The sequence below is a fragment of the Parazoarcus communis genome (assembly GCF_003111665.1).
Classification (GTDB): Bacteria; Pseudomonadota; Gammaproteobacteria; order Burkholderiales; family Rhodocyclaceae; genus Parazoarcus; species Parazoarcus communis_B.
This window is the reverse complement of record NZ_CP022188.1, coordinates 3,140,127-4,062,872: the sequence shown is the minus strand read 5'-3', so window position 1 is coordinate 4,062,872 and position 922,746 is coordinate 3,140,127. Positions and strand designations below refer to the sequence as shown.

831 protein-coding genes, 14 tRNA genes, 3 pseudogenes and 3 riboswitches (2 of these 851 running past the window's edge) are annotated in these 922,746 nt (G+C 62.3%); of the genes and pseudogenes, 414 read left to right on the top strand and 434 right to left on the bottom strand.

What is annotated here, in order from left to right; translation table 11 throughout:
- Nucleotides 1-1,066 carry the 5' portion of a bifunctional O-acetylhomoserine aminocarboxypropyltransferase/cysteine synthase gene (locus tag CEW87_RS18520; protein ID WP_108975358.1) on the bottom strand. Its footprint begins 206 nt before the window's first position, so the window shows 1,066 of its 1,272 coding nt (coding positions 1-1,066); the start codon lies at nt 1,064-1,066; its stop codon lies beyond the left edge, outside the window.
- A gap of 200 nt (nt 1,067-1,266) precedes the next feature.
- Between CEW87_RS18520 and parA the strand changes: the two genes are divergently transcribed.
- Both parA and CEW87_RS22835 read left to right on the top strand, forming a co-directional pair.
- Entirely contained in the window at nt 1,267-1,932 is a 666-nt protein-coding gene (parA, locus tag CEW87_RS18515; RefSeq protein ID WP_108975356.1) for a ParA family partition ATPase, read from the top strand.
- Nucleotides 1,929-2,975 carry a hypothetical protein gene (locus CEW87_RS22835; RefSeq protein ID WP_234421580.1) on the top strand — a complete coding sequence of 349 codons (1,047 nt, stop codon included), beginning with the start codon at nt 1,929-1,931 and terminating at the stop codon, nt 2,973-2,975. Before parA ends, CEW87_RS22835 begins: the two co-directional genes overlap by 4 nt.
- 45 nt (nt 2,976-3,020) lie before the next feature.
- Here CEW87_RS22835 and pabB read toward each other — a convergent pair whose 3' ends face one another.
- The gene (pabB, locus tag CEW87_RS18500; RefSeq protein ID WP_234421579.1) at nt 3,021-4,829 is read right to left on the bottom strand and encodes an aminodeoxychorismate synthase component I; all 1,809 of its coding nucleotides are present in this window, start codon (nt 4,827-4,829) and stop codon (nt 3,021-3,023) included.
- Between the two features lie 454 nt (nt 4,830-5,283).
- On the opposite strand from pabB, the gene thrC reads away from it, so the two are divergent.
- The 5 genes from thrC (at nt 5,284) to gltX (ending at nt 9,768) form a co-directional block, all read left to right on the top strand.
- Nucleotides 5,284-6,732: a threonine synthase gene (gene thrC, locus CEW87_RS18495; RefSeq protein WP_108975352.1), complete on the top strand. Its 1,449-nt coding sequence runs from the start codon at nt 5,284-5,286 to the stop codon at nt 6,730-6,732.
- Nucleotides 6,733-6,929: 197 nt separating this feature from the next.
- Entirely contained in the window at nt 6,930-7,985 is a 1,056-nt protein-coding gene (locus CEW87_RS18490; protein WP_108975350.1) for a sensor domain-containing diguanylate cyclase, read from the top strand.
- A gap of 80 nt (nt 7,986-8,065) precedes the next feature.
- Nucleotides 8,066-8,140: transfer RNA gene (locus CEW87_RS18485), tRNA-Val, on the top strand.
- A gap of 51 nt (nt 8,141-8,191) precedes the next feature.
- Nucleotides 8,192-8,266, top strand: a tRNA-Val gene (locus CEW87_RS18480).
- A 104-nt stretch (nt 8,267-8,370) separates the two neighbouring features.
- On the top strand, nt 8,371-9,768 hold the full coding sequence (gltX, locus tag CEW87_RS18475; protein ID WP_108975348.1) for a glutamate--tRNA ligase: 1,398 nt from the start codon (nt 8,371-8,373) through the stop codon (nt 9,766-9,768).
- Between the two features lie 10 nt (nt 9,769-9,778).
- Here gltX and CEW87_RS18470 read toward each other — a convergent pair whose 3' ends face one another.
- From CEW87_RS18470 to mnmC, 4 genes are all read right to left on the bottom strand, one after another.
- A complete protein-coding gene (locus CEW87_RS18470) occupies nt 9,779-11,845 on the bottom strand; it encodes a diguanylate cyclase (RefSeq protein WP_108975347.1) in 2,067 nt (688 codons plus the stop codon).
- A 105-nt stretch (nt 11,846-11,950) separates the two neighbouring features.
- Nucleotides 11,951-12,262 (bottom strand): P-II family nitrogen regulator, encoded by a 312-nt coding sequence (locus CEW87_RS18465; RefSeq protein ID WP_108975345.1) that lies wholly within the window; start codon nt 12,260-12,262, stop codon nt 11,951-11,953.
- Nucleotides 12,263-12,266: 4 nt separating this feature from the next.
- Nucleotides 12,267-13,205, bottom strand: coding sequence for a sodium-dependent bicarbonate transport family permease (locus tag CEW87_RS18460; protein ID WP_108975343.1), 939 nt, complete (start codon nt 13,203-13,205; stop codon nt 12,267-12,269).
- A gap of 27 nt (nt 13,206-13,232) precedes the next feature.
- Nucleotides 13,233-15,173 (bottom strand): bifunctional tRNA (5-methylaminomethyl-2-thiouridine)(34)-methyltransferase MnmD/FAD-dependent 5-carboxymethylaminomethyl-2-thiouridine(34) oxidoreductase MnmC, encoded by a 1,941-nt coding sequence (gene mnmC, locus CEW87_RS18455; protein WP_108975341.1) that lies wholly within the window; start codon nt 15,171-15,173, stop codon nt 13,233-13,235.
- 213 nt (nt 15,174-15,386) lie between these two features.
- Here mnmC and CEW87_RS18450 point away from each other — a divergent pair, with 213 nt between their 5' ends.
- Both CEW87_RS18450 and CEW87_RS18445 read left to right on the top strand, forming a co-directional pair.
- Nucleotides 15,387-16,691, top strand: a complete 1,305-nt coding sequence (locus CEW87_RS18450; RefSeq protein ID WP_199917055.1) for a hypothetical protein — start codon at nt 15,387-15,389, stop codon at nt 16,689-16,691.
- Nucleotides 16,692-17,089: 398 nt separating this feature from the next.
- Complete coding sequence (locus CEW87_RS18445; RefSeq protein ID WP_234421764.1) at nt 17,090-18,505, top strand: alanine/glycine:cation symporter family protein; 1,416 nt, start codon at nt 17,090-17,092, stop codon at nt 18,503-18,505.
- 243 nt (nt 18,506-18,748) lie between these two features.
- Here the strand turns inward: CEW87_RS18445 and CEW87_RS18440 are convergent, their stop codons facing one another.
- From CEW87_RS18440 to CEW87_RS18410, 7 genes are all read right to left on the bottom strand, one after another.
- Nucleotides 18,749-19,579: an ABC transporter permease subunit gene (locus tag CEW87_RS18440; RefSeq protein ID WP_108975339.1), complete on the bottom strand. Its 831-nt coding sequence runs from the start codon at nt 19,577-19,579 to the stop codon at nt 18,749-18,751.
- Complete coding sequence (locus tag CEW87_RS18435; RefSeq protein WP_108948489.1) at nt 19,576-20,520, bottom strand: ABC transporter permease subunit; 945 nt, start codon at nt 20,518-20,520, stop codon at nt 19,576-19,578. The genes CEW87_RS18440 and CEW87_RS18435 overlap by 4 nt, the downstream gene beginning before the upstream one ends.
- Nucleotides 20,517-21,629, bottom strand: a complete 1,113-nt coding sequence (locus tag CEW87_RS18430) for an ABC transporter ATP-binding protein (protein ID WP_108975337.1) — start codon at nt 21,627-21,629, stop codon at nt 20,517-20,519. Before CEW87_RS18430 ends, CEW87_RS18435 begins: the two co-directional genes overlap by 4 nt.
- A gap of 17 nt (nt 21,630-21,646) precedes the next feature.
- On the bottom strand, nt 21,647-22,735 hold the full coding sequence (locus CEW87_RS18425; RefSeq protein ID WP_108975335.1) for a polyamine ABC transporter substrate-binding protein: 1,089 nt from the start codon (nt 22,733-22,735) through the stop codon (nt 21,647-21,649).
- 154 nt (nt 22,736-22,889) lie between these two features.
- A complete protein-coding gene (dtd, locus tag CEW87_RS18420) occupies nt 22,890-23,357 on the bottom strand; it encodes a D-aminoacyl-tRNA deacylase (RefSeq protein ID WP_108948486.1) in 468 nt (155 codons plus the stop codon).
- 109 nt (nt 23,358-23,466) lie between these two features.
- A complete protein-coding gene (locus tag CEW87_RS18415) occupies nt 23,467-24,600 on the bottom strand; it encodes a hypothetical protein (RefSeq protein WP_108975333.1) in 1,134 nt (377 codons plus the stop codon).
- A gap of 138 nt (nt 24,601-24,738) precedes the next feature.
- Complete coding sequence (locus tag CEW87_RS18410) at nt 24,739-25,818, bottom strand: C45 family autoproteolytic acyltransferase/hydolase (RefSeq protein WP_108975331.1); 1,080 nt, start codon at nt 25,816-25,818, stop codon at nt 24,739-24,741.
- Nucleotides 25,819-26,197: 379 nt separating this feature from the next.
- Here CEW87_RS18410 and CEW87_RS18405 point away from each other — a divergent pair, with 379 nt between their 5' ends.
- On the top strand, nt 26,198-27,334 hold the full coding sequence (locus CEW87_RS18405; RefSeq protein ID WP_159098209.1) for an ABC transporter substrate-binding protein: 1,137 nt from the start codon (nt 26,198-26,200) through the stop codon (nt 27,332-27,334).
- 66 nt (nt 27,335-27,400) lie between these two features.
- Here the strand turns inward: CEW87_RS18405 and CEW87_RS18400 are convergent, their stop codons facing one another.
- Entirely contained in the window at nt 27,401-28,132 is a 732-nt protein-coding gene (locus CEW87_RS18400; RefSeq protein ID WP_108975328.1) for a hypothetical protein, read from the bottom strand.
- Between the two features lie 110 nt (nt 28,133-28,242).
- Nucleotides 28,243-28,632 (bottom strand): DUF488 domain-containing protein, encoded by a 390-nt coding sequence (locus tag CEW87_RS18395; protein ID WP_108975326.1) that lies wholly within the window; start codon nt 28,630-28,632, stop codon nt 28,243-28,245.
- Between the two features lie 218 nt (nt 28,633-28,850).
- On the opposite strand from CEW87_RS18395, the gene CEW87_RS18390 reads away from it, so the two are divergent.
- Nucleotides 28,851-29,501, top strand: a complete 651-nt coding sequence (locus CEW87_RS18390) for an alpha/beta fold hydrolase (RefSeq protein ID WP_159098208.1) — start codon at nt 28,851-28,853, stop codon at nt 29,499-29,501.
- Between the two features lie 47 nt (nt 29,502-29,548).
- Here the strand turns inward: CEW87_RS18390 and CEW87_RS18385 are convergent, their stop codons facing one another.
- From CEW87_RS18385 to CEW87_RS18325, 14 genes are all read right to left on the bottom strand, one after another.
- Nucleotides 29,549-30,418: a DMT family transporter gene (locus CEW87_RS18385; RefSeq protein ID WP_108975322.1), complete on the bottom strand. Its 870-nt coding sequence runs from the start codon at nt 30,416-30,418 to the stop codon at nt 29,549-29,551.
- An 88-nt stretch (nt 30,419-30,506) separates the two neighbouring features.
- Nucleotides 30,507-30,662, bottom strand: a complete 156-nt coding sequence (locus CEW87_RS23075) for an OST-HTH/LOTUS domain-containing protein (protein WP_420094147.1) — start codon at nt 30,660-30,662, stop codon at nt 30,507-30,509.
- Nucleotides 30,663-30,878: 216 nt separating this feature from the next.
- Nucleotides 30,879-31,199 (bottom strand): DUF3175 domain-containing protein, encoded by a 321-nt coding sequence (locus tag CEW87_RS18375; protein ID WP_108975319.1) that lies wholly within the window; start codon nt 31,197-31,199, stop codon nt 30,879-30,881.
- Nucleotides 31,200-31,398: 199 nt separating this feature from the next.
- Nucleotides 31,399-31,890 (bottom strand): hypothetical protein, encoded by a 492-nt coding sequence (locus CEW87_RS18370; RefSeq protein ID WP_108975317.1) that lies wholly within the window; start codon nt 31,888-31,890, stop codon nt 31,399-31,401.
- Between the two features lie 614 nt (nt 31,891-32,504).
- A complete protein-coding gene (locus tag CEW87_RS23070; RefSeq protein WP_420094120.1) occupies nt 32,505-32,738 on the bottom strand; it encodes a zinc ribbon domain-containing protein in 234 nt (77 codons plus the stop codon).
- Between the two features lie 247 nt (nt 32,739-32,985).
- Nucleotides 32,986-34,488, bottom strand: coding sequence for a lysine--tRNA ligase (gene lysS / locus CEW87_RS18365; RefSeq protein ID WP_108975315.1), 1,503 nt, complete (start codon nt 34,486-34,488; stop codon nt 32,986-32,988).
- Nucleotides 34,489-34,854: 366 nt separating this feature from the next.
- Nucleotides 34,855-35,874 (bottom strand): toll/interleukin-1 receptor domain-containing protein, encoded by a 1,020-nt coding sequence (locus CEW87_RS18360; protein ID WP_159098206.1) that lies wholly within the window; start codon nt 35,872-35,874, stop codon nt 34,855-34,857.
- 165 nt (nt 35,875-36,039) lie between these two features.
- The gene (locus tag CEW87_RS18355; protein WP_108975311.1) at nt 36,040-42,084 is read right to left on the bottom strand and encodes a DUF7379 domain-containing protein; all 6,045 of its coding nucleotides are present in this window, start codon (nt 42,082-42,084) and stop codon (nt 36,040-36,042) included.
- 75 nt (nt 42,085-42,159) lie between these two features.
- On the bottom strand, nt 42,160-42,951 hold the full coding sequence (locus CEW87_RS18350; protein ID WP_108975309.1) for a caspase family protein: 792 nt from the start codon (nt 42,949-42,951) through the stop codon (nt 42,160-42,162).
- Nucleotides 42,952-43,077: 126 nt separating this feature from the next.
- Nucleotides 43,078-45,432, bottom strand: coding sequence for a CHAT domain-containing protein (locus CEW87_RS18345; protein WP_108975307.1), 2,355 nt, complete (start codon nt 45,430-45,432; stop codon nt 43,078-43,080).
- A gap of 2 nt (nt 45,433-45,434) precedes the next feature.
- Nucleotides 45,435-46,577 carry a VWA domain-containing protein gene (locus CEW87_RS18340; RefSeq protein WP_108975305.1) on the bottom strand — a complete coding sequence of 381 codons (1,143 nt, stop codon included), beginning with the start codon at nt 46,575-46,577 and terminating at the stop codon, nt 45,435-45,437.
- Nucleotides 46,578-46,585: 8 nt separating this feature from the next.
- Complete coding sequence (locus CEW87_RS18335) at nt 46,586-47,527, bottom strand: AAA family ATPase (protein WP_108975303.1); 942 nt, start codon at nt 47,525-47,527, stop codon at nt 46,586-46,588.
- Between the two features lie 10 nt (nt 47,528-47,537).
- Nucleotides 47,538-48,884: a DUF4062 domain-containing protein gene (locus CEW87_RS18330; protein WP_108975301.1), complete on the bottom strand. Its 1,347-nt coding sequence runs from the start codon at nt 48,882-48,884 to the stop codon at nt 47,538-47,540.
- A 139-nt stretch (nt 48,885-49,023) separates the two neighbouring features.
- Nucleotides 49,024-49,281: a KTSC domain-containing protein gene (locus tag CEW87_RS18325; protein WP_108975299.1), complete on the bottom strand. Its 258-nt coding sequence runs from the start codon at nt 49,279-49,281 to the stop codon at nt 49,024-49,026.
- A gap of 246 nt (nt 49,282-49,527) precedes the next feature.
- Here CEW87_RS18325 and CEW87_RS18320 point away from each other — a divergent pair, with 246 nt between their 5' ends.
- On the top strand, nt 49,528-50,727 hold the full coding sequence (locus tag CEW87_RS18320) for an aromatic amino acid transaminase (RefSeq protein WP_108975297.1): 1,200 nt from the start codon (nt 49,528-49,530) through the stop codon (nt 50,725-50,727).
- Here the strand turns inward: CEW87_RS18320 and CEW87_RS18315 are convergent.
- The 10 genes from CEW87_RS18315 to CEW87_RS18270 all read right to left on the bottom strand — a co-directional run bounded on the left by CEW87_RS18315 (nt 50,715) and on the right by CEW87_RS18270 (nt 61,166).
- Entirely contained in the window at nt 50,715-52,004 is a 1,290-nt protein-coding gene (locus CEW87_RS18315; protein ID WP_108975295.1) for an amidohydrolase family protein, read from the bottom strand. The two genes, CEW87_RS18320 and CEW87_RS18315, sit on opposite strands and share 13 nt — an antisense overlap.
- Before the next feature lie 45 nt (nt 52,005-52,049).
- Entirely contained in the window at nt 52,050-52,997 is a 948-nt protein-coding gene (locus CEW87_RS18310) for an ABC transporter permease (RefSeq protein ID WP_199917053.1), read from the bottom strand.
- A complete protein-coding gene (locus tag CEW87_RS18305; RefSeq protein WP_108975293.1) occupies nt 52,994-54,061 on the bottom strand; it encodes an ABC transporter permease in 1,068 nt (355 codons plus the stop codon). The genes CEW87_RS18310 and CEW87_RS18305 overlap by 4 nt, the downstream gene beginning before the upstream one ends.
- Nucleotides 54,051-55,607: an ABC transporter ATP-binding protein gene (locus CEW87_RS18300; protein WP_108975291.1), complete on the bottom strand. Its 1,557-nt coding sequence runs from the start codon at nt 55,605-55,607 to the stop codon at nt 54,051-54,053. Before CEW87_RS18300 ends, CEW87_RS18305 begins: the two co-directional genes overlap by 11 nt.
- 21 nt (nt 55,608-55,628) lie before the next feature.
- A complete protein-coding gene (locus tag CEW87_RS18295) occupies nt 55,629-56,624 on the bottom strand; it encodes a BMP family protein (RefSeq protein WP_108975289.1) in 996 nt (331 codons plus the stop codon).
- A 12-nt stretch (nt 56,625-56,636) separates the two neighbouring features.
- Nucleotides 56,637-57,263 (bottom strand): TetR/AcrR family transcriptional regulator, encoded by a 627-nt coding sequence (locus CEW87_RS18290; RefSeq protein ID WP_199917052.1) that lies wholly within the window; start codon nt 57,261-57,263, stop codon nt 56,637-56,639.
- A 74-nt stretch (nt 57,264-57,337) separates the two neighbouring features.
- Nucleotides 57,338-57,970 carry a uracil phosphoribosyltransferase gene (gene upp / locus CEW87_RS18285; RefSeq protein WP_108948461.1) on the bottom strand — a complete coding sequence of 211 codons (633 nt, stop codon included), beginning with the start codon at nt 57,968-57,970 and terminating at the stop codon, nt 57,338-57,340.
- A 28-nt stretch (nt 57,971-57,998) separates the two neighbouring features.
- Entirely contained in the window at nt 57,999-59,252 is a 1,254-nt protein-coding gene (locus CEW87_RS18280; RefSeq protein ID WP_108975285.1) for a URC4/urg3 family protein, read from the bottom strand.
- Entirely contained in the window at nt 59,249-60,490 is a 1,242-nt protein-coding gene (locus tag CEW87_RS18275) for a GTP cyclohydrolase II (RefSeq protein WP_108975283.1), read from the bottom strand. Before CEW87_RS18275 ends, CEW87_RS18280 begins: the two co-directional genes overlap by 4 nt.
- 214 nt (nt 60,491-60,704) lie before the next feature.
- Nucleotides 60,705-61,166, bottom strand: a complete 462-nt coding sequence (locus CEW87_RS18270) for an Lrp/AsnC family transcriptional regulator (RefSeq protein WP_108975281.1) — start codon at nt 61,164-61,166, stop codon at nt 60,705-60,707.
- A 127-nt stretch (nt 61,167-61,293) separates the two neighbouring features.
- Between CEW87_RS18270 and CEW87_RS18265 the strand changes: the two genes are divergently transcribed.
- Nucleotides 61,294-61,902, top strand: coding sequence for a LysE/ArgO family amino acid transporter (locus CEW87_RS18265; protein ID WP_108975279.1), 609 nt, complete (start codon nt 61,294-61,296; stop codon nt 61,900-61,902).
- 24 nt (nt 61,903-61,926) lie between these two features.
- Here CEW87_RS18265 and CEW87_RS18260 read toward each other — a convergent pair whose 3' ends face one another.
- The gene (locus tag CEW87_RS18260; protein WP_108975277.1) at nt 61,927-62,625 is read right to left on the bottom strand and encodes an aspartate/glutamate racemase family protein; all 699 of its coding nucleotides are present in this window, start codon (nt 62,623-62,625) and stop codon (nt 61,927-61,929) included.
- A gap of 176 nt (nt 62,626-62,801) precedes the next feature.
- Between CEW87_RS18260 and CEW87_RS18255 the strand changes: the two genes are divergently transcribed.
- On the top strand, nt 62,802-63,065 hold the full coding sequence (locus CEW87_RS18255) for a hypothetical protein (protein ID WP_108948455.1): 264 nt from the start codon (nt 62,802-62,804) through the stop codon (nt 63,063-63,065).
- Between the two features lie 144 nt (nt 63,066-63,209).
- On the opposite strand, the gene CEW87_RS18250 is transcribed toward CEW87_RS18255, so the two are convergent.
- The 12 genes from CEW87_RS18250 to CEW87_RS18195 form a co-directional block, all read right to left on the bottom strand.
- Nucleotides 63,210-64,001, bottom strand: a complete 792-nt coding sequence (locus tag CEW87_RS18250; RefSeq protein ID WP_159098205.1) for a DUF1223 domain-containing protein — start codon at nt 63,999-64,001, stop codon at nt 63,210-63,212.
- 113 nt (nt 64,002-64,114) lie between these two features.
- The gene (locus CEW87_RS18245; RefSeq protein ID WP_108975274.1) at nt 64,115-64,342 is read right to left on the bottom strand and encodes a DUF2007 domain-containing protein; all 228 of its coding nucleotides are present in this window, start codon (nt 64,340-64,342) and stop codon (nt 64,115-64,117) included.
- 69 nt (nt 64,343-64,411) lie between these two features.
- A complete protein-coding gene (locus CEW87_RS18240; protein ID WP_108975272.1) occupies nt 64,412-64,864 on the bottom strand; it encodes a DUF302 domain-containing protein in 453 nt (150 codons plus the stop codon).
- Between the two features lie 101 nt (nt 64,865-64,965).
- Nucleotides 64,966-65,298, bottom strand: coding sequence for an SMR family transporter (locus CEW87_RS18235; RefSeq protein WP_108975270.1), 333 nt, complete (start codon nt 65,296-65,298; stop codon nt 64,966-64,968).
- A 280-nt stretch (nt 65,299-65,578) separates the two neighbouring features.
- The gene (locus tag CEW87_RS18230; protein WP_108975269.1) at nt 65,579-66,082 is read right to left on the bottom strand and encodes a GNAT family N-acetyltransferase; all 504 of its coding nucleotides are present in this window, start codon (nt 66,080-66,082) and stop codon (nt 65,579-65,581) included.
- Nucleotides 66,083-66,123: 41 nt separating this feature from the next.
- A complete protein-coding gene (locus CEW87_RS18225; RefSeq protein ID WP_108975267.1) occupies nt 66,124-66,552 on the bottom strand; it encodes a hypothetical protein in 429 nt (142 codons plus the stop codon).
- The gene (locus CEW87_RS18220; RefSeq protein WP_108975265.1) at nt 66,549-66,965 is read right to left on the bottom strand and encodes a VOC family protein; all 417 of its coding nucleotides are present in this window, start codon (nt 66,963-66,965) and stop codon (nt 66,549-66,551) included. Before CEW87_RS18220 ends, CEW87_RS18225 begins: the two co-directional genes overlap by 4 nt.
- A gap of 63 nt (nt 66,966-67,028) precedes the next feature.
- Nucleotides 67,029-69,653, bottom strand: a complete 2,625-nt coding sequence (locus CEW87_RS18215) for an EAL domain-containing protein (RefSeq protein WP_108975263.1) — start codon at nt 69,651-69,653, stop codon at nt 67,029-67,031.
- Nucleotides 69,650-72,154, bottom strand: coding sequence for a chemotaxis protein CheB (locus CEW87_RS18210; protein ID WP_108975261.1), 2,505 nt, complete (start codon nt 72,152-72,154; stop codon nt 69,650-69,652). Before CEW87_RS18210 ends, CEW87_RS18215 begins: the two co-directional genes overlap by 4 nt.
- A gap of 169 nt (nt 72,155-72,323) precedes the next feature.
- Nucleotides 72,324-72,641 (bottom strand): DUF2149 domain-containing protein, encoded by a 318-nt coding sequence (locus CEW87_RS18205; RefSeq protein ID WP_108975259.1) that lies wholly within the window; start codon nt 72,639-72,641, stop codon nt 72,324-72,326.
- Nucleotides 72,634-73,080 carry a MotA/TolQ/ExbB proton channel family protein gene (locus tag CEW87_RS18200; RefSeq protein ID WP_108975257.1) on the bottom strand — a complete coding sequence of 149 codons (447 nt, stop codon included), beginning with the start codon at nt 73,078-73,080 and terminating at the stop codon, nt 72,634-72,636. Before CEW87_RS18200 ends, CEW87_RS18205 begins: the two co-directional genes overlap by 8 nt.
- A gap of 17 nt (nt 73,081-73,097) precedes the next feature.
- The gene (locus CEW87_RS18195) at nt 73,098-77,426 is read right to left on the bottom strand and encodes a cobaltochelatase subunit CobN (RefSeq protein WP_199917051.1); all 4,329 of its coding nucleotides are present in this window, start codon (nt 77,424-77,426) and stop codon (nt 73,098-73,100) included.
- A gap of 230 nt (nt 77,427-77,656) precedes the next feature.
- A riboswitch (cobalamin riboswitch) is annotated at nt 77,657-77,914 on the bottom strand.
- Between the two features lie 223 nt (nt 77,915-78,137).
- On the opposite strand from CEW87_RS18195, the gene CEW87_RS18190 reads away from it, so the two are divergent.
- Nucleotides 78,138-80,954: an AMP-binding protein gene (locus CEW87_RS18190; RefSeq protein WP_108975253.1), complete on the top strand. Its 2,817-nt coding sequence runs from the start codon at nt 78,138-78,140 to the stop codon at nt 80,952-80,954.
- Here the strand turns inward: CEW87_RS18190 and CEW87_RS18185 are convergent.
- The 3 genes from CEW87_RS18185 to CEW87_RS18175 form a co-directional block, all read right to left on the bottom strand.
- The gene (locus tag CEW87_RS18185; RefSeq protein WP_108975251.1) at nt 80,951-81,595 is read right to left on the bottom strand and encodes a class I SAM-dependent methyltransferase; all 645 of its coding nucleotides are present in this window, start codon (nt 81,593-81,595) and stop codon (nt 80,951-80,953) included. The genes CEW87_RS18190 and CEW87_RS18185 overlap by 4 nt on opposite strands.
- 75 nt (nt 81,596-81,670) lie before the next feature.
- On the bottom strand, nt 81,671-82,495 hold the full coding sequence (locus CEW87_RS18180) for a ZIP family metal transporter (RefSeq protein ID WP_199917050.1): 825 nt from the start codon (nt 82,493-82,495) through the stop codon (nt 81,671-81,673).
- 178 nt (nt 82,496-82,673) lie between these two features.
- Nucleotides 82,674-82,961, bottom strand: coding sequence for a hypothetical protein (locus CEW87_RS18175; RefSeq protein ID WP_108975247.1), 288 nt, complete (start codon nt 82,959-82,961; stop codon nt 82,674-82,676).
- Between the two features lie 244 nt (nt 82,962-83,205).
- On the opposite strand from CEW87_RS18175, the gene CEW87_RS18170 reads away from it, so the two are divergent.
- The 3 genes from CEW87_RS18170 (at nt 83,206) to CEW87_RS18160 (ending at nt 85,338) form a co-directional block, all read left to right on the top strand.
- Nucleotides 83,206-83,817 carry a LysE family translocator gene (locus tag CEW87_RS18170; RefSeq protein WP_108975245.1) on the top strand — a complete coding sequence of 204 codons (612 nt, stop codon included), beginning with the start codon at nt 83,206-83,208 and terminating at the stop codon, nt 83,815-83,817.
- Nucleotides 83,818-84,081: 264 nt separating this feature from the next.
- A complete protein-coding gene (locus CEW87_RS18165; protein WP_108975243.1) occupies nt 84,082-85,014 on the top strand; it encodes a DnaJ C-terminal domain-containing protein in 933 nt (310 codons plus the stop codon).
- 6 nt (nt 85,015-85,020) lie between these two features.
- Nucleotides 85,021-85,338 (top strand): chaperone modulator CbpM, encoded by a 318-nt coding sequence (locus CEW87_RS18160; protein ID WP_108975241.1) that lies wholly within the window; start codon nt 85,021-85,023, stop codon nt 85,336-85,338.
- A 48-nt stretch (nt 85,339-85,386) separates the two neighbouring features.
- Here the strand turns inward: CEW87_RS18160 and CEW87_RS18155 are convergent, their stop codons facing one another.
- The 8 genes from CEW87_RS18155 to speB form a co-directional block, all read right to left on the bottom strand.
- Nucleotides 85,387-85,701 carry a YdhR family protein gene (locus CEW87_RS18155; protein WP_108975240.1) on the bottom strand — a complete coding sequence of 105 codons (315 nt, stop codon included), beginning with the start codon at nt 85,699-85,701 and terminating at the stop codon, nt 85,387-85,389.
- A gap of 111 nt (nt 85,702-85,812) precedes the next feature.
- Entirely contained in the window at nt 85,813-86,193 is a 381-nt protein-coding gene (locus CEW87_RS18150; RefSeq protein ID WP_108975238.1) for a VOC family protein, read from the bottom strand.
- Nucleotides 86,194-86,329: 136 nt separating this feature from the next.
- The gene (locus tag CEW87_RS18145; RefSeq protein WP_108975236.1) at nt 86,330-87,688 is read right to left on the bottom strand and encodes an ankyrin repeat domain-containing protein; all 1,359 of its coding nucleotides are present in this window, start codon (nt 87,686-87,688) and stop codon (nt 86,330-86,332) included.
- Nucleotides 87,689-88,115: 427 nt separating this feature from the next.
- Complete coding sequence (locus CEW87_RS18140; protein ID WP_108975234.1) at nt 88,116-88,934, bottom strand: amino acid ABC transporter ATP-binding protein; 819 nt, start codon at nt 88,932-88,934, stop codon at nt 88,116-88,118.
- Nucleotides 88,931-89,596 carry an amino acid ABC transporter permease gene (locus CEW87_RS18135; protein ID WP_108975232.1) on the bottom strand — a complete coding sequence of 222 codons (666 nt, stop codon included), beginning with the start codon at nt 89,594-89,596 and terminating at the stop codon, nt 88,931-88,933. The genes CEW87_RS18140 and CEW87_RS18135 overlap by 4 nt, the downstream gene beginning before the upstream one ends.
- On the bottom strand, nt 89,593-90,318 hold the full coding sequence (locus CEW87_RS18130) for an amino acid ABC transporter permease (RefSeq protein WP_108975230.1): 726 nt from the start codon (nt 90,316-90,318) through the stop codon (nt 89,593-89,595). The genes CEW87_RS18135 and CEW87_RS18130 overlap by 4 nt, the downstream gene beginning before the upstream one ends.
- Before the next feature lie 39 nt (nt 90,319-90,357).
- A complete protein-coding gene (locus CEW87_RS18125) occupies nt 90,358-91,221 on the bottom strand; it encodes a transporter substrate-binding domain-containing protein (RefSeq protein ID WP_199917049.1) in 864 nt (287 codons plus the stop codon).
- Between the two features lie 62 nt (nt 91,222-91,283).
- A complete protein-coding gene (speB, locus tag CEW87_RS18120; RefSeq protein WP_108975228.1) occupies nt 91,284-92,258 on the bottom strand; it encodes an agmatinase in 975 nt (324 codons plus the stop codon).
- A 195-nt stretch (nt 92,259-92,453) separates the two neighbouring features.
- On the opposite strand from speB, the gene CEW87_RS18115 reads away from it, so the two are divergent.
- The 3 genes from CEW87_RS18115 to CEW87_RS22605 all read left to right on the top strand — a co-directional run bounded on the left by CEW87_RS18115 (nt 92,454) and on the right by CEW87_RS22605 (nt 94,527).
- Complete coding sequence (locus CEW87_RS18115; RefSeq protein WP_108975226.1) at nt 92,454-93,356, top strand: LysR family transcriptional regulator; 903 nt, start codon at nt 92,454-92,456, stop codon at nt 93,354-93,356.
- A 312-nt stretch (nt 93,357-93,668) separates the two neighbouring features.
- A complete protein-coding gene (locus CEW87_RS22900) occupies nt 93,669-93,794 on the top strand; it encodes a hypothetical protein (RefSeq protein WP_267897172.1) in 126 nt (41 codons plus the stop codon).
- Nucleotides 93,795-94,107: 313 nt separating this feature from the next.
- A complete protein-coding gene (locus CEW87_RS22605) occupies nt 94,108-94,527 on the top strand; it encodes an SHOCT domain-containing protein (protein ID WP_199917048.1) in 420 nt (139 codons plus the stop codon).
- Between the two features lie 128 nt (nt 94,528-94,655).
- Here CEW87_RS22605 and CEW87_RS18105 read toward each other — a convergent pair whose 3' ends face one another.
- Both CEW87_RS18105 and CEW87_RS18100 read right to left on the bottom strand, forming a co-directional pair.
- Entirely contained in the window at nt 94,656-95,546 is an 891-nt protein-coding gene (locus CEW87_RS18105; protein ID WP_108975224.1) for a DMT family transporter, read from the bottom strand.
- A 131-nt stretch (nt 95,547-95,677) separates the two neighbouring features.
- Nucleotides 95,678-96,232 (bottom strand): PAS and helix-turn-helix domain-containing protein, encoded by a 555-nt coding sequence (locus tag CEW87_RS18100; RefSeq protein ID WP_234421577.1) that lies wholly within the window; start codon nt 96,230-96,232, stop codon nt 95,678-95,680.
- Nucleotides 96,233-96,376: 144 nt separating this feature from the next.
- On the opposite strand from CEW87_RS18100, the gene CEW87_RS18095 reads away from it, so the two are divergent.
- From CEW87_RS18095 to CEW87_RS18045, 11 genes are all read left to right on the top strand, one after another.
- Nucleotides 96,377-97,543: an acetyl-CoA acetyltransferase gene (locus tag CEW87_RS18095; protein WP_108975220.1), complete on the top strand. Its 1,167-nt coding sequence runs from the start codon at nt 96,377-96,379 to the stop codon at nt 97,541-97,543.
- Nucleotides 97,540-99,063 (top strand): class I adenylate-forming enzyme family protein, encoded by a 1,524-nt coding sequence (locus tag CEW87_RS18090; protein WP_108975218.1) that lies wholly within the window; start codon nt 97,540-97,542, stop codon nt 99,061-99,063. The genes CEW87_RS18095 and CEW87_RS18090 overlap by 4 nt, the downstream gene beginning before the upstream one ends.
- A gap of 90 nt (nt 99,064-99,153) precedes the next feature.
- Nucleotides 99,154-100,182: a TRAP transporter substrate-binding protein gene (locus CEW87_RS18085; RefSeq protein ID WP_108975216.1), complete on the top strand. Its 1,029-nt coding sequence runs from the start codon at nt 99,154-99,156 to the stop codon at nt 100,180-100,182.
- Nucleotides 100,183-100,243: 61 nt separating this feature from the next.
- Nucleotides 100,244-101,911, top strand: a complete 1,668-nt coding sequence (locus CEW87_RS18080) for an FAD-dependent oxidoreductase (protein ID WP_108975214.1) — start codon at nt 100,244-100,246, stop codon at nt 101,909-101,911.
- A gap of 13 nt (nt 101,912-101,924) precedes the next feature.
- Nucleotides 101,925-102,149 carry a DUF2783 domain-containing protein gene (locus CEW87_RS18075; protein ID WP_108975212.1) on the top strand — a complete coding sequence of 75 codons (225 nt, stop codon included), beginning with the start codon at nt 101,925-101,927 and terminating at the stop codon, nt 102,147-102,149.
- 59 nt (nt 102,150-102,208) lie between these two features.
- Nucleotides 102,209-102,754 (top strand): VOC family protein, encoded by a 546-nt coding sequence (locus CEW87_RS18070; protein ID WP_108975210.1) that lies wholly within the window; start codon nt 102,209-102,211, stop codon nt 102,752-102,754.
- A 62-nt stretch (nt 102,755-102,816) separates the two neighbouring features.
- Complete coding sequence (locus CEW87_RS18065; protein ID WP_108975208.1) at nt 102,817-104,202, top strand: MmgE/PrpD family protein; 1,386 nt, start codon at nt 102,817-102,819, stop codon at nt 104,200-104,202.
- A gap of 13 nt (nt 104,203-104,215) precedes the next feature.
- Nucleotides 104,216-105,241: a fumarylacetoacetate hydrolase family protein gene (locus tag CEW87_RS18060; RefSeq protein WP_108975206.1), complete on the top strand. Its 1,026-nt coding sequence runs from the start codon at nt 104,216-104,218 to the stop codon at nt 105,239-105,241.
- A gap of 2 nt (nt 105,242-105,243) precedes the next feature.
- The gene (locus tag CEW87_RS18055; RefSeq protein WP_108975204.1) at nt 105,244-105,789 is read left to right on the top strand and encodes a TRAP transporter small permease; all 546 of its coding nucleotides are present in this window, start codon (nt 105,244-105,246) and stop codon (nt 105,787-105,789) included.
- Entirely contained in the window at nt 105,786-107,111 is a 1,326-nt protein-coding gene (locus CEW87_RS18050; protein WP_108975202.1) for a TRAP transporter large permease, read from the top strand. Before CEW87_RS18055 ends, CEW87_RS18050 begins: the two co-directional genes overlap by 4 nt.
- A gap of 181 nt (nt 107,112-107,292) precedes the next feature.
- On the top strand, nt 107,293-108,471 hold the full coding sequence (locus tag CEW87_RS18045; RefSeq protein ID WP_108975200.1) for a multidrug effflux MFS transporter: 1,179 nt from the start codon (nt 107,293-107,295) through the stop codon (nt 108,469-108,471).
- Nucleotides 108,472-108,967: 496 nt separating this feature from the next.
- On the opposite strand, the pseudogene CEW87_RS18035 reads toward CEW87_RS18045, so the two are convergent.
- The 6 genes and pseudogenes from CEW87_RS18035 to prfB all read right to left on the bottom strand — a co-directional run bounded on the left by CEW87_RS18035 (nt 108,968) and on the right by prfB (nt 117,230).
- Nucleotides 108,968-110,166, bottom strand: a pseudogene (locus tag CEW87_RS18035) (IS91 family transposase).
- A gap of 4 nt (nt 110,167-110,170) precedes the next feature.
- Nucleotides 110,171-111,085, bottom strand: coding sequence for a tyrosine-type recombinase/integrase (locus CEW87_RS18030; RefSeq protein WP_199917047.1), 915 nt, complete (start codon nt 111,083-111,085; stop codon nt 110,171-110,173).
- Between the two features lie 179 nt (nt 111,086-111,264).
- Nucleotides 111,265-114,054: an ATP-binding protein gene (locus tag CEW87_RS18025; protein WP_108975196.1), complete on the bottom strand. Its 2,790-nt coding sequence runs from the start codon at nt 114,052-114,054 to the stop codon at nt 111,265-111,267.
- A 5-nt stretch (nt 114,055-114,059) separates the two neighbouring features.
- A complete protein-coding gene (locus CEW87_RS18020; RefSeq protein WP_108975194.1) occupies nt 114,060-114,773 on the bottom strand; it encodes a hypothetical protein in 714 nt (237 codons plus the stop codon).
- A complete protein-coding gene (locus CEW87_RS18015) occupies nt 114,773-116,074 on the bottom strand; it encodes a hypothetical protein (protein ID WP_108975192.1) in 1,302 nt (433 codons plus the stop codon). Before CEW87_RS18015 ends, CEW87_RS18020 begins: the two co-directional genes overlap by 1 nt.
- 51 nt (nt 116,075-116,125) lie before the next feature.
- A protein-coding gene (gene prfB, locus CEW87_RS18010; RefSeq protein WP_108948417.1) for a peptide chain release factor 2 occupies nt 116,126-117,230 on the bottom strand; the annotation gives its coding sequence in 2 pieces (ribosomal slippage) (nt 116,126-117,148 and nt 117,150-117,230; 1,104 coding nt in all).
- A 442-nt stretch (nt 117,231-117,672) separates the two neighbouring features.
- On the opposite strand from prfB, the gene CEW87_RS18005 reads away from it, so the two are divergent.
- Nucleotides 117,673-118,077 carry a DUF2721 domain-containing protein gene (locus CEW87_RS18005; RefSeq protein ID WP_108975190.1) on the top strand — a complete coding sequence of 135 codons (405 nt, stop codon included), beginning with the start codon at nt 117,673-117,675 and terminating at the stop codon, nt 118,075-118,077.
- A 27-nt stretch (nt 118,078-118,104) separates the two neighbouring features.
- Here the strand turns inward: CEW87_RS18005 and CEW87_RS18000 are convergent, their stop codons facing one another.
- The 4 genes from CEW87_RS18000 to CEW87_RS17985 form a co-directional block, all read right to left on the bottom strand.
- The gene (locus tag CEW87_RS18000; protein WP_108975189.1) at nt 118,105-118,533 is read right to left on the bottom strand and encodes an HIT family protein; all 429 of its coding nucleotides are present in this window, start codon (nt 118,531-118,533) and stop codon (nt 118,105-118,107) included.
- Between the two features lie 55 nt (nt 118,534-118,588).
- Nucleotides 118,589-120,280, bottom strand: coding sequence for a single-stranded-DNA-specific exonuclease RecJ (gene recJ, locus CEW87_RS17995; protein ID WP_108975187.1), 1,692 nt, complete (start codon nt 120,278-120,280; stop codon nt 118,589-118,591).
- Nucleotides 120,277-121,347 (bottom strand): hypothetical protein, encoded by a 1,071-nt coding sequence (locus CEW87_RS17990; protein WP_108975185.1) that lies wholly within the window; start codon nt 121,345-121,347, stop codon nt 120,277-120,279. The genes recJ and CEW87_RS17990 overlap by 4 nt, the downstream gene beginning before the upstream one ends.
- Before the next feature lie 116 nt (nt 121,348-121,463).
- Complete coding sequence (locus CEW87_RS17985; protein WP_108975183.1) at nt 121,464-121,889, bottom strand: DsrE family protein; 426 nt, start codon at nt 121,887-121,889, stop codon at nt 121,464-121,466.
- A gap of 248 nt (nt 121,890-122,137) precedes the next feature.
- Between CEW87_RS17985 and CEW87_RS17980 the strand changes: the two genes are divergently transcribed.
- From CEW87_RS17980 to lolD, 3 genes are read left to right on the top strand one after another with little or no spacing between them, the layout of a single operon-like run.
- A complete protein-coding gene (locus CEW87_RS17980) occupies nt 122,138-124,276 on the top strand; it encodes a YgiQ family radical SAM protein (RefSeq protein ID WP_234421763.1) in 2,139 nt (712 codons plus the stop codon).
- A gap of 53 nt (nt 124,277-124,329) precedes the next feature.
- Complete coding sequence (locus CEW87_RS17975) at nt 124,330-125,586, top strand: lipoprotein-releasing ABC transporter permease subunit (RefSeq protein ID WP_108975181.1); 1,257 nt, start codon at nt 124,330-124,332, stop codon at nt 125,584-125,586.
- Nucleotides 125,579-126,277 carry a lipoprotein-releasing ABC transporter ATP-binding protein LolD gene (lolD, locus tag CEW87_RS17970; RefSeq protein WP_108975179.1) on the top strand — a complete coding sequence of 233 codons (699 nt, stop codon included), beginning with the start codon at nt 125,579-125,581 and terminating at the stop codon, nt 126,275-126,277. The genes CEW87_RS17975 and lolD overlap by 8 nt, the downstream gene beginning before the upstream one ends.
- Before the next feature lie 29 nt (nt 126,278-126,306).
- Here lolD and CEW87_RS17965 read toward each other — a convergent pair whose 3' ends face one another.
- Nucleotides 126,307-126,870 carry a DUF2062 domain-containing protein gene (locus CEW87_RS17965; protein WP_108975177.1) on the bottom strand — a complete coding sequence of 188 codons (564 nt, stop codon included), beginning with the start codon at nt 126,868-126,870 and terminating at the stop codon, nt 126,307-126,309.
- 79 nt (nt 126,871-126,949) lie between these two features.
- On the opposite strand from CEW87_RS17965, the gene CEW87_RS17960 reads away from it, so the two are divergent.
- Together CEW87_RS17960 and CEW87_RS17955 are read left to right on the top strand one after the other, a co-directional pair.
- A complete protein-coding gene (locus CEW87_RS17960) occupies nt 126,950-129,307 on the top strand; it encodes a DNA internalization-related competence protein ComEC/Rec2 (protein WP_108975175.1) in 2,358 nt (785 codons plus the stop codon).
- A 65-nt stretch (nt 129,308-129,372) separates the two neighbouring features.
- On the top strand, nt 129,373-130,026 hold the full coding sequence (locus tag CEW87_RS17955) for a GAF domain-containing protein (protein WP_108975173.1): 654 nt from the start codon (nt 129,373-129,375) through the stop codon (nt 130,024-130,026).
- A gap of 88 nt (nt 130,027-130,114) precedes the next feature.
- Here CEW87_RS17955 and CEW87_RS17950 read toward each other — a convergent pair whose 3' ends face one another.
- The 5 genes from CEW87_RS17950 to CEW87_RS17930 all read right to left on the bottom strand — a co-directional run bounded on the left by CEW87_RS17950 (nt 130,115) and on the right by CEW87_RS17930 (nt 133,885).
- Nucleotides 130,115-130,654: a TPM domain-containing protein gene (locus tag CEW87_RS17950; protein WP_108977348.1), complete on the bottom strand. Its 540-nt coding sequence runs from the start codon at nt 130,652-130,654 to the stop codon at nt 130,115-130,117.
- Nucleotides 130,655-130,656: 2 nt separating this feature from the next.
- Nucleotides 130,657-131,616, bottom strand: coding sequence for a TPM domain-containing protein (locus tag CEW87_RS17945; protein ID WP_159098204.1), 960 nt, complete (start codon nt 131,614-131,616; stop codon nt 130,657-130,659).
- A gap of 3 nt (nt 131,617-131,619) precedes the next feature.
- On the bottom strand, nt 131,620-132,237 hold the full coding sequence (locus CEW87_RS17940; RefSeq protein WP_108948403.1) for a LemA family protein: 618 nt from the start codon (nt 132,235-132,237) through the stop codon (nt 131,620-131,622).
- A 25-nt stretch (nt 132,238-132,262) separates the two neighbouring features.
- A complete protein-coding gene (locus CEW87_RS17935; RefSeq protein ID WP_108975169.1) occupies nt 132,263-133,156 on the bottom strand; it encodes a tellurite resistance TerB family protein in 894 nt (297 codons plus the stop codon).
- Between the two features lie 123 nt (nt 133,157-133,279).
- Nucleotides 133,280-133,885 carry a class I SAM-dependent methyltransferase gene (locus CEW87_RS17930; RefSeq protein WP_108975167.1) on the bottom strand — a complete coding sequence of 202 codons (606 nt, stop codon included), beginning with the start codon at nt 133,883-133,885 and terminating at the stop codon, nt 133,280-133,282.
- Between the two features lie 276 nt (nt 133,886-134,161).
- Here CEW87_RS17930 and CEW87_RS17925 point away from each other — a divergent pair, with 276 nt between their 5' ends.
- A complete protein-coding gene (locus CEW87_RS17925; protein WP_108975165.1) occupies nt 134,162-136,897 on the top strand; it encodes a nitrate reductase in 2,736 nt (911 codons plus the stop codon).
- A 27-nt stretch (nt 136,898-136,924) separates the two neighbouring features.
- Here CEW87_RS17925 and CEW87_RS17920 read toward each other — a convergent pair whose 3' ends face one another.
- The 9 genes from CEW87_RS17920 to CEW87_RS17880 form a co-directional block, all read right to left on the bottom strand.
- Nucleotides 136,925-137,143: a hypothetical protein gene (locus CEW87_RS17920; protein WP_108948399.1), complete on the bottom strand. Its 219-nt coding sequence runs from the start codon at nt 137,141-137,143 to the stop codon at nt 136,925-136,927.
- A gap of 30 nt (nt 137,144-137,173) precedes the next feature.
- Entirely contained in the window at nt 137,174-137,875 is a 702-nt protein-coding gene (gene rquA, locus CEW87_RS17915; RefSeq protein WP_108975163.1) for a rhodoquinone biosynthesis methyltransferase RquA, read from the bottom strand.
- A 157-nt stretch (nt 137,876-138,032) separates the two neighbouring features.
- Nucleotides 138,033-139,214, bottom strand: coding sequence for a formate-dependent phosphoribosylglycinamide formyltransferase (gene purT / locus CEW87_RS17910; RefSeq protein ID WP_108975161.1), 1,182 nt, complete (start codon nt 139,212-139,214; stop codon nt 138,033-138,035).
- Nucleotides 139,215-139,295: 81 nt separating this feature from the next.
- On the bottom strand, nt 139,296-140,960 hold the full coding sequence (gene ettA, locus CEW87_RS17905) for an energy-dependent translational throttle protein EttA (RefSeq protein WP_108975159.1): 1,665 nt from the start codon (nt 140,958-140,960) through the stop codon (nt 139,296-139,298).
- Nucleotides 140,961-141,061: 101 nt separating this feature from the next.
- Nucleotides 141,062-142,303, bottom strand: a complete 1,242-nt coding sequence (locus CEW87_RS17900; RefSeq protein ID WP_108975157.1) for a hypothetical protein — start codon at nt 142,301-142,303, stop codon at nt 141,062-141,064.
- A 94-nt stretch (nt 142,304-142,397) separates the two neighbouring features.
- Nucleotides 142,398-142,910, bottom strand: coding sequence for a glutathione peroxidase (locus tag CEW87_RS17895; RefSeq protein WP_108975155.1), 513 nt, complete (start codon nt 142,908-142,910; stop codon nt 142,398-142,400).
- Between the two features lie 56 nt (nt 142,911-142,966).
- Complete coding sequence (locus CEW87_RS17890; RefSeq protein ID WP_234421576.1) at nt 142,967-145,630, bottom strand: EAL domain-containing protein; 2,664 nt, start codon at nt 145,628-145,630, stop codon at nt 142,967-142,969.
- Entirely contained in the window at nt 145,627-146,661 is a 1,035-nt protein-coding gene (locus CEW87_RS17885; protein WP_234421575.1) for a cytochrome-c peroxidase, read from the bottom strand. Before CEW87_RS17885 ends, CEW87_RS17890 begins: the two co-directional genes overlap by 4 nt.
- 155 nt (nt 146,662-146,816) lie before the next feature.
- Complete coding sequence (locus CEW87_RS17880; protein WP_108975154.1) at nt 146,817-147,593, bottom strand: ferredoxin--NADP reductase; 777 nt, start codon at nt 147,591-147,593, stop codon at nt 146,817-146,819.
- 97 nt (nt 147,594-147,690) lie between these two features.
- Here CEW87_RS17880 and CEW87_RS17875 point away from each other — a divergent pair, with 97 nt between their 5' ends.
- Both CEW87_RS17875 and CEW87_RS17870 read left to right on the top strand, forming a co-directional pair.
- Complete coding sequence (locus CEW87_RS17875; RefSeq protein WP_108948392.1) at nt 147,691-148,617, top strand: LysR family transcriptional regulator; 927 nt, start codon at nt 147,691-147,693, stop codon at nt 148,615-148,617.
- 67 nt (nt 148,618-148,684) lie between these two features.
- Nucleotides 148,685-149,827, top strand: coding sequence for a methyltransferase (locus tag CEW87_RS17870; protein ID WP_108975152.1), 1,143 nt, complete (start codon nt 148,685-148,687; stop codon nt 149,825-149,827).
- 97 nt (nt 149,828-149,924) lie between these two features.
- Here CEW87_RS17870 and CEW87_RS17865 read toward each other — a convergent pair whose 3' ends face one another.
- The gene (locus CEW87_RS17865; protein WP_108975150.1) at nt 149,925-152,537 is read right to left on the bottom strand and encodes a glycosyltransferase family 2 protein; all 2,613 of its coding nucleotides are present in this window, start codon (nt 152,535-152,537) and stop codon (nt 149,925-149,927) included.
- A 266-nt stretch (nt 152,538-152,803) separates the two neighbouring features.
- Between CEW87_RS17865 and CEW87_RS17860 the strand changes: the two genes are divergently transcribed.
- Nucleotides 152,804-153,241, top strand: a complete 438-nt coding sequence (locus tag CEW87_RS17860; RefSeq protein ID WP_234421574.1) for a hypothetical protein — start codon at nt 152,804-152,806, stop codon at nt 153,239-153,241.
- Here CEW87_RS17860 and CEW87_RS17855 read toward each other — a convergent pair.
- From CEW87_RS17855 to gcvT, 4 genes are all read right to left on the bottom strand, one after another.
- The gene (locus tag CEW87_RS17855) at nt 153,143-154,753 is read right to left on the bottom strand and encodes a beta-1,6-glucan synthase (RefSeq protein ID WP_108975148.1); all 1,611 of its coding nucleotides are present in this window, start codon (nt 154,751-154,753) and stop codon (nt 153,143-153,145) included. The two genes, CEW87_RS17860 and CEW87_RS17855, sit on opposite strands and share 99 nt — an antisense overlap.
- A gap of 130 nt (nt 154,754-154,883) precedes the next feature.
- On the bottom strand, nt 154,884-157,778 hold the full coding sequence (gcvP, locus tag CEW87_RS17850) for an aminomethyl-transferring glycine dehydrogenase (protein ID WP_108975146.1): 2,895 nt from the start codon (nt 157,776-157,778) through the stop codon (nt 154,884-154,886).
- Between the two features lie 67 nt (nt 157,779-157,845).
- On the bottom strand, nt 157,846-158,229 hold the full coding sequence (gene gcvH, locus CEW87_RS17845) for a glycine cleavage system protein GcvH (protein ID WP_108977340.1): 384 nt from the start codon (nt 158,227-158,229) through the stop codon (nt 157,846-157,848).
- 109 nt (nt 158,230-158,338) lie between these two features.
- A complete protein-coding gene (gene gcvT / locus CEW87_RS17840; RefSeq protein WP_108975144.1) occupies nt 158,339-159,430 on the bottom strand; it encodes a glycine cleavage system aminomethyltransferase GcvT in 1,092 nt (363 codons plus the stop codon).
- Nucleotides 159,431-159,595: 165 nt separating this feature from the next.
- A riboswitch (glycine riboswitch) is annotated at nt 159,596-159,685 on the bottom strand.
- Nucleotides 159,686-159,867: 182 nt separating this feature from the next.
- Between gcvT and CEW87_RS17835 the strand changes: the two genes are divergently transcribed.
- A complete protein-coding gene (locus CEW87_RS17835; RefSeq protein WP_108977338.1) occupies nt 159,868-161,760 on the top strand; it encodes a SurA N-terminal domain-containing protein in 1,893 nt (630 codons plus the stop codon).
- A gap of 361 nt (nt 161,761-162,121) precedes the next feature.
- On the opposite strand, the gene fabI is transcribed toward CEW87_RS17835, so the two are convergent.
- Nucleotides 162,122-162,913 carry an enoyl-ACP reductase FabI gene (gene fabI, locus CEW87_RS17830; protein WP_108948384.1) on the bottom strand — a complete coding sequence of 264 codons (792 nt, stop codon included), beginning with the start codon at nt 162,911-162,913 and terminating at the stop codon, nt 162,122-162,124.
- Nucleotides 162,914-163,089: 176 nt separating this feature from the next.
- Between fabI and CEW87_RS17825 the strand changes: the two genes are divergently transcribed.
- From CEW87_RS17825 to CEW87_RS17805, 5 genes are all read left to right on the top strand, one after another.
- A complete protein-coding gene (locus tag CEW87_RS17825; protein WP_108975142.1) occupies nt 163,090-164,001 on the top strand; it encodes a bestrophin family protein in 912 nt (303 codons plus the stop codon).
- 58 nt (nt 164,002-164,059) lie between these two features.
- The gene (locus CEW87_RS17820; RefSeq protein WP_108977336.1) at nt 164,060-166,255 is read left to right on the top strand and encodes an ABC transporter substrate-binding protein; all 2,196 of its coding nucleotides are present in this window, start codon (nt 164,060-164,062) and stop codon (nt 166,253-166,255) included.
- The gene (locus CEW87_RS17815) at nt 166,255-167,232 is read left to right on the top strand and encodes an ABC transporter permease (RefSeq protein ID WP_108975140.1); all 978 of its coding nucleotides are present in this window, start codon (nt 166,255-166,257) and stop codon (nt 167,230-167,232) included. Before CEW87_RS17820 ends, CEW87_RS17815 begins: the two co-directional genes overlap by 1 nt.
- A 2-nt stretch (nt 167,233-167,234) precedes the next feature.
- The gene (locus CEW87_RS17810) at nt 167,235-168,641 is read left to right on the top strand and encodes an ABC transporter permease (protein ID WP_108975138.1); all 1,407 of its coding nucleotides are present in this window, start codon (nt 167,235-167,237) and stop codon (nt 168,639-168,641) included.
- A 258-nt stretch (nt 168,642-168,899) separates the two neighbouring features.
- Nucleotides 168,900-170,459: a protein adenylyltransferase SelO gene (locus CEW87_RS17805; protein WP_108975136.1), complete on the top strand. Its 1,560-nt coding sequence runs from the start codon at nt 168,900-168,902 to the stop codon at nt 170,457-170,459.
- A 48-nt stretch (nt 170,460-170,507) separates the two neighbouring features.
- Here the strand turns inward: CEW87_RS17805 and smpB are convergent, their stop codons facing one another.
- Entirely contained in the window at nt 170,508-170,954 is a 447-nt protein-coding gene (smpB, locus tag CEW87_RS17800) for an SsrA-binding protein SmpB (RefSeq protein WP_108948379.1), read from the bottom strand.
- 91 nt (nt 170,955-171,045) lie between these two features.
- On the opposite strand from smpB, the gene CEW87_RS17795 reads away from it, so the two are divergent.
- Nucleotides 171,046-171,483, top strand: a complete 438-nt coding sequence (locus tag CEW87_RS17795) for a type II toxin-antitoxin system RatA family toxin (RefSeq protein ID WP_108975134.1) — start codon at nt 171,046-171,048, stop codon at nt 171,481-171,483.
- A 2-nt stretch (nt 171,484-171,485) separates the two neighbouring features.
- Nucleotides 171,486-171,809 carry an RnfH family protein gene (locus CEW87_RS17790; protein ID WP_108975132.1) on the top strand — a complete coding sequence of 108 codons (324 nt, stop codon included), beginning with the start codon at nt 171,486-171,488 and terminating at the stop codon, nt 171,807-171,809.
- 27 nt (nt 171,810-171,836) lie between these two features.
- Here the strand turns inward: CEW87_RS17790 and CEW87_RS17785 are convergent, their stop codons facing one another.
- Nucleotides 171,837-172,439, bottom strand: coding sequence for a DUF4124 domain-containing protein (locus CEW87_RS17785; protein ID WP_234421573.1), 603 nt, complete (start codon nt 172,437-172,439; stop codon nt 171,837-171,839).
- Here CEW87_RS17785 and guaB point away from each other — a divergent pair.
- The 4 genes from guaB to CEW87_RS17760 all read left to right on the top strand — a co-directional run bounded on the left by guaB (nt 172,383) and on the right by CEW87_RS17760 (nt 178,088).
- On the top strand, nt 172,383-173,843 hold the full coding sequence (gene guaB, locus CEW87_RS17780) for an IMP dehydrogenase (RefSeq protein WP_108975128.1): 1,461 nt from the start codon (nt 172,383-172,385) through the stop codon (nt 173,841-173,843). The genes CEW87_RS17785 and guaB overlap by 57 nt on opposite strands.
- A 59-nt stretch (nt 173,844-173,902) precedes the next feature.
- On the top strand, nt 173,903-175,468 hold the full coding sequence (guaA, locus tag CEW87_RS17775) for a glutamine-hydrolyzing GMP synthase (RefSeq protein ID WP_108975126.1): 1,566 nt from the start codon (nt 173,903-173,905) through the stop codon (nt 175,466-175,468).
- Nucleotides 175,469-175,950: 482 nt separating this feature from the next.
- Nucleotides 175,951-177,357, top strand: a complete 1,407-nt coding sequence (ltrA, locus tag CEW87_RS17770) for a group II intron reverse transcriptase/maturase (RefSeq protein ID WP_108971215.1) — start codon at nt 175,951-175,953, stop codon at nt 177,355-177,357.
- A gap of 440 nt (nt 177,358-177,797) precedes the next feature.
- On the top strand, nt 177,798-178,088 hold the full coding sequence (locus tag CEW87_RS17760; RefSeq protein ID WP_108975122.1) for a hypothetical protein: 291 nt from the start codon (nt 177,798-177,800) through the stop codon (nt 178,086-178,088).
- A gap of 44 nt (nt 178,089-178,132) precedes the next feature.
- Here the strand turns inward: CEW87_RS17760 and CEW87_RS17755 are convergent, their stop codons facing one another.
- Nucleotides 178,133-178,345, bottom strand: a complete 213-nt coding sequence (locus tag CEW87_RS17755; protein WP_108975120.1) for a hypothetical protein — start codon at nt 178,343-178,345, stop codon at nt 178,133-178,135.
- Nucleotides 178,346-178,746: 401 nt separating this feature from the next.
- Nucleotides 178,747-179,091, bottom strand: a pseudogene (locus CEW87_RS23065) (tyrosine-type recombinase/integrase); the annotation flags it as partial.
- 157 nt (nt 179,092-179,248) lie between these two features.
- On the opposite strand from CEW87_RS23065, the gene CEW87_RS22495 reads away from it, so the two are divergent.
- On the top strand, nt 179,249-179,755 hold the full coding sequence (locus tag CEW87_RS22495; protein WP_199917248.1) for a hypothetical protein: 507 nt from the start codon (nt 179,249-179,251) through the stop codon (nt 179,753-179,755).
- 151 nt (nt 179,756-179,906) lie between these two features.
- Complete coding sequence (locus CEW87_RS23060) at nt 179,907-180,260, top strand: DUF6988 family protein (RefSeq protein WP_420094119.1); 354 nt, start codon at nt 179,907-179,909, stop codon at nt 180,258-180,260.
- A gap of 202 nt (nt 180,261-180,462) precedes the next feature.
- On the opposite strand, the gene CEW87_RS17735 is transcribed toward CEW87_RS23060, so the two are convergent.
- Entirely contained in the window at nt 180,463-181,548 is a 1,086-nt protein-coding gene (locus tag CEW87_RS17735) for an IS5 family transposase (protein WP_075146924.1), read from the bottom strand.
- 76 nt (nt 181,549-181,624) lie between these two features.
- Between CEW87_RS17735 and CEW87_RS23055 the strand changes: the two genes are divergently transcribed.
- Entirely contained in the window at nt 181,625-181,852 is a 228-nt protein-coding gene (locus CEW87_RS23055) for a DUF6988 family protein (protein ID WP_420094146.1), read from the top strand.
- A gap of 502 nt (nt 181,853-182,354) precedes the next feature.
- Here CEW87_RS23055 and CEW87_RS17730 read toward each other — a convergent pair.
- Entirely contained in the window at nt 182,355-183,299 is a 945-nt protein-coding gene (locus CEW87_RS17730; RefSeq protein ID WP_199917046.1) for an AraC family transcriptional regulator, read from the bottom strand.
- 161 nt (nt 183,300-183,460) lie between these two features.
- Here CEW87_RS17730 and CEW87_RS17725 point away from each other — a divergent pair, with 161 nt between their 5' ends.
- Both CEW87_RS17725 and CEW87_RS17720 read left to right on the top strand, forming a co-directional pair.
- Entirely contained in the window at nt 183,461-184,414 is a 954-nt protein-coding gene (locus CEW87_RS17725) for an SDR family oxidoreductase (protein WP_108975114.1), read from the top strand.
- A 14-nt stretch (nt 184,415-184,428) separates the two neighbouring features.
- Nucleotides 184,429-184,815, top strand: a complete 387-nt coding sequence (locus tag CEW87_RS17720) for a DUF4345 family protein (RefSeq protein WP_159098202.1) — start codon at nt 184,429-184,431, stop codon at nt 184,813-184,815.
- A gap of 213 nt (nt 184,816-185,028) precedes the next feature.
- On the opposite strand, the gene CEW87_RS17715 is transcribed toward CEW87_RS17720, so the two are convergent.
- The 4 genes from CEW87_RS17715 to tssJ form a co-directional block, all read right to left on the bottom strand.
- Complete coding sequence (locus CEW87_RS17715; protein ID WP_075146924.1) at nt 185,029-186,114, bottom strand: IS5 family transposase; 1,086 nt, start codon at nt 186,112-186,114, stop codon at nt 185,029-185,031.
- A 170-nt stretch (nt 186,115-186,284) separates the two neighbouring features.
- Nucleotides 186,285-187,073, bottom strand: a complete 789-nt coding sequence (gene icmH, locus CEW87_RS17710) for a type IVB secretion system protein IcmH/DotU (protein WP_199917045.1) — start codon at nt 187,071-187,073, stop codon at nt 186,285-186,287.
- Nucleotides 187,070-188,413, bottom strand: coding sequence for a type VI secretion system baseplate subunit TssK (tssK, locus tag CEW87_RS17705; protein WP_108975110.1), 1,344 nt, complete (start codon nt 188,411-188,413; stop codon nt 187,070-187,072). The genes icmH and tssK overlap by 4 nt, the downstream gene beginning before the upstream one ends.
- Nucleotides 188,414-188,426: 13 nt before the next feature.
- Nucleotides 188,427-189,101 carry a type VI secretion system lipoprotein TssJ gene (gene tssJ, locus CEW87_RS17700; RefSeq protein ID WP_108975108.1) on the bottom strand — a complete coding sequence of 225 codons (675 nt, stop codon included), beginning with the start codon at nt 189,099-189,101 and terminating at the stop codon, nt 188,427-188,429.
- Between tssJ and CEW87_RS17695 the strand changes: the two genes are divergently transcribed.
- From CEW87_RS17695 to tssH, 8 genes are all read left to right on the top strand, one after another.
- Nucleotides 189,091-189,831, top strand: a complete 741-nt coding sequence (locus tag CEW87_RS17695; protein ID WP_159098201.1) for a hypothetical protein — start codon at nt 189,091-189,093, stop codon at nt 189,829-189,831. The two genes, tssJ and CEW87_RS17695, sit on opposite strands and share 11 nt — an antisense overlap.
- A 125-nt stretch (nt 189,832-189,956) precedes the next feature.
- Nucleotides 189,957-190,460 (top strand): type VI secretion system contractile sheath small subunit, encoded by a 504-nt coding sequence (gene tssB, locus CEW87_RS17690; RefSeq protein ID WP_234421571.1) that lies wholly within the window; start codon nt 189,957-189,959, stop codon nt 190,458-190,460.
- Nucleotides 190,457-191,938 carry a type VI secretion system contractile sheath large subunit gene (tssC, locus tag CEW87_RS17685; RefSeq protein ID WP_108975102.1) on the top strand — a complete coding sequence of 494 codons (1,482 nt, stop codon included), beginning with the start codon at nt 190,457-190,459 and terminating at the stop codon, nt 191,936-191,938. Before tssB ends, tssC begins: the two co-directional genes overlap by 4 nt.
- Nucleotides 191,939-191,972: 34 nt before the next feature.
- Entirely contained in the window at nt 191,973-192,509 is a 537-nt protein-coding gene (locus CEW87_RS17680; RefSeq protein WP_108975100.1) for an Hcp family type VI secretion system effector, read from the top strand.
- Between the two features lie 60 nt (nt 192,510-192,569).
- A complete protein-coding gene (gene tssE, locus CEW87_RS17675; RefSeq protein WP_108975098.1) occupies nt 192,570-193,049 on the top strand; it encodes a type VI secretion system baseplate subunit TssE in 480 nt (159 codons plus the stop codon).
- A 1-nt stretch (nt 193,050) separates the two neighbouring features.
- Nucleotides 193,051-194,886: a type VI secretion system baseplate subunit TssF gene (gene tssF / locus CEW87_RS17670; protein WP_108975096.1), complete on the top strand. Its 1,836-nt coding sequence runs from the start codon at nt 193,051-193,053 to the stop codon at nt 194,884-194,886.
- On the top strand, nt 194,850-195,902 hold the full coding sequence (gene tssG, locus CEW87_RS17665; RefSeq protein ID WP_108975094.1) for a type VI secretion system baseplate subunit TssG: 1,053 nt from the start codon (nt 194,850-194,852) through the stop codon (nt 195,900-195,902). Before tssF ends, tssG begins: the two co-directional genes overlap by 37 nt.
- Before the next feature lie 14 nt (nt 195,903-195,916).
- Entirely contained in the window at nt 195,917-198,583 is a 2,667-nt protein-coding gene (tssH, locus tag CEW87_RS17660; protein WP_108975092.1) for a type VI secretion system ATPase TssH, read from the top strand.
- Nucleotides 198,584-198,661: 78 nt separating this feature from the next.
- On the opposite strand, the gene CEW87_RS17655 is transcribed toward tssH, so the two are convergent.
- On the bottom strand, nt 198,662-199,462 hold the full coding sequence (locus tag CEW87_RS17655) for an inositol monophosphatase family protein (protein WP_108975091.1): 801 nt from the start codon (nt 199,460-199,462) through the stop codon (nt 198,662-198,664).
- A gap of 80 nt (nt 199,463-199,542) precedes the next feature.
- Between CEW87_RS17655 and CEW87_RS17650 the strand changes: the two genes are divergently transcribed.
- The 11 genes from CEW87_RS17650 to iscX all read left to right on the top strand — a co-directional run bounded on the left by CEW87_RS17650 (nt 199,543) and on the right by iscX (nt 207,825).
- The gene (locus tag CEW87_RS17650) at nt 199,543-200,274 is read left to right on the top strand and encodes an RNA methyltransferase (RefSeq protein ID WP_108975089.1); all 732 of its coding nucleotides are present in this window, start codon (nt 199,543-199,545) and stop codon (nt 200,272-200,274) included.
- A 76-nt stretch (nt 200,275-200,350) separates the two neighbouring features.
- The gene (gene cysE, locus CEW87_RS17645; protein ID WP_108975087.1) at nt 200,351-201,106 is read left to right on the top strand and encodes a serine O-acetyltransferase; all 756 of its coding nucleotides are present in this window, start codon (nt 200,351-200,353) and stop codon (nt 201,104-201,106) included.
- A 108-nt stretch (nt 201,107-201,214) separates the two neighbouring features.
- Nucleotides 201,215-201,697 (top strand): Fe-S cluster assembly transcriptional regulator IscR, encoded by a 483-nt coding sequence (gene iscR / locus CEW87_RS17640; protein WP_108948338.1) that lies wholly within the window; start codon nt 201,215-201,217, stop codon nt 201,695-201,697.
- Between the two features lie 13 nt (nt 201,698-201,710).
- Nucleotides 201,711-202,859, top strand: coding sequence for a cysteine desulfurase family protein (locus CEW87_RS17635; protein WP_108975085.1), 1,149 nt, complete (start codon nt 201,711-201,713; stop codon nt 202,857-202,859).
- 33 nt (nt 202,860-202,892) lie between these two features.
- Complete coding sequence (locus CEW87_RS17630) at nt 202,893-204,101, top strand: IscS subfamily cysteine desulfurase (RefSeq protein ID WP_199917231.1); 1,209 nt, start codon at nt 202,893-202,895, stop codon at nt 204,099-204,101.
- Between the two features lie 23 nt (nt 204,102-204,124).
- Nucleotides 204,125-204,508, top strand: a complete 384-nt coding sequence (gene iscU / locus CEW87_RS17625; RefSeq protein ID WP_108948335.1) for a Fe-S cluster assembly scaffold IscU — start codon at nt 204,125-204,127, stop codon at nt 204,506-204,508.
- Between the two features lie 14 nt (nt 204,509-204,522).
- Nucleotides 204,523-204,846 carry an iron-sulfur cluster assembly protein IscA gene (gene iscA, locus CEW87_RS17620; RefSeq protein WP_108951212.1) on the top strand — a complete coding sequence of 108 codons (324 nt, stop codon included), beginning with the start codon at nt 204,523-204,525 and terminating at the stop codon, nt 204,844-204,846.
- 26 nt (nt 204,847-204,872) lie between these two features.
- Nucleotides 204,873-205,406, top strand: coding sequence for a Fe-S protein assembly co-chaperone HscB (gene hscB / locus CEW87_RS17615; RefSeq protein WP_108948334.1), 534 nt, complete (start codon nt 204,873-204,875; stop codon nt 205,404-205,406).
- Nucleotides 205,407-205,421: 15 nt separating this feature from the next.
- Complete coding sequence (gene hscA / locus CEW87_RS17610; RefSeq protein ID WP_108975081.1) at nt 205,422-207,293, top strand: Fe-S protein assembly chaperone HscA; 1,872 nt, start codon at nt 205,422-205,424, stop codon at nt 207,291-207,293.
- Nucleotides 207,290-207,631, top strand: a complete 342-nt coding sequence (gene fdx, locus CEW87_RS17605) for an ISC system 2Fe-2S type ferredoxin (RefSeq protein ID WP_108948332.1) — start codon at nt 207,290-207,292, stop codon at nt 207,629-207,631. The genes hscA and fdx overlap by 4 nt, the downstream gene beginning before the upstream one ends.
- Nucleotides 207,631-207,825, top strand: a complete 195-nt coding sequence (gene iscX / locus CEW87_RS17600) for a Fe-S cluster assembly protein IscX (protein WP_108948331.1) — start codon at nt 207,631-207,633, stop codon at nt 207,823-207,825. The genes fdx and iscX overlap by 1 nt, the downstream gene beginning before the upstream one ends.
- Nucleotides 207,826-207,969: 144 nt before the next feature.
- Here the strand turns inward: iscX and CEW87_RS17595 are convergent, their stop codons facing one another.
- From CEW87_RS17595 to dapC, 6 genes are all read right to left on the bottom strand, one after another.
- Nucleotides 207,970-208,428: a response regulator gene (locus CEW87_RS17595; RefSeq protein WP_108975080.1), complete on the bottom strand. Its 459-nt coding sequence runs from the start codon at nt 208,426-208,428 to the stop codon at nt 207,970-207,972.
- A 60-nt stretch (nt 208,429-208,488) separates the two neighbouring features.
- Nucleotides 208,489-209,448, bottom strand: a complete 960-nt coding sequence (gene prmB / locus CEW87_RS17590) for a 50S ribosomal protein L3 N(5)-glutamine methyltransferase (RefSeq protein ID WP_108975078.1) — start codon at nt 209,446-209,448, stop codon at nt 208,489-208,491.
- A 7-nt stretch (nt 209,449-209,455) separates the two neighbouring features.
- Complete coding sequence (dapE, locus tag CEW87_RS17585; protein WP_108977332.1) at nt 209,456-210,598, bottom strand: succinyl-diaminopimelate desuccinylase; 1,143 nt, start codon at nt 210,596-210,598, stop codon at nt 209,456-209,458.
- Between the two features lie 24 nt (nt 210,599-210,622).
- Entirely contained in the window at nt 210,623-211,801 is a 1,179-nt protein-coding gene (locus tag CEW87_RS17580) for a PilT/PilU family type 4a pilus ATPase (RefSeq protein ID WP_108948329.1), read from the bottom strand.
- Nucleotides 211,802-211,869: 68 nt separating this feature from the next.
- A complete protein-coding gene (gene dapD, locus CEW87_RS17575) occupies nt 211,870-212,688 on the bottom strand; it encodes a 2,3,4,5-tetrahydropyridine-2,6-dicarboxylate N-succinyltransferase (RefSeq protein WP_108948328.1) in 819 nt (272 codons plus the stop codon).
- A gap of 14 nt (nt 212,689-212,702) precedes the next feature.
- Nucleotides 212,703-213,896 carry a succinyldiaminopimelate transaminase gene (gene dapC / locus CEW87_RS17570; RefSeq protein WP_108975076.1) on the bottom strand — a complete coding sequence of 398 codons (1,194 nt, stop codon included), beginning with the start codon at nt 213,894-213,896 and terminating at the stop codon, nt 212,703-212,705.
- 137 nt (nt 213,897-214,033) lie between these two features.
- Here dapC and smc point away from each other — a divergent pair, with 137 nt between their 5' ends.
- The 4 genes from smc (at nt 214,034) to galU (ending at nt 221,725) form a co-directional block, all read left to right on the top strand.
- Nucleotides 214,034-217,570, top strand: a complete 3,537-nt coding sequence (gene smc, locus CEW87_RS17565) for a chromosome segregation protein SMC (RefSeq protein WP_108975074.1) — start codon at nt 214,034-214,036, stop codon at nt 217,568-217,570.
- A 14-nt stretch (nt 217,571-217,584) separates the two neighbouring features.
- Nucleotides 217,585-218,694 (top strand): cell division protein ZipA C-terminal FtsZ-binding domain-containing protein, encoded by a 1,110-nt coding sequence (locus tag CEW87_RS17560; RefSeq protein WP_108975072.1) that lies wholly within the window; start codon nt 217,585-217,587, stop codon nt 218,692-218,694.
- Nucleotides 218,694-220,757 carry an NAD-dependent DNA ligase LigA gene (gene ligA, locus CEW87_RS17555; RefSeq protein WP_108977330.1) on the top strand — a complete coding sequence of 688 codons (2,064 nt, stop codon included), beginning with the start codon at nt 218,694-218,696 and terminating at the stop codon, nt 220,755-220,757. The genes CEW87_RS17560 and ligA overlap by 1 nt, the downstream gene beginning before the upstream one ends.
- Nucleotides 220,758-220,822: 65 nt before the next feature.
- Nucleotides 220,823-221,725 (top strand): UTP--glucose-1-phosphate uridylyltransferase GalU, encoded by a 903-nt coding sequence (gene galU / locus CEW87_RS17550; protein WP_108975070.1) that lies wholly within the window; start codon nt 220,823-220,825, stop codon nt 221,723-221,725.
- Between the two features lie 185 nt (nt 221,726-221,910).
- Here the strand turns inward: galU and typA are convergent, their stop codons facing one another.
- Complete coding sequence (gene typA, locus CEW87_RS17545; RefSeq protein ID WP_108975068.1) at nt 221,911-223,728, bottom strand: translational GTPase TypA; 1,818 nt, start codon at nt 223,726-223,728, stop codon at nt 221,911-221,913.
- Nucleotides 223,729-223,879: 151 nt separating this feature from the next.
- Between typA and CEW87_RS17540 the strand changes: the two genes are divergently transcribed.
- Together CEW87_RS17540 and CEW87_RS17535 are read left to right on the top strand one after the other, a co-directional pair.
- A complete protein-coding gene (locus tag CEW87_RS17540) occupies nt 223,880-224,617 on the top strand; it encodes an S-methyl-5'-thioinosine phosphorylase (protein ID WP_108975066.1) in 738 nt (245 codons plus the stop codon).
- A gap of 60 nt (nt 224,618-224,677) precedes the next feature.
- Nucleotides 224,678-225,187 carry a TIGR00645 family protein gene (locus CEW87_RS17535; protein ID WP_108975064.1) on the top strand — a complete coding sequence of 170 codons (510 nt, stop codon included), beginning with the start codon at nt 224,678-224,680 and terminating at the stop codon, nt 225,185-225,187.
- 67 nt (nt 225,188-225,254) lie between these two features.
- Here the strand turns inward: CEW87_RS17535 and CEW87_RS17530 are convergent, their stop codons facing one another.
- Nucleotides 225,255-227,828 carry a [protein-PII] uridylyltransferase gene (locus CEW87_RS17530; protein ID WP_420094118.1) on the bottom strand — a complete coding sequence of 858 codons (2,574 nt, stop codon included), beginning with the start codon at nt 227,826-227,828 and terminating at the stop codon, nt 225,255-225,257.
- A 24-nt stretch (nt 227,829-227,852) separates the two neighbouring features.
- Complete coding sequence (map, locus tag CEW87_RS17525; protein ID WP_108975061.1) at nt 227,853-228,671, bottom strand: type I methionyl aminopeptidase; 819 nt, start codon at nt 228,669-228,671, stop codon at nt 227,853-227,855.
- A 278-nt stretch (nt 228,672-228,949) separates the two neighbouring features.
- Between map and rpsB the strand changes: the two genes are divergently transcribed.
- The 19 genes from rpsB to CEW87_RS17430 all read left to right on the top strand — a co-directional run bounded on the left by rpsB (nt 228,950) and on the right by CEW87_RS17430 (nt 246,514).
- A complete protein-coding gene (gene rpsB, locus CEW87_RS17520; protein ID WP_108948318.1) occupies nt 228,950-229,705 on the top strand; it encodes a 30S ribosomal protein S2 in 756 nt (251 codons plus the stop codon).
- A gap of 82 nt (nt 229,706-229,787) precedes the next feature.
- Nucleotides 229,788-230,678: a translation elongation factor Ts gene (gene tsf / locus CEW87_RS17515; RefSeq protein ID WP_108975059.1), complete on the top strand. Its 891-nt coding sequence runs from the start codon at nt 229,788-229,790 to the stop codon at nt 230,676-230,678.
- A 12-nt stretch (nt 230,679-230,690) separates the two neighbouring features.
- Nucleotides 230,691-231,407, top strand: coding sequence for a UMP kinase (gene pyrH / locus CEW87_RS17510; protein WP_108948316.1), 717 nt, complete (start codon nt 230,691-230,693; stop codon nt 231,405-231,407).
- A 17-nt stretch (nt 231,408-231,424) separates the two neighbouring features.
- On the top strand, nt 231,425-231,982 hold the full coding sequence (gene frr / locus CEW87_RS17505) for a ribosome recycling factor (RefSeq protein WP_108975057.1): 558 nt from the start codon (nt 231,425-231,427) through the stop codon (nt 231,980-231,982).
- Nucleotides 231,983-232,030: 48 nt separating this feature from the next.
- Nucleotides 232,031-232,810: a polyprenyl diphosphate synthase gene (gene uppS / locus CEW87_RS17500; RefSeq protein WP_108975055.1), complete on the top strand. Its 780-nt coding sequence runs from the start codon at nt 232,031-232,033 to the stop codon at nt 232,808-232,810.
- Nucleotides 232,803-233,630, top strand: a complete 828-nt coding sequence (locus CEW87_RS17495; RefSeq protein ID WP_108977328.1) for a phosphatidate cytidylyltransferase — start codon at nt 232,803-232,805, stop codon at nt 233,628-233,630. Before uppS ends, CEW87_RS17495 begins: the two co-directional genes overlap by 8 nt.
- A 14-nt stretch (nt 233,631-233,644) precedes the next feature.
- Entirely contained in the window at nt 233,645-234,847 is a 1,203-nt protein-coding gene (gene ispC / locus CEW87_RS17490) for a 1-deoxy-D-xylulose-5-phosphate reductoisomerase (protein ID WP_108975053.1), read from the top strand.
- On the top strand, nt 234,844-236,223 hold the full coding sequence (gene rseP, locus CEW87_RS17485) for an RIP metalloprotease RseP (protein ID WP_108975051.1): 1,380 nt from the start codon (nt 234,844-234,846) through the stop codon (nt 236,221-236,223). Before ispC ends, rseP begins: the two co-directional genes overlap by 4 nt.
- An 8-nt stretch (nt 236,224-236,231) precedes the next feature.
- A complete protein-coding gene (gene bamA, locus CEW87_RS17480) occupies nt 236,232-238,559 on the top strand; it encodes an outer membrane protein assembly factor BamA (protein ID WP_108975049.1) in 2,328 nt (775 codons plus the stop codon).
- A 34-nt stretch (nt 238,560-238,593) separates the two neighbouring features.
- The gene (locus CEW87_RS17475; RefSeq protein WP_108975047.1) at nt 238,594-239,094 is read left to right on the top strand and encodes an OmpH family outer membrane protein; all 501 of its coding nucleotides are present in this window, start codon (nt 238,594-238,596) and stop codon (nt 239,092-239,094) included.
- A 15-nt stretch (nt 239,095-239,109) separates the two neighbouring features.
- Nucleotides 239,110-240,129, top strand: a complete 1,020-nt coding sequence (lpxD, locus tag CEW87_RS17470; protein WP_108975045.1) for a UDP-3-O-(3-hydroxymyristoyl)glucosamine N-acyltransferase — start codon at nt 239,110-239,112, stop codon at nt 240,127-240,129.
- Between the two features lie 11 nt (nt 240,130-240,140).
- On the top strand, nt 240,141-240,578 hold the full coding sequence (gene fabZ / locus CEW87_RS17465; RefSeq protein WP_108948308.1) for a 3-hydroxyacyl-ACP dehydratase FabZ: 438 nt from the start codon (nt 240,141-240,143) through the stop codon (nt 240,576-240,578).
- Entirely contained in the window at nt 240,575-241,345 is a 771-nt protein-coding gene (lpxA, locus tag CEW87_RS17460) for an acyl-ACP--UDP-N-acetylglucosamine O-acyltransferase (protein WP_108975043.1), read from the top strand. The genes fabZ and lpxA overlap by 4 nt, the downstream gene beginning before the upstream one ends.
- A gap of 4 nt (nt 241,346-241,349) precedes the next feature.
- On the top strand, nt 241,350-242,513 hold the full coding sequence (gene lpxB / locus CEW87_RS17455) for a lipid-A-disaccharide synthase (protein WP_108975041.1): 1,164 nt from the start codon (nt 241,350-241,352) through the stop codon (nt 242,511-242,513).
- Nucleotides 242,506-243,120, top strand: coding sequence for a ribonuclease HII (gene rnhB, locus CEW87_RS17450; protein ID WP_108975039.1), 615 nt, complete (start codon nt 242,506-242,508; stop codon nt 243,118-243,120). The genes lpxB and rnhB overlap by 8 nt, the downstream gene beginning before the upstream one ends.
- Nucleotides 243,117-243,572 carry a CopD family protein gene (locus CEW87_RS17445; protein ID WP_108975037.1) on the top strand — a complete coding sequence of 152 codons (456 nt, stop codon included), beginning with the start codon at nt 243,117-243,119 and terminating at the stop codon, nt 243,570-243,572. Before rnhB ends, CEW87_RS17445 begins: the two co-directional genes overlap by 4 nt.
- 13 nt (nt 243,573-243,585) lie before the next feature.
- Nucleotides 243,586-244,389 carry a TrmH family RNA methyltransferase gene (locus tag CEW87_RS17440; protein WP_108975035.1) on the top strand — a complete coding sequence of 268 codons (804 nt, stop codon included), beginning with the start codon at nt 243,586-243,588 and terminating at the stop codon, nt 244,387-244,389.
- 138 nt (nt 244,390-244,527) lie between these two features.
- Nucleotides 244,528-245,313 carry a peroxide stress protein YaaA gene (gene yaaA / locus CEW87_RS17435; RefSeq protein WP_108975033.1) on the top strand — a complete coding sequence of 262 codons (786 nt, stop codon included), beginning with the start codon at nt 244,528-244,530 and terminating at the stop codon, nt 245,311-245,313.
- Nucleotides 245,314-245,383: 70 nt separating this feature from the next.
- Nucleotides 245,384-246,514 carry a M14 family metallopeptidase gene (locus CEW87_RS17430; RefSeq protein ID WP_108975031.1) on the top strand — a complete coding sequence of 377 codons (1,131 nt, stop codon included), beginning with the start codon at nt 245,384-245,386 and terminating at the stop codon, nt 246,512-246,514.
- A gap of 88 nt (nt 246,515-246,602) precedes the next feature.
- Here the strand turns inward: CEW87_RS17430 and serB are convergent, their stop codons facing one another.
- From serB to CEW87_RS17355, 15 genes are all read right to left on the bottom strand, one after another.
- Nucleotides 246,603-247,436, bottom strand: coding sequence for a phosphoserine phosphatase SerB (gene serB, locus CEW87_RS17425; protein WP_108975029.1), 834 nt, complete (start codon nt 247,434-247,436; stop codon nt 246,603-246,605).
- Nucleotides 247,433-248,512 (bottom strand): 3-deoxy-7-phosphoheptulonate synthase, encoded by a 1,080-nt coding sequence (locus CEW87_RS17420; protein ID WP_108975027.1) that lies wholly within the window; start codon nt 248,510-248,512, stop codon nt 247,433-247,435. Before CEW87_RS17420 ends, serB begins: the two co-directional genes overlap by 4 nt.
- Nucleotides 248,513-248,682: 170 nt before the next feature.
- Nucleotides 248,683-249,504, bottom strand: a complete 822-nt coding sequence (locus tag CEW87_RS17415; protein WP_108975025.1) for a class I SAM-dependent methyltransferase — start codon at nt 249,502-249,504, stop codon at nt 248,683-248,685.
- Nucleotides 249,505-249,594: 90 nt separating this feature from the next.
- On the bottom strand, nt 249,595-250,560 hold the full coding sequence (corA, locus tag CEW87_RS17410) for a magnesium/cobalt transporter CorA (RefSeq protein ID WP_108975023.1): 966 nt from the start codon (nt 250,558-250,560) through the stop codon (nt 249,595-249,597).
- Nucleotides 250,561-250,671: 111 nt separating this feature from the next.
- Nucleotides 250,672-258,750 carry a hemagglutinin repeat-containing protein gene (locus CEW87_RS17405; protein WP_159098200.1) on the bottom strand — a complete coding sequence of 2,693 codons (8,079 nt, stop codon included), beginning with the start codon at nt 258,748-258,750 and terminating at the stop codon, nt 250,672-250,674.
- 31 nt (nt 258,751-258,781) lie between these two features.
- Nucleotides 258,782-260,575, bottom strand: a complete 1,794-nt coding sequence (locus CEW87_RS17400; protein WP_108975019.1) for a ShlB/FhaC/HecB family hemolysin secretion/activation protein — start codon at nt 260,573-260,575, stop codon at nt 258,782-258,784.
- 211 nt (nt 260,576-260,786) lie between these two features.
- The gene (locus tag CEW87_RS17395) at nt 260,787-261,476 is read right to left on the bottom strand and encodes a response regulator transcription factor (protein ID WP_108975017.1); all 690 of its coding nucleotides are present in this window, start codon (nt 261,474-261,476) and stop codon (nt 260,787-260,789) included.
- On the bottom strand, nt 261,473-263,407 hold the full coding sequence (locus tag CEW87_RS17390; RefSeq protein ID WP_108975015.1) for a sensor histidine kinase: 1,935 nt from the start codon (nt 263,405-263,407) through the stop codon (nt 261,473-261,475). The genes CEW87_RS17395 and CEW87_RS17390 overlap by 4 nt, the downstream gene beginning before the upstream one ends.
- A complete protein-coding gene (gene mfd / locus CEW87_RS17385) occupies nt 263,404-266,850 on the bottom strand; it encodes a transcription-repair coupling factor (protein WP_108975013.1) in 3,447 nt (1,148 codons plus the stop codon). Before mfd ends, CEW87_RS17390 begins: the two co-directional genes overlap by 4 nt.
- Before the next feature lie 94 nt (nt 266,851-266,944).
- On the bottom strand, nt 266,945-267,484 hold the full coding sequence (locus tag CEW87_RS17380; protein WP_108975011.1) for a putative metalloprotease CJM1_0395 family protein: 540 nt from the start codon (nt 267,482-267,484) through the stop codon (nt 266,945-266,947).
- A 153-nt stretch (nt 267,485-267,637) separates the two neighbouring features.
- On the bottom strand, nt 267,638-268,354 hold the full coding sequence (locus CEW87_RS17375; RefSeq protein ID WP_108975009.1) for an alpha/beta hydrolase: 717 nt from the start codon (nt 268,352-268,354) through the stop codon (nt 267,638-267,640).
- Nucleotides 268,355-268,443: 89 nt separating this feature from the next.
- Nucleotides 268,444-269,520 (bottom strand): AmmeMemoRadiSam system radical SAM enzyme, encoded by a 1,077-nt coding sequence (gene amrS / locus CEW87_RS17370; protein WP_108977326.1) that lies wholly within the window; start codon nt 269,518-269,520, stop codon nt 268,444-268,446.
- Nucleotides 269,520-270,092, bottom strand: a complete 573-nt coding sequence (gene amrA / locus CEW87_RS17365; RefSeq protein ID WP_108975008.1) for an AmmeMemoRadiSam system protein A — start codon at nt 270,090-270,092, stop codon at nt 269,520-269,522. The genes amrS and amrA overlap by 1 nt, the downstream gene beginning before the upstream one ends.
- A complete protein-coding gene (gene amrB, locus CEW87_RS17360) occupies nt 270,073-270,897 on the bottom strand; it encodes an AmmeMemoRadiSam system protein B (RefSeq protein WP_108975006.1) in 825 nt (274 codons plus the stop codon). The genes amrA and amrB overlap by 20 nt, the downstream gene beginning before the upstream one ends.
- Nucleotides 270,898-270,932: 35 nt before the next feature.
- On the bottom strand, nt 270,933-272,204 hold the full coding sequence (locus CEW87_RS17355; RefSeq protein ID WP_108975004.1) for an MgtC/SapB family protein: 1,272 nt from the start codon (nt 272,202-272,204) through the stop codon (nt 270,933-270,935).
- Nucleotides 272,205-272,337: 133 nt separating this feature from the next.
- On the opposite strand from CEW87_RS17355, the gene ispD reads away from it, so the two are divergent.
- Both ispD and ispF read left to right on the top strand, forming a co-directional pair.
- Entirely contained in the window at nt 272,338-273,045 is a 708-nt protein-coding gene (gene ispD / locus CEW87_RS17350; protein WP_199917044.1) for a 2-C-methyl-D-erythritol 4-phosphate cytidylyltransferase, read from the top strand.
- Complete coding sequence (gene ispF, locus CEW87_RS17345) at nt 273,045-273,536, top strand: 2-C-methyl-D-erythritol 2,4-cyclodiphosphate synthase (protein WP_108975002.1); 492 nt, start codon at nt 273,045-273,047, stop codon at nt 273,534-273,536. Before ispD ends, ispF begins: the two co-directional genes overlap by 1 nt.
- A 100-nt stretch (nt 273,537-273,636) precedes the next feature.
- Here ispF and CEW87_RS17340 read toward each other — a convergent pair whose 3' ends face one another.
- The 6 genes from CEW87_RS17340 to CEW87_RS17315 form a co-directional block, all read right to left on the bottom strand.
- Nucleotides 273,637-274,290 carry an HAD family hydrolase gene (locus CEW87_RS17340; protein WP_108975000.1) on the bottom strand — a complete coding sequence of 218 codons (654 nt, stop codon included), beginning with the start codon at nt 274,288-274,290 and terminating at the stop codon, nt 273,637-273,639.
- Between the two features lie 175 nt (nt 274,291-274,465).
- The gene (locus CEW87_RS17335) at nt 274,466-274,897 is read right to left on the bottom strand and encodes a host attachment protein (protein ID WP_108974998.1); all 432 of its coding nucleotides are present in this window, start codon (nt 274,895-274,897) and stop codon (nt 274,466-274,468) included.
- Between the two features lie 180 nt (nt 274,898-275,077).
- Nucleotides 275,078-275,542, bottom strand: coding sequence for a flavodoxin family protein (locus tag CEW87_RS17330; RefSeq protein WP_108974996.1), 465 nt, complete (start codon nt 275,540-275,542; stop codon nt 275,078-275,080).
- Nucleotides 275,539-276,333, bottom strand: coding sequence for a zinc-dependent peptidase (locus tag CEW87_RS17325; RefSeq protein ID WP_108974994.1), 795 nt, complete (start codon nt 276,331-276,333; stop codon nt 275,539-275,541). The genes CEW87_RS17330 and CEW87_RS17325 overlap by 4 nt, the downstream gene beginning before the upstream one ends.
- A 4-nt stretch (nt 276,334-276,337) precedes the next feature.
- Complete coding sequence (locus tag CEW87_RS17320; protein ID WP_108974992.1) at nt 276,338-277,231, bottom strand: DMT family transporter; 894 nt, start codon at nt 277,229-277,231, stop codon at nt 276,338-276,340.
- A gap of 83 nt (nt 277,232-277,314) precedes the next feature.
- Complete coding sequence (locus CEW87_RS17315) at nt 277,315-280,302, bottom strand: transglycosylase domain-containing protein (RefSeq protein ID WP_234421570.1); 2,988 nt, start codon at nt 280,300-280,302, stop codon at nt 277,315-277,317.
- Nucleotides 280,303-280,520: 218 nt separating this feature from the next.
- Between CEW87_RS17315 and CEW87_RS17310 the strand changes: the two genes are divergently transcribed.
- Nucleotides 280,521-282,722, top strand: coding sequence for a RelA/SpoT family protein (locus tag CEW87_RS17310; RefSeq protein WP_108974988.1), 2,202 nt, complete (start codon nt 280,521-280,523; stop codon nt 282,720-282,722).
- Nucleotides 282,723-282,785: 63 nt separating this feature from the next.
- Here the strand turns inward: CEW87_RS17310 and ppk1 are convergent, their stop codons facing one another.
- Complete coding sequence (ppk1, locus tag CEW87_RS17305; RefSeq protein WP_108974986.1) at nt 282,786-284,864, bottom strand: polyphosphate kinase 1; 2,079 nt, start codon at nt 284,862-284,864, stop codon at nt 282,786-282,788.
- Nucleotides 284,865-285,026: 162 nt separating this feature from the next.
- On the opposite strand from ppk1, the gene ppx reads away from it, so the two are divergent.
- The 8 genes from ppx (at nt 285,027) to CEW87_RS17265 (ending at nt 293,473) form a co-directional block, all read left to right on the top strand.
- Nucleotides 285,027-286,529, top strand: a complete 1,503-nt coding sequence (gene ppx, locus CEW87_RS17300; RefSeq protein WP_108974984.1) for an exopolyphosphatase — start codon at nt 285,027-285,029, stop codon at nt 286,527-286,529.
- Between the two features lie 6 nt (nt 286,530-286,535).
- Nucleotides 286,536-287,654, top strand: coding sequence for an ABC transporter permease (locus CEW87_RS17295; RefSeq protein ID WP_108974982.1), 1,119 nt, complete (start codon nt 286,536-286,538; stop codon nt 287,652-287,654).
- Nucleotides 287,651-288,442, top strand: a complete 792-nt coding sequence (locus tag CEW87_RS17290) for an ABC transporter ATP-binding protein (protein ID WP_108974980.1) — start codon at nt 287,651-287,653, stop codon at nt 288,440-288,442. Before CEW87_RS17295 ends, CEW87_RS17290 begins: the two co-directional genes overlap by 4 nt.
- A gap of 3 nt (nt 288,443-288,445) precedes the next feature.
- Nucleotides 288,446-289,384, top strand: a complete 939-nt coding sequence (locus CEW87_RS17285; RefSeq protein WP_108974978.1) for an MlaD family protein — start codon at nt 288,446-288,448, stop codon at nt 289,382-289,384.
- Between the two features lie 51 nt (nt 289,385-289,435).
- A complete protein-coding gene (locus CEW87_RS17280) occupies nt 289,436-290,056 on the top strand; it encodes an ABC-type transport auxiliary lipoprotein family protein (protein ID WP_108974976.1) in 621 nt (206 codons plus the stop codon).
- Between the two features lie 61 nt (nt 290,057-290,117).
- Nucleotides 290,118-291,770, top strand: coding sequence for an acyl-CoA synthetase (locus tag CEW87_RS17275; protein WP_108974974.1), 1,653 nt, complete (start codon nt 290,118-290,120; stop codon nt 291,768-291,770).
- 97 nt (nt 291,771-291,867) lie between these two features.
- Nucleotides 291,868-292,668, top strand: a complete 801-nt coding sequence (locus CEW87_RS17270; RefSeq protein ID WP_108974972.1) for an enoyl-CoA hydratase — start codon at nt 291,868-291,870, stop codon at nt 292,666-292,668.
- Between the two features lie 22 nt (nt 292,669-292,690).
- On the top strand, nt 292,691-293,473 hold the full coding sequence (locus tag CEW87_RS17265) for a TatD family hydrolase (protein WP_108974970.1): 783 nt from the start codon (nt 292,691-292,693) through the stop codon (nt 293,471-293,473).
- Here CEW87_RS17265 and CEW87_RS17260 read toward each other — a convergent pair.
- Nucleotides 293,470-294,069 (bottom strand): TetR/AcrR family transcriptional regulator, encoded by a 600-nt coding sequence (locus CEW87_RS17260; RefSeq protein WP_108974968.1) that lies wholly within the window; start codon nt 294,067-294,069, stop codon nt 293,470-293,472. The two genes, CEW87_RS17265 and CEW87_RS17260, sit on opposite strands and share 4 nt — an antisense overlap.
- 184 nt (nt 294,070-294,253) lie before the next feature.
- On the opposite strand from CEW87_RS17260, the gene CEW87_RS17255 reads away from it, so the two are divergent.
- The 4 genes from CEW87_RS17255 to CEW87_RS17240 are packed head-to-tail and all read left to right on the top strand — an operon-like array spanning nt 294,254 to nt 298,460.
- A complete protein-coding gene (locus tag CEW87_RS17255; RefSeq protein ID WP_108974363.1) occupies nt 294,254-295,003 on the top strand; it encodes an electron transfer flavoprotein subunit beta/FixA family protein in 750 nt (249 codons plus the stop codon).
- Nucleotide 295,004: 1 nt separating this feature from the next.
- Nucleotides 295,005-295,937, top strand: a complete 933-nt coding sequence (locus CEW87_RS17250; protein WP_108974966.1) for an electron transfer flavoprotein subunit alpha/FixB family protein — start codon at nt 295,005-295,007, stop codon at nt 295,935-295,937.
- A 21-nt stretch (nt 295,938-295,958) separates the two neighbouring features.
- Nucleotides 295,959-296,624: an energy-coupling factor ABC transporter permease gene (locus CEW87_RS17245; RefSeq protein ID WP_108974964.1), complete on the top strand. Its 666-nt coding sequence runs from the start codon at nt 295,959-295,961 to the stop codon at nt 296,622-296,624.
- Nucleotides 296,625-296,666: 42 nt separating this feature from the next.
- Nucleotides 296,667-298,460, top strand: a complete 1,794-nt coding sequence (locus CEW87_RS17240) for an acyl-CoA dehydrogenase (protein WP_108974962.1) — start codon at nt 296,667-296,669, stop codon at nt 298,458-298,460.
- A 91-nt stretch (nt 298,461-298,551) separates the two neighbouring features.
- Here CEW87_RS17240 and CEW87_RS17235 read toward each other — a convergent pair whose 3' ends face one another.
- From CEW87_RS17235 to ompR, 8 genes are read right to left on the bottom strand one after another with little or no spacing between them, the layout of a single operon-like run.
- Nucleotides 298,552-299,334 (bottom strand): peptidylprolyl isomerase, encoded by a 783-nt coding sequence (locus CEW87_RS17235; RefSeq protein ID WP_108974960.1) that lies wholly within the window; start codon nt 299,332-299,334, stop codon nt 298,552-298,554.
- 9 nt (nt 299,335-299,343) lie between these two features.
- Entirely contained in the window at nt 299,344-299,619 is a 276-nt protein-coding gene (locus CEW87_RS17230; protein ID WP_108974958.1) for a BolA family protein, read from the bottom strand.
- Nucleotides 299,616-299,915: a YciI family protein gene (locus CEW87_RS17225; RefSeq protein WP_108974956.1), complete on the bottom strand. Its 300-nt coding sequence runs from the start codon at nt 299,913-299,915 to the stop codon at nt 299,616-299,618. Before CEW87_RS17225 ends, CEW87_RS17230 begins: the two co-directional genes overlap by 4 nt.
- Entirely contained in the window at nt 299,915-300,523 is a 609-nt protein-coding gene (locus CEW87_RS17220) for a septation protein A (RefSeq protein WP_108974954.1), read from the bottom strand. The genes CEW87_RS17225 and CEW87_RS17220 overlap by 1 nt, the downstream gene beginning before the upstream one ends.
- Before the next feature lie 36 nt (nt 300,524-300,559).
- Nucleotides 300,560-300,973, bottom strand: a complete 414-nt coding sequence (locus tag CEW87_RS17215; RefSeq protein WP_108974952.1) for a group II truncated hemoglobin — start codon at nt 300,971-300,973, stop codon at nt 300,560-300,562.
- The gene (locus CEW87_RS17210; RefSeq protein ID WP_108974950.1) at nt 300,963-301,676 is read right to left on the bottom strand and encodes an MBL fold metallo-hydrolase; all 714 of its coding nucleotides are present in this window, start codon (nt 301,674-301,676) and stop codon (nt 300,963-300,965) included. Before CEW87_RS17210 ends, CEW87_RS17215 begins: the two co-directional genes overlap by 11 nt.
- Nucleotides 301,673-303,046: a sensor histidine kinase gene (locus CEW87_RS17205; RefSeq protein ID WP_234421760.1), complete on the bottom strand. Its 1,374-nt coding sequence runs from the start codon at nt 303,044-303,046 to the stop codon at nt 301,673-301,675. Before CEW87_RS17205 ends, CEW87_RS17210 begins: the two co-directional genes overlap by 4 nt.
- A gap of 43 nt (nt 303,047-303,089) precedes the next feature.
- Nucleotides 303,090-303,827 carry a two-component system response regulator OmpR gene (ompR, locus tag CEW87_RS17200; RefSeq protein WP_108948255.1) on the bottom strand — a complete coding sequence of 246 codons (738 nt, stop codon included), beginning with the start codon at nt 303,825-303,827 and terminating at the stop codon, nt 303,090-303,092.
- 209 nt (nt 303,828-304,036) lie between these two features.
- Here ompR and CEW87_RS17195 point away from each other — a divergent pair, with 209 nt between their 5' ends.
- The 4 genes from CEW87_RS17195 (at nt 304,037) to CEW87_RS17180 (ending at nt 306,451) form a co-directional block, all read left to right on the top strand.
- Nucleotides 304,037-304,375 carry a hypothetical protein gene (locus tag CEW87_RS17195; RefSeq protein WP_108974946.1) on the top strand — a complete coding sequence of 113 codons (339 nt, stop codon included), beginning with the start codon at nt 304,037-304,039 and terminating at the stop codon, nt 304,373-304,375.
- A gap of 68 nt (nt 304,376-304,443) precedes the next feature.
- A complete protein-coding gene (gene tsaB / locus CEW87_RS17190; protein ID WP_108974944.1) occupies nt 304,444-305,133 on the top strand; it encodes a tRNA (adenosine(37)-N6)-threonylcarbamoyltransferase complex dimerization subunit type 1 TsaB in 690 nt (229 codons plus the stop codon).
- Nucleotides 305,130-305,585 carry a ribosomal protein S18-alanine N-acetyltransferase gene (gene rimI / locus CEW87_RS17185; protein ID WP_108974942.1) on the top strand — a complete coding sequence of 152 codons (456 nt, stop codon included), beginning with the start codon at nt 305,130-305,132 and terminating at the stop codon, nt 305,583-305,585. The genes tsaB and rimI overlap by 4 nt, the downstream gene beginning before the upstream one ends.
- Nucleotides 305,586-305,614: 29 nt before the next feature.
- Nucleotides 305,615-306,451, top strand: a complete 837-nt coding sequence (locus tag CEW87_RS17180; RefSeq protein ID WP_108974940.1) for a uracil-DNA glycosylase — start codon at nt 305,615-305,617, stop codon at nt 306,449-306,451.
- A 21-nt stretch (nt 306,452-306,472) separates the two neighbouring features.
- Here the strand turns inward: CEW87_RS17180 and lplT are convergent, their stop codons facing one another.
- Entirely contained in the window at nt 306,473-307,723 is a 1,251-nt protein-coding gene (gene lplT / locus CEW87_RS17175) for a lysophospholipid transporter LplT (RefSeq protein WP_108974938.1), read from the bottom strand.
- Between the two features lie 145 nt (nt 307,724-307,868).
- Between lplT and CEW87_RS17170 the strand changes: the two genes are divergently transcribed.
- From CEW87_RS17170 to CEW87_RS17160, 3 genes are all read left to right on the top strand, one after another.
- The gene (locus tag CEW87_RS17170; RefSeq protein WP_108974936.1) at nt 307,869-308,807 is read left to right on the top strand and encodes a LysR family transcriptional regulator; all 939 of its coding nucleotides are present in this window, start codon (nt 307,869-307,871) and stop codon (nt 308,805-308,807) included.
- The gene (gene radA, locus CEW87_RS17165; protein ID WP_108974934.1) at nt 308,807-310,183 is read left to right on the top strand and encodes a DNA repair protein RadA; all 1,377 of its coding nucleotides are present in this window, start codon (nt 308,807-308,809) and stop codon (nt 310,181-310,183) included. The genes CEW87_RS17170 and radA overlap by 1 nt, the downstream gene beginning before the upstream one ends.
- Before the next feature lie 177 nt (nt 310,184-310,360).
- Nucleotides 310,361-311,020: an RluA family pseudouridine synthase gene (locus CEW87_RS17160; RefSeq protein WP_108974932.1), complete on the top strand. Its 660-nt coding sequence runs from the start codon at nt 310,361-310,363 to the stop codon at nt 311,018-311,020.
- A 24-nt stretch (nt 311,021-311,044) separates the two neighbouring features.
- Here the strand turns inward: CEW87_RS17160 and CEW87_RS17155 are convergent, their stop codons facing one another.
- Complete coding sequence (locus CEW87_RS17155) at nt 311,045-312,346, bottom strand: D-amino acid dehydrogenase (RefSeq protein ID WP_108974930.1); 1,302 nt, start codon at nt 312,344-312,346, stop codon at nt 311,045-311,047.
- Nucleotides 312,347-312,479: 133 nt separating this feature from the next.
- Between CEW87_RS17155 and CEW87_RS17150 the strand changes: the two genes are divergently transcribed.
- Complete coding sequence (locus tag CEW87_RS17150; protein WP_108977322.1) at nt 312,480-312,947, top strand: winged helix-turn-helix transcriptional regulator; 468 nt, start codon at nt 312,480-312,482, stop codon at nt 312,945-312,947.
- 141 nt (nt 312,948-313,088) lie between these two features.
- Here CEW87_RS17150 and CEW87_RS17145 read toward each other — a convergent pair.
- Nucleotides 313,089-313,173: transfer RNA gene (locus CEW87_RS17145), tRNA-Leu, on the bottom strand.
- Nucleotides 313,174-313,486: 313 nt separating this feature from the next.
- Here CEW87_RS17145 and CEW87_RS17140 point away from each other — a divergent pair.
- Nucleotides 313,487-314,410: an ABC transporter substrate-binding protein gene (locus CEW87_RS17140; protein WP_108974928.1), complete on the top strand. Its 924-nt coding sequence runs from the start codon at nt 313,487-313,489 to the stop codon at nt 314,408-314,410.
- Nucleotides 314,407-316,470, top strand: a complete 2,064-nt coding sequence (locus CEW87_RS17135; RefSeq protein ID WP_108974926.1) for a diguanylate cyclase — start codon at nt 314,407-314,409, stop codon at nt 316,468-316,470. The genes CEW87_RS17140 and CEW87_RS17135 overlap by 4 nt, the downstream gene beginning before the upstream one ends.
- An 18-nt stretch (nt 316,471-316,488) precedes the next feature.
- Here the strand turns inward: CEW87_RS17135 and CEW87_RS17130 are convergent, their stop codons facing one another.
- The 3 genes from CEW87_RS17130 to CEW87_RS17120 are packed head-to-tail and all read right to left on the bottom strand — an operon-like array spanning nt 316,489 to nt 320,842.
- Complete coding sequence (locus tag CEW87_RS17130; protein ID WP_108974924.1) at nt 316,489-317,646, bottom strand: lipocalin-like domain-containing protein; 1,158 nt, start codon at nt 317,644-317,646, stop codon at nt 316,489-316,491.
- Nucleotides 317,646-320,165: an FtsX-like permease family protein gene (locus CEW87_RS17125; protein WP_108974922.1), complete on the bottom strand. Its 2,520-nt coding sequence runs from the start codon at nt 320,163-320,165 to the stop codon at nt 317,646-317,648. The genes CEW87_RS17130 and CEW87_RS17125 overlap by 1 nt, the downstream gene beginning before the upstream one ends.
- A complete protein-coding gene (locus tag CEW87_RS17120; RefSeq protein WP_108977320.1) occupies nt 320,162-320,842 on the bottom strand; it encodes an ABC transporter ATP-binding protein in 681 nt (226 codons plus the stop codon). Before CEW87_RS17120 ends, CEW87_RS17125 begins: the two co-directional genes overlap by 4 nt.
- Nucleotides 320,843-320,944: 102 nt before the next feature.
- On the opposite strand from CEW87_RS17120, the gene hpnC reads away from it, so the two are divergent.
- Genes hpnC through hpnE form a run of 3 tightly spaced genes read left to right on the top strand, consistent with a single transcriptional unit; the run spans nt 320,945 to nt 323,938 of the window.
- The gene (gene hpnC, locus CEW87_RS17115; RefSeq protein WP_108974920.1) at nt 320,945-321,778 is read left to right on the top strand and encodes a squalene synthase HpnC; all 834 of its coding nucleotides are present in this window, start codon (nt 320,945-320,947) and stop codon (nt 321,776-321,778) included.
- Nucleotides 321,775-322,608 carry a presqualene diphosphate synthase HpnD gene (gene hpnD / locus CEW87_RS17110; protein WP_108974918.1) on the top strand — a complete coding sequence of 278 codons (834 nt, stop codon included), beginning with the start codon at nt 321,775-321,777 and terminating at the stop codon, nt 322,606-322,608. Before hpnC ends, hpnD begins: the two co-directional genes overlap by 4 nt.
- 1 nt (nt 322,609) lies before the next feature.
- Nucleotides 322,610-323,938, top strand: coding sequence for a hydroxysqualene dehydroxylase HpnE (gene hpnE, locus CEW87_RS17105; RefSeq protein WP_108974916.1), 1,329 nt, complete (start codon nt 322,610-322,612; stop codon nt 323,936-323,938).
- 127 nt (nt 323,939-324,065) lie between these two features.
- Here hpnE and CEW87_RS17100 read toward each other — a convergent pair whose 3' ends face one another.
- Nucleotides 324,066-324,791, bottom strand: coding sequence for an ABC transporter ATP-binding protein (locus tag CEW87_RS17100; protein ID WP_108974914.1), 726 nt, complete (start codon nt 324,789-324,791; stop codon nt 324,066-324,068).
- Here CEW87_RS17100 and CEW87_RS17095 point away from each other — a divergent pair.
- Nucleotides 324,775-325,398, top strand: coding sequence for an arylesterase (locus CEW87_RS17095; protein WP_108977318.1), 624 nt, complete (start codon nt 324,775-324,777; stop codon nt 325,396-325,398). The genes CEW87_RS17100 and CEW87_RS17095 overlap by 17 nt on opposite strands.
- A 5-nt stretch (nt 325,399-325,403) precedes the next feature.
- Here the strand turns inward: CEW87_RS17095 and selD are convergent, their stop codons facing one another.
- The gene (gene selD / locus CEW87_RS17090) at nt 325,404-326,444 is read right to left on the bottom strand and encodes a selenide, water dikinase SelD (RefSeq protein WP_108974912.1); all 1,041 of its coding nucleotides are present in this window, start codon (nt 326,442-326,444) and stop codon (nt 325,404-325,406) included.
- 56 nt (nt 326,445-326,500) lie between these two features.
- Here selD and mnmH point away from each other — a divergent pair, with 56 nt between their 5' ends.
- Nucleotides 326,501-327,553 carry a tRNA 2-selenouridine(34) synthase MnmH gene (gene mnmH, locus CEW87_RS17085; protein WP_108974910.1) on the top strand — a complete coding sequence of 351 codons (1,053 nt, stop codon included), beginning with the start codon at nt 326,501-326,503 and terminating at the stop codon, nt 327,551-327,553.
- On the opposite strand, the gene CEW87_RS17080 is transcribed toward mnmH, so the two are convergent.
- Complete coding sequence (locus CEW87_RS17080) at nt 327,554-328,135, bottom strand: class I SAM-dependent methyltransferase (protein ID WP_108974908.1); 582 nt, start codon at nt 328,133-328,135, stop codon at nt 327,554-327,556.
- Nucleotides 328,136-328,314: 179 nt separating this feature from the next.
- Between CEW87_RS17080 and CEW87_RS17075 the strand changes: the two genes are divergently transcribed.
- The 9 genes from CEW87_RS17075 to minE all read left to right on the top strand — a co-directional run bounded on the left by CEW87_RS17075 (nt 328,315) and on the right by minE (nt 339,352).
- Entirely contained in the window at nt 328,315-329,916 is a 1,602-nt protein-coding gene (locus tag CEW87_RS17075) for a sensor histidine kinase (RefSeq protein ID WP_234421569.1), read from the top strand.
- Between the two features lie 201 nt (nt 329,917-330,117).
- Nucleotides 330,118-332,805, top strand: coding sequence for a GNAT family N-acetyltransferase (locus CEW87_RS17070; RefSeq protein ID WP_108974906.1), 2,688 nt, complete (start codon nt 330,118-330,120; stop codon nt 332,803-332,805).
- A gap of 5 nt (nt 332,806-332,810) precedes the next feature.
- Nucleotides 332,811-333,656, top strand: coding sequence for a D-hexose-6-phosphate mutarotase (locus CEW87_RS17065; RefSeq protein ID WP_108974904.1), 846 nt, complete (start codon nt 332,811-332,813; stop codon nt 333,654-333,656).
- 106 nt (nt 333,657-333,762) lie between these two features.
- Nucleotides 333,763-336,102, top strand: coding sequence for a Tex family protein (locus CEW87_RS17060; protein WP_108977314.1), 2,340 nt, complete (start codon nt 333,763-333,765; stop codon nt 336,100-336,102).
- A 30-nt stretch (nt 336,103-336,132) separates the two neighbouring features.
- A complete protein-coding gene (locus CEW87_RS17055) occupies nt 336,133-336,510 on the top strand; it encodes an ArsC family reductase (protein WP_108974902.1) in 378 nt (125 codons plus the stop codon).
- Nucleotides 336,507-337,367, top strand: coding sequence for an Hsp33 family molecular chaperone HslO (locus CEW87_RS17050; RefSeq protein ID WP_108948229.1), 861 nt, complete (start codon nt 336,507-336,509; stop codon nt 337,365-337,367). Before CEW87_RS17055 ends, CEW87_RS17050 begins: the two co-directional genes overlap by 4 nt.
- A 92-nt stretch (nt 337,368-337,459) precedes the next feature.
- The gene (gene minC, locus CEW87_RS17045; RefSeq protein WP_108974900.1) at nt 337,460-338,248 is read left to right on the top strand and encodes a septum site-determining protein MinC; all 789 of its coding nucleotides are present in this window, start codon (nt 337,460-337,462) and stop codon (nt 338,246-338,248) included.
- A gap of 29 nt (nt 338,249-338,277) precedes the next feature.
- Nucleotides 338,278-339,090: a septum site-determining protein MinD gene (gene minD / locus CEW87_RS17040; protein WP_108974898.1), complete on the top strand. Its 813-nt coding sequence runs from the start codon at nt 338,278-338,280 to the stop codon at nt 339,088-339,090.
- A gap of 1 nt (nt 339,091) precedes the next feature.
- Nucleotides 339,092-339,352 (top strand): cell division topological specificity factor MinE, encoded by a 261-nt coding sequence (minE, locus tag CEW87_RS17035; protein ID WP_108948226.1) that lies wholly within the window; start codon nt 339,092-339,094, stop codon nt 339,350-339,352.
- A 59-nt stretch (nt 339,353-339,411) separates the two neighbouring features.
- On the opposite strand, the gene CEW87_RS17030 is transcribed toward minE, so the two are convergent.
- Nucleotides 339,412-339,496 (bottom strand) — tRNA-Leu (locus tag CEW87_RS17030).
- A 105-nt stretch (nt 339,497-339,601) separates the two neighbouring features.
- On the opposite strand from CEW87_RS17030, the gene CEW87_RS17025 reads away from it, so the two are divergent.
- Together CEW87_RS17025 and CEW87_RS17020 are read left to right on the top strand one after the other, a co-directional pair.
- Nucleotides 339,602-340,618, top strand: coding sequence for a DnaJ C-terminal domain-containing protein (locus CEW87_RS17025; RefSeq protein ID WP_108974896.1), 1,017 nt, complete (start codon nt 339,602-339,604; stop codon nt 340,616-340,618).
- Between the two features lie 110 nt (nt 340,619-340,728).
- Nucleotides 340,729-341,169, top strand: a complete 441-nt coding sequence (locus tag CEW87_RS17020) for a DUF1178 family protein (protein ID WP_108974894.1) — start codon at nt 340,729-340,731, stop codon at nt 341,167-341,169.
- Between the two features lie 255 nt (nt 341,170-341,424).
- Here the strand turns inward: CEW87_RS17020 and CEW87_RS17015 are convergent, their stop codons facing one another.
- The 21 genes from CEW87_RS17015 to rpoE form a co-directional block, all read right to left on the bottom strand.
- On the bottom strand, nt 341,425-342,603 hold the full coding sequence (locus CEW87_RS17015) for an alkaline phosphatase family protein (RefSeq protein ID WP_108974892.1): 1,179 nt from the start codon (nt 342,601-342,603) through the stop codon (nt 341,425-341,427).
- Between the two features lie 62 nt (nt 342,604-342,665).
- Nucleotides 342,666-342,741 (bottom strand) — tRNA-Gly (locus CEW87_RS17010).
- 18 nt (nt 342,742-342,759) lie between these two features.
- Nucleotides 342,760-342,833, bottom strand: a tRNA-Cys gene (locus CEW87_RS17005).
- 64 nt (nt 342,834-342,897) lie between these two features.
- Nucleotides 342,898-342,973, bottom strand: a tRNA-Gly gene (locus CEW87_RS17000).
- A 62-nt stretch (nt 342,974-343,035) separates the two neighbouring features.
- A complete protein-coding gene (pgsA, locus tag CEW87_RS16995) occupies nt 343,036-343,611 on the bottom strand; it encodes a CDP-diacylglycerol--glycerol-3-phosphate 3-phosphatidyltransferase (RefSeq protein WP_108974890.1) in 576 nt (191 codons plus the stop codon).
- Between the two features lie 26 nt (nt 343,612-343,637).
- Nucleotides 343,638-345,455, bottom strand: coding sequence for an excinuclease ABC subunit UvrC (gene uvrC / locus CEW87_RS16990; RefSeq protein WP_108974888.1), 1,818 nt, complete (start codon nt 345,453-345,455; stop codon nt 343,638-343,640).
- A gap of 169 nt (nt 345,456-345,624) precedes the next feature.
- The gene (gene nagZ, locus CEW87_RS16985; protein WP_108974886.1) at nt 345,625-346,743 is read right to left on the bottom strand and encodes a beta-N-acetylhexosaminidase; all 1,119 of its coding nucleotides are present in this window, start codon (nt 346,741-346,743) and stop codon (nt 345,625-345,627) included.
- The gene (gene acpS / locus CEW87_RS16980) at nt 346,740-347,117 is read right to left on the bottom strand and encodes a holo-ACP synthase (protein WP_108977312.1); all 378 of its coding nucleotides are present in this window, start codon (nt 347,115-347,117) and stop codon (nt 346,740-346,742) included. Before acpS ends, nagZ begins: the two co-directional genes overlap by 4 nt.
- Nucleotides 347,118-347,127: 10 nt before the next feature.
- A complete protein-coding gene (locus tag CEW87_RS16975; RefSeq protein ID WP_108974884.1) occupies nt 347,128-347,892 on the bottom strand; it encodes a pyridoxine 5'-phosphate synthase in 765 nt (254 codons plus the stop codon).
- Complete coding sequence (gene recO, locus CEW87_RS16970; protein ID WP_108974882.1) at nt 347,889-348,632, bottom strand: DNA repair protein RecO; 744 nt, start codon at nt 348,630-348,632, stop codon at nt 347,889-347,891. The genes CEW87_RS16975 and recO overlap by 4 nt, the downstream gene beginning before the upstream one ends.
- Nucleotides 348,633-348,644: 12 nt before the next feature.
- Nucleotides 348,645-349,565: a GTPase Era gene (gene era / locus CEW87_RS16965; RefSeq protein ID WP_108974880.1), complete on the bottom strand. Its 921-nt coding sequence runs from the start codon at nt 349,563-349,565 to the stop codon at nt 348,645-348,647.
- Entirely contained in the window at nt 349,562-350,239 is a 678-nt protein-coding gene (gene rnc, locus CEW87_RS16960; protein ID WP_108974878.1) for a ribonuclease III, read from the bottom strand. Before rnc ends, era begins: the two co-directional genes overlap by 4 nt.
- Nucleotides 350,239-350,601 carry a DUF4845 domain-containing protein gene (locus CEW87_RS16955; RefSeq protein ID WP_108974876.1) on the bottom strand — a complete coding sequence of 121 codons (363 nt, stop codon included), beginning with the start codon at nt 350,599-350,601 and terminating at the stop codon, nt 350,239-350,241. The genes rnc and CEW87_RS16955 overlap by 1 nt, the downstream gene beginning before the upstream one ends.
- A 17-nt stretch (nt 350,602-350,618) precedes the next feature.
- Entirely contained in the window at nt 350,619-351,407 is a 789-nt protein-coding gene (gene lepB, locus CEW87_RS16950; protein ID WP_108974874.1) for a signal peptidase I, read from the bottom strand.
- A gap of 47 nt (nt 351,408-351,454) precedes the next feature.
- Nucleotides 351,455-353,251 carry a translation elongation factor 4 gene (gene lepA, locus CEW87_RS16945; RefSeq protein ID WP_108974872.1) on the bottom strand — a complete coding sequence of 599 codons (1,797 nt, stop codon included), beginning with the start codon at nt 353,249-353,251 and terminating at the stop codon, nt 351,455-351,457.
- A gap of 53 nt (nt 353,252-353,304) precedes the next feature.
- Nucleotides 353,305-353,562 carry a glutaredoxin family protein gene (locus CEW87_RS16940; RefSeq protein WP_108974870.1) on the bottom strand — a complete coding sequence of 86 codons (258 nt, stop codon included), beginning with the start codon at nt 353,560-353,562 and terminating at the stop codon, nt 353,305-353,307.
- On the bottom strand, nt 353,562-354,971 hold the full coding sequence (locus tag CEW87_RS16935; protein ID WP_108974868.1) for a DegQ family serine endoprotease: 1,410 nt from the start codon (nt 354,969-354,971) through the stop codon (nt 353,562-353,564). Before CEW87_RS16935 ends, CEW87_RS16940 begins: the two co-directional genes overlap by 1 nt.
- Entirely contained in the window at nt 354,968-355,435 is a 468-nt protein-coding gene (locus tag CEW87_RS16930; protein ID WP_108974866.1) for a SoxR reducing system RseC family protein, read from the bottom strand. The genes CEW87_RS16935 and CEW87_RS16930 overlap by 4 nt, the downstream gene beginning before the upstream one ends.
- A complete protein-coding gene (locus tag CEW87_RS16925) occupies nt 355,432-356,400 on the bottom strand; it encodes a MucB/RseB C-terminal domain-containing protein (RefSeq protein WP_108974864.1) in 969 nt (322 codons plus the stop codon). The genes CEW87_RS16930 and CEW87_RS16925 overlap by 4 nt, the downstream gene beginning before the upstream one ends.
- Nucleotides 356,397-356,939, bottom strand: coding sequence for a sigma-E factor negative regulatory protein (locus CEW87_RS16920; RefSeq protein ID WP_108974862.1), 543 nt, complete (start codon nt 356,937-356,939; stop codon nt 356,397-356,399). The genes CEW87_RS16925 and CEW87_RS16920 overlap by 4 nt, the downstream gene beginning before the upstream one ends.
- Before the next feature lie 9 nt (nt 356,940-356,948).
- Complete coding sequence (gene rpoE / locus CEW87_RS16915; protein WP_108974860.1) at nt 356,949-357,548, bottom strand: RNA polymerase sigma factor RpoE; 600 nt, start codon at nt 357,546-357,548, stop codon at nt 356,949-356,951.
- Between the two features lie 257 nt (nt 357,549-357,805).
- Between rpoE and nadB the strand changes: the two genes are divergently transcribed.
- Nucleotides 357,806-359,395, top strand: a complete 1,590-nt coding sequence (nadB, locus tag CEW87_RS16910; protein WP_108977310.1) for an L-aspartate oxidase — start codon at nt 357,806-357,808, stop codon at nt 359,393-359,395.
- Here nadB and CEW87_RS16905 read toward each other — a convergent pair.
- The 9 genes from CEW87_RS16905 to CEW87_RS16865 all read right to left on the bottom strand — a co-directional run bounded on the left by CEW87_RS16905 (nt 359,385) and on the right by CEW87_RS16865 (nt 365,932).
- Nucleotides 359,385-359,840, bottom strand: coding sequence for a protein YgfX (locus CEW87_RS16905; protein ID WP_159098198.1), 456 nt, complete (start codon nt 359,838-359,840; stop codon nt 359,385-359,387). The genes nadB and CEW87_RS16905 overlap by 11 nt on opposite strands.
- A 22-nt stretch (nt 359,841-359,862) precedes the next feature.
- The gene (gene fabF, locus CEW87_RS16900; protein ID WP_108977308.1) at nt 359,863-361,098 is read right to left on the bottom strand and encodes a beta-ketoacyl-ACP synthase II; all 1,236 of its coding nucleotides are present in this window, start codon (nt 361,096-361,098) and stop codon (nt 359,863-359,865) included.
- An 80-nt stretch (nt 361,099-361,178) separates the two neighbouring features.
- On the bottom strand, nt 361,179-361,418 hold the full coding sequence (acpP, locus tag CEW87_RS16895; protein WP_108951194.1) for an acyl carrier protein: 240 nt from the start codon (nt 361,416-361,418) through the stop codon (nt 361,179-361,181).
- 91 nt (nt 361,419-361,509) lie between these two features.
- Nucleotides 361,510-362,259, bottom strand: coding sequence for a 3-oxoacyl-ACP reductase FabG (gene fabG, locus CEW87_RS16890; protein ID WP_108974856.1), 750 nt, complete (start codon nt 362,257-362,259; stop codon nt 361,510-361,512).
- On the bottom strand, nt 362,256-363,191 hold the full coding sequence (gene fabD / locus CEW87_RS16885) for an ACP S-malonyltransferase (RefSeq protein WP_108974854.1): 936 nt from the start codon (nt 363,189-363,191) through the stop codon (nt 362,256-362,258). Before fabD ends, fabG begins: the two co-directional genes overlap by 4 nt.
- Nucleotides 363,192-363,219: 28 nt before the next feature.
- Nucleotides 363,220-364,185, bottom strand: a complete 966-nt coding sequence (locus CEW87_RS16880; RefSeq protein ID WP_108974853.1) for a beta-ketoacyl-ACP synthase III — start codon at nt 364,183-364,185, stop codon at nt 363,220-363,222.
- Nucleotides 364,182-365,198, bottom strand: a complete 1,017-nt coding sequence (gene plsX, locus CEW87_RS16875; RefSeq protein WP_108974851.1) for a phosphate acyltransferase PlsX — start codon at nt 365,196-365,198, stop codon at nt 364,182-364,184. Before plsX ends, CEW87_RS16880 begins: the two co-directional genes overlap by 4 nt.
- A gap of 91 nt (nt 365,199-365,289) precedes the next feature.
- Nucleotides 365,290-365,469: a 50S ribosomal protein L32 gene (gene rpmF / locus CEW87_RS16870; RefSeq protein ID WP_108948205.1), complete on the bottom strand. Its 180-nt coding sequence runs from the start codon at nt 365,467-365,469 to the stop codon at nt 365,290-365,292.
- Nucleotides 365,470-365,506: 37 nt separating this feature from the next.
- The gene (locus CEW87_RS16865) at nt 365,507-365,932 is read right to left on the bottom strand and encodes a YceD family protein (protein WP_332871686.1); all 426 of its coding nucleotides are present in this window, start codon (nt 365,930-365,932) and stop codon (nt 365,507-365,509) included.
- 166 nt (nt 365,933-366,098) lie between these two features.
- Between CEW87_RS16865 and CEW87_RS16860 the strand changes: the two genes are divergently transcribed.
- Together CEW87_RS16860 and CEW87_RS16855 are read left to right on the top strand one after the other, a co-directional pair.
- Nucleotides 366,099-366,674, top strand: coding sequence for a Maf family protein (locus CEW87_RS16860; protein ID WP_108974847.1), 576 nt, complete (start codon nt 366,099-366,101; stop codon nt 366,672-366,674).
- Nucleotides 366,671-367,399, top strand: a complete 729-nt coding sequence (locus CEW87_RS16855; protein ID WP_108974845.1) for an SAM-dependent methyltransferase — start codon at nt 366,671-366,673, stop codon at nt 367,397-367,399. The genes CEW87_RS16860 and CEW87_RS16855 overlap by 4 nt, the downstream gene beginning before the upstream one ends.
- Nucleotides 367,400-367,420: 21 nt before the next feature.
- On the opposite strand, the gene CEW87_RS16850 is transcribed toward CEW87_RS16855, so the two are convergent.
- The 3 genes from CEW87_RS16850 to CEW87_RS16840 are packed head-to-tail and all read right to left on the bottom strand — an operon-like array spanning nt 367,421 to nt 369,376.
- Entirely contained in the window at nt 367,421-367,789 is a 369-nt protein-coding gene (locus CEW87_RS16850) for a Rieske (2Fe-2S) protein (protein ID WP_108974843.1), read from the bottom strand.
- Nucleotides 367,768-368,424 (bottom strand): HAD-IA family hydrolase, encoded by a 657-nt coding sequence (locus tag CEW87_RS16845; protein WP_108974841.1) that lies wholly within the window; start codon nt 368,422-368,424, stop codon nt 367,768-367,770. The genes CEW87_RS16850 and CEW87_RS16845 overlap by 22 nt, the downstream gene beginning before the upstream one ends.
- A complete protein-coding gene (locus CEW87_RS16840; protein ID WP_108977306.1) occupies nt 368,417-369,376 on the bottom strand; it encodes an RluA family pseudouridine synthase in 960 nt (319 codons plus the stop codon). Before CEW87_RS16840 ends, CEW87_RS16845 begins: the two co-directional genes overlap by 8 nt.
- A 414-nt stretch (nt 369,377-369,790) precedes the next feature.
- On the opposite strand from CEW87_RS16840, the gene CEW87_RS16830 reads away from it, so the two are divergent.
- A complete protein-coding gene (locus CEW87_RS16830; RefSeq protein WP_108974839.1) occupies nt 369,791-372,808 on the top strand; it encodes an Rne/Rng family ribonuclease in 3,018 nt (1,005 codons plus the stop codon).
- A gap of 104 nt (nt 372,809-372,912) precedes the next feature.
- On the opposite strand, the gene CEW87_RS16825 is transcribed toward CEW87_RS16830, so the two are convergent.
- Nucleotides 372,913-373,383, bottom strand: coding sequence for a low molecular weight protein-tyrosine-phosphatase (locus CEW87_RS16825; protein ID WP_108974837.1), 471 nt, complete (start codon nt 373,381-373,383; stop codon nt 372,913-372,915).
- A gap of 9 nt (nt 373,384-373,392) precedes the next feature.
- On the bottom strand, nt 373,393-375,465 hold the full coding sequence (uvrB, locus tag CEW87_RS16820) for an excinuclease ABC subunit UvrB (RefSeq protein ID WP_108974835.1): 2,073 nt from the start codon (nt 375,463-375,465) through the stop codon (nt 373,393-373,395).
- A gap of 144 nt (nt 375,466-375,609) precedes the next feature.
- Between uvrB and CEW87_RS16815 the strand changes: the two genes are divergently transcribed.
- The 3 genes from CEW87_RS16815 (at nt 375,610) to CEW87_RS16805 (ending at nt 377,126) form a co-directional block, all read left to right on the top strand.
- On the top strand, nt 375,610-376,815 hold the full coding sequence (locus CEW87_RS16815) for an amino acid aminotransferase (protein ID WP_108974833.1): 1,206 nt from the start codon (nt 375,610-375,612) through the stop codon (nt 376,813-376,815).
- An 81-nt stretch (nt 376,816-376,896) separates the two neighbouring features.
- A tRNA-Asn gene (locus CEW87_RS16810) sits at nt 376,897-376,972 on the top strand.
- A gap of 78 nt (nt 376,973-377,050) precedes the next feature.
- A tRNA-Asn gene (locus tag CEW87_RS16805) sits at nt 377,051-377,126 on the top strand.
- A 401-nt stretch (nt 377,127-377,527) separates the two neighbouring features.
- Here the strand turns inward: CEW87_RS16805 and CEW87_RS16800 are convergent.
- Nucleotides 377,528-378,730, bottom strand: coding sequence for an MFS transporter (locus tag CEW87_RS16800; RefSeq protein ID WP_108974831.1), 1,203 nt, complete (start codon nt 378,728-378,730; stop codon nt 377,528-377,530).
- Between the two features lie 103 nt (nt 378,731-378,833).
- On the opposite strand from CEW87_RS16800, the gene CEW87_RS16795 reads away from it, so the two are divergent.
- Both CEW87_RS16795 and CEW87_RS16790 read left to right on the top strand, forming a co-directional pair.
- Nucleotides 378,834-379,769 (top strand): LysR substrate-binding domain-containing protein, encoded by a 936-nt coding sequence (locus CEW87_RS16795; protein WP_108974830.1) that lies wholly within the window; start codon nt 378,834-378,836, stop codon nt 379,767-379,769.
- A gap of 276 nt (nt 379,770-380,045) precedes the next feature.
- Nucleotides 380,046-380,744 (top strand): haloacid dehalogenase type II, encoded by a 699-nt coding sequence (locus CEW87_RS16790; RefSeq protein ID WP_108974828.1) that lies wholly within the window; start codon nt 380,046-380,048, stop codon nt 380,742-380,744.
- 63 nt (nt 380,745-380,807) lie between these two features.
- On the opposite strand, the gene CEW87_RS16785 is transcribed toward CEW87_RS16790, so the two are convergent.
- The 3 genes from CEW87_RS16785 to CEW87_RS16775 form a co-directional block, all read right to left on the bottom strand.
- Complete coding sequence (locus CEW87_RS16785) at nt 380,808-381,329, bottom strand: hypothetical protein (protein ID WP_234421568.1); 522 nt, start codon at nt 381,327-381,329, stop codon at nt 380,808-380,810.
- 181 nt (nt 381,330-381,510) lie between these two features.
- A complete protein-coding gene (locus CEW87_RS16780) occupies nt 381,511-383,928 on the bottom strand; it encodes a Lon protease family protein (RefSeq protein ID WP_108974824.1) in 2,418 nt (805 codons plus the stop codon).
- Nucleotides 383,929-384,035: 107 nt separating this feature from the next.
- The gene (locus CEW87_RS16775) at nt 384,036-384,329 is read right to left on the bottom strand and encodes a hypothetical protein (protein WP_234421567.1); all 294 of its coding nucleotides are present in this window, start codon (nt 384,327-384,329) and stop codon (nt 384,036-384,038) included.
- A gap of 290 nt (nt 384,330-384,619) precedes the next feature.
- On the opposite strand from CEW87_RS16775, the gene moaA reads away from it, so the two are divergent.
- Nucleotides 384,620-385,690 carry a GTP 3',8-cyclase MoaA gene (gene moaA / locus CEW87_RS16770; protein WP_108974823.1) on the top strand — a complete coding sequence of 357 codons (1,071 nt, stop codon included), beginning with the start codon at nt 384,620-384,622 and terminating at the stop codon, nt 385,688-385,690.
- On the opposite strand, the gene CEW87_RS16765 is transcribed toward moaA, so the two are convergent.
- From CEW87_RS16765 to CEW87_RS16755, 3 genes are all read right to left on the bottom strand, one after another.
- The gene (locus CEW87_RS16765; RefSeq protein WP_420094117.1) at nt 385,675-386,880 is read right to left on the bottom strand and encodes a DNA recombination protein RmuC; all 1,206 of its coding nucleotides are present in this window, start codon (nt 386,878-386,880) and stop codon (nt 385,675-385,677) included. The two genes, moaA and CEW87_RS16765, sit on opposite strands and share 16 nt — an antisense overlap.
- Before the next feature lies 1 nt (nt 386,881).
- A complete protein-coding gene (locus tag CEW87_RS16760) occupies nt 386,882-389,377 on the bottom strand; it encodes an ABC transporter permease (protein WP_108974821.1) in 2,496 nt (831 codons plus the stop codon).
- A gap of 64 nt (nt 389,378-389,441) precedes the next feature.
- On the bottom strand, nt 389,442-390,614 hold the full coding sequence (locus CEW87_RS16755) for a M20 aminoacylase family protein (RefSeq protein WP_108974819.1): 1,173 nt from the start codon (nt 390,612-390,614) through the stop codon (nt 389,442-389,444).
- Between the two features lie 247 nt (nt 390,615-390,861).
- Here CEW87_RS16755 and CEW87_RS16750 point away from each other — a divergent pair, with 247 nt between their 5' ends.
- The 5 genes from CEW87_RS16750 to CEW87_RS16730 all read left to right on the top strand — a co-directional run bounded on the left by CEW87_RS16750 (nt 390,862) and on the right by CEW87_RS16730 (nt 399,650).
- On the top strand, nt 390,862-394,278 hold the full coding sequence (locus CEW87_RS16750) for a DUF2126 domain-containing protein (protein WP_108974817.1): 3,417 nt from the start codon (nt 390,862-390,864) through the stop codon (nt 394,276-394,278).
- Nucleotides 394,279-394,330: 52 nt separating this feature from the next.
- The gene (locus CEW87_RS16745; RefSeq protein WP_108974815.1) at nt 394,331-396,811 is read left to right on the top strand and encodes a circularly permuted type 2 ATP-grasp protein; all 2,481 of its coding nucleotides are present in this window, start codon (nt 394,331-394,333) and stop codon (nt 396,809-396,811) included.
- Nucleotides 396,808-397,788, top strand: a complete 981-nt coding sequence (locus CEW87_RS16740) for a transglutaminase family protein (protein ID WP_108974813.1) — start codon at nt 396,808-396,810, stop codon at nt 397,786-397,788. The genes CEW87_RS16745 and CEW87_RS16740 overlap by 4 nt, the downstream gene beginning before the upstream one ends.
- A 37-nt stretch (nt 397,789-397,825) precedes the next feature.
- Nucleotides 397,826-398,725: a histone deacetylase gene (locus CEW87_RS16735; protein WP_108974811.1), complete on the top strand. Its 900-nt coding sequence runs from the start codon at nt 397,826-397,828 to the stop codon at nt 398,723-398,725.
- 79 nt (nt 398,726-398,804) lie between these two features.
- Nucleotides 398,805-399,650 (top strand): DUF429 domain-containing protein, encoded by an 846-nt coding sequence (locus CEW87_RS16730; RefSeq protein WP_108974810.1) that lies wholly within the window; start codon nt 398,805-398,807, stop codon nt 399,648-399,650.
- 33 nt (nt 399,651-399,683) lie between these two features.
- Here CEW87_RS16730 and gdhA read toward each other — a convergent pair whose 3' ends face one another.
- The 7 genes from gdhA to mltG all read right to left on the bottom strand — a co-directional run bounded on the left by gdhA (nt 399,684) and on the right by mltG (nt 405,571).
- Entirely contained in the window at nt 399,684-401,027 is a 1,344-nt protein-coding gene (gdhA, locus tag CEW87_RS16725; protein ID WP_108974808.1) for an NADP-specific glutamate dehydrogenase, read from the bottom strand.
- 84 nt (nt 401,028-401,111) lie between these two features.
- Nucleotides 401,112-401,765: an ankyrin repeat domain-containing protein gene (locus CEW87_RS16720; protein ID WP_108974806.1), complete on the bottom strand. Its 654-nt coding sequence runs from the start codon at nt 401,763-401,765 to the stop codon at nt 401,112-401,114.
- On the bottom strand, nt 401,752-402,522 hold the full coding sequence (locus tag CEW87_RS16715) for a TatD family hydrolase (RefSeq protein WP_108974804.1): 771 nt from the start codon (nt 402,520-402,522) through the stop codon (nt 401,752-401,754). Before CEW87_RS16715 ends, CEW87_RS16720 begins: the two co-directional genes overlap by 14 nt.
- A gap of 7 nt (nt 402,523-402,529) precedes the next feature.
- Nucleotides 402,530-402,895 carry a PilZ domain-containing protein gene (locus CEW87_RS16710; protein WP_108974802.1) on the bottom strand — a complete coding sequence of 122 codons (366 nt, stop codon included), beginning with the start codon at nt 402,893-402,895 and terminating at the stop codon, nt 402,530-402,532.
- Nucleotides 402,892-403,941, bottom strand: coding sequence for a DNA polymerase III subunit delta' (holB, locus tag CEW87_RS16705; RefSeq protein ID WP_108974800.1), 1,050 nt, complete (start codon nt 403,939-403,941; stop codon nt 402,892-402,894). Before holB ends, CEW87_RS16710 begins: the two co-directional genes overlap by 4 nt.
- A complete protein-coding gene (gene tmk, locus CEW87_RS16700) occupies nt 403,938-404,570 on the bottom strand; it encodes a dTMP kinase (protein ID WP_234421566.1) in 633 nt (210 codons plus the stop codon). The genes holB and tmk overlap by 4 nt, the downstream gene beginning before the upstream one ends.
- Nucleotides 404,571-404,581: 11 nt before the next feature.
- On the bottom strand, nt 404,582-405,571 hold the full coding sequence (mltG, locus tag CEW87_RS16695; protein WP_108974796.1) for an endolytic transglycosylase MltG: 990 nt from the start codon (nt 405,569-405,571) through the stop codon (nt 404,582-404,584).
- Nucleotides 405,572-405,725: 154 nt separating this feature from the next.
- Here mltG and CEW87_RS16690 point away from each other — a divergent pair, with 154 nt between their 5' ends.
- From CEW87_RS16690 to CEW87_RS16680, 3 genes are read left to right on the top strand one after another with little or no spacing between them, the layout of a single operon-like run.
- Nucleotides 405,726-406,754 carry a YgfZ/GcvT domain-containing protein gene (locus tag CEW87_RS16690; RefSeq protein ID WP_108974794.1) on the top strand — a complete coding sequence of 343 codons (1,029 nt, stop codon included), beginning with the start codon at nt 405,726-405,728 and terminating at the stop codon, nt 406,752-406,754.
- 21 nt (nt 406,755-406,775) lie between these two features.
- Nucleotides 406,776-407,084, top strand: a complete 309-nt coding sequence (locus CEW87_RS16685; RefSeq protein WP_108974792.1) for a DUF4936 family protein — start codon at nt 406,776-406,778, stop codon at nt 407,082-407,084.
- The gene (locus CEW87_RS16680) at nt 407,075-407,866 is read left to right on the top strand and encodes an NRDE family protein (protein WP_108974790.1); all 792 of its coding nucleotides are present in this window, start codon (nt 407,075-407,077) and stop codon (nt 407,864-407,866) included. The genes CEW87_RS16685 and CEW87_RS16680 overlap by 10 nt, the downstream gene beginning before the upstream one ends.
- On the opposite strand, the gene CEW87_RS16675 is transcribed toward CEW87_RS16680, so the two are convergent.
- Genes CEW87_RS16675 through tadA form a run of 3 tightly spaced genes read right to left on the bottom strand, consistent with a single transcriptional unit; the run spans nt 407,811 to nt 409,194 of the window.
- Nucleotides 407,811-408,245 (bottom strand): GNAT family N-acetyltransferase, encoded by a 435-nt coding sequence (locus tag CEW87_RS16675; protein ID WP_108974788.1) that lies wholly within the window; start codon nt 408,243-408,245, stop codon nt 407,811-407,813. The genes CEW87_RS16680 and CEW87_RS16675 overlap by 56 nt on opposite strands.
- Complete coding sequence (locus CEW87_RS16670; RefSeq protein ID WP_108974787.1) at nt 408,242-408,721, bottom strand: L,D-transpeptidase; 480 nt, start codon at nt 408,719-408,721, stop codon at nt 408,242-408,244. The genes CEW87_RS16675 and CEW87_RS16670 overlap by 4 nt, the downstream gene beginning before the upstream one ends.
- An 8-nt stretch (nt 408,722-408,729) precedes the next feature.
- Nucleotides 408,730-409,194, bottom strand: a complete 465-nt coding sequence (gene tadA / locus CEW87_RS16665) for a tRNA adenosine(34) deaminase TadA (protein ID WP_199917041.1) — start codon at nt 409,192-409,194, stop codon at nt 408,730-408,732.
- 106 nt (nt 409,195-409,300) lie between these two features.
- On the opposite strand from tadA, the gene CEW87_RS16660 reads away from it, so the two are divergent.
- Together CEW87_RS16660 and CEW87_RS22825 are read left to right on the top strand one after the other, a co-directional pair.
- The gene (locus tag CEW87_RS16660) at nt 409,301-411,355 is read left to right on the top strand and encodes a GGDEF domain-containing protein (protein WP_108974783.1); all 2,055 of its coding nucleotides are present in this window, start codon (nt 409,301-409,303) and stop codon (nt 411,353-411,355) included.
- Complete coding sequence (locus tag CEW87_RS22825; protein ID WP_108974781.1) at nt 411,355-413,337, top strand: tetratricopeptide repeat-containing protein; 1,983 nt, start codon at nt 411,355-411,357, stop codon at nt 413,335-413,337. The genes CEW87_RS16660 and CEW87_RS22825 overlap by 1 nt, the downstream gene beginning before the upstream one ends.
- A gap of 94 nt (nt 413,338-413,431) precedes the next feature.
- Here CEW87_RS22825 and CEW87_RS16650 read toward each other — a convergent pair whose 3' ends face one another.
- Entirely contained in the window at nt 413,432-414,391 is a 960-nt protein-coding gene (locus CEW87_RS16650; protein WP_108974779.1) for a toll/interleukin-1 receptor domain-containing protein, read from the bottom strand.
- Between the two features lie 194 nt (nt 414,392-414,585).
- On the opposite strand from CEW87_RS16650, the gene CEW87_RS16645 reads away from it, so the two are divergent.
- Complete coding sequence (locus tag CEW87_RS16645; RefSeq protein WP_108974777.1) at nt 414,586-416,028, top strand: putative nucleotidyltransferase substrate binding domain-containing protein; 1,443 nt, start codon at nt 414,586-414,588, stop codon at nt 416,026-416,028.
- Between the two features lie 45 nt (nt 416,029-416,073).
- Here the strand turns inward: CEW87_RS16645 and pcaF are convergent, their stop codons facing one another.
- From pcaF to CEW87_RS16590, 11 genes are all read right to left on the bottom strand, one after another.
- On the bottom strand, nt 416,074-417,279 hold the full coding sequence (gene pcaF, locus CEW87_RS16640) for a 3-oxoadipyl-CoA thiolase (RefSeq protein WP_108974775.1): 1,206 nt from the start codon (nt 417,277-417,279) through the stop codon (nt 416,074-416,076).
- A gap of 41 nt (nt 417,280-417,320) precedes the next feature.
- Nucleotides 417,321-418,841 carry a 3-hydroxyacyl-CoA dehydrogenase gene (locus tag CEW87_RS16635; RefSeq protein ID WP_234421565.1) on the bottom strand — a complete coding sequence of 507 codons (1,521 nt, stop codon included), beginning with the start codon at nt 418,839-418,841 and terminating at the stop codon, nt 417,321-417,323.
- 36 nt (nt 418,842-418,877) lie between these two features.
- A complete protein-coding gene (locus tag CEW87_RS16630; protein ID WP_108974773.1) occupies nt 418,878-419,672 on the bottom strand; it encodes an enoyl-CoA hydratase-related protein in 795 nt (264 codons plus the stop codon).
- A 7-nt stretch (nt 419,673-419,679) separates the two neighbouring features.
- A complete protein-coding gene (locus tag CEW87_RS16625; RefSeq protein ID WP_108974771.1) occupies nt 419,680-420,075 on the bottom strand; it encodes a RidA family protein in 396 nt (131 codons plus the stop codon).
- Nucleotides 420,072-420,527: an acyl-CoA thioesterase gene (locus CEW87_RS16620; protein WP_234421564.1), complete on the bottom strand. Its 456-nt coding sequence runs from the start codon at nt 420,525-420,527 to the stop codon at nt 420,072-420,074. The genes CEW87_RS16625 and CEW87_RS16620 overlap by 4 nt, the downstream gene beginning before the upstream one ends.
- 40 nt (nt 420,528-420,567) lie before the next feature.
- Nucleotides 420,568-421,749: an acyl-CoA dehydrogenase gene (locus CEW87_RS16615; RefSeq protein ID WP_108974767.1), complete on the bottom strand. Its 1,182-nt coding sequence runs from the start codon at nt 421,747-421,749 to the stop codon at nt 420,568-420,570.
- Nucleotides 421,750-421,795: 46 nt separating this feature from the next.
- Nucleotides 421,796-422,947 carry an acyl-CoA dehydrogenase family protein gene (locus CEW87_RS16610; RefSeq protein ID WP_108974765.1) on the bottom strand — a complete coding sequence of 384 codons (1,152 nt, stop codon included), beginning with the start codon at nt 422,945-422,947 and terminating at the stop codon, nt 421,796-421,798.
- 11 nt (nt 422,948-422,958) lie between these two features.
- Entirely contained in the window at nt 422,959-423,804 is an 846-nt protein-coding gene (locus CEW87_RS16605) for an enoyl-CoA hydratase family protein (RefSeq protein ID WP_108974763.1), read from the bottom strand.
- Nucleotides 423,805-424,049: 245 nt separating this feature from the next.
- Nucleotides 424,050-424,859 (bottom strand): SDR family NAD(P)-dependent oxidoreductase, encoded by an 810-nt coding sequence (locus CEW87_RS16600; protein WP_108974761.1) that lies wholly within the window; start codon nt 424,857-424,859, stop codon nt 424,050-424,052.
- Between the two features lie 207 nt (nt 424,860-425,066).
- Entirely contained in the window at nt 425,067-427,385 is a 2,319-nt protein-coding gene (locus tag CEW87_RS16595) for a bifunctional salicylyl-CoA 5-hydroxylase/oxidoreductase (protein ID WP_108974759.1), read from the bottom strand.
- A gap of 157 nt (nt 427,386-427,542) precedes the next feature.
- Nucleotides 427,543-428,052 carry a MarR family winged helix-turn-helix transcriptional regulator gene (locus CEW87_RS16590; protein ID WP_234421563.1) on the bottom strand — a complete coding sequence of 170 codons (510 nt, stop codon included), beginning with the start codon at nt 428,050-428,052 and terminating at the stop codon, nt 427,543-427,545.
- Between the two features lie 187 nt (nt 428,053-428,239).
- Here CEW87_RS16590 and CEW87_RS16585 point away from each other — a divergent pair, with 187 nt between their 5' ends.
- From CEW87_RS16585 to CEW87_RS16565, 5 genes are all read left to right on the top strand, one after another.
- A complete protein-coding gene (locus CEW87_RS16585; protein ID WP_108974757.1) occupies nt 428,240-429,250 on the top strand; it encodes an AraC family transcriptional regulator in 1,011 nt (336 codons plus the stop codon).
- Nucleotides 429,251-429,401: 151 nt separating this feature from the next.
- Nucleotides 429,402-430,190 (top strand): SDR family oxidoreductase, encoded by a 789-nt coding sequence (locus CEW87_RS16580; protein ID WP_108977296.1) that lies wholly within the window; start codon nt 429,402-429,404, stop codon nt 430,188-430,190.
- Nucleotides 430,191-430,276: 86 nt separating this feature from the next.
- Complete coding sequence (locus tag CEW87_RS16575; protein ID WP_108974755.1) at nt 430,277-431,557, top strand: styrene monooxygenase/indole monooxygenase family protein; 1,281 nt, start codon at nt 430,277-430,279, stop codon at nt 431,555-431,557.
- 13 nt (nt 431,558-431,570) lie between these two features.
- The gene (locus CEW87_RS16570; protein WP_108974753.1) at nt 431,571-432,752 is read left to right on the top strand and encodes an OmpP1/FadL family transporter; all 1,182 of its coding nucleotides are present in this window, start codon (nt 431,571-431,573) and stop codon (nt 432,750-432,752) included.
- Nucleotides 432,753-432,763: 11 nt separating this feature from the next.
- Nucleotides 432,764-433,312 carry a flavin reductase family protein gene (locus tag CEW87_RS16565; RefSeq protein WP_108977294.1) on the top strand — a complete coding sequence of 183 codons (549 nt, stop codon included), beginning with the start codon at nt 432,764-432,766 and terminating at the stop codon, nt 433,310-433,312.
- A 78-nt stretch (nt 433,313-433,390) separates the two neighbouring features.
- Here CEW87_RS16565 and CEW87_RS16560 read toward each other — a convergent pair whose 3' ends face one another.
- The 5 genes from CEW87_RS16560 to CEW87_RS22595 are packed head-to-tail and all read right to left on the bottom strand — an operon-like array spanning nt 433,391 to nt 437,082.
- On the bottom strand, nt 433,391-434,227 hold the full coding sequence (locus CEW87_RS16560; RefSeq protein WP_108977292.1) for an SDR family oxidoreductase: 837 nt from the start codon (nt 434,225-434,227) through the stop codon (nt 433,391-433,393).
- Nucleotides 434,224-434,835, bottom strand: coding sequence for an isochorismatase family protein (locus CEW87_RS16555; protein WP_234421562.1), 612 nt, complete (start codon nt 434,833-434,835; stop codon nt 434,224-434,226). The genes CEW87_RS16560 and CEW87_RS16555 overlap by 4 nt, the downstream gene beginning before the upstream one ends.
- Nucleotides 434,832-435,371 (bottom strand): aromatic-ring-hydroxylating dioxygenase subunit beta, encoded by a 540-nt coding sequence (locus tag CEW87_RS16550; RefSeq protein ID WP_234421561.1) that lies wholly within the window; start codon nt 435,369-435,371, stop codon nt 434,832-434,834. The genes CEW87_RS16555 and CEW87_RS16550 overlap by 4 nt, the downstream gene beginning before the upstream one ends.
- Nucleotides 435,352-436,713, bottom strand: a complete 1,362-nt coding sequence (locus CEW87_RS16545) for an aromatic ring-hydroxylating dioxygenase subunit alpha (RefSeq protein WP_108974749.1) — start codon at nt 436,711-436,713, stop codon at nt 435,352-435,354. Before CEW87_RS16545 ends, CEW87_RS16550 begins: the two co-directional genes overlap by 20 nt.
- Nucleotides 436,714-436,731: 18 nt before the next feature.
- Nucleotides 436,732-437,082, bottom strand: coding sequence for a 2Fe-2S iron-sulfur cluster-binding protein (locus CEW87_RS22595; protein ID WP_199917040.1), 351 nt, complete (start codon nt 437,080-437,082; stop codon nt 436,732-436,734).
- A gap of 862 nt (nt 437,083-437,944) precedes the next feature.
- Here CEW87_RS22595 and CEW87_RS16535 point away from each other — a divergent pair.
- The 7 genes from CEW87_RS16535 (at nt 437,945) to CEW87_RS16505 (ending at nt 445,489) form a co-directional block, all read left to right on the top strand.
- Complete coding sequence (locus CEW87_RS16535; protein WP_108974747.1) at nt 437,945-438,865, top strand: branched-chain amino acid ABC transporter permease; 921 nt, start codon at nt 437,945-437,947, stop codon at nt 438,863-438,865.
- A 2-nt stretch (nt 438,866-438,867) separates the two neighbouring features.
- Nucleotides 438,868-439,863 carry a branched-chain amino acid ABC transporter permease gene (locus tag CEW87_RS16530; RefSeq protein WP_108974746.1) on the top strand — a complete coding sequence of 332 codons (996 nt, stop codon included), beginning with the start codon at nt 438,868-438,870 and terminating at the stop codon, nt 439,861-439,863.
- The gene (locus CEW87_RS16525; RefSeq protein WP_108974744.1) at nt 439,860-440,609 is read left to right on the top strand and encodes an ABC transporter ATP-binding protein; all 750 of its coding nucleotides are present in this window, start codon (nt 439,860-439,862) and stop codon (nt 440,607-440,609) included. Before CEW87_RS16530 ends, CEW87_RS16525 begins: the two co-directional genes overlap by 4 nt.
- On the top strand, nt 440,606-441,322 hold the full coding sequence (locus tag CEW87_RS16520; RefSeq protein WP_108974742.1) for an ABC transporter ATP-binding protein: 717 nt from the start codon (nt 440,606-440,608) through the stop codon (nt 441,320-441,322). The genes CEW87_RS16525 and CEW87_RS16520 overlap by 4 nt, the downstream gene beginning before the upstream one ends.
- A gap of 63 nt (nt 441,323-441,385) precedes the next feature.
- Complete coding sequence (locus tag CEW87_RS16515) at nt 441,386-442,564, top strand: ABC transporter substrate-binding protein (protein ID WP_108974740.1); 1,179 nt, start codon at nt 441,386-441,388, stop codon at nt 442,562-442,564.
- 210 nt (nt 442,565-442,774) lie between these two features.
- Nucleotides 442,775-443,803 carry an AraC family transcriptional regulator gene (locus CEW87_RS16510; protein ID WP_108974738.1) on the top strand — a complete coding sequence of 343 codons (1,029 nt, stop codon included), beginning with the start codon at nt 442,775-442,777 and terminating at the stop codon, nt 443,801-443,803.
- Between the two features lie 102 nt (nt 443,804-443,905).
- The gene (locus CEW87_RS16505; RefSeq protein WP_234421560.1) at nt 443,906-445,489 is read left to right on the top strand and encodes a phytoene desaturase family protein; all 1,584 of its coding nucleotides are present in this window, start codon (nt 443,906-443,908) and stop codon (nt 445,487-445,489) included.
- 225 nt (nt 445,490-445,714) lie between these two features.
- On the opposite strand, the gene CEW87_RS16500 is transcribed toward CEW87_RS16505, so the two are convergent.
- The 8 genes from CEW87_RS16500 to CEW87_RS16465 all read right to left on the bottom strand — a co-directional run bounded on the left by CEW87_RS16500 (nt 445,715) and on the right by CEW87_RS16465 (nt 456,123).
- Nucleotides 445,715-447,349, bottom strand: coding sequence for a methyl-accepting chemotaxis protein (locus CEW87_RS16500; RefSeq protein ID WP_108974736.1), 1,635 nt, complete (start codon nt 447,347-447,349; stop codon nt 445,715-445,717).
- 98 nt (nt 447,350-447,447) lie between these two features.
- Nucleotides 447,448-450,132 carry an EAL domain-containing protein gene (locus CEW87_RS16495; RefSeq protein ID WP_108974734.1) on the bottom strand — a complete coding sequence of 895 codons (2,685 nt, stop codon included), beginning with the start codon at nt 450,130-450,132 and terminating at the stop codon, nt 447,448-447,450.
- Nucleotides 450,133-450,445: 313 nt separating this feature from the next.
- Nucleotides 450,446-452,014, bottom strand: a complete 1,569-nt coding sequence (locus CEW87_RS16490; RefSeq protein ID WP_199917038.1) for a GMC family oxidoreductase — start codon at nt 452,012-452,014, stop codon at nt 450,446-450,448.
- Between the two features lie 5 nt (nt 452,015-452,019).
- Nucleotides 452,020-452,586, bottom strand: coding sequence for a gluconate 2-dehydrogenase subunit 3 family protein (locus CEW87_RS16485; protein ID WP_159098197.1), 567 nt, complete (start codon nt 452,584-452,586; stop codon nt 452,020-452,022).
- Between the two features lie 114 nt (nt 452,587-452,700).
- Nucleotides 452,701-453,294 (bottom strand): malonic semialdehyde reductase, encoded by a 594-nt coding sequence (locus tag CEW87_RS16480; RefSeq protein ID WP_108974728.1) that lies wholly within the window; start codon nt 453,292-453,294, stop codon nt 452,701-452,703.
- Nucleotides 453,291-453,848, bottom strand: coding sequence for a flavin reductase family protein (locus tag CEW87_RS16475; RefSeq protein WP_108974726.1), 558 nt, complete (start codon nt 453,846-453,848; stop codon nt 453,291-453,293). Before CEW87_RS16475 ends, CEW87_RS16480 begins: the two co-directional genes overlap by 4 nt.
- On the bottom strand, nt 453,845-454,975 hold the full coding sequence (locus tag CEW87_RS16470; RefSeq protein ID WP_108974724.1) for an LLM class flavin-dependent oxidoreductase: 1,131 nt from the start codon (nt 454,973-454,975) through the stop codon (nt 453,845-453,847). The genes CEW87_RS16475 and CEW87_RS16470 overlap by 4 nt, the downstream gene beginning before the upstream one ends.
- 131 nt (nt 454,976-455,106) lie before the next feature.
- Nucleotides 455,107-456,123 carry an AraC family transcriptional regulator gene (locus tag CEW87_RS16465; protein ID WP_108974722.1) on the bottom strand — a complete coding sequence of 339 codons (1,017 nt, stop codon included), beginning with the start codon at nt 456,121-456,123 and terminating at the stop codon, nt 455,107-455,109.
- Between the two features lie 290 nt (nt 456,124-456,413).
- On the opposite strand from CEW87_RS16465, the gene CEW87_RS16460 reads away from it, so the two are divergent.
- From CEW87_RS16460 to CEW87_RS16450, 3 genes are read left to right on the top strand one after another with little or no spacing between them, the layout of a single operon-like run.
- Nucleotides 456,414-459,134, top strand: coding sequence for a molybdopterin-dependent oxidoreductase (locus CEW87_RS16460; protein ID WP_108974720.1), 2,721 nt, complete (start codon nt 456,414-456,416; stop codon nt 459,132-459,134).
- A gap of 3 nt (nt 459,135-459,137) precedes the next feature.
- On the top strand, nt 459,138-459,785 hold the full coding sequence (locus CEW87_RS16455) for a 4Fe-4S dicluster domain-containing protein (RefSeq protein ID WP_108974718.1): 648 nt from the start codon (nt 459,138-459,140) through the stop codon (nt 459,783-459,785).
- On the top strand, nt 459,782-460,645 hold the full coding sequence (locus tag CEW87_RS16450) for a DmsC/YnfH family molybdoenzyme membrane anchor subunit (protein WP_108974716.1): 864 nt from the start codon (nt 459,782-459,784) through the stop codon (nt 460,643-460,645). Before CEW87_RS16455 ends, CEW87_RS16450 begins: the two co-directional genes overlap by 4 nt.
- Before the next feature lie 206 nt (nt 460,646-460,851).
- Here the strand turns inward: CEW87_RS16450 and CEW87_RS16445 are convergent, their stop codons facing one another.
- On the bottom strand, nt 460,852-461,874 hold the full coding sequence (locus CEW87_RS16445) for an AraC family transcriptional regulator (RefSeq protein WP_108974714.1): 1,023 nt from the start codon (nt 461,872-461,874) through the stop codon (nt 460,852-460,854).
- 371 nt (nt 461,875-462,245) lie between these two features.
- On the opposite strand from CEW87_RS16445, the gene CEW87_RS16440 reads away from it, so the two are divergent.
- From CEW87_RS16440 to CEW87_RS16425, 4 genes are read left to right on the top strand one after another with little or no spacing between them, the layout of a single operon-like run.
- On the top strand, nt 462,246-463,334 hold the full coding sequence (locus CEW87_RS16440; protein ID WP_234421559.1) for a YCF48-related protein: 1,089 nt from the start codon (nt 462,246-462,248) through the stop codon (nt 463,332-463,334).
- A 56-nt stretch (nt 463,335-463,390) separates the two neighbouring features.
- Nucleotides 463,391-465,757 carry an efflux RND transporter permease subunit gene (locus CEW87_RS16435; RefSeq protein WP_108974712.1) on the top strand — a complete coding sequence of 789 codons (2,367 nt, stop codon included), beginning with the start codon at nt 463,391-463,393 and terminating at the stop codon, nt 465,755-465,757.
- A 50-nt stretch (nt 465,758-465,807) separates the two neighbouring features.
- Entirely contained in the window at nt 465,808-467,406 is a 1,599-nt protein-coding gene (locus CEW87_RS16430; protein ID WP_108974710.1) for a DUF1302 family protein, read from the top strand.
- Nucleotides 467,407-467,426: 20 nt separating this feature from the next.
- Nucleotides 467,427-468,692, top strand: coding sequence for a DUF1329 domain-containing protein (locus tag CEW87_RS16425; RefSeq protein WP_108974708.1), 1,266 nt, complete (start codon nt 467,427-467,429; stop codon nt 468,690-468,692).
- Nucleotides 468,693-468,801: 109 nt separating this feature from the next.
- On the opposite strand, the gene CEW87_RS16420 is transcribed toward CEW87_RS16425, so the two are convergent.
- Nucleotides 468,802-469,698, bottom strand: a complete 897-nt coding sequence (locus CEW87_RS16420) for a LysR family transcriptional regulator (RefSeq protein ID WP_108974706.1) — start codon at nt 469,696-469,698, stop codon at nt 468,802-468,804.
- A 117-nt stretch (nt 469,699-469,815) separates the two neighbouring features.
- On the opposite strand from CEW87_RS16420, the gene CEW87_RS16415 reads away from it, so the two are divergent.
- Nucleotides 469,816-470,601 (top strand): SDR family oxidoreductase, encoded by a 786-nt coding sequence (locus tag CEW87_RS16415; RefSeq protein WP_108974704.1) that lies wholly within the window; start codon nt 469,816-469,818, stop codon nt 470,599-470,601.
- A gap of 73 nt (nt 470,602-470,674) precedes the next feature.
- Entirely contained in the window at nt 470,675-471,100 is a 426-nt protein-coding gene (locus tag CEW87_RS16410; RefSeq protein ID WP_108974702.1) for a VOC family protein, read from the top strand.
- A gap of 10 nt (nt 471,101-471,110) precedes the next feature.
- Here the strand turns inward: CEW87_RS16410 and CEW87_RS16405 are convergent, their stop codons facing one another.
- From CEW87_RS16405 to CEW87_RS16335, 15 genes are all read right to left on the bottom strand, one after another.
- Complete coding sequence (locus CEW87_RS16405) at nt 471,111-471,869, bottom strand: SDR family NAD(P)-dependent oxidoreductase (protein ID WP_108974700.1); 759 nt, start codon at nt 471,867-471,869, stop codon at nt 471,111-471,113.
- A 106-nt stretch (nt 471,870-471,975) separates the two neighbouring features.
- Nucleotides 471,976-473,430, bottom strand: a complete 1,455-nt coding sequence (gene iaaH, locus CEW87_RS16400) for an indoleacetamide hydrolase (RefSeq protein ID WP_108974698.1) — start codon at nt 473,428-473,430, stop codon at nt 471,976-471,978.
- 58 nt (nt 473,431-473,488) lie between these two features.
- Nucleotides 473,489-474,895, bottom strand: a complete 1,407-nt coding sequence (locus CEW87_RS16395; protein ID WP_108974696.1) for an amidase — start codon at nt 474,893-474,895, stop codon at nt 473,489-473,491.
- Complete coding sequence (locus tag CEW87_RS16390; RefSeq protein ID WP_108974695.1) at nt 474,892-475,650, bottom strand: aspartate/glutamate racemase family protein; 759 nt, start codon at nt 475,648-475,650, stop codon at nt 474,892-474,894. The genes CEW87_RS16395 and CEW87_RS16390 overlap by 4 nt, the downstream gene beginning before the upstream one ends.
- Nucleotides 475,651-475,684: 34 nt before the next feature.
- The gene (locus CEW87_RS16385; protein ID WP_108974693.1) at nt 475,685-477,010 is read right to left on the bottom strand and encodes a M20 family metallopeptidase; all 1,326 of its coding nucleotides are present in this window, start codon (nt 477,008-477,010) and stop codon (nt 475,685-475,687) included.
- Between the two features lie 24 nt (nt 477,011-477,034).
- On the bottom strand, nt 477,035-478,057 hold the full coding sequence (locus CEW87_RS16380) for an FAD-binding oxidoreductase (RefSeq protein ID WP_108974691.1): 1,023 nt from the start codon (nt 478,055-478,057) through the stop codon (nt 477,035-477,037).
- A gap of 95 nt (nt 478,058-478,152) precedes the next feature.
- The gene (locus CEW87_RS16375; protein ID WP_108974675.1) at nt 478,153-479,493 is read right to left on the bottom strand and encodes a Rieske 2Fe-2S domain-containing protein; all 1,341 of its coding nucleotides are present in this window, start codon (nt 479,491-479,493) and stop codon (nt 478,153-478,155) included.
- 306 nt (nt 479,494-479,799) lie between these two features.
- A complete protein-coding gene (locus CEW87_RS16370) occupies nt 479,800-480,300 on the bottom strand; it encodes a flavin reductase family protein (RefSeq protein ID WP_234421558.1) in 501 nt (166 codons plus the stop codon).
- Between the two features lie 6 nt (nt 480,301-480,306).
- Entirely contained in the window at nt 480,307-481,518 is a 1,212-nt protein-coding gene (locus tag CEW87_RS16365; protein WP_234421557.1) for an OmpP1/FadL family transporter, read from the bottom strand.
- Between the two features lie 10 nt (nt 481,519-481,528).
- Complete coding sequence (locus CEW87_RS16360; RefSeq protein ID WP_108974689.1) at nt 481,529-482,758, bottom strand: styrene monooxygenase/indole monooxygenase family protein; 1,230 nt, start codon at nt 482,756-482,758, stop codon at nt 481,529-481,531.
- Nucleotides 482,759-482,937: 179 nt separating this feature from the next.
- Nucleotides 482,938-483,846 (bottom strand): AraC family transcriptional regulator, encoded by a 909-nt coding sequence (locus CEW87_RS16355; protein WP_234421556.1) that lies wholly within the window; start codon nt 483,844-483,846, stop codon nt 482,938-482,940.
- Between the two features lie 65 nt (nt 483,847-483,911).
- Nucleotides 483,912-484,913: an AraC family transcriptional regulator gene (locus CEW87_RS16350; protein ID WP_108974685.1), complete on the bottom strand. Its 1,002-nt coding sequence runs from the start codon at nt 484,911-484,913 to the stop codon at nt 483,912-483,914.
- Between the two features lie 130 nt (nt 484,914-485,043).
- Nucleotides 485,044-485,931, bottom strand: a complete 888-nt coding sequence (locus CEW87_RS16345) for a VOC family protein (protein ID WP_108977282.1) — start codon at nt 485,929-485,931, stop codon at nt 485,044-485,046.
- A gap of 33 nt (nt 485,932-485,964) precedes the next feature.
- Nucleotides 485,965-486,396 carry a lipocalin-like domain-containing protein gene (locus CEW87_RS16340; protein WP_108948130.1) on the bottom strand — a complete coding sequence of 144 codons (432 nt, stop codon included), beginning with the start codon at nt 486,394-486,396 and terminating at the stop codon, nt 485,965-485,967.
- A 73-nt stretch (nt 486,397-486,469) separates the two neighbouring features.
- A complete protein-coding gene (locus CEW87_RS16335) occupies nt 486,470-487,348 on the bottom strand; it encodes an alpha/beta fold hydrolase (RefSeq protein WP_108948129.1) in 879 nt (292 codons plus the stop codon).
- Between the two features lie 171 nt (nt 487,349-487,519).
- Between CEW87_RS16335 and CEW87_RS16330 the strand changes: the two genes are divergently transcribed.
- Nucleotides 487,520-488,254, top strand: a complete 735-nt coding sequence (locus CEW87_RS16330) for a GntR family transcriptional regulator (RefSeq protein WP_108974683.1) — start codon at nt 487,520-487,522, stop codon at nt 488,252-488,254.
- 31 nt (nt 488,255-488,285) lie between these two features.
- Here the strand turns inward: CEW87_RS16330 and CEW87_RS16325 are convergent, their stop codons facing one another.
- The 8 genes from CEW87_RS16325 to CEW87_RS16290 all read right to left on the bottom strand — a co-directional run bounded on the left by CEW87_RS16325 (nt 488,286) and on the right by CEW87_RS16290 (nt 496,452).
- Entirely contained in the window at nt 488,286-488,822 is a 537-nt protein-coding gene (locus CEW87_RS16325) for a cupin domain-containing protein (RefSeq protein WP_108948127.1), read from the bottom strand.
- Nucleotides 488,823-488,916: 94 nt separating this feature from the next.
- The gene (locus CEW87_RS16320; RefSeq protein WP_108974681.1) at nt 488,917-490,023 is read right to left on the bottom strand and encodes an alcohol dehydrogenase catalytic domain-containing protein; all 1,107 of its coding nucleotides are present in this window, start codon (nt 490,021-490,023) and stop codon (nt 488,917-488,919) included.
- 159 nt (nt 490,024-490,182) lie between these two features.
- Complete coding sequence (gene dmpG / locus CEW87_RS16315; protein ID WP_108951176.1) at nt 490,183-491,211, bottom strand: 4-hydroxy-2-oxovalerate aldolase; 1,029 nt, start codon at nt 491,209-491,211, stop codon at nt 490,183-490,185.
- Between the two features lie 14 nt (nt 491,212-491,225).
- Nucleotides 491,226-492,158, bottom strand: coding sequence for an acetaldehyde dehydrogenase (acetylating) (locus CEW87_RS16310; protein ID WP_108974679.1), 933 nt, complete (start codon nt 492,156-492,158; stop codon nt 491,226-491,228).
- A gap of 96 nt (nt 492,159-492,254) precedes the next feature.
- Complete coding sequence (locus CEW87_RS16305) at nt 492,255-493,043, bottom strand: 2-keto-4-pentenoate hydratase (RefSeq protein WP_108977280.1); 789 nt, start codon at nt 493,041-493,043, stop codon at nt 492,255-492,257.
- A gap of 71 nt (nt 493,044-493,114) precedes the next feature.
- Nucleotides 493,115-494,074, bottom strand: a complete 960-nt coding sequence (locus CEW87_RS16300; RefSeq protein WP_108974677.1) for a 3-carboxyethylcatechol 2,3-dioxygenase — start codon at nt 494,072-494,074, stop codon at nt 493,115-493,117.
- Between the two features lie 13 nt (nt 494,075-494,087).
- Nucleotides 494,088-494,984 (bottom strand): alpha/beta fold hydrolase, encoded by an 897-nt coding sequence (locus CEW87_RS16295; protein ID WP_108948122.1) that lies wholly within the window; start codon nt 494,982-494,984, stop codon nt 494,088-494,090.
- Between the two features lie 127 nt (nt 494,985-495,111).
- On the bottom strand, nt 495,112-496,452 hold the full coding sequence (locus CEW87_RS16290) for a Rieske 2Fe-2S domain-containing protein (protein WP_108974675.1): 1,341 nt from the start codon (nt 496,450-496,452) through the stop codon (nt 495,112-495,114).
- Nucleotides 496,453-496,930: 478 nt separating this feature from the next.
- Between CEW87_RS16290 and CEW87_RS16285 the strand changes: the two genes are divergently transcribed.
- The 26 genes from CEW87_RS16285 (at nt 496,931) to CEW87_RS16160 (ending at nt 526,074) form a co-directional block, all read left to right on the top strand.
- Nucleotides 496,931-497,719, top strand: coding sequence for a cyclase family protein (locus CEW87_RS16285; RefSeq protein WP_108974673.1), 789 nt, complete (start codon nt 496,931-496,933; stop codon nt 497,717-497,719).
- A gap of 142 nt (nt 497,720-497,861) precedes the next feature.
- Nucleotides 497,862-498,212: a hypothetical protein gene (locus CEW87_RS22490; protein ID WP_159098196.1), complete on the top strand. Its 351-nt coding sequence runs from the start codon at nt 497,862-497,864 to the stop codon at nt 498,210-498,212.
- Entirely contained in the window at nt 498,205-500,439 is a 2,235-nt protein-coding gene (locus CEW87_RS16275) for an indolepyruvate ferredoxin oxidoreductase subunit alpha (RefSeq protein ID WP_108974669.1), read from the top strand. Before CEW87_RS22490 ends, CEW87_RS16275 begins: the two co-directional genes overlap by 8 nt.
- Before the next feature lie 14 nt (nt 500,440-500,453).
- On the top strand, nt 500,454-502,067 hold the full coding sequence (locus CEW87_RS16270) for an indolepyruvate oxidoreductase subunit beta family protein (RefSeq protein WP_108974667.1): 1,614 nt from the start codon (nt 500,454-500,456) through the stop codon (nt 502,065-502,067).
- Between the two features lie 45 nt (nt 502,068-502,112).
- On the top strand, nt 502,113-503,090 hold the full coding sequence (locus CEW87_RS16265) for a PDR/VanB family oxidoreductase (protein ID WP_108974665.1): 978 nt from the start codon (nt 502,113-502,115) through the stop codon (nt 503,088-503,090).
- Between the two features lie 15 nt (nt 503,091-503,105).
- A complete protein-coding gene (locus tag CEW87_RS16260) occupies nt 503,106-504,431 on the top strand; it encodes an aromatic ring-hydroxylating dioxygenase subunit alpha (protein WP_108974663.1) in 1,326 nt (441 codons plus the stop codon).
- A gap of 193 nt (nt 504,432-504,624) precedes the next feature.
- The gene (locus tag CEW87_RS16255) at nt 504,625-505,107 is read left to right on the top strand and encodes an aromatic-ring-hydroxylating dioxygenase subunit beta (RefSeq protein WP_108974662.1); all 483 of its coding nucleotides are present in this window, start codon (nt 504,625-504,627) and stop codon (nt 505,105-505,107) included.
- Between the two features lie 13 nt (nt 505,108-505,120).
- Nucleotides 505,121-506,755 (top strand): AMP-binding protein, encoded by a 1,635-nt coding sequence (locus CEW87_RS16250; protein ID WP_108974660.1) that lies wholly within the window; start codon nt 505,121-505,123, stop codon nt 506,753-506,755.
- Complete coding sequence (locus CEW87_RS16245) at nt 506,752-507,939, top strand: thiolase family protein (protein WP_234421555.1); 1,188 nt, start codon at nt 506,752-506,754, stop codon at nt 507,937-507,939. Before CEW87_RS16250 ends, CEW87_RS16245 begins: the two co-directional genes overlap by 4 nt.
- Nucleotides 507,936-509,177, top strand: coding sequence for an SDR family NAD(P)-dependent oxidoreductase (locus tag CEW87_RS16240; protein WP_108974658.1), 1,242 nt, complete (start codon nt 507,936-507,938; stop codon nt 509,175-509,177). The genes CEW87_RS16245 and CEW87_RS16240 overlap by 4 nt, the downstream gene beginning before the upstream one ends.
- A gap of 28 nt (nt 509,178-509,205) precedes the next feature.
- On the top strand, nt 509,206-509,991 hold the full coding sequence (locus CEW87_RS16235) for a cyclase family protein (RefSeq protein ID WP_108974656.1): 786 nt from the start codon (nt 509,206-509,208) through the stop codon (nt 509,989-509,991).
- Nucleotides 509,992-510,001: 10 nt separating this feature from the next.
- Complete coding sequence (locus tag CEW87_RS16230) at nt 510,002-510,730, top strand: SDR family NAD(P)-dependent oxidoreductase (protein ID WP_108974655.1); 729 nt, start codon at nt 510,002-510,004, stop codon at nt 510,728-510,730.
- Between the two features lie 61 nt (nt 510,731-510,791).
- On the top strand, nt 510,792-511,943 hold the full coding sequence (locus tag CEW87_RS16225) for an ABC transporter substrate-binding protein (RefSeq protein ID WP_108974653.1): 1,152 nt from the start codon (nt 510,792-510,794) through the stop codon (nt 511,941-511,943).
- Nucleotides 511,944-512,211: 268 nt separating this feature from the next.
- Nucleotides 512,212-513,249, top strand: coding sequence for a branched-chain amino acid ABC transporter permease (locus tag CEW87_RS16220; protein WP_108974651.1), 1,038 nt, complete (start codon nt 512,212-512,214; stop codon nt 513,247-513,249).
- A 71-nt stretch (nt 513,250-513,320) separates the two neighbouring features.
- Nucleotides 513,321-515,096, top strand: a complete 1,776-nt coding sequence (locus CEW87_RS16215) for an ABC transporter permease subunit (RefSeq protein WP_108977276.1) — start codon at nt 513,321-513,323, stop codon at nt 515,094-515,096.
- An 11-nt stretch (nt 515,097-515,107) separates the two neighbouring features.
- Nucleotides 515,108-515,881: an ABC transporter ATP-binding protein gene (locus CEW87_RS16210; RefSeq protein WP_199917037.1), complete on the top strand. Its 774-nt coding sequence runs from the start codon at nt 515,108-515,110 to the stop codon at nt 515,879-515,881.
- 19 nt (nt 515,882-515,900) lie between these two features.
- Nucleotides 515,901-516,896, top strand: a complete 996-nt coding sequence (locus CEW87_RS16205) for a ketopantoate reductase family protein (protein ID WP_108974647.1) — start codon at nt 515,901-515,903, stop codon at nt 516,894-516,896.
- 30 nt (nt 516,897-516,926) lie between these two features.
- Complete coding sequence (locus CEW87_RS16200; protein WP_108974645.1) at nt 516,927-517,694, top strand: class II aldolase/adducin family protein; 768 nt, start codon at nt 516,927-516,929, stop codon at nt 517,692-517,694.
- A gap of 269 nt (nt 517,695-517,963) precedes the next feature.
- Entirely contained in the window at nt 517,964-519,571 is a 1,608-nt protein-coding gene (locus CEW87_RS16195) for an AMP-binding protein (protein ID WP_108974644.1), read from the top strand.
- Between the two features lie 108 nt (nt 519,572-519,679).
- Nucleotides 519,680-520,849 (top strand): ABC transporter substrate-binding protein, encoded by a 1,170-nt coding sequence (locus tag CEW87_RS16190; RefSeq protein WP_234421554.1) that lies wholly within the window; start codon nt 519,680-519,682, stop codon nt 520,847-520,849.
- Nucleotides 520,850-521,083: 234 nt separating this feature from the next.
- Complete coding sequence (locus CEW87_RS16185; protein ID WP_108974642.1) at nt 521,084-522,004, top strand: branched-chain amino acid ABC transporter permease; 921 nt, start codon at nt 521,084-521,086, stop codon at nt 522,002-522,004.
- Nucleotides 522,005-522,009: 5 nt separating this feature from the next.
- The gene (locus tag CEW87_RS16180; protein WP_108948102.1) at nt 522,010-523,047 is read left to right on the top strand and encodes a branched-chain amino acid ABC transporter permease; all 1,038 of its coding nucleotides are present in this window, start codon (nt 522,010-522,012) and stop codon (nt 523,045-523,047) included.
- The gene (locus CEW87_RS16175; RefSeq protein ID WP_108974640.1) at nt 523,044-523,817 is read left to right on the top strand and encodes an ABC transporter ATP-binding protein; all 774 of its coding nucleotides are present in this window, start codon (nt 523,044-523,046) and stop codon (nt 523,815-523,817) included. Before CEW87_RS16180 ends, CEW87_RS16175 begins: the two co-directional genes overlap by 4 nt.
- Entirely contained in the window at nt 523,814-524,524 is a 711-nt protein-coding gene (locus tag CEW87_RS16170; protein ID WP_108974638.1) for an ABC transporter ATP-binding protein, read from the top strand. The genes CEW87_RS16175 and CEW87_RS16170 overlap by 4 nt, the downstream gene beginning before the upstream one ends.
- Nucleotides 524,514-525,410 carry an alpha/beta hydrolase gene (locus CEW87_RS16165; RefSeq protein ID WP_159098195.1) on the top strand — a complete coding sequence of 299 codons (897 nt, stop codon included), beginning with the start codon at nt 524,514-524,516 and terminating at the stop codon, nt 525,408-525,410. The genes CEW87_RS16170 and CEW87_RS16165 overlap by 11 nt, the downstream gene beginning before the upstream one ends.
- A gap of 139 nt (nt 525,411-525,549) precedes the next feature.
- Nucleotides 525,550-526,074, top strand: a complete 525-nt coding sequence (locus CEW87_RS16160; protein ID WP_108974634.1) for a MarR family winged helix-turn-helix transcriptional regulator — start codon at nt 525,550-525,552, stop codon at nt 526,072-526,074.
- Between the two features lie 48 nt (nt 526,075-526,122).
- Here the strand turns inward: CEW87_RS16160 and CEW87_RS16155 are convergent, their stop codons facing one another.
- From CEW87_RS16155 to CEW87_RS16145, 3 genes are all read right to left on the bottom strand, one after another.
- Nucleotides 526,123-527,310, bottom strand: coding sequence for an NnrS family protein (locus CEW87_RS16155; RefSeq protein WP_108974632.1), 1,188 nt, complete (start codon nt 527,308-527,310; stop codon nt 526,123-526,125).
- A gap of 106 nt (nt 527,311-527,416) precedes the next feature.
- A complete protein-coding gene (locus tag CEW87_RS16150) occupies nt 527,417-527,872 on the bottom strand; it encodes a MaoC family dehydratase (RefSeq protein WP_108974630.1) in 456 nt (151 codons plus the stop codon).
- A gap of 112 nt (nt 527,873-527,984) precedes the next feature.
- Nucleotides 527,985-528,491: a GNAT family N-acetyltransferase gene (locus tag CEW87_RS16145; protein ID WP_199917036.1), complete on the bottom strand. Its 507-nt coding sequence runs from the start codon at nt 528,489-528,491 to the stop codon at nt 527,985-527,987.
- Nucleotides 528,492-528,719: 228 nt separating this feature from the next.
- Between CEW87_RS16145 and CEW87_RS16140 the strand changes: the two genes are divergently transcribed.
- The 6 genes from CEW87_RS16140 (at nt 528,720) to CEW87_RS16115 (ending at nt 533,138) form a co-directional block, all read left to right on the top strand.
- Entirely contained in the window at nt 528,720-529,367 is a 648-nt protein-coding gene (locus CEW87_RS16140; protein WP_108974628.1) for a hypothetical protein, read from the top strand.
- Nucleotides 529,368-529,423: 56 nt separating this feature from the next.
- Nucleotides 529,424-530,143: an alpha/beta hydrolase gene (locus CEW87_RS16135; protein WP_108974626.1), complete on the top strand. Its 720-nt coding sequence runs from the start codon at nt 529,424-529,426 to the stop codon at nt 530,141-530,143.
- A 282-nt stretch (nt 530,144-530,425) separates the two neighbouring features.
- Nucleotides 530,426-530,710, top strand: a complete 285-nt coding sequence (locus tag CEW87_RS16130) for a hypothetical protein (protein ID WP_108974624.1) — start codon at nt 530,426-530,428, stop codon at nt 530,708-530,710.
- A 79-nt stretch (nt 530,711-530,789) separates the two neighbouring features.
- Nucleotides 530,790-531,689, top strand: coding sequence for a DUF692 domain-containing protein (locus CEW87_RS16125; protein ID WP_108974622.1), 900 nt, complete (start codon nt 530,790-530,792; stop codon nt 531,687-531,689).
- On the top strand, nt 531,677-532,498 hold the full coding sequence (locus CEW87_RS16120) for a DNA-binding domain-containing protein (RefSeq protein WP_108974620.1): 822 nt from the start codon (nt 531,677-531,679) through the stop codon (nt 532,496-532,498). The genes CEW87_RS16125 and CEW87_RS16120 overlap by 13 nt, the downstream gene beginning before the upstream one ends.
- A 4-nt stretch (nt 532,499-532,502) precedes the next feature.
- Complete coding sequence (locus tag CEW87_RS16115) at nt 532,503-533,138, top strand: VTT domain-containing protein (RefSeq protein ID WP_234421553.1); 636 nt, start codon at nt 532,503-532,505, stop codon at nt 533,136-533,138.
- Between the two features lie 21 nt (nt 533,139-533,159).
- Here the strand turns inward: CEW87_RS16115 and CEW87_RS16110 are convergent, their stop codons facing one another.
- The 6 genes from CEW87_RS16110 to CEW87_RS16085 all read right to left on the bottom strand — a co-directional run bounded on the left by CEW87_RS16110 (nt 533,160) and on the right by CEW87_RS16085 (nt 540,981).
- Nucleotides 533,160-535,181 carry a methyl-accepting chemotaxis protein gene (locus tag CEW87_RS16110; RefSeq protein WP_108974618.1) on the bottom strand — a complete coding sequence of 674 codons (2,022 nt, stop codon included), beginning with the start codon at nt 535,179-535,181 and terminating at the stop codon, nt 533,160-533,162.
- Between the two features lie 234 nt (nt 535,182-535,415).
- Nucleotides 535,416-536,429 (bottom strand): SGNH/GDSL hydrolase family protein, encoded by a 1,014-nt coding sequence (locus tag CEW87_RS16105; RefSeq protein ID WP_234421552.1) that lies wholly within the window; start codon nt 536,427-536,429, stop codon nt 535,416-535,418.
- Between the two features lie 338 nt (nt 536,430-536,767).
- Nucleotides 536,768-537,697: an electron transfer flavoprotein subunit alpha/FixB family protein gene (locus tag CEW87_RS16100; protein ID WP_108974616.1), complete on the bottom strand. Its 930-nt coding sequence runs from the start codon at nt 537,695-537,697 to the stop codon at nt 536,768-536,770.
- Nucleotide 537,698: 1 nt separating this feature from the next.
- Nucleotides 537,699-538,448 (bottom strand): electron transfer flavoprotein subunit beta/FixA family protein, encoded by a 750-nt coding sequence (locus CEW87_RS16095; protein WP_108974363.1) that lies wholly within the window; start codon nt 538,446-538,448, stop codon nt 537,699-537,701.
- Between the two features lie 123 nt (nt 538,449-538,571).
- Entirely contained in the window at nt 538,572-539,792 is a 1,221-nt protein-coding gene (locus CEW87_RS16090; protein ID WP_108974614.1) for a CaiB/BaiF CoA transferase family protein, read from the bottom strand.
- A gap of 1 nt (nt 539,793) precedes the next feature.
- The gene (locus tag CEW87_RS16085) at nt 539,794-540,981 is read right to left on the bottom strand and encodes an acyl-CoA dehydrogenase (RefSeq protein WP_108974612.1); all 1,188 of its coding nucleotides are present in this window, start codon (nt 540,979-540,981) and stop codon (nt 539,794-539,796) included.
- Between the two features lie 183 nt (nt 540,982-541,164).
- Here CEW87_RS16085 and CEW87_RS16080 point away from each other — a divergent pair, with 183 nt between their 5' ends.
- The 3 genes from CEW87_RS16080 to def are packed head-to-tail and all read left to right on the top strand — an operon-like array spanning nt 541,165 to nt 543,375.
- Nucleotides 541,165-542,079 (top strand): LysR family transcriptional regulator, encoded by a 915-nt coding sequence (locus tag CEW87_RS16080; protein WP_108974610.1) that lies wholly within the window; start codon nt 541,165-541,167, stop codon nt 542,077-542,079.
- A gap of 58 nt (nt 542,080-542,137) precedes the next feature.
- Nucleotides 542,138-542,806, top strand: coding sequence for a methyltransferase family protein (locus CEW87_RS16075; RefSeq protein WP_108974608.1), 669 nt, complete (start codon nt 542,138-542,140; stop codon nt 542,804-542,806).
- A 29-nt stretch (nt 542,807-542,835) separates the two neighbouring features.
- Nucleotides 542,836-543,375, top strand: a complete 540-nt coding sequence (gene def, locus CEW87_RS16070; protein WP_108974606.1) for a peptide deformylase — start codon at nt 542,836-542,838, stop codon at nt 543,373-543,375.
- Between the two features lie 31 nt (nt 543,376-543,406).
- On the opposite strand, the gene CEW87_RS16065 is transcribed toward def, so the two are convergent.
- Together CEW87_RS16065 and CEW87_RS16060 are read right to left on the bottom strand one after the other, a co-directional pair.
- Entirely contained in the window at nt 543,407-544,708 is a 1,302-nt protein-coding gene (locus CEW87_RS16065; protein ID WP_108974604.1) for a D-amino acid dehydrogenase, read from the bottom strand.
- A 95-nt stretch (nt 544,709-544,803) separates the two neighbouring features.
- Nucleotides 544,804-545,643, bottom strand: a complete 840-nt coding sequence (locus CEW87_RS16060) for an IclR family transcriptional regulator (protein ID WP_108974602.1) — start codon at nt 545,641-545,643, stop codon at nt 544,804-544,806.
- Nucleotides 545,644-545,813: 170 nt separating this feature from the next.
- Here CEW87_RS16060 and xsc (CEW87_RS16055) point away from each other — a divergent pair, with 170 nt between their 5' ends.
- The 3 genes from xsc (CEW87_RS16055) (at nt 545,814) to CEW87_RS16045 (ending at nt 549,688) form a co-directional block, all read left to right on the top strand.
- Nucleotides 545,814-547,634 (top strand): sulfoacetaldehyde acetyltransferase, encoded by a 1,821-nt coding sequence (gene xsc / locus CEW87_RS16055; RefSeq protein ID WP_108974558.1) that lies wholly within the window; start codon nt 545,814-545,816, stop codon nt 547,632-547,634.
- 200 nt (nt 547,635-547,834) lie between these two features.
- Nucleotides 547,835-548,851 (top strand): phosphate acetyltransferase, encoded by a 1,017-nt coding sequence (gene pta / locus CEW87_RS16050; RefSeq protein WP_108974600.1) that lies wholly within the window; start codon nt 547,835-547,837, stop codon nt 548,849-548,851.
- A 75-nt stretch (nt 548,852-548,926) separates the two neighbouring features.
- Entirely contained in the window at nt 548,927-549,688 is a 762-nt protein-coding gene (locus CEW87_RS16045) for a sulfite exporter TauE/SafE family protein (protein ID WP_108974598.1), read from the top strand.
- A gap of 26 nt (nt 549,689-549,714) precedes the next feature.
- Here CEW87_RS16045 and CEW87_RS16040 read toward each other — a convergent pair whose 3' ends face one another.
- Complete coding sequence (locus tag CEW87_RS16040; RefSeq protein ID WP_108974596.1) at nt 549,715-550,566, bottom strand: IclR family transcriptional regulator; 852 nt, start codon at nt 550,564-550,566, stop codon at nt 549,715-549,717.
- Between the two features lie 160 nt (nt 550,567-550,726).
- Here CEW87_RS16040 and CEW87_RS16035 point away from each other — a divergent pair, with 160 nt between their 5' ends.
- The 4 genes from CEW87_RS16035 to CEW87_RS16020 all read left to right on the top strand — a co-directional run bounded on the left by CEW87_RS16035 (nt 550,727) and on the right by CEW87_RS16020 (nt 555,534).
- The gene (locus CEW87_RS16035) at nt 550,727-552,322 is read left to right on the top strand and encodes a GMC family oxidoreductase (protein ID WP_108974594.1); all 1,596 of its coding nucleotides are present in this window, start codon (nt 550,727-550,729) and stop codon (nt 552,320-552,322) included.
- A 71-nt stretch (nt 552,323-552,393) separates the two neighbouring features.
- Nucleotides 552,394-553,620 (top strand): TRAP transporter substrate-binding protein, encoded by a 1,227-nt coding sequence (locus CEW87_RS16030; protein ID WP_108974592.1) that lies wholly within the window; start codon nt 552,394-552,396, stop codon nt 553,618-553,620.
- Between the two features lie 84 nt (nt 553,621-553,704).
- On the top strand, nt 553,705-554,238 hold the full coding sequence (locus CEW87_RS16025) for a TRAP transporter small permease (protein WP_108974590.1): 534 nt from the start codon (nt 553,705-553,707) through the stop codon (nt 554,236-554,238).
- A gap of 9 nt (nt 554,239-554,247) precedes the next feature.
- Nucleotides 554,248-555,534: a TRAP transporter large permease gene (locus CEW87_RS16020; protein WP_108974588.1), complete on the top strand. Its 1,287-nt coding sequence runs from the start codon at nt 554,248-554,250 to the stop codon at nt 555,532-555,534.
- Nucleotides 555,535-555,605: 71 nt separating this feature from the next.
- Here the strand turns inward: CEW87_RS16020 and CEW87_RS16015 are convergent, their stop codons facing one another.
- Entirely contained in the window at nt 555,606-555,854 is a 249-nt protein-coding gene (locus CEW87_RS16015) for a zinc-binding dehydrogenase (RefSeq protein WP_199917035.1), read from the bottom strand.
- A gap of 33 nt (nt 555,855-555,887) precedes the next feature.
- On the opposite strand from CEW87_RS16015, the gene CEW87_RS22485 reads away from it, so the two are divergent.
- From CEW87_RS22485 to CEW87_RS16005, 3 genes are all read left to right on the top strand, one after another.
- A complete protein-coding gene (locus CEW87_RS22485; RefSeq protein WP_159098194.1) occupies nt 555,888-556,037 on the top strand; it encodes a hypothetical protein in 150 nt (49 codons plus the stop codon).
- Nucleotides 556,038-556,321: 284 nt separating this feature from the next.
- Complete coding sequence (locus tag CEW87_RS16010) at nt 556,322-556,654, top strand: thioredoxin family protein (protein ID WP_108974585.1); 333 nt, start codon at nt 556,322-556,324, stop codon at nt 556,652-556,654.
- Complete coding sequence (locus CEW87_RS16005; protein ID WP_108974583.1) at nt 556,651-557,388, top strand: hypothetical protein; 738 nt, start codon at nt 556,651-556,653, stop codon at nt 557,386-557,388. Before CEW87_RS16010 ends, CEW87_RS16005 begins: the two co-directional genes overlap by 4 nt.
- Nucleotides 557,389-557,433: 45 nt before the next feature.
- Here the strand turns inward: CEW87_RS16005 and CEW87_RS16000 are convergent, their stop codons facing one another.
- Nucleotides 557,434-557,748 (bottom strand): BON domain-containing protein, encoded by a 315-nt coding sequence (locus CEW87_RS16000; protein ID WP_108974581.1) that lies wholly within the window; start codon nt 557,746-557,748, stop codon nt 557,434-557,436.
- Nucleotides 557,749-558,031: 283 nt separating this feature from the next.
- On the opposite strand from CEW87_RS16000, the gene CEW87_RS15995 reads away from it, so the two are divergent.
- Entirely contained in the window at nt 558,032-560,356 is a 2,325-nt protein-coding gene (locus tag CEW87_RS15995; RefSeq protein ID WP_108974579.1) for an acetate/propionate family kinase, read from the top strand.
- 42 nt (nt 560,357-560,398) lie between these two features.
- Here the strand turns inward: CEW87_RS15995 and CEW87_RS15990 are convergent, their stop codons facing one another.
- Both CEW87_RS15990 and CEW87_RS15985 read right to left on the bottom strand, forming a co-directional pair.
- Nucleotides 560,399-561,211 (bottom strand): transglutaminase-like domain-containing protein, encoded by an 813-nt coding sequence (locus CEW87_RS15990; RefSeq protein ID WP_108974577.1) that lies wholly within the window; start codon nt 561,209-561,211, stop codon nt 560,399-560,401.
- A 69-nt stretch (nt 561,212-561,280) separates the two neighbouring features.
- Nucleotides 561,281-562,066, bottom strand: coding sequence for an N-formylglutamate amidohydrolase (locus CEW87_RS15985; RefSeq protein ID WP_108974575.1), 786 nt, complete (start codon nt 562,064-562,066; stop codon nt 561,281-561,283).
- A 379-nt stretch (nt 562,067-562,445) separates the two neighbouring features.
- Here CEW87_RS15985 and CEW87_RS15980 point away from each other — a divergent pair, with 379 nt between their 5' ends.
- From CEW87_RS15980 to CEW87_RS15970, 3 genes are all read left to right on the top strand, one after another.
- Nucleotides 562,446-563,762, top strand: a complete 1,317-nt coding sequence (locus tag CEW87_RS15980) for an MFS transporter (RefSeq protein ID WP_159098193.1) — start codon at nt 562,446-562,448, stop codon at nt 563,760-563,762.
- A gap of 117 nt (nt 563,763-563,879) precedes the next feature.
- Nucleotides 563,880-564,797 (top strand): DMT family transporter, encoded by a 918-nt coding sequence (locus CEW87_RS15975; protein WP_108974572.1) that lies wholly within the window; start codon nt 563,880-563,882, stop codon nt 564,795-564,797.
- Between the two features lie 344 nt (nt 564,798-565,141).
- The gene (locus CEW87_RS15970) at nt 565,142-567,619 is read left to right on the top strand and encodes an EAL domain-containing protein (RefSeq protein ID WP_159098192.1); all 2,478 of its coding nucleotides are present in this window, start codon (nt 565,142-565,144) and stop codon (nt 567,617-567,619) included.
- Between the two features lie 49 nt (nt 567,620-567,668).
- Here CEW87_RS15970 and CEW87_RS15965 read toward each other — a convergent pair whose 3' ends face one another.
- The 6 genes from CEW87_RS15965 to CEW87_RS15940 all read right to left on the bottom strand — a co-directional run bounded on the left by CEW87_RS15965 (nt 567,669) and on the right by CEW87_RS15940 (nt 572,598).
- Nucleotides 567,669-568,052 carry a Lin0512 family protein gene (locus CEW87_RS15965; RefSeq protein ID WP_234421551.1) on the bottom strand — a complete coding sequence of 128 codons (384 nt, stop codon included), beginning with the start codon at nt 568,050-568,052 and terminating at the stop codon, nt 567,669-567,671.
- Nucleotides 568,045-568,398, bottom strand: coding sequence for a Lin0512 family protein (locus CEW87_RS15960; protein ID WP_108974568.1), 354 nt, complete (start codon nt 568,396-568,398; stop codon nt 568,045-568,047). The genes CEW87_RS15965 and CEW87_RS15960 overlap by 8 nt, the downstream gene beginning before the upstream one ends.
- Nucleotides 568,399-568,424: 26 nt before the next feature.
- Complete coding sequence (locus tag CEW87_RS15955; RefSeq protein WP_108974566.1) at nt 568,425-568,793, bottom strand: cupin domain-containing protein; 369 nt, start codon at nt 568,791-568,793, stop codon at nt 568,425-568,427.
- Between the two features lie 36 nt (nt 568,794-568,829).
- Entirely contained in the window at nt 568,830-570,569 is a 1,740-nt protein-coding gene (locus CEW87_RS15950; RefSeq protein ID WP_108974564.1) for a cobaltochelatase CobT-related protein, read from the bottom strand.
- Entirely contained in the window at nt 570,569-571,546 is a 978-nt protein-coding gene (locus CEW87_RS15945; RefSeq protein ID WP_108974562.1) for an AAA family ATPase, read from the bottom strand. Before CEW87_RS15945 ends, CEW87_RS15950 begins: the two co-directional genes overlap by 1 nt.
- 206 nt (nt 571,547-571,752) lie before the next feature.
- Entirely contained in the window at nt 571,753-572,598 is an 846-nt protein-coding gene (locus tag CEW87_RS15940; RefSeq protein WP_108974560.1) for an IclR family transcriptional regulator, read from the bottom strand.
- Between the two features lie 170 nt (nt 572,599-572,768).
- On the opposite strand from CEW87_RS15940, the gene xsc (CEW87_RS15935) reads away from it, so the two are divergent.
- From xsc (CEW87_RS15935) to CEW87_RS15880, 12 genes are all read left to right on the top strand, one after another.
- On the top strand, nt 572,769-574,589 hold the full coding sequence (xsc, locus tag CEW87_RS15935; RefSeq protein ID WP_108974558.1) for a sulfoacetaldehyde acetyltransferase: 1,821 nt from the start codon (nt 572,769-572,771) through the stop codon (nt 574,587-574,589).
- Nucleotides 574,590-574,735: 146 nt separating this feature from the next.
- Nucleotides 574,736-575,773 (top strand): YeiH family protein, encoded by a 1,038-nt coding sequence (locus CEW87_RS15930; RefSeq protein WP_108948062.1) that lies wholly within the window; start codon nt 574,736-574,738, stop codon nt 575,771-575,773.
- 65 nt (nt 575,774-575,838) lie between these two features.
- A complete protein-coding gene (gene thiC / locus CEW87_RS15925; RefSeq protein ID WP_108974556.1) occupies nt 575,839-577,755 on the top strand; it encodes a phosphomethylpyrimidine synthase ThiC in 1,917 nt (638 codons plus the stop codon).
- Between the two features lies 1 nt (nt 577,756).
- The gene (gene thiS, locus CEW87_RS15920; RefSeq protein WP_108974554.1) at nt 577,757-577,966 is read left to right on the top strand and encodes a sulfur carrier protein ThiS; all 210 of its coding nucleotides are present in this window, start codon (nt 577,757-577,759) and stop codon (nt 577,964-577,966) included.
- Between the two features lie 16 nt (nt 577,967-577,982).
- Nucleotides 577,983-578,816, top strand: coding sequence for a thiazole synthase (locus CEW87_RS15915; RefSeq protein ID WP_108974552.1), 834 nt, complete (start codon nt 577,983-577,985; stop codon nt 578,814-578,816).
- 103 nt (nt 578,817-578,919) lie between these two features.
- On the top strand, nt 578,920-580,422 hold the full coding sequence (locus CEW87_RS15910; protein ID WP_108974550.1) for a PLP-dependent aminotransferase family protein: 1,503 nt from the start codon (nt 578,920-578,922) through the stop codon (nt 580,420-580,422).
- Nucleotides 580,423-580,585: 163 nt separating this feature from the next.
- Nucleotides 580,586-580,972, top strand: a complete 387-nt coding sequence (locus tag CEW87_RS15905) for a nuclear transport factor 2 family protein (protein WP_108974548.1) — start codon at nt 580,586-580,588, stop codon at nt 580,970-580,972.
- A 38-nt stretch (nt 580,973-581,010) separates the two neighbouring features.
- A complete protein-coding gene (locus CEW87_RS15900) occupies nt 581,011-582,453 on the top strand; it encodes an NAD(P)/FAD-dependent oxidoreductase (RefSeq protein ID WP_108974546.1) in 1,443 nt (480 codons plus the stop codon).
- Nucleotides 582,454-582,631: 178 nt separating this feature from the next.
- The gene (locus tag CEW87_RS15895) at nt 582,632-583,627 is read left to right on the top strand and encodes a TRAP transporter substrate-binding protein (RefSeq protein ID WP_108974544.1); all 996 of its coding nucleotides are present in this window, start codon (nt 582,632-582,634) and stop codon (nt 583,625-583,627) included.
- Nucleotides 583,628-583,783: 156 nt separating this feature from the next.
- Nucleotides 583,784-584,329 (top strand): TRAP transporter small permease, encoded by a 546-nt coding sequence (locus CEW87_RS15890; protein ID WP_108974542.1) that lies wholly within the window; start codon nt 583,784-583,786, stop codon nt 584,327-584,329.
- 27 nt (nt 584,330-584,356) lie between these two features.
- The gene (locus tag CEW87_RS15885) at nt 584,357-585,697 is read left to right on the top strand and encodes a TRAP transporter large permease (protein ID WP_108974540.1); all 1,341 of its coding nucleotides are present in this window, start codon (nt 584,357-584,359) and stop codon (nt 585,695-585,697) included.
- A gap of 85 nt (nt 585,698-585,782) precedes the next feature.
- Nucleotides 585,783-586,682, top strand: coding sequence for a cache domain-containing protein (locus CEW87_RS15880; RefSeq protein ID WP_108974538.1), 900 nt, complete (start codon nt 585,783-585,785; stop codon nt 586,680-586,682).
- Nucleotides 586,683-586,834: 152 nt separating this feature from the next.
- Here CEW87_RS15880 and CEW87_RS15875 read toward each other — a convergent pair whose 3' ends face one another.
- Complete coding sequence (locus CEW87_RS15875; RefSeq protein WP_108974536.1) at nt 586,835-587,098, bottom strand: hypothetical protein; 264 nt, start codon at nt 587,096-587,098, stop codon at nt 586,835-586,837.
- Between the two features lie 306 nt (nt 587,099-587,404).
- On the opposite strand from CEW87_RS15875, the gene argC reads away from it, so the two are divergent.
- Nucleotides 587,405-588,364, top strand: coding sequence for an N-acetyl-gamma-glutamyl-phosphate reductase (gene argC, locus CEW87_RS15870; protein ID WP_108974534.1), 960 nt, complete (start codon nt 587,405-587,407; stop codon nt 588,362-588,364).
- Between the two features lie 306 nt (nt 588,365-588,670).
- Here argC and CEW87_RS15865 read toward each other — a convergent pair whose 3' ends face one another.
- Complete coding sequence (locus tag CEW87_RS15865) at nt 588,671-589,393, bottom strand: PEP-CTERM sorting domain-containing protein (protein WP_108974532.1); 723 nt, start codon at nt 589,391-589,393, stop codon at nt 588,671-588,673.
- A gap of 407 nt (nt 589,394-589,800) precedes the next feature.
- Here CEW87_RS15865 and CEW87_RS22590 point away from each other — a divergent pair, with 407 nt between their 5' ends.
- The gene (locus tag CEW87_RS22590; protein WP_199917247.1) at nt 589,801-590,016 is read left to right on the top strand and encodes a hypothetical protein; all 216 of its coding nucleotides are present in this window, start codon (nt 589,801-589,803) and stop codon (nt 590,014-590,016) included.
- A gap of 113 nt (nt 590,017-590,129) precedes the next feature.
- Here CEW87_RS22590 and CEW87_RS15855 read toward each other — a convergent pair whose 3' ends face one another.
- Both CEW87_RS15855 and CEW87_RS15850 read right to left on the bottom strand, forming a co-directional pair.
- On the bottom strand, nt 590,130-592,427 hold the full coding sequence (locus tag CEW87_RS15855; RefSeq protein WP_159098191.1) for an EAL domain-containing protein: 2,298 nt from the start codon (nt 592,425-592,427) through the stop codon (nt 590,130-590,132).
- A gap of 325 nt (nt 592,428-592,752) precedes the next feature.
- Nucleotides 592,753-593,658 (bottom strand): AEC family transporter, encoded by a 906-nt coding sequence (locus tag CEW87_RS15850; protein ID WP_108974529.1) that lies wholly within the window; start codon nt 593,656-593,658, stop codon nt 592,753-592,755.
- A 497-nt stretch (nt 593,659-594,155) separates the two neighbouring features.
- On the opposite strand from CEW87_RS15850, the gene CEW87_RS15840 reads away from it, so the two are divergent.
- From CEW87_RS15840 to CEW87_RS15815, 6 genes are all read left to right on the top strand, one after another.
- On the top strand, nt 594,156-594,941 hold the full coding sequence (locus tag CEW87_RS15840) for a DUF4399 domain-containing protein (RefSeq protein ID WP_108974525.1): 786 nt from the start codon (nt 594,156-594,158) through the stop codon (nt 594,939-594,941).
- Nucleotides 594,942-595,099: 158 nt separating this feature from the next.
- The gene (locus CEW87_RS15835) at nt 595,100-595,762 is read left to right on the top strand and encodes a response regulator (RefSeq protein ID WP_108974523.1); all 663 of its coding nucleotides are present in this window, start codon (nt 595,100-595,102) and stop codon (nt 595,760-595,762) included.
- Entirely contained in the window at nt 595,759-597,105 is a 1,347-nt protein-coding gene (locus CEW87_RS15830) for an ATP-binding protein (protein ID WP_108974521.1), read from the top strand. Before CEW87_RS15835 ends, CEW87_RS15830 begins: the two co-directional genes overlap by 4 nt.
- Nucleotides 597,106-597,182: 77 nt before the next feature.
- Entirely contained in the window at nt 597,183-598,661 is a 1,479-nt protein-coding gene (locus tag CEW87_RS15825; protein WP_108974519.1) for a DegQ family serine endoprotease, read from the top strand.
- A 60-nt stretch (nt 598,662-598,721) separates the two neighbouring features.
- On the top strand, nt 598,722-599,162 hold the full coding sequence (locus CEW87_RS15820; protein ID WP_159098190.1) for a hypothetical protein: 441 nt from the start codon (nt 598,722-598,724) through the stop codon (nt 599,160-599,162).
- Between the two features lie 307 nt (nt 599,163-599,469).
- A complete protein-coding gene (locus CEW87_RS15815; RefSeq protein WP_234421759.1) occupies nt 599,470-602,559 on the top strand; it encodes a PAS domain S-box protein in 3,090 nt (1,029 codons plus the stop codon).
- A gap of 25 nt (nt 602,560-602,584) precedes the next feature.
- Here the strand turns inward: CEW87_RS15815 and CEW87_RS15810 are convergent, their stop codons facing one another.
- Nucleotides 602,585-602,830, bottom strand: coding sequence for a hypothetical protein (locus CEW87_RS15810; protein ID WP_108974513.1), 246 nt, complete (start codon nt 602,828-602,830; stop codon nt 602,585-602,587).
- A 193-nt stretch (nt 602,831-603,023) separates the two neighbouring features.
- On the opposite strand from CEW87_RS15810, the gene CEW87_RS22820 reads away from it, so the two are divergent.
- The 19 genes from CEW87_RS22820 to gshA all read left to right on the top strand — a co-directional run bounded on the left by CEW87_RS22820 (nt 603,024) and on the right by gshA (nt 629,004).
- Nucleotides 603,024-605,306: a phage tail sheath subtilisin-like domain-containing protein gene (locus tag CEW87_RS22820; protein ID WP_108974511.1), complete on the top strand. Its 2,283-nt coding sequence runs from the start codon at nt 603,024-603,026 to the stop codon at nt 605,304-605,306.
- A gap of 55 nt (nt 605,307-605,361) precedes the next feature.
- Nucleotides 605,362-605,886 (top strand): phage tail protein, encoded by a 525-nt coding sequence (locus CEW87_RS15800; protein WP_108974509.1) that lies wholly within the window; start codon nt 605,362-605,364, stop codon nt 605,884-605,886.
- Between the two features lie 12 nt (nt 605,887-605,898).
- Nucleotides 605,899-606,597 carry a hypothetical protein gene (locus tag CEW87_RS15795; protein WP_108974507.1) on the top strand — a complete coding sequence of 233 codons (699 nt, stop codon included), beginning with the start codon at nt 605,899-605,901 and terminating at the stop codon, nt 606,595-606,597.
- 8 nt (nt 606,598-606,605) lie between these two features.
- Nucleotides 606,606-607,496 (top strand): hypothetical protein, encoded by an 891-nt coding sequence (locus CEW87_RS15790; RefSeq protein WP_108974505.1) that lies wholly within the window; start codon nt 606,606-606,608, stop codon nt 607,494-607,496.
- Nucleotides 607,493-608,785, top strand: coding sequence for a DUF4255 domain-containing protein (locus CEW87_RS15785; protein WP_108974503.1), 1,293 nt, complete (start codon nt 607,493-607,495; stop codon nt 608,783-608,785). Before CEW87_RS15790 ends, CEW87_RS15785 begins: the two co-directional genes overlap by 4 nt.
- A complete protein-coding gene (locus tag CEW87_RS15780; RefSeq protein WP_108974501.1) occupies nt 608,782-610,746 on the top strand; it encodes an ATP-binding protein in 1,965 nt (654 codons plus the stop codon). The genes CEW87_RS15785 and CEW87_RS15780 overlap by 4 nt, the downstream gene beginning before the upstream one ends.
- On the top strand, nt 610,743-611,015 hold the full coding sequence (locus CEW87_RS15775) for a hypothetical protein (protein WP_159098188.1): 273 nt from the start codon (nt 610,743-610,745) through the stop codon (nt 611,013-611,015). The genes CEW87_RS15780 and CEW87_RS15775 overlap by 4 nt, the downstream gene beginning before the upstream one ends.
- Nucleotides 611,012-612,895 carry a DUF4157 domain-containing protein gene (locus CEW87_RS15770; RefSeq protein WP_108974497.1) on the top strand — a complete coding sequence of 628 codons (1,884 nt, stop codon included), beginning with the start codon at nt 611,012-611,014 and terminating at the stop codon, nt 612,893-612,895. The genes CEW87_RS15775 and CEW87_RS15770 overlap by 4 nt, the downstream gene beginning before the upstream one ends.
- On the top strand, nt 612,892-613,545 hold the full coding sequence (locus CEW87_RS15765) for a hypothetical protein (protein WP_108974495.1): 654 nt from the start codon (nt 612,892-612,894) through the stop codon (nt 613,543-613,545). Before CEW87_RS15770 ends, CEW87_RS15765 begins: the two co-directional genes overlap by 4 nt.
- Nucleotides 613,542-613,883 carry a hypothetical protein gene (locus CEW87_RS15760; RefSeq protein ID WP_108974493.1) on the top strand — a complete coding sequence of 114 codons (342 nt, stop codon included), beginning with the start codon at nt 613,542-613,544 and terminating at the stop codon, nt 613,881-613,883. The genes CEW87_RS15765 and CEW87_RS15760 overlap by 4 nt, the downstream gene beginning before the upstream one ends.
- Nucleotides 613,876-615,003, top strand: coding sequence for a hypothetical protein (locus CEW87_RS15755; RefSeq protein WP_108974491.1), 1,128 nt, complete (start codon nt 613,876-613,878; stop codon nt 615,001-615,003). The genes CEW87_RS15760 and CEW87_RS15755 overlap by 8 nt, the downstream gene beginning before the upstream one ends.
- The gene (locus CEW87_RS15750) at nt 615,000-615,515 is read left to right on the top strand and encodes a phage baseplate assembly protein V (RefSeq protein ID WP_108974489.1); all 516 of its coding nucleotides are present in this window, start codon (nt 615,000-615,002) and stop codon (nt 615,513-615,515) included. The genes CEW87_RS15755 and CEW87_RS15750 overlap by 4 nt, the downstream gene beginning before the upstream one ends.
- Nucleotides 615,516-615,540: 25 nt before the next feature.
- Complete coding sequence (locus CEW87_RS15745) at nt 615,541-615,864, top strand: hypothetical protein (protein WP_108974487.1); 324 nt, start codon at nt 615,541-615,543, stop codon at nt 615,862-615,864.
- 1 nt (nt 615,865) lies between these two features.
- Nucleotides 615,866-616,225, top strand: a complete 360-nt coding sequence (locus tag CEW87_RS15740) for a GPW/gp25 family protein (protein ID WP_108974485.1) — start codon at nt 615,866-615,868, stop codon at nt 616,223-616,225.
- Nucleotides 616,222-618,672 carry a putative baseplate assembly protein gene (locus tag CEW87_RS15735; RefSeq protein ID WP_108974483.1) on the top strand — a complete coding sequence of 817 codons (2,451 nt, stop codon included), beginning with the start codon at nt 616,222-616,224 and terminating at the stop codon, nt 618,670-618,672. Before CEW87_RS15740 ends, CEW87_RS15735 begins: the two co-directional genes overlap by 4 nt.
- Complete coding sequence (locus CEW87_RS15730; protein ID WP_108974481.1) at nt 618,669-621,791, top strand: putative baseplate assembly protein; 3,123 nt, start codon at nt 618,669-618,671, stop codon at nt 621,789-621,791. Before CEW87_RS15735 ends, CEW87_RS15730 begins: the two co-directional genes overlap by 4 nt.
- On the top strand, nt 621,788-623,923 hold the full coding sequence (locus CEW87_RS15725; protein ID WP_108974479.1) for a hypothetical protein: 2,136 nt from the start codon (nt 621,788-621,790) through the stop codon (nt 623,921-623,923). Before CEW87_RS15730 ends, CEW87_RS15725 begins: the two co-directional genes overlap by 4 nt.
- A gap of 53 nt (nt 623,924-623,976) precedes the next feature.
- Entirely contained in the window at nt 623,977-627,090 is a 3,114-nt protein-coding gene (locus CEW87_RS15720; protein ID WP_108974477.1) for a DUF6519 domain-containing protein, read from the top strand.
- A gap of 321 nt (nt 627,091-627,411) precedes the next feature.
- On the top strand, nt 627,412-629,004 hold the full coding sequence (gene gshA / locus CEW87_RS15715) for a glutamate--cysteine ligase (RefSeq protein WP_108974475.1): 1,593 nt from the start codon (nt 627,412-627,414) through the stop codon (nt 629,002-629,004).
- A gap of 8 nt (nt 629,005-629,012) precedes the next feature.
- On the opposite strand, the gene CEW87_RS15710 is transcribed toward gshA, so the two are convergent.
- The 3 genes from CEW87_RS15710 to CEW87_RS15700 all read right to left on the bottom strand — a co-directional run bounded on the left by CEW87_RS15710 (nt 629,013) and on the right by CEW87_RS15700 (nt 633,685).
- Nucleotides 629,013-631,130 carry a transglutaminase family protein gene (locus CEW87_RS15710; RefSeq protein WP_108974473.1) on the bottom strand — a complete coding sequence of 706 codons (2,118 nt, stop codon included), beginning with the start codon at nt 631,128-631,130 and terminating at the stop codon, nt 629,013-629,015.
- Between the two features lie 196 nt (nt 631,131-631,326).
- A complete protein-coding gene (locus CEW87_RS15705) occupies nt 631,327-632,637 on the bottom strand; it encodes an OprD family outer membrane porin (protein ID WP_108974471.1) in 1,311 nt (436 codons plus the stop codon).
- Between the two features lie 145 nt (nt 632,638-632,782).
- On the bottom strand, nt 632,783-633,685 hold the full coding sequence (locus CEW87_RS15700; RefSeq protein ID WP_199917034.1) for a LysR family transcriptional regulator: 903 nt from the start codon (nt 633,683-633,685) through the stop codon (nt 632,783-632,785).
- A 143-nt stretch (nt 633,686-633,828) separates the two neighbouring features.
- Here CEW87_RS15700 and CEW87_RS15695 point away from each other — a divergent pair, with 143 nt between their 5' ends.
- Nucleotides 633,829-634,692, top strand: coding sequence for an SDR family oxidoreductase (locus CEW87_RS15695; RefSeq protein WP_159098187.1), 864 nt, complete (start codon nt 633,829-633,831; stop codon nt 634,690-634,692).
- A gap of 115 nt (nt 634,693-634,807) precedes the next feature.
- Here CEW87_RS15695 and CEW87_RS15690 read toward each other — a convergent pair whose 3' ends face one another.
- From CEW87_RS15690 to CEW87_RS15675, 3 genes are all read right to left on the bottom strand, one after another.
- Nucleotides 634,808-635,596, bottom strand: coding sequence for a PEP-CTERM sorting domain-containing protein (locus CEW87_RS15690; protein ID WP_108974465.1), 789 nt, complete (start codon nt 635,594-635,596; stop codon nt 634,808-634,810).
- 471 nt (nt 635,597-636,067) lie between these two features.
- Nucleotides 636,068-636,880: a glutathione S-transferase family protein gene (locus tag CEW87_RS15680; RefSeq protein ID WP_108974463.1), complete on the bottom strand. Its 813-nt coding sequence runs from the start codon at nt 636,878-636,880 to the stop codon at nt 636,068-636,070.
- Between the two features lie 65 nt (nt 636,881-636,945).
- On the bottom strand, nt 636,946-637,740 hold the full coding sequence (locus CEW87_RS15675; RefSeq protein ID WP_108974461.1) for a siderophore-interacting protein: 795 nt from the start codon (nt 637,738-637,740) through the stop codon (nt 636,946-636,948).
- Between the two features lie 158 nt (nt 637,741-637,898).
- Here CEW87_RS15675 and CEW87_RS15670 point away from each other — a divergent pair, with 158 nt between their 5' ends.
- A complete protein-coding gene (locus CEW87_RS15670) occupies nt 637,899-638,855 on the top strand; it encodes a LysR family transcriptional regulator (RefSeq protein ID WP_159098186.1) in 957 nt (318 codons plus the stop codon).
- A 74-nt stretch (nt 638,856-638,929) separates the two neighbouring features.
- On the opposite strand, the gene CEW87_RS15665 is transcribed toward CEW87_RS15670, so the two are convergent.
- From CEW87_RS15665 to CEW87_RS15605, 14 genes are all read right to left on the bottom strand, one after another.
- Entirely contained in the window at nt 638,930-640,027 is a 1,098-nt protein-coding gene (locus CEW87_RS15665) for a 4-oxalomesaconate tautomerase (RefSeq protein ID WP_108974457.1), read from the bottom strand.
- A gap of 134 nt (nt 640,028-640,161) precedes the next feature.
- The gene (locus CEW87_RS15660; protein WP_234421550.1) at nt 640,162-641,118 is read right to left on the bottom strand and encodes a D-2-hydroxyacid dehydrogenase family protein; all 957 of its coding nucleotides are present in this window, start codon (nt 641,116-641,118) and stop codon (nt 640,162-640,164) included.
- Entirely contained in the window at nt 641,115-642,434 is a 1,320-nt protein-coding gene (locus tag CEW87_RS15655; RefSeq protein WP_108974455.1) for an MFS transporter, read from the bottom strand. The genes CEW87_RS15660 and CEW87_RS15655 overlap by 4 nt, the downstream gene beginning before the upstream one ends.
- A complete protein-coding gene (tcuB, locus tag CEW87_RS15650; protein ID WP_108974453.1) occupies nt 642,434-643,600 on the bottom strand; it encodes a tricarballylate utilization 4Fe-4S protein TcuB in 1,167 nt (388 codons plus the stop codon). The genes CEW87_RS15655 and tcuB overlap by 1 nt, the downstream gene beginning before the upstream one ends.
- Complete coding sequence (tcuA, locus tag CEW87_RS15645) at nt 643,587-645,014, bottom strand: FAD-dependent tricarballylate dehydrogenase TcuA (protein ID WP_269807781.1); 1,428 nt, start codon at nt 645,012-645,014, stop codon at nt 643,587-643,589. The genes tcuB and tcuA overlap by 14 nt, the downstream gene beginning before the upstream one ends.
- A 110-nt stretch (nt 645,015-645,124) precedes the next feature.
- Nucleotides 645,125-646,057: a LysR family transcriptional regulator gene (locus tag CEW87_RS15640; RefSeq protein WP_108974451.1), complete on the bottom strand. Its 933-nt coding sequence runs from the start codon at nt 646,055-646,057 to the stop codon at nt 645,125-645,127.
- 21 nt (nt 646,058-646,078) lie between these two features.
- Nucleotides 646,079-646,255, bottom strand: a complete 177-nt coding sequence (locus CEW87_RS22480) for a hypothetical protein (RefSeq protein ID WP_159098185.1) — start codon at nt 646,253-646,255, stop codon at nt 646,079-646,081.
- The gene (locus CEW87_RS15635) at nt 646,255-647,613 is read right to left on the bottom strand and encodes a class-II fumarase/aspartase family protein (RefSeq protein WP_108974449.1); all 1,359 of its coding nucleotides are present in this window, start codon (nt 647,611-647,613) and stop codon (nt 646,255-646,257) included. The genes CEW87_RS22480 and CEW87_RS15635 overlap by 1 nt, the downstream gene beginning before the upstream one ends.
- Nucleotides 647,614-647,672: 59 nt before the next feature.
- The gene (locus CEW87_RS15630) at nt 647,673-648,488 is read right to left on the bottom strand and encodes an HpcH/HpaI aldolase/citrate lyase family protein (protein WP_108948015.1); all 816 of its coding nucleotides are present in this window, start codon (nt 648,486-648,488) and stop codon (nt 647,673-647,675) included.
- A 20-nt stretch (nt 648,489-648,508) separates the two neighbouring features.
- Nucleotides 648,509-649,690: a CaiB/BaiF CoA transferase family protein gene (locus CEW87_RS15625; RefSeq protein WP_108974447.1), complete on the bottom strand. Its 1,182-nt coding sequence runs from the start codon at nt 649,688-649,690 to the stop codon at nt 648,509-648,511.
- Between the two features lie 10 nt (nt 649,691-649,700).
- The gene (locus CEW87_RS15620; protein ID WP_108974445.1) at nt 649,701-650,546 is read right to left on the bottom strand and encodes an FAS1-like dehydratase domain-containing protein; all 846 of its coding nucleotides are present in this window, start codon (nt 650,544-650,546) and stop codon (nt 649,701-649,703) included.
- A gap of 116 nt (nt 650,547-650,662) precedes the next feature.
- On the bottom strand, nt 650,663-652,675 hold the full coding sequence (locus CEW87_RS15615) for a tripartite tricarboxylate transporter permease (protein ID WP_108948012.1): 2,013 nt from the start codon (nt 652,673-652,675) through the stop codon (nt 650,663-650,665).
- 70 nt (nt 652,676-652,745) lie between these two features.
- Nucleotides 652,746-653,849, bottom strand: a complete 1,104-nt coding sequence (locus tag CEW87_RS15610; protein WP_108974443.1) for a Bug family tripartite tricarboxylate transporter substrate binding protein — start codon at nt 653,847-653,849, stop codon at nt 652,746-652,748.
- A gap of 175 nt (nt 653,850-654,024) precedes the next feature.
- Nucleotides 654,025-655,119: a 4-oxalomesaconate tautomerase gene (locus CEW87_RS15605; RefSeq protein ID WP_108974441.1), complete on the bottom strand. Its 1,095-nt coding sequence runs from the start codon at nt 655,117-655,119 to the stop codon at nt 654,025-654,027.
- A gap of 141 nt (nt 655,120-655,260) precedes the next feature.
- Between CEW87_RS15605 and CEW87_RS15600 the strand changes: the two genes are divergently transcribed.
- On the top strand, nt 655,261-656,187 hold the full coding sequence (locus tag CEW87_RS15600) for a LysR family transcriptional regulator (RefSeq protein ID WP_108974439.1): 927 nt from the start codon (nt 655,261-655,263) through the stop codon (nt 656,185-656,187).
- A gap of 16 nt (nt 656,188-656,203) precedes the next feature.
- On the opposite strand, the gene CEW87_RS15595 is transcribed toward CEW87_RS15600, so the two are convergent.
- From CEW87_RS15595 to CEW87_RS22815, 4 genes and pseudogenes are all read right to left on the bottom strand, one after another.
- Nucleotides 656,204-657,160: an AEC family transporter gene (locus CEW87_RS15595; protein WP_108974437.1), complete on the bottom strand. Its 957-nt coding sequence runs from the start codon at nt 657,158-657,160 to the stop codon at nt 656,204-656,206.
- Nucleotides 657,161-657,379: 219 nt separating this feature from the next.
- A complete protein-coding gene (gene leuD, locus CEW87_RS15590; RefSeq protein WP_108974435.1) occupies nt 657,380-658,030 on the bottom strand; it encodes a 3-isopropylmalate dehydratase small subunit in 651 nt (216 codons plus the stop codon).
- A 9-nt stretch (nt 658,031-658,039) separates the two neighbouring features.
- Nucleotides 658,040-659,443: a 3-isopropylmalate dehydratase large subunit gene (leuC, locus tag CEW87_RS15585; protein WP_108974433.1), complete on the bottom strand. Its 1,404-nt coding sequence runs from the start codon at nt 659,441-659,443 to the stop codon at nt 658,040-658,042.
- 158 nt (nt 659,444-659,601) lie between these two features.
- Nucleotides 659,602-659,885: pseudogene (locus tag CEW87_RS22815) on the bottom strand (phage integrase N-terminal SAM-like domain-containing protein); the annotation flags it as partial.
- Nucleotides 659,886-660,072: 187 nt separating this feature from the next.
- Here CEW87_RS22815 and CEW87_RS22475 point away from each other — a divergent pair.
- Nucleotides 660,073-660,774: a hypothetical protein gene (locus tag CEW87_RS22475; RefSeq protein WP_159098184.1), complete on the top strand. Its 702-nt coding sequence runs from the start codon at nt 660,073-660,075 to the stop codon at nt 660,772-660,774.
- Nucleotides 660,775-661,397: 623 nt separating this feature from the next.
- On the top strand, nt 661,398-662,897 hold the full coding sequence (locus tag CEW87_RS22470) for a P-loop ATPase, Sll1717 family (RefSeq protein ID WP_159098183.1): 1,500 nt from the start codon (nt 661,398-661,400) through the stop codon (nt 662,895-662,897).
- 327 nt (nt 662,898-663,224) lie between these two features.
- On the opposite strand, the gene CEW87_RS15570 is transcribed toward CEW87_RS22470, so the two are convergent.
- On the bottom strand, nt 663,225-664,142 hold the full coding sequence (locus tag CEW87_RS15570) for a LysR family transcriptional regulator (protein ID WP_108974429.1): 918 nt from the start codon (nt 664,140-664,142) through the stop codon (nt 663,225-663,227).
- Nucleotides 664,143-664,269: 127 nt separating this feature from the next.
- On the opposite strand from CEW87_RS15570, the gene CEW87_RS15565 reads away from it, so the two are divergent.
- From CEW87_RS15565 to CEW87_RS15555, 3 genes are all read left to right on the top strand, one after another.
- Nucleotides 664,270-665,676, top strand: a complete 1,407-nt coding sequence (locus CEW87_RS15565) for a PLP-dependent aminotransferase family protein (protein ID WP_108974427.1) — start codon at nt 664,270-664,272, stop codon at nt 665,674-665,676.
- A gap of 179 nt (nt 665,677-665,855) precedes the next feature.
- Nucleotides 665,856-667,277: a cytochrome c oxidase accessory protein CcoG gene (ccoG, locus tag CEW87_RS15560; RefSeq protein ID WP_108977261.1), complete on the top strand. Its 1,422-nt coding sequence runs from the start codon at nt 665,856-665,858 to the stop codon at nt 667,275-667,277.
- Between the two features lie 134 nt (nt 667,278-667,411).
- A complete protein-coding gene (locus tag CEW87_RS15555) occupies nt 667,412-668,074 on the top strand; it encodes an HD domain-containing protein (protein ID WP_108974425.1) in 663 nt (220 codons plus the stop codon).
- 47 nt (nt 668,075-668,121) lie between these two features.
- Here the strand turns inward: CEW87_RS15555 and CEW87_RS22465 are convergent, their stop codons facing one another.
- Nucleotides 668,122-668,298, bottom strand: a complete 177-nt coding sequence (locus CEW87_RS22465) for a hypothetical protein (RefSeq protein WP_159098182.1) — start codon at nt 668,296-668,298, stop codon at nt 668,122-668,124.
- Nucleotides 668,299-668,490: 192 nt separating this feature from the next.
- Between CEW87_RS22465 and CEW87_RS15550 the strand changes: the two genes are divergently transcribed.
- From CEW87_RS15550 to CEW87_RS15540, 3 genes are all read left to right on the top strand, one after another.
- The gene (locus CEW87_RS15550) at nt 668,491-669,351 is read left to right on the top strand and encodes a transglutaminase family protein (RefSeq protein WP_108974423.1); all 861 of its coding nucleotides are present in this window, start codon (nt 668,491-668,493) and stop codon (nt 669,349-669,351) included.
- A gap of 375 nt (nt 669,352-669,726) precedes the next feature.
- Nucleotides 669,727-673,353 (top strand): pyruvate:ferredoxin (flavodoxin) oxidoreductase, encoded by a 3,627-nt coding sequence (nifJ, locus tag CEW87_RS15545; protein WP_108977259.1) that lies wholly within the window; start codon nt 669,727-669,729, stop codon nt 673,351-673,353.
- Complete coding sequence (locus tag CEW87_RS15540) at nt 673,346-674,356, top strand: dihydroorotate dehydrogenase-like protein (protein WP_108974421.1); 1,011 nt, start codon at nt 673,346-673,348, stop codon at nt 674,354-674,356. Before nifJ ends, CEW87_RS15540 begins: the two co-directional genes overlap by 8 nt.
- 153 nt (nt 674,357-674,509) lie before the next feature.
- Here the strand turns inward: CEW87_RS15540 and CEW87_RS15535 are convergent, their stop codons facing one another.
- The 3 genes from CEW87_RS15535 to CEW87_RS15520 form a co-directional block, all read right to left on the bottom strand.
- Entirely contained in the window at nt 674,510-675,151 is a 642-nt protein-coding gene (locus tag CEW87_RS15535) for a PEP-CTERM sorting domain-containing protein (RefSeq protein ID WP_108974419.1), read from the bottom strand.
- A gap of 387 nt (nt 675,152-675,538) precedes the next feature.
- The gene (locus CEW87_RS15525; RefSeq protein WP_159098181.1) at nt 675,539-677,326 is read right to left on the bottom strand and encodes a hybrid sensor histidine kinase/response regulator; all 1,788 of its coding nucleotides are present in this window, start codon (nt 677,324-677,326) and stop codon (nt 675,539-675,541) included.
- Entirely contained in the window at nt 677,316-677,936 is a 621-nt protein-coding gene (locus CEW87_RS15520; RefSeq protein WP_108974413.1) for a response regulator, read from the bottom strand. The genes CEW87_RS15525 and CEW87_RS15520 overlap by 11 nt, the downstream gene beginning before the upstream one ends.
- 637 nt (nt 677,937-678,573) lie before the next feature.
- Between CEW87_RS15520 and CEW87_RS15515 the strand changes: the two genes are divergently transcribed.
- From CEW87_RS15515 to CEW87_RS15505, 4 genes are all read left to right on the top strand, one after another.
- Nucleotides 678,574-679,260 (top strand): sensor histidine kinase, encoded by a 687-nt coding sequence (locus CEW87_RS15515; protein WP_159098180.1) that lies wholly within the window; start codon nt 678,574-678,576, stop codon nt 679,258-679,260.
- The gene (locus tag CEW87_RS22580) at nt 679,257-679,517 is read left to right on the top strand and encodes a response regulator transcription factor (protein ID WP_199917033.1); all 261 of its coding nucleotides are present in this window, start codon (nt 679,257-679,259) and stop codon (nt 679,515-679,517) included. The genes CEW87_RS15515 and CEW87_RS22580 overlap by 4 nt, the downstream gene beginning before the upstream one ends.
- 148 nt (nt 679,518-679,665) lie before the next feature.
- Nucleotides 679,666-679,920 carry a response regulator transcription factor gene (locus CEW87_RS22575; RefSeq protein ID WP_199917032.1) on the top strand — a complete coding sequence of 85 codons (255 nt, stop codon included), beginning with the start codon at nt 679,666-679,668 and terminating at the stop codon, nt 679,918-679,920.
- Nucleotides 679,921-680,251: 331 nt separating this feature from the next.
- Nucleotides 680,252-681,460 (top strand): trypsin-like serine protease, encoded by a 1,209-nt coding sequence (locus CEW87_RS15505; protein WP_108974409.1) that lies wholly within the window; start codon nt 680,252-680,254, stop codon nt 681,458-681,460.
- Here CEW87_RS15505 and CEW87_RS15500 read toward each other — a convergent pair.
- Nucleotides 681,438-682,697: a sensor histidine kinase gene (locus tag CEW87_RS15500; RefSeq protein WP_108974407.1), complete on the bottom strand. Its 1,260-nt coding sequence runs from the start codon at nt 682,695-682,697 to the stop codon at nt 681,438-681,440. The genes CEW87_RS15505 and CEW87_RS15500 overlap by 23 nt on opposite strands.
- Nucleotides 682,694-683,425: a response regulator transcription factor gene (locus CEW87_RS15495; protein WP_234421758.1), complete on the bottom strand. Its 732-nt coding sequence runs from the start codon at nt 683,423-683,425 to the stop codon at nt 682,694-682,696. The genes CEW87_RS15500 and CEW87_RS15495 overlap by 4 nt, the downstream gene beginning before the upstream one ends.
- Nucleotides 683,426-683,585: 160 nt before the next feature.
- Between CEW87_RS15495 and CEW87_RS15490 the strand changes: the two genes are divergently transcribed.
- The 9 genes from CEW87_RS15490 (at nt 683,586) to CEW87_RS15450 (ending at nt 692,764) form a co-directional block, all read left to right on the top strand.
- Complete coding sequence (locus tag CEW87_RS15490; RefSeq protein ID WP_108974403.1) at nt 683,586-684,995, top strand: ferric reductase-like transmembrane domain-containing protein; 1,410 nt, start codon at nt 683,586-683,588, stop codon at nt 684,993-684,995.
- Nucleotides 684,996-685,007: 12 nt separating this feature from the next.
- On the top strand, nt 685,008-685,223 hold the full coding sequence (locus tag CEW87_RS23050) for a 4Fe-4S dicluster domain-containing protein (protein ID WP_108974401.1): 216 nt from the start codon (nt 685,008-685,010) through the stop codon (nt 685,221-685,223).
- 2 nt (nt 685,224-685,225) lie between these two features.
- Nucleotides 685,226-686,980 carry an FAD-binding protein gene (locus tag CEW87_RS15480; protein WP_199917030.1) on the top strand — a complete coding sequence of 585 codons (1,755 nt, stop codon included), beginning with the start codon at nt 685,226-685,228 and terminating at the stop codon, nt 686,978-686,980.
- Nucleotides 686,981-687,102: 122 nt separating this feature from the next.
- Entirely contained in the window at nt 687,103-688,542 is a 1,440-nt protein-coding gene (locus CEW87_RS15475; RefSeq protein ID WP_108974397.1) for a catalase, read from the top strand.
- A 13-nt stretch (nt 688,543-688,555) separates the two neighbouring features.
- Nucleotides 688,556-689,506, top strand: a complete 951-nt coding sequence (locus tag CEW87_RS15470; protein ID WP_108974395.1) for a ZIP family metal transporter — start codon at nt 688,556-688,558, stop codon at nt 689,504-689,506.
- Nucleotides 689,507-689,769: 263 nt separating this feature from the next.
- Nucleotides 689,770-689,931: a hypothetical protein gene (locus tag CEW87_RS15465; RefSeq protein ID WP_108974393.1), complete on the top strand. Its 162-nt coding sequence runs from the start codon at nt 689,770-689,772 to the stop codon at nt 689,929-689,931.
- A gap of 653 nt (nt 689,932-690,584) precedes the next feature.
- Nucleotides 690,585-691,721: an NAD(P)/FAD-dependent oxidoreductase gene (locus CEW87_RS15460; RefSeq protein ID WP_108974391.1), complete on the top strand. Its 1,137-nt coding sequence runs from the start codon at nt 690,585-690,587 to the stop codon at nt 691,719-691,721.
- Nucleotides 691,718-692,164, top strand: coding sequence for a group II truncated hemoglobin (locus CEW87_RS15455; RefSeq protein ID WP_108974389.1), 447 nt, complete (start codon nt 691,718-691,720; stop codon nt 692,162-692,164). The genes CEW87_RS15460 and CEW87_RS15455 overlap by 4 nt, the downstream gene beginning before the upstream one ends.
- 114 nt (nt 692,165-692,278) lie before the next feature.
- Nucleotides 692,279-692,764: a hypothetical protein gene (locus tag CEW87_RS15450; RefSeq protein WP_108974387.1), complete on the top strand. Its 486-nt coding sequence runs from the start codon at nt 692,279-692,281 to the stop codon at nt 692,762-692,764.
- Between the two features lie 280 nt (nt 692,765-693,044).
- Here the strand turns inward: CEW87_RS15450 and CEW87_RS15445 are convergent, their stop codons facing one another.
- The 24 genes from CEW87_RS15445 to CEW87_RS15330 form a co-directional block, all read right to left on the bottom strand.
- Nucleotides 693,045-694,391, bottom strand: coding sequence for an MmgE/PrpD family protein (locus tag CEW87_RS15445; protein WP_108974385.1), 1,347 nt, complete (start codon nt 694,389-694,391; stop codon nt 693,045-693,047).
- Nucleotides 694,381-695,181 carry a crotonase/enoyl-CoA hydratase family protein gene (locus CEW87_RS15440; RefSeq protein ID WP_108974383.1) on the bottom strand — a complete coding sequence of 267 codons (801 nt, stop codon included), beginning with the start codon at nt 695,179-695,181 and terminating at the stop codon, nt 694,381-694,383. The genes CEW87_RS15445 and CEW87_RS15440 overlap by 11 nt, the downstream gene beginning before the upstream one ends.
- Nucleotides 695,178-696,740 (bottom strand): class I adenylate-forming enzyme family protein, encoded by a 1,563-nt coding sequence (locus CEW87_RS15435; RefSeq protein ID WP_108974381.1) that lies wholly within the window; start codon nt 696,738-696,740, stop codon nt 695,178-695,180. Before CEW87_RS15435 ends, CEW87_RS15440 begins: the two co-directional genes overlap by 4 nt.
- Before the next feature lie 12 nt (nt 696,741-696,752).
- Complete coding sequence (locus tag CEW87_RS15430; protein WP_108974379.1) at nt 696,753-697,946, bottom strand: acyl-CoA dehydrogenase family protein; 1,194 nt, start codon at nt 697,944-697,946, stop codon at nt 696,753-696,755.
- An 11-nt stretch (nt 697,947-697,957) separates the two neighbouring features.
- Nucleotides 697,958-698,833 carry a nitrilase-related carbon-nitrogen hydrolase gene (locus CEW87_RS15425; protein WP_108974377.1) on the bottom strand — a complete coding sequence of 292 codons (876 nt, stop codon included), beginning with the start codon at nt 698,831-698,833 and terminating at the stop codon, nt 697,958-697,960.
- A gap of 62 nt (nt 698,834-698,895) precedes the next feature.
- Nucleotides 698,896-699,786 carry a glycine betaine ABC transporter substrate-binding protein gene (locus tag CEW87_RS15420; RefSeq protein WP_108974375.1) on the bottom strand — a complete coding sequence of 297 codons (891 nt, stop codon included), beginning with the start codon at nt 699,784-699,786 and terminating at the stop codon, nt 698,896-698,898.
- A 45-nt stretch (nt 699,787-699,831) separates the two neighbouring features.
- Nucleotides 699,832-700,575, bottom strand: coding sequence for an ABC transporter permease (locus CEW87_RS15415; RefSeq protein WP_108974373.1), 744 nt, complete (start codon nt 700,573-700,575; stop codon nt 699,832-699,834).
- A gap of 2 nt (nt 700,576-700,577) precedes the next feature.
- Entirely contained in the window at nt 700,578-701,633 is a 1,056-nt protein-coding gene (locus tag CEW87_RS15410; protein WP_199917029.1) for an ABC transporter ATP-binding protein, read from the bottom strand.
- 104 nt (nt 701,634-701,737) lie between these two features.
- Nucleotides 701,738-702,373, bottom strand: a complete 636-nt coding sequence (locus CEW87_RS15405) for an ABC transporter permease (RefSeq protein ID WP_234421549.1) — start codon at nt 702,371-702,373, stop codon at nt 701,738-701,740.
- 229 nt (nt 702,374-702,602) lie between these two features.
- Nucleotides 702,603-703,586, bottom strand: a complete 984-nt coding sequence (locus CEW87_RS15400; protein ID WP_108974367.1) for a GlxA family transcriptional regulator — start codon at nt 703,584-703,586, stop codon at nt 702,603-702,605.
- A 270-nt stretch (nt 703,587-703,856) separates the two neighbouring features.
- On the bottom strand, nt 703,857-704,789 hold the full coding sequence (locus CEW87_RS15395) for an electron transfer flavoprotein subunit alpha/FixB family protein (protein WP_108974365.1): 933 nt from the start codon (nt 704,787-704,789) through the stop codon (nt 703,857-703,859).
- 1 nt (nt 704,790) lies between these two features.
- On the bottom strand, nt 704,791-705,540 hold the full coding sequence (locus tag CEW87_RS15390; RefSeq protein ID WP_108974363.1) for an electron transfer flavoprotein subunit beta/FixA family protein: 750 nt from the start codon (nt 705,538-705,540) through the stop codon (nt 704,791-704,793).
- A 106-nt stretch (nt 705,541-705,646) separates the two neighbouring features.
- Nucleotides 705,647-706,423 (bottom strand): ferredoxin--NADP reductase, encoded by a 777-nt coding sequence (locus CEW87_RS15385; RefSeq protein ID WP_108974361.1) that lies wholly within the window; start codon nt 706,421-706,423, stop codon nt 705,647-705,649.
- An 18-nt stretch (nt 706,424-706,441) separates the two neighbouring features.
- Nucleotides 706,442-706,747, bottom strand: coding sequence for a DUF971 domain-containing protein (locus CEW87_RS15380; RefSeq protein ID WP_108974359.1), 306 nt, complete (start codon nt 706,745-706,747; stop codon nt 706,442-706,444).
- Nucleotides 706,744-707,613 carry an ABC transporter ATP-binding protein gene (locus CEW87_RS15375; RefSeq protein ID WP_108974357.1) on the bottom strand — a complete coding sequence of 290 codons (870 nt, stop codon included), beginning with the start codon at nt 707,611-707,613 and terminating at the stop codon, nt 706,744-706,746. Before CEW87_RS15375 ends, CEW87_RS15380 begins: the two co-directional genes overlap by 4 nt.
- A complete protein-coding gene (locus CEW87_RS15370) occupies nt 707,610-708,407 on the bottom strand; it encodes an ABC transporter permease (RefSeq protein ID WP_199917028.1) in 798 nt (265 codons plus the stop codon). Before CEW87_RS15370 ends, CEW87_RS15375 begins: the two co-directional genes overlap by 4 nt.
- 201 nt (nt 708,408-708,608) lie before the next feature.
- Complete coding sequence (locus CEW87_RS15365) at nt 708,609-710,057, bottom strand: ABC transporter substrate-binding protein (RefSeq protein ID WP_199917027.1); 1,449 nt, start codon at nt 710,055-710,057, stop codon at nt 708,609-708,611.
- An 82-nt stretch (nt 710,058-710,139) separates the two neighbouring features.
- Entirely contained in the window at nt 710,140-710,475 is a 336-nt protein-coding gene (fdxA, locus tag CEW87_RS15360; RefSeq protein WP_108974353.1) for a ferredoxin FdxA, read from the bottom strand.
- Between the two features lie 12 nt (nt 710,476-710,487).
- Complete coding sequence (locus CEW87_RS15355) at nt 710,488-711,435, bottom strand: HEAT repeat domain-containing protein (protein WP_108974351.1); 948 nt, start codon at nt 711,433-711,435, stop codon at nt 710,488-710,490.
- Nucleotides 711,436-711,445: 10 nt separating this feature from the next.
- Nucleotides 711,446-711,679: a 4Fe-4S dicluster domain-containing protein gene (locus tag CEW87_RS15350; protein WP_108974349.1), complete on the bottom strand. Its 234-nt coding sequence runs from the start codon at nt 711,677-711,679 to the stop codon at nt 711,446-711,448.
- A 36-nt stretch (nt 711,680-711,715) separates the two neighbouring features.
- Nucleotides 711,716-713,446, bottom strand: coding sequence for a fumarate reductase/succinate dehydrogenase flavoprotein subunit (locus tag CEW87_RS15345; RefSeq protein ID WP_108974348.1), 1,731 nt, complete (start codon nt 713,444-713,446; stop codon nt 711,716-711,718).
- A gap of 89 nt (nt 713,447-713,535) precedes the next feature.
- Nucleotides 713,536-714,315 carry a GntR family transcriptional regulator gene (locus CEW87_RS15340; RefSeq protein WP_108974346.1) on the bottom strand — a complete coding sequence of 260 codons (780 nt, stop codon included), beginning with the start codon at nt 714,313-714,315 and terminating at the stop codon, nt 713,536-713,538.
- Nucleotides 714,316-714,511: 196 nt separating this feature from the next.
- On the bottom strand, nt 714,512-715,315 hold the full coding sequence (locus CEW87_RS15335; protein WP_108974344.1) for a sulfite exporter TauE/SafE family protein: 804 nt from the start codon (nt 715,313-715,315) through the stop codon (nt 714,512-714,514).
- A 227-nt stretch (nt 715,316-715,542) separates the two neighbouring features.
- The gene (locus tag CEW87_RS15330) at nt 715,543-716,544 is read right to left on the bottom strand and encodes a YeiH family protein (protein ID WP_108974342.1); all 1,002 of its coding nucleotides are present in this window, start codon (nt 716,542-716,544) and stop codon (nt 715,543-715,545) included.
- 100 nt (nt 716,545-716,644) lie between these two features.
- Here CEW87_RS15330 and CEW87_RS15325 point away from each other — a divergent pair, with 100 nt between their 5' ends.
- A complete protein-coding gene (locus CEW87_RS15325; protein WP_108974340.1) occupies nt 716,645-717,535 on the top strand; it encodes a LysR substrate-binding domain-containing protein in 891 nt (296 codons plus the stop codon).
- A 259-nt stretch (nt 717,536-717,794) separates the two neighbouring features.
- Here the strand turns inward: CEW87_RS15325 and CEW87_RS23045 are convergent, their stop codons facing one another.
- Nucleotides 717,795-718,187, bottom strand: a complete 393-nt coding sequence (locus CEW87_RS23045; protein ID WP_420094145.1) for a hypothetical protein — start codon at nt 718,185-718,187, stop codon at nt 717,795-717,797.
- A gap of 736 nt (nt 718,188-718,923) precedes the next feature.
- Between CEW87_RS23045 and CEW87_RS15315 the strand changes: the two genes are divergently transcribed.
- The gene (locus CEW87_RS15315; RefSeq protein WP_108974336.1) at nt 718,924-720,177 is read left to right on the top strand and encodes a DUF6538 domain-containing protein; all 1,254 of its coding nucleotides are present in this window, start codon (nt 718,924-718,926) and stop codon (nt 720,175-720,177) included.
- 168 nt (nt 720,178-720,345) lie between these two features.
- Here the strand turns inward: CEW87_RS15315 and CEW87_RS22460 are convergent, their stop codons facing one another.
- Nucleotides 720,346-720,489, bottom strand: a complete 144-nt coding sequence (locus CEW87_RS22460) for a hypothetical protein (protein ID WP_159098179.1) — start codon at nt 720,487-720,489, stop codon at nt 720,346-720,348.
- Nucleotides 720,490-721,026: 537 nt separating this feature from the next.
- Between CEW87_RS22460 and CEW87_RS15310 the strand changes: the two genes are divergently transcribed.
- The 6 genes from CEW87_RS15310 to CEW87_RS15285 all read left to right on the top strand — a co-directional run bounded on the left by CEW87_RS15310 (nt 721,027) and on the right by CEW87_RS15285 (nt 724,552).
- Nucleotides 721,027-721,617 (top strand): recombinase family protein, encoded by a 591-nt coding sequence (locus tag CEW87_RS15310; protein ID WP_108974334.1) that lies wholly within the window; start codon nt 721,027-721,029, stop codon nt 721,615-721,617.
- Nucleotides 721,618-721,824: 207 nt separating this feature from the next.
- On the top strand, nt 721,825-722,100 hold the full coding sequence (locus CEW87_RS15305; RefSeq protein WP_108974332.1) for a hypothetical protein: 276 nt from the start codon (nt 721,825-721,827) through the stop codon (nt 722,098-722,100).
- Nucleotides 722,097-722,411: a hypothetical protein gene (locus CEW87_RS15300; RefSeq protein WP_108974330.1), complete on the top strand. Its 315-nt coding sequence runs from the start codon at nt 722,097-722,099 to the stop codon at nt 722,409-722,411. Before CEW87_RS15305 ends, CEW87_RS15300 begins: the two co-directional genes overlap by 4 nt.
- Nucleotides 722,412-722,427: 16 nt before the next feature.
- The gene (locus tag CEW87_RS15295; protein WP_108974328.1) at nt 722,428-722,694 is read left to right on the top strand and encodes a hypothetical protein; all 267 of its coding nucleotides are present in this window, start codon (nt 722,428-722,430) and stop codon (nt 722,692-722,694) included.
- Between the two features lie 6 nt (nt 722,695-722,700).
- On the top strand, nt 722,701-723,531 hold the full coding sequence (locus CEW87_RS15290) for a hypothetical protein (protein ID WP_108974326.1): 831 nt from the start codon (nt 722,701-722,703) through the stop codon (nt 723,529-723,531).
- A gap of 487 nt (nt 723,532-724,018) precedes the next feature.
- Nucleotides 724,019-724,552, top strand: a complete 534-nt coding sequence (locus tag CEW87_RS15285) for a hypothetical protein (protein ID WP_108974324.1) — start codon at nt 724,019-724,021, stop codon at nt 724,550-724,552.
- A gap of 912 nt (nt 724,553-725,464) precedes the next feature.
- On the opposite strand, the gene CEW87_RS15280 is transcribed toward CEW87_RS15285, so the two are convergent.
- The 3 genes from CEW87_RS15280 to CEW87_RS15270 all read right to left on the bottom strand — a co-directional run bounded on the left by CEW87_RS15280 (nt 725,465) and on the right by CEW87_RS15270 (nt 727,039).
- Nucleotides 725,465-726,082, bottom strand: a complete 618-nt coding sequence (locus CEW87_RS15280; protein WP_159098178.1) for a KilA-N domain-containing protein — start codon at nt 726,080-726,082, stop codon at nt 725,465-725,467.
- Between the two features lie 461 nt (nt 726,083-726,543).
- A tRNA-Ser gene (locus CEW87_RS15275) sits at nt 726,544-726,633 on the bottom strand.
- A gap of 58 nt (nt 726,634-726,691) precedes the next feature.
- The gene (locus CEW87_RS15270) at nt 726,692-727,039 is read right to left on the bottom strand and encodes a carboxymuconolactone decarboxylase family protein (RefSeq protein WP_108974320.1); all 348 of its coding nucleotides are present in this window, start codon (nt 727,037-727,039) and stop codon (nt 726,692-726,694) included.
- A 167-nt stretch (nt 727,040-727,206) separates the two neighbouring features.
- Here CEW87_RS15270 and mltF point away from each other — a divergent pair, with 167 nt between their 5' ends.
- The gene (gene mltF / locus CEW87_RS15265) at nt 727,207-728,592 is read left to right on the top strand and encodes a membrane-bound lytic murein transglycosylase MltF (protein WP_108974318.1); all 1,386 of its coding nucleotides are present in this window, start codon (nt 727,207-727,209) and stop codon (nt 728,590-728,592) included.
- 10 nt (nt 728,593-728,602) lie between these two features.
- On the opposite strand, the gene serS is transcribed toward mltF, so the two are convergent.
- Nucleotides 728,603-729,895: a serine--tRNA ligase gene (gene serS / locus CEW87_RS15260; RefSeq protein WP_108974316.1), complete on the bottom strand. Its 1,293-nt coding sequence runs from the start codon at nt 729,893-729,895 to the stop codon at nt 728,603-728,605.
- Nucleotides 729,896-730,155: 260 nt separating this feature from the next.
- Here serS and CEW87_RS15255 point away from each other — a divergent pair, with 260 nt between their 5' ends.
- Nucleotides 730,156-730,419, top strand: a complete 264-nt coding sequence (locus CEW87_RS15255) for a hypothetical protein (RefSeq protein ID WP_108947904.1) — start codon at nt 730,156-730,158, stop codon at nt 730,417-730,419.
- A 34-nt stretch (nt 730,420-730,453) separates the two neighbouring features.
- On the opposite strand, the gene CEW87_RS15250 is transcribed toward CEW87_RS15255, so the two are convergent.
- From CEW87_RS15250 to CEW87_RS15235, 4 genes are all read right to left on the bottom strand, one after another.
- Nucleotides 730,454-731,788 carry a replication-associated recombination protein A gene (locus CEW87_RS15250; protein ID WP_108974314.1) on the bottom strand — a complete coding sequence of 445 codons (1,335 nt, stop codon included), beginning with the start codon at nt 731,786-731,788 and terminating at the stop codon, nt 730,454-730,456.
- 10 nt (nt 731,789-731,798) lie between these two features.
- Nucleotides 731,799-732,422: an outer membrane lipoprotein chaperone LolA gene (lolA, locus tag CEW87_RS15245; protein ID WP_234421757.1), complete on the bottom strand. Its 624-nt coding sequence runs from the start codon at nt 732,420-732,422 to the stop codon at nt 731,799-731,801.
- A gap of 2 nt (nt 732,423-732,424) precedes the next feature.
- Complete coding sequence (locus CEW87_RS15240) at nt 732,425-734,716, bottom strand: DNA translocase FtsK (protein ID WP_108974310.1); 2,292 nt, start codon at nt 734,714-734,716, stop codon at nt 732,425-732,427.
- A 142-nt stretch (nt 734,717-734,858) separates the two neighbouring features.
- Nucleotides 734,859-735,527, bottom strand: a complete 669-nt coding sequence (locus tag CEW87_RS15235) for a Crp/Fnr family transcriptional regulator (protein WP_108974308.1) — start codon at nt 735,525-735,527, stop codon at nt 734,859-734,861.
- A 57-nt stretch (nt 735,528-735,584) separates the two neighbouring features.
- On the opposite strand from CEW87_RS15235, the gene CEW87_RS15230 reads away from it, so the two are divergent.
- The 3 genes from CEW87_RS15230 to CEW87_RS15220 all read left to right on the top strand — a co-directional run bounded on the left by CEW87_RS15230 (nt 735,585) and on the right by CEW87_RS15220 (nt 739,219).
- Nucleotides 735,585-736,670 carry an IS5 family transposase gene (locus tag CEW87_RS15230; protein ID WP_075146924.1) on the top strand — a complete coding sequence of 362 codons (1,086 nt, stop codon included), beginning with the start codon at nt 735,585-735,587 and terminating at the stop codon, nt 736,668-736,670.
- A 517-nt stretch (nt 736,671-737,187) separates the two neighbouring features.
- Nucleotides 737,188-738,141, top strand: a complete 954-nt coding sequence (gene trxB, locus CEW87_RS15225; protein WP_108947900.1) for a thioredoxin-disulfide reductase — start codon at nt 737,188-737,190, stop codon at nt 738,139-738,141.
- Between the two features lie 22 nt (nt 738,142-738,163).
- On the top strand, nt 738,164-739,219 hold the full coding sequence (locus CEW87_RS15220) for a Smr/MutS family protein (protein WP_108974306.1): 1,056 nt from the start codon (nt 738,164-738,166) through the stop codon (nt 739,217-739,219).
- A gap of 34 nt (nt 739,220-739,253) precedes the next feature.
- Here CEW87_RS15220 and CEW87_RS15215 read toward each other — a convergent pair whose 3' ends face one another.
- Together CEW87_RS15215 and CEW87_RS15210 are read right to left on the bottom strand one after the other, a co-directional pair.
- Entirely contained in the window at nt 739,254-739,592 is a 339-nt protein-coding gene (locus tag CEW87_RS15215) for a P-II family nitrogen regulator (RefSeq protein WP_108951141.1), read from the bottom strand.
- A 48-nt stretch (nt 739,593-739,640) separates the two neighbouring features.
- Complete coding sequence (locus tag CEW87_RS15210) at nt 739,641-741,257, bottom strand: NAD+ synthase (protein WP_108974304.1); 1,617 nt, start codon at nt 741,255-741,257, stop codon at nt 739,641-739,643.
- Nucleotides 741,258-741,453: 196 nt separating this feature from the next.
- Between CEW87_RS15210 and CEW87_RS15205 the strand changes: the two genes are divergently transcribed.
- The 6 genes from CEW87_RS15205 (at nt 741,454) to CEW87_RS15180 (ending at nt 746,885) form a co-directional block, all read left to right on the top strand.
- Nucleotides 741,454-742,584 carry a GNAT family N-acetyltransferase gene (locus tag CEW87_RS15205; RefSeq protein WP_108974302.1) on the top strand — a complete coding sequence of 377 codons (1,131 nt, stop codon included), beginning with the start codon at nt 741,454-741,456 and terminating at the stop codon, nt 742,582-742,584.
- Between the two features lie 223 nt (nt 742,585-742,807).
- Entirely contained in the window at nt 742,808-743,077 is a 270-nt protein-coding gene (locus tag CEW87_RS15200) for a hypothetical protein (protein ID WP_108974300.1), read from the top strand.
- Between the two features lie 57 nt (nt 743,078-743,134).
- Nucleotides 743,135-743,749, top strand: coding sequence for a TetR/AcrR family transcriptional regulator (locus CEW87_RS15195; protein WP_234421548.1), 615 nt, complete (start codon nt 743,135-743,137; stop codon nt 743,747-743,749).
- A gap of 114 nt (nt 743,750-743,863) precedes the next feature.
- Entirely contained in the window at nt 743,864-745,021 is a 1,158-nt protein-coding gene (locus CEW87_RS15190; RefSeq protein WP_108974296.1) for an iron-containing alcohol dehydrogenase, read from the top strand.
- Between the two features lies 1 nt (nt 745,022).
- Entirely contained in the window at nt 745,023-746,069 is a 1,047-nt protein-coding gene (locus CEW87_RS15185; RefSeq protein ID WP_159098177.1) for an NADP-dependent oxidoreductase, read from the top strand.
- Between the two features lie 138 nt (nt 746,070-746,207).
- Nucleotides 746,208-746,885 (top strand): type 1 glutamine amidotransferase domain-containing protein, encoded by a 678-nt coding sequence (locus tag CEW87_RS15180; RefSeq protein ID WP_108974294.1) that lies wholly within the window; start codon nt 746,208-746,210, stop codon nt 746,883-746,885.
- A 69-nt stretch (nt 746,886-746,954) separates the two neighbouring features.
- Here CEW87_RS15180 and CEW87_RS15175 read toward each other — a convergent pair whose 3' ends face one another.
- From CEW87_RS15175 to CEW87_RS15160, 4 genes are all read right to left on the bottom strand, one after another.
- Nucleotides 746,955-747,242, bottom strand: a complete 288-nt coding sequence (locus tag CEW87_RS15175) for a hypothetical protein (RefSeq protein WP_108947892.1) — start codon at nt 747,240-747,242, stop codon at nt 746,955-746,957.
- Nucleotides 747,243-747,467: 225 nt separating this feature from the next.
- The gene (ppa, locus tag CEW87_RS15170; protein ID WP_108947891.1) at nt 747,468-747,995 is read right to left on the bottom strand and encodes an inorganic diphosphatase; all 528 of its coding nucleotides are present in this window, start codon (nt 747,993-747,995) and stop codon (nt 747,468-747,470) included.
- A 49-nt stretch (nt 747,996-748,044) separates the two neighbouring features.
- Nucleotides 748,045-748,254 carry a heavy-metal-associated domain-containing protein gene (locus CEW87_RS15165; RefSeq protein WP_108947890.1) on the bottom strand — a complete coding sequence of 70 codons (210 nt, stop codon included), beginning with the start codon at nt 748,252-748,254 and terminating at the stop codon, nt 748,045-748,047.
- A 30-nt stretch (nt 748,255-748,284) separates the two neighbouring features.
- Nucleotides 748,285-750,519: a heavy metal translocating P-type ATPase gene (locus CEW87_RS15160; RefSeq protein WP_108974292.1), complete on the bottom strand. Its 2,235-nt coding sequence runs from the start codon at nt 750,517-750,519 to the stop codon at nt 748,285-748,287.
- Nucleotides 750,520-750,590: 71 nt separating this feature from the next.
- On the opposite strand from CEW87_RS15160, the gene CEW87_RS15155 reads away from it, so the two are divergent.
- Nucleotides 750,591-751,001 carry a MerR family transcriptional regulator gene (locus CEW87_RS15155; RefSeq protein ID WP_108974290.1) on the top strand — a complete coding sequence of 137 codons (411 nt, stop codon included), beginning with the start codon at nt 750,591-750,593 and terminating at the stop codon, nt 750,999-751,001.
- 41 nt (nt 751,002-751,042) lie between these two features.
- Here the strand turns inward: CEW87_RS15155 and CEW87_RS15150 are convergent, their stop codons facing one another.
- A complete protein-coding gene (locus CEW87_RS15150) occupies nt 751,043-751,756 on the bottom strand; it encodes a sulfite exporter TauE/SafE family protein (RefSeq protein ID WP_108947887.1) in 714 nt (237 codons plus the stop codon).
- Between the two features lie 68 nt (nt 751,757-751,824).
- On the bottom strand, nt 751,825-753,216 hold the full coding sequence (gene hemN, locus CEW87_RS15145) for an oxygen-independent coproporphyrinogen III oxidase (RefSeq protein WP_108974288.1): 1,392 nt from the start codon (nt 753,214-753,216) through the stop codon (nt 751,825-751,827).
- A 122-nt stretch (nt 753,217-753,338) separates the two neighbouring features.
- Between hemN and fnr the strand changes: the two genes are divergently transcribed.
- Nucleotides 753,339-754,079: a fumarate/nitrate reduction transcriptional regulator Fnr gene (gene fnr, locus CEW87_RS15140; RefSeq protein ID WP_108974286.1), complete on the top strand. Its 741-nt coding sequence runs from the start codon at nt 753,339-753,341 to the stop codon at nt 754,077-754,079.
- Nucleotides 754,080-754,097: 18 nt separating this feature from the next.
- On the opposite strand, the gene CEW87_RS15135 is transcribed toward fnr, so the two are convergent.
- On the bottom strand, nt 754,098-754,487 hold the full coding sequence (locus tag CEW87_RS15135) for a SirB2 family protein (RefSeq protein ID WP_108974284.1): 390 nt from the start codon (nt 754,485-754,487) through the stop codon (nt 754,098-754,100).
- A 121-nt stretch (nt 754,488-754,608) separates the two neighbouring features.
- Here CEW87_RS15135 and CEW87_RS15130 point away from each other — a divergent pair, with 121 nt between their 5' ends.
- The gene (locus tag CEW87_RS15130) at nt 754,609-755,295 is read left to right on the top strand and encodes a Crp/Fnr family transcriptional regulator (RefSeq protein ID WP_108974282.1); all 687 of its coding nucleotides are present in this window, start codon (nt 754,609-754,611) and stop codon (nt 755,293-755,295) included.
- Nucleotides 755,296-755,422: 127 nt separating this feature from the next.
- On the opposite strand, the gene CEW87_RS15125 is transcribed toward CEW87_RS15130, so the two are convergent.
- Both CEW87_RS15125 and CEW87_RS15120 read right to left on the bottom strand, forming a co-directional pair.
- Complete coding sequence (locus CEW87_RS15125; RefSeq protein ID WP_108977252.1) at nt 755,423-757,108, bottom strand: PHA/PHB synthase family protein; 1,686 nt, start codon at nt 757,106-757,108, stop codon at nt 755,423-755,425.
- A 145-nt stretch (nt 757,109-757,253) separates the two neighbouring features.
- Complete coding sequence (locus tag CEW87_RS15120; protein ID WP_108974280.1) at nt 757,254-758,663, bottom strand: MBL fold metallo-hydrolase; 1,410 nt, start codon at nt 758,661-758,663, stop codon at nt 757,254-757,256.
- A gap of 121 nt (nt 758,664-758,784) precedes the next feature.
- Here CEW87_RS15120 and CEW87_RS15115 point away from each other — a divergent pair, with 121 nt between their 5' ends.
- Nucleotides 758,785-759,228: a universal stress protein gene (locus tag CEW87_RS15115; RefSeq protein WP_108974278.1), complete on the top strand. Its 444-nt coding sequence runs from the start codon at nt 758,785-758,787 to the stop codon at nt 759,226-759,228.
- A gap of 132 nt (nt 759,229-759,360) precedes the next feature.
- Here CEW87_RS15115 and CEW87_RS15110 read toward each other — a convergent pair whose 3' ends face one another.
- From CEW87_RS15110 to CEW87_RS15055, 12 genes are all read right to left on the bottom strand, one after another.
- A complete protein-coding gene (locus CEW87_RS15110; protein WP_108974276.1) occupies nt 759,361-759,606 on the bottom strand; it encodes a hypothetical protein in 246 nt (81 codons plus the stop codon).
- 141 nt (nt 759,607-759,747) lie between these two features.
- Nucleotides 759,748-759,903, bottom strand: a complete 156-nt coding sequence (locus CEW87_RS15105; protein ID WP_108947880.1) for a DUF3149 domain-containing protein — start codon at nt 759,901-759,903, stop codon at nt 759,748-759,750.
- Nucleotides 759,904-759,926: 23 nt separating this feature from the next.
- Nucleotides 759,927-760,439, bottom strand: coding sequence for a FixH family protein (locus CEW87_RS15100; RefSeq protein WP_108974274.1), 513 nt, complete (start codon nt 760,437-760,439; stop codon nt 759,927-759,929).
- 12 nt (nt 760,440-760,451) lie between these two features.
- On the bottom strand, nt 760,452-761,879 hold the full coding sequence (gene ccoG, locus CEW87_RS15095) for a cytochrome c oxidase accessory protein CcoG (RefSeq protein WP_420094116.1): 1,428 nt from the start codon (nt 761,877-761,879) through the stop codon (nt 760,452-760,454).
- 75 nt (nt 761,880-761,954) lie between these two features.
- The gene (gene ccoP, locus CEW87_RS15090; protein ID WP_108974272.1) at nt 761,955-762,851 is read right to left on the bottom strand and encodes a cytochrome-c oxidase, cbb3-type subunit III; all 897 of its coding nucleotides are present in this window, start codon (nt 762,849-762,851) and stop codon (nt 761,955-761,957) included.
- Nucleotides 762,844-763,032: a cbb3-type cytochrome oxidase subunit 3 gene (locus tag CEW87_RS15085; RefSeq protein WP_108974270.1), complete on the bottom strand. Its 189-nt coding sequence runs from the start codon at nt 763,030-763,032 to the stop codon at nt 762,844-762,846. The genes ccoP and CEW87_RS15085 overlap by 8 nt, the downstream gene beginning before the upstream one ends.
- 16 nt (nt 763,033-763,048) lie before the next feature.
- A complete protein-coding gene (gene ccoO / locus CEW87_RS15080; protein ID WP_108947875.1) occupies nt 763,049-763,684 on the bottom strand; it encodes a cytochrome-c oxidase, cbb3-type subunit II in 636 nt (211 codons plus the stop codon).
- A 15-nt stretch (nt 763,685-763,699) separates the two neighbouring features.
- Nucleotides 763,700-765,130: a cytochrome-c oxidase, cbb3-type subunit I gene (ccoN, locus tag CEW87_RS15075; protein ID WP_108974268.1), complete on the bottom strand. Its 1,431-nt coding sequence runs from the start codon at nt 765,128-765,130 to the stop codon at nt 763,700-763,702.
- A gap of 378 nt (nt 765,131-765,508) precedes the next feature.
- Complete coding sequence (gene ccoS, locus CEW87_RS15070) at nt 765,509-765,742, bottom strand: cbb3-type cytochrome oxidase assembly protein CcoS (protein WP_108974266.1); 234 nt, start codon at nt 765,740-765,742, stop codon at nt 765,509-765,511.
- A gap of 2 nt (nt 765,743-765,744) precedes the next feature.
- A complete protein-coding gene (locus tag CEW87_RS15065) occupies nt 765,745-768,234 on the bottom strand; it encodes a heavy metal translocating P-type ATPase (protein WP_108974264.1) in 2,490 nt (829 codons plus the stop codon).
- Between the two features lie 164 nt (nt 768,235-768,398).
- Entirely contained in the window at nt 768,399-769,166 is a 768-nt protein-coding gene (locus CEW87_RS15060) for a 3-hydroxyacyl-CoA dehydrogenase (protein WP_108974262.1), read from the bottom strand.
- A 102-nt stretch (nt 769,167-769,268) separates the two neighbouring features.
- Nucleotides 769,269-770,171, bottom strand: coding sequence for a LysR substrate-binding domain-containing protein (locus CEW87_RS15055; protein WP_159098176.1), 903 nt, complete (start codon nt 770,169-770,171; stop codon nt 769,269-769,271).
- A gap of 114 nt (nt 770,172-770,285) precedes the next feature.
- Here CEW87_RS15055 and CEW87_RS15050 point away from each other — a divergent pair, with 114 nt between their 5' ends.
- Nucleotides 770,286-771,398, top strand: a complete 1,113-nt coding sequence (locus CEW87_RS15050) for an S-(hydroxymethyl)glutathione dehydrogenase/class III alcohol dehydrogenase (protein WP_108974258.1) — start codon at nt 770,286-770,288, stop codon at nt 771,396-771,398.
- A 2-nt stretch (nt 771,399-771,400) separates the two neighbouring features.
- Nucleotides 771,401-772,249, top strand: coding sequence for an S-formylglutathione hydrolase (fghA, locus tag CEW87_RS15045; protein ID WP_108974257.1), 849 nt, complete (start codon nt 771,401-771,403; stop codon nt 772,247-772,249).
- Between the two features lie 67 nt (nt 772,250-772,316).
- Here the strand turns inward: fghA and CEW87_RS15040 are convergent, their stop codons facing one another.
- The gene (locus CEW87_RS15040) at nt 772,317-773,498 is read right to left on the bottom strand and encodes an acetylornithine transaminase (protein WP_108974255.1); all 1,182 of its coding nucleotides are present in this window, start codon (nt 773,496-773,498) and stop codon (nt 772,317-772,319) included.
- Between the two features lie 69 nt (nt 773,499-773,567).
- Nucleotides 773,568-774,839 carry an MFS transporter gene (locus CEW87_RS15035; protein ID WP_234421547.1) on the bottom strand — a complete coding sequence of 424 codons (1,272 nt, stop codon included), beginning with the start codon at nt 774,837-774,839 and terminating at the stop codon, nt 773,568-773,570.
- Between the two features lie 705 nt (nt 774,840-775,544).
- Between CEW87_RS15035 and CEW87_RS15030 the strand changes: the two genes are divergently transcribed.
- Entirely contained in the window at nt 775,545-775,829 is a 285-nt protein-coding gene (locus tag CEW87_RS15030; protein ID WP_108974251.1) for a hypothetical protein, read from the top strand.
- Between the two features lie 259 nt (nt 775,830-776,088).
- Nucleotides 776,089-776,286 (top strand): c-type cytochrome, encoded by a 198-nt coding sequence (locus CEW87_RS22570; protein ID WP_108974249.1) that lies wholly within the window; start codon nt 776,089-776,091, stop codon nt 776,284-776,286.
- Nucleotides 776,287-776,431: 145 nt separating this feature from the next.
- Here the strand turns inward: CEW87_RS22570 and CEW87_RS15020 are convergent, their stop codons facing one another.
- Nucleotides 776,432-777,523, bottom strand: a complete 1,092-nt coding sequence (locus CEW87_RS15020; protein WP_108971474.1) for an IS5 family transposase — start codon at nt 777,521-777,523, stop codon at nt 776,432-776,434.
- 100 nt (nt 777,524-777,623) lie between these two features.
- On the opposite strand from CEW87_RS15020, the gene CEW87_RS15015 reads away from it, so the two are divergent.
- Nucleotides 777,624-777,881: a hypothetical protein gene (locus CEW87_RS15015; RefSeq protein WP_108974247.1), complete on the top strand. Its 258-nt coding sequence runs from the start codon at nt 777,624-777,626 to the stop codon at nt 777,879-777,881.
- Nucleotides 777,882-777,993: 112 nt separating this feature from the next.
- Here CEW87_RS15015 and CEW87_RS15010 read toward each other — a convergent pair whose 3' ends face one another.
- The 5 genes from CEW87_RS15010 to CEW87_RS14990 all read right to left on the bottom strand — a co-directional run bounded on the left by CEW87_RS15010 (nt 777,994) and on the right by CEW87_RS14990 (nt 781,999).
- Entirely contained in the window at nt 777,994-778,431 is a 438-nt protein-coding gene (locus CEW87_RS15010) for a FlgO family outer membrane protein (RefSeq protein ID WP_234421546.1), read from the bottom strand.
- A 128-nt stretch (nt 778,432-778,559) separates the two neighbouring features.
- Complete coding sequence (locus CEW87_RS15005; protein WP_159098175.1) at nt 778,560-779,276, bottom strand: hypothetical protein; 717 nt, start codon at nt 779,274-779,276, stop codon at nt 778,560-778,562.
- Between the two features lie 397 nt (nt 779,277-779,673).
- The gene (locus CEW87_RS15000) at nt 779,674-780,465 is read right to left on the bottom strand and encodes a DUF2182 domain-containing protein (RefSeq protein WP_108974243.1); all 792 of its coding nucleotides are present in this window, start codon (nt 780,463-780,465) and stop codon (nt 779,674-779,676) included.
- Nucleotides 780,453-781,067, bottom strand: a complete 615-nt coding sequence (locus tag CEW87_RS14995) for a DUF1326 domain-containing protein (RefSeq protein ID WP_108974241.1) — start codon at nt 781,065-781,067, stop codon at nt 780,453-780,455. Before CEW87_RS14995 ends, CEW87_RS15000 begins: the two co-directional genes overlap by 13 nt.
- Before the next feature lie 263 nt (nt 781,068-781,330).
- Complete coding sequence (locus CEW87_RS14990) at nt 781,331-781,999, bottom strand: trimeric intracellular cation channel family protein (protein ID WP_108974240.1); 669 nt, start codon at nt 781,997-781,999, stop codon at nt 781,331-781,333.
- Nucleotides 782,000-782,160: 161 nt separating this feature from the next.
- Nucleotides 782,161-782,255, bottom strand: a riboswitch (glycine riboswitch).
- A gap of 219 nt (nt 782,256-782,474) precedes the next feature.
- Between CEW87_RS14990 and CEW87_RS14985 the strand changes: the two genes are divergently transcribed.
- Both CEW87_RS14985 and CEW87_RS14980 read left to right on the top strand, forming a co-directional pair.
- Complete coding sequence (locus tag CEW87_RS14985) at nt 782,475-783,509, top strand: DUF2157 domain-containing protein (RefSeq protein ID WP_108974238.1); 1,035 nt, start codon at nt 782,475-782,477, stop codon at nt 783,507-783,509.
- Nucleotides 783,510-783,643: 134 nt separating this feature from the next.
- On the top strand, nt 783,644-784,192 hold the full coding sequence (locus tag CEW87_RS14980; protein ID WP_108974236.1) for a CYTH domain-containing protein: 549 nt from the start codon (nt 783,644-783,646) through the stop codon (nt 784,190-784,192).
- Nucleotides 784,193-784,288: 96 nt separating this feature from the next.
- Here the strand turns inward: CEW87_RS14980 and CEW87_RS14975 are convergent, their stop codons facing one another.
- Complete coding sequence (locus tag CEW87_RS14975) at nt 784,289-785,065, bottom strand: DUF5602 domain-containing protein (RefSeq protein ID WP_108974234.1); 777 nt, start codon at nt 785,063-785,065, stop codon at nt 784,289-784,291.
- Nucleotides 785,066-785,327: 262 nt separating this feature from the next.
- On the opposite strand from CEW87_RS14975, the gene CEW87_RS14970 reads away from it, so the two are divergent.
- The 5 genes from CEW87_RS14970 (at nt 785,328) to CEW87_RS14950 (ending at nt 790,839) form a co-directional block, all read left to right on the top strand.
- Complete coding sequence (locus tag CEW87_RS14970; protein WP_108974232.1) at nt 785,328-785,903, top strand: TetR/AcrR family transcriptional regulator; 576 nt, start codon at nt 785,328-785,330, stop codon at nt 785,901-785,903.
- Between the two features lie 109 nt (nt 785,904-786,012).
- The gene (locus CEW87_RS14965) at nt 786,013-786,747 is read left to right on the top strand and encodes an SDR family NAD(P)-dependent oxidoreductase (protein ID WP_108974230.1); all 735 of its coding nucleotides are present in this window, start codon (nt 786,013-786,015) and stop codon (nt 786,745-786,747) included.
- A gap of 22 nt (nt 786,748-786,769) precedes the next feature.
- Nucleotides 786,770-787,360, top strand: coding sequence for a 2-hydroxychromene-2-carboxylate isomerase (locus tag CEW87_RS14960; RefSeq protein ID WP_108974228.1), 591 nt, complete (start codon nt 786,770-786,772; stop codon nt 787,358-787,360).
- A gap of 47 nt (nt 787,361-787,407) precedes the next feature.
- Entirely contained in the window at nt 787,408-788,250 is an 843-nt protein-coding gene (locus CEW87_RS14955) for an amidohydrolase family protein (RefSeq protein ID WP_108974227.1), read from the top strand.
- A 378-nt stretch (nt 788,251-788,628) separates the two neighbouring features.
- Nucleotides 788,629-790,839 carry an OsmC domain/YcaO domain-containing protein gene (locus CEW87_RS14950; protein WP_108974225.1) on the top strand — a complete coding sequence of 737 codons (2,211 nt, stop codon included), beginning with the start codon at nt 788,629-788,631 and terminating at the stop codon, nt 790,837-790,839.
- 581 nt (nt 790,840-791,420) lie between these two features.
- On the opposite strand, the gene CEW87_RS14945 is transcribed toward CEW87_RS14950, so the two are convergent.
- The 7 genes from CEW87_RS14945 to CEW87_RS14915 all read right to left on the bottom strand — a co-directional run bounded on the left by CEW87_RS14945 (nt 791,421) and on the right by CEW87_RS14915 (nt 797,083).
- A complete protein-coding gene (locus CEW87_RS14945) occupies nt 791,421-792,260 on the bottom strand; it encodes a PEP-CTERM sorting domain-containing protein (RefSeq protein WP_108974223.1) in 840 nt (279 codons plus the stop codon).
- 748 nt (nt 792,261-793,008) lie between these two features.
- Complete coding sequence (locus CEW87_RS14940) at nt 793,009-793,428, bottom strand: OsmC family protein (RefSeq protein ID WP_108974221.1); 420 nt, start codon at nt 793,426-793,428, stop codon at nt 793,009-793,011.
- 28 nt (nt 793,429-793,456) lie between these two features.
- Nucleotides 793,457-793,870 carry a rhodanese-like domain-containing protein gene (locus tag CEW87_RS14935; RefSeq protein WP_234421545.1) on the bottom strand — a complete coding sequence of 138 codons (414 nt, stop codon included), beginning with the start codon at nt 793,868-793,870 and terminating at the stop codon, nt 793,457-793,459.
- 7 nt (nt 793,871-793,877) lie between these two features.
- Nucleotides 793,878-794,114, bottom strand: a complete 237-nt coding sequence (locus CEW87_RS14930; protein ID WP_108974219.1) for a thioredoxin family protein — start codon at nt 794,112-794,114, stop codon at nt 793,878-793,880.
- 10 nt (nt 794,115-794,124) lie between these two features.
- Entirely contained in the window at nt 794,125-795,162 is a 1,038-nt protein-coding gene (locus CEW87_RS14925) for a permease (RefSeq protein WP_108974217.1), read from the bottom strand.
- Nucleotides 795,163-795,754: 592 nt separating this feature from the next.
- Nucleotides 795,755-795,830 (bottom strand) — tRNA-Thr (locus CEW87_RS14920).
- Between the two features lie 86 nt (nt 795,831-795,916).
- A complete protein-coding gene (locus CEW87_RS14915) occupies nt 795,917-797,083 on the bottom strand; it encodes an HD-GYP domain-containing protein (RefSeq protein WP_159098174.1) in 1,167 nt (388 codons plus the stop codon).
- A gap of 426 nt (nt 797,084-797,509) precedes the next feature.
- On the opposite strand from CEW87_RS14915, the gene uraH reads away from it, so the two are divergent.
- The 5 genes from uraH (at nt 797,510) to CEW87_RS14890 (ending at nt 801,372) form a co-directional block, all read left to right on the top strand.
- Nucleotides 797,510-797,860, top strand: a complete 351-nt coding sequence (uraH, locus tag CEW87_RS14910; protein WP_108974212.1) for a hydroxyisourate hydrolase — start codon at nt 797,510-797,512, stop codon at nt 797,858-797,860.
- A gap of 34 nt (nt 797,861-797,894) precedes the next feature.
- Nucleotides 797,895-799,088: a urate hydroxylase PuuD gene (locus CEW87_RS14905; RefSeq protein ID WP_108974211.1), complete on the top strand. Its 1,194-nt coding sequence runs from the start codon at nt 797,895-797,897 to the stop codon at nt 799,086-799,088.
- Between the two features lie 80 nt (nt 799,089-799,168).
- Nucleotides 799,169-799,690 carry a 2-oxo-4-hydroxy-4-carboxy-5-ureidoimidazoline decarboxylase gene (uraD, locus tag CEW87_RS14900; RefSeq protein ID WP_108974209.1) on the top strand — a complete coding sequence of 174 codons (522 nt, stop codon included), beginning with the start codon at nt 799,169-799,171 and terminating at the stop codon, nt 799,688-799,690.
- Nucleotides 799,691-799,791: 101 nt separating this feature from the next.
- A complete protein-coding gene (alc, locus tag CEW87_RS14895; protein ID WP_108974207.1) occupies nt 799,792-800,838 on the top strand; it encodes an allantoicase in 1,047 nt (348 codons plus the stop codon).
- Between the two features lie 15 nt (nt 800,839-800,853).
- A complete protein-coding gene (locus CEW87_RS14890; RefSeq protein ID WP_108974205.1) occupies nt 800,854-801,372 on the top strand; it encodes an ureidoglycolate lyase in 519 nt (172 codons plus the stop codon).
- Nucleotides 801,373-801,467: 95 nt separating this feature from the next.
- Here the strand turns inward: CEW87_RS14890 and CEW87_RS14885 are convergent, their stop codons facing one another.
- The 5 genes from CEW87_RS14885 to CEW87_RS14865 form a co-directional block, all read right to left on the bottom strand.
- Nucleotides 801,468-802,925 carry an NCS1 family nucleobase:cation symporter-1 gene (locus CEW87_RS14885; RefSeq protein ID WP_234421544.1) on the bottom strand — a complete coding sequence of 486 codons (1,458 nt, stop codon included), beginning with the start codon at nt 802,923-802,925 and terminating at the stop codon, nt 801,468-801,470.
- 129 nt (nt 802,926-803,054) lie between these two features.
- Nucleotides 803,055-803,981, bottom strand: a complete 927-nt coding sequence (puuE, locus tag CEW87_RS14880) for an allantoinase PuuE (protein ID WP_108974201.1) — start codon at nt 803,979-803,981, stop codon at nt 803,055-803,057.
- A gap of 61 nt (nt 803,982-804,042) precedes the next feature.
- Nucleotides 804,043-805,428 carry an NCS1 family transporter gene (locus CEW87_RS14875; protein WP_234421543.1) on the bottom strand — a complete coding sequence of 462 codons (1,386 nt, stop codon included), beginning with the start codon at nt 805,426-805,428 and terminating at the stop codon, nt 804,043-804,045.
- Nucleotides 805,429-805,522: 94 nt separating this feature from the next.
- Nucleotides 805,523-806,254 (bottom strand): aspartate/glutamate racemase family protein, encoded by a 732-nt coding sequence (locus tag CEW87_RS14870; protein ID WP_108974199.1) that lies wholly within the window; start codon nt 806,252-806,254, stop codon nt 805,523-805,525.
- A 53-nt stretch (nt 806,255-806,307) separates the two neighbouring features.
- The gene (locus tag CEW87_RS14865; protein WP_199917026.1) at nt 806,308-807,063 is read right to left on the bottom strand and encodes a GntR family transcriptional regulator; all 756 of its coding nucleotides are present in this window, start codon (nt 807,061-807,063) and stop codon (nt 806,308-806,310) included.
- A 511-nt stretch (nt 807,064-807,574) separates the two neighbouring features.
- Between CEW87_RS14865 and alc (CEW87_RS14860) the strand changes: the two genes are divergently transcribed.
- A complete protein-coding gene (alc, locus tag CEW87_RS14860; protein ID WP_108974197.1) occupies nt 807,575-808,621 on the top strand; it encodes an allantoicase in 1,047 nt (348 codons plus the stop codon).
- Nucleotides 808,622-808,636: 15 nt separating this feature from the next.
- Complete coding sequence (locus tag CEW87_RS14855; RefSeq protein ID WP_108974195.1) at nt 808,637-809,155, top strand: ureidoglycolate lyase; 519 nt, start codon at nt 808,637-808,639, stop codon at nt 809,153-809,155.
- A gap of 62 nt (nt 809,156-809,217) precedes the next feature.
- Here the strand turns inward: CEW87_RS14855 and CEW87_RS14850 are convergent, their stop codons facing one another.
- A complete protein-coding gene (locus tag CEW87_RS14850) occupies nt 809,218-810,111 on the bottom strand; it encodes a DMT family transporter (RefSeq protein WP_108977241.1) in 894 nt (297 codons plus the stop codon).
- Nucleotides 810,112-810,473: 362 nt separating this feature from the next.
- Here CEW87_RS14850 and hyi point away from each other — a divergent pair, with 362 nt between their 5' ends.
- The 4 genes from hyi (at nt 810,474) to CEW87_RS14830 (ending at nt 813,496) form a co-directional block, all read left to right on the top strand.
- Nucleotides 810,474-811,253 carry a hydroxypyruvate isomerase gene (gene hyi / locus CEW87_RS14845; RefSeq protein ID WP_108974194.1) on the top strand — a complete coding sequence of 260 codons (780 nt, stop codon included), beginning with the start codon at nt 810,474-810,476 and terminating at the stop codon, nt 811,251-811,253.
- 105 nt (nt 811,254-811,358) lie between these two features.
- Nucleotides 811,359-811,781 (top strand): DUF3830 family protein, encoded by a 423-nt coding sequence (locus CEW87_RS14840; RefSeq protein ID WP_108947845.1) that lies wholly within the window; start codon nt 811,359-811,361, stop codon nt 811,779-811,781.
- A 22-nt stretch (nt 811,782-811,803) separates the two neighbouring features.
- Nucleotides 811,804-813,066, top strand: a complete 1,263-nt coding sequence (locus CEW87_RS14835; protein WP_108974192.1) for a glycerate kinase type-2 family protein — start codon at nt 811,804-811,806, stop codon at nt 813,064-813,066.
- 34 nt (nt 813,067-813,100) lie between these two features.
- A complete protein-coding gene (locus tag CEW87_RS14830) occupies nt 813,101-813,496 on the top strand; it encodes a GlcG/HbpS family heme-binding protein (protein WP_108974190.1) in 396 nt (131 codons plus the stop codon).
- A 39-nt stretch (nt 813,497-813,535) separates the two neighbouring features.
- Here CEW87_RS14830 and CEW87_RS14825 read toward each other — a convergent pair whose 3' ends face one another.
- The gene (locus CEW87_RS14825; RefSeq protein ID WP_108974188.1) at nt 813,536-814,498 is read right to left on the bottom strand and encodes a LysR family transcriptional regulator; all 963 of its coding nucleotides are present in this window, start codon (nt 814,496-814,498) and stop codon (nt 813,536-813,538) included.
- A gap of 187 nt (nt 814,499-814,685) precedes the next feature.
- Between CEW87_RS14825 and CEW87_RS14820 the strand changes: the two genes are divergently transcribed.
- On the top strand, nt 814,686-815,459 hold the full coding sequence (locus CEW87_RS14820; protein WP_108974186.1) for a sulfite exporter TauE/SafE family protein: 774 nt from the start codon (nt 814,686-814,688) through the stop codon (nt 815,457-815,459).
- Between the two features lie 42 nt (nt 815,460-815,501).
- Complete coding sequence (gene aceB, locus CEW87_RS14815) at nt 815,502-817,100, top strand: malate synthase A (protein WP_108974184.1); 1,599 nt, start codon at nt 815,502-815,504, stop codon at nt 817,098-817,100.
- A 73-nt stretch (nt 817,101-817,173) separates the two neighbouring features.
- On the opposite strand, the gene CEW87_RS14810 is transcribed toward aceB, so the two are convergent.
- Entirely contained in the window at nt 817,174-818,685 is a 1,512-nt protein-coding gene (locus tag CEW87_RS14810; protein ID WP_159098173.1) for a hypothetical protein, read from the bottom strand.
- A gap of 250 nt (nt 818,686-818,935) precedes the next feature.
- Nucleotides 818,936-819,658 carry a murein L,D-transpeptidase catalytic domain family protein gene (locus CEW87_RS14805; RefSeq protein WP_108974180.1) on the bottom strand — a complete coding sequence of 241 codons (723 nt, stop codon included), beginning with the start codon at nt 819,656-819,658 and terminating at the stop codon, nt 818,936-818,938.
- Nucleotides 819,659-819,809: 151 nt separating this feature from the next.
- Here CEW87_RS14805 and CEW87_RS14800 point away from each other — a divergent pair, with 151 nt between their 5' ends.
- The 3 genes from CEW87_RS14800 to CEW87_RS14790 all read left to right on the top strand — a co-directional run bounded on the left by CEW87_RS14800 (nt 819,810) and on the right by CEW87_RS14790 (nt 821,730).
- On the top strand, nt 819,810-821,420 hold the full coding sequence (locus tag CEW87_RS14800) for a L,D-transpeptidase family protein (protein ID WP_108974178.1): 1,611 nt from the start codon (nt 819,810-819,812) through the stop codon (nt 821,418-821,420).
- Nucleotides 821,421-821,492: 72 nt separating this feature from the next.
- Nucleotides 821,493-821,569 (top strand) — tRNA-Met (locus CEW87_RS14795).
- 84 nt (nt 821,570-821,653) lie between these two features.
- Nucleotides 821,654-821,730 (top strand) — tRNA-Met (locus CEW87_RS14790).
- 209 nt (nt 821,731-821,939) lie between these two features.
- Here CEW87_RS14790 and dctP read toward each other — a convergent pair.
- A complete protein-coding gene (gene dctP, locus CEW87_RS14785; protein ID WP_108974176.1) occupies nt 821,940-822,977 on the bottom strand; it encodes a TRAP transporter substrate-binding protein DctP in 1,038 nt (345 codons plus the stop codon).
- A gap of 339 nt (nt 822,978-823,316) precedes the next feature.
- On the opposite strand from dctP, the gene CEW87_RS14780 reads away from it, so the two are divergent.
- The 11 genes from CEW87_RS14780 (at nt 823,317) to lpdA (CEW87_RS14730) (ending at nt 836,093) form a co-directional block, all read left to right on the top strand.
- Nucleotides 823,317-823,886, top strand: coding sequence for a TRAP transporter small permease (locus CEW87_RS14780; protein WP_108974174.1), 570 nt, complete (start codon nt 823,317-823,319; stop codon nt 823,884-823,886).
- Between the two features lie 12 nt (nt 823,887-823,898).
- Nucleotides 823,899-825,179, top strand: a complete 1,281-nt coding sequence (locus CEW87_RS14775) for a TRAP transporter large permease (RefSeq protein WP_108974172.1) — start codon at nt 823,899-823,901, stop codon at nt 825,177-825,179.
- A gap of 12 nt (nt 825,180-825,191) precedes the next feature.
- On the top strand, nt 825,192-825,956 hold the full coding sequence (locus CEW87_RS14770) for an Asp/Glu racemase (protein WP_108974170.1): 765 nt from the start codon (nt 825,192-825,194) through the stop codon (nt 825,954-825,956).
- On the top strand, nt 825,953-826,939 hold the full coding sequence (gene eutB, locus CEW87_RS14765) for a hydroxyectoine utilization dehydratase EutB (RefSeq protein ID WP_108974168.1): 987 nt from the start codon (nt 825,953-825,955) through the stop codon (nt 826,937-826,939). Before CEW87_RS14770 ends, eutB begins: the two co-directional genes overlap by 4 nt.
- Nucleotides 826,940-826,999: 60 nt before the next feature.
- Entirely contained in the window at nt 827,000-828,397 is a 1,398-nt protein-coding gene (locus tag CEW87_RS14760; RefSeq protein ID WP_108974166.1) for a PLP-dependent aminotransferase family protein, read from the top strand.
- Between the two features lie 180 nt (nt 828,398-828,577).
- Nucleotides 828,578-829,567, top strand: coding sequence for a cyclodeaminase (locus tag CEW87_RS14755; protein WP_108974164.1), 990 nt, complete (start codon nt 828,578-828,580; stop codon nt 829,565-829,567).
- Nucleotides 829,568-829,592: 25 nt separating this feature from the next.
- Nucleotides 829,593-830,780, top strand: a complete 1,188-nt coding sequence (doeA, locus tag CEW87_RS14750; protein ID WP_108974162.1) for an ectoine hydrolase DoeA — start codon at nt 829,593-829,595, stop codon at nt 830,778-830,780.
- A 41-nt stretch (nt 830,781-830,821) separates the two neighbouring features.
- A complete protein-coding gene (gene doeA, locus CEW87_RS14745; protein WP_108974160.1) occupies nt 830,822-832,009 on the top strand; it encodes an ectoine hydrolase DoeA in 1,188 nt (395 codons plus the stop codon).
- Between the two features lie 5 nt (nt 832,010-832,014).
- Nucleotides 832,015-833,007, top strand: coding sequence for a N(2)-acetyl-L-2,4-diaminobutanoate deacetylase DoeB (doeB, locus tag CEW87_RS14740; RefSeq protein WP_108974159.1), 993 nt, complete (start codon nt 832,015-832,017; stop codon nt 833,005-833,007).
- Between the two features lie 45 nt (nt 833,008-833,052).
- The gene (locus CEW87_RS14735) at nt 833,053-834,231 is read left to right on the top strand and encodes a cystathionine gamma-synthase family protein (protein ID WP_108974157.1); all 1,179 of its coding nucleotides are present in this window, start codon (nt 833,053-833,055) and stop codon (nt 834,229-834,231) included.
- A gap of 77 nt (nt 834,232-834,308) precedes the next feature.
- Nucleotides 834,309-836,093, top strand: coding sequence for a dihydrolipoyl dehydrogenase (gene lpdA / locus CEW87_RS14730; RefSeq protein WP_108974155.1), 1,785 nt, complete (start codon nt 834,309-834,311; stop codon nt 836,091-836,093).
- Between the two features lie 66 nt (nt 836,094-836,159).
- On the opposite strand, the gene CEW87_RS14725 is transcribed toward lpdA (CEW87_RS14730), so the two are convergent.
- A complete protein-coding gene (locus CEW87_RS14725; protein ID WP_108974153.1) occupies nt 836,160-836,627 on the bottom strand; it encodes an Lrp/AsnC family transcriptional regulator in 468 nt (155 codons plus the stop codon).
- 343 nt (nt 836,628-836,970) lie between these two features.
- Between CEW87_RS14725 and aceE the strand changes: the two genes are divergently transcribed.
- The 4 genes from aceE (at nt 836,971) to CEW87_RS14705 (ending at nt 842,875) form a co-directional block, all read left to right on the top strand.
- Entirely contained in the window at nt 836,971-839,661 is a 2,691-nt protein-coding gene (gene aceE / locus CEW87_RS14720; RefSeq protein WP_108974151.1) for a pyruvate dehydrogenase (acetyl-transferring), homodimeric type, read from the top strand.
- 27 nt (nt 839,662-839,688) lie between these two features.
- Complete coding sequence (gene aceF, locus CEW87_RS14715) at nt 839,689-841,005, top strand: dihydrolipoyllysine-residue acetyltransferase (RefSeq protein WP_108974149.1); 1,317 nt, start codon at nt 839,689-839,691, stop codon at nt 841,003-841,005.
- Between the two features lie 371 nt (nt 841,006-841,376).
- Nucleotides 841,377-841,646: a hypothetical protein gene (locus tag CEW87_RS14710; RefSeq protein ID WP_108974147.1), complete on the top strand. Its 270-nt coding sequence runs from the start codon at nt 841,377-841,379 to the stop codon at nt 841,644-841,646.
- 419 nt (nt 841,647-842,065) lie between these two features.
- Nucleotides 842,066-842,875 (top strand): ferredoxin--NADP reductase, encoded by an 810-nt coding sequence (locus CEW87_RS14705; protein WP_108974145.1) that lies wholly within the window; start codon nt 842,066-842,068, stop codon nt 842,873-842,875.
- 12 nt (nt 842,876-842,887) lie between these two features.
- Here the strand turns inward: CEW87_RS14705 and CEW87_RS14700 are convergent, their stop codons facing one another.
- Both CEW87_RS14700 and CEW87_RS14695 read right to left on the bottom strand, forming a co-directional pair.
- Nucleotides 842,888-843,571, bottom strand: coding sequence for an MBL fold metallo-hydrolase (locus CEW87_RS14700; RefSeq protein WP_108974143.1), 684 nt, complete (start codon nt 843,569-843,571; stop codon nt 842,888-842,890).
- 11 nt (nt 843,572-843,582) lie between these two features.
- A complete protein-coding gene (locus CEW87_RS14695) occupies nt 843,583-843,975 on the bottom strand; it encodes a DUF6858 family protein (protein WP_108974141.1) in 393 nt (130 codons plus the stop codon).
- Between the two features lie 398 nt (nt 843,976-844,373).
- Here CEW87_RS14695 and CEW87_RS14690 point away from each other — a divergent pair, with 398 nt between their 5' ends.
- The 3 genes from CEW87_RS14690 (at nt 844,374) to CEW87_RS14680 (ending at nt 847,384) form a co-directional block, all read left to right on the top strand.
- Entirely contained in the window at nt 844,374-845,018 is a 645-nt protein-coding gene (locus tag CEW87_RS14690) for a peroxiredoxin (protein WP_108974140.1), read from the top strand.
- Nucleotides 845,019-845,098: 80 nt separating this feature from the next.
- The gene (locus tag CEW87_RS14685; RefSeq protein WP_234421542.1) at nt 845,099-846,085 is read left to right on the top strand and encodes an SLAC1 anion channel family protein; all 987 of its coding nucleotides are present in this window, start codon (nt 845,099-845,101) and stop codon (nt 846,083-846,085) included.
- A gap of 183 nt (nt 846,086-846,268) precedes the next feature.
- Nucleotides 846,269-847,384, top strand: a complete 1,116-nt coding sequence (locus CEW87_RS14680) for a glutaredoxin family protein (RefSeq protein WP_420094115.1) — start codon at nt 846,269-846,271, stop codon at nt 847,382-847,384.
- 82 nt (nt 847,385-847,466) lie between these two features.
- On the opposite strand, the gene CEW87_RS14675 is transcribed toward CEW87_RS14680, so the two are convergent.
- The 3 genes from CEW87_RS14675 to CEW87_RS14665 form a co-directional block, all read right to left on the bottom strand.
- Nucleotides 847,467-847,835, bottom strand: a complete 369-nt coding sequence (locus CEW87_RS14675) for a NifB/NifX family molybdenum-iron cluster-binding protein (protein WP_108974134.1) — start codon at nt 847,833-847,835, stop codon at nt 847,467-847,469.
- Nucleotides 847,836-847,936: 101 nt separating this feature from the next.
- Nucleotides 847,937-848,527: a ubiquinol-cytochrome c reductase iron-sulfur subunit gene (petA, locus tag CEW87_RS14670; RefSeq protein ID WP_108974132.1), complete on the bottom strand. Its 591-nt coding sequence runs from the start codon at nt 848,525-848,527 to the stop codon at nt 847,937-847,939.
- Nucleotides 848,528-848,821: 294 nt separating this feature from the next.
- Nucleotides 848,822-850,183, bottom strand: coding sequence for a sigma-54 interaction domain-containing protein (locus CEW87_RS14665; RefSeq protein ID WP_108974130.1), 1,362 nt, complete (start codon nt 850,181-850,183; stop codon nt 848,822-848,824).
- 166 nt (nt 850,184-850,349) lie between these two features.
- On the opposite strand from CEW87_RS14665, the gene cydP reads away from it, so the two are divergent.
- The 8 genes from cydP (at nt 850,350) to CEW87_RS14625 (ending at nt 856,678) form a co-directional block, all read left to right on the top strand.
- A complete protein-coding gene (cydP, locus tag CEW87_RS14660) occupies nt 850,350-850,559 on the top strand; it encodes a cytochrome oxidase putative small subunit CydP (protein ID WP_108974128.1) in 210 nt (69 codons plus the stop codon).
- Entirely contained in the window at nt 850,549-852,117 is a 1,569-nt protein-coding gene (locus tag CEW87_RS14655; protein ID WP_108974126.1) for a cytochrome ubiquinol oxidase subunit I, read from the top strand. Before cydP ends, CEW87_RS14655 begins: the two co-directional genes overlap by 11 nt.
- A 15-nt stretch (nt 852,118-852,132) precedes the next feature.
- Nucleotides 852,133-853,275 carry a cytochrome d ubiquinol oxidase subunit II gene (cydB, locus tag CEW87_RS14650; RefSeq protein ID WP_108974124.1) on the top strand — a complete coding sequence of 381 codons (1,143 nt, stop codon included), beginning with the start codon at nt 852,133-852,135 and terminating at the stop codon, nt 853,273-853,275.
- Between the two features lie 23 nt (nt 853,276-853,298).
- A complete protein-coding gene (gene cydX, locus CEW87_RS22980) occupies nt 853,299-853,451 on the top strand; it encodes a cytochrome bd-I oxidase subunit CydX (RefSeq protein ID WP_108974122.1) in 153 nt (50 codons plus the stop codon).
- Nucleotides 853,432-853,731, top strand: a complete 300-nt coding sequence (locus tag CEW87_RS14640; RefSeq protein WP_108974120.1) for a cyd operon YbgE family protein — start codon at nt 853,432-853,434, stop codon at nt 853,729-853,731. The genes cydX and CEW87_RS14640 overlap by 20 nt, the downstream gene beginning before the upstream one ends.
- Nucleotides 853,732-853,966: 235 nt before the next feature.
- Complete coding sequence (locus tag CEW87_RS14635) at nt 853,967-855,592, top strand: tetrathionate reductase family octaheme c-type cytochrome (RefSeq protein ID WP_234421541.1); 1,626 nt, start codon at nt 853,967-853,969, stop codon at nt 855,590-855,592.
- A complete protein-coding gene (locus CEW87_RS14630) occupies nt 855,589-856,200 on the top strand; it encodes a cytochrome b/b6 domain-containing protein (RefSeq protein ID WP_108974116.1) in 612 nt (203 codons plus the stop codon). Before CEW87_RS14635 ends, CEW87_RS14630 begins: the two co-directional genes overlap by 4 nt.
- A gap of 223 nt (nt 856,201-856,423) precedes the next feature.
- Nucleotides 856,424-856,678: a hypothetical protein gene (locus tag CEW87_RS14625; protein ID WP_108974114.1), complete on the top strand. Its 255-nt coding sequence runs from the start codon at nt 856,424-856,426 to the stop codon at nt 856,676-856,678.
- Between the two features lie 26 nt (nt 856,679-856,704).
- Here CEW87_RS14625 and CEW87_RS14620 read toward each other — a convergent pair whose 3' ends face one another.
- Nucleotides 856,705-857,121, bottom strand: coding sequence for a hypothetical protein (locus CEW87_RS14620; protein ID WP_159098172.1), 417 nt, complete (start codon nt 857,119-857,121; stop codon nt 856,705-856,707).
- A gap of 812 nt (nt 857,122-857,933) precedes the next feature.
- Here CEW87_RS14620 and CEW87_RS14615 point away from each other — a divergent pair.
- The 6 genes from CEW87_RS14615 to CEW87_RS14590 all read left to right on the top strand — a co-directional run bounded on the left by CEW87_RS14615 (nt 857,934) and on the right by CEW87_RS14590 (nt 863,939).
- The gene (locus CEW87_RS14615; protein WP_159098171.1) at nt 857,934-860,576 is read left to right on the top strand and encodes a CheR family methyltransferase; all 2,643 of its coding nucleotides are present in this window, start codon (nt 857,934-857,936) and stop codon (nt 860,574-860,576) included.
- On the top strand, nt 860,530-861,174 hold the full coding sequence (locus CEW87_RS14610; protein WP_108974108.1) for a response regulator: 645 nt from the start codon (nt 860,530-860,532) through the stop codon (nt 861,172-861,174). The genes CEW87_RS14615 and CEW87_RS14610 overlap by 47 nt, the downstream gene beginning before the upstream one ends.
- 39 nt (nt 861,175-861,213) lie before the next feature.
- Nucleotides 861,214-861,465 (top strand): hypothetical protein, encoded by a 252-nt coding sequence (locus CEW87_RS14605; RefSeq protein WP_159098170.1) that lies wholly within the window; start codon nt 861,214-861,216, stop codon nt 861,463-861,465.
- Between the two features lie 186 nt (nt 861,466-861,651).
- On the top strand, nt 861,652-863,007 hold the full coding sequence (locus CEW87_RS14600; RefSeq protein ID WP_108974104.1) for an NAD(P)/FAD-dependent oxidoreductase: 1,356 nt from the start codon (nt 861,652-861,654) through the stop codon (nt 863,005-863,007).
- A gap of 12 nt (nt 863,008-863,019) precedes the next feature.
- Entirely contained in the window at nt 863,020-863,358 is a 339-nt protein-coding gene (locus CEW87_RS14595) for a hypothetical protein (RefSeq protein ID WP_108974102.1), read from the top strand.
- A gap of 32 nt (nt 863,359-863,390) precedes the next feature.
- Nucleotides 863,391-863,939, top strand: coding sequence for a rhodanese-like domain-containing protein (locus CEW87_RS14590; protein WP_108974100.1), 549 nt, complete (start codon nt 863,391-863,393; stop codon nt 863,937-863,939).
- Nucleotides 863,940-863,987: 48 nt separating this feature from the next.
- On the opposite strand, the gene CEW87_RS14585 is transcribed toward CEW87_RS14590, so the two are convergent.
- Nucleotides 863,988-864,770: a slipin family protein gene (locus CEW87_RS14585; protein WP_108974098.1), complete on the bottom strand. Its 783-nt coding sequence runs from the start codon at nt 864,768-864,770 to the stop codon at nt 863,988-863,990.
- Nucleotides 864,771-864,780: 10 nt separating this feature from the next.
- Nucleotides 864,781-866,307 carry an NfeD family protein gene (locus tag CEW87_RS14580; RefSeq protein WP_199917219.1) on the bottom strand — a complete coding sequence of 509 codons (1,527 nt, stop codon included), beginning with the start codon at nt 866,305-866,307 and terminating at the stop codon, nt 864,781-864,783.
- Nucleotides 866,308-866,579: 272 nt separating this feature from the next.
- Between CEW87_RS14580 and cysK the strand changes: the two genes are divergently transcribed.
- Nucleotides 866,580-867,557 (top strand): cysteine synthase A, encoded by a 978-nt coding sequence (gene cysK / locus CEW87_RS14575; RefSeq protein WP_108974094.1) that lies wholly within the window; start codon nt 866,580-866,582, stop codon nt 867,555-867,557.
- Nucleotides 867,558-867,620: 63 nt separating this feature from the next.
- On the opposite strand, the gene proX is transcribed toward cysK, so the two are convergent.
- From proX to CEW87_RS14555, 4 genes are all read right to left on the bottom strand, one after another.
- Nucleotides 867,621-868,637: a glycine betaine/L-proline ABC transporter substrate-binding protein ProX gene (gene proX / locus CEW87_RS14570; RefSeq protein ID WP_108974092.1), complete on the bottom strand. Its 1,017-nt coding sequence runs from the start codon at nt 868,635-868,637 to the stop codon at nt 867,621-867,623.
- A gap of 45 nt (nt 868,638-868,682) precedes the next feature.
- A complete protein-coding gene (gene proW / locus CEW87_RS14565; RefSeq protein ID WP_108974090.1) occupies nt 868,683-869,852 on the bottom strand; it encodes a glycine betaine/L-proline ABC transporter permease ProW in 1,170 nt (389 codons plus the stop codon).
- Nucleotides 869,849-871,057, bottom strand: coding sequence for a glycine betaine/L-proline ABC transporter ATP-binding protein ProV (gene proV, locus CEW87_RS14560; RefSeq protein WP_108974088.1), 1,209 nt, complete (start codon nt 871,055-871,057; stop codon nt 869,849-869,851). Before proV ends, proW begins: the two co-directional genes overlap by 4 nt.
- A 296-nt stretch (nt 871,058-871,353) precedes the next feature.
- Entirely contained in the window at nt 871,354-872,253 is a 900-nt protein-coding gene (locus CEW87_RS14555; protein WP_108974086.1) for a YihY/virulence factor BrkB family protein, read from the bottom strand.
- 169 nt (nt 872,254-872,422) lie between these two features.
- Here CEW87_RS14555 and CEW87_RS14550 point away from each other — a divergent pair, with 169 nt between their 5' ends.
- Both CEW87_RS14550 and CEW87_RS14545 read left to right on the top strand, forming a co-directional pair.
- Nucleotides 872,423-872,953: a superoxide dismutase family protein gene (locus tag CEW87_RS14550; protein WP_108974084.1), complete on the top strand. Its 531-nt coding sequence runs from the start codon at nt 872,423-872,425 to the stop codon at nt 872,951-872,953.
- Nucleotides 872,954-872,957: 4 nt separating this feature from the next.
- On the top strand, nt 872,958-873,533 hold the full coding sequence (locus tag CEW87_RS14545) for a hypothetical protein (protein ID WP_108974082.1): 576 nt from the start codon (nt 872,958-872,960) through the stop codon (nt 873,531-873,533).
- Between the two features lie 56 nt (nt 873,534-873,589).
- Here CEW87_RS14545 and CEW87_RS14540 read toward each other — a convergent pair whose 3' ends face one another.
- Together CEW87_RS14540 and CEW87_RS14535 are read right to left on the bottom strand one after the other, a co-directional pair.
- A complete protein-coding gene (locus tag CEW87_RS14540; protein WP_108974081.1) occupies nt 873,590-875,230 on the bottom strand; it encodes a methyl-accepting chemotaxis protein in 1,641 nt (546 codons plus the stop codon).
- Between the two features lie 65 nt (nt 875,231-875,295).
- Nucleotides 875,296-876,156, bottom strand: a complete 861-nt coding sequence (locus CEW87_RS14535) for an HDOD domain-containing protein (protein ID WP_108974079.1) — start codon at nt 876,154-876,156, stop codon at nt 875,296-875,298.
- Nucleotides 876,157-876,464: 308 nt separating this feature from the next.
- On the opposite strand from CEW87_RS14535, the gene CEW87_RS14530 reads away from it, so the two are divergent.
- Nucleotides 876,465-878,111 (top strand): putative bifunctional diguanylate cyclase/phosphodiesterase, encoded by a 1,647-nt coding sequence (locus tag CEW87_RS14530; RefSeq protein WP_108974077.1) that lies wholly within the window; start codon nt 876,465-876,467, stop codon nt 878,109-878,111.
- Nucleotides 878,112-878,126: 15 nt separating this feature from the next.
- Here CEW87_RS14530 and CEW87_RS14525 read toward each other — a convergent pair whose 3' ends face one another.
- Both CEW87_RS14525 and cadR read right to left on the bottom strand, forming a co-directional pair.
- Nucleotides 878,127-878,633: an LEA type 2 family protein gene (locus CEW87_RS14525; RefSeq protein ID WP_108974076.1), complete on the bottom strand. Its 507-nt coding sequence runs from the start codon at nt 878,631-878,633 to the stop codon at nt 878,127-878,129.
- Between the two features lie 116 nt (nt 878,634-878,749).
- Entirely contained in the window at nt 878,750-879,181 is a 432-nt protein-coding gene (gene cadR / locus CEW87_RS14520; RefSeq protein WP_108974074.1) for a Cd(II)/Pb(II)-responsive transcriptional regulator, read from the bottom strand.
- A gap of 275 nt (nt 879,182-879,456) precedes the next feature.
- Here cadR and CEW87_RS14515 point away from each other — a divergent pair, with 275 nt between their 5' ends.
- Entirely contained in the window at nt 879,457-881,526 is a 2,070-nt protein-coding gene (locus CEW87_RS14515) for a heavy metal translocating P-type ATPase (RefSeq protein ID WP_234421756.1), read from the top strand.
- A gap of 312 nt (nt 881,527-881,838) precedes the next feature.
- Here the strand turns inward: CEW87_RS14515 and CEW87_RS14510 are convergent.
- Nucleotides 881,839-881,914 (bottom strand) — tRNA-Thr (locus tag CEW87_RS14510).
- Nucleotides 881,915-882,075: 161 nt separating this feature from the next.
- Here CEW87_RS14510 and CEW87_RS22450 point away from each other — a divergent pair.
- Complete coding sequence (locus CEW87_RS22450) at nt 882,076-882,237, top strand: hypothetical protein (protein WP_159098169.1); 162 nt, start codon at nt 882,076-882,078, stop codon at nt 882,235-882,237.
- 31 nt (nt 882,238-882,268) lie between these two features.
- On the opposite strand, the gene CEW87_RS14505 is transcribed toward CEW87_RS22450, so the two are convergent.
- On the bottom strand, nt 882,269-882,721 hold the full coding sequence (locus tag CEW87_RS14505) for a CreA family protein (RefSeq protein WP_234421755.1): 453 nt from the start codon (nt 882,719-882,721) through the stop codon (nt 882,269-882,271).
- Nucleotides 882,722-882,753: 32 nt separating this feature from the next.
- Nucleotides 882,754-883,188, bottom strand: a complete 435-nt coding sequence (locus CEW87_RS14500) for a ProQ/FINO family protein (RefSeq protein ID WP_108974068.1) — start codon at nt 883,186-883,188, stop codon at nt 882,754-882,756.
- A gap of 255 nt (nt 883,189-883,443) precedes the next feature.
- On the opposite strand from CEW87_RS14500, the gene CEW87_RS14495 reads away from it, so the two are divergent.
- Nucleotides 883,444-883,779 (top strand): hypothetical protein, encoded by a 336-nt coding sequence (locus CEW87_RS14495; protein WP_108974066.1) that lies wholly within the window; start codon nt 883,444-883,446, stop codon nt 883,777-883,779.
- Between the two features lie 94 nt (nt 883,780-883,873).
- The gene (locus tag CEW87_RS14490; protein WP_108974064.1) at nt 883,874-884,254 is read left to right on the top strand and encodes a rhodanese-like domain-containing protein; all 381 of its coding nucleotides are present in this window, start codon (nt 883,874-883,876) and stop codon (nt 884,252-884,254) included.
- A 79-nt stretch (nt 884,255-884,333) separates the two neighbouring features.
- Here CEW87_RS14490 and CEW87_RS14485 read toward each other — a convergent pair whose 3' ends face one another.
- Nucleotides 884,334-884,966 carry a hypothetical protein gene (locus CEW87_RS14485; protein WP_108974062.1) on the bottom strand — a complete coding sequence of 211 codons (633 nt, stop codon included), beginning with the start codon at nt 884,964-884,966 and terminating at the stop codon, nt 884,334-884,336.
- A 193-nt stretch (nt 884,967-885,159) separates the two neighbouring features.
- On the opposite strand from CEW87_RS14485, the gene CEW87_RS14480 reads away from it, so the two are divergent.
- Genes CEW87_RS14480 through CEW87_RS14465 form a run of 4 tightly spaced genes read left to right on the top strand, consistent with a single transcriptional unit; the run spans nt 885,160 to nt 891,560 of the window.
- A complete protein-coding gene (locus CEW87_RS14480; protein WP_199917025.1) occupies nt 885,160-886,032 on the top strand; it encodes a M15 family metallopeptidase in 873 nt (290 codons plus the stop codon).
- A gap of 4 nt (nt 886,033-886,036) precedes the next feature.
- Nucleotides 886,037-889,795, top strand: a complete 3,759-nt coding sequence (tssM, locus tag CEW87_RS14475) for a type VI secretion system membrane subunit TssM (protein ID WP_108974060.1) — start codon at nt 886,037-886,039, stop codon at nt 889,793-889,795.
- Nucleotides 889,792-890,778 (top strand): type VI secretion system-associated protein TagF, encoded by a 987-nt coding sequence (gene tagF / locus CEW87_RS14470; protein WP_108974058.1) that lies wholly within the window; start codon nt 889,792-889,794, stop codon nt 890,776-890,778. Before tssM ends, tagF begins: the two co-directional genes overlap by 4 nt.
- Complete coding sequence (locus tag CEW87_RS14465; RefSeq protein WP_108974056.1) at nt 890,775-891,560, top strand: OmpA family protein; 786 nt, start codon at nt 890,775-890,777, stop codon at nt 891,558-891,560. The genes tagF and CEW87_RS14465 overlap by 4 nt, the downstream gene beginning before the upstream one ends.
- Here the strand turns inward: CEW87_RS14465 and tssA are convergent, their stop codons facing one another.
- Complete coding sequence (tssA, locus tag CEW87_RS14460; protein WP_108974054.1) at nt 891,561-892,658, bottom strand: type VI secretion system protein TssA; 1,098 nt, start codon at nt 892,656-892,658, stop codon at nt 891,561-891,563.
- A 301-nt stretch (nt 892,659-892,959) separates the two neighbouring features.
- On the opposite strand from tssA, the gene mutS reads away from it, so the two are divergent.
- The 4 genes from mutS (at nt 892,960) to CEW87_RS14440 (ending at nt 896,975) form a co-directional block, all read left to right on the top strand.
- Complete coding sequence (mutS, locus tag CEW87_RS14455; RefSeq protein ID WP_420094144.1) at nt 892,960-895,494, top strand: DNA mismatch repair protein MutS; 2,535 nt, start codon at nt 892,960-892,962, stop codon at nt 895,492-895,494.
- Nucleotides 895,491-896,261 carry a fused MFS/spermidine synthase gene (locus CEW87_RS14450; protein ID WP_108974050.1) on the top strand — a complete coding sequence of 257 codons (771 nt, stop codon included), beginning with the start codon at nt 895,491-895,493 and terminating at the stop codon, nt 896,259-896,261. Before mutS ends, CEW87_RS14450 begins: the two co-directional genes overlap by 4 nt.
- A gap of 62 nt (nt 896,262-896,323) precedes the next feature.
- Nucleotides 896,324-896,527, top strand: coding sequence for a (Na+)-NQR maturation NqrM (nqrM, locus tag CEW87_RS14445; RefSeq protein WP_108974048.1), 204 nt, complete (start codon nt 896,324-896,326; stop codon nt 896,525-896,527).
- Between the two features lie 19 nt (nt 896,528-896,546).
- Nucleotides 896,547-896,975 (top strand): CBS domain-containing protein, encoded by a 429-nt coding sequence (locus tag CEW87_RS14440; protein ID WP_108974047.1) that lies wholly within the window; start codon nt 896,547-896,549, stop codon nt 896,973-896,975.
- A 46-nt stretch (nt 896,976-897,021) separates the two neighbouring features.
- Here the strand turns inward: CEW87_RS14440 and dnaQ are convergent, their stop codons facing one another.
- From dnaQ to CEW87_RS14425, 3 genes are read right to left on the bottom strand one after another with little or no spacing between them, the layout of a single operon-like run.
- Entirely contained in the window at nt 897,022-897,747 is a 726-nt protein-coding gene (gene dnaQ, locus CEW87_RS14435; protein WP_108974045.1) for a DNA polymerase III subunit epsilon, read from the bottom strand.
- A 19-nt stretch (nt 897,748-897,766) separates the two neighbouring features.
- Nucleotides 897,767-898,225, bottom strand: a complete 459-nt coding sequence (gene rnhA / locus CEW87_RS14430) for a ribonuclease HI (RefSeq protein ID WP_108947771.1) — start codon at nt 898,223-898,225, stop codon at nt 897,767-897,769.
- Between the two features lie 2 nt (nt 898,226-898,227).
- Entirely contained in the window at nt 898,228-898,965 is a 738-nt protein-coding gene (locus CEW87_RS14425; protein WP_234421540.1) for a class I SAM-dependent methyltransferase, read from the bottom strand.
- Nucleotides 898,966-898,993: 28 nt separating this feature from the next.
- Between CEW87_RS14425 and gloB the strand changes: the two genes are divergently transcribed.
- Nucleotides 898,994-899,755, top strand: a complete 762-nt coding sequence (gene gloB / locus CEW87_RS14420; protein ID WP_108974041.1) for a hydroxyacylglutathione hydrolase — start codon at nt 898,994-898,996, stop codon at nt 899,753-899,755.
- Between the two features lie 145 nt (nt 899,756-899,900).
- On the opposite strand, the gene CEW87_RS14415 is transcribed toward gloB, so the two are convergent.
- Nucleotides 899,901-900,287, bottom strand: a complete 387-nt coding sequence (locus tag CEW87_RS14415) for a response regulator (protein WP_108974040.1) — start codon at nt 900,285-900,287, stop codon at nt 899,901-899,903.
- Nucleotides 900,284-901,261: a diguanylate cyclase gene (locus CEW87_RS14410; protein ID WP_108974039.1), complete on the bottom strand. Its 978-nt coding sequence runs from the start codon at nt 901,259-901,261 to the stop codon at nt 900,284-900,286. Before CEW87_RS14410 ends, CEW87_RS14415 begins: the two co-directional genes overlap by 4 nt.
- A gap of 145 nt (nt 901,262-901,406) precedes the next feature.
- On the opposite strand from CEW87_RS14410, the gene CEW87_RS14405 reads away from it, so the two are divergent.
- Both CEW87_RS14405 and CEW87_RS14400 read left to right on the top strand, forming a co-directional pair.
- Nucleotides 901,407-902,864, top strand: a complete 1,458-nt coding sequence (locus CEW87_RS14405; protein ID WP_108974037.1) for a transglycosylase SLT domain-containing protein — start codon at nt 901,407-901,409, stop codon at nt 902,862-902,864.
- 227 nt (nt 902,865-903,091) lie between these two features.
- On the top strand, nt 903,092-903,601 hold the full coding sequence (locus tag CEW87_RS14400) for a phasin family protein (protein ID WP_108974035.1): 510 nt from the start codon (nt 903,092-903,094) through the stop codon (nt 903,599-903,601).
- 98 nt (nt 903,602-903,699) lie between these two features.
- On the opposite strand, the gene moaE is transcribed toward CEW87_RS14400, so the two are convergent.
- From moaE to CEW87_RS14375, 5 genes are all read right to left on the bottom strand, one after another.
- Nucleotides 903,700-904,179 (bottom strand): molybdopterin synthase catalytic subunit MoaE, encoded by a 480-nt coding sequence (gene moaE / locus CEW87_RS14395; protein WP_108974033.1) that lies wholly within the window; start codon nt 904,177-904,179, stop codon nt 903,700-903,702.
- A 3-nt stretch (nt 904,180-904,182) separates the two neighbouring features.
- Nucleotides 904,183-904,437 (bottom strand): molybdopterin converting factor subunit 1, encoded by a 255-nt coding sequence (gene moaD / locus CEW87_RS14390; protein ID WP_108951125.1) that lies wholly within the window; start codon nt 904,435-904,437, stop codon nt 904,183-904,185.
- A 5-nt stretch (nt 904,438-904,442) separates the two neighbouring features.
- Nucleotides 904,443-905,648 carry a gephyrin-like molybdotransferase Glp gene (gene glp, locus CEW87_RS14385; protein ID WP_108974031.1) on the bottom strand — a complete coding sequence of 402 codons (1,206 nt, stop codon included), beginning with the start codon at nt 905,646-905,648 and terminating at the stop codon, nt 904,443-904,445.
- Nucleotides 905,645-906,139, bottom strand: a complete 495-nt coding sequence (mobB, locus tag CEW87_RS14380; RefSeq protein WP_108951124.1) for a molybdopterin-guanine dinucleotide biosynthesis protein B — start codon at nt 906,137-906,139, stop codon at nt 905,645-905,647. The genes glp and mobB overlap by 4 nt, the downstream gene beginning before the upstream one ends.
- 111 nt (nt 906,140-906,250) lie before the next feature.
- Entirely contained in the window at nt 906,251-908,212 is a 1,962-nt protein-coding gene (locus CEW87_RS14375; protein ID WP_108974029.1) for an ATP-dependent DNA helicase, read from the bottom strand.
- A 247-nt stretch (nt 908,213-908,459) separates the two neighbouring features.
- Here CEW87_RS14375 and CEW87_RS14370 point away from each other — a divergent pair, with 247 nt between their 5' ends.
- The 13 genes from CEW87_RS14370 (at nt 908,460) to gspN (ending at nt 921,221) form a co-directional block, all read left to right on the top strand.
- On the top strand, nt 908,460-910,385 hold the full coding sequence (locus CEW87_RS14370; protein ID WP_108974028.1) for a PhoX family protein: 1,926 nt from the start codon (nt 908,460-908,462) through the stop codon (nt 910,383-910,385).
- A 200-nt stretch (nt 910,386-910,585) separates the two neighbouring features.
- Nucleotides 910,586-911,086, top strand: a complete 501-nt coding sequence (locus CEW87_RS14365) for an alpha-1,2-mannosidase (protein ID WP_108974026.1) — start codon at nt 910,586-910,588, stop codon at nt 911,084-911,086.
- A 12-nt stretch (nt 911,087-911,098) separates the two neighbouring features.
- Nucleotides 911,099-913,195, top strand: coding sequence for a type II secretion system secretin GspD (gspD, locus tag CEW87_RS14360; RefSeq protein WP_108974024.1), 2,097 nt, complete (start codon nt 911,099-911,101; stop codon nt 913,193-913,195).
- Between the two features lie 9 nt (nt 913,196-913,204).
- Nucleotides 913,205-914,668, top strand: a complete 1,464-nt coding sequence (gene gspE, locus CEW87_RS14355) for a type II secretion system ATPase GspE (RefSeq protein ID WP_108977237.1) — start codon at nt 913,205-913,207, stop codon at nt 914,666-914,668.
- Nucleotides 914,669-914,675: 7 nt separating this feature from the next.
- A complete protein-coding gene (gspF, locus tag CEW87_RS14350) occupies nt 914,676-915,878 on the top strand; it encodes a type II secretion system inner membrane protein GspF (protein ID WP_108974022.1) in 1,203 nt (400 codons plus the stop codon).
- A gap of 5 nt (nt 915,879-915,883) precedes the next feature.
- A complete protein-coding gene (gene gspG / locus CEW87_RS14345) occupies nt 915,884-916,345 on the top strand; it encodes a type II secretion system major pseudopilin GspG (RefSeq protein ID WP_108974020.1) in 462 nt (153 codons plus the stop codon).
- Entirely contained in the window at nt 916,333-916,857 is a 525-nt protein-coding gene (locus tag CEW87_RS14340) for a prepilin-type N-terminal cleavage/methylation domain-containing protein (protein ID WP_108974018.1), read from the top strand. The genes gspG and CEW87_RS14340 overlap by 13 nt, the downstream gene beginning before the upstream one ends.
- Nucleotides 916,854-917,246: a type II secretion system minor pseudopilin GspI gene (gene gspI, locus CEW87_RS14335; RefSeq protein WP_108974016.1), complete on the top strand. Its 393-nt coding sequence runs from the start codon at nt 916,854-916,856 to the stop codon at nt 917,244-917,246. Before CEW87_RS14340 ends, gspI begins: the two co-directional genes overlap by 4 nt.
- Nucleotides 917,243-917,842 (top strand): type II secretion system minor pseudopilin GspJ, encoded by a 600-nt coding sequence (gspJ, locus tag CEW87_RS14330; RefSeq protein ID WP_108974014.1) that lies wholly within the window; start codon nt 917,243-917,245, stop codon nt 917,840-917,842. The genes gspI and gspJ overlap by 4 nt, the downstream gene beginning before the upstream one ends.
- Nucleotides 917,805-918,728 carry a type II secretion system minor pseudopilin GspK gene (gspK, locus tag CEW87_RS14325; RefSeq protein ID WP_108974012.1) on the top strand — a complete coding sequence of 308 codons (924 nt, stop codon included), beginning with the start codon at nt 917,805-917,807 and terminating at the stop codon, nt 918,726-918,728. Before gspJ ends, gspK begins: the two co-directional genes overlap by 38 nt.
- Complete coding sequence (gspL, locus tag CEW87_RS14320) at nt 918,725-919,924, top strand: type II secretion system protein GspL (protein ID WP_108974010.1); 1,200 nt, start codon at nt 918,725-918,727, stop codon at nt 919,922-919,924. Before gspK ends, gspL begins: the two co-directional genes overlap by 4 nt.
- 50 nt (nt 919,925-919,974) lie before the next feature.
- Nucleotides 919,975-920,487 (top strand): type II secretion system protein GspM, encoded by a 513-nt coding sequence (gene gspM, locus CEW87_RS14315; RefSeq protein WP_108974008.1) that lies wholly within the window; start codon nt 919,975-919,977, stop codon nt 920,485-920,487.
- Nucleotides 920,484-921,221, top strand: a complete 738-nt coding sequence (gene gspN / locus CEW87_RS14310) for a type II secretion system protein N (protein ID WP_108974006.1) — start codon at nt 920,484-920,486, stop codon at nt 921,219-921,221. The genes gspM and gspN overlap by 4 nt, the downstream gene beginning before the upstream one ends.
- 22 nt (nt 921,222-921,243) lie before the next feature.
- On the opposite strand, the gene zapE is transcribed toward gspN, so the two are convergent.
- Together zapE and lpdA (CEW87_RS14300) are read right to left on the bottom strand one after the other, a co-directional pair.
- Nucleotides 921,244-922,356, bottom strand: coding sequence for a cell division protein ZapE (zapE, locus tag CEW87_RS14305; RefSeq protein ID WP_108974004.1), 1,113 nt, complete (start codon nt 922,354-922,356; stop codon nt 921,244-921,246).
- A gap of 141 nt (nt 922,357-922,497) precedes the next feature.
- Nucleotides 922,498-922,746: the end of a dihydrolipoyl dehydrogenase gene (gene lpdA / locus CEW87_RS14300; protein WP_108974002.1), read on the bottom strand. 1,176 nt of this gene lie beyond the right edge of the window; 249 of the gene's 1,425 nt are visible here — the last part of the coding sequence; its start codon lies beyond the right edge, outside the window — the gene reads right to left on this strand; its stop codon occupies nt 922,498-922,500.

The window sequence follows — 922,746 nt, the reverse complement described above, 5'->3', positions numbered from 1 at the left end:
CCTGGAAACGGCCGCCGCCTTCGATACCACCCTGAACGCCGAAGGACAGAATGCCCGAGGCACGACCGCCCATGTACTTCTGCACAAGGCCATGGTCCGGGTGGTCCGGCAGGCCGGCGTAATTCACCCACGATACCTTGGCGTGCGTCTTCAGGTAGGTAGCGACGGCAAGCGCGTTTTCGCAGATGCGGTCCATGCGCAGCGCAACCGTTTCGATGCCTTGCAGAATCAGGAAGGCGTTGAAGGGCGAGATCGCTGCACCCATGTTGCGCAGCGGGACGACACGGGCGCGCCCGATGTAGGCTGCAGCGCCGAGCGCTTCGGTATAGACCACGCCGTGATAGGACACGTCGGGTTCGTTCAGGCGGCGGAAGCGCGTCTTGTGCTCGGCCCAGGGGAATTTGCCCGAATCCACGATGACGCCGCCGATCGAGGTGCCGTGACCGCCAAGGTACTTGGTGAGCGAATGCACGACGATGTCGGCACCGTGCTCGATCGGGCGGCACAGGTAGGGCGAGGGCACTGTGTTGTCGACGATCAGCGGGATGCCGGCCTTGTGGGCGATCTCGGCGAGGCGCTCGAAGTCGGTGACGTTGCCCAGCGGGTTGCCGACCGATTCGCAGAAAATGGCCTTGGTGCGGTCGTCGATCAGCTTGGCGAAAGCGTCGGGGTCGCGATAGTCGGCAAAGCGCACTTCGATACCGAGTTGCGGAAAGGTGTGCGCGAAGAGGTTGTAGGTGCCGCCATACAGCGTCGCCGCCGAAATGATGTTGTCACCGGCTTCGGCAATGGTCTGGATCGCGTAGGTAATCGCCGACATGCCTGAGGCAACCGCCAGGCCCGCAATACCGCCTTCCATTTCTGCGACGCGCTGTTCCAGCACGGCAGTGGTAGGGTTCATGATACGGGTGTAAATGTTGCCGGCCACCTTCAGATCGAACAGGTCGGCACCATGCTGGGTGTCGTCGAAAGCGTAGGAGGTTGTCTGGTAAATCGGTACTGCGACCGCCTTGGTGGTCGGGTCGGGAGAGTAGCCACCGTGCACGGCGATTGTTTCGAGTTTCATTCTTAGGGTCCCCTCTGAAAGTGTCGGAGGAGTATATCCAGAGCGCGAGAGATATCGAAATAGCTTGAAATGATGAAAGGGGCGCCGCGCTTGTCACGAGTCGGGCCCGAGTGGACAATAATAAAGTATTACTTGATGCGGATCGGAAATGCAGCAGACATGTGTCTGCATCCGCATTGGGCAACAGAGGAGATGTAACAATGAAACAGTGCAGCGTCATTGCCCTGTTATCGCAAAAAGGCGGCGTCGGAAAAACGACCGTCGCCATGCAGTTGGCAGAGGGGCTCGCAGGTGCGGGTTACCGGATCTCGGTGTGCGATCTCGATCCACAGGAGAGCGCGGCGCGATGGGCTGCCGCGGCGAATCCGGCTGACCCCTTTCCGGCATCGGTGATGAGCATGCAGGGCGATCTGGCCTCACTCGAAACGCAGGTTGGCAATGTCGGCTGCCGTTCGGACATGCTGCTGCTGGATTGCCCGCCATCCATCGAACACGCGCATACGCTCGCCGCACTCGAGTTGGCCGACGTCATCCTGATTCCAGTTGTGCCCAGCCCAACCGACCTGTGGTCGACGCGTGCGGTCGAGCGCCTGGTGGTTGCAACCATGGCGCGCCGTCCGGGCTTGCGCGCGGCCTTGCTGCCGAACCGGGTGCAGCGCACTGCACTGGCAGGGGACGTGCTCGAGGTGCTTGGCGAATTCACCTTGCCCGTGGTGGCTGCGAGCCTGGCCCAGCGTAATGCCTACGCCCAGAGCGCAGTCGAAGGCGGGTCGGTATATCGGCTGGGGCGCAGTGCCGGGCAGGCCCGTGATGAAGTGGACCGTCTCGTAGCGGCGGTCCTTGAACTGACAGGAGAAACAAAATGACCACACGCAACAAGACGCAGTCGGCACTGCGTGCCACGCTCAAGCAGGAAGACGCCTCGGTTGCCGGACGCTTGCCCGAAGTGGCCGCGGTCGCGGCGACGGCGACCAGGTCCGCTCAGGCTGCGAAGCCTGCCGCGAAGCCCGCGGCAAAGCCCGTGACGCCGCGGGCCCCGCGTGCTCGCAAGCCCGCGACAGCAAAGCCTGCGCCGGCAGCGCCGGTCGCGGCGAAACCGGTCGCGGCTGCCGAGCCGGCTGCCGAGCGGGTGACGGCTCCCGCGTCTGCTGCTGCGGCCGCACCCGCTGCGACGGCGACTTCCAAGGCCCCGGCCCGACGTCGTGCAAGCGCGGCGAAGAAGCCTGCGCCGGCCAAGCCTGCCGCGGTCGCGACGCGTGCTGCGGTGGCGAAACCCGCTGCAGAAAAGACGCCTGTAAAGCCCAAGGCCGAAGCCGGGGCGAAAGCAGAGGACAAGCCGGCAGCAACCAAGCCGGCAGCAACCAAACCGGCAGCAACCAAACCGGCAGCAACCAAACCGGCAGCAACCAAACCGGCAGCGGCCAAACCAGCAGCGGCCAAACCAGCAGCGGCCAAACCGGCAGCGGCCAAACCGGCAGCGGCCAAATCCGCCGCAGCCAAACCGGCAGCAGCTAAACCGGCAGCAGCCAAGCCCAAGGCGGCCAAGGTCAAGTCCGCTGGAACAGCGGCGGCGAAGGTGGCGCCTGCGAAAGCCGTGGCCGGCACGTCCGGCGGTGCGAAGAAGTCGGTCGCCGGTCCTGCAGTCATCAAGCTCCCGGCTGCGAGCGTCGAGCCGAAGAAGGAAAAGGCGGGCAAGGTGGTACGGGATTCGTTCTCGATGCCCAAGAGCGAGCAGGCTGCGCTCAAGAAAATACGTACCGCGCTGGCACGTGCCGGACGGCTGGCAACAAAGTCCGAAGTGCTGCGTGCCGGTCTCAAACTGCTGGGCGAGCGTTCGGCAAAAGAGCTGGTCGCGGTGCTCGATTCCCTGCCCGTCGTGACCAAGGGCAAGAGCAAGAGCAAGAAGTAAGGTCTGCCCGGGGCTGCTCGCTGGGGCAGCGCCGGACCTCCCGGCTCAAGCCGGCGCTGCCAGCGTCACCCGCTGCAATCCACGCAGGGCGTTGCCGACGTAGATTGCCCGGGCGCTGCGCAAGTCGTCCATCGACAGCGTGCGTTCGATTGCGCGCCCGTCTCCTAGCAGCTGCCGTCGCAGCACGCCGTCCAGCACGCCCGCCGACAATGGCGGTGTGTGCAGGATGCCGTCGCCGGTGTCGATGAAGACCGTGCTGCGAGCGCCCTCGGTCACTTCGTTTCTTTCGTTCAGGAATACCGCGTCGAAATACCCGCGGCCCAGCACGTCGTGCAGTGCGTGATCATAGGCCTCGCGCGCCGTCGTCTTGTACCTCAGTAGCATGTCCGCGCTGTCGACCCGTTCGGGCCATTGCACGATTTCCGGTGGCGTATCGGGCGGTGCATCCAGCACTTGACTGGCGATCACGAAACGTCCTGCGTACGAGAGCTCCAGCCGGACCCGGTGAATGCCGGGCGTCAGCGTGCGTCCATGGGCCAGCAGGGCCGACCGCAGCGCACCGATGTCGCAGGTGTGGCCGAAATGCCGCGATGAGCGCAGCAGTCGGGACAGGTGCGCCTCGAGAAGGGGGAAGGTGGGTTCGGCGCCCACTTCGCAGCGCAGGGTCTCGATGAGGCCGAACGGTGCGCCGAGGGCAGTCAGGAAGCGCCCTTTCAGCAGGCATTCTTCCCATTCGGACTCAGCGTCCGAGTCCGCCACTACGCCGCTCCCGAGGTTCAGCCGGAAGCGGCCGTCGGGTTGCACGTTCAGCGTCCGGATCGGCACGTTGAAGCTGAAGTCGCCATCGGGTGCGACCCACCCGAGCGCACCGCAGTACAGGCCGCGCGGCTCGCGCTCGAGTTCGCGGATGATCTCCATCGCGCGGATCTTCGGCGCACCGGTGACCGAACCGCAGGGAAACAGGGCGCGGAATACCGTGATCAGATCGGCATCGACCGGCTCTGCATGGACGGACGATGTCATCTGCCACACCGACGGGTAGGGTTCGATCGTGCAGAGCGATTCGACCTTGACGCCACCTGCGGGCGCGAGGCGACCAAGGTCGTTGCGGATGAGGTCGACGATCATCACGTTTTCGGCGCGATCCTTCGTCGAGCTTGCCAGTGCGTTCGGGTCGCTCGAGCGCGGCGCCGTGCCTTTCATCGGGCGGCAGCTCAGCCGTTTGCCGCTGCGCTCGACGAAGAGTTCGGGCGAGCGCGACAGGATGGCGCCGCCGGCATCCGCGATGTATCCGCCGTGACCGACCGGCTGCGCCTCCATCAGGCGCCGGTACAGCGCCAGTGGCGAGCCATAGATCGTGCCGGTGAGCGGCCAGGTGAAGTTGACCTGATAGCAGTCCCCGGCGTGGATCAGTTCGCGGATGCGACCGATGGCCGCAAGGTAGTCAGCCCGTTCGATGCCGCGCTCAAGCGCTGCCACACCTGCGTTCTGCAGGTGCTCGTCGAGGAGCGACAGTTCTTCCTCTATCCGGACCAGACTCTCGGCCTGTGACAGGCGTTCGCCCTCTGCAAACACCCAGGCACGGAGCAGCGGGGCGTCGTCGGCGGGGAGCAAGGCCTGCAGCCGGGGTTCGAGTGCATAACCCAGTTCGTAGGCTGCGGCCACCGCAACCCACTGGCCTTGCCTGCGCGCAGCCTCGATCTTGCCGAACGTGGATTCGATCTCGCCTGGCGAGCGGCAGCACAGCGTGTACTGCAGGTCGGTCAGCCACAGGTGCTCGCCGTCGGGAAGGTTGTCGTCAAACAGGGCCCAGCCCGGGTTCGCTGTTTCGTCAGGGGCAAGGGGCGTTGTCACGGGCGGCCCGGCGCAGGCTGCGCTGCAGTGCACAAGCCGTTCGCGAGGCAGTGTCGAACGCTGCGGTGGGCCTCGGAGAGCAGGGCAGTGGTCAGGCGCACGGAGAGCTGGCGGGTCATGGTCAAGTCTGGGGATGAGGGCGTCGTGAAAGTGAAATTCTAATGCGAAAGGTCGATCATGTTGCGCCAGCAAAACACCGTTGACCGGGTTTCGGCGCGCCGCGGCAGTGGCGTGACGGGTGTGAGGCGATGGACCTTCTTCAATGGCTCTGAACCCGCTCCGGGTGTCGGCCGCGTCGCTCATGGCGCTGCAAGCGGCGCGGATGTCGGTTGTCACCGTGCCGGCGTGATGCACAAACCTGCGAATCTCCACGCACTTTCGTTAAACTCACGCCTTCGCATTCGTGCGCCGGTGATCGGCGTGCGCAGAATCAGCTGACTCCGAGGACTGTTCCGTGAAGTACATCTCCACCCGTGGCCATGCCGGCCAGCCCGCCAATCCGGAATTCTGCGACATCCTGCTCGGCGGCCTCGCCCCCGACGGCGGTCTCTACCTGCCGGAGTCCTATCCGCTGATCGGCCGGGAAGAGCTCGACGCCTGGCGCTCGCTGTCCTATGCGGAGCTTGCCTTTGCGATTCTGTCGAAGTTCATCACCGACATTCCCGCTGCAGACCTGAAGGCGATCTGTGACAAGACCTACACCGCAGCGGTGTACTGCCACGTGCGCCCCGGCGACAACGCGGCCGACATCACGCCGGTGCGCTGGCTCGAGGACGGCAAGCTGGGTCTGCTGGAGCTGTCCAATGGCCCCACGCTGGCCTTCAAGGACATGGCCATGCAGCTGCTCGGCAACCTGTTCGAGTACGTGCTGGCCAAGCGCGGGGAGAGCATCAACATCCTCGGCGCGACTTCGGGCGACACCGGCTCTGCGGCCGAATACGCGATGCGCGGCAAACAGGGCGTGCGGGTGTTCATGCTGTCGCCGCACGGCAAGATGAGCGCCTTCCAGCGTGCGCAGATGTACTCGCTGCAGGACGACAACATCTTCAATATTGCCGTTACCGGCATGTTCGATGATGCGCAGGACATCGTGAAGGCGGTCTCCAACGATCACGCCTTCAAGGCGAAGCACAAGATCGGCGCGGTGAATTCGATCAACTGGGCGCGCGTTGCAGCCCAGATCGTGTATTACTTCAAGGGCTATTTCGAGGCCACGAAGTCGAACGACGAGCAGGTCGCGTTCTGCGTGCCCTCGGGCAACTTCGGCAACATCTGCGCCGGTCATATCGCCCGACAGATGGGCCTGCCGGTGGCAAAGCTGATTCTCGCCACCAACGAGAACAACGTGCTCGACGAGTTCTTCCGCACCGGTGTGTATCGCCCGCGCAAGACCGCAGAGACCAGCGTGACCTCGAGCCCGTCGATGGATATCTCGAAGGCGTCCAACTTCGAGCGCTTCGTGTTCGACCTCGTCGGCCGCGACCCGAAGAAGGTGGCCGAGCTGTGGGCGGAGGTCGATGCCGGTCGGGCTTTCGATCTCAGCACCACGCCGTGGTTTGCCCGTCTGGACGACTTTGCCTTTGTGTCGGGCAGCAGCAGTCACGCCGACCGTCTGGACACCATCCGCAGCATCTACGAAACCTACGGCGTGATGATCGACACCCACACCGCCGATGGCGTCAAGGTTGCGCGCGAACTCGCAGCCGAAGTCCCGGCGGGTGTGCCCCTGCTGGTGCTGGAAACGGCGCTGCCGGTGAAGTTTGCCGAAACCATCCGCGAAGCGCTCGGGCGCGACCCCGAGGTGCCGGCTGATCTGCAGGGGCTCGAGACACTGCCTCAGCGCGTCGAAGTGATGGCGCCTGACGGCGAGCAGATCAAGCGCTTCATCGCTGAGCGGGTCTGAGACAGGGGGTCTGGCAGGCGCTTTCCGATACAGCGCCTGCGGTTTTAGGGCTTTTGATGACTTCGGTTGGAGTTGTCATCCTCATCGCGTTAAACTCATTAAAACAGCCATGTAGACAGGCATGACTGCACCTCCTTGGTGCGTCGTGAATGGTATTTGCATGAATTTCGTGAATAACGTAGTTAACCGGTGGTCAGATGAGTGGTGTCAGTGCCGAGCCCGCTGCGGTGCAGCCGGGTGCAACCCATAGCGATGCCCGGGTGCTCGCTCATGAGGTGATCGAGTTTCTGATCGTTCATGCTCTTCATCCCAGCCCGATCAACTACGCCGTTGCCTACGAGTACCGGATGGGGGGCGATGCTGCGCTGAACGCCCGCGTCGACGCCCATCTCGCGGCGGACAAGCGACTCGACGATCTGCTGATGCGCGAGCTTTACGACGAGCATCTCGCGATCGAACAGTTCCGCAATCTGCGCGGTCTGGGCGGAAGCCTGCAGGAACTGGTCGACGGGCTGATCGGCGATATCAGCGAAGCAGGGGAGCACGCTTCGGGTTTCCACTCTGCAGTGGAAAACAACATCAGCCTGTTGAAGCGCAGGAACGACAGCGAGGCGGTGACCGCGATTGCCGCGGATCTGCTGGCGGCCACTGCCAAGGTGCATTCAAGTAACACAACCCTGAAGGCGCGTCTCGACTCCGCCGACCAGGAAGCGCGAAAGCTTCGCGACGAGCTTGAGCGCCATCGGCGTGAGGCACTCAGCGACCCCCTGACCGGCCTGCTCAACCGCCGCGGCATGGAGTATCACCTCGACGAGATGGCGGTTTCCGGTGCGCGTGAGCCGCTCTCGGTGGTCGTCCTCGATATCGATCATTTCAAGCGCATCAACGATACCTACGGCCATGCGGTCGGCGATGTCGTGATTCGTCATGTTGCCAAGGTGATGCGGACCGCGGTTTGCCCGGAGGATGTGACCGTGCGCTTCGGTGGCGAGGAGTTCGTCATCCTGATGCCGCGACGCAGTCTTCACGAGGCAGAAGTGCTGGCTGAATCGATACGGGTCAAGGTCGAGCGCCTGCGCCTCATCCGGCGTCAGGACAAACTCGCGCTCGATCCATTCACGGTTTCGCTCGGCGTGGCGTCCCGGCACGACGACGAAGCCTTTGACGGCATTTTCGAGCGCGCCGACAAGGCGCTGTATGCCGCCAAGAACAGTGGTCGCAACCGTGTGCTGACCGAGCTGGCGCTGGATTGACGACGCCGGTGGTCGCGAACACTGTGCGTGGCTATTGACGTTATCCGGCCCGGCTTCTACAATCCGGCCTCTTTCGCGAAGGGCGGTTAGCTCAGCGGTAGAGCACTGCCTTCACACGGCAGGGGTCACTGGTTCGATCCCAGTACCGCCCACCAACGGTGGGAACTCGTTGCGAAAGCCGGCAGAGGGATTGATCCCCGCTGACCGGGCGGTTAGCTCAGCGGTAGAGCACTGCCTTCACACGGCAGGGGTCACTGGTTCGATCCCAGTACCGCCCACCAGATACCAACCCCGACGTCGTCTCGACGGCGGGGTTTTTTTATTTTCAGACTGTGGCGACGTCCTTGCACCGAGCTTGTCCGCGCCCAATGCCAGGGGATATTCGATGACTGCTCACGTTCGCACCCGCTTCGCGCCAAGCCCCACGGGTTATCTGCATATCGGCGGCGCCCGCACCGCCCTGTTCTCATGGGCCTATGCCCGTCACCACAAGGGTGATTTCGTGCTGCGCATCGAGGACACCGATGTTGCCCGCTCCACGCCCGAGGCGGTTCAGGCCATCCTCGACGGCATGAAGTGGCTGGGGCTCGACGCGGACGAAGGCCCGTTTTACCAGATGCAGCGCATGGATCGCTACAAGGAAGTGGTCGATCAGATGCTTGCCGCCGGCACGGCCTATCACTGCTACACCAGCCCGGATGAGCTCGACCAGCTGCGTGAGGCTCAGCGCGCACGTGGCGAAAAACCGCGCTACGACGGCCGCTGGCGTCCCGCGCCGGGCAAGGTGCTGCCGCCGGTGCCGGAAGGCGTGAAGCCGGTTGTGCGCTTCTGCAATCCGATCGACGGTGTGGTGGCGTGGGACGACCTGGTCAAGGGCCGCATCGAGATCGCCAATGCGGAAATGGACGACCTCATCATCGCCCGTCCCGACGGCACGCCGACCTACAATTTCTGCGTGGTTGTGGACGACTGGGACATGGGCATCACCCAGGTGATTCGCGGTGACGACCATGTGAACAACACGCCGCGCCAGATCAACATTCTGAAGGCGCTCGGCGCGCAGGTGCCGCAGTACGCCCACCTGTCGATGATTCTCGGCGACGACGGTACCAAGCTCTCGAAGCGCCATGGCGCCGTGAGCGTGATGCAGTACGACGACGAAGGCTACCTGCCCGAGGCGGTCATCAACTATCTGGCACGCTTGGGCTGGAGTCACGGCGACGACGAAGTCTTCACCCGCGAGCAGTTCGTCGCGTGGTTCGATCTCGATCACATCACGCCCTCGGCCGCTCAGTTCAATACCGAGAAGCTCAACTGGCTCAACGCCCATTACATCAAGCAGGCAGACAACAGCCGCCTGGCTGGCGAAGTGGCAAGCCGCCTTGCCCGTCGTGGCGTGGACCCGGAAGCCGGCCCGGCGCTGGATGCCGTGGTGGCGCTTTACAAGGATCGCGCAGCCACCCTCAACGAGCTGACGGATTCCGCCGAACTCTTCTGTGCCGATGTGCACCCGGCACCTGAAGTGGTCGGTCAGCATCTCACCGAGACCGCACGTGCGGCACTGGCGAGCCTGCGCACACGTTTCGAGTCCGCTGTGTGGGAAAAGGCCGTGCTGAGCCAGGCGATCAAGGACACCATGGCCGAGCATGGCCTGAAGATGCCGCAGGTCGCGATTCCGCTGCGGGTGGCCGTCCTCGGCGTCCCGCAGACACCGTCAATTGACGCGGTGCTCGAGGTGCTGGGCCGCGAGCGCGTGTTGTCGCGCCTGGCGCGTTGCGGCTGAGACCTCGCGATCAGCGGGCTGCCTCTGGGGTGGCCCGGCCTGTGCCTGATTCCCCGGGCGTGTGAATCCTGACCTGGTCGCGCCCGGCTTTCTTGGCGTCGTAGAGCGCCTTGTCTGCGCGCTGCAGCGAGGCTTCTGCCGAGCCATCGCGCGTGTTCAGGCTTGCGATCCCGATGCTCACGCTGATCGGTATCGGTGTGCGTTCAAAGCTCGATGGTGAGGTTTTCACGGCCTCGCACAGCCGTTCGGCGAAATCGCGCGCGCCCTCGATGCCATCGCCGGGCAGCAGGATTGCAAACTCTTCGCCACCCAGGCGTCCGATCACATCGGTCTTGCGCAGGGTCTGGCGCACGATCTCGACGAAGTGCTTCAGCACAGCATCACCCGCCGCGTGGCCGTGGGTGTCGTTGACGTGCTTGAAGTGGTCAAGGTCGGCCATCAGTATCGAGGCCGTGCCGCCCTTGCGTTTCAGGCGGGCGAGCTCCTCATCCAGTCTCTCCAGAAACTGGCGCCGGTTCGATGCGCCCGTCAGAGAGTCGGTGGTGGCCAGTTGCAGCAATGCTTCCCGTTGTTCCTTCAGCTCGGAAATGTCGCGAAACACCACGACGGCGCCGCCCTGTTGATCGCCATCGTCGATCGGCGCAACGGTCATTGCCACCGGGAATGCGGTGCCGTCGGCCCGGATGAACCAGTCTTCGCAGCTTCTGCGCTTGCCATCGTGCAGCGTCTGAAATATCGGGCAGGCTTCGTCCGGATAGGGTGATCCGTCCGCGTGATGATGATGAAACAGCCGGTGCTGGTTTACGCCGACGACTTGTGCCGCGGTGTAGCCAAGCATCGTGAGCGCGGCAGGGTTGATAAAGCTCGTCACGCCATTCGGCTCCACACCGTAGATGCCTTCGCCGGCCGTGTTCAGCAGCAGGGCATTCTGCTGCGACAAGCGACTGATCGCGGCGGTCTGCAAATCGAGCTGGCGCTTCCATTCCCTGCGCGACAGGTTCAGCAACAGCAGCACGATCAACTGCACCAGGGCATAGCCTGCGAACGCATTCCTGAGGGTGATGCTTCGGGCTTTCGTGTGCGCGGTGAGCTCGGTCTCTGCGTTGCGCCAGATCAGGATGCTGCCGGCCGGGGGTCTTGCCGGATTCTGCTTGCCGAGGAAATCGAACAGCGGAAAGCGGATCACTTGAAATCGCTTCTGCTCCCAGGTCTGGAGCCACGACTCCGGCTCCGGCTTGCCACGCCCGATCAGGGCGGCGGCAAGCCAGGCGGCGGCCTCGGGGCGGGATGCCGACAGCAGAAAGCAGCAGTTGCTGCGCTCGGGGGCGCGGGTCGCAGGCTGATAAAGCGACCACATCGCCTGTGTGACACGTTCGGGCCTCAGCAGGACTGCGATGCCGATATCGAGCTTTTCGCTCAGTCGCTTGAGCAGGCCATCGATTCCGATGCCAACCTCAAGTGTGCCGACATGCTCGCCCGTTTCGCCGGCTTGCTGTGCATCGACCGGCGCCGTGTGTCCATCGGCGTAGGACCGGATGACGGGGGCGCCGCCACGTATGCCGGCAAATGCACGACCGATCTCGAAGCCGCTGCGTGGAATACGGTCACTTTGAATGCTGCGCATCATCGGCCTGAGTTCCATCAGGCTGTCGCCGTAGCGTTCCGTGGCATGAAAGCGGAGGAAAGAGCGCAGGTCGGGGGTGAGGAGAAACTGAAACTGGCGCAGGTCGAACATGCGATGCATGTCCTGCCACTGCAGATCCAGCTTGGCGGTGAGTGCGGCACGCAACTCGACTGCGCGCGCGTCATTGCTTTCACCGCCTGCGCGGAGGAAGTGGTTTGCTTCCCCAAGAATGCGTGCAATTTCGGGGTCGGCGGCCATGTTGTATGCGAGCGCCCGTGCTTCATGCTCGAGCTCGTCCATGGACACTTCGTAAATGCTCTGCAGTCGTACGGCTTGTGTCTCGAGCTGAAGCTTCAGTCGATTGTCATGCTGTTGCAGCGATAACACTGCGCCACCCGCGAAAAGTGCAGCAAGGGCAGTGCTGGCAATCAGGACGACAAGCTTGTAAGGCACGACATTACGACCGGGCGTTGATCAAACGAAGTCTAGCCCGGTCTTCGCGAATCATTCGTGACGAACGTCAAGCAGCTGCCCGAACAGTGCGCCACGCGGTCCGCTTCAGCCGGCGAATTTCTGCGGTCGCAGCACGCCTACGTCTGCGACGAAGGCGACCATGGCGTAGTGCTCGAAGTAACGGGCTTCTACATGCGTGGTGATGGTGACCGCGGTGTTGGTGTCGCACAGCACTTCCATGCGGATCGAGCGGTCGGCATCCCAGGTGCCGGCGCGGTTGCCATGGCTGCCGCTTCCGCGCACATCGGCCACGGTGTATCCGTGCGCGCCGAGATGCATGACGTCTTGGGCCAGTTTTTCCTCGAGCGCCCTTTCGGTGATGAGGACGACGAGCTTGCAAGGATGGGTATTAGGCATGGTTTCAGCTTCCGTGGATCAGACCGACGATGCGGTGGTAGAGCGGGATGCCCACAAGGATGTTGAAGGGGAAGGTAATGACCAGCGCCGCAGTGATCGAGAGTCCCGGATTCGCCTCCGGCACGGCGATCCGCATTGCGGCGGGTGCGGCGATATAGGACGCGCTCGCAGCCAGCGTGGCCAGGAGCAGGGTGCCGCCCGCGGAGAGCCCGATTGCGGTACCGACGACGGTGCCGAATACCGCAGAGAGGATCGGCATCACGATGGCGAAGCCGGCGAGAAAGGCCCCGCTGGTGCGCAGCGCACCCGCCTGGGCGGCAGCCACCAGGCCCATCTCCAGCAGGAAGAGGCACAGCGCGCCCTTGAACAGGCCGAAGAAGAAGGGTTCCAGTGGTGCGAGCCCCTTTGGTCCTGCCGCCCAGCCAATGAGCAGGCCACCGGCGAGCAGCACCATGCTTTTGCCGAGAAAGATTTCGTGCAGCAAGGGGCCCCAGCGCACCGAGCCGGTATTGCCACCAAGTCGCGCCAGCAGCACGCCGACCGCGATGCCGGGCATTTCGAGCAAGACCAGGAACAGCGGCAGGTAGGGCTCGTAGGCCAGCTGGCGCGCGCTCAGGTAGTCGATACCCACCGCAAAGGTGACCACGCTCACCGAGCCGTAGTGCCCGGCGATGGATGCGGCGTTGAAGCGGTCGAGACGACCGAGCTTGTGCAGGATGGGAAAGGCGACCAGCGGGATGACGATGCCCAGCGCGATCACGGCCACTGCCTGGGGAAGGACGTCCATCGGTGACTGCTTGGCCAGCTCCATGCCGCCCTTGAGGCCGATGGCGAGCAGCAGATAGATGGAAAGCGCCTCGTAGAGCTGGGCCGGAAGCTTGAGGTCAGAGCGGGCCAGGCGCGCAGCGAAACCCAGTACGAAGAAAAGTGCGATGGCGTCCATGATTGGGCGGTTCCAGTGGATTGGATTTCAGTCGTCGGTGGCTGATTGGCGCACAGGACGCAGTATAAAACGTGCAGGATCCACCGCCGCGATAAGGTCATTCTCCACCGGTGCGGGCTCCCCGCAAATAAGGGAAGCCATCAACTCCCCCGCCAGCGCAGCCCACACAAGGCCGCGGGCGCCGAAGCCGGAGAGCGCGTACAGCCCGGCGTGGCGCGGTATTTCCGAAAGTGGGGTACGCGGTGCGACGCTGCTGACGGACGGGATCGCGCCGACCATGGGCAGGCGGTCGGGCGATGCCGGGCGAAATCCCACGCGCCCGCGCAGTGCGGTCGGGCCGAGCTGGGTGGTGTAGCCGGGCAGCATGGCTTCGAGCTTGTCGATGTTTTCACGGTGGTCACGCTCACGCAGATGCGTGTCATCGTCCCCGACATCGAAGGTCGCGCCGGCGCAGCGCAGGCCATCTACCTCGGGGCTGACATAGCCCATGCGACACATCACGACCCTGGGCGCACTGCCGGTGGCAGCCTCAAGCAGGCTTACCTGGCCCCGGGCGCTGACCATCGGCAGTGCTTCGGCCAGCGGAAAGTCGCACAGCCCTGTTCCGGCTGCCATGATGAGGACAGGCGCGGCGGCAATGAGGCGTCCGTCTGCATCGAGCACTCGCCAGTCGTCCTCGACACGTTCGATCTGCGCGACCGGGCAGCCGAAGTGGGTGCGGATCTGCTGCGGGTGTGCGGCCAGATTGGCAGCGCACAGGGTCGGGGGCTGCACCCAGCCGCTGTCGGAGAACCACCAGCCACCCAGCGGTACGGGCCAGCCACCGATGCGTTCAGCTTCGTCCGCATCGACGAAACGCAGCAGTGACGCGGGCAGGGCGAGGCGTTCGACCACCGCCCGCATCTTGTCCAGCTGCGCAGCGTCGCGCGCCAGATGCAGCACGCCGCAGTCCTCGGCCCGGACGCTGATGCCGTGCGCCCGCAGGCGACGAATGTGGCGCCAGCCATAAAGGGTACCGGCGCGTGTCAGCCTGCTCATCCGGTTGTCGTCCAGACTCGGCAGCGGCCGCAGCACGCCGGCGTGGTTGCCCGAGGCGCCCTGACCGGGGCGGTCGGCTGCGTCGATGACATCTACGGTCCAGCCACGTGCTGCAAGGCGCTCGGCCGCCGAACTGCCGGCAACGCCGGCGCCGATCACGATGGCGTGGCGCACGGTCTGCGGCGCATCGGATTCGGGGGGCAGGGGGGGCGCTTCCGCCTGTCCGCCACGAGGCCCGGGGTGATGGCCGCGCAGCATCTGACGCTTGCCGGCGAAGCCGGGCGCCTTCTGCACTTCAAAGCCGGCGCGGCGCAGGCCTTCGCGCACTTCACCGGCAACCGACCACGTTGCCAGCGTCGCGCCCGGCGCAGCCATCCGCCCAAGCAGGTGAAAGACCTTCTGCGACCACAGGTCCGGATTGCAAGCAGGCGAGAAACCGTCGAGCAGGAAGGCGTCAGCGCGGGCGTCGAGTTGCGCCAGGCCGTCCCGCGCATCGCCGAAATACAGGGTGAGAAACACCCGGTCCTTGTCCAGATGCAGTCGGTGCACACCGGGTGTCAGGCTGGGCCAGGCCGCCTGGAGTTCTGCCGCGAGCGGTGCAAACTCGGGCCAGCGCGCATGCAGCACAGCGAGGTCTTCGACCGCGAACGGGTGCAGCTCGCAGGAGACGAAATGCAGGGTTGCAGCGCGCTCGGGGTCGGCGCGCCATGCCGCCCAGACCACGAGAAAATTCAGCCCGAGCCCGAAGCCGGTCTCGACAATGACGAAGCGGTCGCGCCCGCGCCAGCGCCCAGGCAGTCCGTTGCCACCGAGGAAAACGTGCTCCGCCTGCCCGATCGCACCGGCGGCGGAATGATAGACGTCTTCGAAGGTGTCGGAGTAGGGTGTGCCGTCGTCGGCAAGGGTGTAGCTGGCAGGCAGGATTGGCATGGCAGATTGGGCGAGGTGTTGACGCGGCGCTCACGGATCGGGACAGGCTCCGGCGCATGCGCTGTGTGAATCGGCCGACATCTTATCCCTTCCAGCGCATTCCCGAGTCGGACATGCGTGCATTGGCCATTGCGCTGCGCCCAACATGGGACGTGGAACACGCTTCCGGTGTACGCTCCGGGGAGCCCGAACTTCCCATGGTCATCCTGCTACATGCCCCTCTTTACGCGCAAACTCGCCGATCGCCTTGCCGCGCTGCTGATCCTGTTCATGACATTCATTGCCATCCTTTCGGGGGCGGCCACCGGTGTGCCCGAATGGATCGGCGGTGTGGCGGCCTGGGGGGCGGTGGCCCTGATGTGGGCGGGGCTGCATCGCCGTCAGCGCCGGGTGGCCCTTCTGCTGATCATCATCGGGGTGGCCGCGCTGGTCTGGTCCGGCCTGCAAAGTGGTCAGTGGCCATGGACCGGTGTGCTGACAAAGAACATCGCACTGCTGGGGATGCTGGCCGGGGTCAGCTTCCTGCAACTGCTCGGTCTGGGTGAGGCGGGGGAGGCACCGCGCGGACCGGGGGCCCTGTGGCGCACGATTGCGGGTGTTCACGCCTTTGGCGCCGTGATCAATCTGTCCGCGGTCTTCATCATGGGAGATCGCATGGGGGGTGGGAAGTCGCCCTCGATCGTGCAACTCAATGCGCTTACGCGCGGTTTTCTGGGTGGGGCGCTGTGGTCACCGTTCTTCGCTGCTACGGCGGTTGCGCTCACCTACGCGCCTGGCGCCACGCTGGCCGAATTGGCTGCAGCAGGCATTCCGCTTGCCTTGGTGATGATCGTTCTCGCAGCGCGCGACCTCTTGCGCGACCCCGCGCTTGGGCGCGACTTCGTCGGCTACCCAATGCGCCCCGCTGCGCTTTGGGTGCCGGCGCTGCTGGCCTTGATGGTTATCGTCGGGCACTGGCTCGTCCCGTCTTGGTCGACGCTGGCGGTTGTCACCTTTGCCGCGCCCGTGATGGCCGTAACCGTGCTGATCGTGCGCGCGGGAGTGGTCGAAGGGGGAACGCAAATGGCACGCCATGTGGTGCGTCGTCTGCCCGCGATGCGTGGCGAGATGTCGCTGTTTCTTGCCGCCGCCGTGTTCGCAACCGGGCTGGATGCGCTCATCGCCAGCAGTGGCGGCTGGCTGCCCATGGCGCATGTGGGGGCGCCACAGGCGGCACTGGTGCTTGCAGGCATGATCTTCCTGTGTGTGCTCGGCATCCATGCGGTCATCTCCATCGCCACCGTCGCGGCCTGGCTGGCGCCGCTCAACCCCGACCCGGTGCTGATGGCGGTGGTCTATGTGCAGTGCTGGGCCATCGGCCTGGCGGCCAGTCCCATGTCGGGAATCCACCTGGCTTTGCAGGGGCGCTACGGCGTGTCGGGAGGTGAGTTGGCACGCGGCAACGTGCGCTACAGCCTGCAGGCCTATGTAGCGGCGGTGGTGGTGCTGTTCATCGTCGCATGGTGGCGTGGCCTGTGAGTCCTTACGGCAGGCGTCGGGACGACGAAGACGAGGCGGTGATTCAGCCCGGCGAACCGCCTGAAAGCAAGCATGGCAGGCAGCGGAGTCACGTGCTGATGTGACTCGGTGCGGGTGAGCAACCCGATTTTTTTGATGCAAGGTTATGCGCAGAACACATAGAATAATGCCTTGCGCGCATGGTTTTGCAGTGCATCAACCGGAACAATTCAGGCCCGGCATTTTTCGATCCCAATGGTGTTGAATCCTTCGTGGCCAGTTCCCGAAACGGGACCGGCACGCGTGGCATCGAGCGAAAAATGCTGTGGTCCGTTTCGATCCGACCTAACTATAAATTGGACGCAGGACAACCTGCCGTCATGTTTCACGGAGAAGCAGCAGTGAATGAGTTTGTCAGCATGCTTAACGGCATCATCTGGAGCCCGGCCCTGATTTATCTGTGCCTTGGCGCCGGTCTGTACTTTTCGATCCGTACCCGCTTCATGCAGGTGCGCGGCCTTGGCGAGATGATCCGCCTGACCTTCACCGGCAAGGCGTCGGACGCCGGCGTGTCGTCGTTCCAGGCACTCACCATGTCGCTGTCGGGCCGGGTCGGTACCGGCAACATCGCCGGTGTGGCCACCGCCATCACCTTCGGTGGCCCGGGTGCGGTGTTCTGGATGTGGACGGTGGCCTTCCTCGGCGCCTCCACCGCCTATATTGAGTCGACCCTCGCCCAGATCTACAAGGAGAAGGACGACGAGGGCATGTACCGCGGCGGCCCGGCGTACTACATCGAGAAGTGCATGGGGCAGAAGTGGTACGCGTGGATCTTTGCGGTGTCGACCGCAATCGCGATGGGCCTGCTGCTGCCGGGCGTGCAAGCCAACAGCATCGCCTCGGGTCTGCAGAACGCGTGGGGTATCGACACCGCGGTCAGCGCGACCTGCATCGTGCTGCTGCTCGGCTTCATCATCTTTGGCGGGGTGAAGCGGATCGCGCTGTTTGCCGAGATCGTCGTGCCTTTCATGGCGCTGGCCTACATCCTGGTGGCGATGGTGATCGTGCTGCTGAACATCGAGGCGGTGCCGGGCATGATCGCACTGATCTTCAAGAGCGCTTTCGGTCTTGAGGCGGGCTTTGGCGCGGTGCTCGGCCTGGCCGTGCAGTGGGGCGTGAAGCGCGGGGTGTATTCCAACGAAGCCGGCCAGGGTTCCGGCCCGCATCCCGCCGCCGCAGCCGAGGTATCGCATCCGGCAAAGCAGGGCTATGTGCAGGCTTTCTCGGTGTATATCGACACCCTGTTCGTGTGCTCGGCAACCGCCTTCATGCTGCTGTCGACCGGCATGTACAACGTGCAGGGGCCGGACGGCGCGATGCTTGTGAATGGCCTGCCGGGCATGGAAGCCGGCCCTGGCTACACCCAGGCCGCGGTCGAATCCGTTCTGCCGGGCTTCGGCAGCACCTTCGTCGCACTGGCGCTGTTCTTCTTCGCCTTCACGACCATCGTGGCTTACTACTACATGGCCGAAACCAACATCGCCTACATCAACCGCAAGGTGCACCGTCCGTGGCTGTACTTCGTGCTCAAGATCGCCGTCATGGTGGCCGTGACCTACGGTTCGGTAAAGAGTGCCGGTGCGGCATGGGATCTGGGCGACGTCGGTGTGGGCATCATGGCCTGGCTCAACATCATCGCCATCCTGATCATCCAGAAGCCCGCGCTGCTTGCGCTCAAGGACTACGAGCAGCAGAAGAAGGAAGGCAAGGACCCGACCTTCGATCCCGAAAAACTCGGCATCCGTAACGCGGATTTCTGGGTGAAGCGGAAGTAAGTCGCAGCGCTGCATGCTGCGCCGGGCCGGCAGTCAAACCTGCGGCCCGGGCGGCATGTGCTGTTATTCGCCGGCCGCGGCGCCTCACTGGCGCCGCGGCCGCGTGCATTCCGGGTGTCGCGTGATGTGATCGCCGGCGCGGCCGAGGCGTGTTCAGCGCTGCAGCTCGGCCCCGGGCAAGCGCTCGGGGGGCTTGCGCACGACGAGTCGCGCACTCGTCGTGGCATGCAGATGCACGAAGAATCAGCCCTGGGCGAGTTCCCGCGCCCGCATCCGCGCCCGTTGTGACGACATCATCATGTGGTTCGCAGTAAGCACTGCGATCGACACAACCACGACGATGATGGTGGCGAGGGCGTTGATCTCGGGCTTCAGGCCATGATGCAGACGGGCGAAGATCAGCACTGGCAGTGTGGTGCTGCCCGGGTCGGAGAGCATCGCGGCGAGCACGAAATCGTCCATGGACAGGGTGAAGGTCAGCAACCAGGCGGATATGAGTGCCGGGGCGATCACCGGCACGGTGATGATGAAGAACACCTTGAACGGTGGGCAGCCGAGGTCGAGCGCGGCCTCTTCCAGCGAACGGTCCACCTCGCGCAGGCGCGACTGCACGAGTACGGCGGCGTAGGCTGCGCACAGCGTGGTGTGCGCGGCCCAGATCGCGAGCGCGCCGCGTCCGCCGAGAAAGGACAGGGCGGGGTGGGTGAACAGCAGCACCAGCGACAGACCGGTCACCACTTCCGGCATCACCATCGGTGCCGTCGTCATCCCGGCGAAGAAGCTGCTGCCGAAATAAGGCCGGTAACGCGTCAACACGAATGCCGCAGCTGACCCGACCACCACCGCGGCGGTCGCCGCCATGGCGCCGATGCGCAGCGACAGCCACACCGCGGACTGGATCTCGCGGTCTTCGAGCAGCGCCTCGTACCAGCGCAGCGAGAAGCCGTCGAATTGCGTGGTGATCTCGCCCGAGGTGAAGGAAAACACCACCAGACACAGGATCGGGATGTAGAGGAAGGCGAACACCAGCACCAGCCAGCTGCGTGCGCCCCACCGGTTTGCCGCGACGCTCATCGCAGTTCCTCCGCTTCCTGCCGGCTGGATCGGTTGAAGATGATGATGGGCACGATCAGCAGCAGCACCATCACCACGGCAACCGCAGCCGCCATCGGCCAGTCCTGGTTGGGGCCGAAATCGTCCCAGATGTTGCGGCCGATCATCTGTACGTCACCGCCGCCGAGCAGGTCGGGAATCACGAATTCGCCCACCGCCGGGATGAACACCATCATCGCGCCGGCAATGATGCCGTTGCGCGACAGCGGCAGCGTGACTGACAGGAAGGTAGTCAGCGGACGCGCGCCGAGATCGCTGGCGGCCTCGAGCAGGCGCGGGTCGAGCTTGACCAGGTTGGCATACAGCGGCAGCACCATGAAGGGCAGGTAGCTGTAGATCATGCCGGTCAGCACCGCGCCGGTGTTGTAAAGCAGTGGCAGGGGCGCGTCGACGATGCCCAGCCCCAGCAGCAACTGGTTGATCAGCCCCACTTCGCTGCTGTCGAGCAGGCCCATCCAGGCGTAGACGCGGAGCAGGAACGAGGTCCAGAACGGCAGCATCACCATCATCAGCAGCACGTTGCGGATGGATTCGCGGGCGCGCGCAATATGATAGGCGAAGGGGTAGCCGATGAGCAGGCAGCACAGCGTGGTCAGGCTGGCCAGCAGCAGCGAGTTGCCGTAGGCCCGCAGGTAGAGCAGATAGGCGCCGTCCTCGCCGATCGAGGTGAATTCGTCCTGCAGACGCTGGTAGTTCGACAGGTCGGGCACGAACTCGACCCCGGTACCATCGGCGGCGGTGTGCAGCGGTGGCACGTAGGGCGGAATCGAGAGCTCGGGCGTGGACAGGCTGACATTGACGATCAGCACGAAGGGCAGCAGGAAGAACAGCAGCAGCCAGGTCCACGGCAGCATTCCGACCCAGAAACGGCCACGCAGCAGGAACAGTTTGCGCGTGCTCATCGCCCGAGCACCACCCCGGCAGGTGCCTTCCACGACACCCAGACAGAATCCCCCCAGGTCGGCGGCGGCGCATCGCCCCAGCGTGCGGAGGGCACGCTGGCGATGACGGTACGTGAGGTGCCGACCCGGACGTGATAGATCGAATAGCTGCCCAGATAGGCAATATCCACCACCTCGCCTGCGGCCTGGTTCATTGTGCCGTCGGCCGCCTCGGGCTTCTCACGACCGAGCACGATGCGCTCCGGGCGCACCGACACCGAGACGTCGCTGCCATCGGCGTGATCGGTCAGCGGCGGGATGATGATGGGTGCAGGGAAATCGCTGCAGGCAACCCCTTGCTGGCCGAGCCGGCCATGAAACATGTTGGTTTCGCCAATGAACTCGGCGGTAAAGCGGCAGTTCGGATGCTCGTAGATCTCGTCCGGTGTCCCCACCTGCAGCAACACGCCGTCAGACATGACGCCAATGCGGTCGGCCATTGTCATTGCCTCTTCCTGGTCGTGGGTGACCATGATGCAGGTGACGCCGACACGCTCAATGAGATGGACGAGCTCGAGCTGGGTTTCCTGGCGGATCTTCTTGTCCAGTGCCGCCAGCGGCTCGTCGAGCAGCAGCAGCTTGGGTTCCTTGGCGAGACTGCGTGCCAGGGCCACGCGCTGCTGCTGTCCGCCCGAGAGTTCGTGCGGCTTGCGCCGCGCGAAACGCTGCATCTGCACCAGGTCGAGCATCTTGGTCACGCGCGCGGCGATGACGTCGCGCGCGATCCGGGGGCGCTCCTGGCGCAGTCCGAAAGCGACGTTGTCCTCTACCGTGAGGTGCGGAAACAGCGCGTAGGACTGGAACATCATGTTGGTCGGCCGATGGTGGGGCTGAACCGTGGCGAGGTCTTCGCCGTCGAGCACGATGCGCCCTGTGCTCGGGGTTTCGAGCCCTGCGAGCATGCGCAGCAGGGTCGACTTGCCGCAGCCGGAGCTGCCCAGCAGGGCGAAGATTTCCTTTCGCACGATTTCGAGCGAAACGTCCTTCACCACGTGATTCTGACCGAAGCGCTTGTTGACGCCTTCGATGCGCAGGTAGGCTGCGCCCTTGTCCGCTTGCTGTGCCACCATCGGGTTCCTGCTCGACTTTACTTTGCGGTCTTGAAGCGGCTCAGCGCGCGCGTCAGATCACGCTGAACGGTTTGCGTCAGCACCGGCTTCGGATGCAGCAGTGCCTTCAGCTCTGCGGGCACGTTGAGCATCGGATTGTCGGTGAGCGCTTTCGACATCAGCGGTTGTGCGGCGGTGTTGGCGCTGAAATAGAAGGTCTCGTTGGAGATCTGCGCGATCACCTTCGGGTCCATCATGGTGTTGATCCATGCGTGGGCATTGCCGACGTTCCTGGCATCGCTCGGTACCGCCATCACGTCGATCGACATCATCGCCCCGGTCTTGGGGATGATGTACTGCACCTTGACGCCGGTATTCGATTCCTTCGCCCGGTCCCCGGCGATCATCGCGTCACCCGAGAACATCATGGCCACGCACACGCTGCCCTTGGCCATGAGGTCGATCGGCGAGGAATTGAAGGTGCGCACGTTCTTGCGCACCGGGCGGATCTGCTCGATGGCGGCATTGATGTCCGCGCTCGCCATCTTCTTGGTGTCCTTGCCGGCGTAGAGCATTGCAGCCGGAACCAGATCGCTGGCTTCGTCCATCATCGAGATGCCGCAGCCCTTGAGTTTCTCGGTCACCTTGGGATCGAACAGCAGGTCCCACGCATTGTCGGGCAGGGTGCCGCCCAGCGCCTGGGTGACCTTGTCGACGTTGATCGCTACGCCAGTGGTAAACCACATGTAGGGGACGAGGTACTGATTGCCCGGATCGGCGGCCTCCAGGGCCTTGAGAATCACCGGGTCAATGTTCGTCAGGTTCGGCAGCTTGCTCTTGTCGAGCGGCTGGAAGATCTTTGCCTGGATCTGCTTGCCCGCGTATTCAACGCTCGGGTACACCACGTCGTAACCGCTGCTGCCGGTGAGGAGCTTGGACTGCAGCGTGGCATTGCTGTCGTAGAGGTCGTAATTGACCTTGATGCCGGTCGCCTTCTCGAAGGCGGGGATGGTGTCCTCGGCGATGTAGTCGTTCCAGTTGTAGATGTTGAGCGACTTGTCTTCGGCTGCAACAGTGGTGGTGACTACGGCGAGGACCGCAGCCAGCATCTTGACGCGCAATTCCATGGCTAGCTCCAAGAAAATTGAATGTTTGTCGCACTGCGAGCAGCGCCCCCTGACGGTAAGCTCTCCGCCGGACGTCGTATTGTGCCTTGCACAACTGGTTATCGGTCAAGTCCGGCGCAGTGTTCGGCGCATTTCTGGCGGGCGGCACTGCATCTCAGGCTGCCTGCCCGGTGCTGGCCGATGGCGGGAAGTGCATCGGGATGGTGACCGGACCGTCGTTGATGAGCTGCACCTTCATGTCTGCACCGAATTCGCCCGTCTCAACGACCGGGTGCAGCATCTTTGCCTGCGCCACCACGTATTCGTACAGTTCGCGTCCAAGGGCAGGGGGGGCCGCGTTGGTGAAACTGGGGCGATTGCCGCCCTTGAGATCGGCCGCGAGGGTGAACTGGCTGACGATCAGCAGGCCGCCTTCAAGGTCCTGCACCGAGCGGTTCATCTTGCCGGCGTCGTCGGAAAACACCCGCAGCTTGAGTACCTTGGCCAGCAGCTTGTCGGCCTCGGCAGTGGTGTCGCCCTGCTCGGCGCAGACGAGTACCAGAAAACCGTGGCCGATCTCACCTGCCACCTTGCCGTCAATCACGACGCGCGCTTCGGACACGCGCTGGAGCAATGCCATCATGGGTTCTGCTTGTCCTTCATTCAGTAAGTCAGGGGAGGGAATGCTGGGTGCGAGGGCAGGCCGTGCCCGCCGCGCGCGCCCGGAGGATGCCATTCGGTGCGCCGGATGTTCACCTGATCGCGGATCGGGATCGACCTCGGATCACGGATTCAATCCACCTCAGGCTGGTGGATGATACGGACAACAGCGCGGCAAGCGGGCGCAGCAGGAGCTGCGCTAGCAGCAGGAGCGGCAGCAGCGCGAGCGTCCACCCCAGGGTCTGTATCAGGGGTACGGGGGCCCCAAGCGCTTCGGCGACCTCGCGGAACAGGGCGTTGAGCACGCTCGGATGACGCAGGACGATATAGCCCAGTGCGAACGGCGCACCGTATTTGGCCACGCGAAGTCCGATTGCGCTGCCGCGCAGCAGCGAAGAGCCCAGTGCCGCGCTGCGTTCGGCCAGACCGCTTGCACGCGCTCCCGCACCAACTCGGGCTGTACGCCCCATGCGCAGGACCTTGAGCGCGCTGATCCCGATTGCGAGATCGACGCCCGCCCAGCCCACATCGCCAAGCCCCACGGGTTCGCTGCGTCGATACTTGGATTCGAGCCCGCGTACGCCACCCGCAAAGAATGAGTTGAGCGCTTCCAGAACGCGTTCGGTCTGGACCTGGTGCACATCGCCATCCGCCTTGACCACAAACTGCCCTAAAAAGTCGTGCCCTTCTTCGAGGATGAAACCAACCGCATACCAGCCGCGGCGCTCCGGGGTCATGGCGGTATTGGCGGCGTCACGCGGTGCGCTGGTCTCCGGCACATCGGCCTCGTCTGCCTCACCCCAGAAGTTTCGCCATGTCTGCTCCGCCGAAGTGGCCAGATCCTCCGCACGCCTGCGCACCGTAACCGATGCGAGTTCGTGCGTGAGGTAGTAGTAGATCGGCGGGATCGCCTGATCGCCATAGTCCTTGAGGGCTTGCTGAAACAGGGGTTCGGCACCGTAGTGTTCAAGCACCGGCCGCGTCATCTGCGGATAGCGCAGCATCGCCAGGCGGGCCTTGCCTGCAAGAAGTGGATCGCTCGCGTAATCGAGGAACAAGGCCTGCAGTTCGAGCGGCTCGATGCTCAGCGCGTTCGCGTACTCAGGCAGTTGCCTGTTCAGTTGCACGCGCAGGAGCTGGGTCTCGATCGGTGCGGGTTTCCAGACGACTGCCAGCGTGGTCGCCAGGACCGCAGCCAGAAAAACGGAAAAATACAGCCTTCTCATCTTCGACCTTCAATGTCGTGTCCGGGAAAGCATATCAGAGCCCTGCGATGCGTCCCTTGGCACGGGCTGAGAGTACGGCGCAAATCGTGCCGGCCAGACCCTGCTGCGTCGGGTTCCGGTTCGATGATTCGCGCCTGCTCAGATGTCGAACCGAGCGTACCCGTTTTCGCTCGGCAGGCCCTGTGCCGCCCAGAACCGCCCGCTTGCCGGCTGCATGATCGCTGCACCGCAGGTCTGCATCTCGAGTGGCGGTGTGGCCCGGACACAGATCGCCGGGTCGCGGGTGAGCGCCATCAGGTCTTCCGGCGTCACCCCGGTGCTGCCCAGCAGATGTTGCGCGCGAGACAGGCGGGCTTCGCTGGACGCTTGCGATGCCGGTGCGCGCGGGCGGCAGCGGCGCAGGGTGTCGGGTGAAAGGCAGTGGTTGCTGTGCACCAGCGCTTCGGCATTGCTGCGTGTGACATGGCAGTGGCCGGGCATGGCTTCGATGTTGATGCCGGTGCCGTGGCGGTCGAACAGCTGAAAATTGTGCGCTCCCATCAGCTGGGCGCGGGTGATGCATGCAAGCGCGGCGTCGATGTCGGTCTGCTGCAGCGCTTTCCGCACCACGAAGGGCCAGCTGACGCCGATCTGACCCTCGGCGCCGAGGAGGTTGTTGATGCCGACGGCGATGCCCGCGTCGTTCATGCCGATCATGCCGACGCAGCCCGTCAGGCTGAAGGCCATGAAGGCGGGCGCACCGTCGGGCCGGCCGCGCAGCAACACCACATGGGGGCCGGAGCCAGCGTGCATGTCCCAGGTCTGCCCGAACCAGCCCTTGCCATCGGCGCTGAGGTGGTCGGGGACGATGAAGGCGGTGCAGTCGTCTTCAAGCGCGCGGGTTGCCGTCGCGCTGCCGCCTTGTGCATAGACCAGATCGATGAAATCGGTGAACCCATTGGTGACGATCAGCGCTGCGACGCTCAGGCCTGTGGCTTCCGCAAGGCCCGCCAGTTCGTCCATGAGGTCGGGCGCGTAGGCTTTGTGCGCGCCGATGCAGGCTTCGGCCAGTGCCAGCACGGCGTCGGTATCCATCGCGTGTCCGGTCCAGGTTTCGCTGCCGGCCAGTGCCACGCGCTCGGCGGTGTAGCGGCGGATATCGTCGGCGTACGCACATCCGTGGGCGAAGCCCATCTGGTGTGGAGAGCCGGCGAGTTCAAGCACGCGCGGCGCGCTCATGGCCGTGCCACGATGGACTGGCTGGCAGGGCCCGGAATCCTGGTCGTGAGTGTGATCGAACCCATCGTCATCGCTCCTGCGCGGGGTGGGCAGGCGACTGTGCCGGCCAACACGCTATCGAGGGTTCCAGTAAGCGTCGGCGCGGGATGTGCCGTCAAGTGCAACGTTGTGCCTGTCCGCAAATGCTCCGTGGCCTGAAGTGCTGTTTGAGGTGCCACTGCAGGCTGGATGCTGTTGATGCGCCGCTCATGAGACGAGCACGCCACGGCGGTGCATCCACGAGGCGCAGAGGACCACATATGGTTGTTTCAGCGGAATGGTATTCGGTCATAATCCGGGCGCGGACGCACGATTCGCCACACCAAGGAGACAACACATAATGAAGAATCCGTTTCGATCCCTCTGCTGTTCCCTGTTTGCGCTCGCACTCGCCGGCACCATTCCCGCTGCGACGGCGGCCGAAATCGTGATCGGTCAGGTCGCGCCGTTTACCGGCACCCTCGCACCCACTGGAAACGATGTGAAACTCGGCATCCAGGCGTATTTCGCGCGGGTCAATGCCGAGGGGGGCGTCAGGGGAAACACGCTGCGGCTTGTCAGCCGGGACGACGGATACAAGGTTGAAGATACGCTCAAGCAAACCACCGAGCTCATCGAACGTGATGCGCCGGTCGCACTGATCGGTTTTGTCGGTACGGGCAACGTCGATGCCTTGCTGAAGGCCGGAACGCTGGACCGCGCGGGCATGGCGCTGGTTGGCGTGCGTTCGGGCGCATCGGCGCTGCGAACACCGGTTCCGGCCAGGGTCTTTCATACGCGTGCCAGCTACGCGGCCGAAGTGAACACCATCGTGCAGCAGATGGGCATCATGGGGATCAAGCGGGTGGCGGTGTTTCACCAGGACGACCCCTTTGGTGAGGATGGACTCAAGGCCGCGCAGGCAGCGCTTTCCAAGGCGGGGCTAGAACTCGTCGCGACCGGAGGCTATGAGAAGGGTACGGCAAACGTGGCGGCCGCTGCCGGCAAGATCGTTGCGGCCACGCCCGACGGCGTGATCATGGTGTCGAACACGGCAGCGAGCGCGGCCTTCGTGAAGGACATGCGCGAACGCGGCAGTTCGGCCATGCTGATTGCGCTGTCGGTGACGGCAGGCCCGCAGGTCGCTGAGAAAATCGGCAACACGCTTGCGCACGGCCTTGGCGTGGTCCAGGTCGTCCCCAAGCCGCAATCGATCTCGCTCGCGGTAACGCGTCAGCTTGATGAGGACCTCAAGCGCCTCGACAGCAAGTCTTCGGCAAACCATACCGTGCTCGAAGGCTACGTCATGGCCAAAGTGCTGGTGGAAGGTATCAGACGGGCAGGCGAACCCACGCCCTCGCGCATTCTCGCCGCCCTCAATGGCCTCGGTACCTATGACGCCGGCGGGGTGACGATTCGCTACGCGCAGAACGACCATGCCGGCTCGGATTACACCGACATCTCAATCCTGGACCGCAACGGGCGTCTGATTCGCTGAAGCAACGCAGAATCAAAGGGGTCAAATCAAAGGGGTCAGAGTCGTTTGATCCCGCTGCGTCCAGGTCTAGGGCTGCAGGCATTCATGGAAGTCCGCCTTTCGTGTTGATTGCGGGCACCATCTGCTCATATCGACAACATAGGCGTCGCTTCGGCGACTCTTGGCGAGATAGAGCAACTGCTCCGCTTCCGCTCTGCTGGATGCGAGCGCCACGCTGCGATAGGAGCCCTGGCGAAGATAGATGCCCGTGTTCGGAAGCCCCAGCTTTTTGGCGACCGGGCCGGCTTCGTACTGGGCGCCTGCAATGGTCGTGTCGCCGCCATAGACGACACCCCATTGGCTCGCCGTACCGATGGATGTCTGTGCTTTCTCGACCAGGGTGGCATTGGACGTGATCGTGGCCTGGACGCTGGCTTCGATTTTCTCTGATGTGAGCTTGAGCCTGCTGTTCTCTTCCTGAAGCTCGGCCAGCTTTTCGCCTTCGGCCGGGTCATTGATCATTGCCTGGGCCTTGATCAGGGCTTCAGACAGCTTTTCGTTCTGAATCGTCAGGTCCGTGATGCTCGCGCGCGCATCCTTCAGGGCCTGATCCGCTTCAACGAGGCGGGACTTCCATTTGAACCCGACAACGCTGCCTTCCTCAAAGCCGGCGCCAACCAGGATGTTGTTGAACGTCGTGGGAAACACGATGAGAAGAACGCCCAGACAAAGCAGCAGCGTGTCACGCAGCAGCGAAACCACGTCCTTCCACGCAGATAACAGCGAACGCTTGTCCGTACCGGATTCCGTATCGCTCATCTGTCCTCCCTGTGCTGGTTTGGGGCGTCCCGGAAGAACGCGTCACAAGGGGGAAGGCGGTTTCCGCATGAACCGCGGGCGCATCTCAATCGCTCGATCAGCTGTCGAAATCAGCTGTCAAAATTGGCTCCGCGCTCTTCCAGGAGCGCTTTCAAGACGGACCTGTGACAACGTGCTTCATTCTCACAGTAGCAGCCGACAGAGAAATTGCTGCCGTGAGACAGGGCCGCAAGAAGATCAAGAACCCGGCTCTTCTCCGGCTCGGCCATTTCAGCGCGGAATTTCCTGACGAAGGCGCTCCAGTCCTTCTCCGACTCGGCCGCCAGGGCCAGCTTGACGAGTTCAGCGCTTGGTGAAAGATTGGGGAGCCAGACGTCATACCAGTTTTGCGTAGCGAATTCGCTCCTGGGCACGCCGCGTGGAGGACGCCTCACCGTGCCGATGCGTGTGCCTTCCCCGTCAGCCCTTGGAGTACCCAACCGAACAACCCGGACGCCCATGATGTGTTTGCCCTCTGGATGAACGCTTCAGCGTAGAAAGGCGGATAAAACCTTTCGCGTTTGTCAGCAGTGGATCGCTTCATTTTACATACTGCGATGCGATCAGTCGCTGGCCCTTGCCTGGCTGAGCGAGGCACGTGGTTCCGGCATCAGCGCCGCTCGAAATGGGGCTCGTTGCGAGCTGAAAACGCCACCACATGCGCTATCCTGCACCGGCCATGTCACAGCAAGTCCCGTCATCCTCACGCGCCACCGTTGTGCTGGTCCACGGCCTGTGGATGCACGGCATCGTGTTCGCACTTCATCGCCGCTGGTTCGAAGAGGCTGGCTACCGGGTCGAGACCTTCTCCTATCCCTCAGTGCGCAGGGGGCTGGCAGACAATGCCAGCGCGCTGGCGAAGCGCGTCGCGGCAATCGAGGGCGCGCCGATTCACCTTGTGGGGCACAGTCAGGGCGGTCTGGTTATCCTGGCGATGCTCGCACAACGGCGCGATGCGCGGATCCGACGGGTGGTGCTGCTGGGCTCGCCGGTAGCCGGCTCCCACTGCGCACGCGTGCTGCGGAGGATTGCTGTGCTGAGATGGATCACCGGACGGGTGCTTGGGGAATGGATGGCCGCGCCGGGCGTAATCCCTGCAAGCATCGAGGCAGGCATGATCGCTGGGACGCGCAGCTTCGGTGCAGGGATGCTCTTTCCCGGTCTCGGGCGACCCAACGACGGCGTGGTGAGCGTCGCCGAAACCCGCATCGATGGTCTGCGCGATCACATCGAGCTGCGCCTGGGGCACTCCGCGATGCTTGTCAGCCGCTCATGCCATCGGGCGGTGAGGGCGTTTCTCGAAACAGGTCGTTTCTCTAGGCTGGGCTGAAGCGCTGACAAGGACCCGTGGAGTCTCGCTCCATTGGTCCGTTGTGCTCACTGTATGCCGGCCAACAAGACGACGCCGGCGACCATACATGCCGTACCGATGCCACGCGAGAGCGAAAATGACTCGCGCAGCAACTTGGCGCCAAACAGAACGCCGAGCAGCATGGAGAGTTCGCGAACTGGCGCAACGTAACTCAGTGGTGCGATTGTCAGCGCGAACAGGACCAGGACGTATGCCAGAGGCGACAGTACCCCGACCGCAACGATGTAGCGGCCGTTCGCAGACCATTGAGTGCGGAGGCTGTCAGGGTTGCGGAGTGCCTGCGGCGCAAGCATGGCGGTGCGCAAGGCGAGGACCAGAACGTAGTAGAGCACGGGTGCAATACCGAGCGCCTTGATTGCCCAACCGTCAATGACGGTGTAGCCGGCTATGAACAGCCCTGTGGTGGCGCCCCACAGCAGGCCCGCCCGGGCCGTCGGTGACGGGACGAGAAGTGCCTGCGCCGCACCGGAAATCAGGAAAATGCCGGTCAGAATCGAGAGGATACCCAGCCAGCCGCGCAGACTGGGTGCTTCACCCAGAACGATGATCGCACCGAGGACGGCGAACAAAGGCCCCGTTCCACGTGCCAATGGATAAACAATCGAAAAGTCGCTTTCACGATAGCCCTTCTGCAGCACAAGCGAATATCCTCCATGCACGACCGCGCTGGCAGTGATGGCGACCCATGCCTGAAAGCTGAGTTGGTGCGCGTGTTCGGACCAGGCGACCCATCCGAAGGGGAAGGACACAACGAGGCTTACGATACCAAACAGCCATACGAAGGGCAGACCGCCTGAGGCCTTTTTCGCGCACAGGTTCCAGATTGCATGCAGTAATGCACCGGTAACGACGAGGCCAAAAGCGGTTGTATTCATGGCAGATGCGATAACACCAGTCGCTGCGCGTCCGCAGACTTGGTCGACGCCGCCTGAGTCGGCTTAACGCAGCGGACGCACATGGTAATCAGGCTATGGGGCGCACATACAAATGGACGATGGCCGAACCGTCACCAGCCGAGACTTCCTTGATTTCAATATAGGGTTGTTTGCGTACGAGTTCGCCCAGCTTCTGGCATCCGTGGTTTCGGAGGGCAAACCATGGATTGTTTATTACGATCATGGAGCCAAGGGCCGACAGCGCCGGCCATCCGTTTTCCTTCGAGCGCACCGCACTGGCGCGTATGCGTGTCATCTGCGTATTGGAGCGGCATGGGGCATATCGTAGCCCAAGTGTCATGGGTGGTGCGCATCAGCGGGTTCTGTCAGTGGGGGCGGTCAAAGGGGGCAGAGTCGAACGGGCATTTCAATCGACTCGGACCTCTTTGATCACGTTTGATCATTCTCCGCGGCGCGGTCGGCCGAACAGCACGCGGAGTTCGTCTTTTGCCGATTCGAGTCGAGCGCGCTGCGTGTCGGAGAGCTGGTTTCCGGCGCGGTTGATATAGAAGCAAAGCATCGACATCGCTGCCCGAAACGGGGTGGACTTGAGACGCTGGCTTGCTTCCGCCGACCGCTTGAGTGATCGAGCGATCTCGACCGGATCCTCCAGAGTGAAAACGCCGGACTCGAGATCAAGGGCGTTGCTGTCCTGCGTGATCTGCTGGGACCACTTCGCCTTTGCGGGGCGGACTGCGGTTGAAGGCTTTACGCGAGGCATGGCGGGAGTTCCGGGGGCATTGAGTCAGACCCCATTGATCTCACGGAATGAGATTGCGGGTGCGGCGCCGAGCAGTCATCCATATCGTGTTGGTACGTCATGATCTGGCAGCCTGCGCGTTTGAGCGAAATGAGTCGAGTCCGTCCCCAATCTGTCGCAAGGGCGAATCAACTCGCCCCCTTTTCGATATGGCGAAGACTCACCCCGCGTTTGCGAACGCGGCAACTGCGGCGACTGGAACAAATGAGAGCAGGAGCAGCCACTTCACGGACGCTGCCACCCCCGCGGCGATAAACAGCACTTCCGGTTGGCTGCCCGGATCTGCTGACGCGAGCCTCTGATGCAGGACGTTCTCTGCAGCGTCAAAGACTGCCGCAACCGGGAACAGCCACGGAAGAACTGCGCTGAGTGCGCCTGGTGTCGAAATGTAGCTGGTGAGCCACGCACCCAGCGAAAAGCCAAAGATCGCGTAGGTGAGCAGAAAGACATAGTCGAGCGCGAAGTGCGCCTTGAACCGCGTAACGCCGTCCGTTCCCCAGCGCTGCGGCACGTTGCGGAAGCTCGCTTCACTGAACGTCAGTTGCAGGGAGATGATGTTGGGCTTCAGTTTTCCCAGACACCGTTGCATTTTTACGAAGACAACAGCGCCCGCCGCGAGGGACAGGATGGCAATCACGAGTGCGGTGTTCATTTAATCGCGCTGTCGGACTTGTCTGATGATTGTTTAGTCATCGAGGGGCAGACCTTGGGTGGATGATTGATCCTACCTCATCGGGAATCAAACGACTCTGACCCCTTTGGTTTCATTGGTTTTACCTTCGTTAATCGACTTCTTGGAGTTTCCACACGTCACCCCCTGTCGTTTGAAAGCACTCAACCCTGAAGCTACGCGACCCATCAACTGCTTTAATAAGTAGGTAGTGGATCTTGCCGAGATGAAATAGCGACTCCCCAGCCTTTATCACGTGATACTTTGGACCAGCATTCCTGCGTGCAGCCCATCGTCTTTCCGATGATCGCTCCATTTCGTCGATACAAGGAGCCCAGGCGACATCTTTCCGGGGCACAGGTTTGTATGTGGAAAAGGCTTCCAAAATACGATCTAGCTTGTGGTCCTGCTCACTTGCGGCGGCAGGAGCAGTCGCCCAAAAGACTGAGGCGCCGACGATCGAAGCCCAATGCTTTGCGGACATTAGCGATTTCATTCGAGTCCTCTCATATCTCACAATAATGAAGAGAGTCAGTTATCGGGACGAGCGTCGAAGGTCGCGAAAACTATCGGTTTAGGCATATAAGTTAGTAACCTCAAGCTTGTGGAATAAGTTTGCAGCCGCAGTGTTTGCACACCTTGGCCTCTTTGCGCACGAACTCTTTGCAATCTGGGCATCGAACATGGGTGTTCGGTCGTGGTGCGCCGGGATCGTGTTTCTTAGTGCGCACCGCTGCGTAGATCAAGTGCGCGGGAATCGTGAGAAAAAGAAGCACTGCGCCGAATAGGAGAGCGGTGGCGTGCAGGATTATGAATATCAGGTGTCCCATCGCGTTTGCTCTCCTGCTGCTGTTGGCTAGTCGTGGTTGGTTATGACGGATTAATTGGATTCAAATTCGCGCGGTCGCCGAGTGACCGGGGAACTAGTAATCTCATCAGCATGTGAATGAGCATACAAATCCATTCCAATTATGTCCATGGGAATTCTGCACGCCGGCGCCGAACAACAAAAAACCCGCAGGGCCAAAGGCCGTGCGGGTTTTTGTGGGGCGCTGTTCGCTGGATGAGGCGGGGTGCTTACTCCGCCCGCATCTGCGGGAACAGGATCACGTCGCGGATTGCCGGGCTGTCGGTTAGCAGCATCACCAGGCGGTCGATGCCGATGCCGCAGCCGCCTGTGGGGGGCAGGCCGAATTCGAGGGCGCGGATGTAGTCGGCGTCGTAGTACATGGCTTCTTCGTCACCGGCGTCCTTGGCACTGGCTTGCGCGCGGAAGCGGGCGGCCTGGTCTTCGGGGTCGTTGAGCTCGGAGAAGCCGTTGGCGATTTCGCGGCCGACGATGAAGAGCTCGAAGCGCTCGGTGATTTCCGGGTCGGCATCCGAGGCGCGTGCCAGCGGGCTGACTTCGACCGGGTAGTCGATGATGTAGGTGGGTTCCCACAGCTCGGCTTCGGCACAGGCTTCGAACAGTTGCAGTTGCAGGCTGCCGATGCCGCCGGCTTTGACCGGCTCGCCGAAGTCCTTGATCTTCTGCTTGACCCAGTCGGCGTCGGCGAGCTGCTCGACGGTGAAGCCGGGGTGGTACTTGCGGATGGCTTCGACGATGGTCAGGCGGTGGAAGGGCTTGGACAGGTCGAGTTCGCGGCCCTGATAGGTGAAGGTCTCGGTGCCGAGTGCTTCGCGCGCGGCGTGACGGATGAGGCCTTCGGTGAAGTCCATCAGCGTGCGGTAGTTCGCGTACGCCTCGTAGAACTCCATCATGGTGAATTCGGGGTTGTGACGCGGCGAGAGGCCTTCGTTGCGGAAGTTGCGGTTGACCTCGAACACCTTCTCGAAGCCGCCGACCACCAGGCGCTTGAGGTAGAGCTCGGGCGCGATGCGCAGGAAGAGTTCCATGTCCAGCGCGTTGTGGTGGGTGACGAAGGGCTTGGCCGATGCGCCGCCGGGGATGGGGTGCATCATCGGCGTTTCGACTTCGAGGAAGTTGTGGCCGGTCATGTAGTTGCGGATCGACTGCACCAGGCGGCTGCGCGCCACGAAGGTGAAGCGCGACTCTTCGCTCATGATCAGGTCGACATAGCGCTGACGGTACTTGGTTTCCTGGTCGGTGAGGCCATGGAACTTGTCTGGCAGCGGGCGCAGGCTCTTGGTGAGCAGGCGGATTTCGCTGGCCTTGACCGTGAGCTCGCCCGTCTTGGTCTTGAACAGGGTGCCGACGCAGCCGACGATGTCGCCGATGTCCCAGTGCTTGAACTCGGCATAGACGTCTTCGCCCACGCTGTCGCGCTGGACGTAGAGCTGAATGCGGCCCGACAGATCCTGAATGGTGATGAAGCTGGCCTTGCCCATGACGCGCTTGAGCATGACGCGGCCGGCAACCTTGACCTCGACCGGCGTGGCTTCGAGCACTTCCGGTTCTTTGTCGGAGTAGAGCTCGTCGAGCTTGCCAGCGGTGTTTTCACGCGAGAAGTCGTTGGGGAAGGCGCGGCCAGTCTGACGCCATTGCGCGAGTTTCTCGCGGCGTTCGGCGATGAGATGGTTTTCGTCCTGGGCGTTGAGCGGTGCGTTCTGGTCGGACATGAGTCATCGGCAATGTAATCAAGTGCGTAATTGTCGCAGGCGCGCCAGTTGGTAGCAAATCGGCGTTGCAGAAAACCGCTTTGAATGCGGTGAAAACGTCTGGAATGGCGCATTTTTTGCTCGGAGAGCGTGCCATTCACCGGGATGCGGAGCCCCTGATGTCACCTGACCTGATTGTCGAATGGGCCACGGCACGCCTCTCGGAGCCGTCGGACATCGACTGCACGACCACGGTTGCCCGAAGATGGCGAAGGCCAAGCGCGGGTGCTTGAGGTGGTGAGTCATGCGGTCAGCACGGTGCGCTGGCAGGGATTTGCGCGCATTTTTACGACGGAGAAATTCACGCCAAGTGCGGCAGGGCGTTTTTCAGCGGATTTTCACGAGCACTGCATACTCGTGCTGTCCGCTTGCCGGGTCGAGAATGACGACCTCCATCCGCGTTCCGTCCGGCGATACGGCAAAGCTGCTTTGCAGCGGACGACCGTTGAGGGTGTAGGCGCCTTCGCCGCGCCAACCCTGAACGACGGCCGAGCCCGAAACGCGGCCATCGGGGCCGCTACCCTGAATGGTGAGGCGATTTCCCTGCTGCACGATTTCATACTGGCCGCCTTCGCCGTCTTGCCAGAGTCCGCTCAGAAGCGGTGCGCCGGTGGGCGCTTCCGGCACTCGGCTGCGCTCGCGATTGGCTTGCGTCTGGTCCCCTTGCTGCTCGTAGCGCTCGGGGTCGGTGGGCAAGGGCTCTTCGATGACATAGCCGATGACTGCCAGGATCAGGACGACGGTAGCGATCCACCATCTGTACCGGATCTCCTTGACGGCGGACGGCGGCCGCTTCGGCGTCGGTTCCGGCGCTGGTGTTGGGGCCGGTGCAGGCGTCGGTGTGGGTGTTGGGGTCGGTGTTGGGGTCGGCGCGGCGTCTGAAACGCCGAGCACGTTGCGCAGTGAGCTTACCAACTGCGAGACATCGTATTCCCAGCGCTTGTCCGAGAGTTCGATCGCGTTGCGGCGCGCAAGGCTCTCGAGGTCCGGGGGTAAGACGTCTGTTGTCGGGATGCTTGCACCGTCGACCAGCACCGGGATCACGCGCACGCCCTCGCGCTCGAGCGCGGTGGCGATCTCGAGCCGGGTGTAGTCGTTGGGGTCTTCAAGCCGGCGTTTCCCGGTGTCGTCGGTGATCGATGCCCAGCGCGGGCCGATGACGGCAATCAGCACGCCGCATGACTGCAGCGCGTGCTCGATGGCGTCGAGGAAATCCACTCCGGGTTCGATCGCTTCCACATCGCGAAAGATGGGAACGTCGGCGAGGTGTTCCTTCAGGTGATCGGTGAGGCGCCCGGCAGCACTCTGGCTGTCCTGACGGCGGTAACTGACGAAGATGCCTTGCATCGCTGCCTCTCTCATGGTCGCGGATCGCTGCAGGGTATGTCTTGCGTCATTATTGGAACACAGTCCGGCCCGGTTGTTCGTGCGAATCCCGCGTGCATGAACGGTGTCACGACGGAGACATGCCGGCTGCGCGCCGTTCTGGATGGCAGCCGGCTATCCGTGGCCTCAGGGGGCCTCGGCAAGCCGTTCCACCAGCGCCGTCAGCACCTTCACCCGGGTGGCATCGCCGGAGATGTTGCGTCTGGCGAGGAACTCCGCGAGCAGGCGGATCTGCCCCAGCACCGAGTCGAGCTCGCGCGGTGAGTGGGCAACCTGCACCAGCGCGGCCCGATAGGCTTCGACCAGTACGGCCGCGTCGTGCTGTCGATCCCGTCTGTCGCCGGCCTGGCGCACACCCAGCAGCCACGCGGCCAGAGTAGCGTCGGCGCTCGCGACTGCATCGAAGAACTTGTAGCTGAGCTCGAAGTTGCCGCGTGCGGCAAGCTGGCAGGTTTCGATGAGCGGTGTTGGGTCTTCGCGTCTGCTCGAGGGCCGGGTAACGAGGGCGTCGAGTTGCAGGCGGTTGATACAGGCATAGGGATTCCATGGAGAAGGCCCGGGTTGGCCTTCGCCGGACTGATAGGCGTCGCGTGCGGCCTGCAGCACGGTGGAAATCTCGTCCCATTTGGCGCCGCCGCGCAGCAGCACGATCGCCTGGCGCTTGTAGGCGCTGCCGGTGATGGCCATGCGCTCCATGTTGGGGGCGGGCGTAGCCTTGCTGCCGTTTGCGACGTCGCTTCCGGCGTTGGTGCAGGCGGCGAATCCGGCCAGCGCCTGTGCACGGCGCACGGCGCTGTCGGCGAGCGCGCTGGCCGCCTTCAGATTCTGCTCTGGCCCCGGATTGCACAGGCGCTCTGCTTCGCGACTCTCGAGGTTGATCAGCTGCTCGATGGCAGAGAAGGGGACTTTCATGTCCGACGAGTCGGCGCGAACGGCGTTCAGATAGGCGGCATGGGCGCCCGCAAAGCTGTCCTTGAGCGGGTAGTCGGCGAGCAGGCGGCCGAGCGCCTGCTGAACGTCGGCGCGCAGCTTCCAGCCCTCGGGGAGGGCCGCGAAGCGGGCGTCGATCCGCTGTTGCAGCTCGCTGAAGCGCACGCTGTTCGCGTTCTGGATGTGTGCGTCGAGGTGGCGCTGCTCCAGCCAGTCGAGGAGTTCTTCGGGGGCGGTGAGCGGGTAGTTGTCAGTGGGCTCGCGGTGAACATGACGAAGCCGGAAGTCGGGGTCGCCGTACGCCTGGTAGGCGCCCCAGGTATTGCAGTCGTCGTATTCCGCGAAAGTGTCCTTGCGCGCACGATGCACGGCGTCGCCAAAACTTGCGCCGTGTTCGAGCATCTGCTCGAAGAAGCGGGTGGCGAACAGCTTTGCCGCGTCGTCGCGCACTTCCCATCCGGCGGCGACGATGCAGCGCACGCCCATGCTGATCAGCTCCTGCGACAGCCCTGCGGCCAGACGTCCGCCGCCCGAGCTGCCCTTGGCAAGGTGGCAACAGTTGATGAAGACCAGTTCGGGAACGGTTTCCATCAAATCGATTTCACGTGCCGACAGCAGCAGACCGTCTGACAGCACCACGCCGCTGCGGTAGCTGCCGTCGCGTGCGCGCTTGCCGAAGATGCCGTGGGCGTTGATCACCACGATGCGCCAGCTGCCGGAGAACAGGCGGGTGAACACATCGCTGGCGCGACAGTCGGGTGGCGCGTGGGTCACCGTGTAGTTCGCGCGTTCGAGCGCGGCAATGATTGCTTCGCCTTCTTCGGCTGCGCCCGGCAGGCTGGGGAGGCGGTCGGGCTCGGGTTTGCCGTCGGCACCGATGCGGGGCGTCCAGTCCGGGCCGCCGAACTGTGCGTGATAGCCCTCGGTGCTGGGATTCGAGATCACGCAGGCATTCAGGCCGTCCGGACGGATGACTTCGCGGCGGAACTCGCTGGTGACGAACTGGCGCACCATGCGGGTCTTGAGCACCATCGGTGCGCCATCGGTTTCGAGTAGCTCCCACGGCAGGTTTGCCGTCGTCTGGTCGACCACCAGCATCAGGCGGTCGGTCTTGCGTGCGGCGGATTTGAACTCGAGCGGCACGAGCAGCTGGAACAAGGTGTTGCCAAAGCCGCTGCCCGGTGTGTATTGGGTGCTGGCGTAGCTGCCGAGCGTTTCGTCGATGAGTGTTTCGACCGCGCCCGGCTGGCGCACCGGCGATACCGATTCGGCACGTGCCTTTTCCCCCATGTAAGTGAAACGCAGCCTGCGCGCCGGGCGGGTGTCCGGCGGCAGATCCATACCCGTAATCGGCAGGGTTCCGGGCTGGTCGCCACCGCAACCATAAACCTTGAGTATGCGGGTGAGGATGTGGGGCGGAATCGGGTTGGCGATGCGCGGCACATAACAGGCTTCGTCGCAGTTGCTTTCGTCGCGGTCGGCGTCCGTTACCTGCAGCCTTGGCCAGTAGGAACCGCTGTTGCCGATGTAGAGGCGCTGGCGCATGCCCATGCCGAAGTGAAGCTCGCTTGCGGCCTCAAGCTGGGTGTCGACCTGTTGCAGCTCGCGCTCCAGCGTGTGTTCCAGCTTCCTGACCGCGTGTGCGGCCGAAATCGCGGTGTCGAGATAAAGCTCGATCAGCTCCAGTCGCGTGACGCGCACCTCACGCTCACCGCGCGCGGCACGGCTGCGGTTAAAGTCGCGATTGGCGAACAGCACGCCGAGCACGACCGCCTTGACCGATTCTTCGATTTCAAGCTGGGCGGCGGAGTTCGAGCCGATCAGAACGCTGGCAAGCGGCAGGGCGAGCGGGGTGGTGGCTGAGACCTGTTCAGGTTGCAGGGCGCATTCCTCCCCGTAACGGTCACCTGCGTGCAGCAGGTAGCGCAGCACCCCGGCACGCACGGCCTCGGTAACGCCGGCTGCGGCGAGTTTGCCCATGGGGCCGAGACCGACCACCACGGCGCCACGACCAGTCTGGCGCTTGCGTTCCTCGATGCTGCGGGGCATCAGCACGATGGTGGCCCCACCCAGCTCGCCAGAGTGAATTCCCAGCTGCTTGCGATGCGTCAGCGCGCCATTGACCAGGCAACTGTCGATCGCCCATTCGGCACCGGCGATGGGGTCGTCGCGATAGTGGCCGCACAGCACCGGGACGTGGACGAAACGCAGATCGCGTGCCGCGACGCGGACCTTGAGCGTTGCCTTCGGTACCGGGGCTTCGCCGACTTCGGGGTGGCCGCCAAGAATGTTGAGTATCGCCTCGTCCTCGCCCGGCCATCCCGGCGGCGGTCCGGCGCGCCGGGTGCGTGCGGCGCCGGCTCCGGTTTCGTCGCCGCGGGTCTGCGGCAGGCGTTTGAGGGCGGGCTGGCGGCCTTCGAGCAGCGCGTCGATGTCGGCGAAGTACTTGGGCGTGTTGGCCAGACCGGTGTGGTCGACCGGCATCAGCCAGCAGTTGTCCGCGGGGATCGCGCTCAGCTTGCCCGAACGCCAGGTCACCGAGCCATCGCCGAAGGGGGTTTCGGCAATCAGCAGGTTCAGCGTGGAGCCGTCGGGCCGGCGTTGTTCCATCAGCCCGCAGGGGGTGGCATCGGCCTTGCCATAAACGTAGTGGAGGCGTTCCGGTTTGTGCCGCATCCACGCAGTGTCGGCGAGCGCCACCCAGATGCTGCGGGTGGCGTCGAGCGCGGCGGCACTTGGCCGGCCACACAAGCGCTTGCCGAACCAGAAGTCGTTGTTGAACGCGGCCAGACGCTCCCATTCGTCTGCGCGGTAGAACTGCTCGCCCGCGTAACCGCCCGCGTCCACGAAGTCCGGCGCCGGAAGCAGGTTGATGGCACCCTGGAAGGCACCGATGATCTTGAGCACCTCGGGCATGGCGTGGCGGGTGTCGAGCCGCGCCAGCATGCGGATGGTGTCGGACAGGCCGAACAGGGTCTGCACCATGAGGTGGGCGCCGTGGTTGGGCGTGCCCATCATCACCAGGCGACCACCGTCGCGGGCAACAATGCGCTCCCACAGGCTGGCGTCTTGTGCAAATGCGGCGCGCACTACCAGGCCGCCCATGCTGTGCGCGAGGATGCGCACCGGCTGGTCGGGGTGGCGCGCGAGAATGTCGGCGAGGGTTTCGGCAAAGCGGGGGCCTAGCTTGGTCAGCGGCTGGCGCCAGTCGTAGGTGAAGGTTTCGACGTAATGACGGTCGTGCAGGTGGTCCTTGAGCTTGCCATAGGCCAGTCGCACGACGTCGTCGGGCTTGACCGTTTCGCCACTGTCGATGGCAATTCGCGCCAGCCCGCCAAAGCCCATCGACAGGAAGCTCAGCCACACGCCGTCGCCATTGGCGGTGAGTTCGCTGCCCATGATGCCCGGCAGATAGACCACCACCGGGCGGGTGTTCGGTGCCACCTTCTCGCGCTCGCCACGCAGCCGGGCGGGTGCAGGGGCGAGATCGAACATGGGTTTCCAGCGCGGCAGCGTGTCCTGGGGGCCGGCCTGCAGCCATTCGCGCAAGGCCTGCGGCAAGGGCTGGCCTTCGGTCAGGGTGGCATCGCGGAAATAGCTGAAATGGCTGACTTCCGCGCCGCGCACAAAGATCGCGCGTGCTTTGGCTGCAAGCGCAACGCCGCCGTACATCGATGCGGTATCCACCACCAGGTCGTTGCGTGCCTGATCGAAGAACATCCAGTCGGTAAACATCACGCCGATGCGCTTGAGCAGGTTGCCGCCCTCGATGTCGCCGGCGATGATGGCCATGCGCACGCCGGGCACGCTGGCCGCACTGCCGAGCAGCATGCCCATCGGGGCTTCCGGCAGCATGGCTTCGATGCCCGGCACGAGTTGGGGCTGGACGCGATTCTGGGCAACCTCGGTTACCACGCGAGCAAGACATTTGAGCGCCTTGTCCGACGCGCGACGTGCGGCTTCGCCGGCGACCGGGGTGGCGAGCGCACCCGCAGCCGCGCCGATGGCCACACTGCCGAGCTTGCGCACCAGCGCCAGCAAACCGGAGAGGAAGACATCCAGATTGTCGGATAGCAGCGCGGTGCCGCGTGCGGGCGAGGCAACGCGCACGTAGCGTTCGATCACCGGCCTTTTTTGCTGCAGCAGGCTCACCAGCCTGCGCAGCCTGGCCTGTTCGTCGGCGACGAAGGCGAGTCGGGCCTCGCGCAGCGCGGGGTTTGCTTCTTCGGCTTCGAGCTCCTCGGTCCGCGGCATGCGCTGATAGCTCCGGATCAGGCGCTCCAGGTTTGCATCGGTGCCGCCCGGCGGGGGTGGGGCAAGGCACAGCAGATCGCCCACCAGGCCGCCACGCGAATGCGTGACCAGGTTGAGTCGCGCACCGGGCGGGAGCACTTCAAGCAGGGCGATCGCGTTGTCGATCGGGCTTTCGGAAAACGTGCGGTGCTCGTATCCGTAGACCTGGTCGCCAAAGCTGCGGGTCAGGGCCTTCCATTCGCGGCTGCACACCAGATCGCCAAAGCCCCCGAGGGTGTGAGACGCAGTGCCGTGGATGAAGACGAGCGCGGCGGCGCCGCCTGCGGCAAGGGGGGCGAGTCTCGCGTCGTCTGCGGTGCAGCGGTCGGTGGGCTGCAGGGCCGCGCTGGTGCGCCAGTGGTAGAGACCGGGTTCGCCGGCAAGCTGGCTTTCGATTGCCCACATCAGGGCTTTGGTACCCGCCAGCGTGGCCACTTCCATGGCTGCGTTGCCGGCCTTGTCGCCCAGCCATTCGCGCGCCTTTTCCTGCGCAAGGTCGATGATGCCGTCCGGCTTCAGCCGGAGCGCAATGACACGGCGCCAGATCCAGTCGCCCAGACCGCGCGTGGTCGCATCGCGATCGCGAAAGCGGGCGAAGTCGATACTGCCGTCGGGCAGCAGCGCATCGGGCTGGACCTGTGCGATGCGCTCGGCCAGCGCGTCGGTGCGCATGAAGATCGTGGTGCCATCCGCAGCCTCGAGCGCCAGCAGCGTGGTGTCCTCGCTGATCTCGGCCTGTTGCGATGCGTCTGCGCTGCGTCGTGCGGGCGCCAGATCCCAGCTTCCCAGCACTTCGACGTTGTCGATCAGCGGCGTTGGTGCGCGGTCGCTGCGGCTGGCCGGCCGGGTGAGTGCAGCCGGCAGGGTCAGGTTCGGGGTGGCGGGGGCGTCGGCCCGGGAAGCAGCGACGGGAAAGCGAATTCGTGCGGTCGTGATCGGGTCAGCCATCGTTCATCCTCAGGGCCGGCAGTGCGTTCCGGCGATGTCCGTTGCGGTGGGACGCGTCGAGCAATCCCCACTCTCTTACTCGAAGACCTTCCAGCCGCGCGCCGATGTGGAGCCGAATATCTGCGGGTTCTGCGGCAACTGGTTGGTGGGCAGCCAGGTCGGGGTGATCTTCCGGTACCAGCTTGCGTAGCTGCTGCCGGGGGGCAGGTTGGCGAGCGCCTTCAGCGCGTAGTAGGTGAAGGCCCCGTTGGGACGACCGTTGAAGCGCGTGTCCCAGCTGTACTGCGTATCGAGGCAGCCGGCGATCAACAGGTCGCCGCCGCTGCGTGCGATGCCACCCAGAATCTTGGTTGGCATCCGGCTTGGCAGCTTGTCGCTGCTCATCCAGACTTGCGGCGGGAGAAAGCGGGCACGCGGCATGCCGGGATCGAGGTCCGAATTGTCACCGCGCGTCACCGAGCCCGAATGGCAACTGTCGGCGATGATCACAATCCGCACACCCGGCGCACGCTTGCCGAGGAGCACGTGAAGCTCGTCGTCGAGCAAGACCTCGCCTTGCTCGATGTCCCACGGGCACAGCCCTTCGTCACGACCGTCGGGTTCTTCGCCGCTCTCGTCGGGTACCCAGGTGCCATGACCCGAGTAGGTGATCACGACGCTGTCGTTGCGGGAGGCGTTACCGATGATGTCGCCGATGGCCGCAACCATGCCCGATTTGCTGGCGTCGGCATCGAGCAGCATCCGTGTGCTGAACCCCCGTGCCGTCAGTGCGCTAGACCAGTCGTGGGCGTCGTTGACGCAGCCGGACAGGTCGTTTTGCGTACCTGGGTAGTCGTTGATGCCGATGCAAAGCGCGTTCTTGGACATGGCAGCCTCCAGTAGGTGAGGGAACGGCGTGCGACAGGTGGGGTTGTCCCAGGATGCATGTTGTATTTGTTCTTTCTGTTTTCATTCAAGCATCCCGCACCGGCGAATTCCAGTCCGGAGAGGGGTTCAGCTTGCCGAATTGCGCTTTCCGGACGGCTTGGGTGGTGGCAGGCGGAAGTCCGGTTCGCCCCAGACCTGAAACGCTGCCCAGCTTGATTGCCGCGGATAGTGATCGCTCGTTGCAGTACGGGCGGCGATACTTGCCGACTCCAGCGTTGCGCCCCTGCTGATGTCCTCGAAGAAACGTTGTGACCAGTATGCTGCAGCGGTGTCGTCCACGGTCCAGCCCGGGGTCAGCACGCAGCCGACGCCCATTGCGAGGAGTTCTGCTGTCATCGACGTGCTTGCCTTCCCATGCTGATCCATACCCTCGGCCTGTCCGGTCTGCCCGTCCATGTGACGGTCATTGAGGAAAACGAGTTGTGGTGGTTCGCGCATTTTTCCGATTTCGGCCGCGGTCAGGAAGATGCCATCACTGAGGATGAAGCCACTCGTGCGATGTTCCGCGGGCTGACTCTTCGGGGCGCGTTTTATCGGGCGTTTGGTGGGGCGCTTCATGCGCTCGTCTTCGAGCGCGTACTCATGTACCGAACGCCCCAGAATCACCAGAATCCGGAACTCACGTGCATAGAGCCGTTTCATGATCTCGTCGGCATTTTCATGCTCACTCACCATCACCGTATAGCCGGTGGCCCTCAGCGTCTCGGAGATCGCACCGAGTTCGCTGCGGACGCCTGGCAAGGGGGGCAGGCCTTCGGGCATGTCGGGCAGGGTCTGGGTGCTGACCGGGTCGCCGATCAACAGCGCATGGGCGCTCGTGCTCCCGGGGCGCCTGGGTGGCCTCAGGCCGTCGAGCGAGCGCGTGACGGCGACGGGCAGTTGCCGCTTGCCGTCGTGCGGGCCCAGGATTGCCTCCCACGGCAGGGCGGCGGCAGCGCGATCCAGCGTCAGGTGCACGCTGTCCCCCGGTTGAGGGGGATCACGCTTTTCCGGCAGGAGCAACTGCGCCAACGCAAGGGCGAGTTCGTCGAAGGAATCGGTGGCCGATGGCAGTTGCGCCAGCAGCGAATCGAGCAGCGCGGGGTCGTAGCGTACCAGCCATTCCGTCCGGGAGCGGACTGTGGTGTCGAGGTATTGCAAGGTGCCCGGATCGGGCTGGCGCACGGTCAGGCTGCCATTCGACGGCGAGCCGGCGCCGGGTTCGGGGGCGTCTTCGGCGGTGAGCTGTGCGTCGCGCCTGCTGCGATCGCTCATCGCCGCATCGACGATGTTGCGTGCGGTGCGTGCGATCACCTGTGGCAGATCTTCGTCCGCCAAACCGTCGAGATAGGCGATCCGGCCATTTTCGTCGGTGTTCGCAGCCTGACGCTCGATGAGTTCGGGCGGGCCCTCCACCGCTTCCACGAAGACCGGAATCAGCAGTTTGCCAAGTCGCAGCGCGCGGGCGATCTCTTCCATCGGAAACTTACGCGCCTGCGTTGCGCGGCCCGCAACCGAGACAACCACGTCGGCCTCATCGAGCATCCGAGTGAGTGTTTCCTGCCAGGCGTCACCCGACTTCAGGTTCATGTCCCATTCGACGATGGCGCCCAGAGCAAGCAGCGCCTGTTCGAGCGGGCGGGCGAAATGGCTGTACGCGTTCACATACGAGATGAAGATGCGTGGCGGCGGAGCCACGCTCTGCGCCGGCGCGGTTTCCGCGAGCAGATCGCCCGGCGGACGCAGCACGATCTTGCCGACGCGGATCTCCTCGTCGCCGAGTGAGCGCAGGATGCGCTGCCCGTTCTCCTCGTCCCCCCGGGCAAGGGCATCCATCCCGCGCGCGTAGGCGAGCAATGTCTGTTCGCGGGCCAGCGGCATTTCGATTGCTGCGGCGAGTCCGCCGAGTTGCACGCGGGCCGCGACGGGCTTGCTGTCAGCCTGCCGGAGCGCATCGGCAAAAGCGTGCGCGGCGCCGTCGGGGCTGATGAAGGCGAGTGCGACCCAGCGCTGTATCGCGAGAAACTCCGCCAGCTGGGGATCGATTGCGCCCCCCGAACGTTTTTCGATGGTGTCGACGTAGCGCCACAGCAGTTCGGCGACGCGCAGTGCGCGCGGGCGGATGTCGGCGCGGTAGCGCGAGCGCAGCAAGGCCATGCAGTGCCATCGCACCTGCGGATCGATACGGTAATAGCCTGCGCCCAGCGAGCTTGTGATCGGGGCAAACAGGACGTCGGCTTCGAGGCTGCGGTCGGTGCCCTGTGCGGGCAGGAAATTCACGCGGATGAGATCGAGCAGGTCTGCGCGAAGCGTCTCCGGCACCGATGCGTGCATCAGCAGCAGCAAGGCCTCTTCGCCGTAGTCGCTGGCGTATTGTTCGAGCGCGAAATAGGCTTCGCGGACGTCGAGGGGGCGCTGGCCGAGATGGGCGGGATAGGGCATCGTCAGGCCTGTTTATTGCCGCGCAGGATGTCGATCGCGCGCAGCAGGTGATCGGCATCGAGCGGCAGCATTGGCGTGCGCGAGGATGCGATCAGCGACGCGGTCGTTTGTGCCCAGCGCGCGCGCGGCATGGGGTTGAGCCACACCGAGGCGGAAAAGTGCCGCGCTGCAGTGTCGAGAAAGTCGAGTGTCTGCACTGCGCGGCGGCGGTTCAGATAGCCACGCGCACAGCCGGCATCGCTCACGATCAGCAGCGCTGCGCCGGCATGACGGGCCAGCACCGCGTCGCTGGCTTCGGGCGCGGTGAGTTGCTGCGTGCGGAAAAACTGACGCCGTGGCAGGTTGGAAAAGTAGCGGATCTCGGCGCGGGCAAAACGCCCCAGACGCAGGGAGTCTGCCAGTGTGTCGAGGAAGGGGCGCCACGGATCCATGCTCGCGCTGGCATCTGCGAGCACCAGCAGACGCACGTTGTTGCGCCGGCGTGCGCGTAACACCGGTTCCCCGATGAGCCCCCTGCGGCAACGTTCGCGCAGGGTTGCATCGAGGTCGAGTTCGGTGCGCGGGCCGGTGCGGGCGGTGCGCCGGAAGCGTCGCCACAGCACGGCCAGGTCGCGCGCGTTGATGATGACGTGCGGATGCAGCACATAGTCTTCGCCCAGCAGGGGTTCGCCGTCCATGCGCGGAATCGGCAGGCCGCCGCTGTCGCTCGGGCCGGCAAAGGCGAGGCGGACACGCGGAGCGCCTTCTTCAGGTGGGGCGCTTGCCGCGTCAGTCGCTAACGCGGTGTGCCCGGGGGCTGCGTCTTCCGTCTTTGGCAGCGTGAGTGTGCTGCCCGCTGGCGTCTTGTGCTCAGGTTCTGCCTCTGTCTCGCCCTTGACGACGAGGGCCTCAACCGTGGCGGTGAGCGGGGGCGGCACCGGCGGCAGGGACTGAAACCAGCGATTGATCAGGCGCCGCTCTTCCTCATCCCGTGCCCACAAGGCAAGTGCAAGCTCGCGCAGCGACTGGCGGTCGCCGTGGCCGAAACCCGCACGCAGCGCCCGTACCCCGTCCAGATAGTCGCGCACGCCAACGGGTACGCCGCGTGCGACCAGCTCACGAAAGAGCCCGTGAAGGAGCGGCGGCAGGGAATGCGTGGCGCGCATGGATGAGCTCAGTCGCCGGCTTCGTCTACCGTACGTGCGCGGTAACGTTCGATGTCGTTCCGGATCTTGAACAGGATGGCCTGGTCGCTCGTGCCCAGCTTTTCGGGCGAGATCTCTTCGGCCTTGCGGCCCTGCCAGTGCAGCACCCGAATCCAGTCCACCAGTTCGCTGGTGGCCGGCAGCTTCTGCATGCCGAGTTCGAGACCACGCTTGCGGATCTCCATGAAGCGCTCGACCGCGCCAGCCGTGAGTTCGTCGCTCACGGCGTCGAGCCTTGCCTTGAGGTTCTTGGCAACGATGTCGGCCAGCATCGCCTTGTCGGTCGGAAAGTCGAGCTGCACATAGAGGCAGCGCCGCAGGAAGGGCTCGGGGAGCTGCTTCTCGCGGTTGCTGGTGATCAGCACGATGGGGCGAACGCCTTTGGGCGGTGCGCTGATGTGGCGCCCGAAACCGCGCTCGGCAAGACAGGCCTGATCTTCGCTGCGCGGAAGGTCCTCGATGTCGAACTCGAAACGGTCGAGCACGTCGAGCAGGTCATTGGGAAAGTCGATGTCGGCTTTGTCGACTTCATCGATCAGCACCACGCCTGGCTTGCCTTCGCGAATCGCATGGCCGAGGGGTTCGAGATCGATGTAGGGATAGACCTTGCGTGCGGTCGGGTTGTTCGGGTCCTGCGCGTCCTGCAGACGCCGCAGCGCATCGAAACGGTAGAGGAGGTCACGCGCCTGGCTGGTGCTCTTGACGGTCATGATGGTGAGATGCTTGAGCAGACCGAGCTCTTCTGCAATCGCGCTGGCCAGGCGCGTCTTGCCGCAGCCGGCCTCGCCTTCGACCAGCAGCGGGCGGCCCAGCCGGACGGCAAGGTTCACGATCTCCGCCGTTTCTGCAGTGGCAAGGTAGGAGGCCGACTTGTTGCCAGCGAATTGCTTGTAGCGGGACGGTGGCGCCATGGTGTTGTCCTCAGCTTGCGCTGGCCCAGAAGCCGTGCAGGGTCAGCCGGTTATAGACGTCGGATGGATTGCCGTTGGGGGTGGTGGCGAGCGCGGCGATCTCATCGCGTTGTGCTTCGCCGAGCTTGATGCCTGCGCTTTTGCGCAACTCCTTGAGCCATTTCCGAACCGCGCCCGCGCTGATGTCGTCGAGCGCGGGGAGCGCGAGCAGGTCATCGTAGTCCGCGTGGGTGTCGTTCTCGTCCATCCGGAGGACAGCTTCAAGCCCGGCTTGCGGCAGCGGACTATGGTCGATCAGAAACCAGTACAGACGGCCGCTGCCGCAGTCCTGCGTGGCAAGTGCCTTGCGCAGGGGGCGCCAGAAGCTTTCGATAAATCGCGTGAGGCGCTCCGGGCGGTGCCCGATGCTGCGCTGGATGATGATGACCGGCCCCCGGCGCAGGCGCGCGGCGAGTGTCTGGGCCAACTCGGGAAGGGCTGCGCGCTCGATCATCGGGGTGCCAAGCTGGCCGCAGGTCCAGCGGATCAGCGCATCGGCGGTGTCGGCGGGCTGGCCGCAGATCGGCTGGGCATCCTCCCACTCGTCGTCCCAGACGTTCAGAAATTCGGCGAATTCGCGCTGGCCGTGGTTCTCCGGCCCATGCACGAGAAATGCGGCCGCGCGCTCGCCCTTGACCGAGCGGAAGTCTTCGAGCGCGTCGACCAGGGCCATGCGCTGTGTGTCGCGCCCAATGCGACCCAGTTCGGCGAGGGGAATGTCGCCGCTTGCCTGCCGGCGGCCTGCGAGCGCCTGGCGCAGCAGCGTGAGGTTCCAGTTCTGAATGCTGGACAGGGCCTTTCCCAACAGTTCGACCTGATCGCGGTAGAACACCATGATGCGTCCGTCTGCGGCCCATTCCTTTACGGTCTGCAGGAAGCGTGTCTGGTTGGCGTTGTCGAGTGCGGCGAGGTCGGGCGGGTCGAGGTCGGTCTGCGCCTTGGCAGCTTCCCGCAGGTGCTTCTCCGCGGGGCTGCCGGCTTCAGGCAGAAGGATAAAGACCGGGGCCTCGCCATTGCCCCACTTTGCTTCTGCCCAGCGGAATTCGAGTTCGGTAATCGAATACTGGAAACCGGGCGGAATCCATCCGTAGCGAAAGCCGAACAAGCCGAAATAGCCGTCACTTTCGGTGACCCGCGCCTTGCACACATCGACGACGAAGTGGCCGCCTTCAGACCAGTCTTCCTGCAGGTAGATCTTCGCGGCCGGGAGGTTCGACTGCACAAAGTCGCGAACGGATTCCCGATACGCCTTGCAGTCCTTTGCTGTTGCGCTCAGGAATATCTGCGAGATCTCGGCAATGTCGGCATCTGACGGCATGGCGGTTGGTGAGCTTCCCGTGTGCGTTTGCAGGGCGCTGCTGGTTCACCATATGCGATAAGGCGCGTTACCGCCATGTTGCACCCGACCGCGTTGGGCGATGCGCGCTTGCCGGCGAGGACCAGGATGCCGCTTGCAGTTACTTGAACAGGTCGTCCAGCGGGTTGCCCTTTTTCTCCCTGTCAGCGAAGGCTCTGCGCCCGGCGAACTCCTCTTCGATGTTGTCGCGATAGAAGCTCCATGCCGAACCGGAGCTCGACAGCCGCCGCCACAGCTCGGCACCGATGCCGGCGTAATCGATCAGGCTGCCGTCATCGAGTTCGACCCTCAGGGTGCGCGTTCCGGCGTCGTAGCCGACCGCCCGCAGTTTCCCGGAGCTGATACGTTTCATTTCCATGACTGGCTCCTGCAGTACGCACGTTGAAGCGCTATTCTAAGGCTGCCTGCGGTGGCCGGGTTCATGGCAGCGCATCCAGCTCTGCGAGTGCGCTGTGTGGCACCCGGCGCATGCGAAATTCGGTGCTGCGTTCCCCGGGTGCTGATGGCATTGTCTTTTATAATGCGTCCCTTCTTGCGGGCGGCGCACAATCGCGCCGTTTCGCTCGCGCCGCTGCCGAAGCAACCACACCAGGAGTGATACACCGTGTTCCAACATGTCGATGCCTATGCCGGCGACCCGATTCTGTCCCTGATGGAGACGTTCAAGGCCGACACGCGAGCGCAGAAGGTCAATCTGAGCATCGGGCTGTATTACGACGGGCACGGTGTCATTCCGCAGCTGGGCGCGGTGGATGCGGCCGAAAGCCGACTGAACGCGCAGCCTCATGTGGCTTCGGTCTATTTGCCGATGGAGGGGCTGCAGTCCTACCGCAGCGGTGTTCAGCAGCTGCTGTTCGGTGCAGACAACCCCTTGCTGGCACAGGAGCGCGTTGCCACCATTCAGACCGTGGGCGGCTCCGGCGCGCTCAAGGTTGCTGCCGACTTCCTCAAACGCTACTTCCCGGGTTCGGAAGTGTGGGTCAGCGATCCGACCTGGGATAACCATGTTGCGATTCTCGCGGGTGCCGGCTTCAAGGTGCATACCTATCCGTATTTCGATGCTGCCACGCTCGGTGTGGATATCGAGGGCATGCTTGCGACGTTGGCACAGCTGCCGCCGAAGAGCATCGTGCTGCTCCACCCCTGCTGTCATAACCCGACCGGTTCGGATCTGAGCACGGCGCAGTGGGATCGGGTGGTCGAGGTGGTGAAGGCGCGCGACCTGATCCCGTTCATGGACATCGCCTATCAGGGGTTCGGCGAGGGTATCGCGGAAGATGCTTACGCAATCCGTGCGATGGCCGCGGCTGGCGTCAGCTGCCTTGTGTGCAACTCCTTTTCCAAGATCTTTTCGCTGTACGGCGAACGCGTGGGGGGCTTGTCCGTCGTGTGCGAGAGCAGCGAGGAAGCGACCCGTGTGCTTGGCCAGCTGAAGGCGACCGTGCGCCGCAACTATTCGAGCCCGCCGAACTTTGGCGCGCAGGTCGTCGCCATGGTGCTCAACGATGCCGGGCTCAGGCAGCAGTGGCTGGACGAACTTGAGGCCATGCGTCTGCGCATCATCGAGATGCGCAAGACGCTGGTGGCTGAACTGAAAACGGCGCTGCCCGCGCGCAATTTCGACTACCTGCTGCGGCAGCGCGGAATGTTCAGCTACACCGGCTTCAGTGCGGCGCAGGTGGACCGGCTGCGCGAAGAGTTTGGCGTGTACCTGATCGCGAGCGGGCGCATGTGCGTTGCCGGTCTGAACGCCGGCAACGTCAGGCAGGTCGCTGCCGCATTTGCGGCTGTTCAGCCGGGCTGATTGCCGCGCAGCCGCCAGTCCACCGTCTGCGGCCGCTCCGGCAGCGAGAGGCTGGCGGTGGCGGGCGGGGTGCGGGCGATCACGCGGCCCGCGCGCATCACCATCAGCCGGGTGGCACGCAGGCGCAGAGCCTCCACCGGGTCTGCCGCCTGCAGCATGACGAGGTCGGCGCGACAGCCGGGCGCAATGCCATAGCCCTCCAGGCCGAGAATCGAGGCTGCGGTGTCGGTGACCGCTGAATAGCACTGGCGCATCGCAGCCTGTCCGGTCATCTGTGCCACATGCAGGCCCATGTTTGCGACTTCGAGCATGTCGCCGCTGCCCAGCGCATACCAAGGGTCCATCACGCAGTCGTGACCGAATGCCACCGGCACGCCGCCGGCAAGCAGCTCGGGCACGCGGGTCATGCCGCGGCGCTTGGGATAGGTGTCGTGGCGGCCCTGCAGGGTGATGTTGATCAGCGGGTTGGCGATGGCGGCCACGCCCGCTTCGCGGATCAGCGGAATCAGCTTGGAAACATAGTAGTTGTCCATCGAGTGCATCGAGGTCAGGTGCGAGCCCGCGACCCGGCCGTGCAAGCCGAGACGATGCGTGTGCTGGGCGAGGGTTTCGATGTGGCGCGACAAGGGGTCGTCGCTCTCGTCGCAGTGCATGTCGACCCGCAGGCCGCGCTCGGCGGCGAGTTCGCACAGGATGCGCACCGATTCGGCACCGTCGGCCATGGTGCGCTCGAAGTGCGGAATCCCACCCACCACCTCCACGCCCATATCGAGTGCGCGGGTGAGGTTTTCCAGCGCGCCGGGTGCGCGCAGCACACCGTCCTGCGGAAAGGCCACCAGTTGCAGGTCGAGATAGGGCGCGACGCGGCGCTTCACTTCGAGCAGGGCTTCTACCGCCAGCAGGCGTGGGTCGCAGACGTCGACGTGCGAGCGGATGGCGAGCAGGCCCTTTGCGACCGCCCAGTCGCAGTAGGCCATGGCGCGTTCGATGATCGCATCCTGGGTCAGCAGGGGCTTGAGTTCGCCCCACAGCGCGATGCCTTCGAGCAGGGTGCCGGACTGATTGACGCGCGGCTGTCCGTAGCTGAGCGTTGAGTCCATGTGGAAGTGGGGATCGACAAAAGGCGGGCTGACGAGCTGCCCGGCGGCATCGATGACTTCATGGGCGTCGGCGACCAGCGCGCGTTCGACCGCAACGATGCGACCGTCGAGGATGCCGATATCGATCGGGCTGCGGCCATCGGGGAGCGAGGCGTTGAGAATGATGACGTCGAGCATGGGAGTCCCGGTATCTGGTTGGCAGTGGTGTCGGTTGGCGCCGGATCAGCGCTCACCTTTGCGATAAGGCTTCATCAGCGCCTGCGGATAGGCGGCGCGGCGGGCCATCACGATCAGGGCGAGGATGGACAGCAGGTAGGGCAGCATCAGATAGATCTGGTAGGGCAGCGCACCGCCAGCCTGCTGCAGACGCAACTGTGCGGCGTCGAAGGCGGCGAACAGCACCGCGCCGAGCAAGGCCTTGCCCGGCCGCCACGAGGCGAACACCACCAGCGCCACGCAGATCCAGCCGCGACCATTGATCATGTTGAAGAAGAAGGCGTTGAACGCCGACAGCGTCAGGAAGGCACCGGCGAGCCCCATCAGCATCGAGCCCGCGATGACCGCGCCCGTGCGCACCGCGATCACGTCCACGCCCTGGCCCTCGGCCGCGGCGGGGTTCTCGCCGACCATGCGCAAGGCCAGGCCCATTGGCGTGCGGTAGAGCAGGTAGGCGATTGCAGGCACCAGCGCGATGGCAAGCAGAGTCAGCGCGGTCTGTCCCGCCAGCACCGGCCCGATCAGCGGCAGGCCGGCCAGCCCTTCGAGCGGGGCGAAGGCCTCGATGGTGGGCGGCGTGCTGACCTGCGGAAAGCTGACGCGGTAGGCGAAGGCCGACAGGCTGGTGGCGAGCAGGGTGACGCCGAGGCCGGCGACGTGCTGCGACACGGTCAGCCACACGGTGAGTATCGCGTGCAGCAGCCCGAACACACCACCGACCAGGCCGGCGACCAGCACGCCGGTCCACAGGTCGGCGCCGTTGAACACCACGAGCCAGCCGGTGAAGGCGCCGGCCACCATGATGCCTTCGATGCCGAGGTTGAGGACGCCGGCACGCTCGCAGATCAGTACCCCGAGGGTGCCGAGGATCAGCGGCGTCGCCACCCGCAGGGTCGCGACCCAGAAGGAGGCCGAGCCGAGCATGTCGAAAAGGGTCGTCAGAAAATCCATCATGCGCGCCCCCAGCGGATGCGGTAACGGGTGAGCAGGGTGGCCACCAGCATGGTGAGCAGGGCGGTGGCGACGATCACGTCGGCGATGAAGTTGGGCACGCCCACCACCCGGCTCATGCTGTCGGCACCGACCTGAACGGCGGCGACGAAGAGGGCCGCAAGCAGCACGCCCAGCGGGTGCAGACCGGCGAGCATGGCGATGACGATGCCGGCGTAGCCGTAGCCGGGCGACATGTCGGTGGTGACATAGCTCGCGCGCCCGGCGACTTCGCCGACACCGGCCAGACCGGCCAGGGCGCCCGACAGCAGGGCGCACAACAGCACGGTGCGTCCAACCGGCAGACCGGCAAAGGCGGCGGCGCGATTGTTGGCGCCGACCGCACGCAGGGCAAAGCCGAAGGTGGTGAAGCGTTCGATCAGCCACATCAGGATTGCCAGGCCAAAGGCCATCAGCAATCCGGTGTGAACCCGCGAGCGCTCGATCAGGCGGCTGAATTCGAGTTCGGGGTCGAGCGCCACCGATTGCGGCCAGCCCATGGCAAGCGGATCCTTCATCGGCCCGTCCAGCATCATCGATACCAGCAGCAGGGCGACGAAGTTGAGCAGCAGCGTGGTCACGACTTCATCCACGCCCAGTTTCAGCTTCATCCACGCCGGCCCCAGCAGCCACAGCGCACCGGCCGCCGCGCCGGCGGCGATCATCAGCGCGGACAGCAGCGGCAAGGGGAGATCGAAGGTGCTGCCACCGTGCATGCCGCCCACCGCGACCGCTGCGAGTGCGCCGAGGTAGAGCTGGCCCTCGGCGCCGATGTTGAACAGGCGCGCACGAAACGCAACGGCGGCGGCGAGTCCGGTGAGAATCAGCGGGGTGGCACGGGTCAGGGTTTCGGCAAAGGCAAAGCGCGAGCCGAAAGCGCCGTCGAAGAGCAGGGCATAGGTCTGCCCGACCGGGGCGCCGGCCCAGGCCACGAGCAGTGCGCATACGCCCAGCGTGACGAGCACGGCAACAATCGGGGCGAGCAGCATGGCCCGCCGTGAGTATTCACTGCGTGATTCAAGCCGCATGCTGCGGGGCTCCTTCGGTATTCGATGCGGCGCTTCCGGCCATGGCCAGACCGATTGCCGCGCGGCTGCAGCCTTCGGTGGGCAATGCGGGGCCGAGGCGGCCCTTGAACATCACCGCGATGCGGTCGGCAATGGCGAACAGTTCATCAAGGTCCTCGGAAATGACCAGCACCGCAGCCCCCGCCGCCGCGGCGTCGAGCAGGCAGCGATGAACATAGGCGACCGCGCCGATATCCAGACCCCAGGTAGGCTGGTTGGCGACGATCAGCGTCGGGGTCACACCGTCGCCCGCCACCGACAGGGCGCGGCCAAGAATGAGTTTCTGCATGTTGCCCCCCGACAGCACCCGCGAGGGCACTTCGATGCCCGACAGGCGCACGTCGAACTGCTCGACCAGCTTGCGGGTGAAGTCGCGGGCGGTCTTGCCGCGCACGATGCCAGCGCGCGAGAAGGCAGGCAGGTGCAGGCGCTCGGACACCGCGTTCTCCCACACCGGCAGGTCGCCCACCACGCCGACCGTATGGCGGTCCTCCGGGATGCGCGCCACGCGGCGGGCGACCCAGTCGCGCGGGTTGGCGCGCATGATCTGTCCGCTGACGCTTACCTCACCACGATCTGCCGCGAGCGTGCCGCACAGCAGGTCGGCCAGCGCCTGCTGTCCGTTGCCGGAGACGCCGGCAATGCCGACGATCTCGCCGGCGCGAACGACCAGGCTGAGGTCGTCGAGCAGGGTCTTGCCTCCCTGTGCCGCGTGCACGCCGGACAGGTTCAGCACCATGTCGCCGTGCGGGCGTGGCTCACGGGTGGGCAGGGTCACGCTGCGCCCGACCATGAGCTCGGCAAGTTCGGCCTTGGTGGTGTCTTCGGTGTTGCGCACACTTACCAGCCGGCCGCCACGCAGCACCGCCACGCGCGCGGAAACGCGCAGCACTTCGTCGAGCTTGTGGCTGATGAAGATCACCGACAGCCCCTCCGAGACCAGCGTGGCGAGGGTGGCGAAGAGCGATTCGCTTTCCTGCGGCGTCAGTACCGCCGTGGGTTCGTCGAGAATCAGGATACGGGCGCCGCGATACAGCGCTTTCAGGATCTCGACCCGCTGGCGCTCGCCGACGGACAGTGCCGCCACGCGCGCATCGGGATCGACGCCGAGGCCGAAGCGTTCGGCGGTGGCGATCAGTCTGGCGCGTGCGGCACGCCTGCGCGAAAAAGGCAGCCACATTGGCTCGGTGCCGAGCAGCACGTTGTCGAGCACGCTGAGGTTGTCGGCAAGGGCGAAGTGCTGATGCACCATGCCCACGCCGGCCGCGAGCGAGGCCTTGGGGTTGCCCGGCGGCAGTGGCTGGCCGAAGATCTCGATGCTGCCTTCGTCGGCGACGTAGTGCCCGAACAGGATGCTGACAAGGGTGCTCTTGCCGGCACCGTTCTCTCCGAGCAGGGCGAGCACCTCGCCCGTACCGAGGTCGAGCGAGATGTCGTCGTTGGCCACCAGCTTGCCGAAGCGCTTGGTGATGTTTGCCAGGCGCAGGGCAGGCAGGCTTTCATTCATGGTGCGGAATACTCAAGTCACTTAGTTGGATTTTGGCTCGGCGTCATTTACCTTGACCGTGAAGCTGCCGTCAAGAATGGCTTTTTCCTTGGCCTTGACCTTGGCGGTAAGTTCAGCCGGTACCTTGGATTCGAAGGTGCCCAGCTTGGCCATCTCGCTGCCGCCGAATTTCATCGTCGAATACTTGCCATAGTCCTCGGCCTTGAAGGTGCCGGCCTTGACCATCTTGAGTGCGGTGTCGATGGTCGGCTCCATGTTCCACAGTGCCGAGGCGACCACGGTATCCGGGTACTGCGGCTGGGTGTCGATGACGTTGCCGATGGCCAGCACGCCGCGCTCCTTGGCGGCGTCGGACACACCGAAGCGCTCGGCGTACATCACGTCCGCACCCTTGTCGATCATCGCAAACGCGGCTTCCTTCGCCTTCGGGGGGTCGAACCACGAGCCGATGAAGCTGACGGTGAACTTCACCTTGGGGTTGATCTCGCGCGCGCCATCCATGAAGGCATGCATCAGGCGATTGACCTCGGGGATCGGATAGCCGCCCACCATGCCGATCTGGCCGCTCTTGCTCATGCCAGCGGCGATCATGCCGGTGAGGTAGGCCGGTTCCTGGATGTAGTTGTCGAACACCGAAAAGTTCGGTGCCTGCGGCTTGCCCGAGGAGCCGAGCAGGAAGGCCGTCTTCGGATAGTCGCGTGCCACCTTGCGCGCGGCGGACTCAACCGCAAACGCCTCGCCCACGATCAGGCCCTTGCCCTGTTCGGCGTACTGGCGCATCACTCGCTCGTAGTCGGCGTTGGTGACGTTCTCGGAGAACACGTATTCGATCTCGCCACGGCTCTGTGCCGCATTGAGCGCCTTGTGGATGCGCGACACCCATTGTTGCTCGACGGGCACGGTGTAGATCGCTGCAACCTTGATCTTGTCTGCGGCAATCGCCGACAGCGGCAGCATCGCGGCGGCAGCCAGCGCGAGGCTCGATGTAATCAGGGTTCGGCGAATACGATTGGTCATCTTGACTTCCTTTCAGTGGGTTGTGTTTGCGGGAGGTGGTGGAACCGGGCGGAGCTGATCGGCTGCGCAGGGCAGACCGCAGGTGCGCAGCACGACGGTCAGCACATGCGCACATGCGCGTTCATGATCGGACGCCGACAGCCGGGACTTGCCGATGACGGCGCAGACCTGGCTCTCGAAGTCGGCATAGGTCTGCGTGGCAGCCCAGATGGTGAAGAACAGATGGGTGGCATCCACCGGCAGAATCCGCCCTTCGGCTGCCCACTGGTCAATGACCGCCGCGCGCGCTTCCACCGTCTTGCGCAGTTCGGTGCGCAGATATTCGCCGATATGGGTCGCGCCGTGCACGATCTCGTTGGCGAACACGCGCGAGGCGTCTGGACGGCGCGCGCTCAGGCGCATCTTGGCGCGCACGTAGGTGGTCAAAGCGGTCGCCGGATCGGCGTCGGCGGTGATGCTTTCGGTTTCGGCGAGCCACAGGGTGAGAATGTTGTCGAGCACTGCCCGGTAGAGTTCTTCCTTGGAGCCGAAGTAGTAGTGCAGCGTCGCCTTGGGCACGCCTGCGAGATCGGCGATTTCGGCCATGGTTGCGCCCTGGAAGCCGGCGCGCGCAAAGACCTTCTCGGCGGCCTTCAGCATCGCGCCTTCCTGGCGTCGACGGATGCGGCCTTTCAGCCGCCCCGTGTCATCAGCAGTCGTCGCCGTCTGCGCTCTCATCGGGTTCCGAACAGGCGGTCGCCCGCATCGCCGAGGCCGGGCACGATGTAGCCGTGCTCGTTCAGATGGCTGTCGATCGAGGCGGTCAGGATGGGCACGTCGGGATGTTCGCGTGCCATTGTTTCCAGACCTTCGGGTGCGGCCAGCAGGCACACGAACTTGATGCTGCTGACACCGTCCTCCTTGAGCCGCGACAGGGCGGCGCTGGCGGAGTTGCCAGTCGCCAGCATCGGGTCGACGACGATCACCTGGCGCTCGTCGATGTCGGACGGCACCTTGTAGTAGTACTCCACCGCTTCCAGCGTTTCCGGGTCACGGTAGAGGCCGATATGACCGACCCGCGCGCCCGGCAGCAGTTCGACCATGCCGTCGATCATGCCGTTGCCCGCACGCATGATCGCGATCAGGCACAGCTTCTTGCCGCTGATGACGGGCGCTTCGCAATCCGCCACCGGCGTGGTGATGGGGACCATTTCGGTGGCGAGGTCGCGCGTCACCTCGTAGGCCATCATGGCGGCGATCTCGCGCACTACACGACGGAAGTTGTCGGTCGTGGTTTCGGCGTTGCGCAGGATCGTCAGCTTGTGTTTCATCAGCGGATGATCGATTTCGGTGACATTGGGGTGCATGGGGCGCTCCGTCTGCTCTGCTGCCGGTTTAGAAAACGGTGCCGTCGCTGATGATGATCAGCGGAGGCGGGCCGCCGGGGCGCAACTGCGCGGCAATCCGCCGGCCGGCCGACCAGGTGCCGCCCTGCAGGACCTTGGGCAGCGGAAAATCTGCAGCGTCGAGCCCGAGTTCGGCGCGCACGGCTACGGCCAGACGGTCGAGCGCGATGACGGTCAGCGCGCGCCACTCGACGATGGGCGGCGAGTCCACCCGCCACGGCGTGGTGTGGAACGCGGGGTCGAGCGGACGGATGACGCCGAGGTCGAGCAGCAGGCCGCCGTTGCGGTACTCAGGCAGGCCGGTGAGCCTGTCGATGCCGCGCACTTCGAGGCCGGCGGCCGCGAGCGGTTCGAGCAGCGAATAGGTGAGCCACTGTGTGAGCTTGTGGAAGGGCAGCAGCGCGTCCTCGAGCGCGGGATGGTGCCAGCAGTCGCCGAGCGACACGCCCTGCAGGCTGATCCGCCCGGGCCACACCGGGCCGAGCGCCTTGAGCAGGGTGGTGAGGATGAACTCCGCCTCGATCACGCCGCCGTCGGCATGCGCCAGCAGGTAATCGACGAGGTTGCCGAGTCTGGCCGGGGTGCCGAACACTGCGGGCGTACCGGCGATCACCTCGCCCATGCGGCGCAGCAGGCCCGCCCGTCCGTCGAGTCCGACCAGGGGGTTGTCCGCGTCGACCTGGAATACCGAGGCAAGCTGCGCCGCGCTCAGGGCCGAGAGTGCCTTCGCGTCGGTGCGCAGGGGCCGGGCGGGGTCATCCGAGAGCGCACCGCTCGCAAACAGTGCGACGCTCGCAACCGCCAGACCTTCCGAGCGTGCGTGCGTCTGTCCATTGGCGGCGTCGTGATAGCGCCAGTCCGGGCCGGCGCCGGCGTCGAGCAGCACGCTGGGGATCACCAGGTCGATGGCGACGCGCGCGAGTTCCAGCGCGTCGGCGTAGGGCAGCGTGCTGCACAGCGCTTGCCAGCGGTCGACGCCACCCACCTCGAAATGACGCCAGCGGCTGTGATAGGGCACATCGAGATCGGGGTAGTCGCGCCGGATGGTTTCGGCCACGTAGGCCGCGGCGACCGGCAGGGCGTCGGCGTTCCACTGGAAGAAGGGCGACCGGCCACGTTCGACGGCTGCCATGACGGCTGCGCAGCGCTTGCGAACGGCGCTTGCCGTCAGCAGGGGCGTAGCGGGATGGTCGGCCGCGACGGGTGTGTACCAGCCGTCATGGATAGGCGTGGCAACGCTCATTCGTTCAGTCCCCGGCCCTTGGCGCGCGTCAGTTCATCGGCTTGCGGTGCGCCGGTCGGGGAGTAATAGCCTGCGGCCATCTTGGCGTCCATCTCGACCCGTGCATCTGCGGGGATCAGTTCGTCGGGAATCGCAACCTGCTCGACGATGTCGATGCCTGCGGACACCAGCGCGTTGCGCTTCATGTCGCTCATCGACGCCCAGCGGTCGATGCGGCTGATGCCGAGCCAGTGGAAGACGTCGGGCATCAGCTCCTGGAAGCGCATGTCCTGCACGCCGGCCACACATTCGGTGCGGGCAAAATAGGTCTCGGCCCGGTCGCCGCCTTTCTGGCGTTTGCGTGCGTTGTACACCAGAAACTTGGTGACTTCGCCCAGCGCGCGGCCTTCCTTGCGGTTGTACACAACGAGGCCGACACCGCCTTGCTGGGCCATCTCGATGCAGATCTCGATGCCGTGCGCGAGATAGGGGCGGCAGGTGCAGATGTCGGAACCGAACACATCCGAGCCGTTGCATTCGTCGTGCACCCGGCAGGCCACTTTTGTTTCGGGCTGCCCCAGCTTTTCGACGTCGCCGAACATGTACAGCGTCATGCCGCCGATGGGCGGCAGAAACACCTTGAGGTCGGGCCGGGTGATGAGTTCAGGGAACATGCCTGCGGTCTGCTCGAACAGCGTACGGCGCAGCTCGCGCTCGCCGATACCGAAGCGCTCGGCGATGCCGGGCAGATACCACACCGGATCGATGGCGGCCTTGGTGACCTTGACGTCGCCATTGGCGGCGAGGATGTCACCGTCGGGCTTGAGCCGCCCGGCCGCGATGGCTGCGGCAAGCTCGGGCATGTTGATGTGCGCCTTGGTGACCGCGATGGTCGGGCGGATGTCGATGCCGGCGGCGAGCAGATGACCGAACTCTTCGGCGACGCGGTGGCCCCACGGGTCGAAGGAAACGATCTTCTTCGGGTCGCACCACTGCGGATGCGGCCCGATCTCGGCGGCCGGCGTGGTGTTGGAGAGGTCAGGCCGGTGCGTGCTCTGCAGGTTGCCTGCTGCCACCGCGAGTGCGCGGTACAGCGAGTACGCCCCGGAGTGCGTGCCGATCACGTTACGCTGGGCCGGATCACTCAGGCTGGCGACGAAGGGGCCGCGGTCGCGGGCCGAGGGGGCGCCCCATTTGACCGCGTGGTAAAGGCCCGAGCGGGTGCGAGGATGCGAGGTCAGCATAATGTGAGACGTCATGGCACGCTCCTTCCTGTAACCGGTTTGCAAAAACCTGACCAGATGGTCAGTTTCAGCATAGCGAGTTTCATGCCAAGTAAAAAGGACGGGTTTACGCGAAGAATGCGGTGCAGCGCGCACCGGATGCGTGCCAGGCGGGGCGGATTGGCCGCTTTGCGCACGGTGGCGGTGCGTTTTCTACCGCCGAGCGAATGGCGTATCGGGTAACGCCGTACTAGTTTGCCCCATCAATCGGTAATGCTCTGGGAGCGAGTCGGGTGGATAGCACCACTGCCGTTTCGCTGCTGCCGTAAGGTGCAAAAGTCGCAATCAGTGCTTCGAGTTCGGACAGCGACTGCGCCACCACCTTGAGCATGAAGGCCGCACGGCCGGTGACATGGTGCGCTTCGCGTATGGCGGGCAAGGTGCCGAGCAGGGCCTCGACACGGGTGTAGGACTCCGGCGCGATATGAAGCTCGACGAAGGCGGTGACGGGGTAGCCGATGCTGTGTGCGTCCACTTCCGCACGATAGCCACGGATCACGCCCTGTTCCTCGAGACGCCGGATGCGCTCGGCCACCGCGGGCGATGAGAGCCCGACGCGTCGCCCGAGTTCGGCCAGCGGAAGGCGGGCGTTCTGCTGCAGCTCGGCAAGCAGGCGGCGGTTGAGGCGGTCGAGTCTGGGGTGATCGGACATTGGCGGCCTACGTATCCTGAAGATCCTTCGATTCTGAGGCAAAAGCGGTGCGATACCGTCGATCCCTCATGGGCGGGCGGCGGCGGTGGCGCACAGAATATGGCATCGAATTGCGCGGAATGATGCCATGTTGATCAAGGGATTGGTGCTCGGATTCTCCATCGCCGCGCCAGTCGGGCCGATTGGTCTGTTGTGCCTGCGGCGCGGGCTGGAGAAGGGGTTCTGGGCCGCATTCAGCAGCGGGCTTGGCGCCGCTACGGCCGATGCGTGCTACGGACTGCTGGGCGCGTTCGGGCTCGCAGCCGTCTGCGCAGTTCTGCTCGGACATGCGGTCTGGCTGCGCCTGCTCGGGGGGCTGTTCCTGTTCTGGCTTGCGTGGCAGACATGGCGCAGTGTGCCGGCGCGGCAGGCTGCCGAGGCGGAGGGTGGCGGGTTGTGGCGTGGCTACCTGACGACGATGCTGCTGACCTTGTCGAACCCAATGACGATCCTGTCGTTTGCCGCCATCTTTGCCGGACTCGGGCTTCCACAAGGCGATACGGTGCAGGGAATGGTTCTGGTGCTTGGTGTATTCATCGGATCGGCGCTGTGGTGGTGCTTGCTGGCGGGGCTGGCAACGACGCTTGCGCGCCGCATGGGCGGCGGCGGATTGCGCTGGATCAATCGCGTGTCAGCGCTGGTGCTCGCCGCCTTCGGCGCGTACTCGTCCGCCGGCTTGCTGCATCTACCCGCATGATGATCGCGCGCGTTGCGCAGGGCATCAGTCGTCGCCCAGGGCGAGTTCCGCAGCATGACAGGCGTGGATCGCGGTGGTGTCGAACAGCGGAATCTTCACGTCGGAGGCGCGGATCAGCAGGGAGATCTCGGTGCATCCCAGGATGATCGCCTCTGCACCGCGGTCGACCAGGCGTGTGATGATGTCGCAGTAGAGGGTGCGCGAAGCAGGCAATACGGTGCCGAGGCAGAGTTCGTCGTAGATGATGCGGTGAACGTCGGCGCGGTCGGCGTCGTTCGGCACCAGAACCTCGATGCCGTGCTGCTCTTCGAGGCGGTGCCGGTAGAAATCCTGTTCCATGGTGAAGCGCGTGCCCAGCAGCCCGACCCTGGAAAAACCCGCGCGCTTGATCGCTGCAGCGGTCGGGTCGGCGATATGCAGCATCGGAATCGCAACGGCCGACTGAATCGCATGCGCCACCTTGTGCATGGTATTCGTGCACAGCACGATGAAATCCGCGCCGGCAAGTTCCAGCGAGCGCGCCGCATCTGCCATCAGGTCGCCGGCTTCATCCCACTGTCCGTTGCTCTGCAGGCGTTCGATCTCGTGGAAGTCGACCGAAATGAGCACGATTCTGGCCGAATGCAGCCCCCCGAGGCGGTCGCGAACCGTTTCGTTGATGATCCGGTAATAGGGCATGGTGGATTCCCAGCTCATGCCGCCGATCAGTCCGATTGTCTTCACCTGGGCTTCCTCAAGTCCTCAGTCTGACAGCGGGTGCGGGCGTCTTCCTTGTCGAACGATGCGTCAGGCTTTCCTGCCATCGGCAAGTACTTGCGACAGATCAATGCCCTGAAGCCCCATGCGGTGCCTAATAGTAAAGCGAAGCGTGCTACAAATAAATCTTAAGAGGAGACAACATGCTGACCATACAGGACTGTATCGAGCTGTCTGATCTGACCGAAGAAGAGATCCTCGCGATCGCGGAGCATGAGCATGTGCCCGAGATGATCGCGGTCGAACTCGGCAGCTATCTGGTGCACACCTCAAGCGGCGAAAAGCGGATCAAGAAGATGATCGCAGACGACATCGCTGAGGCACGCAGCAAGGGTGACTACAAGCATGCGGCCAAGCTCAAGCTGGTGCTCAAGCATTATCTGGAAGAGCACGCGAATCTGAAGTGATCGCTGCCACTGCTCTGTAACCGTGCCGCTTCCCGCCGACCGTGAGTCGGGCGTGTGGGGGGCGGGGCCAGGGCTGAGGTCGCAGGCAGACTCGGCGACCCGTGTCGCCACCTGCGCCGGATGGCACCACCCGGTGCGCGACGATCAGCAATCCAGTCTGAGTGCCTGCAGCGGCTTGCCGGTGACGGCGTCGATGACGACCAGGTTGATGTGGCGGGGATGATCTGCGCTTTCGGCCCGCGTCGGCGTGAACCTGAGCGTCCGGGCAGCACCATTTTGCGCGTCCCATTCGGGAACCTGCACATACTCACGTACTACCGCATCGTGTCGGAGGCCTTCACCACGGTTCTCTCCGGCCCGGACGGCGGTGAAATGCCCGTCCTCGGTGACCGCCCAGTAGGCGGCGAGTCGTGCGGGTGCGCCAGCGGCCGGAACGATGGTGGCCGTGACCTCGTCACCGTTGTGCGGCAGGCTCAGCGCAAGGCTGGCCGTCGTGCGTGCTATTGCCGAAGTCGGGTGCGGCGTGGCGTGCCAGCGCGGGTAATCCTGTCCGTTCAGCACCACCTGGGGCGTATAGCTGAAGCGTGCGCCGTTTACTGCTTGCTGCCGTGCCTGGCGCAGCGAGTAGGCCGGGCTGGCGAAGCGGTCCTTCCAGCCCAGCTTGTCCCAGTAGTCCACATGAAAGGCGAGCGCGACGACCGCCGGATCGTCCCTGAGGCGCGACAGCCAGCGATCGGCGGGCGGGCACGAACTGCAGCCCTCCGAGGTGTAGAGCTCGACCAGTGGCGCCACCGTTGCCGAGCTCTGAGCGCTGCAGCTATGCGGAGCGCGGCCCGAGGTGGCGTGGTCCTGCCCTGAGTGGTCCGCGGCGGCTGGCTGGCCAATCAGCGCGAGCACCGCGGCCGTGCCGATGAGCCCCTGTGAGCAAGGTCGCATGATCCATTCTCCTGTGACGATGAGACTTCGTCGTGCGGAGCGTCGGATTCTTACGGTGGTCGGAATTACGGTGGTCGGAAGGCGGGCCAGGGCAAACATGGCCCGCGCGGCGCCTAGGCGTCGTCAGCAGGTTCGGCCTCGTCGTATTCGCGTACCAGCGTCAGTGCCGCGTCGACATCCTGCTCGTCAACCATGACCGTGGCGAAACCCATGGGCGACAGGTCGCCGACGCCGCCCTGCAGGTAGTGTCCGCCCACGTGGGCCTCGATGCCATTGGCGCGAAGCATGCCGGCGACGATGTGTGCCTCGACGATGTCGCCGGCGCGATAGATGATTTTCATGCCTGCAAGTGTAGCGTCGTCCGAGGCATGTTCGTCAGCCGGGGCAGGCGTGGTGCTGCCCCGCGTCGATCAGGGGGCGGTCGCAGCGCCCGCAAGGCCGGCGAGTGCTTTCTGCAGGTTCGGGACGACTGCGCAGTCGGCCACATCGCTGCGCTTCGCAAGGTAGGCCGGATCGTTGTAGCCGAGCCAGACCTGGGCCGAAGCGTCCTCCCACACCAGGGCCTTGAGCGGCAGGTCGATGCCGACGGTCTGTGCGCATTCCATGAAGGGCGTGCCGCCTTGAGGATTGCCGAAGATCAGAACCTCGGTGGGGCGCAGCGTCTTGCCGATCTTTGCCGCGCCAGCGGCGTGATCGATCCGGGCAAAGACGTTCAGTCCCTTGGCCTTAACCTGTTCCTCAAACCGGTTCATGGTCTCCTTGGCGCTGTGCGGGCTCTTGAGCGCGATCAGGCCGTCGGCAGCGCTTGCTGCAGTGACGGTGGATGCGAGGGTGAAAGCGAAAAGCAGTCGGGAAAACTTCATGTCTAACTCCGGCAGGGGTGAAAAAGTCGGGAGGTTCGGGTGCCTCGTTGTAGTGAAGCGGGCACGTCCCGGGGATTGGTCGCGTGAAGACAGAAAACCTTTCAGTGCGAAACCGTCCTGGAGAACACGTTGAGAACGGTCACGCCTGCAATGATCAGAAGCAGCCCGATGATTGCGGGGGTGTCGAGCGTCTCGCCGAAGACCAGCCAGGAGATCAGCGCGATCAGGGCAACGCCTGCGCCCGACCAGATGGCGTAGGCGACCGCGACCGGAATGAACTTCAGCGTCAGCGACAGAAAATAGAATGCCGAGGCATAGCCGGTGACCACGAGAAGCGAGGGCCACAGCCGGGAAAAACCGTCCGAGGACTTCAGCGCCGATGTCGCGATGACTTCGCTGACAATGGCGACAGCAAGGAAGAGCCATTTCTGCATGCGTGTGTTCGTCCGTATCGGCGCGTCGGGTCCGCGCGCTGCGCGGGAGAGCCCTGAGCGCGGCGCGCATTGTTTGTCGAGTTCATCCTTGAGGACGACTGCGTGGTGATGCTGTGTGTCCTTCGTGCCACGGATGAGCGCAAGTCTGCCGTGTTGCAGCAGTAAGGCTTTCTGCGTCCCCAGCAGTCATATTCAGATGGACTTGCGACCGGAAGCGTTCCCGGAACGTTCCCGGAGCGCGATGCTTTTTTCCGGATGGTGGCCGAAGCATTCTGCCGTATCAGGCTTCGGGCAGCGGTGGCCTCTCCGGTGGCAGGCGGGCGGTGAGCGTCTTCTGCATTGCGTAACGGCGGAAGCGCACGCCGTTGCGATCAAGGTCCTGCGCCTCGGTCACGACGAAACCCCGATGCTCGAAAAAGGGGCGGGCGACGAGGCTTGCCTCGGTAAAGGCGGTGTTGATGCCGGTGGCCGACAGCGCAGCCTCCACCTGCGCGCACAGTGCGGAGGCAATGCCCTTGCGTGCATGCTGCGGGGCGGTGAACAGCAGGTCGATATGTCCGTTTGGTGCCCAGGAGATGAAGCCGGTCAGCACGCCCTCATCTTCGGCGACCAGCGTCTGCTGTCCCTCCAGGCGCGCTTGCCACCGCTTCTGATCGGGTTCGGCAGGCGCCCAGGCTGCGCGCTGGCGCGCGTCGTAGTGGGCGCCCGCGAGGCCATGCACGGATGCGCTGAAGAGCGCGATGACGTGTGGCAGGTCGCCAGCGCGAAATCGTCGAATGTTCATGCGGAAATCATCGATGGTGCGGGACGGCGCGGGCGGAGGGGCTAGTTCCCGTCGCGTCCGGGTAAAACGACTTCCAAGGTCTTGCCACCATAGCCGTAGCGCTGGTCTCTTGCCTGAATGCGGACAGAACGCAGCGCGGATGGAATCACGACACCGTAGAGGTCGCGGGTGAAGGGCTGCTCGGATGCGTGGTCGTGAAACAGCTTGCGCTCGCCATAGACGGTGCCATCTGCGCCCGTGACCCGGAAGCCGTCGGCGTAGCGCTGCGGGGAGTCGTAGGGCGACGAGATCGTGACGTCGAAGTCGAAGCGGTCCGCAGTGAGCGCTCGAACCTTTGCTGCGAGCACGTCCGGAAACTGCTGGGTATCTGCTGCCATGGCCGACAGCGGGGTGCCGAGGCAACACAGCAGGCCTGCAGCGGCAAGGGTTCGGGCCATCAATGGCAGAGAGCGGAGAGCGGTCTTCGTCATGCCGGTTTGTCCGTGGGGCCGACCCACATGAAGGGATTGTGCGCGACTTCCCACAGATGGCCGTCCGGATCCTTGAAGTAGCCGCTGTACCCGCCCCAGAACACCTTCTGAGGCTTCTTGGTCAGGGTTGCTCCGGCCTTCACGGCCCGGGCGACTACCCCATCGACTTCCTTCTCGGAGCTCACGTTGTGCGCCAGCGCAAAGCCGCTGAATCCGCTGCCGTCGGCCGGCACCTGCGCGTCTTCGGCCAGCGCCTCGCGTCCGTACAGGCCGAGCCAGGTGCCGTTCAGCTTGAAGAATGCAACCGAGGGCGGGGACTCCAGCCGGGGAAAGCCGAGGCCCTTCTCGTAGAATTCGACGGATGCCGCGATATCGCGCACGCCGAGCGTGATCATGCTGATTCTGGGTTGCATTGGTCAGTCTCCTGAATGCTGTGTGCCGCAGATCGACGCGCGGGCTTACCGCGAGCGGCCAGTTTATCGTCTGGCGGGCGGGACGACATCAGACGAGATCAGTGCTTCGAGACAGGACAGGAATTCGTGTTTCAGTTGCAGAAACGCGCCGAGTTCAGGCTCAAGCCCTTCGGCGCTCTCGCCCTGCTCATGCCGGAGCACGAGCGCCTCGGCCTGATCATGGAGCGCCCGGTGCATGTCGTGGAGTTCGTGCTTGCCGCATTTCAATAATAGATGAGCGCCACGCTCGGTCGCCAGCCAGGCTTCAAAGCGGCACGGATGCACGCACATTCTGAGAGGCACTGCGTGCGGACCGTCCAGGGCGGCCTTGATTGTGGCAAGCCAGGCCCTGTGTTCGACCTCGGCGTGAAGGAGCGGGAGCTGGTCGGGCCTGATCACACGGGTGGCCGCCCAGCGCGGGTCGGGTTGCCATCCAGCCACCCAGGCAGGAACCCTGTCTGCCGGCATGGGCGGGGAGATCACGTAGCCTTGAGCCTGTTCGCAGCCAAGACGCATCAGCATGATGCCGGTCTCCACCGAGTCGAGGCCTTCAGCGATGGACTGGCGTTGAAACGCAGTCGCCAGCCCGATCACGCCTTCGAGGATCGCCAGCGCTTCGGGGTCCATGAGCAGGTCGTGCACAAAGCTCTGGTCGATCTTCAGGATCTCGGCGGGAAGCTTCATCAGGTAGGTGAGCGACGAATAGCCGGTGCCGAAGTCGTCCAGTGCGAACCGGACGCCCATTTCACTGCAGGTCGAAATGACCCTCGATGTCTTGGAAACATCCTGCAACGCGCTTGTCTCCAGTACCTCGAGTTCGAGGCTGCCCGGCTTTACATCCGGGTGCGCCGCAAGTGTGTTGCGCAGCCGTTCGATAAAGTTGGGCTGCTGCAGCTGCAGCGCACCGATGTTGACGCTGACCGGAATGTTCAGACCCTGTGCAAGCCAGGTTTCGATCTGGATGAGTGCGCTGTTGATGACCCACTCTCCCATGTCTACTGTCAGGGGATGATCCTCGATGAGTGGCAGAAAAACAGCTGGCGACAGCAATCCGCGTATCGGGTGCTGCCAGCGGATCAGCGCTTCAAGGCCGATGACCTTGCCGGTGCGCATGTTGACCTTGGGCTGATAGAACAGCAGGAACTCATTCCGCTCCAGTCCGAGGCGGATCTGCGCGATCTGATCGTGGTAGTCGCGGGCGCTCCTGTCCTGCCTTGCATCGAACAGCTGATATCGACCCTTTCCGGCCAGCTTTGCCTGGTACATGGCCTGATCGGCCTGGCGCAGGAGTTGGTCGGCATCGATGTCATCGATCTGAGGAAAAAAACTGACCCCGATGCTGGCGGAGACCTTTGCTGCGACACCATTCGCCTGAAACGGCTCCGCCGCGGCGTCGAGCAGGCGTTCCAGCATCGGTGTGCTGGCTTCGACATTCGCCAGATCACCCATGACGGCGATGAACTCGTCACCGCCCAGCCTTGCGAGCGTGTCGCCCTCACGGAGGGCATGCTTCATCCTCACAGCCAAGCGTGCGAGCAGATCGTCTCCGACGTCGTGGCCGTACTGGTCATTGACTGCCTTGAATCCATCGAGGTCGATAAAGGCCACGGCAAGACACTTTCCGTGCCTCAGTGCCAGATACATCGCCTGCCGCAGCCGGTCGGCAAGCAATACCCGGTTTGGCAGACCGGTCAGCGAGTCGAAGTGGGCGATTCGCTCGAGTTGCCTTTTCAGCGCGCGTTGCGCGGTGATGTCTACGAAAACCGTTGCAAACTGGTTCGGGGCGGGGGAGAACGCGGAGATGGAAAAGACTCTCCCGGCCGGGTCTTCAAGCGTTTCAAACAGGATGGGGTGACCGGTTGAGGCCACCGCAGCGAACTGCTCCAGGTGAGGCGGTGGTGTAAGGCCGTAGACCTGGCTTCCCCTGCAGCCGATGACCGTCGCACGATCGAGGCCAAGGATGGACTCGTACGCGGGATTAACCTCCAGGAGGATGTAGTCGATGGGGTTGCCGTGGAGATCAAGCACCATTTCGTGCAAGGCCATGCCTTCGGACATGGCGGAGTAGAGCGCGTTGAATTTCGATTCGCTCAGACGCCGGGCATCTTCCGCCAGCTTCCGTTCGGTGACGTCCATTGCAGCAAGACGGAAGGTCTCGTCCCGCGGGTTGTTCGCCACATCGGACTGAACATAAACGCGCCGAGGGGGAGCGTCGCCCGTAATCAGCGTCAGATCAGCGCTGCTGCGTGCTGCCGGGCTCAAGGCGCGCTGCAGCAGCAACGCAAACTTGCGCTGGTCTTCTGTTGCGACAAACTGGTGCAGTGTCTTGCCGGAAAGGCTGGCGCTGTCGCCACCCAGCAGGCGTTGGGCTGCGACATTGAGCTTGAGAATGTGCCCGAGTCGATCAAGGGTGAAGTAGCCGACAGGCGCAAAGTCATAGAGCTCGGTGTACTGGGTGAGCGCAATCTCGAGGTCATCGCGGGCCTCGCGCAACTCGGCATTCTGAATTTCCAGTTCGACCTGATGGACTTGAAGCTCATGGACCAGGCGCGCCTGATCGGCATGGTCCAGCCGGGCCATGTCGTTTTTGGCCTTCAGGCGTGCTTCCGCTGCCTGACGCAGTTCCTTGGCTTCATCCTTTTGGCTCATGGGTTCCCGCGCTCCCTCAGCGAGGCTTCGAGTTTCTTGGTTTCGCTGATGTCGATGAAGGTGATCACGACGCCGTTGATCACATTGTCCTGTGTCCGATAAGGCATGATGCGCGCGCGATACCAGCGTCCATCGTGCGTTTCGATTTCCTTTTCGCAGAACATCAGCGTTCTCAGGACTTCCATCGCATCGTCGCGCAGTCCGGGATAGTCGAGGTCGGTGACGATGTGGGAAAGCGGACGCCCGACATCACCCGAAATCAGTTTGAAGATCTTGGTGGCATGGCTGCTGAAGCGGCGCAGCAACATGTCATTGTCGAGAAAGATGGTGGCGATTTCGGTGCTGTTGAGCAGATTGGTCATGTCGTTGCGGATCCAGGTCAGGTCTTCGACCTTGGACTGGAGTTCGGCATTGACCGTCTGCAACTCCTCGTTGAGCGATTGCAACTCCTCCTTGGAAGTGGTCAGCTCTTCGTTGGTGGATTGCAGCTCCTCGTTGCTCGACTTGAGTTCTTCAACCGTCGTCTGCATTTCCTCCTGTGTGAGCTGAAGTGCCTCACGGGTTTGCTGCAACTCCTGATGCACGGCGTCGTCCGCTTTGGCCTCGATGGCCTTGCCTTGCCGCCGTCGCACAGGGGCCGTCGGCACGTCCTGAAAAACGATGATCACGCGCCCACGGAGTTGCACCGGTTTCTGGATGGCCTGAACCGTCACGTCTACGGTTTGGGCCCCTCCGTTGGTGCCGACCTTCAGGCCCTTCAGCACGATGGGCTGTGGGTCCTTCAGGGCCCGCAGGATGACTCCGGTCAATGCTTCGCGCAAACCATCCCGCGCCATCGCATGGATGTTGATATTGGTCTTGCCAGCAGGCGGTTCAAGATATTTCCCGGTACGGCCGCTGATGTAGATGATGTCGCCACTGCTGCTCACCAGTACGGCCGCAGGCGCAAAGGTCTGTTGAATGAGCTGGTCGGTAAGTTGGCCGATGTCGTCTGTGCCGGAGTCCATGAGCGGTTCGTTTATTAAGGTGTTTGATGGTGCCACGTAGGTCGGAAAGTTCAGCACGCCCGGCGATCGGGACTCATCGAGCCGGCGAAACAGCCTTAGCTTGCTGTTGAGCTGTTTGAAGAGGTGGTCGTGGTTGCCAATCGTCTCGGCGTTGCCAAGCAGCAGCAGACCGCCGGAGTTGAGACTGTAATGGAAGGTCTGCAGCAGCCGTTTCTGGAGCTCCGCACCGAAGTAGATCAGCAGATTGCGGCAACACAGAATATCGAGCTTGGTAAAGGGGGGGTCGGAAATGATGTCGTGGGTTGCAAATACCACCATCTCTCGCACTTGCCTGCTGATGCGATAGCCGCCGTCCTCGGCAGTGAAAAAGCGCGTCAGCCGCGATGAGGAGACGTCCGCAGCGATGTTGGCGGGAAAAACGCCTTTGCGCGCACGCTCGATGGCATCAGGGTCAAGATCCGTCGCGTAGATCTGCAGGGAAAAGCGGTGCGAAGGTTTGATCTGCTCGATCGCTTCGATAAACGTCATGGCCAGAGAATAAGCCTCTTCGCCCGTGGAGCAGGCAGTGACCCAGGCCCGCAAACTCCCGCCGGACGGACGCTCGGCCAACAGGGATGGAATCCCTTCGTTGCGCAGGCAGTCCCACGCCTCCGGGTCGCGAAAAAAATTTGTGACACCGATCAGGAGCTCTTTGAACAGCAGATCAAGTTCGTGGGGGTTGGCGCGAAGAAGGCGAACGTAGTCTTCCGGATTGACGATCTGATGCACCACCATGCGCCGTTCGATGCGCCGCTGCAGCGTGTTGGGCTTGTACAGGGAGAAATCCGTTCGACAACGGTCGCGCAGCAGCACCACGATCTTGTCGAGTGTATTGAGCAATGAGAGGGGCGGTTTTGAATCCTTGTTCGCGCCGCGCAAAGGGTGGCGGAGGAATTCCATGATCCGCGCCGGTATCGCCTTGGCCGGTGCAATGACATCGGCGACGCCTGCCTGGATCGCACTGCGCGGCATGCTGTCGGACTGAGCTGTACTGGGTTCCTGGACCAGTGTGAGCCCACCCCTGTCCTTGATGGAACGCAGCCCGAATACGCCGTCTGAGCCCATGCCCGAGAGAATGACGCCGATGGCACGTTCCTTGAGGTCTTCGGCGAGAGTTCTCAGGAAGAAGTCGATCGGAAGCCGCAGTCCGCGCGGGGTCATCTGCTCAAGCAGATGGAGCTTGCCGTGGAGTATCGACAGGTCGTAGTTGGGCCGGATGACGTACACGTGGTCAGGCCTGACCACGACACCATCGACCGCTTCGACGACCGTCATCGACGTGACGCGTTGCAGCAGTTCGGGCAAGGCGCTTGTATGGACCGGATCGAGGTGTTGCACGATGACGAACGCCATGCCGCTCGACTCCGGCACGTGGGCGAGGAGCTCTTCAAGCGCCTCAAGCCCGCCTGCAGAGCAGCCGATACCGACGACCGGGAACAGCGTGTCCACAGTCATCGAACGCTTTTGTGCGGAGTCTGTTTTTTTCACGTCAGGTCGTCGCTTCCGTTATATCCGTAAGGGCCCAGCCTCCCATTCAAGAGTACCGCGGGCGCGTCGCAATAGCGAATATGTAATACGCAGGCCGGGGCGTTCGGGTGCCGCCCGGTTCTTGTCCGGGCGGGGTTCAACCGCCGATAAGCAGCAGCTTCCCTGTTTTTGGGTCGCGGTACACCTGACCGAGCGCTTCATAGCCGCTTCCTGCTTCGGCTTCGCGCTGGATCGACTCGGGCACGGTCGTGAGCTCCTTGCCCAGCGTGATCTCGCGCCGTTGCTGCTGTGGCGGCGGCTCCGTCGCGAAATGCTTCTGCAGGTCGGGGCTGAAGGACACCAGCGCGGCGATCAGGCCGCAGGCGAACACGAGGACGATGTCGATGAGATTGGCCATCGGTCCGAGCGGGTCTTCGTCGGTGTCGAGAAAGGCGCTGTGCCGCCACTTATCCATGGCTGCTCTCCAGCGCGGTCAGCGCGTTGTCGTACCAGCGCCGGCGCAGGCGGCCGAGGACGAAGCCGATCATGCCTGAAAGCAGGCCGATCACCGTGGTGTCGAAGGCGACCGTCATCGCGGTGGTAAGCACCCGCAGTTCGCCTTCGCCGAGTGCGGCCAGCCCGGGGCCGAGCGGGATGAGGGTGCCCATCAGGCCGAGCATGGGGGCGAGCCGGGTGATGAAGTCGGCGCGCTCGATACGGCGCTTGCCGGCCCGCATCAGGGCGTGGCGGTCGCGCGCATCGGTGAGGCGCTGAATGCCGCCCCAGCGCTCGCCGATGCTGATGCCCGCCTCATACACGGACAGGGCGACGAAGAACAGCAGGCCCCAGATCACCGGTTGCAGCAGCAAGGCGGTGATCTGGTGCATCAGAGTCAGGGAGATTCCGGAAAACATGTGTCGCTCTCTTCAGGTTATCGGGTGGCGCGCCCGCGCAGCGCGCCAAGCAGCAGCAGGCCAAGGGCAAGCGCCAGCAGCCAGGGCAGATAGTCGGAGGTCTGGGTTTCAGTCTCGCTGTCGGTGGCCTCGTCCGTGGTCGGCGCATTGCCGTCAGCGGCGTTCGGCGACGAATCGTCCGCCGCGCTCCGGTTCAGGTCGTCGAGGCTGACTTCCTGGATATGGCTCGGTGAGGCCTCAGTCTGCGCAGCGGCCTCGAGCCGGCTTTTCGCCAGCGCCGCCTCCAGCGCTTCCGCCTTGGCCGGCGCAATGTTCGCTTTCACCAGGGCGTACATCGGATGATTTGCATGGGTGTGGCCACTGCCCGGGTTGCCGTGCTCGACGATGTTGTCGGCGAAGCGCTCGGCCAGTTGCCTGACGGTTTCTGCGTCGGCCTTCCAGAAACCCTTGTCGATGGCGACCAGCATCACCGCGAGGATGTTTGTCTGCACGTAGCGGTTGTTGCCTTCGGCGAGAAACGTGTCCAGCCCCAGCTCGAGGCGGTCATCGACGTAGACGGCCTTGACCTCCTGCCACACGCGCTCGTCGATGATCTCGGGGCTCGTCGCCTGCCAGCCCCACAGGTATTCGATGAACTCGCTGCCCATGGTGCGTGCGCCGGCGTAGCCTTCCTTCATCAGGGGCTTGATCCACTGCGGGTTGAGGTAGCGGCCGCGCAGTTCCGACAGCAGGGCCGTGTGCAGGGTGTCGATGCTCAGGTTCTTGCCGTTGGCGTGGTTGATCACCGCGCTCGCCGGCGCCTTGCCGCGCTGGGTTTCCACCGCGAGGTTGAAGCCGCCGAGATAGTCGAAGGCGTCGTTGTTGTCCATCAGGCCGTAGAGGTTGCTCGCGCGGCCAAGAAAGGTCTGCGAGATGCCGTCCAGCTGCTGGCGGAACAGATCCTGTGCGGCTTCGCCCTGCAGGCCGGCACCATAGGCATGGCCCATGCGCTTGATGAAGACCTGCGCGAGTTCGCTGCGGTCCTGCCACGAACCGGAGCGCTCGACCATGCGGTTGATGCCGGCTCCGTAGGCGCCGGGGGTGATGCCGAACACCCGCACGCTGGCGCTGCGGCCGAGCTGGGCGGCGGACATGCCGGGGGTTTTCGCGAGCAGCTTGCGCGCCTGGTCCACCCAGTTGTTGGCAACCTGGTTCAGTTCCAGCGCTTCGTCGCCGCCGCGTTGCCATTCGCCCAGCGGCGTCAGCGCTTCCTTGAGCGCCAGCGCCAGCGCGGGGTAGTCCCTGACGATGCGGTCGCGGCTGGCGTCGAGCGCCAGCAGGCCGGCCTTGTCCAGCAGCAACATGTGCTGGCCGTAAAGATCGCGGAACAGGCCCGACGTGGTGAACACGACGTCGTAGCGTTTCGGCTGGTCCTTGCCCAGTGGCAGGCGCTCAAGCCCCTTGACGATGCCGCGGCTGTTCCACACCGGACGCACGCCGAGCAGTTTCATGCCGAATGCGATCATCGCGCCTTCGTCGCGCACCGCGTCCGAGGCCCACAGGATCACGCCCTGTTTGTTCGCCGCCACTTCCTTGGTGTAGGCGGCCACGCCGGTCTCGCCGGAGAGCACCTGACCGGCAAGGCTCGAGCCGGTTTCAAACGCGAGCTTGGTGGGCAGCAGGCTGCCGTCGAGTGCATAGAAGTTGCGCCCGGTCGGCAGCGCCTCAGGCGTGCGGATCGGGTCGTTGCCCTTGCCGGGTGCGACGAATCCGCCATCCAGCCCTCTGATGAGCGCAGCCATCTCGGCCTTGGGCGAGGCCTGCAGCTGCGCGCGCCAGCGCCTGGCCTCGGCGCTGTCGGGCGTGCCACCGTCGAGCATGGACTTCATCATGGTGTCGATCGCATCGCGCGACCAGCCGCGGCCGAACACATGCAGGCCGAGGGGCATGAAGTCTTCCTGCAGCTTGGTCAGGTAGTGGCCGACCTCGTGCAGCAGCAGCGCCTCGTCGATGTCATCGAAGCCGATCCCGCGTACCTTGAGCTCCTCGTCCATGCTGGCGGTCAGTTCATCGCGCAGGCCCATGCTGTCGATCTTGCGGCGCAGGGTCTGCACCGCTTCGCCGCGGGTGTGGTCGTCGGTGGCGGCTTCGGCGCTCTCGATCAACTGCCGAAGTTCGAGCAGGTCGTCGTACAGCTCGGTGATGGCCAGCGGCGGCGTGAGGTGGTCCACCATCACGGCGAGCCCGCGGCGCTTGGCCTGAATGCCTTCGCCCACCCCGTCGACGATGTAGGGGTAGATGCCGGGCAGATCGCCCGCGACGAGGCTCGGGTAGTCGCTCTCGCTCAGACCCGCGCTGCGCTTGGGCAGGAATTCATACGTGGAGTGGCGGCCCACATGCACCAGCGCGTCTGCCTTGAACACCGACTGCAGGTAATGATAGAAGCCGAGGTACTGGTGCGGCGGCGGAAACGACATGTTGGCGTGCAGCAGCTCTTCGTTCAGTTCCCAGCCGCGCGGCGGCTGCGGGCCGAGGAAGACGTTGCCGAAACGCACGCCCGGAATGAGCTGCCGGCCTTCCCACACCATCACCTTGCCCGGCGCCGCACCCCAGCCCCGGATGCCCTCGATCTGCATTGCGATCAGCGCCTGAGACAGCTGTTTGCTGTTCTGCCACTGCGGTGCTTCGCCCTTGGCCAGCATGTCCAGCACACCCTGGTAAGCCACTTCCAGCTGTGCGAGCAGATCCAGTGCCCGCGTGCGGCCCTTGTGGCGCAATCCGTCCAGCGCGTGCTGCAGGTCGCTGACCGTGTTGTGCATGCGCTGCTGGAGCAGGGCGATTCGCGCCCGGCGGTCACTTGCCGAGCTTAAGGTCGCAATTGTCGCAGCCTGATCCTGCATCAGTTGCTGCAGCGCCCCTAGCGGGCCATTGACCATCTCCGCCTGAACGCTGGCGGGCAGGGTCTTGAACCACTTTTCGTAGTCGTCTGCGCCAAGGGTCTGAACCTGCTTCGACATGGCCTGCAGCGCCTGCCGGTCTTCGGGCAGGTTCACGCCGCTGGCCTGCAGCATGTCGAGCAGCGCCTTGCCATTGGCGGGGAGTTCGCCGGTTTTGTAGCCGGCCGCCTTCAGGCTGCGCAGCATATCGAGCAGGCTCTCCGGCACATTGAGGTTGTCCGCGCCGATATTGTGGCGTCCGGGTGGGTGGTTGTAATAGACGATGGCGACACGTTTGTCGGCGTTCTTTTTTTCCTGCAGCCGCAGCCAGTTGGTCAGACGCCGTGCCTGGCGCTCGATCTCGGGCACCACGGGCTTGCTGCGCGATACCTGCGCACCGGTCTCTGGGTCGAGCTGTGCCGGTTCGGCCAGCGCGACCACCTGCGGCTGGCTGATGCCTTGGAGTTCGGGCATCGCAAGTCGATAGTGGATTGCGTCGCGCGGAACGCCCTGATCGGACAACTGCCAGTCGGCCTCGGTCCATTCGCTCATGCGCAGCGCCTTCAGCACGGGCACGTTGAGCCTTTCCAGCGCGGCGGTCACGGACTCGCGGCCTTCGCCACCGCCGATGACGAAGTCCTGCACCGCGACAATCGCCGTTGCACCGCGCTGCTTCGCGGTCAGTGTCGCGATGGTATTGACCGCGCTCTCGCTCGGTGGCCCCCAGGCCGCCAGTACGGAAACGCACTGCCAGTCCTGCGCGGCGCAAAGCTGCTGATGCAGCGCCCATTCGCCTGCGAGATCGCCGGTGTCGTGATCCAGAATCCACAGCGTGCGACGGTTCAGGTCGATCTGTTTGCCCAGTTGCACGGCATCCATCCAGCGCGGCGCATTCTTGCCATGCAGGGCGAAGCGTACGGACGGCACAAGGGCGACGGGAGCTTGGCGTACGCCGCCACTGGCCACCAGACCGAGCAGCCCTGCTGCATTGCCCACCGAACGGTTTACCCAGTAGGCCCTGGCTTGCAGCCAGTCGGCGTAACGGGGCTGACTGGCCTTGAGGCGGTTCAGCTCGTCCGCTCCGGACAAGGCCTCTTTCTCGCTCACGATCGCTTCGGGCACGTCCCTGGCAAAAATGCTGCCATTTCGGTCCTGCTGCAGCGGCAGCAGGCGGCGGTCGCTGTGCAGCACCATCCGCGTCTGCTGCGGTGTGTAGCGCATGGCCAGCAATCGCTCGACCGGTTCGCCGAACACCGCGACCATCACCAGCGCCTGGTGCCGGTCGATCAGGGCCTGCAGTTGCTTGTCATCCATGTTGGCCAACTGGCTGATGCTGCGTATCTGTATTGCCTGATCCTTGTTCGCGTCTATCAGACGGTGCGCACCAGCGACCAGCGTGGGCGCGGAGCGGTCGGATACGATTGCGAGCACGCTTTTGTCAGCGGCCAGCAGCGGCCGTGCGAAGAGCAGGGAGAAAAGAAGGGCGAAGAGGCACAAAAAGGCCCCGTGGCCCCTCCAGAGGGTAGGGCGCAAATGCTCAGTCATGAAAGGTGTCCTGCCGCGGCGCGCCCGCTCGCGGCTTGCAATTGATCACGTGAAACAGCCGGGGGGAAGGGGCGGACAAAACAGAAAACGAAACCTGTGTGGCACCCCGCCACTGCCTATTTCTCTCGATTCCAGGCCGGTCTCCGGACTCGCAGATTGCCGAACACCAGGGTTCGACAAAACACCTTCGCCTTCCCACGCCGCGATGAACGCGATCTGCGCAGTGGCTGCCGATGCCGGGAGGCACGGCCGAAGGGTTGAATCTGCTTACCGTTGCGGGGGCAGTACGGGCATTGCTCGAAGAGCGCACCCGTTTCCCGTTTACCCCGAACGCAATGGATTTGCGTTCAGGCACCTGAAAAACAGGCCGCAAGCTTAACAACTTCGAATGACGAGTCAAGGACAGCGGGATTCTCCTTGAACAGTGCGCGAGCTTCTGCAGCGTCCTCGCTGTGGTGGCACACGGGGAATCTTCATGCGTGTTGAGCATCGTAGTCAGGGTGGGGGCGGCAGGTGCCGCAGCTTGTCCGCATGACGGGGCACGCGCTGGCGGCGCGGCTCAAGCCTTTATCAGGGGAGGTCTGCAGGGACGCACGCATGGAGAAATTCTTGAAACCCGACCCGCAGCACGATGGCCATGCCTTGTTGAGCCTGGTCGATGCGGTCATCCTCGAGCTCCAGCCGGGGGCGCTGTTGCGTGCCGGCCTCGACAGCCAGTTCGACCGCGACCTGGGCCTCGACAGTCTGGCGCGGGTCGAGCTCCTCGCGCGTGTCGAACGCAGCTTCGATGTTCGACTTCCGGACGACACGCTGGGGAAGGTGGAAACGCCGCGTCAGCTGCTGGCTGCGCTCGAAGTCGCCGGGCACCGCCCGGTGCCGGCGGCGCGGACCGGCAAGGTGGCGCTGGCGACGCCCGAACAGACTGCAGGCAGTCCGGAGGACGCCTCGACGCTGGTCGAGGTGCTGAACTGGCATGTTGCACGCCACCCCGAACGTATCCACGTCACCTTCTACCGCAGCGAAGACGAAACCGAGACCCTGAGCTACCGACAGCTCGCCGATGCGGCGGCGCGGGTCGCCGGGGCGCTGGCGCAGGCGGGGGTACAGCCCGGGCACGCGGTTGCGCTGATGCTGCCGACCGGGCTGGATTTTCTGTGCAGCTTCTATGGCGTGCTGATGGCCGGCGCGGTGCCGGTGCCGATCTATCCGCCGGCACGGCCTGCTCAACTTGAGGATCACCTGCGCCGCCAGGCCGGCATTCTGCGCAACTGTGAAGCGCGGGTGATGATTACCTTCGACCGTGTGCGGCCGTTGGCGCAGATGCTGACCGGGCTGTGCCCGACGCTGGACAAGGTGCTCACGCCCGGCGAGCTCGATGCGGCACCGCTGCCGCGCGTGCCGGTCGGTGCGGATGACCTCGCTCTCCTGCAATACACCTCGGGCTCGACCGGCGATCCGAAGGGCGTGATGCTCACCCACGCCAACCTGCTCGCCAACATCCGCGCCTGGGGTCGCGGAGTCGGGCTGAGCTCGACCGATGTCGCGGTGAGCTGGCTGCCGCTTTACCACGACATGGGGCTGATCGGCGCCTGGCTTGGCAGCGTGTATCACGCCTATCCGCTGGTGCTGATGTCGCCACTGGATTTCCTTGCCCGCCCCGAGCGCTGGCTGTGGGCGATTCATCGTCACCGCGGTACGGTCACGGCGGCCCCGAACTTCGCCTTCGATCTGTGCGTCAAGCGTCTCGCCGGGCAGCCGCTGGACGGGCTCGACCTGTCGTCCTGGCGCTTCGCGGCCAACGGCGCCGAACCGATCAGTCCCGCCACGCTGGAGCGCTTTCGCGAGGCGTTTGGCGCCTACGGATTGCGGCCGGAAGCGCTCGCGCCCGTCTATGGGCTCGCCGAGTGTTCGGTCGGTCTCACCGTATCGCCTCCGGGGCGCGGGGCGCGCATCGATGCGGTCGGGCGCGAAGCCCTGACACGCAATGGACTTGCCGAAGCCGCGGCAGCCGACGATGCATCGGCGATGCGCTTCGTGTCCTGCGGCTCAGCGCTGCCGGAGCACGAACTGCGGATCGTCGACGATGCCGGCAGCGAGCTGCCCGAACGTGTCGTCGGCAGTCTCGAGTTCCGCGGCCCGTCGGCAACGCGGGGCTATTTCCGCAATCCCGATGCCACTGCAGGCCTGTTTCACGACGGCTGGCTGGTGACAGGCGACTACGCGTATCTCGCCGATGGCGAGGTGTATTTCACCGGTCGTGCCAAGGACATGATCATTCGCGGCGGGCGCAATTTCTATCCGTATGACCTCGAGCATGCGATCGGCGAACTGCCGGGGGTGCGCAAGGGCTGCGTGGCGGTCTTCGGTGCTGCCGACGCCCGGCACGGCGGCGAACAGCTGGTCGTCGTCGCTGAATCCCGCGAGCAGGATGCCGCTGCCCGACAGGCGCTGGAGCGCAGGATTGTCGCCGCCGCTGCGGACGAGCTGGGCCTGCCGCCCGATGTGGTGGTGCTCGCCCCGCCGCACGCGGTGCTTAAAACTTCGAGCGGCAAGATCCGGCGCGCAGCGATTCGCGATGCCTGGCTCGATGGCACGCTGGGTGCCGCTGGCCGCGCGGCCTGGCTGCAGGCGATGCGGCTGTTTGTGGCGAGTGTGCCGGGCAGGGTGCGTGGTTTTGCGCGTCATGCCGGCGCCAGGCTCTACGGGACCTGGGTGTGGGTTCTGTTCGCCGTGCTCTCACCGATTGCGGCCGTGGGGATCTTCACATTGCCCCGGCTCGAGCAGCGCTGGGCGGTGGTGCATCAGCTGGCGCGTGTCTTCCGCGTACTGAGTGGCAATCGTCTGCAGGTCGCCGGGCTGGAACATCTGCCCACCGGTCCCTGCGTGCTGGTGGCCAACCATGCGAGCTATGCCGACGGGCTGGTGCTTGCGTCCGTGCTGCCGCACCCCGTCGCCTTCGTCACCAAGGCAGAGTTCAAGAGCAACCGGGTGATGCGTCCGCTGTTTGAGCGCATGGGGGCGCACTTCGTCGAACGATTTGATTCGCGTCGTGGCGTAGCCGACACGCAGGCGTTGGCGACCGCGGCACGCGCAAACCCGCCGCTGTTCTTCTTTGCCGAAGGCACCTTTACCGCACGCCCCGGGCTGCGGCCGTTCCGCCTCGGTGCGTTTCAGGTTGCGGCGGAAAACCACCTGCCGGTGGTGCCGATCGCCATCACCGGCACCCGCCGGATTCTGCCTGGAGACTCGTGGCGTCCGCGCCCCGGTCCGCTCAGTGTCACCATCTGTCCGCCGGTTGCGCCCGAGGCTGCAGACTGGCATGGTGTGCTCGCGCTGCGTAACGGCGTGCGCAAGCACATCCTCGCGCACTGCGGGGAACCCGATCTGGCGAGTGCGGCCGGGCCGCGAGGCTAGGTGGGGGTTTGGCCAGCAGCGTTGAAGCCTGGGCATTGCAGAGCCTTGCGCACGACGACTGCGTAGCGCCCCTTGTCCCGGCCCGATGTGGGCAGATTCATGAACTCCGAGACAAGGCTTTCGAAGCCGAGCCCGGTGAGCATTTCGAGCACGATCTCCGGCGGGTGCGAGTCGTAATGGAAGGGCTGGCCGAACATGGTGTCGGTGAACGCGGGGTGTTCGGAGCCGCCGCAGGTGAGCATCATTCGTCCGCCAGGCAAGAGCATGGCGGCAAAGCGCGTCAGCAGCGATTCGTGGATGCTGCGGTCGATATGAAACAGCGCGTCCCAGCACACGATCGCGTGGAAGCGTTCTTCGGTGCTGAAGGATTCGATCCGGGCGTGGATCCATGTGGCCTGCGGAAAGCGTTCGCGGGCGAGCGTCAGAAGCGCTTCGGACTGATCGATGCCGGTGAGTGCGTGGCCTGCGGCAAGAATGTATTCCGCAATCGGTCTGCCGGTTCCGCAGCCCAGGTCGAGCACCTTTGCGCCAGCAGGCAGACCACAGAGCAGCGTATCCACGTAGTCGCGTTCGCGCCCGTAGAAACCCACGCGGGCGGCGTCCCAGGACGAGGCGATCGCGTTATAGCTATCCCGGTTCATCAGACAGGCGTTCCGAAGGAAAGAAAGCGCAGCGACGCGTACGAATTGCGAGGGACTGCGCCGGACCGGGCCAGTCTAGTACATGCCCGCCAAGTTGTTACCCAGCATGCCCACGCTGAAGCCCAGCACGGCGCCCAGCGGTGGCGCCCAGTGACGGCGCATGTGTGACTGCGGCGCGATGTCCTGAAAGATCAGATACAGGATTCCGCCGGACGCGAACAGCATGCTTGCGCCGAGGAGTGCAAGCCTGTCCCCCAGATACACCCAGCCCAGAATGCCGATCACCGGCCCGATGGGAACGAGCATCAGCATCAGAAGGAGGATGCGCGACGCATCCGGCTGTTTTGCGGCCTTCAACTCACGGTAGGCATTGAAGCCCTCCGGAATGTTCTGCAGGCCGATGAACAGGGCCAGCAGCGGAGCCGCCCGCGATCCTGCGGCCAACGCGCCGCCCAGCGCCAGGGATTCCGGAATATAGTCCAGCAGCATCGCGGTGAACTGCGGTTTCTCGCGGCGTTGCAGCCCGAGGAATCGCTCCAGTGCAAAGAACACAATGCCGCCGAACAGAAAGAAAAAGGTGCTCGATAGCGAGTGGTCGAGGTATTCGGTGCCTTCGGGAATCAACACCAGGGCGACCGCTGCCGCCAGAATGCCGCCGCCGAAGGCAATCACGGAGTGCCGGAACTCGTTCTCCAGCCACGACGGCCGCAGGCGCTCGTACTTCGCCAGCACGCCGCCCAGGGGAATGCAGGCCCCTGCACAAACCGTGTAAACGATGATTCTTGTGATTTCATCCAATTGGTGTCGCCTCACAACACAGGGCTTCGGCGCGTCTCGGGGAGCAGTGCGCTCATGCCCTTGCGCCAGCACCGGGTAATACTGTCCCGGGATGCGGGCCACGCTATGGCGGCCCTGTTGATGTGATCTTACGACGACTGCGCTGGAGGGCGAAACAAGGGTGGCCGTGGAAGCCCCATTGAACCCTTGTTCCGGTGCTTCCCATGACCATTCCGGGCTCGAAAGCCTCTCTGCTTCCCCTCCGTTGGCGACGGACGGGCCGCGCTTGAAACTCCCGCGCTTACCGCTGTTTCTGCGGCCGCGAGCCCTCGTCGGGTGCATCCGCGGGGCGGCAGGCGAGTGGCTTGCCCTCGGGCGCGGCGCAGGTCCCGCTGACCGTGCCGGACGGCGCGTTGAAGCTGCAGTCGGCGCCGTTGCTCAGTGACTTGCACGCGTCCAGTGCCTCCTGCGGCGGTTTGCGCGGTCCCCCTTGTTGCGCGATGGCCGATTGCGCAAGCAGAAGGCCGGAAAAGCACGCGACAGCGGCGACAAAGCCCGCGCGCGAAAAGGACGGTTTTACCTTGTTCATCAGACTGCTCCTGTGAGTCTGCAAGCACGTGCCTGCGGATACGCACAATGTAGCGACCGATTGTGTAGAGAAAATAGATTCCGTGTACCAATGTCGTCACAATTGTCACCGGTGCAGCCGGTCGAACTGGGCCGGGTGGTACATTGTCGCTGACTGGTGAGCGCCAAGGCCTGTGGCGCTTGGCTTATGGATTTCTCGCGTTCACGTTCATTTTTTCTCGCCCGTGCAGGGGCAGGAGCGGCTGGTGCACTTACACACATGGTTGATCTATCTGGTAGCGGTCACCGGCTTGTCGCTCACGCCGGGCCCGAACAGTCTGCTCGCGCTCACCCATGGCGCCCTGCACGGTCATCGCAAGACCCTGTTCACCGTATACGGCGGCGCGCTCGGCTTCGTCAGTCTGATCGCACTGTCGATGCTGGGAATCGGCGCATTGCTGCAGACGTCTGCACATGCACTGATTGCGCTGAAGTGGGTCGGTGGCGCCTATCTGATCTGGCTCGGCTTCCAGCTGTGGCGCGCACCACCACTGCAACTGCACCCGGACGCGCGCATGGTCGATACGCGGCGGACGACGCTGTTCCGCCAGGGCCTGTTGGCGGCGATCTCCAACCCCAAGGTGCTGCTGTTCTACGGGGCCTTCCTGCCCCAGTTCATCGACCCCCATGCCGATCTGCTGCTGCAGTTCGTCATCATGGCGGCGACCTTTGCCGTCGTGGAATGCGCGGTCGAGTATCTGCTCGCACGGCTTGCCCATCGCATTCGCCCGATCCTCGAACGCACCGGGCGCAAGTTCAACCGCGTCTGCGGAGGCATGTTCGCAGTGATGGGGGCGGCGCTCCCGATGACGCGCTGAGTACAGGATTGGTGGGTTGTTGTCTCACTTGGCACTCGTTGTTGTTCTCTTCAGTTCTGTGTTCATGTGTCCGGAAATCGACATTTCAGTTTTGCAGGTCTATGGTTGATCGGGACTGTCAGCCTTCGAGCCCACGCGGTCTTGTTATGCTCAGTTCATCCTGAGGCGTTAGTCGATCGTCCGCGAGGCGGATGTATGGGGTCGGGATTTATCCGGTTCATGTGCGGCTGATGCCATGCGCTGGAACATGGAGTGGCTAAGAACATGAAATTCAAGGACTACTACGAAGTCTTCGGCATTCCGCGCACCGCTACTCAGGACGAGGTCAAGCGCACTTACCGCAAGCTGGCGCGCAAATATCATCCCGACGTGAACAAGGATGCGGATGCAGAGACCCGGTTCAAGGAGATCGGCGAAGCCTATGCCGTGCTCAAGGACCCGGAAAAGCGTGCCGCATACGATCAGGTCGGCAAGCAGTGGAAAGGCGGTGAGGACTTCCAGCCGCCGCCGGACTGGGATGCCGGGTTCGAATTCCGCGGCGACGGTGCCGACATGCACGGCGATGCGAGCGACTTTTTCGAGGCCCTGTTTGGCCGCCACGCGCGCGCAGCACAGGGTGGGCGGGGGCATGCCCGCGGGCAGGATCATCACGCCAAGGTGTTGATCGATCTCGAAGACGCCTATCGCGGCGCCAAGCGGAGCATCGCCCTGCGCATGCCCGCAGTCGACGCACAAGGCCGTGTCGTGCTGCAGGAACGTCAGCTCGACATCACCATTCCGAAAGGCATCCGTGCAGGCCAGCATCTGCGCCTGGCCGGCCAGGGCGAGCCGGGCATGGGGGCGGGGCCGGCCGGTGACCTGTTTCTGGAAGTCGGCTTCAATCCCGATCCGCGCTACCGCGTGGATGGACGCGACGTGTTCGCAGGCCTGCCGCTAAAACCGTGGGAGGCCGCGCTTGGCTGCTCGCTGAGTCTGCCCACGCCCGAAGGCCCGGTTCAGCTCACGATTCCCGCGCGCACGGCGGCGGGCCGGCAGCTGCGCATGAAGGGGAAGGGCATCCCCGGCAATCCTGCGGGCGATTTCTACTTTGTCGTGTCGATTGTGGCGCCGCCTGCCGACAGCGAGGCCCAGAAGGCAGCCTACCGGGCCCTTGCCGAGGCATTCGACTTTGATCCCCGTGCGGCCACGAAAGGATGATCGAACATGAGCACAACACATATCCAGATCACCTCGATACGCATCGTCGAGGAAGAGCTTGAGCTGACACTGGCGGAGCTGTGTCAGGCTTGCAATGCGCCCCAGGCGTCGGTGGTCGCCTGGGTGAACGAAGGTATCCTTGAGCCGAGTGGTGAAGCACCCGAGGACTGGCGCTTTACCGGCGCGTCACTGCGGCGTGCCCGCAAGGCCCGCTGGCTCGCCCATGACATGGAAGTGAATGCGCCGGGGGTCGGCATTGTGCTTGATCTGCTTGACGAGATCGCCGACCTGCAGGCCCGCCTGCAACGGACCGGGCTCGACTGAGCGCTGGCCCCGGCGCGTGCCGGCAGGGCGCGCGAGAGCCCTGCGACCTCAGCTATTCGAGATGATCTCGTTGGAGAGGTTGTCGACGACAACAGGGCACGCGAGATAGGTCAGGCTGGGTTCGCTGCTGTACTTCCCGCGGATGAATGCCTTCCACTCCTCCGTGTACACCCGGTCTGCATCTTCACGGGTGTTCCACAGGTAGATGCCTCCCCCCGTCGATCCGTCTTCGGAGAGGAAGTAGTACTTCCGGATCAGGCCCTGCATGACGCGGTACTTCGGTGCAGTGCTCAGAAAAATCTCTTTGGCCTCGGCCTCGGTGAGGGGCGCCGGGAGTTTGAATTCGACAATTACCGTGATCATCTATGTGTCGTTCTATGGGGACGTGGATCGCTGGCGAGACTTGATGGCTCGAAAGCCATCGTCTTCCTGGAAAAATGCCGTGCGCTCAGCGTACGGCAGCTCAACGAAGAATCAGGGCATCCGGTGCAGGGCGCAGATCTTGTTGCCGGACGGGTCGCGCAAGTAGGCAAGATACAGCTTGCCTGACGCGCCTTCGCGCACGCCCGGAGGATCCTCACAGCTCGACCCCCCATTGGCGACGCCCGCTGCGTGCCACGCGTCGACCTGTGCCGGGTTGTCGGCTGCAAAGCCAAGGGTGCTGCCATTGCCATGGCAGGCGGGCTCGCCGTTGATCGGGGTCGACAGCGCGAAGACGCCGCCCTTGTTAACGTAAAAACAACGACCCTTCGGATCAATGACACCGGGTCCGTGGCCAAGCGTCCCCAGCACGGCATCGTAAAATGCCTTCGATGCTGGAAGGTCGTTTGCACCAACGAATACGTGACTGAACATCTGATCTCTCCAATTGGGTGATTTGAAAACCACATTGTGGTCACTGGCTTGTCTTGTTTTCGTCCAGCGAGGCGCAAGCATTGCAGCTTGCGCCATTCACCGCAAGGTTTTATGAAGGGCAGGTGAGAGAGGGAACTCAGTCCTTCCGAGCGGGGTGATCCAGGAGCTTCTGGACCACTTTCGAATGCCGGTACTGTCTGGCCAGATCGAGGGCGCTTTGTCCATCCTTCGACTTGAAGCCGGGGTCTGCGCCACGCTCCAGCAGCAAGCTCACCGTACTGAGGTGACCGCGTGCTGCAGCCGCCATCAGCGCAGTCCAGCCGCTGTTGTCATTGGGCACGATGTTCAGCTTTGCATTGCGGTCGAGCAGCATTTTCACGATGGCGTCCTGGCCGTAGATCGAGGCGAACATCAGCGCAGTTCGGCCCAGCGTGTTCTGCGCATCCGGATCAGCACCGGCATCCAGCAATACGGCCACCGTATCGGCGTGCCTTTCAGCCGCAGCAAGCATCAAAGGCGTCCAGCCCACCGCGTTGCGGACATCCGGATCAACACCGTCCGCCAGCAGGCTCCTTACGGTGGCCGTCGCGCCCTTTGTCGCGGCATTCAGAAGCGCAGCGGCAGATGGACCCGACCCCGCTTCGGTGGCAAGGCCGAAGGGCGTTAGCGCACTCCGGCAGCGATCGCCGCCCGGGGCATTCGCACAGAGTTGAACAAGCGCCTCGCACACCTTTCGGGCGTGAGCCGTGGCATCGTCGCGGGTCCGTATCTCACCCTGACCAATGCGCTCGACGGCAAGCGGTTCTTCGTACTTCATGCAGGTCTGCATGATCCGGGTGCCAGCCTCGGTGGGTCTGGCCGGCGCCGTGGGCTTCCACGGCCCGCTCGGGAGCGGCGCGACAAGGACCTTGCCCGCGAGTTGCGGGTAGTCCTTCAGAATCGCCTTCATGTCCCGCTCGGCCTCGTTCCTGATCTGCGGTTCGACGCCGGCGTTGATGTCGAAGCCGCGCAGGCTTGGAACCGCAACCAGTGCTGCGTGCACGTTACCGATGTAGGTGATGGATCCGGGCTTCACCTCAAACGGAATCGGCGGCGGTGGCAGTTGCGGATTGATGTGGCGGGCGTTGGTGCCAATGTCCCGCCTGAGACTCCAGCCCGACAATTCATAGCGACCTGCCGGAAACTCGCGCACATAGACGTTCCCCCAGACCGCCTCGAAAACGGTGGTCGGGAACAGTGCGAGGGTATCGTTCGAAAGCGCAGGCGGAATCTTGACCGTGCCATCCACGCTGGTGAATGTCACCGAGAACTGCAGATCCGCCCCACGCGGCAGAAAGTGTTCCGTGTTCTTGTCGTGCGAAACGCTGAACAGCACCAGTCCGCTGTTCTTGCTGGCGCCGGGGTCATATCCGGTGGATACGTTGCCCGTGGTCTGGCAGCCCCCCAGTGCGAGCATGAGCAGGCTTGCGGAGAGTAGCGCCCAGAGCCGGTTCATCGTGAATCTCCCAGATGGACAAGCAATTATGTTCGTGAGTACGCAGACCCGCAGCGCCACAAGGACAGAGGCTGGCGCAGGCTGCCTCACCTGCTAAGCATACGCCCGCATGGAGAATGCGGTGGGTGCGCAAACGCGCTCAAGCTGACATCGCTCGACGGAAATGGTGAGAGATCCCTGTCGCTTCCGACTACTCACCTTGGAGTACTCGTCGAGGGCCTGTGTCAGCCGCGCATCGGATGCGCTGGGTCAGCCACTGTGCCGTGCAGCTCCGCCCCCACACGCGCAGCATGAGTGGAGGGGGGCTCAAGCGCGCACACCGCAAGGAAGGACGCGTATCGGGTCAGCCGGCGGCCATGCCTCCGGGCATGGACGATGAAGCCGATGCTGTTTTCGCAAATCGCTGGCAGGCGCCGGGTGCGTTCTTTCAGGCCATGTCAGTTGTAACGTGGCGCTCGATGGGCAGGCTGCGTTTGACCCAGGGGGCCAGGAAGGTCTGGATCCGTGGGTGTGTGGGGCGGCGGATGATTTCGTCGGCGGTGCCGACTGCCACCAGTTCACCCTTTTCCATGAATGCGATGCGGCTGGCAACCTGTGCGGCAAAACTCATTTCGTGCGTGACCATCACCATGGTCATGCCTTCGCGCGATAGCGACTGGATGACCTCAAGCACCTCATCCACCAGCTCGGGGTCCAGAGCGGAGGTGGGCTCGTCGAGCAGCATCACCTCGGGCTGACCAGCCAGCGCCCGCGCGATACCGACGCGTTGCTGTTGCCCGCCACTCAGGGCACTCGGACGCAGATCGGCCTTGGCGGACATGCCGACCCTGTCGAGTGCGGCCATGGCCTGCTGACGCGCGCGCGCTTCGCTCAGGCCCCGTGCCAGAACGAGCGGCGCCATCACATTACCCAGCGCGGTCATGTGCGGCCACAGGTTGAATTGCTGGAAGACCATGGCCAGCGGGGCGCGTGCCGCAGCGATTTCGCGTTCGCTGTCACGCAGTCTCCGGCCGTCGGGTAACTGGCGTATGCCCAGTTGAGTGCCCCGGATCAGGACTTCACCTTCGTCGTGTTCTTCAAGAAAGTTCATGCACCGGAGGGCCGTCGTCTTGCCGGAACCGGACGGACCGATCAGAACCAGTACTTCACCCCGGTGCACCTCCAGGTTGATCCCGCGCAGGACGCGGTGGGCGCCAAAGGACTTGCCGACCTGTCGCATGGCGATCATGGGTAGCGGAGTGTTCATCGGGGGCTCCTGGTGCTAGCGGGGAAAACAGTGGAAAGGCGGCGGCCTGCAGCGCCAATGAACAGGGTCATGATCCAGTAGCTGGCGGCCAGCAAAAGGTAGGGCTCAATGTAGGCGAACTGCTCGGCAACGATGCGACCCGTCGTCATGGTCAGTTCCGGGTAGGTAATGATCGAGGCCAGCGCGGATTCTTTCAGAACGAGGATGATCTGGTTGGCCAGCAAGGGCACGCTCATGGCCAGTGCCTGAGGCATCTCAATGGAACGAAATGTCTTGAAGCGGCTGATTCCCATCACGGCTGCGGCCTCAATCTGCCCTTTCGGAATGGTGTTCCAGCAGCCACGAAAAATTTCGGCAAAGTAGGCCGAGCTGTATGCCGCCAGGGTGATGCCAGCGGCCTGGAAAGGCGAAAGCGTGAGACCAAGGCTTGGCAATCCGTAGTAGACAACGAACAGTTGAGCCAGAAAGGGCGTGAAGCGCAGCGCACTCGTATAGGTGAGCACAATGGCGCGGACCTTGGGGCCGCCGAAGATGCGCAGCATGTTCAGTCCGAAGCCGAGCACAAGCCCTCCGCTGCCAGCAACCAGCACGAGGATCAATGTACGCAGGGCCGCTTCACCGAAAGCGGGCAGGATGTCAGCGATCAGTTGAAAGTCGATCATGACGACTGGCCGCCTGCGGGTGAAGCCTGAATGCTGTTGGTAACCAGTTTGAAGCGACGGCCGTTGAGATGCTGCCGGACCGCCCATCCGATGCCAACAATCAGCAGGGCCAACAAGAGATAGGTGAGCGCCATGACCAGGTAGACCTCCAACGGACGGTAGTTGCCGGCAACGAGCTGGCGGCCGACGCGGGCGAGATCGGTAACGGCAATTACCGAAATGATGGCCGAGCCCTTGAGCACATCGATGGCCTCGGAAACCAGTGCAGGCCAGACGGCGACGGCGATCTGCGGCAACTCGATCTGCCGGAACGTCTGACGCGGGGTGAGGCCGAAGACCTTTGCTGCCTCGATCTGGCCATGCGGGATGGCGGCCAGACCAGCACGCAGGATTTCGCACTGAAAGGCTGCGGAGTTCAATCCCAGCGCAAGCAGTGCTGCCAGTATCGGTGGCAGGTCAATCCCAAGTGCCGAAGGCAGGTAGAAGAGCATTAGCAATTGCACCAGCAAGGGCGTGCCGCGAAAGAAGCTGACATAGAGCGCCACTGCGCGCTGATTCAGCCCGAGCAGGGCCGGACGCAGCGAAATGCCCAGCAGCGCCGCGCCCAGTGCGAAGCCCAGCGCAATGGCCAGCACCGACACCCCGAGCGTGGTGGTAGCGCCTGTTACGAGTTGTGGCACGTAGCCGGCCAGGCGTTCGATCAGTGTGGGGGTGTCGGGCATCACGCTGCGCTCTTCAAGTCTTCGGGTCGGGGGAGGTCATCACATCAAAGGCGCAGGAACGGCATCCACCGGCGTGTCCATCGTGAAGCCGAACCACTTCATCTGCAGTTCGTTGAGCTGGCCCGACCGTGCCGCCTTTGCGATACCTTCGTTGAAGAATTTCACCAGCGACGCGCTGTCTGCATCCTTGCGGCCGACCCAGCCGAAGTAGGTCTTGGGGCCGATGGGTTGCGGCATCACGGTGTAGAGATCGCCGCGTGTCTTGACCAGTGTGGAGAGATTGGACAGGCTTTGGGCCACGGCGTCGAGGCGACCGGCGGCGAGGTCGGCGTAGGCCTCGTCGAAGCCGGTGTATTCCCGGATCTCCTTCGCGCCAGGCTGGCCTGCTGCCTTGATTTTTGCGTCGTACGCCTGCAGTGCCTTGAGCTGGGCCGAACCGGTCTGGGAGCCGACGACCTTGCCGCTGATGTCCTCTGCCTTGTTGAGACTGGTATCGGCCTTGCGCTTGACCAGAGACACCGTGGCGTCGGCAATGGGCAGCGTGAAGGCGAACTTGTCAGCGCGTTCCTTGGTCATCGTCACCGAAGTGATGACGAAATCAAAGCGCTTGGTGGCCAGGCCGGGCAGGATGCCCTGAAATGGAAGGTCGAGTTGCTTGACCTTTACGTCAGGCAGATCCGTCATGATGATTTTCATGAGGTCAGGACCATAACCAACGATCTTGCCATCCTGCACATATTCGAAGGGTGCGAACTGCGCTTCTGTGCCGACGACGATCTCTTTCTTGCCTTTCACTGCATCGAGCAGTCCGGCAGCATGGGCGTGCATTGACATAAATCCGCTGCCCATCAGAACACAGGCAGCAAGCGAAAGGCGGACAAAGTTGCGACGTGGGTTTTTCATGGTGACTCCTCGGATGCGTTCAGAGAGAAAAAGCGGGAAAGAGAAGCGCGGTTCGCATCGTGTCAGGCCGCGGCCTGCTTCCGGGCGTGAAAGATGAAGCCGATGCTGTTGAGCAAGAGTTGGGCTGCAAGGATGGAGGTGGTGCCCGTGGGGTCGTAGGCCGGCGCCACTTCGACGAGGTCCATGCCGACGATCTGCCCACCACTGCGACGGGCCAGGGCCTGGATGATTTCCAGCACCTCGTAGTAGAGAAAGCCTCCGTGGCTCGGTGTGCCGGTACCCGGTGCGATGGACGGGTCGAAGCCGTCGATATCGATGGTCAGGTAGTAGGACACCCCCTCGGGAATCTGTGCCAGCACACCGGCAGTACCGAGCTGGCGTACTTGGCGCACCGATAGAATGGTCGAGCCCGCGTCCCGGGCCGCCTGATAATCACTGCGGTTGGACGAGGAAACATTGCGGATGCCAATCTGGGTCATGCCGCTGACATGATTCTGCTCGGATGCGCGACGCAGCGGGTTGCCATGGCCGTAGCGCACACCGTGCCGTTCATCGACGAAGTCGAGGTGGGCGTCTACGTGCAGGATGTGGATCGGACCGCGTCCCTCGAAAGCCTTGATCACTGGTGCGTGGATGGAGTGGTCGCCGCCGAGCACGACGGGCATGGCGCCCTTTTCCAGGAGCTTGCGCACCGCATACTCGATGTTGGCGTTGCTCTTGGCCTGATCCGTATGGACGATGTCGGCGTCACCCACGTCAACCATCCGTACCTGGTCTTCGGTGAGATACATCGTGTCGTCCTCGTGGTCGTAGGCACCGGCGTGCCCGAACGAGAACAGCGTCGACGCTTCGCGGATGCTCCGGGGGCCGAAGCGCGCACCCGGGCGCCATTGCGTGCCCATGTCGTTCGGCGCACCCAGTACTGCAACGTCGGCATCAATGTGATCCCAGTCGGTGCAGGGGCGTGACTTGGCGAAGGTGCAGTGGCCCACGAAGGGCAGGTTGAGTCGACCTTGGTCGTAGCTGTTATCGGACATGTTGGCGTTCCTTCGGAGTTTCCATTCTTGCAGCGGGTGTTCGCTTGCCTTGGGGACCAATTTAGAGGCCATCATGTATCGATAAAATGCTAAGTTTTGCAAGATCACATCGGTGATCGTCGATGATTTATCCTGGTGCATTGCACCAGCTTGGTGAGTGGGCATGGGCAGGGCTGCATGTGAGAGAGGTGAGGGATGAAGCAGCTGCACGATGTGGATCTGCGTCTGTTGCGGGTTTTTGATGTTGTAGTGCGGTGCGGTGGCCTGTCGGCTGCTCAGGCCGAACTGAATGTCGGCCAGTCGACCATCAGCATGCAGCTTGCCCAGCTCGAGGTAAGGCTGGGCGCCCGGTTGTGCGAACGCGGTCGTGGGGGATTCCGCCTGACCGAAGAGGGACGGGCGATTCATGAGGCGTCGCAACGATTGCTGAGCGCGGTCGACGGGTTTCGGCTTGAGGCCGATCAGTTGAAGAAAACCTTCTCCGGTACCTTGAACCTGGGGCTGATCGACAACACGGTCACCGACACGAAATCACCGCTGAGGGGCGCAATTCAGCGCTTTCTTGCACGGGGAAAGGACGTGGGGGTGCATGTGTATATCGGTACGCCCAGTGAGCTGGAGCAACGGGTGCTGGACGGGCGCCTGCACCTGGCCGTCGGTCACTTCCCCTTCCAGGTACCGGGTCTGGCTGCGCTACCGCTCTACGACGAGCCGCATGGCCTGTTCTGTGCAGCTGACCACGCTGTACTGAAGGCGGACATCGGCGGCGTGGACGGTGGCATGATGGAGCGGGTGCGCGGCGAACAGGTGGTTGCCCGGGGCTATCTGAGGCGCCGCGACCTGGACCTGCTGGACGTCAACATAGCGGCGTTCACCGTAGACAACATCGAGGCGCAGGCCATCCTGATCCTGTCGGCGGGATGCATCGGCTTTCTCCCAATCCACTACGCGGCCCAATGGGTGGGAAGGGGGGAGCTGGTACAGATACTGCCAAAGAGCATGGTGCTGGTGTCACGCTTCACTGCTATCCGCCGGCGACTCGCGCCACCGCCGCTGGTGCGGAGTTTTCTTTCTGATCTGACGGCTGGAAGCAAATAGATTTCAGGCGCTACGGTTGGAATAACCGTGGCCGGTTTTCCGTTCCACCCGCCGCTCGTCCCTCGCAGCCACAATATCTGGTCTGCGGAGGTAAGGCATTTCGTCCGCGGCGGCTAGACAGTCGGTCGCACATTTGTCGCTTGGCAGTGTTAGCACCGGGGCCTCCTTCGCCTTTAGCTCAAAGGCTTTCCTGCCAGATGCGGGACATTTCCGAAGCGGTGTGTTCAGGTTTCGCGGCATAACCGCAGCACCGATCTGCCGCTCCTCTGCAAGTCGACCTGGCGTTCGACCATTCTCAGCTGGAATTCAACAATGCAACAACTTACTTCACGAGGCCAGATGATCGTCAGCGATCTGGCCGCACGTCATGGATTCAGCACGGATGCGGTCACGCACATGCTGTTTGCCGTGCTCAACGGAAACGGAGGCCAGGCTTAGTTCAGCCATGGCGAGTTCGGGGGCTCGGGGCAGTGGATGCGCGGGGGCATGCTCATGCTCGGCGACATGTTCAATAACTACCTCAAGGGCCGGGTCGACAGTCTGTGTTCGGAAATTTCGAACATTCTGGTCAACCAGCCCGGTTTGCTGCGGTCGGGCAGCTTTCAGTCGCAGAGCCAGGGGGGGCGGCAGTTTCCAGCACCAGGCCAACGGCAGTCCGGCAGGACGTTCAAGCCTGTTCGTACCCGATCCCGAGGACAACTGGTGGCTGCAGGATCTCGGCGCGCCCAATGCCACCGGATCGCAGAACAACGTGCGCTACGCCTATTTTGGCGGTGCGCGACGCCTCGCGGTGAAGACCGGCGGCGAAGTCTGGGTCTACGACACCCTGGATCACAGCATCGGCGGATTCTCCCAGCAGCAGGGCTCGGGCAGTGACATTGTCTTTGGCAGCCAGTACGGCACGGTGAACCTGGCCTCGCTGCCCTTGATTTCCCGCAACGGTCGGCCGTATTCCCCACCCGCTGCACCGCAGGGAATGCCGTCGCCGCAATCGCCGTATCAAGCGCCGCAAAATGCACCGCAAACGTCGCAGTCGGCCGGTCAGGCACGTGGCGCGTCCAGCGAGGATGTCCTCGCGGCGATCGAAAAACTGGGTGACCTCAAGGCCAAGGGGTTCATCAGCGAAGATGAGTTCGCGAGCAAGAAATCGGAGTTGCTGTCGCGTCTCTGATGGAGCAGTAAACGGTCGCTGTTGATACGCTGCCAGCAGCGTCAGCGCTTGTGTTGCGCCATCCGCCCGTCAACGTACCGTCGGTCTGCGCAAGCGCGCGACTGACGGCTGCGCAGGCGACCACGATGTCAGCGCGACGACGTGCCCAGGCGCAGGCGCAACCGGGTGCCCCAGCTAGCGGGTGCGCCGTAGTAGAGCAGTGCGGAAATGATGATCACGCTGCCGACCAGGGTTGTGCGGGTTGGGGCCTCGTTCAGGACCAGCCATACCCAGACCGGGCCAAGAACCGCTTCGAACAGCAGGAAAAGGCTCACCTCGGTCGCACTCGTATAGCGTGGTGCGATTTGCAGCAAGGTGAATCCGATGGGCATCAGGATCGCACCGGTCAGCGCGATGGCAGCGAGCTGGGTCCATTCCGTGTCTGCCTGCGGGGCTCCGCCGAGCATCAGGCCGAAGGTCGCCGCAATCATTCCACCGAACATCAGGCCGGGGGTCAGGTCGATGTTGCTCTTGAGACGGGCAAGCGTGAAGTTGATGGCAAGGAAGATGGCGGTGCACACTGCAAACAGATTGCCCAGCATATCGTTCTGACCGCCGCCGTCCGTCGCGATGATGGCGATGCCGATCAGGGTGACGAACATCGAGATGGCCGTCTTGCGGTCGATCCGCTCGTCGAGTACCAGCCAGCTTATCAGCGCGGCAAACACCGGCGCAGTGGCGATGATCATCACCGTTGCGGTCGCACTGGTGCGCTGAATCGCCTCTGTGTAGCAAGTGGTGTTCAGGGCAAAACAGAATCCGCTCGCGACACCGAGACGGCCGGCCCGTTTGACGGCGCGCAGCGCGGCGAGACGATAGCGGTACAGCACCACGGCGCTGAAGCCCAGCGTCATGAACAGGCCGCGCCACATCAGCACGCTGGCGTGATCGAGGTTCACCCAGCGCATGACGAGTACATCGGGCGAGATCAGGGTGACGCCTGCGAGGCTTAGAAGCAGTCCGGTGGTCCGCGTTTGCATTGTGTTGTTCGGAAAACGATGTCACGATGAGATTCGACCTGAACCTCAGTGCTGGCGAGGTATCGCCAGTTTTTGCATCCTCCTGCTAGAGGAACCAGAAAGCGAAGAGCATTATTGTCAGTGACCAGAAGTCAGCAGAGCCCGACCAGACGGGCGATCATCTCGGTGTGGGTGCGTACCTGCAGCTTTCGCATGAGTCGGGCACGATGTGCTTCGACCGTCCTCGGACTGATTGCGAGGTGGCGCGCGATTTCCTTGCTGGTTTCTCCGACCGAGAGAAACTTCGCAATCTCCCGTTCGCGTGCAGTCAGTTCAGCGGTGACGGGGCGCCGTCTGGAAATATCCTCGAACATCCAGACAGCGCAGTTGTACGGATTGTCCTTGTTGAGGCTTTGGCCCGAGACGTGGCACCAGAACAGCGCGCCGTCGCGTTGCCGCATGATGCGCTCATCACTGTAGCAACCTTCCGCACGCAGCACGGGATAGGCCTGCTCCCCAATACGTTTGCCCTCTTGTTCCGACGGGTAGAGCGATGCGAGCGGGCGGCCAGCAAGTTCGCTCGGCTGATAACCGAACATCGCTGCAAAAGCCTCGTTGCAGCGCTGGATCACACGGTTGCGTGAAACGCATAAGCCGACCGGCGCGAGATCAAACGCAAGTTGGAGGTCATCGTGAGTGAGTTGCACGTCGTGCGGTCCGGTCATCATCAAGAATGGGTTACGTATAACTACGATAGGGTAGGCCTACGAATGGCGTAGGGCAAGCATGGTCGATAAAGTCGTCTCCGAAGTCGCTTCCAACAAAACACGCGACGCAAGGAGACACTTACCATGGCCACTCATATCGTCGGCTGGTCCCATTCGCCATTTGGTCGTCTGGGCCAGTTTGATCTCGAAAGTCTGATTACCACCGTAGCGCGAGATGCGCTTGCCGACGCCGAGTTGCCCGCCGAAGATGTGGATGCAATCTGGTTGGGTAACCTCAACGGCGGCTTCGTGCCCGATGTTTTTTGTTCCTCGATGGTGCTGCAGGCAGACGACGGACTGCGCTGGAAACCGGCGACGCGCGTCGAGAATGCCTGTGCCTCGGGTGCGGCGGCGGTGTATTCCGCGATCGACGCCGTCGAGGCCGGTCGCGCGAAAATTGCGCTCGTCGTCGGTGCGGAGAAGATGACCGCCGTGTCGGGTGCCGAGATTACCCGCGTACTGGGCAATGCATCGTACGTGAGTGAGGAGGCCGCGCGCGGTTTGAGCTTTCCTGGCATCTTCGCGCTGATCGCTCAGGCGTACTGCGAACGTTATGGGGACTGCACCACCACACTGGCGCACATCGCTGCCAAGGGGCATGCAAACGGTGTGCGCAATCCGTGGGCCCAGATGCGCAAGGATCTCGGTTTCGAGTTCTGCAACACGATCTCCGAGCGCAACCCACTGATCGCGGCTCCGCTGCGCAAGACTGACTGCTCGCTGGTGTCCGACGGTGCTGCGGCGCTGGTCATTGCCGATGAGTCCGTGGTTGCAGGTTTCAAGCGTGCGGTGCGCTTTCGCGCTCGCGCCCAGATCAGTGACTACCTGCCGATGTCGCGTCGCGATCCGGTGGCATTCGAGGGGCCACGCCGTGCGTGGCAACGCGCACTGCAACAGGCGGGTGTCGGTGTGCACGACCTGTCGTTCGCAGAGGTGCACGACTGCTTCACGATCGCGGAACTGTTGGCCTATGAGGCCATGGGGCTCGCCGAGCCGGGTAAGGGCGCCCAGGTGATCAAGGACGGTACGGTGTTCGCGGGTGGCCGGCTCCCGGTCAATCCTTCCGGCGGGCTCAAGTCCAAGGGGCACCCGATTGGCGCGACGGGTGTCTCGATGCATGTGCTGTCGGCGATGCAACTGTGTAATGAAGCTGGCGACATGCAGGTGCCCGATGCCCGCCTTGCCGGCGTGTTCAACATGGGTGGCTCGGCGGTCACGAGCTACGTGAGCATCCTGGAGCGCGCGCAATGAATGTCGCTCAACTTCTGGCGCGTAGCGCTCGCGTCCATCCGGAGCGCGCGGCCGTACTTCTTGGCGAGCGCGTGCTGTTCGACTATCGCGAACTGGCCGATCGCGCCGCGCGTATTGCCGGGTATTTGCGTGGGCAGGCCGGCCTGAAGTTGGGCGACCGGGTCGCGCTCTTCATGCACAACTGCCCGGAATACCTCGAAGTGCTGTATGGCGCATGGTGGGCCGGGCTGGCGGTTGTGCCCATCAACGCCAAGCTGCATGCGCGCGAAGCGGCTTACGTAGTTGAGGACTCGGGTGCTGCCGCGCTATTCGTCAGCGAGGACTTCGCCGAGGAACTCACCGGTCTCCTGCCCGGTGACGGACCCACACTTCATGTGCCGGGTTCGGACGCCTATAACGCGTTGTTCGAGAGCGCGCCGCTGGCACTCCAGTCGTGCGACGCCAATGCGCTGGCATGGCTCTTCTATACCTCGGGCACGACCGGGCGGCCCAAGGGCGTGATGCAGACCCATCGAAACCTGGTGACGATGGCGGCCTGCTATTTCATGGATGTGGATGCGGTGACGTCCGACGACGTGATGGTTTACGCGGCACCGATGTCGCATGGTGCCGGCCTGTACAACTTCATGCAGGTTATCAAGGCTGCCCGTCATCTGATCCCGGAGTCGGGCGGTTTTGATGCCGACGAACTGATCACGCTGTCGCAGCGGATTGGCGGACTGACCCTGTTCGCGGCGCCGACCATGGTGAAAAGGCTGGTCGACCGGATCGAGGCCGTCGGCGTTGCCCCGTCGGGGTTCAAGACCATCGTCTACGGCGGCGGCCCGATGTACGTGGAGGACATCCGCCGTGCGCTCGACGTCATGGGCGATCGCTTTGTCCAGATCTACGGTCAGGGTGAGTCGCCCATGACCATCACTGCGCTGTCGCGGGAACAACTCGCGGAGCGTACCCATCCTCGCTGGGCGCAGCGCATCGCCTCCGTTGGCTGCGCACAGGCCCTGGTCGAGGTCATGGTGGCAGACGACAGCGGCAATGCCGCGCCGCTGGGAACGACTGGCGAGGTTCTGGTCCGGGGCGACTCGGTGATGGCGGGCTATTGGGGCAATGTCGACGCCACCGCGAGTGCCCTGCGCGACGGGTGGCTCTGGACGGGCGACCTCGGTGTAATGGATGAGGACGGCTATCTGACCCTCAAGGACCGCTCCAAGGACGTGATCATTTCCGGTGGCTCGAACATTTATCCGCGCGAGGTCGAGGAAGTGCTGCTGATGCATCAGGCGGTGTCGGAAGTGTCCGTGATCGGCCGGCCCCATCCGGAGTGGGGTGAGGAAGTCATCGCCTGTGTGGTGTGTCGGCCGGGTGCGCGTGCTGACGCGGCGGAACTCGATGCGCTTTGCTTGGCGCACATCGCCCGATTCAAGCGTCCGAAGGAATACCACTTTCTCGATGAGATGCCCAAGAACAATTACGGGAAAGTGCTTAAAACCGAGCTGCGCGCACTGATCAACGCGCAGTAGGGCGCCCGTTTCCCCAACGGAGCGTATGCCCGGCCAGGATAGGCCGGGTTCCACACGGCATACATGCCGAAAACAATCGAGGAGACTTCAATGACAGGAAAGATGGTATCCGCGCTGTTCGCGTCCGCCATGCTCGCCACACCGTTGGCGCAGGCGGCCGAGGTCGTGCTCAAGGTGGCGCATTTCTGGCCGACGGCAGCGATCTCGCAGCGCAAGGTTCTTGAACCATGGTGCGAGAAGATCAAGGCGGCTTCGTCCGGCAGAATGGAATGCCAGATCTACCCGTCCATGCAGCTCGGCGGGACACCGCCGCAGCTCTACCAACAGGCTGCAGACGGTGTTGCCGACATTGTCTGGACGGTGCCGGGGTATACCGCGGGACGGTTTCCTTCGGTCGAAGTCTTCGAATTGCCCTTCATGGCCCGCGATGCGGAAAGCACGAGTCGTGCATTGTGGGCGTACTACGAAAAGTACGGGCGCAAGGACTTTGCCGCCGTTCATCCGCTGGCATTGCACGTCCAGGATCCGGGCTACATCCATACCAACAAGCGTCAGATCACGAAGGTTGATGATCTCAGTGGGTTGAAGATCCGCACGCCGACCCGCGTCACGACGAAGATGTTCACCGCCCTGGGGGCTACACCGGTCGCGATGCCGATGCCGTCTCTGCCCGAAGCGCTCTCCAAGGGTGTCATCGACGGCTACATCCTGACGTGGGAATCAGTGCCTTCGGTGAAGTTGCACGAACTGACGCGGTATCACACCGAAACGGATGCCAGCCAGCCGGCGCTCTATACCGCCGTCTTTGCGATGGTCATGAACAAGAAGCGCTACGAGAGCCTGCCGTCTGACCTCAAGAAAGTGATCGACGACAACTCCGGTGTGGAGTTCTCGGCGGCGATTGGACGGGCGTGGGACGAAGCCGGACCGCCCGCACGGCAGATGGCGGTCGATCGGGGCAACGTCCTGAACATGCTCGCGGGGTCCGAATTGGATGCGTTCAAGAAGATCGGCGAACAGGTCTCCCGCGAGTGGATCGAGGAGATGACTGCAAAGGGGCTCCCGGCGCAGGAAATGTACGACAGTGCGCGCGCCCTGCTGCAAGAGAACCGTCGCTGAGCGGAATCCGCTCGTGCATCCTTCGCGGTCATTCGAGCGCGAAGGAGTATAAGGAGAAATCATGCTTAATACATATCAATATCCGAACTTCGAATTCGTCCGTCCGCCTGAGCTGGACGGTAAAGGGGACGGTCGTTATCCCCTGGTGGTGGTCGGTGCCGGCCCGGTGGGACTGGCCGCCGCCATTGATCTGGCGATCCAGGGCAAACCCGTGCTGTTGCTGGACAACGACGATACCGTATCGATCGGTTCGCGCGGCGTCGCCTATGCCAAACGCGTTCTCGAGATCTTCGATCGTCTCGGCTGCTGTGAGCCGATGATGGAAAAGGGCGTGTCGTGGAACGTCGGACGGACCTTCTTCCGCGAGGAGGAGGTGTTCAACTTCAACCTCAGCCCGCAGCCGGATCACCGCCGGCCGGGCATGATCAACCTGCAGCAGTACTATCTGGAAGAGTACCTGCTGCGGCGTGCCCGTGAACTGCCCAACATCGAGATCCGCTTCTGCAGCAACGTGGTCGGGGTTACCCAGAAGGCGGATTCGGTGGCACTCCGGGTCGAGACGCCGGAAGGCGCGTACTCGCTCAGTGCCGACTGGCTGGTCGCTGCCGACGGTGCGAAAAGCCCAATCCGCACGATGCTCGGGCTCGACATCGAAGGCAAGATCTTCATGGACCGCTTCCTCATCGCCGACGTGGTGATGAAAGCAGACTTTCCCACCGAGCGTTGGTTCTGGTTCGATCCGCCGTTCCATCGTAATCAGTCGGTGCTGCTACATCGCCAGGCCGACAATGTCTGGCGCATCGACTTCCAGCTCGGCTGGCAGGCCGACCCGGAGGAAGAGAAGAAGCCTGAAAACGTTATCCCCCGCATCAAAGCAATGTTGGGTGACGATCGCGAATTCGAGCTGGAATGGGTCAGCGTCTACACCTTTCAGTGCCGCCGCATGAATAGCTTCACACACGGGCGAGTGCTGTTTGTCGGTGACGCCGCACACCAGGTTTCGCCGTTTGGCGGTCGTGGGGCGAATTCCGGTATTCAGGACACCGACAACCTCGCATGGAAGCTCAAGTTGGTGATGGACGGCAAGGCACCGGCCACGCTGCTCGATACCTATTCTGAAGAGCGCACGTTCGGGGCGGACGAGAACATCATGAACTCGACCCGCTCAACCGACTTCATCACCCCCAAGAGCACGGTCAGCAAGGTCTTCCGCAACGCGGTGCTTGATCTTGCACGCAAGCACGCCTTTGCCCGTACGCTGGTCAACTCCGGACGCTTGTCGGTGCCGAGTTTCCTCACCGAGTCCCGCCTCAACACGCCCGACGTTGATCGTTTCTCCGGCGAGATGGTGCCCGGCGCACCGATGGATGATGCCCCGGTCGAGACTGCCGATGGCACGTCCTGGCTGCTCGGCGTGCTGGGCAACCGCTTCCAGTTGCTCTACTTCACCAAGGACGCCGCTGCGCTCGACGGTGCCACCGTGCAGCAACTGACCGGGCTGGCCGACGGCGCAATCCCCGTGCAGGCGATCGTCGTCGCCGAACGTGGCACCGCGCCCGCTGGCTTGACGACCGTGATCGACAGCAGGGGGCGTATTCGCGAGCGCTACGACCTTACGCCGGGCAGCGCCTATCTTGCCCGTCCCGACCAGCACGTTGCAGCCCGCTGGCGTGGCCTTGATGCTGCTCTCGTGAGTGCCGCAGTTGCCCGCGCTACCTGCAATGCCTGAAGGAGACCATACCATGACCTTGAACACCCAGCCGAACCTCGCCGAACCCGGTAAGCGCTATTTCCGTGCCTTCAGCCCGGGCGATGACTTCTACGAAATGCTGATCGATACCCACCGCGATCTCAGCGACGAGCAGAGCGCGATGGTCAATGCGCGCCTGATCCTGCTGCTCGCCAATCATGTCGGTGACATTTCGGTCCTCCGCGAGGCGATGCAATTTGCCCGCGAAGGCGTCTGAATCCACACCCGGCGAGCGGCTGCATGGCCGCTCGCCATCGAAAACACGGAGATCACTCAATGCTGGTCAATAAGATTCACCACGTCGCCTACCGCTGCAAGGACGCGCTGGAGACGGCGCGCTGGTACGAGAAACACCTGGGCATGAAACTCGTGCTGTCCATCGCCGAGGATGCCGTTCCGTCCACGGGCGAGGCTGACCCCTACATGCATATTTTCCTCGACGCCGGCAATGGCAACGTGCTCGCCTTCTTTGAGCTGCCGACCCGCCCGCCGATGGATCGTGACCGCAACACGCCGACGTGGACCCAGCACCTGGCGCTGGAAGTCGAGTCCATGGACGCGCTTCTTGCAGCCAAGGCCAGCCTTGAAGCTGCTGGCATCGAGGTGGTCGGCCCCACCGATCATGCATTGTTCCAGTCGATCTACTTCTTCGACCCCAACGGGCATCGTATGGAGTTGGCTGCAGATACCCTGCGTCCCGGCATGCTGGAAGCGCTGGACAGGGTCAAATGGCCAATGTTGGAAGAGTGGGCGCAAACCAAGAAGGCCCCCAAACACGCAGCCTGGATGCATGACGGAAGCTACAAGGACATGTTCCGTTAAGACTTGTTGCCAGTCCCGTTCCGTTATGACGCGGACGGGACGCGGTATGGGAGGTTTGTTTCGTGGAGCCTGAACTGGCATTGGCGCACTTCATTCATGGACTCGGCTATGACGAGATTCCGGCGGAGGTGTTGACCGTTGTGCGACGCATGCTGCTGACCGTTCTCGGTACCGCTGTGGCGGGCGCGACAGAGGAGGGCTGCGGCACAGTGCGCGCCTTTGTGCAAACCGAGCACGGTACGGGACCGGCAACGCTATTCGTATACGGTGATCGGGTGACTGCCAGCGGTGCGGCGTTGGTCAATGGCGTCATGAGTCGTGCGCTCGACTACTGCGATGCGATGGCGCCGGGCCTGCACATCGGTTCGTCACTGATCCCGGCCGCGTTCGCTGCCGCAGAGCTTGTTGGCGGGTGTTCGGGGCGGGACTTTCTTGCGGCGCTGGTCGTGGGCGCAGAGACCGCGGCCCGCTTGAACCTGACCGAAGCCGCCTACGACGGTGCTGATCCGACGGGTGTCGCGGCGGTCTTTGGCGCGACGGCCGCCGTCGCCCGATTGCTCAGGCTCAGTCCGCAACAGACGCTGCATGCATTGGCGCTGGCCTTCAACCGGGCGGCCGGCAGCTTCCAGAGCAATATCGACGGCTCGCTTGCGGTGCGCCTGATCCAGGGCTGGGTCGCCGAGTCCGGCGTGGTCTGTGCCCAGCTGGCCCGTAACGGCATGACCGGCCCTCGGCACTTCCTTTCGGGTGTGTATGGCTATGCCCACCTTTTCGCGAAGGGACAGTTGCGCGCTGAGTCGTTTGTGGCCGCGCTGGGCGAGCGCTACGCGGTGATGAATACGGTTTTCAAGAAGTACCCGAGCTGTGGCCTTACGCAAGGCGTGACCGAACTGGCCTTGCAGGCAAAAACCGAATTGAACTGCGTATCGGCTGACGTCCGGCAGATACAGATAAGCTTGCCGCCCTATGCCTACAAACTGGTAGGCCATCCGTTCGAGATCGGTGATAACCCACGCGTGAATGCGCAGTTCAGCGTGCGTTACTGTGTGGCCAATGTCATTGTCCACGGCTATCCACAGTTGGGACATTTCACGACCGCCAGTGTGTGCGATCCGACGGTTCGCGCGCTTGCTGCGCGCATTGACGTGATTGCGGACGAGTCCATGGCTGGCCGTCACCACAGCGCAGTGGATCTGCAGGTGGACACCCTCGATGGTCGCCGCTTCGAATCCTCGCTCGAGATTGCGCCCGGCTTCCCCGGCAATGCGTTGGCCGAAGAAGTGCACCTCGCCCGTTTCCTCGACTGCATGGGCTACGCCGCGTTACCGCTTTCTCCTGCCCAGGTGGACGGCCTGGTCGGGAAGGTGACGTGTCTTCAGGACCTCGACGATGTGCGCGTCTTGCTTGCGGACATGGTGAGCGCAGACGCGCGACATACAAATTCATAACCAGGAGACTTCAATGAAACTCGCAACACTCAAGCAGGGCGGGCGTGATGGCACGCTCGTTGTCGTCAGCCGCGACCTCTCGCGCTGCTGTCCGGTGCCGGACATCGCCCGGACCATGCAGGCTGCGCTCGACGATTGGGACGAACTCGCGCCGCGTCTGCGTGCCATCTATGCGCGCCTGAACGCGGGTGAGGTCGACGGTGCGAGGCCATTTTCCGCCGCGGCGTGCCATGCGCCGTTGCCGCGTGCCTACCAATGGCTCGATGGTTCTGCCTACATGAACCACGTCGAACTGGTGCGCAAGGCGCGCGGTGCCGATCTTCCGCCATCCATGTACACCGACCCCATTGTTTACCAGGGCGGGTCGGACAGCTTCATCGGGCCATGCGACGACATCGTTGGTGCCGAGGACTGGGGGATCGACTTCGAGGCCGAAATCACCGCGGTCATTGGCGATGTGCGAATGGGTGCTACTCCGGCAGAGGCGGCTGATGCGATCAGACTGCTGATGCTGGTCAACGACGTGTCCCTGCGCGCGCTGATCCCGGCCGAACTCGCCAAAGGGTTCGGCTTCGTCCAGAGCAAGCCCGCGTCGGCATTCAGCCCGGTTGCAGTGACGCCCGACGAACTCGGTGCGGCGTGGCACGACACCAGGATGCATCTGCCCCTGCGGGTTGCACTCAATGGCGAGCTTTTCGGCATGCCGAACGCGGGCGTCGACGCGACCTTCGATTTTGGCATGCTCGCCGCACACGTTTCCAAGACGCGGGAGCTTGAGGCTGGGACGATCATCGGTACCGGCACGGTGTCGAACAAGCAGGGTGGGCTATGGGGATCGTCGATCGCCAATGGCGGGGTCGGCTACTGCTGCATCGTCGAACTGCGTACGTACGAAACACTGGAGCACGGTGTGCCAAAGACCGGATACCTGAAGGCGGGTGATCAGGTCCGTATCGAAGTCCTCGACCCGGCAGGGCGAAGCGTGTTCGGGGCGATCGAGCAAAAGGTCGTCGTTCCTAACCCCACTGGCAGAGGCTGACCATGGCGCATTCCGAAGTACGGATCGGGGATTCCATCGAGCACCCGCTGGATGCGCAGGACTGCCGGTCGGGAGGTGCAATCGAGACGGCGTGCGTTGTCTTTGCCATGATCGGTGGCCTGATTTTCGCGGCTGAATCGATCATGTGCGTCGTCAGCGTCGTTGGACGTGCATTGTTCAACCTGCCCATCCCGGGCGATTACGAACTCGTGCAAATGATGTCGGCGATGGGCATCTCGATGTGCCTGCCGTACTGTCAGGTGCGCAAAGGCCACGTCTTCGTCGATTTCTTCACCCTCTGGGCGCCCTCGGGGCTCAAGCGCGTGCTGGATGCGCTGTCGGCGCTGTTGCTGTCGGTGTGTTCCTTCTTCCTTGCGTGGCGGGTGCTGGACGGCATGATGGAGATGCGTGAATACGGCGAAACCTCGATGGTGATCTCGCTGTCGGTGTGGTGGGGCTACATCCCGGTGGTGCCGTCCTTCGCGCTGCTGGGCATTGCCGCGCTTCGTAGCGCATGGAGTGACCTGAACAATAAGAGGCAATCATGAGCGGCACCACGATTGGCCTGACCATGGGCGTTGTGATGATGGGCATGCTCGTACTGCGCGTGCAGATCGGCGTTGCCATGTTCATCACAGGCGCAGCCGGCTACGTGTGGGTGTCCGGCTTGGACCCGCTCCTCGCCTATCTGAAAAACGCGCCCTACGGCCGGTTCTCGCTGTATGACCTGTCGGTGGTGCCGCTGTTCCTGATGATGGGCCAGTTCGCCACCCACGGCGGGCTGTCTCGCGCACTGTTCAAGGCCGGCAACGCCTTCATCGGCCATTGGCGCGGTGGCATGGCGATGGCAGGGGTGGCTTCGTGCGCAGGCTTCGGTGCGATCTGCGGTTCCTCGCTGGCGACTGCGGCGACGATGTCGCATGTGGTGCTGCCAGAACTGAAGCGTCACCAGTACAAGCCGGGTCTCGCCGCGGGTTCGCTGGCCGCAGGCGGCACGCTGGGCATCCTGATTCCGCCTTCGGTGCCGCTGGTGATCTACGCGATCCTGTCCGAGCAGAACATCGCCAAGCTCTTTCTCGCCGCCTTCGTGCCCGGAATTCTTGCTGCCCTCGGCTACATGCTGGTGATCGGGATCGTCACCCGCATGGACCCCGACGCGGGCGGCCCGGGTTCGCCCAGGCACACTTGGGCCGAGCGCCTCACCACGGTGATCGACACCTGGCCGGTGCTGCTGATCTTCCTGGTGGTGATCGGTGGCATCTACAGCGGGCTCTTCACCCCGACCGAAGCGGCCTCAGTGGGCGTGCTCGCCACCGGCATCGCGGCGTGGCGCTCTGGCGGCCTGAAGGGCAAGGGCTTCATCGAATGCGTCTTCGGCACCGCCACGGGTACCGGTATGATGTTCCTGATCCTGCTCGGCGCCGACATGCTCAACTCCTTCATGGCGGTGAGTCAGATGCCGGCCGAAGCAGCGGCCTGGGTGCAGGAGATGGGCTTCGGTCCGTTCACGGTGCTGTTCGCCGTCATCATCATCTATCTGCTGCTCGGTTGCGTGATGGACAGCCTGTCGATGATCCTGCTCACGGTGCCGATCTTCCTGCCCATCGTGCTGGGCATGGATTACTTCGGCCTTGGTGTGGAAGAAAAGGCGATCTGGTTCGGCATGGTGGCGCTGGTAGTGATGGAGATCGGATTGATCACGCCGCCTGTGGGGATGAACGTCTACATCATCAGTGGGGTGGCAAAGGACATTCCGATGGCGACGATCTTTCGTGGCGTGCTGCCTTTCCTCGCCTCCGACATCGCACGCATTCTGCTGTTGGTGTTTTTCCCAAGTATTACGCTTGTCGCCCTGCGCATCGTGAGCTAGAGCATGTCAGCCCGAGCACGGCGCCAACCGGCGCTGCGCTCGGGCTGACATTTGCAGAGGCCCGCCCGCCAGTCCTCTCCGTGGGCTCATCTGGCCGCTCGTTGGTGGGGAAGGTCCGCGTCTCCTGGGACGTGTCGTGTTGAATGCACGAATTACGTCTGCATACGGAGAAACTACGTTCATGAATCCTGCGTTTGTTGTCCTGTTTCTGTCGCTGCTTCTTGGCCTGCAACCCGCGACGACCGATCTATATCTTCCTGCCTTGCCCGCCATGACGGAAGCGCTTGCGGCGCAAGTCAGTCACGTTCAGCTTACGCTTTCTGCGCTGCTCCTGGCCTTCGGCGTCTCTCAGCTGGTTTGGGGTCCCTTGTCGGACCGCTACGGCCGTCGTCCCGTCCTGATCGCGGGACTGGGCGCCTATACGCTGGCGTCGTTCGGGAGCGTTCTGGCCGGTTCGATAGAGGTGCTCATCGCGTGGCGGATCGTGCAAGGCGCGGCGATGGGCGCGGTCGTGATGTGCGGAAGGGCGCTGGTTCGGGATCTGTATTCGCCGGAGATCGGCCCCCGTGTCATGAGCAAGGGCCTTTCCGGGGTTGGGGTCATTGCGTGCCTCAGTGCCCCGCTAGGCGGGCTGATCACCCAGTTTCTAGGTTGGCGGATCACCCTGCTCACGCTGGCACTCGTCGGTTCGGCAACGTTATGGCTGACCGTCGTCCATTTCACCGAAACACTGCGAGCGCCGAACGCTCGTGCAACCCGGCCCGGCGTGCTTCTCGAGACGTGGATGACCATCGTCGTGCACCCGGGTTTCCAGGCCTTTGCCCTCCTCTCCACCTTTTCGTATGCGGGCTTGTTTACCTTTCTTGCGAGTTCGTCATTCGTATTCATCGATGTGCTCGGATTTTCCAGACCAGCGTACGGTCTGGTGATGCTCGCAAGTTCTCTGGCCTACCTGATGGGGACGGTGATCTGCCGCAGACTTCTCGTTCGTGTTGGACTGAGGACAACTGTGGCAATCGGTGGGGCGCTGAGTTTGATCGGCGGCACGCTGATCGGTACGTTGGCGGCGATGGGGGTGGCGTCTCCGGTTTCCGTCCTGTTACCATTTCTGATCTTCATGCTCGGTCACGGGGTTCATCAACCGTGCGGACAGAGTGGCGCGGTGGGGCCGTTTCCGCAGGCTGCGGGCGCTGCTTCGGCGTTGAATGGTTTCATGATTGCGCTCCTGGCTTTCGCGATGGGGATTTGGCTGGGGCGCTATATGGACAGTAGCGTCTTTGCGCTGGCCTACGGAGTCTGGTTTTGGAGCGCAGCGGTGGCGTTCACAGCTTGGATCCTGGTGCCTCGCGCCTCCCGCTGAAGTGCTTGCGAGATGATCCATTGGTAGAGGTCGTCGTATGCGCTGGCTGTGAGTTGTCAGGATCAGTCCGCAGTTGCGACACAATCCTGGCTTCGGAGGGCTGCAATTCGGCCTTATGGGGAGCTAATGAAGAGAGTCTTTTGCCTAGCGGACGCGGCGCACGGCGGTCGGGCGATGGCATGTACTCATTCAGCGGCCGGTAGGCGAAAGAGCCCGTTGGACTGAACCGCCCCACGGACGGTGGGGCACTATTGAAATTGAATCGGCGGAGAGCCAGTACGTGGCGCCGGGATGGCGATCAGGACCGCGTCGTCTGCCTGATCGAAGGGTGCCGCGGCACGTGTGGCGAAGGCGTCGCACAGTGGATGCGTGCTCCGTTCTGCGCCGCCGAGCGTCGCAGCAGCCGCTCGTTGGTGTCGTGGGCGGTGGTGCATGAACAGCCTCGGCACGCCGTCTGGAACATCGCGGAGTGCTTGAATCGATTGCGGGGGGATGTTCATGAGGCGCCCTCCGGAGGTCCACGCGGCAGCGCCCCCGGCGGCAAGGTCTCGATGCAGACCATCCGTCCGCGCCGGCAATGCGGGCACTCCCACAGCGACACGCCGGTGAGCCGCTGATAGCGATCCCGATAGTCGGTGGATTCATCGGCCGGCACCGATACTGGAGTCGGCACATCCAGCAACTGGCGACAGCGTTCCAGCTTGGCCGCGCGGCTGCGGTTGGCCAGCCAGCCGTAGTGGCGGATACGCTGGAATCTGGAGGGGAGGACGTGCAGCAGGAAGCGCCGCACGAATTTCCCCGCCTCGAGCCGCATCACCTTCTGGTGGGACGCATGGCGATAGTCCTTCCAGCGGAACGCGACCTGGCCGTCGGCGAATGCGACGACCCGGCTGTTGGCGATGGCCACCCGATACGTGTAGCGCCCGAGGTACTCGAGCACGCGCTCCGGTCCGCCGAACGGCGGCTTGGCGTAGACCACCCACTCGGCCCGGGCTGTCGGCGCGAGATACCGGGCGAACGCGGAGGAGTCTTCCAACGCGGCCAGGGTATTGTAAAACTTGAGAGCGCGCGCCGCGAAGGCCTGCTGCAGCATCGCCAGAAACAACCGGCGGAACGAGCGCGACAGCACCCGCACGGGCAAGAAGAAGCCCGGCCGGCAGGCGATCCAGCGCAGACCATCCGGCGAGAGCCCCCCGCCCGGCACCACGCAGTGCAGATGCGGATGGTGCAGCAGGTTCTGGCCCCAGGTGTGCAGGATCTCGATCAAGCCGATCTCGGCACCCAGGTGCTTGGGGGCCTCGGCGATCGTCTGCAGCGTCTCCGCGGTGGCACGGAACAACAGGTCGTAGGCCACTCGTTCTGGTAGGCGATGGCAGCGATCTCCTGCGGCAACGTGAAGGCGACATGGAAGTACTCGACCGGCAGGAGTTCGGCGCGCCGATCCTCGAGCCACTGCGCCCGCGTCAGCGCTTGGTAGTTCGGACAATGCCGGTTGCTGCAGCTGTTGAAGGCGATCCGCTGGTGGCCGCAGGCGTCGCACTGCTCGACGTGTCCCCCAAGCGCCGCTGTGCGGCAACGCTCGATGGCGCCCATGACGCGGCGGTGCCCGCGGCTGAGCGCCTCCGAGTGGCTGGAGCGATAGGACGGCTCGAGCTGGCGGAAGATGTTCGCCAACTCGAGTCCGGACGGGCGCAAGACGTTAACTCAGAAGTGCGCGGGCGGCGTCTCCGCGGGTAGCACCACCGGTGCCGGCAACCAGTCGAGCGGGCTGCGGGTCGCACACACCGTGCTGGTGGCGACTTTCAGGTAGCGCGAGGTGGTCGTGTCCGAGTAGCAGCTGGATGGTGCGCACGTCGGTTCCCGCTTCCAGCAGATGTGTGGCGAAGGCGTGGCGCAGCGAATGCGGAGTGACCGCCTTGGTGAGGCCTGCGGTGCGACGGGCCTTCTGGCACGCAGCCTCGACGGCGCCTTTGGCGATCGGCTGCTCCGGCAGCTTCCCCGGGAACAGCCACATGCGGGGGCGCTCGCATCTCCAGTACGCGCGCAAGGCTTCCAGCCGCCGCGGCGACAGCATCACGTCTCGATTCTTGCGGCCCTTGCCCTGGTCGATGCGCAGCACCATGCGCTGGCTGTCGATGTCGGTGACCCGCAGATGCGTGGCCTCCGACACGCGCAAGCCCGCGGCGGACGTGGTGGTGAGAAGCGTGCGGTGCTTCAGGTTAGCGACGGACTCGAGGAGGCGCGTCACCTCGTCGCGGCTCAGGATGACCGGCAGCCGGAACGGCTTCTTCGGCATCGGAATGTCCTCCGGTGCCCAGTCGCGCTTGAGCGTGAACTTGTAGAGTAACCGCAGCGCCGAAGTCGCGATGCCCACGCTCGCGGCGGAGAGCTTGCGCCCTTCGACTAGATGGACCTGGTACGTGCGCACGTCCTCGGGCCCGAGCACTTCGGGCGAGCGACTGACGTAGCGCGCGTAGGCGCTGATCTGCTGGAGGTAAGAGAGCTGAGTGTTCTCGGCGAAATTGCGGATACTCATGTCTTCGAGCATGCGCTGGCGAAGGGGAGTTATGGCGAAGCGCCTGTCGGAAGGGAATGAAGGGCTGCGAACAGCCATCCAATCCCTCTCCAATGCGGGCTTCGCGGGAATGCGCGGGTTTCCCTTCGGAGTGTGGATCACCCCCTACCGCGCTAGCGGTTTAGTCCACGTAAGTACCATTCAAAGCACCATTCGGGTCAGAGTCGTTTGATTTGACCGATCAAACGACTCTGACCCCTTTGATTTACACCTTTGATTTACAGTTCGCGCGTCAGCACGCCGATCGGCGGTGCCCATTCTTCTGCGGGCGGTTTTTTCCGCGTGACCAGCGTCAGCTGCGCGGGCGCGAATACGTTTGCGTTGTGCGTTACCGGCGTCGTGATGAGGTATTGCGCGCGGGTGGCGCGCAGGAAGGTGCCGACGCGGTCGATGTTGGCGACGTCGAGGTGGGCGAAGGGTTCGTCGATGAAGACGAAGCCGCCGGGGCGGGCGTCGTCCATCAGCAGGGCGATGAGCAGGATGAGGGATTTCATGACCTGCTGGCCGCCCGAGGCTTCGCCGTCATTGAGGCCGACTGCGCCCTTGCGGTCGAAGTCGAAGCGCACTTCGAGGCCGGCGGCGCCAAGCGAGACGTCGTCGTTCTCAAGGTGCGGGGTGGGGCAGTCGACGCTGACGTTGGAAAGGTCGCCAAGCGACTTCAGGTTCTTGCCGTACTGGCGCACGGTGGCGCGCAGCTTGGCGATGTAGGCGGCGCGGGCTTCGTCGGTGTGGCGGCTGGCGGTGGCGCAGTAGGCCTGACGGTCGCCGTAGTCGCGTTCGCGGGTGCGCAGGTCGGCGGTGATGCGGTCGCGCAGGGTGAGCACCGAGATGTCGGTGATCCAGTCACCTTCGTCGAGGTGACGGTGCAGGCGCTCGAGTTGCAGGCGGGCGCCGCGGGCGTCGCCGTATTTGTCGGCGAGCAGCGCGATGTCGGCGTGGTCCATCCAGTGCGCGGGCATGCCGCGACGGCGGCGACGCAGCTTCATGATGCGCTGGGCCTGGGCGTGACGACGCGGGGCGTGTTCGCGCGCAATGTCTGCCAGACGCAGGTCGACGGCTTTTTGTTCGCGGTTGCGGCGGTCGAGTTCGATCTCGATGCCGCGCAGCTTCTCGGCCACTTCGTCGAGTGCGCCGCGGGTGTCGGCACGTTCTGCGATGGCTTCGGTGAGGGCCTTGGCGGCGGCGGGCAGTTCGGCTTCCGCGCTGGCGTATTTCTCGGTGTTGGCCGCGAGCAGCTGGGCGGATTGCAGGCCGAGCAGGCGCTGGCGGATGCCGGTGAGCTTGTCGCTGGCAGCGTCGAGCCTGGGCCGGATGGCCTGCAACTGCTTGTCGAGCTGGGCGATCTCGTCTTCGAGGTCGTCGATGCGCGACTGGCGGGCGAGTTCGCCGAAGTGGAAGTCGTGCGGGCGGCCAAGGTGCCGCGCACCGCGGCGTTCGCGGTGGTAGGCGTCGCGGGTGATCCATTCCTGCTCGCGCGGCAGGTCGCGGGCGGATTCCGCGTCCTCGACGCGGCGGATGCGGTTGAGCAGGTCGGTGAGCCAGCGCGGTACCTGTGCGCTGAAGTTGACCACTTCGGCCAGGCTCATCGGGCGCGGCGGTGGTGCGGTTTCGCGCTCGGGCACGACGAAGTGGCGGAAGCGCTCGCGCTCACCGAGTGCCCATGCCGCGTAGCGGTCGGATTCGCGCTCGAGCAGGATCACGTGGCGGTAGGGGCGAAGGATGGCTTCGATGGCGACCTGCCACGCGGGATCGGTGACTTCGACGACTTCGGCCAGCCCTTGGTGGGCAATGCCTTCGGCCGACAGGGTGGCGCGAAAGCGGCTGACCTCGACGTCGCCCGGCGGGCCACTGCGGCTGCGGGCAGCGCGCAGATGTTCGGTTCTTTCCTCGAAGGCGGCGAGCAGTTCGCGCTCCTTGCGGCGCAGAGCGAGCAGCGTGGCGTCGGCGGCTTCGTGTTCTTTCTCCAGCGCAACGGCGTCGGCGCCGTGCTCGGTGGCAAGCTGCGTGCGCAGGGCGTCGCGCTCGGCCAGTGTTTTCTCAAGGTCGCGTACGCGGTCGTGAGCCGCAAGGTGGCGCTGTTCGGCGTCCTTGTCCTGCTGCTTGAGGCGATTGCGTTCGGCGGCTGCGGCCTGCTGCTCGGTCTGGATGTCGGCGACGCGGGTGCGGGCATCGCGCTGCTCGGCGAGCTTGCTGGCGCGCTCGCGGTTGAGGCGCAGCAGTTCGTCGCGCTCGGTAGCGATCTCGCGGGTGAGCTCCGCGCATTCGAGGCGCGGCACGATCTCGGCTTCGAGGGCGTGGATCTCATCGCTGAGCTGCTTCCACTCCAGGAAGCGATCGGCCTCGAGGCGCTTGGTTTCGGCCTGGGCGCGCAGACGGTCGAGGTCGATACCGAGCGATTCGATTTCGCGTTCGGCGTTCTTCTGTTCCTCGCGGGCAGCGGCGTAGTTGTCGAGCACTTCCTTGTCGCCGAAGACATCGAAAACGAGTTCGAGCAGGGCCTTGGGCGAGTATTCGCACAGCTTGTCGGTGTCGCCCTGTTCGAGCGACAGCACCTTGGCGATGGCGGGGGTCAGTCCGCCCCAGGCGAGCCGGGTCTGGTAGTCGCGCAGGCCGGTCCAGTCGCTCGAGGTTTCGAGCTCTTCGATGGACAGGTTGCCGTCGACGATGGCGTAGTCGCGGGTCCATTCGCCGCCGCTCTTGCGGATGCGACAGGCGAGCGTGACTTCGTCGGCGAGACACGGGAAGAAGGGGCGGCGCCCGTTGGTGCCGGGCACGTTGGCGACCACGGCGCGAATCCACGCGAAGCTGCGCTCGGCGCGGCGCACATAGCGGCGGAAGTCGCGCTTGCCCGAGCAACGCAGCGCGAACAGCGTACGCATGGCGTCGAGCAGGGTGGTCTTGCCTGAGCCGTTGGGGCCGACGATGGTGATGATCTGGGCGTCCAGCGGCAGGCTGAAGCGGCGCCAGTAGTCCCAGTGGACGAGTTCGAGCGTCTTGATGTGAAACATCGTGATCAGTCTTCCGTGTCTTCGTCGGGCAGGTCGTCGTCGGGGAGCACGTCGGCGATGTCGAGCGCGTTCGCGTTGGGTACTTCGTGGCCGGCTTCGGCGAGTACGTCGGCCAGGGTGCCGTGGATGATGCGGTCTGCGAGAAGGCGGTAATCGAGGGCGACGTCGAGCAGCGGGCCTTCGAGGATCTGGCCATTGCGGCGCTCGATGAAGCCGAGGCGGGCGAGCTTGCCGAGGGCGAAGTTGCGCACCTTGGTCTTGCCGCCAAGGCGGGAACCGAAGTCTGCGATCAGCGAGGCCTCGGACAGGCCGGCAGATACGGAGTCGCCGTGCGGCACCGGCTTGTCGCCGCCAAACATGTCAGTCTGGCCGTCGTCGATAACGTCGCGCCGGGTGACCTGACGCTCGCGCTTGGGCAGCACGATGAGCGACCAGATGATGACCAGCAGGGCGATCTCGTCGCGGGTGAGGCCGAGGTTGCTGGCGGCGTATTCGCGGGTGGCGCCAAACACCGGTTCGTGCATGTCGGCATTGAGACCGACGGCGACGTGCGCGGCATAGGGGTTGTCGAGCAGGCGCAGGCCGACGGCGGCGAGGCGACGGTCGAGATCGAGGCGGAAGGTTTCGTCCACCAGGGCGCGGCGCACCAGGCGATCGGTTCGCGGCAGCCAGCGATGGTTGAGCAGGCGCGCGGTGAGGGTTTGCAGTTCGTGTTCCATCAGGTCTCCGTGGCGGAGGGGGCGTCCGCGGGGCGGGCGCTGCCTTGAGCGGGGCGGATCTCGCCTGCGGTCATGCGTGCGATCTCGTCTTCATCGACATCCACCAGCTGGTCGGTGAACTCGATCTGCAGCGGCAGGCGCATGAACTGGCCGACGGGGCCATCCGCCGGGCCGCCTTCGCCGCCATCGGCGAGCAGTGCGAGCAGGGACAGGCGGTAACTTGCCGCAGCGAATCCGCCGCCGCTCACCACGGCGTGCAGGGGCGCCGGCTGTTGCAGTTGTTCGAGGCGATGGCCGAAGTGTTCGAGCAGGCGCAGGTCCTCGTGCTCGGGGGCGATCGAGGTCGGGGCGTCGTGCGCAGCGGGCAGTTCGGCTGTGGCCGCTTTTTCGGGCGCGTCGGCGCCCAGCGCCGCTTCGGCACGATCCAGCAGTTCGTGGCCGCCGGCAAGGAAAGCGGGCGCGGGCGCAGCGTCGAGTGCGCCGAGGATCAGATCAGCAAGGTGCGCCGAATCCTGATGGCGCAGCCAGGCCGAGACGTCGGATGAGGAAATGCCCGATCCGCCAAGCGTGACGCGCTGGGTCTCGATCTTGTTGAGCGCACGCTGGAAGGCGGCGTCCACCCGGGCGAGACGGGATTGCGCCAGACCGATGCGCTGGGCGACGCGGGCAATCTCGAAATCGACTTCGGGGTCGGTGAGCAGCTCACGCAGGATGCCGGTGCCGCGGTCGAGCCAGCGGCCGTTGGCCTTGAGCCGGCTGCGGGCGGTGACGATGCGGAATTCCGAGCCCGAGGCGATGGCCTCCTCGAAGTGCCAGGTGAGGTCGTTGAGCTTGGACAACAGGTGGCTGAGGGCGTCGGGCGTAATGCTGCCGGTGGCGCTGAGGCCGGCGAGCTGCGCGGTGAGAAACCCGAGTTCGGCGTCTTCCTCGGCGCTGAAACGCAGCAGCATCGACAGCGCGGCAACCGCGTTGCGGCCCATGTCCGACAGGTGATAGAGGCCGTCGTCTGCGAATGCGAGCAGGTCGTGCTCGCGCAGGCGCTTGAGTACGGTTTCGAGCTTGACCGGGTCGAGGTAGGAAAACCGCCGGCGCAAGGTGTCGGGCGACCAGCGCGGGGCGTCCGCTTCCTGTCCGATCTCGCGCAGCACCAGCAGGCGCAGCAACACCTCGGCGTCCGAGCCGCGAAACAGCGAGATGAAGGTGCCGACAATCCCGCGTGCGGCCAGCAGCGGCGCGAGTTCGGGTACGTCATCTGTGGTGACGCCTGCGGCGAGGAAGTCGGAGAGGTCGGGATCGATCATAGGAAGGCACTGCACAGGTCGGTCATGATGACCGACCTGTCCGGCGTGGGCTTAGACGCCCTGCTTGAGGCTGGCGGCGATGAAGTCGTCGAGGTCGCCATCGAGGACGGCCTGGGTGTTGCCGACTTCGTAGTTGGTGCGCAGATCCTTGATGCGCGACTGGTCGAGCACGTAGGAGCGGATCTGGTGTCCCCAGCCGATGTCGCTCTTGGAGTCTTCCAGCTTCTGCTGTTCGGACTGGCGCTTGCGCAACTCCAGTTCGTACAGACGCGCTTTCAGCATCGACATGGCTTCGGCACGGTTCTTGTGCTGCGAGCGGTCGTTCTGGCACTGCACAACGGTTCCGGTCGGCTCGTGCGTAATCCGCACCGCAGAGTCGGTCTTGTTGATGTGCTGACCACCGGCACCCGAGGCGCGGTAGGTGTCGACGCGCAGGTCGGCGGGGTTGATCTCGATCTCGATCGAATCATCCACTTCCGGGAACACGAACACCGAGGTGAAGCTGGTGTGGCGCCGCGCGTTAGAGTCAAACGGGCTCTTGCGCACGAGGCGGTGGATGCCGGTTTCGGTGCGCAGAAAGCCGTAGGCGTAGTCGCCGCTGACCTTGATCGTGCAGTTCTTGATGCCCGCGACTTCGCCTTCGGTTTCTTCCATCAGTTCGACGGTGAAGCCTTTCTTTTCGGCGTAGCGCAGGTACATGCGTTCGAGCATCCCGGCCCAGTCCTGGGCTTCGGTACCGCCGGCGCCAGCCTGAATTTCGATGAAGCAGGCGTTCGGGTCCATCGGGTTGCTGAACATGCGGCGGAATTCGAGCTTGTTGACCGAGGCTTCGAGGTCGCCGAGGTCTTCTTCGACGGCGACGAAGGTCTCGTCGTCATCTTCAGCTTCGGCGAGTTCGAACAGGTCCTTCAGATCCTTCGACTGCTGGTCGATGTTCTGCAGGGTGACGACGATGTCCTCAAGCTGGCGCTTTTCCTTGCCAAGCTCCTGCGCACGTTCGGCCTTGTCCCAGACGGTGGGGTCTTCCAGTGCGAGGTTAACTTCTTCGAGCTTCGATGCTTTCACATCGTAGTCAAAGATACCTCCGGAGTTCGCGACCGCGGGCTGCGAGGTCGGCGAGTTTTTCGGCGATGGCGTTCTGGCGTTCTGCTTCCATTTACAGCTCCGGGGGACAATGCGGAAAACCGGGCATTATACCGGGGAAGGGCGTGGATTCGGACAGAAGATGGGGGGTGAGCTGGGCTGGGCGCTGGGGTCCGGTGCCGGGGCCTCGGGGCGTCACTGCGCGGGGCAGACGTTCGCGGTGCAGGGTAAGTGCTGAACGGTATCGGGGTGTGGCTTGGCGGCGCTGTCGAGAGCGCCATTGGCGAAGGTGCTGTGGCGGAAACACGGCGGCGCATGTTTGAGGGAGCGCAGCGACCGAGTTTGCGCCGACGCCGCCGCAGTGCCTTCGCCAATGGGGAGCCGAAGGCCGCGAACGTCTGCGCCGACGGGCCATGCCCCGATACCGGAACGGAGCAAGTACGCCGATAACGAATGTCTGGAGTCAGGCAAGGAAGGGGTAAACTTGCGCGCAATTCCGCTATCGATCTCGCCCAATGGATCTCACCACGCCCGCCTTGCTGTTTCCTGCCATTTCGCTGCTGTTGCTGGCGTATACCAACCGCTTTCTGAGCCTGGCGCAGGTGATCCGACAGTTGCACGCCTCGCCTGACCCGAGCAGCCCGGTCGTGATGATGCAGATTCCGGGGCTGAAGCGTCGCATCACGATGATTCAGTACATGCAGTCCTTCGGGGTGCTCAGTTTTCTGATGTGCGCGCTGTCGATGCTGGCGCTGTTCGTGCACAGCGAGGCGGCGGGAAAGCTGATGTTCGGCGTCAGCATCGTTACGCTGGCGGTGTCGCTGGTGCTGTCGCTGGTGGAAGTGCTCGTCTCCACCAACGCGCTGTCGGTGGTGGTGGATGACATCCAGCGCATGGCCGACAAGACCCCGAAGCCTTAAGCCCCGGGGTGCGGCCGGGCCGAGTGCTCAGGCAGATTTCGCGAGTTCGGCGATGATGCGCTCGGCCAGTGCGGCAAGCTCGGCTGGCTCGGCCTTTTCGCGACCGTGCGACTTCAGACGCTGGTCGGGAAAGCGCGGAATGATGTGAAAGTGAACATGCGGCACGGTCTGGCCGGCAGCCGCACCGTTGAACTGCGACAACAGCAGGCCCGGTGCGCCGGTGACCGCCTGCACTGCACGGGCAAGTTTGCGCGTCGTGAGCATGGTGGCCTCGAGCGAGGCGTCGGTCATCTCGGTGATGAACTCGGCCGGCGCCTTGGGCAACACCAGTGTGTGGCCTTCCGACTGCGGCATGATGTCGAGGAAGGCGAGGGTGTGCTCGTCCTCGTAAAGACGCTGGCAGGGCAGCTCTCCGCGCAGGATGCGGGCAAAAACGTTGTTGTTGTCGTAGGCCATGGTCTGGTCTCCGGGATGTCAGGTCGTCGGGGGAAATGGCTGCCTTGTTTTTGCGTCAGGCAGCTTCGAAGTGTTCCAGCATCAACTGCACACTGGATACGCCATTGTATTCATTGATGGCAAGTTTGAATGCCGCACGAATGTCTCCTGGCGCGCCGTCTGCATGGTTGAACTGGATGGCGTCATACCGTGTGCCGCCGCGCGACAGTTCGAGCTTGAGATGTTTGTCCTTCAGCAGGCGCTGACGCTCGACGCGGAAAACGTCGTCGAATACTGGCGCCGGGAAGCCCTGGCCCCAGATCTCCTGATCAAGCATGCGGGCTGATTCCAGACTCATGTATCCGGACTCGAGCGCACCGTCGGTTTCGATGCGGCGCTGCAGGTCGGCCGGATCCACCAGGCTGCTGACCACCTCCTCAAAGACGTCGCGAAAACGATCAAGCGCGGACTCGTTGATGGTGAGACCGGCCGCCATCGCGTGGCCACCAAAGCGCACGATGAGGTCGGGCTCGCGCTTTGTGACGAGGTCTAGCGCATCACGCAGATGCAGGCCGGGAATCGAGCGGCCCGACCCCTTGAGCTCGCCGTCGCTGCTGCGGGCGAAGGCAATGGTGGGACGGTGCAGCCTTTCCTTGATGCGGCCGGCAACGATGCCGACCACGCCCTGGTGCCAGTCGGGCTCGAACAGCGCAATGCTGGCGTTGTTGCCGGCATCGAAGCCTTCGAGGCGGAGCAGGGCCTCTTCCTGCATGCCGGCTTCGATCGAGCGTCGTTCGCGGTTCAGGCGATCGAGCTCCTGGGCCATGTTCATTGCGCGGCCGGGGTCGTCGGTGATCAGGCATTCGATTCCGAGACTCATGTCGGACAGGCGGCCGGCGGCGTTGAGCCGGGGGCCGAGAGCGAAGCCCATGTCGAAGGCACTGGCGCGTGAGGGATCGCGGCTGGCAATGGCGAACAATGCGCGCACGCCCGGCTGCATGCGGCCCGCGCGCATGCGCTGCAGGCCCTGCGAAACCAGGATGCGGTTGTTGTGATCGAGCTTGACCACGTCGGCCACGGTACCGAGCGCGACGAGGTCGAGCAGATCGGCCAGGTTGGGTTCCTTGCTGCCCTGGAAGGCGCCGCGCTCGCGCAGTTCCGCGCGCAGCGCAAGCATGGTGTAGAACATCACGCCGACGCCGGCCAGCGCCTTGCTGGGGAAGTCGCAGCCGGGCTGGTTCGGGTTCACGATCACATCCGCCTCGGGCAGGGCGTCGCCCGGCAGGTGGTGGTCGGTGATCACGGTGGCCATGCCGTGAGCGCGCGCGGCGGCAACACCCTCGACGCTGGCGATGCCGTTATCGACGGTGATCAGCACATCGGGTTCGAGCCGCGCGGCGATCTCCACCATGGCCGGGGTCAGGCCGTAGCCAAGGGTGACGCGGTCGGGCACGAGGTAATGCACATCGGCACCGAAGGCGCGCAGCGCCCGCACGCCCACCGCGCAGGCGGTGGCGCCGTCGCAGTCGTAGTCAGCGACGATCACCATGCGGGCGCCGGCCTCGATTGCGTCGGCGAGCAGTTGCGCCGCTTCTCGGGTGCCGGTCAGGGCGTCCGGCGGCAGCATGGCGCGCAGCGAGGTGTCGAGCTCGCTCTTGTTGCGGATGCCGCGGCCGGCGTAGAGGCGGGCGAGCAGGGGGTGGATGCCGGCATCGACGAGGGCCGAGACGGTGCGCTGAGAAACTTCGCGGGTCTGGATACGGGTCATTGCGTGGGCTGATCGGGCGTGGGCTGCACCGCGGGTGGCGGCGCCATGGATTTCAGGAGCGCGTCGAGCGTGAGCGGTTTGCGCCAGAAGCGCCAGTGGTCGCGGGCGCCGGCGCGAAGCTGTAGCGTGGAGCGGTCGCCCGGGGCGCTGAGTGTCAGTTGTTGCAACTGGCCGCTGCGCAAAGCCTGGGCCAGCGGACCGAACCAGTCGCGCTCAAGGGCGACGAGACCCCTGCGCCAGGTGTCGAGATCGAGCTGAAGTGAGGGCCGCAGCAGGGTGTCGAGGACGACCAGCGTGTCCTGTGCGAGTGCCTGAGTCGCATCGGGTGCCGATGTCTGCGCACCCGCCGCACGTGCAAAGCCGATGCTGACCGGGTCGCTGGCCTGAACTGTCGCCATCGGTGTGCGCGGTGCGATCTCCATCTGGCCTGCGCCCCAGAACCACAGACTGTTTACCGGGCGGCGCCCGGCGGCTTCGCGGGCCTGACTGACGGGGTGGTTGTGGAGCACGATCTGAACTTCGTTCAGGGTTCGCTGCCATAACCGGGCGTCGTCTCCTTCGGGCAGGAAGTGCTTGATCGGACGTCCGACCACGTCGTGCAGCGGGTAGAGTTTTGCGCGGGTGGGCTGAGCCAGTCGCACATACCAGCGAGTCGGGGTGCTGGCTTCGAAGCGACCGATGTCAGCGAAGTTCTCGTTGAGCGCGGCAATCAGTTCGTCGGCTTCCGCGGCACTGATGTCATTGGCGGGAAATTCGCCCAGCAGCAGATGCTCGCGGGCGAAAGACAGGTTGACCGGGTCGGCGCACAGCCACTCGCCGTCGCCGTCTTCGTCGGTGGCAGGCATCGTGGCCGGTTCGCCGAGACGGCGCAGGGTGCCCAGCGGCAAGGGATCGGTGTCGAGGCCGAACAGGCGTGCGATCTGGCGGTCGAAAGGTTCGAAGTCCGTGATCTGCCGTTGCCCGAATCCGAGCAACTGATGCAGGCCGGGCAGTGCAAGGTCTGCTGCCGGGCCAAGCAGCGTTGCGCTGGGCCAGAGCAGGCCGGGGAGAACAAGGTGAATCTGCATGGATCTGCCACAGGATGGAGCCGGGCGAGTCTAGCATGTGCAGCCGCCTTCCAGCCGGGCCCCCTCACTACCGGCGTGCGCAGGCGTGTTGGTGGTGAGGGGGCAGAGGACTGAGGTCAGGGGCGGAGGTATACAAAGTGCTCCTTGGCCTGCAGGCGCGCAACCTCGACGACGCCGCTGGGGACGACCTTGGCCTCGAGCACGACGGCAGCGGGTGTCAGCTTGCGTGCATTGAGCGTGTTGTTGCAAACGCGGAACTCGACGCCCTTCGCCGCCAGTTCGCCGATCGAGCCACTGAACGGCCGACCCTGGGCATCTTCGGCTCCGTCGAGCAGGAAATCGATGCCGGGGCCGTGTGTGACGACCACGATCCTGGTGTCAGGGTCGGCATTGAGATGGTTGCGGATGTTTCCGATGGCCCGGCTGGCCTGCTGTACGCCTTCGTTGACGTGATAAACGACATTCGTTGTTTCTGCGCTGGCAGGCAGGGCCATCAATGCGGTGACGACGAGCGCTGCACCACGGATGAATTTGCTGAGCATGGGTGTCTCCTCTTGTTGTGGGTGTGTCAGTGCATTAGAGATTACGAAAACTCTAATGTAAAGGCGGTGGTGGGTGGGGGGCAAAATGGACCGAAATGCAGGCGAGGGCGCAGGGTGATTGGTAAAAAGGTGCAAGCAGGAGCGATGGCCAACGGCCAAGGACCGATACAATGGCGCCCATCATGAGTGCTTCCCCTTCGATTCTTCCGGTCTCGGCGTCCCGCCGCAAGCCGGCTCCGTTCCTGCCCATGTCCCGCGCCGAGATGAAACAGCTCGGCTGGGATGCGTGCGACGTTATCCTCGTTACCGGCGACGCCTATCTCGACCACCCCAGCTTCGGCATGGCCCTGGTGGGCCGGCTGCTGGAGGCCCACGGCTTTCGCGTCGGCATCATCAGCCAGCCGGACTGGCATTCGGCAGAGCCTTTCCGGGCACTGGGCAAACCACGGCTGTATTTCGGCATTACCGCCGGCAATATGGATTCGATGGTCAACCGCTATACGTCCGACCGCAAGATCCGCTCCGACGACGCCTATACGCCGAACGCCGAGCCCAACAAGCGGCCCGATCGCGCGGTCACTGTGTATGCGCAGCGTGCGCGAGAGGCCTTTCCGGGCGTGAATGTGGTGATCGGCAGCATTGAGGCTTCGCTGCGGCGGATCGCGCACTACGATTACTGGTCGGACAAGGTCCGGCGCTCGGTGCTGCCCGACTCCAAGGCTGACATCCTGCTGTTCGGTAACGCCGAGCGCGCGCTGGTAGCGCTGACGCAGCGGCTGGATGCCGGTGAGCCGATCGAGTCGATCCGCGACCTTCGCGGCACCGCCTTCATGGTCAAACCAGGCTCGCGCCCCGAAGGCTGGGAGGAGACAGCATCGACCGCGATTGACCGACCCGGCCGCATCGACTCACACCCCGATCCGTATTCGATGGAGCCCGCCGCGGCTGCGCCTGCGGCGGCTGCCGATGGCGCGCAGCCGGTACGCATCGTAAGCCGCGAAGAGCGTGTGGCCAGTCGTCGTGCGCAGCGTGAGCACACCGTTGTGCGCCTGCCGTCCTATGAAGAAGTGAAGGACGACGCGGTGCTTTATGCCCACGCGTCGCGGGTGTTCCACCTCGAGTCCAACCCGGGCAACGCGCGGGCGATGGTGCAACTTCATGGCGAAGGCCCCGGCGCGCGCGACGTGTGGCTCAACCAGCCGCCGATTCCGCTGACCACGCCGGAGATGGATTTCGTCTACGGGCTGCCTTACGCCCGCCAGCCGCATCCGGCCTATGCCGGCGCACGGATTCCGGCCTGGGACATGATCAAGTTCTCGATCAACATCATGCGCGGCTGCTTTGGCGGCTGTACCTTCTGCTCGATCACCGAGCACGAGGGACGCATCATCCAGAGCCGCTCCGAAGATTCGATCCTGCGCGAGATCGAGGAGATCCGCGACAAGTCGCCCGACTTCAAGGGGCATATCTCCGACCTCGGGGGGCCGACCGCGAACATGTACCGCATGGCGTGCAAGGACCCGGAGATCGAGCGTTCGTGCCGCCGCCTGTCCTGCGTGTATCCAGGCATCTGCGAGAACCTCGGTACCGATCACGGGCCGCTGATCCAGCTCTACCGCAAGGCGCGCGCGATTCCCGGCGTGAAGCGGATCACCATCGGCTCCGGGCTGCGATACGACCTGGCGGTGCGTTCGCCCGAGTATGTGAAGGAACTGGTCACGCACCATGTCAGCGGCCTGCTCAAGATCGCGCCCGAGCACAGCGAGGATGGCCCGCTGTCGAAGATGATGAAGCCGGGCATGGGCGCCTACGAGGCCTTCCGTGAGCTGTTCGAGAAGTATTCGAAGGAAGCCGGCAAGAAGCAGCACCTGGTGCCGTATTTCATCGCCGCGCACCCGGGGACGACCGATGAGGACATGCTGAACCTTGCGTTGTGGCTCAAGGAACGCGATTTCCGCCTCGATCAGGTGCAGACCTTCCTGCCCACGCCGATGGCGATCGCCACCGCGATGTACCACTCGCGCAAGAATCCGCTGAAGAAAGTCTCGGCCGATTCCGAAGTGGTTGAAACCGTGCGCACCGGCCGTATCCGCAAGCTGCACAAGGCCTTCCTGCGCTGGCACGACCCGGAGAACTGGCCGATCCTGCGCGAGGGCCTGATGCGCATGGGCCGCGCCGACCTGATCGGTGCTGGGCCGAAATGCCTGGTGCCGCGTCATCAGCCCGCGGGCCCCGCGCTGACGGGTCGTTCTGCGGCGCCCCTTGGCAGCCCTGCGCGCAAGCCATCGGCCGGTGCTGCGCGTCAGCCCGAGCGCACGCCGGGCGGCAAGCGTCAGCCGGCACGCAAACCGGCCGCGGGCGGCAAGCGCGCAATGCGGGACAGGTGAGCCGTCCCGTTTTCTGAGCACAACAACAATTCACTCTCTCGAACCCATTTCCGATGCGCTATGAATTCCTGGTTGGCCTGCGCTATACCCGCTCACGCAAGCGGGCGCAGGGGCGGAACCGTTTTATCTCCTTTATCTCGCTGGTATCGATGCTGGGCATTGCCCTCGGCGTGGCGGCACTGATCGTGGTGCTGTCGGTGATGAACGGCTTTCAGGAGGAGTTGCGCACCCGCATCCTCGGTGTGGCGTCGCACGTGCAGGTGCAGAGCCTGGATGGCGAGCTGCGCTCGTGGCAGCAGGTTGGCGAGCAGGCCCGTCGCCACAAATCGGTGATGGCGACCGCGCCCTATGTGCAGGAGCAGGGCATGCTGTCGTTCGACGAGGCGGTGCGCGGCACGATGGTGCGTGGCGTGATTCCCGCGCTTGAGGACACGGTTGCGGACTTCGGCCAGCACATGAAGGCGGGCAGCTTCGAGGCGCTGCAACCGGGGCGCTTCGGCATGATCCTCGGCCGCGATCTGGCGCTGGCATTGCGCGTTGGCCTCGGCGACAAGGTGACGCTGATTGCACCGCAGGGGCTGGTAACGCCGGCGGCGGTGCTGCCGCGGGTGAAGCAGTTCGAGGTGGTCGGCATCTTCGAAGCCGGCATGTACGAATACGACTCAGGGCTGGCGCTGATCCATCTTGCCGACGCCCAGGCGCTGTACCGGATGGGCGATGCGGTGAGCGGGGTGCGGCTCAAGCTCGATGATCTGTTCGCGGCGCCGCGTGTTGCACGCGAACTGCTGAGCTACCTCGATGAGCCGGGGCTGGCGGTGAATGACTGGACGCGCAGCCACGCAAACTTCTTCCGCGCCGTGGCGCTGGAGAAAACCATGATGACGCTGATCCTGTTCCTGATCGTCGGCGTGGCTGCGTTCAACATCGTGTCGACGCTGGTGATGGCGGTGCAGGAGAAATACGCTGATATCGCGATCCTGCGCACCCTTGGCGCGAGCCCCGGGTCGATCATGACCATCTTCGTGCTGCAGGGCTCGATCATTGGTCTGGTCGGGCTGGTCGCGGGTCTGCTCGGCGGGCTGGCGATCGCGCATAACCTGGATGTGGTCATTCCCGCGCTGGAAACGATTACCGGCGCGACCTTGTGGAACAAGGAAATCTATTACATCAACGAATTGCCTTCGAAGGTGCTGATGAGCGACGTGGTGAGCATTCTGACGGTGTCGTTCACGCTGACGCTGCTGGCCGCGTTGTATCCGAGCTGGCGCGCGTCGAAGGTCAATCCGGCGGAGGCGCTGCGCTATGAGTGAAACCATGAACCCGTCGGCACCCGAACCGGTGCTCGCCTGCGATGGGCTGGAGAAGCAGTTTCGCGAGGGCGCCGATGCGGTGAAGGTGCTGGGCGGCGTCACGCTGTCGGTGGCGCGCGGCGAGCGTCTAGCCATCGTCGGCGCTTCCGGCTCGGGCAAGAGCACGCTGCTGCATCTGCTCGGCGGGCTGGATGTACCGAGTGCGGGTGCAGTGCGCCTGATGGGCAAGGATTTCTCGAAGATGTCCGACGCTGCCCGCGGGCAGCTGCGCAATGGTGCGCTCGGCTTCGTCTATCAGTTTCACCACCTGCTGCCGGAGTTCTCGGCGCTTGAAAACGTGGCAATGCCGCTATACATCCGCCGGATGGATCGTTCAGAGGCGAACGAACGCGCCGCAGCCATGCTGAGCGAGGTGGGCTTGTCGCACCGCCTGGACCATGCGCCCGGCGAGCTGTCGGGCGGCGAGCGCCAGCGTGCGGCGATTGCACGTGCGCTGGTTACCGAGCCCGCCTGCGTACTGGCGGACGAGCCCACGGGTAACCTCGATCGTCGCACCGCGGAGAGCGTGTTCGATCTGATGCTGTCGCTCAACGAGCGTCTATCCACCAGCTTCGTCATCGTCACCCACGACGATGCGATGGCGCGTCGCACCCAGCGCAGCCTGCGCCTGGAAGACGGGTTGCTGGTCTAGACGGACCTTGATGCTGCGAGCGAGCTGCCTCAGTCCGGGCCGCGTGCGGGGGGCGTGCGAGTGAGTTTCCGCGCCCGCCATTGGCGGATCAGCCAGATGCGCCAGGCGCCGCGCACCAAAAAGTAGCCGGCAAGCGACAGCCCGGCGGCGAGCAGCACCAGCCCGAGCGCAAGCGGCTTACCGAGCCCCGCCATCCAGTGGATCATCGCCCCGACCCAGCCGGCAAGGTCCATGCCGGCGAGTTCCGGCGGAGCGCTGAGCGTGACCGAGCCTCCGCTGCCGAGCGCGACATCACCGATCGCGAAGGCCGCCACATAGAGCGGCACGATGGTGAGCGGGTTGGAATACAGGGTGATGATCAGCGCCAGCGGCAGGTTCACCCGCAGCAGCACGCAGCAGATTGCCGCGCCGAGCATCTGCAGCGGCCCCGGAATCAGTCCGCAGAACAGCCCCACTGCCACTGCGCCAGCCGCCGAGTGGCGGTTCAGATACCACAGCCTCGGGTGCAGCAGCGTGCTGGAAAATGGCCGCAGCCAGCGGTTTTCGCGCACGGCCTCGTGCTTGGGCAGGAATCGTTTCAGTGATTTTCGCATGGTGTCGGCCCATTCTAGCGCAGCGGCCGTCGCGCCAGATCTTGCCGGTAGGCGGCGGCTGCGGGCATGATTCGTGTTTATGCGTATGGCAAGTATTGCCTTCCTCCTCGGCGTCTGGTGGCTGCAGCAGCAGCCCGTGCTTCCGCGCCTCGACATACCGTTTGTCATTGCCTGCGGGGCATGCCTCGCGCTGCTCACGCATGGTGCTTTCGTGCGGCCGTCGACTACGCGCATGGGGATCGCGCGCTGGGGCCTGATCTCCGTCGCGATGCTTGCGGTGTCCGGCGCCGGCTATCTGTACGCCGCGGCGCGGGCAGAACTCCGCCTGGCCGATGCATTGCAGCACACGCTGGAGGGGCGCGACCTTGAAATGACCGGAGTGGTCGCGGATCTGCCGCAGGCCGTGGGCGAGGGAGAGGGCGTGCGTTTCGTGTTCGAGGTCGAGGAGGCGGATGCCGGGGTGCCGAATCGCGTTCTGTTGTCCTGGTATCGGCCGCGCGACGAAGATTCTGCCTTGCCGCATGTTGCGCCCGGTGAGCGCTGGCGCTTCGTGGTCCGGCTCAAACGCCCGCATGGCAGCGCAGTGCCCGGCGGCTTTGATTACGAAGCCTGGTTGCTGGAGCGAAATCTTCGTGCGACCGGCTATGTGCGCAAGCCGATCGAGGCGCTCAGGATCGATGCGGACGCGGGCGGCTTCATGCACGGCGTGCATCGCCTGCGTGCAGATATCCGCGCTGCCATTGTCGCTGCGCTGCCCGACGCACCCCATGCCGGCATACTGATTGCGCTGGCGGTCGGCGACCAGGATGCGATCAGCCCCGCACACTGGGAGGTGTTCCGCCGCACCGGGGTGTCGCACCTTGTCGCGATCTCGGGCATGCACATCTCCCTCGTCGGTCTGATGATCGGCGGACTGTGCTCGGTGGTGTGGCGGCGGGTGCCGTGGCTGGTGCTGCGGGTTCCGGTGCGCAAGGCCGCGGCCACTGCGGCCCTGATCGCGGGCGTTGCCTATGCGCTGCTGGCGGGTCTTGGCATTCCGGTGCAGCGTGCACTCATCATGCTGCTCGTGGCAGTGGCCTCGCTGCTCCTCGGGCGCGAGTCAGCGCCAAGCCGGGTGCTGGCGCTTGCGCTGCTGTGTGTCGTGCTGATCGATCCGTGGGCGGTGCTGTCCCCCGGGTTCTGGCTTTCGTTTGGCGCCGTTGCGGTCATTCTGCTGCTGGCCGGCGGACGTGCGCGCCCTCGCTCTGGCTGGCGCACGGCGATTCGCATCCAGCTCGCGATCACGCTTGCCACCATTCCGGCGCTGCTTGCCTTGTTCAATGCGTTCTCGCTGGTCTCGCCCGTTGCCAACGCGATCGCGATTCCGCTTGTCAGCTTCGTGATCACGCCGCTGACCCTCGGTGCCTTGCTGTGGCCCAGCCCCGTGCTGTTGTTGCCCGCACACACGGTGAGTGCGTGGATGCTGCATGTGCTCGAGTGGCTGGCCGATTCGCGCCTGGCGCTGTGGCAGCAGGCACAGCCACCGGGGTGGATGATCGTCGCCGGATGCGTGGCCGCACTCGTCCTGCTGCTGCCCGCTGCGACCCCCGGCCGCAGCGCTGCCCTTGCGGTGATGGCGGCCTTGCTTTCATGGCAGGCACCGCGGCCCGACTGGGGCCAGTTCAGGGCGGTGGTGCTCGACGTGGGGCAGGGGCTGTCGGTTCATGTGCAGACCGCGAGCCGCGACATGGTGTACGACACCGGTCCGGCCTATGGTGCGAGTGATGCCGGGACGCGTGTGGTCGCGCCTTATCTCGGGGCGCTGGGTGTGAGCCGGCTCGACCGACTGGTGTTGTCGCATGACGATGCCGATCACGTCGGCGGCACGCAGAGTGTGCTGGATGCGGTGTCGGTGGTGCACATCCTGGCCGGCGACGAAGCATCAACCCTGCGGGAGCTGGCGCAGTGGCGGGGTGAGGCATGTACTGCCGGTCGCACATGGGAGTGGGATGGCGTTGGCTTCGATGTGCTCTGGCCTGCGGCGGGGATGCTGCCGGCCCGGCGCAACAACGAGCATTCCTGCGTGCTGAGAATCCATGGCGCAGGCGGCTCGGTGCTGCTGGTCGGCGATGTCGAGCAATTGGCGGAACATGCGCTGGTGGCGACTCACGGCGATGCGCTGGCGAGCTCGGCCATTGTCGTTGCGCATCATGGCAGCCGCTCGTCGTCCACCGATGCTTTTGTGGATGCCGTCATGCCCGAGGTGGCTGTTTTCTCGGTGGGTTATCTGAACCGCTTCGGCCATCCCCACCCGTCGGTGTGGACGCGCTGGACTGAGGCCGGCGCGCGGAGCTATCGCACCGACAGTCAGGGGAGCATCACGCTGGAGGTGGATGCAGATGGTGTCACGGCGACGGCCAGACGCGAAAGCCATCCACGTTACTGGCACGGGCGCTGATCAGCTCGACCGACTTCGCCCGCATCATCCGGATCAACCTCCACCAGACTCAGTTTGGCCAGCAGTTGAAGAAGTTCGGTCGCAGCAAGGCGGGCGCCGTGGACTGCAATGAGGATGAGGCGGATGAAACCGGTGAAACGGATGAGCGGGCCGGCACGGGCACGCCGAACCCGGGTGCCGTGGTCGATGCCGATGGGCTCAGGGTGGATACCGAAACCGTACTGTCGGCTGGTATTCAGGACATCAGCAACACGCTGGTCGAGGACTTCAAGCTCAACGACGTGCTGCGCATCATTCTAGAGACGATGTATCGCGCAATCGGCTTCCGGCCCGTGCTGCTCTGCATTCGGGACGCGCGCAGCAACACCATGCAGGGGCGTTTCGGGCTGGGCCCGGACGTGCCCGAGCTGGCACGGAAGTTTCACTTTCCGCTGAGCTTTACGCCTGACATTTTTCACGCGGCAATCTCGAAGGGCGCCGACATCCTGATCTCGGATGTGAACGACCCCAAGATTGCGGACCGCATCCCGGGGTGGTTCCGGGACTCGGTGCAAACCTCCACTTTCGTGCTGCTGCCACTCACGATCAAGCAGAAGCCGGTGGCCTTGATCTATGCCGACAAGGACCACGCCGATGAGATCGTGATCTCGGAACGAGAGCTTTCGCTGCTGAAGACGCTACGCAACCAGGCAGTGCTCGCCATCAAGCAGGCGAGCTGACGCGGTTCAGCCGCCGCAGGATCGCCTCGGCGGAGTGCATGAGGGCGAGCTGCGCCGCGCCGTGTCATGGTGTGCGCTTGGGATTGGCTCAGCGAACGACCGGCCGATTGGGTAACTGATTTCCACGCGGGGCGCTGATCGCCTGATCGGCATCCGGGAAACGTGCGCTCAGTGCAGCGTCTACCGCGTCGATGGCGACACCCAGTCCGGCTTCATAGTCGCCATTTGCGAACGAACTGCGTACCTGGGACAGTTCGGCATCGAGCTGTTCCGGCCCGAGCTGATCCGCGATGCCACGGTCGGCGACAATCTCTATCCGGTGTTCGGCAAGCTGAACGTAGATCAGCACCCCGTTGTTGTCGGCCGTGTCCCACACCCGCATTGTCGAGAAAAGGTCGATTGCGCGTTCCCGGACGAGCGCCGCGATTGGCTCGCGTCGTCGGATGTGGCGCCACAGCAGTGCACGCGGCAGGCTGGCCTCGACGCACAGGCAGATCTCACCCGTGTGCTTCAGTTCGCTATCGTGGATGCGCGCATCGAGGCGGTCGAGTGCGGCCTTGCCCAGCAGGCGGAAGGCGTCGTCTTCGTCGAGCCAGAAGTGGCGCAGGATTCGTGCCGGCAAATTCATGATCACCATCCTCCCGATGCGCCGCCGCCGCCGAAACTCCCACCGCCACCAGAGCGGAAGCCACCACCTCCACCACGGCTGCGGCCGCCACCGAAGCCGCCGCGAATGACAGGGCCACCACCTCCAAAGCCGCCACCACCGCCACCACCACCGATGGCGATGGCGAATATCAGCGCAAGCACGCCACCAACGATGGCGAGCAGCAGACTGCCGGTAATCAGCTGGACAACGAAACCCATTACGCCGGCTGTGGCCAGGGTGCCGAGCTTGCGGCCGAGCATGCTGGTGAGGATGCCACCGAGGACCGGTACGCCGATAAAGAGGAATGCGGCAATATCTTCGATCGAGAAGCCTGAATCAGCGCCAGAGGAAGGGGGCTTTTCAGGGAGCGGCAGGTCTTCGCCCGAGATGCGGGCAATAAGGCCGTCCACGCCGGCTGTGATGCCGCCGGCAAAGTCGCCGTCACGAAAGCGTGGCGTGATGAGACCGTCGATGATGCGAAAGGCAATGACGTCGGGTACCGCACCTTCGAGCGCGCGCGCGACCTCGATGCGGACCTTGCGATCGTCCTTGGCAACCACCAGCAGCACCCCGTCGCCCACCTCCTGGCGGCCGATCTTCCACGCATCAGCGACCCGGAAGGCGTATGAAGCGATGTCCTCAGGGGCGGTGCTGGCGACGACCAGCACAACGATCTGGCTGCCGCGGCCGGTTTCGAATGCGGCCAGTTTCGACTCGAGCGATTGACGGGCACTGGCGTCAAGCGTGCCCGTCTGGTCGATGACCCGAGCGCTCAGTTCGGGTGTCGGCAGCACTGCCTGGGCAAACGCGGCCGAGTTCAGCAACAGCATTGCGCAGGCAAGCCAGCGCAATGCCCACCCGATCAGGCTCGAAGGGCGAAGCCAGCCCGACGGGCACGCGTTGCGGCGCGATGAAGCAGCAAGCATTCGGCGCAGTGACATGCCTCAGCGCGAACCCTGGCTACCGAAATCCACCGTCGGCGGGCGCGAAATCTCGGCCTCGTTTGCAACGGTGAAGCCGGCCTTGGGCGCGTAGCTGAAGATCATGGCCGTCAGGTTGGTCGGGAAGCTGCGCGCGAGCACGTTGTACTGCTGCACTGCGCCGATGTACTTGTTACGGGCGACAGTGATGCGGTTCTCCGTGCCTTCGAGCTGTACCCGCAGTTCCTGGAAGCCCTGGTTCGCCTTCAGGTTGGGGTAGTTCTCGGATACGGCCAGCAGTCGCGACAAGGCACCACCGAGTTGCCCCTGTGCCTGCTGGAATCGCTCCATGGCCTGTGGGTCGTTGAGCGTTTCAGGGGTGACCTGAATCGCCGTGGCGCGCGAGCGGGCCTCGATCACGCGGGTGAGGGTGGTCTGCTCGAAGTCGGCTTCGCCCTTCACGGTGGCGACGATGTTGGGAACGAGATCGGCGCGGCGCTGGTACTGGTTGAGTACCTCGGCCCACGCGGCCTTGGTCTCTTCGTCCAGACGCTGGAAGTCGTTATAGCCGCAGCCCGACAGCCCCAACAGGGCGACCAGGCTGAGCAGCAGTGAAAAGCGGCGGATCAGGCGTTGAAGCATTTCAGTGGTTCTCCGTTAAGCGGACTCAGACCTGAGGCGCGCCCGTGAGCGAATGCAGGCGTTCGACCGCGCTCGCATCGAGCTGCAGCATCTGCGCCAGCGTGCGCAGGTAGTCACGCTCGGCGTCGGTATCGAGGTTGATCGCTAGCAGGGATGCGGCATACACCTGAGTGCCGACCAGTGCGTCGGGGACGTCGGCGACCAGCGCCTGAAGGTTGAGCGGTGCGCGCAGCTCATCGGTGATGAACTGCTTTTCTTCTGCGCTGACGCCGTCGTCGTCGATCTTGCCGACAATGCGCTGGATCTCTTCGTCATCAACCTGGCCGTCGGCCTTGGCCGCGCTGATCATTGCGCGCAGCACCAGGGTTTCGGCCTGGGGCGATGTGAGCTCGGCAAACTGTTGTGGTGCCATGGCAGGCATTGCGGCAGCCGCGCCGGCGCTCTGCGACTGTTGCCAGTGCTTGAACGCGGCCATGGCCAGCGTGCCTAGAATCGCCATGCCACCACCGCTGGCACCGCCACTGGCGTTGCTGCGTCCGCCGCCGAGCAGCATGCCCGCGAGGTCGCCCAGACCGCCTGCGCCACCCGACGCGCCCGATCGGCCACCGCCGCCAAGCAGCATGCCGGCAAGATCGCCCAGACCACCGCCTTGTGCGCCACCTGCACTGCGTCCACCGCCAAGCGCACCGGCCGCCATGTCGAGCAGACCGCCGAGGCCGCCACCGCCGCCACCCATCGCATTCGACTGCGGGCTCTGCTGCTGTCCGCCACCCTGTCCGCCGAGCAGGCCGCCAAGCATCTCTTCGAGACCGCCCATGCCGCCGAGGCCCTGTGAGCCCAGGGTGTGATCGAGGCGTCCACGGCTCTGGTTGGCCATGCCTTGCTGAAGCAGTTGTCCGATGATGTTTCCGAAGCTCATGTTATTTACTCCTTCTGACGGGGCTTGCTGCCCCGAGTGGGTGGTGCCGGGCACCTTGCAACTGCGGCGGTCGGAGATCGCATCGAAATGTCAGTTGCAAGCATGCCTGAATAAGACGGGTGTTCAAAGCTTGCGCCACACGCTGGCAAGCCAGGGCTGTTGCGCGCACGGCAGACCGGGTGGCCGGTAGTAGTGATGCAGTTCGGTGAAGCCGGCACTGGCGAGTAACTGACGCCACGTCTCCAGATTGTAGTAACAGCCGTAGCGTTCGCCGCTGAAGCCTTCCTGATTGTCGCCACGCGGATTCGAACTGAACAGCACGCCGCGCGGCTTCAGTGTGCGATGCAACTGTGTCAGCACATCGGGCAGCGCCGGGCGCGGCACATGGAACAGCGAGGCGTTGGCAAAAACGCCATCGAAATGCCCGCTTGGCAGATCGAGTGCGATGAAGTCCTGGTGCAGCACCGCGCAGCCGGTGTCGACGCTTGCCATGCCGACAAAGGCAGCCGAACCGTCCAGCCCGACCGCCTGATGCCCGAGCGCGCTGAAATGCTTCAGGTCACGCCCCGGCCCGCATCCGAAATCGAGCAGGGTGAAAGGGGCAGGTCCTTCAATCGCACCCAGGAATGCGGCGTAGTTCTGGCTGACGTCGTGATCGCGGGTCCCGTCGCGGAATCCGGCGGCTTCGCGGTCGTAGTGTGCAATGGTGGGGCGGGTAAGTTCTTTCATCGATCCTGTTCGAGGGAGGGTTCCACGGCCCCGGGGCGCGATGCCGGCGACCAGCAAAATCAATTGGCGCCAAACCGGAACAGCCTACCATCTGCACCCGTGTGCCGGACGGCTGCGCGGCACGATTCGTGAAACCTGGCACGGTTTCAGTGCGCAGATCAGGGGCAGTGCACCGGATTGATGCGCGAATGGCCGGGCTTGCCCCGGAAGCGTGCCCGTTGCTCAGTGCCAAGCTGGCAAGCTTTCTGCTACAGCTCCTGCAACAAGGAGTCCAGCATGGCAGAAACGCGTTCCACCTGTTGTTATTGCGGCGTTGGCTGCGGTGTCATCATCGAGCATGAAGGCGATCAGATTACCGGCGTGCGTGGCGACCCCGCGCATCCGGCCAACTTCGGCAGGTTATGTACCAAGGGATCGACGCTGCATCTGTCGGCTGGACCTGAAACCCTCGCCGTCCGCGCGCTTCGGCCCGAGTTGCGCACTGCACGCGAGACCGCGCGTCAGGGGGTGAGCTGGGATGCGGCGCTCGATCACGTCGCCGACCGTTTTGCCGCCATCATCCGCGAACACGGGCCGGATGCTGTGGCCTTCTACGGCGCGGGACAGCTGCTCACCGAGGACTATTACGTCTTCAACAAGCTTGTCAAAGGCCTGATTGGCACCAACAACCTGGATACCAACTCGCGCCTGTGCATGTCGAGTGCGGTCAGCGGCTACAAGATGACGCTCGGCGCCGACGCGCCGCCGGCGAGCTACGAGGACATCGCGCACACGGACTGTCTGGTCATTGCCGGCAGCAACACCGCATTTGCGCACCCGATCGTTTTCCGCAGGGTCGAGGATGCGCGCAAGGCCAACCCGGCGATGAAGCTGATCGTGATCGACCCGCGCCGCACCGATACCGCCGAGGCGGCCGATCTTCATCTCGCGCTGCTTCCCGGCACCGACATCGCGCTCTACAACAGCATGCTGCATGTGATGCTGTGGGAAGGCCTGGTGAAACGCGACTACATCGACGCCCACACCGAGGGCTTCGATGCGATCAAGAAAACCGTGCGTGAATACACGCCGGCCATGGCGTCGGCGATCTGCGGACTGAACAAGAAGGATATCGAAACCGCGGCGGAGTGGTTTGCCAGCAGCCCGGCCACGCTCTCGATGTACTGTCAGGGGCTGAACCAGTATGCGTTTGGCAGCCACAACAACGCGGCGCTGATCAACCTGCACCTGGCCACCGGGCAGATCGGCCGTCAGGGGGCCGGTCCGCTGTCCCTGACCGGACAGCCCAACGCGATGGGCGGGCGTGAGGTCGGTGGTCTCGCCAACCTGCTGTCGGCGCACCGCGATCTGGCGAACCCGGCGCACCGTGCCGAGGTTGCAGCCCTGTGGGGCGTGGATTCGGTGCCGGAGAAACCCGGCAAGAGCGCGGTCGAGCTGTTCCAGGCGCTCAAGTCGGGCGAGGTGAAGGCGGTCTGGATTGCCTGTACCAACCCGGCGCAGTCGATGCCCGATCAGACCCTTGTGCATGAGGCGCTGGCCACTGCCGAACTGGTGGTGGTGCAGGAAGCCTTCGCCCACACAGAAACCTGCCGCCATGCCGATGTCTTGCTGCCGGCGACGACCTGGGGCGAGAAGGACGGCACGGTGACCAACTCCGAGCGCCGCATCACGCGCGTCCGGGGTGCCGTCCCGGCGCCGGGCGAGGCACGGCACGACTGGCAGATCGCGGTCGACTTTGCACGCCGGCTCGGGGTCGCGCTGGGCAAGGGCGAGCTTGCCCAGCGCATGTTCCCCTACGCCGACCCGGAATCGATCTGGAACGAGCACCGCGAAAGCACGCGCGATCGCGATCTCGACATCACCGGCCTGTCGTACGCGATGCTGGAGGCGGATGGCCCGCAGCAATGGCCGTTCCCCGAGGGTGCAAGCACCGGAAAGCAGCGCCTTTACAAAGACGGGGTGTTTCCGACCGTTTCGGGCAAGGCGCGCTTCGTGGTGACCGAGCACGCGATGACGGCGGAGTCGCCCAGCGCGCGCTATCCCCTGCATCTCATCACCGGGCGTTTGCGCGACCAGTGGCACGGGATGAGCCGCACCGGTCTGGTGGCGCGCCTCTACAACCACGAGCAGGAGCCGCTGCTGCACATGCACCCCGAGGATCTCGCGCGGCGCAGGCTGAAGGACGGTGATCTGGTGACGGTGCGTGCGCGTGGCGGCACGATGGTGGTCAAGGCGCTGGAATCGACCACCGTGCGCGCGGGGCAGTGTTTCCTGCCGATGCACTGGGGCGGTAACGCGATGTCCGGGCTGGGCTCGAACACGCTGATGCCGTCGAAGTTCGATCCGCATTCGAAGCAGCCCGAACTGAAGCATGCAGCGGTACAGGTCGAGGCCTTCGTGGCCGCTCACACGCTGGTGGCAATGCGCGCAAGCGGCGAGGCCGGCGCGGACAATCCGCATGCGCTGATGGAGCGCCTGAGACCCCTGCTGTCGGGCTTCCCCTATGCCAGTCTGACCCTGGCCGGACGCGAACATCCGGTGGTGGTGCTCAAGGCGCGCTGCGAGCATATCGAACCGGCGCTGCTGGCCGAACTCGATCGTGCGCTCGGACTGGACGATCCGCTCAAGACTCTGAGCTACAGCGACAGCCGTCGTGACATCGCAAAGCATGCGCGCGTGGATGGCGACCGGCTGACGGCCGTTCGTCTGGCGGGTGAGGCGCTGGCGTCGGACTGGCTGACCGATCTGATGGTCAGGCGCGAATCCGCTGCGCCGGTGCGCAACTGGCTGCTGGCGCCGGTCACGCAGCCGCCCGCGGGCAAGGTGATGCGTGGAAAGGTGATCTGCAACTGCTTCGACGTGTCGGAAGACGACATCCTGGCGGCCTTCCGCGCCGGCGAGTCGCTCGATGCCCTGCAGGCGCGAACCCGCTGCGGCACCAACTGCGGCTCCTGCGTGCCCGAACTCAAGCGTATGCAGAACGCCACGCCGATTTCCCGCGCTGCCGCCTGAGCGCGGTGTCGGGGGCGGGGTCGGTTCTCAGCGCTTGCGCTTGGGGGCCGGCCCGTATTTCTTGAACACTGCGCGGGCGTCGAGGTCCGCGCGTTCCTTGGTGCAGATCGACGGATCGTCGTCGTGGCCGCTGAAGAACTCATCTTCCTGCGCACGCATCACCATCGCAACGGCGTCTTCTTCGCTTTGGCCGAAATTCTCGTAGAGCAGGGTGCAGACTTCGTCCAGATGTTCTTCGTAGGTCATGTCAGTTTCCGGATGTTTTGGCGGTAGCGGTCAGGCCTTGCGGCGAATGGCGACAACATGCTGGTACAGCCCGCCGAACAGGGTGCGGTGTGTCCAGTCGAACTCGCCAGCGCGGCCCGACATCGATTCAATCGGGGTGTCGAGCAAGGAAGGTGCGTAGGGCTCCAGCGTCCGGAACACCAGGTTCATCACCGGAGCAAGCGGGTTCCAGCGCGCGCAGCGATGATAATCGACAAACACCGCCTTGCCGCCGGGTTCGACTGCGGCGAGCAGGTTGTCGACGATCTTCCGGCGCTGGTCTTCAGGGACTTCGTGCAGCAGAAAGAAACAGCACACCCCGTCATAGGTCGTGCTGCCCAGCGGCTCGCTCAGATCGGCCAGGCGGGCACGGGCGTGGGTATGCGCGGCCAGTTTCCTGCGCACATTGGCGATCTGGATCGGGGCCACGTCGACGACATCGAGCGCGCCGTTTTCGCCGACGCGTGCGGCTAGCATCGGTGAGAACGCGCCATATACGCAGGCGGCCTGCAACACGCGCTGCCCGGGCGAAAACTCCGCCACCGCCGCGCGCATCAGGCGTCCGGCATTGCCCCACAGAATCGCGGACACCACCACGCTGCGGTCCAGCCAGGGCAGAGTACGGTGGCTGAGGTAGGCCCAGGTATAGGTTTTTCGCAGGTAGTCGGGCAGGACGTCGGCGCTAGCGGCCGATTCGCTGGGGGGTGGGCTCATGGCGGCTCCATTGTATCGAGTCATGTCGGTGAGTCCGGGGTGCGACCATCGCCGTCGTGGCCTGAACGAACTTGCGGCGATCGACGTTGCAGCGCACAACGCCTTCAGTATGCCCGCATACGGCCGGCGACGAAACCGTCTGCCGGCCGTCCTGCGTTCAGCGCTCGATGCTGACTGCGCTCGCAGCCCGCAATGCCTTTGCGCGCGCGTCCTCGATACTGGTGTCGAGTGCGAGCGCGACACCCATGCGGCGCTGGCCCTTGATCTCGGGTTTGCCGAACAGCCGCAGGGCGGTATCGGGCTCGCTCAGGGCAGCGTCGAGATTGCCGAACACCGGCTGGGTCGAATCGCCTTCGACCAGGATCACTGCGGACGCTGCCGGGCCGTGCTGGCGGATGGCCGGGATCGGGAGGCCTAGAATGGCTCGCGCATGGAGCGCGAACTCGGACAGGTCCTGCGAGATCAGGGTGACCAGGCCGGTGTCGTGCGGGCGCGGTGAGACTTCGCTGAACCACACGTCGTTGCCCTTGATGAAAAGCTCCACCCCGAACAGGCCGCGTCCGCCCAATGCCTCGGTGACGGCCAGTGCGATGCGCTCGGAGGCGGCAATCGCTTCCGCTGTCATCGGCTGCGGCTGCCACGATTCCTGGTAGTCGCCTTTCTCCTGACGATGACCGACGGGGGCGCAGAAGGTGGTGCCGCCGGCGTGGCGCACGGTGAGCAGGGTGATCTCGTAGTCGAAATCGATGAAGCCTTCGACGATGACCCGGCCCTTGCCGGCGCGGCCGCCTTCCTGGGCGTAATCCCAGGCTTTGTGTACGTCGTCTGCGCCGCGCAGCAGGCTCTGGCCCTTGCCTGAGGAGCTCATGATCGGTTTGACCACACATGGGAAACCGAGGGCTTCGACTGCCGCCGCATAGTCTTCGAAGCTGTCTGCGAAGCGGTAGGGCGAGGTGGGCAGACCGAGCGTCTCTGCGGCGAGGCGGCGGATGCCCTCGCGGTTCATCGTCAACTGGGCCGCACGTGCGGTGGGGATCACCGTGTAGCCTTCGGCCTCGAGCTCGACGAGGGTCGCAGTGGCGATGGCCTCGATCTCCGGCACGATGTAGTGCGGCTTCTCCTGTTCGATCACTGCACGCAGGGCTGCGCCGTCGAGCATGCTGATGACATGGCTGCGATGCGCGACCTGCATCGCGGGCGCGTTGGCGTAGCGATCGACCGCGATCACCTCGCAACCAAAGCGTTGCAGTTCGATGGCAACTTCCTTGCCGAGTTCACCCGAGCCGCACAGCAGCACGCGGGTGGCGGTGGGGGAGAGTGGAGTGCCGATACTGGGCATGGTGGAGATCCCGAAAAATGTTCTGACATGAAGAGACCGCCGGGATTGCCGGCGGTCTCTTCCTGGTGCAGCGAAGCCCGCTTAACGCGAGATCGGCTTGTAGCGGATACGCTTGGGCTTGGCGCCTTCTTCACCCAGACGCTTGCGCTTGTCTTCTTCGTATTCCTGATAGTTGCCAGCGAAGAAGGTCCACTGCGAGTCGCCCTCGGCCGCGAGGATGTGGGTACAGATACGGTCGAGGAACCAGCGATCGTGCGAGATGATCATCGCGCAGCCGGCGAATTCGAGCAGCGCGTCTTCGAGCGCACGCAAGGTTTCGACGTCGAGGTCGTTGGACGGTTCGTCGAGCAGCAGCACGTTGCCGCCGGCGATCAGGGTCTTGGCCAGATGCAGACGACCACGTTCGCCGCCCGACAGGTTGCCAACGATCTTCTGCTGGTCGCCACCCTTGAAGTTGAAGCGGCCGATATAGGCGCGGCTGGGCATTTCGAAGCGGCCGACGGTGAGGATGTCGGCGCCGTCTGAGACGGCCTCGAACACGGTCTTGTCGTTGGCCAGACCTTCGCGCGACTGGTCGACGGCGGCGATCTTCACCGTGGAGCCGATGACGACCTCGCCGCTGTCGGGCTTGTCCAGGCTCTGAATCATCTTGAACAGGGTCGACTTACCCGCGCCGTTGGGGCCGATCACGCCGACGATGGCGCCGGGCGGAATGCTGAAGCTGACCTTGTCCATCAGCAGCTTGTCGCCAAAGGCCTTGGAAACGTCGTTGAACTCGATGACCTTGTCGCCGAGGCGCTCGCCGGGCGGAATGAAGATCTCGTGGGTTTCGTTGCGCTTCTGGTACTCGACCGTGGTCATTTCCTCGTAGCGTGCCAGACGGGCCTTGGACTTGGCCTGACGTGCCTTCGGGTTGGAGCGTGCCCACTCGAGTTCGGTCTTCATCGCCTTCTGGTGCGCGGCTTCCTGCTTGCTCTCCTGCGCCAGGCGCTCGCCCTTCTGCTCCAGCCAGGACGAGTAGTTGCCCTTCCAGGGGATGCCGTGTCCGCGGTCGAGTTCGAGAATCCACTCGGCGGCGTTGTCGAGGAAGTAGCGGTCGTGGGTGACGGCGACCACGGTGCCGGGGAAGCGGGTGAGGAACTGCTCCAGCCACTCGACCGATTCGGCGTCGAGGTGGTTGGTGGGTTCGTCGAGCAGGAGCATGTCGGGGCGTGACAGCAGCAGTTTGCACAGCGCAACGCGGCGCTTTTCACCGCCGGACAGGTTGCCGACAACGGCTTCCCAGGGCGGCAGGCGCAGCGCGTCGGCAGCGATTTCCATTTGCGTTTCGATATCAGCGCCGGCGGAGGACAGGATGTTCTCGTACTTGGCCTGGTCTTCGGCAAGCTTGTCGAAATCGGCGTCGGGTTCGGCATAGGCGGCGTAGATTTCCTCCAGCTTCTGCCGTGCTTCGACGATCTCGCCGAGGCCGGACTCGACCTCTTCCTTCACCGTCTTGGCGGGGTCGAGCTCGGGTTCCTGTGCAAGGTAGCCGATGCGCTGACCGGCGAGATGCTGGACTTCGCCTTCGTATTCCTTGTCGACGCCGGCCATGATGCGCAGCACGGTGGATTTGCCCGAGCCGTTGAGGCCGAGCAGGCCGATCTTGGCGCCGGGGAAGAAGGACAGGGAAATATCCTTGATGATCTGACGCTTGGGCGGAACGATCTTGCTCACGCGGAGCATCGACATTACATATTGGGCCATGGAATTCCGGAAGGGATGGACACTAAACCGTGGAGTCTACCCCAGCTGACGGGATGCCCGCCATGTGCCAATGGGGGCAGCGATGCGTTCGGGCGTGGCGGTCAGCGATACAGCGGCAGGGCGCTGATGCGGCGCTCGACTTCTGCGACCAGTTGACGGTAGGGGGCGCTCTCGGTGTTGCCGAAGCGGCGGCGGAATTCCGCCTCTGCAATGTACTCGGGTAGACCGCGAAGGATGGGCACGAGATCGGCGTCGCGTACGGGCGCAGCGAACACGGTGTCGATGCGTGCCGGATCGTCGGTGAGCAGCTTTCCGAAGCGGGTGCCTGCACGATCTGCAGCAAGGTCGGCGAAGGAGAATCCGCTGCCGCTACGGGCGTCCTCGAGCTCCTTGTACAGGCCGATGGCATCGGCGATCGGCTCGCCTGCCCAAGCCGAAAGTGCGGCCGAGATGATGAAATGCTGAGCGGTGTCCTCGCGACCGTGAAGCGTCAGTTCCCGGCGTGACGGACGCGGCCATGCGGCCGCTTCGGGAATGACTGCGGCAAGGTCGCGTCCTGCCAGATAGCTGGCTAGGACGAGGAGTGCGGCACGACGGCGGGCAAGGGACGCGTCGTCACCCCCCTGCAGCATGGGTTTGAGTACCGCAGGCAGGGGCAGTGCCTGTCCTTGCGCGCGGAAACCCAGCAGCCCCGCAAGGTCGCGCTGAGCGGCTTCGAGCTGTTGTGTGGTTTCGCTCGGAAGCGCCAGTGCGCGTGCGCGGCTGAGGAGTTCGGGCAGCCATACATAGGCAATGTCCACCCTGTTGCCGCTGGCCGCAATCGCAATGCGCCCGACAGAACTGCGGACGAGGCGCCATTCCTCGGCATATCCGCCGATGCCCGCAAGCACCTGGATGAGTGGCAACACCGATTGTGGCGGAAGGCTCAGACTGCCGACCCGGACGCTATCGATGCGAAGTTGCTTGCCGTCATCGCTCAGGTCGGCGCGCAGGTTGAGATAGCGTTCCACCGGAATCAGCGGCACAGGCAAAGTGACGCGGATCTCTGCCTGCCTGGCTGCGGCGCTGAATGCCGCCTGTCCGCCACCGAAACGCGCTGCGAGGTGATTGACGCCTTCGTCGATGAGTCTCGCTGGCACCATCACCAGCCGCGACTGGCCTGGCTGCAATTGCCTGGGGTCGTTGAGCGCGAGCAGGCGGCGGGCTTCCGCGACCGCAGCGGGCGAGATCGTTTCACTGCGGCGGACCAGTGCCGACGAGTCGAGGCTGGCCACGACCAGAAGGGACAGGCCGACGAGCAGCAAGGTTGTTGCCGCGGCCAGAGTGAGAAACAAGCGGCGCATGTCGAGACGGGACCTTCAGCTGCGTTACTGCGAGCCTGCCCGCAAGGTCAATGAATACGGCTGCGTGACGCGAACGCACATCCGCACAGGGGAATCAGGCATCCAGCAGGCTCTCGATGTCGGCAGTCATTGACGCAGGGGTCGTTGTCGATGCGTAGCGGCCGACGACGATGCCTTCGCGATCAACCAGAAACTTGGTGAAGTTCCATTTGATCGACTCAGTGCCGAGCACGCCTCTGGCGTTGTCCTTGAGCCATTCGAAGAGCGGGTGAGCGTTGTCGCCGTTGACATCGATCTTCGCGAACATCGGGAAGGTGACGCCGTAGTTCTTCTCGCAAAAGGTCGCGATGTCGTTCTCGTTGCCGGGTTCCTGCGAGCCGAACTGGTTGCACGGAAAGCCCAGTACGACGAATCCACGTGCGGCATAGTCCTTGTAAAGCGTCTCGAGGCCGGCGTATTGCGGCGTGAAGCCGCACTGGCTGGCGGTGTTGACGATCAGCATCACCTTGCCCGCGTATTCGGCAAGTGTGTGCTCCTGACCGTCGAGTGCGCGCAGCGGAATCTCGTAAATCGGCGTGTTTGCCGGTGTGTCCGGTGTTTCATCCATGATCTGGCGCTCCTGCAGAAAGGGAGGCCCGAGTGTGTCGTGGAGCGACGCTGCGGTCAAATGCTGGTGACTTCCTCGTGCAGCTTGGCAAGCACTGCGCCGGGCAGCCCCACACGACGTGCAGTCAGGGCTTTCTCGAATTCGGTTGCCGGGACCGGACGACCAAACAGATAGCCCTGGAACTGGTCGCACCCGTGCGCGAGCAGAAACTCACGCTGCGCCTCGGTTTCCACGCCTTCGGCGACCACCTTCATGCCCAGGCTGTGGGCCAGGGCGATCACTGCGGCGGCAATCTTGCCGTCGGTATTCTCGCGGTGGATGTCATTGACGAAGCTGCGATCGATCTTCAATACGTTGACGCGGAACTGCTTGAGGTAGGAAAGCGAGGAGTAACCGGTGCCGAAGTCGTCGATCGACAGGTCGATACCCATGTCCTGAAGTGTGTTTAGGGTTTCTATGGTGCGGTCGACATCGCGCATCAGCATGGTTTCGGTGAGTTCGAGCCCGAGCAGTCCGGCTGGCAGGCGGGTTTCGGTCAGTACCTCCTCGACCAGCGATGACAGTTTGCGCTGCGTGAACTGGTGTGCGGAGAGATTGACTGCAACCGGCACCGGCATCATGCCCGCGTCACGCCAGACCTGCAGCTGGCGGCAGGCTTCGCGCATCACCCATTCGCCGATTGGCACGATGAGCCCGGACTCCTCCGCCACGGGAACGAAGCGGCCCGGCGAGATGAGACCGAGATCGGGGTGACGCCAGCGCAACAGGGCTTCAGCGCCCACCAGACGCCCGGTGGTCGCGCACACCTTGGGCTGGTAGTGGAGTTCGAGTTCGTTGCGTTCCAGCGCGCCACGCAACTGGTTCTCAAGGAGCAGGTCGCCGAGTGAAGCCGAGTTCATGTCTGCCGAATAGAACTGATAGGCATCGCGCCCCTCGGCCTTGGCGCGATACATGGCGGCATCGGCATTGCGCAGCAACTCGGCCGGTGTAAGCCCATCGCCATCGAAAATGGCGATGCCGATGCTGGCCGTGACCGTAATCTCGTGGTCGCCCAGCAGGTAGGGGCGGCCCACGGTCTGCAGGAGCTTTCGTGCGACGATCGCGGCATCCTGGGGATGATCGATGTCGGGTACGACCAGCACGAACTCGTCGCTGCCCGGTCTGGAGACGGTGTCGGTTTCGCGCACGACAGAGAGGCAGCGGTGTGCGACCTGCTGCAGCAGGCCATCGCCGAGATCGTGTCCGAGCGAGTCGTTGATGGTCTTGAAGCGGTCGAGGTTGAGCAGCAGCACGGCGGTGTGGCTTCCGACCCGGCGCGATTGCAGGATGGCCTGCTCCAGCCTGTCCTGCAGCAGCAGGCGGTTGGGCAGGTTGGTCAGGCTGTCGTGGTGTGCAAGGTGGTGAATGCGGGCCTCGGCGCGCTTGCGCTCGGTGATGTCGGAGAACAACCCGATATAGTGGCTTGTCGCGCCGTCCTGGTTGCGCACGGCCGTGATCGACAGCCACTCCGGATAGACTTCGCCATTCTTGCGCCGGTTCCAGATTTCGCCCTGCCATTGACCGCGCCGGTCCAGGGCGCGCCACATGTCGCGGTAGAAGTTTTCGGGCTGACGGCCGGATTTCAGCATCGACGGAGAGCGTTCGAGCATTTCCGCCGTCGTGTAGCCGGTGATTTCGCTGAATGCCGGGTTCGTCGCGACGATCCGGCCTCTGCCATCGGTAATCAGCATGCCTTCCGATGCATTGGTAAACACGGTCGCATAGAGCTTGAGATCATGCTGGGTGCGATCCAGCGTCGCGATGCGTTCCTTGAGCTGCCGGTTTGCCAGCGCCAGGTCGCCGGACGTCCTGGCAAGCCGGAGCATGACGAGCGCCAGATAGCCGGCAAGAACCAGCGCCAGCACATAGAGGCTGACCCGGTAGTTGTGGGCGGTACGCGAAGCCCGCTCGTAGCCGTGGGCATAGGTCTGCGCCAGTTCTTCGCCGAGCGCTGCAGTCGGCATGGCCAACGTCTCGCGGGTCAGCGTGTCGAGAATCGGCTTGCGCTCGAGGATCACACGGCCATGCAGCAGCACGTTCGTCATCTGCTGTTGATGCGCCCCTTTCAGCTGTGCGACGATCGACTCCAGCTTCGTCATGCTCTCTTCAAGCCTCTGTGCGAGCTGCGCGTCAGCGGTATGTGCATGCGTCATTACGCCCCGCACGAAGATCCCGATCGGCCGGGTCTGCGCGATCGGTGCAGTGTCGTCACCGATCAGGAGGTCGGTTGCGAGTGGCAGATAGGCAAGGGAGTTGCGGAGCACCGAGTGCTCGCGCTTGAACAGGTCGATCTGGCGGATCTTCTGTTCCAGGACATCGCGGTATTGTGCGATGCGGTTCAGTACCTGAAGACGGTCGTTGGCGGACAGAAAGCCGGGGACGTCCTCGAGTTCGGACACAACCTTGTGCAGTTCGCCGGTTGCCGTGCCGATGGTATCGAAGTCAACCTGAAGTCCGACGCGGCTGGCCAGCACCGCAGCGTTGAGTTCGGCGTCGGCCTGACGCAACAGCCTGAGTTCGCGCGCATAGTGCTCGTGCGCCTGGGGTGAGATCGCATCTGCGCGCAGGAACAGCCAGCTCAACAGGCTGGCTGCAATGACGATGGCCACCATCATCCACGCAAACCCGCTGCGACTGATGATGGTGGTGGGCGGCAGCGTGAGCCGTTCGTGGGCGCTCACTTCAAGGGTGCTCCGCGAAAACTGCCGCTGAGAGTGTGCAGAAAGGCCACGAGAAGCCGGCGGTCTTCCTTGCTGAGCGTCCGCCCGAGCTGATAGCGCGCCATGATCTCTACAGCGTCATCAAGCTTCTCGACGCTGCCATCGTGAAAGTAGGGGGCGGTGAGCGCGACGTTGCGCAGACTTGGAACACGGAAGACGTATCGGTCTTCCTGTCGGCCGGTGACATTGAAACGGCCGAGGTCGGCCGGGGTGCTCATGCCTTTGTCGGCAAAGTAATCGCCCATCACGCCGAAGCGCTGGAACAGGTTGCCGCCGACATTGACGCCCTGATGGCAACTGGAACAACCGAGACGCTTGAAACGGGCGTAACCCTCGATCTCATCGGCGCTGAGCGCGTCGGTCTTGCCACGCAGGTACTGGTCGAAGCGGGCGCCGGGCGTCAGCAGGCTGCGCTCGAAAGCGGCCAGCGCATCGGCGATCGTTTCCGCGTTGATGCCTTGTGGATAGACCTCGGCGAACAGGCTGCGATAGTCATCGCTTTTATTCAGGCGTTCGACCACCAGGCTCCAGTTGGAGCCCATTTCCACCGGATTATGAAGCGGCCCGGCGACCTGCTCTTCAAGTGTCGCAGCCCGTCCGTCCCAGAATTGAGCGAAGTTCAGACCGGCGTTGAACACAGTCGGGGCGTTGACGGTGCCGAGTGCGCCACCTACCCCTCTGGAGGTGGGCAGACCGTCAGCGCCGGCTCTGTCGAGCGGATGGCAGCTGGCGCAGGAGATCGTGTAATCGACCGAGAGCACGGGGTCGTGAAAGAGGCGTTCTCCGAGCGCGGCACGAAGTGGATCTGCACCCCGCGGAGCGGTCGGCAGCGGGGAGATCGGCTCCGCGCGCCGAATCGCATCGGCCATCACCAGAGCGGTGGGCGATGGGGAGGCGGCCGATGGCGCTTCGCGCCAGGTCAGAATGACCAAGGTGGCAGCAAACGCGGTCAGCAGGCCAGCTATAACGAAATTAGGCGTACTGTTCTTCACTGCGGCATCTTACGTCCGCAGAGTTCAATCAATTTGATACTGATCAAGGAACTTGAGAATTCTTCGCAGTACCAGATAAAAATATAACTACATCTTTCGTAGTACGTCTTTTGTGTGCCGGTCCGAATTAAGAATACAAGCGGACCGGCGGGCGGTCAGCGTTCCACGAATGCGCGTTCGATCACATAGTCGCCTGGTTCGCCGATGCGTTTCGAGATCTGGAAGCCCTGTTCGTCGAGCAGGGTGCAGCAGTCGGCGAGCATCGACGGACTGCCGCAGATCATGGCGCGGTCGAGCGCGGGGTCAAGGGGCGGCAACTCGCAATCGTTCAGCAGCTTTCCGGAGCGGATGAGGTCGGTCAGGCGCCCGTTGTTGCGGAAGGGTTCGCGGGTGACGGTCGGGTAGTAGATGAGCTTTTCACGCACGGAGTCGCCAAACCAGGGGTTCTCGGGCAGGTCTTTCTCGATGAAGTCCGCGTAGGCGAGTTCGGACGTGTGGCGCACCCCATGGATCAGAACGATGCGCTCGAAGCGCTCGTAGGTTTCCGGGTCCTGGATGACGCTGATGAACGGTGCCAGGCCAGTTCCGGTGGACATCAGGTACAGGTTGCGACCGGGGCGAAGGTCATGCAGCACCAGCGTGCCGGTGGGCTTCTTGCTGATCACGATCGGGTCGCCTTCGCGCAGGTGTTGCAGGCGCGAGGTGAGCGGACCGTCCGGCACCTTGATGCTGAAAAACTCGAGGTGCTCCTCGTAGTTGGGGCTGGCGATGCTGTAGGCGCGCGTCAGCGGACGGCCGTCAAGTTCGAGACCGATCAGGACGAACTGACCGTTCTCGAATCGCAGGCCGGGGTTGCGGGTGGTGCGGAAACTGAACAGGGAATCGTTCCAGTGATGGACGCTGAGGATGCGTTCCTGATTCAGATTGCTCATGATGCGCTCTTGGGTAAATGAGTGATGGGCGAAGTTTACCGGCGCTTCTTTACCTGAATGGTGGATAATTCAGCTAAGCCTTACCGGTTTTATAAATATGAAGTACACCCTTCGCCAGATTGAAGCCTTTGTTGCCATCGCCCGCAGTGACAATGTGTCGCGTGCCGCCGAAGCGCTCAATCTGTCGCAGTCCGCCACCAGCGCGGCGCTCGCCGAACTGGAGAACCAGTTCGAGCATCAGCTGTTCGATCGTCACGGCCGGCGTCTGCACCTGAACGAGCAGGGACGTCTGCTGCTGCCGCGCGCGGTGGAGCTGCTGGACCGTGCGGAGGAGGTGGAGGCGCTGTTGCGTGGAGAGCGCGGACTGGGAAGCCTGCGGGTCGGGGCAACGCTGACCATCGGCAATTACCTTCTGCCGCTGATTGTTTCGGGCTTTCTGCAACGACATCCGGAAAGCCATGTTCAACTGCAGGTGCAGAACACGGCCAACGTGGTGGCCCAGGTACTTCATCATGAAATCGATCTTGGCCTCATCGAGGGGCAGGTTCTCGATCGCGAGATCGAGATCGAACCCTGGGTGGACGACGAACTGGTGGTGTTCTGTGCGCCGTCCCACCGCCTGGCGCAGCAGTCCACTGCGACCTTGGCCGAGATTGCAGCCGAGCCGATGATCCTGCGCGAGCGCGGATCGGGGACCCGCGAAACCTTCGAGCAGGCCTTGCGTCACTGGGAGGGGGGGCTGAGAGTCCAGCTCGAACTTGAGCACACCGAGGCAATCAAACGCGCGGTCGAGAGCGGACTCGGAATCGGTTGCATTTCCCGGCTGGCGCTGCGTGATGCGTTTCGTCGTGGCAGCCTGGTTCCGGTAGAAACGCCTGAACTCGATCTGCGGCGTCGTTTTCAGTTCATCTGGCGTCGCGGGAAGTACCATACGGCAGCCATCAGAACCTTTCTCGACGATTGCCGGGCGCTGACGTCCGGCGCACAGCGCAGTCACGAAATTTCATTGCCCGCGGTCCCCTGACCGCCGCATTTTCATCCTGCTGCGCCGTGGTGCGCGCAGGTCTTCAATCATTCCGGAGTTTCCGACCATGACTGATCTCCAGTTGAGCTGGACCGAACAAGACGAAGCGTGCACTGCGCGCTGGCATTCCGAGAGCGGTACGCCGCCACCGCGTCGCGTGCAGATGGCCGACGACACCATGAACGCCGATACGGCCTTCCGTCTTGCGTGCGAGGGTACGGCCCTGCTGTGGCGCGGCGACTTCCAGAATGCGCGCCTGTTGTTGCAGGCGGTGGCGCGACGCGCCGAACCGAAACCGAAGAAGGCTGCACGAAAGAAGGCCAAGGCGGCCGATGTGACGCCGGCCCATGCCTTCCACCTCTATCGGCAGTCGCAGGCACAGCGTGCCCGTATTCTCGGCATGCTGCTGATTCCCGTGGGCGAGGATTACATCATTCCGCTGCGCCGCGCACCGGATATCAGCGAAGCCTGCGTTGAGGCTTACGGCGAGAGCACGGGGCCCTTTGTCGTTTCCCTGCGTGAATTGCTCGGGGTCGTCAGTGCGCATGAGTGGCGCAAGAAGGGCGTTGAGATTCCGGAGCTCGGTGCGCGGATCCATGCGCACTACGGCGTGTATTCGCCGGTGCGCGGCGAATATGTGGATCTGGTTGCGAAAGCGCCGCTACCGGGCAAGGCGCTCGCGTTCGACATCGGCACCGGTACCGGCGTGCTGGCAGCCTTGCTGGTTCGGCGTGGCGTGGCACGCGTGATTGCGACCGATCAGTCGCCGCGCGCGATCGCATGCGCACGCGACAATATCGAGCGCCTCGGCATGAGCGGCAAGGTCGAGATCGAGACCACCGACCTCTTTCCTGATGGCCGCGCATCGCTGGTGGTATGCAACCCGCCCTGGCTGCCGGCCGCTGCCAGTTCCCTGCTCGAGCAGTCGGTGTACGATCCCGACAGCCGCATGCTCAAGGGCTTCCTGAGCGGACTGGCGTCACACCTGACGCCGGGTGGCGAAGGCTGGCTGATCCTGTCCGACCTCGCGGAGCACCTCGGCCTGCGCAGCCGCGAGTTCCTGCAGGAGGAGATCGCAAAGAATGGCCTGAAAGTCGTGGCGCGCTCGGAAATCCGGCCCCGGCATTCACGTGCCACGGATGAGTCCGATCCGCTGCACCATGCCCGGTCGGCAGAAATGACCTCACTGTGGCGGCTGGCGGCGGCCTGAGCCTGCACGGGTTCTGCCGTCCTGCCCACGGGCGGGCACCAGCAAAAGAAAACGGCGGGCCTGAGCCCGCCGTTTTTTCGTCTGTCGTTTGCGACCGTCAGTGCGCCGGCTGCAATTTGCAGTCGCTTTCGGCGGTCTGGCGGTCGGGCATGTAGGCGGCCACCTGACACGCAATGGAGGCGACGTAGGGGATGCACTGCAGGCAGAGGATGCCGACCCACAGCTGGGTTTCGAGGTTGTCGGCACCGCGGGTCATGACCAGCGAAACCGCACCCAGGATCAGCGCCAGCAGCATGCCGATCTCTTCCCGGATCGGGCCGAAGAAGGCCAGCGCACCCTTTGCCTTCCAGCCCTTGGGCGTAACGACGAACTCGCCCTTCTTCTTCGCCAGGCCGGCAAACACGCCGCGGGCGATCGAGTGCGCAAGTCCGACCGAGAGGATGGATGCGCCGAGGATGTCCCTCCACGGGCAGTCCATCGTGCGGCGATAGAGGATCGGTCCCAGCGCGGCCTTGAATGCCATGAAGCCAAGAATCGGGAAGGCCAGCGCAGTGACCGGCAGTCCGAAGGCCTTGGGGAAGGCGAGGATACCGAGCGTCCAGATCAGGCTGCCGAACGCAAACACCAGTTGCAGGGCATCTCCCAGCCAGGCGAACCAGCCCGTCAGGAAGTGATAGCGCTGCGCCAGGTTCAGCGTGCTGCGGCCGACCATGTGCGGCAGGTGGTTCTTGAGGATCTGCATTGCACCAAAGGCCCAGCGGAAACGCTGACTCTTGATCGCGGCAAAGTCCGACGGCGTCAGGCCGCGGCCGAGGATGTGATCCACGTAGCGGGTGTCGTAACCCTTTTCAATCAGGCGCAGGCCGAGCTCGGTGTCTTCACAGATACACCACTCCGACCAGCCGCCCACCTCTTCGAGCGCGAGCCTGCGCACCAGCGTCATGGTGCCGTGCTGGATCAGTGCGTTGCGCTCGTTGCGGTGGTGCATGCCAATGCGGAAGAAACCGTCGAACTCCCAGTTGCACATGCGGCGGAAGGGCTGGGTTTCCCAGTCGCGGTGGGCCTGCGGCGCCTGCACGACAGCGACATCGGGCTTGTCAAAGTGCGGAATGAGACAGGACAGCCACTCGGGGTCGACCACGTAGTCGGCATCGACCACACCGACGACTTCGGCGCGCGGGTCGGTGACCTTGAGTCCGTAGTTCAGCGCACCGGCCTTGAAGCCTGGCCAGTTCATCAGGTGGAAGAAGCGGAAGCGCGGGCCGAGTTCGGCGCAACGCTTTTCCAGCGGCTTCCACAGGGCGTCATCCTTGGTGTTGTTGTCGAGGATGAGGACTTCGAAGTTGGCGTAGTTGAGTGCGGCCAGGCTGTCGATGGTGGCGATCACCATTTCCGGCGGCTCATTGTGGCAGGCTAGGTGAATCGACACGAAGGGCTGCTCGTCGGGTGCATGCGGCGGCAAGGGCATGAAGCGGCGGCGCCACTTGTCCTTGAACAGCATTTCGCCGAACTCGAAGCCATGCGACAGCAGCACGGCCGCCGTCATGCCGGTCGCGGCAATGAGCATGCCGAGTCCGATCAGGTCGCGCTGGGTCAGGTAGTAGTCCACCGGTACGTTGAGGCCGACGATCAGCGTCGACACACAGGCCTGGATCATGCCAGCAAGAAAGATGCGTCCGGCGATGCTCCAGTCGGTGAGGAAGAAGGCAATCAGGAACATCGGCAGCAGCGCAAGGACGCCGGCGTTGCTCGCTTTCTTGCTCCAGTGCGGATCGCGCTGAACCAGGCCCTCAAGCGCAAACTTGGGCTGGCGGTCGGCGTTGAACATGCCCCAGTAGGCGCCGGCCCAGCCTTCGATTTCGACTTTCCACGGCTGGTCGATCGCTTCCATCAGGAAGTAGTCGATACGGGCGGTGCGGGGGTTGGCAAGGAACTCGCGGATGAAGCGGGCTTCGTTGTCGAGCGAAGGTACGGCCGCGCCGATGACCGGCCCCTTGCTCGGCCAGCCGATCTCGCCAACGACGATCTTCTTCTTCGGGAAGGTTTTTGCCAGTTCGTCGTAACGCTCGAAAGCGTAGTTCACCGCGGCCTCGACCGGTACGCCTTCGTGGTAGGGCAGAAGGTGAACGGTGATGTAATCGACGTGCTTGGCCAGTTCCGGGTACTTGAGCCAGACGTGCCAGGGTTCGGCAGACGACACGGGCTTGCGCAGTTCCTTGCGCGCACGGTCGAGATAGACGATGAGCTCTTCCGGGCTGAGGTCGCCGCGCAGAATGGATTCGTTGCCGATCATGACGCGCTCGACGTGGCGCATCTTGCGTGCGGCCTCGACGAGGGCATCGATCTCGCGATCGTTCTTTTCCTTGTCGCGGTCGAGCCAGGCGCCGGCGGTGACGAGCAGGTCGCGTTCGCCTGCGATGGCGAGCAGGCTCGGCAGGTCGGTGACGCCGTAGGTGCGCAGGTTGTCAGCTGCGCTGGCGAGCAGGTCGAGGTCGCTACCAAGCTGGGCATCGGTGGGATAGGTGCCGAGCAGCGGGCTTTGGTCACGCTGAAAACCGTTGTAGGCGAATCCCTTGATGCTCTGGGTCGCACCTGCAACTTCGGAACCACGGTTGAATTGTTGCCAGAGCCAGTACTGTGCGAGTGCAACAAGCGCGGCGATGGCAAACGCGAGGGCCAGGCGGTACGTGAGCGAGGCGGCGTTTTTCATGTCTAAAGCGTTTCCAGTCAAGGGCTTGTAGGCCCGGATCAACAGCGAGCACGGCTTTGTGGGCCCGAATTGAAGCGTGTCATCAGGCGCGCTTGCGCAAACGCACTCCGGGCCCGGCTTATGTGACAGAATCCACGCCGTCCGTTCCAGCTTCAACGGGCAGCATTTTATTCAGTATTTCAGTCCCTTAGGAGATTCTCTGGGGGCTGATTTGCAACAGGACGTATTGCGGGCGCATTACGATTGATTTGTAAGGGAAAAGCCGGGTGATTGGTAATAATTTGTTCAAACATGGCGGCCGCTCAGTGCTCGTTGCGGGCCTTGTTGTGCTGTTGATTGCAGTGGGGCTGCGTTACGGGGTGATCGAGAACGGTCTGCTGCCGCGTGATTGTGCTGCGCCCGGCCAGGACACTGGCCTTGCATGTACGCTTAAGTGGCTGCTGGTGCAGACTTTTCACCAGCAGCGCATGGGCTGGTTCAGCCTGATTTGCGGAGGGATCGCGTTCATGCTGTCCTGCCGCAAGCTTGCCTGGGCAGGCTGGCTGAGCGGTATCGGTGGCCTGCTGCTGTACAGCTACGATTACGCTGCAGTCGGCGGGCTGCTGTCACTGCTCGTGTTGCTGCGTCCGCGCAAGCGCGGGCAGGGCGAACACGAGGCCGGTGAGCAGCCAGGCGATGGCCTGCGGGTTGGCGGGCTCAGGTAGCCAGCGACCGACGACGGCAAGGACGATGAGCGCGGCGCAGACGCGCTCGGCACGTCCTGCAGCCGGACTCCACCACGCGATCACCCCGTACACGCCCGCCGGCGCCAGATAGAGCAGGGTCGGGAAGTCGCGATAGCGCGCATCGGCAAACAGCAGCAGCGCGGCGATGGCGGCTGCGAACAGCAGTACGCCACGCAGCGCGCCGAGCGTGTTGGCGGCAGAAAGGTCGCCGTGACGCAGCGCCGCCCACGCCGTTTCCGCGCGTGGCAGGGCAGTCCCTTGCCAGCACGCCAGCGCGAGGGTCGATAGAACAGCAGCGACGGCCACGGCGCCGAGCACGATCCATTCGGTTGTATCGCGGTAGGCCAGGTGTGCGTGTTCCCAGTGCAGTACCGCAAGCAGACCGGTCGTTGCGCCGCTCAGCGTCAGCGCTGCGATGCGCAGCAGCGAGGGCTTGCCAGCGCGCGACACGACGGCAAGGAGCAGGGCGAGCACGGCACCGACCGCGGCTCCGCCAATCGGCGTGGCAAGGTCGTCGCGCTCGGCAACCGGGCCTGAAAGCGGAAACTTGGCGTTCAGGGTCTCTGCATCGAGCATGCCCCAGAAACCGCCGACGGTGCCTTCGAGGCGACGTTTCCAGGGCTGGTCGATGGCCTCGATCAGGTTGTAGTTCCAGCCGCTGGCGTGTGCCTGGTGGATGAATTCGCGAATGTAGCGCGCCTGATTGACGCGGGACGGCTTCGACTCCTCACGCTGACGCCCGGCGCTGGGCCAGCCGGTTTCGCCAATCAGGATGCCCTTGCCCTTGAAGTGCTCACCGACCTCGGTGCGGATCTGGGCAACGTGCACGATGGCCTTTTCGATATCGACCGGCTCGTCTTCCCAGAAGGGCAGGATGTGGACGGTGACGAAGTCGACCGCGTCGGCGAGGCTGTCGTTTCGAATCCAGAACTCCCACACGTCGGCATAGGTGACGGGCACTTCAGTCCTGGACTGCGCGTAGGCGATGTGCTCGCGCATCTCATCGACGGTGCGCTCACGTCGCAGCAGAACTTCGTTGCCGACGATCAGTGCCGTGACCACGTCGGCATTGTCGTTGGCGACCTTGATCGCATGATCGAGCTCGATCTGGTTCTTCTTGCGGTCGTAGCCGATCCAGGCCCCGACGAGCACCTTGATGCCGACCTCGCGGGCAACCGATGGCACCTGATCGAGGCCCTGGTCCACCGAGTACAGGCGCACGCACTCGGTGATCTTCGCCAGCGCAGCCAGATCGTCCGCGATCTGCTCGCGCGAGATCATCGCTTCCGGGTCGAACGGCGTCTGCCCGGGGCGATGGTAGGGGGCGTAGGACACGCATTTCAGCCGCTCGCCACCGGCAAGCTGGAGGTCGTGCATCGGCACCGGTCGGGTTTCCGACGTCACCCAGGCGAGTAGCGCTACAAGGCCAGCGAGATGGGTGATCAGCAGGGCGATCCAGAGCGATCGGCGGGTCGGGCTGGGTGAGGTCATCGGTAGCCGGTTTTCGGTGAGAAGGTGATGAGCAGGGGTTTGCATGCGGGACACAAAAAAGCCACGCCCGTGGGCGTGGCTTCGTTGCGAAGCGCGTGGATTCTAACCCGGAAGCGGGCTCAGTCCGCGCTCAGTCGGCGTAGTCGCTCATCGGCACACAGGCGCAGAACAGATTGCGGTCGCCATGCACATCGTCGATGCGATTGACGCTCGGCCAGAACTTGTTCTCGGCTACCCAGGCCAGCGGAAAGACTGCCTGCTCGCGGGTGTAGGGACGATCCCAGTCACCCATGATGTCCGCCTGAGTGTGCGGTGCGTTCTTGAGCGGGTTGTTGTCCGCCTGCCAGATGCCGTTCTCGATCTGCCGCACTTCCTCGCGAATCGCGATCATGGCGTCGATGAAGCGGTCGATCTCGGCCAGATCCTCGGATTCGGTTGGCTCGACCATGATCGTTCCCGCGACCGGGAAGGACATCGTCGGTGCATGGAAACCGTAGTCCATCAGACGCTTGGCGATATCGACTTCAGTGATGCCGGTCGCGGCCTTGATCGGGCGGATATCGAGAATGCACTCGTGCGCCACGCGGCCCTTGCCGCCGGTATAGAGCACCGGGTAATGCGCGCCGAGGCGGCTGGCGAGGTAGTTGGCGTTCAGGATCGCCACTTCAGTCGCACGCTTGAGGCCGCTGCCGCCCATCATCGCGATGTACATCCACGAGATTGGCAGGATGCTGGCCGAGCCGAAGGGGGCGGCAGAGACTGCGCCCTGGCCCTTGTGCTGACGGTCGGCGTTGCCGGTGGGCGCAACGACGTGGTCGGCCATGAAGGGTGCGAGGTGCGCTGCCAGGCCGATCGGGCCCATGCCCGGTCCGCCGCCGCCGTGCGGGATGCAGAAGGTCTTGTGCAGGTTCATGTGCGACACATCGGCACCGATGGAGGCGGGCGAGGTGAGGCCGACCTGCGCATTGAGGTTGGCGCCGTCCATGTACACCTGGCCGCCATTTTCATGCACCACTGCGCAGATCTCGCGGATCGACTCTTCGAACACGCCGTGCGTCGACGGGTAGGTGATCATCAGCGCAGCAAGTTCATTGCTGTACTGGGCCGCTTTCGCCTTCAGGTCTTCCACATCGACGTTGCCGCGCTCGTCGCAATCCACCACTACGACCTTCATGCCGCACATCTGTGCGGTGGCCGGGTTGGTGCCGTGCGCCGACTTCGGGATCAGGCAGACCTTGCGCTGGATGTCGCCACGGCTGGCATGGTAGCGGGCGATGGCGACGAGACCGGCGTATTCGCCCTGCGCACCCGAGTTGGGCTGCATGCAGATTGCGGGAAAGCCGGTCACGGCGCGCAGGTAGTCGGCCAGCCCTTCGATCATCTGCAGGTAGCCCGTTGCCTGTTCACGCGGCGCGAAGGGGTGCAGATTGGCAAACTCCGGCCAGGTCACCGGAATCATCTCGCTGGTGGCGTTCAGCTTCATCGTGCAGGAGCCGAGCGAGATCATCGAATGGTCGAGCGCGAGGTCGCGGTTCTGCAGCTTCTTGAGGTAGCGCAGCATCTCGTGTTCGGTGTGGTGAGTGTTGAACACCGGGTGCGAGAGCACCGCGTCCGTGCGCAACAGGCCGGCCGGGATGGCGCCGCCAGCCTGTGCGACGCTGACGTCGAGAGCGTCGACATTGGCGGTGGCGCCGAAGCAGCCCAGCACGGTCTGAATGTCTTCCCGGGTCGTGGTTTCATCGACCGATACACCGATCGAGGTGGCCGACGCATGACGCAGGTTGTAACCGGCGGTGTCTGCGGCGGTCAGGATCTGCGCGGTGTGAACACCCGTATCGACTTCAATGGTGTCGAAGAAACTTGCGCTTGTGAGCTTGAAGCCGGCAGCACGCAGGCCTTCGGCGAGGATGGCAGCGTGGCGGTGAATGCGCGCAGCAATGGTCTTCAGCCCTTGCTGGCCATGGTAGACCGCGTAGAAGCCGGCCATGTTGGCCAGCAGCACCTGCGAGGTGCAGATGTTGGAGTTGGCCTTTTCGCGACGGATGTGCTGTTCGCGGGTCTGCAGTGCCATGCGCAGCGCGGTATTGCCACGGGCGTCCTTGGATACGCCGATGATGCGGCCCGGCATCGAGCGCACATGCGCCTCACGGGTGGCAAAGAAGGCGGCATGGGGGCCGCCGAAACCCATCGGCACGCCGAAACGCTGGGCCGAGCCGAGCGCGATGTCGGCGCCGAGCGAGCCCGGGCTCTTGAGCAGCACCAGCGCCATCAGGTCCGAGGCCAAGGCAACGACGGCACCTTTCGCCTTCAGTGCAGCGATAGGGGCCGCAAGGTCAGCAACTGCGCCATGAGCATTCGGGTACTGCAGCAGCGCGCCGAACACATCGTGCTCGCCGGCGCTGGCCGCGTCGCCGAACACGAGTTCGTAGCCGAAGAAATGCGCACGGGTGCGCACCACGTCGATGGTCTGCGGGAAGGTGGCCGCATCGACAAAGAAGGCGTTGGATTTCGACTTCGACACCCGGCGCGCCATGGTCATGGCTTCGGCTGCGGCGGTGGCTTCGTCCAGCAGCGAGGCGTTAGCCAGCTCCAGCCCGGTGAGGTCGATCACCATCTGCTGATAGTTCAGCAGTGCCTCAAGACGGCCCTGGGCGATCTCGGCCTGGTACGGGGTGTAGGCGGTATACCAGCCCGGGTTCTCCATCACGTTGCGCAGGATCACTGCGGGCGTGTGGGTGCCGTAGTAGCCCGCGCCGATCATCGAACGCTTGACGACGTTTTTCTCCGCGAGCTTGCGCAGGACTGCCAGCGCGACATGCTCGGGCTGGGGCTCGGCCAGCGGCAGCGGTACCTTGAGACGGATGGCGGCCGGAACCGTCTGGTCGATGAGGGCATCGACGTCGGCGACGCCGATGGCTGCACACATCTGAGAGATCTCGTCGGCGTTGGGGCCGATGTGACGATGGATGAAGGCATCGCGCTGCTCAAGCTGCGCAAGCGGGGCGGAGAGGAGGGTGTCGGTCATGTCGGATACGGCTGGCAATGTGGTGCGGAGCGGCTGGCAGACACCGTAAGGTGTCTGCCGAGGCGTCTTACTGAGCGGTTTCGGCGGTGTAGCCGGCAGCGTCGAGCAGGCCGTCAACATCGGCCGCATTGGCGGGCTTGAGCTTGAACAGCCAGGCACCGTAAGCGTCGGCATTGACGCCCTCGGGGGCATCGGCAACGTCCTGGTTGGCCGCGATGACCTCACCGGCGACCGGTGCGTAGATGTCGGAGGCGGCCTTGACCGACTCGATCACTGCGCAGGCTTCCTTGGCTGCAAGCTGGCGACCGGCTTCGGGCAACTCGAGGAAGACTACGTCGCCCAGCGCTTCCTGCGCGTGGTCGGTGACGCCGATGGTCAGGCTGCCGTCGGCTTCGACGCGGACCCATTCGTGGGAGGTGGTGTACTTGAGTTCGGCGGGGACGTTGCTCATGGAAATCTCCAGGATGTGTTCGCGATGCGAAAAGAAATGGCGGAAACGAGGGACTGCGGAATGATGGCGAGAGTGGCTGGCCGGCACCTGGCCGGTCAGCAATCGTAAATCAGGCGACGGCCTTGCCGTTGCGGGCGAAGGGCAGGCGCACTGCACGGGCCTTGAGCAGCTTGCCGCGAATTTCGACTTCGACCGTATCGCCGGCTTCGACTTCGAGCGGCAGACGCGCGAAGGCAATCGACTTTTCCAGCGTCGGCGAGAAGCTGCCGCTTGTGGTTTCGCCTTCGCCGGACGGCGTCATGACTTTCATGTGTGAGCGCAGCACACCCTTGTCCTCAAGAATGAGGCCCAGCACGCGACGGCTGGCAGGCTCGGCGACGAGTGCTGCCTTGCCGACGAAGTTGCGCGATTCGTCCTTGAAGTCGACGGTCCAGCTCAGGCCTGCGTTCAAGGGCGATACCTCTTCGTCCATGTCCTGGCCGTAGAGGTTCATGCCCGCTTCGAGGCGCAGCGTGTCGCGCGCACCCAGCCCGCAGGGGGCAACGCCCGCCGCGGTCAGGGCGACCCAGGCTGCGGCGGCCTGGTCGGCAGGCAGTGCGATCTCGAAGCCGTCTTCGCCGGTGTAGCCGGTGCGCCCGACAAAGATGTCGCCGATGGCTGCGCCCGAGAAGGGTTTGAGCGGCTCGCTCGCGGCACGCAACGCAGGCAGGGCCTGCCAGGTCTTCTCGCGGGCGTTCGGGCCCTGCACTGCGATCATGGCCAGATCGCGGCGGGCATTGAGGCTGACGTTGGCGCCGGTCGTTGCAATCTGCTTGCGCATCCAGGCCACGTCCTTGTCGGCGGTACCGGCATTGACCACGATGCGGTAGGTGGTGTCGGACAGGCGATAGACGATCAGGTCGTCGATCACGCCACCGTTTTCATTGAGCATGCACGAGTACAGTGCCTTGCCCGGCTCCTTGAGCTTGGCCACGTCGTTGGCGAGCAGGCCGCGCAGATACGGGGTGGCGTCGGCACCGTCGAGATCGAGCGACAGCATGTGCGAAACGTCGAACATGCCGGCGTCGCGGCGGACTGCATGGTGCTCTTCGATCTGGGAGCCGTAGTTGACCGGCATGTCCCAGCCGGCAAAGTCGACCATGCGTGCGCCTGCGGCGACGTGGGTGGCGTGAAGAGGGGTCTGTCTGACGGGTGCGTTCATGGAGGCTCCGGGCAAGTGAACGAAAAAGGGGCGAAGCCGGCATGATGCCTGTTCGCCCCATCTGTCCCTTGTACCTGAGAGATTCCAGCACGGTGTGCCGGGTGCCCCTTCGGTGGATGTGCAAGTCGGGATTCGCCCGAACTCACATCGCTCTCCAGAATTTCAATGCTGTGCGCGGTCCTTTTGCCTGAGCGATTCCGGGGGGTTACGCCTTCGGCGACTCTCTACGGGAGAGTGCTCTCCCGCGCAACGTGGCGGAAGATAGCATCCAGCACGACCCGGTCGCAACAGCAATTTTCGTCTGCCGGGCCTCGAGTGAGTGCGGCTGGCCGCTGTCACGCAGTCAGCCATCGGCCAGGATGCGCTACACTCCCGCCTCTGGCGCAAGCCTTACCGGTTTTGGCCAACCCAATTTTTTTGTTTTCACGGAAATCGAGATGTTCGAGGCTGTCCGCACTAACCCACGCGTCGCACAGGTCATTCTGGCCCTTCTTATCGTTCCCTTCGCCTTTTTCGGCCTGGATTCGTACTTTACGGACGGACCCGGCGGGGGCGAGGTTGCATCAGTCGGTGGCTCGCCGATCATGGCGGTGGAGTTCGACCAGGCGCTGCGCGAGCAGCAGGATCGCCTGCGCAATTCCTCGGATGGTCCGGTGGATCGCAGCCTGCTCGAATCCGAGGCGCTGCGTCGTGCCGTGATCGAGAACCTGGTCAATCGTCGGGTGCTTGCCCTTTATGCGGCAGAGAACCGCATGGTGGTGACGCCAGCACAGTTGCAGCAGACCATCTCCGAGGTGCCTTCGTTTCAGCAGGACGGACGCTTCTCGCTCGAGCGTTACGAGGCGCTGTTGCGCGCACAGGGGATGACCCCCGCGATGTTCGAAGCCCGTCTGGCCCAGGACGTCCGCGTTCAGCAACTGGCCCTGCCTGTGGGTGAGGGTTCGTTCGCGGCCGTCGCTTCGGCGTCCCGCTTCCTCTCGGCGCAGCTTGAAGAGCGCGAAGTCAGCGAGCTGAAGTTCCCGGTCAGCCGCTTTGCGAGCGAAGTGAAGCTGACCGATGAAGCGGTGCAGAAATACTACGATGCCAACGGCGCGAGTTTCGAGCGCCCGGCCCGCGTGAAGGTCGAGTACGTGGTGTTCGATGAAGCCGCACTGCAGCAGCAGGTCAGCGTGAGCGACGAAGAGATCAAGGCGTTCTACGAAGGTAATCGCGGCCGTTTCGGTCAGCCGGAAGAGCGTCAGGCACGGCATATCCTGATTCAGGTTGCGGCCGATGCCGACGAAGAGACAGTGAAGAAGGCGCGTGCCCAGGCTGAAGATATCCATGCCCGACTGAAGAAGGACCCGAAGCAATTCGAAGCACTGGCGGCGGAGTTTTCGCAGGATCCGGGTTCGTCGTCGCGCGGTGGCGACCTGGGCTTCTTTGGTCGCGGGATGATGGTTCAGGCCTTCGAGGATGCCGCTTTCTCGCAGGCAAAGGGTGAAATCGGCGACGTGGTTCGTTCCGACTTCGGCTTTCACATCATCCAGGTCAGCGATATTCGTGCGGCGACCACTCGTCCGCTCGACGCTGTGCGCGAAGAGCTCCGGGCCGAGCTGAGCAAGCAGGCAGCTGGGCGCCGTTTTGCGGAGCTGGCCGAGCAGTTTTCGAACACGGTCTACGAGCAGGCTGACAGCCTCAAGCCGGTCGCCGAGCTGCTCAAGCTGCCGATTCAGAAGACCGACTGGGTGCCCCGTGATGCGCAAGCGCTGGGCCCGTACAGTAACGCAAAGCTGATCGACGCCGTGTTTGCCGATGACGCGGTCAAGCATCACCGCAACACGCAGGCGATCGAAGTGGGTGGCAATACCCTGATCTCCGCCCGTGTCACGGATTACGAAGCCGCTCAGCGCCCGCCGCTGGATGAAGTGAAGTCCGCGATCGAGAAGCAGCTGCTTGCCGAAGAGGCGGGCCGTCTGGCTGCCGAGCGCGGTGCTGCCGCGTTGGCGGCGCTGCAGAAGGGCGAGTCGGTCGAGGGTGACTGGATCGCCGCACGCAAGCTGCAGCGCGGCGCTCCTGCGCTGCCTGGCAATGCAATGCAGGCGGTGTTTTCCGCCTCGAGCGCGAAGCTGCCGGCGTATGCGGGTGTCGCCCAGTTTGGCGAGGGCTACTCGATTTACCGTATCGATTCGATCAACCGGCCGACGCTTGCGGCTGATGACCCCCGGATTGCGGCTGTGGTGAGCCAGTATTCGCGCGTACTTGCCGAACGTGATTTTGCCGGCCTGGTTGCCGAGCTTCGTCAGCGCTACAAGGTTGCAATCAATCTGCCAGCCGTGCAGACCAACTAACGGGCGCGTCGGTACCCGCAGCTCAGTGGCGCGGGTGTCGGGGCGTGGGGCTGCGTGAGTTGCCGCCCATACAAAGGATCGTCCCTTCAGGGGGCTGAGCGCTTGCCGGCGCTTGGCCCCTTGTTCGTTTCAGGGCCGGGCGAGACTGGTGTGGTGGAAGTCGGCCGGCGTCTCGCCAGGACGGACGATGACGCGCACAGCGATGAGATGGCATCGAGCGCGAAGTGATTCCAGGGGCGCACGGGGCAGGCTGTGGCGCATCGAGCGCAGACAAAAAAAGCCCGGCGCATTTGCGACCGGGCTTTTTAACGCGATTGCGCGAGTGTGTGTCCGGGCCTTGGCACCGGACACACACCCGGTGTTACATCGGGTCGGCGTTGCCGAGGGCGGTGGTGTTGAACCCCGCGTCCACATACATGATTTCGCCGGTCATGCCGCTCGCCAGATCGGAACACAGGAAGGCCGCGGCGTTGCCGACTTCTTCGATGGTCACGTTGCGACGAAGCGGGGCGTTGTGTTCGTTGAACGACAACAACTTGCCGAAGCTGCCGATGCCCGACGCCGCAAGCGTCTTGATCGGACCAGCCGAAATGCCATTCACGCGCGTGCCTTCAGGTCCGAGGCAGACCGCCATGTAGCGCACGGATGCTTCGAGACTGGCTTTCGCAAGGCCCATGATGTTGTAGTTCGGCATGGTGCGAACCGCGCCCAGATAGGACAGCGTGAGCAGGGCACCATTACGCCCCTTCATCAGCGGGCGCGCAGCCTTGGCCAGCGCGGGGAAGCTGTAGGCGCTGACTTCCTGCGACAGGCGGAAGCCTTCGCGCGTAAATCCGTCGAGGAAGTCACCTTCGAGCGCATCGCTCGGCGCGAAGGCGATCGAGTGCACCAGCCCGTCGAGTCCGTCCCACTGCGCACCCAGTTGCACGAACAGATCATTGATCTGCTCGTCGTCCTGAACATCACAGGGAAACAGCATCGTGCTGTCGAAATCTGCGGCGAGTTTGGCGACACGGTCCTGAAAACGGTCATTCACGTAGGTGAACGCGAGTTGTGCGCCTTCGCGATGCATGGCCTTGGCAATACCGTAAGCAATCGAACGGTTGCTAAGCAGCCCGGTGATGAGGATCCGTTTACCGGCGAGAAAGCCCATGGAATCAAAACTCCGAATGACAGAACGCGAGATTATAGCGAAAACAGCCCTCGCGGAAGGGAGATGGGCATCTCAAGGATAAGAACGGCTACAAGTGAGTTGCCGCCTGAGGTCGAAAACCTGCCAGAATCGGGCCTGTATACCTCCCATCCACCGGGCTGTGCGCCCCATATATCGTGATCGTCCGTCCTCGTCCCCACTGGCTTCACCTGTTGTTCGTTCGCCACGGCTCCATCATTTACCGTATTTTTCCGCAGTTGCTGTTCACCACCGGCCTTGCCGCCGTGGTCGTGCTGGCACACGGGCAGTTGTTTCACTGGAAGGTGACGCTGACCTCCAGTCCGTTTTCGCTGATGGGCGTGGCACTCGCAATCTTTCTCGGTTTTCGCATCAACGCCAGTTACGACCGCTACTGGGAAGCACGCAAACTGTGGGGGCGGCTGCTGATCGAAGCGCGTAACCTGACCCGGCAGGCGCTGACGCTTACCAGTGCTGGCGAGGGTGTGCGTGACTTTGCGCTGACCCAGATTGCGTTCGTGCGGACGCTGCGAAACCAGTTGCGCGGTCGCCCGCTGGTGGAAGGTCTCGACGGGCTGATGTCTCCGGAGCGCATCGAAAGACTGGCTGCAGCCCGCTTCGCTCCAAATCTTGTGCTCTTGTGGTTGTCGGAATGGGTGCGTGACCGACGGGAGCGCGGCGAGATCGACCCGATCCTCGCGCAGCGCATGGAAACACCTCTGGGCGGTTTTTCCGATGTGCTCGGCGGGTGTGAGCGGATTGCAAGTACGCCCTTGCCGTTTACCTACTCGGTCATCCTCCACCGTACGGTGTACCTTTACTGCATGATGCTGCCCTTCGGGCTCGTCGACGCCATTGGGCTGATGACGCCGGTCGTCGTGGCCTTCGTGTCCTATACCTTTTTTGCGCTTGAAGCGCTCAGTGACGAAATTGAGGAGCCTTTCGGAAACATGCCCAACGACCTCCCGCTTGACGCGATGACCGCCGGCATCGAAGCCAGTTTGCGCGAGATGCTGGGCGAGGCCCCTGCGCCAGCGATGCTGCCCGATGCGCGCTACGTTCTGAGTTGATGGCACGAGACCGGCATACGTGAGTTCAGGATCGATCATCCCATTGGCGCTGGCCTGGATCCGGAGACGGCGTCGTGGCCTTGCAGCGCTGCTGTGTGCGCTTGCCGCAGGCTGCGGCCCCGTGCTGAACGATCCTTACCCGGCGGCCGAACGGGGCCAGAACATCCTGTACACGGCGTTTACCCAGCAGCCGAAGCATTTCGATCCGGTGCAGTCCTACAGCGAGGACGAAGCAACCTTCCTCTACCAGATCATCGAACCCCCACTGCAGTATCACTTCCTGAAACGTCCCTATACGCTTGAGCCTGCCGTGGCGGAGGCGGTGCCCAGTGTGCGTCTCTATGACGCGGGCGGCCGCGAGCTGCAGAACGATGCAGATCCGGCCAGGGTGGCGAAGAGCGTGGTCGAGATTCGTATCCGCCCGGGCATCATGTATCAGCCTCATCCGGCTTTCGCCCGTGACGAGAGTGGCGCACCTCGCTACATGGGGCTGGACGATGCGGCGTTGCGTGGCGTGCGCACGCTATCCGATTTTGCCGAGACCGGGACGCGCGAGCTCGAGGCCGGAGATTTTGCGCATCAGTTGAAGCGGCTGGCCGATCCCCATCTTCATTCGCCGATTTTCGAGCTGATCGCAGAGTATCTGCCAGGCCTGAAGACCCTTCAGGCCGAGCTGGTCGAGGCCGGGAAAACATCCGATGGCTGGATCGATGTCGGGGATTTCGAGCTTGCCGGGGTGGAGGTGGTCGACCGCTACACCTACCGGATCAGTCTGAAGGGCGTCTACCCGCAGTTCCTGTACTGGCTGAGCATGCCATTCTTCGGGCCTGTTCCGCCCGAGGTGGATCGCTTCTTCGGGCAGCCCGGCATGGCCGAGCGCAATCTGTCGCTCGATCGCTGGCCGGTGGGTACAGGGCCCTACATGCTGGTGGAAAACAATCCAAATTCCCGCATGGTGCTCGCCCGCAATCCCAACTTCAGGCTCGATCGCTATCCTTGCGAAGGTCAGGCAGGCGATGCCGAGGCGGGTTTGCTGGCCGATTGCGGCAAGCCGCTACCCTTTGTCGACAAGGTCGTGTTCTCGCGCGAACGCGAAGGCATTCCGTACTGGAACAAGTTTCTGCAGGGCTATTACGACGCTTCTGGCGTGTCCTCGGACAACTTCGACCAGGCGGTGACAATGACCAGCCAGGGTGAAGTGAACCTGTCCGAGGACATGGAGCAGAAGGGTATCAGGCTGCTGACCTCGGTATCGCCCGCGGTCTTCTACCTGGGATTCAATCTCCTTGATCCGCTTGTCGGTGGTGGCAAGGATGCTTCGCCGGCTGCGCGCGAGCGCGCCCGCAAGCTGAGGCAGGCAATCTCGATCGCGCTCGACATGGAAGAGTTCGTATCCATCTTTCTCAACGGGCGCGGTGTGCCTGCGATGCATCCGATTCCGCCTGGCGTGTTCGGCGCGCGCGAGGGCGAAGCCGGTATCAACCCGGTGGTCTACACCTGGCAAGACGGCGCGCCGGTGCGCCGCAGCCGTGACGAAGCGAAACGCCTGCTGGCGGAGGCGGGGTGGCCGGACGGGCGCAATGCGGAGACCGGCGAGCCGCTGATCATCCATCTCGACACGACCCCGGGCGGGCTTGGTGACAAGGCGCGCTCGGACTGGCTGGCCAAGCAGTTCCGCGAACTTGGTGTGCAGTTTATCGTGCGCCCTACCGATTACAATCGTTTCCAGGACAAGGTGCGTCAGGGCAATGCGCAGTTGTTCTTCTTTGGCTGGAGCGCCGATTATCCCGACCCCGAGAACCTGCTGTTCCTGCTTTACGGCCCCCAGGGCAAGGTCAGCTATCAGGGGCAGAACGGATCGAACTACCTAAACCCCGAGTACGACCGCCTGTTCGACCGCATGAAGGTGATGCCGGACGGGGCTGCGCGGCAGGCCGTCATTGACCGCATGGTCGCGATCCTGCAGCACGATGCGCCGTGGCTGTTCGGTTTTCACCCCAAGTCCTATTCGCTGCAGCATGGCTGGGTGTACAACCGCAAGCCGGGTTCGATCGTCCGCAACACGCTCAAGTACCAGCGAGTGGACGTGGCAGCCCGCGAACAGGCGCGTGCGCAGTGGAACCGGCCTGTGCGCTGGCCGCTCGCCGTGGTCGGTCTGCTGCTGGTGCTGATCATCCTGCCCGCGCTGCTGCATTGGCGGCGGCATGAACGGGCCACGGCGGTGGATGTGCCTGTGAAGCGGGGGGCGCGCTGATGCTGGGCTACGTATTGCGTCGGTTGTTGTACGCGATCCCGATCCTGATCGGGGTGAATCTGATCACCTTTCTGCTCTTCTTCGTGGTGAACTCGCCGGACGACATGGCGCGAATGCAGATTGGCGTCAAGCGCGCGACCCCGGAGGCGATCGAGCGCTGGAAGGTCGATCGCGGCTACGACAAGCCGATGTTCATCAACGAGACGAAGACCGGGACGGCCCGTATTACCGAAACCCTGTTCTTCGACAAGTCGCTGCGCATGTTCGCACTCGATTTCGGGCGCGCAGACGACGGGCGTGATATCGCCACTGAGATTCTGGACCGGATGGGGCCTTCGCTTGCCATTGCGTTGCCGACCTTCCTGCTGAGCCTGTTTGCATCGATCACCTTCGCCCTGCTGCTGGTCTTCTTTCGCGCGAGCTACCTCGACTTCTGGGGCGTGGTGCTGTGCGTGGCAATGATGTCGGTCTCGAGCCTGTTCTACATCATCGGCGGGCAGTGGCTTGTGTCCAAGCTGTGGGCGCTGGTGCCGATTTCGGGATACGCAGGCGGACTGGACGCCTTCCGCTTCCTGGTGCTGCCGGTTCTCATCAGTGTGATCGCCGGTCTGGGGTCGAGTGCGCGCTGGTACCGGACCATCTTCCTCGAGGAGATTTCGCGGGACTACGTGCGCACCGCCCGCGCCAAGGGCTTGTCCGAGCTCAGGGTGCTGTTCGGCCATGTCCTGCGCAACGCCCTGATCCCGGTGCTCACCGGCGTTGTCGTGGTCATCCCGCTGCTTTTCATGGGCAGTCTGCTGGTCGAGTCCTTTTTCGCCATCCCCGGCCTCGGCAGCTACACCATCGATGCGATCAACGCGCAGGACTTTGCCGTCGTGCGCGCGATGGTGTTCATCGGGTCGGTGCTCTACATCATCGGCCTGATCCTGACTGACCTTTCATACACGCTGGTCGATCCGCGTGTAAGGCTGGAGTAGCCATGGAATTTCAGCCCGTTTTGTTGTGGACCGATCTCCTGCTCTTTGTGCTGGTGGCTGGCGCGCTATTGATGACCATCCATGTCCGCCGTCACGAACCGCTGCGCGCGGCCTGGCGCAAGGTCGGGCAGCGTCCGGCGGGAATGGCATCGATGACCGTTTTGATGGCGTTCGTCGTGATCGGATTGCTCGACAGCATGCACTTCCGTGCGGCCTTGCCGCCGGTCGAGGGCCAGCCGGACGCCGCAACAATCTACTCATCCGAAGTGCTGAGCGTGCTGGACCACGCATTGGCGCCCCTGCGTCTGCGCACCGAGAAAACCTACTCGGCCCCTTTCGCCGACCGCCTTTACCAGCGTGAAACGGTTGAGCTCGCCGGCGGCGGGCAGACCCGGATCTACCCGCGCCTGGAGCACGGTGGCAGCCACCTTCCCGAAGGGGCTTCGATTGCGGCTGACCTGGCGCAGCACCTTGTGACCATCCTGAGTCACGCCGGCATGGCGATGCTTGCAATGCTGACGGTGCTCACCCTCGTCGTGGGGCGGGGACGCCAGGGGCGTTATGGGGATGCGCTGCGAGCCATCCTTTGCGGACACACGAAGCTTGCGTGGCGCGCTGCGCTGGTTACCACAGCATTGATTTCGCTGCTGGTGGCTGCGGCCTATGTGCTTGCGCCGCTCTATCACGTGATCGGGACCGACAAGGTGGGACAGGACGTGCTCTACCTGTCGCTCAAGAGCGTGCGTACTGCGCTCGTCATCGGCACCATCACCACGCTGGTCATGCTGCCATTCGCGGTTGCGCTCGGGATTGCAGCCGGGTATCTGGGCGGCTGGGTCGATGATGCCATTCAGTATCTGTACACGGTTCTGAATGCGATCCCGGGGGTCTTGCTGATCGCGGCGGCGGTGCTGATGATGCAGGTGGTGATCGACACGCACCCCGACTGGTTCGAAACGGCGGCCGAACGCTCGGACGCGCGCTTGCTGGCCTTGTGTTTCATTCTCGGGATTACGAGCTGGACCGGCTTGTGCAGACTGTTGCGCGGCGAGACCCTGAAACTTCGTGAGCTGGAGTACGTTCAGGCCGCACGTGCGTTCGGCGCCAGCACCGCGACCATCCTGCGGCGTCACATCCTGCCCAATGTCATGCATATCGTGATGATTGCGCTGGTCATGGACTTCTCGGGACTGGTGCTCGCGGAAGCGGTGTTGTCCTATGTCGGAATTGGCGTGGACCCGACAACGATCAGTTTCGGCACCATGATCAACATGGCGCGGGCCGAACTCGCCCGTGAGCCGATGGTCTGGTGGTCTCTCGCTGCCGCGTTCGCCTTCATGTTCGTGCTGGTGCTTGCGGCCAACCTGTTCGCGGACGTGGTTCGCGATGCCTTCGATCCACGGCGCTGACCCTCACGCTGTCTGAGGTCTGATGCGGTGGATTGACTGGGGCTTTCCGCACTCTGCCCGTTTCTTGCTTCCACGGCACATGGCTCAGCCCAGGCGGGCATCGAACTCATCAACGGATTAAGGTTCTATCCCTTATCGAAAACGAAGCGACGCCCACGGACCTGCGGGTCGCGCGGGCCTGCTTGACGCAAGAGCGCTCAGGTTCAGGCCATGCTTAAACAACAGGACATCATTTTGGACGCTCCAATGCCCAGCCCCATGAAAGACCTCCAGTTCGACAATCGCTTCGTTCGCGAACTTCCTGCCGACCCCGAGACCGGAAGCCGGCTGCGGCAGGTGCAGGGGGCGTGTTACTCGCGAGTCGATCCAACGCCTGTCAGCCAGCCCCGGCTGCTTGCATGGTCGCCCGAAGTTGCTGCGCTTCTCGGCTGGGACGCAAGCGATGTGGCGGACCCGATGTTCGCCGAGGTCTTCGGTGGCAACCGCCTGCTGACGGGCATGGAGCCATACGCTGCCTGCTACGGCGGACACCAGTTCGGCAACTGGGCGGGCCAGCTCGGTGACGGCCGTGCCATCACGCTTGGCGAGACGATAAACGGCAAGGGGCAGCGCTGGGAGCTGCAGCTCAAGGGCGCCGGCCCGACGCCCTATTCGCGCCGGGCGGATGGTCGAGCGGTGCTGCGCTCATCCATTCGCGAATTTCTGTGCAGCGAAGCAATGCATCATCTGGGGGTGCCGACGACCCGCGCGCTGTCACTGGTCGGTACGGGCGATGCAGTGGTGCGCGACATGTTCTATAACGGCAACCCGAGGCAGGAGCCGGGAGCAGTGGTGTGCAGGGTGGCGCCATCCTTCATTCGATTCGGCAGCTTCGAGATCTTTTCCGCACGCGGCGAGGTCGATCTGCTGGGGCGCCTGATCGACTTCACCATCGACCGTGATTTTCCCGAACTCGAAGGCGATGGCGCGCTGCGCCGCGTACGCTGGTTCGAGGAAGTGTGCCGTCGCACGGCGGTGATGGTGGCGCACTGGACGCGTGTCGGATTCGTTCACGGGGTGATGAACACCGACAACATGTCGATTCTTGGTCTCACGATCGATTACGGGCCCTATGGCTGGATCGACAACTTCGACCCCGACTGGACGCCGAACACCACGGACGAAGGCATGCGTCGCTATCGCTTTGGTCACCAGCCCAAGATCGCGCACTGGAACCTGTGGCAGCTCGCCAACGCGCTGTATCCGGCAATGCGCGATGCGGCGGCGCTGGAAGGGGCGCTCGCGCTGTTTGGCGACGTTTATGAGGCGGAGAACAGCAGGATGAGCGCCGCCAAGCTGGGGCTGGATGAATGGCGCGACGGTGATGGTGCCTTGCTTGAGTCCCTGCACCGCTTGATGTTCGAAGGCGAGATGGACATGAGCCTGTTCTATCGCGCGCTCGCCAATGTCGATACGCGGGCGCCGGATGCCGACCTTTTTGCCGATGTCTTTTACGACGAAAGTCGCCGCACTGAATCGCGACCGACGTTTGAAGCCTGGCTGGCGGAATACGCCGCACGGGTGGAGCAGGGGGGCGAGCCGGCCGAGGCCAGGCGCGCGCGGATGAATGCCGTCAATCCGCTCTATGTGCCGCGCAACTATCTGGCGCAGCAGGCGATCGATGCAGCGGAGCAGGGCGATCTGTCGCGTGTGAACGAGCTGCTGGACACCTTCCGGCGTCCATACGAAGTGCAGCCTGGGCGGGAGCACTTCGCTGCCCGGCGTCCCGAGTGGGCACGTAACCGTGCAGGCTGCTCCATGCTGTCCTGCAGTTCCTGAGCTCTGCGGTGGGCGCGAGCAGGGTGATTGCCTGCCGCGCCCGTTTGATCAGCCTTTCGCCCGCATCAGGCGCTGCTTTTCGCGTTCCCAGTCGCGCTTCTTGTCGTCCTCGCGCTTGTCGAACTGCTTCTTGCCCTTCGCCAGGCCAATTTCCGCCTTCACCCGGCCCTTGTTGTAGTGCAGGTCGAGCGGAACGAGGGTGAAGCCGGCGCGCTCGACCTTGCCAATCAGTTTGGCAAGCTCGTGGCCATGCAGCAGCAGCTTGCGGGTGCGGACCGGATCGGCGTGAATGTGGGTGGATGCGCTCGTCAGCGGGGTGATGTGCATGCCGAGGATGAAGAGTTCCTCGCCCCGCATGATGATGTAGGCTTCCTTGATGTTCGCGCGGCCGGCCCGGATGGCCTTGACTTCCCAGCCCTCGAGGACGAGCCCGGCCTCGTACTTCTCTTCAATGAAGTAGTCATGGTAGGCCTTGCGATTGTCGATGATGCTCATGGGCGGATATGTTCGTCCGGAATGACGGACCGAGCCTTTGCGGTAGAATCGCGCATTTTAGCAGTTCGGCGACTGGATCGCCCGATACCCGATGGCCGACGTCAAGAAACTGGTTCTGATCGAATTCACGCCTGCCCAGATGTTCGAGCTGGTGGATCGTTGCGAAGACTATCCGCAGTTCCTGCCCTGGTGCGGAGGCACAGAAGTGCATCAGCGTACCGAGAAGATCACCGGTGCGACGATTCATATCAACTATCACGGAATCAAGGCGCATTTCAGCACCGAGAACGAAAAGCATCCGCCAACCGAAATGATCATCCGGCTGACCGATGGGCCGTTTAATCATCTCGACGGCAACTGGCGCTTCACGGCGCTGGGCGACACCGCATGCAAGGTGGAGTTCAACCTTCACTACGAGTTCTCGAGCAAACTGCTGGAAAAGGTGCTGGGGCCGGTGTTCAATCACATCGCCAACACTTTCGTCGATTCTTTCGTCAAACGTGCAGCTCAGGTCTACGCGAAGGGATAAACATGGCCGCGACCATCAACGTCGAAGTTACCTACGCCTTGCCGCAGCGGCAGGAGCTTGTCAGTGTGCGTCTGCCGGAAGGCGCCAGCGTCCGCGATGCGGTTGAGGCGTCGGGCTTGTTGCAGAAGTACCCGGAGATCGACATCAACGGCGGAAACAAGCTGGGCATCTACGCTAAGCTTGCCAAGCCGGATGCGGCGCTTCGTGATCGCGATCGCGTCGAAATCTATCGTCCGCTGATCGCCGATCCCAAGGCCGTGCGCAAGAAGCGCGCGGACGAGGGCAAGGTCATGAAGAAGGGTGGCGGCCCGGCCGAAGAGTCCTGAGCGCCGCTTCCGGCGCGTGCCGGGGCCTTACTTGCAGGATTCGTCGATCTGTTTCTGAATGCGCTCGGTCTCGCTGCCGCGTTCGGCATCGGTGAGCATCACGCGTTCGCCTGCACTGTTGAAGCGCGCGATCCTTTGTCCGGACTTCAGCGCCGCGACCTGATTGCGCATGTCTTCGCACACCCGCTGGCGCTCAGCCGACTCGGATTGCTCCTTTTCGGCCTTGGTCTGCGCTTCGGCTTCTGCCGCCCGACGCTGACGAAACTCGAGTTCCTTCTCAGCCAGCGTCTTGGGTTTTGCCGCCGGTTCGCCAGCTTTACCTGTCGTTGTGGGGCGTGGCGCGGCTTCGCGCAGGGTCTTCACTTCGCCTGTGGGCGGGGGAACATCAGAAAAATTGACCTTTCCGTCCTTGTCTTTCCAACTGAAAATTTCGGCTGAAACCGGCAGCGCGGTCAGAAGTGCGATCAAAACAAGGGCGGGACGCATCATCAGGCAGATCTCCGGGTTGCTGCACCGCTTACACGGCGCGAGAGGCCTCTGTATAATACGGATTTGGTCGAAAGGATAAAAGCCATGCGAGTGATCCAGAAGGCGCTGACGTTTGATGACGTCCTTCTCGTTCCCGCCCACTCGACGGTTCTCCCGCGCGATGTCGGCTTGCAGAGTCAGGTTACCCGTAACATCCGCCTGAATATTCCGCTGGTATCCGCTGCGATGGATACCGTTACCGAGTCCCGTCTGGCCATTGCACTGGCTCAGGATGGCGGGATTGGTGTGGTGCACAAGAACTTTACCCCGCAGCAACAGGCTGCCGAGGTGCATAAGGTCAAACGCCATGAGTCCGGCGTGCTCAAGGACCCGATTACCGTCCCGCCGACGATGCAGGTCGGCGAAGTCGTGGCCCTGACCCGTCAGCACAAGTTTTCGGGTCTGCCCGTCATTGATGGCAAGAAGGTGGTTGGTATCGTGACGAACCGCGACCTCCGGTTCGAGAGCAATCTCGAGCAGCCGGTGTCCGCCATCATGACTCCCCAAGACCGTCTGGTCACGGTGAAAGAGGGTGCGAGCCTCGATGAGGCGCGTGAACTGCTGCGCAAGCACCGTCTTGAGCGTGTGCTGGTGCTCAACGACGACGGTGAGTTGTGCGGGCTGATCACGGTCAAGGACATGATGAAGTCCACCGAGCATCCGCTGGCGGCAAAGGACGAACTCGGTCGTCTGCGCGTTGCGGCTGCCATCGGCGTCGGCGCAGGTACCGAAGAGCGTGCCGAACTGCTGGCTGAAGCCGGTGTGGACATGATCGTGGTCGACACGGCCCATGGTCACGCTCAGGGCGTGATCGACCGGGTGCGCTGGGTCAAGAAGAATTTCCCGCAGGTCGAGGTCGTTGGCGGCAACATTGCTACCGGTGACGCTGCACGAGCACTGGTCGATGCCGGCGCCGACGGCGTGAAGGTTGGCATTGGCCCGGGTTCGATCTGCACCACGCGTATCGTTGCCGGTGTCGGCGTGCCGCAGATCACTGCCATCGACAACGTCGCCCGTGCGCTGCTTGGCAGTGGTGTTCCGATGATTGCCGACGGCGGTATCCGCTATTCCGGTGACATTGCCAAGGCGATCGCAGCGGGTGCCAACGTGGTGATGCTTGGCGGTCTGTTTGCCGGTACCGAAGAGGCACCGGGTGAAACGGTTCTGTTCCAGGGCCGCTCCTACAAGTCCTACCGCGGCATGGGTTCGCTCGGCGCGATGGAAAAAGGCGCTGCAGATCGTTACTTCCAGGACAGCTCCGCCAACATCGACAAGCTCGTGCCCGAAGGCATCGAGGGACGCGTTCCGTACAAGGGGTCGGTCGGCGCCGTGATCCACCAGCTGGTCGGTGGTCTGCGTGCTTCGATGGGTTACCTCGGCTGTGAGAGCATCCCTGCCATGCACGATCGCGCCCAGTTCGTCGAGATTACTTCGGCGGGCGTACGCGAGTCGCATGTGCACGATGTTCAGATCACCCAGGAAGCACCCAACTACCACGTCGGCTAAGTGCGTTTCTGAACCGGAACAGGCGGCCTCGGGCCGCCTTTCTTCATTTTGAGGCAGTCATGTCCCACCAGAAAATCCTCATTCTTGATTTCGGCTCCCAGGTTTCCCAGCTGATCGCGCGCCGTGTGCGTGAGCAGCAGGTCTATTGCGAGCTGCATCCCTACGATGTCAGCGACGAGTTCGTGCGCGAGTTCGGCGCAGACGGCATCATCCTTTCGGGCGGGCCGAACTCGGTCTACGAAGCGGCCGACTGGCGCGCGCCGCAAGCAGTATTCGAGGCCGGTGTACCCGTGCTGGGTATCTGCTACGGCATGCAGACCATGGCATCGCAGCTCGGCGGCAAGGTCGAAAGCTCGACGACGCGCGAGTTCGGCTATGCCGAGATGCGCGCGCAGGGGCACTCCAAACTGTTCACAGATCTTCAGGATCGCAGCAATGAAGCTGGTCACGGCCTGCTTGATGTCTGGATGAGTCACGGCGACAAGGTCACCGGTTTGCCGCCCGGGTTCAAGATCATTGGCAGTAACGAATCCACGCCGATCGCCGCGATGGCAGACGAAGATCGGGGTTTCTACGGCGTGCAGTTCCATCCCGAGGTTACCCACACGATCAAGGGCAAGGAAATCATCGGCCGTTTTGTTCATGAGATCTGTGGCTGCGGTCATGACTGGAACATGCCTGACTATATCGCTGAAGCTGTGGAGCGTATTCGTGAGCAGGTCGGTGACGAGGAAGTCATCCTGGGTCTTTCCGGTGGTGTTGATTCTTCTGTCGCCGCGGCGCTCATTCACCGCGCCATCGGCGATCAGCTGACCTGCGTGTTCGTCGATCATGGTCTGCTTCGTCTGAACGAAGGCAAGATGGTGATGGAGATGTTTGCCGGACGCCTGCATGCGAAGGTGATCCACGTCGATGCGTCTGAGCAGTTCCTTGGTCACCTCAAGGGCGTCACCGACCCGGAGCAGAAACGCAAGATCATCGGCCGCGAGTTCGTTGAGGTTTTTCAGGCCGAAGCGAAGAAGCTGCCCAAGGCCAAGTGGCTGGCCCAAGGCACGATCTATCCGGACGTGATCGAATCCGGCGGTGCCAAGAACAAGAAGGCGCACACGATCAAGAGCCACCACAACGTTGGTGGCCTGCCCGAGACACTCGGCCTGAAGCTGCTCGAGCCATTGCGCGAACTGTTCAAGGATGAGGTCCGCGAACTCGGCGTTGCCCTTGGCCTGCCGCATGACATGGTGTATCGCCATCCTTTCCCCGGTCCGGGTCTGGGAGTGCGGATTCTCGGCGAGGTGAAGTCCGAATTCGCCGATCTGCTGCGCCGTGCCGATGCGATCTTCATCGACGAACTGCGTGCCTCGGATTGGTACGACAAGACCAGCCAGGCGTTTGCGGTATTCCTGCCGGTAAAGAGCGTCGGCGTGATGGGCGACGGCCGCACCTACGAGTACGTGGTGGCGCTGCGTGCGGTGCAGACGCAGGACTTCATGACCGCGCACTGGGCGGAGCTGCCACACAGCCTGCTTGGCAAGGTCAGCAACCGGATCATCAACGAAGTGCGGGGCATCAACCGGGTGGTGTATGACATCTCCGGCAAGCCGCCGGCGACGATCGAATGGGAATAATCCGAGTTCTGTGACTGCTTCCTGGCAGCACGAAAGGCAAACGAAGCCCGCGTAACTGCGGGCTTTTTCTTTGGTGCGCCCGGCAGGGCGCACTTACTAGGAGGTGTAAGTCCTCTACTCACCCGGCAAGGGGAAGAGTTAGCTGAACGGCAAGGGTGTCGCGGGTAACTGCGAATCTGGAGGAAGCCGAAGGCAAAGCGCTGGCCTGACGAACAGGAAGCGGATACGAGGCGCTGCAGTGGGGTGAGGCGGCCAATATCGTCAAAGCCCGAAACTTGCACGGAACGCTGTGGCGTAGATCCGACAGGCATAAGCGTGAAGGTATGTGCGTCATACCCGGGGAGATCCTCACGGGTGCCATGGTGCTACTGACGTCGTGAGGCGTCGGGATGCGCGTGAGGAAGTCAGCCGAGGCCATAGTAGCCGCCGGTTTGGGGCGAAGGGCCGAACATGGAAGAACGCGAGTAGGCGAACGTTTCTCGATGAAACTGACGAAGACAGAAGCCCATCGGGCAGATGGGGCGCGGGCAGAGGAGTCTGGACGGTATCTGGAGGGTGCTGGGCTGCGTGTCGAGGTGGAATCGGCGGGTGTTGAGCGGACGAAAGCGGAGTGGGCGTGTGAAAGCGGGCTGATGGAAGTCGTGTGTGAGCGCGGCAACCTGTGGCTTGCGTATGAGCGGGTGGTCAGGAACAAGGGTGCGGCCGGTGTCGATGGCATCGGGGTGTCCGAATTCAAGGCTCACTTGCAGCAGCACTGGCCGACGATCAAGGCCAAGCTGCTGGCGGGGATGTACGTTCCGCAAGCAGTGCGCCGAGTGGATATTCCGAAACCGCAAGGTGGGATGAGGGTGCTGGGCATTCCGACGCTGACGGATCGCTTGATCCAGCAAGCGTTGCATCAGGTGCTCTCACCGATCTTCGAGGCGGAGTTCTCCGAGTCGAGCTACGGCTTCCGACCGGGGAGGTCTGCCCATCAGGCGGTCAAGGCGGCACAGCAATACGTCGCCCAAGGCAGACGAGTCGTGGTGGATATGGATCTGGAGAAGTTCTTTGACCGGGTCAATCACGACATCCTGATGGCAAAGTTGGCGAAGAAGATCGAGGATGGGCGGGTACTGAAGCTGATTCGACGGTATCTGGAGGCAGGGATGATGGCAGAGGGGGTGGTCAGCCCGAGGACGCAGGGTACGCCGCAAGGCGGCCCATTGAGTCCGCTGCTGTCGAACATTGTGCTGACGGAATTGGACCGGGAGCTGGCGCGTCGGGGCCACGCGTTCTGCCGTTACGCAGACGACTGCAACATTTACGTCCGAAGCCATGCGGCAGGCGAGCGTGTTCTAGCGGGTATCAGCCAGTTTCTATCCGAGCGGCTCAAGCTCACGGTCAATGAGGCCAAGAGCGCGGTCGCACGACCGTGGGAGAGGAAGTTTCTGGGCTATAGCCTGACATGGCACAAGACCCCGAAGCTGCGGATTGCGCCAGTCAGCCTGAAACGGCTGGAGGACAAGATTCGCGATGTGCTCAAAGGCGCGAGGGGTCGCAGCGTGCGCGCCACGATCGAAGAATTGAATCCGGTGCTACGGGGTTGGGCAGCGTATTTCAAGCTGACCGAGACCAAGCGGGTGCTGGAAGAGATCGACGGTTGGCTCCGGCGTAAGCTGCGCTGCATCCTGTGGCGGCAATGGAAGCGGCCCTATACGCGTGCCAAGAGCCTGGTGAGGGCAGGACTGAAGGAGGAGCGGGCGTTTCGCTCAGCGTTCAATCAGCGCGGGCCGTGGTGGAACAGTGGCGCCAGCCACATGAATGCGGCCTTCCCGAAGTCCTTCTTTGATCGTTTGGGGCTGGTGTCGCTGCTCGACACGACGCGACGACTCCAGTGTTTTTCATGAACCGCCGTATGCGGAACCGCATGTACGGTGGTGTGAGAGGGCGACGGGGGCGACCCCGTCCCCTACTCGATCTGGCATGGATGGGTACTTCAGGTCGTGAAGTGCGCCGCGCCTGCTTCGTTGCCGAGCCTTGATCCGCCATGCTGCCGCGCTTCTGTTCGGTAGCGGACATACGGGCGAATGACAGCGCCTTACGCTCTTTCCATTAAAGCGGGAAGCCGCTGACGATCTGCCCTTCGTCGCGCTGAACGCAGGCGGGCAGCGCGACCTTGGCAAGCAGCCGGGCGTGCGCGCATGAGTTGAATCGCCTGACGATCCCTGGCTCCAGATGAATCTGGAGGCGGACGACTTGCGAGTGGCCGCGGGCTGCAAGGAGTCGAATTCGTGTTTTGGACCGCACTGTTTGCGGTGGCTGCAGGATCGATGCAAGGAGACACATCATGGCAAAACGTGAAGAGTATCTGGCGCTGATGGAAAAGCAGTTGAACGAATGGAAAGCCAAGACGGAGCCATTCAAGGCCAGCGCAGAGCAGTGGGAAGCGCAGATGAAGGCTCAGTACGAAAAGAACCTGGAAGCGCTGCAGGCCAAACGGGACGAAGCGTGGGAGCGCCTGTCCACACTGAAGAGTGCGTCAGATGATGCCTGGGATCAGGTCAAGGCCAACATGGATAAAGCCTGGGAAGACCTCAAGGAAAGCACTGAAAAGCTGACCAATCTGCACAAGAAGTGATCTGCGTGAAGCGTGATCCGGATGCCTCATCTGACCTGCTCGGCTCATTTGGGACCGGGCGGCTCCTTCATGAGCCACAGCGCGATGCGCAAACCGAGCCAGAAATTGGCCAGCGCGAAGGTGGCGAGCGCCAGCATGATCGCAGGGGGAAACTCGCGGCTCTGCAGGAGCCAGGAGATCGCGGCGGAAAGCAGGTTGAGCGCCACTAGCAGCCAGAACTGCGGGTTTTTCGGTTGGAAGAGTCGCGAGAACTTCAAGCGGGCATTCCTTGCGGTTCTGCCCAGGCGCCCATCATGACGCAGCGCCGGGCCACGTGATCAAGCACCCTCAGCCTGCCGGGTGCGCCAGCGTACAACGAGCCACATCACGATGCCCATGGCGACGAGGCCGCTCACCGGCGTTCGACCATGCGAAACGGCGTGGCTGACTTGAAATACGGTCCCCTCCTGAGCAGCAATCCAGAAGACCGGTCCAACCCGGCTCGGGCCAACTGAAACCCCAAGTTGGTCGCCGTAAACCGGCCGTTCAGGACAAGCAAGCGAGAAGAATTCGGATCGGATCACCAAAGTCCGATGATGGCCGATAGTACCCTCTCAGCAGCATCACCGTAAGCAGCCGCTCGCCGGCAAAAGGTGCATGGTGGGCAACTGTTCCGGTTTCAGATCTCAATCTGCTCAGCGATCTTCAAGGCGTCACCGACCTCTATGCCCAGGTACCGCACCGTCGACTCAAGTTTGGAGTGGCCGAGCAGCAACTGAACGGCTCGCAGGTTCTTCGTGTGTTTGTAGATCAATGTCGCCTTCGTCCTCCGCATGGAGTGCGTACCGTATGCGGAAGGATCCAACCCAGCGGCCACCACCCAGTGTTCGACAATCCTGGCGTGCTGTCGGGTCGAGACATGCGGAGAGTCGTGCAGGCGGCTCGGAAAAAGGAAGTCTTCCGACCTCAAGGCTTCCTTCGCAATCCAGGCAGGCACCGCCGTGCGCGTCGGCTCGGTCAGCTGCCCGTGGCGTGCGTCGGCTATCAGGGAAGGTGCCCAGCGCGTGCTTTCGGCCAGAAGCCGACGGTGAGAGTTGGTGCCCGTAAGCGGACATCCACAATCTGCATGCGATATCCTTCTCGCGTTAGGCCTGTAGAAGAAACGCCTTGGAGGAGTAGATATGCCGCTACCACTTATTCCGATAATCGCCGCGCTCGCTGCTGGCGGCACACTCGTCCCACATGCCGCTGGCGGCATGATCGTCACCTCGGCAACGGGGTATGTCGCTGGTACGTATCTAAGCACCGCAGCTATCGGAAGCATTCTTGCCGCTGGCTCTACCGCACTTGGAGCCGGTGCCTTATATCTTTCCGGCGTCGCGGGTAGCGTTATCGGTAGTGCGGGAGTATTTGGAACAACTGTCGGGGCAACTGGAGTCACTGGTGCACTGATGTCCGCCGGTATCATTTCTTCCACCCCCATCTGGGTTCCCATCGCTGTCGGCGGTGCGGCAATTGGTGGGGCGGTGGGGCTCGGCTATGGTGGCTATCGGCTATTCAAGCTGAAGAGGAAGATCGCCAGCACTGCAAGTAGTGATGAAGCCCAGTTCTCAGAAACCGATGCGAAAATCGTTGAGCAGGTTATCAAACGTCTGAGTAACCAAGAGAAGTCGAACGATAGATCCTGAAGAGCGCTTGCAGCGGACCGTCGCAATGCTGCGCATTGCGACGGTCCGCTGAAGGCTGTCCTTAGGCTTCCGTAGGAGTGCCGCCATCAACGAACTGCTTACTAAATCCGCAGCACTTGAACAGTCGTTGTCGGAGTTTCTTGCTTTGCCAATGTATGACAACTCAGATCGACTGAGGGCAAGCAAAATCGTTTGCAGCATTGCGTTTGAGCATGCTGAAAGCGCGAAACTCTTAGTCGCAACTGGAAACTACACGTCCGCTGTTAGTCTAGTCCGCCTTCAATATGAAGCATTGGTACGTGCAATGTGGCTCTTGTACGCGGCATCAGACGATGCCGTGTCGAAACTCATGAGCGAACTGTGTGCGGAGTCGGCTCAGAAGGCCAACTCCATTCCGATGCTCACGGAGATGTTGGAGAAGCTTCAAGGTAAGGCGCCCCCTGAGGCCCTCGAAATGCTGCGAGAATTCAAGGAGTATTCTTGGAAACCTCTAACAGGGTGTTGAAAATCTCGGGTTCACCTTCGGTTTCCAGTCCCCTGGGAAAAATCGACTTTGAAAATCGCCCGCTTTCCCCGTGATCATGCCGATTCAAGCTGACTTTTCCGTCGATTGTGCTACCGCAAATCAGCAGCGCTCCTGTCGCCGCAAAGACATGGTTTTTCGACTACAACGTTTCCCATCCGCAGGGCGCCAGGGCGCCCGCGAATTACGGCGCCAGCAGATTGCCCAATCTCGTCAGGTTATAAGCCGAGAAATTGAGCAACGCATGCGCACGGATTCGATCCAGCCCACGCGCCATCGCATGGCGCAGCGTGCCGATATCCTTCGCCCAGCCAAAGGCCTCTTCGATCATCTTGCGTCGGCGCAGGCTGACCGCGTAACCGGGGGACGACTTCACCTCATTGGGCACGGCGCTGCCCTTGACCTTGGCCGCGACATGCGGGGCAATGCCCAGCGGCTCGAGCGCGGCGATGAACTCGGCGGTGTCGTACCCCCGGTCGGCCGCCAGCGTCGGCTTGTGCGCCGAATTGCCGGGCTTGATGCTGCGCCTGGCCATCACCAACGCCGCCTCACGCTCAGCGGTTCCGGTGGCGGTCGTAGTGTGGACATCGACGATCAGACCGTGACGATTCTCGGCCAACGCATGCGTGGTGTAGCTCAGGTACGCCACGCCGCCGCCCTTGCTGGCGAGCAGGGCCTGCGGGTCGGTGCGCGAGACGTGCGTCTTGTTCGAGCGCTTCTTGCCGCGAAAGTCCACCTCGGGGTTGCGTCCCTGATCCGGTCCGGGCGGCTCGTCGGAGCCGTCCCGGGCCATCATGCTCTTGTGCGAGGCCCACGCCCGCAACAGCGAGCCGTCGACACTGAAATGCTCGTCCGACACCAGCTCGGCCCATTCGGCGATCGCCACCACGCCACCGAAGAACTCGCGCATCACGCTCTCCTTGAGGAGCCGCTCGCGATTGGCGCTGAACGTCGAGTGATCCCAGACCGGCTCGTCCAGCGTCATGCCGACGAACCACCGGAACATCATGTTGAAATCGATATGCTCGACCAGCGCACGCTCCGAGCGAATCGAAAACAGACATTGCAACAGCGACGCCCGCAACAAGCGTTCCGGTGCAATCGACGGGCGGCCACCATCGGCATACAACGCATCGAATTGCGGCGACATCGTGCGCAGAACCATATCGGCCAGCGTTTTGATCCGGCGCAACGGATGATCCCGGTCAATGCGGTCTTCGATATTGACGTAGCTGAACAGGGCGTTCTGTTTATGGTCGATGCCGCGCATGAGAATAATCAGTTTCTTAATGCAGATGTAATTATATCAGCCTCACAACCCGCATGGATGCTGGAAAACCTATTAAATCAACATCCTGCTAAGCTCCTTTGTTCACGGCGGAATTCATGCAATTTCACGGCACAGTAAGGGGTATCCAAAGCCTTTGCTTATCCAGTTGCTGAAAATATCCAATGGCGTATCTGCAATGGCTGGCATGTTGCTCGTTATCTTGAGTGGCGATGCGCGGCAGCAGGGCAAAATTCCAGCAATTCAGCGCGCGTTCTCAGAATGTTTGCCAGAGCCGAAAGTCTAGGCTTATCCATTTACCGTTGGAACACTACGTAAGTGGACAACCCAATGACGGTGCTGCGCACCGCCTTTGGATTCCCTCCGCGCCTTTGCCGCTACGGCTACCGGTTAGCTCTACGTTGAATGGCAGGTCTCCCCAAGGCTCAGTGACCGCAGTGGGTCGAAAATTCGCGTTCGACGGATGAGAAAGCCGCCGTTCGTAGCCGTGCAGCGCTGAACGACAGATAACCGGTGCATTACTGCCCGATGCAGCGCGGCAGAGCAGCGACAGGTCAGTCCGATCGGTTGCCCTTGGCTCATGGTACGAGGCAGCGCATTGGCCTGACCGGCCATTGGATCTTTACGCCACGGACGGCAGCAAGCAGTCATTCAGCGGTCCTAGCCACGAGACTGCGGCCGACTGAGCGCTCGTCACTTGAGGCTTCAGCCGGCCTTGACCCGCTGGTGTCGTCCATCGCTATGAACTGAACGTCGCCGATTACGGACAACCTGTTGGGTTTCCGCAGCTAGGGCGCTGCATGGGGGCCGGCCTGGCTCCATTGCCGGGGCGGCTGCCCGTACAGGCGCTTGAACTCCCGGCTGAACTGGGATGAACTTTCATAGCCCACCGCCATTGCGGCCTCAGTCACGCGCATGCCCCGGGCCATCTTCATGGCGGCGCTGTTCAGGCGCATGGCCTTTACAAACTGCATGGGCGACATCGTGGTCGCCTCCTTGAATTTGCGGTGGAGGACGGCCCGGCTCATCCCGACCTGTGCAGCCATGTCGTCGATGGTCACCGGCTCTGTCAAGCGCGACGACAGGTAGGCGATGGCTCGCGCGATGTCATTACCCACGCCGAACGCGCGCCGCGCGGCGTTCCCGGCCTCTCCTTTCAGTACGGCATAGCAGACCTCGCGCAGCCTGCTATCCCCGAGGATGGCCGTGTCCGCGGGACTGTCTCCCAGTTGAAGCAGGCGCAATAGCGCCCCGGTAAACGCTTCGTCCCAGCGGGCAAGCGCCAGGCCCGCTGGCTGCGGTGCTTGTCGGGAAGGTCGGCATACCCCGGCAGCACCTTCCATCGACAGGGACAGTTCGGTCATCACCCGGGTGTCCAGAGAGATCAGCACGCCCAGGAGCGGGTTGTCCGGCGATGCAGTGGGCGTTCCCGCCTCCACGGGCATGGACATGGGACAGCACAGGTAGCGGCTGCTGTCGTACACGTGGCGGCGCCCGTCCAGCACGGCTTCCTTGCTGCCGCTGACGATGGCCACCACCGAAGGTTCGTACACTGCCGGTGCGCAGGGGACCGGGGCCGTGATCCGAAAGAGCTGCACACCTTTCACCCCGGTTTCCACCAGACCTTCCTTGCGGACCCGGCTTTCAATGAGTTGTCTGAGTTCCTGCTTGATCATGAAACCAATGTAGCACGCAATCGTCCTCCAGAAACTCAACTTGAGACGAATAGGCATGTTTTGGAGACGAAGCGGCCTATTTGTGTTCGACGCTGAGATTTAAAGTCATTCCCGTTGCAGCGAGACTGACCCGCTGCTGGCTGCAGGCGCTCCAGACGCAAGCACCGCAAGGGCTTACACGCTCCATGAATCGACACCAATTACACGGGAATTAAACCATGACGACGCACAACAGCTTTGGCCCAACGGGCTGGACACCCGAACGGCTCGGCAATCTCGCTGGCAAGACCTACCTCATAACCGGCGCAAACGCCGGAGCAGGATTTCAGGCAGCGCGGACCTTGCTTAAGAAGGGCGCGAAGGTCGTGATGCTCAACCGCTCTGCGGAGAAGTCGCAAGCCGCCATCGAGATGCTCAAGAAAGAGTTTGGAGCCGGCGCCGAGGTGAGCTTTATCCGCATGAATCTCGCGTCGCTGGCGAGCGTGCGCGAAGCGGCGGCTGAGGTGCTGAGAGCGGTCCCCCGGATTGACGCCCTCATCTGCAACGCGGCCATTGCGCAGGTGCCGACCCGGAAACTCACCGAAGATGGCTTTGAAAGCATGCTGGGTACGAACCACTACGGTCACTTCCTGCTCTGCGGCTTACTGTACCCGCGCATCAGGGCGTCGAGAGGGCGCATCGTGGTCGTTGCCAGCCTCGGTTACAAGATGGGGATTCGGACCATTCAGTTCGACGACATGAACTGGGACAGGAACTACAACCAGAACAGCACCTATTCGCAGAGCAAGCTGGCACAGATGATGTTTGCCTATGAGTTGCAGGACCGACTGGCCGCGGCGGAGCAGAGGGACGTCAAGGTCTATGTCTGCCACCCCGGCTCGTCACGGACATCGCTCATCAAGACCAGCGGCAACCTGCCGACGCGGATCGCTTTCGGACTCATGTGCCTGTCGCCGATGGTGCAATCAGCCGAAAGGGGATCCTGGCCAGAGGTCATGTGCGCAACCGAGAACGGCCTGGAGCAGCGCGCCCTCTACGGTCCCACCGGGCGCATGGAATGGGTCGGTCCCGTCGGCAGGGGTACGCTGGAGTCTTATGCCTATGACAAGTCCGTCATGGAGCGCCTGTGGGCGCTTTCCGAGAAGGAAACCGGCATCGAGTGGGCGCTGTGATTGGGGAGAACTCAATGTCTGAACTTCGCATTTTCGGGATCGCCCTGGCCATCCTTGGTGCAGTGGCTGCGGCGTTCCCCAACTGGTTCGGCCTTTTCACCGGCGCCCCGGAGGCTCCGACTGACGCGTACGAGGCCATCGAGCGCAGGGTTCGCGGAGGCATGTTGTTCGGGGTGGGGTTGTGCTTCATCGCAGTAACCGCGCTTCGCCCCTGGTCAACGAGCATCCCCACTGCCGTCTTCTACTTCATGACGGGCGCACTGGCGGCACGTCTTCTCGGTTTACTCGTCCACGGCCCTGTCACAAAGCAATGGCTCTGGGTTGTAGTGGAGGCCGTCGTGATGGCCTTGGCCGCGTTCTGGCTATGGCGCTGGGGCGGGGCCGTGACCTGCGAACCTTAGCAGGGTGTTGAAAATCTCGGGTTCACCTTCGGTTTCCAGTCCCCTGGGAAAAATCGACTTTGAAAATCGCCCGCTTTCCCCGTGATCATGCCGATTCAAGCTGACTTTTCCGTCGATTGTGCTACCGCAAATCAGCAGCGCTCCTGTCGCCGCAAAGACATGGTTTTTCGACTACAACGTTTCCCATCCGCAGGGCGCCAGGGCGCCCGCGAATTACGGCGCCAGCAGATTGCCCAATCTCGTCAGGTTATAAGCCGAGAAATTGAGCAACGCATGCGCACGGATTCGATCCAGCCCACGCGCCATCGCATGGCGCAGCGTGCCGATATCCTTCGCCCAGCCAAAGGCCTCTTCGATCATCTTGCGTCGGCGCAGGCTGACCGCGTAACCGGGGGACGACTTCACCTCATTGGGCACGGCGCTGCCCTTGACCTTGGCCGCGACATGCGGGGCAATGCCCAGCGGCTCGAGCGCGGCGATGAACTCGGCGGTGTCGTACCCCCGGTCGGCCGCCAGCGTCGGCTTGTGCGCCGAATTGCCGGGCTTGATGCTGCGCCTGGCCATCACCAACGCCGCCTCACGCTCAGCGGTTCCGGTGGCGGTCGTAGTGTGGACATCGACGATCAGACCGTGACGATTCTCGGCCAACGCATGCGTGGTGTAGCTCAGGTACGCCACGCCGCCGCCCTTGCTGGCGAGCAGGGCCTGCGGGTCGGTGCGCGAGACGTGCGTCTTGTTCGAGCGCTTCTTGCCGCGAAAGTCCACCTCGGGGTTGCGTCCCTGATCCGGTCCGGGCGGCTCGTCGGAGCCGTCCCGGGCCATCATGCTCTTGTGCGAGGCCCACGCCCGCAACAGCGAGCCGTCGACACTGAAATGCTCGTCCGACACCAGCTCGGCCCATTCGGCGATCGCCACCACGCCACCGAAGAACTCGCGCATCACGCTCTCCTTGAGGAGCCGCTCGCGATTGGCGCTGAACGTCGAGTGATCCCAGACCGGCTCGTCCAGCGTCATGCCGACGAACCACCGGAACATCATGTTGAAATCGATATGCTCGACCAGCGCACGCTCCGAGCGAATCGAAAACAGACATTGCAACAGCGACGCCCGCAACAAGCGTTCCGGTGCAATCGACGGGCGGCCACCATCGGCATACAACGCATCGAATTGCGGCGACATCGTGCGCAGAACCATATCGGCCAGCGTTTTGATCCGGCGCAACGGATGATCCCGGTCAATGCGGTCTTCGATATTGACGTAGCTGAACAGGGCGTTCTGTTTATGGTCGATGCCGCGCATGAGAATAATCAGTTTCTTAATGCAGATGTAATTATATCAGCCTCACAACCCGCATGGATGCTGGAAAACCTATTAAATCAACATCCTGTTAGGGGCTGGTCTATCAATGTGGCGCTCGCGGACTGCCGGCACGCCGATCGGGCACCTGAACCCGCCATATCTGCGGACGCTCAGGGCAGTGTGATGGTAATGCTCGGCAGGTTGCGCGCAAAGCTCACCACATTTGAGTGAAGCGCCAGTTCTTCGCGCGTCAGGTTGTCTGTCCGTGTCTTGACGCCGATATAGGCAAACAGGGCTGCGAGCGCGAGCACCGAGGCGACGACCCAGATGGGTACTTCGTGGCGAAGAGTGTGGGCGACGCTGTCCGTCGCTCGCCAGTGCGGTGCAAACCCGACGTGTCTGCCCCTGATGTGCTCGATCTGGTTACCGAGCTGGCTGGTGAGATAGTTGAGTTTTTCCGAGCCTTCGATCCGGTACTTGCCCTTGAATCCGAGCAGCAGACACATGTGGAAGACGTCCAGGCTGGGCAGGCGCGCCTTGCCTTTATCGCGGGCCCTCTCCAGTCGATCGAAGAAGTGCTCTCCCGCCAGTTGATCGCCGAACAGGGTCAGCTGAAGGGGGTGGCGCTCCCAGGCATCGCGAAGCGGAAAGTTCGACGACAGTACCGCCTCATCGACCAGCGCACTGAAGGCGTACTTCGAGTCGAAGATGTCATCTGGCGAGTAATCGTCCTTTTTGGCCTGGCGTTCGAACTCAGTGAGGAAGGCCGTCACCCGATCGGAGAAGTCGGCGCAGGTCGTCGGTGACTTCCCGTTGCGTAACAGGAAGACCATGTAGAAACCCTCGTAGAGAAGGTCGACCAGGGTCGGCTTCGGGGCCGCATCATGCGTGCGTTCAATGGGTGTGTGCTCCCCCGGCGGAAGCATGGAGCCGGTCAGTGAGGGGATGGGGGAGGTCATGATGAGAGTGCGATGAGTTCAAGACTGAGGTCTTGATAGTTGGAGGGCGCATAAATGGTGATGGCCTGTGCCTTCAGCATCCGCTGGTAGAGCGCGCCTTTTGAATCAAGGGCGAAATAGCAGGTGCCGGGGCGGACTGGTATTGCACTCGGCACTTGCGGCGTATGGGTCAGTTGCACACCGCTGAGTGCGGACAGCACGAGTTTCTCGACGTCGTCAGGGGCGCCGATTTTCATTCGCAGGGGAACAGATTCGATCAGTTCGGAAAGGGGCTGGTTTGCCCTGACTGCCAGATAGAACAGCGAGTCGGGTGTGATCTTTCCCGAATCGAGCCGGCCGGTATGGAATGCGGGTTTTGATTCGTGCAGCGCGATGCTGAAATAGCGGGCCGAAATCACGGTTTCCAGCAAGGACCGCAGTATTTCGTCGATACGAACAAACGACTGCCCGGGGTGCGCATGATCGTAGGCGGGCAGATCGGACAATTGATGTTGTCTGGAAAAGGTCATCAGGCTACCTCCTAGTCTGAGCAATTCCTGAAACAGGCGCTCGGGATGGAGCATTGGCGCATGGCGCAAATGCGACAGGGCAGCGTAGGCGCTGCTGACCGTGTGCTGAAGCCAGAACGAAGCATGGTCGCCAGATCTGAACTCGATGACGGACCGTGATGGCTCGCGGTGCAAGCCATGCAAGGCGTGCGATTTCGCTTCGAGAGAATCGAGCAGGGCCTGAAGGCGGGACAACAGGCGCGGAGATGCGCAGATGCAGGTCATGGGAGGCATGAACTCCGGATCGCATTCGTATGCACCGCCCGGGGTCTTGCGTACCCGCAGGGCCGGAAGGTTCTGGTAGGAGTCGAGTGTCTCGAGCGCTGACTTCAGTACGCCGCGCTTGCGCAGCACGGATACCTCTGCTTCCACCGCGTCGGTGCACCGATCGGACAGACTGATCGGTGTAATGATGAAACGGGTTTCGGTGGTCTGCGCGTCCTCGGCTGCGCAGTTGCTGCCATGTCTCTGGAGATGCCTGATGCCGAGGTGGAACTCGGTGGCGCCGTCGCTGAAACGGGCGCGGTCGAGCATCACGGGCTCCGGCAGGCGGTCGATCTGCGGCGCCCGGTATGTTTCGCCGTCCTCGAACACGACGTCTGCACAGTTGAGACGGAGGATGCCGCTCGACAGTGCGTCGAGATCCACCTCCAGCTTGCGAATACCCCAGCCATAGGGCTGCGCACAGAGAAGTGCGTTGCGGCTGAGGGATTCCAGGTAAGCATCCTGTTGCTGAAAGTGCTGCGGCCGGAGAAACAGGCCTTCACCCCAGAGTACTTTTGACGTGTCCATGTCGACTTTCCGTTCAGCTGTGTTTGCAGCGGATGTCTGCAACGACTGTGGCCGCTGCCTCACTTTTGTTGGTCTCCGCAACGGGGGCGGTGGCCATCGCACACACGCCGAGAGTGAGTGCGATCTGATCTGTCGGCGCGCGGCCCCTTTCAATGGCGAGCTTCCAGCGCCCGTGCGCCGGGGAATGAAACAGCGCCACGACGCCGATGTGCCGGGTGTCGGGACGCATCTCCAGCGTTAGCGCGTAGTGTCTGCCAGGCAGGATGATCAGTTCCCGAACGCTTTCAAGTTCTGTCGCGAGTACCTCCGCGCCCATATCGTCCTGCTGTGCCTGCTCGTAGGTGAGCCGTGCGAAGCCATGCTCGCTTTTCAGTTGATAGATGCGCAGCACCACGGACAGGGGCTCACCGGAAGCACTCGCGTTCAGTGCGGGTGCTGCCTCGATGGAAACCGGGACTGTAGCTGCGGCTTCACGGTCGCGCCCCACACGCAGGCCTGAGGTTTCGAGTACCCCATTTACAGCACCGCTGACCGCTGCTCCCGCCAGCTGGATCGCGGCCGCGCCCGAGCAGCCGCTCAGGACTAACACCGAAGCAAGCACCCATAGCGACGCTCTGGACGGACACAAATTCTGTGGCAGCGCCCACCTTCGCGAAGACCTGAATCTGCGGTCTTTCATGAAATCCATTTGGCATTTGCAAAATGGCAATGTACTATGCGAACCGCATTTTCACAACGCTTACGGAGGCCCGAAAGTGAATGCTCTTCACCCGTTAAAAGTCGGTTCGAGCTTGTTGAATAGCGCACTGATCGTGGCCGTGATCCTGAGCCTGTCCGCATGCGCGACGGTGGCTGAGAAAACCGAGGCAACAGGATTTGCAGACGTGTACGAGCTAACAGGGAAAACGGTTGAGCGACTTCTTGTGGAGGAGAAGCGTGGCGAGGCCGTCGCGGCTCTGCAGACCGTCACCTCAAGATTTCCTCTGCACGCAGAGCCCTGGGTTCGCCTGGCTTCGCTGCATTTCGACGCTGGTGAGTATGGCCACGCCATCGTTTCCGCCGACGAAGCACTGCAACGTGATCCGGCGAGCCATCGCGCGAAGAGCATCCGGGCAGTGTCGGGTTTACGCGTCGCAACGTCCTCGCTGGTCGACCTGCGCGCCGAGGCGCCATTGTCGGGTTCGACCCGGGCAGATGCGACGAGGCTTGCGATCGTGCTGCGCGGAACGCTCGGAGAAGAGGTTCTCGTACCCGAGGCGGTCCCGGCGCCAAAGCGGGTCACGCGGCGGGCGAGCGCTGCGGCTGCGGCTGCGGCTGCGGGGCGCGCCGTACCCGTCGTGCGTGAGCGTGGCGCAACGGGGGGTGCGAAGTCGTCGGCCCCCGCCGTCAATGGTGATCCGTTCAGCGTTCTGAAATAGGGAAGCCCCTTGCAGGTTTGCCCGGTGCCGTGCGAACTGCTGCGGAACCATGCGGGCTTGCTCTACAAGGCGGTGGCAAGTGTTTCTGCAGGGTCAGGAGGTGCAGCGTGTCAAAAAGGGAAAGCATGCAAAAGCGGCTGCAACGGGTGCGACCGCCCCGTGTTCAGCTTACCTACGATGTGGAGCGCGGAGATGCGATCGAGCACAAGGAGCTCCCATTCGTTGTTGGCGTGGTCGGTGATTTTGCAGCGGCGAGTGAAGCGCCGCAGCAGCGTCTGCGCGACCGGAAATTCGTGAATGTCGACCGGGAGAACTTCGACGACGTCATGAACAGCATTGCGCCGAGGACCGTCTTCAGGGTTCCGAACCGCCTGACGCATGCCGGCGGCGAACTGAGTGTGGAATTGAACTTCAGGCGATTCGAGGATTTTCGCCCCGAGTCGATTGTCGAGCAGGTCAGGCCGCTGCAAAGGCTGATGGAGGCGCGCACGCGCCTGGCAGAGCTGAGGAACAAGCTCGCCGGCAACGAAAAGCTTGAAGACCTGCTGGCAGACGTGCTCGCCCGGACGGATGCGCTCACGCAGATTGGGCGCAATGAACCGGGCTCGGACAGCGAGGTGACGGAATGAACTCCCGCCTCGAAGCTGCAACGGTCGTGCCCGTTCCCGGGCAGAGTCTGCTCGACAGGATTATCGACGAGAGTCGTGTTGCGCGATCGCCGGTCGAGCGGGATCGCGCGCGGGACATCATCGGTGAACTCGCTGAACAGGTCCTTCAGGGCGAGCTTGTTGTTTCGGAGAACCTCGCCGCCTCGATCGATGTCCGGATAGCGGAGCTCGATCGCCTGATCTCAGCCCAGTTGAGTGAAATCATGCACGCGCCGGCGCTCCAGGAACTCGAAGCGTCGTGGACAGGCTTGAACTACCTCGTAAGGCAAACCGGAACGGGGACGAAGATCAAGATCAAGCTGATGAATGTGACCGCAAGGGAGCTGGTCAAGGACTTCAAGGCGGCGATCGATTTCGATCAGAGCGTGGTCTTCAAGAAAGTGTACGAGGAGGAGTTCGGCACCTTCGGTGGTGCGCCTTTCAGTGCATTGATAGGCAATTTTCAGCTCACCCGGCAACCGGAAGAACTGTATCTGCTTGAACAGCTGAGCCATGTCGCGGCGGCTGCACATGCGCCGTTCATCGCTGCTGCTTCGCCTGAACTCTTTGGCCTTGAGTCATTCACCGAGCTGGGGAAGCCGCACGACCTTGCCAAGGTGTTTGATACGGTCGAGTACGTGAAGTGGAAGTCCTTCCGCATGTCGGAGGATTCACGCTACGTCGGACTCACCCTGCCAAGGTTTCTCGGGCGCCTGCCTTACAACCCGGTGGATGGACTCGTCACTGAGGGGTTCAACTTCATCGAGGATGTCGACGGCGCCGATCATTCCCGCTACCTGTGGTGCAACGCGGCCTTCGCTTTCGCTGCCAGACTGACCAGCGCATTCGAACGCCACGGCTGGTGTGCGGCGATTCGGGGTGTGGAAGGCGGTGGTCTGGTCGAGGATCTTCCTGCTCACGTGTTCAGGACCGATGAGGGTGAGGTCGCACTCAAGTGTCCGACCGAAATATCCATTACCGACCGGCGCGAAAAGGAGCTGAGTGATCTTGGCTTCATGCCCCTTGTTCATTGCAAGAACACCGACTATGCGGCTTTCTTTGGTGCGCAGTCGGCGCAGAAGGCGCGGCGCTACGACACCGATTCCGCGAACGCGAACGCTTCGCTATCGGCGCAACTGCAGTACATCTTTGCGGTGTGCAGGATCGCGCACTACATGAAGGCCATGATGCGCGAAAAGATCGGGAGCTTCGCCTCGGCCGCAAACGTCGAGCGCTATCTGCAGCGATGGATCGACCAGTACGTCACCGCAGACGATTCCGCATCGCAGGAAACAAAGGCGCAGTTTCCACTTCGGGAGGCTTCCATAGAGGTCAGCGAAGTGCCAGGGCGGCCGGGCGTCTATCGAGCGGTGTCATTCATTCGCCCTCATTTTCAGCTCGATGAGCTGTCGGTTTCCCTGCGGCTCGTGGCCGAACTGCCGCAGACAAGCAAGAGTTGATTTTTCTGTTCAATCACCGGGGAGTTGATAGGAAATGAAGGATATCTACGTTGAGTTCAAGGGTAGCGATATCAAGGGGGATTCGCGGGATTCGAAGCACAAGGATCAGATTGAGGTCTACACCTGGTCGCACTCCATTCGACAGCCCAAGTCCGCCACGGCATCAAGTTCGGGCGGACATACGGCCGAGCGCTGCGAGCACGATGAAATGGTGTTCACCAAGGATATCGACGGTTCCAGCCCCAAGCTTTATCAGGCCTGTTCGTCGGGTCTCGTGATCAATGACGTAGTGATCTGCTTCTATCGCGCATATGGCGGGAAGAATACGACCGGCAACCCCGGCAGTACGCAGAATCGCCATCAGTACCTGAAGATCGAGCTCAAGAATGTGCTGGTTGCATCAGTGTCGCCGAACGTATCGAGCGAGGGTATTCCGATGGAAAGCTTTTCGCTCAAGTACTCCGCGGTCAAGTGGACTTACGATGAGCTGAATATCGATGGCAGCAAGACGGGTAAGGTCAATATTCAGGGTGCGTGGAATCTCGCCACGAATACGCCAAGCCTGACTTGAATGCAGACGTGATAGCCGGGGTGGTGATCGCTCGTGCCACCCCGGGCGGAGCCAGATGACGTGACAGGTTTTGAACCCTCTCTGCACGAGAAACTGTTTGGTGCTGCGGGCGACCCATCGCCGCGCCAGGGCTTGTCTCTGGACCGGCTCAAGGCTTCGGTTGCGCGGGATCTGGAATCCTTGCTGAATACGCGGATCGGCATACCGGGCAGCGCATTTTCCGCATTCCCGGAAGCGAGGCGCTCGGTCATTCACTATGGGCTGAGCGATTTCTCAAGCCTGAGCCTTAGCAGCCTCGGAGACCGTGCTGCAATTCTGCAGGCATTGCGCGCAGCGATTGTCCTGAATGAGCCGCGTCTGCGAAATGTCGATGTGGCATTCGACAGCGATCGCAGATCGGAGAACCGGTTGCTGTTCACCGTCAGGGCGCTGCTGGTGGTCCGGCCGCTTTGCGAGGCAGTGAGCTTCGATCTGATGCTCAAGCCCACGACACAGCAGTATTTGGTCGGGTCCGACAGCATGGCGCGTGCAGGGGTTTGAGATGAAGGATCTGCTCCCGCACTACGAGCGCGAACTTGCATTCCTGCGCACCCGCGGCAGGGAGTTCGCCGAGCGTTATCCCAAGATCGCCTCTCGTCTGATGATGTCGGGGGAGGGCTCGGACGATCCGCACGTCGAGCGCATGATCGAGTCCTTCGCGTTGCTCAGCGCCCGTGTCAGCAAACGCCTGGAGGATAGCTATCCGGAGTTCGCCGAGTCGCTCCTGAGCGTGCTGTATCCGCATTACCTGCGCCCGTTTCCCTCGTGTTCGATCGCCTGTTTCCAGAATGCGGAAATGCCCTTGGACCCGCCTGAAGGCATCACGATTCCGCGCGGAACCACACTGAAGTCACGCGCCGTGAATGGTGCCGAATGTACGTTCAGAACAGCCTGGGACGTATCGACATCCACGATGCACTTGAGCCGCGCGTGCTTCAGTCCTGTCCCATCCCTGCCTGCCCGGGTCAGCCTGCCGCCAGGCGCCAGTGCAATGTTGAGTCTGGACCTGCGACGGACTCATGGTTCTGGCGAGGCTGCGTCGTCCGGACAATCAACGGTGCGTCTTTATATCGATGCTGCGCAATCGGTTACGGCTGCACTGCGTGATGCACTGTTCCTCTCCGTCGCAGCTACTTTCGTTGAATGTGACTCCGGATGGCGGCGAGTGAGCGCAAGCCTGATTGAAGCCGTTGGGTTTCGGGCGGAAGAGGCGCTGGTCGACTATCCGTCCAACGTGCATGACGGTTACCGTTACTTGACCGAGTATTTTGCCTTTCCGGAGAAGTTCAGCTTCTTTGATCTGTGTCTGGGCAGATTGCCACCGGACCTCCTGCAGCACGACGAGCTGACGCTTCACTTTGCCCTTTCAGGTCTGCATGCGGAGAGCGATGCGGCGCGCCTGCTTCAGGGAATCGATACGCGGACCCTGCGTACAGGCTGTGTGCCGGTCGTGAATCTCTTTCCCAAGCGTGGCGAGCCTATCCGCTTGAGTGGTCAGAAAACCTGTTTTTCCGTCATTGCAGATGCGCGTCGCGCGTTTGCCTACGAGGTTGCATCCATCGACTCGGTTCATCGGGTCAGTCAGAGCGGGCAGGGTGAGCAGATTACCGAGTTTCGTCCGTTCTTCTCCCTGCGCCATGGCGAACGCGCAATTGAGGATGGAAATTACTGGATTTCCTCGCGCAATGCGCAGCTTGCGGAGAAGAGTCCGGGGCATGAAACCGGCATCGCAATCGTCGAATCGGCAGCGGGGGTGCCGTCACGTCAATCCGATGTGCTCAGTGTAGCGCTCACTTGTACCAATCGTGACTTGCCGACCTTGTTGCCGGTCAATGGACCGGGAGCAGAGCTCATTCCAGAGGGGGGGCTACACTCCGGTCCGGTTCGCCTGCTGAGACGGCCGACAGCATCCTGTCGATTCGACCATCAGCGGGACGGTCTGTGGCGTCTTGTGTCGCACCTTTCCCTCAATCATCTCTCCATCTCGGGCAGTGGCCTGCAGGCCTTCCGTGAAATGCTCTGCCTGTATGACCTCCCGCGAACCACGCTGAACGGTCGGAAGATCGATGGTATCAAGGGTATTGAGAACGTCACGAAAACCACATGGCTCAACGGCAAGCCCTTTGCCTGCTTTGTGCGCGGCATCGAGGTGAGGATCACGATTGACGAGGATGCGTTTGTCGGCAGTGGTCTGGACGTCTTTGCCCGCGTGATGGATTGCTTTCTCGGCCTGTACGTTCATCTCAACAGTTTTGTGCAGGTGGTGCTGGTGTCGAGCCGTACCGCCGAGGAGTTGATCCGGTGCAAACCACGCAGCGGCGAATCGATCCTGGGCTGATCGGGCATCTGCTCGAAGCGCCGTGGTCCTTCGAGTTCTTCCAGTCCGTTCGTCTGCTTGACCGCGAACTCGGTTCGGGACCGCAGCGGGAAAGTGCGCTTTCGCCATTGCTGCGCTTCTCCAATTCGCTCGGGCTCGGCTTTGCGCCGAGCCAGCTCGAGTCCGTGACACTGATCCAGGAAGACTCGCTTGCCGGTGAGGAGGGCTTGTTGCGGACGGTCGAACTGACCCCGAGCTTCATTGGCTTCCTCGGCATCCACGGCACTCTGCCCGCACACTACACCGAGCAAACCATTGAATCCCTGCGTCTTGCCGGTGACCGCGGAGCGCATGCGTTCTTCGATCTCTTCTCCGATCGCGTTGTTGCTCAATTCTATCTGGCGTGGAGAAAATACAAGCTCGCGCTGATGTACGAGCACGACAGACGCAAGCATTTCATGCCTCAGGTGCTCGCCTTCTGCGGCCTCGGTCAGGATGGGCTGCGCGATCGTCTGAACGAGGCGCCGGGCGCGATCGACGACGAGTCGCTGGCGCATTTCGCAGCGCTGATCCGGCAGCGCCCGGTGTCGGGAACTGCACTGCAGCGTGTGCTTTCGTCCTACTTCCGGGTGGCGGTTCGGCTGGAGCAGTTCGTCGGTCGCTGGTATCGACTCGATGCAGCACAGCGCGCAGGGCTCGGACGGGCAAACGTACAACTCGGACATGATGTGCTGCTGGGTGAGCGGATCTGGCAGTGCGACCTTCGTGTCCGCATCTTCCTCGGGCCGCTGTCACTTGCCACATACCGTGACTTTCTTCCCGGAAGTGAGCGTGCCGCTGCGATGAAGAAGCTGCTGCATCTGCTCACCGGCCTTCGGCTGGAGTACGAGGTTCGACCGGTACTCATGGCCGCGGATGTGAAACCTTGCCGGCTGTCTGGGCTCCCCGGTTATCGGCTGGGGTTCGACAGCTTTGTGTGTTCCCGTCCGGCGACGTCCGACCGCAGCGACCCCGCATTCGATATTCATCCTTCCTGAAGCCTGTCCTCGCCATGCATATTTCGCTCAAAGCCCTGATCGCCAAACTCAATCCCGACTGTCGTGTTGCGCTCGAACGGGCCGCCAGTCTTTGCGTCGCCCGCACTCACCATGTCATCGAACCCGAGCATGTGCTCCTCGCATTGTGCGAACAGGAAACGACCGACTTCGTTCTGGTGTGCCGCAGCTTTGGCGTGAGTGCAGGCGCGCTTGCTGACGATCTCGAACGCACACTCTCCGGGAATCAGACTGGAAACGCACAAACGCCTGTGTTCTCGGCACGGCTTGTGCGTTTGCTGGAGCGTGCCTGGTTGCATGCCTCTCTCGAGTCACAATCGCCTTTCGTTCGCAGCGCTCATGTCCTGTTCGGGCTTGCAGGGGACCCGGAGTTGAGCCAGTTAGCGCAGCGTTTTCCTGCCACTCTGGGCCGGGTTCGCATCGATGCCTTGCGGGCGGAGTTTGATTCGCTTACCTCGGGCTCAAGTGAGGGCAGGGTGCCGCCGTGTTCCGCTGCTGATGCAGAAGGCAGCAATGGCTTTGCGCGCTCCGGGGCTGATCCAGCGTCGCGCCGTACCCCTGCGCTCGACCGCTTTACGGTCAGCCTGACCCGACTGGCGCGCGCGGGGAAGCTGGATCCGGTGATCGGGCGTGACGCAGAGATTCGCAGGATGATCGACATCCTGATGAGGAGACGGCAGAACAACCCCATGCTTGCGGGTGAGGCCGGGGTTGGAAAGACCGCAGTGGTAGAGGGACTCGCCCTTCGGCTCGCCAGTGGCGATGTGCCCCCGGCCCTGCGGGATGTCGAGTTGCTCGCACTCGATATCGGCTTGCTGCAGGCTGGCGCGAGTGTGAAGGGTGAATTCGAGCAGCGTCTCAAGGGCGTTATCGACGAGGTCCGTGCAAGTGTGCGCCCGGTAATCCTGTTCATCGACGAGGCGCACGGGCTGATCGGCGCGGGTGGGCCGGTGGGCCAAGGCGACGCCGCCAATCTGCTCAAACCGGCGCTTGCGCGCGGGGAGTTGCGCACCGTGGGGGCGACGACCTGGGCGGAGTACAAGAAGTACATCGACAAGGATGCCGCCCTGTCGCGTCGCTTTCAGGTCGTCCGGGTCGATGAGCCGGACGAGACACTCGCCTGCGCGATGTTGCGGGCAACGGTGCCCGCGCTGGAGGCGCATTTCGGAATCAGGGTTCTCGAAGAAGCGGTGATCGAAGCCGTGCGCTTGTCCAGCCGCTACATTGGCGCACGACAGCTGCCCGACAAGGCCGTCAGTGTGCTCGATACCGCCTGCGCGCGCGTCGCACTCGGGCAATGCGCAACCCCTGCGGAGCTGGAGGACGCAAGGCAGGGCCTGGCCCGACTGCGAGAGGAGCAGTCTGCCCTTAAGCGGGAATCGCTGAGCTCGGCGGAACATCACGACCGCCTTGCCGAGCTTGACACTGCGATCGCAAGGCAGTCGAAGGTGCTTGAGACCCTGCACAAGCGCTTCGAGCGCGAACAGGCGCTCGTGAGGAAGATCCGCCAGGCGCAGACTGCACTCGAGGCACTTCCCGCGACCGGGGCTTCGGCAAGGGGCTCGGGGCGGCGGCGGGGCGGCACCCTCGACCGGCTGCTGAAGACGCTGGCCTCGGTGCAGCAGAACGCATCGATGGTTCCCTTGCAGGTCGATCGGCAACTGGTTGCCGATGTGGTGTCTGGGTGGACGGGCATCCCGCTCGGACGGATGCTCAAGGATGAGATTCGGACCATTCTCGGGTTGAAGGCGCTGATGGCAGAACGGGTCAGGGGCCAGGACCATGCTCTGGAGGCCGTCGCGCAGCGTGTGAGAACGGCACGGGCCAATCTGGAGGATCCGTGCAAGCCCAAGGCGGTCTTCCTGTTTGTTGGCCCCTCAGGCGTGGGTAAGACGGAAACTGCGCTTGCGCTGGCCGACCTGCTCTATGGTGGCGAACGCAAACTGGTCACGATCAACATGAGTGAATACCAGGAGGCCCATTCGGTAGCAGGCCTGAAGGGGTCACCGCCCGGCTATGTCGGATACGGAGAGGGCGGTGTATTGACGGAGGCGGTGCGGCGCAACCCGCATTGTGTGCTGCTGCTGGACGAGGTCGAAAAGGCCCATCCCGATGTGCTCGAACTGTTCTTCCAGGTCTTTGACAAAGGGGTGCTCGAAGACGCTGAGGGGCGCGAGATCGATTTCCGCAACACGCTGATCATTCTCACGAGCAACGTCGGCTCGGCGCAGATCATGGCATCGTGTCTGAACGTGGCGGATGAAGCCATGCCCACGGCAGACGAACTCGCTGCCCGTCTGGCGCCGGTGCTGCATCAGCGCTTCAAGGCAGCGTTTCTAGGGCGCATGAAGGTGGTCCCCTTCTATCCGATCAGCGACACGGTGCTGGCAGAAATCATCGAGCTCAAGCTGTCCCGCATTCGTGAGCGGGTGGCCGCCAACCACAAGGCGCGCTTTGTCCATGACGATACCTTGACCGAGGCCGTGCTGGCGCGTTGCACCGAAGTGGACTCCGGCGCACGTAATGTCGATCACATCCTGAACGGATCCCTGCTCCCCGAGATCGCGGGTGAGGTGCTTGCCCGCATGGCCGATGGCGAAGCCGTCAGGGAGATCCGGGTCTCGGCAGGCGAGCAGGGGCAGTTCCGCTACAGCGTTGCCTGATAGCGGGAATAAGTACTGCGTTCTCCGTCACAGGACACTGCACGTGTGTGCGGTGTCCTGGCAAGAACGGATAACGGATCAGCTCTGGATGCTGTCGGTGCGGTAGGACTGGATGATGGGCAGCATCTGAGCGAACACCTTGGGGGTGCCGGCAACCACGTTGCCCGTCGTCAGGAAGTTGCCTTCGCCTGCGAAGTCGGACACCAGACCGCCAGCCTCCTGAACCAGCAGGACGCCCGCTGCCATGTCCCAGGGCGAGAGGCCCATTTCCCAGAAGCCATCGAGGCGACCGGCTGCAACATATGCCAGATCAAGCGCGGCTGCGCCCGGGCGACGGATGCCTGCAGTCTTCTGCGTCAGCTCGCGGAACATGGCAAGGTAGGCGTCGATGTTGCCGAATTCGCGGTAGGGGAAGCCGGTACCGACCAGTGCGTCGGCAAGGCGCACACGACGCGACACGCGAATGCGGCGGTCGTTGAGGTAGGCGCCGCTGCCGCGCGTTGCGGTGAACAGTTCGTTGTTGACCGGGTTGTACACGACGCAGTGCTCGGGCACGCCGTTCTTGGTCAACGCGATGGAGATCGCGTACTGCGGGAAGCCGTGGATGAAGTTCGTGGTGCCGTCGAGGGGATCGATGATCCACACGAATTCGCTTTCGGCGCCGGACTCGCCGGACTCCTCTGCTAGAATCCCGTGCCCCGGGTAGGCTTCACGAAGAACTTCGATGATGGCTTTCTCGGCAGCGCGGTCAACCTCGGTCACGAAGTCGTTGGGCGATTTGGACTCGACCGTAAGCAGGTCGATCTGGGTCGAAGCCCGGTTAATGACGGTTGCGGCACGGCGGGCGGCCTTTACGGCGATATTCAGGATGGGATGCATGCGGCTCGGTCTCGGCGGGTGGAGCGGTCCAGGGCAGTGCGCCCCGTCACGATCAGATACGAAAAACGGTGAATTTTAATATGAATGGCGGCTTTGCGCTTGATCGCATCCGTGTCGTGCTCTCCCGGCCGAGTCATCCAGGCAATATCGGGGCTGCTGCGCGCGCGATGAAAACCATGGGGCTGTCGCAATTGTGGCTGGTTTCGCCTGCCTGCTTCCCCGATCCGGTGGCCGATGCACGGGCGTCCGGTGCGACGGACCTGCTCGAATCGGCGCGTGTTGTGGATACCCTCGAAGAGGCGCTTGCGGGCACGGTGCTGGCCGCGGCCGTCACCGCCCGTCGTCGCGAATTGAGCCTGCCGCGTGTCACCGCACGTGCTGCCGCAGTGGAAATGGTGCAGTGGGCCGATCGTGGCGAGCTCGCGCTGGTATTCGGCAACGAAACCAGTGGGCTGTCCAACGAAGAGGTCAGCCTGTGCGCGATGCCGGTGACAATCCCGACCAATCCAGACTTTTCCTCGCTTAACCTTGGGGCTGCAGTGCAGTTGCTCAGCTACGAGTTGCGCATGGCTGCGCTCGAGCCGCCCGAAGTTTATGCCGGAGATCCTCAACCTCAGCCTGCGACGCATGCCGAGGTCGAAGGTTTTCTCGCGCACCTTGAGCAGGCGGTGACTGAAAGCGGTTTTCATGAACCGCAGAATCCGCGCAGGCTGATGCCACGATTCCGGCGGCTTTTTGGCCGGGTCAGGCTCGAAAAGGAAGAAGTCGGCATTCTTCGTGGAATGCTCTCTAGCTTTCAGCGCAAAGCCTAGTAAAATAGTCGACTATTGTTGCCCGAGGCCTTGGGGTCTCGAGCCCCATACCCTCTTTTTCCGGAGATCGCGTCACATGTTTGAACACCTGCGTGAAGACCTGGCCAGCGTTCGCGAACGCGACCCTGCCGCCCGCTCTACATTGGAGGTGTTGACCTGCTATCCGGGTGTCCATGCGCTGATCTTTCACCGGTTTGCGCATGCTGCCTGGCGCCGGCGCTTTTACTGGGTTGGCCGCTTCGTCAGCCATGTGAGCCGTTTTCTGACCGGGATCGAGATTCATCCAGGGGCCGTTGTCGGGCGTCGCGTGTTCATCGATCACGGCATGGGTGTGGTGATCGGAGAAACCGCCGAAATCGGCGACGACTGCACCATCTATCAGGCCGTCACGCTGGGTGGAACGTCGCTCTATCGCGGAACCAAGCGCCACCCGACACTCGGAAAAGGGGTGGTGGTGGGGGCCGGGGCGAAGGTGCTGGGTGGATTCACCGTTGGCGACGGTGCCAAGATCGGCTCCAATGCCGTCGTGGTGAAGCCGGTGCCGGCCGGGGCTACGGCCGTTGGCAATCCGGCACGCGTTCTGGATGCCGAGCGTGACGCAGAGCGCGCACAGAAAGCCGAGCAGATGGGCTTCTCCGCCTATGGTGTGACTCGCGACATGGACGATCCGGTAGCGAAGGCCTTGCATGGTCTGCTCGACCACGCGGTAGAAACTGACCGCCGCTTCCAGGTGATCTGCAAGCGAATGGAGGCTGCGGGCTTGAAACTTGACCCCTCGGTCGAGTCTTCTGATGATTTCGATGCGTCCCGATTGTCCAAGATGGTCGATTGACTGGGCCTGAGCGCCGAGTAGTTGACCGTTTTTGTCGGGATATGTATAGTTGAGTGAAATGTTCGGGTATTCGCCCGTTTGCCCTCAATTCTGCTTCGAGGAATCATCATGAGACTCACGACTAAAGGTCGCTTTGCCGTCACGGCGATGATCGATCTGGCTGCGCGACAGGCAGACGGTCCGGTTACCCTGGCCGGTATCGCCGAGCGCCAGAAGATCTCTCTGTCCTATCTTGAGCAGTTGTTCGGCAAGCTCCGTCGCTACAAACTGGTGACGAGTGTGCGTGGCCCCGGCGGTGGATATCGTCTCGCGCGCGACATGCGCTCAATCACGGTGACCGACATCATCATCGCCGTCGACGAACCGCTTGATGCGACAATGTGCGGTGGCAAACAGAATTGCCACGACGAGCATCGGTGTCTGACTCACGATCTGTGGACCAACCTAAACAAGCGCATGTACGCCTACCTGGATTCGGTGACGCTCGGCGCGCTGGTTGCGCGTGAAGTGAAGCCTGACCCAGATGTGAATGTGCTGCGTGAAGTGCGGCGTCGTGCAGCGAGTACGCTGCAAGATGTGGCGACAGCCTGAGCAGGTGACAAGCATGTTTGCCCCGGTATACCTCGACTGGAATGCGAGTGCGCCGCTCGATCCGGCGGTGCGCGAGGCAATGCTGCCCTGGCTTGGCGAACGCTTCGGGAACGCATCGAGCCGTCACGAGTACGGTCGTCAGGCGCGTGCTGCACTCGACACTGCGCGCGCGCAGGTGGCGGCGGCGGTGAATGCGCATCCGACCGAGGTGGTGTTTACCAGTGGTGGTTCCGAAGCCAACAATCTCTTCATCAAGGGTGCTGCGGCCATGATGAAGCCCGGCCTCGTTGCGGTCAGTGCGGTCGAGCACCCCTGTGTGCGGGAGCCTGCACGGCAGTTGCGTCGCAGTGGCTGGGTGATGCGTGAAGTGGGTGTGGATGCCGAAGGGCGTCTGCGTGCCGATGACTGGCGCTCGACGCTTGAGGCCAGGCCGTCGCTGGTCTCGATCATGCTGGCGAACAACGAAACCGGTGTGCTGCAGGACGTGCATGCCCATGCAGCCGAGGCCCGCGCCGGTGGTGCTTACATGCACACGGATGCGGTGCAGGCCCTTGGCAAGATCGAAGTTGATTTCCGTGTGCTGGGTGTCAATGCAATGACGCTGTCTGCGCACAAGATCGGTGGTCCGGTAGGTGCCGGTGCCCTGATCGTGGACAAGCGGGTTGAACTCGCCCCCTTGATCGCCGGCGGTGGTCAGGAGCGCGGGCTGCGCTCGGGTACCGAGAACGTGGCTGCAATCGTTGGTTTTGGCCTTGCGTGCGAACTCGCTGCAAAGCAGCAGCGCGAAGAGCATGATCGCCTGCTTGTCCTGCGTGAGCGGCTTGAGCAGTCGCTTGCCGCCACCGGCGCAGTACTGTTTTCGAAGGCTGGCGATCGCTTGCCGAACACCAGCTTTTTCGGGTTTGAAGGGCTTGATGGTGAAACCCTGGTGGGCAAACTGGATCGTGCAGGCTTCGCCTGCGCCAGCGGTTCCGCCTGCTCCAGCGCTAACCCGGAGCCATCGCACACGCTGCTGGCAATGGGCGTGGCGCCTGAGTTGGCCCGGTCGGCGGTTCGGGTCAGCCTTGGTCGTGATACCACCGCTCAGCAGCTTGCCGATTTTGACACTGCGCTGGCACGTATCGTGCACGAATTGAGAAACCTGGCTGCAATGGCAGCCTGACAAGACATAACGAATTCGCGGAGAAACGCAATGCTGAAGTTCCCGATCTATCTCGACTACTCTGCGACCACGCCGGTCGATCCCCGAGTGGCCGCAGCCATGATTCCCTGGCTTACCGAGCAGTTCGGTAACCCCGCCAGCCGCTCGCATGCATACGGGTGGTCGGCAGAGAAGGCGGTCGAGGACGCACGCGAACAGGTGGCCGCACTGGTGGGTGCCGATTCGAAAGAGATCATCTGGACCTCTGGCGCAACCGAATCCAACAACCTTGCGATCAAGGGTGCTGCGCACTTCTACAAGGGCAAGGGCAAGCACATCATTACCCTGAAGACCGAGCACAAGGCGGTGCTGGACACCTTCCGCGAACTTGAGCGTGAAGGTTTCGAGGCCACCTATCTCGACGTGCAGGAAAACGGTCTGGTCGATCTCGAGGTGCTCAAGGCTGCACTGCGTCCGGACACCATCCTGGTTTCGGTGATGTTCGTGAACAACGAAGTCGGCGTGATCCAGCCGATCGCCGAAATCGGCGAGATCTGTCGTGAGAAGGGCATCATCTTTCATGTCGATGCAGCGCAGGCGACGGGCAAGGTCGAGATCGACCTGAATACGCTCAAGGTCGATCTGATGAGCTTCTCGGCGCACAAGACCTACGGCCCGAAAGGCATTGGCGCGCTGTACGTCCGGCGCAAGCCGCGTGTCCGTCTCGAGGCGCAGATGCATGGCGGCGGTCACGAGCGTGGTTTGCGCTCGGGTACCCTGGCCACGCACCAGATCGTCGGCATGGGCGAGGCCTTCCGTATTGCACGTGAGGAGATGAGCACCGAAAATACGCGCATTCGCGAACTCCGCGACCGCCTGCTCAAAGGGCTGACGGATATCGAGGCAACCTATGTGAATGGCGATCTCGAGCATCGCGTTCCGCACAACCTGAACATTTCCTTCGCATACGTCGAAGGCGAGTCCCTGATCATGGCGATCAAGGATATTGCGGTCTCGTCCGGGTCGGCATGTACGTCGGCCAGCCTTGAGCCGTCCTACGTACTGCGCGCGCTGGGGCGTAACGATGAACTGGCTCACAGCTCGATTCGTTTCACCATCGGCCGCTTCACCACCGAAGAAGAAATCGACTTCACCATCGACCTGCTGCACAAGAAGATCGGCAAGCTGCGCGAGCTTTCCCCGCTTTGGGAAATGTTCAAGGATGGCGTCGATCTCGATTCCGTGCAGTGGGCTGCGCACTAAAATACAGAATCAGGAGAACGAAAATGGCATACAGCGAAAAAGTTCTGGACCACTACGAAAACCCGCGTAACGTCGGATCGTTTGCCAAGGACGACGACAGCGTTGCGACCGGCATGGTCGGCGCGCCCGCCTGTGGCGACGTAATGAAGTTGCAGATCAAGGTTGGCAAGGACGGCGTGATCGAAGACGCCAAGTTCAAGACCTACGGCTGTGGCTCGGCGATCGCGTCGAGCTCGCTCGTCACCGAGTGGGTGAAGGGCAAGACGATCGATCAGGCCCTCGAGATCAAGAACACGCAGATCGCAGAGGAACTGGCGTTGCCGCCGGTCAAGATCCACTGTTCGATCCTGGCCGAGGACGCCATCAAGGCGGCCGTTGCCGACTACAAGAAGAAGCACGAAGCCTGAGCAGGAGGTTCATGATGGGCGTCACTCTTTCCGAAAGCGCAGCCAAGCACGTTGCCAATTTCATCGCCAAGCGCGGCAAAGGCTTGGGTATCAGACTCGGGGTGAAGACCTCGGGCTGTTCCGGCATGGCATACAAGCTTGAGTTCGTTGACGAGGCGCTGACTGAAGACCTCGTGTTCGACAGCCATGGCGTCAAGGTCATCGTGGACCCGAAGAGCCTTGTGTATCTTGAAGGCACCGAACTCGACTTCGTACGTGAAGGCCTGAACGAAGGCTTCAAGTTCAACAACCCGAACGTCAAGGACGCGTGTGGTTGCGGCGAAAGCTTCAACGTCTGACGGTTTGAACGGAAGCACATGACGGCATGAGCATCGACCTGACGCAGGATTTTTTCTCCCTATTCGGCCTGCCGCGCCGTTTCGAACTGGATGAGCCGAAACTGGATCATGCCTGGCATGAGCTCCAGTCTCAGGTTCATCCGGATCGTCACGCACACCTTTCCGACCTCGAGAAGCGCCGCTCCATGCAGTGGGCGACGCGAGTGAACGAAGGTTTTCGTACCTTGAAGAAGCCCTTGCCGCGTGCCCAGTACCTGCTTGAACTGGCAGGTATCGACGCCGGCCTGGAGACCAACACCGCGATGTCCCCTGAATTCCTCATGGAACAGATGGAGTGGCGTGAAGCGGTCGAAGAGGCCCGCCAGGCGGGCGAGATCGATGAGCTCGAGCAACTGCACCAGCGCTTGCGCGGGCACTCGCGAGAAGTGATGGGCAGCCTTGCCCGCGAACTTGACGAAGCACAGGATTACGCGGCCGCGGCCGATACGGTGCGTCGCCTGATGTTCATCGAGAAACTTCAAAACGAGATTGACGACGCCCTTGAGGCACTCGAAACCTGAATCTGGAATTCCCTGATGGCACTGTTGCAGATCGCAGAACCCGGAATGTCCACCGAGCCGCACAAGCACCGGCTCGCGGTGGGTATCGACCTCGGCACCACAAACTCGCTGGTCGCCACGGTGCGCAACAGCATCGCGGTGTGCCTTGCCGATGAAACGGGCCGTTCGATGCTGCCTTCCATCGTGCGATATCGCGCCGATGGCAGCATTGATGTCGGTCAGTCGGCGATTCAGGCGCAGGCAAGCGACCCGCGCAACACGATCGTGTCGGTCAAGCGTTTCATGGGACGCGGGCTCAAGGATGTAGCTCACGTCGAAACCATGCCTTACGACTTCGAGGACAGCCCCGGCATGGTGCGTTTGCGCACGGTGCAGGGCGTGAAGAGCCCGGTTGAAATTTCTGCCGAGATCCTGCGCACGCTGCGCCTGCGTGCGGAGGCGAGCCTTGGCGGTGTGCTGAGCGGCGCGGTGATCACGGTTCCGGCCTATTTTGACGATGCCCAGCGTCAGGCCACGAAGGACGCGGCCCGCCTGGCCGGGCTGGATGTACTGCGGCTGCTTAACGAACCGACCGCTGCTGCGGTGGCCTATGGGCTCGATAACGCGGCCGAAGGCACGTATGCGGTGTACGACCTTGGCGGCGGCACCTTCGATCTCTCCATTCTCAAGCTGTCACGTGGCGTGTTCGAGGTGCTGTCGACCAACGGCGACGCATCGCTCGGCGGTGACGACTTCGATCATCGGCTGTTCTGCTGGATTCTCGAAGAATCGAAGTTGCCGCCGCTGTCATCCACCGACTCGCGCCGTCTGCAGATCAAGGCGCGCGAGGCGAAGGAGTTGCTGACGGCCTGTGAAGAGGCGCCAATCCACCTTGTGCTGAGTTCGGGAGAGGAGATCAACCTGGTCATCAGTCGTGACCAGTTCGCGCAGCTCACCCGTCACCTGGTGCAGAAAACCCTCGGTCCGGTGCGCAAGGCGCTGCGCGACGCAGGCCTGAGCCCGGAAGAGATCAAGGGCGTGGTGATGGTGGGCGGTGCGACGCGCATGCCCCACATCCAGCGCGCAGTTGCCGAATATTTCGGGCAGGAGCCGCTGACCAACCTCGATCCCGACAAGGTCGTGGCACTCGGTGCCGCCATGCAGGCGAATGCGCTGGTCGGCAACCGCAAGGAAGATGACGAGGACTGGCTCCTGCTTGACGTCATCCCGCTGTCGCTCGGCCTGGAAACCATGGGTGGCCTGGTTGAGAAGGTCGTGCCCCGGAATGCAACACTGCCGATTGCACGTGCCCAGGAGTTCACGACCTTCAAGGATGGTCAGACCGCCATGGCTTTCCACGTGGTTCAGGGCGAGCGCGAACTGGTGTCGGATTGCCGGTCGCTGGCGCGCTTCGAGCTGCGCGGGATTCCGCCGATGGTGGCGGGTGCAGCCCGCATCCGGGTGGCTTTCCAGGTGGATGCCGATGGATTGCTGTCGGTGTCTGCACGCGAGATGTCCTCGGGCGTCGAGGCCAGTGTGCTGGTGAAGCCGTCCTACGGCCTGTCCGACGACGAGATCGCTGGCATGTTGCAGGCCGGTGTCGAACGCGCCGGAGACGATCTCGTTGCGCGTGCCCTGCGCGAGCAGCAGGTCGAAGCCGACCGTGTCATTGAAGCGACCGAGCAGGCGCTGCTCAAGGATGGGCAGTTGCTCGACGAAGCTGAAAGAGCGCAGATCGATGAAGTGCTTGCCCGTTTGCGCAGTCTGCGCGACGGCGAGGATCATCGCGCAATCAAGGCCGGGATCGAGGCGCTTGCCAAAGCTACCGACGAATTTGCCGCGCGGCGCATGGACAGCAGCATCCGTTCCGCGCTTGCCGGTCACAAGATAGATGAGATTCCTGTATGACCCAGATTATTGTGCTGCCGCATGTCGAACTGTGCCCGGAGGGAACGGTTCTGGAGGTTGCCGAAGGCACCACCATCTGTGACGGCCTGCTTGAAAATGGCATCGAGATCGAGCACGCATGCGAGAAGTCCTGTGCCTGCACGACCTGCCACGTGATCGTGCGTGAGGGCTTTTCCTCGCTCGGAGAAGCGGAAGAAGAGGAGGAGGATCTGCTGGACAAGGCCTGGGGCCTGGAACCGCAGTCCCGGCTCTCCTGTCAGGCTGTCGTCCGTGCCGTTCCGCTGGTGGTCGAGATTCCGCGCTACACCATCAACATGGCTAGGGAGGGCAAGCACTGATGAAATGGACTGAAGTTCAGGAGATCGGTATCCAGCTTGCCGATGCACATCCGGATGTCGACCCGACCAAGGTGAATTTTGTCGACCTGATGAACTGGGTGCTTGCCTTGCCCGAGTTTGACGATGATGCGAAGCACTGTGGTGAACGCATTCTCGAAGGCATTCAGCAGGCCTGGATCGATGAGCTGAGCTAAGTGCTCGGTCAGCGACAGTGGGCGACAGCCCGGAGTCGCAAGGAAGAAGACCCGCAAGCGTCAAGCTGAGCGGGTCTTTTTTTGCGTATCAGGCGAGCGGCTGCACCGTGTGCTTCCTGCGCGTGAGCGGGCCTGTGCAGTTGATCAGTACGGGCTGTTTGCCGCGCTTTCGGGCGTTTCGTTGAGCGTCAGCCAGTACAGGGCAATCTGGCTGACGGCGTGAATGAAGCGCTCGTAGTCCACCGGCTTACGAATATAGCTGTTGGCGCCGAGCCGGTAGGCCTGCTGGATGTCCTGGATTTCGCGCGATGTCGTGAGCACCACCACCGGCAGCATCGCGGTGTGCTCTTCCGCGCGAATGCGGCGCAGCACTTCCAGACCGTCGATCCGGGGCAGTTTGAGGTCGAGCAGAATCAGCACCGGCATGACCGTCATGTCCCGCCCCTGATGTGAGCCGGTTCCGGTGAGGTAATCGATGGCCTCGACGCCATCTCTGGCCACGACAACCGGATTGGTGATCCGGTTCTTTGTGAACGCGCGTAGCGTCAGGGCTTCGTCATCGGGGTTGTCCTCGATCAGCAGAATCGGGCGTTCCATCGCCATCTTGTTCTCTCCCCGAACGTGCCGGTCTGCCATGCAGGCCGGCACGGAATTCCGGTGCGCTCAGTCCTGGGCGCCCGGCAGATCTTCTCGTCGCAGAATGAATACCATGTCTTCGCCCCCGCGTGTGCTGAGCCAGTTGAACGGCAGTTCCGGGAATGCACTTTCCACCAGATCACGATTGTGCCCGACTTCCACCGCGAGTATCCCCTCGGGGTGGAGATGACTGGCCGCTTCCGCGATCAATGTTCGCACGATGTCGAGCCCGTCGCTACCGGCAGCGAGCGCCATTTCGGGCTCGTGGCGGTATTCGGCGGGCAGGGCTGCCATTGCATCGGCCGTGACGTAGGGCGGGTTGCTCAGGATCAGGTCGAAACGACGGTCGCCGACATTGCTGAACACGTCGCTTTGGATCAGTTCGACCTGATCGCCAAGGCCGTAGTCGTCTACGTTGCGGCGGGCGACGGCCAGCGCGTCTTCGGAAAGGTCGACCGCAGCGATGTCGGCGTTGGGGAAGACGTGTGCCATCAGGATGGCAAGGCAGCCGGAACCGGTGCACAGGTCGAGTGCGCTGGTGACGGTGTCGGGGTCCTCGATCCAGGGCGAGAACCCTTCGTCGAGCAGCTCGGCAAAGAAGGAGCGCGGCACGATCACACGTTCATCGACGTAGAAGCGGAAATCCCCGAGCCAGGCTTCCTTGACCAGATAGGCCGTGGGTACGCGTTCGACGACGCGGCGCTCGATGTTCTCGAACAGTGCAACGCGCTCATCGGACGGAATGCAGGCGTCGAGGAAGGGGTCGAGGCGGTCGATCGGGAGCGCGAGCGAGGACAGGATCAGCCATGCGGCTTCGTCGAAAACGCTGGTGACGCCGTGGCCGCAAAAAACCTGGCCGCGATTGAAACGGGTGACGGCGTAGCGCAGCCAGTCGCGTACGGTAACGAGTTCGGCAAGCGGGCCACTTTCGTGCTCGTGGTCGTGATCGTGTTCGTCGTGCTCGTGAGCGTCGGTGTCGTGGGTCATGTCAGGGTCAGGCAGCCAGTAGAGTGCGCAGGGTGCGCATGTAAACGGTGGAAAGCGGTGCGATCGCATCAACTGCGACGCACTCGTTCAGTTTGTGGATGGTGGCGTTGACCGGGCCGAACTCGACGACTTCGCTGCAGATATCTGCAATGAAACGGCCGTCCGAGGTGCCGCCGGTGGTGGATAGCTCGGTTTCGACGCCGAGCGTTTCGCTGATCGCGCCCGACAGTGCGGCGACCAGCTTGCCACGACCGGTGATGAAGGGCTTGCCCGAGAGGTGCCAGTCGATCGTGTATTCGAGTCCGTGGCGGTCGAGCACTTCATGCGTGCGCGCCTTCAGTTCATCTGCGGTCGACACCGACGCGAAGCGGAAATTGAACATCACTTCGCATTCGCCGGGAATGACGTTGTTGGCACCGGTGCCGGCGTGAATATTTGAGACCTGCCAGGTGGTTGCGGGAAAGAACTCGTTGCCTTCATCCCAGCGGATGGTGGTGAGTTCGGCCAGCGCGGGTGCGAGCATGTGAATCGGATTGCGTGCCAGTTGTGGGTAGGCGACGTGCCCCTGCTGGCCCTTGACGCGAAGCGTGCCGGAGAGCGAACCACGGCGGCCATTCTTGATGGTGTCACCCAGGGTGTTCACCGAGGTGGGTTCGCCAACGATGCAGTAGTCGAGCCGTTCGCCGCGCGCAGCGAGCGCTTCGACGACCTTGACCGTGCCGTGGGAGGCAATGCCTTCCTCGTCTGACGTAAGCAGCAGCGCAATGCTGCCGCTGTGGTTCGGGTGATCGGCAATGAACTGCTCGATCGAGGTCACGAATGCGGCGAGCGAGGTTTTCATGTCGGCCGCGCCACGGCCATAGAGCATGCCGTCGCGAATCGTGGGCTCGAACGGGGGGCTGTCCCAGCGCTCGAGGGGGCCGGTCGGGACAACGTCGGTGTGACCGGCAAAGCACAGTACCGGAGCATGTTCACCGCGGCGTGCCCAAAGGTTGCAGACGCCGCCGACATCGATACGTTCAAAGCGGAAACCGAGCGGGGCGAGACGTGCCTGAATCAGGTCAAGGCAGCCGGCATCCTCGGGGGTTTCGGAGGCACGTGAAATCAGATCGCAGGCAAGTGCAAGCGTCGGGTCGTCGGGGAGGGACATGTTCATGTTTTATTGTGTGCGGTACTAGCCGTTTCCGTCCAGGTGCAGGGTGAATTCACGGAAGGAGGCGCCGTCGGGCTGGGTGCTCTCGAAGTCCGTGATCTGCGGGGCCGGTTTTTCGTTGTCGGTCTTGGCGTTGGGGTTGAACTGGGCGTTGTTGATCAGCCACGACAGGTTGGTTGGCGAATCGGAGTTGGCCAGGGCCTCGTCGAGGGTGATGATCTTTTCGTGATAGAGACGGAACAGGTCCTGCTCGAAGGTCTGTGAGCCGGGGGCAAGGCTTTGCTCCATGGCTTCCTTCACCGCATTGATTTCGCCACGTTCGATCAGTTCCGCCACATGACGGGTGTTCATCAGGGTCTCAACTGCCGGAATCCGCCTTCCGTCGGGTTTGCGGACCAGGCGCTGCGAGATGATGCAGCGCAGTGCAACGGAAAGGTCGAGATAAAGGAGGGAGCGGTTCTCCATCGGGAAGAAGTTGGAGATCCGGTTCAGCGCGTGATAAGCATTGTTGGCGTGCAGGGTGGCCAGGCACAGATGCCCGGTCTGCGCATAGGCGAGCGCAGCCTGCATGGTTTCCTTGTCGCGAATTTCACCGATCAGGATGCAGTCGGGCGCCTGACGCATGGCGTTGCGCAGGGCTTCGTGCCAGCTATGGGTGTCGATGCCGACTTCGCGCTGGTTGACGACCGACTTGCGGTGCTTGAACAGATACTCGATCGGGTCTTCAACCGTCAGGATATGCCCGGTGCGGTTACGGTTGCGGTGGTCGATCATCGACGCAAGCGTGGTCGATTTGCCGGAACCCGTGGCGCCAACCACGAGTACCAGACCACGTTTTTCCATCACGACATCATTCAAGGAGCCAGGCAGGCCAAGGCTCTCGATGGTTGGGATGTCGCCCTGGATGAAGCGCACAACCACGGCAACCGAATTGCGCTGGAGAAACACGTTGACCCGGAAGTTGCCGACATCGCGACGACCAAACGAGAGGTTCAGCTCCTTGTCGCGCTCGAAGTGCTCGATCTGCTCCGGCGTCATCATCTCGTAGATCATCTTCTGGGTCATGGCGGGATCCATGACCTGCTGATTGATCGGTACGGTATGACCCTGAATCTTGATGTGGATCGGAGCACCCGCCGTGATGAAGATATCCGAGGCCTGTTTTTCGGCCATGAGCTGGAAAAGCTTGTCGAAAATCATTGCTTCGGACTCCCGGGCAGGTCAATCAAATACGGGGCCGAAGCCCCGTTGAAGGCAGAAACGTCGGATCAGGCGCGCAGCAGATCGTTGATGGCGGTCTTGGCGCGGGTCTGTGCGTCCACTTTTTTCACGATGACCGCGCAGTACAGGCTGTACTTGCCGCAGGCCGAAGGCAGGCTGCCGGGCACGACAACAGCGCCGGCCGGGACACGGCCGTAATGCACTTCGCCGGTTTCGCGATCGTAGATCTTGGTGCTCTGGCCAATGTACACACCCATCGACAGCACGGCGTTCTCTTCGATGATCACGCCTTCGACGACTTCCGAGCGCGCGCCGACGAAGACATTGTCCTCGATGATCACCGGTCCGGCCTGGATGGGTTCGAGCACGCCACCGATCCCGACGCCACCCGACAGGTGCACGTTCTTGCCGATCTGGGCGCAGGAACCGACGGTTGCCCAAGTGTCCACCATGGTGCCTTCATCGACATAGGCGCCGATGTTCACGTAAGAGGGCATCAGCACCACGTTCTTGCCGATGAAGCTGCCCTTGCGTGCGACGGCAGGCGGCACCACGCGGAAGCCGCCTTCGCGGAACTGTTCGGGGGTGTAATCGCCGAACTTGGTGGGCACCTTGTCGAAGAAGTTGAGGCTGCCGGCCGGCATGACTTCGTTGTCACGCAGACGGAAGGAGATCAGAACGGCCTTCTTGATCCACTGGTTAACCACCCACTGGCCATCCTTCTTTTCGGCAACGCGCAGTGTGCCGGCGTCGAGGCCTGCAATCACGCTTTCCACGGCATTGCGGATCTCGGCCGGAGCGGAGGAGGGCGACAGGCTGGCGCGGTTTTCGAAGGCGGTGTCGATGATGGTTTGCAGTTCTTGCATTTGAGGGGGCTCTCTTACAGTTTTTGACAGAAGGCGACGATACGTTCCGCCGCTTCCACACATTCGGCGGTGTCGGCCACGAGCGCAATGCGCACGAAGCCGGCGCCGGGGTTGATTCCGCCGGACTCGCGGGCGAGGTAGCTGCCGGGCAGCACCGTCACATTATATTCAGCCTGCAGGCGACGAGCGAACTCGGTGTCGGGCAGCGGGGTACGCGCCCACAGGTAAAATCCGGCGTCCGGCAATTCGACTTCGAGGCAGGCTGACAGCATGGGCGTGATCAGGGCGAACTTTTCGCGGTACAGGCGGCGGTTTTCTGCGACATGGGCTTCGTCATTCCAGGCTGCAATCGAGGTTGCCTGCACAGTATTGCTCATCGCGCAGCCGTGGTATGTGCGGTAGCGCAGAAAGTCCTTGAGAATGCGTGCGTCGCCGGCGACGAATCCCGAGCGCAGACCTGGGACGTTGGAACGCTTGGACAGGCTGGAGAACATCACCACGTTGCGGAAGTCGGTGCGCCCCAGACGGTGGGCCGCCTCGAGTGCGCCGATGGGGCGTGCGTCGTCGTCGAAATAGATTTCCGAATAACATTCGTCCGCCGCAATCACGAAATCGTGCTGGTCGGAGAGTTCGAACAGGCGCTGCCATTCTTCCTGGCTGAGAACGCGCCCGGTCGGATTGCCCGGCGAACACACGAATACGAGCTGCACGTCGCGCCAGGTTTCCTCCGGAATGCTGTCGAAATCGGACGCGAATCCATTGCCTGGCACATTGTTCAAAAACACCGGCTCAGCGCCGGCCAGGAAGGCCGCGCCCTCGTAGATCTGATAGAAGGGGTTCGGACACAGCACTTTGGCGCCCGGTCGCTTGCCGTCTATTACGCACTGGCCGAAGGCGAACAGCGCCTCGCGCGATCCGTTAACCGGCAGTACCTGGCTTGCCGCGTCGATCGCGGGCAGGCCGTAACGTCGCTGCAGCCAGCCGGCAATGGCACCGCGCAACGCATCCGAGCCCTGGGTGGTGGGGTAGGTCGCGAGTCCGTCGAGGTTGTCGGCCAATGCCTGACGAATGAAGTTCGGCGTAGCGTGCTGGGGTTCGCCGATCGAGAGCCTGATGGGCTTGAGGCCGGCAGGTGGCGTAATACCCTCGAACAGCTTGCGCAGTTTTTCAAACGGGTAGGAGTGCAGACGGGTCAGGTTCGGATTCACTTTGGAACACTTTTCATCCGGTTCTGAGGCCGGACCGAAGGGGTCGTAAAGGCCGAAGATGTTATCATGCGCCGCCTTCCCGGCATTACCGAATCCGGGTCTTATCACCCTGTTTCCCACACTGCCTGCGCCCCATCGTGCGTCTTTCCAAGCTCAAACTTGCCGGTTTCAAGACCTTCGTCGATCCGACGACCGTGATCATGCCGGGTAACCTGGTAGGGGTCGTCGGTCCCAACGGTTGCGGCAAGTCGAACATCATCGACGCGGTGCGCTGGGTGCTGGGCGAGACGCGGGCGTCTGCGCTACGCGGGGAGTCGATGCAGGACGTCATCTTCAACGGCTCGACCACCCGCAAGGCGGTGTCGCGTGCGAGCGTCGAGATGGTCTTCGACAACAGCGAGGGCCGGGCGTCGGGGCAGTGGTCGCGCTATGCCGAGATCTCGGTCAAGCGGGTGCTCGACCGCAGTGGCGATTCGAGCTACTACATCAATAACGTTCACGTACGGCGCAAGGACGTGATCGATGTCTTTCTCGGCACCGGGCTGGGTCCGAGGGCATACGCGATCATCGAGCAGGGCATGATCTCGCGCATCATCGAGGCGCGCCCCGAGGATATTCGTGGTTTTCTGGAGGAAGCCGCGGGGGTCACCAAGTATCGCGAGCGGCGCAAGGAAACCGAAGGCCGTCTGTCGGATGCACGTGACAACCTTGCCCGGCTGGACGACATCCGCACCGAGCTTGGCGAACGCATCGGGCATCTTGAGGCCCAGGCGGAAATTGCTGCGCGATATAACGCGCTCAACAACTCGCACATCGAGAAGCAGCAGTTGCTGTGGCTGATCAAGCGCAATGAGGCACGATCGGAGCACCAGCGTCTGGTCGCGGAACTGAACCAGAACAGCCTGCGGATCGACACCGACAGCGCCCGCCTTCAGGAACTCGATAGCGCGATCGAGGCCAGTCGTGAAGCACATTTTTCCGCGTCCGAAGCGGTGCATCTCGCGCAGAGCGACCTCTTCGCCGTCAGTGCCGAGGTCACCCGCCTCGAGACCGAACTGCAGCACCTTGGCGACGCACGCAAGCGGCTCGAGGCCAGTCTGGCCCAGCTTGAACTCGATCAGGCACACTGGGTGGCACGCCGCGAAACCATGGGTGGCGAACGCGAGCGCTGGGAGGCGCTCGCCGAGAACGCCGCGATGCGCGCCGAGCAGGCCGAAGGCCGGCATGTCGAAATTGCGGACAGATTGCCTGATGCGGACGCCGCCCGGCAGGCGGCTGACGGCACCGTGGCGGCTGCGCGTCGCGAACTCGCTCAGACCGAGCAGCAATTGCGGGTGGAAGAGGCAAACCGCGCGAGTGCGACCCGTGCGCTGGACGCCCTGCAGCAGCGTCGGGCCCGCCTTGAGGCCGAACGCGGCGCGATCCAGGGGCCGGACGCGCGTGCGCTGGCGGAGCGCGAGGCGCGCGTCGAGGCGCAGCAGGACGCGCTCGAGGAACAGCAGGGGGCGCTCATCGATCTTCAGGGCCGTTTGCCGGATGCGCAGGCTGGGCTGAAGCTTGCGCTGGATCACGAACGTACGGTTCAACGCCGGCTGACCGAATTGCGCGCCCGGCGCGATGCGCTGGTGCAACTGCAATCCAGGGTGCAGTCGCAGGGCAAGCTGGGCGACTGGCTCAAGCGCCATGGTTTCGTTGAACTGCCGCCGCTATGGCGCAGTCTGCGCGTGGCAGAAGGCTGGGAGGCCGCGGTCGAGGCCGTTCTCCGCGAACGCTTGTCGGCCCTTACGCTCGACCAGGGAGGCGCCGACGAGGTTGCACGCGGGATGCTCGACGAGTTGCCGCCCGAGTCGCTCGCGCTGGCGCTGGGTGGTGTGCCGATGTCCGCAGCGGTCTCATCCCCGCCAGCGGGCACCACACCGCTGATCGAGCGCGTGCAGTTGCTGGACGAAAGTCTGCGTCCGCTGCTGGAAGACTGGCTGCGCGGATGTTACGCGGTCGAGCATATCGAGGACTGGCTGCAGCGACGCGGGCAACTGGACGCGGATGTCTGTCTGGTGGGAGCGCGTGGTCAGGTGCTGAGTCGTCATGCCTTGATCCATTTTGTGCCCGATAGCCGCACGCATGGCGTCATGGAGCGTCAGCGCGAGATCGATCAGCTTGCAGAGCAACAGCACGCTCTGGAAGACGAAGCCCGTGGCGCGCACGATGCACTTCTGGCTGCCGAGGCGGCCGCGGCCGACCTGCAGGAGCGCATCAATGGCTTGCGCCGCGAGCTTCAGGGCGCACAGGCGCAACTGCATGCCGAGCAGGTTGACGTGCTCAAGCTCAGTCAGGCGCTGAGCCGTGCCGAAGAAAGGCGCAGCCAGCTCGAACGCGACCTGGACGATCTGGTGCATCAGGAAGCCACCGAGCGCGAGCACCATGCGCGTGCCGAGCTCGAGCACGCCCGCGCAATCGAACTTGCAGAGCTGCAGCGCAACCGGCTCGATGCCGCGAGCGAAGTACTGCAGGAGCGCGAGCAGAGCCTGCGCGAACTGCGCGCGCTGGAACAGGCCTGTGCCCGGGATCTTCAGGAAGCACGTTTTTCGGAGCGGGAGTGTGCGGGCAAACTCGAGGACATTACCCGCAATGACCAGCTCGCCACCGAGCAGCTCGAGCGCATCGCACGGGAAACCAAGGCACGGGCGCAGGAACTCGAGGCCATCGACGATGCGCGCAGCGCCGATGCGTTGCAATCCGCGCTTGCGATGCGTACGAGCCGGGAAGCCGCCCTGGCGTCGTGCCGTGACGCGCTGGAGCAGATGACGACGAAGCTGCGCCAGGTCGAGGAATTGCGCATGCGCACCGAACAGGAAGCCGCGCCGGTGCGCAACCGGGTTTCCGAGCTCAGACTTGCGGTACAGGCAGCAGAACTGGCGTCCGCGCAGTTCGAAGAACGTCTGGTCGAGGCCGGGGCGGACGAAGCCGCGCTGGCGCCGCTGCTGGCGTCGGACCCGAAGGAAACGACCCTGCAGCGCGAAGTGGCTCGGCTGGGACGTGAAATTGCGGAACTTGGGGCGGTAAACCTTGCCGCACTCGACGAACTGCGGGCGGCATCCGAGCGCAAGGGATACCTGGATGCGCAAACCGAAGACCTCCTCCAGGCCATTGCTACGCTGGAAGATGCCATTCGCCGCATCGACCGCGATACGCGTGAGCAGCTGCAGGAGACCTACAATACCGTCAATATGCAGTTCTCCACGCTGTTCCCGCAGCTGTTCGGGGGCGGGCGCGCGGAGCTGGTGCTGACTGGCGACGAGATTCTCGATGCAGGCATCCAGATCGTGGCCCAGCCGCCGGGCAAGAAAAATGCCTCCATTCACCTGCTTTCGGGCGGAGAGAAGGCGCTGACGGCGATTGCGCTGGTGTTTGCGATGTTCCAGCTCAATCCCGCGCCCTTCTGCATGCTTGACGAGGTTGATGCGCCACTGGACGATACGAATACCGAGCGCTATGGACAGATGGTGAAGCGCATGTCATCGCAGACGCAGTTCATCTTCATCAGTCATAGCAAGATCACGATGGAGATCGCGCAGCAACTGGTCGGGGTGACCATGCAGGAGCAGGGCGTGTCGCGCGTGGTGGAAGTGGATATCGAAGAGGCGTTGCGGATGGCCGAACCGGCCGCAGCGTAACAACAGGAATAATTATGGACAGCGAACTTCAGATTGGGTTGATCGGTGCGGGTGTGGCAGGCTTCATCGCCATCGTCGCCTACAACAAGTGGCAGGAGCGAAAGCACCGCAAGCAGGCCGAGGAGGCGTTCCGCTCCGACCATCGCGACGTGCTGCTGGAGCCGGGCGAGGGGCCTCGTGCAGAAGGGGCCTCAGCGCGGCGCGAGCCTGCCGAGGACGATGTTGCGCCGGCAAGTGCCGCGCCGTCCCGTCCCTACCGCGACCCCGCACCCAAACGGGTGCTGCCTGATTACCCCGAGGCCCTTGATGTGCGTGCCGACTGCATCATTCGGGTCGAAGCCATCGAGCCGCTCGACGCGTCTCGCCTGTGGGCAGCACAGCAGGAAGCACTCGATGGCCTGAGCAAGGCCGTGCGCTGGTTTGGATTCGATGACAGCGAGAATCTGTGGCATCCGCTGACGCCTCACAGTGCCGGGACCTATCACTGGTTCTGTGTCGCCCTGCAACTGGTCGACCGTCAGGGGTCGATCGGCGAAGGCGACTACATCCGCTTCTCGGGTGGCGTGCAGCGAGTGGCTGAACAGTTCCTTGCAGTGCCGGCCGGCCTGCCGGCACGCAGCGAGGTGCTCGGCAACGCGACAGAACTCGACCGCTTCTGCGCGGATGTCGATGTGCAGATCGGGATAAACGTTGTTTCCGCCAATGGCCAGCCCTTCCACGGTACCAAGATTCGCGGACTGGCCGAAGCCGAGGGGCTGGTGTTGCGTGGCGATGGCAGTTTCCACGCCTGCGACGAGGACGGGAACACCGTGTTTACCCTGTGCAACCTCGAGCCGACCCTGTTTACATCCGAAGGCATGCGCAGCCTTCAGACCAACGGCGTCACGCTGGTGATCGATGTGCCGAGGGTGGCCAACGGTGGTGCGGTGTTCGAACGCATGATGCAGTTTGCCGGCCACCTCGGCAGCACGCTTGGCGGCGTCGTGGTCGATGACAATCGTGCGCCCTTCGGGCCGGAGGCCGCGGCCCTGATCCGTGCGCAGATCCAGCAGTTTCAGGAACACATGGCCGAGCAGCGTATTCCGGCCGGCGGGTCACTGGCCAGGCGACTGTTTTCTGCATGATGCCGGCTGACAGCAAGACGATCGAGCGCGCAGCCTGGCTGCGCGCCGAACTGGCCCGGCACGAGCACGCCTACTATGTGCTCGACGCGCCGACCATTCCCGATGCCGAGTACGACTGCCTGTTCCAGGAGCTGGAGGGCATCGAAAAGACGTTTCCTGAGCTTGCAAGCCCGGACTCGCCGACACGGCGGGTTGGCGGCAAGCCACTGGCGCAGTTTCCCGCCGTCAGGCACCGCATCCCGATGCTGTCTATCCGCACCGAGACGGACACCGAAGAGAGCGGGGCGCATGCCTTCGATGCGAGGGTGCGCCGAGAGCTCGGTCTCGACGAAAGCGACCCGGACGTGGAGTACGCAACTGAGCTCAAGTTTGACGGCCTCGCCATGAGCCTGCGCTACGAGGATGGGGTGCTGGTTCAGGCTGCAACCCGCGGTGACGGCGAGAATGGCGAGGATGTCACCAGCAACGTGCGCACGGTGAGGGCGATTCCGCTGCGTTTGCGCGGTGATGTGCCGCCGGTGCTGGAAGTGCGCGGCGAGGTCTACATGCGCCGCGATGACTTCGAAGCGCTCAATGCGCGTCAATCCGCAGCGGGCGAAAAAGTCTTCGTCAATCCGCGCAATGCCGCAGCCGGCAGCATCCGCCAGCTCGATCCGGGTATTGCAGCACGTCGCCCCCTGTCGTTTTTCGCCTACGGCCTGGGTGAAACCGTGGGGTGGAGCATGCCGGCAACGCATGCCGGCATGCTCGATGCATTGGAGGCTTTCGGTTTTCCGGTGTGCAAGCATCGTGACGTGGTTGCAGGTGGTGTTGGCCTGGCAGGCTTTCACACCCGGGTCGGCGCGTTGCGTGACAGTCTTGCCTTCGATATCGACGGCGTCGTCTACAAGGTCAATTCGCTTGCCCTGCAGCGCCAGCTTGGCTTCGTGACGCGCGAGCCGCGCTGGGCTGTCGCACACAAGTATCCGGCGCAGGAAGCCGTGACGCGTTTGCGTGGTATCGAAGTACAGGTGGGACGTACAGGGGCGGTGACGCCCGTCGCCCGGCTCGAACCCGTGTTCGTCGGCGGGGTGACGGTGACCAACGCCACCCTGCACAATCAGGATGAGATCGATCGCAAGGATGTTCGACTCGGCGACTGGGTCATCGTGCGCCGTGCGGGCGATGTCATTCCCGAAATCGTCGCGCCGGTGACCGAGCGTCGTGAGCAGGATCTGCCGCGCTTCAACCTGCTTGAGAGCCTGCCTCAGCGTGACGGCCTGCCGTGCTGTCCGGTGTGCGGCTCGCATGTGGTCAGGGGCGAAGACGAGGCCGTTGCACGATGTACTGGCGGGCTCTACTGCCCGGCACAGCGCAAGCAGGCGCTGCTGCATTTTGCGGGTCGCCGTGCAATGGATATCGAGGGACTGGGCGACAAGCTGGTCGAACAGCTTGTCGATGGCGCGATCATCAAGACCCCGGTCGACATCTATCGCCTCGGCATTCTTGCGCTGGCCAATCTCGAACGCATGGGCGAGAAGTCTGCGCAAAACCTTCTGGCGGCGATCGAGAAGAGCCGTCACACAACACTGGGAAGATTCATCTTCGCGCTTGGCATCCGCAACGTCGGCGAGGCCACCGCGCGCGACCTTGCGCTGCATTTCGGCAATCTGGATGCGGTGATGGCGGCTGACGAGACGCGCCTGCAGCAGGTGCCCGACGTCGGTCCGATTGTCGCGAAATGCATTGTCGATTTCTTTGCCGAAGCGCATAACCGCGAAATCATCGAGCAGTTGCGCGCTGCGGGGGTCGAGTGGGCTGAGGGTGAGCCCGCACCCGTCCCTTCTGGCGCAATGGCGGGCAAGACCTTTGTACTGACAGGCAGCTTGCCGACGATGAGTCGCGATGAGGCAAAGGCGCTGATCGAGGCCAAGGGCGGCAAGGTGACAGGTTCCGTCTCAAAGAAGACGGATTATCTGGTTGCCGGTGCGGATGCAGGCTCGAAGCTGGCGAAGGCGGAGTCGCTGGGTATCGACATTGTCGACGAGGCCGGCCTGCTCTCGTTGCTGGCCAGTGCTGGCTAGGTCTTCCACGGACACGATCAAGCATTCTCAACGTTACAGAACAGCAACACCGAGGAGTCGAATACATGAAGAAAGTCACCAAGGCCGTATTTCCCGTCGCCGGCATGGGCACCCGTTTCTTGCCCGCCACCAAGGCGAGTCCGAAGGAAATGCTGCCGATCGTCGACAAGCCCCTGATCCAGTACGCGGTCGAAGAGGCAGTGGCGGCGGGTATTACCGACATGATCTTCATCACGGGCCGCACCAAGCGCTCGATCGAGGATCACTTCGACAAGGCGTATGAACTGGAAACCGAGCTCGAGGCACGCGGCAAGAACGAGCTGCTCGAGATCGTCAAGAAGACCGTGCCTAAAGGCGTCAACTGCATCTACATCCGCCAGTCCGAAGCGCTCGGCCTTGGGCATGCGGTGCTGTGCGCAAGCCATGTCGTCAGCGATGAGGCTTTTGCGGTCATCCTCGCCGATGACCTGCTCGACAATCCGGGCTCCTCTTCGGTGATGCAGCAGATGGTTGGTGTCTACAACTACCATCGGTGCTCAGTGCTCGGAACCATGAACGTGCCGCGCGAGGAAACCCGCCAGTACGGTATCGTCAGCACAGAGAATCAGAACGGCGACGTGCAGCGCGTTACCGGCATCATCGAGAAGCCGAAGCCCGCAGATGCGCCGACCACGCAGGCAGTGGTTGGGCGCTACATCCTGACACCGCGTATCTTCGATCACATTCGTGCGCTGAAGCCGGGTGCCGGTGGCGAGTATCAGCTGACCGATGCGATCGCGTCCCTGCTTAAGGAAGAGGCGGTCCTGTCATACCAGTTCCAGGGGGTCAGATACGATTGCGGCTCCAAGATGGGCTATCTGAAGGCGACCATCGAGCTTGGTCTGCGTCACCACGAGATCGGCGAAGAGCTCGCGAGCTATCTCAACGAGCGCTTTTCCACCGGCGTCGCCAAGAAGAAGGACAAGTAAGCCCCGGGCTGTCGTCTGCCTTCGCGATTCCGACAGGAAAACGTCGAAGGCAGACCGCGTCGTGCCTGCAGCGATGCAGAATGTCCCGGAATGCCAGGCGATCTGCGCGCAAGGCGCAGCCTGAAAAGAAAAACGCCCCGCCTGATCACTCAGGCGGGGCGTTTTGCTGTCAGAAGCGGCCTGGCTTAAGCCGCGTCGCTCTTGGCTGCACGCTTGCGGTCGTTTTCCTTGAGGTGACGCTTACGCAGGCGGATGTTCTTCGGGGTGATCTCGACGATCTCGTCGTCGGCGATGAATTCGATTGCCGACTCGAGCGACAGACCGATCGGCGGAATCAGGCGAACCGCTTCGTCGGTACCGGACGAACGCACGTTGGTCAGCTGCTTGCCCTTGATCGGGTTAACGACGAGGTCGTTGTCGCGGGTGTGGATACCGATGATCATGCCTTCGTACAGTGCTTCACCCGGGCTCACGAACATGCGGCCGCGATCCTGGAGGTTCCACAGCGCGTAGGCAACCGCGTCGCCGTCGTTCTGCGAGATCAGCACGCCGTTGCGACGCTCGGCCATGGCGCTGGCCATCGGACCGTAGTCGTCGAACACGTGGCTGGCCAGGCCAGTACCACGCGTCATGGTGAGGAATTCGCCCTGGAAGCCGATCAGGCCGCGAGCGGGGATGCGGTACTCGAGACGCACGCGACCCTTGCCGTCCGGCTGCATGTCCTGCAGTTCGCCACGGCGGCGGCCGAGCTCTTCCATCACGCCGCCCTGGTGATCTTCTTCCACGTCGACGGTCAGCATCTCGTACGGCTCGCACTTGACGCCGTCGATTTCCTTGAACACGACGCGCGGGCGACCCACGGCCAGTTCGTAGCCTTCGCGACGCATGTTTTCGAGCAGGATGGTCAGGTGCAGTTCACCACGGCCCGAGACTTCGAACACGTCGGAGTCGCTGGTGAAGTTAACCCGCAGAGCGACGTTCTTGAGCAGTTCCTTTTCCAGGCGCTCGCGAATCTGACGGCTGGTGACGAACTTGCCTTCACGGCCGGCGAGCGGCGAGGAGTTGACCATGAAGTTCATGGTCAGGGTCGGCTCGTCCACCGCGATCGGGGTCATGCCTTCGAGGTTCTCGGGGTCACAGATCGTGACGCCGATGTTGACCTGCGAAAGACCGGCCACGATCACGATGTCGCCGGCTTCGGCAGATTCGGCCGGCGAGCGCTCGAGACCCTTGAAGGTCAGAATCTGGCTGATCTTGCCCTTGCCGCGGTTCTCGTCGCCGTACATCACGACAACTTCCTGGTTGGGGCGGATACGACCGCGCTTGATGCGGCCGATACCCATCTGACCCATGTAGGTCGAGTAGTCCAGCGAGCACACCTGCATTTGCAGGGGGCCTTCCGCGTCCACTTCGGGTTGCGGCACGTGCTTGAGGATGGCTTCGAACAGCGGGCGCATGTCGGTGCGCTCGTCTTCCTCGTTGATGACGGCAAAGCCGTTCAGGCCGGAGGCGTACACGACCGGGAAGTCGAGCTGCTCGTCGGTTGCGCCGAGCTTGTCGAACAGGTCGAAGGTGTGGTTGATCACCCAGTCGGTACGTGCGCCCGGACGGTCGATCTTGTTGACCACGACGATCGGCTTCAGGCCGAGGGCAAGTGCCTTGCGGGTCACAAAGCGGGTCTGCGGCATCGGGCCTTCGACCGCATCGACCAGCAGCAGCACGCTGTCGACCATCGACAGCACGCGCTCGACTTCACCGCCGAAGTCGGCGTGTCCCGGCGTGTCAACGATGTTGATGTGGGTGTCGCCGTACTGGATGGCACAGTTCTTCGACAGAATCGTGATGCCACGTTCCTTCTCGATATCGCCCGAGTCCATGATCCGCTCGCCCATCTGCTGGTTCTCACGGAAGGTGCCGGACTGGCGCAGGAGCTGGTCAACCAGGGTCGTCTTGCCGTGGTCGACGTGGGCAATAATTGCGATGTTGCGGATGGAACGGGACATGGGCTCGGGAAGTCTTTGAAAAGTCGATCATTCTAACACGTGCTATCGCGGCGCAGCATGAATCTTCAGCGTCATTTCTCTTGCGGTCGCGTGCAGGGCGGCAAAGTGGGCGCGTGATAGAATTCGCGCCGTTTTTCAGCGGAGAATTCTAATGCTCGCAATCATTGGCGGCACCGGTCTGACGCAGCTTTCCAGCCTCGAGATCGTCCGTCGCGAAGTCGTTCGCACCCCTTATGGCGAGCCCTCGGGGGCGCTGACGTTTGGCGCCCTGTGCAATACGCCTGTCGTGTTTCTTGCGCGGCACGGCTATGGCCACACGATTCCGCCGCACCAGGTTAACTATCGGGCGAACATCTGGGCGCTCAAGGAGGCGAAGGCCAGTGCGATCGTGTCGGTCGCTTCGGTCGGCGGCATTCGTGACGATTACGCGCCCGGCGCGCTGGTCATTCCGGATCAGGTCATCGATTACACATGGGGCCGCAAGAGCACGTATTTCGACAGCGTCGACAAGCCCGTTCGCCACATTGATTTCACGCGTCCCTATGACGAGGCCTTGCGTCAGCGCCTGCTGGCAGCCGCCGCCTCAGCCGGTGAGGCCGTATTTGATGGCGGGGTCTATGCGACCACCCAGGGGCCGCGGCTCGAGACCGCAGCCGAGATCAATCGGCTTGAGCGTGACGGCGCCGACCTGGTCGGCATGACGGGCATGCCGGAGGCAGCGCTCGCGCGTGAGCTCGACGTGCCGTATGCGGCGATCAACGTCGTGGTGAACTGTGCTGCAGGGCGTTCGTCGAGCGAGCAGGGCATTCATTTCGACGATATCGAAGTCGTTCTGCAGGCTGCGATGGTGCGGGTGCACAATCTGCTGGAGCATATCTGCAAGGACTGAGCGCGGTGTAATGCTGCGCTGCTACAATCCATCGCTGTTCAATTCGCGTTGCGGAAACCCATGAAACGAATCGAAAACGCTTTCGAGCATCTGCTGTTTTCCAGTCGCTGGCTGATGGCACCGGTCTACTTCGGGCTGGTGCTGGCCATGGTTGTATTGCTGATCAAGTTCACCAAGGAAGTGTTTGGGATCTTCGGCAGCATCATGACGGCCACGGGTGGCGATTTGATCATCGGGGTGCTGTCGCTGGTGGACATCGCACTGATCATGAATCTGCTGATCATCATCATGTTCAGCGGTTACGAGAACTTCGTCTCCAAGATGGACGACCTGCACAGCCATCGAGACCGTCCGGACTGGATGGGGCACATCGGTTTCTCCGATCTCAAGATCAAGCTCATCGGCTCGATCGTTGCCATTTCCGGAATCGAGTTGCTCAAGGCCTTCATGAACGTCCAGAATCTGAGTGACCGCGAGCTTGGATGGATGGTCGGCATCCACATCACCTTCCTGTTTTCGGGTGTGCTGTACGCGCTGATGGATCGCCTGCACGGCAGCAAGGGGCACTGAACGGTCACCCGGAATACCAACGTCCGCAGGCAATCGGGGCGGCTCGCAAGAGCCGCCCCGATTGCGTTTACACCTGCAGTCTGTCGATGAGTTCCTGTTCGATCCGCAAGACTCGGGCGTCCTGAGACAGACCCCCTCCGGTAAGAAGGAAGGTGTCTTCGACGCGTTCGCCAAGCGTTGCAATCTTTGCGGTTTCGACGCTGATCCCGTGCTTTGCCAGAATCTCCGCGACGTCGTACAGCAGGCCGGGACGATCCGATGCGGTGAGCGACAGGATGTGGTGGCGCCCGGCCTCGTCGGCGCGAAGGCTGACCTTGGGGGTGACCGGAAAGTGTCTGACCTGGCGCGACACGCGTCCGCTTGCAGGGCGCTGCGGCTCGTCGTGGTTCACCAGCAGGATGCTGAGTTCGTGCTCGATGAGGGCGACGATGTCGCGATAGCTCGCACTACGACCGCTGTCCTGCAGCATGAAGCTGTCCAGTGCATAACCGTGACGGGTCGTATGCACCTTGGCGTCAAGAATGGTGAAGCCGAGCCGGCCGAAAAAGCCGGTAAGGCGAACGAAGAGATCCTTCTGGTCGCGGGCGAAGACCATGACCTGGACACCGTCCTCTTCGTCTGAAACGCGTGCCTTTACGACGGGTTCTGCCGAGCTGGGACGGAAGTAGAGCACCCTGGTGTGCCAGGCAATTTCTTCGGGCGAATGGCGCATGAAGTACACCGCATCCAGTTGTGCCCACAGTGCATCTTCCACGCCTTGGCGCAGGCCGTGGTAGCGCAGCAGGTGGCTCGCATTCTCCTGGCGGTCGTCAAGTCCCAGGGCTTGCTGCGGCGTCGCGCCACGCAGCAGGCGCTGGGTGGCAAAGAAGAGGTCTTCCAGGAGTTTGCCCTTCCAGCCGTTCCATACCTTGGGGCTGGTGCCCCGGATGTCTGCGTGCGTCAGCAGATAGAGTGCCGTCAGTCTGCGCTCGTCGCCGACCGTGGTTGCAAAGCCGTGAATCACATCCGGGTCAGAAGTGTCTTCCTTTTGCGCGACATGAGACATGGTGAGATGGTGCTGAACCAGCCAGACGACCAGTTCGGCGTCATCCTTGTCGATGCCGTGATCACGACAGAAATCACGCGCGTCGGTCATGCCGAGCTTGGAGTGATCGCCGCCACGGCCCTTTGCGATATCGTGGAAGAGGGCTGCGATGTAGAGCAGCCAGTAGCGATCGAAACCGAGGATGAGCCGGGTCATCAGCGGGTATTCATGCGCATGCTCGCCCATGCTGAAACGGCGGACGTTGCGCAGGACCATGAGGATGTGCTGATCGACCGTGTAGGCGTGAAACAGGTCGTGCTGCATCTGGCACAGAATCTTGCGCCACGGCGGCAGGTAGCGCGACATGATGCCGTACTGGTTCATCTGCCTGAAGGCGTGAACGACGCCGCGCTTCTGGGTCACGATCTCCATGAAGAGGGCGCGATTCTTCGGATCTGCTCGAAACGCGGCGTTAACGCGCTTGCGATTGAGCCATACCGCGCGCAGCGTCCGCGCCGTCATGCCCTTCAGTTCGGAGCGCTGCTCCAGGAGCAGGAAGCATTCAAGCAGGGCTGAAGGCGTGCGCTCGAAAACATTGTCATTGCGGATGTCCAGCAGTTCGCGAACGGCCTGGAAGCGGCTGTTGATGACGATCGCGGGCGAATTGCGGTCGGGAAAGATCTCGGTGCCGTAGTTCTGCAGCAGGATGCCGTTGATCTGGGTGACCGTCTTCGCCGTAAGGTAATAGCGCTGCATCAGGATTTCGGAGGCACGCTTTGCGGCAGTGGCCTCGATGCCCATGATGTGGGCCAGTCTTTCCTGATGATCGAACAGCAGCCTGTCCTCGGCGCGGCCCGCGAGGTAGTGCAGGCGGATCCGCACGTGCTGAAGGAAGCGCTCGACGCTGCGCAGGTCGCTTGCCTCCTCGCCGGTGATCAGGCGGCGGCGGGCAAGTTCGCGCCAGTTCCGGCCCAGTCCCGCCGCGCGGGAGATCCACCCCAGCATCTGCAGGTCGCGCAAGCCGCCGGGACTCTCCTTGCAGTTGGGCTCAAGTTCGTAGGGTGTGTCGTGGTAACGAGCGTAGCGCTGCTCCTGTTCGAGTTGCTTGGCCTTGAAGAAGGCGCGAACGTCGAGCTGTTCGCGATAACGTTCGGTAAAATCCTTGAACAGGACGGCATTGCCCATGATCAGGCGTGCCTCGAGCAGCGTGGTCTGCACCGTGATGTCGCCAAGCGAAGCGTCGAGGCATTCTTCTATGGTGCGCACGCTATGCCCGATATCCAGGCCAACGTCCCACAGCGCCCCAACCAGCATCGACAGCTGAGACTGCAGGGCTTCGTCAGGCGGTTCGGGCAGGAGAATCAGCAGATCGACGTCCGAGCAGGGGAAGAGCTCGCCCCGGCCGTAACCGCCCACCGCGACCAGCGCAACGCTGGCCGGAATGCCGCTGGCTTTCCACAGCCTCCCGACCGTGCCGTCTACGAGTTTCGATCGGCCATGAAGCAGCTGCGCCGTAAGCGGATGCGCTTCATAGGCGGTTCGCAGGTTTGCGTGTCCGTCGATCAGGTGCTGGCGTTCGTCGTTGATGGCTTGCTGCAGTGGATCGCTTGAGGTCAAGATTGTCTTTCCTGCTGAGCGCCCTCAGGCGAAACGGTCTGCAACGAGTGCAGGTGGCGGGGGGCAGTTGGCCGACAGTGTGAGCACTTCGACGCCGGTCTCGGTCACCACGATGGTGTGTTCCCACTGTGCGGACAGGCTGCGATCCTTGGTGACAATGGTCCAGCCGTCAGGCAGTTCGGAAATCGCGGCCTTGCCGGCGTTGATCATTGGCTCGATGGTGAAGATCATCCCCGCTTCGAGCTCGACGCCGGTTCCCGGCTTGCCGTAGTGCAATACCTGAGGTTCTTCGTGGAACTTGAGTCCGATTCCGTGCCCGCAGAATTCGCGCACGACGGAAAAGCCACTGCCTTCCGCGTGACGCTGAATGACGTGGCCGATGTCGCCCAGTCGCGCGCCCGGGCGAACTGCTGCGATGCCGAGCCAGAGGCACTCGAAGGTCACCTGGCACAGGCGCTTGGCCAGAATAGAGCCCTCCTTGCCGACGATGAACATGCGGCTGGTGTCGCCATGAAAGCCCTCGGGCGTAATCACGGTGATATCCAGGTTGACGATGTCACCCTTCTTCAACGCCTTGTCGCTCGGTACGCCATGACAGACCTGATGGTTGATCGAGGTGCAGATCGACTTCGGGTAGGGCGTGTAGCCCGGCGGCGCATAATTGAGCGGCGCAGGGACGGTGTTCTGGACCTTGACCATATAGTCGTGGCACAGGCGGTCGAGTTCGCCCGTGGTGACGCCAGGCTGGACAAAGGGCTCGATGTAATCAAGGACCTCTGCGGCCAGGCGGCAGGCGACGCGCATCTGCTCTATTTGCTCTGCGGTCTTTATCGTGATGCTCATGGTGGGGGAGGGGGATGCTGTAAAAGGTCTCTAGGCTAGCGCATGCGTCCTCTGCGGGCAAACCCGACATTGCATCTTGGCTTGAGCGGCGTCATGTCTCAGTGCTATCATCACGGGCTTGTCTGCTTACGCAGGCAAAATCCACACGCCGAATCGATCGGGGTCCGCATGCAGACCATGTCTGTTGCGGCTTAGGTGCGAAAAGCTTGTCCGGACGGGTGTCCGACAGCGCTTCGCATCCGGTTCGGCGGAGGCTAACCCTAGATCTGGAGTTTCACATGTCAGTAACAATGCGTCAGATGCTCGAAGCGGGCGTTCACTTTGGTCACCAGACCCGCTTCTGGAACCCGCGTATGGCCCCGTACATCTTCGGTCATCGCAACAAGATTCACATCGTCAACCTCGAAAAGACGATGGTCAAGTACAACGAAGCCATGGATTTCGCTCGCAAGCTGTCGGCGAACCGCGGCACCATCCTGTTTGTCAGCACCAAGCGCCAGGCTCGCGAGATTCTCGCTGAGGAAGCGCGTCGTGCCGGCATGCCTTTCGTTGATGAGCGTTGGCTCGGCGGCATGCTGACCAACTTCAAGACGGTCAAGCAGTCGATCAAGCGCCTGAAGGAAATGGAAGCGATGGTCGAAGACGGCTCCATGGAGCGTCTGAGCAAGCGCGAAGCCCTGACCGCACAGCGCGAAATGGACAAGCTGCAGAAGAGTATCGGCGGCATCAAGGACATGGGTGGTTTGCCCGACGCACTGTTCGTGATCGACGTCGGTTACCACAAGATTGCCATCACCGAAGCCAAGAAGCTTGGTATTCCGGTCGTGGCCGTGGTTGATACCAACCACTCGCCCGAAGGCGTGGATTACGTGATTCCGGGTAACGATGACTCCTCGCGCGCTATCCGTCTGTACGCCCGTGGTGTGGCCGATGCCGTGCTGCAGGGTCGTAGTCAGGTGCTGCAGGAAATCGTGTCTGCCGGCGGCGACGAGTTTGTTGAAGTCGAAGAAGAGAACTCCCAGGAACAGGCCTGATCCTGCCTCGGGGTTGAAACGATAGTTTTCCGCGGCGGGCCGGTGCCCGCCGTGTGCTGTAAACGAACATTCAGGAGTTAGCATGGCGGAAATCACCGCAAGCATGGTCAAGGAACTGCGCGAGAAGACTGACGCGCCGATGATGGAGTGCAAGAAGGCACTGACCGAGGCAACTGGCGATATGGCCAAGGCTGAGGAAATCCTGCGCATCAAGCTCGGCAACAAGGCTTCCAAGGCAGCAGCCCGTGTTACCGCTGAAGGCATCGTCGGCACGCATCTGTCGGCTGATGGCAAGCTGGCAGCAATGGTCGAGCTCAACTGCGAAACCGACTTCGTGGCGAAGAACGATGACTTCATCGCGCTGGCTGCTTCGCTCGCGACCCTGATCGCCGAGAAGAACCCGGCCGATGTCGACGCGCTTGCTGCGCTCGAGCTCAACGGCCAGACCGTCGAGCAGTTCCGTTCGGCGCTGGTCGGCAAGATCGGTGAAAACATCACCGTTCGTCGCTTTGTCCGCATCGAAGCGAAGGGCAGTGTTGCCAATTACATCCACGCCGGTGCGCGTATCGGCGTGCTGATCGACCTGGTTGGCGGCGACGAGCAGATGGGCAAGGATCTCGCGATGCACATCGCCGCGTCCAAGCCGAAGTCGCTTGACTCCACTGGCGTGCCTGCCGATCTGATCGAAGCAGAGCGTCGTATCGCGATCGAGAAGGCTCGCGAAGCCGGCAAGCCGGAAGCGATGCTTGAAAAGATTGCCGACGGTACGGTTCAGAAGTACCTGAAGGAAGTCACGCTGCTGGGTCAGCCTTTCGTCAAGGACGACAAGCAGACCGTCGAGGCACTGCTCAAGTCGCGTTCGGCTTCGATCGCCAGCTTCACGCTGTATGTGGTCGGCGAAGGCATTGAAAAGAAAGTGAACGACTTCGCTGCTGAAGTGGCTGCCCAGGCCGCTGCTGCTGCACAGAAGTAAGGAGCTTTGAAAATGACCGCTGCTGCTTACTCCCGCATTCTGCTGAAGCTTTCGGGCGAAGCCTTGATGGGTGATGATGCATACGGGATCAACGAGGATGTGGTCAGCCGCATCGTCGCCGAGATTACCGAGGTGTCGCGTCTTGGTGTGCAGGTTGGGGTGGTGATCGGCGGCGGCAACATTTTCCGCGGCATGAAGGGCGCGGCTTCCGGTATGGATCGCGCCACGGCCGACTACATGGGCATGCTGGCTACGGTCATGAATGCCATGGCGCTGGCCGATGCAATGCGCCGGATGGGGCTTGAGGCGCGTGTTCAGTCTGCGCTTCGCATCGATCAGGTGGTCGAGCCTTATATCCGCGGCCGCGCGATCCGTCACCTTGAAGAAGGGCGGGTCGTCATCTTTGCCGCTGGTACGGGCAACCCTTTCTTTACAACCGACACGGCAGCTGCACTTCGCGGCGCTGAGATCGGCGCTCAGATCGTGCTCAAGGCCACCAAGGTTGATGGTGTGTATACGGCTGATCCGAAGAAAGACCCCGCTGCCCAGCGTTTTCACCGCATCAGTTTCGACGAGGCAATCGGCCGCAATCTGGCAGTGCTCGATTCGACCGCATTTGCACTCTGCCGAGACCAGAAGTTGCCGATCAACGTGTTTTCGATCTTCAAGCCCGGCGCGCTCAAGCGTGTGGTCATGGGTGAAGACGAGGGCACACTGGTTCATTCCTGATTCACGAAAGGACAACCATGATTTCCGAAATCAAGAAGACGACCGAGCAGAAAATGAACAAGTCGGTCGAGGCGCTCAAGCTCGACCTGGCCAAGGTGCGCACCGGTCGCGCGCACACGGGTCTGCTCGATCATGTGATGGTCGAATATTACGGCAGCATGGTGCCGGTCAATCAGGTCGCAAACGTTACGCTCATCGACTCCCGCACAATCGGCGTTCAGGCCTGGGAAAAGCCGATGCTGGCAAAGGTCGAGAAGGCGATTCGTGATTCCGATCTCGGTCTTAATCCCGCCAATATGGGCGAGATTATCCGCGTTCCGATGCCTGCGCTGACCGAAGAACGTCGCCGTGACCTGACAAAGGTCGTGCGTACCGAAGGCGAAAGTGCCAAGATTGCAGTGCGCAACCTGCGTCGTGACGCAAATCAGCAGCTCAAGGATGCCGTCAAGGAGAAACTGATCTCTGAAGACGACGAGCGTCGCGGCGAAGACGAAATCCAGAAACTGACGGATCGCCACGTTGGCGAGATCGACAAACTGCTCGCGCAAAAAGAGCAGGAGCTGATGCAGATCTGATCTGCCACAACCGAATGGCCCGCCAAGGGCCATGCGTGGAGTCCATTGATGGCAGATTCTGGCTTTACCAGTTCCACCCGTGCCGTTCCGGCAGCCAGCGGTGTGCCCCGGCATATTGCGATCATCATGGACGGTAACGGGCGTTGGGCGAAGAAGCGATTCATGCCGCGCGTCGCCGGCCACAGCCGGGGCGTGGATACTGTCCGCGCTACCATCCGGTCCTGCATGGATCGGGGGGTCGAGTACCTGACCCTGTTCGCCTTCAGTTCCGAGAACTGGCGCCGTCCCGCCGATGAAGTCTCATTTCTGATGCAGTTGTTCATCAAGTCGCTGCAGAAAGAGGTGGATCGCTTGCACGAGAACGGTATTCGCTTCCGCGTGATCGGGGACGTCTCACGTTTCGACAAGAAGCTGGTGGACGTGATCCATGCAGCCGAAGCCCTTACCGCAGGCAATACCCGCTTTAATCTCACGATTGCTGCCAATTACGGTGGCCGGTGGGACATTCTTCAGGCGGTTTCAAAAGTCCTGGCCAAGCATCCGGGCGAAGATGTCCCTGTTACTGAAGAGGCGCTTGAGGCCGAGCTTTCGATGAGCTTCGCGCCCGAGCCAGACCTTTTCATCCGCACCGGAGGCGAGCAGCGCATCAGCAATTTTCTGCTCTGGCAACTGGCCTACACCGAACTGCACTTCACCGATACCCTTTGGCCCGATTTCAATGCCAAGGCGCTCGGTCGCGCAATAGAGTCCTACCAGGGGCGTGAGCGCCGGTTTGGTCGCACCAGCGATCAGGTGAAGGATGCTGCAAGTGCGGGGCGTCATGCTTAAGACGCGGATCATCACTGCGTTCATTCTGCTGTTCGGCCTGCTTGGTGCGGTTTTCATGTTGCCGGCTTCACTCTGGCTCGTGTTTTGTGCGCTGGTCTGCGGAGGTGCGGCGTGGGAGTGGGGCGGACTCGCACGCTTCGCTGCGCCCGGTCGCACGATCTTTGCGGTTCTGACCGGCGTGCTGTGCGGAGTGCTCGGGGCATTGTCCGGACTTGGTGGAGCGTCGGCGCCTGTTATCGGCCTGCTGGCGCCGCTTTATCTCGCCAGTGCGCTTTTCTGGGTACTCGTCATCCCGTTCTGGTTGCGGCTGAAATGGCGCCTGTCGAGCGCTGGCATGGCCATCGTGGTGGGGCTGGTGGTGATGGTGCCGCCGGCGCTGGCGCTGGCGCATCTGCGTCAGCTCGGACCATGGTTGCTGCTGGCGGTCATGGCAATGGTCTGGGTTGCGGATATTGCCGCCTATTTCAGCGGACGCGCATTCGGCCGGCACAAGCTTGCACCCGGCATCAGCCCGGGAAAGACCTGGGAGGGTGCGTTCGGTGCGGCTGCGGGTGTTAGCGTATTCGGCTATGTGCTGGTCTTTTTCTTTGCTGCTTTCGAGATGCCGGGATGGCTGTATACGGCAGCCTTGCCGTTGCTGCTGGCATTTACCGCGGTCAGCATCATTGGTGACCTGTTCGAGTCGCTGCTCAAGCGTCAGGCCGGCATCAAGGACAGTGGTGCAATCCTTCCCGGTCACGGCGGCATTCTCGATCGCATCGACAGTCTCACTTCAACCCTGCCAATGGCGGGCCTGCTTGCCCTCTGGCTCGCACGCTGACAATCTGACCCTTCATGCCTGACTCACGTCTGCAGCACGTCACCATTCTTGGCGCCACCGGTTCGATCGGCGTCAGTACGCTGGATGTCATCGGCCGCCACCCTGAGCGTTATGCGGTCTTTGCGCTCACGGCCAACCGCCAGGTGGACAAGATGGTCGAGCAGTGTCGCCGTTTTGACCCCCGCTATGCGGTGATGGTAGACGCTGACGCTGCGCTGCAACTGCGCGCACGGTTGCGCGAGGCCGGTTGCGCGACCGAGGTGCTTTCCGGCGCCGCTGCCCTTGCGGAGGTTGCAGCCGATCCTGAAGTCGACGCAGTCATGGCGGCAATCGTTGGTGCTGCCGGTCTTGAGCCCACACTTGCAGCGGCGCGTGCGGGCAAGAAGGTCTTGCTGGCAAACAAGGAAGCGCTGGTGCTCTCGGGCCGTCTGTTCATGGATGCGGTTGCCGCCTCCGGGGCCTGTCTGCTTCCGATCGATAGCGAACACAATGCGGTTTTTCAGTCCTTGCCGGCCACCTATCAGCGCAGCCCCGTCGCGAGCGGTGTCCGCCGCATTCTGCTGACCGCCTCCGGTGGCCCCTTTCGCGATTCGGCCGTCGAAGATCTCGAGAGTGTCACTCCGGAGCAGGCATGTGCGCATCCGAACTGGGTGATGGGGCGCAAGATTTCCGTCGACTCGGCGACGATGATGAACAAAGGGCTCGAAGTGATCGAGGCGCACTGGCTGTTCGGTGCGCCGGCGGATCAGATCGAAGTCGTAATTCATCCGCAGAGCGTCATCCACTCCATGGTGGATTACATTGACGGCTCGGTGATCGCTCAGCTTGGCAATCCCGACATGCGCACGCCGATTGCGCATGCGCTGGCATGGCCGGAGCGGATTGACTCCGGTGTGGCGGCACTCGATCTGGTTCAGATCTCGCGCCTTACTTTCGAGCGACCGGATTTCGACCGCTTCCCCTGTCTGGCCCTCGCATACCAGGCTTTGCGTACAGGCGGCGCCGCGCCTGCCGTGCTCAGTGCAGCAAACGAAGAGGCCGTGGCGGCCTTTCTCGACGGAAATCTCGGTTATCGTCGTATTGGCGACGTTATTTCTGCGACCCTGGAACGTGTCGGGGCGATGGCGGTCGATTCGCTGGAGGCAGTTCTGGCTGCAGATGCCCATGCGCGAGAAATCGCCCGAGACCAAATCACCAAGCGTGCCACGATCCGATGACCCTGTTTCACTACCTGATCCCGTTTGCCCTTGCACTCGGTCTGCTTATTCTGGTTCACGAACTCGGCCACTACCTTGTGGCACGTTGGTGTGGCGTCAAAGTACTCCGATTCTCAATCGGGTTCGGCAAGCCGCTGGTGGTCAAGCGGGCTGGCGCTGACGGGACAGAGTGGGCGCTCGGCGCCTTTCCGCTTGGTGGCTACGTCAAGATGCTCGACGAACGCGAGGGTTCGGTTGCCCCCGAAGAACTTCACCGGGCCTTCAATCGCAAAAGTGTCTGGCGCCGGTTCGCGATTGTAGCGGCCGGGCCGCTGGCGAACTTCCTGTTGGCCATCGTGCTTTACTGGGGCATTTTCGTCGTCGGTACGGACGAGCTACGGCCGCGGATCTCGACCGTGGAGGTCAGTGATGCTGCGAGCGCGAATCCGGCGCAACTGGCAGGCATTCGCGACGGGGATCTCGTTGTCGCGATTGATGATGAGCCTGTTCAGAGTTGGCAGGATCTGCGTTGGGTACTGTTGCGTCATGCCCTCGACAACGGGAAGGTAAGCCTGCGCATCCGCACCCTCGAAGAAGTAGAGACCTTGCGCACGCTGGACCTCAGCGGTCTGGACATCGACGACAGCAGCACGGACCTCATCGCACGGATTGGTCTGCGCCCTTGGCGTCCGCAGATTCCCGCTGTCGTCGGCAGACTGGTTGACGACGGGCCTGCCGCGCGGGCGGGACTGGTGGCGGGTGACGAGATCATCGCGATCGATGGCGAGCCAATCGCGTCGTGGGGTGAGATGGTGGCTCAGGTGCGCGACTCTGCCGGGCGCGAGCGCCTGTTCGGGGTAAAGCGGGACGGCGTTGAGCGCAGCTTTGCCATCGTGCCCGACACGGCTTCAGAGAACGGAGAGAGCATCGGGCGCATCGGCATTGCGGTCGCCGAACCGATGCTTGGCGGACTGACGATGTTTGCCGAGGTTCGGTACGGCATCGTGGACGGTCTCGAAAAATCCGTGCGGCAGACCTGGGACACCAGCGTGCTCAGTTTGCAGATGATCGGGCGGATGATCACCGGCGAGATCTCGTGGAAGAACCTGTCCGGACCAGTCACGATTGCGGACTATGCGGGGCAGTCGGCGCAGCTTGGTCTGAGCCATTACATCAAGTTCCTGGCGCTCATCAGCATCAGCCTGGGGGTGCTCAACCTGCTACCCATCCCGGTGCTGGATGGCGGGCATTTACTGTATTATGTGATCGAAATCATCAAGGGCGGTCCCGTCTCGGAACGTGTCATGGAGATCGGCCAGCAGATCGGCCTTGCGCTCCTTGTCATGCTCATGGCATTTGCCTTCTACAACGACATCAATCGTCTAATCTCCGGCTGAATAACCGAATGAATCGCAAGCGCCTTTCAGGGCTGATCATGGCCCTTTTTGCCTCTTTTCCCGCGTTCGCCTTTGACCCCTTCGTGGTCAAGGACATCCGGGTAGAGGGTATCCAACGTACGGAAGCAGGTACGGTCTTCAACTACCTCCCGGTCCGTGTCGGTGACACGTTCGATGAAGGACAGGCCGCCGAAGCAATCCGGGCACTGTTCGCCACCGGATTTTTCAGCGATGTGCGCATCGAAACTGAAAACGACGTGCTGGTGGTCCTGCTCGATGAGCGTCCTGCCATTGCCCAGATCGATTTTGTCGGGGTCAAGGAATTCGACAAGGACCAGCTCAAGGCCGGCCTGCGCGAAGTCGGGCTCGCCGAGTCACGCATCTTCGACCGCGCCTTGCTCGATCGTGCCGAACAGGAACTCAAGCGCCAGTACCTGAGCCGTGGCAAGTACGCTGCAGCGGTCACCACCACGGTGACACCGCTTGAGCGCAACCGCGTCGGGATCAACTTCAGCGTGGAAGAGGGTGAAGTCGCCAAGATCGCCAGCATCACCGTGGTTGGGGCGAAAGCTTTCGAAACCGAGGACCTCGTCGATCTGTTCCAGCTGACGACGCCGGGCTGGCTGACCTGGTACACCAAGAACGATCAGTATTCTCGTCAGAAGCTGTCTGCTGACCTCGAGAATCTCCGTTCCTACTATCTCAACCAGGGCTATCTCGATTTCAATATCGATTCGACCCAGGTGTCGATCACGCCGGACAAGAAAGAGATCTACATCACGGTGAATATCACCGAGGGTGAGCAGTACACGGTCAGCGGGCTGCGTTTCACCGGCGAACTCATTCTTCCCGAGTCCGAATATCTCGCGCTGAGCACGGTTCGTCCGGGCGAGATCTTCTCGCGCGAGAAGCTGACCGAGACCACCAAGGCGGTGACCGATCGGCTTGGCAATGAGGGCTATGCGTTTGCAAACGTCAACGCCGCTCCGGAAGTCGACAAGGCAAAGCGCGAAGTGGCGTTCACCGTTTTCGTCGATCCGGGTCGTCGCGTATATGTGCGCCGGATCAACGTTGGCGGCAACACTAAGACCCGCGACGAGGTCGTGCGTCGTGAAATGCGCCAGATGGAAGGTGCCTGGTACGATGCGGCGGCAATCAATCGCTCGCGCGAACGTGTCGACAAGCTGGCCTTCTTCGACGAAGTGACGGTCGAGACACCTGCGGTCCCCGGTACCACCGACCAGGTGGATGTGAATTTCGGTGTCAAGGAACGGCCCACAGGTAACCTGATGCTGGGCGCGGGCTTCTCCAGTTCGGAAAGCATCGTGCTGTCGGCTTCGATTTCGCAGCAGAACCTCTTCGGCAGCGGTAACGCGATGACGCTCGGACTCAATACGAGCAAGTCCAGCCGCACGCTTTCGCTCTCCTTTACCAATCCGTACTACACCGTCGACGGTGTGAGTCTGGGCTGGGACATCTATCACCGTACCTACGACACGACGGATTATTCGACGGTGTCGCCGTACAAGACCGTTTCGACCGGTGCCGGATTGCGGCTGGGATACCCGATTGCTGAAGATGACAGCATCAGCTTCGGTCTGGGGATTGACCGCACGCGTATCACGACCTACGACGACAGCACGGATCAGTACAAGGAGTTTTGTATTGATTTCGGTTGTAGCGATTCGAGCGGGATTGGTGACGTAACCGTGTCGAGCCTGCTGCTGACGGCAGGTTGGTCGCGGGACAGCCGCGACAGCTTCCTGTACCCGCGCAAGGGTGTCTATCAGCGAGTGTACGGCGAGATGGCCCTGCCGCCGGGTGACCTGCGTTACACGAAGCTGAACTATCAGTACCAGCACTGGTTCCCGATCGGCAAGGACTACGCGCTGATGCTTAACGGGGATATCGGCTGGGCGACCGGGTTTGGTGGCAAGCCGGTGCCGTTCTACAAGAACTTCTATGTTGGCGGTATCGGTTCCGTGCGCGGCTTTGACCAGAGCTCGCTCGGACCCAAGGATTCGGATGGCGATTCGATCGGTGGTACGCGCAAGGCCGTGGCCAACGCCGAGTTCTTCTTCCCGATGCCGGGTTCGGGCAAGGATCGTTCCTTCCGCATCTCGGCCTTCCTTGACGCTGGTTATGTGTGGGGTAAGGATGCGGTTACGGGCGACGACGAGAAGATCAACTTCGGCGACCTGCGGTACAGTACCGGTCTCGCCTTTGCCTGGACTTCGCCGATCGGTCCGTTGAAGTTCAGCCTTGGTTTCCCGCTCAAGAAGGAAGCGGACGACGACATTCAGCGCTTCCAGTTCCAGCTTGGCAGCGTGTTCTGATCGCGCCGCCCCCGGATAATTTGTGGAGACACATGTGAAAGTCAGTACTCTCTCCGTGATCGCAGTGGCCCTGATGGGACTGAGCCAGGCTGCGTCGGCTGAAACCAAGATCGGGTTCGTTAACTCCGATCGCGTCATGCGTGAGGCCGGCCCGGCCGTGCGTGCGCAGCAGCGCCTCGAGAAGGAATTCGAGAAGCGCGACCAGGAAATGCAGCGCATGGCCAAGGACCTGCAGGCCATGCAGGAAGATCTCGAACGCAATGGTGTGACGATGGCCGAGTCCGACCGTCGCAACAAGGAACGTGCGTTCAATGACCTGAACCGCGACTTCCAGCGCAAGCAGCGCGAGTTCCGTGAAGATCTCAATCAGCGCCGCAACGAGGAGCTCGCTTCGGTTCTGGACAAGGCGAATCGCACGGTCAAGCAGATTGCCGAAGCCGAGAAGTACGACATCATCCTGCAGGAAGCGGTCTACGCCAGCCCGCGCATCGACATTACGGACAAGGTGGTCAAGGCCCTGTCCGAGTCCAAGTAAGGGCTTCGCTCGGTAATGATTCGCCTCGACGAACTGGTCGAAAAACTGGGTGGTGAGTTGGTTGGCGACGGCAGTGTCAGTGTTGGCAGGGTTGCGACACTCGACCAGGCCGGGGAGGGCGACCTCTCGTTTCTGGCCAATCCGAAGTACCTGAGTCAGGTCAAGAGCAGTCGGGCAGCGGCAGTCATTGTTGGCAAGGGCGCACGGGATGCGTTGACCGATCGGCCACGCATCGTGGCTGACGATCCCTACCTCCACTTCGCACGCGTCGCGAGGTACTTCAACCCGCCCGCAGCAGTCCAGGGCGGTGTTCATCTTCTGGCTGCCGTATCCTGCTCGGTACCGTCCTCGGTCGCAATCGAGGCAGGTGCGGTCGTTGAAGAGGGTGTCGTGCTGGGTGAGGGCGTGCACATCGGTGCTGGCGCTTACGTCGGTCGTGGTGCACACATCGGTGCGAACACCCGGATCGGCCCGCGTGTAACGATCTATGCCGGCTGTGTGATTGGTCAGGATTGCATTGTCCACGCCGGGGCCGTGATTGGTTCGGACGGCTTTGGCTTCGCGCGCGAACGTGACGGTGCATGGGTGAAGATTCCGCAGGTCGGCCGTGTGGTCATCGGCGACGATGTCGAAATCGGTGCGAACACCACCATTGACCGTGGTGCGCTGGACGATACGGTGATCGGTAACGGGGTGAAGATCGATAACCAGATCCAGATCGGCCACAACGTCCGTATCGGCGACTACACTGCGATTGCCGGTTGTGTTGGTATCGCGGGAAGCACCCGGATCGGAGCGCGGTGCATGATCGGTGGGCAGGCCGGGATCATCGGCCACCTCTCGATTGCCGACGATGTCGTGATTTCGGCAGGAACACTGGTGACCAAATCGATCCGTCAGCCTGGTGTCTATACGGCCAATCTGCCGGTTCAGGGACACGGCGACTGGGTCAAAAATTTCGCGCATCTTCGCCATCTCGATGCGCTCGTGGATAGAATACGCGCCCTCGAACAACGCCTGGAAGAACGGGAATAAAGCTGAATACCATGGATATCAACGAAATTCTTCAATACCTGCCCCATCGTTACCCGTTTCTGCTGGTCGACCGGGTGCTCGAACTTGAAGAGAACAAACGCATTCTGGCACTGAAGAATGTGACCATGAACGAACCGTTCTTTCCCGGCCACTTCCCGCACCATCCGGTCATGCCGGGTGTGCTCATCGTCGAAGCAATGGCGCAGGCGGCCGCGCTGCTGTCGTTCAAGAGCATGGGTGTGAAGCCTGACGAAAACTCGGTGGTGTATTTCGCCGGTATCGATAACGTCCGTTTCAAGCGGCCTGTTGTTCCGGGCGACCAGCTTATTTTCGATGTCGAGATTACCCAGAGCAAACGCAATATCTACAAGTACAAGGGGGTGGCCAGGGTCGGTGACCAGGTCGCAACCGAGGCTGAACTGATGTGTGCGCTCAAGACCCTGTCATGATTCATCCGACTGCCATCGTCCATCCGGACGCGCGGATCGGCGAAAACGTATCGATTGGCGCGTATTCGATCATCGGCCAGCACGTCGAGATCGGTGCCGGCACATGGATCGGACCTCACGTCGTGATCGAAGGGCATACGAAGATCGGGTGTGACAACGAGATTTTCCAGTTCTGCTCCATCGGCGCTCAGCCGCAGGACAAGAAATACGTCGAAGAACCGACACGCCTTGAGATCGGCGATCGCAACACGATCCGGGAGTTCTGTTCCTTCAACGTGGGCACCAGCCAGGACGCGCATGTCACCCGCATGGGTAGTGACAACTGGATCATGGCGTATGTGCATGTCGCCCACGACTGTCAGGTCGGCAACCACACGATCTTCGCCAACAACGCGACGCTCGCGGGCCATGTGCATGTCGGTGACTGGGCCATCCTCGGTGGTTTCACCGGTGTGCACCAGTTCGTGCGGGTTGGCGCTCACAGTTTCTGTGGTGTCGGCACGGTCCTGCTGCAGGATCTGCCTCCGTGCGTCACGGTTTCGGGTAACCCGGCGGCGCCACACGGCATCAACAGTGAAGGCCTCAAGCGGCGCGGTTTTTCCGCCGACGGTATCGCCGCGATCAAGCGTGCTTACCGGTTGCTGTACCGTTCCGGGCTGAGACTCGAGGAAGCGCGGGAGCAGATTGCGGCGCTCGCCGGCGAGCACGCCGAGGTCCAGGCTTTCTCCGATTTCATCAGCCAGTCTGGCCGCGGTCTGGTGCGTTGATCACATGGCGCCCAGAATCGCCATGGTGGCCGGAGAAGCCTCCGGCGATCTCCTCGCCAGTCACCTGATCCGCGCTGTAAAGCAGCACGTTCCGGATGCCGTGTTCTACGGTATCGGTGGTCCAAAGATGCAGGCCGAGGGTTTCGAGGCGCGCTGGCAGTCGGAGCGCCTCGCCGTGCACGGTTATGTCGATGCGCTGAAGCGCTATCGTGAGCTCTCGGGCATCCGCAAGAAGTTGCTGGCCGAGATTCGCCGCGACAAGCCTGATGCCTTCATCGGTGTCGATGCCCCCGATTTCAACCTCTGGCTGGAAGGGCGCGTGAAGGATTCCGGGATCCCGTCGATCCATTTCGTCAGTCCTTCGATCTGGGCCTGGCGTGGTGGCCGGATCAAGATGATCGCGCGTTCGGTGAGCCGGATGCTGTGCCTCTTCCCTTTCGAAGCACCGATCTACGACAAGGCGGGCGTTCCAGCGACCTATGTCGGGCATCCTTTGGCGGACGTGTTTCCGCTCAAGCCCGACCGCGCTGCGGCTCGAGAGCGGCTGAATGTCTCGCCCGAAGCCAAGGTCATTGCAGTCTTGCCTGGCAGCCGGCAGTCCGAGGTGCGTAATCTCGCGGACACCTTCATCGGTGCGGCAGCCATTCTTTCGCAACGCCATCAGGATGCGGTTTTCCTGGTGCCGCTTGCGACACGTGAAACCCGTGCTTTGTTTGAGGAGGCACTGCGGCTCAACGATGCACGCGAGCTGCCGATCCGCATGCTGTTCGGACACTCGGTCGACGCCATGACGGCAGCGGACGTGGTGCTCGTCGCCAGCGGCACAGCCTCGCTCGAGGCCGCCTTGCTCAAGCGCCCGATGGTGATCAGTTACCGGATGGGCGGCTGGCAGTACCGGCTGATGAAGCGCATGGCCTATCTGCCCTGGGTTGGCTTGCCCAATATCCTGTGCAACGAGTCTCTGGTGGCAGAACTGCTTCAGGACGATGCGACGCCGGTCAAACTGGCAGATGCGCTCGACCGCTGGCTGCTCGACCCTGCAGGTTGCGAGGCGCTCGCTGAGCGATTCACCGAGCTTCATCTGACACTGCGCCAGGATACGGCCGACAAGGCTGCTGCAGCGATCCTGCCCTATCTTCAACACAAGCCCAAGGTGGGTCATGTCTGAGCCCTGTCGCATTGCACTGATTTGCGGTGTGGACGAAGCCGGGCGGGGGCCCTTGTGCGGCGCGGTCGTTGCTGCAGCGGTCATCCTTGACCCTGCACGTCCGATTGAGGGACTGGCAGACTCAAAGAAGCTGAGCAAACGTGCGCGTGAACGACTTGCGCCCCTGATCCGCGAGCGCGCACTCGCATGGGCTGTTGCCGAGGCATCGGTCGAGGAAATCGACCGGCTCAACATACTGCATGCGACGATGCTGGCGATGAAGCGTGCTGTCGAGGCCCTTGCGGTCAGACCGGACGAGGCACTGATCGATGGTAATCGCTGCCCGGCACTCGATATTCCAGTTCGGGCGATCGTGAAGGGTGACAGTCTCGAGCCGGCTATTTCGGCCGCGTCCATTCTGGCTAAAACCGTCCGCGACGAGCAGATGCGTGCGCTTGACCTGGCGTTTCCACACTACGGTCTTGCAGGGCACAAGGGCTATCCGACGGCCGCGCATCTGGCCGCCATAAGAAAGCATGGCGTGCAGGATTTTTACCGGCGCAGTTTCGGTCCTGTACGCGCAATTCTCGAGAATCCCCCGCTCTGGACCGAGGACGAAGCCACATGACGCTGCACCATCTGATGCTTTTCCTGCACGTCTGCGGCGTAGTGGTATGGGTTGGGGGCATGGCGTTTGCGTGGTTCTGTCTTCGCCCCGCCGCGATGCAGTTGCCGCCTGATCGCCGCCTCGGATTGTGGGCAGCAGTGCTGCGCGCATTTTTTCCGATGGTCTGGATTTCGATTGCGCTCATCCTCGCGTCCGGTTTCGGTATGTTGATTGAGACGGGTTTTGCGCGCGCACCGATCGCATGGCATGTCATGCTGCTGACTGGCCTGGTGATGATCGCCGTCTTTGCGTCGATCTGGTTTGGCCCGTGGCGCACAATGCAGCAGGCAGTTGGCGCCGAGGACTGGGCCCGTGCTGCCGTGGCGATGAACACGATCCGCCAGCGCGTCGGTTTCAATCTCGGACTGGGTTTGCTCACGACCGCGATCGCAACCCTTGGTCTGGGTCTCTGAACGGATTCCGGGCGTGGATCTGCTCAGCTCTCGCGACAACCCCCGAATCAAGCATCTCCATGCACTGGCGAGCAGTCCGCGTGATCGTCGCAAGCACTGCGAGACCGTGCTCGATGGCGCACATCTGATCCAGGCGGCAGTTCAGGCCGGCATGGGTCTCAAGGCGGTGTACGTCTCTGAATCCGGCCTGGCGGGCGTCGAGATCGCGGCGCTTGTCGCCGATCTGCCCCCCGGTACGCCAGTGACCCAGCTCACCGACCCGCTCTTTTCCCATGTCAGCCCTGTCGACAGCCCTTCCGGCGTGCTCGCACTGGTTGACGTGCCTGAGCAGACCGGTTCGCCAGAATGTGAAGCCTCACTGATTGTGCTCGACGCAGTGCAGGACCCCGGAAACCTTGGCACCATTCTGCGCACGGCTGCAGCCGCCGGCATCGAAACCGCGTGGCTGACCCCGGGGTGTGCCCAGGCCTGGTCGCCGCGCGTGCTGCGCGCAGGCATGGGCGCGCATTTCCGGCTCAAGGTCAGGGAGCAGGTCGACGCGCTTGGCGCACTTGCTGACTATCCGGGTCGGGTGCTGGCCACCGGTTTGACCCACAGCGCACGACCACTCTACGCACTGGATCTAGACGGCCCCGTTGCATGGTTGTTCGGCGCCGAGGGGCAGGGCGTCTCTCCGGCCTTGCTGGCGCGGGCAGATCAGATTGTGACTATTCCGATGGCTGACGGCATCGAATCGCTCAATGTCGGGGCTGCTGCTGCGGTCTGTCTGTTCGAGCAGATGCGTCAGCGCCAGTTTGCAGGAGTCGGTCGCGCCTGAGCGATTGAATCACTGCAAGACTGTAGCTGCTTCTCAGCGCTACCGATGTGAAGCCGGTCAACACTGCGCAGTCAGGCCGTGCGTCTCAAGCGGGGTGGATTTGCTAAGATCGAGCCCTCGATCCATTTGAGCTGTGCCATGATCTTCGTCATCTCCCCTGCCAAGGCGCTCGACTATGAGACGCCGCCGGTTGTTGCCACTCACAGTCAGCCCGACTTCCTAGATCAGTCATCTGAACTGATCGACATCCTGCGTCAGCGCACACCGGCAGAGGTTGCCCAGCTGATGAAGCTTTCCGACCAGCTCGCCAGTCTCAACGTTGCCCGCTACGCGAGCTGGACGCGTCCGTTTTCGCCCGACAACGCCAAGCAGGCGGTGCTGGCCTTCAATGGTGATGTGTATGAGGGGCTCGATGCTGCCTCGCTGTCACCTGCAGATCTGGATTGGGCGCAGGCGCATCTGCGGATTCTGTCCGGGCTGTATGGCGTGCTGCGGCCGATGGACCTGATGCAGCCCTATCGCCTCGAGATGGGCACGAAGCTGGCAAACGCGCACGGCAAGGATCTCTACGCCTTCTGGGGCAACCGTATCACTGACGAGCTCAACGCACTGCTGGCGCGCGAGGAAGATGCCGGACGCGAGCGGGTACTGGTTAATCTCGCTTCCGAGGAGTACTTCAAGTCGGTACGCCGCAAACAGTTGCAGGGCAGGGTGGTCACTCCGGTGTTTGAAGACTGGAAGGCGGGGCGCTACAAGATCATCAGCTTCTATGCCAAGCGCGCGCGCGGCCTCATGAGCCGCTATGCGATCACCCATCGTGCCGAGGACGTCGACGCCCTGCGCAAGTTCGACACTGAGGGCTACGCGTTTGCCGCCGAGGCCTCGGACGCTGACACCTGGGTGTTCCGGCGGCGCATTGACTGAAAGAGGCAGGACTGTCTCGATTGAACTGCGCGACGGAATGACTCCGGCGGCGCCACAGGATGGAGAAAGCATGAAGATCAGTTCCAGCTTCGATTCGGGCTCAATCGAAGTCGTCAGCCTCGAGGATCAGCAGAATATCCGCCTGCGTCTGCGTGCGGACAACGCAGCGGATTTCCGCCAGTGGTTTCACTTCCGTCTGCACGAGGCGGGTGGGAAGCCCGTGCGGATGGTGTTCGAGAACGCGGCGGACGCGGCCTATCCGGACGGGTGGCCAGACTATCGCTGTGTTGCGTCCTACGACCGCAAGAACTGGTTCCGGGTGTCCGGTACCTGTTACGAGAACGGCGAGCTCGTGGTCGAGCACACGCCCGAACGCGACATCATCTACTACGCCTATTTCGAGCCGTATTCACACGAACGCCATCTGGAACTGATCAGCTGGGCGGAAATGTCGCCTTATGCGACCGTGCAGAACCTTGGCACGACCGTGAAAGGGCGCGATCTCGATGTGGTGGTGGTCGGACGCCCGGTGGCCGGGCGCAAGCCGGTGTGGATCATCGCGCGCCAGCATCCAGGCGAGTCGATGGCTGAGTGGTTCATCGAGGGCTTGCTCAAGCGCCTGCTCGACAGCGCCGAACCGGTCGCACGCAAGATTCGCGAGCATGCCGTGCTGTACATCGTGCCGAACATGAATCCCGACGGTGCGGTGATCGGGAATTTGCGCACCAACGCTGCCGGTCGCAACCTGAACCGGGAGTGGCGTGCGCCTGATCCCGTCATGAGTCCAGAGGTCTATCTGGTGCGGCAGGCAATGGAGGAAACTGGATGCGAGTTGTTCCTCGACATCCACGGCGACGAGTCACTGCCTTATGTTTTCCTCGCCACGGCTGAAGAGGTGCCGGGCTTCACCACCGAAATGGCCGAGCAGCAGGCGCGATTCATCGAGGGTCTGCAGGCAGTCAGCCCCGACTTTCAGACTGAGCACGGGTATGTGAATGGTCGCTTCGGCGAAGAAATGCTGACCCTGGCCAGCAAGTGGGTGGCGCACCAGTTTGGCTGTGTCTCGCTCACGCTAGAGATGCCGTTCAAAGACAACGCCAACATGCCTGATGGACAGACCGGCTGGAATGGCGCGCGCAGCAGACGCCTCGGGGGGGCGATGCTGAATCCGATCCTGATCCACGTTGATCCGGCGAGTTGATGCGTTTCAGGGGGCAGTCCGCGTGCCTGCAGCACGCATGAACCCACTACTGCCCGGCGCTCGGCGAACGTACGAGGCCGGGGCAGGATCAGGACGGGAATAGCGACAGAATACCGTCGAGCCCTACGTGGTCGAAGCTGCAGTCGGCCTCGGCACGCAACACAGGTTTGGCGCGATAGGCGACGCCGAACCCTGCTGCCTGGAACATCGGAATGTCATTGGCGCCGTCGCCCGCGCAAATGACCTGTTCCACGCTCAGACCAAGTGCGTCGCGCGTGCGCTCGAGATGCTCGGCCTTGGCATTACCATCGACGATGTCGCCGGTCACCCGCCCGGTGAGGTAACCACCTTCAATTTCGAGTTCGTTGGCCCAGGCGTAGTCAAAGCCCAAGCGTTGCTTGAGGCGTTCGGTGAAGTAGGTGAAGCCGCCTGACACCAGCATGGTGCGGATGCCGGCCTGCTTCAGCCCGCGCATCAGGCGCTCAGCGCCCGGGTTGAGCTGCAGTCGTTGCTCGTACACCTTCGCCAGCGCGTCTTCAGGCAGGCCACGCAGCAGCGCCACGCGCCGGGTAAGCGATTCGCGAAAATCCAGCTCGCCGCGCATGGCGGCTTCAGTGATTTCGGCAACCTGAGCCTTCAGGCCCTGCATGTCGGCGATCTCATCGATGCACTCGATGTTGATCAGCGTCGAGTCCATGTCGGTCACGAACAGGCCGAAATCGCCCAGCCGGCGATCTTCAGCAACCCAGGCCCAGTCCAGCGCGGCGTGCGCACAATGCGTGGGCACGCCGGGGTCGGACTGCGCACCGCACAGGCGGAAAGCCTGCGGCGTAATTTGTTCTATCGCCCGTGCGCCGGTCAGCTTGGCGAGCGATTTGAGGGCCATGTTATCCACGTCGAGCCCTTGAACGACAAGGCTCATTCAGTGCGCTCCCGGAGAGCCAGTGCTTCGCGCAGTTCCGCATCGGCACGTTTGATCATGTCTACGGTGGTGTCCCAGCCGACGCAGGCGTCGGTGACCGAGCAGCCGTACTTGAGCAGCGACAGATCCGCAGGAATGGGCTGGTTACCGGCTTCGAGGTTACTCTCGATCATCAGGCCAACGACCGAGCGGTTGCCTTCGCGCACCTGATGGACGACGTCCTTCATTACCAGCGGCTGCAGTTCGGGCTTCTTCCAGGAGTTGGCGTGCGAGCAGTCGACCACGATGTTGACCGGCAGCTTGGCCTTGACCAGCGCCTGCTCGGCGAGCGAGATCGATACCGTATCGTAGTTCGGACGGCCGCCACCACCGCGCAGGACAGCATGGCCGTACTTGTTGCCGCGGGTGCGCAGAATGGCCGACTGGCCCTGTCCGCTGACGCCCAGGAAACTGTGCGGGCTGGCCGCCGAGATGATGGCGTTGACGGCCACATCCATGTCGCCGTCGGTCGCATTCTTGAATCCGACCGGTGTCGACAGGCCCGACGCCATCTCGCGGTGCGTCTGCGATTCGGATGTCCGGGCGCCGATGGCGGTCCACGAGATCAGGTCGCCGTAGAACTGCGGCGCAATCGGGTCGAGCGCCTCGGTGGCGATCGGCAGGCCGGTTTCGGCGACGTCCAGAAGGAAGCGACGTGCCTTTTCCATGCCCTCGTCGATACGGAAGGAGTCGTTCATGTAAGGGTCGTTGATGTAACCCTTCCATCCGGTCGAGGTGCGGGGCTTCTCGAAGTACACCCGCATCACCAGCACCATCGTGTCCGCGACTTCGTCCGCCAGTGCGCGCAGGCGGCGAGCATAGTCGAGGCCGGCAACCGGGTCGTGGATCGAGCACGGACCCACAACGACAAAAAGGCGCTTGTCCTTGCGGTCAAGGATGTCCATCAGCGCCCTGCGACCGGCCAGCACCGAGGCGGCGGCCTTGTCGGTGAGCGGCACGAGCGCTTTGATCTGCTCGGGCGACGGCATGTCATCGACAGCCAGGATATTGAGGTTTTCGGTCTGGGCGACAGGCATTGAGCGCTCCGCAAGGCTCCAAGAAAGAGCGGAATTGTAACCCGAAGGCGGGCTCAGGCCGGACTTGCACTGGAACTTTCGAACATGACAGCGCGCTTGCCAGGCACGCGGACAGACTGCAAGGCCGCGTGGCGCGGTCAGACGCAGGGCGATCGTCCTGCGTGTCGCGCTCAGTAGTTGAAACGTTCGGTCAGTGCGCCAAGGTTGAGTTGGTCGAGGATCTCCGCGAGACGCTCGCGTGCATTGCCTCGCGGGGCACCGGTCCGGCGCGCAACGATCAGCTCGTTCTTCATCGAATGTTCCCAGCCAACAAGCTCTGTCACCGTGAGCGAATACCCATGCGCTTCGAGCAGCAGGCAGCGCAGTACATTGGTGATCTGGCTGCCGAACTCACGGGTATGAATCGGATGGCGCCAGATTTCCGCGAGCGGCGTCTGCGACAGCGATTCGGCCTTGTGCTGGCGCAGGATGGCGGCCACTTCGGCCTGGCAGCACGGCACCAGCACGATGAACTGGGCCTGCTTGGCGAGGGCGAAGCGGATCGCGTCGTCCGTTGCGGTATTGCAGGCGTGCAGCGCAGTGACGATATCGACGCGGTCGGGCAGGGCGTCGGACGTGATCGATGCCTCCACTGAGAGATCGTAGAAACGCATGCGCCTGAAGCCCAGCTTGTCGGCAAGCGCCCGCGAGCTCTTTACCAGCTCCGCCCGGGTCTCGATGCCGATGACCTTTCCCTTGTCGCGCGCCTTGAGAAACAGGTCGTAAAGGATGAAGCCCAGATACGACTTGCCTGCGCCGTGGTCGACCAGTACGGGGTCGGCTGACGTGGCAAAGGCTTCTTCAAGCAGCGGCTCGATGAAGTTGTAGAGGTGGTAGACCTGCTTGAGCTTGCGCCGGCTGTCCTGATTGAGCTTGCCGTCGCGGGTGAGGATGTGCAGCGCCTTGAGCAACTCGACGGATTGATCGGGGCGAATCTCGGGGGCAGCTGACATGACTTCGTTTTCAGGGACTGGGCTTCACATTCTAACCGGCCCGGGCACATCGCGCCCGGACTCGGCTCGCAAGGCGGCGCCTCAAGGACCCTACAACCACTTTGCCCGCTTGAATTGCCAGTACAGAACAGCCGATGCGAACACGATCGCGATCAGTGCGGCGGGGTAGCCGTATTCCCACTGAAGTTCGGGCATGTGGGTGAAGTTCATCCCCCAGATGCCGGCGAGTGCGGTTGCCACGGCGAAGATACCGGCCCAGGCCGCAAGACGCTTGCTGACCTCGGTCTGGTCGATGGTGACCATCGACAGGTTCACCTGGATGGCCGTGCCAATGGTGTCGCGAATGCTGTCGAGCGAAGCATTGAGGCGGGTAAGGTGGTCGTACACGTCGCGGAAGTAGTGGCGGCTGTTGCTGCACACCTCCGGGACACGGCCGCTGTGCAGTTTGCCGGCCGCTTCCATCAGGGGCGTGACGGCGTGCTTGAGCAGGGTGACCTTGCGCTTGAGGCGATACAGACGCCGGATGTTGGTAGGCGCAGCGCCCTTGGTGAAGATCCGCTCCTCCATCGCCTCGAGATCGGTTTCGAGCTTTTCGATGAGCGGAAAATAGCGATCGACCACCGCATCCATCAGCGCATACAGCACATAGCCCGGCCCCTTGACCAGCATTTTTGGTTCACGTTCACAGCGTGCACGCACGCCAAGAAAGTTCTGCTGGCTGCGGTTGCGCACCGAAAGGATGTAGTTGCGCCCGACGAAGGTATGCACTTCGCCGACGACGAGCTTTCCCTCGTGTTCTTCGACCAGGTGCATGACCGCGAACACCTCATCGTCGTATTCCTCGACCTTCGGGCGTTGGTGACCGTGATTTGCGTCTTCCACTGCGAGTTCATGCAGACCGAAAGCTGCCTTCATCTGCGCCATCTCGTCAGGCGTTGCATCCTTGAGCGCCACCCAGACGAAGCAGTCCTGCTTGTTCAGGTAGGAGGTGATATCGCTGACCGGAAGGTCGGCCAGCTTGCGGCCGTGCTGATAGGCAGTGCAGTTTATGAGCATGAGATCATGACGCAGTTGAGCTCATGCAAGTCTAACCCGCTTTGCGATTCAGGCAGCGAGCCAGCGACTGTGGTGCGACGAACGCCGTTTCACATCCGTCGCACCTCATGCTTACTTCGCAGGTGTTTCCGCTGGCGCCGCTTTGGGCTCCATGGCCTTGTCCAGCTTCAGCTTGTCGGCTTTCAGCTGGTCGATCGTCGCCCGCCGTTCGGCAGCCTTGTCCTCTGCCGACTTTCCGGTGTCGGTCGATGCTGCAGGAAGATCGTCAGTCGTTTTGCTTCGAGGCTTGTCATCGGCGGCTGTCTTGGCTCTGCTGTCAGGGATGTCGTCTGTCGTCTTCGAACCGGTCTTCTTTTCCGGTGTCTTTGACTCGCTCGACGTCTCGTAACCTGCCTCGATACCGATGGCGATATCGCGACTCTCGGCCTTCTGCTTAATTTCGTTGCCGATGATCTGCGTGCCGCCCTCTGCCTTGATGTCGGCCTCCTGGTTGATGACGTTGTTACCCTTGATCGTCACCGTACCGCCCGAGCCGATCGACGTGCCGGTCGACTCGACCTTGTCTGCGTAGCCGACGTTGCCGCCAATGGCGCCGGTTTTCTCCTTGCCTTCGCTACCCGAGGTCGACCCGATTTCAGCCTGAACGCCAAAGGACGTCGTTGTTTCGGTGTTCTTGGCGGCCCGCAGGTTGACGTCGCCGCCCGCAGCGATACCCGTGTCGCCTTCGGACTTGAGCGCCGTACCTTCGAAGTTGGCGTCCTTGCCTGCCGAGATGCTGATGCCACCGCTGCCAGCCTTGATCGACCCGACTTGCGCTGTGCTGCTGTTACCGTTCTCCTGTTCATAGCCACCGCCCAGGCCCATTGCCTTGTCGCCACCCTTTTCGGAACTCAGGGAAAGACTGGCGTTTGCGGCCTGGCTCGACGACTCGGTCGTGTCGCGTGCGGCCTTGAAGTCGACATTGCCCCCTGCATCCACGCCGACGGCATTTCCAGCTTCAAGCTGAGTCCCCTCGAAGCTGGCGTCGCCCTTGGTCTTGATGTTGATGCTGCCGCCCGCGGTCATGCCACCTGCACGTGCCGTGCTTGTCTTCTCACCTTCCTTCTCCATCCCGTATTCGGCATCGAGGCTGCCGCCCGCCTTACCGACGACATCGACCTTGAGCTCGGCGGAGATGTCCTGCGAGTTGCTGCTGCTGGTCGTGGTGTCCTTCGCCGCCTGGTAGTCGAGAGAGCCCGCCTCGAGGTTGATGTCGCCTCCGGATTCGAACTGGGTGCCGATCAGGGTCGTCTTCTCTTCCGACTTGGACGTAATGCTGCCGCCGGATTTGTAGCGCGTGGTGACTGCCGTGGTGCTGGCCTCACTCTCGCCTTCAGAAGCGCCGGTATAGCTGGCGCGGAAACCTGCGCCGGCGCCTGCACCAGATTCTGTTTCGGATTCACCCTTTGAGTTTGCACTGGCCCCGGCCTCGGCCGAAGCACCCGCACCGACGCCGATCCGGGCGTCATGGCTGGAACTGCTCGAACGGGAGTAACTGCTGTCCTCGGCCGCGATTTCACGGATCTCGCGGGCGGATTGATCAATGTTTCCGGCCGCTTCGATCTGCGTCCCCTGATCGACGATGGTGTCCTTCGCGGTCCGGGTGATGTTGCCGCCGGACTTGAAGCTCGACGTGACCTGGGTGACAGAACCCTCAGCACTGGATTCCTCTTCCCTGTTGTAACGCAGTCCGGTGCTCACGTTTGCTTCCGCACCGGCGCCGGCCTCTGCCGTGCCTGCCGCGCTGTTGCTCAGCCGTGTCGGGTTGGCCTCGGTGCCTGCCTTCGCCTCGGCCTTCGCATCCGCGCCGACATACACGCCCGCAGTCTGCGTCGTCTTCGAGGAGGTGCGCTCCTCGATATCCTGTGCTGCCCGATTGACGATGTTCGTCGCCTCGATGTTCATGTCACCGCCGGACTCGACTTCGGCACCGACGAAGGTCGCATCCTGGCCTGCGGTGATGTTCATGCTGCCGCCTGACTTGAGTGTCGAGCCGGTGTTCCTCAGCGTATATTCGGTTGTCTTCTCGTTTTCGGTGCGCGCGCCAATCGTCGTCGTACCGCTGGCCTCGGCCGAAGCGTCAGCACCCGCACTGGCGTTGGTTCCGGTTGTGCCGGCTCTTGCCTGCGCTTCCGCGTTGGCACCTGCCGAAGACTCGCCGTCGTTGTAGATGCCCACCGAGGTCCGGGTCGTCTCCGTGTTACTCCAGGTCTCGTTGCGCCCGGCGAGAACTTCGACGTTCTCGGCTTCGAGGTTCATGTCGCCGCCCGACTCGACGTTCGATCCCTGCACCCTGAGTGTGCCCTCGGTGCTTGCATTGAGGTTTCCACCGACCGTCAGGCTGGAAGCAACGCTGGTGTTGGAGCCCGCATTTGTCGTACTGACCGTGGTTTCCGCAAACTTGAGATCGGCTGAGCCGGACGCTTCTGCGTTGGCATTCGCGCTCGCGTCGGCGCTGGCGCGTCCGGACGCGCTTTCAGATGCAGATGCCGACTTGCTGCCCGAATCGCTCTCACCCGAACTGCCAGTCTTGAGGAAGGTCGTGGTTTCGGTAACCGTGGTCGTGCGTTCCTCGTCCAGTCCGTCGAGAATATTGATGCCCTTGGTCGCGGTGATGTTCGCATCACCGCCGATCGCGACATCCGATCCCTGAATGGTCATCTCGTTCTTCGCATCGATGTCGGCATTGCCGCCGACATTCAGCGTCGAACCTACGTTGGTGCCTTTGAAGCTGTCCGTCGTGGTCTTTTCCGTGCCCCAGACGCCTCCACCGACGCCGACGCCGGATGTCTCGGTTACGGTTTTTGTTGTGACCTTGTCCTGGCGGGCAATCACATTGAAGTCACCACCAGTATCGACATCGAGATCGCCGCCGACATCGGCATTCGAGCCCGCAATCGTGGTGTCGCCGCCACTGTTGAGCTTGAGGTTGCCGCCCGTCTGAAGATTGGAGCCGGTGTTGGTTTCGGTTGTCTCGGTTGTGGTTGTCGACGAGCCGTAGAGGGGGCCGAAGTTTGTCGATTCGCTCGTGGTCCTCGTGGTCTTATCGACAATGGTATCGAAAGTGATGTCGCCACCAGCCTCCAGACTGGCGTCACCACCCGCCCTGACGTCGGCGCCAATGACGCTGATGTCCTTGTTGGCTGACATGTCGAGGTTGCCGGTGGCTTCAATGCCCCCGGTGCGCCCGATCGTAGTGGAGTAGTTGATATCGTCACCGGCGCCCTCGACCAGTGTTCTGTTGGTGATGTTGCCTTCGGTTGACGTGAGACTGACGTCGCCCCCGCGGATCGTGCCGCTGGTATTGGTGATATCGCCGGTCGTCGTCACGGTCAGGGTGTTCGCCCCCTGAATTGTGCCTCCGGTATTGTTAAGCGCATCGCCGGCAATCGTAACGTCATCGGCCGATATGACCGCGCCACCTGCGATCATGTCGCGCGAGCTCTGTGACAGGTACACCCGTGGAGCGAGTACCTTCTGCCCGCCAACCTCAACCTCCTCCATCCATACGATGTCTTCCTGAAGGTTGGCGATCTGCGTGGGGGTCAGCGCCTGACCGTAAACAAGCCCGAGCGCTGCGCCCTGATCCACGGCTTGATCCATCAGTTGCTGCATCTGTGCCGCTTCGTCGCCATAGCCCTTCAGAACATTGCTGCCCGTCTCTGCAATAAGTTGCTGGCGAATCAGATAGGCTTCGTAATTCGAGTCGCCAAGGCGTTTAAGAACGGTGTCGGGGTTGTACCCATAGCGATTCTGCAGGTAATCGGAGCCAACGAAGTTGGAGCCGACGGCAAACAGGGGGTTGGTCTCAACCAGGTATCTGGAGTTCGGATCCCTGGAAACAACGAAATAGCCATTCGGATTGCTGGGCAAAGTGATGTTCACTCCGCCAAAGGCCAGGGTGCTGCCAGCCACCACGGCACCGGCCGCGGTTCCTGCTGTGGCGGTGGTACCGGTAACGCCCATTGCTGTGCTGCTTGTCCCCGCGCCGGGATTCAGGCCAGTGACCGAGTCAGACTGGGTACCGCTCTGCTTTGCATGTTCGGGCGAGGCGGGGTAGGGCGACCCCACGTTATTCAGCGTTCCACCACTGAAGTTGAAGCTGGTAGCGAAGATGCCGGCGCCGAATGTCGTGCGTGTGCTTGCACCGGCGAACTGAGCACCAGAAAGGGCAAGTTCAAGGCCTTCATTCGTCAGTGCGCTCGGGTATGAGCCCGATTCGACATGGCGCGTACGCGTCCATCCCCAGCCTGGGCTCCAGTTGTCCCAGTTGTTGCCGTCGTCATCGATACTGCCGTTGTCGCCGTTATAGCCGCTGCGGCTGGAGTCGGTGCGTGCCCAGACAACAAAGTCGTCGTCACCGATACTTTCGTCCTCAATGCGGATGATGCGACGTGTGTGTTCGAGCGTGTAGAGGGTGAGGTCCTCGTTGGTGAAGGTGCCGCTGCCGGAAACATTGATCGTGGGAGCCGACAGCACTGCAATGTAGTTATGGCCGCTTCCGCCGTAATTGATGCTTAGCGTCGAGCCCGCACCGCTGCCAATGATCTGTGCTTTTGTCTTAGCTGACAGTTCCGCCTCGGTGATGCCTACAAGCTCTTCGTTACGCGTGATTGTCTGATCCAGTAGCCAGGCGTTCATGCCATTGTCGAGGCTGCCTTCGTTTGCGATCTTGTTCCAGCTCCCACTGCTGCTGGTAATCGTCGAGCCAAGCTGCTTGCTGATTGAGACCCCGCTATCCAGCGTCGTTTCGTTGGTGAACGATGAGGTCGCCGTGATAGTGATGTCGCCGAGTGCCACGATCGCCGCATTGTTGATGAAGCTGGCGCTGGTGGTAGTGATGCTGCCGCCGCTATCCATCGTTGCACCATCGGGTCGGTTCCGGATCGTGCCGCCGGTGGCACTTAGCGCGAGCGCAGTGCCGGCATAGAAGGCGCCGTAGTTGTCGATTGAGTTGCCGCTTGTCGCGCTCACATTCAAGGACGCGAGAGACGAGATCCCGCCGGTGCGCTGGTTTGTCACCCCTGCGGCTGCAACGGAAAGCGTGTCGTTCGAGTGAATGGCGCCATAGTTGCTGACGCTGCCACTGACAGTCATCTGGCTGGCACCGGAGTTCATCGCACCAAACAGCAGGGCGCTGCTGTTGCTGGCACTGCCGTTGGTCAGGGACGATGCGGTGAGCGTCGTGCCACTGCTCCCATAGATCTTGCCCTGGTTTGAGATCCATCCGGCGAGGATGTTCATCGTCGAGCCGGCGAAAAGGACGCCTGAGGCCGAATTGTCGAGCGTTTCGACACGGCTGCCACGACCCAGCGTCATGGCTGTGCCGGACTGAATGCGACCTGCATTGGTAAGGACAAGGGCGGTCAGGTCGACCGCGCCGTCGCCGATCATGGTGCCACCCGCCACGTTCGACACGCCATCCCCACTGACGATCGTCAGGGTGTCGGTACTGCGAACCTGACCACTGTTGGTCAGCACATCTCCTGCCGTCCGGGTTGCGGTGAGCGTGGCGAGATCTGCGCTGTCGATGAACCCGGTGTTGTTCAGGGTGTTGCCCTGCAGGGCAAGGGTGTCGTTCAGTCCAGTCGTCTTGACTGTGCCGCTGTTGGCGATCGCTGCCGTGGCCACCACGTTCAGGCCGCCTGCGGACTGGATCGTGCCCTGGTTGTCGATTGCGCCGCTGACCGCAAGGCTGCCGTCTGCATTGGCTGCCGTTGAAACAATGAGGCGCGACGCGCTGCCACTGTTGGTGAAGCTCGTCGCATTCACCGTGCTGCCGGTGGCGGCCTGGATCGTACCTGCGTTGCTGATGGAGCCCGCGGTGAGAGCAAGTGAAGCCTGGCTCAGGACGTTGCCACCGGCAAGGTTGTTCAGGTTGACCAGATGGCCGACGCCGCCAATTGTCAGCAGTGCAGCGGACTGGAGACGCCCTGCGTTAGTGAGCAGGAAGCTGGTTGTGGCTGAGCCGATATTGAGCGTGCTGTCAGCGATGATCTTGCCTGCCGCAAGTTGCTGAAACGCGTTACCGACGTCGAGGTGCATCGCACCGCCCGCCTGCAATGCACCACTGTTGGTAAAGCTCGTTCCGGTAGTGGCCGTTGCCGTTGCGTTCAGCAGGCCGCCCCCGTCGATGGTGCCGCTGTTGTCGATGGACCACGCATTGAGGTCGAGGTCCCCGTTACTGCCTCCATTGCCGGTCCGGAGCGCCAGTATCTGACCACTGTTGGTGAGCGTGGAGCCCGCCTGAATGTCGAGTGCGCCGGCGGACTGGACCAGTCCCTGGTTGTCGAAAGTGCTACTGACATTGAAGTCACCGACGCCGGAAACGGCCGAGGTCGTTGAAGCGATGAAGCTCGACCCGGCGCTATTGATGAAGCGGTTGGCGACAACCGTGCTGCGATCGACTGCCTGTACCGTACCGTCATTTCCAACGGTGCCCGCGTTCACTGAAAGCGTCTTGCCAAGCAGTTCGCCGCCTGACTGGTTGAACAGATCGGTGGCACGCGTAGCGTCGCCCACGCCAAGGTCGCCGCCAGACTCAACACGACCGCTGTTGATGAAACCACCGCCTTGGGCAATCACCTCGATATCACCACCCGCCGCGACATCGCCACTATTGACGACCATGATCGCAGTGACCGAGAGCTCGTCGGCAGCCTGAACGTCAGTGCTGGCTGAAAGTGCAACCTCACCGTTGCTCGCGGTCAATGTCACATCATCGGTGCTCAGGACTTCGGTATCGGCGAGGTCGATATCGCCGCTCGTGGCCTGGATGCTCAGACTGCGGCTTGTCGCTGCACTATTGGCGCCGCTGTAGAGCCGGGCGCCGTTGCTGGTCTGAATGTCTGCGGCGGTGATCTCGAGATCGCCACCCGCGCCCCAGACCGATCCGTTTGCGCTCGCTGCACCACTGAGGTTGACGCTCGAATCCTTGCCGGCAAAGCGCACCTTGCCCGTGGATGCATCGCTCATCGTTGCAGCATCGACACTCAGGTCGCTGGATGCGAACAGCTCGCCTTCTGCCAGGCGGACCTGTCCGGCCGTTGCGGTGATGGCGAGGTCGTTGCCCGCCGAGAGCTTCGCGCCGCTGCCGTTGAGCAGAACATCGTCGGTTCCGCTTGCTGCGGAGGACGCAATGCTGTTGTCGCGGGCCGCGCTGATCGTCGACTGAATCTCGATCTTTCCGGCACTGGTCAGGGTGAAATCGTCAACCGTTGCTGCGGCTTCGCCGAGCATGCGCACGCCTACGCCAGCCTCGGTCGCGATCAGCCGGATGCGGCCCGCGTACATGCCGCCCAGGGCGCTGGAGTCGATCGCGTATTCGGGTGCGGCGCCTTCTCCGGTTGCTGTTCCCGTGACTGAACGGCTTGCGTAGCTCCACTTGTTGGTGCCGGTCGTGACCCCGATCGAGCCGTCGGCAGCCGTGTTGATCTGGCTGTCGATCCTGATCGAACGGGTTACGAGGTCCAGCGTTTGCTGTGCGCTCGCATTGAGTCCGGCACCGTTGATCAGGATATCGCCGCGGGTCACGGTGAAATGGGAAAGACTGCCGTCGGCATTGAAGCCGGGCATGCCGGTGGTGAGCGTGGCGCGGTCGGTATTGATGAAGCCGCAACCCGAACAGGTAATCCCGTTGGGGTTGGCGACGATCACGTCGGCCTTCCCGCCGAGGACTTCGGTGAAGCCGGCGAGCGTGCTGCGCCGGGTCGACACCACTTCGTTGAGGATGACGCGGGCTTCGGCCGCGAGGTTTACGTTGGCCATGACCTGGCCGGCGAGCTGCGACTGGCGCGCGATCTCGGACGTGTTGCCATTGTTGAGCACGAGGCCAACTGACTCGACGTCGTAACGGGTGTACTTGTTGTGAGACAGTCCGGCAGCGTTCGCGGTGTTGATATTGACGACCGGGACGCCGTTGGGCGCGATATAGGCGTTCGTGTTTCCACCGGTCGGCACCACGGTGGTGGCTGCATTGACCTGTGCAAAGGCAAAGGAAGACACGCCAAACAGGCCCGAGCCGATGGCCGCGACCAGCATTGCGCGGCTGGAGGGGGAGCAACTGCTCTTTGCGTGTCCCTTGGCGCTTTCCGGGGCAACGACATAAGCGCCTCTGGCGGTGCTCCAGATCAGACGAAAGGCGCGGTTCATTGTGGCGTGTCCGTTCATGGCAGTTTGTCTCTTATAGCGAGTAGCTGAGGCGAACCCAGGTCTGGGGCTCTTCGGCCTTCAGGAAATCAGGCATGTCGATCGGGTAGGCGGTAAAGACATCCAGGCTTCCGCCCTTGATGGACATGGTCACCCCGACGGCGCCGCCTTGCAGAAGGCCCTGCGGAATGCCAGCAACCCGGTTGCTGACTTCGCCTTGGTCTAGCGCCATGTAGAAGCGCATCGGCATTGCCGTGCCGTTCATGCTGAAAGTGCGGCGCAGTGAGAGCTCATTACGCACGTAGTAGCCGTGATCACCCGACAGCGTGTTGTTAACGAAGCCACGCACGGTGTAGATGCCGCCGATCAGCAGCTGCTCCGAGCCGTAGAGGGTGTCTTTTGCGATCTGCCCGGTCAGCTGGCTGGTAAATGCAAGATCAAGGCCGCCGACCTGGAAAGGGCGGCTGAAGTAGTACCCGTACTTGTACTTCTCGAACTGCGCACGCGGTGCTTCGCGCGGAAGATTCGGACCATCCTTGAGCGCGCCAGCAAAATCGAGGCCTCTGGCGTAACCGAGTTCGAGTGTCAGCGAACCGCCGAGGAAACCGGTCGTGAGCGTGCCGTCGAGATCGAAGATCGAGAGACGTCTGCTGCTGACACCGAGCAAAAGCCCCTCAAGGTAGTTCTTCGACGACTTCATGGTGAGAGTGCCTGCGAGGCCGACGCGGCTGCTCTGGTCGCGGTAGACCGTACGATCCAGACGCCAGATATCGCTCTCGCTGGTACCACTGGTTTGCAGGTCGAGCCCGCTCGGGGCATTGACCAGGCTGACGTAGCGCGATTCGCTCTTGGTGAAGGTGAAGGTCGAGTATCCAAGCGGCAGAACGAAGGTCAGGCTGTTGCTCTCCGACAGCTTGCGATCTTCATCGTGGGGCGCGGACTGACGGTGGGAGAACAACAAAAATTCGTTCAGTCCGAACAGGCGGTCGGCGCTGAGGCTGACGCCGTATTGTTCGTCACCCGTGGACTTCGAGCCCTGGTTGTCGTACGACAGCGAGGCGTGAAACGGTGTGGACGGTTCATTGCGGACAGCGACGACGCTGCCGCCAGGTGCATCTCCCGGACGGATGTCCATCACGGCGTTGTTGGACGCAAGGCGGTTGATCTGCTCCATGCCCTGCTCGATGTCGCGCAGGTTCAGCAACTCCCCAGCCGAGACCGGGAAGGCGTTGGATGCCCTGACGCTGCCCTCTGCGCCATCCTCCAGCAGAATTTTCTCGATGACGCCTTCGATGACGAGGATCTCGAGTTGACCTGTGCTGAGGTCCTGCTGAGGTAGATAGGCACGGGTGGTGACAAAACCGCGGAAAATGTAGTCCTGAGTGATGAGCGCAAGGATTTGCTCGATCTCTGAAACGCCGAGACAACGACCGGAGAACTCTGACTCGATCCGTTCCCTCGTCGAGGTGCTCAGATTGGGTGCGCCCGAGATGGAGATCTTGTTGATCTCCCGGCAAGTAAGGCCTGCGCCCGAGGCGTCCACCGGCGGCATCAGCCCGCGCGTATCGATGCCGCCACCACTGCGATCAGGCGGAATCTGGCGCTCAAGCTCCTGACGTCGTCTGAGTTCGTCCTGACGCTGGAGGATCTCAGCCTGACGGGCAGCTGCGTCCCGGTCGGCCTGGGCCGGGGCTTGAGCACGTGCCTGAGGGATCAGAGTGAGGGTCAGAGCGAGCGCAACCAGCACGGGCAGGCTGCGGTTGAAACCATGGAGGAGTTGGGGCGTTACCCATTTCTTCAGTGCGGTTACGGCGGCGAGGCGAGTCATTGGCAGTCCGGTGGCTTCTAGCTGCCCCGGATGCTAGGTGCTATCGGATTGCTGAAACTTACATTTCCTGACAATTGCCAGGCAAGACGCCAGAAAACGGTAAAAACTCACGGTCGTTTGCAAAAAAACGACGGGTTGCTCGGCATTACGACTATTGAATTAGTCAGTGCTAATGAGACTGTCGCACTTCCGGCCCGCGACCGAGTGCTTTTCAGGCGATCAACACGACAGGCGCGCTGAACCGATAGCCTTCTCCCCGTTCGGTTTCGAGTGGCAGCCGAAAACCGGTTTTCTCCAGCCAACGGCGGCGCAGGCGACTGATCAGCGTGTCCAGTCGGCGCTGGTCGTAGTCCAGCCATTCGTGCCCCATTGCGGAAACAATCGAACGGCGGCTTACAGGCCCACCCTGCTGCTCGGCCAATGCACGCATCAGCGTCATTTCAAGGGCCGTCAGTTCCATTTGTTCGCCAGACGGTGCGATGACGCTGTATTGGCGACAATTCAGCTGCCATTGCTCGCTTAGCAGGTCCGCGGCGGGAATGCGACGTCCGAGTGCCCGTATGACTGCAACCAGTTCATCGATGCTCACCGGTTTGACCAGATAGTGATCGGCACCGCCATCGAGTGCTTTCAGCTTTTCACGCGTATCGCTGCGAGCGGTGAGCATGATGATTCCGAGTGCCGCCTGGTCTGCGCGCATTCGGCAGGCAATGGAATGACCGTCCTCACCTGGCAGGCCGATATCCAGAATCAATAAATCTGGAATAAACGCGCCTCCACCGATCAAGTCGTCCAGCGCCGTTGCACTAGTCACCCCGCGTGCGTTGAAACCGGCATGCTCAAGCCCGAACAAGAGATCGTCCAGCAGGTCGTTGTTGTCTTCGACGATGACGATATTCATGGGTTTGGAGAGTCGGCAACCGGTTGGCGCGGAAATGTCACCCGAAAACAGCAGCCACCGTGTGCATTGCGTTCAAGGGAAACCTCGCCGCCGTGGAGATGTGCGATCTTGCGCACGATGTAGAGCCCGAGGCCGGTGCCCGGAATATCTCCCTGAGAGGAGCCTCGAATATATCGGAGAAACAGGCTTTGCACCAATTCTTCCGGAACGCCCTTTCCGTGGTCGTCGACGCGAACATGCACGGCGTTTTCCGATTCGACGACGGACAAGGCGACCGGACTCCCCGCTGGTGAGTACTTGAGTGCGTTATCAAGCAGATTGCCGACCACGATCTGGAAAAGCGCGATGTCTACCCGCGCCCGGATGGCAAAGTCGGCGTTGAACTGCACACGCTGCTGCGATTCGATGCCGCTGACTACCTGCCCGCAGGCCTCAGTCAGGTCCGCCTCCTCGATTTGCGCGACCAGGCCCTCATCGTCGACCCGGTCACTGGTGAGCAACTGGTTGAGCATGTCGGTGATCCTGTCGATGCCGCGCTGAATCCGGCCGTGACGCTTGGACGTCTCCGGATTTGCGGTGGCATCGAGGAGCTTGAGTCCATGCGCGGCGCCCTGGATCATCGCCAGCGGTGTGCGCAGTTCATGCGACAGCATTGCCATGAACTGCTGTTGCTGGGTTCTTGCACTGTGCGCCTGTTCGGCGCGGAATTCGGCTCTTGCCGCGCGGTCGAGTGCGTTGCGGTGTTCTTGCTCCTGAATCCGGAAGCGCGCACTCAACGCAAGATGAAAGGCCAGCACCGTACCCAGCGTCCCAGTCTGAAAGCCATGGCGCAGCCAGAAGTTGCCCGGCAGGATGCCAAGCAGCGTGAGAACGCCGGCCAGGCTGCCGAACAGGCCCGATGCGCAGGCCAGCGCAACGAAGGTTGCGCCAGCGCGGCGGGTGTGAACAAGCGCGAGGCTTCGACAGAGGCTGATGAGCGTAAGCACGACGGCGAACGCCATGGCAATGCGAACCGCTTCCGTGTAGTAGCCCAGGAGGGCTACCGGAATGCAGAGCAAGGAAAACCACCACATGAAGCGGTAGAAGATGTGGAGAGCCGGGTTCTTGTCCGTGACTTCAAGCACCAGTTGGTAGAAGCGCGCTGCGCTCGCAAGCAGCAGCAGGGTGCTGACTGAAGTCCAGGCGTTTTCAAGCAAGGGCATTTCGGGGAGCAGGTATTGCCCGACGAAACCGTTTGTGCTCAGGAGGTTCAGCACCGTCGTCCCGAGGTAGATCAGGTAATAGCGGAACAGGGCCTCGGTTCGCCACAGACTGGGCCAGAGATTGATCAGTATGATCATGACGATCACGCCGTAGAACAGTCCGAACAAGCCGTATTCAAGGGTTGCCGAGTCCTGGAAATCCTTGGGCGACCATCTCGTCAGGCTCAGCACCGACGTGCTGCTGGTCTCCAGACGCATGTAGTAGGTCTGACTCTGTTCGTGATTCGGTCGGAGGGTGAATACGAATCCCCGGTATGGAATCTCCCGTGCGGAAAATGGGAGGTGGTCACCCGCGCGTCGTACCTCGAATCCATTCGGACGGCTCGAGTCGGGGACGAACAGTCGCAGGTCGTCGAGATAGGGGGGGTGAGCGACCAGCCAGATCGGCGCGTTGTCATGCGCTGAAGCGCCGAGCGTGAAGCGGAACCAATGCACCTTGCGTGTGTAGCCAGCGGAAAACCCGTTCGTGACCTCGATAAACTCGTGCGCACGCGCTGGCGCGCTGATGCGCTCGATCGTTTCCGTTCCATCTGGATCGACAAGAACGGCAAGGGCAACGGGTTCGCCAGCCTGCGCCAGCACAAGTGCCGGCAGAAGCGCAAGACAGAAGACCAGGATCCGGATGTACGCGAAGGGACGCCGGATTGATGGTGACTGGCCCAAACTCAAGCTTTCACCGCGTTCAGCAACTCACGTACGGCTTTTACTCTCTGTTTGAGGTCGGGGAGGCTGACGCGGCGGATGAGTTTGTCCGGCCCGGCCATTTTCGTGCTGCGATCCTTCTGGATCAGGAAAATGACCTTGACCGGATCGATGGGCGCAGCCTTGCCGAACTGGATGCTGATCTGTGCGTCGGATGCGTCGAGCTTCTGCACGTCCCAGGGCTTGAGCAGAAGGCGCATGCGGTGGGTTTCGAGGAGCGCGAGGGTCTGCGGCGGGAGTTCGCCGAAGCGGTCAATGAGTTCTTCCTGCAGATCGCGCAGCTCTTCTTCGGCCTCGCAGTTGGCCAGGCGCTTGTATAGCGTCAGGCGTTCCTGAACATCAGGGCAATATTCGGTGGGGAGCAGGGCGGGCGTGTGCAGGTTGATCTCGGAAACCACTTCCAGGGGCTGACTGAGGTCGGGCTCCTTGCCGGCCTGAAGATCCCGGACTGCATGCTTGAGCATCTCGGTGTAGAGACTGAAGCCGATCTGCTGGATTTCGCCGGACTGATGTTCTCCCAGTACCTCACCTGCGCCCCGGATCTCGAGGTCGTGCATCGCCAGATAGAAACCCGAGCCCAGCTCGTCCATCATCGCGATGGCTTCGAGGCGTTTCTGCGCCTGAGCCGACGGCTTGGCGTTGGCATCGGTCAGCAGGTAAGCGTAGGCCTGATGGTGGCTGCGGCCGACTCGGCCACGCAGCTGGTGAAGCTGCGCCAGACCGAAGCGGTCGGCGCGATTCATGATGATGGTGTTGGCGGTCGGGATGTTGATGCCGGTTTCGATAATGGTGGTGCACAACAGCAGGTTGGCTCGCTGCTGGGTGAAGTCGCGCATCACGCGCTCGAGTTCGCGCTCCGGCAGCTGTCCGTGCCCGACCACGATGCGGGCCTCGGGCAGCAGCTCGGCGAGGTCGTTGCGCATGTTCTCGATGGTGTCGACTTCGTTGTGCAGGAAGTAGACCTGGCCGCCGCGTTTGAACTCGCGCAACACCGCCTCGCGCACGATGCCCTTGCTCCAGCGCTGCACGAAAGTCTTGATCGCCAGGCGCTTCTGCGGCGCGGTTGCGATCACCGAGAATTCGCGCAGCCCCTCCATCGCAAGGCCCAGCGTACGCGGAATCGGGGTGGCGGTGAGGGTGAGGATGTCGACCTCGCTGCGCAACTGCTTGAGGGCCTCCTTCTGACGCACACCAAAGCGGTGCTCTTCGTCGATGATTACCAGGCCGAGGCGTTTGAACACCACGTCCTTCTGCAACAGGCGGTGCGTGCCAATGATGATGTCGACCTTGCCCTCGCCGAGCTGAAGCAGTGCCTCGGTCTGCTCCTTGGCCGACTTGAAACGCGACAGTTCGGCAATCTTGATTGGCCAGTCGGCGAAGCGGTCGGCAAAGGTCTGGTAGTGCTGTTCGGCGAGCAGGGTGGTCGGGCACAGCACCACCACCTGTTTGCCGTCAGCGACCGCGATAAACGCCGCACGCAGCGCGACTTCGGTCTTGCCGAAGCCGACGTCGCCGCACACCAGGCGATCCATCGGCCGGCCCGACTTCATGTCGGTTACCACGGCGTCGATGGCCGCCTGCTGGTCGGGGGTGGTTTCGAACCCGAAGGCCTCGGCGAAGGCCTCCAGATCATGTTGCTTGAAGTCGAAGCGGTGCCCCGGTCGGGCAGCACGCTGGGCGTAGAGCGAGAGCAGTTCGGCAGCGGTATCGCGCACCTGCATCGCAGCCTTCTTCTTGGCCTTCTCCCATTGCCCCGAGCCGAGCCGGTGGAGGTCGAGATTCTCCGGGTCAGCGCCCGCATAGCGCGTGATGACGTGCAGTTGCGATACGGGTACGTAGAGCTTGTCGCCACCGTTGTATTCGAGATGCAGAAACTCGGTATCCCCTTCACCGAGATTCATGTGAATCAGGCCAAGGTAGCGCCCGATACCGTGCGAAACGTGCACTACCGGGTCGCCGATCTTGAGTTCCGACAGATCGCGCAGCCAGCCCTCCATCGTTGCGGCCTTGCGGTTGTCGCGACGGGCACGGGTGCGGGCAGTCGCGGCGTACAGCTCGGTTTCGGTAATGATGGCGAGCCTGGCTTCGGGCAGGATGAAGCCCGCGCCCAGTGGTGCCGTGCCGAGCGCAATCACCTCTCCGGACTCGGCGAAACCGTCGAAATCGGCACTGGCTTCGGGCTTGACGCCATATTCAGCGAGATACTCGGCCATGGTTTCGCGCCGACCGGGCGAGTCCGCGAGCAGCAGCACCCGACCGTCGAATGCGGCGCAGAAGGCCTTGAGCTTGTGCAGCGGGTCGCTCGCCTTGCGCTCCACCGCGATGTCGGGAAGGGGCAGGGCGGCAGGCGTGCCGGCGCTCTCGCTGCTGCTGCCAAGGACCAGCCGTGGGTGGTCCTTCAGGGCGATGAAGAAGGCTTCGTCGCTCAGAAACAGCGCTTCGGGCGCCATCACCGGGCGCGTGCGATCGCCCTTGAGCAGATCGTAGCGTGAGCGCGTATCGCGCCAGAACTCGGCAATCGCACCCGGCACGTCGCGATGCAGCAGTACCGGTGTATCGGCGGGCAAGTAGTCGAACAGTGTGGCAACTTCTTCGAAGAACAGCGGAAGGTAATACTCGATACCTGCCGGCGCGATGCCGTTGGAGACATCCTTGTAGATCGTTGCTCGCGTCGGGTCGCCCTCGAAGGTTTCGCGGAACTGACCACGAAAGCGGCTGCGACCCTTGTCGTCGAGCGGAAACTCCCGCGCTGGCAACAGGCGAATCTCCTTGACCGGGTAGACCGTGCGCTGGGTGTCGGGATCGAAGGTCTTGATGCTTTCGACTTCGTCGTCGAAGAGGTCGATCCGGTAGGGCAGGGGGGAGCCCATCGGGTAGAGGTCAACCAGTCCGCCGCGTACCGAGAACTCGCCCGGGCTGACGACCTGGGTCACATGCGCATAGCCGGCGACGGCCATCTGCATGCGCAGTTGTTCGACGTCCAGTTGTTCGCCCTGCTTAAGAAAGAAGGTATAGGCCGCAAGAAAGGCCGGTGGCGCCATGCGATAGAGTGCGGTGCTCGCCGGCACCAGGACCACGTCGGCCTCGCTGCGGGTGATCGCATACAGCGTGGACAGGCGCTCGGAGATCAGGTCCTGGTGGGGCGAAAAACTGTCGTAGGGCAGGGTTTCCCAGTCCGGAAGCAGGTGCAGGCGCAGTCCGGGTGCGAGCCATGCGATCTCGTCCTGAAGGCGCTGGGCATCGATCGGGTTGGCGGTAACCACTGCGATCATCCGCCCGCGGCCTGCCAGCTGCGCAATCACGAGCGCGTCGGCCGACCCGCTCAGTTGGGGCAGGTCAATCCGTCTACCGGTCTTGGGCAATGCAAGGGCGGAAACGGTGGGCAGCAGCTTGTCGATGGAGGAGGGCATGGGGCGTCGCGGAGGCGTTCTTGCAGCAGGAAAGCGGCCAATTATAGGCGAACCACTCATCCCTGACCTCCGATCGGGCCGTCAGCCGGTGATCTCAGGCGTAGGTGTCGATCTGCGACTGCTCCGACGGGGTCGCACTGACCTGTGAAACGAGGCGTGCCAGTGCAGTCTCGCGCCGGTCAGCGCGGGTCGGCTCCACGTTGTCCTGGGCATTGAGTTCCTGGCGCGCTTCGGTCGCCATGCGGTCCGCCTGTGCTGCGACCTGACGGTCCTGCGCGGAGGGATCGGCGGGCGCCAGCGCTGCTGCGCGAATTCTTGCTGCTCGTTCGAGGGTTTCTTCGGGCGTGCTGCCCGGCGAGGTGTCGATACCGACCTCGCCCGCGACTGCGTAGCGCTTGCTATCGGGCCCCACCTGGTAAGTGAAGCTGGCGCGGGAGGTAATCAGTTCGCCGCCAGCCGAGACATGCGCCTGTTCGTGTGCGCGAACCTGCTTGTCACGCGCTTCGAGCTGAGTCAGCGCTTGTTGATCGGCTTCGCTTAATGCAGCTTCATCGGGGGCGCGACGACTCCCGGCGTTGCCTTGAGCCGAAGGTGTATAGGCGGTGATCGATGAAGTGACACCGGATGTCATCATTTGCGTAAGCGCTGCTCGAACGACCCCTTCAATTCTAGACGGCGTTGCACCTCGCGAAAAGCCGCAAACGCCGGCACGTGACAGTGTCCGTGACCGGTGACCGGTTTGAGGCTAAGTCGGGCTCGCGCATGCCACGGCGCAGTGTCGCGCTCTTCAGGTCTCTTCAGGCGGCAACGCGTGGTCTTCGGGCAGGTCGAACTCGAACTCGTCTGGAACCTGGTCCTGCCTCGGCGGCATCTTTCTGAGCATCCAGTCCGCCACAAAGCCAGCGCTTTGCCTCAGGTTTTCCGGGGAAAGGTGTTCGATCTCGCCGCCGTTCGCCGCCCGCCACTCGTGGTCGCCTGGAATCATGTCGAAGGCCTGACGCAGTATCGCAGTACCGGGGTCTTCACGTCCGACAATGAACAGGGTCGGTGCCCGGAGGCTGCGTAGCGGGCCCGCACCCGCAAGATCTGGGCGCCCTGCAAGACAGGCAAGCACGCCGAAGCGATCAGGTTTCTTGGCAGCGGCACGCACGATTGCGGCGCTCGCCGTGCCGAATGCAAGCAAGCCGATGGGCAGCGCTTCGAGCGGTGGCTGGTGTTCGATCCAGTCGTTGGCAGCGAGCAGTCGCTCAGCAAGCCGGGTGACGTTGAAGCTGGCGTCCTGGTCGTGCAATTCCTCATGGCGGGTCATCAGGTCGAGCGAGAGCGTGGCGAACCCAGCGTCCTGAACAACGCCGGCGATCAGGGTCTGGCGTTTGTGAACGATCGGATTTGCTCCCGGCTGCAGGATCAGCACGAGCCCGCGCACGTCCGGTGCGTGCGAAAGCGTGCCGTCAAGCCAGATGCTTTCTGCTGGAATGCTGATCGGGGTGGTTCGCAGCTTCAATTTGTATCGACCTGAAGTAATAAGCCGGGGCGCCTGGCACAGCATCTCACAGCGTCGAGGGGGGTCGCAACCGCCACGGCTGGCGCGTGTCAGGCTGGCTGGCGATGAATCGGCACGCTGATCCGTCGTGGGCCAAAGGTGCCGGCGAATTCGCCGAAGCGGCCAGCAAGCGGCGCATGACAGCTTGGGCACTCGCCCTTGCTGGTGAGTCGGTACGCCAGGATGTCGTACCAGTCACGCTCGATCAGGACTTCGTTGCACTGCGTACAGCGTGTGCGCCCCCCTTCCAGGTCGTGCACGTTGCCGGTGTAGACGTGCTTCAGGCCGGCGTCCAGTGCCAGTTGGCGCGCCCTCGTCAGCGTCTGCGGCGGGGTTGGGGGCAGGTCATCCAGTTTGAAGTCGGGATGAAAAGCGGTGAAGTGCAGCGGTACTTCGGCGCCCATTTCGTCGTGCACCCAGCGCGACATCGCCTTGATCTCAGCGTCGCTGTCGTTGCGTCCGGGAATCAGCAGGGTGGTCAGTTCGACCCATACCTGGGTTTCATGATGCAACCAGACCAGGGTGTCGAGTACGGGCTGAAGGTGGGCGCCGCACAACTGCACATAGAAATCGTCGGTGAAGGCCTTCAGGTCGACGTTCGCCGCGTCCATGCAGGAGAAGAAATCTCCGCGCGCCAGCTCGGTAATGTATCCGGCGGTGACCGCAACGGTTCGAATGTCGCGTCGATGACAGGCCGCTGCCACGTCGATCGCATACTCGGCAAAGATCACCGGATCATTGTAGGTGAACGCGACGCTCGTGCATCCGTGCGCTGCCGCCGTCGCAGCGATCTCGTCGGGCGAGGCTGCGTCCATCAGGCGATCCATGTCACGCGATTTGGAGATGTCCCAGTTCTGGCAGAACTTGCAGGCGAGATTGCAGCCCGCGGTGCCGAACGAGAACACGCTGCTGCCCGGGTAGAAATGATTCAGCGGTTTCTTCTCGATCGGATCGATGCAGAATCCGGAGCTTCGGCCATAGGTCGTCAGCACCATGGCGTCAGCTTCGCGCATGCGCACGAAGCAGGCTCCGCGCTGATTCTCGTGGAGTTTGCAGTATCGCGGACAAAGATCGCACTGGATTCGCCCATCCGCAAGCCGATGCCAGTACTGCGCCGCATGGTTCATCATGCCTCCCGGGAAGTCTCCTCCCATTTCCTGACGCTGAAGCGGGCCGCCATCATGCCAGTGACAGGTCGGTCGGGATCCATCCCGGCTTTCTGTTTCAGGGCGGCAAGAAAATGCTCGGGCTGCGGCAACTGCTCCCATACCTGAGGCAGGAAGGTTGCGCTGCGGCATCCGGCAAACAGAATGAGACCGTCTTCGTGCGGCGTGATCTGGCGCAGCAGATCAGCTTCGTCGGTGAACTCGACGAAATCCGGCGAGGACAGCAGGGAGACTTCGATCCGTACCTGTGCAAACTCGTCTGCCGTCAGCGGTGGGAAGCGCGGGTCACGACTGGCCGCCGCCACGGCATTGGTGGTGACGTCGTCGGCCAGGGTTCGCTGCGGGCGGATGCTGCCAATACAGCCGCGCAAAGCGCCATCGATGGTGAGCGTGACAAAGCATGCGCCGCGCTGGGCGAGTCGGGCATCGTCGGCCGGCTCGGGGGCGAGGCCAAGGTGGTGGCCAATGGCCTGACGCGCGCGGGCGAGCAGGCGTGGACCGGGATCGTCCTGTTCAGTGTTGTTTGCTTGCATGGGGCACCGGGTCACAGAAGGCGATACTGGCGTAGCCGACGACACGGTTGCGGTCGCCCGCCGTATCGCCGGAGTTTCGGATGTCCAGCAGGTGAGGAACGAGTCCATGGCGCGCTGCCGTTCGCAGCAGGCCATTGACCGGCGTCGCACCACAGGCTTGTTCGTGACCGAGACCACTGCGCATGGCAAGGATCCGATCAACGGTTTCGCGGTCCTGACACTGCGCCTGCTGGTAAGGGTGGAAGTGCGACAGGTCCGAACTGATCACGATCAGGGTTTCCGGCCCGCCCCACACCGACTCGATGAGCGCGGCGACGGCATCGGTTGAGGCGTCGCCGACCAGCACCGGCAGCAGGGTGAAGCGCTCCAGCACGGTCTGCAGAAACGGCAGTTGCACCTCCAGACAGTGTTCATACGCATGGGGCCGATCATCGACGATCAGGTCCGGGCGCTGCTGAAGGGCAGTCCAGCCCTCACGATCGATTGCAACCCTGCCCAAAGGGGTCTCGAATGCCTGCGCTGCAGGCAAGGCAAATCCATTTACTGCCATGCGGTGCGTCGGGCCCAGCATGACCACGCGCCGGATCTGACTGCGCAAGGGAAGCAAGGCCCCATAGGCGGCGGCAGCGACCGGGCCCGAATAGACATACCCTGCATGCGGAACGATGATCGCCTTCGGTGGCGCCACCTGTTCGAGCGGAACGGCTGAGGCCAGCAGTTCGCTCAACTGCATGCGCAAAACGCGCTCGTCGGCTGGGTAAAACTGACCGGCAACGGCAGCCGGGCGTATCGAAGCAATCGCCATGAACAGACCTTCCCCTTGCGCTGGTTCTGTTCTGATTATAGACCCAGCGCGTGCCAGCCAATTCCCAGCGCGAGCCCGAGGGCGACCGAACCCATCCCCGCGAACACCTTTCGTCCGAGCGACTGTCCGCCAATCACGGCTGCCATGCCGGCCTTGAAGCTGAGGTTTGCAATCATGCCGAGACCGATTGCAATTGCAGCCGGCTCCAGAGCGAGCTTGTCGAGGGCAAACAGGCGCAGGCTCGACAATGCGATGGCATCGATGTCGGTGAAGCCGGTCACGATCGCCAGGACGTACAGACCACGGGTGCCGGCGTAGTCGGACAGCCACGCGGCGCAAAAGAGAACAACCGCATACAGCGCACCAAACCCGAGTGCGGTGCGCAACTCGGTCGGGTTGCTGGTCTCGGGCAGGACCGCATGTCCGCCATTGCTCAGTTGTCGCCAGCTCACCAGCAGCGCTACGCCGCCAAGGCTCAGTGCAGGTATCACCACATGAAACAGGGCGGGCAACACACCAGGTGCAACGACCGCTGCCACCACCGTGACGCGCACGACCATGACGAGGTTGGCGAGCACGATGACGAGGGCCGCCATCGAAGACAGTCCGTCGGATGCGCGCGCATTGCGTGCATACACCATGGTGGTGGCCGTGCTTGAGGCCAGCCCCCCGAAGATGCCCACAAATGCAGCACCATGCTTCGCGCCGACGAGCTGCAGGGCGGCGTAGCCTGCAAGGCTCACCCCCGAGATCAGTACGACCATCCACCAGATCTGGTAAGGGTTGAGGGCGCCGTAGGGGCCGAACTCTTCGTTGGGCAGGATGGGAAGAATGACGAGCGACAGGACGCTGAACTGCAGGATTGAGATCCAGTCGCGTGGTCCGAGCCGGGTTGCGATGCCGCGTAGCTGAGTCTTGAAATAGAGCAGTACGGTGGTACCAACGGCCAGCATGACGGCAATTTTCGCAAAGCCCAGCCACACCGCCGTTCCGAGGCAGTAGCAGACCATCAGGGCGGCGACCGAGGTCGTGCCTGGGTCGTTCGGATCGGGGTGGCGCAGGTATGCGGCAATGATCATCGCCCCGATCACTGCCATTCCCACAGCGAAGGGTGCAATGCTCTGCAGGTGCTGGCTGAGCAGCCCGGCGAGGGCTCCGAGCAGGGCGACCAGACCAAAGGTGCGTAGCCCTGCGCGAGCGGATGGAACGCGCTCGCGTTCGAGCCCGATCAGCAAGCCGATGCCGATTGCCGTCAGGAAAGTCTCGATTTGTGCCGGATCGACCGGAATTGACGCATTGAATGGCATGCGTGCCTTCCTTCAGTAAAGCATCGTTCACGATGCTCGATGGTGTCAGGTAAATGCCTGATGCGGACTCGGCAATCACTCTAGTCGATTACGCGTTATGGCGGAATCGTGCGCTGCAGTTAGAATCCGCGCCATGCAGACCTCTCACCCCAAGCATTTCGCCATCGTCCCGGCCGCCGGCAGCGGTGCGCGCATGGCATCCGACCGCCCCAAGCAGTATCTCCCGTTGCTGGGTCAGCCGATGATCCGCCATGCGCTGGCCACCTTGTGTGCGGCGCCCGAGATCGACAAGGTCTTCGTCATTCTCTCGGTCGGCGATGCCGAATGGGCGCGCTACGACTGGCGTGATCTCGAACCCAAGCTGGTTCCGCTTTTCTGCGGCGGCCCAACACGTGCGGATACCGTGCTCGCCGGCTTGCGGGCAATTGCGGGTGAGGCGTCTGCCGGCGACTGGGTGCTGGTGCACGACGCGGCGCGTCCCTGCCTCGCGCCCTGGCACATCGACAAGCTCGTGCGCGAACTCGCCCATGACGAGGTTGGTGGTCTGCTGGGGGTGCAGGTTGCGGATACGCTCAAGCGCGCAGATGAGCACCGGCAAGTTGCGGCGACCGTCCCGCGCGACAGCCTGTGGCAGGCGCAGACACCGCAGATGTTTCGCTACATCATGCTGCGCCGTGCGCTGGAAGGCGCCAGAAACGTGACCGACGAGGCCAGTGCAATTGAGGCCGCGGGGCTGCGACCGCGACTCATCGAGGGCGATGCCACCAACCTTAAGGTGACCTATCCGCTCGACCTGCATCTGGCCGAATGGATTCTGAACAACCGTGAAGGCATGAACTGATGAATATTCCGTTTCGGATCGGACAGGGCTTCGACGTACATGCGCTCGTCGCCGGGCGCCCGCTGGTTGTTGGCGGCGTCACCATCCCCCATGAGCGCGGCCTGCTCGGGCATTCGGACGCCGACGTGCTTCTGCATGCCCTGACCGACGCCTTGCTTGGCGCAGCGGGGCTTGGCGACATCGGCCGCCTGTTTCCGGATACCGACCCCGCGCACGCGGGGGCTGACAGCCGGGTGCTGCTGCGGACGGCTTTCGAACGGGTTAAAGAGGCTGGCTGGGGCGTTGTGAACGTCGATGCGACGGTGATCTGCAAGGCCCCGAAGATTCTGCCGCATGCACCGGCCATGGTCGGTAACATTGCGGCCGACCTTGAAATGGACGCCACGGCTGTGAACATCAAGGGCAAGACCACCGAGAAGCTCGGCTTTACCGGGCGCGGTGAGGGTATCGCGGCGCAGGTCGTCGTGATGCTCGCTGCCTTGACGGCCTGAGCACAGCCATGGAGCCTGGTCTGCGGCACCCTGCCGCCGGCCGACGGTCTGCTGCGGAGCCAGGCAGCGAACCTGCAATCACTGCCTGCCGCCCGTTCGATCAGTCCAGAAGCAGCTTCAACAGGTCTGCAGGCGTTGCGGCTGCGCGCCAGTGCGGTGACAGCTCGTCTCGCTCCAGACTCCCGTATCCCCAGGTTGTGGCAATGAAGGGAAGATTGTTTGCATCGGCCGATTCGCCGTCTTCCGCACGATCTCCGATGTAGACCGCAGCGGATACCGGAATGCTTCGGTCTGCGAGCAGACGCCCGATCATCGCAGCCTTGTTGGCGAGTCGGGGCTGGAACAGGTCCAGTGCATAGACTGCGTCAAAATAGGTGGTCCAGCCCAGATGATCGAGGATCAGCCGCGTAGGGTGAATGCGTTTGTTGGTGGCGATCGAGAGCGAGCGTCCGGCTGTGTTCAGCTGCGCCAGCATCTCGCCGATTCCGTCGTAAGCCGCAGTTTGCAGCAGGCCCGTGGTGTCGTAGCTGGCCTTGAAGTGTTCGGCGAGGGTGGCGGTCAGCGCCGGGTCCTGGCTGCCGCTCAGAAGTTCGAGCGTTTCGAGCAGGGGCGGGCCGATGATGTTGCTGTCGATTGCGACCGTCGGGGTCAGGCCAGCGCAGGCAAAGGCATCGCGAAAACTGGCAACGATCGCTGGTGCGGAGTCGATCAGGGTGCCATCGAGGTCGAACAGGACATGGGGGTATGAGGACATATGCGGGCAGGCGAAGGAGACAGGCCTGCATTATCGCCGCCTCGCATCTGTTCGGGGCAGGGGCCGCCATGCATTTTCCGTGCGGTGAACGAAATTGCGGGGCGCAAAGCGCCCCGCGGCTCTTCGGTGGGGACGAGCCCTCACCATCGTCCCCGGTCAGGAGACGCTCGAAGAATCAAAGAAAAATGGCTTTTGATAGTCGGCTGGCGAGTTCCGACTCGGGTGCCTTGGTATAGTCCTTCTCGAAACGATCACTGACCAGTTGCGCAGTGGGTGCATCGAGGGAGTTATTCAACATTCCCATGAAGGCAGGCGGGGCGACGATGATTGCACGCTTGAAGGCGTTGCTCGCCCGGCCGTTATAGAGCGCGGTGGCAATTTCCTGCGCGAACACCTTCGCTTCATGCTGCTTGGGAATCGAGTGCGGTTCCATCGGACCGCCGTTTCCGCCGGTACTTCCTGTGCGGTCGCTTGCAAGCTCGGCATTTTTCTGCCTGCTTTCAGGGTGGATCAGCTCCTTGACCAGCTTGAGGCCCTTGTTCGGGCCGAGGTTCGCATACAGTTTTGCCAGGCTGGCGTTGGCAACCAGAATCCAGGTAATAGCCATGTGACACCCTCCGTTACTGAGAGAAGCAGGTTGCTGTGTTGGGTAACAGCACTTCCAGCTTAGACAGGGTGATGCACGACTGGCAAGTCTTATTAGTCCCCTTGTGCGCAATCTGAAATGCACCGTGAGGCAGTGCCTTGACACAAGCACGCCATGGCGTGCTTAGCGCGATTTTGCCTTTCAGAAAATACCCATTGATAATCCGCTGGCCATCGCTTCACCCAGTTCGGCAGCACTCTCGAGGTCTGCCGCGGTGATTTCCTTGCGCACGATCAGGGCTTCGTTGATGGCGCGCCAGCCATATCCGTTGGCAATCCTGCCAATCTCGCGCACCGCGCCCGTACCGTCATTGCCTGCGCTGATGAAGACCGCAAAGGGCAGTCCGGTGGTCTTGCCCTCACAAGGATAGTAGGTGCGATCGAAGAAGTCCTTGAGCGCCCCAGACATGTAGCCGAAATTTTCGGGCGTTCCCAGCAGCAGTCCATCACATGCGAGCAGGTCGTCGGTGCCGGCATCGAAGGCGCGAAGCATCACTGTCTCGGTTTCGGCCGTACGCCGTGCGCCAGCCAGCACGGCCTCAGCAAGGCGCCCGGTGTTGCCGGACTGGGTGTGATAGACAATCAGCAGACGTTTTTTCGCACTCATGTCGCGTCCGGATGCGGGCCTGGATTTCCCCTCAGGCAAGCCTCACCCGCTGCAGGATCCAGGCCGTAGTATGACTTCAATTGATCATAGACCGCGGGAAACGTGTCGTGCAGCTGGCCAGGCGTTTCGAAGAAGGCTTCGGACGCCACAGCGAAGAACTCGCCGGGATTCTCACTGCCGTAGGGGTCGAGTGCGGGCGTCTCGTCCGCATCGACCTGGGCGCAGAGCTTCTCATAGGCCGGCGTGAATGCGGCAGCCCAGTCCCGGCGTGACATGCGGGCTGGGAGGGCCGGAAATCCATCGGCTTCTCCATTTGCCATGTCGAGCTTGTGCGCGAATTCATGGATCACCACGTTTACGCCGAACGGCTGATGGCCCCCGAACCAGGACACCAGCACCGGCCCGCCGGGCCATGCCTCACCCAGCACCTCATCGTCGTAATCGTGCACCACGCCGGCTTCGTCGGTTTCGTGGCGCGGAATGACGAAATCACCGGGATAAACGATGATGCCCACCCAGCCCCGATAGGCCTCGAGGCCGATGTTGAGCACCGGCAGGCTTGCCTGCAAGGCCACGCCGAGAAGAATCTCGTCCGTCAGTTCAAGGCCTTGCGCGCCATGGAACTCCTTTTCGGCCAGAAGATCCAGTGCCAGTTCGCGCAGACGAAGCCGATCGGAAAACGCCAGGAACTCGAGAAACGGCAGGCTGGATTCGACCTTGCGCCAGACCGTGTCCGCGACGACGGGCCGCGGTTTCTCGAGTCCAAGCCATTTCCTGAAACGTTTCAGCATCGTGCTAGGTGGCGGGCCGGCGGGTTGTCAGCAGGATGCCCGAGAAGACGAACGAAATGCCGATGAAGTGGTATGCATAAGGCCGCTCGCCAAGGAAAATCGCCGCCAGGATGGTGGCGAACACTGGCATCAGGTGGATAAAGAGTGAAGCCCTGCTGGGGCCGACGGCGGCCACGCCGGCGTTGTAGAAAACGTAGCCAAGAAAGCCCGGAAAGACCCCGGTGTAAAGGATGCCGGTCAGGGATGCCGCGGACAGCACGATGTGGCGATCGGTACTCAGCTCCCACAGATAGACGGGCGTCAGCGCAGTAAGGCCGACAAGGGTGAGCGCGGCAAGCATCAGCATCGGGTGCACGCCTTGGGGGCGCCACTGCAAGCCGACGGTGTACAGCCCCCAGACCAGCACTGCGCCGAGCATCCACAGGTCGCCCGCGTTGAGGCTGAGCCCGAGCAGTGTGTCGATGCTGCCGCGGCTCACGATGACGGTAACGCCCACCAATGAGACGACGACGCCAGCGGCCTCGAGTCGGTGCAGCCGCTTGCCCAGCAGCACGAAGGCAAGCGCGATTGTCGCGATTGGAATGAAGGAGTTGAGCAGGGTGGCGTTGGTGGCGGTGGTGTGCTGCAGCGCGAGGTAGGCAAAGGTGTTGTAACAGCCGACGCCGAGAACCCCGAGGACAAGCACTTCTTTCCAGGCCGCGCGCAGTTTCGGCCATTGCGCACGCAAGTGCGGCAGGGCGAATGGCAGTACGAGTGCAAAGGCAATCGACCAGCGCCAGAAGGCGAGCGCGATCGGTGGCACGTCGCCACGGATGCCGCGACCGAGCACCATGTTGCCCGCCCAGAACAGGGCGGTGAGTGAAAGCAGCAGATATGGGTTGGCTGTGAGGCGTTTCATTGCGCGCACTTGGTCAAGACGAGGCCGGATGATGGCACAGGCGCGCCCGCTGCCAAACAGGGAACTGTCTGGCAGCCGTGATCCTAGCTGCTGCCCTCGTGGGCCACTGGTGCCGAGCAGGCTGTGCCGCGGCTCGTCGCAGCTTCGCTCCACAGTGGCTTGAGCAGCGGCGCAATGCCGCGGGAGAGTAGTTGGACCGCGAGCGAACTGGTGAACTGGTAATCCGCCGCATAGGGCTCGGCTGCGAAGGCCGTCAGCGTCCCGAAGAATCGATCGCCTGCGAGAAAGATCAGCGTCGCCGAACGGGTGACGACGCGCGAACTGACCAGGACACCGCCCGGACCATAGACCTCGTAGCGATGGTCCCCGGTTCCCGTCTTGCCGCCGACCACGAGCGGGCTTCCGTCGTCGCGGACAAACGCGCCGCTGAGGCGTCGCGCCGTGCCCTGTGTCGCGACGTCGATCATGGCCTCACGTGCAACCTGTGCGACCTCGGGCGGCAGCACCTGTTCGCCGGGTCCGGGCGCACGCTCCATGTAGGTTTCATAAGGGGTGTCTGCGGCGAAGTGCAGTCGCTCGATCCGCACGACGGGGAGCCGGAGGCCGTCATTCACCAGGATGCCAACGAGTTCGGCAAGCGCTGCAGGGCGGTCGGCGGAGCTGCCGATCGACGTGGCGTACGAGGGGGTCAGCGCCTCGAAGGGGTAACCCAACCGATGCCATCGGCGTGCGATGTCGATGAATGCCTCGACCTCAAGCAGGCTGCGGATGCGCACATCCTGAGCATTGCGGTGACGGGTACGGAAGAGCCAGGTGTAGACCTCAATGCGCTGCTCCTGGCTGGCCTCGGTGATCTGTGCGTGGGTGGCGCCCGGGTTGGCCTGAAGGAAGGCGAGCAGCCACAGTTCGAGCGGATGGATGCCTGCGAGGTAGCCACGATCGGGGAGGGAATAGCGCTCCGGGTCGAAGCGGGTGTAAAGGTCCTGAAGGTCGACGTCGCTCAACTGTGCCGGCGCATCGAGATGCTGGCGCATCTGTTCGGCGAAGGCTTTTGCATCCAGTTGCGGGCGCACCGAACGCAGGATGACCGCAAGTCGTCGTGGCGTGACGCGAATACCTTCGAGCACGCGTGACAGCGCCTCGTCGCCGGTCTTGCCCTGGTACTTGCGGAAGAAGCCGTTCAGAAAAATCCTGCCCTCGCGGTCGGCAAAACGGGTGAGGTAGGCCTTGCGGCGAGGATCGTCCGGGTCTTCGAAGATGTCGGCTACGGCGGGGTTGTTGCTCACCGTATAGCGCACGATATCCCGCATCATGCGGATGAAGACGAGGTTGACCGAGTGGCGGAAGGCGATCTGCACCGGCATGATCTTGTTGTTGTCGTCGCGACTGAAGTTTTCGAAGCTGTGAAGTCCGCCACCGGTAAAGAATCTCTCGCCGGGATTGGCCGAGTACGTGCGCTGCATGGCGGCCTCAAGCATGGGCCGGAGCTTGCGTTCATCGGTCGAGGCCAGATAGTCGAGCGCCCAGTTCAGCAGCGGGTTGTTCGAACTGCGCGGGGTGCTCCGCAGCGCTTCACGGCTGTGCGTGCCGTACAGCTTGTGAAGCTCGGCGATGATCTCGAGGTAGGTCACCAGCGTTCGGAGCTTGGCTGTCGAGCCGAGGTCGAGTTTGGCGCCCTCGTTGATGTCGAAGGGTTGGTCATAGCTATCTGTCTGAATCCGCAGGAGATTGGCTGCGCCAACGCGCTCGTAAAGGGTGAAGCTGAACAGCACGCGGGAAGGATCCTGCCCGGGGGCAAACATGCGTGGCCCGATCAAGCCGAGCGCTTCCGCTTGCGCCGGATCGCTGATGCCGCGCAACAGGGTTGTCACCGCCGACTGGATGCCGCCGTGCAGCGTGCTTCCAGCAGTGAGATCGAGCCGGTCGAGGTCGTAGAAACGTGCAATGCCAAGCTGGCTCGACAGATGGGTCCGCAGGGCGTTGCCGGCCTTTCGTGTGACGAAGGCGGTTTGCGGAGGGACTGCGGGCCCCTCGCGCAGCTTGAGTGGCAGGGCAAGCGCCGCATCGCGAAGCGCTGGCTGAATGATGCCGGCTTCGGTAAGAAGACGCAGATAGCTGTCGGTGAGACTGCCGAGGCTCTGCGCGTTGCCGGCAAGATAATAGGACGGACGGCGTTGCGCGATCATCAGGGACAGGGCCTGCTTGTAGGCGAGCGCCTGTCCCAGCAGATCCTCATCGCCTGAATCCTGGAACCTGATCTTGCGCGTTCCTGAGGTGTTCGATTGCGCCTCGAGCAGGGTGTTGACTTCACCGAAGTCTCGTTCGTACCACGCCCACAGCCCGTCGCCAATGCCGTTGACCTCGCCAAAACCGGTCTTTGCCGAAAGCGGCACGGTATTGAGGTAGTCGGTGACGATGCGCCTGCGCGCTGCGAGTGTGTCCTCGCCTTCGAGGTAGGACCTCAGGGACGCACTGGCCATCTGCTTGAGTTTTTGCTCGCGTGAACTCGTGCGCCCATCCGGAGAGTGGCGATATTTTTCGATCTGTGTGGCCAGCGTACTGCCGCCCGGAGTACTGCGGTTCTCGTCGATCAGGCCGAGGAGCTGGTCAAAGGCGGCCCGTGCAAAGCGGTCCCATTCGACCGCCGGGTTGCGTTTGGGGCGACCGGGGTCGAGCAGTTCGCGGTTCTCGATGAACAGCAGCGTGTCGACGAGGAGGCGGGGCACGTCCTCGAAGGCAGGGTAGGTGCGCTCCGGGTAGCGCGACACGTGCAGCGGGTTCGCCTGGCAGTCGAGCAGAGTGAGGCCGCCCTGATTCTTTTCGCGGTAAATCGGAAACAGGCCGAGGTCGTTCAACTCCACCAGCCGCGCGCTCGCGCGTGCCTGCCGGGTAACCGTGTAACCCCGGCTGCTGAGTCGCTGCACGAAGGCAGGCATCTGGTTGTATCCGAGGCGGCTATCGTAGGGGCCGGGTGGCGCAGGCACGAGTTCGCCCGCTCCCGCCTCCAGCTGGAATCCGGTTTCACTTGCAATCTTGCTGAGATAGCGGGCCTGCAGGGCTGATGTGCGCATTTCCTCCGCAAGCAGCATGATGCCTGCGCCGATGGCAGCGACAAGACACAGCAGGACAAGCCATCGCAGCGGTCGGGTGCGTTGGGAGGAGCGGGCTTCGGGAGATTGCTGCATGAGAGGCGGGGAGTGAGTGACAGGTAAAACGATGCTGTGGGCATCGCAGGAAATCCGTGTGGATGTTAGCACTGCCCTGCATCTGATATGGGATAATCGCTCCCATGGTTTTCGTTACACACGCTATTGCCCAGGATGCGTCAGGGCCACCAATCGAACTGCTCGCGGAAGGAATGACGCCGCTTGAGCGGGCGACTATCGAGCAGGCGCTCGAACTGGCTGCCGAGGCTTACGAAGGCAGGGTGCTGGGTACGGGCGAGTCGGCATGGACTCATGCGCTCGGCACGGCCCTCATTGTCGCTTCCCTCAGGCTCGACGCCGACACCCGGGTCGCTGCATTGCTGTTTGCAGTCGGTGAGTACATCGACGACGCTGCCGAGCAGGTGGCGTCGCGCTTCGGCGTGCACGTGGCGCGTCTGGTGGAAGGCTTGCACAAGCTCAACGGGTTGCGCGTGATCACGCGCAAGACAACGAGCGCGACCGGGCCCGAGATCCGCGCCCAGACCGAAACGCTGCGCAAGATGCTGCTGGCGATGGTCGAGGATATCCGCGTCGTCCTGTTGCGCATTGCATCGCGCACCCAGACCCTGCGGTATTTCACCGAAACGCCGAGCGAATCCCGCGTGGATGTGGCGCGTGAAAGCCTCGATATCTATGCACCCCTGGCCAACCGGCTTGGCGTCTGGCAACTCAAGTGGGAACTGGAAGACCTGTCGTTCCGCTTTCTCGAGCCGGATACCTACAAACGCATTGCCAAGATGCTCGATGAGCGTCGCTCCGAACGTGAAGAGTTCATCCACAACGCGATTGAGCGTTTGCGGACGGAGATCGCCGCGGTCGGGATCAAGGCCGAGATCACCGGCCGGCCAAAGCACATCTACAGCATCTACAACAAGATGCGTGCGAAACGGCTCGATTTTTCGCAGGTGTACGACATCCGTGCGCTACGTGTGCTGGTGGAAGAGGTGCGCGACTGCTACACCGTACTCGGGCTGGTGCATCAGATCTGGCAGCCGATCAGCAAGGAATTCGACGACTACATCACCAAGCCGAAGGGCAACAATTACCAGTCGCTGCATACGGCTGTGCTGGCCGGAGACGGTCGTGCCCTCGAGGTGCAGGTTCGCACCTACGACATGCACAAGCACGCCGAGCTTGGCGTTGCAGCGCACTGGCGCTACAAGGAAGGCAGCGGTCACGGCGGCGACTACGACGACAAGATCGCGCTTCTGCGCAATCTGCTGTCGTGGCGCGACGAAGTGGCCGACTCTGCGCAATGGCTCGAACAGTTCAAGCGCGCCTCGCTCGACGACACCCTGTATGTGCTGACGCCTCAGGGCCGGGTTGTCGACCTTCCCCGCGGCGCCACCCCGATCGACTTCGCCTATCGGCTGCACACTGACGTCGGGCACCATTGCCGGGGAGCCAAGATCGACGGTCACCTGGTGACACTCAACACCCCGCTCGAGAACGGCCAGACGGTCGAGATCATGACCGCGAAGGAGGGTGGGCCCTCCCGCGACTGGCTCGACCCGCGTCAGCACTACGTCGTCACATCGCGTGCAAAAACCAAGATCAAGCAGTATTTCAGTGCGCAGGACGAAGAAGAACTCCTGATTCGCGGGCGGAGTTTCGTTGCCCGCGAGATGCAGCGCGATGGTCATTCCCAGGCCAATATCGAGGGCCTCGCTGACCGCCTCGGGTTCAAGAACGCCGATGCGCTCTACGTTGCTGCCGGACGTGGCGAAGTTGGCCCGCGTGCAGTTCAGATGGCCCTGCGGGAGGCAGATGCACCGGCTGAGGCGCACGAAGAGCCCGAGATGGTGGTCGGACGCAGCCGTACCGGCGACAACTCCGACAAGATCCTGATTGTCGGCGTTGGAAAGCTGCTGACCTCCCTGTCGCGCTGCTGCAAGCCCGCTCCACCCGATGCGATCGAAGGCTTCGTGACCCGCGGGCGCGGGATTTCGATTCACCGTGTCGACTGTCACGATTTCCAGTTGCTTGCGCGTCAGCAGCCCGAGCGGGTGATTGCAGCCGAGTGGGGCGATCAGGCCTACAACAACCGTCAGGCGGTGTTTCCGGTTGATGTCGCGGTACAGGCGAGCGACCGCCAAGGGTTGTTGCGTGACATCTCCGAAGTGTTGTCGCGCGAAAAGCTCAATGTGACGGCGGTCAATACCCTGACCAAGAAGGGTACGGCCTTCATGCGCTTCACCATGGAGGTTGGCGGCATCACCCAGCTGCAGCGTGCAATCACGCTGATCCGCGAGGTGAATGGCGTGATCGACGCTCAGCGCAAGTAGAAACAAAACTGCCCGGTCGCAGGTTTTGCAGACCGGGCAGTTTCAGTGGATGGTGATCGCGACTCAGCGTGCAGCCAACTCACCCAGCAGGATCATCTGCGCCACGCGGCGGGTACCACGCGGCATCTTCTTCTTGTAGCTCCCGTCCGACTGCATTTCCCACGACTGGCTGTTGTCACCCAGGTAGGGACGAAGGCCTTCCTTCATGACCCGTCGCTTGATGCGCGGATCGAGAATCGGGAACGCAATCTCGATGCGGCGGAAGAAGTTACGATCCATCCAGTCGGCACTCGACAGATACATCTGATCCTCACCGTCGGCATGGAAGTGGAAGATGCGGTGATGCTCGAGGAAACGGCCCACGACCGAGCGCACGCGGATGTTGTCCGACAGACCCGGTACGCCGGGGCGCAGCGCACAGGGGCCACGGATGATCAGATCCACTTCGACCCCCGCCTGCGACGCTTCATAGAGCGCCTCGATGGTTTCCGGCTCGAGCAGCGCATTCATCTTGGCAATGATGCGACCACGGCGCCCTTCGGCTGCAATCGCCGCCTCGCGCTTGATGGCCTTGACCACGTTGGGTTGCAGCGAAAACGGCGCCTGCCACAGGTGGCATAGCGTGGTCGCCTTGCCCAGGCCGGTGAGCTGCTTGAAGACATCGGCAACGTCCTCGCCGATTTCAGCGTTGCTCGTGAGCAGCCCGAAGTCGGTGTAGAAACGCGTGGTACGGGGATGGTAGTTGCCCGTGCCGAGATGGCAGTACCGACGCAGTCCGTCTTCCTCGCGGCGCACCAGCATCAGCAGCTTGGCATGCACCTTGTAGCCGAACACGCCGTACACGACGTGGGCACCGACCTCTTCCAGCCGGTTCGCCCAGGTGATGTTGGCTTCCTCGTCGAATCGCGCCATCAGCTCCAAAACGACGGTGACCTCCTTGCCCTTCTGTGCGGCGCGCGACAGCAACTCCATCAGCACCGAGTCGGTGCCCGTGCGGTAGATGGTCATCTTGATCGCGACCACCTGAGGGTCGTCCGCTGCTGCACGCAGCAGGTCGATCACCGGCTCGAAACTCTGGAAGGGGTGGTGCAGCAGGATGTCCTGGCTGCGAATCGCGGCAAAGATCTCGCGTCTGCTGTCGAGCGGCTTGGGCAGGCCAGGCTGGAAGTTGCCGTACTTCAGGTCGGGACGTTCGACCCAGTCCGGCACCTGCATCAGCCTGACCAGGTTGACGATCCCGGGGGTGCGGTAGAGGTCGGCGCGGCCAAGGCGGAAATGCTGCAGAAGGAAGTCGGCCATCTCTTCCGAGCAGTTGTCGGCAACCTCAAGGCGGACCGCGTCGCCGAAATGGCGCTGCTGGAGTTCGCCCTTGAGCGAAGCGCGCAAGTCCTTGACCTCTTCCTCGTCCACAAAAAGGTCGGAGTTGCGGGTAACGCGGAACTGGTAGCAGCCGAGTACGTTCATGCCGCTGAACAGCTGTCCTACATGCGCATGCAGGACGGACGACAGGAATACGAAGGTATAGGGTTGATCGCTGATCTCGTTGGGCAGCCTGATGACCCTGGGCAGGGCGCGCGGGGCCTGCACGATCGCTGCGCCCGAGTCGCGACCGAAGGCGTCACGTCCTTCGAGTTCGACAGCAAAGTTCAGACTCTTGTTGAGCACGCGCGGGAAGGGGTGAGCCGGGTCCAGTCCGATCGGGGTGAGAACCGGCATGACTTCACGGTTGAAGTAGTCCCTGATCCAGGCCCGCTGCTCGTCATTCCAGAGGCTGCGCCGCAGGAAGACGATACCCTCTGCCGCAAGCGCGGGCAGGATCTCTTCGTTGAGCATCAGGTACTGGTTGGCGATGGTCTGATGCACCTCGGTGCTGACCCGGGCCAGCAACTCGTTCGGCTGGATGCCGTCATTGCTGGACGCATGACTGCCAAGCCTGATCTGCTCCTTGATGCCCGAGACCCGGATCTCGAAAAACTCGTCGAGGTTGCTCGACACGATGCACAGGAAGCGGAGTCTTTCGAGCAGCGGAACCGTCTCATCCCCTGCCTGGGCAAGCACTCTGCGCTGGAACTGCAGCAGGGAGAGTTCGCGGTTGATGAAGTGTTCGGCAGGAAAGTTCGATTGATTGACCGGTCTGTACATTTGGCATCCGCTGGAGTGACGTCCCCTAATTATGTGACATTTCCATTACATTTCAATGACTGCAGCAGCGTTGTTAATGCATTTTCGATCGCTGTGGTGCAGGCAGCCCGGATGCTAGAATGCATGCTCTACGGCGCTTTGTGGCACGGATCCCTCTCCCTCATGATGCAAGACTTGATCGCCGCGATTGACCTCGGCTCCAACAGTTTCCGTCTCCAGGTGGGACGGATCGTCAATGACCAGATCTATCCACTGGATGGCTTGAAGGAGCCGGTGCGGCTTGCGGCTGGCCTGTCGCCCGAGAAGTGGCTCGACATGGCCTCACAGCAGCGCGGTGTCGCAGCGTTGCAGCGTTTTCATGAGCGGCTTGGCGGGTTCTCGCGCGACTCGGTGAGGGTGGTTGCGACCAACACCATGCGCGTCGCAAAGAACGCGTCCGAGTTTCTGATCCGTGCCGAGGCCGCGCTCGGCTTTCCCATCGAGGTGATTGCCGGCCGCGAAGAGGCACGCCTGATCTACGTCGGTGTCGCGCATACGCTGCCCGACCCCCACAAGCAGCAGCTGGTTGTGGACATCGGCGGGGGATCGACAGAATTCATCATCGGCAAGAGTTTCGAGCCACTGCAGCTTGAGTCGCTGTACATGGGTTGTGTGGGTTACAGCCTCAATTATTTCCCCGAAGGCAAGATCGAAAAACGCGGGCTCAAGGAAGCCGAACTGGCTGCAAGGCGCGAACTGCAGGCGATTGCCCACGTCTACCGCGAAACAGGCTGGGAAGAGGCGGTAGGGTCGAGCGGCTCAGCGAAGGCGCTGGTCGAGATTCTCGAGCAGAACGGCCTGTCCGCCGGCGGCATCACGCGTGACGGTCTGGAGAAGCTGAAAACCATCTTCCTGCGGGCGGGCCATATCGACGCGCTCGATCTTCCCGGCCTCAAGGGCGACCGTATTCCGGTCATCCTCGGCGGGTTCTCCATCATGAGCGCGATCTTCAAGGAGTTCGGGCTCGATCGTATGGTGTTCTCCGAGGGCGCATTGCGCCAGGGGGTGCTCTACGATCTCCTTGGTCGGTATCACCATGACGACCTGCGCGACGCAACGGTCTCGGTATTCGGCACGCGCTACCGGGTGGACCGGCGTCAGGCCGAGCAGGTGGCCGACACCGCGAGCTATCTGCTGAGCCAGCTCGACCCCAATGGTGAGAAGACAGACGAAACCGATCGTCGCTTCCTGCGCTGGGCTGCGCTGCTGCACGAGATCGGCATCTCCGTCGCACATTCGAGTTATCACAAGCACAGCGCCTACATTCTCGGCAATGCCGACATGCCGGGGTTTTCGCGCATGGACCAGGGGCGGCTGTCACGTCTCGTGCTGGCGCACCGCGGCAAGCTGGAGCGGGTGGCCGCAATCGATCCGGCGAGCTCTGACTGGCTGCTGATCGCCTGTCTTCGGCTTGCGGTCGTCATTCATCGTGCGCGCGACGCACGCGGCATTCCGCCAATCACGATTGCTCGAGAAGGCAGGGGCTTCTCGGTCAATACGCCCGCAACCTGGCTGCAAAAGCTGCCACTGACCGCAGCTGCGCTCGACGATGAGCAGCGCCAGTGGATGTCTGTCGGTCGCGGCCTCTACATTCGCAGCATGGCCAATCGCGCAGTGGCAGGCTAGGCGCCAATGTCCGGCACAATCTCTCCCGGGATTGCCTTGGATGCAGAGTCCGGCGTCTGGCGCCTGAGTGGCGACTGGACGCTGCGTGCGCTGTCGCCACAGATCGCGCTGATTCGCCGAACGCTGGCGGCCCTGCCGCACGATGCACGGTGGGATCTCGTCGGCCTGAGACGAATCGACAGTTTCGGCGCCACCCTCCTGTGGGGAGGCTGGCAACGACGCTGGCCGGAGAAGGTCGAGCTCAGCGAGTCGCACCGCGTGGTCATCGAGCGCGTAGCCCAGGCCAACGCTCGCCAGCTCCCCGCTGCACCGGGTTTCACCGCGCTCGATGCAATCGCAACACTCGGCTATGCATTGTTCGTCTTTCGCGACCACGTTCTGGCCTTTCTCGCCCTGCTCGGCCAGTTGTGTCTCGACATCCTGCACCTGCTCCGGCATCCGCGCGAATGGCCGCTACTCGAGATCTCCGCAAACCTCTTCAAGGTCGGCGTAAAGGCGATGCCGGTGACAGCACTGGTGGGTTTCCTCATCGGCGTCGTCCTGTCGTACCTTTCCGCGCTGCAACTCAAGGCTTTCGGGGCGGATGTCTTCATCGTCAACATCCTCGGCCTTGGCATCATTCGTGAGCTTGGTCCAGTACTCGTGTCGGTGCTCGTCGCAGGCCGCTCAGGCTCGGCGATGACTGCGCAGCTTGGGGTCATGCGGGTTACCGAGGAAATCGACGCGTTGTCCGCGATGGGGGTGTCACGCACGCTGCGACTGGTGCTGCCCAAGGTCGTGGCGCTGACGCTCGCAATGCCGCTGCTGGTGCTCTGGACGTCGGGTATCGCACTTTTTGGCGGCATGGTGTCTGCACGCATCGATCTTGGCATGAGCTTCGGCTTCTTTATCGAGACCTTGCCTCGGGTCGTGCCCATTGCAAACGTTTTTATCGGGCTGGCGAAAGGTGCAGCCTTCGGCTTGCTGATCTCGCTCGTTGCATGTCATTTCGGTTTGAGGGTGCGCCCCAATACCGAAAGTCTTTCGTCGAATACGACGGCGTCGGTGGTGTCGGCGATCACCATCGTGATTCTGGTTGATGCTGTTTTCGCCATCGCAACGCGTTCGATCGGGGTGCCTGCATGAGTACTGAGCCCGATTCCTCGCCGGTCATCTCGCTCTCGGGCGTGGTGACACGCTTCGGCAAGAATCTTGTGCATGACGGACTTGATCTGGACATTGCCAAAGGTGAGATTGTCTCCCTCGTCGGCGGCTCGGGGAGCGGCAAGACCACCCTGTTGCGTCATATCATCGGGCTGACACGCCCGGCCGCGGGCGAGGTCTCACTTTTCGGCGAAGCGCTGCACTCTGGAAGTACGCATGAACAGATTGCCCGCCGAAGGCGGTTCGGCGTGCTTTTTCAACAGGGAGCGCTCTTCTCGGCGTTCAGCGTTGGGGAGAACATCGCCTTTCCCATTCGCGAAGAGCGAATCGCGACCGATGACGAAATTCGTCAGTTGGTGACGCTCAAGCTCGCCATGGTCGAAATGGAACCGCAGCATGCCTTGCTGATGCCCGCGGAACTTTCGGGCGGCATGGTCAAGCGTGCAGCCTTGGCCCGCGCATTGGCACTCGAGCCCGAACTGCTGCTGCTCGACGAACCCACGGCAGGGCTTGATCCCGACCGCAGTGCGAGCTTTGTGCGTCTGATTCTGTCGCTTCGCGACGAACTCGGTCTCACTGTCGTCCTGGTTACGCACGACCTCGATACCCTTGCGGCGATGTCGAGCAAGGTGGCGGTGCTCGCCGATCGGAAAATTCTGAGCTACGCCTCGCTGGAAGACACGATCAAGGTAGATCATCCCTTTATCGAACGCTTCTTTCGTGGCGCGCAGGGCCGACGTGCACTGGCACAGGTCCAAGGAGGAAACTGAATAATGGAAAATCGCGCCCATGCGATTGCGACCGGCCTTTTTGCCCTCTTTCTGGGCTGTATTCTGGTCGTGTCCCTTTGGTGGTTCTCGGAAGACAGGGAACTGACACGAGACTATGTTCTGGTATCGAACAGCACGGTGAACGGGCTCAATGTGCAGGCTCGCGTGCGCTATCGCGGCATGTCTGCCGGCAGTGTGACCGATATCGGCATTGACCCCGAGAACCCTGGCCAGATCCTGGTACGGATTCGCATTCGTGCCGACCTGCCAGTCACGGACAAGACCCGGGCGAGCCTGGGCACGCAAGGCGTTACCGGGCTGGCCTACGTCCAGCTCAATGAGACGGGTGAGGGCGGGGTTCCGCTGGTTGACGAAGCCGGCAGGCCGCCGCGAATCGCCCTTGAGTCAGGACTGATCGACCAGATTGCCGACAGTGCGCTGGCAGCCGCAAAGCGCTTCAAGGAAGTCGCCGACCGGATTTCGATCCTGTTCAATGACGAGAATGCCGACCGTCTGCGTGGGTCGCTCGAGCGTCTCGAGTCGGCCATCGCGGGCATTGATAAAACGTTTGCCGACGCCCCGCGAACCCTGGCGGCCATCCGTAGTGCCTTCAGCGAGCAGAACATGGCGAAGCTGTCGAGTACGCTCGCAAACCTCGAGCGGACCAGTGCTGCTGCCGAGCCGACGGTGGTCGAGTTGCGCGGGCTTCTGATTCAGCTTTCCGAAATGTCGGCACGTGTCGATCGCGCGGCGATTGCGGCCGGCGATGGCCTCATCGACGGCACCTTGCCGCAGCTGAACGAGTTGCTGCGCGACCTGACGGTCACCTCGCGACGGCTCGGCCGTTTGATTGAGGAAGTTGAAGTCACGCCCCAGATGTTGCTGACTGGCCCGGCGGAACGAACACCCGGCCCCGGCGAGGCCGGTTTCAAGGGACGCTGATTGCCAACCGACTACTTTGAGCAACGCCTCAGGGCCGTAAAGAAGGACACCATGCAAGCTTACTTGAAGATGTTGTTGATTCCCTTGCTCGGCCTGCTTCTGGCCGGCTGCAACGGTCTTGTGGTCGCGCCCAAGGCCGTTGCGCTGTACGACCTGGGGATTGTCGAATCCCTGGCGATGCCGGCCGGCCAGGCGCCGTCCCAGATTCAGCTGCATGCACCGTCGTGGCTCAACAGTTCTGCGATGCAGTATCGGCTCGAGTGGGACCGCCCATTTCAGCGCCGCGCGTTTGTCGAGAGCCGGTGGGTGGCGAATCCATCCGAGTTGCTTGCGCGCTCGCTCGATCGTGCGATCCTTGGTAGCAACCCGGTGGCAAACGATTGCCGGCTTCGAATTGATCTCGACGAATTCGTGCAGGTGTTCGACAGCGAGAGCAGCGCCCGGGTGGAAATTGTGGCGCGCGCAGCGTGGCTCCCCGCGCGCAGCGACAAGGCGCTGGCACGCAAGGAGTTTCGATTGGCCCAAGTCAGTAGCCCTGCCACCGCAGAACAGGGCGTGGCCGCCTACCGGAGCCTCTCCCGCCAACTGTCAGAGGCGCTTGTCGAATGGCTTGGCGAACTTGACCGCGGATCCGGACAAGGGTTGAATGGAAGAACGCAATGTCGTGCGTGATTTATCGTCGCGTCATTGCGGGGAAAATGCAGACCACAAAAATATTGCAGCGGGAGTCAAGATGACCGAGAGGAAAGCGTCGCCCTACGACCAGGGCATGGACAAGAATGCGGCAAACTATGTGCCGATCACGCCGCTCACCTTCATTGAGCGCAGCGCCTATATCTACCCTGATCGAGTGGCGGTCATCCACGGTCAGCGGCGTTATACCTGGTCCGAGAGTTTTAATCGCAGCCGCCGTCTCGCGTCCGCACTGAAGCAGCTCGGTGTTGGAAGTCAGGACACGGTGGCCGTGGTTCTGAACAACACGCCGGAGATGTTTGAGGCGCATTTTGGCGTGCCCGGGTGCGGCGCAGTGCTCAATACGATCAACACCCGGCTTGATGCAGAGGGTGTGGCCTTCATTCTCAATCATGGCGAGGCAAAGGTCCTCATCACTGACCGTGAATACTCACGCATGATGAAGAAAGCCATCGAGCTGGCGAACCGCCCCGACATGATCGTCATCGATGTGGACGACCCTGAATACACCGGTCCCGGGGAGCGTGTCGGCACCATCGAATACGAAGCCCTGCTGGCGACCGGCAGCCCGGAATTCGACTTCGAACAGCCTGCCGACGAATGGGATGCGATCTCGCTCAACTACACGTCGGGCACGACCGGCAACCCGAAAGGCGTGGTCTACCACCATCGCGGCGCCTATCTCAACTCGATGTCCAACATCGTCTCCTGGGGCATGCCGCCGCAATCGGTTTACCTGTGGACGCTACCGATGTTCCACTGCAACGGCTGGTGTTTCGCATGGACGATGGCTGCCAATGCCGGTGTCAATGTCTGCCTGCGCAGGGTCGATCCGCGTCTGATCTTTGACGCCATCCGCGAACACAAGGTCACCCATTATTGCGGCGCGCCGATTGTCCATTCCATGCTCGCCAATGCGCCCGAAGAATGGCGCGAAGGCATCAATCACAAGGTGTCGGGACTGGTGGCCGCAGCGCCGCCTCCGGCAGCGGTTATCGAGGGCATGGCAAAGATCGGCTTCGATGTTACCCACGTCTATGGCCTCACCGAAACCTACGGTCCCGCAGCCGTGTGTGCCAAGCACGATGAATGGGCCGAGCTTTCGCTGGCGGAACAGGTCGTGAAGAACGGGCGTCAGGGCGTGCGCTATCACGCGCAGGAAGGCATTACCGTTCTCGACCCGGAGACGATGGAACCGGTCCCATGGGACAACGAAACCATGGGCGAGATCATGTTCCGCGGCAATCTGGTCATGAAGGGCTACCTGAAGAACGAGAAGGCTTCCGAGGAGTCTTTCCGCGGCGGCTGGTATCACACCGGCGACCTCGCGGTCATGCAACCCGATGGCTACGTGAAGATCAAGGATCGGTCGAAGGACGTCATCATCTCCGGTGGCGAGAACATCTCCTCGATCGAAGTCGAGGATGCGCTGTACCGGCATCCTGCAGTGATGGCTGCTGCCGTTGTTGCGCTGCCGGACGAGAAGTGGGGCGAGGTGCCATGTGCCTTTGTCGAACTTCGGAACGGTGCATCCGCAACCGAGGACGAGATTCGCGCCCATTGTCGTGAACACCTGGCCGGCTTCAAGGTTCCGAAGAAGGTTATCTTCGGGGAACTGCCAAAGACGTCGACGGGCAAGATCCAGAAGTTCGTGCTGCGCGAGCAGGCGAGGTCGTCCGCGTCTTTCGAATGAGTTTGTAAAAATAATAATTCGTTCGGGATGGCCGATCATGTGGCTTCGCGCTAACATGATCGGCCGTTGACGTTAACGTAAATCAAAAGGAGGAGACATGAGCGCAGTTCCCAATCAAGCCGATGAACAGATGCTGCTTCGTCGAGACGAAGCGGGTGTGACAACGCTGACGCTGAATCGGCCGATGCAGTTCAATTCGCTGTCAAAGGCGATGCTCGAAACCCTGCTCACCGAGATCGATGCCATTGCTGCTGACAAGAGTGTCCGCGTGGTGGTGTTGGCTGGAGAGGGCAAGGCATTTTGCGCGGGGCACGATCTCAAGGAGATGCGGGCCAACCACAACCTGGGCTTCCAGCAGGAGCTCTTCCGCCTGTGCGGAAAGTTCATGGTGCGACTCACCGAGATTCCGCAGCCGGTCATCGCGCGCATTCACGGCATTGCAACGGCTGCCGGTTGTCAGTTGGTGTCGATGTGCGACCTCGCGGTGGCGTCCGATGTCGCCAAGTTTGCGGTTTCGGGCATCAATGTCGGTCTGTTCTGTGCCACCCCTAGTGTCGGGCTGTCGCGCAACATGGGGCGCAAAGAGGCCTTCGAGATGCTTGTCACGGGCGATTTCATCGATGCGCATGAGGCACAGCGACGCGGTCTGGTGAACCGCGTGGTCGCGCTCGACCAATTGGATGATGAGGTCGCAAGGCTCGCGGCAGCGATCGTTGCCAAGTCGCCGGTGGCAGTAAGCATGGGCAAGCAGATGTTTTACCGCCAACTCGAGATGGGCATGGATGCGGCCTATCAGATGGCGGCAGAAACCATGGCCTGCAACATGATGACGAACGATGCGGCCGAGGGCATAGACGCCTTCGTCGGCAAGCGCAAACCCGAATGGAAGGGGTGCTGAGCTCAAGAGCTTGGCGGCGGCCATGCTGATCGATACGCACATCCATCTCGACGCCTCAGAGTTCGACGGCAATCGGGAGAAGGTGCTGATCGACGCAAGGGCCGCCGGCGTTGGCGCATTTGTCGTTCCTGCGGTGGATCGGGAGAGTTTCAGGCGCGTTGCGGCACTTGCGTCAGCAAACCGCGATATTCACCCGGCGCTGGGAATTCATCCCCTGTACACCGGTGAGGCGACCCAGGCTGATCTTGAACTGCTGGAATACGAGCTAGGTCGCGAAAAATGTGTTGCGGTCGGAGAAATCGGCCTCGATCATTTCGTCGAAGATGTCGATCGTGAGCAGCAACTGCTTTTCTTTGTTGCCCAGCTTCGTATTGCTCAGCGTTACAAGCTTCCGGTCATTCTGCACCTGCGCCGGGCGCAGGACGCAGTGCTGAAGCAGCTCCGCCTGCATGCGGTCTGCGGAGGAATCGCACATGCCTTCAACGGCAGCCGGCAGCAAGCGGATGCTTTCATCAAGCTCGGCTTCAAGCTCGGATTCGGCGGGGCGATGAGTTTTGAAGGCTCACAGCGCATCCGCCGTCTGGCGACCGAACTACCACTTGAGTCGATCGTGCTTGAAACCGATGCGCCCGACATGGCGCCAGCCTGGGGGCAGGGCCTCCCCAACGTCCCTGCCAATATTGCACGCTACGCACGGATTCTTGCCGACCTTCGGGGCTTGCCTGTCGAAGAAGTGATCCGTGCGACTAGTGTCAACGCGCGCGCAGCCCTGCCTGGGCTCGATGTGAGCAGTGCGGCGGTCTAAGTGGAAGCAGCCGCGCCCACGCACGAACGGGCGATAAGATCGGCGATGTCATGCTTCAGGCGCGCAACATCGCTGTCGAACTTTTCGTAGCTCATCAGGGACACACCGAACACATAAGCGTAGAGGAGCATGCAGCGGCTCGACGCTTCTTCCATCGGTACGCCACAGGCGAGGAACAGGTCGCGAGCGCAGCGCAGGCGAACATCATCGACTTCGGCGACGATGGCTGCGGCGTCTGCGTCCCGGCGCGCCCAGTCACGCACCGCGAGTTCGATCATCATGCCCCGCCGGCTTCGGTTCGCACTATAGACGTCGATGACGTGGTAGATCTGCGCGAGCTCCTTGCCGGGTTCGGCGGCCGTCTGCTTGATGATGTCGCGTATCCGTCCGTCCTTCCACAGGCCAAGGATGGCAATCAGGAGGTCGCGGCGGTCCTGAAAATGCCAGTAGAAACTGCCCTTTGTGACTTTCAGGCGTTTCGCCAGCACTTCAACCCGTAGCCCGGCGATGCCTTCCTCGGCAAGGACTTCGATGGCGGCATTGACCCACGCTTCGCGGTCGAGCTGAGTTCTTGGTTTGTTCGGGGTTTTGTCCATACGGCATAGTATTGACGATTCTGTTTCCATACGCTACCGTATGTGTCCCGTACCGATGCGTATGGTCGCAGACGTCATACGTATCGGCATGGGTGTAAAGCCTCGTCCGCAGTGACATAATAGTTCGGCTCGTCTGCTGAACAGCGGAGCGGGGAGACAACGAAATATCCAAAGGAGCGCGACATTGAAGATTCTGGTCCCGGTCAAACGCGTTGTTGATTACAACGTAAAGGTCCGCGTCAAGGCGGACGGTAGCGGTGTGGACATCGCCAACGTCAAGATGAGCATGAACCCGTTCGACGAGATCGCGGTTGAAGAGGCGGTGCGTCTGAAAGAAGCCGGCGTGGCCACCGAAGTGGTGGTGGTGTCGTGCGGCGTGACGGCATGTCAGGAAACAGTGCGCGCTGCGATGGCCATTGGTGCGGACCGCGGCATTCTGGTCGAGACCGATGTCGAGCTGCAGCCGCTGGCCGTGGCCAAGCTGCTCAAGGCCGTGTGCGACAAGGAAGGCCCGACGCTGGTGATCTGCGGCAAGCAGGCGATCGACGACGATGCCAACCAGACCGGTCAGATGCTGGCGGCGCTCAATGGCTGGCCGCAGGCCACGTTTGCCTCCAAGCTGACGCTGGCTGACGGCAAGGCCAACGTGATGCGGGAAATCGACGGCGGTCTGGAGACCCTGGCGATCTCGCTGCCGGCGGTGGTGACCACCGACCTGCGCCTGAACGAGCCGCGCTACGCCACGCTGCCCAACATCATGAAGGCCAAGAAGAAGCCGCTCGAGACGGTGAAGCCGGCCGACCTCGGCGTGGATGTGGCCCCGCGCCTCACCACGCTCAAGGTCTCCGAGCCGCCGAAGCGCAGCGCCGGTGTGCGCGTGGCCGACGTGGCCCAGCTGGTTGAGAAACTCAAGAACGAAGCGAAGGTGATCTGACATGTCCATTCTTGTAATTGCCGAACACGACAATCAGGCCATCAAGGCAGCCACCCTCAACACCGTCACCGCCGCCGCTGCGCTTGGCAGCGACGTGCACGTGCTGGTCGCCGGCAGTGCCTGCGGTGCAGCGGCCGAAGCCGCGGCGAAGATCGCGGGTGTGGCCAAGGTGCTGGTGGCCGACGCCGCCCACCTCGAAGCGCAGACCGCCGAGAACGTCGCCGAACTGGTGAAGGGTCTGGCCTCGGGCTACAGCCACATCCTGGTGCCGGCCAGCAGCGCGGGCAAGAACATGCTGCCGCGCGTGGCGGCACAGCTGGACGTGGCCCAGATCAGCGACATCGTCGCCATCGAAGATGCCGACACCTTCGTGCGCCCGATCTACGCCGGCAACGCGCTGGCCACGGTCAAGAGTGCGGACGCGATCAAGCTCATCACGGTACGCACCACCGCGTTTGAAGCGGCGGGCGAGGGCGGTGCTGCCGCCATCGAAGCCGTTACCGCGCCGGCCGACCTCGGACTGGCCACGCTGGTGAGCCGCGAGATCGTCAAGAGCGCCCGCCCCGAACTGGGCGCGGCCAAGATCATCGTCTCCGGTGGTCGCGGTGTGGGCAGCGGCGAGAACTACCACGCCATGCTCGAGCCGCTGGCCGACAAGCTCGGTGCCGCCCTCGGCGCCAGCCGTGCCGCGGTCGACGCCGGTTACGTGCCCAACGACTACCAGGTCGGTCAGACCGGCAAGATCGTCGCCCCGCAGCTCTACATCGCGGTGGGTATCTCGGGTGCGATCCAGCACCTGGCCGGGATGAAGGACTCCAAGGTGATCGTGGCGATCAACAAGGATCCGGAAGCGCCGATCTTCCAGGTTGCCGACTATGGTCTGGTGGGTGATCTGTTCAGCGTCATTCCCGAACTGACGAAGGCACTGGGCTAAGGCAGGGGGCAGGGCGCACAGATGAATCTTCCGGCTTCGTTGTTTTCGACAACGTGGCACTGGATTGCTGCTGCGCTTGCGCTACTGGTGCTGTATCAGAGTGTTCTGAAAGCACCGTGGAAAAGGCTCAGTCAGGGGACGCAACTCAATCTCCTGCTGGGCTTTGTGATCGGGCTGGGGCTGACCTGGAGTCTGAAGGCCGGGGTCAAGCCCGGGCTCAATCTGCACATGCTTGGTGCGATGGCGGTCACGCTGACACTCGGTCCGCGACTGGCGATCATTGCGCTTGCGCTCACCCTCAGCGTGATCACCCTCAATGGTTCCGTTGAGTGGCAGGCATGGCCCATCAACTTCATGCTGATGGCTGCATTGCCAGTGATGATTGCCCACGGCATTCATCGCTTTGTCGTGCGCTATCTGCCAGCGCATTTCTTCGTTTTCATTTTTGTTGTTGGCTTCGCTGGGTCGGCCCTGACGATCATGCTGCAGGGGGTAATCACCTCTGCGGCGATGGTGCTGTCAGGTGCTTACCCGGCGATGTTCCTGATCAATGAGTACCTGCCCTATTTTCTGTTTCTCGGCTTTGCCGAAGGCTGGCTGAGTGGCGCATTGATCACAGTCATGGTGATCTACCGACCCGAATGGGTAGTGGCATTCGATGACCGCCGCTACCTGTGGAACAAATAAGGTTCTCGGGTCGTTCATAACGCACTATCCGGAGGGAGACCAATGAGTAACTACACCGCCCCGATTCGCGACATGCAGTTCGTGATGAATGAACTGGCCGACTTTGACGGCGTCGCAGCGTTACCCGGTAACGATGAGGTGTCGTCCGATCTTGTCGATGCAATTCTGGAAGAGGCGAACAAGTTTGCCAGCGGTGTGCTGGCACCGCTCAACTGGAGCGGCGACCAGGAAGGCGCGAGCTGGAACGAAGGTAATGTGAAGACGGCTACGGGCTGGAAGGACGCCTACCGCCAGTTTGCCGAGTCGGGTTGGACTGCACTCGCCTGTGACCCGGAGTATGGCGGTCAGGGTCTGCCCAAGCTGCTGTCTACAGCAGTCATGGAGATGTGGAAGTCGGCCAACATGGCTTTCTCGCTGTGCCCGATGCTGACCACCGGTGCGATCGAGTCACTGATGCTGCGCGGCAGCGACGAACAGAAAACGATGTACCTGCCGAAGATGGTGAGTGGCGAGTGGACCGGCACCATGAACCTGACCGAACCGCAGGCGGGCTCGGACCTTGCCGCGGTGCGCACCAAGGCAGAACCGCAGGGCGACGGCACCTACCTGATTTCGGGTCAGAAGATCTTCATCACCTACGGTGATCACGACATGACCGACAACATCATCCATCTGGTGCTGGCGCGTTTGCCGGATGCACCCGAAGGGGTGAAGGGCATTTCCCTGTTCGTCGTGCCGAAGTTCATGGTCAACGCCGATGGTAGCCTCGGTGCGCGCAACGACGTGCATTGCGTTTCCATCGAACACAAACTCGGCATTCATGCCAGCCCGACCTGCGTACTCGCATTCGGCGACAACGGTGGTGCCGTGGGCACCCTGATTGGCGAAGCCAATCGCGGCCTCGAGTACATGTTCATCATGATGAATGAGGCCCGTTTCGCAGTCGGCATGGAAGGCCTCGCTCTGTCCGAGCGTGCGTATCAGCACGCGCTGCAGTATGCGAAGGACCGTATCCAGGGCACGGAAGCAGGTGTTCGCGGCGGCCCGAAGGTCAGCATCATTCATCATGCCGACGTACGCCGGATGCTGATGTCGATGAAGAGCCAGACCGAAGCCATGCGAGCACTCGCATACGTGGTCGGCGCGGCGACCGACTTTGCCCATCATCACGGCGATCAGGCTGTACGTGCGCAGAAGCAGGCCTTCGTCGATCTGATGATTCCTGTCGTCAAGGGCTGGCTGACCGAGAATTCGATCGAAGTCGCCTCAACGGGCGTTCAGGTACATGGCGGCATGGGCTTCATCGAGGAAACCGGTGCGGCCCAGCATTTGCGGGATGCCCGGATTACCACGATTTACGAAGGTACGACTGCGATCCAGGCCAACGACCTGATCGGGCGCAAGATTGCCCGCGAGAACGGCGTGACCATCAAGGCTCTGGTTGCCGAGATGCGTCAAGTCGAAGCTCAGCTCGATGCCGCGGATCCGGCGTTGGCTGCTATTCGCCGCTCGCTGTCTGCGGGTGTCACGGCCGTGGAAGAGGCTGTTGCCTACATTCTTTCGACCTACAACGAAGACATCAAGGCAGCCTCGGTCGGTTCGGTCCCCTTCCTGAAACTGCTGGGTATCGTGGCGGGCGGTTGGCAGATGGCTCGTGCAGCACTCGTGGCGAAGAAGAAGCTCGCCGAGCAGGCCGGAGAAGCCGGTTTCTACACAGCAAAGCTGGCTACGGCCCGTTTCTACGCAGACCATGTCATGGCTCAGGCACCCGGCCTTGCGTATGCGGTTGTGAATGGTGCTGCTGGCGCGCTGGAACTGCCAGAAGAGCTGTTCTAATCAGGCGGCGTGGTCTGCGCAACTCCGCAGACCACCAACAAAAAACGGCTGGTGGATTGCTCCACCAGCCGTTTTTTTGTTCAGGCAGGGCTTACTGAACCTTGGCCTTGGCCCTCAGGTCGAGGATGTGCTTTTCGACTTTCTGCTGTTGCAGGCGCTGCTGAATCTGGGGCTTCACCTCCTCGTAGGGGGGCGCCTTAAGGTCACGCACGTCTTCAAGCATGATGACGTGATAGCCGAAATCGCTCTTCACCGGGGTGGTCGTGAATTTGCCCTTGCTCAGTTTTACCATGGCTTCGGAGAAAGGCGCGACGAACATGCCGGGATTGCTCCAGCCCAGATCGCCACCACGCTCCTTGGAGCCGGGATCGCGCGAGTCCTTGGCCAGATCTTCGATCTTGGTACCTGCCTGAAGCTTCGCGATCACTTCCTTCGCTTGCTCTTCGGTCTCGAGCAGAACGTGGCGGGGCTTGTACTCCTTGTCGCCCATACGTCCCTTGACCGCATCGTATTCCTTCTTGATGTCGGCTTCCGAGACGGCATTGTTCTTGACGTAGTCTTGCAGATAGGCGCGGATCAGGATTGCCTGACGTGCAAGTTCCATCTGAGCCTGTACGTCACCCTTCTTGTCGAGGCCCTTGTTGACCGCTTCCTGGCCGAGAATCTCACGGCGAACCAGTTCTTCACGTACCGCTTCACGCAACTGCGGGCTATCGGGTGCGCCTTGTGCGCGCTGTTCGCTGATCATCGCTTCCGCACGCGCGGCAGGAATGGCCTTGCCGTTAACCGTAGCAAGGGAATCGGCCGCGAAGCTCGCCTGTGTGATGAAGCCCGCAAGGAGGGCGATAGCCAGACGGCTCGGGAAAGTTTTCATCGGTGTTCCTCAGTTGGATTGTTTGGCTTCTTCAGCCGTTTGAGCACGAATGGCAAGTGCGTGAATCTCGCCTTTCATCATTTCGCCGAGCGCGGTATAGATCATTCGATGCCGCGCAACGGTATTCTTGCCGATAAATGCATCGGATACGATATGCAGATTGTAATGGCCTCCACCGCTTCTTGCACCGGCGTGCCCTGCATGAAGATGGCTGTCGTCTTCCACCTCGATCAGTGAGGGCTCGAAGGCGGCGAGCTTGGCCCGGATGCGGTCCGGAACGCTCACGGCATGACCTTGATGAACGGGCGAACCGAAGTCCGTTCGAACACGCCCTGCTTGGCGTAAGGGTCATCGGCCAGCCAGGCTTCGGCATCGGCCTGCGAGGCGAACTCGGCAACGACCAGGCTGCCGACAAACCCTGCAGGGCCAGGGTCTGCCGAGTCGATCGCGGGCATCGGTCCGACGAGAATCAGGCGACCCTCGTCACGCAGCTTTTCAAGGCGCAGGAGATGTTCGGGGCGCGCGGCCTTTCTCTTCTCCAGCGAATTCGGTACGTCTTCACCCATCAGAACGTAAAGCATCAGCTTGCATCCTCCTGCATATGCTTTGAAAGGTAGAAGCCTTGCCCAAGCACGAAGGCGAGCATCAGGCCCATCCCGCCGAACAGCTTGAAATTGACCCAGGCTTCTTCCGAGAAGTTGTAGGCGACATAGAGATTGAGTACCCCCATGCAGACGAAAAAGAGTGCCCAGGCGAGGTTAAGCCTCGACCATACCAACTCGGGGAGCTGAATCTGGGCTTCCAGCATGTTGCGGATGAGGTTGCGCTTCAGCAGCAGGGCGGAAAACACAAGGACGCCACTGAAAAGCCAGTAGAGCGCAGTCGGTTTCCACTTGATGAAGGTTGGATTGTGGAAGAACAGCGTCGCACCACCGAAGACCACGATGATCGCCAGGCTGACCCACAGCATGCGGTCAACCTTGCGGTGCTTCAACCAGACAATGAGAATCTGCAGAAAGGTGGAAACAATCGCGACAACGGTGGCAATGAGAATGGGGGCCTGCGTCGCCACGATGCCATCCCCGAGCAGGCTCGAGGCGAGTGCGAGCGAAGCGTCGGGATCGGCTCCGGCAAATTTGTAGGCTGCAAAGAACAGGATGACCGGCAGCAGGTCGAAAAGAAACTTCATGTGCTTGATGACTTGATTCGAGGTGGATCGGTTGACTCAGACCTGCTCGGCCTGGTTCCGCATGTGGCTGGCCAGCGCAGAAAATGATTCGTGAAGGCGCGCTCGCAGGGCGGCATCCGCAATAGTCTCTTCGAGCGCCTGGGTCATGCACATCATCCACTGGTCGCGCTCGGATGTACCGATGGCGAAGGGAAGGTGCCTTGCGCGCAGGAAAGGCGGGCCGAAGCGCTCGACATACAACTGGGGGCCGCCAAACCAGCCGGACAGGAAGAGAAAGAGCTTTTCTGCCGAGCCGGAGAGGTCCTCGGCATGCATCTTTCTGATGCCGTAGGTTTCGGGCAGGTCGTTCATCAGTTGGTAAAATCGGTCGACCAGTGCGCGCACGGTGGCCTCGCCACCGATTTGGTCGTAGGGCGTGGAAACGGGTAGCTTGTTTGAATCAGACTGCATGGATGTCAATCATATCCTCGTTGCGGCCGCAGCGCAGGTTGGCCGGCACCGCCTCGTCGATGAGCCGGGGGCGCGGCAGGTTCAGGTTGTTCATCAGCTCGATGAAGGATTCCCGTGTCTGATCCTTGATGCGGACATTACTGAGACGTTCCTGTTCGACCGAGCTTACCCGCATGTTCTTGTAATCGTGCCCCGGATAGACGAGGGTTTCTCCGGGGTGCGACAGGATACGGCCGATGCTGTCGAACAGCGTACCCGCGTCCCCGCCCTGGAAGTCGGTGCGGCCGCAGCCACCGATCATCAGTGTGTCACCGGTAAACAGGCGGTCGCGCCAGAGAAAGCTTGTGCACCCCGGGGTATGACCAGGCGTGGCGATGGCCCGCAATACCTCACCGCCGAACACGATGAAATCGCCGTCCTTCAAGTGGCGATCGGCGCAACTGATGCCTGAGTGCTCACCGCTTGCACTGCGTGCACCGGTTACCTCACGCATACCGGCGGCACCCGTGATGTGATCGGCATGGGCGTGTGTTTCGAGCAGCCAGACCAGTTGCAGATTCAATTCCTGCAGCAGGGTGAGATAGCGCCCGACGTGTTCGCGCACCGAGTCGATCAGGACTGCATCGCCGGTCATCGGGTCAGCCAGAAGATAGGTGAGGGTGCAGCTTTGTTCGTCAAAAAGCTGCCGGAAAACGATGTTCATGCGCGATGGGCTCCAGCCGTAACCGCAGGCATTCTAACGCGGGAGGATGACGATGAGGTGAGCGGAATCCGAAGGATCGCGCGCAAGCCTCCTCCTTCACGGGGAAGCAGGTCGAGGCGCCCTTCGTGCGCACGTATTACGCGCTCGACAATCGCGAGTCCAAGTCCTGCGCCCTTGGTGTTACTGCGCGCGCCCTCAAGACGCGTAAACGGGTGGCGCATGCGCTCCACCTGGTCCTCTGGAATGCCGGGGCCGCGGTCTGCGACCTCGATACAGGCAGCGCCTCCTTCCTCGAATAGCGTTACGTCGAGCGGTTTGTCCTCTCCGGCGTAACGCAAGGCGTTGTCGATCAGATTGGCCAACGCACGTCTGAGTGAAAGACTGCGCCCGGGCGCTTCCAGCTGATCGGGCAAGGACAGGTTCAAAGCGACCCCGCGCAGACGGTAGGGCTCTGCCAGATCGGCTACGAGTGCCGTCAGGTCGATCGCCTGGGGCGGCTCCTGCGGCGCGCCACGGCCGAAATCGAGAAACTGCCCGATGATACGGTCCATCTCCTCGATATCCGTCACCATTGCCGTTACTTCGTCCTCGGGTGCGCCCGACATCTCGACACCGAGTCGAAGCCGGGCAAGCGGAGTGCGCAGATCGTGGGAGACGCCGGCAAGAATCAGGGCGCGGTCAGCGTCCGTTCGTGCAAGGTCTCCCGCCATCTGGTTGAACGCACGGGCAACGACTGCAATTTCCTGCGGCCCGGTCTCTGGCAGTGCCTGAGGGGTCTGTCCGCTGCCGACCACTCTCGCGGCACGTGCCATCTGGCGCAGTGGGGCACCAATGCGCGAAACGATCAAATAGGCGCCGAGCAGGGCAGCCAGCAGGGCAGCCCCGCCCCATGACAGCCACTCCAGAGCATGGGGCTTCTCGATCCGGTCGGGGGGGACCATGGCCCAGTACTCGTCGCGATCATCCGGATCGAGCCGGAAGCTGATCCAGAATCCGTCGAGCGTTTTCCAGCGTGAGGCGAACCGGGTGTGCTCGCCGAGGCTGCGCCTCACCTCTGCGATCAGCAGGCGCATCGGACGGCTGTCCGGCAGTGGCTGAATCTCGTCCGAGGCCTCAGCGGGATAGACGCGAATGCCCTCGAGCGCCGCGAGTTCGATAAGCAGCTCCCGACGCCGTGCGGAGTCGGCGTTGATCAGTGCGGTGCGCGTGAGGTTGACCACGCTGACGACCATCTGGGCGAGATCGCGGGCGCGCGGGGCTTCTTCGAAGTATCGGAAGATCTGGCTCCAGGCGGCAAGTGCCAGTGTGAGCAGCAGGGCGACGAGCAGAAAAGTCTGCCACAGGAGCGTGCGCGGCAGCCACCCCGGCAGGGTACGGAGCCGGGGCGCGCCCGTCTGGGCCGGCCGTTCGGAATCAGTCACTGCTTGCCGGCTTGTTGTCGTCCGGCACAAAGACGTAGCCGAATCCCCAGACGGTCTGGATATAGCGCGGCTTGGCGGGATCATCCTCGACCAGCTTGCGCAGCCTGGACACCTGAACATCGATGGCGCGGTCGAAAACGCCGTACTCACGACCACGCGCGAGCTCCATCAGCTTGTCACGCGACAAGGGTTGCCGCGGGTGCTGAAGCAAAACCTTCAGCAACGAAAATTCGCCGGTCGTGAGCTGGATTTCCTCTCCGTCGCGCTGCAGCGTGCGTGTACCGAGATTAACGCGAATGCGCCCGAACACGACGATCTCATCTTCTGCCGTCGGCGCGCCCGGAAGCGGGGGAGGCTGCCGACGCATCACCGCCTGAATGCGAGCGACGAGTTCGCGGGGATTGAATGGCTTGCCAAGATAGTCGTCAGCACCCATCTCCAGGCCCACGATGCGATCCACATCATCGCCCTTGGCGGTCAGCATGATGATTGGTATCACGCTTTCTGCAGCACGCAGCCGACGGCAGATCGACAGCCCGTCCTCTCCGGGAAGCATCAGGTCAAGGACGATGAGATCAAAGTGCTCGCGATGAAGGGCTCGGTCCATCATCGGTGCATCGTTGACGGCCTTTACGGCGAACCCCTGTTCCTGGAGGTAACGCGACAGAAGGTCGCGCAGACGAGCGTCATCGTCTACGAGCAAAACGCGGTATCTTGTTTTTCCGTTCATGACGCGCATCCTATCGTGTGTTCTGGCGCCTCGCCAGCGTTGTAGCGCTCACGCGCAGGCCCGCTGCGTAACGCTTCGTAAGGCGCCGCCTCAGGGCAACATCCCCTTACAATGGCGCCTGTGATTAGTGCTTTTGAGCTAGGCGCGGGCCTCGTTGTCCGCTATTTTTACGCTTGTACTCACATGGGTGAGTTCTGCGCAGAGTTTTGATGATGATCCCGAAACGCTCAATTTTCCACGCCGGCCCCCTTTCCGCGATGTCAAGCTTCATGCCTGGCCTTGCCGTGTGTGCTGTTGCTGGCGTGATGAGTGTTTCCGCGCATGCTGAACCTGTGCCAGAGGTGACCGAGATTGTGCCGGAGACGATTGTCGTTCGGCCAGCCCAGCGACGCGCCGAGTTGCGTCGGGCGCTTGAGTCGAATCTGCAACAGGGCGCTATTCCGAGCCGCCGCAGGCTGAGTCAGGAAGAGCGCGAGGCGCTGCACCGTGATTTGCGCGCGGTCATGCGCAACGTCAACGCAGACCAGGACGACGGGCGCTCGCGCTGACGCCGTTGCGCCCCATCGCCGCACCAAAACGGGCTGATCGGGCTGACAGCCGGTAGAATATCGGCACCATGAATTTACTCTCCCTCGAAACTTCCTGCGAACACGCCAGTGTTGCGCTGTACATGGACGGAGATCTCCGGGAGCAGCTGCTCGAGGGGCACGCCAATCACTCCGAGTACATCCTGTCCGTCATCCGTCAGTTACTGGCCGATGGCGGTATCGGCGTAAATCGTCTGGATGCGGTGGCCTTTGGCAGTGGCCCCGGTGCATTCACCGGTTTGCGTCTGTCCTGCGGAATTGCGCAGGGGCTTGCGCTTGGCGCAGGGCTTGGTGTGGTTCCAGTATGCAGCCTTGACGCGCTTGCGATGCAGGCGCCGGAAGCAAACGTCCTGGCCGCCACTGATGCACGAATGGGCGAGATCTATTTTCGCGCCTGTGTTGTCGAGAACGGGCTTGCGCGACCGCGCAGCGACGCTGGATGCGCTGGCCCCGATGCGCTGGAGTTGCCGGATGGAAAATGGTGGGGAATCGGCTCTGCCTTCAAGGCGTATGGCGACAGGCTGAGCGAACGCTTCCATGACCAATTGCTCGGGAGCGATGCTGACGCGGTGCCGCGTGCACGCGATGTCGCGCTGCTGGCCGCGGAGCAGGTCCGTCTCGGAAAAGTCTTGCCCGCTGAGCGCGCGGCGCCACTTTACGTGCGCGACAAGGTCGCACTGACGACAGCCGAACGCCTCGCGCGCGGGGGCAAGGCATGACCGTGTGCGAGACGACCGTCTTCACGCCGATGTCTGAAGATGACCTCGATTGGGTCAGCGACCAAGAGGCCAGTCTGCATCCATTCCCGTGGTCCAAGGGAAATTTTGCGGATGCACTTGCTGCCGGGTACGCCAGCTGGATCATGCACGAGGCGGGACGTCCGATTGGCTACAGCATTGTGCTCGGGGTGCTCGATGAAGCGCACCTGCTCAATATCAGCATCGTACGCGATGCTCAGGGCCAGGGGCGCGGGGGCAGGCTGCTCGCGCACCTGTTTTCGCAGGCAAGGCATAGTGGCGCGCGTGAATTCTTCCTTGAAGTACGTCCGTCGAACCAGCCTGCGCTTGCGCTTTACAACCGGTCCGGATTCATCGAGATCGGCCGCCGCAAGGGCTATTACCCTGCAGCCGACGGGCGTGAAGATGCGATCGTGATGAAGGCGGCCCTGTGACACCGCAGCGCGCTGCCTTGCTAAGGGAGATGGGGCTCGCGCCCTTGTGGCGGCTCCGTAGCAGCCCGAAGGCTGATGTCGTCCCTGAGCCGCGGCCTGCCGGTCATCGCGCCGAGGTGGTGCCTGCGACGCGGCATGCGCGCGTCGATCCCGCCGGGCAAATCAGCACTCCAAAGCCTCAGGAGAGGCCTGTCGTGCAGCGACCGGCGCCGGCCCCCGTTACGGAAAAATCCGCGCCTCCCGCCCGAGCACCAGCGCCCGCCTCACCACAACAAACGACGCCTGACCCGCTCAGAAGTGCGCGCATCGCCGGTCTCGACTGGGCCGGCCTCGAAGACGAAATCCGTGCCTGTCGCGCCTGCAGACTGTGCGAGAAGCGCAGGCAGGCGGTGCCCGGTGTTGGCGACCGCAGCGCAAGCTGGATGCTGGTGGGCGAGGGGCCAGGCGCGGACGAGGATCGCCTCGGGGAACCCTTTGTCGGGCAGGCGGGCAAACTGCTCGACAACATGCTCGGTGCGCTGGGGATGACGCGGGCACATCAGGTCTTCATTGCCAATGCGGTCAAGTGCCGGCCGCCGCACAACCGCACGCCCGAGGCGGACGAAATCGCGGCCTGTCTACCCTTCCTTCAGCGCCAGATCGAACTGGTCCAGCCGGGCTTGTTGATTGCGCTCGGGCGCCCGGCGGCGCAGGCACTCCTGGATACCGGGATCAGCATCGGCGCTGCACGCGGAAAGCGCTTCGAGCGTCAGGGTGTTCCGGTGGTGGTCACCTATCACCCCGCCTACCTGCTGCGTAATCCGCAGGACAAGGGCAAGGCGTGGGAGGATCTGTGTTTCGCTCGCGGCCTGGTGTCCCCGGAGTAGCGGGGGCACGGATCTGCTTGATCAGTGGTGCAGATCTTCAAGTTGCCCGACGTCGTCCTTCACTCGCTGGTTCGCTTCATGGCGGAGCTTGACGAAGAACATTGAAGAGGCGACGAAGAGCCCGAAGAGAACGATCACGATATTGATCGAAAGACCGAACATGATCAGCAGCGCGTAGCCGCCCGTCATGATCAGGATGGACAGGTTCTCGTTGAAATTCTGTACCGCAATCGAGTGCCCGGCGCCCATCAGGATATGTCCGCGGTGCTGCAGCAGTGCATTCATCGGCACAACGAAGAATCCGGCCAGTGCGCCGACCACGACCATCAATACCATCGCGATGGTGGTATTGGTCACGGCGGTCATGAGCAGCACCATCAGGCCCATGGCAATACCCAAAGGAATGACCCTGACCGAACGTCTCAGGGTCACAAAGCGTGCGGCGAGAATTGCACCCACGGCCACACCAATCGCGACCACGCCCTGCAGCATCGACGCCTCCGACAGGCCGAGACCCAGATTGTGTTCGGCCCACTTGATGACGATAAACTGCAGCGTCGCGCCAGCGCCCCAGAACAGGGTGGTGACGGCAAGCGAGATCTGGCCGAGCTTGTCGCGCCAGAGCAGCTTCAGGCAGTGATTGAAGTCGTGAATCAGGTACAGCGGGTTGTTCTTGAGCGGCTTGTGGTCAACGCCGGTATCGGGAATGTGGAAGTTGAACCAGGCGGCGACCAGGTAAAGGGTGCCGATTGCAAGCACGCTGGCCTCGAACGCCGAGGTGACGAAGGGCAGGTGAAGCGCAAGCAGCCAGCCTGAAACGTCTTCACGGATCAGCAGGCCACCCATCACCGTGCCGACAATGATCGCACCAACGGTCAGGCCTTCAATCCAGCCATTGGCGACCACGAGCAGCCGATGTGGAAGATATTCGGTGAGGATGCCGTACTTGGCCGGGGAGTATGCGGCTGCACCCAGGCCGATCACCGCATAGGCGAGCAAGGGGTGTGCGCTGAGGAAAAGCATCAGGCATCCGCCGATCTTGATCGTATTGCTGATCAGCATGACCCGCCACTTGGGCATCGAGTCCGCGAATGCGCCCACAAAAGCCGCCAGCGCCACGTATGACACTGTGAAGAACAGCTTGAGCAGTGGCTCGTACTCCGCAGGAGACGCCATATCCCGTAAAAGCGCGATGGCGACGATCAGCAGAGCGTTGTCAGCGAGCGCAGAAAAGAACTGCGCTGCCATGATGATATAAAAGCCGAGCGGCATCGTTGCGGTACACACCGTCGCGTTAGCGGAAGCGCGGTTTATATCACGAAGGGAAGAAACTTGTTACGGCCTTGCGCAAACCGGGGTGAGTTGAAACGTGATCTGTGGTGTAATCCTCCATATAAACAAGGTTTATTGAATAATCATGGCAGATCGTCGGTTGCAAGTTTTTCACGCTGTGGCAAAGCACGGCTCGTTCACGCGCGCAGCCGAGCATTTGTTCATGACACAGCCCGCCGTGACCTTTCAGATCAAGCAACTGGAAGAGCACTTCAACACCCGACTCCTCGAGCGCGGTCATGGCCACATCTCACTGACACCGACAGGTGAGCTTGTGCTCGCATACGCCGAGCGCATCCTTGGCCTGTCTGACGAACTCGAGTCGCGCGTATCCGAGCTGACCGACGAGTTGTCAGGTGCCATCAATATCGGCACCAGTACCACCATCGCTGCCTACTGGCTGCCGCGCCTGCTGGAGAGCTTCAAGCGCCGGTTTCCGCGCGTGGTGCCACGGGTCGTGGTGGGTAATTCGCAGCTCACCGAAGATCGTGTCGCCGCACGCGATCTCGATATCGGGCTGATTGAAATCGTGTCTGATCAGCCTGCAATCGAACGCTTCAGCGCGGCTCAGGATGACCTGCTGGTCATCTGTGCGCCGACGCACGCGCTGGCGCAAGCCACTTCGCTGAAGGCGGAAGACCTGATCGAGCACCCCTTCATCACCCGCGACCCCGGCAATGCGATCAGGGAGCTTGCAGAGCAGTTCTTCGAAGCCGCAGGCGTGCCGATGAGCGAAATCAACATCTGCGCCGAACTCGGCAGCCTCGCCACGGTAAAGCACCTTGCAGCCGAGGGCATGGGCTACGCAGTCGCATCCCGAGCCGCCATTCTGCGCGATCTTCGCGAGGGCAAACTGGTGGGCATCCCGCTTGAGCCCCGGCTTTACACCCCGCTTGAAGTCATCATCCCGCGCGACAAGTTCCGGTCGCGCCTGATCACCACCTTTGCCGAGCATGCCTGTGCCGAGCTCACGGAGATGGCTGCAACGGTGGCTACGCGGGCAGCCGAACAAGGCCTTAGCTGATGGCGAAAGCCAAGTCGGCCTATGTGTGCTCCGATTGCGGCGCACAGACACCTCGCTGGCAAGGCCAGTGTCCGCAGTGCCAGGCATGGAACACACTGACCGAAACCGTCATCGAACGTGGGGGAGGGGGCGCACCCAGCCGTTTCGCTGCCCTTGCCGGCGCGGCCTCCAGACTTCAGCCCCTGTCCGCCCTTCAGCCCAGAGAAGAGCCCAGAACACCGACGGGCATCGACGAGTTCGACCGTGTCCTCGGCGGAGGGCTGGTGGCAGGTGGCGTCGTACTCATCGGGGGCGACCCTGGCATCGGCAAATCGACGCTCTTGCTACAGGCGCTGTGCCACCTCGCCGCGACGCATCCCGTGGTCTATGTCAGCGGCGAAGAGTCCGGCGAACAGGTTGCATTGCGGGCTCAGCGCCTGCAGTTGCAGGCCGGAGAGCTGCAGCTGCTTGCAGAAATCAATCTCGAGCGTATTCTTGATACGCTCAAAACCGCTGCGCCCAGGGTTGCGGTGATCGACTCGATTCAGACGGTCTACTCCGAAAGCCTGCAGTCAGCGCCGGGCTCTGTGGGGCAGGTGAGGGAGTGTGCCGCACAGCTCACGCGCTTTGCGAAGCAAAGTGGCACGACCCTGATTCTGGTCGGACATGTCACCAAGGATGGCACCCTGGCCGGTCCGCGCGTGCTCGAACACATCGTCGATACGGTGCTGTACTTCGAGGGCGACAATCATTCGAGCTTCCGTCTTGTGCGCGCGTTCAAGAATCGCTTCGGTGCGGTCAATGAACTCGGCGTGTTCGCGATGACTGATCGCGGCTTGAGAGGCGTCTCCAATCCGTCAGCGCTTTTTCTGTCGCAGCACGCAGAGCAGGTCTCGGGCAGTTGTGTTCTCGTCACCCAGGAAGGTACGCGCCCCTTGCTGGTTGAGATCCAGGCGCTGGTCGATGGCGCACAGAGTCCAAACCCCCGCAGGCTTTCGGTCGGGCTCGAACAGACCCGACTGGCGATGCTGCTTGCAGTCATGCACCGGCACGCCGGTATCGTCTGCTTCGATCAGGACGTGTTCGTAAACGCAGTCGGCGGCGTCAAGATCACCGAGCCTGCGGCCGATCTTGCGATACTGCTGGCCACGGTCTCGTCCTTGCGCGACCGGCCGCTCAAGCAAGGGCTCGCCGTGTTTGGCGAAGTCGGCCTTGCAGGCGAGATCCGTCCCGCGCCTCGCGGGCAGGAGCGACTGAAGGAAGCGGCAAAGCTCGGATTCGACACCGCGATCGTGCCCAAGGCAAACATGCCGCGACATCCGATCGAGGGAATGGAGATCCATGCAGTGGAGCGCATCGATCAGGCGCTGGACGTTGCGAAGGGTTTGAGTGAGTGATTGCCTGGCAGGAAGCAGGTGTTGGTTTGCAAAGAATGCACTTAAGTTTACATAATACACATTATGGCGGTTATAGATTCATAGTATCGAGTCTGCCGCAATCCAAAGAATGCGATTTACTCCGTGCTGCTTTCGCGGTGACAATCGCCACCCGCTTACGAGTACCGAATTTCCGGCATGAGCCCCGCACCATATTCTCCGCCACCACCCGAGCCACTCGATTACCTCCATGTCGATGCTTCGATGTTGGTCGTGGTCAAGCCTGGCGGACTGCTGTCGGTTCCCGGACGTGGCCCGGAAAAGGCGGATTGCCTGGTCTCCCGCGTGCAGGCCGATTTCCCCGATGCCTTGATTGTCCACCGCCTCGATATGGAAACCTCCGGACTGATCGTGCTTGCTCGCAATACGGTGGCGCATCGGCGGCTGAGTGTGATGTTCCAGGAACGCGAGGTTCACAAGCGTTACCTCGCAGTCGTCAGCGGCCTGCTTGCCAGCGACGAAGCAACTCTCGACTACCCGCTGATCGCTGACTGGCCGAATCGTCCGTTACAGAAGGTGGATTTCGATTTCGGCAAACCGTCGACGACCCACTACCGTGTGCTTGCGCGCGATGCCAGTGCCGATTTGACACGGGTTGAGCTCACGCCGATCACGGGCCGTACGCATCAACTCCGGGTGCACATGCTGACCCTGGGTCACCCGATTCTCGGTGATGCACTCTATGGCACCCCCGAAATAGACAAGGCTGGACGCCTGCTACTGCACGCATCCAGCCTTGAGCTTCAACACCCGGACAACGGCCGCCTGCTATCTTTCTCGAGCGAGCCGCCGTTCTGATGGCTTATTGAGTACTGGGTGCCTTTACCCCGCAGGCTGCAGGTTTGGGAGTTTGCTGCCACTCGCTGACTTTTTGGCGTAACGAGAGATCGCCAGGTCGTCGTGACGGATCGCCGGCTGACGACCGGTGATGACATCGGCCAGCAACTGCCCAGATCCGCAGGCCATGGTCCAGCCGAGGGTGCCGTGCCCGGTATTGATGTACAGGTCGGGGTACGCGGTTGCACCCACGATCGGAGTACCGTCCGGTGTCATCGGTCGCAGCCCGGTCCAGAACTCTGCCGCAGACAGGTCGCCACAGCCACCAAAAAGGCTGCCCACGACCATTTCAAGGGTCTCGCGGCGGCGTGGATTCAAACCAAGATCGAAGCCACCAAGTTCGGCCATCCCCCCTACCCTGATCCGCTGGTCGAAGCGCGTGATGGCCACCTTGTAGGTTTCATCCAGAACCGTCGAAACCGGGGCGGCGCTTTCGTCTGCGAGCGGGATCGTAAGGGAATAGCCCTTGAGCGGATAGACCGGGAGGTCCAGCCCCAAGGGTGCGAGCAGACTGCGCGAATAGCTGCCAAGAGCGAGCACGTAGCGATCGGCAGAGAGGACATCGTCACCGACGCGAACGCCGATGATCCCGCCACCTCCGGTCATGATTTCGTCCACTGAAACGCCGAAACGGTATTCGACGCCCAGGTCGCGGGCCATCTCAGCAAGCCGCGTTGTGAACAGCTGGCAATCGCCCGTTTCGTCATTGGGGAGGCGCAAGCCGCCGACGAGCTGCGCATCTGCCCGGGCAAGCGCGGGTTCCGCACGAATGAGCCCATCGCGGTCGAGCAGTTCAAAAGGAACGCCAAACTCCTCGAGTACGCGGATGTCCTGGCGCGCAGACTCCAGTTGTGCCGCGGACCGGAACAATTGCAGGGTGCCCTTGCTCCGCTCTTCATAGTGCAATCCGGTATCGCTGCGCAGGGTGCGCAAGCAGTCGCGACTGTACTCGGACAGACGCATCATTCTTGCCTTGTTCTCGGCATAACGCTCGGCTGTACAGTTGCGAAGCATCTCCATCATCCAGCGCAACTGGAACAGGCTGCCATCGGCGCGGATGGCCAGTGGCGCATGACGCTGAAAAAGCCACTTCAGTGCTTTCAGGGGAATGCCGGGTGCCGCCCAGGGTGTCGAGTATCCAGGAGAAACCTGTCCTGCGTTCGCAAAACTGGTCTCCATGGCAGGCGCCGGCTGGCGATCGATAACCGTCACCTTTGCTCCGGCACGCGCCAGAAAATAGGCGGTCGTCGTTCCAACCACACCGCTGCCGAGAACCAGAACACGCATGACCTTTCTCCTGAACTCAAAGTAGTAGAATTTCGCTAGTGTATTGACTGTTGAGTAGCGAAAGACACTAAAGTACAGTAAGAAAGCAGTGAATACTTCCGAATATATGCTTTCGGTATCAATGGATGGTGAAATGCAGAATCTCGATCGAATCGACCGGAAAATCCTTGTAGAACTGCAGAAGAACGGCCGAGTTTCAATGACGGAACTCGCACAGCGGATCGGCTTGTCGGCAACGCCGTGTACCGAGCGCGTGCGCAGGCTTGAGCGAGACGGAATCATCACTGGCTATCACGCTCACCTGGATCCGCAGGCGCTGGGCAAGAGTCTGCTGGTTTTCATTGAGATCAAGTTGTCGACCCGGTCGGGCGAGGTATTCGAGCGCGTCCGCAAGGAACTCACGACGATCCCCGAGGTGATGGAGTGCCACCTGGTCTCGGGTGATTTCGACTATCTGATCAAGGCCCGGATTGGCGAGATGAGCGAATACCGCCGACTGCTCGGCGATCTGCTGACCCAGTTGCCATCTGCAGCGGAGTCGAGAAGCTACGTGGTAATGGAAGAGCTGAAGGAAACGCTGTACCTGGACATCGAGAACTGAGCACGTACTCACGCCTGATGCGCGTACGTCAGCTCTTGTTTCGCGACAGTTGGCAGGACGCTGCACTGCCGGACGATACCGCCCCATGCCGAACACGGGGCAGCCATGAACTGCCCGGCGTTTCTGATGGGTCTGAAATCCTGGTGCGAGGGAAGAGACTCGAACTCTCACGCCTTGCGGCGCTGGAACCTAAATCCAGTGCGTCTACCAATTCCGCCACCCTCGCGAGGTGCCGCGACGACGCGCGGCCGCGAATTATACACAGGCGCGGCGTCACATGCGCATCGGCACCGAGAGCTCGACAGATTGCTTGACCGTACCGCATCCCCCGTGAGAGCCTGCGAAGGGTACAAAAAATGCGATATGAAACCCTATTTATGAATGTGCGCACTGGTGTTGAAACGACCTGCAGTCGCACCCTGGGGTCGCGTACCACAGAATGAGACAAGGCTTATACCGTTCCCCTGCAATCACTCCAGTCCTGCGCGTACCGAACTTGGTTAACAAACTTAGCCAACAGGTCTATTCGCTTGTCCGACATGCTTAGAGGTTGGAGAACGTTCTTCCTGCTGCCGGTATTAGCTACCGTGCTTGCGCTTTCTGCGCCGGCATGTGCGATGGATGTCGCGCTTGCGTTGTCCCAGTCATCCGGTCCGCACCGGCAGTTTCTGGAGGCGTTGCAGCGATCGGTCACGCCCCTCTCCCATCATATTGCCGATGGTGGCAGCGTCGACGAAGGCCTTAACACCCCCGTTCTCGAGCAGGCCGATGTGATCGTCGCTGTCGGCGCGCGCGCAACCGAGGAAATACTGAAGAAGTTTCGTGGCCCCATACTTTCAGTTCTTGTCAGCCGGGCCCAGCACCGAAGCCTGATCGCTGCGTTTCCGGACGCGGAGCTGTCTGCAATGGTGCTGGATCATCCGGCTGCGCGGCATATGCGGCTGGCAAGCGCGGTGGCGCCGAACGTGCGAACGGTCGGCTTGATCATCGGCCCGGACAGCCTCGATCTCGAAAAGGTGTTCTCGACGGCCGCAGCCGATTCTGGCGTCAGCTTGCTTTCCCGGCGCATTGGCACGGTCGAGGATCTCCTTCCTCAGCTTGAACAATTGCTGCAGGCCAGTGATGCATTGTTGATGATTCCCGATCCCATCGTCGCCTCGCAGGCCTCGGCGCGCACCATCCTGCTGACAAGTTATCGCTACCGTAAGCCAATCCTCGCCTACTCGCAGGCCTACGTTCAGGCTGGCGCACTCGCTGCGGTGTATAGCTCGCCCGAAGATGTAGCGGGAGATTTTGCGGCGTGGCTGCGCACCGCCGGACCAGAGAGTTTGAGTCAACCGCTTGTTCTGAATCCGGTCCGATTTTCGGTTGCTGTAAATCGACAGGTTGCGCGCTCACTCGGACTGGATGTGCCAAGTGACACGGAGTTGATGGAACGCATTGCAGGCACCCGAAAGAAATGAGTTTGTTCAGAAAACTTTCGCTTCGGCAGCGTCTTCTCCTGGTCGGGCTGCTGCCTGCCGCGCTGCTTGCAACCTGTATCGCTGGTCTGTTCTTCTGGCGCGGAACACAGTCGATCGATGCGGCGCTCGACGATCGAGGGATCGCAATCGTCAGCTTCCTTGCGCCCGCCTCCGAATATGCGGTGATTTCGGGAAACCGATTGACTCAAATGGGGCTGCTGCAGGCGGTGCTGGACCAGCCAGACGTTACTGGCGCGGCGCTGTTCGACAGGGATGGGGGCTTGCTTGCCGTCAGCGGCCGGATGGAGCTCGTCCATCCCGGGTTGGTCACTCAAACTGAACACCCTCGGAATATCGGGCGCAATACGAAGCGTATTGGCTATGCGGCCCCGGTCGTAGCTGAACCGCTGGTAATGAACGACGTTTTCGAGCCGCAACTCCGTAAGAGCGGTATGAGTGAGCGGGAGAATATTGGCTGGGTCTATGTCGAGCTCAGCAATCAGGCAATCGAAGGGCGCAAACAGGATGTGATTCTGACCGCACTCAGTCTGTTCATCATCGGGATGGGGCTGGCGGGCTTGCTTGCGTCCCGTCTGGCCTCGTCGGTGGGGAAGCCATTGGCGAGGCTGGTCGAGGCGGTCAGTCGCATCGGCGCCGGCGAGCTCGATGTCGCGGTGGCTGACGACGCCCCGAGCGACGAATTGAGAGCCCTGCAGCGCGGATTCAACAACATGGCACAGTCGATTGCGCAGGCGCACAGCAATCTGCAGGCCCGCATCGATGAGGCAACGTCGAAACTCGCATATCAGGCGCTTCATGACCCACTGACAGGTCTGCCTAACCGACGTGCCTTCGAGCAGGCGCTCGAGAATGCGGTTACGCGCTCCCGCAGATCTGGTGATCATGCAACGCTCTGCTTCATCGACCTGGACCGTTTCAAGATCGTGAATGACAGTTGCGGGCATGCTGCAGGCGATGAGTTGCTGCAGAACATCGCACGCCTGATCCGGCAGCGAGTACGAACTGGCGATCTGATCAGCCGCATTGGCGGGGACGAGTTCGCGCTTATCCTCCACGAATGCAGTCCGACCGATGCGCGGGGCCTGGCCGAGAGTTTGCGCGAAGTCGTGTCCACCTACCGCTTCCATTGGGAGGAACGGCGCTTTACGGTGGGTGCCAGTATCGGACTGGTGCGAATCGACGGCCGGACCAGCAGTGCGTCCGACCTGCTTGTAGCAGCCGACCTTGCCTGCTATGCAGCAAAGAAGGCCGGTCGTAATCAGGTGGTGGAACACTCTGCAGAGCCCTCTGGCAACCGACGGAAGACCGATCTCCCCGCAGCGGGCATGACGATTTCGGGCGCGATTCCCTATCAGCGCCTGTCGCTCTTCAAGCAAGCGATCAAGGACCTCGACGACACCGTTCAGGGTGAATGGTACGAAGTCTTGCTGCGGGTCAGCGACACCACCGGCGGCATGCACTCCCCCATGGAGTTGCTATCCGGCATCGACGCTCCCGATGCGCTGCTCGAACTTGACCTGTGGGTGGCGGAGCACGCCTGCCGCCTGATTTCACGTCAGTCGGACGTCAAACAGTTCAGCCTCAATCTCACCCCGGCCACGGTGGCCAATCCACAGGCTTACCTGCCCAGACTGGTCACTCTGCTCACTGAGGCTGAGTTGTCGCCCTCGATGGTCATCCTTGAGTTTCCTGCCCGGCTGACCGAGCAGGCGCCCGAAGAGTGCCGGCTTTTATTCGAACAGGCTCACCAGATCGGGATGCGGATTGCAATCGAGAGGCTCGACGGTGGAGCAACCGCGCTGCTGCCATCGCTGCATCCGGACTTCGTCAAGATCAGCCTGAAATCCCTGGTGGAATCTTTTGGATTGGAGGCCGGCTGCAATGTCGCTCAGGCCCTGTGCGGAATGGCGGCCGCGCTGTCGATTCCCGTGATTGCCTCGGAAGTCGACGACGCGCTGCTACATGATTCCCTGCGCGACTACGGATTCAATTACGCTCAGGGTGATCTGGTCGTAAAAGCTGTTCCCTTGACCGATTAGCTTCGAACAGGGCTGCGCTTACATTTCAAGCCGTTCGGCATACCCCGTCATCTCAAGGTAGCCCTTGCCGATTTCGCGCAGTTCAGTGTCGCCCTCGAACAGTCGCACCGCACCCTCCCAGTAGATCGCACCGGTCGACGCCCGGCTGTCCAGTTCCTGGTCATCCATCAGCGGAACGATGCGGAAAGTACGCTCCGGCGCATCGTCCGTACCTGCGAGACGGAGGCTCCACTCTACCGGGTAGGTGGCCCCCGAGCGCAGCGAGCGCCATTCCCGCCTGGGCACGAAACGGACCTCATCGAACTCGAGTGTGCGCAAACTGCCATCTGCATCACGCAGCGTGGCCGCGCTCCAGACCGGTATGTCCTTATCGCCCCGCATGCGAAATGCCATCAAGGCGCCACCGTCATTCAGGTTGATGCCGATCCAGTCCCAGCCCCGTGCATCCGCCGGCATGATCTCGCTCGACCATTCATGATCGAGCCATGCCGTGCCGGTGACACGATGGCTGCCCTGCCCCGCACGCAGTTGTCCGCTGACCTTCAGGTGCGGACGGCTGTAGTAGTAGCTCGCATGTTTCGGGTCAGGTGCCTTGCGGCTGTAGCCCCCCTCCCCGTTCAGGACCGGCACCCCATCCGGGCGCAGTTCGAGATCGAAGGCAAACTCGCCTGCGCCGACCCGTGCGCGGTAAACGCCCGGCGTGTCAGGCGCTTCGCTCCAGGTCAGCGACCAGTCGCGGATGCGCACATCGGTATGCGCTTCGCCGGCGCCTGCCAGTGGCGGGAGACTGCGCTCGGCGCGTTCCGCATGGAGCAAACGCCCCTTGCCAGGATCGGCCACCGCCGCATGCGCCAGCATCAACTGGCTGGGGCTGAAGCGACTGGGGCTTCCTTCTCCGATGCGCGGTCGCACCCGAAAGAAGGTCAGCTGAAAGCCACGTTCTACGCCGGCTTCGTCACTCAACCATCCGGTGATGTACCACCATTCGGTCCGAAACTCGGGATGCGCACCATGGTCACGCGGAAACGCAAGTGCTGCACCGGGAGTGACCGCGGGATAGGGAAGCCCCACACCGCGCAGCGCCTCGGTATCGTTGGCAGCCAGGCAGGCTGCACTTGACATGAACACGGCGCCGAATAGCCAGGCCGCCATCACGCGCGAATACCATCTCAGCATTACCAGTCCTCCCGAACTGCGAGCACCGCAGACTGACGCATGGCCCGGTATCCGGCCAATCGCGCCACCATCGTGGCAAGGGCAACCAGCCCGAACGAGAACAATGCCAGGCCGGCGTAAGGAACGTGAAAATCCATGCTCCAGTGAAAACTCTGGCGATTAACCACCTCGATCAGAATCCAGGCAATCCCGCCGCCCGCGATCAACCCGACCCCGACCCCGACAGCCGCCGTCAGCCCGCCTTCGAGCGCGATCAACCGCCCGATTTCCGTGCGGGTCATCCCAAGGTGCCTGAGCATGCCGAACTCACCCCTGCGCGCAGTCGACAGCGCGGCGAAGGTGCTTGCAATGCCGAACAGACCGATCATGATTGCGACCGCTTCCATGAGATAGGTCACCAGAAATGTCCGGTCGAAGATCTCCAGGCTGATCTTGCGTATTTCGCCTGGCAGCGCAATTTCGACGAGCTCGTCACCGAAGTGCTCGCGCAGCGCAAACGCCACTTCGTCTGCGGATGTGCCGGTGCTTAGACGGATCGCGACGTCATTCACCTTCAGGTCACCGGACAACCGGCGATACACGTCGCGATCAATAACGACAGCCCCGTTCTGGCGCGCGTAGTCACGCCACACGCCGGCCACCCTGAACTGAATCATGCGCCCCGCGATCGGGAGTTCAATCGTGCGCTCAGGAGCCAGCTGCATCAGATCCGCGACGGCCTCGGAGATCCAGGCAGATGGCATCTCCGAGGCAGCCCCCCCTGATGGCGGAGCCAGACTGCCCGACACCAGTGGCAAACCCCAGCCGCGGCTGACTGCACGCGCGATGAGGGTCACGGGCGGACGACCGTCGATAAGTCTCAACTCTGTTGCTCGCACCGTATCGGTGAATTCGACGCCGGGGGTCATTTTGACCCGCTCCAGGGCATCAGCATCAAAGAAGCCGCTGGCCCCTGCGCTCGATGCTCGCAGGTACAGATCTGCAGGTAACACCGTGCTCAGCCAGTCATCAACCGACACCCGGAACGAGCTGACCATGATCGCCATCGATACCGCGAGTGCAACGCTTGCAACCACGCCGGCCCCTGCAACCACGGCTTGTCCGGGCGCTGCCGCGAGGCGCGAATGGGCAAGACGCCACACGGCCCCGTGCCCGATGTTCAGCACCTGCATTGCGACCCGGGTCGCTCCCGGCAGAACCAGTACCGCACACGCCAAAGCCAGTGCAACTGCCAGGTACCCTCCGACGGGAATCCCGCTCAGCGGTGGCAGCAGGCAGGCCAGCAGACCCAGCCCGAAGCACAGCAGCGCGAGGCCGCCCCGTGACTTTCCAGCTCCGAGCACGGCCACTTCGGTTGCCCCCGCCTTCAAACCAGAGGCGGGCCACATGAATGCCGCGTCGCGCGCAGGAACCCACGCACCGGCAATCCCCGCGACAACGCCAAGTGCGATGTAGAAACCGGTTACAGCAGGGGAAAACTGAAGTGAAGGGCGAATGCCCTCGAAATAGCCGGCACCGAGGTCGCCCCCGAAAAGGCGAAAGGCGAGACCGGCAAACAGGTGCCCAAGCGCGACGCCTGCGATACCGCCTGCGAGGCCGGTGATTGCACCTTCCAGCAGCAACCCCCGCAACAGGGTTCCGCGCGTCATGCCAAGCGCACGGAACAGCGCAAATTCGCGCCGACGTCGCACCACCGATAGCCATTGAGTGGAGAACACCAAAAAACCGCCAGTCAGCAAGGCGATTGCGGCAAGCATGGTGAGGTTGACGCGGTACGCGCGGGAGAGCGCCGCCGCCTCGGTGCCCGAGGCTTCGGGCTGACTCATGCTGGTCCCTGCAGGCAACAGTGGCGCCAGACGGGCAATGGCCTGCTCGCGCCCCACACCCGGGGCGAGTTTCAGGTCGATGCGCGTGAGCCGACCGACCTGGCCAAAGGCCTCCTGTGCCGCGGCGATATCCATCACCCCAAGCGCCTGCCTGGCACCCGCGCCGGGCACGGTGCCCGCCACCCGGAAACTGACGACCTCCAGCCCCGCCTGCACGCGCAGCACATGCGCTCCTTCGGTCACCCCTTTCTCCCGGGCAGCGACGCTGAGAAAGACCGTGTTGGGCTGCAAGGCCGCGAAGCGGGCATCGCGATCATCGGCCACAGGCATGAGCGCGGGCTGGACCTGGGCGATGCGAAAGAGATCAATGCCAAGAATCCGCAGCGTGCCCGCCCGGCCCGGCAAACGCGCCTCAACTTCCAGCACCGGACTCGCTTCAGCCACCTCGGGCCGCTGGGCGAGGGTGAGGTAGAGGTTCTCATCGAACCCGCCCCGCCCGGACCTGACCTGAAGATCGGCCTCCCCCGCGAGTTCGCGCATTCCCCGCCCGAACTCGTCGAGCGCTGCCTCATGAATCAGCTGCACTGCGAGCCCGAGTGCCACCCCAAGTGCAATGGCGATCAAGGCAAGCGCGGTGGCCAATCGCCGGCGCCCAAGACTGGCGGCAAAGAGGCGGATCAAGGCTGGATTCATTGCGCAGCGACCACCACCTGCACCAGTCCGTCCTGCCGCAGTTCGAACACCCGGTCAGCGCGCTGAGCCGCCGCACGCGAATGCGTGACCAGCACGCCCGCTGCACCGCCGGTGCGGATGCTGCTCAGAAGCAGGTCGAGCACGTCCATCGCCCGTGCCGGGTCGAGGTTGCCGGTAGGTTCATCCGCGAGCACTACCATGGGCCGGTGCACCAGGGCCCGTGCAATGGCGACACGCTGCAATTCCCCGCCAGACAGATTTCCAGGCCAGTCGCCCGCACGCTTGCCGAGCCCGACACGCTCCAGCATGTCCTGCGCACACCGGTCTGCTTCGGCGCCCTGCCGGCCTTGCAGCCACAGCGGCACCGCCACGTTCTGGAGCAAGGTGAGATGAGGAAGAACGTGAAAGGCCTGAAACACGAAACCGAAACGGTCACGGCGCAGGCGGGACAAGGCGTCGTCGCCAAGCCCAGCCAGTTCGGTGTCGCCAACGCGGATACTGCCGCTGCTGACAGGCTCGAGACCGGAAATGCAGTTGAGCAGCGTTGATTTCCCGACCCCGGATTCGCCGATGATGGCCACGCATTCGCCAGCGCCAACTTCGAGGTTGAGCAGGTCGAAGAGTTTGCGGGGCGGCACCGTCGCGAGGGTCTTGCCGAGTTTTGCGATTTTGAGCATGGCAACCTGACTGCCGAAGACGTAGAAAGTGCCCGAAGGGCGTCTTCGCTTATACTCCGCCCGCGTCATCCGCGCCAAAATCCGTGCTTCCTGCCTGCTCCGATGCCCGTCGATCACTACGAAAACTTCCCCGTTGCGTCATTTCTGCTGCCCGCGCGTCTGCGCGAACCGGTCGAAGCGATCTATGTCTTTGCCCGCAGCGCGGACGACATCGCCGACGAGGGCGACGCCACGGCGGTGATGCGCCTGGCGCGACTGAACGACTACCGCAACGCACTCAACGCGATGGAGCGCGGTGAAACCATCCGCGATGCCACGCTCGCGCCGATGTTCGAACGCCTGGGCCGGGCTGTCCGCGAATTCGACTTGCCCGTACAGTTGTTACGCGACCTGCTCGATGCATTCAGCCAGGACGTTGGCAAGACGCGCTACGCAGATTTCCCCGAACTGCTCGATTACTGTCGACGGTCGGCGAATCCGGTCGGGCGGCTGCTGCTTCATCTGTATGACAGGACGGAAGGCGACAACTTTCATCTTTCAGACTGCATCTGCAGCAGCCTGCAACTGATCAACTTCTGGCAGGATGTCGCGGTCGATTGGCGTAAGGATCGCATCTACATCCCGCACGAGGATCTGGTGCGTTTTGGTGTCGAAGCATCCGATATCGAAGCCGCCCGGTGTGACGAGCGCTGGCGCGCGCTGCTTGCCTTCGAGGTGAAGCGCGCGCGCGCGATGATGCTCGAAGGCGCCCCGCTCGCACTGCGTCTGCCCGGCAGGGTGGGCTGGGAACTGCGGCTGGTCATCGCCGGTGGCCTGCGAATTCTGGATTGCATCGAGTCGGCCGGTTACGATGTGTTCCGCCATCGCCCGGTACTGGGCAAGACCGACTGGGTGCGAATCGCCTGGCGCGCCCTGTTTCAAGAGAAAAAACAATGAATCCCCACGATTACTGCCAGGACAAGGCCGCCAAGAGTGGCTCCAGCTTCTACTACAGCTTCATGTTCCTGCCGCCCGAGCGGCGCCGGGCGATCACCGCACTGTATGCATTCTGTCGCGAGGTGGACGACGTGGTCGATGAATGCCACGACGTCTCCCTTGCACACACCAAGCTCGACTGGTGGCGACATGAGATCGGACGCGTGTTTGGCGGGACGCCGACGCACCCGGTCGGTCACGCGCTTCAGGACGTCAGCGCTCAATTCAGCCTGCCGCAGGAACAACTGCTCGAGATCATCGACGGCATGGAGATGGATCTGCAGCAGACGCGTTACCTCGATTTCAAGGGCCTGCAGCTCTACTGTTATCGCGTGGCCAGCGTGGTCGGCCTGCTCGCGGCCGAGATTTTCGGCTACACCGATCGCCAGACGCAGAAGTACGCGCATGATCTCGGCATGGCGTTCCAGCTCACCAACATCATTCGCGATGTTGGTGAGGATGCCCGCCGCGGCCGGATCTACCTGCCGATCGAGGACCTGCAGCGCTTCAACGTCCCGGCAAGCGATATCCTCGAAGCCAAGTATTCGGACAATTTCCGTGAGCTGATGGCGTTTCAGACGGAGCGTGCCGAGCAGTTCTACGATCAGGCCTTCGCCAGCCTGCCGGCGGTTGACCGCAAGAGTCAGCGTCCCGGCCTGGTCATGGCAGCGATCTACCGCACGCTGCTGAAGGAGATTGCCCGCGATGGCTTCCTCGTACTCGACCGTCGCACCTCGCTGACCCCGGTGCGCAAGGTCTGGCTCGCCGGCTGGACCTGGATGAAGGGTTGAGATGAGCGGGGTCCCTGCAGTCGCAATCATCGGAGCCGGCTATGCAGGCCTCGCCTGTGCGGTCGAGCTGACGCGGCACGGAATTCATGCCACCGTGTTCGAACGTTCGCTCACGCTCGGCGGCAGGGCACGGGTCGTCCGCAAGGATGGGCGGGAAATCGACAATGGTCAGCACATCCTGATTGGCGCCTATACCGAGCTGACGCGGCTTCTGCGCCTGACGGGCGGCTCGCCCAAGCAGCTCGAACGCCTGCCCCTCACATTGCATGTTCCGGGCCGCATGAGCCTGAAGGCAGCCCCCCTGCCCGCTCCCTTCCACCTTGCTGTCGGGTTGCTCTTGGCAAAGGGCCTTGACTGGCAGGATCGCTTCGCCATGCTGCGGTTGATGCGCTGGCTGCGCAAGGCCGGCTTCCGTGTCGCAGCCGGCATGACGGTAGACGACATGCTCAGGACCACGCGCCAGACCGCAAACCTGTGCGAACTGGTCTGGGTGCCTCTGTGCGTGGCGGCACTCAATACGCCGAGCGCCGAAGCCTCGGCACAGATCTTTGCGAACGTGTTGCGCGACAGCCTTGCCGCATCGGCCTCCGCCAGCGAATTGCTGATTCCGCGCATCGATCTGTCGGAGCTGTTCCCGGTCGCCGCTGCGCGCTATCTGGCAACCCGAAGGGGCAAGCTGCGCACCGGAAACGGTATTGACGCGATCACCCCGAGTGAGAGCGGGTTCTGGCTCAATGGAGATCCGGGAAGCCAGCCCTGGACCCAGGTCGTCATCGCCACCGCGCCCTACCACGCCACCAGTCTGCTCGCGTCAACGGGCGCGTGCGATCGCCTGGTGACGCAGATCGAGGCACTGCCGCACGAGCCGATCGCAACCGTCTATCTGGCGCTGGGTGAAGGTCAGACCCTGCCGGAAGCGATGATCGGGCTGGCGGACGGCCCCGCCCAGTGGGCGTTCGACCGCGGCCGCTTTGGCGGCGAAGCGGGGTTGCTGGCCTGCGTCATCAGTGCGCACGGTGAGTACGAAGGCTGGTCGCACGATGAGCTGATCCTCGCCGTGCTTGCCCAGCTCGAGCGCGAGCTCGGACGCCGCCTTCCGGCGCCCCGGTGGTCGCAGGTAATCGTGGAGAAACGTGCGACTTTTGCGTGCCGTCCGGATCTTCTCCGTCCCGGCATCCGCACGCCGGTACCCGGTTTGTGGCTTGCGGGCGATTACATCGACTCCGACTACCCGGCAACCCTTGAGTCGGCGGTGCGCTCGGGCGTGGCGTGCGCCGAGGCGATTCGTGCAAGGCTTGCTGGAACGCCCGCGCACACGGGGCGCACCTGAGCCCCCTTTCGTCCGCCGCCGGATGCGTGGCGCCTGAGCGGGTGCGCGTTCTTGCGCGGCCCGCATGATCCGCTGACACCGGGAAAGTCTGCACCGGGTGCAGCGGAGGCCGTGATCGCAGACAGGCTCAGCCTGGCGCAGTCACTTCGGCTTCGACCTCGGCAAGCTCGCCGGCCGTCATGCGCAGAATTCGACCGCAGCGCTGCGCCAGAGACTCGTCATGCGTCACCAGAATCAGCGTTGTACCCGCTTCGCGGTTGAGCGTGAACATCAGCTCGATGATCGCCTGACCCGTTGTGGCGTCGAGATTGCCGGTCGGTTCATCGGCAAGGAGCAGCCTGGGACTGGCGGCAAAGGCCCGCGCAAGCGCCACGCGCTGCTGCTCGCCGCCGGAAAGATGCTTGGGGTAATGCGTGATCCGACTGCCCAGGCCGACGCGCTCCAGCCATTGGGTCGCGATGCCCTCGGCGTCGGTGTTGCCGGCCAGCTCCAGCGGGAGCATCACGTTTTCGAGCGCAGTGAGTGCCGGTAACAGCTGGAAGGACTGGAAAACGAAGCCGACGGACTCCCCGCGCAGCGCGGCCCGCTCATCCTCGTCGAGCTCGAACAGCTGGGTGCCGAGTATTCGCACACTGCCGCTGACGGGAACATCCAGCCCCGCAAGCAATCCGAGCAGGGTGGATTTGCCCGAACCCGATGCGCCGACGATTGCCACCGACTCGCCCGAACCGACCGCGAAACAGATCCTGTTGAGAATATGCAACTCGCCCTTGCCATCGGCCATCGTTACACTTTTACTCAGATCCTCGACTTCGAGGACCGGACTGGAGATTTGAATGCCGCTGCGATCCATGCTCACCTTCCTGCTTTTTCTGTTTGCCGGTGCCGCTCAGGCAGCAACGATCATGGTATGGGGGGACAGCCTTTCTGCCGGCTACGGGCTCAAAGCCGAAGAAGCCTGGCCCACCCTGTTGCAGACGCGCCTGGAGACGGAAGGGTTCCCCCATCGGGTGGTGAATGCCAGTGTTTCCGGTGAAACCTCGGCGGGCGGACGCTCCCGCCTGCCCGCTGCACTGAACACGCACAAGCCCGACGTCGTCATTATCGAGCTTGGCGCCAATGATGGCCTGCGCGGCCTGCCCACGAAGCTGCTGGCCGCGAACCTTGATGCGATGGTCTCGGAAGCGCGCAAGGCCGGTAGCAAGATCCTGCTTGTGGGCATGCAGATGCCGCCAAACTATGGCCCTGCCTACACGCGCAGTTTTTCCGCTGCCTATGCCGAGGTCGCCCGGACAGCGGGTGTGCCCCTGGTGCCTTTCCTGCTGGAGGGCTTTGCCGACCGTCCCGAGTTCTTTCTTTCCGACGGCATACACCCTACCGCAGAGGCCCAGTTCCGGGTACTCGACACCGTTTGGGCGGCGCTCAAACCGATGCTCGGGCAAGCGACCGCAAAACGTTGAGTGGATCAGGCTACGGTCAGCACAGGCAAACCTGCTCGCATGTGGCCGATGACGCGAGCTGCATTGCCCTGCTCCGCCTCGATCAGTGCCAGCACCTCGTTCGCAAGCTCTGGCGCGCATGAGATCAGCAAGCCGCCCGAGGTCTGCGGATCGGTGACCAGCTTGCGCTGCCACTCGGGCGCATCTCCGCGCATCGACACCGAAGCGCCGTAGCTTGCCCAGTTGCGGGTCGACGCGCCGGTTGCGACGCCATCGCGAACGAGGTGCAGCGCTTCCGGAATCACGGGCAGGCTGTCGAACTCGACCTCGGCCGCAAGCCCTGCCCCGCGACACATCTCGAGCAGGTGGCCCGCAAGACCAAAGCCGGTTACGTCGGTCATGGCGTGCACGCCTTCCAGATCGGCAAGTTTCGCGCCGACACGGTTCAGCGTCGTGGTCCATCGCAGCATTTCGGCATAGCCCTCTGGACTTAGGATGCCCTTCTTCAGGCCGGCCGACAGAATGCCGATCCCCAGTGGCTTGCTAAGGATCAGTGCATCGCCTTCGTGTGCGCCGGAATTGGTGCGAACGCGCGCGGGATCGACCACCCCGATCCCGACGAGGCCGTAGATGGGCTCGAGCACATCGATCGAGTGCCCACCGGCCACGGGAATGCCCGCTTCGCGACACACGGAGGCGCCGCCCTCGAGAATGCGGCCGATCACCTCGCCCGGGAGCTTGTCGAGCGGCATGCCGACAATGGCCAGTGCAAAGATCGGGGTGCCGCCCATCGCATAAACGTCGGACAGGGCGTTGGTGGCCGCAATGCGACCAAAGTCGCGCGGGTCATCGACGATCGGGGTAAAGAAGTCCGTGGTTGCCACCACGGCCTGGCGGTCGTTGAGGCGATACACCGCCGCATCGTCCGCGGTATCGGTGCCGACCAGCAGATCGGGCGGGACAAGGCCGGCCGGCATTTGCGACAGCAGTTCAGAGAGGACGCCGGGGGCAATTTTGCAGCCACATCCACCGCCGTGGGAGAATTGGGTAAGTTTGATCTGATCCATGACCTGAAGGGAGTACGGGGCAGTCGGCAAAATTGCGACCTTGCCCGTAACAATACATGCAGAAAGGCGTCGCGACCGTAGCACAGCTGGAAACCTTTGACGAGATCATCGACGTCCGCACCCCCGCCGAATTTGCCGAGGATCACGTACCCGGCGCCATCAACCTGCCGGTGCTGGACAACGAGCAGCGTATCGTTGTCGGAACCATTTACAAGCAGAAATCAGCCTTCGAAGCCCGTCGCATCGGTGGCGCGATGGTGGCAGAGAACATCGCCCGCCATGTCTCGGGCTACATGCAGGACAAGCCGCGCAGCTGGCGGCCTCTCGTCTACTGCTGGCGCGGAGGCCAACGCAGCGGCTCGTTCGTGACCTGGCTGCGCCTGATCGGATGGGACGCGCATCAACTCGCCGGTGGCTACAAGCAATTCAGGCACCTGGTGATCGAACAGATCGAGGCACTGGCACCGCAACTGCAATTGCGCATGATCTGCGGCGCAACCGGAAGCGGGAAAACACGCATTCTCGAAGCGCTTGCCCGGCATGGCGCCCAGGTGCTCGACCTCGAGGACATCGCAGCGCACAAGGGCTCGGTGCTCGGCGCCCTGCCCGACCGTCCCCAACCGACACAGAAAGGCTTTGAGACGACGCTGTATGACCGCATCCGCAAACTCGATCCGGCACGGCCTGTGTTTGTCGAAGCCGAAAGCCGCAAGATTGGCCGCACCCATATTCCGGAGCCGCTGATCGGCGCAATGCGCGCCGCACCGTGCATCCGGATCGAGGCAGAACGCGACGCCAGGCTAAGCTTCCTGATCCGTGACTATGCCTATCTGGGCGATGACATCCCCACCCTGCTGCAGAACATCGAACGCCTGAGAAGTCTGCAGAGCAACGAAACGCTGGCGCGTTGGCGGCAGCTTGCCGAACGCGGCGACTTGCCGACCCTGTTTGGAGAGTTCATCGACCTGCACTACGACCCGCTCTATCGTCGCTCGCAGGGCGGCAACTTTCCTGGCCTGATCGATGCACCCGCATTTGAGACCGGCGACCTCTCGCCGGCGGGCATCGACCTGCTGGCACAGCAGATTCTGGCCAGACTGCCGGGCTGATCAGGGCAGGATCGTTGCGACCGCTGGGCCGCGAACTGCGCAGATGCGCTGGATCGCGGCCTGACGGGGGCTGCTCACGATCCCCTGCTCGAAGCCGACGATCTGCCATCCCGCGCAGCGCGTCAGAAGCTCGCCAGCCTGCAGAAGAAACTCGGGGCTCGCCGGCCTGCCAAACTGCTCGTTTCCTGCCATGAAGGTCTCGTAGATGAGCACCCCGGCCTCGGGCAACAGGTCGAGCAGGCGCTCGAAGCCCGGCCGGTACAGGTAATTGCATACCACCACCGCATCAAAAGACTGGCCAGCGTAGGGCCACTCGCTCGATTCGAGGTCAACTTCGCGCGTGGAAATACCTTCTTCTTGCGCCAGACCCGCCAAAGCATCGCGATTACGGTCAGCCGCCTCGACGCGATAGCCGTGGCGGGCAAGCCACAGGGCGTGGCGCCCGCCGCCGCAGGCATAATCAAGCACGTGTCCGCCCACTGGAATCAAGGCGCTGAAACGGCGCACCCACGCCGATGGATCTCCACCGGCGCCATGTCCCGCGCAGCCTGACGGGTTAAGAGACTGGTTGAATTCGGTCATTGTCCGCTCTGGAAGGCATTATCATTGAGGAAACAGCAATAGTCGGCCACCTCATTCTACCGGCGCACCCGCGTTGATGAAGGAGCAGAAATGGTTCAGGCAGATCCCGGACTCACTCAAGGTAAACGGCAGGCGCGTTGGAACGGCCCGTCAGGCGCCGGATTGACGGAGACAGCAGGGTGAATAACCCTGACTGGTTGAGCATTCTCGCATTCCCGTCACTTGTGGTGGCGGGCATGCTTACGCTTGGACTGCTGCGCGGCAAGGCCCGCAAACGCGTGCGCCCCGATCGCAAGCTGATTGAAGAACGCAACAGGCTGCGCGAATTGCTCGAACTCGCCAGCGACTGGCGCTGGGCAACCGACCACTCGCATTGCTACACCGACGTCAGTGCTGGCTTCCAGCAGCAGACCGGGGAGGATCCGCAGCGCCTGATCGGCTGTCCTCCATGGGATAGCCCGGCAATTCACGCCGCCGAACAGGACTGGGTCGAATACCGTCGACGGCTCGATCAGCATGAGCGAGCCAGCCTGGTCTTTTCGCACCAGGCCAGCGACAACGGAACCCACTACTTCGAACTCGTCGGGAGTCCCGTCTTCAGGGCGGGGGTGTTCGTCGGCTACCACGGCATCGGACGCAGCGTGACCTCGCGGGTCAGTGCCGAGCGGGCGCTGGGCGAAAGCGAGCAGCGCTACCACGACGTGGTTGAGTCAGTAAACGAGGTGATATTCCAGACCGATTCCGAGGGGCGCCTGAGTTTTCTGAACGGGGTATGGCACCGTCTCACCGGACACAAGACCGACCGCAGTCTGGGCAAACCGCTCACGGATTTTCTGCACCCCGACGACTGCCCGGGCGTCCGCCACATGCTCGCACAAATCATGGCGGGCGAAATTTCGGAGTGCACCTGCCAGACCCGGCTCCGCACCCGAAAGGGAGAAATCCGGTGGATCGAGGCATCGGGCCGGCCGCTGATCGGTGACAAGGGTCAGATCAGGGGTATTGCCGGAACCCTGGATGACATCTCCTCACGCAAGGTCGCCGAACTCACGCTCAAAAACGTCAATCAGGAGCTTGAATCCAGAGTTCGTCTCCGCACTGCGGAGATGGAAGCCGCCAATCGTGAGCTCGAAGCCTTCTCCTATTCGGTGTCTCACGATCTGCGCGCCCCTTTGCGCGCCATTGATGGCTTTGCCCGCATTCTCGAGGAGGATCTTAGCGGACAGCTCACGCCCGCCACCACCGACTATATCGAACGCATCCGTCGTGCCACTCACCGTATGGCGCACCTGATCGACGCGCTCATCGAACTCGCGCGCCTGACCCGTCAAACGGTACACAAAGAAGCTGTCAACCTGTCCGAGCTCGCGCTGCAGGTCATTGACGAGATTCGCTCGGAGGAACCCGATCGCACGGTGGAGTTCGAAGTGACACGTGAAATGATCGTCAGCGCGGATCGGGTGCTTGTGAGAGTGATGCTAGAGAACCTGTTGCGCAATGCGTGGAAATTCTCGGCAGGCAAGGCTGACGCAAAAATCAGCTTCGGCGTCAGCCTCGAGGGAGAGCGGCGGATTTTCTGCGTTGAAGACAATGGGGCCGGGTTTGACATGGCCTTCGCTGCGAACCTTTTTCGGCCTTTCAGCCGTTTGCACAACAGCGCGGAGTTTGCTGGAACCGGAATCGGTCTTGCGACCGTTCAACGCATCATTCAGCGTCATGGCGGAAGCATACGAGCCGAAGCAGAACCGGGTCGTGGCGCACGTTTCTACTTCACCTTGTGACAAGCGTCAATTCTCGTGCATCGAAATCGATACACAATGTGCCGCGCGGCAAAGGCGGATCCTTTTCGCGATTTAGGGAAATCCCTAGTCAGGCTTATTGTGCACTGCAGTATAATTTGCTCATTATCGACGACCCGCTATGGTCAACTGACCTTGAAGGCTTGAGCCGGCGGCGTCGTACCCTTACAGGGCAGCCCTTCCATGAATGAAAAACACTATCTTTCCCCGCTTCTCGAGCCCCGCTCGGTAGCCATTATCGGTGCCAGCGAGCGCGAAAACTCGCTTGGCAGCGTACTCATGCGCAACATGATCGATGCGGGTTACAAGGGGCGGCTGTTCGCGGTCAATCCAAAGCATGAGAAGGTATTCGACCTCATCTGCTACAAATCCGTCGAAGATGTCCCACAACGGCTCGACCTGGCTGTCGTAGCCGTTCGCGCCGAGAAAGTCGCGGCCATCATCGACAGTTGCGGCCGTGCCGGGGTGAAGGCAGCCGTCGTACTGTCGTCCGGATTCTCCGAAGCAGGCCCCCGTGGCGCCCTTTACGAACGTCACGTCGTCGAAGCGGCGCGCCGGCACAAAATTCGTCTGCTAGGGCCAAACTGCCTTGGCATCATCCGGCCCGACCTCGGCCTCAACGCCACTTTTGCCCATGCGACGGCCAGCAAGGGCAGCATTGGCCTGATTTCACAGTCGGGTGCGCTGTGCGCCGCCATTCTTGACTGGGCAAAACCGAACAACGTGGGCTTTTCAGCCGTGGTGTCGCTCGGTACCTCGAGCGATATCGATTTCGGCGAGGTTCTCGAGTTCATGATCTCGGACCCGCGTACCGAGAGCATCTTCCTGTACGTTGAAGGTATTCGCGATGCGCGCCGCTTCATGAGCGCGCTTCGAGGCGCAGCGCGTGTGAAGCCGGTACTGCTGATCAAGGCCGGCCGTCACCCGGACGTTTCGCGCGCCATTCTGTCGCATTCGGGCGCCCCGATAGGCGACGACGCAGTATTTGACGCGGCACTTCGTCGTGCCGGCGTGATTCGCCTGTACAACCTTGGCCAGCTCTTTGCCGCCGCCAATGCGCTGTTCTCCCATTTCCGGCCGCGTGGCAACCGCCTCGCAATCATTACCAACGGCGGCGGACCGGGTGTGATGGCTGCCGACCGGGCAATGGATATCGGCATTCCGCTGAGCGAGTTCTCCGACAGTACGATGGAGAAACTCAATACCATCCTGCCTGCAGGCTGGTCACGCGGCAATCCGATCGACATTCTGGGCGATGCTGACCCCGATCGCTACAGCAAGACCCTGCAGGCGGTCATCGACGGCCCCAACGTGGACGGCGTGCTGGTAATGCTGACTCCGCAGGCCATGACCAATCCGAGCGAGGTTGCCAGGACCGTCATCGAGATCGAAAAAACCGCAGACAAGCCGGTCGTGACCTGCTGGATGGGCGAGGAGCTGGTGGCAGAATCGCGCCGCATGTTCATCGAGGCGGGCATTCCGACTTTCCGCACGCCGGAGCCGGCAGTAGAGCTGGTTGGCCACATTTCGTCCTACTACCGCAACCAGAAGCTGCTGATGCAGGTGCCGGCCTCGCTGTCCCACCTGTCGCCGCCGTCGGTCGAAAGCGCCCGCCTGGTCATCGAAACCGCACTCAGCGAGCGTCGCAAGACCCTCAACGAAATGGAATCCAAGGCCTTGCTGGCTGCATTCCGGATTCCGATTGCGCAGACCGTGGTGGCACGTTCGGCAACCGAAGCCATGGTGCTGGCAGAAGAAATTGGTCTGCCGGTGGTGATGAAGATCGACTCCGCATCGGTGATCCACAAGTCCGATGTCGGCGGAGTGCGGCTCAACCTCACAAGCCTCGCCGTCGTGCGTTCGGCCTACCAGGAAATTCTCGAAGCGGTAAAGAAGAGCCAGCCCGACGCCATCATCAACGGTGTCTCGATCGAGCCCATGATCCAGAAGCGCAATGGTCGCGAACTGGTGATCGGTGTCCGGCGCGATCCGGTGTTCGGCCCGGTCATCACCTTCGGTGAAGGTGGCAACCAGGTGGAAGCCAACCGCGATATCGCGGTGGCCTTGCCGCCGCTCAACGGCTTCCTAGTGCGCGACATGATCCGCTCCACCCGGATTGCTGTCCGCCTCGGCGAGTTCCGCAATCTCCCCGCCATCGACATGGATGCGCTGGAACTGGTGCTGTTGCGCGTGTCGGAAATGGTCTGCGAGTTGCCGTGGATCACTGGTATGGACATCAACCCGCTGATCGTCGACGAAAATGGCGCAGTTGCGGTCGATGCCCGCATCGTTGTGGACAACGTGTCGCCCACGGCCGATCGCTACGACCATATGGCGATTCACCCCTATCCGTCGCACCTCATCAGCAAGTGGACGGTGCCGGACGGCACGGTCGTGACCATTCGTCCGATCAAGCCCGAAGATGCCGACCTCGAAGTGGAGTTCGTGCGCAATCTGTCGCAGGAAACCAAGTACTACCGCTTCATGAACACGATGCGCGAACTGCCGCCAGCAATGGTGGCGCGACTGACGCAGATCGATTACGACCGCGAAATGGCCTTTCTCGCCACGATGGACGTCGATGGCGTGGAAAAGGAGATCGGCGTGTGTCGCTATGCAGTCAATCCGGACAGCGAATCCTGTGAGTTCGCCGTTGTCGTGGCAGACGACTGGCAGCATCGCGGACTTGCACGCAAGCTCATGGGCGTCTTGATCGAAACCGCACGTAACCGCGGGCTGCTCTACATCAACGGCGTTTTTCTCTCCAACAATGACCGCATGCTCAAGTTTGTGGCCAAGCTCGGCTTCATCCTCACCAACGACCCGGAAGACAACACGGTCAAGGTGGGCGTCCTGCCCCTGCAGGACTGAACCGGATGAATGCAACGATAGAACAGGTGGAGTTTCAGGGTCTTGCGGCCTTGGCAATGGACGTTTCGGGTGCGCGCGTCGTGGTCAGCCTGCTGGGTGGGCAGGTGCTGTCATGGACGCCTCGCGGCGGCAAGGAGTGGCTCTACCTCAGCGAACAGGCGGTATTTGACGGCAGCGCGCCGATTCGCGGTGGGGTGCCGGTCTGCTTCCCGCAGTTTGCCGACCAGGGCGAGTTACCCAAGCACGGGTTTGTGCGTACGAAGGTCTGGACCGTCGCCGAGCAGCGCACCGGCGAGGGTTTCGCCATTGCGGTGCTGCGTATCGTAGACGATGAAGAGACGCGCGCCATCTGGCCGCACGCCTTTGCCCTCGAACTGACGGTGGCCGTGGAAGACAACCGCCTCGACCTTGAACTCTCGGTCGAAAACACGGGCGACGAAGCATTTTCGTTTACCGGCGCCCTGCATACCTATCTTCGCGTCAGCGAAGTGGAGGAAATCGCGCTTGAGGGGCTCTACGGTTTCAGCTATCGCGATACCGCCGCGGGCAACGTCGTCCGTCGCGAAAGCGGTGAGCGGATCATGGTCGATGGCGAAGTCGATCGCATCTACTGCAAGGTGACCCGTCCGCTCCTCGTTCGCGACCACCGCCGCAGCCTCGGCGTCAATACCGAAGGCTTTCCGGATGTTGTCATCTGGAATCCATGGGAAACACGCTGTGCCGCACTTGCCGACATGCCCGACAGCGGTTTTCGCCGCATGTTATGCACCGAGGCGGCTGTTGCCGATCAGGCGGTCGAGCTTCCGCCGCACCAGCAGTGGTGGGGCAGGCAAACGCTGGTCGCGCTCTGAGGGCAAGGGGCGATTGTCGTCGCCCCCTTGTCCCGCAGCGGCGCTTGCTGCACCATCGCGCCCTTCATGAGAACCATTGCGCCGTGCTCGCCACGGTGACCCTGCCATGCTCCCCCCCATCGAACACCGTATTGCCGATGAACTCGGCGTTCCCGCCAGACAGGTCTTCTCTGCCGTGAAACTGCTTGATGAAGGCGCGACCGTGCCCTTCATCTCGCGCTACCGCAAGGAAGTCACCGGCGGCCTGGACGACACCCAGTTGCGATTGCTGGAAGAGCGGCTGGGGTATTTGCGCGAACTCGAAGACCGCCGATCCACCGTCATCGCGTCGGTCGACGAACAAGGCAAACTCACCCCCGCACTGCGCGCCGAGCTCGAAAACGCCGATACCAAGCAACGCCTGGAAGATCTCTACCTTCCCTTCAAGCCGAAGCGCCGCACCAAGGCCCAGATTGCGCGCGAAGCCGGCATTGCGCCGCTCGCCGAGGCGCTGCTTGCCGACCCGGCACTTACGCCTGAGGTCGAGGCGGCCCGCTATCTGAACCCGGACGCCGGTTTCGAGGATGCAAAGTCCGTACTGGACGGTGCGCGCCAGATCCTGATGGAGCAGTTCGCCGAGGACGCGACGCTGCTGGGCGAACTGCGCAACTATCTGCACGATTACGGACTCGTCCGCTCCAGCGTGATTGAGGGCAAGGAAACCGAAGGTGCGAAGTTTCGCGACTGGTTCGACTTTCAGGAGCCGATCGCAAACATGCCCTCGCACCGGGCGCTCGCGCTGCTGCGCGGCCGCAATGAGGGCGTGCTTCGCCTCGGTCTGGATGTCGAGCGCCCCGATCCCGATGCGCCTCACCCCTGCGAAGGCCGCATCGCGGTGCGCTTCGGCATCCGCAATCAGGGCCGGCCGGCGGATCGCTGGCTTGCGGACACGGTACGCTGGACGTGGAGCGTGAAGGTGTCGCTCCATCTCGAACTCGAACTGATGAGCGAGCTGCGCGAACGCGCCGAAGAGGAAGCAACCCGCGTCTTTGCCCGCAACCTCAAGGATCTCCTGCTCGCCGCACCGGCCGGCAGCCGGACCACGATGGGGCTCGACCCCGGCATCCGTACCGGGGTGAAGGTCGCCGTTGTCGATGCGACCGGCAAGCTGGTCGATACCGCGACCATCTACCCCTTCGAGCCGCGTCGTGACCGCGAGTCCTCGCTCGCTGCCCTTGCGATGCTGGCAAAGAAGCACGCGGTCGAACTGATCGCCATCGGCAACGGCACCGCCTCACGCGAGACCGACGCGCTGGCGGCGGAACTGATGCAGCGCCACCCCGAGTTCAAGCTCACCAGGGTCATGGTCTCCGAGGCTGGCGCGTCGGTGTATTCGGCGTCGGAACTGGCCGCACGCGAGTTTCCCGATGTCGATGTCAGCCTGCGTGGTGCGGTGTCGATCGCGCGTCGCCTGCAGGATCCGCTGGCCGAACTGGTGAAGATCGATCCGAAGTCGATCGGGGTTGGTCAATATCAGCACGACCTCAACCAGGGCAAGCTCGCCAAGAGCCTGGACGCCGTCGTCGAAGACTGCGTGAACGCCGTCGGGGTAGACGTCAACACCGCATCGGCCCCGCTGCTGGCCCGGATCTCCGGTCTCAACGCGACGCTTGCGGGCAATATCGTTGAGTATCGTGACGCCAACGGCCCCTTCCGCAGTCGCAGCGCACTGAAGGACGTGCCGCGACTCGGCCCCAAGACCTTCGAGCAGGCCGCCGGATTTCTGCGCATCCAGACCGGTGACAATCCACTCGATGCGTCCTCGGTGCACCCGGAAGCCTACCCGGTGGTCGAGCGCATTCTGGCGCGCGTCCAGAAAAGCGTTCGCGAGCTGATGGGCAACGGCAGCATGCTGAAGAGCCTCAAACCGGCCGACTTCACCGACGACCGCTTTGGCCTTCCGACCGTACAGGACATTCTTGCCGAGCTCGAGAAACCCGGCCGCGATCCGCGCCCCGAGTTCCGCACAGCCACCTTCCGTGATGGCATCGAAACGCTGAAGGATCTGCAGCCCGGCATGCTGCTCGAAGGCGTGGTGACCAACGTCACGAACTTTGGCGCTTTCGTCGATATCGGCGTGCATCAGGACGGACTAGTGCACATCTCGGCGCTGTCGAACACCTTCGTCAAGGACCCACACTCGGTGGTCAAGGCGGGTCAGGTGGTGAAAGTGAAGGTGCTCGAGGTCGATGTTGTCCGCAAGCGGATCGCGCTGACCATGCGCCTGGCCGACGAAGTTCAGCCACCGCGCGGCGATGCTGGCAGCGGTCGGCCCGAGCGCCCGCAGGGGCCCCGCGGCAACCCGCAGCGCCAGGCGCGCCCGCAGGAAGCACGCCCCAAGCAAGCTGAGCGCAGCGCCGGCAACAATGCGTTTGCCGACGCCTTTGCACGCGCCCGCAAGAAGTGAGCGGATCCTGACCGCGTTGGAGAGCACGAAATGGACAAGCTAACGGTGATCTACGGTATCAAGAACTGCGACACCATGAAGAAGAGCATCGCCTGGCTCACGGAGCGCGGCGCAGCATATCGCTTTCATGACTATCGCAAGGACGGGATCACGTCCGGCAAGCTGCATGACTGGAGCAAGGCGCTGGGCTGGAAGACGCTGATCAACACCCGCGGCACGACCTGGCGCAAGCTGTCGCCCGAGCAGCAGGCGATCGACACCCAGAGCGCTGCAGTGCAGTTGATGCTGGAGAACCCGAGCCTGATCAAGCGGCCCGTGGTCGAAACGGCATCCGGTCACCTGCTGGTGGGGTTCGACCCCCAACTCTTTGCAAGCTTCATCAAACCCTCAGAGTCTGAAGATCAATGAGCACCCTGCCCTCAAGCTACGTACAGCGTTTTCTGCTGGAAAAACTCGACATCCGCGGTGCGGTCGTCCGCCTTGACGACGTCTGGAAAGCCATGCAGGTCGGGCGTCACTATCCGGCGCCTGTCAGCCGCCTGCTCGGCGAGATGAGTGCGGTATCGGCCATCATCACCGGCAACCTCAAGCAAACCGGACGGCTGACGTTTCAGGTGCAGGGGCATGGTCCGCTCAGGCTGCTCGTGGTCGATTGCAACGCCGAAATGAACCTGCGCGGTTACGCGAAATCGGAAGGCGAAATTACCGGCGATACGCTTGGCGAGATTGTCGGCGATGGTCGCCTGCAACTGTCGCTCGACATCCAGGGCATGGACCAGCCCTATCAGAGTCTGGTGCCGCTGGAAGGCGACAGCATCGCGAGCGTGTTCTCCCATTACCTCGAACAGTCCGAGCAACAGCCTGCGGGTCTCTGGCTGGCCTGCGATCCCTCGGCCAGCGCCGCGCTGTTCGTGCAGCGCCTGCCCGGCGCAGATGCAAAGGACGAGGATGGCTGGTCGCGCATCATGCAGCTTGCGCAGACCGTACGCCCCGACGAACTGCTCACCCTGTCGCCGGAAGTGCTGCTTGGCCGCCTTTTTGCCGAAGAAGACGTAAGAATCTACCCGCCGCGGGCTGTTACCCATATCTGGCCCCCCGAGCCGGAAAAGATCGCAACCATGCTGCAGGGGCTCGGCGAGGCCGAAGTGCGCGCGGTACTTGCCGAACAGGGCGAGGTGCTGGTCCATGACGAACTGTCGAATCACACCTACCGGTTTGATGAAGACGACATCGATACGCTGTTTCAGCCCCCCACCCTGCACTGAAACGCGGCCGGCGTGACACGGATGCCCGTCACATTCTTGCCGTATTCACCGACCCTCAGTAAACTCGCGCGATTAAACGGTAAACTCTGCACATGACCACGTCCGCGCCCAACCGCTCCATCGAGTTTCGAAATACGACACTCGGCGCAACCATTGCCGTCCTGCGCGATACCGAACCCGTCGGGCTGGCCGACTCGCTGCACAAGATGCTCGGTGGCATGCCGGACTTCTTCAATGGCGAAGCCACCATTCTCGACTTCTCCGGCATTACCAAGGCGCCCGGACGTGTGGATTGGGCCGGACTGCTGTCCCTGCTCCGGCGCTATCAGCTGCAACCGATCGGCGTACGCAACCTGCCCGCAGAGCTGTCGGCTGCTGCACGTCAGGCCGGACTGGCCATACTCGACAACCTCGAGCTGCGCGAGCGCCCGGCAAGCGATACACCCCGCACGCCGCCGCCAGCCCCCGCCCCAAAAGCGGAGGCCCCGCCGCAACCTGCGCCCGCAGCCCCTTCTGTCCCGATGTCCCTTCCCAATACGCTGTTCGTCGAGCGTCCGCTGCGCTCCGGTCAGCAGGTGTATGCGCGTGGTGGCGACCTGGTATTGCTGGCAGGCATGAGTAACGGCGCCGAGGTCATCGCCGACGGCAGCATTCACTGCTTCGGCCCGCTGCGCGGCCGTGCGCTGGCTGGTGCGCAGGGAAACAGCAAGGCGCGCATCATTGCAACCAATTTCGGTCCGGAGCTGGTTTCCATCGCCGGCGTTTATCGCACCTTCGAAAAAGGCATCCCTGAGGCAATTGCCGGGCGTGGTGCCATGGTACGACTGAACGACGCTGGGAATGCACAGACCATAGAAATCGAACCGCAGCAGCTCGACTGACGCGGCATACATACATTCAAGGGGAAAACGTGAAAGTCATCGTCATTACTTCTGGCAAGGGCGGCGTAGGTAAAACCACCACCAGCGCTGCATTCTCGTCAGGACTGGCCCTGCGCGGCTTCAAGACGGCCGTGATCGACTTCGACGTCGGTCTGCGCAACCTCGACCTCATCATGGGGTGCGAGCGCCGTGTCGTGTATGACCTCGTGAACGTGGTCAATGGCGAGGCCAAGCTGAACCAGGCACTGATCAAGGATCGCCACTGCGAGAACCTCTTCATCCTTCCCGCTTCCCAGACGCGCGACAAGGATGCGCTGACGGAAGAAGGTGTCGAGAAAGTGCTGCATGATCTTGAGCACATGGGCTTCGACTATGTGGTCTGCGATTCGCCTGCCGGTATCGAGCGTGGTGCCGTGATGGCCCTCACCTTTGCCGACGAAGCAATCGTCACAACCAACCCCGAAGTCTCCTCGGTTCGCGACTCGGACCGCATCCTCGGCATCCTGCAGTCGAAGTCGAAGCGTGCCCGTGAAGGAGGCGAGCCGGTCAAGGAGCACCTGCTGGTCACGCGTTACTCTGCCAAGCGCGTCGAAGACGGCGAAATGCTGTCGTACAAGGATGTGCAGGAGTTGCTGCGCGTGCCGCTGATTGGCGTCATTCCCGAGTCGGAGTCCGTGCTTCACGCTTCCAACCAGGGCACACCCGCCATTCACCTCAAGGGTTCGGACGTTGCCGAAGCCTATTCCGATGTGGTCGCGCGCTTCCTCGGTGAAGACCGTGAGCTGCGTTTCGTAAACTACGAAAAACCGGGGCTGATGAAGCGCCTTTTCGGAGGCAAGTGATATGTCTCTGCTCGCCCGCCTGTTTGGCGAAAAGAAGAAAACAGCCGAGATTGCAAAGAACCGGCTGTCACTGCTGATTGCTCACGAGCGCAACGGCGGACCCGCGCAACCCGACTTCATGCCCGCCCTCCAGCGAGAGCTGATCGAGGTGATCTCGAAGTACGTTTCGGTCAATCCGGACGACATCAAGGTTCAACTCGAAAAGCAGGACAACTACGAGGTGCTGGAAGTCAATATCGTTCTGCCCGAGGCGGGCCGCTGACACGCGCGGCTCGTGGGCGGGTGCGCCTAGGCGCGGTGTTCGCGACATGAAGTCTCGTCTGGTGCCCGGAACGGGACTTGAACCCGTAAGCCATGCGGCGGCAGATTTTAAGTCTGCTGTGTATACCAATTTCACCATCCGGGCGAGCCGCAGATTTTCGCATAGTCGCGTCATGCTGCACAGTCCTGTTCGCGGGGAATACAGCAACACGGACCACTTGCAGATGACGTTGAGTCGCACGGGCATGCAATGCTGAAAGACGTTGCTGCCCACGACGTGCTCGGCGTGGCAGCCGATGCTGACCCAGCCAGCATCAAGAAAGCCTTTCGCCGCCTTGCGATGCGATGGCATCCCGACCGCAATTCCGCCCCCGAAGCGCTTGAGGCCTTCAAGCGTCTGCGCGCCGCTTATGTGCAGATGATGGGGCTTCACGAGGGAGATGGCGAAGGCGACGCGCCTGCCACTGACGCTGAAACACCCCCCTCAAGTGACTCGAAGGCGCGTGCAGCCGATCATTTCCAGGACCTCGAACTGTGTATTGAAGAGGTCTTCAATGGCGGAGAGAAGTCCGTCTGGATCGAGTCACAGGCTTCGTGCGAAGCGTGTGACGGCAGCGGTGTGGTGGAACTGTCACATAGCCGCCTGTGCACGGGCTGTCACGGCTCGGGCCGAATTCGCTCGGGCTCGGGCCTTGTGGCGTGCGCCGACTGCGATGGCCGGGGTTATTCCAAGCGCGCCACCTGCACCGAGTGCGACGGCTCGGGCCGGCAGGGCGCGCGCCGGACGCTCTCGGTGCGCATCCCGCGCGGCATGCTGCAGGGTGAAGAGCTGCGCCTCGAGGGCAAGGGCGAAGCACCGGACGATGCCGGCATCCTGCCTGGCGATCTTCGCTTGCGGGTGCGGATCGAGCCGCACCCCCTGTTTGTTCTCGAGGGGCGCGATGTGGTCCTTACGCGCCCGGTCAGCGCCTTCCGGCTCCTGGCCGGCGGCACTCTCGCCATTCCTGCGCCCGGGGGCGGCAAGCTTCAGGTCGAGCTGGCGCCCGGCACGACTGAAGCACGAGAAATCAGGCTGGAAGGTTCGGGGGTGCCGGGGCGAGGCAAGAGACCTGCAGGCGCACTCCGCGTGATTCTTGTGCCGCACTTCCCCGATGACCCGAGCCCTGAACTGCTTGCGCTATTTGGCGCGCTGGCTGCAAAGGTGGAGGCTGATCTCGCACACAATGTGCCATCATTGAACGCATGGGAGCACAAGTGGCTGCGATGACGAAAGTGCGCCGCGCCATCATCGCCCCATTCCTGCCGCAGTAGATTCAGCCGCCTTCCGGGGCGCACGGCGAACGCCTCACTTATCAGCACACCCAGAAAGATTTCAACGTGATTGTTATCGACCTATGCTGCGCCCAGGAACACCGCTTCGAAGGCTGGTTTGCCTCGGCATCAGCTTTTGACACCCAACGCGAGCAAAAGCTGGTTTCCTGCCCGATATGTGCCAGCAGCGACGTCCGCCGGCTGCCCAGCGCCCCATACGTGCAGACCAGAGGCACATCGACGCCTCCCGCGCCAAGTGCAGCGGCCAGGCAGCCGGCGCCACAGTCTGGGGGCGAGCTGGCTGCGACGTTTGCTGCTTCAATACGGCAGCTTGCGCGCGAAGCAGAGGATGTCGGTAACCGTTTTCCCGAGGAGGCGCGCCGTATTCATCGCGGAGATGCCGAGGCACGGAGCATCCGCGGCGCAGCCTCCGGTGACGAGATGGGTGAGCTGCTCGATGAAGGGATTATTGTGCTGCCAGTTCCGCCAGATGAGGATCTGCACTAAAACTTGCAGCGACCTCGGCACATTCGTCCACAACAAAACACAGCGGCCCACCGACACCCGTAAGCGGCCCCCAGTCGGCCTCCAGTTGCCATAGCGCCCTCTCCAGCCAGCCCGCATCGCGATCGCTGTCATGATTCGTGATCAGCCTGGGTTTCCTTGCCGCTTTCTCAGCCATATGCGCCTCCTGATTCAGGCAGCAGGATAGAAATACCTCATGACCGCGCAATGAAGAACGTTTGACACGGTGGTGACAGATCAGGGTTGCACGTGCACCAGCGGCACCCACATCTCGTCCGCGCTCAGCCCCCCATGGACCCCTGTCATCCTGTGCAGTCGCTCACCCGGCATGCGGTCAGTGAGCGTCCACCCCGCTTCCATCAGCAGGACATGCGTGCCACACCGTTCTGCCAGTCGTGGATTGACTGGACCGGGACCAAAGAAGCCCGCGTCGATCAATCGTCCCGAAGGCTGGACAACCGCCCTGCCCCGCAACTGCACGCGCGCCAGCGCTTCAAAATCCGATTCAGCACCTTGTCGCACGCGGCAGAACACCACCCGCCGTTCGCCAAACAGGGGTGAATCGAGCATGGCCTCGAGCTTCGGTGTCTTGCTCAGGTGGAGGTGCCTGCGATCCGGTGCGTCGATGAACCCGTGGTCAGCGGTCAGAATCACGCTGGCCCCGCGCCCTGAAAGTCCGTTCAGGAGTTGATCGAAGTAGCGGTCGATACGCGCGAACTCCGAGATCGCCTTCGGCGAGTGAGCCCCATAGTGATGACACACTGCATCGAAACGCGGGTAATAGGCGTGAATGAACCGTCTCGCACTTCCCGGCTGCAATGCAGCCTCGACGATAGCAGGCACGAATGCGTCCGGATACGCATAGCCCCGGAGCTCGGCCCCGCGACCATGACGACACGAGAATGGTGACCAGGCGATGTCCTGCGGCGAGATCATCGTCGCTGCTACCTTGCTGTACTGGAACATTCCGTCGTACGGAAAGAGACGCGGAGTCAGCGCCAGGCTTTGCAGAGCCCCTGCGCCGCGACGGTAGAGTGGCAAGGGGGCGATGACACCGCCAAAGCGGCGATCATGCATGAACCAGCCGGTCAGCCCATGCCGCGCAGGCGAAAGGCCCGTGAGGAGCGTCGTGACCGCGCTTGCGGTGGTACTCGGAAAAACGGAGGTCAGCCGCCGCTGACGGTAACGCAGAATCGTGCTGCCCTGTCCGTGGCGCTGGAGAAAGGCGTCGCCTAGGCCATCGATGACCATGAGGATGACCGGCCCGCCGCCTTCCAGTTGAAGTCCGGATGCGTGCGGCGGAGGCGCCGCATGGCGCAGCCAGCCGTTGATGTCGCGCGCCAGTCCGAAGATCCCGCCATTACCGAAATCAGGGAGTACGGCACCACGTGGCAACTGAAAGGGTGGATGCAGCATCGGCCAGATCTCCAAATGCAAAAAACCGGACAAGTGTGAATCACTTGTCCGGTTCTGCATACTGGAGCGGCAGAAGAGTCTCGAACTCTCGACCTATACCTTGGCAAGGTATCGCTCTACCAACTGAGCTACTGCCGCTCTAAAACCTTTACAGCCTGGAGGCGCGAGCCGGAGTCGAACCGACCTACACGGATTTGCAATCCGGTGCATAACCGCTTTGCTATCGCGCCTTTAATCCTTGGTCGGCAACCTTTCGGCGCCACGAGTATGGATAAATCCACACTCAAAATTCTTTGGAGCGGCAGAAGAGTCTCGAACTCTCGACCTATACCTTGGCAAGGTATCGCTCTACCAACTGAGCTACTGCCGCTCTCGAAAGACCGCCATTATAGACGGCTTTTAAACTGTGTCAACCTTTTATTTAAAAATCTCTTAGCGATCCATATGCCGCGCCAACCTCGGCATGGCTCGACGAAGGTAATACCCCATCGACCAGAGCGTAAGAGCCGCCGCCACGTAGATCAGGATACTGCCCACGAAGCGGACGTCAATCGACGACAGGGGCGCATTGTATAGCAGCAAGGGAATGGCTGTCATCTGTGCAGCTGTTTTCAGTTTGCCGATGTAGGCGACCGCAACACTCGCGGACTCGCCAACCCGCGCCATCCATTCGCGCAGGGCCGAGATCGTGATTTCGCGTCCGATGATGATGACGGCGATGATCGCGTCGACCCTCGCAAGCTGGACCAGGAGGATGAGCGCAGCTGCCACCATCAGCTTGTCCGCAACGGGGTCGAGAAAGGCACCAAAGGCGGAGGTCTGCCGAAGAACCCGCGCGAGATAGCCATCGAACCAGTCGGTCACTGCTGCGAGGACGAAGACCGCGGTACCAAAAAAGTTCTTCTGCGCAGGGCTCACCCATGCGTCGGGCAGGTAAAACACGCCGACGAAAAGCGGAATCATGGCGATGCGGGCCCAGGTCAGGGCGTTGGGTATATTGAGAGGCATGCGGCGCGGCGTATTCGCCCTTATTGTCAGTGCAGGGCCGAGTATATCTGTTCGGCAAGCGCGCGGCTGATGCCATCCGCCCGGCACAGGTCCTCGACGGTTGCATTGCGCACACCGTCCAGCCCGCCAAAGGCCGCAAGGAGGTTGCGTCGACGGGCAGGACCGACGCCGGGGATGTCATCCAGCTTGGATCCGATCCGTGCTTTTCCGCGGCGCGCACGGTGACCTGTGATGGCGAAGCGGTGCGCTTCGTCGCGAATTTCGATGATGAGATGGAGGGCCGATGATGCGCCACCGAGTGCAAGCCCCTCGCGGCCATCGGGAAAGATCAGGGTCTCGAGTCCGGCTTTGCGCCCTTCCCCCTTGGCCACCCCGACCATCGATACCGATTCGAGCCCGACTTCAGCGAGGATGGCTGCCGCGGCACTGACCTGCCCCTTGCCGCCGTCGATCAGGATCAGGTCGGGGCAGACCCCCTCGCCTGCTGCAACCTTGCCGTAACGGCGCTCCAGCACCTGGCGCATGGCTGCGAAATCGTCACCCGGGGTAATCCCTTCGATGTTGTAGCGTCGATACTCGGAGCGTTTCATTGCGCCTGCCTCGCACACCACGCACGAAGCGACGGTAGCTTCGCCCATGGTGTGGCTGATGTCGAAGCACTCGATGCGGTGCGGCGCCTCGGCGAGATCGAGTGCGTCGCGCAAGGCATCGAGTCGCTGCTCGATGCGTCCGGCGTCCCGCGCGCGCCCCTGAATGGCGAGATGGGCATTCTTTTCCGCCATCTCCATCCAGGCCTTCTCGGCGGCATATCGGGGTGACACCACGCCCTGTGGCCGCTCGCTGATCTCGGCGAGCGTTTCCTTCACACTCTGGGGATCCAGGTTGACCAGGATCCGCGCGGGAATGGGGTGCTCGGCATAGTGCTGTTCGACAAACGCGAGCAGACCGTCGAGCGCACCGGAGACCGTCGCGCCGGACGGAAACTGCGGCCGATCCCCGAGATGCCGACCTCCCCGGATCATCGCGATATTGATGCAGGTCAGACCGTCTTCCTCCACCGCGGCAAGGATGTCGACGTCCTCGTCCTTGCGGCTGTCGACGAACTGCCTGTGAAGAACCGCCTGAAGCACCCTGACCTGATCCCGGCAGGCCGCAGCCTCTTCAAAGGCGAGCCGGTCCGACGCTGCATGCATGCGCCCGGTCAGGTCGTCGATCACTTCGCTCGCCTGGCCGTCGAGAAACCGGCTCGCGAGTCTGACATCTGTAGCGTAGTCGGCGCTGTCGATCAGGCCGACGCAGGGGCCGGTACAGCGTTTTATCTGATTGAGCAGACAGGGGCGCGAGCGGTTCTGGAACACCGAGTTCTCGCAGGTTCGAAGCTGAAAGGTTTTCTGCAGCAGATGGATGCTCTCGCGCACCGCGTAGGCGTTCGGGAACGGTCCGAAATATCGTGCCCCCTTGGTGAATGCCCCGCGATGGTATGCAAGGCGCGGAAACGCGTCGCCGGACAATTCGATATAGGGATAGGTCTTGTCGTCACGAAAAAGGATGTTGTAACGCGGTGCGAGACTCTTTATGAGGTTGTTCTCGAGGATGAGCGCTTCGGCCTCGGAGCGGGTGGAGGTCACATCGACGCGCACGATCTGCGCCACCATCATTGCAATGCGAGGGCTCGACAGCGTGCGCTGGAAGTAGCTTGAGACGCGGCGCTTGAGGTTCTTGGCCTTGCCGACATACAACACCTTGTCGTCGGCGCCGATCATCCGATAAACGCCGGGTTCCTCCGTCAGGTTGCGGAGGAAGGACTTGGCATCGAAGCCTGCGGGCTCATCTGTGTGGCTCATGTGCGCTACGCGTTCAGTTTGGTTGTGCTGCGGCATGAAAGCCGTCCGTCGGTGTCCGGCACTGCTGCAGGCGCAGGATTGCCCCCATAAGACCACAGTCCCGAACAAGCTGTGTCAGGCAGGCACGACGCAGCGAACTGTGTCACATCCGGCTCCACAGGCTGAGACCTCAGGACTTTGTCTTGTCACCAATGGTTGACGCCGCCATGGAGGCACCCGTCGCCACGTCGGCCGGGAGCGAAAGCACCTGCGTTCGCGCAGCCAGATAGGGGCCGTGCACCTCCAGCGCAAACGGGTCTGTCGGCCTGGACGTGCGAAGCCTTGCAGGCGCCAGCGCCGCGATGCGGGCGAGGCTCTCCGGGTTGGGCACCGGCGCCCAGCGATCCAGCAGATCGGCCGCAAGGTCCGGGCGATTGCACACCAGAATCATGTCGCATCCAGCCTCGTAGGCTGCCTTGGCGCGACCAAGAATGTCACCGGCGACCTTTGCGCCTTCCATGTTCAGATCGTCGCTGAAGACCACGCCGTCGAACCCAATGCGCTTGCGCAATACATCCTGCAACCAGAACCCAGAAAAACCGGCTGGTGCGGGGTCGGCTCTGGGATAGATGACGTGCGCAGGCATCACACCGGCCAGCTGGCGTCCGAGTCGGTGGCGATAGGGCGCAATATCCTCCGCCCATACTGCTTCGAATTCGCGATCATCAAGCGGAATATCATGGTGCGAGTCGGCCTCGACGAAGCCGTGCCCCGGAAAATGCTTGCCGACACACGCCATGCCCGCCTCCGCCATTCCGGCCGAAAGCGCCTGGGCCAGCGTCGCGACGACCTGCGGATCGCGGTGAAAGGCACGATTGCCGATCGCGCGGCTAACGCCGTAGTCGAGATCCAGCACCGGGGTGAAGCTCAGATCGACTCCATGCGCGAGCAACTCCGCCGCGAGGACATGGCCGGTCGCACGTGCCGCATCGAGCGCGGCAAGGTGATCGTGATCCCACATCTGTCCAAGCGTGCGCATTGCGGGCAGGCGGGTGAATCCATCGGTACGAAAACGCTGCACCCGTCCGCCTTCATGATCGACCGCAATCACAAGCGCAGGGTCCCTCAAACCATGGATCTCGGCCGTCAGTGCAACGAGTTGTTCGGATCCGGAGAAGTTGCGTGCGAACAGGATGACCCCGCCGACCAGCGGATCGCACAGGCGCTCGCGCTCGTCGTCGTCGAGTTCCGTGGCGGCAACGTCGAGCATGACCGGACCGCGTGGCAGCTTGAGGGGAACAGTATTCATGGCTTCTCGATGACCGCAAACGCAACGACGTAATCGTTTTCGTCAGAAAGACTGAGGTGAGCATGCAGGCCGCGTTCGCTCATGTACGCTTCCAGACGCGGGTCGAATGAAAGCAGCGGTTTGCCGAGCTCGTCATGCGCGACCGCGACGGCGTGCAATGTGGCCGGCACCGCAACGCCGGTGCCAAGGGCCTTGCCGAACGCCTCCTTGGCGGCGAAACGTTTGGCCAACATCCGGGCAGGGTCCTGGCTCGCGCGCCAGGCATCACGTTCGGACTCGGCGAGAATTCGCAGTGCAAAGCGCTCGCCGTGACGCTCAAGCGCCTCCCGCAGACGTTCGACGCGGACGATATCGGTCCCTACCCCGTGGATCATTGGCTCGGTATCACGTCCGATGAGCGGCATGAGCCGCGGCTTCGCGGATCAGACGCTTCATTTCGGCAACGGCAGCCCGCAGACCAATGAACACGGAACGGCTGACAATTGCATGACCGATGTGAAGCTCGCGCACACCGGCAAGGCGGGCGATCGGCTCGACGTTGTAATAGTTCAAGGCGTGGCCTGCATTGAAGCGCATGCCTAATCCGCACGCCGCCTCGCCCGCACGCCGTACCTTCTCGAGTTCGAGCAGTACCGCCGGGCTTTCGGAATCGCGGCCGGCATCATGAAAGGCGTGCGCATATGGCCCGGTGTGGATCTCGCACACGCGCGCACCGATCCGCGCTGCGGCTTCGATCTGCGGCAACTCTGCATCGATGAAGACGCTGGTCACGATTCCGGCATCAGCAAGCCGACCGACAACGTCCTTGAGTCGCGCTTCCTGTGCCAGCACGTCGAGTCCGCCCTCGGTGGTGACTTCGTGCCGGCCTTCAGGTACCAGCATCGCCATCTCTGGCTTCAAGCCGCAGGCGATGTCCACCATTTCGTCGGTTGCGCCCATCTCAAGGTTGAGCTTTACCTGCGTGAGTTCGCGCAAGCGGCGCACGTCACTGTCGTTGATGTGGCGCCGGTCCTCGCGCAGATGCACGGTAATCCCGTCGGCTCCACCCAGATGCGCTTCGACCGCGGCCCATACCGGGTCGGGCTCCCAGGTGCGACGCGCCTGCCGCAACGTGGCGACGTGGTCTATGTTGACGCCCAGTTCGATCACAGTTCCTGCAACTCCTTCAGTACCCGGCGCGACTGTAATTGTTGCCCGCCGAGGTAGTGGTTTATCAGCGCACGCAACAGCCGCTTTGACTGGATCAGTGTTTCGGTGCGAGAAAAATCGTCTGCTGCCATGTCGAGCAGGGTCTGCCCGCTGACGGGCAGATCGTCCTCGCCGAATGCCTCGATCTCATCCGCGTTGGCTGCCAGATCGATGGCAACAGGGCCTCGTTCGATTATATAGCGGTAGCGCCCGGAGGGCCGGATCGCCCCGTCCTCGGCGGAATCGAGCGCAATGCCGTAGCCGAGTTCCTGCAGCAGCGTGAGCTCGAAACGACGAAAAATGGGCGGGAGGCTTTCGTTGCGGCCAAGCGCAGTGACGGCGGTTTCGTAAGCCTCGAACAGCGCAGGGTGCGGATCTTCCCGCGCCGTGAGGCGGAGCATGAGTTCATTGAGGTAGTAGCCGCACAGCAAGGCACGCCCGGTCAGGAGCGGCTGCCCGCCACGCCACTCAGCACGGATCAGCGTCTTCACTTCCCCCCCGCCCGACCAGTCCATGAGCAGGGGTTGAAACGCCATCAGGACGCCCCGGAGGGCAGACATCGGCCGCCGTGCGCCCTTTGCCGCAAGCGCTGCGCGGCCATGTTCGAGCGAAAACACTTCGACGATCAGGCTGGTTTCACGCCAGGGTAGCGTGTGCAACACCCATGCCGGCTGCTGCTCGATACGTTGCTTCAGCGCCACGTCGACGCGTGCTCACTCGTACCCGAGGCTCTTCAGCGCACGTTCGTCGTCGGCCCAGCCACTCTTGACCTTGACCCACACCTCGAGAAACACCTTGCCGTCGAACAGCTTCTCGAGTTCGACACGAGCTTCAGACGAAATGCGCTTGAGCTTTTCGCCGCCCTTGCCGATCACGATGCCCTTGTGCCCTGCCCTGTCCACAATGACCGCCGCATGGATACGGCGCAGTCGCCCCTCGGTTTCAAACTTTTCGATCTCCACCGCAATGCCGTAAGGCAGCTCGTCGCCAAGCAAGCGGAACAGCTTCTCACGCAGGAACTCGGCCGCAAGGAAGCGTTCGCTGCGATCGGTGATCTCGTCTTCCTCGTACATGGCGATGCCTTCGGGCAGCAGCGGCGTTGCCGCGCTGATGAGGGTGTCGCAGTTGTTGCCGCGCTCGGCCGACAACGGCACGATCTCGACGAAGTCGCGCAGCCCGCGCACGCTTTCGATGAACGGAAGCAGGCGCGCCTTCTCCTTGAGCTGGTCGACCTTGTTGATGACCAGCACCACCTTCGCGCCTTCCGGAATCACTTCGAGCACACGCTTGTCGTCATCGCCCATGCGCCCGGCTTCAACCACGAAGAACACCAGATCGACATCGGAGAGCACCTGCGACACCGTGCGATTCATCGAGCGGTTAAGTGCATTGCGGTGCTGCGTCTGGAAGCCCGGCGTGTCGACAAAGATGAACTGCGCGTCCTTGTTTGTCAGGATGCCCGTCACGCGGTGGCGCGTAGTCTGCGCCTTGCTCGACACGATGCTGATCTTCTGCCCGATCAGACGGTTGAGCAAGGTCGATTTACCGACGTTGGGCCGACCGACAATGGCGACGAAGCCAGCACGAAAGTCTGGTTTGTCGATGGGTTCGTCCTTGTCCGGCGTTGTATTCATTTCTTCCTCAATTTTGTCAGTGCGAGCTGGGCCGACTGCTGCTCCGCAGCACGGCGGCTGGTACCGCGACCGACCGTACGCACGGCAAGCTTCGGCACCTCGCACGACACTTCAAACTCTTGCGCATGTGCTTCGCCGAGTACCTGCACCATGGTGTAGGTGGGCAAAGCAATCTTTCGGCCCTGTAGCCACTCCTGAAGCGCCGTCTTCGGATCCTTCGACGGTGCCGCCGGATTCACTTCTGCAAGCAGTGGCACGTACAAGCGGTCGATCACGGCCTTGGCCGCTTCGAAACCGGCATCCAGAAACACCGCCGCGATAATGGCTTCGACCGCATCCGCAAGGATGGATGGACGCCGGAAGCCGCCTGACTTGAGCTCACCTTCGCCCAGCCGCAAACAGTCGCCGAGCTGCAGGTCCACCGCCAGACGATGAAGCGCCTCCTGTCGAACCAGCGAAGCGCGAACCCGAGACAGCTCCCCTTCCTTGAGGTCGGGAAAACGCTCGAAAAGCGCAATCGAAGTCACGCAATTGAGTACGCTGTCACCCAAAAATTCGAGGCGCTCATTGTTTAGCTGTCCAAAACTGCGATGTGTCAGTGCCTGCTGCAGCAACTCCGGATCAGAAAAAACGTGGCCGAGTTTGCGTTGCAGCCTTTCATTGAACTCCGACATCAGCTACCGGCGCTCGAAACCTGGAAGTCGAACAGAAGACTGACATTGCCGGCCACGGGCACCTTGCGCGAATACTCAGCTTCGACAACGACCTTGCCCGCAAGTTTGCTGATTGTCAGATCGGTGCCGGTAACGGAGGACACGTCGTCGATCTGACCACGGCGGTCAAAACTGCGGCGCATTTCAGTGAGGGTCGCGCCACCGTCCCCTTCTTCGGCAACGAGTTTCACGATGCGCTCGACCGCCATGTATTCGTTGATTGCAGGAACCGTGCGAAAGGCGATCAGCAGTACGAAAGCGAGCAGGCCGCCGACAATCATCACGCTGATCAGGCTGAGGCCGCGCTGGCGAGATTGAGTCATGACTACATTCCCCGTCATCAGTGGAAGCGACCGATTCGCTTCATGTCATTGAAGTTGAACCAGATGAAAAAGGCGCGCCCGACAATGTTCTCGTCCGGCACAAACCCCCAGACACGGCTGTCACTGCTGGCATCGCGGTTGTCGCCCATGACGAAGTAATGCCCTTGGGGCACAGTGCAGGTCACGCCGCTGCTAGTATATGTACAGTTGTCCCGGTTGGGGTAATTCAGCACCTGGGGTACAAAGGCTGGGGCTTCGCGCTCGAGCAACACGTTGTGCTCGATACTTCCAAGCTTCTCGACATATTGTGGCGAGTAGTAGAGACGGTCCGGATGGAGGTAGCTGCCCGCCTCGTCGGTCTGCACTGCCTCACCGTTGATGCGCAGGCGCTTGTTGATGTACTCGACCTTGTCGCCCGGCAAACCGACAACGCGCTTGATGTAGTCCATCGAAGGGTCGGCCGGATAGCGGAAGACCATGACATCACCACGTTCAGGATCGTTAATGTCGATGACCTTCTTGTTGATCACCGGAAGGCGGATGCCATAGGTGAACTTGTTCACCAGAATGAAATCGCCCACGAGCAGGGTCGGAATCATCGAGCCGGACGGAATCTTGAACGGCTCGACGATGAACGAGCGCAGCCCGAAGACGATCACGATCACCGGGAAGAAGCTCGCACCGTACTCGACCCACCACGGAGACGGGGCACCCGCTGCGCGCTGCTTGCGTGCATGGAATCGATCGAAGGCCCACAACACACCTGTGGCAACGAGCAATAGAAAAAGGATCAAAGCAAAATTCACGCAGACTCCAGTCAGTTACGACGCCGCTGAGACGCCTGGTTGCAGGTTTACTTGCCTTCGTCCGTACGCAGCACGGCAAGGAAGGCTTCCTGCGGAATCTCGACGTTTCCGACCTGCTTCATGCGCTTTTTGCCTTCCTTCTGTTTCTCGAGCAGCTTCTTCTTCCGCGAAATGTCGCCGCCATAACACTTGGCCAGCACGTTCTTGCGCAAAGCCTTGATCGTCTCGCGCGCGATGATGTTCGCACCGATCGCGGCCTGAATCGCGACATCGAACATCTGGCGCGGAATAAGGCCACGCAGCTTGGCTGCCAACTCGCGGCCACGGAACGCCGCGTTGACCCGGTGAACGATCACCGAAAGTGCATCGACCTTCTCGCCACCGACCATCAGGTCGAGCTTGACCAGATCGGCCGTGATGTACTCCTTGAACTCGTAGTCGAGCGACGCATAGCCACGTGAAACCGACTTGAGCTTGTCAAAGAAGTCCATCACCACTTCGTTCATCGGCATGTCGTAGATCAGCTGCACCTGGCGTCCGTGATATCGCATGTCCACCTGCGAGCCACGCTTCTGGTTGCACAGGGTGATGACCGGACCGACGTAATCCTGCGGGAGGAAAATCGTTGCAGTGATGATCGGTTCGCGAATCTCCTGGAACTTGCCCGGTTCGGGCAGCTTCGACGGGTTCGAGACCTGGATGACCTCGCCGCTGTTGAGCACGACCTCATAGATCACCGTCGGTGCAGTGGTGATGAGGTCCATGTCGAATTCGCGCTCGAGACGCTCCTGCACGATATCCATGTGCAGCAAACCGAGGAATCCGCAGCGGAAGCCGAAGCCCAGCGCCTGCGACACTTCGGGCTCGAATTGCAGCGACGCGTCATTGAGGCGGAGCTTTTCCAGCGAATCACGCAACTGGTCGTACTCGCTCGACTCAACCGGGTACAGACCGGCAAACACCTGCGGCTTGATTTCCTTGAAGCCCGGCAGAGGCGCGGCGGCCGGCTTGCTCGCGAGAGTGACGGTATCACCGACCTTTGCGGCCTCGAGCTCCTTGATGCCTGCAATGATGAAACCCACTTCGCCAGCAGCCAGGTGATCACGGCTGACCGACTTCGGCGTAAACACGCCGACCTGCTCGCAGGGATACTGCGCGCCGTTCGACATCAGCAGAATCTTGTCCTTGGGCCGGAGTATGCCGTCGACTACACGCACAAGCATCACGACGCCGACGTAGTTATCGAACCACGAGTCGATGATGAGCGCCTTCAAGGCCCCGTCGGGATTACCACGCGGCGCCGGCACCCTCGCCACGACGGCCTCGAGCACTTCCTCGATGCCGATACCGGTTTTTGCCGAGCACAGGATCGCCTCGGCGGCATCGACACCGATGACGTCCTCGATTTCCTGACGGGCGTTCTCCGGGTTCGCTGCGGGCAGGTCGATCTTGTTCAGGACCGGCACGACTTCAACGTTCTGGTCGAGCGCGGTGTAGCAGTTGGCGACCGTCTGCGCCTCAACCCCCTGCGATGCGTCGACCACCAGCAGGGCGCCCTCGCACGCGGCCAGCGAACGGCTCACTTCGTACGAAAAGTCCACATGGCCCGGGGTGTCGATCAGGTTTAGGTTGTAGACCTTCCCGTCTTTCGCCTTGTAGTGCAGCGCAGCAGTCTGCGCCTTGATGGTGATGCCGCGCTCGCGCTCGATATCCATCGAGTCGAGCACCTGCGCCTCCATCTCGCGGTCGGAGAGCCCGCCGCAGAAGTGAATGAGTCGATCGGCCAGCGTGGACTTGCCGTGATCGATATGAGCAATGATGGAGAAGTTTCTGATATGTTGCATGCGCACGCAAAAAGGGTGCCTTTCGGCACCCGTTCTGGAATTGGTTGGCCTCGTCAAGCGTCGGATTCTAGCGGAAAAGCACCGCAATAGGCACGGACACCCGTTTCATCGAGATGGTAGTGGCAGAGTTCGTGCTCACCGTGGAGTACAACGGGGACAAGTTCGTCCCAACGAGCCTCGAGTTCGGGATGGAGGTCGACATCGATGACTTCCACCGTCCAGCCCAGTTCTGCTGCAATGGGTTTGAGGGCCGCGACCAGGTCGTGGCACAAATGGCACCACTCCCGGCTCAGTACGGTCAGCTCACGCATCACTTGCCGGCACGCAGACTGACGAAGGAGCTGGCCTCACCGCGCAGCACGAGCAGGCTCAACTGCTGCCCCTCCTTGAGTTCCGCAACGATGCGATCAAAAATTTCAGGCGCAGCGAGCGAGGTCTGTTTGCCACCCACGATGACGGCCAGCACGGTGTCGCCGACCTGAAGGGATGCACGGGCCGCTGGGCCTTCAGCGCGATCGACCATCAGGCCCTGTGCCGCAACCTGATCACGACCACGGATCATCGGCGGCTTGACCAGCACCAGGCCCAGCCGGTTTCCGGTGTTTGACGGCATGCTGGTCTTGCGCACACGGGGCGTCTGCGGATCACGCCATTCACCAAGCGTGACCTTCAGCTCCTTCGGTGTACCTTCGCGATACACCAGCATGTCTGCACGGGTACCGGGGCGGCGCGCGGCAACGATACGTGGGAGCTCACTCGACTTGTCTACGTCGCGGCGGTCGAATCTCACGATCACGTCGCCGCGCATCACCCCCGCCCTCGCAGCGGGGCTATCGGGTTCGACCGCACTGACGAGCGCACCGGATGCCTTCGGCAGACCAAAGCTCTCGGCCAGATCGACGGTAACCTCCTGGATGGCCACGCCGATTCGGCCGCGCTGAATGCGCCCGTGCGTGCGCAACTGCTGTTGCACATCCATAGCAACATCGATCGGAATCGCGAACGACAGCCCCATGAAACCGCCAGTACGACTGTAGATCTGGGAATTGATGCCGATCACCTCGCCCTTGAGGTTGAACAAGGGCCCACCAGAGTTACCCGGGTTGATCGCAACGTCGGTCTGAATGAAGGGAACGAAGTTCTCGTCGGGCAGACTGCGGTCCTTGGCGCTCACGATGCCGGCGGTGACCGTCTGATCAAAACCGAAGGGTGAGCCGATGGCCAGAACCCACTCTCCGACCTTGAGCCGATCCGGCTCGCCCAGGGTGACCTTTGGCAGGCCCTTGGCCTCGATCTGGATCAGCGCTACATCACTGCGTGCATCCGCCCCGATCACGCGGGCTCGATACTCCCGCTTGTCCGCCAGACGCACGAGGATTTCCTCGGCATCTTCGACGACGTGGGCGTTGGTCAGAATGAAACCGTCACTGCTGATGATGAAACCCGAGCCGAGCGACTCGTTGTCGGGTTCGCGCTGCGGGGTTCGCGGTTGGCGCGGCACGATCCGACGGAAAAAGTCGAACATCGGATCGCCCTCGTCCAGCTCGGGAAAAGCGCGCGCTTTCTGGGTCGTATTAGATATCGTGCTGATATTCACCACCGCCGTTCCCTGGCGTTCCACGAGCGCGGTGAAGTCCGGCAGATTGACGACTGCAAGCGCAGGTGCGGCAGGCACGCACAGAAGGAGTGCCAGCAGCGTAATACGAAGTATCCGGATCATGAGTGGTGAGCGTGACTGCAGGCGGTCAGGTCGCGGGACAAAGTCATTCTCAGGCCACCTCGCCAGTTACGACTGCGCGCCAGAAGGCGGTTGATGAATACGGCAAGCCCCAGCCCGCAGAGCACGCCCAGGCCAGCCCCGAGGTCGGCCTGACCTGCGTCGGAAAAAAGGCTTCCGGCTGCCGCACCACCGAGCATCAGCAGGACCGCAAGCCCATAACTGAGCAGTGCGGCCCGCAATGGTGCACCGTCGGGGATCGTGATCCTGACCCGCTCGCCGGGATGCAATCCAAGGGGGTCGTCGAGGGTAAATACCTGATTCGGGGAACCGAAGGTATCCGTGATTCGCATCGAGCGGCAGCCGCCAGGCTCGTCACAGCGCCCGCATCCACCCTGCTTCTCACTCAGGCGAACCCAGGCCGTGCCCCCATCGACGCGAACGACTTCTGCAGGCGCCTCGATCATCGCGACACCGCTTCGATGCCCTCGGCCAGTCGCTGCACTGCGCGGGCCGGTACCTCGCCCAGCGCCGTCACGACGTGCGCGCCGACAGTGCGCTTGAATACGTTGATTGCCCCGCTCGACGACGCGCCGACATTGGCCGCGGCTTCAGGTCCGGTCGGCTCGATGAACACCGAGATGGCTGCGAGCCCGTCGCTGAAGACCATATGCACCGCATCGCCCCGGTCAGCACCGAGTGAACGCCGCACCACCGAATTGAGCGAAAAACCGGTGATCGGCGTACGCAGTTGCCAACCGGCGTCAGCCTTGCTGATCTCGTCGCCGCGCACACTGACCACACGCCAGCCCTCACCCTGACTGAAGCGCGGCTTGAGCAGCGCGCCATCCACGTCCCCGCCGATACGAAGATCGCTGAACGTGAACTGCTCGATCATTTCGCCGCGCGCGTCCACCATTCGTGACTTGAGCAAAAGTCCGGTCTGCATTTCTGCCCACAATACGTGGCCATAACGCATGTCGTCCCTTGGCTCCAGAATGATGGACTGTGCTTCGTAACCGGCTACACGCCCACGTTCACCCTTGCGAATACGATAGCTTTCGGCAAGCCCGTTGAAAGAGGCCGGCAGACGCGCTGGAAAGACACGTCGGCCGCCGGGCTGATCGATGATGACCGTCCGCTGCTCGGGCAGCACGCAGCGCACTTCGCCTGCACTGCGAATGACCTCACGCGGACTGCCGTCGAGTACCTCTAGACGCTCGAACTCGCCTTCACCATTGGCGCGATGCGCAATCCGGGAGGTCTCGATCTGCTTGCCCGACTGGTAGGTGAAGGTACCAACGTAATTAAGGCGCTGGCTGGCTGTTGAAATCTTGCCCAGCCACGTCAGCGGGTCCGAAGGTGCTTCGGCACTGGCGACAGTCTGGAAGAACAGCGAACACAGGCCTACCGCAAAAAACCAGAACCTCATCGGGTGGTTTCCTCGGACTGTGCGGACACTGTCCTGACGTACTGCAGCGCGCTGGGCATCGGCCCCGCACCCGTGGAAGCCTGATGCACGAACAGGTACTCACGATGGCGGGTCTCTGCAGCCGCCGGCGCAGCCACCGAAACAGTCTGAACCGGCGCCATCGTAAGTACACGAGGCACGGCAGCAACCTGGGCAATGCCCGCATCGCCGGTGTACATGGTTGCCGCAACCAGCCCGACTGCAGCAACGCCCATCACCGAGGCCGCGATCGGCATCAGGGATTGCCACACCGCGCGGCGCGGCGCGTCAGCGGGCATCGCACGCGGCGCGAGCACGGTGGGCTCGTCATCAAGCCCCGCCATCACGCGGGCGACCATATCGGGTGCGCCCTGTTGTTCCCCGCGGATCACATCGCCGATCAGACAGTAAACATCCCAGTCCTTCTTCAGCGTGTCTTCGCGATTCAGACGGTCGACCATCAGGCGAACAGACTGATTATCAAGATCACCGTCCATCAGTGCAGAAAGTTTTTCATTCATGCCAGCCACCTACCAACGTTTGTCGTGAGCCGTATCGAGCAACGGCCGAAGTCGTTCAGCAATCGACTCCCGCGCACGGAAAATCCGGGAGCGAACCGTCCCGATGGGGCAGTCCATGATGTTGGCGATCTCTTCATAACTGAGCCCCTCAAGTTCGCGCAGCATGATCGCTGTTCGTAACTCTTCGGGCAGCCCGGCCATCGCCTCGTCCACCGTCTCGGCAATCTGCTTCGTCATCAACAAGCGCTCTGGCGTGTTGTTGTCACGAAGCTGATCACCATCCTCAAATGTCTCGGCATCTTCCGAATCGTACCCAGTAGACGTTGGCGCCCTGCGCCGCTGCGATACAAGGTAGTTTTTCGCGGTGTTGATACCGATTCTGTACAACCACGTATAAAAAGCACTTTCACCCCGGAACGAGCCCAAGGCACGATAAGCCTTGATGAATGTCTCCTGGGCCACATCTTCAACTTCGGCCGGATCACGAATCAGGCGCGACAGCAGGCGGTTCAGCTTTCGCTGGTATTTGCTTACCAGCAAGCCGAAGGCCTGTTTGTCGCCACGCTGTACGCGTTCGACCAGCTGCTGATCGATTTCACGATCGCTCATTGGGGGTCTGTTCTTCTTCGGAGAATGATTAATCTGCCAAAGTATAAGCGACCGCCCGCAGGCACAGCAAAATCAAGCTCTGTGGTTGAAGACCGGCAGCCGTAAAATTAGTTCAGAAGGTAACAGGGGTATCGGTTCCCTTACGCCATTCGATAGACATGAAAAGCGGCATCGGGCATGACGAAAGGCTCGCAGCCGCCCAGTCCCGTGGCTGCGTGATATATTCGGCAGCTTCACCCATTCGTTTGGCCGCCATCTTGCACAAACAGTACGACGTTCTCATTCTGGGGAGCGGCACCGCAGGTCAGTCGCTCGCACTGCGACTCGCCGACCGCCTGCGGGTTGCCATCGTCACAAAACGCGAGCTTGCCGACAGCGCAAGTGCCTGGGCGCAAGGCGGTATTGCTGCGGTGCTGGATACCACCGACAGCATCGAAGCGCACATCCAGGACACCTTCACTGCAGGCGCCGGCCTGTGCGACCCTGCCGCCACTCGGTTCGTTGTCGAACACGGCCGCAGGGCCATCGAGTGGCTGATCAATCGCGGGGTACCGTTTACACGGGAAGACCAGTCAGCCTTGGGCTACCACCTGACCCGCGAGGGCGGCCACTCACACCGGCGCATCATCCACGCCGCAGACGCGACCGGTGCAGCCGTTCAGGCCACACTGAGCGAAGAGGTTCGCGCCCATCCGAACATCGACATCTACGAGCACCACATCGCCATCGATCTCGTGCTCGGAGAGAAGATCGGTCGTCCCGACACCGGTTGTGTCGGTGCGTACGTGCTCGACATCCGTCAGGAGCATGTTGTCACGTTCAGCGCCCGCAGTACGGTGCTTGCGACCGGCGGCACCGGCAAGGTCTATCTCTACACCACCAACCCCGACGTTGCGACTGGTGACGGTGTTGCGATGGCCTGGCGTGCAGGATGCCGGGTCAGGAACATGGAGTTCATCCAGTTCCACCCGACCTGCCTCTACCACCCACAGGCAAAGTCCTTCCTGATCTCGGAAGCGGTCCGCGGCGAAGGTGGCCTGCTTCGCCTGCCTGATGGCACCCGCTTCATGCCTGAGCATGACCCTCGCGAAGAACTGGCGCCGCGGGACATCGTCGCGCGGGCAATCGACTTCGAGATGAAAAAGCGCGGCCTTGATTGCGTCTATCTGGACATCAGTCACAAGCCAGCAGACTGGCTGCGCAACCATTTTCCGAATATTCACGCGCGTTGCCTCGAACTTGGCATCGACATCACCCGTGAGCCAATTCCTGTCGTGCCCGCAGCACACTATTCCTGCGGCGGCATCGTCACCGACCTGTCGGCACGAACCGACGTGCAGGCGCTCTACGCCGTCGGAGAATCAGCCGGCACCGGCCTGCACGGCGCCAACCGTCTGGCGAGCAACTCCCTGCTTGAATGCCTGGTTTTTGGCGAAGCTGCGGCGCAGGACATTCTCGCCAACGCCAACAAGCCGATCTATCTGCTACCCGAATGGGATGAGAGCCGAGTAACGGACGCCGACGAGGAAGTCGTGATTTCGCACAACTGGGCGGAACTCCGCCGTGCAATGTGGGATTACGTGGGCATCGTACGCACAACCAAGCGCTTGCAGCGTGCGCAGCACCGGATTCGCCTGCTTGAGCGCGAAATTCACGAGTACTACTCGAACTTTCGCGTCTCCAATGACCTGATCGAACTCCGGAACCTGGTGGTAACTGCAGACCTGATTGTGCAGTGCGCACTGAAACGTAAGGAGAGCCGGGGTTTGCACCATTCCAGCGACTTCCCCGACACCCTTCCCCGCGCACGAGACACCGTACTGCGACCGCGAAAGCTCAAGCGCTAGGCGCCGCAGGCACAACGAGCGCACGATGGCGCAGCCAGATCTGCAGGCTGCGCCATTGATCCGGATGGAGATTCGATCTCACCAGCATCAGTCGCATCCGCCTGCGGCCCACCCTTCGTGTATCGGGCAACTCCAGCGTGAGCCAGGCCACACCCGAGAACACGACGAGATCCTGCCGCGTACGGGCAAATACGGGCGCGCCGTCGTCGCCGTGCTTCAGGATAACGGCGCCATCTGCCTGAAGGGCAAGAACGACACCTCGCTTGCTGAGTTCGCCACGCCAGGCAGCAAGCGCCGAGAGAAAAATCAGTCCGAAACCACCCGCAAGCAACCAGGTCGAGTGAGTGGCATGAAAAAGCGCCAGCCCCGCAGCACAATGTGTTACGAAAACTGACGCCAGTACGCCTCGAGAACTTCGGAGCGTCAAGGAGAGCGGAAACACCATGAGTGTCGCCGCCCACCCAGATTTATACCCTGCGGAACACCAGGGTTCCGTTCGTCCCGCCGAAACCGAAGTTGTTCTTCATTGCCACGTCGATTTTCATCGAACGTGCTTCGTTTGCGCAGTAATCCAGATCACACTCCGGGTCCTGCTCAAAGATGTTGATCGTCGGCGGCGAGATCTGATGATGCACTGCCAGCACGGTAAAGATCGACTCAAGGCCGCCCGCACCGCCAAGCAGATGCCCGGTCATCGACTTGGTGGAGTTCACCACCAGGCCCTTCGCAGCATCCACACCAAAAGCAAGCTTGATTGCCTCGGTTTCGTTCTTGTCGCCGAGCGGAGTCGACGTGCCATGTGCATTCAGGTAATCCACATCGCTGGCGTTGATGCCGGCATTTGCCAGTGCATTAACCATGCTGCGCCGCGGACCATCGGTGTCCGGTGCGGTCATGTGGTACGCATCACCACTCATGCCGAAGCCGGAAAGCTCCGCGTAAATCTTGGCACCACGCTTGACCGCGTGCTCATATTCTTCAAGCACGAGCACGCCCGCACCCTCGCCGAGCACGAAACCATCGCGACCCTTGTCCCAGGGACGGCTGGCCGTGGCGGGGTCGTCGTTGCGCGTCGACAGCGCCTTTGCTGACGCAAAGCCGCCGACAGCAAGTTCGGTTACCGTGGATTCCGCACCACCGCAAACCATCACGTCGGCATCACCATATTCGATCATGCGCGAGCTCAGGCCAATGGCGTGGAGCCCCGTGGTACATGCGGTCACGACCGCGATGTTCGGTCCTTTCATGCCAAACATGATCGACAGGTTGCCGGAGATCATGTTGATGATCGTGCCAGGAATGAAGAACGGCGAGATCTTGCGCGGACCACCGGCAACGAAGTCCGCATGGGTATCTTCGATCATCGGCAAGCCGCCGATGCCGGACCCGATATTGACGCCGATACGTTCGGCGTTTGCTGCTGTCACCTCGATTCCGGAATCCCGAATCGCCTGAATGCCGGCTGCCATGCCGTAATGGATGAAGACATCCATGCGGCGAGCTTCCTTGGCGGAAAGATAGGTGGTGACGTCAAAATCCTTGACTTCACCGGCAATGCGGGCCGAGAAGGCACTGGCATCGAAACGGGTGATAGGGCCGATGCCGCTCTTGCCGGCAATCAGGTTTTCCCAGGCTTCGGGAACGGTATTGCCGACCGGCGAGACGAGTCCCAGACCGGTGACGACGACTCTACGACGCGACACGGGCATCTCCGTAAGGAATCAAGGCGGAGGAATGAGGATCGATCCGGACACCGCCGCAGCGGCGTCCGGAAAGAAAGCAATTACTTCTTGAGGTGGGCGGTGACGTAGTCAATCGCCTGTTGAACGTTGGTGATCTTCTCGGCCTCTTCGTCCGGAATCTCGCACTCGAACTCTTCTTCCAGTGCCATGACCAGTTCCACGGTGTCCAGCGAATCTGCGCCGAGATCATCCACGAACGAAGATTCGTTCTTGATCTCCGATTCGTTTACGCCAAGTTGCTCAGCAACGATCTTTCTTACGCGCTGTTCGATGTTCTCCATGAACATACTCCTTCCCTGAAAGTGCAGGTGTGTTAGAAAAAAACCCGTGTATTCTACCAAAAAGGAACGCTTCCGCTATCGCGACAAGCGTTCACGACATGTACATTCCACCATTCACATGCAAGGTGGTGCCGGTCACGTAGGCCGCGGCCGGCGAAGCGAGGAAAACCACCGCCCCAGCAATCTCTTCGGGGCGTCCGAGACGGCCCAGTGCGATGTTGCCGAGCAGCGCGTCGCGCGCTGCATCCGGCATTGCGCGCGTCATGTCCGTATCGATGAATCCGGGCGCCACACAATTGACCGTGATGTTACGGCTGCCGAGCTCACGCGCCAGCGCGCGGCTCATGCCAGCCACACCGGCCTTGGCAGCCGCATAGTTTGCCTGACCCGGGTTCCCGGCACTCGCAACCACCGAGGTGATATTGATGATGCGGCCCGTGCGGGCCTTCATCATGCCGCGCATGACCAGTCGCGACATCCGGAACACCGCTTTGAGGTTGGTGTCGATGACGCCATCCCACTCCTCGTCCTTCATGCGCATTGCGAGGTTGTCGCGGGTAATGCCGGCGTTGTTCACCAGAATGCCAACGGCACCGAAGCGCTTCTCGATATCGCCGACGACTGCCTCGCAGGCTGCAGCGTCGGTGACGTTGAGCACCAGCCCCGCGCCGTTGAATCCGGCCTCAGCGATTGCCGCTGCGATCTCGGCTGCGCCGTTCTCCGACGTTGCCGTACCGACCACGGTCGCACCGAGGCGACCCAGTTCCATCGCAACCGCACGGCCGATGCCGCGCGATGCGCCAGTTACCAGCGCGACCTGACCTTCAAGCGAAAAACTCATGCTGACCTCACTGTGGCAATCATCTGCTCAAGACTGGCAGCATCATGAACCGAACCGCCCTCAACTTCCTTGGCAATACGCTTGGTCATGCCTGCAAGCACTTTACCCGGTCCGCACTCGATGATGTGCGACATACCACGGCCCGCCATCGACTGGATCGTTTCGATCCAGCGCACCGGCGAAAAGGCCTGCCGGACGAGCGCATCACGGATCTGATCCGGAGCGCTGCATACCGCAACATCGACATTATTGAGCACGTCGATTGACGGCGTCATGACATTGATCGTCTTAAGGCGCTCCGACAGGCGCTCTGCCGCGGGCCCCATCAAGGCGCAGTGAAAGGGCGCCGACACCGGCAACAGCATGGCACGTTTTGCACCGCGCGCCTTGGCGGCCTCAATCGCACGCTCTACCGCGGCCTTTGCTCCGGCAATCACGATCTGACCGGGGGCGTTCAGGTTTGCAGCCTCGACCACTTCGCCTTGCGCAGCCTCCTGACAGGCTTCGCGAACGGCATCAACTTCCAGGCCAAGCAAGGCAGCCATCGCCCCCTCACCGGCAGGAACAGCCTGCTGCATCGCCTGTGCGCGAAAGCGGACCAGCGGAACCGCATCGGCGAATGCCAGTGCGCCGGCAGCAACCAGCGCCGAATACTCACCAAGACTATGCCCTGCAACCATGGAGGGCTTCGGACCACCCGCGTCGAGCCACGCGCGATATGCGGCGACGCCGGCGGTAAGCATCAGCGGCTGAGTGTTAACCGTGAGCGACAAGCGCTCGGCCGGGCCTTCGCAAACCATCTGCCACAGATCCTCGCCAAGTGCCTCCGAGGCTTCGGCGAAGGTTTCGCGAATGATTGCAGACTCGCCGTACGCGGCCATCATGCCAACCGCCTGCGACCCCTGGCCAGGGAAAACCAGTGCAAATGCCATCATCTCTCCGTTTGAATGAGGGAAGGACTCAGAAATCGATCAGGGCCGCGCCCCAGGTGAAGCCGCCACCCACGCCTTCGATGACAATCCGATGCCCTCGCTGGATACGCCCGTCGCGCACCGCAATATCGAGCGCGAGCGGAATGGACGCGGCAGAGGTGTTTCCGTGCTGCTCAACCGTGGTGATCACCTTATCCATCGAAACCCCGAGACGCTTGGCGGTCGATTGAATGATCCGGATATTGGCCTGATGGGGAATCAGCCAGTCGACGCTTGCAACGTCGGCGCCGGCCATGTCGAGCACTTCGTGCGCAACGTCACCGAGCACCTTGACGGCGAACTTGAACACGGCCTGACCATCCATGCGCAGGAAGGGGTCGCCAATCACCTGGCCCGAGGCAACGCCGCCGGGTACGCAGAGAATCGGGTGGTGGCTACCATCGGCATGAAGCGCCGAGGCGACGATGCCGGGCCGCTCGGATGCCTCGAGCACGACTGCGCCGGCACCATCACCGAAAAGCACGCAGGTCCCACGATCGGACCAGTCCAGGATGCGGGAGAAGACTTCGGCACCGACGACCAGCGCACGCTTGTGACTTCCGGAACGAATAAACTTCTCGGCGACCGTCAGCGCATAGACGAATCCACTGCATACGGCCTGTACGTCGAACGCCGGGCCGCCATTGCGGATACCGAGTTTCGATTGCAGCAACGCTGCGGTGCTCGGAAAAATGTAGTCGGGCGTCGAGGTTGCAACGATGACGAGATCAATCTCGTCAGCTTCGCAGCCCGCAGCTTCGATCGCACGTTCGGATGCGACCAATGCGAGATCGCTGGAGCCGACGTCAGCGGTAGCAAGGTGCCGCGAGCGGATACCGGTGCGCGTCATCACCCACTCATCCGACGTATCGATCCCACGCCTTACGAGATCGTCATTGCTGACCGGTTCGCCGGGAAGAAAGCTTCCGGTGCCCGCAATCCTTGCATAGATCATGCTGCAGCCTCGCTCATGCTCGCCATTTTGCTGCTGATCCGTTCGATCAGCTGATTACCCGCCGCATCTGCTGCCCGTGCAATGGCCTGCTCAAAGGCAAAACCATCTGCGGAGCCGTGGCTTTTCACGACGACCCCACGCAAACCAAGCAGTACAGCGCCGTTGTAGCGCCTGTGATCCACCCGGTGCTTGAACTGCTTGAGCACCGGAAGCGCAACAAGTGCCATCACTTTCGTGAAAATATTGCGTCCGAACGCCTCGCGAAGGAAGGTAGACAGCATCTGGGCGAGACCTTCGGAGGTCTTGAGCGCAACGTTGCCGACAAAGCCGTCACAGACAACGACATCCGCGGAGCCCATGTAGATGTCGTTTCCTTCGACGTTGCCGCAGAAGTTCAACCCGCTTCCGCGCAGCAACTCGCCGGCCTGCTTGACGATTTCGTTGCCCTTGATCGCCTCTTCGCCGATGTTGAGCAAACCCACTTTCGGACGTTCGATGTGATCGACCGCGGCCACCAGCATCGACCCCATGATTCCGAACTGAAGGAGATGCTCGGCTGAGCAATCCACGTTCGCCCCCAGATCGAGCACGTAGGTATGCCCCTTCACTGCAGGCAGGATGGAGCAGATCGCGGGACGATCGATGCCGGGAAGGGTCTTCAGCACGAAACGGGAAATCGCCATCAGCGCGCCCGTATTGCCTGCGGAAATCGCTGCTGCTGCCTCACCGGCTTTCACCAGATCAACAGCAACGCGCATGGACGAATCCTTCTTGTTGCGCATGGCAATTGCAGGCGGCTCATCCATCCCGACAACTTCGGACGCATGGTGAACACGGACCCGGGAACCGAGGCCGGCCAGCGCGTCGCCAAGCAGAGGCGCCAGCACATCTTCGCGCCCAACCAGGATCGCGTTAACGGCAGGATGACTGCGCAGAAATGACAGCGCAGCAGGCACGGTCACGATCGGGCCGTGATCGCCACCCATGCAGTCGATTGCAACGGTGACACCCATCGGCTTCTCGCGTGATTCAGAATATGAGGATAAAAAAGGCGGCGCAGGCGCATTGCGCCATGCGCCGCCTCCTGTATTTCAGGACGCGGACTTATTCGCCCTTGGCCTTGGCAACCTTCTTGCCACGGTAGAAACCGTTCGGGCTGATGTGGTGACGCAGATGAACCTCACCCGTCGTGGCTTCAACAGCCAGAGCCGGCGCGGTCAGGAAATCGTGCGCACGATGCATGCCACGCTTGGACGGGGACTTCTTGTTCTGCTGGACAGCCATGAAAAACTCCTAATACAAAAACGTTACCTGATCCGGACTAGTTTTTAGCCCGCAGGCCTGACAGCACGGAAAAAGGCGATTCCTTTACTGCCCCGCCCTCAGGGCGAAGCGATCCACATTCATCATGCCGAGGCGCAAGCGGCAGGGCGAGAAGAATCTCGTCCTCGAGAAGCAAAAGCACATCAAGATCACCTTCGATCTCGATTGCATCGACCTCGTCGTCTTCCAGTTCTTCCTCGGGAATTTCCTGACCCGAACGAACCGGTTGCAACGCATTGCGTACCGACAGATCCCAACCAAGCCCACCGAGACATCGCTGACAACGCAACATCAGACTGCCGTCGATCGTCAGCGTAAGCCGGGGCTTGCGCATCGCATCCACGTCACCTTCAAGCTTGTAGCGAATCACACCGGACTGGTCCGTCAGGAGATCAGAAAGCCGCTCGAAAGCGGCAACCTTCACCTCGCCGGACAGCCTGCGCTGTTCGTACGCGAACTTGAATACATCCGGGATGTGCCCGAGTTTTGCGTCTTGGTTGGACATAAGCCGCGCATGATATTATTTTTTCCCGCTCGCTGTCAAAGCCCATCCACGCTTTGCGGCGAAAACATCGCTCAGCCTTGAACTCATGAAGATCGTACTCGCCTCAACCTCCCCTTATCGCAAGCAACTCCTCGAGCGTCTTCAGCTTCCATTCGAAACGGCACGCCCCGAAACCGACGAAACAGCACTTCCGGGCGAGGCCCCTGCTGCACTGGCCGAGCGGCTCGCCGTCGACAAGGCCAGAGCCATTGCCGACACGCTTGACGACGCGCTCGTGATTGGCAGTGACCAGGTCGCCTACATGGGCACCGAAATATTCGGCAAGCCAGGTACGGTCGAACGCGCAATCGCCCAACTTAGACGAATGAGTGGCCAGGAGGTCATCTTTCATACGGCCGTTGCACTTATCCACGCGTCCAGCAAGCGGGTGCAATGCGAAGGCGTCGTCACGCGCGTCCGTTTCCGCACCCTGAGCGATGACGAAATCTGTCGCTACGTTGACGCTGAAATGCCGCTCGATTGCGCCGGCAGCGCAAAATCGGAGGGACTCGGCATCAGTCTGCTCGATGCACTTGCGGGCGACGACCCGACTGCACTGATCGGACTTCCGCTGATCGCGCTCTCGCGCATGCTGCGCACCGAAGGCGTGCTGCTGCCATGAACACACCTGCTCGCGGCACACTTTTCCTCGTCCCGGTCAGTCTCGGTGATGCCACCTGGCCTTCATTTCTACCGGCCGACGTGCAGCAGTGCGCGGCCCGACTACAGCACTTCGTCGTCGAGAATGCGCGCGCCGCGCGTGCGCATCTGAAGCAGATCGACTTTCCCGGCGTACTGCGCGACACGGACATCAAGGAGCTACCGGACAAGGCCGACAACGCCGCACTTGACGCATTGCTCAGGCCCGCACTCGAAGGGCGCGACGTCGGACTGATGTCGGATGCCGGTTGCCCCGCCGTAGCCGACCCTGGCGCCAGACTGGTTGCACGCGCACACGTACTCGGAATCCGGGTCGCACCAATGGTTGGCCCCTCCTCCATCCTGCTTGGCCTGATGGGTTCAGGACTTAACGGTCAGAGTTTTGCCTTTCATGGCTACCTGCCCGTCCAGGAAAACGAACGCGACGTGAATCTTCGCACACTCGAAGAGGAGTCCCGCCGACTCGGCCGCACGCAGATCTTCATCGAAACGCCTTATCGCAACGACCGTATGCTCGACGCCCTGCTCAAGGTGTGTGGCGGCGAAACGCGACTCTGCATTGCCTGCGACCTGAGTACCGCGAACGAATACCTGGTAACGCGCACAATCAGCGCGTGGCGCAAGGCTGAACGTCCCTGCATCGCCAAGCGACCAGCGCTGTTCCTGCTGCTCGCCGGGGCTGCCTGAAGGCGAAGAACCTCCCCTGACTCAGGTCGACACGGGCCCCACATCAGAGAGCAGATAGACAAGGCCGTCTTCCTCCACAACCTTGAGCGCATGAAGTGAAGCCCCTTTACAGGGGCCCATCACACAACGCCCGTTGCGCGGATCATAGTGTGCGCCATGCACGGCACACATCAGAAGGTGCTGGGTCAGATCAAAAAACTTGCCCTCCATCCAGTCCAGCTCAACGGGTACGTGTGCGCAGCGGTTGAGATAGGCGTACACCCGGCCCCCGTACCGAACCACAAAGGCCGGACCGGCCAGATAACCTGTTCCAGGTGCCGTGAAACGAACTCCGTCACCTCCGTCCTGCAGCGCGTCAGCGCGGCAGATCAGATGTTTTTCCGCAGCCATGCATCGAGCTCGCGCGGCGTATCGACACAAGCAAGGGGTGACTCTGCGCGCAAGGCCTCCACCGGGTGTGCGCCAAAGCTGACGGCGAGGCCCGCCACACCTGCGTTCTTCGCCATCTGCAAATCGTGCGTTGTGTCACCGATCATCAGGGTGCGTTGTGGCGCAACGCCGAGCTCTTCCATCAGTTGCTCGAGCATCGCGGGATGAGGCTTTGAGAAGCACTCGTCGGCACAGCGTGTGCTGTGGAAGAACTTCCCGAGACCGGAATGCGCCAGCGCGCGATTCAGTCCGTTCCGGCTCTTTCCGGTCGCAACCGCAAGATAGCGTCCCTGCCCCACCAGCCACTCGATCGTGCCCGCCACCCCGGGAAACAGCGTCAGATCCTGATCTCCAGCCAGGTAGTGGTGGCGATAACGCTCAACCATACGCGGGTACTGCTCTTCAGCCAGTTCGGGCACCGCATGACGCAGCGCATCGCCGAGCCCGAGACCAATCACGTAGCGCGCGCGCTCTTCGCTGGGTTCAGGCAAACCAAGATCCCTGCACGCAGCCAGTATCGATCGCACAATGGCCGAGGCAGAATCCAGGACGGTACCGTCCCAGTCAAACACAACAAGATCAAAGCGTTCAGCCATTCTTTTCGGGCTCCCGTGCATCCAGTCGATCAATGAATTGCTGTAACTCCGGCGGTAGTGCCGCCTCAAGCACGAGCTGCTCACCCGTGAGCGGATGAACGAAACTCAGTTTCGCTGCGTGCAGGAACATGCGTTTCAGACCCTCACCTTCCAGCGCCTTGTTCAGCGCGAAATCGCCGTACTTGTCATCCCCGCACAACTGAAAGCCGAGGTGCGCAAGATGGACGCGGATCTGATGCGTTCTGCCGGTCTTGAGTTCGACCTCGAGCAGACTGAACCGCTTCCAGCGCCGCACCAGCCGGACGATGCTATGCGACGGCTTGCCCTCGGGGCTGACCCGAACCCGCCGCTCCCCCTCCGGGGTCAGATACTTGTACAGCGGCGCCTTGACGTGCTGAACGGGGTTGATCCAGCGTCCGGGCACCAGGGTCAGGTAACGCTTCTCCATTGCGCCTTCGCGCATCATGTCATGCAGCGCAGTCAGCGCAGAGCGCTTCTTGGCAACGATCAGCAGCCCGGACGTTTCGCGATCAAGGCGGTGCGCAAGCTCGAGCATCTTCAACTCGGGACGCTGAACCCGCAATTGCTCAATCACCCCGTGACTGATGCCGCTGCCGCCATGAACCGCCTTGCCGGAAGGCTTGTCGATGACAAGAAGCGCGTCGTCTTCATACACGACCGGCAACGCTTTCCCCGCCGGAGGTGGAACGGAACGCGCCGACTCGGAGATTCGCATCGGCGGAATGCGCACTTCGTCCCCCACCACCAGGCGGTAGGTCTGCTGCACACGCCCCCCATTCACCCGCACCTCTCCACTGCGCAAAATGCGGTAAACATGGCTTTTCGGCACGCCCTTTGCAATACGCAACAGGTAGTTATCGATGCGCTGACCAGCGGCAGCCTCATCAATCCTTTCGTGCCGAACCGCAATCGCTTTGCCTTGAGTCGTCATCCTGAAATATACTTCCCTGCGGTTGATTCCGGTTGCGGTCGGCATCCCCTCGCGCCACGAGGCGGTTGAGGATGAACGACGATGAGCCCGCACAAGCGCTCCCGGAAAACCGAAGCGTGCCACACGAAGCCCAAAAAGGCGCCGATGGTAACGCAATCGACAAACTTCGACACACCCATCCAGCCTCACGGTTGGATTTAGACGCGCAACACATACGCAGGATCAAATGCATTTGTCTGCTGATCCAAGGACACTGGCAGACAGATTCAAGAGAGTATCGACCAGCCGACCCATCACAGCCAATATTGACTACCGGATGAAAGTAGCCCTACCCAACTGCTCCTGACCCCGGAAAGCGCGATGGTGCGCGCCGTTCGTCCTGCCCGTGTGCATTGCGCGGGAGAACGATCCAAAATGAAGCGAATGCTCTTTAATGCGACGCAGGCAGAAGAACTGCGCGTCGCAATCGTTGACGGTCAGAAACTGATCGACCTCGACATCGAATCGGCCAACAAGGAAGAACGCAAGAGCAATATCTACAAGGCGGTCATCACTCGCCTCGAGCCCAGCCTCGAGGCCGCCTTTGTTGATTATGGCGCTGAGCGACATGGCTTCCTGCCCTTCAAGGAAATCTCGCGTTCCTATTTCCAGCCCGGCGTAGATGCCAGCAAGGCCAGCATCAAGGAAGCCCTGCGCGAAGGTCAGGAACTGATCGTTCAGGTCGAGAAGGACGAGCGCGGCAACAAGGGTGCAGCGCTCACCACCTATATCTCGCTGGCCGGCCGTTACCTCGTACTGATGCCGAACAACCCCCGCGGCGGTGGCGTATCGCGCCGTGTGGAGGGTGACGAGCGCGCTGAACTTCGCGAAGTCATGGATCAGCTCGAGAGCCCTGCGGGCATGAGCCTGATCGCGCGCACGGCAGCAATCGGTCGCGGCGCCGAAGAACTGCAGTGGGACCTTAACTACCTGCTGCAACTTTGGACTGCCATCGAAGGCGCAGCCCAGGGCCAGACCGGCGCGTTCCTGATCTATCAGGAAGGCAGCCTGGTGATTCGCGCCATTCGTGATTATTTCCAGCCCGACATCGGCGAGATCCTGATCGACACCGACGAAATCCATGAACAGGCTCACCAGTTCATGGCTCACGTCATGCCGGGCAACGTCAGCCGGATCAAGCGTTATAACGACGACGTTCCGCTGTTCTCGCGTTTCCAGATCGAACATCAGATCGAATCGGCTTACTCGCGCCAGGTCGGCCTGCCCTCCGGCGGTGCCGTGGTGATCGACCACACCGAGGCTCTGGTCTCGGTCGACGTCAACTCCGGTCGTGCGACCAAGGGTGCAGACATCGAGGAAACCGCGTTCCGCACAAACCTTGAAGCGGCCGACGAAATTGCGCGTCAGCTGCGCCTGCGCGACCTCGGTGGCCTGATCGTCATCGACTTCATCGACATGGAGTCGCAGAAGAACCAGCGCGAAGTCGAGAACCGCCTGCGCGACGCACTGCGCCACGACCGCGCCCGTGTCCAGACCGGCAAGATCAGTCGTTTCGGTCTGCTTGAGCTGTCGCGTCAGCGCCTGCGTCCGGCACTTGCCGAAACCAGCTACATCACCTGCCCGCGCTGCAATGGCACCGGCCACATCCGCAGCACCGAGTCGTCGGCATTGCACATCGTCCGCATCCTCGAAGAAGAGGCCATGAAGGACAATACCGGTGCAGTGCATCTGCAGGTGCCAGTCGATGTCGCTACCTTCCTGCTCAACGAGAAGCGGGTTGATATCGCACGCATCGAGTATCGCCACAAGGTTCAGCTGATCATCGTGCCGAACCGGCACATGGAAACGCCGGCGCACGAAATCGTCCGCTTGCGCCACGACCAGCTTAACCAGGAAGACATCGCGCTGGCCAGCTACCAGATGGTCCACCAGCCGACCGAAACCGAAATCGGCATGCCCGCCAAGGAAGGCGACAAGCCTGCGCGCCAGGAAGCTGCCGTGAAGGGCATCTCGCCCGCTCAGCCGGCGCCCGTTGTCGCACCGCGCGCTGAAGCCGCCCCTGTCGTAGCTGCTGCAGCACCCGCAAAGGGCTTGATTGCACGCTTCCTCGGCTGGTTGACGGGCGAGCCGACCCCGGCACCCACGCCGGCACCTGTCGCTGAAACGACGCCGAAGCGCGAATCGCGCGGTCGCGGCGAGCGCGGTGGCGAGCGCCGTGGTGGTCGCAATGGACGTCGTGACGGCCAACGCGGCGAACGCACAGAAGGCGAAGGCGGCAACACGCGTAACGGCGCCCGTGCCGAGAAAGCCGAGAACACGGAGCGCGAGAAGCCTCAACGCCAGACGCAAGAGCGTCAGGAACGTGGCGAGCGCACCGAACGTGGCGAACGCTCTGAAGAAGGCGGCCGCAGCCGTGGTCGCGGTCGTCAGCGTCAGCCGCGTCAGGACGACAATGCAAAGGCAGCAGAAGCGAGCACCGAGCAGATGGCCGATAACGCAGCCATCGTCGCTGCAGGCGCCGCAGAAGTGATTGTGACCGCAGCGCCTGCAGGCGAAGAAGGCGCACCCGAGAAGCGTCGTCGTCGCAGCAGGGGACGTCGTGACCGCCGCCCGGGTGAAAGCCAGGAAACGGTTGATCAGCAGGCAAATGCCGACAGCGATAGCTCCGCTTCCGAGAGCTCGACCGCAGCTGTGGCCACGGCGGCTGTTGCCGCGGCTACGGTCAGCGATGCAGCCCTTGAACAGACTGCCGCTGAGTTGCCTGTCGCTGTCTCCGAATCGGCGAGCCCGGTCGAAGTCTCGGTTAACGCCGAGCCGGCACCGATGCCGGTGCGCGCAGCTGCAACCGAGATGGCTCCCGTTGCTGCTGCAGCCGAAGTTGAGGTGCCAGCAATCGTGACAGCTGCAGCCGAAGTGCCTGCAGCTGAACCGGCTGTTGAAGCATCCAGCGCGGCCGAGGCACAAGAGCCCGCTACCGATCCGGTAAGGACCGAGATCGAGGCACCCGCCGCTATCGAAGCGCCGGTCGAGGCTGCCGCTGCAGCAGTTGAAACGACTGCTCCGGCAGCCCTTGAAGCAGTCGAAACGATCGCTGCTGAAGTGGCACCGGCTGCCGTCGAGGCAGAAGCTGCATCCGCAGCCGTCGAAGCTGAAACGGTCGTCGCGGCAGTCGAAGTCGAGTCCCCTGCTGTTGTCGAGGAAGTCGCTCCGGTTGCAGCAAGTGCGTCTGCACAGGCACCTGCAGCACTGGGCCCGATTGACCTTGCAGGCGTGCTCGAAGACGCTGGCCTGGTCATGATCGAAACCAGCCAGGACAAGAAGGTCAGCTTTGGCAACGGCGCACCGGAAGCGCCGCAGCAACTTGGCCGCAAGCCGCGTGCTGCAGTCGTCATCGCTGAAGAGCCCTTGCAGCAGGTAGAAACGCAGAAGTAATCACGTCAATGCCGCCCGACCGGGCGGCATGGTGTAGAAATGGCCGTCGGGGGACTCCCCTGCGGCCATTTTTTTCGCGTTGAGCGGAAGACCCCGAGAGTCGGTCAGCGGCCGTCCAGGGCGCCACCGAGCAGGCGATCGACGCCTTTCTCGCACAGATCCAGAACAAACTCGAAGCCGTTCACGCCGCCATAGTACGGGTCGGGCACCTCTTCCTCCCCAAGCTCGGGCGCAAACTCGAGAAACAGCGCGAGCTTGGGCTGATAGACCTCGGGGCAGTTGCGCACCATGTGCTCCAGATGCCCTCTGTCCATTGCCAGCAGCAGATCGAAGCGCTGAAAGTCAGTAATCTCGAGTTTGCGCGCGCGCAACGGCGAAAGATCGTAGCCGCGTTGCGCCGCAGCTTTCATGGCGCGTGGATCGGGCGGCTCTCCCGCGTGGTAGCCCTGCGTGCCTGCCGAGTCCACCTCGAAGTCGGACTCAAGCCCGGATGTTTCGATGAAGTGCCTGGCAATGCCCTCAGCGGTAGGCGAACGGCAGATATTTCCCGAACATACAAAAAGAATTCTCTTCATGCTCTCCCTTTAGGTGTTTCCGTGCTGATCAGCACCAAACGCCCGCTCCCTCAAGCGGAACAGTTCATCCCGAGCCGCTGCAGCCTTCTCGAATTCGAGGTTGCGAGCATGCTCCTGCATCTCTTTTTCCAGCTTCTTGATTGTCCGGGCCAGCGCCTTCTCGTCCATCAGCGCATAGTCAGCCCGCGCTTCGGCTGCAACCGAAGCCCTTTTCTCATCGTCCACGGAATAGACCCCGTCGATGATGTCCTTGATCCGCTTGGTGACGGTTTTGGGAACGATACCATTTGCCTCGTTGAAGGCAATCTGCTTCGTCCGCCGGCGCTCTGTTTCATCGATCGCGAGCTGCATCGAACGCGTGACCCGGTCGGCGTAGAGGATGGCCGTGCCATTGATATGACGGGCAGCGCGACCTATGGTCTGGATCAGGGAACGCTCGGAGCGGAGGAAGCCCTCCTTGTCCGCGTCGAGGATGGTCACGAGCGACACCTCGGGAATGTCCAGGCCTTCACGCAGAAGGTTGATCCCTACCAGCACATCAAACTCGCCCAGGCGCAGATCGCGAATGATCTCGACGCGCTCGACGGTATCGATATCCGAGTGCAGATATCGCACGCGGACGCTGTTCTCGTTGAGGTAGTCGGTGAGATCCTCGGCCATGCGTTTGGTCAGCACGGTCACCAGCACCCGCTCACCCACCGCAACCCGGGCCTTGATCTGGCTGAGCAGGTCGTCAACCTGAGTCGTTGCCGGACGGACCTCGACCAGCGGGTCGATGAGACCGGTGGGACGCACGACCTGCTCCACTACCTGCCCCTGGTGTTCGGCCTCGTACGCTGCAGGCGTGGCAGAGACGAAAATCGTCTGCGGCATCAGACGCTCGAACTCGTCGAATTTGAGCGGACGGTTATCCAGCGCCGACGGCAGCCTGAAGCCGTAATTGACCAGATTCTCCTTGCGCGAGCGATCGCCCTTGTACATCCCCCCCACCTGCCCGATCGACACATGCGACTCGTCGATGAACATCAGTGCGTCCTGCGGCAAGTAATCGATCAAAGTCGGGGGCGGCTCGCCCGGGCTGCGTCCGGAGAGATGGCGAGAATAGTTCTCGATGCCCTTGCAGAAGCCCATCTCGTTAAGCATCTCAAGATCGAAACGCGTGCGCTGTTCGATTCGCTGCGCTTCGACCAGCTGATTCTCGCCATAGAAATGTTCGACGCGGAGCTTGAGCTCGTCCTTGATGGCTTCGATCGCCTTCAGCACCGTCTCACGCGGCGTGACATAGTGGCTCGAGGGGTAGACGGTAAAGCGCCCGAGCTTCTGCTTCAGGTGCCCTGTAAGGGGGTCGAACAGGGTCAGATGCTCGACCTCGTCGTCGAACAGCTCGATGCGGATTGCCAACTCGGCGTTCTCGGACGGGAAAACGTCGATCACATCACCCCGCACGCGAAAGGTGCCGCGACGGAAATCGATATCGGAGCGCGTGTACTGCATTGCCACCAGACGCTGGATCAGGTCGCGCTGCCCGACCTTCTCGCCCTCGCGCAGGTGCAGGATCATCGCGTGATAGTCGACCGGGTCGCCGATACCGTAGATGCAGGACACGGTGGCCACGATGACCACATCGCGCCTTTCCATCAGGCTTTTCGTGGCCGACAGACGCATCTGTTCGATGTGCTCGTTGATCGACGAATCCTTCTCGATGAACAGGTCGCGCGACGGCACATAGGCTTCTGGCTGGTAGTAATCGTAGTAGCTGACGAAATACTCCACCGCGTTCTCGGGAAGAAACTCGCGAAACTCCGCATAGAGCTGCGCAGCAAGCGTCTTGTTGGGCGCGAGCACCAGCGCCGGACGCCCCATCTGCGCGATGACGTTGGCCATGGTGTAGGTCTTGCCGGAGCCGGTCACCCCGAGCAGGGTCTGGTACATCAGCCCGTCCTCGACCCCCTCGACCAGTTTCGCGATCGCAAGCGGCTGATCGCCAGCGGGCGGAAAGGGCCGGTGCAGACGAAACGGGCTGCCTTCGAAGGTAACAACGTCTGTCGTGCTCGCTGAGGCGCTACCGTCTGAACTCTGCATGCTAGAATTTCCGATTGTTTCAGCTGACGCCCGAACTTGAGGGTCCAGCTCGGGCAAACAACGATTATTTCCCAAAACGCGCGTCAAGGCACGGCCAGTTTCCCTGCCGGACGGGCGTGAACCGCAAGTGCTACTGGAGCTAACATGTCTGCATCGATCTTCGCCGCCGTCGAAATGGCACCCCGCGACCCGATCCTCGGTCTCAACGAGGCCTTCAATGCCGATACGCGTGCTGAGAAGGTAAACCTCGGCGTCGGCGTGTATTACGACGACAACGGCAAGATTCCGCTGCTGGGTGCCGTTCGCGCAGCCGAGAAGGTCCGCCTGGAAGCGATGCCGCCGCGCGGCTATCAGCCCATCGAAGGCGCAGCCACCTATAACACTGCAGTTCAGAACCTGCTGCTGGGCAAGGACTCGCAACTCATCGCCAACGGCCAGGTCGTGACCATCGAGGCCCTTGGTGGCACGGGCGCGCTCAAGGTCGGCGCTGACTACCTGAAGCGCCTGCAGCCGGGCGCGACGGTGTACATTTCGGACCCGAGCTGGGAAAACCACCGCGCCCTGTTCGAAGCCGCCGGCTTCCCGGTCGAAACCTATCCGTACTACGACGCAGCCACCCGCGGTGTTAACTTCGAAGGCATGAAGGCCAAGCTCAACAGCCTGCCCGCCGGTTCGATCATCATCCTCCACGCCTGCTGCCACAACCCGACCGGCGCCGATCTCTCCGACGCCCAGTGGAACGATGTGGTTGACGCCTGCCGCAGCCGCGGCCTGGTCCCCTTCCTCGACATGGCCTACCAGGGCTTCGCCGACGGCATCGAAGCCGACGCCGTCGCTGTGCGCGCCTTCTCCGCCAGCGGGCTGCAGTTCTTTGTCTCCAGCTCCTTCTCCAAGAGCTTCTCGCTCTACGGCGAGCGTGTGGGCGCGCTGTCGATCATCACCGCCGCCAAGGAAGAAAGCGCCCGCGTGCTGTCCCAGGTCAAGCGCGTCATCCGCACCAACTACTCCAACCCGCCGATCCATGGTGGCGCCGTGGTTGCAGCAGTGCTCAACTCCGCCGAGCTGCGTCAGCAGTGGGAAGATGAACTGGCCGGCATGCGTGACCGCATCCGCGACATGCGTACCAGTCTGGTCGAACAGCTCAAGGCTGCTGGTGTGGCACAGGACTTCTCCTTCGTCATCAAGCAGCGCGGCATGTTCTCCTACACCGGGCTGACCGCTGCACAGGTCGAGCAACTCAAGACCGAATTCGGTATCTACGCCGTGTCGACCGGTCGTATCTGCCTGGCCGCACTGAACACGAAGAACATCGGTTACGTCGCCAAGGCCATTGCCGCAGTCGTGAAGTAAGAAGGAGAGACGGGCTGCATAAAAAAATGCAGTTTATTTCTTGACGAACCAGAAGGCGCAGCCTACAATGCGCGCCTCTGTTCCTCGATAGCTCAGTTGGTAGAGCGCCGGACTGTTAATCCGTAGGTCCCTGGTTCGAGCCCAGGTCGAGGAGCCAGAAGAATTCAGCAGCGGCTGCACGCGATTTTTGCGACCGCGGGGGGAACCCCAAGAAAACGTTGCAGCAAGAGTTTATTCCTCGATAGCTCAGTTGGTAGAGCGCCGGACTGTTAATCCGTAGGTCCCTGGTTCGAGCCCAGGTCGAGGAGCCAGAAGCAAAGTGAAAATGCCATCCTTCGGGGTGGCATTTTTGCGTTCACGGGATGCGAAGTCAGCATCAGGATTGCTCAGATGGCTACGCCTTCCGTCGTTCGGCGACCGAACGAGGTAGATTGCCCCGGAGCCTCCAGACATCCCGCAGCCTCAAGCTGTGACGCAACGAAGATGTTCAGAGAACCCGGGGCCATTCAGTTTGCACAGCCAGCCGGTCTTAGCGTCAGCCCGCGCTCGTACGGCTTTTCGACCAGTTCAATCGGCACGTGCCCCGACAGCCCCTGCGCTGACCTTGCCAGCCAGAACGGAATGCAGCGGGCCATGCGTTCGATTACGGCGGTGATCTGACAACAAGCGTTCCATCGCAGTCGAAAACCCGGGCTTCTATTCCCCTGCCCCCTCACGGCGTGACTGGCGCAATACCTGCCGACAGTTCGATCTCTGCATCGCGCCGATCCAGCCTCCCGGCCCAAACTGTCAGGAACAATGCGACGAGTACCACCAGCGCGCCAACCCATGCAGTGTGGATGAGGCCAACGTGGGTCACGATCAAGCCGCCCACCCAGGCGCCAGCCGCAATGCCGACGTTGAAGGCTGCGATGTTCAGGCCCGAAGCCACATCCACGGCCTGCGGAGCAAAGCGTTGCGCCTGCTTGACCACATAGACTTGAAGACCCGGCACATTGCCGAAGGCAACACCACCCCACGCCAGTACGGTGACAAGCATCAACCAGCGATTCGGAGCGGTGATGCTCAGAACTGCCAGCACGACAGCGAGCAGCAGGAAAATGAGTTTCAGCGCCGGGATCGGCCCGCTTCGATCTGCAAGTTTGCCGCCCCACAGATTGCCAGCCGCGACCGAGACGCCATAAGCCAGCATGACCCCGCCAACCGCGCTGGCTGAATAACCCGTTATCTGCTCAAGAATCGGAGCCAGGAACGTGAAGGCGATGAACGAACCGCCGTAGCCCACGGCGGTCATCGCGTAGACGAGGAGTAACCGGGGCTGCGCCAGCACGCCGATCTGCTGACGAAGCGTAGCCGGCTTGCTGTGCGGTACGTTCCTGGGGACAAAGATCAGGCTTCCCATGAACGCGATCACACCCAGGGCTGCGACGGCGAGAAACGTGGCGCGCCAGCCAAAGTGCTGACCGATGAACGTGCCCATTGGCACACCCGTCACCAAGGCCACAGTCAGGCCAGTGAACATTATCGCGATGGCACTTGCGGCCTTCTCCTTGGGCACCACGCTCGCTGCGATGATCGACCCAATCGAGAAGAAGACGCCGTGGGCCAGTCCGGTCAGGATGCGCGCCACGATCAGGGACTCGTAACCTGGTGATTGCCAGGCGACCAGGTTGCCCGCCGTGAACAGTGCCATCAGGGCGAGAAGCAGCGCCTTGCGTGGCACCTTGCCCGTCAAGGCGGTGAGCACCGGAGCACCGACGGCGACGCCGAGCGCATAGAGGCTGACGAGTAGCCCGGCTGACGGCAGGCTGACGGACAAGTCAGCAGCGATGGTCGGGATCAGGCCAACGATGACGAACTCTGTCGTCCCGATGGCAAAAGCGCTGATGGTCAGCGCGAATAGCGCGATTGGCATGCTTGCATCCTTGTGTTGAGCGTTGAAAGAATGCGATGGTGGGTTAAATCACTTATGCTATAAAGTCCATAGTATTGAAAAAATATTTGCGTTTATATCAACAATGAAGACAACCCTGGATGAAATGCGGACGTTGATCGCGGTGGTCGATGCGGGTGCGCTGTCGCGTGCGGCCGACCATCTGAGGCTGACCGTATCGGCAGTCAGCCGAACCCTGGGGCGGCTGGAGCACAAGCTGAACACGACACTCCTTCGCCGCACCACGCGACGTCTGGAGCTGACTGAGGAAGGCACCATTTTTCTCGACCGTGCGAGAGAGATCATCGCCTGCGTCGAGGGCGCCGAAGAAGATCTTTCGATCCGCCGCGAACGGCCGGCTGGGCGGCTGCGTGTAGATGCCGCCACGCCTTTCATGCTCCACGGTGTTGTTCCGTTGATTTCCGGCTACCGTGAGCGCTATCCGGAAGTGACGCTGGAGCTAACCAGCAACGAAGGCTTGATCGACCTGCTGGAGCAGCGCACCGACGTTGCCATCCGCATCGGAAGGCTCAAGGATTCAACGCTGCATGCACGGCCTATCGGCAGCTGCCGTCTGCGCGTGCTGGCAGCGCCTTCCTATCTTGAACAGCACGGTCGGCCGCGCAGCACCGGCGACCTCGCTCAACATGTCTTGCTGGGCTTCACACAGCCGGCTGCACTCAATGAATGGCCGTTACCCGCACAGGACGACCTGCCGCTGCGTATCACCCCCACCATTGCAGCCTCCAGCGGTGAAACCCTGCGCCAGCTGGCACTTGAGGGCGCAGGAATCGTCTGTTTGGCGGACTTCATGACCCATCGCGACCGAACCGAAGGACGCTTGGTGCAGTTGTTCCCCACCCGAACGCTGGAGGTGCGCCAGCCGATCAACGCCGTGTACTACCGGAACACGGCGCTGTCCGCCCGGATCTCCACATTTGTGAGCTATTTGAGCGAGCATTGGGGTTCGGGTGCGGCCGGATGCGATGAAGCGAGCAAGCGATCATTTGCCGCTTCGTAAGACATTCAACGAACAAGGGTGGAACGCTGGCAATCGGGCAGAGTCACTGCGAGATCCTTCAATCTCCCACGCACTCCTCCACCGCGCGCGTGGCAGGCTGCGGCCTTGGCAGCTGTGCGACCCGCCTCTTTTGCCGCCACATGACTGAACGGCTGATCAGGCACACCCGGTGGCGTACGGGACTAGAATGAACTTTCGTGTTCACCAGGCCTGTCGCTCCAGGTCGTGCCATCAAGGCACAGACAGGGCAGCAGGCGCGCCGAGAAAGGATGCTCCATGGACAAGGACTTGCCGGTTTCAATCATCGTATTCGACGTGAACGAGACCCTTCTCGACATCACGACGCTCGAGCCCCTTTTCGAACGTGTCTTTGGTGACGCGTTCGTTCTGCGGGAGTGGTTTGCACAACTGATCCTGTACTCGCAGACGATGACGCTCTCGGGGCTCTACACCCCCTTCGGGGCGCTCGCAGTGGGCAGCCTGCGCATGGTGGCGGCCACCCGTGGCGTGACGCTTGCCGACGCCGACATCAGCGAGCTCAAGACGAGAATGAACGAGATGCCGGCCCATCCGGACGTCGCGCCTGCGCTCACGCGGCTGCGCGATGCGGGCTTCCGGCTGGTAACGCTGACGAACTCGGCAAGCGCATCGTCGCCCACGCCGCTTGAGCGCGCTGGGATTGCGTCATTCTTCGAGCGTTCGTTCAGCGTCGAGTCGGTCAGAAAGTTCAAGCCAGCCCCGGAAACCTACCAGCTGGTGGCGTCTGAGCTGGGTGCGGACACTTCGGCGCTGTGCCTTGTTGCCTGTCACCTGTGGGATACGATTGGCGCCCAGGCCGCCGGCTGCCGTGGGGCATTCATTACGCGCCCTTGCAATGCGATGCTGCCCGCAGCAGAGGTTCCGGCGCCTGATCTTGTTGCGTCTGAGCTGACTGAACTCGCAGATCAGATTGTTCTGCGCTGGAAGCCCGCCTGAGCTTGAAGATCCATCCCATGCAGCCCCTGAAGGGCACTGCATCTGACAACGAAGTCGTGAGCCTCAGCTCCGGCGTCGACCGGCACCGAAGGGCCGGCGCGCTGGACGGCGCTGATCATCGTCCAGCTTGGGTTTTGGCATCAGGAGGTTCTTGCCGCTCTGCCGCGTAATCGCCTTGTGAGCGCGAATCGCCTCGTCGAACTGCGCCCCGGTCATGGGGATCGAAGGGCTCTTCTCGGCGGGCGTATAGGCGGAAAGCTTCTCTCTGACCAGGAACACGCGCTCTGAGATATCGGCCTTCTTCGGCAGACCTTCTGCCATCGCCTGAGCTGCCGGGGTCAGCGCGTAGACCTCGCCCTCGGCAACGATCAGGCCGTGCGTGGCAAGGCGGCGAAAGGACTCCGCCCACAGGTTGGTGGAGTTGATCGGGCAGCCCAGCAGCTCGGCTGCGGTCACGATCCCGACCAGTTCGGTCGGCTTTCTTTTTGCAGCAAACAGGGTGGCCAGCAACAACTGGGCGTCAATATCGAGAATCGGGTACATGGAAACGCCTTTTGCGCCGGTTAAGCAATCGAAGCGCGCCATGATGCCTTACTCGGGCCTGGCAAGCACGGTTTACCCGGCAAGGACGGGCTTGTCCGCACCCTGGGCGTCGCGCGCATGGCACGCCCCGGCAGGATTTCGAGCCGATTTACGGCTCCTGCCGGGACTCACGCCTCAGACGCCGACAGGTTTGCCCCGATCCACCTGATCGGGGCAAACAGCCTCAGTGCGCCCCGCGTCGCCGACGACGCCCGTCGGCATCGCCATCGGCGTAGGCATGGCGGGCTGCCGTCATATCCGCAAGCACGCTGGCAACCTTGTGGTTGAGCGAACCACGCGGCATCACACCCTTGGAATCCGCCTCGCCTGCCGGAACCCCGGTAAGCACTTCCATGGCCTCGTCCACCGTGCTCACGGGGTAGATGTGGAAACGCCCGTCGCGAGCGGCCTCGACAACGTCCTCGCGAAGCATCAGGTGGCGAACGCTGACCGCAGGAATCACCACGCCCTGAGTACCATCGAGCCCCCGCGCAGAGCACAGATCAAAGAAGCCTTCGATCTTTTCATTCACGCCACCGATCACCTGAACCTCACCGAACTGGTTCACCGAGCCGGTGATCGCAAGGCGCTGCTCGATCGGCAACTGGGTGAGCGAGGACAGCAAGGCGCACAACTCGGCCAGGGAAGCGGAATCGCCCTCGACCGGCGCATACGACTGCTCGAACACCAGGCTGGCAGACAGGGACAGTGGCTGATGGCGCGCATAGCGGGCCGCGAGGAAGGCCGAAAGGATCAGCACGCCCTTGGAGTGGATGGCGCCCCCCAGCTCGGCTTCGCGCTCGATGTCGACGACGTCGCCTTCACCGAGACGGACCGTTGCCGAGATTCTCATCGGGTGTCCGAAACGCTCGCCGGCCAGTTCGATCACCACGAGGCCGTTGATCTGGCCTGCCCGGCTACCGCTGGTGGCAATCAGCGTGGTGCCATCGAGCATGGCTTCCCTCACGCGCGTCGGATAGCGGTTGCTTCGTCGCGCACGGGCTGCGAGCGCAGCCTCGATATGCCCGCGTTCGATGCTCTCGCATTGAGCGAGCCGGGCAAAGTGATCTGCCTCGCGCATCAGGTCGGCGAGAAGGCGAGTCTGCAGGGACAGCCGCGCCGCATCTTCGGCGATGCGAGCGCCCTCCTCCACCAGGCGCGCAACGGCGCTGCGATGCAGCGGCAACAGCTTGGCACTGCGCGCGAGCATCGCCAGAAGACGGGCGTACTGTTGCTCGTTTTCCGGCGAGCGCGGCAGGTCGTCATCAAAGTCGGCGGCGACCTTGAACAGTTCGGCGAAGTCGGGGTCGTGTTCCATCAGGGTGTAGTACAGATCGCGGTCGCCGATCATCACCACTTTCAGCCCACACGGCACGGCTTGTGGTTCGAGCGTAAGCGACCCACTCCAGCCCTGTGCCTCGGCAGGCGGCTCAATACGGATCTCGCTCGACCGCAGGGTGCGCTTGAGTCCTTCCCACGCAAAGGGCTGGGTCAGCAGGCGCTCGGCGTCCACCACGAGATAGCCGCCGTTCGCACGATGCAGGGCGCCCGCGCGAATCAGATTGAAGTGACTGACCTGCGCCCCCTGCTGCACCACATGTTCGACGCGCCCGATCAGGTTGCCATAGCCCGGATTGTTCTCAAACACGATCGGCGCGCCGGTCGAGGCGGCGTGATCGACCAGCAGCTTGACCTGGTAGCGGCTGAAGCGACCGCTGTCATCCGTATCTGCGTCGTCGTCGTCCTCATCGAGGACGATGCCATCAACTGCATAGTCGAGCACATCCTTGACGACTGCGTCGAAGAAGGCAAGCACCTCCGGCAAGTCGGCATGACGCGCCCGCATGTCCCGCATCAGATGCGACACGGCGGGCGTAAGGGCTTCGTTCTCAGCCCGGACCAGCGCCTCGCGCAGGCTCTTGCGCCAGCCGGGGAATTCGTTGAGCAGATCCTCGAGCCGGTCGCTCCATTCCGCCACGCGCGCCTCGATGGCCTCGCGTTCGCTCGCGGGCAAGGCGTCGAACACTTCGGGCGCCATCACCCCCTCTTCGGCAGAGGGCGCAAACACAAAACCGTCCGGTGTCTGCAGCAGCGAGATACCTTCTGCATTGCACTGTTGCCCAAGCTCGCGCAAGGCCGTGTCCTCGCGGCTCTTGTGCGCGGTCTGCAAGGCCTCGATACGCTCTGTATGGGGATCGCTGCCAAGTGCGCCCTCGATCGCGGGACCCAGGTCGCGGATGAAGGTCTGCATCTCTGCCCTGAGGGCCGTGCCGCGGCCTGCCGGCAAGGTCAGCAGGCGCGGATGGAGCGGCTCGTCGAAGTTGTGGAGATAGCACAGATCCGGTGGCACCGGCTCGGTCGCCGCGCGCTCGCGCAGGAGGCGAAAGGTAGTGGCATGTTTGCCACTGCCGGACTCCCCCAGCACGAAGACGTGATAATCGGTGTGCCCCATCGAGAGCCCGAACTGAAGGGCCTCCATTGCCCGCGCCTGTCCCAGGTCGCCGGGATGGTCGTCGAGCGTGGCGGTGGTCTCGAAGGAGAATTGATCGGGGCTGCAGCAGGCCCGCAACTGAGCAGCGGACAGAGGCGCAATATCGGCCATGTTCTTGTTCTCCGGAAGCCGAAACGAAGGTGACTGACCCGATCGAGACGACCGGGCACCCTACATCTTTACCTCTGTTGCGCCTGCGGGCAAGCCTGTGGCGGGAATCAGCGTCCGGCAGTACGTCGCATCGGACCGTCACCCCAGCGCAGATCGAGGGGTTCGTTCTCGAACTGCGGATACAGCCTGTCGTGTTCCATCAGCAAACGCATGACGGTCATGGCATGCTCAGCGGGGAAACCCTGGCGCTTTCCGCCACGTGTATCGGTCATCAGGTTCGAAAGATACTGCCGACACTCCCTTGAACCCCAGAGCAGGTCAATGCCCTGCAGGTGAGGGAAGCGCTCGTAAAGGGCGGTGGTATCCGTTTTTCGGGGCAGGTTGCCGCTCCGTGCGTTCAAGGTACAACTCCTTTTGCTTTCAAATGCAGCCAGGCTCAGTGGCCGTTCTATAAATGTGGTTTCTGTTGTTTACGATGTGAAGTATGCCTAAAGACATACATGATGTAGGGGTTTAACGCGCCTGAATCAATGTCAGCGTGCGGGTTTTCACGAATCACTCCCCAAGTTGGGCTGATACATCCGTATTAACCACAATAAAACCAGTGCTTTTACTCACTTGACCGCGGACAAGGCACTGTGGAACAGTCGCCCGCAGGATCAGTCGAAAGTGAAAAACCTGCGTACCCACCATGAAAGTCATCCCGATCCACAACACTGCTTCGCTTCCCCTGCCTGAACCCGCGTCGGTTCAGGACGGCCCGCTGTTCGACCGTCGCGGCCGGAACGTGCGTGACCTGCGGATCTCGGTAACCGATCGCTGCAACTTCCGATGTGTGTACTGCATGCCGCGTGAGGTCTTCGACAAGGACTACCCATTCCTGCCGCGGACACAGCTGCTGAGCTTTGAAGAGATCTACCGTGTGGCCCGGCTTTTCGTCGAGCGTGGCGTACGCAAGATCCGGATCACCGGAGGTGAGCCCCTTCTGCGCAAGGACATCGAGCGCCTGATCGGAATGCTTGCGAAGCTGGACGACGTGGAGATCACGCTGACAACCAATGGCGTGCTCCTCCCGAAACTGGCGCAGACCTTGCGCGACGCGGGCTTGCATCGCGTAACGGTGAGCCTGGATGCACTCGACGATCGGCTCTTCCGCAGCATGAACGATGCCGACTACCCGGTGGCGCGCGTCCTCGAAGGCATTGCTGCAGCAAGGTCCGCGGGTTTCGAGGCAATCAAGGTCAACATGGTGGTCAAGCGCGGCAGCAACGATCAGGACATCGTCCCGATGGCGCGGCACTTCCGCAACAGTGGCCACATCCTGCGCTTCATCGAATTCATGGACGTTGGTGCCAGCAACGGCTGGAAGATGGATGAAGTGCTGCCGTCGCGCGAGGTCATCGAGCGCATTGGCACGCACTTCCCGCTCGAGCCCATCGACCCCAATTACGAGGGTGAAGTCGCCGAGCGCTGGCGCTATCGCGACGGCGGAGGCGAGATCGGCGTCATTTCGTCGGTCACCCAGGCGTTCTGCAGCACCTGTACCCGCATCCGGCTCTCAACCGAAGGCAAGCTCTACACCTGCCTTTTCGCGCAGCAGGGACACGATCTGCGTGACCTGCTTCGCAGCGGCGCGGACGACCGACGGCTCGATGCCGCGATTGCCGGGGTGTGGGCGCAGCGTGACGACCGCTACTCGGAGATCCGCACCGCAGCCACGACCTCTCGCCCCAAGATCGAAATGTCCTATATCGGCGGCTGAGCTGCGGCTTCCGGTATGCGGTCGAGTTCGTCGATTTCGTCGAGGCGCGCCGACTCGATCTTCTGAAAGTGCGCGGTGATCTTGCGACTCGAGGTCTGTACGTCCTGCACGTCCTTGCTGGCCTGATCGATGTGCCGCGCAAGCGCATTCATGCGCTCGTCAAAGCGGTGGAAATCCTTTGCCAGCTTGCCCAGCGCATCCTGGATGACGTGGATCTGCTTGCGCGTCTCGACATCCTTGAGCACCGCACGCGCCGTATTGAGGACCGCCATCAGCGTGGTGGGTGACACAATCCAGACCCGTTTGCCCTGTGCATAGGCAATAACCTCTGGATGATAGGCGTGCAGTTCGGCGAACACGGCCTCGGCGGGCAGGAACATCATCGCGCCGTCGGAGGTCACGCCGGGCAGGATGTACTTGCCTGCGATCGCATCCACATGGCGCCGCACGTCGGCCCGGAAGGCCATCTGCGCGGCCTTGCGATCGAGTTCGGCAAGACTGCTGTCGAACATGCGGTGATAGTTCTCCAGCGGGAACTTCGCATCGACGGCCACCAGGCCGGTCGGCTCAGGCAGCTTGAGCACACAGTCAGCCCGGGTGTTGTTGGGCAGGGTGGACTGAAATTCGAACGCATCGGGCGGTAGCGAATTGCGCACCAGGGCTTCGAGCTGCACTTCGCCAAACGCGCCGCGTGCCTTCTTGTCGCCCAGGAGCTCCTGAAGGCTGACCACGTTCGTGGTGAGACCGTCGATCTTCTTCTGCGCCTCATCGATGGTGGCCAGGCGGGACATCACACTGGCAAAGGTGTCGTTGGTCTTGCGGAAACCTTCGTCCAGGCGTTCGTTCACCTGCCCGGCAAGCGTCTGCAGACGGCCATCGACGCTGTGTGTCAGCGCTTCGATACTGCGCGACAGCTGCACCGATGCCGCGCCCAGACCGCGTTGCAGGATTTCCCTGTCGGCGCGGGCGTGATCGCCAATGCGGTCGGTCTGCCGGGTCAGGCCGTCGTGAAGGTCACGCAGCAGATCGCGGTGCTGTGCCGCAAGCTGATGGTCGAGGCGCTCCCCGAGCTTCGATTGAACGTCGCGCTCCAGGCGACCTGTGCGCAGCACGACCCAGAGCAAGAGCACGAGGACCAGAACGAGCAGCCCGAGCAGGACAAGCTCCGCATTGCTGAATATCTGCATCATCTCAACCCAACGCCCTCAGGCTGGCCAGCGGGGGGCGCGACAGCAGGCCGCGGGTGCCGACCCATCCTCCAAGCATCACGCCTGCCGCCCCAAACAGGCTCGAAAGCAGCAAGGGCCAGCCCGAAGGGACGTAGTCCATCCTGAACACGAAGTGCGCAAGCGCCCACCCGATCGCCGTCGCACCGATACCGGCCAGCACACCGGCCACCCCACCGAGCACAATGAACTCGGCGCTCAAGGCCTGACGCACCTGACGATTCCGCGCACCGAGCGTGCGCAACATGGCGAGTTCGAATTCACGCTCATCATGGGTCGACTGCAGGGCCGCATACAGCACCACCAGACCCGCGACGACTGCAAAACCGAACACGAACTGCACGATCAGAATCAGCTTGTCGGTCATGGTCTTGACCTGGGTCAGCACTGCACCGATGTCGATCACCGAGAGATTGGGGAAGGCCGCCACCAGACGCGTGGTGAAGTCATGCTGCTCCAGTGGAAGGTGAAAACTGGTGATCAGGCTGGCTGGATAGTTCTCGAGCAGCCCTTCGGACGCGATGAAGAAAAAATTCACCCGCATCGAATCCCAATTCAGCTCGCGCACACTGGTCACCGGCGCTTCCACCTCCTGCCCGGCTACCTCGAAGCGCACGCTGTCGCCCAGCTTGATGCCAAAGGTTTCGGCCAACCCCTTCTCCACGGAAAACTGCGCAGTTTTGCCCGCGCCATGCCACTGCCCGTCGATGATCTCGTTTCCATCGGGCAAGGCGCTCGAATAGGACAAATTGAATTCACGCGCAGCGAGGCGGCGCGTGCGGGTGTCCTCGAAGCTGTCCGGCTTCACCGCCTCGCCATTGATGGCAAGCATGCGGCCACGGATCATCGGTTCGATCCCGGGCCGTGGCAGCCCTTCGGCGACAAAGAAGTCCTCCAGCGCCGCGCGCTGGTCGGGCTGAATGTTGATCACGAACCGGTTGGGCGCATCGGTCGGCGTCATGTTGCGCCAGTCGTTCAGCAGGTCGCCACGGACGAGGGTCAGCAACAGCAAGGCCGTCATCCCGAGGCCAAGCGCGGCGACCTGAATCACGCTCGGCACCATGCGTCGCCCGAGTGCGGCAATCCCGTACCGCCAGCCGCCACCCCTCAGACTTCCCCGTCCCTTGAGCCGTGTAGCAAGGTGCAGCACGAACCAGCCGGCAAGGGCAAATACGCCAAGCGCCACGGCAAAGCCGCCCGCCACGGCGACCCCGAGCCGGACATCGGCGGCAATCCAGAAGATCAGCCCCAGCAGGGCAAGCAAACCCAGGCCCCACGCGCTGTTGCTGAGTGGCTCGGCCGAGGAAAACTCGCGTCGCAGTACGCGCAAGGTCGGCACAGCCCCGAGGCGAAGCAACTGTGGCAGCACGAAGCCGATGAGGAGCGCCATGCCGACCAGCAGACCATGCGCCAGCGGCAGCATTGACGGTGCGGGCAGTTCGGTCGACAGCACCTCGCGCAGTCCGCTTCCGAGGCCCCACTGCACACTCCAGCCCAGTGCGCTGCCCAGCGCAGCCGCGACCAGACCGAAGATCAGAAACTCGCCGATGACAATTCCGAGCACCTGCGCCTGGCGGGCGCCGAGACAGCGCATGACGGCGCACGCGTCGAGGTGCCGCTGCATGAACCGGCGCGCCGACAGCCCGACCGCAACCGCTGCGAGGATCGCCGCCAGCAATGCCGCCAGCCGCAGGAAGCGCTGTGCCTGATCGAGCGCTGCGCGAACCTCTGGGCGGGCGTTCTCGATGGTTTCCACCGACTGCCCGCGCCCCAGCGCGCTTCGCGCCCACTTCTCGTACGCGCTTACGGCTTCGGGGGTGCCCGCCAGATGAAGCCGCCAGTTCGCACGACTGCCGGCTGAGATCAGGCCGGTGTCCGCAAGGTCGGAAAGATTGAAGATGGCCCGTGGCAGCAGGCTGAAAAAGTTGGCACCACGATCAGACTCGAAGCTGATCATGCCGCCAACCCGGAACGTCCTCAGTCCGAGGCCGACAGCGTCTCCCGTCTTCAGCCCAAGCTGCGCAAAAAGCCGTTCGTCCAGCCACACCTCCCCTGGCGCAGGCGAGCGTCCGGCCTCGGCGTCGGGCTGGTTCGGCCCGGGCGCAAGTCGCACGGAACCGCGCAACGGATAGCCGTCTTCAACCACCTTGACGCCGGCAAGCACCGCCTCGTCATCGGTACTGGCCATGCTCGTGAACAGCACTGTAGACGCCACCCGCAGCCCGCGCTGACGCGCCTCGTCCGCAAACGAATCCGGCCACGGTTGATCTGCGCGAAGCAGCAGATCGCCGCCAAGCAACTGATTGGCCTCGCGGTCGAGCCCGCGCCCAACCCGATCGGCAAGAAAGCCGACGCTGGTCAGGCTCGCGACGGCGATGATGATGGCGAGACCCAGCAGATGCAGTTCGCCGGCACGGAAGTCGCGGCGCATCATGCGAAAGGCAAGACGGAGAGTATTCATGGGCTGCTAACGGGACGTAATGCGGAGATGGACGGTCCCGCGGTGAATCGGTTCAATACGTGGCTCAAGCTCCGGCCGGAAGAAGGCGCTTTACCAGCTCCACCCAGTAGGCCACGCCGACGGGAAGAATCTCGTCGTTGAAGTCGTAGTTCGGATTGTGCAGCATGCAGCCGCCCTCACCCGGACCGTTGCCGATCCATACATAGGCACCGGGTTTGCGCTGCAGGAAATAGGAGAAATCCTCCGCCCCCATGCTTGGTCTGGCAGTCGTGTCGACCTTGTCTGCGCCTGCCAGGCTGGCTGCGGTCTCCACACAAAGCGCTGCTTCGGATGGGGTGTTGATTGTCGGCGGATAGCCGCGGCGGTACTCGAACTCGACACGCACGCCAAACGCCTCGCCGATGCCCACGCAGAGCTCTCCCAGGCGCTGCTCGATACGCTGTTGCACGAACTCGGAGAATGCGCGCACGGTACCGGAAAGCTCGGCGCGATCCGGAATCACGTTGTAGGCCTCTCCGGCGTGAAACTGCGTCACCGACACCACGGCTGCGTCCGCCGGGTCCAGCGTGCGCGATACGATGGTCTGGATTGCCTGCACCAGCGCGGCACCGGCCGCGACCGGGTCGGCGCCAAGGTGGGGCATTGCGGCATGGGCACCGGTGCCGAGAATACGGATATCGAAGCGATCTGCGCTGGCCATTACCGGGCCTGCGTGCACCGCAAACTGCCCTGCCGGAATGCCCGGCCAGTTGTGCATGCCGAACACGGACTCCATCGGAAAACGCTCGAACAAGCCGTCCTCGATCATGACGCGGCCGCCGCCCTCGCCCTCTTCTGCGGGCTGGAAGATCAGATAGACGGTGCCATCGAAGCCTTTGTGTTCGGCCAGTACCTGCGCCGCCCCGAGCAGCATGGTGGTATGGCCATCGTGACCGCAGGCGTGCATGCAGCCCGCGTGCGTCGAGCGGTGCTCGAAGGTATTGCGCTCTGTGATCGAGAGCGCATCCATGTCGGCGCGAAGCCCGATGGCGCACAGACTGCGACCGGCGCGAATCACGCCGACCACGCCGGTACCGCCGATACCCTGATGCACCTCTATACCCGCCGCTTCGAGCTCCTTCACGACGACCGCTGCGGTCCGGTGTTCCTTGAAGGCGAGCTCGGGGTGCGCATGGATATCGCGACGAATTGCCTTCAGGCGGGAATGGGCTGGACGAACTCGGTCAATGACACTCATGATCTCGCTATGGCTCGGGCCTGTCTGTGCTTTGGGTTGCTTCCAGTGTATTACAGGTTATCCGTCATTGCCGCGCAGCGTGAAAAGGGGAGAATAGAGCCCAACCAACCAATTCAGGTGCGCCCCAAAAACGGGCACGCCCGATTGTGGTGCATAAACCGTACATTTCCTGCCGAATCTGATTGTTTTCACATGGCGCGGGAATTGCTCCAACACAGAACATTCTGCCAGCGAAAAGGAAGCATCCATGTCGATTCATGTGGCGCTGTCTCACGTCACCACCTATCACTACGATCGCCCGATCAACCTTGGCCCGCAGGTTGTCCGTCTGCGTCCGGCGCCGCATAGCCGGACCAGCATCCTTTCGTATTCGCTTCGGGTGCTTCCCGAAGATCACTTCATCAACTGGCAGCAGGATCCCCAGTCGAACTACCTTGCCCGGCTCGTGTTCGAGAAGCCGACCGACCACTTCAAGGTCCAGGTCGATCTTGTCGCCGAAATGTCGGTGATCAACCCCTTTGCCTTCTTCCTTGAGCCCTATGCGGAAAACTTTCCGTTCAAGTACGAAGCATCACAGAACCACGAGCTTGCGCCCTACCTGCTCAAACTTCCGCTGACGCCGAAGTTCGAGGAGTACCTGGAGACGATCGACCTCACCGAACGCCGCAGCGTCGACTTCCTGGTCAAGGTCAATAGCGACCTTTACTCCCATATCGGCTATCTGATTCGCCTTGAACCCGGCGTACAGACACCGGAAGAAACGCTGGTCAAGAAGTCCGGCTCGTGCCGCGACTCGGCATGGCTTCTCGTACAGCTGATGCGCCACCTCGGCCTCGCTGCGCGTTTCGTATCCGGCTACCTGATCCAGCTCACCGCCGACGTCAAGTCGCTGGACGGTCCGAGCGGACCGGAAAAGGACTTCACCGACCTCCACGCATGGTGCGAAGTCTATCTGCCCGGCGCGGGCTGGATCGGCCTCGATCCGACCTCGGGCCTGTTCGCCGGCGAAGGCCACATTCCCCTCGCCTGCTCGCCCGACCCAACGTCTGCTGCGCCCATCACCGGCGCACTCGAGAAGTGCGAGGTCACCTTCGAGCACGAGATGAAGGTCACCCGGATCTGGGAAGCGCCCCGGGTAACCAAGCCATACTCCGAACAGCAGTGGGACGAGATCGTACGCCTAGGACATGCAATCGACGGCGAGCTCAACGAGCACGACGTACGCCTCACCCAGGGTGGCGAACCCACTTTCGTTTCGGTGGACGATGCCGAAGGCGACGAATGGAACACCGCGGCCATGGGCCCGGACAAGAAGCGTCTGTCGACCGACCTGTATCACCGCCTGCGCAACAAATACGGTCCGAACGGGCTGGTGCACTTTGGCCAGGGCAAGTGGTATCCGGGTGAGCAGCTGCCGCGCTGGTCGCTGAACTGCTACTGGCGCAAGGACGGCGAGCCGATGTGGTCGCGTCCGGAACTGATTGCCGACGAAAGCAAGCCGGGTAAGGCTGACGATCTCGTCGCCGGAAACTTCCTTCGAGGCGTCGCCGACAAGCTCGGCCTTGCACCCGAATACGTCTTCCCCGCCTACGAGGATGTGTTCTATTACATGTGGCGCGAGCGTCGCCTGCCGGCAAACGTCGACCCGTTCGACGCGCGGCTCGATGACGAGATGGAACGCGAGCGCCTGATGAAGGTGTTTACCCAGGGGCTTGCCACAGTCTCTGGGTATGCCTTGCCCATCACCCGCAATGCCGTTTCAGGCGAATGGCAGACCGGGCCGTGGTTCCTGCGCAGCGAACGCTGCTACCTGTTCCCCGGCGACTCGCCCATGGGCTACCGTCTCCCGCTCGATTCGCAGCCCTGGGCCGCCCCGGGTGACCGTCCCGTCATCCATCAGCCCGACCCCTTCGATTATTACCCACCGCTGCCGGCGCATGCCGCGCTCAAACACCAGTTGGGACCCGCATCGCGACTCGATGGCGCGACCTTGCGCCGTTCCGGCAGTACTGGCGTCGTGACCGGCGTCGGTGCCGACAGTGGCGCTGGTAGGGGTGTTTCGACGACACCAGCCCATGGTGGTACGAGCTCGCTGGCGGAATCGACCGGGCGCCGTCCGGAACTCAAGCAATCCGCAGGCTGGATTTCGCGCACCGCCATGTGCGCGGAGGCACGTAACGGCGTCCTTTACATTTTCATGCCGCCGACCGAAAGCCTTGAGGATTACCTCGAGATCGTTGCGGCAATCGAGGCGACCGCCGAAGACCTCGAACAGCCTGTCATGCTTGAAGGCTACGAGCCGCCGCGCGACCCCCGTGTCCAGCACTTCCGCATCACGCCCGACCCCGGCGTCGTCGAGGTCAACGTGCATCCGGCAACGAGCTGGGACGAACTCGTCGATCAGACCGAGCACCTGTACGAAGCGGCTCACCATTCCCGTCTGTCGAGCGAGAAGTTCATGGTCGACGGACGCCACACCGGCACCGGTGGCGGCAACCACTTCGTGATGGGGGGCGCAACACCAGCCGACTCGCCCTTCCTGCGCCGGCCGGATCTCCTGCGCAGCCTGATCAGCTTCTGGCACAACCATCCGAGCCTGTCCTATCTGTTCTCGGGCATGTTCATTGGCCCGACCTCACAGGCACCGCGCATCGACGAAGCCCGCAACGACTCCGTTGCAGAGATCGAACTTGCGTTCAAGGAGATGACGCGGGTCATCGAATCATCGCCGGACGGCTGCCCGCCGTGGATGGTCGACCGCCTGCTGCGCAACCTGCTGATCGACGTCAGCGGCAATACCCACCGCGCAGAGTTCTGCATCGACAAGCTGTACTCGCCCGACGGACCTACCGGCCGCCTCGGCCTGCTCGAGATGCGCGCCTTCGAGATGCCGCCGCACGCACGCATGAGCCTGGCGCAGCAACTGTTGCTGCGGGCGCTGATCGCACGCTTCTGGAAAGCCCCCTACACACCGCCGAAGCTCGTGCGCTGGGGAACGGAACTGCATGACCGCTTCCTGCTGCCGCATTTCATCTGGCAGGATTTCTGCGACGTCATGGAGAATCTCCAGGCGGACGGCTATCCGATCAAGGCGGAATGGTTCGCGTCACATCTCGAGTTCCGTTGCCCGAAGTACGGCGACTACACGGTCAAGGGGATGACGCTCGAGATTCGCGCTGCGCTTGAACCCTGGCACGTCATGGGCGAAGAAGGCGCCGCGGGTGGCACCGCCCGTTACGTCGATTCCTCGCTCGAACGCGTTCAGGTGAAACTCACCGGCGCGGCGCCGGATCGCTACGTCGTCACCTGCAACGGTGTTCCGGTCCCGATGCAGCCGACCGGTGTGGTTGGCGAATTCGTCGCTGGCGTCCGGTATCGTGCCTGGCAGCCGCCGTCGGCCTTGCATCCGACGATCGGCATAGACAGCCCGCTCACCTTCGATCTGGTGGACACCTGGAACCAGCGCAGTATTGGCGGCTGCCAGTACCACGTGGTGCACCCGGGCGGACGCAACTACGACGACTTTCCGGTCAATGCATTCGCCGCAGAAAGCCGTCGCATCGCACGCTTCTTCCAGCTGGGACACACCCCCGGCAAGATGACCGTTGGTGAAGTTCGCACACACCCGGAGTTCCCTTTCACGCTAGACTTGCGCCATTATTAATAGGCACGCCGCCCCCGGGTGTTCCCGGGGTGCGGCGTCATTGTGTGCAAACATGCCGGCTGGTCTCATAAACAACTACCCGTTCAGCGACAATCGTTTCGACGAAATGTTGTCCGAAAGTGGTACGGCACGTCCTCACTGGCAGGCCTTTGCCGACCGGATCGAGAGCTTCTCCGACGACCTCCTGACCCAACGGTCGGATTTCGTGCGCGGTGCGATCGAAGCGGACGGTGTCAGTTACAACGTTTACGCGGACCCCAAGGGCACCAAACGCCCCTGGGAGCTCGACATGCTGCCGCTAATCGTCGGTAATGACGAATGGCAGATGCTGTCGTCAGCAATCTCGCAGCGTGCGCGCCTGATGAACGCGATTCTTGCCGACCTGTACGGGCCGCAACACCTGCTCTCCGAGGGATTGCTGCCATCGGCACTGGTGTTCGGGCAGCATGGATTCAAGTGGCCCTCACGCGGGGTCGTGCCACCAGGCAATGTCTGGCTTTTCAGCTATGCGGCCGATCTTGCGCGCGCACCGGACGGTCAGTGGTGGGTGATTGCCGACCGCACGCAGGGCCCTTCGGGTGCCGGCTATGCGTTGCAGAACCGGATCATCGTTTCACGGGCTTTCCCCGACGCCTTCCGTGAACTGCACGTCAATCCGCTAGCCAATTATTTCCGCACCATGCAGGACAGTCTCGCGCGACTGGCGCCGTCCGATGGCGAAGTCCCGCTGACCATTCTGCTCACGCCCGGCCCCTACAACGAAACCTATTTCGAGCACGCCTTCCTTGCGCGCTACCTGGGCTTCCCCCTGGTCGAAGGGCAGGATCTCACGGTGCGCGACAACACGGTCTACCTCAAGACATTGCGAGGTCTGCGCCGGGTGCATGCCATTCTGAGACGCCTCGACGACGATTTCTGCGATCCCCTCGAGCTGCGCTCGGACTCGGCGCTCGGCGTTGCAGGGCTGCTTGGTGCAATCCGCGCCGGGCGCGTACTGATGGCCAATGCGATCGGCAGCAGCGTGCTCGAGTCCGGCGCCCTGTTCGGCTTTCTGCCTGCAATCTGCGAACGTCTCCTGGGCGAGAAGATCGCCATGCCATCGGTCGCGAGTTGGTGGTGCGGCGAGCCGCCTGCCCTTGAATACGTGCTCGAGCATCTCGACGAACTCGTGATCAAGCCCGCCTTTCCCAGCATGCGGATGGAGGCCGTCTTTGGCCATGAGCTCAAGGGCGAGGCGCGCAAGCGGATGATCGAAAGCATCCTCGCCCAGCCTCACGCCTACGTAGCGCAGGAATGGGTGCGGCTATCCCAGGCGCCGGTATGGAACCATCGGCTCGTACCGCGCTCTGTCGGCATCCGCGTCTTCGCCAGCGCAACGCCCGAGGGCTACACCGTGATGCCCGGCGCACTCGGTCGCGTGGCACCGCGCGCTGGCATGGAAGTCATCTCGATGCAGCGCGGCGGTCTGTCGAAGGACACCTGGGTACGGGCAGAAGCGCCGGTGGTGCGGCATACCCTGCTCAAGCGCCGGCTCGGTGTCATCGATCTCGTCTGTGGCGGAGCAGACATTCCGTCGCGCGTGGGTGAGAACCTGTTCTGGATGGGACGCTACGCAGAGCGCGTCGAAGCCAGCGCCCGTTTGCTGCGCGCCGCACTCGCCCGCGCTTCCAGTACCGACTCCGAGGCAGAGCAAGGTCTTGCGGGGCTGCTGCAGGCCACACGTCGCCTTGGCATCGTGGTTGATTCCGAAGACGAGGACAAACCCGACGACGTTCAATCACAATTGTTGCGCGCGCTGCTCGACCACACCCAGCCCGGTTCGGTTGCGAGCAATCTTCGCGCCCTCAGCTTTTCCGCCAGCCAGGTGCGAGAGCGCCTCTCTTCCGACAACTGGCACGCGCTGAACCGCCTCGAACAACTCCTATCGGAAGACATCAGCAGCACAGACCAGGCAATGTCCGCGATCGACCGCGTCATGCAGTCGAGCATCTCGCTCGCCGGTTTCGCCATGGACGACATGACGCGCGACGAAGGCTGGCGTTTTCTGATCCTCGGACGACGCATCGAGCGCCTCGAGGGCCTTGCCGGTCTGATGAGCGTGCCGATGCAGGCAAAACCCGAGGCGCGCGAACGGATGTTCGAATGGTTGCTGGAAGCTGCAAACTCGATCGTCACCTACCGTGCGCGCTATCGTCGGATGCCGGAATTGCTGCCCCTTCTGCACCTGCTGGTATTTGATCGCACCAATCCGCACTCTGTCGGATTCCAGGTCGACGTCCTGCAGAAGTATCTCGCACGCAGTTCGCGCGAGCTCGGTCACCCTTACCCCTCGCTGATGATCGACCCTCTGGCGCGTCGCCTGGACAACTTCGACCTCACGCGCTTCGAGGCCGATGACTGCGAGCTCGCGCTCGGCACCCTCGGCACCCTGCTCAACGAATCGATCGGCGCGGCGCTCAAGCTCTCCGACGAGGTACACCGACGCTATTTCATCCACACCTTGCGCCCGATGCAGTTGCGGAGGGTTGCATGACCGCCATCCGATACCACATCCGCCACGACACGCTGTATCGCTACGATCAGCCGGTTGGCGAGTCGCGCCAGATGCTGCGTCTTACGCCCCGCGAACTGCCGGGGCAGCGCTGCATTTCGCACCGGATCGTCGTCATCCCGGAACCCCAGCGCACGGAAGACTTCCCCGACGGCTTCGGCAACCCGGTGCGCTCGCTGCACTTCGAACAGGACCACGACACCCTCCTGATCCGTGCCGAAAGCTGGGTCGAACTCGACCCGCGCCCGCAGCCGGAACTCACCGCCTCCCCCCCGTGGGAAGCGGTACGGGACGAGCTCATCTACCGCGCAAAACACATCATGAGCGCGAAGCAACTCGAAGCCAGCGCGTTCCTCTTCGAGTCGACACACGTTCGCGTCAAGCGCGACTTCGCCGACTACGCTGCCGCAGACTTCATCGAGGGCAGGCCGCTACTCGAGGCAGTTCATGGGCTGATGCAGCGCATCAACAAGGAATTCATCTTCGATCCCGAAGCGACTGACAACTCGACGCCAGTCACCGAGGTTTTCGAGAACCGGCGTGGTGTGTGCCAGGACTTCGCACATCTGATGCTTTCCTGCCTGCGCTCAATCGGTGTCGCTGCGCGTTACGTCAGTGGCTACATCCTCACCCGGCCGCCTCCGGGCAAGCCACGAATGGTGGGTGCCGATGCGACCCACGCCTGGGTGTCGGTGTTCTGCCCGGTCACTGGCTGGGTCGATTTCGACCCCACCAATGCACTGATTCCCGAACGCGAACATGTCACCATCGGCTGGGGGCGCGACTTCGGCGACGTGTCGCCCTTGCGTGGCGTGATTCTCGGCGGCGGCGGTCACGAACCCGAAATCGCCGTCACCATGGCACCCGAAGCCGAATTCGAATCCCTGTATACAGACGCCGACGCACCGGTCGGCGACCTGTTGCAGGTCAACTTTCAGAGCCAGTCACAGGGGCAGTAGGCCTTAGCGACAGACCTATTCGTTCGACACGCGCAGATTGAAACTCTATTACGCAGACCACTTCGTTCTGCCGCTGCCTGAGGGACATCGCTTCCCGATGGTGAAGTACGCGCGACTGCGCGAGCGCCTGCTGGCATCGGGTCAGTTCGATCCGAGCGATTTCCGTGTCCCCGACGCTGCCAGCGACGAAGCCATCCTGCGTGCTCACGACGCCGGCTATCTGGCGCGGGTGCGAGACGGCGAACTCGACAAGGCGGAAGTCCGCCGCATCGGATTTCCCTGGTCGGCGGGAATGGTCGAACGCTCACGGCGTTCCGCGGGCGCGACGCTCGCGGCCTGTCGTACCGCAATCGACGAGGGCTGCGGGGTCAATCTCGCGGGTGGCACCCATCATGCCCATCGCGACTTTGGATCAGGCTTCTGCGTCTTCAACGATGCGGCCATCGCCGCCCTGGCGATGCGTGCAGAAGGCCGGGCGCAGCGGATTGCGGTGATCGACTGTGACGTCCATCAGGGCGACGGAACGGCGTCCATTCTTGCAACGGAAGCCGATATCTTCACCTGCAGCCTGCATGGCGAGCGGAACTTCCCCTTCCGCAAGCAGACCAGCGACCTCGACATCGCCCTCCCCGACGACACCGCTGACGAAGCCTATCTTGCCGCACTCGATACCGCGCTCGACCACGTGTTCGGGCTGTTCAGGCCGGAGCTCGTGATCTACCTTGCCGGCGCCGATCCCTATCGCGAAGATCGCCTCGGTCGCCTTTCCCTGAGTATCAATGGGCTGGCATCACGCGACGAAAAAGTGCTCGCTCGGTGCAGGACCGCATCTGTCCCCGTTGCCGTGGCGATGGCGGGCGGCTATGCCCACGAGATCGACGATACAGTCAGCATTCACGTTGGCACAGTCCTCACCGCAGCCCGCCTGTTTGCCTGAGCGACAACTGTTTGCACCGACGCAGGTCAAAGCCCGGTAGGGTGGCGACATCAGTACCACGAGAACGGAGCACGGCCCCATGAACAAGGACGCGCAAAACATCTGGAGCGGACAGGTCCGTCTTATCGGCGTGGACTTCACCTCGGCACCACGAGCGCGCAAACCGATCACGGTCGCCAGTGGTCATCTGAGCGGACACTGCGTCTTTCTGGAATCACTCGAGACCTGCCCCGACTGGCCTGCATTCGAAGCCGTGCTGGCACGCCCCGGTCCCTGGCTCGGCGGGTTCGACTTCCCCTTTGGCCTGCCACGCGAGGCAGTACTCGACCTCGGCTGGCCACTGGAATGGGCTGCGCTGATCAGGCACTGCACGATTCTGGGTCGCGAACGTTTCCGCACCATCCTCGATGAATACCGCCAGACCCGACCGGCCGGACAGCGCTATGCGCATCGCCGGACCGATCTGCCCGCCCGCTCCCATAGTCCGCTGAAACTCGTCAACCCGCCGGTCGGGCTCATGTTTTTCGAAGGCACACCAAGACTGCTCGAAGCGGATGTTACCGTGGCCGGCATGCATTGCGCTGACCCGGCAAGGGTTGCGGTAGAGGCCTACCCCGGCCTGCTTGCGCGCAGCATTACGCTCGACTCCTACAAGAGCGACGAAAAACGGAAACAGACCTCCGTGCGTCACGAAGCCAGAAAGCATATTGCCGTCGCCTTGCGCGAGGGCGCACACCCGCTCCGGCTCAGACTGGCAGGCGACAGCGCCCTGATCGAACAGATCATTGCCGACGCCAGCGGCGACCTGCTCGACGCGACCCTTGCCCTCGTTCAGGCAGGCTGGAGCCTGCAGGCGGGTCCGCCTAATTTCGGTCTGCAGGACGGTTTCGATCCGCTCGAAGGCTGGATTGCGGGCCTTGCCTAGGCGTACGGTGACGCACGCCCAAGGCAACAAAGATCAAATCACGCCCTGAGCCAGCATGGCATCGGCGACCTTGACGAAACCCGCCACGTTCGCGCCATCGACGTAACTCACCGAGCCATCCTCGCGCTGACCATAACGAAGGCAGGCGGCATGGATGCCTTTCATGATCTCGAGCAACCGACCATCGACCTCTTCACGCGTCCATGCGAGGCGCATCGCGTTCTGGCTCATCTCCAGGCCGGAGGTGGACACGCCACCCGCATTACTCGCCTTGCCCGGCGCGTAGAGCACACCGCGCTTCTCGAATATTGTCACGGCCTCGGCTGTCGACGGCATATTGGCGCCCTCGGCAACGCAGCTCACGCCGTTGCCCACCAGCACTTCGGCATCGTGTCCGTTCAGCTCGTTCTGGGTCGCACAAGGCAAGGCGACATCCACCGGCACGTGCCACGGACTCCGCCCCGCTTCGAACCGCGCACCGACCCGTTCCGCGTACTCACTGACACGCCCGTAGCGATGGTTCTTCACATCCATCAGGATCGCAAGTTTCTCAACGGTAAATCCGTCATCATCAATGACCGTTCCGCTGGAATCCGACACCGTAACCACTCGAGCACCAAGTGCAATCGCCTTTTCCACTGCATATTGCGCCACGTTGCCAGCCCCCGAGACAGAGACGCGCATTCCCTCCAGCGAGCGCCCGACGTGGCGCAACATTTCCTCGGCGAAATACACCGTTCCATACCCGGTCGCCTCAGGGCGTACGAGCGAGCCACCGAAACTCAGTCCTTTGCCCGTGAACACGCAGTCCGCGCGATTCGTGAGCTTCTTCATCATGCCGGTCATGAAACCGATCTCACGCGCCCCCACACCAATGTCCCCTGCGGGAACATCCGTATCCGCTCCGACATGGCGGAACAGTTCGGAGACGAAAGCTTGGCAAAACCGCATGATCTCGCCCGGGCTGCGTCCCTTGGGGTCGAAGTCAGAGCCCCCTTTGCCCCCGCCCATGGGTAAAGTCGTCAATGCATTCTTGAAGGTCTGTTCGAAGGCGAGGAACTTGAGGATAGACAGATTGACCGAAGGGTGAAAACGAATCCCGCCCTTGAATGGACCAATCGCCGAGCTGTGCTGGATGCGGTAGCCCCGGTTGACGCACACGTCGCCATGGTCGTCGACCCAGGACACACGGAACTGAATGGCCCGTTCCGGCTCGACCAGCCGGTCAAGCAGGCCATGTTCCGCATACCGTGGATTGGCTTTGATGAACGGCCACAGACTGACGATGACTTCGGTCACTGCCTGCAGAAACTCTGGTTGCCCGGGATTGCGCTCGGCAACGACAGCTAGAAACTCGGCGGAACTCTGGTACTTCATCCGTGACTCCAGGTAAAAACGCACAAAAGTCGTGCATTTTTACCTAAAGCGGATTTATATGCACTATTTAAGTGCAGTCCTGCCTTAGCGGCGCCTCGTGTGTGCGGCCTCAATGATTTCTGCGATGTCGGTGTTTCCATTCGAGCGCGCCCATTCGACAGCGCTGACACCCGCTTCATTGCGCCTATCGAGTGGCACGCCAAGTTCGACCAGATGGCGTATCAGTTCGATATGGCCATTGCGTGCTGCCAGCATCAGCACATCGGACTTGTTGGGTGCGAGTGCGTTGATATCGGCCCCTGCAGCCAGAAGCTTGTCGAACAAGGCGAGGTGCCCTTCAAAGGCCGCGTAGTGCAGCGCTGTCCACCCTTCGTGGTTGAGCGGCGCATCCGCTGCGAGGAGCGCGTCCACGACGGCATTGTGCCCACCAAGTACGGCGAGCATCAGCGCAGAATCACCGGCCAGGTTGCGGTAACCCACGCGCGGACGATACTTGAGCAAGGCGTCCACGGTTTCGGCATTGCCTTCACGTGCGGCGATGATCAGCAGCGTATTGCCGTTTGCATCCACCGTATCCGGGTCGATGCCACGGGCCAGCAGGCCGGTGAGCTGCCGTGTATCGCCCATGCGGGCGGAGCTCAGGGCATCGTCGTAGCTACCTGCCGAAACCGGACCGGCTATCAGGAAACTGCTCGCGGCCGCGAGCAGGAAGGATCGAATGATTTCAGGCTTTAGCATGGCGGAATAGACGGAAAAAGTTCTCTGTGGTCGCCTGCTCGACGGCATCAAGCGGAAGATCGCGCAATCGCGCGATTTCTTCGGCCACATGCACCACCCATGCAGGCTCGTTGGTCTTGCCCCGGTGCGGCATGGGTGCAAGATAGGGCGCGTCCGTCTCGATCAGCATCCGGTTGAGCGGCACCCAGGCAGCAACTTCCTTGAGTGCTTTCGCGTTCCGGAAGGTCACGATGCCCGAGAACGAAATGTAGAACCCCATCTCGATGGCCGCCTCTGCCACTTCGCGTGATTCGGTGAAACAATGCATCACTCCGGCACACTCCGACGCCTTCTCTTCCTGCATCAGGCGCAGCGTGTCCGCGGCCGAACTGCGGGTATGAATGATCAGCGGCTTGCCGCAGGCCCGTGCGGCACGGATGTGCGTGCGAAAGCGCTCGCGCTGCCATTCCGGCTCGTCCTTGTGCCAGTAGTAGTCGAGTCCGGTTTCACCAATCGCCACAACCCGCGGATGATCTGCCAGGGCGAGCAGACGCTCGACATCAGGCTCCTCGCAATCCGAATTGTCCGGATGCACGCCGACCGACGCCCACAGATTGCCGTGGCGCTCGGCCAGGCTCCGCACGCGCGGAAAATCCTCCAGATTGACGCTGATGCACAGCGCCTGACCGACGCGCTTGTCGGCCATTGCGGCGAGGATTTCGTCCTCACGCGCAGCGAGATCGGGGAAGTCGAGATGGCAATGTGAATCTACGAACATCAGCTACTCAAAGGGTATGGGTGGGCCTGGCCGAGCCCAGATGACCGGCCAGGATCTGTTCAATGCGGTGACGCAAGGCGACACCGGCCTCGTCGCTGGAAAAATGTACGCCGATACCCGGCGCCTTTCCGCCCTGCGCACCCGATGGTGTAACCCACACCACGGTACCCGCAATCGGATGCTTGGTCGGATCGTCCATCAACTGCAACAGCATGAAGACCTCGTCGCCCAAGTTGTAGGACTTCGGCGTGGGCACGAAGATCCCCCCGTTTGCGAGAAAGGGCATGTAGGCTGCGTACAAGGCCGACTTGGAACTGATGTTCAGCGACAGCACGCTCGGACGTGCAACATGGGTACGACTGGCTTCGCTCAAGTCCGGGCTCCTCTCACTGCGCGTGCATAGCGCATCAGCATATCTTCAAGAAAAAGGCGAAGGTTCAGCGGGTGCGTGGCCACGCGTCGAATCTGGGCGATCTCATTGTAACAGCTGCTCGCAGCCGCCACGCTCATGCGGCCAGCCAGCGCAGAGAGCACTTTTTCCTGCGCCGGGAAGAAACGCACCTGCCCGCCAAGACGCAGACTGACGACGTCCGCCACCCAACGCTGCATCCACTCCACCAGCGTGCTCAAGCCAAAACCGGCTGCCAGCGCTTCCTTGGATTTGAGCCAGGCTTCCCACTGCCCCGCCAGCCTGAGCGCGTCCGGCTCACCCGACAGATCGCGCACGAAGCGCTCCAGCAAGCCAACACCGCCCTGCTCCGCCAGCCGCTTTGCCGCCAGCGGCATGCCGCCTGCCAGTGCAAGCAGCCCCTGCATTTCCGTGTGTTCGCTGGCCAGCCAGGCTGCACGCTGGGCAGGATCGGGGCGCGGAAAGCTCCACTGCTGACAACGGCTGCGAATGGTCGGCAACAACCTGCGAGGCGCCGAGGATACAAGCAAAAAGCTGCAGCCCTCAGGGGGTTCTTCGAGCAGCTTGAGCAAGGCGTTCGCGGTGAAGGTATTCATCGCCTCCGCCGGATCGAGCACGACGACGCGCTGCGCGCTGTGATGCCCGGTGACCGCGAGCGCAGACTGCAGTTCGCGGATCTGGTCGATCACGATCTGACTCGACTTGGCCTTGCCGCCCGCCGCATCACCCGCAGGCGCGTCCTCGCCGGCATCGGCCTGATCTGCCGCCGCGGCCGGTACCACGCGATAGAAGTCCGGATGGTTGCCCGCCTCGCGCCACTGGCACGCATCGCAGCGGCCGCAGGCATGGCCGTCGGCCAGAGGTGACTCGCACAGCAGCCGGGCGGCCAGACTTTCGGCCAGCTCGCGCTTGCCCAGCCCCGGCGCCCCGACGAACAGCAGCGCATGAGGGAGCTTGCCAGCGAGCGCAACAAGTCTGGCCCAGGTCGGTTGAAGCCACGGCTGAATCATGCGAAGAAGCGCTCCTCGATCAGTGTTTCGATGTCATTCCTGATCTGTTCCGGCGGGCGATTGGCGTCGATCACGCAGATCCGCCCGGGGGCATGGCGGGCCCGGGTGAGGTAAGCCTCACGTACCCGCTCGAAGAAGTCCCGCTGTTCGCGTTCGAAACGGTCGGGATCGGCGCCGGTCGACGCCACCCGGCTCGCAGCGATCTCGGGTGGCAGATCGAATAACAGGGTGAGATCAGGCTGCAGCCCCGGATGCACCCAGGTTTCAAGTGCCGCGAACTTCTCCGGCTCCAGGCCGCGACCACCCACCTGATAGGCGTAGGTCGCGTCGGAGAAACGGTCGCACACCACCCACTCGCCCCGCAGAAGCGCGGGCTCGATGCGCGCTGCAAGATGTTCGCGTCGCGCGGCGAACATGAGCATGGCCTCGGTCTCCAGGTGCATCGGTTCATGCAGCAGGAGCTCGCGCAGGGATTCGCCAAGCCGGGTTCCACCGGGCTCGCGCGACTGCTCGACAAGCACCCCGCGTGCGCCCAGCATCGACACCACGGCGGCAATCTGACTGCTCTTGCCGGCGCCATCGATTCCCTCGAAGGTAATGAAACGCCCTTTCTGCACGACTGCTTCCAACGGACTACTCCTCAGCGCTGATAGCGATCCACCGCGCGATTATGATCATTGAGATTGCGCGAGAACTCGCTGCTGCCATCCCCGCGTGCAACAAAATACAGAAAATCGGTTTTCTGCGGCCGGACTGCAGCCTGCAGGGAGTCAAGCCCGGGCATGGCAATCGGTGTTGGCGGCAGTCCCGCGCGGGTATAGGTATTCCACGGATGATCGGTGTCCAGGTGGCGACGACGGAGCCGACCGTCGAAGTCCTCACCGAGGCCGTAGATCACCGTGGGATCGGTCTGCAGGCGCATGCCGATGCGCAAGCGGTTGGAAAACACCGAGCCCACCACGCTGCGATCCTCCGCGCGGCCGGTTTCCTTTTCGATGATCGAGGCCAGAATGAGCGCTTCATACGGCGATCGCAGCGGCGACGATTCGTCACGGGCGGCCCAGACCTCGTCGAGGCGCTTGTGCATGATCTGGTAGGCGCGTGCAAGCAGCGCCAGCGCGCTCGACTGCTTGTCGAACAGATAGGTGTCGGGGAAGAACAGACCCTCCGGGCTCGGCTCACTTGCGCCGATCCGGCTCAGGATCTCCGCGTCGCTCAGCCCTGCGGTGTCTGCCTGAAGATTCGGGTTGGATTCGAGCGCGGCCCGGACCTGTCGAAAATTCCAGCCCTCCACCAGCAGGATTTCGCCCTGCGATACGTCACCGGACGAAAGTTTCAGGATCAGCAACCAAGGGGTGATGCCTTCATGGACTTCATAACTGCCGGCCTTGATCAGGCTTGCCTTTCCCGCCAGTCTGGCCAGCCAGTAGAGCACGGCGGGCTTGACCTCCACGCCCGCTGCGGCAATCGCGCTGGCCGCCTGACGCATGTTCGAACCACGCTGCACGGTAAAATCAACGACGGGCTGCTTGAGTGCAACCGGACGATGGGCAAACCACCACCCGACCGAGCCCATGATAACGGCGGCCATTACAACAACGGTAACGAGGCTGAGGAAGAGTTTCTTCATCGGAAATCGGGTGACATTGCCCGCTGGCCATGACCGGCCGGCAAACAAACACCAAGCTAACAAGGAACTGCCGGATCGCGGCGGGGCCCTATAATACTTCATCGCCACGGCCGACGGCCTGCCCCCAAACACCCTGATACTGACCGACAAGACCATGACAACCTGGACCGACTTTCTTTCCGGCGAGGGAGCCACCCTCGACGACAACATCGTATCGTTTGGCGACGCGACCGCCGATGCCGCAGCGCTTGCGACAGAAACGCTTGCGGTGCCGCTGCTTCATCTCGGACTGGTACAAAGCGCTGGCCCGGACTCGGCCGCTTACCTCCACAACCTGTTCTCCAACGATGTAAACAAGCTGCCTGCAGGCAGCGCACAGTGGAACAGCTTCAACAGCCCAAAGGGACGCATGCTTGCGAGCTTCCTGCTGTGGCGCGAAGAGGACGGCCACAGCCTGCTGATGTCCGCCGACATCCTGCCGGCGATGCACAAGAAACTGTCGATGTACATCCTGCGCAGCAAGGTCAAGCTCGCCGATGCGAGTGCGACCCGGGCACTGATCGGACTTGCGGGTGCCAAGCTCGCGACCTGCCTCAAAGCAGCGGGCCTGCCCTTTCCGGCTGCAGACATGCAGGAATCGCTGGCAGATGGCATCCGTATCGTTCGCATCGGCGCCGAAGCAGCCATTGCAGTGGTCGATGCAGACGCCGCACCCGAGCTGTTCCGCAAGATCCGCGCAGCAGGCGCCGTACCAGCGGGAACCAACGCCTGGCATCTCGCAATGGTGCGCGCCGGTGTGCCGCTTGTGACTTCGGCCACGCAGGAAGAGTTCGTTGCGCAGATGCTCAACTACGACCTCATCGGCGGCATCAGCTTCCAGAAGGGCTGCTATCCGGGGCAGGAAATCGTCGCCCGTACCAAGTACCTCGGCAAACTGAAGAAGCGGATGTATCGCGTCTCCATCGCTGCGGGTAGCGCACCGACGCCAGGCGCCGACCTCTACTCTCCTGCATTCGGCGACCAGTCGGCAGGCAAACTGGTCAATGTCGCCGCGCTCGGAGACGGCAGCTTCGAAGCACTGGCCGTGATGCAGAACAGTTGTGCGGAAGATGGCGACGTTCACCTCGGCGCACCCGACGGCCCGCCACTCGCCGTTCTCGACCTGCCTTACGCCCTGTCCTGACGATTCACGGGTAACACGATCATGGCCGCAGACGACAGCTCGCTGAAGCATTACTTCATCTATTACCGTATCCGCGATGGCGTGGACGTCGATGACGCTCACGCCTCGGTGCGCAACATGCAGCTTGCACTCGGGAAACAGACCGGGGTGATGGGCCGGCTGTTTGTTCGCAATCATGAGGACACGACCTGGATGGAGGTCTACGACGGCGTGGCAGACACGGGCGCCTTTGAGCAGGCGCTGCGCGAAGGCGTCGGGCAGCACGGGCTGGAAAGCATCATTCAGCCGGGCTCGGCACGGCACATGGAGTGCTTCGTCGAGTGTGTCTGATCGTCACCGGATGGCAGGCCCATCCGGATTACCCTCTGATCGTCGCAGCCAACCGCGACGAATTCGTCAACCGGCCGGCGAGTCCCGCCCACTGGTGGACCGATGCGCCGCAGCTGCTTGCCGGACGTGATCTCGAAGCCGGGGGCACCTGGATGGGCATCAGCCGCAGCGGGCGATTCTCGGCGCTGACCAATTTCCGCGACCCGAGCCAGCGCGCCAGCGGCCTGCCCTCACGCGGCGCCCTGGTACGTGCCGCGCTCGAGGCCCGGTCAGACAGCCACGGAACGCTTGAAACCATCGCACGCAACAGTGCCGACTACGCCGGATTCAATCTCCTGGTGAGCGACGGCATCCAACTCGGGATCCATGAAAGCACCACCGGCGCGGTGCGCATGCTGGCACCCGGCGTGTACGGCCTGTCAAATCATGTCCTCGACACCGAATGGCCCAAGCTCAAGCGTGCGCGTGACGCCTTCTCGGCGGCGCTGCCCACGCTTCCCGACCGCGAAGCCTTCCTGACCCTGCTCCGAGACACCACACCGGTTGCCGACGACGAACTTCCGGATACAGGCATCAGCCTGGAGTGGGAACGCCGCCTTTCCACGGCATTCATCGACTCCCCGACATACGGCACCCGCTGCTCTACGCTCCTGACGGTCGACCGCGGCGGTGAGGCCTGCCTTACCGAATGGACCTGGCTACCCGGCGGAAAGCAGCACAGCGTTGTCACGCATCGCTTCGGCGTCGACGCATCCGGCGGTGAACAATTCCCGCGTCCATGAAGGTCTCGCCTTCGGCCACGAAGCCGTGGCGAACGTAGAAGTCGATCGCGCTGACCTGGGCATTGAGCACCACCTCGCGCATATTCCGACGCCAGGCCTCTTCCACCAGCGTCTCGAGCACCAGACCGCCGATGCCGCGTCCACGCCACGCTGCGTCTACCGCCATTCGTCCGACATGCCCGTCAGGCAGCAACCTGCCGGTAGCCAGCACCTGACCGTGTTCAGCCAGTGCCAGCGCATGTCGGGACAGCGAGTCGTACTCGTCCATCTCCATCTCCGCCGGCACGCCTTGCTCGACCACGAACACGCGTTCGCGCAGCGGCATCGCACGGGGCGCGGCTTCAGTCCAGTCGAGCAGGACCAGTTCGATATCCTTCATTCAGCAATCTCCACGCGCGTACCGGCACTCACGAGTTCGAACAGTTCAACGATGTCGTCGTTGCGCATGCGGATGCAGCCATGCGAGCGCGGCTCACCCATCGGCTGGTCCTCGCCCGTGCCGTGGATGTAGATATAGCGGCGCATGCTGTCCACACGGCCACCACGATTGACGCCGGGCTCTTCGCCGCACAGCCACAGGATGCGGGACAGAATCCAGTCGCGTCCTGGATGTGCGGCAGCGAATGCAGGCGACCACACTTCGCCCGTCGGACGGCGCCCGCGAAAGACCGTGCCCCATGCAGCCGACCGCCCAATACAGGCCCTGATGCGGTGACGGCCGCGCGGCGTGCAGCCACTGTCCATCTGCTCACCGGCACCATTGAGTGCCGTCGAGACGCGGTAACGCCGGATGCAGCAACCGTGTTCATCGAACAGATCAAGACGCTGGGTCGCGATTTCGATACGGATATGCATGAAAGCGCTCAGGCGATCTGGGTCTTGCCACGGCGCGCGGCGAAGAATGAAGACAGCATGCTTCCGCAGGCGTCCGCCATCACGCCACCGGTAACGCTCGCATGGTGGTTCAGGCGCGTCTCGGCGAACAGGTCCATCACGCTGCCGGCAACGCCTGTCTTGGGGTCGCGCGCACCGAACACAACCCGCGCGATGCGCGAATGCATGATGGCGCCGGAACACATCGCGCACGGTTCGAGGGTGACGTACAACTCGCAACCCGGCAGCCTGTAGTTGCCAAGGCGTTCGGCCGCATCGCGCAGCGCCATCACTTCGGCGTGCGCGGTGGGATCATGGCGGAGGATGGGCTGATTGAAGCCGCGCCCCACGATTTCACCATTCAGCACCACGATCGCGCCGACCGGTACTTCGCCGCACGCACCCGCCTCTCTCGCCTGCTCCATCGCAAGCCGCATGAAATCTTCGTCGTTCATTATCATCGTTACGGTTCAACCAGCGCACAGTGTAGCTGACACCACCCATAGCCAATAATCGGGAAACGTGGAAGACTGCCCCCGTCACCTCACGGAACGAGTCGGCATGCCGCCTGATTCAACCTCACCGTCACGACAAGTACGCCGTGTGCTGAACCAGACATCGACCGCCTGGGCGGTGCTGGGTGTCTCGCTGATACTCACGATCATATTCTGGCAGTTCTCTGCGCACGCCTTCACCAAACGGGGACAAGACCGCTTCCTGTTCCGCATAGAGAAGGAGACAGTCACCCTGGTTGCTCGCATGCGGGCCTATGAACAGGTTCTGCTGGGCGCTCGTGCGCTGTTCGCTGCCAGCGACGAGGTCACACGGAAAGACTGGCACGCCTATGTCGAAGGCCTCGCCATCGACGAGAAACTCCCCGGCATTCAAGGCACCGGATTTGCCGAGATTGTCCGCACGGAGGACATGACACAGTATCTTCAGGCCATACGTGCGCAGGGCTTTCCACACTACGACATCGAACCACCGGGCAACCGCGCTCTCTACACGCCCATCGCCTATCTCGAGCCCGTCGACGAACGCAATCAACGGGCCTTCGGGTACGACATGTATTCCGACCCCGTCCGTCGTGAGGCAATGGAGCGCGCCCGCGACACCGGCTCGGCAGCGCTCACCGGCAAGGTCACGCTGGTGCAGGAGACCCAGGACGACGTACAGCCTGGTTTCCTGATTTACCTGCCCGTCTATCACAACCGAATGCCACAAGACTCGGTTGCGCAGCGACGCGCAGCCCTGCTTGGCTTTGTTTACAGTCCGTTTCGTGCCCACGATCTGATGCGGGGAATTTTCGGTGCATGGGACGAAGACACCGAGATCGAACTGTTCGACGGTACGCCTGTGCCCGCCAACCTGCTGTTCAGTACGAGTCAGAAAGTGCGCAAGGCGCGACACAACGTGGACAAGCGCATCGAGATCGGCGGTCGTGAGTGGACCTTGCGCTTTCACAGCCGACCGGAATACGAGATCGCCACCACCAGCGTCCAACCCTGGATCATCCTCTTTGGCGGCACCGCGCTGAACCTGCTCCTGTTCGCAGTGATGTTCTCCAACGCGCGCCATGTAAAACGGATGGACGCGGCCGCGCTCACCCTCGCACAAAGTCGCGACCGTTACCTCAACCTGGTCGATAACGTGCCCGGCACGGTATTCCGTTCAGAGCCCAAACCCACCTGGCACTTTCATCATCTCAGTCCCAGCGTCGGGGCCCTCGCGGGCGAAGCCGCAGACGCCTTCCTTGAAGGCCGGGTCGCCTACGCCCGCTTTATTCACCCCGACGACATTGCCGGCGTGAAGACCAGCATCGGCGCCGCATTGCGCGCCGGGACGCCCTACGAGGTCGAGTATCGTATCCGCCAGCAGAACGGGCGTTTGCGCTGGGTCAATGAACGCGGCCGAACATCCTATGACGAGGCAGGAGAGGCGCAATGGATCGATGGCGTGATCATCGATGTCACCGAGCGCAAGCTCGCCGAAACCGCGATCAGGGCGCTCGCATTTTACGACCCGCTCACGCACCTGCCGAACCGCCGCCTGCTGGACGACAGACTCCGGCACGCGCTGGTCGCAAGCGAGCGCAGCAGATGCTGCGGGGCTGTCCTGTTCATCGACCTCGACAATTTCAAGCCACTTAACGATAACCACGGACACGAGGTCGGCGACATGATGCTGTGCGAAGTCGCACAACGCCTGCGCGACGCCGTGCGCGAAAGCGACACCGTTGCCCGTCTTGGCGGCGATGAGTTTGTGGTGATGATCGAAAATCTGGGCATGGACTGCAGCGAAGCCACCGCCAAGGCATGTCAGGTTGCCAACAAGATCCTAATCGCACTCAATCACGAATACCGGCTTGGTGAGCACGTGCATTGCAGCACCCCCAGCATCGGACTCACCACCTTCTGCGGTCAGGGCCGTGGCGCTGGACAACTGATTCGGGAAGCCGATCACGCGATGTACAGGGCGAAGGAAGCTGGGCGCAACACCGTTCGGGTGTTCGAATACGATCCCACGGCCGCAGGAGATGAATCGAGCGGCAAGCGCTGTGCCCCACTCGGGCAGACATCCGGGTCCGACGACACTGCACCGAAAGGACCGCAGTAATGCGCCACGCCTTTGTCGCGATGCCCTTCGGTTCCAGGCCCGGTCAGGACGGTCTGGCAATCGACTTCGAGCGCATATTCGATGAATACATGATCCCGGCGCTGCACGCAGCCGGGCTGAAGGTGTTTCGCACCAGCGCGGAAGGCCCGCCCGGGGACGCTGATGCCGACATGCTTCAGCACCTGTTGATGGCCGACGTCGTCGTGGCTGATATCACGCTGGACGACCCGAACATCTGGTATGCACTTGGCGTACGTCATGCCTTGCGCGCTTCCGCTGTCGTCCTCGTGCAAGGCACGCACGGCACAGCCATCGAACCGGGATCCGACCTCGACCCCGACCTCGACCCCGACCTCGGCGACCATCAACGGCTGCGTTATCACCTGAAGGCGGGCGGCCCCGATCCGGACACCCTCATCGACGATCGCCAGCGCCTGAGCAACACGGTCTGCGGTTTTCCGGACGCCCAGCACGGGACGAGCCCGATTCATCACGCCTTGCCGCATCTGCGCGAACCCGACTGGCGCACACTGCTGCCGGTACAGCGCAACGTGCTCACCGGACCGTACGCGGCCTGGGCAGACCGCCTCGATTCCGCGCGCCCCGGCGACATCCTGGTGCTTGCAGACGAAGCCCCCTGCACTGCACTGCACATCGCCGCCAGGCTCGCAGCCGGGGATGCCCTCATGAGGCTGCGCCACTGCGACTTTGCGCTGGAACAGTTCGACCGCGTGCTCGAACTCGAGCCCGGCCACACCCTCGCTCGCCGGCGCCGGGCAAGCTGCCTCGCACGCCTCGGTCGCGTGATCGAAGCACGCGAGGCGGTCTGCCGCCTGGTCACTGAGGCCCCCGAAGCACCCGAAACACGCGCACTCGCCGGCAGCATCGACAAAGCCGACTGGATCAGCCGCTGGGCGCTCGTGGATGCTGCGCCTGGCGCAATGCGTGCCCGGGCAGCGATAGAAAATGCACCGCTGTCGGCGGCCATCGAACACTACCGTCAGGCCTTCATGCGCGATCCGTCGCGCTGCCGTGCCGGCCTCAATGCGCTCACCCTCATGCTGCTTCGGCGTCACCTCGGCTGCGCGAAGGCGGCTGACGACAGCAGGCGCCTGAGCGACGGCCTGCAGTGGTCGATTGGGGCCGCACGTGCCTTGACGCCCGATGACTACCGGGTCAGAACGAGCGATGCTGAATACTGTTTGTTGCAGGGCGACCTGGCGCACGTTCGCGAGGCGTACCGGCATGCCACAGGCGTCGCCGGCGGCGACTGGCATGCGCTCGACTCAAGCCGACGCAGCCTGTGCCTGTTGCGCGACCTGGGCTTCCGGCCGGCCGAAACCGCTGCAGCGATCGAGATCATCGACGATGCGCTCGCGCGCACCGAACCGCCCTTTGTCCCGCGGCAGGTCTTCCTGTTCAGCGGGCACATGGCAGATGCGCCGGACAGAGCAACACCGCGCTTCCCTGCCGGCCTGGAGCCTCCGGCGGCCGCAGCAATCGGCGCCACGCTCGATGCGCTTGGCGCCGGGCCTGGCGATCTCGCACTGACCCAGGGGGCCAGTGGCGGCGACATCCTGTTTCTGGAAGCCTGCAAGGCACGCCAGGTTCGCCTGCACCTGATGCTGCCGCTACCGGAGCCTGAGTTCCTGGAGCGCTCGGTGGCGTCGGCAAGGCACGGTGCGCAATGGCGCGCACGTTATGACAGCATTCGGCACACGCTCGACGATCCACCTCGCGTGCTTCCCGACGCGCTCGGTCCGCTTCCGGAAGCAGACGCCAACCCGTTCGAACGCTGCAACCGCTGGCTGCTCGCTACCGCGCTGTCCTGGGGCATCGACAAGGTGTCTTTCATCTGCCTGTGGAACGGCGAAGGCGGCGATGGCCCGGGTGGCACCGCGCACATGCATGCTGAAATGAAACGCAGGACCGGCAAGGTGAGCTGGATCGATACGCGGACGCTGTCGCATCAGCCGGCATGAGCCGTTGCCTGCGGTACGCATGTGACTGCATTGGCCGGGCCCGCTGCCTGCATTGCGGGCTGTCTCAGAGTGCCTGTCGCGGGTCAGGCGTCGTTCACGGACGGCGGACGATGAAGCTCACCGGATCGGCGGCATGCAGCCCGTTACCGGCGTCGAGGCGGAAGCGGATTTCGTTGCCTGCACGTACGCCACGATAACGATGAACCAGGATGCGCTCTTCGCCCGCGCCATAGTCTGCCCGCGTCCTGAGCTCAAACTGAAGCCCGTCATCGGTCAGCCTGCCCGCCTCGATCGCCCGGGGCACACCCAGAAAACCGGCCCGTCCGCTCAACTCGCCCCCCTCGACAACAAACTCGAAGCGCTCTTCCCGGGTGACACCCCAGGGATAATCCACCGTCCCGCTCCAGACGCCCGCCACCCCCTCGCCATCCTCATTTGTCGCGGATCCTGCCAGCAGCCATGTGGCAACTGCGACCGCGAAGGTCGCGCACAGCAGCGCGAACACGCGCCCGGGGCCATGCCTGCCGCCAGCGGTCGCCAGTGCCTCACCGACGCTGCGGCGCTGCTCCGGGGATTCCGGTTCTGGCAACTCAAAGCCGAGCACACCGGGCCCGGCCAGCGCATCCGCGAGTCGTGCCACATCGACCTTCCATGATGCATCCCGCAGCACGACCGCCTGGCGCGTGGCGACCTCCCGGATCGAGGGCGGCAACATCGAGGGCTCGGGCATCGTGGCGCCACCCACGAGAAGCGGCACGATTGGCTTGTCCGACGCAAGTGCAAGCTCGATCTCGCGGCGCACGAAGTCGTCGGCGTTTTCAAGCCGGGGGCCAGTTTCGGTCGGCTCCAGCCAGCGTGGGCCGATGAGCACAAGCACACCGCGCACCTGGCTGATGCGGGTCTGGATCACGTGTTCGAAGTTCTCGCCCGGTGCAATGTCATCAACGTCGCGAAACACGGAGCCCTCGCCGAAGCGCAACTCAAGCGCATCGGTCAGACGGCCTGCGTGACCGGCGCTATCGTCGCGCCGATAGGAAACGAAAAGCAGTGACATGCGTGCTGGCTCCAGCGAAACCCGGTGAGACCGCAGCGCACCGTCCTTCGATTCAAGCATGTGCGATGCGCGACCGCCAGTTCTGATGCTGCCTGTCGTACCGCGCGCGTGGATCGAACGCCGCCGCCGTCCTTTCCCAGCGGCATGGCTATAATGTCTCCTTCATGCAAACCTGTCCGGGAGCACACCAGTAGATGGCTGAAGACAATCAGTTTTTTCGTGCGGTCAGGGACTTCTGCCAGCGTGATGTCGTGACCTGTGCGCCGGGCGACAGCCTGGTGGATGCAGTGGGCACCATGCGGTCGAAAAACATCTCCAGCATCGTCGTGATCAGCGACGGCAAACCGCACGGCATCTTCACCGACCGCGACCTGCGCAACAAGGTCGTCGCCCAGGGCAGGACACCGACCGAACTCACGGTTGCCGACATCATGCATTCGCCTCTCACCGTGATCGGCGAAGACGACGTGCTGTACGAAGCGCTCTATCGCATGTCGCGGCAAAAGATTCATCGCCTGGTCGTCGTCGACGACGCGGGGATGCTTACCGGCATCATCACCGACACCGACATCCTGCGCCTGCAGGCGCATTCGCCGCACCAGCTGATTCTCGACATCGAAAAGGCGGCGTCCATCGACGACCTCCGCGGTCTGCATGCCCGCATCCAGCATCTCGTGCTGCACCTGAGCGGCACCGGCATCGCCATCCGCGATCTGGTGAAGCTGATTGCCAACCTCAACGATCAGGTGCTGATCCGTCTGATCGGGCTGCTGCGTGCCGAGAAGTACCCCGATCTCACCGATGGCTTTGCCTTCGTGGTGATGGGCAGTGAGGGCCGCAGCGAACAGACCCTGTCCACCGATCAGGACAACGCGATCGTCTATGACGATGCGCTGGGCGCCGACGAGATTGCCCGCCTCGAGGCGTTCTCGGTCGAACTGATCGACAGCCTGATTTCGATCGGCGTACCGCCCTGCCCCGGCGGCATCATGGCAAAGAACGCCGCATGGCGGCGCAGCCTTGCCGACTGGAAGCAGACGCTGAACCGCTGGCTCACCACACCGACGCCCGAACACGTGATGACCGGCTCCATGTTCATGGATCTGCGTACCCTCTATGGCCGTGACGATCTCGTGCAGAATCTGCGCGACCAGGCCTTCCGCACCATGAGCAAGGACCAGGGCTTCCTGATGCGGATGGCACAGAACATGACCAACTTCCTGCCGCCGCTGAACTGGCTCGGGCGGATCAAGGTGGAAAAGTCGGGTCCCCATCGCGGCAAGGTCGACATCAAGAAGGCAGGCATCTTCGCCATTACCGACGGCATCAAGGCGCTCGCCATCGAAACCCGGCAGCTCGACGGCAGCACCCACGACAGGATGGAGGCGCTGGTCGCTGCGAAGGTCCTGAAGCCGGGTGACGCGGCGGACCTGCGGGCCAGCTTCGATTTCATGGTGAAGCTGCGCCTGCGCGGCCATGTCGAGGCCCTGCGCGCCGACGCCACCCCCACCAACTACATCTCGCTCGAACTCCTCAATGCGATGGAAAAGGGCGAACTGAAGCTGGCCCTGGAAGGCGTCGCGCGTTTCCAGAGCTTCATCAAGCACCATTTCAACCTGCAACTGCTGCGCAACTGATAACCGGCGCGCCGGGCGGCGGACTTCGTCCCGCCCGGCCGCAGGCTAAACGCGCTCCAGCAACAGGGCGATGCCCTGACCAACGCCGATACACATCGTGCACACCGCGTAGCGTCCACCGCTGCGCTGCAATTGCCAGGTCGCCGTCGTCACCAGACGTGCGCCGCTCATCCCGAGCGGATGACCGAGCGCGATCGCCCCCCCGTTCGGATTCACATGCGCGGCATCGTCCGCCAGCCCGAGCCCGCGCAGCGTGGCCAGTGCCTGGCTGGCAAAGGCCTCGTTGAGCTCGATGAGATCGACCTGGTCGATGCGCAATCCGGTTTTTGCCAGCAGCTTCTGCGTCGCCGGCAAGGGGCCGATGCCCATGATGCGCGGATCGACACCTGCGGTCGCGGTGGCCACGATCCGTGCGCGCGGCGTCAGTCCGTTTCGCGCAGCCGCCGCTTCGGAGGCGATCAGCAGCGCGCAGGCACCATCATTCACCCCAGAGGCATTCCCGGCGGTCACGGACAGCTCGGGGCCGTTGATGCCCTTGAGTCGTGCCAGCGCGTCGAGCGTGGTGTCAGGACGCGGATGCTCGTCCGCCGTCACCCGGTCCACCACGCCCTTCTTGCGCGGCACATCCACCCCAACGATCTCATCGTCGAACACGCCGGCATCGAAAGCCGCTTTCCAGCGTTGCTGGCTGCGCAGCGCAAAGGCATCCTGATCCGCACGGCCGATCTCGAACTGGGCGGCAACGTTGTCCGCGGTCTGCGGCATGGAGTCAATGCCGTAGCGTTCCTTCATCAGTTTGTTGACGAGGCGCCAGCCAATGGTCGTGTCCTCGATCGAACTGCTGCGACTGAAGGCCGTGCCTGCCTTGGGCACGACGAAGGGCGCGCGCGACATCGACTCCACGCCACCGCCGACACCGATGTCGATCTCGCCGGCACGGATCGAACGCGCGATGAAGGACACCGCATCCATGCCCGAGCCACACAGCCGGTTGATCGTGCTGCCCGGCACCGACACCGGGTAGCCGGCAAGCAGCAGCGACATGCGCGCCACATTGCGGTTGTCCTCGCCCGCCTGATTTGCGCAACCGAGCACGAGTTCCTCGATCGCAGCCGGATCGAGTCCGGGATTACGCGCCAGCAACGCTGACAGCGGCACCGCCGCCAGATCGTCGGGACGAACGGTGGAAAGCGCACCGCCGTAACGCCCGATGGGCGTGCGGACGGCGTCGCAGACGAATGCTTCGACCATTGAAAACCTCATATTGGATGAATCGGAGAAGCGGGTGCGGATCAGCCTTCGGGCGTGAGCAGCGAAACGCCCAGGCGCGCACGCCGGATCAACCACGGGCTGGGGCGGTAGCGCGGGTCGCGGGTATAGGCCTGCATGCGATCGAGGATGGCAAGCACCCGGGCCGCGCCAATGGCATCGCCCATCGCCAGCGGACCGGCCGGATAGCCGAGGCCGAGCCGCACCGCGGTGTCGATGTCCTGCGGCGAGGCAACGCGTTGCTGGGCAATGTCGCACCCCAGATTGACGATCATCGCCATCACCCGCTGCGTGATGAAGCCGGGGCTGTCGTGAATCACTGACACCGGCACGCCATCGGCGCCGAACAGGCCATGGGCCGCCTCACGCATCGCGGCACCGGTCAGCGGCGTGGTCATCAGCGTGCGCCTGCGGTCGAGCGCCGGAAGCACGTCGATCGCGATTGTTCGCCGCGGATCGAGGCCTGCATCGAGGCAGGCGCTGGTGGCATCCTCGCCCCAGGGCGCGACGATGCACAGCGCGTCATCCGCAGGCTTCGAGCCTGCATCAAGCTCACCGCCGAGATCGGTAACCAGCGCGGCCACACGGCTGCGCACGAGCTCGTCGTCAATTGCCAGGAAGACGCGTGCCGGTCGCGCAGATGGCGATGATGGCTCCGCTTCCACCTCGGGCTTGCCATCGCGATACACATAGAAGCCCTGCCCGCTCTTGCGCCCAAGCAAGCCTGCCGCAAGCCGCTGCCGCGTGATCGGCGAGGGGCGGTAGCGCGGCTCCTGGTAATACTGGCTGTGAATCGACTCCATCACGGGATGCGATACATCGAGGCCAGTGAGGTCGAGCAGTTCGCACGGCCCCATGCGGAATCCCGCAGCCTCGCGCAAAACGCGGTCAAGGGTGGGTACATCGGCGATCCCTTCACCCAGAATGCGCAGGCCTTCGGTCAGGTAGGCCCGACCGGCATGGTTGACGATGAAGCCCGGCGTATCCTGCGCCCGCACCGGGCTGTGTCCCATGCGGCCGGCGAGCGCGGTGAGGCGATCGCATACTGCCGGCAGCGTACGCGCGCCGTTGATGACTTCGACGATCTTCATCAACGGTACCGGACTGAAGAAATGCAGCCCGGCCACCCGTTCCGGGTTCGCACAGGCGGCAGCGATCGAGGTCACCGACAACGACGAGGTATTGGTGGCAAGAATGCAGTCAACGCCCACCACCGCCTCAAGGTCGCGCAACAATCCGCGCTTGGCTTCCAGATCCTCGACAATGGCTTCGACGACTGCGTCGCAGCCGGCAAGATCCGACAGCGCTGCTGCCGGCTTCAGGCGCGCGGCGGCTTCGGCCCCTTCGCCCTCACTCAGACGCCCTTTGGCGACGAGTTTGTCCAGCATCGGAAGGATGGCGGCAATGGCATCCGCAGGTGCAGCGGGCCGTGCGTCGAACAGACGGACCTCCATCCCGCCGACTGCGGCGATCTGGGCAATTCCCCGCCCCATCAGGCCGGCACCGACGATGCCGAGCGTGCGTATTGGCTGATCCGAATTCAAGGCTGACTCCAGGCGTGCGGAAAGACGGGAAACGCTTCAGCGCCCCTTCCACACCGGTTTACGTTTTTCGAGAAAGGCGCGTACGCCCTCATTGCGGTCATCGGTGCCGGCGAGCACCACGAAGTTGCGACGTTCCAGCACCATACCGGCCGCAAGTGGCGTCTCGAACGACTGCAGCACCGCGTCCTTGGCCAGTCTGACAGCCAGGGGCGCCTTGCCGGCGATCTTGCGTGCCAGCTCATGTGCCCGCGCAAGGCAGGCGTCGTCGGCAGCCACCTCGGCCACCAGTCTGGCCGCGAGCGCTTCACGGGCGGAAATAAACTCGCCTGCGAGCACCATCTTCATCGCCAGCGACTTGCCCACTGCATGGGTCAGACGCTGCGTACCGCCCGCCCCCGGGATGATGCCGAGGTTGATCTCGGGCTGTCCGAACTGTGCGGATTCGCCGGCAACGATGATGTCGGCGTGCATCACCAGTTCGCAACCGCCACCCAGCGCATAGCCACAGACCGCACCGACCATCGGCTTGGGGAAACGGCCAATCGTGGCGAACAATTGCGGGCGCTCTTCGAGCAGGACGGCCTGCATGTCCTTGGAAGCCATTTCGGCAAGGTCAGCGCCTGCGGCAAAGACCTTGTCGCCACCGGTCAGGACGACGCAGCGCACCGCATCGTCACCCGCCGCCTGTTGCAGCAGAGCAACGATTCCGCGTAGCAGCGGGGTGGACAAGGCATTGCGGGCGTCGGGCCGGTCGAGCCGGATTTCGAGCACGCCAGCCTCCGGGCCGGCGACCTGCAGGCCTTCGGGCGACGGGTATGTGAGCTCGCTCATGTCGACTTCAGTCCGGAATCACGGCCGTGACTTCGATCTCGACCTTGGCTTCGTCTTCCACCAGATCAGCGACCTGAATCGCGCTCATGGCCGGGTAGTTCTTGCCCATCACTTCGCGATAGACGGCGCCGATTTCCTTCAGACGCGCGACGTATTCCTTCTTGTCGACCAGGTACCAGGTCATGCGCACGATGTGCTCGGGGCCACCGCCTGCGGCACGCACGACGTCGACCGAGTTCTTGAGCGCCATGTAAATCTGCTGAATCAGATCATCGCTCTCAAACTTGCACTCGGCATTCCAGCCGATCTGACCGCCGACGTAGATCTGACGACCACGGGCCTCAATACCGTTGGAGTAGCCGCGGGGCTTTGCCCAGCCTTCCGGTTGAAGAACCTTGTTCATGATTGTTTCTCCATAAATCTCTGAATGGCCTGACGTACGTCGTCGGGCCAGGGAATTGCCTTGTGGGTATCAAGCGAGGTGGCAACCAGTACCTGTCGCGCCCGCATGCGGGCGGTGTCTGCTCCGATCACCACGTGATGCAGTACAAGTGAGGTATTGCCGAGTTTCTCGACCGTCAGATGAAAGTCCAGCAGCTCGCCAAACTTGGACGGCTGCACGAACTCGGTATCGAGGCGGAAGGTGGGTGTGCCGATTCTGCGCACAGTCACCAGCTCGGTCCAGGGCTTGCCCAGGTGTGCCCACCAGTCTTCGACCACGCCGTTGAGCATGCGGAAATAGTTGGGGAAGAACACGATCCCTGCCGGGTCGCAATCCGAGAATCGTACCTGCCGCCTGGCCAGGTACTCGACGGCTTCCGCATCCTGCACATCAAGGCTTTCGATTGGTTTCAAGTTGGTCTCCCCCTCTTCCATATGGCCAGCGGCGTGGCGCTCAGTTGCTGAACGCGGCGATACCGGTGATGGCACGACCGAGAATCAGCGCATGCACGTCGTGCGTGCCTTCGTAGGTGTTCACCACTTCCAGGTTCACCAGGTGGCGTGCCACGCAGAACTCGTCCGAAATGCCGTTGCCGCCGAGCATGTCGCGCGCCATGCGGGCGATGTCCAGCGACTTGCCGCAACTGTTGCGCTTGATGATCGACGTGATCTCGACCGCCGCGTTGCCTTCGTCTTTCAGATGGCCAACACGCAGGCAGCTCTGCAGCCCCAGCGTGATCTCGGTGAGCATGTCGGCAAGCTTCTTCTGCACCAGCTGGTTCGCGGCAAGCGGACGACCGAACTGATTGCGGTCCATCGTGTATTGACGCGCGGTTTCGTAGCAGGCTTCCGCCGCACCGAGCGCGCCCCAGGCGATGCCGTAACGGGCCGAGTTCAGGCAGGTGAAGGGGCCTTTCAGGCCGCGCACCGTCGGGAAGGCGTTTTCTTCCGGGCAGAACACTTCGTCCATCACGATTTCGCCGGTGATCGAGGCACGCAGGCCAACCTTGCCGTGGATCGCGGGTGCGGACAGACCCTTCCAGCCCTTCTCCAGCACGAAGCCGCGGATCTGGCCTTCGTCGTCCTTGGCCCACACCACGAACACATCAGCGATCGGGCTGTTGGTGATCCACATCTTGGAGCCCGACAGGCTGTAACCGCCGTCGACCTTGCGCGCACGGGTGACCATGCTGCCGGGGTCCGAGCCGTGGTTGGGTTCGGTCAGACCGAAACAGCCCACCCATTCGCCGGTGGCGAGCTTGGGCAGGTATTTCTTCTTGGTGGCTTCGTTGCCGAATTCGTTGATCGGCACCATCACCAGCGAGCTCTGCACGCTCATCATCGAGCGGTAGCCGGAATCCACACGCTCAACTTCACGCGCGATCAGGCCGTAGCACACGTAGTTCATGCCGGCGCCACCGTACTCTTCCGGGATGGTCGGCCCGAGCAGGCCAAGTTCGCCCATCTCGTTGAAGATCTCGCGGTCGGTCTTCTCGTGGCGGAAGGCTTCCTGCACACGCGGCAGCAGCTTTTCCTGGCAGTAGGCACGTGCGGTGTCACGCACCATGCGTTCCACATCAGTCAGTTGGCCGTCGAGTTGCAAGGGATCGGCCCAGTCAAAATGGATCTTGCTCATGTTATTTGCGGCTCCCGTGGGGTTGGGGTGGCGATTCGGAAATCGGTTATTTGAGTAGTTCGCGGGCGACGATCAGCTTCTGCACTTCGGTCGCACCTTCGTAAATGCGCAGCGCGCGGATCTCTCGGTAGAGCGACTCGACCTTCACGCCGACGCGTACACCCTGCCCGCCATGCATCTGCACCGCTGCGTCGATCACGCGCTGGGCGTTCTCGGTGGCGGTCATCTTTGCCATCGCGGCTTCGCGGGTCGTTGGCAGCTTCTGCACGTCACGGCGCCATGCGGCACGAGCGGTCAGCAGCGCGGCTGCTTCGATGTCGGTCGCCATCTCGCCGAGCCTGGCCTGCGTAAGCTGGAAGTCGGCCAGGGTGTGGCCGAACATCGGTCGCGCCTTGGCATGGTTCAGGCCTTCGTCTAGGGCGCGGCGGGCAAAGCCGAGGGCTGCAGCCGCGACCGAAGCGCGGAAGATGTCGAGCGTACGCATCGCCACCTTGAAGCCTTCGCCTGGGGCGCCAAGGCGATTGGCCACCGGCACCTTCATGTCGGTGAAGCGCAGCCGTGCCAGCGGGTGCGGTGCGATCACTTCCATACGCTCGGCCACTTCAAAGCCAGGCATGTCGGGATAGACGACGAAGGCCGAGATGCCGCGCGTGCCCGGTGCTTCTCCGGTGCGCGCAAACACGCAATACACATCGGCGATGCCACCGTTGGAGATCCAGGTCTTTTCGCCGTTGAGAACGTAGTGATCACCTTCGAGGCGGGCCTCGCAGGCCATTGCGCCCACGTCCGAACCGGCGTCCGGCTCAGTCAGCGCGAAGGCCGAAATCCATTCACCACTGGCCACCTTCGGCAATACGTGTTGCTTGAGCGCTTCGCTGCCCGACAAGGTGATGGCGCCGGTGCCCAGCCCCTGCATGGCAAACGCGAAGTCAGCAAGGCCATCGTGGTAGGCGAGCGTTTCGCGTGCGATGCACAGCGAACGCGAATCGAGTTCGTCGAGTGCGCCACCATAAGCGGCCGGCACCGCGTAGCGCAGGAAGCCCGCTTTGCCGAGGGCTGCCACCAGTTTGCGGCAGGCATTGTCGGTGTCGTGATGGTCGATTTCGGGCATCGCATTCGATGCCCAGTCGAAGATCGCATCGGAGAGCTGGCGATGTTCGGGGCCGTAAAACGGCAGATCGAGTATTGAGCGGTCCATGTGCTTGGCGCTCAGTTGCCTTCGAACTTCGGCTTCTGCTTCGAAGCAAAGGCCTCGAACGCGCGCCGGAAGTCGCCGGTCATCATGCAGATGGCCTGGGCCTGGGCTTCGGACTCGATCATTTCCTCGATGCCCATCGCCCATTCCTGGTTGATCATGGTCTTGGTGACGGTGTGCGCGAACCACGGCCCGTCAGCAAGGTTGCGGGCGATTTTCTGTGCCTGGGCAGGCAGATCGGCGGACGGGTGCAGTGCGCTGAAGAAGCCCCACGCCAAGCCTTCATCTGCGCTCATCGCACGGCCGGTCATCAGTAGTTCGGTGGCGCGCCCCTGGCCGATCATGCGCGGCAGCAGGCCGCAGGCGCCCATGTCCGCGCCGGCGAGGCCGACGCGGGTGAAGAGGTAGGCCGTCTTCGTTTCCGGGGTGCCGATGCGGAAGTCTGCTGCAAGGGCGAGCATGGCACCGGCACCAGCGCAGATGCCGTCGATGGCGGCGACGATCTGTTGCGGCGCACGGCGCATGGCTTTGACGAGATCACCAGTCATGCGGGTGAACTCGAGCAGTTCGGGCATGCTCATCTTGGTCAGCGGTTCGATGATCTCGAACACATCGCCACCGGAGCAGAAGTTGTTTCCGGCGCCCTGGATGACCACCGTGCGAACGTCGCTGGCGTAGGTGAGGTCGCGGAAGAGGTTGCGCAGTTCGGCGTAGGAGTCGAAGGTGAGCGGGTTCTTTTTGTCGGGGCGGTTCAGGGTAATCGTCGCCACCCGCCCGTCGTCGGAACATTCCCACTTGAAGTGGCGTGCCGGATAGTCCTTGAACGGACGCTTGTGATCATTCATCGAAAGTTCTGCCATGGCCTCTCTCCCTGTTCTCTCTCGGTCTGTGCAGGTCCCGCCTGCTGACTGTTTAATACTGACTGCTATCCCGTCTGCCTCGTCGCAGGCCAATGCCTGCGCTGACGGTGAGTGCGCTGCGTGTTCGCTCCGCGGCTGCGGAACTCGCTGCGCTGCGCTTGCTCGGACAGTCCTCGCCGCTGCACAAACACGCAGCACACTCACCTTGTTCCGCGCTTCAGTTGTGCATATTCATCCGTTCGGTCTCAGCCGGCCATGACTTCGCCGCCGGCGACCGGGATCGACTGGCCGTGAATCGCCTCCGACCCGGGCTGGCACAACCAGCCAACCGTCCTTGCGACATCTTCCGGCTGCACCAGACGCCCCTGCGGATTGCTTGCCGCCAGCGTGGTCTTGGCTTCATCGCTGCTGCGACCGGTCTTGGCCACGATGTTGTCTACCGCACCACCCAGCAGCGGAGTGTCGGTGTAGCCGGGGCACACCGCATTCACGGTAATGCCCTGCTTTGCCACTTCCAGCGCCAGTGAGCGGGTAAAGCCGATCACACCGTGCTTGGCCGCGGAGTAGGCGGACACATAGGCATAGCCAACCAGACCGGCCGTGCTGGCGATATTCACAATCCGACCCCAGCGCGCGGCCTGCATGCCGGCCAGCACTGCCTGAGTGCAGTTGAACGTGCCGGTGAGGTTCACCGTCAGCATCTCGTTCCACAACGCAGGCGTGGTCTTGCCTGCCGGCGCGCTTTTCGCCGCACCGGCGTTATTCACCAGAATGGCGATCGGGCCGCGCTCGGCTGCTGCACCGGCAAATGCCTGTGCGATACCGGCGTGGTCCGTGATGTCTGCCACCACAACGCCGTGCCCCTGCCCTGCGAGCGTCGCCCGAGCGGATTCAAGCGGCTCGGCACGGCGGCCAACCAGGGTCAGCGTCGCACCCAGTCGCGCCAACTCCTGTGCGATTGCCTCGCCGATCCCGCTCCCGGCGCCGGTCACCACTGCGTGGCGTCCAGACAAGGGCAAGGTTGAACTGCTGCTGGTTTCAAAGGTACTGCTCATCACGCCCCCAATCGATCTATCCGTTTCCTCTGCCGCCGGGCCTCAACTCCCGTACTTCTGATTCAGGAGTGGGGTGGAGGTGTTTGTGGAGAGGGCGAGGACCGTCCGAGCGCAGCGAGTTCCGCAGCCCTCGGAGCAAATACCTCCGCCCCACTCCCCCGGCACGCATGCCGGGAACAAAGAAACAATCCAAACCAGATACTTACTTTACTTACCTGGCGCGGCGTAACTGCGCTTGAGGTTGTTCTCGTACTGCCCGCGACCAGAAATGTACTGCTTCGGCCACGCGACGCCCTTGTAGTCGATCTTCGCCGCTTCATGCAGCGTCCAGGCCGGGTCGGCGAGGTGCGGACGGGCTACTGCACAAAGGTCTGCACGTCCGGCAGCCAGGATGCTGTTGGCGTGGTCGGCCTCGAAGATCGCGCCCACGGCGATGGTCGGGATACCGACCTCGTTGCGAATACGGTCCGCAAACGGCGTCTGGAACATGCGCCCGAACACCGGCTTTTCACCTTTCCACACCTGACCGGACGAGCAGTCGATGATGTCCGCACCGGCAGCCTTGAACAGACGCGCAATCTCTACGGCATCATCATCCGTGTTGCCGCCCGGGAACCAGTCGTGGCAGGACAGACGCACCGACATCGGCTTGTCCGCAGGCCACACGGCACGCATGGCCATGAACACTTCCAGCGGATAGCGGGCGCGGTTCTCGATGCTGCCGCCGTAATCGTCCTTGCGCTGATTGGTCAGTGGCGAAAGGAAGCTCGACATCAGGTAGCCGTGCGCGCAGTGGTACTCGAGGATGTCGAAACCCGCTTCAGCAGCCATCTTGGTCGAACGCACGAAGTCGGCTTTCACCCGCGCCATGTCGTCGCGATTCATCTCGCGCGGCACCTGCGAATGCGGCAGGTAAGGCAGCGGCGAGGCCGAAATCAGCTCCCATGCGCCCGATTCAAGCGGCTGGTCGATACCTTCCCAAGCGAGCTTGGTTGCACCCTTGCGTCCGGCATGACCCAACTGGATACCCATCTTTGCTGACGAATTCGAATGCACGAAATCGACGATGCGCTTCCATGCATTCACATGCTCCGGCTTGTACATGCCGGCACACCCCGGGGTGATGCGCGCATCGGCCGATACACAACTCATCTCGGTGTAAAGCAGGCCGGTACCGCCCAAGGCACGTGAGCCGAAGTGCACCAGATGGAAATCACCAGCCACACCGTCGTCGGCCGAATACATCGCCATCGGCGACATGATCATGCGGTTGGGAACGGTCAGCCCGCGCAGCTTGAACGGCGTGAACATCGGCGGTGGCGGAGCCTTGTCGGCCTCAACCGTTACCCCTGCCTTTTCGGCAAACCAGCGCTCGTAGCCCTCAAGCCACGCGGCATCGCGAAGACGGAGGTTTTCGTGCGAAATACGCTGCGACCGGGTGAGCATCGAATACATGAACTGCTCGGGCTCAAGCGTATCGCAATAGCGCTCACCGCAAACCTCGAACCACGCCATCGCATTCCACGCGGCATTCTGCAGACGGAGGACATCGACGTTGCGCACCTCCTGGTAACGCGCCAGCACCTCAGGAATATGCTCCGCCGTATCGCCCGATTCCTTGAACAGGCGGGTGAGCTCGATCGCATCCTCAAGCGCAAGCTTGGTGCCGGAGCCGATGGCAAAGTGAGCGGTGTGCACCGCGTCGCCCATCAGCACCACATGGCTGTTGCCATTGTTGTGGTGCCACTTCTCGCAGGTGACGCGCTGGAAGTTGAGCCAGGCAGAGCCGCGCAGGTGGCGTGCGTTCGTCATCAGGGGGAAGCCATCGAGATGCTTCTCGAACAGCTTTTCGCAGAACGCGATCGACGCGTCCTGATCCGCCTTGTCCAGACCGTGCGCAAGCCAGACATGCTCCGGACACTCGACGATGAAGGTCGTGGTGTTGTCGTCGAACTTGTAGACGTGAGCCTGGAACCAGCCGTGCTCGGTCTTCTCGAAAATGAAGTTGAAAGCGTCGAAGAGCTTGTTCGTACCCAGCCAGATGAAGCGATTCGGGCGGGTGACGATATCGGGCTTGAACACTTCCGTGTAACGGTTGCGGATCCGCGAATTGATCCCGTCCGAAGCAATGATCAGATCGGCATCGGGGTACTCGAGGTCGGAATCAACGTCTTTCTCGAACACCAGTTCAACACCCATCTGCTCGCAACGCTCCTGCAGGATGTTGAGCATCATCTTGCGCCCGATACCGACAAAGCCGTGGCCGCCACTGCGAATGGCGTGGCCCTTGAAGTGCAGTTCGATGTCGTCCCAGTGATTGAACGCGACCTGGATCGCATCCGCGGTCACCGGATCCCACTCGCGCATGTTGTCCATGGTCGCATCGGAGAAGACCACGCCCCAGCCAAAGGTGTCATAAGGCTTGTTGCGCTCTACGACCGTGATCTGATGTGCCGGATTCAGCTTCTTCATCAGGATCGCAAAATACAGGCCTGCGGGGCCTCCGCCGATACACACGATGCGCATGCTATTGCTCCTTCTGGATTGAGCGACCCGGCCCCCTGCGTAAGGCGGTGATCCGGGACTGATGGATTCAGGGCTGCTTGTTTAGTGAGCAATATTTCATATCTAAACTATCAAGTCAACAAGCACCCCGCCGGATTTCCTCCGTCATTCTCACCTGCTATGAATCAGTGTCGTCGTCGATGGGACCAGAGGCCGGGTGCAGGGCGAGCAAGTCCCTCAGCATCGAAATCAGCATCTCTGCATTCTCCTGCCCAAAGGGCTCGAGCAGGCGAACCTGGTGATTGATGGCGCGCTTGCGCAAAGACTCGGTCAGCAAGTGCCCCTTCGGGGTAATGCGAACCACGGTCTGGCGGCGGTCGGAGCGAACACGGGTGCGATCGACGATACCGTCGGCCTCCATACGCTGGACGACCTTGCTTAAGGTCGGCTGCTTGGTCAGCGTCAGCTGACTGAGCACGCCGATGCTCTCGCCTTCACTGCCTTCCAGACTGGCAAGCACCCGCCACTCGGTGACCGACAGGCCTGCGGCCTCGACGTCGCGGTGAAACTCACGCGAAATCCGGCTGCTGGCCTGGGCAAGCAAAAAGGCGAGATAGTGATCGACAAAGCGTGTGTGATCCGGCTCGGACGCCATCTCAGCATTCGGTTCGGGCGCTGTATCCGTCATGTCGTTAACATTTTTCCTGCCCAGATCCTGATCGGCAAGGAAAATCGCGCTTGCGATCTCCTCAACTTTGCTTATAAATTGTTTATAACTATACGTTAATCGCAGCACGAAACTCAGCTGAGGTAATGATGACAGACAGCGCCACGTACCACCTGCACGCCACCTGCCAGCAAGCCTGGACTTCAGCGTGAGCCGCCAGCAACTCGCGTCCGGCGCGGAGATCCTTTCTGCCTTTCCGCTGTTCAGTTCAGACGATGCGGATGAGGCGCGGCAGAAAGTGGCAAACGTGTTCTGTCCGCATGATCTGCGGCCGGTAAACACGGATACCCGCTTCTCCTCGCGCCACAACCTCGTTCGCCTCGGCGAAACCGCGCTGAATTATCTGACCTATGGCACGGATGTCGACATTCTGCCCGGCTGCCTCGAAAGCTTCTACCTGGTGCAGGTTCCAGTTTCCAGCACGGCGCAGGTCCGGTGTGGCAATCAGGAAGTGCTGTCCTCCCCGGCCACGGCCAGTATCCTCAATCCGCATGAACCGACCCGGATGCGCTGGAAGCACGACAATCGCCAACTCATGCTGTGGTTGCCGCGCGCGTCCCTCGAGCGTCGTCTGACTGAACACCTTGGCGACGAACCCCACACCCCGCTGAGTTTCGACATCGGCCTGTCGCAGACCGAAGGCCTGACGGCCAGCTGGTGCCGGATGCTGCGCGACCTCGCCGACAACATCGACCAGTGCGGTGCTGACTGGCTGAACTTTCGTCCCACCGTCGCGGCAATGGAGGACTGCCTCATCCGCGGCTTGCTGCAGCTCCATCGTCACAACTACAGCGACCGCCTGCACCAGCCACAGCAGGCCGCCCTGCCCCGGCACGTGCAGCGCGCCATCGACTACATTCATGCTCACGTCGAGGATGCGATCACGGTCGGGGACATGGCCCGGGTTGCCTGTGTCAGCATACGTGCGCTGGAAGAGGGGTTCCGCAAGCATTGCGACAGTACGCCGCTGGTGTACCTGCGCGACACCCGCCTCGACTGTGTCCGCAAGGCGCTGCTCAGTGCCGCACCGGGCAGCGACAAGGTTGCCGTGCTCGCCCATCGCTATGGCTTTGCCCATCTCGGACGGTTTTCTGCCTATTACAAGAACCGTTTCGGTGAATCTCCCTCGCAGACCGCCGCCCGCCCGCGGTACAACTGAGCAACTGAGTCGTGCACCTGGCTCACCACTGTCAGGTGTGCGTGTTCCGGACAGCGCGATTGCGCAAAGCGGATAAACAGCCATCACCATGAAATGAACACTGTGTCCCATGGACGCCACCGGCGGCGTCCTCCAACCGAGGACACAGCAGATGAATGGATTAAGCGGCAAGGTCGCCATCGTCACCGGTGGTGCCACGATGATCGGCGAAGCGGTGGCAAGAGACCTCATCGCACACGGTGCCCAGGTCGTGCTCGCCGACATCGACACACAGAAAGGCACGGCAGCAGCCGAACGCCTCGGGCCAGCGGCCCGCTTCCAGCAAGCGGATGTCAGTCAGGACAGCGAGATCGCCCGGTGCGTGGGCACCACCGTTACCACGTTTGGCGGGATCGACTTTCTCGTCAATTGCGCCTGCACCTACGTCGATAACGGCGCCGCCTCGACCCGTGCCGAATGGAACCAGGCGCTTGACGTGAATCTGGTTGGTGCCGCGATGATGCTGCAGGCCTGCCACCCCCACATGCTCAAGCGCGGGCGTGGCGCAGTGGTGAACTTCGCTTCGATCTCCGCCACCGCCGCGCAGTCGGGCCGCTGGCTCTACCCTGTGAGCAAGGCGGCGATGCAGCAATTCACCCGTTCGGCCGCACTCGACCTTGCCCCGGATCACATCCGCGTCAATTCCGTCTCGCCCGGCTGGACCTGGTCCTCGATCATCGAAACCCTCTCCGGCGGCGACAAGGCCAAGGCCGATCACGTTGCTGCCGATTACCACATGCTCGGGCGCCTCGGCATGCCGGACGAGGTCGCCCAGGTGGTGAGCTTTCTGCTCTCCGACCACGCCAGCTTCGTCACCGGCGCCGACTATGCCTGTGACGGCGGCTACACCGCCCTCGGCCCCGAAGGCCGCGTACCGGCCATTACCCGACTGATGGACTGAGTGTCCGCAGGGACCCGTTTGTACCGGGTCGTTCGTACCTGCTCAGCCACGCACACCACAGATACCCCCAAAGAGGAGACAACACCATGCAAAGTGAAAACATTACCCCCCGTTCGGTCGCCATTGTTGGTGCAGGCCAGGCCGGTCTGCTGCTCGGATGCGGCCTGCTCGACAAAGGCTACAGCGTCACCATCGTCACCAACCGCACACCTGAGGACGTCTGGAGCGGCCGCGTGATGTCTTCGCAGTTCATCTTCGATCCGGCACTGCAGATCGAGCGCGACCTTGGCCTCAACCAGTGGGAAGCCGACTGTCCGCGCACCGAAGGCATCGGTTTCTCCATTCCTGCCCCCGATGGCAGCGGCACCCAGGCCCTGCACTGGCACGCCCGACTCGATGCCTACGGCCAGTCGGTTGACCAGCGGGTGAAGATGCCGGGCTGGATGAAGGAGTTCGAGCGTCGTGGAGGGGAACTGCGCTACGACGATGTCGGTGTCGACCAACTGGAAACGCTCGCAGCCGAATACGAACTGGTGCTGCTTGCCGGTGGCAAGGGCGAGATCGTCAATCTGCTGGGGCGCGACGACAGCCGCTCCCCGGTGCGTCAGCCGATGCGGCAGCTCGCGCTGAGCTACGTCACCGGGATGAAGCGCACCGAATACTACGAATGCGTCAATTTCAACCTGATCCCTGGCGTCGGCGAATACTTCGTGTTTCCCGCCCTCACCACCGACGGCGCCGACGGCACCAAGGCCTGCGACATCATGGTGTTTGAGGGTGTGCCGGGTGGCCCGATGGACTGCTGGGGCGATGCAAAGACGCCCGAGCAGCACCTCGAAGTCAGCCTGAACATCCTGAAGACCTTCCTCCCGTGGGAGTACGAGCGCAGCCGCGACTGCCAGCTCACCGACGACAACGGCCGCATCGCCGGACGCATCACGCCGACCGTCCGCAACGCCGTACTCACCCTGCCCTCGGGCCGCAAGGTCCTGGGGCTGGGCGACGCGGTGCTGGTGAACGACCCGATCACCGGCCAAGGCTCGAACAACGCGACCAAGGCCGCCAAGCACTATCTGGACGCCATCCTCGCCCACGACGCGTCGGCATTCGACGAAGCCTGGATGCGCCAGACCTTCGACGACCTCTACAACGGCTACGCCGAGAAGGTCGTGCGCTGGACCAACAGCCTGCTCTTCCCGCCGCCGGAACACATCATCAAGCTGCTCGGCGCCGCGCAGGAACTGCCCGCAGTCGCCTCGCGCATTGCCAACGGCTTCAATGACCCGCGCGACTATGCCAACTACTGGTTTGCGCCCGAAGACACCGACCGCCTGATCAATGCCGAAGCCCAGAAACTCGCCGCCTGAGGACATCACGAACATGACCACATCCAAGAACCTCCTGCGCCGCCTCCCGCTTGTCATTGCACTCGGTTTGCCGCTCACCGCACTTGCCACACAGGGCACCTTTCCCCATGGCTACGGTGTAAAGGCCGAAGGCATGGGTGGCGTATCGATCGCCCTGCCCCAGGACGCCGTCGCCGGCGCCAACAACCCGGCCGGCATGGTGCTGGTAGGTGACCGCCTTGATGCCGGTGCAGCCCTGCTTAAGGTGGATAACGGTGCCAGTTTCGCCGGCACCGAGTACGACGGCAGCAAGGAGCGCAGCATCTATCTGATCCCTCAGCTCGGCTACAACCACATGTTCGGCACCAGCACCTCGCTCGGGGTATCGGTCGTCGGCAATGGGGTGGGCACGGACTACGGCCGCGACACCAATATCGGCGGACTGCAGGGGACGCGCTCGGAGCTCAAGCAGATGGTCATCACCACCAGCCTCGCGCACCGCCTCAACGACGCTCATGCCATCGGCGTCGGTCTGGTGCTGGCGCGCCAGGTGCTCGATATCCGCGGCCCGGCTGGTCTCGGCCTGCCTGAGGGCCGCGACGAATCCACCGGCGCCGGCATCAAGCTGGGCTGGACCGCTCAGATCACCCCTGCCCTCACCCTCGGCGCCACCTACTCGAGCAAGGTGGACATGGGCCGGATGAGCGAATTCGACGGGCTGCTGGCCGATGGCGGCGACCTCGACATCCCTGAGAACTATGGCTTCGGCATGGCTTATCGAATCGGCGCCTTCACTGTTGCAGCGGACGTACTGCAGATCAACTGGAGCGGCGTTGGCTCCCTCGGCAACCCCGGCGTCACCACTGCGCCCGGCGAAGGCAAGACTGCGGGCTTCGGCTGGAAAGACCAGACCGTGTGGCGCATCGGTGTCGCCCATGCACTGAGCGACACACTGACCCTGCGCGCTGGTTACAGCCATGGCACCCAGATCGTCGACAAGCGCGACACCTTCCTCGGCATCCTCGCCCCTGCGGCAAACCGCCGTCACTACACCCTGGGTGCGACCTGGGCGATGAGCAAGGAAATGGAACTGTCGTTCGCCTACGCAAAATCCCCCAAGGAACGCGTGCGCGGCCAGGGGGCCGCACCCGACAGTCTGACCGAAGTGTATATGGGGCAGGACTGGCTCTCGTTCAGTATGGGCATGAAGTTCTGATGGAGGACACAATGATCGACTCACGAGAACTCCGCGACGCGCTGGGGCACTTCGCCACCGGTGTCACCATCATCACCACGACGGACGCAGAAGGGCAGCCCGTCGGGGTCACGGTCAACAGCTTCGCATCGGTGTCACTCGATCCGCCGCTCGTGCTGTGGAGCCTGGCAAAACGCTCGTACAGCCTGCCCGCCTTTACCCAGGCAAGTGGCTTCGCGATCCATGTGCTTGCCAGCAACCAACAGGCGCTGTCAGACCGCTTTGCGCGCGGCGCGGGCGACAAGTTCAACGGCGTCGACACCGCCCAAGGCATCGACGGCATTCCGCTGCTCCCGGGTTGCGCGGCCGTGTTCGAATGCAGCACCGCGCACCAGTACGACGGCGGCGATCATCTGATCCTGGTCGGACGGGTGCGCAAGCTGCATGTCGACGACCGCGCGCCGCTGCTGTTCTATCGCGGCCGCTATGCGTCACCCGATAAGGATGAAACGAACATCCTGAATCTGCGCACGAACAGCAACACGGCGCCAGACAAAGTGGCCGTCGCGGCAAACGCATGAGTCGGAACGTCTTCCCGTGAACCATTCGGGGCGAAGGTGAATCATCACCTTCGCCCCGAATCCTTTAAGCGGCAGCCATCATCCGCCCTTGTCCGCATCCCCGTTTGCCAACCGGTCGAACCAGGTTCGCGGAGAGATCCCCTGATCGGGCCCGAGAATGGAGAAGCCACCATCGACGGACAGATCCGACCCTGTCATCCATGAGGCCTCTTCGCTGGCTGCAAATGCGATCACGCGGCCGATCTCTTCACCACGGCCCACACGACCGAGCGGATGGAAGTGCGCGCCCACCGCATCCGCCACCGCGGTTGAACCACCGCTCATGCGCTCGACTGCCGGCGACCAGGTCCAAGCCGGCGATACCGACAGCACCCGGACTCCCAGCGGCGCCAGCGTAACGGCGAAATTCTTCGTGACCTGGATGATCGCTGCCTTTGATGCGGGATAGATCGCCCGCCCGTCAGCACCAAACTTTCCCCCTGTACTGCCCAAGTTGATCACGACACCGCCCCGCGTCATCCGCTCGGCCGCCTTCTGCGTGAATATCGCGGCGGAGACCAGGTTTACGTTGAGCGTACTCAGCCACTGCGCCCGGGAAGATGCCAAGCCCTGATCGTCGTAACTGCAGGCATTGTTCACCAGCAGGTCGAGACGCCCAAAACGCTGGATCACCTGTTTGATGCAGGCGTCGATCGCACCATCGTCGGTGATGTCGGTCTCGACAAAGGTGGCCACCGGTCCAATCTCCGCCGCCACCGCTTCACCCGCGGCGCGCCCGCGGCCAACCAGAAACACCTGCGCACCAGCCTTGGCCAGTGAGCGTGCGATATCCGCACCGAGGCCCTGGGTTGCACCAGTCACGATGGCGATCTTTCCGTCGAGACGCGTTTGGGTTCGAATGTCCGTATCCGTCATGTACATGCCTCCCCACGAAACTTCTCAAGCGCACGGTCGGCCTCGGTCACCGTAGCAATCAGGCCCATGCTCGCCAGCGATGCCAGATGGACGTTGCGATCCGCCGCGGCGCAGGCATCGGCTGCGACCCAGACGTCAAACCCACGATCGGCGGCGTCACGCACTGTGCTTTCGACGACTGAGTGGGTGGCGACTCCGGCGACGATCAGGGTTCTGGCGCCCAGCAACTGCAGCAACTGTTCGAGCTGTGTGCCGTAGAACGCGCTGATTCGCGTGTGCTTCACCACGAACTCGCGCTTGCTCTCCACGGGTGCCAGCGTATCGAAGAACCCGGCGCCCCATTCCCCGTCACGCACCGCACCGATCTCTTCCGTGCGACGGAAGATTGGCGTATTGCGTGCAAGGTCTGCGTAATCCGGCCGGAACGCGATCCGTACATGAATGAGTGGCCAGCCGTCGGCGCGTGCCCCCGCGAGCAGTCGCCCCGCAGCTGCGATCAGGGCCTCACGAGCGGGGTCCTGATCGCCCAGGCCAATCCGGATGCGCCCATCTGGATGCAGAACATCGTTCTGATAATGCAGCGCAAGAACAACCGGTGTGGTGTTCAAATGAAAACCTCCAGATTGGCGAACACGGCATCGCAATTCACGAGGTTCACCCGTTTGAGCACGATCTCCCATCCATCGTCGACCGCAGCGAGCTTGTGGAACACCACCCCCGCGAGCTGACGCTGCTCCGACCGCCATTCAGTGAGCTGGAAGGTCGACCGCACAATCAGATTGCCCGCGGCGTCAGCCCCTTCGATGGTGATGTTGCCGATGACATGCGCACTGCGTGTTGGCGGTTGCTGTGACCAGTTGCGGGCATTTTCAACACGCCGGACCCTTACCTCCCGCAGCATCCTGTCTTCCCAGAACAGGGAGATCTGCTCGAAGGGGTTGAGCTGGTCGTGGAAGCGCGGCACCCAATAACGGCCATCCTCGGACCAGAGCGCCAGCCATTCGGAAAAACGCCGTTCGTCGAGCAGGCGCACTTCATGGAAGAGAAACAGTTCTACAGCGCGCTGTTGCTCTGCGGATATCGATGCCGGTGTGACCGGCGACGTTGAAACATCAATAGTGCGATCAAGCAGTTGCATGGCCATCCTCCATGTTCGATTGCAGCTGTCCGGCGCCGGTCACAGCGGGCGGGTTGAGCATGTATTGTTTCCACGCGGCAAACTGGTTCCTCATCGGCAGTTCGCTCGTCCCGTTGGTCGACACCCAGCCATCCGGCGTCTCAAGATCCGTACCGAGGTAGCGGTGGAGACTGACCCAGTCCCCACCGTTGGTGCGGTTACCTTCCTGGCAGCGCTTGTAGACCTCGACGTCATCGGGCATGACGTTTGACGAGGGGGAGTTGATCAGGTTGGCATAGGTCAGCGCACGATCGAACACCGCCTGTGGTGCGCCCTTGAGGCGAAAGGTCTGGATCTCGATCATCGTGTGGTCGACGCTGATCGGGATGATCTTGCGAAACTGCTGGAACACCGTATGCGGCGAACCACTGCCGTAGAGAATGGTGTTGTGGCGGTTCATGCCCATGATTTCGCGCGCGCGGGCCTCGCCGTAAGCCTCCGAGAGCGAACTGAAATGTGCGCGTGAGACCGGGTCACGTGTCGCCGCTGCGGGGTCAAAGATGGCTTCCATATAGCCATGGCCGTTGGGGTAGGCGCGCAGCTCGAGCTTTTCCCAGAATTCGTACGGCTCGCCGTTGCCATCCATGATCAGCAGCTCGAAAGGCATCTCCCCGAGCGTTTTCGCCTCTTCACGTGCGGCAACATATGACGATTCGTGAGTAATGCGGGCGTGCATCGTGTCGTGCAGGTTCTCGTAGAACACCTTCCAGTTCGAACTCTGCATTACCTTGAACGAACCGCCCGCCACCTCCACTTCGCCGACCGGTGAGCGGTCGCAGAGGTTGTCGATGGACGAAATCACACCGCCGAGAAAGGCTTTCAGATCCGGCCCCTCGGCTGCCTGACAGGCAAAGACGAAGCCACGATAGATCTCGACTCGCGCCACCTTTTTCATTGAAAAATCAGGGTGTGAAGGGTCGTAACACGTCCCTTCCAGGCCGCTTTTCAGCGGTGCGGAAAGGTGGCTGCCATCGAGCTTGAATGTCCAGGCGTGATAGGGGCAGCGGAAGAACTTGCCCGTGCAACCTTCCCCGTCAGCGACGACCTTGGCACCCTTGTGCGGACAGCGGTTGTACACGACATGTACCTTGCCATCAGCCGCTCTGACCATGATGACGTCCTGATCTCCGATGCGCGTCGTATGGTAATCACCCGTTTTCGGAACCTGGCTTTCATGGCCCACATAGATCCAGGCTTGACCGTAGATCCGCTCCATCTCGAGCGCAAAAATCTCGGGATCCGTATAGACCCGTTTGTGCACGCTGTCCGCGCGCACGCAGGATGCGAGCACTTCAAGGGATAAGGTCATGCAGTTCACCTCCTAAGGTTAAAGATCGAGCACCAGGTGCCCTGTACGGGCGCGCGAAACACAGGTGCAGAAGCCACCGGCATCACGCTCGCGTGCCGACAGACAGATATCGCGGTGATCGGCCTCGCCTTCGATCACCTGTGTCACACAGATGCCGCATTCGCCCCGACGACAATCGAACATCGGGTCGAGCCCGGCCTCCTCCATCACATCCATCACGGTTTTTCCAACTGCAACCTCAAAGGAAAGCCCGCTTCTCGAAAGCGCTACGGTGAAGGGTTTGTCGTCCTTCCCGTCGAGCGCACCGCTGAAGAGTTCACAATGCAGCGCCGTTTCTTCCCAGCCCTGCTTGCGTGCCGTATCGAGCACCCCGCCAATGAACCCTTTCGGGCCGCAGACATACAAATGGCGTCCCTCGACGGGGGGGCCCGATGACGCCCGGCAGAGGCATTCCGCGCAACGGGTCTCCACCGTCAAACCAGCACCGGGATCCGGGCAAGGCTTCGACCTCCGCGCAATAGGCTGCCGTGTCGGATGACCGCGCGGCGTAATGAAGTTCGAAAGGCGCGCCGGCGCGATGAAGGCTGCGGGCCATGCACAGGATGGGCGTGATGCCGATGCCACCGGCAAGCAAGAGGTGCGCGCTGGCGGTGTCGGACAGGGGGAACGCATTCACGGGTACGGACGCAGTAACAAACGCGCCAACGTGAAGTCCGTGAACCCAGCGCGACCCGCCTGTGCCCGATTCCTCGAGTTGCACAGCGATCTCATAGCAGTCTCCCCCGTCGGCCGGCGCAACCAGTGAGTAGGCACGATGCAACACCGGGGTGTCGGCCGACGCGGGAACACACAACTCGATGTGTGCTCCCGCATCGTGGTGAGGTATGGGCAACCCGTCTACCGTCGCCAGGATCAATCTACGGATGCGCGGTGTCAGCTGATCAATACGCGCTACGCGCAGTTCGAGTGAGGTCATTCAGAAAGCTCCATGAGGACAGCCAGGCAAGCGGCTCGTCGGCGAGAGCAAATCTATTCACTCGTACTTCCACGCAATAGCCAGCACTGGCACCTGCTGTCCGCAAATTGCAGATCAGCACCGATTTGCCTGAAACGGACAAGGCAAACGCCCTGCCTGCCTAATCCGGATAGTCCGCCCCTGGAAATTCCCGAAGAATCAATTCGCCATGGCATCGCGCCAAGGCCAAAACGAACCCGGAGGGATGGAATTCGAATGGACGCGATCTTCCTGATTGAACAACTGCTGAACGGTGTCGGCTATGGCCTGATGCTCTTCATGCTTGCAGCCGGTCTAACCCTGGTCTTTGGCGTCATGGACACGATGAACCTCGCCCATGGCACGCTTTTCATGCTCGGCGCCTACTTCGCAGCCACGATTCACGTCCTGACCGATTCCTTTGCGCTCGCCATCGTGCTGGCGGTGATCCTGACGATGATCGTCGGCGCACTTCTTGAGGTTCTCCTGATGAGACGCCTCTACCAGCGCAATCACCTGAATCAGGTGGTTGCCACCTTTGGCGTCATTCTGCTGGCCGACGATTTCGTCAAATGGGCATGGGGCGCAGCGCCCGTCATGGCCTCGGCGCCCGAGGCTCTGTCGGGGCCGCTCGAGTTGGGCGGCGGTTTGCTCTACCCGGCCTACCGCCTGCTCATAGTCGGTGCAGGGGTGCTCGCCGCCGTGGCGCTCTACCTGATCGTGAACCGCACGCGGGTCGGGATGCTGGTTCGTGCTGGGGCATCCAACCGCCACATGGCCGAAATGATGGGGGTGAGGGTCAGGACCGTGTTCACCCTTATTTTCGTCATCGGTGCAGCACTTGCCGGCGTGGCGGGCTCGCTGATGGGGCCGATCACCTCGGTACAGGTCGGGATGGGCGAATCGATCCTGATCCCGGCGCTGGTCGTGATCGTCATCGGCGGTATCGGTTCGGTGCGCGGCTCCCTGATCGCGGCGCTCCTCGTCGGCGTGGTCGATACCGCAGGCCGCGCCTTCATCTCACCGATTTTGCGTGAAATCAGCTCCCCCACTTTCGCGGCCGATGTCGCTCCTGCCCTGTCCAGTGTGGCCATGTACGTACTTATGGCCCTGATCCTGATTTTCAAGCCCGCAGGGCTTTTCCCCGCCAGAGGATAAACATGCAAACGAACGTGAGCTCGCCCTCCCTTAAAAATCCACTTGTGGCGGGAAGCCTGTTTCTCGCCCTCGTCTCCCTCCCCGTCATCGCGACAGCCTTCGGGCTTGAGTACTACATCGGATTCGCGATGCGAATGCTGATCGTGATGCTTATTGCCAGCAGTCTGAACTTTCTGATGGGGTGTGGCGGGCTGGTGGCACTGGGGCACGCCAGCTTCGTTGGCATGGGCGCCTATGCCCTCGTCGCGCTCATGGAGGCAGGCGTCGAGTCCACATGGCTCCTGTGGTTGGGCGCGATGGCCGTGGCTGCGCTCGCTGCGCTCGCCGTCGGCGCGCTATCCCTTCGCACCAGCGGCGTCTACTTCATCATGATCACACTCGCCTTTGCGCAGATGCTCTACTACCTTGCGGTGTCCTTGCGGGTGTATGGGGGCGACGACGGCTACAACCTCACCGTGAGCCCGTCACTCGGTTTCGGTCTCGATATCGACGACGACCGGATCCTGTACTGGGTGGTGCTGCTCACATGCACCGTCGTCTTTGCCTTCCTGTATCAGCTCGTCGGCACACGCTTCGGCCAGGCAATGATCGGCATCCGCGACAACGAGGGCCGCATGCGGGCGCTGGGCTACCCGAGCTACCTCCTCAAACTGCAGGCCTTCGTCCTTACCGCAGCAATCGCCGGTCTCGGGGGCGCGATGATGGTGACCCAGAACGGCTTCATCAGCCCGTCGAGCATGCACTGGTCGCAGTCCGCAATCCTGATCGTGATGGTCGTCCTCGGCGGACTCGGCCATCGCTGGGGCGGCGTGGCCGGGGCCGCGGTATGGGTCAGCCTCGAAGAGGTCCTGAGACAGCTGACCGAATTCTGGCACTGGCCCCTGGGCGCCCTGCTCATCGCCATCATCCTTTACGCCCCCGACGGCTTGTCCCCTTTGTTCAGCCGCGCTACGACCGGCTGCAAGACGAACCGGTTTCTGCGCTGGAGGTCAGCATGAGTCTGTTTACTGCAAGCGGCCTGATCAAAGAGTTTCGCGGTCTGCGCGCAACCGACCATGTCAGCATCGCAGTCGAAAGCGGCGAAGTCCACGCACTGATCGGCCCCAATGGCGCCGGCAAGAGCACGCTGGTCAACCTGATCTCGGGCATGTTGCCGGCCGATGCCGGACAGATCACGCTCGACGGTGTCGAGCTCACCGGCTTACCGCCACATAAGCGTGTCCGTGCCGGCCTGTCGCGTTGCTTTCAGGTCACGAACCTGTTTCGAAAGGCGAGTGTGCGTGACAACCTGCGCACGGCGGTACAGGCGCATCGCGGCAGCAGTTTCCGCCTGTTAGGTACTCGCAACGCCGAAATGGAGATCAACGCGGAGGCGGAGTCGATCGCAGCTCAGGTCGGGCTCTCGCATACGCTCGATCATATCGCCGGCAGCCTTCCTCATGGTGCCCAACGTCAGCTCGACATCGCGCTTGCGCTGGCCGCTCGACCCCGACTGTTGCTGCTCGACGAACCCATGGCAGGCATGGGACCTGACGAATCCGCACGCGTCGTTGAACTCATCGACGAGTTGCGCAAGCACATGGCGATTCTGCTTATCGAGCACGACATGGATGCGGTCTTCAAACTCGCCGACCGCATCTCGGTACTGGTGTACGGCAAGGTCCTTGCCAGCGGCAATGTCGACAGCATCCGTGCCAACCCTGATGTCCAGGCGGTTTATCTCGGTACGGGGGAACCCACATGAACGGCAACGCACTGCTGTCCTGTTGCAACCTTCAGGCCGGTTACGACGCGAGCAAGGTCCTGTTTGACGTGAGCTTTGCGATCCGTCCGGGCGAAGTCATCGGCTTGCTTGGCCGCAACGGCATGGGCAAGAGCACAACCATCAAGTGCATCACCGGCGCCCTTTCGCCAAGTCAGGGTGAGATCCGTTTTCGGGGTGAACAGGTGGCCGGGCGGCGTATGGACACCATCGCCCGAATGGGTGTGGCAACCGTTCCGGAAGGTCGTCAGTGCTTCCCCAACCTGTCGGTAAGCGAACACCTCACCGCATTTGCGGAGAACCGCAGCCGAACCAGTCCGCCTTGGACACGTGAGCGCATCTACGCCCTCTTTCCGCGCCTGGCAGAGCGCGCCAACAACATGGGCGATCAACTGTCAGGCGGAGAACAGCAGATGCTCGCGATTGGGCGGGCGCTGTCGACGAACCCGCACCTGCTGATCCTCGACGAGGCAACCGAGGGCCTCGCGCCCTTGATACGCGAGGAGATCTGGCGCTGCATCTCCGCGTTGAAAGCCCAGGGGCAGACCATTCTGATCGTCGACAAATACGTCGACAAACTGGTTCAACTCGCCGACCGCCACCTGATTCTTGAACGCGGCAGGCTGGTCTGGAGCGGCAGTTCAGCCGAGCTCGATGCCGACCGGAGTCTGTGGCACCGCTACATGGGCGTTTGAGCCCTTTCACCGCACTACCGTCACCCCAACACCCCAACACCCCAACACCCACGGAGTATGGACATGAAGAGAAAACTAGCCTGTATTGCCACAACTCTTGCCGCGGCCGCGTTGCTGGCCGCGCCTGCCCAGGCCGCCGACGAAATCCGGATCGGTTTCCTCACCACCCTTTCGGGGCCTGGAGGTGCACTTGGAACCGACGTTCGGGACGGGTTCCAGCTCGCCCTTTCCCACTCCGGCAACAAGCTTGGCGGACTTCCGGTACAGCTGAACGTCGTCGACGACCAGCAGAATCCTCAGACCGGCCGCCAGAACGTCGAGCGCTTCATCAAGCGCGACAAGGTAGACCTGATCACCGGGGTCGTGTTCTCCAACGTCCTGCTGCCGGTTCTGCCACAAATACTCAAGAGCAACACGGTCTATCTGTCCACCAACACCGGACCGCGCGATTATGCGGGCGAAAATTGCGATCCGAACTTCTTCGCGATTGCCTGGCAGAACGAGGACATCCCCTCGGCGATGGGCAAGTTCGCCACCGAGAAAGGCTACAAAAAAATCGCAATGATCGCCCCGAATTACCCCGGCGGCCGGGAATCTCTCGATGGGTTCAAGCGCCTCTACAAGGGCGAGATCGCTGAAGAGATCTACACCAAGCTGGGACAACTGGACTACGCAGCCGAACTGGCAACAATTCGCATGTCGAAACCCGATGCGGTCTTCTTCTTCCTTCCTGGTGGCATGGGTGTCAACTTCATCAAGCAGTTCGACGGTGCTGGACTAAACCGTCAGATGGCACTGCTCGCGCCTGGATTCTCCGCCGACGAGGACACCATCAAGGCAGTCGGAGGAGCCATCGCGGGTCTCTACAATGCGTCCCAATGGGCCGCCGATCTCGACAACGCCCCCAACAAGCGTTTCGTTTCCGACTTCATAAGCACCTATGGGCGCAAACCAAGCATGTATGCGGCGCAGGCATACGATGCGGCACTGCTGATCGACAGCGCGGTAAAGAAAGTGGGGGGGCACATCGAAGATGGCCCGGCCTTCCGTGCTGCGCTGAAGGCCGCGGAGTTCCACTCGATTCGAGGCGATTTCCGCTTCAACACCAACCAGTTCCCCATTCAGGACCTGTATATGCGCGAAGTATTCAAGGACGCCGATGGCACGGTCACGAACAGGACGGTCGGCAAGGTATTGACCGCCCATGCAGATCCCTTCGTCGGCGAGTGCCCGATGAAGTAACCCCCCAGCGTTTGACGCTCTCCGCGACTCCACGCACAGGCGCCCCGACGAACGAGCTTTCTGTCGTTCTCAGGACGCCTTTTCCAATTGTCGGTCCAAGAAGCATGCACGCCCCCCATATTTGCTTTACAGTTAAATTACATCTGCAGTTAATTTTTCAGGTCAGCGAGATGTCGCTTCTGCAACGCAAGCACTGGAGACAGACCGGACATGGATCTATTGCCCCAGCTGGATCTATCAAAGATCTATCATCGCCCCGTCTTTCGTTCACACTCGGCTGAGGATTCTCACCAGGCGCTGAGCCGGGCCATCACCCACCATCAACTCAATTGGGGTCGTGGAGACGTCTCAACCGCACTCTACAGACGCGAACTGAACCGCATCAGCCTGATGATCCTGAGCTATGGCGCAGAGGTCATCATACGGCCCAATGCCTTCAAGGACTTCGTTCTGGTGCAAATGCCCCTGCGCGGAAGCGCAGAGATCGAATCGGATGGTGTCGGCATTCACCTCAACAGTGGCGAAGTCGCCGTTGTTGCGCCACGTCGCAGTATCCGCCTGCATTGGCAAGCCAATTGCGAACAACTCATCCTGAAATTGCCAACCGAGTTGTTGCGCCAGACAGCCTGTCAAACCTGCGCCTTGAGTCACTGTCCCTCACTCGGAGCGGACTGCCAGCCGTGGATCGATCCAGTGTTCAAGCTCGCAGGTGGCATCGCACCGCAGTGGCAAGCCCTGTTGCAACAGATGCTGTCGCTGCTTTCTCCGGACCAAGCCAGAGAGCTGCATCCCAGCTGGATCAACCAGTTCGAGCAGACCGCAGCGCTCTTCCTTCAGTCTCATCAACCGTCAGTCCTCGAACGTGACAACCAGGGAGACGAAGACAGCAGTGATTTCAACCAGATGCCGGCTCCCTTCGATACCCGCTTAACACGAATCGAGGACTACATGCGCAGCCGCCTGTTTGCTCCAATTTCGCTTGCCGACCTCGCACGTGTCGCGGAAGTCAGTCCTCGAACGCTTAACGTACTCTGTCATCGCCACCGCGGCGTTGCCCCGATGGTCTTGCTGCGGAATTTGCGCCTTGAGGCGGCCCGGAACAAGCTCATATCGGACCCGCGCGCGAGCGTGACCGAAGTCGCGATGGAATATGGTTTCGGTCATTTGGGGCGCTTTTCCGCCTATTACCGCGAGCGTTTTGGTGAGCTTCCCAGACAGACAAGTCTGATGCGGCACTGAACGGAGTCAGCGCTGCGGAAAGCGGATACGAATCTGCGCATAGCGGATATTTTTCGCAGGTCGTTAGCGGCAAGCTTAAGAGCGTGCCCCACTGAGATTTCAATGATGAGCAAATACGACGCAATCATCGTCGGTAGCGGAATCAACTCCCTCGTCTGCGCAGGCGTGCTGGCGAAACGCGGAAAGAAGGTGCTTGTACTCGAACGCGAAGCGGTACTTGGCGGCTGTATTCGCACCGAGGCCCTGACTGTACCGGGTTACCTGCATGACACCATGTCGACCGCCCATCCGCTGTTCGTCACCGGCCCGGGCTACGCCGAGCTGAAGGATGGCCTGCACGCAAACGGGCTTGAGTACTGCAACAACAGCACCCCCACCGGCGTGCTGCTGCCCGACGGCCGTTTCCTCATCATGGGGCGCGACCGCGCAGCCAACATCGCAAGCATGAACGCGCTGGCGCCCGGCGACGGAGATGCCTACGCCGAAGGCATGGGCTTCGTCGAGCAGAACGCCGAACTCATCTTCTCGCTGCTGGGCAACGAACTGTGGAGTTCCAGCGTTGGCAAGATGATGCTTGGCCGGGTGTGGAAACAGGGCGCACATGAAACCCTCGCCTTCTTCGGCCCCGCAATGCAAAGCTGTCGCGCCTGGCTGGAAACGCAGTTCAATGACGAGCTCGTGCGCGCACTGCTGGCGCCGTGGGTGCTGCACACCGGACTCGGGCCGGAAAGCCCCATGTCGGCGCTGATGGCGCGCGTCATCGCGTTCACGCTTGAAGGCGTCGGACTGCCACTGGTCAAAGGCGGAAACGCGCGCACGGTCGATGCTTTCCGCGCGCTGATCGAAGGTGCTGGTGGTCAATTCCAAACCGGCGCCGACGTCGCCGAGATCCTCGTCGACGGCAAGAAGGTGAGCGGCGTGCGTACTGCCGATGGCAAGGTGTTCGAGGCCCGGCAGGTCATCTGCAACGTCACGCCCACCCAGCTCTACGGCCGGCTGCTCAAGCAGGACGATGCCCCGGCCCCGCTCCGACGCCAGGCCACCGAGTACCGCTACGGCAAGGGCAACATGCAGATTCACCTCGCACTGTCCGAGCCGCCGCAATGGGCGGATCCGCAACTGCGCGAAGTGATCTACCTGCACCTCACGCCCGGGATGGACGGTGTATCACGTGCTGTCAACGAGGCCGAACGTGGCCTGCTGCCTGCGGAAGGTACCGTCTGTGTATGTCAGCCCTGCGCCGTAGATCCGTCGCGGGCGCCCGACGGCGGGTGGATCATGTGGATTCAGTTGCCCGAATGTCCCCGCAGCATCCGTGGTGACGCGCGCGGTGAGATCGAAGCGCCCGCCGACGGAAAATGGTCTGCTGACATTGCCGAACGTTATGCCGACCGCGCAATCGAACGGATTGCTGCGCACGTACCGAACCTGAAGGCGAGCATCATCGGTCGCAAGGTCGTCTCCCCGGCTGATCTGGAGAGAATGAACATGAACCTCGTCGGCGGCGACCCCTATTCGGGTGAATGCGCGATCGACCAGTACCTGTTCTGGCGCCCGGTTCGTGGCGTGAAGGATCACAGCACGCCGATCAAGGGCCTGTACCACATCGGCGCGTCGACGCACCCGGGACCCGGGCTCTCCGGCGCATCGGGTTTTCACGTTGCCAATGCATTGGCGAAGCGCTGAGAGCCTTTCCGGCCAGCGCACGACTGTTGGCGCGCCCGGCATCCGCATGCGCAGGTGAGCGAGTTCCGCTTTGCCGCCGCACCAAACCTGCAGCCTGCCTGCCTTGAACCAAGGCAGGCAGGCTGCACCGTTTTAAACATGTAAAGACAGGGTTGGGTCGGAAGGACTTCAAGCTCGGGATGCAATGTCGCATCCCGAGCTTGAAGCGAGCGCCTCGCACGCCCCCTAGACTACGAACTGCCCCATGGCCATCTTCATGCGGCCGACCGAACGATCGAGACTGTCGACCGCAGCGCGGGTTTGGGCGACGACCGCCATGTTCTGATCGGTCATCGATGCGACGCGCTCGACGCTCTGTGCCATCACCACCATCGCATTGTTCTGCTCGGCAGACGAGTGGGTAATATCATTGACCATGCTCAGGGTCTTGCTCATCTGGGTATTGATCTCCAGCAGCGCGCCTTGTGCGTCCTGCACCAGTTTCACGCCGCTTTCGACCTGAGTTGCACCCTGCCGCATTCCACTGACTGCTTTCTGGGTTTCAACCTGGATCGAGCCGACCATGGTGCTGATCTCCTTCGTGGCATTGCCGGTGCGCTCGGCGAGCTTGCGCACTTCGTCGGCAACGACGGCAAATCCTCGCCCCTGCTCTCCGGCGCGTGCAGCCTCAATTGCCGCGTTCAGGGCCAACAGGTTTGTCTGGTCGGCGATGTCGCTGATCACTCCGGTGATGCGAGAGATCTCCGCCGACTGGGACCCCAGAAACTCGACCTGAATCGCCGCATTCTTGACGGTTTCCGCCAGTGCGAGAATCGTTTCGCAGGCTTGGGCAGACAAGGTGCTGCCACGTGCAGAAACCGTGCTCGCATGCTGCGCTGCGGTCCGCGTTGCCTCGGCATGCTCGGCAACTTCGCCGATCGATACCGTAATCTGTTCGATGCCGGCCGCCGCGGACGATGTTGCGTCGCTCTGTACCCGTGCCGAATCGCTGACATTGCCGACGCCCGAGCCGACTTCGCCCGAAACGCTGACCACCCGCTCGGCGGTATCGCTCATTCCCTGCACCGTTGCCTGTACCGAGGAGACAAAGCGGTCGACGCTGCGACCGATATCGCCCAGAACGTCCCGCCGTGAGAGGGTGAAACGCTTGCGCAAATCGCCGGTAACCAGCAGGTGGTCGAGATGCTCGTGCAAGGAGGTCATATCGCTGGCAATCCGTGGCAGACCGAAGACCAGGAAGAAGGTCCCCCACAGCAAGCCCGTCGCGGCGATCGCGAGCATGACATCAGGCAGGAGCGGTAAGGAGACAAAACGATCGACCAGTACGAAGAGTGCGAGCACTGCCATCAGCAAGCCGAGTCCGACAAGCTGGATGTTCACCGAGTTGAGGATTGCCCACAGCGAACGTCGCGTGGGGACGACCCGGCCATGTTTGACGCAAATCGACTTATCGCCTTCCCTGATGCGTTTGTACGCTTCCTCGGCCGCGACCACCTCTTCCCGGCTCGGACGGGCACGAACAGACTGGTATCCAACGACTTGTCCGTTCTCGCGTACAGGCGACGCATTCGCCACCACCCAGTAGTAGCCACCGTCGCTGCGCAGGTTCTTGACGATTCCACGCCACGGCCGCCCCTCCTTGAGATCGCGCCACATGTCGGCAAACGCCTCTGCAGGCATGTCCGGGTGACGCACCATGTTGTGGGCCTGGCCAATCATCTCCTCCGGACGGTAGGCACTGATCCGCGCAAAGGCTTCGTTTGCTTCGACGATGATACTTTTAAGGTCGGTACGCGAGTATATGAACTCACCCTCGGGCAGCAGGGTTTCAATGTTTGTTACGCTGGCGGATTTGCGCATGTCACCCTCGGGAACCTGTCTCTTGTTGTAGTAAACGCCATACCTTTGGTATGGCTTTAAGCACGGCTATCAGCTTTGCTGATGCCGGAATCCCCTTGTTATGGCGTGCCTTTCCCGGTTCCGAGCCATCTGTTTGCGAACACGACAGGCGACTCCGGGCGGCCAAAAAGATAGCCTTGCGCCTTGTCGCAGCCCAGGGCCAGCAGGCGTTCAGCCTGAGCGGACTCCTCCACGCCTTCCGCAAGCGTTCGAAGGCCGAGGTTCTTTGCCATTGCAATGATGGTGGCGACGATGCTGTGGTCATTCCGGTCCTTGAGCATGGAACGGACAAACGACATGTCGACCTTAAGCGTATGAGCCGGAAAACGTTTGAGATAGGCGAGCGACGAATGCCCGGTTCCGAAATCGTCGATAGCAATCGTGAAGCCGGCCTCGACAAGCGCCCGGGTGACCTTCATCGCGCAGTCGGGATCGTGCATCATGCCGGACTCGGTGATTTCGAGTTCGATCTGGTCAGGCGATACTCCGGCTTCGCGGATGATCGTAATCGCGCGACGGGCAAAATCCTCGCGGTCGATCTGCTGTGCAGCCACGTTGATTGCCAGACGACCAGGCAGCGTCAGGCCCGCCTTGCTCCAGAACTGCAGTTGATGGCAGGCCTGTTTGATCACCCATTCACCAAGCGTGATCATCATTCCCCGCTCTTCCGCAATCGGAATGAACTCTGCCGGGCTCACCCAGCCCCACTCCGTATCTCGCCAGCGCAGCAGCGCCTCGGCACCCGTCAGCGCTCCCGTCCTGAGATCAATCTGGGGCTGATAGTGGAGCTGGAGGCGATCCTCCTGCAACACACGATGAAGCCGATGAGCGACTTCGAGTCGCCGAGCCAGTTCGACGCCCATCTCCGAATCGTAGAAACAGTAGCGACCGCCCCCGCCGTTCTTGGCCCGGTACATCGCGATATCGGCATGCTTCAGCAGTTGCTGCGCGTCGGCGCCATCGCCCGGAAACAGTGCCACGCCCGTGCTCGCCCCGATCGAGAAGGCGTTCTCTCCAATCTCGATTGCCTTCACCAGTACCCGGTTCAGGCGCTCGGCAATCAATGTTGCCCCCGAACGTCCGGTTTCATGCGCGATGATGACGAACTCGTCCCCACCGAGACGCGCCAGCGTCTCATCGTGGCGCAGCGTCGTCTGGAACCGACGCGCGACCTCGGACAACACCAGATCGCCGCAGGCATGTCCCTGCGTGTCGTTGACCTCCTTGAACCGATCGAGGTCGATGAACAGCACCGCGATTGATTGCCCTTGACGACTCGCATGCGCCAGCGCCTGATGGAGACGATCCTGGAAAAGCGCCCGATTCGGTAGTCCGGTCAGGGAATCGTAGAAGGCAAACTGTTCGATGCGAACTTCGGAGAGCTTGCGGTCAGTAATGTCCTGAGCCGTTCCCAGTGCGGATATGAGTTCGCCCTTGTCATCGAACTCAAGTGCGGCACGCTCCTCAATCCAGCGAATTTTCCCTTTGACCTGTATCCGGTGCTCGACCCGATACGGTTCGCCGGAGAGCGCAACTTTCCAGGCCCGATTGACGACCTCGCGGTCATCCGGGTGAATCTGGGCAAGAAACTGTTGATAAGAAACTGGCGTTCCGGACGGAGTATCGAAGATTCTGTAAGTTTCTTCTGACCATTCAAGTATGAGCTTATCTCCGCCGCACCGGTCCAGGCTCCAGCTACCGATTCTTGCCACTGCCTGCGCATCACGGAGCATCGCGGCACTGCGAGCGAGTTTTGCCTCTGCATCCCGACGAAAAATTTCTTCGGCGGTGACGGGCTCAAGCACAAGAAGCAACTGCCCAGCTTCTTCTTCCAGACAGATCCGTTTCACGGTCAGCCTGACCTGCTTCTCGCGTCCGTTATCCGGCGCGCGAACCAGGAATGGAGCGTCATACAGATCGACGCCGGTCTCGCGGACATCTGCAATCCGTTGTTCAAGCCCCCTGCCCTCAAGCACAGCCGACAGCCTGTGTCCCGTGATCGAGTTGGATCGAAGGTCAAACATCCTGATGAAGCTCTCGTTCGCCGACAGCACGGATAGTGTTGGCGACAGCACGAGAATCCCATCGTGCATGCTGTTGAACACCATCTCGGCGTAATTCTTCAAGCCAAGAATCGTGTTGTCCCTTGCCTGGATATAGGTGTCGATCGCGAGACCCATATCGAGCAAAACAATCTTGATCAGGGACTGAACGGTGTTGTTGCACTGTTCGTGGTCATCGCTAAAACACCGCTTGATCTCGGGTAACAAGCCTACGAGATAGTTCGCGTAGGCGCCCAGATACCATTTCGGTTCCAGCCCCACACGATGATGGACGAGGCCGACGCGAAGCCGGTGGTGAACGTACTCGCGTCCATAGTCACCTGCAGTCAAGCCTTCGAAGTAGCTGACTTGGGCACGCTGCAACCGCGCGAGGGTATTCGGGTCGGCAAGCAACTTCCGGGTCTCGTCAAACGCAAGGATCTGCTCGTAGAACCTCTCGGCGAAGACGGGTGCGTATCCTTGCAGATGCGAGTGCAACTGCTTCAAACGCGCGACATCCTCCTCACAGAAGCCCAGAAATGCTTTGCGCTCAGCAATCGCGTCATCGTCGAGCTGCAGTTCATGCGCAATGCCTACGACATCAAAGTGCTCAACCTTCATATCATCACGTCCGTCTTGTGGTGCAGGCTGACTCTTCGAAGTCACTGCGACTATTACTGTTGCAGCAACTGATTCGATCATGAGGAAGTCCGACCCCCTCTCGACATCGAATGCGGATAACCAAGCCCGGTAGCTTCAATGCACGGTCATTCAAATGTGGCTACCGCTACAGGAACGAACTCATTCAGATGATTCGAAACATACGGTTACGCATATTTGATGGAGCAGATAATACACAAGTGAAGTTTAAGATCAATACCCTTACTGAGAATGTGAGAATTCGGTAGATGACGTTTTATCGTCCTCTCAAGGCAAGCGGTCTGCTCACGTCATGTGCCATGAAACCTATTGAACTAGGCTAAAAGACATTTGAAGAACCCTTCGCGCAACGCGTTCAGTTCGCGTATGTCGTCCAGTTGCCGAGGATGTGAAGCGCACTGCGGTGTGCAAGGGCGGAGGCAGTAAAGGTGGGATTCACGGCACCGCCGCTTGGAAACAAGCCCGGACCAGCGATGAACAGATTCGCAAGATCGTGACAGCGGCCGTAAGCATCGGTCACTGAGGTGCCAGGCTCAATGCCCATCCGCGTTCCACCGAGGAGATGCATGCCAGCAATCGGACCATGCCAGGACGATCGGGCACCTGCACTGTTCATAATGTCGACGCCCTCCTTCATCGCATGGGCATGAAGGCGCAACGCGTTGTCGTCAAAGCGATGATGTACGCGCATCTTTGGCATGATCTCAGCACTACCGCCCGGAACCAGCTCCACCCGGTTTTCCGCCAGCGGAAGGGTTTCGCCCACTGCGGTCATGGATCCGAAGTGCAGCGCCGCGTCTGCCACGAAGGCGCTGAACGCCTCGCCATGAAGATCGGGGCGACTGCACGCGATACCGAGCAAATCATTCGGTTTCGAGGCGTGCCCGATCAACCATTGGTAACCACCGACAAAATCCTTGCCTTCCCTGATCACCTTCCCATAGCGGTCCTGACAGACAAGCTGGCCACCAGTGACACCAAGATGGCATTCGGTCGGCTCATCAAACAGGCCGAATACGCCGCCTGCCGCATGCGTATGAAGGTAACGCCCAACTGTTCCGGATCCGTTAGCCAGGCCCTGGGGATGGCGGTCATTAGCAGATGCCAGAAGCAAACGGGGCGTTTCCAGCGCAAAGCCCGCGATCACGACCAGTGCCGCAGGCTGGAAAGCACGTTCGCCGCGGTGGTCGGCCACGATCACGCCAATCGCTTTGCGCCCCGATTCGTCGGTCACGATGCGCTCGACCCGATGCTGATAACGCACGGTCGCTCCGTGTTCGATTGCCCATTTGAGGTAGGTAGTCTGGGGATTCGCGAGTGCGCCGGTGGGGCAGCCGGCGTCACACCAGCCGTCGTACACGCAGGGGCTGCGGCCACGATAGGGCGCAGTGGCGATGGCCAGGGGCAAGGGCGCCACGTGCATGCCCATGCGTTCGAAACCCCGCGCCAGGATCTCCCCCTGCCGGAAGCGCGGCGTGGGAGGGAGCGGATAGTCCGCGCCGGCCGGCCGCCAACGCTCGGCGGTGGCATCGCCCGCAATCCCAACTTCGGCTTGAACTTCATCATAGGAGGCGCGCAAGTCTTCGTAGCCGATTGGCCAGTCAGCAGCGACCCCGTAGCGCCGATGCATTTCGAAGTCTTCCGGATGAAGACGGAACCAGCAGGCGTAATGGTGCGCTGCCGCCCCCCCACCACCCTGCCCTGTATTGAAATTGATGCCCAGCGGGTTGGGACCGACACTCTCGACCACACCGGGCGTTCCTTTGAGGCGCCGCGCCCAGATCTGGGAACTGACCATTGCCTGCGTACCACGCTCAACGCCCGCATCAAACACCAACACCTCGCGGCCAGCTTCGGCAAACCGGTTTGCAATGATGCAGCCTGTCTGTCCCGCGCCGACGACGACTGCTTCAACCTCTTTCAAGGTTCTCATGCCGGCAACCCTCCCCGCGTGGACGGCCATTCCGCGTGAGGCTCGATATGGGCACGATAATCCAGACCAAGGCCCTGAATGCCCGCTACAGTTCCGAACACGAGATCAGCTGCGTCGGCTTTACTGACGAAGTAGAACAAACCCGCAGGGGGGCCTGACCAGTTCGCGGGCTGCCCAGCGGAGATTTCGTTGATCACCGTGGCACGCGCGAGCTTGTCCAGTTCCGGGAATGTGCGGCCAAACCGGGCGCGGGTCAGCGTATCGAGTGCGTTCAGACCGTCGCGATAAAAGTCGTGATAGCTCCCCGGCCAGTCCATGTAGCGGAGAAACAGCGAGTTGTGGTCACGCGGCAGCGCAAGTTGGGTGCCGAGATACATCGCCGCGCCGGCTGCTGCAGCGCCAGGAACCAGTGCATCCTGCCACTGCGCCCACAACTTGAGCATCCCCGGCGACAGACCCGAGTCATCATTTGAATCCGCAGCCCACGTGAGTTTAGGCGCGAGCGCAGACAGTCCGAGGCCGACACCGGACTTCAGCAACGTTCGCCGCTTGACATTGTTCAAGGCAAGGTCCTCCAGTGTTGAAGCGTCGTTCCCTCGGGGATGATTCATGCAGGAGTAAGATCCGAGAGCGACGCATCGAGATCCGTCGAGCACGAATCCCCCGAACGAGAACGCTCAGGCGAGACGACAGGCTGTTTCGTATGCCAGCCTGGGATTGCGCGGATACAGCGCAGAAGGGTCTCCGTAGCCCAGATTGCAGAGGAAATTGCTTCGCCACGATGTGCCCTCGAAGAACAGCTCATCGACGCGGCTGCGGTCGAAACCGGACATCGGACCACAGTCGAGACCCAGCGCCCGCGCAGCCATGATCAGATAGGCGCCCTGCATCGAGCTGTTGCGAAACGCCGTTTCCTCGGTCAATGCGGCGTTGTCGCGAAAATAGCCGCGCACATCCTTGTGCGGTGACAGGGTCGGAAACGCCTCCCAGAAGCTCATGTCATGGGCCACGATGGCACACACGGGTGCCTGCATCGTTTTTGCCACGTTGGAAGGCAACAGTGCCTCGCACAGCCGCGCTTTCCCCTCATCGGAACATACGAACACCAGGCGCATGGGGCTGCCGTTAAAGCTCGTCGGCCCCATGCTGGCGAGTGAATACAACTGGCGCAGCACATCCTCTGACACTGGACGGTCCTGCCACGCGTTGTGCGTTCGGGCCTCCAGAAAAAGACGATCGAGTGCCGAGTCGCTCAATGTCTGATCCGTCACCCGACGCCCTCCGCTGCCAGTGTCGCAAAGCGACCGTCGACATAGAGCAAGGCCTGCTTGTCGCCCTGTCCGCTCACCGCAAGCACGTCGATGACCGCAATCACATGGGTTCCGGCGTCGACGATGTCCTTGATGCGTCCATCGAAAACACTGAGGGCATCATCCAGTACAGGCGCACCACTCTCTCCGGTCTCCCACCGCCCCACTTCAAAACGCGCATCTCCTTTAACGCTCGAGGACGAAAAGCGCAGGGCAAGGGCTTCCTGCCCTTCGGCCAGGACATTGATTGCCAGATTTCCGCCCCGCTGCAAAAGGGGAAAGGCGCCCGCAGTCTTGCTGATACAGGCGAGCATTCTTGGGGGGTCTGCGCACAGCGACGAAAATGAAGAAATCGTCAGCCCAGCCCGCTCGCTACCGCGGGCAAGACTTGCAATTGCAACACCTTGCGCAACCCTGCGCATGCCGCCCTTGAATGCCTCGCTCGAGACGCGGCCGAAGCCGACCGGAACCACGGTGTGATCCGACACCGCGACCGGTCGGGCCTGCGCACTCATGACTTCACCTTGAACGCATTGCGCAATCCTCGTGCTTCCAGAATAGGAAGGACGTTGTCGCGGAAATACGGAAACTCCTCTGCATAGTCCACAAAGGACAGGGTGCTGCCCGCAAAGCCGGCCTCGTACAGTTTCTGAATGCCGTCGGCAACGGTTACCGGATCGCCAATCAACGGATATCCGCCATGGCCGCCGGAGAAACGATCACGAATCAGCTGCAGCTGGTCTTTGGGGAAGGACTCCGCATGAGCAAACATCAGGCTGATGATGTTGTCCACCGCGGCCCAGTCGGCATGCTCCTGCGAATAGTAGTGGTGGTAATCCTCTGCTTCCTTGATCGTCGGGCGACAGACCACATAGGAGAAGGTCAGTACATCGATCTCACGCCCGTTTTCGGCTGCCTGCGCCTTGATTTCCTGAATCTCGACTTTTGAGCGTGCAAGGTCGATTGCCGACGTGAACAGGAAGTCTGCGTTACGGGTCGCAAAGTTACGGCCCTGCGACGAACCTGCTGCGTTGAAGATTGGCACGCGGTCGACAACCGGGTGCGGCTGGCCGTAGGCACCTTTGAGCTTGAAGTACTTGCCATCCCAGTCGAAGCGCTCGTCCTCGTACCAGACTTTCTTGATGATGTCGTACCACTCCTGCCCCATTTCGTAGCGGGTTTCGTGATCGTCGGGAAGTGTCTGCCCCATGGCCTCGTACTCGGGCTTGTTCCAGCCGCAAACGATATTGAGGCCTGCACGCCCGCGCCCGATCTGATCGATGGTGGCAATCTGCTTGGCGACGACCATCGGATGGTTGCAGGCAGTGTGGATGGTTGCAAACACGTTGATGTTCTTCGTGTGTGCCAGCAGACCAGCAGCCCAGGTCATGGTCTCCAGGACGTTTCCATGAAAGTCCGTAGCACCGCCGTAACCGATCCAGCGTGCAATCGGCAGCATGAATTCGATTCCAGCTTCGTCCGCCTGACGGGCGAGGCGAAGGTTGTTCTCCCAAGTGTTCTTCCAGCGCTCTTCGACTTGAGTGCCCGCCATGCCACCGGAGCAGTTGGTCGCAAAAAATCCAAGCTTGAACTTGTTGTCGTTGCGAACGGGGGGAATAAAGACCTGAGGCTTTTCTTTCATGACCTTTCCTTGTGTAAGCACTGATTCTGCAAAGTGATGCCTTGAACCTTGTTCGGCACACTTCAAATCTAGTCTTCCACTGGAACGCCCACTATCCCGAAACTGACCCGACTATCCTCGTCCTGCAGGAATCAACGATGGAGGGTAACCGACGGACTCTCGCCAAAACAGCGTTTGTAGTCGACGGTGAAATGCCCCAGGTGGGAGAAACCCCAGCGCCCCGCAATCGTGGTTACCGTGGTCAATTGCGGCGAAGCCCGGAGCAGGTCTTCGTGCACTCGCCTCATGCGGACGTCCTTCAGGTACTGCATCGGCGTCGTATTCCGATACTTGCGGAATCCGGCAAAGAGCGAACGCGTGCTCACGCCAGCCTCTTCGGCGAGATCACCGATGGTCAGCGGTTCATCTGCGTTCTCTTCAACGAAACGCTCAACCTTGCGGATGAAATGCGGCGCAATCGAAGGGCCGTCATCTGCAAGCCGGTCCGAATAATTGTGCGGTTGGCACAGCAGCAAGGTGGTGATGACCATCTGTTCGATCTGGGCAGCAAACAAAGGCGAATCAGCAATCGCGCCACATTGGCCGGAATTCTGGCCGACCTCCTCGTAGAGCCATTTCATCAGCCGAACCCAGGGCAGGCTGCGTGGTGCGAGCAATGACATCGCCGGGCAAAACTCGATCGGGCGTTTGAGTTCTCCACCGAGGTGCTGACGGCAATGACGTTCGAGCACACCCCGATCGATCTTGATGAAGAGCTTCTCGGTGTCTTCCCCGTGGCGCAGATTCAAGGCGAGCGTCGGACTCAGCACGGAGGCAACATCGGCGTTTGAATCCACCGTGGTGCCGCCATGCTCGACCACTTCCGAACCATGAATCGGCATCTGGATGAGCGCGAAGTTGTCCAGGCTACCGGGGTCGATCGCGACACTCGCGCCATAACGCATGCGGCCAATACCGATGCCGCGAATCGGCCGAAAGTACATCTCGGCTCCCACGCGAGCCCCGCCACTCACAACCCTGAGCCGATGGTCGCAGAACACCCTTGCAACCCGATCACGCGCCTCATCCGGATCGGAGGTACGAAACAGGGGGAAATTCTCCAGCATGGAACGGGAGGTTCCCGTTCCAAAGTGGTTTCTTGTCTCCATGGAGTGCTTCTCCAGTGTCTTCTGCGGTTTGCAGAATTTATTTATGTCTAAATTAAAACAGACCTAAATAACGCGCGTCTATACATTTTTCAGGACAACGTATGTTGCACTGCCACGATAGCTCTCTCGCGGAACCTGCAGTCCGGGGACAGCCGGTGCAGTGCGGGGATAGTCGCCCCTCGGGAGCACACCTAAGCTGCGTCTGCCTATACCGTCCGGCGTAATGCACGGAGCGTCCCATCGCCAGCCCGCCGCATTACGCGGTTTTCCGTCAGGAGCACGAGAACATCATGAGTACAACGCACAAGGTTTCAACCTACTGCTATCAGTGCGTCAATGGTCCCGACATGCTGACTGTCGAGGTGACTGACGGCGTCGCCACGACAGTCGCCCCCAACTTTGCAGCGAAGGGCTACCACCCGGCCGACGGCAAGGTGTGCGTCAAGCCGTACGGGCTGGTGCAGAAGATCTACAACCCGAACCGGCTGCTGAAGCCACTCAAGCGCACGAACCCGAACAAGGGGCGCAACGAGGATCCGGGCTGGGTCGAGATCGAATGGGAAGAAGCACTCGACACCATTGCCACCAGACTGAACGCCATACGCGCGACCAGCCTGGTCGATGAGCAGGGCTACCCGCGGGTTGCCTTTACCACCGGCGGCGCGGCCACCCCCTATTTCTACATGGGCACCTTTGCCTCCTTCCTCGCCGCATGGGGGCCGGTCGACCAGAGTCTCGGCGCGGGTGGCACGGTCAAGTGCTATCACACCGAGCATGTGTACGGCGAGTTGTGGCATCGCGCCTTCACTGTCTGCCCCGACACGCCACGCTGCGAGTACATCGTCTCCTTCGGCAACAACATCGACGCATCTGGCGGTGTCACGAGCGTGCGTCGCCATGCCGACGCCCGCGCACGCGGCATCAAGCGCATACAGATCGAACCGCACCTGTCGATTACAGGTGCATCGGCCAGCGAGTGGCTACCGATCCGCCCCAAGACCGACCCGGCCTTCCTTTACGCGATGCTGCATGTGTTGCTGCATGAGCGCTCGCTCGCAGACCTGGACGTTCCTTTCCTGAAGCTGCGCACCGGGTCGCCGTATCTTGTCGGACCCAACGGCTTCTTCATGCGCGATCCGGTTTCGCGCAAACCCCTGATGTGGAACGCCAAAAGCGGTGGGGCCGTTGTTTTCGACACGCCGGGCATCGACCCGGTGCTGCTCGGCGAATTTGCCCTCGCCGGCATCGAGGTCGGCGCCGACGAACAGGTCTGGGAACACACATCGGCCACCGCGCAAACTGCGCTGGAGGTGACGCGGCGCATGGTCGAGCCACACACGCCGGAATGGGCCGCGCAGGTCTGTGACATTCCCGCAGCAACGATCCGCCGCATCGCAACCGAGTTTCTCGAACACGCACGCATCGGCGAAACCATTGAGTTCGAGGGCCGCACCCTGCCCTTCCGCCCCGTGGCGGTCATGCTGGGCAAAGGCGTCAACAACGGCTGGGGCGCCTACGAATGCGTGTGGGCGCGCACCATGCTGATGATCCTGGTCGGCGGTCTCGAAGTACCCGGCGGACTGCTCGGCAGCACGGTACACATCTCAGGGATGGATTTCGACCGCATGGGTTCGGTCGCGCCGCACCCGGACGGTTTTCTGGACTACCCGTTCAACCCCACGGACAAGGAACACTGGGAGTCGCAGCCGCAGAACCGCCACGGCCACACTACGCTGATTCCGATCATCGGCGGCGGCCTCACCAGCCAGTTGATGGGCTCCACCGTACTCAGTTGGATGCGCCTGCAAGGACGTGCGGCCGAGAGCTGGGGCAAACCGAAACCGCCCGACCTGTGGTTCGTCTATCGCTGCAATCCGAACATCTCGTTCTCCGAGACGGACAAGATGGGCGAAACGATGGCGACCTTCCCCTTCACCGTCGCTTTCTCCTACACCCAGGACGAGACCAACCACTTTGCCGACCTCGTGCTGCCCGAGGCCATCGACCTGGAAAGCACGCAGCTGATCCGCCTCGGCGGTACCCATTACTTCGAACAGTTCTGGGACAGTCAGGGCTGGGTGCTGCGCCAGCCGGTGGTCAAGCCGCAGGGCGAGGCGAAGGACTTCACCTGGATCTCGACCGAACTGGCAAAACGCACCGGCCTGCTCGAAGCCTACAACACCATGATCAACATGGGCGCAGCCGGCCTGCCGCTCAAGACCGAGCAGTACGACTTCTCGCTCGACATCAGCAAGGCGCACTCGGTTGATGAAACCTGGGATGCAGTCTGTCGCGCAGCAAGCGCCGACGTCACCGACGGCACGTCCAGTGACGGGCTCGATTACTTCAAGGAGAAGGGATTCCGCGTCAAACCCTTCCCCAAGATCAACTGGTATCTGTACCCGCGCATGGAGGATCTCGGCCTGCGCTTCGAGTTGCCCTATCAGGAGCGCGTGCTGCGCATCGGCAAGCAGCTTGCCGCCCGCCTGCACGAACAGGGCGTCACGTGGTGGGACCGTCAGCTGCACGAATACGAACCCCTGCCCACCTGGAAAGACCTCAACAAGCTGTGGTCCGAAGCCTACGAGCGCAGCTACGGCATCAAGGCCAAGGACTACCCCTTCTGGCTCCTCACCGCACGCAGCATGCAGTACGCCTGGGGTGGCAATGTCAGCCTGCAGATGATCCGCGAGGTCGCGGCCAACATCGCCGGCCACGACGGCATCATGATCAACGCCAGGATCGCCGAGGACATGGGCATCGAACAGGGCGACCGCATCGAGGTGACATCACCGGTCGGCGTCACCACCGGCCGAGCGTTGCTGCGTCAGGGCGTGCGTCCCGACACCATCGTCATGGTTGGCCAGTTCGGCCACTGGAAGACCCCCTACGCCAAGGATCTCGACATGCCCAGCCTCAACAATCTGGTGCCGATGAACATGGACCTTGTCGACGGCACCGGCTCAGCGGTCGATGCCGTGCTGGTCAAGATCAAGAAAATCAGGAGCTGAGCGATGACCCGCTACGTAATGGTTGCAGACCTCAATCGCTGTGTCGGCTGTCAGACCTGCACCGCCGCCTGCAGACACACCAACGCGACTCCGCCCGGCGTGCAGTGGCGCAAGGTGCTCGACATCGAGATGGGCGAGTACCCGAATGTGGACCGCCTGTTCATGCCGGTGGGCTGCCAGCACTGTTCCGATCCTCCGTGCATGGAAGTCTGCCCGAGTACCGCCACCGGCCAGCGCAAGGACGGCATCGTCACCATCGACTACGACATCTGTATCGGCTGCTCGTACTGTGCTGTCGCCTGTCCTTATCAGGCGCGCTACAAGGTGGAAGAAGCGCGCTTTGCCTACGGTGACACGCCGACCGAAAACGAAGCCATCCGCTTCGACGCCGGTCGCATCGGGGTTGCGCAGAAGTGCACTTTCTGCGCAGACCGCGTCGACGCCGGACTGGAAAAGGGGCTCACGCCGGGCGTTGATCCCGACGCCACCCCGGCCTGCGCCAATGCCTGCATCGCCAACGCGCTTACCTTCGGCGATCTGGAAGACCCCAACAGCAATGTGTCCGAACTGTTGACCGAGAACACCTGGTTTCGCATGCACGAAGAACTGGGTACCGATCCGGGCTTCTACTATCTCTGGAACGAAAAATGATCAACGAGAAATTCGCACGCTTCGGCACCAGCCACCAGACCAGTTGGGACGGTCGCGCAGCGGCCAACTTCATCCTCGGTGGTGCGGGATCGGCCTTGCTCGCCATCACCGTGCTCGCGTCCTGGCCCAACACCCCCAACTGGCCCCTGCTCGCGCTCGCACTGAGCCTGATCGGCGCCGGTCTCGCCTCCGTGTGGACCGAAATCGGCCGTCCATGGCGCGCATTCAACGTGCTCTTCCACCCTCAGACCTCATGGATGACCCGGGAAGCCTTCGTCGCCGGCCTGATCGCCCTTCTCGTGGTCGCAACAATCGTGACCGGGATGAACCTGGCTGCCGGTGCCGCAGCGCTGGCCGGCCTGCTCTTCCTCTACTGCCAGGGCCGCATCCTGCGCGCAGCCAAAGGCATACCGGCCTGGCGTGAGTTCAGCATCGTGCGCCTGATCATCAGCACCGGCCTCGTTGAAGGCCTCGCCCTCCTGATGCTGGCAGACCTTGCGACAGGCACTGCATACGCCAACATGCCAGCCGCCCTGCTCGTACTGGTCGTGCTGCGCTTCGGCGCGTGGTGGATCTACCGCTCGCGCATGCTCGCCTCCGATGCGCCGCGCTCCACACGGGCGACACTCGGGCTTGTGCACCGCGCGCTATTGGGCGGAACGGTGCTGCCGGCCCTGGCTGTCGCGCTGGCCATTGCAGTGCCTGCCATCGCTGCGCCCGGTACGGCAGTAGCAGCCCTTACGGCACTGGCGGCCGGGTGGTGGTTCAAATACCTCCTGATCACCCGTGCGGCGCAGGTCCAGGGCTACGCACTCGGCAACAAGCTGCGTCGGGGACATCCGCTGGCGAACCGAGCGTGACAGACCTTGAACAAGGCAAACGCCTGAATCCCACCCACAGCGCTGCAGATCGGTAACGGTGCCGGCAACCCGTTGCGGGTAATCGCCCTGGTTGCCGACAAGCAAGATCTCTCTGCCCGAACGGGGAGCCTCTCCAGACCCTGTCCCTAACCGGACACCCCGTTCGCTTGATACCCGAGTGCTTTGCACTCGGGTATTTTTTTGCGTCAGCCGCGTGTCAGTGTCTCAGACGGCGATTCACCAAAACGACGCTTGTATGCGGTGGCAAAGTGACCAAGGTGGGAGAAGCCCCAGCGCATGGCCTCACGGGTCACCGTGGTGTCACCAGCCCAACCGTTCAGGAGCGCGTCGTGCACCCGCTTCAGGCGTACTTCTTTCAGATGGTTCATTGGTGTGGTGTCGCGGAAACGCCGGAATCCTGCAAACAGCGAACGACTGCTGACACCGACGTACTCGGCAAGGTCGACGATTGTCAGCGCCTCATCGGCATGCTCTTCGATGTACTCCTCGACACGTTTTACGAAGGCCGGCGCAATTGACGGAGACTGACCTTGAAGACGTTCGGTGTAGTTGTTTGGCTGGCACATCAGCAGCATCGAGATCAGCATCTGCTCGATCTGCACCGCCAGCAGGGGCGAACTCAGCGCGATCGCCCCCTCTCCGACGCCGTCCTGCTCGGCCTCGGCGAACAACCACTGCACCGCACGCATCCAGCGTCGCCCAGCGACACTATCCAGGTGCATGTCGAGGCGAAAGTCGATGGAATCGCGAAGGTCGTACCCAAGGTGCTGGATGCAGTGGCGCTCAAGCACTCCGCTGTCGATACGGATAAAGATCTTTTCTGTCCCTGCACTGTGTTGCATCGTGACCGGCCGCTTGGGACTGACCACCGACGCAACGCCAGGACAGGAGTCAATGGCGATGTTGCCGCAGCGAATCCGTTCATGTCCGCTAAGCGGCATCTGCACAAGGGTGAAAGCATCGAGCTGGCCTGGATCGATGGTGACATCGCCGCCGTAGGTCATCCGCCCCAAACCGATGCCGCGCAGGCGGCGGTAGCACATGCGGGCATCAAAGGAACGATCGGCACCCGCGAAGTCAAGGCGATGATCACAGAATACGTCCGCCCCCCGCCGACGGGCCTCGTCCATATCCTCAGTATGAAAAACCGGATAGCGGGACAGCAGTTCGCCGGGTACAGGCTGCGGTGCAAGCGTATCGAAGTTCATATCTGCTTCTCTCCGTTTTATGCGGGGACTTCCCATCGCCAGTTGGTGCTTAACCAAACGCCCATGCACTCCAAACGTGCGTCATCGCACCGATACGGTGCAGAAAAACGCTTTCAGATCATCAACTTGGCTGCACCGGGTGTACAGGCGGATGAAATCGGCTTTTTGCACTCCTTTAAGCAACAACTATTCCTGTCTGAACTTTTAAGGTGTGTTTTCAGGCCTGAATGCAGGCCACGGACATCACTTGCACGAATTGGATAAGGCGTGCGTTGAACGGATAGCCCCGTGCGGAGCGAAAGCCTAGCTTTGCGGCCATGAACCGTCGTACCCAACGGCGGCGGAACGAAGAGCCAACTGAGCCCCGCAAAATGGACAGAATCCCCGAGAACGTAACCCCAACCGCAACCATGTCGCCGTCATCGCGCATGCTGTCACCACGCAGCCCTGCAAAGATGCTTACCGACACTTTGATCATGCTGTTGCCGTGGTCAATCATTGCAGCCCTGCTGTGGGCAGCCTTCTTCATCAAGCCGCAACCTGTCGGCGAAACCGTACAGCCACCGGTACTGGAGCGCCGCGATCAGTATTACGGCCTCGCCAGCAATGGCGACAAAGGTCTGTGGCTGGCAGGGAGCGGCGGCAAGATTGTCGCCCTGAGTCCCAATGGCGATACCCGCCTGCTCGCCAGCGGCACGAGCAAGTCGCTTCAGGACATCGCAACCTGGGACACCACCCACGGCATCGCAGTCGGTAACGACGGCGTGATCATCACCACCGGGGACGGTGGCCAGACCTGGGTGCCGACCACCAACGCACCGCGCTCTGAGGTCGCCAACAAGCTGGTGCGGGTGCGCGTGGCGGCCGACGGCGTGGCGTGGACCGTTGGCGAGATGGGCGCTCTGCTGCACTCAAGCGATTACGGCAAGCAGTGGGAGCGCCGCCGCCCTGAAGAGGACAACGCCTGGAACGACCTTGCCCTGCTAGGCGACGGACAGATCTGGGTGGTCGGTGAATTCGGCCAGATGTTGTACTCGTCTGACAACGGCCAGACCTGGACCGAGCACAAGTCCGAGGTGGAAAGCTCGCTGATGGCAGTTGCCTTTCGTGACCCGCTGAACGGGATGGCCGTTGGCCTGGAAGGCGTGGTGCTGGTCACCCGGGACGGCGGACAGAGCTGGCAGAGCGCAGATAGCGGCGTCGCCGTTCACCTCTTTGATGTGGTCTGGGATGCAGCGCATGCGAGCTGGATGGTGGCTGGCGACCAGGGCGTCTGGCTGCGCGCGGATGCAGAAGTCAGCGACATGCGCCATGGGCGGTTCGACAGCCACGACATGAGCTGGCACACGCGCGCACTGCCGACGCCTGAAGGCACCTGGTTCGCCGGCGCCAACGTCGGTCTGTGGGCCAACGAGCGATGGAGCCCTGTCGGCAACCACGCCCCGCAGCCGACCAATTAAAGGGCCCTGACGCAGCCCTCTTTCCCTTGCATCTCATCCCTAGTGGACGCGCCCCTATGATCAATCAGTTCGGACAGCTATGTATTCGCCATCGCGCCTGGGTATTGGCGCTGATTTCCCTGATCACCATCGTGCTCGGCTTTTTTGCACTGAAGGTGGACGTACGCACGGTGTTCGAGGACATGCTGCCCTCGAACCACCCATATATCAAAACCCACGAACGCTTCAAGGACACCTTCGGCGGCTCGAACATGGTCACGATCATGGTCGAGGCGCGCGAGGGCGAGATCTTCCAGCCTGAAGTGCTCAATACAGTGCGCGGCATCACCCTTGGCTTGCGCGAAGTTTCGGCGGTCAATCCCTTTCAGATCATCTCGCTGGCCAGCAAGAAGCTGAAAGAGGTCCGCGCCTCGACAGAAGGCATCGAGACACGGCCGCTGATGTGGCCGGATGCGCCCAGCAGCGCGGATGAGATCGCTGAATTGCGCGCAGCCGTGCTGCGTAATCCGCTGGTGTATGGCGCCTATGTGTCTCAGGACCTGAAAGCGGCCCTGATCACGGTGGACTTCATCGACCGCGAGGTGGATTACAGCAAGGTGTTCAAGGAGGTTTCGGCCCTCGCCGAGGGCTTCGAGAACGACAAGGTGCACGTCAGCATGGTGGGCGACCCCATTCTGTTCGGTTGGGTGAACCACTACCTGCCAGAGACCATGAAGATCATCGCGCTGGCCGTGGTTGCCACACTGGCGATGCTGTTCATCATCCTGCGTACCTGGCGCAGCGTGCTGCTGCCGCTGGTCGCGGGTGCGGTCAGTGCCACCTGGGCGCTGGGCATGTGCGCGCTCCTGGGCATCACCTTTGAACCGCTGGTGATCGTGGTCGCCATGCTGATTACCTCGCGTGCGGTGTCGCATGCGGTTCAGATCATCAACCGTTTCAACGACGAGATCGTCAGCATCGAAAGCGGTCGCGAGACATCGCGAGATGCGGCACTGGCTTCGATCCGCGACCTGCTGCGCCCGGGCATGCTGGGCGTGGTGTCGGATGCGGCCTGCATCGCGGTGGTGATCATGAGCCCGATCCCGATGCTGCAGAAGCTCGCGCTGCTGGCCGTGGTGTGGGTATCCACGCTGGTGGTCAGTGCGCTCCTGTTGACGCCCATTCTGCTGTCCTTCATCCGTCACCCGCACGGTCATGTGCACGGGCTGGACGTCACCCCGCTACTGCGCCGCGTGCTCGACTTTGGTGTATGGATGGGCACCTCCAGCTTCCGTTACGTCGTGGTCGGCTGCAGCACGCTGGTGATCCTCGGCTCCGGCCTGTACGCACTGAACCTGAAGATCGGCGATCCGCAACCGGGCTCGCCCATCCTGTGGCCGGAATCACGCTACAACCTGGATGCAGCTGCGATCAACCAGCGCTTCCAGGGTGTTGACCGGATGTTCATCGTGCTGGGCAAGGACGGTCAGGAAGGCTATGTGAAGACCAGCGAGGCCTTGCTGGCGATGAACGCGCTGCAGCGTTTCATTGAGGTACAGCCGGAGGTGGGCGCGTCAGTATCTATCGCCGACGTCCTGCCAGTAATGAACCGTACGCTGCGCGAGGGCAATCCGCGCTATCTGGAGCTGAGCGACGAAGAGGCGATCAACGGCAGTCTCATGGCGATCCTGGAGTCGGTATCCGAACCGGGCGACATGGACCGCTTCATCGATGGTGATGCGTCCAACGGTGCGGTGACCCTGATGTTCCGCGACCGCCAGGGCGAAACCATCCGCACCGCTGTCGCACGGATCAAGGAGTTCATCGCCGGCAACCCGCTCGCCAATGGAGAGTGGCAGTTGGCGGGCGGTTCCATCGGCGTGATCGCCGCAGTCAATGAAATCATCCTGTCGAGCCAGATCGAGTCGATCGCGCTCGCCCTGGTGGTGCTGGTCGTCGTGTGCATGGTGACTTACCGCTCGTCGGTGGCCGGCATGCTGTTCATGTTGCCGGTGATCATCTCCAACACCCTGACCTTCAGCTTCATGGCGTGGAAGGGCATCGGCATGAACATCAATACCGTGCCGGTCGCGGCACTGGGCATCGGGCTCGGCGTCGATTACGCGGTGTATATCGCCGACCGCATCAAGGGCGAATACGCCCGCGGCTGCACGGTGGACGAGGCGATCCGCAACGCACTGCACACGTCCGGCATGGGCGTGGCCGTCACCGCCGGCGTGCTCATCATCAGCACCCTGATCTGGTGGCTGTCGTCGCTGCGCTTCCAGGCCGAAATGGGCCTGCTGATGGCGATCTGGCTCTGCATCTCGGCGATGTCGGCATTGTTCGTGATGCCTGCCGTGATCAAGGTTTTCCATCCCGCATTCATCTTCGGCAAGGCACAGGCGGCGCCCCTGACGAGCGTCCGCACAGCCCTGGCCTGACAGTTTTTTTCACCGCGCAGCACCTTTCCACCCAACTCAAGGGAGTTAGCATGGACAACAAGAGAGAACCCCGGGCAGGCGCGCCTCACCTGCTGAAGCGCCTGACCCTCGCGCTGGTCACAGCAGGCTGTGCCTTGCAGCTGTACGCAGCAGACGACAACCTGAAGATCGATGGCTATCTCCGGCAGGAACTGTCGTGGAACACCATGGACTGGAAGGACACGCCGGGTTACGACGACCGCGGCAAGCTCTCCATGGCACGCACCACAGCCCGCCTCAACATCGACTGGCGCGCAACGCCGGATGTGTCCGTAGTCGCCAAGCTTCGTGGCGTCGGTGAGATTCAGACTCCGTTCCTCCGTCACCTGGAGACGATGGGCGCGAACAACTACCGTGATGGCGACATCATGGACCTCTACAACCGCAACCACATCAGCGATGTGGTTCGCGAACTGTATGTGGATTTTCCACTTGGCGAGCGCACACGCGTCCGTCTGGGAAAGCAGCAGATCGCCTGGGGTGAAACCGACTTCTTCGCAGCCAACGATCTTGTGCATGGCTTCGACTACACCTGGCGTTCCTTCCTCGAGCCCGCAAACGAGGAGCTGCGCAAGACCAATATCATGGCCAAGTTCAACATCGACGTGCCCGAACTGGACGGTGCCATCGAGATGTTCATTCGGCCCGGCTGGGACCGTAAGAAGGACATCGGTACCGAGCTCGAAGTCTACGGCGGGCGCTGGTCGAGCCAGCCCTATGCCGGCGTCGATTTCCGCAATATCGACCCCTATGACTTCGAGAACAAAAAGGGCGATCAACGCAAGCCGACGGGTGGCATTCGCTGGAGCGGAATGGCAGGCGACATCAATTATTCGCTGTCCTACCTGAAGACCTTCTGGCCCAGCCCCATCATGAACGGCACCAGCAAGTTCAACGGCGTGCCCGGCACCAGCAGCGTCAACACCCAGGGACGTTCCGATACCACCGGCTTGTTCGGAAACATCATCTACCCAGTGGTTGACGTATTCGGCATGACTGCCAGTGGCTATGCGGAATGGGCGGATGCCGTATTCAGCACCGAAGTCGCCTACGTGAAGGATGCGCCTTACAACTTTTCAGCGGTTCCCGGCTCCCTCGCCTCGCAGGCCGTCGCACCTGGCTTTGACGGCTTCACGCGCAAGGACGTTCTGACGTGGATGCTGCGCATGGACAAGAACCTGTCCTTCACCCAGAGCCTGCTCGGTAGCGAGAAGCCGATGTTCTTCTCAGTCCAGCTGTTCGACAAGTGGATTCAGAACTACGACAACGACGACCGGCTACTCAACTCCGTTGGCTGGGGTGCAAAGACCAAGGAGCACTCCTTCCTGCTCACCGGTATTTTCAGCCTGAGCTATGACAATGGACGGATCAAACCCGAGTTGGTGGTTGGCAGCGACCTGACCTACGGCGGCGGATTCGCCGTGCCTTCGGTAACGATGGAAGTGGCCAAGAACTGGCGCTGGAAAGTCGAGTACGACAAGTTCTGGAACGACAGTTGGAGAGACAGCAACAAGTGCCAATCCGGCGCGAACACCTGCGACAACGCCAGCCTGTTCGGTTACTTCCACAAGCGCGACCAGCTCTACACCAGCCTGACCTACCTGTTCTGAACCCAGACGGAGAACTCCACATGAATAAACTGCACAAGCCCCTTCTTGCTTCATTGGTCACCGCAATGATGCTGGCAGCCCTTCCCGCCCATGCGGCTGAACTGCCGGTCGGCACGGTCATCTCGGCCGAGAACCTCGACAAGATCAAGAACGACACGTTTGAAGGCCACACCATCGCCAGCATGCTCAGCGAGCGCATGGAATGGCGGATCCGCAATAATGGCTGGAAGCTGCCGCTGGCCAAATCAAAGGCCATTCCGCTCGACCCCACCTGGGTCAAGGCCTCGCAGGCCAACGCAGGCAAGACCAAGATCAACTCGGAAACCTGTCAGGTTGACGGCTGGGGTGCAGGTCAGCCCTTCCCCAACATCGACGAGAAAGATCCCCAGGCCGCAGAAAAAGTGATCTGGAACTGGCATCTCGGTCAGCTGACCGGCGATGTAGCCTACGTCCCGAACTTCACTCAGGTGCTGATCGATGGTGAAAAGGGCGTACATGCCGAACCCGTTGCAGAGTTCACCCGTTATGCCATGAAGGGTCGCCTCACCGGCGACGCCGTCGAAGGTGACGGCAGCGAACGCGGCCGCCAACTGCTGTACTTCAAGTCCCCATCGGACATGAAGGGACTCGGCACCTTCACCGTCATGTACGACTCGGTCAAGGTCAACGACGTCTGGGCCTATATCCCCGCCGTTCGACGCGTACGTCGTCTCTCCGGTGGCGCCTGGATGGACCCGATCGGCTCTTCCGACCAGTTGCAGGACGACCTCGAGATCTTCAACGCTCGCCCGTGCTGGTATCCGGGCTACAAGATGCTCGGCAAGCGCTGGGTGCTCGCAGTGGCCAACAGCAAGACACCGCTGTGGAACAAGAACGGCAAGAACTTCGCCGACAAGTATCCGGTTCTGGAAGACAAGGCCCCGTTCTGGAACATGAACAACAACCAGTTCGAGCCGCGTGAAGTCTACGTCATCGAAGCCACGACGCCGTCCGAGCATCCTTACAGCAAGAAAGTGCTGTATGTGGACACCAAGTATCCGCGCATCTATTACGGCGAGGCTTACAACCGCAAGGGTGAGTTCTGGAAGTTCATGGAATTCCACTCCCACGCGGCCAAGGCCGAAGATGGCTTCACCGACATTCGTACCGCCGGCGGCGCCATCATCGACTTCCAGCGCAACCATGCCACCGTGTTCCTGGTCGATTCACCGACCTGGAAAACCAACGTGCCTGGCATGAGCTCGAAGGACTTCACCCTGCAGACCCTGCAGGCCGCCGGACGCTGATCCGCAGCAGGGGGCAAGCCCACGGTCCTGGGCTGCGGCGTCCACCCATGGTCACCGCCCAGGACCGTTGCCGCTGCACGCTGGTGCAGCGGCAAAAAGGCGCACAAGATCAGTACTGCTTCTGCGGTCGTGTCAGCGTGCCTTGGGCCAGAGTGCTGATCAAGGCAGCCAGCCCCCTCACCGGCTCGCTGAGTGTCTCGACCGCACGGTGCACGAGGCCGACATCGCGATGGAAGGTGTGCGGTCCAAGGTCGATGGCACGCACTGCCGCCGGCCAGCGCCTGAAGATCGACGTTTCGGGCACCAGCGCGACGCCGACACCATTTGCCACGAGCTTGACGATGGCTTCAAGCTCATCGACCTCGCAAACCTCACGCAAAACAAACTGCCGCTCCCGCAGAAACCGGTCCACCTGCCGCCCACCGAAGGACGCACGATCGTAGCGGACGAACGGGTGGCGGGACAACAGCGCGGCCCAGTCATCCCCCGCCACATCGCGCGGGACAACCAGCCGAAATGGTTCGCGTGCCAGTGCTGTCCAGCACAGATCACTTTGCATCGAAAACGGAGGCCGGATGACTGCCGCCATGTCGATCTCGCCCGCGTCCACCCGGTTCACCAGTTCCATCGACAGACCGGGAATAACCCGTGTGCGGCATCCCGGATGCTGCCGGTGAAATCCGGCCAGCGCATCCGGCAGCAGGGTCCGTTGCACCGAGGCGATGGCACCGACACTGACCAGCACGGAAGCGGAAACGCCCGGCGGCGTGGTTCCGAGGTTGTCGTAGAGCGCGATCAGTTCCTGTGCCGGAACCAGAAGCTGGTGCCCCATCTTGTTGAGCCGTGCCGAGCGTCCGACGCGTTCGAAGAGCACGAATCCGAGTTCCCTCTCAAGGCGTTGCATCTGTGCGCTGACGGCCGCCTGTGTAAGGCCGATCCGGTCACCCGCTGCGGCGAAGCTGGCTTCCCGGGCAACGACGACGAGGGTCTTCAGTTCGCGAATCATTCACAAATTTCCTTTGTGCTTTACTCAAAAATATATTGATATTATTTTTTCGAACGTGCCTTTAGGATCCTACCGCATCGACCGACGGCACTGCAGGTCAACCAATACGGAGGAAGCATGGATCTGGGCATCAAGGGTAAGCGCGCCCTCGTCATGAGTGCAGGTGGCGGTCTGGGCAGCGCCATCGCCGTGGCGCTGGCGCGCGAAGGCGCGGTGGTATGTCTGGCCGGCAGAGGCGAGGAGTCCCTTTCCGCGGCAGCAGCCAGAGTGCGTGAGGCAGGCGGCGTTGCCCACACGTTTGTCTGGGACCTGGGCAACCCCGAAGAATGGACAGCCGGGGTGCAGCGCGTACTCGCGGAACTCGGCGGTATCGACATCCTTGTCAATAACACCGGTGGTCCCCCGCCGGGGCCAGCTCATGGTCACTCCGCCGAGGTCTGGCGCAATGCGTTCGAGTCCATGGTGCTGTCGGTCATCGGCATCACCGATCTGATTCTGCCGGGCATGCGCGCGCGCGGGTGGGGCCGGGTCATCACCAGCACCTCGTCCGGCGTCATCGCCCCCATCCCCAATCTTGGCCTGTCCAACGCGGCGCGCATTTCGCTGGTCGGCTGGTCCAAGACCCTCGCGCGGGATGTCGCACGGGACGGGGTCACGGTGAATGTCGTGGTGCCGGGGCGCATTGCCACTGCTCGCACCCAGTTCCTCGACAGTGCCCGCGCCCAGCGTGAAGGACGCGGCGTCTCTGATGTCGAATCCGAGAGCGCGGCGACCATTCCGCTCGGGCGCTACGGCAGGCCTGAAGAGTACGCAGACGTCGTCACCTTCCTGGCCAGCGAACGCGCTTCATACATGACAGGCTCAACCGTCCGCATTGACGGCGGGCTGATTCCCTCAGTCTGATTGCGTCGCGGTCGGGCGGCAACCCGCATTGCTGCCCCCACAAAAACACACACCATTTTTCAGGAGTCATCCAATGAGTCTGTCACCCTTTCACCTCGCCATCCCCGTCCACGACCTCCCTGCTGCACGGCGTTTTTATGGCGAAGTCTTCGGGCTTGAAGAAGGCCGCTCAAGCGCGCAATGGGTGGATTTCAATTTCTTTGGCCATCAGCTGGTCATCCACGAGCACCCCATTACGGCCTCGCAGGAACACGCCCATACCAACCCGGTGGACGGCCACGACGTACCCGTGCCGCATTTCGGCGTCGTACTCGAATGGGGCCAATGGGAAGCACTTTCCGAGCGCCTGAAGTCCTTCGGCACCGCGTTCGTGATCGAACCCTATATCCGCTTCAAGGGGCAGGTCGGCGAACAGGCCACCATGTTCTTGCTTGACCCCTGCGGCAACGCCCTGGAGTTCAAGGCTTTCAAGGATATGGGCCAACTGTTTGCGAAGTAACGGCGCAAACTCAGCCCGCGCTCATGCCACCGTCGACTGAGATAGTGCTACCCGTGACATACGCAGATTGAGCGGATAGCAGCCACAGGACTGCGGAGGCGACCTCCGATGCCTGGCCAATCCGCTGCATCGGCACGGCATCCGCGTACATCAGATCGTCGCCGCCAGTGACCCGGTCCAGGCTAGGCGTCTTGATCGGCCCGGGGCACACGGCATTCACCCGGATGCCTGAAGCCGCATAGTCGAGGGCCGCCGCACGGGTGGCGCCGATGATGCCGTGTTTGGCGGCAACGTAGTAGGCGAGATGGGGCATCGCCTTGAGGCCGAAGATCGAACTGTTGTTCACGATTGCGCCACCGCCCGTCTCCAGCATTGCGCGGGCGACGTATTTCATCATGTACAGCACGCCCTTGAGATTGACGTCGATCACATCGGAAATATCCTCGTCGGGCGTTTCGTGGATGTCGCTGAACTCGCGCTGCAAGCCTGCGTTGTTGAACGCACCGTCCACCCGCCCAAAGGCGTCAAGCGCGTACTGAACCAGGCCTGCGCAATCTGCTGCACGCGACACGTCAGTGCGACAGAAAACGCCGGTGCCGCCTGCCGCGCCGAGCGCATCAGCCACCGCCCTGCCCGCGCTTTCGCTGCGATTACCCAGTACCACCTTTGCGCCGACGCTGGCGAGCGCCAGGCAGACTTCGCGTCCCATGCCACTGCCACCGCCGGTCACGAGAAAAACCTTGCCTTCAAGGTCGGGGTAAGACGTCATGTCGGTTGCTCCATGTCAGTCGGCCCGTTTCTCACCTGATGAGTGAGAAACGGGCCGGTTCGGGTTGGGGCTGCCGCAGGATTGACCCCGCGGCAGAATCGTGTTCTCAGAGTGCTGCCGGAATCAGGCCGAGCACCGTCTCCAGGGCGATACCGATCGCCAACATGCGACGATCACTGGCTGCCGGACCATCAAGTTCGAGCCCGACCGGCAGGCCGGTTTTCGGCCCGAGCCCGATCGGCAACTGAATCGACGGCAGGCAGGCGCTGGCAGCCGGCTCCGTGTTCTGAATCAGCAGATGAAAGTTCTCGGGCAGGCTGACCTCCGGCCGCGCCTCGGGCGCCACGATCGGTGTCGTCGGAAACACGAAGGCGTCGAGTTGATAACGCTCGAAAAGATCGTGGTAATGCGCTTTCAGCGCCGGACGTCCGCTACGAAGCGCCTCTTGGTAAAGGGGCTCGACGTCAACCAGGGTTCCATCCGGCCCGAAAGTACGCTTCGGCAGCACCAGATCCTTGTAGATGCCCTTTACATCGGGACTTGCGATTTGCTCGTAAAGCGTTTCGATGCTGATGCCGGGTCCCTGTTCGCGCAGATAGGTGCACATGTCGTCATAGGCTTCACCGAACACCACGGGAAAACCGATCGGTTCGTTCAATTCCTGCAGACGCGCATCAGGCACCTCGATGAAGCTCACGCCCACCGCCTCAAGTCGGGCAACGGCGCCTTTGGCCACACTTTCGGTATCGGCATCAAGATTCGCCCAGAACCCCTTCGCCACCCCCAGCCGAAGCGTATCGAGCCGCACCGGCGGCATGGCAGCCTCGCCGGTGATGATGGCGTCGAGCAGGGCCACGTCGGCCATGCACAGGGCCATGGGCCCCACCGTGTCGCGGCTGCTGGAGATCGGAATCACCCCCTTGCCCGAATATCGCCCCCACGACGGCCGCAGCGACGCACATCCATTGAGGGCGCACGGGATGCGCATCGACCCGCCGGTGTCAGTGCCGAGCGCCGCGAGCGCCATCCGGGCACCAAGCGCCGCCGCGCTGCCTGAGGAAGACCCGCCGGCGATACGCGACATATCGTAGGGGTTGCGCACACCGACAGTCTCCTTGCTGTGGAAGGCATGGTTGTAACCAGTGCCACCGAAGGCAAGTTCGTGCATATTGGTCTTGCCGAGCACGATGGCACCTGCATCGCGGAGCCGCTTCACGGTGGGCGCATCCTCGGACGGAACGAAAGTCGCCAGCGCCGGCGTACCGGCCGTTGCCGGCAGACCTGCCGCGTGGATATTGTCCTTGATGACCAGCGGCACCCCGCTCAGCGGCTTGCACGGCACACCTGCCGCCCTTGCCGCATCGGCTTCGCGAGCGGCGGCGAGTGCACACTCGGTGTCGAGCGTGATGAAGATGTTCAGATCGACTCTCGCTTGCGCCTGGTCAATGCAGGCATGCATGAGTGCCTCGCTGCTCAGTTCGCCAGCTGCAATTCGAGCGGCTGCGCTCGCTATCGTCAGCTCGGACAAGCGGACGTCCGGTTTATCTGCGTGTCGTGACATGCGTGCTCCTGTTCGTACTGGAATGTGTTCTTCACTCGAATGAGCTGCGGCAGGTGGCTTACACCGGCGGGTGCATCCGGTGCCATTTGCTGATGCCCTGAAACGCCTCACCGGCCGCAATCAGCGCGGACTCGTATCCCCTGCGCCCGACCAGCTGGCAGCCGATGGGCATCCCATCGGCCGTATGTCCGCACGGCATGGATAGTGCCGGGTGGCCGCTCACATTGAAGGGCGAGGTAAACTGGATCAGTCGCTGGTTAAGCTCCGGGTCCTGCGCCAGCGCACCCAGCTGCTCGTGCGTCGGCGCAGCAAAGGGCTGTACCGGGGCGAGGAGCATGTCGATGGTTTCCAGCAGCGCACTCATACGCCCCCTGAAAGCAATCGCATCAAGGATGACGCGCTGATAGCTCATGCCATCAGTTGCACGACCCACATCGATCAGGCGACTGAGCGCAGGACCGTACTCGGACGCCCGAGCCGGATAGGTTTCAGCATGCGCGACAGCGGTCTGCACGCCGCACAGCATCTCCCACGCACCGGCGATGGGAAACGACTCCGGCGTGCGCACCTCGATTACCTCGGCACCCAGCTCGCGCAGTGCCTCGATCACACCCTCCATCGCCTTGAGCGTTTCTTCATCGGTTGCCCTTGCGTTCCATTCACGATCCACACCCACACGAACGCCCTTCAATCCCTGACGAGGCGCGAGTACCGCAGTACCAACCCCGGGCAAAGAGCTCGGATCGAGCGTATCGGGCCCGTCGATGGCCTCGAACATGAGGGCCACATCACGCGCCGAACGCGCGATCGGTCCGACATGGTCGAGCGTTGCCGCCAGTTCGAACACGCCATGACGACTGACCCGTCCCCAGGATGGCTTCAGCCCCGTCAGTCCGTTCGCTGCACAAGGAAAACGGATCGATCCGCCGGTATCGGTCCCGAGCGAGGCGAAGCACAATCCGGCACTCGTGGCCACCGCCGACCCGCTCGACGAGGCACCAGTCCAGTGATTTGCGCCCCAGGGATTCACCGGTGGCACGGACGACGGATGAGGCGTGGCGAATGCACCTTCGGTCAGCTGCAGCTTGCCCAGTACGATGGCACCTGCCTCACGCAGGCGCCTGACGACCGTTGCATCTTCCTGGGGGACGAAATCACGGTGCACCGTCGTTCCGGCAGCCGTCACCACCCCCTTGGTCCAGAACAAGTCCTTTACTGCAACAGGAATGCCGTGCAGTGGGCCGCGATAGCGGCCACGCCCGATCTCGGATTCGGCCTTGCTCGCGGCCTCGAGCGCTTCATAGGCCATGAGCTTTGCATAGGCGTGCAACTTTCCGTCGATTGCACTGATGCGGTCGAGCTGACTGCGCACCAGTTCCACCGGTGACAGCGCCTTGCGCTTCAGCAAGGGTGCCAATTCACTGATTTCGAGGTAGTGCCAGTCGCTCAGATTTACGCTGTTCATGCGATACCTCCACCGGAAAACGTCGAAAACGCCTCGTCCTTGAAGGTCTCCGGTGCGGGATAAGCCAGGCGGCTTTGCACCAGGCCAAGATCGAGAAAGAGTTCGCACATCTTGTAGGCCACCACACCCGGATTGAGCACCGGCACCGGCAGGCGCTCGGCCAGATAGGCGTGGGACTGGTGCATCGTAGTCGAGCCGAGCACGATGACATCCGCTCCGTCTTCGTCGATCGCCCGCAGTGCTTCGGCCTCTAGCTTCGCAAACACGACTTCTTCCTTGCCGCTGAGCAAGGCCTCGGTGTCCGGACGGACATCGATCGCGCGGATGGACGCCAGCCGCGACCCCAGACCGTACTCATTGATGGTCTTGCGATAGAGCGGAAACCAGCGCTTCCACATCGTGAGCACGCTGAACTTGTGACCGAGCATCGCCGCAACGTGAAAGGCGCTCTGCCCAGGCCCCAGCACAGGGATCGACAGTCGGGCACGCAGCGCGGCGAGACCCGAGTCACTCACCGTATTGATGCACACCGCGTCAAAGCCTTCGGCCTCGGCGCGCATCCCCGCCTCGATCACGGCCATCTCCATGATCGCCATGTCGTAGTAGCTGTCGGCCAGCGTCATCACCCTGCCCGCGCCGACGAACTCGACCTCGATGTCAGGTCGCCGAAACCCGGCCGGCAACTGCGCTTCGACCATCGGTCGTGTGGCGTCGCTCATCGGCACCGGGAATATCATTTTTACTTTCTTGCTCATATGCGACTCCACAAGGGGAAAGGCTGCGGCCAGATCAGAGACCAAGCTCGCTGCGCGTGCGGGTCAGCGTGTCGATGACGATGTACATGATCTTGCGTGCGCAAGGCATCAGATCGGGTATGTAGGTCGCCCCCATGCCGCCAAGCCCCTCAGCGAGCACTTCCGGCGATCCCTCAGCCGGCCACGGCCAGCCAATACGTGCCGTCGGCACCCCGTAACGCCTCAACGCGGTCCCATCGGTCTGCCCGCCCAGCAAATCAGGCGTCCCATGCGGACGTTGTTCGATGTGCTCCCAGCCCCGTTTCGCAGACTGGATAACCCAGTTGCGTTCGTCGGTGGTGCCGCCCGGTACCGACCCATACATTTCCCAGTCCAGTACGAGGTCGGGGCGCTTCGCCTGCAGATCGCGGACAAACTCCGCGAACTGCGCCTTGACCTCGGCCGGCGAGGTGCGCGGGTTGATCCGTACATCAAAGAAGAGCTCGGTGATCGCGGACGGAAAGGCCGCGCGCTCGGGGTCTCCCGAGCGGATACCCGAGATCCAGCCATGGGGCGCCACGACGCCCGAGGTATTGCGCTCGGCATAGGCGATCAGCCATTCCTCAAGCGCCTCGATCACGGCAGCGGCCGGCACCACGGAGCTGCGGAATCCGGGCGTTCCACGGGGCACGCCCGCGTAACCGAGGGTGCCATGCACGCGCAGCTTGAACCAGCCCATGCCGGGCTCTTCGTGATACACCCAGTTCCACGGCTTCATCACCACGGCAAAGTCGGCCGCGGCGCCACGATTGAGCATGTGCAATACCCCGTTCGACATGCCTGCATGCTGCCGCGCAGACACATCCACCGGCATGCCACCGTCGGCCATTCCGAGCAGGAGATCGCCGGTGATCGGCACTCCGGATTCGATCAGCGCGGTGGCAATCTCGGTCAGTGTTGCGACCATGGCCTTCGGGTTGGATGCGCCCAGGCCGAACACCCAGTCGTCCTGCATCTTGGCCCGTGGCTGCATGTCGGCCTCGGTCTGCCCGCCCGTCCACGAACGCTCGGCATCGTCACACTCAAGGTGAGTGTCGATCGGTGCGTAGAGCATCAAGGCCGCACCGCCGCCGGCGCCACGGTACTCGGCAAGCACGTTGCCGCTGTCGTCGGTCATCGGCTGATAACGCGCATTCATGCCGGTGGCCGACAGGTGCGAAGCCATGAACTCGCTTGCCGCGCGTGCGGCGCCGGTGGGGCTGTGGATGTCGGTCAGCGCAAACAGCAACTGCTTCAGGCGTTCAGGGTCAAGCCGGGCACACGCCTGCTCGTACCACTGTTGCTGTTCGGCGGAGAATGGAACGGGTGTGGTCTCTGTCATGGGTACGGGGCTCCGTTGTCTCTATCAGTTGCTGGGGACGAACTGCTCGGCAAACACGTTCTCGGGCGCAACGCCTAGCTCGATCAGGCGTCGGGTAGCCGCGTCGATCATTCCCTGGGGGCCGCACAGGTAGGCCACGGTGTCCGGGTCGGTGACGTCCTCGGGCCGCAGCGCGGAAACCGGACTGCCGTTGTGGTAGCAACTGTCGGGCTCGCGATCCACGCAGATGCGCGTATCCAGGCCGGGCAGCCACTGGCGCCGCAGTTCCAGCTCATCCAGATAGAACAGCGCATCCGAGGTGGCACAACCGAAACTCAACAACATCGGCGGCTTGCGCCCACCAATCTGGCGCATGCGGTCGATCATCGACAGCACCGGTGCCAGCCCCGTGCCACCCGCAACGAAGATGTGCGGCGCACGACGCTTTTCACGCAGGAAGAAGGCGCCATAAGGCCCTTTCAACTTGACCACATCGTTGACCGTCGCACCCGTCTTGAGCCACGTAGACATGACGCCTTCGGGCAGCAGGCGGATCAACAGCTCCAGCATTGGCAGGTCAGCCTCGGTGGATACCGGCGAGTAGCTGCGCAACTGCCCCACACCGGGAACCTCGATCTGAACGAACTGACCCGCCTTGAACGTCAACCAGTCGCCCTCGGCGAGCTCAAGGGAGAGCTTGACCACGTTGGACGCAATCGGCTCGATGGCGTTTACGAAGGCATGCACCTCGACCGGCACCACACCACCCTCGGCACTGCCATAGGACAGATCAAAGGTGCAATCACTCTTTGCGCGACTCACGCACAACAGGCGATGCCCCGCCTCGTATTCGCTGGCAAGCAGGGTCGAGCTGCTGCCGGGCTGGCTGCTGGTATCACCTTCGCATAACGTGGCAAGACAGCTCGAACAGCTGCCCGAACGGCACTGGTGCATCAGCGGCACACCGCCTGCCAGCGCGGCGTCGAGTACCGTTTCTTCCTCCGCCACGTCGATGGCACGACTGGCCCCGTCGGCGAAACGGAAGGTCACCGTATGGGTTTGACTCATGATTGGTCTCTGCTGTGTTTGGGGAATCACCGGCGGCAATGGCGAGCACCGCCTGCAACCGGATCAACCGGCGCCTGCGTTGCCCGCCGCCGCACTCAGTCTTCGATCTGCTCGACGAAGTAGCCGGGCGGCTTGCCTGCGGCCGTATCCTTGAAGCGGATGCTGTGCGTCTTCACCGATCCCGCCACACCCTTGCCCGGCTTCGCGATACCACGGTTCCAGCGCGAGGCCAGCTTGCGCCACGTGATCGGCGAGATGTCCGTCGCCACTAGCTGCTCGTCATCCCAGCCCGTGCCGTCGGCGTAGAAGCTCTGCATCGCTTCACGTGCGTACAGGTCGCAGTCGTTGAAGCCGTGCAGACACAGCGGCTTGTACACCCGGTCGAACTTGTACTTGAAGTCTTCCCGGTCCTTCTCCGTCGGGCACACCTTCACCAGCACTTCCCAGTATTCGTGCAGGTCGTCGGTGATCGGCACGTACCATTCGTATTGCACAATGTGCTCGCCCGGCCAGTTCTCCACCATCAGCACACCGGGCAGCACCACCGAGGTGCGGTAGGCACGTCCATTAACGCCCTTCACTTCCAGGCCCAGCGACTTGTTCTCCAGCACCGGCGCCCACTTGTCGGTGAACAGCCACTGCATCATGCCCTTGGGGCCTTGCTCATCTTCGACCACGGTGATGCAGTCGTCGCTCGTGGGCAGAATCCCCAGCGGCAGCACCCATTCCATCGCGTGCACGATGGTGTTGTCCTTGTGCACCAGGATGTGCGCGTTGTCGAAGCCGTTCTCGCATGCGATGCGCCAGTTGCCGTACCCGGTGCGGTGCATGCCGTGACCTACCGCGTCTGCGTCGAGCAGGCTCGGCGCGGCCGGCCACAGCGGGTGCGGGAAACGTTCGCTGTTCTCGGGGAAGCGGAACGGCAGATCCTGCGATAGCGGCGGCACGTCTTCATCGGCAAAGTCGTCCTCACGCACGAACACGAACACCATCCCCGCCACTTCCTCGGTCGGGTAGCTCGTCAGCCCCGTCGTGCCCACCAGCTTGTCGTCCGGGTTGGCCACGATGGTCGAGAGCTTGCCGTCCTTCAGGTCGAAGGTGAAACCGTGATACCAGCACGAGATCGTCTTCTTGTTGAAGCACATCGGCTTCTCCGACAATCTCACCCCGCGGTGCAGACACTGGTCCTTGAGCGCATACACCTTGCCATCCACACGACGCAGCACGATCGGGATCCCGCAGATCTGGATGCCCTTCACTTCGTCCTCGCCCAGCTCCTTGCTGAACACCGCCGGATACCAGTGGTTGATGAAGCCCCACGCCGCATCCTTGTACGGCTGGTACTGGCTCTGCGTCTTCTGTCCATTGACCCGCGCTTCGCTGATCCCGCTCGCCGCCTTCACCACCCGACGACGCACTACCGGTTCGTCTGCCATTGACTTGCTCCCTGTCCAAATGCGCCTAGCGCAACTCATCGCCTGCGCCACCGGTCACCCCGGCAACGCTTCCATGAGCCACATCCTAGGCACCACACCCACACCACGCGCTCCATTGCGGACACGCCTTATCCCGTCAGCGCAGAAAACGGTGGAAGCCTTGGCAACTGCCGCCGCCTTGCCCGTGCCGCCCGACCGCGACCTTCCGGCGAGCCTGGACCAAAAAATGGCACGCCAACCGTCTTACCGATCGACATGCCATTTTCTTTACCACCCGTCGTCCCAGCCTTGAGGGTGACACCCCCACTAAGTCACAACACCCTCCGCTACTTCGACTGCCGCATACCGCCCCCGATGAAACAACAGGGGATCAGCAGAATCCGCGGGCAGACGCAGATTCAGCACCTTTCCGACCAGGATGAGGTGATCACCGCCATCGTAGCGATGCGCGGTCTCGCACTCGAACACGGTCGCTACCGTTTCCAGCAGCGGTACGTCGCCCTCCCCTTTGCCGATGCGCAGGTCAGCAAATTTATCGGAAGAAGCACGTGCGAAGCGGTCGGACAAGGTGCGCTGACTAGCATCCAGTACGTGCACCGCAAAATGACCAGCAGCAGCGAAGGCATCGAAGCTGTATGCGCTGCGGGCGATACTCCAGAGCACGAGCGGGGGTTGCAACGATACGGTGTTGAAGCTGCTGGCGGTCACCCCGACCGGCGCGCCCTCGGCGTCCAGCGCGGTGACAATGGTGACGCCGGTGGCAAACTGGCCAAAGGCGCGGCGCAAGTTGGCAGGATCGATCATCATTGCTCCTCAGAACCTGAAACTGTAAGACGCGGACAACCAGTGCTGCCCCATGTAGAGCGCGGTCAGTCCGTCGGGCGCGGCACCCGTACCATGCACCGTCTCCTTGAATGACCTCGCGTAGGCCACGGAAAACTCGCCTCCGTCCTTCAGTGCGAGGCTTGCCCCAAGGGTGAGATGACGGCGGTTTGCGGCGGGCGCGAGCACGCCCAGGAAGGTGTCGCGACTGTCAAGCAGACGCGAGCCGTGGTTATAGCCCGCACGCAGCGTCCATTGCGAATCGACCGCGTACGCTGCGCCGACTCGCCAGATGGTCTGATCGCGCCACCCAAAGCCGGGGCCATTCTTCGACCCGGGGGCGCCTGTCGCGTCGCCGACTCCGTCGTTGCCAAAGGCGCGCACATCGCTCCAGAGGATGCGTTGTGCATCGATGCCGAAGGTCCACGCCCCTTTCACATAGCTCGCGCCGAACCCGTAGCTCTCCGGGATATCGAGTTTGCCGCGCTCAGGCAGCAAGCCTTCGAAGGTGTCCATGCGCCCCATGTCGACCTTGCTCGCCCACATTGCACCCAGCTGCAGGCCGCGGCCTGCATCCCAGGTCCAGCCCAGGCGCACGCCGGCACCGTATGAATCGTCCCGACCTTCGGGCAGGCCGATACTGGCTGTGCCGCCGATATCGAGCACCTGGCGTGCGAGCACCACCCCCACGCCAAGGGCATGCGCTTCACCGAGCTTGCGCGCATACGAGACGGTGGCGACCATCTGCTTGAGCTCCGAGCTGGCCGCCTTCAGCCCGCCGATGCTGTCATCATTGTCATAGTTGGTGCCGACGCCATTGCCAACCACGGTGATGCCCAGGCTCGACACCGCATCCACCATCCAGTTGGCACCCAGCTGGGGGATGATATAGAGGCTCTTGTCTGCGCTACCGTCGTAGCGCGTGCCGGCAAAGTAGGCACCGTTATCCACCTGGAGGAAGGCGGCCCCCAGATCCACCCGGTTGCCCACCAGCACCATGCCTGCCGGATTGGTCGCGCCCACCATGGCGTCCTGCGCGAGGGCGATGGCGACGCCCCCCATCCCCTCGGACTTCACACCGTAGCCATGCGGAAACGTACCTTGTGTGGCGAAGGCCGATTGCCCGGAACTACCGAGCAGCGCAATGATCAGGCTGCCGAGCAGCCTGCGTCCGCAATTGATTCGCATCGTTTTCGCTTCCATTTCGCCGACCTCAGGCCGGAACCGCAAACGAGTCGATGAAACAATCCGCCTCTGCCGCGTCGTAATACCACGGCGCAAGACTCTTGGGATCGTCGAAAGCGTTGGCGACACGGGCGGCCAGCGCCGGATTCTCTCCGCAGGCGCCAAAGATCTTCAACACTTGTGGGGGCGGCGGCAGGAGATGGGTGTTGGTGAAGCGGGTCACCCACTTCGCGTAGTCCCAGTAGGCGTCAAAGGTCGCCTGCATCCAGGCCTCGTCGAAGGCTTCGTCCCCGTGCTGCACAATTGCCTCCATGTAGAGCGCGGCGCATTTGCTTGCGTTGTTCGAGCCCTGCCCGGTGATGGGGTCGTTGAGCACCAGCGCATCCGCCATACCGAGGACGACGGCCCCCGAGGGCAGTTTGCCAACAGGCTTGCGCACGGTGGGCGTGATCCGGCCTGCGAGCGTGCCCAGTGCGTCGGTCAGGCGAAGATCGGTACACCGGTCTGCCTCCCAGGGGAAGAACTCACGAATGAGCTTCACCGCCAGCTTGAAGTGCGCCTCGGGAGAATCAACCTCTTGCCAGCAATCCATCGGTCCTCCCGGAATACACTCCAGATTGATGATGTCGCAGGCACCGGTATGGGTCAGTGAGGGGAAGTTCACATACTCACCAATCCCCGGATTGACGCTGATATTGAGGGCAGGGAAATCCTCCCTCGGCTTCATGCCGTGAACGTAGGTCAGCGAGACCGTGCGCAGGGGAGCATCGAACTGACTGCGTTCCGCATCGCGCTCGAACAAGGCCCCCACCGCACCCTTTCCGGACGCGACGATGACAAGGTCGGCGTCGGCGGCATAGCGTTCGAGATCCGGCACACCGGCGTCCGCGATGACGAGATGGCCGCCACGGCGTTCGAACTCCGCCATCCATGCCGGCATCTTGATGCGCTGATCCACCGACTGTCCCGGCGCACGCATGGGCGAACGCCAGTCGATCGGGGTCACGCCGTCAGATCCGCCCACCCGGAAATGAACGCCGGAAATTGGCGGACAGGCGTCGTCCCAGAACGCCAGATCAAGGTCGCGCTCATAGCCGACCGCCATGTCGTACATCGACTGGCTCGACATGACGCGGCCCTGGGAGATCTGCTCTGCGGTGCGATTCGAAACGAGGGTGACGTCGTAACCCTTGGAAAGCAGGCCGATCCCGAGCTGAAGCCCGCCCTGACCTGCACCGATGATGGTGATCTTGCGCATGTTGTTTCTCTCCGTCTTGGGTTGGTGCGAAATCTTCGATATCGAAGACAGCCCCAATTTGACGGACCCTGAACCAGAGAAATATGCGCAGACTGCAGACAACGTGCAAAAACCGCAGGAAAAACAAGCACTCACCAACACAGTGCGTGCACGCACCACGATCGGGCAGATATTCTGGCTTAACGCCCTTTCGCCATTGTCTCGTGCGGATGTTCATCAAAACGTCGGCGGTAGTCGCAAGCGAAGCGTCCGAGCTGATAGAAGCCCCAATGGGTCGCGATGGTGGTAACGCTGCGTGGCCTGGAGGCGTCGAGCAGATCGCGGCGCGCACACTCCATGCGCAGATCGCGCAGGTAGCGCATCGGACTCACCCCAAGAAATTTTCGAAAACCGTCAAACAGGGTACGGCCGCTGACACCCACCACACTGGCCAGCGTTTCAATTGTCATCACCTGCTCGGGATTTGCGCGCATGAACTCTTCGGCCACCTTGACATGCCGCGGGAGCACCACCCGACGCTCTGTTTGAACGGCCTCCCCGAAACTGCCCGGCATCCAGCTCAGCAGCGTCGTCATCAGCAATTGCTCGAACTGTGTCCTGACCAGCGGCTGCGTCGCGAGCTGAGGGTTGCGCTGGAGTTCGTTGAGTACATGCTGCGCAGTTGCCACCCATGAGCGCGGTGCAGCCAGCCTGAGGTCGACCGACGGCATGAATACAAGCGGCCCGTCATCCGGGCGGGCACTCAGCGCAGCCGCGTGGCCCTCGAGAAGCTTGCGTTCGATCCTGACGGCAAATTTCAGGCAGTCGGCACTCCAATTCATGCCGAGGCCGCTCATCGGTGCATTGACGGATGCGTAGCGCGAATCGGAACAGAATGAATGTCCATTGACGCACATCCGGTCGGTGCCGCTGAGCGGCACCTGGATCAGGTAGAAGTCCCCGAGCGTGTCCACGTCGACACTCACATCGGCACCATAGCGCATCCGGCTGAAGCTGAACCCGCCCATTGCACAATGGGTATGCTCGTACTTCAGGCACGCTCTGCTACGAAGCTGGTCGAGACGGTGATCGCAATAGATCCCCGCCACGATACTCCGGGTTTCGTCCAGATCGCTCGACCGGTAAACCGCAGATTGCCCGATCGCCATCGCACTTAACGCGCAAGCGTCTCGGATGGGCTCTCGCCAAAACGGCGCTTGTAGTCGGTCGTGAAGTGGCCGAGATGACCAAAGCCCCATTGATACGCGACCGCAGTCACCGTGGTACGCCCGGTCTCGCTGCGCAGCAATTGCTCACGCACACGAGTGAGCCGGACTTCCTTCAGGAAGAGCATCGGCGAGGTATTGCGGTACTTGCGGAAACCGGTAAACAGGGAGCGCGTGCTGACCCCGACATGCTCCGCCATGTCTCCGACGGTGATGGGTTCGTGGGCGCGCTCTTCGATGAACTGCTCGGTGCGACGGATGAAGGCGGGCGCAACGGTGCGCGAATCCTCGCACAGCGCGCGCGTACAGGTGTTGCCCTGGCACACGAGCAACATGGTCACGACCATCTGTTCGATCTGGGCCGACAACAGCGGCGACAACGGATCGGGCTCGGACTTCAGGGTTTCGAGCAGCCAGTGCATCGTGCGCATCCAGCGCTGACCCGCACCGGTTTCCAGCGGCATCGCCGTATCGAACTCGATGCGATCGGGCAGATTACCCCCCAGATGCTGCCGGCAATGCCTTTCGAGCAGGTCGCGATCGACCCTCAGGATCAGCTTCTCGGTGCGCTCGGCATGGCGGATGCGCACGGGACGATGCGCGCTGAGCACCGAACCCGTGCCGGCCGAGCTATGAGTGGTTTCACCGGCGCACTCAATGCGCTCCGAACCACACAGCGGCATCTGGATCAGATAAAAGGAGTCGAGTACGCCAGGCTCGATGGTGACTTCTCCACCGTAGCTCATGCGTCCTACGCCGATACCGTTCATGCGACGGTAATACATGCGCGCATTGACGGGCTTCCGGGAATCCAGGCTACGCAGATTGTTCTCGCAGAACACTCGCGTCCCCCAGCTTCGTGCCTCTTCCAGGTCGCGCGTCTGAAAACGTTCGAAGCTACCCATTTCCACAACGGTATTGCGGTCGTATGCCAAACCTTGCAATTGCATCGTGACTCCTTCGTCTCTCTGTGGTGTCCGCCCGGCATCCACTCTTCGGTGAATCTGTGCTGCCGCCGCTTGGTACACCGTCATCCGGTACGGTTCGCCCCAGGCCTCATCAGATGCAGGGGCGAACCATTCACTTCGGCAACAGGTGTTGGTGCCCCCACGCGCTGGTCACATCGTAGGTCTTGACCTCAAGATCGTCTTCTTTCACCTCCAGCCCACCCCAACCACATTCGATTTGCACTCCTGATGGACTTTCGACATAGAACGAGAACATCCGGTCATTGATATGTCGCCCCAACGCACGGGTCTGGCGGAACGGGCTCTGATGCACCCTGTCGAGGGTGCGGCCTACATCGTCGAATTCCCGCACCTGGAGCATCAAGTGTCCGAGCCGTCGCCCAAGGGGAAGATAACCTATTGCTAAAGAGTGATGGCGCTGATTGCAGCGCATGAACACAAAACTGCCTTTCTGCCCGCCGTAGTTGTCAGTGGCCACGAAGTCGCTGGTAACGAAACCCAGCAATTCGCAATAGAAGCGATGCACCTCGGCAACGTTCTCCACCACCAGCATCACGTGGCCCAGCCCCTGGTCCCCGGTGACGAAGCCGCCATGCGCCAACGGCGAGTTAAAGGGCTGCTGCGGGCGCATCAGGGAACCGTAGGACAGTTCCACTTCCATACCTGCAGGATCGCGGAAGCACAGCAGTTCGCGCACACCGCGTGCCTCGCAGGCCTCGGTGCTCCCTGGATGTACGTCGATTCCGGCATCGGCGAGGCGAGTTCGGATGGCCGCGAAGTCTTCACCACAATCGACCTCCAGCCCTACAACAACAATGTCGTTGCGCGGCCCCTCGGTAACCTTAATGCGCCACGGACGATCATCGACCCTGAGCCGCAGATCGCCGGGCGCGGTGTCCGGAACGATTTCGCACCCCATCACGCCGCCGGCGAAAGCGCTCCACGCTTCAAGATCCGTGGCCTCGATCTGGATATAAGCCAGCCGTTTCACCTGTCCCATCAAGCCTGCCTCCTGTTCCGACATATCCTTCCCTCAAGCACACGCACGCCGCCAGGCGAGCACGGCCGTCCTCGCCTCGGGTGTGCCATCCTCGATTCTGGCGACCAGGGTCATTTCATCTGGCCCAGTACGCATCACCTTGCGGCGCTGCACGCTTCCCTGCCAGTTAGGAAAAATGCACAGATCGATGAGATGGCTCACGGTTTCGCCGTCGAACTCGTAGCGGCCGGCGTAAGTCAGGTATTCGTTATAGGCCGCAGCCTTTTCACTGTCGGCCGCATCCCACTGACCGCCGGTGGTAAACGCCCGCCGCGGCTTCTTCGACAGTACGCAGAACATGTTTCCCTCCCCGTACTGGATGAAGCCTTCGATCTGCTCTCCAAAGGGGAAGACCTTGCGTCCATCGTCGTACTCCTGACGCCACGAGACGATGTTCCAGCGCCCTTCAATACTTTCGTTCTTCAATTCCTTGCTCCTGCATTGATGGCCGGATCGCTGCGCGCCCGCTCATCGTTATCGATCACGACCTGAGCAACATTCAGGCCAGTGCGGCCTCAGCAGCGCTCACCTGGACGAGCGGCTCGTTGGCTGCCGCCTCGCCCAGAAAATCCTGCACCAACCGGGTGAAGCGAGCCGCTTGTTCGATCTGCGTCCAGTGCCCACAACGCCCGAACACATGCAACTGCGCACGTGCGATCAAGCCGGTCAGACGCACTGAGCTCTCCAGCGGAATCACCTGGTCCTCGCGCCCGTGAATCACCAGTACCTCGTGCGGTATGGCGCGGATCTGCGCTTCGTCGCTGGCCAGCGCCTCCACCCAGCGCTGGCGGGGCGACGGGAACATGGCCGAGAACGATTCCTGGAATCCGGGCTGAATGCTGGCCTGGTAGCGCAACCGGGCAAGGTCGTCGTTCACCAGGCTGCGGTCGAAGGCAAAGATGTCGAGCAACTTGCGCATGTTGGCAAGCGACGGCTCATACCCCCAGACGGCGTCGAGTCCCTCGGTGAGGGGAAAGTCGATGCCTGCACTCCCCATGAGCACGATCCGACGCAAGCGTGAGGGGTGCCGAATCGCGATCTTGAGGGCGAGCGCACCGCCGAACGAGTTGCCCACGATGTCCGCCTGGGCGATACCGAGTGCATCGAGCAGACCGATCGCCTGGTCGACCCATGTGTCGACGTCGTACCGCTGCCCCTCGGGGCGATCGGTAAAACCGAATCCAACCATATCGGGAATGATCACCCGACGGTCTGCGGCAAGGGGATTCATCACCGTGCGCCAATTGACGTAGCCACTGACGCCCGGCCCCGAGCCGTGAATCATCAACAATGGGAAACCCGCACCCAGATCATGGTAGTTGGTCCTGATTCCCCCTACGTCGATACTTTGGCCGATCTCCGGGTTGCTCTCACTCATGCATCGCTCCTTTTACGATTTACCGGCGCCGAGGGGAATTCCATCCCCGCACCGTATTCTCGAGATTTCTTCGTGTTATTGTTTTTTTCGTAGATTGTCGGTTATAAGTTCATATGTCAACCATATGAAGAATGTTATGATTTTCACATTCCTTACTACGCTCACCACACCATGATTCGCGACGCCACGAATGCGACCGACGGAATGTCTTCCACGCCGCCCGCCACCCTGATCGAAACGGCCTATCGTGCGATCCGGCGAAATATCGTGCTTGGCGTCCACGCCCCCGGCGAGAAGATGCGGGTGGAACATCTCAAGACCCAGTACAAGATGAGTTCCGGCACCCTGCGCGAAGCCCTGGGCCTGCTCGTTTCCGATGCGCTGGTCGTTGCTCAGGGGCAGAGAGGATTCACGGTTGCACCGATGTCGGTGGCCGACCTCGAAGACCTGGTGTACCTGCGCGCACTGGTCGAGACCGAGGCTGCACGTCAGAGCGTGGCAAACGGGAACGATGACTGGGAGGCCAGGCTGGTGAGCAGCTTTCACCGGCTGACGCGCGCAGAGGAGCGCCTGGGCGCACGGACGGCCGAAGCCTATGAGGAGTGGGAGCGGCGCAATTTCGAGTTCCACGAGGCGCTCGTTGCCGCCGCGCCATCCGGTCGCCTGCTCGACCTGCGTGCAAAGCTGCATCTGCAGGCAGAGCGCTATCGCAGGCTGTCGGCGCTGGACGGTCCGCGCCCGCGGGATGTGCACAACGAACACGAACAGATCTTCGAGCTCGCCATGCAAAGGAATGCTGACGCTTTGGTCGATTTGCTGCGCAGACATCTGCAGCGTCCGGTCGATGTCATTCTGAACAGCAGACTGCTCGACCGTTCGCAGGCGGATACCGGCAGAGCGGCCTGAGCGCCGCCGGCCGGCTGTGGCGTGTGGCCGCTTAGCGGCGCGCGCCCATGAGCACGAAGAAGATGCGCGCAGGTTCGGTACCCCGATTTCGCCATGCATGCCGGGTGCCGACCTGGACAACAACATCTCCCTTGCCCAGGCGCTTCTCTTCACCTTCGCCAAGGTCCAGCCAGATTTCGCCGTCGATGACCACACCGTAGTCGATCGTGTCGGTCTGGTGATAGCCCGATCCATCCGCCTCGAAGGTGTCGACGAGACCGGGCAGACGCTGCGCGAACTCGGCGCCGGCCTTCTCCGGATCGAAATCAGGGCCCGCAGACAGGCTGTCCGGCGGAAAGGTGACAAGCATTGCGGTCGTCCCGCCCACCATCGGCATGACGGACTCGAGTCCGAGCACCGGATCGGACGCGCGGGCGGCGATTTTCGGCTCCGCAGTGGTCTGCCACACGACTGCAGCCGAGAAGCCCGGCGTGTGCTCGAACTCGCTACTGCCCGGCACCGGCCCCGAGAGGACGACTTCTGCCTTTCCGCTGGCGTTGTGACCAGTTACAACACGATTTCCCTGCATTTTGATGCTCTCCTGTGCGTTTGCGGAACGATCCTTCTCTGCGGCCACAGCGCCGCCGCCTATGCGCGGACGGCGTTGTGGCCGGGTAATGGAACTACTGCACGCGAATGTGGAAGTTGGCGAAACCGTTGCCGTTCGCCTCGATCTCATCAAGCGCTTCATTGAGCTGGTCGAGGCCGAACGGGCGCGATTCGAGCAGGCCGAGATCGACGCTACCCGCGGCAATCATGCTGGCCATCTCGTCACCCTCTGCCGGGGTGAACCAGAGCGAGCCGATGTATTGCAGCTGCGCGCACATGAACGGGTGCGGATCGATCGGAATCGGGCCGGCCACACCGCCAATCTGGATGATGCGTCCCCCCCGGATGACGGCCTGCATGGCGTCGACCGAGAGTTCGGCGGGCGCCTTGGCGCCGAGCGTATCGAGCATCACGTCGACCCCGTCCGGGATCCGGCCACGGACCTGCTCATGGATGCTGCCTTCGCCGAGCGTGATCGCGATGACCCGTTGCGGATCGAGTGCGACGAGCTTGTCGAGGGCCGCCGTGTCCCGTGCAACCACGACCACACGGGACGCACCGAACGCCAGCGCAAGCAGCACCGCGCCAACGCCCAGTGTCCCCGTCGCACCGAGAATGAGAATGTCCTGCCCGGGCCTCAGCCCGGACTTGCGGATGGCGGAGTACGCAGTACCAAGATAGCCAAAACGTGCAGCGTCCGCGCTCTTCAGGCTGTCGGGCAGGCGCACCAGGTTTGCAGCCGGCGCGGTGGTAAACTCCGCGTAGCCCGCATACGGATACTTCTCGAAGATGCGCTGCGAGTCCTTCCCGAAGCCGAAGTAGCCCATGAAGGTGTAGGCGTCGCACCGCGTCGGGTCGCCACGCTTGCAATGCCGGCACTCACCACATCCGACACCCGGATTCACATAGACCCGTTCGCCCACCTTGAACGAGGTCACGCCCTCGCCAACCGCGGCGATCGTTCCGGCCGCGTCGAGCCCGAAGATGGCGGGCAATGCGGGAAGCGGTAGGAACGGATACCAGGTAGGGAAATGCGTCACAACGTTCCTGAGGTTCGGGATCACTCCACAGGCCTCGACCTTGACCAGCACATCGTGTTTTCCGGGTGCGGGAACCGGCACTTCGTCAAGCACGAACTTTCCGCCGATTTCATGCAACCGGGCCGCCTTCATCATCGCCATGTCTCTCTCCTGGGGTGTGGGCGCACTGTCGGGGCACCCTTCCCGTCAGCGACCGCCCGGACGGGCCGCGCTGTGGTCACGTGGCACGCCGAATGGCGGTACCACAAAGCTGGAGCAGCGCCGCGCACCCGCCAAGCTGGGCGCGCGGCTGCGGTCTCGTCAGGCCGCCGATCTTTCCCGGGCCAGATTCATCGCCGTGTCCTCGATCATGTCTTCCTGCCCGCCGACCATGCCGCGCCGGCCCATCTCGACCAGAATGTCGCGTGCCGGCACGCCGTATTTCTTCTCTGCGCGCTTGGCAAACAGCAGGAAAGAGCCATACACGCCGGCGTAACCGAGCGTGAGCGCGTCGCGGTCGATGCGGATCGGGAAGTCCATGATCGGCACCACAAGGTCTTCGGCCACATCCTGGATCTTGAACACGTCGACGCCGGTCTCGATGCCCATCAGGTCGCACACCGCGATCAGCACTTCCATCGGGGTGTTACCCGCACCGGCACCCAGCCCCGCGGCAGCCGCATCGATGCGGGTGGCACCGACCTCGACGGCGGCGATGGAGTTGGCGACGCCCATGGCGAGGTTGTGGTGGCCATGAAAACCGAGCTCGGTTTCGGGCTTGAGGGCATCACGCACTGCGCTCAGGCGCGCTTTCACCGTGTCGGGCAAGAGGTGCCCGGCCGAGTCGGTCACGTAGATGCAGTTGGCGCCGTAGCTTTCCATCAGTCTGGCTTGCTTCACCAGCCCTTCGGGGCTGTTCATGTGCGCCATCATCAGAAAGCCGACAGTGTCCATGCCCAGCTTTCGCGCCATGCCGATGTGTTGCTCGGAGACGTCTGCCTCGGTGCAGTGGGTGGCCACACGGATGGTACTTACGCCAAGCTCGTGCGCCATCTTCAGATGATCAACGGTGCCGATGCCCGGCAGCAGCAGGGCCGAGACCTTGGCCTGCTTCATCAGCGGAATCACCGCACCGAGGTATTCCTCATCGGTGTGCGCGGGGAAGCCGTAGTTCACCGAGCTGCCGCCGAGGCCGTCGCCGTGGGTGACCTCGATCAGCGGGATGCCTGCATCGTCGAGCCCGCAGGCGATGGTCTTCATCTGCTCGAGTGTCATCAGGTGACGCTTGGGGTGCATGCCGTCACGCAGGGTCATGTCGTGGACGGTGATTTTCTTGCCGCGTAGATCCATGGTCGGCTCCCTTTTCAAGACAAGGCCGCGGCCATCACGGCGCGGTTGGGTTCGAGGGTGAGGCGGCCGGCGAGGATTTCTTCGGCAAACATCTCGGCGGTACGTGCGGCGGCCGCGGTCATGATGTCGAGGTTGCCGGCGTACTTGGGCAGGTAGTCGCCAAGACCTTCGACTTCCATGAACACCGACACGCGCTTGCCGTCGAACACCGGTCCATTGACCAGCTTGTAGCCGGGCACGTACTTCTGCACTTCCTTGATCATGGCGTGGATCGACTCGGTGATCGCGGCCTGATCGGGCTCGGTCTCGGTCAGGCAGTGCACCGTGTCGCGCATGATCAGCGGAGGCTCGGCCGGGTTGAGGATGATGATGGCCTTGCCCTTTTTGGCGCCACCCACCTTCTCTACCGCGCCCGAGGTGGTGCGGGTGAATTCGTCGATGTTCTTTCGTGTGCCGGGACCAGCGGATTTCGACGACACAGTGGCGACGATTTCGCCATAGCCCACCGCTTGCACGCGGCTGATTGCGGCCACCATCGGGATCGTGGCCTGGCCTCCGCAGGTGACCATGTTGACGTTCATCTCACCCTTGCCCACGTGCTCGACCAGATTCACCGGCGGCACGCAGAAGGGGCCGATCGCAGCGGGCGTGAGGTCGACCATCAGTACACCGAGCTCGTTGAGCTTGCGGCTGTTCTCGGCATGCACATAAGCCGAAGTCGCATCGAAGGCAATCTGGATGCCGTCGGACTTTACGTGCGCCAGCATCCCGTCGACGCCTTCAGCGGTGGTCTTGAGGCCCATCTCGCGGGCCCGCGCCAGACCTTCGGAGGTCGGGTCAATGCCCACCATCCACACCGGCTCGAGCACCGGACTACGCTTAAGTTTATAGAGCAGATCGGTGCCGATGTTGCCGGGGCCGATCAGCGCGCATTTGATTTTGGTCATGGGGTTTCCTGTCGAACGATACTGTGTGGAAAGAGATCACGCGGCGGGCGCTCCGCCCGCGGAGGCGTTACGAGCCCGCCACAGGCACAGCGCGCATCAATCAAAGCGCGCCTCAACGTGACCCAGGCCTTCGATGTCCACCGCGAAGGTCTGCGCCCGTGTCGCATCAACCGCGACCATCGGACCCAGCGCGCCGGTAAGCACGATGTCACCGGCCTGCAGTGGCTGACCGACGCGCACCAGCATGTCGGCGAGCCAGACGGCTGCATTGAGCGGATTGCCGAGGCAGGCGCGTGCGTTTCCTTCGGAGACAGCCCGGCCGCCTTCCTGCATCGTCATCGCACAGCGCCCCATGTCGAAGCGGCTCGCCCTGACCGGTGTACTGCCGAGGACGAAGAGCCCGGACGAGGCGTTGTCGGCAACGGTATCGAACAGGCTGATGCGCCAGTCCGCGATCCGGCTGTCCACGATCTCGACGGCGGGCAGGCAGTATTCGATGGCGCCCAGCAGATCGGCATAGGTGTGCCGTTCGAAGCACAGATCCTTGCCCAGTACGAACGCGATCTCCGCCTCGACCTTGGGCTGAATCAACCTGCCCTTGGCCACCGGCTCGGCATCGCCAACAGCCATGTCGGCAAACAGCATGCCGAAGTCGGGTTGATCGACACCGAGCTGACGCTGCACCGCTGGTGAGGTCAAACCGATCTTCCGCCCCACCAGACGGCGGCCCTCAGCCATTGCGCGCCGGGTGTTGTGCGACTGGATTGCATAGGCCGTTTCGGCCGACGCCTGCTCAACCCGGTCGCGCAGCGGCGCCACGGCCTTGCCACTGCATGCGGCGGCGTAGAGCGCATCGGCTGCGGCCACGATATCAAGCTGACTCATCTGAAGTTCCTTTCCGATCTTGTTTCGATTGACACTGCAACCGGCCTGCGGGCGCAGCGCCACCTCTGGACTTACTGGGGGCCTTCATGGCTGTATCCCGAGAGCGCACCGAACCCGGCGACCCATTCGGGAATCGGACGGTAATAGCGCGCTTCCGCCTTCCAGCCCTGAGCGCAGGCGGCCTCCATTGCCGCCGCCGCGGCGACCCAGGTCTTGGCTTCATGGGTTGAAGCACCGGCGGCTTTGCTCACGTCGTCGTTGCGATAGGCATCGATTGCCGACCAGTCACGCGCCTGCACCTGGCGCATGAAGGTTCGATCCCATTCGGGGCTCAATGCATGCAACCCACCGTCACCGGCCGCGAACGCGCGCGCTGCGGCGATCGTGCGTTTCTGGCGTGCATCCCGCGCTTCGGGCGTCGGGTTGCGACCCGCAATCAGACGCTCGATGACTACCGGATCGCTTGCCGTGGCAATCGCAGGAATCGGCGGGTTGTGAGACAGCCCGCCGGAGCCGATGAACAGCACCCGTTCATGCTCGCGCCCGGCAAAGCGCCCGAGCGCCTCACCCAGTTGGCGTGCGCGCTTGAAGCTGACCAGGGGCGGTGCGACGGCGTTGATCATGATGGGAATGACCGGGTAGCGATCGAGCGCGCCGGTCATCTCGACCAGTGCCTGCGCAAAGCCATGATCCACCTGCATCCGGTACGAGAACGCCAGGTCGATGCCGTTTTCGATCACCACCTCGGCGCACCGCTCTGCAAGCTGGCGTGGCACATCGAGGGGGCCATCCGGTGTCATGTAATCACCCACCGACGTCGCACCCATGCCGATACAGAACTGCGGCATGAGATCGAGGAAGACGCCGTTGTAGTGATCTGGCGCAAACAGGTAGATCACCTCCGGGTCGAAGCACGCCACTTCTTCACGCACCGCATTCACGAGATCCGCCACTTCGCCGACGACATCTGGCGACGGATCGAAATAGCCCTTCAACGGGGTGTGCGACATGCACTGCAGCATTGCTTTCATGGGGCGGCTTCCCTTACGGCCCCACGCGAACCGCTTCGGGGACGGCACCGCCAAGGAGAAACGCGAGATGGATCCGGTTGAAGGTGGCCGGGTCCTCGAACTGGGGCCAGTGGCCGCAGCCGTCCATGACAGTGAACAAGGCACCCGGAATCATCGACGCGATGCGCCGGCCCTCGGTGACGTCCGCAGTGGGGTCATCTGAGGTCCACAGCACCAGCGTCGGTGCAGCGATGCGGGCATAGTCTTCGGCCGCGATCAGATTGCGCAGCCGGGTTTCCATGTCCTGCAACACCATGTTGTGCTTCATGCCCGCAGCCATACCGGGCTGGGCATAGATCGCCTGACGAGTCGCGATCAGATCGTCGTAAGCCTTGGTCTTGTCCGCCATCAGCCACTCAACGCGTGCCTTGATGAAGTCCCACGAAGGATCACTCGCGGCCTGCAATGACAAGGATTTCAGCCGTGACATCACGGCTGGGTCCGCCTGCGACCCCCCAGCCGTGTTCAACACCAGACGTTCGACGCGGTCCGGATGGTCAATCGCCATCCGGGCAGCCACCCACCCGCCCAGCGACTCACCCGAGAAACTCGCGCGCTCGATGTTCTGCGCGTCCATGAAGCGCAGCAGGTGTTCGATATAGGCCGGGATCTCCAGATCGCTCGTCGCGGGAGAGGACCAGCCGTGACCGATCATGTCGATCGCCCATGTGGAGAAATGCATGCCATGCGCCTTGAGGTTGCGCACATAGGCCTCGGCATGTCCGCCAACACCGTGCAGCATGATCAAGGCAGGACTGGCACGGTCGCCGGTGTGAAGGTAACGGGTGTTGACGCCGCCAGCGTCCGTCCAGCCCTGACAAAAGCTTGTCTGACGGAGTTCAGCCCAGATGCTCTGAAAGGAAGGTGTCACAGATTGGTACTCCTGAGTTCCGGCGTGACGAGGCCATGCGCAGGCCGGGCTTGACCTGCCCGCACACTGTCACGGGGAAGAATTCTTGAAATGATGTCGATGCGCTTCAGGCGCATCGACCAGGGAATCAGTCTTCGATCTGTTCGACGAAGTAGCCGGGCGGCTTGCCTGCGGCCGTGTCCTTGAAGCGGATGCTGTGCGTCTTCACCGATCCCGCCACACCCTTGCCCGGCTTCGCGATACCACGGTTCCAGCGCGAGGCCAGCTTGCGCCACGTGATCGGCGAGATGTCCGTCGCCACCAGTTGCTCGTCATCCCAGCCCGTGCCGTCGGCGTAGAAGCTCTGCATCGCTTCGCGTGCATACAGGTCGCAGTCGTTGAAGCCGTGCAGACACAGCGGCTTGTACACCCGGTCGAACTTGTACTTGAAGTCTTCCCGGTCCTTCTCCGTCGGGCACACCTTCACCAGCACTTCCCAGTATTCGTGCAGGTCGTCGGTGATCGGCACATACCATTCGTATTGCACAATGTGCTCGCCCGGCCAGTTCTCCACCATCAGCACACCGGGCAGCACCACCGAGGTGCGGTAGGCACGTCCATTAACGCCCTTCACTTCCAGGCCCAGCGACTTGTTCTCCAGCACCGGCGCCCACTTGTCGGTGAACAGCCACTGCATCATGCCCTTGGGGCCTTGCTCATCTTCGACCACGGTGATGCAGTCGTCGCTCGTGGGCAGAATCCCCAGCGGCAGCACCCATTCCATCGCGTGCACGATGGTGTTGTCCTTGTGCACCAGGATGTGCGCGTTGTCGAAGCCGTTCTCGCACGCGATGCGCCAGTTGCCGTACCCGGTGCGGTGCATGCCGTGACCTACCGCGTCTGCGTCGAGCAGGCTCGGCGCGGCCGGCCACAGCGGGTGCGGGAAACGTTCGCTGTTCTCGGGGAAGCGGAACGGCAGATCCTGCGATAGCGGCGGCACGTCTTCATCGGCAAAGTCGTCCTCACGCACGAACACGAACACCATCCCCGCCACTTCCTCGGTCGGGTAGCTCGTCAGCCCCGTCGTGCCCACCAGCTTGTCGTCCGGGTTGGCCACGATGGTCGAGAGCTTGCCGTCCTTCAGGTCGAAGGTGAAACCGTGATACCAGCACGAGATCGTCTTCTTGTTGAAGCACATCGGCTTCTCCGACAATCTCACCCCGCGGTGCAGACACTGGTCCTTGAGCGCATACACCTTGCCATCCACACGACGCAGCACGATCGGGATCCCGCAGATCTGGATGCCCTTCACTTCGTCCTCGCCCAGCTCCTTGCTGAACACCGCCGGATACCAGTGGTTGATGAAGCCCCACGCCGCATCCTTGTACGGCTGGTACTGGCTCTGCGTCTTCTGTCCATTGACCCGCGCTTCGCTGATCCCGCTCGCCGCCTTCACTACCCGCCGACGCACTACCGGTTCGTCTGCCATTGACTTGCTCCCTGTCCAAATGCGCCTAGCGCAACTCATCGCCTGCGCCACCGGTCACCCCGGCAACGCTTCCATGAGCCACATCCTAGGCACCACACCCACACCACGCGCTCCATTGCGGACACGCCTTATCCCGTCAGCGCAGAAAACGAAAACCGACCAGTGCAGTCCAGCGTGGGCCGGGGTTCATCCGTCGAGGGCACCGAATAGCGCACACGGGAGAGGAGTTGCGCTGTTCCGTGCCGTGACTCTTACGCTGTGCGCCCGTTTGGGAGTGCACTTCTCCTCTCGCTCTTCCCGGCCTTGTGACGCCCTTACAGCGCCTGCGTTACAGGACGAAAATCCTCTGGTCGCCGGTCGGGTCGTCTGTGCATGCGCAAACCGGATAGCCGAATGCGCTTTTCGGATTTCGGTCGGGCCCGCCAACGTCCATCCTTTTGTGGTCGCATCCCCCCAAATTTTCCATCAGGAGCTCCAGATGACAACGAACAGCACCCTGGCCCGGTTTGCCGGGGATTTGCTCAGCGGACGGATTCGCGTGGTCGATCTCACCCAGACCCTGGCGCCCGAGTTTCCCGCCCTGCAGTTGCCGCCCCAGTTCAACCAGCCGTGGCCGTTCAAGATCGAGGAAATCTCGCACTACGACGAACGTGGCCCGGCGTGGTACTGGAACAACTTCTCGTGCTCGGAACACACCGGCACCCACTTCGATGCACCGGCTCACTGGATCTCCGGCAAGGACTACGAACAGAACACGGTCGATACGATTCCTGCCGAGCACTTCATGGCCCAGGCCTGCGTGATCGACTGCAGCAAGGAAGTTGCCGAAAACCCCGATTTTGTCCTGACCATCGAGTTTCTTGAGGCATGGGAAGCGAAGCATGGCCGGATCCCGGAACACAACTGGGTTCTGCTTCGCACCGACTGGTCGAAGCGCGAAATGCCTGATGCCTATGTAAACATGAAGGAAGATGGCGCCCACACCCCCGGGCCGGCAGAAGGCACCGTCAAGTGGCTGATCGAAGCGCGCAATGTCGTGGGCTTCGGTGTCGAATCGATCAATACGGATGCAGGCCAGTCGTACGCATGGGACACCCCTTACCCGTGCCACTACTTCATGCATGGCAACAACCGCTACGGCCTGCAGTGCCTGACAAACCTCGACCAGTTGCCGCCCCAGGGTGCATTGATCCTCGCTGCACCGCTGAAGATCCGCAACGGTTCCGGCAGCCCTCTACGGGTCCTGGCCCTCGTCGAACCCAACTGATCCCTGCCCCGGATGCCTGCAGCCGGGAATAGTGTCACTCCCGGCCCATCGTTCGGTTGATCGCCCGGCACATTTGATGTGACCGGGCGCTTTTTTGCCCCATTCCGGTGCATGAAAAGAGCCGAATTGCTGCACCTGCAGCATGGATCAAACCGAATGCCAAGCGCGGAAAGGCTTTCATGTCAGCACCTTTATGGTGCATTGCCGCACCAAGTTGTTTTTCGTATCGCACTGTTTTTTCATGGTATTTTCCAACTTCCATGAAATTTCATCATTTCCATTGACAAAGGAAATGTTCATTCCTAAAGTAGTTACCAGCAACGTGATTCCTGCATCCACGATATTGCGCGGCAACATCGCTGCGCCCGTGAATCCGGGAGATCCGAGGAGAAAGATCATGGCCTGCCCCAAACAGAGAAATGCAGCAAAGACCGCACTGAAGTGCGGCAACACCATTCACTCAGCCCATCGCCGCGAGGTGCAGCATGGCTGAGCGTTCCTTCAAGAAGGAAGTACAGCAACTGCGCATCCCCGCGGGCGAAGAGTTTCGCGGCGAAGGGATTCTCGCCATCACCAAGGGTTTGTTGCAGGCGGGTGTCGGCTATGTCGGCGGCTACCAGGGCTCGCCGATCTCGCATCTGATGGATGTGCTGGCTGACGCCAACGAGATCCTCGAAGAGCTCGACGTCCATTTCGAGACCAGCGCCTCCGAAGCCACCGCAGCTGCAATGCTTGCGGCCTCGGTGATGTACCCGATCCGTGGCGCGGTGACCTGGAAGTCTACTGTCGGCACCAACGTCGCCTCTGACGCACTTGCCAACCTCGCCTCCGGCGGCGTGACCGGCGGCGCACTGATCATCATCGGCGAAGACTACGGCGAAGGCTCCTCGATCATGCAGGAACGCTCGCACGCGTTCGCGATGAAGTCGCAGATGTGGCTGCTCGACCCGCGCCCCAACCTCGAATCCATCGTCAAGTCGGTGGAAGACGGTTTCGAGCTGTCCGAGGCCAGCAACACCCCGGTCATGCTGCAGGTCCGTATCCGCTCCTGCCACGTACATGGCCGCTTCATCACCAAGGAAAACAAGCGTCCGCGCTACACGTTGAAGCAGGCGCTGGAAAACCCGGTGCGCGACACCACTCGCATCGTGCTGCCGCCTGCCTCCTTCGGCCACGAGCACGAGAAGATCCAGCAGCGCTGGCCAGCCGCAGTGAAGTTCATCCGCGACAACAAACTCAACGAGTTCTTTGACGGTGACTTCAACGAGATCGGCCTGATCCTGCAGGGCGGCCTGTACAACGGTGTGATGCGCGCGCTGCAACTGCTTGGCCTGGCTGACAGTTTCGGCAACAGCCGGATTCCGATGTACGTCATGAACGTGACCTACCCGGTCATCGACGAAGAGGTCATCCAGTTCTGCGAAGGCCGACGCGCCGTGTTGCTGCTGGAAGAAGGCCAGCCCGATTACATCGAGCAGAACCTGCATTCCATTCTGCGCAAGGCTGGCGTCTCCACCCATCTGTCGGGCAAGGATGTGCTGCCGATGGCGGGTGAGTACACCACGGCGGCGATGAAGACCGGTATCGAGGCCTTTCTCAAGGCCCACCAGCCCGACGCCCTTGCGACTCACGTTGCGGTTGCAGCCGACGCGGCTGGCGAGGCCTCACTGGCAGCCGACCTCGAAGCGCTGACCGCAGCATCCACGACACCCGCCCCACGTCCGGCTGCGGTGCCGATGACCTTTCATCCGAAGGTAAAGGATCTGGCTGAAGTGGTGCCGGCGCGACCCGCGGGTTTCTGTACCGGCTGCCCCGAGCGCCCGATCTTTGCCGCGATGAAGCTCGCCGAGGCAGACCTCGGCCAGCATCACGTCTCGTGCGATATCGGCTGCCATCTTTTCTCCATCCTGCCGCCGTTCAACTTGGGCGCAACCACGATGGGTTACGGCCTTGGCGCAGCGTCGAGCTCGGCCTTCAACACCAAAACCGGCAAGCGTTCGATTTCGGTGATGGGCGATGGCGGCTTCTGGCACAACGGTCTGACCTCGGGCATCGGCAACGCGGTGTTCAACAAGAACGACGGCGTGATCGTCATCGTCGATAACTACTACTCGTCCGCAACCGGCGGCCAGGACATTCTGTCGTCCCGTGCCGAGAACGCAGATCGCGCCACCAAGAACCCGATCGAGAATGCCATCCGTGGCGCTGGCGTGAAGTGGATCCGCACCATCGACCGCACCTACGACGTGGCCAAAATGCGCGACACGCTCGAGGAAGCACTCACGACGACCACTGACGGCCCCAAGGTCATCATTGCCCAGTCCGAATGCATGCTGAACAAGCAGCGCCGGATCAAGCCCCTGTTCAACAAGGCGGTCAAGGAAGGCAAGCGCATGGTGAAGGAGCGTTTCGGCGTCGATCCCGATGTATGCACCGGCGACCATGCCTGTATCCGGCTCTCGGGCTGCCCCTCGCTGTCGGTCAAGGACAGTGGTGACCCACTGAAGGAAGACCCCGTGGCGCATGTCGACAACAGCTGTGTTGGCTGCGGAAACTGCGGTGAGGTGGCTGAAGCGGCGGTGCTGTGCCCGTCCTTCTATCGCGCAGACATCATCCACAACCCGACCGGCACCGACCGCTTTCTCGGCAAGCTCCGTTCAGCCGTGATCGGCTTCCTGCAACGCCGCCGTGCGGCCCGCCAGACGCGCTTCGCGCTGTGAGGAAAGAGACAGACATGACCGTAGCCAAGACAAACATCGTTCTTCACCCCGGCACCCCGATCAAGATCGCCATCCTCGCCATGGGCGGCCAGGGCGGCGGCGTGCTCGCCGACTGGATCGTCGAGATGGCCGAGAATGCCGGCTGGTGGGCACAGACCACCTCGGTTCCGGGCGTAGCCCAGCGCACCGGCGCCACCATCTATTACCTTGAGTTGATCCCCGAAAGCACGGCCCACTCGGCTGGCACGCCCCCCACGCTGGCGATGATGCCGACACCCGGCGACCTCGACCTCGTGGTCGCAGCCGAGCTGATGGAAGCCGGTCGCGCCATGCAACGTGGCCTGGTGACACCCGACCGCACCACCCTGATCACCTCAAGCCACCGCAGCTATGCCGTCGGTGAGAAGGCTGCGCTCGGCAACGGCATTGCCGACCCCAACAAGGTGATCGACGCCGGTCGCGAATCGGCAAAGCGCCTGATGTGCTTCGACCTGCAGGAAATGGCAGAGAAGGCCGGCAGCGTCATCTCCGCCAGCCTCTTTGGCGCCATCGCCGGCTCAGGCGCCCTGCCCTTTGCACGCGAAGCCTTCGAGGAAACGGTGCGCCACGGCGGCAAGGGCGTCGAGGCCAGCCTGCGCGCTTTCGCGCTCGGTTTCGATGCGGCACAGAAGGCGCCCTCAACACCGGCTGCGATCGATACCTCGCGCCCCGCACCCGACGTACCCGATCGCGCTGCGAACCCGGAAGTGCAAGCCCTGCTGTCCAAAGTGAAAGCTGGCTTCCCGGCCGAAACGCACGGCATGCTGGTTGCCGGCCTGCGCCGCCTGATCGACTATCAGGACATCGCCTATGCCACCGAGTATCTGCAGAAATGCACCGAACTGCATGCGCTCGATGCACGCCACGGCGGCGAAGCGCAGGACTGGGCCCTGACGAACGCTGCAGCCCATCGGCTTGCAGTCGCCATGAGCTACGACGACGTGATCCGCGTAGCCGACCTCAAGACCCGCGGCAGCCGCTTCGAACGCGTGCGCCAGGAGGTGGGCGCCAAGTCCGATCAACTGGTCTACACCACCGAGTACATGCATCCGCGTCTGGAAGAGATCTGCGGCACCCTGCCCACCGGGCTCGGGCGCTGGCTGGAGCAATCCAGGGGCTTCGGCGGTTTCGTCAAGCGCCGCATGGAAAAGGGCCGCCGTGTGAAGACGGGTACGCTGACCTGGTTCCTGGCCCTTTATGCGGTGTCCGGCATGCGCCGGTTCCGCCGCAGCCTGCTGCGCCATCAGATCGAAACCACACAGATCAAGGAATGGCTCGACCGCGTGGTGCGCCTCGCTGGCAATGGCAACTATGCGCTTGCGGTCGAGGTGCTGCACTGCCGCCGCATCGTCAAGGGCTACAGTGGTACACACGACCGTGGTGACAAGCGCTTCGCCAGCCTCATGAAGGCAGCAGACCAGCTTGCCGGAAGCACCGATGCCGCAGCCACGCTGCAGAAGCTGCTGAAGGCCGCAATGGCTGACGAGGAAGGCCGCCAGCTCGACACACAACTCGGCCTGCTGATCGGGGCCGGAGGAAGCACCACGACACAAGCTGCCAACGCAATGTTCAGCCGCCAGGCAGCCTGATCCGCGACAGACGGAAAGAACGGGACGAGAGAGGACGACACGCACATGCAAGAAATGGAACTCACCATCAGCGACATCCGGGTTGAAACCCCGCTGGTCCGCAGCCTTGGCCTGAGGGCACCGGACGGGAGCCCCCTCCCTCCGTTTGCCCCCGGGGCTCACTTGCAGGTAAGGATTCCCGGCCTTGCAGATGCGCGTTGTTACTCGCTCGTCACCTTCGCACCCGAAGCGGGCTGTTTTGATGCCCCGCAAGCCTACCGCCTCGGCGTTCGCCTCGAAGCCGAAAGCAGCGGTGGCTCCCGCTTCATGCATGACCTCAGCGTTGGTGACACGCTCACCGTGACCGGACCGAAAAACGACTTCCCCCTGCACGCAGCCGAAGCAGACGAAACCGAAACAGTCCTCATCGCGGGCGGCATTGGCATCACCCCGATTGCAGCCATGGCGAGCGCACTGCAGGCAGCAGGCCGCCCCTGGTCGATGCACTACAGCGGACGCAGCCTCGATCAACTTGCATTCAAGGACGAACTCACCGCCCTTGCCGGCCCTGCGCTGCATCTGCATGCCGACGACGACGCAGTGAGCCGACTCGACATCGGTGCACTCCTAGACGGCCTGTCGACCACGCAGCACCTCTACGTGTGTGGCCCGAAGGGCATGATCGACGCGGTCATCGAAGGCGCCAAGAAACGCGGCTGGCCCGCCTGCCATGTCCATTTCGAGCTATTCACTTCCGCAGCCCCTTTGGCCGGCGACCAGCCCTTCGAGGTCGAACTGAGCCAGAGCGGACAAGTGCTCACCGTTCCGGCGGACAAGACCATCGTCGAAGTCATGGAAGAAGCCGGCTGCGATCCGATGTATGACTGCAAGCGCGGCGAATGCGGCGTGTGCACTGCCACGGTGCTCGAGGGCGAACCCGACCATCGCGACTACTTCCTGTCCGACGCCGAAAAGGCGGGCGGAAAACTGATCCAGATCTGCATCTCGCGGGCGAAGTCGCCCCGCCTGGTGCTCGATCTCTGACCTGAGGGCACTGCAATGAGCACCGCAACCAGCAAATACCGCGGCAACCCCGACGCCATCAATGCACTCGTGCGCGACACCGAAGTGCACAAGGACGCCTACATCGACCAGGAAGTCTTCGAACTGGAGATGGAACACCTGTTCGCCAACACCTGGGTTTATGTCGGCCATGCCAGCCAGGTGCCGAACAAGGGCGACTACTACACCACCACCGTCGGCACCGAAGACGTGGTCATGGTCCGTCACAGCGACAACAGCGTGCGCGTGCTCTACAACCGCTGCCCGCACAAGGGCGTGAAAGTTGCCGGCGAAGTCTGCGGCAACACCGGAAAGTTTTTCCGCTGCCCCTACCACGCCTGGACCTTCAAGACCGATGGCAGCCTGCTCGCCATCCCCCTGAAAAAGGGTTACGAGAACACCGGCTTTGAATCCTGCGAAGCCAGCCACGGCATGGCGCCGGTGCCCAATGTTCATGTGTACCGCGACTTCGTGTTCTGCCGCCTGAACCCCGGCGGTCCCAGCTTCGAAGAATTCTTCGGCGAGTCGCTGTCGACGCTCGACAACATGGTCGACCGCTCGCCCGAAGGCAAACTCGAAGTTGCGGGTGGCGTGCTGCGTTACATGCACAACTGCAACTGGAAGATGCTGGTCGACAACCAGACCGACACCTGCCATCCGATGGTCGCGCACGAATCCTCCGCCGGCACCGCAGTGAAGGTCTGGAATGAAGCCCCCGAAGGCACCCCCAAGCCCATGGCGGTGGAGCAGTTCGCCCCCTTCATGTCGCCGTACGAGTTCTTCGAGGGCATGGGCATCCGCGTGTGGGAGAACGGTCACGGTCACACCGGCGTCTCGAACTCCATCCACGCCGCCTACTCGCCGGTTCCCGGCTACTGGGAGCAGATGGTCGCCGCCTACGGTGAAGAGCGGGCCAAGCAGATCCTTGGCGACACCCGCCACAACACGGTGTATTTCCCCAACATCATGGTCAAGGGCCCAATCCAGACCCTGCGCCTGTTCAAGCCCATCGCCGCGGACAAGACCCTGGTCGAATCCTGGACCTTCCGTCTCGTCGGCGCGCCCGACCTGTTGCTTGAGCGCACCACGATGTACAACCGCCTGATCAACGCCCCCACCTCGGTGGTCGGCCACGACGATCTGGAAATGTACGAACGCGCCCAGCAAGGCCTGCACTCTCGTGGTCGCGACTGGATCAACATCGCCCGCCTCTACGACCCTGCGGAGAAAGCGCAGAAGAACGTCGTCACCAACGGCACCAACGAGATGCAGATGCGGCAACAGATGCGCGCATGGGCCCAGTTCATGACGGAAAGCATGTAAGGACAAAAAGGAACAGATGCCACCGAGGCCAAGGGATGAATGGGATGTTTGCGGCGCAGGGCGAGGACTGTCCGAGCCCGAAGGGCGAGTTCCGCAGCCCTGCAGAGCAAATGTCCCGTTCAGCCCGACCGGCGGCACGAACCTTTGACCAGCATCGGCGAACTGCCAGCAACACCCGAACAAGGATCAAGCCATGACTGCCATCACCGAAAAAAACCTCATCGACTTCGTCTATGCCGAAGCCCGCATGCTCGACGAACAGCGCTTCGAAGACTGGCTCACCCTGTTCACCGAAGACGCCTACTACTGGATGCCGCTCGCGCACGACCAGCAAGACCCCAAACTTCATACCTCGCTCATGTATGAAGACAAACTCCTGCTCCGCGTCCGCATCGAGCGCCTCTCCGGCCAGCGCACCTTCTCACAACAACCCAAAAGCCGCTCGCACCACCTGCTCCAGGCGCCCACCGTCGAATCGTCCGACGCAAGCACCGGCGAACACGTCGTCCGCACCGCCTTTCTCTACACCGAAACCCGGCTCGACGCCCAGACCACCTACGCCGGCTGGAGCACCCATCACCTCGTTGAAGTCGAAGGCAATCTCAGGATTCGCCTCAAACGCGTCGATCTGGTGAACTGCGATGCCGCCTTCGGCAATATTCAACTCTTCATGTAAGCGGGAGCACGATTTGGCCAACACCGTCCATCAAGCCTTCGCCCTCGCCGCCGCGCGCTGGGCAAAGCTCCCCTTCCTCTGCATCCTGCCCGAAACGGCCGACATCTACGGCATCAACGCCGGCGAACTGCGTTACGCCGAAGCCGCCGAACGCATCGAAACCCTGCGCTCAGCCTACGCCGCAGCCGGTTACGGCCACGGTCACCGCATCGGCATCCTGCTCGAGAACCGCCCGTCCTTCTTTCTGCACTGGTTCGCGCTCAACGGGCTCGGTGTATCGGTCGTGCCGATCAACCCGGACATGCGCGCGGCCGAGCTCGAATACCTCATCGGCCACTCCGAGATCGCGCTTGCCATCGCCCTGCCCCAGCGCCACGCCGATCTGCTCGCAGCCGCAGACCGTGCCGGCCGCCCCTTCCAGGTCATGGGCGAACGCGATACGCCGCCCGAGGCCGCCTTCCCCGCCCCGCAGGCTGACACCGAGCCGCATGAACTCAGCGAATGTGCCCTGCTTTACACCTCAGGCACAACGGGCCGCCCCAAGGGCTGCATCCTGCCCAACCGCTACTTCCTGCATGCAGGCAACTGGTACGCCAACATCGGCGGACTCGCCGCCCTGCAGCCCGGTAAGGAACGCATGATCACGCCGCTGCCGCTGGTGCACATGAATGCCATGGCCTACTCGGCAATGGCCATGATCATGACCGGCGGCTGCCTGATTCCGCTCGATCGCTTCCACCCCCGCAGCTGGTGGGCCAGCGTGCGCGAATCCCGCGCCACCGTTGTTCACTACCTTGGCGTCATGCCCGCCATGCTGATCAAGGCTGAAGCCAGCCCGGCTGACCGCGACCACGCTGTGCGCTTCGGCTTCGGCGCCGGTGTCGATCGCACCCTGCACGGAGTCTTCGAAGAACGCTTCGGCTTCCCCTTGCTCGAAGCCTGGGCCATGACCGAAACCGGCGCAGGCGCGGTCATCATCGCCAACAAGGAACCGCGCCACATCGGCAGTTCCTGCTTCGGCAAGGAAGAAGCCGACGTGCAAGTCCGCCTCGTCACCGACGATGGTCGCGAAGCGGGCGTCGAAGAACAGGGTGAGTTGCTCGTGCGCCACGCTGGCGACGATCCCCGCTACGGCTTTCTGGCCGGCTACCTCAAGGACGAGGCTGCCACCGACGAAGCCTGGGCAGGCGGCTGGTTTCACACCGGCGACATCGTCCGCCGCGACGCAGACGGCTACCTGCACTTCGTCGATCGCAAGAAGAACGTGATCCGCCGCAGCGGCGAAAACATCGCCGCCGTCGAAGTGGAAAGCGTTCTGCAGCAGCACGCACTCGTCAAATCGGTCGCCGTCGCAGCCGTACCCGATCCGGTGCGCGGTGACGAAGTGATGGCACTGGTTGTGGCCGAAAACGCGCCGGCCGATCGTGCAGCCATGGAATTCGCTGCAGCCGAGCTGGTGAACTGGGCCCTGTCGCAACTCGCCTACTACAAGGCACCGGGCTACGTCGCCTTCGTCGATGCCTTGCCGCTGACCACCACCAACAAGATCCAGCGCGGCGAACTCAAGGCGCTCGCCCCGACCCTGGTTGAGCACACGAGCTGCGTGAACACCTGCGCGATGAAGAAACGGCAGGGAGATCACAAGTGAGCGCGCCCTCCCGCACCCGACTCGGCTACGAGGGCGTGGTTGCCGTGATGCCGGCGACCATCCCCTACGTCCGCTACTCCACGCACAGCGCGCACTGGTGGCTGGGGCGCGCACTCGGCGAACTGATTCGCGGCGCCGGCATCGCCAAGGCCGACGTTGACGGCGTGTGCGTGTCCAGCTTCACCCTCGGCCCGGACACCGCAGTCGGCCTGATGCAGCATCTGGGCATGAGCCCGCGCTGGCTCGACCACATCCCGATGGGGGGCGCCTCCGGTGTCATCGCGCTGCGCCGTGCCGCCCGTGCGGTACAGGCCGGTGACGCCGAAGTGATCGCCTGTATTGCCGGCGACACCAACCAGGTGGACTCCTTCCGCAACACGGTCAGCCAGTTCTCCCGCTTCGCCCAGGACGCGGTCTATCCGTATGGCGCGGGCGGCCCCAATGCCAGCTTTGCGCTGCTGACCGATTACTACATGAAGCACTACGGCGCCACGCGCGAAGACTTTGGCAAGCTCTGCGTCGCCCAGCGCGACAACGCGCTGAAGAACCCGCATGCGCTGATGAAGAAGCCGCTGACCCTTGCGCAGTACATCGACGCCCGCCCGATCACCGACCCGATCCACCTCTTCGACTGCGTCATGCCCTGCGCCGGCGCCGAAGGCTACCTGGTGATGACCGAGGACCGCGCAAAGGCACTCAAGCTGCCCTTCGTGCGCATCCGCTCCACTATCGAACGCCACAACGCCTTCCCCGAAGACCCGATCCAGTTTCGTGGCGGCTGGGCGATGGACAAGGACGCGCTGTACGAACACGCAGGCGCAGCGCCGGAAGATGTCGACTTCCTCGAGACCTACGACGATTACCCGGTGATCAACATGATGCAGTTCGAGGATCTCGGATTCTGTGCCAAAGGCGAGGCCGCCGCCTTCGTGCGCGAGCACAGCTTCACCATCGACGGCGATTTTCCCTTCAACACCTCGGGCGGCCAGCTCTCGGTGGGGCAGGCCGGCGCGGCGGGCGGTTACCTTGGCTTTGTACAGGCCCTGCGCCAGCTCACCGGCAGCGCCGGAAAAACCCAGGTGGAAGGTGCGAAGCTCGGGCTGGTGTCGGGATTCGGCATGATCAACTACGACCGCGGGCTGTGTTCCGGCGCAGCCCTGCTCGAGCGAGGACAGGCCGAATGACCGCGCCACTCATCAAACCGAAAAAGAAGAACCCGGTCGAACGCACCCGTCTGGCCACGCGCCCGCCCGCGGCACGCAGCCGCAGCGCGCAAGGCCTCACGCGGGCCGCTGCCGAAGGCAGTTTCGAACTGCAAGTGTGTGCCGAGTGCAACACGGTTCAGTACCCGGCGCGCGAGGTCTGCGGCAACTGTCTGTCAGAGCACTTGCAGTGGAAGCCGGTGGACAATCGGGGGCAACTGATCGCCACCACCACGCTGCGTCACAGCAACGACCTGTATTTTCGCGAGCGCCTGCCGTGGCGCGTCGGCACGGTGAAGATGGCCGCCGGTCCGGTCGTGGTCGCCCACGTCCATGAAGACTGTGTCGCCGACGGCCCCGTGCGTCTCACGCTCAAGCTCGACCGCAGCGGTCAGGCCGTACTCCATGCGCTTCCTGAAAAGGACACTCCGAACATGAACGATGCCCCGCAGATGCGCGAATCGACCTGCGATCCGAAGTTTCGCCGCGTGCTCGTCACTGACGGCAAATCGGCCATGGGTCTGGCGGTCGCAAAGGCCATGCTCGATGCCGGCGCCAACGCGGTCTTCCTCGGCGACCCGACGAGCTGGAAAGCAAATGCGGCCTTCGACAAGCTCGCCACCGATCCGCGTGTGCAGGTGGTCGAGATCGACGTCACGGACACCGACTCGGTCGACCGCCTGGCTGCCTCGATCGGCGGCAAGGTCGAGATCCTGGTGAATACCGCGTCCTACCTGCGCGACGGCGGCATCCTCGGGCGCAAGGATGTGATCCTGGCCCGCGATGCAATGGAGGTAAACGTGCTCGGCCTGATGCGCCTCGCCCAGGCCTTCGGCCCCGGCATGTGTTTCCGCGCCGCAGACGGCACCAACAACGCCGTGGCCTGGGTCAACATCCTCTCCATTCATGCTTTCGCAGCGCTACCCTCGCGTGGTGCATGGTCGGCCTCGATGGCCGCGGCGCTGTCGGCAGCGCAGACGCTGCGCGCCGAGCTGAGCGGTGCCGGAGTGCGCGTGCTCAACGTTTTTCCCGGCCCGATCGACGAAGAATGGGAGCAGCTCACCCCCCCGCCCAAGCTCGCCCCGGCTGCCATTGCCAAGGCTATCGTCAAGGGCCTGCAGGACGGCATCGAAGATGCGTACGTTGGCGATATCGCGGAAGAAATTCGCGATCGCCTGCGTGAGAACCACAAGGCCGTCGAACGCGAACTCGGCCAGTAAGCGCCCCAGCCCCCAAGGAGCACACAGAATGAGCAACCCCATCCTCGCCCAGTTCATGAACGAGTTGCTGAGCGGCCGGCTGAAACTGGTCGATCTCACGCAGACGCTCGCGCCCGAATTTCCCACCATCGTATTGCCGCCCGAGTTCGGTCAGGCCTGGCCGTTCCGGATCGAAGAGATTTCGCGTTACGACGAGCGTGGTCCGGCCTGGTACTGGAACAACTTCTCCATGTCCGAGCACACCGGCACCCACTTTGATGCGCCCGCGCACTGGGTCAGCGGCAAGGATCAGCCCGACAACACGGTTGACTCGATCCCGGCCGAGAACTTCATCGCCACCGCCTGCGTGATCGACGTCTCGGCCGAGAGCGCCGAGAACCCGGACTTTCTCCTGACCATTGACTACGTCAAGGCCTGGGAAGAAAAGCATGGCCGCATTCCCGAGCGCGCCTGGGTGCTGCTTCGCACCGACTGGTCCAAGCGCACCACGCCCAAGGAGTATCTCAACATGGCTGAAGATGGTGCGCATTCGCCCGGCCCCGACGCCGAAGTGGTGCCATGGCTCATCCGGGAACGAAACGTGCATGGCTTTGGTACCGAATCTGTCGGCACCGACGCCGGCCAGGCCCATCACCTCAACCCGCCCTATCCCTGCCACTACTACATGCACGGCAATAACCGCTACGGGCTGCAATGCCTCACCAACCTCGACCAGCTCCCGCCACAGGGCACGCTGATTTTTGCCGCCCCGCTCAAGATCCGTAACGGTTCCGGCAGCCCGCTGCGGGTGCTGGCACTGGCACCAAGCGCGTGAGGGCCGGATCATGAACGAAGACAGGATCGCAGTCGTCACTGGTGGCAGTGCAGGCATTGGCGCCGACATCTGCAAACGCATGCTCGATGACGGCTACCAGGTCGTGTCGATGGCGCGTCGCGCACCAGAATGGACGCACCCGCGCCTCACCACGGTGCAGGTCGATCTGCTCGACGCCACTGCCACCGAGCAGGCTGCGCAGGAGATTGCAGCGAACTACCCGGTCAGCCACTTCATCCACAACGCCGGCGTGATCTGGCCCAAGCTGTTGGGCGAGGTCAAACTCGATGAGTTGCAGGGTCTCACCCAGATCCATCTGGGCGCCGCCATCAGCCTGATGCAGGCGGTGCTGCCCGGCATGGAAGCACGCAAGTTCGGTCGCGTGGTACTGATGTCCTCACGCGGCGCGCTCGGACTGCCGACGCGTACCGCCTACTCCGCAACCAAGGCCGGCATGATCGGCATGGCCCGTACCTGGGCGCTGGAACTGGCACCGAAGGGCATCACCGTCAATGTCGTCGCACCGGGCCCGATCCAGACCGACATGTACTACGCGGTCATCGAAGCCGGCAGTGAGCGTGACAAGGCACTGGCGGCCAGCATTCCGGTTCGTCGCGTTGGCCGCGCAGACGATGTCACCCGTGCGGTGATGTTCTTTGCCGACCCGGAAAACAGTTTCGTTACCGGGCAGACGCTGTATGTCTGCGGCGGTGCAAGTGTAGGAAGCATCACCATCTGAACCACGCAGCATTCAAATAATCCTTCATCCGCAGTACGCCCCATCCACGGAGAAAACCGCCATGATGTTGAAGAAAATCCCCGCTGCCATCGCACTTGCAAGCCTTGCTACCTTTGCCGGCAGCGCGCTCGCACAGGTCAAGGTCGGCGTCATTTCGTCCGCTACCGGCCCGACCGCACTCGTCGGCATCCCGCAGAAGAACAGCGTGCCGCTGCTGCCGACCAAGGTGGGTGACCTTACCGTCGAATACATCGCGCTCGACGACGCGTCCGACTCCACCGCTTCTGTGACCGCAGTCAAGAAGCTGCTGAGCGAAGAGAAGGTCGACGCCATCATCGGACCCTCGGGCTCGCCCAACGCCATGGGCGCGATTCAGTTCGTCGCCGAAGCCGGCGTTCCGATGCTGGCTCCTGTGGGCACGGCTGCCGTTGTGCTGCCGATGACCGAGCAGAAGAAGTGGGTGTTCAAGACCACCCAGAACGACGACATCATCGCCAAGGCACTGACCGAGCACATGGTCAAGGCCGGCGTGAAGACCCTGGGCCTGATCGGCACCGCAGATCCTTACGGCGAGAACTGGGCCAAGGTCATGGGCGGCCTCGCCGAAGCCAACGGCATCAAGATCGTCGCCAGCGAGAAGTTCCAGCGCTCCGACAGCTCGGTTACCGGCCAGGCGCTGAAGCTCATTGGCGCCAAGCCCGACGCCGTGCTCGTCACTGCCCCGGGCGGCCCCTCGGTGCTGCCGCAAACCACCCTGTTCGACATGGGCTACAAGGGCCAGATGTACCAGACTCACGGTGCCGCGCTGCCCGACTTCCTCAAGCTCGGTGGCAAGAAGGTCGAAGGCACCATCCTCGCTGCGAGCCTGATGCTGGTGCTGCCCGAGATCGCCGACAGCAACCCGTCGAAGAAAGTCGCTGCCGACTACATCGCCGCATACGAGAAGATGCATGGCAACAAGCCGGCCACCTTCGGCGCCAACGTCTACGACGCCGGTCTGCTGCTGAAGCAGGCAATTCCGCTCGCCGCACTCAAGGGCAAGCCGGGTACGCCCGAGTTCCGTTCCGCACTGCGTGACGCGCTGGAGCAGACCAAGGAACTGGTCGGCACCCAGGGCGTGTACAACATGAGCCCCGCCGATCACAGCGGCTTCGACGATCGCGGCCGGGTGATGATCACGGTGAAGGAAGGCAACTGGACCCTGCTCAAGTAAGCCAAACGCCCCAGCAACATTCTTGACAGGCCGCACGTCTCCGGACGTCGCGGCAAAGAGGCAGAGTGGCCACCATGTGGTGGTCTCAAAGCCCTGAGATCCCGGACCAGCCGGGCGGCTGCAGGTTGATCCCTGCGTCGCCCGTGTGTCGGGTGGAATCGCTCATCCTGCGTTTCCAGCCACACCGGGATACATGGCGCCAAACGCGCTGCCCTGCCGAACGTCATGCCTCGAAGCACGGCGGCGGCCCCCGACATCAGGACGCATCATGAATTTGCAGATCGCAATGTTCCTCGGGCAGGACGGGGTGACCAATGGCGCAATCTATGCGCTGCTGGCGCTATCCATCCTGCTGGTATTCACGGTGACCCGTGTGCTCTTCATTCCGCAGGGCGAGTTCGTCGCCTTTGGCGCACTGACCATGGCCGCGATCCAAGCCGGTCAGGCGACAGCAGTCGTCTGGCTGCTGGCCGGCATGGCGGTGGTCGAAGCGACGCTGGATATCCTGCACCGCCTCCGCAGTCAGGGGCGATTCAGTATCGACATCCTCGGCTTTCTCAAGCTCGCCTACCCATTCGCGCTCGCGCTGGTGCTTTACCAGCTGCCACTGGCAACGCTGCCAATGGCGATTCAGGCCGTGCTGACCTTCGCGCTCATCGTACCCCTCGGCCCGCTGTTCTATCGCCTGTTCTATCAACCGGTCGCCAATGCGCCAGTGCTCGTGCTGCTGATCGTGTCGATCGCGGTCCATGTGGCGATGGTGGGCATCGGCCTGCTGATCTTCGGACCGAGCGGTGCCAAGACGCTCCCCTTCTCCGATGCAAGCTTCCCGCTTGGCCCGATCACGCTCAACAGCCAGACGCTGTGGGTGATTGCCGCCTCGCTTGCCCTGATCATTGCGCTCTATCAGTTCTTTGAGCGCACCATCTACGGCAAGGCCCTGCGTGCCACCGCCATCAACCGCGCCGGCGCCCGCCTGATGGGGATCTCCCCGGTCTTCGCCGGCAAGGCGAGCTTCTTTCTCGCCGCCTTCATTGGCACGCTGTCCGGCATCCTGATCGCACCGATCACCACCATCTACTACGACTCGGGCTTTCTCATCAGTCTCAAGGGCTTCATCGGCTCGATCATCGGTGGGCTGGTGAGCTACCCGGTGGCCGCGCTTGGCGCACTGCTGGTCGGGATGATTGAAGCCTTTTCAGCTTTCTGGGCCAGCACCTACAAGGAAGTCATCGTGTTCACACTGATCATCCCCTTCCTGCTGTGGCGCTCACTGACCGTCCGTCACGTGGAGGAAGAAGAATGACCGCCCGTCTCCCAATCGAGCCGCAGGCACCCGCGAACGCGAGTACCTCCGCCTTCCTGTCCCCGCGCGTGATGCTGGTCGCCTTCCTCGGCATCCTGCTCGTGGCGCCGCTGGTGCTGTCGCCGTTCTACGTCACGCTGCTCAACTACATCGGCCTGTACGCGATGGTCGCGCTCGGGTTGGTGCTGCTCACCGGCGTGGGCGGGCTTACCAGCTTCGGTCAGGCGGCCTTCGTCGGCCTCGGCGCCTACACCACCGGCGTGCTCACCACCGCCACCGACCTGCCGGGCTGGCTGTCGTGGCTGGGCGGCTCGCCGTGGCTGGCGCTCGTGGTCGGGCTGGTGTTCACTGCGACTGTGGCCATCGTGCTCGGCTCGCTCACGCTGAAACTCTCCGGCCACTTCCTGCCGCTGGGCACGATCGCGTGGGGCATCTCGCTGTATTTCCTGTTCGGCACCATGGAGACGCTCGGTGGCCACACCGGCCTCACCGGCATCCCGCCGATCTCGATCTTCGGCTGGGAGCTTGATCAGGGTGAGGAGATCTTCTACCTGATCTGGGCCTTCCTGCTGTCGGCCGTGCTCACCACGCAGAACCTGCTCGACTCGCGCGAAGGCCGTGCGATCCGCGCCTTGAAGGGCGGCATGGTGATGGCCGAGGCGATGGGGGTGAACACCTCGCGCTCGCGCATGATCATCTTCGTCATCGCCGCGCTGCACGCCTGCGCCTCGGGCTGGCTGTATGCGCACATGCAGCGCTTCGTGAACCCGACCCCGTTCGGGCTGCACATCGGTATCGAGTATCTGTTCATGGCCGTGGTCGGCGGTGCCGGTCACGTGTGGGGTGCGCTCGTCGGTGCGGGCGTGATCACCATCCTCAAGCAGTGGCTGCAGGATCTGCTGCCGCGCATCCTCGGCACTAGCGGCAACTTCGAGGTGATCGTGTTCGGCCTGATGATGGTGCTCGTGCTGCAGCGTGCCCGCGACGGCCTGTGGCCCATCCTCACCCGCTTCGTGCCGGTGAAGGCGAAGCAGAAAACCATCGACCCCAGTGCCGTCGCCCTGCCACGGCGCACCCTGCCCAAGGTGGGCGAGCGCATCCTCGAAGCCAAGGCGGTGACGCGAAAGTTTGGCGGTCTGGTGGCCAACAACAACATGAGCCTGGAGGTGCGCGCGGGCGAGATCCTCGCGCTCATCGGCCCCAACGGCGCGGGCAAGAGCACGATGTTCAACCAGATCTCGGGCGTCGATACCCCGACCTCGGGCGAGGTGCTGTTCATGGGCAAGCCGGTGGCCGGCCACGACTCGCGCGAGATCGCCCGCATGGGCATGAGCCGCACCTTCCAGCATGTGAAGCTGCTGCCGACCATGACCGTGCTCGAGAACGTCGCCATCGGCGGCCACCTCCGCGGCGACAAGGGGGTGATCAGCTCGGCCTGGCGCATGGACCGCGAAGAAGAAGCGCGCCTGCTGGCCGAAGCCGCGCGCCAGATCGAACGCGTGGGCCTGGCCGAACACATGTTCGACGAAGCCGGCAGCCTCGCGCTGGGCCAGCAACGCATCATGGAGATCGCCCGCGCGCTGTGCTCCGACCCCTGCCTGCTGCTGCTCGACGAACCGGCCGCCGGCCTGCGCTTCAAGGAGAAGCAGGCGCTCGGCGAGCTGCTCAAGAAGCTGAAAGCCGAAGGCATGGCCACGCTGCTGGTCGAACACGACATGGACTTCGTCATGGGCCTGGTCGACCGGGTGGTGGTGATGGAGTTTGGCGAGAAGATCGCCGAAGGCCTGCCCGAAGACGTGCAGAAAGACCCCGCAGTGCTCGAAGCCTATCTGGGTGGGGTGGAGTGATGGGGAACGAAATGAACACAAACGCCGCCAACACCCCGAAGAACAAGGTGCTCGAGATCCAGGACCTGTGCGTGTCCTACGGCAAGGTCGAGGCGCTCTCCAACGCCAACCTGGTGGTGGGCGAAGGCCAGATCGTGACCGTGATCGGCCCCAACGGCGCGGGCAAGACGACGATGCTGTCGGCCATCATGGGCGTGCTCGGCTCCAGGGGCCAGGTGCAGTTTGACGGCAGCATCGAGTCGGTGCCCGAAGTCGAGCGCATGGTCGCGCGCGGCATGAACCTGGTGCCCGAGAAGCGCGAGCTCTTCGGCGAGATGACGGTGGAAGACAACCTCACGCTGGGCGCCTTCCAGCGCTACCGCATGGGGCACCGCGATCAGGCCAAGACAATGGAAGAGGTCTACACCCTGTTCCCGCGCCTGAAAGAGCGCCGCGGCCAGCTTGCTGGCACGCTCTCGGGCGGCGAGCGCCAGATGCTGGCGGTGGGCCGCGCGCTGATGGCCAAGCCCAAACTGCTGATGCTCGACGAACCCAGCCTCGGGCTCGCGCCGCTGATCGTGCGCGAGATCTTTCGCATCATCGCCGAGCTGCGCAAGCGCGGGGTGTCGATCCTGCTGGTGGAGCAGAACGCACGCGCCGCGCTGCAGGTGGCCGACTACGCCTACGTGCTCGAGACTGGCGCGATCGCCATGGAAGGGCCGGCCGTGCAGCTGCGCGACGACCCGCGCGTGATCGAGGCCTACCTCGGACTCGGCGGCAAGCATCAGGAGATGCTGGCCACCTGAGCGCAGCGGAACACTCGACATGCAAACCCAAACTCCAAAACGAATCTGTATCGCCGGCGCCGGTGCCATCGGTTGCACCATCGCAGCGCGCCTCGCGTTGGCCGGACACGCGGTCAGTGTGCTCGCACGCGGTGCCACGCTCGAGGCCATCCGCAACGACGGCATCACCCTGACCGACCTTGAAGGCGAACACCGGGTCGAGGTGCAGGCGAGCGCGCAGGCCGATTTCGGCATTCAGGACATCATCTTTCTGTGCGCCAAGGCCCAGGACATCGCAACCCTGCTGCCGACGCTGCAGCCGTTGATCGGCGACCACACCATCGTCATCCCCACGGTTAACGGCGTCCCCTGGTGGTACTTCCATGGCGAAGGCGGACGCTTTGCCGGTGAGACCGTCCACGCGGTCGACCCGGACGGTCGTCTCGCGGCCTTGCTGCCCCTGAAGCACATCATCGGCTGCGTGGTGTTCGTCACCGCAGAGGTCGAAAAACCCGGCCATGTACTGGCACGAAACCCTCACCTGATCATGTTCGGCGAGCCCGACAACAGCATGAGCCCGCGCCTGCTGGACCTGTGCGACGCTGTTGCCGCCGGCGGCATCGAGGCCAGACCGCTGGAGCGCATCCGCGACAAGCTGTGGACCAAGATCATCGCCAACACCAGCACCAACCCGCTGTCGGTGATCACCGGTGCGACGCTCGAAGAGCTCTACCGCCCGGGTGAGTTGCAGGACACGGTGATCGCGATCAAGCGCGAAGTGTTGCTGGTTGCTGCGAGCTACGGCGCGCGGGTCGAGATCGATCCGCTGACCTTTCTCGAACTCGGCGCCTCGATGGGGGCGATCCGCACCTCGATGCTGCAGGACTACGACAAGGGCCGCCCGCTCGAACTCGCTGCGATTGGCGATTCGGTGCTGGAACTGGCCGCCCGCTTCCATCTGCCGATGCCGGTCACGCGCAAGATCATTGCACTCGCTCGCTTCCGCGGCGAACAACGCTGCAACGAAAAGCATTGAGTTCCCGAACAGATCATTCAAGGACAGAACATGAGCACGCACACAGAAGTCGTCAAACCCGCCCATTGCAGCGATGAAGAGTGGACGCTGCGCATCCAGCTCGCCGAGTGCTACCACCTGGTGGATTTCTTCGGCTGGACTGAGACCATCTTCAACCACATCTCTGCACGCCTTCCCGGCCCGGGCAACCACTACCTCGTAAATCCCTTCGGGCTGAACTACACCGAAGTGACGCCAGCCAACCTGCTCAAGGTCGACCTCGACGGCAACAAGGTGGAGCCCTCGCCCTACGATGCCAACCCGGCGGGTTTCGCCCTGCACAGCGCGATTCACGGCGCGCGCGACGACATTCACTGCGTGATTCACACCCACACCAATCCGGTATCGGCGGTCGCGCAGAAGAAGGCCGGCTTCTCCCACGACAACTTCTATGGCGCCCAGCTCTTCGGTCGCGTGGGCTACCACGCCTTCGAGGGCATTACCCTGTTCGCGGACGAGAAGGCACGGATGCTCGCCAGCCTCGGCGACAAGCACATCCTGGTGCTGCGCAACCACGGTGTCGCGGTGGGCGAGCAGGACATTGCCAAGACCTTCTTCCTGCTGTGGACGGTTCAGCGTGCCGCCGAAATCCAGTGCCACGCTGGCATGATTCCCGGTGAGGACACCCCGCTCGAGGACGCAATCGGGCAGAAGTGCGCCGACCTCACACAAATGCTGATTCGCGACAGCGGATTTGCGACGAAATTCTTCGATGCGATGGTCCGAAAGATGCGCGCTGCTCGGGGCGCGCTCTGGTGACAGGGTGCCTGGCGTCGCTGCACACCGGTGCAGCGACCGAAAGCACCTCAAAATATATTTACTATTTACAAAGCCTTAAAAAACTTCCATTCCATTTCATATAGTTTATCTATAAATTGTTTATTAAACTATTGTTTAGCGCTTGACTTCCCTCTCTGTTTGGCAAAAACTTGTCTCACAAAACGAGCTCACCGCGCTCAATACGACCACAGACACATCATCTTGTGGCCTTGAGTGCGGACCCCAGCCCAGAAAGCAGAGGATCCAACATGAGTAGAAGCGCTCATCTCGACCGGTTTGTGATCGACAACCTGCCGCCTGCGGATACCTGGCCGGAACTGGTATTCGAACGTCCCGAACTCGAGTTCGCCGAACAGCTCAATGCGAGCGTCGAACTCGTCGATTCTGCGGTCACCGAAGGCCATGGCGATCGCCCTGCAATCCTCGGCAACGGCATCCGCTGGACCTATCGCCAGCTCCACCAACAGGTCAATCGCCTGGCCCACGTACTGGTGGAAGACATGGGGCTCGTGCCTGGCAACCGCGTTCTGCTGCGCGGCGCCAACACACCCTGGCTCGCCGCCTGCTGGCTGGCGGTGTGGAAGGCTGGCGGTGTGGCAGTCGGCACCATGCCGCTGCTTCGTGCAAAGGAAATCGGCGAGATCCTGAAACTGGCGCAAGTCAGCCATGCCTTGTGCGATGCCAGTCTTGCCGAAGAACTCGAACTGGCACGCGAGGCCTTCCCCGGCCTGAGCCAGACCGTGTTCTACGGTGAAGGCGGCACGCTCGAATCGCAGATGGAATCAAAGCCCGACGCGTTTGAAGCAGTCGACACGGCCGCGGACGACCCCGCCCTGATCGGGTTCACGTCCGGAACCACCGGCATTCCAAAGGGCACGGTCCATTTTCACCGTGACGTGATGGCGATGTGCGAGGTCTTTCCCCGTCACTGCCTCAAGCCTGGCGCCGACGACATCTTCATCGGCACCCCGCCCCTGGCCTTCACCTTCGGCCTCGGTGGCCTGCTGTGCTTCCCCTTGTGGGCGCGCGCCAGCACCGTGCTGCTCGAAAAGCTCGCGCCCGAACCCCTGATGAAGGCGATCCAGGACTACAAGGCGACGATCTGCTTCACCTCGCCCACGGCCTACCGTCAGATGACCGGCCTGGTCGGCACCTACGACATTTCAAGCCTGAAGAAATGTGTGTCCGCCGGCGAGGCCTTGCCGACCGACACCCGCGACAAATGGCGTGCAGCGAGCGGCATTCAGATCCACGACGGCATCGGCGGCACCGAGATGATCCATATCTACATCGCCTCCGGCCCCGAGGATTACCGCGCCGGTGCGCTCGGCAAGCTGCTTCCCGGCTACCGCGGCATGATCGTTGACGACGAGATGAACCCCCTGCCGCCGGGAGAGGTCGGCAAGCTCGCGATCAAGGGTCCGACCGGTTGCCGCTATCTGGCAGACGAGCGCCAGAAGGACTACGTGTGCAAGGGCTGGAACCTGCCGGGCGACGCCTTTCACATGGATGAGGACGGCTACTTCTACTATCACGCCCGGATCGACGACATCATCGTCACCTCGGGCTACAACGTCTCCAGCCCGGAAGTCGAGTGGGCCCTCATGGCCCACCCGGCCGTCGCCGAATGTGGTGTCATCGGCGTGCCCGACACCGACCGTGGCCAGTTGATCAAGGCTTTCGTTGTACTCAAACCCGGGTTCAGCCCGGACGAGAGCATGAGCAGGACCCTGCAGGATTTCGTCAAGCAGACCGTCGCGCCCTACAAGTACCCGCGCGCGATCAGCTACGTCGATTCCCTGCCGCGCACCGAAACCGGCAAGCTGCAGCGTTTCCGGTTGAAGTCACAAAGCTGAGCGATCCGGCGGTCTCCGGGCGAACGCCGTCAATGACGGGTCGCCGCCTGTGTGCCCGTCATGAGAAGATTCCGCCTGCAAGCCGTCATCCCTCTGGAGATAAATACAATGATGAAGAAGACCTGCGTTGCCCTCGCCTGCTCCACCTTGCTCGCCAGCGGCGCCGTCATGGCTGCCGACAGCATGAAGGTCGGCATGATGACTACCCTGTCCGGCCCCGGCGCCGGCCTTGGCATCGACATCCGCGACGGCTTCGAGCTTGCAGTCAAGCACCTCGGCGGCAAACTCGGCGGTATCACCACCGAAGTGATCGTCGCCGACGATGCGCAGAACCCCGAGACCGCCAAACAGATCACCGAACGCTTCATCAAGCGCGATCAGGTTGATATCGCCACCGGCGTGGTGTTCTCCAACATCATGCTCGCCGTCGGACCTGCCTTCTTCGGCGCAGAAACCTTCTACATCAGCGCCAACGCCGGGCCGAGTCAGTACGCCGGCGCCGAGTGCAACCCCTACTTCTTCAACGTTGCCTGGCAGAACGACAACCTGCACGAAGCCATGGGCAAGCATGTGCAGGACAAGGGCTTCAAGAAAGTGGCGATGGTCGCCCCCAACTACCCGGCGGGCAAGGATGCACTGACCGGCTTCAAGCGCTTCTACAAGGGCGAGGTTGCCGACGAGGTCTATACCAAGCTCGGCCAACTCGACTACGCTGCCGAAATTGCACAGATTCGCGCGTCGGGTGCGGACGCGCTCTACATCTTCCTGCCGGGCGGCATGGGGATCAACTTCATCAAGCAATACTCGCAGTCGGGCATGTTGAAGAAGACCCCGCTGTTCGCGCCCGGCTTCTCCGGTGACGAGGACGTGGTGAAGGCGGTCGGCCCCGCAATGGAAGGCGTGTTCAACACCAGCCACTGGTATCGCGAAATGGACAATCCGGTCAATCAGCGTTTCGTTGCTGATTTCCAGAAGGACACCGGTCGCCTGCCCACGCTCTACGCATCGCAAGGCTACGACGCAGCGCTGCTGATCGATGCCGCGGTGAAGTCCGTCGGCGGCAAGATCGAGGACAAGGCAGCCTTCCGCAAGGCACTTGAAACCGTGAAGGCACCGAGCACCCGCGGCGAATACCATTTCGGCAACAACCACTATCCGGTGCAGAACTACTACCTGCGTGAAGTGGTGAAGAACGCAGACGGATCGGTCAGCAACAAGTACGTCGGCAAGGTCATGGACAAGCACACCGACGCCTACGCCAAAGAGTGCAAGATGTAATGCGGCTGCGATGCGCCCCCGCGAGGGCGGCGCATCCTGCCTGCTGCGTCCGCGCGGTTTGCGAACCTTCATCGTTGCGGCCATGTGAGCGCAGACGGAGGGCGGATCGTCCTTCCTCATCGCCCACGGCCTGCCTTACCGGCTTTCTTTCAACACAGCACTGAACAGGCCCGCCAGTGCCCGCCCGGGCGATGGCGTGTCTGATCGTGCCTCCTGACTTCCGGCAGGTCATCCATGCTCTACCTGATTCTCGAACAAGCGCTCAACGGCCTGCAGTACGGGCTGATGCTGTTCCTCCTGGCCGCCGGGCTGACCCTGGTGTTCGGCATCATGGACCTCATCAACCTGGCCCACGGTTCGCTTTACATGATCGGCGCCTTCCTCGCCGCAGCCTTCTACCAGGCGTTCCAGAGCTTCTTCCCGGCCCTGCTGCTGGCCATCATCGCCACCGCGCTGATCGGTGCCATTCTCGAACGCGTGCTTTACCGACGTTTGCAGCGGATGAGCCACCTGTCGCAGGTGCTGGCAACTTTTGCGCTGATCCTGATCGCGAACGAAACGATCAAGATCATTTTTGGCGCGCAGCCCCTGATGATCGGCATGCCCGAGAGCCTGTCCGGCCCGCTCGAACTGGTGACCGATGAGTTGTACTACCCGGCCTACCGCATGCTCATCATCGTCGTCGGCCTGCTCGTTGCACTCGGGCTCTACCTGCTGGTCAACCGCACCCGTATCGGGATGTGGATGCGTGCAGGGGCCTCCAACCCGGAGATGGCTGCAGTGATGGGGGTTCGGATCAAGCCCTTGTTCACCTTTGTATTTGCGCTCGGCGCCGCGCTGTGCGCACTTGCCGGCGCGCTGCTCGGCCCCTTGCTGGCGGTGTCGGTCGGCATGGGTGAGTCGATCCTGATTCCGGCATTCGAGGTGATCGTGATCGGCGGCATCGGCTCCATGCGCGGTGCGCTTGTCGGCTCGCTGCTCGTCGGCATGATCGACACCCTCGGCCGTCTTCTGCTCACTTTCGGCCTCAAGCTCGTGGTGGACTCCGCCACGGCCGCCACGCTCGGCCCCACGCTGGCGTCGATGATGGTAAGCCTGCTGATGGTGTGCGTCCTCTTCTTCCGGCCTCAGGGCCTGTTCCCTGCGCGAGGCTGACCGACATGAACCCGACATCCGCACACCTCCGCACGCCCGAAACGCCGCTGCTGGCCGGCCTGCCCGGCCCGTGGACGGCCATCGCCGTCGTCCTCGCCCTTGCCATCTACCCGCTGATCATGAGTTCGCTGGGCGAGCCCTTCTACATCAGTATCGGCAGCCGTGTGCTCATCCTGGCGCTGGCCGCCAGTGCGCTCAATCTCGCCCTCGGCTACGGCGGCATGATCAGCCTCGGTCACGCTGCCTTTCTGGGCGCAGGGGGCTACGGGGTGGCCATTCTCGCCAAGTACGGAGTGGTCGCCGCCTGGGTCGCGATTCCGGCTGCAGTCGGGCTGGCAGCCTTCGCCGCGCTGGTGATCGGCGTCATCAGCCTGCGTACCCGCGGCGTGTATTTCATCATGATCACGCTGGCATTCGCCCAGCTCTTCTATTACCTAGCCGTGTCACTGCCTGAATTCGGCGGAGACGACGGACTGCCGCTAAGTGCACGCTCGGAGATTCCCGGCCTGTCGCTGGAGAGCGATCTCGCCTTCTACTACTTCGTACTGTTTACCGCGGGTCTCGCCTTCGTTCTCCTCTACCGTCTCGTGGCCTCGCGTTTTGGCCGCGCCCTGGTGGCGATCCGCGAGAACGAGCGCCGCATGGCCGCCATCGGCTACCCGGTCTTCCGCCTCAAGCTGATGGCCTTCGTGCTGTCGGGCGGTCTGGCCGGCCTGGCCGGAGCACTGCTGGCGAACCTCAGCATGGGGGTGACGCCGCACACCCTGACCTGGCATCAGTCAGGCCTGTTGATGGTGATGGTGATCATTGGCGGATCGGGCTATTTCTGGGGCGGGATCACCGGTGCGGCCATCTTCCTGCTGCTGGAAGAAACAATCTCGACCCACACCGAGCACTGGAACCTGATCCTGGGTGCCCTGCTGCTGTTCATCGTGCTGGTTGCGCCGAACGGGGTCATGAGCCTGCGCGAACGCATTCTTGCCGCGCGACGAGCACCCGCTGCCGTGCCCGGGAAATCCGCGGGCGAGGAGAATGCGCGATGAGCCACACGATTCTGCAAGTCCAGGAACTCGTCAAACGCTTCGGTGGCCTGGTGGCAACCGATCATTGCAATCTCGAGATCCGCGCCGGCGAGATTCATGCGCTGATCGGGCCGAACGGCGCGGGCAAGACGACCCTGCTGGCACAGCTCTGCGGCGAACTCGCACCCGACAGTGGCCGCATCCTGTTTGAAGGGCGCGACATCACCCGGCTGCCGATCCACAAGCGCGTGAGCGCCGGCATCGTGCGCTCGTTCCAGATCACCACCTTGTTGCCCAGGCTCACGGTGCGCGAAAACCTGGCGCTCGCCGTGCAGGCGCGCACAGGCCACTCATTCGACTTTCTTGGCACGGTGGCGGACGAGTCCGACCTTGACGAAGGCGCTGAGGACGCCGCACGTCGCGTCGGACTGATCGACGTCATGGAGCAGATCGTCGGCACCCTGTCGCACGGCAAACAGCGCGCGCTCGAACTCGGCATGGCACTGGCCTGCAAACCGCGTCTGCTGTTGCTTGACGAACCGATGGCCGGCACCGACCCGGAAGAGTCGAAACGCATGGGCGAACTGATCCACAGCCTGCGCGAGGACCATACCCTGATCCTCGTCGAGCACGACATGGATGCCGTCTTCCGCCTCGCCGACCGCGTGTCGGTACTGGTCTCGGGCGCGGTCATCGCCAGCGGCACGCCCGAGCAGATCCGCAACGATCCCCAGGTCATTTCCGCCTACCTGGGCGACGATGAATCAGCCGCAACGGAGGCCGTGCAATGAGCAGCCTGCTATCGATCGAGAACCTCGAAACCGGCTACGGCGCCAGCCAGGTGCTGTTCGGCATGAACCTCGAAGTACAGCCGGGCGAAGCGGCCACGCTGCTCGGGCGCAACGGCATGGGCAAGACCACGACCTTGCGCGCGGTGTTCGGCCAGTTGCCGGCGTGGTCGGGCGAGATCCGTTTCCTTGGCGAGCGCATCGACGGCCAGCCCACCGAGCGCATCGCGCAGATGGGGCTGGCACTGGTACCCGAAGGGCGGCAGATCTTTCCGAACCTCACGGTCAAGGAAAACCTGCTGGCCTTCGCCGCCAACCGCAGCGGCCGCGCCGATCCATGGACGCTGGAGAGTATCCACGCCCTCTTCCCCCGGCTCGCCGAGCGGGCTCAGAACATGGGCAACCAGCTCTCCGGTGGCGAGCAGCAGATGCTCGCAATCGGCCGTGCGCTGATGACGAATCCGCACCTGCTCATCCTCGACGAAGCCACCGAGGGGATTTCACCGTTGATCCGACGTGAGATCTGGCAAGTGCTGGGGTGCCTGAAGCGCAGCGGGCAGGCGATTCTGGTGATCGACAAATACCTCAACGAACTGATGCGGGTTGCCGATCACCATGCCTTCATCGAAAAGGGCCGCAGCCCCTGGAGCGGCGACAATGACGCACTCGCGGCCGAACCTGAACTCTGGGAGCGTTACCTTGGCGTCTGACCCCACTTCGCTGCCCGATCAGCTGCAGCCCCCACCCGGCACCGATTTCGCACGTGAATACGACGTCAGTATCCGGGTGCCTGATTTCGCCGGCAGCCTCGCTGCCTGGGGTGCGCGCGGCAAGCAAGTCCGTGCAGCCCATCCCGCCGAGCTCGACCTGCGCTACGGTCCGGCCGCAGCCGAAACCCTCGATCTCTTCCTGCCCGCACAGGGCAAGGGCCCGCACCCCTTGCTGGTGTTCATTCACGGAGGATTCTGGAAGCGTCTGCACAAGGACGATTTCTCGTGGATCGCGCCGGCCTTCCTCAAGCACGGTATCGCCGTCGCGGTGGTGAACTACGGACTCGCACCGGCCACCACGCTGGAAGAGATCACCGCGCAAACCCGACGCAGCATCGCCTGGCTGTATCGCAAGGCGGAAGGCTACGGCATCGACAACAAGCGCATCGTCGTATCGGGCCACTCTGCTGGCGGACATCTCACCTGCATGGCGATGGCCACCGATTGGCCCGCGCTTGCCCCCGACCTTCCCCGGCGCCTCGTCGCCGCTGGCATTGCGCTCAGCCCGGTCGTCGATCTCGCGCCGCTGGCGTCGGTGCCGGCGCTCGACGCCGACCTCGACTTCAACCCCGAACGTGTCGCCACGCTGAGCCCCATCCTGCTGAAACCTGCGACAGATGCGCCCCTGCTCGGTGCGGTGGGCGGCAAGGAGAGCGCCGAATTCCAGCGCCAGCTCGCCCTGCTTGCCCATGGCTGGGCATCCGTGTGGAAAGGCGCGGTCGCGATGCCCGAAGACGATCACCTCACCCTGTGCGACGCCTTCGCACGCCCCGATTCGGCGCTCTTTAGCGCGACGGTCGAGTTTTTCGATGGGCTGTCGAACTGAATGACAGAAAGGCACTCAGCCGAAAACAAATTATTTCATCATAAATTTAGACGTAAATGATTTAGCAGGAATCAAGGAGTAAAATACGCCATCACCCGGCTGACACTGGCCGATTGTTGCACTTCAAGCAGGTACCGCCATGACGCTAGCCCAACACGACTCTTCCGCCGACCAGGACCCGGAAACCATCGATCATGAGACGCGTGCGACCAACGATGATCATGAGGCCTTGCGGGTGTGGTTGCGCCTGCTGACCTGCACCAACATCGTAGAGTCCCGTCTGCGCAATCAATTGCGCACGGGCTTCGAGTCGACACTCCCACGCTTCGACCTGATGGCTCAGCTGGACCGTAACCCCGACGGTCTGAAGATGCGCGAACTGTCGCGCCGCCTGATGGTGACCGGTGGCAACGTTACCGGCCTGACCGACAAACTGGTGGAAGAAGGCCTGGTCGAGCGCCGCGACGACCCGCGCGATCGCCGTGCCTACTCGGTCCATCTGACCCCGGCTGGCAAGAAGGCTTTCCGCCAGATGGCAAAGTCACACGAGGGCTGGGTGATCGAGTTGTTCAGCGGACTCGACCATGCAGAAAAGACGCAACTTCTCGAACTGCTGAACCGCCTGAAGCGCCACCTCACATCGCTGGACAGCGGCACGCCCTGACCACCCGGGATGGCGCGATGCAGGGCGGCCAGCGCGATTGCGCCAAGCTCACCCGGCCCGACCGTCCACCCGCGCGTAGAGCAGAAACGGCGTGTAGCGCCACAGGTAGAGTGCAAACGCCAGCGCCCAGGTCGTGGCAGCGAGGTGGATGCCACCGATCGCGGCCGCCGGAATGAAGGCCACCGTCAGCACCCGCGCGACAGCGGCCACTTGTACCAGGCCATAGGCAAACGCCTCCAGCCGTCCGGCGACCAGCATGCGTCCGGTGTGCCCAAGCGCCGTGCGAGTCATCATGCCGATGATCAGGCCGCCTGTGGCACCGATCGCCAGTGCATGAACCCCGGCTGACCGTGCCACCAGCCCCCACTGCGAAGCGGCAAGCAGCGCCAGACCAAGCGGAATCCACAGATAGGAGGCGTGCAGGATCCACAGCAAGGGCGTATTGCGCGTCGCCCAGGGATTCCACCCGCCCCAGCGCACCACTTGTAATAGCGCAGCGATCAGGGAGATGCCGCCCGCCCAGCCGGTCGCCCCCGTCGCCCACAACATCAGGGCGAAACCTGACACCAGCGCTGCAACCAGGTCAAAGCGCGCATTGCGCCACTGACGGATGCCACGCATCGAATTGAAGGTGAACATCGGTATCACACGTCCGCCGATGACGATCTCGAGCACCACCACCAGACCAAGCGCGATGTGAATACCCATGAGCGGTTCGACGTTCACCGCGCTATTCACGGCGAGGTGAAACAGCAGATTGGCCGCACCGAGCAGCAGGGGCAGAACACCGGGGAAATAATTGCGCCAGCTTCTGGCCTTGATCAGGACACGCAGCAGCAGCGCCGCCGCGACCGGCAGGAAAGCCACATCCACGGCAGCCACCCACCAGCCGCTGCCGAAGGCCATCGCTAGCCGACCGGCAAGCCACAGCGCGGCAAGGCCCGCGAGCTGACCGCCTGCCGGGGTGTCGATGCCGGTCCAGTTGCGACCTGCGGTAAATAGAAAGCCGACGATCACCGCAGCAGCGAACCCGAAGATCATCTCGTGTGCATGCCACCAGATACCGGGGATCGGCGTCGAGAGCACACCCAGGAAAACCAGCACCCACAGCGGAATCGCAACCACGGCCAGCGTTGCCGCCAGCAGGTAGAAGGGGCGAAAAGCGAGGGCGAAAAGCGAGAAGGTGTCGGCGGGTATGCGCCGGGTGGTCGGCTCTTCGAGGGGAATCAGGGCCATGATGATCTCTGCGGGAGTGGTGTCTTGATGCCCGATTACACCTCACCCCGGCGCGAACAAAAATGACCCCGGTCAATCGCCTGCCTGCACCCTGCTCTTTTACCGCCTACTCGGCTTCGCCGCGGGTACGCAGAAGGTGATTCACGAAAAAGCTCGAGACCACCTCGTCACGCTGATTCAGCGCCCGGTAAGCCAGTCGCGCAATGCCACGGTCGGGCCTGGAGCGCGAGGGACGCAACTCGACGACTTCGACCTCGGTGCGAATCGTGTCGCCGGGACGCACAGGCGCCAGCCATCGCAGTTCGTCGATGCCGGGCGAACCCATGCTCGACTCCGCGAGGACACCCTGCTGGATGAACATGCGAAAGCACAGCGACACCACCTGGAAACCGCTCGCAATCAATCCACCGTAGATAGAATCTGCAGCGACCCCGGCATCGAGATGAAATGGCTGCGGATCGTAGTGCAAGGCGAAGCCGATGATCTCGGCCTCGGTGAGCGTGACACCGCCACAGACAAAGCGGTCGCCCGGCGAGAGATCATTCAGAAAACGCGATTCCATTCATCCACCCCCAGACAGAAACAGTACGTGTCACAGCATCCGGATTGCAGTCCCCACATGCGGCTGCGCGTGCATCCGCTTCGGAACGGGCCGGGGCCGCACTCTCCTGCGATCATGGCCCGAGTCGCCTCGCCATGTACACCGCATCGCCGGGATAGCTCTCCAGCTTTGCCGATTCTTCTGCAACCGGCATGGCAACACAATAGCCCTGTCGCAACCAGAATGCCTTCGATGCCTGCACCGAAACCAGTGCAGAGCTCTTCAGTTGCGCGCCTTCAGCAAAGGCAAGCGCGTTCCGCACCAGCGACGGTCCGATGCGAAGCCCGGCCGACCGTGGCGAGACTGCCAGATCGTGCAGATAAAGACAGTCCGGCTCGCGTGCGACACGGAACGGCCCACCCAGCGCGGTCATCCGTCCCGCTACCGAAGGGTAGCCCACCAGATACGCACAGACACCGCTGCCATCCTCGGCCACCCAGGCGGTCTTCGGTGCAGCTTCGAGACGCGCAGCAATCACGTCGATGCCCTCGATGAAGCCGTCTCCGTAGGCTTCGGCCTGCACGGCCATGACTGCGGCGAGGTCGCCAGAAGACATGTTCCGATAGCGAATACCGCTCATCTGCCACATCCGCCGGCGCTTGGTGTTGCGCCCGTCGTGGTTGCATGCGATGTACGATCCGGGCCGGCAAGGATGGCCGCCGGGCCGCATTTCGCGCCTTGTACAACGCTCATCAATGAATTCTCCTGCTGCCCTTGCCCCCTGAGCGCCTTCATTCCGGACGGATGCTGGCGTATCCTCAAGCATCCGTGCCTGTTCCAGGCCACATGCGCAAGGGATACAACAACAATGGGCAGACTGCTATTGATCATGGCGCTATGGTGTAGCGCTCTTCTGGGCAGCGCAAGCCACGCGCAGGACCAGACGCTCTACGGCGGCTGTGTCGACGCAAAGGGGCGCACGGTCGCTGCGGTTCCCGACCCGACCTTGCCCACAGCCATCAGCACACAGATCGAGGGGGGGCGCGCGGTCATCCGCTACAACCATGCGGCCCTTCCACGCCTGGACGAACGTGGCCAGCTATTTCTGTTTGCCCACGAATGCTCCCGCCTCAACCTCGGGCTGCCTGCCAGCGCGCAGCGCACACCTGCCGGCGCACGCAGGGCCGACTGCTGGGCCGCAAGCACGCTGCAGCGCTCGGGGCTGATCAAGGCTGAGGACCTCGGCCTGCTGCAGGAGACGCTCGACTTCAGCGCCGAAGAGTGGTCCCGACTCCCGGGCCCGATCCGCCGCATCGACCTGCGCTCCTGTCCGCGCCACCTGTCGCCCTCCCTGCATGAGCCCGGGCCCGGCCAGGACGACTGGAATACCTGCACCCGACGCTGTGCAGACGTCTCCTTGTCCTGTCAGGGTGGTGTCGCCGGTCGCAGCGATACGGGCTGCGATGCGGCGTATTCGCGCTGTGTGGCACTTTGCAATTCGAGTTTCCCAAGGTGAGTATCACCCCGATACGGCCTGCCCCGGCCTGACGCAACCTCAACTGGAGTAAGGCAATGAACGCAGTACCACCGAGCACTTCGGGGCAAGTGCCCCTGCTTCCCGCCGTCGAAATTGAAACCGGCCCAAACCCCGTCTGTTCTGTCATCTGGCTCCATGGGCTGGGCGCTGATGGACATGATTTCGAACCCGTCGTCGGCGCCCTCGAGCTCCACGACCTGCCGCCCATCCGTTTCGTGTTCCCGCATGCGCCACCGCGACCGGTAACGATCAATGGCGGCTACGTGATGCGTGCCTGGTATGACATCGTGTCGGCAGATTTTTCGCAGCGCCGCGAAGACCCGAAGGGTGTGCACGAATCGGCTGCCCAGATCGAAGCGCTCATTGCCCGCGAGAATGCTCGTGGCGTCCCCGACAGCAATATCGTGCTCGCCGGATTTTCGCAGGGCGGCGCCATTGCACTGCATGTCGGCCTGCGCCGTCAGACACCGCTCGCCGGCATCATGGCCTTGTCCACCTACGTGCCCTTGGCCGATACGCTTGCGGACGAGCTGCAGGAAGCCAGCCGGACCACACCGGTGTTCATGGCCCACGGCCGCGACGACGGCGTCATTCCCTGCGATTTCGGGCGCAAGTCGTGCGAGCTCCTGCGCAGCCACCGTCTCGCAGTAGAGTGGCATGACTACCCTGCCGATCACACCGTAACCATGGACGAACTGCAGGACATCGAGGCGTGGCTGCACACGCTTCCATTCGCGGGCAAGGCTACGCGCTGACACTTTGACATGAGCCGTTCCAGACTTGTGGAACGGCCACGGACGGATGCATCGACTGTGCTTGCGGACGCATTCAGACATGCGCCCGTAGCGTTCCTCTGTATGTATGTCGTGCGATCAGCGCGTTGGCGGGAGCAACCCGAGCGCGCTGTGGCGTTTTTTTCGGTATCGCCCGTAAGGTTTCGACCCCGACTGTCGACCAATCAGTGCCCGGCCGATTTCAGGCAGGAAATGATTCGTTCCGGGGCCCGTCACCATTCAAACGATACCGAGGAGACACTAATGTCCAACATGATCAACGGCGCCCGCATGGCAGCCATGGCTGCAGCCTTTGCCGCCTCCAGCGTGGCATTTGCCGCCGACGCACCGGCAGGCTCGAGCGGTGCAGCGGTCGCTGCAAACGACAGCGTACATTGCTACGGCATCAACGCATGCAAGGGCCAGGCAGACTGCAAGACGGCCCAGAACGATTGCAAGGGCATGAACTCGTGCAAGGGGCACGGTTTCAAGGGCATGAAGGCCGCAGAGTGCCTGGACGCCAAGGGCACGATTGGCGACATCAAGTAAAGCCCAATCGGGGGTCAGGGGATGATGACACGCCCCCTGGCGCCCGACACCTTGCCGCGAACCCACAGGTGATCAGGAAATGAGCACACAGCAGCAGCCCGCCGCGCAGACAGACCAGCGCATCCGCGCGCTGGGTTTCGGGCTGGGCTTGCGTCCGGCGCATTACGCCGAGTTTCTCAGCGCTGCGCAGGACGTCGATTGGCTGGAGATCATCTCCGAGAACTACATGGTGCAGGGCGGAAAGCCGCTTGCCATGCTCGACGCCATCCGCCGTGACTATCCGCTCGTGATGCACGGCGTATCAATGTCGATCGGCTCGGTAGAGCCCTTGAACCGGCAGTATCTAGACGATCTCAAAGCCCTCGCAGGACGCATCGAACCTGCATGGATCTCCGATCATCTGTGCTGGACGGGGGCGCACGGCGTCAACCTTCACGACCTCTACCCCCTGCCCTACACCGAAGAGGCCGTCCGGCACGTCGTGACGCGCATCCGGCAGGTGCAGGACATTCTCGAACGCCGGCTTGTGATCGAGAACGTGTCCAGCTATCTCAGCTATGCAGACTCATCGATGAGCGAGTGGGCGTTTCTCACGGCTATCGCCGACGAGGCAGACTGCCATCTCCTGCTCGACGTGAACAACATTTACGTCAGCAGCGTGAATCACGGCTTCGATCCCATGCACTTCATCAACGGGGTGCCTGCCCACCGCGTGCAGCAGATTCATCTTGCCGGACACTCGAATGTCGACGGTTTCATCATCGACACGCATGACGCAGCGATCATCGACCCCGTGTTCGACCTCTATGCAGCCGCATGGCGACGATTTGGTCCGGTCAGCAGCATGATCGAACGCGACGACAATATTCCCCCGCTTGAAGACTTGCTGATGGAACTCGCCCACGTCCGCGGCCTTGCGGCCGCATGCGCCAGCAAGCCGAGTGAAGGCTGGCCGGAGGCTGCGCCATGTCCGACATGAGCCTTGCGGAAACCCAGGCCCGGCTGAAGGCCTACATCCTCGACACCGGCAAGGACACGACGCCGGTGCTGCCCCTGCTCGACGGCAGTTTCGGCCTCGCACGGGATGCAAGGCTCGACGTCTATCATCGAGCCTATCGCGCACGGCTGCGTGATGCACTCGGTACGGTGTTCGAACGTACCTGGATGTACCTCGGCGACGATGAGTTCGGGCGGGAAGCGGAACGCTACATCGAGCAGACACCGTCGCACAGCCCGAACCTGCGCGACTATGGACACACCTTTCCGGGCTGCCTTGCGGCCTCCATGCAGGCTGATCCCGAAGTAAGCGAGCTTGCGCGGATGGACTGGCTGCTGCATGAGGCTTTCGATGCGCCCGACCGCCCGCGCCTGCAGCCCGACGCGCTGACGCAACTCTCTGACACTGACTGGGAGCACGCGAAATTCATTTTCACGCCCGGCACTGCGCTTGCCACATTTGCGTGGAACACGATCGAGGTGTGGCATGCCCTCGACCAGCAGCTCACACCGCCACCCGCCCGCGCCCTGCCACAGGCATTGCCCTGTCTGTTCTGGCGCAATGACAAACAGAGCAGCTTCCGCTCGCTGTCTGCAGCCGAGCACTTCATGCTCGACATGTTGCTCACAGGCAATGGCTTTGCGATGAGTTGCAGCATGCTCGCCGAACACCATCCGGATGCGGCCGGCTTCATTGGCCCCTGGTTGCAACGCTGGCTGAGCGAGGGACTGATCAGCGCTGTTGCCAAAGGCGAATCGGTGATAATGCCTCGGCAGATGACTGAGCGGTGACGAAATGAACAGCCGTGGCAGCGCACCGCTTCCCGAACCCCACACACTGGTCACACATACTCACGGCGCAATGCAATGGCTGAAACGCCATGCCCGCCTGCTCGCCGTGCTGAGCTTCACCGCCACGATACTGCTGGTGGTGCACATCACCGGCACTCGCGAACACTTCGGGCTGGATGTCATCCGCGCACAATTCGAAAACCACCTCATCACTGGCACCGCAACCTTCGTGCTGCTCTTTGCGCTCGGCAACCTGATTCAGATTCCGGGCTGGATTTTTCTCGCTGCCGCAGTGCTGTCGCTTGGCCAGATCTGGGGTGCGGCCGTTACCTATGTCGCAGCCGTCCTTTCCTGCTCTTTCATTTTCGTGCTGATCCGGTGGGTGGGCGGCAACGCCCTGCGCGAAATCGACAATCGTCTCGCACGAAGCCTGCTGACGCGTCTCGATGAACAACCGATCCGCAGCCAGTTCCTGCTGCGCACCCTGTTCCAGACCGCACCCGCGCTGAACTACGCGCTCGCGCTGTCCGGCGTGGGCCTGCGTCACTACGTGCTTGGACTGCTGGCGGGGCTGCCACTGCCAATCGTGCTCTACAGCGTATTCTTCGACTACCTGGCAATGGCCCTCGATCTGGGCTGAGCGCGCAAGGCTGAGCCTGCTTCAGACCCTGAAGCGCGCGATCAGGTTACGCAGCTCGGCCGACATCCGCTCCAGGCGCTCGGCCTCGCTGGCCGCACTGGCCACTGCGGCGTCGTTCTGCCCGGCCATGTCGGCAATCCGTGCGACATAGCCGCTGATGCTGCGCACCGACTCGGCCTGGGTACGCATCGCTGCGGTGATCAGATCCACACCTTCCGACGTCTTCGCAACCGACTCGCTCGCCGACGAGAGCTGGCTCGAAACGGCTTGCAGGAATCCCTCGCTGGCGGCCAGAGACTCCTGCCCGCGGCGGATGGCACCGCTGACATCGTTGGACCGGCTGTTGATCGCCTGAGTCAGACGGTCGATCTCGCTCGCGGAGCTGGCCGACTTCTCCGCCAGCTTGCGTACCTCGTCGGCCACCACCGCAAATCCCCGCCCCTGTTCTCCGGCACGTGCGGCCTCGATTGCAGCGTTGAGCGCGAGCAGATTGGTCTGTTCGGCGATGTCGCGAACCTGACCCGTCATGCCGCGAATCTCGAGCGTGGTGCGCACGAACTCCGAAACCGACGACGTAATCTGTTCCACCGCCGTGCGTACGATGCCGATCTCGCCCTGCATCCGGGTCAGCCCCTTGTAGCCCTCGTCGGTTTTGGTGCGTCCGTCGCGCGCAATCTGGTCCACCTCGCCGGCGTTGCTTGCAACCTCGCCAATGCTGTCCGACATCGCGTTGGCCGAGCTCGCCGTTTCCTGGGTCAGGCGACTTTGCTCGGCCGAACCGCCGGCAACCTGACGCGTCGCCTCATTCATTGCGCCCGCCGTCCTGCTCAGATTGTCGGCGCTCGATTTCAGCGTATTGATCACTTCGCCGAAGGACGCTGCCATGCGGTTGAAGCTGTCTGCGATGTCCGCAAACTCGTCCCGGCTGCCCACGTCGATGCGATAGGCAAGCTCGCCGTCTGCGAGGCGCCGCCCACCTTCGAGCAGGTGCGCGGTCCCCTGTTGCAGGCTGAGATACGACCCCATCGACAGATATCCGGCAAGCGCAAGCCCTAATGCAACCAGACCCAGGTTGACCGTACGTTGATCCGAGAGCGCACTGGCCCGTTCCGCAAGCCGCTCCGTGAGGGCAGCAATAACGGTTTTCTCGAGCTCGGCCGCGGCCAGACGGGGCGCATCGGTCTTGCTCAGGACATCTGCCACCGGGATGTTGATGTCGGCGACATTGACGAGGCTCCCGTCGATCACACGTCTCATGCGGTCGAGACCCGCCTGGATATCGTCCAGGCCCTTGTCCAGTGCCGGCTTGTACGCGGGAGCTGCCTTGCCGATCTTCTCCGTGTTCTCACGAATGCGGGCGAGCTGCGCAATGGCATCGGCAGTCAGGCGTTCCAGGCGCCCGATATCGGCAGCATCGATCATCTGAATGCTGGCAATGCTCGAAGCCTTGAGCCGGATCTGTCCAAGCGCTTCGAAGAGTTGCGGCAGACGATTGACCAGGGTGTCGTACAGGTAATTCGTATCGACCTCGGGGTCGAGCGGCAAACCGGCATGATCGGCGATCAAGCGCGCCTGCGCCGCCAGTCGGTCACCGAAACGCTGGTGCAGTTCGCGGATCTCCGGTGTCGACGAAGCACCGATCACCGAGTTGAAAACATCCCACTCTTTTTCGAGCGCCAGCCATGCTTGCTCAAGATCCGGCCCTGCACCTTCAAGTCCGGTTTTGCGCGCGGCCGAAAGCGCGACGCCGATGCGTTCGCGCAAGGCTGCTGCGTCCTTCTCCGAGGCGGACTCACCGAGAGAAAACAGGGATGAAGCCAGCAGATGCTGATCCAGCAGCTGGCTGGTCTCGCGCAGGGCAACGACATGCGAAACGCCCGTTTGCTCCGCCTCGGTCGTCCGCAGCCTTTCGCCAACTGACTGCAGGAACTGGAACATCAAACCGGCAATGAGAATCCCCCCGGCGGCGCCGATGAGGATGAAGCGCGTCGCAAAGCGCAAACTGTTCATCATGCGCACGGCCGGCGCAAAGAGGAACTGCATAATCTGGTCTCCTGAGTGCTCTGTTATTTTTCGCGTAGTCTGCTAACGACCACGTGGGACATAACTTTAGCGTTAAAGCACTCAGCCGCGCGCCTGTGGAGATCCACAGCAGGATGGCGCGGGGAAAACCTTCCCGGTCAGGTCAGGTCACGTAAAGCAAACAGCGCGAAGGATGAAATCTTCCCAACGCCCGCCCCTGGAGATAAGGTTTCGATCAACCGACGAGGTCTCGCCTCAGCATCGGCATTGCGTGCGGCGAACACGCGCCAGCGCCAATGAAAGCATCGCAATCGTGATCAAGAACAGCGTCCCGGGCTCAGGGACGGCTGCATGGAATCTGGCCCCGAGAATCTGGTGAGCTGCAGTCGTCGGGTGGACAGGGTCAAAGAAAAGGAATCCGGGGCATCCTGCAATAACGTTCCCCAGATTGGTCGGATCGTTTGGATCGAAGCACGGCTCCGTCGCGTTAAGAAGTCCGAACTTCGCGGGGTCCTCGATCACGTCGTGCAATAGCTGTGCAGTGTCGAACTCAACAAGATTGAAGTCGGGAACACTGGGGAGAATTGCCGTACGTACGCTGCCCAAGGCCGCCGCAAGCGCCTGGTTGAATCCGGCAGAGAGCGCACTCAGTGCAAGACGATCACCCTCCGGCAGCGCCAGACCAAATGGCGTCTCTCCAAGATTGGGCATATTCGGAACCAGGAGGTTGCGCACCCCGATCGAAGCCAATGCCCCGACCGATCCAATCAAATTGGATACGGCGTTCGAAGCCGCGCCGAGCGGATCCCCTCCGGTCCCAAGGGCGAGAAAAATATCGTTTGCGCCCGCCCAGAGCATGAACAGGGAACTGTCTCGATCAAAGACTGTTCCGCTAGCAGCAAAAGCCTCGATCTGTTTCTGAACACCTGTCATTTCCAGTGTGCTCGGCAGGGGCAAAGCCCCCCGCGTTTCATAACCGTAATTCAGCGCACCCGTCGTCGCGCCTCCCACAGCATAATTTGTCCCGCCCATGGACGACGGCAGAAGCGGGACACCCAACCGGGCCGCGAGATACTGGGGCGCAACCGGCCCGTTTGAAAACTGTTGCGCATATGGGGGCGAAGGTGGCCATACACCGCCGGCAAGTCGCCAGAAGTTGCCACTGTCGGCGAGGCTGTCGCCGAACACATACATGGAGGAGTAAGCGGCAAGGACAGGTGCCTGAAACGCTGACATGAGTACAACGGCTGCGACAAGGCGACGGAGCATGATTGCGCATTCCCTTTCAATATGGTGAAAGACCCGCTGGAACCGACAGCCCGACGCAAGCAATATTCGAACCAAATATTTAAAACAATATATTTCAGATAGATGAATCGATCCTTAAACATGCCGGAATACCTTGTGTAAGATTTTCCGACATTTTGAGAGCATCGGTCATGCGTCCTGTGCAACGGCGACGACCATGATCCTTTTGCAAACGCGCACCGATTCAACAGAAAAAAAACGCGTCGGCGCCGACCGGAAACCGGTCAGGGCCGACGCGCAACACAGCGAGCAAGCGGGAGAGGGAGGGAGGCTTGCCCGCCGAAGGGGGTTGAAGCGTCTTAAACGGCGTTCGTCAGCTCAGGAATGACGCTGAACAGATCGCCCACCAGACCGTAATCGGCAACCTGGAAGATCGGCGCTTCCGGATCCTTGTTGATCGCCACGATCACCTTGGAGTCCTTCATCCCGGCCAGGTGCTGGATCGCACCCGAGATGCCCACCGCGATGTAGAGCTGCGGGGCGACGATCTTACCGGTCTGACCGACCTGGTAGTCGTTGGGCACGTAACCGGCGTCGACCGCGGCACGGCTGGCGCCGAGGGCGGCACCGAGCTTGTCGGCCAGCGGCTCGAGCATGGCGTGGTAGTTCTCGCCGCTGCCCACACCGCGACCACCGGAGACGATGATCTTGGCCGCGCCCAGTTCGGGGCGGGCGCTCTTGACGATCTCGCGGCTCACCAGCGTGGCCAGTCCGAGGTCGGCCGGCGCGGTAACGGCTTCGATGGCGGCAGCACCGCCCTCGCCCGCCGCTTCAAACGCGGTGGTGCGTACCGTGATGAGCTTGATCGCGTCCGCACTCTTGACCGTGGCCAGCGCGTTGCCGGCGTAGATCGGGCGCACGAAGGTGTCGGCATCTTCGATGGCGACGATGTCGCTGATCTGGGCCACGTCCAGCTGTGCCGCCACGCGCGGCAGCATGTTCTTGCCCGCGCTGCTGGCCGGCACCAGGATGTGGCTGTAGCCCGAGGCCAGACCCTTCACCAGTTCGGCAACGTTCTCGGCGGTCTGTGCTTCAAGGTGGGCGGCGTCGGCCACCAGCACCTTGGCCACACCCGCGATCTTCGCCGCGGCTTCGGCCGCTGCACCGCAGGCACTGCCGGCGACCAGCACGTGCACGTCGCTGCCAAGCGCTGCGGCGGCGGTGACGGTGTTGAGGGTGGCTGCCTTGATGGCCTGATTGTCGTGTTCGGCAATTACAAGAATGGACATGTCAGATCACCTTCGCTTCGTTCTTGAGTTTCTCGACCAGCTGGGCCACGTCGGCCACGCGCACACCGGCGCTGCGCTTGGGCGGCTCGGAGACCTTGAGCGTGGTGAGGCGCGGGGCCACATCCACGCCGAGGTCGGCCGGCTTCACCGTCTCGAGCGGCTTCTTCTTGGCCTTCATGATGTTGGGCAGCGTGGCGTAGCGCGGCTCGTTCAGGCGCAGGTCGGTGGTCACCACCGCCGGCAGCGAGATCGCCAGGGTCTCCAGGCCGCCGTCGATTTCCCGCATCACGTTGGCCTTGCCGTCGGCCAGCGTCAGCTTGGAGGCAAACGTGGCCTGCGGCCAGCCATTGAGCGCCGCCAGCATCTGACCGGTCTGGTTGGCGTCGTCGTCGATCGCCTGCTTGCCGCAGATCACCAGCGTCGGGCCTTCCTTGTCGCACACGGCCTTGAGCAGCTTGGCCACGGCCAGCGGCTGCAACTCGACATCGGTCTCGACCAGAATGCCGCGGTCCGCACCAATGGCCATCGCAGCGCGCACTGTTTCCTGACATGCCGTCACGCCGCACGACACCACCACCACTTCGGTGGCCACGCCGGCTTCTTTCAGACGCACCGCCTCTTCAACCGCGATCTCGTCGAACGGGTTCATGCTCATCTTGACGTTGGCGATGTCCACACCGCTACCGTCCGCCTTGACGCGGACCTTTACGTTGTAATCAACAACGCGTTTGACCGGGACCAGAATCTTCATACTCAATCTCCATCGTTCTTGTTGAACAGGTCTTCGTACAAAACAGCCTGGCGCAGACAGGGTTGTCCCGTTGCGCCAGGCGACCGTGATAAGCGACGATCAGCAAGACCTTTGCGGTCGATGTCAGATGACGCCGGCCCTGCGCAAACTGTCGATTTCTGCGCTGGCCAGTCCGAGCGTCTCCTGCAGGATCTGCCCAGTATGCTCACCGAGTGCGGGCGGTGCCGAGCGATACTCGACCGGCGTCGCCGAAAAACGCATCGGATTTGCCACCAGCGCCACTGATCCAGCGACCGGATGCGGCATATCGACCTTGAGTCCGCGTGCCTGCACCTGAGGATCGGCAAACACGTCCGCAAGGGTGTTGATCGGCCCGCAGGGTACCGCTTTTGCCTCGAGTGCTGCAATCCAGTCTGCGGTGCTGCGCTCGATGGTCAGCCGTTTGAGGGCAGGAATCAGGCTCGCCCGGTTCTCGACGCGCGCCCTGTTGCTTGCATATCGCGCATCGGCGGCAAGCTCGGGCTGACCGGCCTCGGCGCAGAAACGGGCAAACTGTCCGTCATTGCCGATGGCGAGAATCATGTAGCCATCCGCAGTGGGAAAATCCTGATAGGGCACGATGTTCGGATGCGCATTGCCAAGACGTTTCGGATTCTGACCGGTGGTCAGGTAGTTCATTGCCTGATTGGCAAGGCAGGCCACCTGCACGTCAAGCAAGGCCATGTCGATGAACTGGCCTTCACCGCTGCGCTCGCGCCAGGCCAGCGCTGCCTGGATCGCGTTGGTCGCGTACAGCCCGGTAAGGATATCGGTCAGCGCCACACCGACCTTCATCGGACCACCACCCTCTTCGCCATCCGGATGCCCGGTGAGGCTCATCAGACCACCCAGGCCCTGGATCAGGAAGTCGTACCCCGCACGCGGTGCGTAGGGTCCATCCTGACCGAAGCCGGTGATTGAGCAATACACCAGACGCGGATTTACCACCTTCAGCGAGGCGTAGTCCAGCCCGTACTGGGCCAGCCCGCCAAGCTTGAAGTTCTCGATCACCACATCGGACTCGGCCGCCAACTTTTTCACCAGCGCCTGACCCTCGGCACAGGTGATGTCGATGGTGATCGAGCGCTTGTTGCGGTTGGCGCACAGGTAGTAGGCCGCCACCGACGTGTTCTCGCCGGCCTCATCCTTGAGGTACGGCGGCCCCCAGCTGCGGGTATCGTCACCCGCACCCGGACGCTCGACCTTGATCACGTCTGCTCCCAGGTCTGCCAGCATCTGCCCGGCCCAGGGGCCGGCCAGAATGCGCGACAGATCGAGAACGCGAATGTGCGAGAGGGCGCCCATATCAGTTGCTGAACGCAGCGATGCCGGTGATGGCGCGGCCGAGGATCAGCGCATGCACGTCGTGCGTGCCTTCGTAGGTGTTCACCACTTCCAGGTTCACCAGGTGGCGTGCCACGCAGAACTCGTCCGAAATGCCGTTGCCGCCGAGCATGTCGCGCGCCATGCGGGCGATGTCCAGCGACTTGCCGCAACTGTTGCGTTTGATGATCGACGTGATCTCGACCGCCGCGTTGCCTTCGTCTTTCAGATGGCCAACACGCAGGCAGCTCTGCAGCCCCAGCGTGATCTCGGTGAGCATGTCGGCGAGCTTCTTCTGCACCAGCTGGTTCGCGGCAAGCGGACGACCGAACTGATTGCGGTCCATCGTGTATTGACGCGCGGTTTCGTAGCAGGCTTCCGCCGCACCGAGCGCGCCCCAGGCGATGCCGTAACGGGCCGAGTTCAGGCAGGTGAAGGGGCCTTTCAGGCCGCGCACCGTCGGGAAGGCGTTTTCCTCCGGGCAGAACACTTCGTCCATCACGATTTCGCCGGTGATCGAGGCACGCAGGCCAACCTTGCCGTGGATCGCGGGTGCGGACAGACCCTTCCAGCCCTTCTCCAGCACGAAGCCGCGGATCTGGCCTTCGTCGTCCTTGGCCCACACCACGAACACATCAGCGATCGGGCTGTTGGTGATCCACATCTTGGAGCCCGACAGGCTGTAACCGCCGTCGACCTTGCGCGCACGGGTGACCATGCTGCCGGGGTCCGAGCCGTGGTTGGGTTCGGTCAGACCGAAACAGCCCACCCATTCGCCGGTGGCGAGCTTGGGCAGGTATTTCTTCTTGGTGGCTTCGTTGCCGAATTCGTTGATCGGCACCATCACCAGCGAGCTCTGCACGCTCATCATCGAGCGGTAGCCGGAATCCACACGCTCAACTTCACGCGCGATCAGGCCGTAGCACACGTAGTTCATGCCGGCGCCACCGTACTCTTCCGGGATGGTCGGCCCGAGCAGGCCAAGTTCGCCCATCTCGTTGAAGATCTCGCGGTCGGTCTTCTCGTGGCGGAAGGCTTCCTGCACACGCGGCAGCAGCTTTTCCTGGCAGTAGGCACGCGCAGCGTCGCGCACCAGACGTTCGGTTTCGGTCAGCTGACCATCCAGAAAGAAGGGGTCAGCCCAGTCGAACGCGGTTTTGCCTGCAGCCATGTGGATCTCCTTGAACGAATCTTGGTGGTTTATTGGCGGCAGCATCGTCTGCCCCGCCCGGTGAATTGATACTAGGCTTCCCGGACGCTGTCGGCAAACGACTATTTCGAAGTAAGCTGTGCGTTTTACTCATTCCGTAATTCCGGCTCGGGTTCAACACGGGAAGCCGGAAAGAGATCGCCCATGCGCAGAAAAATCCCCAGCACCGCCGCCTTGCTAGCGTTTGACGCCTCGGCACGGCACGAAAGCTTTACCCTCGCGGCCGATGAACTGGCCCTGACACAAAGTGCAGTTTGCCGTCAGATTGCATCTCTGGAAGACTTCCTCGGCGTCAGCCTGTTCCGCCGCACGCGACGCGGCGTGCGTCTGACCGAGGCCGGAGAGAGTTACAGCCGGCAGATTTCGGCCCGGCTCGACGCGGTCGAACGCGACACGCTGTCGGTGATGTCGCACCACGGACGCGGCGCCAAGCTGGAGCTTGCGGTGGTGCCGACCTTTGCCACACGCTGGCTCCTGCCGCGGCTGCCGGACTTCCTCGCCCGCCACCCCGACAGTACCGTCAACATGAGCACACGCACGCGCCCCTTCCTCTTCGACGAAACTGAGTTTGACGCCGCAATCTACTTTGGCGACGCCGGATGGCCGGGTACCGAGGCCCACTTTCTGATGCACGAGAATCCGGTGCCGGTGTGCAGCCCCAAGCTGAAAGGCGTGAAGCGGGTGATGAGCGCGGCGGAGATCTCCACCCTGCCCCTGCTGCAGCAGACCACGCGCCCCTACGGCTGGCGCCACTGGTTCGAGTCGCTCGGCATGCGGGTCGAGCAGGACATGAGCGGACCGCGACTGGAGCTGTTTTCGATGCTGGCGCAGGCCGCGATTCACCAGCTCGGCGTGGCGCTGATCCCGCCCTTCCTGATCCGGCAGGAACTGGATGCTGGCGAGCTGATCATGCCCTGCCCGCACAGCGCGCGCAGCGAACGCGCCTATTATCTGATCGTGCCCGAACGCAAGGCAGAGCGCGTGGCGCTCACCGAGTTCCGCCTGTGGCTGCAAGCCGAGACAGCGCGTTATAGTGAGCACGGCACCCCGCCTCTGTGAGCCCGGCTCACACGTTGCGACCTAAAAACCGGCCCGGAAACAGGACGATTACTTCCCGATGCACCTGGACCCGCTGCAGATCATCATTCTGAGCCTGAGCTGGATCGTCTATGGCGCCATCCACTCGCTGCTTGCCGCGCTTGGCTTCAAGGCCCTGGTGGCGCGTCATGCGCCCACGCTGATGCCGTCCTACCGCATTCTGTTCAACCTGCTCGGCATCGTACTGCTGGTCCCGCCGCTATGGCTCACCACCAGCTGGTCCGGCTCCCTGCTGTGGGCATGGACCGGCATCTACGCCTGGCTGGCCAACGCACTCGCGCTGGCTGCGCTTGCCGGCTTCGCGATCTCGAGCCGCTATTACGACATGGGCAGCTTCACCGGTCTCGCGCAATGGCGCAGCCGCGAACATGCCGTGGAGGATCTCGGTGGCTTTCGCCTCTCGCCGCTGCACCGCTACGTCCGCCATCCGTGGTACGCACTCGGACTTGTCATTCTCTGGACCCGCGACATGGACGAGGCGCGACTGCTGAGCACCGTGTTCATATCGCTCTACCTCTGGATCGGATCGCTGTTCGAGGAACGAAAGCTGCGCCGCTTTCATGGCGAAGCCTATGCACGGTATCAGGCCAGGGTCCCCGGCCTGATCCCGCTGCCGGGTCGCAGCCTGAGCGCGGGCGAAGCACGCGAACTCGAAACGATGAGCCATCCTAAAACCCGCACACCATGACGAATAACCGCCACCACGAGTAAACCGCCATGACCGTCCGCAGCATCCTGAAAATGGGCGACCCACGCCTGCTCCAGCCCGCCGCGCCAGTGAAGGCCTTCGGCACACGCGAGCTGAACACCCTGATTGCCGACATGTTCGACACCATGGCCGCGGCCGGTGGCGTCGGCCTCGCAGCGCCCCAGATCGGCGTCGGATTGCAGCTGGTGATTTTCGGTTTCGAGCGCAGCGCGCGCTATCCCGATGCACCGGCTGTTCCGCCCACCATCCTGATCAATCCCGTGCTCACGCCGCTCGGCGCAGAAGAAGATGAGGACTGGGAGGGCTGCCTGTCGGTGCCGGGCCTGCGCGGCGTCGTGCCGCGTTTTCGCCGCCTGCGCTACCAGGGCTTCGATGCCGACGGCACACCGCTCGACCGCTGCGTGGACGGGTTTCATGCGCGGGTTGTCCAGCACGAGTGCGACCATCTGATCGGCACCCTGTACCCGATGCGGGTTCGTGATTTCAGCCGTTTTGGCTATACCGACGTGCTGTTCCCGGCCCAGGGGGATGCGCCCGCAGCCGAATGACCCCGTTCCCGCCGGGCCACCGGACCTGCGCTCAGCGCTGGATCGACAGTTCTCCGGCCGTTTCGCGGGCGCTGCCATCCTGCCCGACAAACGGGAACGCCAGGCCTGGCGCCCGTGAGCTCAGCAGATCAGCCAGCGCCGCGCCCGAGCCACAGGCCATGGTCCAGCCCAGCGTGCCGTGCCCGGTGTTGAGCCAGAGATTGGGCAGCGCCGTGCGCCCGATCAGCGGCACACTGGACGGTGTGACCGGACGCAGCCCGCACCACAGTTCGGGTTCGCGGGTCTCGCGCAGATCGGGGAAAAGACTGCGGGTGCGCGCGAGCAAGGCATTGCTTCGTGCAGGATTGAGCGACAGGTCGTAGCCGTTGAATTCCGCTGTACCCGCGACCCGCAGGCGATTGCCCAGACGGGAGAACACCAGTTTGTGGCCGTCGTCGGTGAGACTGACGGTAGGCGCGACGGAATCGGGCGCCAGGGCCAGCGTTGCTGAATAGCCCTTGGCGGGATACACCGGAATACGCAGTCCGAGCGGGCGCAGCACGAGCGGGCTGTAGCTCCCCAGCGCGACCACACAGGCGTCGACCTCGATGCGTTCACCGGTGTCGGTGAGCACCGCGGATACGCGTTCGTCTTTGCGCTCAAGCGCCCGGACCCCGTCGCCGAGCATGAAACGCACACCGATCCGCCGACAATGCGCTGCCAGTTGCCGGGTAAAGGCATGGGCATCGCCCGACTCGTCCTCACGGGTGTAATCGCCACCAACGAGCGCGGACGAACTTGAAGCCAGCGCCGGTTCGAGCGCAATGCATTCGTCCACGCTCAGCAGTTTTCGGTCGCAACCGAACTCACGCATGATGCCAGCCGCATGTACCGCCGCCCGATACTCGGCAGGATCGGTATAGAAATGCAGAATCCCGCGCTCCAGATGGTCGTAGTGCAGCCCGCCTTCACCCGCAAGTTCGCGCCGCAGGCTACCGAGGCACTGGCGGCTGTACGAGGCCAGATTCAGAATGTGGCGGATGTTCTGCCGCGTGCGCCCCGGCAGGCACTCGCGCAGGAAGCGCAGCGTCCAGCCAAGCAAGGCCGGATCGGCGCGCAGACGAAAGAGCAAGGGCGCATCTTCGCGGCCGAGCCAGGACAGGGCTTTCAGCGGCGTAGACGGGTTCGCCCACGGTTCGGCGTGAGACACCGCAATCTGGCCGCCGTTGGCGAAGCTCGTTTCCAGTCCGGTGTCCGGCTGGCGGTCGATCACCGTCACCTCGAATCCGGCTCGCGCCAGATACCAGGCCGACGCAACGCCGACCACACCGGCCCCCAGCACCGCAACTCTCATCATGCATCTCCGCTTGTTGTGGGCGCCTTGGCTGCAGTCCCTGCACAACCCCGGACTCAGGCGCTGCTCTCGGGCGCTATTCTCGGGCACCGCTCTCAGGCGCTGCTCTGACTGCTCTCCGGCATGGCATCGGCCTCGATCTTTGCCATGGCCTGTGCCGCCCGCTGCAGCGCGGGCAGCAGCTTGAGCACCTTGTCGTGGCTCAGCCGCATCACCGGCGCCTGGATCGCGATCCCCGTGTTCGAGCGCCCGTTCGGGTTCGGCACCAGCACCGCCAGACAGAACAGCCCCGGCAGGAACTCTTCGTCGTCAAACGCGTACCCGTCCCGGCTCACCCGCTCCACCTCCGCGTCGAGCGCCTCGAACGTGGTCAGCGTGCGCGCGGTGTATTTCTCCAGCGGCGTGTGTTCGAGCAGGCGCTTGCGCTGGCTCGGGCTCATCTGCCCCAGAAACAGCTTCCCGCTGGCCGAACAGTGCGCCGGCACCCGTGAGCCTGGGTGCAGGTAAAAGCGCAGCGGCGCCGGCGTCTCCACCCGGTCCAGATACAGCACTTCGCTGCCCGACAGCGCGGTGAGGTTGCAGCTCTCGCCCACTTCATCGACCAGCTGGCGCAGCACCGCGCGTCGCGCGCCGTGCACCGTGTTGTTCAACAGCAGCTGCTCGGCCATGCGCCGCAGCCGCATCCCCGTACTGTAGTGACGCCCGTCGCCGTCCCGTTGCAGCATCCCCGCGCTCTCGAGCTGCTGCAGCATCCGGTGCAGCGTCGGCTTCGGGAGCCCCGTCTCTTCCACCAGCGATTGCAGCGAGAAGAACTGGTTCTTCTGCGCGATCACTTCGAGCAGCGCAAACAGGCGCAGCGTCGGCGTATCCCCGTCGATGCGGGCGATCTCCGGCTGCGTGGCGCTCTGATGTGGCGTGTGTGTGGTGTCGTTCATGGCCGTTCCATCATAGTTCAGTTTCTTTTTCCGATACAAGTCGTATCGTTTTTTGAAATTTGTCGTTGACTCCCATCTCTCGCCAGCCTAAAGTTCGTCTCAATCTCACTTATCGGAACTCTTCGTACCGGTTTCGATATAAAACCATCCCTAACAGGAGACAGCGCATCATGAGCGATCAGAACAGCCAAGCCAACCGGTCCGTGCCCGTCGGTCCCACCCGCATGACCCCTTCCGAGGCCTTCGTCGAGACCCTGGTCTCGAACGGCGTGACCGACATGTTCGGCATCATGGGCTCGGCCTTCATGGATGCGATGGATATCTTCGCGCCGGCCGGCATCCGCCTGATCCCGGTGGTGCATGAGCAGGGCGCCGGCCACATGGCCGATGGCTTCTCCCGCGTCTCGGGTCGCCACGGCGTGGTGATCGGCCAGAACGGCCCCGGCATCTCCAACTGCGTGACCGCGATCGGCGCCGCCTTCTGGGCCCACAGCCCGGTGGTGATCGTGACCCCGGAGACGGGCACCATGGGCATGGGGCTGGGTGGTTTCCAGGAGTGCAACCAGTTGCCGATGTTCCAGGAGTTCACCAAGTACCAGGGCCACGTGACCCACCCGGCGCGCATGGCCGAGTACACCGGGCGCTGTTTCGATCGCGCCATGAGCGAGATGGGCCCGACCCAGCTGAACATTCCGCGTGACTATTTCTACGGCGACATTACCTGCGAGATTCCGAAGCCCGCCCGTCTGGACCGTGGCGCCGGTGGCGAGCACTCGCTGGACGAGGCCGCTGCGCTCTTGGCCACGGCCAAGTTCCCGGTGATCATCTCCGGCGGTGGCGTGGTGATGGCCGATGCGGTCGAGGAGTGCAAGGCGCTGGCCGAGCGCCTGGGCGCACCGGTGGTCAATAGCTACCTGCACAACGATTCCTTCCCCGCGAGCCATCCGCTGTGGTGCGGCCCGCTGGGCTACCAGGGTTCGAAGGCGGCGATGAAGCTGATGGCGCAGGCCGACGTGGTGGTGGCGCTGGGTTCGCGTCTGGGCCCCTTCGGCACCCTGCCCCAGCACGGCATGGACTACTGGCCCAAGAACGCGAAGATCATTCAGATCGACGCCGACAACAAGATGCTCGGCCTGGTGAAGAAGATCTCGGTGGGGATCTGCGGCGATGCGAAGGCGGCCGCCGTGGCGCTGACCCGTCGTCTGGAAGGCAAGACCCTGGCGTGCGATGCCGACAAGGCCGCGCGTGCGCAGAAGATCGCCGATGAGAAGGCGGCGTGGGAGAAGGAGCTCGACGAGTGGACGCACGAGAAGGATGCCTTCAGCCTCGACATGATCGAGGAGAACGCGAAGGAGAAGACCTTCCAGGGTGGCGACTATCTGCATCCGCGTCAGGTGCTGCGTGAGCTCGAGAAGGCGATGCCCGAGGACGTGATGGTGTCGACCGACATCGGCAACATCAACTCGGTGGCCAACAGCTACCTGCGCTTCGAGAAGCCGCGTTCCTTCTTCGCTGCGATGAGCTTCGGCAACTGCGGCTACGCCTTCCCCACCATCATCGGTGCCAAGGTCGCCGCGCCCCATCGTCCGGCCGTGTCCTACGCCGGCGACGGTGCCTGGGGCATGAGCCTGATGGAAACCATGACTTGCGTGCGTCACAACATCCCGGTCACCGCGGTGGTGTTCCACAACCGTCAGTGGGGTGCGGAGAAGAAGAACCAGGTCGATTTCTACAACCGTCGCTTCGTCGCCGGTGAGCTCGACAACCAGTCCTTCGCCGAGATCGCCCGCGCCATGGGCGCCGAGGGCATCACCGTCGACAAAATCGAGGATGTCGGCCCCGCGCTGAAGAAGGCCATCGACATGCAGATGAACGAAGGCAAGACCACCATCATCGAGATCATGTGCACCCGTGAGCTCGGCGACCCCTTCCGCCGCGATGCACTGTCCAAGCCCGTGCGTCACCTCGACAAGTACAAGGACTACGTCTGACCTGCTGAGCAAATGCAGAGGCGATTGCTGACCCCTCAGGCAATCGTCTCTGTTGCTGCACCCTGTCTGCACCGCTCAATCCAGACCCATCCCTCCTTGGATTGAGTTTTTCGCCGGAAGTCCTGGTCCCCCTTAACCAGGGTTTCCGGCGCATTTTTTTCTGCACCTCCCACAGCCGGACTTCGTGAGGAACGAGACTGATGAAAGCGCTCAACCGAATCATTGAGCAGGCGCAAAGCGCGCCCGCGCGGATTGCATTGTCCGAAGGTGACGACGCCCGCGTACTCGAGGCTGCCGTACGTGCAACCCGAGAAGGCATTGCCCGGATCATTCTGGTCGGGGATCGCACCCGCAGCACCGCATTGGCAGCCGAGCACGGACTGCCGCTCGACGGCATCGAGTTTCACAACCCGGCCGACGCCCCCAATCAGGCAGCGCTCGCCCGCACCCTGTTCGAGTTGCGCAGCAAGAAAGGCATGACCGCCGAGCAGGCAGAGACTGCTGCACGCGACCCGCTGGTCTGTGCCAACCTGCTGGTACGCACCGGCTACGCCGACGGCACCGTATCGGGCGCAGTCCGCACCACCGCGGATGTCGTGCGCAATGCGATCCAGGTGATCGGCGTGAACCCGTCATTCAAGCTCGTGTCCAGCTTCTTCCTGATGATGCTGTGCGAGCCCTTTCATACGCTCAAGGGCGGACTGATCTTCTCCGACTGCGGTCTGGTCGTCGATCCGAACGCAACCGAACTGTCCGAGATCGCCATGGCCGCAGCGGACAGCGCACGCAACCTGCTGATGGAAGAACCGCGGGTTGCGATGCTGTCCTTCTCCACCAGCGGCAGCGCCCGCCACGCCGCGGTAGACAAGGTGGTCGAGGCGTCGCGCCTGGTGAAGACACAGCGCCCCGGGCTGGCCATCGACGAAGATGTGCAGCTCGATGCCGCCATCGTCGCCGAGATCGCCAACCGCAAGCTGCCGGCATCCCAGGTCAAGGGCAAGGCCAACGTCCTGATCTTCCCCAACCTCGAAGCCGGCAACATCGGCTACAAGCTGGCCGAGCGCGTAGGGGGTGCGGTCGCCATCGGCCCTCTGCTGCAAGGACTGGCCAAACCCGCCAACGACCTCTCGCGCGGCTGCAGCGCAGAAGACGTCTTTCACGTCATCGCGGTCACCGTGGTGCAGGCACTGACAGCAAAGTCGGCGGCTGCCGCATAAGGCGCTGGCACCGAACGCCCGGACCGGCCCCATCCGGATCGCGCCGGGCGTCTGACCTAACTGGGCGGACAAACAATGAGTATCGAACACCTCACCGCACTCATGTTTGTGATTGCGATTGCGACATATATCCAGACCGTGACCGGTTTCGGTCTAGGGATGATCGTGATGGGTGCGACGAGTGGATTCGAGCTCGCACCGGTACCGGTCGTGGCCGCGGTCGTCAGCCTGATCACCCTGGTCAACAGCGCCGTGGCGCTGCCAGGGCGCATGCACCTTGTTGACTGGCGGGCGGCAAGAGCGGTGCTGCTCGGCGTCATCCCGTCGATCGTGGCCGGCGTTCTGCTGCTCAACTACCTGAACAGCGCCGCATCTATCATTCTGAAACTCCTGCTCGGCGCGGTCATCACCTACAGCGGTGTGGTGTTCGCACTGCGCCCGACGCAACACGCGGAACGCTCGCCGGACCGCGGCTTCTTCGTCTGCGGACTGTTCTCCGGCCTGTTCGGCGGTCTCTTCGGCATGGCCGGCCCCCCCGCGATCTTCCACTTCTATCGCCAGCCGATGGATCTGGCTGTCGTGCGCCACATGCTGCTGCTGGTGTTCGCCTTCACCTCAAGCACCCGCACCGTCTACCTCGGCGCAATCGGCGAACTTACGCGCGAGATCTGGATGCTGTCTGCAGTGGCGGCACTGCTCGTCGCACTCGCCACTGCGGCCGGCAGGCACTACCCGCCACCGCTGGCACAGGTCACGATGCGGCGCATTGCCTTCGGCATCCTGATCCTGATCGGTGCAGGCCTGATGGTGTCGGCACTCTCCGAGCTGGCATTCTGAATGGATCAGTGCCGGGGTCCGGGGTATCAGCTTTCCGGAAAGAGGATGGCACCCATCTCGGTGGCAGCAGACCTCAGTTGCGGCACATTCTCGAACAGATTGTCCAGCGACAGGCGCGCCGTCGGCGCATGACAGGCAATCGCTGCAACCACCTTGCCGTCCGGGCCGTGAACCGGAACCGACACAGCGATCATTCCGCGCACGAACTCCTCGTTGTCGACCCCGACGCCGCGCTTCATGTTCTTCGCCAGCTCGGCCTCCAGTTCCTGGCGGTCGATGATCGTGTGCGGCGAATGCCGGGCGAGCACCTGGCGCGACAGAATGCTCTGGCGCTCGAGCAGCGTCATGGACGCAAGAAAGAGCTTTCCGCTGGCCGTGCAGTGCATCGGCACCCAGGTCCCGAGGGGAAGGTGCATGCGCAGCGGCTCGCTCGTTTCTACACGTTCGACATAGAGCACCCTGCCTGCGTCCGGCACCGTCAGGTTGCAGGTTTCTCCGAGCTTGTTAACGAGGTTGCGCAGCACCGCCCTGCATGCCCGCCGCATGTTGGTTCCGCGCAGGGTCTTCAGCGCCAGCGTATTGGCACGCGGCCCGGTAACGAAGCCTCTCTCGGCAGGCATGTGCAGCACGTAACCGTGCTTCTCCATCGACTGCAGCAAGCGCATCAGCGTGCTCTTGGGTACGCGCATCAGGCCCGCAAGTTGCGCCAGCGTCAGCGGTTGCGTCGATTCGGTGAGGAGTTCCAGAACGGTGAGTGGCCGCAGTCTTCGCACATCCTCATTGGCGCCGTCGAGTTCGGACAGCGTTTCATCGAATTCGTCCGGATCAGGCAATGCTGCAGTGCGATTCTGGTCCGCTTGAACGCGATTCTGTTTCATTTTCTGCCTCCAGTGCAGATTAGTCTTGGTTTTTCTTATGCCTCGATCAATAGTCACTATACAGCTTTTATGAAACGCAGCGTTTCACTTTCAAAAACAGGCTTCGACACCTAGAGTTGAAACCCTCTATGTCGAACGGAGCAATCAGGAGACACCGTTCATGGCCCACGAAGTGGATTACATCGTTGTTGGTGCAGGTTCGGCGGGCTGTGTGCTCGCCAACCGGCTGAGCGAGGACTCGGGCAGCAAGGTTCTGCTGCTTGAGGCAGGCGGCCCCGACAACAACCCCTGGATTCACATTCCGGTTGGTTACTTCAAGACCATGCACGACCCCCGCTATGACTGGTGCTACCGCACCGAGGCCGACGAAGGCCTTGCCGGGCGCCAGTTGCAATGGCCCCGGGGCAAGGTACTGGGTGGCTCCAGCTCCCTGAACGGCCTGCTCTATGTACGCGGCCAGCATGAGGATTACGATCGCTGGGAAGCCCTCGGCAACAAGGGCTGGAGCTTCAAGGACGTCCTGCCCTACTTCAAGAAATCTGAAGACCAGGAACGTGGCGCGAGCGAATACCACGGCGCAGGCGGCCCACTGAAGGTCTCCGACCTTCGCCTCCGCCGTCCGATTGCCGACCACTTCATCGCGGCCGCACAGGATATCGGCATCCCGCTGAACGACGACTACAACGGCGCCAAACAGGAAGGCGTAGGCTACTTCCAGCAGACCGCGCACAAGGGCTTCCGCTGGAGCACGGCGAAAGGCTTCCTGCGTCCGGCACGCAAGCGCCCGAACCTGATCGTCGAAACCCGGGCCCAGACCACCCGTATCCTGTTCGAGGGCAAGCGCGCTGCAGGCATCGAATACATGCAGGGCGGAAAACTGTGCACGGCACGCGCACGTGCTGAAGTCATTCTCGCCGCAGGCGCGATCGGCTCGCCGCAGATCCTGCAGAACTCGGGGGTAGGCCCAGCCGACGTACTGAACAAGGCCGGCGTTGCCCTTCATCACGAACTGCCCGGCGTAGGCCGCAACCTGCAGGATCACCTCCAGGTACGTCTGGTACTCAAGACGCGTGAGCGCACCCTCAACGACGAAGTGAACAGCCCAATCCACAAGCTGTGGATTGGCATGCAATACATGATGTCACGCACCGGCCCGCTGACGCTGGCCGCCAGCCAGGTCACCATCTTCACCCGCTCGGGCCCCGAGGCAGAGCGCCCCGACATCCAGTTCCACATGCAGCCGCTCAGCGCCGACAAGCCGGGCGAAGGTGCGCACCCCTTCTCGGCCTTTACCGCGTCGGTGTGCCAGCTGCGTCCATTCAGCCGCGGCCACATCGAGATCAAGTCCAACGACCCGCTCGAGTACCCGGCGATCCATCCCAATTACCTGTCGGACGAGCGCGACCACCCGGTCGTGATCGGCGGCATCAAGGTTGCCCGCCGTATCGCACAGGCCCCCTCGCTCAAGCCGCACATCATTTCCGAGTTTGTCCCCGGCGAGCAGTTCCAGACCGATGCCGAACTGCTCGATGCCGCACGACGCTACAGCCAGTCCATCTACCACCCCGCCGGCACCTGCAAGATGGGGCACGACCCTCTCGCCGTTGTCGACGACCGTCTGAAGGTTCACGGCCTCGACGGACTGCGCGTGGTCGATGCCTCGATCATGCCCGAACTCGTATCGGGCAACACCAACGCCCCGACGATCATGATTGCCGAAAAAGCGGCCGACATGATCAAGGCCGACAGACGCTGAACCAGCGTAGCAGCCACACCACTTTTACAAGGGCAATAAAGCCCGTCATGCCACCCAGAGGAGACACTCAAATGGCCAATCAGACACCCCTTGATCGTCGCGGATTCCTGCGCATCGCAGGTCGTTACGGATTGACGTCAACCGTGCTTGCCGCGACCGGCATCGTTGGCCCGCTCACCCTTGAAGGCGTTGCGCAGGCGGCCGCCGCCACGGCTGACGCGCGTAACGCGAGCACCCCGCTGATGACGCTCAAGTTCGGTGCTTCGGGCTTTAACGAAGAGAACCTGAAGATCCAGGAATCGGGTCAGCTGTGGTTCGCACAGGAACTCGAAAAGCGCAGCAACGGCGCGCTGAAGGTCGAGTTCATCGGCAGCAACGCCATCTGCAACCAGCTCGACTGCGTCAAGAAGGCCCAGCAAGGCATCATCGACCTGTTCTCGGCCAGCACGCAGAACTCGGCTGGCGCAGCGCCCTATTACAACGTGCTCGACTTTGCCTACATGTTCCCGTCGCGCGCCGCACAGCACTACTTCCTCTACCATCCGAAGAGCGAGAAGCTGTTCCGCGAGCCGATGCGCAAGCGTCACAACATCCAGTTCCTTTACAGCCACTGCGAGCTGCGCGGTCTCATGCTCGGCAAGAAGTTCGCCGACGCGCCGCTGATCACCAGCATCGACCAACTCGCTGGCACCAAGAACCGCGTCACCGGCACCCAGCTCGGGCGCATCGCGATGCAGCTGATGAACCTCAACCCGGTGCCCATCTCCTGGGAAGAAACCCTCGACGGCCTCAAGCAAGGCCTGATCGATGGCGCAGAAACCTGGATGGGTGCAGCAGCCTATGCGAACATGGCGCCCGTGCTGTCGCAAGCGGTGGATCTGAAGTTCTTCTGCGGTACCGAACACACCGCAATGAACAACAAGACCTTCGAAAAGCTGCCGTCGAACCTTCAGGATGTGGTGATGGAAACCTCGTTCGCCGCCCAGCAATACACCCAGCGCGAGCAGGAAAAGGCGCTTATCGAGGTCGTTGGTGCTACCCCCAACCCCGGCCCCGACACCGTGTTCGGCAAGAACAAGGTGCGTGTGGCCACGCTCTCCGATGCGGAGATTCTCAAGGCCGAAAAGATGTGCTCGCCCGAGTACAACCCCAAGCCGTGGGAAGAGTGGCGCGAGCGTCTGTCCAAGATGTCGGGTGGTCAGGACGTGTACAAGGAAATCTTCGACATCGCGCGCGAGATCCCGAAGAACACCGCGGTAGCCGACGTGAAAGCACGCCGCTGGTGGCAGAACGCCTGATTGGCACAAGCCTTCAGTGAGCACACGGCCGACTCCGCTCCGCGCGGGGTCGGCGCCCACCGTCATGTTTTTGGAGACATCCCCATGTCGTACCTGATGGCGCTACTTCGGTGGCTGGACCGCAACGCCGAACGCACACTCATCCTTATCGCATACTCCAGCATGGCCCTGATCATCGTGTATGCGGTCTTCGAACGCTACGTTTTCAGCACCCAGATTCCATGGAGCACATCGATCCCCATCTACCTGTTCCTATGGGTGGCGTGGGTTGGTTGCGCCTATAACGTCAAGAAGCGCACGCACCTGGTGTTCAACGACTTTCGCCTGCGCATGCCTTACGGCATGCAGTTCGCAATGATGTGGCTCGACACCATACTGTGGATCGGTTTCGGCTCCATCGTTGCCTGGTTCACCATCGAACAGACTCAGCTGGCCTATGACAACTTCGCCATCGTGCAGGGCACGGACAACGTCATGCAATGGTGGTTCTACCTCGCCACGCCCGTCGGCTGGGGAATCCTGATGATTCGGGCGCTGCAGAATCTCATGCAGGACATCGGCCGCTTTCGCCGCCGCGAACCCTTCCTGGTCGACATCCAGACCGTCGGCGGAGACTGAGGAGCAAGCATGGACAACTCAATACTTATCACGCTCGTATCGCTTGGCGTTACCGGCCTGTTCCTGGTCGGCGTGCCGATCTTTCTCGTCATCGCGCTCTGGGTAACCGGTGTCTCGCTGGTGATCGATTTCACGCTGGCCAACATCGGCGTCACGCTGTTCGAAGGGCTCAACTTCTTCGGCCTGCTGTCACTGCCGCTCTTCATCCTCACCGGTGACCTGATTGCCGCCGCCGGCATCGCCACCCGCCTGGCCAACTTCGCCCATGCCTGCCTGAGCTGGATGCGCGGCGGCCTGGGGCTGGCAACAATCGGCTCCTGCGGGCTGTTTGCGGCCATCTCAGGCTCGAACTCGGCCACCACGGCGACCATCGGCGGCATCATGCATCCGCTGCTCAAGGCCGACGGCTACGACAGCCGGTTTGCCGCCGCAACTGCAGCAGCAGGCGGCACGGTCGGGATCATCATTCCGCCGTCCATCATCTTCATCGTGTATGGCTTCCTGATGAACCTGTCGATCTCCGACCTGTTCGTCGCCGGCATCCTGCCCGGCATGCTGATGGTGATCGCGATGCAGGCGGTGTGCTGGTGGATGTGTCGCAAGCACGGCTGGGGCTCGGTTACGCCGCTCGACATGAAGCGCGTGTTCCGCACGGCACGGCAGGCTTACCTCGGTTTCTTTGCGATCTTCATCGTCATCTTCGGCATCTACTCGGGCATCTTCTCGCCCACCGAAGCGGCCGCGATCACCGTGGGTTTCTGCCTCGTTGCCGGTCTGCTGCTGACGCGTGAGATCAAGTGGAAAGCACTGCCCGACATCCTGCTGCGCTCAGGCCAGCTGACGGGCATGCTGGCACCGATGATCGCAGTGTCGATCGTGATGCAGCAGGTGTTCGCACTGCTCGGTGCGGCAGAGACGGTCTCTGCATTCGTGGCCTGGTTCGGCAACGGTGAAACCGTCGTGCTGCTGGTGTGCATGGGCATCGTGCTCGCTGCGGGCTGCATTCTCGAGAGCCTGCCCGTCACGGTGATCTTTGCCCCGATCCTGGCCCCGATCGCGGTGGCTACCGGTGTCGATCCGGTTCACTTCTCGGTGATCTTCCTTGTCGGTGCGGCCATCGGCTTCATCACGCCGCCTTTCGGACTGAACCTGTTCGTTGCAAGTGGCGTCACCGGCATTCCGTACTCGCAGCTCGTACGATTCGCCGTGATGTACATGACCGGACTGGTGATCTCCTGGCTGCTGATCGCCTTCGTCCCGTGGCTGTCGCTGGGACTGATCCCGACGCCGGGCTGAGCCCACTCGGCAGGTCAACGAAAAAAGCGGTCACAGAGAACACTGTGGCCGCTTTTTTTCGGGCTCCGGGTCTATGCAGCCGGCAGCAGGACCAGTTTGCCGACGAACTTCTTGTCCATGAAATCCTGTTGTGCCTGCACGATGTCTGCAAGCGGATAGATTCGGGAAACGAGCGGACGGATCTCGCCCCGCTCGATGTAGCCGACCAGGTTCTCGAACACTTCACGCGGCAGCCAGGTGCAGCCAAAGAAGTTCAGACCCTTGAGATACAGCGTGCGCATGTCGAGCGCAATCAGCGGCCCGCCGATCGCACCTGCCACGGCATAACGGCCACCGCGACGCAGACCGCAAGCATGCGCCCGCTGCCAGGCACCTTCATGCAGAGCACGGCCGCACTCAGGATGAACATGATCTGCTCACCACTTGTCGGCAAGGCAATCCTCGAACGCCTTGGCGACTGCATGCGCAGGGCCGGCTCGCAGCTCAGGCATCGGATGCACTGAGCAAAGGCCGCCGGGCCGGATTTTGGCGTGGCGCGGCATACGTATCGCACGATGATCTGCGATGCCAGTGAGAAGCTGACTGAAAGCGAGATTGCTTGAGCGCGACTGCCTCTGATAACCGCCGCCGCAAGCGTCGCGAATCGCGCATGGAAGGTATCCCCGTACGCGCCTGAGCGTCTGATCACCCGGGCACCGGGAAAGCTGCATCCTGCCCGGGTGCATTAAGACCGGAATTCGCGGATGCATTATCCTTTCAGGATCCTTCCATTGACCGGATTGCGCCCATGCCCCAAAACAGCCCGTATCAGACCAGTCAGCTCACCCGCGACGAAATTGACGCACTCGACGAAGCCATCGTGCTGGATTTCGGTACCGACTGGTGTGGTCACTGCAACGCGGCCGCGCCACTGGTTGCAGCAGCAATGAACGGTCATGCCGGGGTACGCCATATCAAGGTCGAAGACGGCCCCGGTCGGCGGCTCGGTCGCAGCTTCGGCGTGAAGCTGTGGCCCTCGCTGATTTTTGTGCGTAAAGGCCAGGAAATTGCCCGCCTCGTGCGCCCGGGCAAGCAGGAAGACATCGAGCAGGCGCTCCAGGCACTCGAGTCTGCAACGTGATCTCCTGCGACTTCAGCGAACTGAACCGCGTCGGCCTCAACCTGCAGGCGGTCTTCAACGTGCACACCCTGCCCGCGACAATCCGCTCGCAACTGCGGCAGTGCGTTGAAGACGGCGAGGAATTCCGCCAGCTCATTCTGATCGGCAACGCAGGGCCGACGCTGTGGTCGGCTGTGGGGGCGGCCGGGATTGAAAGCGCCGATCCGATCGACGACTTCAGCATCGAGACTGTTTCCGGCTGGTTCAACGCCTGCTTTGGCGACTGCCGCCATCAACGCATTTACCCCGGCAACACACCCGTTGGCCTGCAGATGCTTGGCAGCCTCGCGGGCTGGCACCATGCCTCACCATTCAAGGTAGGGATCAACCAGGACTGGGGCACCTGGTTCGCTTACCGGGTGGCCTTGCTTGCGAACACCGCACTCCCGGTCACTCAGGCGCAACACCCCCAGGCGAAACACACCGTTTCGCCCTGCGACAACTGTCGCGACAAACCCTGTATTCCGGCCTGCCCTGCGCAGGCAATGGCAAGTGGTGATTTCGACCTGGACCGGTGCATCGACTACCGCCGCCAGCCACGCTCGCGTTGCGCTGCAAGCTGTGTCGCCCGGCTGAGTTGTCCGGTCGGTTCGAGTCACCGCTATCAGCCGGAGCAGATTGCCCACGGATACGCGAACTCGCTAAAGATGATCGAGCGCTATCGAAACGCGAGCACTTCAAGCGACAGTAAGTGAGAGCAAACGGGCTTCAGGTCCGCCCTGCGCCCGTTTGCCCGCGGATCATTTGATCAGCATGTCGTTCTTGACCGAACTCACACCGGGAACAGCGCGCGTCACCTCAATCGCCTTGTTCGCCATGGCGCGCGAAGTCACAAACCCGCTGAGCTGCACAACGCCCTTGAAGGTCTCGACGTTGATCTCGGCGACCTTGAGCATTGGCTCATTGAAGATGGCCGCTTTCACCTTGGCGGTGATCACGGTGTCGTCGACGTACTCTCCCGTACCTGCCTTCTTGTCGGTGCTGGCGCATCCGACGACAGTCAACAAAGAAAAAGCCAGGAAAAGTGCGCTGAGATACTTGCCGAACTGTTTCATGATGAGCTCCTGAATTATGAGGGTGCGGATCAACTGTCTCTCATCAAGGGCAATCCGGCCCGGGAAGAAGAACACAACCCTTCCCCCCAAAATACCCTCGCATCCGCTATATGAGCGTATGCACTCCTATGACGGCAAACAGTTCGATACCGCACATATGCGAAAAGCAGGGTTTTCATGTACTCGCTCACGAACGAAGCAAAGAATCGGTTTTGTGCGGTGCAACAAACTGTTAATCTGATGCTTGATTGAATAGCGATAGCGGACTTGAGCGATGACGGGTATGAGCGAAACGGATCTGAAGCAGTTTTTTCTCGAGCGGGTTCGACTGTTCGAGAGCTTCCCCGCGGACAAGGTGGAGGAAATCCTCTCCAGGTCCCGTCTTGCGACCTTCGAGGGCAACGAGGCGATCCTCGAGACCGGCGACGAAGGGAAGTTCATGGGCGTCGTGATCAGCGGAATCGCCGAGGTATCGACCTCCGACAACACGGGCACCCGCACGGTGATCAGCCAGCTGGACGAAGGCGACGTGTTCGGCGTGATATCGCTGCTCACCGGCGAACCCATCGTGGCCGACGTCATTGCCGGCAGTCGCTGCTTCGTGCTGATGATTCCGCAAGACGTCTTCCAGACGTACATCCTGACCAATCCGAAGTGCGTCGCCTATCTGTCGCGCCTGCATGCCGAGCGCATCCGGACCATGACGTCGGACCTCGCCGCGTCAAAGTGCAAGGCCAGGGCCCGCTCCGACGATCCCTACGCGCTGTCGCTCGCAACCGACACCGCGGGCAAGGTCGTCGTACTGAACGTCGGCATCAGCCAGATCCACTTCGGCATTTACGATACGCACGACCTCGACTCGGACGTGCACGGCATCATCGACAATACCGACCGCGACCGTGTGCATATCAGCGTCAGCGTGGGGCCGCAGACGCGCAGCATGGAGCGTGAGCCCTTTCCGCTCTCCGATCTGTTCGCGGTCATGCAGGCGTCCTGCGCCCTGCTCGGCGAGGCTTTTGCCTTTCACCTGCAGGACGTGAGTGCTGTCGGCCACCGGGTGGTGCATGGTGGCAGCAAGTTCTCCAGCTCGGTGGTGATCACCCCCGCGGTGATTGCAGACATCGAAGCGCTTTCCGTGTTCGCGCCGCTGCACAACCCGGCAAACGTCAAGGGCATTCGCGAGGCAATGAAGCAGTTGCCCGGCGTGCCTCAGGTCGCGGTGTTCGACACGGCTTTCCACCAGACCCTGCCGCCCTACGCCTATCTTTACGGCCTGCCCTACGATCTTTACAAGAAAGACGGCATCCGGCGCTATGGTTTTCACGGCACCTCGCACCGTTACGTGTCGCTGAAGGCCGCAGAGGTCCTCAAGCGCCCCCTCGGCGAACTTGAGATCGTGTCCTGCCACCTTGGCATTGGCGCCTCATTGTGCGCAATCGATCATGGCCGTTCGGTCGACACCACGATGGGCATGACGCCCACCGACGGCCTCATCATGCCCAGTCGCTCGGGGAGCATCGACCCCGCGGTCATGATCCAGCTGCTGCAGCACCACGACATGACGCCGGCCCAGCTGTCGGACCTGATCAACACCGAGAGCGGTCTCAAGGGCATCTCGGGCATTTCCAGCGACATTCACGAGATCGAAGCCGCAGCCAGTGCCGGCCACCATCGTGCACTCCTCGCACACAAGGCTTTCTGCTACCAGATCCGCAAGAACATCGGCGCCTATGTGGCGGCAATGGGCGGCATCGACGTGCTGACCTTCACCGGCGACATCGGCGAAACCAGCGCCACGGTGCGCAGCCTGGCGTGTCAGGGCCTGAGCTACATGGGCATCAAGCTCGACGAGGAGAAGAACCGCAACGTCGGAAAGCTCGGCGCGTACAAGATCATTTCGGCCGACGACTCACCAGTGACCATTCTCGTGATCGCCAACGACGACGAGCGGCTCGTGGCCTGGGAAAGCCTGCGTGCAATCGAACGCAACGAGTTGATCCAGGCGATGAAGGAAGATCAGGCAGAGGCGCCGATCCCGATCGAGATCTCGGCACACCATGTGCATCTGTCGCAGGCCGATGTGGAGAAGCTCTTCGGCCCCGGTCACCAGCTCACGCCGGAGCATGAGCTGTCCCAGCCGGGGCAGTTTGCCTGCGCCGAGAAGGTGCATCTGGTCGGCCCGAAGGGCCGCATTGCCAACGTCCGGGTGCTCGGCCCGACGCGCAAGGAAACGCAGGTCGAGATCGCGATGACGGAGCAGTTCAAGGTCGGCATTCAGCCGCCGATCCGTCAGTCAGGCGATCTCGCCAACACGCCCGGCATCACGCTTGAGGGCCCGGCGGGCAGTGCCGTAATCGAGCGCGGCGTGATCTGCGCGCAGCGCCACATCCACATGACGCCGGAAGATGCCTTGCGTTTCCGGGTGCGCGACAACTACGTCGTGCGCGTGCGCATCGAGGGTGAGCGCGAACTGATTTTCGGGGACGTCGTCGTCCGCGTGAACCCGGCGTTCCGCCTGGCGATGCATATCGACACCGACGAAGGCAATGCGGCAAACATTCGCACCGGCATGATCGGCTACATCGACGAGATCCAGAGCCGCCACTAGGCATGCAACCGGGGCCGAGCCACGCCCCGGTCTGCAGCCGGTTCAGCCATCGAACACCTGGTCGGTCCACACCTTGAAGCTCTTCAGCGTGTTCGGCCCAAAGGTGTTGCTGATGGCGACATCCGCAGCATCGCAGCCACGGGCGATCAGCACGCGACCAATCCGCGGGGTGTTGTTGCGCGGATCGAAGGTGTACCACTTGCCATCGAGATAGGCCTCGAACCAGCCCGCAAAATCCATCGTCTCGTAGGGTGGCGGCATGCCGATGTCGCCAAGATAGCCGGTACAGTAGCGCGCCGGAATATTCATGCAACGGCAGAACGCGATGGCGAGGTGCGCGTAATCGCGGCACACCCCGGTCTGTTCATGGAACACCTCCCATGCGGTCTTGGTCGCGCGGGCGTGCTGGTAGCCGAATGAGATGTTCCTGTTCACGTAATCGCAAATGGCCTGCACACGCCCCCAACCGGTGGGCGATTTGTCGAACAGCCCCCAGGCGATGTCCGAAAGACGATCGGTCTCGCAATACCGGCTTCCGAGCAGGAACTCCAGGGTTTCATCAGGCAGTTCCTGAACCGGAATCTGCTTTGCACCCGGCACAACCGGATCAGTCTCGCCAGTGTCGTTGACCAAGGCATCGGCGGTCAGTCTGATCTGGCCTTTGGGTGCAACGATCCGGGTGCACCAGTTACCAAAACGGTCGCGATAGGCCGTGACCGGTACGGACGGTTCGGTAATCAGGTGATCGGGAATGATCAGATCCGATGCCCGACTGAAATGCACGTTCAGCGACAGAATCATCGGCGTGGGTTGCGGGCAGTCGTAAATCAGTTCGTAGCCGACGCGAATCTTCACAATGTCTCTCCTTCATTGAGGCAAAGCCGGACCGGGCTCAAGCTCCGGGCCACCGGAGATCGCGCCCGGTCAGCCATCAGGCCTGACCACTCCCCGGCCTTCACCGGCAAGCGCAATCCGCAGCGAGTTGATCACTGCCTTGCGCAGTGCTGCCCACTGCGGATTCGCTGCATCCACGTGTTTCTGGTTGATCTCCAGTTCGATGCCGACGTAGGCATCTGCCGGAAGGCGAGCGCGGAACCAGGCCGCCACGCCGTCCGCCTTCCCCGAATAGGGATAGTTCCGGCGCACCACAAGTTCCGGCGCACACGCCTCAAGCGCTGTTTTCCAGCGTTCGCACAGCGCCACCTCACCGGGCCGCGAAGGGTCATAGAGCAGACCGATATCGGCCTCTCGCCGTCGCCCCTTCAACTCCGGGGTAAAACTGTGTGAGCAGATGTGAATCGCCCGCCCACGGCGTTCGACCGCCTGCATGATCAGGCGCTCGACCTCAGCACGATAAGGTTGGTAATAGCGCTCAAGAATGTGCTCGCGCACCGCAAGTGGCGCCTTGCGAACCGACTCGAAATGCAGGTGGCGGTGCCCGACCGAGCGGTTCAGGTCGACCAGCAAGCGGCACACCGTGCCATACGCAAGCGGCGCGGAAAACGCCCTCGCCAGCGAGCGCGCCATTACCAGCGCCCCTGCGTCGAATCCGCGATGGGAGGCCACCAGGTCGTGTACAGACCGGAACAGCAGACGATAGGCCGGTGGAATCCGGTTGCCCCCGTGTTCGCAGGTAATCACCAACGCGTCCCGGATCTCCTCCCCTTCGCTTGATGCACCCGGTGCCCGGGCATGAGTGCTTGCCAGCATGCTTCTTGTCCTTAACAGTCTGGATCGAGAGGGGCCGAGAAACCGTTCGCCTTGCCTGCCCCCGCTGCTTGCGCACATCTTCTGATCCTACGGACCCAGTCGGCATCGGTATGTATGCTCTCGCACATAGTGTTCCGAAGCACATTCAGCAGTCGCTCACTCCCGCTTGCCCGACGCTTCCGGTAAGCTGACTTGATCCCTGAACATTCCCGCGGAAAGGCGCATCCGGCATGTACCTGCCTTCAGGCATTTCACGCCACGGCAGACATCGCCAGCAAGCCATTCATATGCGACATCCAGCACGCTCGGACATGCCTGATCCCGTTACCCCGAGAATGCGCAGTATTCCGTGCCGCATGCCAACCGTGGGAACGACGCGATGAGTGCGCCCTCCGGACAGCATATCGCCGACCATAATTGCCGCCTGTTCGTGCTGTTCCGGGTGCTGTTCAACTCGCGCTTCTACTATCCGGTTCTGGCCGTCCTGTTTCTTGACCTCGGCCTCACCGCCACGCAGTACACCCTGCTCAATTTCGTCTGGGCCCTGGTCATCGTGCTGGCAGAGGTGCCATCCGGCGTGCTCGCCGACCGCCTCGGCCGCCGGCCACTCGTCCTCGCGGCAGCCGTTTTCATGGTAGCTGAAATGCTGGTCCTCGCTGCTGCACCGCAAAACGGCGGACTCGTGCTTTTTCTGTTCTGCCTGCTCAACCGTGTCCTGAGCGGACTGGCCGAGGCAATGGCGAGCGGTGCGGACGAGTCGCTCGCCTTCGACGCCCTCGCGGACGAAGGGCGCGAGCATGAATGGCCGCAGGTACTTGCCCGGGTAATGCAGTGGAAAGCCATCGGCATGGTGGTCGCGATGCTGATCGGCAGCGCGGTGTACGACCCAAGCCTGCTCAGCGACCTGGCGGCCAGTGCCGGCCTCGCACTCACCTTCGATCAGGCCACCACCCTGCGTTTTCCGATCTACCTCAATCTGCTCACTGCGCTTGGAGTGCTTATCGTTTGCCTGCGCATGCAGGAGCCCGCCCACAGGACGGGGGCCGCAATCCCGACGACCAGACAGGCGGTGGAGTCGATGCTCGACGCCGGGCGCTGGATCGCGCGCAGCCCTATCGCCCTGTTCGTCATCATCGGCGGCTTGCTGATCGACAGCGTGCTCCGTGTCTTCATGACTTTCGGCAGTGCCTATTACCGCATGATCGACCTGCCCGAAGCCAGCTTTGGCATCATCGGCGCCACGATGGCAGGCATCGGCATCGTGGTGGCGCCGATGGCACGCAGACTCGTGACGACAGGCTCCATGCTGCGCAATTACGGCGCGCTTGCAGCGCTCGCCGTCCTCGGGCTGGCAGGCGTGGCCCTGGGTATTCCACTCTGGGGCGTGCTGTTCGCCCTGCCGCTCTCTGCGGCCATGGCAGCGGTTGGATTTGCCGTGTCCCACTACCTGAATGCTGCGGTGGATTCACGTCACCGTGCGACTGTGCTGTCGTTCAAGGGCCTTGCTTTCAACCTGGGATACGGTTTCGTCAGCCTGCTTTTTGCACTGGCGCTGCGGGCCTACCGCGACACCGGCAGCATGGGCGACGGCCTCGCAGGCGCCCTGACCCTGCTCCCGCTCTGGCTCGTCTTCACGGTGCTGGTCATGGCGCTCCTTTTCCGCCGTCATCGCGCCCAACTGCTCCAGCGCAACTGACGCCCCGGCTCATGCTGCAGCGCGACTGAATTGTGCTGCGCGATACCTGCCGTTGCCGTATTGTGATGCCCCCTGCCACGTCGATCATGGCGGAACCGTGAGCAGACAAGGAATCCAATGACGTCCCCCGAACACAGCTCCCAAGGTCTCTCCCCGCATACGCGGGGCCTGCTCGCTGCCGGCCTCGTCGTGCTGTGCTGGTCTGGCTTCAACATCGTGTCACGCCTGGGCAGCAAGGGCGTGCTGAGCCCCTACGACCTCTCCGCCATGCGTTTCGCGGTGTCGGGTGTCCTTGCGCTGCCCTTTTTCGTGTCGCGCGTTCCCATGTCCGACTGGCCGCGCTACATGGTGCTCGCGGTGTTTGGCGGCCTGGGCTACGCAATGCTGGTCTATGCAGGCTTTGCCTTTGCCCCGACCGCGCATGCGGGGGTTTTCGTGAACGGTGGTATCCCGTTCTGGACCATCGTGATCATGGCCTTCATCTCGGGCTTCAGCCTCGCGCGCCATATCGTGATCGCCTTCCTGCTCGCGAGTTTCGGCCTTGTGCTGATCGCCTACGAGAGCCTCGTGCAACCGGGCGGAGAAGCGCAATGGCTCGGTGACCTCCTGTTCCTGCTCGCTGCACTGTGCTGGGCCCTCTTTGGCTTGCTGATGCGGCGCTGGCAAGTGCGGCCGGAACTCGCGATTTCGGGCGTGGCGAGTTTTTCGATGCTGGCCTACATGCCGGTTTACCTGCTCTGGCTACCCCAGGCCATCAGCGAGGCATCCGCTGGCGAGATCCTGCTTCAGTGTGTGTATCAGGGCCTGATTGCAGCGCTGCTTGCAGGGGGAATGTACAGCTACGCAAACCAGAAGATCGGCCCCTATCAGGCATCGATGATGCTTGCCCTGGTGCCGGGGACGTCCGCCATCGGGGCCTACTTCATTCTCGACGAAGCACTGGGACTACGCGTGGTCACTGGCATCATCGTCGTCTCGCTCGGTGCCCTCCTGTGCGCCCTGCCCGCGAAGCGTGTTGCACAGGCCGGTAGTTAGGGACGAGAACACGCGCACCGTCATGCGCGAACGGCACCGCCACTGCGCACTCCGCCGTATCGACTCACCGTTCCCACCCTGCGGTCCGGCAGCGACCCTGCGACCCCTGCGGGCTTTCGCGCCCCCTGAGGTTATTCCGTAGAATGAGCGCCTTACCCTTTGCTCCAGCACCAGCCCGACACGCTCGGTCGCTGCACATGAATCACCTTTTTTCATACCGCTCCCTACTGCTGCTGTTCGCGTTCATCGTTGCCATGGCATGCCCTGCCCATGCGCATGATGCGGTCCCGGGTACACCGACTTCCTTGTCTAGCGCGGACAGACAGTGGCTTCGGGCACATCCGGTGATCCGCCTTGGGATCGACGCCAACTACGCGCCCTACTCCTTCACCGGCGAGCGCGGAGAGATCAAGGGGATCGTGCCGGAGTATCTGTCGCTGATCGAGAAGGCCCTTGGCATTCGATTCGAGATCAGCTCACATCTCAAGTGGCCCGAACTCATGCAGGCCGTGCGCGAACGCCGGCTCGACGCGGTGGCAACCGTAGTGCGCCTGCCCGAACGCGAGACATTCATGGCGTTCAGCCGCGTCTATCTGACGACCCCGCTCGTCGTCATGACCCGAAGGGATTCGCCGCAGCTGGAGTCGCTCGAAGCGCTCTCAAGGACGCGGATTACCCTGGTGACCGGCTATTCGGCCTCCGCGCAGGCAAACGACGCCATCCCCGGCCTCCATCCGTACTACGTACCAACGCCACTCGACGGCCTTCAGGCGGTTGCGTCCGGCACGGCAGATGCCTATATCGGCGTGCTGGGCGTGAATACGTTTCTTGCCGCGCAGCACGGCATCTCCAATCTCAAGGTGAATGGCGCCTTCGACATGCAGGGCAACGGCCAGCGCTTCGGCATTCGCAGCGACTGGCCCGAGCTTGCACACCTCATCGACAGAGCACTTGATAGTGTGCCGTCCGAGAAGCAGAGCGAGATTCTGTCGAGATGGTTGCCCACGCAGTCCAGGGATCTGGTGCAGCTCGGCCCGCCAAGCCTCGCCAGCCGCCTGTTTCCGTGGCTGGTGATTTTCAGCTGCATCGTCGCATTCGGGTATTTCACCGCCTTGGTCTGGAACCGGCAACTCCGGCGCGAACTGGATCGCCGCAAGGTGGAGCTCGAGCGCGCGCTCGGCATTGCCGGAATGGGCGACTGGTCGCTGGATATGGCGAGCGGGCGCATCAGGTGGGCGGACGAGCTTTTTCGCATCGCAGGGCGCTCCCCCACCGCGCTGGACTGGCCGACGCTCAGGGAGTGGATCCACCCGGATGAGCGCAAGAAGCACGAAGATTACCTTTCACTGCTCGCGGCCGCGCCCGAAGGGGCCAAGCTCCCGCCACTGATCTCCCACCTCGTTCGTCCCGACGGAAGTTCTCGCTGGCTGGAGGTCAGCTGCGCGACCGACTTCGACGCAGCAGGCAGGCCACTGCGCCACTACGGCACGGCCCTCGACATCACCGAGCGCAAACTGGCCGAAGACAAGATCCGGAGCCTGGCGTACTTCGATTCGCTGACCGGGCTGCCGAACCGCCGCCTGCTGATGGACCGGCTGAGCCAGGCCGTCTCTGCCAGCAAGCGCAGCGGCGAGTACGGTGCCCTGATCATGCTTGACCTGGATCGCTTCAAGGACCTGAATGACACCCAGGGCCACGATGTCGGCGACCATCTGCTTGTCGAGGTCGCGCGCCGTCTGGCAGCGCACGTTCGTCATGAGGATACGGTTTCGCGACTGGGCGGGGACGAATACATCGTGATCGCAGAAGCCCTGGGCACGGACGAGTCCTCGGCAGCACTCGAGGCAGGACTGATTGCCGAGCAATGCCGCCATGGACTCGGCGAGGCCTTTTCGCTCGGCAACGGTGACGCGCCCTACCATTGCAGCACCAGCATCGGCATCACCGTGTTCAAGGGCAACGAACTCAGCCTCGACGTGCTGTTCAAGCAGGCCGACGTAGCCCTCTACCAGGCCAAGAAGGCCGGCAGGAATACCGTCCGCTTCTTCAACACCGACATGCAGTCCGCGATCGACAGCAGAATGAAAATGGAGTCGGCCCTGCGGCGGGGATTGCGCGAAGATGAGTTCAGACTCCATTACCAGCCGCTGGTGGACCGGGATGGGCGACGAATCGGTGCCGAGGCACTGCTACGATGGTTTCCGCGCGATGCCGATCCGGTTTCGCCAGCTCAGTTCATTCCTGTTGCCGAGGACACCGGCCTCATTCTTCCGCTCGGCGACTGGGTTCTGCAGACGGCCTGCGAGCAGCTCAAACGCTGGAGTGACGATCCGCAAACCCGGGAACTCACGATTTCGGTCAACGTGAGCGCGCGCCAGTTTCACCAGCCGCAGTTTGTAGAGCAGGTCGTCGAACAGCTGCAACGCTCAGGCGTGAGCCCGTCGCGGCTGAAGCTGGAGCTGACCGAAAGCGTGGTCCTCGAGCGTGTCGATGAAGTGGTCGCGCGCATGCAGCGCCTGAAAAGCCAGGGCATCACCTTTTCCCTCGATGACTTCGGCACCGGCTACTCGTCCTTGTCCTACCTCAAGCGCCTGCCGCTGGATCAGGTCAAGATCGACCAGTCCTTCGTACGTGATATCAACCACGACCGGAACGACGCGGCAATTGTCAGGGCCATCGTCGCGATCGGACAGTCACTGGGAATCGCGGTCATCGCCGAAGGCGTCGAAACGCAAGCACAGCGCGACCTGCTGATCGAATACGGATGCCTGCAGTTCCAGGGCTACCTGTTCGGGAGACCCGTAGCCATCGAGCACTGGTGAGCACCTTGCTGCCCGCGCAAGTCAATGCGGGCAGCTTACCCGCCGCCGCTCAGCTGCGCTCGATCAGACGCCAGTCCGCCGCATCCACCGGCAGATAGGCTTCGACGGCCGCAGTGGCAATCACGTGCGTCGTATCCTGTTCGTCATCCCGTACATTGAGCCCGCCAATCACCGCCGTCACCTCTGCCCGGCCACGCGGCAACTCCGCAGCCACGCGATCGGTGTCGACCTTGTCCGGCTCCTGCACACCGATCGTGACCTGCACCCGCATGCTCAAGTGATCGTAGCCCAGCGACTTGAACAGCACGATTGACGAGTGATGCAGGGCGTCGTGTACCGCGCGGATGGCGGCCTTGGTGTAGTCGGCACCGTAGAGATCATTGCCGGTACCCATCTCGAGAATGATGCGTTTCTCCGTGATCGCCTCAGTCATTTGCGGGCTCCATGTCGAACGATACGATGATTGCGGCATTTGCAATCACGGTCAGGCCGTCGGTGTGCGGCTTCGTAATGTCGAGCCCGCCCTTGACCACGGTGATCGAGGGCTGGCCGTAGGGAAAGATTCCGTGCAGCGCCGGGATATCGACCTCTTCCGGTTTCTGCACTCCGATCTCCACGTCGATGATCATCGCGGTTTTCGGAAAGCCGAAGGCCTCCGCCACGTTCAGCGAGTTGTGCCACAGCGCGTCGCGAATTGCGCGCGCAGCGGCCTCGGTGTAGTTCTTGCTGCGGATCGAAGTGCCCATTCCAAACTGGGTTACCACTCTCTTCTTGGTCATCGCCTGTTTCTCCTGCGCAGCGGCGCTCAATCGGCTTTGTAGCTGCGGATCACATAGTGCTTGGTCGTCGTTTCGACCACATCCCAGAAGCCGCGAAAGCCATTCGGTATCACGAATGCGTCGCCCGTCCTGAAGGTCTGCGCACTGCCGTCCTCCGCGATCAGACGTACATGCCCGCTGATGATGTAGCAGAACTCGTCGCGGTCGGTAAATGCATGCCATCTGCCGGGCGTACTGGTCCACGTACCGGCAATGACTTCCCCGCCGGCATTCTCGAAATACGTTGCGTTCGTATGCTGCGGATCACCCGCCACCACACGATCGGGCATGTCGGCGAGCCGGCTCTGCGTCGCTTTCACGTCGGGATTGCCAAACTCGATCACCCTTACTGTCACTTGCAGCTCTCCTGAAATAATAGGCGGAACATTCAATCACCGCCGATGCCGCCCGCCGATGAGCTGAACGATTTCGTAAAACAGATTGTTGTCGAGCGCCTGGCTCATGTCGGTTGCCAGGCAACGTCGGTAGAACGGGCTCAGATCAAGCCCCACACCGAGCCCCAGAATCTCCACCGCACCCTGCTGTTCGCGGCGTGCGACGACATCCTTCAGATGGTTGTCGAGATAGAAATCATCATTGGCACGCCCGGTCGCGCTGTCGGCCGGACAACCGTCGGAGATCACGATCAGGATGCGCCGTGCCTCGTCGCGCGCCAGCATGCGGTTGCACGCCCAGTCCACCGCCTCGCCGTCGATGCCCTCACGAAAGAGATCGGGCTTGAGCAGCGCCATCATGTCCACCCGCGAACGCCGCCAGTTGCGTTCCGCCTCCTTGAACACCATGTGAGTGACTTCGTTGAGGCGCCCGGGGTTGGCCGGCCGCCCATGGCTCATCCACTCCTTGACCGCACGCCCGCCGTTCCACGCACCGGTGGTGAAGCCGAGCAATTCGGTCGTCACGCCCACCATTTCGAGGGCGCGGATCAGCAGATCGATCATTGCTGCCACCGGCTCCGCATGCGTCTTCATCGACCCGGAGCAATCCACGAGGAAGGTGACGATGCAGTCTGCCGTGGGCTTGTACTGATCCTGGCGGAACAAGCGCCGCTCAGCCGGAGAGCTGATGAGCTGAGACAGACGGGCACCGTCGATGGTGCCCTCCTCCTGCCCGAACAACCAACCATCGCGCTGCGGCTGTGCAAGGATCGCGCCGAGCATGCGCGCCAGCCGCGGGAGGTTGATGCCCTGTTCGGCGATGCGCTTGTCCACCCGTTCGCGGTACTCGCGCAGCAGCGCCTTGCGCACCAGCGTGCCGGCGGCAACTTCGGTATCGAATCGCGTTGTGTAGACGCGATAGGCCTGCTCCGCGTCACCGAACACCTTCGACTCGCCCGTGGTCGCTGCAGCGATGTTGTCGCCGTCGCCCTCGTCCTGGTCGAAATCGAGCAGAAGCGCGAAGCGGCTCTTGGCTTCCTCCTCGTCATCAGGGTCGGCCTCGTCGGCTTCTGCGCCAGCCTCGGCCATGTCGGCGCGCATGGTTTCACCCACCACACGGGCGGCTTCCAGCGCGTGCGCGGCAAAGGCGCGCTGGTCGCCGCGGTTGCGGCGCATGCCCGCCAGCGGCGTGCCGAGCGTGCTTACCAGCGAGGCGCGCGTGCCTTCGATGTAGTCCTCGGTTTCCTCCAGCACCGGTCTGGCGTTGAGGCGCGACCACACCATCTGCACCACGGTGTACAGCAGGATGCCGAGGCGGCCTTCGGTGAGCCCTTCGCGGTAGAAGGTGCGCGACCAGTCCTCGAAGCGCCGATGCAGGTTGGCCGCCATGCCCGGCATATCCACCGGTACATGGGTTTCCACCCGCAGCTGCTCAAGCCATTCAAAGACCAGGCGCTCGATCCCGCCCGTCGGACACAGGCTGCGATGCAGCGCGGGGTCGGAGTGCAGCAGGCGCAGCGCCATGCCATCGGCGGCCGCACGGCAGTCGGCGAAGTCATCCAGATCGGGATCGACGCGCAGATGCGGCGCATGCATCGGCAACGGCCGCGTGCCTTGGTGCAATCGTCGGCCGCGGTAATGCAGCGCCGGATCGCCGGTCATTGCACGCAGCGTGGCTGCGCACAACTCCTCGACCTTCTGCTGCCGCCTGGCCCGTTGCTGGGCAGTCGCGTTCATTAAGACTGCGCCTCGCGCATCCAGGACTCATCCAGCTCCTCGCCGAAGCAGCGCTGGTAGTACTCGGCCACGATCGGGCGCTCGGCCTCGTCGCACTTGTTGAGGAAGGACAGGCGGAAAGCCAGCGCCGGGTTGCGGAAAATCTCGCAGTTCTCCGCCCAGGTGATCACCGTGCGCGGCGACATCAGCGTCGACAGATCGCCCGCAGCAAAACCCTTGCGCGTGAGATCCGCCACCTGAACCATCTGCGCGATCAGCTTGCGCCCCTTGTCGTAGTTCTTCGACGGCACGCGGGCAAGCACGATCGCCACCTCCTCCTCATGCGGCAGGTAGTTGAGCGTGGCCACGATGTTCCAGCGGTCGATCTGCGCATGGTTGAGCACCTGCGTGCCGTGATACATGCCCGACAGGTTGCCCAGGCCGACGGTGTTCGAGGTCGCGAACAGGCGGAAATAGGGATGCGGGCGGATCACCCGGTTCTGGTCGAGCAGGGTGAACTTGCCGTCGCGCTCGAGAATGCGCTGGATCACGAACATCACGTCCGGCCGGCCGGCGTCGTATTCATCGAAGATCATCGCCACCGGACGCTGCAAGGCCCACGGCACGATGCCTTCCTGGAACTCGGTGACCTGCAGTCCGTCGCGCACGACAATGGTGTCCTTTCCCACCAGGTCCAGACGGCTGATGTGGCCATCCAGGTTCACCCGCACGCAGGGCCAGTTCAGGCGTGCCGCCACCTGTTCGATGTGGGTGGATTTGCCGGTGCCGTGCAGCCCCTGCACCATCACCCGCCGGTCGCGATTGAAGCCGGCCAGAATGGCCAGGGTTACGTCGGGATTGAAACGGTAGGCGCCGTCAATCTCGGGCACATGATCATCGCGCTCGTCAAAGGCGGGGACTTCGAGATCGGAATCGATGCCGAACACTTCACGCACCGACACCAGGCGGGCGGGGCGAATCTGGGTGATGTCTGTCACTGCTGTCTCTCCGGTTATCGTCGCCGCAAGCTGTGCACGGCGCTGTTCATCTGCTGTCGAACCCCGGATCGATGTCGCCGGCGCCATGTTGTCTGGCACCAGCGCCGCGGCGCCTGGTCCGACCCTTCGTTGGGTCTGCTGCACGTTCGCTGCCGCGAACGCGCGTCTCTACTCAAGGACGGATCGGAAGGGCGCGGATGCGCCGCTCAGCCTTCCGCCCCTTCGTTTCGTGCCTCCGGCATGGCATCGGCCTCGATCTTTGCCATGGCCTGTGCCGCCCGCTGCAGCGCGGGCAGCAGCTTGAGCACCTTGTCGTGGCTCAGCCGCATCACCGGCGCCTGGATCGCGATCCCCGTGTTCGAGCGCCCGTTCGGGTTCGGCACCAGCACCGCCAGACAGAACAGCCCCGGCAGGAACTCTTCGTCGTCAAACGCGTACCCGTCCCGGCTCACCCGCTCCACCTCCGCGTCGAGCGCCTCGAACGTGGTCAGCGTGCGTGCGGTGTATTTCTCCAGCGGCGTGTGTTCGAGCAGGCGCTTGCGCTGGCTCGGGCTCATCTGCCCCAGGAACAGCTTCCCGCTGGCCGAACAGTGCGCCGGCACCCTTGAGCCCGGGTGCAGGTAAAAGCGCAGCGGCGCCGGCGTCTCCACCCGGTCCAGGTACAGCACTTCGCTGCCCGACAGCGCGGTGAGGTTGCAGCTCTCGCCCACTTCATCGACCAGCTGGCGCAGCACCGCGCGCCGCGCGCCGTGCACCGTGTTGTTCAGCAGCAGCTGCTCGGCCATGCGCCGCAGCCGCATCCCCGTACTGTAGTGACGCCCGTCGCCGTCCCGTTGCAGCATCCCCGCGCTCTCGAGCTGCTGCAGCATCCGGTGCAGCGTCGGCTTCGGGAGCCCCGTCTCTTCCACCAGCGATTGCAGCGAGAAGAACTGGTTCTTCTGCGCGATCACTTCGAGCAGCGCAAACAGGCGCAGCGTCGGCGTATCCCCGTCGATGCGGGCGATCTCCGGCTGCGTGGCGCTCTGATGTGGCGTGTGTGTGGTGTCGTTCATGGCCGTTCCATCATAGTTCAGTTTCTTTTTCCGATACAAGTCGTATCGTTTTTTGAAATTTGTCGTTGACTCCCATCTCTCGCCAGCCTAAAGTTCGCCTCAATCTCACTTATCGGAACTCTTCGTACCGGTTTCGATATAAAACCATCCCTAACAGGAGACAGCGCATCATGAGCGATCAGAACAGCCAAGCCAACCGGTCCGTGCCCGTCGGTCCCACCCGCATGACCCCTTCCGAGGCCTTCGTCGAGACCCTGGTCTCGAACGGCGTGACCGACATGTTCGGCATCATGGGCTCGGCCTTCATGGATGCGATGGATATCTTCGCGCCGGCCGGCATCCGCCTGATCCCGGTGGTGCATGAGCAGGGCGCCGGCCACATGGCCGATGGCTTCTCCCGCGTCTCGGGTCGCCACGGCGTGGTGATCGGCCAGAACGGCCCCGGCATCTCCAACTGCGTGACCGCGATCGGCGCGGCGTTCTGGGCCCACAGCCCGGTGGTGATCGTGACCCCGGAGACGGGCACCATGGGCATGGGGCTGGGTGGTTTCCAGGAGTGCAACCAGTTGCCGATGTTCCAGGAGTTCACCAAGTACCAGGGCCACGTGACCCACCCGGCGCGCATGGCCGAGTACACCGGGCGCTGTTTCGATCGCGCCATGAGCGAGATGGGCCCGACCCAGCTGAACATTCCGCGTGACTATTTCTACGGCGACATTACCTGCGAGATTCCGAAGCCCGCCCGTCTGGACCGGGGCGCCGGTGGCGAGCACTCGCTGGACGAGGCCGCTGCGCTGCTGGCCACGGCCAAGTTCCCGGTGATCATCTCCGGCGGTGGCGTGGTGATGGCCGATGCGGTCGAGGAGTGCAAGGCGCTGGCCGAGCGCCTGGGCGCACCGGTGGTCAATAGCTACCTGCACAACGATTCCTTCCCCGCGAGCCATCCGCTGTGGTGCGGCCCGCTGGGCTACCAGGGTTCGAAGGCGGCGATGAAGCTGATGGCGCAGGCCGACGTGGTGGTGGCGCTGGGTTCGCGTCTGGGCCCCTTCGGTACCCTGCCCCAGCACGGCATGGACTACTGGCCCAAGAACGCGAAGATCATCCAGATCGACGCCGACAACAAGATGCTCGGCCTGGTGAAGAAGATCTCGGTGGGAATCTGCGGCGATGCGAAGGCGGCCGCCGTGGCGCTGACCCGTCGTCTGGAAGGCAAGACCCTGGCGTGCGATGCCGACAAGGCTGCCCGCGCACAAAAAATCGCCGACGAGAAGGCGGCGTGGGAGAAGGAGCTCGACGAATGGACGCACGAGAAGGATGCCTTCAGCCTCGACATGATCGAGGAGAACGCGAAGGAGAAGACCTTCCAGGGTGGCGACTATCTGCATCCGCGTCAGGTGCTGCGTGAGCTCGAGAAGGCGATGCCCGAGGACGTGATGGTGTCGACCGACATCGGCAACATCAACTCGGTGGCCAACAGCTACCTGCGCTTCGAGAAGCCGCGTTCCTTCTTCGCTGCAATGAGCTTCGGCAACTGCGGTTACGCCTTCCCCACCATCATCGGTGCCAAGGTCGCCGCGCCCCATCGTCCGGCCGTGTCCTACGCCGGCGACGGTGCCTGGGGCATGAGCCTGATGGAGACCATGACCTGCGTGCGTCACAACATCCCGGTCACCGCGGTGGTGTTCCACAACCGTCAGTGGGGTGCGGAGAAGAAGAACCAGGTCGATTTCTACAACCGCCGCTTCGTCGCCGGTGAGCTCGACAACCAGTCCTTCGCCGAGATCGCTCGCGCCATGGGCGCCGAGGGCATCACCGTCGACAAGATCGAGGATGTCGGCCCCGCGCTGAAGAAGGCCATCGACATGCAGATGAACGAAGGCAAGACCACCATCATCGAGATCATGTGTACCCGTGAGCTCGGCGACCCCTTCCGCCGCGATGCACTGTCCAAGCCGGTTCGTCACCTCGACAAGTACAAGGACTACGTCTGAGACTGAAACAAGGCACGTCCCCACTCGGGGATGTGCCTGCAAGCCCCCGGCCACGCCGGGGCACCCAGACACGCGGACGGGGAAGGCCATGACCTTCACCCGCCAGACACACCTCCGGCCCCGACAGAGACCCGGACAAGGACACCATGAGCACATCCACAACTGCTGCGCAGCCAGGCATCTTCGCTGGCACGAAGAAAATGGTCCCCGGCGTGATGCTCTGCGCCGTCATCGCGGTCGCCGCCACGTTCGTCTCCGAGCACTACGGCGGGCCGCAGTTCCTCTACGCACTGCTGATCGGCATTGCCTTCCACTTTCTGTCGGACAACGACAAGTGCATCCCGGGCATCGAGTTCTCCGCCAAGAAACTGGTGCGCATCGGCGTCGCACTGCTGGGCGCGCGCATCGTTGCCAGTGACGTCAGCGACCTCGGTCTTGCCGGTGTCGGTGCCCTTATCGGCGCCGTCGCGCTGACCATCGGTTTCGGTCTGCTGATGGCCCGCCTGCTGGGGCTGCCGAGCATGCTCGGCCTGCTCTCGGGCGGCGGCACCGGCATCTGCGGCATCTCGGCGACGATGGCGATCTCGTCCACGCTGCCCAATACCCGCGAGAACGAGCGCTACACCCTGCTCACCGCCATCGGTATCGCGATTTTCTCCACCGTGGCGATGGTGCTCTACCCGCTGATCGTCAAGAGCGCCGGCCTCAGTACGGCCGAAGCCGGTCTCTTCCTCGGCGGCTCGATCCACGACGTCGCCCAGGTGGTGGGTGCCGGCCTGATCATTTCCCCGGAAGTCGGTGATGCGGCAACGCTGGCCAAGATGTTCCGCGTCGCCATGCTGATGCCGGTGGTTGTGATCCTCGCCCTCACTTTCCATGCCGAGCGCAAGAAGAGCGAAACCCCGGGCGCAAAGACCCCGATCCTGCCGCTGTTCCTGGTCGTGTTCGCCGCACTGGCTGCCGCCAACAGCATGGGCTGGCTGCCGCACGAAGTGGTCGAGGTCAGCTCCGACATCTCGCGCTGGTGCCTGGTGATCTCGATTGCCGCACTCGGTGTAAAGACCTCGCTCGAAAAGCTTGCCGCCCTGGGCTGGAAGCCCATCGTGCTGATGTCCAGCGAGGCCATCTTCGTGGCCACCTACATGCTCAGCGTGGTGTATGTCTCACGCGCCTTCGGCGCCTGACACTGCATCGAAACCGCCCCATCCGCGACTGCCCCAACCCCGGCCCGACCGCAACGGAGAACCGCATGAACGCCAACGAAAAATTCATCGCCTCAAGCGCCCACGTCGACGCAGCCGCCATCGCGCCGCTGCCGAACTCGCGCAAGGTCTATGTTCAGGGCTCGCGCCCCGACATCCAGGTGCCGATGCGCGCCATCTCGCAGGCCGACACCCCGACCGGTTTCGGCGGCGAGCCCAACCCGGACATCTACGTCTACGACTGCTCCGGCCCCTACTCCGACCCTGCCGCCAAGATCGACATCCGCTCGGGCCTGCCCGCCGTGCGCGCCGGCTGGATCGAAGAGCGTGGCGACACCGAGGTGCTGTCCGACCTGTCGTCCGAGTTCGGCCGCATCCGCGCCGCCGACGCAAAGCTCGACGAACTGCGTTTCCCCGGCCTGCATCGCAAGCCGCGTCGCGCCAAGCCGGGTGCAAATGTCTCGCAGATGCACTACGCCCGCCGCGGCATCATCACGCCCGAGATGGAATACATCGCCATCCGCGAGAACCTCAACCGCAAGGCCTACATCGAATCGCTCAAGGCCGCCGGCCCCACCGGCAACAAGATGGCGGCACTGCTCGGCCGTCAGCATCCGGGCCAGCACTTCGGCGCCTCGATCCCGGAAGAGATCACCCCCGAGTTCGTGCGTGACGAAGTCGCCCGCGGCCGCGCCATCATCCCCAACAACATCAACCACCCCGAGTCCGAGCCGATGATCATCGGCCGCAACTTCCTGGTGAAGATCAACGCCAACATCGGCAACTCGGCGCTCGGCTCGTCCATCTCGGAAGAGGTCGACAAGATGACCTGGGCCATCCGCTGGGGCGGCGACACGGTGATGGATCTGTCGACCGGCAAGAACATCCACGAGACCCGCGAGTGGATCATCCGCAACTCGCCGGTGCCGATCGGCACCGTGCCGATCTACCAGGCACTGGAAAAGGTCGACGGCAAGGCCGAGGACCTGACCTGGGAGATCTTCCGCGACACCCTCATCGAGCAGGCCGAACAGGGCGTGGACTACTTCACCATCCACGCCGGTGTGCTGCTGCGCTACATCCCGCTCACCGCCAACCGCATGACCGGCATCGTGTCCCGCGGCGGCTCGATCATGGCCAAGTGGTGCCTGGCGCATCACCAGGAGAGCTTCCTCTACACGCATTTCGAGGAAATCTGCGAAATCATGAAGGCCTACGACGTGGCCTTCAGCCTCGGCGACGGCCTGCGTCCGGGCTCGATCTACGACGCCAACGACGAAGCCCAGCTCGGCGAGCTCAAGACCCTGGGCGAGCTCACCCAGATCGCGTGGAAGCACGACGTGCAGGTGATGATCGAAGGCCCCGGCCACGTGCCGATGCACATGATCAAGGAAAACATGGACCTGCAACTCGAGCAGTGCCATGAAGCCCCCTTCTACACCCTCGGACCGCTGACCACCGACATCGCCCCCGGCTACGACCACATCACCAGCGGCATCGGTGCGGCCACCATCGGCTGGTACGGCACCGCGATGCTGTGCTACGTGACGCCCAAGGAGCACCTCGGCCTGCCCAACAAGCAGGACGTGAAGGAAGGCATCATCACCTACAAGCTCGCCGCCCACGCCGCCGACCTCGCCAAGGGCCATCCGGGTTCGCAGATCCGCGACAACGCGTTGAGCAAGGCGCGTTACGAGTTCCGCTGGGACGACCAGTTCAACATCGGCCTCGACCCCGACAAGGCACGCGAATTCCATGACGAGACCCTGCCCAAGGAGTCGGCCAAGGTCGCGCACTTCTGCTCGATGTGCGGCCCCCACTTCTGCTCGATGAAGATCACTCAGGACGTGCGTGATTACGCAGCCCAACTGGGTGTGGCCGAAAGCGAAGCGCTGCAGAAGGGCATGGAAGTAAAAGCCGTCGAGTTTGTGAAGAGCGGCGCCGAGATCTATCGCAAGGTGTGACATGCCCCTGATCCAGATCGAACTCAATGGCAAGTCGCGCCCCGCTGCCACCACACAGAGCCTGGAAGACCTGATCGCCTCGCTCGACCTCGCAGGGAAGAGCCTGGCGGTGTCGATCAACCGCGAGGTGGTCAAGCGTGCCGAGTGGCCCAATCGTCACCTTCAAGCCGACGACAAAATCGAAATCGTTCACGCCATCGGCGGTGGCTGAACACGAGGAGACAAACATGCAACTCAACGATCTGCCCACGGCCAACGAAGCCGGAAACGCGGAAAGCAGCACCGACCACCAGCTCACCATCGCCGGCAAGACCTACAATTCGCGGCTGCTGGTCGGCACCGGCAAGTACAGGGACTTTGATGAAACCCGCGCCGCTGTGGATGCGAGCGGGACGTCCATCGTCACCGTGACCATCCGCCGGGTGAACATCGGCCAGCACCAGCACGAACCCAATCTGCTGGACGCGGTACCGCCCTCGCAATTCACCATCCTGCCCAACACCGGTGGCTGCTTCAACGCCAAGGACGCGGTCTACACGCTGCAGATGGCGCGCGAACTGCTGGGTGGGCACTCGCTGGTGAAACTGGAGGTGCTCGGCGACGAGAAGACCCTGTTCCCCAACATGCCCGAAACCCTGAAGGCAGCCGAAACGCTGATCAAGGACGGCTTCGACGTGATGGTCTACTGCAGCGACGATCCGATCCAGGCCAAGATGCTTGAGGACATGGGCTGCGTGGCGATCATGCCGCTGGCCTCGCTGATCGGCTCGGGCATGGGCATTCTCAACCCGTGGAACCTGTCGCTGATCATCGAGCAGACCAAGGTACCGGTGATCGTCGATGCCGGCGTCGGCACCGCGTCGGATGCTGCCATCGCGCTCGAACTCGGCTGCGACGGCGTGCTGATGAACACCGCCATTGCGAAGGCTCAGGACCCGGTCCGGATGGCGCTGGCGATGCGCGATGCGGTGCGGGCGGGACGCAACGCCTATCTTGCGGGACGCATGCCGAAACGCTTTGCCGCCTCACCGTCGTCGCCGATGGTTGGCCTGTCGACCTGAGAAACCACGCGGGGGCGTCCTGCCCCCGCGGGTAAACCTCAACACCACCTCGGTACCCTCATCGGGATACTCTTCGTCTCCTTCGATATACGATCCCGAGTCCATGAGTTTCCGCCCCACCTCTGCCATGTGGAAACAGTTCATGCAGCGCGAAGCCACCAGCGCGATGAGCCTGCAGGGACAGATACGCCAGATGCTGGTCGCGGCCATTCTCGACCAGCAGATTCCACTCGACGAGCCGATTCCCTCCAGCCGCGAACTGTCCTCCCACATCGGCGTTGCGCGCAACACCGTCGTCATCGCCTACCAGCAACTCGTGGACGAGGGCTACCTGCTGTCGCGCGAGCGCAAGGGCCACTTCGTCAATCCGGCAATCCTCGAGGGTCGCGCGGGCAAGACAGAATCACCGTTGGCCGAGACACCGGCCGCTGCGCCCGACTGGAGCCGTCGCTTTCGCTTTCGCCCCTCTGCACAGCGCAACATCAGCAAGCGTGCAGACTGGCAGACGTTTCCCTACCCTTTCGTATACGGCCAGTTCGACCCCACCCTGTTTCCCACCGCCGACTGGCGCGAGTGCTGCATGAAAACACTCAGCGTGCTCGAGATCAGCGAATGGGCGCAGGACATGATCCTGCGCGACGACGAATCCCTCGTGCGCCAGATTCGTACCCGGGTATTGCCGCGGCGCGGAGTAAGAGCGTCCGACGACGAGATCGTGATCACTGTCGGCACCCAGCAGGCGCTGTACCTGCTGGCCGACCTGCTGATGAGCAGTGACACCCCGGTCGGCATCGAGAACCCCGGCTACCCCGACGCACGCAACATTTTCAGCAGCCGTTCCAAGCGCATGGAGAACCTGGACATCGACGAGCACGGTCTGATCGTAAGTGAACGGCTCAAGCGCTGCGACTATGTGTATGTCACACCCAGCCACCAATGCCCGACCACCGTCACCATGCCGCTCGAGCGTCGTGAGGCGCTATTGAAGATGGCAGAGGCGTCGGACTTCATCATCATCGAAGACGACTACGACAGCGAGAATCCCTTCGAAGGCGAACCGCTGCCCGCACTCAAGAGTCTGGACTGCAACAACCGCGTCATCTACGTCGGCAGCCTGTCCAAAAGCCTGGCACCGGGCATGCGCCTGGGCTATGTCGTCGGCCCCGCGGAGCTCATTCGCGAATTGCGCGGTGTTCGCCGCCTGAACCTGCGTCATCCTGCGGCCTACATGCAGCGCGCATTCGCGATTTTTCTGTCGCTCGGCCACCACGACTCGCTGCTGCGCAGGCTATCAGCCGCGCATAACGAACGCGCATGCGCATTGTCGGCGGCACTGTCGCGACATCTTCCGGATTTCCGCCATGTGCCGATCTCCGGCGGATCGTCGTGCTGGGTCGCTGGCCCTGCCTGGCTCGACGCCAACGAGCTCGCAGATGAGGCGCTGAAGCACGGTATCCTGATCGAGACTGGCAGCGTGTTCTTCACGTCTGACTCGCCTCCTGCCAACTACTTCCGTCTCGGCTTTTCCTCGATTGCGGCCGAGCGTATCGAAGCTGGCATCAAATCACTGGCCGAAGTTGTCTCGCATCTGCGACCTTCCGAATAATTTCACTATTATTCAAACAGTTATCTGGACCAAACGATTGCACTGAACTGGTCCTACGTTGTCTCCGGCAAGCCGCTTAATCTGTACCCACGTTGTCGATGGCCCGACATCTCGTCCCGGCCACCGGCGCAACAGACAAGCCCGGCACCAAACAGGAGATAACATGACCCACCCCACAACAGCCATGCTCGAAGCCTTCGGCGACGCCTGGAACAAGCACGACATCGACGCCCTGATGAGCTTCATGGCCGATGACTGCTCCTTCCACGCCGTCGGCGGTCCCGACCTCCTCGGTCGCAGCTTCGTCGGCCGCGAGGCCGTGCGCGAAGGTTTCATGCTGGCCTGGCAGACCTTCCCCGATGCTGCCTGGCTCGATGGCGACCACTTCGTCGACGGCGACCGTGGCGTGAGCGAAACCACCTTCGTTGGCACCAAGGCCGATGGCACCCGTATCGAAGCCCGCATGGTCGATATCTTTACCTTCCGTAACGGCAAGATCGCGGTCAAGAACGCATTCCGCAAGGATCGTCCGCCGGTATCGGTAGGCTGAGCGCGGATTCACGACACACTGAATCGAGGAATCCGAGCATGGACGCTGCTACCGCCAACGTGAGTGCCGCCACCGATGGCCGCGCCACGCCACCTTCCAAACCCTACGATCCGGCCTACGATCCGCTGGTATCCGCCACGCCCGGCCAGGGGCGTGAATATGCACCGACCTACTGGATCGGCACCGCAGGCGAACCACCCGCGGACGACGGCCCGATTACCCACGACATCGACGTTGACGTCGCCATCATCGGCTCCGGCTTCACCGGCCTGACCACTGCCATCTTCCTGGCGCAGGAATACGGTATCAAGGCCACGGTGCTGGAAGCCAACCGCACGGCCTGGGGCTGCAGCGTGCGTAACGGCGGGCAGGCGCAGTGCGCCTCCGGCCGGCTCAAGCGCTCGCAGTGGATCACCCGCTATGGCCTTGAAGCCGCCCTCGGCCTTCACCGCGAATGTGTCGACGGCATGGAGAACTTCAAGGAACTGATCAAGGACATCGACTGCGATCCCCAACCTGGCGGCCACCTGTATATTGCGCACCGCGAGCGCATCATGCCCGTGCTGGAAAAGGAAGCGAAGTTGCTGCGCGACGTGTTCAAGTACGACGCCCGTATCCTGAATGCCGACACCGTCAAGCGCGAATGGGTGGGTGACGAGGAAGCCTGCGGTGCGATGCACGAACCCGAAGGCATCGGCATCCACGCTGGCAAGCTGGCCTTCGGCTACCTGAAAAAGGCACGTGCGCTGGGCGCAACCGTCCATCCCGCAAGCCCCGTCCAGGGTTGGGAAACGCGCAACGGCGTGCATTACCTCAAAACCCCCGGCGGCATCGTACGTGCCCGTGCAGTCGGCGTGTGCACGGGTGGCTACACTTCAAACAGCCTGCACCCGGAGCTTAAAAACCGCCTGCTGCCGATCCTGTCGAACTCCATCGTCACCCGGCCGCTGACCGCGCAGGAAATCGAAGCCTGTGGTCTGCGCACGCACCAGGTCATTACCGACACGCGCGTGCTGCGCCACTACTACCGCCTGATGCCGGACAACCGGCTGCAGATCGGCAGCCGCAGTGCGATTACCGGCAACGACGCCCCCCAGAAGCAGTACGAGCAACGCCTGATCGAAGACATGTGGCGCAAGTTTCCCGCGCTCAAGGGTGTTCAGATCGACTACTCGTGGTGGGGCTGGGTGGATGTGAGCCACGACATGATGCCGCGCATTCATCAGCCCGATCCGAAGGAAACGATCTATTACTCCCTCGGATACGGCGGCAACGGCGTGATGTATTCGGCTCAGGCCGGTCGCCGTCTGGCGCAGTGGATCGCCGGCAAGGGTAACGAACTCACGCTGCCGATCTTCACCTCGCGGCTGCCCTTCCCCAACGTCCGCGAAATGGTGGTCTCGGAAGCCTTCGCCCCCTTCCGCCGTTTCGGCCAGCGCTTCCTTTACCGCTGGTACGCCTACAACGACGAACGCCCCTGATACACCTCATGGTCTTCCGGCACATGCCGGAAGTCCCCACCCACCCAACACATGGAGCGCAGTTCACTAGAACAAGGAAACCCCATCCGGCACGCCAAGCGTGACCAAGGGTATCCACCCCTAGCAGCAACACAGCCCCTGTCCGATCATCGGACTAGACAGAGAGATGGAGCCAATCATGAGCCTGAAGAAAACCGTACTGATCTCGTTCCTTACCGCCGGCCTGATCGCCGGATCGCAAGGTGCGTTCGCCGCCAACTTCAAGATGGCGCTGGGTGATGCTGCTGGTGGCACGCAGTGGGAGCTCGGCCAGACCTTCAAGACCCTCTTCGAGAAGAAAACCGCTGGTAAGCACAGGCTGGACCTGTTCCCCAACGGTCAGCTTGGTGACGAGCAGAACACCGTGAACAACGCTGCGCTCGGTACGCTGGACTTCTCGGTGCTGGCAATCAACAACGTCACACCGTTCTCCCCCTCGGTGGGCGTTCTGACCCTGCCCTACGTCATCCAGAGCGCAGAAGACGCCAAGAAGCTGACCCAGGGCGAGATTGGCAAGGAACTTACGGAAAACACCATCCGCGATGCTGGTGTTCGCATCGTCGGCTGGGCTTATTCGGGCTTTCGCGTACTCACCAACTCGAAGAAACCGGTAACCACCGTTGCCGACCTCAAGGGCATGGTGATCCGCGTACCGAAGAACGAGATCATGATCGCCACCTATCAGTCCTGGGGCATCAACCCGACGCCGATGGCCTGGTCCGAGACCTTCACCGCGTTGCAGCAGCGCGTGGTTGATGGCCAGGACAACCCCTATATCACCGTATCGGCGATGAAGTTCAACGAAGTGCAGAAGTACGTCACCAACATCCGCTACATCTTCTCGCTCGAGCCGCTGATCGTCAGCGAGTCCGTTTTCCAGGATCAGAAACCTGACGTACAGAAGGCCATCCTCGAAGCCGGTCGTGAAGCCACCGAGCACAGCTACAAGTACCTGCTCGAGACCGAAGATAAGATCAAGAAGGATCTCGCCGCCAAGGGCATGCAGATCAGCGACGCTGCCAACGGTGAAAAAGAGTTCATCGAAAAGGCCACCACCACGGTGTGGCCGAAGTTCTACAGCAGCATCGGCGGCAAGGACAAGCTCGACAAAGTCCTGAAGTCGCTCGGCCGCTAAGTCCCGGACTGCCGGAGCATCCATGCTCCGGCAGCTTTCTCCCCAAGGTGCGCGCCTTCTGCACCTGTCCCTGATCGAAATGCCGAACGACGCTGCAGCACGACCCGCTCACGGCCCGATCACTGCATTTGCACTTCTGATTCCGCGGAGCATGCCATGTCCATCAAAAACGTCGCTCTGAAGCTCGTTGGAAATATCGAGGAGTACCTGGCGGAAGCACTGCTTGCCTGCTTCGTGGTGCTGCTGTTCGTTCAGATCCTGTTGCGCCAGTTCTTCCAGTACTCGTTGCCTTGGGGCGAAGAACTCGCGACCTACATGTTCGTCTGGTTTGCCTACCTCGGCGCGACCGTCGCGGCAAAGATGTCGGCCCACAACCGCGTCACCTTCCAGTTCAGGTTCTTCCCGCCCATCGTTCGCAAGGTCTGCATGGCCCTGTCGGACGTGCTGTGGGTGTGCTTCAACATGTACTTCGTGTACCTGAGCTACGACTTCGTGTTCAACCGCATGAACCTGTTCTGGAAGTCGCAGACCCTCGGGCTGCCGATGAAGTACTTCTACATGATCCTGCCGGCAGCCTTCACGCTGATGTCGATCCGCATCCTGTGGAACCTCTACCTCACCCTGTTCAAGGGGGTGGAACTGATGGACCCGGAAGCGGAAGAGATCGAGAAGCTCAAGAAAACCGCAGCCACACAACAATAAACGCGGCCACCCGCAGAGAGACTAGACATGGACGCCTATATCGTAGAAATCCTGTTCGGCGGATTCTTCCTCATGCTGCTGCTGGGGGCGCCGATCACCATTGCACTGGGTGGTGCTGCACTTGCCACCTTCATTGCAGTGGAGAAAAACCCGATCGCCTTCGTGCAGATTGCCTTCACCTCGGTGGGCAGCTTTCCGCTGATGGCCCTGCCCGCCTTCGTGCTCGCCGGCGCACTGATGGAAGCCGCAGGCATCTCGCGCAGACTGGTGGATATCGCCGAAACCCTTGCCGGCCCGATCACCGGCGGCCTTGGCGCGGCCACCGTGCTGGCCTGCCTGTTCTTCGGCGCCATCTCGGGCTCCGGTCCGGCCACCACCGCAGCCGTCGGCATGCTGATGATCCCGGCCATGACCAAACGCAACTACGACCGCAGCTACGCCTCGGCCGTCACCGCCGCCTCGGGTGGCCTCGGCATCATCATCCCGCCCTCCATCCCGATGGTGATCTTCGGCATCTCGGCCATGGGCCTGATGCCGCCACCGGAGGCCGTTGCCAAGTATGGCGAGTTTGCGTCGGTGTCGATCCCGAAGCTGTTCGTCGCCGGTGTGGTTCCAGGCATCGTGATGGCGGGCAGTCTGGTGGTGATCAACTACTTCATCTCGAAGAAGCACGGCTACGTCGGTCTCACCGAAAAATGGTCCTTCACCGAGATTCGCACCTCGTTGCGCAGGGGCGTGTGGTCAGTGCTGGCACCGGTGATCATTCTCGGCGGCATCTACGCCGGTCTGTTCACCCCGACCGAATCGGCCATCGTGGCAATTTTCTACACGCTCTTCGTCGGCGTTTTCCTGCACCGTGAGCTGAAGTTCGCGTCCTTGCTCAACTCGCTGCGCACCACGACCTGGATCACCGGTCGCGTGCTGCTGATCCTCTTCACCGCGACCGTCTTCGGCCGCCTGCTGGTGGAACAGCGCATCCCGGCAACGATCGCTGACTCCATGCTCGGGCTGACCGACAACATCTACCTCATCTGGTCGATGATCATCGTGTTCCTGCTCTTCGTCGGCATGTTCATGGAGACCCTCGCAGCGATCATGATCCTGGTGCCAGTGCTGCTGCCAGTGATGTACACGCTTGGCATGGACCCCACTCACGTCGGCATCGTCATCATCTGCACGCTGTCGGTCGGTTTCATGACGCCGCCGCTGGGTGAGAACCTGTTCGTTGCCTCGGGCATCGGCGGATCGAGCATCGAGGCCATCGTCGCCCGCATCCATCCCTTCGTCATCATTTCGACGATCTCGATCTTCCTCATCGCCTTCTTCCCGCAGATCTCGCTGTGGCTGCCTTCGATGGTCGGCTATTGAACGTGAGCCCCCTGGCCGGCGCATCGGCGCCGGCCGCCCGCAAGAAGGCGTTTTTCGCGAAGAAAGCCACCAATGGAGACACACCATGTTGCTGACCCGACGTCCCCTATACGTTCTAGCCCTGTCCTCACTGGTCGGGTTCGGGCTGCCCGCTGCAGCCGTCGCCGCAACGCCTGCAGCAAATGGCAACGCTGAAACCACCCCCGGCATCTACGGCAATCCACAGGCCGAACGCGCTACCGCACTGCTCGAGCGCGCGGTAGAGCACGTCCGCAAGACCGGCGTGATGGGGGTGGATGCCTTCAGTCGCGAGGCTGAATTCATCGACCGTGACCTCTACGTGTACGCCCTCGACATGAGCGGTCGCTTTCTCGCCAGCGGCGGCGCCTCTGCTGTGCTGATCGGCCAGAACGTGCTGACCGAGACCGATCTCGACGGTCGCCCCTTCTTCAAGGAGATGGTCGAGATGGCAAAGGCCAGCGACCACGGCCGCATCGAATACCACTGGTTCAACCCGGCCGACAGCAAGAGCGAACCCAAGCTGACGACCTACCAGCGGGTCGGCAACGTCATCGTCGCCGTCGGCTACTACGCACCTCGCGCGACCCCGGCCCAGGCCAGAAGTCTGCTCAAGCGTGCGATGAAGGCGATGATCGATGACGAAGCCGCCGCACTGACCGCCTTCCAGCACTTCAAAGGCCCCTTCGTGCGCGACGACCTGTACGTGGTCGTGGTGGACATCGCTTCCCGCAAGGTCCTGGCGCATGGCGCAAACCCGGCCCTGGTCGGGACCGACGCCAACGCCCAGAAGTCACCGGACGGTGTCGAAATCGGTCGCGAGATGCTGGCGCTGGCGCGCAAGGACGGCAAGGGCGAGTACGAGTACAACTGGCGCAACCCCCTGACCGGCCGCCTGGAAAAGAAGCACAGCTACTTCAGCACCCAGAACGGGCGCCTGATCGGCGTGGGGTATTTTTCACGCTGAGATGATGCACGGAAAGACAACCGGATGAAGGGCACGATGCGCACAGCCGGCTCCCGGTTTCCACGGCCCTGATGTGCGCCCATGTTCACCACTAACAATACCTGGTACTGAAGATGGGCACGCACCCGCAGCCGTGGGTGCCTGTCTGCAAGCTAGTCAGCCTTGGCCCAGCTTTTCCGCCATGCATCAAAATCATCGCGTGCGATGCAGGTCTCCAGCCGGTTGATGTTTCCCGGCAGCTGTCGTCCTTCCCACTGCTCCGTTGCCCAGCGCTTTATGTTGGCGTGCAGGTCACCATGCTGAATTGCCGCCGCCAGCAACACTTCGGCGTCATGCTCGGCCATTGAGGCAGAGCTCATCTCGCGCGCCGCCTCCAGCAGCGTCAAGACGTTCGATCCGGGTTCACGCTTGATCATAAGAGTCTCCTCGGTCTTGTTTTGTATTCAACCCGGTGAGTCACTGCCGGCATCGCAGACACGGCCAGAATCAAGCCACAAAAAGCAGGCAACTCCCCACCGCCTTCCCTCACTAGTGTGCCTCAGCCTTCGCCAGGGAGATACAGGCCTTTCGGAGCGTAACGCAAGCTGCAATCGAAACCGCCGTGCGTGGCGTCGACCGACATGCACTGTACCCAAAATCCATCAGCACCTCATCGGACGGCAGACCTTCATCAAAACGGACATAGAATACGGGCTTGAGTAATCGCCCAGCGGAGCACACGCATGACTTACAAGGTTTTCATCGACGGTCGTCACGGCACCACCGGTCTCAAGATCGACGAGCGCCTGTCCGGCCGCGACGAAATCGAGATCCTGACCATCCCCGAAGACAAGCGCAAGGACCCCGCCGTCAAGGCCGAGTACGTCAATTCAGCCGACGTCGTCTTCCTGTGCCTGCCCGATGCGGCATCGAAGGAATCGGTTTCGCTGCTCGCCCCGGGCAACACCCGCACCCGCTTCCTTGACGCCAGCACCGCCCACCGGACCAACCCTGACTGGGTCTACGGCCTGCCCGAACTCAATCCCGGTCAGCGCGAGCGCGTGCGCAATGCACAGAAGGTCGCCGTCCCCGGCTGTCATGCCAGCGGCTTCATCATGCTGATGCACCCGCTCGTCGCCGCCGGCATCGTGCCCGCCGACTACCCGGCCAGCACCTACTCCATCACCGGCTACAGCGGCGGCGGCAAGGAGATGATCGCCAGCTACGAAGAAGCCGGCGAACTGGGCGACAACATGAAGAGCCCGCGCTTCTACGCGCTGGGCCTCGCCCACAAGCACCTGCCCGAAATGCAGACGCTCACCGGCCTCGCCAACAAACCGCTGTTCACCCCCATCGTCGGCAACTTTGCCCAGGGCATGGTGGTGGCGGTACCGCTGCTGCCGCGCCTGCTCAAGCAGAAGGTGTCCGCAGCCGACGTCCAGCGCTTTTTCGCGGAGTACTACGCCGGCGAGACCTTCATCAAGGTCATGCCTTCGGACCCCGCGCCGATGCTGGACAACGGCTTCCTGCCCGCGACCACCTGCAACGACACCAACCGTGCCGAGATCTTCGCCTTCGGTCACGAAGACCAGATCCTCGTCGCTGCGCGTTTCGACAACCTCGGCAAGGGCGCCTCGGGCGCTGCCATCCAGTGCATGAACATCATGCTTGGACTGGACGAGACGGCCGGGCTGGCGGTTTAAGCGGGATCCAGATGGCGCGCGTCAGGATCGACAGTCCCTGATCCGGCTGCCAGGTTCAATGCAATTGGCAGGCGTAACGGGCGACAGTGCCGGCGCGCGTCCACTTCACTCACGCGCTGTGGCGTAAAGGCCCGCGCCCGTGCGATCAGCGCAAGGCTCGATATCGCGCTCGCAGATTTATCGCACATTGACGCTTGCCGGACGACAGGTTCTCGGCCGACCTTGCTTCACAGTGCGTCGAACGAAAAAAACCGGGATACTCGATCCCGGTTTTTTATCATTTCGCGTATGTTTTGCGCGACGTGCCTACTTGACCTTGCGGCGCAGACCCAGCAGACCCAAGCCCAGCGCAGTCAGCAACAGCGTGGCGGGTTCCGGAACCCCATTCGGGTCGGGATCCACGATTTGGCCGACGTCACCAACGACCATGTCGTCAAACGCGAAGACGTCACCACCCCCTGCATTGCCAAAGACAATCGAGCTGTAGCTGTTGCCTGCGTCAACGAAGCCCCAGAACAGGGTGGCTTGGTCGGTGTTGCCAATATTCAGAGAGTGCGGCACGGTGAAAGCAGTCGGATTGCCGTTGATGTCGGTCAGGGTGATCGTCATTTGCGCGGTGACGAAGTCACCAATGTCTATACCATTGAAGCCGAATGCGCTGATCGCGGTGGCGAAGGTGATTTCAAAGTTGCCAGTCGTAGCCGTGATGTAGTTGGTACCTGAGGTGGCAAAGCGGCCGGTGCTAGGTGAGCTTGCCAGCGAAATCGTGCCGGCCAGCGTGGCATCCAGCGTGACAGCCGTGCCCGGAAACTGGAGGTTGAAGGGCTGGGAGCCGGTCAGCGCTTCAAAGTCCTCGGTGCCAACGCCACTGAGGTTGCTGAGGAAGGTGTTGCGAGCCGCGGTCGAATTTGCTCCGAGGACACCTGCGGTGGTCGGGTCTTCGCCGAAAAAGGTCATCGGAGCGGCCGATGCGGAGAACGACACCGTGGCGAGTGCTGCTGCAGTAGCTAAGGCCTTGATGGTTTTCATTGTTTTCTCCAGGTCAGTGCTGAATGAACATAGATAGCCGATCCGGCTACCAGTGGGACCCCCACCCTGATCAAGAACAACGCACCAAACATACCACAAATCTTAAGCCTTTGTTTTTATTGTCTTTAAGTCTAGCGCCGTAGAACTTTCGCATTGTAAAGTGTAAAGTTTCTCGACAATACCTTGGCGCCTTCGGCATCTTCCCGGCCGACGATCCGGCCAGGAGATGCAGACCCTGACCGGCCTCGCCAACAAGCCGCTGTTCCCCCCCATCGTCGGCAACTTTGCCCAGGGCATGGTGGTGGCTGTACCGTTGCTGCCGCGCCTGCTCAAGCAGAAGGTATCCGCAGCCGACGTCCAGCGCCATTTTCGCGGAGTACTACGCCGGCGAGACCTTCATCAAGGTCATGCCGTCGGACCCCGCGCCGATGCTGGACAACGGCTTCCTGCCCGCGACCACCTGCAACGACACCAACCGCGCCGAGATCTTCGCCTTCGGTCACGACGACCAGATCCTCGTCGCTGCGCGTTTCGACAACCTCGGCAAGGGCGCCTCAGGCGCTGCCATCCAGTGCATGAACATCATGCTGGGGCTGGACGAGACGGCCGGACTGGCGCTTTAACAGGCGGCGTCAGGAGATAGAGAACATCTGACGCCCTGGGGCTGGCCGGGTTCAAGCCTGCCCGCCAGCCCGAACAATGGACGCAGATCGGACGCGTCCGGTTTGCGCGAGCGCTACGCGGATTTTTGCTTTTCCGACAAGCGCTGATTGTTCGCGAGCCAGGGATACAAATCGTCAAGCGGCATGGGTTTCGCGAAATAGAAGCCCTGAATAAAGTCGCAGCCAATCTGACGCAGTTGTTCCAGTTCTTCTGGCTGCTCGACCCCCTCCGCAATAATCTCCATGCCGAGTTCTTTCCCGATGTTGGCGATATTACGTGCCATGACGTCATTTCCGGCGCACAGGCCGACGATGAAGCTGCGGTCGATCTTGAGCGAATGGAATGGCAGGTTGCGCAATCGATCGAGCGAGGAATAGCCGGTGCCGAAGTCGTCGAGATGGAAATGATATCCAAGGCCGATCAACTCACGCATGACGGGAACAATCGCCGATCCAGCCTCGACGAGCATGCTTTCCGTCAGCTCGAGACGCACCGCAGAAGCCGGCACTGAGTACCGATCAAACGTTTCGCGAATGTCCTTGACCAGACCCGTTCTGTGGAACTGCGCGACGGAGAGATTGACGCTGCACTGCAGTTCCGGATAGAGGCGGCAAAGCCCCTGCATTGCCTCGCCAACCTGATCAAAGACGAATTGACCGAGGCGGACGATCAAGCCCGTGTCTTCCGCGATCGCAACAAACTCCCCGGGTGGAACGAAGTTGCCATCGAGAGACCAGCGCGCAAGCGCCTCCATGCCGACCGCGCGGCCCGAATTCGCTTCGACGATCGGTTGAAACCATACGTCGAGATCGCGCCGGTCCAGCGCGACTTTGAGAGCGAGTTCCAGCTGCATTTTTCGCGCCGCTGCGTCGAGCATGCTGATGTCGAAGGTTGCAAACTGTGCCTTGCCACGCCGCTTTGCCTCGTACATCGCCAGGTCGGCATTCCGCAGAACCTCCGCCGGGGCGAGGGTCACTCCAACGGACGAAACACCGCCGGAGGCGCTCACCCTGAGCGCATGCTCTTCAAAGAGGATCGGCTCCTCCAGCGACAGTGCCAGGCGTTTGGCAAACCGCATCGCCTCGGGCACGCTGACGTCTTCGAGCAGAATCGTGAACTCGTCGCCGCCGATGCGTGCCGGCGTATCGTATCTCCTCACCAATGAGACGATGCGGGCAGCGACCTCGCGCAACACGTGGTCGCCGGCGGCGTGCCCAAGACCGTCATTGATCAGCTTGAAGCCATCGAGGTCGATCAGAAGCAGACTGCTTCCTCCGCCACCAACGCCGTGTTGCCCACGGTTCTGCACAGCTTCCAGGCGGGCCAGGATCAGGCGGCGATTGCCGATTCCGGTCAAGGGATCGTGGTCGGCAAGGTGGCGCAGATTGCCGTTCTGCGATTCGACCTCGGTCATCAACCCATTGAGTGAGCGCGCAAGACTGTCGAACTCGTCATTGCCCTGAATCGGCCAACGGATGCCATTACCCCCTTCTTTCTGATGACGGTCAGCAAGCCCGGAGAAGCGTTTCAGGCGTCGCAGCACGTGGAGATTCAGGATCATGTAGATACCTGCGAGGGCCACCATGACCAGAACAAGTGCGTTCATTCCGACCGTCATGTATGTGAGCTTGCGCTCCTCACCCAGCCGCGTGGGACCGCCGACAGTGATGATGGCTGGCGAGTCCTGAAGGGTCTGCGTGACTGTCCAGCCTTCCTCTGAACCGCTGGTATCGTGCTTGACCGAGATCGTCGTACTGGCACTTGCTGGCGCTTCATTGAGGGAAAACGGGCTGGAAGTCGTTTTGCGCAGTCCCGCCAGATATGTGTCGTCGAGACTACGCAGGAAGAACATGTACCCGCTTGCCGCGCGCCTTCGCGCCGTGTCGGTGATCGGCGCCGCCGATAGCAGCACTGCCCGCCCGTCGATCCACAGCAGGGACGTGGAGGTATCGTCGACGCCGTTCCGGATGACCTCTGCAAACCAGGGCTGCAGCTCTTCCAGTACCGGCTTCGGCGTGTCGACAAGGGCTCCCTGGCTGTTGAAGGTTTTACTGGATATTGGCACGCCGGCGATGCTCGAGATCACGAACGTCGTCATGCGGATATTCTTCATCGAATCAACCGTGAAGTTGGCGTCGATGAAGTCCGGGAGCTTGCCGGCGACGAAACGTTCGGCGTCATCCCAACGCGCATAGTCGCCAATCATGGAAGCCATCGAACGGCGTTCCTGCTCGAAGGCAACGCTAACGCGTGCCAACTCCTGTCGATAGTATTCTGCGTCGAAAGTGTCGAAGCGCTTGTCGAGCAGGTACACCGACAGTGCGAAAAACAGCACGCCGAGGATCAGCAACAGCAGCGTCAGACGGTACAAAATCCATCGGCCGATACTACCCACAGGTCTCGCACAGTCTTGCACCATCGGCTTTCCCTCAACCGAATACACAATCACGACGGCAGCTCAGCCTGATGGCGCTTTTTTCCACCCGAAAAGCATTCGCTCCCTGCTGTCCGATCGGCCTTGCTTGTAATGTTTTGCGAGCAATGACAGAACGAACGCATTCCCGGAAATCATATACTGAATGGCTGAAGGCGCTGAGAAATAGTTATCGCGGAGCAATACTCTGAAGACAGCTGGGCGTCGTGCGCCCCCTGCTCGCGAACGACGGAAACCGGGTGGCGCTCGGACATGCCAGGCATCAAGCCAGGAGGATCAGGACAAGCATCAGGCTGGCTGCCGATAGCAGTGTCTGCAGGGTGATGATGCCGGCCATCAGGTGGCTGTCGCCACCCAGTTGGCGAGTCAGGACATATGCGGTTGGCGCCGTCGGCAAGGCGAAGAAGAGCACAAGAATTGAGCGCTCGATGGCAGGCAGTCCGAGCACGAGCGCGCAGGCAAATGCGACCGCAGGGACCAGCAGGAGCCGGACCAGGCTATTCGAAACCAGTGCGCCCAACTCGCCATGGAGCTCGCGCGGCTTCAAAGCGGCGCCGACGCAGAGCAGGCCAAGCGGCAGGCTGGATCCGGCCAGAAGCGCCAGCAGCCGGTCCGTACCCCACTTGATCTCGACGCCGGACTGATTGACCAGCGCCCCCGCCAGGCAGGCAAGGATGAGCGGATTCGTCACGATCGGCCACAGCAGCGCTTTGAGGCTGGTATGCCTGCCCGCCGACAAGGCCAGTACCGACATCACGTTTACGATGGGCACGAGAAGCGCCAGCATTACCGCCGCCAGCAGCAGGCCTTCCTTGCCGAAGAAACCACCTATCGCGGCCAGCCCCAGATAGGTATTGAAACGCAAGGTGCCCTGAAGCATCACACCGAATCGTGCCGCAGGCCAGCCATGGACCCGGCGCGCGACCAGCAATCCGGCACTGCACACAGCCAATGCAAGCAGGACTGCGGTGAGCAGGCGTGGCAAAGCGGGGTCATTCAAAGGCGCGGTGGCCAGGCTCTTGAACAACAGCGCGGGAAACAGAATGAAATAGTTGAAGCGCTCCGCGCCGGGCCAGAACCCCTGCCCCGGAAACCCGCGCTTCTGCATGTAATACCCCGCGACGATCAGCACGAAGAGCGGCCACAAGGACTCCAGCACTTCGATCATCGCGCACGCTCCGGAGTACCCGCCCGCATCCGCGTGGTCCTGCACACCGCAGCAGTTTCGAGCGCATCCTGAAGGCGAAGCTCATCGCATGCCGCCACGGCAGCGCCAGACGTCAGGCGGCGGGGCGTATCCGCATACCCCGTCACCACGCTTGTCATCAACAGGTCTTCCAACATCGATCATCCCTGCACGCTTACACGCAAATTCCATACACTGCCGGCAGCATACCGGAGCACCGCAACCTGGTGACCGGATCGGCGAATCACGACCCGTTGGCTGAAGAATGACACGCCTGCGCTACCTGCCTTTGCCCGACATTGCCCAGCCCCGATGCACGCCGGCCGCGACACAGGGCATTGGATTACAGGGGGACTGGACGGATCAGGTGCCCGCCCGGCAGACTGCCTGCGAGCGCCATTTTCCCACTTCGTAAAGTACACCTTGACGCCCTCCGAGGCTCTTTGTAGCGTGCATGCACCGACCCCAGGACAATCAGCATGAAAAATAAATACAGTGCGCGCCCTCTCATCCTGATTGCGGCCCTGCTCATGGCCACCACTGCAGCGCAGGCCAGACATCCATGGGTCACCGACAACCCGCGTCTCGACAAGAATGCATGGTTTTCAAACCTTGAATCGGGCACCGAGGTGCAATCACCCTTTGTCGCCAAGTTCGGGCTCACCGGCATCGGCATCGCGTCGGTCAAGAAACCGGTGGCAAGCGCCGGACACCACCACCTGCTGATCGACCGCGGGCTTCCGCTCAATTTCACCGAGCCCCTGCCCTTCAACGACCAGTACATCCACTTTGGCAAGGGCCAGATGGAAGCCATCCTCGACCTTCCACCAGGCAGGCACAGCCTGCGCCTGGTGTTCGCCGATCACAGGCACATACCCAACTTCGTCTATAGCGACGAACTCATCGTGAATGTCACAGGCAGCAGTGGAAAGACCATCGATTCGCTCAAGCGCACGGAAATCAGCGTTCTTTCGCCCCGAAGCGGCAGCAGGATCAGCCCGCCCTTTGCCGTCGCCATGCATGCGGCCGGCTACAACGTCTCGCACACTGACATCAACGAACCCGACACCGGGCACTTCCGGCTCCACCTGGCCCCTGCGAAAGGCGACGAAGTCGTCATCGATCTTACCGGTGGCGAGACCGAAGTCTGGCTCAACCCGCCAGCCGGCAGCTACAGCGCATCGCTGGAGATGTTGAGCAACAGCGCTCCAGGCACGGTGATGGCGAGATCCACACCAGTCCGCTTCGAAGTGAAGCCGCGCTGATCCCAGGCCAGGCGACAGCTGACGTAGTCCGATCGACCGGAGCGGACGATCGGGAGTTGTGGCGGAAGGTTGCGACTGCCGAGCCGCATCGAGATCCGACGCAAACAAAGACCTCGATTAGAATTCCCCTCTTTCCCGACCGGACAGCCTGCCCCCAAGTGAGACTCCTGCTGATTGAAGACGACCCGATGATCGGCGCCGGCGTGCAGCAGGCGCTGCGGCAGGACGGCTATGCGGTGGACTGGGTGCGCGATGGCGTCGCCGCCGAACTTGCGGTGCAGGACAATCCCTACGAACTCTTGCTCCTCGACCTCGGCCTGCCGCGGCGCGGTGGCATCGAACTGCTGCAGAACCTGCGCGCGGCCGGCAATACGCTGCCGGTGCTGGTGATGACGGCACGCGATGCGGTTGCCGACCGTATCCGCGGCCTCGACGCCGGTGCCGACGACTATCTGGTGAAACCCTTCGATCTCGATGAACTCGGTGCCCGCGTGCGGGCATTGCTGCGCCGCCAGCGCGGACAGGCCGCGCCACTGATCGTCCACGGCGGGCTGACGCTCGACCCGGCCACGCACGAGGTCAAACTGGATGGTGAAGTCGTACGTCTGTCGGCACGGGAATACGCGTTGCTGCGAGCACTGCTCGAGCAGCCTGGCAAACCGCTGTCGCGTGCGCAACTCGAAGAGCGGGTCTACGGCTGGGAAGAAGAAGTGGAAAGCAATGCGATCGAGGTCCATATTCACGGCCTGCGGCGCAAACTCGGTGCCGACTGGGTTCGCAACCTGCGTGGCGTCGGTTACTACCTGCAGGAGCAGGCATGAACTCTTTACGCCGCACCCTGCTGGTCTCGCTGCTAAGCGCAATCGCCGTGGTATTCGCGGTGGCCGGCTATGCCACCTACCGCACCGCGCGAGGCGAAGTCGACGAGGTGATGGATTACCATTTGCGCCAGTTCGCGCTGTCGCTGCGCGACCAGCATTTCGGCCAGCAACCCCCTCCGCCACCACCGATGGAATCCCCCGAAGAGTCTTTCGACTTCGTCATCCAGATCTGGGACGCCCAGGGTGTGCGGCTCTACCTCTCGCGACCGCACAGCGTACTCCCGGCGCTCGCGCGTTTTGGCTACAACACGGTCGACACCACCGAGGGCAAGTGGCGCGTGTTTTCCATTCCCTTGCAGAATCAGGTCATCCAGATTGCGCAGCCGATGTCGGTACGCAGCCGGATGGCGGCCGACGCGGCACTGCGCACACTGATTCCGCTCCTCGTCCTGATACCGCTGCTCGGCGCCCTGATCTGGTACCTGGTCGGACGGGGTCTGCGTCCGCTGGAGCAGCTCGCGCGTGAGGTTGGTACCCGTCGCGCCGATGCCCTCTCCGCCCTGCCCGCGGCCGAGGTGCCCGACGAAGCACGGCCGCTGGTGCTTGCACTCAACGACCTCCTGCACCGGCTCGACCAGGCCATGAGCGCACAACGTGCGTTTGTAGCCGATGCCGCACACGAACTGCGCACGCCACTCGCTGCGCTGCAGATCCAGCTTCAGCTCACCGAACGCGCAAGTGACGACACCGCGCGTCAGGCGGCGCTGGGAGAACTGCGTGCCGGTCTGCAGCGTGCCACACACCTGGTGCAGCAACTGCTCACGCTCGCCCGCCAGGAACCCGGCGCCGGTGCCACCGCAAAGTTCGGCCCCGTCGTACTTGCCGACATCGCCCGTCACGGCCTCACCGACCACGCGTCGCTCGCCGATGCACGGCAGATCGACCTCGGTGCGGACACGCTGGATGAAGATGCCGTGGTCCAGGCCGACCCGGCCGCACTCCGAACCCTGATCGGCAACCTGATAGACAACGCGATCCGTTACACCCCGCCCGGCGGCCGGGTCGACGTCACGGTATTCACCGATCGGTCGTCCTCCCCTGCTTCGCACTGGCTGTGCGTGAGCGACAGCGGCCCCGGCATTCCGCCCGACGAGCGCGAGCGTGTGCTCGACCGCTTCTATCGTCGTGCCGGTGTCGAGCAAAGCGGTAGCGGGCTTGGGCTGGCCATCGTTCGCAGCATCGCCGAGCGCCACGGCGCCAGCCTCGTGCTCGACACCTCGGCGCACGGCGGGCTCAAGGTTGGCCTGTGTTTTGCGGCGGCGGGAGAACCTCGGCCGTCTTAAGTCTGGTTTAAGTCGACGCACCTTAAATTGCAGCTGTCGCGGGTTGAGTTCGCCCGCATCGGTTGAAGGAGCCCGACATGAAAACCAAAGTCATCAAGCTTTCCGGCATTGCACTCGCCGTCGCTGCCCTTTCACTGGGCGGATACAATTTCGCCAACCATTCCATTGGCACCGCACACGCATCACCTGCGTCGGCGACCATGACGTCTCCCGCTGCGGCGTCCGCTGCACCATCTGCCGCGCTGACGCTGCCTGACTTCCAGTCCATCGCCGAGCGTTATGGCCCGGCGGTCGTCAACATCAGTGTCGAAGGTACGGTAAAGACCTCGGCGCGCGGACAATCGCCCCTCGGCGGGATGAATCCGAACGACCCGTTCTACGATTTCTTCCGTCGCTTCGGCCCGCAGATCCAGGTGCCCGAGGGTGAGCAGATCACACACGGCATGGGCTCGGGCTTCATCGTCAGTTCCGACGGCGTCATCCTCACCAATGCACATGTGGTGGCGGACGCCACCCAGGTCACGGTCAAGCTCACCGACAAGCGCGAATTCACCGCCAAGGTGATCGGCATCGACAAGCCGACCGACATCGCAGTGCTGCGCATCGACGCCAAGGATCTGCCCACCGTGCCGCTGGGCGACCCGAGCCAGACCCGGGTCGGTGAATGGGTGCTCGCAATCGGCGCGCCTTTCGGCTTCGAGAACAGTGTCACCGCAGGCATCGTTTCGGCCAAATCGCGCTCGCTGCCCGACGAGGGATACGTGCCCTTCATCCAGACCGACGTCGCCATCAACCCGGGCAACTCGGGCGGCCCCCTGCTCAACCTCAAGGGCGAGGTCATCGGGATCAACTCGCAGATCTACAGCCGCTCGGGTGGCTACCAGGGCCTGTCGTTCGCGATCCCGATCAACGTCGCCGCCCAAGTCAGGGATCAGCTCATGACACATGGCAAGGTCACCCGAGGCCGGCTCGGTGTCGCGGTTCAGGATCTCAACCAGGCACTGGCGAACTCCTTCGGTCTTAAAGCCGCACATGGCGCACTGGTGAGCCGGGTCGACACCGACGGCCCAGCAGCCAAGGCCGGGATCGAGGCCGGTGACATCATTCTCGGGATTAACGACGAGCGCGTAGGCAGCTCGGCCGAACTTCCGCCCAAGGTCGCCGCCATCCCACCGGGTGAGACCGTAAAACTGGAGATCTGGCGTCAGGGCAAGAGCCGCGACCTGACGGTGACTGTGGGCGAACTGAAGTCGGCGCAGGTTGCCGCGAACGACAGCCAGGACATGGATCAGGGGCGCCTTGGCGTTGCGGTACGGCCGCTCAGCCCCGAAGAGCAGCAGCAGATCGAATCCACCGCAGGCCTGCTCGTGCTCGATTCCACCGGCCCCGCCGCCCATGCCGGCATCCAGCGCGGCGACGTCATCCTCGCTGTAAACGGCAAGGCCGTAAGCAGTATCGAAGGCCTGCGCAAGGACCTCGCCGCCGTCGGCAAACATGCAGCAATCCTGATCCAGCGCGAGGATGCGCGGATCTTCATCCCCATCGAGCTCGGCTGAACCACGATCACCCCAACCGGCCGCACGGATCGCCTGCGGCCCACTTTACCGGAGACATGCATGAAAAACAGGCAACGAATTTCTCGACGCGTGCTGCGGCACTTTCTGCAGTTGGCCGCTGCGACCTTCGCCATCGGCGCCAACGTTGCACCGGCCAGCGCCGGCAACGACGAGGCCAGTCGCGCTGCCGACCAGCAGGAAGAGAACAAATACACGCATGGTGTCGCGGCAGAAGGGCATTCGGATGCCTATCCGCTGAGCTTTGCCCTCCCCGCTCCGTCCCTGGCGCCGATTGCGGGGCAGGCCAGAGCGGACGTGCGGGTGCTTGACGGCGACGGACGCAAACTCGTCCAGCTCGCGCTCGACGGCGCAAGCATGATTGGCCCCTTTGACCACGGTGCCTATACTGTGTTGATCAAGGCCAACGGTATGACCGAAGTCCATCGCCTTCGCATCGGCACCGACACCCTGCCCTATCTCTATTTCACCGAGAACGTCTGAGGCTGGGCCGGGGCGACCGCCGTCACACGCCCCGGCCAACCCGGAACACCCCTCAGCATGCATAAGGGGAGCACTACGTCACAAAGCGTATCCGCTTCCGTCACTCCGTGATCAAACGTGTGACCTACGTCAACCCGATGTATAACGAACGACCTAGATAATACGGACGAAGCCGCAGCCTGATAATGATCTGGAAACGATCGCTTGCACGCTGAAAAGCGGCGTGACCGGACAGAAGCTGTGGCAGGGGGACGTGATGTTTTCGAGGCTGAGTCGTTTGAGCATTCGCAACCGTATATGGTTGATTGTGACCATATTGGTCGGTAGCGTCGTGCTCGGCGCCTTGCTCGACGGCCTGGCGCTGCGCGATGCCCTCTGGCGTGAAAGGGAGCTTCAGACCCAGAGCCTCGTCGTGTCCGGTCACGACGTAATGCAGCATTTCCATGCACTGCAGCTGGATGGCACGCTGTCGGCCGCCGACGCACAACGCTCGGCGATCAGCGCCGTTCGCGCCATGCGTCGTTCGGACAGCGAATACCTCTGGATCGCCGACATGAGCGGCAAGGACCCAAAGGTGGTGATGCACCCCTTGCTGCCCACGCTCGAGGGTCGCCTGCTCGACGCATCCCGCTTCACCTTCGTCCCGGACTTGCGTTCGCTCCCAGACCCTTCCCAGGCGCCGACGTACGGGACACAGGACATGCAGGCGACCCTCCGCGCACTGGCCGAACAAGGCGGAGAAGGCTACCTGAGTTACGTCTGGCCCCGGTCAGCATCATCATCCGACCTGCCCTCGAACCTTTATCCAAAGCTCTCCTACGTCCGGAATATGGCACCGTGGAACTGGGTCATCGGTTCAGGCATCTTCATTGAAGACGTCGACGCAGCGATCTGGAAGCAAACCTCCACCACCGTCCTGCGTACCGGCATTGCCGGCATCGTCCTGCTGCTGCTCGCTTCGCTCGTGGCACGCAGTATCACGCTCCCGCTCAAGCGTTCGTCACGGGCGATGCGCGGTATCGGCGCACCATGGGGGAAGGCCGAGCGGCTGCCAGTCGAAGGTCCTGGCGAACTTGCCGAACTCGCCACCGGCTTCAACCGGATGCTGGATGAGCTCGAGCTGCATGAAGCGGCACAGGCGCAACGCGAGCAGCATCTCGAGGACGCTGTTGCCCGACGCACGGCCGAACTCGAGGACGCAAACCGGCAACTGGAATCCGAACTCGCTGAAAGACAACTGGCCGAGCAGGCACTGCGTGACAGCCAAGCCCGCTTCAGCAACATCTGCACCACGGCGCAGGATGCAATCTTCCTGATCGACGAACAGCGCCGCGTTTCATACTGGAATCCCGCCGCCGTGCGAATCTACGGATTCAGTGCAGACGAAGTGCTCGGTCGTGACGTAGTTGAGTTTGTCATCCCCGAACGCCTCAGGGACTGGGCCAGCGCAGAATTCTCCGAGTTCATCGAAAGCGACGAGTACAAGCGCAATGGCAGGCAACACGAGGTAACCGGCCGCAGCCGGGATGGCCGCGAATTTCCCGCTTCGCTGTCGGTCTCGGCCATCAGGCTCAATGGAAGCTGGTCAGCAGTGTGCTTCGTCCGTGACATCAGCGAGCAGAAGCAATCTTCGCAGGCAGTGCGCGAAAGCCGGGCTCGCATGCGTGCGCTCCTCGACGCAAGCAGCGAATCCGTGCTGCTCCTCAACCCGGAGGGCAGGATTCTCGAGATCAACACCTGTGCCGCGCAGCGCTTCAACCTGACACCCGAAGTCATGAGTGGTCAGAACTTCTTCGACTATCTGCCGACTGCGCTGGTCGTGCCACGTCGAGCCGCGATGCAGCAAGTCGTCATCAGCGGAGAACCCACGCATCTGAACGATCGCCGCGACGGGCGCTTCTTCGACAACAACCTCTATCCGGTCAAGGACGACAGCGGCAGGGTGGAGAGCGTCGCAATCTACGCCCGGGACACGACAGAGCACGAACGCAATTCTGCAATCGAGGCGACCTTCAACCGCATGGACAATCTGCTCCTGCAGCAAAGGACCGAGCTCGCCGCAATTGCACGTGTCTTCTGCCAGCGCATCGTGCCGGTCTTCGACTTTGTCGGCGCCTGGATCGGACGGGCGGAGAAGGATGGCCGACTGACCGTGCTGGCCACCTCTGACACCGAGGCAGGCGGCGCGCTCGAAAGCCTGAGCAAGGCTGCCCTGCGCTGGGACGACGCACCCCATTGCCACCCTGCTTCGATGGTGATGCGCAGCGGCGAACCCGGAATCGTGGATTTCGCCGAATCGGGATGCCACGGCTGTGAGGGCAGCATCCATGATCTGGGCGCCGGGGAATCCATCCTTTTGCCACTGATCCTGCGCGGCAAGCCATGGGGGGTCCTCACGCTCTACAGCCGTCGGAGTGGGCAATTCAGACACGCCAATACGCTGCAGGTACTCAAGGGACTGGCAGACCGCGTCGGTGTATCACTCGAATCCGCAACACAGCAGGAGTGGCTGACCCTGCTGAACACCGCGCTCGCCAATGTCGCCAATGCGGCCTATATCACCGACGGCAGCGGCACCATTCTGTGGGGTAACCGCGCACTCTCGACCCTTTCCGGTTTCACCGAAGCCGAGATCCTGGGTGCAAACCCGATGATATTCAGCACGAAGGAGGATAACCCGGACTTCCATTTACGTTTCCGTGACTCGATCAGCGCCGGCAAGACCTGGCATGGCGAACTCATCAACACCCACAGCAAGGGCACGCGCTACACGGTGGACCAGACCATCACGCCCTTGCTCGATACCACCGGAAAGGTCACGCACTACGTCGCCATTCTCGAAGACATCACCGAGCGCAAGAACAACGAGGAGCGGATGCGGCATACCGCCCATCACGATCCGCTGACCGATCTCCCCAACCGCGGCCTCTTCCTCGACCGCCTCGGCCAGGCACTGGCGCTGGCGCGCAGGGAAGCCCGCAGCGGCGCCCTGATGTTCCTCGACCTGGACCACTTCAAGGCGGTCAACGACAGGCTCGGCCACGCCGCGGGCGATGCCCTGCTGATTGCCGTGGCCGAACGCCTGCAGGCGCAGGTCAGGGAGAGCGACACCGTCGCGCGCCTTGGCGGTGACGAGTTCACCATCATCCTTCCCAGCCTGCGCGAGCCGGGCGATGCCGACATGCTGGCCGACAAGATCCTGCACGCACTGTCTCAGCCACTGACGATAGAGGGCGAAGCGATACACATCGGTGCAAGTATCGGCATTGCCCGCTTCCCCGAGTCCGGCTGCACCATCGAGGCCCTGCTGCGCGCAGCCGACGATGCGATGTACGCCGCCAAACGATCCGGCCGCAACCGCCACATGGCAGCGGTCGGCGCGGACACGCCAGCCTGACCCCGTTCCCGCACCAACCCTGACGTCACGGCCTCCGTGTCGCTTGCGGGGCACGCGCGCCGCCGTACTCGAACCCCATCGAATCCGGCGTGTCAAGCAAAAATATCACATTGAGTTTCCACTCCACCTTGTCTAAGTTCAAGCTATCAGCATCGGCGACGCCACCGGTAGCACGCACTTTAAGATGGCGCCGCAGCGCCAGATCCCGCCTGTCTTCATGAACCGGGAACAGGCGGACGCTGACTGTCACCTGCAGGACGGGCAGCCACATCGCATGGCGTTTTCGTCCGTACCCGCACTGACCGCATGCGCATCTTTCCGCCCGCCTTTGAGGGTATTCCACGAAGCTGGACCGGTCAGGGCTTGCGGCGGCTGCATTGATGCGCCCATAAGCCGATAGAGACCGCCTCCGCTTTGCCCGATCACGACGGGGAGCACCACCATCCCCGGAAAAGGAGCCCGTCATGCCCGTCCAGTTCGCCGCCCCAGGGGTGTACATCCAGGAAATTCCGAGCGGGGTGCGCACCATTTCCAGCGTTGCCACCTCCGTCGCAGCCTTCCTTGGTGCCGCACCGCGCGGTCCGGTCAACAAGGCGGTTCGCATCCACAGCTTCGCGGATTTCGAGCGCAGCTTCGGCGGTCTGTCCGCTGACTCCGAGATGAGCTACGGCGTGCGCCAGTTTTTTGGCAACGGCGGTTCGGACGCGTGGATCGTGCGCGTGGTCAAGGACGCCTCACCCGCGAGCCGGACCCTGCTCAACAGCACTGCCGCAAACGTGCTCACCGTCACCGCACTCGATGCCGGCGTATCCGGCAACGACATCCAGCTGCGGGTGGATTACGCCACCGCATTGCCCGACAGTACCTTCAACCTCAGCATCATTCGCAGCAGCGACGGCCGCGCCGAACAGTACGCCAACGTGTCGATGAATTCGGCCGATGCGCGCTATCTGCCGGATCTCGTGAATGGCGTATCGCAGCTGGTCAAGGTCAGCCGCGACGTCATCCAGGCGACACTCGACGGCCTCCCCGCCGGCACCTCCACCAGTGGGGCGATCAGCGACGTACAGACCGTGCTCGACGCCACCCACACGGATTTCCGGGTTGTGGTCAATGGCCTGCCTTCGGTTGGCGTCAGCATCACCCTGCCAGCGGACATCGCCGGTGGCACAGCCATCCAGCGCCTGACCAGCCTTGCCGCAGCGATCCAGGCCAAGGTGCGGGCGCAGGCAGCAGGCAAGACCGCATTGGTCAATTTCACCTGCACCCGCACCGGTTCCACCCTCGTTCTGGGATCGGGCAGCGGCGGCGAGTTCTCCTCGGTGCGGGTGCTGGCCGGCGCGCGCAACAATGCGGCGGGTGTGCTCAAGCTCGGCGCAGCCTCGGGCGGCATCGAGATCGACGCGGTTGCGTCGATCCGTCCCGCCCGATTACCCGACCCTGCAGGCCTGACCAGCGGTGCTTTCGGTGCCACCGACCTCGACGCCCTGCCCGATGCGACGCATAGCAGCCTTCGCATCAGTCTCGACGGCTACGGCCCCGATCTAGTGGACATTGGCGTAGCCCCTGCGGCCGGTGCCAACCTCGGGGCAAAAATGGCCGATGTAGCTGCCCGTCTGCAGGCGGCAGTGCGCGCACTCAAGCCCGGCAACCCAGCCTATCGCGATTTCGTGGCGACGGTTCAGGGCAGCACCCTGGTGCTGAGCTCCGGCTCGCGTGGCGCGGGTTCGGCCATCGCCGTAAGCGCGGCAGCGAGCAATGACATCACCACCGGCCTCCACCTGCTCGCAGGTGCCGTACTGTCGCCGCTGCCCACCGACGCGTTTCTCGACGGCGGCAGTGAAACCCCTTACGCCGCAGCCGACATTTACCCCGCGTTCATCGGCAGCCGGGCGCAACGCGAAGGGCTCTACGCACTCGAAGACGTCGACCTGTTCAATCTGCTGGTCCTGCCCGGCATCACCGACAGCGGCGTGCTGGCCGACGCAGCAAGCTATTGCCAGGAGCGGCGGGCCTTCTTCATCGTCGATGCCCCCCCTACGGCCACCGACGTGGCCACAATGGTCCAGTCGGCGTCCGGTACCGACCTGCCGAAATCCGACCATGCCGCGGTCTACTTTCCCTGGACCTACGTCGCCGATCCGCTCAAGAACGGCAAACCACGCCTCACCCCGCCAAGCGGCACGGTCGCCGGCCTGTATGCCCGTACCGACGGCAGCCGCGGCGTCTGGAAGGCCCCTGCCGGCACCGATGCCAACCTGTCCGGTGTGCAGTCGCTGTCCGTCACGCTCACCGACGGCGAGAACGGCAGCCTCAACCCGCTCGGGGTCAATTGCCTGCGCACCTTCCCTGTGTATGGGGCGGTGTGCTGGGGCGCGCGCACCCTGCGCGGCGCGGATCAGATGAGTTCCGAATACAAGTACGTGCCGGTGCGTCGCCTCGCGCTGTACATCGAGGAGTCGCTCTATCGCGGCACGCAGTGGGTGGTGTTCGAGCCCAATGACGAGCCGCTGTGGGCACAGATCCGCCTCAATGTCGGTGCCTTCATGAACGGGCTGTTCCGTCAGGGCGCGTTCCAGGGATCGTCGCCGCGTGACGCCTATCTGGTGAAGTGCGACAGCGAAACGACCACGCAGGACGACATCAACCGTGGCGTAGTGAACATCCTGGTCGGCTTCGCGCCGCTCAAGCCCGCCGAATTTGTCGTTATCAGCATCCAGCAGCTCGCCGGACAGATTCAGGTGTAGGCGTTCTTACCGCATCGTCCTGCACATCCGTCACCGCATTCGAGGAGGCCGCACCATGGCGCAGTTCATCGTCAATTCGCAACGGTTCGATCCCTACAAGAACTTCAAATTCCGTGTGAAGTGGGACGGCCGTTACGTCGCCGGCATCAGCAAGGTATCCGCGCTCAAGCGCAGCACCGAGGTGGTCGAGCACCGCGAGGGCGGCGACCCGTCCAGCGCGCGCAAGTCACCGGGCCGCAGCAAGTTCGAAGCCATCACGCTCGAGCGCGGTGTCACCCACGACAAGGACTTCGAACAGTGGGCGAACAAGGTCTGGAACCTCGGATCAGGCCTCGGCAGCGAAGTCTCGCTGAAGGATTTTCGCAAGGACCTGATCATCGAGGTGTACAACGAAGCCGGTCAGCTCGCGCTGGCCTACAAGGTGTTCCGCTGCTGGGTGTCCGAGTATCAGGCCCTGCCCGACCTCGACGCCAACGCCAATGCGGTGGCGATCCAGCAGATCAAGCTCGAGAACGAGGGCTGGGAGCGGGATTACGAAGTCAATGAGCCTGCCGAGCCCAGCTTTGTCGAGCCGGCCTGACGGAGCCCGCCCATGCGGCCGCTCAGTGCCTCGCAACTCCTTTCCCTGTGGGATGCCGGTCAGCGCCGCCATCCGATAGACCGTGCGCTGCTGGCACTCGCCCTGGCGCTGCCGGAAGAAGCGCCGGAGGGACTTGCCGACCACCCTGTAGGCTGGCGCGAAGCCCGGCTGCTGGCACTGCGCAACCTCACCTTCGGCACGCAGCTCGACGGCTACGACGCCTGTCCGCGCTGTGGCGCGATGATGGAGTTCTCGGTCGATGGCAACGCCTTGCTGGCTGAGCTCCCGCTACCTGCGCAAGACGCCGTGATCGAGCTCGACGGCGGCAAATGGCGTCTACCGTCGAGCCGCGACCAGGCACTGGCGCTTGAGGCGGACAACCCCGAGGCCGTTGCCCGGGCCCTGCTCGAGCGTTGCCACGTTGACGGAAATGAGCCGGTTTCCCCTGCGCAGATCGCGTCCCTCGAAACCCTGATGGAAGCGCTGGATCCAGCGGCGAACATTCGCCTCGGCATGCACTGCAGCGATTGCGGCCAGCACTGGGACGCCCTGCTCGACGTCGGCAACTGGTTCTGGGACGAACTCGGCGCCTGCGCACGCGAGTTGCTGCACACGGTTCATCGTCTGGCTCGCGCCTACGGCTGGCCCGAGGCCGACATTCTTGCCCTGAGCCCGGCACGCCGTGCCGCCTACCTCGATCTGGTTGGCTGAGGCTCACGATGAGCGGATACCTCCTCCAACTCGCCAGACGCGGCCTCGGCCTCAGCCCCGGCGTACGCAGCCGCGCGACGCTTCCCTATGCGGCATCCACCGCTGCGCCCAACGCGGCAAAGGACGGCACAGGCCTGGAGATCGCCCCGGACGTGCTGCAAGCAGCGAGCAGTAGCAGCCCCGGCACACCCGACATCAGCCCACAATCCGCGCCGCAAACCCGCAACGCGGCCACGGCAAGCACACCGTCCGTGCCGCCGACGCTGCTTTCGGCACAGCAGGTGCAAAGCGGCGTCCTGCAACGGACAGCGCAGGCAAAGCCCGACACGCCCGGCCCGGGGCGCCACACCGGCACACACGCGCCTGACGTCCTGCAGCACCGGTCAGGCGATACACGCGAAACGCACGCTGCACACGACACCACACACGGCACCAGCATCGCCGCCAACCTCGCACCAACCCGATCCCCGGCAACCCGGGTGCCGCATCCCGACACAAGGCAAACCCCGCCGCCCACGCAAGCAGCGACGCGTGTCCGGCTCGACACCCTCATCGACCGCCTTGTCGCCCCACCCCCACAGTCAGACGTCCCTGCCCGGGATGCCGCCACGACGGCCAGCGACGAGCGCGCCCAACCCCTGCCGATCGCTGAGCGCGCAACGCTCATGCCGTCTCGCGCCTCCACAGGCGCCGAACGCATGGCGGTGAATCCGCAACCGCTGCACGCGGGCCAAACGTCCGATACACCCGACACTCCGCCCGAGGTGCACATCACGATCGGCCGCCTGGAGATCAATCCCCCACCCCGACCGGCACCACCGCCACCGCCACAGCGGCGCGGGCCTGCGCCACTGTCGCTTGGTGACTACCTCGCTCGCCGCCAGGGAGGCAGGTCATGAGCAACGCACTCGCGATTGCCGGCGTGACTGCCGTGCTGAAAGACCTGCTGGATTCGGGCCTGATCGACCACGCCATCAACGACGCCCTGGGTGCGGGGGTCGTCGTCACTGCCGGCGCCCCGGACACGGTGTCACTGGACGACAAGATAGCGCCACAGCTCAATCTCTTTTTGTATCAAGTCACCCCCAACCCAGCGTGGCGCAACGCTGCCCTGCCCAGCCGCGACAGCGCCGGCGGGCGCATCAGCAACCCGCCGCTGGCACTCGATCTGCACTACCTGATGACGGCCTATGGCCGGGCAGACCTGCAGGCTGAGGTGTTGCTGGGCTATGCCCTGCAGCTGTTGCACGAAAACCCGGTCATTTCCCGGGCAGCGATCCGACGCGCATTGCAGCCTGAAATCGTCGACGGTGCCATTCTCCCGACCGTCTATCAGACCCTGCGCAGCGCCGACCTCGCCGAGCAGGTCGAGCTGCTCAGAATCACGCCGTCGGCAATGGGCGGCGAGGAGATGTCCCGCCTGTGGTCAGCGCTACAGGCCCGCTACCGTCCCACTGCGGCATTTCAGGTCTCGGTTGTGCTGATCGAATCGCACAAGCCGGTACGAAGCGCGCCGCCGGTGCTCAGCCGTGGCGGCACCGAAACGGTCTCGGGGCGCGAGCGCGGCGTCAGTGTGTTCACCGGGCTGGTGCCACCGCTGCCGACGCTCGAGGCTGTCATTCCGGCCGATGGGCATCCTGTCGCCACCTCGGGCAGCGTGGTTCGCATCGACGGCCATCACCTCGACGGCGCAGACCGCCACATCACCCTGAGCATTGCCGCGCTTCAGCTCAGCCGGAGCGTTAATGTCGATGGCGGCAACAGCAACCACGTCCGCTTCACCGTCCCGGCCGACCTCCCGGCCGGGCTGTATCGCCTCAGCATGTCGCTGTTGCGCCCGGACGACGAACACGCGCGCACCACCAATCAGCTTCCGCTTGCACTGGCGCCGACACCGGTGCTGCCGCCGTTCAGTGCCGTGCGCAACGGATCGACCGTCACGCTAGTGCTGGACCTTGCCCCCGCAGTTCGCCCTGGGCAGTCGGTCGCCCTGATCCTGGGCGATCAGGAAATCAGCGCCGATCCGGTCTTTGCACCCAGCAACCGCATGACATTCAAGCTCGCCAACGCCCCCGAAGCCGGCTCCACGCACCTCGTGCGCCTGCGGGTGGACGGGTTCGAAACCCCGATCATCGACCGCGCAGCGAAGCCGATGGTCTATCTCGACCGCAGGATCACACTGCCATGAACGCCCCGCTGGCACCGGACTGGATCAGCGCCAACCAGCAGTTGCTGGTGCTTGAGTTCGCCCGTCTCAAGGCATTACTGCGCCCCGAGGAACACGACGGCCATGCCGGGATCGACGCCTCAACCGTTCGTACCTTGGGCGCCGCGCGCCAGTATCTGGGTGACGACAGTGCAATCGACTGGCTGGCGCGCACCTTCGAGCTGTCGAGCTTCGAGCGCGATCTGCTGTTGCTGTGCGCAGGTGTCGAGATGGATGCAGGGCTGGCACGCGCCTGCGCCCACGGCCACGGCGATGAAAACCGCCCTTGGGCCAGCTTCGGGCTCGCCCTCGCTGCGCTGCAATCGCCGCACTGGAGCGCACTGTCACCGCATTCACCACTGCGACACTGGCTCATGATCACTGTCGACAATGACGCCGGGCTGAGCACAGGCCGGCTTCGCATCGACGAGCGGATCCTGCACTTGCTCGCTGGCCTGAACGATCCGGACATGCGCCTTTCCCATCTCCTGCGCCCCGCCGCCGGCCTCACCCTTCAGGCCGGTGCACATGCTGCCTGCACAGAGGCTGTGGTCGCCACCCTGTCGACACCCTGTACGCCACCTGAGGTGCCGCCACTCACCGTGCTCGAAGGCGACGACATCAGCGCGGGGGAGGACATCGCAAACCGAGCCGCGGCAAGCCTCGGGCTTCGATGTCAGGTCCTGCAGGCAAAACACATTCCGCCTCACGCCGACGAGCGCGCGCGACTCCTGCGCTTGTGGCAACGCGAATCACGCCTGCTCGGATCTGCCCTGCTCGTCGTCATCGACGACCCCGACACCACTGCGGGGGATGGCACGCTCGAACTGTTGAACCGGGTCGGAGGCATCACCTTCGTGGCGGCCCCCTTCCTGCCGCCGCTCGACATCCCGACACGCAGCTTCCGCATGGACAAACCGGACTGCAGCGACCGTCAGCAACTGTGGGCAAGCGCGCTAGGCCCCGCCGCAATGCACGCGGTCGGCGATGACGTGGCACAGGCCGCCAGTCATTTCCGTATCGGCAGCCGTGCGCTGCAGGACATCGCCCGCGGCATGCAGCAGACAGGTCGCAAGGACGCCTCCGCCGGCATCGCACTGTGGCGCACCTGCAGGGAACAGAGCCGGCGCGGACTCGATGCCCTTGCTCAGCGCATTTCCGGCACGGCCGATTGGGGGGATCTGGTCCTGCCCGAGGCGCAACTGAGCATCCTGCACCAGATCGCATCCCATCTGCGCCAGCGCCAGACCGTCATCGAGCACTGGGGCTTTGGCGCGCAAGGCAGTCGCGGCCTGGGCCTCGCCAGCCTCTTTGCGGGCGAGAGCGGAACCGGAAAGACACTGGCTGCCGAAGTGCTGGCCAACACGCTGCAACTCGACCTCTACCGTATCGACCTGTCGGCCGTCGTCAGCAAGTACATCGGCGAAACCGAAAAGAATCTGCGCAAGGTCTTCGATGCCGCCGAAGACTGTGGGGCCATCCTGCTCTTCGACGAAGCGGATGCCCTGTTCGGCAAGCGTACCGAAGTCAAGGACAGCCACGACCGCTATGCAAACATCGAGGTCAGCTACCTGCTGCAGCGGATGGAGTCTTACCACGGCCTCGCGATCCTCACGACCAACCTCAAATCGAGCCTGGACAGCGCCTTCACGCGCCGCCTGCGCTTCATCGTGCAGTTTCCGTTTCCGGACTACGACCAGCGCCTGGCGCTTTGGAAGCGCGCTATTCCGGGCGCGGCGCCGACGGCGGACCTCGACTTCAGCAGGCTCGCACGGCTCTCCGTCACGGGCGGCAGCATCCGCAACATTGCGCTGACGGCGGCCTTTCTCGCAGCCGACAGCGGTGAAGCGATCGGCATGAAACACCTTCTTCATGCCGCGCACGGAGATGCAGCGAAACGCGAGCGCCCACTCACCGATGCAGAGACAAGGGGATGGACATGAGCAAGCTTCATCTTCACATCGAGCACCTGAGCGTTCCCGCCGGCTTCAGCCCTGCGCAGCAGCGCGCCTACCTCGCCGCGCTCGAACAGCAACTTGCCGCCAGCATTGCGCGCGGCACGTTGCCCACCTTGCCCGGTTCAACCGCGTCCAGCCTCAAGGTCACGACCACGGATGACATGCAAGCCACGAACCTCGCCCGCAAGACCGTTGCGGCGCTTGCCCCCACGCCGGCCGAGGGCAGCCCCCGTCGCCGAGGAAGCCGGTCATGAGTCGCATGCTCACCCCCGCCAAACACGACGCAACCACCGCGCCGGACAGAAGCGCGCGGGAATCCGCGGCCGACCACAGCGCGATCAGGGCATTCGACACCATCGCCGGCCTGAGCGAGCCGGCCCGGACCCGCAGTCGGGCACCTGACCGCTCGGGCGGCCCCAGCCCGCTCCCCACCACCAGCGCACAACCACTGCCGACGGACTTGCGCGAGCAGTTCGAGTACGGCTTCGGCCATGACTTTTCCCGCGTACGCATTTTCGCAACGGGCGACGCTGCCGAAGCGGTGAGGACGGCAGGCAGCCGCGCAGTCACGTGGGGCTCGGATATCGCACTTGCACCCGGTCACTGGTCACCGGGCACCGCAGCCGGCCGCGCCCTGCTGGCCCATGAGCTCGCCCATGTCGTGCGTCAGGCGGGCGAAACACGCCCCCGCCTTGAGCACAAGACCCTGGACGAGGAGATCGACGAAGAGCTCGCCAAGCACGTAACGGATCCGAAAGGCCTCGACCCGGCCCATCGTGACTATGCGATGAATCTGCAGTCCTACGGGTTCGATATCAATCATGACAAGAACATGAACCTGCTCGAGGAGCCCAAGGACCCCAAGGCCAAGGCAGCGTGGAAGCGCAACTTCCAGAAAGCGGAAAAGCTGGCCGAACGCATTCTCGACAAGAGTGGATCGAAGGTCGAGCAGAAGGAAAGCCGTGCGCAGATGCTGGCCGCGGACCTCGCCAACGCAGGCTTTATCGACCAAGCGATGGCGCTCGCGCTCAAGTTCTCGGACGCCGGGCAGCGCAAGTACGTTTATCAGTCGGTACTGGGCCAACCCGCCAAGGTAAGCGAGGCGCAGATCACCACTATTGCCACATTTCAGGCAGCAAACGCAGCGCAGCTTGCAGACCATGAACTGTTCTCCAGGCTGACAACCGGCACCGGCGCCTATGCGGCCAAGTTTGGCGCAGCAAAGGTCAATGCAGTGCTCAAGGTGGTCGTGAAAAAATATGCAAGCGATGCAGACCTGCCCAGAAGTCTTGCGCAGCTCATGTTCTTCCACCCCGCGAGCCGTGCCCCATTCACCGAGTGGATGATGGCTGACAAGCATGGCGCTTTGCTCCGGAAGGTATCGGAGCAGCCATACTTCGTCGAAGGTGCGGAGATCGAGAAGGACGGCAAGACGATCAATCCGGATGCGGATACGCTGGCGTGGTCCATCGGTAACAAACAGCGCGTCACTGTCGAGGATGTTCTGGCCTTGTCGAAAGCAGCCGGCATTGCGATCTCGCCGCCGACATCGCGCAGCATCGGCAGCCTCAAAGCCTGGCTCGAAGCGAATACCGAGAAGATCGGTCAAGCGGTAGCCAAGCAGAACCCCGGAAAGCCGGAAGCGGCCAAGGCACTATTTACGCAAATCACCACTGCCTTCACCTCGCATGTCGACGAGAACATCACGCCAGACAAGTCGGGCCACCTGACAAAGCTGCAGGCAGGAGGCCCGAAGAACTCCCAGCTCAAGGTCGATTGCGACGTGCTGGCGACTTATGGCGTGCGCCTGCTGGTCGCAAGCGGCTTCACGCCGATCGGCTACATGGCCGTGAGCCCGACCGACACGACCCGTGCAGCCCATGCAATGGCACTGCTGAAGCACGGCAAGACCTACCAGGCAATCTCGAACAGCGCATCCACCGAATTGACCGCGACGACAAAGGCCGATGCGCTGAAGGAAGTGCGCGACTTTGGTCTCGAGGAAGCCTATGACGCGAACCGTCCGCTTACCGGTTACGACATCTACTACATGGACTGCGACGCCAAAGGGACCCTGCCCAAAGAGATTTCCTCCCTGGACAGCGCAGCCAAGAACGGGAGTCTGAGCAAATGAGCAGCCCCCTCTCCCCCCGCCTGCTGCGCGGCGGCCTGATCCTGATCGATCCGTCCAGCGGCGCGGTGCAACGTGTGATCTCGCTGCAGTACAACCCCGAGACCCTGAGCCGCACCCTGCAGCCACAGGCCACGGAGCAGAGCGGGACGTTTTCCGAGGCGCTGCGGCTGAAGGGGCCGCCAACCGAGACCATCAAGCTCGACGCCGAGATCGACGCCACCGATCAGCTCGAAGTCCCCGACCAGCATCCGACGGTGGCTGCGTCCGGCATCCATGGCCAGCTCGCCGCGCTGGAGACCATCGTCTACCCGGACAGCGCTGCGCTGATCCGCAACAACCTGCTGGCCAGCCTCGGCACGCTGGAAATCGCGCCCACCGTTGCGCCGCTCACGCTCTTCGTATGGAGCCGGGAGCGCGTGGTGCCGGTGCGGATCACCGAGTTTTCGATTACCGAAGAAGCCTTCGACGCCAGCCTCAACCCGATCCGGGCAAAGGTCTCGCTTGGGTTGAGGGTGCTGCATGTGGGCGATCTGGGCTTCGGCGACAAGGGAGGACACCTGTACATGGTCTATCAGCAACGCAAGGAGCGCATGGCGGCCGGGGCGGCGACCGGCAGCCTGTCTTCGGTCGGTCTGGCGTCACTGCCATGAGCGTCCAACGCTTTCCCCCCAACAGTCGCTACGCCGCGGTGGGCACCACCGAACTGACTGCGGCCGACGGCGAGAAGCGCGTCTTCCTGCGCCGCCGTTTCATCCCCGATCCCGCCAGTCTTGTTACCGTGGGCGAAGTGCGGGTGGAGGCCGGCGACCGCCTCGACCGCATTGCCGCCGCAAACCTGGGCGATCCGGTGCAGTTCTGGCGCATCGCCGATGGCAATGGCGCGCAGATCCCCGACGAGCTGGAAACCCCCGGCCGCGTGCTGCGCCTGACGCTGCCGGCCGGGCTTAGCGGCGGCGGCAATTTCGGCAACGGAGGCGACGGTGCTTAAGGGCATCCATCTCACGCTGCTGGTGGGGCCGGGCGTGCCGGTGCCCGCGCCGAAGCCGGTCATGGACGCGCTGGAGAGCATCGAAGTGACCACGGCGGCAGACAGCCCGAGCGGCTTCCAGCTGTCTTTCGCCATCGACAGCCGCTCACCGCTGCATACCCTGCTGCTGATTGCAGGCGGTCAGGTGCCGTGGCTCAGGGTCATCCTGGTCGCCACCCTCAACAGTCTGCCAACGGTGCTGATGGACGGCCTGATTACCCGGCAGGAAATCAGCGGTGGCAATGAACCCGGTCAGGGACGCCTCACCATCACAGGCGAGGACCTGACCGTCGCCATGGACAAGCAGGACATGAGCGGCCTGCCCTATCCGGCGATGCCACCGGCCGCACGCGTGGCGCTGATCGTCGCACGCTACGGGCTGTACGGCATGTTGCCGGTGATCATCCCCTCGGTGTTCGAGGATGTGCCGATTCCGGTCGACCGCATCCCCACCCATGAGGGCACCGACCTCGCCTACACCCGCCAGCTCGCCCGCGAAGCCGGGCATGTGTTCTACATCGAGCCCGGCCCGCTGCCTGGCGCCAATATCGCCTACTGGGGGCCGGAGATCCGCCTCGGCCCAGTGCAGCCTGCGCTGAACACCGGCATGGACGTGCACACCAATGTCGATTCGCTGAGCTTCGCGGTGAACCAGTCCGACGCCGAATTGCCGATCGTGTTCATCCAGAACCCGATCACCAAGTTTCCGATTCCGCTGCCGGTGCCCGACGTCAGCCTCGCCAACCCGCCACTAGGCCTGATTCCGCCCATGGTCAAAAGCCTGAAGCTGATGAAGGAGACGGCCAAGCTGTCGCCGATTGCGGCCCTGGGCAAGGGCCTTGCCGCTGCAGCCGGTTCGTCGGCCGATGCGGTAACCGGCAACGGCAGCCTCGATGTACTGCGCTACGGCCACATCCTGAAGGCTCGCCAGCTGGTGGGCGTGCGCGGCGCCGGCATGGCCTTCGATGGTCTGTACTACGTCAAGCGCGTCAGCAGCAGTCTGAAGGCCGGCGAGTTCAAGCAAGCTTTTTCACTGGCCCGCAACGGCCTTGTCTCCACCCTGCCACTGGTGCCCGCATGAGCGAGAAGACACGTCATTTCGGCAAGTTCCGCGGGGTCGTGGTCAACAACATCGACCCCATGCAGATGGGCCGCATCCAGGTTCAGGTGCCGGATGTGCTGGGCCCGGCGCTGTCATCCTGGGCTATGCCCTGCGTGCCCTTCGCCGGCGTGCAGAGCGGCGCCTTCGTGCTGCCCCAGATCGGCGCCGGCGTGTGGGTCGAGTTCGAACAGGGCGACGCCGACTATCCGATCTGGGTCGGCGGCTTCTGGGGCTCGGCGGCCGAAGTCCCGGCGCTGGCACTGGCCGGTCTGCCGGTGTCGCCCAGCATCGTGCTGCAGACGGGCAACCAGAACGGACTGATGATCTCCGATCTGCCCGGCCCCACCGGCGGCATCCTGCTCAAGACCATGACCGGCGCGATGATCTCCATCAACGAGGTGGGGATCACCATCTCCAACGGTCAGGGCGCAACCATCATGCTCACCGGCCCGACGGTGAGCATCAATCAGGGCGCCCTCACGGTGATCTGACAACAACGACGAGGACGATACGAACATGCCCGGATTCCTCCTCCACCTCGGTGCCACCGTCCTCTGTGCCCACGGCGGTCAGGCCACACCGAGCTCACCCAATCCACGGGTGCTGCTGTCCGGCCAGCCCGCGACCACGCTCGGCGCGCCCTATGTCATCGCCGGTTGCGCCATGCCGCCACCGACCGCGGGCAACGGTCCCTGCGTGAGCGGGCAGTGGCTGATGGGTGCAACGCGCGTCTTCATCGGTGGTCAGCCGGCGCTGTTGCAGGGCTCGCCTTCGATCTGCGCCCCCACTGGCACACCGATGACGGCGGCAGTGACGCAGACGCGGGTCACGGGGATGTGACATGAGCCTCCACTTTCCCTTCCAGCCCGACCACCGCGGACGCAGCGCCGAGGCGACCGAAGACGCTCACCTGCGCGACATGATCGAGCAGGTGCTGTTCACCATTCCGGGCGAACGCGTCAATCGGCCCGACTTCGGTTGCGGCCTGCTGCAACTAGTGTTCGCCCCCAACAGCGACACACTGGCAGCAGCCCTGCAGATGACCGTGCACAGCGCACTTCAGCAATGGCTGGGCGAACGCATCGTGGTCGAAGCGGTCACCGTCGACCACGATGACGCGCAACTCGCGGTTGAAGTGCAGTACATCAGCCGCAGCGGCCAGGATCGTCGTGTCGAACGTTTCAGCCGGGGTGCGCCATGAAGCGCCAGTTTCGCAGTGACAACCCGCGCCGACTGCAGCGCCTGCGCGACCAGCAGCCGCCGGGCAAGAACGGCATCGACTACGTCGAGATCGCATCTGCCGATCAGCGCAGCCTGCGGGTGGTGTGCGTGCATCCGGTGACCGACATCACGCGCGCCAACGTGCGCATCGACGGCGGCGTGCGCATCACCGGCATCCGGCTCGCGCAAGACCCGGTGCTCGCCGGGAACGAGATCCGCATCACGGTGGACAAGGCGGGCGATTTCTCCTGGTACACCCTGTCGCTGATCAACCCCGCCGAGCCCGACGCGCCCGCGCCCGGCTTCGACATCTGCCTGTCGAGCATCCGCATCAACTTCAAGGCCGGCTGCCCGTCGGAGTTCGACTGTGCAGACGCCACCACCTGCCCGCCCGCATCGCCACCGGAGCCCCGCCTCGATTACCTGGCCAAGGACTACGACAGCTTCCGCAGCCTGATGCTCGACCGCATGTCGCAGCTCGTGCCCGAGTTCACCGAGCGCAGCCCGGCCGACTTCACCCTGGCCCTGATCGAAACCCTCGCCTACGTCGGAGACCACCTCTCCTACACCCAGGATGCGGTGGCAACCGAGGCCTATCTCGGCACCGCACGGCGCCGGACCTCACTGCGTCGTCATGCGCGCCTGCTCGACTACCCCATCCATGAAGGCTGCAACGCACGGACCTTCGTGACCCTCGATGCAGGGGCCGCAGCCGAGGGCAGCGTACTGCCGGCCGGAACCACCCTGCTGGCCCTGGCCGATGGTGGCGCCCCGGTGCGGCGCAAGGCGCTGCTGGACGAACTCCCGCTGCCCGGCATCGAAGTCTTCGAAAGCCTGCATGACCAGATTCTCCATGCTTCGCACAGCCACATCGCCATCCACGACTTTGCCGACCCCGGCTACTGCCTCGGGCGCGGCGCCACCTCGGCCGCCCTGGTCAACACCCCGGCGCTGGCGCTGGCGCCCGGCGATGTGCTGATCCTTGAAGAGATTCTCAGCCCGGTCACCGGCAAGCCGGCCGACGCCGACGCCAGCCACCGCCACCCGGTGCGCCTGACGTCGGTCAGCACCGGCCATGACGATCTCACCCACACCGACCTGCTGCTGGTGAGCTGGCATGTGGACGACGCGCTGCCCTTCCCGCTGTGCGTCAGCCATGAGTTCGAACACGGGGGCGCCGTGGTCAAGGAAGCGATCGCCGTTGCGCGCGGCAACGTGGTGCTGGCCGACCACGGCCTGACGCGGCCATGGCAGGCGATGGTGCCGGACACTGTGGCGGACGACGGCCCCGCCGGGCTTCGTCGTCACTGGCGGCCACGGCTGAAGGACAGCGGTCTCGCCTACAGCGCGCCTTACGATCACGATCTCGCCACCTCGACTGCGATGTCGGCCAGCGCTGCTCTGCGTCAGGACGCGCGTCGCGCGCGGCCATCAAACATGCGTCTGCAGGCCGACGACGCAAGCCTGTTCGGCGATCAGCCCGACCCGGCCGTCGCCGCATGGACGCCCGTGCGCGACCTGCTTGGCAGCGAACGCTTTGCGCGCGAATTCGTGGTCGAAACCGAGAATGACGGCAGCGCCTGGCTACGCTTTGGCGACAACCGTTTTGGCGCCGCGCCGCCCACCGGTCAGCGCCTGCTCGCACGTTACCGGCTTGGCGGCGGCACCCGGGGCAATGTCGGCGCCGACGCCATCACCGCGCTGGTCAGCGACGATGCCGCGCTGAAGCTGGGCATCGTCGGCCTGCGCAATCCGCTGCCGGCGCAGGGCGGTGCCGAAGCCGAAGCGCTGGACGCGATCCGGCTCAACGCCCCCGAGGCTTTCCGCACCCAGGAGCGCGCAGTCACCACCGAGGACTACGCGCGCGCTGCCGAGCGCCACCCCGAAGTACAACGCGCGGTCGCCCGCCTGCGCTGGACCGGCAGCTGGCACACCGTCTTCCTGATGGTGGATCGCCGTGGCGGGCGCGCGGTCGATGAAGCGTTCAAGACCGAACTGCGTGACTTCCTCGAACGCTTCCGCCTTGCCGGTCATGACTTCGCGTTTGCCGACCCGGTCCATGTCCCGCTCGACATCCAGCTCCAGGTCTGCGCCCACAAGTCCTACTTCGCGACCGACGTCAAGGCCGCCCTGATCGACACCTTCACCTCGGGCCAAAGCAGAAATGGCACCCCCGGCTTCTTTCATCCGGACCGTTTCACCTTCGGCACACCGCTCTACCTGTCGGCCGTGGTCGCCGAGGCGATGGCGGTTGCCGGTGTGGCCTCGGTGCAGGTGAAGCGCTTCCAGCGCTGGGGCCGCAAGCCCAATGGCGAGCGCGACGCCGGCCTGATCGGCATCGGCACGCTCGAGGTCCTGCGGGTCGACAGCGACCCGAGCTTTCCCGAAAACGGCCAGATCAGCTTTGTTGTGGAGGGCGGATCATGAGCACCCCGGACAACTGCGGCTGCTGCACCGGGCTCGACGCGCTCACCCCGGTCGCCACCCCCCAGCCGCCCGGCCAGCCCGCACTGGCACTTCGCATCGGCACCCATGGCCGCTTCCGCCAGAGCCTGCTTGCCGACCTCGCCCGCGAACCGGCACTGGCCGCACTGACCACCCGTGCCAGCGACGACCCCGCGATTGCGCTGCTCGACAGCTGGGCCGCCGTCCTCGACGTGCTCGCGTTCTATCAGGAACGCATCGGCAACGAACACTACCTGCGCACCGCCACCGAGCGCCGCTCAATCCTCGAACTGGCGCGTGCCATCGGCTACGAACTTCGCCCCGGCGTCGCCGCATCGACCTGGCTCGCCTTCACCCTCGAAACGGCTCCTGGCGCCCCGGCCAGCGCCCGCATCGACGTCGGCACCCGTGCGCAGAGCATCCCGGCACAGGACGAAAGCGCACAGATTTTCGAGACACTCGAAGCCGTCGATGCGCAGGCGCGCTGGAATGCACTGCCAGTGCTGGCGAGGGAAGCGGTGCCGCCGCGCATGGGTGGCCGGCAGCTCTATCTCGGCGGCACCGCCACCCGCCTGCAGCAGGGCGATGCGCTGCTGATCGTCGGCGACGAGCGCGGCAAGGACCCAGGCAACGAGAACTGGGATTTCCGCCGCGTCACCCGCATCCGCGAAGTCCTGCCCGCAGACCCTGCCGATGCCAGCGATGCCGGCTACACCGTGGTCACGCTTGATCACGGCCTCGGCAGTCCGCGCCGTGGCGTACATCCGGCAGCAACAAACCCCCGCTGTTTCGCCCTGCGCGCCCGCGCTCACCTCTTTGGTCACAACGCGCCCGACTGGCGGGCGATGCCCTCGGGCCTGCGCGCCACCTATCTCGGCCTGAGCGAAGACAGCAAGCCACCGATCAGCCAACACCCGGAATGGCCCGGCTTCACCCTCGCAGACGTCTCCGATCCGTCAACAGCGGTAGCAAGCGGTACAGGTCTGTATGGCGAGTACTACCGCGGCAAGGGCTTCCGCGAGCGCATCCTGACCCGCACCGATGCGGTGGTGGACTTCGACTGGGGTCCGGGCACGCCAGACCCGGCGATGCCGGCAGACCATTTCTCGGTGCGCTGGAGCGGCTGGATCAAGCCACCCACCACAGGCACCTACACCTTCCATGTCACCGCCGACGATGGTCTGCGACTGTGGATCGACGGGCGCCTGATCGTGGATTACTGGATCAACCAAGGTGCAACCGAACACAGCGGTCAGGCGGAGCTCACCGCAGGGCACAAGCACGACATCCGCCTTGAGTACTATGAAAGCGCCGGCTCAGCCTCGATCAAACTGGCGTGGTCGGCCAGTGGCGTGCCCAAAGCCGTGGTGCCGACCGCAAGCCTGTATCCGCGCGACGTGCATTCGGTTCATCTCGACACCAGCTACCCGAAATGGCTCGCCGGTGGCTGGGTGGTCATGTCGGTCCCGAACTATGAAGAGGCTTACCGCATCGTCACCGCCGAAGACGATGCCCGTGCCGACTTCACCCTTTCGGCCACGGCCACCCGCCTCAACCTGCAGGGTGAAAGTGTGCGCGAGATTTTCAACGACCAATTGCGCGCCACCACCCTGTTCGGGCAGTCGGAGGCGCTGGACTGGGCGACCCGGCCGCTTTCCGGTTTCATTACCGGTCATCTCGTCGACCTCGCCGGCTACCACCCCGACCTGCCCGCAGCACGCTGGATCTCGGTGTCGGGCCTGATCCTTGCCGATGTGCCGGCCAATGCCGCCGCACGACAGCGGCTCCTGCAGCAGCACCCCCTTGCAGCCATCCGCGTGGCGCGCGACCGGCTTAGTGCCGAAATTGAGTTCGAGGACTTCAAGCGCTACACCGTCAGCCTGAGCAGCGCGGCCGAAGTGGCGTGCATCAAGCTCAACGACAGCAGCAGCGGCCGCACTCGTCTGCACCTCGACAGCGACCTCGCACATGCCTATCTGCCGGCCACGGTGCGCATCAATGCCAACCTGGCACCGGCCAGTCAGGGCGACAGCAAGCAGATGCGCATCCAGCCCGAGGCGCTCGGCAGCGGCGATGCGGCCCGCAGCCTGCAGCGCTTCAAGCTGCGCCAACCGCCGCTCACGCATATCGCGGCAGCCACGCCCAACGGCACGGCCAGCACCCTTGAGGTCCGCGTGGATGGCCTGCTGTGGAAGCCTGCACCGCGTTTTACAGCTGCCGGCCCCGAGGATCGCAGCTACACCGTGCGTCTGGACGAGAACGGCGGCGCCAGCGTGCAGTTTGGCGATGGCATCCATGGTGCGCGCCTGCCAAGCGGCAGCGGCAACGTCGAGGCCCGATACCGGGTCGGGCTGGGCAAGGCCGGCAATGTCGCCGCCGAGCAGATCAGCCTGTTGCTAAGCCGCCCGCCCGGCCTGAAAGCCGTCATCAATCCGGTCAAGGCCAGTGGCGGCACCGACGCCGAAGCCGGCGACACCGCACGCAATAACGCACCGCTGACGGTACGCACGCTGGACCGTATCGTGTCCCTGCGCGACTTCGAGGACTTCGCCGCCGCCTTCACCGGCATCGGCAAAGCCCAGGCCGTGTGGCTGTGGGACGGTGAGCAGCGACGGGTTCATCTCACCGTTGCCGGCACCGACGGTGCGGCGCTCGCCCCCGGCGACACGCTGTACCGCAACCTGCTGAACGCCATCGACGCGGCGCGGCCACCGCATCAGGCGCTGAAGGTCAGCCCCTGCCGGACCCTGTATTTCGGCCTCACTGCGAGCCTGTGGATCGACGAGGCGCACGAACCCCCGACCGTACTCGCGGCCGCCGCGGCAGCGCTGAAACGCGATTTCGGCTTTGCTGCCCGCCAGTTCGGGCAACCCGTCAGCGGCAGCGAGATCCTCGCCAGCCTGCAGGGGGTCAGCGGTGTCACGGGCGCCGATCTCGACCACCTGAAGCAGGCCGGCCCCGGCAGCGCTGCGCAGACAGTCACCGGTCCGGACGGGCAGTTGCCAGCGCGCACTGCCCACTGGCAGGGCAACACCCTGCAGCCTGCCGACCTGCTGCTGATCGACCCCGCTGCGGTCAAGCTGCTGGAGCATGGATCATGAAAATCGACGCCGACGCCCTGCTCGACCTGCTGCCCGCCTTTTACCGCACGCGCGACGCCGAACAAGGCGTCCCGCTGCGCGCGCTGCTCGGCGTCATCGCCGGCCAGGGCGCGCTCCTCGATGCCGATCTGCAGCGTCTGTACGACAACGCCTTCATCGAGACCTGCGAAGACTGGGTCGTGCCCTATATCGGCGACCTGCTCGGCGTGCGTGCGCTTTATCCGGTGAGCGGCACGGCCGCTTTCGGGCCACGCGCGCTGGTGGCCAACACCCTGCGCCTGCGGCGCCGCAAAGGCACCGCGCTGGTACTGGAAGAGCTTGCCTACGACAGCACCGGGTGGCGGGCACGCGCAGTGGAGTTCTTCGAGCAGGTCGCGACCTCCCAGCATACGAACCACCCGCGCCCGCATGCCATGCGCACCCCCGACCTGCGTCAACCGCGGCCGCTCGAACGCATCGGCGGCCCCTTCGGAAGCGAGGCCCATACGGCCGACGTACGCGCACTGCCCGTCGGACGCTACAACCTGCCCAACATCGGGCTCTTCCTGTGGCGGCTGCAGGCCTACCCGGTACAGCGCGGCAGCGCGCGCCCCGCCACCACCCGGGCGGGTTTCTACACCTTCGATCCACTCGGACTGCCCCACCCTCTGTTCAACCGCGCCCGCACCGAGGACGACATCAGCCACCTGGCCGAACCGATCAATGTGCCCGAGCCCCTTAACTGGCGCGATCTGCATGCGGAACTCGAAGCCCGCCGTCAGGCCCTGACCGACGGTGAAGAGCCGGACGACCGTTACTTTGCCGACGACGCTGGCGGCCCGGTGCTGAAGGTGTGGCTGGATGGGCAGGCGGTGGCTGTCGAAAACCTGCTGATCTGCGATCTCGCACCGATTCCCGGCGTCGCACCCGAGGACTGGCGCCGGCCGCCCGCCAGCATCACCGTCCCCGCACGCAAGCCCGGTCGCCCCGACCGGACTTTCCCCGCCGCCGGCGGCGTGCTGGTCGGCATCGACCCCCGTCGCGGACGCCTGGCCCTGGCCGCAGGGGTGAGCGCGACGGCCGTGGAGCTTGCTTACAGCTACGGTTTTCCGGGCGATATCGGCGCCGGCCCCTTCGACCCGCGCCCCGATCCGGGAGAAACCGATGCACTGGCCGCGCTCAACGACCCGGCCGACTTCGACGTGCATCTGCGCATTCCGAGCGCTGACACCCCGACCCTGGCCACCGCCTTCACCGCCCCCGCCAACCCGGCCGAAGCCGCCCACCGCGTGATTGCCGGCCGACGCACACTGATCACCCTCGACACCGATGGCACGGAAAGCCTGTCGCCCGCGCTCGACCTGCCGGATACCCACCTCGCCATCCAGGCCGCGCAGGGCCGGCGTCCGGTGCTGGTGGGTGACTTCCTGCTCAAGGGCAACGCCAGTACCCGCCTCAGCCTTGGCGGTTTGCTGCTCGACGGCCAGCTCCAGCTGCAAGGCGCCTTGCGCGCGGTCAGCCTGCGCCACTGCAGCCTGGTGCCTGCACGCGGCGGCATCGCGCACAGCGGCGCGGCCACCGATCTGAGCCTGGGTCTTTACCGCTGCCTATGCGGCCCGGTGCGCAGCCAGAAACCACTGGCGAGCGTAATCCTGCGCGACTGTCTGGTGGATGGCAGCGCCGCTGTGGCGGTGGACGTGGACGACAGCCCGCTCGTCGTCAGCGCGTGCACACTGCTCGGCACCACCCGCGCCGGCAGGCTGGAGGCCGGCAACACCATTTTCGATGGACTGGTCAGCATTGCCCGGCGCCAGGAAGGCTGCGTGCGCTATTGCTACCTGCCGCCAAAATCGGCCACGCCACGCCGCCATCGCTGCCAGCCCGACCTCGTCATCGACGCGCTTTCCGCGGCCGAAGCCAAGCGCGAGGCACGCCGTGTCACGCCCGCATTCACCAGCATCGTGTTCGGCGCCCCGGCCTATGGCCAGCTCACTCAGGGCACGGCTGTGGAGGTTCGCCGTGGCGCAGACGACGGCGCTGAAATGGGTGTGTGGCATCTGCTGCAACAGGCGCAACGCGAAGCCAATCTGCGCCTGACGCTCGAGGAGTATCTGCGCTTCGGCCTGGAGGCTGCGCCGCTGTTCGTGACCTGACACCACCTTACCGAAACATAAACCGACAAGACCCGACCACCGGGAGAGACACCATGAAAGCCGATCTGAGCCGCAGCACCTTCGACCCCGCACGACGCTACCGCACGGTGCGCATGCAGCAGGGGCGCGTGCAGCTCGATGCCGACTGGAACGAGCAGCAGGACATCCTGAACCACCGTCTGGAAACCGAGACCGTCGACAGCCTGGGTGCGGTCGCAGTACCGATCGACAAACCGGGATTCGGGATCACGCCCGCGGGCAAGGACCTCGCGATTTCGGCCGGGAACCTCTATGTCGACGGTCTGCTGTGCGAAAACAGTGCCGCAGCCAGCGTCGCCAAGCAGCCGGACCTGCCTGCCATCGCCTCTGCGGTGTTGCCAGCTGGCGCCACCCTGCTGCCCTTGCCGCCGAAAGACATCAAGGCCTCGGATATCAACGGCGTCGTGGTGTTCGACAACAACGGCGCCGCGGTCGCGCCTGCCGCCGGCACGTATCTCGCCTACCTCGAAGTCTGGCAGCGCCACCTGAGCACCACCGATCTGCCGGCAGGTGACACCAGCATGCGGGAAGTGGCACTGGGCGGGCCCGACACCTGCACCCGTGAACAGACCGTGTGGCAGGTCAGGCTGCTACGCGCAGGCGACGCTGGCGTGAAACTGAACTGCCTGTCGGAGATCCCGGCATGGACAGCCCTCACCACGCCGCCGGACGGACGCCTGGCTGCGCGCGCCGAAGCCACGGTGCCGCCTAAAACCCCTTGCCAGCTGCCACCCGAGGCCGGCTATCGCCTGCTCGAAAACCACCTGTACCGGGTCGAGATCCACGACGATGGCAGCGTGACCGGCAAGGCGCGCTACAAGTGGTCGCGCGACAACGGCAGCCTGGTCAGCCGTGTGGTGCGCTGGCTGGACGACCCCATCGCAGACGAATTCGAAGTCGCCAGCATTGGCCGCGATGACACCCTGGCGATCACCGCCGGTTGCTGGGTGGAGTTCATCGATGACACCCATGAGCTGCTCGGTCAGCCCGGCCCGCTGGTACCGGTCATCCGCACCGAAGGCAATGTAGTCACCGTGGATCTCACCCAGCGCATCGGCCATGCGCTCGACGCCGCCCTGTTCCCCGGCAATCCCCGTGTGCGGCGGTGGGACGGTGTGGCCGAATTGAAGACCAGCTCGGTCGCCAACCCGAACACCGGCTGGGAGGAACTTGCCCAGGACGGCATCGAGCTCAAGTTTGCCACCGGCAGCTACCGTGTCGGCGACTACTGGCTGATTCCCGCGCGCACGGCCACTGCCGCCATCGAATGGCCGCAGGACAGCGGCAAGCCCGCCTTTGTCGCCCCGGCCGGCGTGCTGCGTGCATTCGCCCGCCTTGCCCTGCTGGGTTTCCAGGCGGACAGCTGGAGCCCGATTGCCGACTGCCGTCCGCTGTTTCCGGCACTCACCGAGCTGACCAGCCTCGACTATGTCGGCGGCGACGGCCAGAGCGTCAAACCCAATCCGCTCAACACCCCGGCCGTTGTCGCACTCCCCAGTCCCTTGCAGGTGGGCGTTTCCAACGGGCAGTTTCCGGTCGCAAACGCACAGGTCCGCTTTACCGTCGACGCCGGCACCCTGCCCAATGGCACCAATACCGATGTCGCCACGACGCTTGCCAACGGCGTCGCCTCCATCGCCTGGTCGCTCGCCAGCGACCCAACCAAACCGGTGCAGCATGCAAGGGCCGAACTGCTGGTGGCCGGCCAGCCTGTCACCGGGCGCTACCTGCCGGTGCATTTCAACGCCCAGCTCGCGCTCGCGAGCGAAGTCGCGTACGACCCCTCCGGCTGCGCAGACCTCCTCAGCGCAAAAGCCTTCAGCGTGCAGGAAGCCATCGACGCCCTGTGCAAACGTCCACAGGGCGGCGGCGGTGGCTGCTGTGTCACCGTCGGCGAGGGCGGGCAGTTTCCCTCGCTGGACCGGGCGTTGCGGACCCTGCTGGAGAAAGAACGACTCGATATCTGCCTGTGCCTGCTCCCCGGACAGCATACCCTGGAGGACGACCTCAACGTCACCGGCAGTCGTCGTCACAGGGTGGAGATCCACGGCTGTGGCCCCACCAGCCGCCTCCTGGTGCGCGATCAGGTGTTCCAGTTCGATACCTTCGGCACGCTTGCGCTGCAGGACTTCACCCTGATCAGGACCGGAAACCTCGAGAGCCTGAGCTTTGTGGACTGTGATGATCTGCGCCTGAGCCGGTTCGACTGCGTCGGGAGTGCCACGCCCGGGAACAGCCTGCTGCGCATCGGCGGCAGCCAGCGCCTGGTCATCGAGGACAGCCGCGTGCTGGCAGACAACAACGAGAGCAAAACACTTGGACTCCTGCTCGAACAGGTCGGCGATCTCGGTGCCTTCAAGGGCGCGTTCCGGCCGACGGCCATCGTGGACGGCCATCTGCCTGAGTTCGCCGCGGAATTGTCCAGGCTCAGCGCCGAAGAAAAGAAGCGGATGTCAGGGGCAATCGCCAACATGATCCGCGTGTCGGGCACCGCCAACGCCGGTCTCAGTCAGCGCGAGCTCGTGGCCCTGAACGCCATGCGCCTTGGCATCTCCAATGCGACCGCGTTCGCGCTCGCCGTACAGCTTGAGCAACTTGGCAACGCGATGCTCACCAATACGCCAGTGTTCGCCCTCGCGCTGAAGGACTTTGGTGACGTCAGTCTGGTGAACAACACCGTGCGGGGCCGTATCACCCTGTTCGGTGAAGGTGAAGACAGCCCCTTCCCCGGTCGAGACCTGCTCGGCCGGCTCAGTGGAGCCATCAACCAGACCGAGGTGAGCCTTGAGCCTGCCGGCAACCTGAACCTTGAACGCAACCGCCTCGGCGGCCTGCGTCTGAGCGACATGGTATTGAAGGACGTGGTCGCAAACGCGCGCGGCAGCCTGCCGGTCTGCGCCAACCTGCGGGTCACCGACAACCAGATCGACAGTGAGCTTGACCACTATGCCGGTGTGAATTGCGCCCTCAATGGCAATACCCTGCAGACTCAGGACGAGGTCGGCATGATCGTCGCCACCCAGGCAAAAGTCATCGGCAATTTCATGCGCAACAAGCACAGGCTGTATGCGGTCGCGGTCGCGCCGGAGAGCTTCGGCAATGGAAGCCTGACGATCACGCCCGTGTAACCGCGGCCGCATCGCGCGCCCGCCTCACATACCCCTACTCACTGTTGCAGTTTCGCGAATCCGGTTTCGACGGTAGAGTTCGGCATTCATTTTTGGAGCAAAGGATCGTCTGTGCGATCCGGACCGGACGGCGACGCGATGACGTCGCGCTTTGCCGTTTACCGGAGCGGCTGTAAGAAGCAGACACCGGGGTCCGACAGACACCCCTCTGCAAGTGGTCTGCGCGGGTCTTTCTGACCCGGCACCCTTGATTGGTCCGGCCCTTGTTTCGGCGCCTTATCGCCCCCATTGTGGCTGGACAGAAAAACAGGAATTCGACTTTTGACCGATCTACTTTCGCGCCGTCTGGCCTTGTTTAACAAGCCCGAACACCTCGACCTGCTGCGTCACTGCCGCCACGGGCTCGAGAAGGAGAGCCTGCGCGTGGCGCCGACCGGCGAGCTGGCGCTGACCCCACACCCGCAGGCGCTGGGCTCGGCACTGACCCACCCCCAGATCACGACCGACTATTCAGAGGCCCTGCTGGAGTTCATCACCGCAGCCGAAGAAGACCCCGAGCAGACGCTTGCCGAGCTCGACACCATTCACCGCTACGCGTACAGCCGGCTCGGCGACGAAATACTGTGGTGCCAGTCGATGCCGAGCAAGCTTCCGGACGAAGCCGACATTCCCATCGCCGAGTACGGCAGCAGCCACACCGGCCAGATCAAACACGTGTACCGCAAGGGACTCGCCGTGCGCTACGGAAAGGCGATGCAGTGCATTGCCGGCATCCATTACAACTTCAGCCTGCCCGAAAACTTGTGGCCCCTGCTGCAGAAGGCCGAAGACGATACCCGCCCGCCGCAGGACTATCAGTCGGCGAGCTACATCGCGCTGGTCCGCAACTTCCGCCGCTACAGCTGGTTGCTGATGTATCTGTTCGGCGCGTCGCCGGCCGTATGCAAGGGTTTCCTGAAAGACCGTCTGCACGACCTGGACACCCTCGACGAGAACACCCTGTATCTGCCCTGGGCGACCAGCCTGCGCATGAGCGACCTCGGCTACCAGAACAACGCCCAGGCCAGCATCCAGCCCTGCTACGACGGTCTCGAGAGCTATCTCGACAGTCTTCGCGAAGCGGTTTCGACGCCTTACCCGCCTTACGTCGCCATCGGCACCCAGCAACACGGGGAATGGGTTCAGCTCAACACCAACGTGCTGCAGATCGAAAACGAGTACTACTCGACCATCCGCCCCAAGCGCGTCGCCTGTCCCGGCGAGCGGCCCATCCAGGCGCTCGGCTCGCGTGGTGTGCAGTACGTCGAGGTCCGCTGCCTGGACATCGACCCCTTCCTGCCCCTGGGTATCGACATCACCACCTCGCGCTTTCTCGACACCTTCCTGCTCTACTGCGCGCTGGAAGACAGCCCGGTGATGCCGGGCGAGGAATGCCGCGAATGCACCGACAACTTCGGCCATACCGTCAAGGAGGGCCGTCGTCCGGGCATGACCTTGCATCAGAATGGCACCCCGCGCGAACTGGTCGAATGGGGAGTCGCCTTGCTTGAGTGCATGGCACCCTGTGCCGCGATTCTCGACGCCGCGCATGGTGGCGACCTTCATCGCCAGGCGCTCGAAGCGCAGCGCGCCAAGCTGCACAACCCCGAGCTGACCCCTTCCGCACGCGTATTGCGCAGGCTGAGCAAGGACCACCTCAGCTTCTTCGAATTCGCCATGAGTCAGTCGCGGCTGCATGCAGAGGCGTTCCGTAGCCGCCCGCTCGACGGTGGCGCAGTCGAGGCATTTGAGCAATCGGCGCGTGATTCGCTCGCCCACCAGAAGCGGATTGAAGAAGACCAGACCGGGCCGTTTGCAGACTACGTTGCAAGCTACATGGCGGCAATCGACCCCGACTACCGCACCTGCTCCTGAGAAAAGGCCTACACCCGCCGCAAGTCGAAGCAGTACTCGGCATACGCGGGTGCTGGCGCCTCGCGCGCTTCCGGCAGCGTCTGCGCATCCACGTTTTCTGACACCAGCCGCTCGGCACGACGGCGACGGGCTTCTGCCCGACTGTCAGGCAGACCATCGTATGCCTCGCCCCGTGGGTGCCAGTCGAACAGGCTGAGGCGCAGCGCGTTTCCGGTGCGAGGATGGGTCAGCACCAACTCAACCCCGTCCTGCGCCGGCAATGTCGGATGCAGACCATGCACCGGAACAAAACTGCGATAGCGCACACCGGCCAGACACACAGGTGCGGCCCCATCGTATTCGGCCCGCAGCGGCACGGCGTAGCCATTGACCTGTAGCTTCAGCCCGTCGAGACCTTCGGCCTCGGGTGCGACGACGCGCAATTCGATGCGTGCCGTGCTGGCGTCGACCAGACGTGAATCAGAGGGCTGCTGGGTGGTGACATCACCGATCAGCGGCCAGAATTCGAGTGCCCCCATCACCCGCAGCTGCAGCCCCTCCCATTCCAGATGGCCGAGTTCCCGGCGGGCATCGTCCACCAGCCGCGCGGTGATCGACGCACCCAGCCCAAGGCCATGGGCTTCGAGATCCGCCAGTACGGCACGCAGGTCCTGCTCCAGATACCAGGGCAGCGCAAAGCGGTTGTGCAGCTGCTTGCCCCAATCCACCAGTGGCTTGTCGTAGGGGAAGTGCATCAGGCGCGCGATCAGGGCGCGCAGCAAGGCGGCTTCAGCCGAAAGGGTTGCGGCATCCGGGGCCATGCGCAGGGCACGGAATTCGACCAGACCGGCCATTCCACGCGCGCCCAGATAGGGGTTCCACAACTTCTCGATGTTGATCTCGCTGCGGTGACTGTTGCCCGCCGAGTCAGCAAGGAATGGCGCCAGGCTGGCCCACAGCAGCCCAGGCTCGGGCGAATCGAGCCGCTCCAGCTGCTCGAGCGCCACCTCGAGCTCGACCCGACGCTCCTGCGGGCCCTCGTCCGCACGCGGCGCCTGGCTGCCACTGCCGATCGAATCCGGCGCGAACCAGTACGACAGGGCCGGATGCCGGTTCAGGTAGCGGACGAGCCGAGTCAGCAAACGCGGCGCGACGAAGAACGGGCTGCTCTGCGCAGTAGGGCCACCAAGCGTGAGCTGACCGCCCCCGCCGGAATCGGCCTCACCGCCGTTGTAGTACAGGCGATAAGGGTAGAGGCCGAGGCTCTCTGCCGCGGAAAACAGCGCGGCATTGACGCGATAGAAGGATTGCAGATCGGTAGCCGGCGCAAGGTTGGCCTCAATCACCGCCGGGTCCGGCGTCAGGCTGGTCCAGTGCATCCCTGCATCCAGCGGCGGCGGATGGCCGCGCAGCACCAGCCCGTTGATGCCGGCGGCCTTGGCGGCCTCAGCCACGACTTCGAGCAGCGCCGCATAGCTGGCAACGTCGGCGACCGCCGGGAGTTCGACCACCGGCCAGCCGCCCTCGGCATCCGGCAGGGTCGCAAGCAGGAGCAGGAAATGACCGCTTTCGGCAAGCTCGTCGCGCAGGCCTTCGGCGGGAATTGGGGCGGAATGCAGCGAGGGTCTGAAGCACAGCGCCGCGGAGCTTTCATCAATGCCGATCGGATGCTCGTCGCAACGGGTCACCACGCGCCAGTCGGTGGCGCCCACGCGTGTTTCAGCGGCCCAGCCACGTGCGGCGCAGTGCTCAAGCAGGCACAGGCTGAAATGCTCAATGCCGTGGGGTGCACAGGGCTCTGACACCAGCAAGGGGTCTGGCGGCCCCTGCCACAGCGCCACACCGTCGCGACGTGCAAGCACGCCAAGACTCCAGCGCGCGCCCGGCTCGCCCGGATACTGCCGCCCGATCGTCCGCAGCAGCGCGCACCCCGGAAAACTGATCGAAAAATCGCGCAGCAACTGCGCTGCACGTCCCTCCTTCTCGCCGCCAAGCGCGAGCTGCAGCCACTCTGCAGATTCGGAATAGCGGTCGGTAAAGGTCGGTTCGGCGCCAATCCAGATATCCGCACCGAGCGCGCTGATACGCGCATCGAGATCGGTCAGATCATCCAGAATGGGGTCGGGATCGGCGTGCGGAGGCTTCATGAGTTCGTATCCTGGGGCGCTGGCGTTTCGGCGATGCGTGCCGCGGGCGCCATGGCGCAGGCGCGCATCCCATGCCCCGAATGATACGGACTAAAACCCTGCCTCAAAAGGCGCCATGAAGCCCATTGTCCAAACAGATACAAAAATGCACCGCGAGGTCCGAAGGGACCCCACGATGCGAGAGAAGATCGCTCGATCAGAAGAAGCGGTAGGTGTAATCGATATAGAAGCGGTGATCGATCTCGTCTTCCTTCACGCCATCGAGGCGGCCGGTCTTGTCCGAACGGTAGTCGAGATAGGTGTAACGAACGCCGAGGCCCTTGACGATGGGCACCTGGTAACGCACATCCACTGCGAGTTCGCTTTCGTCTGCCTCACCGCGCGAACGCACATGGCTGTTCTTCGCGCCAGTGCCCTTCTTGTAGCTGACCGAGGTCTTCAGGCCTTTGACGAAATCCTTCCAGTCGTAGCCGACGGACGCCATCCACACCAGCTCGTCACGGTTCGAGAAGTCGGCAAGCACGCCGCCCGTGGGAAAGGGGTTGGTGCCGTGATCGCCGGCGAAGTTGTCTTCAATCCAGGCGCCGTCGAACTTGGACACTGCGGCGCCAAGCGCGAGGTTGCCCATCTTCCAGTCCGCGGCAATGTAGATGCCCTGCCCGTCGTTGTCGCTCTTCTTGTTGGCGGAACCCGGCACATCCTCATCGTCCAGTTCGGCGCTCTCCGAAGCCGTCACAAACAGCTTGCCGTCGTCGCTGGAGGTGTGAATGCCACCGGTCAGCTTGAGTGAAGACTTGTTGGGCAGTGCAAAGGTATAGGCCGCCACCAGACCGGTCTTGCTCAGGAAGTTCTTCGCGTTGAGGTACTCGAGATCGACGCTGAACGGTCCATTCTCGTAACTGGCACCCAGGATGCCGATGTAGTCGATGTCGCCTTCGTCGGACTTGTCGGTCTTGAACTTGTAGAAGTGGGCGTCTGCGCGCGGCGACCACTCGTCATACATCGCACCGTAGATGCTCAGGCCCTTCAATGGCCGGATCTCGCCCGTGCCACCCGAGAAGGTGTTGGGAATCGCGCGACTGCCCGAGCTCGACAGCAGCATGCTCTTGTGCAGCTGACGTCCGAGCTTTGCATTCGCCAAGTCCTGGTACTTGAACTTGATGAAAGCCTGACCAATCTTGCCGAAGCCATCCTGCGCATCGCCGTCACTGTTGACCTTGAGCACATCGCTCGTCATGCGACCGCTGGCATCGAGCTTGATGACGCTGTAGCCGGACAGGCCGAAACCGATGATGTCGCCGAAATAGGGTGACTCGTAGTTCAGCTGCAGACCCAGGGCCGACTGGCTGCGGTCATTGGTATCGGTCTCGTAGTCGCGGTCGAAATAGATGCCACGCACCTTCATTTCGAGTGAATGCCCTTCCAGGTCGGCTGCGGTCGCGATGCCGGAGAGCAACGCGCTCCCGACAAGCACCTGCACCAGCAGCGAAATCTTCTTTTGCTTCATGTTGCCTCCTCGGTGTTTTGGAGCTGCTATCGCAGCGCTGCAGACTGGCGCAAGGTCCGTGTGCCGTCGCAGTGAGGCAAAGTATGAGCAAAGCGTTTATTGCACAGAAATGAATTATCGATTGCCTTTATTGCGGTATAAGCATTTATTGTGGCGCGCTGTCCGACCAGCCGCGATCCCAGTGCGGCGGGTCGCCAACACGTTCGGCAAAGTAGTCGAGAAAGCTCCGCACCTTTGGCAGCAGATAGTGGCGGCTCGGATACACCGCATAGACTGAAGGCGACGGCATCTCGTAATCCTCAAGCAAGGGGACGAGCACGCCGGCGCGAATGTCATCGCCGACCAGGTATGAGGGCAGGTGTGCCACCCCTGCTCCGGCGCATGCCAGCGCATGAAGAAAATCAACGTCGCCCGCCACACGGGTTCGCACTGCGATGCTCTGCTCCCCGCCCGCACCGCGAAACGGCCATATGCTGCGCTTGAAGTAACTGTGACTCAGGCAGTCGTGATGGCGCAGGTCTTCAGGGCGCTCAGGGCGGCCATTGCGCTCGATGTAGGCCGGAGAGGCACACACCACCACGCGACAGGGTGCCAGGGGGCGTGCGACCAACCCGGGGTCAACCGCATGGGTGATGCGGAAGGCTAGGTCGATGCCCTCGTCCACCATGTTGAGCGTGCGGTCGCTGAGAATGAGGTCGAAGCCCGTTTCCGGAAACAGCTGCATGTACTCGGCAATCGCCGGCGCAAGATGCGCGCGCGCAAACGACACCGAGCTGGTCAGCCGCAGCACCCCCCGCGGCTCACCCCGGTGCGCCTCACCCATCGTGTCAGCCTCCTCGACCAGCGCCAGGATGCGACGGCAGCGATCCAGATAGGCTTCGCCGATCTCGGTCAGATGCATGCGTCGTGTCGTGCGTTCGAGCAGACGCAATCCGAGGTCGGACTCCAGCGCAGCAACATGGCGCGTGACCTGAGCCTGCGACAGACCCAGCTGATCGGCAGCCGCCGAAAAGCCGCCACTGTCGACCACGCAGGCAAAAATCCTCATGGACTGCAGCCGATCCATATCCTGACCTCTATTTATGCACTGAACGTATCAATCATATGATATTACCGGCGTTTATCTACATCTTGAGGATAGGCAATATGCGTCCCATCCCATCGGGACCTCAACCACCTCAGGAGCACATCATGATCTTCATCACTGGCGCCACCGGCCAACTCGGCAACGCAGTCATCAATACCCTCATCGAAAATGGCACTCCCGCAGCGCAGATCGTTGCCGGGACGCGCAAACCGGACGCCGCCGCGCCACTCGCAGCGAAAGGCGTGCAGCTGCGCAAAGCCGACTACGCCGACCCCGCAAGCCTCGACGCCGCCTTCAAGGGTATCGACACCCTGTACCTGGTGTCAGGTGACGCGCCGATCGACGTCCGCATCGAACACCACCGCAACGCCATCGCAGCGGCCGTGCGCAATGGTGTGAAGCGGATCGTCTACACCAGCTTCGTCGATACCGCAGAAGATTCGCCATTCGGCTTTGCACGCATTCACGCCGACACCGAGCGCACCCTCGCGGAAAGCGGCCTCGAATTCACCATCCTGCGCCATGGTGTCTATGCAGACATCCTGCCCGCCTTCCTCAATGGCTATGCCGAACGCGGCGTCGCATCGCCCAACCAGCACGGCAAGGCACGCTTCATCCGCCGCGCCGACCTGGCCGCAGCCGCTGCCAAGGTGCTCACGACGGAGGGTCATTCGGGAAAGACCTACACACTGACCGGCCCGACCGCGCTGAACATGGCCGACATCGCTGCCGTGCTGGAAACGCGCACCGGCAAGCCGGTTGCGTATCACGCACTGCCGACGACCGACTATGCGTCGATACTGGTGAAAGCGACAGGCATGCCACAGTGGCTGGCCGACGCGCTGGCAGGCATGTTCGCCGCCATGGACCGCGGCGGCTACGACATCCAGACGGGCGACTTTGCCCGCCTGCTCGGTCGCGATGCGATGCCGGTGGAAGCCGCGCTTGTGGCCCAGTTCGGCCTCTGATTTACCTCGCACTGGCGACGTTCCGCTGCGGCGGGCCCACCGTCGCCAGTGCCCCGCTGCGGGCGAAAAAAAACGGCGGCAATAGCCGCCGCCTGCGAATCACTGTTCCAGTGGTTCAGATCTTGCGCTGCCTTCTTCCAATCAGACTCGCCAACCCCAAGCCAGCAAGCGCAAGCGTGCCCGGCTCAGGTACAGAGTTCGACGGCGGAAAGACTTCGACTGCGGTACCTTGGACCCCGACTGTAAACCCGTTCCAATACTCATTGGATGCGCTCTCCCAAACAAGCGTACTGAAGGCGCCGGTAAATTGGATTACGCCGTGCGGCTCAGATCCGCCAATGTTCGAACTGTTAAGTTCGTAGAGAAAGTCCCCGCCGCCGAGATCCGTAACGACCTTCGTGACACCGCCACAACCCCAGTAGCCGCACGCATTCCCATCTTCGCCGCCTACGCTGAGGATGTTGAAGTCCTGATTCAGGAAGGCGTAGCCATTCCCATTGAGGCTCACAAAGGCAAACACCGGATTGGCGATGCTCTCGGAGAAACTGAGTGTCTGGCTGCCAGCCCGGCTCAATGCGACGATGTCTGTTCCAGTGGGGCTATTGTCTACTGCGCTGCTCGTGTACGGGGAGATCGAGTCGTTTCGGCCGCCGCTGCCGAATGAGCCGTTCGCATAGTAGTCATTTCCCCCACTCGCTTGATAGAAGCCGATCCCGTTTGCATTTGTATAGTTCACCGTTACTGTGGCAGTGGTCGTGGTGATCGTGCCCACCCCCTGGAAGCCCGCTCCAGTGGCCACGTTACCGCCCGTCCAGTCTGTCCAGAAAATCGGCGCCGCTGTTACCAGACCGCTGAACAGCAAGGCGGTCGTTCCTGCGAAAAACTTTACATGTAAGGTCGTCATGATTAATCGTCTTCGTAGTGGGCGGCACAGAGGCAAATTTCTCGGGAGCCGCTGAGTTTGGAATGTATCCAAACAGCTGCATTAAGCATGCCAGTAAGATTATTTTCTTTTTATACCAGACACTTAACGTTTATCCCGATATGGCGCAATCGAGGTAATGTAAAGTTTTTCGACACGTCAGCTGGCTTTCAGGGCCTGTTCCGTCTGCCGGTTGCTCTGCACGATAGGTGAAAAGGCCGATCTCTCCACCGCCCCTTGCACGCTGGTGTAAGACACTTCGCGCCCCCCGCCGATTTGGCCGCTTCGATCACTTTGCAGTGTTGAACGATGCGTTTGTCCGGCGTGTCCATGCCCGAGACCAGCAACACGGTGTCGGTGCCCGCAAAAGGCTGTGCCCCTTTCCGTGTGCGTTCTGCCTGGGCGACGGGCTGAAGGGTTTCGGGGAGCGTCCGGCAAACGAGACGTGAATGCCTAGCCGGAGAAACGCTCGCGCCACCACGATGAGAATTTCATCACCGGCATCATCAGCCACATGGGTATCGTGGGCAGTCGGTCGGTGATGGCGGTCTTGAAGGCGGGCCGCTTGCTGATACGGTGGGCCCAGGCCTCAATGCAGGGGTAGGGAGAGAAGTCGAATCCGATCCTCGACAGCAGGACGTGCTGGGGAACCCAGGCAAAATCGGCCAGGCTCATCTGTTCGCCAGCCAGATATTCGTGCTTACTCAGGCGAGCCTCCATCCGGGCAAAGACGGACTTGAGCAACGCCACGGCCGCGGCAACCTCCTCCTTGGGGATGCCGTCGAGGGTCTTCTGGTGAAACGCGACAAGCTCCTTGTCCGGCTCGATTTCAGCGTACCGGGCCATATCGGATCGCCTCTTCGTGGCGCCACCAATCGATCCATACACATAGGTCTTGATCGCTTTCACGTGAATCCTTGACGCCAGATCCACCCATTCGTGCATGGACTCGCACTCGTCGGGGTTCCCGGGCGTGAAGGACGGTTGCGGGAATTTCTTCTCGAGGTAGAACAGGATGTCGTTCGATTCTGTAACGGGTATTCCGTTGTCAACAAGCGCGGGCACGAGACCCTTCGGATTGATTCTGAAGTACCAGTCCTTCAGGTTCTCCTGCCGCCCAAGATCGACGAGATGCGAGCTCCATTCGAGCCCTTTCTCATCCAGCAACATGCGCACGCGCATCGAACAGTTCGACAGATTGGCGTGGTAGAGGTGAAGGCCCTCGAGCTTGAGGACCTCCGGCGCATCGGTTTTCAGTACAGGCATTTCAATTCTCCCGACTCGGCAAAGCGCGGCGACGCGCCCTGCGAATGGATTACCCTTTCACCCGCTCATTCGCCCATATCGTGATCGGGGTGGTCGCTCGCGCCCGCTTTCCAGTAGCCGCGGGTCACCAGTTGTGCCCGATCAATGCCGCGTTCGTTCAGCAACACGGCCCTGATCTCGCGCACGGCCGCCGCCTCGCAAGCGACCCAGCACATGGCCCCCGCCGGCAGGCTCAGGTTGCGTGCAGCCTGCAGCAGCAAGCTGCCTGGCGCTGCGCGCGAAGCCTGTCGCGGCAACCAGCGTACGTCTGTCGAAGGCCGCTCGCTGGGGCTGCGCCGATCGGCCTCATCGTCGACTTCGGCAAACAGGGTCACGAGGCAATGCGACGGCAGATCATCGAGGATGGTCCCCACCGCCGGCAGGGCAGATTCATCGGCCATCAGCACAAGGTGGCGGAGATCCTGCGGAAAAACCTGCCCGCCGCCGGGCCCTGCGATCACCAGCGCACTGCCAATCTGAGCCTGCTCGACCCACTCGGAGGCGACGCCCTCACCGTGGCGTACAAAGTCCACGACCAGCTCCCGGCGCACCGGATCGAAATGGCGGGGGGTGTAGGTGCGCGCTACAGGACGCGGCTGGCCGGGTACAGGTTGCCAGTCGGACGGGATATCCCCAAAGAACAGCTTGATGTGGCTACCCGGCCTGGCTGGTCCGAAGCCTTCGAGGCTGTCTCCGAAGAAAGTCACGCGCCGCATCCGGGGACCGAGATCCTCAATGGCGCGCACCTTGACCGGACGCAGTGTCGGCTTACGGCGCGGCGGCGTTGCAGATTTTTCAATGGTCGGGGGAGTGGAGTTCATCGAGGACCTCTTCTTTCGGTTGGATTCAGCAGCGCCCAATCGCACCGCGATAACGTGGCTTGGAATGAGCGTTGTTCGTCAGTGAGGGCATTGTTTCAAACCACAGAATGTTTGATAAGCTGGCACAGTTGCATCTCTTTCTCTCATTAGATCGAACAATGATTGACGACCTGCGCAGCATGGCTGTCTTTGCCACAGTGGTCTCCGAGGGTTCGTTCCGGGGGGCTGCGGCCCGGCTCGGTCTGTCGCCGTCGGTGATCAGCCACCACATCTCGCGGCTCGAGAAGCGCCTGGACTGCGCGCTGCTTTACCGTTCGACCCGGCGCCTGTCGCTGACCGACGACGGCCGTGTCTTTCATGCCTGTTGCGCGCGAGCCCTCGAGGCGGCCGAAGAAGGCCTCAACAGCGTGGCGCATCGGCAGATCGAGCTCAGCGGGCGCCTGCGTGTCGGCGCCCCCGCCCTGCTGGCTTCCGGCCCCTTCGTGGAAGATGTCATGGCCTTTGCCGCAGCCTACCCGGCGGTGGAGCTCGAACTGTGTCTGGACGATGAGCGCAGGAACCAGATCGACGCGGGTTTTGATGTGGCGATTCGCATCGGATGGCTCGAAGACTCCGCCCTGCGCGCACGCCAGCTCCTCAGCGTGAAGCGGCGGGTGTGCGCGGCGCCCGCGCTCATCGAGGCAATGGGCCTGCCTCAGCACCCGGCCGACCTCGTGAACTGGCCCTGGGTTCAGGAGACCATGCTCCCGCAGTTCGTCGATTTCTCAGGGCCCAAGGGCGCCACCTACCGTGTTCCGATGTCCGGGCGCCTGTCCACCAATCACGGAGAGACGGCGAAGCGCTTTGCGCTTGCCGGTGCCGGCGCCTTCGCCTCGATCGACTTTCTCGTGGCCGAAGACCTGGCAGCCGGCCGCCTGATCGAGCTGCTGCCCGACTGGCACCTGTCCTCTGCCGGCGTGTACGCGGTCTGGCCTGCGAACGTCTCGCGAAACTCGCTATCGATGCACTTTGTCGATTTCCTGCACGCACAGGTCGATGAGCTTCGAGCCAAAGCCGAGGCGTCCGGCACGCTCGCGCCCGCACCTGCCCGCACTAAGCGAAAGCACGGCGCCTGAGCTGACAACCCGGCATCGCGTATTCAGGGACGAAATGCGTCGGCGCCACCCTTCCAACGCCGTGCGGTCCAGCCTCAGGCAGCAAGCCCGGCTGCGGTCATCGGCACATGCACGACGCCAATGAACAGGGGCCGTGCAGTGCGAACGAGGCCCGCAACGGCAAACACCGGGTTCTCCGGCGTTGAATCCGCCGCCGGTCCCATGCGGATGCTGAGCCCGCCTGCGGGATGCTCGATGGTAATGAGGTTCGGATCGGCTGCATTGCGTCGTGCGTAAGCGGCGGGCACGGTGCCCTCGATACTGCATGCGGCCGCAAGGCACAGCGCGCCCGTCACCGCGAAGGCCGAGTGGCAGGTCCACGGTGTGAAGTAGCGTGAGGTAATACTGCCGTCGCGCTCCGGCGTGGCGACCAGCGCGATCTTGGGCAGCACCGAAGCGCTCACGTCGCCCAACCCCGCGCGCCGGCCGATTTCAAGCCGGATCCTCTCCAGGCGGGCTTTCAGGTCGGTATCGGCGTCGAGCACCTGCTTCGACTCATGGCCGGTCCGGCCAAGCGATTCCGCCGCCACGAACACCAGCGGCGACGCGAAGTCGATGCAGGTCACCGCAATGCCGTCGACCACGTCGATCCGGTTTCCGGTCGGGAACAGCCTGCCGGTCTTGGCGCCCGCCGCATCGAGAAAGTTGAGGACGATCGGCGCTCCGCTGCCGGGCACACCGTCGATGCGGGTGTCGCCTTCGTAGCTCACTTTTCCGCCTGGCGTCTGCACGATGGCCTCGACCACCTTGCCCGTGTTGCGATTGAGAATGCGCAGCGTGGTAACCGGATCACCCGCCTTCACCAGCCCGTTCTCGATGGCGTAGGGGCCGACGCCTGCAAGCATGTTGCCGCAGTTGGGCATGGTGTCCACGGTGGACTGATCGACCGAGACCTGCGCAAAAAGGTACTCGATGTCGATGCCCTCGCGTGAGGACGGGCTCACCACCACCGCCTTGCTGCTCAGGGTATCCCCACCACCGATGCCATCGACCTGCCGGATATGGGGCGAGCCCATTGCAGCCAGCAGCACGCGGTCGCGCTCCGCAGGTTCTGCCGGCAAATCATGGGCCTGGAAATACGGCCCCTTAGAGGTACCTCCGCGCATCAGGGTGCAACGAATCGTCTTCAGCATGTTTGTCTCGCTCGACCGGAAATGTCGTCAATAGCGAATTTTCAAGCGAAACGTTTTTTACCTGAAATGAAACAAAGAAGCAGATTGATGCGATATACGCATTTGTAACAGGCTGCACGTCCCTTGAGGCGGACTCAGCCCTGGATAAATCGCCGCACGTGCGCAAAGGCTTCGCCGAAGTAGGACTCGTAGGTGTCGCGTTCGACAAAGCCAAGGTGTGGTGTTGCGAGGACCTGTGGGTGTCCTGCGTACAGGCTTGCGCCCGACGGCTCGTCTTCGAACACGTCGAGCGCCGCCTGCGCCGGCCGGCCGGTGGCCAGCGCGGCCAGCAGAACGCCTGGCGCGATCAGCTCGGCGCGGCTGGTATTGACCAGCAGACTGCCACGCGGCATCGCCATCAGGTCTTCTAGGGTGACGATATGGCGGGTGTCGTCGTTGAGACGAAGGTGCAGGCTCAGCACATCGGCGCAGGCGAAGAATGCGCGGCGATCCGCCATGAAGGTATGACCGGCCTGCTCGGCCGAGGCCCGCGAACCCTCACGACCATGCACCACCACCTTCATGCCGAAGGCCTTGCCGAAAGCCGCGACCCTGGAGCCGATCTTGCCGTGCGCCCACACACCGAGCGTTCGTCCATGCAGCGAACGCCCGAGCTGTTCATTCTCGATGCGGTCTTCGCTGCGCTGCCAGACACCCGCATCAAGCCGGACGGCGTACGGAACAACGCGGCGCGATGCAGCCAGGACAAGTGCCCAGGTAAGCTCGGCCGGTGCAATCGGGTTGCCGGTGCCATCCCTCACCACCACGCCATGCGCCTTGCACGCTTCGAGATCGATGCAGCCGGACAGCCTGCCGGTCTGCACGATGAGCTTGAGTTCAGGCAAGGCCGCGATCACCGCAGCGGTAATCGAACTGCGTTCGCGTATCAGCACCAGACAGTGCGTGCCGCGCAAGGCGTCGATGAGCGCGGCCTCGTCGTCGATATGCGTCGTCAGCACAGTGAGCTCGGCGCCGACGCCATCGAGCATCCGGACCGCATCGAGTTTCGCGACGATGCCCTGGTAGTCGTCAAGTACGGTGACCCTGATCATGATGCAGCCTTCCTTCCCATCGTTGGTGTGACATGCGTGATGCCGAGTTCGGCGTAAAGCGGGCGCAGATGAACCCTCAGGTGCTCCAGTCCGAAGCGAAAGCGCAGCGCAACCACGAACAGCAATCCGCCGGCTGCGAGCAGCGTGGTCTCCGGACCCGCGCGCTCGGCCACCCAGCCTGCCACCAGCCCGCCCGCGGCAGCCGCCCCGAGATTGGCTGCGGTATAGAGTGCCAGCACCCGTCCGCGCAGGCCCGCAGGCAGAATGGTCTGCAGGATGGTGTTCGTCGATGCGTTGCCGGCAATCATGCCAAAACCCAGCAGAAACAGCAGCAGGCACGCGAGCCAGGCGGCGTCGGTCAGTGCGAACCCGCACAGCGCACAGGCCGCAAGCAGATTTGCACTCGCGATGGTGCCGGTGAGACCGCGAACCGACTGCCTCGTCACCAGATACAGCGATGCCCCGAGCGCCCCCGCCCCGGCGCTGCCCAGCAATGCACCGAGCATGTCCGGCCCGCCATTAAAGACGTCGCGGGCAAAGGCCGGCATCATGGGCAGATAGCTCGCGGCGAGAAAGTTGAGCAAGGCGACCTGCAGCAACAGACCGCCCACCGGCACGCTACCGCGCACGTAGTCAAAACCTTCGCGCAGCGCAGAACCGAAAGGCACGGCGTGCGGACGCTCGGAGGGGCTGTCGATGCTCAGCAGCGCAAGGATCACGCCGACGAAGGACAGGCCATTGACTGCAAAACAGAACGCCTCGGAGCTGAGTCCAAGCAACAGGCCGGCAAGCGGCGGCCCGATGAAGCGGGCAAGGTTGAAGGTGAGCGCATTGAGCGCAATCGCATTCGGAATATCCTCGCGCCTGGCGACCAGTTGCCCGGCAAGCGCGTGGCGCAAGGGTGCATCGAAGCTGTTGAGCACCCCGAGAACCGCCGCGGCGACCAGGATCACCCAGGGCTGAATCAGGTCGAGGTAGGTGAGCGCGGCAAGCGCCACCGCCTGTGCCAGCATCAGGCTCTGAATGACGACCATCAGCCGCTTGCGGTCGGCCCGGTCGATGATGATGCCCACGAAAGGTGCGAGCAGGAGTTGCGGCGCCTGGCTCAGAAACGCCACACCGCCGAGCAGTGCGGTGGAGTCTGTGAGCCGATACACCAGCCAGCCCAGCGCAACCTGCTGGATCCAGGTACCCAGCAGCGACAGCGACTGGCCCAGAAAGTAGCGACGATATGCGGGGCTTTGCAGCGCGCGCCAGGACGACCTGCGGAGCGATTCCGTCCGCGCAGGCGGTGGGTCATCCTGGCGCGTGCGCATTACTCGCTACCCACGCCGACCGGGTTTGGCCGACGTTTCTCGATCGCCCACTTCAGCAGCGCAGCGCTGCGGTAGAAGCCGTGGCCGAACTTGCCATAGGGCATGGTCAGGAAGAAGGCCATCACCACACCAAGATGCACTGCCAGCAGCAAGCCCATCGCCCCCGTTTCGCGTCCGGCAAGGAGCACCAGCCCCGTCAGACTCACCATGAACAAGAGCACGATGAAGGCCCGGTCCATCGGCTTCTGTGCCGCATCGCCATGCTCGGGATGACGCTTCAGGTTGAGCCACAACAAGCCGGCCGGACCGATCAGCAGGCCGATCCCGCCCACCGTGCCGAGCAGCACCGGCAAGCTGGTGTAATCGTAGGGCGCTTCCCAGCCGAAGAAGTAGTGATACACCGTGGCCAGACTGGTCGCTGCGAAGCACAGCATGAAGCCGTAGAAGGTGAAATGGTGGAAGCGCCGGCGCATCAGGGTGAAGGCGTCGTTTTCGTTGTTGCAGCCCAGGCCGTGACCACCATCCAGATACTTCAGCCGCAGCACGTCATGCGTGGTCTCCGCGATCGCGGCGCCGCTTGCGCTGCCGGGCGACACTTCCCGCCAGAAGCGCGCAACCCCGATTCCCAGTGCCAGCACCGCAAACAGAAACACCGGCGCGAACATGCCCGCCAGCAGGTTGTGCGGAAAAATGGCGTAAAAGTTGCCCGCCAGCGGTTCATGGAAGAGTCCGCCCTTGAGCACCATTGCCAGCACGAGGAACAGCGCCAGACCACCCGCCAACGCCATCGCCACGGTCACGCCATTGTTGCGGTAGAGCTTGCCGAAGCCCGCTGGCCAGGCGTAGTCGGAGTAGGTCGTCGCCCTCACCTTCGCCATCGCCTGCGGCACGTTTACCGCAAACTCGTGCGGCGGTGCGTACTGGCAGGCATGCAGGCAGGCACCGCAGTTGTGGCACAGGTTTGCGAGGTAATGCACATCGGCCGGCTCGAAGGCCAGGCGACGCGTCATGGCCGGAAACACCGCACAGAACCCTTCACAGTAACGGCAGGCGTTGCAGATCTGCATGATGCGCCCCACTTCCTGCTCGGCCGCGCTGGCGATCGGGATCACCCGCCCCATGGCCAGCTCGCTTGCCTCTTGCGCCAGTGCTTCAAGCCGCTGCATGTTCAACTCCTTGCTTCTGCGCTGCCGCTGCAGCGTGGGCGCCGGCGATACGGCCGAACGCGGTTCCGATGGTCATGCCGACACCGGCGGTGTAGCCCTTGCCGAGGACGTTGCCGGCCATCATTTCGCCGGCGACGAACAGGTTGGTGCTGGGTACGCCGGAAAATTGCACGGCCGACGCCTCATTCACTTTCAGTCCGAGATAGGTAAAGGTGATGCCGGGCCTGAGCGCGTAGCCACGGAACGGCGGCTTGTCGATGGGCAGCGCCCAGTGCGTCTTGGCCGGCTCCACCCCCTCGGTGTGACAGTCGTCGAGCACGGTGTGGTCGAAGCTGCCAACACGGCAGGCGGCGTTGTACTCGCGCACGGTGCGCACGAAAGTGGCCTCGTCGATGCCGAGCTTGCGCGCCAGTTCCTCGAGCGTACTGGCGGTCTCGCCCGGAAACACCGGCGGCATGAAGCGTCCGTTGGCCTTGGCATCGATCACCGAGAAGCCGATCTGCCCCGGCTGCTGTGCCACCAGACGGCCCCAGATGGCATAGCGCTTGGGCCAGAAATCCTCGCCCTCATCGTAGAAGCGCTCGGCGTTGCGATTGACCACAATGCCCAGCGAGACGCAGTCGATGCGGGTGCAGATGCCCCCGTCGTATTGCGGCGCGCGTGCATCGACCGCCACACAGTGCGACTGCGACGGGTCGCCGATGCTGTCGGCGCCGGCGTTGATCATGAACTTGAGCAGCACACCGCGATTGAAGCGCGTGCCGCGAATCGCAAAGTTGTCCGCCGGCCACTCGCCGTCGGCATTCTGTCCCCATGCCTCGCGCAGCCATTCGCGGTTGGACTCGAAACCACCGGCGGCCATCACGCAGGCACGGGCGGCGATGCGTTCCTTGCCAACCCAGGCCGCGCGGAATTCACCGTTTTCGAGTTCGAGACGCTCGACCGGCGCGTTGTAGCGGATCCGCACGCCCAGGGTCTCGGCACTGCGGTAATAGGCATTCATCAGCGCCTTTCCACCGCCCATGAAGAAGGCATTGGTGCGGGACAGGTGCAGCGTGCCCGACAGCGAAGGCTGAAAATTCACCCCGTGCCTGCGCATCCAGTCGCGACAGCGCGACGACTCGCGAATTGCCAGCCGTGCCAGCTTCTCATCGGTGATGCCGCCGGTGACCTTGAGCAAGTCCTCCCAGAACTCTTCTTCCGGATAGGCATCGGTCAGCACATCCTGAGGGGCATCGTGCATGCAGCGCAGGTTGCGGGTGTGGGCGGAGTTGCCGCCCCGCCATTCGCGTGGCGCCGCCTCCAGCACCAGCACCGAGGCCCCCGCTTCGCGGGCGACCAGTGCGGCACACAGCGCGGCGTTGCCGCCACCGATCACCAGCACATCCACCATGTTTGAATCCGATTCAGTCATTTCAAGCACTCCTGTGTCCCCGGGCGCCACCCTGATTCGGGTCGGGCGCCTGCGATGAACGAACTATCTCGCGGACGCGGACGCCTGCCCAAAGCCACTCCGAGATTCGCCTATCTCGAATCGAGATGGATAAGCTCGACCCCGCGCCAGCCGCCGTTCTCGACCAGCTGGTGCACCAGTTTCACGAGCAGGGCGCGGGTCGCGAGCACCGCAGGCGACATCTCGTCCTCGGACAGACTGCACAGCAGATTGGGCCGTGACAGACCGGCATCGGCAAGCTCCACCCAGCGCAGGCGGGCATCCGCTTCGGGCTGACGCGCAAGCGCCGCCCACGGCTGCACGGTGGCACCGATGCCGTGGCGCACCATGTCCATCAGCACATACAGCGAATCGACCTCGGCCACGACCATCGGCGATACCTTGCAGGCACTGAAGGCGGTGTCGATCACACGCCGCAGACCATGACGGTGCGTCGGCAACACCAGCGGCACGTCCTTAAGCTCGACCAGGCGGCACGGCAGCGACGACCCCTCCGCCGCGCTGCGGATCAGAAGCAGACGCTCGTTGAGCAAGGGCCGCACACTCCAGCGCCGGCCGTGCTCGCCGTCGAACAGCACGGCCATGTCGAGCTCACGGGCGTTGAGCATCTGGCCGAGATGGCCGGACATGGCTTCAACCAGGCGGATGCGGATATCCGGGTACTGCGCCCGCATCGCCTCAATGAGCGCAAAACCGAGCACCCCTGCGCTCGTCGGCGCCAGCCCAACGCTGACCACACCCGACAGGCGCGACGCCTGCGCAGCGTGTGCAGCCTCTTCGGCATGGCGCAAGCTCAGTTGCGCATGGGCGACGAAGGCCAGCCCGGCCTCGGTCGGCTCCACCCCCCAGCTCGTTCGCTGCAGCAGGCGCGTGCTCAGTTCGCTCTCAAGCTTCTGGATCTGCAGACTGATGGCGGACTGCGCAACGCCGAGATCGAGCGCGGCCTGACTGATGCTGCCCAGCTCGACCGTGCGCAGCAGGTAACGCAACTGCCTGAGTTCCATCGCTCAAGACTCCATGTGTGTTCAGTTCTCGCTGAGAATCGCCACCGGCGCCAGCTCGTCGCCGGGCGCGTCACTTGTGGGAGGCCGCACGGTCTCGGGCACAGGCCCGGTACGTGCGCCAAGCACCGGATCGACCAGGGTCGGGCAATCCAGTTGCCAGCGTGCGAGGCGATCCACGAGCGAAAAGCCGCCGCTCATCACGACTGCTGAGCCGCCGCGCGGGCAAGCACCTTGTCCACCATCACCCCGGCCTGGCCGAGGTAGTTCGCCGGATCGCACAGCTTTGCGAGCGCATCGCGGTCGAGGTGAACCTTGATCTCCGGGTGTTCGGCGAGGATGTCGAGCAGCGGACGGTTGGTCCCGATCGCTTCACGGCACAGGTCATAGACCAGGTCGTGTGCATATTCGCGACCGATGTAGGGACCGAGGCCCATCATCACCGCCTCCGACATCACCAGGCCCTTGGTCAGGTCGATGTTGGCGCGCATGTTGCCCTCGTCCACCTCAAGCCCCTCGAGCACGAAGCGGGTCTGCTTGAGCGCACCTGCGAGCAGGCAGAAGGCCTCCGGCAAGGCGATCCATTCGATCTCCCACGGGCCGGTCGAGCGTTCATGGTCGGCGATCATCGCGTCCATCAGCGCAGCTGCGTGCTGGCGCACCACCGACACCGCGGCGTGGATGTAGCAGCTGGAGATCGGGTTGCGCTTCTGCGGCATGGTGCTGCTGGAGCCGCGTCCGGGTGCGAAAGGCTCGTACACCTCGGCGACCTCGTGCTGCATCATCAGCTTCACGTCCATCGCGATCTTGCCCAGCGAGCCGCCGACCAGACCGAGGAAGGCGCCGACTTCTGCGATGGTGTCGCGCACGGTGTGCCAGGCAATGTCCGGCTGCGCCAGCCCCAGTTCGGCCATCAGGCCCGCCTGGGTTTCCATGGCGCCGGTCTCGATCGAGGCCAGCGTGCCGCAGGCACCGCCGAACTCGCCCATCAGCACGCGCGGACGCAGCTGGTTGAGACGTTCGCGGTGACGCTCGATGCCGGCCAGGATGGCAGCGGTCTTGAAACCGAAGGTCACCGGAATCGCCTGCTGCAGGTTGCTGCGACCGATTACCGGCGTATCGCGGTAACGCTTCGACAGCGACACCAGTGCGTCGGAAATGCCCTTGAGCTCACCGTCGATGATCTCCAGCCCTTCGCGGATCTGCATCACCGTTGCCGTGTCGGTGATGTCCTGGGTGGTTGCGCCCCAGTGGCAGTACTCGCCGAGCTTGTCACGGCACAGGGCATTGAGCTGCGACACGACGCCGAGCACCGGGTAGCCGATGCGCTCGGTCTGCTCGCGCAACTTGTCCATGTCGATCTTGTTGATGTCGCAGTTGCTGACGATCTCGTCTGCGGCCTCCTGCGGGATGATGCCGAGGCGGCCCTGCACGACCGCCAGTGCGCGCTCGATGTCGAGGTATTTCTCGGTGCGGTTGCGGTCGGACCAGACCTGACGCATGGCGTCGGTGCTGAAGATGTTGCCGAAGATCTGTGAGTCGATGATGCTGGCGCCCATGATGGATGCTCCTCGAAATCTGTTTCTGAATGTGGAAATGCGTTGGGTCGTCGTGTTGCTCAGCCGTGGGTGCTGCGCGCAAGAATTGCCTGCGCCTTGAGCACCACCGGCCGGTCAATCATTTTTCCGTCAAGCTGAACGGCCCCCTCGCCGCTCTCGGCAGCGGCCAGCACGCGCTCGGCCCAGTTCCGCTCCTCCGCAGAGGGCAGACAGGCGGCATGAATCACCGCCACCTGTCTGGGATGGATGCACAACTTGGCGCCGAAGCCGAAGGCCCGCGCGAAGGCCAGATCGGCCCGGATGCGCGCCTCGTCGTCCAGCGTCGGTGTGACGCCGGCGACCGGCGAGGCGATATCGGCGCAGCGAGAAGCGATGGCGATCCGCGACGACGGATAGATCAGGCCGAGGTCGTCGCCTGAAAGGTCGAGATCGACGCCGTAGTCGAGCGTGCCAAAGACCAGGCGCTGCACCCCGCCGGCCGCGGCGATGCGGTCGACGTTGGCCACGCCGCGGGCGGACTCGATCAGCGGCAATACCTTCACCGCCGCGCCGGTCGCACCGACCAGCGCATCCACCTGCCCCGGAGACTCGACCTTGGGCAGCATGACGTGGACGATGCCGAGCGCTTTCATCAGCGCCACATCGTCGGCAAAGCAGGCCGAGTTCGTGTCGTTGATGCGGACCACGACGCGCGCGGCCGCTTCCGGGTGTGCCGCGATCCAGTCGGCGATCGCGTTGCGGGCCAGCGCCTTGTCCGCCGGGGCCACGGCGTCCTCGAGATCGAGCACGATGGCGCCAGCCCCTGCGGCACAGGCCTTGTCGAAGCGTTCCGGACGGTTGCCCGGAACGAACAGGTAGGTGATCGGGAGTGTCATCGCATGCCTCCTGCGCGCGCTCAGATCACGCCGGCGCTTTTGAGCGCGGCGATGCGATCTTCCGGGTAGCCCAGGCCGGCCAGAATGGATGCGCTGTGTTCGCCCAGCGCCGGCACCGGGTCCATGCGTGGCTCGCACTCCTCCCACGATCCTGGCGGCAACAGCGCCGGCACGACGCCTGCCGATGTACCAACCTCACGCCAGCGCTTGCGCGCCTTTAGCTGGGGGTGATCCCACACCGCATGCATGTCGTTCACATGGGCATTGGCGATCTGGGCTGCCTCCAGGCGCTCGATCACCTGCTCGCTGCTCAGGCTGGCGAAGGCATCGACGATGATCTGGCGCAGTTCGGCGCGCGCTGCGCTGCGTTTTGAGTTGCTGGAGAAACGCGCTTCCGCGGCGAGCTCGGGACGCAGCAGAACCTTGTCGCAGAAGGCCGCCCATTCCCGCTCGTTCTGCAGACCCAGCATCACGACCTTGCCATCGCCGGCCGGGAACGGGCCGTAGGGGTAGATCGTGGCATGGCTCGCGCCGGTGCGTGGCGGGGGCGACGCGCCGTCGAATGCGTAATAGAGCGGATAGCTTGTCCACTCGACCAGGCTCTCGAGCATCGAGATGTCGAGGTGCTGGCCGCGGCCGGTTTTCTGGCGCTGCAGCAGTGCGGCAAGAATATTGCTGAAGGCGTACATTCCGGCCGAGATGTCGGCAATCGAGGGGCCGGCCTTGGAGGGCTCGTCCTCGGTTCCGGTCACCGACAGGAAGCCGGACTCGCTCTGGATCAGCAGGTCATACGCCTTCTTGTCGCGATACGGGCCGTCGCCGCCGTACCCCGAGATGTCACAGACGATGATCTCCGGCTTGAGTGCGGACAGATCCGCATAGGACAAACCGAGCCGAGCCGCCGCGCCGGGCGCGAGATTCTGCACCACCACATCCGCCTCTTCGACGATCAGGCGCTTGAGGATGGTCTGGGCTTCGGGATCCTTGACGTCGAGCGTAAGGCTCTCCTTGGAGCGGTTGGTCCAAACGAAGTGCGATGCCAGCCCGCGCACGCGCTCGTCGTAGCCACGGGCAAAGTCGCCCACGCCGGGACGTTCAACCTTGATCACCCGCGCGCCCAGATCCGCCAGCTGGCGGGTGGCAAAGGGCGCGGCAATCGCATGCTCCAGGGTGACGACGGTAATGCCTTCAAGCGGTCTCATTTTGCATTCCTCACTTGATCACCGCGGTGGCGTCCATCGTCAGCCAGCCCTCGTGATCCTTGGCCCACAGACGGAAGGTCTTGCCGTCAGGCAGCGGTTCACCGCAGACGAAGAAATGGTTGATGTCGAACACCGGGCGCACGGCGCGGAACTCGTAGCTGGCAAGCTCGGCATCGGGCAACTGGTGACGCAGCAGGTCGAGCAGCATGGTGGCGACCATCGGACCGTGCACGATCAGGCCGGGATAGCCCTCGACCTCGGTCACGTACTTGCGGTCGTAATGAATGCGGTGGCCGTTGAAGGTGAGTGCCGAGTAGCGGAACAGCAGCACATCGTCCGGCACCCACTTCTTTTCCCAGGTGGCACTCGCCGGGGCAGCCTTGGGCGGCGGCGCGACGTCGTCGGGCCTGGCCGCTTCGCGATAGACGATGTCGTGAAACTCGGTCAGCGCGACATCGGTTTCGCCTTCGCGGCGGATCTCGTGGCGCACCTTGACGAACACCAGCGGGCCGGTGCGACCGCTCTTCTCGCTCACATCGTGGATGGTCGAGGTGCGCGTCATCACGTCGCCAATCCGCAGCGGCTTGTGGAAGGTGAATTGGCTGCCAGCCCACATGCGGCGCGGCAGCGGCACGGGCGGCAGGAAACCACCGCGTTTGGCGTGACCGTCCGGGCCGATCTCGGACTGGCGGTGCAGTGGCAGAAAGTACAGCCAGTGCCACAGCCCGGGCAGTGGCGTGCCAACAGCAGGACGCTCTGCCGGGCGGTCGAAGGTTGCCGACAAGGCGGCGTAAGGGGTGGCGGTGGCGATGTCGGAGACTTCTTCCGAGCGTCCGATCCAGTCCTTTAGGTTCATGGTGTTACGTCCTCCGTCGGATTTCGGGCGGAGCACCTGCCTGTCGCCCGCCAATGGGGCTGACGGACAGGTGCGGGATCACAAAAATGTGGCTGAGACTTGGTGAGCAGGCGGGCTTACTTGAGCGGCCACGGCATTTCCACGTAGTGCTGCAGTACGCCCGCCGGGAAGTCGAGCGTCAGGTAGTGACCAAGCGTGCTCATGAACGCGATGCAGAGCCCCGTGTAGAGCAGGCTGCGCGCGACACCGAGCTGTGTGCGCACCATCAGGAAGCTTGTGATGAAGATCGCGATCGAGATGATGAAACCGAGCACCGAGGTCATCCCGAAGAGGAACACGAACCAGCCCACGGACGGCCAGACAGTGGTGCCGTCGTCCGCGCCCTTTGCTTTGGCAGCCACCTCCTGGTCGAAATGTGCGCTGTGTCCCGGCTTGCCAACGACGAGCATCATCACCATGTAGCCGCTGAAGGCGACCATCAGTGCCGAGGTGTAGAAGGGAAACACCGATCCCAGGAAGCTCAACGGTGCGCTGCTCATCACGCCGTAGAGGAAGGTCGCCAGCAACAGCACGGCAAACACGATCTGCGGACGACGCTCCGCCTTGTCGGCGCCTCCGAGCACCGGCCGATCGGTTTCCTCGCCGCGGGCCTCCTTGGTGACCGCACCTTCTTCGGATACCCGGCTGCGCAGGGCCATCAGCGTGGAGGCGATGGTCAGGCCGCCGATGATCAGCACGCCCGGACGCTGGACGAACTCCCAGCCGTAGAACTGAAGCGCCTGATACAGATAGTTCTCAGCCTGGCTCGAAAGCACGAAGCCGATCAGGAACGCAGGCCGGGGCCAGCCGAAGCGGCGCAGGAAGATGCCGACGATGCCCACCGCGAACAGCACCAGCAGATCGGTCAGATCGCGCCGCGCCTGGAAGGCCGCGAAGCAGATGATCATGATCATGAAGGGCGCGATCAGGTTGAAGGGCACGAAGGTCAGTCGCGCAATGGGCACGGCCAGGAAGAAGCAGATGGCAGCACCAACAATGCTCGAGAGGGCCAGCGTCCAGGCGATGGTGTAGGTCAGCTCCAGGTCGGTGGTGACCATCGACGGACCGGGCTGCAGGCCGAGCAGGACCATGCCGCCGAGGAACACCGCCATGCTGCCTGAACCCGGAATGCCGAACAGCAGTGTCGGCATCAGCGCGCCGCCCTGCAGTGCGTTGTTGGCCGATTCCGGTGCGATCACACCCTTGATCTCGCCCTTGCCGAAGTTGGACGTGTCCTTGCTGGTCTGCGCAGCGTGACCGTAAGCGATCCAGTCCACCACCCCGCCGCCGAGGCCCGGAATGGCGCCAATGAAGGTGCCCAGTGCCGAACAACGTAACACCAGGAACCAGTTCTTGAAGGTATCGACCACGCCTTGCAGCCAGCCGGCACCGAGACCGGATTCAGCCGCGATCGGGCGGGAACGGCGGATCAGATCGGCGATCTCGGGAATCGCGAACAGCCCCAGGCCAATGATGACCAGCGGCACACCGTCGATCAGATAATCAATGCCGAGGTCGAAACGGCTCTCGCCAGTCGCGGGGGCTGCGCCAATGGCGCCGACCATCAGGCCGAGACCGCACGCGATGACACCACGCATGATGCTCTCGCCGGCAAGCACACCCACCACCGACAGCCCCAGCAGGGCAAACATGAACAATTCGGCGGTGGTAAAGGACAGGATCAACGGCTTGGCGACAACGACAAAGCCGGTCAGCATCAGCGCGCCGAACACCCCTCCCAGCAATGACGCCGAAAAGGCGGCGCTCAGTGCGCGGGCCGCCTGCCCTTTCTTGGCCAGCGGAAATCCATCCAGGACCGTGGCCTGACTGGCGCTTGAACCGGGGATGCCCATGAGCACCGAAGTGAAGGTGTCGCCGGTCGGAATTACGGCGACCATACCGACCAGCATGGCAAGCGCGGAAACCTGATCCATTCCGTAGATGAAGGGCATCAGTAGCGACATGCCTGCAATGCCGCCGAGGCCGGGCAGAATGCCCACACCAAGGCCGACAACAATACCGAGCAGCATGTAGGCGGCGTGCTCAAACGAGAGCAGGCCGACGAAGGCACTCTGCATGGCTTCTAGCATTGGAAACTCCAGAATTGAGTGGCCGGGGCATCAGAGCGGCCAGCTGCGGCCACCCTGACGCCCGTCAGCGTTAGAAGCGTGTGTTGTACTCTTTCTCGAGCAGCGCGCGGACCCAGTCCCGGGCCTTCGGATCAATCGTCGTGCCTTCCTTGAAGAGCGACTCGCCGGCCTTGTCGGTCACTTGCTCGTAACCGCCAAGCGCCTCGTCTTTTGCGGCGATGTACTCGGGGTCGAGCTTCATCTTGCGCACCGCCTCACGGTAGGCCTCGACGATGGGGTCAGGCGTGCCCTTGGGCAGTACCAGCAGCTTCTGGGCAGGGAAGCCCGCGATCAGGAAGGACTTGAACGCCTCCCACTCGGTGCCGGATGGCTTCTTGCCGGTAACGATCTCGATGGCTTCACCGATGTGCGGCAGATCCGGGAAGTTCGGGTCACGGATGAGCTTGCCGTCGTCGTCCGTGGCGCCCCAGCTGAACAGCGGGACAGCTTTCCCTTCCTGAACGATGGGGAGCGAACTCTTCAGGTAGGCCGACGTGGTCTGGTAGTCGATATTGGCTTCACCACGCTCGAATGCGAGGCGACCTTCTCCACGGCTCTTCATGCCGAACACATGGTGCACCTCAAGGCCAAGCAGGCGGAAGCCGAGCAGCGGAACGAGATCGAGCGACGTCGAGCCCTGGCTTCCAAAGATCAGGCGCTGGCCCTTGAGCTTGCCCAGTTCGGCGAGTGACTTCACGCCAAAACTGCTGCTGATATAGGCAACACCGCCGGTCGGCGCAGCCAGCACGACTGTCCAGTCCTTGTAGTCGTACTTCACGCGGGGATCGCCCAGCAGGTAGGGAAACTGCGTCGAACCCGAAGTGCCGAGAATGCTCAGACCATCCGGCCGGGCGCGGGAAGCGAACTGATTGGCACCGGTGATCGAGCCTCCGCCGGGCTGGTTCTTGACGACCACGGTCGGCTTGCCGGGCAGGTGCTTGGACAGAAAGGGAGCGTTGAAGCGGGCCCAGGTATCGGACCCGCCACCGACGCCAAACGGCATGACGAACTCGATGGTCTTGTCGGTAAAGTCGACTGCACCGGCCATGGCCGGCACGGGCGAGATGAAGGCGGCAGTCGCAAGGGCGACGGACATGCCGAGGAAATTGCGGCGATGAATCGTTGTTTTAGTCATGTGTGCTCCTCCTGATGTGGTGTTCAGCTCGTTGCTGTGTTGTGAAATCCCGCGGGCGTGGGGCGCCCGATCTCTGAGGACCTTCGGGTCATGGATGCAAGGAATGGTGAATGCTTCATGGTTTGTCTCTTCACTCTCGGTCGTTATTTTGTCTATCGGAACAGCGGCACTGCCCTCACGCTGGCAGCGCGGCAGCGCGCGCCGGCACCAGGACTTCGCCACTGAGCAACGGCCTTGCGGTCGTCACGACAGTGGCACTGCGAAAAACGGGAATCGGGGCGGCACTCTGCTCTGCCAGTTGCACCTTGAACGTGAGGGTGCCGCTCGGGTGCTCGATCACGATCTGGCCGGGGTGATCGATATCGAGTTCGACGAGATCTTCGGCCACCGAGCCGCCGACATGACAGGCGGCGGACAGTGCCAGCGCCCCCGAAATACCGAACGTGGCGTGACACCATTTCGGTGAGAAATAGCGCGCTGCAATACTGCCGCCATGACGGGGTGAGGCCACGATGGCGATCTTGGGGAGGGCCACGCTTTCGCGGTCCTCGATCCCCATCAGCGTGGCTGCTTCGAGGCGAATCGCTTTCAGCCGGCTGGAAAACGCCATGTCGGCATCGAGCTCCGTTTTGGACTCGTGCCCTGTCTTGCCCAGTGCCTCGGCCTTGACCAGGACCAGCGGAATGGCACAGTCGATACAGGTGACCTCGACATCGCCGATCACATCGCGGACCTTGCCGGTCGGCAGCAGGACGCCGGTGCGGGTGCCGGCGGGGTCGAGGAAGCGCAGCCCGATCGGCGCGAAGCTGCCGGGCACGCCATCGAGCCGGCAGCTGCCTTCGTAGGTGAGCTTGCCGCCGGGCGTGTGCACGGTCACTTCGGCGATCTTGCCGCTATTGAGGTTGAGCACGCGCACCGTGGTGGTCGGCGAAGTCGTTGCGATCAGGCCCGCTTCAATGGCGAAGGGGGCCACGCCGGACAGCATGTTGCCGCTGTTGGGCCGCACATCGACGAAGTTGCGGGCAACCGACACTTGCGCAAACAGATGCTCAAGATCGGCGTCCGGCCGGCTCGACGGCCCGACGATCACCACCTTGCTGCTCTGGCTGTCGCCGCCACCCATGCCGTCAACCTGGCGCAGATCGGGCGACCCCATCGCGGCCAGCAGCAGCCGGTCACGCTCGGCGACGGATGCAGGCAAATCCTGAGCGAGGAAGAACAGGCCCTTCGAGGACCCACCTCTCATCAGAACGCAAGGTATGCTTTTCATCCGTTTGTCTCCTGCACCGTTGGCTGTGCCTGTTTTGATGAATGTTAGGGCGCCACGCAGAAGTACGGAAATGCAATAAATTTTAAGATTATTGCTATCCTTGCATAAGTAGAGTTTTTACTTAGTGTGGAGACACGCAGGATGAAGATCGACTTCGACGGCATTCAGGCCTTTGTCGCCATCGCAGAACTGGGCGGGTTCAGCAAAGCGGCCGAGCATCTGCATGTCACCCAGACCGCCCTCACCCGCCGCCTGCAGAAACTCGAGGCCTATCTCGACCTGCGACTGCTCGACCGCACCACCCGCTACGTGGAGCTCACGGCGGTCGGACGGGAGTTCCTGCCACAGGCGAAGTCGATCGTGGGAGAGGTCACACGGGCGGTCGGCACGCTCAAGGACATGTCGAGCCGAGGCAAAGGCAATTTCACCATCGCCTGCATCCCGACGATGGCCTCACAGGCCTTGCCGGTCGCGATTCGTCGCTATGCCGTCGAGTACCCCGGAAACCGCATCCGCATCATCGACGCGAGCGGCTTCGAGGTGCGCGATGCGGTGCTTCATGGGCAGGCAGAACTCGGCATTGGTCTCCCGACCGACCGCCACCCCGAGCTCGAGGAGCTTCAGCTGCTGGAAGACCCCTACATGTTCTTTTGCCGCGAAGAGCATCCCTTGAGCAAGCGCGAGCATGTGGTCTGGTCCGACCTGCACGAGGCGGACCTGATCGCGATCAGCACGATGAGCGCGAACCGGCTCGCGCTCGATGTGCAGCTGGCAAAGCACGGGATCAACATCTCCGGCCGCTATGAAGTCCGCCATCTTTCAACCGCAATCGGTCTGGTCGCAGCCGGCGTGGGCGCGGCGATCCTGCCTTCGTCCACGCTGGAGGTCGGCGCAAGACCGGGGCTGATCCGCATTCCGCTGAAAGGGCCGACGATCAAGCGCAAGATCGTCGTCATCCGCAAACGCAACACGACACTGTCGCCGGCGGCGGACGCCTTCATGCGCATGTTGTTGCGGGATGGCTATCAGGGCAATGCGATCCCGATGCAGGGCACGCCCGCCGCCTGAAGAAGGCCGGCGGCGCTCAGCTCAGCGCAGGGATGAATCCAGCGGACTTCATGATCCAGATGATCATGCTGATGGAGACGAAGGACGCCACCGTCGCCACCACCAGCGCCGCCGAACACATGCTCTCGAGGCCATACTTCTGGCCCATGATGGCGTAGATGGAGAACATCGGCACGCAGGCAATCAGTACCGCGGCGGCCTGCAGCACGGGATCGATGCCCGGAATCAGCAACACCCCGACCAGTACCGCCGCAGGATGTAGGACCAGCTTGGCGACGGCGATCAGCGATACGTCGGCGATCATCCCCTTCACCGCCATGCCGGCAAGGCTGCCGCCGATAACGAACAGTGCCAGTGGCCCCGATGCGAACGAGAGCATCTCGACCACTCGGGATAGCGGCGCCGGCAACTTCAGGCCGAAGAGGGCGAAGGCAAAACCGATCGCAATCGCAAGCAGCATCGGGTTCCTGAGCAAACGCGCGAACGTACCCCGCAGCATGGACAGCACACTCGCGCTTTTGTGATCCGAACGGTCCGCCATGACCAGCAGCAGCGGCAGCATCAGCAGGTTCTCCACCAGCATGGACAGTGCCATCGCCACCGAGCCAATCGGCCCCAGCACCTGCACCGCCACCGGCAGGCCGATGAAGGCGCTGTTCGACAGCGATGCGCCCATGCCGACGATGACGCTGCTCTGGAAATCACGTTTGCGCCACTTCAGCGCAATCACGATTGCAACGCTCATCGCGAACAGCGAGCCCAGCGCATACGCCAGCAGGTAGCCCGAGTTCATCACCTCGCCAAAGGAGCGCTGCGACAGGGCCTTGAACAGCATCGCCGGCAAGGCGAAATTGATCACGAAGGTGCCGAGGACGCGCATGTCCGCGCGCGAAAAGAACGCGGCCCGAACCGCACAGTAGCCCAGCCCGATCAGGATGAAGATCGGGCTGGTAATGGAGAGAATCTCGATCAAGCGTGACTCCGGCTGCCCCTGTGACACGACCTGCCATCGGGGTATCTGATCTGTGAAGCGCTGCAGCCGTCATCGGCCCATGCATATTCTCCACGCGGCTGGCGATGCACGATAGATAGCGACGTCGATGACTGTTATTGAAGTTCGTTATGGCACATCACGGTATACGGCCCCGCGCCGGCCAGGACACGACCGACTGCGGGCGCCACGGCAGCCGATTCAGTCTGCCAGCCGGTAATCGAGCCAGGGCGAGCGCGCCAGATGCCCGCGCTCGAAGGCTGCAATCGCATCCGCTTCAAGCAGGGTCTCGCCGATGTCGTCGAGGCCATTGAGCAGACGGTGGCGGCGGAAGGGATCGACCTCGAAGGAAATCGACTCGCCGGACGGGGTCGTCACTGCCTGCTGCTCAAGGTCAACCGTCAGGCGGTAGCCCTCCTCCGCTCCGACTTCCGCAAACAGGCGGCCGACCACTGCTTCCGGCAGCACGATGGGAAGCAGCCCGCTCTTGAAGCAGTTGTTGAAGAAGATATCAGCGAAGCTGGGCGCGATGATCGCCCGGATCCCGTATTGCTCGAGCGCCCACGGCGCATGCTCGCGCGACGAGCCGCAGCCGAAGTTCTTTCGTGCAAGCAGGATGCTCGCACCTTGATAACGTTCGCGGTTGAGCTCGAACGCGGGATTCAGCTCGCGGCTGGCCGGGTCGATGCCGATGTAGCCGCGATCGAGGTAGCGCCACTCGTCGAAGCAGAACGCACCAAATCCGGTGCGGTGAATCGACTTCAGAAACTGCTTGGGAATGATGGCGTCAGTATCGACGTTCTCGCGGTCGAGCGGTGCGACCAATCCGTTCAGAACAGCAAATTTTTCCATGATGTCTCCTCAGCCAAGGGTCCGTGCGTCGATGAAATGGCCGCTCACCGCAGCTGCTGCGGCCATCTGCGGGCTCACCAGATGGGTTCGCCCACCCGCACCCTGGCGTCCTTCGAAGTTGCGGTTCGAGGTCGATGCGCAGCGCTCACCCGCCACCAGGCGATCGTTGTTCATCCCCAGGCACATCGAACAGCCCGGCTCGCGCCACTCGAAACCGGCGGCCACAAAGATTCTGTCCAGCCCTTCCTGTTCCGCCTGCGCCTTCACCAGCCCGGAGCCCGGCACCACCATCGCCAGCGAGACATTGGCCGCAACCCGGCGACCTTCGACCACACGGGCCGCGGCGCGCAGATCCTCGATGCGGGAGTTCGTGCACGAGCCGATGAAGACCTTGTCGATCGCGATGTCGGCGATCGGAGTGTTGGCCTCGAGCCCCATGTAGTTCAACGCACGCTCCATGGCTTCGCGCCTGCCCGGATCGCGCTCGGCGGCCGGGTCGGGAATCCGCCCGCTGACGGGCAACACCATCTCCGGCGACGTACCCCAGCTCACCTGGGGTTCGATTGTCGAGGCATCGATCTCGACAACGCGGTCGAACACCGCGTCCGGATCAGAATGCAAACCGCGCCACGACACCACCGCCGCATCCCAGTCCGCGCCAGCCGGGGCATAGGGACGGCCTTTCAGATAGTCGATGGTCGTATCGTCCACCGCGATCATGCCGGCGCGGGCACCCGCCTCGATTGCCATGTTGCACACGGTCATGCGCCCTTCCATCGACAAGCCCCGGATTGCACTCCCGGCAAATTCAATGGTGTGACCGCTCCCGCCCGCCGTGCCGATGACGCCGATGACGTGGAGCACGATGTCCTTGGCGGTCACGCCCGAGGCCGGCGTGCCCTCCACCCGGACCAGCATGTTGCGGGATTTCTTCATCAGCATGCACTGCGTCGCCATCACGTGTTCAACGTCGGACGTGCCGATGCCAAAAGCCAGCGCGCCAAACGCGCCATGCGTGCTGGTGTGCGAATCGCCGCAAACGATGGTCGTGCCCGGCAGGGTTGCGCCCTGCTCCGGCCCGACCACATGCACGATGCCCTGGCGCCTGTCTTCCAGACTGAAGAAGGGAATCCCGTGGTCGGCACAGTTGCCGACCAGCGTCGACACCTGAAGCGCCGAGATCTCGTCCGCGATGCCCTTCGAGCGCTCGGTGGTCGGCACATTGTGGTCCGGCGTGGCAATCACGCTGCTCGTCCGCCACACCTTGCGCCCAGCCAGCTTCAAACCTTCGAAGGCCTGCGGGCTGGTCACCTCGTGCATGATGTGACGATCAATGTAGATCAGGCAGCTGCCGTCGTCGCCTTGCTTGACGACATGCGCATCCCACACTTTTTCGTAGAGGGTCTTTCCCATTCTCGTTGCTCCAGGTCATGCGATCCATTGCGGTGACGCAATACTTGCAGAGATGGGAAAGCCTGAATAACGGTCAATTGCCATGCCAGCCATCTCATTTGGAGATGGCTATTGCGATTCCGCTGTTCCACGTCATTGAAGTCGAGAACGCTGGGGCCGCAGATCACCTTGCCATAGACGTAAAGCAGTGCTGCCAAGGCCTGACGATGCGTCGACGCAGACACCCGCGCTCGCCGACGAGCCACGAAAGATAAGCCTCGACGGCAGCACCACCCAGTTGTGCCGGGTGCACCGTGCCGTGGAAGCCCATAAACGCTCGTACCCAATGGACATACACCTGCTCTGTCCGTAAGCTATCGCGCTGATACCCCGGACGCTCCCGCAACCGGCTTAGATCTTTGACCGAGCGGAAGGGCGGCAAGGATCCGGCGCTGGTTTTCATGGCGCGCCGGAACTGCTAAATCATAAGCCATAACTTTCGAATCATCAGCAACCAAATGGGGCTCGCCCATACCACGGAGACAATGTTGCAAGTCCCATTTTTTTTCAGCACTTCTGTTTCCCCTAAAACAAATCTAGCCACCTGGCATTATTCACCAAGCAGTTACTTCCAATAGATGGGTAGTCCGATGAAATCAGTCCTTTTTCTCTCAGCAGTATCAGCAGCGATCCTTACTGGTTGCGCTACAAAGGGTGTATCTACAGCAGATCACACTAACCCTCAGACACCAAAGTTCGTAGCCGAAAAGTTTGTGAATAATTCACAAACCAATGTTTGGGACAAACTGGTAAAAAATATGGCGTCAAGTTTCTTTGCGATAAATAACATAGACAAAGAATCTCGAATAATTAATCTAAGTTTTTCATCTGACAAGCCACAGGATTACATTGATTGCGGCAGAACCAGAAGAACATACTTTGACGGCAAAACGACTGAAACTTATGAGTACGGAACAGCGGACAATATAGTTACGTATAAAGTCGCCTCAAACACTCAGCCGCACCCATCCGTTAGCCAGTCTTTCCTTCTCATCCGAACGGCGAAACTTGAAGGAAGGGCGAATGTATATGTTGCACCAGAAGATACGGGCACTCGCTTAACGGTAAACACTAAGTCCGTTGTCCATATAAAGATCAATGGTGCCTTAGTTAATCTTCATGCAATGGGGCATGAGGTTGGACGACAAACACTTCCAACCCAAAACATCGAATTGAGCGCAGTCACAAAAGGCGCAACGGAGAATATGGTTACCAATGGGCAAAAAGTGGAGACCATTATTTGCCATTCTACTGGTGCTCTTGAAAAGGCAATATTGGATTTAGCTAACTGATTGTGAACGCACATTGTCTCGCCATTGCCTAACACTGCGCTCTAAAGAGCGCTGTGCGACAAAGCCGCCCAGCGCCGGTCATCTCCACGTCGAGTTTCTCATATGACGCGACTGAACATCGAACGAGCCACCAAGGCAATAGCGGGATCTCCATGCCTCTTCGGAAATACTGCTGAACTGAAGAAGCCTGTGACATCCTCAATGGGGCTGTGATCATCGCACAAGACAGCAGCAACACTTTTTGTGGAAAAGTCGCCAGTGGCTTCGAGAGCCGATCCATCTTCAATGAATTTGGAACGTACGGAGATGAGTTCATCTCGAAGTCGATCTGGAACGACTTTTCGACATTCGGTAATGAGTTCAAGTCTAATTATCCGTTCAGCGAGTTTTAATCCAGCCCGCCCATGCTCATCAATAATCTGAAAACCCTTAATTATCTCTCAAGAAACAAGACCCTCAAGTCATCAATTTCTCCAAACCTCTTGAGAGCGCTCTGCAAAGATGCTTTCTGAGGGCAGAGAAATCTAACATGACTTTCGAGATGGACGCGCCAGAAACGGCATGCAACACAATTTTACGTTATCTTTAAATAGATTCCCCGAATAACTATCTGGAGCTATTGAATGACAAGTAAGCTAGATGCGCTAAAGAGAATTGAAATTGGCGAACGCGTAGCTGAAGAGGAATCAGACCACCTTGAGCGCTACTTCGTCAAAACCGATCAGTGGCACCAGATGATCGATGGAAATATCGATGTGGTGTATGGTCCAAAAGGGTCGGGTAAAAGCGCTCTCTACACGCTGCTAAATAAGAAGGACGGTGAGCTTTTTGACAAGGGCGTACTTCTAGCGTCAGCCGAGAACGTACGTGGAGCTACGGTGTTCCGAGCAATTGTCGCCGCCCCTCCACCATCGGAACTCTCCTTCGTGTATCTTTGGAAGATTTATAGCCTTAGCATAATTGCAAAAGCTCTTCGTGAGTATGATGTAAGCAACGAACACTCCAAATCTCTAATTAAAGCTTTAGAGAAAGTTGGGTTGCTTCCGGCAGCTGACTCCCTATCTGTTTTGTTTAGATCCGTCACAACTTACTTTAGAGCTTGGTTGGAACGAGATACGAAAGCTATCGAATATGCACTAACAATTGACCCTGCAACAGGAACACCGACATTCACAAGAAAAACAGAATTTTCGGAAAAATCTGAAGAACAAAACTTAGGAGATATTCCTGTAGAGGAACTTTTTGAGGTAGCCAATCACGCACTGAAGCAAGAAGACTTAAGTGTTTGGTTATTGTTCGACCGATTAGATGTTGCTTTCGCAGATTCATTAGAGCTTGAAAGAAATGCGCTTCGCGCTCTTTTCCGCGCTTACAACGACATCAAGGCCTACGATAGGATACGGCTCAAAATTTTTGTGAGGGATGATATTTGGCAGCGAATAACTTCCGGAGGGTTTACTGAAGCCAGCCACATTACGAAGGCCGTCCACATAAGATGGAGCGAAGAGAGTTTGCTGAATCTAATTATGCTTAGATTATTGAGCAACGAAGCCTTGACGGAATATGCTGGAATAGATCCAGGAGACATTAAATCTGATTACACCAAGCAGAATGAGCTATTTTACCGGCTAGCACCACGCCAGGTTGACACTGGAAAAAACCCAGACACTTTCAATTGGATACTTTCTCGAACTACCGACTCTTCTGGACATAGTGTTCCGCGTGAGGTCATACATCTCCTCGAAGTGGCAAAGGAGCTCCAAATAAAGAAGCTTGAAAGAGGCGAAGATGAACCAGTTGATGATCAGCTATTTGACCGGTCATCGTTCAAAGAAGCACTGCCTACAGTATCCAAGGTTAGATTCGAGCAAACCCTGCTAGCTGAATACCCCAACATGCGTGATTATCTGATGAAACTGAACGGTGAAAAATCAGAACAAACCTTATCCACTCTCTCAGGAATCTGGGGAACGGACAATGAAGAAACTCGTACGCTTGCACGTCGTCTTACAGAAATCGGTTTCTTTGAAGCAAGGGGCACCAAAGATGCTCCGTCATTCTGGGTACCCTTCATTTACCGTAGTGCTTTAAACCTCATCCAAGGCAAGGCGGATGAATCTTGATATAACAGGTGCTCCAGTGGGACGCTCACTAGCAAGCCGGCTCCGCGCCCCTGAGCTAGCACATTGAGCTTTAGCTTTCGTGGGATCAAAGGAGTCAAAGGGGTCAGAGTCGTTTGATTTTTGAAGTGCCCGGTAGCTTCTGCTTTGGGTCATCTGCGGAAATCCGCAGCAGCCTCGCCTTGCCAAGCACGCAAGTGCGCAAGGCAACTGGATTACCTGCCCTTGCGTTCGACTTTGGCACAACCGCTCGCTGAGCAAGGCCTTCGTACAACTCGCGCAGACGCTGAAACGGCGTTTCCGACGTCAATTGCGCGGTACAGCTGCCGGTCAGCCCTCGGCCGACACGGCAACCTCGGCGTCGGCCCGCACTAGGTGATCGAGCAGCAGCCGCGCGGCGGCGGGCAGACTGGCGACATCGCGCACGACGATGTGGAGGTTTCGCTTTGCCCATACGTCGGTGAGGCCGACGAGCCTGAGGCCGAGCGCGGACGCGAAGAAGTTGCCGACCCGGCGCGGCACAACGCCGACCCCAAGACCCACATCCACCATCCGGCACAGCGCATCAAAGGATGTGACATGAATCCGCAGTCTTCGGGTCAGGCCAGCCTCGGCGGCTGCGTGCTCGAGCAAGGTGTAGAGCGAACTGTTCTGGCTCAGGCCGACATGGTCATAAGCCAGGCTGGCGGCGAATCCGGTTTCGCGCATCGCCGCCAGCGGGTGATCCGGACGAACGACGAGCACGAGTTCGTCCTGACGGTAGGGGAAGTATTCGAGCCCTTCGACCTCGTCACTCGCGGAGACAACCCCGAGATCCGTGCGCCCCTCCTCCACTGCGCGCAGGATGTCGGCGCTCAGGTGTTCCTGCAGATCGATCTTGATGCCTTCATTGTTTGCCATGAAAACGCGCAGATCTTCGGGCAGAAACTCGACCACCGCAGAGATGTTTGCATGCATGCGGACATGGCCACGCACACCCTGCGCATACTCCGAAAGCTCTGCATGCAGCCGGTCGACGCTGCGTAACACCGTGCGCGCGTGAAACAGCAGCGCCTCCCCGGCGGCAGTGGGCTTCACGCCGCGCGCGCCGCGTTCGAGCAGGGGAACACCAAAATCCGCCTCCAGCTCTGCCAGCCGCTTGCTGATTGCGGACGCCACGATATGCTCGCGCTCTGCCGCCTTGGCAATGGCGCCGGTCTCGCATACGGCCACGAAGTAGGCCATCGAGTTGAAGTCGATTCGTTTCATGGGACTATTATCGGTGCCCGACTTTGGCTTGGGGAATCGTTTTACTCACGATGCGTCAGGCGAAGACCCGGCGCCACAATTCTCAGACGCATTGACGCATCAGCAATATTCACGCAGCGCACCACCCATGAACCTGTACGAACAGCTCGCATTCGACATCGAAAGGCGCATCGCCGACGGCGTGCTTCGGGTCGGCGACCGCCTGCCGTCGGTGCGAAGTGCCTGCAAGTCGCAACGCCTGAGCCCGTCGACCATTCTCAAGGCCTACTATCTGCTGGAGAGTCGCGGCCTGATCGAGGCCCGCCCGCAGTCGGGCTATTACGTGCGGCCAAGATTGCTCACAGGGCTGCCGGAACCGGAGATCACGCGGCCAGCAGGCGCTGCGACCAAGCTCGAGGTCAGCGACTTCATCTTCGAGATTCTCGAATCGGTGAAGGATCCATCCGTGGTGCCGCTGGGTTCGAGCTTCGCGAGTCCCGACCTGTACCCGCTGGACAAGCTGGGGCGTTTCCTTGCGGCGGCTGCACGTCACATGAATCCGCGTGCGACGGTGACCGATCTGCCGCCGGGCAATGAGGAGTTGCGACGTCAGATCGCACTGCGCTACCTGTCCCGTGGCGCATCATTGCAGCCGAGCGAGATCGTCATCACCAACGGCGCAATGGAGGCGTTGAATCTCTGCCTTGAAGCGACGACCTCGCCCGGCGACCTCGTCGCCATCGAATCCCCGACCTTCCATGCCAGTCTGCAGATGATCGAACGCCGTGGCCTGCGCGCGATCGAGATTCCCACCCATCCGCGCACGGGCGTAAGCCTTGGCGCGCTCGAAGAAGCCCTGCGCCATCATCCGGTGAAAGCCTGCCTGCTGATGCTCAACTTCCAGAACCCCATGGGAAGCCTGGTCCCTGACGACTCGCGCAAGGCCTTGATCGCGCTGCTGCGTCGCCACGCGGTGCCACTGATCGAAGACGACACCTATGCCGAACTCTATTTCGGGCGTGAGGCGCCGCTGGCAACCAAGGCGCTCGATAGCGACGGCCTGGTGTTGCATGTGTCGGGGTTTTCGAAATGCCTTGCGCCCGGTTACCGCGTGGGCTGGGTCGCTGCCGGCCGCTTTGCGCAGAAGATCCAGCGCCTGAAGTTCTCCGCCAGCCTTGCGACGACAATCCCGGTGCAGATCGCGATTGCCGTTTTTCTGAAACAGGGCGCGTTCGACACCCACCTGCGCCGACTGCGCTCAGCCCTTGAGATGCAGGAAGTGCAGATGGCGACCGCGCTCGACCGCCACTTTCCGCCCGGCACGCGCATCACCCGGCCGCGCGGGGGCTACTTCATGTGGGTCGCGTTGCCGGACGACGTCGATGCCCTCGCCCTGCATCGCGACGCGCTCGACGCCGGCATCAGCATCGCTCCCGGCCCGCTGTTCTCGGCCAAACAGGCCTACCGAAACTGCATCCGGCTCAACTTCGGCCATCCCTGGTCGGAAAGTGTGGAGGCAGCGGTGATGAAGCTGGGGCAACTGATCAAGCGCTGACCCGGGTTCCGGCACATCCGGCCCCGCTCGCTTCCACCCGATGCAGCCTCTCCAAACTGTTATGGTCAATTTAGCGACAATCTGAGACTGTAACGCTCGCCAGCCCGATGGTTTACTCGCGCCACTGCCCGGAACACCTCATTTTGAAGGTGATTCGGGTCGCAACGGAGAAAGCCCTCATGCACGCGCGCGTCAACAAAGCCCAAGGCGCCCGGATCGAGTTCTACAACAAGACCGGGAAGATCCACCCTCGCACCACCGCCGGCCGATACAACACCTTGCGCTGGTCCATGGTGTGGATCACGCAGATCATTTTCTACGGTCTGTGCTGGCTGGAATGGGGCGGCCAACAGGCGGTCCTGTTTGACATCGAAGAACGCAAGTTCCACCTGTTCGGCCTCGTCCTCTGGCCGCAGGACGCGATGCTGCTCGCGGTGATGCTGATCGTCGCCGCAACCGGCCTTTTCTTCGCCACGGCACTGGCCGGGCGGGTGTTCTGCGGTTTTGCCTGCCCGCAAACCGTCTACACCGCCATCTTTCGCTGGGTCGAGACCAGGGTGGAGGGCGACCACCTGGCACGGATGCGACTGGACCAGTCCCCGCCCGGCCTGCTCAAATTTGCGATCAAGGCCACCAAGCACGTGATCTGGCTTTCGATTGCGTTGTGGACGGCGATCACCTTTGTCGGCTACTTCACCCCGATTCGCGACCTGCTCGCGCGCCTGCCGGCCGAACTCGGCCCATGGGAGGGGTTCTGGGTGTTCTTCTATGCCGCATTCACCTACCTGCTGGCCGGGTTCGCACGTGAGATGGTGTGCATGCACATGTGTCCCTACTCGCGCTTCCAGGGGGTGATGGGCGACCCCGACACCCGCAATGTCAGCTATGACGTGCTGCGCGGCGAACCACGCGGAACACTTTCCAGGCGCCAGCCCGAGCGCGCACCTCAGGGCGACTGTGTCGACTGCGGCGTATGTGTTCAGGTGTGCCCGACTGGAATCGACATCCGCGAGGGCCTGCAATATGCCTGCATCAACTGCGGGCTGTGCATCGACGCCTGCGATGAGGTCATGACACGGATCGGCGCACCCAAGGGCCTGATCCGCTTCGCAACAGAACGCGAGTTGTCCGCACCGAAGGCCACCCCGCGCCCCACCCTGCTCCGTCCCCGGGTCCAGGTCTACCTGGCCGCGCTTGTGCTCTTCGCAGCGACCGGCGTGTGGATGCTGATCGAACGCACCCCGCTTGCGGTGGATATCCTGCGCGACCGGCACGCCCTGATGCGACTGGATGATGCGGGGCGAATCGAGAACGACTACATCCTGAAGATCGCCAACATGCTTGAGCAGCCCCGCCGCCTTCGCGTACAGGTTGACGGCCCGGCGGACATCCGTCTGGAAAGCAGCGACACTTTCGACGCAGCAGCGGGCAGCATCACAAGCCTGTCGGTGAGCGTGTCCGGCGCGGCAGATTCGTCCCTGCGCGGCAGCCAGCAGATCCGTTTCACGATTCAGGACCTCGAAGCCCCCGAAACGCGGGTGGTGGAGAAAACATCTTTCCTGCTGCCCGTCACCCTGGCCGGCGCGCTACGTCAGGACTAGTGTGACACCCGATGCGCATTGGCCGCCCCCGGTTGTCAGGGAATCCGTCTGCAGACGGGTGCTGGCCAGGGTGGCTCCGCTTGGTATTATCCGCGCAGCACTGAACTACTGACCGATCCGGACTCCTCCCAAGCATGAACACACCCCAACGCAGGCTCGTCGAGCGCGTCGCCGAACACATCAAGTCAAAATTCGCGGACGAAAGCTCCGGCCACGACTGGCACCACATCAACCGGGTCAGAAAACTCGCGCGGCAGATCGCTGCGCAAGAAGGTGCGGACGTGGACATGGCGGAGCTGGCCGCGCTGGTCCACGACATCGCGGACTGGAAATTTCACGACGGCGATGACACCAAGGGCCCCATCGAGGCCGCGCGCCTGCTGCGGCAGGAGGGCGCGACGCAGGACGTGATCGATCGGGTCACGGACATTGTTGCGACGATCTCATTCAAGGGTGCGGGCGTCCATACCGCAATGAAGACCCTCGAAGGCAAGTGCGTGCAGGATGCCGACCGCCTCGACGCCATCGGGGCAATCGGCATCGCGCGCTGCTTTGCCTACGGCGGCCACGCCGGGCGCCTGATGTATGACCCGGACGAGGCGCCCGTCATGCATGCCACCGCTGAAGCCTACAAGGCGGCAAAAGGGACGAGCCTCAACCACTTCTACGAGAAGCTCTTCCTCCTCAAGGATCGCATGAACACCAGCAGCGGCCGCGCGCTCGCCGAGGAGCGCACGCAATACATGCAGGACTTCGTCGCCAGATTTCTTCAGGAGTGGGGCTCACCCGCAGACTGACGTGCGGAGCGCCGAGAAAACGTGCGCGCCGTGTCAGCCGCTGCCAATCATTGCGCCTGGCCGAACTTGGTGACGAATTTCATGTAGTCGGCTGAATAGCCCTTTTCGGGCAGACCGGACTCCGCGTCCCGCACCTTGACCTCGATGCCTTCCATCGGTGTTGCATCGATACCCAGGGTAGCCACCCGAATAAACAGCTCAAGGCCTATCGGATCGAAAGACATTGCCCTGCCCCGTCATCAAGCGCGTATTCTGCCTGATGAGCGGCCTCGAAATCGAGGAACACATCGACGGCAGAAACTGTCTTTCGCATATCCAGGAGAACCCTGAACGAAGACCCTGCTGGACGCGCTTGTCTCCGGCCCGCTTCCACATAAAGTGTTAGTCTGGACGTTCTTCAGGAGCCCTGCGCCACCGTGACCCGAATCCAAATCAGTCATACAACGGTCTATCACTATCGCAACGCGGTCAGTCTGAATCCGCATCGGCTGATGCTGCGTCCAAGGGAAAGTCGTGAACTGCAGCTCATGTCGCACGACTTGAAGGTATCTCCCGACGCGACGATCGCGTGGGCGCACGATGTCTCGGGCAATGCTGTCGCGACGGCGTCGTTCGCCGGCCAGACCGACACATTGCGGATCGAAAGCACGGTCGAACTGGCCCTCACCGGCAACCCCTGGCCGATCTTCAATATTGCGGCGTCAGCCCTCAATTTTCCCTTCTTCTATTCGAACGATGATCGCGCTGATCTGGGCGCTCTCGCGATCCAGCAGTACCTTGATCCGATGGGGCGCCTGCAGAAGTGGGCCCGGTCATTCGTGCGGGGCGTCGCACCCGATACGCTGGAATTGCTGAAGGCAATCAGCCACGGCGTGGCCGAAGCCTTGCAGTACGAGGTGCGCGAAAGCGAAGGCACCCAGACGCCAACCGAATCGCTCGACCGCGGGAGGGGTTCGTGCCGCGACTTCGCAGTATTGTTCGTCGAGGCGGTGCGCAGCCTGGACATGGGCGCCCGGATCGTGTCCGGCTATCTGTACGATCCGCAAAACACTGCGACGGGTTCCGCGGGGTCCGGCTCCACCCACGCATGGGCAGAAGTCTATGTACCTGGGGCCGGCTGGATCAACTTCGATCCGACCAATCGCAGTATTGGCGGCTTCAACCTGGTTCCAGTCGCCGTTGCCCGTGACATCAAGCAGTTGATGCCGGTGTCGGGCACCTATGTTGGCGCGGCTGACGCGTTTGCGGGGATGGAGGTCGAGGTCCGGGTGAGCTGACCGGTCCGTACGCCGCCAGGTGGCGAACTGACATTTTCCGGCCTCAGATCATCCCGCCTCAAATCAATGACCGCGCTGGCTGATGTTCCGTTGGTGGTTCTGACCTGCTCCGGACCTTCGCGAATGACTTCCTCATCTCTTTGGAAGCCATCCTCTCAATTTTGACGGGTCAGAAAAGCCCGGAGCAGATCAGCCCGGCTCAGCGCCAATCCCACATCCGGCATTGAGCTCTCTTCCGAAACAGTCTCCGTTCAATGACATTTGAACCAGACCGGGATCTGGAATCCTCGTAGAATGGTGTTGCTGCGACGCAGCATTCACGGCGCGAACACTTCCACGCGAGCACGCCGCGCACTCTTCAGGGCTGGATTTGACATGAACCTCATGCTAACCATCGACGGCAACGAAGCCGTTGCCAATGTGGCGTATCGCGTTTCGGAAGTGATCGCCATCTATCCGATTACCCCTTCGTCAGGCATGGGTGAGCTGTCTGACGAGTGGGCGTCACAGGGCAAGACCAACGTCTGGGGCTGCGTTCCCCGTGTCGTCGAACTGCAGTCGGAGGGGGGGGCGGCCGGCACGGTGCATGGCGCCTTGCAGGGCGGCGCACTCGCGACGACCTTCACCGCCTCGCAGGGCCTGCTGCTGATGATCCCCAACATGTACAAGATCGCCGGCGAACTCACACCGACGGTCTTTCATGTCGCGGCACGGGCGGTGGCAACACATGCGCTGTCGATTTTCGGCGACCACTCGGACGTGATGGCGACGCGCGGCACCGGCTTCGCGCTGCTGGCCTCGAACTCGGTTCAGGAAGCGCAGGACATGGCGGTGATTGCCTCGGCAGCCAGCCTCACCGGACGCATCCCGGTGCTGCACTTCTTTGACGGTTTCCGCACCTCGCACGAAGTTGCAAAGATCATTCCGGTCGAGGATGCGCTGCTGCGCGACATGTTGCCGCAGGACCGCATCACCGCCCAGCGCGAGCGTGCGCTGTCGCCGGAACACCCGGTCCTGCGCGGCAGTTCGCAGAACCCCGATGTGTTCTTCCAGGCCTGCGAAGCCCGTAACCCGTGGTTCGATGCCTTCCCTGCCGTCGTGCAGGCCTGCATGGATCAGTTCGCCGCGGCGACCGGACGCGAATACAAGCTGTTCGACTACGTCGGTGCGCCTGATGCCGAGCGCGTGATCGTGCTCATGGGCTCCGGCGCTGAAACCGCACAGGAAACCGTCGAGCACCTGAATCGGCTGGGCGAAAAGGTCGGCTTGCTTAAGGTGCGCCTGTTCCGTCCCCTTGCACCCGAAGCGCTGGTTGCCGCCCTGCCCGCCACAACCCGCGCGATCGCGGTGCTCGACCGCTGCAAGGAGCCGGGCGCCGAGGGCGAACCCTTGTACAAGGACGTGATGGTGGCACTGGCCGAGAACGCCTCCGGCGAGGCGCCACGGTTTGCCCGTTTGCCCAAGGTCACCGGCGGCCGCTATGGGCTGGCCTCCAAGGAATTCAATCCGGCGATGGTATGTTCGGTGTTGGCCGCCCTTGACGAGCCGAGCCCGAAACGACGCTTCACCGTCGGCATTCAGGACGATGTCACCCATCTGTCGCTGCCTTACGACCCTGGCTTTCGCACCGACGCAGTGCGCGAAACCTTCGGCGCGGTGTTCTACGGCCTCGGGTCAGACGGCACGGTTTCGGCCAACAAGAACTCGATCAAGATTATCGGTGACGAGACCGAGCTCAACGCACAGGGCTACTTCGTCTACGACTCCAAGAAATCGGGTGCGATGACGGTGTCGCACCTGCGATTCGGCACCCAACCGATCCGTTCGACCTACCTCACTGGCGCGGGCGATGCGAAGTTCGTGGCCTGCCATCAGCCGCTCTTTCTCGAAACGCACGACCTGCTGTCGCACGCCGCGCCGGGCGCCGTGTTTCTGCTCAACACGCCGATAGCCCCGGACAGGGTTTGGGAAACGCTGCCCGCCACGATGCAGCGACAGCTGATCGACAAGCGCATCCACCTGCATGTGATCGACGCCTATCAGGTGGCGCAGGACGCCGGCATGGGGCGGCGCATCAACACCGTGATGCAGACCTGCTTCTTTGCAATTTCGGGAATTCTGCCTCAGGACGAAGCCATTGCCGCGATCAAGCACGCGGTGGAAAAGACATACGGTCGCAAGGGGCGTCGCATTGCCGAACTGAACTACCGCGCCATCGACATGACCCTGGCCTGCCTGCACGAAGTGGCGCTGCCGCAGACCCATGACAGCGCTGCGAGCAGTACCCAGGCGCGCAGCGAACCGCAGGCATCCGAGTTTGTACGCAGGCTGACCCTGCCGTTGATCGCCGGCAAGGGCGATGCGCTGCCGGTGTCGCTGTTTCCCGCCGACGGCACCTGGCCGACCGGCACTGCCCGCTACGAGAAGCGCAACCTCGCGCTGCAGATTCCGGTCGTCGAGAGCGACCTGTGCACGCAGTGCGGCAAGTGCGTGTTCGTGTGCCCTCACGCTGCGATCCGCGTCAAGGCCTACCCGGCGGAGCTCGCCACCGGGGCGCCCTCGACCTTCAAGCAGATGGCGATCCGCAGTAAGGACTACCCGAGCGGCTGGAAGATGACCTACCAGGTCGCGCCGGAGGACTGCACCGGCTGCACGCTGTGTGTCGATATCTGCCCGATCCGCGACAAGTCGAACGTCTCGCGCAAGGCGATCAACATGGCCGAGCAGGCCCCGCTGCGCGAGCGCGAAGCGGAGAACTGGGACTTCTTCGTCAAACTGCCCGACTATGACCGCAAGCTGGCCAAGCGCACCACGGTACCGGGCTCGATGCTGCTGACACCATTGTTCGAGTTTTCGGGGGCCTGCGTGGGCTGTGGCGAAACACCCTATATCCGCCTCGCCACGCAACTCTTCGGCGACCGCATGATGGTGGCAAACGCCACCGGCTGTTCGTCGATCTACGGCGGCAACCTGCCCACCACGCCCTACACCACCAACGCCGAAGGCAGGGGCCCGGCATGGAGCAACTCGCTGTTCGAGGACAACGCCGAATTCGGCCTCGGCATGCGCCTGGCAACCGACCAGCTGGCCAAGGCCGCACAGGTAAAGTTGCGGGAGATGACGCCGGCTCTCGGTGAGGAACTGGTTCGGTCCGTGCTGGAGGCCGACCAGGAAGACGAAGCCGGCATTCATGAGCAGCGCCAACGCGTCGCCGCGCTCAAGGCGCAACTGTCTGAGCTTGCCACGCCTGCCGCCGAGGCGCTGGCAACGATCGCCGACTATCTTATCCGCCGCAGTGTGTGGATTATCGGCGGCGACGGCTGGGCATACGACATCGGTTTCGGCGGCCTCGACCATGTGCTGGCTTCGGGCGAGAACGTCAATATCCTGGTGCTCGACACCGAGGTCTATTCCAACACCGGTGGCCAGAACTCCAAGGCGACGCCGCGCGGCGCGGTGGCCAAGTTTGCCGCGGGCGGAAAACCGAACCGCAAGAAGGATCTCGCCCGGATCGCCATGGACTACGAGAACGTCTACGTCGCCCAGGTCGCCTACGGGGCCAAGGACGTGCATACGCTCAAGGCCTTCATCGAGGCCGAGAGCTATCCCGGGGTATCGATCATCATCGCCTACAGCCCGTGCATCGCCCACGGCGTGGACATGCAGCACAACCATCGCCAGCAGGACCTCGCGGTCAAGTCCGGACACTGGCCGCTGCTGCGCTATGACCCACGCCAGCGCGAGCGCGGCAAGAACCCCTTGTCGGTCGATAGCGCCGCACCGAGCATTCCGTTCGGCGATTTCGCCCGCACCGAAGCACGATTCACCGTGCTCGAGCGGATCAATCCACAGGCCTCGGCCAGCTTCATCGCGCAGGCCGGCAAGGACGCGCGCCTGCGCCATCAGGAATACGTGGAACTCTCCGAAATGGTGCTGCCCGAGGTGGCCCTCGACGAAACTGCCAAAGACGCTGCCGCAACCAAGGAAACGCCCGATGCCTGATCTATCCACCACCTATCTGGGCCTGGCGCTGAAGAATCCGCTCGTGCCCTCCTCCACGCCGCTCAGCCACGATCTGGATGCGATGCTGCACCTCGAAGACGCCGGCGCTGCAGCCGTCGTCATGCATTCGCTGTTCGAGGAGGACGTAAAGCGTGACGAGCAGATGATGGACCGCTTTCTGCTCAACCCCGACGCCTTCGGCGAATCGGCGGGACACCTGCCCGCCGGTCATGATTATCAGAGCCGGCTGGACACGTATCTGGAACAGATCCAGCGACTGAAGTCCCGCCTCTCCATCCCGGTGGTCGCAAGCCTTAACGGCTCATCGGCCGGTGGCTGGGTGGAACTGGGCAAAGAGATGCAGGCCGCGGGTGCGGATGCGCTCGAGCTGAATGCCTGGTACATGCCCAGCGATCCGGGTGTCACCGCGGCCGAGACTGAACACCGCTACCTCTCGCTGCTGCAATCCCTGAAAGCCGTCGTGAACGTGCCGATCAGCATGAAGCTGTCGCCTTTCTTCTCCTCGCTACCGCATTTTGTGCAGCAGGCAGAACAGGCCGGTGCCGCGGGCGTTTCAATGTTCAACCGCTTCTTCCAGCCGGACATCGACCTCGAGACACTCACGGTGGTCGACCGCGTGCAGCTTTCAAGCTCCGCCGACGCCTTGCTCACAATGCGCTGGATCGCCATTCTGCGTGGCCGCACAGGCGTGTCGCTGGCGGCCACCGGCGGCGTGCATAGCGCGGACGATGCCCTCAAGATGCTGCTCGCCGGTGCGGACGTGGTGCATCTTGCCAGCGCTCTGCTGCAGCGTGGCCCGCAGGCCCTGCGCGAAGTGCTGCAAGGCATCGGCCGCTGGCTCGAAGAGCGGGAATACGACTCGGTCGCGCAACTGAAGGGTTCGATGAGCCAGCACAACTCGCCCGACCCGAGCGCCTTCGCACGCGCGGCCTACCTCAACGCCATCGACTCGTTCACGCCGCCGGACGGCGTGCGTTACTGAAGGCAGGGGCAGCAGCGAGCGGGTTTTCGAAACGGCCGCACAGCCGACGAGCATCCGCCCCCCCGACCGGCGGCCCACCCGCCAGCAGCGAAGGCTGAGAATACGTCGCTCTCGCCCGGGTGGCGCTGCAGGACAATGTGACGGCGGCTGCGCTCAGCAGGCCAGCGTGCCGGCACCACTGCGGCGACGGCGCGTCCTTGCCGCTGACAACCCCAGCACGCCCAAACCCACGAGCAACACAGAAGACGGCTCGGGAACAGTGTGGGGCGCGTTCAGATCCGCAACGACGAAGTCCATGCTGTAGCTATCGAGCCCCATGCCCGAACCGAAACCACGCAGGTCGAAGGTGTATGTGCCCGCGGTGAGCGGCCCGCCAAAGCCGAAAATGGCGTTCGTGAACAGATCGTCGCCACTCGTAACACTCGCACCCGACGTATTCAGTGATCCCAGGGTCGTACCCGCGCTGCCCGGCCCGCTGACGAGGTAGACGTTGGCACCACCGGGATAGGAACTCGCATTGAAGCTGAACAGGATCTTTGACACCTCGGTGCCAGCCGCCACCACGAAGCCGAAAACATCGATCCCGTCTTCGTCGCTTGGGGAGGTGTTGACCAAGCTGCCGAACACCGTACTGGTGCCGACCGCGAGCGAGCCAAGAGCCGTGGGCGACGAGGGAGCAGCGCTGAAGTCGCCACTGACTGCCTCATCGTAGATCAAAGTGGCCAGAGCGGAGGAGCTTGCGAGCAGGCTCGCGGCACCTAGCACTGCCGCAGCGATTTTTGCGCGTGAAATCATCGTAGGGAGTCCTTTGTTTAGTACAGAGCTGCGACACAAGGACAGCGCGAGTTGAACAAATCTTCGTTACTCCAGTCGCTCGGCGCCGATCCATCTGGCGGCATATTCTTCACGCGGATCGGGTGCGTCAATAATGCCCAAGGACTAGAACACCAATGCAGAACCCTGCGATGCCGCACCGACACTGGGATTCAGGGTCAGGGGCAGTTTCATCGCGACATCGTTTTCCGGAATGAACTGTTTGCGGCGGGAATCCCGCTCGATGTGCGCCGGCACCGACAGGCCCGGTTCTGCCCATCGACTCTCGGGAAAGCCGACGGCCAACGCTACCGATGACGCTTAGGGAGAGCAGCAGAGCGCCTTGCCGAGTCGCAGTCGATCGGCCGCTCAGGCAAGTTCATGCAACGCACCGACCGCTTCAGCGTGCCATCGCGAAAGGACCGCGCGCAGTCGCGACGGCTGCACGGGCTTATGCAGTAACAGGAGGCCACTGGCGCTGGCCTCACGCAGCCTTTCCGGGGCGGTGTCGCCGGTCAGAATGGCAGCCGGCACGTCGCGGCCAAGGGCGCGTCTGATCCCGGCAATGGCCTCGGTCCCGGAGCGCCCCTCGCGCAACCGGTAGTCAGCAATGATCGCGTCTGGCGAGAAGGCGGCGTCGGCCAGCTGCGAAAGCGCATCCCCTGCGCTCTCGGCGGTCAGTACGTGGCAGCCCCAGCCGCAGAGAACCTCAGCCAAGGCCTCGCGAATGGCCAGGTCGTCATCGACCACCACAACGGCGAAGCCGCGCAAGCCAGAGGACGCTGTCTCCTCGGTGTCATCGAGGCAGGGCAAATCCCCTGCGGCACTCGGAACGTGAACCGAGAAGGTGGAGCCATGCCCCACCCTGGACTTGAGCTCAAGGGGATGATCGAGGATGCGACACAATCCGTCGACAATTGCGAGCCCCAGCCCCAGCCCTTTCTGGCGGTCACGCTCGGGATTTCCCAGTTGATAGAACTCGCGGAAGATGGCTTTGTGAAACTCAGGCTCGATTCCGGGGCCCGTGTCGCAAAGCGCAATTGCGACCTGATCACCTTTGCGGCGGCAGCCCACGAGCACTGCGCCCTGCTCCGTGTAACGGATGGCATTGGTGATGATGTTGCGCAGGATGCGGCCCAGCATGCTGGGATCACTCGCAACCTTGAGGCGCGTCCTGACGAAGCCCAGCTCGATCCCTTTCTCTTCAGCCAGTGGCTGCAGCTCACGCTGCAGTCCATCGAATAGCGCCTGCAGCGAAATTATCCGGATTCTTGGGCTGAACAATCCCGCCTCCAGCCTGGAGATGTCGAGCAGATCATTGAGCAAGCCCTCCAGCGCCTGCGCCGAATCGCCCAGGGCAACGCGCGCCCGCTCAGCGCGCACGGGGTCCTTCTCGGTGCGCAGCGCCTCGATGAACAGGTTCATGGCCTGCAGCGGCTGGCGCAAATCGTGGCTGGCCGCTGCAAGAAATTTCGACTTGGCCAGGTTCGCGTCCTCTGCACGCGCACGTGCCACTTCCGCAGCCGACATCTCCTCGCGCAACTGTTGCACCAGTTCCTGATTCTCCAGCCGCAAGCGCATGGACTCAAGCAGCGTCCGGCTGAGCTGGCGCGCGAAGGCAAGCACATTGACAAGATAAATCAGACACATCAGCCCGAGGATCCAGAGCTCGCTGCCTTCAAGCAGATAACACACCGCGATGGGTGTCATGGTCAGAATGGCATAGGAAAACTGCGCCGGCGGCCACGATGAGTGGGATGCAATCGTGCCCGCCGACATGCCTGCCAGAATGATCGTCAGAAAGACGAGCGTGACCGCCGACTCAGGTACAAAGAACAGCACGCCCGCCGCTCCCCATGTCACACCGGACAAAACGGCGCCTGCGGTCATCAGCGTATGCCATGCAATCCGCGTGCCGGCAGCGCGGCGCCGATAGGCGATCGTCAGCCCCAGGCGGAACAGCACGACGACGGCAACGGCTGCCCACCAGCCCAGCAGGATGTCCGGATCGATGACGCGCCAGAGGAAGCCGACCAGCACCGTCGCCACAGTCAGGTTCGTCATCTGCGCGAGAGGCGTATATCGGAACAGCAACTCGATCTGCTCGTCGTGAATCCGGGCCTGAAAGCCCTGCGCCACCGATGCGTCAGCCACCATTTGCCACTCCCATGCCGAGCGCAACGCGTGCCGCATCGTTACGGTTCTCGACATCGAGAATCTTGAGAATGGCCGCCACATGCACCCGCACGGTGTTCACGCGCATGCCCAGGGCGTCGGCAATTTCCTTGTTCGACAGGTTCTTCACCAGCAGCGCCAATACCTCGCGTTGCCGCACCGTAAGCGTGCGATTCTCGTCCGGCGGTTCGGCCCGCCCCACCATGCCGATCATCGGCACGTAGATCTCTCCCGCAAGAACCTGCTTCAACGCTGCTGTCATCTCCTCAATGCTCGAGGACTTCGGGATAAACCCCTGCGCACCGCGACGCAGGCCATCGACAATGATGTGCGAATTCTCGTTGGCCGACAGCAGCACTACAGGGGTCGTCGGGCACAGCTCCCGCAGCCGCACCAGGCCATCCAGCCCGTTCAGATCGGGTAAAGCCAGGTCCAGCAGGATGAGATCGATATCCGGGTGAGCACTCACCTCGGCCAAGGCTACCGCGCAATTCTCCGCCTCAACGAAGACATGGTTTCCGGCAAGCCGGGACAACAACTCACGCAAGCCATGGCGGAACAACGCATGATCGTCGACGAGCAGAAATTTCATGATGAATGTCACCAAGTGAAGACGACCGACTCAAGCAAAGTTTGGTCCAGCAATCGATTGCCGGGGATAGCGCCTGCTCTCGAGCAGAACCATCGACAACGCGCACCAAAACGGCCGCTGCGCCGCGTCCTTGCTAGTCCTTGAGCATTATTGACGCACCTGACACAGCCGAGGAGTATGCCACCTGAGCAGTGCCTTGCGCGCGACTCACGACGACCACGTTGACAATGTTATGACCGACGCAGGCACTCCGACCGAGCACTGATGGCATGGAACCGATCCTGACGTATCGCAGTCGCATCGCCCATGGCTTTGCGCAGCAGCCCCTGCAAGCCTCGCCGCGTTTCCATTCGTCTTTCGGTACAGGCTGCGTATCGACCTTAGCTGCGCAAGCGTGTTGATACAGGTCATCGCCCTCCTTGCCATGTCCGCTGCAACACGGGGGACGCGTTCCTTCGCAGCGGACTCCGCAGCAACAGGCATTGCGCACTGGGAGGCTTTTACCGTGACGATAGGCATTACCGGGCTTGTCCTCGCAACACTTGCCCTCGAGCACCGACTCCACAAGGACAGACTGGTGCGTTTGTACGAAACGCTCGCGAACAAGGTGCGGAAGCGAAGCAGCCAGGTGGCTGCGATGAATCATGCACTAGACATGGAAGTGGCCAGGCGCCGCCACCTCGAGGGCGAACTGATCCGCGCCGAGGAGCACCAGCAACGCATGCTTGGCCGCAATCTGCACGACGGTCTGGGACAACACCTGACCAGTATTGCCTTGTTCGGTGCAACGCTCCAGCAAAGACTTGAAGCGCAGAATCACCCTGAAGCCAGCCACGCGTTACGCATTGTCGATCTCATCAACCAGGCAAACGACATGGCCCGCGCAGTGTCGAGGGGCCTGTATCCAGCCATCCTTGAAACTGCCGGACTGAATGCCGCACTTGAGCAACTGGCCGACACGACCTGCCAGCTGAGAAACGTGGCCTGCGAGTTCCGGGCCAACGCGCCTGTTGCGGTTGACGACCCGCTTGTTGCAATCAACCTTTACCGGATCGCACAAGAGGCCGTCAATAACGCGCTCCGTCACGGAAACGCGAGTCACATCCTGCTCAGGCTGGACGAAACGGAAAGCACCTACCGGTTGTTGATTCAGGACAACGGGTCGGGCTTCGATCTGGCAGCTGTCAGTCACGGCGACGGCATGGGATTGCGTAATGCCCACTATCGTGCGGACATCCTCGACGGAATGCTGAAAGTAAGCAGCCACCCGTGCAGGGGCACGATCATTACTGCCGTGGTACCAAAGAAGAGCCGGAACCCATGACTCAATGCCTGCAGTCGGCTCCGGAAAACGCCCGAATTCTGATTGTTGATGACCATCCGATTGTGCGTGAAGGGATGGCGATGTTTCTCAACCAGCAAAGCAATCTGTTCGTCTGTTGCATGGCTGAAAATGCTGCGGACGCGATGACCCGTACCTGCACGCACAGGCATGACCTCGCGATCGTCGACATGTCTCTCAACAGAGACTCCGGTCTCGATCTGATTGCCTCCATTCGCCACCAGTCTGCCGATATCTGAATTCTGGTCATCAGCATGCATGAAGAATCGGAGTTCGCGGAACATGCACTGCGCTGCGGCGCGAATGGCTACCTCATGAAACAGGAAGGTACGCCCAACATCCTTCGGGCCGTCAACCGGATACTCGGTGGCCTGCCCTATCTCAGCGATGCAAAGCAGCATCGCCCATCGTTTACTCGACTCAGGCAGCACCCGCGCTACCTCGGCCCCTCGTATCAGCGAACGGGAATCCGAAGTGCTGCATTTGCTCGGACTGGGCTTCAGCACCCTCGAAATCGCGCAAATTCAGAATCGCAGCATCAATACCATCGAAACCCAGCTCGCAAGCCTCAAGACGAAACTCCGCATCAAGAGCGGCCGCGACCTCATTCGCCATGCGATTCAGATCGAGGAGACGCGGTAGCAGATCGCCGCAACCGAGGAAGGGCACAACGCGCTGACGGCGCGATTCACCAAGCTGCCGCCATACCGAAATGCGCCCTCCTAAATCGATCTCGTCGCACCCGCTTCGCGCACCGGGCACGACCACACTAGTCCTTGAGCATTATTGACGGCCCTCACCCGCACCAAGATCATGCCGTCCAGACAGAGATCTGCGCAGCGCATGAGGGCTGGCTTGCTCAAGACCTGAACTCAGTCAATAACGTAATGACACAACGTGACTTGAACGCGGCGCCTCGTGTTCATCGCGAACCTTGTTTCATCTCAGATGTGAAATCGTTTGTGAGGACAAAATGAAGGCGATTGTTCGCAGTACCCTGGCGGCCGCAACGACCGCCTTTTTCTGTCTTGGTGCAGGGCCTGTTTGCGCCACGACAATCTCCGGCACATATGAAGGTTTCTCCTGGATCGCGCAAAGCCTGCTGATCGGTGTGACAAGCACTGGAAATTCCAGTGACCCCACCGGAGATTCGATCTATCACCCGATCTACCCCACATACAATGGTGCAGTCAGTCTGGTGATGAACTACGGCGCAGAAGGCTCTTACGGGTGCTCGGGCTCGCTGCTCAGCGACCGGCGCTCCATACTCACCGCGGCGCACTGTGTTTCTCATGGCGCAGGCGCTGCGAACCCATTATCGACAATGGTCCTCTTTCAGCCTGATGCTGGATTGGCTGCGGACACCCGCATTCAGACCGGTGCGGTGCCTGCCGCAGGTGTAAGTGTGGTGGCCGTATCTGACTACTTCGTCCACTCTGAGTATTCGGGTCGCGTCATCGATCAGAATGATATCGCCGTCCTGCGATTATCGGATAGCGCGCCGGCGTGGACGACATCCTACGGCCTTTACACCGACCCTGACCTCGCGGGAAAGGATTTTGTGGTCACCGGGTACGGCCGTCTTGGCGACGGAGCAACAGGCTCCAATAACCTTTCTGCACGCTTGCGCACTGGCGAAAATACCTATGATTACAGGCTTGGCGACGATATATTCGGCGATCAATGGGCAAACGTGCTTGGCTATCCTGGAACGCAGATAGAGCACTCGTGGGTGGCAGACTTTGACAGTGGTTTGACTCAGAACGATTCGAACTGCCTCATCGCAATGGCCAGCAACATGGCGGGAGCGGCAGGGTCCATATTTTGCGACACGGGACTCGGCGCGCGTGAAGCTGCCCACGCGCCAGGTGACTCGGGCGGAGCAGGCTTCGTCGATGGTCTGATCGCGTCCGTTAATTCTTACGGATTAACCTTTTGGTCGCCCTGGGGGGACGTAGACAATTCGCTCAATTCTTCCTTTGGGGAGCTCACTGGTTACGTCCCGGTCTATTTGCACTCGGACTGGATTCAAAGCCTGATGTACAGCACCGTCCCGGAACCCGACAGCCGTGCGCTGGTGCTTCTGGGGTTGATGGGTCTTGGCTGTCTCATGCGCAGGCGGCGCCCCATTCAACATGACCAAAGAACGCGAGGCGAGCTTACTTCACGTCGAATTCAATGACCACATGACGCCCAGCGCCAGTCTCCTTATTGGAGTAACCCCACCCCTGCCGATCAACAAGACGCTCGGTAAGCTCCAGGCCCAGTCCGAAGCCAAGCTCGTCATTCCGTTCTTCATCTGCCTCGTTGATGTTCAGAATCTCAAGTTTCTTCCCAGTCAGACTGATGTCCACTCTGCCCGACCAGGTGTACTGAAATGCATTGCGGATCAGATTGGAAATGACGATCCGGCAAAGCGCCTCAGGCAAGGCAAGGACGGTGGGTTCACACCTGATCGCAACGTCTACCGTTTTTCCCGAAAGCAGGTAGGAGAGCTCTTCGACCAGCTTTTCAATCAATCCGTCCAGCTCAACCGGACTCGTTGGCAGGGACTTCTCCGAGTGTCGATTTAGCCACAGCAGGGTTTCCGTCAGATCCGTCATGGTCAGGCCTGCCCGCTCTATCCGCCCAAGCACCTCCAGTTGGCGCGTACTGCTGATCCCCTTATCAATCATTTTCCGAAGCAACTCGCTGTTGGCCCGTGTAACCGCGATGGGAGTTCTTAACTCGTGGCTCGCATAACCGAGAAAGAGTTTTTCCCGTTCTACGCTCTCCTGTACTGATCTCAGGCTCGAGAGGACAAGCTGCGCCAGACTGTCCAACTCACTGTAGTGGAACTTCGGGGCGGGTTTATCCAGCGCTTCGCGACCCAGATCCTTTGCCCATGTTGTCAGCCGCTCTATGGGCGTCGCAACCTTCTTCAGCAACAGTACCGGGACCAGTGAAAACAGGCTGATCGCCACGAGGGCAATCGCAAATATATACAGAAAATCGGGAGGGTCCTTTGGTGCATCCAAGGTATGTGAATCACTCACAAACATGGATGACACATAACGCTGCTCACCTCCCCTGTTGAGCCTGATCGCGAAATAACGCGCCTTGGGAGGAGAGAACAGTGGATTACCGTCAACAAACTTGAGCAGCCTTTCGTCAACCATCTCGCTTTCGTCAAGGTGGCTTCGGACGGCCGCAGGAAGATCCTCCCAGCGCGTTGCAACCGTGAAACCATTTAATTCTTGCGGCTTGCCATCAGACACGGCCGCCTGATGCGCAGTGGTTCTCATGACATCGGAAATTGAAAAGTCGACGCCCAGGAAATAGAAGTGATAGCTGACATATGCCATTGCCGCTATCGTCACGATTCCGGTGACCAGGATCGAACCAAGAAAGTAGCGTCTCAGGCTTGGACGGATCTTCATGTCGGCTCTTCTTCTGACCGCAGTACAAACCCTCGACCAACGAGGGTATGAATCAACTTGCAGTCCGACGCGCCATCAACCGCCTTTCTCAGGTTGAACATATGCACTTTCAGGCTGTTGCTGTCAGGCTGTTCGTCGCCCCAGACGATTTGCATCAACTTTTCACGTGATACCGGATTGGGGCTTTCGCGCATCAGCACTTCCAGAATTCTGAAACCGATTGGTGACAACTTCAGGATCGCACCATGGCGCATCGCCTTTTGCTGTTTCAAATCCAGCTCCAGGTCATGAACAGCCAGTTTGCTGACCTGACCACTTCTCCGTTTGGACAAGACCTGTGCACGCACGATGAGCTCTTCCATGGCAAAGGGCTTCACCAGATAGTCATCCGCACCGACCGAGAAACCGGTCAGTTTGTCGTCAAGCGTGTCCTTCGCCGTAAGCATCAGTATCGGCACATCAATACCTTGAGCACGCAGTTGCTCACACACCTGAAGACCGCTCATCCTGGGGAGATTCAGATCCAGGATCACCGCATCGTAGACGTTCTGCTTGATGAGGTTGAACCCTGCCAGTCCGTTGGCCGCGTGATCACATTCGATCCCCTCCAGTGAGAGGTAGTCGATGATCGCGGTCGCCAGATCGAGATCGTCCTCGACAAGCAGAAGTTGTATGTGCTCTGACCCCATTGATTCCTCGAGTAACGCGTGCAGCGGGCGTGCGCCCACCAAGGCCTCAATCCTACCAAGCCCTGGGGTTAACACAGGGTTACGGCGCGGCTCCTTAATCCTGTCGGCGCTGTTCGATCTTCCCTGCTGCCGTTAACCCGGGCTTAACCCCGCCATTGATATTCTCGGTCGCAACATCAATGCAACGGGTGAAGCAGTCATGAAGCACGCAACAAGCCTTGAGCTGGATCGAAATGCCCGTCCCCTTGAAAGCGTGTCATTTCGTCTGACTGAAAAGCAGAAGCTGATCCTAACCTATTCGGTCATGCTGGTCGCACCCTGGGTAATTGCCAGCGCCCAGGGCGTCGAGTTTCACGATATCTATCGTTATGTACTCAGCGCGCTCAACGTAATCGCCATGATGGCCTTCTTCATTCAGTTTCCCCTGGCTGGAAGACTTCGCAATCTGTCGTGGTTCTCCAACATTGACTGGAGCATCTCTACTCACAAGACGATCGGAAAATGGCTGGGGATCTTTTTCTTTCTCCATCCCCTCCTGATTGTTGCGCCGAAAGCGCTGTTGTCTGCCGACGATCTGATGACCAGCGCAACATCGATGATTACCTCACCCAACACGCTGACCGGTGTCATCGCCTGGGTGGCCATGGCCGTATGGGTATTGATGGCCGTCTTCAAGAACCGACTCAATATCCGTTACGAAACCTGGCGTCTGCTGCATGTGTGCGGATTCATTGCGATTGCCACGCTGGCGGCATTTCACATTACGTCTGTCGGGAGCCACGGTCAGTATGAACAGGAGTTCAATCTGGTGTGGTGGGGCCTGTACGCAGCTTCAATGACGCTGGTGCTCTACAACTACCTGATCAAGCCGCGACTCATCCGCTCACAACCTTTTGCAGTCCGGGAAATAACAAAGGTCAGTGACTGCGACTGGAAACTGACGATTCAGTCTGAATCGCAGTCGAAGGTCAGCTTCGAAGCCGGGCAGTTTGTGTGGATCAACACCTCGCATACGCCATTCAATCTGGAACAGCATCCGTTCTCGATTGCGGGTGGCGAGATGGAGACGGGAACACTCTCTTTCATCATTCGTGAGCTTGGCGACTACACCAGCAGCCTGAACACCCTGCACCCGGGCCAGACGGTGTATGTGGATGGTCCCTACGGAGCCATGAGCGTGGATCAAAGCAACGTATCGTCCGGGATCACGCTGATCGCAGGCGGCGCCGGTATCGCCCCCCTGTTGGGCCTGTTGCGCGAATTCGCGAAAAGAAATGAAACGCGCCCTGTGCGACTGATTTACGGCAACCAGAGTCTCGAGCGCATGGTGGCGATCCCTGAGCTTCAAGCGCTCACCTCAACGATGCGCAACTTCTCGCTGAAGCTGATCTGCAACCAGCTACCCGAGAACATGGAAGAAGCCAGGCTCGATATCCGGCAAGGCGTGATCGACGAATCCGCAATCCGCGCCGCGATCGATCCGGGCAAGCACGCTGACTGGACAGTGTATCTGTGCGGCCCCGAGGGAATGATTGCCGCCAATGTGAAGCAGCTCAGGGCGATCGGCGTGCCATCAAACAACATTCACTTTGAACAGCTGGCGTTCTAGAGGGAGAAACGTATGCCTATCCATCAAATCTCCGGCTGCATCGGATGCGAAGCCTGTGTCAAGAGTTGCCCAACGGACGTTATTCGGATGAACAGGCAGACGAACAAGGCTGAAATTCTCTATCCGGAAGACTGCCAGATCTGCCACCTGTGCAGGCTTTACTGCCCCGTAGGCGCAATCAAGATCACACCCGAAAAATCCATTCCGGTCATGGTTTCCTGGAGGTAATGATGAGCACGCTATCTTTGTCGCGTCGGCAGTTCATGGGTATAGCCGGTGGCCTGGCGGGCGCCGTGGCGCTTGCGAGTCTGGATTTCGATGCCCCTGCTCAGATCAACACCCCCAGGATCGACGCTGGAGATTTCAAGCACGAACAACGTGAAGTCGACGTGCTTGTGATCGGCGGAGGCATGGCGGGTCTGTTTGCTGCCGTCAAAGCCCACGACGCCGGAGCAAAAGTGTTGATGGTCTCGAAAGGACGTGTGGGCAGCTCGGGCCTGACACCGTTTGCCAAAGGCATCTTCAGCTACGACAAGAAGAATGCGAAGGTGAGTATTGACGACTTTGTTGCCCGAGTCTCGGAATCGGCGATACAGACCAACAACCCGGTATTTACCCGTCAGCTTGCCGAGCACTCCTATGACCGGGTGCAGGAATTGAAATCGTGGGGATTCTTCGATTCTCCGATATACCACGAGAGCTTCATGCGGCCGATCAACGAACGCCGGATTGCCGTCGATGAGCGAATCATGATTACCCATCTGCTGAAAGAAGATGGGCGGATCGTCGGTGCATCCGGGTTCATGCTGGATGAAGAGCGAATCATTCACTACCTGGCGAAATCCGTCGTTCTGTGCACCGGCTCAGGCGGGTTCAAACCTAACGGCTTCCCGGTTTCCGACCTTACCCATGACGGCACCATCATGGCCTATAAGGCGGGCGCCAAGGTAACCGGCAAGGAATGGAATGACGGCCATCCGGGTTCTGCAAAGAACTCCGGCTCCAGTTACGACAACTGGCATGGGCAAGTCGAAGAAAAGCCTTCAACAACTGAAGTGACGGTCAACCACCACTTGGGCGTAGACCTCAACTATCAGGCCTATACGCAGGGTGGGCCCGTCGTGATGGGACCACCCGGGCCCGGTCAGGATGAGAGCCCGCCTGCTGAAAATGGCGGCCCCTATGTTCCCGAGGCGTTTCGTCACACCGAGCCACCTCCCCCTCCCCAACAGGGCGGGCTGAGGGGGCTGTTTGCCGGACCGCCGAACGCAGGCCCTCCGGGGATGGGGGGCGAACAGGTGGGCGGATCCAGCGCCGGCATGGCGATCCATAAATCGGAAGGACTTGTGCCCGTCAATGAGCAGGGGCTTTCAACACTTCCGGGCCTCTACGCAGCGGGCGATGCCCTCGGCTCTTACATGTCAGGCGGTATCTACACCCAGATTGGCGGCTCCTTGGCGGGCTCTGCAGTACAAGGCGCGATTGCGGGCGAAGCCGCGGCCAGGGAAAGCCTGAAACTGAAGGGCAATGTCACGGTATCAAGCGCGCAAATCGAGAAAGTGACCACCGAGATTCTGGCACCGCTCAAGCGCGAGCGTGGATACAGCCCTGCCTGGGTAACCCAAGTATTGCAGGGCGTCATGATCCCCAACTTCGTCCTCTACATCAAAAAGGAAAGAATGATGCTGGGCGCGCTGGCTTACGTCGAAGAGCTGCGCGAACACCATGTGCCGATGCTGCTGGCGGACGATCTCCATGCACTCCGCCTCGCGCACGAAACGGAAAACATGATCATTACTGCAGAGATGAAGCTTAAAGCCTCGCTCATGCGCAAAGAGAGCCGCTGCAGTCACTACCGCCTCGACTGCCCGGATATCGACTACGAGAACTGGCAGGCATGGATCAACATCTGGCAGGACGACAAGGGGCAGATGCAACTGGAGAAGCAGCCATTTGACATGTGGCCAGACTTCGTCAGTGCGTAGTCATTCGAAGCTAATGGTGGCCAGCCTCAGCATTTTCGAATTGGCGGAAACTTGAGAGGACGGCCTCCAGGAACAGGTTGAACCTGGTTTTTATTGCCAACAGGCAAATTTGGAGCGCTAACATGAACAAGAAACTCACGACTGCTGCCGGCTGCCCGGTGGTGGATAACCAGAACGTAATGACCGCAGGACCGCGCGGCCCGCAGTTGCTCCAGGATGTCTGGTTCCTGGAAAAGCTGGCGCACTTCGACCGCGAGGTCATTCCTGAGCGCCGCATGCATGCAAAGGGATCAGGGGCTTTCGGCACCTTTACCGTCACCAACGATATTACCCGGTACACCCGCGCCAGAATCTTCAGCCAGATCGGCAAGCAGACACCCCTGTTCTCCCGCATGTCCACGGTGGCTGGCGAGCGCGGCGCAGCCGATGCCGAACGGGATATTCGCGGCTTTGCGATCAAGTTCTACACCGAAGAAGGTAATTGGGACCTGGTCGGCAACAACACCCCGGTTTTCTTCCTCCGCGACCCGCTGAAATTCCCGGATCTCAATCACGCAGTCAAGCGCGACCCGCGCACCAACCTGCGCAGCGCATCCAACAACTGGGACTTCTGGACCTCCTTGCCCGAGGCCCTGCATCAGGTCACCGTAGTGATGTCCGATCGCGGCATTCCGGCCAGCTACCGTCACATGCACGGATTCGGTTCGCACACCTTCAGCCTCATCAACGCGCAGAACGAGCGATTCTGGGTCAAGTTCCACTGGCGTACCCAGCAGGGGATCAGGAATCTGACCGATGGCGAGGCCGAAGCCGCTGTCGGCAAATGCCGCGAAACGCACCAGCGCGACCTGTACGAGGCCATCGAGCGCGGCGACTTCCCGAAGTGGACGCTCTGCATCCAGGTCATGCCCGAGGCGGATGCCGAGAAAGTGCCCTACCATCCCTTCGACCTCACCAAGGTCTGGCCGCACAAGGACTATCCGCTGATTGAGGTGGGCGTCATCGAGTTCAACCGCAACCCGGAGAACTACTTCGCCGATGTCGAGCAAGCGGCTTTCAATCCGGCCAACGTAGTCCCTGGCATCGGCTTCTCGCCCGACAGAATGCTGCAAGGCCGCCTGTTTTCCTATGGCGACACCCAGCGATATCGCCTCGGGGTCAACCACGGACACATTCCGGTTAACGCCGCCCGGTGCCCGGCGCACAGCTATCATCGCGACGGTCTGATGCGCACCGATGGCAACTATGGTTCGACGCTGGGCTATGAACCGAACAGCTACAATGAGTGGCAGGAACAACCGGATTTCCGTGAGCCGCCGCTGGCAATCAACGGCGCAGCCGACCACTGGAATTTCCGCGAGGACGATGACGACTATTTCAGCCAGCCGCGCGCCCTCTTCCGCTTGATGACACCGGACGAGCAACAGCGTCTGTTCGAGAACACCGCCCGCGCCATGGGCGATGCGCCAGATGAAATCAAGCGTCGCCACATTACGAACTGCACCAAGTGCGATCCCGCCTATGGCGCCGGTGTTGCCAAAGCACTGGGCATGATGACCTGAACCAGGATTGAAGATGGACCGAAGCCAGACGATCGTACTGAACGGGCTTGCATCAAGGCCTTCATGGTTTGTGCTGCTGCGCACGCATGCGCAGCAGCACAAACTGGTGGCAACTGGCCTGGCGCTTTCCCTGCTCGGTGTGATCGTCCTGCTCGGGCAGAGCATTGCTCAAGTGATTTCCGGCAATGCAGCACCCGGCTTGCGGCTTGCGCTCTACGGCGGAGCGGCGGGTTTCGCGACCACAGCGCTGGGCGCCCTCCCCGCCTTGCTGATGCGGAGCCTGCCGCAGCGTGTCGAAGACAGCATGCTGGGCCTGGCGGCGGGGATGATGCTCGCCGCCAGCGCATTTTCCTTGCTATTGCCCGGACTTGAAGCCGGTGAATCGCTCTTGGGCAATCGGGGTACAGGTGCGGCAGTCGTCGTCTTCGGGATGGCGCTCGGGGTCTTGCTGATGCTGGGTCTGGATGAGTTTACGCCGCACGAGCATGACAAGACCGGGCCTTGCGGGCCGGGTTATGAGATCTGCGGTCGAGTCTGGCTGTTCGTCTTTGCCATCGCCCTGCACAACCTGCCTGAAGGCATGGCAATCGGCGTCAGCTTTTCTCAAGGGGACATGGGCGTAGGCTTGCCGCTCACCACGGCAATCGCCTTGCAGGACATTCCCGAAGGACTCGCCGTTGCACTTGCCCTGCGTACCGCAGGCGTTAAACCTGTCTATTCGGTACTGATTGCTGCGGCCAGTGGCTTGCTCGAGCCGGTGGGTGCGTTGCTTGGCGTGGGCCTGGCCGGTGGCTTGGCACTGGCGTATCCGATCGGCCTGGGACTGGCGGCAGGAGCCATGATCTTTGTGGTCTCACACGAAGTCATCCCCGAGACACATCGCAATGGCCACCAGACGAGCGCCACCCTCGGCCTGATGGCCGGCTTTGCCTTGATGATGGTGCTCGACACCACCCTGGGCTGAGCCTGTTCAAAGAAGCAGCGAGGCTGTTGATTCCCGGTGGGCCGCCGCTGCTGCCGGGTCGAGCAGTCGCCAAACCTCTGGCGCTGGCAGAGTGCCTCGTAATTGCGGTGACTTCACCTGCATGAACGGTATCGTCGATGCACACGAATCGCCGATGTCGCACCTGGCTGACCCGGCAGCTACCTTGCCCTCCGCAACGCATCGCTCCCGGTGCCAACTCGTCGGCGCGTTTCTCTTGAGCCCGGCAAACCCGTACATACCGAATGGGTGAAGACAGCCGCAACGCGGCGTCCAAGGCCGACTGTCGCAGCCACGACGACCCCAACCTCCATATCACCGACGCCAGCATGCTCTCATGGAGCGGCGGCGCCGAATCGCCATCGCTGACCATCCACGCGCCGACCCGCAGCCCCCCCCTGCCGTGATCGTGTGCTGACCTGGTTTGCACGTGCTCAGGTCCGGCATCGACTGGGCTGCAAACGCGGGGCGGGTGCGCCCGAGGACCAAGCCGAATGCCTCAGTTCTGCCCTGCCATTCTTGGCAGCGCCATCTGCCATAGTGGCGCAATTTGTAGAGCCCGCAGATCTCAGTGGCGGCGGACAAGTCTTAAATTATTGATTTTTATCACCTCATTAAGCATCGGTTCATTGGCATGTTTCTTGTTAAAGAAGGGAAAGTCGGCCTGCCGGACATTCCCCCGCAGGCGCTACATTCGGGAAAGCAAGCACATGGACATGATTGGTCTATCTCCAGATTGGTTTGAGCCCTGTTTGGGTAGTGGTTGGATCGTTGGCTTAATTGGCAGGAATGGCTTGCGTGGATAAGCAGCTTGCAACGCTGGAGGATTCGGCCCTTGGTCATCGCCCCGACCGTTGCCGTTCTCTGCGCGCATATCAGCGCGGCGCTACCTCGACTGCACACGGGTGCGCAGGACACAGGTCAGGAGGCAAGAACCGGATATGCACTTCACCCAGATCCATCCTGACCCGACGCACCAACCAGCCGACATGCACCCTGGCGCTTCTGACAGCCGTGCGCGACGTATCTCAAGCGTGCTGACCACCCAAGGCCCGAATACATGACAAGTCCATTCAGAATCACCATTATCGGTGCCGGTTTTGGCGCGCTTTCGAGCGTTCGCGAAATCCGCAAGCGCGACCGCGAGGCAGAAATCACCCTGATCGCCCCCAGAGCCGAGTTGCACTACCTGCCCGGCATCATCTGGATCCCCAGTGGCCTGCGAACACGCGAGCAGCTGATCGTGCCACTGGATAGTTTTTTCCAGCGCATGAACGTTCGCCACGTGGCGGCCGAGGTGACCGGCTTGCGTAATGGCGGGCGTCTGGTGGACACCACCGTTGGTGAAATCCCGAACGACGCACTCGTGATCGCTAGCGGCGGGCGTTTCATCAAGAAGCTACCCGGGATCGAACACGCCATCACCCCCTGTGAGGGCATTGCGGCCGCGGAGAAGATTCGTGATCGTTTGCAGGCGCTGCAGGAAGGAACCATTGCCGTAGGCTTCGCCGGCAACCCGAACGAGCCCACTGCGGTGCGCGGTGGCCCGATGTTCGAATTTCTGTTCGGCATTGACGAACAACTCCGGCGCGAACGCCGGCGGGACAAATTCGAACTGGTGTTCTTCAACCCATCCAGTGAGCCAGGCAACCGGCTTGGCCCGAAGGCGGTCAAGCAGCTGCTCGCCGAGATGAAGCGGCGCGATATCCGCACCCACTTGGGCCACAAGATGAAGGGGTTCGAGGCCAACCGCGTGCTGACTGAAGGTGGTTCGTTCCCCGCCGATCTCATCCTGTTCATGCCCGGCATGACCGGAAACGCGTGGTTCGATCAGACCGAACTGGCACGCTCTCCGGGCGGCCTGTTGCAAGCGGATGCGCAGTGTCGGGTCGCCGGGACCGAGCATGTGTATGTTGTCGGCGACTCTGGCAGCTTCCCCGGACCGGACTGGATGCCCAAGCAGGCCCACATGGCCGACCTGCAGGCCGCAGCCGCGGCAGAAAATCTGCTGACAGGTTTGCACGGCGGTACGCCCAGCGCCACCTTCAAGATTGAGCTGATCTGCATCATCGATGCGATAGACCACGGCACGCTGGTGTTTCGTAATGCTCAGCGCCAGATCATCCTGCCGCCGACGCGCCTGTTTCACTGGATCAAAAGGCTCTTCGAAAGCACCTACCTGAAGAAATACCGATGACTGCACTTCAAAGCACACTCACCCCCTACGAAGCCCTTGGTGGCGCGCCCGCCTTGCACCGCTTGGTGACCCGCTTCTATGAGCTCATGGACACGCTCCCCGAAGCCTATGCAGTACGCAAGATTCACCCGGAAAGCCTCGCTGGCAGCACCCAAAGTCTGTTCGAATTCCTGTCGGGCTGGTTCGGCGGCCCCGCCCTATACATCGCCAAAAAAGGCCACCCTCGTTTGCGCATGCGCCACGCGCCCTATGTAGTGGACCAGCGCATGCGCGACGAGTGGATGCTCTGCATGACGGAAGCACTTACCGAGCAGGTGGCCGACCCCGAAATGCGCGACGGTCTGATCCATGTCTTCGCCCAAATGGCGGATCACCTCATCAACACCGATGGTGGCAGCGGATGCGCAGCTGGCACCGCACACCGGACAACTCATGTTGCGTAAGCAGCGCGCCGCCGCAGACTCGCAAGGGGCGCGTCTCTGCGCCTGCGGAAACGCCAACACCAACGCCAACGCCAACGCCAACGCCAACGCCAACGCCTCAGTCAGAAGACCACAATGATGAACTTCAAGCACCTCCTTATCGCGTGCGCACTGACCTTGCCCCTGGCCTCATGGGCCGAGCCGCTGGCGGTCGGTCAAGCGATGCCCCCGCTGGTCGTCAAGGATCAGCACGACCAGCCCTGGAGCATCGCCGCAGAGACCCGATTGATACTGTTCGCCGCAGGACGCACGGCTTCGAACATCGCAATGGAGGTCCTCGGCCAACAGCCCAAAGGTTTCCTGGCCACCCGCCATGCCGTCTACCTGGCCGATATGAGCAGGATGCCTGGCCTCATCACCCGCACTTTCGCACTGCCGTCACTGCGTGAGCAGCCGTTCACGGTAGGCGTGGTGCTGGATGAAGCGCTGTTGTCGGACTTCCCGCGGCGGGACGATGCGGTGACCTTGATCGGACTGGAAAATAGCCGAATCGTGGCAGTGGACTACGCCGCGACAGCCGCGACCTTGCGCGAAGCACTGGGCCTCACATCAAAAGAGTAATGAGCGATTTGAAGCAGCTCACCTCGTAGCGCGCAACTTGCTTACGCACCTCGAACGGAACGACGATTTTCTACAAGAATGGGCAGTGTGTGTCGAAATGCCGTCGCGCCGCACGGTCCGGAGTCAATCAGCTATCCAGTTTTTCGAGAAGCACGGACAACTTCGTGAGTCTGGGGTAGGTAGCAACTGGGTAAACCGTCAGCGCTCCACGCCCATGGCAAGTAGACAATCTGACGGTCACGGGTGAAACACTGGCCCAATCAAGCACGAATTGATGGGTTCAAGCGCTGACGGGGCGAAGCATGACATCGAGCAACGGTCCGAGCCTCCCATCTGCCCGCCCAAGCGACATGACGCAATCCCGTATCGCATCAATGCGAGCCTGATCGAGCACTGGAGAGGCGAGTTGAACGAACTTGCGATCGATCTCTGCGTCTGTAAGCGCCGTCTCAGGATCACCACGTGCGGTGTGAGGCGCTGACTTCAGCGTCTTTCCGTCGAACAACTCAATCTCAACATGCGCCCAACGCTCTGACGGAAAGCGGCTGTTGTACAACTCACTTTCGTGCAATTCCATGGCCTTCGACAAGCGGAGCGCTTCGGCATCCCGTAGTGCATCACCCGTAACTTCTTCCGTCCCCAACACTCCCCGTGAGAGCAATATGGACACCGAGAACGGCAGACTGTACTGAGCTTGCTCCGTTGTTCCCGGTTCGCGTGTCGCAAGCCGGCATGCCTGATGGAAACTAATCACTTTCACGATGCGGATATCTTCAGATCGGATGCTGTGTTCGCGTACCACGGACATTGCCGCTTCAACGGCTGGCTGCGCCCAGCGGCAAACTGGATAGGCCTTGAAATACTGCTCCAGAATCGTCCAGCGCTGGCCCAGGTCGCCCCACAAGTCGGCCAAAGCCACGTCTTCAATTGTCAGTGCCGGCGCACCAGTGAACCCGTCCTGAGCCAGCAACGCTGCGTCGATACCCGCCATTGCGCCCCATCCCGAACCATCTTTCACCATGGTCGGGTGGTCAATGCATCGCATCATCTGGCTGCGAGGCCCGTGGTACTCGGCAATACCCAAGGCCTCGCGGGTTTCGGCCGGACTCAGTGCCAAAGCCCGGGCGCCCATCGCCGCTGCAGCCAACGCATTCCACGCACCCGACGTATGGTAATCACAGGCACTTGCATGCAGCGCGATACCTGCCCGGGTGGCGATTTCGTAGCCAAGAACAAGCGCGGTGACGAACTCACGGTCATCCTGGATATAGCCGGCGTCCGACAGGGCGAGCAATACAGGGAGCACCGTGACGCCAACATGCCCCTTAGTCAGTACATGTCCGTCGTGTGCATCAAGGCTGTCAATTGTCATGCCACCGGCGAGTGCAGCACCAGGCAAACTGACCCGTCGTCCGTCAAACATCATCCTTACGCTGCGACTGTTCGAGGCGAAGTTCGCCTCCGCATGGTTGCGGATGATGCGCGAGAGCTCGGTCGTCGTTCCGCCAACCGCCACGCCACAAAGATCGAGAATGCAACGCCTGGCGTGAGAGATCACGGATTGCGGCAAGTCCTCGTAACGCAATCCATGGATAAACTGGATGACATCGCTGTCATTATTCCCCATGGAATACACCCTCCCTCTTTTCCAGCAAGGCAGAGACTGCCTCTTCGTGATCCTTGGTGTGGTGCGCAATCGCCTGCATTGACGCGGACAACTCGAGCAAACTGTCGAGTCGCATATGCTGTCCCTCGCGAATCAGGCGCTTGGTCATGCGAAGGACTTGCGGCGGATTTGCAGCGATTCTTGCTGCGAGGCGCCGCGCCGCCGGCAGAAGCTCGTCGGGTGCAACCACGTCTGAAACCAAACCCCATGCAAGTGCCGTCCGGGCATCGATCGACTCGCCGGTGAACGCCATTTCGCATGCGCGCGACAGCCCCACCGCACGGGGCAGTAGCCAGGCACCTCCATCACCGGGGATGATGCCGACCTTGACGAAGCTCTCTGCAAAGGTCGCGTCCGTGGAGGCGATTCGAATGTCGCACATGCAGGTCAGGTCACACCCGGCACCAATCGCAGGCCCATTTACTGCTGCAATCGCCGGGACTTCGAGTGCGTTGAGTGCGAGCGGAATACGCTGAATGCCATTGCGGTAACCGTTTCGAACGCTTGCAGGCGAACCACCGAACATGCCGACACGATCCCGCATGTGCTTCACGTTACCGCCGGACGAAAACGCACTGCCAGCACCGGTCAGAATCACGGCACGAACAGTCATGTCCGCGTTGATGCGCGCAACCGCAGCCTCCAACGCATCGATCATGCCAGGGTCGGAAATCGGATTACGGGTTTCGGGAAGATTCAGGGTCAGCGTGACAACAGCGCCATCCTGGTCATAGATCACAACATCGCTCATGCGGGGGCTCCCTGTCCGTACTGACTCACCAACTCACGCTTCAGAACCTTGCCGCTGGGATTCACCGGGAGTTCATCCAGAAAGCGGATCTGTCGCGGGCGCTTGAACGCCGCGATCAGGCCGCTGTTTCGGCAGAAATCATCCACCTGCTCAACCGTAAGATGCGGCTCGGCGCGCACGATGAATGCTGACACCACGCTGCCCCACTTCGGATCAGGCAGGCCAACCACGGCCGCTTCCTTGACACCAGGACAGCGATAGAGAACCTCCTCGACCTCACGGGGATAGATGTTCTCCCCACCCGACACGATCATGTCGTCAGCGCGCCCGTGGAAGGTGAAGTAGCCGTCTTCGTCACGACTGAACAGATCGCCGGTGTAGAGCCAGCCGTACTTGAGCTTCTTGTCAGTCTCAAGGGTGTTACTCCAGTAGCCTGGCATCATCTGCGGCCCCTGAACCACCAACTGCCCGACTTCGCTGTGCCTTACAACCTCATCAGGCCGCACGTCACGAGCGGGGTCGTGGGTGATGATGCGAGCGTTCGATATCAAGGTCGGCTTCCCGCACGAACCCAGTTTCGCGAGCGCGTCGCGCGGATGCAGCAGAAGCGTCAGACTCGCCTCGGTCATGCCGTAGCCGTTGAAAAGATTGGGGCAGAACTCATCCAGAACGCGTTCCATGGTGGCCGAAGCAATGGCGGCACCTCCCGTGGTGATCATCCGCAGGGAGGAGACATCGAACTCCTTGAATCGCGGGTGGAACAGCATTTCCTGTATCTGCGTGGGCACGGCGAAAAGCGTCGTAATACGTTGTGCCTCGATCGTCTCAAGCGTTTTCAACGCCTGGTAGCGCCCCTCAACCACGTTCGTGCCACCCACGAACATGTGTGGAAGATAGAAAGCCTGCATGCCGCCGACATGGTAAAGCGGCGCGATGTGCAAGGCGCGGTCGGACGGCGTCAGGCTGTACTCCATGACGCAGTTCATCGAGATGGCCAGGTCATTTCCATGGGTGTGCATGACGCCCTTGGCGCGGCCTGTCGTGCCTGAGGTGTATACCAGGGCCGAAAGGTGCTCCGGCGCGGCACGATATGCTGGCTCCACCGAGCCATCACCGCTTTCGGCCAGCGTTTCAAAACGGAAGTGACCTTCCGGAATCTCATCAGGTGGCGCCCCAACCGAAATGAAATCATGAACGCTGTGCACCTGCTTCTGGGCATCAAGCGTATTGGCCAGCAATGAGTGGCTGTAGACCAACAGTCGCGCACCAGAATCGCGCAGGATATGGGCGACTTCACCGGCCGCCAGGCGAAAATTCATAGGAACGGCGACAGCACCCAGCTTCTGACACGCAAAATATGTCGTGACCGATGCCTCATCGGTGCTCAGATACAGCGCCACACGGTCAAACGGCCGCACGCCGAGTTCGACCAGTCCCTGGGCCAGCCGGTTGATGCGCGCATTCCACTGCGCATATGTCCACCGCCGCTCACCGAAGACCAGCGCCTCCTTGTTCGGATAACGGTCGACTGCCTGAATCAGAATCGATGCGATATTCATGACGTGGCCTGTTTAGAGATTGGGCTTGATCTGGGGGAGATCAACGCTGGCGATCAGGTACTTCACCATCTCGGAGGACCCGCCAACGATTGGCAAGGCGCGGGCGTCGCGATAGAGCTGTTCGGCGCGGCCGTATTCCTTGGTAAGGCCATTCCCGCCCAGGATCTGGACGGTCTGGTCGGCGCAGAAATTGGCTGTCTCCGTCGACACCAGCTTGGCCATGGATGCGGGCTTCATGAGTTCCTTGGCGGACAGCGTGCCTGCGTCATAGAGCTTCGCAGCGCGATAGGTAATCAGTTCGGCGGCGTCTATGCGCCAGCTCATCTCAGCCACCTTGTCCCAGATCAGCTGCTTGCAGCCGAGCTTCTGGCCGAAGCTTTCGCGACGCTGAGCATGTTCGGTTGCGATGGCAAAAGCCGAGCGGGCAACGCCAAGGCCGCTTCCGCCCAGAATCACGCGCTCGAAGTTGAACATGCTGAGCATGATGCGGAAGCCCGCATTCGGTTTGTCCAGCAGATGGTTGGCGGGTACGCGGCAGTCGCTAAACTCGACCTCCCCTACAATGCATCCACGCCGGCCCATGAAGGTGTAGTTGCGCGGGAAGCTGATTCCCTTCGTGTTCTTTGGTACCACCACCGCGCTCATGCCTTTTTGCGGCGGCACTGTTGGGTCGCTGATACCGTAGACGATGTAGGTGTCGGCAACGGAAGCGTTCGAGATGTAGCGTTTGAATCCGTTAATGACCCACTCATCAGTGGCCTCATCAAAGGTGATCGTCGTTTCCATGCCAGCACTGTCGGAACCGACGTTGGGTTCGGTAACACAGATCGCACCGATTTCGGCGCCTTCAATGATGCCGGTCAGGTAGCGCTCACGTACCTCTGGTTGAGCATAACGGTGCAGCGGGTAAGCGCACGAAGTGGCTGTCGCGATCGTTGTGTCGAAAGCATAGTTGATCGCAGCTGCCTCCTCGGAGAGGATGGTGGCGTGAGTAAGGCCCGGGCTTTGCAGCGACCCTTTATAGAGATCACGGAACATCAGCCGCAGGTACCCCGCTTCGCCCAGCGCTCGCACCACGGTCTTCACGGCATCCCAGTCCTCCCGGTCCTCAATCGCCGCAGCCCGTGGAGCCAGTTCGCGTTGCAGGAAGGCACGCACTTCAGCACGGAAGCTGCGATCCTCGTCGTTGAGCAGATAGTCGTTCATCAGTTGATCCTTCATCGTTGTACCGGCGGCAAACCGATCTGTTGCGCGAGACGGCTGATCTCGCGCTGCACGAGATCGAGGTTGCTGTCCCGCACGGTAGGGAGTTGGAAACGTGCCTGGCGAACATCTGCGTAGTCGAGTTCAGCACTGATCAGGCCGACGTGTCCTTCGGGCGCAATCGCGAGCGTCCTGCCATATGGGTCGAGGATGCGCGAGCCGCCCCAGAACACGGCATTGCCTTCGTTGCCGCACCGGTTGGCCATCAAGACGGGTTGGCCATACATCATTGCGTAGAACCGCAATGCCAGATCCCAACCGTCGGGGTTGGAGAACTCGCCGCCTACCGCCCCCAGTGCCGAATTGACCGGGGCCAGCAAGAGCGTTGCCCCGTGGAGCATCGCCAGATGAACCAGCGCCGGATTCCACAGATCGGCACAGGTCAGCAAGCCGGCCTGCCACGGACCGGAAACGGGGAAGGTGTCCACATACCGTCCACCCGCAAACAGCTTGCCCTCTTCCAGGTTGCCGTAGGTCGGCAGGTTCAGCTTGCGATGGACGAACACCACCTCGCCGTCGCGAACCACAGCCATCGCGTTGTAGAGTTGGGCTGCAGCGCCCTCCTCGACAAATCCAAACACCACGTCAATACCTTGCGCTGCATCGGCCAGTTTGCGCACGAGCAGATCGTTGCGGTGCAGCGCGACCTCGGTGACCCGAGCGCCGAGGCTATACCCGGTCAAGGAAAGCTCAGGAAAGAGCAACAGTCCATTGCCCTCGTCTCGCGCCTGCTCGATCAACGCAAGGTGCTGCTCCAGGTTGTGGTTCAGATCGCCGAGGACGCAGTCAGTCTGCGCGACGGCCAGCTTGATGCGGGATTCGATCGCCATGCTATTGCTATTCCAGTTGGATCAAGCCCCGTGGGGCTTGATTAATACAGGAGCTGAGTGGCTCAGATAAGGCCTGCTTCCTTGAGGAAACCCTCGGCTACGTCGCGGATCGCCTTGCGCTCGACATCTACCGAAGCGTTAAGGCGCCCCATGACAGCGTCGTCGAGCTTCGAAGACAGTGCGTTCAGCAACTCACCCAGCTTGGGATGCTTCTCAAGGATTGCGGTCCGAACAACGGGGGTCAGTGCGTACGCGGGGAAGTAACCCTTGTCGTCTTTGAGCACGACAAAGTCGAACGCCGGAATGCGACCATCCGTGACAAACACCAAAGCCACCTCGACCTGATCGTCGCGCAGTGCCTGATAGGTCAACCCGGTATCCATGCGCTTCACACTTGCGCGATCAAACTCGAAACCATAGGCTTTCTGCAGGGGCTTCAGACCATCCGCGCGGGCGGCAAACTCGGCGTTGCACGCAAGGGTTAGCGATTTGCCTCCGTTGATCGCTGCTGCCAGTTCGCTGATTGTGTTGATACCGCGCTTCTTTGCGTCCGCGCGGCGCATCGCCAGACCGTAGGTGTTGTTTGCTTTCGAAGCGTCGAGCCAGGTCAGGCCCTTCTTGGCATCGAGTTCCTTGACCTTGGCGTAGGTGTCTTCCGCTGAAAGACGCTCGGTGACCTTGTTGTAGGTGATGAGCGAGGTGCCTGTGTACTCCCAGTACACGTCGATCTGCCCCGACTCCTGCGCCTGGCGCAGGACAGCACTGCCCATACCTGCGCGGGTATCGACCTCGAAACCCTTCGCCTTCAACAACTGCGAGGTCATCTCGGCCATGAGCTGCTGCTCAGTGAAGTTCTTCCCGCCGACCACGACCGTATCGGCGGCAAAAGTGCTTCCAGCGGTGAGTGCGAAAGCGCTCAGGACCACACCACGGATCATTTTTTGAATATTCATTTGATTTGTCTCCTCGGGTAATTAATCAGATACAGCTAGACGACGTCATCGCAACGGATTGACGCCGCGGGGGATAAAGAGAAATGCCGCGTAGCCGACCAAGGCATCAACAGCGACCGCAAGCGCAGCGGTCGGAATGGCACCGGCGAGCATCATCCCGTTGTCGTTGAGGTCGATGCCTGTGAAGATCAGCTCACCAAGTCCGCCTCCCCCAATAAGGAAGGCCAGCGGAACCGTGCCGACGTTGATGGCAAGTGCTGTACGAACGCCTGCGAACATCACGAACAGGGCATTGGGCAGCTCAACCCGTAGCAGGATCTGTGCAGGCCTCATCCCCATTCCGTTTGCAGCTTCGATCAGGTGGTCTGGCACCGCCGTCAAACCCGAATACGTGTTCCGCACGATATAGAGCAGGGACGCGACCCACAGCGCGAATATCGCGGGCGTCGACCCGATGCCCAGAAAGCTCATTGAAAGGGCGAGTACGGCGAGCGTCGGGATCGTTGTTCCGATGTTCAGCGTCTGCATCAGGCCATCCGCCCAGCGCCGCAGCGCAGGACGACTAAAGAGAACACCAATCGGAATGCCCGCAAGAATGGCGAGCCCGCCAGAGATCAGAGTGAGTTCGATGTGCTGACCCGTGAGGTAGACGATGTCACCCCAATAGGTCGTCAGATCATCAATGAGTCCGGACCGCTGCAACCACACCCCGGCTAGCAACAGCAGGACGGCAGTCAGGTACCGCCCACCCATCCGCAAGCTTGAGAACTTCAAGGATGCACGCGCCATTGCTACACCCCCTGCTCGGCATCGCGATAAGTGCGGCCGAGCGTGTGTGTGATGCCGCGCTGCGTGATGTAGCCCTTGTAGAAACCCTCGTCGTCGACCACCGGAAGCCAGGTCAGATCATGCGCAAACATCTGGGACACGGCAGTACGCAGGTCATCACTCTCGCGCACAGTGGCTTTCAATCCTGAGTGGTGATCGTTGCAAAGCCCCTGCCGACTCTCCGCGACGCTGCGGTAGACGACGCCCTGCGCACGCCCATGAGGCCCGACGACGATCAGGTTCTCGTAGTCGGCGTCATTCATCAGCTTTAGCGCACTGGCAAGGCTGTCCTCCGCCTTGACTCGCGGCGCCTGGGCATCCATCACCTCCCCCACCTTCAGCAAACGCAAGCGCTTGAGTGTTCTGTCGCCTCCGACAAAATCGGCAATGAAGCTGCTTGCTGGATGAGCAAGCACATTGTCAGGCGTGTCAAACTGTTCAAGTTTTCCGGCGCGGAAGATTGCAATCTTGTCGCCCATTTTCACCGCTTCATCAATGTCGTGACTGACGAAGAGAATGGTTTTTCCGAGTTTCTGCTGCATCTTCAGGAACTCGTCCTGAATGATCTCGCGGTTGATCGGGTCGATGGCGCCAAAGGGTTCGTCCATCAGCAGTACAGGGGGATCCGCCGCCAACGCGCGGGCAACGCCGACACGCTGCTGTTGCCCGCCGGAGAGTTCTTTAGGGAAACGCTTGAGAAAAATGGCCGGGTCGAGCGCGACCATTTCCAGCAGCTCCTGCGCCCGTTTCGCGGTGCGCTGACGATCCCAGCCAAGCATTCTGGGCACGACACCGATGTTTTCCTCGATCGTCATGTTCGGAAACAGACCGATCTGCTGAATGACGTAACCGATCTGCCTGCGCAAGGTGATGGTGTCGTAGTCGGTTGTATCCTTTCCGCCGAGAAAGACACGCCCCGAGGTAGGCGGAACAATCCGGTTGACCATCTTCAACGATGTGGTCTTGCCGCATCCGGAGGGACCGAGCAGGATGCAGATTTCGCCCTCCTTGACCTCCATGTTGATGTGGTCTGCGGCAACGGTCGTACCTTCTTTCGTTTCAAATATCTTTGTCAGGTTGTCAAGCCGGATCATGGCGTCGGATCTCCTGTTTATGGTGGGGGTCAGGCGCGCTTCAGCCCGGCAGGGGTGAGCCGGCTCTGTAGCCAGACAAGAAAGAAATCAGCCACGATGGCAAGCAGGCTGACTGCGACTGCGCCAGTAATGAGCTGGCGAGCATCGGTTTGGGAAATTCCGCGACTGATGAAGGTACCGAGACCACCGGCACCGATGTAAGCGGCAATGGCCATGATGCCGATCGACATCACCACCGCGCTGCGGACGCCTCCCATAATGACGGGGATTGCCAACGGGATCTCCACCATGCGCAGACGCTGCAGCGAAGACATACCCATGCCGCGAGCGGCCTCTCGAAGAGCTGGGTCTACGTTGTGTATCGCGGTATAGGTATTGCGGATGATGGGGAGCTGCGAATACAGCAGCACGGCGATCACGGCGGGCACATAACCGATACCGTGACCGACCTTGGAAAGGATCGGGATCATGATTCCGAAAAGCGCAATCGACGGGACCGTCATCATGATCGCTGCGATATACAGCACGATATTGGCGGCTTTATCGTTCTGCGTAATGGCGATGCCGATCGGCACGCCGGTGATGATCGCAAGGCCAATCGCTACGCCCACCAGCGAAATGTGCTCAAGCGTCCGCATCACGATCAGGTCGAAGTTCTCGACCATGAATGTCCATGTTTCCAAGACGGTGTCTCCTCGTTTTGTTGTTTCCTGCCAGGCAACTCTGCCTGTTGTGCGCCAGATCTATCGTCTGGTCGGCAAGTGCATAGTAGGTACAGACGCCAGCTCACAATAGCCTGGAATCGCCACCCAGTAGCCTAATCAGGCCATCTGTGAAATTAACTTGCTCGGAATCGAAAGGAATGGTCGCGACCGAGGCGCGCCAAGGAGAGGATCAACTGCGGCTAGACTCTCGCCGTTGCTGGCTTTCCCGCTCAACCGTCGGGGTATGTCCAAAGTGATTTCGATAGCTCCGGATGAAGTGGGAAGCCGAAGCAAAACCGCAGGCGATACCAATTTCCGCGACAGGCATCGATGTCTGCTGAAGCAACGCGCGCGCCCGCTTTAAGCGCAACTCCATATAGAAGCGGGCCGGCGGCATGTTGAAGTTGTCCTGAAAAAGACGATTCAAATGGCGCAATGACAGCCCGACCTGCTCGGCGACCTGCTGACAACCCAACGTATCCTCAAGGTGCCGCTCCATGCACTCGACGGCATTGATCAGGCAGGGACTGATGACGTCGAGCCGCATACGCAAGGACATTCGTTGCGCTGCAGTGGATTTTCGGATTTCCGGGTGGATGCACTGCTCAGCCACTGCAGAAGCAAGCGTCTGGCCGTGTCGCTGCCCAATAAGATGCATCATCATGTCCAACCCGGCAGAACCTCCCGAGCAGGTCAGACGTTTCCCGTCGATTTCATACAGTTCGCTGGTGACATTGAGACTCGGAAACTCTTCACGAAACCCATCCAGATTCTCCCAATGAATCGTGCAGCGGAAGCCATCAAGTAGCCCCGCTTTTGCAAGGAAGAGGGTTCCGACCGAGGTTGCACCAATATTCAGTCCGCTCGCAGCAAGTTCCCGCAAACGGCGAAGGATGGGTGGGTGGCAATGCTCTCTTGCAGAGATTCCGGCAACGACGATAAGCGTATCCAGCGCCCCGCACTCATCCAGGCGCGCCGTCGGTGAAAACGGAATTCCATTACTCGCCTCTACCGGCTCGTCGTCCGCACTCAGAAGCTTCCATCGATAGAGCTCACGTCCCGCCAGGCGATTGGCGAACCTTAGCGGCTCGAGAACTCCCGATAACGAAAGCATCGAAAAGTTTGGAATCAGCAGGTAGCCAAAGTCGACCACATCGCTCAGTTTCTCAGCCATTGGAGTGGGTACGAGGGATCGCAGCAGGGGTGACTAACCCGTAGATGGTAAATGATCACCATGCACTTCCGCATGACTTCTCGCCACCAGGATGCCTAACGCTCACGTACCTCAGGGGGAAACTTGATTGACTTGTTCATGGCTCCATCTTCTCAAGAGTTAGAGCCTCCATCCAACCCGGGGCGATTCAAAAAAGGCGGGTAGCCGGATGATCGGGGGGGAGCCGATCAGCGGCTACTGGGGCGGACGAGAGCAATAAAGGAAGGAGGCTCAGCCCAACGTCATTGTCAGTTCTGGCACCACATTAAACAGATCGCCCACCAGACCATAGTCGGCCACCTGGAAGATCGGCGCTTCCGGATCCTTGTTGATCGCCACGATCACCTTGGAGTCCTTCATCCCGGCCAGGTGCTGGATCGCACCCGAGATACCCACCGCGATGTAGAGCTGCGGGGCGACGATCTTGCCGGTCTGACCGACCTGGTAGTCGTTGGGCACGTAGCCGGCGTCGACCGCGGCACGGCTGGCGCCGAGGGCGGCACCGAGCTTGTCGGCCAGCGGCTCGAGCATGGCGTGGTAGTTCTCGCCACTGCCCACACCGCGACCACCGGAGACGATGATCTTGGCCGCGCCCAGTTCAGGACGGGCGCTCTTGACGATCTCGCGGCTCACCAGCGTGGCCATACCGAGGTCGGCCGGCGCGGTGACGGCTTCGACGGCAGCAGCACCGCCCTCGCCCGCCGCTTCAAACGCGGTGGTCCGCACCGTGATGAGCTTGATCGCGTCCGCACTCTTTACCGTGGCCAGCGCGTTGCCGGCGTAGATCGGGCGCACGAAGGTGTCGGCATCTTCGATGGCGACGATGTCGCTGATCTGGGCCACGTCCAGCTGTGCCGCCACGCGCGGCAGCATGTTCTTGCCCGCGCTGCTGGCCGGCACCAGGATGTGGCTGTAGCCCGAGGCCAGACCCTTCACCAGTTCGGCAACGTTCTCGGCGGTCTGTGCTTCAAGGTGGGCGGCGTCGGCCACCAGCACCTTGGCCACACCGGCGATCTTCGCTGCGGCTTCGGCCGCTGCACCGCAGGCACTGCCGGCGACCAGCACGTGCACGTCGCTGCCAAGCGCTGCGGCGGCGGTGACGGTGTTGAGGGTGGCTGCCTTGATGGCCTGATTGTCGTGTTCGGCAATTACAAGAATGGACATGTCAGATCACCTTCGCTTCGTTCTTGAGTTTCTCGACCAGCTGGGCCACGTCGGCCACGCGCACACCGGCGCTGCGCTTGGGCGGCTCGGAGACCTTGAGCGTGGTGAGGCGCGGGGCCACATCCACGCCGAGGTCGGCCGGCTTCACCGTCTCGAGCGGCTTCTTCTTGGCCTTCATGATGTTGGGCAGCGTGGCGTAGCGCGGCTCGTTCAGGCGCAGGTCGGTGGTCACCACCGCCGGCAGCGAGATCGCCAGGGTCTCCAGACCGCCGTCGATTTCACGCATCACGTTGGCCTTGCCGTCAGCCAGCGTCAGCTTGGAGGCAAACGTGGCCTGCGGCCAGCCATTGAGCGCCGCCAGCATCTGACCGGTCTGGTTGGCATCGTCGTCGATCGCCTGCTTGCCGCAGATCACCAGCGTCGGGCCTTCCTTGTCGCACACGGCCTTGAGCAGCTTGGCCACGGCCAGCGGCTGCAGCTCGACATCGGTCTCGACCAGAATGCCGCGGTCCGCACCAATGGCCATCGCAGCGCGCACTGTTTCCTGACATGCCGTCACGCCGCACGACACCACCACCACTTCGGTGGCCACGCCGGCTTCTTTCAGACGCACCGCCTCTTCAACCGCGATCTCGTCGAACGGGTTCATGCTCATCTTGACGTTGGCGATGTCCACACCGCTACCGTCCGCCTTGACGCGGACCTTCACGTTGTAATCAACAACGCGTTTGACCGGGACCAGAATCTTCAAGTCTCTCTCCTCAACGCAATTGAAATTCTTTGGCCCGCATTTGCCTTTACGAGGTGCGGGCGCGCCAGACACCTGGGGTCCGACCTTGCGGTCCCCAGGTGTCTGATTACTTCTCGGCGAAAGCCCGTTCGATCACGTAATCCCCACGCTCGCCCTGGCGAGGACTGATGTGAAAGCCGCGGCCATCGAGCAAGCTACAGGCATCAGCAAGCATTGCCGGACTGCCGCAGATCATTGCGCGATCTTGGGCACCATCCAGCACTGGCAGACCGAGGTCGGAGCACAGCTTTCCCGACTCAAGCAGATCAGTAAGCCGACCCTGATTGCGGAAGGGCTCCCTTGTTACGGTTGGGTAATACAGGAGTTTTTCGCGGACAATCTCACCAAGGAACTCATCTCGTGGTAACTCTCGCTCGATATAGTCGACGTACGCGAGTTCGCTGACCTGGCGCACCCCGTGCACCAGCACTACGCGCTCGAACCGCTCGTAGGTGTCCGGGTCACGAATAATGCTCATGAACGGTGCAAGCCCCGTACCGGTGGCAAGCAAGTACAGGTTACGTCCATCATTCAGATCATCGATCACAAGCGTTCCAACCGGCTTACTGCCAACGATGAGTTCATCACCCGGTTTCAGATGCTGGAGACGCGAGGTCAGCGGCCCGTTCGGCACCTTGATGCTGAAGAATTCCAGATGCTCATCGTAATTTGCACTGGCGATACTGTATGCACGCAGCAACGGTTTGCCCTCGTTCTGCAGCCCGATCATGACGAAGTGACCATTGCGAAACCGCAGGCCAGGATTGCGCGAGGTACGGAAGCTGAACAGCGAGTCGTTCCAGTGATGAACATGCAGCACACGTTCAACCGAAAGATTGCTCATGATTATTTCCTCTTGATGTCAGGCGCACTCTTCGCCGAGTTCGCGCAGATAGGACCAGGGATAGATGCCGCGGTCGTGACCGTCGGCGAAAACCAAATTGAGAGCACCATCGGCAACCGGCCGGATCTCAACCAGTGCCGACGGCGGATCAGGCAGTTGCCCCGTGCGCTGTCGCTGAGTACACGCTGCGCAACGACAGCGCTGACGCAGGTCGGCATGGCGGAGTGAGCTGACCGCACCGTCGTGCCATTCAATCACCAGCAAGCCTGACAGGCGCCGGTCGGTAACATGGACCGGAATACAGGAGGGGGCGAGCGTGCTCATATCACCGTACTCACGCTCTTGCCTGCCAGGTGCCAGTCCTGCCCGAGCCCCCCGTCCTTGAGCTCACCGCCCATTGCAGCCAGACTCTCCTCACGTATCAACGTCTTCAGCTGTCTGTGCAGGGCCATGAAGGTCGGTGATGAGGTCATTTCCGGCGTCCGAGGGCGTGGCAGCGGAATTGGGATTTCTGCCTTGATCCGGCCTGGACGTGCCGTCATCACATAAACCTTGTCCGACAGAAAGATCGACTCCTCAATGTCATGGGTGATGAAAAGCACTGACAGCCGCAACTGCTGCCACATGTTGGTGAGAATCTCCTGCATCACTACACGGGTTTGCGAATCCAGCGCGCCGAAAGGCTCGTCCATCAGCAATACCTGTGGCCCGGTCGCAAGCGCACGGACAATACCCACACGCTGCTTCATGCCGCCCGAAAGCTGGTCAGGATAGTGATTCTCAAACGACAGCAGCCCAGCAAGTCCAAGTAGCGTGCGTGCTTTGGTTTCACGTTCAGACCGGCCCATGCCCTGCATCTTCAGACCGAACTCAACGTTCTCGCGCACCTTCATCCACGGAAACAAGGAGTACTGTTGAAACACGACGCCTCGTTCCGCCCCTGGCCCGCTGATCGGAAGACCATCGACGGTAGCGCCACCTGCGCTCGGTTTCAGGAAGCCCGCGACGATATTGAGGAGGGTCGATTTGCCACAGCCTGACGGCCCAACAACCGATACAAACTCGCCCGGTTTCACGTCCAAAGTAACCCCACGTACCGCGTCGAGTGCTGCGCCGTTCTGAGTAAAACGAACGCCGATGTCGCGCAGCTCGATATGACCCTTGGCCACACTTTCTTCGCTTGCCATCATGTGCTCTCCTTGGTTCCTGTGCGCTGCCACGGCATTAGAAGACGCGCCAGCATGCGAATGCCGCCGCTACATATCAGGCCGAGGACGCCAATCACCAGCATGCCGATCACGATGTGGGGATACTCGATCAGGGAGTAGGCCTCCCAGGTGAAATAGCCCACGCCGAACTGACCGGAAATCATCTCTGCTGCAATTAAGGACACCCAAGCCACCCCCATACCCACCGCCAGGCCGGTAAAGATGTGTGGAAGAGCACCAGGCAACACGACCCGGGTCATCAGCGCCCACTCTCCTGCCCCCAAACAGCGTGCAGCACGAATCAGAACTGGATCGACTGCAGTCACCCCATGCAGGGTGTTGAGGAGGATGGGAAAAAATGCCCCAATGAAGGTGATGAAGATGATGCTGCTCTCGGTCGAGGGCCATAACATGATCGAGATAGGCACCCATGCAATCGCCGGGATTGGACGTAGCACTTCCAGCGCGGGAAAGACCAACCCCTTGAGCAGTGCATGGCGTCCGCACAGCAGCCCTAAGACCACGCCAAGGAATGTCGCGATGCAGAAGCCAAGCATGATGCGCTGCAGACTGATACCGATATTGGCCTGAAACTTCGCACTGCCGACAAGGCCCATGAACTCACGGTAGACCTCCCCGGGCGCTGGTACATTGGTGAAACGAATGTAGAAGTCCCAGCGGTACTCCGTGCCTAGATACCAGAATCCGACAAGCAGACCAATCGACAGCAGGCTCAGCATCAGAGAACCGATCTGAACACGCAGCTTGCCACTCATGCCTCCCCGGACCATGGGCGGGACACTGGTTTGCACATCGGCCTGGTCAGAACCAGTATCGATGAGCTTGATTGCCAGCGGCGAGCTCGTGGAGTCCTCTACCACGCGGGGGCCCGCGGGCTGTACTGCCGACTCCGCGGCAGTACAGCCCGCAACCTGGGGATCGGCAAGCGATCTCATCCTGATTGCGGAGGACATGGCTCAGCCCCCTACTACAGCAAGGGCAAGAGCGTCTTCATAGCTGCCTACCTTGCCACCGTTAGCTGAGGCATGGGTCTCGGCATCTTTCTTGAGCAAGAAGGGTACGATTACCGGCTTGCCATCCTTGGTGCCAAGCGCATAGAACGCCTTATCTGCAAAGAGTTTAATCTTCGTGGTGTAGTCGAACACAAACGCGACGCCAACCTTCTTACCCTCCGCTCCGGCCTTTTTCACTGCTGCCAGTGTGCAGCCAGCCGACTTGTAAGCAGTAATGCCGTCGCCATCGATCCAGACCTCACCCGCTTCACGCGGACGTTCGATCTTGCCGCCGCACAGCGGATCGGTGCCACTGATTTCGTAGTTGGCAAAACTCGCGCGTTGCTTGTCGTAGTCGTATCCAAGCTCTTTGAAGGCCTGTCGCACATAAGTCTCGTCAGCCCAGGCATCAGCATTCAACGCCTTCACCCGACCCATGCGGTCCAGTACGCCGTGATCGTACTTAACAGTTTCGATCCACTTTGGCTTGATCGTTGGGTCGAGCGTATGAACACCCGAGGGTCCAAGGAACATGTAGGCCACTTCCTTCTCGACCCGGGTCCATTCGGCAATCTTGGTAGCCGCTTCCACGGGGTTCTTGCGCACCCACTCATTCGCCTCCATCAATGCCTTGATGTAGGCCACCACGACCTCGGGGTACTTAGTCGCGAAATCCTCGCGCACGACCACACCATGGAAGGTGGGTACCTTTGTTTCCACACCATCGAAGATCTTGCGAGCGAAACCGCGGTAGGGCAGCAACTCCGCAAACGGTACGAAGTCGGCGTGCCCGTCGATTCGCTGCTCCTGCAGGCTGGATGTACCGACTTCCGGACTCTGGCTTGAGAGCTCAAAATCCTCCGCCTTCCAGCCCTTGTCCTCAAGCGCCTTGAGCAGCATGCCATGAGCCGCAGAGCCGAAAGGAACCGAGAGCTTCTTGCCCTTGAGGTCGGCCAACTCGTAGTACGGGGAGTCCTTATGCACCACCACCCCGTTGCCAGCGCCATCGGCATTGTAGGCAATCAATGCAACCAACCTGCTCTTGGTGCCGTTGCCGTTCTGGAAAGTTGCTCCATTCACCAGCAATGGATAGTCGCCCATCATTCCGATCTGCAGGGTATTGGCTACCATGCCGTTGGTGACCGGAGGCCCTGACGAGAAGTTCTGCCACTCAAGTTTGAACTGCGTATCCTTGTATTTGCCGGTCTTCGGCAGGTGCTTTTCGAGCAGACCAAGCTCCTTAAGCACAATGCCACCGGTCACAGTATTGGTTGTCGTGTTCTGCGTGCCGATGCCGATTGTGACTACTTCGGCTACGGCGGGCATCGAAAGCACACACCCAAGGGCAAAAACACCCAGGAGGTTGCAGTAGGCCTTCTTCTTAGTCACCGTGTTGCTGGAATGTGCGTTCATGTTTGTGCGTCCTTTTCCAGTGAATCTGTTGGGGAGATACGGGTTTCTTGGAGTTGGGGCTGGGGTTGGTGAATCGATGTGTTCAGATAACTGCGCTTTCATCGAGGAACTGCCGCTTGGACTTCACTTCCGCCCAAACCTCGGCATCGGCCATTGGTTCGCGCGCATCAGTGATTACTGGCCACTCGGCTGCCAGACGGGCATTGATCTCAATGAACTCAAGTTGGTCCGGCGCCAGATCGGCCGCATCGTAGATGGCTCCAATCGGACACTCAGGCACACACACGCCGCAATCGATACAACCGTCAGGATTGATGACGAGGAAGTTCGGCCCCTCATGAAAGCAATCCACCGGGCATACGGACACACAGTCGGTGTACTTGCAGCGCACGCAGGCTTCGGTAACGACAAAGGTCATCTCGGTGCGCTCCTATTTACAGGCCAGACCGATTGCCGTCAGCGCAAGACGGGATAGCTTGCGCACATCAGGATCCGGGTCGTCCAGCGTTCTTTCGAGCGCGGGAATCGCACGCGGATCACCGATCTCTCCAAGCGCAATGGCAGCCTCCTTGCGCAAGTTGCTGATCGAGTGCGACAGTGCATCGACCAATGCGGGCAGAGCTCCCACCGCTTTGAGCAACCCGAGACTGCGCGCGGCCTTGACCCGTACCTGCCAGTAAGCATCGTCCATGGCCTTGACCAAGTCGGGAATCGCTGGCCCCAGCCCGAGCTTGCCAATAGTCTGGGCCGCCTCGTCGCGCACCATCCAGGCGCTGTCGTCCAGCGCCCGCGTCAATGCCGGCAAGACGCTGATCTCAGAGGTGTAGCCAAGCGCTCCCACCGCAATTCGGCGCACTTCTGCATCTGGGTCGTGAGCGGCCACTTCAGCGAGATCACCAACGGCTTCTTGCCGACGCAGGTAACCAAGCACCCCCACAGCCTCTCGTCGCACGCCTGGGTCTGGGTCGCGCAGTGAAGCCAGTGCCGGTTCAAATGCTTCGCTCACGCGCAATGCTCGCACCGCACGAAACGCAAGCATGCGAACAACCGCGGACTGGCCAACCAGATAGGGCAGCAGATACTCGGCCGAGGCGCTGTCCTTAAGTTCAGCCAGGACTTCGCCAGCAGCGTCGCGCACCGCAACGTCCTCATCGAGCAGGCGGGCCGCGAGCGCAGCAACGACCTCCGGCTCTTCGAAGCCTTCGAGCGCACGTACTGCCTCGGCGCGTACTTCCGCCGCGCTGTCGGTCAGGCACGGTAGCAAGAACGGAACAATCTCGTCTTCGTCGCTATACGGCAGATCAATGACCGCAAGGCGGCGTACCTCGGCATCGGCACTTGCAAGACGCTCGGTCATGGAATTCACGCTCATCGTCATGGTCGGCTCCTCAGCGCAGCAGATAGGGAATGCTGACCTCGACTGCTCCGGTGGGGCAGTCCGTTTCGCACGGCAGGCAATACCAGCATTCGTCGAACTTCATGAATGCCTTCTTCGTGACCATATCGATGGCCAGCACGTCGAGCGGACACACATCCACACAAACGGTGCAGCCCTTCTCGGCGATGCACTTGTCTTCGTGCACAATGACCGGTGCCTGGGTAAGGGTCGTAGCAATGCTCATGTCTTTATCCTCTGTACTTGGGTCGGGGGTATCCGCTCAGGCGGCTTCGGCTTTACGCTCTACACGCAGGCGCTGATACGCATCGCGCTCTTCCTTGTCGATGGCAACGATGTATGGCTCGACGGCCTTCTTGCGCATCGTCATCCGACCGTCATCACCCTTACTCAGCAAGGTATGACAGAACCAGTTCTCGTCATCGCGCTCAGGGTGATCCACACAGTGGTGGTAGAGGCCCCAACGGCTCTCTTCACGGAACATCGACGAACGTGCAGCCATTTCGGCGCAATCGATGATCGAGTAAGCCTCCATTGCCCGCATCAGTTCGTGAGGGTTGGTCGCCACCATGGCCTCTGCGTCTTCACGTACCTCGTCGAAGCGGCGCAAACCGATCTCATACTTCTGCGTAATCTTGGGTGGCTGCAGGTAGTCATTGACCAGGCGGCGGGTCTTGTACTCGATCTGGAACGGCGTCAGGCCATCTGTACGCTCAAGCGGCGCAACCACCCTTGCACGCTCTGCAGCAACAGCAGCTTCATCCACCGCGGCAGCCGGAGTCTCCCCGCAGTACTCGGCCGCGTTATGGCCACAGATCCGCCCGTAGACGAATGCCCCAAGCATGTAGTTGTGTGGCACGCTCGCGCAGTCACCTGCAGCATAGAGACCAGGGACCGAGGTCTCCCCACGTGCATTTGTCCAGATTCCAGATGCGCTGTGACCACTGCAGAAGCCGATTTCCGAGATATGCATCTCGATCATCTGTTTGCGATAGTCGTTGCCGCGGTTCTCGTGGAAGCGCCCGCGACTGGGTCGCTCATTGGAATGCAGGATGTGTTCGATCTCTCCGATGGTCTCCTCAGCGAGGTGGTCCAGTTTGAGGAAGACCGGACCGTTGCCGCTCTGCAGTTCCTTATAGAACTCGAGCATCATCTGACCGCTCCAGTAGTCACACTCAATGAAGCGCTCGCCCTTGGCATTGGCGGTGTAGCCGCCGAACGGTCCGGTAACGTAGGCACAGGCCGGACCGTTGTAATCCTTGATCAGCGGGTTGATCTGGAAACACTCAAGGTTAGCCAGCGCAGCACCAGCGTGGTAAGCCATGGCATGACCATCACCGGAGTTGGTCGGATTCTCGTAGGTACCCATCAGGTAGCCCGACGCGGGTAGTCCGATCCGACCTGCAGCGCCGGTGGTGATGACAGCTGCCTTGCAGCGGATTACGTAAAAATCTGCGGTGCGACAATCGAATCCCATTACACCAACAACCTCGCCCGCCGTACCAGTCAGCAGACGGGTAACGACTACGCGGTTCGTAATTTCGACTCTGGCCCGTTTCAACTGTCGATAGAGGATCCGCTTCATGTGATGCCCTTCAGGCATCGGCAATACGTAACTGCCGAGGTGATGGACTTTGCGCACGGCGTAGTCGCCGGTCTCGTCTTTCTCGAACTTCACCCCCCAACGATCAAGCTCCTGAATCATGTCAAAACTGTTGGCGGCATAGGCCATCACCGCCTCCTGATCGACAATGCCGTCGTTGGCAATCGTAATTTCCTTAACGTACTGCTCCGGCGTTGCATGCCCGGGAATAACAGCATTGTTAAGGCCGTCCATGCCCATCGAGATAGCCCCGCTACGCTTGACGTGAGCCTTGTCAATCAGCAAGACCTTCAGATTCGGGTTCTTTTCCTTTGCTTTTACTGCCGCCATCGGGCCACCGGTGCCACCACCGATCACCACCAGGTCGAATTCCATATCGATTCTTTTCATGATTGCTCCTTGGGGTTGGGAGTGCCTTACTAACCTCACTACTTGCAATGCTTCGGTGATCAGGCGAAGCAGTGCATTGGGTCCTGCATTTAACTTCTGTCGATACGCAGTCGATACTGGAAGGCATCGCCGCGGTAATAAAGAAACTCGAAATCCACAGGCACGTCGCCGGCGTAGGTCATGCGCTCCATTCTCAGCAACGGCGAACCCTCAGCAATACCCAGATGACGCGCTAGAGATTCATCAGCGCAAATTGCCTCGATCTGGAGATCGGCATGAGTGAGATTCAAATCGAAATCGTTCTCCAGAATCACGAAAATATCGCGCGCAGCCAGGTCTTCCTGTACAAGACGCCTTCCGATGTCGATGGGGAAATAGCTGACATCAACTGAGATCGGCTCCCGATTCAGATAGCGCAATCGCTGTATTTCAAACACCTGAGTGCCAGGCTTGATAGAGAACTGTTGTGCAACGACTATGCTGGCCTCGGTTTCCCGCGCACTCATTAAGAGTGAATAAGTCTCATAACCCGACGGCGACATCGCTTCACCAAATCCCTGCAGGCGCGAAAGACTTTGAAATGCCTTGGGCTTCGCAACAAAACTTCCCTTGCCCATAACCTTGAAGATCAGGCCTTCCTTTTGCAGATCTCCCAACGCCTGACGAATGGTGATCCGGCTCACACTGAACAAGTTCATCATCTGGCTTTCTGATGGCATCTGCGAATGCGGCGGATAGGTTCCATCAAGAATCTGACGCCTCAATACCTCACGTATCTGCGTATGAAGCGGAACAGGTGAAATCGCGGTTACACCACTTGCACTGCCATCTCCGGCCGAACCTCGGTGCACTTTCTTCGCTTGAGACATATTGATTCCTTAAACCACACAACCTGTTATGACGAGTTCTAACTAGCAAAACCGGTGCCAGTTTTTCGCACCGCACAATTAATTTTAAGCTGTTGTTTTCGTTATGTTTTTTATTTCTATCTAATGTTGCAGTCTATTTATCGTTTAATCACGTGCACTGCTACGGTGCGACACGCACCACAACTGGATTCAAATCTCAAGTCGGCCAGATTTTTACGTCGATCAGAACGATCAATTTGTACATAAACGGAATCCCCGCAATCCCACCAGCGAGCAAAAGAAGAATCAGTACGATTCGGCGGAGAAAGTGACGTGAGATCCTCTGATACATCTTTACCCCAACCCACCCACCAATATGAAAGAGAGGGAAAAGGGCGATGCCAGCAATCAGGATCGAGAACGGCATTACGCCCGTGAGCACCAGAAGGACGCATGACACCGGATACAAAACAGCAAAAAAGATCACGAAATTTGCACGTGCTCGATATGAGTTCGGCTCGATCCCCATTAGATAGAGGATGGCAGGCGGTCCACCAACACCACTAAACCCAGTTAGCAGACCGCTCAGCAGACCAACCACCGACGAAGACAGGCGTGAACGGATATTCGGTAACCGGACACCGGACATCAGCACCAGAGCGCTCGCCATCACCGCAGCCCCGATCACGGGACCAAACAGCTCTCCCGGCACCCAACTGCCTAGCCATACGCCCGGCGCGAGGGCGACAGTGGCTGCCAGCGTCAGCGGCCATACAACCGAAGCATCCATTTCGTCGTTGGCAAGGCGCATGCTGCTCGGGCTCAGTGGAAACAAGCTCAGAACCGTGATAAGACACATCGTGTCGCGTGCAGACATCACCAGGCTAAACAGTGGAGCCATCAGCAGCGCCGCACCGAAACCAGTCAGGCCTCGAACAATCCCCCCAGCAATGACTGCTATCAGAATCATCACCCAGGTAGCCGGGGAATGATGACCAAGCAACATTTGTAGCGACTCCACATCAGACTCCTGAAACTAGGGATTCCATCCGCATCGGACCGACACGGCGCTCATAACCTGTCATAACAGGCTGAGCAAGATATGTGCCCTAACTCAGAACGGGGAGAACCCCACCAATCCACTGTTTACATTTGTCTTTTTTATTCGTGGTAGAGAGATGCGGTATGCGTGACACCCTTCATTGGTGCAGCGCGAACGCCCATGCACCACAAACAAGGTCCTTCCAACTAAGTCGTCAGCTTTATGAGCACCAAACCTGCCGTCATCAGGTAGCCCCATAGCAGCAGGACAAGCACCCAAACCCGGGCACCACCCGCACGTACATCGGCGAACTGAGTCACCATACCGAGAGCAACCAGCCCCACCGCCAAAAGTGCATCTGCCAGCAGCGCTCCAGTCTGGCGCCAAACCTCAGGAACCAATCCGCCAAGGTTTAGCAGTAGCACTCCAAGGAAAACCCACAAGAATGTAGGCAGGCGAATTCTGCTGCTGGCCTTGCCCTCACTACGACCGTTCTGCAGGGCAATCCATAGAACCGCAGGCGCGAGCAACATCACCCGCAGCATTTTCTGCACCAAAGCCGCGCTATCCGAATCGGCCCCAACCATCGCAGCGGCGGCGACTACATGACCAAGTTCGTGCACGGTCAGTCCGATCCACTGCCCGGCGGCGGCACCCGATAAATGGACCAACGGGACGAGCAGCGGCATCAGGTACATCGCCAGCGTGCCGCAAATCACGACTGACGCAACAGCAGACGCTACATGCCGCGCTCGGGCGTTCAGTACACCGTCGGCCGCCGCAACGGCTGCAGCACCACAAATTGCGCTGCCGGCACCAATAAGCATCGCAAGCGTGGGGTCCAGTCCCAGCCGACGCCCCACCAGGCGCGCAAGCAACAACGTCGACGACACGATAACCAAAGCCAATACCAAGCCCTTCCACCCCACAGCTGAGAGGTCTGCCAGGCCAAGCTTGAGCCCATACAAGGCAATACCTGCCCGCATCACCGTCCCGCGGGCAAGTGCCAACCCCGAGCCGCCCGACCGGGCCAGTGCTGGCCACAGGTTCCCGACCAGCATACCGAGCGCAATCGCCAGCGGCAGCCAACCAAGCCCGTGGCTGCTGAAAGCGGGCATGGCAGCAAGTTGTGCCGCACAAGCAGCAAGCACGATACAAGTCAGCAGACCAGGGTGGATGACTGGGCGTAGCAGTGCAGTAATGTTCATCTGGATGAGATATGGCTATTCGGTATGGCCATAACCATAGCGCTCAGTCTAAGATTCCCATAGACACTAAAAGTGAACTTCTCATTCCCTGGGGTTATGCATGAATCTCCATCTGCTCAAGGTCTTCGTTCGCGTCGTCGATGAGAACAGCTTTTCGCGTGCGGCAGAGTCGCTCGGTATCAGCCAGCCCGCCGCGTCCAAGTCGGTGCGCGAGTTGGAGTTTCAGCTCGATACCGTGCTGCTTGAAAGGCGGGGGCGCTTCTTCGAGCCGACCGAGGCGGGTGCGGTTTTACTGAAATACGGACACAGCCTGTTTGCACTGGAGCGAGAAGCCGACGAGGCCGTACGCACGTTCAACGGCCTTAACCGTGGCCATCTGAAAATCGGTGCTAGCACGACGATCGCAAGCTATTGGCTTCCACCCTTTCTGCGCCGTTTCCACGAACGGCACCCGGCCATCACACTGCAGGTCACAGCAGCGAACACTCAACAGATAGCAGAGCATCTGCTCCACTGCAGCATCGACGTTGCGTTGGTTGAAGGTGTCATCGATGATGACCGGGTTGAGACCCGGCCATGGCGCAGTGAGGAAATGATTGTGATCTCACCACGCGACTTCCCCCTGGATACAGATCTTGATCCATTGGCCTTCGGGCAACACGCGACCTGGATCATGCGCGAGCGCGGCTCGGGCAGTCGTGATGCCACGGAGGCTTTGCTGCTTCGCATCGGCACTACCGCCGGCGCTATCATTGAAGTTGGAAGCAACGAGGCAATCGTTCAAGCAGTCGGGGCCGGTGTCGGCGTTGGAGTAGTGCCACGAATCTGCGCTCGCGATGCGTTGGCGCTGGGCAGAGTGCGGCGTCACGTACCCAATACGGGTCCTGTCCTACGACAGCTCTATCGGCTCCGCCTTCCACACCGGCCAGTGAGCCCAGCCGCACTCGCCTTCGAGGCACTGCTCGCCATGCCCGAGCAGAGCGAGGAATAGCGTGCATCGGAGCAGTTCTGCAGGAGAACTCCCAGATCTTAGTATAAACGTCCGGCAAAGTTACCAGTGACTTGACGCCGTGGCACGAAGAATCGGGGCATGTCAGTGAAATAGCATTAAGCTAGCACTCTCGAAAAAAAAACCTTCTAAATTTGATGCTTTCGTACATCGTTTTTACTTTTGCATCAAATAAAATCCAGAAATCGGCCTGATCTTCAGCCAAAAATGAACAGGCTCTAGACCTTCGGCAGCATTAGGGCTACCGCGATCTTAATGTACGGTATTCGTTTCTGATCTCGATTCGAGTCGGTTCTCGCATCCCACACGCACCGTACATCGCTGACCGTTTTGCCTCGATGGCAGCCCTGTTCTGCATCAAAGAACCCGCCTCAATGTCGTATGAGCGCCGCGCTTGTTCGCAGGCGCGAGAGTCGATTCTTGGCGACTGCTGATCAGATGGACTGCGGCTAGCCTGAGACGCCGATTCATATTTGTTCATGCGTTCTCGGAGTTCTTGAACCTCCCGGCGCAGTGCTTGCTCTCGACTGCCTGATGCGTCAATAGTATTGGGACTGGCATCAACAGGGCGGCCCGAGGTCTTTCCATGACACGGCACGTCAGAAAAGACGATTTTTCCCGACCCATCTTCCACACACTTAAACACTTGTGCAGAGGCCGGTGCGGACAGGAATATGATTCCCGAAACCGCGAGAATGAAGATGCGCACAGTATGCCCCGCGACATTTAATGAGTGTCGCCAACATCATAAATCGAGATACCGCTATCGTGTAAAGAGCTTAACGGCTCGTTCTGGGGACAGTCCGTGCGACGGGGGCACACCGCAGGAAGGGGGCGAGGGTGCTGGTGGGCTTGGTCCATCCCCCTCCGGGGGTGAGGAGTTGCTAACAAATGCGTTCCGAATGTGCGCTAACGCAACACGACCAACTAATACGTTTGAAGGCATGAGCAACAAGGACCTTCTCGCCCTGCTGGAAGATTCCGAAACTTTGGGAACTTCCCTTTCGAACACGAACAGCTGATGCGCCTGGGCACGATGCTCGACGCGCAGGACTGTACAATCAATGAGTACTAAGCGGAGCTAGCGGGCGTGTGATCGACAAGGCTGGGGAAACCCGGCTTTTCTTGTTGGGTGCCGCTGATGCGCCAGTGCGCGCAAGGCGCGTGCAGTTTGGCGGGTTCTTAGGCGGGTAGAAAACAAAAACGCGCCAAAAGGCGCGTCATTGTTCAGTACTTGGCGGAGAGGGTGGGACACTCCGCACTTCGACCCTGAAGCCCAACAACCACGGTATTTCTGGGCTTTCAGAGGCATAGCGTGTGGTAACTCCGTGTGGTAACTTCACCACTCCCGAGACCTATTCATCACTGCAATGCCGAATATCGAGAAGCGTCGAAACGTCTGGTATGCAACGCTCCATGTCCCCGAAGATGTCCGCTTTCAGCTGGGCAAGTCGAAGCTGTTCCAGTCCCTCCAGACAACCGACAAGAGGACCGCTGAGAGCCGAGCGGCAATCGTGGTCGCCAAGTGGAAAGCCGAGATTGCCCAAGCAAGAGGGACGTCTGATCCCTTCCTGAACGAAGCCATGAACTGGCGACGAAGTGTCGAGCAATACGACGACAAGGATCTTGCAGAGTCCATCCTACTGGAGCATGTCGAGACCGTTGTCGAACCGGTGAAAGGCTTCCAGACCGCCAAGCAGTTCTACGACATCGCCTCAGGGCAGCGCCGAGCGTTGGCTCTGATTGTTCCCGAGTGGAAGGCAGGCCTGCAGCTGGAACCGAAGACAATCGATCAGATGGTGAAAGACGTCGGTCGCATGGTCGAGAAGTTTCCGACCACCGAGGGGCTGGACCGGAAGTCCGTCCGCAAGTGGCTTGAAGGACTGTCGACAGGACCAGAGCAACTGTCCCCCTCCTCCATCCGGCGCATTGTCGGGTTCTGTCGGAACTTCTGGCGATACCTGCAGGAGACACAGGAAGTATCCGCCGACAGTGACTCACCGTTCGTTGTCCCCTCCTTCGCCAAGGAGTCGAAGCGGAGCAAGACCTCCTCCAAGAATGGCTGGATACCGTTCCATCCTGCAGACGTCATGAAGCTCCATCAGAAGGCCACCGAGAAGAAGGACCACCAGCTGGCCGACCTAATCCTGATCGGTGCCTATACCGGCGCACGAATCGAGGAGATCTGCTCCCTCAAGGCCTCGGATGTTGGTCTCGACTTCCTGAAGATCACCGACTCGAAGACCTCCGCAGGGGTGAGGACCATTCCGATCCACTCATCACTGATAGACACGGTCGAGAGGTTGAAGAAGGAGTCGACCGACGGTTACCTCCTGTCGGGCCTGACGTTCAACAAGTACAACGACCGGTCCAACGCTGTCGGGAAACGCTTCGGGCGACTGAAGGACGCTTCAGGGTATGGCGAGAAGCAGGTCTTCCACTCGATACGGAAGACCGTCGTCACCCTGCTGGAGAACGCAGGAGTGAGTGAGAACCTGACGGCAGACATTGTCGGACACGACAAGCCACGCATCACATATGGGCTGTACTCTGGAGGGGCCAACTTGGAAGTGATGCGAGAGGCACTGGAGAAGGTCAGTTATCCAAAGGACTCTGCAAAGTAATGCCCTGTTGTTCGTTCGCGAAGCTCAAGGACTTCACGTAAACACTAGGCTTACGGCAATCTCTGTTGACGCCCGAAGGTCGGGTCCGTAATGTGTCAACTGGTAGCGCCCTGCTACCAAGAGGAGCCCCGGCCATCACGGCCGGGGTTGGGGAAGTAAAGTGTGAAGTTACCTGATGCCACCAAGGAGGTGCGCCAACACCTCCAACACTTGCTGAAGTTCTACCAGCAAGTGGGTGGCAGTCAGGAGCCATTTGCCTGTTGCACTCATTAGTGCAGCAAGCAGTTTCAAGACGACAATAATCTCCGTCATCTCGCTTTCTCCTTATGCTCGGTTGAATTCAGTGTTGGGCCTTGTGGGCTTCGACTGACTACCGTGCCCCACTGCACGGAGCACATCAAGCGTACCGTCTGAAAGTCAATTGCGCAAATGAATTAATTTCAATGTAAACAGCAAGTTAAGATTCCGCCTTGTGTGTCAATCTCAATATTTGCCTATATACAGGCCCTTTTTTTCGCGAAGTTTTCGTTTTTCCTGAAAATTTCCGTGACCATATCTTCCCCAGCGCGGATTTCCAGTTACCCCCCGGCGGCCCAGTAGCCCCCTTCCAGCGGCACCCCTCCTTTTCCTAGGCCTACCGGCAGCAGGACCGACTGCGACCTCTCGTCCAGCCCAGCCGGGAACAGCAGCACCTCTCCAACCTGGGACACACTGTCCGTTTGAGCTACACCCTAACCTGACGTCAGACACTGCGCTCTAATGTGTGTATCTAGGGTCTGTTCTGCCATTGCTTGACACTCTGATTTGTGGGTCTTAGAGTCTATCCTGACACTTTCAGGAGGCGACACCATGAACACCAACCAGACACCCAAGGGCCAGACTGTCGGATACATCCGGGTCTCCTCGGTCGACCAGAACACAGACCGCCAGCTTGACGGGCTTGTCGTCGATCTCGTCTTCACAGACAAGGCCAGCGGCAAGGACACCGAGCGCCCCCAACTTCAGGCAGCACTGGCACACGTCCGAGCGGGTGACACCTTGGTCGTCCATTCGATGGATCGACTAGCCCGGAACCTTGATGACTTACGGTCCATCGTGAAGGGGCTGACCGGTCGGGGTGTCGTTGTCCAGTTCCAGAAGGAGGGGCTGACCTTCACCGGGGAGAAGAACCCGATGGCAGAACTCCTGCTGTCGATGCTGGGGGCTGTCGCACAGTTCGAGCGGGAGCTGATCCGAGAGCGTCAGCGCGAAGGGATCGCCATTGCGAAGACCAAGGGTGTCTATAAGGGACGCAAGAAGGCCTTGGATGACACCAAGGTGGCCCAGCTGCTGGCCCGAGACAAAGAGAACGGAGGCAGGAACAGGGCTGCACTGGCGAAGGAATTCGGGATCAGCCGAGAGACGCTCTACACGTATCTGAAAACTGAAACTGCAGTTTAGCTACACGATGACTGCACGTTCGTAGAAGTGGCTTTAATGCAGGAGACACTTTTTCCTGTACTGGCTTACTGACGTTGCTCCATTCCTTGGTGTGTGTCGATTCAGGGGTTGCACTTCAATGTGCGCCCCTGTTTCGCATTCTGGGCTTTGGGAAACGGTCGGTTGAGCCTGTTCCTTTTTTCAGTTCAACTCCTCAAGGACCACGCAATGTCCCTCCGTAAGTTCCACTTCCAGAACCCCGCATCCCTTTCGGCCTACTTGGTCACCCTCTATTCAGACCACACCGGCAAGATCTCCGGCCATGCCAACCGGCAAGCCCTCAAGAGCGACCGAGGTCTCAACGCTGCCGAGATCCCGACCGTCTATCTCAAGGTCGACCAGCAGATCGGCTCGATCCTCCTCGGTGCCGGTGCGACCGACAGCTACCTGTCCCAAGTCCGAGCCTTCGACGACGGCAAGCTACTGGCAGACGTCCTCCCATGAGCTTTCGAGACTCCCACCGGCAGCTGACCTATCAAAACCCGAAGTCCTTCTCGATCTGGGCTGTCCGCATCGCTTGCACCCCTGATGGTGTGAGCAAGGCAGTTCAAATATCGCAGGACGGCGTTCGTATCGCCTCACAGACCGGCCAGTGGCTTGAATCCAGTCCGCTGCCTCGCGTGGTCTTCCATGTCCACCCGAAGAAGATCCCCGACGTCCTCGGCAAGACCGAGAGCCTGATCCATCAGATCCCGGCCTTCATTGCCGACCCTGAAGACCAGAAGCCAGTCCGACTGGCAGACCTCCTCCCGTAACTCATTGAGACACCAAATGCACACCACACCTCACGAAAAACTGTGCGCCCTGCTTGGGCCGGTTAAACCGCGTCCGATCCAGATCGCCCCTGTCCTCTCGACAGAGAAGAAGGCCCACCACCTTGGTCTCCACCTGTCGGCAGAGGAACACGAAGCCCTTCAGAAGGGTGTCGACTCCCTGATCAAGTCGGGCTTTCCCATGAACAAGTCCGCCTTCGTGCGTCTGGCAATCATGCTGACCTCGCAGGCCTACTGCCAGATCCCCAAGAAGGACGAGGAGTAACCATCGATGAGCGACATTCAGCAGGCCGAAGCCCCCGAGATCAATGTCCAGTCCTACGAGCGACTTACGTGGTCCGAGGCTGACCTCGTTCCCGACTATGACGCGACCGGAGTCTTTGCCACTGCACAGAAGCCGGGAGGCGGACGCGCAAGGACACTGACGCCTGAGACACGGATCACTGTCGGTCGGGTACAGATGCCGATCAGGGCTGCTATCGCTGCCGGTATCGTCCGACAGGAGGCCGATGGATCCTACCGTGAAGTGTCCCAGGATGAGATCCGAGCGGAAGCCGAGCAGAAGTCGGAAGCGGAACAGAAGGCCTACGAGGAGAACCACTTCGATGCTCCCGACAGTGAGACCGCAGCCTTCCTGACCGACCTTGACGCATCCTTCAGGGAAGCAAGGATTGACCCGATGACCGCTGCCGCTGCCTACCTCTCGGGGAGCGCCGAGTCTCAACTGAAGGCGGTCGCCATCGCTGAAGGCGTGAGTCCCGAGACCCTGCAACAGAACATCGACGCTTGCTTCGACCGCTACAAGGCACAAGCGGACGACTTCCTGTCCTCGATGGGTCTCGATCCTGAGCAGGTCTGGGAGTTCGAGCGGGACAACGTCGACCGACACCGGTCAATCGGTGGCTACCTCCGACACCTCCAGACGGGCGACAAGTCCTACTACCGGGATCTTGCCGACCAGTTCATGAAGTCCGGTAGGTTCCAGCCGAAGCTGCCCGAAGGGGTGACGATGAAGAAGACTCCTGCAGGTCGGGAGTATGTCGACATCCCCGGCTATCCGCCGATGAGCCTGTCCAACGCTCGAAGACTCAAGCTGATCTGATTTCTTGCCATCCACGTTCGTGGAAGTTGTCCCTCTGCCGGTGATCCGGTAGGGGGACTTTTTTTCGTCCCGATCCGTAGGGGTGCCCAAGATGAGCCGCAAAGACGAAGACGAGATCCCGCCGGGGGTGATGCCAGCCCCGCCGAAGTTCAACGAAGACGGTAACCCGATCTGTCAGCTATGCGGGAGACGACTGGTCCCCGGTATCAGAACCGGAGGTAACTGGTCGCGGGACAACATCGGACGGGGAGTGCACATCTGTTCGCATCACCCGAAGATCAAGCCGATGAAGCCCATTGACCCGCCTCCGAAGAGTCGCCTAAGCCACTACATAGAGACCCACAAGCGGAGGAAGGCAGCAGGTCTGGTGTGGTCGCCTATGCACGGCTGGACCCGACCAGAGCAAGACACCACCAACTGACACCACACACCAAGCAGCCCCGGAGATCGAAAGGTCTTCGGGGTTTTTCTATTTGAGGAACCCGAGATGCACGACACGAGCACTTCCCACCTTGACCACCTCCAGATTCTCACGGTCGCCCCTGTTCGCAGACGGTTGCAGGTCACCGAGTATGTCGACACATCCACAGGCGAGATCCTGACCGCTGAAGAGGTCCGCAAGCTGGGCGTGAAGGAGATTCGAGCGGACGCACGTATGAGGCGGGAGAGAGCCTTGGCAGCGCTCAGGGATGAGGTCCGACAGTTTGCCGAGTTCGTTCTCAGCTTCCGAAACGGACGAGGTGCCTTCACTCCCGGCATGGACCAGCTGTGCAAGTGGTACGCCTTCATGCTCGACAGGAGGCCCGACAACGTCCGCCGACTGATTCCGAAGCTGGCTGAAGGCGGGATCGTTGAACAAACCCCGCACGGTGAGTGGGTGCCGACAAAGGACTTCATGTGGATACGAGGCCAGACCACCAAGGGGACGGTCCACGGTGAGTATGCTGCCGCGCTGACGAAGTTCGACCGTATCCGACTCAGACGACAGGCCCAGCAGGAGGCGCGGCGAGAGGCTGCCTGATGCTGAGTAATCCCCTCATTTTTTGAGGGCATGAATCATTAAAAAACAGTCACTTAATCAAGTGCGCCCTTTATGAAGAAAGAGATCGAATAAAAGTGGGACTGTAAGTGTCCTTCAGCATGACCGCCTTCAGGACGGATCTCCGATCCGTCACCCCATGCTGTAGCCACCTTCCACCCTCATCACTGAGAAAGACAATCAATGATGGTCTCTCTTTATTGATGGGATGGAAGAGAGGGTAAAGGGGTCAGCCTCCCCGGTCGGATGATTACGGCTTCGCCTACACCCTCCCTCTCCAGCAGTAGGGACTGATAGTTCCCCCTTCATCCTGACTTGTCTTCGCCATCCTTGGATTGTCTTCCAGTCCACCTGGGTGGACCTGCAGTCGACGATCAGCCGCTCGGTTTAACCACCCTACCTCCAAGACCCTCAAACCGCTTGTAGAGCCTCTAAAGGCCTTCCAGCCATTCCTACACTTTGTGTCTACCGCTTGTGGCACCCGGGACTGTATCCGACCAGACCACCCGTCTTCCGGTCAACGGAGAAGGCCTAGGAGCCGCTTTCAGGGGCCGAGGCAGGCTACCCTATGTCGACTGCTAGAAAGCGATCTTGGGGATCTCTTGTGTGGCCTGCTGCAGGGCGACCAAGGTATCCGGCAGTCCCACTGCCAGCACAGCCGACTGTTCCGGCTTAATCACCGGAATCCGGTGTTTTGATAAGCTCCTTGTCCCGGTAATTCCCGGTACTAGTCAGCGCAGCTACGTACTCACGAGTACCTTCTCATTGGTTTTCAAGGACAAGGCCTCTGGCAAAACTCATTGGAATTCAATGAGATTAACTTCAAACTCTGGGCGAGGTGGGGAACGTACTCGTAGGAACACTTGAATCAACAGCGCCTCAGCTTGCGTGAGGTCAATCCCCGGATTTCCGGTGAGTGCCGGTGGTGGGGTGCAGGCCAGAGCCTCGACGGACGCAGACCCATTCCTTCTCCGCGAATTGCTCGACCAAGGCCTGCATCATCTGCTGGTTCGCCATCATGGTCTGCTGCAGGGCGACCAAGGTATCCGGCAGTCCCACCGCCAGCACAGCCGACTGTTCCGGCTTGGTGATCGTGACCTCGGCCTTCTTGGTCAGGATGTCGTCGATCATCATGTCGCACCAGACAGCGAACTTGACGTCGAGCCAACGGGCGAAGAACACGGCCAGCTTAGGGTGTGCCCAGGTTCCGACAGTAGGGTGTGTGTGGTAACCCTTCTTGGAAGTGATCACTGGAATGTCAGGGATCAGTTTGTGGAGCGCATCAATGTATTCTGCGGTCTCGACGTTCGCTAAGAAGTTATCCACCCGCTTCCCAAACGCCTTAGCTGCGGCGGTCATGTTGAAGTAGCCATCCTCGCGGAAGACGAAGGGTGTTCCGTTGTAGTCCTTGGTGTGCTTACCGGCCCCGAGATTGGAAATAGTCGGGCTGATTCCCCCATCACTTACTTCGACAAATTCCCCCGAATTCGGGGTATTTAGTTGGGAGGTCAATGCTTCGACGTACCCCTTACTCCTCGGAAGTGAGGAGTTAAGGGTCTCTGACAAAACTCACTGGAATTCCAGGGAATTAACTTCAAACTCTGGACTTGAGGGTCATTGAAAAGAGCATCCCTGGAATTCCAGGGATGCTCGGCAAGAGAGAGGCCGAAGGAGCCTCGGTCCTCACTGGAATTCCAGTGAAGAGGCACCCCTGCAAAAACCATCGGGATTCCGATGAGTATCCTTGCGGACAGATGGGGGGAATATCCCCGGTCTCTCCCTTGTGACGAGAGACCCGGGAAAATCCCGCATCACTTCACAAAGGCCTCGACGTCCCGCACGACCTCCAGAAACAACAAGCCCCACTCGGTCTAAGACAGGTGGGGCGTGTGGTAACTGCGTGTGGTATATCAGGCTATGCTAAATTTCCTGAACCCCAGCATTGGCGCGGGTTTCACGGCCATCAGGGTAACTGGCGGAGAGGGTGGGATTCGAACCCACGGTAGGCTTGCACCTACGCCTGATTTCGAGTCAGGTACATTCGACCACTCTGCCACCTCTCCGCTCGAAGGCCGCGATTATAGACCATTCGCGAAAAAAGTGAAGAGCTTCGAACGAATTTCAGGCCTTGGGCGAAAATTCGTCGAAAGCGCGCACGGCTTCTGCTGCATACATCAGTGCCGGGCCACCGCCCATGTAGGTGCATACGGCGAGGGTTTCCATCAGCTGCTCGCGCGTTGCGCCCAGGCGGATCAGCGCCTTGACGTGGAAACCAACGCAGGCGTCGCAGCGCGAAGAGACGCCGATCGCCAGTGCGATAAGTTCCTTGTCGAGGGCAGACAGGGCGCCCGCCTTCATTGCAGCTTTCGACATGGCGCCGAATGCCTGCATGGTGTCGGGGATCTCGGAGCGCAGGTTGCCAAGGGCTTGAGAAACGTCACCGGTGATCTGGGTAAAGGATTTGGACATGGGGGCTCCAGCGGTATTTAATGAAACGCTAATTTAACATCTCGCTCGAGTCCGTTTCATGACTTCGATCAAACCAGCATTGCGCAACGCAGCACGGCTCACGGGCTGATTGCAGATCGGAGAGGCTACGCGCAGAATCCGGCGACCTCATCGAGCAAACGACGCCCTTGCGCCTTTTCCTTCTGTTTCTTTCCACGCTGCTGCTTGCTGCCTGTGAGCCCCAGCCGCCAGCCCGCCTGCCCGACTTCCGGACGCAGGGCGAGCTGCGGGTCGCCACGCGGATAGATGCGATCTCGTACCGGGAGGACGAGGACGGCACGATCTCGGGTTTTGAGCACGACCTGCTGGAGCGCCTCGGCGAGTCGCTCGGGGTGCCTGTGCACTACGTTATCTACCCTGATGCAGCGCGGGCAATCGATGCGGTACTCAATGGCGAAGCCCACATGGCTGCAGCCGGGCTCGCGCGCAATGATCGCTTCCCGTTGCGCTGGTCGGCACCGCTGCGGGACGTCGAATATGTTCTGGTCGGCACAGCGGGGAGTCCCGAGATCACGCGTGAAAGCGATCTCGCTGGACGCACGGTGACGGTGCGCAGGGGCTCGCTGTCATCGGAGACCATCGACCGCATCCGCAGACGGGTTCCGACCCTCACCGCGAAGTACGCCGCACGCGAGGGCGACCAGGCGCTGCTCGCCCAGCTCGCCGAAGGCAGGCACGACCTCGTCGCGACTGACCGCGTTCATTACAGCGTGGCAGCCCAGATCGCGCCCGAACTTACCGTAGCCTACGACTTGCCCGTCAAGAGCCACGTTGCCTGGGCGTTGCCGATCGAAGGTGACGGTGGCTTGGCCGGGCACGTTGCCACCTTCATTGAGGAGGCGCAGTCGGGCGGCCTGATTGCCCGCATCACCGATCGCTATTTCGGCCACGTCCGGCGACTCGACGAACAGGACATCACCACCTTTCTTGCCCGCATTCAGGAGCGCCTGCCCCGCTATCTCAAGCACTTTCAGGATGCCGAAGCGAAGACCGGCATCGACTGGCGCTACCTCGCGGCCATGGCCTACCAGGAGTCGCACTGGGACCCGCTGGCGACCTCACGCACCGGGGTGCGCGGGATGATGATGCTGACCTCGGAAACGGCAGACCGCCTCGGGGTGAGCAATCGTCTGGATGCGCGCGAGAGCATCCTGGGCGGCGCCCGCTACTTCTCAATGATGGTGGACCAGTTGCCGGACGAGATTCCGTCTCCCGACCGCCTGTGGATGGCGACTGCGGCGTACAACCTGGGGATGGGGCACTTCAACGGCGCGCGCGCGATCGCTCGCCGGCTGGGCAAGGATGAAACTTCGTGGTGGGAGATGAAGTCCGTGCTGCCGCTGATGTCGCGGCCAGAGTATGCGGCGCGCCTGAAGTCGGGCCCCGCACGGGGTGGCGAGGCGGTCATCATGACCGAGAACGTGCGCAACTTTCACGACATTCTGACCCGCCTGCACGTTGTCAGCCCCACCCTGTCGGGCTCACCGCAACTGCGCTTGAGCCGACAGGAGTAGGCAGGATGGCTCAGGCGCCAGGCGTGAGCACCTCGATACCACCCATGTAAGGGCGCAGCACCGCAGGCACTTCGACCGATCCGTCCGCGCGCTGGTAGTTTTCGAGCACGGCAACCAGGGTACGACCGACCGCGAGACCCGATCCGTTCAGCGTATGCACCAGTTCATTCTTGCCCTGGGCGTTCTTGAAGCGGGCCTGCATGCGGCGTGCCTGGAAGGCTTCGCAGTTCGACACACTGGAGATCTCGCGATAGGTGTTCTGCGCGGGCAGCCACACCTCGAGATCGTAGGTCTTGGCGGCAGAGAAGCCCATGTCGCCGGTACACAGGGTGATGACGCGATAGGGCAGTTCGAGCTTCTGCAGAATGGCCTCGGCGTGACCGACCATCTCCTCGAGCGCGGCATCGCTCTGTTCGGGATGGGTGACCTGCACCATTTCAACCTTGTCGAACTGGTGCTGGCGGATCATGCCGCGGGTGTCGCGCCCCGCACTGCCCGCCTCCGAGCGGAAGCACGGGCTGTGGGCCGTCAGCTTGATCGGCAGCGCATCAACCGGCTGCACCTGTTCGCGGACGCTGTTGGTGAGCGAGATCTCGGCGGTCGAGATCAGATACTGCTCGGGACTCTCGTCGTCGCCCCCGCGCAGCACCCAGAACATGTCTTCCTTGAACTTGGGCAACTGACCCGTGCCGACCAGTACGTCGCGATTGACGATATAGGGCGTGTAGCACTCGGTATAGCCGTGCTCGCCCGTCTGCGTGTCGAGCATGAACTGCGCAAGTGCGCGATGCAGGCGCGCAATCTGGCCGCGCATGAAGGTGAAGCGTGAGCCGGAAAGCTTGGCACCGGTATCGAAGTCGAGACCGAGGGCTGCGCCCAGGTCGACATGGTCCTTGACCTCGAAATCGCAGGCAGCGGGCGTTCCCCAGCGACGCACCTCGACGTTGGCGGTCTCGTCCTCGCCCACCGGAACGCTTTCCTGCGGCAGGTTGGGCAGGCCCGAAAGGAAGTCGTTGAGCTTCTCCAGCACCAGCGGCAACGCCTGCTCGCAACGCTTCAGCTCGTCGCCGAGCTGGCCGACCTCGGCCATGACGGCGGAGGCATCTTCGCCCTTGCCCTTGAGCATGCCGATCTGCTTGGACAGGCTGTTGCGCTGGGCCTGCAGGTCCTGGGTGCGGGTCTGGAGTTGCTTGCGTTCTTCTTCGAGCGCGAGGAAGGCAGCGGTGTCGAGTTGAAGCCCGCGCGTGGCCAGGCGGGCCGCCACCACGTCGAGCTGAGAGCGAAGCATCTGGATATCGAGCATCGGTTATTCCTGAAGCGGTTTTGAATCAAATATTTAGACAGGGTAGCTGAGAACTTGCTGTTGCTCAGGCGTCTAAGCCAAGGGCCAAAAAGCGAATTTCGAGATTGCACCAAAATGGTACACTGCACAAATTGATTATATAAAACAATCGCTTACAACACATTCAAAGCGTAAATTTTCTTGTAAATGAAACGCCACAGCATAAAATGGAATGGGGAAACAAAGCTGCGTCAGACAGCACACAACTGGAGGAGTAAAGGATGCTATCCATTCGAGACTGCCTGGACTACTGTGATCTCACTGAAGACGAAGTTGCCTTGATTGCCGAACATGAAGGCATTCCCGACTGTGCGGCCGCTCAGATGGCCTGCGGTCTGGTGCAGACCCCCGAAGGGGTCGTACTGTTGACGCGTTACATGCTCGACCTGATCGAGAAAGCCGACGCCCGTGGCGAAACCGACAAGGCCACGGTGGCGCGTGACCTGTGCTCGAAGTTCATGACCGACCACCCTCTCCCGCACTGAGTCTCTCCGCATCAAATCCATCATTTCGCAGTCGTCAGCGTGAAGACTGCGCCGGGTCGGGTCGCGCGTTAGCGGCCTCGTCCAGGCGGCGCAGATGTGCGAGCTTGTCGGCGATCTTCGCTTCCATCCCGCGTGGCACCGGCTGATACCAGCCCGGCGCCGCCATGCCGTCAGGGAAGTAGTTCTCGCCCGCTGCATAGGCTTCGGGCTCGTCGTGTGCGTAACGGTAGGTCTTGCCGTAGCCGAGCGACTTCATGAGCCGCGTCGACGCATTCCGCAGGTGCAGCGGAACCGGTTGCGAACCGGACTCGGCCACATGCTTGCGCGCCGCATTGTAGGCCTTGTACACCGCGTTCGACTTGGCCGCGCACGCCAGAAAGATGGCGGCCTGGGCAAGCGCAAGCTCGCCTTCGGGCGAACCCAGGCGTTCGTAAGTTGCACAGGCATTCAGGCAGATCTCCTGCGCCCGCGGGTCTGCAAGGCCGATATCCTCCACCGCCATGCGCAGCAGACGACGGGCGATGTAGTGCGGATCGGCGCCGCCATCCAGCATCCGGCACAGCCAGTAGAGCGAGGCATCGGGGTTCGAGCCACGAATCGACTTGTGCAGGGCCGAGATCTGATCGTAGAAGGCCTCGCCTCCCTTGTCGAAACGACGCAGGTTGCGCGACAGGGCCTGATCGACGAACTCGGCACCAACCGGATTCACACCGGCCGTTTCGGCTGCGACCTGAATCTGTTCGACAAGATTCATCAGGCGACGCCCATCGCCATCGGCAAAGCCGACAAGGCGTTCGCGCGCAGCCTCGTCCACTTCAAGCTCGGGGCAGGCGATCAGGCGCGCACGTTCGAACAGGCCATTCATCGTCTCCGCATCAAGCGACTCGAGCACATACACCGCGGCACGCGACAGCAATGCGGAGTTGACCTCGAAAGACGGGTTCTCGGTGGTCGCGCCGATGAAGGTGACGAGGCCCTGTTCTACGAAGGGCAGAAAGGCGTCCTGTTGCGACTTGTTGAAGCGGTGGACTTCGTCCACGAACAGAATCGTGTGCCGGCCGCGCGCCTTGGCTGCCTGGGCCTGCTGTATGGCCTCGCGGATTTCCTTGACGCCCGAGAATACCGCGGACAGGGCCAGAAAATCGGCATCGAAGCCTTTTGCCATCAGGCGCGCCAGCGTGGTCTTGCCCACACCCGGCGGCCCCCACAGGATCATCGAGTGCGGCTTGCCCGATTCGAAAGCCAGCCTCAGCGGCTTGCCCGGCCCGAGCAGATGACGCTGCCCCGCCACTTCGTCCAGCGTGGCCGGGCGCATGCGCTCTGCCAGCGGCACGCTTGGCGGCGATTGTGATTCGAAAAGATCGCTCATCGGCAGTGCGTCAGGGGGTACCGATCACGTCAGCACCGGCAGGCGGCACAAAACGGAAGCGCCCTGCGTCCTGCGCCGGGTTGGCCTGCAGGCGGGTGAAGCGAATAAGCGTGGTCTGACCAAAGTTGTCACGCAACTCCATGCGCTTGAGCTGGCCGTCGAGCAAACCGATGCGCATCGACTCGAAACTGCTCTCGGCCTTGCGCGGGCTGGCATCGACCCAGGACAGGCCGTCGCTGTCACCACCTTCACCGAGCATGAAGTCCTTCTCCAGATCACCTTGCCCGAACAGGATCGCCGCCGGCGTAGCGCCCAGCGCATCGCCGATCGGGCGTACCGTGACCTGGTTGAGATCACGGTCCCACGACCACAGACGCTCGCCATCGCCAACCAGCAGCTGCTGGTAAGGCAGTTCGTATTCCCAGCGGAACTTGCCCGGCCGTGAAAACGCAAAGCGGCCCGCCGCCTGCTGCGGCTTGCGCCCCGAGCGCGCCATTACGGTCTGCTCGAATTCACCTTCCGCACTGCGCGTCACGGAAACAAACTGGCGCAACTGGGCAATCGCGTCCGCGGCCAATGTCGAACCGGCTGCGAGCGACAGCACCATCGCCGCAGCGAGCTGGAGAGCTTTCATATTCATTCGCCTTCCTTCGGCGGCACGATCACTTCGCGGTTGCCGTTGCTGCCCATCGGCGACACCAGCCCCGCCCGTTCCATCTGTTCGATGAGGCGCGCCGCACGGTTGTAGCCAATGCGCAGGTGTCGCTGCACCAGTGAAATAGAGGGGCGACGGGTCTTGACCACGATCTCGACCGCCTGGTCGTAGAGCGCATCCGTTTCGGTGTCGCCACCCTCGCCGCCGCTGCCAAGCGCAGCCTCGAGATCGTCCTCGGGCGCGGCCAGAATCCCGTCGATGTAGTCTGGCGGCCCCAGACGCTTGAGGTGATCGACCACCTTGTGCACTTCCTCGTCGGCCACGAATGCGCCGTGCACCCGCACCGGCAGGCCCGTACCCGGTGCCAGATAGAGCATGTCGCCCATGCCCAGCAGTGCCTCGGCACCCATCTGATCGAGGATGGTGCGTGAATCGATCTTGCTCGACACCTGGAAGGAAATACGCGTCGGCACGTTAGCCTTGATCAGACCGGTGATGACGTCGACCGAAGGACGCTGGGTGGCGAGAATCAGGTGGATGCCTGCTGCCCGCGCCTTCTGTGCCAGACGGGCGATCAGTTCTTCGACCTTCTTGCCCACCACCATCATCATGTCGGCGAGTTCGTCGACCACGACCACGATGTACGGCAGGGTTTCGAGCGGCTCGGGGCTTTCCGGGGTGATCGAGAACGGGTTGGTCAGCGGGGTTTCGTTCTTGCGCGCTTCCACCACAGCCTTGTTGAAGCCCGCAAGGTTACGCACACCCACCGCGGCCATCAGCTTGTAGCGCTTGTCCATCTCGGTCACGCACCAGTTGAGCGCGTTGGCCGCGTGTTTCATGTCGGTCACGACCGGGGCCAGCAGGTGCGGGATGCCTTCGTAGATCGACAGTTCCAGCATCTTGGGGTCGACCATGATCAGGCGCACGCGCTCCGGCTCGCTCTTGTACACCAGCGACAGGATCATCGCGTTGATACCGACCGACTTACCCGAACCCGTCGTACCCGCCACCAGCAGGTGCGGCATCTTTGCCAGATCGGCGACCACCGGCTGACCACCGATGTCCTTGCCCAGCGCCACCGTGAGGGGTGAGTTCATGTCGTTGTAGGCACGCGATCCGAGAATCTCCGACAGACGCACGGTCTGGCGCTTGGGGTTCGGCAGTTCCAGCGCCATGCATGACTTGCCTGGCACGGTTTCCACCATGCGGATCGACACCATCGACAGCGCACGAGCGAGATCCTTGGCCAGATTCACCACCTGGCTGCCTTTCACGCCGACGGCGGGCTCGATCTCGTAACGCGTGATGACCGGGCCGGGATAGGCTGCGAGCACCTTCACTTCAACACCGAAATCGGCCAGCTTCGTTTCGATCAGGCGCGAGGTAAACTCAAGCGCCTCAGGCGAAGGCGGCTCACCATTGACCGTTGGCGGGTCGAGCAGCCCCAGCGGCGGAATCGCACCTTCGCCGACATCGCTAAACAGCTTCTGCTGACGTTCTTTCTCGAGCCGTGGCGAGCGCGGCACTTCGACCACGGCGGGCTCGATACGGAGAGGCTGCGGTGGCGCCTGTTCGACCTTGCGACGCCGGGTCTCGATCACCGCTTCACGCTTCTGGGCCACCTCCTGACCAACACGGCGGTCCTGCCAACGCTTCCACGCAGCCTGAGTGCCAAGCACGGCCTGCTCGACCAGGCCTCCAACTCGCTCTGCAGCAGACAGCCAGGAGATGCCCGTAAACAAGGACAAACCGGAGGCCATCAGCGCCAGCAACAGTAAGGTGCCGCCTGTAAAACCGAAGTTGCGCTGCACGATCTGTCCGAACTCCATGCCGAACAGGCCGCCGGGCGTGAGCGGCAAGGATGCGCCATGCGAATGAAAACGGAGAAACTCGAGCGCGCTGCTGGTCACCAGCACAACCAGGAAGCCCGCGAACACGAAGAAGAAGGAGCGGCGATCAAGCGTGAGCTGCTTCTTGATCCGCCGCAGCCCCCACATCAGTGCGTAGCCGAGAAAGACGAACCACCACCAGGCCGAAATGCCGTGGAGATAAAGCAGAAGATCGGCCAGCCATGCACCGAAGCGGCCGCCGGGATTGCTGACGCGCGATACCGCAGAGGCGTGGGACCAGCCCGGATCGGCCTTGTTGTAGCCCAGCAGCACCAGACCGATATAGAGCGACATCACGCCCAGAATCAGCCAGCGAGCTTCCTGCAACAACAGCGAGATTTTTTCGGGCAGGGGCTGGGAACGGGATGACGAGCGAGACAGCATCAGGAGGATCTGCAATCGGGACAGGAACGACGGACCCCGATTATATGCGATCAGCCGGCCCCGCCGCCCCCGATGTTGCCCCGCGAAACAAACTGGCACACAGCCAGCGCCCGCCGGTGTGCCTCAAGACAGGCTTCGATACTCAGATCTCGCTCAGGCGATCCCGCAGAATAATGCCCTGCGGGGTCTCTTCGATGAGCCCTTGCTGGCCGAGGTCCTTCATGACCCGGCTCACCATCTCGCGCGAGGCCCCGATCATCTTGGCAATGTCCTGCTTGGAAATCTTGCGCACGACAACCGTCTCGCCATCGACATCCTCGGCCATCTCGATCAGCAGACCTGCGACCCGGCCGTACACATCCATCAGCGCAAGGCTTTCGATCTTTCGGTCCGCATTGCGCAGGCGTTCAGCCAGATTGCACATGATGCGCCAGGCAACTTCGAAGTTTTCCTGCATCAACTGGCGGAAATCCTGCTTGGAAATCATCACCAGATCAGCCGCCACCACCGCCACCACCGAAGCCGAACGGGGCTGTTCGCCAAACATGCCCATTTCACCGAAGAGTTCGCCCTGCCCGAGGATGGACAGGATGACCTCGCGCCCGTCCTCGTCGCTGACCACCACCTTGAGGCTGCCGGTCAAAACGAAATAGACATAATCGGTGCGATCGCCCGCACGGACCACTGACTGCCCGCGCGGAAAACGCCGCATCATCGCAACGCGTGCGACCGATGCGAGCACGTCGTCCGGAAAGCCGACGAACAGCGGGAAGGTTTTAACAGGATGTTGATTTAATAGGTTTTCCAGCATCCATGCGGGTTGTGAGGCTGATATAATTACATCTGCATTAAGAAACTGATTATTCTCATGCGCGGCATCGACCATAAACAGAACGCCCTGTTCAGCTACGTCAATATCGAAGACCGCATTGACCGGGATCATCCGTTGCGCCGGATCAAAACGCTGGCCGATATGGTTCTGCGCACGATGTCGCCGCAATTCGATGCGTTGTATGCCGATGGTGGCCGCCCGTCGATTGCACCGGAACGCTTGTTGCGGGCGTCGCTGTTGCAATGTCTGTTTTCGATTCGCTCGGAGCGTGCGCTGGTCGAGCATATCGATTTCAACATGATGTTCCGGTGGTTCGTCGGCATGACGCTGGACGAGCCGGTCTGGGATCACTCGACGTTCAGCGCCAATCGCGAGCGGCTCCTCAAGGAGAGCGTGATGCGCGAGTTCTTCGGTGGCGTGGTGGCGATCGCCGAATGGGCCGAGCTGGTGTCGGACGAGCATTTCAGTGTCGACGGCTCGCTGTTGCGGGCGTGGGCCTCGCACAAGAGCATGATGGCCCGGGACGGCTCCGACGAGCCGCCCGGACCGGATCAGGGACGCAACCCCGAGGTGGACTTTCGCGGCAAGAAGCGCTCGAACAAGACGCACGTCTCGCGCACCGACCCGCAGGCCCTGCTCGCCAGCAAGGGCGGCGGCGTGGCGTACCTGAGCTACACCACGCATGCGTTGGCCGAGAATCGTCACGGTCTGATCGTCGATGTCCACACTACGACCGCCACCGGAACCGCTGAGCGTGAGGCGGCGTTGGTGATGGCCAGGCGCAGCATCAAGCCCGGCAATTCGGCGCACAAGCCGACGCTGGCGGCCGACCGGGGGTACGACACCGCCGAGTTCATCGCCGCGCTCGAGCCGCTGGGCATTGCCCCGCATGTCGCGGCCAAGGTCAAGGGCAGCGCCGTGCCCAATGAGGTGAAGTCGTCCCCCGGTTACGCGGTCAGCCTGCGCCGACGCAAGATGATCGAAGAGGCCTTTGGCTGGGCGAAGGATATCGGCACGCTGCGCCATGCGATGGCGCGTGGGCTGGATCGAATCCGTGCGCATGCGTTGCTCAATTTCTCGGCTTATAACCTGACGAGATTGGGCAATCTGCTGGCGCCGTAATTCGCGGGCGCCCTGGCGCCCTGCGGATGGGAAACGTTGTAGTCGAAAAACCATGTCTTTGCGGCGACAGGAGCGCTGCTGATTTGCGGTAGCACAATCGACGGAAAAGTCAGCTTGAATCGGCATGATCACGGGGAAAGCGGGCGATTTTCAAAGTCGATTTTTCCCAGGGGACTGGAAACCGAAGGTGAACCCGAGATTTTCAACACCCTGTTAAGTGCGGTAATTGAAACTGAGGTAGCTTGACTCATGAAGTCTCCGTCTGGCGGGCGTTCGAGCAGCAACGAGCGTCTGAATTTATATGATGGGCGAGAGTATAAACGAATGGGTGACTGCGCTGCTCAACATGGGCCGCGAGGCCACACGTGCTTTCACATCACCCTGTGCCAGTCCGCTCCATCCGCTGCCTTCCACGCACCGGTCTTCCATTGGCGGGGGCTATCGACTCGATTGATCTGAGCGCTGCGGCCGGTCAGCTATAATTCGCGCCATTGCCAACACGCTGGAACGCTACACCATGACCACCAAGCATGCCCGCCTGCTCATTCTCGGCTCCGGACCCGCAGGCTACACTGCGGCCGTCTACGCGGCCCGAGCCAACCTCAACCCGGTCATGATCACCGGCCTCGCCCAGGGCGGACAGCTGATGACGACCACCGAGGTAGACAACTGGCCGGCGGACGCAGACGGCGTAATGGGGCCCGACCTGATGTCGCGCTTCCAGAAGCACGCCGAGCGCTTCAACACCGAGATGATTTTCGACCACATCCACACGGCGAAGCTGACCGAGCGCCCGTTCAGGCTCATCGGCGACTCCGGCGAGTACACCTGCGACGCGCTGATCATCTCCACCGGCGCCACCGCAAAGTATCTTGGCCTGCCGTCGGAAGAAAAGTTCGCCGGTCGCGGGGTGTCTGCCTGCGCAACCTGCGACGGTTTCTTCTACCGCAATCAGGACGTGGCCGTGGTCGGCGGCGGCAACACCGCCGTTGAGGAAGCGCTCTACCTCTCCAACATCGCCAAGAAGGTCACCGTGGTCCATCGCCGCGAGAAGTTCCGCGCCGAGAAGATCATGATCGACAAGATGATGGAAAAGGTTGCAGCCGGCAAAATCGAACTCGTACTCGACTCCACCCTTGACGAAGTGCTCGGCGACAATTCCGGCGTGACCGGAATGCGGGTGAAGAACGTGAACACCGGCGAGACGCGCGACGTGGCGCTGCAAGGCGTGTTCATCGCCATCGGCCACAAGCCCAACACCGACATTTTCGAGGGTCAGATCGAGATGGAGGGCGGCTACATCGTCACCGAAGGCGGTCGCAACGGCAACGCAACCCAGACCAGCATCAAGGGCATCTTCGCCGCGGGTGACGTACAGGATCACATCTACCGTCAGGCCGTAACCTCGGCCGGCACCGGCTGCATGGCTGCGCTCGACGCCGAGCGTTACCTCGACGCGCTGGGACACTGAGCCCGCCTCGTAAGCCCCCCCAATGGCACGCAAACCAAGCCCTGCATCCACCAATGCCAACAAGGCGGATGCAGGAAAAAGCGCAGACAACCCGTTCAAAGCCTTGTCGGCCCTGAGGGGGCGCACTGCGTCGGTTGGCGCGCCAGCGGGAACTCCAAAAAAGAAGGCGCCGGCACCCGACTCAACAGCGCTGGGGGAGGTCGACGCCGACGATCTCGAGCTCTTTCGACGCTCGCAGACTGGCGTAGCGCCGCTGGCCAGGCAGGACCGCGCCGAAATCGACACTCCTCGCCCTGCCCCGGTTCCGCGCAGCAAGACGCCAGAGACGGCACCCGAACCTGCCCCCTCGCGCAAGACCGGCGACCCTTTATTCGCAGCGTATGCCGACGTCACGCCGATTGCCGACAGTGGCAGGGTCGTCCTCGGACAGGCGCCGAGTCGCCGCGTATACACGTCGGATCAGCCCGCGACCACAGACAAGGCCAGTCTTGCTCCCGGCGAAATGCCACCTGTCGTGCTGCCGCCTGACGCCGACCTGTCCGATCCTTCCAAGCTGTTCCGCCTCGCAGCACGCGGCGCGCAGCAGATCGACGACCGCAATCGGGTCGAATTACCGACAAACGCCCCTGCCCCGGCACCACTCAAGCGCGAAGCGGACGAGCGCGAGGCCTTGAGCGAATCGCTCTCCGCCCCGCTGACCTTTGAAGACCGCCTGGATATGGGCGATGAGGCCGCCTTCCTTCGACCCGGCCTGCCCAGGCGCGTGCTGACCGATCTGCGCCGCGGGCGCTGGGTGCTCCAGGGCGAACTCGACCTGCATGGTCTGACCCGTGACGAAGCACGCGATGCGCTCGCCCACTTTCTGGCGCACAGCCTGCAACAGGGCCGGCGCTGCATTCGGGTGATACATGGAAAGGGACTGGGCTCACCCGGACGGGTGTCCATTCTCAAACAACTCTCGCGCGGCTGGCTCGCTCAGCGCGAAGAGATTCTCGCCTTCTGCCAGGCGGGGCCGCACGATGGCGGCGGCGGAGCCCTGCTGGTGCTGATGAGGGCACCGAACGCAGCCCGTCGCTGAACAACCCCGGCAACCCGTGCCGGGGCAAGCCCGATCAGATGGCAGCTTCGTCGGTTTCACCGGTGCGGATGCGCACCACTTGCTCAACCGAGGACACAAAGATCTTGCCGTCGCCGATCTTGCCGGTCTGCGCAGCCTTGATGATGGCCTCAACGGTCTGTTCGACCAGGTCGTTGCCGATCACGATCTCGACTTTGATCTTGGGCAGGAAGTCGACGACATACTCGGCGCCACGATAGAGCTCGGTATGGCCCTTCTGGCGACCAAAGCCCTTCACCTCGGTCACGGTCAGGCCGGTAATGCCCACTTCGGACAAGGCCTCACGGACTTCGTCGAGTTTGAACGGCTTGATGATCGCTTCGATTTTCTTCATCTCATTCTCCTGGTTGGCGCCACGGCAACGGCCATGACGCATACGCGCTCAATATTCGTCCTGATAGCGCGATGTTATCGGATAACGCCAATCCCTGCCGAAACCACGCTGCGTTACGCGGATGCCGACCGGGGATTGGCGGCGTTTGTACTCGTTGCGTTTGAGCATGCCCACGGTGCGACGCACGTCCGCTTCAGGATAGCCCGCCGCGATGATTTCCCGGGGCGACTCGTCGCGCTCCATGTAGGCCTCGATGATGGCATCGAGCACCTCGTATTCAGGCAAGCTGTCCTGGTCGGTCTGATCCGGCTTCAGCTCGGCCGATGGCGGACGATCGATGATGTTCTGCGGAATCACCTCACCCACCGAATTACGCCAGTTCGACAAACGATAGACCAGCGTCTTGTAAATGTCCTTGAGCACCGCGAAGCCACCCGCCATATCGCCGTAAAGGGTTGCGTAGCCGGTTGCCATTTCGCTCTTGTTACCGGTGGTCAGCACGATGGCACCGGTCTTGTTCGACAGCGCCATCAGGATCATGCCCCGAATCCGGCTCTGCAGGTTCTCCTCGGTCGTATCGGCCGGCAAGCCTTCGAACTGCGGTGCAAGCAGCGCCTCGAAGCCCTTCATCACCGATTCGATCGGAATCTCGTCATAGCGCACCCCAAGCCGGCGCACCATCTCGCGCGAGTCGTCTAGACTCATCTGCGCGGTGTAGGGCGAAGCCATCATCACCGCACGCACACGGTCTGCGCCCAGCGCATCGACCGCAATCGCGAGCGTGAGCGCCGAGTCGATACCGCCCGACAACCCAATGATCACGCCCGGAAAACCGTTCTTGCCGAGATAGTCCCGAACGCCCACGCGCAGCGCTTCGTACACCTCGGCCTCCGTCCCCGGCCGCTCGCAGCGGATATCCGACACCCAGCGTCCGTCGCGCAAGGCCAGGATATCGACCCGCTCCTCGAATGCGCTGGCCTGATAGGCGAGCGCGCCGTCGCCATCAAGCGCGAAAGAGCCACCGTCGAACACGAGTTCGTCCTGCCCACCCACCATGTTGCAATACAGCACCGGCAGCCCGGTTTCGCTTACCCGTTCGCGCAGGACTTCATGGCGCAGCGCCTGCTTGTTGACATGGTAAGGCGAGGCATTGAGCGACAGCAGCACCTCGGCCCCCGCCGCACGCGCAGCGTCCGCTGGCCCCGGCGCCCAGACGTCCGCACAGATATTGATCCCCAGCTTCACGCCCTTCAGGCTGAACACACAGGCATCCGAACCCGCCTCGAAATAGCGCAGCTCGTCAAAGACTTCGTAATTGGGCAGAAGATGCTTGTGATAGGTCGCGACGATCTCGCCATCCTTGATGACGGAGGCCGCGTTGTAGCGCCGCTCACCGCGCTGCTGCGGATGGCCGACCACGACACACAGCCCGTCCGCGGCCTGCGCAATGCGCTGCAGTTCGCGATCGCAGGCGCGATAGAAGTCGGGGCGCAGCAGCAAGTCCTCCGGCGGGTAACCCGCAAGCGCGAGCTCTGGCGTTAACAGCAGATCGGCTCCCGCCGCGCGTGCGCGCGCGATGGCATCGATAATGCGGTCCGCGTTGGCGGCGAGATCGCCAACGGTGAAATTAAGCTGGGCAACAGCGATCGAAAGCGTGGTATTCATGGGATATAACTATACCGCGTCGAGCCCGTGCCGCTGCGGTGCGTAGCGCCAAAATCTTCACAGAGTGCGTGGGCAAAGCTGTGGATAAGAGCGGGGCACCACGCTCAAGCAGTTGCATGCAAAGCACTTTTTACAATTGCACAAAAAACAGGCAGTCGCGAGCCATCCAACACCGCCCGACAGTAAAGACAGAAAAATGTCCGAGAAAAACGGTTTCCATCTCATCCCATCCCTCGTCGACATCGAAGCTGCGCAATGGAACGCCATCGCTGGCGGACAGGCCTGCCTGTCCCACGCATTCCTCAGCACGCTGGAAAGCACCGCCTGTGTTGGTGGAAAAACCGGCTGGACGCCACAGCACGCCACCCTCTGGCGCGATGGCGAACTGGTCGCGGCCATGCCGCTGTACCTGAAGGTCCACTCCTACGGCGAGTATGTTTTCGACTGGGCCTGGGCCGACGCCTACGCACGCAATGGCCTCGATTACTACCCCAAATGGCTGTCCGCCCTGCCCTTTTGCCCCATCCCCGGTACGCGCCTGCTCGGCCGCAACGCGGACGACCGCAAGACCCTGCTCGCTGCGACCCTCGCACTGGCGGCGGACAGCGGACTCTCGTCGTTCCACCTGCTGTTTCCAACCGAGGAGGAAGGCTCATGGATGCGCGAAGCCGGCATGATGCTGCGCAACGGCGTGCAGTTTCACTGGCATAACGCCGGTTATGCAGACTTTGACGCATTCCTCGCCCACCTCAACCACGACAAACGCAAGAAGATCCGGCAGGAGCGACGCCGCACCGGTGATCATGGCCTGTCCCTGCGCTGGCTTGACGGGCATACGGCCTCTGCATCCGACTGGGCATTCTTCTATCGCTGTTACGCCACGACCTACGCGCTTCACCGCTCAACCCCCTATCTGACCCCCGACTTCTTCACCACGCTGGCCCGCGACATGCCGGACGGCGTACGTCTGCTGCTGGCCGAGCGCGATGGCGAAGCGCTTGCGGGCGCCTTCTACCTTTGCGACGGAGAAGCCCTGTACGGACGTTACTGGGGTGCAACCGAGTCCCTGCCCTTCCTGCACTTCGAGTTGTGCTATTACCAGGCAATCGACTACTGCATCCGCCATGGCCTGAGCCGTTTTGAAGGCGGCGCCCAGGGCGAGCACAAGCTGTCGCGTGGCCTCGAACCGGTCGTGACCCGCTCGGCCCACTGGATCGCAGACCGGCGCTTTCGCGATGCGGTCGATCGCTTTCTCGAACAGGAAAGCACCGGCATCCAGTTCTATCTGGACGAGCTTTCCGAACGGTCGCCGTTTCGCAATACATGAAGCATCCAGCGCTGCCTGGCAATATTCGCTCGACATCCTCTGATTCGCACGAAGATTGCAAAAAAGCGACAAATCGCGACTCTGAATGCCGAAAATTCGATCAATCGTGTCAAAGCTCACAACATAGGCGCACTATTGGGTCGACAGTAAGTCAAGACCGGGACGCAGATGCCGTTATTTATAGCAAGAGCAAACCGTCTGGAACATCTGACAGAGGCCCATCATGAACAGGACACAACTTCTCATCGTTGACGGCGACCGCAGCAACGAAGACCCCAACCACTGGCACGGCTCGATCGAACATGCCATCGCAAGCGCCATACAGGACGGCTACTGCATTGGCCGCCGGGTGCGGATCGGGCAGGTCGAAGGCCGCATAATCGGCTTCAACATCGGCACCTTCGGGTCTTATCACGGCGCCGTCTATCCCTTGCTGGTCGCAACCGAACTCGGCACTGCCAAGTGCCGCATGAGCGAGATCACTGCGATCTGAGCTCGATTGCAGCACATAATCTCGGGAAGCGGAAATTAGAACTAGACGACCGGTCTAATGGAGCGTATCGTTCGCCCCATGGTCACCGAACACACCGACGTGCGTCAGCACATTCTCGATACCGCCAAACCCATCATCCTGGGCAAAGGCTTCTCTGCAGTCGGGCTCAACGAACTGCTATCGGCTGCCGACGTACCCAAGGGTTCGTTCTACCACTACTTCAAATCCAAGGAAGCATTCGGCGAGGCGCTGCTCGATAGCTATTTCTCCAGCTATCGCTTACGCCTGTCCGATCTGTTGAGCAGTGGCGGCGGCTCGGCCGGCGAGCGCCTGATGAATTACTGGCAGCAGTGGCTCGACACCCAGGCCAGCGACGGCACCGACGGTAAGTGCCTCGCGGTAAAACTGGGCGGAGAAGTGTCAGACATCTCGGAGCCGATGCGGATTGCACTTGCGCGCGGCACCAGCAGCATCGTCGAACTCATCGCCGGCTGCATTCGGGAGGCACAGCAGGACGCCTCACTACCCGCCGAAATCGATGCCGACGAGTGCGCCCTGACGCTTTACAACCTCTGGCTGGGTGCAACGGTACTGACCAAGATCCGTCGTGACAGCAGTGCGCTCGAAGCGGCCATGACAACCACCCGGCAACTGCTGAAACAGGCTCCCTGAGCGTCAGAACAGACGCTCTACCGTTTATTCAAACCCTCTCCGGCTGTGCATCACCCTCACAAGCCGACTTTTACCCAACACCAAGACGACCGGTCTATTACAGGAAATATAGAAATGCAGAATTTTGAGTTCTACAACCCGACGAAAATCGTTTTCGGCACTGAAACCATCTCCCGCCTCGCCGAGCTGGTGCCATCGGACGCCCGTGTGCTGATCCTCTACGGCGGCAGCAGCGCGCAGAAGAACGGCACGCTGGATGAAGTCAAATCGGCATTGGGCGCACGAACGGTGCGCGAATTCGCCGGTATCGAGCCGAATCCGACCTACGAAACGCTGATGCGGGCGGTCGAGCAGATCCGCAGCGAAAAGCTCGACTTCCTGCTCGCGGTGGGCGGTGGCTCGGTCATCGACGGCACCAAGTTCGTCGCGGCCGCAGTGAACTTTAACGGGGACCCGTGGGAGATCCTGCTCACCCACGGCCAGAATGTAGAGGGCGCACTGCCCTTCGGCAGCGTGCTGACCCTGCCCGCGACGGGTTCCGAGATGAACTGCGGAGCGGTCATTACCCGCAGCGAAACCCAGACCAAGCTCGCCTTCCTGAGCCCCCACGTGTTCCCGCGCTTCTCGGTGCTCGACCCGAGCAAGACCTACACCCTGCCGCGCAGACAGATCGCCAACGGCGTGGTCGACGCCTTTGTTCACACCGTCGAGCAATACCTCACCTACCCCGTCGGCGGCATGGTGCAGGACCGTTTTGCTGAAGGTCTGCTGCAAACCCTGATCGAGATCGGACCAAAAGCCCTTGAGACCCCCGAAGACGCGGATGTACGGGCCAACCTGATGTGGGTTGCGACGATGGCACTGAACGGACTGATCGGCGCCGGCGTACCGCAGGACTGGGCGACGCACATGATCGGTCACGAACTCACGGCGGCTCACGGCATCGACCATGCCCGCACCCTGGCCATCGTACTGCCCTCGCTTCTGAACGTTCAGCGCGAACAAAAGCGCGACAAGTTGCTGCAGTACGCCGCCCGCGTGTGGCAGATCGACAGCGGTACCGAGGACCAGCGCATCGACGAGGCCATCCGCCGCACCGCGCAGTTCTTCGAGTCGCTCGGCGTCAAAACCCGCCTCGCGGATTATGAACTGGGCGCTGAAGCCATCGACAATATCGTCGCCCAGCTCGAGATCCACGGCATGACCGCACTTGGCGAACGCAAGGACATCACCCTGGCCGTGAGCCGGACCATTCTCGAAGGAGCACGCTGACATGAATACGCTCGTGAACCAGAACACCACCCGCAACCGCCGCATCCTGCTCAACTCGCGCCCGGTCGGCGCACCGGTCGACGCCAACTTCCGCATCGACGAAGCACCGATTCCGCAGCCGGCAACCGGCCAGATCCTGCTGCGCACGCTGTATCTGTCGCTCGACCCCTACATGCGCGGCCGCATGAGCGACGGACCGTCCTATGCAGCGCCGGTCGGCATTGGCGAAACCATGGTCGGCGGCACGGTCGCAAAGGTCGAGGCATCTCAACATCCTGACTATCAGGCGGGCGACCTCGTACTCTCCTTTTCGGGCTGGCAGGACTACGCCATCTCGGATGGCACCGGCCTGATCAAGCTCGCTCCAGACATGGCTCAGCCCTCGATGGCGCTCGGCGTACTCGGCATGCCCGGCTTCACCGCCTACATGGGCCTGCTCGACATCGGCCAGCCAAAGGCGGGTGACACGGTCGTGGTCGCCGCCGCCAGCGGCGCCGTAGGCGCACTTGTGGGCCAGATCGCGAGACTCAAGGGCTGCCGCGTGGTGGGTATCGCAGGCGGCAGCGAGAAGTGTCGTTATGTGGTGGAGGAGCTCGGCTTCGATGCGTGTATCGATCACCGCAGCCCCGATCTGCCAGCTGCGCTGGCCGCGGCATGCCCCGATGGCATCGATGTGTATTTCGAGAGTGTGGGCGGAGCGGTTTTCGACGCGGTATTGCCCCTGCTCAACACCGGTGCACGGGTTCCGCTGTGCGGGATGATCTCCCACTACAACGACACTGAACTGCCCGCTGGGCCCGACCGCCTCGGCCTGCTCACACGCACGCTGCTCGTCAAGCGCATCAAGATGCAGGGCTTCATCATCTTTGATGACTACGGCCATCGCTACAACGAGTTTTTCACCCAGATGAGTGCCTGGCTGAAGGAAGGCAAGATCAAGTTCCGCGAGGACATCGTGGACGGCCTCGAGAATGCTCCGCAAGCCTTCATGGGCCTGCTCGAAGGGCGCAACTTTGGCAAGTTGCTGGTACGCGTCGCAAATTCATGATCAATCTCGCCCCGCAGACGCAGATGCAGGGGCGATGACCCAATGCAGGCGTGCAGGACGGCGCCCATGGATGGAAATCCCGGGCGCCCGGTCCCACGCCGGCCCAATAAGACATTGCTATACGATCAGGAGCAGGAAATGAACATTCTCATGGTACTGACCTCACACGACACCCTCGGCTCGACCGCAGAGAAAACCGGATTCTGGCTCGAAGAGTTTGCGGCCCCTTACTACAGTTTCAAGGAAGCCGGCGCCACTCTCACCCTGGTTTCGCCCCTCGGCGGACAGCCACCGCTTGACCCCAAGAGTGACGATCCCGCCTTCGAAACCGAAGCAACCCGACGCTTCAAGGCCGACCCGGCAGCCATGAACGAACTGGCCAACACACGCCGGCTCGACAGCGTGTCCGCGGCAGCGTTCGACGCCGTGTTCTACCCCGGCGGGCACGGCCCCTTATGGGATCTGGCAGAAGACCCTGCCTCGATCAAGCTCATCGAGGACATGCTGGCTGCCGGCAAACCGGTTGCTGCCGTCTGCCATGCACCCGGCGTGCTGCGCCACCCGAAAACCGCCGCCGGCGTTCCGGTCGTGCAAGGCAAGAAGGTCACCGGCTTCACCAACACCGAAGAAGAGGCCGTTGGCCTGACCAAGGTGGTGCCCTTCCTGGTCGAGGACATGCTCAAGGAGAACGGCGCCCTGTACGCCAAGGCAGCGGACTGGCAGCCTTACGTCGTCACTGACGGCCTGTTGATCAGCGGGCAAAACCCCGCCTCGTCCGAACCGGCCGCAAAGGCATTGCTGCAACTGCTGGCCTGAAGTTCGGTGCATGCAAGCGGCAGCACGCACAGCCCGTGGAAACGGGCTGAGCGTGTCCGGACCGCATGGCTACTGTTGCTGTCTGGCCTGCTCTTCGTAGGCAGACGGACTGACGCCGGCATGCGCGAGGTGCTCTCGCAGCATCTTGATGTCCTGCTTGGTGCACGTACTGCTGTGATGAGGTTGATGCAGGAAGAATTCGACCTGATTCAGCACGACACGGAATCTCGCGCCATGCGCCGGTTCGACGCTTGCGCCGAGGTTCTGCAGCAGGGATTCGACTTCTCGCCAGTGGATATTGCCGTTGACGGGGTCTTGAAAGATCGTGCGCAGCAGGTTCAGATGTTTGTGGCTCATGATGACACGCCCCCTTATGGCGAGCACCACCGCAGGAATTGACGGAGGCAATCGCCAATCATCGTCGTTTCAACACCCTGATTATGATCCTTTGACGACCTGACGGCGACAAGCGCGTGTGCACCGGTGGCTGCCGAAAGGCGACGACACGGGCAGTCCCACATAAAAAAACCCGCTCGAAAGCGGGTTTTTGTGCGAGACCGGCCCAGGAGCCGGTCGCAAGCCTTACTTGGCTGCGGCGGCCACGCCGTTGAGGATCTCCTGACGAGCCTCATCAACCGTGCCCCAACCCAGGATCTTGACCCATTTGCCGGGCTCGAGATCCTTGTAGTGCTCGAAGAAGTGCACGGTCTGCTTCATCAGCAGTTCCGGCAGGTCGTCGGTGGATTGCACCTTGTCGTACAGCGGGGTCAGCTTGGAGACGGGAACTGCCACAACCTTGGCATCCATGCCGCCGTCGTCTTCCATCTTGAGCACACCCACCGGACGGCAGCGGATCACTGCACCGGGAAAGAGCGGGAACGGCGTCACAACCAGCACATCCACGGGATCGCCATCGCCAGCAACGGTGTGCGGCACGTAACCGTAGTTGATCGGGTAGCGCATCGAAGTACCCATGAAGCGGTCTACGAACACAGCGCCGCTTTCCTTATCAACTTCGAACTTGATCGGATCGGCTTGCGCCGGGATCTCGATGATGACGTTGATATCGTTCGGCAAGTCCTTGCCGGCCTTTACGAGGTCTAAGCCCATTTAACCCTCCCGTGGAAAAAGTGTCCGAATTATAAGATATAAGAGCGGGTCACGCCGGCGAGTCGAAGCCGGCATTCTCGATAGCCTGGCGCAAACCGGCAACATCGACCTTTGAAGGATCGAAACGCACGGTCGCCGTAGCCTGTTCGAGCGATACCTCGGCGTCATCCACACCTGCCAGCGCCTTCAGCACGCCGGTTACGTTGCGCACACAGCCGCCACAACTCATGCCAGCCACCTTGATCGTCACTTCAGTCACCGTCTGTTCTCCTTGAGGAATATCCAGTTGTTACCGCCCAGGCTTCCAGCGCTTGAGCAGCAGCGAATTGCTAACCACCGATACCGAACTCATGGCCATTGCCGCACCGGCCACCACGGGATTGAGCATCCCCATTGCGGCAAGGGGAATGCCGAGTACATTGTAAATAAAGGCAAAGAAAAGATTCTGCCGAATCTTCGACAGGGTCGCGCGCGACAGGTCGATGGCGTCGGCCACGCCATGCAGACTGTTGCGCACCAGGGTGATGTCGGCCGCCTCGACCGCAACGTCGGCCCCCACTCCGATCGCGAATGACACCTCCGCCGCCGCCAGCGCCGGCGCATCGTTGATGCCGTCGCCCGCCATGCCAACACGCTCGCCTGCCGCCCTCAGTTCATTCACGGCGGCTGCCTTGTCCGCCGGCAGCACCCCTGCCCGCCATTCGGCGATACCCGTCTGTTCGGCAATCGCCTGTGCCGTTGCGGGGTGATCGCCGGTCAGCATCACCACTTTCACTCCGTTTCGTTGCAGGCGTTCGACGGCAGCGGCAGAATCGCTGCGTACGCGATCGGCAACCGCAATCACGCCCACATAAGTGCCGTCGACGGCCACTGCGACGAGCGTCTTGCCCGCGGCGGCGAGCGGCGCGCTGTCGGCCTCAGAAACAGAAACGCCCTGTGCCACCAGAAATGCTGGCGCCCCCAGCATGACCTGCTGATCGCCCACCCTGCCTTCCACTCCTTTTCCTGCGACGGCGCGAACATCGTTCGTCCGCTCCAGCGTCAGCCCCTCGGCCTGCGCGGCCTCAACCACCGCAGCGGCAATCGGATGGGCGCTGCTCTGCTCGAGCGCCGCAGCCGCCGCAAGCAGGGTCGATCTTGTCCAGCCACCAGTCGGTACGACATCGGTCACGGCCGGCTTGCCTTCAGTCACGGTTCCGGTCTTGTCCACCGCAAGCACCGTCAGCCGTTCTGCCAGCTCAAGGGCCTCGGCGTTCTTCACCAGCATCCCGGCGCGCGCGCCCTGCCCCGTACCCACCATGATCGCCGTCGGTGTTGCAAGGCCAAGCGCACACGGGCAGGCGATCACCAGCACTGCCACTGCATTGATCAGGGCCAGCTGGAAGTCGCCCGACCACAGCCACCATGCGGCAAAGGTGAGGCTGGCAATGGCCACGACCACCGGGACGAACACCGCGGCAATCCGGTCGGCCAGTCGCTGCACCGGCGCCTTCGAGCCTTGCGCCTGCTCGACCAGGCGGATGATGCCCGCGAGCAGGGTACTGGCACCCACGCCGGTGGCACGGCAGCGCAGCAAAGCATCTCCGTTCACCGTGGCGGCAAACACCTTGTCGCCCGGCTGCTTGTCCACCGGCAGGCTTTCTCCGGTGAGCATGGCTTCGTTGAGGGCTGAATTGCCCTCCTCGACCACGCCATCCACCGGCACGGCATCGCCCGGGCGCAGTATGAACATCGTGCCAGGCGAGAGCGCCTCGACCGGCACCTCGACCAGCACGCCATCACGTTCGATGCGCGCCATCTTCGGCTGCAGGCGCAGCAAGGCGTCGAGCGCCGCAGTCGTGCGGGCCTTGGCCCGTGCCTCAAGCAGCTTGCCGAGCAGAATCAGGGTGATGATCATCGCCGAGGCTTCGAAATACACGTGCAGGTCGTGCCGCGTCGCCAGTGTCACCACGAGACTGTAGAAATACGCCATCGAGGTGCCGAGCGCGACGAGGACGTCCATGTTCGCACCGCCACCGCGCAGCGAGGCCCAGGCTCCGCGATAGAAGCGCGCACCAAGCCAGAACTGAACAGGCGTCGCCAGCAACAGCTGCAACCAGCGTGGAACCAGATCGTGCTGGACCTCGCCGCCCGGCCACAGGCCGAACATGGCTGGCATCTGCAAGGCCAATGGAAGCGAGAGCGCCGCGGCAATCCAGAAATGCCGCAGCTCGACGTCCCACTCCGCCTTTTGCTTCGCACGAGCTTCCTCACGCACGATAGTGGCCGCCTCGCTCGCACCGAAACCGGCACGTTCGACGGCCGCCTTCGCCGCATCGAGCGTGAGCGCGCCGGGCTCGAAGTGGAGGGTTGCACGTTCGGTCGCGAGGTTTACCGTGGCCTCGACACCGGGCAAGCGATTGAGCACCTTCTCCAGGCGGGTGGAACAGGCCGCACAGGTCATGCCGCTGATGGCGAGTTCAAGCGTCGCGTTTTCAGACGCTGATTGCGATGGGCTTGCCGGGGGTGATGATTGTGCGGTCATTGCATCTCTCCCTTGCGGGACTATTCGATAAGGCGCAGTGTAAACTCCGTACTCATGTACGGAGTCAAGCAATGAATCGCCAAACAAGCAAGGGCTTCACGATCGGCGCACTTGCAAAGGCCGCAGGCGTCGGCGTGGAAACCGTCCGCTACTATCAACGCCGCGGCCTGCTCGCAGAACCACAGCAGATGCGCGGCGCCTATCGAGTGTATGGCGAGCACGAACTCGCCCGTCTGCGCGCAGTTCGCCGGGCGCAGCAGTTGGGGTTTTCACTTGAGGAAATCGATGGCCTGCTGGCGCTCAACGAGGACACCGACCGTGACCGCGCCCGCGCACTGGCGCAAAGCAAGATCGAACTGCTGGATGCCCGCATCAGGCAGATGCAGGAGATGCGCAACGCGCTCACTGAACTGGTTGGTTGCTGTCAGCGCACTGACGCCCCCGCCCCCTGTCCGATTCTTCGCGCACTGTCGACCGAGTAGGAAATTGCGTCAGCCTTGAATCGCGGCTGCGAAGGTGGCGCTCAGACCGCGCACACCACTCCGCTCCACAATTGCCCGCCCAGCGTCTGGGCGTGGAACAGGCCGAAAACGCCAAAGCCAAGCACGAGCAAACCCGACGCGAAGCGGACCTTGCCATTGCGCGTGATATCGCGAAAACGCTTGAACAGCATGCCGGCCAGCATCAGATTGGGCAATGTACCGAGCCCGAAAGCGAGCATCAGGCCACCACCGCGCAGCGCCGACCCGGTTACCAGGGAGGTCGCCAGCACCGAATACACCAGCCCACAGGGCAGAAAGCCCCACAACAGGCCCAGCGGCAAGGCCTGCTTGACCGAGCGAGCCGGCAGGAAGCGACGGCTCAGCGGCTGAATACGGCGCCACAGGCGGTGACCGAGTTGCTCTACCGGAACGAGCAATTTGGTAAAGCCGGTGAGATAGAGCCCAAGCGCCACCAGCATGAGGTTCGCGAGCACGTAAAGGGTGATCTGGACCGGCAGCACGCCATCGTAGAGCATGCCGACCGAGCCCAGCGCACCGAGCCCGGCGCCAATGCAGGTGTAGGTGGTGATCCGGCCAAGGTTATAGGCAAGGTGAATCGGCCACTGCCGACTGCGACTGGACGGAGTCTGCACCTGTACCGTGAGCGCACCGACGATGCCGCCGCACATCGATACGCAGTGCGTACCGCCAAGGAGGCCAATCAGGAAGACGGCGAGATAACCGGTTTCGGGCATGTTCAATCAGATAGAAAGCATTTGATGCGGTGCGCGCATTCTACGCCGCACCGCGCCTCCCCGCCCGGTCAGATCACCCGGGAATAACGGGCCCGCTCGCGATCCGAGCGCAGATAGCGATCGAAGAACATCGCAATCCCCCGCACCAGCAAACGCCCCGCGGGGAGCACGCTGATCCAGTCGTTGTCGATCTTAACCAGCCCGGCTTCTTCCATTTCCTTGAGGTCGGCGATCTCGTCTGCAAAGTACTCGTGGAACTTGATGAGGTGGGCAATTTCGATCGACTCGATCGAGAGCTCGAAATGGCACATCAGCGCCTGGATGATCGAGCGGCGAAGCAGATCGTCGGCGGTGAGCTCGATGCCGCGCAGCACCGGCAACTCGTCGCGATCGAGCGCATCGTAGTACTCGTCGAGCGTCTTGACGTTCTGCGAGTAGACCGGGCCGATCTTGCCGATTGCCGACACGCCGAAGGCCAGCAGGTCGCACTCAGCCTGGGTTGAATAGCCCTGGAAATTGCGGTGCAGACGCCCCTGGCGCTGCGCGACGGTGAGTTCGTCATCGGGCTTCGCGAAGTGGTCCATACCGATATAGACGTAGCCTGCGTCGGTCAGGCGACGGATCGCAAGTTGCAGGATCTGCAGCTTGGAGTCGGCGGACGGCAGATCGATCGGAATGATTCTGCGCTGGGGTTTGAACAGCCCAGGCAGGTGAGCGTAGCTGTAGAGCGAAATGCGATCGGGCGACAGTTCGAGCACCTGCTCCAGCGTACGGTTGAAACTGATCACGTTCTGCTTGGGCAGACCATAGATCAGGTCCATGCTGATCGACTTGAAACCGGTTGCCCGTGCCGCGTCGATGACGAGCTTTGTCTCTTCGACGCTTTGCACACGATTGGTGGCAATCTGCACGTCTTCGGCAAAATCCTGCACGCCGACGCTCATGCGGTTGAAGCCAAGATTGGCAAGCATTTCAACGGTGTCGAAGTCCACCTTGCGTGGATCAACCTCGATCGAATACTCGCCGTTCGGCACCAGATTGAAGTGCTTGCGGACCGCATCCATCAACTGATGCATCTCCGCGTGCGAGAGGAAAGTCGGCGTTCCGCCCCCGAGATGTAACTGTGTGACCTGACGTGCGCCACCCAGGGCCGCCGCCTGCATTTCGATCTCTTTTTCCAAGTAATTCAGATACTTGGCAGATCTGCCATGATCCTTGGTGATGATCTTGTTGCAGGCGCAGTAGTAGCAGATCGTATTACAAAAGGGGATGTGGAAGTATAATGAGAGGGGTCGGCTCACACCGCCGACAGCACGCTTTCCCAGCCAGTCTGTCAGTGCTTGCGCATCGAACGCTTCAACAAACCGATCTGCAGTGGGATACGACGTATAGCGAGGCCCGTTGATGTCGAAACGTCGAATCAACTGGGGATCAAAAATGAGGTCTGTCTGGCTGGTCATGGTCTGGCCGAATCAAAGTGTTGATTAACAATGGCAGAAAGCCGGCGCTTTGTGGTTGACTTGGATCAACGGCATTATTCTGACCACCCCCAATCCGGAATCGGAGCAAGTTTACAGTGCAAATGAAGGCGACGGTGCCGATCACAACGGCGGCGCTCAAGACCGCGTGTTCCCAATGCAACCTGCTGGAATTGTGCCTGCCGTTCGGTATGACGGACACCGAGCTCAACCGTCTCGACGAGCTCGTCGGTGGGCGTCGCAAGATCAAGCGTCAGCAGCCGCTCTACCGTGCGGGAGAGCTTTTCGAGGCCATCTATGCGATCCGTGCCGGTTCGTTCAAGACCGACGTTCTGCTGGAGGATGGTCGCGAGCAGGTCACCGGATTCCAGATGACCGGCGAGATTCTCGGGCTTGACGGCATCAGCACGGAACTCCACTCCTGCAATGCGGTTGCACTTGAGGACAGCGAGGTCTGCATCATCCCCTACGCCAAACTCGAAGAGCTGTCGCGTGAGATTGAAGGCCTGCAGCACCAGTTCCACAAGGTGATGAGCCGCGAGATCGTGCGCGACCATGGGGTGATGATGCTGCTCGGCTCCATGCGTGCAGAAGAGCGCCTGGCCGCGTTCCTGCTCAACATGTCACAGCGCTTCACCGCGCGCGGATTCTCGGCTGCGGAATTTCACCTGCGCATGACCCGCGAAGAGATCGGCTCATATCTGGGCCTGAAGCTCGAAACCGTCTCGCGCGCCTTCTCCCGCTTTCAGGAAGAAGGCCTCGTCGCAGTGCAGCAGAAACATATCCGCATCCTCGACAGCGACGGTCTCAAGAAGCTCATTCAACACCAGCCCGGCGCGCGCTGAACAGGGGTCGTGTCGCGCTCAGGCAAACGCGGCAAGCCAGCCAGCCGGATTCTTGCTGAGCGCGACTGACACGATCCAGCTGAAAACCAGTACCGCGGAAACAAAAGCAGCCACGCGCACCGTGCGCGTTCGTCCGCGCTTCAGGGCAACGGTGCCCAGCAGGATGTAGACAATCAGGCCAACGACCTTGGCCGTCACCCATGGTGCCTGCAGCGGATATTGTCCGATCATCACCGCCAGCGTGATTGCCGTACCAAGCAACACGGTATCAACCACATGAGGCACGCTGCGTGTCAGACGGTGCCTGAGCAGGCGGTGATCAACAAGCATCCACCATCCCCTGAGCGCAAACCCGGCAATGCTCAGCAGCACACAGGTGACATGAATATGCTTGATCATCAGATACATACTTCCTCGCTCCTCGGGTAAGACTTTGAGACATGCTTCGCGGTCAGGTCGCGAAGGATGACAGAACAAACAGGATTCGGCCACGCAGGCTAAAATCAAGAGAGGAATGCAGGAGCACGGAATGAACCAGACAGCAGCAGACATCCTCACCCAGTTGCGTCAGATCTCCCTGTTCGGAGAGCTGTCGGAGAGCGAACTGGAACGTGTTGCACGCTATACTCGCGAACGCCGCCTGAGCAAGGGCGAATTGCTGTTTCAGCGCGGCGACGTCGCCCACGGCTTCTACTTCGTCACCGACGGGCAACTCAAGCTCGGCTTCTCGTCTGCCCAAGGCAATGAGAAAGTGGTCGAAATCGTCGGCCCGCAGCAAAGCTTCGGCGAAGCGGTGATGTTCATGAACCGCCCCTACCCGGTATTTGCCGAAGCGCTCACCGACATGTCGCTGCTTCACATCGGGCAGAACGTCGTATCCGACCTCATCGATCAGGACCCGCAGTTCGCCCGCAAACTGCTGGCAGGCATGGCCGTGCGCCTCCACAACATGGTGCGCGACGTCGAGACCTATTCCCTGCGTTCAAGCACGCAGCGCGTGATCGGCTACCTCCTCCAGCAAACCGAAGAGGACGGAACGAAGGCCTGCGACATTTCCCTGCCAACAAGCAAGCAGGTCATCGCATCACGCCTCAACCTGACGCCGGAGACCCTTTCCCGGATCTTCCATGACCTCGCCGACAATGGCCTCATCACCGTTCACGGCAAGCGCATCACGCTCCACAATCCTCAAGCCCTGTCGCGCTACAGCGGTTAGCCTGTTCGTCAGCCCTCTCTGGCCCTTCACCGGGCAGCCACACAAAAAACGGCCCCTTGAATGAACAAGGGGCCGTTTCTCAAGATACCCGTCTGCTGAAAGCCAAAGCCTTCACGCAGGAGGCAACTCAGGACTCGAGCACATAGGTTCCAGGCGCCGGTGCCAGAGAAGGGTTCTGCTCGTTTGCAGCCGGCCTCGCCTCGATCAGCTCACCGGCGTGGGGCTTGATCCAGTCCATCCAGTCGGTCCACCAGCTGCCCGCCTGCTCTTCAGTGCGATTTCGCCACTGCTCGGCCGTATCCGAGCGATGCGCCTCACCAGCCCAGAACTTGCGCTTCGGCGGTGTGACGACCGGATTGATGATGCCGAGGATGTGGCCGGAACTGGAAAGCACATAGCGCTTGGGACCGGTGACATGGTTGATCACACGGAAGGTCTGCAGCCACGGCGCAATGTGATCGTCCTCTGCGGCCACGACATAGAGCGGCTGCGTGATGCGACCGAGATCCAGCGGCTCTCCCGCCACCTCGAGTGCGTCGGGATGAATCAGCTTGTTGTTCAGGTACAGCTCGCGCAGATACCACGAATGCATCGCGTACGGCATACGCGTGGTGTCCATATTCCAGAACAGCACATCGAATGGCGGTGGCGTTTCGCCGTACAGCCAGCCATGCACCACGTAATGCCAGATCAGGCCGTTCGAGCGCAGCAAGCGGAATGCTGAAGCCATCTCCTTGCCATCGAGGTAGCCCTTGCTCGCCATGTTGTCGGTGATGTAGCGGATGCTCGCTTCGTCGATGAAGACCTCGATGTCGCCCGGTTTGTGAAAATCGACAAGCGTGGTGAATAGCGTCCATTCAGCCACCGGCACCTGGTCCGCCGGGAAATGCCGGTTGGCCCACGCCATATACATCGACAACGCAGTCCCTCCGATGCAGTAGCCAACCGCATGCACCTTGTCCTGGCCGGTGAAGCTGCGCGCGCATTCAACGATGGCATGCACGCCTTCGGTGAGGTAGTCGTCGAAACTGCAGTCCCGCATCGATGCATCGGGGTTCTTCCAGCTTGTGATGAAGACATCCATCCCCTGATCGAGCAGGAAGCGGATCATGCTCTTGCGCTGCACCAAGTCAAGAATGTAGAACTTGTTGATCCACGGCGTGACGATCACGACCGGCTTGGCATGTACCTTTGCCTGGGTTGGCGCGTAGTGGATCACCTCCAGCAAGCGATTGCGAAAGATCACCTCTCCTGGCGTCGTGGCAAGGTTCTCACCGACATGGAAATCATCCGGGTCGGTCATCCGGACATTGCCCGCCTTGAGGTCGTCGAGGAAATTACGGAGCCCGTTGGACAGGCTTTCACCGTTGGTTTCGACCGCCTTTCGCATCGCTACCGGGTTCGTCCACAGGAAGTTCGTGGGCGCCATCGCATTGAGCAGATTACGCCACCAGAACGCGGCCCGCCTGCGCTCCTTGCTCGCCAGGCCGGGAGTGTCGTAGAGCATGTCCTGCATGTTGCGGGTGAAAGCGAGGTACCACTCCTTGCTCAGATCCCAGGTCGGATACTCCGTCCATACGGGATCGGCAAAACGCGCGTCGTCAGAGTGAGGGCGTATCGGATCAGAGCTTGCCAGCCCGAGCATGCGATTGACCGAGTGCAGCTGCAGTTTCCACAGATCCGTCGACAACCGGGTAAAGCGCTCCGCCAACTCCTGCGGATGAGCCAGCCATGCAAGCTGGGCATGAACGAGCGGCGCGGCCATTCCAAGTGGATCCACCGTGCCTTCCACGCCGTCATGAAGTTCGCGCATGGCGCGCTTGACGACCTGTCCCGGATTGAAGTCTTCGGCACGCCTTCCCGTCTTGCCCGATGCAGGCCGTTTGCCTGTGCTCTTACTTGTTCTGGCCATCTCTTGCTCCTTGATTCTCAAGCGGTAAACAGTCTGGGCTGTCACCTCAACTCAGATGATAGGTTTCTCCAGCGACCGGCTCAGTCAAGCCGGACCAGCCCAACTGCTCGGCTACGGCAGCACCAAACGCCGCACGTGCTTCGGTTTCGCCATGTACCAGAAAGGTTTGCCGCGGCTGCGTTTCAATATGATGCATCCATTCGAGCAGCGCGGGTTTGTCCGCGTGCGCAGACAATCCACCTATCGTATAAATGTCTGCCCTCACCGGCACCTTATCGCCGAAAAGCGTGACGACGCGCGCCTTGTCGACCAGGCGCCGCCCCAGTGTGCCTGCGGCCTGAAAGCCGGCGATGATCACCGAACACTCCTTGCGGTCGATGTTGTATCGCAGATGGTGCTTCACGCGCCCCGCATCGCACATGCCGCTCGCCGAGATGATCACGAGTCCGCCACGCTGGTGGTTGAGTGCAATCGACTCTTCGACGTCTGCGACAAAACGCAGGTGAAAGCGCTCCGAGTTCGCCTTCATCCACGAAGCCAACTCACGGGTTTCATCATCCCACAGCGCCTCGTGCTGCATCGTGAGATCGGTGACCGCCGTCGCCATTGGCGAATCGACGACGACCTCGAGTCGTGCCACCTTCTCCTCGCGTACGAGCTTTGCGAGTATGAACAGCACTTCCTGGGTACGCCCCACCGCAAAAGCGGGAATGATGACGTTGCCGCCCTTGCGCTGAAGCGTGTCATTGAGGGCATGAACGAGTTCGTCCTCGGTCTCGTTCAGCGGGCGGTGTGCACGATTGCCGTAAGTCGTTTCGATACACAGGTAGTCCGCCGACCGGACCTGATAGGGGTCACGCAACACCGGACGGTCCGGCTGTCCGAGGTCACCCGAGAACACCAGCCGACGGGTGGCCCCGCCCTCCATCACATCAACTTCGATGATCGCAGAACCCAGGATATGCCCTGCATCGCGAAAGCGGCAGGAAACACCCTTTCCGGGGTGAATAAGGGCATCGTACTGAACGCGCTGAAGGCGGTGCAGACTGGCCCGCGCCTGTTCGACCGTATATAGCGGCGCCGCAGCCGAACTCCGACGTCCATGCCGCGATCGATTGCGACGACTTGCCCACTCGAACTCCTTCTCCTGGATGTATGCGGAATCAAGCAACATGACACCGAGCAGATCGACAGTCGCATCCGTCGCGTGAATCCGGCCCTTGTACCCAAGGGCAATCAGTCGCGGGACCAGCCCGGTATGATCGAGGTGAGCATGGGTGAGAAGAACGAAGTCGATCGAATCAAGATCAAAATCCAGTGCCCTGAGATTCTTCATCCCAGCCTCGCGCCCCCCCTGAAACATGCCGCAATCAACCATGAAGGCACCGCCATCATGCCGAACCACTGCACAGGAACCTGTTACCTCACCAGCAGCACCGTAAAACGTGATGTCCATGATGCACCTCCCATAACAGCATCGATCTTACCGTCTGACGCGGGGTTGACCCTGATCAAGCCCGGGAGCGATGCATCGATGGCTATAATTGACCCCACACTGCGACCCATGGAGTACTTACATGTTCAAACATATTCTCGTACCAACCGACGGCTCGCCCCTTTCTGAAGGCACCGTATCACGTGCTGTGTCCTTCGCAAAAGACGCGGGCGCGCGAATCACATTTTTTTACGCCCAGCCTGATTTCCCGATGCCCATTTATGGCGAAGGCGCACTAATAGACCCTACCACGCCTGAGCAGTTCGCCCGTTCGGCACAACAGGAAGCCGAACGCATTCTGGCAAGCGCCAAAGGCGTCGCAGATGCTTCCGGAGTCCTCGCAGGAACCGACACTCTGGTGAACGAGGTTCCCTACGAAGCAATCATCGACGCGGCAGAACGCCATGGCTGCGATCTCATTTTTATGGCGTCGCATGGGCGCAAAGGCATCGCGGGCCTGCTGCTCGGCAGCGAAACGCAGAAGGTGCTGACGCACAGCACGACACCGGTGCTGGTGTATCGCTGATAGCCGTCATTCTGAATTGAAAAGGGAACGGCCCGCACTGCGGGCCGTTCCCTTTTTGAGTACTGATTTCACGACGAAAACCATCGCCCCCCTGAACTGAGGACGGCTCAAACCACCTCCAATCCGAGCAGCTTACTGCTTGACCTCAAGATGGTTGATCTCCGATGCCGTGCGCTGAAAGTAGACCGTGGTCAGACTCGATGCCGCGCAAATCAGCCAGAAAGCGAAAAAGCCGATTGAATAGGTCGCCAGCATATCAAGATGAACCGGAGATCCGAAAAAATACAACTCTCGTGGGTTGATCACGGTAAAGAATATCGCCTCCACCACACCAGCCACCAGGAACGACGGCCACAGAATCTGAATCAACTTCTGCATGGAAACTCCTCCTTACCGTGCCACAAAAAACGGGACCTGCTTCATGTCCGGCCTGCCCGGAAGCGGGACACAGCGCAAGCCCACCCCGGAAAAATCCGAGTCTGCCTGCGCATGCCAAGCATTGGCTGCCGAATCGCAGGATTATGAATGATGCCCCAATGTTCTCTCTTTTTGCTCATCCTCGGCAATATGCCGTTTGGCAAAGCGATAAATATACACTGCCATCGCCAGTACGAAACCGATGGTGAATAGACTGAGCAGGCCGATATCGGTGCTGAACAATTCATTCCAGGCCATGATGAAACTCCTTCTTCGACGGGTTAAGAACCAGTTGGATCAATCCTGATTTCCGTCTCTGTCGGGAGGTAAGCGGCCCCGTTCATACGCCAGCTGCGGGACTCATTTTCTATTTGAAACAACCAGCGGCCCGTACTCAAGGGCGCAACAGCGCCCTCGAATACGCCACCCTGTCCGTTCAGCACCAGCTCCTGATCGAACCCGCCCTGGGTGGGATGTGCAATCGTGAGGTGAATGACACCAGGCACGTTGTCGATATCACCAGCCGAAACCTCGATGCGAATCGATTCGCTGCGCACCTGAACAAGAGCTTTAAGCCCCAGTTCACGTGCCCGCTCGGTACGGCCGATCGTCTGAACAATCGCCTTGCCCTCTTTGTAGTAGTCATCTACGACGAGCCCGTCCCACGTCCTGACCGCGATCACCATGGTGATCGTACCGGCGATAACCGCCGTTGCCGGCAGCGCGATCAGGAACCAGGGCCAGCCCTGCTTGTACCAGGGAGCGGGATTTTTGTCGGACACAATTGCACTCATTTTCGGGAAATCTCAGCGAGGGAACAGGAATGTTGTCTTCTCGCGCAGCTTGAGACTCGGCTCATCTTCAGGATAGACCTCGAAGAACACCTCGTTCGCGCCGGGCTTACCCGAATCATACGGGACATGGACCTGCAGGGTCACCGCCTGCGTACCGGCAGAGGCAACTTCCATGCGGTGCTCGCCACCAATGACGATACCGTCCAGTCCGGAGGCCGAGAACACGAAGGTACGCGCCTTCTCGGTCATGTTCATCACCTGAAGCTGGTACACGTTCTCGATCATGCCGCCTTCGATTTCACGGGCAAGCGAAGCACGATCGCGGATCACATCCACGCGCAAGGGGTCACGCGTAGCGAGCGCCCAGACGAAGGCGAGACTGATGAGGATCAGGACCGAGCCGTAGATCAGCGTGCGCGGCCGGAACACATGGGCAATGATTTCCTTGTTGCCCCAGCCCTTCTTGATCGCATTCTCTGTCGAGTAGCGAATCAGCCCGCGCGGATACTCCATTTTGTCCATCACCTGGTCACAGGCGTCGATACAGGCCGCGCAACCGATACATTCGTATTGCATGCCGTGGCGAATGTCGATGCCTGTCGGACAGACCTGGACGCAAATGCCGCAATCGACGCAATCGCCCTTATCGATTGTCTTGGGGTCAGCACCTTTCTTGCGGGGACCACGCGGTTCGCCACGCGCATCGTCATAGGTAATGACGAGCGTATCGGGGTCGAACATCACGCTCTGGAAGCGGGCGTACGGGCACATGTATTTGCACACCTGCTCGCGCATCACTCCCGCAAACAGATAGGTGAAACCACCGTAGAACAGGATCCAGAACAGCTCCCACGGCCCGAAGCTCAGGGTCGTGACGGACTGCAGCAATTCGCTGAGTGGCGAAAAGTAGGCGACAAAGGTGAATCCGGTCCAGATCGAGACCGCCGCCCAGGCGCCGTACTTGGCCAGCTTGATGCCGGCTTTCCGGGGGCTCATCGGCGCCTTGTCGAGCTTCATGCGCTTGTTGCGATCCCCCTCGATCTTCTGCTCGATCCACATGAAGATCTCGGTGTACACCGTCTGCGGGCACGCGTAGCCACACCAGAGACGACCGGCAATTGCAGTGAAGAAGAACAGACCATAAGCGGAAATGATCAGCAGGATGGCCAGGAAGAACACATCCTGAGGCCAGAACACCCAGCCGAAGATATAGAACTTGCGCTCTGTGAGGTGAAGCAGAACGGCCTGACGGTCATTCCACATCAACCAGGGCAATCCGTAGAAGAGGATCTGGGTAAACCACACGAGAGCCCATCGCCAGTTTGCAAAGATGCCCGTAACCGCGCGCATGTAGACCTTCTGTCGCACTGCGTACAGGGAATCCTGTTCAGGTGGTGGGGGTGGGACCTTGGCTTGAGAGTTCGGGGCTGTGCTGTTCATGATCGCTTTATTAGTGGATTCTTATTTTTATGGTTGAAAACGGCTCCGGGGGCATAAGCCCCCGGAGCGCACTACTTACTTCTGTTCCTTGCTAAGACTCAACACATATCCTGCGAGGAGATGAACTTTGGCATCGCCAAGGAACTCCTGGAACGCAGGCATCTGGTTTTGACGCCCGTTGGTCACGGTTTCGATGATCGTTGCTTCGGACGAACCATACAGCCATGACTTGTTGGTCAGGTTGACCGCACCCAGCATCGGGTTGCCCTTGCCATCCGCGCCATGACAGGCGACACAGTTCGTATCGAACACTTCCTTGCCGCGCTGCGCACGGAGGGAATCATGTGCAAGGTTGGAGAGCGAGCGAACGTAGTTGGCAACATCCTTGACACCCTCACCACCAAGCGCGGGGCCGAATGCCGGCATCACGCCCATACGACCACCAACGATCGTGGCCTTGATGGTGTCGGGCTCACCGCCCCAGTTCCACTCGTCGTCGGTCAGGTTCGGGAAACCCTTGGCACCCTGAGCGGCAGAACCGTGACACTGTGCGCAGTAGGTCAGGAACATGCGCTTGCCCATGGCGTTGGCTTCAGGATCTGCTGCAACGGCCATCAGATCCATGTCCTGGTACTTGGCGAAGATGGGGCCGTACTTCTCGTCTGCCGCCTTCATCTCTGCGTAGTACTGGCTATGCTCGCCACGTTCGGCGTTGTGATTGCCGAAGCCCGGGTAGATCACCAGGTACACGATGCCGAAAATGATGGTGATCCAGAACAGGTACAGCCACCAGCGCGGAAGCGGGTTGTTGTACTCCGCGAGCGTTTCGTCCCACACGTGACCGTGCAGTTTGACTTCGCCCGGCTCGCGCTTGGTCATGTTCGAGACCAGCACGAAAACACAGAACAGGATGCTCAGGGTCACAAGACCCATCACGTACATGTTCCAGAAACCGCTGATAAAGTCAGCCATTTGTTTTTCCTTCCTTTTCCAGCCGGCCATTCGAAACCGGCAGATCGTCATCGGTCAGGGGCAGGCGCGCCGCCTCATCGAAACCAGTCTTGGCGTGACGGCTGTATGCCCAGGCACAAATCCCCAGAAAACAGGCAAAGCCCAGGACTGTTACGATGATTCTCAGGTCGTTGATTTCCACGGCGCGTCCTCTTTCCTTACCTTACGTTCTTAAGTGCGGTACCCATACCCTGAAGGTAGGCAACCACCGCATCAAGCTCGGTTTTGCCCTCGAGGGCGGCAGGCGCAGCGGCAATTTCCTCGTCGCTGTACTTGTGCAGGCCGACCTTGTTCAGAGCACGCATCTTGTCCTGGATGTCGTCACCCTTGACCGGGCGATCAAGCCACGGGAAGGCTGGCATGTTCGACTCGGGCACGACGTCGCGCGGGTTCAGCAGGTGAACCTTCTGCCATTCGTCGGAATAACGACCGCCGACGCGAGCCAGGTCAGGACCGGTACGCTTGGAGCCCCACTGGAAAGGATGGTCGTAGATGTACTCACCCGCGACCGAGTAGTGACCATAACGCTCGGTCTCTGCACGGAAGGGACGGATCATCTGCGAGTGGCAGTTGTAGCAGCCTTCGCGGATGTAGATGTCACGACCGACCAGGCGCACCGGATCGTACGGCTTTACATTGAGCTCGTTGCCCTTGTAATCGATCGGTGACGTGGTGGTGTGCTGGAAGAAGAGCGGAACGATTTCCACCAGACCACCCACGCTGACAGTCATCAGCGTGAGGACGATCATCAGGAATACGTTACGTTCGATCTTTTCGTGTTTCGATTGTGCCATGTTCTTGTTCTCCGCTTAGGCGTGTGCAGCCGCAGGTGCAATCACGGGCGCGTTGTATGCCTTCTCACCGGCGATGGTCTTCACCATGTTGTAGAACATGATCACCATGCCAGCCAGGAACAGGGCGCCACCCACCAGACGAATCGTCCAGAACGGGTAGCTGGCCTTGACGCTCTCCACGAAGGAATAGGTCAGGGTGCCGTCCGAGTTGGTTGCACGCCACATCAGGCCCTGCATCACACCGGCAACCCACAGCGAGGCGATGTACAGAACGATACCGATGGTGGCAATCCAGAAGTGGGTGTTGATCAGCTTGGTGCTGTACATCTCGGTCTTGCCGTACAGACGCGGCAGCAGGAAGTACACCGCACCGATCGAGATCATCGCCACCCAGCCCAGTGCGCCGGAGTGCACGTGACCAACGGTCCAGTCAGTGTAGTGCGACAGCGCATTCACGGTCTTGACCGACATCATCGGACCTTCGAACGTGGACATGCCGTAGAACGACAGCGAGGTGACCAGGAACTTCAGGATCGGGTCGGTACGCAGCTTATGCCAGGCACCCGACAGGGTCATGATGCCGTTGATCATGCCGCCCCAGGACGGAGCCAGCAGGATGAGCGAGAACACCATGCCGACGGACTGGGTCCAGTCAGGCAGCGCGGTGTAGTGCAGGTGGTGCGGACCCGCCCACATGTAGGTGAAGATCAGCGCCCAGAAGTGAACCACGGAGAGGCGATAGGAATAGACCGGACGCTCAGCCTGCTTCGGAACGAAGTAGTACATCATGCCGAGGAAGCCGGCGGTCAGGAAGAAGCCCACCGCGTTGTGGCCATACCACCACTGAACCATCGCATCCTGGACACCGGCATAGGCCGAGTAGGACTTCATGCCCATGAAGGACACCGGGATGGCAGCGCTATTGACGATGTGCAGCAGCGCAACGGTCAGGATGAAGGCGCCAAAGAACCAGTTCGCCACGTAAATGTGGCTGATCTTGCGCTTGGCGATCGTGCCGAAGAACACAACGGCGTAGGACACCCACACCACGGCGATCAGCAGGTCGATCGGCCACTCGAGCTCGGCGTACTCCTTACCCTGGGTGTAACCCAGCGGCAGGGTGATTGCGGCCAGAACGATGACCAGCTGCCAGCCCCAGAAGGTAAAACCGGCCAGTGCAGGCGCAAACAACTTGGTATGACAGGTACGCTGCACAACGTAGTAGGACGTTGCAAACAACGCGCATCCGCCGAAAGCGAAAATGACCGCGTTGGTATGCAGCGGACGCAACCTGCCAAAGTGCAGGAACTCGTGCACGTTCAGTTCAGGCCACACGAGCTGTGCTGCGGCAATGACACCGACCAGCATGCCCACGATGCCCCACACCACCGTCATGATGGTGAACTGGCGCACGACTTTGTAGTTATAAGTCGCTTGCGATTGCATGTGAAATCACCTCTTTGATTAAAAACCCCTTGGTACAACTGTTCAGATCACGGCAGATAACTCGTCATCCGCGGCAAGGATACCGCTCGACCGGATCTACAATTTGACACAGATCAACATTGTATTGCACCGCAGGGGCCGGGGAAAGCACGCAGGCACCGGATCGGGGCATTTCAGCGTTATACGGCGAAATCCTGCGCACCGATCGGGTACAGACGAAAAAAAAGGGTGCGTCTTGAACGCACCCCCAACCCCAACAGAGAGACAAAAATACCCTTTCAGATCACCGCGATTCGTCACCGGACACATCTGAAAACCATGTCGGCATTATGCCTACTGCTTCGAAACGGCCGTTGACTTAGATCAAACGGGTAACGCTTATTCCCCCTGTTTGCGGTCGGTTTCTTCAACTTTTCCATCAGTGCGAATCTTTCCCTCACTTGCTGCATCGCAACGATCACCTGGAAGCTCATCCTTGTCGTCCATCAGGAGCCGGTAGGCCGGCCCTTCGAGATCGTCATACTGCCCGTTGCGCAGGGACCACCAGAACAGCATGCCAATGACGAAGACCAGGACCACCGACAGCGGAATCAGGATGTAGAGACTTTCCACGCTTACCTGCCTTTGCTCTTGTGCGACCGCCGCTGCAGTCGCAATGCATTGAGTACCACGAGCAGCGAACTGCCCGCCATGCCGATGCCCGCCATCCACGGCGTCACCAGACCGGCCATGGCCAGCGGGACGGACGTGAAGTTATACGCGAACGACCACCACAGGTTCTGTCGGATGATTTTCAGCGTACGGCGTGCAAGATCCGCACCCTCACCCAGATCGGCAAGGTTTTCGCTCAGCAGCACGATATCCGCCTGATTCCGGGCCAGGTCGGTCCCCCCGCCCATCGCCACTGAGACGTGCGCCTGCGCCAGCACCGGCGCATCATTGACGCCGTCGCCCACCATCGCCACGACCACACCCGGGCGCGACTGCAACTCGGCGATGAAGGCCTGCTTGTCATGCGGCGTCATGCTACCGTGCGCCTCGCCAATCCCGAGATCATGCGCCACCGCGCGCACCACCTGGGGTGCATCGCCCGACAGCACGGTCATCGGAACGTGCGCCTCGTTGAGCTTGCGGGTTAGTGTTGCCGCCTCGGCACGCGGAACATCGGCGAGGCGGAAAAGGCCCAGCCAGCCGGTGCTCCCCCCCAGTGCTATGACGGTACCGCCCTTCTGCTCGAGCGCATCGAGCGCAGCAGGTACCGGCAAGCCCAGACAGCCAGCAACGTAATCAGGGCGCCCGATCCACACGTCGCCCTGAACGTACCTGCCGGAAAGCCCCTGCCCCGTGATCGCCACAACGTCGCTGACCGACGGCAAAACGGCCTCAGCTGCGCCATCGCGCACGCCGGCCGCAATCGGGTGCTCAGACCCCTGTTCCAGCGCCGCGGCGAGCGCACAGAGTTCGAGCGCCGACATGGAAGACAGCGGAACGACCTCCTCCAGACTCATCTTGCCCTGGGTGAGCGTACCGGTCTTGTCGAACAGGTAATGATTGGCGCGGGCAAGCGTCTCGATCGCGTGCCCTCGGGTCACCAGCACCCCCATTCGCGCCAGAGAGTCGGTCGCCACCGTCAGTGCGGTCGGGGTCGCAAGCGATAGCGCACACGGACAGGCCACCACCAGCACGGAGACAAACACCCACAGCGCGCGCTGCGGATCGATGAAATACCACGCCACGCCGGTCGCTCCCGCGAGCACGAGCAGGGTGACGATGAAATACACCGCAACCCGGTCAGACTGGGCGGCGATGGCAGGCTTCTCGATCGCGGCCCGCTCCATCAGACGACAGATGGCGGCGAGGCGGGTTTCGTCACCCACGTGCTCCACCTTCACCACCAGCGGACTGGAAATGTTGATGCTGCCCCCGGTGACGAGATCACCCAAACGCTTGGATACGGGCCGGCTCTCTCCCGTCAGCAAGGCTTCATTTGCTTCGCCCTGCCCGTCGATCACGACACCATCGGCCGGAATCACTTCGCCCGGGCGCACCCTGACGCGATCGCCCGGCACCAGTTGCGACACCGGCACCCGCTCGCCGGCCGGCGCCGGCCAGTCCGGCAAGCGCTCGGCAAACACCGGCAGCACCTTGCCCAGTTCTTCCACCCCGCGCACCGCCTTCTGCCGCGCAAGCATCTCCAGGTAACGGCCACCGAGCAGGAAGAACACGAACATCGTCACCGAATCGAAATACACCTCCGGCCCGTTGGAGAGCGTGGCCCAGACGCTGGCGAGAAAGGCGCTGCCAACCCCCAGCGCCACCGGTACATCCATCCCAAGGCGGCGCAGCTTGATGTCCCTGAGCGCACGCTGGAAGAACGGCGCAGCGGAATAGAGCACGACCGGGAGTGTCAGCAGCAGGCTTGCCCAGCGCATCAGCAGATCGATATCCGCCGTCATGTCGCCTTCGGTGGCGATGTAGGCAGGGAGGGCATACATCATCACCTGCATCATGCCGAAACCGGCCACGAACACCCGCCACAGCATGGAGCGCCGCTCCTTGTTGGCGATCTGCTCGGAGCGCGTTGCGTCGTAGGGATAGGCCCGGTAGCCGATCGCCTGGATCGCGCCAAGGATGTCGGAAAGATGGATCTCGCGCTCGTCCCAGCGCACTCGCGCGCGACGTGTGGCGTAATTGATCTCGACCGCCGACACGCCTTTCTGATGCGCTACGTGCTGCTCATTGAGCCAGACGCAGGCCGCGCAGGTAATGCCTTCGAGAATCAGCGAAGCCTCGCGCTCATGCTCACCGATGGGGCGCACGAAGCTTTTCTGGAACTCGGGATGATCGAACAGGCCGAGCTCCTGCAACTCCGAGGGCATCGCCTCGCGCCGGGTCTCGGGCATCGCATCGCGATGGCGGTAGTAGTCCACCAGGCCGTTATCGACGATCGACTCGGCGACCGCCTCGCAACCGATGCAGCACATGCGCCGGTTCTTGCCATTGATACGCACGTAGTGGCTGGTCTCTGGCGGGATCGGCAGGCCGCAGTGGTAACAGTCGCGATCTTCTTCCACCGCGACGGGAGATGCTTGATCAGAATTCATGAACAGCGGAAACGCCGGTGACGGCCCCGGCAAGCCCGGGGTGCGCTAAAGAGAAGCGCTCTTTTAGCACATTTACCCACCACCACCAATGCGCTGGCGCAGAGGAAGGTGAAATGAGGCTGGCGCCACCCCGGGGTCGCGCCAGCCGTACCGCAAGACTCGACTTACTTGGCCGCCATGCGGATCGCGCCATCCAGGCGAATCACCTCGCCGTTGAGATAGGCATTCTCGATGATGTGGCGCACGAGGCTGGCGAACTCGGCCGGCTTGCCCAGACGCGAGGGGAAAGGAACCATCTTGCCCAGCGAGTCCTGCACCTCCTGCGGCATCCCCATCAGCATCGGCGTTTCCATGATGCCCGGTGCGACGGTCATCACCCGGATGCCGAAACGCGACAACTCGCGGGCCACCGGCAGGGTCATGCCCACAACGCCGGCCTTCGACGCGGCATAGCCGGCCTGCCCCATCTGGCCGTCGAATGCAGCCACCGAGGCGGTGCTGACGATCACGCCACGCTCGCCGCCGGCATCGGGCTCGGCCTTGCTCATGACATCGGCAGCCAGACGGATCATGTTGAACGAACCGATCAGGTTGATGGCGACCGTACGCGAAAACGACTCCAGACGATGCGGCCCCTCGCGGCCCACCACCTTTTCGGCCGGAGCAACACCGGCGCAGTTGATCAGGCCGTTCAGGCCGCCGTACGCCGACACCGCCAGATCGATCGCAGCCTTTGCGCTCGCCTCGTCGGTCACGTCGGTGGTCACGAAAGTTGCAGCCGCGCCGAGTTCCGCTGCCACCGCATCGCCCGCTTCGCGATTGACGTCGGCCAGCACCACCTTGGCACCCGCCTCGACCAGCATGCGGGCCGTTGCCGCACCCAGACCCGAGCCACCGCCAGTAACCACGAACACGCCATTCTCGATCTTCATTGTCTGCTCCCTCTCTAATCAGCTTGAACCGGAATATCCAGCCCCGAAACATAGTTCCAGTTAACGTAAACGTCAACCTGGCAAAACGCACTCGATGAATGCTCAGCCCTGCTCCCGGACGCTGTATTCGGGCCGCCGTGCAAGCGCATCACGCAAGTAGTCCACCAGCAGGCGCACCTTGGGCGACAGATGCCGCTGCTGCGGGAACACCGCCCAGACGCCCGTGTGCGGCGGCTGGTGCGCGGGCAGCAAAGCGCGAAGCCGCCCGTCCTGCAAATGAGACAACACATAGTAATCGGGCAACTGGCACAGGCCGAAACCGCGCAAGGCCGCATCGAGTACGGCCTGACCGCTGTTACAGCGCCAGCTACCGCTGACCTTCATCGTCAGCGCCTCGCCACCGGACTGAAACACCCAGGTGTCGGACGTGCCCAGCAGGCAATCGTGATCGGCGATCTCTTCCAGCCGCTGCGGCGCGCCCCGTCGCTCAAGATAGGAGGGCGCGGCGCACAGGTACATCCGGCGCGGCGCGAGACGGGTCGCCACCAGCCGCGAGTCGGCCAGACGTCCGAGGCGAACCGCGAGATCGAAGCCCTCCTGCACGATGTCCAGCGTGCGGTTGGTCAGTTCGATATCGACCTTGACCTGCGGATAGCGCTCGATGAAGTCATTGACCAGCGGCACGATGAAGCGCTCGCCATAGGTCAGCGCGCAGGTCATGCGCAGCAACCCCTTGGGCGTGCCACCGAGATCCTGAACCGCATGCAGGGCCTCGTCGAAACCGTCCTGCAGACGGCGGCAGTGCTGCAAAAAGGTATGCCCGGTTTCGGTCAGACTCACCCGTCGCGTGCTGCGGTAAAAAAGCCGCGTCTGCAGCCGCTCCTCCAGCCGCGCCACGACACGGCTCACGTGCGAGGTCGACACCCCCAGCCGTTCTGCCGCTGCAGCAAAGTGCCCTGCTTCGGCCACGGCCACGAACGCATCCACCCCTTCCCATCGACTCACTGCACGACTCCGGACATTGTTGCCCATGAACAACAATGAATTGCCAAATTAGGGATTATCCCCGACTCCCCGTTTCCTACAATAGCGGGTTAAGCCATTAGTGGAGCACCTACCATGATCAAGTCCCGCGCCGCCGTAGCCTGGGCTGCCAAGCAGCCGCTCGAGATCACCGAAGTCGACGTCGCCCCGCCGAAGGCTGGCGAGGTGCTGGTGCGGATCGTGGCCACCGGCGTGTGCCACACCGACGCCTTCACCCTGTCGGGTGCCGATCCCGAAGGCATCTTCCCGACCATCCTCGGCCATGAAGGCGGCGGCATCGTGGAGGCAATCGGCGAAGGCGTCACCTCGGTGGCCGTCGGCGATCACGTGATTCCGCTGTACACGCCTGAATGCGGCAAGTGCAAGTTCTGCCTGTCGGGCAAGACCAACCTGTGCCAAGCCATCCGCACCACCCAGGGCAAGGGTCTGATGCCGGACGGCACCAGCCGCTTCAGCAAGAACGGCAAGCCCATCTTCCACTACATGGGCACCTCGACCTTCTCCGAGTACACGGTGCTGCCCGAAATCTCGGTCGCCAAGATCCAGAAGGACGCGCCGCTGGAGAAGGTCTGCCTGCTCGGCTGCGGCGTCACCACCGGCATCGGCGCGGTGCTCAACACCGCCAAGGTTGAAGCCGGCGCCACGGTCGCGGTATTCGGCCTCGGCGGCATCGGCCTGTCGGCCATCATCGGCGCCGCCATGGCCAAAGCCTCGCGCATCGTCGCGGTGGACATCAACCCCTCCAAGTTCGAGATCGCCAAGCAGCTCGGCGCCACCGACTGCATCAACCCGCTCGACTACGACCGCCCGATCCAGGAAGTGATCGTCGACCTCACCGACGGTGGTGTCGATTACTCCTTCGAGTGCATCGGCAACACCAAGGTCATGCGCTCGGCGCTCGAGTGCTGCCACAAGGGCTGGGGCGAGTCGATCATCATCGGTGTAGCCGGTGCCGGCGAAGAAATCTCCACCCGCCCCTTCCAGCTCGTCACCGGCCGCGTGTGGCGCGGCTCGGCCTTTGGCGGCGTGCGCGGTCGCACCGAACTGCCCGGTTATGTCGCCAAGGCGCAGGCGGGCGAGATTCCGCTCGACACCTTCATCACCCACACCATGGGGCTGGAGGACATCAACAAGGCTTTCGACCTGATGCACGAAGGCAAGAGCATCCGCAGCGTGATCCGGTTCTGAAGATGAGCCAAGCCCTTGAGCAGATTGGCGCCAACCGCAGCTTCGGCGGTTGGCACAAGCGCTTCCGTCACGCCTCGGCCACGCTCGGCTGCGACATGGTGTTTGCGGTGTACCTGCCACCGCAGGCCGAGCACGGCCCGGTACCGGTGCTGTACTGGCTGTCGGGCCTGACCTGCAGCGATGAGAACTTCATGCAGAAGGCCGGCGCACATCGGATTGCGGCCGAGCTCGGCATCGCCATCGTCGCGCCGGACACCAGTCCGCGCGGCGCCGATGTGCCCGGCGATCCGGATGGCTCGTGGGACTTCGGCCACGGCGCGGGTTTCTACGTGAACGCAACTGCCGCGCCATACGACCGCCACTACCGCATGTACGACTACGTGGTGAGCGAACTGCCGGCGCTGGTGGAGGCAAACCTGCCTGTCACCGCGGCGCGGGGCGTATCGGGGCATTCAATGGGGGGGCATGGCGCCCTGATCTGCGCGCTCAAGAACCCCGGGCGTTATCGTTCGGTGTCCGCCTTTGCGCCGATCACCCACCCGGTGGACTGCCCCTGGGGCCAGAAGGCTTTCTCCGGCTACCTCGGTACCGACCGGGCGCAATGGAAGGCATGGGATGCGGTGGAGCTGATTGCGACGGCTGGCGAGCGCCTGCCGATCCTCGTCGACCAGGGCGAAGCCGACGGATTCCTCGCCGAGCAACTCAAACCCGAAGCCCTGCGCGAAGCCTGCTCCGCTGCAGGCCACCCGCTCACCCTTCGACTGCAGCCCGGCTACGATCACAGCTACTACTTCATTGCCAGCTTCATCGAAGACCACCTGCGTCACCACGCCGCCGCACTGCTGCGCTGACCGCGCGGATGTGCTCACACGAAAACGCCGGGCAGGACCCGGCGTTTTTTCGGCTGACCGATATGAATCAGGCTTTCAGCAAACCATCGAGCATCTCGATCATCTGATCGATTTCAGCCTCGGACACAGTCAGCGAAGGCATGAAACGCAGCAGGTTCGGACGCGGCGCGTTGAGCAGCAGCCCGGTCGGCGCCGCATTGAGCGCCGCCTTCACCAGATCCGGACCGCGATCACGATCCAGCACCAGCGCGCGCAGCAGCCCCACCCCGCGCTCGCCACGCAATCCGTGCGCCTGCGACAGTTCGTTGAGGCGCCGCGACAGGTAGTCTCCGCGCGCGACCACCGCCTCCATGAAGCCGGCTGACGTCAGCCGGCGCATTACGGCCACACCAACCGCGCTGATCAGCGGGTTGCCGTTGTAGGTACCGCCCTGATCACCGGGCTCGAAGCAGCTCACCAATTCAGTCGCCATCAGCGCCGCCAGCGGTACCCCGCCGCCGATGCCCTTGCCCAGGGTCATGATGTCGGGCTCGATGCCGGCATGCTGGTGAGCAAACAGGCGCCCCGTGCGCCCCATGCCGGACTGGACTTCGTCGACGATCAGCAGAATGTCGTGTTTTTGCGTCAGCTCGCGCAGGCCTTTGAGGAACGCCGGATCAGCCGGAATCACCCCACCCTCGCCCTGCACCGGCTCCAGCATCACCGCAACGGTTTCGGGGCAGATCAGCGCCTCGACTGAAGCGAGGTCGTTGAGTTCGGCCTTGGGGAAACCCGGCACCTGCGGTGCGTAGAGCGTGTCCCAGCCCGGCTTGCCCGACGCCGACATGGTGGCGAGCGTGCGGCCGTGGAATGAGTGATCGAAGGTGATGATCTGCCATGCGCCCTTGCGCTTGAGGCGCCCCCACTTGCGCGCCAGCTTGATCGCGCCTTCGTTGGCCTCTGCGCCCGAGTTGGCAAAGAACACGCGGTCGAACGACGAATGCGCCGTGAGCAAACCGGCCAGCTCAATCATCGGCCCGTTGAAAAAGGCCGGACTGGGGTTGATCAGCTTTGCTGCCTGGGCGACCAGCGCGTCGCGAATCTCGACCGGCGAATGCCCGAGGCAGTTCACCGCCCAGCCCTGAATGAAGTCCAGGTAGGCCTTGCCGGTCGAATCGAACAGCCACGACCCCTCGCCACGCTCGAACAGAATCTCGGGGCGCTGAGTGATAAACATCAGGGCATCCGAATCAAACTCACCGTACTTCATGCAACGACTCCGCAAACTGAACCGGTTGATGGAAAAACGCAGCACATCCTGCTACGCCTGCCTTGCACATCAATGACCATCGCCCGCACGCAGGCTCACTTCGGTGCGCAAGCGCCCGAAGATCCGCAGCGTCCAGATGAAAAACAGCACGAGCACCACACCTTCAATCAGCATCGCCATCTGCACGCCAGTGCGCGCCGCAAGCAGACCGGCCAGCAAGCCGCCTATCGCATCCAGGCCGAAACGCGTCGAACTGAAGAAGGACACCACCCGCCCGCGCAGGTGATCGGGCGCCATGCTCTGCAGCAACATGTTCACACCCACGTTGCACACCGAAATACCGAAACCCACCGCAGCCATCGAAGGCAGTGCAAGCAGCAAGGCCTGGTTGTGCGAGAAAGCGAGCAAACCGAGCGCGCTGATACAGGCCCCGCCGAGCACCACCTTGATCAAGCCGAGCATGTGCTTGCGTGTGGCCAGAAACACCGTCCCCAGAAACGCCCCAGCCCCGGCGGCGCCCCACAACCATCCGAGCATGCGTGCGTCGCCGCCGAACACATCCTTGGCAAACACGGGCAGCAGCACGGCATAGCTTGACGCAGTGACATTCACCGTTGCCAGCACGAAGATCAGCATGCGCACCGGGTACTCGGTCCACACGTAGCTCAACCCTTCGCGAAACACCTGACCCATCGAGCCAACCGCGCGCGGCACCTCCGGCACCCGAATGCGGCTTACCCCAAAGGCGAGCGCCGAAAACGACACCGCGTTGATCGCAAAGCAGACCGCTTCCGAGGTCAAACCGAGCACCAGTCCGGCGAGCGGAGGTCCAAGAAAGCGACCGGAGTTGAACAGCATTGCATTGAGCGCCAGCGCATTGGGCAAGTCCGCACGGTTGCCGACGAACACCCCGATCTGCGATTGACGCAGAGGCGCATCGAACGCGTTCAGCAGCCCCAGCGTTGCCGACATGGCCACGATCAGGTTCGGTCCGATCGCATCCATCGCCGTCAGCACCGAAAGCACAGCTGCCTGCAGGCCCAGCAGCCCTTGCACCAGGATGAGCAGACGTCGTTTGTCGCGCCGGTCGATCCACGCGCCGGCCAGCGGCCCCACCAGCAACATGGGCAGCAGCGCCGCGAAGGTCGTCACCCCGAGCAGGGCAACGGACCCCGTCAGGCGGTAGATCAGCCACGACAGCGCCACCTGCTGAACCCACGAGCCCAGCACCGACACCGCCTGACCGAAGAAGTAGTACCGGTAGTTACGGTGACCGAGAGCCCGCATCGACGAGGGCCAGGTCCGGGCACTCGGCGGTGGCGAAGCCGGCGTCGTACTCAAACCGGACCACCCGGTGCGAAACGTCTGATTGCCATGTATTCATCCCGTCCGCGCCACACCGCATGGCGCGTGCAGCAACAGGGCACATGGCGCCTTCCGGCTGCGCCATTATTGCGACAGGTCCATTGGCAATTGCCAGGAATGGACAACGCGAGCAGTTCCGGCCTCTTCAGTTCGGGCAAAGCGCCTCCTTGGGCGAAACCTGTAAAGCACACAGGCCAGTCCGGTGGACTGGCCTGTGTGCATGTTCTGCTGCTGATTGCGAAAACGCGTTGCGCTCACGGGAACGCGCATGCATCAGCAAGGGGGTGAAATTTTAGCTACCGAACTCCATGCAATCAAGGTTGATGCTGCATCGCACACATGATGCAAAGCCAGACGGCACTGCAGCCCGCCAGGCCCGGGTACCGCCAGGCGTCCATTCCATCGCCCCGAGCGCCCCCCTTCTGCCGCCGGATGCCGGCCAGAACACGGCTCATCCGGCGCAATCCTGATGGTCGAATGCCTGTGCCTGCTCGCGCACGGCGTTCAGCCCGCCGGTCTGCCTCCGGACTCAGCCTGCGCCTCTGCCACGACACCCACGGCGCCCGGCTTAGCAGGCGTCGCAGCGGGGCACCAATAGTCCGGCGCAAGCGCACCGGAAAGCGCATGATGAACCACTGAGACCCGGGGCCCACCCACCATGGCACCGGAAAGCGAGGAGCCATGACGAACAGAATTTCGATCCCTGCATCCGAAGTCCAGCCCGAGGACCACATCTACGATGGTCCGGGTACCAACCCCCACCCCACGTTTGCGTGGGAGACCATCACCCGCGTCAATCAGGTCGATGGACTGATCGTGCTGACCATCGGCCGCTTCGACCCACCCAACAACGAGTTCTGGTTCGAACCCGACGAAACCGTCACCGTCATCCGCTACCCCAAGGCAGAACCCGAACCGCCTGCAGCAAAGCCCGACCACAAGCACGGCCACGGTCACAGGCATTAAGCCCGGCCTTTTCCGCCTGACACCAGAAAAGCCTCACCCAGCCGCTAGCCGATCTGCCCCAAAAATACCGCAGCAGCGGTATGGAATTCATCGGCCACATTCCCTATCGTCGAAGTGTCGGACGCTGCATTCCGCGGCGCTCGACATCGCGGGGAGGATGAACGCATTCATCGGATTATTCTTTCAACACACAATCACCGATGCCTCCCCCGCGCAACCAGGATCTCTTCGAGATGCTGGACAACGAGGAGGGTAAACGGTGACTCAATTCATTAGCGCAAAGAAAATTGCGAAGTCATACGGCGTCGGGCTCATTGCTGTGTTGACGCTCGGGGTCGGCAACGTCATGGCCGAAGAAGAAACCATTGGAGCTGACGAATACCGCATGTCCTGTCTTTCGTGCCACGGCGTGGGCGGACGGGGCGATGGCCCTCTGGCGAAGTTTCTAACAGGATGATGCAAAAACCGGCGATTCCGCGTCAGCATTGAGGTTCAGGTCGAATTTCATCGTGACATCGTTTTCCGAAATAGCTTTCTCGCCACTTTCGAATAGCCTTCGTGGCCGCAACGGCGGCCGCGAAGGCTATTTTGTGCGCCTGCACTCATGCCTTTACCTCCGTAACGCTCAATTTCGCGATTCGGAGCAGGTTGTATGCAGCGCCGGAAATAAAGGCCGCCATCTGGGTCTTCGCCTGGCCGATGAAGCGGGTTTTTCTCAACCCGCCGACCGTTTTCAACCAGCCGAATATTTCCTCAACGCGCTTTCGCTTTCGCTGGCTGACCCGGTAGCCCTCGGTCCGGGTGGTTCGCCCATCCAGTCCAGGTGTCTTCCGACCCTTGATGCGTGCAATGTGCGGACGGATCTGATGCTCGCGCAGATGCTCGACGAACGCCTTCACGTGATAGCCCTTGTCCGCACCCAGTGTCTCGGGGTGAATGTGCCTGCGTCGCGCTCGCGTGAGCAACTGCCGGGCCGCACGGTGCTCGGCCTGAATCGATTCGGTGATGAGGATATCGACGCACAACCCGTTGCGATTTTCCATGAGCACATGTCCGCCGTAGCTGAGTTTGGCCGGCTGGCCGTTGCCCTTTCTCATGAGGCGGGACTCGGGGTCCGTTGTGCTTTGATGCGTGGCGTTCGAGCGCTTCTCGCCCTTGAAGTCGACCATCCCCGTGCCATCATCACCGTCATTGGGCGGGGTCCCGTCCTTGCGTTTGAAGCTCTTGAACGAGGCCCAGGCGTCGATCAGCGTGCCGTCTACCGTGAAATGGTCCGAGGACAGCAGATTCTGCTTCCGGGCCAGATTGACGACCTCGTCGAAGAAGCGTCGGGCTACGTCAGTGGCGACCAGGCGCTCACGCAGACGGCTGAAATTCGATTGGTCCAGCGTCGGACTCTCGAGATCCATGTCGAGGAACCAGCGGAACAGGATGTTGTAGTCGAGTTGTTCGCAGAACTGCCGGTCGGAGCGAACCGAATACAGCGCGATCAGCAATTGCGCCTTGAGCAGACGCTCTGGCGGAATCGACGGACGGCCGACCGACGAGTAAAGCGCATCCAATTCCGCGCAAATCAAACCAAGGGCTCGATCCGCCAAACGCTTCACCCGTCGCAGCGGATGATCGGCAGGCACACGCGATTCCGGCGAGAAATAATGGAACATCGAGGACTGGGGGTCGAGTTGGCCGCGCATCGTTGCAGTACAAGGAGTTTGGAGATGGTTCTATGACAAGCAGCTTGATGGATCGTTCACTGACTTTTGCATCACCCTGCTAACGCCAAAGCCTTCGGACTTGACGGCCATCGCGAGGAACAGCACCGCTCAGTATCCAACGCTTAAGGCCGGCGAATTTCCTTTCCTGAGAATCTTCCAGGTCATCGACGGCAGAGCGGCCATCGAAGTGCATGGCGATAGAGCGATGCCCGTGTGGGGCAATCGCTACCTGATGGACCAACCCAGCAGCCCCCGCGCCTATGCCGGCGAATACGAGAAAGTGATCCGCGGCAGAATCCTGGAACTGGTCTACTACATCCAGTCCATCCAGCAGTAACTTGCGGCAGACCGCGCTCGTTGAGGCGCTCCTGAAACAAGAAATCCGCAGCAAACCTGAGCGCTGTCAGTGCGCCCGGACTTGCTGCGGACTTGCGTTTACAGCGGCCAGACTAGCGCGCAGTGCGCAGCATCGCCTTCGTGTTGGCATCAATCGGAAGAGCATAGTCGTGCACAGCGAGCGCAACGTTCGTGCTGGGCTCAATCACTTTCAGGTTGACGAAAATGAAGTCGCTGCTCTCGCCATACGTACCGACGATCACGGCCTGGGCGTCATGTGACTTTGCGATATCGCGGATTTCACGCGTCAGCATCATCTCGCCCTGGTCCCGCAACATGTAAACATTGTTGCGGAACTTCATCTCCACCATTTTGTGCCCAGCCTGCGAGAAGCGCGCCGATACGTGCTCCGAGACGAGACGGCCAAGCGTCGAAGAACGCTCGAGCGCATCGATACTGACCACCGTCGCAATGATCATTGGCTGATCGGGCGAAAGCTTGCCCTGCAATTGCCCCAGAAGCGCTTCAGCCGCCCGGTAGTTGGCCGGCACGAACGGATTGTTTGCGGCTTCTTCGTAGGTTGCAGTCTTTCGCGCAACCGAACTTTCGGTCGAACAGCCCGCAATTGCCAGACTCAACACCGCAACACACGCAGCCTTGAGAAATGTGTGTTGCACCATCATTCAGCCCCCTTCACTTCAAAGGTCTTCAACCGGGCTGCACCATCGCTGCCAGCGCCGTACAGCGAACTGTGCGCGCCGTGATCATCCTCAGCGATGTAATAGACGCTGGTCGTGCGTGCAAGGTACTGATTCGCGTTGGAAACGCTCGCGCTGACAATGATCTCGGTCCGCGGCGCCGCGCCGGAGGACACCTCTGACCTGAACCAAGTCATTGCATCGATGGCGGCCAGGCCGAGCATCGCACCAGCGCCCGGCGAGGTGTTGATCACGACATCATGAATAGCCCAGAGACCGGCACCAAGCGTTGTCGCGGTACCGGCATACTGGTGACGGGGCCGCTCTGCCGAGAACTTCACGGCCTGCGTATCCACCTCGACCAGCAGAGCACCGTCCGGGTACTTCATCACTGCATAACCGGCATTGGTCAGCGAAGTCGTCAGTTGGCCAGAGAACGCCTGTTCGAACGGTGTGCTCTTTGCGGGCACCTTCACATAGACCTTTGCCTTCTCAGGAAGACGGGCGGTCAGCTGGTTCGCGACGTCCTGCGCGATCGTCGTCCAATGCCCAGCAGTTCTCAGCTGGAGTTGCTTGGTCGTCGGAAAGTTGCTCGATATCGGAGCTTCGGAATACGGTGTGGCGCACCCTGTCATCAGCGCGGCCACGGCAAAAAGGCCGACCAACTGCTTATTCATCTTCTCGTTTCTCCTGAACATGGGATAGCGCAGGCGCCCTGACTGGCACGGTAAGTAACCATTCACATCGCTTGCATGTGCTGTGACCTTGCCAAGCAATGCCAAATTCAATCAATTTGGCTATGTCATAGCGATTTGAAACCTACCAGAAACGTATCATTGGTTCAAACAATATTATGCAAATAACACATTGACTTTCTAACAGCATATTGATATGGGCTTCATGACAGTCGCGATTGAGAGCACGATCACAAGCCGACGAAAATCGACCCACTCACTGACCTATCCGGACTGAAATGGCGGTTCCATCGGCACATGAACGCCACCCTGTCAGGCGCCTGGAGACATCTCGACTGTTCTGAGCGCGACAGGCACACCGCCTAAGCGACACATCACTGCACTGTGGAAAGCTTGCGAACTAGATCCTCGTGAGCAGGAACAATCCTGCCAGGATCAGTGCGGCACTCGAGGCGCGCGTAAGCATGCGGGCGCCGGGGAACACCTTCTCGACGAAGACGAAGGCGGCGATCAGGGCGACCCAGACGAGATTCATGACGCCGGCCACGAAGAGCAGCAGCATCAGCGCCCAGCAACAGCCGACGCACCAGGCGCCGTGTTCGAGCCCCATTCTGAACGCACCGCCCGTCCCGTCACGCCAACGCGTCATGAAGAACTGGAGCGGGTTGCGGCACTTGCCGAGGCAGGCCTCCTTGAACGGTGTAAGTTGATAGACCCCGGCTGCAATTAAGGCCACGGCGCCAAGCCCGGCGCTCGCCGTTGCCATCTCAGGCGTAAGCAGCGACGCATATTCAAGCCCCGCCTGCAGCAGCGTGGCCGCGACGCTGAACAGCGCCCACATCAGCAGATAGCCGGCGGCAAAGACCCACACGCCCGGCAGGATCTTGCCAACTGCACCGTTCTTTCGAACCAGGGTGCCGTACATGAGGATGGTGGGGGCTGCGCTGGGAAGCATCATGCCGGCCATCATCACCGTCCACATCACAAAGGTGAGAAGCAGCGCAGTGGCATCCGTCGCGCGCGGCATGCTCGCCATTGCCATGCCTGCGTGATCCATTCCCGCCGCGCTGTGCCACAGGTAGAGCCACGACAGCAACACCACCGCGCCAAGCCCGAGCATGGCGAGCCAGCGATCCTTGCGCAGAACCGCCTCGATACCGCCGCCGTGACGGGCAGCGCTCAAGCTGTCCATGCGAAGGGTGCAAAGTGGGCGTTGCGCGTGCCGCTGGTATCCGACCAGTTGATCCCGAACACGTTGAAGATGGAGCGTGTCGCCTTGGCCAGCGCCAGCCGGCTGCTGACCGGATGCACGGTGTTCTCAAGGAAGAGCGGCTCGTCCGGACGCACGCCGCTGGCGACCCCTTCGCAAGCCTGGTCGACCAGCTCACCAGCCTTGACGGCAAAGTTCATGCCATCGACGTCGAAAGTAACCGGCCGTCGCTCGACCCCCGCCATGCTGCCGACCAGGGGCGCAAGGTTTGCCATCGGCCCGCCGGCGGCGCCGGTTGCGATGGCGCTGATTGCCTCCACCTGCGCGTCCGACGCACTCTCATCGACAATCAGGCCCACCACCATGTTGCCCTCCGCCATCGCGTGGGGCGAATGCAGCATCACGACGAAGGACAGCCCGTCGAGCTTGAGCCCGTCCTTCTCCCCCTTGGTGATGTGCATCGCAATGGCGGCCTTGCAGTCGCCTTCAGTGGGCTGCGCGGTCAGGTTCGACGCTGCGCAGGGGCACAGATAGGTACAGTTGCATGTCTCCATGTACTGCCCTTCGATCTGCCAGTTTGCCATGATGTCCTCCTTTGCAGGTTTGGGTTATCAAGCGGCAATTGACAGCCAGAAAGTCAGCCTGCAGGCTCGACCGGCCATACCAGATTCAGTGTGAAAGATGCAGCAATGCCCTGTTGCCCAAACGCTTACGATGAGCCTGGAACCTGCTCGAGCTTCAGCAAATTTGCTGAAAGTTCATCGAACACACACTACTGAGGCTAGTTTGCGAAAGGTGCGGGGTCAAGGCGGCCATATCCCCGCAGGCATTCAGAAACGCGCCCGCACTAGTCCCAGCGCTGCTGGTAGGAGAAGGTCGGCAGGCGCCAGCTGAACTGGATCGCAAGCATGCGGAACATGAATCCGCCAACGAAACAGATCGCGGTATTGAGATCGGAATCGAGCCCGGCTGCGCGCAGCACGAGGAACAAGGCGCACACAGTGAGCGAAACGCTCGCATAGAGCTCGCGCCGGAACACGACCGGCACCTGGTTGCACAGCACGTCGCGCAGAATGCCGCCGCAGATCCCGGTCAGCATCCCTGACATCACAACGACGACGATCGGATAATCCAGGTTGAGGGCGACGTTGCAACCAATGAGCGAGAAGGCAATCAGGCCCATCGCATCGAAGATCAGGAAGGCGCGCTTCATGCGATGGATGTACGGCGCGATCAGGGTCGTGAGCAGCCCCGCCGAGATCACCAGATAGACGTACGCAGGGTGTTGCGTCCAGCCAATCGGGTAATTGCCCAGCACCACGTCGCGGATGGTGCCGCCGCCGAGCGCGGTCACGAAGGCAATCACGGCAACACCGAATATGTCCATGTTGCGACGGCCTGCAGCAAGTGCGCCAGACATGGCTTCGGCGGCGATGGCAATCAGATAGATGAAAAGCAGAAGGTCTACCTTTTGCGCAGCCAGGGGCTGGAAAAGGTTTGCAAGGCTCTGGTACATCAGGGGGCGACTCCGTTGGAAGACGAATCACGCACGCGTGCGTGGTCCGTTGCGCCTCTCCCCCTGTCCTTTTACCTGAGAGTTTCAGCCCTTTTCAGGGCCAGCCCCTTCGGTGAGACGAAAGCCACCGGGGTGACTCTCGACTGCTCTCCAGTCGGCGAATGATCTCTGCGGTTCCGTATGCCTGAGCGATTATGGGAGCTTGCGCCTTCGGCGGAGACTGCATGTTCGCAGCTCTCTCTCCCGCAGAAGGCGTGGATTATCGTGACACCTCACACTGCGTGTCAATCTCAGTCCGCATGCTCCGGCAGCGCCCCCAGGCAAACGGGCATACGCGCGTTCCTTGCGCAGCACCGAAAGTGACCGATGCGGGCACGCTCCATGAATGGAATGCGCGCGGCCCGACGGCTCGAAGAATCAGGCCCATGTATGACAAACTAGTGCGCAATGACGTTTTTGTCTTCCGGGAGTCAGCATGGAATTGAACCGGGGCCTCCTCAAGGATGCGACCACGAAGGGCCTGATTACCGAGCAGCAGGCAGACCAGCTCTGGACCTTCCTGCTAGCCCAGGGCAGCAATACCCCGAGTTTTCGCGCCACCCACATCCTTTACTACCTTGGCGGACTGATCGCGATCGGTGCGATGAGCCTGTTCATGAACATCGGCTGGGAGCGCTTCGGTGGATGGGGCCTGTTCTTCATCGCACTGGCCTATGCCGGCGCAGGCCTGTGGCTCACCGAATCCTTCCTCAAGCGCCACCGCCTGCCGATCCCCGCCGGCATCACGGCGACCTTTGCTGTCGCCCTTACGCCCCTGGCGGTCTATGGACTGCAATCCGCCCTCGGCTTCTGGGCTGATGGCCGCGTCTTCCGCGAATACCATACGCACATCGACTGGCGCTGGATGCTCATGGAGTTCGCCACCCTGGCGAGCGGAGTGATCATGCTATGGCGCTATCGCCTGCCCTTCCTCGTCATGCCGGTTGCCGTCACGCTCTGGTACATGAGCATGGACCTCGCCCCCTTCCTCGCGGCCGACGCCGACCACGGATGGGCGTTGCGCAAACTGGTTTCGCTCTGGTTTGGCCTGTTCATGGTCCTGCTCGCGTTCTGGGTGGACGTACGAACCCGGCACGTCAGGGACTACGCCTTCTGGCTCTATCTGTTTGGCGTCATCGCGTTCTGGGGCGGGCTGTCGTCGATGAATTCCGACAGCGAGCTCAGCAAATTCATCTACCTGTGCATCAACCTGATCATGATCGCCGTCGGCGCAGCCCTCTCGCGCAGGGTCTTTGCCGTGTTCGGCGGACTGGGCGCGGCGGGTTACCTCGCACACCTGGCAAACGAAGTGTTCAAGGACAGCATGCTGTTTCCGGTCGTCCTCACCCTCATCGGTCTCGCCGTCGTTTATCTGGGCATCGTCTGGCAGCGCCACGAAAGCGCAATCAGCAATCGCCTGCGCGCCCTGCTACCCGCACCGGTCCGGGAACTGGTCGAACGCCGCAACTGACGGGTACATGGTTTGCACAGGCACGCCCCCGGCGCAAAAAAAACCGGGGGAGCGCTTCTCTGATCAAGGTCAATTTTGCCACTCCGCCATCTGCTAGAATCCATTTACTCAAAAGCAAAAGCGGCAGCCCCCAAATGGCAATCGAGATTGAACGCAAGTTCCTCGTGCGCGACATCAGGTTCTTGCAGGATGCTCAGGGCGAAAACATCGTTCAGGGCTATGTCGCCAAAGAGCAAGGAGCAATGAGCACGCGTGTCAGGATTCGCGCAGACCATGCCTTTCTGACCATCAAGGGACCACGCTCCGGGATCACCCGTGACGAGTTTGAGTACCCCATTCCCATCGCTGATGCCGTTCGGATGCTTTCGGCGCACTGCAACGATCGCATCATTCGCAAAACACGCTACCTGATTCATTTCCATACCCAGACCTTCGAGGTGGATGTCTTCGAGGGCAAGCATGCCGGGCTCGTCGTAGCAGAGATCGAACTACCGCACGAGGGCACGCCGATCGTGCTGCCCCACTGGATCGACAAAGAGGTCACCGCCGACCCGCGTTTCGGTAATTTCCGGCTTGCACAGACTCAACAGATTCCAGAGAACGTCGATCTCCACCACTGGCCAGGCCCTCTCCACGACACAGGCTGCGCTGCCAACATGACCGGCCTGAAGCTCAGAGCCTGAAGAAGCCCCCCTAAAGAAAGCCCCAGCGCTACGGCGCAGCAGATCATGGCCCGAGCACCGGACTGCGCTGACTCGCCGTGCACGCGGGGGGGCGCCTCAGCGAAGCTCCTCCAGCGAGACCTCATACGCCTGACGTGCTTCGTCAAACGCAACCCGATACGAAGACGGATAGGCACCGGGCCAGGAATACTTCGCCGGCCGTGACACCGGCAGCGAAACCGACGGTTTCGATTTCAGATACGCCAGCGAGACCATCGGCTCGATGAAGGTCAGCCGTTTGTTGTAATAGCCGTAGATGAACGCCGTGTTGAATGGCTGCTGCTGAAACTCCCCGCCTGCCGGGTTGACCGCATGCACGCCCATCTTCGACTTCGCCGTTCCCGGCGGCAGCACGTAACCTGTCGCCATCAGCTCTGCGGGCGGTTGCTGGTCCGGGGCACCGGACGCATCCGGGCTCGAAAACACAACCTTCTCCACCGCCTCGCGATCCACCACGTAGAAATGGAAGTCAAAGTGCGGCACGTCGTACACCTTCGACGGTGCATGACCGGCCGCCTCCCAGTTCACCACCACGTGATCGACAACGGTCTTCGGTCCGGTCGCCGGCATTGGCAGCTCGTAGGGAAAATCAGAATGCTCGCCCGGTGCTGCTGCCGGTAACCCCTCGAGCGCAGCCGCCGTCATCACCACGCCGATCGACGTCACCGCACCGTCCGCGCCGGTACGGACCATGGCGTATGCCTCACCCTTGCCAATCGTCACCGCCGGCCCGACGTAACTGCCCGCTTGCCCGAATGCCGGCCGCACGCCCAATGCCGACACTACGGCGAATGCAATGAGCACCCCCGGAAATAGTTCGCTTGTCCGCTTCATGATGTCCCCCAATCGAGGTAACCAAGCAGGTCAGGAGCACGCACACTCGTCGCGCCCCCCTGCATCTCAATCTAGCTGATCGCAGGCGGAGTGCAATGACGGCTGCGGAGCTTGAACTGCCGCACGGCAGCACGAAGTCGTGCGGCCCCCCACCGTTGATCCGGCGCCCCTGCCCGCGGAAAGTCAGACGCCCACGCCCCGGTCGGGAACCGAAGATCACCCGGCGTTTGACATTCTGGACCGCACGTTCCACTATTAATCCATGGCTCGTACGATCGAATTCAATCCAGCAACGGCGCGAAACAGCGCGCTGATTCTGTTCTGGCGCAAGGGCTACCAGGCAACGTCGCTGGCCGATCTGCTCGAAACCATGGCAATCAGCCGCAGCAGCTTCTACGCCACGTTTGTGGATAAGCGCAGCCTGTTTCTGGCCTGTCTGGACCTGTTTGCCCAGCGCTCGATCGACATGATTAACCGGTCGCGAAGCGAGCTGCCGCCGCTCGAAGCGCTGCAAGGTTTCTTTGTGCGCAACTTCCTTGGCACTGGAAGCGACAGATCGCAATGGGGCTGCATGCTGGTGAACACCGTTCTGGAACTGGCCGACGTAGACGACGAACTCAGCGCCCGCGCAAGCACGCATCTCGATGCGGTCAAGGCCGCGTTTGAAGGCTGTCTGATCGACGCGCACTGTGCGCCCGGGCACGCTTCGGAACTGGCTGACCTCCTGATGCTGCTCAACGAAGGGGTGCGCGTGTCCAGCCGTCGGAATCTCCCGCGGGATCAGATCACCGCGGCAATAGACACCACCTTTCGCCTGATACGGCGCGACCTCGGTTGAAACGGCCCACGAACAACGATTGCCCCGTCAAAGGGCAGCGCAGTGCGTGCCGCGTGCCTTCAGGTGAAACGCACGCTTCGATGCATGACACACGGAACGGAGCCCAGCCATGAACCCACACCCCACACCCACCGAGGTCTGCCTGGTCGTCGGCGCAGGCGATGCCACCGGCGGAGCGATCGCGAGACGCTTCGCACGAGAAGGCCTGCATGTGGTGGCAAGTCGCAGGCGCGGGGACCTCTCCCGGCTTGTGGCAGACATCGAAGCCGCCGGCGGCAGCGCAACCGCGGTGCACTCGGACGCGCGCGATGAGGATGCGGTCAGGGCGCTGGTGGCAAAGGCCGAACAGATCGGCCCGATCACGGCCTGCATCTTCAACGTCGGCGGCAATGTGCGGTTCCCGATCGCGGAAACAAGCGCTCAGGTATATCGCAAGGTCTGGGAGATGTGCGCCTTCGCGGCATTTCTGGTCGGACGCGAGGTCGTCGAACCCATGCGAAAACGCGGTCAGGGCACCCTCCTCTTCACCGGCGCCTCGGCCAGTCTGCGCGGAAACACCGGGTTCGCCGCCTTCGCCGGGGGCAAGCATGCCTTGCGCGCGCTCGCACAAAGCATGGCGCGGGAACTCGGTCCCGAGGGCGTACATGTCGCCCATATCATCATCGATGGCCTGATCGACAACCCGTCGACGAAGGCACTCTTCCCCGACATGTTCGAGGCCCGCATGCCGGACGGCATCCTCCGTCCCGACGATATCGCCGAGGCCTATTGGCAACTGCACAGGCAGCCACGCAGCGCATGGACCTTCGAAATGGACCTGCGTCCCTATAAAGAACAATGGTGACCCCGATCACAGGAGACAGATCATGAGCAAATCCTTCGATTTCTATTTCGACTTCGCCTCACCCTTTGGCTTTCTCGGCAGCCGCAAGGTCTCCGCCCTGGCCAAAGCCATCGGGCGGGACGTGAACTGGCGCCCGTTCCTGATCGGCGCGGTTTACAAGGCACACGGCGGCCTGCCGCTCGACCATCCGCTGAAGAAGGACTACGTCTTCAAGGACTTCTTCAGGCGCGCAAAACTGGACGGCATTGCCGAGGTCAGGGTGCCAGCCAACTTCCCCGCCAACCCAATCCCGCCGTCGCGCCTCGCCTACTGGGTTGAACGCGAAGCCCCGGAAAAGATGGGTGCCTTCGTCGAGGCCGCCTACCGGGCCTACTGGATCGACGGCAAGGACACCTCCGACGCAAACGTCGCGCTGGATGTCGCTGCAAGCCTCGGATTCGACCGCGACGCGGCTGCAGCCGGCGCGCAAGAGCAGGACATCAAGGATCGCCTGAGGCACGAAACCGAGAATGCCCTTGCGCGCGGCGTGTTCGGCTCGCCCTTCATCCTGATCGACGGCGAACCGTTCTGGGGCACCGACCGTTTCGACGATATCGAACGTCTCTATGCTTGAGACGGAGCCAGCGTGAACGACGCCACCATTACGAACGAGAGGTCATCATGAAGCGGACTCGTTGCCTGGGTTTTCTGCTGGTCTGTTCCGTATTCGGAGTCACGGCCCCAACATGTGGCGCCGGCACTGCCCAAGCCGTCCTCCCTGTTTTTGATGCCCATCTGCACTACAACTGGGAGCCGGTGCCACATCTGCCGCTCGAAGGCGTGCTGGCCCTGTTCCGCGAAAACAAGGTCACAGGCATCCTCGCTACCAGTCGCCCCAATGACGGGACGCGTGCGCTGTATGAGGCACAGTCAAAAGACCTGTGGGTGGTGCCATTCATTCGTCCCTACCGCACACGCCCTGACATCCAGACATGGATGAGCGACCCGCAGACCGAAGAACTGATCGCCACCGAATTCAAGCGCGGCTATTACCGCGGCATCGGCGAATTTCACCTCACCGGCCGTGCCGCTGAAGCACCTCAGGTCAAAAAGACCGTCGACTTCGCGGTGAAGCACACTCTCTATCTGCACGCCCACGCCGACGACGAAGCGCTCGAGATTCTTTACCGCCACAGCCCGGAGGCGCAGATCATCTGGGCGCACACGGGTTTTTCCACCGATCCGGCCAAGGTCGAAGCCTATCTTCAACGTTATCCCAAGCTGTGGTGCGAACTGTCCTACCGCTACGGGATCACCGAAGGTGGGACACTTACGCCCGAATGGCGGCGCCTGTTTGAAAAGTATCCGGAGCGCTTCCTGATCGGCTCCGATACGTGGGTAAACGAACGCTGGGACAACTACGGCAGCATCATGCATACCTACCGGGAATGGTTGAAGCAGTTGCCCGACGAGGTGGCGGAAAAAATCGCCTTCCGTAATGCCGAGCGACTTTTCGGGCGATAAATTCGCCTGGCCTGCACGCCGTATCTGTCTGTTGGCGGCGCCTCCGCTTTAACTTCGATAGTTGTCTTTGGGCCACTTCGAAAGCGAACCTCATTAACGGGCCGGAAGTGTGAGCCGCCAGACGGAGGCGCAACTGAACGCCCCTCAGACGCCTTATGCACTTGCAGATCAGGGCTTTGTCGGATGCGCCTTGCTGCAATCCCGGTCAGACCTCGCTTTGTAGCGTGCCAGAACTCAGACACCTTCGTCACGGCGGTGCATGCGGTCGTCGCCACCAGGACCCGGCCCCTCGAACTGCCGGAGACACGCGGTTTTTCCACAGGGAAAGCGGCGATAATGGCGGCCAATTCGCTTTGCACGCTATTTCAGGATTCCCACATGGAAATTAAGGTCAATTTTCTCGACAAGCTTCGTCTTGAAGCTAAGTTCGATGACTTCACGGTGCTAGCCGACCAGCCTATCCGCTATAAGGGCGATGGCTCGGCGCCTGGTCCGTTCGACTACTTTCTGGCTTCATCGGCTTTGTGCGCGGCTTACTTTGTGAAGTTGTACTGCGAAACCCGCAGTATTCCTACAGAAAACATCCGCCTGTCGCAGAACAATATTGTTGATCCGGAAAACCGCTACAAGCAGATCATAAAGATTCAGATAGAGTTGCCCGCGGATATCTCCGCCAAAGACAGGCAGGGCATTCTGCGCTCCATCGACCGTTGCACGGTTAAGAAGGTGGTGCAAAACGGGCCTGAGTTCGTGATTGAAGAGGTGGAAAATCTGGATGCCGACGCCCAGGCCCTGCTGACGCTTAACCTGGATTCGGAAGCAAGCACCTATATTGCCGGAAAGGATCTGCCGCTGGAGCGAACCATCGCAGAGATGTCAGGGGTTTTGGCGGACCTGGGCATCAAGATCGAAATCGCTTCGTGGCGAAATCTTGTTCCCAACGTGTGGTCGCTGCATATCCGCGATGCGCACTCACCGATGTGCTTTACCAATGGCAAGGGCGCAAGCAAGGAAAGCGCGCTGGCATCGGCGCTGGGCGAATTTATCGAGCGACTGAATTGCAATCATTTCTACAACGACCAGTTTTGGGGAGAGCACATTGCCAACGCGGCGTTTGTGCATTACCCGAATGAGCGCTGGTTTAAACCTGGCCCTAAAGATGCACTGCCGGTAGAAATTCTCGACGAATACTGCCTGCAGATCTACGACCCCGATGGCGAATTGCGTGGCTCGCATTTATACGATACCAACTCCGGCAATATTCAGCGCGGCATCTGTTCGCTGCCATATGTGCGGCAGTCGGACGGCGCGGTGGTCTATTTCCCATCCAACCTGATCGACAACCTGTTCCTCAGCAATGGCATGAGTGCCGGTAATACGTTGGCGGAAGCGCAGGTTCAATGCCTGTCGGAGATTTTCGAGCGCGCGGTAAAGCGTGAAATTCTGGAAGGTGAGCTTGCGCTGCCCGATGTGCCACACGACGTGCTGGCGAAGTATCCCGGCATCCTGGCCGGCATTGAGGAGCTGGAAAAACAGGGGTTTCCGGTGCTGGTGAAGGATGCGTCGCTGGGCGGGGCGTTTCCAGTGATGTGTGTCACCTTGATGAACCCGCGTACGGCCGGGGTGTTTGCCTCGTTTGGGGCGCACCCGAGCTTCGAGGTGGCGCTGGAACGCAGCCTTACCGAGTTGCTGCAGGGGCGCAGCTTTGAAGGCCTGAACGATTTGCCTCAGCCCACCTTTGAAAGTAACGCCGTAACTGAGCCGAATAACTTTGTTGAACACTTCATCGACTCCAGCGGCGTGGTGTCGTGGCGCTTTTTCAGTGCCAAAGCCGACTACGACTTTGTCGAGTGGGACTTTTCTGGCCACGGTGAAAACTCCAATGCCGACGAAGCTGCAACCTTGTTCGGCATTCTCGAAGACATGGGCAAAGAAGTGTACATGGCGGTGTATGACCAACTCGGCGCAACGGCCTGCCGCATCCTGGTACCGGGGTATTCGGAAGTCTATCCGGTGGAAGACCTGATCTGGGATAACACCAACAAAGCGCTGTTATTCCGCGCCGACATCCTGAACTTGCATCAACTGGACGATGCCAGCCTCGAAGCGCTGCTTGAACGTCTGGAAGACAGTGAACTCGATGATTACACCGACATCATTACATTGATCGGCATCGAGTTCGACGAAAACACGGATTGGGGACAGCTCACGATCCTGGAGCTGAAGCTGCTGATTCATCTAGCCTTGCAGCAATTTGAAGCCGCGAAGGAGCGCCTCGAAGCCTTCCTGCAATACAACGAGAATACGGTCGAGCGCGTATTGTTCTACCAGGCCTTGAATGTGGTGCTGGAAGTGCTGCTGGACGACGACCTTGAACTGGACGATTACGAAGTCAATTTCCGCCGCATGTTTGGCAACTCACGTATGGACGCGGCGATGGGGACAGTGGACGGCAGCGTGCGCTTCTACGGCTTGACGCCAACGAGCATGAAACTCGAAGGGCTTGACAGGCACCAGCGCCTGATCGACAGCTACAGGAAACTGCACATGGCCCGGGCCAAAGTGGCAGCTTTGGCCAGTCAGACTTAGAGCCTCAACTGGATCAACCACAAGCGTGACCGGGTAGCTCCCTGAGTAAATTGGGCACCCGTCACGTGCAGGTTCAACGTCCGCGGCCGCTTGCCCCGACCAGTCAGGGAGCCCTCCCACGCTGATGCCGAAAGCGCCCAGTGAGCAGCAATAGCAACTGAATGGCTCCAGCTGGTGCCTTGCAGCCCGAGGTCGGCAAAGGCCGGTCACGCGCCTTTACCGCCAGAAACTGCCAGCATTTCGACCAGAACGGCCATTCGTATGCCCGTGCGCACAGTCGGCACCATGCCGGCAAGCCGCCACACACTCGTAATCAGGGGTCAGCTTCTCAGGCTACTGAACGAGTCATTTCGACCCAAGACGGCAGTTGCCGGACTCTTCATGGATCGATCGACTCTGCCCCATGTGATTCTCACGGCCTTGCTATGGGCGCACCTCAGGTCGTGGGCAACACACCGTTACCCTACGCCTCCCTTGAGGGCCTCCTGCGGGTATATGCCTTGGTGATTGGTGGGCCTTGGTGCCACGCCACCTGCGCCGAGGGCATCACGTGGATGCGCGCGAGCTCAGTTGCAAATCCGTTACCGTTTCCGGCTTACCTGCGGGACGGAAATCAAATGCATCAGCAGGAGCGCCAGCGCAAGCAGGACGAGCGTAGCCGGCTCGGGGACCGTCTGGTCGCTGACTGAACTGGGACCGAAGTTGTCTCTACCGGAACTTTGCAGATCGTAACGAATTCTCCAACTTTGGGTGCCAAGCGCACTGTAATCGTCGAAGGTATTTATGCCGCTGGTCGCGAATGTTTCGCCCTGGACCGTTTCATTGACCCAATTAGTGCGGAAGTTGCTTTCGTAGCCAGAATAGAATACGCCGCCGTAGTCCGAGTAAACGTTCACATACCGGCTCAAGTTGGGATCATACAGCGCGACTTCCATCTGAATCATGAACTGAAGGCTGTCGATTGCAGAATCCTTGCTTCCGATAAGCGCATAATTGTAAGAGAACCCTGACAGAACGCCCGTGAAAGATACATTCGCGAACATGTCAGCCGAGCCAGACGCGAAGTCCGCAGAGACGCCCGGGTTTGGGTTGGTCAAGGAATAGTTGAAGCTGGAGGATCCGTTCGAGATGTCGAACTCCCCACTCACTTGCGATGGGCCAAGTACTCCCGCGCCGCGGTAGCCGTTATTTCGGTCAAGGTAATAATATTGCGTCGTGTTCACACCGCTGACGCGCTCCGTCAGACTGGAGAAAAGGCCGCTCGAATAGCCGTATCGTGGCGTGAGCGTGGCGTTCGTACTGATCGACAGGCCGATTTCGCCTTGTGCCAAGACGGTAGCGCTGGCTTGCTCATGAACGCCCCAAGTCATAACGAATGCAAGGCTTAATACGATGCTTCGACGGAAAATGCGCTGCAACATAGTTGCTCCCTCCCTCGTTGAGGTTTTCTACACCTTCAATGCCTTGTTATCTACCTTTTTACATAGGCAGCCAACTCACACGGTTTGGTCTGCTACGTGATCGGCCGCGCACAAGAAACTGAAAGCATAATCTAAAAGTAAGCAAATTGAAGGCACGCAAGATTCCTGCCGCATTCACTATAACCACTGATTTTATTCACTTTTTTCAGGTTCATGGCAAATCAGTGAGCGCAAGCGTAAAAAAAACCGACACTGCATTCTCCGTGCGTCGCAGCGACGCTGATGCGCTTCCTGTTCCGGCAATAGCGCCGCATGCACCCTACGTCAAATTGCATATAACGCCACCCCGCATCCGCACGCAGCGAAAACTGTGGCGATAATCCGGTCATGTCAAGATTTCGTCCCCTGCCAGACAGTGCGCCGCCACAGAGGGTCGTGAAAGTGATTCGTGACTACAACGCCGGGTGGATCAAAGAGGTCAAAGTTCACCGATTTCTAAATACTCCGGCAACCTCCGTTTTGGGTCGAAGATTCGCGTTCGGCTGACAGGAAAGATGTCGCTTGTGGCCCAGCAGGGTTGAACAACAGGTAACCGACGTATTTCCGCCCGATGGAGTTCGGTGAAGCTTTGAGGACCAACAGAAAGTCAGGCCGAATCAATCGACTCTGCCCCCTTTGATTCCCTGCCCCCTTATGATTCCTGAAAACGAACGAATTCCGTGATGAATGGCCGACACCATGGACTGGTTCATTGTCGATGCATGACACCAGACAAATCCGTGCCGGGTGCCACTGTATTGAACACAGTGCCGTACTTCCTGACATTTTCATGGAGCAGCTCGATGCGTCGGTCTGATTCATCGGTATCCACAATGATTTCGTAGCGAATACTCTCCATCTTTGGCGGCACATCCTGGCGCACGCCATCCACGAGCACTTCCACGCCTCTCAGCTCAAACTTGAGCATCGGCACCACCCGCTCAATGCCCTTTATCATGCACGCCGAGAGCGCAGCCAACAGCAGCTCGGCAGGGTTGAAGGCGTCGGTGCGTCCGGCGAGATCGGTATCCAGCGCGATTGATGCGGATTTGCACTGAGCCTCGCTGCCGTGAGTGTCATTTCGCCTTGCTCGGACGGCGAATTGCATTTTCTGGGGGGCGTTTTCCATATCTTTCTCCAACGTAACGGAATTCAGTTCAACAGCATTTTTCGGAAGGTGGTGACGGAGCGCAGCAGGCCGAATTGCTGGCCAGCGATGACGTATCACCCCGCACCGGAAAGCCCTTGCGCACCCACTTCTTGACACCGTCTTCCATGTTGGCGACCTTGTCGTATCCATGATTTATCAAAAAGCAGGTCGCTTTCAAACTGCGTTCGCCAGTGGAGCACGCCAGAATCAACGCCTGATCGCGCGGCAACTCCATGAATCGCTGCACAAATTCGCTCATCGGCATGGCGATGACCTTGGGTACGTCAAATGCCAGTGCGGCAATTTCCGCTGGCTCGCGCACATCGACCAGCAAAGCGCCTTCCTCCGTTACCTTGCGCAGGGTCAGGGTGGGGCAGTATTGGCGTGCGTTGTCGAGCGTTCTCTGATCGCCTGTCATCATGGGCGCCTCATGCACTCAACCATTGCTCGATCTTGTCGCGGGACGGAATACCGCCCGCGTGAACGACCTTCCCGTTGATCACCACGCCCGGCGTGCTCATCACACCGTAACTCATGATGTCCTTGAGTTCTTCGACTTTTTGCAGCGATACCGGAATGCCTTTCGCCTGGGCGACCTGATCGATCAGCGCGATGGTGGTCTTGCAGTTGGCACATCCTGTACCCAGAACCTTGATGTCTTTCATCTCAATCTCCTTATAGAACCCAGTTGAATACATAACCCACGATCAGAATGCCGGTGGCGACGACGCCGATGAACGTCGCTATCAGCCTGATTTTCAGTACCTTGCGCAGAATGACCATCTCCGGCAGCGACAAGGCAATCACACTCATCATGAAGGCCAGCACCGTACCCAGTGCCGCCCCCTTGGCCAGCAGGGCTTGAACGATGGGAATCACGCCAGCGGCGTTGGTGTACATCGGTACGCCGATCACCACGGCCAGCGGCACCGACCACCACGCTTCCTTACCCATGAAGCTGGCCATGAAGTCTTCCGGTACATAACCGTGAATGCCTGCCCCGATGGCAATGCCCGCCAGAATGTAGGGCCAGACCCTGCCGACGATGTCACGCACACTCTGAAAACCGGCATCGATACGCTCACTCAGGCTCATTGCAGCGGCTGAGAACTGCGCGTTGGTCTTGGGCATGTTGCGCACCCAGTCTTCCAGGTGTGCTTCCATCTTCAATCGTCCGATGATCCAGCCAGACACAATGGCCACCGACAGGCCAAGCCCCAGGTACAGCATCGCCACTTTCCAGCCAAACATGCCAAACAGCAGCGTCAATGCCACCTCATTGACCATCGGAGCAGCAATCAGGAAAGAGAACGTCACCCCCAGAGGAACACCTGCCTGCACAAAGCCAATGAAGAGCGGCACCGCCGAGCAGGAGCAGAACGGCGTGACGATGCCCAGCGAAGCAGCCATCACGTTGGCTAGCCCTTCGCTTCGGCCGGCCAGTAAGGCGCGGGTGCGCTCTGGCGTGAAATAGCTGTTGATCATGCCCATGACGAACACAATGCCCGTCAGAAGGAGCAGCACCTTGGGCGTGTCGTAGAAGAAGAATTGCAGTGCGCCGCCAAGATGGCTCTCTCGCGCCACTGGCAGAGCGGCAACCACTCCTTCCGAGAGCGGAATCAGTGTTTGGTACAGCCCCCACCAAAGCAAGGCCGCCAGTGGCAGAAATGTCCGAGGGCTGCGTTGCGACCAACGCATGGCGAGGGCGGTCATGTTTCATCTCCAATGTTGCTGTCCGGCGATAGCAGATTGCTCGCACTGAACGGTCAACAAAGAAGACGAACGAGGTGCTAAAAGGATTCAGCTTGAAGCACACGGAACGTGGCAGCACACGCGCCCTGCCTCATCGAAACGGGCTGGCAGTTGCCACAATGCGGTCCCGAGACCGCCGTCCGGCGAACTGCCAGGCGGATCAAGGGGGTCAGAGTACATCGACCTCTGAATAGTCCGGCAACTTCCGTTTTGGGTCGAAACCAGTAGCCAGGCCAACTGAAGGTCTATCGTTCAATATCCCTGGGCGCTATGGAACAGCTGTCAGTAGCGCCCTGTCGCTAGACCCGCGCGAGCTGACTGCCCGCTTCGGACAAGGTGTTGTCAGTCATCACCGAACCAGTCATTCCATGAAGAGTGCGGCAGAGGTGCCAGGCCGTACAACCCGAAAGAAGACATGCACGGCTGGCACACAACCTGCCACGAAGCGCAATTTCCAACACCGAAAACACGTGGATCTTCGACGAACCGGATGTCTACACGGCGTCTGAAAATGAACAAGGGCTTAGAGGAAAACCTCTAAGCCCTTGATTTTTGGTGCTGCTGACCGGAATCGAACTGGTGACCTACTGATTACGAATCAGTTGCTCTACCAACTGAGCTACAGCAGCGAAGAGCGCGGAATATACAACAGCTCGCGGCTGTGTTCAAGCCTTTGAGGCCGCAAAAGCGTACTCCCTGACATTCGTGCCCCGTTTTACATCAGTTTGGTGCTGGCGGATGCCTGCTGATAGCCCCAGATCGACTGCCAGTCGTAGGGCGGGAGGCGGGGCTGGTCGTCGTGGGCGTAGCCCTGGATGCGGCAGTCGCGCGGGCCGATGCGGCGCGGACGCGGTACGTGCTGCGGGCGGCCGCTGGGGTCGAGGAAGGCGAGCACTTCGCGCGGAGTACCGTCGGCTTCGGCGGTGCGGCGGCTGATGATGCCCATTTCGCCGTTGGAAAGGCGCACCACGCTGCCCGGCGGGAAGCTGCCGAGGCGACCCATTAGCAGACGCGCCAGGATGTGGTCGAGGCGGTCGAGGTCGGGGCCGAACACGTGCTGCAGCAGACGCTGCGGGTCGCGGGCCTGGTGCAGGCTCCAGAACAGCGGGCCACGGCGCTTACGTTCGCGCAGACGCGCGGCGAGCACGTCGGCCACATGCAGCATGCGGCCCTGCAGCGAGACTTCGGTTCGAACGAGCCCGAGCGGATAGCCGCTGCCGTCAAAGCTTTCGTGGTGCTGCATGACGGCAGTGCGCCAGGTTTCGGGGATGCCATCGATGCGGTGGAGCAACTGCGCGGCCAGCGCCGGGTGGGCGTCGATGGCAGCGCGGGCTTCCGGGTCGGGCTGGCCGACGTGAGCGAACATGCGGTCGTGCAGACGCATGCTGCCAAGATTCATGGTGAGGGCTGCGCCGATCAGTTCGATGCTTTCCTGCCGGGTGAAGCCGTGCGCTGCGGCGAGCTCGGCCGCGAAGAGTGCGGCAAGGATGGCGTGGCAGACGCTCGGGCGGTCGTACTGCTCCATTCTTGCGAAGCCGATGCAGGCGTCGGGGTCGATCATCCAGGTCGCGTAGGTTTCGCTCGCAAGCGACAGAAATTCTCCGGCGGTAACCTGCTGACCGCTGATGATGAGCTCGTCGAGCATCGCCAGTGCGGTGCCGATATCGCGCAGAACCTTGAGCGGCTCGGCATCGGACACGCGCTCGGCTTGCGACGCACGACAATACAGGCGGCGTTCGCTCGGGCCGACGCTCATCGATGGGCTGATCTCCACCCCTTCACGCAGCAGCAGCGTGCCGCGCACGTCAAATAGATCGCAGGGCGAGGGTTTCCCGACCAATCCGGGAGCGAGTGTCACCGGGCGCAGTATCGAGTCAGCCATCGCAAACCTCCGTTTGATGCCGGCAGACCACAAACGGCCTGCATTCGGACAGAACATTGCGAGTTTCGTGCCAGGGCTACGGTGCGCATTCGATATGGATGAATACCCGGCAAACCATCGTGCAAGCGCTTGTTTTTACGCACATTCATCACACACCGGCACACGCCCTGCCCTCTTCGGCGCGCTGGCCGTCTGCGGCAGCGCCGGCAACATCTGCCGCTTTTTGCCGGCACTGCCCTGCGTTGAGCTGCTGCGTGCAAGTCCGCTGCTTGAAGCCAACCCTTTAAGTAGCAGTGTTTCCAGCGCTGCCACACGTTTCGGTCTGCGACATTTGCTGCAGCGCATATCGCTTATTGCAATTTTCGGGTTTCGCCGCGCGCCAGCCCCCTTAAACTCCGGGTAACGAAGGCTTCAGGAGATTTCGACATGGGACGACTCACCACGCACGTGCTCGACACGGCAAACGGCAAGCCCGGCAAGGGCATTGCGGTCGCGGTTTACCGCCTCGACGGCGAGCGCCGCGAAGTGGCCCGTGCCGTTACCAACCACGACGGTCGCTGCGATCAGCCACTGCTGGAAGGCCCCGCGCTGGAAGCCGGCCGCTACGAGATCGTGTTTGGCGCCGGCGACTACTTCCGCGCTTTCGACAACACACTGCCGGAGCCCCCTTTCGTTGATGAGGTGGTACTGCGCTTCGGTGTCGCCGACCCGGCCGCGCACTACCACGTTCCGCTCCTGGTCTCGCCGTGGAGCTACTCGACCTACCGCGGCAGCTGACCCGGCGATTGCCGGCATACGGAAAATCACAACGATGGAAGCTTACCTTCTCGACTGGGCCAACCTGCTGATGCGCTGGCTCCACCTCATCGCAGGCGTGGCATGGATTGGCGCGTCCTTTTACTTCGTGATGCTGGACACCTCGCTGCAACCGCCCAAGAAACCCCAGGATGCAAAGCGCGGCGTGTTCGGCGAGCTGTGGGGCGTGCATGGGGGCGGTTTCTACTGCAGCCAGAAATTCCTCACTGGCCCCAAGGACGAGCCCCTCACCGAAGACCTGCACTGGTCGAAATGGGAGGCCTACACCACCTGGCTGTCGGGCATGGGCATGCTCGCCATCGTGTACTGGATCGGGGCCTCGAGCTACCTCATCGACAACCAGGTGATGGCGCTCACGCCTGCCACCGCCATCCTGATCTCAATCGCCTTTCTCGCCGGCGGCTGGGCGGTGTACGACCTGATGTGCCGCAATCTGATGGGCCGCGACACGCTGCTGGCCGCGCTGGTATTCGTGCTGGTGATGGTATGCAACTGGGTGCTGCACCAGGTGTTCTCGGCCCGTGGCGCCTATATCCACGTCGGCGCCATGCTGGGCACCATGATGGCGGCCAACGTGTTCTTCCACATCATTCCAGGCCAGAAGCGGATGGTGGCGCAGATCCGCGCCGGCCAGCCGGTCGACCCGCGACCGGGTATGGTGGGCAAACAGCGCTCGGTGCACAACACCTATTTCACCCTGCCGGTACTGCTGATCATGATCAGCAACCACTACCCGATGACCTATGCCAACAAGTACGGGTGGCTGGTACTCGCGGTGATGATGATTGCCGGCGTGCTGATCCGGCAGTTCTTCGTGCTGCGTCACCGCGGTCAGCTGAAGTGGTGGCTGCCCGCTGCCGGCATGGCACTCATCGGGCTGCTGATCGTGCTGATGGCGCCCAAGGCGGTGAATGCCGATGGCGACAAGGTGGGCTTTGCCACGATCAAGCAGATCACCGAGAAGCGCTGCGTTACGTGTCACGCCGCACAGCCCACCTGGGACGGCTTTGCGCAGGCCCCCAAGGGCGTGATGCTGGAAACGCCCGAACAAATCGGTCAGCATGCGGCAAAGATGGCAGAGACGGTTGCAAGTGGCTACATGCCGCTGGGGAACCTCACTCAGCTCACCGAAGACGAACGAACACAGGTCGCCACTTGGTTCGCCCAAGGCGCCCGACTCGCTGACTGAACGCCCCCTTCAACCCCTGCCCCTCACACTGTCCGACCGAGTACCCGATGCAAGCAACACTGATCCGGAAGCAAGCGACCATGACATCCTCTGCCGACGCCGCCCTTAGCACTCTCTCCGAACTCTCTCAGCCGGATTTCGTCGCCCGCCTCGGCGACATCTTCGAGCACTCGCCCTGGGTCGCCGAGCGCAGCTGGCATGCCCGCCCCTTTCCCAGCATCGACGCGCTGCATGCCGCAATGGTCACAGCGATGACCGAAGCCAGCGAGGGCGAACAGCTCGCACTGATTCGCGCCCACCCCGAACTTGCCGGCAAGGAAGCGGCCTCCGGCACCCTCACGGCGGCCTCCACCGGCGAGCAGCGCGGTGCCGGTCTCGACCAGTGCAGCGCCGAGGAATTGCAGCGTCTGCGCTCGCTTAATGCAGCCTACCGCGAGCGCTTCGGCTTCCCCTTTGTAATCGCAGTGAAGGGCCGTTCCCGCTACCAGATCATGGATGCCATCGAAACACGGCTGCAGAACGACGCGCAGACGGAATTCACCACATGCCTCGGTGAGATTGCACAGATTGCCCGCTTCCGGCTGTACGCGCTTTTAGCATGAAGCGGACGGTGTTGCGCGGTGGACTCCGCGGCGCGCTGCATGGAATATCCTGCCTTCAATCCACGCCACCGAACATCTGAAAGAACACAAGGAATCACAGCATGGCCAGTCACACCCCCGGCGCCCCCGTCTTTGCCCAGCCCGCCGACCTGCCCGAATGGGCGTTGCGCTCGGTCGATCTCGCCAGCACCCGCCTGGGCGCGAAGGCGCTGTTCGCGTCCGACGACTTCTTTGCCGAAGTCGCCCGCATGCTCAACCCCGAGCCGGCGCAGTTCGTGCCCGGCAAGTTCGACACCAACGGCAAGTGGATGGATGGCTGGGAGTCGCGCCGCAAGCGCGTGGCAGGCCATGACTGGGCATTGGTCAGGCTGGGCGTGAAGGGGGTGATTCGCGGCTTCGACGTCGATACCAGCCACTTCACCGGCAACTATCCGCCGGCGGTCTCGATCGAGGCCTGCGTGTCCGAGTCCGACGAGGTCGAGGTGCTCAAGGCCGCGAACTGGACCGAGATCCTGCCCGCCACGCCGCTCGGCCCGAACGCGCACCATCTGCTCGAATGCGCGAGCGACGCGGCGTGGACGCATCTGCGCGTCAACATCTTCCCCGATGGCGGCATTGCCCGCCTGCGGGTGTATGGGCGTCCGGTGGGCGGACTGGAGAATGCCGCGCCGGATGCGCTGGTCGATCTGGTGGCGATGGAGAACGGCGGACGTGCGGTGTCGTGGAACGACGCCAGCTTCGGTTCGTCGGCCGCGGCGCTGATGCTGCCCGGCCCCGGCAAGAACATGGGCGACGGCTGGGAGACCCGTCGCCGCCGCGAGCCTGGCAACGACTGGTGCGTGCTCGAACTGGGCGCGCCCGGCACGATCGAGAAGATCGAGGTCGACACCGCCTTCTTCAAGGGCAACTTCCCCGACCGTTGCTCGGTACAGGCCGCGTTCGTGAGCGGCGGCACCGATCGCTCGATCACCACCGAGAGCATGTTCTGGCACACCCTGCTGCCCGAGCAGAAGCTTGCGGCGGATTCGATCCACACCTATGTCGAGGAGCTGGCGAAACTCGGCACGGTGAGCCACGTGCGCTTCAACATCTTTCCCGATGGTGGCGTGTCGCGTCTGCGTCTGTGGGGCAAGGTCGCCGCGAAGTAAGCGCGGGACCACACCATGACCACCCCCCTCTCCATCCAGTCGCTTAGGGTCGAGCCGCTGAGCCGCGAGGCCTTCGCGCCTTTCGGCGAGGTCATCGAGGCCAGCGACGCGGTGAAGCACTTCACCATCAACGCCGGCAACACCGAGCGTTACCACGATCTGGCGAACATAGAACCCGGCGCAGACGGCCGGGTGATCGTGTCCATCTTCCGCGGCCAGCCGCGCGCCCTGCCCTTCCGCGTCGAGATGATGGAGCGCCATCCGCTGGCGAGCCAGGCCTTCATTCCGATGTCGGGCAAGCCCTACCTGGTGGTGGTGGCGCCCGCGGGTGAGCCGCCGACGGCTATGCAGTTGCGGGTGTTCGTGGCGCGTGGCGACCAGGGCGTGAACTACGCCACCGGCGTCTGGCATCACCCACTGCTCGCGCTTGGCGCGGTGTGCGACTTCCTCGTGGTCGACCGCGCAGGGCCGGGACACAACTGCGACGAGGTCACGCTCGACACCGTCGGCCTGATCGACTGCGTCCCGCTTTGAGTCACTGAGCGCGCAGTAAACGAAATGGGCGGCCCACCAGCTGAAACCGGTAGGCCGCCCATCACGCTTCAACGGGCATTGTCAGCCCGCGACACTCAGGCGCTTTCGGGCACCGGCAGCACACGCGCCCGGCGCATCAGCACCAGGTGCAGCACCGCACCGAGCAAGGCTCCGAACAGCCACGAGAATCCCGACAGCGCGGCCAGCGCAGGCGTCCATACCGACATCACCGAGAACACCGAAGCCACCGAGAACGCGAACAGCGCGCGCTTGTTCCAGCCATTGTCGAAGTAGTAAGTGGAGCCCGGCTCGGCCGAGAACAGGTCCTGCAGGTCGAGCTTCTGCTTGCGTACCAGGTAGTAGTCGGCAACGACGATGCCATAGAGCGGTGCCAGCACGGCACCCAAGGTGTCGACGAAGCCCGCGATGCCGATGTTGCTGATCAGCGAGACCCACAGCCCGCCGATGAAGAAGGCGATCACCGCGGTGATGATGCCGCCGGTGCGGGCGCTGATGCGGGCCGGCGCCAGGTTGGCGAGACCGAAGGCGGCAGGGATGAAGTTGGCCACCAGGTTGATGCCCACGGTGGCGGCGAAGAAGGTCAGCGCGGCAATGATGGTAAGCGCCAGGTTATCCACCTTGGCCACCATGTCGGCCGGGTTGGTCACGACCTCACCAAACAGCACGGCTGTGCCGGCGGTGATGAACAGCGCGAGGAAGGAGAAGAAGGCCAGACTGACCGGCAGACCGAGAAAGTTGCCCCATTTCATCTGCGACTCGTTTTTCACGAAGCGCGAGAAGTCGCCATAGTTGATCACCACTGCAGCGAAGTAAGCCACCATGGTGCCGACCACGGCCACGAAGGCCGCGACCGGCCCACCCGGATGCTCGCCCCGGCCGCTGAAGATGCTGCCCAGTTCGTTGAGCAGACCACCGCCGGCCTTGTACCAGATGACGCCCAGCAGCGCGATCATCACCAGGTAGACCAGTGGCCCCGCCCAGTTCAGGAAGTTGGTGATCCAGTCGAACCCGCGCAGGAAAAGCCCCAGCTGGAATACGCACACGACGGCATACGAGAACCAGCCCACTGCGTCCATGCCGAGAAAGCTGGGGCCACCGGGATGGTCGAGCAAGGCGTTGAACAACAGGCCCAGCGCGGTGGACGCGAAGTAGGTCTGCACCCCGTACCAGAAGATGGCGACGATGCCGCGAATCAGCGCCGGGAAGTTGGCACCGCGCACCCCCATGCTGGCGCGCGCAATCACCGGATAGGGGATGCCGTACTTCACGCCGGGCTTGCCGGTGAGATTCACCAGAAAATTCACGATGATGCCGGCGAGCAGGATGCCGGCAAACACCGCCCAGCCGTTGAGGCCGTATGAGATGAACAGGGTTGCCGCAAGCGTGTAGCCGAACAGGCTCTGAATGTCGTTCGACCACACGTTGAAGATCTCGAACCAGCCCCACTTGCGCTTGCCCGGTTCGAGCGGCGCGAGGTCGTCGTTGTACAGACTCGGATCCACCTTGTGGATCTTCATGTCGATTTTTTCCATGCGAGACTCCATGCCTTTTTCAGGCCTTTGTGGTTTTAGGTTGGGCGTACGACGGACGCACGAAGCCCTTGCCCGATTTGCATCGGGCAATTCGAAGCCGCCGAAGCGGCATTTCAGGGTTGAAGCAACTCAGGGATGCGGGTGGTGCTCGATCCAGTGACGCGCGACATCCACGCGGCGGCACACCCACACGCGATCGTGCTTCTCGATATGGTCGAGGAAGCGCTGCAAGGCACGGAAACGCCCTGGCCGGCCGAGCAGGCGGCAGTGCATGCCCACGCTCATCATGGCCGGACGCTCTTCGCCTTCGGCGTACATCACGTCGAACGCGTCGCGCAGGTACTCGAAGAACTCGTCGCCATGGGAGAAGCCCTGCGGCAGCGAGAAACGCATGTCGTTGGTGTCGAGCGTGTAAGGCACAATCAGGTGCGGCGTGGTGCTGCCGTCGGTTTTCTCGACCTGGGTCCAGAACGGCAGGTCGTCGCCGTAGTAGTCGGAGTCATACAGAAAGCCGCCGTAGTCCGCGACCAGGCGCCGCGTATTGGGGGAATCGCGCCCGGTGTACCAGCCCAGCGCACGCTCGCCGGTGAGGCGCTCGATGATTTCCATGCCGATGCGCATGTGCTCGCGCTCGATCGCCTCATCCACGCCCTGATAGTGAATCCATTTCCAGCCATGACAGGCGATCTCGTGGCCGAGCTCGCGGAAGGCCGCGGTCATTTCGGGGTGACGCTCGAGCGCAGTCGACACACCGAAGATGGTCAGCGGCAGCCCGCGACGCTCGAACTCGCGCAGGATGCGCCACCCGCCGACCCGCGAGCCATATTCGTAGATGCCTTCCATCGACATGTGGCGCTCGGGGTAGCTGGCCGCGTTGAATAGCTCCGACAGAAACTGCTCACTGCCCGGGTCGCCGTGGAGCACACAGTTCTCGCCGCCTTCCTCGTAGTTCAGCACGAACTGCACTGCCACGCGGGCCTTGCCCGGCCAGTTGGCATGCGGCGGGTTGCGGCCGTAGCCGATGAGGTCGCGGGGGTAGTTCGAATCAGGCTTCATGAGAGGTTCTCCACGAGCACCGGGTGCAGCGCCCGCGTCGGGGCGGCTGCGCGTCGGCAGATCAGTTTTCGCAGAAACGCTTGCAAGCGCTCCAGTTCTTCATCAACAGCCAGTAGCTGAGGCCGGCAGGCAACAGGCTGGCATACCAGGACACAGAGGAAAAGCTCAGCGCGACACCCGCACCGATCAATGAGGCCACGATGCCTGCGTAGTTCACCCCACGGTAGGGTCCGTTCTCGTCGTACAGCTTCCCCAGATCCAGCGTGCGGCGGCGGATGATGTAGTAATCGACGACCAGCACAGCGAAGATCGGCCCCAGGAATGCCGAATAGGTCTGCACAAAAAACTGCAGGCCAGCGGCGGATTCGTCCTTGACCAGTTCCCACGGGAAGGTGCCAAAGGCGAGCAGGCCGACGATGATCGCCGAACTGCGGAACGACAGCTTGAACACGTCCATCAGCACATAGGTTGGCGGCACCACGTTGTTGAGCACGTTGGTGGTGACCTGCGCAAAGGTGATGAAGAGCAGCGTCGCGATCAGCAGCGGCTTGTTGTCTACCGCGCTGGAAAACACCTGGATCGGATCGGCCACACCGGTCGCACCCGACACCATCAGCCCGATCAGGCCCATGAACAGCGTGCACGGCAGGATGGACATGGCGTAAATCGTCGTCAGCGGCGCACGGCGCACGCCCTTCTCGAGCTCGCGTGCATAGTCGCTGACGTTGAGCATCATGGTGCTGTAGATACCGAGAAAGAGCATGGTTGCGCCCCAGAACGGCAGGCCCCAGGTGCCTTCGATGTTCACCAGTCGCTCGGTGATGACATCGCCGTACTTGTCGATGACGCTGAAGAACATGTAGGTCAGCGACACCAGGATGAAGCCGCTGCCGATGTTCTCCAGCCACTTGATGCCCTGGAAGCCGAGCACCGACAGGCCGATCTGCAGAAACTGGAATACGATGAACCAGAACACCAGGTTGTCGAAGCCAAACAATGAGGCCGACACCGCATTGAGCGCCCCTGCCCCCACCCAGCTCTGGAAGCCATACCAGACGATGGCCGGCACCGCCCGTACCAGCCCCGGAAACTTGGTTCCAGCAAACCCGAACGCCGAGCGCGCCTGAACCACAAAGGGAATGCCGTACTTGTAGCCCGCAGCGCCGTTGATGGCCAGCGCAATACCGATCACGAAGCAGCCGACCGCGATGGCAACCGTGGCCTGCAACAGGTTCAGCGTACCGACGATGCTCGAGCCCATTGCGAAAGTGCCGATCGACACGCAACCGCCGAACCATGCCAGCAGATAGGACCACTTGCCCATGATGCGGGTCTGCTGCGGCGCCAGGGATTCTTCACCCAGCCCCTTGCCGTGGCCGGTTGTGGCCGTGTGCTCGCTGCCCGGCTGCAGGCCGGGGGCACGAATTGCCTCGGTGTTACTCGTCATGGTGACGCTCCTTTTCGTTTGGGGATGCGGTGCGCACACCGCGCGGTCTCACGCTTGCGGCGCCACTGTTCTGTGCAGTGGCTGCCGCGATTGCTCATGCACTCAGATAATCGAAGTGCCCGATGAATTGCTTCGGGCGCGGAAAGGCGAGATCGCCATGCTTGCTGGTTTGCAGCCCCAGGCTGACGAGGGATTCGGCCAGCTTCACCGCAGCGGTCACGCCCTCGACGATCGGCAGACCGACCGCGTCGCGGATCTGCGCGGTGAGGTCGGCCATGCCGCCACAGCCGAGCACAATCGCACCTACACCGTCTTCGTCCCGCGCCCGGCGGCACTCTTCGATGATGCGGTCGAGCGCGCAGGCGCCATCGTCCTCGAGGTCGAGCACCGGAATTTCCGCGGCGCGCACGCGCCGGCAGTGGTGGGCAAAGCCATAGCTCTGCAGCAGGTGCTCGGCGATGATGCAGGTGCGACCGAGCGTGGTCACGATCGAGAAGCGTGTGCTGATCAGGGTGGCTAGATGAAAGGCAGCCTCGGCAATGCCAATCACCGGCGCACGGCTCAGCTCACGCGCGGCGAGCAGGCCGGGGTCGCCGAAGCACGCGATGATGTAGGCGTCGATGTTCTCCGTCTCGCCGCGACGGATTTCTTCGAGCACGCCGACTGCGCTGATCGCCTCGTCGAAATGGCTTTCGATCGAAACCGGACCCGCAAGCGGATTGCAGGCCGAGGTCTGCGTGCCGGCAGCGGCGACACGCGCGGCCGCCTCGCCGATCTTCGCGGTCATGCTTGCCGTGGTGTTGGGGTTGATGAGCCTGATATGCATCTGCTGCTGTTCTCCTGAGTATCGCCTGTCAGCCAAGCCTTGGCCGTCGTTGATCAGCGCTGGCGGCGCTGGCGCTGCGCCACGTCGTCGAGGATTCGGCGCAGATCGGGCGCAGCGGGGTTCTCTTCGAGCAGTACGACGCTGCGCTCCACGTCCCGCAGGTGACGTTCCATCCACTCGCGCGCGCCATCGGCATCGCCCGCTGCAATCAAATCGAGCACGTCGTGGTGCTCGGTATGACGACAACTGCCCGACATCGGCGAGCCGAAGGTGGCAATGACCAGCGACGAGCGCGATACCAGCCCGGCGAGGATGTCGCTGATGGTGTCGTTCTCGGACAGACGACTCAGCGCGACATGAAACTCGCCCGACAGATAGATGGATTCGCGGCGATCGCCCCGCGCTTCCGCCTCCTGCTCACGCCGCACGATGTCACGCAACTCGTCGAGCTTCGCAGGCGTCGCCCGGGCAACGACCTGCGCGATCGCGCCGCATTCGACGATGCGACGTGCGGCGAAAACATCACGCGCCTCCTTGACCGTAGGCTGGGCCACGGTGGCGCCGCGGTTCAGGCGGATGTCGACCAGCCGCTCGTAAGCCAGGCGCTGAAGCACCTTGCGGATACTGGTGCGGCTGACGCCAAAGGCCTCGGCCAGCGTGTCTTCCGGCAGCTTGGTTCCGGGCTCGAGATGGTTCTCCACGATGGCCGCGTAAAGATTGCGGTAGATCGCTTCGTCACGTCCGCTACCCGTCATGGTTTCTTCGCTCTGGAGCGAGCCCAGATCAATGGGTGATCGTTTCTTGCTCAACTTTGCCTCTCCCCGATGCACGCTGAAGTCCTCGGAGGACCCTTTTCATTGGGCAAAGTTTAGAGTCTGTTTGTATACGAAACAATCAAAATTTGTACTCATAAACACAATCAATCGTACTGCGATCAGCTTCCACCGAATCTCGCTCCACATGCACCACGGCAAGTCACAGAACGCCCAGTTAACGTGCATGCGCACCAATCCGGAGCGCCCTTCGCAGCCACCGCAAGATGGAAGAACGTTATTGAGGCACCGGCAGGAAAAGGCTTTTAACGGGTGCCGCAGGCTGTTCATGTGAACCACCCACTGGTATCAAATATTTTTTGTATACGATTTTATCGGTTCGAAAATACAATGCAGCAGCAATCCCCTGCCCCCCGCTTCCAACCGGAAACGACTCACACTGCGCGCCGCACCGCTGACCATGACGGCGGCGTCGGGAGCTGCGGCCGGGGACGACCCGAACAGACACACAGGCGGTCCACGGACCCCAACAGAGGAGATTTCATCGATGGCCAGTCACACCCCCGGCGCCCCCGTCTTTGCCCAACCCGCCGACCTGCCCGAATGGGCGCTGCGCTCGGTCGATCTCGCCAGCACCCGGCTGGGTGCGAAGGCGCTGTTCGCGTCCGACGACTTCTTTGCCGAAGTCGCCCGCATGCTCAATCCGGAGCCGGCGCAGTTCGTGCCCGGCAAGTTCGACACCAACGGCAAGTGGATGGATGGCTGGGAGTCGCGCCGCAAGCGCGTGGCAGGCTACGACTGGGCGCTGGTCAAGCTCGGCGTGAAGGGGGTGATTCGCGGCTTCGACGTCGATACCAGCCACTTCACCGGCAACTATCCGCCGGCGGTCTCGATCGAGGCCTGCGTGTCCGAGTCCGACGAGGTCGAGGTGCTCACGGCGGCAAGCTGGACCGAGATCCTGCCGGCGACGCCGCTCGGCCCGAACGCACACCACCTGCTCGAATGCGCGAGCGACGCGGCGTGGACGCATCTGCGCGTCAATATCTTCCCCGATGGCGGCATTGCCCGTCTGCGGGTGTATGGGCGTCCGGTGGGCGGACTGGAAAATGCCGCGCCGGATGCGCTGGTCGATCTGGTGGCGATGGAAAACGGCGGACGTGCGGTGTCGTGGAACGACGCCAGCTTCGGTTCGTCGGCCGCGGCGCTGATGCTGCCCGGACCTGGCAAGAACATGGGTGACGGCTGGGAGACCCGTCGCCGCCGCGAGCCTGGCAACGACTGGTGCGTGCTCGAACTGGGCGCGCCCGGCACGATCGAGAAGATCGAGGTCGACACCGCCTTCTTCAAGGGCAACTTCCCCGACCGTTGTTCGGTACAGGCCGCGTTCGTGAGCGGCGGCACCGATCGCTCGATCACCACCGAGAGCATGTTCTGGCACACCCTGCTGCCCGAGCAGAAGCTTGCGGCGGATTCGATCCACACCTATGTCGAGGAGCTGACGAAACTCGGCACGGTGAGCCACGTGCGCTTCAACATCTTTCCCGATGGTGGCGTGTCGCGTCTGCGTCTGTGGGGCAAGGTCGCCGCGAAGTAAGCGCGGGACCACACCATGACCACCCCCCTCTCCATCCAGTCGCTTAGGGTCGAGCCGCTGAGCCGCGAGGCCTTTGCGCCTTTCGGCGAGGTCATCGAAGCCTGCGACGCGGTGAAGCACTTCACCATCAACGCCGGTAACACCGAGCGCTATCACGATCTGGCGAACATCGAACCCGGCGCAGACGGCCGGGTGATCGTGTCCATCTTCCGCGGCCAGCCGCGCGCCCTGCCCTTTCGGGTCGAGATGATGGAGCGCCACCCGCTGGCGAGCCAGGCCTTCATCCCGATGTCGGGCAAGCCCTACCTGGTGGTGGTGGCGCCTGCGGGCGAGGCGCCGACGGCTGCGCAACTGCGGGTGTTCGTGGCCCGTGGCGACCAGGGCGTGAACTACGCCACCGGCGTCTGGCACCACCCGCTGCTCGCGCTTGGCGGAGTGTGCGACTTCCTCGTCGTCGACCGCGCAGGGCCGGGACACAACTGCGACGAGATCACGCTCGACACCGTCGGTCTGATCGACTGCGCCTTGCCTTGATTAATCGAGCGCGCCCGCCACTTGTGCGGGCCGCCCCTCCCCGAGCGGGGATCTCAGTGATTTCAGGCCTTTCGCCGTGCCTGCAACAAGGGCCACAGGCTGGTCAGCGCCAGCGCCACAACGATCAGCGCCATGCCGGCAAACTCGCCTGTACTTGGCCGCTCACCCAGTTCGATCCAGCCCGCGAGCGCGCCGATCAAGGGAATACCCAGCGCCGACAGACCGGCTACGCCTGCGGGCAGGTTCTGCAGCACATAGAGCCACAGCAACCACGCCAGCGCAGTGGCGAACACCGCGTTATAGATCAGTGCGCCAAAGAAATAGGGCGTCGGATCGATTGGGCGCGACGGCACCAGCAAGGCCACCACACACAGCGCAATCGCGCCGAACAGCATCTGCCAGGCCGTCATCGACAGCAGGTCGAAATCATGGTCGCGCCGCATGCGCTTGGCCACCACCGTTGCCAGTGCCCAGGTCAGGCCGCCGCCGACCGCCAGCACATTGCCCATCACGCTGCCAGCCATCGACCAGGGATCGAGGATGAGCACCAGGCCGACGGCCGCCACCACAGTCGCAACCCACTGCACGCCACGCACGCGCTCGCCAAGGAGCCACCACGCCAACGGCATCAGCCAGAACGGCATGGTGTAGACGAGGATGGCCGTCTTGCCCGCACCGCCGCTGACCAGCGCCCACTGAATCAGCGCAGTAAACGCCGCCGTCTGCAGCAGACCGAGCAGGAGCAACTGGCGCAGTGCCACCGGGCGCAGCGGCCGGCGCGCGATGATCACGACGGTAAACAGCGCGACCGCAGCAAGCAGCGTGCGGATCGCAGAAAAGTCGAAGGGATCCACGTACCGGATCACCTGCTTCATCACCACCCAGTTGTAACCCCAGATCAGCGACATCAACAGCAGCGCCACAACTGCCAGCCTGGCAGGACGAACCGAAAGCATTGCATTACTCGCGAAAGCGGCGGACACCTGCGCACAGCATGCAGGTCGGGACCGCCGAAAAAGAAAAGCCGGCACACGGCCGGCGCAGGAAATCTCGACGACAGCATATCGAAAACGGGGCGCCAGCGCCCATGACACTTTGGCCGCGAAGCGCCGAGCCAGATGGCGCATCACGCTCAGGCGCCGATGAAGCCGAGCTTGCCCACAAAGCAGTGACCTGACAATGTACGAACGCTTATGCTGCGTATCGTCCCTTACGATCACGTGCTGAAAACCCATGCCGGCACATGCCCGAACTGCCTGCCGATACAACCGGATTACGCACGTCAGCCCCGCACGTGCTTGAACGAGATTACGAGACCATGCCCAAGTTCACCGCCAACATCACCCTGCTGTTCAACGAGCACGATTTTCTCGACCGCTTCCAGGCTGCTGCCAATGCGGGATTTGAAGGGATCGAACTCCAGTTTCCCTATGCCTTCGACAAGGACACGGTCGCCGAGCGACTGGATCGCAGCGGGCTTCCTCTGGTGCTGCACAACCTGCCCGCGGGCGACTGGGACGCGGGTGAGCGCGGCATTGCCTGCGATCCGGCGCGGGTTGGCGAGTTTCAGGATGGTGTCGGTCGCGCAATCGAATACGCACAGGCGCTCCGCTGCCAGCAGCTCAACTGTCTCGCCGGCATTGCGCCGGCAGGCGTGCCCGCCGAGACGGTGCACCAGACCTTCGTCGACAACCTGCGCTTTGCCGCCGAGGCGCTGAAGCGAGCGGGTATCCGCCTGCTGATCGAACCGGTAAACACCTGGGACATCCCCGGCTTTCATCTGTGCCGCACCGCGCAGGCAATCGACATCATCGAAACAGTCGGTTCCGACAACCTGTTCCTGCAGTACGACATCTATCACGCGCAGCGCATGGAGGGCGAACTGGGCAACACGATCGCCCGTCATCTGCCGAAGATCGCCCACATGCAGCTTGCCGACACACCGGGGCGGCACGAGCCGGGCAGCGGAGAGATCAACTTCGCATGGCTGTTCCGGCATATCGACCAGCTTGGCTATCAGGGCTGGATCGGCTGCGAATACAAACCGGCTGCCGGCACGGTCGAAGGCCTCGGCTGGATGAAGGCACTTGCGGGCTGACTGCGGCAAGCCCTGATGGGCGAATCCGTTCAGTCGCGTATTCTCGCGGATTCACGGTGAGCGGACCGAAAGCGGGCTCGCCAATCCAACACTCGGGGAATTTTCATGCGTCACATTGCCATTGATGTCGGTTCTTTTCACTTTGTCGCCCGCCTCGAAGAGGCCGCAGCACCGCTCACCAGCGCAGCCTTCCTCAAGCTGCTGCCCTTCACCAGCAAGGTCATCCATTCGCGCTGGAGCGGCGAGGCGGTCTGGGTACCGATGGGCGAGTTCGACACCGGGCTCGACTTCGAGAACCACACCAACCACCCTTCGCGCGGCGATGTGCTGTTCTACCCCGGCGGCTTCTCCGAAACCGAGATCCTGTTCGCCTATGGCAGCAGCCAGTTCGCCAGCAAGATGGGGCAACTGGCCGGTAACCACTTCCTGACCGTCATCGAGGGCAACGAACTGCTCATGGAGATGGGCCGGACCGTGCTGTGGAAGGGCGCGCAGGAGATCACCTTCACCGATCTCGGCGAGCGCTGAGCCTGCGACCGGACCCGCCCGCATGAACGCCACGCCCCGTGAAGTGCTCGCGGCCATGTTTGCCGCCGCCGTCAATTCCGCCCAGCCCGAACACTGCATTCCGCCTCACCTGCCCGCCCCTCCGAAGGGACGCACCCTCGTCATCGGCGCCGGCAAGGCATCGGCGGCGATGGCACGCACACTGGAGCAGCACTGGACCGGTCCGCTCGAAGGGCTGGTCGTCACCCGCTACGGCTATGCCGTGCCCTGCGAGCGCATCGAGATCGTCGAAGCCGCCCATCCGGTGCCGGATGCCGCGGGCCGCGAGGCCGCCAGCCGAATGCTCGCCATGGTGGATGGGCTGAGCGCCGACGACCTGGTGATCTGCCTGATCTCGGGTGGCGGCTCGGCCCTGCTCCCCTTGCCCGGCGCAGGCATCACGCTTGAGGACAAGCAGATCATCAGCCGCGCTTTGCTCAGATCGGGCGCAAGCATTACCGAGATGAACTGCGTGCGCCGCCATCTCTCGGCCATCAAGGGCGGCAGACTTGCAGCGGCCTGCCACCCCGCACAGGTGGTGAACCTGCTGATCTCGGATGTACCGGGCGACAATCCGATGGACATTGCATCCGGCCCCACCGTGGCCGACCCGAGCACCTGCGCGGATGCGCTTGAAATCGTGCGACGCTATGGCATCGAACTGCCGGATGCGGCGCGAGCCCTGCTCGAAACCGGCGCGGGCGAGACCATCAAGCCCGCGGATGAACGCCTGGCCGGCGTCAGCACGCACCTGATTGCCACGCCACAACAGGCGCTCGAGGCGGCAGCTGACGTGGCACGCGCGGCCGGCATCACCCCTGTACTGCTCGGCGACCGTCTTGAAGGTGAAGCGCGGGACGTGGGCAAGGTGCTGGCCGGAGTCGCGCTGCAGGTGCGCACCCACGGCCAGCCCGTACCACCGCCCTGCGTGCTGCTGTCCGGCGGTGAAACCACCGTCACCGTGCGCGGTAACGGCCGTGGCGGGCGCAATGTCGAGTTTCTGCTGGCGCTGGCGATTGCGCTCGATGCGACACCCGGTATCGACGCAGTGGCGGGCGACACCGACGGTGTCGATGGGCAGGAAGAAGTTGCCGGCGCCTTTATCGGCCCCGACACCCTCGCCCGGGCGTGGGAGAAAGGCATCCGTCCGCGCGACAGCCTCGACAACAACGACGGCCACGGTTTCTTCGAGGCGCTTGGCGACGCACTCGTCACCGGCCCCACACTCACCAACGTCAATGATTTCCGCGCCATCCTGATCACCTGACGCGCCCAACAACACCCAAACAGAGGACCAGACCATGAAGACAATTCAACAACTCACACTTGCAGACGTAAAGCGCATTGCCGCTGCGGCCGAGGCCGAGGCTGTCGCAAAAGGCTGGGCCGTGACCATTGCGATCTGCGATGCCGGCGGGCACCCCCTGTGGCTGCAACGCATGGACGGCGCCCCGCTGATGAGCACGACGATCGCACCGGACAAGGCCCGCACCTGCGTGCTTACCGGCAAGCCCAGCAAGGTGTACGAGGACATGGTGAATAACGGGCGCTACGCTGCACTGCGACTGCCGGTCGTGCCGCTCGAAGGCGGCGAGCCGATCATTGTCGATGGCACGGTGATCGGCGCTGTCGGCGTGTCCGGCGTGAAGGCAGGCGAAGATGCGATTGTCGCGCGCGCGGGTGTCGCAGCGCTCTGAGCGGATGCAGCGCGCCGAGTCTGGCACCCGGCCTGACCCCTACCAGCCAGCGTCTGGCCGGGCGCCATCAGGCAATGCCGTGCCGGTCGCGGCGTCACCCGTGCCTGCGCCCAGCCAGTAGCCGGCGCTGCCGTAGCACGCCTTCAGATAATCGATAAAAGCCCGCACCCGCAGGGCCAGATTACGACGGTGCGGAAACACGGCGTACACCCCATTGGCAGGCGCGGCAAAGTCGTCCAGCACCGACACCAGCCTGCCAGCACGCAGATCTGCCGCCACCTCCCACAGGGAACGCCACGCAAGGCCCTCGCCCGCCAGCGCCCACTCGTGAAGCACGGCGCCATCGTTGCAATCCAGACGACCGTCGACCTTCATCATCGTCGTATTCCCGCTACCGTCAGAGAACAGCCACCCGCGCTGCTGCCCGAGCGACAGGCAGACGTGATCGTCCAGATCGGCCGGTGAAGCCGGTACACCGTACCGCGTCAGATAGTCCGGGCTGGCAACCACCACCCGGCGGTTCTCGGCCAGACGCACCGACACCAGACTGGAATCGGCCAGCTCACCGATGCGGATCGCACAGTCGATGCCTTCATTGACGAGGTCGACCAGGCGGTCGGTCAGGTCCAGCGTGCAGCTCACGTCCGGATTGTCGTGCAGATAGTTGCGCACCAGCGGTGCCACATGCCGACGTCCGAAACCCGCTGGCGCCGAGATGCGCAGATGTCCGCTCGGTTTCACCCCACCCAGACTGACCGAGGCTTCGGCGTTGGAGAGGTCGTTAAGGATGCGCTGACAGTCTTCGAGAAAGGCACTGCCCTCGAAGGTGAGCGTGATGCTGCGCGTCGTGCGCACCAGCAGCTTGACGCCGAGGCGCTGCTCCAGCGCATCGAGCCGGCGTCCGATCACCGCGGGGGTCACACCTTCGGCGCGTGCAGCAGCGGAAAGGCTGCCTCGACTCGAGACACTTACGAAGCTTTCAATCTGCTTGAGCTGGTCCATTTGATACTTTTAGTAAAAGATAAAGTGATCATACCGCTTATTCAGTTTTATATAAGAGTTCCCTAGACTGCTGCTCATTCGGGGAGGAGACAAACCCGATCCAGGACGCTGCTCCCCGGGGGCTCCCCTCGCCCGGAGCAGCCAGCGCACCAGACACCCTGCACGCAGGCCGTTTCACAGGACAGCCATGGAACTCACCGACATCGCAATCATCGCCATCGCCGCACTCGTTGCCGGTGCGGTGAATTCCGTTGCCGGTGGCGGCACCTTCTTCTCCTTCCCGGCCCTGCTCGCCGTCGGCGTGCCACCGGTTGTTGCCAACGCAAGCAACTCCGTGTCGCTGTGGCCAGCCAGTCTTGCGGGCGCATGGGCGTATCGGCGCGAGCTGGCGCGCTTCTCGCGCAGCCTGCCGATGCTGACCGTGGTGGCGTTCGCCGGTGGCATCGCGGGTGGCCTGCTCCTGCTCGCAACGTCGAACGCGGCCTTCGCGCGGCTGATTCCGTGGCTGCTGCTGATCGCCACCCTGCTGTTCGCCTTCAGCCGCCAGATTTCCGGCGCACTGAAAGGGTTTCGCCCGCTGCCGACAGCGGGCAACACACACCGCATCGGCCGTGGCGGCTTTGTGTTCCAGCTGGCCGTGTCGGTCTATGGCGGGTTCTTCGGCGCGGGGATGGGCATCCTGATGATCGCGGCGCTTGCGATCCAGGGCTTTGAAGACATGCATGAGATCAACGCGCTGAAGAACTGGCTGTCCGCGGTGATCTACAGCGTGGCTGTCGCGACATTCACCATCGCCGGCGCCGTGTCCTGGCCGCACACCGCGGTGATGCTGATCACAGGCACGCTGGGCGGATACCTCGGCGCCCGCGTGGCGCGGCAACTGCCTGCCGCCCTGATCCGCGGATTCGTCATCCTGATCGGCGCCGTGCTGACCATTTACTACTTCGGCAAAACCGCCTGAAACCCTTTACCGATTTCTGCTCACTTAACTGAAGGATTCCACATGAGCCTCAACCTGCCCCAGGGCATGCAGATCAACGCCCCCATCGAAACCCGTTTCGACGAGATCCTCACCCCCGAAGCCCTCGCCTTCGTAGCCAAGCTGCATCGCGCCTTCGAGCCCCGCCGCCGCGAACTGCTGCAGGCGCGCATCGACCGCCAGGCACGCATCGATGCCGGCGAGATGCCCGATTTCCTGCCCGAAACGCAGCACATCCGCAATGGCGACTGGCAGGTTGCCCCGCTGCCCAAGGCGCTGGAATGCCGCCGGGTGGAGATCACCGGCCCGGTCGAGCGCAAGATGATCATCAACGCCTTCAACTCGGGCGCTGACTCCTACATGACCGACTTCGAAGACTCGAACAGCCCCAACTGGTCCAACCAGATCCAGGGCCAGGTCAACCTGTATGACGCCGTGCGCCGCAAGATCAGCTACACCAACGAGGCCGGCAAGGAGTACCGCCTCAACGACAAGATCGCCACCATGCAGGTGCGCCCGCGCGGCTGGCATCTGGACGAAAAGCATGTGCTGGTCGATGGCGAGCGCGTGTCCGGCGGCCTGTTCGACTTCGCCCTGTTCTTCTTCCACAACGCCCGCGAGCAACTGTCGCGCGGCTTCGGCCCCTTCTTCTATCTGCCCAAGCTCGAGAGCCACCTCGAAGCCCGCCTGTGGAACGACATCTTCTGCATGGCGCAGGACGAGATCGGCCTGCCGCGCGGCACGATCAAGGCCACCGTGCTGCTCGAAACCATTCTCGCCACCTTCGAGATGGAAGAGATCCTGTACGAACTGCGCGAACACTCCGCCGGCCTCAACGCCGGGCGCTGGGACTACATCTTCTCGTGCATCAAGAAGTTCAAGAAGAACACCGACTTCTGCCTTGCCAACCGCGCCACGATCAACATGGAAGTGCCCTTCATGCGCAGCTATGCGCTCGCCCTGGTGCAGGCCTGCCACAAGCGCGGCGCCCCGGCCATTGGCGGCATGAGCGCGCTGATCCCGATCAAGAGCGATCCGGAAGCCAACGAGAAGGCCATGGCCGGCATCCGTCACGACAAGAATCGCGACGCCAACGACGGCTATGACGGCGGCTGGGTGGCACACCCGGGTCTGGTGCCGATTGCGATGGAAGCCTTCACCACGGTGCTGGGCGATCGCCCCAACCAGTGGGACAAGCAGGTCGGCGGCAACTACGGCCCCAGCGACTGGCTCGACTTCCAGCCCGAGCAGCCCATCACCGAGGCGGGCGTGCGCAACAACATCAACGTTGGCATTCACTACCTCGGCAGCTGGCTGGCCGGTAACGGCTGCGTGCCCATCCACAACCTGATGGAAGACGCGGCCACCGCCGAGATCGCACGCTCGCAGATCTGGCAGTGGGTGGTGTCGCCCAAGGGACGCATGGACGATGGCCGTGAAGTGACGGCCGACCTGATCCGCAGCATGATTCCGGAAGAGCTGGCCAAGGTGAAAGCCACGGTGTCGGCGCAGGGCGAACAGACCGCCACCTACGACCAGGCCGCCGGCATCTTCGAGAAGATGAGCCTCACGCCCGACTTCCCGGAGTTCCTGACCCTGCCGCTGTATGAGGCAATGGACTGACCGGCTCAGCCCTCAAGTGAGTGCCTTGAAGTGAAAACGGCCCCGCGAAATATCGCGGGGCCGTTTCAGTTGATCACGGGCAAACCGCACTCGTCGGCCTGTTGTTGCGCCCCACCACACGATCCTTCGCCAGCGAAAAATACGGATCGCAGGCAGGTGGCGTCGCGCCGGTGCTGACCATGAGCTGCGCGGAAGACAGCCCCTCGGTGCCGCTGGCATCGACCGCACGCACGAGATAGCGATAAGTGGTCTGCGGCTGCAGCCCACGGTCCACCCAGGACGGTCCATCGACCGTCACCGCGGTCACCGCATGCATGACGCTGCCGACGCCCGCGTCCGCGCCTTCACCACGATAGATCCGGTAGCCGGCAGCACCGGCAACCGGCGTCCATGCCAGCGCAACCTGATCCGCAGAACGGTCGACCACCCTCAAGTCGGGCATCTGCGTCGCGACGGGCGCAACGCGTCCTGCGCCACCGCTGGCGAGCTTTTCCACCATGCGCCAGATCGCGGAAATCTGCACCCCGTCGCGGGTCGCATAGTGGCCGGGCATGTCGTAGCCGAAGTCGGTGTAACCCCACCAGTCCCAGCACCCCTTCGGATTGAAGGGCGTAATCGGTACCGCGCTGGTGGCGGCGGTCTGCGGATAGAGCACGACGATACGGTTGGCATCGGCCCATTCGTTGAAGCCAGCGCGGGTCACAAAGTCTTTCCCGATCAGTCCGGCCTGCTGCTCGCAACCGTGGAAAGCCACATGCAATCTGCAGGCTTCACCAGCAGCGCATTCGGCCGGCACATACAGATAGCCGGTGTCCGCCATCGACGCCCGGATCGGGTTCAGCGGCTGGCCACCACGCTGGATGAAGGGGCGCTGGTCGAACTCGCGTACCTGCCCCTTGAGACTGGCAGATGCGCTGCGCGCCAGTGGCCCGTAGAACAGCTGCAGCGCAGCACCTGCGGCGTCGTAAGTGGGCGCCCCGGCATCGCCGTCGGGGCAGCTGTTGATGAATGTCCCACCCGTCGTCGCACACGGATTGCACACCGCGCCATTGGCGTCCGCACAGCTCGCCGAGATCTGCGCATGCGCCGCACGCAATTCGTTCTTGTAGAAGATCTGGGCTGCCGGTACGAAACCTTCGTACCAGGCGTGCAAGGCATCGCTGACAGGGCGCTTGACGATGCCGTCGTTGTAACCGTGAAAAATCCACACCCGCTGACGCTGCAGATTGCTCACGTCGTCGTTCAGGCCACGCGCAGACCATGCGCGGGCCGTGGCATGCATGTCACTCAGGTTGATATCGGCAATCGGCTGTGCCGGGTAGGACGGGTCGCCCTGCATGCAACGCGCCATCACCTTGCCCACCCCGCTGCCTGCCCATGAATCGCGTCCGGCGCAAAAGTACGGACCGCCCGCTGTGGCAGCAACCCCGCTGATGGTGGCCGCATGCGCGGTACCGAACTGCACCGCCATGAAGGCCCCCGAAGAAATGCCGGACACCGTCGTTTGCGGCAGGTCGAGCACGTACGCGGGCAGATCCTCTGCCATGGCGGGCGCCAGCACCACCAGCGAACTTGCCGCCAGCATCGCCAGGATCCCTGTCCGTAGCCGCCACCTTCTCTCAACCGCCATTCCTGTCCCCTTTGTGCAATGCATTGGTTACCGGGAACATAGACGGCGATCATGCAAACGGCAAGGGATGCGGCGATGGATGTCGGCCTGCCTGCGCGCAGCGCCAGGGCGACAGCAAGCACATCCGGTGCGCGAAGCCGTCGCCGGAAAGAAAAAACGGCGCACGCGGCGCCGTTTCATGATCGAGCGGAGTTAAAGCCCGCGCTCAGCTACCCAGATCCTGCATCGTCGCACGGGCGGCCGCCACGGCGGACTCGTTGCAACGCAGGTAGCGCGACGAGGCCAGCCACTTGCGGTCAGGGTAGTAGGAGAAAACGAACTGCCCTTCCTTCAGATGGTCTATCACCCTGCGGGCAACGCCGTCCGCCACGGCAGGACAGCCCTGACTGCGGCCGAGGCGGCCGTTTTCCGCGATGAAGTTCGGATCGACATACGAGGCCCCGTGGATCACGATCGCACGCTCGTAAGCGTTGTCGTTTACACCGGGTTCGAGTCCCTGCATGCGCAGGGAGTAGCCGTTGCGACCGTCGTAGGTTTCGCCGGTGCGAAACAGGCCGATACTGCTCTGGTTGCTGCCGACGCGATTGGAGAAGCTGGTGGCGAGTTCATCACCGGAGTTGCGACCGTGTGCGACCAGTTCCTCGTGCAGCACCTGCCGCTTGTCGAGATCGAACACCCACATGCGCGGCACGTTGGCAGACAGGGAGTAGTCGATTACCGCCAGACGACTCGACGATTCGACCCCTGACGCCGTCGCGCACTGCATGGCGGACAAGGCAAGTTTGAGCACCTGGGGTGCAAGATTTGGCGCAGCAGCGGAAAGCTGCGCCTCGAGCAGTGCATCGGACGAGCCCGCCGATGCATTTGAAGACAGCACAAACAGAGGCAGGCCCAGCACGAGGGCTGCCTTTCGAAGCGAAACGTTCATTGTGTGAAATCCGTCCGGCTTGACGAGAACTAAGGCGCGCTGATCGAGCGCCCTGCTCTTTTTGTATGTCAATATCGTCCCTGAAGCTCGGCAAAACGACTTATTTTGCACAAACAGACCGCATCTTATCAGGCAGTTGCAGAAAACGCAGATGAAAAATCGTATCAACTCCCCAATCCGGGCAGTCCTGTTATTCCCGCTGTTTATTGCCTCCCTGCTCACCGGCGTCGCAGCGGCGAACGACAACGCGGTCAGCGCCGAACTGCGCGCGCAGCTGCAGCCCGTGATCGAGGGCCGCGCCCATGACACCAAGGTGCGCACAGAACTTGCCCGCGCGTATGCCGCACGAGATTTCGCACCGCTGTGGCAAGCACCTGCACGGCGCCAGCAGTTGCTCGCCGAGATCGAGGCCCTCGCGGATGACGGCCTGAACCCTGATCACTACCTGGCTGAGCTCCTGCGCAAACCGCTTGCGGCGTCCGGCACAGCCATGCAGCGCGCGCAGGACGACATCCGGATCAGCGAAGCGTGTACCGCAGCCCTGAATCATCTGCAGCGCGGCGTGCTCGACCCGGCCCGCGCGGGCCACTACTGGCGGCCATCCTCGCTGCCTGCACCAGATCTGCCCTCCCCCGCGGCCCAGCTCGGCAAGCCCGGTGACGCCGACCTTGCGGCCCTGTTCAACCGGTTTCGCCCAAAAACGGAGCTCTACACCGCGCTGCGCAAGGCCATGGCTGAAGCCCGTCAGGAGCAGTCCGGGGCTGGCCTGCCTCAGGTGTCACCCGGCCCGACGCTCAAGTCCGGCATGAGCAGCGCCCGCGTCATCGAACTGCGGGCAAGACTCATTGCCAGTGCCTATCTCGACGCACAGGACAGCTTCAGCCCGCAGATGGACGACACGCTGGTCGACGCCGTGCGCGCATTTCAGCGCGACCAGGGTCTGGAGGCGGATGGTGCCGTCGGCCCGATCACGCTCGGGGCCCTGAACCGCAGCCTCGCGGAACGTCAGGCCATGCTGCGCATCAATCTCGAGCGTTCGCGCTGGCTTGCTGCGCGCCAGCAGGGCGACTACGTACTGGTGGATATTGCGGGCTATCGCCTCTCCTACTTCCGCGACGGCGTCCCCCTGTGGTCGGCCAGAACACAGGTCGGCACAGCGGCGCGGGAAACACCGGAACTGTTCTCGCGCATCACCCACTTCACCATCAATCCGACCTGGACCGTGCCGCCGACCATCCTCAGGAAGGACATCATCCCCAAAGCCAGCACCGACCCGGAGTACCTGGCCAGCCGCAATATCCGCGTTCTCGACCGGGACGGCGACGAGGTTGACCCCGCCACCGTCGACTGGAGCAACACGTCCGGCCTGACCCTGCGCCAGGACGCCGGCGATGGCGCAGCCCTGGGCAAGGTCGCGATCCGCTTCTCCAACCCCTACGCGATCTACCTGCACGACACACCCAACCAGCGCCAGTTCAAGCGCAGCACGCGCGCATTCAGCTCTGGCTGCGTGCGGGTTGAGGACGCACTCGACCTGGTCAGGCTGCTGATCGAGGGCAACGGCGGCGACGCCCATGTGGCGCGTTTCGAGTCGGTGCTGGCCAGCGGCAAGACCGGCAATCTGAGCCTCGCGGGCTCCGTCCCGATCATCATCGCCTACCTCACCGCCGCCCCGGACGCCGAAGGTCGCATCACCTACCGCCCCGACATCTACAGCCGCGATGCCGAGCTGATGGCCGCCCTCGATACCGCGTCGAAGTAATCCCTTCGAAACGGTTTTTTCAGGTTTACCTTGATTTTCAGCCCCGCGTTGTTTATAGTGCTGCTTCTCCGACGCGGGGTGGAGCAGTCTGGCAGCTCGTCGGGCTCATAACCCGAAGGTCGCAGGTTCAAATCCTGCCCCCGCAACCAAGATTCACGAAAAGGCCAGTCGCCGTTTCCTGACTGGCCTTTTTGATTCAGCTTCAAACTGCGCAAGCAGTGCACGATCTCCGACGCGGGGTGGAGCAGTCTGGCAGCTCGTCGGGCTCATAACCCGAAGGTCGCAGGTTCAAATCCTGCCCCCGCAACCAAGCTTCAGCATCAAAGCCAATCACTTCACGGTGATTGGCTTTGTTGTTTTCGGCTCACCGATCTCGCCCGGATCAAGGCCCGTTCGCACCAGCGACACCTGCCTTCAGCACTCGACCGCCCAGCGCCCCCTGCCTGAAAAAAAACGGAGCAGACCCTTCCAGGCCCGCTCCGTTTTCATCTCATCCGCGCACTTGGCGCAGCGGCTCGATCAGTTGGCAGCCATCGTCTTTACCGCTGCATCGATGTCCGCCTTGAGCTCCTTCAGAATGGCACCGGTACGACCGCCGACCATGCCGACCAGCTTCTCGGCCAACGGTTCGGCGCGCTTGCGGAACACTTCGCGCTCGGCATCGGTGAGCGTGACAACCTTCAAATTGGGATTGTCCTTGCGCATCTTGTCGACCGCTGCAGCATTCTTCTCCCGCTCCGTCTTCAGAATGTACTGCTGCAACTCGTCCCGTACCGCTGCGAGCATCTTCTTGCGCTCGGGCGAGAGCGATTCGTAGAAGTCGGCGTTGGCAACCACGGTGGTCGTGTACTCGACGTCACCAACGTAGATCAGATGGTCGGTGACTTCGTGAAACTTGGCGCTTTCGATGAAGAAGGCCGGGTTGACCTGGGCCTGAATGACATTCATCTGCAGACCACCGTAGACCTCGCCCCATGGCAATGCGACCGGGTTCGCACCGTACAGCTTGAACTGCTCGATGAGGATCGGTGAGGTCATCACGCGAAACTTCACGTCACCCAGGTCGGCAGGCGTCCGCACTTCCTTCTTGGTCGTCCAGATCATCTCGCCTTCCGGATAGACCGTAAAGAGCTTGAGTCCCTTGGCCGCGAAGTCCTTTGCCAGCGAGCCATAAAGTGCCTTGCTGTTTGACAGCACGGCAGCCTTCGGCGCATCCGCCTTGGGCAGGAGGAAAGGCAGGCTCAGCACCTGAACCTCGGGCACGAAGGTCCCAAGATGGCCGGGCGACGCGTTCGAGAACTGAATCGCGCCAGCCGCCGTGAGCTCGGTAAGGTCATTCTCGTTTCCGAGCTGGCCATAGGTGTAAATCGTCACTTTCACCTTGCCATCGGTGCGCTGCTCGACCAGTTTCTTGAACTGCTCGGCGTACAGCGCCTGAACATCGCCTGGTCCTTCCTCGACCGCGAACTTCCAATCTTCGGCACTTGCAATGCCGACTGTTGCAAGACTGATCGCCGCACCGGCAAACAATTGCTTGAGGGTCTGACTGATGGCCATTGTTTCGTCCTCTGTTCTGAGTGGATTGAGTGGGCCTGGCACCGCCGCTGCGGCAACTCGACACGGATTCGAGATTACGCCGAAGACATCCCCCTGACATTGCACTAGAACACTTTCAGCACGCACCAAAATCGAACCCCAGAATGGTGCACATGCACATCAAAGGTGCGATGTCAATATTGTGCTAGTGCATTAGCTTGACACACCCCTCCCACATAGACTGACCCGGTCGAAAAAACGAAATATTGTGACGGCCGGGCCGGCAGAATATTGCCGCAGAATACTTTCATGCACGCAACGCTACGCGGGGAAGCTGCCCTGCAGACAGAGGAGGTACAGATGGACAAAGCGCCCTCGCAGGGTCTGATCCTGCAAACCCTACGTTGCATCGACCAGGGTCTGGCCGTGCTGGAAAAGCAGCTCCTTGCCTGGGCCATCATCCTGATGGCAGTCAATACACTGGGTAACGTCGCAGCCCGCATCGGCTTCAACAGCAGCCTGTTCTTCTCCGAAGAACTCAACCAGTTCCTGATCGTGCTGATTACCTTCGTCGGTACCAGCGCGGCCGCCCGCCAGGGCCGCCACATCCGCATGTCCGCACTGACCGACATGCTTCCCCTCGAACACCGTCGCAGGGCGCTCGCCACGATTCAGGCGCTCACCGCCATCGTGCTCGCGACGCTTGCCTGGTACGCAACAACCTACATCCTGCGCACCCAGGCGATGGGTCGCGTCACCCCGGCACTGCAGTTCCCGATGTGGATCACGCTGTTGTGGATTCCTCTGGGCCTGAGCATCGCAACCCTGCAGTTCGGGCTCACTGCCCTGGTCAATCTGCGTACCCCCGGCAGCGTCCATGTCGCACCCCGTGTGCGTGAGCATGACGAAGTCGACATGCCTTCGATCTGAGAGGACAACACCATGGCGCTCACGATTCTGCTCATCATGCTCCTGATGATGCTGGCGGGTTTCCCGATGATGATACCGATGCTGGTCGCGACCTTCGTGGCCTTCTTCGCGTACTTCCCCAATATCAAGACTGACATCATGGTGCAGCAGATGATCAGCGGCATCAGTCCGGTGGCATTGATCACGGTACCGATGTTCATTCTCGCGGCCGACATCGTCACCCGCGGACGCACCGCGAACCGGCTGCTCGACCTCGCGATGACCTTCTTCGGCCATATCCGCGGTGGCCTGGCGGTGACGGCAGCCGTGGCCTGCACGATGTTCGGCGCGATCTCGGGCTCGACGCAGGCAACCGTGGTAGCGATCGGCGGACCGCTGCGACCACGCATGCTGAAGGCCGGCTACGACGACAAGTTCACGACCGCGCTGATCATCAACGCCTCCGACATCGCCTTCCTGATCCCGCCCAGCATCGGCATGATCGTGTTCGGCATCGTCGGCAAGGTGTCGATCGCCGAACTCTTCCTTGCCGGCATCGGCCCCGGACTGCTCATTCTCGCGCTGTTTACCGTGTTTTCGGTGTGGTACGCATGGAAGAAGGACATTCCGCTGCTGCCCCGCTCAAGCTGGGGCGAGCGCCTGCGGGCGATGCGCAAGGCCGCGCTCGCGACCTTCTTCCCGGTGCTGATTGTTGGCGGCCTCTACGGCGGCTTTTTCAGCCCGACCGAGGTCGCAGCGATCGCAGTGCTCTACGCCTTTGTGCTGGAAGTATTCATCTACCGCGCGGTAAAGCTCTCGGACATTCCGAGCATCGCCTATTCGACGGGGCTCATCACCGGCATCGTGTTCATCCTCGTCGGTACCGGTGCGGCCTTCTCGTGGATCATCTCCTTTGCCCAGATCCCGCAGCAGATGATCGCCGCGCTCGGGCTTGCCGAGGCCGGACCCTACACCATCCTGTTCGCCATCTCGGTCGCGTTCTTCATTGGCTGCATGTTCGTCGATCCGATTGTCGTCACCCTGATCATGACGCCGATCTTCATGCCGCTGGTGCATTCGGCCGGCATCGACCCCGTGCTCGTCGGCACCATCATCACCATGCAGATGGCCATCGGTTCGTGCACCCCGCCCTTCGGCTGCGACATCTTCACGGCCTGCGCAATCTTCCGCAAACCTTATATGGAAGTGATCCGCGGCACGCCGCCGTTCATCGCAATTCTGCTGTTCGCGTCGCTGCTGCTGATCTTCATCCCCGAGATCGCGCTGACCCTGCCCACACTCGCCTATCGCTGACCGGAGAACCCCTTGCGTATCGACATTCTTCCCACCGCTGCACATGCACCCGCTGTCGAGCGTGCCCGGGTCGGCCTGCTTGGACTGGCCACCGATCTCAACAGTGAGGCTGACCTGCGCCGCATGCTGCCCGCCGATATCGGGCTGTACTGCAACCGCGTCAAGCACGCGAACCCGATGACACTGGAAGCGCTGCGTGAGGTCGCCGACGATCTGCCGCGCGCCGGACGCGATCTGCTGCCGGGGCTCACGCTCGACGTCGTCGCATACGGCTGCACCTCGGGCACCATTGCGCTGGGTGAGGCCGAGACACTCGCGCTGCTCGGCCGTGCCAAGCCATCGCACCACCAGACCACACCGGTCACCGCGAGCCTCGCGGCGCTGGCGCGGCTCGGCGCACGCCGCGTCTCGATCCTGACCCCCTACCGTGCGGACGTAAACCGCGCGCTTGGCGACTACTACGCAAGCCGCGGGCTGGACGTGCTGAATGTGTCGGGCCTCGACATGGACGACGACTACGCAATGACTGCAATCCCGCCGGAAACGATCGTGGAGGCGGGAATCCGTGCGATGGCCCCCGAGGCCGATGCGCTGTTCATCTCGTGCACTGCGCTGCGTTCGAGCCTCGCCGTCGAAGCGCTCGAGATCGCACTCGACCGGCCAGTGGTCACCAGCAACCAGGCGATCGTCTGGCACACGCTGGACCTCACTGGCCTCACCGCACCTGAGGCCCCCGGCCGGCTGTTCGACACCCTAGAGGAACGCGCACCGCAATGACCCAGGACATCCGACTGATAGACCTCTACCGCGCCCGCCACCGCATCCGCAGCCATGTGCTGCACACCCCGCTCGTGGCCTCCGAAAGCCTGTCCGGCAGGCTTGGCACGCCGGTGCACCTGAAGCTCGAATGCCGCCAGACCACCGGCAGCTTCAAACTGCGCGGGGCGACAAATGCGCTGCTCGCGCTCGACGATGCGGCGCGCGCGCGCGGCGTGATCGGCGTCTCCACCGGAAACCACGGCCGCGCGCTCGCGTATGCAGCAAAGCAACTGGGCGTGCGCGCCGTAATCTGCATGTCGCGCCTGGTGCCGTCGAACAAGGTTGAGGCGATCCGCGCGCTCGGCGCCGAGGTGCATATCACCGGTGCGAGCCAGGACGAGGCCGAGCAGGAGGTGGCACGCCTCATCGGCACCGAGGGACTCACCCTGCTGCCGCCCTTCGACCACCCCCACGTGATCGCCGGCCAGGGGACTGCGGGCCTTGAGATCCTCGACGACCTGCCATCGGTCGACACCGTGCTCGTGCCCTTATCGGGCGGCGGACTGATCGCCGGCGTCGCACTCGCAATGAAGAGCGCCTCGCGCGACATCCGGGTCATTGGCGTAACGATGGAACGCGGTTGCGCGATGCACGCCAGCCTTGCCGCGGGACGGCCGGTGCAGGTCGAGGAGCTGGAGACACTTGCCGATTCACTAGGTGGCGGTATCGGCCTGGACAATCGCCACACCTTCCGCATGGCCCAGGAGTTGGTCGACGAAACAGTGCTAGTCTCGGAAGCAGAGATCGCACAAGCGATCAGGCACGCCTATCGCGAGGAGCGGCTCATCCTCGAAGGCAGCGGATCGGTCGGTATCGCAGCGCTGCTAAGCGGTCGCGTCGAAAACCCCGGCACCACCGTTGTCCTCGCCAGTGGTCAAAACATCGACATGGCACTGCATCGGCAACTCGTCTGCGAACAGGGCAATGACGGCGCCACCTGAGCCAGTAACCACACCCGCCCCGAACGGCCATCGGGCGCGGGACAGCGCGAGGAGCAGCTCATGATGGAGAAATGGCGAAAGGCACTGGACGCAGTGCGCGGCGGGGAGTCGAAGTACAAGATCCTCGTCCAGGCGATCGCCGCGGACATCGATAACGGCACGCTTACCGAAGGCACCCGCCTGCCGCCGCAACGCGAAGTCGGCAATAAGCTCGGCATCAGCGTGCAGACCGTCACCAACGCCTACAAGGAGCTTGAGCAGACTGGCGTCATCCGCTGCGAGGTCGGGCGCGGCAGCTTCGTCGCCAAGCGCGTCACCGAAAAGGTGGCGAGCTACATGCTCGATCGGGCCGAACGTTCGTTGATCGACTTTTCCATGGCGCGCCTGATCTACACCGAAGCGCATGACAATGCCTGGCGTGACGCCTGTGCGGCCCTGGCAGCCCAGCCGGACCAACCGTGGATGCACGCCTGCCGCCCGATTGCAGGATTCGAGCACCACCGCGCAGCGGGTGTCGAGTGGGTTGCCGGCCTGGGGATCGAGGCTTCGATCGAGACACTGTTGATCACGAATGGCGCCTCACATGCGCAGTTCCTGGCGCTCGCCTCACTGGTGAGCCCCGGCGACACGGTCCTCACTGACAGCATCACCGACCACGGCGTGATTGGTTCGGCACAGGTGCTGGGCTTCACCCTCAAGGGGCTGGACGCCGACGAATACGGCATCCAGCCCGACCATTTCGAAGACATGTGCGCCAATGAGCGGATCACCGCACTGGTGTGTACGCCAAACCTGAACAACCCGACCGGCACCCTGATGTCGGACTCGCGTCGGCGAGCGATTGCCCGCATCGCAGAGCGTTACGGTGTGTACGTAATCGAGGACGACGTCTTCGGACCCTTGCTCGCCCAGCGTCCGCCCCCCATCACCAGTCATCTTCCCGAACTGGGTTTTTATCTGACGAGCTTCACGAAGTCGGTGCTGACAGGACTTCGCACCGGCTATCTCAGGATGCCACGGCGCCTGGCACTGCGCGTCGAGAGCATCCTGCGCGTCAATTGCTGGATGGCGACCCCCTTGCTTGCCGAGGTCGCAACACGCTGGATCGCGGATGGTACCGCCACCCGCCTGGTGGCGTTGCAGCGCGAGCACCTTGCGCTGCGCCACCGGATGGTCGAGGAGCATCTCGGCGAATTCACCCTGTCGAATCACCCCGCAGCATTGTCCGCCTGGGTGGGGGTTCCGAAGCACTGGCAACTCGACAGTCTGGTAGAACAGTTACGTCATCACCTTGTCGCGGTCACGTCGCCCGACCCCTTTCTGACCCTCGGCACACCCCGCCCGAACGCCATTCGCATCTGCCTTGGTGCGGACGACAGTGACGTCCGGATCAACGGCGCGCTGGCGACAATCGCAGACATTTTCCGCCAGTATCCTCAGGTGCACCACTACCTCTGAGCATGCCTCCGGCCTGCCGTGGCGCACGCCTTGTCAGACCGGATTTCGATACCTGACTGCAGCAATACAGGAATATCGTCCGCATTGCACTAGGACACGCAGAACCCCCGATCCGCCCTCCTACACTGATCCGCAATCCCCGACGCATCGGCCGGGGTTCTCCGGACAAAAGAGGGCTGCATGTCGAAAGTCATTCTGCTGAGCGAATCCGATCTGCGGGCCTGCGTCACTCTCGACGCGGCCACAGTCGATTGTGTCGAAAACGCGTTCCGCCTGCTCGCCACCGAGAAGGTCGTGATGCCGCCGATTCTGCGGCTCGACATCAAGGAGCATAACGGCGAAGTCGATGTAAAGACCGCTTACCTGCCCGGCCTCGACAGCTTCGCGATCAAGATGAGTCCGGGCTTCTTCGACAACCCGAAACTGGGTCTGCCGAGCCTGAACGGCATGATGGTGCTACTCAGCGCCCGCACCGGCGTGCCCGAAGCCCTGCTGCTCGACAACGGCTACCTCACGATGGTGCGAACGGCGGCCGCAGGTGCAGTCGCCGCACGCTGGCTCGCTCGCGAGGATGCACGCCGTGCCGCCGTGATCGGCGCCGGCGAGCAGGCGCGACTGCAGCTGAAGGCGCTGACCCTGGTACGCGGAATCACATCGGCCACGGTGTGGGCACCGCGCGCCGAGGCCGCACAGCGTTTCGCCGAAGAGATGACGCACGCGCTGGGCTTCCCGGTGAGCGCCTGCGAAAACATCGACGCAGCGCTCGACGGCGCCGACGTCGCGATCACGACGACGCCCAGCCATGCGCCGCTGATCGAGGCACGCCACCTGCACCCCGGTCTGCACATCACCGCGATGGGGTCGGATGCCGAACACAAGAACGAGATCGCCCCCGCCGCGCTGACCGCAGCACGCTATGTCGCTGACCGCCTCGCCCAGGTGCGCGTGCTCGGCGAGCTGCATCACGCCATCGAGGCCGGCGTCGTCGCCGCCGACGCGCACTTTCCCGAGCTTGGTCAGATCATCGCCGGGCAGACGCCGGGCCGCACACAGCGCGACGAAGTGACGATCTGCGACCTCACCGGCACCGGCGCCCAAGACACCGCCATTGCGACCCTCGCCTTCTCGCGGGCCGTCGCCGGCGGGTATGGCACCGCATTCGAATCCTGATACCGCGCCAGACCGGAGAGCGCCCATGCCCGAACACATCAACCTGCCTTTCGAACGCACCGAGTACGCCAGCCGTCTCGCCAGAACCCGCGCGGCAATGGACGCGCGCGGCATCGACGTACTGATCGTTACCGACCCGACCAACATGAACTGGCTGACGGGCTACGACGGCTGGTCCTTCTATGTGCACCAGTGCGTGATCGTCGGTCCCGAGGGCGAGCCGGTGTGGTTCGGTCGCGGGCAGGATGCAAACGGCGCGCGCCGTACCGCGTGGATCGCCGAAGCGAACATTGTCGGCTACCCCGACCACTACGTGCAGTCGACCGAGCGCCACCCGATGGACTACCTCGCCGCCGAGCTCATCACGGACCGCGGCTGGGCCGGCAAGCGCATCGGCGTCGAACTCGACAACTACTACTTCTCCGCCGCCGCCTACATGTCGCTGGTCAAGCACCTGCCGCAGGCCACCCTCATCGACGCCACCGCGCTGGTGAACTGGCAGCGCGCCGTGAAGTCGCCGCGCGAGATCGAATACATGCGCATCGCCGCAAAGATCGTCGAGCGCATGCACCAGACCATCGTCGACACCATCGAACCCGGCATGCGCAAGAACGAACTCGTCGCCCGCATCTACGCCGCCGGCATCGAGGGCGCCGACGGCCACGGCGGCGATTACCCGGCGATCGTGCCGCTGCTGCCCACCGGGGCCGACGCCGCCGCACCGCACCTGACCTGGGACGACAGCCCGATGCGCTCGGGTGCCGGCACCTTCTTCGAGATCGCCGGCTGCTACCGCCGCTACCACTGCCCGCAGTCGCGCACCGTCTTCCTCGGCCGCCCGCCCAAGCACTTCATCGAAGCCGAGAAAGCCGTGATCGAAGGCATTCACGCCGGTCTCGACGCTGCGCGCCCCGGCAACACCTGCGAGCACATCGCCAACGCCTTCTTCAAGGTGCTCAAGAGCTACGGCATCGAGAAGAACAGCCGCTGCGGCTACCCGATCGGCGCGAGTTATCCGCCCGACTGGGGCGAGCGCACGATGAGCCTCAGACCCGGCGACCGTACCGAGCTTGAACCCGGCATGACCTTTCACTTCATGCCCGGCATCTGGGAGGACGACTGGGGCCTCGAGATCACCGAAAGCATCCTCATCACCAACACCGGCGTCGAAGCCCTGTGCAACACGCCGCGAAAACTCTTCGTCAAGGAATAAGCGCGACAGCCCACCGCCGCGACCAGGAAAAGGACAAGGACATGCCCGAGAACATCAATCTGCCATTCGAGCGCACCGAATACGCCGCACGCCTCGCCAGAACCCGCGCTGCAATGGACGCGCGCGGCATCGACGTGCTGATCGTCACCGACCCGACCAACATGTACTGGCTCACCGGCTATGACGGCTGGTCCTTCTATGTACACCAGTGCGTGATCGTCGGTCCCGAGGGAGATCCGGTCTGGTACGGCCGCGGCATGGACGGCAACGGCGCCGACCGCACCGTGTATATGTCGGCAGAGAACATCGTGCGCTACCCCGACCACTACGTGCAGTCGACCGAGCGCCACCCGATGGACTACCTCGCCAGCGAGCTCATCGCCGCGCGCGGCTGGGCCGGCAAGCGCATCGGGGTCGAGCTCGACAACTACTACTTCTCCGCCGCCGCCTACCTGTCGCTGGCGAAGAACCTGCCGCAGGCCAGCCTTGTCGACGCCACCGCACTGGTGAACTGGCAGCGCGCCGTGAAATCGCCGCGCGAGATCGAATACATGCGCATCGCCGCGAAAATCGTCGAGCGCATGCACCAGACCATCGTCGACACCATCGAGCCCGGCATGCGCAAGAACGAGCTTGTCGCCCGCATCTACGCCGCCGGCATCGAAGGCGCTGACGGCCACGGCGGCGACTACCCGGCCATCGTGCCGCTGCTGCCCACCGGGGCCGACGCCGCCGCACCGCACCTGACCTGGGACGACAGCCCGATGCGCTCGGGTGCCGGCACCTTCTTCGAGATCGCCGGCTGCTACCGCCGCTACCACTGCCCGCAGTCGCGCACCGTCTTCCTCGGCCGCCCGCCCAAGCACTTCATCGAAGCCGAGAAAGCCGTGGTCGAAGGCATTCACGCCGGTCTCGACGCTGCGCGCCCCGGCAACACCTGCGAGCACATCGCCAACGCCTTCTTCAAGGTGCTCAAGAGCTACGGCATCGAGAAGAACAGCCGCTGCGGCTACCCGATCGGCGCGAGTTATCCGCCCGACTGGGGCGAGCGCACGATGAGTCTCAGACCCGGCGACCGTACCGAGCTTGAACCCGGCATGACCTTTCACTTCATGCCCGGCATCTGGGAGGACGACTGGGGGCTCGAGATCACCGAGAGCATCCTCATCACCGACACCGGCGTCGAAACCCTGTGCAACACGCCGCGCAAACTTTTCGTCAAGGAGTGAGCGCAATGAAACCCTCTCCGATCAGCACCTCCGTCGATTTCGCTCGCGACGGGGTGCAGCACGGCTTTCTGAAGCTGCCCTACTCGCGCGACACCGCCGCATGGGGCGCAGTGATGATTCCGGTCACGGTGATCCGCAATGGCGATGGCCCCACCGCGCTTCTGACCGGCGGCAACCACGGCGACGAGTACGAGGGCCCGGTCGCGCTGACCAAGCTCGCGACGACGCTCTCGGCCGACGATGTGCGTGGCCGCGTGATCATCGTGCCCTACATGAACTACCCCGCCTTTCTTGCCGGCACGCGTACGTCGCCAATCGACCGCGGCAACCTCAACCGCAGCTTTCCGGGCAGGCCGGACGGTACGATCACCGAGAAGATCGCCGACTACGTGCAGCGCCATCTGCTGCCCCTCGCCGACTACGTGCTGGACATCCACTCTGGCGGCAAGACACTGGATTTCGTGCCCTTCGCGGCCATCCACGTCCTTGAGGACAAGGGACAGCAGGAACGTTGCGAGGCCGCGATGCAGGCCTTCAACGCACCGTACTCGATGCGTCTGCTCGAACTCGACAGCGTTGGCATGTTCGACACCGCCGCGGAGTCGGCTGGCAAGGTCTTCGTCTCGACCGAACTCGGTGGCGGCGGCAGCGCGACTGCCCGGAGCATCGCGATCGCCGACCGCGGCGTGCGCCAGTTCCTGATCCACGCCGGCATCTGCGCAGGACACATCGAACGCAAAGAGAGCACGACCCTCGACATGCCCGACGGTGACTGCTACGTGACCAGCGTGCACGACGGCCTGCTCGAGATGTGCCGCGACCTCGGCGATCACGTCGAGCGCGACGAGGTGATCGCACGCGTTCATGACGTGAACCGTACCGGCGAGCCCCCCATCGAGTACCGCGCACGCCGCAGCGGCACGCTTGCGGCGCGCCACTTCCCCGGCCTCATCGGCCGCGGCGACACCCTTGCGGTGGTCGCCGACATTGTTGCTTGAACAATCCTCAAGCGCACCCGAAACACACCCCAAGGAGAAACAACCATGAGCGGATTCAAGAATGCAGGCACCGGCGCAGTATGGGCTGGCGAAGAACACCTTTTCGCCGAGGGCGCCATCTGCCTGCCGGTCTATAACTCGGTCACCTTCGGCTATGACGACATGGACGAATGGCACCAGGTCGGAATGGGCAAGAAGAAGGGCCACATCTACTCGCGTAACACCAACCCCACAGTGCGCCCGCTCGAAGAAAAGATCCGCATCATGGACGGCGGCGAGGAAGCCACCAGCTTCTCCACTGGCATGGCAGCGATCAGTAACACGCTGTTCGCGCTGCTCGCCCCGGGCGACCGCGTGGTGGCAATCAAGGATACCTACGGCGGCTCGAACAAGATCTTCATCAAGTTCCTGCCGGACCTGAAAGTTGATGTTTGCATGGTCGACACCAGCGACTTCGAGGCCATCGAGCGCGAGGTGAAGAAGGGCTGCAAGGTCCTTTACCTCGAGACCCCGACCAACCCGACGCTGAAGATCGTCGACATCGAGCGCCTGGCGAAAGTGGCACACGAGAACGGCGCCATCGTCGTGGTCGACAACACCTTCGCCACGCCGATCAACCAGCGCCCGATCAGCCTGGGCGCCGACATCGTCGTCTACAGCGCCACCAAGTACCTCAACGGTCACTCGGACGTCATGGGCGGACTGGCGGTGGGCAAGAAGGAACTGATCGACCAGATCTTTCATTATCGCGAGATCACCGGCGCCACCCTTCACCCGCAGTCGGCGTACATGATCCTGCGCGGAATGAAGACGCTGGAGCTGCGCATCGCGCGCCACAACGAAAACGCGATGAAGGTCGCCACCTTCCTGTCGCAGCACCCGAAGGTCGACCAGGTCTACTACCCCGGTCTGGAAACGCACCTGAACCACGCCATCGCCAAGAAGCAAATGAGCGGCTTTGGCGGCATGCTGAGCTTCTCCCTGAAGGGCGGCTTTGAGAACGTGGTGACCTTGCTGGAAAACCTCAAGTACGCGCACAAGGCCGCAAGCCTGGGTTCGGTCGGCACGCTCGTCGGCCCGCCGCGCACCACCAGCCACGTCGAGCTGACCGAGCAGGAACGCGCCAACGCCGGCATCCCCGAGAGCCTCATCCGCTACTCGGCCGGCATCGAGAACGGTGACGACCTTGTCGCCGACCTCGAGCAGGCGCTGGCGAAGATCTGACTCGCCCCCCCACGCTCGTCCCTCATTTCCACGACAAGACCGCCGCCCCGCCAGGGGCCGGCGGCGCAGGAGCATGCATGAGCCAGATCATTGACATCAAGGTGCCCGACATCGGCGATTTCGACTCGGTGCCGCTCATTGAACTGTTCGTGAAGGAAGGCGACACCCTCGCTGTCGACGACGCAATCTGCACGCTTGAGTCCGACAAGGCGACGATGGACGTCCCCTCGCCGGCCGCCGGCATCGTCACCGAGGTGCTGGTCAGGCTTGGCGACAAGGTCGGCGAAGGCGCTGTACTGCTGAAGCTGGAGGCGGCAGATGCCGCCCCCGCTGCAGCCCCGCCCCCGGACACGATCCCGGCTGCGCCCACAGCGGCTGCGGTAACGGCCCCGCGCGCTTCCAGCCACGCCGGCGAAGCCGACATCGAGTGCGACATGCTGGTGCTCGGTGCCGGCCCGGGTGGCTACTCGGCAGCCTTCCGTGCTGCTGATCTCGGCCTGAAGACAGTCATCGTCGAGCGCTACGCCGCCCTGGGTGGCGTATGCCTCAACGTAGGCTGCATCCCGTCCAAGGCGCTGCTGCACGTGGCCAACGTGATGGACGAAGCCAGCCACTTTGCCGACCTCGGCATCGATTTCGGCACGCCGAAGATCGATATCGACACGCTGCGCGGACACAAGGAAAAGGTCGTCGGCAAGCTGACCGGCGGCCTGGCTGGCATGGCCAAGGCACGCAAGGTCGAGACCGTGCGCGGTTTCGGCTTCTTCCTCGACCCGAACCATATCGAAGTTGAATGCACCACCGGCACGGCGCAGGCCAAGACCGGCGAAAAGAAGGTGGTCAGGTTCAAGCAGTGCATCATTGCGGCCGGTTCGCAGGTCGTCGGCCTGCCCTTCATGCCGCAGGATCCGCGCGTGATTGACTCCACCGGTGCGCTCGAACTGCATCAGGTGCCCAAGCGCATGCTGGTCATCGGTGGCGGCATCATCGGCCTCGAAATGGCTACCGTGTATTCCTCACTCGGTGCCCGCATCGATGTCGTCGAGATGATGGACGGCCTGATGCAGGGAGCAGACCGCGACCTGGTGAAGGTGTGGGAGAAGAAGAACGCACACCGCTTCGACAAGGTCATGCTCAAGACCAGGACCGTTGGCGCAGAGGCCAAGGAAGACGGCATCTGGGTCAGGTTCGAAGGCGAGAAGGCACCCGCCGAGGCGCAGTGCTACGACCTGGTGCTGGTTGCGGTCGGCCGCAGCCCGAACGGCAAGAAGATCTCGGCCGACAGGGCCGGGGTGATCGTGAGCGATCGTGGCTTCATCCCGGTCGACAACCAGATGCGCACCAACGTGCCGCACATCTTCGCCATCGGCGATGTCGTCGGCCAACCGATGCTTGCGCACAAGGCAGCGCACGAGGCCCACGTGGCGGCCGAAGTCGCGGCGGGACACAAGGCCTCGTTTGACCCGATGCAGATCCCCTCGGTTGCGTACACCGACCCGGAAGTGGCATGGGCGGGTCTGACCGAAGAGCAGGCCAAGGTGCAGGGCATCAAGTACGAAAAAGGCCTGTTCCCGTGGGCAGCCAGCGGCCGGGCGATTGCCAATGGCCGTGACGAAGGCTTCACCAAGCTGCTGTTCGACGCCGAAACCCATCGCATCATCGGCGGTGGCATCGTCGGCACCCATGCTGGCGATCTGATCGGCGAGGTCTGCCTGGCGATCGAGATGGGCGCCGATGCGCTGGATATAGGCAAGACCATCCACCCGCACCCGACCCTGGGCGAAACCGTCGGCATGGCCGCGGAGGTCGCTCACGGCAGCTGCACCGACGTGCCTCCCGCGCGCAAGAAACAAGCCCTCTGAAGCGCTCATTGTTTCGATTGGACGGCGACCCTAGGGTCGCCGTTCTTCTTCGCGTCCCGGTGGTGCTCAGGCGAGGTCGATCGGCAGAGCCGTCTTGTACTTGACCTGCTTGAGCGTCATGCTCGAGCGAATGTTCGAGACGTGCGGAATACGCGCCAGCCGGTCGACGATGAAGCTCTGCAGCGCCTTGAGATCCGGCGCCACCACCCGCAGCAGATAGTCCGAATCGCCGGTCATGAGATAACACTCCATCACCTCGGGATAGCTGTCGATGGTCTCTTCAAAGACCCGCAGCGCGCTGCCGATCTGCTTCTCCAGGCTCACCTGGATGAACATGGAGATATCCAGTCCGACGGCTTCCGGATCGAGCAAGGTCACATAACCCCGAATCACGCCCGCAGTCTCCAGGTCACGCACCCGGCGCAGGCAGGGCGCGGGCGAAAGATGGGCGCTCTCGGCAAGGGCTACGTTCGTGATGCGCGCATCGGACTGCAATCGGTTGAGCAAAGCGACGTCGGTCGCGTCGATGTCCACGGCATTTCGTTTATTGCGCACAAATCCCCTCACCGTTTTCTTTATTGCGCATTTAAGCACCTTCACTGCTCATTTGGCAACAAGCCAACGCAGCACTGAATTTATAGTGATTCCATCACGACAGGGGGCGACGCCCCCACACCCGCGCTGCGGCTTTGCTACGCCGGGGCGACAGGCGGGCAGACCCTCGCCCGTCGCAAGTGCTGCCGATGCGAATTGCCGCCAAGTGGACTAGGACAATTTGTTCATCGAATCAGCACACTAAACTGACCTCCACGCCACCCGCCCCAATACCGACTCGCACCGCACGCCGCCCGTGCGGACCATCAAAGGAAGTTGAGCCATGAGACATGCATCGACGCAGCCGACGACGGAAACGGCCATCGACCGCGACCCCGACGAAACCCTGGACTGGCTCGACAGCCTCGCCGAAGTCATCGAGCGCGACGGTCTGGCCCGCAGTGAATACCTGCTCGAGCGCCTGATCGAATCCGGCCGCCGCGCGGGTGGACGCTTCCACACCCGGCACACCACGCCATACCGCAACACGATCGGCGTCGATGCGCAGCCGCCCTACCCCGGCGACATCGACATGGAAGCCCGGATCACGGCCATCCACCGCTGGAATGCGCTGGCCATGGTGTCGCGCGCCAACAAGGCGCATGCCGAGCTTGGCGGCCATATCGCGACCTACGCTTCGATCGCGGATCTCTTCGAGGTCGGCTTCAACCACTTCTTCCGCGGCCGCACCGACACCCATCCGGGCGATCTGGTCTATTTTCAGGCGCACGCCTCACCGGGTGTGTATGCACGCGCCTTCCTCGAAGGGCGCCTGTCCGAGGACCGCCTCGAACATTTCCGTCGTGAAGTCTCAGGTGGCATCGGCCGTGGCCTGTCGTCCTATCCGCACCCGACGCTGATGCCTGATTTCTGGCAGTTCCCGACCGGCTCTATGGGACTCGGCCTGATCAGCGCGATCTACCAGGCGCGCTTCCAGCGCTACCAGGAACACCGCGGCATTGCCGCGCCGAGCGATCGCAGGGTGTGGGCCTTCGTTGGCGATGGGGAGATGGACGAGCCCGAGTCGCTGGCCGGCATTTCGCTGGCCGCACGCGAGCAGCTCGACAACATGGTGCTGGTGGTCAACTGCAACCTGCAGCGCCTCGACGGCCCGGTGCGCGGCAATGGCAACGTGGTGCAGGAACTCGAAACGCTGTTCGCCGGTGCGGGCTGGAACGTCATCAAGTGCCTGTGGGGCAGCAACTGGGATGTGCTCTTTGCCCGCGACCGCGAGGGCTGGATTCTCAAGCGCATGGCCGAAGCCGTGGATGGCGAGTTCCAGAAGCTCTCCGCCACCGACGGTCACTACAACCGCGAGCATTTCTTCTCGCGCTATCCGGAGCTGGCAGCGCTGGTCGCGAACATGTCCGACCAGGAGATCGACGCGCTCAAGCGCGGCGGTCACGACCCCAGCAAGGTCTACGCTGCCTACGCCGCAGCCGTGGCCCATCGCGGCCAGCCGACGGTGATTCTTGCGCAGACCACCAAGGGCTACGGCATGGGCGCCTCGGGTCAGGGTGCCAATACCTCGCACCAGACCAAGAAGCTCGCCCGCGCCGACCTCGAGCGTTTCCGCGAGCGCTTCGGGCTGCCGCTGTCCGACCAGGACCTCGACGAGCTGCGCTACTTCCATCCGGGCGAGAACAGCCCCGAGGTGAAGTACCTGCAGGCGCGCCGCGCCGCGCTCGGCGGCTACGTGCCTTCGCGCAGCCGGGAGGCGCAGCCGGTCGCCCTGTCACAACCCGACATCTACGTTCCTTTCCATGCGGACTCGGGCGAGCGTGAGATCTCGACCACGATGACGCTGGTGCGCCTGCTCAACAAGCTGATGCGCGACAGCCAGCTCGGCCCGCGCATCGTCCCGGTGGTCGCCGACGAGGCCCGCACCTTCGGCATGCAGGACATGTTCCGCCAGTTCGGCATCTACTCGCCCTGGGGGCAGCAGTACACGCCGCAGGACAGCGACCAGCTCGCGTTCTACCGTGAAGACGTGAAGGGCCAGATCCTGGAGGAAGGCATCTCCGAGGCGGGCTCGATGGCCTCCTGGATTGCCGCCGGCACGGCCTACTCGCACAGCAAAGAGCCGATGCTGCCGTTCTACATCTTCTACTCGATGTTCGGCTTCCAGCGCGTCGCCGACCTGATCTGGAACGCAGCCGATTCGCAGGCGCGCGGCTTTCTGCTCGGCGCCACCGCCGGACGCACCACGCTGTCGGGCGAAGGCCTGCAGCACGAAGACGGTCAGAGCCACATCTATGCGGCAACGATTCCGACTTGCCGCGCCTACGACCCGGCCTACGGCTACGAGGTGGCGGTGATCGTCGAAGACGGCGTGCGCCGGATGATGAACGAGGCCGACAACGGCTTCTATTACATCACCCTGTACAACGAAAACTACCCCCAGCCGGCCATGCCGGTCGGTGCCGAGGAAGGCATTCGTCGCGGCCTCTATCGCCTGCGCAGCAGCGCGGCCGACGACCGGCCGCGTGCCCAGCTCCTTGGCAGCGGCAGCATCCTGCGTCAGGTCATCGCTGCATCCGATCTCCTCGAGCAGGAATTCGGCATCGCCACCGACGTGTGGAGTGCAACCAGCTTTGGCGAACTGCGCAAGGACGGCATCGATTGCGATCGCTGGAACCTGCTGCACCCCGAGGCGGCACCGCGCGAACCCTGGGTCACGACCCAGCTCGCCGGTGGTGGCCCGGTCGTGGCCGCCACCGACTTCGTCCGCAGCTATGCAGACCTGGTTCGCAACTGGGTTCCTGGCCGCTACACCGTGCTCGGCACTGACGGCTTCGGTCGCTCGGACACCCGGGTGGCCCTGCGCGACTTCTTTGAAATCGATGCACGCTACATCGCACTCGCCACCATCCAGAGCCTGGTCGCAGAAGGCGCACTGCCCGCGGACAGCCTGAAGGGGCTGCTCGAGCGCCTTGGCATCGACGCCGACAAACCCAGCCCGCTCGGCTACTAAGCCGCAATTCGACATCAGGAAACCGTTATGACCCAAGCCCTGGAAATATTTGTCCCGGACATCGGCGACTACAACGACGTGCCGGTGATCGAGGTGCTGGTGCAAGCTGGCGATTCGATCAGGGCCGACGAACCCATCGTCACCCTGGAGTCGGACAAGGCCACGATGGACGTGCCGTCTCCGCAGGCCGGCATCGTGCGCGAAGTGCGGGTAAAGGTGGGCGACCGCCTGTCCAAAGGCAGCATGCTGATCACGATGGATGCCTCCGCTGACGGGGCGGCTGCGCCCACGCAAACGGATACCCCCGCAGCGCCGGCAAGCTCGCCTGCAGCGCCAGCGCCCGTGGTCGCAGCGCCGTCCGCGCCAGCCACATCATCAGCGCCGGCCGCCGTGCCCGCGCCGGCCCTTCCGCCGGGCGGCAAGGTGCACGCCAGCCCCTCGGTTCGTCACTACGCGCGCGAGCTTGGCGTCGACCTCGCAACAGTGCGCCCCAGCGGGCGCAACGGCCGGATCACGCGGGAAGATGTGAGCGCTCACATCAAGGCCTCGATGCAGTCCGGCATCGTGCCGGGCAAGACACCGGCAGCAGCCAGCGCAGGCAGTGGGCTCGACCTGCTGCCCTGGCCCAAGGTCGATTTCGCGAAGTTCGGTCCCGTGGATTCGATGCCGCTGTCGCGCATCAAGAAGATCTCGGGCGCCAACCTGTCGCGCAACGCCATCGTCATCCCTCACGTGACCAACTTCGACGAGGCCGACATCACCGACCTCGAGGCCTTCCGCATCGCCCTCAACTCGGAAAACGAAAAAAGCGGCAAGAAGCTCACCATGCTCGCCTTCCTGATCAAGGCCTGCGTTTCGGCCCTGAAGGCATTCCCCGAGTTCAATGCCAGCCTCGACGGCGAGAACCTCGTCTACAAGCGCTACTTCCATATCGCCTTCGCGGCCGATACGCCCAACGGCCTGGTCGTGCCGGTGATCCGCGACGCCGACCGCAAGGGCCTCCACGACATCGCGGCAGAGGCTGCCGCGCTTGCGAAAAAGGCTCGCGACGGCAAGCTCGGCCCCGCAGACATGTCGGGCGGATGCTTCACCGTGTCGAGCCTCGGCGGCATCGGCGGGACCGGATTCACGCCCATCATCAACGCCCCCGAAGTCGCAATTCTCGGCGTCACGCGTGCGCAGATGAAACCGGTCTGGGACGGCAAACAGTTCGTGCCGCGCCTGATCCTGCCCCTGTGCCTGTCATGGGACCACCGCGTCGTCGACGGGGTGCTCGCCGCGCGCTTCCTCGTCCATCTGCAACGCATACTCGGCGATTTTCGGCGTATCAGCCTGGACGGCTGAGTACGCCCGGAAACAGCCCCGTGCTGCTGCACTGCGGCCCACGTTCGTGATGGGCCGTTCTGGTGCAGTCGTGGTCAGGACAGAATCCCCCCTTCGCATCCTTCAAGGTACAAGAACGGCGGCGAAGGGGGGATGAAACCGGCGCACGCTCGTGACAGGAGCGGTCAGTGCAGGTCGGGGCAAGGCGACTGCGGTGAGGCGGCACATGCCGGAACGGGCCTGATTTCATACGAAGAGCATTCCTGTCACGCAACTCGAACTTGGATGGCGCATACATAATATTTATACTTACGTGAAACGTGACCTGCATCAAAGCAAATAAAATCCAGCGGGGATAAAAACATGTACGAGACAAACAACATCAAGGCGCCATGAAGAGCCATACAAACGAAAACATTCTTCCAGCCAATCCGCGGTTTCATTTGCCGCGTGGCGACGGGCTTTTTCAGCCCATTGCTTTTGCATTCGTCACCGAGCAGATGCATCAGGCCATCTTGCTTGAGCGCAGGGCAATACTCGATGCAACGCCGCCTCAGAACCGGGCCAGTCAGCAGAAACTGCTCGATCGCTATGATCCCAAAGCCAGCGCGCAGGCGTTCGAAGGCGTTCTTGGCCTGTTCGGGATTTCCAGGGGCAAATAGCCCGGGGTGACCCCAGTTGGTCCGCACCGACAGTCAGGCGAGCAAACACCTGCTCGCCTTTCGTTTCTCTCCCACTTTTTCCTGCAAGCCTGACACCCGCCACAGTTGCATGGAATCCGCGCTACGGATGAACCGGCACTGAGCACCCGCACAAGCCAACAATCTGCCGCACCCGATCCGTCTCGATAACGACACGGATTCAAGCTCGGCGACCTCGCACCCTTAAAGCTGCATGTAAAATATTGCTTTATTCCCGGCAGCGCTTTACGATGAAGCCACATTCCATGCACACCTTGAATGTGCATCGTCAGGCCCAGCTCGACCCTTGATCCGGCGCACATGCGCGAGGCAGGGTGGTACGGACGGCAGCGACACAACCCGACAGGGTTCAGCTGGGCGGTATTGTGAGGAGGTGCAACATGATTTCCATCGCAGAGCCCGAAACGAGAACGGCGGGCCCGGACGCAATCGATAAATGGACCACCGAGCGGGTCACGTGGATTCACTACTGGACCCCGACCTTGCTGTCGTTTCGCACGACCCGTTACCGCGCCTTCCGGTTCACGCCCGGGCACTATGCACGCCTTGGACTGGGCCCGGCAGACAGGCTTGTCTGGCGCCCCTATTCGCTGGTGTCCGCGCAATATCACGACTACCTTGAATTCGTTGCGGTGCTGGTCCCCGGCGGCGAGTTTTCGGCACGACTGGCACAACTTCGGGTCGGCGACGAGATCGCCGTCGAGAAGGCCTGCTTCGGCTTTCTGACCACCCCGCAACTCGCACCGGGGCGCGACCTGTGGATGCTGGCTTCGGGCACCGGCCTGGGCCCCTTCATCTCGATCCTGCGCGACCCGGCGCAGTGGGAGGCGTTCGAGCGCCTGATCGTCGTCCATAGCGTGCGCCACGCCACCGAACTCGCCTATCGAGACGAGATCGCCGCGATGCCGGGCGAAGCCCTGTTTGCCGATGCGCGGGCAAGGCTCAGTTACATCCCCGTCGTAACCCGCGACGCTCACGCTACGGAACTCAGGGACCGCATTCCGAACTTGCTTGCCGACGGTCGACTCGAGGCGCACGCACAGATCCCGATAAGCGCAGAAGACTCCCGCGTGATGGTGTGCGGAAACCCGGAGATGGCGCGCGAACTGCGTCAATTGCTTGCCACACGCGGGTTCGCCACCAGCCGTCGCGGCGCCCCTGGCCAGATGGCTTTCGAGAAATACTGGTAGCGGCGTGCGGCGCTAGTACGCGCGCGATGCTCCTGACGCTGCCGACCCGCCACCCTGCCGCGATGCCATTTCGGTGATGAAGGCATCGCGCCCCCTGCCGAGCACTGGCGTCAGACGTTCCCTCAGCTCCGCCAGCATTGCCACACGGCGGGCCTTCATCGGGTGAGCCGGAAAAACCAGAACCTGATCGGGCAAGGGGAAGATACGACGGGTCAGGCTGTCGTACAACTCGGCCGGGTTCGCCTCGCCGCCCTCTGCGGAACAACTGCCAAGATCGAACGTGTCACCACACATGAGCCGGTCGTGCCACAGGTAGCTGACACAGTTCGACGTATGGCCCGGGGTGGCAAGCACACGTATGACCTGCCCCCCGAATGTCAGCACATCGCCATGAACCACCCGGCGCACCGCATCTGATCCATTGCGGGCGGTTTCACCGCTCACCAGCACAGCACCGGTTCGCTCGCACAAGGCGGCACAGTTTCCGGTGTCGTTCGCATGTACATGGGTGCGCAACACCATGACCAGACGCAGGCCACTCTCGGTAAGCAGCGCGAGGATCAGTTCGGTTTCGCCAGCCGGCGGGTCGATAACGACAGCAACTCCGTCAGCGGAATCACCCAGCACATAGCCAATCTGGCCGGTCGCGTGCCCCTCGACCGGCCTGAAGATCACGGGAACACCGTTCGCGATCATCGTCGTCTGGCTCAGGCTGCGCCGCGCAGACCGAGAACCCACTCCGTCATCTTGCGATTGGCTTCCGGCATCGGCGCTTCCAGGAAGCTGATGACGAAGCGGTCCGGCAGTTCGGCGATACCGATAGAGCGCGGGCGGACCGCCATCATTGCCGGATCGGGCAACTTGGGGCCGAAACAGAAGATCAGGTTCTTCGCCGCAAGGATGTCCGGACGGATCTCGCCCCCCTGCACCGTGGTGTGGGCGAAGTGATCGAAGATCGCAATCATCGCGACGCCCGGATCCGCCTCCGCCTTCGCTTCCAGGGCTCGCAGCAGTTCATCGAGGTGGGCGTGAGGGGTTTCGGTCTTTTCGAGCTCCAGAACGTGGATGGGGTATTTGTCTGCGAGGAGCTTGTTCTTCATGGCTGGGTTCCTGTCAAAGAGACCGGCGCAATTCGGCCAGGCAACAGCTCTCTATCAAGTCTCGTGCCACTCTTTCGTCATCGATAAACATGTTCTTCAACAGACACTTGCAAGAACCCTGCGTGAGCTGGCCCGAAAGCTGTCACTGCCATTTCGGCAGCGAATGGCAGAAAAACAGGCGTGATGGCGGTTCGCGCGACGGGCCACGCGTCACATGCCGCAGGAATTTCCCCGCAAAAACAATGCCCTCAGGCGCCCCCGGCGTGGCTGGGTGATACAGGCACATGCCTTGCTGTTGGAAAGATGAGGCACGGCACATTGCGCGTGCCCGACATCCACCCAACGCCGGCACAAAAGATGAAGTACCCGAAATCGCCCGGCCCTCAAGGAGATACATCATGGAAAACGTACAACAAGCCAGCTTCCCGCAACTGAACGCACCCGCGCCCGCGTTCAACGCCAAGACCACGCACGGCGACCGCAAGCTCGAGGACTACCGCGGCAAGTGGCTGATCCTGTTTTCGCATCCGGCGGACTTCACCCCGGTCTGCACGACGGAATTCATCGGCTTCGCCAATGCCGCGCCGAAGTTCGCCGAAATGGGCTGCGAACTGCTTGGCCTGTCGATCGACAGCCTGTTCTCGCACCTGGCATGGACCCGCAACATCAAGGAAAAATTCGGGGTCGAGATCACTTTCCCGATCATCGAGGACATCAAAATGGATGTCGCCCGCGCCTACGGCATGGTGCATCCGGGCGCGGCCGACACGCAGGCCGTGCGGGCGACCTTCTTCATTGATCCCAATGGCATTCTGCGGGCGATGGTCTACTATCCGATGAGCAATGGTCGCAGCATCGACGAGTTCGTCCGCTTGCTGCAGGCACTGCAGACCTCCGATGCAAATGGCGTTGCCACACCCGAGAACTGGTGTCCGGGCAAACCCGTCATCGTGCCGCCGCCAAAGACTGCAGATGCAGCGAACAAACGGGCTTCCGAAGGTTACGACACGGTCGACTGGTACTACTCGACCAAGTCCTTGTAAGCCTTGAAAGCCGGTTCGCATGCCCCCGTGTGCGAACCGGCCGGGGGTCGAACCTCAACATTGAATCGGAGTATCAAACCGTGACCGCCTCTGCATCAGTCAAACCACATCCGGGCGCTGAATCAAGGCTTGAGCACTTCCCGGTTGCCCTTTTTTCCACCGTAATGGGGATGGCCGGACTGAGCATCGCCTGGATCAAGGCCGCCCACGTCGGCGGCGCCCCCGCGGTGATCGGCGAATCGCTGCGCCTGCTCACGAGCGGCCTGTATGTCTTTCTGCTCATCGTGTACGCGATGAAGCTGCTCCGCCATCCGGACGCTGTTGCCGCCGAACACGCGCACCCGGTGCGGCTGAACTTCTTTCCCGCCATATCCATCGGCCTCATCCTGCTGTCGATCGCCTGGACATCGACGGCGCCCGGCGTTGCGCGGTACATGTGGGGCGTGGGCGCAATCGCCCACCTGCTGTTCACGCTGTCCGCGATGAGCAGCTGGATTCACCATACGCATTACGACATCAAGCACGCCAACCCCGCATGGTTCATTCCGGTGGTGGGCAATATCCTGGTGCCGATTGCCGGCGTACGCTACGCACCGCCCGACATCAGCTGGTTCTTCTTCAGCATCGGGCTGGTGTTCTGGCTGGTGCTCCTGACCATCGTGCTCTATCGCCTGTTCTTCCATGAAGCGCTTCCGGCACGACTCACACCCACCCTGTTCATCCTCATTGCACCGCCGGCAGTGGGTTTCATCTCCTACCTCGCGCTGACGGATTCGCTCGATGGCGCGGCGCGCGTGCTGTACTTCGTTGCGCTCTTCCTCACCCTGCTGCTGGCAAGCAACGCCCTGCGCTTCCTGCGCCTGCCTTTCTTCATCTCGGCCTGGGCCTACTCTTTCCCTCTGGCTGCGATGGCGATCGCCACCTTCGAAATGCATGTGCGCAGCGGCCTCGTTTTCTATGCCGGCCTTGGGTGGACCCTGCTCGCCTTGCTGTCAGCGGTGGTGATCGTGCTGAGCTGGAAAACACTGATCGCCGCGAAACGGGAGCAGATCTGCGTACCCGAGTAAATGCGGCCCGCCGCCGGGCCAGCGGGAAGCGCAGCAGGTGTCTGCAAGCTGGAGGGCGGCCGGAGGTGAACACCCATGCAATCGACGAGTCGAGCCGCCCCATCCGCGCCCCACGAAAATCGCGCCACGTCCCTGAAGCGGCGCGGCGTATTTCAGTGGCACGCGCTCTTCCGGATGGCACACGTGCTGCTCCTGCTTGTGCTGGCCGCCATTGCCGTTTCTGCCAGCGCCGCCAGCGTGGCCGATCAGACCGTGGAGACAAACGCGTCTCCTGCGGTGCTGTCGGTCTTTGTACGCGAGGGCTGCCCGCATTGCACCGCTGCGAAGGACTTCCTCAGGCAACTGGCTGCCGAGCGTCCTGATCTCCGCATCATCTTCCGCGAAGTCGATCGCGACGAAACCGCGCGCGACGCGCTGATTGAGCTGAGCCGCAGCGCCGGGATCTGGCCGCCGGGTGTGCCCATGTTCGTGATCGGAGACCGCATTCTGGTCGGCTTCGACGATGCCGAGCACATGGGCGCCGAACTGCGCGCACTGATCGGAGACCGACCGGTAAACAACGCAATCGAGACCCGGCAGTTCGGCACCCTGAGCGCCTCGGAGCTGGGCCTGCCCCTGTTCACGCTGAGCATGGGCCTGCTGGACGGCTTCAACCCCTGCGCGATGTGGTTGCTGCTGTTCCTGCTGTCCCTGCTGGTGCGTCTGAAGAGCCGCAGACGCATGGCGCTGGTCGCTGGCACCTTCGTGCTGGTGAGCGGCGCGGTGTACTACGCGTTCATGGCCGCGTGGCTGAACATATTTCTGTTCGTGGGCATGTCGGCGACGTTCCGGGCCGCTCTTGCCTGCGTTGCCATTCTGATCGGCATCATCAACGTAAAGGACTTTGTCGCGGCGGGCCGCGGCATATCGCTCTCGATCCCCGACTCGGTGAAGCCCGGGCTCTACGCCCGGATCCGCGGCATCCTGAAGGCCGAGCGTCTTGGCGCCTCGCTGGTCGGGGTCGCGATGCTGGCCGTCATCGTCAACTTCGTCGAGCTCCTGTGCACTGCCGGTCTGCCTGCGCTATACACGGCAGTCCTCACCCAGCAGCAGCTCGGCCCGCTTGCACACTATGCCTATCTTGGGCTCTACATCGTCGGCTACATCGCGGACGATGCCTTGATGGTCACGCTGGCCGTCATTGCGCTGGGCAGTGCGAAACTCAGCGAAAGGGGTGGCCGGGCGCTCAAGCTGCTCAGCGGCATCGCCATGCTTGGCCTGGGCCTGATCATGCTGCTCAGACCCGAATGGCTGAGCTGAACCCGACGCCACCGCCACACAAAGAAATACGGCGGCCTGCATGTGCCGGCCGCCGTAATGATTTCCCCGTCTCAAATCAGGATCAGTGCTGGTGCTGATGGTGGTGACCATGCTCATGTTCGCCGGGCGGCACAGGCTTGACCGTGCCCTGGATGTAGTCCTTCACCGCCTGCAGCGGATCGCTCTCGCCGCATATCACGACCTCGATACCGCGCTGCCCCAAGCGCGCGACAAAGCCCTCACCCGCGCCGCCGGTCACCAGTGCGTCAACTCCGTCGATCGGATGCTGCCCGCCGTGAAACTCGTGAAATGACATCTCTTTCGGCAGGTCCAGTCGCTCTACTTCACGTGGCGAACACGGCGTGCTGATGTCGTAGATCAGAAAGCGCCTCGCCTTTCCTGCATGGGCGGTGACGGTTCTGAAGTTCTGGCTTGTGACTGCAACTCTCATGATGGGTACTCCTGCTGTCTATTGCCTCGAACATGAGGCGATCGCTCCCGCCTGGCCGATTGCGTCCGTCGAGGGCGCCGAGGATGGTGGGGCTCGCCAGTTCAGGCCGTTCCGCTCTCGTCCTCGCCGATGCGGACCACTGCATCGGACAGCCACATGTACGGGGGCACTTCAAGATTTGTCGGCGCCGGCTGGCTCAGGAAGACACGGCCGGCCAGATCGAAGGTGGAACCGTGGCACGGGCACAGAAAGCCACCCGGCCAGTCGGCCCGCACGCCACTTTCCGGGCCAGGAATGAACTTCTCCGAGGGAGAGCAGCCCAGGTGGGTACAGATGCCGACAACCACCAGAAACTCGGGATTGATCGAGCGGTGCTGGTTGGCCGCGTACGCCGGTTGCTGGTTTTCACCGGAGCCTGGATCGGCGAGATCCTGATCATGGCCTTCGAGCGCAGCCAGCATTTCCTGTGTGCGGCGGAGAATCCACACAGGCTTTCCGCGCCATTCGACGGTCATCATCTCGCCGGCGGCCAGTTTGCTGACATCCGCCTCGACCGGCGCACCTGCGGCACGCGCACGCTGGGACGGGGTCAGGCTGGCCACAAAGGGGACGGCACTCGCTGCGGCTGCAACGGCACCTGCTCCGCCAGTGGCAATGAGCAGTTTGCGACGGTCGTTAAGGCAGTCTGACATGGACGCTCCCTCGTTCGGTTCTTGCGATTGAAATGCGTTCGAAAAAAGGAAGCGAGGCCGGATGTCGTGCCATTCAGGTACTTGTCATACGCAATCGCAGCACCAAGGGGTTGGGGGGTCTCAGAGGTGAAGACCGGACGACGATTGCGATACAGCCTCGCTTCACTTTCGAATTAGCAATCTGCGTGCCAAACAGGAAACCTATACTTTTCATAGACATGCAGAACAGGCCAAACCTTGCCTCTCTGCCACAACTGCCACGATGTCAGTACCTGCCAATCGATCTGGCAGCCGTCAATCCAGCGCCTTGTCCAGCCCGAGTGCTTTCAGGCGCCGGTACAGCGTGCGTTCGCTCAACCCCAGTTTGGCGGCAAGCTCACGCCGGCTGCCCCGGTGGCTGATCACGGCCTGTCGCAGCACCTGGTGTTCGAGTTCGCCAAGATCCGGCACCGAATTCCCGCCCAAGGCAATCGCTGCGCTCTCATGCGCAGACCGCCCCGGCGTGGACACGACGCCAGCCCCCAGCCTGATCTCTTCAGCCAGATGTTCAGGATGAATCACGTCGCCGTCACACATCAGGCTCGCACGCTCGAGCACATTGCGCAGCTCACGCACATTGCCCGGAAACGGATAAGACGCGAGTACCTGCATGGCATCGGCGGACAGTTCAAGTCCGCGATTCGGCGCGACCCGTTCGAGCAAGGACCCGACGAGCAGGGGCAAGTCTTCAAGCCGCTCGCGCAAGGGTGGAACAATGATCGGAAAGGTATTCAGGCGGAAGTACAGATCCTGCCTGAACGAACCGTCGCCGATCATCTCCTGCAAGGGACGGTGGGTCGCCGAAACCAGACGAATATCGGCACGGCGCAACTCGGTTGAGCCGAGGCGACGATAGGTGCCGGTTTCGAGCAGGCGCAGCAGCTTGACCTGCATGCTCAGCGGAATGTCGCCGACTTCGTCGAGGAATAGCGTGCCGCCGCTCGCGGCCTCGACGAGCCCCGGCTTGCGCGCCACCGCCCCGGTAAAGGCGCCGCGTTCGTGGCCGAAGACTTCACTCTCGAACAGGGTATCGGGCAGCCCTGAGCAGTCCACCACCACGAAGGGCCGATCCGCACGCCGGCTGGCCTCATGCACCGCACTGGCGACAAGCTCCTTGCCGGTGCCGGACTCGCCCTGCAGCAGGACGCTGGCCTCCGATGGCGCAACTCGCACCACCAGTTCCAGCATGCGCTGAAAGGCCGGCGCACGGCCGATGAGACCATGGTTGTCCGACACGCCGCGCGCAACCGGCATCGGCTCCATCTTCTCGATGAACCAGGCGATGTCGCCGCTGCCGTCGCGGACCGGCGAAAGCTCGATGTTGACGTACTCCTCGCCGCGTGGCGTGTGATGCAGATGCAGCACCCGCTCACGCTGCCCGGACTGCAGGCTCCGCGACAGCGGACAGGACTCTCCCGCCCGGTCGCAGGGGACGCTGTAGTGATGCGACACGTCGTAGCAGGTGCGACCGACCACGCTGCGACCATCGGCGCATGAGCTTCGATACGCCGCATTGGCCGCGATGATCCGGTAGTCACGGTCGCACAGGATGTGGGGTTCCGGCAGCGTTTCAATGAATGAAACGAGTTCTGGCAGTGGTCGCGGGTCGGCAGACATGGACTGTCACTCTTGACATGTTGGCGCAACCAATCTGCCACTATGGCACAAACAGGTCAATCAAAATATTCAAACACTTAACCAACAATTTGATTTTCATCAACTTTTTATTGCTTCCGCGTATGGTACGGATCTTGATAGGATTGAAGCAAACCTGGAGTTTCCTATGCCACAAGCTGCCTTGTCCGATCGCAAACTCGTTCGTGAACTCGTCCTGGTCGTCCTGATCAAGCTGGTTCTGATCACCGCCCTGTGGTGGGTTTTCGTCCGCGAGGAGAAAGTGCCCGTGGCGCCCGACAGCGTCGCAGCCAGGTTTGCACCGCCAGCATCTGCAAAACAACAAATCTCGACTGATGGAGAACACGATGGTCAGTGAACAACTCGTGGACCTGTCGCGGCTGCAGTTTGCCGCAACAGCGATGTACCACTTCCTGTTTGTGCCGCTAACACTTGGCATGGTCTGGATGCTGGTCATCATGGAGAGTGTCTATGTGATGACGGGCAAGACCGTCTACAAGGACATGACCAAATTCTGGGGCAAGCTGTTCGGCATCAACTTTGCACTTGGCGTCACCACCGGCATTACGCTTGAGTTTCAGTTCGGTACCAACTGGGCGTACTACTCACACTACGTGGGTGACATCTTCGGCGCCCCGCTTGCCATTGAGGGCCTGATGGCCTTCTTCCTCGAATCGACCATGATCGGTCTGTTCTTCTTCGGCTGGGACCGCCTCTCGCGCCGACAGCATTTGCTGGTGACGATTTTGATGGCGGTGGGCACCAACCTGTCGGCACTGTGGATTCTGATCGCCAACGGCTGGATGCAGAACCCGGTCGGTGCCGAGTTCAGCTATGAAACCATGCGCATGGAACTCACCGACTTCTGGGCGGTGCTGTTCAATCCGGTCGCACAGGGCAAGTTCGTGCATACGGTGTCGGCAGGCTATGTCACCGGCGCGATGTTCGTGCTGTCGATCTCCGCCTGGTATCTGCTGAAGGGGCGTGACATCGAGTTTGCCAAGCGCAGCTTCCGCATTGCGGCCGCTTTTGGCTTTGCGTCGGTGTGCTCGGTGATCGTGCTCGGCGACGAGTCCGGCTACGCGCTCGGCGAAGCCCAGCAGACCAAGCTCGCCGCGATGGAAGCCATGTGGGAAACCGAACCGGCGCCCGCCAGCTTCAACGTCATCGCCATCCCCAACCAGGAAGAGATGAAGAACGACTTTGCCATTCATATCCCCTGGGCGATGGGCATCATCGGCACACGCTCGCTCGACAAGGAACTGCCCGGCATCAAGGAGATCCTGGTCAAGAATCGCGAGCGTATCGTCATCGGCATCGAAGCTGTTCGCCTGCTTGAGAAGCTGCGTCAGGCGCCGGCCGACGACGCGACCCGTGCTGCCTTTGACAAGGTAAAAGCCGATCTCGGCTTCGGCCTGCTGCTCAAGAAGTATGTCGTGTCGATGGATGATGTCACCCCCGAGATCATCGACCGCGCCACCCGCGACACCCTCCCCCGCGTCGCGCCGCTGTTCTGGACCTTCCGCATCATGGTGGCGATGGGCTTTGCCATGCTCGCGCTGTTCGGTCTTGCGCTGTGGTATTCGATCAAGGGCGATTTCGCGACCCGCACCTGGCTGCTGAAGTGGTCGCTGTGGTTCCTGCCCGTTCCCTGGCTGGCCTGTGAGATGGGCTGGTTTGTTGCCGAGTATGGCCGGCAACCCTGGACCATCTACGGCGTACTGCCGACCCACCTTTCGGTGTCGACACTGACCGTGGAAAGTCTGTATGGCTCGCTCGCCGGTTTCATCGGCTTCTACACCCTGCTGCTCGTGGTCGAGATGTACCTGATGGTTCGCTTTGCCCGCCAGGGGCCGGGCAGCCTCGGCACTGGCCGTTATCTCAACGAAACCCACCACGCTGCTGCCAAAGCCTGATCAGGAGCCAAAACCATGATCTTCGATTACCCGACCCTGAAACTCATCTGGTGGATTCTCGTGGGCGTACTGCTCGTGGGCTTTGCCATCATGGACGGTCACGACATGGGCGTCGGCACGCTGCTGCCCTTCGTCGGCAAGAACGACGAAGAACGACGTGTCGTGATCAATACCGTAGGACCGCACTGGGATGGCAACCAGGTGTGGTTCATCACTGGCGGCGGCGCCATCTTTGCCGCCTGGCCGCTGGTGTATGCCACGGCCTTCTCCGGCTTCTACTGGGCCATGCTGGCCGTGCTGTGGGCCCTGTTCTTCCGCCCCGTCGGTTTCGACTACCGCAGCAAGATCCACAACACCACGTGGCGGACGACCTGGGACTGGGGCCTGTTCGTCGGCGGTGCGGTGCCGCCGCTGATCTTTGGCGTCGCATTCGGAAACCTGCTGCAGGGCGTGCCCTTCCACTTCGACAACAACCTGGTGTCGTACTACACCGGGTCGTTCTGGGGCCTGCTGAATCCGTTTGCGCTGCTTGCCGGCGTGGTGAGCACGGCGATGATCACCTTCCATGGCGCGATCTATCTGGCGCACCGTACCGAAGGTGAAATCCAGCGCCGGGCGCGCACCGCAGCGCTGGTATTCGGTGCGCTGATGCTGGTCGGCTTCACTGGCGCCGGTATCTGGCTGGCGCAGGGCAACTTCGGCTACGTGATCACCTCTGCCGTCGATGCCGCAGCCCAGCCCAACCCGCTGTCGAAGACCGTTGTGCAGCAAAGCGGCGCCTGGTTTGCGAACTACCGCGACATGCCGCTGACGCTGATCGTTCCGGCAGTCGCCTACCTCGGCACCGCCGTTGGCATGCTGATGGTGGCGCGTGGCCGCACGCTCACCGCCTTCGTTGCATCGTCGTTCGCCATCGTGGGCGTGATCGGTACGGCCGGGGTGTCGATGTTCCCCTTCCTGATGCCGTCCTCGACCATGCCGGCTGCAAGCCTGACGGTGTGGGACAGCGTCTCCAGCCATCGCACGCTGGGCATCATGTTCTGGGCCACGATCATCTTCATGCCCCTGATCATCATTTACACGAGCTGGGCCTACAAGGTGATGTCGGGCAAGGTCACGGCCGCCTACATCCGCGAAAACGAACACTCGGCCTACTGAGCCAATAGAGAAAGGAGCACACGATGTGGTATTTCGCATGGGTACTGGGCATCGGCTTTGCCGTCCTGCTGGCAATTCTGAACGCCATGTGGGGCGAGAACGAAGCCGCACGCGAGGAGGCCCGGGGCGGCGGATCCCGCCCGGCGGGCACCGACGATGACCGACCGGCAAACTGACCCGGCGGTTGCGCAGCCGGGCAGCAGCATTCAGTTGCTGCCGCTGCTCGCCGCCATCGCCATCATGCTCGGCATCACCATCTGGCCGGGGGCGCTCGCCGCACCCGGCGGCGGTGCCGACCACTGGGCCGCGATGGCGCTGTTCTGGGCAATGAGTGCCGGCTTCGTAACCGGCGTTGGCTTCCAGCCACGCTTCTTCGCCTGGCGCTGGCTGTTTTCCGGACTTGCGTGTCTGGCCGGCGTCGCGCTCGCGGCCATACGGCTGTACACCCTCGGCTGATTTCCGTGCTGGCGTTGCCGCATCGTGCGACAACGCCAGCGTTCTCTAACTGCAGCAGACCGCAAGGCACCGGCTTCACGCCCTGATGCTCAAAACTACATTAGAACAAATAGATTTACTTCTTTACAGACTGCCCGGCACTGCTCGCTGAGCAACCTCGCGGGACCCACCGTACGACGGTAGAGGGATGGGCGCATGCGCAACGCGCACGCGCCCCTGGAACCAAGGAGACATCGTGAACATCCACTGGAAAAAACTGTTTGGAGCGGGCCTGCTGGTCACCCTGCTCCACGGCCCGACACCCGCACTCGCGACGACAGTGCCGCTTGCTCAGCCAGCGAAGTCCGCCTCGACCTCGACTGTTACCACGGACCATAGCCAGCTCGAAGCGCTGAAGGGCCCTTTCGCGACGGGTCCTGATGTCACCCGCGCCTGCCTCAGCTGTCACAACAAGGCAGGGCACCAGGTGATGAAGAGCATTCACTGGACCTGGGAAGCGGTGAGCCCGACCACAGGCAAGAAGCTCGGCAAGAAGTTCGCCGCGAACAACTTCTGCGGTTCGCCGATCTCCAATGAGCCGCGCTGTACAAGCTGCCACGCCGGTTATGGCTGGGAGGGCAAGGATTTCGACTTCACCAATCAGGAGAATGTCGATTGTCTGGCCTGCCACGATACGACGGGCACCTACAAGAAGATTGCCACCGACGCCGGGCACCCGCTGTACGATCCACGCGAAATGCCCAAGGGCAGCGGCAATATCGTACAACCGCCGGATCTGGCGAAGATCGCCCAGCATGTCGGGCAGCCCGGGCGCGAAAACTGCGGAGCCTGCCACTTCAACGGCGGTGGCGGAGACGCGGTGAAACACGGGGATCTGGACAGCTCACTGATCAAGCCAAGCCGGGAGCTCGATGTGCATATGGCAGTTGATGGCGCCAACATGACCTGTGCTGACTGCCACACCTTCAATGCACACCAGCCCTCGGGCAGTCGTTACGCGGCGAACCCGAAGGATACGCACGGGCTCGACCTGCCCAACGACGACCACAACCGGGCAACATGCGAATCCTGTCACGGCGTGGCACCGCACAAGGAAGCCCGGATCAACCAGCATGCCGACAAGCTCGCCTGCCAGACCTGCCACATTCCGGAATTCGCACGTGGTGGCCTGGGGACCAAGATGCTCTGGGACTGGTCAACTGCCGGCAAGCGGGGACCCGACGGCAAGCCGCTCTTCATCAAGAACGATCATGGGCATCTGATCTACTCTGCCGAGAAAGGCGACTTCGAGTACGGCGAGAACGTGCGCCCGGTATACAAGTGGTACAACGGCGTGGTTCATCAGATCGCGATCACCGACAAGATCGACGACACGAAGGTCCTTGAGCTCAACGCGGTCGAGGGCTCGGCGAAGGACCCCAATGCCCGCATCTGGCCGTTCAAGGTCATGCACGGCAAGCAGCCCTACGACAAGATCAACAAGACCCTGGTCGTCAATCATGTGTACGGCAAGGACGATACCGCCTTCTGGGGCAACTTCGATTACGCCAAGTCAATCAAGGCCGGCATGGATTACGCGGAGCTTCCCTACAGCGGCGAGTTCGGTTTCATCGAAACCCGCATGAACTGGTTCATCACCCACATGGTCGCGCCCAAGGAGAAAGCCGTCCCGTGCCAGGAATGCCACACCCGCTCCGCTGACGGCCGCCTTGCCGAGATCACGGACATCTACATTCCGGGTCGTGATCACAACAAATGGATCGACATGCTGGGCGGCATGCTCATCGCCGGCTCCATCGGCGCAGGCCTGCTGCATGGCCTGATCCGCATCGTCACCCGTCGCAGGAGGCATGAACAATGAGCACCGGACGCATCTACATCTACAAGCGCTATGAACGATTCTGGCACTGGTCGCAGGCTGTGCTGATCATCATCATGATGATCACCGGTTTCGAGATACACGGCAGCTACGAATTGCTGGGCTTTGGCAAGGCCGTGAGCGTGCACACCCTGGCTGCATGGTCGCTGCTGGTGCTGTGGGCCTTCACCATCTTCTGGCAATTCACGACGGGAGAGTGGCGGCAATACCTTCCATCGATGAAGAACGTGCTGGCGATGGTCAACTACTACACCATCGGGATCTTCAGAAACAGCCCGCACCCCTTCCACAAGACCGCCCGTCACAAGCACAACCCCTTGCAGCGCCTGGCCTACCTGGCCTTGCTGGCCTTCATCTCACCGCTGATCTGGGTGTCGGGCCTGCTGTATCTGTTCTACGGCAACTGGGGGCAGCTCGGTCTTGCGCAATACCTGTCGCTTGAGTCGGTTGCGCTGGCGCATACGATCGGGGCCTTCATGATCACGGCCTTCTTCTTCATCCACGTCTATCTCACCACCACCGGGCATACAGTCTTCGCCCACATCAAGGCCATGATCACGGGGTGGGAGGAGTCCGACCAGACGCATTGACCCTGCATCTGCAGCCAGTCTTGCGGTTTTGCACTCGCCCCGCCGGGAAGCTTCGCCTTTCCGCCGGGGCGAGTGCGTTTGCACGTCCGACATCAGACTAATGGTGCCGGGAATTGCGGTCAGCAACAAAATACTGTATTTTTTTACAGCCTTAGAACAAGCCGCTGTTTTCAGCCCACGTACGTGAACAGGTATCGAACGCTCATCGCCAGCCTTGAACACCATGACCAGTGAGATCGACATCAAGCTCGTCCGCCTGTCCGAACCATCGCTCGACGCCTGGCTCGGGCTGCTGGGAGAACATTTCGGATGGCTTCCGACGGCTGCTCAGCGGCCATCGATAATGCCCGAGCTGCTCGGAGCGGTCGGAACGCGGGCGCGTGTCAAGGAGGGCGGCGTGCTTGAACTCTCGGCAAACACAGCCGCCGATGAAGAGGTCTTTCTCAAGATTCCGGCAGACAGCTGGGCGTGGGAGTAACGGTCAGCGCAAGGTGTCAATGACGCTCATTGCGTCCTGCTGCCGCCGATCATGTGCAGGAAGAGCATCAGCATGCCCACGCGCCGGCCTTCCTCGACATCTTTTGGATTTTGCGTCGGCGCTGGTATTGGCTCCGCAGTCTGGGCCGGGCATTGCGTCCCGCTCCTGGGCGTCTTCTCACGCGTGGGGTCATCCGCCGCATGTTCCGGCTCACACGATTCGGCGGGCAGCGCATCAAGGCTTGCCACCACTGCACCGGCCTGCCCGGCCAGAAGAGCGAAACTGCATGCCAGCAGCACGACGCTCTGCCTGATCGAGGACTTTGCAGGCACCACTCGATCAGCGCCTTCGGCGCACAGACTGCCAGTCCGCAGACACCCGGCTTCCTGTGCCTGCGCAGGTTCATCCTTCAGCAGTATTAACAACCGTTTGCCAGAACGCATGAATTCCCCTCCCATTGTCCGCGGACGGACCATATATGGGACATGATCCGGTCTCAGGCCGATCTTTCCCCACCTTGCAGGCTTCACGCCCCAGGAACGGCGTTCGCCCGCAAGCGACCCGTTTGCTTCACCTTAGGGTGTATTTCCGACCGGGGTAATACCTGAATGATCGAATTCGGGCTACCGGGACGATGGTAGTGACTGCCAGTCCGTCCAGTTCCGGCGCCTCGTCCTCACCTTCGCAATGCCTGCATGGCATGCGACCGGAAAGAATGTCACTTTGATTATCAGCCGCAGCTTGTAATGCGCTCAAACCGGGTACGCGCGCACCCAGGCTGCGATGCGACACGATGCGCCCTTCATTCGGAGCACAGAGAAAACCGAACCACAGGAGACAGAACGCAGGTCGGCGCGAGTCGAAATCCGGCCTCAACGCTGCTACCTGATTTCAGGTACTGCGCGAGCCGTCTGGATTTGTTACTTTCGGCAGATAAGCGCAAGCACGTGCACCGCCCACGTGGTGTTTCATGTGCAAAACAGTCCAGCGCAGGAAGGGACATCGGGTGACAAACAACAATACAGCGCCCTCCGCCGCCCCGCTCCCCGCAGCAGAACCGGCGAAAGACGGCCTCAGGTCCGTGCCACGCCGACAGGATGGGGAGGACGGGCCGCCGTCGCCGCCTTCGGTCAGCATGACGACTGGGGTTCGCTCTGACGCCCGGGCGCATTGCGCGGCGCAGTCCGCTCACATGGCATGCGCACTCACCCCGCCCGGCTGCGATGACCGCGCATGCCTGGATCGGATTCTCGAGTTGATCCACCAACGTCATGCCTGCAACTTCAGTCAATTCAGGCAGGACATGCTGATCAGCCGTATCCGTCACCGCATGGGGCTGCATGGCCTGCAAGCGCTGCCGGATTACTTGCGCATGCTCGACTCGGACCCGAACGAAGGCGAAGCGCTGTTCAAGGTAATGTTGATTGGCGTTTCCGTGTTCTTCCGTGATCCCGAGGCCTGGGAGGTGCTCTACACCGACGTCCTTGTGCCAATGGTCGCGACCGCTCCCGCAGGCGCAACGCTCAGGGTCTGGGTGCCCGCCTGCTCGACGGGTGAAGAAGCCTATTCGGTTGCGATCCTGATCCTCGACGCCTTGCGCCGTGCGGAGAAACAGTGCCCACTTCTGGTGTTCGCCACTGACATCAACGAAGACGCCCTGCAACAGGCACGCCGAGGAATCTATCCTGCAGAGATCAAAGATCATGTCGCTGCGGACCTTCTCGCCCGTTACTTCGTCCCGTGCGACCCGGATGGTCGTTATCAGCTGAGCACGGAAGTGCGCGACTGCGTGGTTTTCGGAGTGCAGAATGCCATCAGCGACCCACCCGTTTCCAGAGTGGACCTGATCTGCTGTCGCAACCTGCTGATCTACCTCGAAACCAGCACCCAGCAGGCGCTCTTTTCTTCGTTTGATTTTGCCTTGAACCCAGGCGGCCATCTCTTTCTCGGCTGCGCTGAAACCCCTGGAGAACACGCGGATCTGTTCGTGCCGGTTTCCAAAAAATGGCGCATTTACCGTCACCGAGAGCGCTGCAAGACTTCAGGTGTGCCCATGCCCACTAGATCGGACAGCTGGTCAGCGACAGCGCCCGGCGCCAAAACGCCCCCGGCGCGGGAAGAGGACGTGGCGAGTCTGACCCGTCAACTGCTGCAGGAACGGTTCTCCCCTGCGGCGGTGCTGGTCAGCACCACCTTCGAAACACGCTATTTCTGCGGCCCGACAGAGAACTTCCTGCAGATGCCCCGTGGCGCTCCGACGCTCGACGTGCTCGCACAAGCGCGCGAAGGCCTTCGGTCTCGGCTCGGGTGTGCGCTCAGACAGGCACTCAAGGAAGGAACGACGGTCACTGTCGATGATGCGCGCGTGCGCGATGCCCACGGCTACCGCCAGGTGCGCTTCAGCGTCGTTCCCGTTGCAGGACCCGACGAAAGCGGATGCCGTTACCTGCTGGTCGTGTTCGAGAACGCGGGTAACCCACCTGCGAGCGCCAAGTCCGCCGGCGACCCGCAGGTCAAACAGCTGGAGGGCGAACTGCGCGCCACCCGGGATGACCTGCAGAGCGTGATCGAGCGACTGGCGACATCCAACGAAGAACTGAAGATCTCCAACGAAGAAGTGGCCGCAATGAACGCGGAACTGCAGTCCGCAAACGAAGAACTCGAGATATCGAGGGACGGACTGAAGTCGCTCAACGAGGCGCTGAACGGCGCCAACCGCACACTGCAGGACAAGGTCGCAGAGCTTCAGACGAGCAACGCCGACATTCGCAATCTGCTGGCCAGCAGTGAGATCGCCACTGTCTGCATCGATCGTGAATTCCGGATCAAGTGGCTCACGCCGAGCATGAAATCCATCGGCAACATCATCGCGACCGACATTGGCCGCCCGATTGCAGATTTTTCCACTGCCGGCCTCGGCAGCGGAATCATCGATGAAGCCACGCAGGTACTGAAAGACCTGCAATCGGTGCAAACCGAGTTCAAATCGCAGAATGAGCACTGGTACCTGCGCCGCATCATCCCCTACCGCACCGAGCATCATCACATTGGCGGTGTCGTGATTACCTACAGCGACATTACCGAGGCAAGGATCTCCTCTGAAAACGCCACGGCTGCGATGCGCTCGATGGCGACCTCACTGGAACAGCGCGTCCGCGAGCGCACTGCGCAGTTGCGGACCCTGATGGCCGAGCTGGCATTGAGTGAAGAGCGGGAACGCCGATTGCTGGCGCGGGACCTGCACGACGACCTTGCCCAGACCCTGGCCATCGTGAAGATCAAACTCACATCCCTCGAGGGCAGCGAGCGACGGGGCGTACTCAAGGCAGCACTGTCGGAAATGGAAGGCCTCATCGACCAGGCGCACCGTTCGGTACGGTCGCTGATGCTGCACCTCAGTCCGCCGATTCTGGGCACCCTGGGTCTGGTGCCGGCGCTCGAATGGCTGAGCGAGGAGATGGAGCGTCTATACGGACTGGCGGTCAGCATCGAGCGGGAGGACGACCTGCCCGTTCTGGAGGAGCCCGCGCGCACGACCATCTTCAGGGCAATCAGGGAGTTGCTGATCAACGTATCCAAGCACGCCGACACCAACGTCGCCAGCATTGACTGCCATCGTCAGGAGGGCAACCGGATCTCCATCACGGTGACTGATCAGGGCCGGGGCTTCGACTACGAGACAGCCGTTTCCTGTCCGGCAGGCGAAAGCGGTTTTGGGCTCATCAGCGTCAGGGAGCGCATTGAATTCATCGGTGGCGATATGGAAGTGAGCAGCAGACCGGGGGCTGGTGCCACAATCAGAATCATATTCCCCGCAAGAAGAAGGGACACAATCAGGGAGGGGCAACAGGATGACGATTCGAATCCTGCTGGTGGACGATCACAAGATTCTGCGTGAAGCACTCAAGGTGGTCCTTGAGCGCGAGCTCGACCTTGCACTGGTCGGAGAGTGCAGCGACGGACTGGACGCCCTTAAGCTCGCCAGTGAGCTGCACCCGGACGTCGTACTGATGGACATCGGCCTGCCCGTCATGGGCGGCATTGAGGCTACGCGCAGCATCTTGGCCGAACAGCCCGGGATCCGGGTCGTCGCCCTGTCGACCTACTCCGACCGACGCATCGTGCTGCAGATGCTCGACGCCGGCGCATCGGGCTATGTCGTCAAATCCGCGGGCCGGGATGAGCTCCTGCGGGCAATCCGCGCGGTATCAATGGGCCGCACCTACCTGTGCAACGAAGCGGCCGCCACCCTGGTCGACAGCGTGCGCACCCAGACGCCGGCAGCACTGCGCACCAGCGAGAAACTCGGGCGTCGCGAACGCGAAGTACTGCAGTTGCTCGCCGAAGGTCACACATCCCCCGAGATCGCAGACCGCCTGTGCATTGCGACGAGCACGGTGGACGTTCACCGGCGCAACATCATGCGCAAGCTCGAACTTCACAGCGTTGCCGAGCTCACGAAATACGCGATTCGCAATGGACTGACCTCGCCCTGACCGGCGCGCCCACCGGGGACGCCTTCTGGCCGGACGGTGGTGCCCGCATCAAGCCTGCGCAAGAAGGACGCCCTCGACACCTGGCGTCGATTCGAGGATCAGGGCTTCGATGGAACTGCAGTATCCCGCTCTATCGACGCGTCGACGCCATTCGAGTATCAAGCGAATATCCGGCGGTTGTGGGATGAAGAGCTGGGCGACGATGCCCGCCTCAACCTGGACAACGACGACCAGGCGCACGTGCTGTCCAATCTCCACGACCGCTGCCGGTCGAGCTCGAAGAACACATGAGCCGGGCCCGCATCGGGCGCTTCGATGTGGCTCTCCAGTGCGCTGCGTTCATGTAACCAAAGTTACACAAGCATCTGGCATAAGTCATATCATCATTAGTTTCTTATATACTTATAGTCAACTTCAGTGCGTGGCTGATCCTGTGTCCTGCATGAAGCTGGTTTTCCGGACAGGAGGAGAAGGCGTATGAACACAAAAAACCACCCCATTCAGGCACCCGCAAATGACCATGACGCAGGACGGCGGCGGCTGCTGCTGGGCATGACCGGCCTGCCCCTTGCTTCGGGTGTCGGGTTGTCGGTCGTATCACAGGAGTCGAAAGCTGCGCTGCAGACATCTGCGCGAGTCGTCATTGCAGGCAGCGGCCTGGGGGGACTGGCAATCGCCAACCGTCTTGCACGTGAGCTTGACGGTGCGCGCATCACCATCATCGACCGCAAGGAAATCCACAATTACCAGCCCGGCTACACGCTTGTGGCAACAGGCATCTGGCCGGTCGATAAAGTCAGCGATCGCAATGCCGACCTGATCCCGGCAGGCGTCGAGTGGGTGCGTGAGATGGTCGCCGAGTTTGACCCCGAGGCCAACGAGGTCGTGACCGAAAGCGGAAGACGTATCGGCTATGACTATCTCGTTGTCGCAACCGGCCTGCAGATGAACTTCGACCAGATCGAAGGCATGGACGTGAAGGCCATTGGCCAGAACGGACTGACCAGCGTCTACCCCAGCCCGGAGGCCGCTCAGACCACCTGGAAAACGATGGATGCCTTCCGCCAGAAAGGCGGGACCGCGCTGATGACCCTGCCTGCCACTGCACTCAAGTGCGCCGGCGCGCCCTTGAAGATGACCTTCATGGTTGCCGACCGCCTCAAGCAGGCGGGGACGCGCAGCAACTCGAAAGTGCTCTTTCACTCCGCACTCGGCAACATCTTCAGCGTTCCCAGCATCAACGAGGAAGTGCTGAAACGCTGGGCCGTGCTCGACATCCCGGTGACGTTCAACAGCAAGCTGGTTGCTGTCGATATCGGTGCCCAGCGCGCCACCTTCGCCAGTCCGGAGGGCGAGCGCACCGAACTCGGTTACGACTTCATTCACGTTGTGCCGCCGATGAGCGCGCCCGATGTCGTCAAGAACAGCCCCCTGTCTTGGAAAGAAGGCGGTTTCGCCGCCGGTGGCTGGCTCGAAGTCGACCGTGAAACGCTGCGGCATCGTCGCTTCCCCAACGTGTTCGGCCTTGGCGACATCAACGGCACCCCCAAGGGGAAGACCGCGGCAACAATCAAGAAGAGCGCACCACTCGTCGCCCAGAACCTGCTGGACGTGATCGCCGGACGCGAACCGTCGCAGCGCTTCGACGGCTACACCTCCTGCCCGCTGCTGCTTCGAGAAGGCGCGGCCCTGCTGGTCGAGTTTGACTACGAAAACCGGCTGACCCCCTCGCTGCCAATGATCGACCCGCTGCAGGACAGCTATTTTGCCTGGCTGATGAAGTACCGCCTGCTCAAGCCCGCCTACATGGCGGTCGCAAAAGGCCGGGTATAAGGAGAACGCACCATGTATGAAATCTGGCTTGCCATGAATATCGTCTTCGAGCTTGGCTTGATGTATCTGCCCGTCGTCATTGGCGTCGCTGCCCTGCTGATCATCCTCTTCGGCATTGCGATCGTGCGCGGTCGCCCGGCGTGGTGCGGCGCGGTAAAACCTGCGATTGGGGTTGGCCTGCTCGCACTCATCGTCGCCTTCCTGCTCACACCGGGGATGACGAAATCCTCATTCGAAAACATGGGTTACTGGGTGGACTGGGCCAACCTGTTCGCCATTTCCGCAGGCTTTGGTGCTGTCGCTGCGGCGCTCACCCTGCCGCTGGCCGCAACCCTGCGCCGCCAGCGCTGACCGCCTGCCTCATCAACCAAGAGGAAACCAACATGAAAAAACTATTGCTGGCCTGCTCGCTCAGCCTGCTGAGCCTGGGCGCACACGCACTTGACATCGGCATCAGCGCGGAAGAAACCCATACCCGGGTTCAAGGCCAGGAAAAGAACCTGTTGTTCGTCGACGTACGCGACCCGGTTGAAATCATGTTCATCGGCTTCACCGATGAAGTGCATGTTAACGTGCCCTTCATGCTCGTCGACCGTACGCAGTGGAACGAGAAGCGCGGTGTGTTCCGCCTGTACCAGAACCCCGACTTCGTCGCGCAGATCAAGGCTGAACTGGAAAAGCGTGGCCTCGGCGCAGACACCGAAATCATCACGATGTGCCGCTCCGGCAGTGAGCGTGGCGAACCGAGTGCAGCATTCCTGCGTGAAAACGGGTTCCCGAATGCAAGGTACGTGATCAACGGCTTTCAGGGCGCAGCGATCAAGGAAGGTGCTCAGGCGGGCTTCCGCCTGCAGAACGGCTGGCAGAACAGCGGCCTGCCGTGGAGCACCAAGATGAATCCGGAAAAGGTCTACCGCCTCGACAAGCGCTGACCGTTCAGTGCCGGCGTCTTTTGCAGAAGACGCCGGTGCATCTCCGCATTACTCGCCTTTGACCGGCGCTGCGCGATTCTCTCTCTGATTGAACAACTGACCGATCAGGTCGACCGGCACCGGAAACACCAGCGTCGAGCTCTTGTCGCCCGCCACCTGGGTCAGCGTCTGCAGGTAACGTAACTGCATCGCTGCTGGCTCGCGCGACAGCATTTCGGCCGCATCCTTCAGCGCCTCTGCTGCCTGCCTTTCGCCTTCAGCATGGATCACCTTCGCGCGCCGCTCACGCTCGGCTTCTGCCTGCCGCGCGATCGCGCGCACCATGTTCTCGTTGAGGTCGATGTGCTTGATCTCGACGTTGGTCACCTTGATGCCCCAGGAATCGGTCTGCGCATCGAGGATCTGCTGCACATCGAGATTGAGCCGTTCGCGCTCGGCCAGCATCTCGTCGAGTTCATGCTTGCCCAGCACCGCGCGCAAGGTGGTTTGCGCCAGCTGACTGGTGGCGACGAGGAAGTTCTCGACCTGGATGATCGCCTTCTCGGCATCGACCACGCGGAAGAACACGATCGCATTCACCTTCACCGAGACGTTATCGCGCGAGATCACGTCCTGCGAGGGCACGTCCATGGTAACCACGCGCAGATCAACCTTCACGATCTGCTGGATGCCCGGAATCACGATCACCAGACCCGGGCCCTTCACCTTCCAGAAGCGCCCGAGCATGAAGATGACGCCGCGTTCGTACTCGCGCAGAATCTTGATCGACGCGACGATCAGGAAGATGAGAAGCAGGATGAGCGGGCCAAGGCCCAGTTGCAGGTCAATCATGATGTTCCCCCTAGTTTGGTGAGGTGCCGGCGGGCGACACGTTCACGATGAGTCCGTCCAGACGGTCGACCCGGATCCGGGCACCCGGTACCAGTGGCACATCCGAGTGCGCGCGCCAGTTCTCGCCATGCACCCTCACCCACCAGTCGCCGCCGCCGGCCGCACCGATGACGGTACCCAGCGCACCGGCCATCTCTTCGCGCCCACTGACAACCGGACGATTGAAACTGCGCGCGGCAAAGCTGCCAATTGCGAGCAACACGGCCGCGCTCGCAAGCGCAAGCCCGGCGATCAGCGCCAGTGGCACCCCGAACCCTGGCACCTCGGTATCCATGAGGAACAGCCCCCCAACCACAAAGGCCACGATACCGCCTACGCCCAGCACGCCGAAGCTCGGCACGAAGGCCTCGGCCAGCATCAGTCCCGCACCGATCGCCACCAGCAGCACGCCCGCCCAGTTGACCGGCAGCAACTGAAAAGCGTACAGCGCGATCATCAGCGAGATTGCGCCGGCCACGCCCGGCACGCCAAAGCCCGGCGAGGTGAACTCGAAGAACAGACCGTAGATGCCGATCATCATCAGAATCAGCGCGACCTGCGGATTGGCAAGTGTGCCGAGAATGCGATTGCGCCAATCGGGCACGACACGCTCGATGGTGACCTGTGCTGTGGCAAGGGTGCGCGTCTGGCCTCCCACCTGCACCTCGTGGCCGTCGACCTGAGCCAGCAGGTCGGACAGATCGGTCGCAACAAACTCGATCACCCCCTGCTCGAGCGCATCGGCTGCGCTCATGCTCTCTGCATTACGCACCGCGCGCTCGGCAAACTCGACGTTTCGACCACGCAGCTGGGCGAGGCTGCGGATGTAGGCAGTCGCATCCGCTACGGATTTGGCTGCCATCGCGTCGCCGCCGGCAGCAGCTTTGGCCGCAGGTTTTGCGGCCGGGGCCTTGGTCCCGTCGTCGCCCGGCGCGGCCCCATCCTGCCCTGGCTCTGCATCGGGTGGGTTCTTGTCCGAACCGGAAGACAGAATGGACTTTGCCGCATCGGCAAGCGCCTTCTCTCCACCCCCGGATTCACCGTCTTCGGCTGGGGAAGCGCCGCCCGGCCGTGCGCCGCCCAAACCGATTGCGACCGGCGTCGCCGCGCCAAGATTAGTGGCTGGCGCCATCGCCGCAATATGGCTGGCGTAAAGGATGTAGGTGCCCGCGCTGGCTGCGCGTGCGCCCTCGGGCGAGACGAAGCTTGCAACCGGAACCGGCGAGGCAAGAATGTCCTTGATGATCGAGCGCATCGCAGTATCAAGACCGCCAGGCGTATCCATCTCCAGCACGACCAGCCCCGACTTGCGCGCCACGGCACGGGCAAGTCCTGCCTGAACGTAGTCGGCCGTCGCCGGCCCGATCACGCCGTCGATCCTGAGCACCAGCACCTCACCGCCGGGTGCAGCGCTTTGTGCTGCGCTGCCGACAGGAAGAACGAGTGCTGCCAACAGCAACAGCCCCGTCTGGAAAAACCTCGAAAACCACCGACGCATCATTCAGCCACCTCCCGATCTTGCGCGTACCGGAAACGGAAAACCTTGATGTGCTTTTGTATTCGGAGTGTGTCGCTGCCGCGTAAGTTCAGTGCAGCGCTTCTGATCGATATTCGTTTTTCTTGCTTCGTTATACCCTTTGGATTGGCTACTCTATGTGCGATTGCCCGCAATGGCGCGCCGTCGGCGTCGGTGATGCGCCCCGGACGGCGACTGAGCGCGCGGGCATGCACGACGATCGAGTCCGAAACTGAATAACTGGAGTTACAAACATGTCGAATTGGTATTCCGACAACGCAAAGTCGATTGGTCGCACCCCGCTGGTGCGGCTCAACCGCGTCATTGATGGCGCACAGGCAACCGTGCTGGCCAAGATCGAAGGCCGCAACCCGGCCTATTCGGTCAAGTGCCGCATTGGCGCCGCGATGATCGAGGACGCAGATCGCCGGGGCCTGCTCGGCCCGGGCAAGGAACTGGTCGAGCCGACCAGTGGCAACACCGGCATCGCGCTCGCCTTCGTCGCGGCAGCGCGCGGCATTCCGCTCACGCTCACCATGCCCGAGACGATGAGCATCGAACGCCGCAAGCTGCTGGTCGCCTACGGCGCCAAGCTTGTGCTGACAGAAGGCGCGCGCGGCATGGCCGGCGCCATCGCGAAGGCGGAAGAGATCGCCGCCGCCGACCCCGATCGCTATGTACTGCTGCAGCAGTTCAAGAACCCGGCCAACCCCGCCATCCACGAAGCCACCACCGGCCCGGAAATCTGGAACGATACCGACGGCGAGATCGACATCCTGGTGTCGGGCGTCGGCACCGGCGGCACCATTACCGGCGTTTCGCGCTTCATCAAGAATACGCGCGGCAAAGCCATCCTGAGCGTGGCAGTAGAACCCTCCGCCAGCCCGATCATGACGCAGAAGCTCGCCGGCGATGAACTGAAACCCGGACCGCACAAGATCCAGGGCATCGGCGCCGGATTTATCCCCGACGTGCTCGACATGTCGCTGATCGACCAGGTCGAAACCGTCAGCAACGAGGACGCAGTCGAATACGCCCGCCGTCTGGCGCGCGAGGAAGGCATCCTGTGCGGCATCTCCTGCGGCGCAGCGACCGCAGTTGCCGCCCGCCTCGCCCGCGACCCGCAGCATGCCGGTAAGACCATCGTGGTCGTGCTGCCGGATTCGGGCGAGCGCTACCTCAGCACGGTGCTGTTTGACGGCCTCTTCGACGAAAGCGGCCGGGCCGCCTGATCAGGGCAGCAGCGACAAAAAAGGCGACCCGCGGGTCGCCTTTTTCATTTTGCCGTTTGCCGCTTACTTGGCAGCGGCGCGAGCCTGATCAAGCCAGCTCTTGTAGGTGTCGGCATGGCCTTTCACCCAGGCGTCGACGTGACGCGTGATGTCGGCCGCCTTGTTCTCACCGTCACGCATGCGCTTGTTCTGAGCGCTGATGTCGTTGTTCGACAGCTTCATGATGGCAAACAGCTTGGCCGCTGCCGGGTTGGCATCGGTAAAGGCGCGGTTGGCCACGATATGCTGGTTGTTGGCCTGGAAACCGTAGTTCGAACCATCAGGCAGCGACGTATCAACATCCTTGCGCTCACCGGGAAGTGCCGAGAACGGCACTTTGAGCCAGGTCACGTCCTTGCCCGGCACCAGTACGCCACTCACCCAGTACGGGGTCCAGGTGTAGTACAGAACGGACTCGCCTTGCTTCTCACGCGCGATGGTGTCAGCAATGATGGCTGCGTAGGAACCCTGTTTGTGGGTGATCCGGTCACGCAGACCATAGGCGTCGAGGTGATGCTCGATCACTTTCTCGCAACCCCAGCCCGGGTTGCAGCCAGCCAGGTCGGCCTTGCCGTCGCCGTCGGTGTCGAACAGCTTCGCAATCTTCGGGTCCTTGAGCTGGTCGATGCTGGTGATCTTGTACTTGTCGGCCGTCGCCTTGTCGATCAGGTAGCCCTGCAGCGCGCCGCCGGAATACACGCCTTCACGATACAGCTTGGCGTCACCGCCAGCCTTCTCGTAGAAATCCACGTGCAGCGGGTTCCAGTGGTCGGCCATGAAGGTCGCATCGCCGTTGCCCAGCGCAATATGACCTGCCGCGTACTCGATCTCCTTGATCGGTGCCACTTCATAGCCAAGATCCGTGAGCGCACGCATCACCAGTTCGGTCTGGAAGGTTTCCTCGGCGATCGAGCTCTTGATCGGCTGGACCTTGACGCCCTTGCCCGGCATCTCTGCAGCTACGGCATGGACCGGAACGGCAGTGGCGAGAACGAGGGCTGCACCGCCCAGAATCTGCTTCAGGAAATTTCTCTTTTGCATATGTAACTCCTTTATGAATGGTCGGTGACGAAGTGAGACGCGAAATTACGCACTCTTCGCCGCATTGCCGGTGCTGTTTGTACGCCGGGGCGCAAAGAACAGACCGAGAGGACCTGATTGATACCAGCGCCCGGTTTTGCGACCAGGACTTGCCATGGCCTGCGTGATGCGATCAAGCATGATGGCCAGGATCACGATGCCGAGACCACCGACCGTCGCCAGACCCATGTCGAGGCGGCCAATACCGCGCAACACCATCTGCCCCAGTCCGCCTACCGCGATCATCGAGGCGATCACCACCATCGACAGCGCCAGCATCAGGGTCTGGTTGATGCCGGCCATGATCGTGGGCATGGCCAGCGGCAACTGCACCTTGGTCAGCAACTGCCAAGGCGATGCACCAAATGCCCGCGAGGCTTCGATCAGATCTTCCCTGACCTGCCGGATGCCGAGGTTGGTGAGGCGGATCAATGGCGGCAGCGCAAACACGATGGTCACTACCACGCCGGGCACATTGCCGATACCGAACAACATCACCACCGGTACCAGGTACACGAACGCGGGGGTGGTCTGCATCGCATCGAGCAGCGGTCGTGCAATCGACTCCAGACGATCGCTGCGAGCCATTGCGATGCCCAAGGGCAAGCCAATGACCATACAGAACGCAACCGAGGTCAGCACCAGCGACAGCGTCACCATGGCTTCGCTCCACGCACCGATGAAGCCGATCATCAGCAGCGACAGCACCGAGCCGATCGCCAGTCGCCGTCCGCTGGCCTGCCAGGCGATGAGACCGATCAAGGCAATCATCAGCAGCGGTGGTACTGCGAGCAGTCCATGCTCGATGCCGGTCAGCGTGGCATCGATCGGCACCCGGATCGCCTGAAACGCAGGACGGAAGTGATCGACCACCCAGGTCAGACCGGAGTCGACCCAATCGTCGAGCGGAATGACCGCATTGTCGAAGGGTTGCAACCAGTCAAACGGCTTGTCGGGTACATCCGAGGCTGGCACCGACTGCGCAAGCCAGTCGTTCGCGGCCTCTCCGCCGGCAGGCGCAGCCGGCGCGTCCGCAGGTGCGGCACCGGCCCAGGGATTGTCGGCAGGTGCAGCGGCCGGGGCTTCAGACGTGGCGGCCCAGGGGTTTGCTGCCGGCGCTTCGGCCGGCGTTTCCGTTGTCGCGGCCCACGGATTGGCGCTGTTCTGCTCGCTCATTGAGTCGCCTCCGAGGTTTGCTGATGCAGGAACTCAAGCATCATGTTGCGGGTGATCGAACCGCGATAGCGTCCCTTCTCGTCCACCACGGGCAGGCCGTAGGGGTACTTGGTCAGCGGCTCATAGAGTTCGGCAATCGACTGATCCTGTGCGACAACCTGCACGTCGGACAGGAAAGCGTCGCGCAGCTTCGGGTTCTCGCTCTCGCGCGCAGCCTTCTTCAGTGAATCGATCGACACCACACCCATCAGGCGCTGATCGGGGCTCACCACGTAGCCGAATTCGCGATCGTGGGAGCGCAGCCGCTCCAGTGCGCTGCGCACACCCATGCCGGCATGGTCGATGATGTTGATCTGGGTGCGGCGCGCGATATCCGCGGCCGACAGGATCGAGGTGGCATCGACGCCGCGGAAGAAGGACTTCACGTAGTCGTTAGCGGGGTTGCGCAGGATGTCCTCTGCCGTGCCCACCTGAACCACGTTACCCCCTTCCATGATCGCGATGCGGTCGCCGATACGGATGGCTTCATCAAGGTCATGCGAGATGAAGATGATGGTGCGCTTCTGACCCGCCTGCAGCTTGACCAGTTCGTCCTGCATTTCGGCACGGATCAGCGGATCGAGTGCCGAGAAGGCCTCGTCCATCAGCAGTACCGACGGGTCATTGGTCAACGCCCGCGCCAGGCCCACACGCTGCTGCATGCCACCCGACAGCTCATCAGGATAGCTTGCGGCCCATTGCGCCAGACCCACCTGCTCCAGCGCGACCATGGCACGTTCGTTGCGCTTGTCCTCGGGTTCGCCGGCAAGCATCAGGCCAAATGCAGTGTTGTCGAGCACCGAGAGATGGGGCATCAGCGCAAAGGACTGAAACACCATGCTCATGTGCTTGCGCCGGAAATCGCGCAACTCGGTATCGGACATCTTGGCGATGTCCTGTCCATCAACGATCACGTTACCAGCCGTCGGCTCGATCAAGCGATTGAGCAAGCGCACAAGGGTCGACTTGCCTGAGCCGGACAAGCCCATGACGACGAAAATCTCGCCTTCGTAGACTTCAAATGAAGCGTTATTGACGCCGAGCGTCTGACCGGTGCGGGAGAAAATCTCGGCTTTGTCGAGCCCCTCCGCCACCAGTTTCATGGCTTCGCGGGGACGGTCCCCGAAGACCTTGTATAAATCCTTAACAACGAGTTTTGCCTGCATCGAATGGGCGCTGGCGCCACGACACGGTACTTAGATACAGGGGGTAACCGGTGGCACTCTACCCCTGCTTGACGCCAGGGAGGAAGTCCGACATGGGGGACTTCAGGGCAACCGGTAACGCCGGGTCGCAGGCAGATACACATGATTCGTCACATGCATCTGGAAGGCCAGCATAAATAGTTTTGAAGCCGCAATTGTAACACACATTTTTGGGCAAATATTATTTGGCCCATTCTGTTCGCATGGTACACACGCTTGCCCACCGTTGCCAGCGATACCCGTGCGGCCCGCACCTGCTATTCGATGACAGCGCGCTCCACGCATACGGCGGTCATGCGCGGCCGCACCGGAAGCCCTCGCGCCTGCAGGTTTGCCCTCGTGAAGGCAGCACCGAGGAGCAGGATCAGGGACGAGTAATTCACCCACATCAGCAACAAGACCAATGAGCCCGCAGCACCGTAGGTAGAGGCGGTGGCGGTCGTCGACAGATAGAGTGCGATCAGCATTCGTCCGAAGCCGAACAGCAGCGCCGTGACCACCGCACCCAGCCAGACGTCCCGCCATGCCAGCACCACGTCGGGCAAGACACGGAAAATCGTCGCAAACAACAGGGTGACGACCAGCAAGGACACCACACCATCGACACCGAGCAACAAGGGCGCTGGAATCGGCAGCCAGTCCTGAGCGAAAACAACCACCGCACGCACGATGACGCTGAGCAGCAGCGACACCAGCAACACGAAACCGATCCCAAGCACCACCGTCAGCGACAACAGCCTCCCCTTGATGAACACCAGCAAGCTGCTGCGTGACGGACGGGGCGCAACGCCCCAGATTGCATTCAGCGAATTCTGCATCTGCGCGAACACCGTCGTTGCACCGAACAGCATGGCGCCAAGACCTGCCAGCGTGGGCAGGATGCCGCTGCGCTCCACCCGACTGCCTTCCACCGCGGTCTGCACCGCGGCAGCGGCTTCCGGCCCGATGGCCGCTTCGAGTTGCTGAGCTATCTGCCCCTGTGCAGCGCTCTCGCCCAGTACCAGCCCGACGATGCTGACCGCGACAATCACCACCGGCGCAACCGAGAAAACAGTGAAGAAGGCAAGCGCCGCCGCGTGAATGAACACCTGTGCATCAAGCCAGATGCGCACCGTCGCCTTTACCACGCCCAACCAGTAACGCATCCACCCCGTCATCGCTGACAACCTCATGTCGTTTCGATTCTTGTAGCCGATCGACGGGCAAGTGAGCAAGTCCTCGAGGAAAAATCTCGCCCATCCGGCGACAAGGAGAGAAATACGGGCGAAGCACACAGCATCACCTATGCTGAAATCACGCGCCAAATCAGACGGGGGACTAACAACCATGCATAGGCAATCACAACTGATTCTTGCCCTGCTCCTGGCCGGCACGGTCAGCGCAGCAGGCGCTGCCGACCGCGCCAGTGCCGAGTTGATGGACCGCAGCGGCAAAGCGACCGGAAGCATCACCCTGACCGAAGCGCCCACCGGGATACTGATCCAGGTGTCTGCGAAGGGTCTTGCGCCAGGCGCAAAGGGCATTCACATCCACAGCGTCGGCACCTGCGAAGACCCTGACAAGGGCTTTGTGGCCTCGAAGGGGCATCTCAACCCAACCGGCAGGAAACACGGCCTGATGAACCCCGAGGGACCGGACGCAGGCGACCTGCCGGTCATTTTCGTGCACGCGGACGGTTCGGTCGAAGCCGAGATGTTCACCTCGCTTGCCAGCCTGCGTGGCGCAGGCGAAAGGCCGGCCCTGCTCGACGCCGACGGCGCAGCAATTGTAATCCACGAGAACAGGGACGACCACGTTACCCAGCCGATCGGGGGCGCCGGTGCGCGTATTGCCTGCGGCGTGGTCAAGGCCGAGTAGCCCGATGAAGCGCCGGCATGTGCTGCTGCCGGCCGTTTGCGTGACAGCTTCCTGCCTGCTGGTGGCTGGCAGCGGCATGTCGGTGGCAAGAATGAAGGTGGAGGCGCCGGATTTTCAGGCGCAGGGCCTTGGCCCCTTCCTGTTGAAGCGTCCGCTGCGCGACGCTGCCGCCGACGCGCTCCGCTTCGACCCTGCCGCCGCCCATGTCGGACCGGGTTGCGATGCCCGCGACCAGGTCACCGTGCAGCTGACAGTCGGCGTTCGCACGTTGAGCGTAATGTCCATGGCCGGCACCGATGGCCGCATCGAGGAGATTATCGCCTTGCCGCTTGCGCCACTGCCCAAGGCAAGGAGTGCAGCCGCCTGCGCGGCACTGGGAGGCGATTTTGCAGCGTCGCTGCGCGAACGGCTGGGCCCCTTCGAGCCTGCCGTCCATGTGCCGAAACCGGTATCAGAGGAGTACTCCTACCGTTTCTCAGGCGGTGCCCGCGCAGTCGCCCGCTGGTTTGCCGGCGGACGAACCTGCGATATCGCACTTCATTTCGAGGCGCTGCACTCCGGAAGCTCGGCCCGGGGCTAACGCGCGCAACGGGTCGGGTCGCATCGCGGAGCACATCCCGCGCTGCATTGTCAGTCTCAGTGCTTGAAGCGCGAAACCATGGCGCTCAGATCCTTGGCAACGCGCTCCAGCGTATGGGCCGACGCGGAGGTGTTCTGCATCGACACGCTGGTCTGCTCGACCATCTGGGCGATGGCCTCGACCTGTTGCGCAATCGCATCGCTCGCGGCGCTCTGCTCGTGCGTTGCCGTAGCAACATCGCGCAAGCGGTTGAGCATGTTGTCTGCCCCGTGCCGGATGTCACGCAGCGACTGCGCTGCGTCCTGCGCAAGCCCCACCCCGTGTTCGACCTGCGGCAGCACCTGCTCCATCGTGCCCACCGCCCGGGTGGTGTCGGCCTGAATCGCGCCGATCATGCCGCCGATCTCCTCGGTCGCACTCGACGTACGCTCGGCAAGTTTGCGCACTTCGTCGGCCACCACCGCAAATCCACGCCCCTGCTCGCCTGCACGTGCCGCCTCGATCGCCGCGTTCAGCGCAAGCAGGTTGGTCTGCGCGGCAATCTCCTTGATCACGTTCGCAATCGACGAAATCTGATTGGTCTGGCTCTCGAGCGAGCGCAACTGATCTGCCGCGGCCGAAACCGACGCCCTGATGTGATGCATCTCGCTGGTGGCGTTCGCCACCTTCTGCTCCCCACTTTCTGCCATCTCGGATGCAGCGGTCGAATCACGCTCGTTGTCCTTGGCGTTATCGGAGATGTGGTTGATCGACACCGTCATCTGCTCGATTGCCGCAGCCATCGACGAGGTCGAGTCGGCCTGTCTGTGTGCCGCAATCGCGACCTGGTCAGAGGCGTGCGTGATGCCCTCGGCCGTGCTCGCAAGCCGGCTCGCTTCGCCCGAGATCTGCCCGATCATTTCGCGAAACGCGCGCAACATCCCCGACAGTGCCGCCAGCATGCTGCCCTCGGCCGCAGCCCCGACATCGACAGTCAGATCCCCCCCTGCTGCACGTGACATCAAGCGCACAGCCTCTGCGGGTTCGCCGCCAATCTGGCGCAGAATCGAGCGCGCAATCAGGAACCCGAAACCAACGATAAAGACCATGATCAGGGCCGCGATACCGAGATCGCGCATCATGCGTTTGTTGAATGCCGCCTCCACATTGTCGACGTAGACGCCGGTCCCGATGATCCAGTCCCAAGGCTGAAAGACCATCACGTACTGCAGCTTGTCGACCGCTTCCGTCTGCCCCGGGCGGGGAAACGAGGTATCAACGAAGCCGCCACCACTCGACCTGGCAACCGCCAGAATGTCCTTGATGGTGTAACGGCCCTGCCCGTCGCGGATCTCCTCGGTCATGTTCTTGCCGCGCCACTCCGGACGGAACGGGTGCATGACCGACGCGCCGCCGGTCGACCATACGTAGAGATACTCGGTCTTGCCGTCCTCACCGCCGTAGCGCATCGTGCTCAGCACCTGAAGCGCCCGGCGTTTGCCCTCATCCTCCGCGAACTCACCCTTTGCGACCTGATCGTGAAACCCGGCAACAAGCTGAACTGCCGACTGGATCGTCGCGCTGATCTGCAGCTTGTGCGCCTCCATGAGCTCACGCTTGACCTGAAACGCAGCGATTGCGTCGGTGAGCGTAATGCCGATGAAGGCTGCAAGAATGAGTAATCCGATCCGGGTTCTGAGTGTGAGCGTGTTGATCATGAGCGTATCTCGGTTCTGAGGCCGAGGTTAACGGCTCATGCCAGGAAAAGTTTAGTGCTTTCGACCTAGCCTCTGACTGCCTCCAGAATCTGCCGCCGCTCATCCTGTGAATCATGCAGCAAGGACTGGAGTTCAGCCGGGTCGATGCCGAACCCTTCCGTGGTCGCAGGCCCCCGCTGCGGATGGCGGCCCAGCAGGCCGTCGAGCGGATCTGGAAATTCGGACACCATCGACGCAATCTGCACGATGTGGTGCAGGTCAGCCGGCGGCCATGTGCCGGTGTAACCGTTTTCTGCGTCCAGACCGTCGAGGATGGATTCCGGCACGTCGAACACGTCGAGCACGGCCCGCCCGACATCGACGTGAAGTCGGTCCACGAGTTCGGCGAAGCGGTCGATATTGCGCTCCATCGCAGGGTAGTCGGACGCCCGCGCAATCAGGAAGAACTGCCCGATCTGGGTCAGCATGCCGGCCATCAATGCGGTATCCGGGTTGCTTGCCTGCGTCCTGCGAGCCAGGGCGAAGCACCAGGAGGCAACATCCAGCGAGCGCATCCACAAGCCCTGCGCAAGGGTTCGCATGTTGGGCGAGCGGTGATCCCCGGCGAGTTGCTCGGATGCGACCGCAAACGCCAGACTGCGCAGCGACGACAGGCCGATGCGCCTTACCGCCACCCCCACCGAATCGACCAGCGCGCCATAGGGGTTGAGCGCCACCGTGTTGGCCATGCGGATGGTCTTCGCGGCCAGCACCGGCTCTGCCTGAACAACGGCGACGATCTCGTCGAGACTGGAATCGGGGTCGTCGGCAAGCCGCTTGATGCGCAGCGTCACTTCCATCGACACCGGAAAGACCAGCCGCCCGTCACTCAACTCGGCATTGATCGTATCGGCAAACGCACTTGCCTGTTGTTCGAACTCGTTCATTTATCGCTCTCCTCGCTGCAACCCTTCGCGCGACGTCCATCGCGCCGACGCAGTACGCCCTGACTTGCGGCTTTTGCCCGAATGTACCAAAGAATGCGGCAGGCCGTTGGCATCGCGTTGCAGGGCACAGCCTCACCCGACAAGCATTGGGGAGGTGAGCCGGCGATAGCACGCCATCATCACAGGAAAATCCGGTTTGTGTGTCAGTGCGATTACGTTTAACGAAAGTGCAATCTTGATGGCGGAGGATCAGGGGCTTGGCGCAACAGCGCACGCAACGTCAACACCTGATTCTTTAGTCGTACTCCGTGACCAAGACCACTTCGACCGAGCCGCATCAGATCCTTGCCACGCCCGCACAGCCGGCCGCCTCGGCGGCCGGGCGTCGCCTGTTCAACGAGTGGTCGCTGGCAAGCCTTGGGCTCGTCGTGTTCTGCGGCATGCAGATCCTTGGCGTGTGGGAACTGCATCTCGCCGAACAAGGCGAAGTGCGCGCAGGACTGGCTCGCGCCCTGACCCTGCTGCTGCTTGCAGGCACCGCCATTCTGGTGGCTCTGGTGGATCGCTGGCGCAGACGTCATTTCGATCAGTGCGCGGTTCTGCTGCAAGCGACCCGGATGAACACCCAGTTGCGCGAAGAAAAGGGGGCGGCCTATCAACTCGCATCCTACGATCACCTCACCGGCCTGCCCAACCGCATGCTGTTTTCCGAGCTGGCCAACAGCCACCTGTCGAGAACACGAAGAAGCCACGCGCCATTCGTGATGATGTTTCTCGACCTCGACCGCTTCAAACTCATCAACGACACGCTCGGGCACCGCATTGGAGATCTTCTGCTGCAGGGCGTGGGACAGCGCCTGAGCAACACGGTGCGCGAGGCGGACATCGTTGCCCGGCTCGGCGGCGACGAGTTCGTGGTACTGCTGACCGAACTCGAGTCCTTCGACGATGCAGGCAGGGTGGCCAACAAGCTGATCGAGGAAATCGGCCTCCCCATGCAGATCGAGGAGCATGAACTCGAAATGCGACCGAGCATCGGCATCGCAGTGCATCCGCGCGACGGGCTCGACCTCGACGCGCTGATGCGCAATGCCGACTCGGCGATGTATGAAGCCAAGCGTGCCGGGCGCGGGTGCTTCCGCTTCTACGACCCGACACTCAATTCGCGCTCAGTCCTCCAGGCCGACCTCAGCAGCCGCTTCCGGCGCGCAATCATGGGGGGAGAGTTCATTCTTCACTACCAGCCGCGCATCTCGCTCAACGGCTATCGCATCACCAGCCTGGAAGCCCTGATCCGCTGGCAACACCCGGAGCGGGGACTGGTTTTTCCCGGTGAATTCATCGACTACGCCGAGCAGGAGGGCCTCGTGGTCGAGCTCGGCAACTGGGTGTTGCGCGAAACCTGCCGCCAGATCGCAGCGTGGCTGGCTGAGGGCATCAAGGTGGTACCCGTGGCGATCAACGTGTCACCCAAGCAGTTGCGCGACCAGACCTTTGTCAATTACATCCGCGAGGTCGTGAGCGACTACGGTATTCCTGCGAACCTGCTCGAGATCGAAATCACCGAACGCTGCGTTGTCGAGGACTTCGAACGCCCCCGCCAGGCGCTTGAGGCATTGTCCGGGCTCGGACTGAAGATTGCACTCGATGACTACGGCACCGGCTTCTCCAGCCTGAGCTTCCTCAAGCGGCTGCCGATCAACGTCATCAAGATCGATCGCAGCTTCATCAGCGACATCCGCAACCAGAGCAACGACGCCGCCATTGTCGCGTCGACCATCGCGCTCGGCCACAACCTGGGCCTGACCGTGATCGCCGAAGGCGTTGAGACCCGCGAACAGCTCATCTATCTGCGCGCCGCCGGATGTGACGAGGTACAGGGCTACTATTTCCAGAAGCCGGTAGCCGCCGCCGAGATCGTGGAAGCATTGAAGGCCGGCGAAGTGGTGCGCTGAGGGGCCTGCTGCCAACTAGTTGGACTTGGGTGGTGTCGCGGTTCCTGGCAGGCTCAGCTTGCCCTCGTCGCGAAACCGCATGCCGCGAAACAGACCGCCGCCCAGCTTGCCGCTCAGCACGTACGGCACGCTGTCAGCCGGTTCCCCCTCGGCCATGCCCATTGCCTGACGCACGAAGGAAATGGCCGACACCGTCACCGGCACCACGATCACCGCTTCCCCATAACGCGGCACACTGCCCTGCGCGTCGCTCACGCCGGTCGCAAACGGCTTGCCGTTGAGCTCGAGTTCGAGCGCCACGCCGTCGAAATCAATCGCGTCGTCGTTGGGGTTCTGCACCCGCAGCTTGAGGCCGAAACGGATCTCCATTCCCACCCCGGGCAGCGGCTCCATCCCCACCACGTTGATCCGCACCGGATCACGATCCACCACGCTGGCGCAACCACCGATCGACAGCGCGAGCAGCAGGACGAGCGCAAGATTCAGCCAGGACCAGGACGCACGGGAAGAATGAATCGACATGACCGGCACCTCGAAAGTCGGGAGTGATACCGCGCATTGTACGCACCCCACACTTGCTGGCGTCCGCACCGCGCTCGGGCCAGGTGCGAACCGCGGTCAGCGCGGGCCTGAAAAGGCTATCCCAGGTGGGTGTGCCGCTTGCCGGTTGGCGTCGTCTCCATCGCCGCCAGCCCGCGCAGGATGCCGCAGGCGTCCAGCCCCTGCTCGGTCTGGCATTGTTGTCTGAGCGTGCTCAGTTGCTGCTTCAGTTGCTCCAACTCCTCAATGCGGGCTTCCACATGACCGATGTGATCGTCGAGCAGGGTATTGACTGCACCACAGCCATCCAGCGGACCGTCCATCAGCGTGAGCAGGGCCCGAATCTCGTCGTGCGTCATGTCAAGCGCACGGCAGTTGCGGATGAAGCGCAAGCGCTCGAGGTGAGCCGAACCATAGCTGCGGTAGTTGCTTGCGCTGCGTTCGGCCTCCGGCAGCAGGCCTTCCTTCTCGTAGTAGCGGATGGTTTCGGTTGTGCAGTTCGCCGCACTCGCCAGTTCGCCAATCTTCATGCGACCTCCTCAAAACGCTTGACCCTGAAGTGGCTTCAAGGTGTCGAATGCAAGCATACGACGAATGATGAGGCTCAGCCATGTCGAGCTGCTGCGACCACAAACCGGAAAAACCCACTGAGCGCGCACACGCACATGAGCACGAACATGCTCACGGAAATGCCCACAGCCATTGTGCGGAAGGTGCCGATTGCTGCGCACCGGCCCTCGTCCAGCTCGGCGCGCTGGCTGCGCCTGCTGCCACAGCTGAAGGCATCCGCACCTCGATCCGCATCATGCAGATGGACTGCCCCACCGAAGAGGCACTGATCCGCAAGAAGCTGGGCGCCATGGCAAGCGTCAGCACCATGGAGTTCAACCTGATGCAGCGGGTACTCACCGTGGTGCACGCGCCGAACGCACTCGATCCGGTCATGGAGGCCATCCGCTCGCTCGGTTTCGAACCGGAGCTGCCCGCCACGGGCGAGCAGCCCGCGCCGGTTGCCGACACGCCACGCGCCCCCTGGTGGCCGCTGGCACTCGCAGGCGCTGCGGCACTCGCGTCTGAAATCGCCGACTGGATGAGTCTGCCTGGCCCTGTGCCGGCCGTGCTTGCGATTGCCGCCATCGCCGTTTGCGGCCTGGGCACGTACAAAAAGGGCTGGGTCGCAATTCGCAACGGCAACCTGAACATCAATGCCCTGATGAGCATTGCGGTCACCGGCGCGCTCCTTCTGGGCGAATGGCCGGAAGCGGCGATGGTGATGGTGCTGTTCACGATTGCCGAGCTGATCGAGGCCCGCTCGCTCGACCGGGCGCGCAACGCCATCAAAGGCCTGATGCAACTCACGCCTGACACCGTAACCGTGCAGCAGGCTGACGGCAGCTGGCAGCAGGTGGCAGCATCTGCCGCAACCGTGGGCTGCGTGGTCCGCGTCCGGCCGGGCGAGCGCATCGGGCTCGACGGCGAAATCGTCAACGGACGTTCCACGGTCAATCAGGCGCCGATCACCGGTGAGAGCCTGCCGGTGGACAAGTCCGTCGGCGACAGCATCTTCGCGGGCACCATCAACGAATCCGGTGCCTTCGAATACCGGGTCAGCGCAGCCGCGAACAACACCACCCTCGCCCGCATCATTCACGCGGTCGAGGAAGCCCAAGGCGCCAGAGCACCGACGCAGCGCTTTGTCGACCGCTTTGCCCGCGTCTATACGCCAATCGTGTTTGCGATTGCCATCGGTGTCGCGATCCTGCCCCCGCTGCTGATGGGCGGACACTGGTACGACTGGGTCTACAAGGCACTGGTGATGCTTGTCATTGCCTGCCCCTGCGCACTGGTGATCTCGACCCCGGTCACCATCGTCAGCGGACTCGCTGCAGCAGCGCGTCACGGCATCCTAATCAAGGGCGGTGTGTACCTGGAGGAAGGACGCAAACTGAAGTGGCTCGCCCTCGACAAGACAGGCACCCTCACCCACGGCAAGCCAGTGCAGACCGACTTCGAATGCCTTGGCACGATCGACAGCGAAAGCTGCCGCCGCCTGGCTGCGAGTCTGGCAGCACGCTCGGACCACCCGGTCTCGCAAGCGCTCGCAAAGGCGGCCGAAGACGACCATATCGCACTCATGGACGTCGACGCGTTCGAGGCCCTTCCCGGTCGAGGCGTTCGCGGCATGATCGACGGCGCGCGCTACGTGCTGGGCAATCATCGTCTGGTGCACGACCTCGGACGCTGCTCGCCAGCACTGGAAGCACGGCTCGACGCACTGGAGCAAGCCGGAAAGTCGGTGGTCGTACTGTTCGACGATCTTCAGGTACTCGCCCTGCTTGCGGTCGCAGACACGGTGAAGGACAGCAGCCGCGCCGCCATCGACGCACTGCACCGTCTCGGCGTGAAAACCGTGATGCTCACCGGCGACAACCCGCACACCGCCAGCACAATCGCACAACAGGTCGGCATCGACGAGGCCCGCGGCAACCAGCTCCCCGAGGACAAACTCAAGGCCGTGGAAGAGCTGGCCGCCAGGGGCACCGTGGGCATGGTTGGTGACGGCATCAACGACGCGCCGGCACTGGCGCGTGCCGACATCGGCTTTGCCATGGGCGCGATGGGCACCGATACCGCGATCGAGACCGCCGACGTCGCCCTGATGGACGACAACCTGAGCAAGATCGCGACCTTCGTCCGCCTGTCGCAATCCACCCACACCTTGCTGGTGCAGAACATCGCGCTGGCGCTGGGCATCAAGGCCGTGTTTCTGGCACTCACCGTCGTCGGCATGAGCACGATGTGGATGGCCGTCTTCGCCGACATGGGCGCCAGCCTGCTGGTCGTCGGCAACGGTTTGCGGCTGCTGCGCAAGTAGCGAGCACGATCAACACTGCCCCTCCGCGCCCTCCGCGGCTCCGCGGTTCCGCGTGCAGAATGCTTCTGCAGGGAGATGCTTCAGACCACCGGAAGAGCATGACTCACGCGGAGGCGCGGAGAGGAGGCGGTGCGTGTTTCGCTGACGGGGTATGGGTACGACGCCTCGTACAGGTGTCGTTCGCCTGGCAGGGAACTGGTTCAACGGGGCCAAACCATTCTTATAGCGAGCGCGACGCGCTTCGCACCCGCCCAAGGGCGCAGGACGCAAAAAAGCCAGTTCCACGGAACTGGCTTAAGCGCTTGAATCTATTGGTGCCCCCGGCAGGAGTCGAACCCGCGACCTTCGGTTTACAAAACCGCTGCTCTACCAACTGAGCTACAAGGGCAACACATCAGGTCGCGGATTATAGCCGAACTCGCGCGCAGCGCCAGTGGCGCGCATGCCTCTGACGACAGAAAGCACTTCCATTTTTCGACTAACTGTATAAACTTACAGTTATCGAGACAGCGCACAGCCCTGTCTCATTTCCCCACAAGGAGAGAGACGATGGAACCGAAAATCAATCGACTGTTGATGGGCTTTGGTCTGCTGGCTGGACTGATGCTGGGAACCGGAAACACCGGCGGCGCAATCGCGATGGCGCTGGCAGGTGCCACAGGCGCATGGCTGTTGCGCACGCGTCCCGGGCAGGAGCGCAGCCTGTGGTAAACCTGAGGAAGCCCGCCGAAGAAAGGCGGGTTTAGCGGCTCAATGGAATCGGCGTACCGCCATCGACGGCAACAGCGGTCACGCTGTTCTTGGGGCTGCCATCAACCAGCTTGTCCGAGTAGGTGAGATACACCAGTACGTTGCGGCGGGCGTCTACCATTCGTACAACCTGCAGGCGCTTGAACAGCACCGACAGTCGCTCGGAGAAGACCTCTTCCTGCTGCGGGATCGGCTCACGGAAGCGAATTGCACCAACCTGCCTGCAGGCGATCGAGGCCTCGGACAGATCCTCTGCGAGCCCGACCGCGCCAGACAGGCCACCGGTCTTGGCGCGGGAGACGTAGCAGGTGACGCCTTCCACACGCGGGTCGTCATAGGCTTCGACAACCACCTTGTGGTTGGGGCCGATCAGCTTCCACACCGTAGACACCTCCCCGACCCGCTCCGCATTCGCCGGCGCGCTCGCGACGAGCACGGCGACCATTGCTGCAGCGGGGAGAAGGCGGCCGGGTGACATCATTTTCCGAATTTCGTCATCAACTGCTGAAGCTTCTCGCCGCGACGACGCTCTGCTTCTTCGCGCTTGCGCTCGGCCTCCTCGGCTTCGCGCTTCGCCCGTTGCTGCTTGGCAGCCGCAGCAAAACGCTCCTTGAGCGTTGCCGAAGCGTGCGCACGCTGCTCCTCGGTCACCTCCCCGGCAACGTTGCCTTCGAAGTCAAAGCGCTCTGTCGCTTTCTCCATCGCTTTCAGATACCGGGTGGACGCCGTGTGCATGCGCAGCGCAGTGCGCAGGGTCTTTTTCTCGAACTCGGGGAAGCGTTCGAGAATATTGGTATCGATGCGAATTGCCAGAGGCTTGCAATCGCGAAACGTCGGCGACTGCTCCTGCAACTTCTGCAACAGGGCACGGGGTTCTAGAGCGGGTTTCGCGGAGGGTGTTTCGGTTGTCATGATGCAGCGGGCTGTTCGGCTTGAAGACTGCATTCTACCCGAGCTACGCCGCAGGGGGCCCGATTGCCGACAATACCGCGGTCGTTTCAAGCACTGAACGCAATGTGATGCACAGCACAGAACTTTTGGCTTGACCGCGCCGTCTCCTGTGTACGGGTCGCGCTTCGCAGCGAACACAATCATCGTTTGCTTATATAATGCCGCAATGCTGAAATGCGCCGAGCACGAAACGTCCGCACATAACCAGGACAGACCATGACGAAGAAAAGCTGGAAGCGCCTGCCCGGATCGCGCATCGAACCTGCAGGTCAGGAGCGCTCAGTTTTGCGCAAACTGCCAATGATCGCGCTTGCCGGCACGGCCGCATGCGTGAGCATTTCACTCGTTGCGCGTCTGGCCTGGTGGGGTGACAAGACCGACGACACGCTTCGCGCGTTGCAGATGGTCGACATCTGGGTAATTGCCGCCGTCGTGCTGCACTGGACCGTCGTGCTGACAGTCGCCATCTTCTGTTTTATTGTTTTCGTCATGAAGGGCCCCGGCTATATTGCCGACGGCTACAAGCTGCCGGACGAAAACGCACCCCGCTGAACACGTGCCTGACCAGACTCCCCGCGCCCGCCAGCCCTCGCGCCAGGCAGGCACGCAACACGAAAACATCCTCAAGATACCGGAATCAATCACGATGAAAACCGCGCACGACCTCGTTACCGCAGCCAAAGCCAGAGTTCAGGAAACCCCGCTTGAGAACGCCGACCAGGCGATTCGGGACGCGGATATTCTGATCGATGTCCGCGAGACTGAGGAATACGCATCCGGCCACATCCCGGGCGCGGTCCACATCTCTCGCGGCATGCTCGAATTCAAGCTCAGCAACATGCCCGAGCTCGCCTCCCGCGACCTCAAGATTGTCGTTTACTGTAAGACCAGCGGCCGCGCTGCGCTGGCGGCGTGTGCTCTCGCCGACATGGGCTATCTTGACGTGAAATCGATCTCGGGCGGCTTCGATGCCTGGGCTGCAGCAGGAAAGCCTGTCGTAAAGCCGGAATTGCCGAGTTTCGAGTAAGACTCACTAGCTGCGCCGGAGGATGCACAACGGCGTATCTTTTGCACTCAGAACAAGACCACGGCGCTCGCCCTTACGCTCACGGCGCCGGTTTTGTCGCTTCAACAATCGCTGCAATGATGTCGACATCGTGATCGCGCCTGCTTGTTGCGGCGCGGGCCATCGTCTTGTTGCCTGCTTTTTTGTCCGCCTTTTTCGCTTCACGCCGCTTCTGTTCAGCGCTCTGCCGCGCCCCCTTCGTCGCAGATCCATTTTCTGTCGCCACAGCCGCCTGCAATGCACTGCCCCCGGATGCATCCGGCAGCAGCCTGTCGTCGCCCCCTTGCGTCGCAGGCAACACCCGAATCGTCGCCGCGCCGCCATCGACGGTTAGACTTTGTGGGCCGTACGCCCGCGCAGCAACGCACGCAGCCGTCGCATCGACGACCACCGCGCCGCCTGCCGGCACAGGTGCTCCGCAGCCATCACTGGCCGCCACGCCCACCACTGCGCTCACCATGCGATCCGCAGCCGCTGCGCCCCCCGCCGGCGATACCCTCCCCTCGCTCCCGCTCGCCATGTAGATCATCCCCAGCCGGAAAGCGAGCGCCAGAAGCACGAACCCCAATGTGACCAGAGCGGCTCGCGGCAATACACGCCAGCGCACCCTGCAAGTGGAAACCCGTGGGGGCGGCGCCAAGCCGTCGAGAATGCTGAAAGGCGCGGCGCTCATTGTCCGCACGCCGTTCGCGACGAGGGTCGGGCCAGATCGGCCACCCTCAATCCATCCTTTTGTCATTTTTTTGTATCAACTTATGCCATTTGCACATTCTAATGTCTTAAAATCTGAATCCAGTCATCACCGGAAAAGTTTTTTCTTAGCCCTCGCGCCGGTCGTCCCGGTGCGCCCACCAGTCAAACATGCAATGACCCTGGTCCTGTCCGCCTGCTTTCTGAGCATTGCCACTGCAGTCAGCCTGCTTGCGTTCGCCTCGCTTCGGCGCACCCTGTTCGGGTGGGTGCCGCCGCTGATGCGTGGAATCACCAGACCATGGCAGGCCGGGCGCTTGAAGGCTGGAAAAGTATGGAAACTCGCCATCGAACGATTGCTCACAGCGGGCATGCTCATTCGACGCCGCGTGGCCTTCACGCTCGCTGCGCTCGTCCTGACGGGCGCCCCCGCCCTGCTCATACCGCACTTCAATGCGCCATTGCCCCTCCCTGAACAGGCCGGAAACCCGGCCTCCGAAAGCCGAATTGCCGCGCTGCTCACAGGTGAGCAGCTCTTGCCACCACCGCCATTGCCGCCCGACATCTTCGCGTCCCGCGAGGTCGAGCTCCTGCGGCCGACCACTACGGATGCGAACCGCGACTGGAAGCGCCTAGATACCGAGTTCCGGCAGCGCCTGCTCGCTGCATTCACGCTCATGCGCGACCGGCATGGCTACGAAACGGTGCTGATCGAAGGCTATCGGAGCCCTGCCCGACAGGATCAGCTGGCAGCTCTCGGTGGCAGCATTACCCGGGCAGCGGCGTACCAGAGCTACCACCAGTACGGACTGGCTGCCGATTACGCATTCCTGCGCGAAGGCCGCCTCGTGATATCCGAGCGCGACCCGTGGGCGATGCAGGCCTACGTACGCTTCGGTCACATCGCTGAAGAACTCGGGCTCACCTGGGGCGGACGCTGGACCCTGAAGGACTTCGGTCATGTCGAATTACGCCGTCCCTCCCCGCACGACCGCAGGCCGCGCACCGCCGGCAACACCCTCCACCCTCCCACGGATGACCAAAGCTGAATCCATGTCCCGATTGCGCGCAACCGTCACAGACGCACGATTTCTTTCCCTGCTCGGGTTTGTCGCCCTGGGCGCTTTCCTCGTCTTCTCTGCGGACATGTTCGGAATTCCTTCATCCTGGGCGATTGCAGCCGGCGTCGTACTTGTTTCAGCCTGGGTGCTGGCCTCGTTTCTGCGCAGGCGAAAGGCGCGCCAGCGCGCTGATGCATTGCACGAGATGCTGGATCAGCCAGTCGATAGGCAGGCCGGCACGACTGCCGGGGCCCGGCTCGAACAGGAAACCCTGCGCCAGCGCATGCAGGAGGCCGTGGCCACCATCAAGCGTTCGAAACTGGGTCGCGTGTCCGGTCGCTCGGCACTGTATGAATTGCCGTGGTACATCACGATCGGGAATCCCGCTGCCGGCAAGAGCTCGGCCATCATCAATTCCGGGCTCCAGTTTCCGTTCGAAGACGGTACCGGCAGCGTGGTCAAGGGCATCGGCGGCACCCGCAACTGCGACTGGTTCTTCACCACCGAAGGCATCCTGCTCGACACCGCAGGCCGCTACTCGGTCTACGAAGACGACAGACAGGAATGGCTGTACTTCCTTTCGCAGCTCAGGAAGCATCGCCCGCTTGCGCCGATCAACGGCATCATCATCACCGCAAGCATTGCCGAGCTCAGCTCGAACCCGCCAGAGTTCGCCATCTCCCTCGCCCGTAGCCTGAGGCAGCGGGTTCAGGAGCTTACCGAGCGCCTGCAGGTTTTCGCGCCGGCCTACGTCATGTTCACAAAGGCGGACCTGATCGCGGGCTTCAACGATTTCTTTCAGGATCTGGACTGGAACGAACGTGACAGGGTGTGGGGCGCCACCCTGCCCTGCACCAGGACAGGTCGCGACAGCGCCATCGACCTCTTCGACCGCCACTTCGACATCCTTCACGAAGGACTTCGCGAACTTGGTGTAGCCCAGATGGCACGGGCCCAGGGCGAACGCATGCCGCCTGGCATGCTCGCCTTTCCGCTGGAATTTGCAGCAGTGAAACCCGCGCTGAAGGTATTCATCGCGACGCTGTTCGAGGACAACCCCTATCAGTTCGAGCCGGTATTCCGCGGTTTCTATTTCACCTCCGCCCTGCAAAGCGGTGAGGCGCTCAGCCTCTCCGACCGCAAGGTCGAAACGCGCTTTGCGCTCAAGGGCGAAGGCCCGCTTCCCGAGCGGGTTGGATCGCGCAACGGATTCTTTCTCCGCGACCTGTTCTCGCAGGTGGTCTTCGCCGACAGACAGCTCGTACGGCAGTATTCCGGGACGCGGCAAGCCCGGGTGCGTCAGGTCGCGATCATCGGGGCCATCGCGGCACTCGGACTGATCTTTGGCGGCTGGAGCTGGTCGTATTCGAACAATCGCAGCCTGGTCGCTGCCGTGACCGCCGACCTCGAAAGAGCCACCGCAATGCAGGCGGACAGTACCGGCCTGCAATCCCGCTTGGCCGCACTCGAACTCATTCAGGATCGCATCGCCCAGCTTGAGGACTTCGACCACAATCGCCCACTTTCACTTGGGCTGGGTCTCTATCAAGGCGAGGCACTGAAGGCCAAACTTTTCGACGAATATCACGCCGGCATTCGCAGCGTCCTGCTGACGCCGGTGCGCGAGCAGCTTGAAGCCTTCCTCACCGAGGTCAGCACTTTCCAGGGCGAGCCGGGTCAGGTCGCGCACGATCCCGCAGCAAGTCCCGCGCCCCGCGGCGGAGGTCCATATGTGAGCGCAAGTCCGTCCAGCGTCGAAGACGCCTACAAGGCACTCAAGACCTATCTCATGCTCGCAAGCCGGGAGCACCTCGACGCAGGCCATCTCTCGGACCATCTGACACGGATCTGGCGCGAATGGCTGGAGGAAAACCGCGGGACAATGGAGCGCGAAGAGATGATCCGCAGGGCGGGGAAGATTCTCTCGTTTCATCTCGCCCACACCGGCAAACCCGAATGGCCGCTGATCGAAAGCAATCTGGTGCTGGCCGACCAGGTGCGTGAACGCCTGCGCAAGGTCGTCCGCGGGCTGCCCGCGACCGAGCGCATCTATGCCGACATCAGGACGCGCGCGTCGACGCGCTTCCCGGCGGTCAGCATCGCCGGCCTGACCGGGGCAGGCAACGACAGCCTGCTCGCCGGTAGCCACGTCGTGTCGGGTGCATTCACGCACGACGCGTGGAAGGCATACGTCAGACAGGCCATTGACGATGCGGCAACAGGCGAGTTGCAAAGCACGGACTGGGTATTGCAGAGCGCCCGCCATGACGACCTTACGCTCCAGGGCAGCCCCGCACAGATCCGCAACACCCTCACCACGATGTACAAGCAGGAGTATGCGGCGGCATGGGCGCAATTGCTGCAAGGTGTCAGCATCAGCACTTTCGACGGTTTCCCCATGGCCGTTGCGGCAATGGACCGTCTCGGCGATCCTCAGCGCTCGCCAATCGGACAGCTGATGCGCACGGTCCACGCACAGACCGCGTGGGACAACCCATCCGCTGCCGGCGCCGGTCAGGCGCAAGCAGCGGATGGGGTCGGCGAGTGGTTCAGACGCGCAATTCTGCGCACACCTGTCGCAAGCGACACTCCCGATGTCCCGGTTTCGCCGCCGGGCATGCCGCTATCGCGAGGTGAGCTCGGAGAGGCGTTTGCCGGCGTAGACAGGCTGTTGGCTGCGCGCGATAACGGCGGAAGCCTGCTTGAGCGCTATCTGCTGCAACTGTCACAGCTTCGCTCAAGGCTGAACCAGATCGCCAATCAGGGCGACCCCGGACCAGGTTCGATCAAGCTCATTCGCGACACCCTCGATGACGGAGAATCGGAACTCGCCACCACCTTGCGCTTCGTGGACGAGCAGATGCTCGCAGGCATCGCTGACGGCCAGCGCGCAGCGCTCCGGCCCTTGCTGGTCCGCCCACTGCTGCAGACCTTTGCCGCAAGTGCCCGCCCAGCAGAGGACGAGCTCAACCGCATCTGGCTGGCACAGGTTCATGAGCCCTTCACCCGCCGCCTGGCCGTCAAATACCCGTTCTCCGCTGAAGGCGATCTCGAAGCCACACCGGCGGAGATCGCGCAGATATTCGGCCCGGATGGGGCGATTGCGCACTACATAGACGGCGCGATGGCTGCGCTCGTGGTGCGCAGGGGCAACACGATTGCACCACGCACATGGGGGGATCTCGGCATTCGCCTGCAGCCCGAGCTGATTGCCGGTTTCCCGCGCTGGGTCGGCGCACTTGAAGGTGCTGCTGCGTCTTCCGCCGACAGCGCCCCGCAAACCACCTTCATGCTGATGCCGCACCCCGTCCCCGGCAGCACCGGATACCTGATCGAAATCGACGGGCAACGCCTGCAATACCGCAACGGCGCGGCGCAGTGGGCGACCTTCATCTGGCCCAATCCCGACGCCAACCCGGGCGCGCGCATCGTGGCCACACGCTTCGACGGCAGCACCGTCGAAGTCGCAGCTTTCGCCGGCCGCTTCGGTCTCGAGAAGTTGATCAACTCCGCACAACGAATACGCCAACCCGACGGCTCGTTCACGCTGTCATGGGGCACAGACGAACTGAAGCTAAGCGTCGGTTTGCGCATCATCAGCAGTGCTCAGGCGCAGGCCGGTAATGGCGCAACGCCGCGGGAAGGGCTGGGCAGTCACTTGCCGCAACGTGTTGCAGGCATCGACCCTGCGGCAACGCCTGAGTCCTCCTCCACAGGCCGCTCCGCGGTTGCCCGGGTGGTCATGAAATGAGCGTCGAACCGGTCTGCGGAGTCAGCTATTTCGGCAAGCTGCCTGCGCGCGGCGATTTCATCAGAGGCGGCAACCAGATGCAGTTGATCGCGCTGCTCGACCGCTGGACATCCGCCTGCATGGAAGCCTTTGCGGAGAACCCGCGCTGGAAGCTGCTGTTCGACAACGCCCCGGCGCTGGACTTTGCCTTTGTCGGAGCTCAGAGCCGACTCTCCGTCGTCGGGCACCTCAAGCCGAGCCGCGATGCAGCCGGACGGCGCTTCCCCTTCATTGCTGCGGCAGCGGTCGAACGCGACGACCCGCTCCCCTTTCGCTGTGGTCCAGTCGGCTTCACCGCGCTATGGGGCATCCTGCGCCGCGTCGTCGGCCAAGCATGCAACGCGGCCACGCCCACCGATGCGCTTGGAGAGCTCTCCTTCCTCGATTGCGCCGCCAGCATCGAGCATGCACTCAAGCGCCGGCCGCTCGACACCTATGTGCGCAACACCACCCTCGGCCAGCTCGCCGCAAACCTCGGCGCCCCCGCATCGCCTCAATCCGTTCGGCGCCAGATTCTTGCCATAGGCCTGTTGATGCGCCCCCTTCTCGGCCGCAGCACCCTCAAGATCGAAAAAGGGCTTTGTCTCCCTTTGCCCGCCAACGCATGCGAACGCAACCGCGTGGCTGCCCTGTGGTTGTTCCTCGTCACCGTGCTGCTGAGCGAAACAGCCTGCGAGCTGCAACTGCTTCTGGGTCGAATCAATGGCCAGGAGCGCATGCTGATCGGCTTTACCGGTGCCTCGCCACGGCCACTGCTGAGCCTGCTCTCACCCCCGAGCCTCGAGGAACACATGATTGTCCTCGACGACCCCGAATGGATAGACCGGCATCCCGACCTCTCTGCAGATCGCGGGGTCGCACGGCTCTCCAGCTATCTTGCGCAACCCGCGATCACGCTTGAATCCGCGCTGATCACGTTCAAGGAGGTCTTTACCGGATCATGAACACGATCACCAGACTGCTCGCCGGCATCGGCTTCGCGCTCGCGATCTACCCATTTTCCTGCCTCGCACAGCCAGCACTACCCGTATCGGGGACGCCGGTGGTTCTCAGCGGCACCGTCCCCGACGAAGCCTCGCGCGCCGCCCTTGTGGCAAGTGCGCGCGCCCTCTACGGTACGGAGCGGGTAGTCGATCGCTTGCAGGTGGGCGGGGTCACGCCCCCACCCAACTGGAGCACTCACGTAAAACGCTTGCTGAACCCGGATCTCAAGCAGGTTCACCAGGGGCAACTGCAGGTCATCGGCACACGGGTCACCCTGCGTGGCAAGGTCGCCAACGAAGCCCTGCGGCAACAGATCGCCAGCACCACGGCGGCCTCGCTCACCCCCGCCTACGTCGTCAATAACGCACTGGTGGTCGGCGCGAACGCTCAGGCCGTGCTCGATCAGACCCTTGCCGACCGCGTTGTCGAGTTCGAGAGCGGATCGGCGGTGCTAACAGCCCATGGCCGTCTGCTGCTCGACGAGATGGCGGCCAGCATCGTGAGTCTCGATACGCCTCACGTTCAGGTGGTCGGGCATACCGACAGTGCAGGCAATCGCCTTGCCAACATCGGCCTGAGTCTGGAGCGCGCCAACGCCGTGCGCGACTACCTCGTTGTGAGGGGTGTTGCAGCGGATTACATTGCCGCGCTGGGCGCCGGCCCGGACCGGCCGGTTGCGGACAATGCAAGCCCGGAGGGGCGGGCGCGAAACCGGCGCATCGAGTTCAGGATCGGCCGCTGATCAGCCTCTGCCGTCAGTCCTCACTCCACCATCCTTCACCCCGAGCATTTCCTCGACCCGAGACAGTGTCCCGTCGTCACTGACAACCGCCCGCAACCATTCAAGCAGGGACATCTCCCCCCAGTGCGCGGCCTTGTCCGCAAGATAGGCCACCGGACTATGGGGCTCGGTATGACGGAAGAAGGACGCCACCTCGCGCAACTGAGCGAGCGCCTGCGTCCGGCTGCGGATGGCCGGTCCGCCGGCCACAGGCGTGGCAGGCGTAGGCGTATTCACCGGCCTACACCCATCCGCAGCCCCGTCGCCAGCACCTTCCGCCAGCCCTGTTTCAGGCGCGTCCCCGTCCCCCGCTTCCAGCGCGAACCGGCGCAGGGTGGCGATCAGCGTCTGGAGCGCCTCCCGTGCAGACTCGAAGCTTGGCCCCTCCGCGCCGAGGTGGCCGTCGATCACGCGCTGCAGTGCATCGAGCGCGTCCAGCGCACGCCCGGCATGTTCACTACTGCTGCGATAGAAGGCTGCGGGCGTTTCGCTTCGCGCGGCATCGAATGCGGCAGGGGTCAGCGGCGCATCACGCAGAATCGCCTCGGCCTGAGCAGGATTGCGCTCGACCTCGCGGCTCACTGCACGGACGCGTTCAAGGTCGATCCCCGTATAGACCTCAGGCGCGGACGCCGTCAGCGGCAACGCTGCGACCATCCGCACCGACTGACCCAGCAGCCAGGTCAGACTCCCCACGCGCAAGGCCTGATCCCCCTCATCCGGCAGCGGATGGATGTCGGGCCAGTACTGCTCGCACAACTGAGCAAGAAGGCTGTAGCCATCGGCAAGCCCGGCGACACCCCGGGTTTTCGCGAGCCCCTCCACCAGCCACACCGCAACCCTGAGATCCTTGGTGCGCGCAGCGAGCAATTGCGTGCACGAGGACACGACCGCAGGCCAGTCGGCCTCCTTGCGCGCCGTCACCCACTCGCCCTGGTTCAAAGACGGGTCATCGAAACGACGCGCCTCCTGAACGCTGTCGAACTCGGGCGAGAACATCATGTCCTGGCCACAGCGCGATTGCCCCACCAGTGGACGAAGAAGAATTTCAAGCTCCATTTTCCGGCCTTCAGATCATGACATGCGGATTATATCCGCACCGGCGTGACTGCGCCCTTCACGCCCGCAATGCCGCCGACAGGCGACACAGGCGGACGGGGCAATGGCGGATCGCAGCCTGCATCACACACACCAGCATCCGAATTCCGGGACGGATGCCGGGAGTTGGTCGGTGATGCGGTAAACTGCCGGGTTTGTCGCACTCGACGTCCGCCCGGACCACAACGGAAGAAAACAGACCTTGAAAACCCGGCAAGACACCGCGCCCACTGCAGACGACTTCCCCGGCCACACGCCGATGATGGTGCAATATCTGCGCATCAAGACGCAGCACCCGGACACGCTGCTCTTCTATCGCATGGGCGACTTCTACGAGCTCTTCTTCGAAGATGCCGAGAAGGCTGCGCGCCTGCTCGACATCACGCTGACCACCCGCGGCCAGTCCGCCGGCAAGCCGATCAAGATGGCCGGCGTGCCCTTCCATGCCGTCGAGCAATACCTGACGCGCCTGGTCAAGCTGGGTGAATCCGTGGTGATCGCCGAGCAGGTCGGCGAGCCCGGTGCCACCAAGGGCCCGATGGAGCGCGCTGTCAGCCGCATCGTCACGCCCGGCACGCTCACCGACGCGGCGCTGCTCGACGACCGCCGCGACGCGCTGCTGCTGTCGGCAAACCTGCATCGTGGCGTGCTCGGTCTGGCCTGGCTCAACCTCGCCAATGGCGATCTGCGCCTGATGGAGTGTCCGGCCGAATCGCTGCAGGCTCAGTTCGAGCGCCTGCGCCCGGCCGAGGTGCTCATTCCCGACGGCCTCGCGCTGCCGCTGATCGAGAGCCTGTCCCCCGCGCTGCGCCGCCTGGCCGACTGGCAGTTCGATGCCGAAACCGGCGTGCGTATGCTCACCGGCCACTTCGCCACCCGCGACCTCGCCGGCTTCGGTGTTGATGAACTGCCAGTGGCGCTCGGCGCAGCCGCGGCACTCTACGACTACGCCAAGACCACCCAGCGCCAGAGCCTGACCCACATCACCGGCCTGACCGTCGAACGCGAATCGGAATACCTCCGCCTCGACGCCGCGACCCGGCGCAACCTGGAGCTCACCGAAACCCTGCGCGGCGAAAGCTCGCCCACCCTGCTGTCGCTGCTCGACACCTGCGTCACCAGCATGGGCTCGCGCTGGATGCGCCACGCGCTGCATCATCCGCTGCGCGACCGCAGGCTGCCCGCTGCCCGCCATCATGCGGTTGCCGAACTCGTCGGTGAGGGCGACGGCCAGATCGCATCCGCTGTGCGCAGCGCCTTGCGCGGCGTGGCCGACGTGGACCGCATCACCGCCCGCATCGCCCTGCGCAGCGCACGGCCGCGCGATCTGTCGGCCCTGCGCGAGAGCCTGGCGCGCCTGCCACAACTTGCTGATGCGCTGGCCTCGACCCGCAGCGAACTGCTGGCGGGCATCGCTGCCGGGCTGGCAATCTCGCCTGACGCACTCGAGCTCCTCGGCCGTGCGATCACCGACGAACCGGCAGCCATGGTGCGCGACGGCGGCGTGATCGCGACCGGCTTCGATGCCGAACTCGACGAATTACGCGACATCCAGACCAACTGCGGCGAGTTCCTGATGGCGCTTGAGGTGCGCGAACGCGAGCGCAGCGGGATTCCGGGGCTGAAGGTCGAATTCAACCGCGTGCACGGCTTCTACATCGAAGTCAGCCGCCTGCACGCCGACAAGGTGCCCGAAGACTATCGCCGCCGCCAGACTCTGAAGAACGCCGAGCGCTACATCACCCCCGAGCTCAAAGCCTTCGAGGACAAGGCATTGTCGGCACAGGAGCGCGCACTTGCGCGCGAGAAACTGCTCTACGAACAGATCCTCGACGCCCTGGCCCAGCACATCCCGCCGCTGCAGGCCATCGCCCGTGCGCTGGCCACGCTCGACGGGCTCGCCGCCTTTGCCGACGCCGCCCTGCGCTATGGCTATGTCGCACCGATGTTCTCCGATCAACCCGGCATTGCCATCGCCGGTGGACGCCACCCTGTGGTCGAGCGCCAGGTCGAGGACTTCATCCAGAACGATGCCCGGCTCGCGCCCACCCGGCGCATGCTGATGATCACCGGCCCCAACATGGGCGGTAAATCCACATTCATGCGGCAGGTTGCACTGATCTGCCTGCTCGCGCACGTGGGCAGCTTCGTCCCGGCCCAAAGCGCCACCCTCGGGCCGCTCGATGCGATCTTCACCCGGATCGGCGCCTCGGACGACCTCGCCTCCGGACGCTCCACCTTCATGGTCGAGATGACCGAAGCCTCGGCCATCCTGCACGGCGCCACCGAACACAGCCTGGTGCTGATGGACGAGATCGGCCGTGGCACCTCCACCTTCGACGGTCTCGCGCTGGCCTTCTCCATCGCCCGTCACCTGCTGGAGAAGAACCGCAGCCTCACGCTGTTCGCCACCCACTACTTCGAACTCACACGGCTCAACACCGAATACCCTGAGTGCGCCAACGTGCACCTGGACGCGGTCGAGCACGGTCATCGCATCGTCTTCCTCCATGCACTGGAAGAAGGCCCCGCGAGCCAGAGTTACGGGATCGAAGTCGCCGCGCTGGCCGGCATTCCGGCCACCGTCATCCGCGACGCCAAGCGCCGCCTGCGCGCACTGGAGAATCGCGAGATCGGCAACGGCCCCCAGGCCGACCTCTTTGCCACCCTGCCCGAACCCGAAACAGCCCCGCTGTCGCACCCGGTACTCACCGCACTGGCCGATGTCGACCCGGACAGCCTCAGCCCGCGCGAGGCACTCGAACAACTGTATGCACTGAAACGGATGAGTACATGAGTACGCCGATCGACATTTCCGAAGAAGCCGGCGTCCGCTACCTTCACTTCGGCTCGGAGTGGGTGCAGGGCGCCATGCGTATCCGCAAACCCAATGCACTGGAGCTTGCCTATACCCGCGAGATGATGGCAGGCCTGCTGCTGCGCGACGGTCTGGCGGAGGATGCCGGTGAATGGCCGCGACGGGTGCTGCTCATCGGACTGGGCGCGGCCTCGCTGACCCGTTTCATCCACCATCATCTGCCGCAGAGCCGCATTCAGGTGGTCGAGATCGCCCCTTCGGTGGTCGCGGCCGCACGCCAGTTCTTCCGCCTGCCGCAGGAGGACGCGCGCTTCTCGATCCATATCGGTGACGGTGCCCAGTATGTGATGGAAAAGGACACGCGCTATGACTACATCCTGGTCGACGGCTTCGACCGTAACGCCCGCGCCGGCGTGCTCGACACCCTGCCCTTCTACCAGGCCGTGCGCACACGGCTGTCGGATCAGGGACTGATGTCGGTGAACCTCTTCGGCCGTTCGCGGGGCTACAAGGCCAGCGTGGATCGTATCCTCACGGCTTTCGATGATCGTGCGATCGCTTTCCCGTCCTGCGACAGCGGCAATGTGGTCGCTTTTGGCGCCGCAGGCGACAGCCTGAACCGTCCGCTGGCGGAACTGCGCGAACGCGCCAGCATGCTGAAGGCGGCGACCGGGCTCGACCTGCTGCCCACTGTCACGCGCCTAGAGCAGGCCGGCAGCCTGCCGGGCGGCACACTCGTTCTTTAAGAACGAAGCTGCCCGCGGTATTGTCCACCCCGTATATCATTGCGACTTCAACTGGAACCGACATGAGTACATTCATTCTTGCACTGCTTGTCGTTGGCATCGTGATTGCAGCGATGGCCATCGGCGTCATATTTGGGCGCAAGCCAATTGCCGGCAGTTGCGGCGGGCTTGGCGCGGTCGGCCTCGAATGCGAAGGCGGCTGCGAGAACCCCTGCCCCAAACGGCTGGCCCGCATGAAGGCACAGGCCGAACAACAACAAACCTGATCACCATTTAGGAGGCGCGATGCTCCATTCACTGCTCGTCAAGGACTACATGATCGGCGACCACCTGGCGCTTCATCCCGAAGACGAGGTTCTGCATGCCATCCACACTCTTCTTGAACACGGTCTAAGCGGTGCTCCGGTGGCCAATAGCAACGGTCATCTGATTGGTTTCCTGTCGGAGAAGGACTGCCTGAAGGTCGCGCTCAACGCATCCTACTTCGAGCAACAGGCCGGACTCGTCCGCGACTACATGAGCAAGAACGTGGTGTCAGTCACTGGCGACAGCAGTCTGATCGACGCCATCGAACTCTTTCTTGGACAGACCTACCGCTGCCTGCCGGTGGTGGAAGGCCAGCGTCTGATCGGACAGATCTCGCGTCGCGACATTCTCAGAGGTCTGGAAAAACTCCGGATCAGCCACAAGACAACCCGCATCCGCGGCGGCTGACGCCTGCCCGGGGCGCCCATTGCGGGCGCCCCGGGCGTCGCTGTCCTCAGGCAGCTTCCTCGACCGCCGGCTCCGGCGGCAGCCACAGACACAAACCCTTGTTTGCCTTGGAAATGTCCGCCAAGAGCTGATCGTGCGCTTCCAGCTCGGCTGCAGACGCGCGCTGAATCAGCTGCGGGGGCCGCTCGAATCCGCCACCGGCAGCGTCGAACTGAGCCGAACCGGGCTCTTCCTCAAGCGTCATGATCAGGCTCTCCTGACCACGCGTCATTGCCAGATAGACCTCGGCAAGCAACTCCGCATCGAGCAATGCGCCGTGTAGCGTCCGATGGCCGTTATCGATCGCGAAGCGGTCGCACAAGGCATCGAGCGAGGCCTTCTTGCCCGGATTCTGCTCCTTCGCCATCTTCAGCGTGTCGACCACGCCGCAGCACAACTGATCGATCGGCGGCCGCCCCAGCAGGTTCAACTCGTGATTGAGAAAGCCGACGTCAAAGCTGGCATTGTGAATGACCAGTTCCGCATCGCGCACAAACTCCTCGAAGCTGTTCGCGACGCCCGCGAACTTCGGCTTGTCGGCGAGGAACTCCAGCGAAATACCGTGGACCGCCTCAGCCTCGGCGTCGATTGCGCGCTCGGGATTGATGAAGACGTGATAATGGCGCCCGGTCAGATTGCGGTTGAGCAACTCGACACAGCCGATTTCAATCACCCGGTCACCGTTGCGCCAGTCCAGACCGGTGGTTTCGGTATCGAGAACAATCTGTCTCATCAGTACTTTCCTTCGTGTTTCATGCCTGCGCCGTCCGGCCCGTCTTGCGTATCTCTTCGACCCCGCGCCGTGCGAGTTCGTCGGCCCGTTCGTTCTCGGGGTGGCCCGCATGTCCCTTCACCCACAGCCACTTCACCTGGTGCATGGCAACTGCCGCATCCAGCGTGCGCCACAGGTCTGCGTTCTTGACCGGCTCCTTCGAGGCCGTCTTCCAGCCCCGCGCCTTCCAGCCCTTGATCCACTCCGAGATGCCCTTCTGCACATACTGGCTGTCGGTATGCACGCGCACCGTCACCGGCCGCTTGAGGAGCTCGAAAGCGCGGATGACTGCCATCATCTCCATGCGGTTGTTGGTGGTCTGGAGCTCGCCACCCCAGATTTCCTTCTCATGACCACCGCTGCGCAGAATCGCCCCCCAGCCGCCCGGACCGGGATTGCCGCTGCACGCACCATCGGTGTAAATATCGACTTCTTCCATTTCTATTGGGTTTTCCTTGTACTTCCCGGATGAATTTCACGCTGGGCCACGGCCGACAAGCGTTTTGAACTGGCACGTCGTTCGTTCCAGTTGGGCATGATCAGCCGTGTGCCCTGCACCCGCTTGATGCCCTGAACCACATATGCCGCTCCGCACACCGGCCACCAGCGCGGTCCAAACCTGTCCATGAAGCGCCACCGGTCCAGCCATTCGGGCGTGGTGACAGCGGGTACATAACAGCCAAAACCGCCTGCCTGGGTTTCGAATCCGAGCAGCGAGAACCAGTCCCTGATCCGCGGCACCGACAGATACTGTCCGGTCCACGGCATGACTCCGCCCTTGCGCGCAGCCAGCCGGCGCACACCCCACAGACTGTAGGGGTTGAAGCCACTGATCACCACGCTGCCTTCCGCCACCAGCACACGTTCGACCTCGCGTAGCACCTGATGGGGGCGAGAAGAAAACTCGAGCACGTGGGGCAAGACGACCAGGTCGAGGCTCCCACTTGCGAAAGGCAGGTCTTCATACGAGGCGACAACCGCGACATCGCCACGGCTGGCACACCGGAAACGGAAAGGCATGCGGTTCGCGCTCAGGAGATCCAGGCCGGGCAATCCGAGCTGCATCGCGTTGTAGCCGAAGATGTCGGCCACCACCGCCTCCAGACGCTTCTGCTCCCACTCGAGCAGATAGCGTCCCTGGGGTGTTTCCAGCCATTCCGACAAACCGGGGATTGACACGAATCGACAGCGCTTCAAAATCCTGAAGATGAACATTATCCCTCTTCCTGCCTTCCGCGATAACTACATCTGGCTGATTCACGACGATCGCCACGCGGTCGCTGTCGATCCAGGTGATGCCTCGCCCGTCCTCGACTATCTTTCGGCGCATGGTCTGACGCTGTCCGCCGTCCTGGTCACCCACCATCATGCCGACCACGTCGGCGGCCTGCCCGCGCTGCTGAAGGCCTGTCCGGTGCCGGTATTCGGCCCTGCAAGCGAGCACATTGCCGGCGTCAGCAACCCGCTGTCGGATGGCGACAGCGTCACCCTTCCCGGACTCGGCCTCAAGCTGACGGTACTCGATGTGCCTGCGCATACGGCCGGACATATTGCGTATCACGCCCCCGGCCTGCTCTTTTGCGGCGACACCCTGTTCTCGGCGGGCTGCGGCCGCCTCTTCGAGGGTACGGTGGAGCAGCTGGAAAAAGCACTCTCCCGTTTCGCAGCACTCGATGGCGATACCCGGGTCTATTGCACCCACGAATACACCTTGTCGAACCTGGCCTTCTCCCGCGCGGCCGACCCCGACAACCCGGAGCGTGACTGCTACGCCGCACATTGCGAAACCTTGCGCGCTAAGGGGCGCCCCACGCTACCGAGCACGATCGCACTCGAAAAGGACATCAATCCCTTCCTGCGCACGAACGAGCCGAGTGTGATCGAGGCAGTCAGAAAACACACGGGAAAAACGCCGGAAAGCCCGCTGGCGTGTCTGCGCGCGCTGAGGACCTGGAAAGACAGCTTCTAGAAGCCCGGAAGGGTGGAGAGTGTCCACTGCCACCTGCGGCCGGACTGAACGCCACGGGGTTAGGTCTCACCTCAACGCAGCCATAATCTCCGTACCCAGGCCACCGCGTCGCTGCCGGCGCCTTGCGCCCGCAGCGCTCGACGCCCTACTCCGGCGCACTCAGGCCCAGCACGCGCGACACTGTTTCGACCACGCGTGCCGAGTTGAAGGGCTTGAGCACCATGCCCACCGCCCCCTGATCGACCACCGTGGTCACCGTGTCACGGTCGCTGAGACCGGTGATCATCAACACCTTCAGCGCGGGAAAACGCTCACGCAGCTCTGTCAGAACCTCGAGCCCACTGCGCCCGGGCATCATCACATCCAGGCACACCAGATCCGGCCCCAGCTTCTCGACCAGTTCGATCACGGCTTCGCCGTCGCGGGCCTCGCCAACGACGTTGAAGCCCGCCTGTCGGAGAATGGCACGCAGCGCCATCCGGATGACTTCATTGTCATCCACAACGATAATTTTCTTGGACGCTCTCGTCACTCTTGCAATCCGATTTCCATGCCGGCTTCCTGCAGACCCGCTGCAACCCGGTTCCGGCCAGACTTCTTGGCCCGGTACAAAGCATCGTCCGCTGATTTCAGCAAACGCTCAAAACCGTTCTCGTCGCCTCGAGCAGGCACCATGCTCGCCACGCCCGCGCTGATCGTCACCACGTTTGCGGCCACCGAAAAACGATGCGTAATGGCAAGCGACTCGACACCGTCGCGCATCAGTTCTGCAACCCCAAGCGCACCTTCGAGCGCCGTTTCGGGCAGGACGGCAGCAAACTCCTCGCCGCCGTAGCGTGCCACAAGATCGGTGGGGCGGCGCAATTTCTGCTCGAGTGTGCGCGCCACTGCCTTGAGACATTCGTCGCCCACCTGATGCCCGTAGTTGTCATTGAAGGGCTTGAAGCAATCGACATCGACGATGAGCAGCGACACCGGCGATTCCGCACGCGATGCACGGCGCCACTCACGCCGCAGACTCTCGTCGAAACGACGACGGTTGGCGATCCCGGTCAGGCCGTCAACTGAGGACAAACGGGTAAGCTCCCGGTTGGCATCATCGAGTTTGCGCGTGAGCACCAGCAGCGAATAGCGCATTTGCGCGATTCGCTGCATCGCCCCGACTTTGGCCTTGAGCACGACCTCGGACACCGGCTTGACCAGATAGTCGTCTCCGCCAACCTCGATTGCCCGCTGCAAGTCGCCGTCGCTCGCGCGTGCAGTGAGAAAAATGATCGGCGTCCAGTCGCCATCCTGCTCGAGCTGACGGATGCGGTGGGCAACTTCGAAACCATCCATACCCGGCATGATGATGTCCAGCAATACGAGGTCGGGACGTTCGCGCTTGAACATCTCGATCCCGCTCGCTCCGTCTCGCGCATGCGAAGCTGCCAGCCCCATCTTGGTGAGCTGATGACAGACCAGCGTCGCGCTGGTGACAGTGTCCTCGATAACCAGAACTTTCATGTTTCCCGCAAGACGTGAAATAGGGGCAATCCCGCAATCCTACCAAGGGAACACCCAAACTGTTGCGTCTTTCCGTATGTGTAAGACCGTTTGACGCCCTTCTGGGTGCCCGATAGACTCCTTTGCTTTTCGCCGGTTGGGTCCGATGGCGAAGCTCTTTTCGCTGCTTTTCCTTGTCTTTGCGCTGCAAGCGTTCGCAACCGTTCAGGCTGCCGACAGCACGGACACGTCTGCAACACTCCCATCCGCCCCTGCGCTGCGCCTCCCGCCTGCCGCCGAGCCGCCCCCACGAGTGCTTACGCTCGACCTGACACGCGACGCCAACGATATCTGGGACCGCATCCGGCGCGGCTTTGGCATGCCGGATCTCGACAGCCCACTGGTGGCCGAGCAGCAGATCTTCTACCTCAACCGTCCCGGCTTCCTGAAACAGGTGTTTTCCCGCGGCGGGCGCTATCTCTATTACATCGTCGATGAGCTCGAGCGTCGCGGCATGCCCACCGAGCTGGCCTTGCTGCCGATGGTCGAAAGCAGCTACAACCCGCTCGCCTACTCCCGTGCACACGCATCCGGGCTGTGGCAGTTCATTCCCTCCACCGGGCGCAACTTCAATCTGACTCAGGACAATTGGGTCGATGAGCGCCGCGACGTGATTGCATCTACCAACGCTGCACTCGATTATCTGCAGTACATCTACGAGATGCATGGCGACTGGCAGCTTGCCCTCGCCTCCTACAACTGGGGTGAAGGCGCAGTCGGCCGCGCTCTGCAGCGCAACCGGGATGCGGGCCTGCCGACCGAGTACAGCGAACTGAAGATGCCGAACGAGACCCGCAACTACGTTCCCAAGTTGCAGGCCATCAAGAACATCGTCGCCGAGCCGGAAATGTTCCATCTCGAACTGCCTTACGTCGCCAACGAACAGCATTTCGTCACCCTCAACGCACCGGCCGGCATCGACCTCGCCACGGCGGCAACCTTTGCAGACATGTCGCTGGAAGAGTTTCTTGCGCTCAACCCCGGCTACAACCGCCCTGCCATTACCGCGCCGGGCCAGACCCTGGTCGTTCCTGCCGACCGTGCGAGCAACTTCGAGGCGCGCCTGGGCGAGTTCGCACAATCGGGCAAGGGCTGGCGGACTCACGACCTTGAGCCCGGCGAGAAGCTCGACACCATTGCCAGCCGCCACGGCCTGACCCTCGCGCAACTGATGCAGCTTAATGGTCTGGCCTCGGGCAGCCGGCTCAGCGCCGGCCATACCCTGCTCGTCCCCGACGGTATCGATCCCAGCGGTGCGCTGGCCATCAGTCGGCTACTCCCGGGGAACAGCCGGCTCTCCTCCCCGCCTGCGGTAAAACTGAACACCAGCGCGATCTCCAGCAAGAAGGGAAATACATCCGCAAGAGCCGCATCCACGTCATCGAAACGTTCGAACAGCGCTGCCAAAACACCTTCGAAGCGGACCCAGCCGGCGACAAAGAGCACGGCAAAAGCAAAGCCGGCGCCCTCAGCAAAACCGGCTGCGGCCAAACCCGCTGCGGCAAAGGCGGCTGCAGCGAAGCCGGCCAAGGCAGCGGAAAAGCAGCCGTCCAGGAAGAACTGAACGGCAGCAGCCGCAAGAGCAACTCGTCACGACAATCGGGCATGCCACTGCCTGAGCCCCGGCGCCCGCTCGCCAATTGCCGCACAGTGCAACAGGACGAAAGACTGCTGTGCTATCGTTCAATCAGAGGCGAGGGAGTGGCGCCCGCATGCCAATTGGCATCGCACCGCGTCGGAAATTTGTGCACACCGCCTCCTGCATCCAAACCACTAACGAGGAGATTGCACATGGCTACGAAACAACAGGATCAGTACAACGAGCTCCAGAAAAAAAACCTTGAAGCGGCCATGCGTCTGGCGCAACTCTCAATCGAGAATTCCCAGCGCGTCATGGAAATTCAGGTCGCCACGGCCAAGTCCCTTTTCGAAGAAGGGGTGCAGAACGCCAAGGCGCTCGCAGCAATCAAGGACCCCAAACAGGCCGTCGAACTGCGTACCCAGTATGCGCAGACCACAACCGAAAAGATGCTCGCCTGTGCGCGAGACATGGCAGAGATCACCACCCGCACCCAGGCCGAGGTCGGCAAGCTGGTCGGCGAGCAACTGAGCACCGGCAGCCAGGATGTGTTCGAGGCCATGCAGAAGATGTTCCAGGGCATCCCGATCTCGGATCAGAATGCAATGAGCGCGATGCAGACGGCGATGGACACGACCCGCGCCGCCTTCGAACAGATGACCCGTGCCTCGACCCAGGCCTTCCAGGCATTTTCCCAGCCGCCGTCCAAGGGTCGCAAGTAAGGCGCAAGCTGGTCCACAGAAAAACGGCGCCCGCAGGCGCCGTTTTTTTGATGGTCCGCGTTCCCGGACCATCACATCACATCACACAGCACACCGCCTCAACGGCGCTGCTCGATTTCGTCCCAGTCTTCGGACCAGCGCTCGGCAGCAGAGTCATCGCTCTCGCGCGCATCCACCCAGCGCGCCCCTTCCGGCGTTTCCTCCCGTTTCCAGAACGGCGCCCGGGTCTTGAGGTAATCCATGATGAAGGCGCAGGCCTCAAAGGATTCGCCACGATGTTCGCCGGCAACGCCGACGAACACGATCTGATCCCCGGGCAACAAGGGCCCGAAGCGGTGAATGACACGCACGCCATGCAGCGTCCAGCGCTGTCTGGCTTCGGCCACGATATCTTCCAGCGCCTGCTCGGTCATGCCGGGGTAATGTTCCAGCGTCATCGCCGACACTTCGCTCCCCTCGCTGATGTCACGCACCAGCCCGACAAAACTCGCGACGGCCCCGACCTCAGGGCGCCCGGCTGACAAGGCGGCAATCTCTGCCCCCGTATCGAAATCTGCCTCCTGCACGCTCACGCTCATGGCTCAGCCTCCGGTAACCGGTGGAAAGAACGCCACCTCGTCACCCGCGGACAGTGCTGTGTCCGCCCCCGACATGCGCTGGTTGAGCGCCGCCCGCACATTGCGCCCCACACCAAGCGCCTCCCAGCCCTCTCCGCGTGCGGCCAGAAACGCGCGCAAGGCCCCAAGCGTGCCAACCTCTGCGGGCACGTCGAGCTCCTCGCTGGCGCGGCCCACGGCCTCGCGAAGGCTGGCGAAATAGAGAATTCTCACTTTCATGGAACTCACCATAGCAAATCGCCGTAAGGCAGGAAACGGACCTTTTCGCCACGCGCGATCTTCGTGTCCGCCGGAATATCGACCAGACCATTGGCCCAGGTCGTGGAATTGAGCGCCGCAGCGCCCTGGTTGGCAAACAGTTCGACCGTGCCCTCGCTGGTCATGCGTGCGCGCAGGAACTCACGCCGCCGGTCGGGGCGGGTCCAGTCAAAGGCCGCAGTAAGCGTCACATCCTGCGGCGCGACTTCGCTCACGCCCTGCGTGGCAAGAATGAATGGTCGCACCATCAGCAGGAAGGTGACGAAGCTCGACACCGGATTGCCCGGCAGACCGATGAAGGCCGCGCCATGCACCCGACCGTAGGCCAGCGGCTTGCCCGGCTTCATCGCGATCTTCCACATGTCCAGGCTGCCCTCGGCCTCGACCGCAGGCTTGACGTGATCCTCCTCGCCCACCGACACGCCGCCACTGGTGACGATCAGATCATTACCCTGGGCCGCCTCGCGCAAGACCTTGCGCGTGGCATCGAGATTGTCCGGCACGATGCCGAGATCAACGACCTCGCACCCGAGCTGGCTCAGCAGCGCGCGCAGCATGAAGCGATTGGAATTGTAGATGCCACCCGGTGGCAGGGGCTGACCGGGCATCACCAGCTCGCTGCCGGTCGAAAACACCGCGACCTTCATCCGTCGCAGCACCGGCAAGCGGGCCAGGCCCACGGATGCGGCCAGCGCCAGATCCTGCGGACGCAGGCGTGTACCTGCGGCCAGCACTTCGGCGCCGAGCGCGACGTCTTCGCCGGCGCGACGGACCGCCTCGCCAAGTTTGGGCGTGTGATTGACGATAACCGCGTCGCCGTCGTGTTCGCACAACTCCTGCATGACCACCGCGTCCGCCCCGTCGGGCAGCGGCGCGCCGGTAAAGATGCGGGCCGCAGTGCCGGGTTCGAGCGTCGTCCCCACCGAGCCTGCCGGAATGCGCTGGCTCACCGGCAGGCGGGTGCCCGGCGCAGGCACATCGGCCACGCGCAGCGCGTAGCCGTCCATGGCGGAATTGTCCATCGGCGGCTGGCAGATCGGCGAATGCTGCGCAACAGCAAGCACCCGGCCGGCGGCCATCATGGTGTCGATCTCGTCGATCTCGTGCACTGGTCGTGCGTAGCCGACAATGCGGCCGAGCGCTTCATCAAAACTGAGCATATTGGCGTTCATGAGGCTTCCGGATAATCAAGAATGAATTGAACCACGACAGCCGGATCGTTCAGGGGCAGGCGCGGCATCGGGCAGTCGATATCGGCATCGCTGGCCACCGCCACCACATGCGGATTCTCCGGCCACAAGGGTGGCTTGCCGTGCGCCGGGCGGTGAATCTCGATCTTGGGCACGGCAGCGGCCTTGTAGCCCTCGATCAGGACCACATCGCAGGGCGCGAGCAGGCGCAACTGCTCTTCGAGCGTTGGCTCGGCGCGCCCGCGCAGTTCATGCATCAGCACCCAGCGATCGTTGGACAACATCAGCACCTGGGTGGCGCCCGCCTCGCGATGGCGGTAGGAGTCCTTGCCCGGACGGTCGAGATCGAAACCATGGTGGGCGTGCTTGATCACCGATACGCGCAGACCGCGGGAGGTGATCTCGGGGATCAGCTTCTCCACCAGCGTGGTCTTGCCCGAGCCGGACCAGCCGGCAATGCCAAAAACTTTCATTATCGTGCGTCTGACCGACGTCTCTTTGTTCGGGACAAAGAGCATACAACAAGCCGGCGCAGGCCGGACTTGATCGCGAACAGGCTGTGCCGGTGTGCGGCACACCCGGATTCAGTCGGCGCTTCGCGGTGGCGGCAGGGTTTCGAGGAAGGCAACCGCTTCGCCCTCGACACGGGTCCGGCGCATCGGTGGCAGGCTGCGCCACACCACCTTGCCGTAGGACTTCTCGATCATGCGCGGGTCGCAGATGCACAGCACGCCGCTGTCGCGCTCGGTACGGATCAGCCGCCCGGCACCCTGCTTCATGCTGATGACCGCGCGTGGCAACTGATGGTGGATGAAGGGACTCAGCCCCTGACGCTGCATGTGCTCGACACGAGCGGCAAGCACCGGATCGTCAGGCGGCGCAAAGGGCAGCTTGTCGATCACCACCAGCGAGAGCGCATCGCCGGGCACATCGACGCCTTCCCAGAAGCTCTGGCTGGCCACGAGCACCGCATTGCCCAGCTTGCGGAAACGGTCCAACAGTTCGGTGCGCGACCCTTCACCCTGCAGCAGCAAAGGCAGCGGGTCATTGGCCTGCTGCAGACCGTCCGCGATCAGCTCGTGCACCCGGCGCATCGCGCGCAGGGAGGTGCACAGCACGAAAGCGCGCCCGCGCGCGGCGCGGATCAGCGGCAGCGCGGTACGGGCAACCGCCTCGATGTAGTCGGGCGAGTTGGGGTCGGGCATGCCTTGCGGCGCATACAGGAGCGCCTGGGTGGCGTAGTCGAAGGGGCTGCCCCAGACCGCGGTCATCGGCGGCGGGTCCATCCACGCCAGCCCGAGCTCGCGGTTGTAGTGACCGAAGTCAGCCTTGCCCACCGCGAGCGTGGCCGAGGTAAACACCCAGGCTCGCGGCTGCGCTTCGAGCTGACGCTTGAAAACGTCCGACACATGCAGCGGCGTGGCGTTGAGGGCCAGCGACTGGGCAAAGATCTCAACCCAGCGGATCAGGTCCTTCTCGTCAGGGCTGAGCCAGCGCCGCAGCCGCTCGCTCATCTCCTGCGCACGGCGCAAGCAGTTCGCGAGCCCCTCCGAGCGTTCAGCCTGGGTATCGAGCACCGCCTCCATCTTGTCGAGCGCCGCGGCAAGCGCATCCACCTGCGCGGTGAAGTCTTCCTTCTCCGCCGCCTGCGCCGCCGCCATGCGGGTACTCTCGGTACCGAACACCAGGCGCAGGTCGCGCGCAGCCTTTTCGAGCGCCCGTGTCTCGTCGATCAGGGCGATGCAGTCGCGTGCGCCGGATACGGTCTCCGAGCGCGTATCGCGCGCCAGCTCCAGCACCTGTGAAGTCGACACCGTCTCGCCAAAGAACAGGCTGGCCGTCTCGGGCAGCTGATGCGCCTCGTCGAAGATCACGGCATTGCAGGCAGGCAGCAATTCGCCCATGCCCTCGTCGCGCAGCATCACGTCGGCAAAGAAGAGGTGATGGTTCACCACCACCACATCGGCTTCCATCGCTGTGCGGCGCGCCTGCATGACGAAGCACTCCTTCACCTGCGGGCAGTCCTGTCCGAGGCAGTTGTCGCGGGTGGAGGTCGCCGCGATCCACGCTGCGGAGTCTTCGCGCACATCGGTGCATTCGGCCTTGTCGCCGCTCTGGGTCAGGCGGGCGAAGCGCGAAATGGCGCGCAGGTCGGCCGCATCCTGCGGCGTCTGGAAGCGCCCGTCGCGCTCGTTACGCTCGAGGTGGTAATGGCACACGTAATTGGCGCGCCCCTTGAGCAGCGCAATCGACACCGGCACCTTGAGCGCGGCCCGCACCGTGGGCAGGTCCCGATTGAAAAGCTGATCCTGCAGCGTCTTCGTGCCGGTGGAGACAATCACCTTGCCGCCCGACATCAGCGCCGGCACGAGATAGGCAAAGGTCTTGCCCGTCCCGGTGCCCGCCTCGGCCACCAGCACCCGGTTGCCACGAATGGCTTCGCCGATCTTCTGCGCCATCTCGACCTGCTGCGGACGCGGGCGATAGCCGGGAATCGCCTGCACCAGCGGGCCATCGGACGAGAAGAGATGGGCGAAATCGGTCATGAAAAGCGCAGGCAAAGCGGCATTCTAAGCCAAGCGCCCTGCCCGGTGCCCTTTGCGCACGCGTAATCGCGCGAATGTGGAGCAGACTCGCCCCTGCCCCCGGGCGCAGGGGCCGTCGCGCAGACACGGCATCTTCAGGCGCCAGACACAATAATTCGAGCACGGATGAGGTCGCCGCGCTCCGTTTCACGCCATTGCAATATGTCGTGCCCAGAATCCGGATCTCTTATCCCCCCGGAGAACATGAATGTCTCAGTCAACGCCGCTCGATTCCGAAGACCTGCCGACCAATACCTCGAACAACGAACATTTCCAGTCGGTCGTGAATCGCGCCGTCAGCCGTCGTGGCTTTTTCAGGACGGGTCTCGGCCTGTCGGCCGCTGCCTTCATGTCAGGCGGCCTGAGCGGCTGCATCATCGAGGTCAATCCCAAGCCGCCGGCGGGCCCGCTCCTCGGCTTCACCGCCATCCCGACGTCGACCGACGACAGCGTCGCCGTCGCCCCGGGTTACACGGCAACCGTGTTCGCGCCGTGGGGCACGCCGCTCTTTTCCACCGGCGCAGGCTCGACCTGGGCCAGCGACGCCAGCGACGATGCCGCAGCCCAGGCACGTCAGGTCGGCGACAACCACGACGGCATCCACTACTTTGCGCTCAACGGCAGCAAGGAAGGCCTGCTGGTGATGAACCACGAATACGTGAACACTCGCCACCTGTTTGCCGATGGCGTGTCGAACAGCGCTGACGATGCCTACAAGGCCATCCACGCCCACGGCGTATCGGTCATCCACATCAAGCTCAATAGCGGCAAGTGGGAGATCGTCATCGACTCCCAGTACAACCGTCGCATCACCGGCGACACGCCGATGCTGATCACCGGCCCTGCTGCAGGCGACGCGCTGATGAAGACCAGCGCCGATGCGTCGGGCACCCTGGTTCGCGGCACCCTGAACAACTGCGGCAACGGATACACGCCGTGGGGCACCTACCTGACCTGTGAAGAAAACTTCAACCAGTACTTCGGCACCCGCAGCGGCAGCGACACGCGCACGACTGCGCAGAAGCGCTATGGCGTCAGCGGTCAGACCACCGGCTACGGCTGGGAGGAATACATCGACCGTTTCGACTACGCGAAGGAGCCCAACGAATCGAACCGTTTCGGCTGGATCGTGGAGATCGATCCCTTCGACCGTCATTCGACACCGAAGAAGCGCACCGCACTCGGTCGCATCAAGCATGAGAACGCTGCCTACACCCTGACCCCCGACAATCATGTCGTGGTGTACATGGGTGACGACCAGGCCAACGACTACATCTACAAGTTCGTATCCGATGGTGTCTACACCAAGGGCAACGACCGCGCCAACGCCAACCTGCTGGACTCGGGCAAGCTCTATGTTGCCCGCTTCAACGATGGCTCGACCACGGGCGACTTCATGGGCAATGGCGAGTGGATCCTGCTCGACAAGACGGCCAATGCCACGCTGGCCGCCGATTCAAGCTTTGCCAGCCAGGCCGAAGTGCTGATTCACACCCGCCTTGCTGCAGACGCTGTCGGCGCCACCAAGATGGATCGCCCGGAGTGGGTCACGGTTCATCCGAGCACCGGCGAAGTCTATGCAACCCTGACCAACAACTCGGGCCGCTCCGTCACCGACGACGCCAACCCCCGTACCGCCAACCGCTACGGCCAGATCGTGCGCTGGCGCGAAACCGGTGGCGACGCAGCCGCACTGACCTTCGAGTGGGACATCTTCGTACTGGCCGGCAATCCGAACGTCTACCCCGATCGCAGCAACCTCAAGTCGGGCTCGGACAACGTCACCGTCGATAACACCTTCAACAGCCCGGACGGCCTTGCCTTCGACGACGCCGGCCGCCTGTGGATCGAGACCGACGGCAACTACAGCAACAGCGGCGAGTACGCCGGTCAGGGCAACAACCAGATGCTGTGCGCCGACCCCACGACCAAGGAGATCCGCCGCTTCTTCACCGGCCCGAAGGAGTGCGAGATCACCGGCGTCACCTTCACCCCGGACAGCAAGACCATGTTCATCAACATCCAGCATCCGGGTGAAGGCGGCAACAGCAACTGGCCCGAGGGCGGCAGCGCACGCCCGCGTTCGGCCACGATCATCATCACCAAGAACGACGGTGGCGTGATCGGCACCTGATCGTCCCAGCCCGCTCCCTTGCCTCCGCAGGGGCAAGGGCCGAGCCCGGTGCTGCATTCCCGCAGAAGGGGATGCAGCACCGGGTATTCCTGCGCTCCTGAACCCCAGCCCGGCGCCCCCCCATTTTCACCCCATTTTCAACCCATGCCTTCATGTGCTTGCTCCACCCTGCTGCAAGCCCGGCAGCCCCATTCATCGCAATGATCTCCCTGCCCGCCATCGTCCGTCGCCTTGAGGCCTCGCTGCCTGCACTGGCCTGGGGCCTTGCGCTGAGTGTCGCGGCGTGGACGTGCGCGACGCTCTTCTGGCAACTCACAGCGCCCGAGCCGGTCAGCGCACTGCCGTCGCACACTGCCGACCCCAGAAGCGCGGCGCGCGACATCGTGCGTGCGCTCGGCAGCGGCGAAAGCGAACCCGCGCCCCGCGCGCAAGTGCACACCGACTACCAGCTGATCGGGCTCGCGACCGGCTTCGGCCAGCGACCGGGCTTCGCCCTGCTGCGCAGACCAGACGGAGAAACACTTGCACTCCTGCAGGACGAAACGCTGGCAGACGGGCTGCGCCTGGTGCGAATCCTGCCCGACCGCATCGAACTCGCTGCGGGCGGACGCACAGTGGCGTTGCGCATGACAGGGGCGGACAGCACGACCTCGCCCGTCGCCACCAGCGACACCCGCACCGATGCCATCTCAACGGATTGAACCCAAACCACCATGCTGCTTGTCTCCCGCCTGCGTCGTCTCGTCCTGCTTGCCGCCTTTCTGCCCTTGCCATTGTTCGCGGCCGACGACCCGGTGTCGCTCAACTTCCAGAACGCCGACATCGATGCGGTCATTCAGGCCATCGGCAAGCTCTCCGGTACGAACTTCCTTGTCGATCCCCGGGTAAAGGGCAAGATCAACATCGTCACCAATACGCCGGTGGCGCGCGAGCTTGCGTATCAGATCCTGCTCTCCGCCCTGCGACTGCAGGGTTATACCGCTGTTGAGGACAAGGGGGTGACCAAGATCGTCCCCGAGGCCGACGCCAAGCTGCATGCCGTACCAGTGGGCAGGAACGTCGCAGCGGCCGGGGGCGATCGCCTGGTGACACAGGTATTCGCACTCCGTCATGAGTCCGCAGCGCAAATGGTGTCGGTCATTCGCCCGCTGGTTGCGCCGAACAATTCGGTGAGCGCCTTTCCCGCGAACAACGTCCTCGTGGTCACCGACTACGCCGGCAACGTTGCCCGCATCGCCAGCGTCATCGAATCGCTCGACGTCGTGCAGGGCGACCTCGGCGTCATCGAACTGCACCATGCTGCCGCCGTCGACCTCGCGCCCCTGCTGTCACGCCTCCTCGCCGAGCGCGGCGCAGCAGCCGGCGGCACCGGCGCCGTGCAGATCCTCGCCGAACCCAACAGCAACAGCCTGCTGGTGCGCGCCGACACGCCCAGCCGCATCTCCGCGGTACGCCAACTGGTGGCAAGCCTCGACCGCCCCGGCGCCGCAGGCAACATCCATGTGGTCTACCTGAAGAACGCCGACGCCACGCAGGTCGCCAACACGCTCAATGCCACGCTGAGCGGCAGCGGCGTCACCGACACACAGGGCAGCGCCATGCTGAGCAGCACGGGTGCGAGCAGCGCCAGCGCAGCACCGGGCGGCGACGCGATGGGCATCGCCGCATCGACCTCGCGCAGCAGTTCGACGAACAAGCGCACGCGAAGTGACACCGGCACAGGCGGCGTGGTGCAGGCAGACCCGGTCAACAACGCGCTGATCATCAACGCCCCTGAGGCCATCTACCGCAACCTGAGAGTGGTGATCGACCAGCTCGACCGCCGCCGCGCACAGGTATACATCGAGGCGCTGATCGCCGAGATCTCGACCGAGCGCGCTGCCGAGTTCGGCATTCAGTGGGCGGCGGGCGACAACAGCGGCAGCGCCGCCATTGTCGGCGGCACCTCGTTCAGCAGCGGCGGCAACAACCTGATGCAACTCATCACCGGCGCAGCAAGTGGCACCATGGCCACGCCCGGCAACGGCCTGACACTCGCCGTAGGCAACGGCAAGGTGACCATTCCCGGTGTTGGCGAGATCATCCGCCTCGGCATGCTTGCGCGCTTCCTTGAAAACGAGGTCAGCGCCAACATCCTGTCCACGCCCAACATCGTCACCCTCGACAACGAAGAGGCCAAGATCGTCGTCGGCCGCAACGTGCCCTTCGTCACCGGCCAATACACCAACACCGGCTCAGGCAGCACCGTCAGCAACCCGTTCCAGACCATCGAGCGCAAGGACGTCGGTCTCACGCTCAAGGTCAAGCCGCAGATCTCGGAAGGCGGCTCGATTCGCCTGGCGATCTACCAGGAAGCCTCGGCCGTGGTCGCCAGCACCGACACCGGCAACGGCCCCACCACCACCAAACGCTCGATCGAGTCCATGGTCATGATCGACGACGGCGCCATCATCGCGCTCGGCGGACTGGTGGAGGACAGCTACAGCGGCGGAGAGGAGAAGATTCCGCTGCTGGGCGACGTGCCGGTGGCCGGCGCCCTGTTCCGCTACGACACGCGCAAGCGCACCAAGACCAACCTGGTCGTGTTCCTGCGTCCGGTCATCCTGCGCGAGCGCGAGGACTACGCCGGCATCACCCGCTCGCGCTACGACTATGTGATCGGCGAACAACGCGCCTCCGCCAGCAAGCGCGATCTGCTGAGCGGCGAACCCGGCACGCCGGAGCTTCCCGCCTTCGACAGCCCCGCCCCTGCTGTTCCGCGCACCGCGCCGGCACCGGTCGAGGAAGCCGAAGTCCGTCGCATCGACTAGGCGATGAACATGAATCCCAGCCTGCCCTACGCCTTTGCCCGCCGCCACGGCGTGCTCGTCACCGCGATCGGCACCGAACACGCCGACGTGCTGCTGCGCGAGGATGCCAGCCTGGCCGCAGTGGCCGAGGTGCGTCGTCATCTCGGCCTGCCGCTGCAGCTCGTGACAGTGCCAAAGGCGAGCTTCGACACGCATCTGGCGGAAACCTACAGCGCCGGAGACGGCAGCGCCGCCGAGATCGTTGCCGACGTCGGGCTCGAGGTCGATCTTGCGCAGCTGATGACCGAACTGCCCGCGGTCGAAGATCTGCTCGAATCGCAGGACGATGCGCCGGTGATCCGCATGATCAATGCGCTGCTGACCCAGGCGGTGCGCGAAGCGGCTTCGGACGTGCATATCGAACCCTACGAGCATCATTCGGTGGTGCGCCTGCGCCGCGACGGCGTGCTGCGTGACATCGCGCGCCCGCACCGTGGCCTGCATGCGGCGATGGCCTCGCGCATCAAGATCATGGCCAGCCTCGACATCGCCGAGAAGCGTCTGCCACAGGACGGCCGTATCACGCTGCGCCTCGCCGGCCGTCAGGTGGACGTGCGTGTCTCCACCCTGCCCACCACGCACGGCGAGCGCCTGGTGCTGCGTCTGCTGGACAAGGGCAACGCACTGATCGGGCTCGAACGCCTCGGCATGGCGGACGACATTCGCGGGCGCTTCGTGGACCTGCTCACGCAGACTCACGGCATCCTGCTCGTCACCGGCCCCACCGGCTCGGGCAAGAGCACCACGCTGTATGCGGCCCTGCAGACCATGGACTGCGAGCGCCAGAACATCGTTACCGTCGAGGATCCGGTTGAATACGACCTCCCCGGCGTCGCCCAGATCCAGGTCAATCCGCGCATCGAACTCGACTTCGCCCGCGCCCTGCGCGCCATCCTGCGCCAGGACCCCGATGTAATCCTGATTGGCGAGATCCGCGACGTCGAAACCGCGCGCATCGCGGTTCAGGCCAGCCTCACCGGACACCTGGTGCTCGCCACCCTGCACACCAACGATGCAGCATCGGCCATCACCCGTCTGGTCGACATGGGCATCGAGCCCTTCCTGCTCGCATCCAGCATCCGCGGCGTACTTGCCCAGCGCCTGGTGCGCCGGCTGTGCCCGGCCTGTCGCAGCCCGCAGGCTGCCGGCGACAGCGAACGCGCACTGATCGGCCCCGACTGCCCTGAGACCCTGTGGCAGGCTGCCGGCTGCGCTGCGTGCGGACACACCGGCTATCAGGGTCGTGGCGGCATCTACGAGTTGCTGACGGTGGACGCCGAGGCTGCCCGCCTGATCCATGACGACGCCGGCGAAGCCGCGCTGCGCGCACACTCACGCAACGGCGGCGCCCGCGGACTGCGCGAGGACGGCCTGCGACTGCTCGCCGACGGCACGACCACGGTCGAAGAACTCCTGCGCGCCACCCGCGACTGAGGCCCGGATGACAGCCTTCCGCTACAGCGCACTCGATACCGCCGGCCAATCCACCCAGGGGGTGATCGAGGCCGAGAGCGGCCGTGCCGCGCGCACCCTGCTGCGCGAACGCGGGCTGTTTCCGCTCGATGTCGTCACCGTATCCGCCGCACCCGGCAGCGGTCGGCGGCCACGCCGGCTCAAGGACGCCGCGCTCGCGCTGCTCACCCGTCAGTGGGCCACCCTGCTCGCCGCAGGCCTCACTGTGGAGCAGGCGCTCGCCGCACTGATCGAGCAGGCCGAGGACGAAGGTCCCCGTCAGCTGCTTGCAGGACTGCGCTCTGAGATCCTGTCCGGCTACAGCCTGCGAGCGGCACTGGACCGCTACCCCGCAGCCTTCCCCGCGATCTACCGCGCCTCGGTTGCGGCCGGCGAGAAGTCGGGCGAACTTGCCGAGGTCATGAACCAGCTTGCCGACTATCTGGAGCAGCACGGGCAACTGCAGCAGAAGACGATGCAGGCCCTGCTCTATCCGCTGATCGTCGCCGCCGTCGCCCTGCTGGTGGTAATCGGCCTGATGACCCATGTGGTGCCGCAAGTCGTCGGCGTGTTCGCACAGACCAAGCAGGTGCTGCCGCCGCTGACGCGCGGCCTGATCGCCGTCTCTGACCTTCTGCGCGACTGGGGCTGGCTACTGATGCTTGCCGTCGCCGGCGCCGGCCTCTGCGCCCATCTCGCCTTGCGCAACACCGCCGTGCGCAGACGCTGGGAAACCCGCCTGCTCGCCCTTCCCGTCATCGGCCGCCACCTGCGCACGCTCGACGCGGCACGCTTTGCGAGCACGCTGTCCATCCTCGCCGGCAGCGGCGTGCCCCTGCTGACCGCGCTCGAAGCCGGGGGCCGGGTGATCGCGCGCCTGCCAATCCGCGATGCGGTCGAGGCCGCGGCCGCCCGCGTGCGCGAGGGACAGAGCCTGGCGCGGGCGCTCGGTGCCACGCGCGCCTTTCCACCGCTGCTGGTGCACATGATCGCAAGCGGCGAGACCACCGGCCGGCTCGACGAACTGCTGGCGCGTGCCGCCCGCCTTCAGCAACAGGAACTCGAAAGCCGCGGCGCCGTGCTCGCGAGCCTGCTCGAACCCGCACTGCTGCTGGCGATGGGCGGCGTCGTGCTGGTGATCGTGCTGGCGGTGATGCAACCGATCATCGAAATCAACACCCTGATGAAGTGAAGACCATGAAGACAGCCCTCCCCCCGTCCTGCCGCGCAAACGGCCCGCACGCGCTGCGCCAGCGCGGCTTCACCCTGATCGAGGTCATGGTGGTGATCGTGATCCTCGGTGTGCTCGCCGCACTTGTCGTGCCCCGTGTCATGAGCCGTCCCGATGAAGCACGCGTGGTTGCCGCCCGCCAGGACCTCGCCTCCATCATGCAGGCGCTCAAACTGTATCGTCTCGACAACCGGCGTTACCCCACGGCGTCGCAGGGACTCTCGGCCCTGGTCAGGAAGCCGGACACGACGCCGATCCCCGATAACTGGAAGCCCTATCTCGAGCGCCTGCCGGCCGACCCCTGGGGCGGTGACTACCAGTACCTCAACCCGGGCATCAATGGCGACGTCGACGTCATGAGCTTCGGTGCCGACGGCAAGACCGGCGGCGAAGGCTTCGACGCAGACATCGGGTCGTGGCAGTTCTGATCCACACCCGCCACCTCGCACGCGGCTTTTCGCTCGTCGAACTGATGGTGGTGCTGGCGATTGCCGGCATCATTACCGGCGGCGCCAGCCTGGCAATCGACGGCTTCCGCGCCAACGACTCGGATCTTGCCGTCGAACGCCTGCGCAGCGTCCTCGAAGCCGGAGCCGAACGTGCTGCGGTCCAGGGTCGCCCACTCGCGGTTGAGTTTCTGAGCGACGGCTACCGCTTCGCCCAGCCAGACGCGGATGGCCGCTGGCGTGTCGTGGACGACGATCCGCTTTTCGCCCCGCGCACGCTTCCCGATCCACTCAGTCTCGGCGCGCTGCAGGTGCATCAGCGCGTACCCGCACTGAACACCCAGCCCGCGGGTCAGGAACGCCGGCGCCTGATCTTCGGGTCCCGCGCGCCGCACTTCGATCTCGTTGTGCTCACCGGGCACGGCAGCGAGCTGCTGCGCGGACAGCCGAATGGCCAGGTGACTCGGATTCGTCGTGGCGAGGCGATGAGATGACTGCTGCCACACACCGGATAGCCCGGCCGGCACGCGGCTTCACGCTGCTCGAAACCCTGGTCGCCCTCGCCATTGTCGCCATTGCCCTTGTGTCGGCGCTGCGTGCCATGGGCAGCACGGCACTGGCAAGCGCCGAGCTGCGCGATCGCACCCTCGCCGACTGGGTGGCCCACGACCGGCTCGCAGCATATCGTGCCAGCGCGAGCTTTCCTGCTACCGGTGTGCACCAGGGGCGGACGCGCCAGGGACCCTTGGAGTTTCAGTGGCGCGAGCGTATCGCCTCTGCATCGAACCGCTCGTTTCGCCGCATCGACGTCGACGTCATGGACACAGAAAGCGGCCATGTCCTGGCCCGCGCCACCGGCTACATCACCCGGGTGCCGCAATGAGCACACCCCTGCGCAAAGCCGCGCGCGGCATGACCCTGATCGAACTGCTGGTCGCCCTCGCCCTGTTCTCGGTGCTCGGCATGCTGACCTGGCGCGCCACTGCGCAGATGATCGACACACAGGCACGGGTGAGCAGCGAGGTCGAGCGCTGGCGCAGCATCGCGCGTGCGATACACCTGATTGAACTCGAGATCCTGCAGATCGCCGCGCCTGCACTCCCCGCCACCAGCACGGCATCTCCGGCACTGGCGCTGCTGCGCAGTGCAAACGGAGCCGACAGCGAGCTGCGGCTGATCGCACTCGGCGGCGAGGGAGAAGGTGCGCGCCGGGTCGGATTCCGCTTCAGCAACGCACAGCTCGAATGGCTGATCTGGCCCGACCGTGAAGCCCTTGGCGCGCCCGAGATCTACCCCCTGCTACAGGATGTCCAGGCCGTGCGCTGGTACTTCCTGACCACCGACGTGGGCAGCGCGCAAACACGAAGCGCGCACTGGCCGCTCGCCGGCGGCAAGGGCGACACCTTGCCTGCCGCGATCGAACTCGAACTGGACCTGCCTGATGCCGGCACGATTACCCGCCTTTTCGCGCTACGCTGAACGTCAGCGTGGCGCCGCCGTCGTGCTCGCCCTGCTCACGGTCACCTTTGCCGCGATGCTGGCCGCCGCCGCGCTGGCTGATTTCGGGCGCGGCCTCGAAGCGGTCACCGGCCGCCGCGATCAGGCACAGTCACGCCAGCTTGCCCGCGCCGCAGTGGACTGGGCACGCCAGGTCCTCGCCCTGGACATGCTGGAAAGCAATGTGGATCACGGTGGTGAAAACTGGACCATCAGGATTCCGCCGACGCAACTCGGCGAAGACGCTGCAGACGGGACGATCGCAGGCGAAATCATCGATCTCTCGGGGCGCTTCAATCTGAACGACCTCGCGCCCGCTGGCCTGCGCAGCAGTGCGGCAGGCGCGCGACTGCAGCGCCTGATGGAGCTGGTCGGCACGTCCCCCGAGTCAGCGCGCGCAAGCGTGATCGCAATGACGGAGTGGATCGCAACAGCCCCGCGTGGAGACACTGACCACGCCCCGCACTCAGCACTGGTCGTTGCCGACGAAGTGGCTTCGATTCCGGGCATCGATCACACGCTGCTGGCGCGGCTCAGACCCTATGTCACCGCCGTGCCGGCACCGACGCCCGTGAATGTGAACACGGCTGCGGCCGAGGTTCTGACCAGCCTGGTCCCGGGCCTCGGCATCGACGTCGCCCGGGTACTGGTTGCAGAACGTGAGCGCGCATGGTTCCGCGACCTGGCCGACTTCAACGCGCGGCTGCCGCAAGGCGCAACACCGCCTGCGGCGCAGCTCGCCAGTGTCAGCAGCCGCCACTTCCTGGTCACGATACACGCCAGTCACGGCATCTCCGTCACCCGGCTCGAAGCCCTTCTCGATCGCCAGAAACCCTGGCCCGAACTCCTGTGGTACCGCATCCCATGACGACACGCCTGCTCATCCGCATCGACGAACACTGGCCACGCGACCCGGCCACCCAATGGGTTCTGCTCGACGCAGCAAACACGGTAGTGCAACAAGGCCACAGCGGCCCCACACACTGGCCGGCAGCGGATGTCTGCGAGGGCGTGCTCGCCGGCGCGCAGAGCACCTGGCTTGAAGTCCTGCTGCCCGCAAGCCCGCGACGCGAGCGCCCACGCCTGCTGTCCTATGCGCTTGAGGAGCATCTGGTTGGCGACCCGGACACGCAGCATTTGACGGTGACCCACAGCCACCCCGAAGACAAGCTGAATCGCACCGGGGTCATCACCGTCGCACGCGCACGCATGACGCAGGTCCTCGCCCAGTTCGCGCAGATCGGTCGTCCGCTGCGCCGTCTCTGCAGCGCGCTTGAAACAGTACCAACGGCAGACGGGCGCTGGGTGCTGGCTGTCGAAGCAAACTGCGTCCTCCTGCGTCCGGGCCTTGAGCCGGCCATCGCCCTGGACGTACCAACGCAAGATGCGACACTGGCCGCGCTGTCATCCACCCTGCCCATCGCGCTCTCGCGTCGTCGTGCCAGCACCGCGCTTCCGACGGCACTGCAGCTCCGTATCGCAGACACGTGCGCCACACCCGATACGGGCGCCACTGCGTCGCTGCCACTGCGCATTGAACCGGGTCCGGCCTGGCACTGGTGGGAACACGTCGATGCCACCAGTAACCTGCTGCACGGCGAGTTCGCCTCACGGCAGGGCCGCGACGCACAGTGGCAGCGGTTTCGGGCGCCCGCAACAATCGTCGCGATCAGCGCAGCCGCGCTGTTCGCCGTCAACCTCACTCATGTTCTGGGTCAGCGCCAGGCCCTGGCAGAACTCGAAGCACGCAGCGTGCGGCTGTTTGAACAAGCCTTGCCCGGCACACCGGCCGTCGCGCCCGCGGCACAGCTCGGCCGCGCACTGGACCGGGCGCGCAGGCAGGCTGGCCAGCTCGGCACCGACGATCTGCTTGCGCTGCTGCACGGCCACCTTGCCGCCACCGGCGTGACACCGCTGGCGGTCTCATACGAAGCCGGCGCGCTGAGCCTCGCACTGCCACCCCAAACCGAACTCACCGGCCTGCTCACCCGCCTCTCGCTGCACGGCATCAATGCGCAGGCGCGCGATGGCAGCCTTTTGTTGAGCGCCGCACCTCAGCCCTGAGCATCGCAGCCCTGAGTGCCGCAACCGCAAACACACCTTCAGGACCGATCATGATCAGCCTCTCACCCTCACGCCTGCACGTCTCCCTTCAGGCGTGGCTCGCAGCACGCGCACCGCGCGAACGTCAGTTATTGAGGATGGCCGGCTTGCTCCTGCCGCTCGCCGCGGCGTGGGCCGTGTTCGACTGGACGTGGTCTGAACAGCAGCGCCTTGCCCTCCGTCTGCCCGCTGCACGGGCCAGCTTCGAGCGCATGCAGGAGGACGCAGCCGAGCTCGCCCGTCTGCGCACGCTGCCCCCGGTCACTGCCGTTTCATCCGCTGCACTTGTTGCTGCGACAAGCACAGCAGCGGAAGCGCGCGGACTGCGTGTCTCTGCCGCAATGAGCGCTGAAGGCGTGGTCGTCAAAGGCAGCGCCACACTTCCCGCACTGGTGGACTGGCTCGCAAGCATTCAGGCTGACCTGCGGCTGCGCCCGATCCGCATGAAGACGACGCCCGGTGGCGACGGACAGTTCGAGGTGGTTCTGCAAGCGTATGACGACGCAGGACTGAACGGCGGATGAAACGGTTTGCACTCTTTGTCCTTGCGCTCCTGTGCGTGACTGTCGCCGCCGCACCGTCCGTGCTGCTGGACACTGCACTGGCATCGGCAAGCGAAGGCCGCGTCCGGCTCGCATCGCCCGCTGGCAGCCTGTGGCATGGGCAGGGCTACCTTGCGCAAGCAGGCGAAGGCAAACAACTCAAGCCCTGGCTCAAGCTCGGATGGCGTTTTGACCCACCTGCCCTGCTGCACGGTGAAGGCGCGTGGGACGTCGAGGCCGACGGGAAGTCAGCTGCACGAATCGTACTTGGCCTGGATGGCTGGCGAATGGAGGGGCTTGAAATCACCTTGCCGGCGCAGCCCCTGTTCAGGGCACTGGCCCACCCCGCCTTTCATTTTGGCTGGCGGGGGTGGCTGGAGGCAGACGGCAAGGGTCTCGAATGCGACTGGCAAAGCGTGTGCTCGGGCAATCTCGCACTGAGCTGGCGCGCAGCCAGCACCGACATCCTGCTCGAACCCCGTCTGGGTGACTACCGGGCCGAAGTCGACGCGGACGGCAGGTCGCTGAACCTGCAACTATCAAGCACAGCAGCCAGCCCGCTTCAGATCAGCGGCCGCATCGACCTGAGTGCGGGCCTGTCACCCGCGTTTGACCTGACTCTGGATGGCGAGCCGGCCATCATCGACCGCCTCGCCCCGCTCATCAACAACATCGCGCAACGCGAGGGCACACGCCTGCGGATCCGGTCACCGTAACGAACCCGCATGCATGTACGGCTTACTCCACCCGGTGCGGTTCCGCCAGGTAGTCGCGGGTCCGCATTTCCATCAGTCGACTGACGGTGCGCACGAACTCATGTGCGTTATGCCCTTCGGTATACAGGTCGTGAGCCTCGACCTCCGCGCTCATGATGAGCTTGACGCGATGATCGTAGAGCACATCGATCAGCCACGTCAGACGACGCGCCTCGGAGGCCTCCCCACCCCGCATCCTTGGCACGCCGGACAGCAGCAAGGTGTGATGCTCGCGGGCAATCTCGAGATAGTCGTTCTGCGACCGGTTGCCACGGCATAGCGTGGCGAAGTCGAACCAGATCACGCCGACTGCGCATCCAAGCACCGGCAGGCTGCGACCGATGACTTCGATCTCGCCCGGCACGACGTCTGTCGCTGCGAGTCGCTTGAAGTCGTCGCGCATCTTCTGATTCGCCGCCTCGTCAGCGGGCACCAGATAGATCTCGATCTTCTCCAGCGTGCGCAGGCGATAATCGGTGCCATGGTCGACTTCGATGACATCGAAGCGACGCTTCATCATCTCGATGGTGGGCAGGAAATTCACCCGCATCAGACCGTTCGGATAGAGCCCCTCGGGCGGGTAGTTCGAGGTCATGACGAAAATCACGCCGCGCGCGAACAAGGCGTCGAGCAAGCGGCCGAGGATCATTGCATCCGCGATGTCGGAAACGTGAAACTCGTCGAAACACAACAAGCGCGTCTGCCGGGCGATGCGGTCGGCAACCTTCTGCAACGGGTCTGCTTCCTGATTGTGATCCTTCAGGTCGTTCTGGACTTCCTGCATGAAGGCATGGAAGTGCACCCTGCGCTTGCGCTGATAGGGGACCGAGTCGTAGAAGCAATCCATCAGAAAACTCTTGCCACGCCCTACGCCGCCCCAGAAATACACGCTACGCGGCATGCGCGGACGTGCGAACACCTTGCGCAGAGCCGTGCGTCGTGCGGCCTTGAAGGTCACGAGCTCGGTGTAGAGCTGCTGCAGGCGCTGAACAGCCGCGCGTTGCGCCGGGTCGGATTTATATCCCCGCGCCTTGAGCTGCGCATCGTAGGCATCGAGCATGCCCCGTTCGGGAACATTGAGGGTACGGTGAGGCATTGAAATGACCGCTTAATGATTTACGAATGATCTGCACAATCATGCAGCCCGCGAAGCGGAATGCATGGGTAAAAAAGCACAAGGGGTGAAAAACAGGGACAGCGCCCCTGTTTCCCACCCCCTGCGTGCTTAAGCGACCGCTTAGAAGTGCAGCGGGCGCTTGTCGCAGGCGAGCGCTGCTTCATGCACCACTTCCGACATCGTCGGGTGGGCGTGGCAGATACGCGCCAGATCTTCGGAGCAGCCCGCAAACTCCATCGCCACGACCGCTTCGGAGATCAGCTCAGAAGCACCGGCACCGATGATATGTACACCGAGGATGCGGTCGGTGTTGGCGTCGGCCAGCATCTTGACGAAGCCCGTGGGCTCGCCCATGCCAAGCGCGCGGCC

Coding starts and splice junctions, on each gene's coding strand:
- CEW87_RS22475 (WP_159098184.1), top strand. CDS start 660,073: ATGAAATCAGTCCTTTTTCTCTCAGCAGTATCAGCAGCGATCCTTACT.
- CEW87_RS16460 (WP_108974720.1), top strand. CDS start 456,414: ATGAGTACAACGCACAAGGTTTCAACCTACTGCTATCAGTGCGTCAAT.
- CEW87_RS17930 (WP_108975167.1), bottom strand. CDS start 133,885: ATGAAAGAACTTACCCGCCCCACCATTGCACACTACGACCGCGAAGCC.
- CEW87_RS17025 (WP_108974896.1), top strand. CDS start 339,602: ATGCTGAAAGACGTTGCTGCCCACGACGTGCTCGGCGTGGCAGCCGAT.
- CEW87_RS14945 (WP_108974223.1), bottom strand. CDS start 792,260: ATGTTGCAGCGCATTTTCCGTCGAAGCATCGTATTAAGCCTTGCATTC.
- CEW87_RS15120 (WP_108974280.1), bottom strand. CDS start 758,663: ATGGACATCACGTTTTACGGTGCTGCTGGTGAGGTAACAGGTTCCTGT.
- CEW87_RS22450 (WP_159098169.1), top strand. CDS start 882,076: ATGGAACCGAAAATCAATCGACTGTTGATGGGCTTTGGTCTGCTGGCT.
- CEW87_RS17810 (WP_108975138.1), top strand. CDS start 167,235: ATGGAATTTCAGCCCGTTTTGTTGTGGACCGATCTCCTGCTCTTTGTG.
- xsc (WP_108974558.1), top strand. CDS start 572,769: ATGAGCGATCAGAACAGCCAAGCCAACCGGTCCGTGCCCGTCGGTCCC.
- CEW87_RS22495 (WP_199917248.1), top strand. CDS start 179,249: ATGCCGCTACCACTTATTCCGATAATCGCCGCGCTCGCTGCTGGCGGC.
- CEW87_RS17990 (WP_108975185.1), bottom strand. CDS start 121,347: ATGCAGATTCACCTTGTTCTCCCCGGCCTGCTCTGGCCCAGCGCAACG.
- CEW87_RS14995 (WP_108974241.1), bottom strand. CDS start 781,067: ATGGCAAACTGGCAGATCGAAGGGCAGTACATGGAGACATGCAACTGT.
- CEW87_RS17290 (WP_108974980.1), top strand. CDS start 287,651: ATGAGTACTGAGCCCGATTCCTCGCCGGTCATCTCGCTCTCGGGCGTG.
- CEW87_RS16850 (WP_108974843.1), bottom strand. CDS start 367,789: ATGGCTGCGGAAAAACATCTGATCTGCCGCGCTGACGCGCTGCAGGAC.
- amrA (WP_108975008.1), bottom strand. CDS start 270,092: ATGCAAGCAAACAACACTGAACAGGACGATCCCGGTCCACGCCTGCTC.
- gspE (WP_108977237.1), top strand. CDS start 913,205: ATGAATCCCAGCCTGCCCTACGCCTTTGCCCGCCGCCACGGCGTGCTC.
- CEW87_RS16010 (WP_108974585.1), top strand. CDS start 556,322: ATGCCCCAAAACAGCCCGTATCAGACCAGTCAGCTCACCCGCGACGAA.
- CEW87_RS16420 (WP_108974706.1), bottom strand. CDS start 469,698: ATGATTCGCGAACTGAAGACCCTCGTCGTCGTTGCCCGGGAAGCCAGC.
- CEW87_RS16225 (WP_108974653.1), top strand. CDS start 510,792: ATGATGTTGAAGAAAATCCCCGCTGCCATCGCACTTGCAAGCCTTGCT.
- dapD (WP_108948328.1), bottom strand. CDS start 212,688: ATGCAAGAACTGCAAACCATCATCGACACCGCCTTCGAAAACCGCGCC.
- tssC (WP_108975102.1), top strand. CDS start 190,457: ATGAACTCCCGCCTCGAAGCTGCAACGGTCGTGCCCGTTCCCGGGCAG.
- CEW87_RS14535 (WP_108974079.1), bottom strand. CDS start 876,156: ATGAACGAGTTCGAACAACAGGCAAGTGCGTTTGCCGATACGATCAAT.
- CEW87_RS18070 (WP_108975210.1), top strand. CDS start 102,209: ATGCTGGTCAATAAGATTCACCACGTCGCCTACCGCTGCAAGGACGCG.
- CEW87_RS14935 (WP_234421545.1), bottom strand. CDS start 793,870: ATGATGACAGGCGATCAGAGAACGCTCGACAACGCACGCCAATACTGC.
- CEW87_RS17760 (WP_108975122.1), top strand. CDS start 177,798: ATGGCAAAACGTGAAGAGTATCTGGCGCTGATGGAAAAGCAGTTGAAC.
- CEW87_RS18085 (WP_108975216.1), top strand. CDS start 99,154: ATGACAGGAAAGATGGTATCCGCGCTGTTCGCGTCCGCCATGCTCGCC.
- tsf (WP_108975059.1), top strand. CDS start 229,788: ATGGCGGAAATCACCGCAAGCATGGTCAAGGAACTGCGCGAGAAGACT.
- gcvP (WP_108975146.1), bottom strand. CDS start 157,778: ATGACCGACACCCTCCTCTCCGCCCCGCTTGCGCAGCTTGAGCAGCGC.
- CEW87_RS16520 (WP_108974742.1), top strand. CDS start 440,606: ATGAACGGCAACGCACTGCTGTCCTGTTGCAACCTTCAGGCCGGTTAC.
- ccoG (WP_420094116.1), bottom strand. CDS start 761,879: ATGAACAGCACAGCCCCGAACTCTCAAGCCAAGGTCCCACCCCCACCA.
- CEW87_RS17865 (WP_108975150.1), bottom strand. CDS start 152,537: ATGAAAAACGCCGCCTCGCTCACGTACCGCCTGGCCCTCGCGTTTGCC.
- uppS (WP_108975055.1), top strand. CDS start 232,031: ATGGCAGATTCTGGCTTTACCAGTTCCACCCGTGCCGTTCCGGCAGCC.
- CEW87_RS16500 (WP_108974736.1), bottom strand. CDS start 447,349: ATGCGCAAATCCGCCAGCGTAACAAACATTGAAACCCTGCTGCCCGAG.
- CEW87_RS17050 (WP_108948229.1), top strand. CDS start 336,507: ATGAGCACCCTGCCCTCAAGCTACGTACAGCGTTTTCTGCTGGAAAAA.
- CEW87_RS14810 (WP_159098173.1), bottom strand. CDS start 818,685: ATGCTGGCGGCAAGTTCGCTGGTGGTGCTGGCGCCCGCCATGGCAGAG.
- CEW87_RS15400 (WP_108974367.1), bottom strand. CDS start 703,586: ATGGCTGAGAAACTGAGCGATGTGGTCGACTTTGGCTACCTGCTGATT.
- CEW87_RS17220 (WP_108974954.1), bottom strand. CDS start 300,523: ATGAAGTTTCTTTTCGACCTGCTGCCGGTCATCCTGTTCTTTGCAGCC.
- CEW87_RS16600 (WP_108974761.1), bottom strand. CDS start 424,859: ATGAGCAGTACCTTTGAAACCAGCAGCAGTTCAACCTTGCCCTTGTCT.
- CEW87_RS17130 (WP_108974924.1), bottom strand. CDS start 317,646: ATGCTGAGATGGTATTCGCGCGTGATGGCGGCCTGGCTATTCGGCGCC.
- CEW87_RS15290 (WP_108974326.1), top strand. CDS start 722,701: ATGAGCGACATTCAGCAGGCCGAAGCCCCCGAGATCAATGTCCAGTCC.
- CEW87_RS17960 (WP_108975175.1), top strand. CDS start 126,950: ATGCGTATGGCAAGTATTGCCTTCCTCCTCGGCGTCTGGTGGCTGCAG.
- CEW87_RS15975 (WP_108974572.1), top strand. CDS start 563,880: ATGACGTCCCCCGAACACAGCTCCCAAGGTCTCTCCCCGCATACGCGG.
- CEW87_RS18220 (WP_108975265.1), bottom strand. CDS start 66,965: ATGCAACCCAGAATCAGCATGATCACGCTCGGCGTGCGCGATATCGCG.
- CEW87_RS16255 (WP_108974662.1), top strand. CDS start 504,625: ATGACTGCCATCACCGAAAAAAACCTCATCGACTTCGTCTATGCCGAA.
- CEW87_RS17725 (WP_108975114.1), top strand. CDS start 183,461: ATGACGACGCACAACAGCTTTGGCCCAACGGGCTGGACACCCGAACGG.
- CEW87_RS15515 (WP_159098180.1), top strand. CDS start 678,574: ATGAATCATGCACTAGACATGGAAGTGGCCAGGCGCCGCCACCTCGAG.
- CEW87_RS14970 (WP_108974232.1), top strand. CDS start 785,328: ATGGCTCGTACGATCGAATTCAATCCAGCAACGGCGCGAAACAGCGCG.
- fabZ (WP_108948308.1), top strand. CDS start 240,141: ATGGATATCAACGAAATTCTTCAATACCTGCCCCATCGTTACCCGTTT.
- smpB (WP_108948379.1), bottom strand. CDS start 170,954: ATGAGCATCATCGACAATCGCAAGGCCTACCATGACTACTTCATTGAA.
- CEW87_RS15610 (WP_108974443.1), bottom strand. CDS start 653,849: ATGACTAAAACAACGATTCATCGCCGCAATTTCCTCGGCATGTCCGTC.
- tssF (WP_108975096.1), top strand. CDS start 193,051: ATGAAGGATCTGCTCCCGCACTACGAGCGCGAACTTGCATTCCTGCGC.
- era (WP_108974880.1), bottom strand. CDS start 349,565: ATGAATACAACGCCGGACAAGGACGAACCCATCGACAAACCAGACTTT.
- CEW87_RS15155 (WP_108974290.1), top strand. CDS start 750,591: ATGAATCGCCAAACAAGCAAGGGCTTCACGATCGGCGCACTTGCAAAG.
- dmpG (WP_108951176.1), bottom strand. CDS start 491,211: ATGGATCTACGCGGCAAGAAAATCACCGTCCACGACATGACCCTGCGT.
- CEW87_RS16830 (WP_108974839.1), top strand. CDS start 369,791: ATGAAGCGAATGCTCTTTAATGCGACGCAGGCAGAAGAACTGCGCGTC.
- pcaF (WP_108974775.1), bottom strand. CDS start 417,279: ATGGTCGAAGCATTCGTCTGCGACGCCGTCCGCACGCCCATCGGGCGT.
- CEW87_RS15185 (WP_159098177.1), top strand. CDS start 745,023: ATGAATACGCTCGTGAACCAGAACACCACCCGCAACCGCCGCATCCTG.
- tadA (WP_199917041.1), bottom strand. CDS start 409,194: ATGAACGACGAAGATTTCATGCGGCTTGCGATGGAGCAGGCGAGAGAG.
- CEW87_RS16440 (WP_234421559.1), top strand. CDS start 462,246: ATGGACAGAATCCCCGAGAACGTAACCCCAACCGCAACCATGTCGCCG.
- CEW87_RS14640 (WP_108974120.1), top strand. CDS start 853,432: ATGACCGACCGGCAAACTGACCCGGCGGTTGCGCAGCCGGGCAGCAGC.
- CEW87_RS14850 (WP_108977241.1), bottom strand. CDS start 810,111: ATGCTTTCGGTTCGTCCTGCCAGGCTGGCAGTTGTGGCGCTGCTGTTG.
- CEW87_RS18460 (WP_108975343.1), bottom strand. CDS start 13,205: ATGGACGCCATCGCACTTTTCTTCGTACTGGGTTTCGCTGCGCGCCTG.
- CEW87_RS18020 (WP_108975194.1), bottom strand. CDS start 114,773: ATGGAACACGAACTGCAAACCCTCACCGCGCGCCTGCTCAACCATCGC.
- CEW87_RS15240 (WP_108974310.1), bottom strand. CDS start 734,716: ATGCTGTCTCGCTCGTCATCCCGTTCCCAGCCCCTGCCCGAAAAAATC.
- CEW87_RS15700 (WP_199917034.1), bottom strand. CDS start 633,685: ATGAGGATTTTTGCCTGCGTGGTCGACAGTGGCGGCTTTTCGGCGGCT.
- CEW87_RS16110 (WP_108974618.1), bottom strand. CDS start 535,181: ATGCAGTTCCTCTTTGCGCCGGCCGTGCGCATGATGAACAGTTTGCGC.
- CEW87_RS14990 (WP_108974240.1), bottom strand. CDS start 781,999: ATGTACCAGAGCCTTGCAAACCTTTTCCAGCCCCTGGCTGCGCAAAAG.
- CEW87_RS16360 (WP_108974689.1), bottom strand. CDS start 482,758: ATGCGCAAGATCACCATCATCGGTGCAGGTCAGGGCGGGCTTCAGCTC.
- CEW87_RS22465 (WP_159098182.1), bottom strand. CDS start 668,298: ATGTCTTTCGATCCGATAGGCCTTGAGCTGTTTATTCGGGTGGCTACC.
- CEW87_RS17540 (WP_108975066.1), top strand. CDS start 223,880: ATGCTCGCAATCATTGGCGGCACCGGTCTGACGCAGCTTTCCAGCCTC.
- CEW87_RS15840 (WP_108974525.1), top strand. CDS start 594,156: ATGAAAAATAAATACAGTGCGCGCCCTCTCATCCTGATTGCGGCCCTG.
- CEW87_RS16265 (WP_108974665.1), top strand. CDS start 502,113: ATGCAAGAAATGGAACTCACCATCAGCGACATCCGGGTTGAAACCCCG.
- CEW87_RS16215 (WP_108977276.1), top strand. CDS start 513,321: ATGCTGGTCGCCTTCCTCGGCATCCTGCTCGTGGCGCCGCTGGTGCTG.
- iscU (WP_108948335.1), top strand. CDS start 204,125: ATGGCATACAGCGAAAAAGTTCTGGACCACTACGAAAACCCGCGTAAC.
- CEW87_RS16080 (WP_108974610.1), top strand. CDS start 541,165: ATGCGCAGAAAAATCCCCAGCACCGCCGCCTTGCTAGCGTTTGACGCC.
- CEW87_RS16060 (WP_108974602.1), bottom strand. CDS start 545,643: ATGAACGACACCACACACACGCCACATCAGAGCGCCACGCAGCCGGAG.
- doeA (WP_108974160.1), top strand. CDS start 830,822: ATGCCCGAGAACATCAATCTGCCATTCGAGCGCACCGAATACGCCGCA.
- CEW87_RS18050 (WP_108975202.1), top strand. CDS start 105,786: ATGAGCGGCACCACGATTGGCCTGACCATGGGCGTTGTGATGATGGGC.
- CEW87_RS15980 (WP_159098193.1), top strand. CDS start 562,446: ATGAGTGCGCCCTCCGGACAGCATATCGCCGACCATAATTGCCGCCTG.
- CEW87_RS18235 (WP_108975270.1), bottom strand. CDS start 65,298: ATGCAGAAATGGCTCTTCCTTGCTGTCGCCATTGTCAGCGAAGTCATC.
- mutS (WP_420094144.1), top strand. CDS start 892,960: ATGGTGCAATATCTGCGCATCAAGACGCAGCACCCGGACACGCTGCTC.
- moaE (WP_108974033.1), bottom strand. CDS start 904,179: ATGAGCGTGAGCGTGCAGGAGGCAGATTTCGATACGGGGGCAGAGATT.
- amrB (WP_108975006.1), bottom strand. CDS start 270,897: ATGGCGATTGCTTCGATACGCCCGGCTGCCGTTGCCGGTCAGTTTTAC.
- CEW87_RS18130 (WP_108975230.1), bottom strand. CDS start 90,318: ATGCCCGACACCCCCACACTGATCGAACGCCTGGCCGGCTACGTGCCA.
- CEW87_RS22470 (WP_159098183.1), top strand. CDS start 661,398: ATGACAAGTAAGCTAGATGCGCTAAAGAGAATTGAAATTGGCGAACGC.
- CEW87_RS18335 (WP_108975303.1), bottom strand. CDS start 47,527: ATGGCGCCACCGTCCCGCTACAAGCAATTCGCTGGCAACAAGTCGGCC.
- fabI (WP_108948384.1), bottom strand. CDS start 162,913: ATGGGCTTTCTCGCCGGTAAACGGATCCTCATCACCGGGCTGCTTAGC.
- holB (WP_108974800.1), bottom strand. CDS start 403,941: ATGATTCAGCCGTGGCTTCAACCGACCTGGGCCAGACTTGTTGCGCTC.
- gspN (WP_108974006.1), top strand. CDS start 920,484: ATGAAACGGTTTGCACTCTTTGTCCTTGCGCTCCTGTGCGTGACTGTC.
- CEW87_RS18490 (WP_108975350.1), top strand. CDS start 6,930: ATGAGTGGTGTCAGTGCCGAGCCCGCTGCGGTGCAGCCGGGTGCAACC.
- CEW87_RS15940 (WP_108974560.1), bottom strand. CDS start 572,598: ATGAACGACACCACACACACGCCACATCAGAGCGCCACGCAGCCGGAG.
- aceF (WP_108974149.1), top strand. CDS start 839,689: ATGACCCAAGCCCTGGAAATATTTGTCCCGGACATCGGCGACTACAAC.
- CEW87_RS17950 (WP_108977348.1), bottom strand. CDS start 130,654: ATGAATTTGCCGGCACGAATCCTGCGCCACTTCTGGCTCGACGAAGAC.
- CEW87_RS16170 (WP_108974638.1), top strand. CDS start 523,814: ATGAGCAGCCTGCTATCGATCGAGAACCTCGAAACCGGCTACGGCGCC.
- hscA (WP_108975081.1), top strand. CDS start 205,422: ATGGCACTGTTGCAGATCGCAGAACCCGGAATGTCCACCGAGCCGCAC.
- CEW87_RS14940 (WP_108974221.1), bottom strand. CDS start 793,428: ATGGAAAACGCCCCCCAGAAAATGCAATTCGCCGTCCGAGCAAGGCGA.
- CEW87_RS18185 (WP_108975251.1), bottom strand. CDS start 81,595: ATGAACCGGGATAGCTATAACGCGATCGCCTCGTCCTGGGACGCCGCC.
- CEW87_RS16625 (WP_108974771.1), bottom strand. CDS start 420,075: ATGAACAAGGTTCTTCAACCGGAAGGCTGGGCAAAGCCCCGCGGCTAC.
- CEW87_RS15830 (WP_108974521.1), top strand. CDS start 595,759: ATGAACTCTTTACGCCGCACCCTGCTGGTCTCGCTGCTAAGCGCAATC.
- tcuB (WP_108974453.1), bottom strand. CDS start 643,600: ATGCAGCGGCTTGAAGCACTGGCGCAAGAGGCAAGCGAGCTGGCCATG.
- CEW87_RS16450 (WP_108974716.1), top strand. CDS start 459,782: ATGATCAACGAGAAATTCGCACGCTTCGGCACCAGCCACCAGACCAGT.
- CEW87_RS16415 (WP_108974704.1), top strand. CDS start 469,816: ATGGATCTGGGCATCAAGGGTAAGCGCGCCCTCGTCATGAGTGCAGGT.
- CEW87_RS15250 (WP_108974314.1), bottom strand. CDS start 731,788: ATGAGCGATCTTTTCGAATCACAATCGCCGCCAAGCGTGCCGCTGGCA.
- CEW87_RS15460 (WP_108974391.1), top strand. CDS start 690,585: ATGACAAGTCCATTCAGAATCACCATTATCGGTGCCGGTTTTGGCGCG.
- CEW87_RS16545 (WP_108974749.1), bottom strand. CDS start 436,713: ATGACCTTATCCCTTGAAGTGCTCGCATCCTGCGTGCGCGCGGACAGC.
- CEW87_RS14835 (WP_108974192.1), top strand. CDS start 811,804: ATGAACGCCACGCCCCGTGAAGTGCTCGCGGCCATGTTTGCCGCCGCC.
- CEW87_RS16935 (WP_108974868.1), bottom strand. CDS start 354,971: ATGATCCGGATACTTCGTATTACGCTGCTGGCACTCCTTCTGTGCGTG.
- CEW87_RS14780 (WP_108974174.1), top strand. CDS start 823,317: ATGGACAAAGCGCCCTCGCAGGGTCTGATCCTGCAAACCCTACGTTGC.
- CEW87_RS15105 (WP_108947880.1), bottom strand. CDS start 759,903: ATGGCCTGGAATGAATTGTTCAGCACCGATATCGGCCTGCTCAGTCTA.
- acpP (WP_108951194.1), bottom strand. CDS start 361,418: ATGGAGAACATCGAACAGCGCGTAAGAAAGATCGTTGCTGAGCAACTT.
- ppa (WP_108947891.1), bottom strand. CDS start 747,995: ATGGGCTTAGACCTCGTAAAGGCCGGCAAGGACTTGCCGAACGATATC.
- CEW87_RS14375 (WP_108974029.1), bottom strand. CDS start 908,212: ATGACCGATTTCGCCCATCTCTTCTCGTCCGATGGCCCGCTGGTGCAG.
- CEW87_RS17975 (WP_108975181.1), top strand. CDS start 124,330: ATGCGCTATGAATTCCTGGTTGGCCTGCGCTATACCCGCTCACGCAAG.
- tssJ (WP_108975108.1), bottom strand. CDS start 189,101: ATGGATTTCATGAAAGACCGCAGATTCAGGTCTTCGCGAAGGTGGGCG.
- CEW87_RS18295 (WP_108975289.1), bottom strand. CDS start 56,624: ATGACCAATCGTATTCGCCGAACCCTGATTACATCGAGCCTCGCGCTG.
- ltrA (WP_108971215.1), top strand. CDS start 175,951: ATGAAACTGACGAAGACAGAAGCCCATCGGGCAGATGGGGCGCGGGCA.
- CEW87_RS16425 (WP_108974708.1), top strand. CDS start 467,427: ATGAATAAACTGCACAAGCCCCTTCTTGCTTCATTGGTCACCGCAATG.
- CEW87_RS22820 (WP_108974511.1), top strand. CDS start 603,024: ATGCCCGTCCAGTTCGCCGCCCCAGGGGTGTACATCCAGGAAATTCCG.
- CEW87_RS14675 (WP_108974134.1), bottom strand. CDS start 847,835: ATGAGAGTTGCAGTCACAAGCCAGAACTTCAGAACCGTCACCGCCCAT.
- CEW87_RS18340 (WP_108975305.1), bottom strand. CDS start 46,577: ATGCGCGCCACGCATTCCCTGCCGCCGCTCCTTCACGGGCTCTTTCGT.
- CEW87_RS15115 (WP_108974278.1), top strand. CDS start 758,785: ATGTTCAAACATATTCTCGTACCAACCGACGGCTCGCCCCTTTCTGAA.
- typA (WP_108975068.1), bottom strand. CDS start 223,728: ATGTCCCGTTCCATCCGCAACATCGCAATTATTGCCCACGTCGACCAC.
- CEW87_RS16465 (WP_108974722.1), bottom strand. CDS start 456,123: ATGGAGACAAGAAACCACTTTGGAACGGGAACCTCCCGTTCCATGCTG.
- CEW87_RS15220 (WP_108974306.1), top strand. CDS start 738,164: ATGGCACGCAAACCAAGCCCTGCATCCACCAATGCCAACAAGGCGGAT.
- CEW87_RS16475 (WP_108974726.1), bottom strand. CDS start 453,848: ATGAGTGCGCAGGCCCGACCGGTCGCGGTGTCGGATCACACCGTGGTT.
- CEW87_RS15415 (WP_108974373.1), bottom strand. CDS start 700,575: ATGGCGCGTGCATCCTTGAAGTTCTCAAGCTTGCGGATGGGTGGGCGG.
- CEW87_RS14630 (WP_108974116.1), top strand. CDS start 855,589: ATGAGCACCGGACGCATCTACATCTACAAGCGCTATGAACGATTCTGG.
- CEW87_RS17135 (WP_108974926.1), top strand. CDS start 314,407: ATGAGTTTGTTCAGAAAACTTTCGCTTCGGCAGCGTCTTCTCCTGGTC.
- corA (WP_108975023.1), bottom strand. CDS start 250,560: ATGCTCATAAACTGCACTGCCTATCAGCACGGCCGCAAGCTGGCCGAC.
- lolD (WP_108975179.1), top strand. CDS start 125,579: ATGAGTGAAACCATGAACCCGTCGGCACCCGAACCGGTGCTCGCCTGC.
- CEW87_RS17430 (WP_108975031.1), top strand. CDS start 245,384: ATGAAGATCAGTTCCAGCTTCGATTCGGGCTCAATCGAAGTCGTCAGC.
- CEW87_RS16350 (WP_108974685.1), bottom strand. CDS start 484,913: ATGCAATTGCAAGGTTTGGCATACGACCGCAATACCGTTGTGGAAATG.
- CEW87_RS16535 (WP_108974747.1), top strand. CDS start 437,945: ATGGACGCGATCTTCCTGATTGAACAACTGCTGAACGGTGTCGGCTAT.
- CEW87_RS17225 (WP_108974956.1), bottom strand. CDS start 299,915: ATGCTTTACGTTCTGATGGGTGAAGACGTACCGAATTCGCTGGAGAAG.
- CEW87_RS18430 (WP_108975337.1), bottom strand. CDS start 21,629: ATGGTGGCACAGCAAGCGGACAAGGGCGCAGCCTACCTGCGCATCGAA.
- CEW87_RS17055 (WP_108974902.1), top strand. CDS start 336,133: ATGGACAAGCTAACGGTGATCTACGGTATCAAGAACTGCGACACCATG.
- tssM (WP_108974060.1), top strand. CDS start 886,037: ATGTCCCGATTGCGCGCAACCGTCACAGACGCACGATTTCTTTCCCTG.
- glp (WP_108974031.1), bottom strand. CDS start 905,648: ATGAACGCCAATATGCTCAGTTTTGATGAAGCGCTCGGCCGCATTGTC.
- CEW87_RS16430 (WP_108974710.1), top strand. CDS start 465,808: ATGGACAACAAGAGAGAACCCCGGGCAGGCGCGCCTCACCTGCTGAAG.
- CEW87_RS17285 (WP_108974978.1), top strand. CDS start 288,446: ATGGAAAATCGCGCCCATGCGATTGCGACCGGCCTTTTTGCCCTCTTT.
- CEW87_RS18450 (WP_199917055.1), top strand. CDS start 15,387: ATGCCCCTCTTTACGCGCAAACTCGCCGATCGCCTTGCCGCGCTGCTG.
- petA (WP_108974132.1), bottom strand. CDS start 848,527: ATGTCAGACTGCCTTAACGACCGTCGCAAACTGCTCATTGCCACTGGC.
- CEW87_RS16800 (WP_108974831.1), bottom strand. CDS start 378,730: ATGCCAATCGCGCTATTCGCGCTGACCATCAGCGCTTTTGCCATCGGG.
- CEW87_RS16410 (WP_108974702.1), top strand. CDS start 470,675: ATGAGTCTGTCACCCTTTCACCTCGCCATCCCCGTCCACGACCTCCCT.
- CEW87_RS16310 (WP_108974679.1), bottom strand. CDS start 492,158: ATGACCAAAATCAAATGCGCGCTGATCGGCCCCGGCAACATCGGCACC.
- hyi (WP_108974194.1), top strand. CDS start 810,474: ATGCCCAAGTTCACCGCCAACATCACCCTGCTGTTCAACGAGCACGAT.
- CEW87_RS15330 (WP_108974342.1), bottom strand. CDS start 716,544: ATGAACATTACTGCACTGCTACGCCCAGTCATCCACCCTGGTCTGCTG.
- CEW87_RS17940 (WP_108948403.1), bottom strand. CDS start 132,237: ATGCTTCAACGCCTGATCCGCCGCTTTTCACTGCTGCTCAGCCTGGTC.
- argC (WP_108974534.1), top strand. CDS start 587,405: ATGACTTACAAGGTTTTCATCGACGGTCGTCACGGCACCACCGGTCTC.
- cydB (WP_108974124.1), top strand. CDS start 852,133: ATGATCTTCGATTACCCGACCCTGAAACTCATCTGGTGGATTCTCGTG.
- CEW87_RS15130 (WP_108974282.1), top strand. CDS start 754,609: ATGAACCAGACAGCAGCAGACATCCTCACCCAGTTGCGTCAGATCTCC.
- CEW87_RS18030 (WP_199917047.1), bottom strand. CDS start 111,085: ATGGCTGTTCGCAGCCCTTCATTCCCTTCCGACAGGCGCTTCGCCATA.
- rpsB (WP_108948318.1), top strand. CDS start 228,950: ATGTCAGTAACAATGCGTCAGATGCTCGAAGCGGGCGTTCACTTTGGT.
- CEW87_RS15555 (WP_108974425.1), top strand. CDS start 667,412: ATGAACACACCCCAACGCAGGCTCGTCGAGCGCGTCGCCGAACACATC.
- CEW87_RS14925 (WP_108974217.1), bottom strand. CDS start 795,162: ATGACCGCCCTCGCCATGCGTTGGTCGCAACGCAGCCCTCGGACATTT.
- tcuA (WP_269807781.1), bottom strand. CDS start 645,014: ATGACTGAATCGGATTCAAACATGGTGGATGTGCTGGTGATCGGTGGC.
- CEW87_RS18115 (WP_108975226.1), top strand. CDS start 92,454: ATGAAGCAGCTGCACGATGTGGATCTGCGTCTGTTGCGGGTTTTTGAT.
- CEW87_RS16095 (WP_108974363.1), bottom strand. CDS start 538,448: ATGAAGATTCTGGTCCCGGTCAAACGCGTTGTTGATTACAACGTAAAG.
- cydX (WP_108974122.1), top strand. CDS start 853,299: ATGTGGTATTTCGCATGGGTACTGGGCATCGGCTTTGCCGTCCTGCTG.
- lpdA (WP_108974155.1), top strand. CDS start 834,309: ATGAGCCAGATCATTGACATCAAGGTGCCCGACATCGGCGATTTCGAC.
- CEW87_RS14855 (WP_108974195.1), top strand. CDS start 808,637: ATGACCACCCCCCTCTCCATCCAGTCGCTTAGGGTCGAGCCGCTGAGC.
- mnmH (WP_108974910.1), top strand. CDS start 326,501: ATGCAGAAAGGCGTCGCGACCGTAGCACAGCTGGAAACCTTTGACGAG.
- CEW87_RS17100 (WP_108974914.1), bottom strand. CDS start 324,791: ATGGATCGCAGCGGCATTCAAATCTCCAGTCCGGTCCTCGAAGTCGAG.
- leuC (WP_108974433.1), bottom strand. CDS start 659,443: ATGGGAAAGACCCTCTACGAAAAAGTGTGGGATGCGCATGTCGTCAAG.
- cysK (WP_108974094.1), top strand. CDS start 866,580: ATGTCGAATTGGTATTCCGACAACGCAAAGTCGATTGGTCGCACCCCG.
- minE (WP_108948226.1), top strand. CDS start 339,092: ATGTCTCTGCTCGCCCGCCTGTTTGGCGAAAAGAAGAAAACAGCCGAG.
- puuE (WP_108974201.1), bottom strand. CDS start 803,981: ATGAAGCCTGATTCGAACTACCCCCGCGACCTCATCGGCTACGGCCGC.
- CEW87_RS18140 (WP_108975234.1), bottom strand. CDS start 88,934: ATGAACACTCCGCTACCCATGATCGCCATGCGACAGGTCGGCAAGTCC.
- trxB (WP_108947900.1), top strand. CDS start 737,188: ATGACCACCAAGCATGCCCGCCTGCTCATTCTCGGCTCCGGACCCGCA.
- plsX (WP_108974851.1), bottom strand. CDS start 365,198: ATGGGTGTCACCGTTGCAATCGACTGCATGGGTGGCGATCACGGCCCG.
- proV (WP_108974088.1), bottom strand. CDS start 871,057: ATGCAGGCAAAACTCGTTGTTAAGGATTTATACAAGGTCTTCGGGGAC.
- CEW87_RS15635 (WP_108974449.1), bottom strand. CDS start 647,613: ATGGGCGCCAGCATCATCGACTCACAGATCTTCGGCAACATCTTCAGC.
- CEW87_RS16000 (WP_108974581.1), bottom strand. CDS start 557,748: ATGAAACAGTTCGGCAAGTATCTCAGCGCACTTTTCCTGGCTTTTTCT.
- CEW87_RS14555 (WP_108974086.1), bottom strand. CDS start 872,253: ATGACGGGGTGGATGCGTTACTGGTTGGGCGTGGTAAAGGCGACGGTG.
- CEW87_RS15930 (WP_108948062.1), top strand. CDS start 574,736: ATGAGCACATCCACAACTGCTGCGCAGCCAGGCATCTTCGCTGGCACG.
- gspI (WP_108974016.1), top strand. CDS start 916,854: ATGACTGCTGCCACACACCGGATAGCCCGGCCGGCACGCGGCTTCACG.
- CEW87_RS16220 (WP_108974651.1), top strand. CDS start 512,212: ATGAATTTGCAGATCGCAATGTTCCTCGGGCAGGACGGGGTGACCAAT.
- CEW87_RS18075 (WP_108975212.1), top strand. CDS start 101,925: ATGACCTTGAACACCCAGCCGAACCTCGCCGAACCCGGTAAGCGCTAT.
- CEW87_RS14405 (WP_108974037.1), top strand. CDS start 901,407: ATGGCGAAGCTCTTTTCGCTGCTTTTCCTTGTCTTTGCGCTGCAAGCG.
- CEW87_RS17065 (WP_108974904.1), top strand. CDS start 332,811: ATGAATGCAACGATAGAACAGGTGGAGTTTCAGGGTCTTGCGGCCTTG.
- ccoO (WP_108947875.1), bottom strand. CDS start 763,684: ATGGCACAATCGAAACACGAAAAGATCGAACGTAACGTATTCCTGATG.
- CEW87_RS17735 (WP_075146924.1), bottom strand. CDS start 181,548: ATGCGCGGCATCGACCATAAACAGAACGCCCTGTTCAGCTACGTCAAT.
- CEW87_RS15890 (WP_108974542.1), top strand. CDS start 583,784: ATGTCCATCAAAAACGTCGCTCTGAAGCTCGTTGGAAATATCGAGGAG.
- CEW87_RS17265 (WP_108974970.1), top strand. CDS start 292,691: ATGCTGATCGATACGCACATCCATCTCGACGCCTCAGAGTTCGACGGC.
- CEW87_RS18055 (WP_108975204.1), top strand. CDS start 105,244: ATGGCGCATTCCGAAGTACGGATCGGGGATTCCATCGAGCACCCGCTG.
- CEW87_RS16030 (WP_108974592.1), top strand. CDS start 552,394: ATGGCCAATCAGACACCCCTTGATCGTCGCGGATTCCTGCGCATCGCA.
- recJ (WP_108975187.1), bottom strand. CDS start 120,280: ATGACCCGTATCCAGACCCGCGAAGTTTCTCAGCGCACCGTCTCGGCC.
- CEW87_RS15785 (WP_108974503.1), top strand. CDS start 607,493: ATGAGCAACGCACTCGCGATTGCCGGCGTGACTGCCGTGCTGAAAGAC.
- CEW87_RS17795 (WP_108975134.1), top strand. CDS start 171,046: ATGGCCGACGTCAAGAAACTGGTTCTGATCGAATTCACGCCTGCCCAG.
- icmH (WP_199917045.1), bottom strand. CDS start 187,073: ATGACCTCCCCCATCCCCTCACTGACCGGCTCCATGCTTCCGCCGGGG.
- CEW87_RS18390 (WP_159098208.1), top strand. CDS start 28,851: ATGTCACAGCAAGTCCCGTCATCCTCACGCGCCACCGTTGTGCTGGTC.
- CEW87_RS17400 (WP_108975019.1), bottom strand. CDS start 260,575: ATGACTCGCCTCGCCGCCGTAACCGCACTGAAGAAATGGGTAACGCCC.
- hpnE (WP_108974916.1), top strand. CDS start 322,610: ATGAGCGGGGTCCCTGCAGTCGCAATCATCGGAGCCGGCTATGCAGGC.
- CEW87_RS17680 (WP_108975100.1), top strand. CDS start 191,973: ATGAAGGATATCTACGTTGAGTTCAAGGGTAGCGATATCAAGGGGGAT.
- CEW87_RS18325 (WP_108975299.1), bottom strand. CDS start 49,281: ATGGAAATGAAACGTATCAGCTCCGGGAAACTGCGGGCGGTCGGCTAC.
- CEW87_RS15110 (WP_108974276.1), bottom strand. CDS start 759,606: ATGCAGAAGTTGATTCAGATTCTGTGGCCGTCGTTCCTGGTGGCTGGT.
- CEW87_RS18440 (WP_108975339.1), bottom strand. CDS start 19,579: ATGAGCGTCGCGGCAAACCGGTGGGGCGCACGCAGCTGGCTGGTGCTG.
- CEW87_RS16040 (WP_108974596.1), bottom strand. CDS start 550,566: ATGAAACAGAATCGCGTTCAAGCGGACCAGAATCGCACTGCAGCATTG.
- CEW87_RS17060 (WP_108977314.1), top strand. CDS start 333,763: ATGCTCCCCCCCATCGAACACCGTATTGCCGATGAACTCGGCGTTCCC.
- CEW87_RS14495 (WP_108974066.1), top strand. CDS start 883,444: ATGACGAAGAAAAGCTGGAAGCGCCTGCCCGGATCGCGCATCGAACCT.
- dapE (WP_108977332.1), bottom strand. CDS start 210,598: ATGTCCCTCCCCGACGACCCGACGCTTGCACTTGCCTGCGATCTGATT.
- CEW87_RS14840 (WP_108947845.1), top strand. CDS start 811,359: ATGCGTCACATTGCCATTGATGTCGGTTCTTTTCACTTTGTCGCCCGC.
- ispD (WP_199917044.1), top strand. CDS start 272,338: ATGCAGACCTCTCACCCCAAGCATTTCGCCATCGTCCCGGCCGCCGGC.
- CEW87_RS18350 (WP_108975309.1), bottom strand. CDS start 42,951: ATGTCCAAGAACGCGCTTTGCATCGGCATCAACGACTACCCAGGTACG.
- CEW87_RS17405 (WP_159098200.1), bottom strand. CDS start 258,750: ATGAACCGCGCCTTTCGTCTGATCTGGAGCACCGCCAGAGGCGCTTAT.
- CEW87_RS23060 (WP_420094119.1), top strand. CDS start 179,907: ATGTATGACAACTCAGATCGACTGAGGGCAAGCAAAATCGTTTGCAGC.
- CEW87_RS17835 (WP_108977338.1), top strand. CDS start 159,868: ATGTTCGAGGCTGTCCGCACTAACCCACGCGTCGCACAGGTCATTCTG.
- CEW87_RS16570 (WP_108974753.1), top strand. CDS start 431,571: ATGACCACATCCAAGAACCTCCTGCGCCGCCTCCCGCTTGTCATTGCA.
- CEW87_RS14885 (WP_234421544.1), bottom strand. CDS start 802,925: ATGGAAAAAATCGACATGAAGATCCACAAGGTGGATCCGAGTCTGTAC.
- doeA (WP_108974162.1), top strand. CDS start 829,593: ATGCCCGAACACATCAACCTGCCTTTCGAACGCACCGAGTACGCCAGC.
- CEW87_RS22835 (WP_234421580.1), top strand. CDS start 1,929: ATGACCACACGCAACAAGACGCAGTCGGCACTGCGTGCCACGCTCAAG.
- CEW87_RS16115 (WP_234421553.1), top strand. CDS start 532,503: ATGAACAGCCGTGGCAGCGCACCGCTTCCCGAACCCCACACACTGGTC.
- CEW87_RS15750 (WP_108974489.1), top strand. CDS start 615,000: ATGAGCGAGAAGACACGTCATTTCGGCAAGTTCCGCGGGGTCGTGGTC.
- doeB (WP_108974159.1), top strand. CDS start 832,015: ATGAAACCCTCTCCGATCAGCACCTCCGTCGATTTCGCTCGCGACGGG.
- CEW87_RS14960 (WP_108974228.1), top strand. CDS start 786,770: ATGAGCAAATCCTTCGATTTCTATTTCGACTTCGCCTCACCCTTTGGC.
- CEW87_RS14440 (WP_108974047.1), top strand. CDS start 896,547: ATGCTCCATTCACTGCTCGTCAAGGACTACATGATCGGCGACCACCTG.
- dctP (WP_108974176.1), bottom strand. CDS start 822,977: ATGGCCATCAGTCAGACCCTCAAGCAATTGTTTGCCGGTGCGGCGATC.
- ligA (WP_108977330.1), top strand. CDS start 218,694: ATGCCGGCTGACAGCAAGACGATCGAGCGCGCAGCCTGGCTGCGCGCC.
- CEW87_RS15505 (WP_108974409.1), top strand. CDS start 680,252: ATGAAGGCGATTGTTCGCAGTACCCTGGCGGCCGCAACGACCGCCTTT.
- fnr (WP_108974286.1), top strand. CDS start 753,339: ATGAAGGCGACGGTGCCGATCACAACGGCGGCGCTCAAGACCGCGTGT.
- CEW87_RS22460 (WP_159098179.1), bottom strand. CDS start 720,489: ATGACGGAGATTATTGTCGTCTTGAAACTGCTTGCTGCACTAATGAGT.
- CEW87_RS16530 (WP_108974746.1), top strand. CDS start 438,868: ATGCAAACGAACGTGAGCTCGCCCTCCCTTAAAAATCCACTTGTGGCG.
- CEW87_RS14540 (WP_108974081.1), bottom strand. CDS start 875,230: ATGATCAACACGCTCACACTCAGAACCCGGATCGGATTACTCATTCTT.
- CEW87_RS15760 (WP_108974493.1), top strand. CDS start 613,542: ATGAGCGTCCAACGCTTTCCCCCCAACAGTCGCTACGCCGCGGTGGGC.
- CEW87_RS22580 (WP_199917033.1), top strand. CDS start 679,257: ATGACTCAATGCCTGCAGTCGGCTCCGGAAAACGCCCGAATTCTGATT.
- CEW87_RS17935 (WP_108975169.1), bottom strand. CDS start 133,156: ATGAGCTTCGGAAACATCATCGGACAACTGCTTCAGCAAGGCATGGCC.
- CEW87_RS18415 (WP_108975333.1), bottom strand. CDS start 24,600: ATGAGAAGGCTGTATTTTTCCGTTTTTCTGGCTGCGGTCCTGGCGACC.
- CEW87_RS15150 (WP_108947887.1), bottom strand. CDS start 751,756: ATGCCCGAAACCGGTTATCTCGCCGTCTTCCTGATTGGCCTCCTTGGC.
- CEW87_RS15235 (WP_108974308.1), bottom strand. CDS start 735,527: ATGCTGGAAAACCTATTAAATCAACATCCTGTTAAAACCTTCCCGCTG.
- mltG (WP_108974796.1), bottom strand. CDS start 405,571: ATGAAGAAACTCTTCCTCAGCCTCGTTACCGTTGTTGTAATGGCCGCC.
- CEW87_RS18160 (WP_108975241.1), top strand. CDS start 85,021: ATGAGCACAACACATATCCAGATCACCTCGATACGCATCGTCGAGGAA.
- nagZ (WP_108974886.1), bottom strand. CDS start 346,743: ATGAATACTGTTCCCCTCAAGCTGCCACGCGGTCCGGTCATGCTCGAC.
- alc (WP_108974207.1), top strand. CDS start 799,792: ATGGCCAGTCACACCCCCGGCGCCCCCGTCTTTGCCCAGCCCGCCGAC.
- CEW87_RS16200 (WP_108974645.1), top strand. CDS start 516,927: ATGAGCACGCACACAGAAGTCGTCAAACCCGCCCATTGCAGCGATGAA.
- CEW87_RS16650 (WP_108974779.1), bottom strand. CDS start 414,391: ATGTCACTGCTTTTCGTTTCCTATCGGCGCGACGATAGCGCCGGTCAC.
- CEW87_RS15420 (WP_108974375.1), bottom strand. CDS start 699,786: ATGAATATTCAAAAAATGATCCGTGGTGTGGTCCTGAGCGCTTTCGCA.
- CEW87_RS14820 (WP_108974186.1), top strand. CDS start 814,686: ATGGAACTCACCGACATCGCAATCATCGCCATCGCCGCACTCGTTGCC.
- CEW87_RS17120 (WP_108977320.1), bottom strand. CDS start 320,842: ATGCTCAAAATCGCAAAACTCGGCAAGACCCTCGCGACGGTGCCGCCC.
- CEW87_RS14585 (WP_108974098.1), bottom strand. CDS start 864,770: ATGATTGACCTGCAACTGGGCCTTGGCCCGCTCATCCTGCTTCTCATC.
- CEW87_RS16605 (WP_108974763.1), bottom strand. CDS start 423,804: ATGGCAGAACTTTCGATGAATGATCACAAGCGTCCGTTCAAGGACTAT.
- mfd (WP_108975013.1), bottom strand. CDS start 266,850: ATGCCCTCCTCCATCGACAAGCTGCTGCCCACCGTTTCCGCCCTTGCA.
- ispF (WP_108975002.1), top strand. CDS start 273,045: ATGAATATTCCGTTTCGGATCGGACAGGGCTTCGACGTACATGCGCTC.
- CEW87_RS16615 (WP_108974767.1), bottom strand. CDS start 421,749: ATGAGCAAGATCCATTTTGACTGGGCCGATCCCTTGCAACTCGACGGC.
- CEW87_RS16880 (WP_108974853.1), bottom strand. CDS start 364,185: ATGATCTATGCAAGGATTGCGGGCACCGGAAGCTTTCTTCCCGGCGAA.
- CEW87_RS16730 (WP_108974810.1), top strand. CDS start 398,805: ATGAACAAGGACGCGCAAAACATCTGGAGCGGACAGGTCCGTCTTATC.
- CEW87_RS18245 (WP_108975274.1), bottom strand. CDS start 64,342: ATGAAAATCATCTATCGCGCCGGCGACATCGTCGAGGCACACATCGTC.
- CEW87_RS17150 (WP_108977322.1), top strand. CDS start 312,480: ATGCAGAATCTCGATCGAATCGACCGGAAAATCCTTGTAGAACTGCAG.
- CEW87_RS15215 (WP_108951141.1), bottom strand. CDS start 739,592: ATGAAGAAAATCGAAGCGATCATCAAGCCGTTCAAACTCGACGAAGTC.
- CEW87_RS14755 (WP_108974164.1), top strand. CDS start 828,578: ATGTCGAAAGTCATTCTGCTGAGCGAATCCGATCTGCGGGCCTGCGTC.
- CEW87_RS16510 (WP_108974738.1), top strand. CDS start 442,775: ATGGATCTATTGCCCCAGCTGGATCTATCAAAGATCTATCATCGCCCC.
- CEW87_RS15380 (WP_108974359.1), bottom strand. CDS start 706,747: ATGAGCACGCTCGCCCCCTCCTGTATTCCGGTCCATGTTACCGACCGG.
- CEW87_RS15325 (WP_108974340.1), top strand. CDS start 716,645: ATGAATCTCCATCTGCTCAAGGTCTTCGTTCGCGTCGTCGATGAGAAC.
- CEW87_RS14545 (WP_108974082.1), top strand. CDS start 872,958: ATGAAGCGCCGGCATGTGCTGCTGCCGGCCGTTTGCGTGACAGCTTCC.
- CEW87_RS15180 (WP_108974294.1), top strand. CDS start 746,208: ATGAACATTCTCATGGTACTGACCTCACACGACACCCTCGGCTCGACC.
- CEW87_RS17250 (WP_108974966.1), top strand. CDS start 295,005: ATGTCCATTCTTGTAATTGCCGAACACGACAATCAGGCCATCAAGGCA.
- CEW87_RS15305 (WP_108974332.1), top strand. CDS start 721,825: ATGTCCCTCCGTAAGTTCCACTTCCAGAACCCCGCATCCCTTTCGGCC.
- CEW87_RS18230 (WP_108975269.1), bottom strand. CDS start 66,082: ATGAACATTCGACGATTTCGCGCTGGCGACCTGCCACACGTCATCGCG.
- CEW87_RS14490 (WP_108974064.1), top strand. CDS start 883,874: ATGAAAACCGCGCACGACCTCGTTACCGCAGCCAAAGCCAGAGTTCAG.
- CEW87_RS14370 (WP_108974028.1), top strand. CDS start 908,460: ATGTCTCAGTCAACGCCGCTCGATTCCGAAGACCTGCCGACCAATACC.
- CEW87_RS17320 (WP_108974992.1), bottom strand. CDS start 277,231: ATGAAACGCCTCACAGCCAACCCATATCTGCTGCTTTCACTCACCGCC.
- CEW87_RS16720 (WP_108974806.1), bottom strand. CDS start 401,765: ATGCTAAAGCCTGAAATCATTCGATCCTTCCTGCTCGCGGCCGCGAGC.
- eutB (WP_108974168.1), top strand. CDS start 825,953: ATGACCCAGGACATCCGACTGATAGACCTCTACCGCGCCCGCCACCGC.
- CEW87_RS15915 (WP_108974552.1), top strand. CDS start 577,983: ATGCAACTCAACGATCTGCCCACGGCCAACGAAGCCGGAAACGCGGAA.
- CEW87_RS18190 (WP_108975253.1), top strand. CDS start 78,138: ATGGAGAAATTCTTGAAACCCGACCCGCAGCACGATGGCCATGCCTTG.
- CEW87_RS17880 (WP_108975154.1), bottom strand. CDS start 147,593: ATGAGCAATCTGAATCAGGAACGCATCCTCAGCGTCCATCACTGGAAC.
- CEW87_RS16715 (WP_108974804.1), bottom strand. CDS start 402,522: ATGTTCGTAGATTCACATTGCCATCTCGACTTCCCCGATCTCGCTGCG.
- CEW87_RS18095 (WP_108975220.1), top strand. CDS start 96,377: ATGGCCACTCATATCGTCGGCTGGTCCCATTCGCCATTTGGTCGTCTG.
- CEW87_RS18410 (WP_108975331.1), bottom strand. CDS start 25,818: ATGAGCGCGCCGCGCGTGCTTGAACTCGCCGGCTCTCCACACCAGATG.
- rpmF (WP_108948205.1), bottom strand. CDS start 365,469: ATGGCTGTCCAGCAGAACAAGAAGTCCCCGTCCAAGCGTGGCATGCAT.
- CEW87_RS17395 (WP_108975017.1), bottom strand. CDS start 261,476: ATGAATATCGTCATCGTCGAAGACAACAACGACCTGCTGGACGATCTC.
- CEW87_RS16780 (WP_108974824.1), bottom strand. CDS start 383,928: ATGGCCGATATTGCGCCTCTGTCCGCTGCTCAGTTGCGGGCCTGCTGC.
- frr (WP_108975057.1), top strand. CDS start 231,425: ATGATTTCCGAAATCAAGAAGACGACCGAGCAGAAAATGAACAAGTCG.
- CEW87_RS18305 (WP_108975293.1), bottom strand. CDS start 54,061: ATGCGGCTTGAATCACGCAGTGAATACTCACGGCGGGCCATGCTGCTC.
- CEW87_RS17315 (WP_234421570.1), bottom strand. CDS start 280,302: ATGCGCACATCAGCCCTGCAGGCCCGCTATCTCAGCAAGATTGCAAGT.
- CEW87_RS15765 (WP_108974495.1), top strand. CDS start 612,892: ATGAGCAGCCCCCTCTCCCCCCGCCTGCTGCGCGGCGGCCTGATCCTG.
- CEW87_RS16375 (WP_108974675.1), bottom strand. CDS start 479,493: ATGGCAGACGAACCGGTAGTGCGTCGTCGGGTGGTGAAGGCGGCGAGC.
- CEW87_RS16205 (WP_108974647.1), top strand. CDS start 515,901: ATGCAAACCCAAACTCCAAAACGAATCTGTATCGCCGGCGCCGGTGCC.
- pyrH (WP_108948316.1), top strand. CDS start 230,691: ATGACCGCTGCTGCTTACTCCCGCATTCTGCTGAAGCTTTCGGGCGAA.
- CEW87_RS14950 (WP_108974225.1), top strand. CDS start 788,629: ATGGAAATTAAGGTCAATTTTCTCGACAAGCTTCGTCTTGAAGCTAAG.
- fghA (WP_108974257.1), top strand. CDS start 771,401: ATGAGCCAAGCCCTTGAGCAGATTGGCGCCAACCGCAGCTTCGGCGGT.
- CEW87_RS15660 (WP_234421550.1), bottom strand. CDS start 641,118: ATGATCAGGGTCACCGTACTTGACGACTACCAGGGCATCGTCGCGAAA.
- CEW87_RS16840 (WP_108977306.1), bottom strand. CDS start 369,376: ATGACGACTCAAGGCAAAGCGATTGCGGTTCGGCACGAAAGGATTGAT.
- CEW87_RS15425 (WP_108974377.1), bottom strand. CDS start 698,833: ATGGCGATCGAATCCCGCATCAAGCTGGCCGTCGCGCAGACTGACTGC.
- CEW87_RS15745 (WP_108974487.1), top strand. CDS start 615,541: ATGCCCGGATTCCTCCTCCACCTCGGTGCCACCGTCCTCTGTGCCCAC.
- CEW87_RS17235 (WP_108974960.1), bottom strand. CDS start 299,334: ATGAAAACTTTCCCGAGCCGTCTGGCTATCGCCCTCCTTGCGGGCTTC.
- CEW87_RS16300 (WP_108974677.1), bottom strand. CDS start 494,074: ATGAAAGCAATGCTGCAGTGCATGTCGCACACCCCGTTGAAGGGCTAT.
- CEW87_RS18025 (WP_108975196.1), bottom strand. CDS start 114,054: ATGTTTCACATCAAGACGCTCGAACTCGTCCACTGGGACTACTGGCGC.
- CEW87_RS14975 (WP_108974234.1), bottom strand. CDS start 785,065: ATGAAGCGGACAAGCGAACTATTTCCGGGGGTGCTCATTGCATTCGCC.
- CEW87_RS17900 (WP_108975157.1), bottom strand. CDS start 142,303: ATGCGCCGCTTGTTTCTCACTCTGGCCGCGGCAACAACCTTGCTGCTC.
- CEW87_RS15795 (WP_108974507.1), top strand. CDS start 605,899: ATGCGGCCGCTCAGTGCCTCGCAACTCCTTTCCCTGTGGGATGCCGGT.
- uvrC (WP_108974888.1), bottom strand. CDS start 345,455: ATGAGCCACACAGATGAGCCCGCAGGCTTCGATGCCAAGTCCTTCCTC.
- thiC (WP_108974556.1), top strand. CDS start 575,839: ATGAACGCCAACGAAAAATTCATCGCCTCAAGCGCCCACGTCGACGCA.
- CEW87_RS15520 (WP_108974413.1), bottom strand. CDS start 677,936: ATGAAATTTCTGCTCGTCGACGATCATGCGTTGTTCCGCCATGGCTTG.
- hpnC (WP_108974920.1), top strand. CDS start 320,945: ATGCCCGTCGATCACTACGAAAACTTCCCCGTTGCGTCATTTCTGCTG.
- leuD (WP_108974435.1), bottom strand. CDS start 658,030: ATGGAAAAATTTGCTGTTCTGAACGGATTGGTCGCACCGCTCGACCGC.
- CEW87_RS17070 (WP_108974906.1), top strand. CDS start 330,118: ATGAATGAAAAACACTATCTTTCCCCGCTTCTCGAGCCCCGCTCGGTA.
- CEW87_RS18000 (WP_108975189.1), bottom strand. CDS start 118,533: ATGGCCTACGACAACAACAACGTTTTTGCCCGCATCCTGCGCGGAGAG.
- CEW87_RS16515 (WP_108974740.1), top strand. CDS start 441,386: ATGAAGAGAAAACTAGCCTGTATTGCCACAACTCTTGCCGCGGCCGCG.
- CEW87_RS15540 (WP_108974421.1), top strand. CDS start 673,346: ATGCCTGATCTATCCACCACCTATCTGGGCCTGGCGCTGAAGAATCCG.
- CEW87_RS14805 (WP_108974180.1), bottom strand. CDS start 819,658: ATGAACGTTTCGCTTCGAAAGGCAGCCCTCGTGCTGGGCCTGCCTCTG.
- CEW87_RS15430 (WP_108974379.1), bottom strand. CDS start 697,946: ATGAACGACTATCTGCTCAACGACGAGGATCGCAGCTTCCGTGCTGAA.
- serB (WP_108975029.1), bottom strand. CDS start 247,436: ATGAGCCTTGTCGTTCAAGGGCTCGACGTGGATAACATGGCCCTCAAA.
- rseP (WP_108975051.1), top strand. CDS start 234,844: ATGACCCTGTTTCACTACCTGATCCCGTTTGCCCTTGCACTCGGTCTG.
- CEW87_RS14870 (WP_108974199.1), bottom strand. CDS start 806,254: ATGCATATCAGGCTCATCAACCCCAACACCACGGCAAGCATGACCGCG.
- CEW87_RS17415 (WP_108975025.1), bottom strand. CDS start 249,504: ATGTCAGCTGCCCCCGAGATTCGCCCCGATCAATCCGTCGAGTTGCTC.
- CEW87_RS17195 (WP_108974946.1), top strand. CDS start 304,037: ATGATGATCCCGAAACGCTCAATTTTCCACGCCGGCCCCCTTTCCGCG.
- CEW87_RS17580 (WP_108948329.1), bottom strand. CDS start 211,801: ATGATTTTCGACAAGCTTTTCCAGCTCATGGCCGAAAAACAGGCCTCG.
- uvrB (WP_108974835.1), bottom strand. CDS start 375,465: ATGCAGAGTTCAGACGGTAGCGCCTCAGCGAGCACGACAGACGTTGTT.
- CEW87_RS16240 (WP_108974658.1), top strand. CDS start 507,936: ATGACCGCGCCACTCATCAAACCGAAAAAGAAGAACCCGGTCGAACGC.
- CEW87_RS15050 (WP_108974258.1), top strand. CDS start 770,286: ATGATCAAGTCCCGCGCCGCCGTAGCCTGGGCTGCCAAGCAGCCGCTC.
- CEW87_RS17260 (WP_108974968.1), bottom strand. CDS start 294,069: ATGGACAAAACCCCGAACAAACCAAGAACTCAGCTCGACCGCGAAGCG.
- CEW87_RS16955 (WP_108974876.1), bottom strand. CDS start 350,601: ATGACTCAATCTCGCCAGCGCGGCCTCAGCCTGATCAGCGTGATGATT.
- CEW87_RS18375 (WP_108975319.1), bottom strand. CDS start 31,199: ATGCCTCGCGTAAAGCCTTCAACCGCAGTCCGCCCCGCAAAGGCGAAG.
- CEW87_RS17380 (WP_108975011.1), bottom strand. CDS start 267,484: ATGATGACATCCGGTGTCACTTCATCGATCACCGCCTATACACCTTCG.
- CEW87_RS16590 (WP_234421563.1), bottom strand. CDS start 428,052: ATGACGGATACAGCGCCCGAACCGAATGCTGAGATGGCGTCCGAGCCG.
- CEW87_RS15005 (WP_159098175.1), bottom strand. CDS start 779,276: ATGTTCAGGAGAAACGAGAAGATGAATAAGCAGTTGGTCGGCCTTTTT.
- CEW87_RS15880 (WP_108974538.1), top strand. CDS start 585,783: ATGTTGCTGACCCGACGTCCCCTATACGTTCTAGCCCTGTCCTCACTG.
- uraD (WP_108974209.1), top strand. CDS start 799,169: ATGACATCCTCTGCCGACGCCGCCCTTAGCACTCTCTCCGAACTCTCT.
- CEW87_RS16825 (WP_108974837.1), bottom strand. CDS start 373,383: ATGAAGAGAATTCTTTTTGTATGTTCGGGAAATATCTGCCGTTCGCCT.
- nifJ (WP_108977259.1), top strand. CDS start 669,727: ATGAACCTCATGCTAACCATCGACGGCAACGAAGCCGTTGCCAATGTG.
- CEW87_RS16670 (WP_108974787.1), bottom strand. CDS start 408,721: ATGCATATCCGTATCGAAATCGCGACCCAGCGTCTTGATCTGTTCGAT.
- rimI (WP_108974942.1), top strand. CDS start 305,130: ATGACCGTGTGCGAGACGACCGTCTTCACGCCGATGTCTGAAGATGAC.
- CEW87_RS15985 (WP_108974575.1), bottom strand. CDS start 562,066: ATGCTGGCAAGCACTCATGCCCGGGCACCGGGTGCATCAAGCGAAGGG.
- iscA (WP_108951212.1), top strand. CDS start 204,523: ATGGGCGTCACTCTTTCCGAAAGCGCAGCCAAGCACGTTGCCAATTTC.
- radA (WP_108974934.1), top strand. CDS start 308,807: ATGGCGAAAGCCAAGTCGGCCTATGTGTGCTCCGATTGCGGCGCACAG.
- CEW87_RS15315 (WP_108974336.1), top strand. CDS start 718,924: ATGCCGAATATCGAGAAGCGTCGAAACGTCTGGTATGCAACGCTCCAT.
- CEW87_RS15630 (WP_108948015.1), bottom strand. CDS start 648,488: ATGACACTCCCGATCACCTACCTGTTCGTTCCGGGCAACCGTCCGGAA.
- CEW87_RS16930 (WP_108974866.1), bottom strand. CDS start 355,435: ATGATCGAGGCGCCTGCAGAAGTCGTTCGCGTCGATGGGGGCACGGCC.
- CEW87_RS16445 (WP_108974714.1), bottom strand. CDS start 461,874: ATGAACTTCGATACGCTTGCACCGCAGCCTGTACCCGGCGAACTGCTG.
- CEW87_RS17420 (WP_108975027.1), bottom strand. CDS start 248,512: ATGCCTGTCGCCCAGACCGAAAACCTCAATATCCTGGCTGTCGATGAC.
- CEW87_RS17210 (WP_108974950.1), bottom strand. CDS start 301,676: ATGAACATCGTTTTCCGGCAGCTTTTTGACGAACAAAGCTGCACCCTC.
- CEW87_RS15570 (WP_108974429.1), bottom strand. CDS start 664,142: ATGAAACGAATCGACTTCAACTCGATGGCCTACTTCGTGGCCGTATGC.
- CEW87_RS14875 (WP_234421543.1), bottom strand. CDS start 805,428: ATGACGAGTAACACCGAGGCAATTCGTGCCCCCGGCCTGCAGCCGGGC.
- CEW87_RS14890 (WP_108974205.1), top strand. CDS start 800,854: ATGACCACCCCCCTCTCCATCCAGTCGCTTAGGGTCGAGCCGCTGAGC.
- CEW87_RS16210 (WP_199917037.1), top strand. CDS start 515,108: ATGAACACAAACGCCGCCAACACCCCGAAGAACAAGGTGCTCGAGATC.
- gspD (WP_108974024.1), top strand. CDS start 911,099: ATGCTGCTTGTCTCCCGCCTGCGTCGTCTCGTCCTGCTTGCCGCCTTT.
- CEW87_RS17560 (WP_108975072.1), top strand. CDS start 217,585: ATGGACAGCGAACTTCAGATTGGGTTGATCGGTGCGGGTGTGGCAGGC.
- CEW87_RS15440 (WP_108974383.1), bottom strand. CDS start 695,181: ATGAGCGATGTTGTGATCTATGACCAGGATGGCGCTGTTGTCACGCTG.
- CEW87_RS14985 (WP_108974238.1), top strand. CDS start 782,475: ATGGAATTGAACCGGGGCCTCCTCAAGGATGCGACCACGAAGGGCCTG.
- CEW87_RS14915 (WP_159098174.1), bottom strand. CDS start 797,083: ATGGCTGACTCGATACTGCGCCCGGTGACACTCGCTCCCGGATTGGTC.
- lpxD (WP_108975045.1), top strand. CDS start 239,110: ATGATTCGCCTCGACGAACTGGTCGAAAAACTGGGTGGTGAGTTGGTT.
- CEW87_RS15355 (WP_108974351.1), bottom strand. CDS start 711,435: ATGACGATGAGCGTGAATTCCATGACCGAGCGTCTTGCAAGTGCCGAT.
- lysS (WP_108975315.1), bottom strand. CDS start 34,488: ATGTCCGACCAGAACGCACCGCTCAACGCCCAGGACGAAAACCATCTC.
- CEW87_RS16335 (WP_108948129.1), bottom strand. CDS start 487,348: ATGAGTGAGAGCAACCCGGAGATCGGCCAAAGTATCGACGTAGGGGGA.
- CEW87_RS18280 (WP_108975285.1), bottom strand. CDS start 59,252: ATGAGCGTTGCCACGCCTATCCATGACGGCTGGTACACACCCGTCGCG.
- CEW87_RS18355 (WP_108975311.1), bottom strand. CDS start 42,084: ATGGCTGACCCGATCACGACCGCACGAATTCGCTTTCCCGTCGCTGCT.
- CEW87_RS15340 (WP_108974346.1), bottom strand. CDS start 714,315: ATGTCTCAAGCGAAGAAAGTGCACCGAGGTTCGGCCGGAGATGGCAGT.
- CEW87_RS17160 (WP_108974932.1), top strand. CDS start 310,361: ATGAGCCCCGCACCATATTCTCCGCCACCACCCGAGCCACTCGATTAC.
- CEW87_RS14775 (WP_108974172.1), top strand. CDS start 823,899: ATGGCGCTCACGATTCTGCTCATCATGCTCCTGATGATGCTGGCGGGT.
- CEW87_RS16575 (WP_108974755.1), top strand. CDS start 430,277: ATGCAAAGTGAAAACATTACCCCCCGTTCGGTCGCCATTGTTGGTGCA.
- aceB (WP_108974184.1), top strand. CDS start 815,502: ATGAGCCTCAACCTGCCCCAGGGCATGCAGATCAACGCCCCCATCGAA.
- CEW87_RS15295 (WP_108974328.1), top strand. CDS start 722,428: ATGCACACCACACCTCACGAAAAACTGTGCGCCCTGCTTGGGCCGGTT.
- CEW87_RS14620 (WP_159098172.1), bottom strand. CDS start 857,121: ATGCGTTCTGGCAAACGGTTGTTAATACTGCTGAAGGATGAACCTGCG.
- CEW87_RS15675 (WP_108974461.1), bottom strand. CDS start 637,740: ATGAACTCCACTCCCCCGACCATTGAAAAATCTGCAACGCCGCCGCGC.
- CEW87_RS18200 (WP_108975257.1), bottom strand. CDS start 73,080: ATGTTTTCCGGAATCTCCCTGACTCTGATGCACCAGATCACCGCCTTG.
- CEW87_RS15665 (WP_108974457.1), bottom strand. CDS start 640,027: ATGCTGAAGACGATTCGTTGCACCCTGATGCGCGGAGGTACCTCTAAG.
- CEW87_RS22485 (WP_159098194.1), top strand. CDS start 555,888: ATGCGCCCGCTGCCAGGCACCTTCATGCAGAGCACGGCCGCACTCAGG.
- CEW87_RS15205 (WP_108974302.1), top strand. CDS start 741,454: ATGTCCGAGAAAAACGGTTTCCATCTCATCCCATCCCTCGTCGACATC.
- lplT (WP_108974938.1), bottom strand. CDS start 307,723: ATGCCGCTCGGCTTTTATATCATCATGGCAGCGCAGTTCTTTTCTGCG.
- CEW87_RS16135 (WP_108974626.1), top strand. CDS start 529,424: ATGAACGCAGTACCACCGAGCACTTCGGGGCAAGTGCCCCTGCTTCCC.
- CEW87_RS16035 (WP_108974594.1), top strand. CDS start 550,727: ATGGCCCACGAAGTGGATTACATCGTTGTTGGTGCAGGTTCGGCGGGC.
- CEW87_RS15965 (WP_234421551.1), bottom strand. CDS start 568,052: ATGACTGAGGCGATCACGGAGAAACGCATCATTCTCGAGATGGGTACC.
- CEW87_RS17140 (WP_108974928.1), top strand. CDS start 313,487: ATGCTTAGAGGTTGGAGAACGTTCTTCCTGCTGCCGGTATTAGCTACC.
- CEW87_RS18210 (WP_108975261.1), bottom strand. CDS start 72,154: ATGACTGTGGACACGCTGTTCCCGGTCGTCGGTATCGGCTGCTCTGCA.
- CEW87_RS23070 (WP_420094120.1), bottom strand. CDS start 32,738: ATGGGACACCTGATATTCATAATCCTGCACGCCACCGCTCTCCTATTC.
- CEW87_RS17325 (WP_108974994.1), bottom strand. CDS start 276,333: ATGCTGAAACGTTTCAGGAAATGGCTTGGACTCGAGAAACCGCGGCCC.
- nqrM (WP_108974048.1), top strand. CDS start 896,324: ATGAGTACATTCATTCTTGCACTGCTTGTCGTTGGCATCGTGATTGCA.
- CEW87_RS15020 (WP_108971474.1), bottom strand. CDS start 777,523: ATGCGCGGCCAACTCGACCCCCAGTCCTCGATGTTCCATTATTTCTCG.
- CEW87_RS15030 (WP_108974251.1), top strand. CDS start 775,545: ATGACGAACAGAATTTCGATCCCTGCATCCGAAGTCCAGCCCGAGGAC.
- CEW87_RS18310 (WP_199917053.1), bottom strand. CDS start 52,997: ATGATGGATTTTCTGACGACCCTTTTCGACATGCTCGGCTCGGCCTCC.
- lolA (WP_234421757.1), bottom strand. CDS start 732,422: ATGAAAGCTCTCCAGCTCGCTGCGGCGATGGTGCTGTCGCTCGCAGCC.
- gspJ (WP_108974014.1), top strand. CDS start 917,243: ATGAGCACACCCCTGCGCAAAGCCGCGCGCGGCATGACCCTGATCGAA.
- CEW87_RS15655 (WP_108974455.1), bottom strand. CDS start 642,434: ATGCGCACGCGCCAGGATGACCCACCGCCTGCGCGGACGGAATCGCTC.
- serS (WP_108974316.1), bottom strand. CDS start 729,895: ATGCTCGATATCCAGATGCTTCGCTCTCAGCTCGACGTGGTGGCGGCC.
- tssB (WP_234421571.1), top strand. CDS start 189,957: ATGCAAAAGCGGCTGCAACGGGTGCGACCGCCCCGTGTTCAGCTTACC.
- CEW87_RS15600 (WP_108974439.1), top strand. CDS start 655,261: ATGAAGATCGACTTCGACGGCATTCAGGCCTTTGTCGCCATCGCAGAA.
- CEW87_RS15270 (WP_108974320.1), bottom strand. CDS start 727,039: ATGTCCAAATCCTTTACCCAGATCACCGGTGACGTTTCTCAAGCCCTT.
- CEW87_RS15690 (WP_108974465.1), bottom strand. CDS start 635,596: ATGACGACCTTACATGTAAAGTTTTTCGCAGGAACGACCGCCTTGCTG.
- CEW87_RS15210 (WP_108974304.1), bottom strand. CDS start 741,257: ATGAATACCACGCTTTCGATCGCTGTTGCCCAGCTTAATTTCACCGTT.
- CEW87_RS17245 (WP_108974964.1), top strand. CDS start 295,959: ATGAATCTTCCGGCTTCGTTGTTTTCGACAACGTGGCACTGGATTGCT.
- gcvH (WP_108977340.1), bottom strand. CDS start 158,229: ATGAGCAACGTCCCCGCCGAACTCAAGTACACCACCTCCCACGAATGG.
- CEW87_RS16275 (WP_108974669.1), top strand. CDS start 498,205: ATGGCTGAGCGTTCCTTCAAGAAGGAAGTACAGCAACTGCGCATCCCC.
- CEW87_RS16285 (WP_108974673.1), top strand. CDS start 496,931: ATGACAACGAACAGCACCCTGGCCCGGTTTGCCGGGGATTTGCTCAGC.
- CEW87_RS17275 (WP_108974974.1), top strand. CDS start 290,118: ATGACCGAGAGGAAAGCGTCGCCCTACGACCAGGGCATGGACAAGAAT.
- CEW87_RS18165 (WP_108975243.1), top strand. CDS start 84,082: ATGAAATTCAAGGACTACTACGAAGTCTTCGGCATTCCGCGCACCGCT.
- CEW87_RS15385 (WP_108974361.1), bottom strand. CDS start 706,423: ATGAGCAATCTTTCGGTTGAACGTGTGCTGCATGTTCATCACTGGAAC.
- CEW87_RS16020 (WP_108974588.1), top strand. CDS start 554,248: ATGGACAACTCAATACTTATCACGCTCGTATCGCTTGGCGTTACCGGC.
- rnhB (WP_108975039.1), top strand. CDS start 242,506: ATGTCTGAGCCCTGTCGCATTGCACTGATTTGCGGTGTGGACGAAGCC.
- rnc (WP_108974878.1), bottom strand. CDS start 350,239: ATGTCGGAGTTCAATGAAAGGCTGCAACGCAAACTCGGCCACGTTTTT.
- CEW87_RS18225 (WP_108975267.1), bottom strand. CDS start 66,552: ATGACGAAGACCGCTCTCCGCTCTCTGCCATTGATGGCCCGAACCCTT.
- CEW87_RS16685 (WP_108974792.1), top strand. CDS start 406,776: ATGGCCGCAGACGACAGCTCGCTGAAGCATTACTTCATCTATTACCGT.
- ppk1 (WP_108974986.1), bottom strand. CDS start 284,864: ATGTACAGACCGGTCAATCAATCGAACTTTCCTGCCGAACACTTCATC.
- CEW87_RS16320 (WP_108974681.1), bottom strand. CDS start 490,023: ATGGCGATGATGAAGGCGGCCCGGTTGCATGAAATCGGCGGAAAGTTC.
- CEW87_RS14515 (WP_234421756.1), top strand. CDS start 879,457: ATGCAGATGGACTGCCCCACCGAAGAGGCACTGATCCGCAAGAAGCTG.
- CEW87_RS17595 (WP_108975080.1), bottom strand. CDS start 208,428: ATGGCGATGGAACGCCCGATTCTGCTGATCGAGGACAACCCCGATGAC.
- CEW87_RS16815 (WP_108974833.1), top strand. CDS start 375,610: ATGTCTGCATCGATCTTCGCCGCCGTCGAAATGGCACCCCGCGACCCG.
- CEW87_RS16660 (WP_108974783.1), top strand. CDS start 409,301: ATGCCGCCTGATTCAACCTCACCGTCACGACAAGTACGCCGTGTGCTG.
- CEW87_RS14710 (WP_108974147.1), top strand. CDS start 841,377: ATGAAGAGCCATACAAACGAAAACATTCTTCCAGCCAATCCGCGGTTT.
- thiS (WP_108974554.1), top strand. CDS start 577,757: ATGCCCCTGATCCAGATCGAACTCAATGGCAAGTCGCGCCCCGCTGCC.
- CEW87_RS16405 (WP_108974700.1), bottom strand. CDS start 471,869: ATGACGTCTTACCCCGACCTTGAAGGCAAGGTTTTTCTCGTGACCGGC.
- CEW87_RS15770 (WP_108974497.1), top strand. CDS start 611,012: ATGAGTCGCATGCTCACCCCCGCCAAACACGACGCAACCACCGCGCCG.
- CEW87_RS14735 (WP_108974157.1), top strand. CDS start 833,053: ATGAGCGGATTCAAGAATGCAGGCACCGGCGCAGTATGGGCTGGCGAA.
- CEW87_RS14965 (WP_108974230.1), top strand. CDS start 786,013: ATGAACCCACACCCCACACCCACCGAGGTCTGCCTGGTCGTCGGCGCA.
- CEW87_RS14695 (WP_108974141.1), bottom strand. CDS start 843,975: ATGAAGAACAAGCTCCTCGCAGACAAATACCCCATCCACGTTCTGGAG.
- tssA (WP_108974054.1), bottom strand. CDS start 892,658: ATGGAGCTTGAAATTCTTCTTCGTCCACTGGTGGGGCAATCGCGCTGT.
- dtd (WP_108948486.1), bottom strand. CDS start 23,357: ATGATGGCATTGCTCCAGCGCGTGTCCGAAGCGCGCGTCGTGATTGAC.
- CEW87_RS15740 (WP_108974485.1), top strand. CDS start 615,866: ATGAGCCTCCACTTTCCCTTCCAGCCCGACCACCGCGGACGCAGCGCC.
- CEW87_RS14825 (WP_108974188.1), bottom strand. CDS start 814,498: ATGGACCAGCTCAAGCAGATTGAAAGCTTCGTAAGTGTCTCGAGTCGA.
- CEW87_RS15850 (WP_108974529.1), bottom strand. CDS start 593,658: ATGATCGAAGTGCTGGAGTCCTTGTGGCCGCTCTTCGTGCTGATCGTC.
- CEW87_RS17095 (WP_108977318.1), top strand. CDS start 324,775: ATGCCGCTGCGATCCATGCTCACCTTCCTGCTTTTTCTGTTTGCCGGT.
- CEW87_RS16195 (WP_108974644.1), top strand. CDS start 517,964: ATGAGTAGAAGCGCTCATCTCGACCGGTTTGTGATCGACAACCTGCCG.
- fabD (WP_108974854.1), bottom strand. CDS start 363,191: ATGGCATTTGCACTGGTTTTCCCTGGCCAGGGGTCGCAGGCGGTTGGC.
- CEW87_RS16940 (WP_108974870.1), bottom strand. CDS start 353,562: ATGCGTGAGCTGACCGTACTGAGCCGGGAGTGGTGCCATTTGTGCCAC.
- CEW87_RS14500 (WP_108974068.1), bottom strand. CDS start 883,188: ATGACAACCGAAACACCCTCCGCGAAACCCGCTCTAGAACCCCGTGCC.
- CEW87_RS17980 (WP_234421763.1), top strand. CDS start 122,138: ATGTCCCGCGCCGAGATGAAACAGCTCGGCTGGGATGCGTGCGACGTT.
- CEW87_RS16370 (WP_234421558.1), bottom strand. CDS start 480,300: ATGATGATCGATCCTGCCAACTTGCGCCGCGCCTTTGGCCAGTTTGCC.
- CEW87_RS15370 (WP_199917028.1), bottom strand. CDS start 708,407: ATGAGTGGCAAGCTGCGTGTTCAGATCGGTTCTCTGATGCTGAGCCTG.
- CEW87_RS17335 (WP_108974998.1), bottom strand. CDS start 274,897: ATGGCTATTACCTGGATTCTGGTTGCCAACGCCAGCCTGGCAAAACTG.
- CEW87_RS15465 (WP_108974393.1), top strand. CDS start 689,770: ATGGGTGAAGACAGCCGCAACGCGGCGTCCAAGGCCGACTGTCGCAGC.
- CEW87_RS15780 (WP_108974501.1), top strand. CDS start 608,782: ATGAACGCCCCGCTGGCACCGGACTGGATCAGCGCCAACCAGCAGTTG.
- speB (WP_108975228.1), bottom strand. CDS start 92,258: ATGTCCGATAACAGCTACGACCAAGGTCGACTCAACCTGCCCTTCGTG.
- CEW87_RS15475 (WP_108974397.1), top strand. CDS start 687,103: ATGAACAAGAAACTCACGACTGCTGCCGGCTGCCCGGTGGTGGATAAC.
- CEW87_RS15725 (WP_108974479.1), top strand. CDS start 621,788: ATGAAAATCGACGCCGACGCCCTGCTCGACCTGCTGCCCGCCTTTTAC.
- CEW87_RS14400 (WP_108974035.1), top strand. CDS start 903,092: ATGGCTACGAAACAACAGGATCAGTACAACGAGCTCCAGAAAAAAAAC.
- CEW87_RS17815 (WP_108975140.1), top strand. CDS start 166,255: ATGCTGGGCTACGTATTGCGTCGGTTGTTGTACGCGATCCCGATCCTG.
- CEW87_RS18370 (WP_108975317.1), bottom strand. CDS start 31,890: ATGAACACCGCACTCGTGATTGCCATCCTGTCCCTCGCGGCGGGCGCT.
- CEW87_RS18080 (WP_108975214.1), top strand. CDS start 100,244: ATGCTTAATACATATCAATATCCGAACTTCGAATTCGTCCGTCCGCCT.
- CEW87_RS18150 (WP_108975238.1), bottom strand. CDS start 86,193: ATGTTCAGTCACGTATTCGTTGGTGCAAACGACCTTCCAGCATCGAAG.
- CEW87_RS16325 (WP_108948127.1), bottom strand. CDS start 488,822: ATGCAGGGAAATCGTGTTGTAACTGGTCACAACGCCAGCGGAAAGGCA.
- CEW87_RS16045 (WP_108974598.1), top strand. CDS start 548,927: ATGAGTATCGAACACCTCACCGCACTCATGTTTGTGATTGCGATTGCG.
- tssK (WP_108975110.1), bottom strand. CDS start 188,413: ATGGACACGTCAAAAGTACTCTGGGGTGAAGGCCTGTTTCTCCGGCCG.
- gspL (WP_108974010.1), top strand. CDS start 918,725: ATGACGACACGCCTGCTCATCCGCATCGACGAACACTGGCCACGCGAC.
- CEW87_RS15065 (WP_108974264.1), bottom strand. CDS start 768,234: ATGAATTCTGATCAAGCATCTCCCGTCGCGGTGGAAGAAGATCGCGAC.
- CEW87_RS15905 (WP_108974548.1), top strand. CDS start 580,586: ATGACCCACCCCACAACAGCCATGCTCGAAGCCTTCGGCGACGCCTGG.
- CEW87_RS15125 (WP_108977252.1), bottom strand. CDS start 757,108: ATGCGCGAACTTCATGACGGCGTGGAAGGCACGGTGGATCCACTTGGA.
- CEW87_RS17895 (WP_108975155.1), bottom strand. CDS start 142,910: ATGGATGAAACACCGGACACACCGGCAAACACGCCGATTTACGAGATT.
- CEW87_RS15490 (WP_108974403.1), top strand. CDS start 683,586: ATGAAGCACGCAACAAGCCTTGAGCTGGATCGAAATGCCCGTCCCCTT.
- CEW87_RS14665 (WP_108974130.1), bottom strand. CDS start 850,183: ATGTCTGCCGACCCGCGACCACTGCCAGAACTCGTTTCATTCATTGAA.
- CEW87_RS14800 (WP_108974178.1), top strand. CDS start 819,810: ATGAAAAATCGTATCAACTCCCCAATCCGGGCAGTCCTGTTATTCCCG.
- CEW87_RS16140 (WP_108974628.1), top strand. CDS start 528,720: ATGGGCAGACTGCTATTGATCATGGCGCTATGGTGTAGCGCTCTTCTG.
- CEW87_RS14700 (WP_108974143.1), bottom strand. CDS start 843,571: ATGATCGCGAACGGTGTTCCCGTGATCTTCAGGCCGGTCGAGGGGCAC.
- CEW87_RS15670 (WP_159098186.1), top strand. CDS start 637,899: ATGATTGACGACCTGCGCAGCATGGCTGTCTTTGCCACAGTGGTCTCC.
- CEW87_RS17270 (WP_108974972.1), top strand. CDS start 291,868: ATGAGCGCAGTTCCCAATCAAGCCGATGAACAGATGCTGCTTCGTCGA.
- lepA (WP_108974872.1), bottom strand. CDS start 353,251: ATGCAACATATCAGAAACTTCTCCATCATTGCTCATATCGATCACGGC.
- CEW87_RS22480 (WP_159098185.1), bottom strand. CDS start 646,255: ATGAGCGGCGGCTTTTCGCTCGTGGATCGCCTCGCACGCTGGCAACTG.
- CEW87_RS17535 (WP_108975064.1), top strand. CDS start 224,678: ATGAAACGAATCGAAAACGCTTTCGAGCATCTGCTGTTTTCCAGTCGC.
- CEW87_RS16075 (WP_108974608.1), top strand. CDS start 542,138: ATGCACCTGGACCCGCTGCAGATCATCATTCTGAGCCTGAGCTGGATC.
- selD (WP_108974912.1), bottom strand. CDS start 326,444: ATGGATCAGATCAAACTTACCCAATTCTCCCACGGCGGTGGATGTGGC.
- CEW87_RS16855 (WP_108974845.1), top strand. CDS start 366,671: ATGAACACACCTGCTCGCGGCACACTTTTCCTCGTCCCGGTCAGTCTC.
- gspF (WP_108974022.1), top strand. CDS start 914,676: ATGACAGCCTTCCGCTACAGCGCACTCGATACCGCCGGCCAATCCACC.
- CEW87_RS18385 (WP_108975322.1), bottom strand. CDS start 30,418: ATGAATACAACCGCTTTTGGCCTCGTCGTTACCGGTGCATTACTGCAT.
- uraH (WP_108974212.1), top strand. CDS start 797,510: ATGGGACGACTCACCACGCACGTGCTCGACACGGCAAACGGCAAGCCC.
- CEW87_RS16690 (WP_108974794.1), top strand. CDS start 405,726: ATGACAACCTGGACCGACTTTCTTTCCGGCGAGGGAGCCACCCTCGAC.
- CEW87_RS15625 (WP_108974447.1), bottom strand. CDS start 649,690: ATGAGACCGCTTGAAGGCATTACCGTCGTCACCCTGGAGCATGCGATT.
- iscR (WP_108948338.1), top strand. CDS start 201,215: ATGAGACTCACGACTAAAGGTCGCTTTGCCGTCACGGCGATGATCGAT.
- CEW87_RS15605 (WP_108974441.1), bottom strand. CDS start 655,119: ATGAAAAGCATACCTTGCGTTCTGATGAGAGGTGGGTCCTCGAAGGGC.
- dnaQ (WP_108974045.1), bottom strand. CDS start 897,747: ATGAGACAGATTGTTCTCGATACCGAAACCACCGGTCTGGACTGGCGC.
- CEW87_RS16125 (WP_108974622.1), top strand. CDS start 530,790: ATGAGCACACAGCAGCAGCCCGCCGCGCAGACAGACCAGCGCATCCGC.
- CEW87_RS15285 (WP_108974324.1), top strand. CDS start 724,019: ATGCACGACACGAGCACTTCCCACCTTGACCACCTCCAGATTCTCACG.
- gspK (WP_108974012.1), top strand. CDS start 917,805: ATGCCGGCACGATTACCCGCCTTTTCGCGCTACGCTGAACGTCAGCGT.
- CEW87_RS16390 (WP_108974695.1), bottom strand. CDS start 475,650: ATGAGCAAGAAAGTAAAAATGATATTCCCGGTGCCGATGAGCGACGCC.
- CEW87_RS16160 (WP_108974634.1), top strand. CDS start 525,550: ATGACGCTAGCCCAACACGACTCTTCCGCCGACCAGGACCCGGAAACC.
- CEW87_RS15825 (WP_108974519.1), top strand. CDS start 597,183: ATGAAAACCAAAGTCATCAAGCTTTCCGGCATTGCACTCGCCGTCGCT.
- CEW87_RS16100 (WP_108974616.1), bottom strand. CDS start 537,697: ATGTCCATTCTTGTAATTGCCGAACACGACAATCAGGCCATCAAGGCA.
- CEW87_RS23075 (WP_420094147.1), bottom strand. CDS start 30,662: ATGATCGTAATAAACAATCCATGGTTTGCCCTCCGAAACCACGGATGC.
- CEW87_RS15895 (WP_108974544.1), top strand. CDS start 582,632: ATGAGCCTGAAGAAAACCGTACTGATCTCGTTCCTTACCGCCGGCCTG.
- CEW87_RS16565 (WP_108977294.1), top strand. CDS start 432,764: ATGATCGACTCACGAGAACTCCGCGACGCGCTGGGGCACTTCGCCACC.
- iscX (WP_108948331.1), top strand. CDS start 207,631: ATGAAATGGACTGAAGTTCAGGAGATCGGTATCCAGCTTGCCGATGCA.
- CEW87_RS15310 (WP_108974334.1), top strand. CDS start 721,027: ATGAACACCAACCAGACACCCAAGGGCCAGACTGTCGGATACATCCGG.
- CEW87_RS14505 (WP_234421755.1), bottom strand. CDS start 882,721: ATGGTCGCCGTGCTCGTCGCGAGCGCGCCGGCGAATGCGGAGCGGGTC.
- CEW87_RS16380 (WP_108974691.1), bottom strand. CDS start 478,057: ATGAGTCAAACCCATACGGTGACCTTCCGTTTCGCCGACGGGGCCAGT.
- CEW87_RS16925 (WP_108974864.1), bottom strand. CDS start 356,400: ATGAGGTTCTGGTTTTTTGCGGTAGGCCTGTGTTCGCTGTTCTTCCAG.
- CEW87_RS16150 (WP_108974630.1), bottom strand. CDS start 527,872: ATGGAATCGCGTTTTCTGAATGATCTCTCGCCGGGCGACCGCTTTGTC.
- gdhA (WP_108974808.1), bottom strand. CDS start 401,027: ATGAAGTACCAGAGTTCCGCCGAGTTTCTAGCTGTCGTTGCCGAGCGC.
- CEW87_RS15775 (WP_159098188.1), top strand. CDS start 610,743: ATGAGCAAGCTTCATCTTCACATCGAGCACCTGAGCGTTCCCGCCGGC.
- CEW87_RS14465 (WP_108974056.1), top strand. CDS start 890,775: ATGAACACGATCACCAGACTGCTCGCCGGCATCGGCTTCGCGCTCGCG.
- CEW87_RS18265 (WP_108975279.1), top strand. CDS start 61,294: ATGTTGATCAAGGGATTGGTGCTCGGATTCTCCATCGCCGCGCCAGTC.
- CEW87_RS17635 (WP_108975085.1), top strand. CDS start 201,711: ATGTTTGCCCCGGTATACCTCGACTGGAATGCGAGTGCGCCGCTCGAT.
- CEW87_RS16385 (WP_108974693.1), bottom strand. CDS start 477,010: ATGACAGAGACCACACCCGTTCCATTCTCCGCCGAACAGCAACAGTGG.
- cydP (WP_108974128.1), top strand. CDS start 850,350: ATGCCACAAGCTGCCTTGTCCGATCGCAAACTCGTTCGTGAACTCGTC.
- CEW87_RS18045 (WP_108975200.1), top strand. CDS start 107,293: ATGAATCCTGCGTTTGTTGTCCTGTTTCTGTCGCTGCTTCTTGGCCTG.
- CEW87_RS15525 (WP_159098181.1), bottom strand. CDS start 677,326: ATGGTGGCTGACGCATCGGTGGCGCAGGGCTTTCAGGCCCGGATTCAC.
- CEW87_RS16120 (WP_108974620.1), top strand. CDS start 531,677: ATGTCCGACATGAGCCTTGCGGAAACCCAGGCCCGGCTGAAGGCCTAC.
- CEW87_RS17695 (WP_159098201.1), top strand. CDS start 189,091: ATGAAATCCATTTGGCATTTGCAAAATGGCAATGTACTATGCGAACCG.
- CEW87_RS14480 (WP_199917025.1), top strand. CDS start 885,160: ATGACCCTGGTCCTGTCCGCCTGCTTTCTGAGCATTGCCACTGCAGTC.
- CEW87_RS16190 (WP_234421554.1), top strand. CDS start 519,680: ATGATGAAGAAGACCTGCGTTGCCCTCGCCTGCTCCACCTTGCTCGCC.
- pgsA (WP_108974890.1), bottom strand. CDS start 343,611: ATGCCTCTCAATATACCCAACGCCCTGACCTGGGCCCGCATCGCCATG.
- CEW87_RS16290 (WP_108974675.1), bottom strand. CDS start 496,452: ATGGCAGACGAACCGGTAGTGCGTCGGCGGGTAGTGAAGGCGGCGAGC.
- CEW87_RS18240 (WP_108975272.1), bottom strand. CDS start 64,864: ATGAAGTTTTCCCGACTGCTTTTCGCTTTCACCCTCGCATCCACCGTC.
- CEW87_RS15875 (WP_108974536.1), bottom strand. CDS start 587,098: ATGATCAAGCGTGAACCCGGATCGAACGTCTTGACGCTGCTGGAGGCG.
- CEW87_RS22490 (WP_159098196.1), top strand. CDS start 497,862: ATGGATCAAACCGAATGCCAAGCGCGGAAAGGCTTTCATGTCAGCACC.
- CEW87_RS17355 (WP_108975004.1), bottom strand. CDS start 272,204: ATGCCATTCAATGCGTCAATTCCGGTCGATCCGGCACAAATCGAGACT.
- CEW87_RS14760 (WP_108974166.1), top strand. CDS start 827,000: ATGATGGAGAAATGGCGAAAGGCACTGGACGCAGTGCGCGGCGGGGAG.
- CEW87_RS18275 (WP_108975283.1), bottom strand. CDS start 60,490: ATGACGTCTCACATTATGCTGACCTCGCATCCTCGCACCCGCTCGGGC.
- CEW87_RS15445 (WP_108974385.1), bottom strand. CDS start 694,391: ATGGGGAATAATGACAGCGATGTCATCCAGTTTATCCATGGATTGCGT.
- CEW87_RS23050 (WP_108974401.1), top strand. CDS start 685,008: ATGCCTATCCATCAAATCTCCGGCTGCATCGGATGCGAAGCCTGTGTC.
- CEW87_RS16470 (WP_108974724.1), bottom strand. CDS start 454,975: ATGAAAGAAAAGCCTCAGGTCTTTATTCCCCCCGTTCGCAACGACAAC.
- CEW87_RS15175 (WP_108947892.1), bottom strand. CDS start 747,242: ATGAGCCACAAACATCTGAACCTGCTGCGCACGATCTTTCAAGACCCC.
- CEW87_RS15040 (WP_108974255.1), bottom strand. CDS start 773,498: ATGAAGTACGGTGAGTTTGATTCGGATGCCCTGATGTTTATCACTCAG.
- CEW87_RS16025 (WP_108974590.1), top strand. CDS start 553,705: ATGTCGTACCTGATGGCGCTACTTCGGTGGCTGGACCGCAACGCCGAA.
- CEW87_RS22590 (WP_199917247.1), top strand. CDS start 589,801: ATGCCGTCGGACCCCGCGCCGATGCTGGACAACGGCTTCCTGCCCGCG.
- CEW87_RS15535 (WP_108974419.1), bottom strand. CDS start 675,151: ATGATTTCACGCGCAAAAATCGCTGCGGCAGTGCTAGGTGCCGCGAGC.
- CEW87_RS16760 (WP_108974821.1), bottom strand. CDS start 389,377: ATGAATACTCTCCGTCTTGCCTTTCGCATGATGCGCCGCGACTTCCGT.
- guaB (WP_108975128.1), top strand. CDS start 172,383: ATGCGAGTGATCCAGAAGGCGCTGACGTTTGATGACGTCCTTCTCGTT.
- CEW87_RS16790 (WP_108974828.1), top strand. CDS start 380,046: ATGGACAAGGACTTGCCGGTTTCAATCATCGTATTCGACGTGAACGAG.
- fdxA (WP_108974353.1), bottom strand. CDS start 710,475: ATGACCTTTGTCGTTACCGAAGCCTGCGTGCGCTGCAAGTACACCGAC.
- CEW87_RS15705 (WP_108974471.1), bottom strand. CDS start 632,637: ATGAAGCAAAAGAAGATTTCGCTGCTGGTGCAGGTGCTTGTCGGGAGC.
- CEW87_RS16595 (WP_108974759.1), bottom strand. CDS start 427,385: ATGCGCATCGTGTGTATCGGCGGAGGCCCCGCAGGCCTGTATTTTGCG.
- yaaA (WP_108975033.1), top strand. CDS start 244,528: ATGATCTTCGTCATCTCCCCTGCCAAGGCGCTCGACTATGAGACGCCG.
- CEW87_RS14705 (WP_108974145.1), top strand. CDS start 842,066: ATGATTTCCATCGCAGAGCCCGAAACGAGAACGGCGGGCCCGGACGCA.
- CEW87_RS14410 (WP_108974039.1), bottom strand. CDS start 901,261: ATGAAAGTTCTGGTTATCGAGGACACTGTCACCAGCGCGACGCTGGTC.
- CEW87_RS15195 (WP_234421548.1), top strand. CDS start 743,135: ATGGAGCGTATCGTTCGCCCCATGGTCACCGAACACACCGACGTGCGT.
- CEW87_RS17495 (WP_108977328.1), top strand. CDS start 232,803: ATGCTTAAGACGCGGATCATCACTGCGTTCATTCTGCTGTTCGGCCTG.
- CEW87_RS18435 (WP_108948489.1), bottom strand. CDS start 20,520: ATGAGCACGCGCAAACTGTTCCTGCTGCGTGGCCGTTTCTGGGTCGGA.
- upp (WP_108948461.1), bottom strand. CDS start 57,970: ATGCACCCCAATGTCACCGAAATCGATCATCCGCTGATGAAACACAAG.
- CEW87_RS14930 (WP_108974219.1), bottom strand. CDS start 794,114: ATGAAAGACATCAAGGTTCTGGGTACAGGATGTGCCAACTGCAAGACC.
- CEW87_RS15435 (WP_108974381.1), bottom strand. CDS start 696,740: ATGAATATCGCATCGATTCTGATTCAGGCAGTCGACCGTTATCCGAAC.
- rnhA (WP_108947771.1), bottom strand. CDS start 898,225: ATGGAAGAAGTCGATATTTACACCGATGGTGCGTGCAGCGGCAATCCC.
- parA (WP_108975356.1), top strand. CDS start 1,267: ATGAAACAGTGCAGCGTCATTGCCCTGTTATCGCAAAAAGGCGGCGTC.
- CEW87_RS16645 (WP_108974777.1), top strand. CDS start 414,586: ATGGCTGAAGACAATCAGTTTTTTCGTGCGGTCAGGGACTTCTGCCAG.
- tagF (WP_108974058.1), top strand. CDS start 889,792: ATGAGCGTCGAACCGGTCTGCGGAGTCAGCTATTTCGGCAAGCTGCCT.
- galU (WP_108975070.1), top strand. CDS start 220,823: ATGAAGAAAGTCACCAAGGCCGTATTTCCCGTCGCCGGCATGGGCACC.
- CEW87_RS22825 (WP_108974781.1), top strand. CDS start 411,355: ATGCGCCACGCCTTTGTCGCGATGCCCTTCGGTTCCAGGCCCGGTCAG.
- CEW87_RS18125 (WP_199917049.1), bottom strand. CDS start 91,221: ATGAAAAACCCACGTCGCAACTTTGTCCGCCTTTCGCTTGCTGCCTGT.
- CEW87_RS18205 (WP_108975259.1), bottom strand. CDS start 72,641: ATGGATAAGTGGCGGCACAGCGCCTTTCTCGACACCGACGAAGACCCG.
- CEW87_RS15100 (WP_108974274.1), bottom strand. CDS start 760,439: ATGAGTGCAATTGTGTCCGACAAAAATCCCGCTCCCTGGTACAAGCAG.
- CEW87_RS16495 (WP_108974734.1), bottom strand. CDS start 450,132: ATGATCGAATCAGTTGCTGCAACAGTAATAGTCGCAGTGACTTCGAAG.
- CEW87_RS18145 (WP_108975236.1), bottom strand. CDS start 87,688: ATGAACCGGCTCTGGGCGCTACTCTCCGCAAGCCTGCTCATGCTCGCA.
- CEW87_RS16785 (WP_234421568.1), bottom strand. CDS start 381,329: ATGGCGCGCTTCGATTGCTTAACCGGCGCAAAAGGCGTTTCCATGTAC.
- cadR (WP_108974074.1), bottom strand. CDS start 879,181: ATGAAGATTGGCGAACTGGCGAGTGCGGCGAACTGCACAACCGAAACC.
- map (WP_108975061.1), bottom strand. CDS start 228,671: ATGAGCATCACGATAAAGACCGCAGAGCAAATAGAGCAGATGCGCGTC.
- purT (WP_108975161.1), bottom strand. CDS start 139,214: ATGCCCAGTATCGGCACTCCACTCTCCCCCACCGCCACCCGCGTGCTG.
- CEW87_RS15200 (WP_108974300.1), top strand. CDS start 742,808: ATGAACAGGACACAACTTCTCATCGTTGACGGCGACCGCAGCAACGAA.
- CEW87_RS18290 (WP_199917052.1), bottom strand. CDS start 57,263: ATGCTGAAGGCCGCCGAGAAGGTCTTTGCGCGCGCCGGCTTCCAGGGC.
- acpS (WP_108977312.1), bottom strand. CDS start 347,117: ATGATCCACGGGGTAGGGACCGATATCGTCCGCGTCGAACGTCTGCGG.
- iaaH (WP_108974698.1), bottom strand. CDS start 473,430: ATGTCACGACACGCAGATAAACCGGACGTCCGCTTGTCCGAGCTGACG.
- CEW87_RS17985 (WP_108975183.1), bottom strand. CDS start 121,889: ATGCTCAGCAAATTCATCCGTGGTGCAGCGCTCGTCGTCACCGCATTG.
- CEW87_RS18270 (WP_108975281.1), bottom strand. CDS start 61,166: ATGTCCGATCACCCCAGACTCGACCGCCTCAACCGCCGCCTGCTTGCC.
- CEW87_RS15230 (WP_075146924.1), top strand. CDS start 735,585: ATGCGCGGCATCGACCATAAACAGAACGCCCTGTTCAGCTACGTCAAT.
- CEW87_RS16765 (WP_420094117.1), bottom strand. CDS start 386,880: ATGATGCAGATATTCAGCAATGCGGAGCTTGTCCTGCTCGGGCTGCTC.
- CEW87_RS16795 (WP_108974830.1), top strand. CDS start 378,834: ATGAAGACAACCCTGGATGAAATGCGGACGTTGATCGCGGTGGTCGAT.
- CEW87_RS16365 (WP_234421557.1), bottom strand. CDS start 481,518: ATGGAAGCGAAAACGATGCGAATCAATTGCGGACGCAGGCTGCTCGGC.
- CEW87_RS16155 (WP_108974632.1), bottom strand. CDS start 527,310: ATGGCCCTGATTCCCCTCGAAGAGCCGACCACCCGGCGCATACCCGCC.
- CEW87_RS15060 (WP_108974262.1), bottom strand. CDS start 769,166: ATGAAGATCGAGAATGGCGTGTTCGTGGTTACTGGCGGTGGCTCGGGT.
- gloB (WP_108974041.1), top strand. CDS start 898,994: ATGAACATTATCCCTCTTCCTGCCTTCCGCGATAACTACATCTGGCTG.
- CEW87_RS18255 (WP_108948455.1), top strand. CDS start 62,802: ATGCTGACCATACAGGACTGTATCGAGCTGTCTGATCTGACCGAAGAA.
- CEW87_RS18155 (WP_108975240.1), bottom strand. CDS start 85,701: ATGATCACGGTAATTGTCGAATTCAAACTCCCGGCGCCCCTCACCGAG.
- gspM (WP_108974008.1), top strand. CDS start 919,975: ATGATCAGCCTCTCACCCTCACGCCTGCACGTCTCCCTTCAGGCGTGG.
- CEW87_RS15900 (WP_108974546.1), top strand. CDS start 581,011: ATGGACGCTGCTACCGCCAACGTGAGTGCCGCCACCGATGGCCGCGCC.
- cysE (WP_108975087.1), top strand. CDS start 200,351: ATGTTTGAACACCTGCGTGAAGACCTGGCCAGCGTTCGCGAACGCGAC.
- CEW87_RS15350 (WP_108974349.1), bottom strand. CDS start 711,679: ATGAGCATTGCTACGACCCTTACCCAGGCACCGGTCATTGTGCACGAA.
- CEW87_RS17650 (WP_108975089.1), top strand. CDS start 199,543: ATGAATGGCGGCTTTGCGCTTGATCGCATCCGTGTCGTGCTCTCCCGG.
- CEW87_RS14590 (WP_108974100.1), top strand. CDS start 863,391: ATGAAAAAACTATTGCTGGCCTGCTCGCTCAGCCTGCTGAGCCTGGGC.
- CEW87_RS16330 (WP_108974683.1), top strand. CDS start 487,520: ATGATTCGCGACGCCACGAATGCGACCGACGGAATGTCTTCCACGCCG.
- proX (WP_108974092.1), bottom strand. CDS start 868,637: ATGCAAAAGAGAAATTTCCTGAAGCAGATTCTGGGCGGTGCAGCCCTC.
- CEW87_RS16145 (WP_199917036.1), bottom strand. CDS start 528,491: ATGAGCGGTATTCGCTATCGGAACATGTCTTCTGGCGACCTCGCCGCA.
- tsaB (WP_108974944.1), top strand. CDS start 304,444: ATGAATTTACTCTCCCTCGAAACTTCCTGCGAACACGCCAGTGTTGCG.
- CEW87_RS15960 (WP_108974568.1), bottom strand. CDS start 568,398: ATGACCAAGAAGAGAGTGGTAACCCAGTTTGGAATGGGCACTTCGATC.
- CEW87_RS14595 (WP_108974102.1), top strand. CDS start 863,020: ATGTATGAAATCTGGCTTGCCATGAATATCGTCTTCGAGCTTGGCTTG.
- CEW87_RS16755 (WP_108974819.1), bottom strand. CDS start 390,614: ATGAGTGTCATTGACCGAGTTCGTCCAGCCCATTCCCGCCTGAAGGCA.
- CEW87_RS18345 (WP_108975307.1), bottom strand. CDS start 45,432: ATGCCCTATCCCGCCCATCTCGGCCAGCGCCCCCTCGACGTCCGCGAA.
- CEW87_RS17945 (WP_159098204.1), bottom strand. CDS start 131,616: ATGTCACTGCGCCGAATGCTTGCTGCTTCATCGCGCCGCAACGCGTGC.
- zapE (WP_108974004.1), bottom strand. CDS start 922,356: ATGCCTCACCGTACCCTCAATGTTCCCGAACGGGGCATGCTCGATGCC.
- CEW87_RS16435 (WP_108974712.1), top strand. CDS start 463,391: ATGATCAATCAGTTCGGACAGCTATGTATTCGCCATCGCGCCTGGGTA.
- CEW87_RS17155 (WP_108974930.1), bottom strand. CDS start 312,346: ATGCGTGTTCTGGTTCTCGGCAGCGGTGTGGTTGGAACGACGACCGCC.
- guaA (WP_108975126.1), top strand. CDS start 173,903: ATGTCCCACCAGAAAATCCTCATTCTTGATTTCGGCTCCCAGGTTTCC.
- CEW87_RS17720 (WP_159098202.1), top strand. CDS start 184,429: ATGTCTGAACTTCGCATTTTCGGGATCGCCCTGGCCATCCTTGGTGCA.
- CEW87_RS15500 (WP_108974407.1), bottom strand. CDS start 682,697: ATGAAGATCCGTCCAAGCCTGAGACGCTACTTTCTTGGTTCGATCCTG.
- alc (WP_108974197.1), top strand. CDS start 807,575: ATGGCCAGTCACACCCCCGGCGCCCCCGTCTTTGCCCAACCCGCCGAC.
- hpnD (WP_108974918.1), top strand. CDS start 321,775: ATGAATCCCCACGATTACTGCCAGGACAAGGCCGCCAAGAGTGGCTCC.
- aceE (WP_108974151.1), top strand. CDS start 836,971: ATGAGACATGCATCGACGCAGCCGACGACGGAAACGGCCATCGACCGC.
- CEW87_RS14905 (WP_108974211.1), top strand. CDS start 797,895: ATGGAAGCTTACCTTCTCGACTGGGCCAACCTGCTGATGCGCTGGCTC.
- CEW87_RS15790 (WP_108974505.1), top strand. CDS start 606,606: ATGAGCGGATACCTCCTCCAACTCGCCAGACGCGGCCTCGGCCTCAGC.
- CEW87_RS15405 (WP_234421549.1), bottom strand. CDS start 702,373: ATGGTCGAGAACTTCGACCTGATCGTGATGCGGACGCTTGAGCACATT.
- CEW87_RS16235 (WP_108974656.1), top strand. CDS start 509,206: ATGAGCAACCCCATCCTCGCCCAGTTCATGAACGAGTTGCTGAGCGGC.
- CEW87_RS16920 (WP_108974862.1), bottom strand. CDS start 356,939: ATGAATGAAAAACTTTCTGCACTGATGGACGGTGATCTTGATAATCAG.
- CEW87_RS15615 (WP_108948012.1), bottom strand. CDS start 652,675: ATGCTAGAAGCCATGCAGAGTGCCTTCGTCGGCCTGCTCTCGTTTGAG.
- rquA (WP_108975163.1), bottom strand. CDS start 137,875: ATGAGCCCACCCCCCAGCGAATCGGCCGCTAGCGCCGACGTCCTGCCC.
- CEW87_RS16560 (WP_108977292.1), bottom strand. CDS start 434,227: ATGACGGATACGGACATTCGAACCCAAACGCGTCTCGACGGAAAGATC.
- ccoN (WP_108974268.1), bottom strand. CDS start 765,130: ATGCAATCGCAAGCGACTTATAACTACAAAGTCGTGCGCCAGTTCACC.
- CEW87_RS16675 (WP_108974788.1), bottom strand. CDS start 408,245: ATGAAGGATATCGAACTGGTCCTGCTCGACTGGACTGAAGCCGCGCCC.
- CEW87_RS17310 (WP_108974988.1), top strand. CDS start 280,521: ATGGTTTTCGTTACACACGCTATTGCCCAGGATGCGTCAGGGCCACCA.
- CEW87_RS16090 (WP_108974614.1), bottom strand. CDS start 539,792: ATGGGCGCCCTCTCGCACATTCGCGTTCTCGATCTGTCGCGCATTCTG.
- CEW87_RS18090 (WP_108975218.1), top strand. CDS start 97,540: ATGAATGTCGCTCAACTTCTGGCGCGTAGCGCTCGCGTCCATCCGGAG.
- CEW87_RS15800 (WP_108974509.1), top strand. CDS start 605,362: ATGGCGCAGTTCATCGTCAATTCGCAACGGTTCGATCCCTACAAGAAC.
- xsc (WP_108974558.1), top strand. CDS start 545,814: ATGAGCGATCAGAACAGCCAAGCCAACCGGTCCGTGCCCGTCGGTCCC.
- CEW87_RS17180 (WP_108974940.1), top strand. CDS start 305,615: ATGGGGCTCGCGCCCTTGTGGCGGCTCCGTAGCAGCCCGAAGGCTGAT.
- CEW87_RS17875 (WP_108948392.1), top strand. CDS start 147,691: ATGAAGTACACCCTTCGCCAGATTGAAGCCTTTGTTGCCATCGCCCGC.
- CEW87_RS15395 (WP_108974365.1), bottom strand. CDS start 704,789: ATGTCCATTCTTGTAATTGCCGAACACGACAATCAGGCCATCAAGGCA.
- CEW87_RS17805 (WP_108975136.1), top strand. CDS start 168,900: ATGAAAGACCTCCAGTTCGACAATCGCTTCGTTCGCGAACTTCCTGCC.
- CEW87_RS15365 (WP_199917027.1), bottom strand. CDS start 710,057: ATGAACGCACATTCCAGCAACACGGTGACTAAGAAGAAGGCCTACTGC.
- hemN (WP_108974288.1), bottom strand. CDS start 753,216: ATGACCAGCCAGACAGACCTCATTTTTGATCCCCAGTTGATTCGACGT.
- moaD (WP_108951125.1), bottom strand. CDS start 904,437: ATGAAAGTGAGAATTCTCTATTTCGCCAGCCTTCGCGAGGCCGTGGGC.
- ccoP (WP_108974272.1), bottom strand. CDS start 762,851: ATGGCTGACTTTATCAGCGGTTTCTGGAACATGTACGTGATGGGTCTT.
- CEW87_RS17340 (WP_108975000.1), bottom strand. CDS start 274,290: ATGTCCTCATACCCCCATGTCCTGTTCGACCTCGATGGCACCCTGATC.
- CEW87_RS18060 (WP_108975206.1), top strand. CDS start 104,216: ATGAAACTCGCAACACTCAAGCAGGGCGGGCGTGATGGCACGCTCGTT.
- CEW87_RS16860 (WP_108974847.1), top strand. CDS start 366,099: ATGAAGATCGTACTCGCCTCAACCTCCCCTTATCGCAAGCAACTCCTC.
- CEW87_RS17855 (WP_108975148.1), bottom strand. CDS start 154,753: ATGACCTCACCCAGCCCGACCCGCCGATCGCTCTGGATCGCCCTGCTG.
- CEW87_RS17790 (WP_108975132.1), top strand. CDS start 171,486: ATGGCCGCGACCATCAACGTCGAAGTTACCTACGCCTTGCCGCAGCGG.
- ppx (WP_108974984.1), top strand. CDS start 285,027: ATGATGCAAGACTTGATCGCCGCGATTGACCTCGGCTCCAACAGTTTC.
- CEW87_RS16085 (WP_108974612.1), bottom strand. CDS start 540,981: ATGGCTGCAGGCAAAACCGCGTTCGACTGGGCTGACCCCTTCTTTCTG.
- def (WP_108974606.1), top strand. CDS start 542,836: ATGACCGTCCGCAGCATCCTGAAAATGGGCGACCCACGCCTGCTCCAG.
- CEW87_RS16230 (WP_108974655.1), top strand. CDS start 510,002: ATGAACGAAGACAGGATCGCAGTCGTCACTGGTGGCAGTGCAGGCATT.
- CEW87_RS15810 (WP_108974513.1), bottom strand. CDS start 602,830: ATGTGGCTGCCCGTCCTGCAGGTGACAGTCAGCGTCCGCCTGTTCCCG.
- CEW87_RS16550 (WP_234421561.1), bottom strand. CDS start 435,371: ATGGCCATGCAACTGCTTGATCGCACTATTGATGTTTCAACGTCGCCG.
- hscB (WP_108948334.1), top strand. CDS start 204,873: ATGAGCATCGACCTGACGCAGGATTTTTTCTCCCTATTCGGCCTGCCG.
- ettA (WP_108975159.1), bottom strand. CDS start 140,960: ATGGCCCAATATGTAATGTCGATGCTCCGCGTGAGCAAGATCGTTCCG.
- CEW87_RS16270 (WP_108974667.1), top strand. CDS start 500,454: ATGACCGTAGCCAAGACAAACATCGTTCTTCACCCCGGCACCCCGATC.
- CEW87_RS15680 (WP_108974463.1), bottom strand. CDS start 636,880: ATGCCTGTACTGAAAACCGATGCGCCGGAGGTCCTCAAGCTCGAGGGC.
- CEW87_RS17655 (WP_108975091.1), bottom strand. CDS start 199,462: ATGCATCCCATCCTGAATATCGCCGTAAAGGCCGCCCGCCGTGCCGCA.
- CEW87_RS17125 (WP_108974922.1), bottom strand. CDS start 320,165: ATGAATCCAGCCTTGATCCGCCTCTTTGCCGCCAGTCTTGGGCGCCGG.
- rpoE (WP_108974860.1), bottom strand. CDS start 357,548: ATGAGCGATCGTGAAATCGATCAGCAGCTGGTCGAACGCGTACAGCGT.
- CEW87_RS18360 (WP_159098206.1), bottom strand. CDS start 35,874: ATGCAAGGCATCTTCGTCAGTTACCGCCGTCAGGACAGCCAGAGTGCT.
- CEW87_RS16740 (WP_108974813.1), top strand. CDS start 396,808: ATGACCGCCATCCGATACCACATCCGCCACGACACGCTGTATCGCTAC.
- CEW87_RS15995 (WP_108974579.1), top strand. CDS start 558,032: ATGAGCGAAACGGATCTGAAGCAGTTTTTTCTCGAGCGGGTTCGACTG.
- CEW87_RS16905 (WP_159098198.1), bottom strand. CDS start 359,840: ATGGTGTTTCCGCTCTCCTTGACGCTCCGAAGTTCTCGAGGCGTACTG.
- pta (WP_108974600.1), top strand. CDS start 547,835: ATGAAAGCGCTCAACCGAATCATTGAGCAGGCGCAAAGCGCGCCCGCG.
- mnmC (WP_108975341.1), bottom strand. CDS start 15,173: ATGCCAATCCTGCCTGCCAGCTACACCCTTGCCGACGACGGCACACCC.
- CEW87_RS17445 (WP_108975037.1), top strand. CDS start 243,117: ATGACGCTGCACCATCTGATGCTTTTCCTGCACGTCTGCGGCGTAGTG.
- CEW87_RS15565 (WP_108974427.1), top strand. CDS start 664,270: ATGAACCTGTACGAACAGCTCGCATTCGACATCGAAAGGCGCATCGCC.
- CEW87_RS15255 (WP_108947904.1), top strand. CDS start 730,156: ATGCTATCCATTCGAGACTGCCTGGACTACTGTGATCTCACTGAAGAC.
- CEW87_RS15885 (WP_108974540.1), top strand. CDS start 584,357: ATGGACGCCTATATCGTAGAAATCCTGTTCGGCGGATTCTTCCTCATG.
- CEW87_RS16610 (WP_108974765.1), bottom strand. CDS start 422,947: ATGGACCGCTCAATACTCGATCTGCCGTTTTACGGCCCCGAACATCGC.
- CEW87_RS17715 (WP_075146924.1), bottom strand. CDS start 186,114: ATGCGCGGCATCGACCATAAACAGAACGCCCTGTTCAGCTACGTCAAT.
- CEW87_RS15345 (WP_108974348.1), bottom strand. CDS start 713,446: ATGAAAAGAATCGATATGGAATTCGACCTGGTGGTGATCGGTGGTGGC.
- CEW87_RS14690 (WP_108974140.1), top strand. CDS start 844,374: ATGGAAAACGTACAACAAGCCAGCTTCCCGCAACTGAACGCACCCGCG.
- ccoG (WP_108977261.1), top strand. CDS start 665,856: ATGCACGCGCGCGTCAACAAAGCCCAAGGCGCCCGGATCGAGTTCTAC.
- CEW87_RS18135 (WP_108975232.1), bottom strand. CDS start 89,596: ATGATCGACTTTCAACTGATCGCTGACATCCTGCCCGCTTTCGGTGAA.
- CEW87_RS16745 (WP_108974815.1), top strand. CDS start 394,331: ATGCCGGCTGGTCTCATAAACAACTACCCGTTCAGCGACAATCGTTTC.
- CEW87_RS16845 (WP_108974841.1), bottom strand. CDS start 368,424: ATGGCTGAACGCTTTGATCTTGTTGTGTTTGACTGGGACGGTACCGTC.
- CEW87_RS16580 (WP_108977296.1), top strand. CDS start 429,402: ATGAATGGATTAAGCGGCAAGGTCGCCATCGTCACCGGTGGTGCCACG.
- CEW87_RS18425 (WP_108975335.1), bottom strand. CDS start 22,735: ATGGAATTGCGCGTCAAGATGCTGGCTGCGGTCCTCGCCGTAGTCACC.
- CEW87_RS18400 (WP_108975328.1), bottom strand. CDS start 28,132: ATGAGCGATACGGAATCCGGTACGGACAAGCGTTCGCTGTTATCTGCG.
- CEW87_RS16180 (WP_108948102.1), top strand. CDS start 522,010: ATGAACCCGACATCCGCACACCTCCGCACGCCCGAAACGCCGCTGCTG.
- ompR (WP_108948255.1), bottom strand. CDS start 303,827: ATGAACGGAAAAACAAGATACCGCGTTTTGCTCGTAGACGATGACGCT.
- CEW87_RS15730 (WP_108974481.1), top strand. CDS start 618,669: ATGAGCACCCCGGACAACTGCGGCTGCTGCACCGGGCTCGACGCGCTC.
- moaA (WP_108974823.1), top strand. CDS start 384,620: ATGAAAGTCATCCCGATCCACAACACTGCTTCGCTTCCCCTGCCTGAA.
- CEW87_RS16185 (WP_108974642.1), top strand. CDS start 521,084: ATGCTCTACCTGATTCTCGAACAAGCGCTCAACGGCCTGCAGTACGGG.
- CEW87_RS17925 (WP_108975165.1), top strand. CDS start 134,162: ATGGCAGAAACGCGTTCCACCTGTTGTTATTGCGGCGTTGGCTGCGGT.
- CEW87_RS14980 (WP_108974236.1), top strand. CDS start 783,644: ATGGCAATCGAGATTGAACGCAAGTTCCTCGTGCGCGACATCAGGTTC.
- CEW87_RS14450 (WP_108974050.1), top strand. CDS start 895,491: ATGAGTACGCCGATCGACATTTCCGAAGAAGCCGGCGTCCGCTACCTT.
- CEW87_RS18405 (WP_159098209.1), top strand. CDS start 26,198: ATGAAGAATCCGTTTCGATCCCTCTGCTGTTCCCTGTTTGCGCTCGCA.
- CEW87_RS14625 (WP_108974114.1), top strand. CDS start 856,424: ATGACCAGTGAGATCGACATCAAGCTCGTCCGCCTGTCCGAACCATCG.
- CEW87_RS18300 (WP_108975291.1), bottom strand. CDS start 55,607: ATGAATGAAAGCCTGCCTGCCCTGCGCCTGGCAAACATCACCAAGCGC.
- fabG (WP_108974856.1), bottom strand. CDS start 362,259: ATGAGTTTTTCGCTTGAAGGTCAGGTCGCGCTGGTAACTGGCGCATCG.
- CEW87_RS15910 (WP_108974550.1), top strand. CDS start 578,920: ATGAGTTTCCGCCCCACCTCTGCCATGTGGAAACAGTTCATGCAGCGC.
- CEW87_RS17330 (WP_108974996.1), bottom strand. CDS start 275,542: ATGAGTGCGAAAAAACGTCTGCTGATTGTCTATCACACCCAGTCCGGC.
- gltX (WP_108975348.1), top strand. CDS start 8,371: ATGACTGCTCACGTTCGCACCCGCTTCGCGCCAAGCCCCACGGGTTAT.
- CEW87_RS15640 (WP_108974451.1), bottom strand. CDS start 646,057: ATGGAACTCAGGCAGTTGCGTTACCTGCTGCGCACGGTCGAGCTGGGC.
- CEW87_RS15950 (WP_108974564.1), bottom strand. CDS start 570,569: ATGAACGCGACTGCCCAGCAACGGGCCAGGCGGCAGCAGAAGGTCGAG.
- CEW87_RS15820 (WP_159098190.1), top strand. CDS start 598,722: ATGAAAAACAGGCAACGAATTTCTCGACGCGTGCTGCGGCACTTTCTG.
- CEW87_RS14365 (WP_108974026.1), top strand. CDS start 910,586: ATGATCTCCCTGCCCGCCATCGTCCGTCGCCTTGAGGCCTCGCTGCCT.
- CEW87_RS17920 (WP_108948399.1), bottom strand. CDS start 137,143: ATGACCTACGAAGAACATCTGGACGAAGTCTGCACCCTGCTCTACGAG.
- CEW87_RS18395 (WP_108975326.1), bottom strand. CDS start 28,632: ATGGGCGTCCGGGTTGTTCGGTTGGGTACTCCAAGGGCTGACGGGGAA.
- CEW87_RS15450 (WP_108974387.1), top strand. CDS start 692,279: ATGATGAACTTCAAGCACCTCCTTATCGCGTGCGCACTGACCTTGCCC.
- amrS (WP_108977326.1), bottom strand. CDS start 269,520: ATGAACCATGCGGCGCAGTACTGGCATCGGCTTGCGGATGGGCGAATC.
- CEW87_RS18465 (WP_108975345.1), bottom strand. CDS start 12,262: ATGCCTAATACCCATCCTTGCAAGCTCGTCGTCCTCATCACCGAAAGG.
- CEW87_RS18250 (WP_159098205.1), bottom strand. CDS start 64,001: ATGCGACCTTGCTCACAGGGGCTCATCGGCACGGCCGCGGTGCTCGCG.
- CEW87_RS15470 (WP_108974395.1), top strand. CDS start 688,556: ATGGACCGAAGCCAGACGATCGTACTGAACGGGCTTGCATCAAGGCCT.
- CEW87_RS15135 (WP_108974284.1), bottom strand. CDS start 754,487: ATGTATCTGATGATCAAGCATATTCATGTCACCTGTGTGCTGCTGAGC.
- prmB (WP_108975078.1), bottom strand. CDS start 209,448: ATGACCCACGACACCGACGCTCACGAGCACGACGAACACGATCACGAC.
- CEW87_RS16750 (WP_108974817.1), top strand. CDS start 390,862: ATGTCGATTCATGTGGCGCTGTCTCACGTCACCACCTATCACTACGAT.
- CEW87_RS15190 (WP_108974296.1), top strand. CDS start 743,864: ATGCAGAATTTTGAGTTCTACAACCCGACGAAAATCGTTTTCGGCACT.
- CEW87_RS14580 (WP_199917219.1), bottom strand. CDS start 866,307: ATGCGTCGGTGGTTTTCGAGGTTTTTCCAGACGGGGCTGTTGCTGTTG.
- bamA (WP_108975049.1), top strand. CDS start 236,232: ATGAATCGCAAGCGCCTTTCAGGGCTGATCATGGCCCTTTTTGCCTCT.
- CEW87_RS18315 (WP_108975295.1), bottom strand. CDS start 52,004: ATGCTCGACGTCATCATTCTCAACGCCTCGCTCCCCGATGGCCGCAGC.
- ispC (WP_108975053.1), top strand. CDS start 233,645: ATGCCTGACTCACGTCTGCAGCACGTCACCATTCTTGGCGCCACCGGT.
- CEW87_RS16395 (WP_108974696.1), bottom strand. CDS start 474,895: ATGAACAGCGTAAATCTGAGCGACTGGCACTACCTCGAAATCAGTGAA.
- CEW87_RS16065 (WP_108974604.1), bottom strand. CDS start 544,708: ATGAGAGTTGCGGTGCTGGGGGCCGGTGTGGTCGGCGTTGCGTCGGCC.
- CEW87_RS16260 (WP_108974663.1), top strand. CDS start 503,106: ATGAGCACCGCAACCAGCAAATACCGCGGCAACCCCGACGCCATCAAT.
- CEW87_RS16305 (WP_108977280.1), bottom strand. CDS start 493,043: ATGAGTCAGCTTGATATCGTGGCCGCAGCCGATGCGCTCTACGCCGCC.
- CEW87_RS14550 (WP_108974084.1), top strand. CDS start 872,423: ATGCATAGGCAATCACAACTGATTCTTGCCCTGCTCCTGGCCGGCACG.
- CEW87_RS18175 (WP_108975247.1), bottom strand. CDS start 82,961: ATGAACAAGGTAAAACCGTCCTTTTCGCGCGCGGGCTTTGTCGCCGCT.
- CEW87_RS17015 (WP_108974892.1), bottom strand. CDS start 342,603: ATGCTGCATCCACCCTTTCAGTTGCCACGTGGTGCCGTACTCCCTGAT.
- CEW87_RS16505 (WP_234421560.1), top strand. CDS start 443,906: ATGATGAGCAAATACGACGCAATCATCGTCGGTAGCGGAATCAACTCC.
- CEW87_RS17170 (WP_108974936.1), top strand. CDS start 307,869: ATGGCAGATCGTCGGTTGCAAGTTTTTCACGCTGTGGCAAAGCACGGC.
- CEW87_RS18015 (WP_108975192.1), bottom strand. CDS start 116,074: ATGATCGATCCCGACCTCTCCGACTTCCTCGCCGCAGGCGTCACCACA.
- CEW87_RS18005 (WP_108975190.1), top strand. CDS start 117,673: ATGGATCTCACCACGCCCGCCTTGCTGTTTCCTGCCATTTCGCTGCTG.
- CEW87_RS15710 (WP_108974473.1), bottom strand. CDS start 631,130: ATGAAGCCTCCGCACGCCGATCCCGACCCCATTCTGGATGATCTGACC.
- CEW87_RS15300 (WP_108974330.1), top strand. CDS start 722,097: ATGAGCTTTCGAGACTCCCACCGGCAGCTGACCTATCAAAACCCGAAG.
- CEW87_RS15410 (WP_199917029.1), bottom strand. CDS start 701,633: ATGGAGGTCAAGGAGGGCGAAATCTGCATCCTGCTCGGTCCCTCCGGA.
- CEW87_RS15735 (WP_108974483.1), top strand. CDS start 616,222: ATGAAGCGCCAGTTTCGCAGTGACAACCCGCGCCGACTGCAGCGCCTG.
- gcvT (WP_108975144.1), bottom strand. CDS start 159,430: ATGAACGCACCCGTCAGACAGACCCCTCTTCACGCCACCCACGTCGCC.
- CEW87_RS14610 (WP_108974108.1), top strand. CDS start 860,530: ATGACGATTCGAATCCTGCTGGTGGACGATCACAAGATTCTGCGTGAA.
- CEW87_RS17295 (WP_108974982.1), top strand. CDS start 286,536: ATGTCCGGCACAATCTCTCCCGGGATTGCCTTGGATGCAGAGTCCGGC.
- CEW87_RS18105 (WP_108975224.1), bottom strand. CDS start 95,546: ATGCAAACGCGGACCACCGGACTGCTTCTAAGCCTCGCAGGCGTCACC.
- mobB (WP_108951124.1), bottom strand. CDS start 906,139: ATGAAAGTTTTTGGCATTGCCGGCTGGTCCGGCTCGGGCAAGACCACG.
- CEW87_RS16630 (WP_108974773.1), bottom strand. CDS start 419,672: ATGAGCGAGCTCACATACCCGTCGCCCGAAGGCCTGCAGGTCGCCGGC.
- CEW87_RS15695 (WP_159098187.1), top strand. CDS start 633,829: ATGATCTTCATCACTGGCGCCACCGGCCAACTCGGCAACGCAGTCATC.
- CEW87_RS15455 (WP_108974389.1), top strand. CDS start 691,718: ATGACTGCACTTCAAAGCACACTCACCCCCTACGAAGCCCTTGGTGGC.
- CEW87_RS17280 (WP_108974976.1), top strand. CDS start 289,436: ATGCAAGCTTACTTGAAGATGTTGTTGATTCCCTTGCTCGGCCTGCTT.
- gspG (WP_108974020.1), top strand. CDS start 915,884: ATGAAGACAGCCCTCCCCCCGTCCTGCCGCGCAAACGGCCCGCACGCG.
- CEW87_RS15480 (WP_199917030.1), top strand. CDS start 685,226: ATGAGCACGCTATCTTTGTCGCGTCGGCAGTTCATGGGTATAGCCGGT.
- CEW87_RS18445 (WP_234421764.1), top strand. CDS start 17,090: ATGCTTAACGGCATCATCTGGAGCCCGGCCCTGATTTATCTGTGCCTT.
- CEW87_RS15720 (WP_108974477.1), top strand. CDS start 623,977: ATGAAAGCCGATCTGAGCCGCAGCACCTTCGACCCCGCACGACGCTAC.
- CEW87_RS16455 (WP_108974718.1), top strand. CDS start 459,138: ATGACCCGCTACGTAATGGTTGCAGACCTCAATCGCTGTGTCGGCTGT.
- CEW87_RS17240 (WP_108974962.1), top strand. CDS start 296,667: ATGAGTAACTACACCGCCCCGATTCGCGACATGCAGTTCGTGATGAAT.
- CEW87_RS18215 (WP_108975263.1), bottom strand. CDS start 69,653: ATGAGCCAAAAGGATGAAGCCAAGGAACTGCGTCAGGCAGCGGAAGCA.
- CEW87_RS15620 (WP_108974445.1), bottom strand. CDS start 650,546: ATGAACCTAAAGGACTGGATCGGACGCTCGGAAGAAGTCTCCGACATC.
- proW (WP_108974090.1), bottom strand. CDS start 869,852: ATGAGCGAGCAGAACAGCGCCAATCCGTGGGCCGCGACAACGGAAACG.
- CEW87_RS14830 (WP_108974190.1), top strand. CDS start 813,101: ATGAAGACAATTCAACAACTCACACTTGCAGACGTAAAGCGCATTGCC.
- CEW87_RS14600 (WP_108974104.1), top strand. CDS start 861,652: ATGAACACAAAAAACCACCCCATTCAGGCACCCGCAAATGACCATGAC.
- tssH (WP_108975092.1), top strand. CDS start 195,917: ATGCATATTTCGCTCAAAGCCCTGATCGCCAAACTCAATCCCGACTGT.
- CEW87_RS14525 (WP_108974076.1), bottom strand. CDS start 878,633: ATGTCGATTCATTCTTCCCGTGCGTCCTGGTCCTGGCTGAATCTTGCG.
- CEW87_RS22900 (WP_267897172.1), top strand. CDS start 93,669: ATGCAACAACTTACTTCACGAGGCCAGATGATCGTCAGCGATCTGGCC.
- CEW87_RS17215 (WP_108974952.1), bottom strand. CDS start 300,973: ATGCAGTCTGATTCAAACAAGCTACCCGTTTCCACGCCCTACGACCAA.
- CEW87_RS15865 (WP_108974532.1), bottom strand. CDS start 589,393: ATGAAAACCATCAAGGCCTTAGCTACTGCAGCAGCACTCGCCACGGTG.
- fdx (WP_108948332.1), top strand. CDS start 207,290: ATGACCCAGATTATTGTGCTGCCGCATGTCGAACTGTGCCCGGAGGGA.
- CEW87_RS18330 (WP_108975301.1), bottom strand. CDS start 48,884: ATGCCGTCAGATGCCGACATTGCCGAGATCTCGCAGATATTCCTGAGC.
- CEW87_RS14655 (WP_108974126.1), top strand. CDS start 850,549: ATGGTCAGTGAACAACTCGTGGACCTGTCGCGGCTGCAGTTTGCCGCA.
- CEW87_RS17870 (WP_108975152.1), top strand. CDS start 148,685: ATGACTGATCTCCAGTTGAGCTGGACCGAACAAGACGAAGCGTGCACT.
- CEW87_RS17965 (WP_108975177.1), bottom strand. CDS start 126,870: ATGCGAAAATCACTGAAACGATTCCTGCCCAAGCACGAGGCCGTGCGC.
- CEW87_RS14485 (WP_108974062.1), bottom strand. CDS start 884,966: ATGAGCGCCGCGCCTTTCAGCATTCTCGACGGCTTGGCGCCGCCCCCA.
- CEW87_RS17730 (WP_199917046.1), bottom strand. CDS start 183,299: ATGCCTATTCGTCTCAAGTTGAGTTTCTGGAGGACGATTGCGTGCTAC.
- CEW87_RS22575 (WP_199917032.1), top strand. CDS start 679,666: ATGCAAAGCAGCATCGCCCATCGTTTACTCGACTCAGGCAGCACCCGC.
- lpxB (WP_108975041.1), top strand. CDS start 241,350: ATGGCGCCCAGAATCGCCATGGTGGCCGGAGAAGCCTCCGGCGATCTC.
- CEW87_RS16525 (WP_108974744.1), top strand. CDS start 439,860: ATGAGTCTGTTTACTGCAAGCGGCCTGATCAAAGAGTTTCGCGGTCTG.
- CEW87_RS15375 (WP_108974357.1), bottom strand. CDS start 707,613: ATGATGGCAAGCGAAGAAAGTGTGGCCAAGGGTCATATCGAGCTGCGC.
- CEW87_RS14955 (WP_108974227.1), top strand. CDS start 787,408: ATGAAGCGGACTCGTTGCCTGGGTTTTCTGCTGGTCTGTTCCGTATTC.
- CEW87_RS15000 (WP_108974243.1), bottom strand. CDS start 780,465: ATGGACAGCTTGAGCGCTGCCCGTCACGGCGGCGGTATCGAGGCGGTT.
- CEW87_RS16105 (WP_234421552.1), bottom strand. CDS start 536,429: ATGCTCCGTCGCCTTGTCGCAGCCGTTGTACTCATGTCAGCGTTTCAG.
- minC (WP_108974900.1), top strand. CDS start 337,460: ATGACCACGTCCGCGCCCAACCGCTCCATCGAGTTTCGAAATACGACA.
- CEW87_RS17080 (WP_108974908.1), bottom strand. CDS start 328,135: ATGACCGAATTCAACCAGTCTCTTAACCCGTCAGGCTGCGCGGGACAT.
- lpxA (WP_108975043.1), top strand. CDS start 240,575: ATGATTCATCCGACTGCCATCGTCCATCCGGACGCGCGGATCGGCGAA.
- CEW87_RS16175 (WP_108974640.1), top strand. CDS start 523,044: ATGAGCCACACGATTCTGCAAGTCCAGGAACTCGTCAAACGCTTCGGT.
- CEW87_RS16130 (WP_108974624.1), top strand. CDS start 530,426: ATGTCCAACATGATCAACGGCGCCCGCATGGCAGCCATGGCTGCAGCC.
- CEW87_RS15160 (WP_108974292.1), bottom strand. CDS start 750,519: ATGACCGCACAATCATCACCCCCGGCAAGCCCATCGCAATCAGCGTCT.
- CEW87_RS16345 (WP_108977282.1), bottom strand. CDS start 485,931: ATGGGACAGGTGAAACGGCTGGCTTATATCCAGATCGAGGCCACGGAT.